The following is a 746,665-nucleotide window of genomic DNA, read 5'->3' as shown; positions in this document are numbered from 1 at the left end:
GAGTCCACTCGACTCTCTTCGTTCGTCTCGTTCCCTCGCTTGCCCCCACTCGCTTCGCTCGTGGGGACCCCGCGAGTCCATGTTTTTGCGCCGCGAGCAATTCCGCGAGCGGCGCATCACTGCAACGAGCTGGGATTTGAACCCTGCCAGTCGCGCGCAGCGAACGGAGTGAGCGAGCACGTCTGGCTCTGGTTCAAAATCCCCGCGAGTCCACTCGACTCACTTCGTTCGTCTCGTTCCCTCGCGTGCCCCCACTCGCTTCGCTCGTGGGGACCCCGCGAGTCCGTGTTTTTGTGTCGCGAGCAACGTCGCAAGCGGCGCGATACCTCAATCGCGGTTCGCATTCCGTTACGCGTCGCCGACCCAGCGCAGCACCTCGCGCCGCCGGTCGAGCAGGGTTCCGAGGTGGTCGGTCTCCGAGGTCGCGAGCCCCGCGTCACTCCCGTTCGCGAAGGCACGCACGGCCGACAGCGGCGCGTTCCCGTCGCGGGTCCCGTGCCAGGCACGGACGGGAACCGACGGTCGGTCGAGGCCGACCCACTCGTCACCGAACGACCGGTTCTCCCGGGCGACCGGCTTCGCCCCCTGCCGCAGGGCCTCGTGGAAGTCGTCCGCGACCGCCCGCGAAACGGGCTCCGACACCGATCGGTCGGTGTACTGACCGACGACCGCGCTCGGTCCGGCGACCGACGCGTACGCGCCCGACAGCCGGAAGAGGGCGCGCACGGCGAACGGGACCCGCGACAGCGTCACGAGGCCGACGTCGGCCGGCGGGATGACGCTGCTGACCAGTCCGACGCGACCTACCCGTTCGTCCGCCGCGGCCGCGAGCGCGAACGGCCCGCCGCCGGAGAACCCCACGGCCCCGCACCGATCGACCGACTCCGCGTCGAGGAGCGCCGCGAGGTCCTCCGGCCAGTCGCGCCACTCCCAGCCGGCCGGCGGCGGCGACGAACGACCGTACCCCGGTCGGTCCGGAACGATGAGCCGGACTCCGGTCTCGGCGGCGGCATCGGTGAGGAGCGACGCGAACAGCCGCGACCCCGGCGTTCCGTGGTGGGCGACGACCGGCGTCCCGTCTTCGGCCCCGCCGACGGCGTAGGCGAGCGTCCGACCGTCCGAGAGCGTGCACGTCTCCGTGGCGAGCCCGCGGGGCCGGCCCGCTTGCCGCGTGTTCCGTTGCACGCGTCGCCCTTCCGCTTCGGTCGGGATAACGGGTCGGGAGTCTCAAATCGCTCTTTTAGCCTCCGTCGGCTCGGTCCGCCGCGCGTTCCCCGACTGACATCGGTGTTACCGCGATCTCATGAGGGACGCTCCCGTGGATCACCGTATGTCGACGCGCGAGGTCACGGCGGAGCGCCCGGACAGCCTGCTGCACGCGACCGGCTGGGACCACGTCACGCTGATCGGGAGCAACGCGGACGACACCGTCGCCTTCTACCGCGACGTGCTCGGTCTCCCCCTGGTCGTCAGGCAGCCCAACCTCGACCGCGAGGCGGTCGAACACCTCTTTTTCGAGGCGGGCGACGGCCGGCTGGTCACTTTCTTCGTCGACGAGTCGCGCGACTCCGTCGAGACGCAAGAGCCCGGGATCGGCGCGGTCCATCACCTCGCGTTCAGCGTCGAACCGGAGGAGCTCCCGGCGATCCGCGACCGCCTGCTCGACGCCGGCCACGAGGTGAGCGAGTTCGACCGCGGCGCCTTCCACTCGCTGTACACCCACGACCACAACGGGCTCGTCATCGAGCTCGCCGCCGACAAGTTCGACGTTCCTGACGACCGGAAGGGTGAGGTCCTCGCCCACGCCCAGGCGGCCCGCGTCGCCGCCGGCGACGAGTACGTCGCGACCGAACATCTGGAGACCGCACTCGAGGAGCTCGGTCTCCCCGTCGAGCGGTACGACCTTCCCGACGCCGCGACCGGTCGGGACTTCTGAGGCGCCCCGCGCGACGCGACCGATCGGGCGTCCCGGAACGGGCCTACCGCAGCGTCGACGTCGGCACCACGGACGGCAACATCCCGCCCCCGGCCGCGTCCTCGACCACGGCCTCGGCGACGTGCTCGCCGCTGAGCAGACACATCGGCATCCCGATCCCGGGATTCGTGTACGCGCCGACGTAGTAGAGCCCCTCGACGCCCGGTGCCCGGTGCGCCGGCCGGAGCGGCCCGGTCTGGCCGAGCGTGTGCGAGAGCGCGAGCGCGGTGCCGCGCGGCGCGTTGAAGCGCTCGCGGAAGTCGGAGACGCAGGCGGTCTCCTCGAAGACGACCCGATCGCGGAAGTCGACGCCGGCGTGCTCGGCCAGATCGTCGAGCACCAGCTCGCGGAAGCGCTCGCGGGCCTCCGGGCCGTCGTCGAGCCCGGGCGCCAGCGGGACGAGGACGAACACCGCCTCGTGCCCTTCGGGGGCCGCTTCCGGGTCCGTCTTCGAGGGGACGTGGACGTAGTACGCCGGATCGTCGGGCCACCCGGGGTCGTCGAAGATCGCCTCGAAGTGGGGCCGCCAGTCGGTCGGCAACACGAGCGCGTGGTGGTCGAGGTCGACGTCGCCCTCGACGCCGAAGTACGTGAGGAACGCCGACGGGGCGTACGTCCGCGACTCCCAGTACGCCTCGCGACGCGCGTGCTCGTCGGGGAGGAGGTCGCGCTCGACGTGCGGCGGCGGGGCGTTCGCGACCACGCGGTCGAACCGCGCGCTCGACCCCCCGGCGCCCACCTCGAACCTCGGGCCGGCCGCCGCGACCGAGGGCTCGATCGCGGTCACCGGCGTCCCCGTGCGGATCTCGGCGCCGAGGTCGCCCGCGAGCGCCGCCATCCCGTCGACGACGCTCGCGATACCCCCGGTCGGGTGGGAGACGCCGAGGTTCATGTCGACGTGGCTCATCAGCGTGTAGATCGCCGGCGTGTTGTACGGCGACCCGCCGAGGAAGACGAGCTTGTACTCCGCGATCTGACGGAGCTTCTCGTGCTCGAAGTAGCCGCCGACGTAGTCGTCCATGGTGCGGAGCTTCGGGAGCGCACGGCCCGAGCACAGCACATCCGCGTCGACCATGTCACGGAGCCGGGAGCGGCTCGGGTAGACGAACCGGTCCATCCCGAGCTCGTACGCCTCCGCGGCGTCGTCGAGGTACGCGTCGAGCCGGTCGCCGGCGCCCGCCTCGTACGACTCGAACAGCGCCTTCTGGCCCACCCGGTCCGCGGGCATCGCCGCGCGGTCGCCGTCCTTCCAGACGACTTCGTAGAGGGGGTCCAGCTCCGTCAGCTCGTAGAACTCCTCGGTCGACCGCCCGAAGTGGCCGAAGAACCGGTCGAACACCTCCGGCATGAGATACCACGAGGGGCCGGTGTCGATCCGGAAGCCGTCCCGCTCGATCCGCCCGGCGTACCCTCCCGGATGGTCGTTGCGCTCGAACACCGTCACGTCCGCGCCGGCGTCGGCGAGGTAGGCGGCCGCGGAGAGGCCGCCGAACCCGGCGCCGACCACCGCGACCTCCTCGCCGGCGAGGCGCTCGTCGTCACGTGAACGAGGGCTCATCGCGAGGCGGTACGGCCTACAGCGGATTCACTCCCCAGCCATACAATGTCGGCCCGTCACCCCTCCCGCGACCGACCGTCCTCACGCGCCCTCCTCCCGCGGCGCCCTGTCTTGCAATCGCCGGGCGGCCAGCGCGAAGAGCCCGGTCCCGATCAGGTAGAGCCGCCAGCCGGCGTTCGCGACCGGGAAGATCCGCTCGACTGGTTCCTCGATCGCCTCGTCGGGGTCGCGCGGCTGGACCGGGTTGTTGACGTGGACGGTCTCCGTGGTCCCTGTGGCGCCGGCGTCGACCGTGCGCGTCCCGGTCTCCGGGTCGACCCGCAGGTCGACGAACGTCTGGACGAACCCGTCCGCCGTCGAGAGCAGGATCTCCCCGTCGAGCCGGAGGAACTGGTCGCGAATCGGCCAGAGGTAGTTCACCCCGTCGAGGTGGACCCAGTCGAGCGCCACGTGCGCGAAGACGTGCGCGAACAGCGCGGCCCACGCGACGGCGACCCACCGCGCCGAGAGGCGCGCGCGCACCGCTGACGTCTCCCGGATCCGCGTGTCGTAGTACAACAGGACCGCGGCGACCGCGGGGATCACGAGCGTGTGGCCGACCGTCCGGTGGGCGCCCGGCATGATCGGGCCGAGGAAGCTGTCGGCCTCGGGCGCGACGACGACGAGGAGCAGGACCGCGAGCACCCGGCGGTCGAACCGGTCGTCGAGCAGTCCGGCCGCGAGCAGGACCGCGAAGCCGGCGTGGACCACCGTCGAGACCATCTACCGGGTCACCTCCGGGTCGTCGTCGGTCTCGGCCGTGTCGACGCCGGCCGACTCGGCGTCGACCCTCCGCGTCCCGCTCCGCCTCTCCCACCGGAACCGAACCGCCAGCAACGCGACCGCGGCGGCGACGACGACCAGCTGCCAGCCGGTCCGGACGAGGTGGAGCTCGCGCTCGGCGCCCGGCGAGAGCCCCGGTCGGCCGTCGGGGTTGACGAACGTCGAAATCGCGTACGACTCGGACGTCCCGAGCGTCTCCAGCGGGAGGATCCCCGGGCCCCCCGCGCCGACCGAGACGACCGTCTGGACGACGCCGTCCCGCGTCGAGAAGAGGAGCCCCCCGTCGACGAGGTAGTAGGCGTCTGCGAGCGGGAACAGCAGGTTCACCCCCTCGCTACCGAACAGGTCCGGGCCGACGCCGGCGACGAGGAACGCCGCGAGCGCGACCCACGCGATTCGGACCCCTCGCCGGCCCGCCCGCTCGCGGAGCCGGGAGGCGTCGCGGACTCGCGTGTCCCAGTAGAGGGCGACCCCGGCCGCGAGCGGGAGCCAGACCGCGTGGAGGAGGGCGTTCGTCGCGCCCGGGACCGCGAGGCTCGCGACCGCGTCGAGGTCGGGGAGCATCGCGGCGGCGACGACGACCGCGACGGACCGCCGGTCGAACGCGGCGCCGAGCAGGGCGGCCGCGAGCAGCGCGCCGAACGCGGCGTTGACCAGCGTCGGTGCCATACCCGTCCTGACGACCGCACGCGAATAAGTCGCTCGGGGCCGTCCCGTTCGCCGAGCGGTCTCCGGGTCAGCGGGCGTCGTCGTCGCGGTCGACGGGGGCGGAGTCGTTGTCGGCAGGGGTGGAGCCGCGGTCGGCCGGAGCGGGCTCGTCGACGAAGTCGAAGTCGCCGGCATCGGCGTCGGGCGTGTCCTCGCCGCCATCTGCGTCGCCGTCGACGGGGACGTCTCCGTCGCTATCCCCCTCCCCGCCCCCCACCGATACCGCCGGAGGCGACTCGGCGGGCTCCCGGCGGCCGAGCAGCGCGAGGGCCATCCGCCGGGAGACGTACGCCGCGAGGTTCGCGAGGTGAAGCGCGAGAAGGACGCCGGCGACGCCGAGCGGGAGCGCGACCAGCGCCTCCGGGAGGGTGTCGATCGCCCACGTCACCGGCTCGCCGTTCACCTCGCCGAAGTCCGCCTCGTAGGGGTACCGCAGAGGGGCGGCGACCAGCGGCAGCGCGCTCGCCAGCAGGAAGAGGGGGACGAGCGCGAGGAGGCTCACCCAGAACTTCAGCGAGAGGAAGACGAGCCCCGCCCACGTCGACGGGGCGTCGACGTACTTCCTGACGCCCGCGAGCGCGCCCTCCGCGTCGGCGAGGTCGTCGGGACGCTGCAGGTGGGTCCCGAGCAGCGCGTTCGCGAGCCACCGCTCCAGCCCCGCGGCGAGCCGGGCGCCGATCAGCGTCGCGAACAGGACCACCAGTCCGACGAGCGCGACCGACAGGGCCAGCCCGAACGCGACGCCGAAGGTGAAGGCCGCCGAGTAGACGAACCCGAGCGGGACGGCGAGCAGGAGGTACAACAGGTGCCTGTACGTGCGGCCGTCGGCGACGACGCCGACGACGGGGAGCTCGGAGGGGTGACGGAGGGAGACCATACGCGGTCGAAACCGGTTCCGCTGTCGACATAAATCGGTCGCTCCCGGCGTCGTGCGGCGGTCTCAGGGGTCGCTACGGAGCGCCCCCGGACGTCGCCGCGTCGCTCTCAGCCGACGAAGAAGTCGATGGCGTTCCCCGTCGACTGTCCCTTGTACAGCTCCGAGTAGCCGCAGTTCGCGCAGGAGACGACGACGAAACTGCGGTTCTGCACGTCGAACATCTTGGTGAGGCCGGTGCCGCTCGTCGCGATCTCGTCCGTCTCGGTCTCCTCGCTCCCGCACTTCGGACAGCCGTCGTCGCGGCCGCCGAGGTCGACGGCTTCCGGATCGGTCCGTGTCTCATCGTCGGGCGTTCCCGACGCGTCGGCCGAGTCGTTGCCGAAGACGGAGTACTCCACGTCGTCGTCGTTTTCGGAGGGCATCGGCCCTACCTGCACGCGCGACCGACAAACCTCTTGTGGGGGTGTGCGACGCCGGCGACGTCTCTCTCGGCCGCGACGTCCCTGTCGACCCCGCCGCCTACTCGTCGATCTCGTCGACGAGGTCGTCGGCGACGCCGACGTACCCCGCGGGCGTCAGCGCCTGCAGCTCCCGGCGCACGTCCTCGTCGACGTCGAGGTCGGCGAACAGCTCGCGGAAGTCGTCGAGCGTGACCGACCGCCCCCGCGTCAGGTCCTTCACGCGCTCGTAGGCGTCGGTGTCGCCCTCGCGCCGGAGGATCGTCTGGACGGCCTCGCCGATCACCTCGGGCGTCGCCGCCAGCTCCTCGCGCATCACCGCCTCGTTGGGAACCACCTTCGCGAGCCCGTTCTCGGCCTTCGAGTAGCCGATGAGGCAGTGCGCGAGCGCGGCGCCGACGTTGCGCTTGACGGTGGAGTCCGAGAGGTCGCGCTGGAGCCGCGAGCTCGTCACGTAGTCGGCGAGGAACGTGAGATCGCTGTTCGCCTTCGAGAGGTTCCCCTCGCTGTTCTCGAAGTCGATCGGGTTCACCTTGTGGGGCATCGTCGACGAGCCGGTCTCCCCCTCGACCGTTCGCTGGCCGAGGTAGCGGTCGGAGACGTAGAGCCACGCGTCGAGGTCCAAGTCGAGCAGGACGTTGTTGACGCCCCGGAGCGCGTCGAACAGCGCCGCGAGGTCGTCGCAGGGGTTCACCTGCGTCGCGAGCGGCGTGTGCTCCAACTCGAGCCCGCGCACGAACGAACGGGAGAACGCTCGCCAGTCGACGTCCGGGTAGGCGGCGTCGTGGGCGGCGTAGGTGCCGGAGGCGCCCGCCAGCTTCCCGGAGAGGTCGCCGCTCGCGACGACGACGCGGCCGAGCGCGCGGCCGAGCCGCGAGGCGTACACCGCCATCTCCTTGCCGAACGTCGTCGGCGTCGCGGGCTGGCCGTGGGTGCGAGCCAGCATCGGCGTCCCGCGGTGCTCCTGCGCGAGGTCGACCAGGGCGTCCCTGACCTCGCGGACCGCGGGCACCAGCACCTCGCTCACCGCGGGCTTCAGCAGGAGTCGGTGCGCGAGGTTGTTGACGTCCTCGCTGGTGAGCCCGAAGTGGATCCACGGGTACAGCGCCTCGGCGTCGTCGACCGTCCCGGACGCCTCCAGCCCGTCCAGTCGGACCCGGAGGAAGTACTCGACCGCCTTCACGTCGTGGTTGGTCGCGGCGTACCCCTCGGCGCCCTCGACTTCGAGCGTCTTGATCAGGCGCGCGTCCTCGGCCGAGAACGACTCGTACACGTCGCGGAGCGCCGCCTCGACCTCGTCGTCGAGCGCGATCGGGGTCGCGTCGAGCGCGGCCAGCTCGATCAGGTACTCGACCTCGACGCGGGTCCGGGCGCGCATGAGCCCGGCCTCGCTCGCGTACGGCGACAGCGGCGCGGTCCGCGAGGCGTAGCGCCCGTCGAGCGGGGAGACGGCCGCGAGGGGGTCCGATCGCGACAGGCCGTCGATGGCGTGGTCCGTCATGTCCGCGACTGCCCCCGGAGCCAGCAAAAGCGTGTCGATGGCGTGACGCACGGACGTGGATAGCTCCCTCCCGTTTCCCACCCCGGATCGCCCATTGTATCCGCGAACGTGGATATTCTGGCGCCCCGGACCGCAATCGATATACGCGATCGGTCGGTCCACTCGCGTATGAAGATCGCCGGACTCGCGAGCAACCGGGGGCGGAACCTCAGACACATCGCCGACGTCGCGCCGGGCGGCGCGGAGCTGTCGGTCGTCCTGACGAACCGGGAGCAGGCGCCCGTGCTGGAGGCCGGAACCGAGCGCCGGATCCCGACCGAAGTCGTCGAGCGCGAGGAGGGGGAGTCGCGGGCGTCCCACGAGCGACGGATCTTAGACCGGCTCGCCGACTACGACTTCGACCTGGTCTGTCTCGACGGGTACATGCGCGTGCTCACCGACGAGTTCCTCGACGCGGCGCCGACGACGCTGAACGTTCACCCCTCGCTGCTCCCCGCGTTCCCCGGCGTGGACGCCCACGAGCAGGTGCTCGACGCCGGCGTCCGGACGACGGGCTGTACCGTCCACGTCGTCACCGAGGAGATCGACGGCGGCCCGATCGTCACCCAGGAGCCGGTCCCCGTCTACGGCGACGACGACGCCGACGCGCTGAAAGAGCGAGTGCTCCACGACGCGGAGTTCACGGCGTACCCGCGGGCGGTCCGGTGGTTCGCCGAGGGCCGCGTGACGGTCGAGCGCGAGGGAGGAGAGGCCGTCGACGTGACCGTCGAGGGCGACGCGGGCGGGGACTTCCCCGAGCGACGGTTCGTCTCCGAGGAGCGCGCCGAGACGCTCCGCTACGGCGAGAACCCGCATCAGGACGCCGCGCTCTACGCGGACGACGGCTGCGAGGAGGCGAGCGTCGTCGGCGCCGACCGGCTGAACCCCGGCGCGAAGGGGATGGGGTACAACAACTACAACGACGCCGACGCCGCGTTGAACCTCGTGAAGGAGTTCGACGACCCCGCGGCCGCCGTGATCAAGCACACGAACCCCGCCGGCTGCGCGACGAGCGACGCGCTCGCGGACGCGTACGACCGCGCGCTCAGCACCGACGCGAAGTCGGCGTTCGGCGGCATCGTCGCCCTGAACCGCGAGTGCGACGCCGACACCGCGACCGCGATCGTCGACTCGTTCAAGGAGGTCGTCGTCGCGCCCGGCTACACCGACAGCGCGCTCGACGTGCTCCGCGAGAAGGGGAACCTCCGCGTGCTCGACGTCGGCCCGCTCGGCGAGGGCGACGACCGCTTTGCGGAGCGGTTCACGGAGAAGCCGATCGTCGGCGGCCGCCTCGTGCAGGAGCGCGACCTCCAGTCGCCGACCGCCGCGGACCTGGAGGTCGTCACCGAGCGCGAGCCCACCGACGAGCAGCTGGAGACGATGATCTTCGCGTGGAAGACGCTCAAACACGTCAAGTCGAACGGCATCCTGTTCGCGACCGGCACCGAGACGGTCGGCGTCGGGATGGGGCAGGTGTCGCGCGTCGACGCCGTGACGCTGGCGGCGATGAAGGCCGAGAAGGACGCCGAGGGGAAGTCCGCCGAGGGCGCCGTGATGGCCTCGGACGCCTTCTTCCCGTTCCCGGACGCGATCGAGGAGGCCGCCGAGGCCGGGATCGAGGCCGTGATCCAGCCGGGCGGCTCCGTCAACGACGAGGACGTGATCGCCGCCGCAGACGAGCACGACATGGCCATGGCGTTCACCGGGTCGCGCTGCTTCCGGCACGACTGACGCGGCGCCTTTTCGAGCCGTCTCCCCGCCTACTCGGCGAACTCCATCCCGGTGATCTCGAACCGCGCCCCGCCCGTCGCGCTCGGCCTCCGGGACGCCCTCGCCGTCGTCCTCGACGCAGATCCCCGTCCCGTCCGCGAGGTCGTCGACCCGGATCGCCACGTCGTCGCCGCCGTGCTCGACGCTGTTCCGGAACAGGTTCTCGAACACCTGCTGGAGGCGGCTCCGGTCGCCGAGGGCGACGCGGTCGGTGTCGACCGCCAGCGTCGCCGACGCTCACGAACGACCACGACTCGCGAATCACCCTCCGAAGACGCTGATGATAGATCAATATAATCTACTTTCAGCGAGTATACGTTGACAATTCGAGTATTTTATTGCCGTACGGCCACAAATGATTGTTGTTATGGCAGCTCGTAAGTCGAATTCCGAACGCGGCACCGTACGACTGAAAGACACCCCGCGACCCGAGGACCTCGAGTCGACGCCCAGCCCCGCCGCCCGCCTCCTGGCGTGGCTGCGCTCCTGAGCGTTCGGTCCTCTCTTTTAATGGCGGACGCGAATGGCCGGTGAATCGAGGCGCCTCGGCGCGACGCGGACGCGCTGTCGCTTGACCGAACCCGCGGCGTTTTCCGACGCTCTCGACGGATAGCGAGCGGCTCCGGCGATCGGTCGGAACGCGAGCCGCCGCAGCGATCGATCGGACCCCGAAAGCGTCGCGGTAACCGATCCGAGTCGTCCGAACTGCAAAAAATATCAGCGAACCACCGAGGCAGGCGCGCCCGCGTCAGTCGTCGCTCGACGCCTGTCCGGTCGGCTCGCTCGCGGCGCCCGGGACGGCCTCGGCCGCGGCCGGCGGCTCGTCGCGCACGTCGGCGCCCTTGCCCTCGGCGATGACGTCGGCGTACGCGTCGGGGAAGACCCGGACGAAGTCGTCCAGCGTCGCCGCCCAGTCGTCGAGCAGCTCGGCCGCGCGGTCGCTGCCGGTGTACGCGCGGTGGTTCTCCACGAGCCGGCGGAGCATGCGCTCGTCCGACTCGTCGAGCGTCTTCGAGACCGACACCATTCCGGGGTTGACGCGGTCGCCGAGCCGGTCGTCCGGGTCGTACACGTAGGCGACGCCGCCGGACATCCCGGCCGCGAAGTTCCGACCCGCGTCGCCGAGCACGGCGACGACGCCGCCGGTCATGTACTCGCAGCCGTGGTCGCCGACGCCCTCGACGACCGCCCGCACGCCGGAGTTGCGGACGCCGAACCGCTCGCCGACGACGCCGTTGACGTACACCTCGCCGGCGGTGGCGCCGTACAGCCCGACGTTGCCGGCGACGACGTTCTCCGCGGGGTCGTAGCCGGCCTCCTCCGGCGTGTTGACCACGATCCGACCGCCGGAGAGCCCCTTCCCGAGGTAGTCGTTGGCGGCGCCGGTCAGCTCGAGGGTGACGCCGGGCGCGAGGAACGCGCCGAAGCTCTGGCCGGCGTAGCCGTCGAACCGGCAGGTGACCGTGTCGTCCGGGAGGCCCTCGCCGCCGTGCTCGGAGACGACGCGGTTCGAGAGCGTCGCGCCGACCGCGCGGTCGACGTTCTCCACGTCCCGGGTGAGCGCGACGGGCGCGCCGTCCTCGATGGCCGGAGCCGCCTCGTCGATGAGGTCCCAGTCGAGCAGTTCCCGGATGTCGGCGTCGTCCTGCTCGCGGGTCTTGGTCCGGGCGTCGCCCGCGGGCTCGGCGATCACCGCCGACAGGTCGAGGTGCTTCGCCTTCTCGTGGTCCGTCTCGCGCTGCGAGAGGAGTTCGGGCCGCCCGATGAACTCCTCGACCTCGCGGAACCCGAGCTCGGCCATGATCTCGCGGAGCTCCTGGGCGATGAACGTCATGTAGTTGATGACGTGGTCCGGCTGGCCGGGGAAGCGCTGTCGGAGGTCCTCCCGCTGGGTCGCGACGCCGACCGGACAGGTGTTCTCGTGGCACTGGCGGGCCATCACGCAGCCGGCGGTGACGAGCGACGCGGTGCCGAACACGTACTCCTCGGCGCCGAGCGCGGCGGCGACCGCGACGTCGCGGCCGGTCTTGAGCCCGCCGTCCGCGGTGACGCGGATGCGGTCGCGCAGGCCGGTCGCGCGGAGCATCTGGTTCGCCTCGGCGAGCCCGAGCTCCCACGGGAGCCCCGCGTTCTTGATCGACGTCTTCGGGGACGCCCCCGTCCCGCCGTCGTGGCCGGAGACGTGGACGACGTCCGCGTTCGCCTTCGCGACGCCGGCCGCGATGGTACCGATGCCGGCCTCCGACACCAGCTTCACGTTGACGTCGGCGTCGGGGTTCGCGGCCTTCAGGTCGAAGATGAGCTGCTTGAGGTCCTCGATCGAGTAGATGTCGTGCTGCGGCGGCGGTGAGATGAGCCCGACGCCCGGCGTGGAACACCGGACGTGCGCGATCATCTCGTTGACCTTCTCGCCGGGGAGGTGACCGCCCTCGCCGGGCTTCGAGCCCTGCGCCATCTTGATCTGCAGCTCGTCAGCGCTCGCGAGGTAGGCGGCGGTGACGCCGAACCGACCGGAGGCGACCTGCTTGACGTTACACTCTTTCTCGGTGCCGAACCGCTCCGGGGGCTCGCCGCCCTCGCCGGTGTTCGACTTCGCGCCGATCCGGTTCATCGCGATCGCGTTGTTCTCGTGGGCCTCCGGCGAGATGCTCCCGAGACTCATCGCCGCCGTCGAGAAGCGCTCCACGATCGACTCGACCGGCTCGACCTCCTCGACCGGCACGGGGTCGCGGTCGGACTCGAACTCTAAGAGTCCGCGGAGCGTCTGGAGCTCCTCGGACTGGTCGTTCACCAGCTCGGCGAACTCCCCGTACTGCTCGTAGTCGCCGCCGCGGACCGCCTGCTGGAGCGTCCCGACCGTCTGCGGGTTCCAGCCGTGTTTGATCCCCGACGAGCGGTGCTCGTACTCGCCGGTCGTCTCCAGCTCGGGATCGGCGCCGAACGCCATCGCGTGGCGCGTCCGGAGGTCGTCTTCGATCTCCTCGGTCCCGATCCCCTCGGTACGGATCTCGGTCCCCTCGAAGTACTCGCCGACGAACTCGGAGCCGAGTCCGACCGCCTCGAAGATCTGGGCGCCCTGGTACGACTCCATCGTCGAGATACCCATCTTCGCCATCGTCTTGAGGAGGCCGTCCTCCAGGGCGCCGCGGTACGCCGCGAGCGCCTCGTCCTCGTCGGCGCCGTCCGGCCCAGCCACGACGTCCGCGATGGACTCGTACGCGAGGTACGGGTCGATCGCGTCCGCGCCGTAGCCGACGAGCGTCGCGATGTGATGCACCTCGTGCGGCTCGCCCGACTCGACGACGATCCCGGCGCGGTTCCGCAGCCCGTTCCGGACGAGGTGGTGGTGGACCGCCCCGGTCGCGAGCAGGCTCGGGACCGCGAGCCGGTCCGGGCCGACCGCGCGGTCCGAGAGGACGACCACGTCGGCGCCGTCTCGGATCGCGGCCGCGGACTCGTTGCGGATCCGGGTGACGGCGTCGACGAGCGACCCCTCGCAGCCGTACGTCACGTCGACCGTCACCGAGGAGAACGCCGGGCCGTCGCCGTCGACCGGCTCGCCGTCGAGCCCCTTCAGCGCGGCCGTCTCGGCGTCGGTGAGGATCGGCGAGTCCGCGACGATCTGCTCGGCGTGTTCGGGGGTCTCGTCGAGCAGGTTCCGCTGGTTCCCCATCCGGGTCTCCAGCGAGGTGACGAGCTCCTCGCGGATGTAGTCGATCGGCGGGTTCGACACCTGCGCGAACAGCTGCTTGAAGTAGGTGAACAGCGGGCGGTCGACGTCGGCGAGCACCGACAGCGGCGTGTCGTCGCCCATCGAGCCCACGGGGTCTTTCCCGTCTTTCGCCATGGGCTCGACGAGGTGGTTCAGCGAGTCCGTCGTGTAGCCGAACGCGGCCTGGTGGATCCGGACGGTCGACTCGTCGCTCTCGGCGTCTTCGCCGCCCTCGTCCACGCCGGGGGCGTCGACCGCCTCCGTCTCGGGGTCGACTTCGCTCGCGACCTCGTCGAGGTCGACCTGGCGCTCGTCGACCCACTCGCCGTACTTCTCGTCGGTGAGCTCGGCGAACACCTCGTCGTCGGGGACGATCCGCCCCTCCTCGGGGTCGGCGACGAAGATCTCGCCCGGCTGGAGTCGCCCGCGGCGCTGCACCTCGGCGGGGTCGGTCGGCAGCGCGCCGACCTCGCTGCCGACGACCAGGCGGTTCTCCTCGGTCACCTCGTACCGGCAGGGGCGGAGCCCGTTGCGGTCGAGGACGCCGGCGACACGGTCGCCGTCGAAGCCGATGACCAGGGCGGGACCGTCCCACGGCTCGACGAGCGAGGCGTGGTAGTCGTAGAAATCGGTGCGCGCTGCGTCCATCAGGTCGTCGTCGCGGAACGCCTCCGGGATCAGCATCCGGAGGGTATGCGGGAGGTCGCGGCCGGCCTGGAGGAGGAGCTCGACCGCGTTGTCGACGCTCGCGGTGTCCGACTGGTTCGGGTCGTCGATCACCGGCTTGATCGTGTCGAGCTCGGCGCCGAACGCGGGGTGTTCGAGGTCGTTCTCGCGGGCGCGCATCCAGTTGACGTTCCCCCGGATCGTGTTGAACTCGCCGTTGTGGACGATGTTGCGGTACGGGTGCGCGAGGTGCCACGCGCCGAGCGTGTTCGTCGAGAACCGCGCGTGGACCAAGGCGACGTGGCTGGCGAAGCGCTCGTCGGTCAGGTCGGGGTAGTAGTCGGCGAGCTGAGAGCCCTTCAGCAGGCCCTTGTACACGACGCGCTGGCGGTCGAGCGAGCAGACGTAGAACCGGCCGGCGCCGTCGACGTCGGCGACCGCGTTCTCGATCTCGCGGCGGGCGGCGTACAGCGCGCGGTCGAAGCCGAGGAGCTCCGGGTCGACGTCGTCCGGGCGGGCCTCCTCGCTGGTGAACCGCTCGGCGAGGCCGGCGCCCTCGACGGGCGCGGCGAACAGTTGGGCGATCTCCGGCTCGGAGTCGAGCGCGGTCTCGCCGAGATCGGCGTTGTCCGTCGGGACGGAGCGCCACGCGAGCACCTCCAGCCCGTAGACGGAGAACACCTCGGCGATGACGTCGTGGATCTCCGCCTGGACGCTCCCCTCGGTCGGCATGAAGACGGAGCCGACCGCGTACTCGTCGGGCAGGTCGGCGTCGACGACGTCCCGGAAGAAGTCGTCCGGGCGCGCGACCATGATCCCGGCCCCGTCGCCGGTGTTCTCCTCGGCGCCCGTGGTCCCGCGGTGTTCGAGGTTCTCCAGCAATCGGACCGCGTCGGTCACCGTCTCGTGGCTCGGGTCCCCGTCGAGGTCGACGATCCCGCCGATCCCGCAGTTCGACCGCTCGTCTGATACGTCCGCAAGCCCCCCACCGTGGCCCGAGGATTCCGAACCCCCCCGGGTGTCACTACGTGGCTCGGTCATGCTCCCCACTCACAGATGATCACTTAAAGGTATAACCCTGATACGGGTAGGATCCCTCGTACACACATTAGGGAATATAAGGTAATTATTCATCAGGGGTGAATAACACACAATGGGTTTCCTGTTCGATCAGCTATAGCCCGAAGATAGTCTAGTTATCATTTGTAATTGGCAATAAGACCACCGAGACAGGGTACGATATGGAAAATAGGTGCGTTATCGTCAACAGAAGAAAAACGCACACGATAGTCGGCCAAAATCGAATTCACCGTTGAGCGAAACCGAACTCGTCGTCGATCGGTATCCGCCCGGTCACTCGCGAAGCGGGGTGAACGTTCCGTTGATGTCCCACTCGTGGATGCAGTAGACCTCGCCCGGTTCGTCGGCGATCTGCCAGCCGGTGTTCTCCTCGTCCCACCGCTCGCGGCGACCGCACAGCTCGCACTCTCGCTTCTGCGGCGGGGTGATGGTCACGCTCATACCCGACGGAACGGAGCGGTCCAGCAAAAGGATACCGCCACCGGGGCGTCGGAGCGTCGCCTCACGCCTCCCGACCCCGCCGGCGCGCGGCGAGCTTCCCGGCGAGCAGGAGCGCGACCAGGGTGCCGAGCGGACCGAACCCGGGCACGTCCTCGGCGGTCGTCCGGATCGGCGCGTCGTCGTAGCTCGGCGTCGCCGGCTCCGCGTCGGTCGTGTCGGGGTTCGGTCCCGCCTTATCCGATTTCGATCCCGGACCGTCGCTCACGGGCGACCCGGCGTCCGCTCCGTTCGCTCTCGCCGCCTCGTCGCTCCCGGCACCCGTGTCGGCCGACCCGGCGTCGCCGCGGCCCGCACCCGCCTCGGACCGGACGCCGCCGTCTCCCGGCGAGGCGATGCCTACCCCGGAGGACGCCGCCGTCCGAGAGACGGACGCAGGTGATCCGGTGGAATCGTCGCGCGCGACCGTCCGGACGTCGGCGACCGGTCGGATCCCGAAGCGACCCCCGCTCCGCCCGAGACCGGACCGCGGCCCGTCACCGTTCTCGCCTCCCGCTTCTTCCGGCTTCGCTCCGCCCGGCGGAGAGCCCGTCTCCGGTGGGGACCCGGTCGCTCCGCCGGCGGTTCCGCCGCTCCCCGTCGCAGCGCTTCCGCCGGACGTCCCGCCGCCGGTCGCGTCACCTCCCGACGCTCCGCCGTCGGACCCACCCTCGCCTCCACCGCCTTCGAGGCTGCCGTCGCTCTTCGAATCGCCGTCCTCCCCGTCTGGAGGCGGTGCCTCGAAGGTCACCGTCGTCGACGCGGTGTGATCGGCGGTCGGATCCGCCGCCGCCTCGCGGAGCCGTTCGTCCGCCACGCGGAACTCGGCGGTGAACGCCTCCCCGTCGGCGGGCGTCTCGTCGGTCGCGAGGGCGTCGTCGGCATCGGCGACGATGTACAGGCCTCGGTCGTCGACGTGAACGGACGAGTTCCTCGGGACCGACCCGTTCGCGTCGGTTCGGTCGTCCTCCGCCGTCGAAAGCGTCGACGCGTTCGAGCGCACGCCGAAGGCGAGCCCGTCGAGCCGAGCCAGGTCGGCGCCCGTCTCCGGGACCGCGTTCCGCGCGGCCGGCAGCCCGGTCAGTCCCGTGGCGTTCGCGGCGTACACCACGGTTTCGCCGGCGGTGACGGTCGATGTCGGCGAGAGCGTCCCGTTCGCGATCGCCCGCTGTACCGCATCGGCCGTCCCGAGGTCGCTCCGATCGAGGTCGGTCGTCGCGTAGGCGGCCAGCCCGTTCGTCGACCGGTTCGCGACCGTGACAGTCGTCTCGTCCGCCGTCGCGGCGAGTCCCTGCTCGGAGCGGATCGCGATCCGGTACTCTCCCGGCGGTAGCGTCTCGTTCGACATCGACGTGTTGATCGATTCGACGGTCGCGCCCGGCCCCGCGGTGACGAGACCGTCTGTCAGCGATTCGTTACCGAGTGCGTAGGTGTTGAGCCCAACCGAGGTGCGACCGGAAGATGGTGTAGAGAGGTTGGCAGTTGCGAGTGTGCTGTTTGTATTTAAGTTAAAAATTCTCACACTAACTTCCGGGGTGTGATGATATATCTCATAGTCAGTCTGGACTCCGATTTCCATTTCTTCCCTGATGTCGTCGATTTCTACTTCTTGGGTATCCCTCCCGATTAATTTGAATCGATTTCCCTTCTCAAATCCACCACCAGTGAGTGAATAAGACCCTGTGGGTAAGCCAGTCGTATTAAAAACCACTCCCTCTGTGCCATTCAGATGAGTTCCTAATCCGGCTATTATTGAACGATTATCTGATATTCTTCTATGCAATTTAATAGAGTTTGTTGTGGATGTGTTATTTTCGAACAAGACTACTTCTCCAGAATATATCTGTCTACCAGTGTAGTTCGTATGATTGAAATTACGATCCAGTCTACTACTGTTGTTTATCTCCAAGGGAACATTGGTAATGCGTATGTCTGCACTATCGGACACATCTCCCTCTACAAATTGATGGTGTATATCTGAATTCGGCAACCGCTTCGTTGATTCCAAATTCACAGGGTCTCCCGGTTTTTGTCCCTGTGCAAGGCGAATAGTTGCCACATATCGGTTACTGTGCCAAATTCTGCTTTTGCTTCCGTTAGCATCTCTAACAGGTATTTTTATCTCATCATTCACGCCAACAAGAACATCTGAATATCCAATATACTCATCATACACAACCTTATTGTTGGTGGTAATTGGATGAATAGAAATAATATATGGCGTGTTCATCCCGATCGTGTCTCGTACTTCAGAAGTTACCACAGAGATGTTGGCTGCTCCTGCTTTTTTGAATTCTTGATTTTCAAACTCTACAGTACCCAGGTACACGTGCGCTGTGTCTTTATCAATTGCTGAACTTTTCTCTTGATCAGATAGTTTTGTATCGATACGATCTTGATTTATACTAATGTTCTCACTCGGTATGAGATATGCCCCAACTTTTCCACCCAAATTTGATGTATTGAGCGAAGTATTGTCTTTGTTATTCGTCTGTTCTACTGAAAGCGATTTATAGCCAACTATGTCGCTAGTATCCTTGTCAGTAAGGACGATCGTCGAATTTACATTTGATTCAATTTCACTAATAGTCACTCCCGATGTAGTCCTGCTGTTTCTGACAAAATTCGTAGAAACTGTTGCCTGATCTTGAACTGTAATAGAACCGTTTACAGAATTAAATTCTCCTGAAGTTGTTATATTGTGAGATCGGCTCCCATCCGCTTCCCCAGAAGCCAGAGTTACACCTACTGCGACAACTGAAATCACAACAACACAGATAACGAGAATAACCACCGGCCCACGCTGAGTTGAGTTTCTTCGATCCATCGTGACGAACCACAATCGACAGAGCCGGGGCTAGGCAGCGCCCGCGCCGCGGGAGTCGACGAGCTCGCTACGCTGCCGCCGTCTGGCGTTCGTGGAACACGCTCATTCGGTTGATTGTTTATTATAGGATTTACGGAGACAGAAGCTTCCTTTCGCGGAAACGTCGCTGGCGGATCGATTCACGTCCGGCGATCTGAGCCGTCGCTCTCTGGCCGTTGGCGACGTCGGAAGGAGTGGACTGCCGGGTCCGCCGACGATTAGTGTTCGACCTGCTCCATCAGCGAGAGGACGGAGTCGCCGGCGTCGATAGCGGTGGGATGGACGCCGACGAGAGCGATCACGTCCTCGTCGTGCCGGACGGTCGCGACGTAGAGGAACACCGGAACGTCTTCGACGCTACCGCTCTGGTTGTTTCCGGCGTCGACCTGCGCGTCGATCCTCGTCTCGAGGATCGAGACCTCGACCTCCTGCCCGAGGATAGTTCGCGTCTCCGACCCGCGGTTCTCGATGTCCTCGGCCTCCACGTCGGTGCCTTCGCCGCCGATCCCGCGCTGGTCGGTCTGTTCCAACAGCCGGCGGATCAGCTCCGCGTCGTCCGCGCGGACGAGGGGATTGACCGACTGGCCGCCGACCGACGCGTCCGGGGTGCTCGCCACGAACAGCGCCGACCCGTTGTCCGGGTTCTCGTACCCGGCGACCCAGGTCGTCGCCGACACCTGGGCGTTCACGCCCGCCACGTCGAACTCCTGCTCGATGGTGAACGACTCCGGCTCCTCGCCCTCGTACCCGGCGTCCGAGGCCGCTTCCGACGGGATCCGGGCGGGATCCGCGTCGTACTCGTAGCTCCCGTCCCCGCCGCCGGCGCACCCGGCGACGGCGACGGACGTCGATGCGGCGATCGCCGCGAGCAGTCCACGTCTGTGCATGAGCACTGTTAGGCCCGTTGTAACGGTTAAGCGTATCGACGCGGGGATCCCGGTCTGATAATCGGCGGCGCGCGCTCGGTCGGCGTGGGATCGGTGTCAGCCGCGCGAACGAAGGCACAAAGTTCACGGTGTGGCGCGCGCGAGGTGAGCCAAATGGAACGCCGAGGACAGACGGGACTGGTGGAAGCGCTCCTCCTTGACGTGGTCCGTCTCCACGAGACGTGGATGGAAGTCGTCTTCCCGAGACAGCTCGATCCGAGCGCGGTGCTGGGGAAGTGGAAACCGGAGACCGCCGTCCAGACGGTCGGGTACTACCTCTGGGCGATCCTCGGCGGCCCGCTCGTCGCGGTCGCGTACCCGCTCCTGCTCGTCGGGTTCGCCACGCGGTACTACGCCGCGAAGCTCGACTCGGCGGTGGCCCGCTTCGGCGTGCTCGGCGCGGTCCTCGTCGCGACGCTCGTCTGGGGGTCGCTCACCTTGCTCGCGCACTTCCAGCTCCCGACCGAGGTGATGCTCGGAATCGGCGGCGCCAGCGTCGTGGCGGTCGTCTCCGCGGGCGCGGCCGCCGGGTTCTCGAAGACCGGCGGGCGGTTCGTCAGCGTCCTCCTCGCGTACCCGTTCGCGATGACGGCCATCTTCCTCCCGCCGGTGGTCGCCGCGCTGCTCACGCCCTCCATCTCGAATCTGGTGCTCGACCCGAGCTACGATCTCGCGGTTTGGATCCTCGACACGTTCCTCTCCGTCGGCGGGATCAACGAGACGCTCCGCGGGGCCTTCGACCTGGAGACGTTCGGCGAGCAGTGGGGCGTCGCCGGTCTCGGCTACGTCCTGATGTGGCTCGGCATCTCCGTCCCGCTCGGCTGGTTCCTCGGCGTCCTCGTCGCGCTCGCGAACCTGATCCGGCCGAAGCCCGACGCCTGAGATCCCGCTCAGGCTTCGGCGCCGAGGGCGCCTCGGACAGGGTTACTCTCCCGCGTCGAACCGCTCGTTCGCCGTCTCGAAGGCGGATTCGGACTGCTCTCTGCTCCGCCGACTCTCGCGTGCCGCGATCGCCTCGGGGTCCGGGCTCGCGTCGTCGTCGATCCGCGCGAACGACTTGTGGACCTTCGTGTGACACCAGCGGCACAGCGCGACCGTGATCTCGTGGGGCCCGGCGTCGTCGCTGCCTTCGGTGGTCCCGTCGGCGTCGCCACCGCCGTGGCCGACGGTCTCCTCGCCGTTCGCGCTCCCGTACGAGAGGTGGTGTTCCTCCACCAGCGGTCGGGCGTCGTCGTGGGCGATCCGGACCTCCTCGAGCCCGCAGCGGTGACACTCGCGGCCGTCGGTCGTCGAGCGGTAGTGGGGACACTTCCGCCACGCGCCGCCGGGACCGACGTGGCAGGCGTAGCCGTCGGCGCGGCGGGCCGCGACGAACCCCGGATCGTCGCCGGCGCGCGTCAGCGCGAACCGACAACGGCCGTCGTCGGTCAGGTGGTCGCAGACGCCGGCGACCGCGTACGGGTCGTCGACACCGACCGGGGTCCCGTCCGGCGTCCGTTCCATCTCAGATCAGGCTCGCGCCGTCGAGGTCGGTCCGCCCGTAGTCGACGTCGAGCAGTCGCAGGAGGGTCGGCGCGACGTCGAGGAGGTCGGCGTCCTCGATGTTCGCGTCCGGGTGGTCGACGAACAGGGCGGCGTCCTCGAAGGTGTGCATCCCCGTCCGCGGGCCGTCCGGGTCGAACACCTCGTCGTGGGAGCGGAAGCCGGACTTGAGGTCGAACCCCTCGTTCGGGATGACGACGAGGTCCGGCGCGATCTCGTCGTGGTCGCCGCGGAAGACGGTCTCGCGCTCGACGACGCGCTTCGCGACCGGCTTCCCGTCGGGGCCCGCCCACGATTCGAGGGCCGACTGCAGCTCGGCGCGCACGGACTCGTACTCCGACTCGGGGACGACCCCGTCGGGTTCGCGGCCCTCCAAGTTGAGGTAGAACCGACCGGGGACGAGCGAGTACGCGCGGGTGTCGCCGTCGATGTCCGTCAGCGCGCCGTGGTCGTCGTCGTCGTCGTACGAGAGCCAGCCCTCGCGCTCCAGCCACTCGTTGCAGTAGACGTCGTAGCGGAGCCGCGCGAACCCGTGGGTCGATCCCACGACGAGGCGGACGTCGTCGGGGAGCGCCTTCCGGACCGCGCCGATGTGCTCGTCGAGCGCGGCGTAGAAGTCGAGGAACGCCTCGCGGTACTCCCCGCTCTCCGCGTAATCGCCCCACAGGAAGTGGTTGATCCGGTCGGGCGCCGTGAACACGCCGACGAACAGGTCCCAGTCGTCGCGCTCGACGTACCGGGAGAACGCGGCGGCGCGGGCGTCGAGCGTCTCCCGGGCGTGATCGATGAACTCCGATTTGTCCGCCTTGTGCCCGAGCTTCGCGTTCACCGACAGCCGATAGTCGCTGCCCGTGAGGTACTCGCGGAGCTCGTCGGGGTGGGCGGCCTTGTCCAAGTCGGGCGAGAGGTACCCCGACACCATCCGCTGGACCGTCCGCTGAGGCGGGAACGTGACCGGGACGTTCATCACCGTCGCGTCGAGCCCGGCGTCGGTGGCGCGGTCCCACACGCGGGTCGTCTGGACGTCTCGCCCCATCGGAACGTAGGTGTCGTAGGATCCGATCTCCCGGTCTTGAAAGCCGTAGACGCCGGTCTCTCCGGGATTCCGGCCGCTGGTGAGGACGGGCCAGCACGCGCTCGACTCCGGCGGCACGGTGCTGTCGATCGGCCCGCCGTCGCCGTCGGCGGCGATCGCCGAGAGCGTCGGGAACGTGTCCGGGTTGTCGGCGACGAGACCGTGCGGGAGACCGTCGATCCCGATGAACGCCACGCGCGGGGTGTCGTTCCCGCGCAACCGGTCGAAGAGGCCCATAGGGGTACATCCGGCGTGGAGGGCAAAAGGGTTGACATCGTCCCGGACCGGCTCGGGACCCTTTTGGGGCCGCCCCACGAGGGTGACGCATGGAGACGCGACGCGCGCTGCTCGTCGACGCGTTCACGGACGAACCGCTGGCCGGGAACGTCGCCGGCGTCGTGCCGGACGCCGCGGGACTGAGCGACGACCGGATGGGGCGGATCGCCGCCGAGCTCGGCGCCTCCGAGACCGCGTTCCTCTTCGACGCGGGCGACGGCGCCGACGAGCGGGTCCGCTACTTCACCCCGTCCACGGAGATCGACCTCTGCGGCCACGCCACGATCGCGAGCTACGCCGCACTGTACGACGCCGGGGAGATCGACGCCGGCGAGCGGACCCTCCGGACGAACGTCGGCGACCTCTCGATCCGGGTCGACGACGACGGCACCGTCTGGATGCGCCAGAACTCTCCGACCGTCGAGCCCGTGGACGAGGCCGAGATCGACGCCGACCGCCTCGGCGACGCGCTCGGGATCGACCCAGCGGCCCTCCGGGACGTGGGCGCCGACCTCCCCGTCGCGGTCGCCTCGACCGGGCTCCCGTGGCTCGTCGTCCCCGTCAACTTCCTGGAGCGCCTCGGCGAGGCGGAGCCCGACGCGGACGCCGTCGAGGCGATCTCGAACGAGCACGACGTCGCCGGGATCTACGCGTACACCTTCGACGCGCTCGACGCGGCGTCGACGCTCCACGGACGGGCGTTCGCGCCCGCGGTCGGCGTCCCCGAGGACCCCGTGACGGGCACGGCGAGCGGCGCGGTCGGGGCGTACCTCCGGGCGGTCGACGCGTTCGACGGCGAACTCCCCGACGAGCTCCGCTTCGAACAGGGCCACTTCGTCGACCGCCCCGGACACGTCAGGGTGCGAGTCGACGGCGACGAGGTCCGGGTCGGCGGCCGCGCGGTCGTCTCGACGGAGGGCGACCTGACGCTGCCGGCGGAGCGGGACGACGACATCATCGAGGCGTGAGCCGGAGGCGTCGACGCGTGCCGGCCGGGAGCCGAACCCTTAGGTTCGCGCGAACCGTATCGCGGACATGCAGTTCGACCTGCCCCGCGCGGCCGGTATCGTCGCGTTGATCGTCGCTCTCGGCACCGCCGGCGTCGCCGTCGGGACGCCGATGGCGCTCCAGACGACGCTGATGATGGTGCTCCCGTCGATGCTCGTCTTCGGCGCCGTCGCGTTCGTCGTCGGAATGAAACACGGGGAGTTCCGCGCGGCGCGGGCCTGATCCGGCGGACTCGATCAATCCGGCGGACTCGATCATCCGGCGGACTCGATCAATCCGGCGGACTCGATCAATCCGGCGGACTCGATCCGGCCGGCCGGAGGCGGCCGCGACCCGACCGCTCTGAACCGCGGCGCTTTTTAAATATGACCGACAACCGGGAGCCGTGTTGCTCGGGTCGCCGCTCACGGAACTCCTGCTCCTCTTCGGGGGCGCCGCCCTCCTGTACGCGGGCGCCGAACTGCTCGTCAAGGGCGCCAGCGACCTGGCGCTCGCGATCGGGCTGAAGGCGTCGACGGTCGGCGTCACCGTCATCGCGTTCGCGACGACGGCCCCCGAGCTGTTCGTCTCCCTGCTCGGCGCCGTGACGGTCTCGACCGACGTGGGGCTCGGGACGATCCTCGGGTCGAACATCGCCAACATCGGGCTCGTGCTGGGCGTCTCCGCGCTGATCCGCCCGCTCAACGTCTCCCAGACGGTGTTCGAGCGCCACGTCCCGTTCATGGTGCTCGCCGCGCTGCTGCTCGTCGGCCTCGGCTGGAACGGTCGGATCGGTCGGCTGGGGGGGCTCCTCATGCTCGGGACGCTCGTCGCGTTCACGGTCGTGGTCATGCGCCGGATCCGGCAGACGCAGTCCGGGATCTCCACCGCGGAGCGCGCGGAGATGCCGAACGCGAGCCTCCGCGACGTCGCCGCCGTGGTCGGCGGCATCGCCGCGCTGGTTCTCGGCTCGCGGTGGCTGATCGACGGCGGGGAGTCGCTGCTCTCGGCGGCCGGCTTCTCCGACATCTTCATCGGACTCACGGTGCTCGCGCTGGGCACCTCGCTCCCCGAGCTGGCGGCGAGCGTCGTCGCCGCCGTGCGCGGCGAGGCGGAGTTCAGCGTCGGCAACATCGTCGGGTCGAACATCTACAACGTCCTCGCGGTGATCGGGATCATCGCGGTCATTCGGCCGATCGGCGTGAGCCCCGCCGTACGCGGCTTCGAGTTCCCGGCGCTGCTCGCGTTCACCGGCGGGCTCGTCGGAATCATGTATCGCGGCGATCGGATCTCCCGGGTCGACGGCGCGGTCCTCGTCGCCGGCTACGTCGCCTTCGCGTACCTGCTGCTCCCGTGAGCGCGCTCCGGGTCCCGCCGGTTCGGCGCCCGGAATCGACGCCTATTCGGCCGCCCGACTTCGACCGTAATCCGTGATAGCGATCGTCGTCAGCCGGGCCGACAGCGCCTCCGAACACATCGGCGAGCGCCTGCTCGCGGTCGGCGACTGGGAAGAGCGCGCGGACGAGACCCGCCCCGACGCCGCGGGCGGCGGGGCCTACTACCGGACCGACGGATTCGAGCTCCGGGAGTTCGACGGCCTCCACATCGAACTGGGCGACCCGGCCGCCGCGTTCGGCGGTGCCGGCGACGCGGGCGACGCAGATCCATCGGGCGACGACGGCCCCGACTTCCTCGTCTTCGTCTCCCGGCACTCCGGGGAGACGGGGGCGCTCCTGACCGCCCACGTCACCGGTAACTTCGGCCCGGCGCCGTACGGCGGCGAGCCGGAGACGCTCGCGGACGCCGCCCCCGGCGCCGAGAAGCGCGTCGTCGAGGCGCTGGCGGCACACGCTCCGGAGGGATACGACGTCGGCATCGAGTGCACTCACCACGGGCCGACGAGCGTCTCCGTCCCCTCGCTGTTCGTCGAGCTCGGGTCCGACGAGCCCCAGTGGGAGGACCCGGAAGCGGCGGAGGCGGTCGCGCGGGCGGTCCTCGACCTGCGTGGGAGCGGCCCGGATCTGATCGGGAACCGAGCCGGGGACGCGACCGACGGGTCCCCCCGCCACGTCGTCGGCTTCGGCGGGGGCCACTACGCGCCGCGGTTCACCCGCATCGTCCGCGAGACGGCGTGGGCCGTGGGGCACGTCGGCGCCGACTGGGCGCTCGGCGAGATGGGCGCGCCCGAGGCGAACCGCGAGACGATCGAGCAGGCGTTCGCGCGCAGCCGCGCCGATCGCGCCGTGATCGAGGGGGACAGGCCCGAGCTCGCGGCCGTCGTCGAGGAGCTCGGGCACCGGGTCGTGAGCGAGACGTGGGTCCGCGAGGTCGGCGACCGGCCGCTCCCGCTCGTCGAGCGGCTGGAGCGCGACCTCGCGACCGTCGACGAGGGGCTCCGGTTCGGCGACGTCGCCCCCGGGGAGTCCCGCCCCGACGCGGTCTCGGTCCGCGGGCTTCCCGGGGAGCTCCTGTCGCGGGCGCAGGGGATCGACCCGGAGGCGACCCGAGAGGCCGTGGCGGCGAACGCCGTCGCCTTCGACACGGAACAGGCCGGCACCCGCGCGGCGGGGGCGGCCGCCTTCGCCGACGACGCCGCGGCCCCAGAGTACGCGGATCTCGTCGCCGACCTCGCGGCGGTGCTCGGAGAGGGGTACGACGCCGTCGAGGTGGCCCGCGACGCCGTCGTCGCCCGCGAGACAGCCTTCGACCCCGAGCTGGCGCGGAACCGCGGCGTTCCCGAGGGGCCGGCGTTCGGTCGGCTCGCCGACGGCGAGTCCGTGCGGGTCGACGGCGAGACGGTGACCCCGGAGGAGGTGTCCCGATCGCGGACGGAGCGGTTCCCGATCGACGTCGCGGGCGCAGCGGAGTGAAGCCGACGGCTCCCGCGCGCTGGCGGCGGTCTCTCGGCGTCTGACTCGCGTCAGACATTGGGCAAAAATAAATACGTCCGGGTCGCAACCACACCACATAATGGATTCTATCGTGGAGGACGCCATCGACGAAGCCGAGGAGCCCCCGGCAGACGACGCCGGGGAGGCCGGCGCCGGTGCGACCGACGCGGCGGCCGGCGCCCCGCCGCAGTCCGGGACGATGACCGACGACGAGCTACAGGACGTCTTACAGGACCTCCAGACGAACATCACGGTCGTCGGCTGCGGCGGCGCCGGCGGCAACACGGTCAACCGGATGACCGAGGAGGGGATCCACGGCGCGAAGCTGGTCGCGGCCAACACCGACGTCCAGCACCTCGTCAACATCGAGGCCGACACGAAGATCCTCATGGGCCAGCAGAAGACCCAGGGGCGCGGCGCCGGCTCCCTCCCGCAGGTCGGCGAGGAGGCCGCCATCGAGTCCCAAGAGGAGATCCAGGACGCCATCGACGGCTCCGACATGGTGTTCGTCACCGCCGGGCTCGGCGGGGGCACCGGCACGGGTTCCGCCCCCGTCGTCGCGAAGGCCGCCCGCGAGTCGGGCGCGCTCACCATCGCCATCGTCACGACGCCGTTCACCGCCGAGGGCGAAGTCCGCCGGACGAACGCCGAGGCCGGCCTCGAACGCCTCCGCGACGTGAGCGACACGGTCATCGTCGTCCCCAACGACCGCCTGCTCGACGCGGTCGGGAAGCTCCCGGTCCGGCAGGCGTTCAAGGTCTCCGACGAGGTGCTGATGCGCTCGGTGAAGGGGATCACGGAGCTCATCACGATGCCCGGGCTGGTCAACCTCGACTTCGCCGACGTCCGGACCGTCATGGAGAAGGGCGGCGTCGCGATGATCGGCCTCGGCGAGTCCGACTCCGACTCGAAGGCGCAGGACTCGGTGAAGTCGGCGCTCCGCTCGCCGCTGCTCGACGTCGACATCTCCGGCGCGAACTCCGCGCTCGTGAACGTCACCGGCGGCACGGACATGTCCATCGAGGAGGCCGAGGGCGTCGTCGAAGAGATCTACGACCGGATCGACCCCGACGCCCGGATCATCTGGGGCACCTCGGTCGACGACGAGCTCGAGGGCGAGATGCGCACCATGATCGTCGTGACCGGCGTCGAGTCGCCGCAGATCTACGGCCGAAACGGCGAGCCCCCGGAGGGGGCGGCGGCGGAGATGGAAGACATCGACTACGTGGAGTGACGCGCCGGCGACGCGGCCAGTCTCATTAGCGTTCCTTCTCGCGGTCCCCGTTCTCGGAGCCGGGATCGCCCCGCATCAAAAGGTAAAAACCGCCTCGCCTCGAAGCGCGTCGTAACATGGACGTTCCGTACGACCTCAACAGCTACGTTCGGGTGCTGAAACTGGCGAGCACGCCGAGCACCGACGAGTTCCTCCAGGTGTCGAAGATCGCCGGCGCCGGCATCCTCCTCGTCGGCTTCATCGGCTTCCTGATGTTCGCGATCATGAGCCTCCTGCCGGGGGTCGGCGCCTGATGCCGATCTTCTCGGTCAAGACCACCGCGAGCCAGGAGCGCACCGTCGCCGACATGCTCGCGGAGAAGGAGATGCCGGAGATCCAGGCGGTCATCGCCCCCGACCAGCTCACGAGCTACGTGATGGTCGAGGCGACGGACGGCAGCGTCTTCGCCCGGATCCTCGACGAGATCCCCCACGCCCGCGGCGTCATCCAGGGCTCCGAGGGACCGGCCGAGAGCCCCTTCTCCGAGGTGGAACACTTCCTCTCGCCGACCCCCGACGTCGAGGGGATCGCCGAGGGCGACATCGTGGAGCTGATCGCCGGGCCGTTCAAGGGCGAGAAGGCCCGCGTCCAGCGCATCGACGAGGGGAAAGACCAGGTGACCGTCGAGCTGTACGAGGCGACCGTCCCCATCCCGGTCACCGTCCGCGGCGACCAGATCCGGGTGCTCGACTCCGACGAGCGCTGACCGCGCCGAACCGCGTTTCCCCTCTTCTCCGTCTCTCTCCGGCGCCCCGTACCGCCGTCTGTCTCCGTTCGCCGCGCTCCGGAACTACCCCACGGATCGTCGGCAACGACAAGGGCTTTATCCGACGACGACCGACGGTTCGGACATGTTCGGTCCCGGCGTGTCGGCGATCCTGAGCCTGGTCCCCGACACGTTCACCTTCGCCTGGCTCGTCGCGATCCTCTTCGCCGTCTCGTGGCTGCTCGACAGCCGCGGACTGGCCGCTGGCCGGTCGCTCGCGGCGGGGACGTGGGCGCTGTTCGGACTGTTCTGGCTGACGACGGTCCCGTACTTCGCGTTCGAACACCAGAGCTACGTCGAGTCGATCCTGGCGCTCGTCGGCGTCCCGGCCTGTATCTACGCCGGCTACCTGCTGTACAACGGCCGCGCCTCGCTGTTCACGCTCACGCGGGCCATCTCGCTCATGCTGTTCATCTACCTCCCGTTCGAGACGATCCCGGCGTTCACGCTCGCGGGCGTCGCGTTCCCCGAGCCCCGCCGGATCCTCATCGAGGCGGTCGCCACCCAGACCGGGTTCCTCATCGATCTCCTCGGCTACGCGCCGGAGCGCGTGAGGAGCTACGAGGGGTACGACGCGGCGTACGCGTGGACGCTCCCCGACGGCCACACGGTCACGATCCACGTCGTGTTGGCGTGTACGGGGCTCGGCAGCATGGCGATCTTCGGCGGGCTCGTCGCCGCCGTGCGGGCGCCGCTCTCGCGCAAGCTCCGCGCGCTCGCGGTGTCGATCCCGCTCATCTACGTGCTCAACATCCTCCGGACGACGTTCATCTCCGTCGTGGCGGGCAACCAGTACATGCAGTGGCACACGGACCTCGTGCTCGCGATGTTCGGCGCGAGCGACCCGTATCGGGTCTCGTTCCTCATCTCCGACCGGATCATGAGCCAGCTGCTCGCGGTCGTCGCGCTGATCGGGATCACGTTCCTCGCGGTGCGGGAGCTCCCGGAGCTCGCCGTCATCCTCGAGGACGTCCTCTACTTACTCACGGGCGAGGAACACGACCTGACGGAGTCGCTGGACCTCCCGCGGGAGCCGACGAACCGCTGAGGGGCGGACGGCGCGACGGCATGCCAAACTTAAGGGGCGGTTGCGAGAGACACCGGACTATGCGCGAGACGACTCGGTCGACGCGGCGGTGCTTCCGCCGGGGTGATCGGCCGTGACGAGCGCGGTCGACCCCCTCGTCTACCTCCAGACCAACGTCGCGAAGCTGGTCTTGGCGACCGCGCTCGGGATGTTCCTCGGACTCGAGCGGGAGTGGTCCCAGAAGTCGGCGGGGATCCGGACGTTCGCGCTGATCGGCCTCGCGTCGGCGGTGTTCTCGCTGCTCGACCACGACGGGCTCCTGATCGTCGGCGGCGTCCTGATCGTCGCCATCGCGGTGCTGTTGGCCGTCCGGAGCTTCGTCGAGCCGGACGTCGACGGCCTCTCGCTCACCACTTCGGTGTCGATGCTCGTCACGTACGGGGTCGGGGCGCTGGTCGCCGAGGAATTCTTCATCGAGGCGGTGACGGTGGCGATGCTCTCCTCGCTGCTGCTCGTGTTGAAGCGGGAGCTCCACCAGTTCGCGTGGGGGCTCTCCCGCGAGGAGGTCCGCAGCGCGGTGGAGTTCACCATCCTCGCGTTCGTCGTCTTCCCGCTGCTCCCGACCGAGACGATCGACCCGTGGGGGGCGGTCCAGCCGCGGCTCATCTGGTCGCTCGTCGTCGCCGTCAGCGCCATCGGGTTCGTCAACTACGTGCTCGTGAAGCGGTACCAGGGGCGCGGCTACGCGGTGACCGGCTTCTTCGGCGGGCTCGTGAACTCGACGGCGGTCGTCGCGGAGATGGCGAAACGGGCGAAGGGACAGGCGGACCTGCTCGACATCGCGGTTGGATCGATCCTGTTGGCGAACGCCGCGATGGCCCTCCGGAACGCCGCCGTCGTCGCCGTCTTCGTTCCGGAGGCCGCCCTCGTGGTCGGCGCGCCGCTCGGCGCGGTCACGCTCGCCGGCGTCTCCATCGCGATCTGGCGGAGCGACTGGCGGACGACGATGGAGGCGGAGCTCACCTCCCCGTTCAGCCTCCGGAACGCCCTGACGTTCGGCGCGCTGTTCCTCGCGGTGCTGCTCGTCTCCGCCGGCGCCGAGCGGATGTTCGGCGCCGGCGGGTTCATCGCCACGTCGTTCCTCGCGGGGCTCGTCTCCTCCGGGACCGCGACGACGACCGCCGTCTCGCTGCTCGGGACCGGGCAGATATCGGTCGAAACGGCGGTCACGGGGGTCATCGCCGGGACCGCCGCGAGCATCCTGGTCAAGACCGCGTTCGCGGCGAGCATCGCCCGCGAGCTCGTCCGCCCGGTGCTGGTCTGGAACCTCGTGCTGATCGCGGTCGGGGTCGCGGTCGGCGTTCCGCTACTCCTGTTGTAGTCGGGCGGTCGACGCCGCCCGAGCGCGGCCCCGACTCACGAGAGGTGCGCCGCGACATCGGTCGACGAGACCATGCCGACGTAGTCGTCGTCGACGACGGGGAGGTGTTTGACGCCGTACATGGTCATCATCGCCGCGACCTCCTCCATCATGAGGTCCGGCGTCACCGTCTCCACGTTCTCGGTCATCACGTCGCGAACGACGGCCTCGTCGAGGTCGCGGCCGTCCGCGACGGCGCCGACGACGTCGCTCTGCGTGATGATACAGCCGCCGCCCGTCGTCACGACGAGCGCGCTGATGTCGCCGTCGTTCATCCGACGCGCGGCCTCTCGAAGCGGCTCGTCCGCTCCGATCGTCTCCAGCGGCGTCGACATGACCTCGCTGACGCGTGTCCGGTCGTTCAGGTCCATGCCTTGTCATGTGCTACCAGATCTGATTACTCTTCCGGAACACGCAACGGAGCGGCGGTCGAGGTCGCGGGACGCTCGCTTCCGGCCCGTTCCGTCGCAGGCTGGGCGTCGACGGCCGGTAGAGGCGGGGTCAGCGGCGGTGCTTCGAGAGGTACGCCGTCAGGTCGGTCGTCGACAGCATCCCGACCAGTTTCCCGTCCGCGCCGACCACCGGCAGGTGGGTGTATCCCCGGTCGGTCGGCTCCGCGAGTTCCTCGACGGAGTCGTCGGGGGAGACGGTGACGACCTCCGTCGTCATGAACGCCTCGACGGAGGTCTCGTCTTCCGGGTCGTTCCGGCGGACGAGAGAGACGAAATCCGTCGCGGTGATCAGCCCCGCGAGGCGCCCGTCGTCGACGACGAGTATGGAACTCACTCCCGTTTCCAACATGCGCTTCGCCGCCTCCGCGGCGGCCGCTCCCCGGGGAATCGTGACGAGCTCGGTCGACATCAGCCGTTCGACGGGAACGTCTGTCATGGTCTGTGATAACGCGGGACGGGAATATCAAACGACCGGTCGATCGGAGGCGACTCTCGGCGCGCTCGCTCGGCCGGGCTCACTCCTCCACGAGCTCCGCCGGGGCCCCGGCGAGCCCGGCCAGCGCGTCGGCCTCGACGTGATGGAGGTCGCCGGGGATCACGAGGAGGTGGAGCGGGCCGCCGAACTCCCGATCGGCCAGCGCGCTCAGCCGGTCGGCGGCGACCACCGCGTCGGGCGAGCCCGCGCGGGCGACGACGACGGCCAGCTCGTCGCGCCAGCCGTCGGCGAGCAGGCCGGCCGCGACGTTGGCGGTCATGTACTCCTCGTGGTCCGGGTCGGGGCCGGTCGGCCCGGTGCCCACCTTGATGTCGAGGTAGACGACGGTGTGGAGGCCGCGCTCGCGGTTCGCTTCTATCGTCTCGACCACGCTCTCCGGCACCTCGTCGCCGCCGTGGGCGTACGGGAAGGGGAGGGTCGTCGCCTTGCCGAACCGGTAGTTCTGGAGTCCCGTGAGGCTCGACGCGGCCGACTGGGCGGTCACGCCGTGGATCACGCGGGTGTCGATCCCGCGCTCCGCGGCGCGCAGCCGGAGGTCCGTATGCGTCGTCGAGATCATCGTGTCGCCGGCGGTACAGAAGGCGACGTCGCCCTCGGCGGCGGCCGAGAGGATCGCCTCCGGGTCCCGTTCGACGCCCTCCCGAGGCCGGACCTCGATCTCGACGCCGTGGTGAGCCTCCAGCTCGTCGACGTCGGCGCCGACCAGCCGGCTGGTGTAGAACTCGGCGAAGACGCGGTCGGCGGCGCGGAGCGCCTCGCGCCCCTCGACGGTGACCGACCGCTCGTCGTAGAGCCCGAGCCCGATGAACGTGAGCATACCCGCCGTCAGGCGGGCGGCGAGTAAAAGGGCGCGGAACCGCGGTGCGGTGGGCCTTCTGACCTCCGGCCTAAAGGTCTTTCATGATTGTTCCTTGTGATTCCATAGCAAGCCCTAAGAGGTAACCACTACAACCACAGAGCACGAGGCCCTCACGGGCTACCATACCACTATGACTGACGACGAACTCATCTGGCGGATATCGGGGGGATCCGGCGACGGGATCGCTTCGACGAGCCAGAACTTCGCAAAGGCCTTGATGCGATCGGGGCTCGACGTGTTCACGCATCGCCACTACCCGTCCCGCATCCGCGGCGGTCACACCTACACCGAAGTCCGCGCCTCGGCGGACCCGGTGAACTCCCGCGGCGACGGCTACAACTTCCTGCTGGCGCTCGGCGACTCGTTCGCCCGGAACCCGCAGGAGGAGGCCGTCTACGGGAACGAGGAGATCAAACCGCTCTCGGAGAACTTAGACGAGCTCCGCGAGGGCGGCGTCATCGTCTACGACGAGGGGCTCCTCGACGCCTCCGAGATCCCGAACTTCGAGGAGCGCGCCGAGGAGAACGACTGGCACGTATACCCCCTCGACCTCCGCGGGCTCGCCCGCGACATGGGTCGCGAGGTCATGCGCAACACCGCCGGCGTCGGCGCCACCTGCGCGATCACCGGCATGGACCTCGACCACGTCCAGGACCTCATGCGGGACGCGATGCCGGAGAAGATCCTCGATCCGAACCTGGAGATCCTTCAGACCGCCTACGATCAGGTACGGGAGGAGTACGACGTCGACGCGCCCGACGTGGGCGTCCCGACCGGCGACCACGACGAGACGCAGCTGCTCATGTCCGGCTCGGACGCCATCTCCTACGGCGCCATCGACGAGGGCTGTCGGTTCATCGCCGGCTACCCGATGACGCCGTGGACCGAGGTGTTCACCATCATGACGAAGAACCTGCCGAAGCTCGGCGGGATCTCCGAGCAGGTCGAAGACGAGATCGCGGCGGCCGCGCTCGCGGTCGGCGCCTCGCACGCCGGCGTGAAGGCCATGTCCGGCTCCTCCGGCGGCGGCTTCGCGCTGATGTCGGAGCCGCTCGGTCTCGCGGAGATGACGGAGACGCCCGTCGTCCTCGTCGAGGCCATGCGCGCCGGCCCCTCGACCGGGATGCCGACGAAGCCGGAGCAGTCCGACCTCGAACACGTCCTCTACACCTCGCAGGGCGACTCCCAGCGCGTCGTCCTCGCGCCCGGGACCGTCGAGGAGGCGTACGAGCAGTCGCGGATCGCCTTCCGGCTGGCCTACGAGTACCAGATCCCGTCGATCCTCCTGTACGACCAGAAGCTCGGCGGCGAGATGACGAACGTCCCCAAGAGCCACTTCGACCGCGAGCCGAACCCGACGCTCGGGAAGACCCTGAGCGAGGACGCGCTCGCCGACGAGCCGCACTCGGCCGACGGGAAGTTCCACCGGTTCCAGCACGACGTCGAGGACGGGGTCTCCCCGCGTTCGATCCCCGGCCAGAAGGGCGGTCGCTTCCTCGCGACCGGCAACGAGCACGACCCGACCGGCCACATCGCCGAGTCGCCGGACAACCGCGTCGCGCAGATCGACCGGCGGACCCAGAAGCTGGAGGCGATCCGCGCCGACCTCGACACGGTCGACACGGGCTCGTACGCCGGCCCCGACGACGCCCAGTACGGCATCCTCACCTTCGGGAGCCAGCAGGGCACCGTCGAGGAGGCCGTCGGGCGCCTCAACGACGCCGGGATCTCGGTGAAGTCGTACGGCGTCTCCGACATGCTCCCGTTCCCGACCGAGCAGGTCGAGGCGTTCGTCGAGAGCGTCGACGAGGTGCTCGTCGTCGAGATGACCGCCTCGGGGCAGTTCCGCGGGCTCGTCCAGAAGAACCTCGGCCGCTACGGCGAGAAGCTGTCGAGCCTGCTGAAGTACAACGGGAACCCGTTCGAGCCGGCGGAGATCGTCGACGGGTTCGAGGCCGCTATCGTCGAGGGCGACGGCGACGCGTCCGGCCATCAGACCACCTTCGTCCCAGCCGCAGGTGACTAACAATGAGCACGTTTTCAGCAATCGGAGAGGAGCGAGAGATCGACCGCGACGAGTACACCCCCGGCGTCGAGCCGCAGCCGACCTGGTGTCCGGGATGCGGTGACTTCAGCGTCCTGAAGGCGCTCAAGCAGGCGCTCCCGGAGGTCGGGCGCACGCCCGAGGAGACCCTGCTGTGCACCGGGATCGGCTGTTCGGGCAAGCTGAACAGCTACCTCGACACGTACGGGTTCCACACGATCCACGGACGCTCGCTGCCCGTGGCCCGCGCCGCGAAGCTCGCGAACCCCGACCTCGAAGTGATCGCCGCCGGCGGCGACGGCGACGGCTACGGGATCGGCGGGAACCACTTCATCCACACGGCCCGGGAGAACCACGACATGACGTACATCGTCTTCAACAACGAGATCTTCGGGCTCACGAAGGGCCAGACCTCGCCCACCAGCCCGAAGGGCCACAAGTCGAAGACGCAGCCGTCCGGCAGCGCCAAGGAACCGATCAAGCCGCTCTCGATGTCGCTGAACGCCGGCGCCTCCTACGTCGCCCGCACGGCCGCGGTCAACCCCAACCAGGCGAAGGAGATCATCATCGAGGCGATCGAGCACGACGGCTTCGCGCACGTCGACTTCCTCACCCAGTGCCCGACCTGGAACAAGGACGCGCGCCAGTACGTCCCGTACATCGACGTCAACGAGTCCGACGACTACGACTTCGACCCGACGGACCGCGTCGAGGCCGCGGAGATGATGCGCGAGACCGAGGAGTCGCTGTACGAGGGGAAGGTCCTCACCGGCCGCTACTACGTCGACGAGGACCGCCCGTCCTACGGCGAGGAGAAGCAGGCGATCGGCGAGATGCCCGAGGAGCCGCTGGCAGAGCGCTACTGGGACGACGACTACGAGTGGGAGCGCTCGCACGACCAGTTCCTCGACAAGCACGCCTGACGCGGCCGTAGGCCGGGATCGCCGGCCCGCCCCGCCGCGGTTCGCCGTCCGTTCGTCTCGTTTTTCGGTTCGCAAGGTATTTTTTCCGTGGCGACAAAGAGTCGGACATGAGCACGGTATCGACGGAGGAACGGATCCTGTCGGTGTTAGAGGAGGACGCGCAGGCCTCCTGTGCGGAGATCGCCGAGCGCGCCGACGTCTCGAAGCCGACGGTGCGGAAGTACATCGACCGGCTGGAAGAGCGGGGCGTGATCGTCGGCTACTCGGCGGAGATCGATCCGAAGAAGCTCTCGTCGCAGTCGATCGCCATGGTGGGGATGGACGTCGACTCCGGGAAGTACGTGGGCGCGACCCGCCAGCTGAAGGAGCTCGACGAGGTGCAGGCGCTGTACACCTCCTCCGGCGACCACATGCTGATGGCCGAGGTCCGCGCCGGCGACGGCGACGAGCTCGGCGACGTCATCTCCGAGAAGCTGCTGGCGATCGACGGCGTCACCGCGGCGCATCCCTCCTTCCTGCAGGAACGGCTGAAGTAAGCGCGGGGCGGTCGACCGGTCCGATGTCGCCGAATCCCAGTTACCGATAGGCGAGCGCGACGAGGTGGCCGGACGCGTTACTGCAGGTCGCTCGCTTCGGCGACGACGACGGACTCGTCACCGGCGGGCCCGCGGCGGGTGCCGCGGGGGCTGAACCCGTGCGCGGCGAAGAACTCCTGTGCGCCGGGGCTGTCGGCGGGGACGCTCGCCCGGAGCGTGTCGACGCCGCGGCCGGTCACCGAAGACGCGACGCGCGCGAGCAGTTCGTCGGCGACGCCCTCGCCCGCGTGGCTGGGGTGGACCCACAGCGCGAGCAGCTCCGCCTCCGACCCCTCCGCGTCGGGGTGCGCGATGGCGACGCCGACGGGACCGTCGTCGTCCTCCATCAGGAACGACCACTCCGCCTCGGCGGCGGCCTCGCGGACGCCGGCGGCGGACACGTCCAGGAGGGGGGATCCGATGTCGTCGAAGACGGTCGCCTCGCGCGCCCGCGAGACCGCCGTTCGCAGAGCCTCCGCGTCGTCGGGCCGAGCCGCCCGGACATGCATGGATAAGCATGAGTAAAGAACTCACCTATAGGTTTCGGGACGGGAACCGCTGGCACGCGAACGGCGGGACGAACCGAAAGCGCGATCAGTTTCTCGTCGCTCCGTCAGCCGCGCGATCGACGAACGTGAGACCGACGGACGCGAGACCGACGGACGCCCTACGCGACCGGCTCGATCCCGATCGTCACGACGACGTCCTCGACGTCCCACTCCTCGACGAGGCCGTCCTCGTCGGCGGCGTCGCTCGGGTCGTCGAGCCACTCGTCGGCGCGCACCTCGCCGGCGATCAGGTCGGCGTGGTCGTCGACGAAGCCGGCGATCCGGTCGTCGTCGACGGCGACGCCCACGCGGATCCGGGCCTCGACGTCCAAGTCGAGCTCCTTGCGCATCTCCTGGACCCGGCGGATCACGTCGCGGGCGTACCCCTCCGACTCGATCTCGGGGGTGAGAGACGTGTCGACGTAGACGGTGCCGCCGTCGAAGTCGACGCCGGAGACGTTCTCCGGGGGTTCGGCGACGTACTCGACCATCGCGTCGTCGAGCGCGACGGGCTCGCCGTCGACGGTCACCGCGCCGCCCTCGACCGCCGCGCGCGTCGCGCCCTGCACCGCGTCCATCACCTTCTGGGCGTCGGCGCCGAAGGCGGGACCGATCTCGGCCATCTGCGGCTCGGCGGTCTCGACGAGCTCGTCGAAGGCGTCGGTGACGGTCACCTCGCGGGCGTTAACGCGCTCGCCGATCAGGTCGGCGAGGCGCTCGACGGCGGCGGTCACCTCGTCGTCGTCGCTCTCGACGACGACGCGCGGCACGGGCCACCGGAGCTTGCGCCCGGCCTGCTGGCGGGCGTTCGCCGCGGCCTCCTCGACGTCGCGGAGGACCGCCACGTCGCGCTCGAGGTCGGGATCGCGGAGCCCGTCGTCGGGCTCGGGGTAGCCGAGCTGGTGGACGGTCGCGGCCTCGCCGTCGAGCGTCTGGTACATCCGCTCGGTCATGTACGGCGCGATCGGCGCGAGCATCCTGACCACCTCGTCGAGGACGGTCGCGAGCGTCGCGTAGGCGCCGCGCTTCGAGGCGGAGTCGGCCTCCTCCCACATCCGGTCGCGGACGGCCTTCACGTAGAACCGCGAGACGTCCTGCGTGACGAACTCGATCACCGCGTTGACCGCGTCGCTGACGCGGTAGTCGGCCCACGCCTCCGTCACCTCGGTCTCGACGGACTGGAGCCGGGAGAGCACCCACTCGTCGACGAGCTCCAGTTCGCCGTCCGAGAGGTCGGCCTCGGCGGGGTCGTAGCCGTCGAGCTCCATGTACTCCAGCGGGAAGCGGAACACGTTCCAGAGGATGTTGAGCTTCCCCTGCAGCTCGCCGAGCCCATCCCACTCGAACGCGAGGTCGACGCCCTGCTGGTCGTGGGAGAGGAGGTAGGTGCGGAGCGGGTCGCGGCCGGCGCGCTCGATCGCCTCCTCGGGCGTGACGATGTTACCGACGGACTTCGACATCTTGCGGCCGTCCTCGTCGTTAGCGAAGCCGTGCATCAGCACCTCCTCGTAGGGGATCTCGCCGACGGCGGCGGTCCCCATGCCGAGCTGCGACCAGAACCAGCCGCGGGTCTGGTCGTGCGCCTCGACGATGAGGTCGGCGGGCCACAGCTCGTCGTGGGCGTCCGTCTCCGACGGGTAGCCGAGCGTGCCCCAGCTGGCGACCGAGGAGTCGAGCCACACGTCGAACACGTCCTCGACGCGGCGGTAGGTCGTGCCGTCCTCGACGATCGTCAGGTCGTCGACGGCGGGGCGGTGGAGGTCGATGGACTCGGGGTCGACGTCCTCCTCGACGCGCTCGGCCAGCTCCTCGCGGGTGCCGATCACGATCATGTCGTCGTCGAGGTTCCCCGCCTCGGCGTCCTCCGGCACCCAGATCGGGATCGGAACGCCCCAGTAGCGCTGTCGGGAGACGTTCCAGTCGGGCGCGTCCTCGATGAAGTCGCGGAAGCGGTTGTCGCGGGCCCACTGCGGGTGCCACTCGGACTCCTCCATGTTGTCGAGGAGGTCCTCCTTGACGTCCGTGATCGAGATGAACCACTGGTCGGTGACCAGCTGGATGATGCCGGTGTCACAGCGCCAGCAGTGGCCGTAGCTGTGGTCGACGGTGCCGTGCGCGAGCATGTGGCCGTCCGCGACGAGGTCCTCGACGATGTCGTCGTTGGCGTCGCGCACGAACTGTCCGGCGTACTCGCCGGCCGCCTCGGTGAACTCGCCGTTGGGGCCGACGGGGCAGAAGATCTCGAGGCCCAGCTCGCTGCCGCGGTGGAAGTCCTCCTCCCCGTGGCCCGGCGCGGAGTGGACGAGCCCCGTGCGGTCGGCCTCCACGTAGTCGGCGGCGTACACCCGACCGGCGCCCTCGAAGTCGGGATAATCGGCGACGCGGTCGGCGAGCGGGTGGTCGTACGCCCAGCCGACGAGCTCCTCACCGGTCAGCTCGGCCTCGATCTCGTAGCTCTCGTATCGGCCCTCCTGCAGGACGTCCTCGACGCAGTCGGCGGCGACGTAGATGAGTTCGCTCTCGCCGTCTCTCTCGGCGCGGACGGCGTTGTACGCGAGCTCCTCGTCGACGGCGACGAAGGTGTTTGCGGGGATCGTCCACGGCGTCGTCGTCCAGATGACGAGGCTCCCCTCGCGGTCGGCGAGCGGGAACTTCACGTAGATCGAGGGGTCCTCGACGTCCTCGTACTCGACCTCGTTGTTGGCGAGCCCGGTCTCGCAGCGCGGGCACTGCGAGATGGAGCGTTTCCCCTGCTCGACGAGCCCGTTGTCGGCGACCTCGGAGAACGCCCACCACGCGGCCTCCATGTACTCCGGCGAGATGGTCTCGTACGGGTCGTCCCAGTCCATCCAGACGCCGATGGACTCGAAGTCCTCGTCCATCGCCGCGCGGTTCTGTAAGGCGAACCGCTTGCACTTCTCGATGAACGCCTCCATCCCGTACTCCTCGATGTCCCGCTTGTTCTCGAAGCCGAGCTCCTCCTCGACTTTCACCTCGATCGGGAGCCCGTGCATGTCGTAGCCCGGGCGGTCGGTGACGCGGTGGCCGGTCATCCGCTTGTGGCGGATGATCGCGTCCTTCAGCGTCTTGTTCCACGCCGTGCCGAGGTGCATCTGCCCGGAGGTGTACGGCGGCCCGTCCACGAAGAAGAAGGGCGGGTCGTCGGCGTGCGCCTCCTTTGCCGACTCGTAGGCGTCCACGTCGTCCCAGTACTCGTCGACCGCCGACTCGACGTCGGCTGGCGCGTACTGGTCGTCGATCTGCTCCATATCCGTTGGTCTTCGCGCGCGTATTTGAATACGGCGGAGTCGGGGTCGCCGTCGCGGGAGAGCCGGAGTCGTCGTCGCGGGAGAGCCGGAGTCGCCGTCGCGGGAGAGCCGGGATCCGCTCTGCGAGAGAGCCGTGACGGGCGCCGAGTGAAACCGGAGAAATGTCACTGAAGACCACGGTAATCGCCCCATACCAATACTACCGGGAGCCCTGAGTCCGCGTATGAACGCCTCACGTTCGGCCCTCGTCGCCGCGGCAGTACTGTTCATCGCGGTCGTCGCGACGGGCGGCGCGGTCGGTCAGGGCGCCGATCCGGTGACGCTCACCGTCTCGGTCGTCGATCAGGACGGCGACGCCGTCGGCGGCGCGACCGTCGAGGCGTCGTGGGAGACCGACTCGGGCGAGACGGGGACCGCGTCCGGCTCGACGGCGAGCAACGGACAAGTGCTCCTCGACGTTCCGGAGGGATCGAGCGTCGAGTTGGACGTCGACGACGACACGTACGTCCGGAACCGGCCGCTCGAGATCGAGAACGCGACCGCGAGAGGCGTCGAGCTCGGCGTCACTCGGAGCGGGACCGCGACGGTGTCGGTCGTCGACGACCGGAACCGGTCGCAGGCCGACGCGAGAGTGGTCGTCCGCGAGGACGGGCGGTCCGTCGACCGCGGGGAGACCGGCTCCGACGGGGTCTACGAGACGGCCCGTCTCGAGCGGGGCACGTACAACGTCACGGTCGTGAAGCCCGGCTACTACGAGACGGAGCGCGAGGTGACGGTGTCGCTGAACACGGAGACGACGGTCGCGATCGAGCGGGGGACCGTGACGCTCGACGTCCGCGCCCTCGACGACCACTTCGACCCGCCGGAACCGATCGAGACGGGATCCGTCCGGGTCTCGTCGTCGGTGTTCGACGGCGAGGTGAGCGTGACCGAGGGGACGGCCTCGCTCAACGTCCCCGTGAACGCCCTGTACACGGTCGAAGTCGTCAAGGACGAGTACGACGCCTCGCCCGAACGGATCCGGGTGCGGGAGTCCGCGGTGAGCGCGAACGTCACGGCCCAGCGGACCCCCGAGCTGTCGGTCACGCCGGCGAACGACCGAGTTCTCGTCGGCGAGACCACGCGCGTGACCGTGCGGAACGCGTACGACGAGCCGGTCGCCGGCGTCACGGTCGAGGTCGACGGCGACGAGGTCGGCGAGACCGACGAGCGCGGTGAAATCGACGTGCCGATCTCGTCCGCCGGAGACCGGACGATCGTCGCGCGCGACGGGGACGTCGAGTCCGAACCGGCGACGGTCGAGGGCGTCGAGACCGCGGACGAGGCGGACGGGAACGACACCGACGGAAACGGTACGGACGGCGCCGACGGCGACGACGCGGGGGGCACCGACGGCGGCGCGCCCGGCTTCGGCGTCGTCGCCGCGGTCCTCGCCCTGCTCGCCGCGGCCGGCGCCGCGGGTCGGCTTCGGGACCGGTGAGGAGCGCGCCCGAGCCGTCGCTGCGGTAGCCCGTCGGGGCGTCGCTACCAGGCCGCGCGCAACACGCCCTCGATCGCCTCCGGCGTCGCGTCGAGGCCGTCGGGCGCGCGGTCCATACACCAGTCGTCGGCGACGTACTCGGCGATCGCGGGGAGGTCGCTCTCGTCGGTCGCCGGCAGGTCGCGCAGGCGCTCGGGCACCGGGAGGGCGTCGCGGACCGCGGCGACGGCCGAGACGATGTCCTCGGCGACCGCGTCGTCACCGCGGCCGTCTGTGTCGACGCCGAGGCCGGCGGCGAGCGCTCGTCGGCTCGCGTCGACCTCGTCGAAGAGGTACGCGAGGACGTGCGGGGCGACGGCCGCGTGGACGTCGCCCTGCTGGACGTCGTAGCGGCGCGCGAACCCGTGGCCGAACGCGTGGATCACCGATATCCGCCGGTCGAGTTGGACCAGCAGCGCGCCGACCACGGCGCGGTCCGCGGCGGCCTCGCTCTCCGGGCGATCTCCGGCGACCCGCGGGAGCGCGTCGGAGAGGAGCCGAAGCCCGTGGACCGCGGCCGCGTCGCTCACGGGGGTCGCGTCGCTCGCGTACGGCGTCTCGATCCCCTTGTCGAAGCCGTTCATCGCCGACCCCGCGAGCGCCGACGTCGGGGTCGTCTCGAACAGCGCCGGGTCGGCGAGGTCGACGGCCGGCATCGGCCCGTCGCCGCTGACGGTCAGCGGCTGGCCCGTGGGTGACTCGTCCGCCGGAAGCACCTCCAGCGAGCCGCCCGTCGAGAGGTCCGCGCCGGCGAACGTCGTCGGGATCACGACGACCGGGAGCGAGGGGTCGCTTCCGGGCGCGAGCGATCCGAGCGCGTCGGGTCCCGCCGCGGCGTCGGCGCGGAGCTCCGCGAGGTCGCGGCCGTCGACGTCGAGCATCGCCGCCTGTCGGGCGGTATCGAGGCTGCTCCCGCCGCCGACCGCGACGAGGGCGTCCGCGCCGACCTCGGCGCGCTTATCGAGGAGGTCGTACGCCGTCTCGACCCGCTTGTCCGGGGTCGTGCCGTCGAAGACGCCGGCGAGCCGGTCGTCGAGCCCCTCGCGGATCGGGTCCATCAGGTCGTCGTTGGCGCCGACGTTGGAGCCGCAGACGACGAGCGCGTCGCCGAGTCCCCGGTCGCCGAGGACCGCGCTCAGTTCGCTCGCGCGACCGCGTCCGTACAGGATCTCACAGCCCCGGTAGTCGTGTTCGAATGCGTCCGCGATCGGTAACATCGCGAGTCGGTACGGCGGGCGGCCGCTTGTAACTGTGGGAACGGGAGCCACACAACCGGCGACGCGGCGGGACGAGCGACGACGCTCGGGGTCTCCCAAAGAGCCAACCCGCTGCGGGTCGGAGGCTCAGGCCGGTCGCCCGACCGCCCCATCATGCGCCGATTCCCGCCGCTCCCCGACCTCGACGACCCGGAAGCGCCAGACGACCTCCTCGAGGGACACCTCTGGCTCCTCGAACTGATCGACGGAACGGGCCTCCGGCTCCGCATGGACGACTCCGGGCTCCTCCGGTTCGGCGGTCCGGACGCGACGTACCCCGACCTCGACGCCGTCCCGCTCGCGCTCCGCCCCGCGGTCCGACACGTTCGCGACCGGTTCGACCGGGACGCGCTCCGAGAGGCCGTCGCCGACCCCGCCGGCGTGACGTTCCTCGGCGTCGCCACCCACCGTCGCGGCATCGACTACGACTGGGATCGGATCCCGCCGTTCCTCGGCACCGACGTCTGGGTGGGTGCGGACGGAGGCGGGGCGACGGGCGCGGACGGGAGGTTGGAGACCGGGGCACCGGACGGAGCGTTCCGGCCGCCCGACGCCGCCGCGGCGATCTTCGAGGGGGTCGGGCTCGACCCGGTGAACGCGCTGGCGCGCGAGGTGAACGCCCGCGACTTCGACCCCGACGGATACGCGGTCCCGGCGTCGGCGTGGCGCGACGGCCCGGTTGCGGGCGTCGTCGTCCGGAACAAGCGCGGCGGACGCGGGACGATCGCGAGGGGGACGGGCGTCGGTGGCGACGATGCGGGAGACGGCCACGCGAGAGGCGCCCGGGAGCCGGACCCGCCCGACCCCGACGAACTCGCCGCGGTCCACGCCGGGCGAGGGCGGTTCGAAGGCGTCCTCGCGACCCTCGAACGGCGCGGCGAGCCGGCGACGGTCGACGCCCTCGCGGACCGGACCGTCGAGGCGATCGCCAGGGAGACGCCACTCCGGTTCGGGGAGGGGCAGACTGACCCGGCCGGAGTCGACACTGCCCGGTTCCGCGCGTCCGTCGTTGAGCGCGCGCGAGCGTTCCTCGACGACCGCCGAGACGGGGGCCACGGCGGGCCGGACGGCGCGAAGTAACTCGGGCCCGCGGACGGGGTGGGCCGGGACTACGCCGGCGCCGTCTGGGGGTGGTGGGTCTTCACGCCCGCGTGCGCGTGCGCCGGCTTTATAACCCGGCACTGACTAAATCAGTCAAGTTCTATGTCAGAGCAGAGTGAATACGGAGCCGGCCAGATACAGGTCTTAGAGGGCCTACAGGCCGTCCGTAAACGTCCGGCGATGTATATCGGGTCCACGGACGGTCGAGGGTTACACCACCTCGTCTACGAGGTCGTCGACAACTCCATCGACGAGGCCCTCGCGGGCCACTGCGACGAGATCACCGTCACGATCCACGACGACGGCTCGGTCAGCGTCACCGACGACGGGCGCGGCATCCCGGTCGACACGCACGAGAAGTACGACCGGCCGGCGCTCGAAGTGATCATGACCGTCCTCCACGCCGGCGGGAAGTTCGACTCGAAGTCCTACCAGGTCTCCGGCGGTCTCCACGGCGTCGGCGTCAGCGTCGTCAACGCGCTCTCCGAGCGGCTGGAAGTCGAGGTGAAACGCGACGGCGGCGTCTACCGCCACGAGTTCGCCCGCGGCGAGCCCGTCGAGGGCGGGTTCGAGCGCGTCCGCGACATGGAGCGGGGCGAGGACACCGGGACGTACATCCGCTTCTGGCCCGACGGCGACATCTTCGAGACCGACGAGTTCGAGTTCTCGACGCTCGCCAGCCGTCTGCGCGAGCTCGCCTTCCTCAACTCCGGCGTCGCCATCACGCTCGCCGACGAGCGCGACGCGGACGGCGACGCCCCGGACGCGGGCGACGAGCGGACGTTCCGCTACGACGGCGGCATCCGCGAGTTCGTCGCCTACCTCAACGAGACGCGGACCCCGATCCACGACGACGTCATCTACTTCGCCGACGAGGACGAGGACATCCACGTCGAGGTCGCGATGCAGGCGACCGAGGAGCTGCAGGGCTCCGTCCACGCGTTCGCGAACAACATCAACACCCGCGAGGGCGGCACCCACCTCACCGGCTTCAAGACCGCCCTCACCCGGACCGTCAACGACTACGCCAACGAGCACGGGCTCGTCGACGACCTCGACGCGAACCTGAAGGGCGAGGACGTCCGCGAGGGGCTCACGGCCGTCATCTCGGTGAAACACCCCGACCCGCAGTTCGAGGGGCAGACGAAGACGAAGCTCGGCAACAGCGAGGTCCGCGGCATCGTCGAGTCCGCGACCCACGAGAAGCTCGGCACCTTCTTCGAGGAGAACCCCGACACCGCCCGGAAGGTCGTCCACAAGGCCGCCGAGGCCGCGCGGGCGCGCAAGGCGGCGAAGAAGGCCGAGGAGCTCACCCGCCGGAAGTCCGCGCTGGAGTCGACGGCGCTGCCCGGCAAGCTCGCCGACTGCCAGACCCGCGACCCCACCGAGGCGGAGCTGTTCGTCGTCGAGGGCGACTCCGCGGGCGGCTCGGCCAAGCAGGGCCGGAACCGCGAGAACCAGGCGATCCTCCCGCTCAAGGGGAAGATCCTCAACGTCGAGAAACACCGGCTCGACCGAATCCTCGAGAACGACGAGATCCGCGCGCTGATCACCGCCATCGGCGCGGGGATCGGCGAGGAGTTCGACATCGACGACGCGCGGTACAACAAGATCATCCTGATGACGGACGCCGACGTCGACGGCGCGCACATCCGGACCCTGCTGTTGACCCTCCTCTACCGCCACATGAAGCCCCTGCTCGAGGCGGGCTACGTGTACGCGGCCCAGCCGCCCCTCTACCGCGTCCGCTACCGCGGCGAGACGTACGACGCGATGACGGAGGCGGAGCGCGACCGGATCGTCGAGGAGGAGTGCGACGGGAACCCGGACCAGGTCCAGCGGTTCAAGGGCCTCGGCGAGATGAACCCCGACCAGCTGTGGGACACGACGATGGACCCCGAAAACCGGATCCTCAAGCAGATAAACATCGACGACGCGGCCGCGGCCGACCGCATGTTCAACGTGCTGATGGGCGACGCGGTCGAGCCGCGCAAGCAGTTCATCAAGGAGCACGCCACCGAGGCGGAGTGGGTGGACATATGAGCTCTGACGTCCCCGACGTCGACCCGAACGACGTCCGCGCCGCGCAGGTGACGAACGCCCGCATCGAAGACGAGATGGAGCAGTCGTACATCGACTACGCGATGTCGGTCATCGCGGGCCGCGCGCTCCCCGACGTCCGCGACGGGCTCAAGCCCGTCCACCGGCGCATCCTCTTCGCGATGCACGAGGCGGGCGTCACGAGCAACTCCTCGCACCGGAAGTCTTCCTCCATCGTCGGCGAGACGATGGGCGACTACCACCCGCACGGCGACAGCGCCATCTACGACACGCTCGCGCGGATGGCCCAGGACTTCTCGATGCGGTACCCCCTCGTCGACGGGCAGGGGAACTTCGGCTCCGTCGACGGCGACCCGCCGGCGGCGATGCGGTACACGGAGGCCCGGATGGCCCCCATCGCCGAGGAGCTGCTGGCGGACATCGAGCGCGACACGGTCGACTTCACCTCCAACTACGACGACCGCCTCGAAGAGCCGGAGGTGTTGCCCTCGGCGGTGCCGCACCTGCTCATCAACGGCTCCTCCGGGATCGCGGTCGGGATGTCGACGAACGTCCCGCCGCACAACCTCGGCGAGGTCGTCGACGCGACGGTCGAGCTGATCGAGAACCCGGAGTCGACCGTCGAGGACCTGATGGAACACGTCAAGGGACCGGACTTCCCGACCGGCGCGAACATCGTCGGCCGGAACGCGGTCCACAAGGCGTACAAGACGGGTCGCGGGCGCGTCCGCGTTCGGGCCGAGTTCGAGGTCATGGAGGAGGAGGGCCGGATCGTCATCTCGGAGCTCCCCTTCCAGCAGAACAAGTCGCGGCTCGTCGAGCGCATCGCCGAGGACGTCAACGAGGGCGCGATCGAGGGGATCCGCGACCTCCGCGACGAGTCCGACCGCGACGGGATGCGCATCGTCGTCGAGCTCAAGCGCGACGCGATGGCGGAGGTCGTCAAGAACCAGCTGTTAGAGAGCCACCTCGAACGCACCTTCGGCGTCATCAACCTCGCCTTAGTCGACGGCTCGCCGCAGGTGTTGGACCTGAAGGAGACGCTCGAACACTACGTCGAGCACCGCCGCGAGGTGGTCCGCCGGCGCTCCGAGCACGAGCTCGCCGAGTGCGAGGACCGCGCGCACATCCTCGAGGGGCGGCTGAAGGCGCTCGAACAGGTCGACGACGTGGTCGAAACGATCCAGGATTCCGAAGACCGCGACGCCGCGAAGGCGGCGCTGGAGGCCCAGTACGAGTTCAGCGAGGCGCAGGCGGCCCACATCGTCCGCATGCAGCTCGGCTCGCTCACCTCGATGGAGACCCAGGAGATCGAGTCCGAGTACGAGGACGTCGTCGCGCGGATCGAGCGGTTGGAGACGATCCTCGCTGACCCCGACGAGCTCGACGCCGTGATCGTCGACGAGCTGAACGAGATGAAAGACGAGTACGGCGACGAGCGCCGCACGAGCTTCATCGAGGACGTCGGCGACGTCACCCACGAGGACCTCATTCCGGAGGAGGAGTGCGTCGTCGCCATGACCGAGGACGACTACATCAAGCGGATGCCGCTCGACACCTTCCGGGCGCAGAACCGCGGCGGCAAGGGGATCATCGGCACCGGCCTGAAGGAGGGCGACCGCGTCTCCTCCGTCTTCGCCGCCAACTCCCACGACTACCTCCTCGTGTTCACCAACCGCGGGCAGATCTACGAGCTGAAGACGTACGAGATCCCGGAGATGTCCCGGACCGCCCGGGGGAAGTCGGCGGTGAACCTCCTCGACCTCGACGACGGCGAGGAGATCGAGGCGGTCGTGAACACGGAGGACTTAGACGACGACGAGTTCCTCACGATGGTCACCCGCGACGGGTACATCAAGCGGACCGCCGTCGACGAGTTCGGCAACATCAGGTCGACCGGGATCCGCGCGATCCGGCTGGAGGACGGCGACGAGCTCGTCGACGTCGAGGTGACCGACGGCGAGACGGACATCGTCATCGGGAGCCGGAACGGGATGGCGATCCGCTTCGACGAGTCGGAGGCCCGCGCGATGGGCCGGACCGCCCGCGGCGTGATCGGGATCGACCTGCGCGAGGGCGACGCGGTCGCCGGCGTCGCCGCCATCGACGACGACTACCACAACTGGGTGCTCACCGTCACGGAGAACGGCTACGGGAAGCGCTCCGACCTCGACGAGTACCGGCCGCAGTCTCGCAACGGAATGGGGCTCGTCGACATCAAGACCGGCGACCGCAACGGCGAGGTCGTCGCCATCGAGGCGGTCACCTACGGCGACCACCTGCTCGCGATGAGCGGCGCCGGGCAGATCATGCGGACCCGCGTCGAGGAGATCTCCACGGTGAGCCGCAACACGAAGGGCGTCATCGTGATGAACCTCGAGGCGGACGACGAGGTCGCCTCCGTGGACATCGTCCCCGAGGCCGCGTACGCCGGCGACGAGGGGGCCGACAAGGCGGCCGACGAGGCGGACATCGTCCCGGACGAGGCCGACCCGGCGGACGACGGGACGACCGAGACCGAGTAGGCGCGCCGTCCGACCCGACCGGAACCGACATCCCGACGCGGTCGGACGTTTTTATAAGATCCCGCGCGATCCCCCGACGCTCGCGTGTTCGGGGTTCAAGTTCCGCACCGACGAGGCGTTCCCATGCACAGACGCGAACTCCTCGCGGCGACGACGGCGACCGTGACGACGGCGGCGGGCGCCGGCTGTCTCGGCCTCGGCGAGACCGACGCCGGCCGGCTCGACCTGACCGTCCGGAACGACGGAGACGCCCCCGTCGACGTGAGTGTGGTCGTCGAGGGCGACGACGGGACGACGTACGAGGAGACGTCCGACCGCGTCGACGCCGGCGTCGCCCGCGCGTTCGAGGTGACCGTCGGCGAGACCGGCCGGCACGAGGTCGTCGTGACGGGCGCCGACTGGGAGGGACGGCTCGCGTGGGACGCCGGCGTCTGCGCCCGCTACGACGGGACGGTCGCCGTCGACGCGGGCAACGTCGCGGTCGCCGGCGAGTGCGCCGACCCGCGGTAGCCCGAATTTCAGGAAAATTACTTACGATCACCGCGAAAACGGCCGGACGAGATGGACGAGTACGAGGGGATAGACGAGGTCGTACACGAGCCCACCGAGGCGTTCGCCGAGTCGACGAACGTCGCCGCGTTCATGCGCGAGTACGGGATCGACGACTACGAGGCGCTGATCGAGCGCACCACCTCGGAAGTCCCGGGCGAGCCGGCGTCCGGCGTCGACTGGTTCTGGGACGAGATCGTCGACTACCTCGACATCGAGTTTTACAGCGAGTACGACGAAGTCCGCGATGACACCGACGGTCCGCAGTTCACCGACTGGTACCCCGGCGGCGAGATCAACGTCGCGCACAACGTCGTCGACCGCCACGCCGCCGTCGACTCGCCGAACCGGAACCGGGTCGCGCTGATCTGGGAGGGCGAGCCCGGCGACGTCCGCGAGGTCACCTTCCACGAGCTGGCCCGGCAGACGAACCGCGTCGCCAACTACTTGGAGTCCGTCGGCGTCGAGACCGGGGATACCGTGGGGCTGTACATGCCGATGGTGCCCGAGGTCGTCTCGATCCTCTACGGCTGCCTGAAAGTCGGCGCGATCGCGGTCCCGATCTTCTCCGGCTTCGGCACCGACGCGGTGGCGACCCGGATCGCCGACGCCGAGCCGTCCGTCCTCTTCACCGGCGACGGCTTCTACCGCCGAGGGAGCGAGGTCCGGCTGAAGGCGACCGCCGACGAGGCGATCGCGGACGCGGGCCACGTCGAGCACGCGGTGGTGTACGACCGGCTTGGGGCGACTCCCGACGGCGACTCGGACGACCCCGTTCCGTGGAACCCCGGCCGAGACGCCACGTGGGACGAGGCGATCGCGTCGCGGTCGACCGACTACGAGACGAAGCGGCTCCCGAGCGACCGGGAGTCCATGCTGCTGTACTCCTCGGGGACGACGGGCGAGCCGAAGGGGATCGTCCACACCCACGCGGGCGTCCTCACGCAGTGCGCGAAGGAGATCCACTTCGGCTTCGACCAGAAGCCCGCCGACCGGTTCTTCTGGGTGAGCGACATCGGCTGGATGATGGGGCCGTGGACGCTGATCGGGAACCACGCCTTCGGCGGGACCGTGGTGATGTACGAGGGCGCGCCCGACCACCCCGAGCCCGACCGGTTCTGGGAGCTGATCGACCGACACGGGATCACCCAGTTCGGCATCTCGCCGACCGCGATCCGCGCGCTCCGCAAGCACGGCAGCCGTCAGACTGCGTCTGACGAGCCGTCCGACTCCGATGGAGTCGGAGACGACGAGTGGGTCGAGGGACACGACCTCTCATCGCTCCGAATCTTAGGCTCCACCGGCGAGCCGTGGGACCCGGAGTCGTGGCGCTGGTTCTACGACGCGGTCGGCGGCGGCGACTGCCCGATAATCAACATCTCCGGCGGCACGGAGATCTGCGGCTGCTTCCTGATGCCGATGCCGAACCAACCCCTCAAACCCTGCACGCTCGGCGGCCCGGGGCTCGGAATGGACGTCGACATCGTCGACGAGAGCGGCGAGTCGGTGAGAGACGAGGGGGAGCGCGGCTACCTCGTCGCCCGCGACTCCTGCCCGTCGATGACGAAGTCGCTGTGGTCCGGCGACGAGCGCTACCTCGAGGAGTACTGGTCGACGTGGGAGGACCTCTGGGACCACGGCGACTTCGCGCAGAAGGACGCGGACGGCTTCTGGTTCCTCCACGGGCGCGCCGACGACGCGCTCAACGTCGCCGGCCGCAAGGTCGGCCCGGCCGAGATCGAGGGCGTGCTCATCGATCACAACGCCGTCAACCAGGCGGCCGCGGTGGGCGTCCCGGACGACACCACCGGCACCGCGGTGGTCGCGTACGTCGTCCTCGAACCGGGTGTCAAGCCCAGCGACGGGCTCCGCGAGGAGCTGCGCGAGCTGGTCGGCGAGGAACACGGCAAACCGTTCCGGCCGCGCGAGCTGCTGTTCGTCGACGCCTTCCCGAAGACGCAGTCCGGGAAGATCATCCGGCGCGCGATCGAGTCGGTGTACAGGGACGAAGACCCCGGCGACCTCTCCTCGATGGAGAATCCGGAGTCGCTGGAGGACCTCCGCGACGCGACCTGAGGCGACCTACGCCGCCGCCTCGGCGACCGCCTCGTCGAGCGCGTCGTAGTCCGGCTCCTGTCCCGAGTGCTCCGCGAGCCAGCGGTACGTCACGACGCCGTCGCCGTCGATCACGAAGACGGCCCGCTGCGCGACCGTCTCGACGCCGTAGTGTTCGAAGTCCTCGATGACGTCGTACGCCTCGATCGCGCGGTGGTCGGGGTCGCCCACGAGCCCGAACGGGAGCTCGTACTGCGTCCGGTAGGCCGCGAGCGCGTGCGGGAGGTCGGTGCTCACGCCGAACAGGGTGCAGTCGTCGCGGTCGAACCCGTCGCGGAGCGCCTCCATCTCGTCGGTGCAGGTGTTCGAGAAGGCGGCCGGGAAGAAGGCGAGCACCACGGGCTCGTCGCCGAGGCGGTCGTCCAGCCGGAACGGTTCGATGTCACCGTCAACGAGCGAGGCGGTGAAGTCGGGGGCGTCGTCGCCGACTGTCGTCATATCCCCCGATTACGCCCCGGCCGTATCACGGTTTCGACGTTCATCGACCGACTCTCCGGAAAGGCGGAATTCTCGGCGCGTTGCCCGCCCAACGACGACTCGACGTCGGCTCACTAAGGCAAAAAGACTATAGTCGCAAGAGGGTTACTGCGGGACAGAGATGGCAATTGCGACTCCACTGATCGGCGGCATCCCGGCGGGCCCGGAGCTCCTCATCATCCTGCTCGTGCTGGTCCTCCTGTTCGGGGCGAACAAGATTCCGAAGCTCGCTCGGTCGACCGGCCAGGCGATGGGCGAGTTCAAGAAGGGACGCGAGGAGGTAGAGGACGAACTGAAACAGATGCAAGAGGGCGACGAGGAGTCGTCGGTCGACACGGACTCGACGGTCGACGCCGACGAGGACGAGGAGCTCGAGGACCTCGAGACCGAGAAAGAGACGAGCGCGTAGACCGGCTCGGCGACGCCGACCGATCCCCGCTGCGACGTTTTCTCCACCGCGTTGGGCGCGTGGCCTAGCGGACAGGGCGAGAGGTTCCTAACCTCTCGATCGCGGGTTCGAATCCCGTCGCGCCCGCTACCTGCGAACGAAGTGAGCAGTAGCGGCACAAGCGGGATTCGAAGCAGGGAACGAAGCGAGCGTAGCGAGCGGAGTGACTGAGGTTCGAATCCCGCCGTGCCCGTATCTCACTGCGTTCGATACGGGCACGGCTGACCCTCGCTCGCTCACTCCGTTCGCTCGCGAGGATCCCGTCGCGCCCGTGACTACTGTTGAATCACGAATGTGAGATCTCTTCTGGATACCGAGACGCTCGGAATTGGCTGGCATCGCACCAGCTTTTTATATCACTATTTTAATCATTTTGCCGATGAGTTCGTGTGATTACTGTGGGGACGACATAAGCACGCTCACGTACGAATGTGACTACTGCTCTCAGACCCTCTGTCGGTATCATCGACTGCCAGAAAAACACGACTGTCCGCGTATTTCGGACGCGCGGCCGCCTACTTCGAGTTCCAGTAAATCCGGCACAAAGATTGGCCGATCACGTGGTTCTGACTCGAAGACAGGAGAAAAATTTCGAGATCCTAATACCGATCTTCAAGAACTTCGTGAGCGCGCCAAATCCGAGGCGGAAGGGGAGCCGTACTCTGTTGCCGAAGTTCAGCACACCGTCGGCAACACGCCGGATTCAAATTTCGATTCGAGTCCCGACGTCGCCGTCGATGGGTCGGTAAAACAGGCGAAAACTCCTCGCGAGGAATCCCCAAGCGAACCTCCCGCTCGGTCGATAATCAGCGCCCAGCGAGTTGGTCTTGTACTACTGGGCTTGTCGGCGCTCGTGAGTTCATACGTCATATTCGTGTTGTGAGCACTCGGTACGTCACGACAACACCGGGTGTCAGAGAACAGCGAGTAACCAATCACCGTCCACACGAGGTCTCACGAACAACGAGAATGGACGGGGATCATCCGGCAATCGTTGAGATTGATTCTAATTCGCACTGTCCAGCCGCGGGAACGATCGCCACGCGAGCCACACCGCGAACCCGGCGATCGCGAGCGTCGCGCCCGCGAGCAGCGGTCCGGGCTCGTACAGGAGGGGCGGGTGATACCCCATCCCGTAGTCGAGGGCGACGTTTCCGACGGCCAGCGCGAGCGCGAGCGCGAGCGCGCCGCGGGTCGTCCGGCCGAACGCCGGGAACAGCAGCGCGAGCCCGACGAAACAGAGGTGCGTGCCGAGCACGCCCCAGTAGTAGATCCACGCGTCGGGGGCCGCGACGTACTGCGAGAAGGCGAGGTTCAGCGAGACCAGCGGCCAGAGGCCGAACGTGACCAGCCAGACGAACGCGAGCGTCTGGAGGTACGCCAGCGGTCGCGACGCGGGGGCGTCGGCGACGACGCTCCCGCCCGCCCGAACCGTCGGCACGAGCGTCAGCAGGACCGCCCCGCCGAGCGCGACCGCGACCGCCGAGTCCGCGTACAGCGGCCACAGCGGGACCGGCACGTCGCCGGCGGTCGGGGCGTAGTAGCCGGCGCCGACCGCGAGCATGAACGCGACGAACGCGAGCACGACGCCGAGGCTCCGGGGAGTGCCGAGCAGCTCCTCGGCGATCGCCGCGCGGACGCGGCGGCGGACCGCCGGCCGCCGGAGGCGACCGAGCGCGCGGCGGAGCGGAGCGTCGTCTGAGGGTGCCACGCCGTCGCTTCGGCGGCCACCGACCTAAAAACCGTCCTCTCGCCGGGCGATTATCAGTCGCGGGGTTTTGCGAGACACCTTTTTTAACGGTCGAGCTGTTTACGCAGTTATGGCAACCGAGGACGCCGAGCGCTCGCCGCAGTCGCCCGACGAGGCGACCGACGGGACGGCGTCCGACCCGCCCGTCGCGAGGGGACGGTACTCGTGGCGGGCGTTCCTGAACGATCGCGGCCGCGCCGACGCCGCGGCGGAGCTGTACGCCGACGTCGGCGAGGAGCCGGTCGTCCCGGCGAGCGCCGTCGCCGCGCACGCCGAGGACGGCGCCGACGTCGTGCTCCGCGCGCCCGGCGTCGACGAGGCGTTCGTGGCCGACGGCGACACCCCGGTCTCCGGTCACGGGACGCCGGACGCGGGGACGCTCGTCGTGGGCGCCGACCACGTCGTTCTCAGCGGCGACGCCGTGGTCCCCGACGGGACGTCGACGGCGGCGGTGGACTCCGGCGCGTTCGCGTCGGAGCCGGAGGCGGATCCGGACGCGACGACCGAGGGGGACGAGCCGGGGGAACCGACCGAAAGCGGCGACGCGGACGACTCCGCTGAAGCGCCCGATGAGGAAGTGGGCGGGGCGTCTGCGGACGACACCGAAGCCGACGACAAAGAACCTCACCCCGACGACGAGGCGTCTGCGACCGACCCGGACGGGACGGACGATGACTCGGACGGGACGGACGACGAAACGGACGACGAGGGCCTGCTCGCGGTCGGGGGCGGCGGCGTGTCCGGGACGGTCGCCGTCGCGGCCGACGACGTCGAGACGGTCCCACGGCGCGCGCCGACCGCCGAGGAGTGGGCCCGCGTCGACGTCGACCCGAGCGAGTTCCTCGGCTTCGACCCCTCGGAGACGGAGTACCGGGTCCGGGCGGCCGCGGCCGTCGGCGACGTCCTCTGGGACCTCTGTTCGGCGCGGTACGACCTCTACTCGGTGCCGGTCCTGAAGGGGTACTACACGTGGGACGACTACCGCGACGAGTACTTCCTCGACGAGGAGGGGAACCCGCCGACGGACGAGGACGACGAGCCGCTGGAGTTCACCCACGAGGACAAGACCGAGGCGCTCGGGTTCGACCCCGACCGGACCGAGGAACTGCTGGGCGCGGGCGGGGGCGCCGCCGCCGAGCTCGCCGACCTGGTCGATGAGCGCACGGTGAACGTGAACCCCGAGGTCGACGAGGACGCGTTCTTCTCGACGGCCGCGGGCGACACCACGCTCGCGAACCGGTACGACCTGGAGAAGGCGGTGCCGATGCCGAAGAAGACCCACTTCCGCGAGATCGAGCGGTACTGGGTGAACGAGCCGTACGCGTTCGTGATCGTGTTCCGCTCGACGAAGGAGAACGAGGTGAAGTACTACGCCGTCCAGCCGTACCGGACCGAGATCGAGACGGACCTCGTCGAGTTCCTGACGGGGAAGCTCCGCACCTCGATCAAGTACGCCGACGAGGCGATCGCGGGGGGCGACGAGGAGTTCCGCAAGGAGGTGATCGTCGACGAGGCGCTCACCCTGCTCGACCGGTACGACCTCTACGAGCGCGAGGCCGGCGACCGGGGGGTGATCGACGACCTCGTCGACGACGCGGTCGACCGGTTCGGCTTCGACGTCACGGAGGGGATCGCCGCTCGGATCACGGAGTCGCTCGGCTACGAACCCCCCGCGGAGTCGGACTCGGCGCCGGCGAAGATCCTCGCGCGGCCCGAGCCGGCGGTGTTGGCCGAGGACCCGGAGACGCTGTCGGACCACCAGGTCGAGAAGCTGCTGTACTACCTCAAGCGGGACTTCATCGGCTACGAGCGGATCGACCCGATCAAGTACGACATCAACGTGGAGGACATCTCCTGTGACGGGTACAACTCGCCCGTCTTCGTCTACCACTCCGACTACGAGCAGATCATCACCAACGTCTACCACGAGACCGACGAGCTCGACGACTTCGTCGTGAAGCTCGCGCAGCGCTCCGGCAAGGGGATCTCGAAGCGGCGCCCGCAGGTGGACGCCACCCTCCCCGACGGCTCTCGCGCCCAGCTCACGCTCGGCCGCGAGGTGTCGGACCACGGGACGAACTACACCATCCGGCAGTTCAACGAGATCCCGTTCACGCCGATCGACCTGATCAACTGGAAGACGTTCTCGCTCGACGAGATGGCGTTCCTCTGGCTGTCGATCGAGAACCACAAGAGCCTGATCTTCGCGGGCGGCACCGCCTCCGGGAAGACGACGAGCCTGAACGCGGTCTCCCTCTTTATCCCCTCGAACGCGAAGATCGTCTCCATCGAGGACACCCGCGAGGTCGAGCTCCCCCAGCGCAACTGGATCGCCTCGGTCACCCGCCCCTCCTTCTCCGACGACGACAAGGGCGACATCGACGAGTTCGACCTGCTGGAGGCCGCGCTCCGCCAGCGCCCCGACTACATCGTGATGGGCGAGATCCGCGGCGAGGAGGGGCGGACCGCGTTCCAGGTGATGTCGACCGGCCACACCACCTACACCACCTTCCACGCCGACACGGTCGGCGAGGTGCTCAAGCGGTTCACCACGGAGCCGATCAACGTCTCGAAGACGATGTTCACGGCCCTCGATCTGGTCTCCGTCCAGACGTCGACTCGGGTGCAGGGGAAGAAGGTGCGCCGGAACAAGTCGCTGACCGAGATCAACCACTACGACGCCGAGAACGACGAGATCAACGTCCAAGACGTGTTCCAGTGGCAGGCGGAGACCGACGAGTTCCTGCAGATGGGCGACTCGAACACCCTCGAGGACATCATGTTCGACCGCGGGTGGGGCCGCGAGACGCTGAACGAGGAGCTCCGGAAGCGTCGGGTCGTGTTGGCGTACCTCATCGACCGCGGGCTCAACAGCTACGCGCAGGTGGCCGCGACGTTCCAGGCGTTCATCAACGACCCCGAGACGGTGCTCGCGCTGATGGCGAACGAGGGGCTCGAGCGCTCGCTGGAGGACCTCCGAGAGATGGAGTCCGTCCTCATCAACGTCGACCGCGACAAAGAGGAGATGGTGCCCCGGCCGGAGCCGGACGAGGCGGGCCGCGCGGAGGTCGAGCGCATCCTCGCCGAGGCCGAGGACCTGTTCGCCGAGTACCGCGGCCGGATGCCCGACTCCGTCGCCGACGCGCTGCTCGACGTGACGCCCGCGGCCGACGTCGAGGCGACTCCCGACGCCGACCGCGAGACGCTCGCGGAGACGGCCCGCGAGGCGGCGGCGCTCCACCCGGACGCGGCCGGTCCCGAACGCCCCGAGACCGTCGCGGATGGCGAGAGCGCGCCGCTCGACGGAACGGCGGCAGAGGCGGTGACGACCGAGCCGGTGACGACCGAGACGACGACGGCCGACGGAGCGGCGACCGACGGACCGTCGACCGACGACTTCGACGGGGTCGCCGACGCGAGCCCGGTCGACGGGAGCCCCGGCGTCGGGCCGAGCGATCGGTCCCGGGCGTCGAGCGAACCGGCGAGCGCGAACGGGACGGAGGCGGCGAACGGCTCGTCGCCGGGGGACGGCATCGGTGACGCGACCGACGCCGATTCGGCCGCCGGGGGCGGCGCGATCGACTTCGACGAGCCGTTCGAGGAGGGGATCGACGTGCTGGATCCGGCCGCCGCCGACGGTGACGAAGGCGATCCGGACGGCGACACCGAGGGCGACGACGCGTCTGCGGCAGGCGAGGACGAAGCGGAGAGCGACGAGGGGGCGGAGAGCGGCGACGGGCCGACCGTCGAGCGCGACGAGGACGCGGAGGGCGACGACGACGACATCGGCGACTGGGGGTTCGGCACGGTCGAGTCCCCGGAGGAGCGGTAGCGTCGTGTCCCCGACGAGGTGGCTCGCGTGAGTCTCGACACGGGGGTCGGCGACGGCTCCGCCGACGCCGACGTCCTCGCGGAGCTGTTCTACCCCGTCTTCGAGCTGCTGTTCGACCCCGACGGCGACTTCGTCGGCGACGTCGAGCGCAAGCTCGCGGAGGCCCGGATGCCGGACCAGGTGGAGATGTACGTCTCGCGGGCGCTCGGCGCGGGACTGCTCGTCGGCGGGCTCCTCTGGGCGCTCGGCACGCTGATCGGCTACGGCGTCTTCTCGCTCGGGCTGATCGACCCGAGCACGCTGTCGCTCGGCGTGCCGGCGCCGACGCCGGAGGTCCAGGCGCTGTTGCGGTCGCTCGTCGTGCCGACCGCGGTGCTGATAAGCGGCCTCGTCTTCGGCTCGATCGGGTTCGCGCTCGGGTTCGGCACCGTCGTCGCGATCCCCTACTCGCGGGCGTCCGCGCGGAAGCGCGAGATCAACCTCCTGCTCGCGGACTCCGTCTCGTTCATGTACGCGCTCTCCGTCGGCGGGCTCAACCAGCTCGAGATCCTCCGCGCGATGGCGACGGCGGAAGACACGTACGGCGAGGTCTCCCGCGAGTTCCAGAGCATCGTCAACGAGACGGAGTACTTCGGCACCGACTACCGGAACGCGATCCGCCAGCAGTCGATGGAGACCCCCTCCGACGAGCTCTCGCAGTTCCTCGCCGACATGCTCTCGATCGTCAACTCCGGCGGCGACATGGAGAGCTTCCTGAAGGACAAAAAGGAGAAACACCTCCGCACGTCGAAACAGGAGCGCGAGATGACCCTCGAGACCCTGGAGCTGTTCGGCGAGATGTACATGACGCTCTCCTTATTCCCCCTCCTCCTCATCATCATCCTCGTCATCATGGGGATGATGGGCGAGGCCGACGACCGGCTCCTGTACGCGACGGTGTACGTGCTGATCCCGCTGACCGGGATCGGCTTCCTCGTGCTCGTCTCCACCGTCAAGCAGGACGAGCCGGGCGACGGCTACCTCCGCCCCGACGGCGGCAGCGAGCGCCTCCGACAGACGAGCCGGGAGGGACTCCTCCACTTCGGGCTGATCGAGGGGTTCGTCGGTCGCTTCGACGTCTTCGACCGCATCCGCGACCGGGAGGGGACGTACAAGACGAAACAGATCGTCTCGGCGCCGCACCACTTCCTGCGCGACAACCCGCTGTACACGCTGGCGCTGACCGTGCCGGCCGCGGTCGCGATCGTCGCCATCGCGGCGCTCACCGGCAACGCGCCGACGACCTTCGACGGGTGGGTCGCTCGCCCCGTCTGGTCGGCGTTCGTCTGGATCTACGTCCCGGCGTACCTCGTGATGGGGCCCCTCGCGGTCTTCCACGAGTGGAGCCAGCGCTCGAAGCGGGCGATCACGGGGAAGCTCTCCGAGAGCCTCCGGAAGCTCTCCTCGGCGAACGACACCGGGCAGACCCTGCTCGAATCGGTCCAGACGGTCTCGGAGACCTCCACCGGCCAGCTCGCCGAGGAGTTCGAGGTGATCCACGCGAAGGTGAACTACGGGATGAGCCTCCGCGACGCCATGGTCGAGTTCAACAACAAGTACGCGGTCCCGCGGCTCGCCCGGACGGTGAAGCTCATCTCGGAGGCGCAGGAGGCCTCCTCGCAGATCACGGACGTGTTGACGACGGCGGCGCAGGCGTCGGAGAACCAGGACGACATCGAGCGCGAACGCATCTCCCGGACCCGGATGCAGGTGGCGATCATCGTGATGACGTACGTCACGCTGCTCGGCGTGATGGCGATCCTCCAGACCCAGTTCATCGACGTGATGGGCGACCTCTCGTCGCAAGGGGAGTCCGCGGGCGGCGCGGGCGGCGGCGCCGGGTTCGGGGGCGGTGGCGGCGTGGATCCCGCCGTCCTCTCGATGCTGTTCTTCCACGCGGTGACCCTGCAGGCGGTGCTCTCGGGGTTCATCAGCGGCTACATCCGCAGCGCCGACATCATCTCCGGCGTCAAGTTCGCGGTGGTCCTGATGACGCTCGCGCTGGGGGTGTGGATCTATGTCGGGTGACCGGCGCGCGGCCACCTCTCGCCGACCGCTCGCGAGAGACCGCGCGCAGACCCCGATCGACTTCGCCATCGGCGCGAGCGTGTTCCTGCTGACGCTCGGGTTCGTGATCGCGTTCGTCCCGACCGTGTTCGATCCCTTCGCCGGCGCGGCGACCGCCTCGCCGGTCGTGAGCGACCGCGTCGCCGCGGGGGTCGCCGGCGACCTGCTCGCCGCGTCGCCGACGGAGCCCGCGGTGCTATCGCCGGCGTGTACGGCCGCCTACTTCGAGGGCGACGCGGGAAACGCCACCCTCGCCGCCGCGGCCGGCTGTCCGGCCGGGGTCGCGAACGACACGGCCGCGGAGTTCGGGATCGACGACGACGTGCTCGTCGTCGTCCACTCGATGAGCGATCCGGACCCGATCGGCAACGCGTCGACCGTCACCGTCGACACGGAGCACGGCACGCACGCGATCGAACTGCGCCGGAGCACGAGAGACCCGGTCCGCGTCGACCGCGGCGGCGTCAGCGTCTCGCAGCGGCTCGTCTCGATCGACGGCGACCAGTACCGGCTCACGGTGTGGGTGTGGTGACCGTGGCGACCGACGACCGCGCGCAGGCGCACACGCTGGAGGCGTTCGCGGCGGCGATCCTGATCGTCGCCGGGCTCACCTTCGCGCTGCAGGCGACCGCGGTGACGCCGCTGTCGGCCAGCACGTCGAACCAGCACTTGGAGAACCAGCAGCGGGCGGTCGCGAACGACCTGCTGGAGACGAGCGCGGCCAACGGCGACCTCGAAGCGGCGCTGCTCCGCTGGGACCCGGACAGGGAATCGTTCACGGGCGAACGGAGCCCGAGCTACTTCACGGGCGGCGGCCCGCCGAACGCGTTCGGCGAGGCGCTGAACGCGAGCTTCGGCGAGCGACGGATCGCGTTCAACGTCCGGATCCGACACGGACCGGGCGACGGGAACGAGACGACGCTGGTGAGCATGGGCGCGCCGAGCGACAACGCCGTGACGGCGACGCGCACGGTCGTCCTGACCGACGACGCGAATCTGACCGCCCCGGGATACCAGAACACGACGCTGCGGATGCTCTCCGACGGGAGCGCGAGCGGCGAGTTCTACGCGGCCGACGCCGGCGGCGGCGCGGTGTACGACAGACTGGAGGTGCGCATCGTCGTATGGCAGCTGTGATTCCCGGGTCGCCCGACGACGAGGGCGACGGTCCCCGCGACAGGGGCGGCCCCCGCGTCGACGGCCCCGCCGGTGGCCGACGCTTCCGCGACGCGGACCGCGGACAGCTCCTGTTGGTCTCCGGGCTCGTCGTCGCCGTCTCGCTGGTGGCGCTCGTGGTGCTGCTGAACGCGAGCATCTACAGCGAGAACGTCGCGACCCGCGGGGTCGAGGCCGCCGACGGGGAGGCGCTGGAGGTCCGCGCCGCCGCGGTCGAGGAGACCGGAAAGCTGATCGACGGGACGAACCGGAACCGACTCTCGGACCACGATGCGGCGGCAACCGCCGTCGAGAACGGGATCGCCGACCTCGACGCGCACCTCGCCCGGGCGTACGCCGATCGCGGCGGGGTGACCCACGTCGCGGCCGACCCCTCGTCGATCCGCGGCGGGAGCTACGTGACGGGGAACCTCACCGCGAACGGGACCGGCGACGCGAACGCGACGCTCGCGCTCGACGTCGCTCAGATCCGAGGGTTCGTCGTGGAGGTCGACTCCACCAACCTCTCGTCGACCGACGCGTCCGGGGCACCGGGCGACGCGTTCCACGTCCGGTTCGACGACGGCGTCAACGAGACGCGGGAGGTGTACGTGTACAACGAGACCGGCGACGTCACCGTCGCCGTCGGCGAGAACGGGAGCGCCCCGACGGTCGTCTGCTCGACGCCGGCCGCCGACCGCGTCGCGGTCGATCTGACCGGGGGGCGGCTCGGCGACGAGTCCTGTCCGGGGCTCTGGACGACGAGCGCCGGGGCGCTGGGAACCCCCTACGACGTGACGATCGAGCGGACCGACGCGGCGAACGGCACGGTGACCGCCACCGCGCGCCCCGATACGGGAGACGCCGTCGACTCGGACCTGACGGCGACGCCCGCGGTGTACGACGCGGAGATCGACCTCAGCTACCGCACCGCGGAGCTCCGGTTCGAGACCACGGTCCGGGTCGCGCCGGGTGAGCCCGATGCGTGAGTGCGGGACGGTGGACGGCGGCGGCGATCGTCGCTTCCGCGGCGACGAGCGCGCCGTGAGCGTCACCGTCGGGTACGTGCTGACGCTCGCGATCGGCGCGGTGCTGCTCTCCGGGATCGTCATCGGGATCGGCGGCGTCGTCGACTCGCAGACGGACCGCGTCGTCAGGGGCGACCTCGCCGTGGTCGGCCAGACCGCGGTCGCGAACCTCGAGAGCGCCGACCGGCTCGCCCGCGCGGCGGAGGTCGACCGCCCGGCCGACGCCCCCGACGCGAACGTCTCGGTCGACGTCGACCTGCCCGCCCGGATCGCCGGCCGTCCCTATCGGATCGCGGTCGACTCCGAGGCCGTGACGCTGCGGACCGACGACCCGGAGGCGGTCGCCGAGATCCCGCACGTCGCGAACCTGTCCGTCGAATCGTCTCGCGTCCGTGGCGGGCCGATCCGGATCCGGTATAACGGCTCGAGCGGTCGGCTGGAGGTGACGGAGCGATGAGCGGGCGAGGGCGGAACCAGACGGTCTCGATCGCGGGCGTTCCCTCGCTCGTCGACGACGAGCGCGGCGTGAGCGACGTCGTCGGCTACATCCTCGTGTTCTCGCTGATCACGATCACGATCGGCACGGTGTTCGCGGTCGGCATCACGGGCGTGGAGGACCGGCGCGAGGCCGAGCGCGTCGCCAACGTCGAGCGCGCGTTCGACGTACTCGACGACAACCTCCGGGACGTCCAGCGGTACAGCGACCCCAACCGGGCGACCGAGATCCGGCTGGCCGGCGGCACGCTGTCGACCTCCGCTGAGACGCGGTTCGTTCTCGCGAACACCAGCGACCCCGACGACGTCACGAACCACACGCTCGACGAGTGGACGTCGAGGACGATCGCGTACGAGGAGGGCGACACGACGATCGCCTACGAGGCCGGCGCCTTGGTCCGCGGCGATGGCGACGGCTCGGTGATGCTGTCCGAGCCCCGCTTCGTCGCCGCCGACGGTCGGACGACGATTCCGATGGTGGCGTTGCTCCGCGGCGACGGTGAGGAGAGCGTCACCGGCGAGGGGACCGTCCAGATCACTGCGGTCGAGGACCCGAACGCCGACTCGACGACGACGCGGTTCGACGCCGCGAGCGGCGAGACGTTGTACCTCTGGGTGGAGACGGACCACCCGGACGCGTGGGCGCGCTACTTCGAGCGGGTCGACGGGTTCTCGGACGCGACACCCGCCGACGCCGACGGCGTCGCGGTGGCGGAGCTGACTCACGACGACCTGGTGTACGTGCGCGAGGTCGTGCGGCTCATCGGGCTTCGGCGCTGACGGTCCTCCCGCGAGCGGTCCAGCGCGATCGGATCAGTCGTCCTCGACCGTCACCCGGTGTCGGGAGACGTGGAGATGGCTCACCACGGGGACGGACTCGCCAGCGAACGGTTGGACGTCCCTGAGCGCCTCGTCGTAGTGCAGGCTGAGGTCGGCGTCGTCGAACGCGAAGCTCCCGGACGTGAACGACCCCTTGAACGTCATCTGATTCCTGAGCTCCACGTCGCTCGTCGGCGCGAACATCACGCCGGCGAAGTCGATCCCGTCGGTCTGGTCGCCCCCGAAGTAGACGTCGTCCCCGCTCGAGTAGAGCCACAGGTTCTTGGTCACGTCGCTGTCGGCGGCGATCGTCGCGGTGTCTCGCACGTCGACGTTGCCTGTGTTGTACAGCTCGAGGCGGGTGTCAGCGGCCGTCGTGATCGACGCGTCGTTCCGCACGTCGATCATCCCGCCGACGAACAGCTCGTTGCGGTTCACGCCCCGTGCGCGGAGTGTCGACCCGTCCCGCATCGCGACGTCGCCCTCGACGAGGACCGCGATGTCGTCGCTGTCGTCGCTGTCGTCGCTGTAGTCTTCGCCGACGAATTCGATCCGGCTGCCGTCCCCGCTCACGCTGAGCCCCCCGTCGACGTGCACGGCCGATCCGTTCTCGATCCGGAGGGTGCTGCCGTTCGAGACGGAGACGCTGCCGTTCACGAAGGTGTCCGACCCGATCGTCCGAGTCGACCCGTCGTCGTGTCCGAACCCGGAGACGGTGTTCGATTCGAGGTTCCGGTCGCGGATCCGGTTCATCCGCTCGGTTATGGCTCCGGAGATGGGGTCCGCCTCGCTCAGGGAGTCGTCGACCCGTCGCTCGCCGGTGACGTTCAGCTTGTCCTCCTGGCCGGACGGGATGTTGTACGACTCCGCGACGAGGTCGCCGCGGATCGTGATGCTGTCGGTGCCGCCGCCGCCGCCCGCCGTGAGTCGGAACTCGCCGGTGGTCTGGACCACCGCATCGCTGTTCGCGTCCGAAGCGTTGTACGAGTCGACGCTGGAGTCGTAGCTGTCGGCGTACAGGCTGTCGATCCCGCCCGTGTCGAGCCGAGAGCGACCCACCGACGAGACGCTCGCGCTCAGCGTGGGGTGGACCGTCTCCGTGCGGAGCGCGACGCGGACCTCCGTCGGCGACACCTGGGTGACGTTCGCCCGCGTCCGGGTATCAAAGAACCGCCCCCACGCCTCCGCGTACTCGCTCTCGACCGTGATCGTCACGTTGCCGCCGAGCAGCGGGTTCGAGACGTTCTCGGAGGGGAACAGCCCCTCCGGGTGCTCCGACCGGCCCGTCACGACCGCGGCGTCGCCGAGCCGCCCGTCGACGCCGTCGATCGTCACGAGCGGGAGCGTGAGCGTGTCGCCGCGGTAGTGGAACTCGGGCGGGGACACCATCCACGAGCCGTCGCCGTTCGACCGCCAGACGCCGCCGCCCTGATACGCGACCCGCTCGTCGCCCCGCTCGTAGATCATGGCGCCGAGCGTGACGTTCTCCGTCACCGTCTCCAGGTCGCCGGCCTCGTTCTCCGCCTCGACCTCGATCCGCATCACCCCCGCGTCGCCGTCGACGCGCACGTCGGCGCTCCGCCCCGGGTCGAGCCGGACGCGCTGGCTCGTCGACCCGCCGTGCGCCACGAGGCTGGCCTTCGAGTCGACCTGCGTCATCGCCCCCTCGATCCGCTGGACGTCGGCCGACGACTGCACGTCGGCGAGCGCCGTCGACCCGAGCGCGACCGTGATCCCGACCGCGGTGATCGTGAGTCCGAGAAGGAGCACGACGCCGATCACCTCGCTCTGCGCCCGGTCGGGACGGTTCATGTACCCGCGTACGCCGGGAGCACGGATAAACGTCGACGTCCGAGTATCGGATCTGAGAGCGGCGGTCGGCCGCTCCTCGACGGCCGCGTTCCCCACGCGCGTCTCGCCCCGAACGCACCACCTAAGCCGGCGGAAGCGCTCCCTTCGGATATGACCGAGGAGCTGTACCTCGCCGACGACACCGTGACGACGTTCGAGGCGACCGTCGAGCGCGCGCTCGACGACCGCGTCGTCCTCGACCGGACGCACTTCTATCCGACCGGCGGCGGCCAGCCGCACGACACGGGGACGCTCCGCGTCGCGGACGGGGAGAACGGTGCTCGGTGGCGGGTGGTCGACGTGCAGAAGAAGGACACGATCTACCACACTCTCGCGGCGACGGACGGAGGGAGCTCACGGTCCCCGCCCGAGCCCGGCACCGCGGTCGTCGGCGAGATCGACGCGGCGCGTCGGTCGGCTCACTCGCGGTACCACACCGCCCAACACCTGCTGTCGGCGCTTCTGTTAAACGAGTTCGACGCGCGGACCACCGGAAACCAGCTGTACGACGACCACGCGCACCTCGACGCGGCGTACGACCGCTTCGACGACGCGGACCTCGACCGGATCGAGGCGCGCCTCAACGAGCTCGTCGCCGACGAGCGCCCCGTCACGAGCTACGCGATGGACCGCGCGGAGGCGGAGGCGACGCTGGACCCGGAGCGCACCCGCATCGACCTCCTTCCCGACTCGATCCGGGAGCTCCGGATTGTCGAGATCGGCGCGGCGGGCGCCGACGACGCGGGGCCGGAGACCGGCGCGGACCCGTACGACCGCACCGCCTGCGCCGGGACCCACGTCGGCGACACCGCCGAGATCGGCGAGGTCGTCGTCACCGGTCGGGAGACGAAGGGGAGCGATGAGGAGCGCGTGCGGTTCGCGCTCGCCGAGCACCTCGACGGCGAATAGCGCGCGAACCGCCGTCGACGCGATCGACGCCGCTCGTCCGCGATCCCGTCGTTTATATACGATCCGCGGCTGGTTCCGCCATGAAGTTCTGCGACGAGTGCGGCTCGATGATGAAGTCCGGCGAGGGCGAGGACCACTGGGTGTGTAGCTCCGAGGACTGCGGCCACGAGATCGGCCGCGAGGACGGCGACGACGAGTGGACCACCGAGTCGCAGGTCGAGTCGGAGATCATCGACGTGAGCGACGCGGAGGACAAGGGGCTCCCGCAGACGACCGCCCACTGCCCGGAGTGCGGCAACGACCGCGCGTACTGGTACATGCAGCAGATCCGCTCGGCCGACGAGTCGGAGACCCGCTTCTTCGTCTGCACCGAGTGCGAGCACAAGTGGCGCGAAGACGACCACTGACCCGATCCGCGGCGGCCCCCTCTCCGCTCGCCGCCCGAGCCGCCTCCGCCCCCGCCCGCTTTTAATTACCTGCCCGGCGAACGCCGACCATGGACCCGCCGGTCGTCCCTCCGGACCGCCTCGACGGCTGGCGACGCGTCGCCGAGACGACGGACCGACCGTTCGCGGCCGGCCCCGTCTCGGTGACCGCGAGCACGGTGCGGTACGAGCGGACGAACGACCCCCCGCCGCGCCCCTTCTGCTTCGCGAGTCGTCTGCGGATCCGCCCGGAGACGACACCGAACGCCGCGCTCACGCGGCTCGTCGAGCGACGGGCTCGGGAGGGGTTCCGCGACCGGCTCGCCGACCGCGGCGTCGAGGCCGTCGAGCGCCGCGGCGAGCGCGGGATCGCGATCGACGATCCGACCACCTCCCGCGCGACGCTCTGGACCTTCCGCGGGGACTGTCGGATCGGCGGGGACGCCGGCGGCGACGGCGACGATACGGGCGGCCCGGGCGACAGCTCCCCGGTCGAGGCGCTGCTCGCGGTGTGGGCGACCGACGAGTACCTCCTCGCCGGCGGCGCCTACCCGCTCGGATCGGACGCGTACCCGGACGGCCGGAGTCCCGAGGACGCTCGGCGGGAGCTACTGGGGATCGTTCGCGGGGTCCGGTCGCCGGCGGGCGGAGGGGACGGCGGAGACGGCGAAGACGACGAGTAGCGGACCGCGAGGCGCGCGCCGGCTCAGCAGGCCGCGGCGCCGGCGCCCGACTCGATCGGGGAGCCCTCGCCGCGGTAGTCGGAGTCGCCGATCGCGCCGCCGAACATCGGGAGGTCGAGCTCGTACGCGTACAACACGTCGAACGCCGCGAACGGGTCGATCCCGTTCGAAATCGCCTCGCGCGCGGTGAGCCGGACCCCCGCGGCGAGCGTCACGATCGGGTCGCCGTCGAGCGTCCCGGCCGCTTCCAGTCCGAACTCGTTGCCGGCGGCGGGATCGGTCAGCACGGAGAGGTGGACGACCGCGTCGATCGTCGCGCCCGTCTCGCCGATCGAGATCGGGTAGCCGTCGCCCGCGAAACACCGCGTCGGCGGCGTCGCGGCGTCGTCGGGAGTGTCGCCCTCGCGCGTGTCGTTCCCGGGCGCCTCGCCGCCGGACTGCGCAGCGCCGAGACCGACGGCCGCCCCGCTCGCGACGAGCGCCGAGACGAGGAGAAACGCGGTCGCCAGCGCCGCGAGCCGGGCCATCGGGTAACGGGTCGTCGGGCGACGGGTCATCGGTGCGGGGTACGACTGCGGGACCTAAAACGCCGCGGCCCCCGGTATCCGATCTGATACTCGGGAGCGGGGCGGCTCACGTTGAGTCGAGGAGCCCCTCGACGAGCAGTTCCCCGGAGGCGACGTTGGTCGCCAGCGGGACGTCCTTCACGTCGCAGACGCGGAGCAGCGCGGAGATGTCCGGCTCGTGCGCCTGCGCGGTGAGCGGGTCGCGGAGGAAGACGACGCCGTCGATGGCCTCGTCAGCGATCATCGCGCCGATCTGGAGGTCGCCGCCGTACGGGCCCGACGCCTGTCGGTTCACGGCGAGGCCGGTCTCCTCGCTGATGCGTTTCCCGGTGGTCCCCGTCGTCACGAGCTCGCAGTCGTCGAGCGCGGCGGCGTGTTTCGTGACGAACTCCACCATCTCGTCTTTCAGTTCGTCGTGGGCGATGAGCGCGATGCGCATGGCTCGACGTTGCCGCGTCGCCGGTTAAAGACTCCCGTCGGCGCAACGAGGGAAACCCGAGCGGAAAGACCGGGTTCGGCCTACTTGAACCGGAACGTCTCCAGGTTCTTCGGCGCGAACGTCCGCATGTTGTAGTCGTGGTACAGCGCCGAGGAGAGGTCCTGCACGGAGCGCTCGTCGCCGTGGACGCACAGCACCTTCTCCGGCCGCGGGTTCATCGTCTTCACGAAGTTCTCTAACCCCTGCCGGTCGGCGTGCCCGGAGAAGCCGTCGACGACCTCGGTCCCCATCTCCAGGGTGAGCGTGTCGCCGCGGCTCCCGCCGCCCCAGCCGTCGACCGGGATCTCGTCCCAGCCGTTCTGGATCCGGCGGCCGAGCGTCCCCTGCGCCTGGTAGCCGACGAAGACGAGGTTCGAGTCCGGGTCGGGGCCGATGTGGCGGAGCCACGACATGATCGGCCCGCCCTCGATCATCCCGGAGGTGGAGATGACGATGCACTCGTCGCCGTCGGCGACCTCCTGTCGCTCGTCCTCGCCGGCGTCGATGTGGTTGAACTGCTCGGCGAGGAACGGGTTCTCGTCCTCGTGGAAGATCCGGTCGCGGAGGTCGTCGCGGAGGTACTCGGGATAGGTGGTGTGGATCGCGGTCGCCTCCCAGATCATCCCGTCGAGGTGGACGGGCATCTCCGGGATCTCGCCCTTCCGCATCGCCTCCTCCAAGACGAGCATGATCTCCTGGGAGCGCCCCACGGCGAACGCGGGGATGACGACCTTCCCGCCCTGCTCGTACGTCTCGTTGATGACCTCCTTGAGCGCCTCCTCGGAGTCGGCCTGGTCGGTCTGGTAGTCGTCGCGACCGCCGTAGGTGGACTCTAACACGAGCGTCTCGACCCGCGGGAAGTCGTTGACGGCGCCGTTGAACAGGCGGGTGTCCTCGTAGTGGATGTCGCCGGAGAAGGCGACGTTGTAGAGCCCGTCGCCGATGTGGAAGTGCGTGACCGCGCTCCCGAGGATGTGGCCCGCGTTGTGGAAGGTGAGCTTCACGTCGGGCGCCACGTCGGTGACGTCGCCGTACTCCAGCGGGATGGTGTGTTTGATCGCCTCGCGGACCTGCGCCGACTCGTACGGCGGCGTCCGCCCCTCCTTGGCGGCGACGTCGAGGTAGTCCAGCGTGAGCAGCCCCATCAGGTCGCGGCTCGGCTCGGTCGTGTAGATCGGGCCGTCGTAGCCGTACTTGTACAGGAGCGGGACCAGCGCCGAGTGGTCGAGGTGAGCGTGCGTGAGCACGACGGCGTCGAGCGTCGCCGCGCCGGCCCCGAGCGCCTCCGGGACCTGGAGGTACGGCACCTCGCCCTCCGCGCCGGGCTTGTCGCCGCAGTCGATGAGGATCCGGGTCTCCGGCGTCGAGAGGATGAACGCGGCGCGGCCGACCTCGCGGCAGCAGCCGAGCGTCGTGATCCGGACCCACTCGTCGTCGGACATCTCCTCGCGGTGGATCTGGCGCCCGACGCGCTCGAGGATGTCGCGGCGCTCCTCGCGCTCGTTCTTCAGGAAGCCGCGCACGTTCGAGACGGTGGAGGACTCGATCGGCGGCGTCCGAACGACCTCGGGGGTCCAGCCGACCTCCTGGGTGATCTCCCGCAGCGTGGAGCCGCGGCGGCCGATCACCATCCCCGGCTTCTCGGCCTCGATGACGACCTCGCCGGTGTCCTCGTGGAAGTCGAGGTCGGTCACGCCGGCGTCGTCCGGGATCACCTCCCGCACCTCCTCCTCGGCGCGCGCCGGCGGAGAGAGGGCGCTGGGGTCGGGGCGGACCGTGATTCGTTTCCGGAGCTTTGAGGCGAGCCGGCGGATCAGGTCGCCGTCGCCGGCGAACCGCTTCGGGTCGCGGGTGTACACGACCAGTTCCGGGCCCTCGTACTTGACGTCGGTGACCGTGATGTCGTTCGGAATCTCCTGTTCGATCTCTGATTTCAGGGTATCGAGCTGCTTGTCGACTTGACTCATATCTTACCGCGGGTAGTTGGGGTCGCCGCCGCCGTCGAACGCGTCCGCGCGCCGGTCCGTGGCTCGTCGCCGAACGGTCGACCGTGACGGGGGAGGCATAGTGGTAGTACTGTCCGTAGGTGGTTCCGTGCGGGAACAGCCAGCGAAAACCCGCTTAGGTGGACGTATACCCCCGTTATTATAAAACCCTTCGCAAAGGGCAAACCCCTTGTCCGGCGTCGGCGTTCGAATCCCCATGCGCGTCACCCCCGAGACGGTCCGCGACGAGCACGCGTGGGTGCGCGACCGCGCGCCCGTCGTCGTCCCCCTCATCAACGAGACCCGCGAGCGACTCGGGACGCTGTTCGAGACGGAGGTCGACCCCGTGAGCCGCGAGACGTACCGCCGCGAGGCCGACGCCGTCTTCGCCGACGGCGAGGTCGCGGTCAACGTCGCCGGCTGCGTCGCGCTCCTCCGCGACCTCGACGTCGCCGGCGACTACCCGGGCTTCGTCGTCGACGAGGTCCTCGGTCGCGAGCTCGCGGCGACGATCGCCGGCGGCCGCCCGCTGTCGCTGCTCGCGGAGGCGACGTTCCACTTCGTGGACGTCCACGTGAGCGAGGACGAGACCGCGCCGGGCGACGACGCCGGGACCGCCGGCGCCGACGACCTCGACGCCGCGCTCGCCGCGGGGTTCCAGACGCGGCTCCCGGGGTGGGAGTGGCGGGAGAGCGAGAGCCCGTTCGCGGTCGAGTCGGGGCCCGGGGAAGCGGAAAACGGCGACTGACGCTACGACGTGAACTTCCGGACGAGCTCGTACCCCCGATCGAACACCGCGTCGGGGAGGAACCGCGCGAGCACGCCGACGCGGGCCGCCGTGCCGGACTGGATCCGCGCCGGTGGCCGCGTCGCGCTCGCGGCGTCGTAGATGGCGCCGGCGACGAGTTCGGGCTCCACCGCCCCGGGACCGTCGCCGCCGATCAGCTGTGCGTCCTCGAACATCGCGTAGAACTCCTCGTATGCGCCGGAGCGGTCGCTGGTGTCTTCGTCCGACGCGTCGTCCTCGCCCCCGTCCGGCTCGACGCCAGCCTCGGACTGCGCGCGCCTCGAGAAGTTCGTCTTCACCGGCCCCGGCTCGACGACGACGACGTCGATACCGAACTCGGAGACCTCGTTGCGGAGCGCGTCCGACATCGCCTCCAGGGCGAACTTCGACCCGGAGTAGACGCCGCCGCCGGGGAACGAGACCCGCCCGGCGACCGAGGACACGTTGACGATGGTGCCGTCGCGCTCGCGGCGCATCGCCGGCAACACCGCCTTGACGAGCCGGTGCGGCCCGTACACGTTCACGTCGAACTGCTCGTGTACCTCCGCGGTCGACACGTCTTCGATCGGCCCGAACTGGCCGTACCCCGCGTTGTTGACCAGGGCGTCGATCGCGCCCTCCTCGTCTAAGACCCGGTCGACGACGCGGTCGACGTCGGACTGGTCGGTGACGTCGAGCGTGGCGAGCTCACAGCCCGCCTCGCCGAGCGTCTCGATGTCCGCGGGGTTCCGCGCGGTCGCGTACACGGTCCACCCCTCGTCGTTGAACGCGTGCGCCGCGGCGCGGCCGATACCCGAGGAACAGCCGGTGATGAGTACCGTCTTCTGCACGCGTCGTCGGTCGGCCCCCGGCGGCATAACTCTCCCGACCCGACCGCCGGTTCCCTCGCGGCGTCCGGCGCCGGCCTCCAGTCACAGCTCTTCGGTCCGGACGCCCATCGCCCGCGACGCGGGGGCGGTCCGCTTGAACCCCCATCGCTCGTAGAAACCGTCGACGTCGGCGAGGAGGTCGACGTACGCGCCGTCCGGGGCGTTCGCGCGGAGCCACGCGACGAGCGCGTCCATCATCGCCGTCCCGATCCCCCGCCCCTGATGCGGCTCCGCGACGGCCATGTCCGAGAGGTGGAAGATCGATCCGCCGTCCCCGACGATCCGCGCCATGCCGACCGCCGACCCGGTCTCGGTCTCGACCGCGTGAACGCCGTACGTCGTGTTCGGGAGCCCCCGCTCGACCGCCTCGCGCGACCGGTCGCTCATGCCGGCCTCCCGCCGGAGCCGACGGAACGCGTCGACCGACGGGGTCGTTTCCCGCAGCTCGTAGCCGACCGGGAGCGTCGGGGCGTCCCGCTCGGGCCCGTCAGATTCGACCGCGTCGTCGCTCATACGTCCCTGTTCGCGCCTCGAAAAATGGTCGTTTCGACCGGGGGCGACCGGACTACTCCTCGTCGCCGTCGCCCGCGTCCTCGGTGTCGCCCGCGCCCTCGCTGCCGTCCGCGTCCTCGTCGGTCGCGAGCAGGTCGCGCTCCTCGAGGATCGACTCGATCTCGTCGTTCGACCGCTCGGTGTACTCCTCGTCGTCGACGGTGATCGTGGCGACGCCGACGCCGTCGGGCGCCAGTTCGCCGTCGTTCGACTGCGCGAGGGTGTCGAGCGCGAGCCCGACCGCCTCGTCGGTGGAGAGCCCCTCCTCGTACTCCTCTTCGAGGTAGTCGCGGAGGTCGCTCCGGTCGGAGCCGATCGAGAGCGCCCGCCACTCGTAGGGGGTGCCGGAGGGGTCGGTCTCGAAGAGGCGCGGCTCGCCGTTCTCGATCCCGCCGACGATGAGCGCGACGCCGAAGGGGCGCGCGCCGCCGACCTGCGTGTACTGCTGGATGTGGTCGGTGATCGTCTTCGTCAGCGTCTCGATGCCGATCGCCTCGCCGTAGCGCAGGCGGTTCACCTGCGCCTGCCGGCGCGCGAAGTCGATGAGCTGGCGGGCGTCGGCGACGTGGCCCGCGCTCGCGACGCCGACGTGGTCGTCGGCCTTGTGGAGCTTCTCGATGCTCGCCGGCTCCATCAGCGGGGAGCGGGCGCGCTTGTCCGCCGCGAGGACGACGCCGTCCTCGGCGCGGACGCCGACGCTCGCCGTCCCGCGTTTCACCGCCTCCCGGGCGTACTCGACCTGGTAGAGCCTGCCGTCGGGAGAGAAGATGGTGATGCCTCGGTCGTACGCCTGCTGTTGGGATTGGCCCTGCATGATATCACTCGATGTCGAACGCCGCCGCGCCGACGTAACCCGACTCGACACGCACGTCGCACGCGTCCTCGCGCACGACCGCGGGCCGCTCGGCGTCCCCGAACGCGACGTCTCGCTGTGTCGAATTAGCGCCCGCGCGACCCATATATCTTTCCTCACAGGCACGCACCGTCCCCGAGATTCCACGGACGTGGATCCCGACGGGGTCGCCGTCGACCTCGCTCACGCAGGCGACCGCCGCGCGCGCCTCGGCGACGTGGCCGTGCCGGACCCTGACCACCGCTTCCCCCGTCCCGTCGCCGTGCGCGAACGAGAGCAGCGTGAGGTCGGCGTCGGCGCTGCCCGCGTCGCCGATCAGGTTGCCGGCGGCGTACCAGAGCGCGCGCTGGAAGGAGCGGCGCCCGAGGTCGGCGTCGGGCCACGTCTCGATCCCGACCGCGAGGTACCGCCAGCGCGGTCGGAGGTGTTTGGGGAGGTGTTTCATCGGGCTCGGCTCACTCCCCGCCCGCGTCGCCGCCGAGCCGCTCCGCGACGATCACGGCGACCTGGTCGTGGACGCGCTCGACCGCGGTCACCGCGTACCCCTCGGCGGTGAACGCCTCGACGAGGGTCCCCACGGTGGCCGGGTCGTCGACATCGGGGCCGTAAAAGGGCGCCTCCGGGTCCGGCTCCTCGAAGAAGGCCACGTCGCCGAGGACGATCCGGCGGGCCCCGGTCGCGGCCATCACGCGGATCGCCTCGCGCTTCTCGTCGTCGCCGAGGTGGTGGAGCGCGAAGTTCGAGGTGACGACGTCGATCCGCTGGCCGGGGTCGACCTCGGGGTCCCGGAACTCGCCGTACGCGAACTCGACGTTCGAGAGCCCCCGTTCCTCGGCCTTCCGACGGCCCTCGTCCATCATCCCCTCGCTGATGTCCCGGGCGAGCACGCGCTCGGCGTCGGGCGCGATCGCCAGCGCGATGGCGCCGGTGCCGGCGCCCAGGTCGAGGACCACGTCGTCGGGGTTCGGGTCGGCGTACTCGATAACGAGGCTCGCGCAGGCGTGGTACTCGTCGCTCTTCGAGTCGTCGTACTCCGCCGCCTTCTCGGAGAAGCGCGCCGCGTGCTCCTCAACCGTCTTCTTCATACCTTCCACGTCGGACCCCCGGCTCTATGAAGGCCTCGGAGCGACGCTCCCGGTTGCGCGCCGCGATCTCGCTCCACGCCCGGAGCCCCTCCTCGACCCACTCGGGGTCGAACCCGACCGCCTCGGCGGCGGCGACCAGCTCGCGGGGCGCCCGGAGCGCGAGGTGCGAGCGCGGGTTCGCGCTGACGACGTGGGGCGCGTCGTAGTAGGTCACGATCTCGCGGAGCTTCCGCAGGTCGGAGAGGGCGCGAACGCGCTTCCCTCCGCTCGCGCGGAGCAGCGGGCCGAGGTCGAACTCCACGTGGACCCCGTTGTCGCGGGCCGCCTTCGCGAGGACGTGGTTGAACTCCCCCGGCCCGTCCATCGGGCGCGCGAGGACGTCGACCCGCGGCTCCTCGACTGCGAACCGGTTGAGCCCGTCGTCGCCGCCGACGAGACAGACGACGGTGCGCTCGGACCGGTAGTTGCCCACCGCGCCCGATGCGCTCGTGGCGTCGTCGACGTCGATCTCGACCGCGTCGACGACGTCGACGCCGTACTCCTCGCGGAGCGCCGCCGCCTCATCCGGGGGTTCGCCGTCCTCGCCGGCCGCAGCGAGCGCGTCCCGCGTGCGGACGACGACCCCGTCGTAGCCGTACCGCGCCGCGGTGGCCGCGTGGCGGGCGACGGTCGCGTCGCCGTCGGGGTGGGCGTGGACGGCCTCGTACATGGGCGCCCGTTTCGGCTCCGCCGGTATCGTCGTTGCGCTTTCCGGCGACGAGGGCGACCGCTCGCCCCGTCGCCCCCGGGAGCTTTTTGCGCCGCTCGCGGGAACCGGAGCCCATGAGCGCCGACTTAGAGGAGAAGACGGACCGCTACGAGCGCATGCTCGCGGACGCGCTGGCGGTCGCGGAGCCGCGGCCGCCGGCCGACACCCCCCTCGGCGAGGCCGCGGCCGACGTGACCGAGATGGCCGAGTCGTACCTCGAAGACGGGCGGCACTTCCGCGAGGGCGGCGACCCGGTGAACGCGCTCGCGTCGTACTCGTACGGCTACGGGTGGCTCGACGCCGGCGTCCGGCTCGGGCTGTTCGCCGTCCCCGACGACACCGAGCTGTTCACGACGTGAGCGGGGGCGCGGCGCCGAACGGGGCCGCGTCGTCGCGGTGCGCTCCGACTACGCGTCTTCGAGCCGCGGGCGCGCCGCGTCCGCCGCGTCGCCGAGGATCCGGATCGACGCGCCGGTCTCGATCGCGCCGTCCTCGACGATCCTGGCGCGGAGCCCGCCCCGGTGAACGAGCGCCTCGCGGACCCCCTCGCGTTCGAGCAGCGATTCGAGGTACGAGCACGGCTCGCAGAGCTCGACCCCCTCGCAGGTCGCGTCGCCGACGCTGAAGCGCACGCCGACGAGGCGGTTGAGCCCGATACCGTCGGTGGTGAGGTTGCGCCGGTGCTCGTTCGGGCCGACGGCGACCCCGTAGTCGCGCTCGACGGCGTCGAGCGTCTCGCCCTCGATCAGCGACAGCTCTCGGCTCACGTCGCGCGCCGACCGCGAGTAGGTCCCGCGCTCGAGGAAGTAACGGTCGCCGCGCAGTCCCCGCCCGGAGACCGCCTCGACGCGGTCTCGCTCCTCCATGGGCGCGCCCGCCTCGGGCGCGACGTGAATCGCCTCGATCCGTCCGGTCATACCGCGTCACACGCCCACGACCGACAAAGCGGTTGCGGCGGGGCGTCGCGGCGGCCCCGAGGGCGCCGCCGGCGCCCTCACTCGCCCCGCTCGCGCAGCTCGGCCAGCACCGCCTCCGTCCCGTCCATGAACCCCTCGTCGAGGACGACGTCGGCGGCGTCGCGGGCGGTCGCGTCCGCGTTGGCGACCGCGTACGACTCGCCGGCGATGCGGAACGTCGAGGCGTCGTTCTCGCTGTCGCCGACGGCGGCGAACTCGTCGGACGCGAGCCCGAGCGCGTCGGCGACGCGTTCGAGCGCCTTTCCCTTGCTCACGGCGGGCGACTTGACGTGGTACGCGTAGCCGGTGTCGACGACCTCGACGCTCCCCTCGGCCGCCGCGGCGACCTCGCGGAGCAGCGCCTCGTCGGCGTCGAGCGACAGCGCGACCTCCGTCTCGCGCCAGCGGTTCACCGTGTCGCCGTCTCCCCACCCGATCTCCCCGCCGCGCGCCTCGTAGCCCTCGACGACGGCCCGCGGGGCCGCCGGGTCGCCGAGGACCGCCGTCTCGCCGTCGACGTGCGCGATCCCCCCGTTCTCGGCGATCACGGTCTCGGACCGGCCGAGGAAGTGCGCCAGCGCGACCGGGTAGGGGAACGCCTTCCCCGTCGCGAGGACGACCGGCGCGTCCCAGCCGGGCAGCAGCTCGAAGGCGCGGGGGTCGATCCGACCGCTCGGCGTCGTCAGCGTCCCGTCGATGTCCAACGCGAGGGGCGGCACCATACCGGCGGTCGGGCGGCCGGGCGCAACTGTCTTGCGTTCGCTCGGCGGGAGTCGGCCGCGAGCGTCGATAAAAGGGAGCCGCGGGCGTCGACGGCGGCGGCCCGGTCGCTCGGTCGATCGAGCGGGTCAGGCCGACCACGACGGCCGGTCGAACAGCTCTCGGAACACGAGCGTCGGGAACCGCGGGACGAGCCGGCTCGGCGGTCGCCCCTTCCCGCCGCTCTGGCGGACCGTCACCCGGTCGAGCAGCCCCGCGTCCGCGAGCTCGTACAGCACCCGACGCACGGTGGACGCCGAGAGGTCGACCGCGGGCCGCGAGGCGATCGTCTCCGTCGCCGCGCTCACCGATTCCCGGTCGTCCTCCGGCAGGCTGACCAGCTCGTACAGCAGCCGCCGCCGGCTCTCGGAGAGCGCGAGCACCCGCCCCAGCGCGGCGCCGGGCTTTGGCACGCCCTCGATCCCGGCGTCAAGATCGACCGGTCGGACCGTGGAGGCGCCCGCGCGCTCGGCGCTGATCGCGGCGCCGGCGATCGCGGCGAGCGCGTCGTGGGCGTCGCCGTCGGCCCACTCGCTGACCTCGCGGATCTGGTCGTGGCTGATCGCGTCGCGCCCGAGCCCGGTCGAGCACCGGCTCGTCAGCAGCTCGACGAGCACGTGGCGCCGGTACGGTTCGAACGCCACGGCGGCCTCGGGCTCCCACTCGATCGCGTCGGGCGGGTCCCGACCGAGACAGACGGGCGCGATGTGCTCGCTGACCTCGGTGAGCCAGTCGACGACGGTCGTCGCGTCCGGCGTCTCCGGCTCGTTCGTGTGGTCGACGGCGACGACCACCTCCGGACCGGTGCGGACGCCCTCCCGCAGCTCGTCGGCGAGCTCGTCGGTGCCGATCCCGTGTTCGGGGACCGGGTCGTCGCCGATCGTCGAGAGGACGTCGTGGTAGAGCCGGAACCGCGTCGAGCCGCGCCGCGCGTCGACGTAGACGAACCCCGGCAGCGTCGGCTCGACCGCCCGCGTCGCGGTCTGGATGGCGCGGCGCGGGCCGCTGTGTGCCGCCAGCCGGTCGAACAGCGCGGAGACGGCGGCCGACTTCCCGCTCCCCTTCGGGCCGTGCACGTAGGTGCTCGGGGGGAGCGACCCGGAGAACGCCGGGCTGAAGACGTCGAGCAGCCGCTCGAACACCGGTCCCCGGCCGGTCGGGGACTCCGCGTGCGAGACGGGTGAGACGGCGTCGAGGTCGACGAGGACGCCGGCCCCGGCGTCGTACCCCAGCCGGCGCTCGATCCGATCGTCGATGTTCACGGTCGACCCTCCAGCGCGTCCGAATAAAACAGGCACGAACCGCGACGGCACGATCGCGGCGGGCTCCGACCGGATGACCGACCCCGCCTCACCAGTGGTCGGGCTTGTATCGGTTTATCAGCACCGTCGAGACGACGAACACGGCGGCCGCGACGGCGCCGACGATCGCGCCCGCGACGACCCGCGCGCCGATCGGTCCCTCCGCGGTCACCGCCACGACGAGCGTGACGATCCCCGCGACCGCGAGCATGTTGCGACCGTCGCGTCTCTCGAGCCCCAGCGTCTCCGCGTTCATACCGGCCCCTCGCGCCCGGCGACGTTAAATCCACCTCGAACGCCGTCGCCGCCCGGCGATCGCGACCGGATGCCGAACCGGGGGCGCCGCCGCCGTCCACAATCTTAACACCCCCGCCCGCCTCCCGCGGAGTATGTCCGAACCAGAGTTCGACGAGTCGGTCGTCAAAGCCGACAAGCGGAGCAAGGCGGTCGCGCTGATCGTCGCGATCGCCGCCTTCCTCCTCGTCCGCGAGCTCGTCGTCGACGTCCAGTTCGCCTCGATCACCGCGGCGACCGCCGGCATCGGCGCTCGGCTGTACATCCCGTATCACGCGAGCGTTCGCGTCTCGGACCCGGAGCGGGTCTCTCTCAGCGAACACCCGACGGTGGGCGCGTACCACCACGGCGCCGCCGGCATCGGGCTGGTGGTCCTGTCGGTCGTCGCCGTCGCCGCGTTCGCGTTCACTCACGGGTTCGTTACCTCGGTTGGTGTCGGGATCATCGCTGGTGTCGTTTCGTATGTGGCTCTTGCCTCGGTGCTTCCGACGGGATAAAAACCGGAAGGCGGCGTTTAGGTGCCCGGCACCCAGATGGAGCCGAGGACGCCCAGGATCGACAGCACCGCGAGGATCGACGCCGTGATGAAGATCGCCGCCGCCGGCGGGTCAGCGTGCGTGTCTCCGTGCGCGTAGAAGACGCGCTGGAAGGCCTCCCCGATCACCGCGCCGAGGAGCCCGAACCCGGCCCCGGCGATCAGGCCGACGGTGCCGCTGAAGCCCGCGCCGGTGAACGCGGCCCACGCCGTCGCGCCCGGGAGCGTCATGTGGTGCGTGACCGGGATCCGGTCGACGCCGAGGTTCAGGAACAGCAGCGTCGCCGCGCTGATACCGAACCCGAGGAAGACGTTTCCGGTCTGGATCGCGGCGTACGCCGCCGCCAGCCCGGACGCCGCGCCGATCGCGGCGACGTGCGACCACTTGTACATGTTCGGCAGCCACGGCTCGACCGCGAGCCGGTCCTCGCTGGACTTGTCGCCGTCGCCGGGCACCTCGTCCGGATCGCGCATCTCCTCGCGCTCGAACGGCCCCATGTCGAAGTAGCCGCTCGCCTTGCTGCTGACGTTCCCGATCACGGAGTAGCCGAACACCGCCCGGTGGAGCAGCGCGCTGGCGACGACGGTGAACGCGATCGGGTCCGTCGGGATCGCCAGGTTCCGGAGCGTCTGTTCGAGCACGATGCCGAAGACGCCGAACGCCGCACCGACCGCGAGGATGTCAGGCCGACTCCCGAGCGCGAAGCCGATGTCCTTCGCGTTGTGGTAGTCGAAGCCGGACTCCATCGCGCCGTTCTTCGCCGCGTACGCCGACGCCGCCGCACCGCCGGCGAAGGAGATGTGCGGCCCGAAGACGGGACCGAACCCGACGCCGACGCCGGCCCCCGAGGCCGCGTCGCCGCCGAACACGCCGGCGATGACGAGGAATCCGGTGAAGATGAACGCCGGGAGCGCACCGAGCGCGGCGCCGAACGCCCCGCCGGCGGCCGCGCCGAGCCAGATCGTCGGATCGAGCAGGATGTCGAGCACCGCTTCGATCGACCCCGCATTCCACTGCGCGAGCACCCCGCCCGACTGCGCGAGCAGGTCGCCGGACGCGAGCAGCGCCGTAGCCTCGGCGCTCATCTATTCCTCCTCCTCGTCGTCCTGCGCCCAGTTGAGGGAGCGTTCCACCGCGTCGTCCCACCGGCCGTACAGCTTGTCGACCTCGGCCTGGTCCTTCTCGGGGGTGAACTCGCGGTCCACCTGCCAGTTGTCGCGGAGCTCGTCGACGTTGTCCCAGTAGCCGACGGCGAGACCGGCGGCGTACGCCGAGCCGAGCGCCGTGGTCTCGTCGACCTCCGGCCGGGCGATGTCGGTCTGGATGATGTCCGACTGGAGCTGACAGAGGAAGTTGTTCTTGACCGCCCCGCCGTCGACGCGGAGGCTGGTCGTCTCGACGCCGGAGTCGGCCTCCATGGCCTCGGCGACGTCGCGGGTCTGGTAGGCGATCGATTCGAGGGTCGCCCGGACGATGTGCTCCTTGCTCGTCCCGCGGGTCATCCCGACGATGGTCCCGCGAGCGCGGCCGTCCCAGTGCGGGGCGCCGAGCCCGGTGAACGCCGGCACCATGTAGACGCCGTCGGTCGAGTCGACCGAGCGGGCCAGCTCCGCGGTCTGGGCGGCGTTGTTGATGAGGTCGACGTCCTCCAGCCACTCGATGGCGGCGCCGGTGATGAAGATCGACCCCTCCAGCGCGTACTGGACGGGCTCGCCGGACATCTGGAAGCCGATGGTCGTTAAGAGTCCGTGGTCGGACTTGACGGCCTCGTTGCCCGTGTTCATCAGGTAGAACGAGCCCGTGCCGTAGGTGTTCTTCGCGTCGCCCTCGTCGAAGCAGGTCTGGCCGAACAGCGCGGCCTGCTGGTCGCCTAAGGCGCCGGCGACCGGGACCTCCTTGCCGAGGAAGCCGTCGGCGTCCGTGTGGCCGTAGTACTCCTCGTCCGAGGACGGGCGGACCTCGGGGACCATCTCCTCGGGGACGCCGAACTCCTCGAGAAGCTCGTCGTCCCACTCCATCTCCCGGATGTTGTACAGCATCGTCCGGGAGGCGTTGGTGACGTCCGTGATGTGGTTGCCCGTCAGGTTGTAGATGAGCCACGAGTCGATCGTGCCCATGACGAGCTCGCCCTCGCGGGCCCGATCGCGGAGGTCGCCGCCACGGGAGGCCTGCATCTTGAGCGGCTCCGCGTTGTCGAGGATCCACTCGGTCTTGGTCGCGGAGAAGTACGCGTCGCACTCCAGTCCGGTCTTCTCGCGGATCTCCTCGACCTTCCCCGCCTCCTGGATCTCCTCCACGCGGTCAGTCGTCCGGCGGTCCTGCCAGACGAGGGCGTTGTGGACCGGCTTCCCGGAGTCCTTGTCCCAGACGATCGTCGTCTCGCGCTGGTTGGTGATCCCGATCGCGTCGAGCTGGTCCGCGTCCAGCCCCGCGTCCGCGAGCCCGTCGAGGACGACCTGTTGGGTGTTCTCCCAGATCTCGATCGGGTCGTGCTCGACCCACCCGGGGTTCGGGTATATCTGTTCGTGCTGTTCGTAAGCGTTCGCGACGACCTGCCCCTCGTGGTCGAACACCATGAATCGGGTACCGGTCGTGCCTTGGTCTATCGCACCGACGTACTGTGTCATGTTCTGGATCCCTCCTGTGGCGCTGGTCCGCACGTGGCGACGTCGCCGACCCCGTCTCGGGCCGTGCCCGAGCGGGTGCGTCTCGGCCCGACCGGGAGTCGGCTCCGCGAGGTGACCTGCCCCGAGCGACCGCGTCCGGCCCGCACGCCGGCCGCACGGCCGCAGTCCGGAGCTCGCCACCGTCGTCGCCGCCTTATATCTTCACGGAAGCTACCACGCCGTTCGTGAACATAATGTACTACCATAATAATCTAACTGTTAAAATCCGCTTTTGAGCGCGGTTGAAAAAGATAGTATATAAAGAAATCGCTGGCGCCAACGCTTGCACTACTTGAATGTCCCTGATAGTTATGCGAACTACCGAGGAGGAGGTAAAGTAAAGTGGACGGGGTCCGAGCGGTCGGATATGGACCAACAGGTGGACGTCGTGGTCGTCGGGGGCGGCTCGACCGGCTGCGGCGTCGTCAGGGACCTCGCGCGGCGCGGGCTCGACGCGGTGCTCGTCGAGAAGGGGAACCTGACGCACGGCACGACGGGGCGGATGCACGGGCTCCTTCACAGCGGAGGCCGGTACGCGGTCTCCGATCAGAAGAGCGCGAGGGAGTGTATCGAGGAGAACCGGGTGCTCCGCGACATCGCCGCCCACTGCGTCGAGGAGACGGGGGGGATGTTCGTCAAGCGGCCCGAGGACTCCGAGGAGTACTTCCAGGAGAAGCTGGAGGGGTGCCGCGCGTGCGACATCCCCGTCGAGGTGCTGGACGGCGAGGAGGCGCGCCGCCGCGAGCCGTACCTCGCGCGCGACGTGGAGAAGGCGATCGCGCTCCCGGACGGCGCGGTCGACCCCTTCCGGCTCTGCGTCGCCAACGCGGCCGACGCCCGCGAGCACGGCGCGCGGGTCGAGACGCACGCTCCGGTCACCGACGTCCTCGTCGAGGGCGGCGAGGTCGTCGGCGTCGAGGTCGAACACGAGTCCGGCCCCGGCAAGCGGGTCCACCGCGAGCCCGGCACGACCGAGGAGATCCGGGCGCGACACGTCGTCAACGCCACCGGCGCGTGGGCCGGTAACGTCGGCGAGATGGCCGGCGTCGACGTCGAGGTGCGCCCCTCGAAGGGCGTGATGACGGTGATGAACACCCGGCAGGTCGACACCGTCATCAACCGGTGCCGGCCGAAGGGCGACGCCGACATCGTCGTCCCCCACGAGACGGCCTGCATCCTCGGCACGACCGACGAGGAGGTCGACGACCCCGAGGACTATCCCGAGGAGGAGTGGGAGGTCGACCTGATGATCGAGACGCTCTCGGAGCTCGTGCCCGCGCTGAAAGACGCCCGGACGCTGCGGTCGTTCTGGGGCGTCCGCCCCCTCTACGAGCCGCCGGGAACCGGCACCGAGGACCCGACGGACATCACGCGCGACTACTTCCTCTTAGACCACGGCGACCGCGACGACCTCCCCGGGATGACGACCATCGTCGGCGGGAAGCTCACCACCTACCGGATGATGGCCGAGTCCATCTCCGACCACGTCTGCGACCTCCTCGACCACGAGGCGACCTGCGACACCGCCGACGCGCCGCTCCCCGGCTCGGAGAGCGACGCGCGGATGGAGGAGCTCATGGACGAGTTCGGCCTCCGGTCCCCGGTCGCCCGGCGCTCCGGTCAGCGGCTGGGGTCGCGCGCGGACGACGTGCTCTCCTCGTCCGACCCGAACCCGGTCGTCTGCGAGTGCGAGGGCGTCACCCGCGCCGAGGTGCAGGACGCGATCGGCGAGGCGGGCAGCGACCTCAACGCGGTCCGGCTCCGCACCCGCGCCTCGATGGGTAACTGTCAGGGCGGCTTCTGCACCCACCGGATCGCCGCGGAGCTGGCGCAGGAGTACCCGGAGCCCGTCGTCCGCGACGCCGAGGACGAGCTGTACCAGGAGCGCTGGAAGGGTCAGCGCCACGCGCTGTGGGGCCGCCAGCTCTCGCAGGCGATGTTGAACCACCTGCTGCACGCGACGACGATGAACCGCGACGGCGACCCGGCGAACCTCGATAGCGAGGTCGACTTCGGGGCCTTCGACGCGGGCGCCGAGGCGGGCTCGGCGGGCGCCGACGCCGACGAGGGCGGCGAGGCCGGGACCGCGGCGACCGACGGGGGCCGCGCAGGTGACGACCCGGTCGAGGACACCGACCGCGCTGACGACGCGGCCGCCGACGGGGGCCGCTGATGGCGATCGACAGCGACGTCCTCGTCGTCGGCGGCGGGCTGGCGGCGATCACGGCCGCGATCTCGGCCTCGCGCGAGGGCGCCGACGTGCGACTCGTCTCCCACAAGGCGAGCACGCTCCGGCAGGCCTCCGGACTGATCGACGCGCTCGGCTACGTCCCGGCGACGGAGCCCGCGAAGCCGCTCCGCGAGGGGCCGCCGACCGCGGGCCGCGAGCTCGACCGCGACGAGTGGCCCGACCCGGAGGGCCCGCTCGCCGATCCCTTCGAGGGGATCGAGCGACTCCCCGAGAGCCACCCCTACCGGATCGTCGGCTCCGACGCGCTCCGAGAGGGGCTCGACCTGTTCGACGAGCTCGCGGGCGACGCGTATCGAGGCGGCCACGCCGACCGCAACGCGCTCCTGCCGACGTTCGGCGGGAGCGTGAAGCCGACCGCGCGCTACCCGGCGGCCGCGGAGGCGGGGCTCGCGAGCGACGAGCGACCCGCGCTCATCGTCGGCTTCCGGTTGCTCACCGAGTACGACGCGCGGGCGTTCGCCGGCCGGCTGGAGGCCGCCGGCGTCCCGTTCGACGTCGCCGGCGCGGAGGTGGAGTTCGCGGAGGCGTTCCGCGCCGACACGAAGGTCACCCGCCTCGCGAAGGCGCTCGACCACGACGAGGCGATCGACGGCACGCCGGCCCGCGAGGCGCTGGCGAAGGCGGTCGGCCCTCACCTCCACGACGTCGTCGACGAGTCGGGGGGCGTCGACCGCGTCGAGCGCGTCGGCTTCCCGGCGTTCCTCGGCGACGACCGCGGCGACGAGGTGCGCGCCGAGCTGGCCGACCGGCTCGGCGCCGACGTGTTCGAGATCCCGATGGGGCCGCCGAGTCTCCCCGGACTCAGGCTGGAGGACCGGCTCTACGACGCGCTCGACGCCGAGGGCGTCCGGTTCGAGACCGGCAACCCCGTCGTCGGGATCGAGACCGAAGCGGACGGCCGGGTCGAGACGGTCGCGGTCGACCGGAAGGGCCGGGAGACGCCGTACGGCGCCGACGCCTTCGTGCTCGCGACCGGCGGGCTCGTCGGCAAGGGGCTCGACTCGGACCGCGAGGACGTCCGCGAGCCCGTCTTCGACCTCCACGTCGAGCAGCCGGACGACCGCTACGAGTGGTTCGTCGACGACGCGTTCGGCGACCAGCCGTACGCGCGCTTCGGCGTGCGTCCGGACGAGCGCGGGCGCCCGCTCGACGCCGACGGCGAGGCACAGTACGCGAACGTCTTCGCGGCCGGCGGGGTCGTCGGCGGCGCGGACGCGGCGCGAGAGAAGTCCGCGAGCGGGGTGTCGCTCGCGACCGGCCTCGTGGCCGGGCGGCAGGCGGCGACGGAGGCGACCCAATGACACGACACACGGACGACCACGACGACTCGGAGGGGGCGAACGGGGCGAACGAACCGGATGGCGCGACTGACGGCGACGACGGGAGCGAGCCGCGGGCCAGTCCCGGCGTCCCGAAGGCGGGCCGGGACGAGCAGCCGTCGATCTTCGTCCCCGACGACGGGGAGGTGTCGGAGGCGGGTACCGACTCCGACGGCGCCGCCGCGGGCGACGCTCCGACGGCCGAGCGACCGGCCACCGACGGCGGCGTCGAGAGCGCGACCGGCGGCTCCGACTCGGCGGAGCTCGACCCGGACGCCTACGACCCGGTCGACGTGTTCCCCGGCGGCGACCTCGACCTCCGCGAAGGGGCCGACTCCTGTTACAAGTGCACGAGCTGCGACACCTCCTGCCCGGTCGCCGAGGTCGACGAGGAGTTCCCGGGGCCGAAGTTCCAGGGGCCGGAGCAGTGGCGGCTCAAGCGGAAGGACGACCACGACATCGACGAGTCGATCACCTCCTGTTCGAACTGCATGCGCTGTGACGACGCCTGCCCCTCCTCCGTGCCGCTCTCGCAGATGCACAACGAGGCGCGCGGCCAGTTCGTCGAAGAGCAGATGGAGAAGCTCTCCCGGGAGTACGTCCGGAACCGCATCCTCTCGAACTACCGCTTCTTCGCGTCGATCGCGAGCAAGGTGCCCCGGCTGGCCAACGCCGCGACGAAGGTCCCGGGCGCGATGTGGGCCGGCGAGAAGCTCCTCGGCGTCACGAGCGAGCGCGACTTCCCCGAGTTCGCCACGGAGACGTTCCGCGAGTGGTGGAAGGCCCGCGGCGGCGCGCAGGTGGAGGACCCCGACAAGCGCGTGGCGTACTTCCACGGCTGCTACTCAAACTACAACACCCCCGAGGTCGGCAAGGCGATGGTCAGGGTGTACGAGCACTTCGGCTACGAGGTGATGGTGCCCCCGCAGAAGTGCTCCGGCACCCCGATGTTCGCGAACGGGATGCTGAAGGACGCCCGCCGGCACGCGGAGACGAACGTCGAGAGCCTGATCGAGGCCATCGGCGAGGGCGCCGACGTGATCGCCTCCTGCACCTCCTGCTCGATGTCGCTCCGGCAGGAGTACCCGGAGCTGTTCGACATCCACGGGATCGATGACGTCTCCGAGCACACCTACGAGGCGTTGGAGTACCTCCGGATCAACGAGGACCTGGAGGGCGAACTGGCGGGCACGGAGCTCGCCGGCGAGCGGTCGTTCGCCTACCACGCGCCGTGTCACGCCCGCAATCAGGGGCTCTCGCGGCAGGCCGTCGAGACGTTCCGCGACGTCGACGGCGTGACGATGAAGGACGTCGGCGACTCCTGTTCGGGCATCTCGGGCACCTACGGCTGGAAGGAGGAGAAGTACGAGAAGTCGATGAAGATCGGCGAGGAGATGTTCGAGCACATGGAGGACGCCGAAGGCGACGTGGGGATGACCGAGTGCCCCACCTGCGCGATGCAGATGGAACACGGCACCGGCTACGAGATCGAACACCCGCTCCAGCTGCTGGAGGAGACGGTCGGCGCCTGAACGGGAAGTCGTCCGGCCGCTCCGCCGCTCGGATCCGCCTCGGAAGCCCGCCGTCGGGACGCCGACAGACCCGTTTCTCAGACCGGATAACCGCGGACGAACGTTTATGGGCCGAAATTTCGGAGTCGGGGTACGTGACTCTCGAACGGCTCCTCGACCGGTTCGACGGCGTCGAGCGGTCCATCGTGGTCGTCAACCGCACCGACCCGGACCCGGTCGTGAACATGCTCGCCGACACGTTCGGGGAGGACGCGGTGGACGTGACCGACGGGAGCCTCGCGGGCGACGGCGGCGCCCGGTCCGAGGGCGTCGGCGTCGCCGGCGGATCGGGACTCTCCGCCGAACGGCTGACGATGCGTGCCGGCGACGCGTGCGAGGGACCGGTGATCGACGTGGACGCGCTCCGACGGAACGACGCGGTCCCGTTCGACGGCGACGACCCCGAGGCGGTGGAGAACCTCGCGCTGCTCGTCGAGGGCGACGAGGTCGTCGCCGGCTCGACGCTCGGCGAGCTCGGCGACGCCGTGCTGTTCGTGAACTCCGACCTGTACATCACCGGGACTCGGACGCTGACGGACGTCGACCTGCCGGCGGTGATACGCGGCCTCGACGACACGACGTTCACGCTCCGGGGATACCCGGAGTCGAACCGCCAGAAGCTCCTGCTCATCACCGTCTCGCGTTTCATCGAGCGCGCGGCGTGGGTCGCCGGCGACGGGACGCTGCGCTCCTCGTTCCAGCGGCTCTCCCGGATCGACGACGAGGTCGGGACGCGCGAGGTGTACGAGAGTGTGGCCGGCGCCGGCGTCGACACCCACCTGTACGGGGTGCCGGACGACCTCCCGCGCGGCCTCGACGCGGTGGTCCACGGCGGCGACAGCCGCGATTTCACACGCAGCTGGTTCGTCGTCTACCGACCGCCGGAGGGACCGCACTCGGTCGACGACGTCGCGGGCCCGGACCTCGAGCGCGGCATCGAAGGCGGCGTCGGTCTCCTCGCCGTCGAGACGGAGCCGAGGGTCTGGCGCGGGATGTGGACGTTCGACGAGACGCGCGTCGGCGCGATGAACCGGTACATCGAGCGGAATCTGTAGGGATATCGACCGGATTCCGCAACCGGAACTCGGACCCGTATTTACCGGTCTCGGGCTGAATCCAACCCGTGAGTTCATATTCTCCGAGCGGTGACGGGACACCATGTTCACGGAGCGGTCCGATCTCGTCGGCGACGACGACCCGATCCGCGGGTACGGCGTCGCGGTGACGCCGGGACTGGACGGACCGCTCGTCTTCGTCGCGGGCTACGGCGAACCGAACCGACTGTACGCCCGCGAGGGCGACCGCTTCGTCGACACGGCCTGCGGCATCGTCGCCGACGGGACCCGCCACGGGATGGGCGTCTGCGCGGCCGACCTCGACGCCGACGGCTGCGAGGAGGTGTACGTCCACAACTGCACCAAGGGCGTCGACGGCGGCGGCGACCCCGACCTCCTCTTGAGCCGGCTCGAGTCCGACGGCTACCGCTGGACGGACGTGTTCGCGCTCGACGTGAACACCGACCGCCTCGACGTGCGCGCCGGCCGGTCCGTCGCCGCGCTCGACCGCCTCGGGACCGGTCGGTACGGGGTCGCGGTCTCCGGCTACGCCGCCCCCCTCGCGTTCTACGAGCTCGGCGACGACGGCGAGATCACCGACATGGCCGACGCCGTCGGGCTGGAGGTCGACGGCGGCTGCCGGTCCCTGCTCGCGGTCCCGCACTGCTCCGGGGAGGGCGACCTGTTCGCGGGGGTCGAGCGGGGTCCGAACCGCCTGTTCCGGAACGAGGGCGGCCACTACGACCCGACCGGCGGCGGCGCGCTGGCCGACCCCGCGGGCGACACCCGCGGCGCCGCCCTCGTCGACGAGGGCGGGACGTTCGCCTTCGCGGTCGGCAACGAGGACGGCCCGAACCGCCTCCTCCGCCACGGCTCGGCCGGCGGGTTCGAGGACGTCGCGCCGGCGGCCCTCAGGGAGCCGGACCGCGTCCGGACGGTCGTCGCGGCCGACTTCGACAACGACGGCCGCGAGGAGCTGTTCTACAACGTCTCGGGCGAGCCGAACCGGCTCTACGAGCGGGTCGGCGGCGACGGGTCGGACGCGGGGGACGACGCCTCTCGCTGGGAGCCCGTCGACCCGGGTCCCGCCGCCGAACCGGACGGGTTCGGCACGGGCGCGGTGGCGGCCGACCTCGACGGCGACGGCGTCTTGGAGCTCCTCGTCGTCCACGGCGAGGTCGCCGCGCAGCCGATCGCGGCATACGAGGTCCCGGGCGCCGCCGACGCCGGGTGGCTCCGCGTCCGGCCGACGACGCGGCACGGGGCGCCCGCCCGCGGCGCCGTCGTCAGGCTGGAGACGACCGCCGGGATCCAGCGCCGGACCGTCGACGCGGGCGGCGGCTGCCTCTGCCAGACCGAGCCGGTCGCGCACTTCGGGCTCGGCGGGGCGACGCCGCGCCGCGTCGTCGTCCGGTGGCCGGACGGCCGCGAGCGGATCCTCCCCGATCCCGCGCCCGACGCGGAGATCGACGTCGAACACCCCTCGAAACGTCGGTCGCCGCCGAGCGGGGGTCGCCGGGTCCGCGGCGACCGGCCCCTCGGACGGTAGCGGGCGCGAGGGGACGACCGCCTCGGTGACCGCGGCGGAGCGGTCGACGTTGGCGGCCGGTCCCCGGGTCGCCCGGCCAGAACTGCCGCTCTTCGCGGGTTCAAGTGTCCGGGGACGCACGGACGGGTATGGTAGATCCGACTTCCGACCTCGAGGAGGACGTCGACGAGGAGTCCGCGCCGCGCTGCGCGACCTGTGGGGGGCCGGCGCTCGGCGTCGGTCGCCGAACCGTCACCTGGGTCGACGGCGCCGACGTCGAACACCGTCGCTTCTGTTCGCAGGCCTGTCGCGACGACTGGGCGGACGAGCGTCCCTCGGCCGGCCGCTGACCGAACGGTCGGGGCGGGGATCGGCGGACCGCGCCTCGCGGGAGGCTTTTTCAGTACGGGGGTGGTATCTCCCCGTATGATATCGCTCGACGAGGCCGTGACGGCCCGACTTGAGTCGCACGGAGAACGCTTCGAGGTGCTGATCGACCCCGACGCGGCGCTCGCGATGAAGCGAGGCGAGTTCGAGGGCGACCTGGAGGACGTGATCGCCGCGGAGGACGTGTTCGAGAACGCCTCGCGCGGCGATCGCCCGGCCGAGGAGGACCTAGAGACCGTGTTCGGCACGACGGATCCGCTGGAGATCATCCCCGAGGTCGTCGAGCGCGGGGAGATACAGATCACCGCCGAGCAGCGCGAGGAGATGATGGAGCGGAAGCACAACCAGCTCGTCACCACCATCACCCGCAACGCGGTGAACCCGCAGATGGACGACTCGCCGCACCCGCCCGAGCGCATCGAGCGCGCCTTAGAGGAGGCGGGGTTCCAGATCGATCCGATGGAGCCGGTCGAGAACCAGGTCGACGACGCGCTGGAGGCGCTCCGCCCCGTCATCCCGATCCGGTTCGAGGAGGTGACGATGGCGGTTCAGCTCCCCGCGGACTACGCCGGATCCGGGCAGGCGCAGATCCGCGAGTTCGGCGACTTGGAGCGCGAGGAGTGGCAGAACGACGGCTCGTGGGTCGGCGTGCTCACGTTCCCCGCCGGGCTGCAGAACGACCTGTACGACCTCGTCAACGAGGTCACCTCGGGCGAGGGCGACGCCCGCGTGATCAAGGACAAAGACGAGCTGCGGACGCGGTAGGGGGTCGGCGACGGGACCCGTGCTCGAAACCCGGCCGGTCGGTTGCGGCCGCCCGCCATACGTGCCGCGGCCGAGAGCTTCATACTCCGCCGCGGGCCTCCTTCTTCGCATGCACGAGCGCGCGGCGGAGTTCGCGGCACGGGCGCGGGACCGGTACGGCGTCGACCTCGACGTGTTGGAGTTCGACGCCGGCACGGAGACGGCGGCCGCGGCGGCCGACGCCGTCGGCTGCGACACCGCGGCGATCGCCTCCACGATCGTGGTGTCGCTCTCGGGCGGGGACGTCGCGGTCGACGGCGCCGCCGACGCCGACGGGGGCTCCCTCGTCGCCGCGATCACCAGCGGCGCGAACCGGCTGGACCTGGACGCGGTCGCGGCCCACTTCGGGGCCGACGACGCCGCGATGGCGGATCCGGCGCGCATCCGCGAGACCGTCGGCTGGAGCATCGGCGGCGTGCCGCCGCTGTGTCACGACGCCGCGCTCCCGACCGTCTTCGACCCGACGCTCGCCGGGTACGACACGGTTTACGGCGCAGCCGGGACGCCGAGCGCGGTGTTCGCGGTCGATCCCGATCGGCTCGCGTCGTTCGCGGAGGCGACGACCGTCGATCTCACGGAGTGAGCGGGACGGCGGCGTTCCCGCCGATAGCGGTCGGTGACCGCCCCGCCGTTGTTAATCGAGCCCCGCTCTCTGGCCCTCAGTTATTAACTTAGAGTTGTGAAGTAACAATCCTTTTCTATTAACGGGCGTTACGGATCGGTATGACTCACTCACGTCGGTCGGTGCTGAGGGGCGGGGCGGGCCTGCTGGCCGCCGGCGCCGCGGCCTCGTTCGCCGGCTGTTCGGGCGCCGCGGACCAGGGGTCCGCCGGATTCGACGGCGGGTACGCCGCCTTCTTCACGCTCAACGACTGGGCCAACGAGGTCGCGGGCGACCGCGCGAGCTTCGAGAGCCCGGTCGAGGTCGGCCGGCTCGGACACGGTTGGACGCCCGACGGGAACCTCGCCGCCGACGTCGCCTCGACCGACGCGTTCGTCTACCTCGACAGCCCCGAGTTCGCGTGGGCGCAGGACCTCGCCGCGACGCTCGAGGCCGACTACGACTCGGTCGCCGTTGTCGACGCGCTCGCCGACGTCGAGGGCGACCTCCTCGACTGGGACCACTCGCACGAGGGCGAGGACGGACACGAGGAGGAGAACCACGACGGCGACGAGAACCACGACGGCGACGAGGAAGGCCAGGAGGGCCGCCAGCACGACCCCCACGTCTGGGTCGACCCGGTGCTCGCGGCGCGGATGGTCGAGACCATCGCGGCGGGGCTCGGCGAGGCCGACCCCGAGAACGCCGACGCCTACGCCGACGACGCGGCCGCGTACGCCGAGGAGCTCGACGCGGTCGACGCCGCCTTCGAGTCGGTCGCCGCGGACGCCGATCGCGACGTGGCCGTCATCGCGGGCCACAACTCCTTCCAGTACCTGGAGGCGCGCTACGGGTTCCGGCTCCACTCCCCGGTCGGCGTCTCGCCGCAGAACGAGCCGAGCCAGAGCGAGATCGCCGACACCATCGAGCTGGTGAACGCCGAGGGGATCGACACGGTCCTCTACGACCGCTTCGAGTCGCCGCGGCTCGCCGAGACGGTCGTTGAGAACAGCGACGCCACGGAGACGACGCCCGTCAGCCCGGCCGGCGGGACCACCGAGGAGTGGAACGAGGCCGGCTACGGCTACCTCGAACAGATGACCGAGGTCAACGTCCCCGCGTTCGAGCGGGCGTTCGGGGCGCAGTGACCCGCCATCCCGACGGGGCGCCGCCGGCCGACTGCCCCGCCGTCGGCGACGGACTAAAAGAGCTAAACGTTCGGCCGACCCAGAGAGGAGACACGCAGTGACCGCGATCGTCGACCTCGACGGCGTGACGTTCGCCTACGGCGACACCGCCGCCGTGAGAGACGTCTCTCTGACGGTCGAGGCGGGCGATTTCCTCGGACTCGTTGGCCCCAACGGCTCGGGCAAGACGACCCTGCTCCACCTCATGCTCGGGCTCCACGAGCCCGACGAGGGGAGCGTCGAGCTGTTCGGCCGCCCGGTCGACGAGTTCGACGACGGCGGCCGGATCGGCTACGTCTCCCAGCAGGCGACGAGCCGCGGCGGGGCGATGCCAGTCACGGTCCGCGAGTGCGTCACCATGGGCCGGTTCGCGCACGCCGGCCGCGGGCGGCTCTCGGAGGCCGACCGCGCCGCCGTCGCCGACGCCATCGAGACGGTCGGGATCGGCGACCTCGCCGACCGGCTCGTCACCGAGCTGTCCGGCGGGCAGAAGCAGCGCGCGTACATCGCCCGCGCGCTCGCGAGCGACGCGGACCTGCTCGCGCTCGACGAGCCGACCGTGGGGGTCGACGCCGAGTCGCGCGACGCCTTCTACGCGCTGCTCGACGAGCTGAACGACGACGGGATCACCACCATCCTCATCGAGCACGACATCGGCGTCGTCACCGACCGCGCGAACCGCATCGCCTGTATCAACACCGAGCTGTACCACCACGGCGACACCGAGTCGTTCGTCGAGAGCGACGCCCTCTCGGAGGCGTACGGCGCGACCGGACAGGTCGTCCACCACCACCACTGATGAGCGGGACCGAGACCGCGGACGGCGAGGGGGAGGCGAGCCCGGACGCGAGGCCCGAACGCGGGCTCCGACGGACGGCCGAGATCGCCGCGCTCGGCCTCACGGCGGTCGTCGCCGTCGGCATGCTCGCGTTCCTCCTCCTCTACTGGGCGCAGGACCTCCCGGTCGCGAGCGACCTGTACGCCGCGTTCCGCGCGCTCGGACGGGGGATGGACACCGCGTTCGGCACGAACGTGTTCCGGCACCCGATCATGTGGCAGTCGATGGCGGTCGGCGTTCTCGTCGGCGTCGTCGCCCCGCTCGTTGGCTCGTTCCTCGTCCACCGGGAGATGGCGCTGATCGGTGAGACGCTGGCGCACACGGCGTTCGCGGGGGTCGCGATCGGGATCCTCGTCGACGCCTCGACGGGGTGGGGCAGCTCGCTCCTCCTCGTCGCGCTCGCCGTCGCGATCGCGGGGGCGCTCGCGGTCCAGTGGCTCACCGAGCGCACCGACGCCTACGGCGACGTGCCAATCGCGATCATGCTCAGCGGGAGCTTCGCGGTCGGCACCCTCATCGTCAGCTACGGGCGCGGGCTGACCGCGATCAACATCGAGGGGTACCTGTTCGGGAACCTCGCGGTCGTCACGGCCGAGGGCGCGCGCCTGATGGGCGCGCTCTCGCTGCTCGTCGTCGCCGGCGTGGCGCTCACCTACAAGCAGCTCCTCTTCATCACCTTCGACGAGCAGGCGGCGCGCGTCGCTCAGCTCAACGTCACCGGTTACAACACGCTGCTCGTGGTGTTGACCGCGGTGGTCGTCGTCGGCGCGATGCAGGTGCTCGGCGTCATCCTCGTCGCGGCGATGCTCGTCGTCCCCGTCGCGGCCGCCTCGCAGGTCGCGCGGAGTTTCCGCGAGACGACGTACCTCGGCGTCATCTTCGGCCAGCTGTCGGTGCTCGGCGGCTTCGCCGTCTCGATCGGGCTCGGGCTCCCGTCCGGCGGCTCGATCGTCGTCACCGCGATCGCGGTCTACCTCGCGAGCATCGCCCTCTCCGGCTTCTCGGTGAAGGCCATCTCGGCGCACGGGTAGCCCCGGGGCGGGAAGGCCCGGCGCTCCGGTGTTCGAGACGCGCGTGCGTCAGCCGCGCGCGCTTTCCACAGACCCTTATGTCCCGACCGCGACCGAGACGTATGGGAGAGACGGAAACCTACACGATCACCGGTCCCGACGGTGACGAGGAGTCGTTCGAACTGCCCGCCGGTCTCGTCGACGTGCTCAGCGAGCAGGGCGAACAGCCCACCCGCGTCGTCAGCGACGTCGTGGTGCAGGCGATGGCCCAGCAGGCGCACGTCATCGTCCACCACAGCGAGGGCGACGTGCCGGAGGACATCGCGGAGATGAACGAGACGGCCGCGGAGCTGTTCGAGGAGCGGTTCGGGCAGTCGCTGGAAGACGCGCTCGGCCACTCGCACTGAGACGCGGCGGCGTCTTTCGCCCTCGTTTTCCCCGCCGGCCGGCCGCTTAAGCCGCCGCGGGACGTATCGATCACCATGAGTCACGACTCGGACGCGCCGGTGCTGATCTTCGACGGCGACTGTCCGTACTGCTCGGTCGCGGCGCTCGCGCTCCGCCGGCTGGACGGCGTCGTCGCGGTGCCGTGGGAGGCCGACCCGGTCGGCCCGTTCCTCGACGCGCAGTTCGGCTCGCGCCCGTTCGCGATGGTGCTCGTCGACCCCCGTGAGCGCCGGGTGTACGCCGGCCGATCGGCGGCCGAGGAGCTCGCCGACCGCGCCGGCACCCCGGGGATCGTCGGCGGGCTCGTCCGCGACAACTACGACCGGATCGCCGACGTCGTCGGGACGCTGTCGGGCCGCGGCCGCGACCCCGCCGACGTCCACGAGACGTACCGGCTGACCGACGACGCGCGCGACCTGGTCGACGACCTCCGCCCGGCCGCGAGCGACCCGCCGGAGGCGCTGTCGTGAGCGGGGCCGGGGCTCCCGATCCCGACGACGGCGGCACCTACACCCTCCTCGTGGAGCTCGCGGCCCCCGCCGCGATCGAGGTCGGCGCGCTCGGCGAGGCCCGCTTCGACGCCGGCGTCTACGCGTACACCGGCAGCGCGCTCGGCGCGGGCGGGTTCTCGCGCGTCGACCGCCACCGCCGGACCGCGCGCGGCGAGCACGACGTGCGCCACTGGCACGTCGATCACCTGCTCGGTCACCCGGACGCCCGGATCGACCGCGTCGTCCGGAGCCTCGGCGCCGACGTCGAGTGCGCGATCGCCGAGCGCCTCCCGGCGGGGCCGGTCGACGGGTTCGGCGCGTCCGACTGCGGCTGCCCGAGCCACCTCGCCGCCACCGAGGAGGGAGAGTCGCTCGGCGCGTTCGCCTCGCGAGTCAGGGGTGCGCACGAGGCGGCGGTCGCAGCCCACGAGAGGCTCGGTTCGTCGCTCACGGCGCGGGTCGACGTCGTCGCCGGCGAGTAGGGGGGCGTCGGTCAGAGGTCGTACCGCTCGACGATGTCGGTGAGCTGTTCGCGCCGCCCCTCGATCGCCTCGTCGCGCAGCGCCTCCTCCTCCGGCGTCGGACAGGTCAGCTCCGGGACGCTCGCCGGGGTGCCCTCGTCGTCGAGCGCGACGAACGTGAAGTAGGAGGTCGTGGTGCGGCGCTCCTCGTCCGTCCTCGGGTTCTCCGCGCGCACGTCGACCTTCACGTCGAGGCTCGTGCGCCCGACGTTGAACACGTACCCCTCGATGACGGCGACCTCGCCCATCTCGATGGGGGAGATGAAGTCGACGTGGTCCATCGAGGCGGTGACCACCTGTCGGTTCGAGAAGCGCATCCCGGCGATGGCGCCGCAGATGTCCATCCAGTGGAGGACGGCGCCCCCGAGCGCCCGCCCGAGGTTGTTCGTGTCGTTCGGCAGCAGCATCTCGGTCATCTCGGTGTGCGATTCCGCGACGGTCGCCGTCTCGTCCATACCGGCGGTGGGGAGGCGGGCGACTTGAACCTCCGGCTCCCGGGCTGACGGAGCGGGGGCCCCGCCCGGTGCGCGTCCCGCCGTCAGGAGCCCTCCGGCGGGTCGTCGTCGAAGCGGACGGAGTCCGGGGAGCGGCCGGCCTCGTCGATCACCGCGTCGGAGACGACGACGGGGCAGTCGACCCGGACGGCGAGCGCGAGCGCGTCGGAGGGGCGCGCGTCGAAGACGAACCGCTCCGGCTCGCCGTCCTCGTACCGCTCCGCGTCGACCTTCGCGTAGAAGGTGCCGTCGCGGAGGTCGTCGACCCGGACGCGGTCGATCGCCCCGCCGAACTCGGTGAGGATGTCGACGAGCAGGTCGTGCGTCAGCGGCCGGTCGAACGGCTCCCCCTCCAGCGCCAATCCGATCGACTGCGCCTGGTCGGCGCTGACGAAGATCGGGACGTACTCGTCTCGGACCGAGAGGATGACCGCCGGCACGTCGCCGCCCGGCGCGGAGCCCGCTCCGACCCCGACGACCTCGGCTTCGTGTTCCATACCGGACCGTGGTGGCGGCGGCATGAATAGCTGTCCCACGGGCGCGGCGCTTCCGCCCGCGCGGGCGGCCCTCAGGCCCGGGCGGTCCGGTACCAGTACGCCCACGCGACCGTGAACACGAGCGCCGCGCCGATGAAGAAGACGACGCCGGGCTCGAGCAGCGAGACGGCGTAGTCGGCGAGCGGGTCGACGACGTACTCGACCGTGCCGTCGACCGCCGCGTCGCCGCCGTCGGTTCCCCCGCCGTCTCCCCCGGACTGCTCCGCGGTGACGCCGGCGTCTCCGCCCCCGTCTCCCGTCGTCGTCGTCACGCGGGCCGTCGGCCCCGCCACCGAGAGGAGGCGCTGGGCGACGGCGGCCGTCGCCGCGATGAGCGCGTACCCGCCGAGCAGCCGCATCAGCGCGCTCTTGATCCCGGCCGACTCCTCCTCGCCGCCGGCGAACAGCACGAGCGGCTCGTCGGCGGCGGCGTACACGTCCATCTCGCGGCCCTTCTCGGAGTAGGTCGTGTCGACGACGTCGACGAGGTCGGCCCCGTCGAGCTTCGCGAGGTGGTACTGCACGTTCTGGAGCGACGTGTCGACCTCGGCCGCGAGCTCCGACTTAGTCGCCGGCTCGTCGTGGAGGCGAGTGAGGATCTCGCGCGCGGTCTCGGAGCCGAGCGCCGCGATGAGGTCGTCCGCGTCGTCGTCGTCGACGCCCACGACCCGCGGCTCCCGGTCCTCGGGCGTCGCGTCGGGGAGGGAGGGCAACAGCCGCGACATGGCAGCCCCTCCGCGCCGTGAGGATACAAATTTGTTGGATCGATTACGACCTCGTCGGCCCGATATCGACTCACAAACCCTAAACGCGGCGAGGGGGTACGTCCCGGCAATGACAGAGACGCCAGGGGGCTCCGACGGCGCGTCCGCGCCCCCGACGGCGAGCGACCCCGCGGCGACGTCCGGGCCCGACGAGGGCGTCGGATCCGCCGGGAGCGACGGCGACGGGGACGCGGCCGGCTCCGTGACGGTCGTCGGCACCGCACACGTCTCCGAGCGCTCGGTCGACGAGGTCGAGGAGGCGATCGAGCGCGAGCGCCCCGATGTCGTCGCCGTCGAGCTCGACGAGGGACGGTACCGGCAGCTGCAGGGCGAGACCCCCGACGACCTCGACGCGAGTGACCTCCTGCGCGGGAACACCGTCTTCCAGTTCCTCGCGTACTGGATGCTCTCGTACGTCCAGACCCAGCTCGGCGAGCGCTTCGACATCGAGCCGGGCGCGGACATGCGCGCGGCCATCGACGTCGCCGAGGGGCTCGGGATCGACGTCGCCCTCGTCGACCGGGACATCCAGACGACGATCCAGCGCTTCTGGGCCCGGATGACGGTCACGGAGAAGCTCCGGATGGTCGGCGGGCTCGCGTTCGGCGTCACCGACTCGCGGGTCGTCGGCGTGCTCGCGGGGCTGTTCGTCGGGGTCCTCGCGGGGCCGGCGATCGGCCTGTTCGGCGGCGCCTTCGGCGTGACCACCGCCCTGCTGACCAGCGTGACCGGCGGCGTGCTGGTCGCCGTCGCGGTCGGGATCGCCGTCGATCAGGTCGGGAAGCTCGCGCTCTCGCCGGACGGCCGGCTCTACGCGGCGAGCGGGCTCGGCGTCGGCGCCGGGGTCGCCGCGGCGGCCTCCGGCGTCGCGAACGGGCTCGTCTCGACGTACCTCGGCGGGTTCGCCGTGACGGCGATCGGCAGTCTCGGCCTCGGGATCTCGCTCGGGCTGACGCTCGGCGTCGTCGTGGCGGCGCTGCTCGGACTGGTCGACGGCGGGGGAGAACCGGAGCACGGCGGCATCGAGGAGCTCGGCGTCGAGGAGCTCACCGACACCGACGTGGTGACGATGATGATGGAGGAGTTCCGCCAGTTCTCTCCGGGCGGCGCCGAGGCGCTCATCGACGAGCGGGACGCGTTCATCGCCCACCGCCTCGTCGCACTCCGAGAGGCCGGCAGGGACGTCGTCGCCGTCGTCGGCGCGGGCCACCGGGAAGGGATCGAGGGGTACCTCGCGAACCCCGAGACGCTCCCGCCGATGGAGGGCCTCGTCGGCCGCGAGCGCGGCGGCGGCGGGCTGCCGTGGAAGAAGGCGATCGGCTACGCGATCACCGTCGGCTTCGTCGGCTTCTTCGTCCTGCTCGCGCTGGCGGGCGTCGAGAACGCGTTCCTGCTCCGGGTGTTCGGCGCGTGGTTCCTCATCAACGGGGTCTTCGCGTTCGCGTTCGCGAAGGTCGCCGGCGCGCGGTGGACCTCCGCGGGCGTCGGCGGCGCCGTCGCGTGGATGACCTCGATCAATCCGGTGCTCGCGCCCGGCTGGTTCACCGGCTACGTCGAGCTCCGACACATCACCGTGAACGTCGGCGACATCGGAACGCTCAACGAGCTGCTCTCGGACGAGACGCTGTCGCCCTCCGCGCTGGTCTCCCGGATGCTCGACGTCCCCCTGTTCAAGCTCATCGTCGTCGTCGCGATGACGAACGTCGGCAGCATCGTCGCGAGCTTCCTGTTCGCCGTCTACGTGATCCCGGCGATGTTCGGCGCCGAGGTCGGCGGCGTCGACGAGGTTGGGCGGCTCCTGATCGACGGCGCGTACGCCGGCGCGGAGCTGATCCGGAACGCCCTCACGGGCGGGGGTGGCGCGTGACCCGACACACGCGCGGGGGACGAGCGTGAGCTCGACGTTCAAAGGGCGCCGGATCGCCGGCCTCTACTTCAGCGGCACGGAGCTGCGCGACCTGCTCGTCGCGTGGCTCGCGCTCGGCGTCGCGTTCACGTTCTTTTTCGTCAACGGCACCGCCGGCTTCGACCGGCTGCTCGCGGCCGGCGTGGTCCCGCCGCTGCTCGTCGGCCTGCTCACCGCCGGGGTCGCGTTCCTCCTCCACGAGATCGCGCACAAGGTCGTCGCGGTCCGGTACGACCAGGTGGCCGAGTTCCGGGCCGACAACAGCATGCTGTTCCTGGCCGTGATGAGCTCGCTCCTCGGCTTCATCTTCGCCGCGCCCGGCGCGGTCCATCACCGCGGTCGGCTGACCCCGCGGGAACACGGCCACATCGCGCTCGCCGGGCCGGTCGTCAACCTGCTGCTCACCGTCGTCTTCCTCCCGGCGCTCCTGCTCGGTCCGGTCGTCGGCAGCCCCGTGATCACCCTGATCGGCTCCCGCGGGATCGCGATCAACGTCTTCCTCGCCGCCTTCAACCTGATCCCGTACGGCCCGCTCGACGGGAAGACCGTGTTCGACTGGAACAAGGGAGCGTGGGCCGGCTTCTTCGTCGTCTCCGTGGTTCTCACGGTCGGGCTCGTCTTCGTGGGCGGACTCGGCTTCGGCGGGCCGTTCTGAGTCGCCGTCGGTTCCCCCTCGACCGCCCGGCGGGAACGGTGCGCTTTTGCTCCGCGGGCGTCCCTCGACACACATGACCGAGGGCGACGGCGGCGAGACGGGGGAGAGCGACGATGGAGCGGCGAGCGAGGGCGGCGACGAACTCACCTACGCCGACGCGGGCGTCGACATCGACGCGAGCGAGGCGGCGACCGCGGCGCTGATCGGCGCGGTCGGCGAGGCCGAGGGCGACTACGCCGGCCTCCTCGACATCGGCGACCGGTACCTCGCGCTCGCGACCGACGGCGTGGGGACGAAGCTCCTCGTCGCCGAGGCGCTCGGCGACTACTCGACGGTCGGCATCGACTGCATCGCGATGAACGTCAACGACCTCGTCGCCGCCGGGGTCCGCCCCGTCGCCTTCGTCGACTACCTCGCCGTCGACGAGCCGGACGAGCGGTTCGCCGAACAGGTCGGCGACGGGCTCGCCCGCGGCGCCGAGCTCGCCGATATGGAGCTCGTCGGCGGCGAGACGGCGGTGATGCCGGACGTCATCAACGGGCTCGACCTGGCGGGCACCTGCGCCGGCCTCGCCGCCAAAGACGCCGTCTTCGACGGGACGGCCGAGCCGGGCGACGCGCTCGTCGGCTGGCGCTCCTCGGGGATCCACTCGAACGGGCTCACGCTCGCCCGCGAGGCGGCCACCCGCGACCACGCGTACGCCGACCCGTGCCCGTTCGACGGCTACGAGACGGTCGGCGAGGCCCTCTTGGAGCCGACCCGGATCTACACGGACCTGCTCGACCCCATGCGCGAGCGCGGCGTGCACGGCGCGGCCCACGTCACCGGCGGCGGCTGGACGAACCTGACGCGGCTCGGGGCGCACCGGTACGTCGTCGAGGACGCGTTCGACCCCCAGCCCGTCTTCGAGTTCGTGCAGTCGGAGGGGAACGTCCCGGACGAGGAGATGTACCGCACGTTCAACATGGGCACCGGCTTCGTGGCCGCGCTCGATCCCGAGTCGGCCGAGTCGCTGGCGGCCGAGACCGGCGGGCGCGTGATCGGGCGGGTGGAGGAGGCCGACCCGACGGCGGCAGGCGACGGCGACGACGCCGAGGCGGGAACCGTCTCGATCCGCGGACTGGAGCTGTAGGCGCGCGGAACAAACAGTAATTATTGCCGGGAAACCGGAACACCGGCCCGATTTACTCGCGAACGCCACCTTTTGATCGAGAGGCGCGTAGCCCCGATCGATGACGGACCGATCCGAGTCGGCCGAGACGGACGTCGCCGAGGCCGGCGGCGCGAGCGGGGAGTCCGGCGGCGAGGGGGCCGAGGAGCGCGACGCCGACGACTCGGGTCACCTCGCCGACGTCGAGGACGGCGCGGGCTGTACGGAGATCTGGGAGCGCCTCTCGGAGCGGCGCGAGTCGGACCGCGAGGAGGCGGAACGGGACGAGACGCGGCGGCGGGAGTAGCCCGCTACGAGAGGTGCGCGGCGATGTCCGCCTCGGTGATGATCCCGACCGTCTCCCCGCCGTCGGTGACCATCACGGCCTTGTAGTGGTCGAGCAGGTTCCGGACCTCGTCGACGGTCGCGCTCGGCGCGACCGTGGGGAACGACTCGCTCATCACCTCGCTGACCGGATGGTCGCCGACGTTCTCGCCCGCGTGGACCACGTCGCCCTGGCTGATCGAGCCGACCGGTACCCCATTCTGGAGGACCGGAAGCTGCGAGTACGCCTCCTCCTCCATCAGGTCGACCGCTCCGCGCACCGCGTCGTCGGGCGCGACGCTGATCACCGTCTCGTTCATCAGGTCGCTCGCGCGCACGACCTCGCCCTCCGCCTCCTGGAGCGCGTTGACGATCCGCCGGAGCGTCGAGAGCCGGGGATCGACGTCCCCGCCCTCGATCCGAGCGATCAGGGGCTGGGAGACGTCCGCCGCGTCGGCCAACTCGCTCTGGGTCAGCTCCAGCGTCGTCCGCCGCTCGCGGAGGTCCTGTGGCGTCGGGAGTTCCATACGACCGAATTACTCCGGGTTATTAGAAAAGCTTTCGGCGGTGACCGATATCGCGGCGGCGGTCGCGTACGCGTCCGATCGGCCCCGAGGCGCTCGCCGCTCGTCGCGGGGCGTTACTCGTCGTCGTCCTCGTCGCCCTCCGTCTCGATGATCTCGATGACCTCGAGGGGGACGTCCCGCAGCGCGCCGCCGACCTCGCTCTTCGCGATCCGCTCCGCGTGCTCCTCGCTGTCGGCGTTGAAGATATCGATCTCGAGGAGGAGTCCGACCAGGGCCGTGTTCGCGGCGAGGAAAGCGGCGTCGAACGGCTCGCCGCAGGCCGGACAGCCGGTGACGCCGGGTTCGACCTCGACGTACTGCTTGTCCGTCTCGTTGAGTCGCTTGCCGGCTTCGCTGACCGCGACGCCGATGGCGTCGTCGGTCTCCTCGACGTCACGGACCAACCAGGCGGCTTCCATCGCGACTTCGTAGTTGCTCATAGCCGAACGGACGGGCCGCAGGGTTTCCTTTCTTGTGGTTCGGCCGCGGTCGCCGTGCGAGAGCGTGTCTCGCGGGGGCTGCGCCCCCGACGGCTACAGGCGGTCGACGATCGCCGCCGTGATCTCCTCGGTCGTCGCGTCGCCGCCGAGGTCGCCGGTGCGGGGGCCGTCGGAGAGCACGCCCTCCACGGCGTCGCGCACCCGCCCGCCCTCCTCGACGTAGCCGAGGTACTCCAGCAGCATGGCGGCCGACAGGATCGCCGCCGTCGGGTTCGCGACCCCCTGGCCGGCGATGTCCGGCGCGGTGCCGTGGACCGGCTCGAACAGCGCGTTGTCGTGGCCGACGTTCGCCGACGGGAGCAGGCCGAGCCCGCCGACGAGCCCGGCCGCGAGGTCCGAGAGCACGTCGCCGGCGAGGTTCGGACAGACGATCACGCCGTACTGCGTCGGGTCGAGCGGGAGCTTCGTCGCGAACGCGTCCATCAGCTCCTCGTCGGCGTCGACGCCGCGCTCGTCGGCCACCGCGAGCATCTCCTCGCGGAACCGACCGTCCGTCTCGCGCATCACGTTCGCCTTGTGCGCGACCGTGAACCCGTCCTCCGGGCCGCCGGCGGGGCCGCGCCCGTCGGCGACGAACTCGCAGGCGTACTCCGCCAGCTCCCGGGAGGCGGAGGAGGTGACCACCCGCGTCAGCGTCGAGAGGTCCTCGGAGAGCCGGTCCTCGTGGCCCGAGTAGACGCCCTCGGTGTTCTCGCGCAGGAAGACGACGTCCGTCTCAGGCCGGAGCGCGTCGACGCCGGGGTACGCCTTCGCCGGTCGGACGTTGACGAACGAGTCGACGGCGTCCCGGAGCGGGAGGATGACGTCGGCGGCGGTCTCGCCGGCCGCGCCGAACAGCGTCGCGTCCGCGCCCGCCGCGAGGTCGTACGTCTCCGCCGGGAGCGCCTCGCCGGTCGCCTCCTTCGTCGCGTCGCCGGCCTCGCCCCGGACGAACTCGAAGCCGAGGTCGAACGCCTCCAACACCTCGAGGGCAGCGGGGACGACCTCTCGGCCGATCCCGTCGCCCTCAATGACGGCGACCTCGTGGCTCACGCCTCGTCCCCCGGAATGTCCGCTTCCGGAACGTAGGGGAGGGACCGAGCGGTCTCGCGGACCGCGCCCGCGTTCGCGCCCATCAGCGCCGTGGTGTCCCAGACGCCCTCGACGAGCGCCTTCCGCTGGGCGTCGTGGACCGTCGCGTCGATCACGGTGTCGCCGTAGGTGATCGTCTCCGCGGCCACGTCGATGTCGACCTCCGCGTCGGGGTTCGCCTCGACGTAGTCCTGGAGCGCCTCGATCGACTCCTGGTCGGCGGTGACCGTCGGGATGCCGAGCGCGAGGCAGTTGCCCGCGAAGATCTCCGCGAACGACTCGCCGACGACGGCGTCGATCCCCCAGCGCATCAGCGCCTGCGGCGCGTGCTCGCGCGAGGAGCCGCAGCCGAAGTTGGCGTTGACCACTAGGACGTTCGCGCCCTGGTATTTCTCCTCGTTAAAGGGGTGGTCCTTCTCGTTGTCGTCGTCGTCGAACCGCTGGTCGAAGAAGGCGAACTGGCCCAGCCCGTCGAAGGTGACGACCTTCAGGAACCGCGCCGGGATGATCTGATCGGTGTCGACGTCGTTCCCGCGGACGGGGATCCCCGTCCCCTTGACCTCGGTGACCTTCTCGGCCGGCGCCTCGCCGTCGCTGAACTCGGGGGAGCTCATACGGTCGCCACCTCCTCCATCTCGCGGACGTCGGTGACCGCGCCGGTCACCGCCGCGGCCGCGACCATGATCGGACTCATCAGCACGGTCCGGCCCTCCTTCGACCCCTGTCGGCCGACGAAGTTCCGGTTCGAGGAGGACGCGCTCGCCTCGTCGCCCACCAGCTGGTCGTCGTTCATGCCGAGACACATCGAGCAGCCGGGCTCGCGCCAGTCGAAGCCCGCCTCGGTGAATATCTCGTCTAACCCCTCCGCCTCGGCGGCGTCGCGGACGCGCTGACTGCCGGGCACGACCATCGCGCGCACGTCGTCGTCGACCTCGCGGCCCTCGACGAACGCCGCGGCCTCGCGGAGGTCCTTCAGGCGCGCGTTGGTACACGAGCCGAGGAACGCCACGTCGATCTCGTACCCCTCCATCGTGTCGCCCGGCTCGACGCGCATGTGCTTCTGCGCGCGGCGCGCGGTGTCGCGGTCCTCCTCGGGCAGGTCGTCCGGGTCCGGGATCGGCTCCGTGATGCCCGCGGTCTGTCCGGGCGTGGTCCCCCACGTCACGGTCGGCTCGATCGCCGACCCGTCGATGGTGACGACGTCGTCGTACTCGGCGTCGTCGTCGGTCCGGATCGACTCCCAGTAGGGCTTCAGCCGCTCGAACTTCTCGGGGTCGTCGGCGAAGGCGTCCGTCTCTTTCAGCCACTCGTAGGTGGTCTCGTCGGGGTTGACGTACCCCGCGCGGGCGCCGCCCTCGATGGACATGTTACAGATGGACATCCGTCCCTCCATGCCGAGCGCCTCGATGGCCTCGCCGCCGTACTCGTAGACGTGGCCCACGCCGCCGTCGGTCCCGAGCTTCCCGATGATCGTGAGGATGACGTCCTTCGCGGTGACGCCCTCGCCGAGCTCGCCGGTGACCTCGATCCGGCGGACCTTCTGTTTCTCCATGGCGACGCAGCCCGTCGCCAGCACGTCGCGGATCTGCGAGGTGCCGATGCCGAACGCCAGCGCGCCGAACGCGCCGTGCGTCGACGTGTGGGAGTCGCCGCAGACGATCGTCATGCCGGGCTGGGTGAGCCCCTGCTCCGGCCCGATGACGTGGACGATCCCCTGGTTCCCCGAGTCGGGGTCCGAGAAGTCGATCCCCGACCCGCGGAGGTTCTCCTCCAGCTCCGACATCATGGTCTCGGCCGCCTCGTCTTTGAACGGTCGGTCGCGGTTGCCGGTCGGCACGATGTGGTCGACCGTCGCGTGCGTGCGCTCCGGGAACGCGACCTCCCGCCCGCGCTCTTTCAGCATCCCGAACGCCTGCGGGCTGGTGACCTCGTGGACGAGGTGGAGCCCGACGAACAGCTGGTCCTGTCCGGTCGGCAGCTCCGTCACCTTGTGACGGTCCCACACCTTGTCGTACAGGGTCCCCTCGCTCATCGGGGATCACCCGTACGGGGTGCGGTCGCCGTCGCCCCGTTCGCGTCGCCGCGGGCGCCCATCAGGCCGTCACCTCGGTCGACTCCTCTTCCTCCTCGCCCTCCTCCTGCCACGCGAACAGGCCGCGCAGCTCCTCGCCGACGGCCTCGATCTCGTGGTTCTTCTCCGCGTTGCGGAGCTGGGTGTACGCCGGCCGGCCGGCCTGGTTCTCCGAGATCCACTCGCGGGCGAAGGTGCCGTTCTGGACGCCCTCGAGGACCTCCTCCATGTTCGCGCGGACCTGGTCGTCGATGATCTCGTCGCCCCGAGTGAGCCCGCCGTACTCCGCGGTGTGCGAGACGGAGTCCCACATGGCGCCGAGCCCGCCCTCGTACATCAGGTCGACGATGAGCTTCATCTCGTTCATGCACTCGAAGTACGCCATCTCGGGGGAGTAGCCCGCCTCGACGAGCGTCTCGTACCCCTGCTTGATCAGCGAGGCGATGCCGCCGCAGAGGACGGCCTGCTCGCCGAACAGGTCGGTCTCGGTCTCTTCCCGGAACGACGTCTCGACGACGCCGGCGCGGGTGCAGCCGATCGCGGCCGCGTACGCGAGCGCCTCGTCGTGGGCCTCGCCCGTGGCGTCCTGGTACACCGCCAGCAGCCCCGGCGTCCCCTGGTCGTTCTCGTAGTTCCGGCGGACGATGTGGCCCGGCGACTTCGGCGCGATCATCGTCACGTCGACGTCCTCGGGCGGCTGGATCTGGTTGTAGTGGATGTTGAACCCGTGCGCGAACTGGAGCGTGTCGCCGGGCTCTAAGTTCGGCTCGATCGACTCCTCGTACACGTCCGCCTGGACCGTGTCGGGGAGGAGGACGCTCACGATGTCGGCGGCCTCGGCGGCCGCGGCGGGCGTCGCCACCTCGAGCCCGTCGCTCTCGGCGGCCGCCCGCGAGGAGCTGTCCTCGCGGAGGCCGACGATCACGTCGATCCCGCTCTCGTGGAGGTTCTGGGCGTGCGCGTGCCCCTGCGAGCCGTAGCCGAGCACGGCCACGACCTTCTGGGCGATCGCCTCGCCGTCCGCGTCTTCGTCGTAGTATACGTTGGATTCGACCGTCTGCATGTCGTTGTCGCTCATTGTGTATCGTGTGTGTAACTGCGTCAGCTGTCGTGCGTCGTCGGTTCGCCGGCCGTTCCGGGTTTCTCTCCGGGCGCGGTCGGGACGTCGCCGCGCGCGAGCGCGGTCTGGCCCGTCCGCGCGATCTCGATGATGCCGAACTGGCGGAACGCGTCGAGCGCGTCGTCGATCCGCGCCTCGTCGCCGGTGAGCTGGACGGTGATCGTCCGCGGCCCCGCGTCGAGCGTCCGGCCGTCGTACATCTCGGTGACGGCGTGGACCGCCGCCGGGTCGTCGGCCTCGACCTTCAGCAGGACGAGCTCGGCGGTGACCGCGTTGCCGGACACCTCGCCGACGGAGATAACGGGTTTCAGCTTCGCCATCTGCTTTTCGATCTGGTCGATGCCGGGGTCAGTCTCCTCGACGACCATCGTGATCCGCGAGTGGCCCTCGACGGTCGTCGGACCGACGGTGAGGCTCTCGATGTTGAACTGGCGGCGGGAGACGAGCCCGGAGACGCGCGCGAGCACGCCCGGCTCGTCCTCCACGAGCGCCGAGATGACGGCGCGCCGCGACTCGTGTTCGGCCTCCAGGACGGGGTCGATCCGGATCCCCTCGAGGTTCCGGCGCCCCTCCGGGTGGTCCCGCTCCTCGGGCCCGGGCTGCTCGCTCGGCGCGGGCCGCGAGTCGGCCTCGGGCACGCCGGCGTCGGACGCGGAGCCGCCGTCGGTCGCGGGGCGGGAGTCGGGCGAATCGCCGCTCATAGCTGGTCCTCCGCGGTGGCGAACTTCCCGTTCGCGCCGCCGCTCGGCACCATCGGCAGGACGTTCTCCTCGGGATCGACGTGGAAGTCGACCACGGCGGGACCGTCGTAGTCGAGCGCCTCCTCGATCGCGGGCGCGACCTCGTCGTAGTCGTCGACGCGGAGCCCGAGCGCGCCGAACGCCTCGGCGAGCTTGTCGAACTCGGGCATCCACGTGTAGTCGGAGGCCATGTGACGCCCCTCGTAGAAGGCGTCCTGCCACTGGCGCACCATGCCGATGTACTCGTTGTTGAGCACGGCGATGGTGACGTCGAGGTCCTCGCGGACGGCCACGGAGAGCTCCTGCATCGTCATCAGGAAGGAGCCGTCGCCGTCGAAACAGACCACGTCGCGGTCGGGCTCGCCCATGTTGTCGGCGGCGACGCGCGCGCCGACCGCGGCGGGCACGCCGTACCCCATCGTCCCCAGCCCGTGCGAGGAGATCCACGTCCGCGGCTCCGTGTACGTCCAGAACTGGGAGGCCCACATCTGGTGTTGGCCGACGCCGGTCGTCACGATGGTGTCGTCGTCGGTCGCCTCGTCGAACGCCTCGACGACGAACTGCGGCTTCAGCGGCTCGTCCTCGGGCGTCGCGTACGTGAGCGGATACGTCTCCTTCCACTCGGCGCAGCGCTCGCGCCACGCCTCGGCGTCGGGCGCCTCGCGGACCGCCGCGGTCAGCTGGTCGAGGACGCGCCCCGCGTCGCCGATGAGCGGGTGGTCAGCGTGGACGTTCTTCGAGATCTCGGCCGGGTCGATGTCGACGTGGACGACCTCGGCCTCCGGCGCGAACGTGTCGATCCCGCCGGTGAGCCGGTCGTCGAACCGGGTGCCGACCGCGATCAGGCAGTCGGTGTGGGTGATCGCCATGTTCGCGTAGCCGGTGCCGTGCATCCCGGCCCACGAGAGGCAGAGCTCGTCGTCCTCGGGGAACGAGCCGATCCCGGGCATCGTCGTCGTCACCGGGATCCCGTACGTCCGCGCGAACGTCCGCGCGGCGTCGCTCGCCTCGGCCTTGATCACGCCGCCGCCGAACAGACAGACCGGTCGCTCGGCCTCCTCGATGGTCCGGGCGGCCGCCTCGACCGCGTCGGCGTCGGCGTTCGGGTCGGGGTCGGTGCCGGCCGGCGGCGACGCCGGTCCCGGGGTCTCGTCGGTCTCGTCCTGGGTGACGTCCTTCGGGAGGTCGACGAGCGTCGGTCCCGGGCGACCGGCCCGCGACAGCTCGAACGCCTCCCCGACGGTGTCGCCGACGGTGTCGGCGCCGCTCGCGAAGTAGTTGTGCTTCGTGATCGGGCGCGTGACGCCGATGGTGTCGGTCTCCTGGAACGCGTCGTTGCCGACGAACTCGGTCGGCACCTGTCCGGTCAGCGCGAGCATCGAGTCGGAGTCCATGTCGGCGTCGGCGATCCCGGTGACGAGGTTCGTCGCGCCCGGGCCCGAGGTCGCCAGGCAGAGCCCCGGCTCGCCCGACACGACGCCGTACGCGTCGGCGGCGTGGGCGGCGCCCTGCTCGTGGGCCATCGTGACGTGGTCGATCGACGAGCTGTACAACGCGTCGTAGACGGGCATGATCGCGCCGCCCTGAACGCCGAAGGCGGTCTCCGCGCCGGCCGCCTCGAGGGCGGCGACGACCGACTCCGCGCCGGTCGAGACCGCACCCGCGGCGGGCGTCTCGTCGGACTCGGCGTCGGGCGCCCCGTCGTCGGCCCCCGTCGCCGGCTCCTCGGAGCCCTCCGGGTCGTCCTCTCGTGGGTGTGCTGCTGTGTCGCTCATTGTCGTGGTGGTGTGTGTGGCATCTCTCGCGCGTCGGAGTTCGGTCCGCCCGCCGGGCGATGGATCGCGTTCCGATCGCGGCGGCGGTCGGCGGTACGTCGAGTCGGTGAGGAAGGGGTAGTGTAGGGGATTATACCCCTACGATGATCGGCGCGACGGCTCCGGCGACGTCGGCTGTCGTCGGGACCGCGGTGTGCCGTCGCATCTCGCCCTGACCAACGGAGTCGGGGTATAAATCCCTGTCGGGGCGTCGCCCCGTCCGGTCGGATCGCGGCTCCGCGCCGCGTCGCGCCCCCGCACCGGCTCGCGGTCCCGCATCGGCCCGCTGCGAACGGGCTCGCGGGAGCCCCCGCCGGTCCGCGCGGCGGTCGCTCGGCGGGCTCCCCGGTCAGGGGGGCGGCCATCAGACTCGGACCTCCTCCTCGCGGTCGATGCCCGCCTCCTCGGCGAAGCGCTCGACGTCGCCGGCGGTCACCTGCCGCTTGCCGGAGCCGTACTCCTTGACGCGCTTGGTGATGCGCCGGACCTCGCCGTCGCTCGGGTCGAAGCCGGCCTCCTCCAGGTGCTTGCGCACGCTGTGGGTACCGGTGTGTTTCCCGAGGACGAACTCGCGTTCGGCCCCCACCATCTCCGGGGTCATCACGCCGGTCTCGAACGTGTCGGTGTTCTCGATGACGCCGGCCGCGTGGATCCCCGACTCGTGCGCGAACGCGTTCCGCCCGGTGACGGGCTTGTTCGCGGGCACGGGGATGTCCGAGGCCTCCTCGACGATCCGCGCCAGCTTGGTGATCTGGGTCGTGTCGATCCCGGTGTCGACGCCGTACACCGACTCGACGGCCATCACGACCTCCTCGTAGGCGGCGTTGCCGGCGCGTTCGCCGATCCCGTTGACCGACACCTGCGCCTGCTCGGCGCCGTTCTCGAAGCCCATGATCGCGTTCGCCGCGGCCATTCCGAAGTCGTCGTGCGTGTGCACGTCGACGCGGGCGTCGGTCGCCTCGACGACGGCCTTCACCGTCTTCCCGAAGCTGCTCGGCATCCCGACGCCGCAGGTGTCGGGGATGTTGATCCAGTCGGTGCCGGCGTCCGAGACCGCCTCGACGATGTCGATCAGGTAGTCGGGGTCGGTCCGGGTGGCGTCCATCGGCGAGAACATGCACTCGACGCCGGCGTCTTTCACCTGCTCGACGGCGGCGACGGCGCGCTCCTTCGCCTCGGCGCGGGTCGCGTGCATCGAGTCCTCCAGCTGCACGTCGCTGGTGGAGACGAACACGTGGACCATCTCGACGCCGGAGTCGATCGCGGCGTCGATGTCGCCCTCGACGACCCGCGCCAGCCCGCAGACGGTGGTGTCCGTCGCGGCGGCGATGTCGCTCACGGCCTCGAACTCCGCGTCCGAGTTCACCGGGAACCCCGCCTCGATGACGTGGGTGTTCATGTCGTCCAGCGTCGCCGCTATGCGGCGTTTCTCGTCGTAGCTGAACGACGTCCGTGGTGACTGTTCTCCGTCTCGTAACGTCGTGTCGAAGATCCGTACAGGACCGATTTCGATGTTAGAAGCTATCGTGCCCTGGAAGAACTCGATCCGCCGGGGTGTCCGACGAAGCCTCCGTGATGTCTGTCATCGACTGTCGACAGTACGGTCGAGAACTTAACGCTTGTGCCGCTCGCAAAAACCACTCCGCGGCGACGGGTTCGTGTCGAGCCTCGTCGTCGGAAAACCGCATGACACCAACGTCATAGCAACTCCTTATATTGTTTATATCCGTCTCCTCGCGATCCGAGGATGTGGTTTCGGAACCCGAGTGATAAGGGCGATCGACGTTCGTTTCGTTTCGGCCGCGCCCCGTGTGGGGGGTAGTGCCCCGCCCCGGCTCAGAGCCCGAGCGCGTCGGTGACCTCGCGGCGCGCCGCTAGCAACTCCTCGTCGGTCCGGTCGCGGGGGCGGTCGGCGTCGACGTCGACCACCGCCTCGACAGTTCCGGGCTGCCCGCCGAGAACGACGACGCGGTCCGCGAGGTAGGCGGCCTCCTCGACGTCGTGCGTCACCAGCGCGACCGTGGTCCCCCGCTCCGCCCACACGTCGAGCAGGTGGTCCTGCTGCTCGTGTTTCGTCAGCCGGTCGAGCGCGGAGAACGGCTCGTCGAGCAGCAGCACCTCCGGCTCGTAGGCGAGCCCGCGCGCCAGCGCGACCCGCTGGGCCATCCCGCCGGAGAGCTCGCCCGGCCGGCTCTCCGCGAACCCGTCGAGCCCGACCGTCTCGATCAGCCCGTCGACGCGGTCGCGCGCGGCGGGGTCGTCGCGGTCGACGCCGGCCGGGAGCCCGAGAGCGACGTTCTCCCGCACGTCCGCCCACCCGAGGAGCCGCGGCTCCTGGAACACCATCCCGACGGCGTCGCTGCCGCCCTCGCGCACGTCGACCCCGTCGACCGCGGCGTCGCCCTCGAACCGGTCCTCCAGCCCGGACAGCACGCGCAGCAGCGTCGACTTCCCGCAGCCGGAGGGGCCGACCACCGCGACGAACTCCCCGTCGCCGACCGCGAGGTCGACGCCGTCGAGCGCGACCGTCTCGCCGTAGCGCTTGGTGAGCCCGCGGACGGCGAGCGTCGGGTCCGCCCGCGACGCGTCCTCACTCGGAGACGCGTTCTCACCGGTCGACGACACGGTTCTCCACCCCCTTGACGGCGAGATCCGAGAGGTTCCCGAAGAACGCGAACAGCAGGATCGAGCCGACGATGATGTCGGGGCGCGCGAGCACCCGGCCGTCGCTCAGCAGGAACCCGATCCCCTCGCTGGCCGCGATCAGCTCCGCGGCCACGACGAACATCCACGCCAGGCCGACGCCGCCCCGGATCCCGACGAGCAGGCTCGGCACCGCCGCCGGGAACACGACCCGTCGGAGCGACTCGACCCGGCCGAGGTCGTACACCTCGGCGACCTCGAGCAGGTCCTCGCTCACCTCGCCGATCCCCGTCGAGAGGTTGAGGTAGACGGGGAAGAAGGCGCCGACGGCGATCAGGAGCACCTTCGCGCCCTCCCCGATCCCGAACCACAGTAGGAACAGCGGCACCCACGCCAGCGAGGGGATGTTCTTGAGGCTCTGGAGCAGGGGGTCGAGGAGGTCGGCGGCGAGGTCGTACAGCCCCGTGAGCGTCCCGAGGAGGATACCGACGCTCGCGCCGAGGAGGACGCCGAGGAACACGCGCTGGACCGTGATCGCGACGTGACCCCACAGCTCGCCGGAGACGCCCAGCCCGTAGAGCGTCTCGACCACCCGCAGCGGCGTCGGAAGCTGGTGGGCGGCGAAGACGCCGGTCGCGACCAGCAGGTGCCAGGCGACGACGATCGCCGCGGGCACGACGAACCCGATCAGCCACCGGAACCGGTCGGCGTCGGGGAGGGTCTCGGCGGCGACGCCGATCCCCGTCCGCTCCGTCTCGCGCGTCGCGGCCATCTCACTCGCCCCCGCTTCCGGCGTCGCCGACGATGCCGGCCGCGAACTCCGCGTCGAGCAGCTCGTCGACGCTCCCCGCGGGGTCGGCGTCGTCGTTGACGAGCCCCTCGCGTTCCAAGATCGGCGCGAGGTCGGAGAGCAGGCCGCGGTGCGCGTCGCCCGGAAGCGGCTCCGAGAGGTCGGTGCGGCGCGTGAACACGCGCTCGGCCACCGCCTGGGACATCTCCGACTCGCTCGCGAGGATCCCCGCGGTCTCCGTCGGGTTGTCGATCGCCCACTCGCGGCCGCGCTCGTACGCCTCGACGACCCGCCGGGCGTCCTCGGGGCGGTCCGCGAGGAAGCCGTCGAGGAAGTTGAGGAAGCCGTAGGTGTTGTAGGCCGGCTCGCGGAAGAACAGCTCCGCGCCGTCGTGTTCCAGCTCCAGCTCGGCCATGTGGGGGTCGAGCCCGGCCCACGCGTCGACGTCGCCGCCCACCAGCGCCGACTGCCCCTCGGGGTGTTGGAGGTGGACGACCTCGACGTCGTCCTCGCTCAGCCCGGCGTCGTCGAGCGCCTGCAGCAGGAAGAAGTAGGGGTCGGTGCCGCGGGTGGCCGCGACGCGTTTCCCCTCCAGGTCGGCGACCGACTCGATCCCCGTCTCCGCGAAGGTGACGAGCGCGGTCCACTCCGGCTCCGAGTAGACGTACGGCGTCGTGATCGGGACGCCGTTGGACCGCGCCATCAGCGCCGCGATCCCGGCGGTGGAGGCGACCTCCGCCTCGCCGCCCTGCGAGTACTCGTTCGCCTGGTTGCTGCCGAGGCTCAGCACCCACTCGACCTCGACGTCCGTCTCCGCGAACGCCTCCGCCAGCCACCCCTTCTCTCGCAACACGAGGCTGACCGGGTTGTAGTAGGCGTAGTCGACCGTCACAGTCCGTCCGTCGCTCCCGGCGCAGCCGGCGAGCAGCGAGCCGCCGATCGCCGCGCCGGTGCCGCGCAGGAACCGTCTTCGTTCCATCGTACCTCCTCGTACCGGCCCCACTGATAAGGGAATATGCATATAGAGAATATTTATCTGCATCTATGATGCTTTACAGTAATTTACTCGGCGGTATGAGAGACGAACGCAGGGATCGATCCGCCGGCTCGGAGTTTCTGACGGCGGTCCGTGCGGCTCGATCTCTCCGCGAGCCGCGAGCCGTCCGATACCCGACGTGTGTGATACCGGAATCGATTGCCGTCACGCGTCACGCGGGCGAGCCGCGTCGCCGAGACCGCGGGTTACGCCCCGTCGAGACGGCGAACCGCGTCGAGGAGCGCGTCGTCGTCGGCCGCGGCGTCGATCTCGACGACCCGGTCGGCGGCCGCGACGACCGCCGCGTTCGGCTCGGCGCGGTCGCTCTCACTTCGATCGGTGTCGCCGCCGTCGCCGTCAACGATGACGGTCGCGTCGGCCTCGCTCGCCAGTTCTGCCGCGGCCTCGCGGGTCCCCGCGCCGACCGGCTCGAACGCGGGGGCCGCGACCACCCGGGCGCCGGCGTCGCGGGCGGTCTCGGCGGCCGCGTCGCCCTCGGGGACCGCCCCGACCGAGAGCTCGTGGCCCGCGGCCGCGAGGCGGGCGACGACCCGCGAGGCCGCCCGCCCCCGCCCGACGACGTGGAGGCGTCGCGGGTCGGCCTCGCCGCGGTCCGCGTCGCTCCCGCCGGCCGCCCCGACCGCGTCGAAGGCGGTGACCGCGGGCGTCCCGGTCGCGGGGTTCCGTCCGACGAACGCCTCGGCGTCGAACGCGGCCCGGAGCGCGTCGGCGGTCAGGACCTCGTCGGGCGGCCCGGCCGCGTGGACGCCGCCGTTCGCGAGGACGACGATCCGGTCGCAGTAACGGGCCGCGGCGTCGAGGTCGTGAATCGCCGCGAGCGCGCTCCGGCCGTCGTCGACGAGGTCGCGGACGAGCTCGAGGGTGCGCACGGCGTGGTTCGCGTCGAGGCTCGCCGTCGGCTCGTCCAACAGGAGGGCCGGCGTCCCCTGGGCCAGCGCCCGCGCGAGCAGGACGCGCTGGCGCTCCCCGCCCGAGACCTCGGTGATCGAGCGGTCGGCGAAGCGCGCGACGCCGGCCGCGTCCATCGCCTCCCGCACCGCCCGGTCGTCGTCGGCGCCGTGGCCGTCGAACCGGCCGAGGTGGGGGGTCCGCCCCATCTCCACCACGTGCCGCACCCGGAAGTCGAACGCGAGGCTCGTGTCCTGCGGGACGCTGGCGACGCGGCGGCCGGTCTCGCGCGCGGAGAGGTCGGCGGCGCGGTCGCCGTCGAGCAGGACCTCCCCGGAATCGGGCGTGAGCGACCCCTTGATCGCCCGGAGCACCGTCGTCTTCCCCGCGCCGTTCGGACCGACGAGCCCGACGAGTTCGCCGCGGTCGACCCGGAGGTCCACGCCGGAGACGACCGGCACGTCGCCGAACGACACCGCCAGGTCGCTGACCCCGATGAGGGGGTCGTCGCCGTCGGGATCGGTGGCCGCGAGACCGTCGCCCGTCCCGACTCCGCCCCCCTCCGCGGCCGGTTCGGAGCTCACAGCTCGTGCACCTCCCGCTTCGAGAGCAGGTAGACGAAGAAGGGCGCGCCGACCGCGGCGGTGACGATGCCGACCGGCAGCTCCGTGCTCCCGGCGCGGGCGACCGTGTCGGCGGCGACGAGGAACGACCCGCCCGCGAGCGCCGCGGTCGGTAACAGGACCCGGTGATCGGGGCCGACGACCAGCCGGAGGATGTGCGGGACGATCAGCCCGACGAAGCCGATGATCCCCGCGAAGGCGACGCCGGCGGCCGTGATCAGCGCGGAGGCGCCAAGCAGGATCCGCTTGGTGCGCTCGACCGCGATCCCGAGCCCGCGCGCCTCCTCCTCGCCGAGCAGGAGGACGTTGAGGTCGCGCGCGTACACGAGGAGGAGGACGAATAGCGGGGGCACCACGACCGCCGTCGCGGCGACCTCGCTCCACGAGGCGCCCGAGAGGTGACCCATCAGCCACGCGACGACGCGGCGGAGCGACTCGCCGGCCTGCAGCTGGAGGTACGAGATGACCGCGCCGAGGAACGTCTGGACCGCGACCCCCGCGAGCAGGAGCGTCGCCACCGGGGTCCGCCCGTGCCGCGTCGCGATCGCGTACACGCCGAAGGCGGCCGCGAGCGCGCCGACGAACGCGAAGAGGCTGACGCCGGCACCGTGCGAGAGCCCCAGGTCGACCGCGCCGACCAGCGGGAGCGTGACGGTCGCCGACAGCGCCGCGGGGAAGACGATGAACGCGACGGCGCCGACCGCCGCGCCCGAGGAGACGCCGATGATCGACGGGTCGGCCATCGGGTTCCGGAAGAACCCCTGCATCACCGTGCCGGCCGCCGCGAGCGCGAAGCCGACCAGCGCGGCCATCAGGATGCGGGGGAGCCGGACGCCGACGACGATCTGCGCGTGGACGTCGTCGACCGGGAACGCGAACGGCGAGGCGTAGGCGAGGTCGACGCCGGGCAGCGTCAGCGGGCCCACGCCGGGGATCCGCAGGGTGCCGATCCCGGCGGTCGTCGTCTCGATCCCGGCCGGCACGCTGACCGCGTTCAACACGGCCTTCACGACCTCCGCGGGCGGGATCCGGACGGGACCGATCGCGGCGCTCACCACGGCCACGGCGACGAGCACGACCGCTAACCCCGCCGACCAGACCGACGCTCGCGTCCATGTACTCATTCGTTCTCCAACACAACTTGTAGTAGGTAAATACTTATTGGACGAGCCGCGTCGTCGATCCGATGCGAACGAGATACGTTATCGCGGTGGCCCTGCTCGTGACGACCGCCCTCGTCGGCGGCGTCGCGGGCCCGGCCGCGGGTGCACAGCCGGCGACGGTCGAGTCGCCGACGGACGGACCGACGCTCCAGGCCCCGACCGACGGGCCGAGCGTCCACCAGACGGGCGACGCGTGCGGGTTCCCGCTGGAGATCACGGACGCGACGGGGACGACGATCACGCTCGACGAGGCGCCCGAGCGGATCACGACGACGAACCCCTCGGCCGCCCAGACGCTCTGGGAGCTCGGCGAGCAGGACCGCGTCGTCGGCGTCACCCAGTACGCCGCGTATCTCAACGGGGCGAGCGAGCGGGAGAACGTCTCCGCGGAGGGGCTCGGCGTGAGCGTCGAGCGCGTCGTGGCCACCGAGCCGGACCTCGTTCTCGCGCCGAACGCGTCGGCGGGCCAGGTCGAGGCGCTCCGCGAGCAGGACCTCACCGTCTACCACTTCTCCGAGGCGACCTCAATCGAGGACATCGCGGAGAAGACCGAGACCGTCGGTCGCCTCGTCGGGAACTGCGAGGCCGCCGCCGAGACGAACGCCGAGATGAATGAGGCCGTCGCCGAGGCCGAGAACCGGACCGCCGACCTCGACCGGCCGGACGCGCTGTACCCGCTCGGGAGCGGCTTCGTCGCCGCGAACAACACGTTCATCAACTCGATCATGGAGGCCGGCGGCGTGAACAACGTCGCGGCCGCGGAGGGCGACGGCTACCCGCAGCTCTCCAACGAGGTGATCCTCCAGACCGACCCCGAGCTGATCTTGGTGACCACCCCCGACGCGGCGATCTTAGAGGAGGAGCCGTACGCCAGCACGACCGCCGGCACCGAGGGCAACTACGTCGTGATGAACGTGAACTACCTCAACCAGCCGGCGCCGCGCAGCGTGATCGAGTCGACGACCACGCTCTCGACCGCGGTCGCCGAGCTCCAGACGCAAGACGGAGGGACGGACGCGACCGACGGTGAAGACGGGAGCGACGACGGCGGAACCGACGGCGACGATAGCGAGAACGGATCTGACGGCGAGGACGGATCGACCGAGGACGGCAGCGACGGCGGAGACGCGAGCACCGGCGACGAGGCGCCCGGGTTCGGCGTCGTCGCCGCGCTGGTCGCCGCGGTCGCGGCGGCGCTGATCGCTCGGCGGCCGTAGGCGATTCCCGAGCGTCGACCCCTACTGATTCGCCGACCGGGCGTCGAGCGCGACCGGGATCGACCGGGCGGCCACGTCGCCCGCGAACGCCTCGCCGTCCGCCTCCAGCTGCTCGAAGGTGTCGTAGTGGATCGGGACCACCAGGTCCGGGTCCATCCGCTCGGCCAAGTCCGCGCTCGTGTGTCTATCGGAGACGATGCCGCCCCCGCCGATGTTCGCGAGGAATATCGAGACGTCGAGCTCCGCGAACGCGTCGAGCGCGTCGGAGTCGCCCGGCCAGAAGGCGGTGCGGTCGCCGAGGCCGAGCAGGAACCCGCAGCCGAGCCCGGGCGGGTGCGTCACCGAGCCGTCCGGGCCGGCGTTCGGTCCCTCGGGGTCGTTGTGGGCGGCGACGGACCACACGGTCGCCTCCCCGGCGGGCGTGTCGACGTCGACGCGCGCATCGTCGTCGACGCGGATCACGTCGTACTCGTCGGCGAGCGAGTCGACGGACTCCACGTCGCGGTCGATCCCCGCGGGGTCGACCGCGTCGTAGATGACGAGCGTCGCCTCCTCGCTCGCGACCGACCGGATCCCCTCGGGGTCGTAGTGGTGGTCGTGGGTGACGACGACGAGGTCGCCGTCGCGCGCCCAGTAGTCGTCGAGGACGCCGTACCGCCCCGGGTCGGTGTAGGCGACCGGGCCGTCCTCGGGCGCGAGCCGCGCCGTCGCGTAGCCGAGCCACTCCACCGCGAAGTCGTCGTAGCGGACAGTCATGGCAGGCGATCCGGACGCGGGCGCCTTGAGGGTGGCTATGGGCGGCCGACGCCGCCCGGCGCCTCTCCCCCGCCGCCGACGCGGATCAGGTCCCACGCGTCGTCGAGGTCGGCCGCGCGGCTCTCGTCCCCGCTCTCACTGCTCCCACCCCGATCGGGCGCGAACGCCGCCCCGAGCACGTGCTCCGGGACGATGGGCATGGGGATCGGGACGTAGCCCGCGGCCCGCATCGGCGCGAAGCCGCTCGCGCTCTCGACGACCGCGCCGTCGGCGCCGCGCCGCACCCGGAACCGCTTGTCGTCGGGGTGCCGGCTGTACGCGTACGGGAACGCCTCCGCCGGCGGCTCCCGGAGGCTCTCGACCCCCGCGAGCACCGCGACGACCCGCCCGTCGACCTCGCAGACCAACCGGGGAACGACCGGGCGACCCGCCTCGTCGACGGCGGCGGCGTCGACGCCCGGTCCCGCGGGCACCGGGCCGACCGGCGTGTCGGTCTCGCGCCACGCGAACGTCGGCTCCCCGAGCCCCTCGAACCGGACGCAGGCGTACCCGCCGCCGGCGACGGGGATCCGGTCGGGGCCGGCGTGGAACTCCCGGCGGCCGTCGCGCTCGGCGACGAGCAGCGGGGGGTCGGCGAGCAGCGATCGCACCCGCTCGGCGGTCGGATCGTCCTCCACGACGAAGCACGCGCGGCGGTCGCGGTCGAGCGCGTGCGCGAGCCGCGAGGCGATCACCGTCGGCGTCGCGTCGTCCGGCGTGAGCGGCTCGACCGCGAGGGGCGATCCGCCGTCCCGGGGCGTCGCCACCGCCGGGGGCTCCGCCCGCGTCTCGGGGTTCGCGACCTCGTAGCCGTCGTCGGCGAGCCGGGCCGCGGCCGCGTCCGTCAGCCGTCGTCGCGTCGCGTCCCCGAGCGGGCCTGGCATACGAGGGGATACGGGCCCGAGCGTCAAGGAGTTTCGCGTGGGCGAGTCGCGCTCGGCCCGGCGGAATTCAACACGTCACGCCGAGTCGCCCGCGAGCCGCGCGACACGCTCCAGCGAGTCGGCGTCCGCGACCGACTTGTCCTCGCGGACGCCGACGAACCGCGGGAACCGCAGCGCGTACCCCGACGAGTACGTCGGCGACGTCTGGATCTCCTCGTAGCCGACCTCCAGGACGACCGCGGGCCGGATCGAGAGCTCGGTCCCCTCCTCGCTCACGACGCGGGGCTCCAGCCGCTCGGTGAGGTCGGCGAGCTCCTCGTCGGTGAGGCCGGTCGCGACCTTGCCGACGGTCGCGAACCCCTCGCCCTCCTCGCCCCCCTCGCCGTCTCCTCCCGCCCGCACCCCGAGCAGGAACGTCCCGAACAGCTCCGCGCGGCGCCCCTCGCCCCACTCCGCGCCGACGACGACCGCGTCGAGCGTCTCCACGTCGGGCTTGCGCTTCAGCCACTCCCGCCCGCGGTCGCCCGGGGTGTAGGGCGCGTCCGGGTCCTTCAGCATGACTCCCTCGTGGCCCGCATCGAGCGCGGCCGCCTCCGCCGCCTCGATCGCCTCGACGTCGCTCGCTAGGTCGAGGTTCGCGGCCGCGTCCGGCAGGACCTCGGTGAGGCGGTCGTGGCGGACCCGGAGCGGCTCGTCGAGGAGGTCGTCGCCGTCGACGTGGAGGCAGTCGAAGGCGTGGAGCCGGAGCGACACCTCCTCGCGCATCTGGTCGACGTCGTGTTTGCGGCGGAACCGCCGCAGCACCTGCTGGAACGGGAGCGGGTCGCCCGCGTCGTCGACCGCGACGACCTCGCCGTCGAGGATGACCGGGACGTCGACCCGGGCCGCGACTCGCTCGGCGATCTCCGGGAGCGCGTCGGTCACGTCGTCCATGTTCCGGGAGTAGAGTTTCGGGCCGAACCCGTCGCTTTCGGGGGCTTTCCCGTCCTCACTTCCCGGCACGTAGTGGACCTGCACGCGCGCCCCGTCGAACTTCGTCTCGACGGCGACCTCGCCGAACGACTCGACCGCGTCGGTCGCGGTGCCCGCCTGCGCGAGCATCGCCTGCACGGGGCGCCCGACGACGAGCCCCTCGGCCCGGAGCCCCGCGAGGCCCTCGTCGCGCGCGAGCGCCGCGACCCGGCCGTAGTCGTTCGTCACCTGCAGCGCGCGCTCGACGGCCGCGACCGCCTCGTCGCCGGCGCGGAGGGTCGGCTCCTCGTCGTCGCTCTCGGCGGACTCGGACTCCGGATCGGTCAGGAACGCCTCGGCGATCGCGTCCCGGACGGTTCCCTCGCCGACGCCGATCCGCATCTCGCCGAGCACCAGCCGCGCGAGGAACTTCGCCTCGGCGGGATCGCATCGATTGAACAGCCCGAACAGCGCGTCGAGCTTGCGCGACTCGCTGCCGTCCCCCGACGCGGCCGCCAGCTCGCGAAGCGCCGCATCCAGCTCGGCGACCGTGAGCGCGTCGCGGCCGTCGCCGAAGGCGGCGAGGCCGCGCTGGCCGCCGAAGTCGAAGCCGGCGGCGACCGCGCCGATCTCGCCCGCCGACGCGAGCCGGTCCTCGACGTCGGCGGCGGTCACGTTCGGGCCCGCGGCGCGGGCGATCGCCTCCCGGCACAGCGCCGGCCCGATATCGAGCGTCCGCGTGTCGTGCGCCGGAAAGATGCGTCCGAGAAGGAGCCGAGTGACCGTCGCGAGGTCGTCGCCGTCGCTCGGGTCGTCCGCGCTCCCCTCTCCGCCGGCCTCGCGGAGCAGATCCGCGACCGCGAGCGTCGTCTCGATGTCGCCCGGCTCGGCCGCCAGCCGCTCGGCCCGCGCGGCGAACGTGGCGAACTCCATGTGCGGAGTCGGCGATCGGCGGGCAAAAACGCGCCGGTCCGTCCGCCGACTCGACCGCACGCCGTCTGTCGGTCGCCCCGGCCGCTCGTCGTGCCGATCGTCCCCACGCGACCGATCGGCCGTAGCCCTTTTTACCGGGCCGACACGTCGACCGTCCCATGAGCACGGAGTCCGCCCTCGCAGACGGCGTCCGCGAGGCGCTCGCCGTCGACCCGGACGAGTTCGCCGCGCGCGCCGAGGAGGAGGCGGAGATCGTCAAACAGGAGCTCCGCGACGGCTCCTTCGACAACCACCAGTCGATCGTCGGCTTCGAGTACGAGTTCTACGCGGTCGCCGACGGGCGCTGGAGCGAGGAGTCGCGGGCGGGCGAGTACGCCCTGATGCGCGTCCCGCGGCGGCTCTTAGAGCTGATGGGGTTCGAGAAGGAGCTCGGGCTCCACAACGCGGAGATGTCGACGAGCCCGCAGCCGCTCTCCGACCACGGGCTCCGGGCGCAGCTCGCGGAGGTGCGAGCGCGGCTGGAGGCCGCGGAGAACACCGCCGGCGTCGAGGGGATGCGGCTCGTCTCCGACGGGCTCTGGACCATCCCTCCGACCGGCGAGACGGCCCGCGAGTACCTCACGGACTGCGTCGACGTCGACGGCGTCACCGTCGCGGTCAACATGAGCGACGCGGTCCGGTACCACGCGATGGCGAACACGGGCGACGACGAGCGCGGGACGGTCGTCGAGGCGCCGGGGGTGTCGCTCGCGGCCGACACCGTGATGCCGGAGAGCCTCATCACCTCGATCCAGCCGCACTACCAGGTCGCGCACGCGGAGACGCTCCCGCGGTACTTCCGCTACGCGCTCCGGATCGCGGCGCCGCTCCTCGCGCTCGGCGTCAACTCGCCGTTCTTCCCGCCGGACCTGTACGACGACGGCTGGGACGGCGAGCGCGTCCTCGCCGAGGGCGCCGCCGAGAACCGGATCCACGTGTTCGAGTCGGTGCTCAACGAGCGGACCGACGACGACAAGGTGCGGTTCCCGCGCGACGTGCACGACGTCGAGACCGCGGTCGACCGGATCGCCGGCGACGAGACGCTCATCCCGATGCCGGAGCCCGAGGGGACCGACCGCTTCGACGACCAGTTCGCGACGTTCCGGACGAAACACGGCAGCTACTGGAGGTGGGTCCGCCCGGTCTTCGAGGGGGCGAGCCGGTCGAGCGCGAACGCCCGGATCGAGTTCCGCCCGATCGCGGCCCAGCCCACCGTCCGCGACTCGATCGCCTTCCAGGCGGCGTTCGCCGGGCTGATGGAGGCGCTCCCGCAGCGCGAACACCCGGTCATCCGCCTCGGCTGGGAGACCGCCCGCGACAACTTCTACGCCGCGGTCGCCGACGGGCTCGACGCCGACATCGAGTGGATCGGCCGCGACGGCGAGACCACGACCGACACCGACGCGATCTACGAGGACCTCCTCGACCACGCCGAGGCCGGCCTGCGCACCGCCGGCTGCCCCGAGGAGGAGGCGGCCTCGTGGCTCGCGCCGCTCCGGTGGCGCGTCGCGAACCGGACCACGCCGGCGAGCTGGAAGCGCGACCGAGTCCGCGCGCGCCTCGAGGCCGGCGACGACTTCGAGACCGCGGTCCACGACACACAGCGCGAGTACATCGACTGCCAGTCCGACACGCTCATCGACGGCGGCTTCTCCGCGTGGAAGGACAGCGGCGAGGCGGAGTAGCTATTTATAAAACGGCCGATCGAGACCTACGACCGATCCGGCGCGTCCCGGTGAGCGGCCCGTAGGGCCGCGAACCGACGGCGCGAGGGAGTCGGTGGTCCGGAGCGAAGCGGAGGACCACCGACGAGGCTGGGGAGGCGTGAGGCTGTGGTGCGGTCGCGGTCGGGAGGGACTCAAAGGGGCAGCCGCGAGGACGAAGACGGGCGTTCACGAGAGCAGAGCTCTCGTGAGCCAATCAGAACGCGCAGCGTTCTGATGACGACGCAAGGACCACAGGAGCGAACGACGTGAGCGACGAGGACCGCAGCGAGCCCATCGAGTTCTCGCGGCTGGGGCTTTGGCGGTGTTCACCGTCGATCCCGAGTCAATCCCTTTTAAATGAATGGTCGTGTCACCAATCGAGTATCGCTCACGCTCACCGGATTAAAACGCGTATGAATGGCGGACAGGCGGGGTGGCCCGGCGTTCCGGCGCGGGGTATCCCGGTTGCCTTCTCCACCCCGCGACCCGACGAGCGACGGGCGTTCGGCGATGGGCTGCTCGCTTCCGCGCCTGACCCGGTGTCGCCGACGAACCGCGACGGACCGCTCCTGCGAGCGGGCGCCACGGACCGCTGTCCCCGGCGGACGAGGCTTCCACGTTGGCTCTCGGGGCCCGCGCCGGTCTGACCGGACGCGCCCGCTGTTCGGTCCCCGCTGAAGACTACCTCACGGGTGACGAGCGGGGCCTAACCGCCCGACCTAGTCCGTCTGACGATACTCGGGTCCGGCATAAGGGCCTTTCGTTCGGCGGCTCCCCGTTACGACAGCAGCGCGCGGGCGTACGCCGCGGCGGAGACCGGGAGCGGGACCGACAGGGCGACGACGGCGGGCGCGTGCCAGCGCAGCCAGCGGTAGTCGGCGTACATCGTCGTCGGCTCGACGGCGAGCGCCCACGCCGCCGCGCTGAGCGTGGTCGCGAGGCCGAGGATCACCGCGACGCCGGCGAGCGTTCCGGGGTCGAGGTTCCCCTGCTCGACCGAGGCGACGACGACGGCGCTCAGCAGCGCGAACAGCGCGATGCCGCCGGCGCCGAGGGTGCCGGCGGCGTAGTAGCCGGCGAGCTGCGTCGCGTACCCCGACACGAGCGCGTACGGGGCCGCGAGCACGACCACGGTGACGACGCCGGCGGCGATCCCCGTCCGGCGCGAGACGTCGCGGAGATTCATGCTCACGGCTCGGTCCGGGACCGCGGTAAAAGAATCGGATCGGCGGCGGCCGCGTCCCCACGCCGACCGCCTCGCCATCGCTCCCGCCGGCGACCCCCGTACCGTTTTGAGTCGCCGGCGCGGAGGGGGAGGCATGAGCCTCGACGTCGACCCGCCGGAGCCGCCAGAGCTCGCCGCCGTGGACCCCAACGAGTACGAGGACGCGGAGGTCGCCGGCGGCGAGTACCGCCGCGACGACCTGGAGGAACTCCTGCACGAAGGCGCGTGGGAGGACGCCTTCGCGGAGTGGGCCGCCGGGAGCGACATGGACGAGGAAGACTGGGCGATCGCCGTCGATCTCGGGCTCGTCTCCCGGTTCGACTTCTTCTGGGACGACTTCGCCGACCGCGTCGGCTACCACGCGCCCGGGCTTCCGGAGGACTGGAAGGAGCGCGACCTCCACCCCGACCTCGACTCGTGGGGGACCGTCTCCGCGATCAACGCGGGGCTCACGGAGCTCGGCCAGATCGTCTGCGAGACGCTCAAGGAGGAGTACATCGACTGGGAGGCCGACTTCGAGGCGCCCGACGACCTCCCCGACTTCGACGAGTAGCGGGGGCGATTGCGACGTGGGCGACCGGCTCAGTGCCCCCAGAGCGTCCCGTCCGGCGCGTACCGCGCGTCCATGATCCGGTCCCACTGGTCGTCGGACAGGTCCAGATCGGTCGCGGCGACGTTCTCCGCGAGCTGGTCGGTCGTGCGCGCGCCGACGATGGGGACGCAGGTGAACTCGTCCCACTCCGTCAGCCACGCGAGCGCGACCTGGGCCGGGGCGGCGTCGAGCTCGGCGGCGACCTCGCGCACCGCGTCCAGCACCTTCCAGCCGCGCTCGGAGAGGTAGAACCGCTCGAAGCGGTCGTCGAAGCTCGCCCGCGAGCCGTCCGGCGCGATCACCTGCTCGGGGTCGTCCGGGTCGGCGCGCTCGTACTTCCCGGTGAGGAACCCGCCCGCGAGCGGGGAGTACGGGCAGACGGCGATGTCCTGGTCGACACAGACGTCGAGGTACTCCTTGACGTCCTCGTAGTAGCCGGCGTGGTGGAGCGGTTGGACCACGTCGAACCGGGCGTAGTCGTTGACGTCGGCGGTCCACAGCGCCTTCGTCAGCTTCCAGGCGGCCATCGTCGACGCGCCGAGGTAGTGCACCTTCCCCTCCGAGACGAGCTCGTCGAGGACGCGCATCGTCTCCTCGATGGGCGTCTCCTCGTCCCAGCGGTGGATGTAGTAAACGTCGAGGTAGTCGGTGTCGAGACGGTCGAGCGTCCCCTCGACCTGTGCTCTGACGTGCTTGCGGCCGAGCCCGGAGTCGTTGGGCCCGGGCTCGCCGCGCCCGTCGAACGGGAAGTACACCTTCGAGGCGATCACGTAGTCCTCGCGGTCGCGCTCCGCGAGCCACTCGCCGACGTACTCCTCGCTCGTCCCGTTCGGCGTCCCGTACACGTTGGCCGTGTCGATGAAGTTGATCCCGTGGTCCGCGGCCGCGTCGAGCAGCTCGTGGGCCTCCTCGCGGCCCGTCTCGACGACGCCGTTCGTCTCGCGCCCGAAGCGCCACGTCCCGAAGCAGAGCTCCGAGACGCTCAGTCCCGTGTTGCCGAGCCGTCGGTAATCCATACGTCCCTCTCTCGTCGGCGATTGATAAAGCGTGGCGGCAGCGGCGGTCCGGCGGGTGGCGGTCGACCTCGCCGGAGGACGAGTCCCCGCCGCGCTCACTCGAACGGATACCGCGCCGTCGACCCGCACTCGCGGCAGCGCACGACGACGCGGCCGGGCCGGAGCCGGACGCGGCCCGTCTTCCCGGGGCGGAGGTACACGTCGCAGTCGTCGCAGGTCCGCCGGGAGAAGTCGGCCGGGAGGCCGCAGCGGTTCCGCTCCGCGATCCGGCGCGCGAGCGCGACGTACTCCCGGGAGCGGTCGTACTCGCCGTCGACGACCGCCTCGCGGGCGAGCGTCAACAGGCGCTCGATCCGTTCCGACGGGATCCCCATGTCTCGCCGGGGGTGACGGACCGGCAAAGTCGTTGCCATCGAGTGCGGGCCGCGTCGGGTTCGCCGTCGCTCGACCGTGGGCTCCCCAACGCATCGGACCCGCACGCTTTTTTATCGGTCCGCGCGAACCGCGTGGTATGAAGGAATCCCTGATGGACGTCGTCTGCTGCCCGCTCGACAAGGCCGACCTCGAACTCGACGTCGACGACCGCGACGAGGAGGAGATCCTCGCCGGCACGCTCACCTGCACCGAGTGCGGCGAGACGTACCCCATCGAGGACGGGATCCCGAACCTCCTCCCGCCGGACATGCGCGAGGAGGCGACCGCCTAGCCCGGATCGGGCCCCGAATCGTACTACATCTTTTTTTAGTGTGAGTTCGTCGACCCGTGCGTGCCGACACTCGCCGTCGAACTGAACGGGGACGCCGTCCACTCGATCCGGGCACCGGACCGGTTCGCGACGACCGGTCACTTCTCGATCGCCTTCGAGAACCTCGGCCGGTCGACGCACGTCCACCTGCACTTCGACGACGACCTCGCCCGCGTCTGCTCGATCGGCGAGACGAACCACTTCGTCGACGACGAGTCGACCAGACGGGTCCACGTCACCGCCGACGAGGTCGACGAGCCCGTCGTCGGGAAGCTGAAGATCGTCACCGGCTACGGCTCGAACACCCGGTACGTCGACGTCAGGCTCGACCCGCCGCCGGACTCCGGGCCCGACGAGGTCGCCGTCGACGAGACGTTCACCAAGCCCCCGGAACGGTCGCCCGACCCCCCGCCGCGGCAGCGCGCCGCGAACGCGGTCGCCGGCCTCGTGGAGCGGGGGGGACTGCCGGGAGTCGTCCTCGGCCTCCTCGCAGTCGTCGCCGGCGTCGCGGTCGCGGTCGCGGTCGACAGCCTGATCGTCTCGGTCGCGGTCGGCGTCGTCCTGGCGGTGTCGATCGCGGCCGTGCTGCTCGCGCTCGCGTGACCGGGTTCGTCTCTCGGCTCGGTTCTCGCGCCCCTGACCCGACGGCGGTCCGGCGCTCCGGATCCGCGCGCTTTTAACCGTCCCACCGGAACGAGCGGGCATGAGCTTCGAGAAGGAAGACGAGGTCGTGCTCCACGACAAGCACAGCGAGTACGACGGCGAGACGGGCACGATCACGCAGGTGATGGAGACGATGTTCGGCGACGCGACCTACACGGTCAGCTTCGAGGACGGCCAGGAGACGGGCGTCCCCGAGGACGCGCTCGACGCCGTCGAGAGCGAGGAGTAACCGACCCCCTTCCCCGACCCGCATGGCAAAAGTCCCCTTCCACTACGTCGACCTCCGGGCGTTCTCGTACGCGACCGAGGACGAGAAGCGGGTCGCGGACGCCCTCCGCAGGTTCCTCCCCGAGGACGCCGAACTCGACCGCGTCGAGAACGTCGGCCACCACGGCGACCGGATCGTCGTGCTCTCCGCCCGGATCGAGAACGCCGACGGGATGCGTCACGTCCTCGACGCGCTGGCCGACCTCGACGACGTCGACCGCGTGATCGACGAGCTCGACCAACGCGTCGACGACAACTGCGCGCTGTTCCTGCGCGTCGACAAGCAGGCCGCGTTCCGCGGCGAGGTCCGGCTCGGCCCGGGGATCACCGTCCGCGCGAAGGTGGAGGCGTACCCGGCGAAGAAGGAGGCCGCCGTCGAGAACGCCCGCGAGACGCTGTCGCGGCTGGCCGAGGACGGCGACGGCGACGCCTGACCGGGCGGGTCGGGGCCGGGCGCTCGCCCCGCATCCGCGACGTGGCTTTTTGTGCGGTCCCGCCGTCGTCGAATTCATGAACGACCCCTTCGTCGTGGTCGGCGCCGACGCGGCCGGGCTGAGCGCGGCCAGCAAGTTCCGCCGCGAGGCGCCCGACCGCGAGGTGATCGTTTTCGAGAAGGGACGGTGGATCTCGTACGCCTACTGCGGCATGCCGTACTTCATCGAGGGGCGCGTCGAGCGGCTGTCGGACCTCCTCTCGCTGTCCCCGAGCGACGTCGACGAGCGCGGGATCGACCTCCGACGCGGCCACGAGGTGGTCGCGGTGGATCCGGACAAAAAGACCGTCGCGGTCGAGACCGCCGACGGCGACTCGTTCGAGCAGCCGTACGGCGACCTCCTCGTCGCGACCGGCGGGCGCGCCTCTACCGGCCCGTTCGACGTGCGCGGGGTCGACGGCGCGTTCACGCTCCACGACATGGACGCCGCGGCCGCGATCGACGCGTACGTCGCCGAGCCGGACGCGTACGACCCCGCTCGCGCCGACGCCAGCGCGGTCGACCGCGAGCGCGTCGAGCGCAACGCCGCGATGCCCGCCCCCGAGACGGCGGCGATCGTCGGCGGCGGCTACGTCGGCGTCGAGACGGCCGAGGCGCTCTCCGGCCGCGGCCTCGACGTCCACCTCTTCCAGCGCTCCGGGCACCTGCTCCCGCCGTTCGGCGAGGCGGTCGGCGAGCGCGTCGAGGCGGAGCTGATCGCGGAGGGCGTGACGGTCCACACGGGCAGTCCCGTCGAGGCGCTCGTCGGCGACGACCGGATCGAGGGCGTGGCGTTCGACGGGGAGACGCTCCCCGCCGACATGGCGGTCGTCGGCGTCGGGATCGAACCGAACACGGCGCTGCTCAACGGGACCGGCGTCGAGCTCGGCGAGGGCGGCGCGGTACTGACCGACGGGCACGGCCGGACGAGCCTGCCGGACGTGTACGCCGCCGGCGACTGCGCGACCGCGTTCCACGCCGTCACCGGCGAGCCGGCGTGGATGCCGCTCGGCCTCACCGCGAACCGCGCCGGGCGCGCGATCGGCGCCACCGTTGCGGGCGACCCCTCGCCCGTGGGCGACATCGCGGGCACCGCGGTCGTGAAGGCGTTCGACATGGAGGCCGGTCGCGTCGGCCTCGTCGAGGACGCCGCCGCCCGCGAGGCAGGCTTCGACCCCGTCCGCGAGACCGTCACCGCCGGCTCCCGCTCGGGGTACTACCCGGGTGCGGCGCCGACCGACGTGACGCTCGTCGCCGACCGCGACTCGGGGCGCCTGATCGGCGGGAGCATCGTCGGCCCCGACCGCGCCGCGATCCGGATCGACACGCTCGCGACCGCGCTGGAGGCCGACATGACCGTCGCCGAGGTCGAGCGGCTCGACCTGGCGTACGCGCCCCCGTTCAGCCCGGTGTGGGACCCGGTCCTCGTCGCGGCGAAGGTGCTCAACGGGACGCTCGACGACGCGTAGGGTTCAGAATCGGTCGCTCGCCTCGGTCGCGTCAGTCGCTCGGCTCCGTGTCAGCGTCCCCGTCCGCGGCGGTCGACTCGGTTTCCCCCTCGTCGCCGCCGCCGATACCGGCGATGACCCGCCCGATAGCGTAGCCCGCGAGCCCGACCGCGACCGCGGCCGCGAGGGCGACGCCGAGCGGTTCGGCGACAGCGACCGCGAAGGGGAGCGGATCGGCGAGGGGGATCGCGTACGGCGTCGGGCCGATCGCCCGCAGGAGCGCGGCCGCGAGGGGACCGTACGCCAGCAGGACCGCGGGGAGCGCGCCGGCTCCGACGGCGGCGAACGCGACCGTGCCGACGGCGGTCAGCGCCGCGAGGGCCGCGGCGACCGGTGCGGTGACGCCGGCGGCGGGCGTCAGGCCCGCGACCGACCCGGCGAGTGAGGCCGCGTCGAAGGCGACGTACGAGACGGCGAAGCCGACCGCGCTCCAGACGGCCGCGCGCTCGAATCCGGTCTCTCCGACCGCGACGCGGGCGAGCCGTCCGGAGTCGTCGTCGGCCGTCATTCCGGCCGGGTCGCGCCGCGACCCTCGCGGTCCGGCGTGAGGTTGCCGTGCTCGTCGATCTCGCCCGCGACGATCCGCGTCGAGGAGATGCGCTCGCCGTCCTCGGCCGGCACGTGGTCGACGACGACGAGTTCGAGCGGGTCGTGGCCGCGCTCGCGACGGATCTCGTTGATCCGCTCGCCGCCCGCCTTCGTCTCGGGGGAGACGATGAGGGCGTCGAACTCGGGCTCGACGGCGATGCCGGTCGGCTCGGTGAGCTCGCGGACCGCGAACTCGCGGTCGTACTCCTCGGCCCGCGGCGCCAGCTCGGCCTCCAGATCGCGCTTGCGGCGGTCGTACGGGCGGACGTAGCGCTCGACGTGGCGGGTCTTCGGCGCGAGCTCGTCGGAGGTGAGGCCGACGGTGACGTCCCCCAGCTCGAACGCCCGTTCGAACAGCTTCCGGTGGCCGTCGTGAACGGGATCGAAGGTGCCACCAAGCGCGACGTTCATGCCCGTCGGTTGCGCGGGCGGAACTTAAAGTGTCCCGAACTCGGGAGCGCCGCGGAAGCGGAGTCGGTCGCGTTCGCCGTGCGTCACGGCCTCGTCGCTATCGACCCGCTCGGTCGTCTTCGCCGTCGCCATCGTCGTCGGCCTTGCCGATCACGCGGTCTCGTCGTCGGCCTCGTCGCCGTCGCCATCGTCGCCGTCGTCCTCCCCGCCGCCGACGGAGATCTGCACCGGCTCCGCGTCGCCGTCGGGCGACTCGCCCCCGAGCCGGCGGTCGAGGTTGAAGACGGCGTTCAGCTCGCGCTGGACGTCGCCGACCACGCCCCGGACCAGCTCGCTCGGCGCGATCGCCTCGTACTCGTAGGGGTTGTTGCCGGCGCCGCTGGCCTCGCGCTTGTCGCGCTCGACCGTCCCCTCGTCGTGGAGCTCCGCGAGCGCCTCGCGGACCGTGCTCGGGTAGAGGCCGGTGCCGTCGGCGACCTCGTCGCTCGTGCTCCGCGGGTTGTCCCGCAGGTAGACGTAGATCCGGGCGCGCGTCTCGGTGTCGAGCAGCCACGCCAGCAGGTCGACGACGTTGTCGTCGAACCCCTTGACCGCCTTGTCGGCGCCCTCGCCGAGCCGCTCTTTCGTCCTGCGGAGCTCCTCTCGGGTCCGCTCGGTCGGCGACTCGTCTCCTCCCCCGAGGGCGGCGCCGTCACCGGGATCCGCGGCGGGGTCGTCGTCGAAATCGTCGCTCGTCATACCACAGAGTGGGATCCGCGCGCCCAAAAGGGTTTCTCGTCGCTTTCGTTCCGACGGAAAACCGGCGGCGCTCCGAGCGATCGGGTCGCCCGCCGCCGTCGTCGCCCCCTCTTCACGGCGACAGGACCAGATCCTCACACAGCGCGTCGATCCCTGACTCCTCGCGGAGCCGGCGCTGGCGCTCGGTGCCGCTCTCGGCGTCGTACACCTCGCGGATCCCGGAGATCCCGAGCCGGTCGCACTCGCGTTCGACGACCTCGCCGAGCGAGACCGTCTCCTCGCCGCTTCGGTCGACGAACGAGGCGTCGTGTCCGTGGCGGATCGCGCGCCACTTGTTCTCGTCGAGGAGCTCGCGGCGGAGCGCCGGCGCGGACTCGCCGTCGGCGTAGCGCTCGGCGTAGTCGACGACGAGCGCGTGGACGTACTCGACCAAGGCGAGAGTGACCGCGGGATCGCGCTGGGCGTCGGGCGCGCGCACCTCCACCGTCCCGTGACCCGTGTGCGGGCGCACGTCGAACCAGAGCTCGCCGCGGTCGGCGATCGACTCCGTCTCGACCATCCGGCGCTCGTAGCGCTGGAAGGCGTCGAAGTCGTCGAACGCCGACGGGATTCCCGTGTTCGGGAGGTTCTCGAAGATCTTCGCGCGGGCCGAGGCGAGCCCGGTGTCGAAGCCGTTCCAGAACGGGGAGTTCGCGGACAGCGCGAGCAGGACAGGAGAGTGCCAGCGGAGCCGGTTGGCAATCTGCACCGCCTTGTCCGCGTCGTCGACGCCGACGTGGACGTGGAGCCCGGCCGTGGTGTTGCGGTGTTGCGGGTACTGGATCCGGTCGAGCTGCGCCTTGTATCGGGGCTTCCCGACGTGGTCCAGCTCCCGCCACTTCGCCGCCGGATGGAGCCCCGCGGCGGCGATCCGGTAGCCGTCGGCGGCGGCGTGGTCGACGAGTGCCTCCCGCACCGTCGACAGGGCGTCCGCGGCGTCCGCCGGGTCCTCGATCAGCTCCGTCTGCGCCTCGATGGTGCATTTGAACAGCTCGTGGTCGAACCCCTCGGGCACCGCGCTCGGCGGGTCGCGGCCGTAGACGAGGTCGTCGGTCCCCGAGGTCGGACGGCCGTCGGCATCGACGATGTAGAACTCCTCTTCGATGCCGAGCGTTCCCATCCGGGCGAACGCGTCCCGCGAACCGAGTTCCATTACCGCCCCGTACCGGCCGCGCGGTCTTATATGAATTGGAACCCGAAACGACGCGCCGGTGTCGTCACCGGATATTTAAAACGAGACTGACGGTGGCGCCGACGCTCGGCGACGAAGCGACTCCGAGAACAGAGGCGGTCGAAAACGAGTCGGCGGCACGCGACTGTGCCGGCGTTTCACCGCGTCGGACCGTCACCGCGCCGGACCGTCCCCCTTCAGCCGAGGACGTACCGGAGCTTCGGGAAGCGCTCGACGAGCGCCTCGCCGCCGACTTGGATCTGCTCGATGTACGCGTCCAGCCCGAGGACGCGGCCCGCGCCGAACGCCGCGACCGTGAGGAACACGACCGCGTAGATGAGCGTCGACTCGAACAGCGCCAGGAACTCCCCCGACCAGCCGCCGAGGTAGAACAGCATCATCTGCATGGCGCCGCCGAGTGCGGCCAGCCGGACGAACGCGCCCAGGATGAGCGCCGCGCCGATGAGCAGCTGGGTCGCGGGCACGACGACGTTGACGATCTCCATCAGCGCCGCGTTCGACGCCATCGCGGCGAACAGGCCGCTGACCGGGCTCGCGGGGTCGACGTTCGCGAGGTACCCCGCGGCGTCGAACGGCCACTCCGAGACCTTCCCGAGGCCGGCGAACAGGATCATCCCGCCGATCGTCGCCCGGAGCATGACGATGAACAGCGCCGACAGCGAGTGCGCCTTCCCCAGCAGCGTGATCCCGCCGAACTCCCCGCCAAACTCGTTTGTGGTCTTCGTGGACATTGTGTCTCTCCTCACTTGCGGATACGCCGGATAGAATCATAAACCCGGAAGCGAGTTCCCTTTCAAGAGGAACGGATCGGGGACCTCCCCCGGTCGTTTGGGTCTTTAAGTACGCACGCCGAACGCGCCGTCGAGTCCGGCGGTTCGCGGGACCGAATCGTCGCGAGTTTTCCCGCCGCTCACCACGCCTCGCCGCTCGCGAGGTCGACCTCGGCGTCGCCCTTCTCGGAGGGGCAGACGTCCGCGAGCACGCACTCCGCGCAGTCCGGGTTGATCGCGGTGCACGTGGCTCGCCCGTGGTCGATCATGAGGTGCGTGAACTGCTGCCAGTCGCTCTCGGGAACGACGTCCAGCAGGTCCTGTTCGATCGCTTCGGGACGCTCCTCCTCGGTGATCCCCAATCGCCGCGTGAGCCGCTGGACGTGGGTGTCGACGACGATCCCCTCGACGACGTCGTGGCCGTGCTGGAGGACGACGTTGGCGGTCTTGCGCCCCACTCCGGCCAGGTCCGTCAGCTCGGACATCGTGTCCGGGACCTCGCCGTCGTGCTTCTCGGCGATGTCCGCGCACGCCGACCGGATGTACTTCGCCTTGTTGTTGTAGTAGGTGATCGAGTTGATCGCCTCCGCGAGCTCCTCCTGGGGCGCGTTCGCGTACTCCTCTGGCGTCTCGTACGTCTCGAAGAGGTCGGCGCACACCTTGTTCACGCGCTCGTCGGTGCACTGCGCGGAGAGGATCACGGCGATGAGCAGCTCCAGCCGGTTCGAGTAGTTCAGCGAGATCGTCGAGTCCGGGTACTCCTCGTACAGCCGGTCGAGGACCTCCCCGACCTGCTCTTCCCGCGGCTCCAGTGGCGTGCCCATGGGGATCCCTCCGGCCGGTCGACATTGAACGATCCGGAAGCGGCGCGGGCGGTCTCGGTGGCGGGTCGGTCCCTCCAGGGGGAGCGAAACGGACCGCCGAACCGGCAGATTCACGTCGCCGCCCCGACAGGTCGAGGCGTGTCCCGGTCCCGCGATCGACGGCGCCGCCGCCCGGCGTACAGCCGCCGGCCCCAGGAGTTCTACTGGCTATGGATCGCCGCCACCGCCACGTACGGCGTCGGCGACGTCGTCTCGACGATCGCCTTCCTGGAGTACGTCCCGACGATCGACGAGGCGAACCCGGTCGTCGCGCTCGCGCTCGACTCCTTCGGGCTCTCCGGGCTGGTTCTGTTAAAAATCGCCGTCTACCTCGTGATGCTGTGGATCAGCGTCTCGGGCGCCCGCGACGGCGACGCGCTCCTCTACTACTTCCCGCCCGTCCTCCTGACGCTCGTCGGCACCTACCTCACCGCGAGCAACGTCCGGCTGCTGTGGCTGTCCTGACCGTCGCGGGGGATACCGCCCGCCGGGCCAACCCGACCGACACCGGTTTGCGACGCGCGCTCCACGGTGCCCACATGCTGTCTGACACCCCCGGACTCCACCACGTCACCGGGATCGTCGGCGACGCGGGGGCCGCCGCCGAGTTCTACGGGGAGACGCTCGGGCTCCGGCTGCTGCGCCGCACGGTGAACTACGAGGACGTCCTCCAGTACCACCTCTACTTCGGCGACGCGACCGGCGCGCCCGGCTCCGTCTTCACCGTCTTCCCGGACCCGCACGCCGACCCCGGCCGGACCGGGAAACCCGGCTACGAGGCGGTCGCCTTCGCGGTGCCGCCCGGCTCGCTCGGCTACTGGCGCGAGCGACTCGCCGAGCGGGACGTGACAGTCGACGTCGACACCGCCGCCCCGGCCGGCGACGACGAGGGAGCCCAGACCGACACCGACCGCTTCGGCGACGACCTGATCGCGGTCACCGACCCCGCGGGTACCCGGGTCGAACTCGTCGAGAGCGACGCGGACGGGGAGCCGCGGGTCGGCTCGGGGGAGGAGGAGCGCGGTCGCTCCGGCGCCGATCCGGTACCCCAGTCGGCCGCGATCCGGGGGCTGTACGGCGTCACCGCGCTGCCGGCGGACCCGTACGGGACCGCGAGTGTCCTCGACACGCTCGGCTTCGAGTACGAGGCGGAGGCCGGCGACCGGATCCGGTACCGCGCGCCGGGCGACCGCGCGACCGTCGTCGACCTGCTCGACCGGGACGCGCCGTACCTCCGGGAGGGACCCGGGACGCTCCACCACGCCGCGGTGCGCGTCCCCGACCGCGAGGCGCTCCTGGAGTGGCACGAGCTGTTCCGCGACCGCGGCTACGACGTCTCCCGCGTGAAGGACCGCCACTTCTTCCACTCGCTGTACGTGCGCGGTCCCGGCGGCCTCCTCGTCGAGCTCGCGACCGAGGCGCCGACCCCGGACGGCCCCGCGGGACCGGGACTCGTCGACCCCGACGCGACCGGCCACGCGCGAGAGCTGTACCTTCCGCCGCGGTTCGAGAGCGACCGGGAGCTGATCGAGAATCAGCTGCCCGCGTTCGAGGTCGGGGGCGCTGAATCTCTCGACAGATGAGCCGCCCGCTTCCGGGAGTCGAAGGCCCGCACGCCGACGCGACGCTGGTCACCGGCGGCGCCCCGGCCGCCGCGGCCGAAGTCGCGGTCGTGCTCGTCCACGGCCGCGGGGGGACGCCCGAGGGGCTCGTCCGGCTCGCCGACGAGTTCTACCGCCCGGGCGCGACCTTCCTCGCGCCGGGCCCGGTCCGGTCGAACTGGTACCCCGCCGGCCACGACGCGCCCGTCGCGGCCAACGAGCCGGCGCTCACCTCGGCCGTCGCCTGCGTCGCCGCCGCCTGTCGGGTCGCCGGCGATGTCGGGATCGGCCCGGAGCGGGTCGTCCTCGTCGGCATCTCGCAGGGCGGGAGCGTGGTGAGCGAGTTCCTTCGGCGGCGCCCGCGGCGGTACGGGAGCGCGTTCGTCGTCTCCGCGGCGCTGCCGGGCGCGGACCTCGCGCACCGGGCGGTCGCCGGGGCCGCAGACGGGGACGACCGGGGGGAGCCGGCGCCGCTCGCCGGCACGCCGGTCGCGCTCGACAGCAGCGCCGGCGATCCGTACGTCGCGGCCGATCGCGTGCGCGCGACCGCCGACGTCTTCCGACGCGGCGGCGCCGCGGTCGACCTCCGGATCGACGAGGGCGACGGCCACGGGCTCTCGGACGCGACGACGGCGCGGATCGGCGACCGGATCGCGGCGCTGCTTCCGGGCGACGCGGACGCGGCGTCGGAGTGAGCCGAACGTGTTCGCGACACCGCACATGGCGGTCGCGGGGGATCCGGAACGTATGACCGACCTCGACGACGCCCCCGCGGCGGACCGGGCTCGCATCGCCGACCTCGACGGCGAGCCGCACGCGGACGCGTTCCCCGGGCGGGAGCCGAAGGCGATCCGGCTGTCGCTGGAGGCGGGCGAGCGCGTACCCGAGCACGAGCACCCGGACAGAACCGTGCTGTTCCACGTGCTGGAGGGCGCCGTCGACGTCGCGCTCGACGGCGACCCCCACCGCGTCGAGGCCGGGGAGGTCCTCCGGTTCGAGGGGGAGTCGGCGGTCGAGCCGACCGCGCGCGAGGACAGCGTCGCGCTGGTGGTGTTGTCGCCGCGGCCCGCGGAGTGACGCGGGTCACCGATCGGTCCCGACGATCCGACCGGTTCGGTCCGCGCCGTCGCCCTCGCGCCGTCGCCGTTTTATTCGCCGCCCGCGAACGCCCCGCCATGGAGACGACGCGCCAGCGGATCGCCGGCACGCTCCGCGAGGGGCCGGCGACCGCGAGCGACCTCGGCGAGTCGCTGTCGCTGCCGACGCCGGTCGTGTACGAGCACTTAGAGCACGTCTCGCGGTCGGTCGCCGACGACGGCGCCGACGAGGAGTTCCTCGTCGCGCCGCCCGAGTGCCGCGACTGCGGCTTCGACGGCTTCGACGACCCGATCAACGAGCCGTCGAGATGTCCGGAGTGCAGAAGCGAGCGGATCGGAGAGCCGGCGTTCGTGATCCGGTGAGCGGCGCCCCTTTTCGAAAGCGGCCTACAGCTCGTCCAGCAGCGTCGCCGCCGCGGCCGCCGAGGAGCCCGGGCCGCGGGCGGTGATCAGGTCGCCGTCGACCGTGACGCTGGTGTCGGCGTCGAGTTCGGCGTCCCAGTCGGCGCCGGCGAGGACGACCTCGTCTTCGACCCAGTACGGGAGCTTCCGGCCGTCCGGCATCACGTCCTCGTCGTCGACGATCCCGTCCTCCCACTCGTTCGGGAAGCCGGTGACGGAGCGGCCCTCCACGAGGGGCGTCCCGTCGGCCTCGCGGGTGAACGCCAGGATGCCGACCGCGTGGCAGACGACGAGCGCGACGCCATCGTCGCCCGCGACCGCGTCGAGCAGCAGCTGGCGGGCGTGCCGGTCCTGGTTCACGTCCCAGACGGTGCCGTGGCCCCCGGGGAAGACTACCGCGTCGTAACCGTCGGCCTCGACCGTCGCGATCGGTTCCGGATCGTTCAGCCCCGGGTGCTCCTCGTCGATCTCGCGGAACTCGGCGACCCGCTCCTCGCCGCCCGCGGCCTCCGGGTCGAGCGACCGCTCGTCGACGACCGGCGGCGACCCCGACGGCGTCGCGATCGTCACGTCGACGCCCTCCGCTTCGAGGGTCGTCAGCGGCTCGATGCACTCCTCGGCCCAGTACCCCTCCTCGCTCACGACGAACAGCGCGCTGCTCATGTGTACCTCACCGTTCGCGACCCCGACATAAAAGGCGCCCGCGCCCGGCAGCGACCCGGGGCTGGCGCGGGGTTTATAAATCGTCTCGGGAGCGGTGGCGCATGCCGGTGAGCGGCCGGCAGGCCGCGAACCGCACGCGCGAGGGAGTCAGTCGCCCGGAGCAACGCGGAGGGCGACTGACGAGGCTGGGGAGGCGTGAGGCTGCGGTTGCTGTGCGGGCGGGACTCAAAGGGGCAGCCGCGAGGCGGGCGGAGGCGACGCAAGCACTGCAAGGAGCGAGCATCGCGAGCGACTGAAGCGCGCAGCGAGCGTGCGCCCGCCTCGCGGCTGGGGCTTTGGAGGTGTTCACCGGAGATCCAGTGTCAACCGCGTACAGCCGAGCGGCTGGGGCTTTGGCGGTGTTCTTCGAGTCACCGCCGGCAACGGAACACGAGCGTCTGGCTACGCTCACTCAAAAAGCGGTCCGTGATTATTACTCGTCGCCCTGCGCGTCGACGATCACGACCTCGCCGTCCTCGACCGTGACGTTGATCAGCGTCTTCACGTTGTAGTCGGTGCCGTCGAGCTCGTTGTCGCCGGCCTTCTTGATCACGGCGACGACGTCGACGACCTCGGCGCCGACCTCGTTCGTCAGCGCGTCTAAGATCGCCTTCATCGTGCCGCCCGTCGAGAGCACGTCGTCGAGCACGAGGACGCGGTCGCCCTCCTCCACGTCGTTGATGTACATCTCCGACTCCGAGTAGCCCGTCTCCTGGAACAGCGGGACCTCGCCGTCGAGCCCGTACTGGCGCTTCCGGATGACGACGAGGGGGATGTCGGTCATCAGCGAGAGCGCGGTGGAGATGTGGATCCCCATCGCCGCGGGGGTGACGATCTTGTCGACGTTCTCCAGCTCCGCCTTCCGGATGATCCGGATGACGATCTCCCGGAGCAGCTCGGGTTCGAGCATGGGGACGCCGTCGCTGATCGGGTGGACGAAGTACTGGTACCCGCCTTTCTCGATGATCGGCGCGTCGAGGAGCGACTGCCGCAACTGGTCCATGTCGCCGGTACTCGGGCGGATTAATAAAGCGTGGCGATCCCCCGATCGCGTGGACGTCGGTGGCACGGGCCGCGGAGGGGTCGTCTCCGGGTCGACGCGACCACCCGCGCGAGGCGTCGACGGGTCATCGCCGGAACGCCACCGAAGCCGCTCCGCGAAAGAATATTTATGTCCCTCTCCCGAGGGACACGTGTAATGAGCGACTCGCCGGAGCCGGGTCGCGACGACGGCCTCCCGAACCGGACCCGGGCCCACCGCGGCGGCGGGCGCAGCCCGCGAGACGGTCCGCCCGGCCGGGAGACGAGCGCGGCCACGTCCACCTACCGCAGCGAGTTCCTCGGCATCGGGAGCCGGGGCGTGAGCGAGAAAGACCGGCTCGGCTCTCTCCTCGCCGACTTCGGTCGGATCGTCGGCGAGGTCGGGGCCCTCACGCTGCCGGTGATGCTGTATCTCCCGTTCGCAATACGAGAGCCGCCCGCGCTCTTCGAGACGTGGCTCGTGGCCCTGACGACGATGATCGTCGTCGCCACGCTGATCCGAAACGGCCGGATCGCGTCCCTCCCGCTCACGGACGCGCCGGGGTGGGCGCGCCTGTTTCCGACCCTGATCCTGCTCAGGCTCTGCTACTTCAACGGGACCCTCCTCGCGGCGATCTACGGCGGCGGTGCCGTGGTCGGTGTCACGGGCGCGGTGGCCGCCGGGCTGGCGTGGGCGTTCCTCGTCGGCGGCGCGGCGACGCTGCTGTTCCCGCGCGCGGTCGACGGGTGGATGGCCGGCCGGGCGTGACCTCGCCCCACCCCGATACCGGTCCGGCTACTCGAACTCCGGCTCGCGCTTCTCCAAGAACGCGCGCATCCCCTCGCGCTGGTCGTGGGTACCGAACAGCCCGGACCACGCCCGGCGCTCCAGGGCGAGCCCGCCCGTCTGAGTGCCGTCGTGGACCGCGTTGAGCGCCTCCTTGGCGGCGCGCATCGCAAAGGCGGGCTTCGCGGCCAGCGCCCCCGCCAGCTCGTCGATCCGGTCGTCGAACGCGTCGTCCGCGACGACCTCGCCGACGAAGCCGACCTCGGCCGCCTCCGCGGCGTCGATACGCTCGCCGAGGAAGACGAGCCGCTTGGCCGTCTCGTCGCCCACGAGCCGGGAGAGCCGCTGGGTGCCGCCCCACCCCGGGACGATACCGAGGTCGATCTCGGTCTGGCCGAGAACGGCGCTCTCGGCGGCGACGCGGAGGTCGCACGCCAGCGCCAGCTCGCAGCCGCCGCCGAACGCGTAGCCGTCGATCGCCGCGACCGTCGGCGCCGGGAACGACTCGATCGCGTCGGCGACGCGGTGGCCGAGCTCGGCGTACGCCTGCGCCTTCGGGGTCGACAGCTCGACCATGTAGGAGATGTCCGCGCCCGCGACGAACGCCTCGTCGCCCGCGCCGGCCAAGACGAGCGCGCGAGCGCCGGCCGCCTCGGCCTCCTCGAGCGCCGCCTCGATCGCTTCGAGCGTGTCGACGGTGAGGGCGTTGAGCTGCTCCGGGCGGTCGACGGTGAGCGTCGCGACGTCGCTGTCGGCGTCGACGTCGAGCGTGATCGTGTCCCACGTCATACCGGCCCCTCGCGCGGCGACGTGAAAACCGTTCGGCAGGCACCGGTCGGATGAAACCCGCTAGATCTCTTCGCGGCTGTCGATCTCGCTGTAGATGAACCACGCGGAGGTGTACGCGCCGATGAACAGCAGGTAGCCGACCACGAGCCCGACGAGCTGGCGGGAGCCGAGCCCGTCCGGAAGCGTCCGCGAGAGGATCCCCAGCGCCACGGCGAACACGACCAGCGAGAACAGGCCCGAGAGGGCGTAGACGCCCAGGTCGGAGGTGAGACGATCGCGCACGCTCCCACCAACGGCGTCGACTTATAAACGCCATTCGGTCGCGGCGAGGCGGCGGCCGCGCGGCGCCAGTTCCGAGTGGGACCGCCGCTCGCCCGGCGCGCCGTAGCGCGGATTGCAACCACTATATGCCCTCGGCCGTACGGTCGGGTATGAACGGGAACCGGTTCGGGCGGCTCTTCCAGGTGACGACGTACGGAGAGAGCCACGGCGACGCGATGGGCGTGACGGTCTCGGGCGTCCCCGCGGGGGTCGAGCTCGACGAGGAAGCCATTCAGGCGCAGCTCGACCGGCGCAAGCCGGGCCAGTCAATGATCACGACCTCGCGGGGCGAGCCCGACGAAGTGGTCGTCAACTCCGGCGTGCAGGACGGCTACACCACCGGGACGCCGATCGGCATGGTGATCCAGAACAAGGACGCCCGCTCGGGGAAGTACGAGCCGTACGTCACGGCGCCGCGCCCCTCGCACGGCGACTACACCTACTCCGCGAAGTTCGGCACGCGCAACTGGGGCGGCGGCGGACGCTCCTCCGCGCGCGAGACGGTGAACTGGGTCGCCGCGGGGGCGGTCGCCGAGCAGGTGCTCGACGCCTCCGACTACGACGTCGAGATCAAGGCCCACGTCAACCGCATCGGCGACGTCGCGGCCGACGACGTGAGCTTCGAGCAGATCCTCGCGGAGAGCGAGTCGAACGACGTCCGCTGCGCCGACCCCGAGGCGGCCGCCGAGATGCAGGAGCTGATCGAACGCTACCAGGAGGAGGGCGACTCCATCGGCGGCTCCATCTACTTCGAGTGTCGCGGCGTCCCCCGTGGCCTCGGGGCACCCCGCTTCGACGGCTTCCCCGCTCGGCTCGGCCGGGCGATGTTCTCCATCCCGGCGACCACGGGCGTCGAGTTCGGGCTCGGAAAAGACGCCGTCGACGTCGCCGGCAGCGAGCGCAACGAGGACTGGACGTTCGACGACGGCGAGTCGTTCGACCACGTCGAGAGCGAGGCGGGCGACCCGGTCCCCGTCGGCAACGACCACGGCGGGCTCCAGGGCGGGATCACGACCGGCGAGCCGATCTACGGCGAGGCGACGTGGCACGCGCCCACCTCGATCCCGAAGAAACAGCGCTCGGCCGACTGGGAGACGGGCGAGGAGAAGGAGGTGCAGGTCGTCGGCCGCCACGACCCGGTGCTCCCGCCCCGGGCCGTCCCCGTCGTCGAGGCGATGCTGTACTGCACCGTCCTCGACTTCATGCTGCTCGCCGGTCGGATCAACCCCGACCGCGTCGACGGCAACCCGGGTCAGTACGACACCGACTACCACCCGAGCAGCCCGGACAACAGCTGAGCGCCGGGCCGGACGAGAGAGCGGCTCTCGTCCGAATAGATACTTGTATACCATCCCGTACAGTACCTGCACGCGTACGATGGGGCCCCCGCACTCAGCTAACGATCCGACCGCCGAAGGCGGCTCCTCCGACGGGGACGGCGCGGCCTGGGGCCAGAGCGTTCGCGGCGAAAAGAGCGAAGCGGCCGGCCTCGGAGAGGAGTCGACCGACATGGAACTCCGAACGTTCCGAGAGGTCGTGCGTAGCGCGGGGCACTCGATATACTGGACCGACACCGGCGGCACGATCCAGTACGTAAACGCCGCGTTCGAAGCGCAGACCGGGTACAGCGCCGAGGAGGCTGTCGGGAGCAACGCCAGCCTCCTCCAGTCGGGGATCCACGACCAGCAGTTCTACGAGCGGCTCTGGGACACGATCCTCTCCGGAGAGGTCTGGCACGGGGAGATCGTCAACGAGCGGCGAAACGGGGATCGTTACGTCGCGAAGCAGACGATCTCACCGATCACGAATTCGGACGGCAAAATCGTTCGCTTCGTCGCCGTTAACGAGGACATCACCGAACTGCGTGCGTACCGGGAGCGGGCGGAAAGGGAGCGCGACCGCTTCGAGCAGCTCCTCGACGCGGTGCCGGTGCCGGTCGTGCTCTCCGAGTTCAGCGACGGCGACCCGCTGGTCAAGCAGACGAACAGCGCGTTCAGAGAGCAGTTCGGCTTCGGGAAGGATCGGCTGGTCGGCTCGTCGCTCGACGCGTTCATCGTCGACGACGGCGACGCAGACGCCGCGAGCGAGATCAACGACCGGATCCGGAACGGCCGGCGAGTCCATCGGGAGGTCGTCCGCCGGACCGCGAGCGGCCAGCGCCGGACGTTCCTGCTCGTCGCGACTCACCTCTCGGGCGACGGCCGCGACGAGGCGCTCGGCGCGTACCTCGACATCACCGACCGCAAGCGGGCGGAAGAGCAGCTCCGACGGAAGAACCGTCAGCTCGAGGAGTTCGCGGAGGTCGTGAGCCACGACCTCCGGAACCCCCTGAACGCCGCCAGCGGTCACTTGGAGATGATCGAACCGGTGCGCGAGGGCGACCCCCACATGGAGGCCGTGGCGAACGCCCACGCCCGGATGGAGGACCTGATCGCGAACATCCTGTCGCTCGCGAAGCAGGGACAGCTCATCGACGGAAAGGAACTCGTCGAGCTCGGCGCGTTCGTGTCCGACTGCTGGCAAACGGTCGCCACGAGGGATGTGATGCTTCGAAACGAGGCGTCGGGAACGGTACGCGCCGATCCGAGCCGACTCCGGCAGCTGTTCGGCAACCTGTTCCGGAACAGCGTGGAACACGGCGGCAGGGACGCGAGCGTTACCGTCGGCGACCTTCCGGACGGGTTCTACGTCGAGGACGACGGCCCGGGAATCCCGGAAGACGAGCGCGACGACGTCTTCGAGTCCGGTCACACGACCGCAGCGACCGGGACCGGCTTCGGGCTCGCGATCGTCCGCGAAATCGTTGAGGCGCACGGGTGGACGGTCGCCGTGACGGACGGGGAGACGGGCGGCGCCCGCTTCGAGTTCACCGGCGTCGACCGCGACTGAGCGGGCCCTCGCGCACACCGCGACGACCGCGTCGGCGGCGTCTCGGGGAGACCGATGGGACGACGGAGGCAGTCGCGAGGTCCACGACGGGGGAGCTCGGAGTGTTGCGGTCGCCGAAGGCCGGTCGCGAATACTCTGCTCTCACCCGCCGGGCGACCACTCGCAGGCGTCGCCCGCGGTGAGGTCCTCCTCGTCGACGTGCGCCGAGAGGCAGGCGTAGTTACAGAAGTAGGCGGGCGAACCGCAGTCCTCCCGGCAGTCGCGCACGCAGATCGGGTCGTGCTCGAAGATCCGCGAGCCGCAGTAGGCGCACGTCTCGTCGGCCGCCGGCGTCGACACGGACGTGGACATGATCGAATATTGCGGGTCGCGGCTCGAAAAGCTGTCGCGGGTCGGCGCGGGTCACACCACGACGACCGCGTCGACGACGACGAGGAGCACGAACCCGACGAGGAACGCCCCGGTGGCGGCGTCGGCGTGGCCGTGACCGTGCGAGGAGGGGATCAGCTCCCGGAAGACGACCGCGAGCATCGCGCCCGCGGCGAAGCCGGCGGAGACGGGGAAGAGGCCGGCCGCGAGCCCGACGAGCGAGAAGCCGAACACCGAGGCGGCGACCTGCGGGACCAGCCCCGAGAGGGTGGTGTACCAGAGCACCCGGGGGTTCGACATCCCGGTGTCCGCCATCGGCACCGCGAACGCGAACCCGTCGGGGACGTTCTGGAGGCCGATCACGACCGCGAGCAGCAGCGCGACCCCCTCTAATCCCGAGGCGAAGGCGACGCCGATCGCCAACCCCTCCGGGGCGTTGTGGAGGGTGATCGCCCCGCCGATCAGCAGCGCCTTCCGGAGGGTCACCTCGCGGGCGGCGGCGACCGCGGACAGGGAGCCGTCCCCGTCGTCGTCGCGGTGCTCGGTGGGGTCGTCGACCGTGACGCCGTCGCCCGTCGGAATCGCGGCGTCCTCGCCGGTCGCGCCGCCCTCGGGGAGCCACTCGCGGTACTGCGCGTGGAGGTGGGGGATCGCGTAGTTCCCGCCGAGCAGCACGGCGCCGCCGAGCAACACCCCCGTCATCACCGCCCGGAGCGTCCCCTCCTCCATGCCGGGGACGATCAGCCCGAAGACGCTGGCGGCGACCATCAGGCCGGCGGCGAGGCCGAGCGCGGCGTCGTACACCTGGTGAGTCACTCTCGTCCGGAAAAAGACCGGCAGCGCGCCGAGCCCCGTCGCGAGCCCCGCGATCCCGGTGACGGCCACGACGTTCGGCAGCGTCGTCATGGCGCGTGCTTCCGGGGCCGCGTACATAAACGCGGGCGATTCGGTAACGGGCGACGGATGCGCTCCCGGCCTCGGTTCGCGGGGGACTTCGGCCCGGCGACCGCCTCACTGCGTGACGACCGCGCGGAGGTCGCCCCCGTACGCGACGACGGCGACCGCGAGGGTCGCGACCGCGCCGACCGGGAGCACGGTGAGAAACCCGGACGTGGTCCCGACGCCGAACCGCGTCGCGAGCCCGACCGAGACCCACAGACTCGCGGCCGCCGCCAGGACGAGGAGCCCGCCGGTGACGCGGCGGTCCTCCCGACCGAGCGTCGCTCCCGCGACGGCGCTGGCCGCCGCCAGGACGTGGAAGCCGACCGCGAGCGGCCACGCGCGGATCGACGCCGGGAGCGCCGCGAACGGCCGCGACTGGTCGAGGAAGTACGACCACACGGGGTATCCGCCGAGGCCGACGCCGGAGCCGGACGCCGCCGCGTTGAGGAACCCCCAGAGGCTCACGACCGTGAACTCCCCGCCGGCGGGGATGACGGCCATCGGGACCGCGAGCAGCGCGAGGACGAGGATCCATCCGACTCGCGCGACCGAGCCGCGCGTGTCGGCGGCCGTACCGCCGTCGGACCGGTCGGCGTCGGACCGGTCGGCGGCGAACTCCCGCGAGGACCCCTCGGACATACCCGCGTCTCGGGGGCGCGCCGGTAAGAATCGTCCGGGACCGGCGCGGCCGCTTTTTCGGCGCACCGACCGCGGAGCGACGCGCAACGCTCTTTGCGTCGGGGGTCACTCGTTTCGCCATGCGAGTCACCGTCGTCGGCAGCGGCTACGTCGGAACCACCCTCGCGGCCTGCCTCGCGGACGCGGGTCACGACGTCACCGCGGTCGACATCGATCCGGACGTCGTCGACGCCCTGAACGACGGCCGCGCGGCGATCCACGAACCGGGCCTCGACGACCTCCTGGCCGAGCACGCGGGCGACCGGCTCCGCGCGACGACCGAGTACGACGGCGTCCCCGACGCCGACGTGACGTTCCTCGCGATCGGCACCCCCTCGCGCGAGGACGGCAGCATCGACCTCGGCCCGCTCACAGGTGCCGCCGAGATGACCGGCGAGGCGCTGGCGGGCGCGAGCGACGGCGACGGCGGATCCTCGTCGGCCACCGCCGACGACCGCCACCTCGTCGTCGTGAAGAGCACGATCACGCCCCCGGGCGTCCGCGAGGTCCGCGAGGCGCTCCGCGCCGGCGCGGGCGACGCGGCCGACCGCGTCGAGCTCGCGACCAACCCCGAGTTCCTCCGCGAGGGCTCCGCCGTCGACGACTTCCAGCACCCGGACAAGCTCGTCTTCGGCACCGAGTCCGACGGGGCGACCGACCGGCTGGAGAGCCTCTACGAGCCCCTGCTCGCCGCGACCGACGGGGACGTGCCGGTGATCCGGACCGACCCCGAGACCGCCGTGATGATCAAGTACGCGAACAACGCGTTCCTCGCGTCGAAGATCTCGCTGGCGAACGACCTCGGAAACGTCTGCAAGCGGTTCGGGATCGACGCCTACGAGGTGATGGACGCGGTCGGCCTCGACGACCGGATCGGGGCGCAGTTCCTGCGCTCGGGGGTGGGATGGGGCGGGAGTTGTCTCACCGGTGATCAGCGGGTGCTGGCGAAGGACGACGAGGGGACGCGATTCTTGACGTTCGAGGATTTCTTTGACCGCTACGTGGACGAAGATGCGACGCTCGTCGACGACGTCTCCGTGCTCAGCTACGACGAGCACGGGAACAGCACGTTCAAGCCGGTCCTCGGTGCGACTCGGCGTAAGTACGACGGCGAACTGCGTCGCATCCAGACGAAAATGAGCAAGGAGGTGACGGTCACGGACGACCACCCGATGCTCGTCGTCGAGGACGGTGACCTCGTCGTTCGAGAAGCGGGAGCGCTCACCGAAACGGATCGGCTTCCCGTCCAATCCGACGTTACCGTCGATCCGGTCGGTCGCTTCGATCTGATCGATCTCGTAGCTGACGATCCGGACTTCCCGACCGACGAGGTGTATCTCAAACCCGACGTCGACCTCGCTGACTGGAAAGACCACCTCCGGAACGCACTCGACGGGTACAACCGTCGGCATAGCTACGACCGCGTACGAGAATTCTGCCGGAACAACTATCTCTCGCTCGATGTCTTCCTCGAATTCGAGGACGAACTCGAGTTCAACCGAACAGAGGTGTCGTTGTACACAACGAGAGGCGGCGGCCAGACCTACGTTCCGGCGATCGTTCCCGCCGGTGAAGCCTTCTGGCGGTTCATCGGCTACTACCTCAGCGAAGGGCACGTCAACGACGACGAGTCCGGACACGGGTCGACGACGCGGCGTCGCGTCGCGCTGAGCTTCCATCCGACGGACGAACCGGAGTACGTCTCGGATGTCGAATCGTACTTCGAGTCACTGGGGATCCGGTACACGACACGACAGCAGGAGACGGCGACCCAAATTGAGGTGTCGAGCCGGATCTTCGCACGATTCCTTGAACGATTAGGTTGCGGGACGGGATCGTACTCCGCGGCGCTCCCCGATACGGTCTATCAAGAACCGGAGTCACACCGTAAAGCAGTCCTGTCGGGACTGTTCCGCGGTGACGGTCATATCGCGTACCCGAACCACTCGAACGCCGTCGTGTACGAGTACGGCTCAGTGAGCGAAGAGCTCATCGCCGGCATGCAGCTGCTGTTACACAGCATCGGCGTCATCCCCAGCTACAAGACGTCGACGTCCGCGAAAGCCACCAAGCCGGCACATTTCCTCAAGGTGAGTTCCAGCGAGCAGATCGACCAGCTCAAAGAGCTGTTCTTGGACGCTGATATCGCAAAGATCGATCAACGCCTCGACAGCTACGCAAAACAGATCTCCCCCACCGGTCACACCGACGGTGGGACGCATACGACGGTTCGGGTCCGGAACGTCGACACGGTCGATCTGGACGACTCGGTTCCCGTCTACTCTCTCGAAGTCGCCGACGACCACACGTTCGTCACAACCGACGGCCTCGCGGTCCACAACTGTTTCCCCAAAGACGTCGATGCAATTAGGGCGGCGGCCCGCGAGGCGGGCTACGAGCCCCTGCTCCTCGACGCCGCGGTCGCGGTGAACGACGGCCAGCCGGAGCGCATGCTCGAACTCCTCGACGCCCACGTCGACGTCGCGGGCGAGCGTGTCGCCGTGCTCGGACTCGCGTTCAAACCCGGCACCGACGACGTGCGTAACTCCCGGGCGATTCCGCTCGTCGAGGGACTGCGGGAGCGCGGCGCCGACGTGGTGGGATACGATCCGGTCGCGGCCGACAACATGCGCGAGCGGTTCCCCGGTATCGAGTACGCGGACTCCGCGGCCGCCGCGCTCGACGAGGCAAGCGCCGCGCTCGTCGTCACCGACTGGGACGAGTTCGCGGCGCTCGACGACGCCTTCGACGCGATGGCCGAGCCCGTCGTGATCGACGGTCGGCGGATAATCGAGCGGCGCGACGGCCTGACGTACGAGGGGCTCACCTGGTAGCGGCGACGAGCACTCACGCGCAGCGAGTCGAGGAGGTGTGACCGTCCAGCCGTCGCTGCGCCAGACGTTGTCAGTCGTTGCTGCCCCCGACGTTGTCAGTCGTCACCGACGTGTGAACTGATAAATAACTGTATTTCGAGAATATAAACGATACTACATTATTAATAGTGTTGAACCGGTAGTGGCGCCTCGGGATGAGCACTGACGAACCCGGTCGTACTGCGGAACAGAGCGGTCACGAACACCACGAAGTCGAGGGGCCGGGGTATCCGACGCCGGCCGCGATGCGGACCGAGAGCGGTCGCGAGGAGACGGCGTTCGTGATGGCGCCGCGCGTGGGCATGGAAGCGGAGGGGCCGGACATGATCGGCGTCGTCGATCTCGACCCCACGTCCGACACCTACAGCGAACTGATCGACGCGGTAGAGATGCCAAACAACGGGGACGAGCTCCACCACTTCGGCTGGAACGCCTGCTCGTCGTCGTGCCACGCCGAGGGCCTCGCCCGACAGTATCTGGTCGTTCCGGGCCAACGCTCCTCGCGCATTCACGTCGTCGACGCCGAGGACCCGCGGGAGCCCGAGCTGGTGAAGGTCATCGAACCGGAGGAGGTGTTCGAACACGACCTGTCCGCGCCGCACACGGTCCACTGCGTCCCCGGCGGGAAGATCGTCGTCAGCATGCTCGGCGACGCGAACGGCGAGCTCCCCGGCGGGTTCCTCCAGCTGGACCAGGAGGACTTCAGCATCGACGGCCACTGGGAGGCCGACCGCGGCGAGATGGAGCTGAACTACGACTACTGGTATCAGCCCCGCCACGACGTCATGATCTCGAGCGAGTGGGCCGCGCCGAACACCTACTACCCGGGGTTCGACCTCGACGACGTCGAGGCGGGCGAGTACGGCGACAGCATCCACATCTGGTCGTGGGACGACCGCGAGCACGTCCAGACGCTCGAATTCGGCGAGCAGGGGCAGATTCCGCTCGAGGTTCGGATGAGCCACAACCCCGAGGAGACGCAGGGGTACGTCGGCGCGGCGCTCTCCTCGAACATCATCCGATTCTACGAGGAAAGCGACGGCACGTGGGACTGGGACGTCGTCATCGACGAGGAGCCGCGCGAACACGAGGACTGGGAGATGCCGGTGCCGCCGCTCATCACGGACATCCTGCTGTCGCTGGACGACCAGTACCTGTTCTTCTCGAACTGGCTCCACGGCGACGTTCGGATGTACGACGTGAGCGACGCGGGCAATCCGCGGCTGGTCGATCGGGTGTGGGCCGGCGGCCTCTTCGGCGACCGGCAGACGGTGCAGGGCGAGGAGATCCGGGGCGCGCCGCAGATGCTCCAGCTCTCCCGGGACGGCAAGCGGCTCTACTGGACGACGTCGCTGTTCTCGTCGTGGGACAACCAGTTCTTCCCGGAGATCGCCGCGGACGGCTCGCTGATGCTCAAAGCCGACGTCTACCCCGACGAGGGGCGGCTGGAACTCGACGAGGAGTTCCTCGTCGACTTCGGCGACGCCCCCGGCGGACCCGCACGCGCACACGAGATCCGCTGGCCGGGCGGCGACTGCACGAGCGACGTCTGGCAGTGATCGGTCGTGACGGACGCGACGACCCACGCCGTCGAACTCGTCCGCCCGAACGGGCGGACCGTGACGATCCGAGTCGAGGAGGGCGAGACGATCGTCGACGCGGCGGAACGGGTCGACGTCGCCGTTCCGTACGGCTGTCTGTACGGGGCCTGTGGCACCTGCACCGCGGAACTGCTCGAGGGGGAGGTGCGTCACCGACGGTCGCCGCGAGCGCTGAAACCGTCCTCGCTCGACGCCGGGTACGTCCTCCTCTGCGTCGCCGCGCCCGAGTCCGACTGTCGACTCCGGGTCGGCCACGAGATCCAAGCCGAGGTCGTCGGGACGCCCTGGAAGTGAGGCCCGCTCCGGCGACGAGCGCGGGCATTCAATTTATGTACGTCGGCCGAAACGTGAGGCCATGGCGGCCCTCCACGCCCTCCGTCCGGCAGTCGGTGGCATCGTTCGCAACCCGGTCCTCCTGCTCGTCACGGCGCTGTACGGGCTCGCGCAGGTCCCGAACTTCCTCGTCCCGCCGACCCAGCCGATCCTGTCGGCGATCGTCTCGCTCGCGACCTTCGGCGTGTTCGTCCTCGTGCTCCCGTTCGTCCAGGGCGGGCTGCTCGGGATGGCGAGCGAGGCTATCGCGGGCCGGACCGGACTCGGGACGCTGGTCGCCGAGGGGAAGGCCAACTACGTGTCGCTGCTGCTCGCCTACTTCGTGCTGCTCGCGATCAATTTCGTGTTCGGCTTCGTCGCGTTCGTCGGGGGTCTGATCGCCGTCGTCGGCGGCGCGGCGTCGATGCCCACGGACGCACCGGGTACCGGCGTCGACCCCACGCTGCTGGCGGTGGTCGCCATCGTGGCCGGGGGGCTCCTCCTCGCGTACCTCCTCGTCACCTTCGTCGTCCAGTTTTACGCCCACGCGATCGTCCTTGACGACGCGGAGCTCGTCGAGGGGTTCCGGCGCAGCGCGGGGCTCGTCCGGTCGAACGTCGTGAGCGTCGCCGGCTACACGCTGATCCTCCTCGCCGGGAGCCTCGTCCTCGGGACGCTGGCCGCGGCCGCCTCGATGCTCCTCGGCCCTCAGTCCGCGGGGATGCCCGGCACGCCGTTCGCCGACATCGGGGCGATCGAGCCGACCCTACCCGTGCTCGCCGTGGCTGCCGTCGGCTATCTCCTGCTCACGAGCGCGTTCGCCGCGTTCTACGCGACCTACTCGGTCGCCTTCTACCAGGCGATCAGCGGCGCCGAGGCGAGCTGACGGGAGCTTCACGGGCTCGCGACCGATCGGCGGCGACCGTGCAGATTTAACTCGCCGCCGGTCCAACTCCTCCGGCGAACACGATGTCGCCCTCCATCCCCGACGCCCTCCGTCCCCTCCGCGCGCTCGCGCCGTCGAACCGGCTCGACCGGGACCGGCAGCTTCGCCTGCGGATGCTGATCGCGACCGGGCTGGTGGTCGCGCTCCCGTTCGCGTTCGTGTACGCGTTCGTCTATCTGATCAACGCGGTCGGGCTCCCCCTCCTCGAGTGGGCGAACGAGCGCCCGTACACGGGGGAGTTCTACGTCGACCCCGTCATCCTGACGGTCGTCGTCCTCGTCGGGCTCGCGGTCCAGTACCGGTACGGTCCCCGGACAGTTCTCCGCTCCGTCGGCGGGCGGCGGGTGTCGGCCGACGAGTACCCGGCGCTCCACGCCGCCGTCACGCGGCTGGCCGCGCAAGCCGACGTTCCGAAGCCGGACGTGGCGGTCGCGCACACGGAGCTGCCGAACGCCTTCGCCGTGGGGACGCCCGGCAACGGCACGGTGGTCGTCACGACCGCGCTGGTGGAGACGCTGGACGACGAGGAGCTGGACGCCGTGCTCGCCCACGAGATCGCGCACCTCGCGAACCGCGACGCCAGCCTGATGACGGTCGCGTGGGTGCTCCCGACCGTCACCTACTACCTCGCCGTGCTCGCCTTCTACGTCCTCTACGGCCTGTTCCGATTCCTCAGCTTCGGCGGCGGCGGATCCGGGGGCAACCGCGACGGCCGGGCGCTCGCGGTCGGGATCGTCGTGATCGCGGTGAGCGCGGTGCTCACGCTCACCGTCTCGGCGATGTTCTGGGCCGGGAGCGTCCTGATCCACCGCGTGCTCTCGCGGTACCGCGAGTACGCCGCCGACCGCGCGGCCGCCGAGATCACGGGGTCGCCGGCGGCGCTCGCGACGGCGCTGGAGACGCTCGACGAGACGATGCCGGAGGTGCCCGAGCGCGACCTTCGCGCGTTCGACGGCGGCGCCGAGGCGCTGTACGTCGCGCCCCTCGAGAGCCGCGCGTTCGGTGACGAGGAGCTGGTGAGCACCGACGTGTTCCCGGAGACCCACCCTCCGACCCGCGAGCGAGTGAAGCGGCTCCGCGAGCTCGCGGGTGGGACCGCGTGACGGAGCGCGACGCGGCCGGGGACTCCACCAACTGGGTTTCTCGACGCCGGCTCCTCGCGACCGCCGGCGTCGGCCTCGCTGGCGCGCTCGCCGGCTGCGGCTACCGCCCCGGCGGCGGCGACCTCGCGTGGGAGTCGTCGCTCGGGGGCGGCGAGCTGTTCGGCGTCGGCGACCGCTGGTTCCTCCCCGCCGGCGACCGGCTGTTCGTCGTCCGCAACCAGTCCGGTCGGACGTTCGACATCGAGGACGACGCGTGGCGCGACTACGAGAACGCGGCGGTGACGGGGTACAATCCGGCCGGCGACCCCCGGCTCGAGGCGGAGACCGACCGGCAGGCCGCGGGCGTGCCGGCCGTCACCGACGCGTCGGTGTTCGTCCCCGTCGAAGGCGGTCGCGTCACTGCGATCGACCGCGAGCGCGCAGCGTTCGATCTCGACGACCCGACGGTCGATAGGGGCGACAGCGACGGCGACGAGCCCGACCCGATCCGCTGGCAGACCGACGCGCCTGCGAGAAGCGTCGACGCCGTCCGCGCCGGCGAGCGTCTCGCGGTCGCCGTCACTCGGAACGACGCGGTGGTCCTCGACGCCGAATCCGGCGACCGCGCGTACGCCGTCAGCGAGGCGTGGGCCGACGCGAGCGACGGGTCGCTGCGCTCGCTTTCCCCCGACCGCGTCGCGGTCGACGGGGACACCGTGTGGGTCGCGCTCGCCGAGGGCGGCTCGGGGGGCGCTCGCGTCGCCCGGTTCGGCCCGACCGGCGAGCGGCTGGTGTCCCGCTCGCTCGACGTCGGCGTCGACTGGCTCCTCGTCGTCGACGACGTCCTCGTGGCCGGGGTCGACGGCGAGCGGTCGGTGCGCGGGTTCGACCGGGAGCTCGGTCGCCGGTTCGCGCTGGAGGTGCCGGCGCCGACAGACCGACCGCCCGTCGGCGCGGTCGGCGAGGGCGACGACGCCGGTCACCGGGTGTATCTCCACCGCGGCGACCGGGTTCGCGCGCTCGACGTCGCGGCCGGCGAGGTCGCGTGGGAGCACGGCGACCTCCCGGCCTCCCGCCCGGTCGCCGTCGACGAACGGGGGATCTACGCGGTCGGTCAGGAGCCGGTGCGGGACGGGAGTCGCGAGACCCGACCGGTGATCGTCGCGGTCGGCGCCGACGGCGCCGACCGCTGGTCGGCTCCCCTCCCGGAGGGCGTCCGCGTCGAGGCGCTGTTCGCGATCGGTGACCGGCTGGTCGTCGTCGACGACGCGGAGCTGTACGGACTGCGGGCGAGCCCGGGCGAGCGGTGGTCGCTGGTGGGGTAGATCGACGCCGTCGCTCCCTCGAAATACCTTTTCGGACGCGTTCCCGTCGGAAACGACCGATCGCCGAAGGACGAGACGGTACGTCTATTCGGAGAATCCGGCGTCGTACGCTTTCAACAACCGAACGAGCGGTTCCGCCTCGGAGAAGTTCGGTCCCCTGGTGACGACCTCCGTGTCGGCGTCCCACTCGACGTATCCGGCGTCGGCTAATTTGGGGACGTGAACGTGGTACAGCCCGATTCGGTCCTCTTCGCGGGTTACCCGCCGATCGAGGTCGGCGATGCTGGTCTCGGCGGTGTCTAACAGCGTTATGAGAATAACGCGCCTCGTTCGACTTTTGAGTGCGTCCATCATCGAGTCGATGGCTTCCGGAGAAACGGCGCGTCCCTCGACGGCATCGAGACGCGTCCGCTGAAACGGCGGCTCGTCAGCGTTGGTTAAGATGTACTCCGCCCATTGGCCGTACATTTCGATGAGGGCCTTTTCTTCGTCGGTGAGCGGTTCCTCGCGGGCGGTGGTGTCCGCGAAACAGAGCGTTCCGTAGAGCTCGTCGTCGACCGAGACCGTCGTCCCGAGATAACTCTCCAACTCGAACCGCTCGTACGCCGGATCGCCTCTCCACCCTTCGGCGGATGCCTCGCTGACGGCCATCGTTCCTTCCGGGTCCGTGATAGTTTTCCGACAGTACGTTTCGGAGAGCGGGACGGTGGCGTCCGATTCGAGGATCTCATGGGGTCCGCACGCGAGTTCGAAGCGTTCCGTCTCGGTTTCGCGATCGATGTTCGACAGAAACGCGCAACTCAGGCCGAACTCCTCGGTTTCCGTTTCGAACAGGAGTTCGAGTCTGGTTCTCGGTTCGACGTTGGGGGCCAACAACGTTCGCCAGAGCCGCTGAAAATACGGCAACTCGCGTGCGGATCCGGACGTGCAGATGCGATGTGTCATTGGACGGGTCAGGGGTCGCGCCGGGCGGCGTGCTCTCTCCGACTGTGACGTTAACTATATAATTAACTGACATTTAAATATACGGTGCGTAACCGGCGCGTAGCGACTCGCTCTGCGAGTGCTCCGTCCGGGGAAAAGCCTCAGCGCCGCCGCGCGGACCGAGCGGCTAGGCGTCCAGGAGGCTCTCGCCGTCGAAGTCGGCGTCGGCGTCGACGTCCATCAGGTCGAGGATCGTCGGGGCCACGTCGAAGAGGTTCGAGCCCGTGACGTCGACGTCGGGGTCGGTGGTGTACAGAAGCGAGTTCTCGAACTTGTGCATCCCGTTGCGCGGCCCCTCGGTGAAGACCGCCTCTTTCCCGCCGAAGCCGGACTTCAGGTCGAAACCGTCGGCGGGGATGACGACGAGGTCCGGCGCGATCTCGTCGTGGGCGCCGTCGAAGGCGTCCTCGCCGTTCACGATCCGCTTGCACACCTGCCGGCCGTCGGGGCCGGTCAGCCCCTCGAGGTCGCTTCTGAGCTCCTCGCGGACCGCCTCGTACTCCGACTCGGGGACGACGCCCTCGGGCTCGCGGCCCTCGAGGTTGAGGTAGAAGCGCCCGGGGATGAGCGAGTACGCCCTCGTCTCGTCGTCGATGTCCGCGAGAGAGTCGTGGTCGTCGCCGTCGTAGGAGAGCCACCCCTCGTCGGCGAGGAACCGGTTGCAGTTCACCTCCCACTCCAGCTCGGTGAAGCCGTGGTCGGAGGCGACGATCAGGGTCGTGTCGTCGTCGAGAGAGTCGCGGATCTCGCCGATGTACCCGTCGAGCTTGCGGTAGAAGTCGAGGAACTCCTCGCTGTACTCCCCGTCGGTCGCGTAGTCGCGGAACAGGAAGTGGTTGACCCGGTCGGTGGTCATGAACACGCCGAAGAAGAGGTCCCAGTCGTCCTCCGCGAGGTAGTGGGTGAACACGTCGTGCCGGGCGTCGAGGGTGGCGTGAGCGTTCTCGATAAAATCGCGTTTGTCCTCGTCGTGGCCGAGCTTCGCGTTCACGTCGATGCGGTAGTTCCGGTCCTCGAGCACCCGCTCGACCGCGTCGTCGCTCGCGGCCGCGTCGAGTCCGGGCGAGAGGAAGCCGGAGACCTGTCGCTGGATCCGCGTCGACGGCGGGAACGTGACGGGGACGTTGAGCACGGTCGCGTCCCGGCCCGCGTCGGTGACCCGGTCCCACAGCCGCGTCGCCTTCACGTGGCGCCCCATCGGAACGTACGTCTCGTAGGAGTCTATCTCGCGGTCCTGAAAGCCGTACACGCCCGTTTCGCCGGGGTTGACGCCGGTCGTGAGGCTCGGCCAGCACGCGCTCGACTCGGGCGGCACGATGCTCTCCAAGCGGCCGGCCGACCCCGTCTCGGCGACGTCGGTGAGGTTCTCGAAGACGTCGGGGTGATCCTGCACGAGGTCGTACGGTACGCCGTCGATGCCGAGGAAGACGACGCGCTCGTCGTCGTCGCCGCGCAGCCGGTCGAACAGTCCCATGACCCGGTAGTCCGGTTCCGCCGACATATCCCTTGTGCTCCCCTCGGCGGGGCGCGCTCCCGCGGCGTGACGGAGCGACGCGGATTCAGAAAGCCTATTTCCGTTCGCGGTGACCGTCCGGGCGTATGAGCGATGACTTCCCGGCGAGCGTCGACGTCGATTACACCGACGGCGAGGGCGAGGATCCGGCGGACTACCCGTCGCTGCAGCACAAGCTCGAGAAGGCGATCGAGGTCACCCGCCAGGGGCTCGAGCAGTACGAGAACCCCGCCGTGATGTGGACGGGGGGGAAGGACTCGACGCTGACGCTGTACTTCATCAATCAGGTGGCCGAGAAGTACGGCTACGAGAAGCCGACGGCGGTGTTCATCGACCACTTCCAGCATTTCGATGACATCACTGACTTCGTCGAGCACTGGGCCGACGAGTGGGAGATTGATCTCGTGTACGCCCGCAACGAGGACGTGGGCGCGTACGTCGAGGAACATGGCCTCGAACCCGGCGACGACATCCCCGTCGACGCGCTGAACGAGCAGAACCAGCATCACATCCGGGACATCCTCGAGTACGAGGAGGACACGTTCCCGTTCCTGCTGGACACGTACGTGGGAAACCACCTGCTGAAGACGGTCGCGCTCAACAACGCCCTCGAGGAGTACGACATCGACGGCGTCATCTCGGGCGTGCGCTGGGACGAACAGGAAGCGCGCGCGGACGAGACGTTCTTCTCGCCGCGGCACGACCCGGACCTGTTCCCGCCGCACGACCGCATCCAGCCCATCCTGCAGTTCGCCGAGGCCGACGTGTGGGACGCCTTCTGGAACTACGTCGTCCCCGACACCGTCGACGCCTTCCCCGACGACGGCTACGTCCCGCAGGCCGACGACGACCTCCCTGAGGGCGTCACCCAAGAGGACATCCCTATCTCGCCGAAGTACTTCGCCGGATTCCGCTCGCTCGGCAGCGAAGTCAGCACCGACAAGACGACCGAGGAACCCGCGTGGCTCCAGGACCTCGAAGAGACGACCGAGCGCGCCGGCCGCGCCCAGGACAAAGAAGACCTCATGGAGCGGCTCCGCGACCTCGGCTACATGTAACGCTCGGCGGATCCGTTCCGTTTCGATATCGGCGTTCGGCCTGAACGTCGCTCAGGGGTTCGGCGCGTAGAGTGCGTACAAGATGGACAGCATCCCCGCCGCGGTGACGAGCGCCGCCACGAACCCGGCCTCGAAGATCGACACCTGAAGGACCTCGAAGAGCACGCCCTCGAGGAGGCCGCCGAGCCCGACCAGCGCGAAGCCGGCGGCGACGTAGAGGAGCAACTGCGTGTGATGCCGCCGGTACCCGCGATACGCTTGGTACGCGATGACCAGCGCCAACGCGGTCGTGAACAGTTTGGCGATGACGAATAACGTGTGTTCCATGAGTCAGTCCCCCCGCATCTCCTCGAAGATGGACGTGATCCGGTCGGCGGGGTCGGGCCGGACGTCGATCCGGACGTCGAACCCCTCGGCCTGCAGGAGGACTTCGACGCGTTCGAGTCGCGCCTCGTACTCGCTGTAATGCCGGCCGCCGGGGTCGACGTGCGTATACTCCTCGAGGAGGCCCTGCTCGACGAGGCGCGTCACGCGGCGCGAGACGGTCGGGCGCGACATGTCGCACTCCTCGCTGAGCTCCTTCGCCGACAGCCGGCCGGTCTTCGTCGCCACCAGGATGTCGCGGGCGTACTCGTCGTCGAGCGTGGCGAAGATCGCCGGCGGGTCGGGCTCCTCGGTCACAGTCGTCTACTCGCGACAGGAGGGTAATATAGCCCGCCGATTTTCTGGTTCGGAACGCCGGCTCGCCGTTATATGCTCTCTCCCTACCTACGGATAGTTGAAGGTGAAATAAGTATGTCCACACTCGACTCCGGCATGAACCAGCTCGAGAGCAGAGTCGGCGGCCTGACCGTCGGCGGAAAAGTCCACAGCCTCAGCGCGTGGTTCGTGCTCGCGCTCCGCCTCATGATGGGCATCGCGTTCCTGAACGCGGGACTGAGCAAGCTTCTCAGCGCGGAGCCGTTCAGCGCGTACGGCTATCTGGCGAACGCGGTACCGGCGAACGGCGGCCCGTTCGTCGACCAGTTCCTCTGGATGGCCGGGAGCCCGACGGTTCTCGCGATCGTGGACGTCGCCGTGCCGTACGGCCAGGTCGCGATCGGTCTCGGCCTCATCGTGGGCGCGTTCGTCCGCCTCGCGGCGTTCTTCGGCGCGCTCATGATGGCGACGTTCTACGTCGCCAACTGGGACATCGCCCACGGCTTCATCAACGGGGACTTCGCGTACATGCTCGTGTTCCTCGCGGTCGCCGCGTTCGCCGCGGGCCGCATCCTGGGCCTCGACAAGTACATCGAACAGTACGAGGTCGGCGGCGAGGCGCTCGTCGAGCGCTACCCCGTCCTCGAGTACGTCCTCGGCTAACCACGCCGAGCGCTTTTCGGGAGTACACCAATGCAAAATCCAATTCGAGCACGCGGGATTCGTTCTCTGGGACTCGTCGTCGTCGGAGCGCTCGCTCTGGCCGTCGTCGCCGGAATGGCGCTGACGCACGCGACCGTTCCGGATGCAGTGATGTGGGGCTGGCACGACGGGATGTGGACCGACGGCCACATGGTCGGCTGGGGCGGATGGGGCTGGGGGATGCCGCTGTTCGGTTTCCTGTGGATGGCACTCCTCGTCGCCCTCCCGGTCTCTCTCGTCTACTGGCTGGCAACGCGGTCGCGATCGAACGGCTCCACCGAGGATAGTGCACTCACCGTCCTCGAAACGCGGTACGCTCGCGGCGAGATCGACGAGGAGGAGTTCGACCGCCGACGCGCTCGGCTCATATCCGACGACGGCCGTTTCTGACTGCGTTGTCGATAATACGCGAGAAGCGATTCGCGAACGTAGTTGAGGACGGCACCGCGTTTGATACGCGTCAGCTGTTCGGCAGCGCCACGTTGTTTAGCGTACGGTCACTCCGATCGTTCGAGCTTCTCTCGGCGGGATTCGAACTCTTCGTCCGTGAGATCCCCGCGGGCGTACGCCTGACGCAATTCCTCCATCGCGGGATCGCGAGCGGATTGCGTTTCGCTCGCCCGCCTGAAGACGAGGTAGCCGCCGCCGAGAAGCACGACGAGGAAGCTGAGCGGGAGGAGCATGCCGATGACGGGCCACCAGCCGCCGGTGCTCCCGTACTGGCCCATCATGCCTCCGTACCCCATCATTCCGCCGAAACCTATTCCCATCGTGAGCAGCGGAAGGAGGATGAACGCTCCGAGGATCAGGAGCAGCAGCGTCGTCGTGTCCAGTCGCTCCGAAGAGCTCATCGGAGATCAGGCCTCCGACCCGGAGTCGAACTCGTCGCTAACGGCTGCCAGAACACGATCGAATCGGTCGGCGACCTCGGTTGCGATGGAATCGAGCGCGTCGTTATCGGCGATCCCGACCAACCGCTCCGGGTCGACCGCGCTGACCACGACGTCGCCGTCATCGGTCTCATACACGATGACGTTACACGGTAAGAGCGCGCCGAGCTCGATATCCTCGGTCAACCCTTCGTGTGCCAGCGGGGGATTACACGCGCCGAGGATGCGATACTGACGAAACTCTTCGCCGAGCTTCTCCTCGAATGTCGCCTGGATATCGATGTCACAGAGGACGCCGAATCCCTCGTCCGCGAGCGCAGCGTTCGTCGCGTCGACGACGTCGTCGAACTCGCCGTCAATATTGATTTGTATTGTGTATTCCATGTAATACTGTATTCTGCTAACGGAGTTAAGCGTTTGGTCCTATCCCCCAACGAGCGGACGGGAGTGTTTCTAGACGGTGTTCCGCGTGTGTCGGTCACGCGAGTTACTCGAGTCGATCTCGTCGACGGTCGAACGCCTTCACCGGGGAAGCGATGAACTCCCGTACAGCGGTTGCCAGCAGCGCTTTCGTCAGTGGTCATGGTCGTGGTCGTGGCTCGTCACTTGCGGGCTCTGATCGGCGAACTCCGTCGGTTCTTCCTCGAACGTGCGCTTACATGCCTTCGAGCAAAAATGGTACGTCGTCCCCTCGTGGGACGCGCTCGGCCCGTCGTCGTCGGTCCGCATCCCACACACCGTGTCGCGGTACTGACCGGGAGCGCCGAGTCCCCGCCGATAGACGTAGAGGAGGAAGCCGGAGAGCGCGAAGGCGACGAGGTTGAGGTAGAACGTGTAGTTAAGCTTGAAGTACGTCTGTTCGGTCGCCGTCTGCCCGCCCGCGAGGTCCGGGACGATGCCCAGCGCGTCGAACAGCAGTTCCATCAGGAAGCCCGTGAACGCCATCGTGACGAAGAAGACGCCGAGGATGTACAGCATGACCTTCCAGCCGTAGTACTTCCGGTAGACGTTCAGAACGGGGATCGTGATGAGGTCGGCGTAGACGAACGCGATGATGCCGGCGAAGCTCACGCCGCCGCCCCACAGGGCGACCGCGAACGGGACGTTGCCCATGCTGCCGACGAAACTGAGGACGGCGATGGTGACGCCCATAACCGCGTTCTCGGCCGTCACGAGCAGGCCGTCGCCCCGAATGAACAGGGCGTTCCACACCCACTGCGGGACGAAGACGATGACGAACCCGGAGACGAGAAATCCCGCGACGATGTCCTTCCAGATCATCGACCACTCCTTGCGGAACTGGTTCCCGACCTTGTACCAGCCGCCCCACGACAGCAGTTCGTCGCGCCACCCGCCGCGGCTCGACGTCTCTTGGCGGTAGGTCTCCAGACACCCCTCCGAGCAGAATTTCAGTGTTTCGCCGCCGTCGGTCGTGAGCGTGTGCTCGTCGTTGCCCTCCATTCCACAGGTGGGGTCCTCGGTGACGTCGGACTCGCGGTCGCGATCGTTGATCGTCTCCCGGACCTCGTCGAACAGCGTCTCGGGGAGCGTGAGGTGGACGATGACGGCCATGACGGCGATGAGGACGAGGCCGCCGAGCAGTTCCGCGAGGAGGAACTCCCAGCCCAGCAGAATCAGGATCATCAGTCCGAGTTCGACGATCAGGTTCGTCGAGGCGAACATGAACGCCAGGAAGTTCACCGCGTGGGCGCCCTTCTTGAACAGCCCCTTGCCGATGGCGACGGCCCCGAAACTGCAGCCGCTGCTCGCGGCCCCGAAGGCGGTCGCCTTGACGAGGCCGCTCAGGTCGCCGTCCCCAAGCACCTGCGCCATTCGCTCCTTCGAGACGTACACCTGGACGAGGCTCGTGACCGTGAGCCCCATGATGATCGCCCACGCCGCGGTCCAGAGGAAGCCCACCCCGATACGGAGTGCTTCGGAGACGCCGTCGATCATCGTTAGTTCCATAGTAGTAGTTGCGGAGGGATCGTCTATTGCAGTTTTCCTTATCAGATCATGTGTTGCAGGGCTCACTACTATGGATTCAAAATTATATCTCCCTCAAAAAATGCGATTCTAAACCAAAATCGCATTGAACCGGGACCCCGTATTGGGCAGTGGACACGGAGATACGGAGGGAACACGTATGTCAGAAGAGACGGACGACACGCGGCTAATCACGATCCTCCTCGTTATCCTCGGCGCGTTCGTCATCGTCCCGACGTTCTTCATGGGCTTCGGGATGATGGGGTTCGGCCCGATGATGGGCGGGACGGGGAGCGGTGGAATGTGGGGCGACGGAACGATACCGGGATGGCTGTTCACCGTTGGAGTCGTGGCGCAGCTCCTGTTCCTAGCAGCCGTTGTCGGCGGTGGCTACCTCATCTACAGGGCCGTAGCGGGCAGTGAGCGCGACTCGGACCGAGCACTCGAAGAGCTCCGGCTCGCGTACGCTCGCGGCGAGCTAACCGACGACGAGTACGAACAGCGACGAGAGGTACTCGAACGCGACGCGGAGTGACGAGAGGGCGACGCTGAGGAATGCTAATGGCAGCTGACTGGCCTCGCACGACGCCGCAAGCGTCCCTCCCGGCTTGGCTCGACCGATACACGACGCTGGGGTTGTACGGACTCCTCCTCGGGACGGGACTCTGTCTGGCGGCGTTCCTCACGAACCCGGTTCCCGACCCCTCGTTTCCGTGGGCGACGCTGCCGGCGTCGTTTCGACTACCAGTCGAGCAGCCGCGGATCGAGCACTGGCCGGTGAGCTACACGATCGGCATCTGGCTGTGGATCGTCGGCTTTCCCACGCTGTTCCTCGCCGGCTACAGGCGGTACGGGGACCGGTTGCCGTTTGGCACGGCGACCTGGCTCGCCGGGCTTCCGACGCTCGCGATGCTCGGCTGGACGACGTACTGTCGGTTCTTCTGGCCGAAGCTCCAGCCGCCGACCTGGAACGCCCCCTCCTACACGGTCGTCTGCTGGCTGTACTGCTCCTCGTACGACGCGCTCTGGAGTAACGCCGCCTACGTGATCGCGCTGGTCGGCGCCGCCGCGACGCTCCTCGCGACCCGACGCGGGAACGGAGACGGATACGCCCTCCTCGGGTTCGGGATCCTCGCGTTCCCGCTCGGCTTGCCGGCCGCGTACGAGGGGTATCGCAGGACGATGCGGTCGACCGCCTGAACTCCCGCGGCGCCTACTCGCGGAACCCGAGCAGTCGGAGGCCGTTCAGGGAGACGATCACCGTCGAGCCCTCGTGGCCGACCACGGCCAGCGGCAGGGGGATGCCCCGCAGCAGGATCGCGCCGACCATGAGCGCGATCGCGCCGAAGGCGATCGCGAGGTTGACCGTCAGCGTCCGGCGCGTCCGCCGACCGAGTCCGAGCACGTACGGGATCTTCCCGATGTCGTCGCCCATCAACACGACGTCGGCCGTCTCGAGCGCGACGTCGGTCCCGGCGCCACCCATCGCGATCCCGAGCGTCGCCGTCGCCAGCGCGGGCGCGTCGTTCACCCCGTCGCCGACCATGGCCACGTTCTCGTAGCGGGAGACCAGATCGTCGATGCGGTCGACCTTCTCTTCGGGGAGCAGTTCCGCGTGCACCTCGTCGATACCCACCTCATCGGCGATCCGGTGGGCGACGCGTTCGTTGTCCCCCGTCAGCATCACGATGTGGTCGACGCCGAGCGCGCGGAGCCGCTCGATCATGTCCGCCGCACCGGGACGGACGGTGTCGGTGAAGGTGAGCCAGCCGAGCACCGAGACGCCCCGGTCGCTCTCGCGGACGACGAGCACGCTCGTTTTCCCCTCCGCTTCCAGCCCTCGTAACCTGTCCAGGCCGGCGTCCAATCCGTCGATCGACCGGTCAGCCAGAACGGTCTCGACGTAACTGCGGTTCCCGATGTGGATGACGTCGTCCCCGACGGTCGCGTGGACTCCTTTCCCGGCGGTGGCCTGGAACCCGCTCGCGTCGGGGATTTCGAGACCGCGTTCGGTCGCGGCGTCGACGGTCGCCTCGGCCAGGTGGTGTTCCGAACGCGCCTGAACGGCGGCCGACAGGCCGAGTAACCGACCGTCGTCGAGGGAGTCGGTCCCGGTCCGAGACGCCTCTCGCACGATCACGTCGGTCAGTCGCGTGTCGCCTTCGGTGAGCGTCCCCGTCTTGTCGAAGGCGACGGCGTCGATGGACGCCGCCGTCTCGACGTGTTCGCCGCCCTTGAAGAGGACGCCCTGTCGCCCGCCCGACGCGATCGCCGACAACACGGCCGCCGGCGTCGAGATGATGACCGCACACGGCGAGGCCGCGACCATGAGCGTCATCGCGCGGTAGAACGCGCCGGTGAACTCGCTCCCGAGCGCGAGCGGAATTCCGATCGCCGCGATCGTGAGCCCGAAGACGCCGAGGACGTACGGCTGTTCGAGGCGGTCGATGAGCCGCTGTGTCGGCGCCTTCTCGCTTTGCGCCTCTTCGACCATGTGAATGAGCCGGGTGATGGCCGACTCGTGGGCCTGCCGCGTGACCTCGATCTCGAGGCTCCCGCTCTCGTTGAGCGTCCCGCCGAACACCTCGTCGCCGGGTCCCTTCGAGACGGGCATCGACTCGCCGGTGAGCGACGCCTCGTCGACCGTGCTCTCGCCGGACGCGACGGTTCCGTCGAGCGGGATCTTGTCGCCGGGACGGACCACGAACACGTCGCCGACGTCGACGTCGTCGATGGGCACGGTGACCTCCCCGCCGTCGCGGAGCACCTGCGCCTCGTCCGGCCGCATCTCGACGAGCGACTTGATCGCCCGGCGCGAGCGTCCGATCGCGTAGTGCTGGAGCGTGTTCGACAGCGAGAACAGGAACAGCAGCATCGCGCCCTCGAACGGGGCGCCGATCGAGAGGGCGCCGAGCGCGGCGACGATCATCAAGAGGTCGATGTCGACCGCGCGGTGGCGAAGCGTCTCGATCGCCCCTTTGAGCCCGTACCAGCCGCCGAAGACGTACGCGACGGCGTAGCCGGCCCACTCGAGAAGGAGCGGTCCGGCGAGCCATCCCGTCGCCAGGCCGGTCGCCATCCCGAGCAGCGTCAGGCCGACGAACAGCGCTTCCCGCTCGAGTTCCGAGCCGGTGCTCGCGTCGTCCGTCTCCGGTTCGGAGCCGCCCCGGATCGACACGTTCCGGTCGCGGACGGCGTCTCGAATCGCCGCTTCCGAGGTGACGCTCCCGTCGTAGGCGACCCGGACGTCCCCCGTTCGAAACGAGGCGTCGACGTCGCGGACGCCGGAGAGCCCCGCGAGATGACGTTCGAGCGCCCGCGCTCCCGCGTCGCCGCGGCCGCCTCGTCGTTCGACGTGGATGGTACACGTCGAGGGCGACGACGGTTCAGTGACGGCCGCGTTCTCGGCACCGCTGATTTGGTCTGATGTCACGTGTTAAGCACTCCAGTGCGTATCTGTCCGACGGCGGTGGGGGGGTCGCCCGGGCCCTCGGAGCGCTCCTCGGTGTCGGTACGCTGGTCGAAGCGATCATCCGACGATCGTCACCGGAATCCGCGCTCGGCGGGTGACCGTTTCGGCGACGCTTCCCAGAAGCGCCCGGTCGATGCCCGACCGGCCGTGGCTCCCCATCACGATCTGGTCGGTGCCGTGGCCGTCGGCGTAGTCGAGAATCGCCCGCGCCGGTTTCCCGACTTCCGTGACGGTGTCGAGGGCGACATCGCGCTCCGCCGCGAGATCCGTCGCCGTGGTGAGGGTCCCGGCCGCGCGCTCGCGGGCGTCGTCGTACCACTCCTCCGCGACCGGCAGGCCGCCGGCCTCCACGTCGATCACCGAGTCGATCGGGTCGATGACGTACATCGCGGTGACGGCGGCCTCCGGGAAGGTCTCCAGTGCGTACGCGAGCGCACGCTCGGCGAGCGGGGAGCCGTCGAAGGCGACGAGGACGTCGTCGGGCATATCAGCGGCTTCGAGATGAACTGAGAAGAAGGTAGTGCCGGAACCTCGGCAAGTGGGGTCACTGTTAACTGCGACGTGGTCGCAGTCGGAGGTATGTCCAGTGTCCGCGCGTGGATCGACCATCATCGCCTCCTGAGCTTCGTCGCGATCGCGTACGCGTTCACGTGGACGATCCAGGGCGCGCTCGCGTATTCGGGGATGGAAGCCTCCTGGACGCACTCGATCCTGATCGGGTTCGGCGGGTTCGGCCCGCCGATCGGGGCCGCGGTCGTCGTCTGGGCCGCCGGCGGGAGCCTCCGCACGTGGGTCGGCCAGATGTTCAAATGGCGGATCGGTGCGAAATGGTGGGCGCTGGCGATCGGGCTCCCGCTCGTCGTTCTCTCGCTCGGCGTCCTGCTGTTCGTCCTGGCCGGCGGCCCGATCGACCTCACCGAGTTCGAGTCACCCCTCATCTACCTGTTCGCGATGGCGTGGGGGACGGTGTGGGGCGGCGGCCAGGAGGACCTCGGCTGGCGCGGCTTCATGCTGCCCGTCCTGCAGGACTCGTACAGCGCGCTGGCGTCGAGTGTCATCGTGGGCGTCACGTGGGCGGTCTGGCACCTCCCGCTGTTCCTGAACGCGACGACCACCCACGGCGGCTGGCCGCTCTCCCAGCAGCTCCTCTGGATGGTCTCCATCCTCGCGGGCTCGGTCCTCTGGACGTGGATGTACAACGGCACCGGCGGGAGCGTCCTCGCCGTCGCGGTGTTCCACGCCGGCGTCAACGCCATGGGGATCTTCCACCCCGCCGACCCGGCGGCGCTCGTCCCGAACGGCGTGCCGGACCCCTGGCTGAACCTGCTCGCCGAGGTGACTGGCGCCCTCCCGCTCGCGCTGATCGCGGTCCTCCTCGTCGCCGTCTACGGCGGCGACCGCCTCGCGAACCGCGACCCGCCGACGCCGCGCGACGCCGGCCTCCCACCGGAACCAAACGCCGCTGAGTGACTGCCGCCGTCCTCTCGAGCGCTCACGGACGTCGGAGCGCTGTCACGTGCTATCCGGCGCCACAATAGTATTATGGTTGATATGAACGTACGTTCCGTATGGTCTCCTCGAAGCAACTGCTCGTTATCGGGCTCGCCCTCCTCGTCGTTCTCGTGCCGATCGCGGCCGTCGGCTTCCTCGTCTTCCCGCCGGACTTCGCGTACTCCCACACGTCGACGTACTCCTACGCGACGTCGATCAGCACGAACTCGACGATCGAAAACGCCACCTTCCATCTCCCGTTCCCCGCAGGTGCGGACGTGGAAGCCGACGTCGCGTCGAACCTCTGGATCTACGACGACGACGGCACGCAGATCACGGACTGGGACGCGGCCGTCGTCCAGACCGCTTCCGGACCGATGCTCCGCGTCCACGTCGACCGACTCGTCGGCGAGGACCGCTACGTCCTCTGGACGTACGCGCCGAACGGGTCGGTGATCGATCGGGCCGAGATCGGCCCCGACGAGATCCCCGCGGACATGACCGACAAAGAGCTCTCGCCTGACCCGACCCGGTACTCGATCGCGTGGCAGCGGTCGGTCGACCGCGACATCGAAACGCGGTATCCGATCGGGAACGCGTCGTTCCTCGCACCGATCACCGACGTCTCTTCGGCCGACTGCGAGTACGCGTGGGACGAGTCGGACGCGTGCTGGGAGTTCACGACCGTCGCCGCGGCCACCTACGAGACGCCGACGGAAGCGATCGTGACCATCGATGAAATCCGGTTCGAAGCCTGGAACGAGTGGGGGTTCTGGCTCTCGAACAGCTTCAACACGTTCGAAGCGACGACATCCCCCGCGGTCTACGCGGACGACCGACAGGGCTGGACGCGGCTCGACGGTCAGCTGCACGCCGGAATGGGACGCTACGACGGCCCGTCGCGGTGAGCGGTCGCGACGCCGGCCGCGAGCGCGACGACGGTGACACGACTTATTTCGCTGCGCCGTGAGTCGGCACCGTATGTCTCCGACCGAGCGCACCCCCTCCTTCGCGAAGCGGTTCGGCGCGACGCTGCTCGCCGGCGTCCCCGGCGTCCTCGCCCTCGGCGGCTACGTCTACCTCGCGACGCCGCCGACGGCCGTCCCGCCCGGACTGTCGCTCCCGCTCCTCGCGGTGTCGGCCGTGGTCAACTCGCTTCTCCTGCTCGCCGTCGCGTGTCTGGTCGGGACGTACGCCGCCCCGCGAGCGGGGCTGCGATCGTTCCTCGCCGAGTCGGCGGGGAGCGGCGCCGAGGTCTGGCGACGCCTGCGGCCCGAGCTCCGAGTCGCCGTCGGCCTCGGCGTCGCCGGCGGCCTCCTGATCCTGCTGCTCGACGTCGCGCTGGCGCCGTTCGTCGCGCAAGAGCTGCCCCAGTCCGCGATCGGGGCGACCGACCCGACCGCGGCGACCGTCCTCGCGTACGCCCCGGTCCGCTTCCTCTACGGCGGCGTCACGGAGGAACTGCTGCTCCGATACGGGCTCATGTCCGCGCTCGCGTTCGTCGGCTGGGTCGTGGCGGGCCGCCCGTCCGACGGCCCCGGATCGGGAGTCATGTGGGCCGCGATCGCGGTCTCCGCCGTGGCGTTCGGAGTCGGTCACCTCCCGGCGCTCGCGCAGTCCGTCGGGTTGACGCCGGCGCTCGTCGCCCGGACGATCCTCCTGAACGCGGTCGCGGGCCTCGTCTTCGGCTGGCTGTACTGGCGGCGGAGCCTCGAGGCGGCGATGGTCGCCCACGCCGCGTTCCACGTCCCGCTGGTGGCGCTCTCGCTCGTCCAAGTCGCGCTGGGGTAGCCACCCGGGAGCGCCGTTCGGCGGCAGGCGCTCGCCCCGCGAACCTATTTGTCGGGCACACGCGACTGGCTGTCTGCATGGGAGCGTCGAAGGCGACCGGTCCGATCGGTCGAGCGTCCGCCCGAGTCGGGCGGTACGTCAACCACGACGACGTCCTCGTCCGGTTCGTCTCGCTGTGGCTCGTCGTCGCGGGCGTGTTCACGACGGCGTGGCTCCTCAGCTACGCCCTCCTCCCACAGGGGCTGCTGCGCGGCGGGAATCCCGCCGCGACCGCGGAGTACGCGGGCAGCGTTCCGCGGGAGTTCCTGACGCTGTTCGGGTGGAACGCGGCCGTCTCGCTGGTCGCCGTCGCGGCGAACGCGTTCCGTTCGGTGAACACCCCCCTCGGCTACGTCGTCCACGTCGTCCAGGCGCCGCGCTACGGGGCCGTCTGGGGGACCGGATCGCTCGCCGTCGGGACGGGCGAGCGCATCGCGCCGTCGCTGGCCGTGCTCGTCGAGCGGAGCGGCCCCACGGAGATCACGGCGTTCGTCGCGATCGTGGTCGCGACGCGCGGCGTGATGCTGTGGCACCAGGAGTCCGGACCTCGGTGGAAAGAGGAGTTCGAACGGGTGCGGTCGCCGAGAGACTGGTCGCTGACACGCCGCGAGTGGGCGGTTCTCGTCGGCGGATACCTGTTGCTGGCGGTCGCCTGCTACCGGGAGGCCGTCGCGATCGCGCGGGTCGCCGGGTGACCGGTGGTGACTACGTGGCCCGGGGAGGGAGATGCGGTCGGCCGAGAGCGCCGATCCGTCGCGACCGCCGACGTCAGCGGTCCGCGCTCAACGGTCCGCGAGCTGAATCCCCCGCGCGACGACGTACATCAGCGTGATCCCGGTACCCACGGCGAGAACGAACTGCGAGACGACGGTGAGAAAGCCGGTGAGCAGGGCGCTCCCGCCGACCAACAGCGTGATCAGAAACAACAGCAGGGCCGTACCGCCGAACAGGACGATGAAGCCCGCGAGGGGACCCGCTTCTGCTCGGATCTGCCGGACGTCTAGCTCTCCTGACTCCGGATCGATAAACGGGGGCGACGACATGACTGTAGACTGATCACAAACACGTATAAGATAGACGGGCGATTCGCAGGTTCCTCGAATGAGGCCCTCAGGACCCGGTTCGCCCGGCGGGCGGCGAATCGGTCGCCCAGCCAGGCGGAGCAGTCCGGGACACGCCCGGATCGGGACCACCGAGCGCGCGGGCCGCGCCCAGGACGAAGATGGCCTGATGGATCGGCTCCGCGGCTCGGCTACACGTAACGCTCGGCGGGAACTCATTCCGACGCCGGCGGTCGAATCGTTCGATCCGTTCGACGCGTCGACGGTTTCCGGCACGATTCCGGCCGACGACGCGCGCGGCTGATCGACGACACGTACTGCATCGCTTTTGTTTTAGGCAGACCTAATTGCGCCGTTGGTCACTGACGCTTCGTCCCGTTCCGAGCCCGCGTCGGTTCCGGAGGCAGGCGAGGTCCCCGAGATCTGATCCAGAGGCACACGACTCCCGACCCATCGCCCCGTGAGACTCCACGACACGTCGATACCCGGAAAGGCGGACGGGGAGAACGCGAGCGACGTGACCGTCGCCGTCTCCCGAGAGGACCACCGCAATGACACACACCGAACCCGACACCGAAACGAGCGAGCGCACAGTCATCCGAACGGGCCGCGACTTCGAACAGGAGTACCGGCTCGACGCGAGCGAGGCCGGCGAGTTCCTGATCAAACTGGGCGAACAGCTCCGCGACGACGACGAGCTGACGATCACCGCCGACGAGTGGGAGCTCCCGTTCGCGTTCGGCGAGCCGGTCGAACTCGAGCTCGACTTCGAGGGCGTCGGCGAGCCGGAGCTCGAGGTGGAGCTGACGCTCCCCGGACGAACCGACGAAGAGGCGCCCGACGTCGAGTAGCGCGCCTGTCCCTCGTGGGGTCGGGCATCCGTGGGGTGCGCCTCCTCGTCACGACGCGGGCGGTCGCGAGCCCGGGACTGCAGCGAGGCGTCGCCCGCCCCGCGACTCCGGTACGCGCTACCTCTTTACACTCGGGGGCCCAACCCGATCACATGGCCGTTGGCACCCGTCTGTCGTTACAACTCGCCGACTTCGGCACCCGCTCGCTCGTCACGCACGCCCTCATGGCGCTGGGGTTCGTCGGTGCGGTGATCTCGGGCCTGTTCGTCGAAGGGCAGATCGGCATCGTCTCGATGGCGGCGTTCATCAACTTCACGGCCGGACTGTGGATCTGCCAGTCGATCCACTCGCTCGGCAACGCCGCGAGCGAAGACGAGTATCAGGGCGTCCTCAAGGAGCTCCTCAACCGTGTCTAGCGAACCTGGCTTCGACACGGGCCGATTCGGGCGCACGCTCGTGCTCATCGGCTTCGTGACGACCGTCTTCCTGTTCCTCATCGCGAACCGCCTCACCGGGGACACGTTCCGGATCGGCGTCATCGCGATCGGGACGGTCGCGCTGATCACCGCGATCACCGGCTTCCTCATCGCGGCCGGGAGCGCGGTCGAGGGGCATTAACCGGGTCGGGCTCGCGTCGTCGATCGTCTCTCACCGGACGCGGCGACGCCGTCCGGGCGCGCTCGCGCTCGCGGCCCGAAACGTCTCTGCGACCCGAAACGTCTTTTCGCCAGGCGGCGAAGCCGCGGTATGTTCGGGACGAGCGGCGTCCGGGGGCGCGTCGGCGACGAGATCACCGCGAGCCTCGCGCTCGACATCGGCCGCGCGCTCGCGACGGAGGGCGCCGACACCGTCGTCGTCGGCCGGGACGCGCGCGAGAGCGGGCGGACGCTGAGCCGCGCCCTCTCGGCCGGGGTCACCGAGTGCGGCGGCGACGTGATCGACGCGGGCGTTCAGTCGACGCCGACCGTCGCCCGCGCGGTCGTCACCGAGGACGCGGACGCCGGCGTCGTGGTCACCGCCTCGCACAACCCGGCGCCCGACAACGGGATCAAGCTCTGGAGCGCGGACGGCAGCGCGTTCGACGAGGACGCGAACGCCCGGATCGCGTCGATCGTCGAGGCGGCGGACTTCGACCTCGCGGCGTGGGACGAGCTCGGTGCGCACCGTCACCGGGAGGGCGCCCGCGCTCGCCACGAACGCGCGCTCCGGGAGTCGGTCGCGATCCCGGCCGATCTGTCGGTCGTGGTCGACCTCGGCAACGGCGTCGGACGCGTCACCGCGGACGCGCTCCACGCGGCCGGCTGCGACGTGGAGACGCTCAACGCCCAGCGGGACGGGCGGTTCCCGGGGCGGCCGAGCGAGCCGACCGCCGAGAACTGCGCGACGGCCTGCGCGGTCGTCGAGGCGACCGACGCCGACCTCGGGGTCGTCCACGACGGCGACGCCGACCGCATGATGGCGATCGACGAACGCGGGCGGTTCGTTCCGGGCGACGCGCTGCTCGCGCTGTTCGCCCGGCGCGAGGCCGAGGCGGGCGACCGCGTCGCCGTGCCGGTCGACACGAGCCTCCTCGTCGCCGACGCGCTCGCCGACGTCGGCGCCGACGTGACGTACACGCCCGTCGGCGACGCGTACGTCGCCGCCGAGACGCGGAAGCCGGACGTCGCCTTCGGCGGCGAACCCAGCGGCGCGTGGATCTGGCCCGAGCAGACGCGCTGTCCCGACGGCCCGCTCGCCGCCTGCACGCTGGCCGCCATCGCGGGCGCTGAGGGGTCGCTGGCCGTGCTGGTCGACGACCTCCCCTCGTATCCGATCCGACGAGACTCGATCCGACTCGACGAGAAGCGGGCCGTCGTGGACCGCGTCGCGGAGCTCGCCCGCGAGTCGTTCGACGACGTGTCGACGCTCGACGGGATCCGGGTGGAGACGGAAACGGGCTGGTTCCTCGTGCGCGCGAGCGGGACCGAGCCGCTGGTGCGGGTCACCGCCGAGGCGCGGGACGCGGCCGACGCCGACGAGCTGTTCGAGACCGCGCGCGGGCTCGTCGACCGGGGCGCCGACGCGCGCTGACTGCGTCTCACCGAGGGGTCGTGGTACGCGTGGCCGTCGCGCCTCGCGATTCGATCGGTCTCGTCACCATCGCTGGAATCGGTGGCAATGGCGTCGGATCATCGAGCCGGTCGAATTCCGACCGCGTATCGGCGAGGCGAGGTCGGTGGATGAGAGAGACGCCGACCGAACGAGCCTCGTCACGCTACGTGAGGACCGAGAAAACCGCTCGTCTCCAACCGGCTACTCGTCGAGATACGGCTCGCAGACGAGTTCGACGCCCTCCTCGAAGCTGATTTCAGGCTCCCAGCCGGTGGCCTCGCGGAACTGCGAGTAGTCGGCCATCGTGTCGTGGACGTAGCCGTCGAAGGGGCACTCGATGTATTCGGGGTCGACGTCGGTGTCGAGCGCGTCGTTGATCATGGCGACCATCTCGTTGAACGAGTGCGCCTCTTGGGTGCCGACGTTGTAGACGCCGGTCAGTCCGTGGTCGGCGGCGAGCTCGCAGGCGCGGGCGACGTCCGAGACGTGGGTGAAGTCGCGCGTTTGGGTGCCGTCGCCGAACAGCTCGGGCGCCTCACCGTTGGCGATGGCGTCCGCAAATTGGGCGACCGTGTTCGCGTACTCGCCCTTGTGCTCCTCGTTGCCGGCGAAGCCCTGATACACCGAGAAGAAGCGGAGGCCGGCCATCGCCATCTCGTGGTGGTTGGCGTAGTACTCGGCGTAGCGCTCGCGGGCGAGCTTCGAGGCCTCGTAGGCGGTGTGGGCTTCCACGTCCATGTCGACGGGCGAGGGCTCGGTGCGGCTGCCGTATATCGAGGAGGTGGAGGCGTAGACGACGGTCTCGCATCTCTCACGGCGGGCACGCTCGACCGTGTTGACGAACCCCTCGACGTTGACGCGGCAGCCGCGCTGTGGGTTCTCCTCGTGCATATTTCGCGAGGAGAGCGCGGCGAGGTGGAAGAGCACGTCGACGTCGGCGGGGAAGTCGTCGTCCAGCACCGACGCTTCGACGAACTCGACCTCGGGATCGAGGTTCTCGGGCGTCCCGAGGTAGGTGTCGTCGACGGCGATTACGTCGTTGTCGCTCGCGAGGCGGTTCGCGAGGTTCGAGCCGATGAAGCCCGCGCCGCCCGTGACGAGGACGCGCTTATTTTGCATGGACGTGTGTCGCTGGAGAATCGGCATTATCGCTTCGGTTCGGCGGAGATGTGATTGGGACGCTTCGCAACAGCCGGAATGACGCAACTCTGGCGTCCACGACGTCAGCCGCGTGGATCGTCGTCGACCGCAGCCGATAAACCCCGGTCCGCCGTCGACCCCGCATATGTACGGAGTCGTGCTCGCGGCCGGTCGCGGGACCCGCATGCGGCCGTTGACTGATCGTCGTCCGAAACCGCTCCTACCGGTCGGTGACCGCTCGCTGCTCGAACGCGTCTTCGACACCGCGATCGATGTCGTCGACGAGTTCGTCGTCGTGACCGGCTACCGCGGCGAGCTGATCCGCGAGGCGATCGGCGACACGTACCGGGACCACCCGGTTAGCTACGTCCGGCAGGCCGACGCGAAGGGGACGGCCCACGCCGTCGCACAGACCGCGCCCGTCGTGGACGATGAGTTCCTCGTACTCAACGGAGACGTGGTCGTGGACGCGTCGCTCCCGGAGGCCCTTGCTGACGCCGACGGAACGGCCGTCGCGGCCACCGAAGTCGAGGATCCGCGGGCGTACGGTGTCATCTCGACGGCCGCCGACGGCTCGCTCGCGGGCATTGTTGAGAAGCCGGCTAACCCGCCGACCACCCTCGCGAACGTCGGCTGTTACGCGTTCGAGCCCGCGGTCTTCGAGTATATCGACCGGACGCCCGAAAGCGAGCGCGGCGAGTACGAGATCACGACGACGATTGAGCTGCTCCTCGACGATGGCCACCGGATCGATGTGGCCCCCTACACGGGCACGTGGCTCGACGTCGGCCGCCCGTGGGAACTGCTGGAAGCGAACGAGCTGGCGCTCGACAAACTCGGAGAGTCGGGCGACTCAATTAACGGCACCGTCGAGGAGGACGTCCACCTGCACGGCCCGGTCGTCGTCGAACCGGGCGCCACACTGCAGTCCGGGGCGTACGTCGAAGGACCGGCACTGATCCGATCGGGTGCCGAGGTCGGGCCGAACGCGTACATCCGCGGCGCCACGGTCGTCGGGCCGAACGCGCACGTCGGCCACAGCGTCGAGGTCAAAAACAGCGTGCTCATGGCTGATACCTCCGTGGGCCACCTCTCGTACGTCGGCGACTCCGTGCTCGGGCGCGGGGTGAATTTCGGTGCAGGGACGAACGTCGCCAACCTCCGGCACGACGACGCGAACGTCCGGGTGACCGTCAAGGGCGACCGCGTGGACACCGGCCGCCGGAAGCTCGGCGCGATCGTCGGTGACGGCGCGAAAACGGGAATCAACACTGCACTGAATGCCGGCGTCAAGCTGGGCGCGGGCGAGACAACTGGACCCGGAGAGGCGATGACCCGGGATCGGATGTCAGATTGACATCCTCCCCGCGCTGAAGCGCGAGGGTTTCGCCTCGAAAATTCCGTAAATAAGGATTCCTCCGACTACATTTGGAAACACAGACTGTTTGGAGATACAACCACGAGCCATTTAAATAACGGGCGAGCGACGGACGGTGTATGAGCGACGACCCCGTGACTGCGGTCATCCTCGCAGCCGGTGAGGGGCGCCGGCTGCAGCCGCTGACGAACCGGCGGCCGAAGCCGATGCTCCCCGTGGCGAACCGGCCGCTGCTCGAGCACGTCGTCGAGGCGGTCGCCGGGGCCGGCATCGACCGGATTGTCCTCGTCGTCGGCTACCGGCAAGAACGGATCCGGAACCACTTCGGCGATGGCGACGACTGGGGCGTGACCATCGAGTACGTCGAACAGGCGACGCAGCTCGGTACCGGCCACGCCGTGTTGCAGGCCGAATCGGCCATCGATGACGAGTTCCTCGTGCTCAACGGTGATCGGCTCGTCGCCCCGGCGCTCGTCTCGCGGGTCTGTGACTGCGTCCGCGCCGGCGACGCGCCGGCGATGGCGGTCACAACTGTCGAACGCCCCCGCGAGTACGGCGTCGTGAGCAGCGACGGCGACGGCTTGGTGACGCAGATTGAAGAAAAGCCCGAGGGTCCGGTCGACACCAACCGGATCAACGCCGGCGTCTACGGCTTCTCGCCGGCTATCTTCGATGCGATTCGTGAGACCCACGTGACCGGCGAACTCGCGCTGACGGCGACGCTCAACGATATCGCTCGGGAGCGCGGCGTGACTGGCGTGTCGTACGACGGCCGGTGGCTCGACGTTTCGAATCTCTGGGACCTCCTGACGGTCAACGCAGGTCTGATCGAGGAGGGTGATGGAGGGGACCGCGGAGATCCGACACTGGGTGACTCGGTGCACGCTCCCGCTGACGTGGCGCTCGCGGGCAACGTCCGCGTCGGGGCGAACGTCACGATCGGCGGTAGCACCGCGATCGGAAGCAACGCGACGATCGAGGCGAACGCGGTCGTCGAGAACGCCGTGATCTTCCCGGACGCCGTCATCGGCGCAGGGGCCGTTGTGCGTGACGCCATCGTCGCCGGCAACGCCCGCATCGGGCCGAACGCGACGATCGCCGGTGGAGCGTCGACGATGGTCGTCGGCAACGCCGTCCACCGCGACGTCGATCTCAGCGGCGTAGTGGGTGATAACGCCTCGATCGGTGGTGGGGCGACGCTCACCGAGGGTGCGGTCGTCGGCGACGGCGTCCGGACCGACGCGGGGGTCGTGATCGACGGCCGAGTTGAATCTGATGCGGTCGTCAGGAGGGGATAACCATGTGTGGCATTATCGGCTACGTCGGTGCCGGCGTCGCCACAGACGACGCAGCGACGGCCAGCGACAGCGGAGTCGCGAAGCGTGTCGGTGACATCGTCCACCACGGGCTCCAGAACCTCGAATACCGCGGCTACGACTCTGCAGGCGTCGCGCTCGTTGGGGCGACGAGCGGGCTCACCGTCGCAAAGCGCTCCGGCGAGGTCAACGAGCTGACGGTGCCGGACGTACCCGATGCGACCCACGGCGTCGGCCACACCCGCTGGAGTACGCACGGCCCGCCGACAGACGCGAACGCGCATCCGCATACGGACTGTGTCGGTGACGTCGCCGTCGTCCACAACGGCATCGTCGAAAACCACGAGGCGCTTAAACAGGAGCTTGCCGACCACGAGTTCACCAGCGACACCGACACCGAGGTCATCCCGCACCTGATCGAAGAGGGACTCGCTGCTGAGGCCGACGCCGATCTCGTGGCTGCGGTCCGGCGCGTCGAGGACCGGCTGGAGGGAAGCTACGCCATCTGTGTGGTGCGTGAGGATGACGACCGCATTATTGTCGCGCGGCGCGGGAGCCCGCTGGTGTTGGGACGTGGTGAGGACGGGACGTTCGTCGCCAGCGACGTGACGGCGTTCCTCGAGCACACCCGCCACGTCACGTATCTCGAAGATGGTGACGTGGCGGCGCTCTCCGCAGACGGCGTCAAGGTGTTTGCGGACGGGGAGCCGGTCGACCGAGCGATCGAGACGGTCACGTGGGAGGCAGACGCCGCGGAGAAGGGTGGCTATGATCACTACATGCGCAAAGAGATCCACGAACAGCCCTCCGCGCTCCGACAGACGCTCACCGGGCGGTTGGACGTCGACGCCGGTGACGTGGATCTGGACGTCTCGTTCCCGCCCGGCTTTCTCGCCGACCTCGAGGAGATCCAGATCGTCGCCTGCGGGACATCGTATTACGCGGGGCGATATGCCGCCCAGCTGTTCGAGGAGCTTGCGGGGGTGCGCGCGAGCGTCGAGATCGCCAGCGAGTACGAGTTCGGCGCGGGCCGCACACCCGATCGAACCCTTGTCGTTGCAGTCACGCAAAGCGGCGAAACGGCCGACACGCTCGGGGCGGTGCGGCGCGCGAACGCCGCGGGCGCGCGGACGTTCGCCGTGACGAACACCCTCGGGAGCACGGTGACCCGAGAGGTCGACGGCACTGCGTTCATCCGGGCCGGCCCGGAGATCGGGGTGGCCGCGACCAAAACGTTCGCTTCGCAGGTGGCGACGCTCGCGATGCTCGCCGTTGGCGTAGGGCGGGATCGTGGCGCGCTCGGTGCCGCCGACGCCCGCTCTGTCTTAGAGGATTTGCAGGGGCTGCCCGGCGCAGTCCAACAGGTGCTCGACGAAGAACAACAGGTTCGGGAAGCCGCCCAACAGTTCCAAGACAGTGAGGCGTTCTTCTTCGTCGGGCGGGAGTTGGGGGTGCCCGTCGCGTTGGAGGGCGCCCTGAAGCTCAAGGAGATCTCGTATGACCACGCGGAGGGATTCGCCGCAGGCGAGCTCAAGCATGGCCCGCTCGCGTTGGTGACGCCTGAGACGCCCGTGGTGGCGGTGTTGACCGAGGGAGCGCGGGCCGACGAGACCATGAACAACGTGACCGAAGCGCAGACGCGTGGAGCGCCGGCGCTGGGCTGTGTCTCGGCTGGTGAGGAGTACGATACGCTCGACGTGTCGTTCGCCGTGCCCGACGTAGGCGTCGCCGAGCCGCTGGTGGCCAACGTGTACTTACAGTTATTCGCGTATCATGTGGCGAATGAGAAGGGAAGGCCGATCGACAAACCGCGAAATCTGGCGAAGAGCGTAACTGTAGAGTAGGAGGTGCGGTTGTCTGGAGACTGGTACCAATCGTAGTGGCCGAGTTATAGGGGGACACAGAGGAACCCCACGGCTTCAGCTGTGGGAGGACTCCGACTCATCGAACGCCGCATCTTTGGCGCCCGACCAGGATCCGAACCGTCGTTGATACGTCGCCAGGCTGTACGCGCCCTCTTCACGTACATCATCAGCGACCGGTTTGGTGCCGAGTTCATCACGCAAACGACGGAGCTCAGCGAGCAGATCCGCGTCGCTCACTCTGCCGGACCCACGGGGTTCGAGGTTGGCCGCCTCGAGTGCCGCAGTCCACGATCCGAAGCGGTTGATGTACGTGCGCGGGCTGTACGGGCCGTCACGCTCCATCTCTTCGAACGTCGGTGTCACACCGCGTGCGGTGGCCAGCTCATCGAGTGCCGCGAGAAGCTCCTCGTCGGAGATCTCCTCGACTGTGCGCGCGTCTGCCGGCTCAACCCCGGCTTCGGCGAGCGCGTTCGTCCACGACCCAAACCGCCGTCGGTACGTCGACACCCAGTACTCTCCCTCGTCGTTCATCAGGTCGGCTGTTGGGCGGGTGTCGTGCTCCTCAGCAAGGCGCCGGAGTTCAGCGAGCAGCTCGTCTGTTGGAATTTCGCTCTCTGCGGCGTGTGGCTCGAAGCCGGCACGTGCCACCGCATCCTGCCACGAGTCGAAACGCCGCGTGATCGTCGTCACCGCGTACTCGCCGTGATCACGATAATCTTGGAGAGACGGTGCCCGCTCGACGACCGCCGCCACCGCCTGAATATCGTCGAGCAACTCCGCATCGCTGTAGGCCATCGTCTCGTGATTGAAACTCTCACAGGGCTTCAGACTTCGGATTGTGTTGGAACGCGGCTCCGTGGATCTGTTGAAACGCGAGCGAGTTATCGTTTCAAATCGTCCGGCCCCTCCGATGTATCTGTTTCAGCCGACACCGAGGCCTGATGCACAGCTGGCTCAATGATTGTAATCAACGACGCTTGTTCGGAGAGAGCCGCCTCAAACTGTTCGCGGTCCTCTTCATACAGCGATTGATTGTGGACTGCCGCAATCCCACGTGGTGTGATCTGATATAAGCCAGACGTCTCAGCCGGTCCGATTCGGCGAACGAGTCCTTCATCAGCGAGAACTGGGAGTCGTGTATTGAGATAATTGCGATCCTTGTTGCATTTCACGGCGAGGTTGGCGGCTGTATCCCGCCGACCATCCGACAGCGCATCAAGAAGTTGGAAGTCGGTCGGTTGGACAAGCCGAGTTTGCATTGTAACTGATGATATATGCTGACAGTAAGTAGGTGCTGTGGCTAATCGTCTCTCATCCTGAAACCTACTTCAAGACACCCGGGCTGGGAATCCACAGCAGTCTGACATAAGGATCGTACCGTGTACTGTTGCTTCCCCACAGGCTGATGCCGGTTGTGGCTGCGCGCGCAGCGACCACAGGGAGCGAGCACGGAGCGGTGGGTGGGGCGGTGGGGCGTGGCTGGACGGTTCGGCCACACCGATCACCAGGAAGCTACCGTACTTACTGACTGTCAGTGGCGGCGCCCTCACGGCAAAAAATGGCAACCCTGGCCTACGCGTCCCACCACCGGTTGCGCTGGGGGAACGCAACCCGCGAGCGGCGCGTCAGTGCCACCGACACGCGTCCGTCGTACCAGCTTGTCTTGACGTTGGACAGTCGGACGCGTTCGCCCTCGTTGATGCGTGGCTGATCCGATTTTGTCCAGATGGTCACCTTGAGTTGTCCGGTGTCATCCGCGAGCAGCCCGACCTGGCTAATGGCCGGGGTGGCTGGATCCCAGTCGTCGACCCACTTGCCGGCGATGCTCACCGTCCCACGGCCAGCATCGCTCACTGCGTCAATTGGGATGACCGTGCCGGGCCCCGTCCGTACTTGTTCGGCCACCCGGACCACCGCTGTCGTCATCTCACTGCCCTCCGCGACCCGCTGGGCAAGCTGTCTGCTCACCGCTGCCGCCGTCCATCCACGTCGAGTCGTGGCGATCCGTTGGGCTGCCTCGTTTATCGACGCAAGCTCATCGCAGGTGAGCGACTCGCGGGGATCTGGTTGGCTCGGGCCCGCCCACGGGTCCACCGCGGCGCGCCGCTCAGCGAACACATCGCGCCGCTGGCGACTCCCATCTGCTGCAATCTGTCGCGTCCGGGCTTCCCGGTCGGAGTGCTGCCGGCGATCCCACCGTACTCGGGTGCGCGCCTTCTCAGCCTCGCGCGCCATCGCTTTCTCCTCGGCTGCGAGTGATAATCCGTGTACCCCCGTCTCAGGGTGGTTGGCGTCCACTTTTGCCTGCGTTTCCTGTTCGACCGTCGCCTCGAATAACGGCGTCTCGTCGACGACCGGGAAGCCGTCTTCATCGACCGCCTGCTCGTCTGTCTTCTCGAATACCTGTTCATCCACCGTAACGACCTTTCCGCTCGCGTTGGTACTGAACATTGGAATCACATCAGATTCCGAAGGCGCTCACGCGCTGCCACCGGGATACTCCGACATCGCGGGTTTCCGACGACATCGACCGACAGAGCTGTCTGCGCGCTCTCGCTCGCGCCTTCGCGAGCGCCCTCCCGGGCGCGAGCGAGAGCGCATCTCAGGAAGGTTACCAACCAGCCCCGCGCGGCGAGACCGCCCGGAGCGAGCGGCCAGCGGAGAAAGCGTGGGGGGTGAGCAGACATACCGCGCAACCTCCTGCGCTTTCCCGCTGGCGTCGAGGGCACATGCAGTTTAGCCCGGAACGGCGACCGCGCGGCGCGTGGCCGACCGCAGAGAGGCCACGGGCGAGCGAGCGGGGAGCGCAGCGACCCGCGAGCAGGGAGGGCGCCGCACGCCCGGAATGGTCGGTCGCGAGCGAAGCGAGGCGCGACCGCAGGGAGCGCCTCGATGCGAACGGTGAACGAAGTGAACCGTGAGCAAGCGGAGGGCGGCAGCGACGCGCGGGGCGGGCCGTCATGGACACACCTGTCCAGCTGGTCACGACGCTCGGCCAACCATCCACCGTCCTGGTGGACGTAGAAAGGGTGAGGCCGCATCGGCGTCGATCGCGAGCGTGTCCGTGTCGCCGCTCATGGCCGCCTGCGGGAAGACGTGAACCGTCGCCGGCGATTCATCGAGAGTGCTCGTGCTTCGATCGTCAGCTCGTCGCCACTGGTCTCGACAGTCGCTCCGGTGAGCCCGGACGTGATCGCGTACGTCCCGCTCGGGCCGTCGGCCATACGGACGGTCGACGGCGTCGCTCCGCTCCTGGCGCCGGCTTCGACACGCAGCGTCTCCGTCCCTTCAACGCCAGCCTGTTCGTAGGTGAGCGCTATCGTGGGCATCCCCTGTCCGTCCGTGTGAACGATCGTCTGCTCGCTGGTATCGTCGACTATCGCCGCGACGCGTTTGCCGCGGGGTTGCGCGCAACCACGTCCCCAATCGTGGTCTGTGTGTCTCCGGCGTTGACGCCACGTTCACGGCATCGTTCGGTGCCAATTCGATCGAGGTGACGCACACCGGCGGCGACGCAATCCCGGCCGACGAGCTCCTCATTGACGATGACGTCGAGACGTCCCACCGTTGGGGTGAGTATGGCTGTGTCGAACCCGGTGATAGTGTGACCGTCGACACCGCAGGTTCGAATCGGACGATCGTGTTGGTGCGGTCGGGACCGTACAGCGAAGAGGAGGTGTTACTCCGGGCTGAGGAATAGCAGGGGCCTACAACCAGTCCTGCGGCTATTCAGTTATAAAAATAGAAAATTGAGTGCAGCGTATACCAGGTTAGACGGACCAGCTGCCGAAGTCGTCCGTTTCTACGCGGCTATCGAGGATGATCGATTCAGACGGCGTGTGAATCAGGCGTACATTATCGATTGTGTTGGAGCCCGTGGTGTAATCTAACTGGACAGTCTCACCAACGCCAAGCTCACCCGCACTGACGCTGGTGAGGTTGGTTATGGTTTCTGTATTTCCGACAGAGGCTCCGTCATTCCGGACGACAACGTTGAGGTCACCTTTATCGACTGGATCGCCACCGTTGTGCTCGATTGTAATCGTTCCGGAACCTGCGTCAGCGACGCTCAACTGCGAACTCGGCTGACTGTCACCGAGCGAGTCACCGAGGCCGAGCACGAACGTCCCGATAACGGCCGCCAGAATCACGGTAATAGCGACCATAAGTATGACGCCGATTACGGAAATTCGAGGCGAAAGCCTCGCCCTTCAGGGCGGGGATGAAGCCGATCAACAGTATTCAACCACTGACGGTGGCATAGACGGGGTTATAACACAATCTTTAAGCTCCTCAACTATGATAGTATACATAGATGGTAAAGAGTACCCGTCATGCGAAATACGAACTCTATTACCACATAGTGTTCGTGCCAAAATATCGACGTTCGCACCTGACGGGGAAGACGAAGGAACGTCTCGAAGCCATCTTCGCGGAAATCTGTGAGGACAAGGGCCTCGAACTGGCCGAGTCCGAGGTCATGCCCGACCACGTACACCTGTTCATCGGGAGTCCACCGAAGAACGCCCCATCACTCATCGTCAACTGGATCAAGGGTATCTCCGCGCGGAAGTACAACCAGCGGTACGACGACCGCGTGAAGTGGACTCGTTCGTACTACGTCGGAACGGCGGGAAGTTCCTCGAAGGGCGCGATCGAACGCTACATCGCTGAACAGGAAGGTGACGACGAATGAAGCGCGTCAACACCTTCGACATCGTGCCACAGACAGACAACGACAAAGAGTGCCTCCTACGACTACTCGACGCCTCCGCCTCTCTGTGGAACGAACTGACCTACGAACGTCGTCAAAACTACTTCGGTGACGGCGACGTGTGGGACACTTCCGAGTACCGAGGGCGCTACAACGGTGTCGTCGGTAGCGCGACCGTCCAACAGGTCACGCGCAAGAACAGCGAAGCGTGGCGGTCGTTCTTCGCCCTCAAGGAGAGAGGCGAGTACGCCAACCCACCGTCGTACTGGGGCAACGAAGAGGACGGACGCGAACTCCGCACCTACATCCGAAACGACCAGTACACGATTCAGTGGGGAGAGCGTAGCCGTCTCGAAATCCCTGTCGGGCAAGAACTGAAAGACGAATACGGACTCGGCTACCACGAACGACTCCGCCTCGAAGTCCGAGGCAACCCGAAGTGGGACGGCAAACAGGGTCGTCTGGAACTTGAGTACGACGAAGTGAGCGACACGTTCAGGGCTTTCCAACCAGTCTCTGTACCTGATTCTCGGCTGGATTCACCACTGGCTTCTCACGAAGCCGCCCTCGACGTTGGCGCAAACAATCTCGTCGCCTGTTCGACGACCACTGGGAACCAGTACCTCTACGACGGTCGGGAGTTGTTCGGACGATTCCACGAGACGACAGACGAAATCGCCCGCCTCCAATCGAAACTCCGAGAGGGACGCTACTCCTCGAAACGGATTCGACGGCTGTACCGACAGCGGACGAAACGCCGTAACCACGCACAGAACGCGCTGGTACGGGACCTCGTTGAACGACTGTACGACGAGGGCGTGGAAACGGTGTACGTAGGCGATTTGACCGACGTGCTGGACACGCATTGGTCGGTCAGGGTGAACGAGAAGACGCACAACTTCTGGGCGTTCAAGCAGTTCATCCACCGTCTCGCGTGCGTCTGTGAAGAATACGGTATCAGCCTCGAAGCCGAGTCGGAAGCGTGGACTTCTCAGACGTGTCCTGAGTGTGGCGATCGCGAGGAGACGGTTCGCCACGGGGATGCACTGACGTGTCCGTGTGGGTTCGAGGGCCACGCCGACCTCACGGCGTCAGAGACGTTCCTTCGAGAACACAGCGATTGCGAAGTCAGGCCGATGGCACGGCCCGTGCGATTCGAGTGGGACGACCACGATTGGTCGGGGCAACCACACCTTCACGAAAGTCCCAAAGAAGCGCGCACAAACCCGCAAGTTGCCTCCGTGGGTCGGTAGCCGAACCCCCAACGGAGGAATCCTCGCGCTTTAGCGCGGGGAGGATGTCAACCCTATCCTTGCTCGTGTACGGCGTCCTGGTGTTGTTTTTGCCACAGGGACGCCGACAGGCTTCAGCGGAGTTGGGGTATCGTGTTGCGTGCTTTGAGCAGTCGGCACACCCTTCGGGGGATGTGGCGTTCACCGACCGTTCTTTCGGAGACTGCCTCGTTGTGTGGGCGAACAGGCCGTGGTTCGAAAATCGGAGATTTTCGTCATCACGAGAGAGCTTTGCTCTCTCGAACGACCTCCGAAGGACGGTTCGGAATCCGCTCCGTTCCGACCGATTCCTACCTGCCAATAGGGTTGCCTGTCAGTTAAGCGCCAGTGGTCCAAAATTCAGGGAAAGTCGTCGAACGTGGACGTTCACCCAAATGGCGGCGCGTATCCACGACTTGAAGATCGTGGTATTGCGCCTGTTCAGCCTATAAACCGGCTCGATCTCTACTGTAACCCGTCCCTCGTCATCCTCTGTATACTCAAGCCTATAGGTCCCGGGGCTGGACCGTCTTCCGGTCGTTGGCCTCGGCACGCTCCGCCGCATCCTCGAGCAGTTCGGCGACCTCATCGTTGAGGGCGTCGTAGAAATCTGCCGCGACGTTCTGGTCCGAGAGTGAGTCCTTCACGGCCGCGTTGACGATGAGGTCAGACATTCCAATGCAGAAATCACTGGTCCATCATTTAAAGATCGACGTTTCATGCGAAAGTCACCCCCCTCGTACAGACACGAGGCCGCTCGCGCTACCGAGGTGGGATGTTGGCCGGCTTGTCGACGACATCGACGCCGTCTTGCGTGATGGAGAGATGGATTCCCTCCACTGTAATGCGGACGTCGATAGCGCTGGCAGATGACTCGACTAGTTGGTCAAGTGCCTCAACATCGACAGAATCGTAGAGCTGATACGAATCGCGCGCCAGCCCGTTGGCTTCGAGTGTCTCGACGAGTTCGACAAGGAGATCTGAGGACACACCAGAGTCACCTGAGCTGGAGTGGTTCATGCTACGTTCAATCAGTTGGTCGGCCGACAAGCAGTTAAAATGTGCGAGTGCGGCAAGCCGACTGTAGCGGTCGCTGGAGGGCAAAAGAACGGGCAGTGCTCGCATGGAACGGACGTTTGTCCTCCTACCGCTGGACACGCACACTCGGTCTATTAACCAACAGAGTTCGCTGTTGCTGTTGGTTAACAAGTGAGCTGGTCGATCGCCGCTGCAAGCGGCCCTTCGAACTCCCACGTTGCCTCACAAAATGCCCCGTTGGTCTGGGTGTCCCACCGCGGGAAGCCACACTGCTCGCTCACGGCGACCTGCCACGCCGGTGGCTCGACCTGTTCGAGCCTGTACTCGGGGATGGCAACGATGTACAGATACTCCTCATCGCCGTGGATTCCCTGTCGTGGATCCTCCATCCCATGCCCGAGCAGAAACAGCGGCTGGGACAGATGCTGCAGCCGACTCGGGTCACAGACGTCGGCGGGTGAGGTTGCGTCGACGCGTCGATCGGCGTCCCGTGACGGATCCAGGTACAGCGCCAGTGATCGCAGCTTCTCGAGGAAGACGTACTGGGCGGCCGCGTATGCTGGCCCCCGCACGCTCGTGGTCGCCTCCAGTAGCTGCTTGAGCTGGTGGAGCCGGCCGAGGACGCCCTCAGGGTATCCGTCGGCGTGAGTGTACACCTGTGCGACTGGGTCGGTCGGATTGGTCGTCCGGCCTGCGTCGAGGGTACGGACGAACCGGAGTTGACACCGTGTCGACATCGTATCACGCCAGCGATTGGCTCGCCGGCGCCCATCGCGGCGAGCCAGAAACCACCGAGTCGGTTTGATCGAGGCTACCAAAAAGTCCGAGAGCAAGAAGGAGGACCTCCTTACAGTCAGGTGATTAAGATAGCTCCTCTAGCTTAAATCTATCTTAGAACACAAAGTATCTAATTTGGATAGGCAAACAGCAAAATCGTTATCTATATTGGCGTGGGGACGTGGTATGGAAAACAATCCGACCTGAAGATTTTGCTGGATCTCCTCCCGGTGAGGTTGAGATGGTTGATGGCATCTTTACGTTCAGTCCGGATCCACTCCCTCCGGATCTCGACGCGACTCATGACCTCCTTACCAAGAATGGGAACGCGATGTACGCCGTGGGCCAGCTTTCTGACCTTGACACATGGCTTGATTCGCCCGAAGTTATTTTGAGTCCACTCATCCACCGCGAGGCTGTCGATTCCTCGAACATCGAGACGACGACCCGGCTCACTCTGTCAGACATCTACCGGCGAGAAGCTGGTGAAAAGCCTGGCCAGACCGAGACAGAACGCGCTGACATCGCGGAGGCACAAAACTACGTTGAGGCGATCACAACTGGTATTCAAGCCCTCCGAGGGGGTGCTGAGCTGGATCGGGACTTACTCTGTCGGCTCCACGAACTACTACTGCAGGGGGCCCGTGGTGAACAAAAAAAAAAAATCCTGGTGAGCTTCGCGAGGATCTCGTTGGTATTGACGAACCGGGAACGCCGCTTAGCTGAGCGAGACACCACGCTCGCGGAACACCGGCTGGAACCCCTGATCGTGGACTGCCGTCACCAGCTTTGAGTACGCCGCCCGCACTTCGGGCTCCTCGACGAGCTCACGAAATCGGCTCTCGAACCGTCGTCCATGCGCGGTTCGGCGCTTATCTGACCGATCGTGAGCCACCTCGTGACACAGCGTGAGAAAGAGATCGTGGGTCCACACGGCGCGTTTCGAGCTCGTCACAGTCGAATCAGTGAGGACGATCCGCGTCCGCCCGTCTGTCCACGCGTCTGCGTTTGCCTCACCCCAGTGGATCGTCCGATCGATCCCAATCGCATCGGCGAGCGCTCGCGCGAACAAGAGATACCGCGCCTGCCGCGTTGAGAGGTCGGTGTCTGCCAGCCGGTGATATCCCTGCCAAACACCCGCCTCTTCGGCCCGTGTCGCGACGTCAAACCGCGATGGCAGCGCAACGTCGGTGTCACTCTCTGCGGCCGCCGACGCCAGCCGCTTGGTGGCCGGATCTGTCGTATCGAGGATGATGGCGCCCCGCTCGACGAGTGCATCCGCGCCGTGACTGGCGCCCTCTTGGCATGCGATCTGTGGGGCGGCGTGAATCTGGGCGAGACTCACCGGCGTCTCCGTCACCAGCTGGAAGAGATCGCGATCGCGCCAGCGCTCGCGTAGCGTCTCGTCGCTGACCAGGAGTTCGGCCATCGTCGCGCGCGTTTGGCCACCGAGCGCGCCGTCGCGCAACTGGTCGTACAGATCGATCCGGGCGTCAGCGATCGCCTCCTGGATCCGCCCCCACTGCTCACACCCCGACTGGATCGCCGTCCGACCGAAGTTGAGCGTCAGGTTTCCCTTCGTGACGACGACACCACCCACGCCGGCGTCATGATCGGTGGTGACGAAGAGGCCGTTGCTGTACACATCCAACCCGTCCTCAGGCGCATGCTCGATCGCGAGATACGCGTCGTCGGTCTCGCGCGTCACGGTCACCCGACTGTCAGCGACCGCCTCGAATGGGTGCCCGCGATCGACGGGTGCGCCGTTGACGACAATGGCGACATCCGTCCGGAAGGTGAGATACGCGAACCGCTCACGCAGCCGCTCGACGATTCGACGCCACCGGTAGCTGTCGGGGTCGGGCACCTCACCCGCATAATGGTCAATGGTCACGCAGACGCCGTCGAACGCGTGGGGCGTCTCGACGACGACTCCCTCACGCCCAGCCACGTCTGCGAACGGGCCCGTCTCGCGCTGATCCTGATAGTCGAAACAGAGCGCGTGCCGGTCGCTCCAGATGCGCACGGCCCCTTTCGCGATGATCGCACCCGTCCCGATCCCCCACTCACCGAGGGTAGTGTCATCTGCACGCTCTTTCGTCCCGGCTCCAAGCACGGAGAGATCCCGCGTTCCTGTCTCACTGTTCAGATCGACGCCAGTGCCGTCATCACACACAACGGTGCGCTTGGGCGTAACGCTCACCAGAACACGTGACGAGTCAGGACTGTCGACCCCGTTCTGGACGGCTTCACGGATCGCATCCGTGAGATCCGCCATCTGGTCTTCGATCAGATACTGCGCAACCTGATCGGCGGTGGTCATCTCAACCGTTTCGGTACACCTCGTCTCGATCCCGGATTGATCCGGGGACGGTGACTGCTTGGACATGGTGTCCACCCCTCAAGGCACCCCACAAACCCACACTTGCGACAAAGCAAGCCAGCAGACTTGGTGGCACCAATCCGGTGTTAAAGCGGTGGTGTTGTTGAGAGATTCGAATATATTCCAAACTGTACTGGGTGTAATTTGTTTCAAAAACTTCTTAAACACATATATCTCAATATATCACATGGTCAAAACCATTCGAGTATCGGAGGAATACCACGAGTGGCTGACTGCACACAAGGAGGATGACGAAACGATGGAAGAAACGCTGCGTCGCATGACGCGTGGTCCGCACCCGGATGATGTCGCCGGACTCCTGACTGAGGAAGAGGCCGACGCAGCCAAAGAGGCGGTGGCAGATCTGCGCGGACGTGACCGCGACCGTTTGAACGCTGCCCAAGCTGCTTTTGACGCCGACACCAACACTGAATGATCATCGATTCATCGTACCTCTTCGACCTTATGGCGGAAGATCCGGATGCGTTCTCGAAGGGTGCAGAACTCACCGAAAACGGCGAGATGCAGTGGTTGCCGACGCCGGTGGTCGCGGAGGCGTACTATGGGGTCGCTACAGCTCGCAGCACCACCACTGAACAGACGCTGCACAATCGCCTGCTGGGGTATCCCCGTATCGAAGTTGATGACGAGATCGCGCGGCGAGCTGGTGAACTCCTCGCGGCGGCAGATGACCGTGCTGGCACAAACGCGGGTGTCGGGGCGAATGACGGCTACATCGCTGCGATGGCTGACGTCCTCGATGACGCAGTCCTCACAGACAACGTCGAGGATTTCAACCGCCTAGGGGTCCCGGTCGAAACCTATTATTGACCTCCTCCCGCGCCTAAAGACGCGGGAATCCCACCACGGGATTTCAGGCCGAGTGTAGCCCTCTGGTTTCAAGACGCATACGTCCCAAGCGTCTCCTGCTGGGTGTCAGCATCGGCTTGGGTGTCTTGTGGGGCGGTCAAACGCCCCCCATCCTCAGCCGAGTCATCGCCATCCGTGTGTTCTCTTGAATGGCTCTCTCCACTGAGGTAGCGATCTGCGATATTTATCGCGCCGTTCACGTCCGCTTGGTACTCGCCCATCCAGCAAGCGTCGTTCGTACACTTGAACGTCGCCTGTCTGGGGCGGTATCCTACCTCACCGCACGCGTGGCACTCCTTCGACGTGTTACGTGGGTTCACCGTCTCGACGGGGATCCCCTTCTCGACGGCTTTGTAGCGTATCTGCGCGTGGAGTTTGGCGAACCCCCATCCGTGGAGACGCCGGTTCATGAAGTCGCCGTAGTCCATCGACTCCCGTATGTACGTCAGGTCTTCCAGAACGAGAACAGGATTCTTGACGGACTCGGCATACTCCATGACTTCGCGGGTGACGCGGTGGAACACGTCGTCTATCTGGTTCCACAGGTCGTCACCGAACGACTCCACGATACGCTCGCTTCCGCGCGTCTGGAGTCGGCGCTTGGCGGTGAAGTAGGTCTTACGGCGCTGACGAACGGTCTTCCCTTCGTCGGCCCACAGTTCAGGTGCGGTCGGGGAACCGTGATCGTCGCGGTGACACACCGTGACGAGTGATGCTTCCCCGATGTCCACTCCGATGGGCGTCCGTTCTTCGGCGGATACCTCGGAAAGTTCCTCGACGTTGCGGGTAGCGGTGACGTGGAGATACCACGTCCCGTCCCGCTCAAACAGCTGGCTCTCGCCCATCTCCGCGTCTCCTGCGTTCAACGCTTCCAGCCAGTCCCGCTGGTCGGGATTCGGTTGGGCTGGCATCCAGAGGTGGTAGTCCTCGTGGTGCGGGATTTTGACGTACCACTCGATAGCGTTCTCGGGCTTGTGGTCGAGTCGTAGGCCCTCGTTGGTGAACCGGACAGGGTGGTCGTCGTGGAGTTCGTCCGCGTTGTACGTCGTCGTGAGTTGCGGGACGTACTTTTTGAGCGCGTTCTTCGCGTACCCACTCAGATCGTAGGTGACCACCACATCGTTCGCTTCGGTCTGCGTGGTACATTCAGCATCGAACGCATCTTGAAGGGCGTGCTGGTAGGCTTCTCGCGTTTCACGGAGTTTCCGCCGCTTGTGCGCGTTCGGCTCAACCAGCTTGAGTTCGAGCGTCTTCGTGAGTTCGGTCACGAGTCGCCCTCCGTGTGTTGTTGGATGTAGTTCTCGACAGTCTCACTCGAAACCTGCCCGGCGGTCCCTGCGTAGTATCCTCGTGCCCATCCAATTTTCTCGCCGTCGTGGTCGGCGTGGCGGTGGTTGTACTTGCGCGAGGAGATGCCCTTGAACCAGTTGGCCAGCAGTGCCGGTTCGTTCTTGGGTGGGCTACTGACAAACAGGTGAACGTGGTCGGGCTGGACGGTAAGATCGAGTATTTCGAGGCCCTTGTCGTCGGCAATTTCGTGGAGAATGGTTCGCACACGGTCAGCGACCTCGTTGACGAGTACCGATTTGCGGTACTTCGGCACCCATACTATGTGGTAATTGAGGTTGTAAGTCGCGTGCCGTGTGGTCTTCATCTGCGTTGTATACTATGTATCAAGATGTCTTAATACTGGTGGTGAATCGATGGGAAATCCAGCCGTAGTGTCGTCGGTGGAGGTGTACACTATTGTCCGCTCGACCCCCGCCTAAAGACGGGGGTATGCGCTTGTAACTCTATCAGACTCGGTTCCTGAGCACCGATCTCCAGCAGCCGGCGACAGTTCCCAGATCGACTAGCGATTGTCTCGCGAACCCGCTTCGTCGCTGGCATCGTCTTGGAGCGCAAGAATATCTTGGGCAACATCGGCCACATGCTGCTGATGGGCGGCTGAGGTTGCCACGTGTTGGGCGGCAGTCAGTTGACCGTTGACGACCGCATTCTGCTGTGGCCCCCACACATCGGGCGGCTCTGACTGAATGTACGCCACCCAGCGTTTGATCGCCGCGATGCGCTGCTCACGATTGCGCTCGTGTTTCGCATCGAGCTGATCAGGCGTTTCTGAGTCGGTCATATTCGGCGTCGACATCGAGTCGATGTACCCACGCTTCGAGCCGGGACACACTAAGGGTTTCCTCAAAGAGGGTGTACAGGTGGACTGCGTCTTCGAGGTCTTTCTGGGCACCAAGATGCAGTTTGTACGCGATCTGAAGCTCAAGCGGGCCGATTGGGATCGATTCACCGTCAATCTGGGCTGAGATTGCGTTGGAGACCGACGCATGATCGAACTCATCATCGACGATCTTCACTTCGAGATGTGGAGTGATCTGATCTGTTGGCGCAACCCAGATCGGATCGCCGTTCTCGAGCATCTCGTATATCGACGTGAGCGGCATCGCCGGCCCCCAATACCCCTCCGTTTCGAGTGTTGTCGCAAGTTCCTCTGCCGTTGGCTCATCGATCGGTTCGATGAGCACGTCGACGTCCTCGGTTGACCGGGCCCGCCCTGCGAGTATCGACACGTACCCAGCGATGTACACGTGTTTGATTCCGATCTGATCAAGAATTCGTGAGAACGCTATCGCCAGCTCGTCCAACTGGTTCGGCTCGCGTTCCACATAGAGCGTCTCATCTCGAAGCTCGATACCACTCATACACACCTGTTCACGAGGTCATGAATAAGTTGTCTGGCTGCCAGCGGCTGAGACCGTCGCCTAGCCATGGACAGTGGAACCGCTCTGGGCAGCAATCGCCTTGATTAAAGTCGTGCTCGTCTCCCGAATCCGCTCACATCGCTCGAAGAGTTGGTCGGTGTCGGCGTCGCTCCACGCCGCAAGATACAGCGCTGACCCATCCATCTCCAAGCCATAGTGCCGCCCGACAACGTACGCGACCGCCTCGGCCTCGAGCTCGCGAGCCTCTCGATCGGCAGTGTCCGCTGGATCATGTAACAGCGCGTGGGCGTACTCGTGGATGAGCGTCCCCGCCACCGCAGCGGGTGCAGCTTCTCGCACCTGAATCTGGGGCGTCTCGTCGACATGGCGACACACACCATCCGCATCACCGTGCGTCCACGCATCAGCACGCACCACGTCGACGGTCACGCCGAGCTCGTCGGCCGCCGCGAGCAGTCTAGCTAACAGGTCATCAGCGTTCCCCGTTGCGTCCGTCTCCAGCTCGGGCAGCGGCTCGCCCTCCGTCTGTGAGACGTCGAAGACGGGAACGGGTTTGAATCCGACCACCCCCTCGTCCCACTCGTCGGGTGGCGTCTCGTCGTACGCACAGTCAGTCTCCCCGTGATACGAGGGGCTGTTGTGACACTCGGGACACTGCGGTGAGATGAGCGGTGCCCAGATCCAGATCGCTGATTCGCCTTCCGTCACGTGTCGGTCAAACTCGTCTTGCCACGTCCGGTACCCTGCAACCTTCGTCGCGTCGGGACACTGCAACGTGATGAGCAGTGTGTTCCGGTGCGAGTAGTCATGAAATCGACGCTGGACCTCAAGCCACCGCTGGAACTGCTCGCTGGCACGCGCTTCATCAACTGCGTCGACGAGCTCGCTGAGCCACTGATCGATCGCCTGATGCATCTGGTCGGCGCGGGCGTCAGCGTCACCGAACGTGACGCGCCCGCTCGGAGAGTGGGATTCGGCCATGAGCGCTCCCACCCCTTGGGAGCGCCACAATCCGGCAGGCGAGCAGTTCCGATCCACCGGACGCGCCATACTGCGAGCGCTCAGATGGAACCGCCATCACCGGGGAGCCGGCAATTCCGCAATTTGATTCAGATGTCAGACACCGTAACTTTCTTACTAATGTGTGTGAATGCCACGCATACTATGGGGCGCTCTGCTGAGTCCCACCCTGCTGAGACCCCGGATCACACGCACCTCCGGATTCGCCCGACAGCCACCCCACTGACAGCAGCGACCGTCGAACAGGGGTTTCGGCGCCTCCACGGACTCACCACCCACACCACGTCCAGTTGGCGGAATCGCCTCATTGGAACCCCAACACAGCCAACAATCGAGTGGCGACTCCACAGTCCGGCTGACACCACCGGCACCCTCGAGCTGTACGTCGGCGTCACGGGGGCGCCAACCGAGACGCTGCGGGAGGCAGTACGGACGGCCTGTCCGAACGAGTACGAACTCACCCCAGCCACACCGCCTGCGGTCCCCGACCTCGATGGCGACGGTGCGCCCACGGGTGACGACGTCGCCGCCGTCGAGTGGGTGGGTGATGCGGAGCGCCGTGACGACTGGCAGACCCGCCTGACGCCGCTCGACGCGTTTACGGACAGCGATGACGCCCGTCTCCCACTCGCCGCGGTCGCGGAAACGCTGGCTGACACACCGGGTGGGGCGACCTACCAAGCGGTGTGTCAGCCGTTTCGCGACTACCGGGTGACGGTCCGCGATCGGGTCCACCAGCTGGAGGCGGGCCGGGATACCCCAGCGAGCCGCATGATGGCTGATCTCGTTGGCGAGATTGAGGTGGACACCGACTCCGCGAGCGCGGCCGCGGATCCGGCCGTTGGACGCATCGACGCACTCACTGACACCGACCCGCAACACGCCTTCGTTGTCAACGCCCGGTGTCTGGTGTGGGGTGCCGATGCGCCCGCGATCGCTGAGCGGCTCGCCGGCACGCTCACCGAGCTGTCCGGCCGCTACTACACCATTGATGCCCGAGTAAAGACGGAGAATCCAGCCGCGGTGGCGACGGCGATTCGCGACTGGACTGTCCACAAGCCCGCCTATGACACGCTCACCAACAAGCTTCCGTGGACGCGGAATCGCAGCCGCGGGATTGTCGCTGACGCGGCGAGTGCCCCCGCGTGTGGCCTCGTCGATGGCACCGCGCTCACCGCAAGTGGGAGCCGCGCCGTCGCGCCGCCCACCGCCGATCGCACCGCTCTCCCACCACCGCCCGACGACCAGCTCGCCCGGTATCAGACGCCCGGGCTCACGCTTGGACAGCCGCTCGATCAGGACGGCGAGCCCGTCGCCGACGCGATCGCGGTCCCGCCGAGCTTGCAGTCGCTGCACGTGGCGTGGTTCGGCAAGACGGGTTCGGGCAAATCAACGAGTCTGATCACGGGACTGCTCGCAAATCACGCCGCCACGGACGGCGCCGAGGTTCTCATCACGCCGAAAGGCGACGCGATGGCCGAGGCGTATCTCCGCGTGCACTACGCCGAGTACGGCTCACTCGAGGACGTCTACTACTTTGATTGTGCGACGACGCTGCCCGCCATCTCGTTTTTCGACATCCGGCCACAGCTCGCTGCGGGGATCGACCGGGCAACGGCCGTCGAGGATTGCACGGATCATTACATCGAGATTCTGGCCGGGATCATGGGCGAGGAGCGGTTCTACCAGGCGGTGCGCTCGCCCGATATCATCCGCCAGCTGGTGAAAGCGCTCTTCGATCCCGTCCATGGGAGCGACGCGTTCGCGCACCGCGAGCTCCAACAAGCGGCCGCCCGCTTTCATGAAACCGGTGAACCCCCGCCGGTGGTCGATGACGAGCTCCAATCGATGCTGTACAACGTCGCCGCAAACACCCAACAATCGTTTGACGAGTTGCTCCAGGGCGTCCACAACCGCATCGAGAAGATCCCGCTCGACGAACGGCTGGGCCACCTCTTTGATCACGTCCCCGTGGAGGGCGATCCACAGTTCGATCTGCGGGCGGTGATCGACGAGGATGCGGTCGTCATCATCGATACGGGCGGGCTTCGCACGGAGAGCCAGCAGGCGCTCACCCGGACGGTGCTCTCGAAGCTGTGGACTGCGCTGCGCCGGCGCGCCCAAACGACGGACCCCAGCGATCGCCCACTCGTCAATCTGTATCTGGAGGAGGCGGCCCAACTCGTCGCCTCGGGAATCGTCGATGACCTGCTGGCCCAATCCCGCTCGTTCGGCTGTAGCGTCACGCTGGCGACGCAGTTCCCGGGCCAGCTGCGGGTGCGTGATGAGGCGGCGTATCTGGAGCTGCTCAACAACGTCTCCACCATCGTCACCGGGAGCGTGCCCGTCGATGACGCGCTCACAACGCGGCTCGCGACCGCAGCGCAGGATCCAGCGGCGATCGGCAACCGGCTGCGCGCCCTCTCGCGTGGCGAGTGGCTGGTGCGGCTGCCGGCGCCGTTCAACGAGACGCCACCCGCGCCGTTTCTGCTCGCGAGTGCGCCGCTCCCACCGGGGCATCCGGACAGCGACGGATTCCGGCCGGCGCGTGAAACCACGGCTGCCGCTCGGATCGACACGTGTCGCGACCGGACCCGCACCGCGTACGGGCTTGACCTGCAGACCACTCAGGCGACGACCGGCTCAGACGACACCGACACGGGTACTGACCCAACAGACACGAGCACGACCGAGCCGTCACGGATTGACTCGGCGCTCCCGTACACCAAGCGGTTGCCTGATCCGGTGATGTACGATGAGCAGCGCCACGCACTCGCTTGTGTCGCCTGTGAGACTCGCTATGATCCCGCGCCCGACGGATTGCGGGCGGCGATCAGCTGTTGTCACGACCCCGAGTCGGTGGATCGCGATAACTGTCCGATCTGTGCTCTGCCACTCAAGCTCACGTACGCGGAACGCCAGGAGAGCCCGATTAGCGACGCCGGCCTCCGCTTTCTGCAGGCCGTCTATTCGGCCCATCAGGGACAGTACGACCCAGCGCTCGAATACGACATCACCCGCGACAGCATGCGTCGGCTCGGCGAGTACGTGGGGATTGATGCGGACGAACTTGATGAGCTGCGCGAGGCTGGCCTCATCAGCCGTGACTGTCGGTATCCACACACGCTGTACACAGTCACCCCGGACGGTCGCGATGCGATTGGCGTCCGCCACCGTGAGGGGGTTGCCCACGGCGCTGGCGCCGGCGACCTCAGCGAGTCGAGTCTGCATGTGGCGATGGTCGAGGTTGGGACGCAACTCTTGGCGGCCGAGTACGTTGAAGCGCCGGACTCTCCAGCGGTCACAGTTGAGCAGTACTACGAGGTGCCCGAGGGCCGGCTTGATGCGGCCGCCGTCGACGAGGCGGGCGACGTTGTTGCCGCCCTAGAGGCCGAACGCATCAACCACGACGTCACCCGGGCCGTCCCCGAGGATTACGACAAGCTGGCCGCCCAAAAGCCGGACGCCGCAATCTGGATCGTGAAAAACCGTGAAGCCGCCCATGACCTCATTACGGCGCTCAACACGCCACCGGACGGCGAGCCACGAGTACAGAAAACCTACGGCGAACAGACCCGCCCTGCCGTGTTCACGATTGACCAACCCGGGCTCACCGACGTGTACACGTTCCAGTCGGTGCGGGATACACATCTGGACGATGCGTCAGCACCCCACGACTGATACCAGAGGGCCACGCTCGGCCTGAAATCCCGTGATGGGATTCCCGCGTCTTCAGGCGCGGGAGGTGGTCAAGTTGTGAGCGTATTCGTCGCTGGTCGTGGTGGACGCATAACGACCCCGTTTCTTGTCACGTGCTGAGGCCGGTGTGCCTCTGGCCCGGGCGGGGACAGCCCGGGCGCTTCGCGATACCCGCCCGACGACAGGCAGAACCGGCAGCCGGTATCAGTTCGAAGGGAGTGCGGGTTCGGTGAGGGGGAGGGAAACCCGCTCCCAGCAGGGACCAATGGTCCCTATTGACATTGTCTGAGGCATCTCATGAATAGATTATGGTGTTCTGACTCGATGCGATCCAGTCGGCCTGTCCTCACGGTCCCGGGAAGCCACCACACACCGCTATCGATCTGTTTGCGACCACCGACCGATCGGACCACATCGTCGGCCTTCGCGCCACGTCTGAGATCCGTCCCAGTCCGGCCGACACACGGGAGTACATCCCCTACCATGCGGGCACCGACTCTCGCTAGCACTGCTGTTGGTAATGGATGGCAGCGCGCCACCACTGTGCTGGGCGGAGGCCAGTTCAACCAACCCCCAGCCAAGACGGAGTTTTGATCACACCCTGTGGACATGCGGTCTGGCCGATCCGTTCGGTCACCTCAGAGCGGCGAACTCCAGTACATTGCAGGCCGAGATGAGACGGGACAGTCCATAGTGTCGTCGTGACGGTATTTATTTGCGCCTGGCGTGTGAACGCCCCCCACGATTGCGATGGGACTCCCGCCTACCGCTGATGCCCTTCCAGCAGCGCTCGTCGACCGTGACCAATGGGTCTGTTGGCGGCCCCACCAACGCGACAAGAAACCCACCAAAGTGCCGATTATCCCCGGCACGACGCAGTTTGCGTCAACGACCAATCCCGAGACCTGGCGCTCGTTTCAGACTGCCCGAGAGGCCGTCACAACAACCAGTGTCGAGGGGCTCGGCTTCGTGTTCACCGCCGACGATCCGCTCATCGGGATCGATCTTGACGATTGCCGAGATCCTGAGACAGGTGCGCCCACCGAGTGGGCTGATCAGATCATCGATCAGCTTGAGTCGTACACTGAAGTGAGCCCCTCGGGAACCGGATATCACATCCTTGTCACCGGGACCCTCCCTGAGGGCCGGAACCGAGCCGGCGACCTCGAGCTGTACGACCGCTCGCGCTTCTTTACCGTAACCGGGGATCACGTCGAGGCAACGCCCACCACAATTACAGCACGCTCCGATGTCGTCGACACGCTCCATGCGACAGAGCTGGCGGACGCAACTGCAGAATCAGCCGCCACTACAGACGGATCGGCGGCCGCACCCCGCACAGCCACGACCGACACCACATCCGGCGACACAGCGACCAGCACATCCGGAGCGGCTGCGCTTTCAGACGAGGAGCTGCTTGAGCGTGCACGACACGCCGCCAACGGCGAGAAGTTCACGCGGCTGTGGAACGGCACCACGAGCGGCTATGAGAGTCACTCGGAGGCAGATATGGCGCTGTGTCGGCTGCTTGCGTTTTGGACCGGCTGCGATGCCCACCGCATTGATCGGCTGTTTCGTCGCTCCGGACTCGCCCGTGACAAGTGGGATGCGGTTCATTACGCCGACGGGAGTACCTACGGCGAAAAAACGATTGAACGCGCAATCGCCCGTACTGATGAGGAATATACGCCACCCGAGCCGACCACCTCTTCGGGCGGCGACGGCGAGACATCGGCGTCGGCCGCCACAGACAGCGCCGCTCCTGCGACGGAGCCCACCGCCGCGACTGACGCGCCCACACAGGACAGCACACCATCAACTGCCCCATCCGAGCCGGAGTCTGCTTCGCCAGAACATCCGCAGGTGGGTGAGGGGTCTGGACGTCCAGCGACCCACCCTGAGCGTGTCTACGCGCGGCGTGAGCGAATCGTCGAGCTCACCGACCGGGTGGAAGCGCTGCTCGCCGAAAACGAACGGCTCCGTCGAGAGTTACAGGCGGAACGTGAGCGCCGGCACGAGCTTGAAGAAGCCCACGAGGAGCCAACAACAGGGTGGTGGCCATTGTGAACGGATGGATTGCTCGTGACCACCGAGGGGAGCAGCTGCACAGCCGCAGCTCTTCAGGCAGTAGTGGTGTCAGCAGTGACGAAACTGAGGCGCTCACGAACGTGCGCTGTCACGGCGACACTGCAGTGAGCGCTTCAGCATATCACTGACTCTGAAGGGTCTACATATAAGTATGGCTCGAGTCGCGACCGACAGCGGCACGTATGTATCTGTACGGCTACCTGAACTCACACACGTGTGTACACTGTTCGAAGGGTGGTCACTCACGTATCAGTCACCATCGAATCGTAGCACATGGTGCGTCATCTGGGCGCCGCCAGATCGCACCCTGAACAGAGCGCTCAAACCATCCTCCTCACAGACAATTGTTCACCATTCGCCCGTACGATGGGCTTTCGCACACAAAATTGAGTGGTGTCAGTAGCCTTCTCCCGCCCGCAATATCTCGTGTACAAACGGCTGACACCGCTGTCCACGCTGGAGTGGTCGGCGACAGGAGCCCAGAGACACCACCGTACACTGGGTGCTCCCACATGCAGTCGCGGCCAATCCCCAGCCGGCAGCGGGCTGTTCCGAGCGCCGTCGCGACACGCTGCTGGCAGTTGGACCACGCTGACGGACAGCGTACCAGCGTACTGACCAACCAAATCAGCAGTACCACCCCACGATATGGGGAGTGATCGGCCAGTACAGGATTCACGTATCATCGTCTCGAGGTCTGTGACTGGGCGGGCACCAGCATTGCGATACAGTCCACGTCCTCGGGCCGGTCGCCTGATTTCTCCGTCTTCGGTCACTGTTGACTCCGTGTGCCACGAGCTCCGAACTCTTGGGGTGCCAGCTCGGTTGACTCCGGCGGCGGGATCGCGTTGTGCCGTTTCACGCGGCTGGCCACGCTTGTTGTGCGGCGGGGAACGTCCCTGACACACAGGGTCTCGGGAGAGTGGTCCCGGCCACGAAAGGTCGATTCCATCGACTTGCGCCGCCCGTCTGTGAGGAGGTTATCGGTGCGCTCCGGTTTGTCACCGTGTCACTACACGAGCGTGACACTGGGTGGGTGGCTCTTGGCGCCGCCAGCGCTGCCCCGACCCACATACCGACCAGCTCTGGAAGCGCCATCAGCCCAGATCGGCTCCCTCCTGCGACCGGGTCTTAACCAACACTGCCATTGACTGTTGGCCGCTGTTGGTTAATATTCTAGAATCGTGAACGACAATTCATGTATTCATATATTACTAAACACAAAATTTATTATTTGATGCTTGCAGTATGTCATTGTTGTGTGGTAGCACGACCCAGCCACCTCATGCCAAGTTATGTCCGCCACCGACCCTCCAGCAGATCCCTCCCGTGTGCCGGCTCGCGCGGTGTGGCGCCGCGTCGCAGTAGGTTGTCTGATCGTCGCGGTCGTCGCTGTTGAGCCAGCGGCTGCCCAGGAGAGCGCCGTCTGTGAGGTTGATCGGCTGCCCGGCATGATCTCCGGGTTTTTCCAGTTGACCACCGCCGTCGGGTTGCTCGGGTTGGTCATTGTGTGGCAGGCCGACTCGCTGATCGAACTGTTCACGTTCCGGCCCGAACAGCGCGAGGGGCTCAAACGCCACAAGCGGACGGCGCTGCGATCGACGGTGATTCTGGTCGTCCTCGGGCCCCTGTACACAGTCGCGGGCAGCGTGATGAACCTCCCACTCGCGGAGTGTGTGGAGCTGACCCCGTGGTAGTCACCCATGCGCTCGCTCCAGTGGGGCCACCGGCTCGCCGTTGGGGTGGTGGCGCTGGTGTCAGTGGTGGCGGTCAGCGCCGCAGCCACCCCTGTCGACCCACCGCCGGCCAACGAGACCCGGACCGTTGATGCCCGGGATCCAGATCCCTGTCTCACGCCCGCCCAGTACAACGCTACCTACGATCATCCACCAACACCAACCCAACAGCTGGCAACGTGTACGGATCTGACGTACGACGCGCCACCCGCCCATGCTGCGGCTATGACAGCCCGGACGTTCCCAGCCGTCGAGCCGGGTGGCGCCAATGCGAGCGTTCATCCGCCGCATGCGGAGCTCGTCTCCCAGGGCGCGATTGCTGACGCACACGCCACTGTCTTCGCGATTCATCCCGCGACGCGGGTCCAGCTCGATGCGACCACCACGCGGCAGTATATCGCCCCGAACGGGACCGTTCGGGCGCTCGTCGATTACCGGGTGCGGGGCGCCCGTGATGCAAATCAGTCGGTAGTCAGTCATGAGGTGCGGCGTGTCACTGTGACGATCGGCGGCGACCAGGTGGCGAACACCACCAACACCCAGACACCGACGCTGTCGTATACGACCACGCGGGTGGGTGAACAGCCGCTCACCGTCACCGCCGAGATCGCGGTGACGACAGCGCCCAATGGCACGTCGGCGAATGCGACCACACAGACGGTCACCGTCACCGACACGCGCTCGGTGTGGGTCCACCGGCTCCGCCCGGACGCGTACACGGCCCAGTATCCGGACGGGAGCCAGGGGCTCGCCGTGTACCAGGGGCAGCCGTGGCACGGGCTCACGCTCACCAGCAACGAAACGCATCGCGTCCGAGGTGTCTGGCGCTACTATACAGCGCGGGACACCCGCTGGGATCACCTGCGTGTGGCGCGGGCGACTGAGACTGTGCGGTCGGCGCAGTCTGTACCGCCGCTCGAGGTGGTCGCGTTCCCGTCACGTATCGGCCCGCGCACCGCACCCGTCCGTGACGGCCCCACCCTGACGGCGGTGTGGGGTGTGACGACGCCGACGCCGGCCGCCCGATTCCACGAGAACGTCTCTGTCGGCGTGGTTGAGGGTGAGTACACCCGATCGTACGGACTGGCGGTCCGGAGTGCGGCGACCCAACCCGAGGCGGTCCGATTGCAGGGGATCGTGCGTGGCGTGTCGGCGCCACTGGCGTCAGTCACGCCCACCGAACGGCCGATTCGCCACCCCGAGTTGTCGGTGCAGCTCACGAACCGCACTGCGTCGACGGCAACGCTCGTAGTCACGTTGACTGATCCCGTGACGGACGCGCCGATTCGGCCGAGCGACTCGAATGCCACCCGCCCGATTGTGGCCGACGCGCCCCCTGGCGAGCTCTGGGTGAACGGCGAGCGGCTCACGATCGGGCCCAACGGCACCGCGACACAGACCATCGCTGAGCCCGGCCTCTACACCGTCCGGTTTGAGCCCGCCTCGTGGCGCGCCACCACGCCCGCGTACGTGGCCGCCAGCGACACTGTGCGCTGGCATCCACTTAGTACGGTTGCCGGCTGGGTGCAGCTGCTCGAGACGGCGATCTGGGGGGTAATTCCCATCGCCGTTGCGTGGGTTACCGGCCGGCAGATCGCACACCTCCTTTCCCGTGAATCACCGCCATGAGTCACACACTACCCTCCCCGCGACGTCGCACCGTGCTCACAACGATCGCGACCGGCGGATTCGTTTCTGTCGCCGGCTGTACAACCGGTGAATCGAGTGACCCTGGATCGGGTGCGCTCACAGCCGTCACCGTCGAGGGCACCGAGTTGGCCGTCGAGTATGACGCCGAAACAACTGCCAGCGGGCTGGCCGTGATCGCGCCGTCCGGCGAGGCGTTTGCTGAGCGTGATCTCACGCCCGGCGCCAGTCGGGAGACGATTCCGCTTGGCACGGCGTACCCACCGGGGACCTACATCGTCCAGTTGGTTGATGGTGACAGCGTTGTGGCTGCCGTCGAGCAGTCGCTACGTCCAGATGTCGTCATTCGAGAGTTGAAACTCGCTCGGAACCATCCCGATGAGATGTATGAGGGGGCTGCTAGTCTCACGATCACTGGTGAAGTAATTGTGGATGTCGAGAATGTGGGAACGGGGCCCGAGAAACTCACCAAACTCCAGTTTAATGGTGATGTTCCACAACCGACCTCAGATGAGCTTTCTGAAAGTGGGATCGCAGCGGTCGAGAAACCTGTCACATATACAGAGCCAGTTCTTGGTTCGGGAGAGCGACGAACCGTTTATTCCAGAACACTACCGTTCGGGCCGAGAAGTGAACAGATTAATTGTACTCCTGATGGAACAAGCGGCCGATTTGAGGTCAGTTTAACAGGGAATGTTGGTGGAAAACTGGCTGAGAAAGAGTACAATGTGACTTACCAAGGTGAGAATCTTTCTGAGTGTCAGATCACAATAGAGAGGGTTGACACATGAGTGGGATTTCTCTTACTGATGTTGGATTTCAGTGGTTTTTGGATATTCTGAATCAAATCGTCGAGTGGTTTACTGAAGGAATTCGAGAAGGATACCGTGAGCTTACTGAGGCACTCTTTGGTACACCAGTCCCTGAGACCACGAACGGACTCCCAGTAGGAGAGCCCCAGAGTCAACCGTGGACACAATTGTTTGATGCGCTTGTTGCCGGGGAAATAACGCTGATCGCATTTTTGATTCTCCTCATATGTGTCCAAGGGAGGCATACGCTCCGAATTTTCAACCTCAGCGATCCAATTCGTGATCGTCGTGTACGTCGTTCGGCTTGGACGGGAGGGCTACTGATCGCGATCTGGTATTGGGTCGCTGTCACTCTGTTGTACCTTGTCGATGGGTTCACCATTGCCCTCGTGCCGTCAATCGATGCAGTAGCAACACCACTAACCAATTTTTTCAATCTAACACTATCGAACCCCCTCCTTGCACTTCTACTAAGCTTCGTCGGAGCCGTCGCGATGTGGACGCTTCAGGCGCTGTTATACCTGCGTGAACTCCTTCTCTACGTGTTTGTGTACGTCATGCCGATCGCGATTGCGGTTGCGTACGGCGGGCTGCCCGTTATCTCAGGGATTGCTACCCGTGTGGCGGTCAAATTCATCCCACTCGCAGTGATGCCGCTCCCGGTGGCGTTGCTGTTCCGGGGGTACGATCTTCTTATTGGCAGCAGTGCGGGGATGATGACACCCGAAAAGGCGTTCTTCGGGTATCTCATCGCGGTGTCGCTGCCAGTTGTGAGCGTGTGGGTCATCTGGAAGCTGTTCGCGTACACAACACCGCGACTCGTGCGCACAGTAGGCCGGATGACGGGACTGACCGTCACCGCAGGCGCCGTTGCTGGCGCTGCGGCGGTCGCCGGCCCGTGGGCTGGCGCCACGGCGGCCCGCTGGGGGACAAAAGCGGCTGTGGGCCACACCGTCGCCCAGCGGGTTGCCCGGAACGATTCACAGACGGACTCGAGTCCCGACTCAAGCGGTGAATCCACCTCGACGGCGACGACGGCTGCGCCCAGAGTGCGCAGTCACGAGGGTGGGTGGGCGTCGTACCGCCGCACCGAAAACGAACCCAGACCATGAGCAGTGACACAGACACTCCCGCGACGCGGCGCGTGATGCGCTCACTGGATGCCGACCGTCGGCTCCCAATCGTCGGCGTGTACGAACGCGACCTGTACGTGCTGTTGAGTTTTCCCATTGCGGGGCTCGTGGCTGGGGCGGCGCTTGGCGTCGAACCGCTCGTGTTCCCGCTGGTGTGTGTTGGCTTCGCGATTGGAGTGGCCGTCGTGTACGCAGCCCCCAGACAGCTCCCGGCGAGTACGTGGCTCCACGATATGGGGCGCTTCTATCTGCGCCGGCCGCGGATTACGCTCCATGAAGCGGTGGCTGCCGCGTCGACACCGGATCCAGACGATTCGACGACTGTCCCACAGCCGTTCGTCGTCGATGAGCACACCCAGGAGCTGACCGCGCTCAAGCGGGCGTGGCCCGGCCACGGCGCCGTCGAACGCACGGACGGGCGGATGGAGGCGTTCATCGAGCTGACGCCGGGTAACATGGATTTCGCGATGGTTGACGACTGGGCTACACGCCAGGCAGCTGGGGAGGCGTTCGCGAATCAGGAGCTCACCTTCGAACTGACGCTGTACACCACAACGGATCCGTATCCGGCGGCGACACTCGTCGAGCAACTCGACGCACGCCTCGCCGATCCGGCGGTCCATACTAACGAATCACTGCGGGCGCTGATCGCCGCCTATCGTGACCAGCGGCCGGCCGAGCTGGCGGAGACCCAGCAGGTACGGTACGTTCTGGGTGTGTCAGTGGCGCCGTTCGAGGTGTACGAACGGCATCCCGAGGAGCGGACGCCGGCCGAGCGGCTCACACTGCTCCCGGTCGTGGGGATACTGGCGACGCCGTTTGTGACGCGTCGTGACCGGCTGACGGAGGCGGAGCTGCGCGGCGCGCAGCTCGCGAAGCTGCGCGAGCGGCTGCGCACGGTCGAAACGGAGTTCGTCGCCAAAACCAGTGACTGTACAGCCCGGCGGCTGTCGACGGCTGAAATCGTGGGGCTGGCCACGCAGTTTTGGAACGGGACCGACCTTGATGCGGCGCCCGTGGCCGACCGGGCCGGTGTGGATCATCAACCGCGGGGTGAGTCCAATGATTGAGTCGCTGCTTGTGGTGGTCAGTGGCGTCGAGTCGCTCTCGCCATCGACGCTCGTCGGCGGACTCATGGCCGGTGGAAGCATCCTGGTGATCGGCCTCCTGCTTGGCGTGTGGCTGCAGGCGCGTCAGCCCACACATGATCCAGACGTGGATCTGTCGGCATACGTCGAGCCACCCGACTCAGCCCCGCAGCTGGACGCGGAGGTGGCCCCACCCCGCGAACGCCAGCAGGACGCGGTGGCGCCGGCGGCCGTCGAGTGGGAGAGCCGACGCGCGCGGGTTGGCGATGAGTGGACGACCACGCTGTATATCGCCGATTGGCCGGATTATCCGAGTGACGGATATCTCAGCGAGCTGTTCACGCTGACCGACGTCCGGTTTCACGTCACCGCCCACATCCGGCCCCGCGATCAGGAACGAGCGCTCGACCAGCTGCAGGCGACCGCGGACGATCTGAAGGTGGATGCAGATCTCGAATCGAGCGTTCGGAGCACGTATCTCCAAGATCGGGCGAGTGAGGCGGCCGCAATGTATCGCGCTGTCGAGGCGGGCGCCCGGGTGTTCTCACAGGGGCTGTTTGTGACGGTGCGAGCAGCCGATCGGGAGACGCTCGATCAGGATGTGCGCCGCGTGAAACGGACGCTCCGCGAGCAGCCGGCGGAGCTCGCGCCGAAGACCGCGATCTGTGCCCAAGGTCGGGCGCTGCGGAGTGCATCGCCGCTCGGCGGGGTGGAGCTTGACCGGACCACGACGTGTGTGAGCGGCGCGGTGGGCGCGCTGTTGGCGTCCCCACACCGGCCCACCCTCTTGGAGCCCGATGGGGTTGAACTGGGTGTGCACCGCCATACGGACACGCCGGTGGTGGTCGATCCGTTCGCGCGTGAGAACGGGTACGCGACGTTTACGGTGGGGGATCCGGGCTCCGGCAAGAGTTTCAGCGCCAAACAGCGGTTCATCCGGTCGGTGGCTCACCATGAGGACCGGATCGGCGTCATCCTCGAACCGCTCAACGACTGGGCTGGTGTCGCAGAGGCGGTGGACGCTCGGCGGATTACCGTTGGTGGCACCCTCGGGATCAATCCCTTAGAGATCACGCCGATGCCAGATCACGTGCGCGATAAGTTGGGCGCTGATGCGAGTCCCTTTACCGAAAAGAAAGAGCGGGTGTTGAGCTTTCTCGCGAACTTCTTTGCGCACCGCGGGATTACACTCGGGGATCGGCGGACGACTCTCGAGGTGGCCGTCGAGATGGCGTATCACGAGGCCGGGATTACAGAGGACGTGACAACCCACGACAAGGCGAGTCCAACCCTCCGCGACGTGATCGACGTTCTCGAGGGGATTGTGGATGATCCCAGTGAGTACACCTTGCGTACCGACGCTGAGGCCGAAAAGCTACAGGCGGACGCGACGTGGCTCATCGACCAGCTGCGGCCGTTTGCGCCGGATGGGCAGTTCGCACATCTGGGGCGGGCGAGTGAGGTCGACTTTCAGGCAACGGATCTCATCTATTTGGATCTCGCTCAGCAGGAGGGGCGGGTTGGCGGACGGACGAGTCTGGTGATGCAGTTGCTTATCTCCTTAGTGTACGAGCGGGCGAAACAGACTGAGAAGGAGGTCGTGTTCGTGATTGATGAGGCGCGGTACGTGTTGCGGGACGCCGAGAATCTCGCCTTTCTCGAGACGATTTTTCGGCACCACCGCCACCATGATCTGTCGATCCAGTTGGTCACCCAGACGGTCGATGAGTTCTTCGAGCGGCCCGAAGCCGAGATGATTCTCGATCAGTGTGCGATCAAGCAGTTCCACCGGTTGGATGGGATGGATGAGGAGTGGGCCGCGGAGTTCGGGCTGAATCACGCCCAGAAACGATTTGTGCAAGAGGCCGTACCAGGGAACGAGGAGTTGGGGTATGCGGAGGCCCTCGTCGGCGTGGACGGGGAGTGGCGCGGGATTGAGGTGCGGGCGTTAGACGCTGAAACAGCGGTGATCGAGGGTGAGCGGTCTTGATCATCGTGGGTTCACCTCCAGTGGAGAATCCCGCAGCTGGTACCGTGGGAGGATGACAGAACAGCGGCCACATACTCTACCTATCACCGCCGCTTCTGTAGCGACGAGGGGACTCGAGGGACTGTCGTGCCAGAGCCGATCACCTCCGATGACCGAATGGCCCTCGCTGTCGTCCACGGCCTCAGCTACGCGGGGGTGCTGGCGTCTCTCGCTACCTGCTGGACTGGGTCTCGGCGAACGGTCGAATCCTCCACGTCTCAAAGCCGTGTGACCGTGGCTACTGATTGTACCACTCGCTGAGCAACACCTGCTCAGTTTGGCGGAGCTGCTCGACCGACGGCGAGTTCTCGTTGACCGTACATGCAACTGGCTCGCCGTCAGAGCGCTCACAGGCGATCACATCGTGCCGCTCGAGTTGCGCGAGCGTGCGCTCTAGGGCGGCGTCATCTTCGACCCCGCTGAGCTGCCTGAGATCATCGACCTCAAGCGCCGTCTGTGGCTCGCTGAGGAACGTCGCAACCAGTTTGGCCTCCGGGTGATCGCCAAACACCCAGGTGAGCGGCGTGTCCTCAGCATACGCCTCCCGCTGTGGCCGCTCACCACCCTCTCGGGTGCCACCGATATCGTTCGGCGCGAACCGCTCGGTGAGTGTGGCGCGGATCTGTCGCGCCCTGTCCACAGGCAGACGATCGCTCAACTGCGTCCGCTTGTCGATCCGCGACGTGATCGTTGCTGGCGTCGGCAGCACGGCCGTCGGATTGTCGATGAAGTTGGGGAACATGTGTGAGTGCCCGTCGCGAAGCCGTCTCCTGTCGTGTGGCTTGTGTCAGGGGTGATGACCCTGTATGGGGGTGTGGTGTTCGTCCGGCGAGCCAGCACGTGAGACGACTCACACGCGGCATATTGGTGGGTGGGGGCAAAAGTCTTGTCCTGATTAGATGCGTGTGTGTATACTCTCAAAACACTTTTGTCGCTAGGCATGTTATCGACTGTCAACCACGGTGAGTGATTATCCCCGACATTTCCCACCATCCGTTCGACACCGAGGAGGATGCTCGCCTTGCAGGGCAGATCGTGTACAAGCTCCTTCGCAAGCGCGTGTTGGGGAGTCACAAAAAACAGATCACCACTGTTGCAGGCTGGTTTCCGACTCACAAACAGGGCCGGGTGAAAACACTCCTTGAGACGATGGCTCGACAGCCAGGCGTTCCCGTGACGACGTATGGTGGCGGCCACCGGAACAACGTCCAGTTAGTCGCCTTTGAGCCAGCGATGCAGTTTGCTGACCGCTGTGGGGCAGACACACAGTGGATTCCGGATCGGTGATCAGTTCGGGGATCGCCGTGGCTGGTCGGCTCGCGACCGGTCTCAAAATTCGACGATAGGGTTGTTGAAGTATGCCGCTGTCACCCAGATCTCATCGTGTCTGACCGTGCCGTCGACTGGCGGGCTCTGCTGGATCAATTGTTTCAGAATCCGTTTGAGCCGCCGTGGTGTGGGGGGTGCGGCAAGATACGACCGAATCTGGCCGCGCGTCGCTGGGTCGTGTCTGTCGTGGCCTTTCATTCCGAGTTTTCGGATGATTTTCTTTGCCAACTGCGTATCATCGTCATCGGAAAAGAGCGTCTCTGGAACGTGAGCCATCGCTGGACTGTCAGTACGTGTTGTCGACGCATACATTAGTTTTTTTCTAAGAGGTAAGCGTCTCACAACATACATTGAGCGTGTTCGCGTCTGCTGTACTGGAAACTATTAAGTGAGTGGCAGCAGTTGCTCGGTGTAACTCGCGCGGACACACATCTCTCATGGCCCATGACGATCCCCATTCGACGGTTGCACCGATTGCTGAGCTAGACGGGACGTATGCTGAGGACACGCCACTCACGTGGGTGTTTGGTGCCCACCCAGAAGTGAAGGTGCTCGCTGGGTTTCTCAGTGAACCAGATACGCTCCTTGATAAAACGGGCATTGCTGATCTTGCGGGTGTCTCACGACCCGCTGTACCGTCCTACTTGGAGTCGATGGTTGACTGTGGTGTGATCGAGGTCGCTGCACGGTCGGGCAAACGTGATTTGTACCGGCTTGGTGAGACGGAGGCTGTCGGGCTCCTGCGGGAACTTGAGGGGCGACTCCTCTCGCGTGCCTACGAGACACCCGGTGCGTTGCCAACGGGAGATGTCCAGCCCCAGCCGCCTGCTGACAGAGAGATCATTGAGCCATACGCCGACGACACCCCGCTCACGTGGATCTTTGGCGATCATCCGGAAGCCAAGCTGGTTGCGGCGCTACTCAGCGAGCCCGACCACGCGCTTAGCATCCAAGACTGGGCGACGGTTGCTGGGCTGAGTCGTGGCGCGGTGAATAACCATCGCGACCAGCTCATTGCACATGGTATTGCCGAGGATGCCGGATCCAGTGGCCGGAAGCATCTGTACCAGCTTGCCGATACGGAGGTGACTGAGCAGTTGGCGACGCTTGAAGCCCAGCTCCTCCGTGACTGGTACGAGCTACAGGAGGCGTGACACGCCGGCAAGCGATCATATGAGTCCGGCATTCAGCAGGGCAGCGACTGCTGTCACAACCAACGAGAGCAGTGCCAGAATAGCCGCCGCGTACCGGGCGATTGTGATCCCCCGGTTGTGCTGTTCGCGGTAGTTGCGGACGTGGACTGGAACCTTGTGTGCGTCCTGTTTGATCTCGCCCGTGCCGGTCTCATATGAGAGCACCATCTGGAGGCTGTACTCGCCTGGCGCCACGGACTCGTTTGTCGGGACGGTGTACGTGATCGGTGGCTTGCTGTTGTGTGTCTGTTCGAGATAGCCGGCACCAAAAGGGAGCGTCAGTTCGCGATTCGTGGCTGGTGCGTCGAACAGCGCGGGTGCCAGTGGGAAATGACAGCCGTTCTGGACGAGTGCATTTGCGGTCGTGTACTCGCTTTCTTCAGCGGCCCTGCCGGTGACGACGCCCTCATCGGGGTCATACTCTGCGTGGGTGAGTGGCGCAAGACTTGCTTCGATCGTTCCGAAATCGGAGACGAGATCTGGGTGTGAATGGACGACAAAGAGTTGTGCTGCCCTGATATCGCCGCTCCCGACAATGTATACATCGATCTCGATGTCCTCAGTCGGATCGATGCGGGGCTGTTTGAGGAGTGGGACGAGCGAGTACGTACCATCCCGTGTTGCCATGCCACTCTGTTACTGGGTCGAGGTATATATGCTTCCTAACTGAGGGCATCTCAGTCCTACCCGAGGGAACACCACTGGTGGTCTACGGAATTAGGCCTGGTTGGAGACTGAGCCACGCCACTGAGGAGCGCTCACCCGATTCACCCGCCTGAATGCATACAAGGCCAAGAACACGGGTTTCTCGTTGCCCCCGTGGATGAGGCGACCATCAGAAAACGTGTACGTGTTGTGGGACGATTTTAGCCGCTTGCTACGTGGTGCGTCGCCTATCCGTCTGCGAAATCGTCTGCACTGATGACGCTGCGATCGGCAACAGCACCAGCGAGGACAAACACAGAAATGAGGCCAAGCACAGTGCCGGAAACACAGGACGTCAACTCCAATCAGCTCCAGGCATTGTGGATCGGTTTGTGGGTACCGGTTGCTGCGTCACCGATTGGATTCGCTGTCGTCGGCGTACGGACCTGTCGACTACTGCCATGGTCCGTGTTTCTGATGCCCCACGCTGCTGTCCGCGACATCACAGTCCATTTATATATTGTCGGTCTAACCTACGGCTAATGCTCTCCGGGTGGCAGTACCGGCTGCGCAGCGTCGGCGGTGTTGCAGTCATCACTGCCCTCGCTGTTGCGGTCGCAAACAGCGTTGCTGTCCATGCGGTTCTCACCCGGCTTCCAGTCGTTGGGCGGCTCGCGGCGGATGCCCCGATGGGGGCCGAGCTTGTCTTTGAGATGGCAACGGCCGTAGTCATCGTCACTGCGGCGTTTCTTCCGCTGTATAAGCCTCGGCCGCGACGCATTCTCGATACAGTTGCGCTCACCCAAAAGCGGGTGATGGTTGCAATGGTGACGCTCGCTGCGATCGGGTATTTTGATTATACGTATCGGCTGCCGCGGACGACGCTCATCGCGATCACGCCGGTGTTGCTCGTCATGTTGCCCGCGTGGTTCGTGTGGATTCGCCGGCGGCCAAATGGTGACTCCAAGCGGGCGATCATCGTCGGGGATGATCCGGCTGCGATTGAGGAGCTCGCGGCTGATATCGATATCCCGCTTATGGGGTATCTCTGCCCCACAAGTGCGTTCATGGCCGATGTATCGTCGAGGCCGGTAGCCGCTGTTGCAGACGGTGGGGTCCAGCTTGGTGGGGTTGACCGACTGGGTGGGCTCTCTCGGATCGAGGATGTGCTGGTCGAGTATGATATCGATACAGCTGTCTTAGCGTTCGAGCACACAGATCGAGCCGAGTTCTTCGGTGCGCTCGATGCCTGTTACGAGCACGGCGTTGATGTCCTTGTCCACCGCGATCACGCAGATCGGGTGTTGACTGCTGACGATGACGTCGGAGCGCTCGTCAATGTTGACCTCGAGCCATGGGACATCCAAGATCACATTCTCAAGCGCGGGTTTGACGTGGTGTTTGCGGTAGTTGGGCTGGTTGTGTTGAGTCCCGCCATCTGTGGAATTGCGGTGGCGATCAAACTCGACGATGGTGGGCCAATTTTGTATAGCCAAGAGCGGACTGCGGTGTTCGGCGAGACGTTCGACGTGTTCAAATTCCGGTCGATGGTTCCCGCGGGAGAATCTATCGAGCCGGTTGATGATGAAGTGAACGACCGGATTACCCGCGTCGGGCGTGTGCTACGCCCGACGCATCTCGACGAGATTCCACAGCTGTGGTCGATCCTCATTGGCGACATGAGCGTCGTCGGACCGCGGGCCGTATGGACAGAAGAGGAGTCGCTGTTGGAGGCTCAAGAGCGGTCCTGGCGCAAGCGGTGGTTCGTCAAACCAGGACTGACTGGTCTCGCGCAGGTGAACGATGCAAAAAGCACGGATCCAGAAGAGAAGCTCAGGTTCGATCTTCAGTATGTCAAACAGCAGTCGTTCATCTACGATCTGAAGCTTGTCGTTCGACAGATTTGGAAGGTCGGCCTTGATGTGATGGTGACAATTCGCAGGTAACCGTCGTTGGGCGATCCCGCAGAAAATTCAGGGTAGCTTGAAATCTGAGATTGGTTTTATGTGTTTCCTTGACTTCATGCGAGAGTGCCGATATCCTGCTACAAAACACTTGACGCGGAGTAATGAGACCACCTTCTCACCGGGATAATCCTGAAATCAATCGTCAGATTTGACGGACTCGTTTGCACTCTGCTCTGCCTCGCTCTCAGCACCCTCAGTGAGACGTCGTTCAGCCTCATCACGGTCTTCAGGATAGCCGACGTCGATTCGCCAGCCGTCAAGCCCGATGGCGTCAATTGTCCGCCCCGACTGGATGAGCAGATCTATCGCGTCGGAGATCTCGTACTCGTCGCGGTTCGACGGCTGGACGAGGTGGCACGCGTGGAAGATGACGGGTGAGAACGTATAGAAGCCGGTCATCACCAGATTACTTGGCGGGTCCTCCGGCTTCTCGACGACGTCCATGATCTCGCCGTACTGGTTCGTGTCACAGACTCCATAACGGGATGCCTCTTCCCACGGAACCTCCTCGACGAGGAAGGCGGCGTCAGCGCGGTCCTCGCGCTGGCGGCGGACAACGTCCTGTAGGTTCGCCTGGAAGATATTGTCGCCGAGGATGAGCATGAAGTCGTCGTCGATGTGCTCTTCGACGGAGAGGAGGGCGTGGGCGAGCCCTTTCCGCTCGCGCTGGTGGGTGTAGGTGATCAGGACGCCCTCGTACGCGTCGCCGTAGTGATCGATTATCTGCTCTTTCATATCTCAAACTGAGGGGCTGGAACTAACTACCCACTACTCGGTAGTGGAGTCAGAATCTAACTGTCGTTGCGCGTGAAGTAGCATCCCTCGCCATGTCAGTCCGTGGCGTTTCTTTGTCTCTTTTAGACTCTTGTACTGGTCCTCATCCACCTCAATATTGATATTCTTCACATCCCACAGTTTGTGACCAACAGTGTTAACTTTGACTAACACTATTGTAGTATTGTGTCCGAGACGGTAACAAAGACGCTACAGGCCACGCTCGCAACGCCCACCACGGGTAAAGAGCAACGTCTCCAGCGACTCTTGGACACCTACCGCGAAGCACTCCACGACGCATTCGATAGTGGGGCGAACACAATGTCTGCAGTCAACGACATTGTGACACCCTACGACCTGCCGTACCAAGCCAAAGACGCGCTCAAGTCCTACGTCCCGAAACTCCGTGATACGTACAACACCAAGGAGTTGGACGACGAACATCCGCTTCGACTTGTCAACCGGGCCGCGGAGTTCGACTACTCCGATGAGCGCGAACACGGCTTCGTCTGGCAGGTTTCGCAACCCGGACGCGGGACGAACTTCTGGATTCCACTCCGTATCAATCCCGAACAGGAATCTCTGTGGTTCGACCTGCTCACCGAGGACGTAGACCCCGGAGAGTTGCGGCTACAGCGACACCGAACCTCGTGGGAATTACACGTTACTGTCAAATATTCTGTCGAAGAATCGACCAGCTCGGACGATCCGACGTACATCGGATTTGACGTGGGTGAGAGCGCGTTGATCACGGGCTGTGCCCTCAAACGCGACGTGCCACGGAAGCCGATGCTCGTCAGTGGCAGTCGAGCAAGACAGCTCCGCAAAGAGATGTTCACCACGCTCCGGAGGTTACAGTCGAGAGACGCCGCCGAGTGGCGTGTGGACAAACGATTCGACCACTATCAGAACGCCCTGACCGACATTATCGAGAAAGCGTCTCGACAGGCCGTCGCGTATGCTAACTCCTTCGAAGATCCGGTTATTGTTCTCGAAGATCTATCATACGTCCGTGAGGGGTTGGACTACGGTACGTTCATGAACCGGCGGCTTCACGCATGGGCGTTCGCTCGGCTACAGGATCGAATCGAAGACAAAGCGACCGAGGCAGGAGTTCACGTCGAGTACGTCAACGCGGCGTACACCTCTCAGACGTGCCACGCGTGCGGGCGTCTTGGTCGTCGCGATGAACAAGCTGAGTTTGTGTGTCCACACGACAACTGCCACGTCTCGGAGTTCCAAGCAGACATCAACGCGGCGGCGAATATCGCCGGCCGCGTCGACCCGTGGGGAGAGAGCGTCCGTTGGGAACCCGGACGCGATGACTCGCCACAGGATGGGAGCGCCTGTGACAGCGCCACAGTCCACCGAGAGACGAGTCCGAAACCCGGACAGATGACGCTCTCGGCAGACTCGGACTGAAACCTACAACCCTTCCCCTCGTAGGGGAGATCCCGCCATGTACCGCGGGAAGGATGTCACTCCCTTGGGCTTGTCTCGTGAGAGCAGGCGGGGTCAAGTGCCCTTACCGACCGCGAGCATACCTGTTTCATAGTCTACGTATTCTGTTCCCGCAGTGTAGAGATTCTGTATAATCACGTTTTGCTGGTTATCCTTTTTGTATTCTGAGTCATATTTTCGATTTAGGTATTGGAGAGATAGACGTTTTCTGTGGGTCCGAACCGGTACGTTTGTACCCGGTCGTCGACTACGAGCCGGTAATGCGGATTCTCCGTGCCGCGCCGTGGATCTATCCCGACACGAAGGGCGGCGGGGACTACCACATCCACGCGATGTCGCGAGACCAGGCTGCGATGGGCCACGACGTGACGGTGCTCACGACGCGGGAGGATGAATCGCTGCCACGGATCGAGGAGACGCACGGGTACACGATCGTTCGCGTTTCACCGGGCGCCACGCTACTCGGGAACGACGTCTCGCCCGCGGTGGCGCGGTACCTCTGGCACGCAGATAGCAAGGACTTCGACGTGATACACGCTCACTCGCACTGCTACTTCGTGACAAACCTCGCGGCGCTGAAGCGGCGGCTCGGCGACATTCCGCTGGCGATCACGAACCACGGACTGTACAGTCAGAACGCGCCGGAGCGGCTGTTCTCGCTGTACCTGAAGACGCTCGGGCGGTGGACGTTCAATCAGGCGGACGTGGTGTTCTGTTACACCGACATGGACAAAGAACGCGTGCAGGAGTTGGGCGTGAGCTCGCGGATCGAGGTCGTTCCCAACGGAATCGACACGGAGCGGTTCACGCCGAAAGGCCCCGAGAGCGACCTGATCGATGCCGAGGGGCCGGTCGTGTTGTTCGTCGGACGGTTCGCGGAGGGGAAGCGGCCGTGGCTCGCGGTCGAGGCGTTCGCGGAAGTGCTCGCGGAGTATCCGGACGTGGAGCTGTACCTGTGTGGTGACGGCGCGTTACGAGAGGACCTGGAGGCGCAGGTGGCCGAGTTGGAGATTGGGGAGTCGGTGACGTTCCTCGGGCACGTGCCCTACGACGAGATGCCGACGGTGTATCGGAGCGGGGACGTGTTGGTGTTACCGAGTCGGGCGGAGGGCGTGCCGCGGACAGTGTTGGAGGCGATGGCGAGCGGGTTAGAGATCGTGATGAGCGATCTGGACCAAGTTACGTCGATGCTCGGGGAGCGAGGCCACGTGGTCGCCGATGCTGGGAACGAATCGTTCGCAGACGGACTCTTCGAAGCGATCGAAGATCCCGGTGAGGCGTCCGAACAGATCGCAGCAGACGAGCATCGGTGGGCTGATACCGTTGAGCGCACGACTCGAAGTCTCCAGTCGATCGCTGAGAACAACTCATAAGTAACCGCTCCTCCTGCGAACGCGTAATGGAGTTGAATCCGGTAGAGATCATCAAGAACTCTCTGCTGTATCGCGCCTCGGCACAGGCCGTCGAGTGGGCTGAACAGAGCCTGCTGGTTCGGGCGTTGAACGACGAGCGCTTGTTGGTTGGGCTTCTCGGTCTAGGGTTACTCGCTAGCCTCGTTCGGATACTCTCCTCGGGCCTGCACGTGACTATCCAATTTTTGAGCTTCGCGCTGTTGTTCGTCGTGCTCGCCGCGGTGACGTGGAGCTACACCAAGCCACTCACGAACGAGTAGTTCCCAGCGCGCGATCACGGGTGCGGCGGCGATGACAAGGATAAAATCGAAGATAATCCGATGACGCACCCCAGTTCCGAAGTTTGAGTTGATGGCGCCGTAACCGGTGGTTCCTGCGAAATATACTACGCCAAGCAGAATGGCGGTAGTAGTAACAAAATCTCGATGATAGAGAGAACGGACCGCACCTATGAATATTACGATGGTAATTACTGTTCCAATAAGTGTGAGTCCGTGAAATACCGATTCGACGTGAAGGGGGAACGGAGTGAACTGGAAGTATATCGCTCGTGCCGGTGCCGCCAATAGGAAGTCGAACCATGAACTGTACTCCATTCCTTCGAGGTAGACTGCGCCTCCAGTCGCTCGATATGAGAGTTCCGCATTAACACGTTCAAACGAGTAGAGCAGTTCAGCGAAAAGGCCAAATCCGGCTGCTCCGATAGGAACGAGGATAACAAAGATTAATCGTAGGGATAGATCGATATCGGATATCTGAATCACAGTGACACTGACCGCGGCGAGTATGGCGAGTAATGAAATGAGGGCGAGTTCAGGGCGAACGAGGTAGAGCATACCCCACACCGGAAATGCAAAGAAACCAACTAAAGCATGTGTCTCTGACATAGATTTGACTGTGATTGCTAATAGCAAAAAGAATAGAAACACCGATGTTGAATCTCGCATTGGCAAACTTAACATCAAGAACGAGAGCGGGAGGAACAGGGTCATCGTCGTAACCCCGTCAAGCCGGATTCTCCCGTAGAGTGATGTCGTCATGTACCGAATTGGGACTGGGAGAAGGACAGCTAAGAGCCCGGAAATAATGGCGATGTTCGTCGGGTCATGTCCTAATATTGCGTATACTATTCCTTGGACAGCTGCGAAGGAAGCGACTGTGGAGCCAGCAGGGAGACCACCTGTAGCAACCTGTTGAGCCGCCTGATCGAATTGGCCAAAGTCCCAGGTGTACGGTATAACTGGAATAACTCCAACTGCGACGATTATGTGTCCTAATAGCGCAATTAATCCAAGTTTGAGATACATGCTGTCGTCTGCCAACTGTGCGATATAAACGAAGACAAGAAACGAGAAAATCGTCGCCGCAATAACCATTCTAGCTTAATCTCTGTCGCGATGATTAAAAGGATATCTCTCTGCGGTTTTGGATCCGTTCAACACTACAATTCGGATATCTAGAGAACGAGACACAACGATAATAAGTAGTACTGGCAAACACGAGGTAGATGTCGGTTCAGAACAACTGGTTCTTACAAAAACTCTACAATACGTCTCCGCCGCTGTTACAATCGCTCGCCGTCTCAGTGTTAGGCCTCAATATCCGCCACACGCGGTACAATCAGCGATTCAAGACTTGTAGCAGAGCATATCGTCAACACCAGTGGAAGAGCGCAACAGACTGGCAAGAGGACCAGCTTAACAAGCTTCAAGATATAGCTGTCCACGCAAAACAGACCACGAAACACTACAGCCACATTGACCTTGAACCAGTACGCTCGGCGACGACCCCACGAGAAGCGCTGAAGCACCTCCCGTTCTTGGAGAGTGAAACACTCCGTAAAGAGCCTGAGACGCTTGTCTCTTCAGAAGTCGATACTGATGACCGTATCGCGTTGAGTACGAGTGGGACGACCGGAACGCCGAAAACCACGTACCACGACGAACCATCTCATATCAAGTATTGGGCGGTTATGAATCGGTTCTGGGGATGGGGTGGTTGTCGGTACGGGGACCGACGCGTGTCGTTTACTGGGAACAAGATCGTTCCTGCTGATCAATCGGAAGGCCCGTACGGACGATACGACCGGGCAAACAATCGTCTACTGTTGTCTAGTTACCACTTAGGTGAGAATACTGTTGATGCCTACCTAGACGAGCTCGAGGACTTTGACCCGGACTTCATTGACGGATACCCCTCGTCGATTCGATACTGCGCACAGCGGGCTATCGAGACGGATCGAGACATCGAGATCTCCGCTTGCTTCCCGACAGCCGAGATGCTCCGCGAGGACGACAGATCGCTTATCGAGGAGGGACTCTCAACGAAGGTGTACAATCAGTATGGATCAACCGAAAGCGCTGCGATCGTGACTGAGTGTTCCAGCAGCTCTATGCACGTCAATCCCGAGATCGGGATTATTGAGGTACTGGATGCTGACGGGAAGACCGTCTCTGAAGGTGAGGTCGGTGAGATAGTTCTAACCGCACTAAACAATCGTGCGATGCCTCTAATCCGATATCGGATCGGCGATATGGCCCGTGGGCCGCCGAATTACCAGGAGTGTGATTGTGGGAGAGAGATGCCGATTGTCGACGAGATTATCGGCCGGCAGGACGAGGTCGTCGTCACGAAAGGCGGGCGACGGGTTCCGATGTTGAGTTATAACGTGTTCAAGTACACTGAGAACGTTAGTGAGTCGCGGATTGTTCAGGAGTCTGTCGACGAGTTCGTGTTACAGATCGTTCCGGATGACGGATATACAGACGAGCAAGCGGAAATTGCTATCAAGAAGCTCAAAGATCGTGTCGGCGAGGATATTCACGTTGAGGTCGAAACGCTGGAATCTATTCCACGGACCGATGCTGGAAAGTTCAGAGCAGTGGTCAGTAATGTTTCCGACTGAGAAAGATTAAATAAACAACCCAGATCCCATCGTACATATAAGAAACAAATGACCGAGCTCAATACTAATTCGACGACAGATCAAACGGAACTCGTCTACATCATTAACTCCCTACACGTCGGTGGAGCTGAGATCGGTCTGTGTCGTCTGCTTAATGGATTGGATCCAGCACAATACGATGTTACTGTGGTATCTTTAGGTGGATTCAGTCAGAGTCTAGTCGATGAGTTTCCTGCGTGGGTCCGTATCGTCAATCTCCGAATGCGGTCGGGGATCGGTGTACCGACCATTCGAGAACTGTATTCGATCGTTCGAACAGCCGATGTAATTGTCGGTTCACTTATCCACTCGTCGATGGTCGCTCGAGCAGCGAAGATTGTTAATCCGACTGCGACGATAGCGACCTGGCATCACGCAGATCAGTTCAAGACGGACCTGCGACGGCAGGCGTTCCGCTGGACTGCTCGTCTTAGCGATGTAATTGTCGCTGATTCGGACCCCGTTGCTGAAATGCTGATCTCTGATCTCGGGCTTGACAGAGATCTCGTTTACAGGGTCCCAATTGCAGGGATAAACCTAGAGGAGTACGCTCCCGTCACTCATCAGGGTTCGACGGAAATAACTGTCGGGAGCGTTGGACGATTATCTGAACCAAAAAATTATAAGACTGTACTAGACGTTGCGGAACAAATTCAGGGCTCCAACATACAATTTAAGATCGCAGGTAACGGTGAGTTGTACGGGGAATTACAGGCACAGATCAAAGAACGGGGCCTCATGAATGTATCTCTACTTGGACTCGTAGAGGATATACCGACGTTTCTCACAGATATCGACATTTATTTTCAACCGTCTCTATGGGAGGGTCTCTGTATCACCGTCTTGGAGGCGATGGCTGCCGGACTTCCAGTTGTCGGTAGCAACGTGGGCGGTATTGGCCGAAACGTGGAGGAAGGTGTCTCCGGATTCCTGTACGAGTCTGACGATGTGGACGGATTTGTTTCAGGTATCGAAACGCTCGCACAGGGCCCGGCGCTTAGACAGAAGTTTGGTGAACGCGGACGAGAAATTGTTAAAAAGGACTTTACACAAGAAGTTCTCGTGAAACAGTTCGAAAGAGCGATAGGCGTAGTTCCACTGAAATGAATGGAGTGAACGGTACAACATATGAACAGTGAAGGCGGACCTACCGTTTCTGTTGTCGTCGGGGCATATAACGAAGAGGATGTGATTGCAGATACAATACAGAGTATACTGGGACAGACGTTTGATAACTTTGAGATTGTGGTCGTGGATGACGGATCATCTGATCGGACAGCACAGATTGTAGAGAGCTTTCAGGATTCCCGAGTACGACTTGTCTCCTTCGATCAAAACCAAGGATTACCTAGTGCTCTTAACCGTGGAATTCAGGAGGCCCGTGGTGAGTACATCGCAAGAGCCGATGCAGACGAGCGATCTCTCCCATTTAGGATCCAACGTCAATCAGAGATACTAGACTCTGAGTCAAGCATACAGGCCGTTGCTTGTTGGTATTGTATTATTGGTCAAGATAAGACGCAAATTGTAGATATTGAAATATCAACTGACAGGGATTTCGGAGTAAACGACTTACTTGAAAACGGGCCTGGTGTGGCACACGGATCCATGATGATCCGAAAAGAGGCATTATTAGATGTTAACGGATACAGAGAAGAGTTCCAATTAGCACAAGATTATGACCTCTGGCTGCGAATGGCTGATACATTTGGGAAAGGTTGGCTCCATATCATTCCAGATGTACTGTACGAACGGAATATCAACGCCTACCAGCTACAGAAACGACATCGACAGCGTATTTTTGGCGACGCCGCTCGGGAGAGTGCCAAAATAAGACGAGCTGGGCATAGTGACGAAAAATTACTCAGTAATTTGGACGAACGAGCGGAACGATCTGAGGGGCCAAACTATTCACAGAAAGAGCTAGCAGGAATGTACCACTACCATGTGGGGACACAGTTATTGACTCAGAATAAACGGAGTAGAGCCCGTCAACACTTATTGAAAGCACTTTGGTTTGCGCCGACACGACCGAGGCCCTGGTACAGATTGGGGCTTTCTATATTGCCACCGGAGCACAGAAAGACTATTCAAAATTGGGTGAAGAAACAATTACTATCAACTAGAAATTAAATGTATTACGGTTACTGAAACGTACCTAGTGCGGATATACGGCAATTATCTTGAAATAATTAGTTGCCGGTCAACTTAAGCCAGTTTGAGAAGTGAGCAGTTCGGTGGTTTAGGTGTTCGTTCTCAACCAAGAACTGCTCACTGTGACGCTTGAGACGGCGAATGTTGTATGTTGGGAGCGGACGGCGAACCCCCTGACGGGCGTCGCCGTCCGGCTCCACGCGACTCGTGTTCTCTAGGGGAATCACAAGAGATCCTTCGGCACTTTGGCGTTGAACGGTCTCATCAAGTGATCTTTCAGTGGGTACATCGAGTTGCTGATAGCAGTGGTGACCCGCCGACGGCGAAGCTCTCAAGGGTCGCTGTTGACGAAACTGGTATCAAAGTAAACGGTGGGCTGTCTTGGCTATATGCTGCAATAGATGTCGAGACATTGATTCTTAATGTCCGGCTGTTCGGACGACATGGCACCGATCCAGCGGCTGCGTTCCTCTCTGTTTTCCGTGAGAAACACAATTTCTCCAACGCCACGTTTCTCGTCGATCAGTTCGGCTACCGGACTGCCTCTCTCGATTAAAATTGAACAGTCAGGTTTACTGCATCGACCGAAACCTAATCGAAAAATGGTTTCACATCCTCAAGATGCAAATTGACCGTTTCCATAACTCGTGGGTGGGCAGTCGGACAAGCGTCCGCGAATGGCTTGAGCAGTTCGCACACTATTACAACCATCAACGGCCGCATCAGTCACTTGACGATCGAACGCCAGCTGAGGAGGTGCTAAACTAGACAGTGCCAACCACAGAATGGTGTCAAGATACTATCAAAACTACTTGAGTCGACACATATATACGAAAACCGACAGCGGTATTCAATACAGTTTTTGGATACCGACTGCTCAGTATACTGGTGTTTAAATTGGGGGTAATATGCGCTCCACAACACTGAGAATAGACAATATCGCTGGAAACAGTATTATGACGATCAAGCACTAAGAATATACCTCATTTAGATATCACTTGCCAACAACTAAATTACTTACTAGTTGGTTATAACGCTCTCATCATAAACTGTTAGAAAGCGAGTTGGACAGTCAGTATTGATTATTGAAAAGATATATTTTAAATAATATGCGAATTAAATATACCATCACGCATGGATCCGTGAGTTCCGCAAACTGGTTAGACTGACGCAATTATAATATTGGACAAACACCAAAATGACGATTCAAACACTGTCATCGAATTCTAACAAAACGAAGTGTTTTATAATACGACTGAATATAGATGATTTGTGAAATCGCTGCTCCGTGATGCGGTGAATATCTATCAGTCAGAAGGATCAATTACGCTGTTTTTGAGAAGTATAGATTTTATTTATCGTCGTACTTTTGTGTCTTTTCTTCCGATACGACCAGTACAATATAATGGAATCGACGTTCCAACAGCGCGACTCTTCGATGGAATACTACCTTGGCGTAGCCGTGAGTCTCGACCAAACTACGAATCAGGGCTTATATCGGGAATGGAAGCACATCTCCAACCGGGATCCGATGTGGTTATTGTCGGTGGAGGATGGGGCGTGACTGCAGTTAAGGCAGCCGAGAAGGTTAGCAAGGATGGGTCAGTAACTGTATACGAGGGGTCAGCCAAGGAAGTCGATCAGGTTCGCCGAACGGTCGAAATAAACGGATACTCCGATATCGTTGATGTGAACCATGCGATCGTCGGGACTGCACTGAATCTCCGTGGAGAAAGTGGGGAGGCGGTAGTCGTGAATCCGGAAGATCTCCCACAATGTGACGTTCTTGAGTTGGACTGCGAAGGAAGCGAGATTGAGATACTCGAAGAACTCACAATCCGTCCGGACGTGATCTTGGTAGAAACACATGGACTCTATGATGCGTCAACTGATAAGGTAAAATCTATCTTGTCGAACAGATCGTATTCAGTTGTATCAAATGTGGTCGCTGATGAAGATAGCCGAGATAAATGTATAAAAGACGATATTCGAGTGCTTACTGCGTTGTGTGACGACTGAGCCGAGCAAGTAGTCTCTGATTCCCAGATAGCAGATTACCGGATTATGGACCTGAGTTTGTTGCCGCCCGGAGATATATTCTAATACTAGGATATAGAGGAAAAGTCCCAAATCAATACACCCGGAAAGGGATCATGTTGGAACGCATCCTCGGACTGTACATAGCAGATCTCCGCCCACTAGGATTCCATGATGTTTGCTCTTGACCACATATATCTCATTTAATTATGCGCGGTTTACCGCCTCTCGAAGTATCTTTACCAGCCCGGTTGCGGTGTTCTCCGACCAGAACTCGTATTTTGCTACTGTTTCGACGGATCCTTCTCTCATTAGCGTGATCCGCTCCGGCTCCGTTGCGATCGTGGACAGCACTTTGACCCATTTGTCCGGTTCGTCTGCCAGATATCCGTTCTTCCCGTCTTCGATCAGGTATGTAACGAGTCCAACCGGGGATGCCACCACCGGAATACCAAGCGCGAGGCATTCGACGACGGAAGTAAACCCGCCTTTTGCTCGAGTCCACTCGTTGTCTCTGAGCGGTCTGAGGCCGATGTCTGCTTCGGCCAGATCCGCTAGAGCTGTATCTAGGTTCCATTCGACGTATTCCACGTCCTTCCCTTCTCTATGTTTGAGGGGTCGAACCGGTGTGCTTTTTCCAGTAATAATTCTGAGCTGGACATTGGCGTGTTCCTCCAGTATCCGATCGATCTGTTCCTCGATATCATCGAGATAGTACAGATTTTCCGGGTTTCCGATCCAGCCGAGGAGTATTGATTCCGGGTCGAGAGCCTCCGAGTTGCGATGCTTCTCGTACTTCTCTTGAGGAATACCCGTGTGTAGGCACTCTACGTCGTCGGTATACTGCTGTGCGTATTCTAACAAATCACGACTTCCGGCGATGGTCAGGTCACACTCTCTGATAGCTGCGTTTCTTTGTCGTACTGCCTGTTTGTTTATACTCTTTCCCGGTGGAGCACGGTGAATTGCGTCGTCGAAATCATAGACGAGAGTGGATGAAACAGCCGAGAGAAGCTTCGTAAACCAAACGGGTAACCGAAGCTTCTGTAGATACACGACGTCGTTCCTCATCGCCTTGTAGAGCACACGTGAAGCAAATACTGATTTTTTGTAGATCTCATCGAAGCCACCTTCGAGGTCCGGTACTGCGATCGTCTCGGCCGAGATTCCCTCCCGTTCGAGATGCGGTATGAGTTCGTATACCCGTAAACGAGAGCTGGCCTGTGTCCAATCTCCAGCAGTAACAAATAGAACGTCCATTGTTCAAGCAGTATCGGTGATAGTATATATATCAGCTATGGTCTCGGTCCGTTTTCGAGCGGAGATAATCGAATGGTACGCGACGAACCAGTGGTTTCTGGCACTTGAAAACCGAATCCAAGTATGACGACAAACGAGAGCTGTCTACGAAACTCGTCGACAACTGGCCAGCACCGCCGAATTCGTTTGGACACAAGATGTCTCGGCCGAACGAAGCGAGCCGATCTGACGGGGTTATACGAGACGTTCGCCGTTTTGAACGGTTGAACACACCTCGTGTGATTTTTAACTACCGGTGAACACCTACGGGTATGTCCCTGGACTCCGCTGACTCTAATCTCGTCGTGTATACCGCTATTTTCGGTGATTACGACGTACTCATCGACCCGGAAGTCGTTGAGGTCGGCGTCGATTACGTCTGTTTTACCGACGATGAAACGCTCACGTCCGACGTCTGGGAGATCAGAAATGTAACGCCGATGACCGAGCCGTCTCTCTCTAACCGCCGCATCAAGATCCTCGCTCACGAGTACCTAGAGGAATACGACATCAGCGTCTACATTGACGGAAACATCCAGATATTGGAGCGTGTCGAACCCCTTGTCGAGGATTATCTATCGGCTACAGACTTTGCCCTCTACAAGCATCCGAAGAGAACCAGTGTCTTCGAGGAGGCGGAAGCGTGTATCGAAAAGAACAAAGCCAAGGAAAGTCCCGTCCGCGAACAATTGGAACACTATCGCGACGCGGAATTCCCCGACGATCAAGGTCTCTCCACGAATCGTATCCTCCTCCGTCGCCATCAAAAACCTGAGATTAAGGAGCTGATGTGGTCTTGGTGGCGTGAGGTTTCAGAGCGTGTGAGTCGGGACCAACTGAGTCTGATGTTTGTGTTGTGGAAGCATGACCTCGAATATAATCTGATCCCTCATTCGGTGGAGGATGCTCCTCAATTCGCCATCCATCCGCATCGTCCCGACGGGTATCTCGGATCTGTCTGGCCGTACTGGATGTCGATACGGGCGGATCCCCACCCGGGACTCTTGAAAAATGTCGGGTTTCATTTTGGGAAGGCTCTCTCCGTTTTAAAAAACGAGGGATTCCTTGTGTTGCTGTCGAAACTCACCACGTTGCTCACGAAAAAACTCGCTAAACCGGTTATAGAGGCCCTCCAAGAGATCGGCGATCGACTGGGAGTGATCGGACCTGATCAGATCTACTCCGATGAGTACTACGCGAAACGAAGACAGGACCCGTTTCGCAGTGAATCCCACGAGATCGTAGATGCACTCTTGGAACGGTTCCAGCCCGACAGTGTCATCGACTTCGGATGCGCAATTGGCACGTACTTGGAACGGTTCGAGGAACACGGTGTGACGATCCACGGCGTCGAAGGGAACTCCGCGGCCTTTCGTCACGCCGTAGTACCTGACGACTGTCTAGAACAACACGACCTTCGACAACCGTACGAACCCGACGACTACTACGATCTCGTGTTGAGCGTCGAGGTCGCAGAACACATCCCCGAGAGATATGCCCGAACCTTCGTGAACACGCTCGCTAAATCCGGCGAGGTCGTCGTATTGACTGCTGCTCCTCCCGGACAGGGAGGCACACATCACGTCAACGAGAAACCTCCGGAATACTGGACCCGACTCTTCGATGACCACGGGATGGAGTACGACCGTGAAATCACGGACGAATTGAAAGAAGATATCGCTGTCGACTCCCTATATCACGTTCCCAAGAACATGATGGTGTTTAAAAAGGCGGATATGTGATTCACTTACTGTATGGATCTTCCACGATCGCTGATTCCAGCGCCCGAGGACGGGGACGGGCTCACCAGTAAAGTCCTCAGTGGAGGAGCCTGGGTCAGCTCTCTGAACGTCCTCAATCGACTTCTGGAGACGTTCAAACTGATCGTACTCGCACGACTGCTTTCTCCCTCTGATTTCGGTCTGATGGGTATTGCACTCCTCGCGTTGGCGGCACTGGAACGACTCTCTCAGCTTGGCGTTGACCAAGCGCTGATCCAAGAGGAAAAGGACGATATCGACCGATACCTTTCGACGGCTTGGAGTCTAAAAATCGCCCGCGCCGTTCTGATCATCACCATCCTGTATGTGGGATCGTCCGCTATCTCGAACTTCTTAGGGGAACCGCAGGCAGGACCCATCCTCCAAGTGATCGGAATCACCTATCTGTTTCGGGCGTTCATGAATCCGGCTACGGTTTATTTCGAAAAGGATTTACAGTTCCACAAATACTTCTCGCTCAGATTCTCCTCGGTTTTCGTCGATGTGATCGTCGCCATCGCGTTCGGTCTCGTCTTTCAAAACGTCTGGGCGTTAGTGGCCGGAATATTTGCGAGACATCTCACACAACTTCTCGTCTCGTACCGCATCGATCCGTTTCGGCCGTCTCTCGAACTGGATACGGAGAAAGCAAAGGAATTGCTGGGATTCGGAAAGTGGGTCTGGGCATCGGGAATAACGACGTTCGTTTCGACACAGGGTGACGACGGATTCGTCGTCTGGTTGCTCGGTTCGGAAGCCCTCGGTTTTTACCAGATGGCGTTTCGACTCTCCAACGCGCCCGCTACAGAGATCTCCAAAGTCATTTCGAAAGTCGCGTTTCCGACTTACTCTGTCCTACAAAACCAGAAACAACGACTCAGGAAAACGTATCTCAACACGCTTGAGATCACATATTACGTTACCGTACCGATGGCTGTCGGTATACTGGTCGTCGCTCCAGAGTTCACCGCCGTTGTACTTGGTGAGGAGTGGGTGCCGATCGTCCCGGCACTACAAGTGATGGCGATAGCTGGTTTTGTCCGCGGGATCGCGGCCACCGGTGGAGCGATCTTCAGAGGAACGGGGGCCCCAGAGTGGGACTTCAGAATGAACCTGCTTCGAGCGATAACGATCCTCTTGACCATCTGGCCGCTCACGAACTACATGGGAATAACGGGTGCGGCGATCAGCATCACCCTTGGTATCGGAGTCACCATCCCTGTCTGGCTCGTTGTGAGCCGACGTATCATTTCGGCTCGTTACAGTCAGTACGCGAACCGAGCCCTGATACCCTGTGTCAGTTCGATTTTAATGGCTATCACCGTTCAAGCCGTACTCTCCGAGGACATCGTTGGGTTACTAGCGGGAATTACGACCGGAGTTCTCTTCTATTTCCTTCTCAGTACGCTGTTGTATCGGTATGTCCGCCCGCACCCGATATCCGTACTTAAGAACTTTACTGGGTCTTCTAAATGAGAAACGGATGGCTCTGAGTTATCTTACATTTCTCAATTAGTACTCCAACACCTTGTTGATGAATCAACCCCGTCTGCAAAATCAATACTTATACCTCGTTCCTTCGAGTCAATACACATGATCGAAGGAGTCGAGATAAGAGATCTCCAAGTGAATACAGACGACCGAGGTCATCTCGTCGAGATGTTTCGAGAGGATTGGGACGAGTACGATCCCGACCCAGCTATGTCCTACTACTCGATGAGCTATCCCGGCGTCATCCGGGCGTGGCACCGCCACACACGCGGACAGATCGATCACTTCGTGTGTCCGAAGGGCCGGATCAAAGTCGGCGTCTACGACGATCGGGGAGACTCTCCGACAGAAGGCGAGGTGAACTCGTTCGTTATCGGCGAGCACAATCAGCAAGTCATTCGGATCCCCGGTGACTGCTGGCACGGGTTTAAAGTGATCGGAGATGAACGAGCTTTCCTCGTGAACTTCCCGACGAACCTCTACGATTACGAAGATCCCGACGAAGAACGACTTCCACACGGCACCGATGAGATCCCCTTCGACTGGGAAACGGAGCCCCACGCATGAAGGGTGTGTTACTTGCCGGCGGGACCGGGTCCCGCCTGCGCCCGATCACACACACCGGCCCGAAACAACTCGTCCCGGTCGCAAACAAGCCGGTGATCCAGTACGCAATCGAGGACCTCCGCGAAGCAGGAATCACGGAAATTGGCGTCGTTCTCGGCAACAAGGGTCGCGAGGCGATCCAATCTTTCCTCGGCGACGGAAGTGAGTTTGGCGTTGAGATCACCTACATTGTCCAAGGCCGACCCCTAGGACTCGCCCACGCCGTCGGCTGTGCGGAATCATTCGTCGACGGCAACGACTTCGTCGTCTATCTCGGCGACAATATGCTCAAGCGTGGTATCGTCGACGTCGTCGATGGGTTCCGTGCTGGTGAGTTCGATGCCGGAATAGCCCTCCAAGAAGTCGACAACCCGACACAGTTCGGGATCGCCGACGTCGACAAGGACGGTAGGGTTACTCGCCTCATCGAAAAGCCGGACGATCCACCCTCGAATCTCGCGCTCATCGGAATCTACGTGTTCACTCCACGGATCTTCGATGCGATCGAGAAGATCGAACCTTCCTGGCGCGGCGAACTAGAGATCACCGACGCGATTCAATACCTACTCGACGACGGCGGGACGATCGACTCGCAAGTCGTCGAAGGCTGGTGGAAGGACACCGGGAAGCCGGAGGACGTACTCGAAGCGAATCGACTGGTGCTTGAGGATCTCGAAGCGACGCGGGCCGGCTCCATCGACACGGACGCCAAAGTCGAGGGTCGGGTTGACCTCGCTGAGTCGTCCCAAATCGAATCGGGTGCAGTGGTCCGTGGACCCGTGTCGATAGCCGAGAGCACGACGGTCGAAACGGGCACGTACGTCGGACCGTACACCGCTATCGGTGCGAATTCCACGATCCGCAACGCCCACATCGAGAACAGCGTCGTAGTCGGGGATACCGAGATTACGACGAGCGGTCGGATCATCGATAGCCTGATCGGTCGCGGAGCCGTGATTGGAAGTGCGGACGGTCGTCTTCCGGAAGGTCGCCGACTCGTGATCGGCGAGAATTCACAACTCGAACTGTAACCATGCGTGTCATCACTCTCGAATGTCCGGACTGTGGAACCGTCGTTGCCGCAAACGAACTCGAAGACAATCGGATTATGAAGTGCCCCGGAAACGACTGTGAGTCCGTTCTCCGGTTCGATGATCTCCCAGAAGACGACCGGTCGTTCTATCTTGAAAACAGAGAGCAGTATCGGCTCTAGCGGCTCTATTGAATTATTGCCAGATTATTATCTCGATCAAATATATAACACTGATAATATAGTTATCGAATATATGGATATCATGGTCTGATGCTGAAAACCAACATCCATATTAAATTCGAAAAATGATCTATTATTGAATGGTTCACAAACTCACTCGTCGGGGAGGGTTGTTGCTTGGAGCAAGTTGTGCTGCGGCCCTCGCTGGATGTTCAAGTTTGGAGGAGCCGAGAGCAGAGAAGACACTCCTCATTCAATCAAACGAGCAACACACGATTGAGCAAGACAGCCAAGGGTCGTACCAAGCAGTCGAAATTCACAACAGTGGTGTACTACAGGTCAACACCAACGCAGAAATTCAATTGGATTCAACCTCTGAATAATGGTGGACAAACCGATCAAACTGGTTAACGAAAATGGACATATCGTTGGTAAAGATCCTATATCGGGTGACACTATCCCGGTGGAGTTCGAATCAGTCAGTCAAGAGCAATTACAGTACGCTCTAAACAATACTGGATTTTCTGGACGTCTCTCAGGCCGTCCGATAGTCACGGAGAGCGAAACTATCCTCAAAGTCGGAACAGACACGAGCACAATTCAAGAGGCGCTTAACCAAATCCCGCTCATCATTCGGCACAACTTTGAGATTCAAGTACCAGATGGCACTTACAACGAGAATCTGCTCGTCCCACCGTTCCTCGTAGCTGACTCGGTCGGCAAAAACCGCGAGACAGCAGACGCTGAAGGCGCTTCACACGTCCCGCGAATCAACGGAAACATTAACACGCCGACAAAGGTCGAAGTCAATTCATTTACCATTACCGGTACACAGGGGGCGATTGCGCCGCTGATTGAGGGATTCTCGATCATCGGGACCGCGCCGTATGCTGACGAAGACGCGGGGATCGAAGTATACGGATCGCAAGACGTGTCGTTCCGCTGGATAACATTCGAGAATGGAACAGCACGTGTCGGATTTTTGCCCTATGGAAGCGGAGTCACAATTCGCCAAGAGTGCAATCTTGGAAACAATATTGTAAAATACGGCGTTGAGACAAAGCATAACGCCCACGTCAATATCGATTCGTTTGGTCAAAGTGGGGCGTCGTTCGGTCTTGAAGGGTCGGCCACCGATTATGCTGTTTTCAATAATGATTCGGGGATTGTAACACTCGGTCCGAATGATCTGCTGGCGACTGGCGGTATTCAAGATGTATACAATCGTGAAGGTTTGATGTTTGATGCGACCGATCAAAGGTATCTACCTCGGACAGGTGGTGACGGAGACGTGGAGTCTGCGGTTGGGTTATCATCTACCGTTGTGGATCAGTCAATTCCCGGAGGCGGTACGAAAACTAAAATCCAGTTTGATACGGCTGAGTTTGATATCGGCGGTGATTACGACACCACGAATTATGAGTTCACCGCACCTTTGGCAGGACAATACGAACTCAAACTACAAGTTCAATGGTTAAATCCCAATGACACGACTGAGATGAACGTCGAGATCTCAACTGCGGATCGCACCACAATTTATTCTAGCTCACGCTTGAACGGATCTTGTCAAACTAATCCCACCCAACACGTATCACGCACTGTCTCTCTATCAAGCGGTGATACGGTTTCATTTTACTGTACGCATAATGAAGAATCTGACCTGAGCATAAACACAGATGATGCGCCACTAACGTTCGCTGAAATCACCAAAATCACATAATAAACGGACTACACAACTAAACAAGGAAGAGCGATATAAATCATGATAAATATATTAAAATACTAATGACTATCGTATTGTGTTATCTGTGATGTTTTGATTTCAATAGAGTAACGCTAAAGCAGATCTGCGATGTCTTCTGCAAGTGTCGACTGTGGGCGATTAAGTGTCTTCTCAACACCTGTCGTATCGAGACATGTATACTGCGGTCGTTCAGCATTGCGGTCAATATCATCCATTGAACTCTCTATGAGGCTCGCGTCTGTGAATCCGGCCTCTTCGACGATCAGTTCGCCGAACTCATAGGGGGTGAGACAGGATCGGCTCGTGACGTTGAATGTTCCTCCGTGGGCGCTATCAAGGAGATCCAGAAGAGTCCTAGCGGTCGCCTTCGCGTAGGATGGTGATACTCGCTGGTCGGTGAACAATGGGATTTCGTCTCCCTTGCGGGCTCTCTCGAGAATCCATGAAGGGAACCCAGTTATCGTTCCGTCCGGTAGAGAACGACCGTACACGAATGATAGACGGGCGATCAGTGGATCGGGATATATCTCACAAACCTGACGCTCTCCAACAAGTTTCGATTCACCGTACACTTGTTTCGGGGCGGGGTCAGCGGTCTCCGAATAGGGCGCTGTCTCCTCACCGTCAAAGATGTAATCCGTCGAGGTGTGGACGAGTGCGGCGTCGACCCTCTCGGCGGCCCGAGCTACGTGTTCGGCACCGTCCGCGTTGACCGCATAGGCCTGCTCCGGATCGGTTTCACACCCATCAACATCCGTCATCGCTGCGCAGTTGACAATCGCGTCAGGATCGATTTCGTCGACGAGGTCGTCTACCGCAATCGAGGAGGTAATATCGATCTGATGGCTTTGACAGTCGAATCCCGGATCTTCCGAGTGGTATGCAGTCACGACGGTTTCGTTCCGGTCGAGTGCGACCGACGTGACGTTTCCACCCAGTAATCCGTTGGAGCCCACCACGAGTATCCGCATGCGGACCGGTCTGATGGATAATGATTTATAGGTGACGACGTACCTTCGAATCAATGCGTGTGCTCGTGACCGGCGGCGCCGGGTTCATCGGTTCGAACTTCGTCCACCATCTCCTCGAAACGACGGATCATCATGTTGTGACGCTCGATTCGCTCACCTACGCCGGGACAACAGAGAACCTCTCTGGAGTTCTCGACCACGAACATCATCGATTCGTCGAAGGAGATATTCGAGACGAGGAGCTCGTTGACGAGCTTGTCGAAGAGTCTGACATCGTGGTCAATTTTGCGGCGGAATCCCACGTCGACAGATCCATCCAAGACGCCGAACCGTTCGTCTCGACGAACGTCGACGGGACGCGAACGCTGCTCGATGCTGCGCTGGAACACAACATCGATTTCTTTATCCAAATTTCGACGGACGAGGTGTACGGCACAATCGAATCCGGAAGCGTAGCCGAGGACGCTCCTCTCGATCCCAGAAATCCCTATTCAGCGACGAAAGCGAGTGCGGACCTCCTCGCATTGAGTTATTACACGACACACGACCTTCCGGTCATAGTGACACGGTCGTCGAACAACTACGGCCCTCGCCAGCACCGTGAGAAACTCATCCCGAAGTTTATCACACGCGCGGCCGCAGGCGAGACGCTCCCGGTGTACGGTGATGGGTCAAACGTCCGTGAGTGGTTGTACGTCGAGGATAACTGTCGAGCGATCATGACTGTTCTCAAAAAGGGCGCTCCAGGGGAAGTGTACAACATCGGAAGCGGAACGGAGCTGACGAACATCGACGTCACCGAACGAATCATCGAGATGGTGGGTGGCTCAGAGGATCAAATCGAATTCGTCGAGGATCGCCCCGGTCACGACCAACGATACTCTCTTGATGCGACCAAACTTCGATCGCTGGGGTGGAACCCGGAACGAAGCTTCCAGGACGGGCTGAAGGAGACCGTCGAACACTATCTCTGACCCTCTTTTCACGATAGCACTTCAGCCTTCTCAACGGACGTATCGAGTGTTCAATATCGGCCTCCCCTAGCGATCTACCCACGGTCCAGATACACCAATTCTCTCTCGACAGATCTCACTCCTCACGGACCAGTGCGGCTGCCCGCTCCACGTCTTCGGGCTTGTTCACGTTCACACGCTCGCCGAGCCGTACGGTCGCCACGTCGTATCCCGCCCGCACCAACAACCCCACGGCCTCGCTCAGCTGGTACTCGCCCTCGGCCGACGGCTGGAGCAACGCACAGGCGTGAAACACATCTTCAGGTAACACGTAACAGCCGGTCGTCACGAGCGTCGACGGGGGATCCGCCGGCTTCTCGACGAGCCCCGTCACGCTTCCCGTTTCGTCCATCCGGACCACGCCGGTCGACTTCGCGACCGCGAGCGACACCTCCTCAACCGCCAAGACGGCGTCGGCGTCCGTCACGGCCCCGACTGCAGGCTTGACGCTCCCGGAGAAGACGTTGTCGCCGTTCAAAAGGAAGAAGGTCCCGTTGACGTGCGGTTCTGCCTGTAACACGGCATTCCCGAGCCCCAGCCGGTTGCGCTGGTGGACCAATCAAGGAGTCATGACGAACGCACCAACGGCTCGTACCACTCCTGGTTCGCTTGGTACCACTCGATGAACTCGCCGACTCCCTCCGTGATCGTTCGCGAGGGTTCATATCCGATCAGGTCACCCGCCTTCTCGACGGCGGCGTGCGTGTGTTCCGCATCTGCTTCCCGCGCCGATTCGTAGACGATCTCGAGCTCAGGTGCGAGCTGATCGCGGACCGTCTCAGCCAGCTCCTGAATCGAGATATTGTCTGAACTCCCGATGTTCAACACGTCGCCGTCGGCTGCGTTCGACTCCAACAGCGTCCGATTTGCATCAACGACGTCTGCCACATAGGTGAAGTCTCGCGTCTGCTGGCCGTCGCCGTAGATCACTGGAGGCTCCCCGTTCAGACACCGCGAGACGAAATTCGAGATCGCCATGTTCGGCCGCATCCGTGGGCCGTACACCGTGAAGTACCGGAGACACACTGTTGGCAACCCATGAAGCTCGGTATATACGCGAGCCATGTGCTCCTGTGTCAACTTCGTTACACCGTATGGACTCACAGGCTCAGTCGGGTGATCTTCGTTGTAGGGCAACGACTCGGGTTTGCCATAGACGGACGAAGAACTCGCGAGGATCACTCGCTGCACGTCAGCCTCTTTTGACGCCTCAAGCAGATTTACCGTTCCGTCGACGTTGATGTTGGTCACCTTCCGCGGGTTGTCCACACTCTCGCGCACGCCTGCCTGTGCGGCCTGATGGACCACCACGTCTGTATCAGCAACAAGTTCTTGAACCGTTTCGGTGTCCCGCACGTCGCCCTCGACGAACTGATACTCGACGTCAGCCTCGTCAGCCACATCGCGGTGGACGTCAAGCGTGTGGCGTTTGATTCCCTCCGCATAGAAGGGTTCGAGATTGTCGAGGACGGTCACGTTGTGGCCATCTGTGAGGAACGACTCGGCGAGGTGGCCGCCGATGAATCCGGCCCCGCCCGTGACGAGAATTTGCATACCGGTCTTTCTGAAGGCCGACACTAAACTCGCGCGGTTCGGTGACGGTGTCTCCGTCTCAGATTTCGTTGTCAGCAACAACCAGTACGCGGAGAAAATCGGCTATGATCGACCTCGTTTCTTTTCTGTGATTTGTTTTTGTTGGTGTCCATCACTGGGTGTGTCTACAGTAGTGGCCGCAGACAGACGAAATGAGCTCACTCAGTCTGACGTGATGGTGTGGAGGTAGGCGTTTGAGGTAGATGTAATGGATTCACACTCACTGTCGCTTTCCGCATAACATTCCCTCCGCAGTAGTCTGTTTGTAACACATCTATCTCTGTGCAGCCTTTCAAAAAATACAATAAACGCTCAGAGCGGTGGCTGCCCACAGGTAACTGTCGAACGAATACGCTTTTGACGCAGGCGTGATTTCGCTGTGATAATGCGATTTTCGGGTGGTCCCCTATGGACGTAATCGATGATGACGGCAATCTCTTTGGCGCCGTCAACGTTGTGGATGCACTTGTTGTTCTAGTAGTGCTAGCTGTCGTCGTCGCTGGCGTGGCATTCGTGTTCGCAGACGATCCGGCGCCTGAACCCGAACCCGACACCGAAACGACGTACGCGACCCTCGACATGGGAACTCAGCCTGCCTACATTGTTGACGTAATCAATGAAGGTGACACGTACCCCCCTGATGGTTCCTCTTTAATCACGATTACGGATGTGCACCTTACGCCACGCGAGAGCGATATCGGCGTTACGCTTCGAGTTGAACTCCAAGGACAGGCCAACGACGACGCGATGACGTACGCGAATGCCCCTCCAAGACTTGGACGGACACTCACCATTGCGACGTCTCAGTATGAGGTGAGCGGCCAGATTCGCGCCGTTGGCGATGGCAACGCACTTGCCGGCGGCACCCAACCCGTGATTCTCCGAGATACCCTTGACGCCGAAACCGCGACTGCGGTCACTCCTGGCGACGAGATTCGACTTGCCGGTCGGACGGTCGCGACCATCGAGGACGTCGCTACCTACGCCACTAATAACTCCGAACGGACACGCATCCTCGTTGAGACGAATCTGACTACACACCACGAGAATGGGCAGGCACGCTTTGGTGGCGTACCACTCCAGCGTGGGCAGTCACTCACGCTGCCGGCCGACGATTACACGATTAACGGTCAGATCGAACGGATGAATGGAGACCTCCAGCTGGGTGAGACGTCAACACGACGGGTTACACTCCGCATGACCGACGTACGTGAGGACACCGCCGATACAATTCGGCCGGGGATGGTCGAAGGGTCGACGAGCGATCCTGTCGCGGAGATCACCGACGTCGAGACCGAACCGTCGCTTATCATCGCGACCGGTGAGGACGGCAGCGTCAACGTTGCCGACCACCCGATCAACCGGGACGTGACGATCACCGCCGACATTCAGGTTCGAGATACGCCGACCGGCGTTCAGTTCAAGGGTGAGCCACTCCGTGGCGGCACGAATATCACCATCGATCTCGGAACACGCATCATCGAGGCCGAGGTGGTGAGCGTTACCTGATGGTCAATCGCGGTCCCTCTCCACACATCTGCTACCTGCCCACGGTACGTACGCCGGCAGAGGTGATGACGTGAAAACTCCCTCCCCCGACGAGTCTGAGAAATCGAGTACGCCAATGTCGTCAGGAGAGAGTGAGACACCAGCCATACTGGCTGGCTCCCGCGTCGTCTCGACGCTTCGATCCACCACTAGTCGCGTTGAGTCGTGGGTGCGGCATTCGGCACTCTATCAGTGGCTCACCGCCGAACCCGACCCGGAGGTGATCGTGATCGATCTACGAGAGACCTGGACCGTCGGGCCCTTCCTTCGTATTCTCGACTGGATGGTTGATCGACTCGTCGATGCGGCTGACAACTCTCGAGCCGTCGGTGTCGCTCAACGTGGCGTCACCGTAACGCGTGCGACGCCGCTCCGTGCGGTCGGATTCGCGCCGCCGTGTTCGGCCTCGCCGTCGCCGGCAGTGGACTTCTCGGTGGCGTCTCGACGACACGGCTCGCTGTCGGGGTTGGCCTCGCGGTGGGAGGGCTGATCGCGATGCAAGATGAGCGTGACTGGGCAACACTGCGGGAGACGCGACCAGTCGCACTCGCGATTGCCGCGTTGGAGCCACCGGAGCCCCCGGATACTGCAGCTGGTGACGACACGGCTGAACGGCCGCAGGCCCACCACCATGCAAACAGAGACCCAGCTCAACCGGAGGATACAGACGAATTCGAGCCGCTACCGGGGAGTTCCTTGGATGACGCCGAACAGTCAGATTCTGGCAAGCACTAGGAGCGACGATCAAAGCGCTGCGGGAGGATCAGATCCGAACCACCGTCACCACCAAATACACACTCCCTTCATAGGTGCGTTGGCCGAGAGTCCATCGCCAGCTCACCGGCTAACACCGAGGGTCGCCAGCGGCTACAGATTTATCTAAGTAGGGCAACAAAACAGCAGACAACGGAGCCCTCTACATGAAACTGGCACTGATCGGCGTCGGCCAAGCTGGCGGGAAGATCGTTGATAGATTCATTCAGTACGACAAAGAACACGGAGCAGAGATCGTCCGTGGTGCTGTCGCCGTCAACACCGCGACAGCTGACCTCCGTGGACTCACTCACATCCCCGAAGACAGGCGGATCCTTGTCGGACAGGCGGAAGTGAAAGGCCACGGCGTCGGGGCAGACAACGAGCTCGGCGCCGAAGTCATGGAACGCGATTTGGGCGAGATACAAGGAGCGCTCGATTCGGTCCCGTCTCACGAGGTCGATGCGTTCCTCGTCGTCGCCGGCCTCGGCGGCGGCACGGGCTCGGGTGGCGCGCCGGTGCTCGCAAAGTATCTCCAGCGGATCTACACCGAGCCCGCCTACGGGCTTGGCATCTTGCCCGGCAGCGACGAGGGTGGCATCTACACCCTGAATGCGGCCCGCTCGTTGCAGACGTTCGTGCGGGAGGTAGACAATCTGCTGGTGTTCGACAACGACGCCTGGCGGCAAACTTCAGAGTCTGTCACGGAGGGGTTTGCAGCGATCAACGAACAGATCGTGAAGCGATTCGGATTGTTGTTCAGCGCCGGCGAGATACAGCCTGGCAACGACGTCGCTGAGAGCGTCGTCGACTCCTCAGAGATCATCAACACACTCGCCGGCGGTGGGATCTCGACGCTCGGCTACGCGGAATCCGCTGTCGATGAGCCCAACCGAGCGGGACTTCTCTCGCGGCTCTCGGGCAGCGGGGGCGACGCCGAGATGTTTGACAGTACCGATAACACGAATCGGATCACGAGCCTTGTCCGGAAAGCGACGCTCGGCTGACTGACACTTCCCTGTGAAGTGGAGGGTACCGAGCGGGCACTGCTTGTGGTCGCCGGTGCTGGACCACTCCTGAATCGCAAAGGAATTGAGCGCAGCCGCAAATGGCTCGAAGAACAGACCGGCTCGATGGAGGTCCGCGGTGGTGATTACCCGCGGACGGGCAGTGGTGTCGTTGCCACTGTCGTCTTACTTGCCGGGGTTACGAACGTGCCCCGTGTCAAAGAGCTCCAGCAGATCGCAATCGAAACCCAACGAAACATGGACGAGATTGACGACGAAAGTGAGGGAAAGCGGCAGGATCTGCTTGGCGAACACAACGATCTGGAATCGCTCTTTTAACTGGCCCCAAGCGATCGCTTGTGACGAACGGCCGCAAAGGAGTATCGCGTCAGTGATCGACGACTGAAGTTGTTGGACTCCGCCTTGGTCCTGTGAACTACGTCACCCACCCCGGCTGACGTCGTTCGCAGCGGAGCCGGAACGACTCACCCGCAACTGCTTTACCGATAAGTGCGAACTGTGGGGTATATGACCAACGCTACCAGCGAGCCATTTATTCGAGATTGGGTTGGACTGGAGGGTGAGAGTCTCTTCATCGGAACCGTCACGCTGAGTATTTTCACAGCCGTTTTTCTGATGAATGGGAACACCAACCAGTTCAGCCTTCTTGCAGGGGCTGGGTTCGGCGTATTCGCCGGTGTGTTACGGTATATTGTTCTGCTCAGAAGCAGCTGACAACTGCGTTTGCTCGACTACGTGTCTCGGTGCTGTTGAGACCCAACCCACTCAGTTGTACGGGCCGTCCTTGTGTTCGTCTGTCTTGCTCGCTGTCGCTTTCAACAGAGCCAAGTAAGCAACCCACCGAATCCTCTCTAGATAGTGACGCTCTCGGATCTGCTCATTGCAATTCTCGCGGGCATTGTACAGGGTATCGTCGAGTGGCTGCCCGTCTCAAGTCAGGGGAACCTCTCGTTAGTGTTGACGCTGGTCGGAACTGAGCCCGAAGTCGCACTCCAACTCGCGCTCTTTTTGCAGGTCGGTACCACCCTGTCTGCGGCGACGTATTATCGAGACGAACTCCAGACAGTACTCGCGGCGGTGCCGGGCTGGCGTCCCCGTGCAGCCTACGAGGGTGACAACGCCATCGCCTCGTACATTGTTGTCGCCTCGTTCATGACGGGTGTTGTCGGGATTCCGCTGTATATCTTCGTCGTCGATCTCGCTGGGCAACTCACTGGCGGGGTCTTCATTGCCGGGATTGGTCTCCTCCTCATTGCGACCGGTATTCTCCAACTCGCGTCTGAATCCGTCTCGATGGGTGGGCACACGACGCCAACACTCACCGACTCGCTTCTCGTCGGAGCCGTGCAAGGAATTGCTATTCTGCCCGGCATTTCCCGGTCAGGGATGACCACCAGTGCCTTTCTGTTCCGCAGCTACGAGCCGCCGGCCGCCTTCAGACTCTCGTTTCTGTTGTCCATTCCGGCCAGTCTCGGTGCTGCGGCGCTCACACTGCTGAGCGCCGGCGGCCTCCCCGGGATTAGCCCTACAGCCGCGGCCGTCGCGCTTGCAGTCAGTGCTGTCGTCGGGTACCTTACGATCGATGCGCTCATGCGGGTTGTTGAGCGGGTGCCGTTTTGGGCCGTCTGTTTCGGCCTTGGGGGGCTCGCAATCGTCGGTGGCGGCATCGTATCGGTCATTGTGTGAAACACGCCGTCTCTTCTGGCGATTAGACTGACGCTGAGATGGTTATCATTTTCACTGCCAGTTTGGATAAAATCCACAGTCGGTGTTGGGTTTGAACGGTCGCACTGCACACAACGTGAGTGTGCCGCGAACAAGGATTATCCCCCGTGTCGACCAACGAACGGCTATGTCGTTGGCTATCGCTCATTTCGCAGTCGGAGCAGCGATGACGACTCTTCTGGTGACGTACCTACTGCCGGCCGTGCGGTATCCTCGAACGCTCCCGTTAGCGGGCGGTGCGTGGGCGGTTCTTCCGGATCTCCACTGGGTGAGTCCTGTCTTCCAACAGCAACTCCGAACGTTCCATCATACCTCAGTCTTGACGGATCTTTTTTGGTTCCATCGGATACTAGATCGGCTCGATCCGAGCGATTCGAAAATGATAGCCACAGTGCTTCTGGCCGTATTGATACTCATCTCTGCAGTTGTGGAACACCGAGACCACCGCATCGCATCACCCGATGAGTCCTTCTCGAACGACGAGTCAACCAAGTGACCTACCCCACCCTCCTTCACTCACCCTGACGGGGTCGCTCCGTGAGGGTGGGGTCGGTGACCAGCGCTCTACTCTTAGTCACGACTGCCGCCTCCGAACAGCGAGTGCTGTCACGAGGAGCGCGAGCACCGCGGCGATCACACCGAACCCCGGAATATCCTCATCGGTTTCGGCGTTCGTTGCTGTCGCGTCCTCACTGTCACCGAACAGCGATATTTCGCCGACGTCGGTTCCCTCGAGTGACACCGTTCCACTCTCGGGTGGTTCAAACCGGATCTCAATAGTTGCGTTCTCTCCGGGACCGAGTGATACCTCCCGTTCGGCGACGGGGTTGCCATTTACACTCACGGTAAGGTTGCGGCTTGCCGGGCGATCACCGGGATTTTCGACAGTCGCCTGCATCGTCGTGTTGTAGCCCACCCGGACCAGATCGGCCGGCACCACACTCTCGACGATGTCGACGCGTCCGGGATCTAACGCGACGACAGCCACGGGCATCGCGTGTGGCAGGGTCACGCTATGCGTCTCTCCGTCCACATTGTGGGTGACGTTTGTCATCGTCCACTCGCCGTCGACATACCGTAGCACGGCGACGTTCTCTATGCGTTGGCCAGCCGGGAGTTCTCCCTCATCAATGGTGAATTGGAGCGTCGCCGCATTCGTGCTGGCTGCGCCCAGCGACGACGTGAACGCCATGTATCCGAGGGCCACTCCGTGAGGAACGGAATCGGAGCCATCTGGCTCGGCCGTTGGTCGTCCAATCGTCGTTTCGTACGCCTCCGTGTCACCAGCCGGATCGATCCCGACCGAGGACACCGACACCGCGGGCTGTGACTCCGACGGTCCGGCGAGATCCACCGCGATATCGTAGCGCTCACCAGTTGTGTCGTCGACGCTGACAGTGACGGACTCCTCTGACTCCGACCGGACCACCGTTGGCTCGTCATCACCCGATGTTGTCGACCCGGATGCCCCCGAGAATCCGCCTCCACCCCCACCTCCACCACCCGATCCGGCGTCATCTTGCTGTTCGACAACCGTGACGTTGCTGACTACTGTGTCGTCGACCGTGACCATGTACTCACCGGTGGCGTTGTACGGGTGACTGACTGTGAGTGTGGTTCCGTTATCGGGCACGTCGGTCGTTCGTCGGACGGAGGTCCCGTCACCAAGTGAAATATTGACGTCTCGTTTCCCAGTCGCCTCGCCGTCGTTCTGCAGCTCAATACTGAGTTCGACGGACTCGTTGACCTCTACTGACTGGGGGGCAAGCGTCGTCTCCCCGAGCGAGACATCGGCCGGTTCGAGCACGGCTAGGGTGTCGACAGCGTCGTTGTTGACGGTGAGATCATACTCACCAGCCGTTTCGAACGTTCGATTAAAGCGGACGGTCTCGCTTGCATCCGGACCGACCATCCGGGTGTCGGTTTCAAGCGTGCTGTTGCCGTCTCGAAGCTGCGTCGTGAACTCGCCGGCGACATCGCCGTCATTTGCGAGTTCGACGCTCACCGTGGCCGACTCACCAGCGGTGATCGTCTCGGCCGACAGAGTGGTGTCACGGATCGACACGTTTGCGGGTTCGAGCACACGGAGCGTGCCGGCCGGTTCGTCGTTCACGGCGATCGCGTAGTCGTCTGCCTCGTCGAACGCCGGTGTGAAGACGACTGTCTCGTCACCGCCAGCACCGATAGTGAGTGTTTGCGTCGCAACTGACTCATCGCCGACGACTAACGTTGCGGTGTGGGTGCCTGGCTCAGTCCCGACGTTCACGACGGTTGCGGTCACCTCGGTTGACTCCCCCTCCAATACTGTGTCCGGCTCGACATCCGGATTTGTCGTTCGGAACGTCGCCGGGCGAACCACAGTGAGCGTTCCGGCCGACACGCCGTTGACCGTGAGTTCGTACTCGCCGGCGGCAGGTGCTGTGTAGGTGAGTTGTTGCGTGCTGGTTGCTCCGGGACCGACGGTCACCTCTTCGGTCGTCTTGACGTCCTCATCGGCCGCTACCGAAACAGACAGACTCCCCTCACGGTCGCCCGTGTTCTCAATGGTGGCGGTGGTAGTGACCTCCTCATCCACAGAGACCACATCGTCTACAAGTGTCGCGTCTGTGACCGCCAGAGCTGCCGGCGCGTCGACGGTCAGTGTCCCGGCCGCCGTCTGATTGACCTGCGTTTCGTACTCGCCGGGTTCATCGATGGCTCCGCGTAGCTCAACCGTTTGTGAGTTACCGCCAGCAAGAGTCACTGATTGCGTATCGATTGTTTGGGTGGTTCCATCCCGCTCCGTCACGCGGAACTCGGCAGTAAACGTCCCCTCATCCTCACCGACGTTTGTCACCACTGCGGACGCAACTGCGTCGTCACCCGCCACAATCGTGTCATCGCCGAGCTGTGCGTTCGACACCTCGAACGCCGCTGGCTCCGACACTGTGAGACTTCCTACCAATTGTCCACTGACAGCAATGTCGTACGTTCCTGTCTCAGTAAAGCTCGGAGTGAATTCGATCGTTGTTTGCTCGCCGGCGTCAACTGTCTGCGTCTGCGAGTCTTGCGTCGTCCCGTCAACCTGGAGGTCTGCAGTGAATTCCCCCGCACTCCCGCCATCGTTTACCACGGTCGCCGTAACCGTTACCACTCCTCCCGGATCAATCGTCGTCGTTGACAGCTCTGCGGTCGTTACCGAGATGTTTGCCGGCTCCGGTTCGACGACTGTGAGTGTCTTCGTTGGTCCATCACCGACGCTGATCGCGTAATCACCTGCCGTGTCAAACGACGGTGTGAAATTGACCGTTTCTGTCTCACCCGCATTGACGTCGATGGATGTGGATTCCTTGACAGAGCCATTAACCGCAAGGTCGGCAGAATACGTGCCGCCCGCATCACCGGTGTTTGCAACCGTAGCCGTCACAGTGACCGTGTCTCCGACGGTGATTTCTGGGTCAGACAATGTCACTGCTGTCACGTTGAACGCAGCCGACGCTGGCTCCGTCACAGTGAGCGTACCAGCAGGCTCACCGTTGACGCTGAGGTCGTACGTTCCCGCCGTCTCGAACGGTTCAATAAAGTCGACGGTTCTCGTCTCGCCGGGCCCGATCTCAACGCTCGTGGTATTGATGCGATCTCCTCCCTCCTCAAGCTCAGCTGTGAACGTGCCCGTCTCAGTGCCGACGTTCTCGACGGTCGCTGTGATCGTGGCGGTCTCGCCCTCGACGATCTCCGTTTGCTCGAGAGTGGTGTCCGTCAGTTGAAACTCAGCGTTGGTCGCGGCAGCTGCGATACCAATGCCGACATTTCCTGAGAGGGTCACCGCTGCGATAATAATCATCGCAGAAACCCAGATGGCGGTACCCTTGCGGCTGGACATAGGCCTGCTACCCAATCAAGAGGGATTGTAATATCCGCCGAATCTGCATTAAGCCAGCCTTACAAAATGACGTTTATGGCTGTGATAACTGCACGTATACTTCCCAGGACAGACACCCATGTTGCTATAGCGGTGTGACTGTTGTGTCGACCGACCACTGATCCCCACTGCGGGATTTCTAGCTGAGTGGTGGTTCAAGCTCAGCCGGCCGCGAAGCCTTGTAGAATCGCACGTACCGCACAAGCACTCGCCAGCAGACAACGGCTACGGCCGCCCCAGTCGCATTGACGCCCATATCCCCAAATGCAAACGTCCGCGACGGCAAGCGCGACTGCATCAGTTCGATTGTCACGCCGTATCCAACGGCACAGCCGAACACGAGAACGAACACCCGCCACTCTGACAGGTGAGAGTCATGCAGCGCGTACGCGAGCATTACTGCCAGGCAGGCGTACGCGAGGAAATGTAGCCAGTCCGAGTAGGGAACCAGTCCAAGCGGTCCCGTCTCAAATTTCTGGGTGCCCGGTCCGGCTTGGATCGAGTAGTACAGAATGGTCCCTGCAACCGCGATCACGGCGCCCCATCGGATGCCATTGGGAATCAATGGGAGCCGGAGTCGATGCATCTGTACTGCGATTCTGACTGTACGCGTATGTATTTGCGGATTCAATCCCGGACTGTAAGCCGAAAGTCTGTGACCCCAGTCGCAAGCAACCGACGAGTTCGATGCGAGGTCAACGCCGATACAACGGGCTACACCATGACGCGCGTTGGCCGGAGTGTGGTGGCGCGCGGTGAGGGCTGGATTGTGAGAGTGCGGCCAGCAGGGGTGATTCGTGATGTTGATTTAGAATCACACGAGGTGCATTCAAAATTCCAGATGACTGTCTCAAAATTTCATATGAAGTATCTAATGGGTTTTGAAGCTGTTTTGAACAGTCTCACGTGCCGGTGAACAGTCTCGAAATGACCAGAGCAATCGTTAATCCAGCTGAAGTTGTGCCAACGCTCTGGCGCTTATATGGGGGTGGCTGTCCATGCCATGAGTAAGACGTGTTCCCCATGTCAAGCAAGATATCCTCCTCACCACTGCAGGCGCCGAAGCAGATCGGGACGAGCCTCTCGAGCGCGTGTTGGAACCGAGCGGTTGTGAGTGTTCGCGCGGCCGCTTTCTGGGCAGCGATCCTGTTGCCGCTCGCGTACGTTCCCGCTGCGTACGGGGTGATGGGCTTCGATCAGGCGTGGAGCCCGCTCGCACTCATCGCGTTCCACGTGGCGTGTATCGTCATCGGCCACAACCACAACAGCACCACGACTCAGTCATGAGCACGACGAACATCGTCACCCAGTCGGCCGCACAGGTCGAATCGTCGGCGTCGAAAGCCGACCGGCTCGCCGCGTTCCTCCGAGCCGAAGCCGCCGACGGCGAGACGTACTTCAAAGCGAAGTTTATCGCCGATGATGTCGGCCTCTCGCCGAAGGAGATCGGCGCGTTGATCGTCCAGCTGCAAGATTCGATGCAGGACCTTGAGATCGGGAAGTGGTCATACACGGGGGCGACCACGTGGCGCGTCACCCCGACATAACGAATCGTAGCGTGGCACACGCTGTGTCGCTATCACGTGATTGAACGCCGGTTTCCGAAGGGCTCCTCTTTGAGTGTGCAGTCTCCACTCCTCAAAAATACTAGTAGCCGACTCCGTTAAACTCCTCAGCGGGTGCTACGGTCTTCTCTGATTTCGATCAATCATGACTCACATCGCCAGACCGTTGGTAACTACACCGACCTCTTGCTTGAGGTTGAACTGATTGAGGAGGTTCCGAACACGTCACTACGTCGGTACAGGGTTGCGGACAGCAGTGTTGTCCGCGAACTCTTCGAGCTGAACAGTGTCGGCGAGTAGCAGTTGCCCGCGAGGGAATACGGTTTTAGAGCCGGAGGGAGGGGGTAATTATTGACAATTGTGGCGCTGCCCACAGCATTGCTGTTGTGGGAGTGATACCATGGTGTGTGGTCGAACGCCGACTTGTCCGTACCTCCCTGAGATGTGTCTCGACATGAATGGATTAGCCACTGATTTGAAATATCGATGCCATCCAGCAGATGAGACGTTGACGTGTAATGGCTCTCGCGTTGAACGTGGGCACATCGAACGAAAACGCTAATCGGGGGCGGCCACAGTTGCAACGCAATGCCCTCGCCCGAGGAGACGACCGCCGCTACACGCGAGTTCCTCGCCGACCATCCAGAGGCTGAAGATGCGCTCGTGTCCCTCCTCGAGCACGACGCCGACGGTGAAGCGTGGACGTTTGCAGAGATTAACCTAGATTCCGGTCAGTTTGGGGAACTCGTTTCCCACGATCTCGCAACTGCCGCTGGGGATGGCTATCGCCTCCAGAATCCAGAGGCGATCCGCGCTGCGATCGATGCGGCTGACTCCAGCGGTTCTGATGACGCCACTCACAGTGATGCTCCCTCCGACGACAGTGAGTCTCACATACTCTCTCCTCCCGGATATCTTACTGATATCTTCAGTGGCGACCTCCAAACACGCCTCGCATTAGTCGGCTCCCTCCTTGCTGTCGTCGCCGCACGGCTTGTGGGTGCACCGGCGGTCCTTCGTGATGGCTATGTGGTGTCGCCCGCCAACGACACCTACTTTTTCCGCTACTGGCAGGAGCACCTCGCTGTCCGCGCCGATGGAATCTTTGATGTCGCGCTGTTCGCCGATATGGGTGGGGCCGCGAGCACGCGCCCGCTCTCGCACGCCATCAACTGGTGGGTAACAGTCTTGGTTGGCGGTGTTGAGGCTGCCCCAGCTGTTGCAGCATGGCTTCCAATTGCAACTGCCGTCTGCCTCGGCTACGTCGTGTATCGGCTCACGTATCTCCTCACTCGTGACGTGCGCGTCGCACTTGCTGCCATACTCTTCTACGGACTCGCTCCCGCCAACGTCGTGTACACGTCGGTCGGCTTTCTCGACCATCAATCTCATCAGTATCTGTGGCTCGGGCTGCTCGTCTTTGCGTTAACCGCCCTCGCAGCAGATGTTGCTCGCCGCGCACGTGCGACAGACACGGGTTCTGCTGCCCGCGCTCATGCGCGCGCACCGCGATCATGGCTGGTTGCAGCTGGCCTTGCGGTAGCTGTCGCGGCTTCTGCACATCTGTGGGGTGGCTCTCCGCTCACATTCATTCCGGTCGCTGCTGTGGTCGGGTTTCGTGTCGCACTCGACATTCGGCATGATGGATCACCCGTCTTTGGGAATGCGCCCCTCCTCGTAGGACTAACAGTCGGGGCCGGGCTTGCACTCACTGCGCATCTCGTACTCGGCTGGCATGAATCGATTGCGGCAGTCTCGCCTTTGCTTGTCGCTGGTGGGGCGCTCACTGTCGTCGCCGCTGGCGAGCTGTGGCGTCGGACCGATCTTCCAGCAACGGGATTCGTCGTCGTTGAGGCGTTCGTCGCTGGTGGTGGTCTTCTCGCGTTTTGGCGACTCCGCCCGGCTGAGATCGAACGCTTCCGGACCCGAGCCGAGGATCTGTTTTTCCGTGAGGGTGCCACTGAGACGGTCTCGCTGTTCAGCCCCGATTTTGCGGTGGTGTTCGGCCCGCTTCTCCAGCTCGGACTCGGATTTTATTTCGGAATTGCTGTCCTCGCGGTTGCGACGTGGGCCGTCACCCGTCGGTACGAACCCGGGTGGCTCGTGCTCGTCTGTTTTGCATGGTACTACACGCTGCTTGCGACGATTCAGGTGCGTTTCGCCGGGCAGCTCGCGATCTTCATTGCTCCCGTTGCAGGCATTGGCCTCGTCTACCTGCTCGCGGCGATTGATATTGCTCGTCCTGTCGATGTGCTCGGTCCTGCAAGCCCTGCTGACGATACAGAGAGTCCTTTCCGTTCGGATCGCGTCGGACACGACGGCTCTGATGACGAAGGTGGCTCTATCTTCGATCGCCGAGCAAATGCTGACTCGGCACACGGTGTTTCAATCCTTCAGATTCCAGATGGAACGCGCGTGCGAGGATATCTTGTCATCGTGGTGGCGCTTGTGCTCGTATTCAACTTTCTTCTCGTGCCACCGCTTGTCGGGCAGACGACCCACGACCGAGCGCAATTTGACGCCGCACAAACCATCCATGCCCACGCAGATGCCGTTGACCGCGGCTATCCACAGAACTTCGTATTGAGCCAGTGGGGCGACAATCGAATGTACAACTACTTCGTGAGCGGTGAGTCCCAGAGCTACGGCTACGCACAGAGTACCCACGATCAGTATTTAGCCGCGGAGGACCCCGATGCGTGGTATGATCGCTTCCAAGATCGGGTCGGATACGTCGTGATCACGGACCGAGAGAACGCACCCGCAACCAACACAACCTACAGTGCGCTCCACAAGGGGCTTGGCATTGGCGCCAACGATACAGTCGCTACCGGGCATTACCAGCTGCTTGCGACCGATGAAGACGTTCGCACCTTCGCGGTCGTCCCCGGCGCGACAGTACGGGTGAGTGGGACAAACGGTGAGCGTGTCTCTGCCACGACATCAGTGGCGGTCGCTGACGAGACATTTGAGTACACTCGGAGCGCTGCGGTCACTGACGGGACCGCTGTGATCCGAGTTGCCCACCCCGGTGAGTACGTTGTCGGCAACCAAACCGTCACTGTGACCGACGGCGAGATCATTGCGGGTAATCAGATTAACGTCTCATCCACGTAGACCCCAACCGAACGGGGACTCCTACATGTCGGTGATGTTCTTTTACACGTCGTTCGTAGCGTAATTTCGCTTATCAGATAGCTCTCTTCCGCTCGCATGAGTTGTGATTCGAAAATGCCCGCCTCAACCCCTGAAACGCGCGTGTGGCTCATTAGCATACAATCCACACCGACACAAAGTACTTATACTAACCGACAAAAGGTTTGGCTGCAGCCCCTACCCCACGATGCGACACGACCGCGAGTAATCCAAGTCAAGTCCGGCTGTATCACACCGAGTACGTAGGCTGCTGATGGACGGGCACCTAGGCGCGGATAAAGCAGACTGTCGCGACACAGAACACAACAACAATGACAAACGACAATACAACACGCAAGAAGACTAGCGCGGTCTTCTTCGCTGCGGTCATGGTTCTTTCCATGGTCGCCGTCGGCTTTGCTGCCGCCCCCGCGGCTGCGGCGAATCTCGACGACGATTACGACCGCAATGCTGGCTCTAGCTCTGGTGCGACGCTATACCAGGGTCAGGAAGTGATTTACGACGTATCGAACGTTGACAACTATGATGGCGGGAATCTCGAGCTCCGGACAGTCGACACGAGCGGGGACGACCCGCAAGTCGGCAATCTTGAACAGGCGCTCGACCCCGAAGGTGATGACTACGTCATCGTCGACACCGGTAACCTTGACGCTGGTCAGTACGTAATCACCACGCAAGGAACCGGTGACAATGTCGACACTGCCACCAGCGGCGCTGGCGACATTCGGTTCGAGGTTGCCGTGCAGGACCTCACGACCGAATTCGATGAGGATACGGTCGGGGATGGTGGCGAGGATGCCCTCGTCGACTACGAGATCTCCTCGAACGTGCGTAACAACTACGCCGTCAACGTTGAGGCAGATGGCCTCGATGAGGATGATCTTGCAGACATCTTCGGCGACGAGTACGACGATGAGATCGATCTCGGCGACGACTACGACCGGTACGACGTCGCCGCTCACATCGACGAAACGGGCACCTCCGATCTCGAAGGCGATTACGCGCTCCACGAGGAAGACGGATACATCACGCTCTTCAACGCTGAGAATACGGAGCACGAGCTGAACTTCACCGGCATTGACGCTGGTGAGTACGAGTTCGAAGCCTCTGTCGTCGACTCGACGGCTTCGGATACGGACAACATCACCGTGGAGGATATCGGTGATGGTGATATCAACATTCAGGAGTCTAGTCTGAACACCGCGCAGGGTGACAACGTTGAGCTCACTGTCACGGCTGACGGTGCCGCGAGCACTGGGACGGTCGTCATCGGTAACGAGGAGGACTTCGGCTACCAGGCGAACGTGACCATCGAGGACTTCGGTGACGACGACGAAATCACGCTGGAATTCAACACCTACACTGCAGGGCTCTCCGGAGCTGATGACCCTGTCAGTGTCGTTGATACGGATGACGATGACGACGAGATCTCCTTCGAGGGTGAGACAGATCTCGACGATATCCTCGCCTCTGGTGACTACGACGTCTCGTCAGGCGCCTCGGACGACTTCGACGAGACGATTGACTCGTCTGACGACGTTGCGACGCTGTTCATCGAGGAGCGCTCGACGGATGGTATCCAGACGTGGACCACCTCCGACTCGACCGCAAGCGACATCGTCGACGCTGATGACGACGAGCAGCTCGACGAGATCTCGACTGCCGTCGAAAACGACGAACTGACCCAGACGAGCGACTTCGCGCACGGTGACACGAGCGTCCACCAGATCAGCGCGAGCGGCCTCGAAGGCGCGCTCGACTACGCTGGTCAGCAGTCCGGTGTCGCTGACGATGACGCGAGCGAGCAGCTCGCCTTCTTGGCAAACAATAGCTTCAATTCGATCAACAGTGATAACGCGATCGAATTCCAGCTCCAGGAAACGCGCGATAGCGCGGGTCCGAACGCGGACCGCGATGAGATTACTCCGGATCCAAACGACTTCGATGTCGTTGTTGACGAAGAGAACGATGACTACTACGTGATCCTCGACACCTCCAACCTCCCTGTTGAGGACGACGAGGATTACGAGTTCGACGTTGAGTTCACGGTGCAGGACGAGCGGCTCCTGAACCCGGACGACGACGTTGACCCTGACGAGTTCGAAGACTCGTACAACACGGTGTCGGCTAACTTCAACCTCGCCGAGCGGACGGCCGAGTTCGACAACGATCCGTACAACGTGACGAACGCTGAGGGGCAGACCGTAACAGGGACGACGAACGTGGCTCCCGGTACGGAGTTCACCGTTCGCGCCCGCTCCGACAGCGGCACGCAGCCCTCGTTCGTCAAGACTGACGACGAGGTCAACGTCTCGGCTGACGGCACGTGGGAAGCTGAATTCGACTTCAATGACACGTCCGTCGGCGACGAGTACACCCTGTCGGTCCAGCAGCTCCAGCTGAACGACGCTGTTGAGGCTGATGGAACGGTCGTCGAAGCCACTGAGGAAGCCGCGACCTTCGAGGTTTCGGACCTGAACCCGTCTGAGGCGACCGCCACGGCTGGTGACTCGGTGACCGTCTCCGCGACGATCGAGAACACCGGCAACGCAGAAGGCACCCAGTCTGTCGCGCTCACGCTTGACGGCGAGGAGCTCGACAGCCAGGAAGTCACGCTCGAAGCCGGCGGCAGCCAGACCGTTGAGTTCACGGCCGACACGTCCGGCCTCGACGCTGGTGACTACGAGCACGGTATCTCCACCGAGGACGACGAAGCGACCGGCACGCTCACCATCGAATCCACCGGCGACGACGGTGGCGACGGTGACGACGGTGGCGACGGCGACGACGGTGGCGACGGCGACGACGGCGCTGACGGCGGCGACGACGGCGGCGACGGAGACGACGGTGGCGACGGCGGCACCGACGACTCCACGCCCGGCTTCGGCGCTCTCGTGGCCCTCGTGGCCCTCATCGCGGCTGCGCTCCTCGCTACGCGGCGTACCGAGTAACGCAGCAGCGATACTCCACGCTCGCTAACCATCGGCCCCCGCGGGCCGACCTCTTGCGGCACTTCTTTATCAAACTCAACCACCCAGTGACAGCTGCAGCGTCGCTCATAACTGTGCGTCCAGTAGCCCTCGAAAATCCGTGACAGCTACGCGTCACCGATCGACGCGTCTCATGCGGCTTCAGTTCTGCAACATCGTATCTCTCGCTACTACTCTCGTTGACGACGAGCGCATTGGGTCCAGAACCATTGGAGTAGCACGTTCTGTAGCTGCATCAGCTCCCCGTTCCGCTCTAGTTCTCGTCGTTCATCTCTGACCACTCTAAGACTTCGATCGGCTCTTCGTCGAAATTCAGTTTAGCTCACTCCAGACACCGCTCACCGGTGAACTCCGATGCTGTTGCGAGCGGCTCCGGCAACTCCCCGCACCCGTCACAGATATTCTCGTCTGAGACGCCAGCTGCGCGCCGGCGCCGCTCGCACTTCTCGTCCTCAGCCACGCCAGAATCTGCTCCTGCGTGATCGTGGCGTGTTTGGCGTACTTGACCGGCTTGATGTCCTCTCTTCCATTGTCGAACTTGATCCCGTTGCGGTGGTGCACGTCTTTTCTGCGAGATCTTCGTACACCGACTCGGTCGGCTCGTCGAGCGGGTAGCACTCGGCACCTGTGAGTAGCCGATGATCCGCCACGTAAACATCTGCGCTCCCGGGTGTCGCCGTGTGCGACCGGTGTTCGTCGACCGCCAGCGTTCGTAGCCTGCTCCACTCCCATCCCGGGCCTCGCGTACTTGAGCCGCGTGTAACTTTGTCACGTAGTTCTTACTGTGGTAGTAATTTCCACACTGTCATCACCTGATTTGGATCCGCGTAGCCACCTTCAGTATCACACTACCGAGGCTATCCGCGAAGTCGTAGTACATCTTCATCAGTTCCTCCTCAGAGAACCTCACCAGAGATCTGTGCCGCTGCTGACCGAGATCCCTGCCGGCGCCTTTATGATGAACGGGATTTCTCCGGGCTCCATGCTCGCCAGTACTCTGTTGTCGACTACGTCGATGCCGAGTTCGGTTGGCTGCTCCTGCGCGGACATTTTCGGCGTCTCTCGCGGGACCGTTCCGCCATCCGTTACGACCTTGATCGTCGCTTTCGGCGCTCTCTGTTCCTTCCTGCCGTTTGGACGCTGCTGGTGTCTGCGACCAAACTGAGACGGGTGGCGTCCACGATCACACTGTTTCGCTCTGAGAGCAGTGTCACGCCGGCTGCGCTCTCAAGACCCGTTTCGATCTCTGCGAGCTATGTTCCTGATCTTCATGCTTCCCTTCAGTACTCAACTTGGTGGATCGCTTTTCGTCATGCTCCCACAACGAGTCGTGACCAACTTGGAGCTGCAGCGTCGCCGACTGACGAATGCGGGCACATTCTTACAGTCGCCGACCTGGCTGAGCACGGCGCGCACTGACCACCAACGTACAAAAATCGATTTGTTGATGGTCCAAAGTACTCGACACCACGTTCGGCGACATCAATTAAAAAAAACGGAGGTAGAAGACGTGAAAGAGATGAGGTCCAACCTGTGAGTGGCGTAACTCGCGAGTGTAAAGCAGAAGGGCACGCGAGTCCCCTACCCAGAGAACAAAATGCGTGCCCCCTTAGTGGGCCCATATAGTGCGAGCCAAGCCAGCGATGTAAGCGTTACGTCTGTCTGCTGTATAAGTGTTAGGTAATTATCTATTAATCGTGGAAGGATCATCCTATAAACCAAAATCTACGGCTTCAAGGCCTGAAACCTCTGCTAATCTGTTTTTACTCACTAGTCGGGATACACAAAGTATTTATCATAATCGTGTTTGTTACGAATGCAGTACCCCTACCGATGCAACGCGTGGTACGTAACTATCCACAGCCGAGTCCGGTGGTGCCCTCGACGTAATGTTGGTCTATGACGATCGGGCGACTGAGGTACGGAGAAAGCTGCCAGCGCGACGCAGAACACAACAACAATGACAAACGACAATAGTACACGCAAGAAGGCTAACGCGGTCTTCTTTGCTGCGGTCATGGTTATTTCCATGGTCGCCGTTGGTTTCGCTGCTGCCCCCGCGGCTGCGGCGAACCTCGACGACGACTTCGACCGCAACGAAGAGCAGACCTCTGGTGCGACGCTGTACCAGGGTCAGGAAGTAGCGTATAATGTTACGGGATTCGACAGTCCCGATGATGGTCTGGAACTCCGCACGGTCGACACAAGCGGAGACAACCCAGAGGTCGGCAATCTTGAGGCAGCACTCGACCCCGATAATGGCAACTACGTCATCATCGAGACCGAGGACCTCGACGCCGGTCAGTACGTAATCACCGAGAACTCGACTGGTGACGATATCGCCAGCGACGACATTCGGTTCGAAGTCGCTGTGCAGGGCCTCACGACCGAATTCGATGAGGATACGGTCGGCAACGACGGCGACGACGCGACCGTCGACTACGAGATCTCCTCGAGCGTGCGTAACAACTACGCCGTCAACATCCAGGCAGAGGGCCTCGACGAGGAAGATCTTGCAGCGATCTTCGGCGACGAGTACACCGATACGATTGACCTCGGCGATGACTACGACCGCTACGATGTCGCCAACCACTCCGAGGCCGTCGGTGATGGAACCAACACCGAGGGAGACAACGACATATCGAACGACATCGCGCTCCACAGTGAAGACGAATACATCACTCTCTTCAGCGGTGAAGACACGGAACACCAACTGAACTTCACTGACATCGATGCCGATGAGTACGAATTCGACGTGTCTGTTGTCGACTCGACAGCTGAGGACACGGACAACATCACTGTGCAGGATGTCGGTGATGGCGATGTCAACATCGAAGAGTCCAGCCTGACCACCGCACAGGGTGACAATGTCCAGTTCACCGTCACGGCTGACGGTGCGGCGAGCTCTGGGACGGTCGTCATCGGCAACGAAGATGACTTCGGTTACCAGGCAAACGTGCGCATCGACGACTTCGGTGACGACGACCAGGTCACGCTGGAATTCAACACCTATACCGCAGGTATCAACAACACTGCTGGCTCCCCAGCCGGCAACACCAGCGCTGCTGAGGCGCCGGTGACACTCGTTGATACGGACGACGACGACGATGATATCACCCTCGAGAATGAGACGGGGCTCGACGATATCCTCGCCTCTGGTGACTACGACGTCCAGTCGTCTGCATCCAGTAACTACGACACTACTATCGACTCGTCTGACGACGTTGCGACGCTGTTCATCGAGGAGCGCTCGACGGACGGTATCCAGACGTGGACCACCTCTGACGAGACCGCAAGCGACCTCCTCGACGCAGATGAGGACGAGCAGCTTGACGTGCTCACGACCGCCGTCGAAGACGGCGACGTGACGCAGACGAGCAGCTTCGCGCACGGTGACACGAGTGTTCACCAGATCAGTGCGAGCGGCCTCGAAGGCGCGCTTGACTTCGCTGGTCAGCAGTCCGATGTCGACTCGGAAGACGAGAGTGCGCAGCTTGCCTACCTGGCAAATAACAGCATCTCGAACGCGGACGGCGACCTCAACGACGATAACGCACTTGAGTTCCGTGTCTACGAGACCCGCGACAGCGCGGGTCCGAACGCGGACCGCTTAGAGATCACTCCAACTGCGAGCCAGATCGACGTCGTTGTTGACGAAGAGAACAACGATTACTACGTGGTTCTCGACACCTCCGAACTCGGTCTGGAGGACGACGAGGATTACGAGTTCGACGTTGAGTTCACGGTTCAGGACCAGCGGCTCCTGAACCCGGACGACAACGTTGATACTGATGAGTTCGAAGACTCGTACAACACGGTTTCGGCCGACTTCAACGTTGCCGAGCGGACGGCTGAATTCGACAACGATCCGTTCAACGTGACGCCTGCTGAAGGCCAGACCGTGACGGGCACCTCGAACGTGGCTCCTGGTACGGAGTTCACCGTTCGTGCCCGCTCCGACAGTGGTACGCAGCCCTCGTTCGTCAAGACTGACGACGAGGTCAACGTCTCGAGTGACGGTACGTGGGAAGCAGAATTCGACTTCAGCGACACGTCCGTTGGCGACGAGTACACGCTCAGTGTGCAGCAGCTCCAGCTGAACGATGCTGTAGAGGCTGACGGAACGGTCGTCGAAGCCGTTGAGGAAACCTCGACCTTCGAGGTTTCGGACCTGAACCCGTCTGAGGCGACCGCCACGGCTGGTGACTCGGTGACCGTCTCCGCGACGATCGAGAACACCGGCAACGCAGAAGGCACCCAGTCTGTCGCGCTCACGCTTGACGGCGAGGAGCTCGACAGCCAGGAAGTCACGCTCGAAGCCGGCGGCAGCCAGACCGTTGAGTTCACGGCCGACACGTCCGGCCTCGACGCTGGTGACTACGAGCACGGTATCTCCACCGAGGACGACGAAGCGACCGGCACGCTCACCATCGAATCCACCGGCGACGACGGTGGCGACGGTGACGACGGTGGCGACGGCGACGACGGTGGCGACGGCGACGACGGCGCTGACGGCGGCGACGACGGCGGCGACGGAGACGACGGTGGCGACGGCGGCACCGACGACTCCACGCCCGGCTTCGGCGCTCTCGTGGCCCTCGTGGCCCTCATCGCGGCTGCGCTCCTCGCTACGCGGCGTACCGAGTAACGCAGCAGCGATACTCCACGCTCGCTAACCATCGGCCCCCGCGGGCCGACCCACACGCGCTTTTCTTTATCGAATTTAACCGCTGAGCGGCAGCACACGCGAGACATTATTCTGTGGTCTGCTGATTAAACAGAGTGATGAGTGTCGTGACTAATTGTCCTCAGTTTGTCTGTCCGATTCGATAATTGATCGTGGCCAGCACTGGACTAGTCTCTCAACTGGTGGTGGCCTGTGCTCTGCAAGCGACAAAAAGTCTTGATTACGAGCTAGATGGATCTGAGACTGTAATACCACTCTGAGGCACAATCCACCGAAACGATTAGCACGGTTGCGAAATCTCCGCAGCTGGGTACATTGCTCCCGTACTCGATTACGAATAGTGGTAGGGGACTAACGCTTAGTCGTTTGCGGAACTGTTCCTATTGGACAATACGAGGAGAAATCTGCTACATCATCGATGAGAGAATCTCAACTGTCGACGATAGCTTCGTCTGGTTCGGCATCTTCTGACTTCTCCCCGTCTGCTCTATCGTCCAACCGCTCCTCGGCACGGTCACGGTCTTCAGGGTAACCGACGTCAATCCGCCAACCATCTAACCGAATTGCGTCGATGGTGCGACCGGACTGGATGAGCAGATCAATCGCATCCGGGAGTTCGTATTCGCCGCGGTCGGAGGGTTGGACGAGATGACACGCGTGGAAAATCGCTGGTGTGAACGTGTAGAAGCCGGTCATCACGAGGTTGCTTGGCGGGTCGTCGGGCTTCTCGACGACTTCGACGACCTCGCCGTATTCGTTTGTGTCGAGGACGCCGTATCGGGATGCTTCTTCGTAGGGAACCTCCTCAACGAGGAACGCAGCGTCAGCACGCTCCTCTTGTTGACGGCTGGCCACGTCTTCAAGATTGCCGCGGAAGACATTATCGCCGAGCATGAGCATAAAATCGCCATCGACATGCGGCTCTGCCTGGAGGATGGCATGTGATAGGCCCAGCTGCTCGCGCTGGTGTGTGTAGGTAATCGGAACGTCGCGGTATTCATCACCGTAGCGGTCGATGATCTGTTCAGCTTTGAAGCCGACGACGACGATGAGTTCGGTGGCACCAGCGTCGATCAGGTTATCGAAGACGTCCTCGATGAGCGGCGTGTCATTAACCTCGACGAGCACCTTCGGCTTGTCGTCAGTGAGCGGACGGAGGCGCGTACCTTTGCCCGCGGCGAGTACGACTGCTTGCATACATATGCGGTATCGGTGGGATGGGAAATACTTTGTGAGCGGCATATCTATTCAGAGAACTGATTTGTTTTCGTAGGTGAACGAGAGATATGGTCTCTTTCCACCAGCATAAATAACTGCGCACGAAGAGGCCTGACAGTACAGATATTAGTTCCTCAAAACCGCACCGAAGGGTATAACCGCGAGACAAAAATATAACTACTCGATACGCCCAATGTCGACCGGTGACGATCTTCATGTGCTCCATCTCACCACCTCTGAGGAGATATTTTTCACACAGCAAATCGAGACACTCGAAGAGAAAGGTGTCACCTGCACGGTGGTTGAGGTTCCTGGAGCCGAGCAGATCGACGGTGACATAGGTGGAACACGTGGGATTAAACAGTATCTCCAGTTTGTCCCAAAAGTTCGTCGGCAGTTGCATTCCGGTGAATACGACCTGATACACGCGAATTATGGACTCACTGCACCATATGCGATAACACAATTTCGGCTGCCAGTAGTGTTGACACTCTGGGGATCAGATGTCATCGGATTCGACGGATTGGTAACGAAAGCTTGCGCGTGGCGGGCCGACGCGGTCACGGTTCGTAGTGAGGAGATGCGGGAGCTTCTGGGTCGAGAAGATGCGTATATTGTACCAAGCGGTGTCGACCTGGACCGATTTCGGCCGATCGATCGAATTGAAGCGCGCCAGCGTGTTGGATGGGCTGGTGAGGGGACCCATGTCTTGTTTCCGTATTCTCCGGAATACGAGCGGAAGAACTACCCATTGGCGAAGCGGATCGTTGAACGCGTGGAATCACGTATGGGCGAACAGATCACTCTACAGACGATCTCGGGAGTGCCACACGAGGAGGTTGTCTACTACATCAACGCAGCAGATGCTTTATTATTGACCTCAAAACACGAAGGGTCTCCGAACACGGTCAAAGAGGCGATGGCGTGTAATGTGCCCGTAATCTCAACTGATGTCGGCGACGTTCAAGAGCGATTGATGAACGTGTCCCCCTCAGGAGTTGGGACTACTGAGAAGGAACTCACCAATAATCTACACCGTGTACTTCAGTCCGGCAACCGATCGAACGGTCGTACTATTGTTCGCGACGTGAGCTGGGATCAGATCGGTGACCAACTTCTTGAGATCTATATGAAAGTAATGCGCTGAGATTCAGCAGAGTCAAAGAAAGAGGAGCAGTATACCGTACAAATATATTAACAGCAACGTGTTAACGGCAAAACTACTGTTATCTCTGCAACGAGATGCACGATCAGTTGTCGGTTGATGTATCGGCGGTTGTCTCTGCTGTGTCAACCTCTTCTCGCAACACGTCACGTTTTGTGAGCCCGTAAGCGTAACCGAGCCCGACCGCAGCTGTGAACACAACAATTGCGACGATCCGCTGTGCCTCCGCAAGCGACGGTCTAAGCATAGCTCGCTTCAGACGGGTTGGGATACGGTTCCCCGCTAGATCCTTCAGATAGGCGCTTTCGTTTCCCTGTGCACCCGGATACAGTAACTCCATCACACGCTTGGAAAACCCTTGCCAGAACGATCGAAACACAAGCCACCGAAACTCACCACGGTAGTCGAACAGTTTGTGATGTACCACCGCATCCTCGACGTACACGACACCCTGTCCGTATGCCTCCCGGATCCGGATCCCCACAGGTGCCTCATGTGCCTGGATATGCCGATCCCCTTTCCGACCCGTATTCATGTCGTAGCCGCCGACGTCGAGAAAGACGTTCCGTTTGTACGATACGTTTGAGCCGTATCCGTTCCGGACCTCCTCACCGTCCTCCGCAAAGCCCAGCTCTGTACAGCCGACGAGCCAATAGAACTCCTCGGGGAAGAAGTCGGGCTTCTCTCTTTGCCAGCACGGTGCAACGTACCCTGCCACTGCAACCGCGTCCGTCTCTTCATAGGTTTGGATGTGCTTTGCGATCCAGTCTTTTTTAGCCACGCCGTCGTCGTCGATGAACGCGACGATCTCGCCCGATGCTAGCTCCGCGCCGCGCGTTCGACTGTATGAGATGCCTTGGTTCTCCTCGTTGTCGGAGATGACAACGTTTTTGTGCTCGCTGAAGTCCTCGACCGCCCGCTCGTACACCTCGGGGTTGCCGTCGATCACGAGCACGACCTCGATCGGATTGTACGTCTGTGCGAGCGCACTCTCGACAGCCTCCGTGAAGACGTCGTAGCGGTCCATCGTGTACGTGCAGATGACGACGGAGACCTTCATTCAGTGGAAGATTCACCACTTCGAAAAATAAGACTTACTCTCCGCAGTGCACTTTGAGAAGTTCAATCTCAAGCTCCTTACTCGACGTGCTCCTCGGCAACGATCCACCACACAACAGCATTTGCACCAACCTGTTTTCGGGCTACGATTCCACGGCCTTCGAGTTCTTCGAGCCGTCGAACAACCGTCTGTGAAGAGACATCTAGTTCTCTGGCAAGTTCGGCAGCCGTTCCGACCGGCTCGTCGACGCTACGAAGTTCTCTGAGCACGTCGTCCGTTGTGACTTTCTGCGGTCGCCCGCTACCGTTGTCACCGGGCATACTCTTACTCCGTTGGTAGATGATATAAAACGACTCTCTTATCAGGGGAACTCTTTTACTTTTGGAGCACGTGATCCAATATATGCAGCGAACGAACGTCTTCGAGATTCGGCCACTCGACGAAGACGGTGAGGAGATGCTGCGCACTGTCCTCGATGCGAGTGCTGCACTCTGGAACGAGGTGACCTACGCCAGACGGCAGTTGTTCTTTGATGACGAGAGTGTCTGGGATGCCTCAGGACATCTTGACCGGTACAAACATGTCCTCGGCTACGCAAATGCGCAGCAGGTACTGCGGAAAAACAAATTCGCGTGGGAATCGTTCTTTAAATTCTTAGAAGACCCTTCACATGAGGCATCGCCGCCGGGCTATTGGGGGAACGAAGCAGACGGTCGTGACCTCCATACGGTCGTTCGCTACGACCAGTATACCCTCGAATGGGGTGACCGCAGTCGGCTCGAGATCCCGGTCGGACAACAACTAAAAAATGAGTATGGACTCGGATATCACGAGCGACTCCGCCTCGAAGTCGTCGGTGAGCCGAGATGGGAGGGCGATCCTGGACAGCTGAAGATACAGTACGACGAGGTAACCGATACGTACCGGGCACACCAACCAGTGACTGTCGACGAGACGGAGCTGGATTCACCACTTGCCTCTGAGAAGGCAGCCCTCGACATCGGTGCGAACAACCTCGTCGCATGCACAACTACAACAGGAAAGCAATATCTCTATCGTGGACGCCAGCTGTTCGAACGCTTTCTGGGGACTACAAGGAAGATCGCTGCGTATGAGGCGAAAAACGACAGGCGTACGCTGACAACCCGAATACGGCGGCTCTACCGACGCCGGTCTGCACGCCGAAATCATGCCCAAGACGCTCTCGTTCGTGACCTCCTCAAACGACTTTACGAGGAGGGCGTCTCAGACCTGTACATTGGTGACCTCACCGGCGTAATCGAATCACACTGGTCAGCGACGGTGAACCTGAAGACACACGAGTTCTGGGCGTTCAGACGATTTATTAACCGACTTGAGATGGTCTGTTCGGAGTACGGCATCCAACTCACCGAAACATCCGAGGCGTGGACGACACAGGACTGTCCAGAATGCGGTGAACGAGACGACACAACCCGAGAGAAAGACACATTTCAGTGTGGATCCTGTGGATTCGAGGGCCATGCCGACCTCAAGGCAAGTCGGGTGTTCCTCGAACGCGAGACTGGTTCTGTTGGGTCGATGGCTCGGCCCGTGCGCCTTGACTGGGACAATCATCAGTGGCGGCCAATTTCATCGGTTACTGAAGTCGGTTGTCTGAGCTCGGTTGAGGATTGCACAAACCGGAGTACCCACGATGTGGGGAACATTGCTTTCGGTGAGACTGGACCCATCTGATTGTCTCACGCGAAAGAATCCGGACCTGACTCCGGACGGAGGTCAAAAGGCTTATGCGCATTTTGCCAGTCGTTGCACGTAATGAGCGGAACCCGTTCCTCCTCTGATACAGAGGAGATGTCACTACTCGATTACTTCGAGTCCTACTATCACGTCCCGATCCTCCTCGGGGCGCTCGCGTTCATGCTGTGGACCCGCCTCCGATCGTACGGTAACTTCATCCAAAACGGCGAGGTGTACTTCCGCGGCAACGACGCGTGGTACCACTTCCGCGAGACGAGTTACCTCCTCGAGAACTGGCCGAGTACCCTTCCTTTCGACGTCTGGACTGGTTTCCCGGTCGGACGATCGGCTGGTCAGTTCGGCACCCTCTGGGACCACATCATGGCGGTCAGCGTCTGGATCGCCCGGCCGCTCATGGGCAGCACCGAAGAAGTCATGCTCATCATGGCCCCGATCGCCGGCTCGCTCGTCGCGATCCCGACCTACTTCATCGCGCGTCGGCTCGTCGACCGGTTCGCCGCGGTCGCGGCGGTCGTCGTCCTCGCGCTTCTCCCGGGCACGTTCTTCAGCTACAGTCTCGTTGGCTTCCCGGATCACAGCGCGGCCGAGGTCCTCTTCCAGAGCCTCGCCGTCCTCGCGTTCCTCGTCGCCTTCGCGGTCGCCGAGCGTGAGGCACCGGTCTGGGAGATCGTCATCGATCGCGACTGGGACGCGCTCAAGCGGCCGGCCGCGTACGCCGCGGCTGCGGGTGTTGCGCTCGGCCTCTACATGTGGACGTGGCAGCCCGGCGTCCTTATGGTTGGGTTCACTGGCGTCTTCCTCGCGGTGAAGATCACGAGCGACGTGTACCACGGCACCACGCCCGAACCGATCGCCTTCGCGGGCGCGGTATCGATGGGTGTCGCCGGCCTGATGCAGGTAATTCCGCTTGACAATTTCTCGTTCGGCGTTACTGACTATTCGCTCACTCAGGTCGTCCTCCCGCTCGGCGTCGCCGTCGGCGCGGTCTTCCTCGCGTGGATGGCCCGGCAGTGGGAGTCGCGCGAACTCGAAACTAACACCTACCCGCCGGCCGTCGGCGGACTCATCCTCGCGTCCGCGGGCGTCGTCTGGTTCGCACTCCCGTCGCTGTGGTCGACGCTGACCCGTAACCTCCTGAACTTCGTCGGCTTCAGCGCTCGCGCCACATTCCAGACGATCGGCGAAGGCCAACCCCCGCTCCAGAACGCCGCCTTCTCTGACTTCGTCCTCTCGCAGTACGGCTTCGCATTCTTCCTCGCGCTCGCCGCGGTCCTGTATATCATCGCCCGTCCTCTCTACCGTTCCGATGACCTCAACCACACCCTCTATATACCGGCCGCGCTCGCCGTCATCGGCTCCGTCTACGCGGTCCCCCAGCTCTACGGCGCCATCGGCGGCGTCGTCGGCGTGAGCTGGCAGGTGGTCGGCCTCGTTATTGCCGCCGCGTTGCTCGTCGGCGCGACGTTCCTCGTCGAGTACGACGCCGAGGAACTCTACTTCGCCGTGTGGGCGGCGTTCATCGGGAGCGCGGCGTTCACGCAGACCCGCTTCAACTACTACCTCGCGGTGATCGTCGCGGTCGGCGCGGCGTACTTCCTCCAAGTAACTCTCGACGCGATCAGCCTGCGCTCGCTCGACGACGTCCGCGACGTCGAAGGGTGGCAGGCGATGACGGCGATCGCCTTAGTCGTCGTCCTCATCGTCCCGCTCGTCGCGATGGCGACGCCCGTCTGGGCCGCCGGCGCGAACACCGGCCCCGGGGGCGTCACCCAGTGGGACGGCAGCCTCCAGTGGATGAACGAGGAGACGCCCACGCCCGGCGAGCTCGAGGGCGCGGACAACCCCATGGAGCTGTACGGCACCTACGAGCGCCCGGCAGACGGCGACTTCGACTACCCGGAGGGCGCCTACGGCGTGCAGTCGTGGTGGGACTACGGCCACTGGATCACCACCCGCGCCGAGCGCATCCCGAACGCGAACCCGTTCCAGCAGAACGCGGGCGACGCGGCCGACTACCTCCTCGCGCCGAGCGAGGAGGCGTCCCGCGAGGTCCTCGCGAGCCAGAGCACGGAGGGCGAGCACACCCGCTACGTGATGGTCGACTGGCAGATGGCGTCGCCGAACTCCAAGTTCGGCGCGCCCGTCACGTTCTACTCCGGCAACGAGACGCGCTCCGATTTCAACCGCGTGCTCTACCAGCAGACCGAGCAGGGCGGCTTCAGTACGGTGATGCAGGTGAACACCCAGCGCTACCACGAGAGCCAGATGATCCGCCTGTACGAGCACCACGGCAGCGCGGTCGACCCCGAACCCGTGGTGGTCGACTGGGAGACGCGGACCGCCCAGACGCGGGGCGGCGAGCAGGTCGAGGTGAACACGCTCCCCGCCGACCCGACGACCACGGTCCGGCAGTTCGACAACATGAGCGCGGCGCGCGCCTACGTCGAGGAGGACGGCAGCGCCCAGGTCGGCGGCGTCGGCACGCTCCCCTCCGAGCGCGTCGCCGCGCTCGAACACCACCGGCTCGTCCACGCCTCGCAGGCGCGGAGCCAGTCGCCCTCGGCGCTGCAGGTGCGGGTGCTCCAGCAGCTCGTCCCCGAGGGGACCAGCGTCGAGGACATCCTCGGCAAGTCGTTCCTCGCGGCGTTCCAGGACGACTACGTGAAGACGTTCGAACGCGTCCCCGGCGCGACGATCGAGGGGTCGGGCGCCGAGCCCGGCCAGGAGGTCGAGGCGACCGTCGAGATGCGGAAGCCCTCGGGCGAGACGTTCGAGTACACGCAGTACGCCGAGGCCGATTCGAACGGGAACTTCGAGTTCACGGTGCCGTACTCGACGACCGGCTACGACGAGTTCGGCCCCGAGAACGGCTACACGAACACGAGCGTCCGCGCGACGGGCGCGTACACCGTCAGCACCGCGCAGACGACCGGTGACGACCTGTACACCACCCAGCGCGTTGGAGAGGTCGAGGTGACCGAGGCGCAGGTCGTTGGCGCCGACGACGCGGCGGCGACGGTCGAACTGGAAGAAGAGATCGTCGACTGCCCGAGCGGCGACCCCGACTGTCCGGTCGACGGGGGCTCCGACGGCGGCGACGGATCGGGTAACGAGAGCGCGACGCTCGCGCCCGCGACTCCGGTCTTGGCGGACGCGACCGTCGACGCGACCGTCACCACTGGCGTGAGCCCGTAACCACCATGGCCGGCTTCCGGGAGTGGGCGACGTTGTACCTGAAGGGCGTCGCGATGGGGAGCGCGGACGCGGTCCCCGGCGTCTCCGGCGGCACCATCGCGCTCATCGTCGGCATCTACGAGCGGCTGATCGCGGCGGTCACCGCGATCGACCTCGCCCGCGTTCGGCGCGTGCTCGCCGGCGTCCGGCCCGCCAATATTCCGGACGCCCGCGCCGCGTTCCACGAGATCGACGGCGCCTTCCTACTCGTGCTCGGCGCGGGGATCGGCACGGCGGTCGTCACCGTGCTGAGCGGCGTCGACTACCTCCTCGCGACTCGCCCGGTGGCGACGTACGGCTTCTTCTTCGGGCTGATCGCGGCGTCGGCGGGGGTCCTCCTCGGCGGCGTCGCGCTCGACACGCCCCGACGAAAGGCGGCGGCGGGCGCGGGCTTCCTGCTCGCCTTTCTCGCCTCGGGCGTCGCCTCGACCGGGATCGGCATCTCGCTGCCGATCGTCTTCGTCGCCGGCGCGGTCGCGGTCAGCGCGATGGTGCTCCCGGGCGTCTCGGGGTCGCTGCTGCTGATCGTGCTCGGCCAGTACGAGTACATGTCGGGAACTGTGAGCCGCGCGGTCGACGGGGTCGCCGCGCTTCTAACGGGGAACGGGAGCGACGCGCTCGTCGAGACGCTCCCCCCCGTTGTGACGTTTCTCCTCGGCGGGGTCGTCGGGCTGTTCACGATCGCGCACACCGTTCGCTACGCGCTCGCCCGCGCCCGGGCCGCCACGCTCGCGTTCCTCGTGAGCCTCGTCGTCGGCGCGCTCCGGGCGCCGCTCCTCGAGGTGTCGACCCGACTGGCGGAGAGCGGGGAGTCGTGGCGGGCCGCCGCGCCGCGGTTCGCGCTGGCGGCCGTCGCGGGCGCGGCGTTCGTGCTCGTGCTTGACCGCTACTCCGCGGCGATCGAATATTAAGGGGCGGCCGCTGTCGTGTCGTCCATTTCCGGATCGAACGGGAGGTTGATGACGAGTTCGTCGAACCAGACGACTGGCCGCTTCCGCTGGCCGTCTTCCTCGAAGACAATGATCCCCAACTGAGCGAGCCGGCTGAGCTCCTCGTGGACGTTTTTCACGTCCCGATCGACGACGCGCGCGGTCTCGTTGATGCTGGCTGGTTCGTTCCGACGAATCGCTTCGATAAGATCGAGCACGCGCGGCGTCACCGTCTCCATGAGCTCATCGTAACTGGCGAACGAGAGCGTTGGCGTGGCTTCAACCGTCTCGCCCCGTGCAAGCGCTGTCATGCTGACGGTGACATCGTCGTGGAACTCCTCGGACGACGTGACGGTGAGGACGAGCGTCGAACTGGTCAGAAGCTGTTCGCGCTCCATCGGATGTAGTGGCGGCGTGGTGTCTGTCATGGTATCACCGTGGTGTGCTGGCCTTAATCCACCGCAAACTCGGCTTTTGGAATCTCGTCCCAGAATCGTTCCCAGAGCGCGACCATGCCGGGAAACGTGATGATGTCTGGATCGGGATCCGGTGCGACGTGTAGCTTATGTCCCTTCGTGTCCTCGTGCGAGTTGTCGTACCGACGGATTGTCCCATCGTCGAGCGTGCGAGGCGGCTCTATCGCGCCGTAATGCAGCTTGTAGGCCCACCCGGATGGATACGCGGCACGCGTTGTCCGCATGCAAAACACGCGGACGACAGTCCCGTCGGGTATTTCCTCACCTCGCGTATCCCATCGAGATCTTCGTCGGTCGGCGAGGCCATCCTCGTCTATTGGTACATAGACCAATAGCATAAAACCATTGGTGAATAGACCAATAGTACTGGTAGCTAACAGTAGCCCGTCGCCCTCACTGCTCGGTCGGTGAATTCAAACTCCCTCTCACCGAAACCACGAGCGATGCGAACCCGCCGAACCCTGCTTGCGTCGGGCGTCGTCGGACTGGCCGGGACCGCCGGCTGCGCCGTCCGTCCGTCCGATCGTCGCACGGGGACCGAGAGCGAGCGCGGCGACCTCGACGCCCCCGACGTCGACGCGCGGCTCGGATTCGTCGGCGACCTCATGCTCGGGCGCAGCGTCAACGACCGCTGGGCCGACGACGATCCCGCCGGCGTCTGGGGGTCGACGCTATCACGCCTCGTGGAGCTCGACGGGCTCGTGGGCAACTTGGAGTGTTGCGTCTCCGAGGGCGGCACGCAGTGGCCGGACAAGGTGTACTACTTCCGGTCGGACCCCGACTTCGCGATCCCGGCGCTGGACGCCGCCGGGACCTCGTTCGTCTCGCTCGCGAACAACCACGTCCTCGATTTCCGGGAGCCCGCGCTCCGCGACACGCGAACCCATCTCGACGACGCCGGCATCGCCCACGCCGGCGCCGGAACCGATCTCGAGACCGCGCTCGAGCCCGCGGTGTTCGCGGCGGGCGACCTCACGGTCGCGGCGTTCGGCCTCACCGACCAGGCAGAGGCGTTCGCCGCGACCCACGCGGAACCGGGCACCGCCTACGCGACGCTCGACCCCTCGGTCCCCGCGACCCGGTCGCTCGTCGAGGGGGTGCTCGAGAGCGCTCGGAGCCACGATCCGGACCTCGTCGTCGCCTCGCTGCACTGGGGCGCGAACTGGGAGACCGAACCGCGGCGCGTCCACGAGCGGTTCGGACGGTGGCTCGTCGATCAGGGGGTCGACGTCGTCCACGGCCACAGCGCGCACGTGCTCCAGGGCGTCGAGGTGTACGAGGGGCGGCCGATCGTCTACGACGCAGGCGACTTCGTCGACGACTACGTCGACTACGTCGACCGGCAGGGCGTCCACAACAAGCGCAGCGCGCTCTTCGAGCTGGTCGTCCGCGATGGCGACCTCGACGAGCTGTTCGTCGAGCCGACCGCGATCGTCGATGAGGCGGCGACGCTCGCGAGCCCCGAGATCGCCGAGTGGGTGCGCGACACCGTCGCCGAGCGCTCCGCGGCGTTCGGAACCAGCGTCGAGCACACGGACGGTGGACTGTCGATCCCGCTCGGTGAGAATTGAGTCGATCGAGAGTAGCGCTCAATCGGCGAGAACTCCCGAGCGATTCACTCTGGTGAGACAAAAGACGGAATATTCAGCAGTACAAAGATTTATTCCGCACCTGGCCGTGATATCTGCTATGGACGACCCGCGCCCCGAGCTCACTGCCGGTCCTGACGAGCGTGGCGAGGTACCGGAGTTCGACGCGCTGTCGCCACCGTCCGAACTCGTCCGCGGTGAGCGAACGCGAGACGATTTCCTCGACGCGGTGCTGGGACTCGACGCCCCCGCGACCGCGAGCGATGTGGCAGACCTCGCGGGACACGGCGTGGACGCCGCGCGCGAGTACTTGGAGTGGTTCGAACGGTTGGGCGTGGTGACGCAGGTGACGGCGTCGCCAGCGACCTACGAACGCAACCAGGAGTACCTGAACTGGCGGCGCGTTCAGACGCTCCGAACTGCGCACGCTCCCGACGAGCTCGTCGATCTCCTGCAGACGGAAGTGGATCGCATGGCGGAGTTCGAAGCGGAGTTCGACGCGACGTCCCCCGACGACGTGTCGATCACAGAGTACGCTGCGAAGACCGACCGAACTGTCGAGGCAGTCTGGAAGCGCCTCTCAATGTGGCGAACGACCCGTCGTCGGGTGACGCTTCTCGAACGAGCGCTTTCGACGGCACCCGACGATGCTACTGACTCGCGACCGGCCGTATGACGGACGGACGCGACGAGGATACGTCCAATCCCGATCCCGGCGCGCCGATTGATTTCGACCGACTGGACACTGTCCGCGATCGACTCACCACCGGCGACCGGTTCACTCACATTGACGCGTACCCGGCGTACGCTCCCGAACGACTGCTGTGCGAGTACGACCCGCAACTGTACCCCGAAACCGTGGTGGCCGCCCGATTGGAGATCGTCTGGTACGAAAACGGCGACTTTTCGCTTCACTATCACGAAGAGCACGAGAAATCGGAATACGACCACCGATGGGACAGACATCCCTCCGACCACAACGCTCGCGATCACGTTCATCCGGGACCGGACGCACCCACCCCGGGCGAGAACGCCTCGCATCCGGCGGACTGGCGGGACGTTCTTTCAATGACCCTCTCCGAGATCGACGATCGACAGCGTGGATTCTGGGACGGATGACGGTTCGATATCAGTTCTCCTCGGTCGGCTCGCAGACCTGAATCCAGCCGTCGCTCCTGACGTTGACGAGATATCCGCCGTAGCGAAAATCGACGCTTCCCGTCCCGTTCCGACTGCCCACGTCCGCGTTCGAACCGAAGAACGCTTGCTCGATCCCGGCCACGTCGACGACCTCGTACAGCGGCGGGGATCTCACCTCGCTCGGAGCGACCCCGTCGGCGTCCGCGATGGCGAAGACGATCGCCGTCGCGAGCCCGCCGTCTCGGTCGGGTTCGTACAGTCGTTGCGCGGCTTCCCGCCAGTGTGTGTCTCGGTCGAGGGCGGAATCGTCGCCGCCGTCGGCGTCATCCCTATCGATCATCGCCGGCCATCTCTCCGCGCGCGTGCGTCTCCTGTCGGCTGTCGAGACTCGCCCCCGCCCCTTCGAGCGCCGTCAAGACTTGGTCGGCGTTCTCGGCGGGTGCGATCGTCTCGTTCGCCTCGTCGAAGGCGATGACTCCTTCCTCGACCAACTTGGGGACGTGGGCGTGATAGAGAGAGACGTACACCCGCTCCCGCTGGTGATCGGTGACCGCGTGCTCGGGGACGTCGTTCTCCCAGACGGCGATCTTCGTCGCCAGATCGGTCAGCGACCACTCCGAGTCCGCGAGAAGCGAGTAACAGAGATACCGACGGCGAGAGTGGCTCAACACCTCGTAGACGTGATCTAACTCCAGTATCTCTGGTGGAAATGGGACCTCGGTCGGTGGGCTCTCGTCGTCAGTATCCACTTTTTCTGTCATTATGCTCCGATGGAGGATGAGATATTAAAGTATTTTGTCAGTTTGTCGTATGATGACACGAGAATGTGTTGACGTCCTCCTCGCGCCGAGCGAGGGGGAATCCCACGCGCTGGGATATTCCTTGCCGGCTCTGTAACTCATCCACGTCGACCCCGCTCCCTGCTGGCGTCCAAACGCTATTGGGCCGCAGTCGACAACGGCGACCGTGACGGACACCAACCGCGAGTGGCTGCTCGCCGAGCGCCCGACCGGCGAGCCCGACCTGGACTGTTTCGAACTACGCGAGACCGACGTCCCCTCCCCGGCGCCGGGCGAGCTCCTCGTCCGCACCCGCTTCCTCTCGGTGGACCCGTACATGCGCGGCCGGATGCGCGACGCCGAGTCGTACGCCGAGCCGTGGGCCGTCGGCGACCCCCTCAGGGGCGGGGTCGTCGGCGAGGTGATCGAGAGCGCGAGCGACACGTACGACGCGGGCGATCTCGTCACGGGCGAGGGGCGGTGGGCCGACTACGCGACGCTCGACGCCGACGACGTCGCGCCCGTGGACCCGTCTGTCGCCGACCCCGAGGCCTACCTCGGCGTGCTCGGGATGCCCGGCCGGACCGCCTACTTCGGCCTCTTGGAGGTCGGCGAGCCGAAGCCCGGCGACACGGTCGTCGTTTCGGGCGCCGCGGGCGCGGTCGGCTCGGTCGTCGGACAGATCGCGAAGCGCGCGGGCTGTCGCGTGGTCGGGTTCGCCGGCTCCGACGAGAAGACGGCGTGGCTCACCGACGAGCTCGGCTTCGACGCCGCGATCAACTACCGAACGACCGACGACTTCCGCGCCGCGCTCGACGAGGCCGCGCCGGAGGGCGTGGACGTCTACTACGACAACGTCGGCGGCCCGATCACGGACGCCGTGTTCACGCGATTGAACCTCGACGCGCGCGTCGCCGTCTGCGGGCAGATCGCCCACTACAACGACGAGGAGACGCCGACCGGCCCGCGGAAGCTCCCGGGACTGATCCCGACGCGGGCGCGGGTGGAGGGGCTGCTCGTGAGCGACTTCGCGAGCCGGTTCGGCGAGGCCAGCGAGCGGCTCGGACAGTGGGTGGCGAGCGACGAACTCGAACACCGCGAGACGATCGTCGACGGGCTGGAGAACGCGCCCGACGCCTTCCTCGGACTGTTCGCCGGCGACAACGTCGGGAAGCAGGTGGTGCGGGTGTCGACGGCGGAGTAGCGAGACGGCGATCAGAGACGCTGGCGCCCCCTCTCGGCGTCGCCTGACTCATATATCTGAGTAACACAAAGATATATTGACAATCAGCGCGTACGTGGTGGTATGAGCGACTTCGATCCGGCTCCGGAATCGGGGACTGATCGGTCTCGATGGCGCGAGGGCTCAGACACGTTCGGGCGTGTCTACGACGTCGTTCTCGGACTCACGTCGCCGACAGCGTACACTGATATCGCAGAGCTCGCGGACTGCTCTCCCAACGCGGCGAAAAAGCATCTCAATCGGCTGGCAGAGATGGGTATCGCTCGCGCCAATCGAGAGCATCGGCCGGCGACGTACGAACGAAACGATGGCTACCTCGAATGGCAGGACGCGAGCCGGATCGCTGCTGATCTCTCTGTCGACGAGATCGTCGACCGCGTCGCAACACTCGAAGAACGGCGATCCGACTACGAGGACCGGTTCGGAACCGCCGATCCAGATACTATCTCCGTGTTCGAAGCCGCTGACCACGAGACGATCCACGACCGAATGACAGCGGTGAGCGAGTGGAAGGGGGTCATTCGAGATATCCGGCTGTACGAACTTGCGCGCCAGCTCTCGGAGAATGACGGCCACCTGATCCCCGCCTAAGTATGGACCCTCCTGCAGACGATTCAACACCTGAGTCGACTGGCCCTCCCGATCGACAGACACTACGCTTGCTTGAGCGACAGCTGTCGGCCGATCCACTGGTTGCCGAGATCCAGTTCGAACCGGACCCATATGAACCGCGGCTCCTTCGTGCGTCGCTTGACGCGGATCGATACCCCGAGTCGGTAACGACGTCACAGATTGACGCCCGGTGGTTCACGACTGACGACTTCTCGCTGCACTACCTCGAAGTTCGGGATACTGGCCAGTGGGAGTGTCGCTGGGACCGACACCCGAACACGCACAACACTCGGGTCCACTTTCACGAACCGCCGACGGGCGCTTCGGTCTCGGATCTCGAACTCCCGTCGCTCCATCCGCTGGAGGTCTACTCGACCGTGTTCGATGCCATCGACCGGCGGATCGAAAAACTCTGGTCGGCATCCTCCCCCGACTGAGGCCGTCCTTTCGCCCGAATCCTCTGCTCGTGCCTATATTTATGACGAAGTATGGTAACACATAACATGAACTATGAGCGAGAAGCGAAAACAAGTCGAACCGGTCGAGTGCGGGGCGGGGCACAGCGCTGTCGAGATGTATGCCAGAGAGGAGTTCGGCACCGAAGTCGAATACGCGTGTCCGACGTGTGGACGGGTGATCGAACTGGACTTCTTCGGAAGCGAGGTCACGCGGACCTTGGTAGAAGAGGGGGAGTTCGGCTGACGAATTCCTCCACGATCGATATCGAGCGCGCGCGAAAACGTCGTCGACGGCCCGGAAAGACCCGGTTTAGTCAGGCTATCCGAGGCCCTGTGGTGGGTTCTGGGCCGGCTTGTCCATGTAGATCATTCCGATCACGTTGTGCTCCTTACTGGTGCCGCGCCACTGGCCGGCGTTGATTTTGGAGCCGGGTAGCGGCCAGGATCGGTCCTCGACGTCGACGCGAACGACGACGTCGTTGTCGTTGGGACAGTTCGGGTCGTAGATGTTGATGTACGTCTTGCCGCCCGACTCGGTGTAGTCGTACGCGAGCACCTGGTGGTTGTCCCAGAGCTGGCCGTTACCGAGGCGGACGTACACCAGTCCGACCACGACGGGTCGGCCGGTGTCGAGCGCGTCCTTCACTCGGCGGAACTCCGAGACGGACCGGCCGCGCGTGAACGTGGACGGGAGGTAGAAGTTGACGAACTTCCGGAGGTCGTCCCACCCGCTGGCGTGGTCGAACGTGTCGAGCTGGCGCTCCCAGAGGTAGTCGAACAGTCGCCCGGACTGGGGCGTGTTCTCGCCCGGCGGGATCTGGCGGTCGTGCATGAAGAAGTCCTTGGCAGCCAGCGACATCCCGCCGCACAGCCCGTAGCTCTGGTCGATATCCGCAAGGTCGATGTCCTCGATCTGGTTGTCAATGTTCCCAGGAAGGTTCGGGATGTCCGGCATCTCATGGAACGAGTTGTCGAATCCGAAGCCGTGGCAACTCGGGCGGAACTCGTCGATCGGCCGGCGATTGCCGAGCACGAGCTGTGGCGCGACCAGGTATCCGATCGTTTCTTCGGTGTGGACTCCGTCGCGGTTCTTCTCCTCTTGGACCCGGACATCGGCGCCGTGCCTGTTCACGTTGCGATTTCGCGTGACGATTTGGTGCCATCCGTTGTAGGTCTGGCAGTGACTGACGAGTACCGGGTTGCACTCGAACGGCTCGGTATACGAGTAGTCGTTATCGTCGTCGGTGTCGAACTCGTGGTTGGCATCCGTGGTGCCGGCCTCGATAGGGATATCGCCCTCGAGTTCGTGGACGCCATCCTCCAGGACGACGTACCCGATTCGCTCGGTGACGTGGGGGCCGTTGAGGTAGTTCCACTCCTCGATCTTGAGGTCGAAGGAGTCGGACTCGACGTTCCGGATGCGGGTGTGCGACGGGTGCTCCCCGTTGTACGTCATGAGTTGGGCGAACGCGACCGGGTCGGTGTACCGGCCTTCGAGCGACACGGTGTGCCAGGTGCCGGCGTCGGGCTGGTCGGTCTCGAGCACGCCGGCCTCACCGATCGCGTGTCCGGAGCGGTCGTGAATTCTCCCCGCAGTGGTCGCGAAGATCGCGACGTCCTCGATCGTGTGGGCCGTCCCGTCGCCGGTGGAGTCCTCCTCTTCGAGGAACAGCTCGAACCCGCTGGAGCCGACGTCGCGCATCCGAACCCCGACCGGGTCGCCGCCGTTGAACGTCTCGACCGACGCGAGTACGACCGGGTCGGTCGACGGCACGCCGGCCAACCGGCTCTCGGTCCACTCCTCGGTCGCCTCCACGAGCCCCGTCGTCACGTTCGGCGTGCTCCGCGGTGCGGCGACGTACCCTATCGTCTCCGTGTTGTGCTCGTCGTCGCGGTCCTGTTCTTCCTGCACGCGGATCTCTGCGCCGCTCGCCGACACATTCCGGTGTCGCGTGACGATCTCGTTCGTCCCGTTATACGTCTGCGATCGCGACACCAGGATCGGGCTGTCCCCGACCGGGCCGCTGAACCCGACGTTCGTCCAGCCGTCGTCGCCCCGCGTCGTCCCGACTTCGACGGTTTCGCCGCCCGCGAGGTCGTGGACCCCCTCCTCGACGACGACGTACCCGATATCCTCCTCGTCGTGTCTGCCGTCGAGGTAGTCCCACTCCTCGATCTGGAACTCGAACCGACCCCCCGAGACGTTCCGGACGCGGGCGTGACACGGGTTCGAGCCGTTGTAGCTCATCACCTGCGCGAACGCGACCGGGTTCGCGTAGCTCCCGTCGAGATCGATCGCGTGCCACTGCCCGGTCCCCGGCTGGTCGGTGGTGTACACGCCTGCCTCACCGATCCGGGTTCCCTCGTCGTCGTACAACGGCCCGGTTCCGGTTCTGAGGTAGCCGATCAGCTCCTCGTTGTGGTTCATCTCGTCGTCCCTCGAGGCCTCCTCCTCGACGAACAGCTCCATTCCACCGCGGTGGAGGTTCCGCAGTCGGACGTCGGCGGTGTCGGTCCCGTTGTACGTGTCGATCGACGCGACCACGACCGGGTCGGACGGTTTGCTCCCGGAGAACCGGACGTTCGCCACCTCGTGGGTCGTGGCGACGTGCTCGGCGGGCATCGCCGAGTGAACCTGTGGCATCGCGAGGTATCCCACCGTCTCGCTTACGTGGGTGCCGCCGCGTGCCTCCTCCTCCTGCAGCCGGACCGCCGCACCGGACCCGGAGACGCGGCGGTTCCGCGTGACGACCTCGTGGCTGCCGTTGCGGGTCTGACACCGCGTGATGAGGACCGGGTCGGTTCCGAGGTCCGAGCCGAAGAGGGCGTCCGACCAGGCATGTGTCTCAGACCTCGTCCCGACCACGAGCGGGACGCCGCCGTCGAGTTGGTGGGTCCCCCACTCCAGCACGACGTACCCGATCCGCTCGGTGGTGTGCTGGCCGTCGAGGTAATTCCACTCCTCGATCTGGAACTCGAACCCGGAACTGTAGCCGCCGCTGACCGATCGAAGCCGGACGTGGCACGGGTCCGAGCCGTTGTAGCTCATCACCTGCGCGAACGCGACCGGGCTCGTGAAGTCCCGTTCTAGGCTGACGGTGTGCCACTCGCCCTCGTCGGTCTGGTCGGTCGTGACGACTCCAGCCTCGCCGATGGTTGTCCCCGAGCGGTCCGTCACCGGTCCGGTGTCGGTCGCGAAGAATCCGATCTCCTCGACGTCGTGTCTGGTCTCGTCGTCCGCGGATCGCTCCTCCTCGACGAACAGCTCTACCGTCTTTGCGTCGGCGTTCCGCATGCGGACGTCGGCGGTGTTGTGACCGGCGTACGTGTCGATGGACGCGAGGACGACCCGATCAGACGCCGCCGACGGCAGTTCGAGCTCCGTCCATTCGTGTGAGGCGGGCGTCCGCCCCGCTAATTGATCCGCCATGTTGTCAACTAGTTTATTAGAGCATAATAAAGTTCATTATAATTCATGTGATAAATTGAATGACATTTCCAACTGTGTATTAGTTTATTTCAAGATTTAACGGTCATATTAACTGCCGGCTCGCTCTCGTCGTCGAGGCGGTCGACGACAGCGACCGAGAAAACGGGGCCGGGGGTCGGTACGCTTCGTGCAAGCGTCGGTGGACTAATCCCCAGAATCCACCGCTTCGACCGTAGCAGCCTGTCAAGGTTAAGTAGCCTGACCGCTTTCCCTCCGGACAGATGTCCCACGACGCGCGAGCCAGACTGAGCGACCTCCGGCGGGCGTTCCACCGCATTCCGGAGCCGGGGTGGCGCGAGTTCCGGACGACCGCCCGCGTCGTCGAGGAGCTCGAACGGATCGGCGTCGACGAGATCGCGGTCGGCCGCGAGGCGCTCGCGACGGACGAGCGGATGGCCGTCCCGGACGACGACGAGATCCGGCCGTGGCTCGACCGCGCCCGTGAGGCGGGGGTCAGCGAGGACCTCCTCGAACGGACGGCGGGCGGCCACACGGGCGTCGTCGCGACGCTCTCGCAGGGCGAGGGGCCCTGTATCGGCCTGCGCGTCGATCTGGACGCGATCTCGATCCACGAGTCGGACGAGCCCGACCACCGGCCGGCGGCGGCGGGGTTCCGGTCCGAACACGACGGCTACATGCACGCCTGCGGTCACGACGCGCACCTCGCGATCGCGCTCGGCACGATCGAGGCGATCAAAGAGAGCGACTTCGAGGGGACGCTCAGGGTGTTCTTCCAGCCGGCGGAGGAGATCTCCGGCGGCGGCAAGGCGATGGCCGAGAGCGGCCACCTCGACGGGGTCGACTACCTGTTCGCGCTCCACGTCGGGCTCGGCCACCCGACCGGCGAGATCGTCGCCGGCGTGGAGGGTCCGCTGGCGATGGCGCACCTGACGGCGACCTTCGAGGGGGCGAGCGCGCACGCGGGGAAGGCGCCCAACGAGGGGGCCAACGCGATGCAGGCCGCCGCGGCCGCGATCCAGAACGCGTACGGGATCGCGCGCCACCGCGACGGGGCGACGCGGGTGAACGTCGGCAGGATCGAGGGCGGCTCCGCGAGCAACGTCATCGCCGAGGAGGTGACGATCGAGGCGGAGGTCCGCGGCGAGACGACCGCGCTGATGACGTACGCGCGCACCGAGCTCGAACGGGTCCTCTACGCCGCCGCCGAGCTGCACGACTGCGACGTCGCACCGCGCGTGATCAGCGAGTCGCCGTGCGTCGACAGCCACCCGGCGCTCCGGGAGGTCGTCGGCAACGTCGCGTGGGACGTCGACGGCGTCGAGCGCGTGATTCCGTCCGAGGAGTTCGGCGTGAGCGAAGACGCCACCTACCTGATGCAACGGGTCCAGGAGTCGGGCGGGCTCGCCTCGTACCTCATCGTCGGGACGGACCACCCGACGAGCCACCACACCCCGACGTTCGACATCGACGAGGAGAGCCTCGGGATCGGCGTCGCGCTGCTGTCGGACGCGTTCGTCGAGCTGTCGCGACGGCGGCCGTAGCGGGAGGCTGGCTGGAGGGGCGGGACCGGTCGACGGGCGGGACTCGTTGGCACAACCAGTACCGTTAATCCGCTGGCCCCCGGTATTCGGGCCATGAGCCAGAACGACGTGCCGGAGTCGCTGGAGGCGGCGGCCGAGTCGGACCGGCCTCGCGGGATCCTCACGCCCTCCGACCGTGACTTTCTGCTCGGACGCAAGACGGACTACACGGACCACTCGCGGAAACAGAAGCGGAACCGGATCCGCCGCCGCGTTCGGAACGCCATCCTCGATTTCAGCATCCTCTTCGAATGTCTGGAGGAGCGCGACCGGAAGACGGTGTTCGACCCGGACGACGAGGACCGCGAGGCGTACACGCAGGGGATCACCGACATGCTCGCGTTCCTCCACCTCGGCACGATGGGGTACCACACCCCGTTCAAGGACATGCTCTCTGAGGGCGTCGGCAAGGCGGAACAGCGGCTCGCCGGGTCGAACTACCGCATGGTCAACGTGGAGTTCAACGTCGAACCGGTCGGCCAGATCGACGTCGACGAGGTGGTCGCGAAGCTCGAAGACGACGAGTTCGCGGAGCTCACGGACGAGGAGCTCCGCGCGTTCGTCCGCCTGCTGACCATGTCGGAGTCGTTCTCGCCGGAGGAGGCCGGCGAGGAGATCAAAGACCGCGTCGACGAGTTCGCCGAGAAGCTGACGGAGAGCGCCACCTCTCACGAGCGCACGCTCGAAGAGCTGACGAACTGAAGCTGATTAACTGATGCTGCCGGACTGATCGGCCGACGGCGTCCGCCTCTTCTCTCCTCACTCGGCGCGGGACGATCCCCTCTTTCGCGGTAACGAATATCGATGACACACGACTGATCGGCGGTCGATCGCTCGCCGAAGAGCCGGCTCGGAGTCGAATCGGAACCGTCCAAGTCCCGATGCGGTTTGGGACGATGTTTTGGGTATGTCAGCTATATGTCTTCGATCGTCCAGTATATTTCGGCAAACACCGTTGATATCGCCAACGTACGGGTTCGATACAGATTGTGTTGAACATATATACAGTATACATAATACGGTTATATTCTCGCATCTTGAGAAACACTTATTGTGTATACATTCGATCCACCGTGCATGCCAGCACGTGGCATGGTACTCGACCGGCGGAGGCACCGTGGACCGAGTAGTGGTCGCCGTCGCGGAGGTGGCCTCTCATGAGCGGCTCCGATTCGGGCGTGTTCGACGAGTTCCGCGATGAGATCGACCCGATCGTCTTCGCGTTCGGCGCCCTGTTGACGGTGGGCGTGATCGCCGCGTTCTTCATCAGCCCGTCCGCCGTCGAGAGCGGGATCTCGTCGCTGAACGACCAGCTGCTGGGTGCGTTCAACTGGGCGCTGCTGCTGATCGTCTTCCTGATCGTCCTCTTCCTGCTCTTCCTGATCGTGGGACCGTGGGGGGGAATCAAGCTCGGCGACGAGGACCCGGAGTACAGCTTCCTCTCCTTCTTCGCGATGCTGTACTCGGCCGGGTTCGCGGCCGGCGTCGTCTTCTGGGGCCCGACCGAGGCGCTGTTCTACTACAACAACCCCTCACCGCTGTTCAGCGGCGTCGAGGGGGGCTCGGCGCAGGCGATGACGGTCGCCGTCCAGCAGACGCTGTTCCACTGGGCGCTGCCGCAGCTCGCGGTGTTCACCATCATGGGCATCGCGATCGGCTACTTCGCGTACAACTACGAGAACGTCCCGCTGCGCGTCTCCTCGGCGCTGACGCCGATCCTCGGCGCCGACAACCTTGACGGCCCGGCCGCGAAGGTCATCGACATCCTCGCCGTCTTCGCGACGATCGGCGGCGTCGCCACCTCGCTCGGGTTCATCGGGAGCCAGTTCGTCACCGGGCTCGACTACCAGTGGGGGATCAACATGGGCGATCTGGGTATCCTGCTCGTCGTCACCATGATGACGCTCCTCTTTACGACCTCGATGGTGCTCGGGGTCGACAAGGGGATCCGGCGGCTCTCGAACTTCAACATGATCCTGTTCGTCGCGCTCATGTTCGTGACGTTCGTCGTGGGCCCGACGCTGTTCCTCGTGCTGCTCGGGACGCAGGCGTTCGGCGGCATGGTCGCCGACTTCGTCTCGATGAGCCTCTTCACCGGCGCCGGGCCGATGGGCGCGGGCGACGCGAGCGCGACCGGCTGGATGAACGCGTGGACGGTGTTCTACTGGGCGTGGGCGCTCTCGTGGTCGCCGTTCGCGGGGCTGTTCATCGCGCGCATCTCCAAGGGGCGCACCGTCCGCGAGGTCGCGTTCACGGGGATCGTCGCGACCTCCGGCGCGACCATCCCGTGGTTCACCTTCGTCGGCGGCACCGCGGTGTGGGCGCAGCACAACGGCATCGCCGACTTCGGCGCGGTGATCTCCGGCGAGGCCGGGGCGGAGGTGTCCGGGTTCATCCTGTTCGAGGCGCTGAACTTCACGTTGAACCTCGGGGGCGCGTCGATGACGATCCCGGTCGGCTCCGTGCTGATCTACGCGTTCATGATCCTCGTGACGACGTTCTTCGTCACGTCGGCGGACTCCTCGACGCTGGCCGTCTCGATGATGACCACCGGCGGGAAGGCCAAGCCGTCCAACATCAACCGGATCTTCTGGGGCGTCGTCCTCGGGATGACCGCGGCGATCCTGATGATCCTCGGCGGCACCGGCAGCGCGAACACGCTCCAGCAGGCGGCGATCATCACCGGCACGCCGTTCGCCTTCGTCTGCTTCCTCGCGATGCTGGCGCTGATCAAGGACTTCGGCAAGCACTACGACCAGGTGCTCTTACAGGAGGAGACCGTGCTGTGGGGGTCGTCCCGTGACACCGACTCCCGGTCCGGGCCCGTCGAGTCCGCCGGATCAGACGACGACTGACGGCCCGCGCGTCCCGTTTCGGTGCCATTTTACCAAGTTTTAATGTACGGTGTATACATAATCTGTGTATGGATAGGGATACGGCGGAACCCGCCGCGGACGCGCTCCCCGGCCCGAACGCGCAGCGCTGGGTCGAGTTCCACCAGTCGCACTCCGCGCCCAGCGAGTACTCCCACGAGTTCGTCTGGGACGTGACCCGCGAGGCCGACGGGCCCTTCGTCACCGACGTCGACGGCAACGTCCTCCTCGATTTCACCTGTCACATCGGCGCCGCGCCGCTCGGCTACAACAACGAGAAGGTGCTCTCGAAGCTCCGCGAGTTCGACCTCGTGGAGCCGATGAAGATCGCCGGGCAGGACATGTACTTCGGCTCCGGCCCGAGCCCGGAGGAGGCCGACTTCCCGGGGTCGAGCCACCTCATGGACCGGTTGACCGACGTCTCCAGCCAGTACGGGATGGACACCGTCTTCCTCTCGAACTCTGGCGCCGAGGCGATGGAGAACGCGATGAAGATCACGCACGACCACCGCGCGCCCGCGAAGTACGGGGTTGCCTTCGACGGGAGCTTCCACGGCCGCACGCTGGGGACGCTCTCGCTGACGAAGTCGAAGGACGTGTACACGCGCCGTTACCCCGAGATCAGCGGCATCGAGACGGTGCCGTTCTGCGCGGACCGCGGCTGCGACGCCGCGAGCTGCGACTGCGGCTTCTTCGCGGGCGGCGGCTCGCGGCTCCGGAGCATGCTCGCGCCCGAGGGCGGCCACGTCGACCCCGCGGAGATCGCCTTCCTGACGCTCGAACCGATCCAGGGCGTCGGCGGCTACCGCTTCCCCAGCGAGGCGTTCATGGACGAGGTCGCGGCCGTCACCGACGAGTACGACATCCCGCTCGTCGTCGACGAGATCCAGTCGGGCGTCGGTCGGACGGGCGAGATGTGGGCGTCCGACCACTACGCCATCGAGCCGGACGTCATCGCGAGCGCGAAGGCGCTGCGCGTCGGCGCGACGATCTCCCGGTCGGAGGTGTTCCCGTCGGAGAAGAACCGCCTCGGCTCGACGTTCGGCGGCGGCGACCTCCTCGGCTCGATGATGGGGGCGTTCACGCTGGAGGCGATTCAGGAACACGACCTGCTGGCCAACGCGACCCGTCGAGGCCGCCAGGCGCGAGAGCTCCTCCGCGACGACGCGCCCGACACCGTCGTCGACGTCCGCGGCAAGGGGCTGATGCTCGCGGTGGAGTTCGACACGGCGGAGCGACGCTCGGCCGTCGTCGAGGCGTCCCTCGACCGCGGCCTCCTCACGCTCGGTTGCGGGAAGAAGACGATCCGGCTGTTGCCGCCCCTGGACGCGACCGAACGCGAGATCGCGCTCGGCACGGGGATCTTCCTCGACGCGGTCGACGCCGTCAGCGCGAGCGCGGCGGCGAACTGAGAATCTGAACCCAGCAGTGCGGGTTTGGTACCGTCTTCATCCGGTGATACTCTCTGACTCGTTTCGGTCAGTAGGGAGTACCCGCAGACCGGATTCGGTCTGCATCTCTCGCACGTCTGTTAGGAACACCTTGCGAGATACAGAGGATGAGTGCAGCAAAGCCATCTCCGTTCCTCCCCCTGCGACCGATGAAGCGCCCAGCGAAACGATCTCAGTGGATCGAATCGATTCGTTCGTCAGCGAGCGGTTCGGAGTCAGCGCTGACCGACGCGTAGACGCGCTCGGCCCACTCCCGAGCGATGGGTGACGCCGCGTCGACAAACACCTGCATCTGCCCCGTCGATTCATCGTACCCACCGATCCCCACACGCTCGTCGAAAATGGCGAGTCCGTAGGGAAGCTTGTCACGCGTCCGAAGTGTCAGGTGTCCTCTTTCGATCGCTTCGGCCGCCTGTGTCGGATACGTCTCAAACAGTTTCTCGACGGTGTGGGGCAGGTAAATGATCTCGGTGTCGGTTCCGTCGAACACCCGCTGATGAAATTCACCCAAGGCAAGCGGTGCCATGTGCGTCGTATTGAAGCCGCGGAATGTACCCGATTCCTCCACCAGCGAGATGAACCGCTCGACCGGCCGGTACGGATCGTCCGGCTTGGCAACGGTGACCGTCGCGTCGACGAACGGTTCGACGACGAACTCCTGGTGGTCTCCACAGATCCGATCCAGCAGCGGCGCCAGCCGGTGGACGGTTCGCACGTTCGCCTCGAACCGGAGCACCTCGTCGGCGACGGCCTCACCCCGCCCGGTCAACTGAAACCGACCATCGACTCTCTCGACGAAACTCTGCTTGTCGAGCCACTGCGTGAAGCGGTGACTCGTTGCCCGCGAGACGTCGAGACGCTCTTCAATCTCTCCGCGGTCGAGTGGCTCCTGACGAAGCGCTTCTAGTACTGGCCCATGCCGGACGATGTCACCGAGCAGATCCGTGTCGACGCGGTCGCCCGCCGCGTTCAGTCGCTCTCCGAGATGCTGCCTGTTTCGCTCGTTCTCCAGGAGCGCCTCTATGACCGGTGATCCCGGTAGTGGAGTCGAGTCTCCGGAGTCCGGTTCGTCTTTTTCGGGCTCCATGATTACCCTTCTGTGAAGATACGAGCGCACAGATCGTAACTCTTCCTGTCACGAATTGAAACACGTCTCACGTGCTGAAACGCTGTTCACGCCGTCGAACGCTGCTTGATAGGTGAGGCCAAATCCCAGGCAGTCCTTCGACACGGTATGGCAAAGCGAGAGATCGACGAAGAACAGCTCGCACAGTTCGAAGCCGGATTCCACGGAGACCTAATCCGCCCCGACGATCCCGACTACGACGACGCCCGCGCCGTCTGGAATGGAATGATCGACAAACGTCCGGGGGCCATAGCGCGGTGCGCGGGCACCGCCGACGTGATCAGTGCCGTGAACTTCGTCCGCGAGGCCGACCTTCTCGTGGCGGTGCGTGGCGGCGGGCACAACGTCGCCGGTACGGCCGTCTGCGATGATGGGCTCGTCATCGACCTCTCGGCGATGACCGGCGTCTGGATCGATCCAGAGACACGGACGGCGTGGGTTCAGGCCGGTGCCACGTGGGCGGACCTTGACCACGAAACACAGGCATTTGACCTCGCGACGCCCGGCGGTGTGGTCTCGGACACAGGCGTTGCCGGGTTGACTCTCGGCGGCGGAATCGGTCATCTCCGTTGCAAATACGGGCTGAGTTGTGACAATCTCCGCTCGCTCGATCTGGTCACGGCGGCGGGCGAGTACCTGACGACTAGCGCCGACGAGAACGAAGACCTATTCTGGGGGTTGCGCGGGGGCGGTGGCAACTTCGGTGTCGTCACTGGATTCGAGTTCGAGCTTCACCCCGTCGGTCCGGAGGTAGCGACCTGCCTCGTATTTTATCCAGGCGATCGGCTGACCGAAGTGTTGCGGGCCTACCAGGAGTTTGTTGGGAACGCTCCCGACGAAATCAGCACGCTCGTGTTCGCCGGCGAACTTCCGGAAGCGGAGATGTTCCCTGATAAGTGGGTTCACGAACAGAAGTTCGCCATCATGGGCTGTTACGCCGGCCCTGCAGACGAGGGTGAGTCCGAACTGAAGCCCCTCCGGGAGTTCGCGGATCCGATCGCCGATTTCAGCGGGACGATGCCTTACACCGATTTCCAACGACTCCTCGATGAGGACTACCCCGACGGGATGCGGTACTACTGGAAATCACTATACCTCGACGGACTTTCGGACACTGCCATCGACCGTATCGCATACTGGGCCGAGGCGGCACCCTCGCCGCTGTCGACGGTCGACGTCTGGCAGCTCGGGGGTGCGATTACGGATGTCGGTATCGGGGAGAGCGCTTTTGCCGGCCGGCACGCACCGTTCCTTCTCGGCGTCGAAGCGAACTGGGAGAATTCCGAGGCGGACGAGGCCAACGTCGAGTGGGTCCGGGACTGCCTCGACGACATGCGCCAGTTCTCCGATGGAGCGGTCTACCTGAACTTCCCTGGTTTCCATGAGGAGGGCGACGAGATGATGCGAACGACGTTTGGCCCGGCGTATGAGCGACTGGTCGCGCTCAAAGACGAGTACGACCCGGGGAATCTGTTCCAGCTGAACCAGAATATCGAGCCGACCAGCTGAAGAAGCGGGTCTCACCGGAACCGCAGTGCGGACTTCGTCGCCGACCCGCTCACTTCTCGTCAGCAGCCGACCGCTCGACGACCGACACGCCGTCGATCTCAGCGACCGCCGTCAGCACCGTATCGAGGTGGTCGGCGTCGCGCCCCTCGATCCCGATCGTCACGGGCGTGCGGTTCGGGTGGTCGGTCGCCGTGCGGCGCGCCCGCTCCAGCGCGTCGAGTTCGGCGCCCTCGGCCGTCACCGTCTCGATCACGTCGCCGACCCGCGCCGGCCACTCCGTCAGCGCGAGCCGCGCCTCGGCGTAGCGTCCGAGCTCGAACAGTCCGGTCCGCGTCAGCTCGGCGTGGTCGGTGAGGTTCGCGTTCCCGCCCGAGACGACGACGGCCGGGTTGGCGCCGGACAGATCCAGCCGGTCCGAGAGCGCGGCGGCGAGCGGCGCGGCGCCGGCCCCCTCGGCGACGACCTTCTCGCGCTCGGCCAGCAGCGCCACGGCCGCGGCGATCTCGCGGTCGGAGACGGTCACCACCTCGTCGACGACCTCGCTCGCGACCGCGAGGGTGGTCTCCGACAGCCGCGTGTCGGCGATCCCCTCGGCGACGGTGTCGACGCCGTCGAGCTGCCGGACCTCGCCGGCCTCCAGCGAGGGGCCCGCGTGCGCCGCTCCCTCCGGCTGGACGCCGACCACCCGGACGTCGCGGTCCGCGGCCGCCACCGCCGTTCCGATCCCCGAGACCAGCCCGCCGCCGCCGATCGAGACGACGACGGTGTCCATCGCGGGGTACTGCTCCAGCAGTTCGAGACCGACCGTGCCCTGCCCCGCGATGACGGCCGGATCGTCGAACGGGTGGACGAACGTCTCACCCGTTTCCTCGGCGCGCTCGACGGCGTGCTCGTAGGAGCGCTCGTAGATGTCGCCTTCCACGAGGACGGTCGCGCCGTACCCCCGCGTCGCCGCGATCTTCGCCGCCGGCGTCATCTCGGGGACGACGATCGTCGCCTCGATCCCGAGGAGGTCGCCCGCGAGCGCCACGCCCTGCGCGTGGTTGCCGGCGCTGGCGGCGATCACGCCGGCCTCGCGCTCGGCCGGGGAGAGCCGCGCCATCGCGTTGTACGCCCCACGGATCTTGAACGAGCCGGTCCGCTGAAACGACTCGAGCTTGAGCCCCAGCGACGCGGCCCCGCTCATCTCGGCGAAGGTGCGCGAGGTGTCGAGCGGCGTCCGATGCACGACGTCGGCGAGTCGAGCGCGGGCGTCCTCGACGTCGCTCCGGGTGACGATCGGTGACGCGTCCGGCGTTCCGTCTCCAGAGTCGGGATCGGCGGGGTCGCCGTCGGTCATTCAGGGGTTGGATGCGCGTCTCCGGGGGTCTCGGCCCGCGCTACGGGGTGTCGCCGTTCGAGGTCGCGGATCGCGCCGACCAGGACGTCCACGCCGTGCCGGAGGCTCCGCTCGTCGACGTCGAACGTCGGGGTGTGGTGGCTCGTCGGGTGGTCCGTCCCAACGATGAGGTACGAAGCGAGGCCGCCCTCCTCCTGAACGCGCTCCATCAGGAACGTCGCGTCCTCGCTCGCGCCGAAGTCGGCCGCCGGGAGCACGCTGTCGATCCCGTCGACCCCCTCGGCGACGGTGCTCACCAGCGCCTGCAGCTCCGGGTCGCTGTCGGCGCGCGGCGACTCGCTCACCACGTCGACGGTCCCGCGGCAGCCGTGCATCGTCGCGGCCGACCGCACGACGGTCTCGAACCGGCGTTTCATGTACTCCTTCAGTTCGGTCGTCTCGCCGCGCGCCTCGGCCTCCATGTGCGCGCGCTCCGCGATGACGTTGCTGGCGGTGCCGGCCTCGGCCTTCCCGACGTTCACTCGGGTCATTCCGTCGGCGTGCCGGGCGATTCCGTACGCGTTCACGATCGCCGTCCCCATCGCCTGCATCGCGTTGTCGCCCTCGTTTGGCGCCTTGCCGGCGTGCGCCGACGTGCCCTCGATCGTCGCGTCCAGGTGCGCCATCGCCAGCGGCTTCTCGATCCCCGCCACGACTTCGCCGGTCGGGTGGTCGAGGCCGACGTGGACCGCGAGCAGGTAGTCGAGGTCGTCCGCGAACCGGCTCTCGGCCATCGGGTGGCCGCCGCCGCCGGTCTCCTCGGCCGGCTGGAAGAAGACGACCAGCCGCCCGGCGAAGTCGCTCTCGGCGATCGCCTCGAGGACCGCGAGCCCCCACGTCATGTGGGCGTCGTGACCGCAGGCGTGCATCGTCCCGTCGATCTCGGAGCGGAACCCCTCGTCTGCGGGGTCGTGGTCGGCGTCGGTCGACTCCTCGATGAACAGCCCGTCGATGTCGACGCGGAGCCCGATCGCGGGCCCCTCGCCCCGATCGAGGACGGCGACGGCGCCGGTGTTCCCGCCGGTCATGCGGTCGAGCAGCTCCTCGTCGGCGCCGCGCTCGCGGGCGCGCTCGACCCACGGCCCCAGGTCGGCGTCGGGAACGGCCATGCGGTCGGCCGGGTCGTACGCGTCCGGACCGATCGCGAGCTCGTCGACGCCGATCGACCGGATCTCCTCGACGAGCGTCGCCGTCGTGAGGAACTCGCGCCACGCGGGCTCCGGATGCCGGTGGAATCGTCGGCGGACGCTGGCGAGCCGATCGCGGATCGGTTCGTTCATGCGAGTGGCTCTCTCACTCGACCCTCTTAAGGGTAGTTGATCGTACACGATTGTCGTGTACGTGAGATACACAAAAGGCTAAGAAACCCCCTCACAATAATCGGTCAACGCGTCGTTCCGACGCGCCCACCGCTCATGAGCTCAGACCAGACCGCAGATCCCGACATCGTCGTGCTGCGCGAGGGGACGGAAGGCCTGTCGATGGCGTCGTACGCGGACGCGCTCCGCGAGCGGCTCCCGGACCGAACCGTCGCGCTCGCCCGAACGCCCGCCGAGGAGCGCGACCTCGTGCCCCGGGCCCGCGCCGTGACCGGCATCACGCTCGACGCCGACCTCCTCGAGCGCGCCGACCGGTTGGAGCTGTTCGCGTGCACCTTCGCCGGCACCGACCACGTGCCGACCGAGGCGCTGCGCGATCACGGCGTCACCGTGACGAACGCGGGCGGCATCCACGCGCCGGGCATCGCCGAGCAGTCGATCGCCAACATGCTCGTGTTCGCGCGCGACCTCCACGAGGGGTTCCGCCGGAAACAGAACGGCGAGTGGCGCCACTTCCAGTCGCGCGAGTTCACCGACAGCACGGTCACCGTCGTGGGGCTCGGCTCGATCGGGCAGGCGGTCGTCCGGCGGCTCGCCGGGTTCGAGGTGGAGACGATCGGGATCCGCTACACGCCGGAGAAGGGCGGCCCCACCGACGAGGTTCTCGGCTTCGACGACGACGACGTCCACGCGGCGTTCGCCCGGAGCGACTACGTCGTGCTCGCGTGCCCGCTCAACGACCTGACCCGCGGCATGGTCGGCGAGGCGGAGCTGGCGACGCTCCCGCCGGAGGCGGTCGTCGTCAACGCGGCCCGCGGCGGCCTCGTCGACACCGACGCGCTGGTGTCCGCGCTCCAGACCGAGAGCATTCGCGGCGCCGCCCTCGACGTGACCGACCCCGAGCCGCTCCCGCCGGACCACGTGCTCTGGGACTTAGAGAGCTGCCTGATCACGCCGCACACCGGCGGTCACACGCCCAAGCACTGGGACCGGCTGGCCGACATCGTCGCGACCAACGTCGCGGCGCTCGACGAGGGCGGCGAGTTGGAGAACGCGGTCGTCACGCCGGACGCGGACGACTGACCGGAGGGGCCCGGAGCGCGCCGCGACGGGCACCCTGCGCGACGTCTCAGCGCTCGACTAGGGCCAGAGCCCGCGCGCGTCCTTCGCCTCGGCGATCCGAGACAGCGCGACCACGTATGCGGCGTCGCGCCACGTCAGGTCGCGCGCGTCCACCTCGTCGCGCACGTCTTTCCACGCCGACAGCATCTGTTCTTCCAGCTCCTCGTTGACGCGCTCCAGCGACCATTTTCGCCGGTTGATGTCCTGGAGCCACTCGAAGTACGACACGGTGACGCCGCCCGCGTTCGCGAGGATGTCCGGGATCACGGCCACACCGCGCTCCTCTAGGATCGCGTCGGCGGCGAACGTCGTCGGCCCGTTCGCGCCCTCGACGACGATGTCGGCGGCGACGGCGTCGGCGTTGTCCGCGGTGATCACGTTGCCGACGGCGGCGGGGACGAGGACGTCCACGTCGAGTTCGAGCACCGCCTCGTTCGACAGCGTCTCCGGCGCCTCGTGGGTGAGCACCGCCTCGGGCTCCTCCTCGTGCGTCGGGACGTCCCGCGTGTCGAGTCCGTCGGGGTCGTAGATCGCCCCGTTCACGTCGCTGACGGCGACGACGGTCGCGCCCCAGTCGTCGAGCAGCCGGGCCGCGTTGGCGCCCACGGAGCCGAACCCCTGTACCGCCACGGTCGTCTCGGCGAGGTCGCGGTCGTAGTAGTCGACGGCCTCGCGGGTGGCGATGGCCGTCGACCGACCCGGCGCCGCCTCGCGGCCGTACGATCCCCCGATGACGGGGGGTTTCCCGGTGACGACGCCCGGGATGGTCTCGCCCTGCTGCATCGAGTAGGCGTCCATGAACCACGCCATCGTCTGGGCGTCGGTCCCCATGTCCGGGGCGGGCACGTCCTTCGTCGGCCCGACGACGTCGCGCAGCTCCTCCGCGAAGCGCCGGGTGAGCCGCTCGCGCTCGTCGCGGGTCAGCGACTTGGGATCGACCGCGATTCCGCCTTTCCCGCCGCCGAAGGGGAGGTCCATCACGGCGCACTTCCAGGTCATCCACATCGAGAGGCCGGTACACTCCGCGGCGGTGACCTCCGGGTGGTACCGGAGCCCGCCCTTGTACGGGCCGCGGACGTCGTCGTGCTGGGCGCGGTAGCCGGTGAAGACGTCGACGGTGCCGTCCTCGCGTTCGAGCGGGACGGAGACCTGCTGTACGCGCGTCGGGTGTTTGAGGCGCTCGACGATGGCCGGGTCGACGTCGACGTTGGTCGCCGCGCGTTCGAGCTGTTTGCGCGCGGTGGCGAGCGTCGATTCGGCGTTCTCCTCGGCTGCGTCGTCGTCGACGGTGGGTGTCGTGCTCATGAGTTGGGTTGAACGTGGTGGTGTCGGTGTGGCGTGGTCAGCGCGGGGCGATCGGGTGCCGTGGGATGGGGGCGGCGTGGTCAGCGCGAGGCGATCGGGCGGCGTGGTCAGCGCAGGGCGATCGGCGGTCGGTCAGGCGGTGAACAGCTCGCGGGGGAAGTCGGCGAGCGTCTCAGCGCCCGTGGACGTGACGCGGAACGTCTCGCTGATCTCCATACCGACCTCGGAAGTCCAGATGCCGGGGATCATGTGGAACGTCATGTTCTCCTCGAGGACCGTCTCGTCGCCCGGGCGGATGCTCGCGGTGTGCTCGCCCCAGTCCGGCGGGTAGCCGAGCCCCATCGAGTAGCCGATGCGGTCCTCCTTCTCGATCCCGTACCGCTCGATCGTGGTGCGCCACGCCTTCTCGACGGTCTCGCAGGTGACGCCGGGCTCCGCGGCGTCCAGCGCAGCCTCCAGTCCCTCGACCACGATGTCCGCGGTCTCCCGCAGTTCGGTCGGCGGGTCGCCGACGAACGTCGTCCGGGCCAGCGGCGAGTGGTAGCGGTGCCGACAGCCGGAGAGCTCGATGATGACCGGGTCGCCGTCCTCGTAGCGCCGGTCCGTCCACGTGAGGTGCGGCGTCCCCGTGTGGTCGCCCGACGGCATCAGCGGGACGATGGCCGGGTAGTCGCCGCCGAACTCGTCCGTCCCGTCGATCAGCTGCTGGTAGATGGCGGAGGCGACCTCGTACTCCGGGACCCCTTCGCCGACGGCGTCGAGGCCGGCCCGCATCGCGTTCTCGGAGATGCGGGCGGCCTGCCGCATGTACTCCAGCTCCTGGTCGGATTTCTTGATCCGGAGCCAGCCGACGAGCAGCGTCGCGTCCGCGAACTCGGCGTCCGGGAGGTTCCCCTGCAGGCGGGTGTACGACTTCGCGGTGAAGTAGGCGGCGTCCATCTCGAGCCCGACGCGCCCGTCCGCGACGCCCAGCTCCTCGAGGACGCCGGCGACGTAGTCCATCGGGTGGAGGTCGCGGGGCGACTGCACGTGGTCGTCGCTGTACGCGCGGACGCTCTCCTCGGAGAGGTGCGTCGTCGCCCGCGCGCCGTCGCCGTCCATGTCGCGACCTATCCAGATCGGCTCGTCGCGGTCGGGCGTGACCACGACCGCCTGGTGGACGTAGAACGACCAGCCGTCGTAGCCGGTCAGGTAGTTCATGTTCGCCGGATCGCTGACGACGATCGCGTCGAGGTCGCGCTCGCGCAGCCGCTCTCTCGTCCGAGCCACCCGCCGCTCGTACTCGGCCTCGTCGAAGATGTGTTCCCGTGGCATGATAACAGGGCGTCTACGAAGGGGATCAGCCAGCAGCAGTATAAATTTATCGTGTACATTAAAAACAGATACTGTGTACGTCTTCCCCCGCGTATCCCGTGAATTCGCCCCGAAGCGCCGCTCAGACGCCCCACGAGATGTCTCGTGAGTGCGGCCGAGAGGGCGTGAAACCCTCAATTCGGACGGGTTGGCTCGGTTTTTTGTACCGCGTCCACGGATCATCGAATATGCTTCACAGTACCGGGCCGCTGCTGTCGATCGACGTCGGCGACCGGACGACGGCCGAGACGGACATCACGGAGGTCCAGGAGCGATACATCGGCGGACGGGGCGTGGCGACGCGCCTCGCTCACGAGCGGATCCCCTTCGACGCGGACCCGCTCGGCCCCGAGAACCGCGCCGTGTTCACCACCGGGCCGATGCAGGCGTCCCAGATGAGCTTCACGGGGCGGACGAACTGCACCGCGCTCTCGCCGCTGACGGACGGGCTGCTGTCGTCGAACGCCGGCGGCTTCGTGTCGCGCCACCTCGCGGCGACGGGGTACGGGGCGATCGAGCTGGCGGGCGCGAGCGACGAGCTGGTCGTCGTCCACGTGCGCGACGACGGCGTCGAGTTCGAGGCCGTACCGGAGCTCGCCGGGGCGACGATCTCCGAGACCGCCGGCTACCTCGACGAGGAGCACGACATCTCCAGCGACCGGACGGCGGCTATCGGGCCCGCGGGCGAGAACGAGGTCCGGTTCGCGTCGATCATGACGACCGAGGAGCGCGCGTTCGGCCGCGGCGGGCTGGGGGCGGTCCTCGGCGCGAAGAACGTCAAGGCCGTCACGTTCGGCGGCGACTCGGCGCCCGAGCTCTCCATCGACGCGACGGCCAACGACATCCACCGCGAAGCCGCCACCGAGGATCACATCATGAAAGAGCAGGGGACGGTCGCGGTGATGGACCTGGCCAACGAGATGGACGGGCTGCCGTCGTACTACTTCTCCGAGCGCTCCTTCGAGGGCGTCGAGGGGATCAACGGCGCCGCCGTCGCGGAGAAGAAGTACAAGAAGGGGACGTGCTCGGCCTGCGCGTTCGCCTGCAAGCTCCCGACCCGGGACGAGGCCCGCGGCGTCGAGACCGAGGGGCCCGAGTTCGAGGTGGCGATGGCGTTCGGCTCGAACTCGGGGGTCGACGACATCGTCGACGTGATGGAGTCGAACCGGCTCTGCGACGAGTACGGGCTCGACGCCATCTCCGCGGGCAACACGATCGCCGCCTACCTCGCCGCCGAGGACGAGTTCGGCAACCGCGAGCTCATCTGGGACCTCGTCGAGAAGACCGCCCACCGCGACGGGGTGGGCGACCGGCTCGCCGAGGGGATCGGCCGGATCCACGAGGAGCTCGGCGTGGGGAACTGGTCGGTGAAGAACATGGACTTCGCGGCCCACGAGGGGCGACTCCTCCACGGACAGGCCCTCTCGTACGCGGTCGCGAACCGCGGCGCCGACCACATGTACGCGACGTTCTACTCCGTGGAGTACCCCCTCGTCGAGGAGGACGAGGCGATGGAGCCCGCGGGGTTCGAGGGGAAGGCGGAGCGGCTCGTCGAGCGCGAGAACCTGATGGCGCTCAACGACAGCGGCGTCGTCTGCAAGTTCTCGCGGGACTTCATGACGCCCGAGCGCTACGAGCTCCTCTTCGACGCCGACTTCGAGGAGCTGCTCGCGGCGGGCGCGCGGACGGTGACCTTAGAGCGTCACTTCAACAACCAACGCGGGATCGACGGCGACGACGACCGGCTGCCGTACGAAGAGGAACTCCCCGGGCTCGACGACGCCATCGAGTCGTACTACGAGCACCGCGGGTGGAACGACGACGGGACGGTGCCCGAGTCGGCGCTGCCGGCGTAGGCGTCCGCGCCGTCCGAGTCCGACACGCCGGGCTTCGACGAGTTCCTTTCCTTCAGACGGCCGACCGATGGGAACGATCAGTGCAGCGGTGGGGAAAGCACGGACGGCAGCCATGCTTATAAATGAATGCGCGAGAGCGAACTCCACCGCGCTCCGTCTACCGGCAGCCGATCCTCAAAGAAGGTGATGATTAAATCTAAACATAATGTACATTTCGAGAGATTATATTAACATTTCGAGCCATTTTTCTATATACGGCCACAATTCCGTATTGTAATGGCGACTAATACGACGAATCTCGAACGTGGTCCCGAGCGACTGAAAGACACCCCGCGACCCGAGGATCTCGAGGCAGCGACCAGCCCGGCCGCCCGCCTCCTGGCGTGGCTGCGCTCCTGATTTTCGCTCCCGTATTTTAAATCGCGGTCGTCGAACAGGGGAGAACTGAGCGACTTCGACGCGAAGCGACCGCATCGGTCGCACCGACTGTAGGCGCTGTCTCTCGGACGTCGCTCCCGATCGGAACCGAGGAGATTCCGCAGCCGCCACCGAACGCTCGCAGCGGAGCCGCCCGGCGCTACTCCGCGGTCGCCGCGATCGCGTCGGCGATGATCTCGGTGCCGACTTCGGCCTGCCGCTGCGTCAGGACGAGCGGCGGGAGCAGCCGCAGCACGTTGCTGTACTGGCCCGCCGTCCAGACGAGGACGCCGTGCTCGTAGCAGTACTCCTGGATCGCCTCGACGCGGTCGTCGTCGGGGTCGCCGTTGGCGTCGACGAACTCGGCACCGACGAACAGCCCCTTGCCGCGGACCTGACCGAGCCCCGGGTCGCCGTCGCCGGCGTCGCGGAGGCGGTCGCGGATCCACGCGCCGACCTCCGTCGCGTGGTCGAGCAGGTCGTGCGACTGGATGTACTCGATCGCGCGCAGCCCGCCGACCATCGCGGGGACGTGGCCGCGGTAGGTGCCCGCGTGGTCGCCCGGCCCCCACGTGTCGAGGTCCTCGCGGTACATCGTTCCCGACAGCGGCTGGCCGTTCCCGCCGAGCGCCTTCGCGGTCGTCATCACGTCCGGCGTCACGTCGTAGTGCTCGGACGCCCACCACTCGCCGGTGCGCCCCATCCCGACCTGGATCTCGTCGAACACCAGCGGGAGGTCGTTATCGTCGGCGATCTCGCGGAGCCCCGAGAGGAACCCCTCCGGCGGGACGACGACGCCGCCCTCGCCCTGTATGGGCTCGGCGAAGATGCCGGCCGGGTCGGTGAGGCCGCCGTACGGCTCCTCGATTATCGCTCTGACCTCCTCCAGCGCGCGGTCGACCGACTCCTCGGGACTCCGCCCCTCGCGGAACGGGTACGGGAACGGCGCGTGGACCACGTCGGGGAGGAGCGGCGCGTACGGCTTCTTGAACTTCTTGTTGGACGTGATGCTCATCGCGCCGGTCGTCGCCCCGTGGTAGGAGTTCCGGAAGGCGAGCAGCCCGCGGCCGCCCGTGTTGTACTTCGCGAGCTTGATCGACGCCTCGACGGCGTCGCTGCCGGTGGGGCCGCCGAAGACGAACCGGCTGTTGCCGGCGAGGTCCCCGGGCGCGATCTCGTCGAGCTTGTCGATGAGGTCGAGGCGGGGCTCGGTCGGGAAGTCGACGGTGTGCGTGAGCTTGTCGATCTGTTCGTGGACGCCCTCGTTGACGTAGGGGTTCGCGTGGCCGACGTTGTAGACGCCGATGCCGGCGAAGAAGTCGAGGAAGACGTTCCCGTCGGCGTCCTTCAGCGTCGCCCCGCGCCCCTCCTCGAACGCGAGCGGGATGTCGTTCGGATACGCGACCGCGCCGCTGTCGATCGCCTCCTGTCTGTCGAGGAGGCGGCGCGAGTTCGGCCCGGGGACTCGGTCGACGCTCGGTTCCTCCGCGAAGTGTAGCTCGTGGATCGGCGGTCCCGCCATGGGTCAACCGATACAATACGCCCACATAGGATTGGTGCAACCAGCAATCCATGACGATGTACACGGAATCTGTTTTCGTCACGGCGAGATCGCGGCACCCGGTGTCCGGGACCTCGCGAAAATTCGGATAACGGGGAGGGTCGACCCGCTCGGTTTCGCACCCGACGGCTTATCTCCAAGCGGCGCCTCTGGTATGTGATGACAAGGAACACTACTCCGTCCACCGGTGAGGCGGTGACTCACTACGAATGCCGGGAGTGTCTCGCCCGCCACGGCGTCGCTGACAGGCTCTCGACGTGTCCCGACTGCGGCGGCGAGGTCGAGAACCTCTCGAAGCCCCGCGAATGACATCCTCCCCGCCGTAAAGGGCGGGACTCTCTCCTTGAGTCAGGTAGCGACGGCCGCCCGCGCGCACCGTCGCGCCGGCTAGACCGCTAGACCGCCGGACCCAGCGACCCGAGCGCCCTCGACCCGTCGATCGCCGCCGCCAGTTCGACGGTGGCCTCGCCGAGCGTCGCGAGCCGCTCTCGGATCGCCTCGTCGACGAGCTCGCCGTCCTCGAAGTCGGCGCCGCTCGCGTACGTCGCGCCCCCGACCGCGTGGGCGCCGAAGAACGCGAACGCCGGCCGGAGCTCCTGATCGACCGCGAGGAAGTGGTGGTCGGTCGCGCCCGTCGCGACGAGCCCGACCGCGGCGTTCTCGAACGGCGCCACGTCGCCCTGCCACTCCCCGCGGGGCACCATGTCGAGGAGGTTCTTGAGCGCGCCCGAGTACGACCCGCGGTAGACGGGCGTGCCGACGACGTACGCGTCGGCCTCGACGATCAGCCCGAGCGCCTCGGCGGTGTCGCCCTCGTGGTTGTCGATCCCGCGTCCGTCCGCGGTCGCGAGGTCGTAGTCGGCGAGGTGGAGGACTTCGGTCTCCACGCCACGCTCGTCGGCCGCCGCGTCCAGCGCGATCTCGACCGCGGTCCGCGTCCGGGAGTCGGCGGAGACGCTGCCGACGATCCCGAGGAGCGTTCGGTCGGTCATCTACCGGGCCACCTTCGCGCCGCCGACCGTCTCGATCTCGTCGACCGCGTCGACCTCGTCCGGATCGAGCGGGTCGGCCTCGTCGATCGCCGGGATGACCGTCTCGCCGAAGCGTTCGAGCTCCTCGCCGTAGTCGAGGAACCCCGCGAGGACGACGTCGACGCCGACGGCGTCGAGCTTCCGGACGCGCTCGATTATCTGCTCGTCGGTCCCGATGAGCCCGGTCTTGAACCCGTCGTTGTACTGGACGAGGTCCTCGAACTCGGAGTCCGACCACATCCCGTCGCCCTCGGCCGACGACTGCCCGGCCTGTTTCACCTGCTCTCTGAACGCGTCGACCGCCTCGTCGGTGGCGTTCTCGATGATCCCCTCGAGGACCTCCTTGGCCTCGGCCTCCGTCTCCCGCTGGATGACGAAGGCGTTCGCGGCGAACCGGGGCGGCTCCGTCCCGAACTCCGCGGCGTACTCCTCGACGTCCTCGATGACGGCGCGGATCTCCTGGAGGCTCCCGCCGTTGATGAACAGCACGTCGGCGTGCTTCGCGGCCATCTCCCGGGCCGCCTGCGAGTTCCCGCCCTGGAACACCTGCGGATGCGGATCTTGGACCGGCTTCGGCTCCAGCGGCGCGCCCTCGAACCCGTCGATGTCCTTCCCGACCGTGTAGAAGCGGCCGTCGTAGGTCGCCCGGTCCTCGGTCCAGAGCGCTTTCAGGACCTCGATGAACTCCGTCGAGCGGGCGTACCGCTCGTCGTGCGCGAGCCACGGCTGGCCGAACCCGGTGAACTCCCCTTTGAACCAGCCGGAGACGACGTTGATCGAGAAGCGACCGTCGCTGATGCGGTCGGCGGTGGCGATGAAGTTCGCGAGCGGGCCGGGCTCCCACAGTCCGGGATGCACCGCGCCGATGACGTGCAGCTCGTCGGTCTGCGCCGCGAGCGCGTTGGCGATCGACAGGGCCTCCAGCTGTTTTTCGGCGCCGTAGCTGCCGAAGAAGCGCGCCTGCGCGAGCGCGTAGTCGAAGCCGACCGCCTCCGCCGTCCGGGCGAGGTCGAGGTTGTAGTCGTACGTCCAGTCCGTCTCCGTCTCCCAGTCCGACACGACCAGCCCGCCGCTGACGTTCGGGACCCAGTACGCGAATTCGGTGTCCATACCTCTGCATCCGTCCGTATCGGTTTAACGCGGGTCACAACGGCGAACGCTGACGGGGCTCTCCGGTAGCGGCCGGGTTTGTGCACGTACTCAGGATCCGGTAACAATTGACCAGAACCCGGTTCGATCGCCGTCGTTCTTCGTTCGTGAGGGGATCTCGTCCGTCTCCGCGTCCCCGACGGTACAGCTATCTCCCCGGAAGACGTGTCACCCTGTATGAACAAATTGCGATGGGTCGCGGTCGCCCTCGTGGGGATCGTCATCGTCGTCGCCGCCGCGTACGCGATCTTCGCCGGGGTGCTGATCGGGTCCGACGTGGCGTCGTATTCGTCCGACGGCGTCACCGTGTCGGATCTCGCGTACGAGGACGCGCTCGCACGGGCCGGAGCCGCCGGATACGCGGTCGAGCGTGTCGGGTCGAGCGGGTTCCATCCGGAGGGTATCGACGAGCTCGACGCCGAGCTCGGACCGGAGTACGAGGCGTTCAGAGTCACGTTCGACCACTCGGAGACGAAGCGGATGTGGGCCACCTTCTACGCGGGCGAGGGAACCACCGTCGTGACGGTCTTTGCAGACGACAATCGGGGCGAGTTCACCGTCGACGACCTCCCGCCCGACGAGTGGCTCGTCGACCGGCTCACGCTCCTGTTCGAGATGGACGAGGCGACCGCGGAGGCCTACGTCGAAGGGCTGAAAGAGGACGTTCGCACCGGCAACCCCAGTGAACCCGGTGCGGGAACCCCGGAGCTGCGGGTCGACGAGCCGGTCGCGTTCCGGGCCGCGTACGACGAGTTCACGAGCCGTGCGACGACGGTCAACGCGAGTTCCGCGCCCGGGTCCGGCGTGCACGTTCGCGAGTACTACGCGGACGAGGGGCGGCTCGGCAGCGTCGAATTCGTCCTTCCGCGGGCGACCGTGACGCACGAAGCGGACGGGTACACCTACCGCGTACACCTCGACTACCACGGCGGCGTCGAGGTCGACGCACAGACGCGCGCGTCCCGGTCGTTCGAGGAGGCGGCCGTTCGCGCCGTCTTCCGACAGATGTTCGAGGAGATGGGGATCCCACCGGACACGATCGATCACATGTCTCTCGAGTACCGCGGCAGCGTGTGGTGAATGCGGGCTCCCGTCTCCTCTGGAACAGTCGCCTCAAGCGGCAAAATCGGCCGGATCAACGGATCGTTCACTTCGTTCGCGCCGCGTCTGGCGGGATTCACGTCCTCGACGCCCATGCGCGGGACCGGATTCGAACCGGAACCAGACGTGCTCGCTTCGCTGCGCGCGTCTGGTAGGATTCGAATCCTCGTCGGGATGCCTCTCCTCGCGAACTGCTCGGAGAGGCATGCGCGGGACCGGATTCGAACCTCAGTCACTCCGCTTCGCTCCGTTCCCTGCTTCGAATCCTCAGCACCCATTCGCGGCTCACGGACTGTTCGCCGCGAAATGCGCGGGACCGGATTTGAACCGAGGCGAGAAATGCTCGCTCACTCCGTTCGCTGCGCCTTTCTCGCTGGGCTCAAATCCGCTCCTGCTCTTCGCTCACTTCGTTCGCTCATGCGCGGGACCGGATTTGAACCGGCGGACCCCTACGGGATAGCGTCCTAAGCGCTACGCCTTTGGCCTGGCTCGGCAACCCGCGCGCGGTCTATCGTACCCGAGTCGCTCAAAAATACCTGTCGCTACGGGGTCGTTCCCCGGCACGACCGACGCACCGCCAGCCGTTCCGGCCGCGTAATCGATTTGTGAGCCCGGTGCGAAGCCGACGCATGTTCGAGCGGGCGAGGCGGATCCGGAAGGGTAGGCGGTACGCGAGGCTCCTGGAACGGGGCGTGAGCCGGATCTCGCGAGGGCTGGAGCGCGGTCTCGCCGCTCCCCCGCTCCTCCGCGACCTCGCCCTCGCTCGCTCCGCGCGAGAGCTCGACGAGCGCATGGCGGCGGAACGGACGATCGGAGACGTGCTCGACACCACCGGAACGTTCTACGAGCCGGTCGGCGAGTACCGCGGATACGGACCGTACCGATCGCTCAGGGCGCTCCAGCACCGAGCGGAGATCGCGGCGCTGGCGCGCGAAGTCCGCGCGCACGACCCCGCGACAGTCCTCGAGATTGGCAGCGCGAACGGGGGGACGCTGTACGTCTGGGCGCGCGTCCTGGACGGCGTCGACACGCTGATAAGCGCGGATCTGGACTACCGGGGACGCCGAGACCTCCTCGACCACTTCGCGGAGCGGTCCGAGACCGCCCTCCGGTGCATCGAAGGCGACTCCCGAGCCGAAGCGACGGAGCGAGCGGTTCGGGAGACGCTCGCGGGCAGGCCGATCGACTTCCTCTATCTGGACGGCGACCACTCCTACGCGGGCGTCAGCGCCGACTTCGAGACGTACGAGCCGCTCGTCGCCGACGACGGGCTCATCGCGTTCCACGACGTCGAGACGAGCGGTACTGGCGTACCGCGGCTCTGGAGCGAGCTCGAACGGGAGTACGACTGTCGGACGATCGCCGGTGCGGACCGAGACGGACCCGGTTCGACCGGACTTCTTTACAAGGGTGGCCGGCCCTGACGCCCGCGATCTGAGCCGTCGGCCGTCCGTCTCGAACGGCCGCGTCGGCCTCCGACTCGAACCGCGGGCGTCAGCCGTCCATCTCGAACGGCAGCCGATCGAGCACCGCCTCCTCGCCCACTCGGTCGAGGAGCCGCTCCGCGAACAGCACCGCGGCGATCCCCAGTCCGATCCCGAAGAGCGTGTCCGAGAGGTAGTGGGTGCCGAGGTAGATCCGGGAGAACGAGATCAGCCCGGCGAAGCCGGCGGCGACCGCGAACGGGAGTTCGTCGGAGCTCCACGCGATCCCCGCGTACGCCGTCACGGCGGCCGAGTGGCCGGAGGGGAACGAGCTCGTGGTCCCGCCGCCGCCCTCGGTCACGCAGACCGGGTTCGACGGGAACGGGCGCTCCACGAGCGACATCAGCGCCCAGACGACGACGCCGAGCAGCGAGAGCGCCACGACGCTCTTCACGAACTCCTCGCGCCAGCCCGCGAGGTAGAAGAGGCCGACGAACACGACGCCGGCCGTGACGGAGCCGAGCCCGGTCATCGACGTCATCGCCTCGGTCAGGAACGGCGTGCGGATCGCGGCGACGAACTCGGCGGCGAGCCGGTCGACCCACCGGATCGCGCTCAGGACCGCACCGATCTGCGCGTGCATGGATGGTCGTCCCTATCGGCCGGACGACCATAGGCGCTCGTGCTCACGCGCGGGAAATCGCCTTCACGCGCAGAACTCGCAGTCGCAGTAGCGCTCGCAGACGGGGTTGTCGCAGTCGGCGGCGCGCGCCGAGCAGTGGGTCCGACCGTGGCGGATCAACAGCACGTGCAGCGGGTAGATCAGCTCGTCCGGCACCAGCTCGTCGAGGGCGTCGTGAGCGGCCTCGTTCGAGGCCGACGCCGGGACGAGCCCGAAGCGCTTCGAGACGCGCTCGACGTGGGTGTCGACCGCCATCGTCGGCTTCCCGAAGTGGAAGTTCAGGACGACGCTCGCGGTCTTCGGGCCGACGCCTTTGATGTCGGTGAGCCACGCCTTCGCGTCGTCGGTCGCCATCGCGTCGAGGAACGCCAGCGAGTATGCACCGCCGGTCTCCTCGCGGACCGCGGCGAGCGCGCGCTGGATCCGGGCGGCCTTCTGGTCGGCGAGCCCCGCCACGCGGATCGTCTCGGCGAGCTCGTCGCGGTCGGCCGCCTCGATCGCCGCGAAGTCGTCGTAGCGGTCGAACAGCGCCTCCGAGGCCCGACTCGTGTTGGCGTCGGCGACGTTCTGCGAGAGGATCGTCGTCACCAGCTGGCGCACGCCTTCACCGGGCTCGGCGGTCGGGTCGGCGCCGTGCTCGGCGACCCTGTCCACCGGCTCGTACAGCGACGCCAGGTCGTCGTGCAGCTCGCGCACCCGGGCCTCGTTCCACGCTTGCGTGGCCATACTCGCGGTTGGAACGGCGTCGACTTCAGGGCGACGGACGGCGCGGTCGCGACGGTCGAGCGGGCGTCGCTGCCCCGCGCGGCCTTTTTATATCGTACCGCCCAAGGTCCGGATATGTACCGAGCGAGCGATCGCGTCGACAACGCGGCGTGGATCGACCGGCTCGACGACGCGTGCGCGACGCTCGACCTCGACGAGGAGGCGCTCTCGACGGCGACGGACCTCTTCCTGTCGCGGGCGCCCGACGACGACCGCGGCAAGCGCGTCGCCGCCGCCGCCAGCCTCTACGCCGCCGCGCTGATCCGCGGGCAGGAGCGCTCGCAGTCCGCCGTCGCCGACGCGATGGGCGTCTCTCGGCTCTCCGTCCAGAAGCGCTGGAAGCCGATCCTGGAGGACGCCGGCTTCTCGCCGCCGACGTGGTAGGCGAACCCGCGTCGAGGCCGCCCGTTACCGCGGCGTCGCGACGGCTACGTCACCGCGGCGTCGCGACGACGCCGAGGTGGTCCTCGTGGTACCGGTCGAGCCGCCGCGTCTCCAGGATCTCGTACGTCTCGCGGAGCTCGTCGAGCGCGGCCTCGAACACGTCGCTCGGCTCTGCGGTGGCGTCCTCGCTGCGCGCCTTCACCGCGAGCAGCAGCCGCCCGTCGTCCGCGAGGAACCGCGCGTTCCGCGCCGCCACGGTCGCCTGTCCCCGCGTCGCCACGTCCTGGACGACGACGTCGACGTCGGCCTCGACGACGTGCGCGTACGTCTCCGGCTTCCGCGCGTCCTTCAACAGCGGGAACAGCCGGCCGCGCGGCTCCGCGGCGTCGAGGAGATCGCGGGCCGGACGCGGGGCGAACTCGACCGCGTAGGTCGGTCCCGCGAAGTCGGCGACGTGGCTGACGGTCGTCCCGCTCGCGGCGCCGAGGTACAGCACCGTCTCGCCGCCGGCCAGCCCGGTGTCGAACCCGAGATCGAGCATCCCGCCGAGCTTCGAGCGCTCCGGGTCCCACGCCCGCCAGCCGTCGGCGGTCGGCTCGCCGTAGACGGACGGGCCGCGCGTCGCCAGCCGCGTCTCGCCGGCGATCTCGCGGCGCTCGACGCCGTCCGGCAGGTCGGGCTCGCTCACGCGTCGCCCTCCGTCTCCGCGGCGTCGTCGTCGGGACCGCCGCTCTCGTCGTCCGCCGCCGCCCGTGCCCGGATCGTCGCCATCCGCTCGCGGAGCTCCGCGTGGAGCGTCTCCCGGCGCTCCCCGGCGTAGTGGTCGACGCGGGCCGCGAGCGTCAGCTTCCCGGCGAGCGCCCGCGCGGCCGACCCCCGGTCCTCGGGGCGGGTGTTCCGGACGTAGTCGTGGGTGAAGATGATCCCGTGTTTCGGCGAGGGCGCGCGCCCGGAGAGGTGCGCGAACAGCGCGTCCTCCGCGCCGAGCACCTGCACCGTGCCGGAGGGCTTCTTCGCCAGCGACTCCAACCCGCCGGCGAGCGCGATCAGCCGCGCCGCGAGCTCCGGGCCGGCCATCTCGGCGAGGTTCGGCGCCACCGCGGGCGCGACCCGGTCGATCGTCTCGGCGAGCGCGTCGCGCTCGGCGGCCAGCTCGACGACGCGCTCCGCGAGCGAGACGGCTCGGCGCTCGAGTTCGGTGTCGGGCTCCCGCGCCGCCACCGCGCGGGCGCCCTCTATCCCCGGCTCCGCGTCGTCGAAGAGGCTCCCCGCCCACTCGGCGGCGCGCTCGGCCAGCTCGTTGGCGGTGCGCTCGCAGTCGTCCATCGCCCGCACGGCGTGGATCAGCTGCTGATCGTCGGCGCGCTCGCGCTCGCGGACGGTCGCGCGGGTCGCCGCCACGGCCGCCTCGTGGAGCCGGTCGTAGTAGTCGTCGGTCGACTCCGCGAACCCGGAGTCGACGGCGAGCGCCGGCCAGTCGCGCGGCTCGTCGGCTTCCCCGCTCGCGATCCGGTCGCGGGCGGCGGCCGCCTCGCCACCGGCCGTCTCGTCCCCGGCGCGGCCCGCGAACCAGGCCGCGTCGTCGTCGGTGTCGGTCATTACCGGCGGCTACTCGTCCCCGGCGTATAGGCGTTCCCGAACGGCCACGGGCGCTCGGTGGCCCGGCTCGTCGCCTCGCTACGCGGTCGTCGCGTCGTCGGTCTTGTCGGCCTCGTCGAGCGCCTCGTCATCGTCGTCCGACCGGAGGGCGGCGAGGAAGCCGCCCGGATCGGAGCGGACGTCCGCGACGGTCGCGCCGGCGAACGCGCCGAGCGCGGCGCCGCTGCTCGCGGCCTGTCGACTGATCAGTCCGCCGACCGCGGCGCCGGCGGCCCCGCCGACCGCGGCGAGCGTTGCCCGTGAGAGTGCGCGTCGAATGCGTGATCCCATACCTGACACGTTTCTGTGCGATTACATAAAACCCACCCGTCGGCGGCCACGGCCCCGGCAATCTGCGGCCCTCAGTCACTGCAGCCGCTTCGTCGTCTCCACGAGGGGGTGACGCGCGTAGTCGACGATCTCGATGTCGGTGATGGCGTCCAACCCCTCCTTCTCGGCGGTCTTGGCCATCCCGAGGTCGACCGCGCGCTCCGGCACGATCACGTACGCGTCCATCGTCTCGATGCCCGCCTCGTGGGCGGCCATCACCCGGTGGTGACCGTCGGCGAGGTGGAGCGTGCCGCCGTTGTCGATGACGACCAGCGGCTCCGCGAGCCCGCGCTCCAGCTCGTACTGCCGCCCCTCAAGCTCGTCGGCGTACACCCGCGCCTGCGTCGGGATGAGGTCGGTGAGGCGCACCTCCCGGCGCTCCTCGGTGAGCGCGACGCCGTGGATCTGCTCGAGGGTCCGCATCAGCTTCCCGACCTTGCTCGGCGTGGCGCGCTCGATCTGCGAGCGGACCACGTCCGTGTTCGAGATGATCCCCACGAGGTTGTCGGCGTCGTCGACGACGGGCAGTCGCTGGATCCCGGAGCGGAGGATGACCCGGGCGGCGTCGGTCACCTTCATGTCCGGGTGCGCGACGATGAGGTCGTCGGACATCACGGTGAAGACGGGCGCCTCGTCGTCGGCGAGCAGCAGGTCGGCGGCCGAGACGAACCCCTCGACGGTCCGGCCCTGCGTGACCGGGAACCCGTTGTGGCCGTCGCTCTCGGCCATCCGCCGAGCCACCTCGCCGACCGTCTCGTCGGGGCTCACGGTCTCGACGTCGCGGGTCATGTACTCGCCGACGGTCGGTTTCCCGCTCATCGTCCGCCGTAAGTCCCGGTGGAACAAAAAGGGGGCGGAGCCGCTCCCGACCGCGACAGATTCGCTACGGCCCCTCGTGGACGGCGAACTCGGCGGCGTTGACGACGTAGTGAGCGACGACGGGGACGAGGAGGCTCCCCGTGGCGACGAACAGCCCCGCGAGCGCGAGCCCGAGCGCGCCGGCGACGGCGATCCCGAGTCGCCCCTGCGCCCCGTGGCCGAGGCCGAAGGCGACCGACGAGCCGACCGCGAGGAGCCAGGGATCGATCGCGAACCCCGCCGCGAGCGCGCCCACCAGTGCGCCGCGGAACAGCGCCTCCTCGAACAGCGCGACGACCGGGAGCGCGACGCCGAGCAGTAGGACCCACTCGCCGAGCGTCCCGGGAGTCATCGCGGCGCGGAGCCGGTTCGAGGGCACGAGGCCGACCCGCGTCCCGAGCCGGGCGGCCGCCTCGTTGCCGGCGGCGAGCGCGACTCCCGCGGCGACGCCGAACCCCGCGAGCGCGGGGCTTCCGAGCGACGCGAACGCCGGGAAGCCGAGCGTCGGGTGCGCTCCGCCGATCCCGAACGCCGCCGCCGGCACCGCGGTCCACCACGCGACCGCGACGAGGACGACGAGCCCGACCGTCTGCGACGTCGCGGCGTTAGCCAGGAGGAGCCGCGTCGTGAGCACCGGGCGGTCGTCGGGCGAAGCGGGGGCGTCGTCGCTCTCGACGGACCCGTCGCCGTCGCTCTCGAAGGATGGAGTGTCAGCGTCGCCCTCGGAGGGTGCGGTGTCGGCGTCGCCGGTCCAGACTGCCGAGCCACGGTCGACGTCGACCTCGCTCCGGGAGTCGGCGATCCGAGCCCGTTCCAGCAGGCGCTGGGAGCGACGGGTGGCGTAGAGAAGCAGCAGCGTCAGGGCGGCGGTCGCGAGCGCGAAGGCCGCCCAATTCGGCATCGGGGGCGAGGCGGCCCTACTGCGGGCTCGGGCTGGAGGGACCGGAGACGCTCCCCTCCTTCAGCGCCGAGCCGGTGATCGACTTGAGCCGGGAGACGAGCGAGTCCTTCTCGGCCTCGCCTTCGAGGGCGATGTCGAGGACCTCGCTGATGTGCGAGACCGGGATGATCTCGACCATCTCCTTGTACTCGTCTTCGATCATCACGTCCTGCTCGTTCGCCTGCGGGATGATGACCCGGGTGCAGCCGGCCTTCGCGGCCGCCTCGATCTTGTGGGTCACGCCGCCGACGGGGAGCACGTCGCCCCGCACCGACAGCGAGCCGGTCATCGCGAGGCTCTGGTCGACGCCGACGTCCTCCAGCGCGGAGATGACGGCGGTCGCGACCGTGATGGACGCGGAGTCGCCGTCGACGCCCTGCTGGCCCGCCTGCACGAACTGGATGTGGATGTCCATCTCCGAGATGTTCTCGTCGGAGAACTTCTTGATGATCGCGGAGACGTTCGACACCGACTCCTGGGCCATCTCCTTCAGCTGGCCCGTGGCGATCACTTCGCCCGGGCCCTGGGAGGGCGCGACCTCGGCCATCACCGGGAGCATGATCCCGGAGTCCTCGCCCATCACGGCGAGCCCGTTGACGCGGCCGACGACGTACCCTTCGGAGACCTGCAGCTCGTAGTCCTTCCGGCGCTCGATGAAGTCGTCCGCGAGCTGCTGTTCGATGGAGCGCGAGCGCCCCTTCGCCTGCAGCACGTGGTCGCGGGTGGTCAGGTCGGCGTCCTCGCCGCGGGCGATGTCGCCGGCGACGCGGACGAGCCCGCCGAGGTTCCGGAACAGGAGGGTGAGGTGGCCCTTCCGGCCGGAGCGGCGCTTGGCCTCGAGGATAACCTCCTCGACGGCCTCGGCCGTGAACTCCGGCAGGCGGCCGTCCTTCGCGACCTCCTGAGCGATGAACCGGACGTACTTCCGGCGCATCTCCGGGGTGTCCTCGATCGTGTCCTCCATGTACACCTCGTAGCCGTACCCCTTGATACGGCTCCGGAGGGCCGGGTGCATGTTCTCCATCGCGTCGAGGTTCCCGGCCGCGATCATGACGAAGTCGGTGGGGACGGGCTCGGTCTGGACCATCGCGCCCGAGGAGCGCTCGGACTGGCCCGTGATCGAGAACTCGCCCTCCTGGATCGCCGTCATGAGGTGCTGCTGGCTGCGGATGTCGAGCGTGTTGATCTCGTCGATGAACAGCACCCCCTTGTTCGCCTTGTGGATGGCCCCGGCCTCGACGCGGTCGTGGCTGGGCGTCTCCATCCCGCCGGACTGGAACGGGTCGTGCCGGACGTCGCCGAGCAGCGCGCCGGCGTGCGCGCCGGTCGCGTCGCGGAACGGCGCGGTCTTCGTGTCGCCGTTGTTCACCAGCAGGTTCGGGATCATCGCGTCGGAGCCGCGGTTGAGGTAGCGGAAGACGAGGTAGACGACCCCGGCGGCGATGATGCCGACGAGGATCTGGCCGACGATGATGAGCGCGTAGCCCAGCACGACGGCGATGATGATCCACATCAGAAGCGACCGCATCTGGTTGCGCTTGCGCGCCTCCTCGCGGTGCGCGTCGACGATCTGGTCGCCCTTCCCCGCCGGCACCGTCCGGACCTTCGGCTTGTTGCCGTCGTCCGGGTTGTGGTACACCAAGACGTCCTGCAGCTCCTCTTTCGGGAGCAGCTCGGACATCGCCTTCGCGAGCATCGACTTCCCGGTCCCGGGCGAGCCGATCATCATCACGTGGCGGCGCTGTTTGGCCGCCTTGATGATCACGTCGCGGGCGTGCTCCTGCCCGATCACCTGATCGACGAGGCGGTCGGGGATCTCGAGTTCGGCGGTGGTGTCGATCTTGAGTCCCCCGAGGAGGTCGTCCTCGTCGGGGTCGTCTTCGATCTCGGCGCCCTCGACCTCGACGGAGCTCCCGAGCTCGTCGATGCCGCCGCCCTCGTGCTGTTCGGTGACACCCTCGGGGGTGACGCCGGTCTCGTCCCCGTGACCCGTCTCGGCGTCGTCCGGGCGCGGGTCGTCGTCGACGACGATCCCGTCGTCCCAGACCCCGTCCGGCTCCTCGCCGTCCGTCGGCTCCTCACCGTCGGCCGACTCCTCGGCCTCGCCGGGCTCGTCGGGCGCGCGGGCGCCGTCGTCGGGAGCGACGTCGTCGGGGGCGTCCTCGCCGTTCCCCGCCGAATCCGAGGCCTCTGACCCGGTCTCGTCCGGGTTCTCGAGGTCCTCGGTCGGCGGGTCGTTCGCGTCCTTTTCGTTGCTCATAGAATCGGATATCGCTACGAAAAACGAAGGGTCGGCTACTGATATACTTTCTCCCCGCGGACGATTCGACGAGACACGGAGAAAAGCCGTTAAGAGCGGCTATAGGACTCGATATTGCCGTTTCTGCGGTCCCACGGGGTTTATAAATACTGGCCCCCCAACGTGGATCCATGCGCGGGTTCTACATCGGGCGGTACCAGCCGTTTCACGACGGCCACCGACACATGGTCGAGGAGATCGCCGGCGAGGTCGACGAGCTCGTCTTGGGGATCGGTTCCGCCGGCGACTCCCACACCACCCGGAACCCGTTCACGGCCGGCGAGCGCGTGATGATGGTGACGAAGGCCGTCGAGCACCTCGACGTCACCACCTACGTCGTCCCCATCGAGGACCTCGACCGCAACTCCGTGTGGGTGGGCCACGTCCAGAGCATGACCCCGCGGTTCGACGTGGCCTACTCGAACAATCCGCTCGTCGTCCGGCTGTTCGAGGAGGCCGGCGTCGAGGTGCGCGGCTCCCCAATGTTCCGCCGCGACGTGTTAGAGGGGACGGAGCTGCGCGAGCGGATGATCCACGGCACCGACTGGGAGGCGCTCGTCCCGGAGGCCGTCATCGACGTGATTCAGGAGGTCGACGGCGTCGAGCGCATCCGCCGGATCGCCGAGACCGACACGAACGGCGAGCCCCCGATGGACGCGTAGGCGGGTCGGTCCGCCGTCGGACGCGCAGGCGGATCGACCCGCCTACGCGTCCGCGCCGACCGCAACGGCGTCTTTTAAGGCTCGGCCGCACCGCGGATCGCTCATGATCACGCTCGCCTCCGACTTCGGCTCGCCGTACCCGGCCGCGATGAAGGGAGTGATCCGCCGTCACACGGACGCCGAGATGATAGACGTCGCTCACGACCTCCCGCGCGGGGACCCGCGAGCGGCCGCCTTCTGGCTGCGCTTCGTCCTCCCGGAGTTCCCGCCCGCCGTCCACTGCGCCGTCGTCGACCCCGGCGTCGGCACCGATCGGGACGCCCTCGTCGTCCGCGCCGGCGCCCACGTCCTCGTCGCGCCCGACAACGGGCTCGCGATGCCGCCCGCGAGGACGCTCGCGGGGGAGGAAGCGGAGGCCGAGCTCGAGGCGTTCGTCGTCGACGTCGACGAGCCCGCGAGCCAGACGTTCCACGGCCGCGACGTGTTCGCGCCGATCGCCGCGCGGATCCGAGCGGCGCTCGACGAGGGGCCGGCGACCGCGGGTCCAGAGGGGGTCGCGGCCGCGCTCGAATCGATGGACGACCTCTCGCCCGCGACCGACCCCGTCGACATCGCGTTCCCCGAACCGACCGTCGAGCGCGACGACGACGGCGACCCCGTCGCCGTCGACGGCGAGGTGCTCGTGATCGACCGGTTCGGCAACGTCGTCACCAACGTCCCGGGCGAGCTCGTCCGCGGCAGCGACTGGATCCGAGTGAACGGGGAGCTCACGCCCGTCGCGGAGACGTTCGGCGCGGTCGACCCCGGCGACCGGCTCGTCACCGTCGGGAGCCACGGCTACGTGGAGTGCGACGTCAACGACGGCCGCGGCGACGGGGCGTTCGACCTCCGGCCGGGCGGCGAGGTGCGGCTGGTCGGCGACAACGTGAGCCTCTGAGCGGTCGCGGGAGAGGGGGAGGCCGCGCCGGGCTACAGCTCCACGCCGGAGGGGATCAGGCTCTCGCTGCGGAGGAGGTTCCCCTCGTGGTCGTACACGAGGAACGTGTCCTTGTCGTAGGCGACGAGCCGCTCGCCCTCGACGTCGATCTCGACGCGGTAGCGGGCGTCCTCGTCGCCGGCCGAGTCGCGCGCGGCGTGGATGAACGGGAGGACGTCCGTGGCGGTCTCGTTGAGCTCCAACACGAAGTCCCCGGTGTACCGGTTCGTCACGCCGACCACGCCCTCCGGGTCGGCGGCCTCCGCGAGCGGTTCTCGGAGCCGGAACGCCACGTCGACCTCGGAGGCCTCGAGCAGCTCGCCGTCGGTGTCCGAGAGCCGGTCGCGCAGGAGTCCCTCCGGCCCGTGGAAGTCTATCCGGACCAGGGGCGTCGCCCGGTCGTCGGCGTCGTCGCCGACGCCCTCGACGGTCAGTTCGAAGTAGTCACGCCGCATTGCCTACGCGGTTGTTTGCGGTCTGCACCTATCAACGTAACGGGCCGGACCGCGCACGGACGGCCGAGGCCGAAGCTGACGCCGCGGGTTCGGCTTCACCGATCGTCCCCGACCTCGCGGCTGATAATCGCCCGGTGGAATTTAAACCGCCACGCCGCGTACGCCTTCGTAACCAGATGGCGAGTGACGCGCGCGAGGACGCCGGAGACCGCTTCGAAGCGCTCCGGAAACGGCTCTCGCGAACGTGGGAGATGCTGCGGGGGTCGGAGCTCGACGTCCGCCCCTTCCGGCCGGGCGAGGACGGCCCGCTCGCCTCCTTCGCCGTGCCGGACGGCGAGCGCGAGGTCGACCGCTACTGGGTGAACGCCCCGTACGCGTACGTCGTGATCACCTACGACGACGCGGAGAGCGAACACCGGTACTACGCGGTCGAGCCGGACCTCGACGAGTTCGAACGCGACCTCCTCGACCGCGTCGTCGACGACATCCGCGACCCCCTGCTGTACCGCGAGGGGACCGGGAAGACCGACGAGGAGACGCTCCGCGAGGAGCTGCGGGGGCTGCTGGAGGGGTACGGCGTCGACGCCGGGATGGCGACGTTCCACGCGCTCGCGTACTACCTCTACCGCGACTTCCGCGGCTACGGGAAGGTCGACCCCCTCCTGAACGACCGCCACATCGAGGACGTCTCCTGTGACGGCTACGACCTCCCGATCTTCGTCTACCACGACGACTACACCGACATCGAGACGAACGTCTCCTTCCCGAAGGGGGAGCTCGACAACTACGTCATCCGGCTCGCCCAGCAGTCCGGGCGCCACGTCTCCGTCGGCGACCCGATCGTGGAGACGACGCTGCCGGACGGCTCCCGGGCCGAGCTCGCCCTCGGCGAGGAGGTGACCCCCCGCGGCTCCGCGTTCACGATCCGCCAGTACGCCGAGGACCCGTTCACGCCGATCGACCTCGTGGAGTACGGCACCTTCTCGGTCGAGCAGATGGCGTACTTCTGGCTCTGTATCGAGCACAACAAGAGCCTCATCTTCGCGGGCGGCACCGCCTCCGGGAAGACCACCTCGATGAACGCGGTGTCTATGTTCGTCCCGCCGCGCGCGAAGGTCCTCACGATCGAGGACACCCGCGAGCTCTCCTTGTACCACGACAACTGGCTCTCCTCGGTCACCCGCGAGCGCCGCTACGAGGGGACCGACATCGACATGTACGACCTGCTCCGCTCGGCGCTGCGTCACCGTCCGGAGTACATCGTCGTCGGCGAGGTGCGCGGCGACGAGGCGATCACGCTGTTCCAGGCGATGAACACGGGTCACACCACCTTCTCGACGATGCACGCCGACTCGATCGAGACGGTGATCAACCGGCTGGAGAACGAGCCGATCAACGTGCCGCGCGCGATGGTGCAGTCGCTCGACATGCTCTCGATCCAGACGCTGACTCGGTCGGGCGACCAGCGCGTCCGCCGCGCGAAGACGATCGGCGAGATCGGCGGCATCGACCAGCGCACCGGGGAGCTCGACTACTCCTCCGCGTTCGAGTGGGACGCGGGGCGCGACGCGTTCCGCCGCAACGACTCGTCGCTCATGGAGGAGATCGCCGACGAGCGCGGCTGGTCTCGCTCGGAGCTGCTCCGCGAGACCCGACGACGCGAGCGCTTCCTCGAGCTGCTCCGCGCGCTCGGCATCACCGACTACCGGACGTTCACCGCCCTCGTCAACGAGTACTACGCCGACCCCGAGCGCGTGATGGACCGGCTCGAGGAGCGGGCGGCGGACGACGACGGCGTCGACGAGGGCGCGGTCGGTGCGGCGCCCTCGTCGGGGTCCGGGGACGCCTTCGAATGATCGCCTCGCTCCCCCTCTTCGCCGCGCTCGGGCTGTGCCTGGCGCTGGTTCTCCCGTCCGTCTCCGACCGCGCCGACCTGTTCGTCACGCGGGTCGCGCTGTCGCTGTTCGGCGACTACGTCGCGGCCGACGGCCCGCGGCGACGGCGCCAGCGCGACCTGTTGCACGCCGCCCACGTCCCCGGCACTCACCGAGCGTACGCCTCGAAGACGCTGCTGTACGCCGGCGTTCTCGGCGTCGCGGGGAGCGTGCTCGGGGTGTACGCGGCGGCCGCGCTGCTCTCCGCGCTCGACGTCGGGGCGGCGGCGATCCGCGCGGCGCTGCCGCCCTCGCTGTCCTTCCTCGCCGGCGTCGCGGGGCTCTCGACGCTCACCCTGCCGCGGCTGTTCCTCCTCCTCGCGTTCGCCTCGGCGACCCTCGGCTCGGCGCTCGCGGCCGGGACGTACTACGGGCGGTGGGAGCTGCTCGGGCAGCGAGCGCACGCCAGGGCGGCCGAGATCGACGCCACCCTGCCGCGCACGGTCGCGTTCATGTACGCGCTCTCGCGGTCTGGGATGGCGTTCCCGCGGGTGATGGACACGCTCGCGGAGAACGAGGCGGTGTACGGCGAGGCGGCCGCGGAGCTGTCGGTCGCCGTCCGGGACATGAACGCGTTCGGCACGGACGCGCTGACCGCGCTCCAGCGCACGGCGCGCCGGACGCCGAGCGACGACCTGGCCGACTTCTCGGAGAACCTCGCGTCCGTCCTCGGCACCGGCCAGTCGATCTCGGCGTTCCTCGCGGACCAGTACGAGCTGTACCAGGAGGAGGCCGAGTCGAAACAGGAGCGCTACCTCGAACTGCTCTCGACGTTCGCGGAGGCGTACGTCACGGCCCTGGTCGCCGGGCCGCTCTTCTTCATCACCATCCTCGTCGTTATCGGGCTCGTGCTGGAGGACACGCTGCCGCTGCTCCGCGTCGTCGTCTACCTCGCCGTCCCGCTCGCGACGTTCGGGTTCGTCGTCTACGTCGACAGCGTGACGCAGGGCGTCGGCGGAACGGAGAGCGTCGACCTCTCCGAGTCGGTCGGCGACGACCCGACCGGCGACGCCAGCGGCGGGGACGACGACCCGACCGACGATCGCGACGCCCCGAGCGTCGCGGCCGACGGGGGCGTCGCGGACGGGACCGGTCGGGACCGCTGGGCCGCCAGCCGCGAGCGACTCCGGGCGTACGACCGGGTCCAGGGGCTGCGTCGGTGGCTCGCCTCGCCGGTCGAGAACGTGGTCGAGACCCCGTGGACGTCGTTCCTCGCGACGGTCCCGCTCGCGGTCCTCGGGCTGCTCGTCTTCGCCTTCCCGGTCACGCTGGGGCCGCCGACCGAGATGGTCGCGCAGATCGAGACGCCGATCGTCGTCGCGACGGCGTTCGTCCTCGCGATGTACGCGGTCGTCTACGAGGTCCGGAAGCGCCGCGTCCGCCGGGTCGAGTCGTCGGTGCCGGACTTCCTCGACCGCCTCGCGAGCGTCAACGAGGCCGGCACCTCCGTCGTCGGGAGCGTCCGGCGGGTCGCCGACTCGAACTTAGAGGCGTTGACGGCCGACCTGAAGCGCACCCGCCGCGACATCGACTGGGGCGCCGACGTCGGCACCGCGCTCCGCCGGCTGGAGCGTCGCGTCCGGTCGCCGATGACCTCCCGGGCCGTGGCGCTGGTGACGAACGCGATGCACGCGAGCGGCGACATCGGGCCCGTGCTCCGGATCGCGGCCGACGAGTCGCGCGCGACGTGGTCGCTCCGCCGGGAGCGCCGCCAGGTCATGCTCACGTACCTCATCGTGATCTACATCTCCTTCCTCGTCTTCCTCGGGATCATCGCCTCGCTGTCCGTCTCCTTCATCCCGGCCATCGAGGAGGCCGCGGTCCCGGGCGCCGGCGGCACGGGCGGTGTCCCCGGCGCACCGAGCGGCCCGACCGGGATCACCGGCGGCCTCGGCGACATCGACGCCTTCGCGTACGAGCAGCTGTTCTTCCACGCGGCGGCCGTGCAGGCCGTCTGCTCCGGGCTCGTCGCCGGTCAGCTCGGCGAGGGATCGGTCAGAGACGGCGTGAAACACGTGGTCGTCCTCCTCGCGCTGACGCTGCTCACCTTCGCCGTCATCGGCATGGTGTGACGGGGCGAGCGAGTCGGGACGTCGCCCGTCCTCGCGGCCGCCGGTCACCGGAGCTATGTCGCTCGGCGTCGACCGACCGGTATGGAGACCGACCCGCAGTCGACGTACGACCGCATCGCCGCGCACTTCGCGACGACCCGCGAGTACGCGTGGCCGGAGGTCGAGTCGTTCCTCGAGGGCCGCTCGGCGACGCGCGCTCTCGACGTCGGCTGCGGCAACGGCCGCCACGCGGAGCTGCTCGCCGCGCGCGCGGAGTCGGTCGTCGGCGTCGACTTGAGCCGAGAGCTCCTGCGCGAGGCGGCGACGCGAGCCCGCGAGCGCGGCTTCGCCGACGCGCTGGACCTCGTTCACGGCGACGCCGCCGCCCTCCCGATCGCCGACGACGCGGTCGGGCTCGCGACGTACGTCGCCGCGCTCCACCACCTCTCGCCGCGCGCCGCCCGCGTCCGGAGCCTCGACGAACTCGCTCGGGTCCTCGTGCCCGGCGGCGTCGCGCTCGTGAGCGCGTGGAGCACCGCCCACGACCGCTTCGATCGGGAGGAGGGGTTCGACACGACCGTCGACTGGACGCTTCCCGGCGGCGAAGTCGTCCCCCGGTACTACCACATCTACTCGCCGGCGGAGTTCGAGGCGGACCTCGCCGAGAGCGCCCTCGACCCCGTCGACGTCGACGTCTCCAGCGGGAACTGCTACGCTCTCGTCGCCGCGGCCGAGGACGGGGGCGACCGGGGAGCGGACGCGAGGCTCGGCGACGGGTCGTCGAACGCGGACGCAGAAGAGTAGTCGCACCGCCTCCCGCGGCGGTCGAATCGCGATCTCAGTCGGCCACGGTCTCGTGGCCGGCCCTCGCGTCGTCCGCGAGCGGCGTCGCGATCTTGTACGCCGCGTACAGGCCGAGCACCGCGACCCCGGCCAGCACGACGCCGGTGCGGAGCTGCGGCGAGATGAGCGGCGTCGCCACCACCTCGCCCGCCTCGTTGGTGATTGGGACCGGGCCGTACGGCTGTCCGGCGAGGATCTCCAAGATCCCCATGCCGACGAGTCCGAGTAACATTAGTCCCGCGCTCAGCGCCATCGCCGCCTTGTCGATGATGTTCGTCATTGGATGTCACCTCTTAACCGAGCAGGTAGCGGAGTTTCGGGTGCCGTTCGACGACGTCGAGCTTCTCGATGACCGCGTCGAGGCCGTAGTAGCGGCCGGCCGACAGCATGATCACGGTGATGAACAGCAGCAGCCCCATGAAGTCGCTGTTGACCAGCCCGTGACCGAAGCCGGCGTTGCCGACCCAGAACAGGGTCATGAAGATGACCCCGCCGAACGCGGCCAGTCGGGTGACGGCGCCGACGATCAGCGCCAGCCCGATCAGGGTCTCGAACAGGGGGACGCCCGGCTCGATGAGCCACGCGAGGTTGTTCCCCATCCAGACCGGGATGCCGCCCAGCGCGGTCCCGCTCATTCCCTGCATGTAGGTGCTTCCGTAGGTGTACGAGAACCCGCTCTCGATCACCTTCGTGATTCCCGAGTGGAAGAACCACCAGCCGGTCACCACGCGCAGGAACGCGATCCAGTACGCCGCCCACGGACCGTCAAGCGCGAACTCGACATCGTCGACCAGTGGATTCCCCGATTGGTATGACATAGTGCTCACCTCACGGGTGAACGTTGGAGGTCTACGCGTATATGTACCCAACCGGCTTCTAAACGCCTGAAAAACGTTCTAAGCGTGCGGGAACGGGTCCTGATATTGTGGTATTTTAAATACGACCCCGTCGCTCCGGGGCGCTATCGGCCCCCGCCGGTCGGTTCGCCGTCGGGAACACGGAACGTTTATTGGATTCGTTCGGCCTACGTCTACACGCGTCAGCGACGGACGCACCCACGCGCGCCGGTGGTCTAGTGGTAGGACCTGAGCCTTCCAAGCTCATGGCCCGGGTTCAAATCCCGGCCGGCGCATTTCTCGAACGAAGTGAGAGAAATCGCCGAGAGGGATTTGAACCCTGGAAGTCGCAGCCCGCGCAGCGAACGAAGTGAGCGAGCAGGACCCTCTTCCTCTGGTTCATAATCTCGGCCGGCGCATTTCTGACTGACTCCGTCAGTCGAGTTCGCTTCGCTCGGTAACGGGCTCACCGCCGTCAGGACTCGGACCCGCTCCGTGACGTTCGCGGATCGTATACTCGCCCACCGGGACGGAAACACGGTAGGCCGGCCGGCACTCGCTGGTCGCCGAATCGTCCGTCTTGTCCACCCAGTACACGTCCCATCGACAGGACTCGCGCGAGAACGTGATGACGGAAAACCCCCAGTGCGAGCCGTCGGAGAGCGCGAACTCCGGGAGAAATCCGGCAGCGGACAGGTAGTCGGCCGCCCGCGACGTCGACACGCTCGTGACGAGCCACGAGACGAACCGTCCGAACTCGCGTCCCAGTCCGACCCGCTGCCCGATTTCGGTGGCTCTTTCGCGGGGATTGACGCTCGTCACGCTCGGCGTCATGAACTCGACGCCGACCGGTGTGTCCCCCTGCCACTCGTTCCTGAGGCGAGTAGCGAGCGTCATATGCATGTCCCCGGTCAGCGTCACGACGTTCGTGTCGCCCCGTTCTCGGACCGCCGTGAGGGTGTCGACGATCTCCCGTCGTTCGGACTCGAACCCGCTCCAGGCGTCCTCCCAGAAAATGAACCCCTTGCCCAGGAAGTAGAGTCGTTTGAACAGCACCGCGTTGGCCCACGCCGTCCACACCGTCTCGCTCTCGCGGAAGGTCTCGCGCAGCCACCCGCGCTGGGCCTCCCCGAGCATCGTCCGCGAGGGATCCGGTTCGGACCACGGGTCGAGCAGCTCCGCCGGCCACGACCGCGGTTCGCTTCTGAACAGCCGTTCGTCCGTCAGCGCGAGCGTGACGAGGTCGCCGAACCGCAGGCTCCGATGCAGATCGAACGACTCGTGAATGTGGTCTGCGCTCGGGTCGTACCTGATGCGTCCGGGGACGAACTCCCACCACGCTTGGATCCCGACAGCAGTGAGATACCGCGTGAACTCCGGGACGTCGCCGCACGGATGATCGGGGAACACCGGTGCGTCGGCGTCGTAGTCCCAGTACCGGTCGTTGGCGATGGCGTGATCGTCCCACGTCTGAACCACGGTGTGGCGCTCGTGAAGTCGCTGGAGGTGGCGATCGGTCTTGTACGTCTCGTAGATGCGCCGGAAGTCGTCGAGACTCATCGGACGCGTGCCGCTGTCCGGAAGTTCGATCCGCCGGTCCGCGTACGGGCCACCAACACCCTCCGGGTCGCCCTCGGCGACGTGTTCGTAGATGTAGTCACCGAGATGCAACACGAAGTCGACGTCCGTCCCCGCGAGCCGCGCCATCGCGCCGAAGTACCCGTTCTGGTAGTCCTGACAGTTCAACACTCCGAACCGAACTGACTCGGGTTCGGCGTCCTCGGCCGGGAGCGTCCGACACCGACCGGTGTTGCTCCGCACTCCGCGGTAGACGAACCGGTAGTAATAGACCGAGTCCGCGTCGACGGCGTCGTGATCGAGGTCGACGCGAACGGTGTAGTTGTCGGGCGGTTTGACCCCGGGGCCGTCGAACTCGAATACCCTGGCGTCGACTTCGAAAGACGGGTCAGTTGCGACCTCGAGGCACAACGATTCCGACGGGTCGTAGCGCTCGGGATTGATTCGAGTCCAGAGGATGACCGATTCCGGGGTCGGACCACCGCTGGCTACCGACTGGGGGAACACGTCGGCGGGTTCGGCCCCCGGCAGACCGTCGTCGTCCTCGGGTGGGCTCTCCAGTTCGGTGAGCTCGGCCGCCCTGACGGGCTGCCGAATCGTGACGTTCGACATATCGTGTTGTGAGCCGGTCTGGTTGCTCGTCCGCTGACACCGTTACTTGTTACCAATAACCTCATATCATTAATTTGTAACCCTTCCGCGGAGTCGCCGCCCACGTGACGACGACGCCGAGTCGCACGTCGACGCGAGTCGAGGCAGCGGCGATCCCCCGGAACAACACCGGCTACCGTCGGTGGTCGCTGCGTCGATTCATTCATGTTTTCGAGAAGAAATTTGTTATGAGTTTACATACCATGGTAACATATGGCAACTCATACGGACGCAAACGGCGCGACCGAGAGCGAGGAGGGCGGAACAGCCGGTCGTGGCGTCGAGGAGGCGGGAGAACTGGGCGAGGCCGAGGAGTACGCGAACCCGTGGTACGAGATACCCGTCGGCCAAGCGATCGTCGTGGGCGGCGTCATCCTCACGCTCCTCGCCGTCACCGCCTCAATAGCGGGCCTAGACGTGATCGCGGAAGATGTCGGCGTTCCGTTCGACGTGTACCTGTACGGATTCTTCGGAGCGATGGCCAGGTCCCTCCTCGCGTTCGTCACCGACGTCGACCCGGACACGGACGACGTGGCGTACGTTCACCGGTCGTGGATCCAAGTCGTGCGCTTGGGACTCCGTCTGGTCGGGGCCCTCTGTCTGGCCGCGGGAATCTATCTCGCTCACGGCGCGGTGGACGATGCGCTCGTCTTCACCCTCGCTTCGCCGGACGAGATATTCGCCGGGGTCGCTTTCCTCGCGGGGTTCTACGTGGAGCGCGTTTACCGACTCCTCGGGACGGTCGCCAAACGACTCCTTCGCTTGACCGACGGAAGTGACGGCGAGTCGACGGCGACGACGGACGACGAGCCGTCGGTGTCGTTCGAGATCCTCCCCGCGGGAAGACGACCCGATGAACCCCGTTGGTACCGTGACCCTCGAAGCCTCGGGTTGTTCGGACTCGGGCTGGCGCTACTCGCTATCGGCGTCGTCGCATCGCTCGGCGAGAACGTGCTCCCGCTCGTGCCGCCGGTCGCGGAGCCGGTTCCGTCGTACGTCTATCTGTACGCGTTGCTGGGGTCGCTGGGCTACCTCTTCACGACCCTGTTCAGAGAGTTCGACAGGAGTCTCCTCTCGCTCCTCCAGAAAGGCATCCGCGTGCCCGCGGCGCTGTTGCTGGCAGCGGGTCTCTACATGTTTTCGTTCTTATTCGTCGACAGTGCCACTACTGCCACCGGACTCCTCTCCGGCCTGGCGTTCTTGGTCGGACTCTACGTGAACGTGGCGCTCGTCACCTTGGATACGATCGCTTCGCGGGTGTTGTCGAAATTCAGCGACGAATCGACGTGAGCGCCGGGTACGGCAAGCGTCATCGACATCTTCGATATCAGTGTCCGCGTTACGTCACGGACGGTCCGGGCGGACGTAGCGCCATCTGTTTGTCAGATAACAACATAAAATTTTAAATCTTATTGATTAATCATTATATATGGTGTAATACACCATGGCCAACCCCCAACACACCGTCGTATTGGAGGGATTATCATCGGACGGGCATTCCGATTACACCATCGACGCGACCGGCCAGATCGACATGGTCGACGGGTTGCTCGACGGCGTGAACGTCAGTCGGGACAGCGACGCGCCGGCGAGAGGCAGCACCCAAGAAGGAACCGTTTGGGCCGGCGCCGACGGCTACAGAGTCTACGGAGCGATCAAGTCAATCGACATCGAGAACCCGAGTCACGTGCAGCTCCGCGTGAACAGAATGGCGGGCGATCGGGACGGCGAGGTCGAGGAGTGCCAAGTGACCGTCCGCATGGAGAGCGTCGACTTCATCAGCGGTCAGGGACCGGGCGAGGGAGCGCTCGAGCTGACCATCGAAAGCGACATTCACGGAGAGCAGTCCGCGACGGAGAAAGTTCGGCTTCCCACGGGCAGCTCGCGGAACATCGCGCAGTCGATCGAGTCGTTCGAGGTGCCCAGGGGCCGATCGCTCACGAAGCAGCTCACGACGAAGGTGACAGAGCGCGAAGTCCCCTCGGACTGGTTCACCGGGAACGACGACTACGGGGAGTCAACGACGGACATCGTCCTGCAGTGCGGCGAGCCCAAGACGGTGAGCCAAGAAGTGAAGATCAGCTCGGACCGAGGTAATCCGGGGAAGGTCCGGATCAACTACACGATCGGCGACCTCTCGCGCTAACGATAGCCCGAGGCCGTCCGCGTACACGGGTCGGATGAACAGTTCATCCGACTCCTGTGGCGCTTCTTTCGTTCGAACTTCCGGGTCCCCGTAACGGATAACACGTCGCTGATGTCGGCCCGACGAGATGAGCGGCACTCGTCGCTCCCGTATCCGTAAGGACGCTAGTTGTGCGCGCTGTCTCTCGCACCGCTATCCCACATCCCCGCGTTCGGACACCGAACAGTCTGGGATCGGGGGTTACACGCTCGCGCCGCCGTCGACCCACACCGTCTCGCCGGTCACGTAGCTCGCGCCCTCGGAGGCGAGGTAGAGGTACGCGCCGGGGAGGTCCGCAGGGGTTCCGGCCCGAGACGGGAGGCCGTCGGAGCCCTCGATCTCGCTCGCCTCCTCGGACCAGCCCTCGCGGATCTCGGTGGCGATCGGTCCCGGCGCGACCGCGTTCACCCTGATCCCGTGAGCGTCGAGTTCGAGCGCCGCGCTCCGGGTGAGCATCTGCACGCCGCCCTTCGTCGCCGCGTAGTGCGAGTGGTTCCGCTCCGCGCGCTCCGCCGTCGTCGACGACGTGTTCACGATCGCGCCGTCGACGCCGCGGTGGATCATGTCCCGGGCGGCGAGCTGCGTGCCGAAGAACGCGCCGCGGAGGTTGACGCCGTGGACGGCGTCGAAGTCCTCGGGGGCGACGTCGAGGAACCCGAGGCTGCGGTGGACGCCCGCGTTGTTCACCATCACGTCGACCCCGCCGAACTCGCGGGCCGCCTCGATCGCCGTCTCGATCTGCGTCGGCTCGGAGACGTCCGTCTCGACGAACGCGGCGGTCCCGCCGCGCTCCTCGATCGCCTCGTGCGTGGGCGTCTCGGCGTCGACGTCCTTCGGCGTCGGCCGGACGTCGGCGTTGATCACGGTCGCCCCCGCGTCGCCGAACGCGGTCGCGACCGCGCGGCCGATCCCGCTCGATCCGCCCGTGACGACGACCGTCTCACCGGTGAAGTCCGCGTCGATGGTTCCCATACGTGCCGTCGGACGGTGCGGATCAAAAAGGGTCGGTATCGCGGCCTCCCGAACGACCGTCGACCCGTTCTCGGGGCTTCGGTACCGAGCGATCGGGGCGCCGGCCTCAGTCGTCGTCGGCCACGGGCGCCTCGGGTTCGATCTCGCGGTCCGCCTCCTCGCGCGGGCCGCCGGCGTGCCCCTCGTGGGCGACCGCGGTCGCCATGAGCTCGGGGGAGATCGCGGGCACCTCGTCGGCGTCGACGGGGCCGTCGCGGGCGATCGCCTCGGTCGAGCGCGGGAACTCGCGGAGCTCCTTGTGGATGGCCAGCCCCGCCTTCGCGCCCTGTCCCATCGCGACGGGGACCTGGTTGTGGCCGGGCGTCAGGTCGCCGACCGCGTAGACGCCCTCGACGCTGGTGCGTCCGTGGTCGTCGACGTCGACCTCGCCGCTCTCGGTGAGGTCGCAGCCGAGCCCCTCGGCCAAGGCGGTGTTGTAGTCGGAGCCGTACATCGGGAAGCCGCCGCGGTACTCGCGGCGCGTTCCGTCCTCGAACGCCAGGGCCTCGAGCCAGCCGGAGTCGGGGTCGTTCTCGACGCCGGTCACGTCCTCGCGAACGACGTCCACGGGGTGCGCCTCCAGCCGAGCCGCCGTCTCCTCGCTCCACGTCGGCTCCGCGCCGCGGGTCAGCAGGTCCACGTCGTCGGTGACGTTCAGCATGATCATCGCGACGTGGGCGGCGGCCTCGCCGTGGCCCATCACGTACACCGGCTCGTCGACGAACATGTAGGCGTCGCAGTGGAGGCAGTAGTGGAGGCCCTTCCCCGTCCGCGGGAGCGGCGGGTCCGGGCGCTCGTCGGAGAAGCCGGTCGCGAGCACGACGCGATCGGCGAGGATCTCGGCGTCGTTCGTCGTCAGCCGGAAGCGGCCGTCCTCGGTCTCGGCCACGTCAGTGACGAAGCCGCGCTCGAAGGCGCCGCCGTACGACTCCACCTGCTCGCGGCCGGTCGCGAGGAACTCGTTGCCCGAGACGTCCTCGGTGACGCCGATCACGTTGTGCGTGTCCGCCATCATCGCCGCGCGGCCCCCGCCGCGGTCGATCAGCACCGTCTCGTGGCCCAGTCGGGCCCCGTATAGCGCGGTCGTCAACCCGGCCGGCCCGCCGCCGACCACAGCGATCTCGTACTCGTCGTCGGACGAACTCATTACCGATCGTAGGCGACCCGCCGGTTTAAATGGATTCGTGCTGTGCGCGGTCCGCGGCCAGCCCGGTAAGCAGGGCGTACCCGACTCGCGTCTCCCGAATACGCGGTCTCCCCGGAAACTTATTATGATCCGTCGCCTGCGGTGTGGCAGTGCCCTCGCGACTCGCCGCCGCGCTCGCCCTCCTCGCCGTCGGTGTCGCCGCCGACGTGGCGTCCACGTACGTCGCGATCGGCGGCGGACAGTACGTCGAGGGCTCCCCGGTCGGCGCCGCCCTCATCGCCGCCTTCGGGCTCGTCCCCGGGATGCTCCTCACCAAGGCCGCCGGAATGGTCGTCATCGGGATCCCCGTCGCGGTCGCCGGGGGGACCCGGCGGCTCGTCGCGACGCTGATGTGCGCCGGCGTCGGCCTCCTCTCGCTCGCGACCGCCGCGCGGAACGTGCTGCTCCTCCTGGGACTCTGGCCGTGACGCGGATCGGACATTCCGCGGCGACGCGCCGGTCCCGCCTTAACTTCCTCTGATACAGCCGTCTTCACTTCCCCTGATACAGCCGTTCGGCGGTGCGCTCGGGGAGCCCGGCGTCGGCGACCGCCTCGCTCACGCGGTCGACGTCGTACGCGATCCGCTCGAGATCGACCTCGTCGGTCGCCGCGTCGAGCACGGCGTACCCCGCGTCCGGGTCGCCGTCGCGCGGCTGGCCGACGCTGCCGGGGTTGACGACGACGCCGCCGGCGACGGACCGCTTCCCCTGCACGTGCGTGTGCCCGAGGACGATCCCGTCGTAGTCGTCCATGTGGCGGTCGAGGGTCGGGAACTCCTCGGGGTAGACGTAGGCGTCCTCGCGCTCGGCCGCCGGGTGCGAGTGGACCAGCAGGTACCGCCCGCCCGCGAACGTCTCCGCGCGGGGGAGCCGGCGGAGCCAACCGAGCTGGTCGTCCGAGAGGGTCGCCTTCGCGTGTTCGAGCCCGGCCTCGGCCATGCGGTTGGCGCGGTAGCGCTCCGGCGATTCGACCGTGCGGTCGTGGTTCCCCCTGACCGTCTTCGCCGCCACCTCGCGCACGCGCTCGACGCACTCGGCCGGCCACGGGTTGTACCCGATCACGTCGCCGGCGCAGACGATCCGGTCGACCGCGGGCATGTCGTCGAGGACGGCCTCGAGCGCCGGGAGGTTCGCGTGGACGTCCGAGATGAGCCCCACCTTCATCGGGTCGACGTACGGGAGCGACGCCCGAATAGGTTCGGTCGATACGAGGCGGACGTGGGGTTTGAGCGCGGGAGCGTCGAGGACGTCGTTCGGTTATACGTTGTCGACGACGGATCGGCGGTGGACGCCTCCGGAGCTCCGACCGCTCGCTTATAAATCGTTAATAACGGATCGACGGAGAACACCTCCAAAGCCCCAGCCGAGAGGCGGGCGCACGCTCGCTGTGCTCCTCACTCGGTCGCTCACTTCGTTCGCTCCCTCGTTGCGGTGCTTACGTCGCCTGCGCCCGCCTCTCGGCTGCCCCTTTGAGTCCCGCCCCCGCACCGCGACCGCACCTCACACCTCCCCAACCTCGCGGTTCGCGCTCTTCGAGCGCTCACCGCGTCCCTCGCACGCGCTCCTCGTGGCCTTTCGGCCACTCGGAGGCGCGCGCCACCGTGGTTCGGTTTATAAACCATCTTCGCGGAGACGCGTCGAGAAGGTGTCGCCGCACCCCTTCCGCAACGACATCTTATAAGCCGCCGGGGGCGGAACGGTCTCGGTAATGCTACAGGGGGTCAACGTCGCGCTCGGCGTCTCGGGGAGCATCGCGGCGGTGAAGGTCGTCGAACTCGCCCACGAGCTGCGCCGCCAAGGCGCGAGCGTGCGCGCCGTCATGTCCCCGGCGGCGACGAACATCGTCCACCCGTGGGCGGTCGACTTCGCGACCGACGAGCCCGTCGTCACCGAGATCACCGGCGACGTGGAACACGTGGCGCTGTGCGGCCGCGAGGGGTGGGCCGACGTGCTGCTCCTGGCGCCCGCGACGGCCAACACGGCCGGGAAGGTCGCCGCCGCGATCGACGACACGCCCGTGACGACCTGCGCGACGACCGCGCTCGGCGCAGACGTGCCGGTGGTGATGGCGCCCGCCATGCACGAGCCGATGTACGACCACCCGGGCGTGTTGGAGGCGCTCGACCGGCTGGAGGCGTGGGGCGTGACGTTCGCGGACCCCCGGGTCGAGGAGGGGAAGGCGAAGATCGCCGCCGAGCCGGAGATCGTCACCGAGGTCGCCCGCGCGACGACCCCCCAGACGCTGGCGGGCGCGCACGTCGTCGTGACGGCGGGCGCGACGAAGGAGCGCATCGACCCGATCCGGATCTTAACGAACCGGGCGTCGGGGAAGACGGGGCGGGCGGTCGCCCGCGCGCTCTACGTCCGCGGCGCGAAGGTGACGCTCGTGCAGGACGGGCCCGACGTCCCCTACGCCGACGTCGTCGCCGTCGAGACGGCCGACGAGATGATGCGGGCGTGTCGGCAGACGGCGGCCACGGCGGACGCGCTGGTGTCGGCGGCGGCCATCTCCGACTTCACCGCCGACGCGGTCGACGAGAAGATCCGGTCGGGGTCGCCGCTCTCCGTCGACCTCCGCCCCACGCCGAAGCTCATCGACTCGGTGCGGGAGGCGTACCCGGACCTGCCGGTCGTCGGGTTCAAGGCCGAGACGTCGGGCGACGACGCGGCGATGGTCGCGGAGGCCGAACGGATCCGCGACCGCGTCGACCTCGCGTTCGTCGTCGCCAACGACGCGAGCGTGATGGGCGACGACGAGACGCGCGTCCTCCTCGTCGGCGGCGAGGGGACCGAGCCGGAGGAGGCGGTCGGCTCGAAGGACGTCGTGGCCGGCCGGATCGCGGACCGCCTCGCGGCCGCGCTCGGACGGGAGACGGGGGCGTAGCGGTTCCCGCTCGGCCGCGACGACGCGACGGCGCCGCCGTCGATTCGTTCGATATCGGCTGGGATACAAACTGTTTTGAGTCGGTAGGGAAAGGATCCGGATAGAGATACCCATGTGCACAGAGACGGTGGATCCCGAACCCGTCGGAGGTGTGGTGGGTGACTGACGCCGACGACGCCGACGGGCCCGTCACGGACGACGCCGGCTCGGAGCCGCGATCGACGGTCGTCGTCCCCGTCGAGCCGTCGCCGACCCTCCGCGCGACGGTCGCGCACGTCGTCGAGGCCGCGGTCGAGGGCGAGTTCTCCGCGATCCACTTCGTGGAGATCGCCTCGTGGCGCGACGGCGACCCGGGCTCCGACGACCGCACCGAAGAGGCTCAACGCGTCCTCGAGCGGGTGGTCGCGTGGGCGGAGGCGGACCTCGACGACGCCGACGGCGACGCCGGCGCCGACGTGGCGGTCGTCTCGGCGCTGATCGGCGCCGACGAGTACCTGTTCGGCCCGGACGACTACGTCGGAGTGCTCGCCGAGTACGCCGAGGGACACGGCGCCGACACGGTGGTGCTCGACCCCGAGTACACGCCGGTCGGCAACACGACGCTGCTCCAGCCGCTGGAGTTCGCGCTCTCGAACACCGCGCTGACCGTCCGAACGGCGCCGGTGATGCGGCCGACCCGGCCGGAGCGGCTCCGGAGCGAGGCGACCGGCGTGCGGTTCGCGGCGATGTTCGGGCTCTCGCTCGCCTTCTACTTCGTGCTCGGCGACCCCCTCTACTGGTTCGACTGGGTGACGGGCGTCGCGACCGCCGCGATCGTCTCGATCACCTTCTCGCGGATCAGCTTCGACGCCGACCCGGCGATCCCGCGGACTCCCCTTCGGCTGGTCCGCGCCGCGATATACGTCCCCGTCCTGCTGTACGAGATCGTCGTGGCGAACCTGGTTGTCGCCCGCGTGATACTGGACCCGCGGCTCCCGATCGACCCGACGCTGAACCGCGTCCGCGTGATCGTCGGCAGCGGACTTCCGCTGATGACGCTCGCGAACTCGATCACGCTGACGCCCGGGACGCTGACGGTCCGCGCCCGCGACAGCGACCTCTACGTCCACTCGCTGCTCCCGTGGGCCCGCGAGGGACTGTTCGACGGCTCGCTGGAGCGGTGGACGCGCTTCGTCTACTACGGGCGCTCTGCGGCCCGCCTGCCGACCCCGCGCGAGCGAGAGGACCACGCGATCCTGCAGGGCCCAGACGCGACCGAGGAGCTCCCCATCGCCGCCACGGACGGCGGCGCACCCGACGACAGTGCGGAGTCGGAAACGGCTAGAGACGGCGATTCCGCCGCCGAGGAGGAGGTGACCGACGCGTGACGCTCGTCGACGCCACGGTCGCCGCCGGCTACACGGTCGGCGACTTCCTCCTCCTCGCGGCCGCCGGGTTCGCCGTGCTCGCGATCGGGATGCTGTACCGGGCCGTCAAGGGCCCGACGATGCAGGACCGGGTGCTGGCGGTGAACGTCCTCGGGACGAACACCGTCGTCATCCTCGCGATCCTGGCCGCGGCGCTCTCGGAGCCGACGTTCCTCGACATCGCCTTAGTGTACGCGCTGTTGAACTTCCTGATGGCGATCGCCATCTCGAAGTTCACGGTCGAGCGGGGTGGTGTGCTGTGATCGGGACGCTCGGAGCGCTCGGGACTGTCCGCGTCGCACTGATCGTCGCGTTCACCCTGCTCGGGCTGTTCTTCACGTTCGTCTCCATGACGGGCGTTCTCCGGCTCCCGGACGTCTACTCGCGGGCGCACACCGCCTCGCAGGCGGACACGCTCGGCGCCGGGTTCGGGCTCGCCGCCGTCGCGCTCGCCGTCGGCTGGGAGGGCGCCGGTTTCAAGACGGTGCTACTGCTGTTCTTCATCTTCGTGACGAACCCGACGGCGGCTCACGCGATCACCCGGGCCGCCTTCGAGGAGGGGATCGTCCCGTGGACCGAGGGGGATGACCGGCGATGACGAGGGCCGCACTCGCCGCGCCCATCGTCGCCCAGATCACCGCCGTCGAGGGGAGCCTGCTCGCGTTCGTCGTGTTGACCGCGCTGGCGACGGCGCTGGCGCGCGACGTGCTCGCGGCGGTCATCGTCTTCGGCGCGTACAGCCTCGGGATGGCCGCGCTGTACACGTTCTACCGCGCGCCGGACGTCGCGCTGACGGAGGCGGCGATCTCCGCCGGCGTGACCACCGTCCTGCTCCTGTTGACCCTCGCGAAGACGACTCGAATCGACCACGACGTCGTCTTCGAGTCGATCAACGTCCCGGCCGTCGGCGCGGTCGGGCTGCTGTTCGGCGGGCTCCTGCTCACGATGGGCGACGTGCCGGCGGTCGGTTCGCCGGACGCGCCCGTCTGGTCGAACCCGGAGGTGAGCCAGTGGTACCTCCGCGAGTCGTACGCGCAGACCGGCGTCGAGAACACGGTGATGGCGGTGTTGGCGGCGTTCCGTGGATTCGACACCTTCGGCGAGGCGGTCGTCGTCTTCGCCGGCGGGATCGCGGCGCTCGTCGTGCTCCACCGGGAGGTGTTCGCATGAGCGACGTGCGACCGGGGGACGAGGCCGTCCGCGACGACAGCGGCGCGGCGGTCTCGCCCGACGAGTCGGACGCGGGAGGCCCGCCCGACGAGGGCGACGACGCCGACGTCCCGCCCCACCGAGCCGTCCCCCGGTCCGGCCGGCTCGACTCCGAGCAGCGCCAGGGCACGCCCTACACGGAGAGCCAGGTGATCATGCCGACGGTGAAGATCGTGGCGCCGTTCGCGTTCACCTACGGGCTGTTCATCACCTTCCACGGCGCCGGATCGCCCGGCGGCGGGTTCCAGGGCGGCGCGATCATGGCCGCAGTCGTGTTCATGATCGCGTTCGCGTTCGGCATCGAGGCGACCCGCGACTGGCTCGCCAACACCGTCGTCGTCGCGCTCGCGGTCGGCGGCGCGCTGGCGTTCGCGGGCATCGGGCTGATCCCGGTGGCGCGCGGCGGCGCGTTCCTCCAGTACGACCTGCTGCCGATCCCGGTGAAGTACGGGTTAGAGAGCGTCGAGATATTCGGCATCGCGGCCATCGTGAGCGGCGTGCTCATGGGGCTGTTCTTCCTGCTTGCGAGGGGATTCGACTCGGACGGGAGCGGGTTCGGCGACACCGGCTCCGTCGAGGACGACGCCGACGACGAAGACGCCGACCGGCCCGACGCGCCGGAGCCGGACCGCGCCGCGGCCGCCGACGGAGGTGAGCGATGACGGGACTCGTGCTCGCCGTCACGAGCGCGGGGTCCACCCTCGCGACCGCGGGACCCGCCGTCGCGTCCGCCGGCGCGTTCGAGATCTTCACGACGCGTCACGCCTACCTCACGTTCGCGCTGTTGCTCTGCGTCGGACTCTACATGATGATAGCCAACCCCAACCTCGTGAAGAAGATCATCGGTCTCAACCTGTTCCAGACGGCGATCTTCCTGCTGTTCATCGCCTCGGCGTACGTCGAGGGCGGCGCGATACCGATCGTCCCCTCCGGGGGCCCCGAAGGCGGGACGTTCGTCAGCCCGCTCCCGCACGTGATCGTGCTCACCGCCATCGTCGTCGGCGTGAGCCTCACGGCCGTGGGGCTCGCGCTCTGCATCCGGATCTACGACGAGTACGGGACGCTCCGCACCGACACCCTCCGCGAACTGATGCGCGACGAGGGGTCGCTCCCGGTCGGGCCGACGGCCGGAGACGACGCCGAGACGCCCGGCGTCGACGCGGCGGGGGCGTCCGACGACGCCGCGACCGACGGGGGTGTGAACGATGACTGACGTGCTCCTCCCGCTGGCGATCGCGGTCCCGATCGTGGCGGCCACGCTGCCGATCGCGCTCGGACTGTGGTACGACGACGTCGGCTGGCCGATCGCGGCGGTCGCGACGACGGCCGTGGTCGGCATCGCGGCCGCGATCGCCGCCGAGGTCGCGGTCGGCGGGTCGTTCGACCACGCGCTCGGCACCTACCAGCCCCCGATCGGGATCGAGCTGGTGGCCGACCCGCTGTCGGCCGCGGTGCTCGCGCTGATCGCGGTCGTCTCGCTCGCGACGCTCGCCTTCTCGCGGGTGGCCGGCCCGCGCGGGAACCCCTTCTACAGCGCCTATCTCCTCCTGGTCGGCGGGCTCTCGGGGATGGCGCTCACGGGCGACCTGTTCAACATGTTCGTCTTCCTCGAGATCGTCGGGATCACGACGTACGCGCTCATCGCGGCCGACCGCTCGGGCGCGAGCGCGTACGCCTCGCTGAAGTACCTCGTCGTCGGGACGGTCGGCGCCTCGTTGTACCTCGTCGGCGTCGGCTACGCGTTCCTCGCGACGGGGACGCTGAACATGGTCGACATGCGCGAGCAGATCGTCGCGCAGGCGGGGTACGGCGACCCGCTGATCCAGGCGAGCTACGCGCTGATCGTCGCCGGGCTCGCGCTGAAGATCGCCCTGTTCCCGGTCCACACCTGGCAGCCCGACGCCTACCAGCGCGCGCCGGACGCCGTCACGGCGGTCGTGGCGGCGCTCGTGTCGACGACGAGCGCGTACGCGCTGATCCGGGTGACGTACACCGTCTTCACCGTCGACTTCCTCGCCGCGAACGACGCGATCACCACGGCGATGCTCGTCGTCTCCGGGGCGTCGATCCTCGCCGGCTCGGTGCTCGCCGCGATGCAGTCGGACCTCAAGCGCATGTTCGCCTACTCCTCGGTCGCGCAGTTCGGGATGATCGGGGCCGCGATCGCGTTGGCGAACGAGACCGCGCTGCTCGGCGGGATCGTCCACCTGATCGGCCACGGCCTGCTGAAGTTCGGGCTGTTCCTCGGCGTCGGCACCCTCGCGCTCGGCTACGGCGTCCGGCGGATCGAGGACGCCGCGAGCGCCGCGCGCGAGGCGCCGTTCACGGCCGGAGCGATCGCCGTCCTCGGCCTCGGGCTGGTCGGGATCCCGCCGTCGGTCGGCTTCCTCGGGAAGTGGTACATCGGCGTCGGCGCGGTCGAGTCGAGCATGGCCGGCGCCGGACCGGCCGGGATCGGGATCGCCGCCGTGATCTTCGTCAGCACCCTGTTCACGCTGTCGTACGTCGCGCGGCTGATCGAGCGATTCTACTTCGCCGGCGTCGGTCTCCCGGGCGGCCACGGGGACGACGCGGCGGCCGGTCACGGCGACGACCTCACCGGCGGTCACGGCGACGACCCCGCCGGCGTCGCGGTCGACGGCGGGCGCGACGACGACGCGGCTGACGACGACACGACCGCTGGCCCCGCGCCCGTCGCGCCCGTGGAGGGCGCGCCGCGTCCGTCGCTGGTGCCCGACCGCGTCCCGCCGGCGTCGCTGGCGGTGCTCCTCGTCACGACGCTCGTCACGGTATCGCTCGGCTTCGCCGGCTTCGCGCTGGCCGAGTGGTTCGGTCCGTTCCTCACGGAGGTGTTCGCATGACTGACGCTTTCATTACAGACCCACGTCCGCTGCTGGCCGTCCTCGTCTCGTTCGTCGCGGCGTTCCTCATCGTCGCGTCGCACCGCTCGCCGAACGTCCGCGAGGGGTGGACGATCGCCGCGGCGGTGGCGAAGTTCGGGATCGTCGCCTCGATGCTCCCGGCCGTCCTCGACGGCGCCGTCTTCGAGTGGTCGTTCGGCGCGTTCCTGCCCGGGATCGAGTTCGCGCTGCGCGCCGACGCGCTCGGCATGCTGTTCGCGTTCCTCGCCAGCGGGCTGTGGATCGTCACCTCGTTTTACAGCATCGGATACATGCGCGGAAACGACGAGACGAACCAGACGCGGTACTTCGCCGCGTTCGCGGTGTCGCTGTCGGCGACGATGGGGATCGCGTTCGCGGGCAACCTCGTGACGATATTCGTCTTCTACGAGATCCTCTCGATCGCGACGTACCCGCTCGTCGCGCACGACGAGACGCCGGAGGCGCGCTCGGCCGGCCGGAAGTACCTCGCCTACACGATGTTCGGCGGCGGCGTGCTCGTGCTCGCCGGCACCGCCCTCGTCTACCTGATCGCCGGCAACGTCTCGTTCACCGCCGGCGGCATTCAGGAGCTGGCGAACGCCGACCCCGGGCTCGCGATGCTCGCCTTCTTCCTGCTCGCGATCGGATTCGGGGTGAAGGCCGGCATCATGCCGCTCCACCAGTGGCTCCCCGAGGCGATGGTCGCGCCGACGCCCGTCTCCGGGCTGCTCCACGCGGTCGCGGTCGTCAAGTCCGGCGCGTTCGGCGTCTCTCGCGTCGTCCTCGACGTGTTCGGCCCGGAGCTCGTCTTCGAGCTCTCGCTCCCGTTCGGCTTCTCGGCCGGCATGGTGTTATCGACCATCGGGGCGATCACGCTGACGGCGGCCTCGATCATCGCCCTGCGGAAGGACCACCTGAAACAGCGGCTCGCCTACTCGACGGTGAGCCAGCTGAGCTACATCATCCTCGGGCTCGGCCTCTTCGGCTGGTACGGGCTCGTCGGCGCGCTGCTGCACATCCCGGCGCACGCGTTCATGAAGCTCACCCTGTTCTTCTGCGCGGGGAACCTCCACGTGTCGACGCACACCGACTACATCTCGGAGATGGCGGGGATCGGTAAGCGGATGCCCCTGACGATGGGGGCGTTCACGGTCGCCTCGCTCGGGATGGCGGGGATCCCGCTTCTGGCCGGATTCGTCAGCAAGTACTACATGCTGATCGGCGGGATCCGGATGGGCGCCGAGCTCACCCCGATCGCCTACTACCTCGCCGGCGCGCTGCTGCTCTCCGGCGTCCTCAACATCGCGTACTTCTGGCCGGTGATCTACACCGCCTTCTTCGAGGCGGAGGACGATCACGACGCGAAGCCGCTCGTCGACTTCCGGATGGGCGGCGAGTCGCGGTCGACGCTGGCGGCGACAGATGGGGGTCGCCCCGAGGACGACGCCGACGCCGACGTCGACGACGTCGTCGAGCGCGCGGAGGGCAGCGAGGGACACTCGGAACCCGGCGACGCCGACGTCCCCGACGACTCCGACATCCCCGACGCGGAGCTCGACGACCTGCCGACCGACGAGGAGGGCGTCGTTCGCCCGGACTTCAACACGAGCGAACGCGACTTCTCAGAGCCGGCCGAGCGCGTCGACACCGGCGACTACGCTGTCGACTCGCGACCCTCCGACGCCGACGTGCCTTTCGGGGTCGGACGCGGCGACGACGCGGCGGACCACGCCGAACCGACCGACCACGGCGCTGACGTCGGAACCGGTCACGGCGACGAGGAGGGCCACGGCGACGGACACGAGGGCGCACACGACGGACACGAGGGCGCACACGACGACCACGCCGGCGGGCCGCCCGCGGGCGGCTGGCGACACATCGACGGGCTCGACGCCCTCCTCGGGCGCGAGTCGTCGTGGTTCACGCTCGGGCCGATCCTCACCGCGATGAGCCTCGCGGTGCTGCTCGGCGTGATCCCCTACGAGATGGGCTTCCTGGAGCTGATCGAGCTCATCGTCGACACGCGGCTCCCCGAGGAGGCGATGCGGCCATGAACGCGGTCCTCACCTCGCTCCCGCCGTACGTCGTGCTCGCGGCGGCGGCGTTCCTCGTGCTCGGACTCCCGCGGCGGGCGGGTCACGCGGCGGCCGCGCTGGCGACGGCGTTCGTCTTCGCGCAGGCGGTGCTGCTCGGCGACGGCGGCACGGGAACCCACCTCGCGACGCAGTTGTTCGGCTTCGACGTGGTGCTGTTCAACGTCGACCAGTTCTCCCTGCTGATGGGGGTCGTGGTCGGCTTCCTCGCGACGGCTGCGGTGCTGTACGCGTACGGCACCGAGGCGCCGAAGTGGGTGACGGCGTTCGCGCTGGTGTACGTCTCCTCGACGCTCGGGACGATCTACGCCGGCGACTGGCTCACGCTGATCTTCTTCTGGGAGCTGATGGCCGTCACCAGCACGCTGCTGGTGTGGCAGTACGGCGGCGCGGCGGTGCGGGCCGGCTACCGCTACGCGCTGTTCCACGGGATCGGGGGGACGTTCTTCCTCGGCGCGGTCGTCGTCCACGGCGCGTCGATGCTCGGCAGCGTGCCGGCCGCCGAGATATTCCTGTTCTCGTCGACGACGGGGATCCACGCGAGCGCGACGCTGCTCGCGGCGATCGGCGTCGGCGTCAACTGCGGGTTCATCTTCCTGCACACGTGGCTGCCGGACACCTACCCGCGCCCGCACGTCGCGGCGTCGGTGTTCCTCTCGGTGTTCACGACGAAGACGGCGGCGTACGTGATGTACCGGACGTTCCCCGAGGGCGGCATGTGGCTCGCCTACCTCGGCGGGTTCATGGCCGTCTACGGCGCGTTCTTCGCGCTGCTGCAGTACGACCCGCGCCGGCTCCTCTCGTACCACATCCAGGCGCAGCTCGGCTACATGCTGGCCGGCTTCGGCCTCGCGACGTACGTCGGCGAGTTCGCCGTCACCGGCGGCTTCGCCCACCTGTTCAACAACGTGCTGTACAAGAGCCTCCTGTTCATGGCCGTCGGCGTCGTGATCTACCGCACCGGCGTCGAGGACATCAGAGAGATGGGCGGGCTCTGGCGGGAGATGCCGGTCGCCTTCCTGTTGTACGTCGTCGGGGCGGCCTCGATTACCGCCGTTCCGGGGTTCAACGGGTTCATCTCGAAGGGGATGGTGATCGACTCCGCACACGAGGTCCACAACTACGTGCTCCTGTTGGACAGCGGGCTCCTCTGGTGGCTGCTGATCCTCGGCGGCGTCGGGACGTTCATGTCGTTCATCAAGCTCGGCTACTACGTGTTCTTCCACGGGTCGGCGACGCTGTCACCGAAGGACGCCACGCCGTTCCAGACCGCCGGCATGGTGCTCGCGGGGGGCGCCTGTATCTTCTTCGGGGTGTACTACACCCAGCTGATCGAGCTGATGCCGTTCACGGAGATCATCCTCAGCGAGGACGTCTACTTCAAGCCGTACAGCACGAGCCACCTGACGGAGAGCGCGGCGCTGCTCGTCACCGGCTTCGTCGGCTTCTTCGCGCTGAAGCGACCGCTCGGCTGGCTCGCCCACCGGATGCACGACGTCGACGCGGTGACGTACCCGGCCGCGTTCTACCTCGGTCGGGCGTCGATCTGGGGCGTCACGGAGCTGTGGGCCGCGGTCGACCGCGCCGTGATGCGGCTCGTCGCCGGTATCAAGCGAACCGCGATGCAGCCGCGGGCGGCCGTCGCGGAGCTCGGCGTCGACGTCGAGATCCGCACGGGGATCGGCCGGAGCGTCCTCTTCTTGACGCTCGCGGCCGGCGTCGCGCTGTTCGCGTTCCTGCTCGGCTGAGCGGGAGCGCAGAGGAGTTCGGGAGGGAAAGCGGACGGTTCCGGTTTCGATTCGGCGCCGACGCGGCGGCTCAGTACTCCTCGTACGCGAGGTTCATCATCCACTGCGAGAAGGCGTCCGCCTGCGCGTCCACCTCCTCCTCGCCGATGAACGGCGAAAGCATGTCGCCGGCCATCAGCAGCGAGAAGTCCAGGTCGCGGGGTGCGGGCTCCAGGTAGTACGTGTTGTGTCCGTCGTAGACGGTGTCGGCCCGCTGAATGAGGCCCGACTCCTCTAACGCCTCCGCGATGCGGCTCCCCTTGCGCGAGGAGACGTCGAGTTCCTTCCAGAAGTCGCTCTGGTGGATGCCACCGGTCTCGCGGATGAGTTCGAGGCCGGCGCGCTCGTCCTCCGACAGCTCGGCCTCGAGTTCGGACACGCTCATGCTCCAACACCCGCCCGCGACTCGCTTAAAACTGGCTTTCCGTCCCGTCGCGGCTCCTCCGGACGCGACGGGGTCACCGGGCGTCGCCGCCCTTCCCGTCCGTTCGCCCCCGTCCGAACCCCGCCGGCAGCGACGCCGGCTCCGCGGGCGTCTCGCAGGGGGGACCGTCGGCGTACGCGAACTCGGGCGACTCGGTCGGGTCGGCGCTCGTCCGAACCCGGGTGAACGACCGGGTCCCGAACCCGTCACCGTGGAGGCAGGCGCCGTACTCGTGGTCGGCGAGGACGCCGCTCGCGCGGTCGAGCCACGCCCCGCCCGTCTCCCCGGGTTCGGGGACCAGTTCGGCCGCGACCCGACGGGCGCTGTCTGCGCGCTCCTCGGCGAACTCCCGGCGGCGCTTCGGGATCGCGAAGCGCTCGGCGCCGTTCACCACGCCGCCGACGTTGCCGACGACGTGGACGCCGGGGTCGAGCCGCGTGACCGCGAGGCCGCCGTCGTACGAGAGCAGGAACGCGGCGGCGGCGTCCGCGATCACGAGGTTGAACCCGTCGTACGCCCGGGTTTCGAGTTCGCGCTCGACCGCGCGGACCGCGGACTCTGCGGAGTCGGTCTCCAGGCAGTCGCGCACGAGGAGCCCCCGGGAGCGGTCCCCCTCGCGGTCGGCGTCGAGCCAGCGGTTGGTGACCGCGACGGCGACGCCGGACTCCGAGAACCCGATCCACGTCCCGCCGGCCTCGGCGTCGCGCGGGGCGACGTACCTGACGCCGTCGTCGCCGCCGGAGTCTCGCACCGTCGGCGGTTCGGACGGCCTGTCGAGGGCCTCGTCGCGGTTGGCCGCGAGCGCGATCGGGGCGTCGGCGAACGCGCGCCACGCGAGGGCGAGAGTACACACGACCCACCCTCCGAGCGACGGCGAGGAAAAACCCGCGGTCAGATAGGTGACATTCTTTACTCACAATAAAAGAAATCTTTTGGTGGCTGACCACGTCGGTTCGCGTATGAACGCGATAGCCGTGTACGAGGGGGCCGACGAACCGGTCGTGACGGAGAAGCCGCGACCGGAGCCGGCGCCCGGGGAGGCGCTCGTCCGGACCCTCCGGGTCGGCGTGGACGGGACGGACCACGAGGTGATCGCCGGCGGGCACGGGGGCGCGCCGGAGGGAGAGGACCACCTCGTGTTGGGTCACGAGGCGGTCGGCGTGGTCGAGGATCCGAACGACACGCCGTTCGAGGTCGGCGACGTGGTCGTCCCGACGGTGCGGCGGCCGCCCAACGGCGCGAACGAGTACTTCGCGCGCGGCGAGCCCGACATGGCGCCGGAGGGTCGCTACCACGAGCGCGGCATCGTCGGCGCGCACGGGTTCATGGCCGAGTACTTCACCAGCCCCGCGGAGTTCCTCGTCGAGATCCCGCCCGCGCTCGCCGAGTGGGGGTTCCTCGTCGAGCCGATCTCGATCGCGGAGAAGGCGATCGAGCACGCGTACGCCAGCCGATCGGCGTTCCACTGGGAGCCGGAGTCCGCGCTGATCCTGGGCAACGGCTCGCTCGGGCTGCTCACGGTGGCGGCGCTCGACGCCGACTTCGACCGGCTCTACTGTCTGGGTCGCCGTGAGCGACCGGATCCGACGATCGACATCATCGAATCGCTCGGTGCGACGTACGTCAACTCCAACGAGACGCCCGTCCCGTCGGTCCCGGAGGCGCACGAGCCGATGGACTTCGTCTTCGAGGCGACCGGCTACGCGCCCCACGCCTTCGAGACCATCGAGGCGCTCGCCCCGAACGGGGTCGGGGCGTTACTCGGCGTGCCGGGCGACTGGGAGTTCGAGATCGACGGCGGACGGCTCCACCGCGAGTTCGTCCTCCACAACAAGGCGCTCGTCGGGAGCGTCAACTCCGGCTACGAGCACTTCGAGGCCGCCGTCGACTCGCTGTCGCGGTTCTCCGACGGGTTCCTCGGCGATCTGGTCACCGGCGTCTACGGGCTCGACGAGTTCGAGGCCGCGTTCGCGGATGACGACACGACTATTAAAACGGCGGTCGAATTCGGTTCATATGAAGAACGTTGACGACCTGATAGACAGCGCGGCCGAGCTCGCGGACCACGGTCTCTCGAAGGGAGAGATCGCCGACGAGCTGAACGTCTCCCGGGAGACCGCGAGCTGGCTGGTCGAGCGCGGCGGCGGGGGCAACGCCGCGGCCGAGCCCGCGGCCGCCGGGACGACGGCCGACATCCACGTCGACTGGTCGGCGCTGGGGCGCGACTCGACGCGGCTTCGGTACGCCGCGAGCGCGATGGCCGACCTCCTCGCGAAGGAGGGCGAGGAGGTCGACCTGACGGTGGGGATCGAGAAGGCCGGCGCGCCGCTCGCGACCGCGGTCGCGAGCCGACTCGACACCGACCTCGGCACGTACGCCCCCGCGAAACACCAGTGGGAGGAGGGCGATATCGACGAGCAGGGCGGCGGCTTCTCCCGGAACTTCGCCGGGATCCGCGACCGCGACTGCTACGTCGTGGACGACATCATCACCTCGGGGACGACGATGCGGGAGTCGATCAACGCGATCCGCGAGCAGGGCGGCGAGCCCGTCGCCTGCGTCGTGCTCGTCGACAAGCGAGGGTACGACGAGATCGACGACGTCCCGGTGTACTCGCTCGTCGACGTCGTCCGCGTCGACCGAGACGAGTAGGCGACCCGGCGGGGAGGCGGTCCGTTCCCGTGCGGAACCCATTTGCCGCGGCGGCGCGTACCGGCGCCCATGACGTTCCAGCCCGAGTCCGAGGCGGACCCCGACGAGATCGAAGCGCGCGTCCAGGAGACTATCGCCGAGAACGACGTGGTCCTGTTCATGAAGGGGAACCGGCTGATGCCACAGTGCGGCTACTCGAAGCGCGCCGTCGAGCTCATCGGCCAGCACGTCGAGGAGTTCGAGACCGTCGACGTGCTGCCCGCGCTGCCTCACTACCGCGAGGCGCTGGAGGCCGAGAGCGGCTGGGAGACGATCCCGCAGACGTTCGTCGACGGCGAGTTCGTCGGCGGCAGCGACGTGCTCGCGGAGCTAGAGGAGCGCGGCGAGCTGGCCGCCGAACTCGGCGCCGAGTGAGCCGCCCGTCGCCCGTCGGCCGCAGCGAGGCCCGATCCTAGACGATCGAAGGGTAGGCCATATAAACCTACGGTGCCTAAGTGAGCGTAGGTGTAGCCGTTGCCGCTGCCGCCGTGCCGACCGTCTCGACCCATCTCACCCAATCAACAATGACAGGCCGCGTGTTCAGACTTCATTCGACGCTCGAACTGCCACTCGAAGACGTGGAGACGTACTTCGAAGAAGACCCCGACCTCCCGCCGGAGATCGACGACATCGACATCACGCGTCGAAACAACACCCTCATCATCAAGGCCCTGTCCGACGACGAGTCGATCAGCAAGTACACGCCGACCGCCCAGCTGAAGGCGTCCGTCACGGAGACGCGCGTCTGGGAGGAGGAGCCGCCGCGCGCGGGCGGTCCCCAGTGGATGGACGACGAGGAGGAGGAGATCCCCTCCGAACTCGTCGAGTTCGCCTGCTTCAAGGGCGACCGCGAGACCGTCCTCCAGAACTCCGCGCTCCAGTACCCCATGTTCCTCGTGCTCCGCGAACTGGCGCAGCTCTCGGAGAAGGGGACGCTGACCGCGATCACGGAGGAGAACGACGAGCTCGAAGCGACGCGGATCGTCGAGGGTGAGCCGCGACCCGCGAGCATCGAGGTCGTCGAGAGCCCGCAGGGCGCCGGCGACGGCGACGGCGGCGTCAACTGGCGCGACAACGAGTTCATCTCGGACTGAATCCGGCTCTCGGTCGTCCGGCGGACGACCGTTCTCACGCACGCTACACGCGTCGAGCGACCGCGCTCCGGACCGCCGACGCTTTAGGCGCTCCGGGCGTTCCCCCGCCAATGACCGACGACTGGGTGAGCCTCTTTTCGGGCGGAAAGGACTCCTCGTGGGCGCTGTACCGCGCCCTGGAGACGGGCCTCGACGTCTCCCGACTCCTGACCGTCCATCCCGCCGGCGACTCGTACATGTACCACACGCCGGCGACGGAGCTCGCCGCGCTCGCGGCCGAGAGCGTCGGGATCGACCTCGTCGAGGTCTCGCCGGACGACTTCGGGGCCGACGACGTCGACGACGCGGGCGCGCAGGGGGACGCCGAACTGGAGCCGATGGAGGTCGCGCTCCGAGAGATCGCCGCGGCCGACGGCGTCGACCTCACGGGCGTCACCGCCGGCGCCGTCGAGAGCGAGTACCAGACCAGCCGCATTCGGGGGATGTGCGACCGCCTCGGGATCGATCTCTTCGCCCCGCTGTGGGGCGAGGATCCGGTCGCGCTCGCGGAGGCGATGTTCGACGCCGGCTTCGAGATCCGGATCGTGCAGGTCGCGGCCTACGGGCTCGACGAGTCGTGGCTCGGGCGGCGGTACGACGCCGACGCGCTCGCGGAGCTGCTCGATCTCCGGGAGGAGTACGGCGTTCACCCCCTCGGCGAGGGCGGCGAGTTCGAGACGTACGTCGTCGACGGCCCGCACATGGACCGCCGGATCGAGTTCGAGTACGACGCGGTGTGGGAGGGCGACCGCGGTCACGTCGAGGTTCGGGACGCGCGACTGGAGTGACTGAGCGGGCCGAAGGGTCGCAGACCGAACCCTTACGGCCAGCTGCCGGCCTGATCGTAGGCGTTCACGATCCGGCCGATGGCGACGACGTAGGCCGCGGTGCGGAGGTCACGGGCGCCGCGGTCCTCGTACGCCTCGACAATCCCGTCGAACGCCTCCGTGATCACGCGTTCGAGCTCCTCGTTGACTCGCGACTCCGTCCAGCTGAACCGCTGTCGGTTCTGGACCCACTCGAAGTACGAGACGGTGACGCCCCCCGCGTTGGCGAAGATGTCGGGGACGACGTGAACGTCCTTCTCGGCGAGGACGTCGTCGGCGGCGGGCGTGAGCGGCCCGTTCGCGGCCTCGACGATCACGTCGGCCGAGACGTCGGTCGCGAGGTCGCCGTCGATCGCGTTCTCCAGCGCCGCCGGCACGAGCAGGTCGACGTCGAGCGTCAACAGCTCCCCGTTCGTGATCGACTCGGCGCCGCCGTAGCCGGAGACGGCGCCCGTCTCGGCCTTGTGGTCTTTCACCGCCCGCGGGTCGAACCCGGCGGGGTCGTGGATTCCGCCAGACGAGTCGGAGACGGCCACCACGTCGGCGCCGAGGTCGTCGAGGAGCGCGGCCGCGATCGAGCCGGCGTTGCCGTACCCCTGTACCGCGACCGTCGCGTCCGCGACGTCGCGGTCGAGCCAGTCGAATGTCTCGCGCGCGGCGAGCGCGACGGAGCGACCGGTCGCCTCGACGCGCCCCTCGCTGCCGCCGGAGTCGAGCGCCTTCCCGGTGATGACGCCGGGCGCGGTCGTGTTCTCCAGCGTCTCGTAGGTGTCTTTGATCCAGTTCATCTCCCGCTGGCCGGTGTTGACGTCCGGCGCCGGGATGTCGCGGTCCTCGCCGATGAGCGGCCGGAGCTCCGTCGCGAACGCGCGCGTCAGTCGCTCCAGCTCGCTCTCGGAGTAGTCGGTGGGGTCGATCGCGATCCCGCCTTTCCCACCGCCGTAGGGCACGTCGACGACGGCGCACTTGTACGCCATCCAGCCCGACAGCGCCTTCACCTCGTCGCGGGTGACGCCCGGGTGATACCGGATTCCCCCCTTGTACGGCCCGCGGTCGCCGTTGAACTGCGACCGGTACGCGCGGACCGTCTCCAGCGAGCCGTCGTCGAGCTCGAACGTCAGGTTCGTCTCCAGCAGCCGCTCGGGGTTCTTCAGCCGGGTGAGAACGCCCGTCGGGGCGTCGAGGTGCGCCGCGGCGTCGTCGACCTGTTCCTGCAGACTTTCGAACGGATTCGCCTGATCGGCCATGGTGGAACGTCCTGCGGGACCCCGGTTAATTGTGACGGACGATCATCGCGGGGGCGGCCGTCGCTATCGCGGGTCGAGTCCGGCGGCCGCGGCCCGCTCGACGATCCGCTCCGCCCGCGCGATCAGCGGGGCGTCGATCATCTCGCCGTCGACGCCGAAGACGCCGCGCCCCTCGCGGTCGGCCTCGTCGCGGGCGTCGAGGACCCGCGACGCCCACTCGATCTCGTCCGGGTCGGGCGTGAACGCCTCGTTGATCGGGTCGACCTGAGACGGGTGGATCGCGAGCTTCCCGTCGTAGCCGAGCGTGCGCGCGAACGCCGTCTCCTCGCGGAGCCCCTCGGCGTCGGAGTAGTCGGTGTACACCGTGTCGAGCGCGTCGACGTCGGCGGCGCTCGCCGCGAGGACGGCGTGTTCGCGGGCGTACAGCACTTCGGTCCCCTCGTCGGTGCGCGTCGCGCCCAGGTCGGCCGCGAGGTCCTCGGCGCCGAAGACGAGGGCCTCCGTCGCGGCCGCGTCGGCGATCCCCTCGGCGGCGAGCACGCCGCCCGCCGTCTCGACGAGCGCGAACACGGCGAGGTCGAGCCCGCGGTCGGCGCAGAGCGCGGCCGCGTCCGCAACGCGGTCGGCGTCCTCGACCTTCGGGAGCATTACCGCGTCGAGCCGGAGCGAGCGCTCCGCGCCGTCGTCGGCCGCGGACGCGCCCCGCGCGTCTTCCCCGACCAGCGCGTCGAGGTCGGCGTCGGGGTCCGCGACCGTGAGCCGGACGCACACCTCGGCGTCGGGGTCGAAGTCGGGGTCGGCGAGCACGCCGCGGACGGCGGCGCGGGCCTCGTCCTTCCGGCCGGGCGCGACCGCGTCCTCGAGGTCGAAGCAGATCACGTCCGCGCCGGTCGCCGGCGCCTTCCGCATGAGCTCCGGGCGGTCGCCGGGGGAGAACAGGAGGCTTCGTCGGGCCATGTCGGGGACTCCCCGTCACCGGACATAAAAATCGGGGACGGCCGCGTCCGGGACGTCCCGACCGCGGGCCGGATCGGCATCCGGAGCGGTACCGATTTGACGCGGGGGGTCGACGGTCGGGCCATGACGGGACGCTACTACGAGGAGTTCGCGGTCGGCGAGACGATCGAACACGCGAAGCGGCGGACGGTGAGCGAGGCCGACAACCAGCGCTTCTGCGACATGACGATGAACCAGCAGCCGCTCCACCTCGACGCCGACTTCGCCGCGGAGACGCAGTTCGGCGAGCGGCTCGTGAACGGGTTGTACACCCTGTCGCTCGCGGTCGGCGTGTCGATCCCGGAGACGACGGACGGGACCATCGTCGCGAACCTCTCGTACGATAACGTCGAACATCCGAACCCGGTGTTCCACGGCGACACGATCCGCGCGCGGTCGACCGTCACCGACAAGCGGGAGACGAGCGACGGCGAGCGCGGCGTCGTCACGATGCACGTCGAGGCGTTCAAAGTGGTCGAAGAGGGCGACGACGTCCTCGTCTGCGAGTTCGACCGGACCGCGCTCTCGAAGAAGCGGCCGGACGGCGACGAGGGCTGAGCTCGGTTCGGAGTCGAGTCGGGCGACCGGCCGAGTCCGGCTACTCGTCGTCGCCTGCGCCCTCGTCCGCCAGCAACAGCCCGAGGTACGACGTGCGGACCTGCTCGGCGCCGTCGAGCCCGAGCCGGTCGAGCGCGTCCAGCGCGTCGTCCCTGACGCTCTCGATCGCGTCCTCGTCCGCGACCGCCCGCTCGATCTCGACGAACTCTCCGAGCCCGTCGACCGCGTCCAGCGTCACCGTGAACCCGTCGTACGCCCAGAACTCGCGGCGCTTCACGACGGTCGCCGCCGGCTCGAAGCCGATCCCGGAGAGGATGCCGGCCGCGGCCTCGGGGTCCGCCACCTCGGTCTCGTGTTCCGCGCGGGTCTTCGACCCCTCGTCGAGCAGCGGCCCCTTATACGTGAGCTTCGTCGTCTCGGGGGCGGCCGACGATTCACTCGACTCCCCCGTGCCGCCCGAGCCGCCGGAATCGCCCGGCGCGTCGGCCGAACCGATCCCGTCCGGGAGCGGCGTCTCGCGGCGCACCCGGAGCGCCTCGTCCGTCTCGGCGAAGTCGCGGTGCGGCGCGTCGTAGTAGACGTCGCGCTGGCGACGCGCGTCGACGCGCTCGGCGCCGACCTCGCGCAGGCGCTCGCGGACCGCGTCGACGTCGGCCGGGACCTTGACCTCGACCTCGAACATACCCGGATTCCGCCGGGCGCGTTCTTAAGCGCCGCGGGACGCTGATTCCGGTGCGTCGCCGCTCTCGCCGCGCCGAACCGTGCTCCTTAAGGGTGTAACAGGTGACGTTCAGGGTATGAGCGATCAGGAGCAAGCGGACGCGGCCGAGGACGCCGACGAGGCCGAGACCGAAGCCGAGACCGAGAGCGCCGGACTGGCGGACGGCGACTTCGTGCGGGTCGCGTACACGATCCGAACGGCCGACGACGGCCGGGTCATCGACACCACCGACGAGGAAACCGCCGAGGAGGCCGAGATCGACACCGAGGACCACGAGTTCGAGCCGCGTGTCATCGCGCTCGGCGCCGGCCACGTGTTCCCGGCCGTCGACGAGGCGTTCGTCGGCGCGGAGGTCGGCGACGAGGGCGTCGTCGACGTGCCCGCCGAGGACGCCTTCGGCGCGTACGACCCCGACGAAGTCGAGACGGTCAAGGCCGACAAGATCCCCGAGGACAGCCGCTACCCCGGCGCGCAGGTCCAGATCGACAACCAGCAGGGCTACCTCGAGACGATAATCGGCGGCCGCGCCCGCGTCGACTTCAACCACCCGCTGGCCGGCGAGGACCTCGAGTACGAGTACGAGATCCTCGAGCTCATCGACGACCGCGAGCAGCAGGCGGCCGGCATGCTCGGGATGTACCTCCAGGAGACGCCCGAAGTCCGCATCGAGACCGTCACCGAGGAGGAGGAGACGGTCACCGAGGACGACGACGGCGAGGAGGTCGTCGAGACGGAGGAGGTCGAGAAGGACGTCCTCTACGTGACGGCCACGCAGGCGATGCAGATGAACCAGCAGTGGATGTTCCAGAAACAGCAGATCGCGCAGGACCTCATGAGCCGGCTCGACCTCGACCGCGTCGTGGTCGAGGAGGTCATCGAGGGCGGCGGCATGGGCGGTCTCGGCGGCATGATGGGCGGCATGGGCGGCGCCGGCGCGGGAGACATCGAGGACGCGCTCGAAGACGTCGACGTCGACGCCGACGAGATCGTCGACGAGCTCGACGAGGAGTAGTCCTCCCCACGGCGCCTCGCTCGGACGACGAACCGATCCCTTTTGAACGACGCTCGACCCACGGAGAGACATGAACGTCGATCGGGCGACGGAGAGAGACGCGGAGGTCGACTGATATGGAGATCGAACGCGCGCGTGACGACCTGGTCGTCGCGGCGAGCGCCGGCGCGACGACGATCGCGATCGCGGTCCTCTCCGGCGTCGCGAACGTCGTCGAGGTGGGGACGGTCCCGACCCTCGCCCCGCTCGGGGTGTACGCCGTCTACCTCTTCTCCCGGAAGGGCGGCCCGTACGGCTCGCTCGACGAGCCGCGGAACTGGGCGGTCGCGGCGCTGCTCGCGGGCGTCGTCGTCGTGGTCGCGGCCGCGGCGCTGTAGCTTCGGTGCCGTCGAGAGCGACGGCCGGTCAGGCGATGTCCCGGCTCGTGTCGACCGAGACCGAGTCGGTGAGCTTCAGCTTGAGCGGCTCCTCTAACGCCGCGCCGCCGCGGAACTTGGGCACGACGAGCCGGTTCGCGATCTCGGTCCCAGTCACCGTCGTACGGAGGTCGAAGACGACGTCCGCGACCTGCTCGGTGACGACTCGGTTCCGCTCGGGGGCGTCCCCCTTGAGCGCGTGGAGCACCGCCAGCCCGTCGACGTCGTCGACGTGCCGCCGGAGGTCCTCGAGGAACGCGCCGTACTCCCCGCGATCCCGGGCCTCCAGCGGCTCGACGGAGTCGACCACGACGGTTCCGCCGTCGGGGAGCTCCGCGGCCGCGTCGAGCGCCGCCGAAAACGGGTCCTCGCCTCCCGCGTCCCGGACGACCGTCCCGTCGTCCTCGTCTTCCGCGTCGGCGAGCGTGAGGTTCGACTCCACGGCGTCGACCGAGCGGACCGTCGTCAGGTACCGGCACTCCCGGACCCGCGCGAAGCGGTCGAGGATGAGCTCGGACTGACTGGCGGGGTCGGCCTTCAGCGCGACGACGCTGCCGCTCGGGATTCCGCCGCCGAACTCCCTGTCCAGCACCGAAATTCCGGTCGGGAGCGGCTCCATACGATCGCTGCCGTCTCCGGAGGTTTGGCTCTGTCGGTGACCGCCGAACGGCGATCGGGAGGCGGGATCGACGGTCACGCGACGCGCCAATGCTCCGCACCGTACCCGTGCGCGAGCCGCCGCGCCAGGTCGTCGTACGCCGACCGAACGGTCGGGTCCGAGAGCGGCGCCGGCGGTCGCGAGGGGATCCGCCCCACCACCGGGCAGCCCAGTAGGTCGGCGACCGGATCCGGTACGGACGAGGCGCGGACGGCGACGACGCCCAGCGGCGCGCAGTCCAGCCGCCGCGCGACCGCGGCCGTCTTCGCGGCGTCGCGCAGGGCCGACCGCCGGAGCGGCGTCACGAGGAGCGACCGGTCGGCCGCGCGGAGCGGGGCGGCCGCGTCCGGCGACACGCCCGCCGGGCAGTCGAGGAGCGTGGCGGCGTCGTCGGGGACCGCCTCGCCGAGCGCCTCGAACGTCGGGGCGGGATCGACGGCACCGGAGTCGTCCGGCGCGGCGAGCACCGCGGGCGACGAGCGGTCCGGGGAGACCGAGCCGCGGTCGCGGACCGCCTCGACGACGGTCGTGGGTGACCCTCCGCGGCTCGCGGCGGACCCGCCGCCCGCGTCGCCCGTCTCCGACGCGAGTCCAGCGAGGTTCGGGAGGTCCCAGTCGGCGTCGGCCGCGACCGCGGGCGCGCCCCGCCGCGACAGCGCCCGCGCGAGCCCGAGGGTCGTGGTCGTCTTCCCGCTCCCGCCCTTGCCGCCGGCGACTGCGATCACGCGCAGGGTTGCGGCGCTATCGGTGATAAAGTGCGGGACGAGAGAGGCTCCGGGGGCGGCCGTCAGTCCTGACAGCAGCCACCGGCCTCGCCGCCGAAGTCGACCGCGAGGGGTTCCGAGATCGCCTCGTTGACCGATTCGAGGGTGTCGTTCAGTTCGTCTTGCGCGTCGAGGAACTCCCGCATGGCGGGCATCGAGTGGAGCTCGTCCTGGGCCGCCTGCACCTTCTGGAGCCCGGAGTTCGTCGCCTGTCCGGTCTCGCGGGCCTGCATGAACTCCGCGCGCAGCTGTTCGAACTCGTCGATCTTCGCCTGCACGTCCTCGTCGCGCTGTACCGCCTCGCGCGCCTCCTCGAAGCGCTCGTACTCGGGGGTTCGGGCGATCTGTTCGCCGAGCTCGCGACCGAGGTCCTCGATGGAGGCCTGTTCGACGCTCATAGATCGAAGTTGGCGCGGAGCGGTTTCAACCTGCCGGAGCCGGGGGTCCCGCGCGACGATCCTGCGGTGTGCCTGCGGCCAGGGGCGCGGACCCGGATCGCCCTCACGCCACCCGCGACTCGACGAAGGCGACGACGTCTGCCAGCTCCTCCTGCCCGATCCCGTGGCCGCCCGGGTAGCTGCCGCGGACGACGTCGGCGCCGATCTCCTCGAAGCGGTCGGCGGCGGCGGCCGAGCGCGACTCCGGGATCACGCGGTCGCCGGCCCCGGCGCCGACGAAGACGGGCTTCCCCTCGATACCCTCGGGCGCGAGGTCCGAGTGCGCGTCCGCGAGGTAGCCGTGGAGCGCGACGACCCACGCGTAGCGGTCCGGCTCCTCTAAGACGAGCGAGAGGCTCGTGATCGCACCCTGGCTGAAGCCCAGCAGCCCGATCCGGTCGGGATCGAGCGCGTACGCCTCCGTCGCGGCGTCGACGCTCTCGGCGACCAGGTCGAGGCTGCGCCGGAAGTCGGCCGCGTCCGGCTGGCTCGATTCGAGGCCGCCGTCGGACAGATCGAGCTCGTACCAGGTGTACCCGCCCTGCAGCGGGTCAGGCGCTCGGAGGCTGATCACGTGGAGTCCGTCGGGGAGGTGTCGCGCGACGGGAAGCAGGTCCTCCTCGTCGGCGCCGCGGCCGTGGAGCACGAAGACGGCGGGCGCGTTCTCGGGGTCGTCGTCGGGCGCGACGTGAACGTGCTCCAGCGGAATCTCGGTCATGTCTCCCCGGTTCGGCGGCTCGGGGGTTGTATCCGTCGGCCGCGGCAGGCGGTCGCGGGGGCGCCGTTCGCGTCGCCTCGGTCGGAGTCCGGGCGGCGCCCCCGCGAGCGTCGAACGCGCGGTTTAACCGTCCAGCCGCACAATTCGGTCGACATGAGCGGCTCCACGGAGGGCGACCTCACCAAGACGGGGATGGCCCTGAAACACGACCGCGAGTGGGACTACGAGCTCGACCGGATCGTCGAGGCCATCGAGGAGCGCGACGCCTCCAAGGTCGGCCTCCAGTTCCCCGAGGGACTGAAGCGCCGCGGCCCGAAGGTCGCCGACGACCTCCGCGAGGCGGCGCCCGACGACGTCACCTTCATGCTCTCCGGCCAGCCCTGCTACGGCGCCTGCGACCTCGACACGTACCTGATGCGCCGGACGGACGTGTTCGTCCACTTCGGTCACACGCCGATGAAGGAGTCCGACAGCATCGTCTACGTCCCGCTCTTCTCGAACGTCGACCCGTTCCCGATCATGGAGGACGCGCTGGAAGAGGAACTCGACGACCCCGAGGAGAACCCCGATGTCGGGCTCGTCACCACCGCCCAGCACATGAACCGGTTCGAGGAGATGACCGACTGGTTAGAAGAGCGCGGCTACGAGGTCCACACCCGCCGCGGCGACGACCGGCTCACGAAGGAGGGACAGGTGCTCGGCTGCAACTACGCCTCCGCGGACATCCCGGCCGACCAGGTGCTGTACGTCGGCGGCGGGAAGTTTCACCCCGTCGGGCTCGCGATGGAGCACCCGGAGAAGCGCGTGGTCATCGCCGACCCCGTCAACAACGCCGTCTCGGTCGCGGAACACGACCAGTTCCTCAAGCAGCGCTACGCCTCGGTCCACAAGGCGATGGGCGCCGAGAAGTGGGGCGTCATCTTCTGCACGAAGATCGGCCAGGGCCGGTGGGAGACGGCCCAGGAGATCGTCGAGAACAACGAGAACGCCTACCTGATCACGATGGACGAGGTGACGCCGGACCGCCTCCGCAACTTCGACATGGACGCGTTCGTCAACACCGGCTGTCCCCGGATCACGACCGACGACGGCCCGCGGTTCCACAAGCCGATGCTGACCCCCGGCGAGTACGAGGCCGCCATCGGCGAGAAGCCCCTCGACTCGATCGAGTTCGACACGTTCCACGACACCTGGTGAGCGGCTCGGCACGGAACCGCTGACATCTCGGCCGCAGCGGACCCGGTCGGTTCAGCGCTCTTGGAATGGAGAAACGGTTTCACTCGTGAGAGTGATCCCCCCGCATGGTCCCGACACAGGCTGCGTCCCTCCTCTCGCGCGTCGTCGCCGCGATCGGTCCCGCACTCGAACGTCCGTCGCAGTGGACCGGTGTCGAACTCCTCGGATCGGCGGCCGTCGAGTTCGTCGTGACCGCTGTCGGCGTCGCCCTCGTCGGCGTGGTCGTCTCGGCGGTCGCGCCCGATTTCACCGACGACGGCGTCGACTACCTCCGCGCAGAACCCGGAGAGGCGTTCCTGTACGGCGTCGCAGCGTACGTGGGGACCGCCGTCGCGATGTTTCTGCTCGCGATTACCGTCATCGGTCTCGTCGTCGTCGTACCCGCGGTGATCGTCATCGCGATCCTCAGCTTCGGCGGGACGGCCGTCTCCGCCATCGCCCTCGGGACGTGGATCCGATCGGCGCTCGGGAGCGGCGCCGCGAGCGGGCGGGAGACCGCGCTCGTCGTCGGCGCGGTGGCGTGGGCGGGGCTCGGACTCGTCCCCGTCCTCGGCGGACTCGTGCGGTTCGTCGTCGGCGCGATGGGGTTCGGCTACCTCGCGCTCTGGCTCGCCAACGGTCGGTTCGACCGCGATTACGGCTCCGTCGACGCCGGCGGACACGGGGCATCCGGCGGCTCGACGCGCGGTCCGGACGTCATCGGCGAGGACCCCGCTGATGAGGGTTCGGCGGACGACCCCGACCGCTTCCGCAACATCGCGGCGTTGGACGCCGAACGTGAGGCGGAAGAGGACGATCGCGACCCCGACGGAACGACCGGCGGGGGCGGGACGGCCGATCGCGATCGGTAGTGCGAACGGCGGGAGACTGCCGACGGTCGGCAGCGGGGAGCAGGCCGGGTTACGGTTCCGCGACCGGGTCGCGGTTCCGCGCCGCAGACGGGCGGGCTCACGGCGTCGTTTCGGTCTCGCGCTCCACGTAGTCGACGGCGTCCGCCGGCGATGCCACCGCTTTCACCCCCTCGACGTCGTGCGTGTCGAGCCCGGCGACCGCCCGGCCGTGGGCGAGCGCCATCCCGATCTCCGAGAGCGTGCCGTGCGAGCCGTCGACCGCGACCGCGGCGTCGCCGTTCATCACGACGAGCGCGTTGCGGGCGTGGCCGAGCCCCGTCGCGATCGGGACCGTGACGTGCCGGTTCGCGTCGGCCCGCCTGTCGGTGGGGAGGATACCGATCGTCTCACCGTCGGCCTCGCGGGCGCCCCGGCAGACGGCCTCCATCACGCCGCCGAGCCCGCCGCAGACGACCGTGTGCCCGCGGTTCGCGAGCCGCTCCCCCAGCTCCTCGGCGACCGCCGCCGTCTCCGTCGAGACCGAACTGCCCCCGATGACGCTGACGCGCATACCGCGTGACGGGCGGCGGACGCGTATAAATGAGGCGGCGGCCGCGACGCGGCGTTGGTGAAACCCTTTTAAGTGCTGAGCGACTCCGGACTGTATGACGTACGATACCGTCGTGTTCGACAACGACGGTGTCCTCGTGGGCCGCACGCGCTTCGACGTGCTTCGGGATGCAACCCGGGACGCGTTCGAGGAGTGCGGCGTCGAGGAGCCCGACCCGGACGACGTAGAGCGCATGACCATCGGTGCGACCCCCGGCAGCGTGGGGACCGTCTGTCAGACGTACGACCTCGACCCGGGGTCGTTCTGGCGGACCCGCGACGACGTGGTCTCGAAGGCCCAACAGCAGGAGGCCCGCGAGGGGCGCAAGACCCCGTACGACGACCTCGGCGAGCTCCAGAGCCTCGACGTGGAGATGGGGATCGTCTCCTCGAACCAGCAGGCGACCGTGGACTTCCTCGTGAACCACTTCGACGGCTTCGAGCGGTTCGGCGCCGCCTACGGCCGCGAGCCCACGATCCACTCGCTTCAGCTCCGCAAGCCGAACCCGCACTACATCGAGCAGGCGCTCGGCGATCTGGACGCCGGCAACGCGCTGTTCGTCGGCGACAACGAGTCCGACGTCCGCGCGGCCGAGAACGCCGGCATCGACTCCGCGTTCATCCGGCGACCCCACCGCCGCGACTGGGAGCTGAACGTCTGGCCCACCTGGGAGATCGAGCGGCTCTCCGACCTCCACGACATCGTCGGGTGAGGGGTCGGCGGCCGGCGGCACTCGCCCGACGAGCGTCGCGGCCGCGCGGCTCTCTCAAGGTTTAACTCCGATGGGGAGCTACGCCGCCACAGTGACGAACCCCCCGCCGTGGGCCGACGTCTTCGGCCACGAGGAGCCGTATCCGGAGCAGGCCGACGGGATCGACGCCGCCGTCGACGCCGCCGAGGACGGCGGCTTCCTCGCGCTGGAGGGCGCGTGCGGGACCGGCAAGACGATGCTCGCGCTCACCGCCGGGCTCGACCGCGTCCGCGACCCGGACTCCGACTTCGAGCGCGTTTTCGTCCTCACGAGCGTCAAACAGCAGCTGCGCCAGTTCGAGACGGATCTGGGAACGATCAACGCGAACCTCCCCGACGGGTACGACCCGGTCTCGGGGCTCACCCTGGTCGGCAAGGCGGACGTCTGTCCGTACGCGCGCGAGAACCGCGGCGGGATCGACCGCGAGAACGTGTACGAGCGCTGCGAGGGGCTCCGCGAGCGCACCCGGAACCTCGTCGGCGACGGCGGCGCGACGACGACGTCGAACCTCGTGAGCGAGGCGCGGAGCCAGCAGGTGGGGCTGATGGACTCGGGGAGCACCGGCGGTCGAGCCGCCGGCGACGGCGATTCCGGCGGTGACGCGGGCGCCGGCGACTACCTCAGCGTCGACGGCGAACCGACTCCCTACCGCCCCGACACCGAGGAGTACGAGGGGACGGAGTTCTGTCCCTTCTACGCCGGCTTCCTCGACGACCTCCCGGAGGACGGCGACCCCGCGGAGGCGGTCCCGTTCGACGTGACGGACCTCGGCCACGTCGACAGCGACGAGCTGGTCCGGCTCGCCGCCGGCCACGGCTCCTGTCCCCACTCGATCATGGGCGCGCTCGTCCCCGAGGTCGAGGTCGTGATCGGGAACTACTACCACGCGTTCGACCCGGTGACGACCGGGACGTTCACCGGCGCGCTCTTGGACGACGCGACGTTCGTCGTCTGCGACGAGGCGCACATGCTCGAACCGCGGGTCCGCGACCTCGTGAGCGACGCCGTCGCCGACGCAAGCCTCCGCGACGCCGAGAACGAGCTCACCCGCGTCGTCCAGCCGCTCTCCTTCGAGACGGCCGGCGCGGAGTCCGACGACGCCGAGCTCGTGCGCGGCGAGCTGGCGGACGCGGACGTGACCGTCGAGGAGATCGAGTCGGTTCGGGAGTTCTACGCCGACCTCCGCGGCGAGCTCGATCGTCGGGTGACCGAGCGGCTCGACCGCGAGCGCCCCGACTGGCGGGCGTCGATGCGCGAGCTCGACGACGACGAGATCGCGCTCCGCGACCCCGAGGAGCCGGCCGAAGACGAGATCACGGCGTGGGCGGAACGCGAGGGGTACGGCGACCGCGTCTGGGCCCGCGCGCGGCAGGTCGGCGCGGTCGTCAAGCGCGCCCTCGACTCGCTGGAGGGGGAGGACAAGCAGCGGGCGGCGCCCGGGGTCGGGCGCACCCTCAACGCCTGGTACCGCGAGGGCCACGAGGAGTTCTTCCGCGCGATCGACTTAGAGCGGACGTGGGACGAGACGGCGCCGCCGGACTCGTGGCGCCGCGCGTACAACGCAAGCCTCGCGCTGTACAACTGCCTGCCGAGCGAGCCGATCGGCGACCGGCTCGCCGAGTTCGGCGGCGGCGTCCTCATGAGCGCGACGCTGGAGCCGATGGACGTGTTCCGGGAGGTGACCGGGCTCGACCACCTCGAAGCGCAGGGGCGGCCGGTCGTCGAGCGGACGTACGGCCTCTCGTTCCCCGAACCGAACCGCGCGAGCCTCGCCGTCGACGCGCCGAAGTTCACGCACCAGAACCGCGGCGCCCCGGGCGAGGAGAACGACACTCGTCTCGCGCACCTCGACGCGACGGCGACGGTGGCGGCCCGCGAGGGCAACGTGCTCGTCGGCACGCCGAGCTACGCGGAGGCGACCTGGATGGCCGACTCGCTCTCGGAGCGGCTCGACAAACCCGTGCTCCTCGACGAGTCCTCGGGCGACCGCGCCACGGAGTCGCTGAAGGACGACTTCTTCGCGGGCGAGGGGAAGGTGCTCGTGACGAGCCTCCGCGGTACCCTCACCGAAGGCGTCGACTACCGGGGGGACCGCCTGTCTGCCGCCGTCGTCTGCGGCGTCCCCATCATCAACACGTCTCGGCCGCGGACACGGGCCGTGATCACCGCCTACGACCGCCGGTTCGAGTCCGGCTTCGAGACGGCGCTCACGGTGCCGGCGGTGCGGAAGGCCCGGCAGGCGGTCGGCCGGGTCATCCGCGGCCCGGACGAGCGCGGGGTGCGCGTCCTCCTCGACGCCCGCTACGCCCGCGAGTCGTGGAACAGCGTGCGGGAGTACCTCCCGGAACACGAGCGGGAGGAGTACCAGCCCGTGAGCCCGGACATGCTCGGCCTCGCGCTCGATCGGTTCGAGCGGCGGGCCGGCGGCGACTGACTCCGAACGCCCGCGGCGGACTGCAGTGATGCGCGGCGTTGCGGCCCTGAAACGGTCAACTAACAATTGCTTAAACCGCGGTACGATGCGTTTAACTAGGTCACGACGGCGCGTGCCCGGATGTATGAGTTCCGCAACGCAAAAGCCGAAGTACCACGTCGTCTGCCGGGAGTGTTCTGTCGAGCGCCTGTACGACGACGGCGACGAGGCGACCGACCTCGAGCGGAAACACACCAAAGAGACCGGTCACCGGATCGTCGTCGGGCGAGTCAAGTAGCTCACACCACGTTCGCGTCGATGTCCCGCGGGAAGTGCGTCAGCGTCTCCGTCCCCGACTCGGTGATCGCGACCGTGTCCGAGTGGCGATAGCCGCACTCGTCGGTGTAGAGCCCGGGCTCGATCGTGTACACCTGTCCGGGAGCCATCACGGCGTCGTCGCCGTCGTAGCGTTCGCCCCAGCCGCGGTCGATGTAGGGGGGCTCGTGGGCGCCGAGCCCGATGTTGTGACCGACGTGGTGTCGCGCGAGGTCGGTCACGCCCTGCTCCTCGAAGTAGTCCCAGACGACCTCGTCCACCTCGGCCACCGGGACGCCCGGCCCGAGCGCGTCGATCGCGAGGGTCTGCGCCTCCAGCATCAGCTCGAAGTAGTGCTCCTGCTCGTCGGAGTAGTCGCCGACGAACATCGTCCGCTCCAGCTCGGAGCGGTAGCCGTCGACGTCCGCGGTCGCGCCCGTGACGAGGACGTCGCCCTCGGCGAGCCGCTCGTTCGGGGTGTGGCCGTGGGGGAGCGCGGTCTCGCGGCCGGAGATGTAGCCCGCGTGGACGGGACCGCCGCCGCGGACCCGGACGCTGTACGCGTCGCCTAAGGCGTCGAGCATCGCCCGCGACGCCTCCGTCGAGGCGCGCTGCGAGACGGTCGCCGGGTGCGCGCCGGGCTCGGAGAAGTCGGCGAGGTAGCGGTGGCCGAGGTTCGCCCACTTGGCCGACTCGCGGATCAGATCGACCTCGGCGTCGGACTTCTCCCAGCGCATGCGGTCGACCCACGACTGCGTCTCGACGTCGACGAACTCGGAGAGCGCGGGACCCTCGTACCCCATCACGCCCGGCGCGCCGTCGGCGTCGGTCGCCGCGCGGTCGACGTCGAGCCCGTTCAGCATCTCGACGGCGACGCGGATCGGGTCGCCGCCGGGGTAGTCGAAGTAGTGATGAACCGCGTCGATCCGGGGATTCGGCTCGACGCGCTCGACCTCCAGTCGCGGGACCGTGATCTCGACGCGGTCGGCCGTCACCGCGAGGACGACCGGCCGCTCGGTCTGGATGTGGTGGAAGCCGGTGAGGTACTCGATCGCGGTCGCGCCGAACCACGTCGCGGCGTCGGCGTCGGTCGCCGCGAGCCGGTCGCGGACCGCCGCGAGCCGGTCGTCGAACGCGGCGTCGGGGAGGCGTGTCGCCATGGCACACGATCCGCGAACACGCGGATAAACGGTCGGGTTGCGGAACGAGTCAGGTAAAATCGCGAGCGCCTCGGTCCGGTAGGAACCGGACGAATCGACCCGGTCAGTTCTCGCGGCGGGCGAACGCGAGGTTGCCGGAGACGTTCTTGATGTACGCTTTCACGGTCTCGCCCTCCTGCGCGCCGGGGACGAAGACGGTGTACTCGCCGACCTCGGCGACGCCGTCGCCCTTGCGACCGGTGCCGACGATCTCGAGCTCGTACGTCTTGCCCGACTCGATCGCCTCCTCCTGGCGCTGCGTGTTCGAGGTGTTCTGCTTCGCGACCGGCCGGAAGGCCCCGCAGGCCTCACACCGGAGCATCGGGGTGCGGTTCTCCGTCTCCAGTCGGGTGTCGGGGAGGCCGCACTCCGAGCAGGTGACGAACGACTCGATGTACGAGTCGATCGCGGCCTGGAAGTCGCGCTCGCGGAAGTTCCCGCTGTAGCGGGCGCGGCCCGACTCGTACTGCCCAGCAGTGCCGAGCTCCTGCTGGATCTTCGAGTGAACGTGCTCGGGCTCGCGGCTCAGCGCGTCGGCGATCGCCGAGAGGTTCGTCAGTCGGGTGAACGCGCCGTCCTTCTGCGCCTCCGGGTCGGGCACCGACAGCCGCTCGTCGGAGCCGCCGAGGTCCGGTACCTCCTCCATCGCGCGGTCGAGGCTCGATTCGTAGTCCATGCTCGACGGAAGGCGGGGCCGACGGAAATCGCTTCCGGGTTCGGGAGGACGCGAGGCGGCCTCTGGTCCGTCCGCGCTTAAAGACCCGTCCAGAGTATTCCGGCGAGGAGGAGGAACGCGAAGGCGTAGACGAGAACGACGAGCGCGTTCCGCTTCGGGGCGTTCAGCGCCGTGCCCGGGAGGTATCGCGGAAGCGACCGGAGGATCTCGGCCGGCACGCGGGGGATTCGGAAGCGATCGTTCGAGTCGGTCATCGTGTCACCGTATCGAGCAGTACGTTAGCAGTTTGTACGGTTAGGTATACGGCGCGATACGGTCTTAACACCGAATTAACGACCGACGGTACGGATGTAATGGTCGCTTCCACCTCCGGGTCGGAGCCCCGATCAGCTACATGTCACCCTCCGTTCGAGACGCACGGCCACGCCGTCTCCGGACGCATCGATCCGGATCGGCTCACCACAGGAGACGGACGAAAACGTGTGCGTCGCGCGCTCGCCGGACGCGAGCGGAGCGAGATCGGCCGACGTACCGTTGACGGTGACTTCGACCGTCGTGAGTGCCGTTCTCGCCGGGAACTGGTTGGTCACCGTCACGTCCACGTACGCGGTCTCGTTTCCGCTACTATTCTCCGTCACGTTCACGTTCGCGGTCACGTTTTCGGTGCTATACTGCGTCTGTTCGAAACCTAGGTACGCGTTCGGGTCCTCGGCGACTTCGATGGAGACGTCCCGGTCGGCCGCCGTCGCGCTGAAACCAGTGCTGCTCGTCACGAGCACCGTGACGGCGAGGAGCGCGACGACCAGCAGTACGCGTCGCCGTCGACTCATTCCTCATCGACCTCGGGCGGCCTGTTTCTCGCGCCGAGTCGCATCCGACAGTAGTTGTCGTAGAGGTGCCCCACCGACGACACCGACAGCGCCGTCACGAGGAAGACGCTGAAGTGGAGCGGCGACAGCAGCGAGAACGGATAGAAACTCGCCCAGATTCCGAGCAGGCAGACGACGCCGAGCAGGGAGAGCCCGCAGTAGTAGGCGCTCCACGGGATGTCCCGGCCGGTGAGCGAGTCGACGTAGAAGTTGGCGTCCGAGGCCGCCTCCGTGAGTTCGATGACGCCGCGCCGGGAGTCATACTCGACGAACCCGTACTCGTCCATCTTCGGCAGGTGGAACTGTCGGAGCGCGTTCCGCACGCGCTTTCGCTCGCGGTGGGTGAGCGCGTCGATCTCCTTCCCGTACTCCCAGCTCGCGACCCAGTCCGTGAGCTCCGAGACTGTGACGGACTCCCCGTTCCGTCGCTTGAGGTAGTGAATCGCGTAGCGGCGGCGCTGGTTGCTGAGCACTTCGAAGACGTCGTCTCTGGTGAAGTCCGCTTCCTCTCTCGACGGCAGCTCAGCGTCGCCGTCGACCGCGTTACTCGTCTCTGTCTGTGCCTCAGCCATGCTCCCTCCCCCTACACACATCTCGCCAGTAGGATCAACTGAATGTCACTTTAGTATAGATAGCGGAAACGATGACAAAGCCCCTCTACCCCGGGTCGAAAGATAGGTATTCGATCTGATTAATAATTGAGTCGTTTCCGAGAATATCGTCGGTAAACGTCTCCTATTCCGGATTAACTGTATTGAAAATAATGTATCCGACCACTCACAACCTATCGTGATCGGCGCACGAGCGTTAAGCTCAAGTAAAGTGACTCAGGTGACTTGACAAAGTATCCTTGCTCGTCCTTCATAGAGCCTATTCCGGCTTAACAGACACTCTCTCCCGGTTTTGCTGGTGGTCTATTCCAAAGAGGGTCCCGCCTCTTGAGCGGAATACGCCCCGCGGACGGCGACGGAAACTCGTCGGCGTTCGTGAACGGGGCGTCACAACGAGGTAGCAAACCAATGCAACGACGTAAGTTCATAGTTGGAATGGGATCGCTCGCCGCCGGTGGAGCGGCTGCAATGAGTACAAGTGCGTTCTCAACGGCGACAGTCCGGAATCGGGATTTCTCAGGAACCGTCACCAACGACAACAATGCTCTGTTGCGGCTAGATCCGACAGTGAGTCCTTACGCTGGCGAAAGCGGTGGCGAACTTACTATCTCCATCGACGGTCTCAACCAGAACGCAGATTTCACCTTCAATCAAGTCTTCCGCATCCATAACGACGGTACGGAGTCAGTCGACATTAGCTTATCACTCACCGATAATCCGGGTTCCGCCGTTGAGGCCGCACCTTCGGAGAAAAACACCGGTGCCACCGCCGATCTGTTGGCCAGTAGTCTCCAAGTCGATCCCGGCCAGTACGTCGACGTTGGCGTCGAAATTACGGTCGGATCGGGGACTGGAACCTTCAGCGGTGAGTTCAACGTTGAGGCGACCTAACGCTCATAATTGATCATAGGAATAAAATCAGAAATCCAATTCGAGTAAGCGAAAAATCAAGCGACCTTCGACTTGACAAGGTAATTATACTTCCCACTTATACTGCAATCTCGTTGACCACCGTCGACAGCGCCTCTCGAACCTTCTTTTCCATAGGTTCCAAGATATTCTCTATCGACATTATCTCGGAGGGGAAGGGTGGTCACCGTGGATCCGTTTGTCCTACTGCTCAGTTGGACTGTTCATTGTTGAAAATAAGGCCGACATCGGCGATGATTGTCCCTCTTCGCAGCTGTCGAGTCCGGCGATCATACAAACGTCGCTGTTCATCGAGTCAATCCTCTCGTTGATCTCGATCCTTAACGACGGAGCTAATTTAGGAGAGCGGAGCGCACAAAAGGATTTCACATGGACGACAAACTGTAATGGGACGCTAGTCGATGTTAACGTGACTGACACTCAACGTCACGGTAAGATTGACAAGTACACCGCTCAAGAGTCATCGAAAACGCCCAGGAGACCGCGGCCGCAAACGAACAGTAGCGGGAGGTAGATTTGAACTACCGATCTCCGGGTTATGAGCCCGGCGGAATCTCCTGGCTATCCCATCCCGCTATCGTATCAAAACCCGTTGCGACTGTTAAGGGTTCTGATCCCGTCGCCCGTGTGCGATTCGGCCACGCACAGTTTATATACTCTGGCGGCGGTTGACACCACCGAGATCGGGTTCCGTCGCCGAGTCTGCTCACTCCGATCCGGCGTGTCGCTGTCGGAAACGGATCGCGAGGACCGCGCCGATGGCGAACGCGACCGGGAGGACCGCGTCGGCGGGGTCGCCGGAGAGCGCTCGGCCCGCGGTCAGCCCCGCCATGAGGGCGAACAGCAGCGCCAGCAGTCCGGAGATGGGGACCACGTATCCCTCGGTGAACGTCGATCGACCGGATCCGTCGCTCATACGCTCACCCTCGGCGGGAGGCGGGTAAAACCCCGCGGCGCCGGGGCGACCGGCGGCGTCGCCTTGCGCCGGCCGCAAACGCTTTTATCAATGAAAAATAGTGATAGATCGATGCGAAAACCGCTACTGACGACGGACTTCCTAGATCGGGCGCGCCGGCACTACGCCGACGAGGAGGCCGTGCTCGCGACCGACGGGACGCGGTACACCTACGCCGAGCTCGGCGAGCGCGCGGACCGGTTCTCGGCCGCCCTCCAAGCGCGCGGGATCGAGAAGGGCGACCGCGTCGCGGTGTTGGACCCGAACACGCACTACCACCTGGAAGCGGCCTACGGCGCGATGCAGGTCGGCGGGGTTCACACCCCGCTGAACTACCGGCTCACGCCCGACGACTTCGCGTACATGCTCTCGGACGCCGGCGTCGACGCCATCTACGCCGACGCCGAGTACGCCGACCGGATCGAGGCGGTCCGCGACGAGGTGCCGACGGAGACGTTCCTCACGAACGACGCCGACGCGGTCGCGGGCGACTGGGAGTCGTTCGACGAGGCGCTCGCTGACGCGGACCCCGACGCCTACGAGCGGCCGGAGATGGACGAGGACGAGGTGATCACGATCAACTACACGTCGGGGACGACCGGCGACCCGAAGGGCGTCTGTCGGACGCACCGCGCGGAGACGCTCCACGCCTACCTGATCGCGATCCACCAGGAGATCACCGACGACGACGTCTACCTCTGGACGCTCCCGATGTTCCACGTCAACGGCTGGGGGCACATCTACGCGGTCACGGGGATGGGCGCCCGGCATATCTGCACCCGCGGCGTCGACGTCGCCGAGGCGTTCGACCGGATCCGCGAGGAGGACGTCTCCTACTTCTGTGCGGTCCCCACGGTGCTCAACATGCTCGGCGACCACCACGCCGAGCACGGCGGGCCGACGACCGGCGACAGCGACGTGCGCGTCGCGACCGCGGGCGCGGCGCCGCCGGAGGCGACGATCCGCACCGTCGAGGAGGAGTTCGGCTGGGAGCTCAAACACGTGTACGGCGCGACCGAGACGGGTCCCCTCATCACCACCTCGGACGCGAAGCGCCACTTCGAGGCGGACTCGCCGGACCGCTTCGCGGTGAAGAAGACCCAGGGGATCGGCTACCTCGGCACCGACGTGCGCGTCGTCGACGAGGACGGCGAGGACGTCCCCGCCGACGGCGAGACGATCGGCGAGATCGTCGTCCGCGGCAACCAGGTGATGGACCGCTACTGGAACAAGCCCGAGGCCACCGAGCGGGCGTTCTCCGAGCGGCTGGAGGGGTACTACCACATGGGCGATCTGGCCGTCGTCGACGAGGACGGCTTCGTCTCGATCCAGGACCGCAAGAAGGACATCATCATCTCCGGCGGCGAGAACATCTCCTCGATCGAGCTGGAGGACACCCTCTTCGAACACGAGGTCGTCTCCGACGCCGCGGTCATCCCCGCGCCCGACGAGCGGTGGGGCGAGACCCCGAAAGCGTTCGTCGTCCCGGAGAGCGGCGACCCCGACGACGCGGGCGCGACGCCCGAGGAGCTGAAGGCGTTCGTCCGCGAGCGCGTCGCCGACTACAAGACGCCGGGCGAGGTGGAGTTCGTCGCCGACCTCCCGACGACGGCGACGGGGAAGATCCAGAAGTACGAGCTGCGCGAACGCGAGTGGGACGAGGAAGAGCGGATGGTCGGCGAGGGGTAGCTAAAAAAGCGGCTCACTCCTCGTCGAGCAGGCTCGCGACGAGCTCCTCGGGATCGAACAGCGTGAGGTCGTCGTACCCCTGCCCGGTCCCCAGGAAGAGGATCGGTTTGCCGGTGACGTACGCGACGGAGATGGCGGCGCCGCCGGAGGAGTCGGCGTCGGCCTTCGTCAGGATGGCCCCGTCGATCTCGGCGGCGTCGTTGAACTCCTTCGCGCGGTTCACGGCGTCCTGCCCCGCGACCGCCTCGTCGACGAACAGCGTCATGTCCGGGTCGACGACGCGGTCGATCTTCTCCAGCTGCGCCATCAGGTCGTCGCTGGTGTGGAGCCGCCCGGCCGTGTCGCCGAGCACGACGTCGACGTCGTTCGCCGCCGCGTACTCGACGCCGTCGTAGATGACGGCCGCCGGGTCGCCCCCCTGGTCGTGGGAGATGAGCTCCCGGTTGAGCCGCTTCGCGTGCTCCGCGATCTGCTCGTTCGCGCCCGCCCGGTAGGTGTCGCCGTTCGCCAATACCGACGAGTAGCCGCGGTCGGCGAGCCACTCGGAGAGCTTCGCGATGCTCGTCGTCTTCCCGACGCCGTTGACGCCGGTGAACACGATGGTGACGGGCTTGTCAGCCTCGGCGATCCGCTCTTCGAAGTCGAACTGGCCGACGGCGATCACGTCGAGCAGGGCGTCGTGGAGCGCCGACTCGACCAGCTCGCCGGTCGTCTCGACCTGCTTGCGCGACTCGCCGAGCATCTTCTCGCGGACCGTGTCGAGGATCTGCTCGGCGACGCTCATCTCCACGTCGCTCTCGAGGAGAGCCATCTCGAGGTTCCACAGCGGCTCCTCTAAGTCCTCCTCCTCGATGATGATCCGGCCCGTCGCGAACGCCTTGGCGCGCTGGAAGGTGCTCGGCTCGTCGTCGCCGGCGTCGCTCTCGGCGGGCTCCTCAGTTGCGTCGGCGCCCGCGTCGGCCGCGACCGCCTCCGCGTCACCGCCCGCGTCGACGCCGTCGCTCGCGGTCGTTGCGTCGGCGGCCGACTCGTCGCCCTCGGCGGGCTCCGCCTCGGCGTCGGCGCTCTCCTCGACGTCCTCTCGGAACCCCGAGAGCTTGTCCTTCAGTCCGTCGAACACGGTCTACCTTACTCCTCGTCGCCCTGGCCCTGCCCCATCTGCTGCATCTGCTGCTGCTGCATCTGCTGTTGCATCTGCTGGGCCTGCTGTTCGAGCTCCTGGCTCTCGTCTTCGAGCTCGTCGACCTCCTCCTGCGTCTCCTCGATGCGGTCGTCCAGCGCCTCCTGCTTGCGCCGGAGCACGTCGACGGCGTCGCCCTCGCTCTGCTCCGCGGAGTAGTTGCCGCCGAGCGAGACGATGATCTCGTCGATGTCCTGGACCTCGGCGCGGACGTAGGCGCCGCCGCCGAGCGGGACCTGCACCGTCGAGCCGGTGTCGAGCGTCCCGATCGCCTCGACCGCGTCGTCGATGTCGGACTGCTCCTCGCGGAAGTCGGCGATCTCCGCCTCGAGGGCTTCGATCTCCTCGTCGAGCGCCTGCAGCTCCTGGGAGAGCTGCTGGAGCTGCTGTTGTCCGCCGCCCATCATGCCGCGGACACCTCCTCGATCTCGATCTGGGTGCGCTTCCGGTTGTGCTGGCTCCCGACCGTCGTGTAGATGCGCTCGCGGGCGAGGTCCTCGTTCTCCGCCTCGACATCCTTCGTGAACGGCTGGTAGTCGCCTCGACTCTGGAACCGTCCACTCACCGTGTAGGTACTCATGTTCTCCGATCCGGCAGGGACAGGGAAGTATCTTCCTAAAAAGCGAGGAGCCGATGCCGAGAAGGGAATGCCTCCGATCGGGCCGCAGTCCGCGAATTCCGGAGGATTCGGCACGGCGGCGACGGGAGCGTGCCGACGGCGACGCGCACTCGTCGGTGGTCGCGCCGCCCCCGGCTCGTCGTCGGTTCGTCGTCGGTTCGCCCTCGGCTCGCCGGTGGTTCGCGAGTGGCGGGAGAAACGGGAGTCGGGGGAGTCGATCGAGCCGCGAAAAGCTCGGCGTCAGTCGATGAAGCCGAGCGTCTCCTCGATGCGCCCGAGCTCGGGACCGGTGGTGTCCTCGCCGACGACGTACCCCTCGTCGGTGGCGACGAGGCCGGAGCCGACGAGCGGCGCGCCGTAGTTGACCGTGCCGAGGTCTGCGCGGACGTCGAGCGCCTCCTCGACGGCCTGCAGCTCCGACTCGGTCGATTTTGGGTGACAGAGCACGCCGGCGTTGTTGGCGACCGCCGCTGTCCCGACGGTGCGGACGTCGCCGAGATCGCCGCGTTCCACGGGGACGCCGAGGGTCTCTCTGACCGTCACGATCGACTCGCGCGGGAGGTCCGGATGGACGTAGGCGCCGTAGTCGTTCGCGAGGACGACGTTACCGGCCGCGTTGATCTCGCCGGGGAGCTCGCCCACCTCGCGGTCGGCGGCCTCGGCGATCCGCGACTGCTCCCGGTCGGTCGCCCGCGCGGAGACGAGAACGCCGTTCTCGTTGCCCGTCGCGAGGGAGCCGACGGTGTTGGCGCCGCCGACCGTCGTGAGGAGGGGCTCGGCGCCCAGCTCCTCGCCGAGCGCGTCGGCGAGCTCCTCGTCGACGTCCGGCCGGACCAACAGGAGGTCGTCGATGGCGCGGGCGAACACGCCCACGTACGACGAGCCGGTGAATGTCGCCCGTAACACGTTACTCGGCGTACTCGGCTTCGACGACGGGCTCGCCGTCCTCGACGAACCGGGCCGCGCGGACGCGGACCTTGCTCGGCGGGTTCTCGCGCCCGTTCGCCCAGACCGCCTCGTTGACCGAGGTGTCGATGACGACGTCCGCCTCGTCGACGGAGAAGTGCTGCGCGAGGTGCTCGCGGACGATCCGCATCGCGAAGTCTGCGCGCTCCTGTACCGGCTTGTCGTTGGCGTCGCGGAGCGGGACGGTGACGACGCGCTCCTCGAAGTCGCTGGTGCTCATCTATTCGTCCAGGTCGTTCCGGCGCCAGTTGCGCCGCTTGGGGTTTCGCGTCACGTTCATGTCCGTCTTCATCATGACCCACGCGGGGACGCGGGTGTTCTGGCGTTCCGCCTTCGCCAGACGCTTCTTTTGAGCCTTCGATTTGTCTCCCATAGTAGCCCACAGTTCCCGCGGGTCGCATAAAACCCCTTCCATACCGCGTCGCTCGGCGGCGACGAGACGCCCCGCGGCCCGTCCCCTCGCCCCCGCTCAGAACGAGCGTTCGGCGACGCGCTTATAAATACGGTAACAGCGGTCGAGGACGTCGATCCCGACGCTCTCCGTGTCGGTGTGCGCCTCGCCCGGCTCGGAGGCGCCGCAGACGAGGCAGTCTGTCCCGGCCTCGGCGAGCCAGCCGGCGTCGGTCGCGTGCGGCTTGACGACGTGTTCGGGTACGGCGAGCCCGAGATCGTCGTGGACCTCGCGGGCGACCGCGAGCGTCCCCTCGGCGAACGCGTCGTCGCCGCAGGCCATCGGCGGGAGGTCCTGTTCGACCTCCCACTCCACGCCCGTGACCGCCTCGGCGGCGCGGGCGAGGTCGGCGCGGTCGCCTGGGACGGTGCGCTCGTCGATCGTCACCTCGCAGCGCTCCGGGATCACGTTCCACGTCTCGCCGCCCTCGACGATCGTGACCGCGAGCGACCCGGTCACGGACTCGCCGAAGACGGTCGCCGACGGCGCGTCGAGGTCGCGGACGACGTCGATCGCGTCGCTGGCGCGGTAGATCGCGTTCTCGCCGCGCTCGGGCTCGGACGCGTGCGCCGCGGTCCCGCGCGCGACGAGCGTCGAGGCCCGGCGCCCCTTGTGCGCGACGACGACGTCCGTCACCCCCGGCTTCGAGTAGTCGGTCGACCCCTCCGCGACGACCGCGCGGTCGGGGGTGAAGCCCGATTCGATCGCGTGACGCGCCCCGGTCCCGCCGACTTCCTCGCCGACGAACGAGGCGACCGCGAGCTCGCGGCCCGCCGGCGGCTCGGCCTCGCGGAACGCCAGCATGCAGGCCGCCACCGCGCCCTTCATGTCTGCTGCCCCGCGCCCGTGAATCCGCCCGTCGCGGCGCTCGACGACGTACGCGCCGGTGTTCCCCTCTCCCGCCGTCTGGCGCGCCGCCGGCGGGACGACGTCGTGGTGGCCGACCAGCGCGAGCGTCTCGGCGTCGGGGTCGTCGGTCGCCCCCTTCCGAGCGATGACGTTGCCGACCGCGTCGCGCTCGACCCGCGCGTCGGTCTCCGCGCGGAGCCACTCCTCGATGGCGTCGCCGGCGGCGGTCTCGTCCTCGTGGGAGGAGATGCCGACCAGCTCCTCGGTCAGGTCCGCGAGTTCGTCCATGCACGAGTCTGGGCGGTTCAGCGAATTAAATAGCGGTGGTGCGCGTCGTTCATAAATGATCCAGTGCGGCGGCGCGCGCCTGCGAGGCCGCACTCGCGGCCGAGCAGCGCGTGCGAGGGAGGCGGCGGTCCGGGGCGGCTCCGCCCGCGCCGGGCCGTCCGCCGAGGCTGGGGAGGTGTGAGGTGCTGTGCGGGGTGGGACGCTAAGGGGCAGCCGTGAGGAGCGCGGAGGCGACGGAAGCACCGCAGGAACGAGCAGCGCGAGTGACGAGGAGCGCAGCGAGCGTGCGCGCTCCTCACGGCTGGGGCTTTGGCGGTATTCACCGCCGATCCGGCGTCGGAGGGTTATAAATAAACGTCTGAGTTCGCCACCATCGCTCACACATAAGCGCGCGTCATTAATACGTCTCCGACCCCTTCCTCCGTCTATGTCCGATCAGCTCGAAACCGCGACGCTCGGCGGCGGGTGCTTCTGGTGTGTCGAGGCCGCGCTCGAACAGCTCGCCGGCGTCGAGTCGGTCACCTCCGGCTACGCGGGCGGCGGCGTCGACGACCCCACGTACAAACAGGTGTGCTCCGGCAACACCGGCCACGCCGAGGTCGTGCAGGTCGAGTTCGACCCCGAGGTCATCGCCTACGACGAGGTCCTCGAGGCCTTCTTCGAGATCCACGACCCGACCCAGCTCAACCGCCAGGGCCCCGACGTGGGAAGCCAGTACCGCTCGATCGTCCTCTACCACAGCGAGGCCCAGCGCGAGGCCGCCGCGGCCTACATCGAGGCGCTCGACGAGGAGTACGACGACGACGTCGTGACGGAACTCGACCGGCTGGAGACGTTCTACCGCGCCGAGGAGCACCACCAGGACTACTTCGCGAAGAACCCGAACGACGCCTACTGCAGCTTCCACGCCAAGCCGAAGATGGAGAAGGTGCGCGAGAAGTTCGAGGCGAAGGTAGCGAAGTAAGCGGTAGATTCCTCAGCGAACGTCTTCTGAGCACCGACCGCTCGCAGACGGCTGATTGACTACTCTGCGGCGAACACCGCCAAAGCCCCAGTCGCGAGGACTCGCGCGACTCGCTGCGGTCCTCGATCGCTCACTTCGTTCGCTCCCTGCGGTCCTTGCGTCGCCGTGCTTCGTCCTCGCGACTGCCCCTTTGCGTCCCACCCCGCACCGCCACCGCAGCCTCACGCCTCCCCAGCCTCGTCGGTCGGCCTCGCTTCGCTTCGGCCGACCGACTCCCTCGCACGCGCTCCTCGCGGCCTGTCGGCCGCTCGGAGGCGCGCGCCAACCGCCTCGGCTATTTATAAGCAATAATCGCCCACTCCGCCGCCGTTCCTGAACGCGTTCGCCCGGCAACCTTCCGCCGGAACGGCAGACCTTTGTCGCCCCCGATGCGAGCGAGCGTATGGTCTCGCTGGGACTGGTGGTGGCGCGGTTCAACGACGCCGTCACGGAGCCGATGGCCGAGGCCGCCCGCGAGGCGGCCGCCGACCGCGACGCCGTCGTCGTCGACGAAGTGAGCGTGCCGGGCGCGTACGACAGCCCGCTGGCCGCCGACCGGCTCGCGCGCCGCGACGACGTCGACGCCGTGGCGGTGATCGGCGCCATCGTCACCGGCGACACCGACCACGACCGCGTCATCGCGAGCGCGACCGCCGAACAGCTCACGCGAGTGAGCCTCGACCGCGACACCCCCGTCACGTTCGGCGTGAGCGGACCGGGGATGTCCGGCGCGGAGGCGCGCGAGCGGATCGACAAGGGCGCGGAGGCCGCGAACGCCGCCATCGACCTCGCGACGGAGCTCGAATGAGCGCCGGAGACGACACACGGAGCACACGACAATGAGTCACGCATACGACTTCTCGGACCGGATCGGACGCGTAGAGCCCAGCGCGACGCTGGCGATATCGAACCTCGCGGCGGAGAAGGAGGCCGAGGGCGCCGACATCGTCGACCTCTCGGTCGGCGAGCCCGACTTCGACACCCCCGAAAACGTCGTCGAGGCCGGCAAGGACGCCCTCGACGCGGGTCACACGGGGTACACCTCCTCGAACGGGATCCCGGAGCTGCGGGAGGCGATCGCGGCGAAGCTCCGCGGCACGGGGATCGACGCCGACGCCGACGAGGTGATCGTCACCCCCGGCGGCAAGCAGGCCTTATACGAGACGTTCCAGACGCTGATCGGCGACGGCGACGAGGTCGTCCTGCTGGACCCCGCGTGGGTCTCCTACGAGGCGATGGCGAAGCTCGCCGGCGCCGACCTCTCCCGCGTCGACCTCGCCCCCCACGGCTTCCAGCTCGAGCCCGCGCTCGACGACCTCGCCGAGACGGTGTCGGACGACACCGAGCTGCTCGTCGTCAACTCCCCGTCGAATCCGACGGGCGCGGTCTTCTCGGAGGCCGCGCTGGAGGGCGTCCGCGACCTCGCCGTGGAACACGACGTCACCGTGATCTCCGACGAGATCTACGAGCGCATCATCTACGACGCCGAGCACGTCTCGCTCGCGAGTCTCGACGGGATGGCCGACCGCACGGTCACGATCAACGGCTTCTCGAAGGCGTTCTCGATGACCGGCTGGCGGCTCGGCTACCTCCACGCGACCGAGGAGTTCGTCGGACAGGCCGGCAAGCTCCACTCGCACTCCGTCTCCTGCGCGGTCAACTTCGTCCAGCGCGCGGGCGTGGAGGCGCTGGAGAACACCGACGACTCCGTCGAGGAGATGCGGCGGGCGTTCGCCGACCGCCGCGACCTCCTCGTCGACCTGTTCGACGAGCACGGGGTCGACGTCGACGTCGGCGACGGCGCCTTCTACATGATGCTCCCGGTAGACGAGGACGACCAAGCGTGGTGCGAGGCGGCCATCGAGGAGGCGTCCGTCGCGTGCGTTCCGGGCAGCGCGTTCAACGCCCCCGGTCACGCGCGGATCTCTTACGCCGCCAGCGAGGAGCGCCTGCGCGAGGCGGTCGACCGGCTCGTCTCGAACGACCTGTTGTAAAGGCGGCCGACTCCCGGTCGATTTTCCCGTCGATTTATCGACCGTCTCCGGACGAGAGGCCTGGATCGGTCGGTAGCGCGAATCTGCGGTGCGTTTTTATCGCTGCTCCCCGAAGTTTCAACTCGATTTGACAATGTACGACGACATCCTGTACCCGACGGACGAGAGCGCTGGGTCGGCGGCGGCGGCGGCACACGTCAGAGAGCTCGCGTCGGCGTTCGACGCGACCGTGCACGTGCTGCACGTCGTCGTCGCCCGCGAGGGCGGGCTGGGCCTGAGCGGAGCGTTCCTCGACGAGGAGAGCCAAGCGATGAGCGGGCGGTCACCGGAAGAGGGGTACATCGGCGGACACGAGGAAGGGCCCGACACCGACGATGTCGAGGAGCGGCTCACCGAGCATGTGACGGAACTCCTGGAAGAGTCGTCCGAATCGTTCGACGGGATCGACGTGCGGACCGCCGTCAGACAGGGGGACCCGCATACGGCCATCCTCGAATACGCCGACGAGAACGACGTCGACCTCGTCGTGATGGGGACTCACGGTCGGACCGGCGTCGAACGCTACCTGCTCGGTAGCGTCACGGAGAAGGTGGTGCGCCTCTCGGACCGGCCCGTGGTGACGGTCCGGGCCGACGAGGAGTGACGGCGCGGATCCGTCGGATCGCTCTCCCGATGCTCGACCGCTCCCGCCGGTGGGATTTTATATAACTGTGCGGATGGTTGGCTTGGTGACACCATGTACGATCACATCCTGTATCCCACGGACGGGAGCGACGGTTCCGAGGCCGCGATAGCACACGTACGGGAGATGGCCGAGGCGTTCGACGCGACGGTGCACGTGTTACACGTCGTCGACACGCGTCAGTTCACGCTCGGGATGGGCGGGAACTACATCTCTGGGCCGAAGGGCTACGCGAAAGACCAGCCGTCCACAGAGGACCGGAAGCGCGAGCTCGAGGAGCGCGCCAGGCCGTTCGTCGAGGAGCTGGCGGCCGATTTCGAGGGGATCGACACGGTCTCCGCGGTCCGGGCGGGGAACCCCCACAGGGCCATTCTCGAGTACATCGACGAGAACGACATCGACCTCGTCGTGATGGGCACCGAGGGTCGCACCGGCGTCGAGCGCTACCTGCTCGGCAGCGTCTCCGAGAAGGTCGTGCGGCTGGCCGGCCCGCCCGTGGTGACGGTGCGGGCCGAGGAGGAGTGATGGCCGGCGACCGCCGCTCGGCACCGGTCGGCCGCCGGCTCGCTCCCGGACGGTCCGCCGTTCCGAAACCCTTACTCCCGGTCCGGGACACCTCGACGTATGAGCGATACGTCCGAGTCGACGGGTGACGCGGGGGCGGGCGAGTCGGGCGATCCCGACTCGCCCGCCGGTTCCGATGCGGCCGCCGTCGACGCCGAGGAGGTCCGTCACGTCGCGGAGCTGGCCAGAGTGCGCCTCGCCGACGACGAGGTCGAGACGTTCGCCGCGCAGTTCGGCGACATCCTCGACTACTTCGAGGCCCTCGACGAGGTCCCAGAGACCGAGCGCGAGGAGGAGCTCGTCAACGTGATGCGCCCCGACGAGGTCGAGTCGGGGCTCTCCCAGGAGGAGGCGCTGTCGAACGCCGAGAAGACCGAAGACGGCTACTTCGTCGGGCCGAAGGTGTCGTAGATGGCGGCCGACCTCAACGCCTTCATCACGGAGGCGACGATCGAGGGCGACGCGGACGCCGAGGGCCCCCTCGCGGGGGCGACGGTCGCGGTCAAGGACAACATCTCCACCGAGGGCGTCCGGACGACCTGCGGCTCCGAGATGCTCGCCGACTACGTCCCGCCGTACTCCGCGACGGTCGTCGACCGGCTGACGGACGCCGGCGCGACGGTCGTCGGCAAGGCGAACATGGACGAGTTCGGGATGGGGACGACCACCGAGACCTCGGCGTTCGGCCCGACCCGGAACCCCGCCGATCCGGAGCGCGTCCCGGGCGGCTCCTCCGGCGGGTCGGCGGCGGCGGTCGCCGCGGGCGAGGCCGACCTCGCGCTCGGCTCCGACACGGGCGGGTCGGTGCGCTGTCCGGCCGCGTTCTGCGGCGTCGTCGGCATCAAGCCGACGTACGGGCTCGTCTCGCGGTACGGCCTCGTCGCGTACGCGAACTCCCTCGAACAGATCGGGCCGATCGCGGGCACCGTCCAGGAGGCGGCCGCCGCGCTCGACGTCATCGCGGGGCCGGACCCGAACGACGGGACGACGCGGGACCTCGCCGAGGTCGAGGGCGCCGACCCGGACGCGAGCTACGCCGCGGCCGCCGACGGCGACGTCGACGGGCTGGTGGTCGGGATCCCGACGGAACTGTTCGAGGGCGCCGACGAACGCGTCGTCGAGACGGTCGAGGCCGCGATCGCGGACCTGGAGGCGCGGGGGGCGGAGACGACGGAGATCTCTCTCCCGTCCGTCGAGCACGCGGTGCAGGCGTACTACGTGATCGCGATGGCGGAGGCCTCCTCGAACCTCGCGCGCTTCGACGGCGTCCGGTACGGGAACCGCGCCGAGTCGGACGGCAACTGGAACGAGTCGTTCGCGGAGACGCGCGAGGAGGGGTTCGGCGCGGAGGTCAAACGCCGGATCCTGCTCGGGACCTACGCCCTCTCGGCGGGCTACCACGACAAGTACTACGAGAAGGCGCAGGACGCCCGCGCCTGGGTCCGGCGGGACTTCGAGGAGGCGTTCGCCGACGTCGACGTGATCGCGTCGCCGACGATGCCGGTGCTCCCGTTCGAGCTCGGCGAGAGCCTCGACGACCCGCTGCGGATGTACCTCGCGGACGCCAACACCACTCCGGTCAACCTCGCGAACCTCCCGGCGATATCGGTGCCGGCCGGCGAGGCCGACGGGCTCCCGGTCGGCCTCCAGATCGTCGGCCCGAAGTTCGACGAGGAGACGGTGATACGAACCGCGAGCGCGGTCGAAGACGCCGACTGAGGCTCGCTACCGGCGGTTCTTAATCCGTGTAAAACCGCGTTGAGCGTCTCGCCCGGTTATGTGTGTCGCGCCCCTCCTCCCGAGCGCATCATGACCGACACCGAATCGACGGCGACGGACGCGTTCGATCGCGACTCCGTTCGCTCCGCCAGCCGGATCGCCATCGCGGCGCTCGCGCTGGTGGGCGTGTTGTACCTGTTCACGCTGCTCCCGGGCGTCGATCGCCTGGTCCCGCTGACGCCGATCACGTTCGCCGCGGTCGCCAGCGCCGCGGTGACGGCCGCGGTCGTCGCCCTCCTCGCGTACGCCGCGCCGAAGGTCGCCTCGCTGACGCGCGCCGCTCTCCACCGGACCGACGCCGCGGAACACGTCGAGCGCATCGCGGAGAACGGCGGCGCGATGGCGTACTGGCTCGTCGTGCTCGTGGCGGTGCTGGTCGCGCACCGCGGGTTCGCCGGCGCGATCGTCCCCCTGATCGACGGGTTCGCGTGGGCGTACGACGCCGCGTTCCTGATCGCGTCGTTCGTCCCGCTCGTCTTCGTCGTGGCGCGGCTGACCGTGACCGTCGACCCGCTCTCGGAGCTCGTCGCCGACCGGGTCGCGGGGCCCGAGTCGTCCGGAGAGGCCGGCGACGCGGGCCCGGACGAGTCCGAGGCGAGCGCGGGCGGTGACGACGCCGGCGGATCCTCGGCCGCGACGGGCGAGCGCGACGCGACCGATTCGCACACGCACTGGGCCGAAGACCGGTGGGACGCCGACGGCGCGGACGACGCGTCCGACGACGAGTCGACGACCACCTGAACGAGTCGACGGACCCTGTCCCCCGCCTCGGATCGCGATCCGGAACGTCCATACCTGCCCCGGTGAACGGGGACGTATGGCGCTGACCGACGAGGAGCGGAGCCGGCTCGCCGACATCGTCCGCCTCCAGCCGACGAAGAACGGCGAGCTGCAGGACGCGTGGGGGCTCGACAGCGGCAGCGAGGTACACCAGTACCTGCAGAACCACCTCGAGGAGTACTACTACCGCGACGACGACAGCCTGATCCGGTCGACGGCGGAGGCAAACGACCTCGTCGACGTCGAGCCGGGCATCGAGGCGGACGCGGTCGCGAAGGGCGGCGCGCCGGAGACGATCCGCGTCCCGGAGCTGGTGGCGCAGGTGTTCGAGGTGGTGGCCGACCCCGACGAGCGCTCGCAGTCGGTCGTCAGCGTGCTCAACGCGGTTCGGGAGGCGTTCGACGTCGACCCCGGCGTCGACGAGGTGCGGCGCGCCCTCCGGACCCTCGAACGCAAGAACGTCGTCGAGGTCGTCTACCGGACCGTGCCGACGTTCAAGCTCGCCGTGGCGCGCGACGAGATCACGGTCGAAGTGAGCGAATAGTTGACTTAAAAGGTAGTTGTCGGAGCGGAGATAGTCGACGGAGAAAGAACCCGTGCCGACTCAGCCGCCGTTTTGTAACCGTCCAACCCGCAGTCGACGGCGACCACCCCCAAAGCCCCAGCCGGGAGGCGTGCGCACGCTTGCTGCGCTCCTCGATTGCTCACTTCGTTCGCTCCCTGCGGTGCTTGCGGCGCCTGCGCACGCCTCCCGGCTGCCCCTTTGAGTCCCACCCCCTCACCGCCCAGAACCACACCTCACACCTCCCCAGCCTCGCGGTTCGCGCTCTCCGAGCGCTCACCGCGTCCCTCGCGCGTGCACCTCGCGCCCTGCGGGCGCTCGGTGGCACGCGCCACTGTATCGAAACTCCCCCGCCTCACATCCCCATGTCGGCGGCGGCGTCGGGGACCGGCAGGTCGCCGACGGCGACGCCGAGCAGCTCCGCGGCGTGGTCGAGCGCCATGTCGAACCCGTAGTACCGCTCCAGCTCGTCGCCGGTCGGTCCCGGACGGACCTTCAGCATCGCGTACCCCTCGGCGTTCTGGGCGATCGTGGCTTCGGCGCCGTCGGCCGAGAAGGTGAGCAGGCGCTCACCGTCGGCCTCCTCGTAGCGCGCCGCGATCCCGTTCGCTTCGGCTTCGGTGGACTCGGTCGCGGTCGACTTCGCGCCGGCCTCCCCGTCCGCCGTCGTGTCGTTCATACCCCGAATACGGAGCGGTCCCTGTCGTATCTGTCGGTCGTCGCGACGGGAGGTGCGGGTCCGGCCCCTCCGGCTCACCGCGGGTCCCAGCCGTGGAACTCGGTGCCGGTCTCCAGTTCGAGGTCGAACGCCTCGATCATCCCGCCGAGGCCGGCGTACCCCTGCGCGAGCGCTGCGATCCCGACGACGGTCTCGTCGTCGTACAGGGCGGCGACCTCGTCGTGGGCGACCGCGTCGACCTCGCGTCGGACGACCGCGACCGCGTACTCGACCAGCGTCGTCTCGGCGGCGTCGAGCGGGGCGAGGTCCCCGGTGCCGATCCCGGCGATGACGTCGTCGTCGATGCCGACACCGCGGGCGATGTTGACGTGCTGGTGCCACTCGTAGCGGTTCCGCGTCTCGCCCGCGGCGGCGAGGATGACGAGCTCGCGGTGGCGGTCCGAGAGGCCGCTGTCGGTCCACAGCGAGCCGAGGAACGAGCGCAGTCCGGCGAGCACCTCCGGGTTGTTGCCGAGCGACCGGTAGACGTGGAGCGGCTTCCCCTGGAGCGACGACTCCAGCAGCTCCTCGTACTCCTCGGGCACGTCCGACGCGTCGACGTATGGAACGCGGGCCATACGAACCCCTCTGCGGCGACGGGGATAGCTATGTGCGACTCGGTCACGCTCGCCGGATTCGATCCGGGATGGCAAGCTTAAGGGACGCGACGCGCCTATCGCTGCCAATGAGTACCGAGGTGTCGCGGCGGCGGGCGTGGGTGATCGCCGCGCGGCCGCAGACGCTGCCCGCGGCGGCCGCGCCGGTGATCGTCGGCGTCGGGCTCGCGCTCCGGACGGGCGCGTTCGCCCCGCTCCCGGCGCTCGCGGCGTTCGTCGGCGCGGCGCTGATCCAGGTCGGCACCAACTTCGCGAACGACTACTACGACGCGATCCAGGGGGCCGACACGGACGACCGCGAGGGGTTCACCCGCGTCGTCGCCAGCGGCCTCATCGAACCCGCCGAGGTGAAGAGGGCGATGTGGCTGACGTTCGCGGCCGCGATCCTCGTCGGCACCTACCTCGTCGCCGTCGGCGGCGTCCCGATCCTCGTGATCGGCCTGGCGTCCGTCGCCGCGGGGATCGCCTACACCGGCGGGCCGTACCCCCTCGGCTACCACGGTCTCGGCGACGTCTTCGTGTTCGTCTTCTTCGGCGTGATCGCCGTCACCGGCACCTACTACGTGCAGGCGGCCGCCCTGGTCGGCGGGGCGTTTCCGCTGTGGATCCCCGAGGGCACGGTCACCCTCGCCGCCGTCGTCGCCAGCCTCCCGATCGCAGCGCTGTCGACGAACATCCTCGTCGTCAACAACGTCCGCGACCGCGAGGAGGACGCGGCGACCGGCAAGCGCACCCTCGCGGTCCGGTTCGGCTACGGGTTCTCCCGCGCCCAGTACGTCGCCCTGCTCGCGCTCGCCTACCTCACCCCCTTCTGGTTCCTCGCCCGCGGGGACGGCCCCGCTGTGCTGCTCCCGCTCGTCACGCTCCCGCTCGCGGCCGGCGTCGCGCGCACCGTCCTGACCGAGACGTCCGGCGACGCGCTCAACCCCGCGCTGGAGTCGACCGGGAAGCTCCTCGCGGCCTACGCGGTCGCGTTCGCGGTCGGCCTCGCGCTCTGACCATGCGGCTTCGCCCCTTCTCGCTCGGCCTGACGAGGCCGCTCGGCACGGCCCGCGGCGAGATCGCGGAGCGCGAGGGGTTCCTCGTCGGCGTCGGCCCCGGCGATAGCGAAGACGGCCGACACGACGGTCGCGACGGCGCCCGCCCGCCGGGACTCGGCGAGGCCGCCCCGCTCCCGGGGTGGACCGAGTCGCTCTCGGAGTGCGAGTCGGCGTTACGCGGCGTCAGCGACGCCGACGGCGCCCTCGTCGACGACGCGCTCGACCGCCTCGACCCGAGCAAGACGCCGGCGGCCCGTCACGGGCTCGCGCTCGCGCTCGCGGACGCCGCGGCGAGGGAAGACGGCCGATCGCTGGCCGCGCGGCTCGCGGCCGAACACGGGGTCCCGACGCCGGCGGAGGCGGTTCCGGTCAACGCGACGGTCGGAGACGGCGACCCCGCGACGACCGCCGCGGCGGCAGAGCGGGCCGTCGCCGACGGGTTCGACTGCGTGAAGGTGAAGGTCGGGGCGCGCTCGCTCGACGCCGACGTCGAGCGCCTCCGCGCGGTCCGGGAGGCGGTCGGCGACGGCGTGGCGCTCCGGGCCGACGCGAACGGCGCGTGGGACCGCCCGACCGCGCGGGAAGCGCTCGACCGCCTCTCGCCGCTGGACCTCGCCTACGTCGAGCAGCCGCTCCCCCCGCACGACCTCGACGGCGCGGCGGCGCTCCGAGGCGGCCGGACCTCCCGGGACCGCGACGGCGGCAGCGCCGACTCCGCGGTCCCGATCGCCCTCGACGAGACGCTGTCGAACCACGGGCTCGACGCCGTCCTCGACGCCGACGCGGCCGACGTCGTCGTCCTGAAGCCGATGGCGCTCGGGGGTCCGGACCGCGCCCTGACGGCGGCGGCGACCGCGCGAGCGGCGGGCGTCGAACCCGTGATCACCACCACGATCGACGCGGTCGTCGCGCGGACCGCCGCGGTCCACGTCGCGGCCGCGGTGCCCGAGGTCGCCCCCTGCGGGCTCGCCACGGCCTCGCTGCTCGACGAGGACCTCGCGCCGGACCCCTGTCCGGTCGCGAACGGAGAGGTACCGGTGCCGGACGGCCCCGGACTCGCGGGGGACGCGTTCGACGGGCTCCTCTGAGCGCCCGCAGCCCGCCCGTCAACGGTCGGGCTCGACGACCTCGATGACCCCCTCCATGTCCCGCGTCTGGTGGGGCGTGCAGACGTACTCGTAGGTGCCGGGCTCGGTGAACCGGTGTTCGAACGTGTGGCCCTCGGCCGCGGCGAGGCCGGAGTCGAAGGCGCCGCCCCTGTCGACGACGTTGTGGCTCCCGCCGACGTCGGTCCACTCCCAGACGACGGTCGCGCCGACGTCGACCCGGACGGCCGCGGGCGCGAACGAGAAGCCGCCGTCCGCCCCGACGGCGACCGAGACTGTCTCCTCGGCGGTCCGGTCGACCGTCTCCGCGTCGTCGCCTCCGGGGAGGAGCGCGCCGGTACACCCCGCGAGGCCGGCGACCGAGGCGGCGCCGACGGCCGCGAGCAGCTCGCGTCGCGTTCGCCCGTTCATGCCGGATCGAGAACCCGGACGGTATAAAGCGTCCCGAGAGGGTCGACCCGGGGGCGGCGAGGGAAAGGGGCTTGTACGGCCGCGTCCGAACTGGAGGGTATGAGCGAGTGGACCGACGCGATCGTCGGCGATCGGATGACCGTCGACAACCAGTTCACGGAGCGGGTGGCGGCCTCGCGGTTCTCCAGCCAGGAGTGGGGCCTGATCATGACCGCGACGGAGTTCGAGATCGAGGACGCCGCCGATCCGGACGACGCCCGCATCGTCGCCGATACCTCCAGCCTCCCGGCGATCATGCCGGAGCTCGAGAACGTCCGATCGCAGGTCGCGGCGATGGGCGGGGCGCCGGGAGGACAGGACGGCGGGGGCTCCGGCGGCGGCCTCGTCGACTCGATCAAGGACGCGCTCGGACTCGGCGGCTCGGGCGGCGGTGGCGCCAGCGACGAGGAGCTCGACGCCGCCGAGCGACTCGTCCAGGAGTACGCCGACGAGCTCCAGGCGCACCTCGAAGCCAACGGCAAGTGGGAGCAGGTCAGGCTCGCGTATCAGGAGTAAACGGGGGTCGCGACCGGCGAGGGGCCGGTCGCTACTCCATGTCGCCGCTGCGGAACAGCGTCAGCTCCTCGGCCTCGTAGATGCCGATCAGCTCGCTGACGATCGCGTCGTACTCCTCGTCGTCGACGCGGAGCGCGTCGAGGCGCTCGACCGTCTCCTCGTCCAGGTGGATCTGGGGCATACGCGGCGGTTCGTCGGCAAGATAATAAAAATTCTCGGTGGTTTCGGACGAGTCGGCGGATTCAGACTGTCAGTCCGGTCGATACTCTTTCGCCCGATCCTCCAAATCGGTCTTCTCGTATTCGCCTTCCACGAGGGCTCGGCGAGCCATCCGTTCGACATCTGCCTCGGAGAGGTCGTCGCTCGGAAGCAGTAGGCGACCGTTGAGTTGGATGATCGAATCGTCTTGTTCGAGGATCGTGAGGAGCTGCGCGGAGTCGATAACGGGGCCGTCCGTCCGCGTCGTTCCGACCAGTTCGCTCAGCGGATCGAACTCCTCGAACAGCTGTGTTTGTTCGTGACCGACCCGGACGGGAAGCGAGAGGACCGATCCGCGTTCGAACCGGTGCGAGGTCGGCGTCTCCGACCGCACCGTGTTCGTCTGCATCGTCAACACGGTATTGGACGCCACCGTGACTCCGGGGTCACCGATGCATCGGACCCGTGTCTCGTCGGTGAGACCGGACAGTGAAACGCTCGCGCTCATGGACGTCCCCACCGCCAACAGAGCCACGGCCGATCTGATCCCCGTAGAAGACGGCGGCTCTGAGACAACGATACACCCGAGCCCACCGTTCTCAACCGTGGCAAGTCCCTCACGTACGCTCTTGGTCCCCCCGAAGACCGTCAGCGCGGGCGCACCGTTGAGGCCGTCGACCGCGACCGTGCCGTCGACCGCGACGACCGCGCCGTCCGCGACCGGAAGTCCGCAGTACGCGACGTCGACCTCGGGGTCCGAGAGCACCTTCGCGACCGTCTCCGCGTCTGGGCCGCCGATCACTTCCCACTCGCCGACGCCACCGGGAACCGACGGCTCCGAGAGAGCGCGCCGGATCCTCGATGCCTCCTCGGTCGACTCGACTAGCGCGACGACGCGGATCTCCCCCCGTGCTGTCGTCTCCCGACGGAGTCGATTCTCGTAGCCCGCGGGCGTCAACACCGACGTGCCGGCCGGGAGCGGGTCGTCGTCCGGGTTCGGGACCCCGTTCTCGGGCGCGAGCCACGGCGACGTCGCGAGCGCCGCCGGCGCCTCGGGATCTGCGGGCTCCGCCGCGCCCCACACCCGAACCGGCGCCAGCACGTGCGCGAGGTGAGGCAGCAGCTCGGCCCCGGCTGGGTTCGCCCGGAGAACGGCCTCGGTCGGCCAGTCGGGAGCGTACGGCGCGACCGTCGCCGAGTCGACCTCGAGGTACTCCATCAGCCGCTCGCTCATCGAGAGATCCGCGAGGTTCGGCGGGTAGAAGGGGATCTCCGGGCCGGCTTGTTCGTACTCGTATCGGTCGGACGGGACGTATCCCTCGGTCCGCGCGAGCGTATCGAGGAAGAACCACGTCCGGAGCAGTTCCTCGGTGCGCTCTTCGAGCGCGTCCCCCTCGGTCGGCAGCGACTCGACGTAACCGGTGTCGAGCCGGATCGCCGGCGCGTCACCGACGACCATCCGCGCGCCGAGGTAATACGAGAGCGTCGAGAGTCGGTAAACATCCGCGTACTCGGGACGAACCACCACCTCGACACCGGTGTCGGGTGTCGTCAGCGGGCTCGGGATGTCGAGTTCATCTCCGCGTTCGATCCGCGGCGGATAACCCCGGAGCGTCGGCCACGACCGTTCGGGAGAGAACTCCTTGATCGACGATCCCAGCACGGAGACCGCCTCCGCCAGCGCGGCCGGATCGTCGGGGACCGTGATCGTCGCCTCCGGGCGGGTGTGGAGCGACCGCGCGCCGACCGTGACGGTGATCGGACGGTCGAAGTCGAGGTCGACCGCGCCGGAGTCGGACATGCCGGTCGTCGAGACCGAGACGTCGGGCGCTCGGATCAGGGCCTTGGTCGCGCCGCTGACGTCGAAGCAGTACGACCCCCGCGGAAGCTCCATCGGCTCACCGAGCTGCGCGACGAACTCGCCGTCGGCCCTGCGAACGCTCACCGCCGAGTACTCCGGGACCGAGATCGATCCCGTCTCGAAGCTGACGGCCTCGTCCACCGGAAACGGGAATAGCTCCGGGAGCGCGGGCCGCGGCTCGGGTTCGCGGTCGAGTACGAGCCGGAGCTCCGCCCCCTCCAGTTCGTCGCGGACGCGGAGCGTCCCCTCGTCGACCTCGAATCCCACTCGCCCCCCGAACGCGTCGTCTCTCACTGGCATCTGATGCATCTTCAACAGTTATGAGGGTGTCGGTGATTTCCGCGGTTCGGCATCTCTCGCCCGTCACGACCGGAGTTCAACGTCTCGTGTTAGCAGCCGTGACAGCAGTCTTAACAGCCACCGGACGCGACACGTCGACATGAACGAGGCCGTGACGACCGCTCTCGACGCGGCGTTCGCGGAGCGGTCGGTCGAGCGGCTGACCGATGTCGGCCCCTCGTGGAACGGCGCCAACGAGACGGTCGGCGTCGTTTTCGCGGACGGCGGTCGGGCGTTCTGTAAGGTCGCGATCGACGGCGACGGCACGCGGATCGCCCGCGAGCTGGCGGTGTTACGGTACGTCGCCGCCGAGCGACCGATCGCCGTCTCCGAGGTGCTCGCGGCCGATCCGGACGCGGACCCGCCCTATCTCGTCACGGGACCCGCTCCGGGACGCGAACTCCTCGACGCGTGGGAGGCGCTCGGAGAGGGGGACGTCGGGGATACCGAACGCGGGGCGCTGCTCCGGCGCGTCGGCGCGACGCTGGCGACCCTCCACGCCGAGCGGTTCGAGTCGCACGGCGAGATCGTCGGGAGCGACGCCGACGGCGGGCTCGACCTCGACCGCGCGCCGTGGCCCGACGTGCTCTTGAAAACGGTCGAGCGAACCCGGGAGATCGGCACGTCGGAGCGACTCGGTCACCACTACGACGCCGTGATCGACTGCGTCGAGGCGAACCGCGACCGCCTCGGCGACGCCCCCGCCGCGCTCCTCCACGGCGACGTCGCGATGCCGAACCTGTTCGTCCTCGGCGATGGACCGGCCGGGGATGCCGACGCCGGCGGAATCGCCCCGATCGACTGGGAACTGGCCCACGTCGGCGACCCCGCCCGCGACCTCGTCAGGGCGGAGGACCAGCTTCTCAACGGGTTCGACGAGCGGGGGTCCGAGCGGTACGCGGCGGCGCTCCGCGCGGGGTACGTCGAGCGCGCCGGCGGGCTCCCCGAGGGGTACGCGGCCCGCCGCCCGATATACGAGGTCGTCCGGATGCTCGGGCGCTCGGGGTTCGTCGACCAGTGGACGACCTACCTCGACGAGCCGATGGACGCCCTCGTCGACCGGGCGGAGGCGGAGCTGCGGGCGCGGTTGGCGGCGGCGTGAGGGGGCGGCGGCGCGTCGGCCGTCCCTCAGCGGTTCCACGCCGCGTCGTCGGGGTCGATCTTCCGGTCGCCCGGCTCTAACGCGTCGATCTCGTCGAGGACTGACGGGTCGACGTCGGCGTCGACGGCGGCGAGGTTCTCGGCGACGTGGTCACCCGTCGCCTTCGGGATGGGCGTGACGCCGCGGGCGAGCGCCCACGCGAGCGCGAGGACGGCCGACGAGCGGTCGGCCCGCTCCGCGATCGCGAGGAACTCCTCGTCGTCGAAGAGGTCACCGCGGGCCAGCGGGGAGTAGCCGACGAGCCGGTGGTTGAGCTCGTCGGCGAGCGCGCGGAGCTCCGCCTGCGGGAACCGCGGGTGACACTCGACCTGGTGGGCGGCGATCGGCGCGTCGAGTATGTCGCGGGCCTCGCGGAGCAGCTCGGGGGTGAAGTTCGAGACGCCGACGTGGTCGGTGAGCCCCGCGTCGCGCAGCTCGTCGAAGACGGGGAGGGTCGCCGCGGGCTCGTACGCGCTGATCGGCCAGTGGACGTACAGCAGGTCGACGCGGTCGAGCCCGAGCCGGTCGAGGCTCTCGCGGGCGGTCTCTCGCACGTCCTCGGGCGCGAGGTTCTCCGGGTGGACCTTCGTGGCGACGACGACGTCGTCGCGGCCGACGTCGGCGGCGGCGATCCCCTCGCCGACCGCGGCCTCGTTGTCGTACATCTGCGCGGTGTCGACGTGGCGGTAGCCGGCCTCGAGGGCGGCGGTCACGGTCGCGGCGCACTCCGCGGGGTCGTCGAGGCCCGACGTGCCGAGCCCGAGCGGGAGTTCCAGTGGCGGCATACCGCCCGTTCCGACCCCAGATTGAAAAGGGCGCGCTCACCGGAACGGATCGCGGGCTCCCACCGAACGGCGGCGGAAGTGGGGCGGTAGCGGGGCGGTAGCGGGGGCGCCGGAGGTCTTTTCACCGCGCTGGAAACCGCTCGGCGTTATATGAGTCCCGGAGCGCCTATCTCCGCACATGACCGACGGGATCCACGTCGAACTCGCGATGTCGGCCTGCGACGGCTGTCCCGTGGCCGCGCTCTCGTCGAGCACCGCGGTCGAGGACCTGCGGGTCGACTCGGCGGACGACCGGGTCGAGTTCGTCGCCGCCGACCCGCCAGAGGACCCGCCGACCGGGCTCGACCTCGTCGAGTTCGGCGGTCGGGCGCACGGCCGGTACGAGATCGCGTGCGAGCGCTCGGCGACTGACGGGCGCCGCGCAGCGGACGACGCGGCGACCGATGGTGGCCGCGCAGCGGACGACGCGGCGACCGATGGTGGCCGCGCAGCCGACGACGCGGCCACCGACGGTGGCGTCGTTGTCGACGCACCGGGCGCTGACGCACCGTCCGACCCGGGCGACGGAGCGGGCGCCCACGCTCCGGACCGCTCGCTCGCGGCCGAGAGCGACGCCCCCTGCGCGGGGTGTTCCTGCGGCGGGCTCCCGGCGGCGTTCGGGAGCTTCCCGGTGTCGCCGCGGCGGACCGAGATCGTCGACGGCGAGATCCAGGTGTCGTTCGTCCTGAGCGGCCACGAGGAGCTGCAGGCGATCGTCGACGAGTGCGAGGCAGCCGGGCTCGACGTCGAGCTCCGCCGGCTCTGCGTCGACCGCGGCGGCGGCGACGAGGCCGGCGGCTGCGACGACATCGTCCCGGTGGACCTCGCGGGCGTGACCGACAGGCAGGCCGAGATCGCGACGGTCGCCGCCGAGAAGGGGTACTTCGAGACCGGCGGCGTCTCCGCCGCCGACGTCGCGGCCGAGTTCGATCTCGCGAAGTCCACGGTGTCTGAACACCTCCGAACCGTGACGGCGGCGCTCTTCTCGCAGACGTTCGGGACCGGAGACCGTACTTAAACCCCCGAACAGTTCGCCGACAGCTACCCCCGGGGTTAGACCGTACTGATCACCAGCGGGGTCGAACCACGGCGTTCGGCTCCGACCACCCATGACCCAGTGGACACAGCTCGGACCGCGGGAACGCGAACTCCTCGCCGTCCTGCGCCGCGCCGACGACTCCCTCACGGCCCGCGACCTGCACGACGCGGTCACGGGCCGCGGCGACGACGTCGCGTACACGACGGTGAAGCGGACCGTCGACCGGCTCGTCGAGAAGGGGCTCGTCGACCGCGGCGCGGAGCGGCGCCGGGGGACGACGCGACACCGCTACCGCTTCGACGCCGAGGCCGCCCGCGACCGGCTCGTTCCGCAGATCGAAGCCGAGCTGCGGACGGTCCTCGGCGACTCGGCGGTCGAGCGGATCGCGGTCCGAACGGAATCCGACGGCGACGGCGGAGCGGACGGTAGCGCCGACGCCACCACCCGACAATGACTTCCCAACCCAACGCCAGCGACGAGCGGACGGCAGCGGCCGACGAACAGCGCGACGAGACGCCCGCGGACGCGGGCGAGACGGAACCGGCAGACGGAACGGACGCGGCCGACGGAGAGCCGGAGATCGTCGACGGGCGGACGATCGAGCACCTGCTCACCGACTACGAGCGCGACATCGCCTCCACCGCGAAGGGGACGGACGCGACCGCGGCGAAGCGGCCGAGCCTCGACCTCCCGCGCCTGGAGCTCGGGCGGCGCGACTTCATGAAGGCCGGCGCCGCCGTCGGCGCCATGAGCGGGCTCGCGGGCTGTACGAGCATCCTCGCGGACGAGGACGACGACTCCGGCGGCGCGGCCGGGAGCGGCGAGCACTCGGTCGCGCCCGGCGAGCACGACGAGTACTACGGCTTCCTCTCGGGCGGCCACACGGGGGAGATCCGCGTCGTCGGTCTCCCGTCGATGCGCGAACTGATGCGGATCCCGGTGTTCCAGGCCGAGAGCGCGCGCGGCTACGGCCACGACGCGAAGACGAGTCGGATGCTGGAGGAGGAGGGCGACGGCCACGTGTGGGGCGACACCCACCACCCGCGCGTCTCGCAGACCGACAACGACTACGACGGCCGCTGGCTGTTCGTCAACGACAAGGCGAACGGGCGGATGGCCCGGGTCGACCTGGAGTACTTCGAGACGGACGCGATCACGAACGTCCCGAACTGTCAGGGCGTCCACGGCGCCTGTATGCAGCTGCCGGACACGCAGCTCGTCTTCGGCGTCGGCGAGTTCCGCGTCCCGATGCCGAACGACGGCCGCGACGTGCAGAGCCCCGACGAGTACGGCTCCGTCCTCACCGCCATCGACCCCGAGACGATGGACGTCGAGTGGCAGGTCGAGGTCGACGGCAACATGGACAACGGGGACGGCGGCAAGGAGGGCCGCTGGTTCTTCGCGACCGGCTACAACAGCGAGGAAGGGGTCACCGAGGGCGAGATGGCCCGCTCCGACCGCGACTACGTGAAGGCGTTCGACATCCCCGCCATCTGGGACGCCGTCGAGGCCGGGAACTACGAGGAGATCAGCGGCGTCCCGGTCGTCGACGGGACGAAGGACAGCTCGCTCAACGAGGGCGACCGCCCGATCGTCCGCTACGTCGCGACGCCGAAGAGCCCGCACGGGGTCAGCGTGACGCCGAACGGGAAGTACGCCATCGCCTCCGGGAAGCTCGACCCGAGCTGTACGGTCATCGACGTCGAGGCGATCGCCGAGGTCGACGACCCGCAGGACGCCATCGTGGGCCAGCCCCGGATCGGGATGGGGCCGCTCCACACCGCCTACGACGGCCGGGGCCACGCGTACACGACGACGTTCATCGACAGCGAGGTGGTCAAGTGGGACTACGAGGCCGCCGTCGAGGCCGAGGCCGGCTCCGAGGAGCCGGTCGTCGACCGCCACGACGTCCACTACAACCCCGGCCACCTCATCGCCGCGGAGTCGTACACGGCGTCGCCGCAGGGCGACTACCTCGTCTCGCTGAACAAGCTCTCGAAGGACCGGTTCCTCCCGGTGGGGCCGATCCACCCCGAGAACGACCAGCTGTTCTACATCGGCGACGACGACGCCGGGATGCAGCTGGTGAAGGACAAGCCGTCGTACCCCGAGCCGCACGACGCCAGCATCGTCCACAAGGACAAGATCGACCCCGCGAAGACGTGGGACCCGGACGACTACGAGCTGGAGTACGTCGCCGAGGGCGAGGAGTCGTTCGAGCGGGTCGACGAGAGCACCGTCGAGATCGAGATGTGGGCGCGCCGCAACCAGTACGCCTTCCCGGAGGTCACCCTGCGGGAGGGCGACGAGGTCCGCCTCAAGATCTCGAACATCGAAACCACGAGCGACGTGATCCACTCGATCGCGATCCCGGAGTACGACATCAACCTCGCGTTAGCGCCCCAGGACACCCGCGAGGTGACGTTCACGGCCGACCAGCCGGGCGTGTTCTGGGCGTACTGCGCGTACTTCTGTAGCGCGCTCCACCTGGAGATGCGCTCGCGGATCCTCGTCGAGCCGAGCGAATAGAGACGAACTGCCACACGACCACCACCCCCCACCCACACCCCCACGCCATGAGACCAGCACTCGACCGACTGACGGAGCTCAGACGGGCCCTGCCCGTGACCGCGGCGATCCTGTTCGTCGCGGCGCTCGCGGTGCCCGTCTGGAAGATCGCCTTCGAGGCGCCCCAGTACCCGGACGGGCTCCTCGTCGAGCTGTACGCCTACCCGCGGCTCGGCGGCGACTACGCCGAGGTGCAGGCGCTGAACCACTACGTCGGGTTCTACTACCCGGACCCGGTGTTCGTGGACCCGAACTACGCGGTCCACCCGGACGCGATCGCCGCGCCGGAGTGGATCCTCGGGCCGGTCGTGTTCCTCGCGGTGGCGGCCGCGGGCGCCTTCGTGGCGGTCGCGCCGACCGAGCGGAAGCTCCGCTACGGCCTCCTCGGCCAGCTGATCGGGGCGACCGTCGCGTTCGTCGGCACGTTCGCGATCGTCCAGTACCGGCTGTACCAGGCGGGTCACGCGCTCGGCGAGGACGCGCCCGTCGTCGGCGTCGCGGAGTTCACGCCGCCGCTTCTGGGCGCCTACGAGATCGCCAACATCAGCGGGGTGGCGTGGTTCGGTCCCGGGGGGTACATGACCGGACTTGGGTTCCTCCTGCTGGTCGCGGCGTACCTGCTCCGCGACTCGCGGATCACCGTCGGCGAGGCCGCGGCGCGGCTCCGCGAGCGCCTCGCGGACCGGCACGAGGGCGACGGGTCCGAGGGCGAACGGGACCGATCGAGCGACGAGCCGGCTCCGACCACTGACGACTCCCGCGCGGGGGTGAACTGATGACCCGGCGCCCGTCGGTCGCCTGCCTCGTCTCGGCGCGCGCGGTCTTCGTCGCCGCCGCCGTCGTGCTCGCGGCCGTCCTCGGTGGCGCCGTCGCGGCGACCGGGAGTGGCGCCGTGGCCGGCGACGGAGCCGGGAGCGACGCCGGCGCCGCGAACGGGACCGACGAGCCCGTCGTCGACCCGCCGACGTACGACCCGGCGCGGCCGACGGCGTCGGGGACCGCGACGGTCGTGAGCGCGGGCGGAGAGAACGCGACGGGAGAGACGTACGACGACTTGAACGCCGCGGTCGACGCCGCGGAGCCCGGCGACGCGGTCGTGCTCTCCGGCGTCTTCGAGCCGGCGGAACCCGTCGTCGTCGACGAGCCGAACGTGACGGTCCGGGCGGCCGAGACCCACGAGGCCCTGATCGACGGCGGCGGCGACGACAGCGTCGTCGTCCTCGAGGCGCCGAACGCGACGGTCGAGGGCGTCTGGATCGACGACACCGGCGAAAATCTCGAATCGCAGGACTCCGCGGTGTACGTCGCCGGGAACGCCACCGGCTCGACGCTCTCGGAGCTGTACCTCACCGACGCCGCGTTCGGCGTCTGGGTGAACGGCGCCGACGAGGTGACGGTCGCCGACTCGCGGATCGAGGGCACCGAGGCGCCGCGGTTCGCGAACCGCGGCAACGGGATCAACCTCTGGGAGACGGAGGGGACCGAGATCCGCGACACGTCGATTACGGACGTGCGCGACGGGATCTACTACTCGTGGGCCTCCGACGTCGAGGCGACGGGGAACACGCTGTGGGACCTCCGGTACGGCGTCCACTACATGTACTCGGACGACAACCGTATCGCGGACAACGTCGCCTTCGAGAACGACGTGGGGTACGCGCTGATGGTCAGCGACTCCATCGAGGTCGTCAACAACACCGCGGTCGCGAACCGCGGCGAGAGCGGCCACGGGATCCTGCTCAAGGAGATCGACCGCAGCGTCGTCCGCGACAACGACCTCGTCGCCAACGACCAGGGGCTGTTCCTCTACAACGCCCAGCACAACGAGGTCCGCGGGAACCTCCTGTACGCGAACGGCGTGGGGGTCCACCACTCCGCCGGGACTTCGGGGACGACCGTCGTCGGCAACGGCTTCGTCGAGAACGAGGTGCCGGTGTTGACGACGACCCGCGAGCTCGTCGCCTGGAACGGTACCGACCGCGGGAACTACTGGTCGGACGCCCGCGTCGCCGACGCCGACGACGACGGGCTGAGCGAGACGCGTCACCGGCCGGCCGGCGCGGCCCAGCGGATCGTCCAGGAGCACCCGACCGCGGCCGTCTTCGCCGACGGCCCCGCGTTCGACGCGATCCGGCTGGTCGAGAGCCGATTCCCCGCGGTCGAGACCGCCGGGATCGTCGACCACCGCCCGCTCGCCGACCCCGTCCGCGACGTCGAGCCGTATCGCCCGTACGCGGCGGCCGTCGACGCGACCGTCGAGTACGACTCGGACCCGGGAGACGACCACCACCAGCGGCACCAGTAACCATGCGCATCGAAATCACGGACGTTCACAAGCGGTACGGCGACGTCGAGGCCCTCGCCGGGCTCGACCTCGCGGTCGAATCGGGCGACGCGTACGGCCTCGTGGGAACCAACGGCGCCGGCAAGTCCACGCTGTTCGGGCTGATCGCCGGCCACGAGCGCCCCGACGCGGGCGCCGTCGCGGTCGGCGGCCGCGAGGTGGCCGAGTTCGGCTGGCGGATCCGCGAGGCGATCGGGATCTTACCCGAGAACCCCGGCTTCCCGCCGGGCGAGACGGGGCGAGAGACCCTTCGGTTCCACGCCGACGTCCGCGGGGTTGGATCGAGCCCGGAGGACGCCGCCGAGCGCATCGCCGGCGCGGCCGCGACCGTCGGCCTCGCGGAGGCGATCGACCGCCCCATCGACGGCTACTCGAAGGGAATGTCCCGCCGCCTCGGGCTGGCGGCCGCGCTCCTCGCGAACCCGTCGGTGCTCCTGCTCGACGAGCCGACCGCGGGGCTCGACCCGAACGGCGTCGCCGCGCTCCGCGAGGTCCTGACCCGCGTGCGCGACGAGACCGACGTCACCCTACTGATGGCGACCCACGCGCTGCGCGAGGCCGAGCGCGTCTGCGACCGCGTCGGCGTCCTCGACGAGGGCCGGCTGGTCGCGGAGGGGACGCCCGACGGGCTCGCCGCCGGCCACGAGGGCGGGCTCGAGGGCGCGTTCGTCTCGCTCACCGGGGGTGGTCGCGATGCCTGAGAGCGGACGCGACGGAGACGAATCGACGCCTCCGGCCCCCGACGGCGGCGTCGTCGTCGACGGCGCGACCGCCGGCTCGCCGACGGACGCGACCGCGGAGGCGACGGAGACGGAGACTGCGAACGAGACCGCAGCCGACGCGGAGGGGATCTCTATCCCCCTCCCGCGCCCCGGGATCGTCCTCCGGATCGCCCGCCGCGAGACCCGGCTGACGGCCCGCCGGGGGTGGGCGGTCGGGCTGACGGTCGTCTTCGCCGCGTTCGGGCTGCTGCTGGCGACGTTCAGCGGGTCGAGCGTGGCGCCGACCGGCTACGAGCCGGTGGTCGCGAGCTACGTCGAGCTCGCGACGTACCTCGTCCCGCTGGCCGCGCTGGCGTTCGGCCACGGCGCGATCGTCGGCGCGGCCGAGCGCGGACGGCTCGGCGTCGTGCTGACGTTACCCGTCTCGCGGGTCGAGGCCGCGATCGGCGTGTTCGCCGGGCGGGCCGCGGTGCTCGCGGCGTCGGTCGTGGTCGGCTTCGGCGTCCCCGGACTGCTCCTCCTCCGGGAGTTCGGGCTCGCCGGCTGGCCGACGTTCGCGTGGTTCCTGCTCGCGACCGTCGCCGTCGCCGTCGCGCTCCTCGGACTGGGGGTGGCGATCTCCGCGGTCGCGCCCACCTCGACGGTCGCGCTCGCGGCCGCCCTGCTCGTCTGGGCGTGGTTCGCGCTGGTCCACGACCTGCTCGCGCTCGGCGTGCTGGCCGCGCTCGACGGCGCTGGCGGGTTCGTCGCCGCCGCGGTCGCCGCGAACCCCGTCTCGACGTACCGCCTGCTCGCGCTCGCCCCGACCGACGCGGGCGGCGCCGGGCTCGCGGCCGCGCTCGACGGCAGCGGGCTCTCCGTCGGCGCGCTCGCGGTCGTCCTGCTCGGCTGGGTCGCCGTCGGGGTGAGCGTCGCCGCGGTCGCGCTGCGCTCGAAACGGATCTGAGAATCGCTGCGTACGGGCTCCAATCAAAAGGTTCGGAACCTTTCGAGGGCGATCGGAGCGGCTCCGCGTAATCGGTTACTAGAGAAGACCTTCGGGGAGATATCCGGCAGCTCGGGCGGAGAACTAATTCACGGCCTTGGACAGCTCGGCGCCCGCCTTGAATTTGACCACGTTCTTCGCCGCGATCTGGATCTCCTTCCCCGTCTGCGGGTTGCGCCCGGTTCGGGCGGACCGCTTCGAGATGCTGAACGAGCCGAACCCCGTATTCTCGCCCTCTTCGTCGTCCTCTTTCTCGCCCAACGACAACCGATCACCCTTCTTCAGGGCCTTCGTCGTCGCGTTGATGAACGCGTCGAGCGCCCGCTTCGCGTCCGCCTCCGATAACCGGCTGTCCGAGTCGCGTTTCGCCTTCTCCGCGATGGATTTCGCGTCGATCACCACGTCGGCGTCCCGGCACTTGGCGCTGGCCTCGTCGCCCCTACCGGGGTTGAGATCGAGCGCCTCCGCGAACGCCGGACACGGGTCGAACGTCACCGGCGAGTCGTCGGCCGGCCCGCGCGTGGACCTCGGATTCCGCCCCGTGCGGGCGGACCGCTTCGAGATGCTGAACGAGCCGAATCCGACCAGTACGGCGCTATCCCCCCTCTTCAAGGCCTCCGTCGTCGCGGCGGTGAACGCGTCGAGCGCCGCCTCTATCTCCGACTGCTTCAGCCCGGCTTCGCTCGCCATCGACTCGATCAGCTCCGCTTTGTTCATCGCCGCGGCCGGACCCGTCGTCGTCAACAGGGCCAGTCCGAGGGACGTCGAGAGGATAGCGCCCCTCCGCAGTACGGCTCGCCGCGAGTGACCGGTGGTTGTCGTGAACTGTTCTCTCACAGCCCTCTATCGCTCGATGAAGATATAAAGATATTGTAAATTCACTATTGCGTATATTTCTCCGCATCACCGATTCGGCCGAAATCGAACGCCGACCGCGAGGTTCCATGTGCCACGGAAACGCTCCCCGGCGGGGCCGTCGCTCACCGCTCCGGGACGTCGGACGCCTCCGAGCCCGCGGTCGACTCCGGTCCGGCCCGGCCGAGCATCGCGGCCCCGCCGTGGCGGAGGACGGTCGCGACCATGTTGCCGGCGAACAGCAGCGCGCCGGCGACGACGAGCGCGCCCCCGAGGGGTCGAACGAAGCCCGCGGAGAGACCGGCGTTCGCCCAGAGCGACCCGGCAGCGGGCCGGGCCGCGGCCGCGAGCAGGAGGCCGGCCCCGAGGACGGTCGCGACGAGGTCGACCGCGGCGACGCGCGCGTGATACAGGTCGTCGATGGAGGGGACGCGCTCTAGCCCGACGCGGTCGGCGTACCGGTCGAGCCACACGATGAACGGGACGACGTGGTAGAGGCTCCCGACGACGACGAAGCCGATCAGCGCGCCGAGCAGGACGGGTCCGACCGCGGGGTGTCCGAACCGGACGGCGGGCCCGAGGGGGTCGACGGCCCACGCCGCGGCCGCGGTCGCGCTCCACGCGAGCGTGGCGACGGCGACGACCGCGTACCGCGAGAGCATCGGCGTCGCCGTCGCGGTCGCGTCGCGGAGTCGACGGAGGAGGATCCCCCCGGCGACCGCCGCCCCGCCCGCGACGAGCAGCCCGCCGGCGGTGGCGAGCGGGGCGACCGCGAACAGCCGCCCGGCGGCGAGCAGGGCGACGCCGATCGGGTACGCCGCGGTCTCGACGCGCGCGAGCCGGTCCTCGATCGGGAGCCCGTCGGTCTGCGTGAACATCGGGCCGAGCTGGTAGAGGGCGCCGAAGACGGTGGTGACGACGACGCCGAGGACGGCGAGCGTGACGTGCGCGTCGACGACCGCGGTCCGCGAGAGGCCGAGGGGAGCGAGCACGCTCCAGCGGTAATCGGCGGCGAGGCTCCCGCCGAGGACCGCCGCGAGCGCGAGGAAGCCGAGCGCGAGCGCGAAGTGCCCCTCAGTGACGTCGAGGGGACGGGCGCGCCACAGCGTCCGGCCGAGGTTGTACGCGAAGGCGGCGAACCCGAGGAGGATGAACCCCGCGAAGGGGGCCGCGTCCGCCGGGCGGCCGAGCCAGAGCCCGCCGGCGAACCCGCTTACGCCGACGGCGACGGCGGCGAGCTGGAGCGTCGCCAACCGATCGGAGTGGAGCTCGACGCCCGACCAGACGGGGACGAACTGTGTCATCGCGCCGAGGATCGTGAGACACACCCACCCGACGAGCAGGAGGTGCGCCGCGGCGATTCCGCCGAGAGCCGCACCCGTTCCCTCGATCCCTGCGACGCGCAGGAGCGCGAGCGTTCCGCCGGCGACGAGGAACCCCAGGGCGACGAGGAAGTGCCGGAGGGGAATCGTGGTCGGCGGTCGCGTCGAGGTCGTGAGATCGCCGGGGACGCCTCGCATGCGATCGCGTACGGCCCCCGAGTCCCTGTTCACGTCCCCGAACCTGTTCGGGACGCTCCGCCGAACCGACGGGTGAGACAACTCCCGAACACGTTCGGGGTAAACGACGGGCGCGTGGGGGACGAACGCCCGCCTATGCCACGGGAGACATCGGTCCTCGAGGAGACGGAGGCGCCGACGGACCGGCCGGTCGAGACGCTCGACGTCGCCGACCTCGGCCCGCCGGAGCCGCTTCGGCGGACGCTCGAACTGCTCGCAGACCTGCCGGACGAGACCGTCTTGGTCCAGCGCAACGACCGGGTCCCGCAGTTCCTGTTCCCGAAGCTCGACGACCGCGGCTACGCGTACGACACGGTCGAGGCGGACGACGGCGTCGTCACGGCGATCTGGATCGCGGGGGCGGACCGATGAGCTTCCTCGGCGGCTCCGAGCCCGAGTTCGACGACGCGGACGAGTTCGTGCCGGAGCACGTCCCGGAGCCGGGCGCGTTCCTCGCGGACCACGACGTCCTCGCGGGTGAGGACCACGTCGCCGTCCACCCGCACGCCAGGGACGCCTTCGAGGAGCACGGCGTGTACGACGCCACGTTCGGCTACAACCTCGCCCGGCTCAACCTCGATCCGCGGCACCCCGACGCCGGGTTCCGCTACGCCGAGGAAGCCGACGACCCGGCGACGCTCCGCGCCGAGTTCACGCCGACGACCGCGTTCTGCCCGCAGGCCGAGCCCCTGGCGGTGGGCGCGTTCCGCGCGTTCGACGCCGTCGACGACCACGGGTACGACCTGGTTCGGGTCCGCGTCGATCCCTCGCTCAACGGGAGCGAGGCGGTCAACGACCGGCTCGAACGGCTCGAGTCCGGCGACTCCGATCCGGTCGCCGTCGACGAGCGACCCGACGCCGCCCGCGAGGGACCCCCTGACGTCGCCCACGGAGGATCACCTGACGACGGAGAGAGCGGGCCGACGAGTCCCTTCTGAACGCTCGCCGGCGGGTCGGACACCGCGGGGGCGTCTCCCCGACGCGTCGGTCGAACATGTTCCCGCGAACGGCCATACCCGACCGTCCCGTGCGTCCGAGTATGAGCGACGCCGAATCAGTCCTCGACGTGCGCGAGCGCGACGATCCCCCGTTTCCGGTCATCAGCGACGCGCTCGACGAGCTCGGGTCCGACGAGCGGCTGCGACTCGTGAACGACTTCGAACCGGTCCCGCTGTACGACGTGCTGGCGGACCGCGGATTCGAACACGAGACCGAGCGGGTCGACGACGATGAGTGGCACGTCACCATCAAACACGCCTGAGCGGCGGTCGCAGGCGGCGTCCCCGGTCACCTCCTTTTATACTCCGACCCGAATAGTTCGCCTCACGGCCCCGCACGCCGAGAACCTCCGCCGAAGATATTCCCCCTACTACCCTACGTCGAGACGCAATGACCCGAGGCACACTCGACCGGCGAACGTTCGTACGAACGACCGCTGCGCTCGGCGTGACGACCGCGCTCGCCGGCTGCGGCGGCAGCAGCGGCGACGGCGGCGGAGACGGCGGTAGCGACGGAAGCGACGGCGGTAGCGACGGCAGCGACGGCGGTAGCGACGGTAGCGACGGCGCGAGCGGCGACCAGCAGTACCTCTCGGAGGAGCCGGACTACGGCGGGTTCCTCGACGAGGCCAACAACTACGAGCAGACGGTCGACATGACCGACGCCGACTCGGTGACCGTCAACGTCGGCGCCGGCGACGGGCTGGCGTTCGGCCCGGCGGCGGTCGCGGTGTCGTCCGGGACCACCGTCACCTGGGAGTGGACCGGCGAGGGCGGCCAGCACAACGTCGCCGGCTCCGACGGCAACTTCGAGAGCGAGACCGTCGGCGAGGAGGGTCACACCTTCGAGCACACCTTCGAGGAGTCCGGGACGTACACCTACGTCTGTACTCCCCACGAAGCGGTCGGCATGAAGGGCGCCGTCTACGTGGAGTGACCCTTCGGCGACCGGATTTCGACTGAGAACCGGCACCGACCGACCCCGACCACCGACCGACCACCGACCGACCACCGACCGACCACCGACCGACCACCGACCGACCACCGACCGACCACCGACCGACCACCGACCCCGACCGACCGACCCCGACCCACACAGATGCCACAAGCACGACTCCTCGTCGACCTGCCCGACGGTCCGTGGATAGCCGACGTCTCGCGCGAGTTCCCCGACGCGGGGTTCCGCGTGCTCACCGCGGTCCCCGGTGAGAGCGCCGGCTTCGCCCTGGTCAGGGTCACCGCTCGCGACGTCGACGCGGTGTTGGCGACGATGGAGTCGCACGACGCGCTGGCCTCGGTGTCGGTGATGGCGCGGGAGGACGGCGTCGCCACGATCCGGATCGAGACCGACGCGCCGCTGCTGCTGCTGGCCGCGAAGCGCTCCGGACTCCCGATCGAGATGCCGCTGGACATCGAGGACGGAGTGGCCGAGGTCGAGGTCACCGGCGAACACGAGCGCGTCGCGGAGATGGGCCGGCGGCTGAGCGAGCTCGGCCTGGAGTTCGAGGTCGAGCGCGTGCGCCAACGCGTCAACCCCGCTCGCCTGTTGACGGACCGACAGCGGGAGCTGCTGCTCGCGGCCGTCGACCTCGGCTACTACGACGTGCCGCGCCGAGCCACCCTGACGGAGGTCGCGGAGCACGTCGGGATAGCGAAGTCGACCTGTAGCGAGACGCTCCAGCGCGTCGAGCGGACGGTGGTCCGGGAGTTCGTCGACGACCTCCCGAGCCACCCCGTCGACGACGAGACGGAGATCGCGACCGTCGATCCGTAGACGCGAAGCCGACCCCGCCGATCCCGACGACTACCGACGACCCGACGACCCCGACGACCCCCATGACCACCACTACCGACGACCACGACGAGACCGCCGAACCGATCACCGACCGAGTCCACGACAACTCCTGGTCGGCGAACTTAGAGAAACCGAAGTACGCCGACGACCCGGAGCTGGCGGTCCGCGACGCGCTCGCGGCCGTCGACCACACGGCCTCGGGGAACCACGTGAACCTCGTCACCCACGGCGACCTCGGCCACCCCGAAGGGTTCCTCTACGACGCGCTCCGCGAGGAGCGAGACGACCTCGACCCGGAGTACGTCAAGCAGTGCGGCTGCGGCGGTCACGTCACCCGCGTGGACGTTCCCTGAGACGAGCGTCCCCACCGATTGACCGCGACCGTGTCCGCCGACTGACCGCGACCGTCCCGTCGCCATTCTTAATTCGTCAGCCGCGTAGTTGCGGGTGTGTCCCCCGAGCCGACCCTGCCGTTCGCGGACGGGCCGGGACCGATCGGGGAGTTCGACGACCCGGTGCTCGTGGACCCGTCGCCGTCGCTGTTGACGGCGGTGATCGAGGCGTACCGCGAGGCGGCGCCGGAGCTCGTCGAGCCGGACCTCCCGACGCTGCGTGCGCTGGCGTCGACCGACGGTTCCCCGACGTCGCCGTCGGACCCGTCCACCTCGGGGCTCCCGACGCTCACCGTCCTCGCGAGCGACCGCGCGGTCGACGTCGTCACCGACGGGTTCCGCCCCGCGAGCCGACTCGCGGCGCTCGCGGAGTCGGGCGTCCTGGAGCTCCGAACGCTGTCGGAACCGCAGCCGAACGCGGCCCTCGTCGGCCGAGAGACGGGGCACGTGCTCGTCGCCGGCGGGCGTCGAGGGGACGCAGACCGCGACGGCGACGCGACCGAGGCGTGGTGTCGCGTCGGCGACGACCCCTCGCTCCGGGAGCGCTACGCTCCGCTCGTCGACGCGGCGGCGGAGCGTCGCCTGCGGACGCCGAGTCGCCGTCGCGCGTACGAGGCGGTCCGGGAGCGCTGCGGCGACGCCGTCGCGGACGACGTGGTCCTGGCGCTCGACGCCGGGGACGTTGACGGGGACGGCTCCGCGGGCGTCGCGGGCGAGGCGGTCGAAGACGGCAGGCTAGACTTGGCCGGGGCGCGCCGCCGCGCGTACGTCGTCGGCGTCCACCGCGGCGCGCTCGACCGCGACCTGCGACGCGCCTGCGAGGAGGCCGGGCTCGGGAGTTCGGCGACGTTCACGCGGATCAAACGCGAACTCCGAGAGGCGGGACTGCTCGGCACGGAGTCGGTCTCGCAGCCGGTCGGCCGGCCGCGGGAGCGCCTCGTCGCTCGGGGCGCGCTCGCCGAGGCCGACGGGCCGGGCGACGCGGTGGCGGCCGCGGCGAACGCGATCGAATGACGGCCGGGCGCGAAAAGGGCCGGACGCTCAGTCGTCCTTCGTCTTGATGTCGGCCGAGAGCCCCTGCGCCATCTCGATCTCCTTCGAGTTGTTCAGGGTCCACGCGGTGCGGTCGGTGACGGCCTCGATGGCCTCGCGGGCCGAGGGGTAGCCGTTGCCCGACTTCTTGACGCCGCCGAAGGGGAGCTGGACCTCGGCGCCGATACAGGGGAGGTTCCCGTACGCCAGCCCGACCTCGGCGCGGTCGCGGTAGTAGTTGATCTGCCGGTAGTTTTCAGAGACGATCGCGCCGGCGAGCCCGTACTCGGTGTCGTTCTGGATCTCGACCGCGCGCTCGATGTCGCCGTCGTACTCGAGAAGCGCGACGTGCGGCCCGAACACCTCCTCGTGGGTACACCGGAGGTCCTCGTCGGGGTCGGCCTCGTAGACGAACGGGCCGATCCAGTGGCCGTCCTCGTGGCCGTCGGGGACCTCGTCGGCGTCGAGGTCGGTCCGGTCGACGAGGACGTTCACGCCCTCGTCGCGGGCGAGCCGGTTGTACTCGGCGACCTTCTCGTAGTGCTCGGCCTCGATGAGCGGCCCCATGAACGTGTCCTCGTCGAGCGGATCGCCGACGGCGACGTCCGCGGCGACCTCGACGAACCGCTCCTTGAACTCGTCGTACACGTCCGTGTGGACGATCAGGCGCTCGGAGGAGACGCAGCGCTGGCCGGTCGTCTTGAACGAGGACATCACCGCGGAGTGGACGGCGACGTCGAGGTCCGCCGCCTCCGTGACCACGATCGCGTTCTTGCCGCCCATCTCGCAGGCTGCGCGCTTGCCGGCGACGCCGCCGAGTTTGTCCTGGATCAGGTGGCCGACCTCGGCCGAGCCGGTGAAGATGACCGTCTCGACGTCGTCGTGCTCGACGATCGCGTTGCCGGCGTCGCCGAACCCCTGGACCATGTTGAAGACGCCGTCGGGGATCCCGGCGTCGTCGAACATCTCAGCGATGATCTGCGCGCACCACGGCGTCTGCTCGGCCGGCTTGAACACGACCGTGTTCCCCTCGACCAGCGCGATGGCCATGTGCCAGTACGGGATCGCGACGGGGAAGTTCCACGGCGTGATACAGCCGGTGACGCCGCGGGGCTTCCGACGCATGTACGCGTCCTTCGCGGGGATCTCCGAGGGGACGATGTCGCCCTTCGGGTGGCGGGCGTCGCCCGCGGCCCACTCGACCATGTGGGCGGCCTCGACGACGTCCGCCTTCCCCTCGCTGATCTCCTTCCCGCACTCCTTCGTGACTACTCGTCCGAGCTCGTCGGTGCGCTCGCGCAGCTCGTGGTACACGTCCCAGAGGTACTCGGCGCGCTGGATACGGGAGAGCTCGCGCCACTCGTCGAACGCCTCGTCGGCGGCGTCGACCGCGCGGTCGACGTCGTCGGGAGTTCCCTGACGGAACTCGCCGAGGGACTCCCCGGTCGCCGGGTTCTCGCTCTCGAAGGTCTCCGAGCCCGCGCCCGAGACCCACTCGCCGTCGATGTAGTGTTGGTACGGCTCCGACATGGACGGTGATTGCCGCCGCCGCGCCCAAACATCCCACCCGACCATGGTCGGCAGAGTCTTTGTAATGCGGTGCCACGGATACGACAGCAATGGCAACGACCGACGCGACCGGGGCTGACGAGTGGTCCGGGACTCGCCTCACGCTCGATCTGTGGCATCCGAACTGCTGGGCGATCGAGGCGACGAACAGGACCGACGGCGGCGTCCTCGCGCACGCCATCTACAACTCGCCGCGGACCGACGCCGACGCGCCGAACTCGGTGAACGGCCTGTTCACGGCGTTCGCCGACACGAACGAGGAGGTCGAGGCGCTGCTCGACGCGATCCGCGACTCCGACCGCGCGGGTAACCTCCTGGAACTGCAGGAGCGGTTCGGGCGCGCGCGGGACGCCCCGGGCAACGTCGTCCGCGAGTTCTTCTTAGAGTACGACCCGGCGGACATGGTGTGCCCGACGCTGCTCGAACACGGCTTCGTCCACAGCGCGCCGGTCCGCATCGAGGACGGCCGTGAGGAGTGGCAGGTGTGCTTCGTCGGCGAGCGCACCGAGATCCGGGAGTCCCTCGACGCGGTCCAGGCGGACTCCGGCGCCGAGGTGACGGTGGAGTCGATGTCGTCGTCGGGATACGCGGGACGGACCCCCCGCGAGCAGCGGCTCGACACGCTGACGACGACCCAGCGGGAGGTGTACGAGCACGCCCGCGAGGCCGGGTACTACGAGTGGCCCCGCGAGGCGTCGACCCGCGAGCTCGCCGACGACCTGGACGTCTCGAAGACGACCCTGCTCGAACACCTCCGAAAGGCCGAATCGAAGCTGCTGGACCCGTGAGTCGGAGCGCCGCTCAGCTCCCGACGACCGCCCGCAGCGCGAACAGCGCGTTCGACTTGCGCTCTCGGCCCCTACGTCGTCCGCTTCTCCAGCTCTCCCTTCAGCTCCGCGGCGTCGAAGTCGTGGTCGGGCCGGATCGCGACGAAGTCGAGGAACTGACGCGCGGCGAGGAGCTCGTCCGTCGAGTAGCTCTCCAGCGCGGCGTCGATCGCGTCTGGCGCGCCGATCAGGGGCTCTAACGCCGCGAGCGCGCTCGCGAGGTCGTACGACCGCGCCGACTCGCGTCCCTCCTCGCTCACGCTCGTCGCGTCGATGACGTACAGCTCGCCGTCCCGAACGAGGACGTTCTCCGCGCGGAGGTCGCCGTGGGCGAGCCCGGCGTCGTGGATCGTCCGGAGCGTCGCGAACAGCGCGGGCGCCAGATCGGCGACGACCGCCCGGTCGAGCTCGTCGAGCGCCCGGAACTCGGGCAGGTACTCTAAGACGACGACGCCGAGGTCACCGACCTCCAGCGCCTCGACCGGCTCCGGGGCGTTGACGCCGAGCTCCCTGACCTCGCGGGTCGCCTCCAGCTCGTGGCGAGCCATCTCGTAGGGGGTCTCGTAGCGCTCGAAGAAGCCCTCGGTGCCGGCGGAGACGGCGCCGAGGTTCCGCCCGGTGGTGAACAGCGTGTGGACGAGCGTGTTCTGTTTCGTGATCACCTTCACGAACAGGTCGTCGTCGAGGACCATCGGCGTCGACAGCCAGTTGTCGGCGTCGAGGAACCGGACCCGCATCTCCTCGCGGTCGTACCGGTCCGCCAGCTCCCGAACGACCCGCTCGATGTCGGGCCAGTCGACGCGACCGCGGACGAGCCGGCGGAGCTCCATACCGAGACCGAACGCGGCGACGACGGTTAAATGGCGTCCTCGGGCGGGCTCACCGCTCGACCGTCGCGGAGCCGCGGCGGTCCCGCGAGGAACGCCCGACGCTGACCTCGTGGGAGCCGGCGTCGACCGTCCATCCCCGAGACGCGTCGTACCGACCGAACGCGCGCTCGTCGAGCTCGATCTCGACCGTCGCCGACTCGCCGGGACCGAGCTCGACCGCGGCGAACCCGGCGAGCTCGCGGGGCGGGCGGGCGCGCTCGTCGGGCGCGTCCGGCGAGTCGACGTACGCCTGCACGACCTCGCGGCCGGCGCGGTCAGAGACGTTCGTCACCGTCGCCTCCACGGTCGACGGGCCGGTCGCCTCGACCCCCTCGTAGCGGAACTCGGCGTAGCTCTCCCCGTGACCGAAGGGGTACGTCGGCTCCTCGCCCGCGGCGTCGAAGCCCCGGTAGCCGACGAGCAGCCCCTCGTCGTAATGCGCTTCGCCGTCGACGCCCGGGAAGCGCCGCTCGTCGGCAGTCGGATACGCCTCCTCCGGCGCGAACGTCACCGGGAGCCGCCCCCCGGGGTCGGCGTCGCCGTAGAGGACCGCCGCGGTCGCCTCCCCGTGGGCCTGTCCGGGGTACCACCCCGCGAGGACCGCGGCGACGTCGTCGCGCCACGGCGCCTCGAACGGGCCGCTCGCGTTCGCGACGACGACAGTCTCGTCGTTCGCGTCGGCGACGGCCGCGATCAGCTCGTCCTGCCGCTCGGGGAGCCGGAGCGAGTCGCGGTCGGCGGCCTCGGTCGCGCGATCTCGGACGACGACGACGGCGACGTCCGCGGCCGCTGCGGCGGCGACGGCGCCCTCGACGTCGGGCGCTCGTTCGTCGTCGCTCGCGATTTCGTCCCCACGCCTTCCCGCGCCCGCGGCTTCGTCCCCCTCGTCGCCCATCGCGTCGAACAGCGAGACGCCCTCGACGCGCGGGAGTCCGTGAGCCACGGTGACGGACCCCTCGGCGCGCGCCTCGATCCCCTCGCTCGGGCTCGTCTGCGTGAACGGCGTGACCTCCGAGGACCCGCCGCCGCCGAGGACCGCCTCGTCGACGTTCGGACCGACGACCGCGACCTCCGCGTCGTCGTCGGGCGGGAGGACGCCGTCGTTCTGCAGGAGCACCGTGCCGCGCGTCGCGATCTCGACCGCGAGCCGACGGTGTTCCGGGGTGTCGATCGCGCCCGGGCCGCCTGCGCCGGGACCGTCCTCGGCCGTTCCCGCCTCGGTCCCGCCGTCGAGGTGGCCGACCGCGTCGAGCGACCCGAGGACCCGCGTCACCATGTCGTCGAGGCGGGACTCGGGCACGTCACCGCGCTCGACGGCGGGCAGGAGATCCTCCGCGTAGCGGCCGCCGCTCCGCGGGTCGGGCATCCCGTCCACGAAGTCGGCCCCCTCGTCGGGGTCGAGGATCGCGTCGCCCTCGCCGTCCGCGTCGGCGTCGGCGGCCCCGTCGCCCTCGTCGTCGTCCGGGGACATCCCCATCGACTCGAGGAGCTCGTCGGCCGCGATCCCCGGCATCTGGAGGTCGAGCCCGGCGTTGGCGCTCCCGACGACGCTCTCGGTGCCGAACCAGTCGGAGACGACGTACCCGTCGAACCCCCACTCGCCTTTGAGTACCTCCGTGAGGAGCCGCTCGTGCTCGCTGACGTACGTCCCGTTGACGCGGTTGTACGACGACATCACCGACCCGGCGCCGGCCTCGACGGCGTCGCGGAACGCCGGGAGGTAGAGCTCGCGGAGGACGGGCTCGTCCACCTCGGCGCTGACCTCGGCGCGGCGGGTCTCCTGGCTGTTCGCCACGTAGTGTTTCGGCGTCGCGACGACGTCCGCCGACCGGATCCCGGCGACGACGCTCGCGGCGAACGCCCCGGAGTGGACCGGGTCCTCGGAGAAGTACTCGAAGTTGCGGCCGCAGTGCGGGACCCGGATCAGGTTGGTCCCCGGCCCGAGGAGGACGTCCTGGTTCCGCGCGGTCGCCTCGCGACCGAGCGCGCGCCCGAACCGCTCCGCGAGGGCGGTGTCGAACGTCGCCGCGAGCGCCGGCGACGCGGGGAACGCGGTGGCCGGCTCGTCGGTCCGGACGCCGAGCGGTCCGTCGGTCAGCCGGACCGGCGGCACGCCGACTCGCTCCACGCCGGGAACGAATCCCGTCGCCGTTCCCTCCGTGTCCGTGGCCCCGTGAACCAGCCCGACCTTCTCAGCGAGCGTCAGCTCCGCCACGATCGCCGCGACGTCCTCGGTGGTCATTCGTCCGAGGTTCGGCCACGGTCCACTTAGGTCTTCCAACGGCGACGGCCGAACACGAGGGGTCTGCCGCGGTCGATCACGGTCGTTCGCATCGTTTATGCCGGCGGGTCGCAATTCTTGCCTATGGACTTCGAGCTACCCGCGGAACACCGGATGATACGCGACACCGTCCGGGAGTTTTGCGAGGAGGAGATCCGGCCGATCGCCCAGGAGATCGAGGACGAGCACCGGTTCCCCGACGAGGTCTTCGCCGACCTGAACGACCTCGATATGATGGGCGTCCCCGTGAGCGAGGAGTACGGCGGGCTCGGCGGCGACCAGCTCATGTACGCCCTCGTCACCGAGGAGCTGGGTCGCGTCTCCGGCGGGATCGGCCTCTCGTACGCCGCCCACACCTCCCTCGGCGCAAAGCCGATCGAGCTGTTCGGGACGCCCGAGCAGAAGGAGGCGTGGCTCCGCCCGCTCGCCGAGGGCGGCGGGATCGGCGCGTGGGCGCTCACGGAGCCCGGCAGCGGCTCCGACGCCTCCGACATGGACACGACCGCGGAGCACGACGCCGACGCGGGGGAGTACGTGCTCAACGGGACGAAGCAGTTCATCACGAACGCGAACGTGGCCAACAGCGTGCTGGTGAAGGCCGTCACCGACCCCGAAGCCGGCTACGACGGGATCTCGACGTTCATCGTCGATCCCGACGACGACGGATTCGAGATAACGACCGTCTGGGACAAGATGGGGCTCAACTGCTCGCCGACCTGCGAGATCAAGCTGGACGACGTCCGGATCCCGGAAGACCGGCTGCTCGGCGCGGAGGGCGATGGGTGGACGCAGACGATGAAGACGCTCGACGGCGGCCGGATCTCGATCGCGGCGCTGTCGGTCGGGCTCGCGCAGGGCGCCTACGAGGCCGCCAAGGAGTACGCCGGCGAGCGCGAGCAGTTCGGCAAACCGATCGCGAAGTTCGACGCGATCCGCGACAAGGTCGTCCACATGCACCGGCAGACGGAGCGCGCGCGACTGCTGACGCACAAGGCCGCGACGACCTACGACGCCGGCGAGTCGGTGACGCGGGAGTCGGCGCTGGCGAAGCTCGACGCCAGCGAGGCGGCCCGCGAGGTCGCCGAGGAAGCGGTCCAGACGCTGGGCGGGTACGGGTACACCACCGACTTCGCGCCACAGCGCTTCTACCGCGACGCGAAGCTCATGGAGATCGGCGAGGGGACCAGCGAGATCCAACACGTCGTGCTCGGGCGCGAACTCGGGCTGTAAGCCGGAAACTCACTTCCGAGCGACGATCCGGAGCACGTCCTCGTCCGCCAGCTCGTGGCCCTTCCCGACCTGCTGGTCGTCGTGTTTCGCGCTCTCTCCGGAGACCCGCGCGAACTTGAACCGCTCGTCGAACTCCCCGCCGATCTTCTCGCAGGCGTCCCCGACCGTGTCGCCCTCGAATAAGATCAGCGGCTCCTCGTAGTCGACGCCGCGACCGGGCTTGTCCATGTAGATCCGGATGAGCCCGAGCTCCTTCCAGAGCCGCTCTTTGAGCCCGTCGAGCCCGAGCTCCTTCTCGGCGGAAATAAAGAGCACGTCGTCGGGGTCGAGGTCGCGCTCGCGCAGCTCCTCTTTGACCGTCGGGAGGTAGCTCTTGTCGATGAGGTCGGCCTTGTTCACCGTCACCATCGACGGGAGGTACTCACGGTTGTCCATCACGGCGTCGACGAGCTCGTCGATCGTCAGGTCGTGGGGGATCGTCACCTTGGCGTTGACGTAGCCGTACTCGCGGAGCACCTGCTTGACCGTCCCCTCGCCGAGGCTCACGTCGTCGCTCATCGTCACCCCGATCCCGTCCTTGTGGGTCTTCCGGATGTTGATGTTCGGCGGCTCCGTGTCGAGGCGGATGTTGGTCGCGTACAGCTCCTCGCGGAGCCGGTCGTACTGCTCGATCTCGAACACGGAGAGCATGAAGACGACGAGGTCGGCGGTCCGAACGACCGAGAGGACCTCCTTCCCGCCCCCGCGGCCGCCCGCGGCGCCCTCGATCAGCCCCGGCACGTCGAGGATCTGGACGTTCGCGCCGCGGTATTTCAGCATGCCGGGGTTGACGTCGAGCGTCGTGAACTCGTACGAGCCGACCTCGCTGTCGGCGTTGGTGAGGGCGTTGATGAGGGTGGACTTCCCCACGCTCGGGAACCCGACGAGCGCGACCGTGGCGTCGCCGTGTTTCTCGACCGCGTAGCCGTGGCCGCCGCCGGCGGAGGACTGGTTCTCCAGCTTCTCTTTCTTCTCCGCGAGCTTCGCCTTCAGGCGCCCGATGTGGGCCTCCGTGGCCTTGTTGTAGGGCGTGTCGGCGATCTCCTCGCGGAGGTCCGCGATCTCCTCTTCCAGTCCCATTGGCGTACAGTCGGCCGTTCGTCTCGTTAAAGGTGTTCCTTCGGTCCGCCGGCCGACTCGACAGCGAACCGTCTACGGGCCGGTCACGGGGGCGATCCGTGCGAACGCTCCTCGAATTGTGTCGGTGATTCGACACTCTTATATCGGAGAGAAGAGTGTACCACGCAAGACGAATGCCCGACCCGTCGAGCCTCCGTGACAGCACGCAGATCGTCCTCCCGTGTCCCGCCCTCGACGCTCTCGGGGAGCGGTTCGAGGAGCGGTTCACCGTGACGATCGTGGAGAACGACGGCTACTGTCGTATCATCGGGAGCCCGGTCGAAATCAAGGCCGCGAGCGCTTACCTCGCCCGGAACGGCGTCGCCGTCGCGTAACGCGCTCGGCCGATCCGCGGCGCGGACTGTGTCGCTTCTTCGGTAATCTCTCGCTATCGCGACAGCGCACGCTGGTATGGGAGCGAACACGTCGCTGAGAGTCGGCCACGCGAAGCGCGAATGGGAAGGCCGGACCGAACCGTCCTCAGCCGACGACGCCGACGAGGAGCTGGACCGCAATGAGGATGAGGAAGACGAGTCCGGCGGCGAACGAGCCCGCCGCGACGCCGTGGGCGTTACCGAGCCCGCGCCCCCGAGTGGCGAAGTACGCGCCGAGGAAGACGAATCCGGTCACCAGCAGTCCGACGGCGGCGTAGGCGACGCCGAGGAGGCTGCCGGAGAGCCCCTCCGGGAGCCCGAAGTCGCCGACCGCGAGCAGGGCGACGCCGCCCACGCCGACCGCGATGGCGACGAACGCGACGGCCCAGACGACCGGTTTCCGCGCGACGTCCCGGAGCGCGCCGACGACCGCGGCGTATCTGTCGGGCGATTCGTCCGTCCCGGGCGCCGTTCGCTGCGCGCCGACCTTCGCGACGGCGAGGAAGGTGGCCGCGACGAGCAGCCCCATTAGTGCCGTGCTCAAGAGCGTGAGTGAGACCATGGTGGGTTTCGTTATTAGGCGGTCCGTTCGCGTGTACAAATAGCCTTCGTATACACGTCCGGAGTGACGTCCCAAAGGCGTTCGGTCCGGCACGGATCGGCCGGTGTCACCCCCCTGCGGTCGCCGTCCCCCGGACGGTTCGTCCGGGTGCACGGAGCGGGCCGTCTGGCCGCGCTACACAAGAGCTAAGTGTGCCATCGCCAAGGGGGAAACAAGAGCAGACAGACGAACATGATAGATCCAATTATCCTGCAACAGGGGAGCGACTGGCGCGCGCAGGCGGAGGTCTTCGACGAGATCTTCTTCGTCTTCCTCGCGCTCGGTACGCTCGTCGGCACGATTGTCGTCGCGTACACGCTGTGGAACGTGTACAAGTACCGGGACGACGGGGGCGAACGGAAAGGGGACTTCGACGCGCCGACGGTCGGCGAGCTCCCGACGGGACAGGGCGGTCCGAAAGCGAAGAAGCTCTTCCTCTCGTTCGGACTGAGCGCGATCGTCGTCATCAGTCTCGTCGTGTACGCCTACGGGATTCTCCTCTACGTCGAGGAGGGCCCCGACACGAACGAGGAGAGCGACATCGAGATCCTCGTCGAGGGGTACCAGTTCGGCTGGGAGTACGAGTACCCGAACGGCCACACCGCGACGGGTGAGATGGTCGTGCCGGCCGATCACCGGATCAACCTCGATGTGACCTCACGCGACGTGTGGCACAACTTCGGATCGTCGGAGTTACGGATAAAGTCCGACGCTATCCCCGGAGAGACCAGCGAAGTCTGGTTCTCCGTGAGTTCCGAGGAGGTCGAGGCGCAGGGCGGCGAAGCGACGTACCGGGTCGAGTGCTTCGAGCTGTGCGGGCAGGGGCATTCGGCGATGAAAGGACAGATCACGGTCCTCCCGCAGGACGAGTGGGAGGAGTGGTACGAGGGCACGGGCGGTAACTCCTCCAGCGGTAACTCCTCCAGCGGTAACTCCTCCAGCGCGAGCCTCGACGCCGCCGCGGTCGGAGGTGTTCCCGCATGAGCGAGCTCCCGCCGACGACCTCCGTCAAGCGCTGGCTCGTGACGACGAACCACAAGGACATCGGGATCCTCTACACGATCACCGCGCTGTTCTTCCTGCTGTTCGGCGGCGTGCTGGCGCTGCTGATCCGCGTCCAGCTCTGGGACCCGGCGAACCAGGTGCTCTCCGGGCTGGCGTACAACGAGGCCGTCACCGCCCACGGGCTGATAATGGTGTTCTGGTTCCTCTCGCCGTTCGGCTTCGGCTTCGCGAACTACTTCGTCCCGCTGCAGATCGGCGCCGACGACCTCGCGTTCCCGCGGTTGAACGCGCTCTCGTACTGGATGTACCTGTTCTCCGGCGTCCTGCTGGGGATCAGCTTCTTCCAGGGCGGCACGCTGAGCGCCGGGTGGACGATGTACGCCCCGCTCAACATCCCGATGTACACGCCGAGCATCGGGTCGACCGGGGCGGTGATGGCGCTCGCGATGTTCACCATCGGGATCACCGCCTCGACGGTGAATTTCCTCACCTCTATCCATCACTCGCGCGCCGAGGGGATGGGGATCATGGACATGCCGATGTTCACTTGGGGGATCCTCGCGACCGTGTGGATGATGCTGTTCGCGTTCGCCGCGCTGCTCGCCGTCGGGCTCATCCTCGCGGCCGACCGCGTGCTCGGCTCGGTGTACTTCTCGGCGACCGAGGGCGGCTCTCTGCTTTGGGGCCACCTGTTCTGGTTCTTCGGTCACCCGGAGGTGTACATCGTCTTCTTCCCGGCGCTCGGGGTCATGCTGGAGCTGTTCCAGACGTTCTCCGGCCGCCGACTCGTCGGGCGTAAGTGGGTGATCATCGCCATCTGTCTCATCTCCGTCCAGTCGTTCCTCGTGTGGATGCACCACATGTTCCTCACGACGATCAACCTGGAGATCAAGACGCTGATGATGGCGACCACCATCGGTATCTCACTCCCGTTCGACCTGGTCGTCTTCTCGCTGATCTACACGCTAATTAAGGGGCGGATACAGTTCACGACGCCGTTCCTCTTCGCGTTCGGCGCGCTGCTCCTCTTCATCCTCGGCGGCATCACCGGGGTGTTCCTCGGCGCCATCGTCCTCGACTACGAGTTCCGCGGCACCTACTGGGTGGTCGCTCACTTCCACTACGTGATGTTCGGGGGCGCGACGGCGCTGTTCGGCGGCGCCTACTACTGGTTCCCGAAGGTGACCGGGAAGATGTACGACGAGCTGCTGGGGAAGCTCCACTTCGTGATCTTCTTCGTCAGCTTCAACATGGTGTACTTCTCGATGTTCCTCGGCTGGGAGACCCCGCGCCGCGTCTTCGAGTACAACCCCGAGTTCCAGACCTTCCACCAGATCGGGACGATCGGGGCGTTCATCCTCGGGTTCTCCTTCTTCATCATGTTCTACAACTTCGCGAAGTCGTACGTCTCCGGGCCGGAGGCGGGCGATAACCCGTGGGACTACTCGCGGACCGCCGAGTGGGCCGTCTCCTCGCCGCCGCCGCTCGAGAACTGGCCGAACCGGCCCTCGTACGCGTCCGGGAAGCTCGAGTTCGTGAAGGACTACGTGCCCGACGGCGGCCCGGCGGTGAAGACCGACGGCGACGGGAACGCCGCGACCGACGGCGGGGACAGCCACTCCGAGCACATCAAGGAGTACCCGTACTGGGACAAACACCCGAGCCACGCGAGCATCTGGCCGCTCTGCCTCTCGCTGATGACCGGGTTCTTCCTGTTCGGGCTGTCCGGCTTCGCGGACTCGGTCACGTTCATCGTCGGCGAGTCGATCGCGTCGACGAGCGTCGAGATCTCGAACGTGGTGTACCCGGTGTTCATCGTCGTCGGCCTCGTCGGGATGATCGCCAGCGGCGTGAAATGGGGGTTAGAGGACTTCTACGCCCCGCCCAGCGAGTTCGCCGAGCGGTGGCCGTTCAACGGCGTCGAGAAGGTGAAGCTCGGGATGTGGTTCTTCCTGGCGTCCGACGTGATCGTCTTCGGCGCGTTCCTCTCGGCGGCCATCTTCGTCCGGTACAACGCCGGCTGGATGACGTGGGAGCCGCTGACGGAGTCGCTGCCGGGGCTCATCAACACGTTCGTGCTGATCACCTCCTCGTTCACGGTGATCTTGGCGCTCGTCGCCGCCCACCGGAACAGTCGGAAGGGGCTGCTGGCCTCGCTCGGCGCGACGATCGGGCTCAGCCTCACGTTCCTCGCGATCAAGATGTGGGAGTGGGAACACGAGATCTACGACCGCGGCGTGATGATCGCGTCGAACGCACACGGCGACCCGATCCAGGCGTCGATCTACTACGTCACGACGGGGCTCCACGGGCTCCACGTCGTCATCGGCCTCCTGATCGCCTGCTACCTGTTCGTCCGGGCCTACCAGGGGCACTACCTGGAGGACGAGCGGCCGGTGGAGTACTTCGGCCTCTACTGGCACTTCGTCGACATCGTCTGGGTGTTCATCTTCCCGCTGTTCTACCTCTTCTGAGGCGGGATCTCCCGTCGCGGTCCCGGTTTCGCCGGATTCCTTTTTAACACGGCTGCACTCACTAGCCCCCGCGTCGTTCGTTCCTACCGACCTCACTCGTCGACCGGTTCGGCACACCACTGACAGAAGTCGAACGACGGATCGGTGTCGCGGCCGCAGTGCGGACACGACACCGCGGCCGCCTCGCTATCGCGGTCGACTGCCGGTTCGTCGGAGCGGTCCGCCGGCGCCGCGGCGTCCGCCTTCTCGTTCCATGTCCCCGGCTCTGCCCCCTCCGCCGTCGCGCGTCGGTCGCGGTCGTACTCTCGGTTGTTCCGAAGCGCGAGGACGTACGCGTCGATCACGCTGGCGGCGACGACGAGCACGGCCGGCGCGACGTCGGCGATCGGCGGCGCGTCGCCGGCGATGAGCCGCTCCACCGCCGCGTCGGGAACGATCACGACGAGCGTCGCGGTGACCGCGACGTACCACCCGAGCGCGCGCGCCCAGCGGCGGAGGTACGCGTGTCCGAGCCCGGAGACGACGAGCGCCAACAGGGCGGCGAGCCACGGTCGACGGCGACTGCGGTCTGTCATGGGGAGACGTACGAGCGCCGGGACCGTGTAACTGGCCCTCGCTCGGAGCGTTTATGTGATCGAGACGCCGAATCCGTGTATGTTCGGAGTGCCGACCGGGGAGTTCCTGATCGGGGTCGGATACGCCGTGTTCGGGGTCGGAACGTGGTTCCTCGGGCTCGGGATCGCGTACCTGCTCTACCGCCGGTGGCGCGGCGACGGGCCGCGCGGGAAGTACGACGAGTGAGGTCGGCACGGTCCTCCGCCCGTCCCGTTCCGGTTCGGTCACGCTTTTGAACTCGCTGGACCGAGAGCCGGTATGACAGACACGGCGCTCGTCATCGGCGGCACGCGGTTCATCGGCCGACACACCGTCTCCGACCTGCTCGCGAACGGGTACGCGGTGACGATGTTGAACCGCGGGAACCACGAGAATCCCTTCGCCGACGACGAGCGCGTGACGCACGTCGAGGGCGACCGGACGAACGAGCGCGACCTCCGCACGGCGAAGCTCTCGGCGGAGCCCGACGTCGTGATCGACTGCGTCGCTTACCACCCGAGCGACGTGGCGACTGCGGTCGACGTGTTCGCCGACGTCGACGGCTACGTGTACGTCTCGTCGGGTTCCAGCTACGCCGCCGAGGAGATCCCCAAACGCGAGGGAGAGACGCCGCTGCGTGCCTGCACGCCGGAACAGGCGACCGACGAGAGCATGGAGACGTACGGCAACCGGAAGGCCGAGGGCGACCGGATCGTCTTCGAGGCCGCCGAGGAGGGAGTCAACGCGACGGCCGTGCGCCCCTGCATCGTCTACGGCCCGCACGACTACACCGAGCGGCTCGACTACTGGATCGACCGCGTGTGCTCGCACGACCGGGTGGTCGTCCCCGGCGACGGCCAGAACCTCTGGCACCGGGCGTACGTCGAGGACGTCGCGAGCGCGCTCCGGGTCGTCGCCGAGCGCGGCGAGCCCGGCGCCGCGTACAACGTCGGCGACCGCCGGGCGCTCACGCTCGAGGAGACGCTGGAGGCGATCGCCGAGGCCGCCGGCACCGACTGCGAGGTCGTGCCCGCGAGCCGAGACGCGCTCGCGGCCGGCGGGCTCGAACCCGACGATTTCCCCCTCTACCGGGAGTACCCGCACCTGCTCGACACGTGCGCGCTCGCCGACCTCGGCTGGGAGTCGACCCCCGTCGACGAGGCGATGGCGCGCACCGTCGCCGACCACCGAGAGGCCGAGCGCGACGGGAGCGAGTGGGACCCCGGTCGCGAGGCGGAAGAGCGCGTGTTGGGCGTGAAGGAGACGCTGTAGGACGGGGGATCGTCGCGGGTCGGGCCGAGGCGACCGGGGTGCGCGCGACTCAGTAGGCGGCGTCCCAGCGCGACGGCTTCCGTCGGTTCCCGCAGTCGCCGCACTCCATGCGGTCCATCGTGTCGATGGCGACGTCGGTCCCCTCGCAGTTCCCGCAGAAGTAGCCGTAGCGGCGGTCCCGGTCGGGGTCGGCGTAGGCGACGTAGAAGGGGCCGTCGGAGCCGCGCTCGCTCTCGTCGAAGGCGACGTAGACGGTGTCGCCGGCGTCCGTCTCGACGACTCCCTCCGAGATGCCGGTCAGGCGGCTGATCTGCTTGCGGTACTCGCGCTCGTCGAACGTCTCCTCGCCGATCTCCACGCGACGCTCACCGACGAGCTCGTACCCCTCGCCCTCGTAGAACGCGGTGCCGGCCTCGTTGGCGACGAGCACGCGCGCCTCGATGCGGTCGACGTCCGCTTCCCGGAGCTCCGCCTCGACGCGTTCGAGGAGCGCGGAGCCGATGCCGGACTCGCGGTGGTCCGGGTGGACGTGGAGCCAGTCGATCTCGCCGACCCGCTCGCGACGCCCGACCACGTAGCTCTCGGCGAACCCGACCACGTCGTCGTCGACGACGGCGACCGGACACACGGTCGCCTCGTCGTCGATGTCCGCGACGAGGTCGTCGGGGTCGTACCACTCGTCGACCGCCTCGGCGAGCAGCGCCTCGTCGACCGCGTGGCCGTACGAGGCGAGCAGCGATTCGCGGGCGACTTCCCGGATCGCGTCGACATCGGCTTCGGTGGCGTCGCGGAGTTGCATATCGGTACTGTGCGCGTACGAGTACAAAAAACACGGCCGAACGTGTCAGAACTGCCGCACTGGAATCGACCGGAGACGGCGAGGGAGGATGCGGTGACGGGTGAGAAGAAGGGAGACCGCGTTACGAGATGGAGTACGTCGCCGCGGCCATCAGCAGCATGGTGAGCGCGAGCGCGAGCGCCATCACGTAGGTGAGCGAGCGGTTCTCCCACCGGAGGTGCTGGAAGTAGGCGACGATGAGCAGCGTCTTGACCGTCGCGATCACCAGCGTCCCGCCGAGCGCCTGGGCGTACGTGAAGTTGAGGAACTCGGCCTCGAAGAGAACGAAATTCAGCGTCGCCGCGACCAGGAGCGCGACGTAGATCGCTGTGTACAGTTTGAGCGAGTCGTCCGACATTGCTTGTCTCAGCGTTCGGCCGCGTGCTTAAAGAATTAACCATCCGACCGGGCGCCGGCCGGCCGCCCGGGCGCGACGGCGGACGCCGAGCGGCCCTCAGCCGCCCCCGAAACGCCTTTTGCCTCGACGCGCCGAACTCACGACGATCACGCGCCGAGGCGTCACCGTGAATCCGCTCGAACCGACGGACGATCTGCTCGAATCGCTGTACGTCGTCAACAAGGTCGCCAAGCAGTTCGCCGACGAGGCGACCGCCGCCTACGACCGCGGCGACGTCACCGAGAGCAACGTCCGTTCCGCCCGGAAAGACGCCCTCTATCGGACGAAGACGGCGGTCCTGTCGCGGGTCGTCGCCCACGAGGAGTCGCGCGTCACCGGCGAGTACCACGCCATCAACGGCGACGTCTGGCTGTTCCTCACGGTCGGCGACTGGCGGTTCCACCAGCCGCCGCGCGCCATCGGCGGCGACCTCACGGACGCGGTCGACGTCGCGAACGCGCCCGACGAGCCGATCGACGCCCCCTACGAGCGCGACTCCTCCGTCGAACGCTCGGACCGATCGCTCGAAGACGCGCTCACCGGGCTGGCGGAGGCGGGGGTCAACGCGAACGACCACCTCGCGCGCCCGACCGTGACGAGCGAGCACGACCGCATCGTCGACGTGCGGTGGTCGTTCCTCCCGTGAGTCGGAGTCGGACCCGCAGCTGTCGGTGTCGACGGCGTTCAAAACGTCGGAACCCGCGGAGAAAGCGGACCGGCGTTACTCGACGACTTCGATGGCGCCGAGCATCCCGACTCCCTCGTGAGGCGTGCACTGGTACAGCTGGATCCCGGTGTTGTCGAACGACTGCTCGAAGGTCGTTCCCTCCTCGCTGACCGCGCTTCCGCTCTCGAAGTCGGACTCGGACCCCTCCACGGAGGCGACGTTGTGGGCGCCGCCCTCGCCGGTCCACTCCCAGACGACGGTCGTGCTGGAGCTGATCCGGATCGCCGCGGGATCGAACGCCAGCCCCTCGCCGGCGCCGACGGAGACGGTGACCTGGTCTTGCCCGGTGTAGTCCGCGATGGTGCCCTCGTACAGCCGAGCCTCCGCGAGGTAGTCGTCGATCTCGCTGGGAACGTCGTCGAGGGGCTCCCCGGCGCCGCCCGAGCCGCCGTCGGAACCGTCGGATCCGTCTGAACCGTCTGAACCGTCGGATCCGTCCCCGCCGCCGGAACAGCCGGCGATCGTTCCGAGCGCGAGCGCGGCTCCGGTTCCGGCGACGTACCGCCGTCTACTCAGTCTATCAGACATCACTGGTTGTAGGGGTTCGAGCCTTACAAACCCCTTGACGAAACCCGGATCGGGAGAAGGGTCCGGGGGTCCAAACGTCGGGTTCCGGCGCGGCGGTCCCGACCCCGCGGCGGCGCCTTTATTCGCCGTCGGCGCCGAGGTCGCGACGTATGCGGGAGGACGAACTGGCGACGCGCGTCGTCGACCACTACGCGGCCGCCCACGACGACCCGGAGGTCCGGCTGGAGGAGCCGTACGACGCCGAGGGCCGCCGCGGGGTCGTCGACGTCTACGTCCGCCTGCGGACGCCCGAGCGCGTCGATCACGTGATCGAGCTGAAAGGCGACGCGGCCGTGCGCCGCGCGACGGGAGCGAACGAGGTCCTCCGGCAGTATCGGCGGATGGAGCGGTACTTCCACGCCGACGACCGCCACGCGATCCGGCCGAAGCTGGGGCGAACCGAGCCGGGCGCGCGCTATCTCCTCTGTTTCGCGCCCACACCGACCTGCGTTCACCACGTCGCCACGCACCGGTCGCTGTACGGCTCCGTCGACGTCGCGGCCCGCGTCGACGACGTCCCCGCGGTCCGCACCGTCGCGTTCCTCACAGGCCTCGACGGCGACCCCGCCGACCTGGGGATGGTGTCGGTCAACGGGGACGCCTCGTTCGGCTCCGAGGCGTTCCTCGACGCCGTTCCGCCCGATTCGCGGCTCGCGGAGAGCCTCCGCGGCGTCGACGACGACCTCGTCGAGTTCCCGTGACCCTCGCGGCGGGGGCGACGGCGGCGGGAACGCCGACCGCGGCCCCGCCGACCGAAAGGCGCTTTTCGCCGCGCCGCGACCCACGACCATGATCACGGTCGCGTTGGCGGGGAAGCCGAACGCCGGGAAGTCCACCTTCTACACGGCCGCGACGATGGCCGACGTCGACGTCGCGAACTACCCGTTCACGACGATCGACGCGAACCGCGGGGTCACGCACGTCCGGACCGAGTGCCCCTGCCTCGACCGCGAGGAGCGCTGCGGAACGGAGAACTGCCGCGACGGGAAGCGATACGTTCCGATCGAGCTCCTCGACGTGGCCGGGCTCGTGCCCGGCGCACACGAGGGGAAGGGGCTCGGCAACCGGTTCCTCGACGAGCTGACGAACGCCGACGTCGTGTTGAACGTCGTCGACGCCTCGGGCGCGACGAACGCCGAGGGCGAGCCCGTCGAGGTCGGCTCGCACGACCCCCTCGACGACGTCGACTTCGTCGAGGAGGAGATGGACCTGTGGCTCGCGGGTATCGTCGACCGCAACTGGGAGAGCGTCGAGCGCAAGTCGCGCTCGCCCGACTTCGACTTAGAGGAGTCGGTGACGGACCTGCTGACCGGATTCGGCGCGACCGAGCACGACGTGACGGCGGTCCTCCGCGGGCTGGAGTACCCCGACGATCCGAAGGCGTGGAGCGCCGACGACCGCGAGGCGCTCGCGCGGGCGGTCCGCCGGCGAACCAAGCCGATCGTCGTCGTCGCGAACAAGGTCGACGCCGCGCCCGACGGCGCGCTCGACCGGATCCGCGAGGGGACGGACAAGCCCGTCGTCCCGGCGACCGCCGACGGCGAGCTGGGCCTGCGCCGGGCGGCGGAGGCGGGCGTCGTCGACTACGACCCCGGCGACGACGACTTCGAGATCGTCGGCGACGTCTCGCCGGAGCAGCGCCGCGGGCTCGACGCGATCCGCGACGCCGTGAGCGAACACGGCGGGACCGGGGTCCAGACCGCGCTGAACGCCGCGGTCTACGACCTGCTCGACCGGATCACGGTGTACCCGGTGCAGGACGCCTCGAAGTGGACGGACGGGACGGGGAACGTCCTCCCCGACGCCTTCCTCCTCCCGTCGGGGGCGACGCCGCCGGACCTGGCGTACGCGGTCCACACCGACATCGGCGAGGGGTACCTCCACGCGGTCGATGCGCGCTCCTCCCGGCGGATCGGCGAGGGACACGAGCTGAGCGAGGGCGACGTGGTGAAGATCGTCTCGACCGCGGGGCCGTGAGGGCGGGCGCGACCGGCCGCGGCCTCCCTCGGGGCGCGCGTGAGACCGACAGGCACATGCGGGTCCCCCGAGACGGACGGGTAGATGCTCGGGCTGGAACACGACTTCCGGATCGTCGACACCCGCGCGACGCTCGACCCCGACGAGTCCTCGGTCGCCACGCACGGCCGGGACATCTCCCCCGAGCGGCTGGAGCGCGAGATGCTGCAGGCGGGCGTCGTGCGCGCGGTCGCGAGCCCCGGCCGACGCGCCCCCGGGCGGAGCTACCTCCGGGCGAACAACGCGGTCGCGCGGCTCTCGATCGACCGACCGTTCGTCGCGTTCGCCCGGCTCAACGGTCCGCGAGACCCGGGCGACGGCCCGATCGCGGCGGTCCGGAACCTCCGCGCCGAGCGCGACGACCACCACGCCAGGCCGGACGACGTCGAGCAGTACTCCTACGACGACCGGTTCCACGGGTTCACGCTCGTCCCCCACGTCGACGGCCTCCCGAACGAGGACGTGTTGGGACGGCTGGAGGCGGCCGACCTCCCGCTCATCGTCCACGCGGGCAGGGAGTTCCCGCCCGAGGCGGTCGAGCGCGAGCTGCTCGGCTACGACCTCCCGCTCGTCCTCGCGAGCTTCGGCGGCTACCCCCTCGACGCCGACCTGATGAACGAGACGCTCGACCTGCTCGACGAGCACGACCGGCTCTACGTCGACACGAGCGCCGTGCGCTACCGGGAGGTCCTCGAGCGCGGCGTGTTGGAGCACCCGGACCGCGTCCTCTTCGGCTCCGGCGCGCCCGACGTCCACCCGAACGTCGGCGTGATGGAGGTGCTCACCCTCGACGTCTCGGAGGACCTGATGCGCCGCGTGCTGGCGAAGAACCCCGCCCGGCTGATCCCCGCGCTCGCGGAGGGCGCGGACGCCTGAGGCGGCGACCGCCTCAGGCGGCGGACGCCCGAAACGACGCTCACTTGTCCCGTCGCCACCGACTCGACGAGCATGAGCGACGCCGAGAGCGAGATCGACGACGTCGACCGCGACCCACTCGTCGAGGTCGTCCGCGCGACCGGCCACGAACACGTCACCGCCGAGCACGCGAGCACCTTCGAGCTCACGACCGACGACTGGCTCACGCCCGCCGGCGACTGCATCGTCGGCGTCGCGGCCGATCGCGCGCCCCGCGACTTCTCGACGGCGTTCCGGGAGGCGTGCCGGGACGCGGACGCGGCGATCGCCGCGACGATCGCCGTCGGGGAACCGGACGACGAGGCGGTCGACCTCGCGGACCCCGCGTACGTCGACCGGATCGTCGGGCGCGGGGACCCCGGTCTCGCGCTCCTCGACGAGCGCTCGATGGTCGGGCGGACGAGCGACTACACCGACGACGAGCGCACGATCCTCGTCGACGGCGACGGCGCGGCCGCCGACCTCGACCGCGACCTCGTCGCCGCGCTCGCAGGGGGCGCGCCGGTCGCGCTGCGGCTGGAGGTCGAACCGACGGAGTGAGACGGCGGGCGGGGGGCTTCCCGTCCGCTCCGGCTAGAGCCGACCGGCGGCGTCGATGAGATCGGTGATCGGGAACGGGTCCTCGCGGTCGAACGACGCGAAGACAGCCTCGTAGCGCGCCGAGGGCAACACGAGCACGACGACGTCCTCGAAGAAGAGGGTCTGTGCCTCGAACTCCTCGCCGATGAGCTCCCTGAACTCGTCGCCGGTGACCTGGTTCGCTATGATCAGCCGATACGCGGACTCGAGGTCCCGGTCGGAGTACCGCGATTCGAGCTCCGCTCGAATGTACTCGATCGTAAAATCGAGGGAGCCGAGGGAGGCTATCACGCGCGCCTCGGCGCCGTCGACGCCGCGGAGCGTCTCGACGAGATCGGACACGCCGGCGGATTTTGCTGGTACGTATTAAAAACGCTCGTTCGGGACCGGTCCGCTCTCAGATCGGGAGCTCCGCGTCCGCTCCGACCTCCCGATCGACCTCCTCGGGGGCGCGCCAGTCGGTCGTCCGTTCCAGCAGTTGGACGACCATCCGGCCGGTCACGCCCCAGACGGTGTAGCCGCCGACGTGGAAGAAGTGGACCCGGTGGTCGCCGTACTCCGGGTGGCCGAGGCGGCGCTCCGACTCGTAGTTCGCGGGGTCGGTCAGCCCGCTCACGGGGAGGACCGCGACCTCCGCCACCTCCGACTCGTCGGGGACGTACTCGCGGTCGGGCGCGACGCCGACGAACGGTCGGATCCGGTAGGCGGAGGAGCTCCGCGTGTCGTCGAGCCGTCCGACGACGTCGACCTCGTCGGGCCGCATGCCGACCTCCTCGCGGGCCTCGCGGAGGGCGGTGTCGGTCAGGGTCCGGTCGATCGGTTCGCGGCCGCCGCCCGGGAAGCTCATCTGGCCGGGGTGTTCCCCGAGGTGGGCCGCGCGCTTCGTGAACAGCAGGTGGGCCTCGCCGCCGCGCTCGACGACGGGCGCCAGCACCGCCGCCTCGCGGCGCGCCCGGGTCACTTCCTCGGGCGTGTACCGACGCAGCCCCGACAGGTCCATACCGGCGGTAGGCGCCCGGAAGGGGTTAACGTTTCTCTGCGTTCCTGCGATCTGAAACGAGCGCGGGCGAGGCCGGCGACCGGGGTCCCGTCCGGCGTCGGCCCCGCGCGGCCGCGTCCGAGCGACTCGCGCGGCTTCGGACGTTTTAAGCCCGCGACCGACCCTTCACACGACAATGAGCGACGACGACCAGGAGCTCGGCATCACCGAGTCCAAGTCTCACAACACGGGCGAGTGGTACGCCGAGGTCGTACAGAAGGCGGGGCTGGCCGACTACGGCCCGGAAGGGATGAGCGGGTTCATCGTCACCCGGCCGCGCGCGTACGCCGTCTGGGAGCGCCTGCAGGGGTTCCTCGACGCGAAGTTCAAGGACACCGGCGTTCAGAACGCCTACTTCCCCCTCTTCATCCCCGAGTCGTACCTCGAGCGCGAGAAGGACATCGTCGAGGGGTTCGACCCCGAGGTCGCGTGGGTGACCGAGGCGGGCACGAAGGAGCTCGAAGAGCGGCTCGCGGTCCGGCCCACCTCCGAGTCGATCATCACGCCGTACATCTCCCAGTGGGTGCGGAGCCACCGCGACCTCCCGCTGCGCGTGAACCAGTGGTGCTCGGTCGTGCGCTGGGAGGCGACGGAGACGAAGCCGTTCTTCCGCACGAAAGAGTTCCTCTGGCAGGAGGGCCACACCGCGCACGCGACGAGCGAGGACGCGTGGGCGGAGACGATGACGCGGCTCGACCAGTACGAGTCCGTCTACGAGGACCTGCTGGCGCTGCCCGTCCTGAAGGGGCAGAAGCCCGACCACGACAAGTTCCCCGGTGCGGACACGACGACCACCGTCGAGGCGCTGATGCCCGACGGGAAGTCGGTGCAGGCCGGCACCTCCCACCACCTCGGGCAGTCGTTCGCAGAGGCGTTCGACATCACCTTCTCCGACGAGGACGAGGAGGAGCGGCTCGCGCACACGACCTCGTGGGGGCTCTCGTGGCGCGCGCTCGGCGCGCTGATCATGACCCACTCCGACGAGCAGGGGCTCGTGCTCCCGCCGGGCGTCGCCCCCGAGCAGGTCGTCGTCGTCCCGATCTGGCAGGAGGACACCAAAGACGACGTGCTCGAGTACGCCGAGGGCGTCGCCGACGACCTCGACGAGGCCGGGGTCCGAGTCGAGCTCGACGACCGCGACGAGCGTAATCCCGGCTTCAAGTTCAACGAGCACGAGCTCAACGGGATCCCGCTCCGGATCGAGATCGGCCCCCACGAGGTCGAGGACGGCGAGCTGACGCTCGTCCACCGGCCCGACGGGGAGAGCCTCGTCGAGGAGCGCGAGGGCGTCGCCGAGACCGTCCGCGACCACCTCGACGAGATCTACGCGAAGCTGTACGCGGCCGCCGAGGGGACGCTCGACGGCGAGGTCCGCGAGGCCGACGACCGCGCCGGGATCCTCGGGACGCTCGGCCAGCACGGCGGCTACGTGAAGGCGCCGTGGTGCGGCGACGAGGAGTGCGAGGAGCCGATCAAAGAGCCGATGGCGGCCGAGATCGTGATGGTGCCGTTCGAGGACGACGATCCCCTCGCCGACGGCGACGGCGACGAGGCGTGCGCGATCTGCGGCGAGGACGCGGAACGGACCGCCTACTTCGCGAAGTCGTACTGAGTCGACGTCGACTGCGACGGGGGCGCGCCGGTCGCTGCCACCCCGCCGCAGTACCGCGTTTAATCCGCGTTGATCCGACTTAACGGAGATCGGTTTATATACGGATACGTCGCCTACCGTCTGGTGATGAAACGAGGTATCGCGCTCCTCGTCGTCGTGGTCGCGCTGGTCGGCGTCGCCGGGATCGCCGCGGCCGGCCCCGTCGGGACGGCCGTCGCGCAGGACGACCCGGCTGCGACGAACGAGACGAGCGAGGGCAACGAGACGGCGAACGGGACGGAGATCAGCCCCGGTGAGCGCCTCTCCGGCGTGATCGGAGTCCAGCGGGCCGAGATCGCCGGCGAGGTCGATTCGCGGGCGTTCGAGGTCGGGCTCAACCGGACGGAGACCCCCGAGGAGCGCGCCGACCTGGTCGCGGAGCGGTTGAATCGAACCGAGGAGCGGCTGGCCGAGATCGAGCGACGCCAGCGGGAGCTCCGCGAGCGCCGCGAGGCCGGCGAGCTGACGCGCGGCGAGTTCGCCGCCCGGATGGCCGAGACGGGCGCCCGGGCCGAGACGATCAAACGCGAGGCGAACCGGAGCGCCGACGTCGCTCGCGGGCTGCCCGAGTCGGTCAGGGCGGACCGCGGCCTGAACGAGGAACGCCTCGGCGAGCTCCGCGAGCGGGCGGGCGAGGCGAGCGGCCCGGAGATCGCGGCGATCGCCCGCGGCGTCGCCGGCAACGACGTGGGCGGTCCGCTGGCGTCCGATCGACGCGGACCGCCGGCGGACGCGGGTCCGGGGTCCGGAACCGGCCCGGGAGCCGGTGATGGGGGCGGCGGCGCTCCCGGAGTCGGCGGGAGGCCGGCCGGTGACGGACCGTCCGACCGCGGCGGCGAGGCGGGCGCCGACGGCAACGGAACGAACGCGACCGACGGCTCGACGAACGCGGTCGGGACCCCGACGGACGGTTCGGCGAACCCGAGCGACGGTGCCGGTCAGGGAGGCGACGGCGACCGAGGTGACGGCGCAGACGGGGAGAACGCGACGCCTCCGCGCGACGATCCGTCCCCGCCCGGCGCCGGTGACGACCGCGGCGCCGGTGGCGACTCCGTCCCCGGCGCCAACGCCGCGGGCGCGGTCGACGCCGTCGCGGAGCGCCTCGTCGGACCGCTAACGGGCGGCGTCGACTTCGTCCGGGAAATCGTCGGCGGCGTCGATGGATAGGTCGCCACGGCTCCGACTGCGATACGAGGCGACCGAGACGGACCGAAGCGGTCGCTTCGGACGCTCGCTGAGCCGCTCGATCCGTTCCCGATCTCGCTTCGGAGATGGGAAGCGATTTATCCGTGCCTCGTAACTATCCGTCCGTGCAGCGAACGGTACTCCTTCTCGTCGTCGCGCTCGTCGCCAGCGCCGGCCTCGCGTCGGTCGGGGCCGCCCAGAGCGGTGCGGGCCTCCCTCCCGGGGGGTTCGACCAGATGGACGTCAGCCCGGACGACGTCCTGATCGAGGTCAACGTCGAACCCGACGGCGACGCGGTCTGGGAGACGCAGTACCGGGTCCGCCTCGCGAGCGACGACGAGCGGCAGGCCTTCGAGGAGCTCCGCGCGGACGTGGAGTCGAACCCGGACGCGTACACGAGTCGGTTCGGCGAGCGGATGCGCACGACGGCGACCGCCGCCGAGAACGCGACGGGCCGCGAGATGAACGTCACGAACGTCACGGTGACCGCCGAGCGGCGCGAGCTCCCGCAGTCGTACGGCGTCCTGACGTACCGGTTCGAATGGAGCAACTTCGCGGCGGTCGAGGACGACCGCCTCCTCGTCGGAGACGCCGTCGACGCGCTGTTCCTCGACGAGAGCTCGTCGCTCATCGTCTCGTGGCCCGACGGCTACCGGCTCGGCGAGGCGTCTCCGTCGCCGACGGAGACCCGCGACGACGCCGTCGTCTGGGAGGGTCCGGTCGACTTCACGGAGGGAGAGCCTCGCGTGACCGTCGAGCCGGAGGGGCTCGCGGCCGGACCGCTCCCGCTCGTCGCGCTCGGGGTACTCGCGGTGGCGGTCGTCGCTGCGATCGGTTACCGACGGCGCCCGTGGAGAGCGTTAGACGCGGGCGGGACGACGGCGGCGACGGCGGAGGCGACCGAAGCCGACGCAGCCGCCGGGACCGAAGGGTCGGCGGACGGCGACGGAACGGTCGACGCGGGCGCGACCGAAGCGGGCGCCGTCGCCGCGACAGGTGACTCGGACGCCGAGGACGGTGACTCGGAGACCGACGCGGACGAGGGCGCCGAGGGGACGGCGCCCCCGGTCGACGAGGACCTGTTGAGCAACGAGGAGCAGGTGATCCGTCTCGTCGAGGCGAACGGCGGCCGGATGAAACAGAAGCGGGTCGCCGAGGAGCTGGACTGGACCGCCGCCAAGACGAGCCAGGTCGTGACGGGCCTCCGCGACGAGGGCGACCTCGACGGGTTCCGGCTCGGCCGCGAGAACGTGCTCTCCCTGCCCGGGTACGACGCGGCCGGCGAGGGCGACGCCGCCGGCGACACCGACGAAGACGAGTGACGCGTCGGACCGTCGCTCCCGCACCGGCGCTCCGGCGGGCGGACCGACCCGCTACCGGCGCTCGACCCGCGTCAGAGGTCCCGCGACCGACCGAGGTGTTTGAGGTCGCCGCCGCACTCGCACGTGCCGCCGGAGTCCGTGCGCGCTCCGCATTCGAAACACTCGTACAGTTCCTGTCTCTCGATCTCTGATTGTGGTCGCATATTACGGATTTTGGTGGCGAGTAACATAACCTCGAGCCTATTATTCTTTATAGAATACGGGATCCGATCCCCGAATGGGTAGACGAACGATCAGATTCGAGGCGGAAGCACATTCGGCGTTGACGCCCCGTCTGCGAGCCGATCGCGGATCGCCGCGACCAGTCGGAGCGGTGGGACGAGCGTTCCGGGACCCAGTCATTTTTCACCGGAATCGGCGTACGATCGGTATGGAGATCGGCTTCACCCTCGGGGCGAACGCGCCGACCGGCGTCTTCGCCCTCCACGCCGCGGTCGCCGCGTTCTTCGTGTACGTCGGGGTCGCGAACGCGGCCGCCGGCGAATCGATCGGACTCGCGTTGAACGCGCTCATCGGCGTCATGCTCGTCGCCGCAGGCGTCGCGGTGGCGCGGATCACCGAACGGCGGAGCTGATCAGGAACTGTCCGTGCCGTCCCGACGAGTCGACTCGCCGCTTCGACCGTGGTCTTGCGCGACGCGTCGGTACGCCCGAGCGACGAAGCGTTCGACGAACGGAAGGCCCGTGATCCAGACGAGGGGAGCGAAAAACCGATACTGATCGAGAAGCCTGCGAACCGCCTCGTATCCCTCGTACCGGTCGCCGTCTCTGAACACGAGGACGCCGCGAGACGAATCGACGCCGGTCCGCTGCGTGTGCCGATCAGGAACCTCCGTTCGAGGGCGGAAATCGATCGCGTCCGAGACGTCCAGAATCGCAAACGGGATGAGAGCACGCATACAGGCGCGGCATCGGTCGTCGAATACGACCGTCATCTCTCGGTCCCTGACGAGACGTTCGAATCCGACGTCCCACGCCGCGAACAAGAGCAGAATGAAATACACGTCGACGAAGTGAATCCCGAGCAACACCCGATTAGCGGCGGTGAACGACACCAGCCCCAGTATTATCGGGGTGACACTGAGCTTCGCGAGAACCGCGACGAGGAACCCGAGCTCCAACACGAGTGTTCCGATTCCCCCGGTCCGCATGAGAAGCGGGTACTCCGCGAGGAACTTTAGCGGACCGTCCGGCCGGTACGTGGTAACGATTCGAGCGAGGTTCTCGGCGGTCGCGAATCCGAGGCTCGGATTCAGGATCCCGTCGTGGAACACCTTGTCGAATCCGGCTCCGAAGTAAATGAGCGCGATGACGACGAGTCCCCACTTGAGCGCAGGCATTCTCTGGGAGGCCGTGTCGGATTCGAGATGGCGTCTGAGCGTCTCGAGCGATTCGCGTTTCGTTCTTCGGAGGAAATCGACGGTTAGGACGTTCGACTCGTGGAACAGCCCGAACAGGACCAGAAGGTAGACGCCAATGAAGAGCGATTCCGTCTCCCCGCTGCCGACCTGCGTTGCTCGAACCGTTCCAAGGTGAGCCAGCAGAAATGCACTCACGGCCGCCGTGAATCGAACTCGGTATCCGACAACGAACCCGACGAGGAGACCGATCAGGAGCCACTTTTCGACGGTCAGGATCAGCCCGGGCGCGACCGGCGGAACGGCCCAAGCGAACTCCGGGGTCTGGTAGTAGGGAACCGAAAGAAAGAGCGGCCAGTCGTACATGGCCGTCTTCCAGACGAGCCAGAGACCGAGGATCCCCCGGGCCGTTGCGAGATTTACGGGGGAATCGCGTTCGGAGTCCGCCGCGTAGTTGACGAACATTACTCAATCACCCTCGTCGTGTTATCCGAGCTTCGATTCGGGTAGAGTTCCTTGACCAACTCTTCGGACCGTGAGACGATGGCCGTCCCGTCGGCGGAGGTCTTCGTTCGGACCCGATAGACACGGATACCGACGAACTCGGAGTACTCACTCAGTTCCTCCGCGGTCCACCCGCCGGAACTGTGGGCCGGGAAGCGGTACAGGCGACGGGTGTGGTTCCAGGCGTCGGCCGGTATCGTTCCCCGAGTCGGGTGTCCACGCTCTACCTCCGTGCGATACTGATTTGTCCGACTGAGCAACCACTGAGCAATTTCCTGATTCGTTTCGTTTGAGTCGTTCGAAATCAACCGCTCCGCCGGCAGCGGATAAATACCGTCGTGCGCTAACGTGGCCTTTTCGTCGATTTTGATTTCCTGTCCGCTCGCGTCGACGACACGAATTTCGTAGTCGGTCGACTCCATCGGTTTCGGCTCCGAAAATTTGTGCCAGTTCATCAATGGCGGGATCGTGATCGGCATGACCGTTTGGAACAGCAGAAGGACGACGAGAAAGCCCGCCACGTACGATTCCCTAACGTATCGGCGGTCATTGAATAGAATTGCCAGCGCACTCACGAAAACGAACCCACAAAACACCGATGGGAGGATCAAATCCGCGTACGGACGAAGGAACTCGATTAGCGTTGTGATGGACATCACGACTGATCGACTCATAAATATGTGAGATATGGATGCAGTCATTGTTATCAGCGTTATAATTCGCGTGAAAAAGAGTGATACGAACATGAGTATTTCCAGACCCAGAGAAAGGATGTAACGGGTCTTTCGCGAGCCGATACCGGTGAGCGAAAGCCGCGATCGTCGGCCTTAGTCCCCGTTTAACGGCGTTCCGCCGGTATCATAGGGTGATTGATATCTGTGGGAATCAGATTATGAGTAATCTGATATAGTCGCCTTATCGAGACGTATCGGCTGAGTTCGAAAGGTCAGAATCACGCGGCTCGGTCTCAAACGGTCTCAGAGCGCGTCCCCGCGGTAATAAACCGGGTTCCAGACGGCGTGAGAGCGACCTCGCGGAAACGAATAAAAAACAGGGAGAACCTTCAACCGAATTTCGAAGCCGGAGGAGGGATTTGAACCCTCGACCTATTCCTTACGAAGGAATCGCTCTGCCAGCTGAGCTACTCCGGCGCGCGTCTAACAATTCCCGAACGGCAAAATAAGGGTTCCGAAACGACGACGGCGCGGGGCGCGACCGCGCGGCCGTCCCTCGAAATCGGCGGATCACGCACACGAGATCTACTGATATCCATACGTTTCATAATATCGGATTTACGTATCAGATACGTCTGTTTACTCGGTGTAAATCACAATTATATAAGGATAAAACATAAATACTTGTTTGAACTTCCACTGTAGTGTGGTCGCACCGCGACGGCGGGGTCGACCCCCTCGACGGTGCGTGCCCGGTCGAAGCCCGTGCCGGGCGTCGGTAGTCCCGTCGGTCGCATCCCCACGACGATTCGACGTGGCGGTCACCACTATCAGCGATCCACCGCGGCCGCCGTGTGATCCACGTCTCCGACGTGCCAAGCGCGAAATCGCCTCTGGCCCCGACGCTCCACCGGCCGTGGTCTCTTGTCATGTGACGGGCCGTGCCGTCCCGGCCCGCTCGTTCCCGGGCGGGACGGCTGTCGCGCTGTCGATCCGTACACTCGATCCCGTCGGCGGTCACCGGTGCGAGAGCCACTCGGCGAGCGCCGGCGCTCGTCCGACGGCTCGCCGCGCCCCTACGCGAAGAGCCGCCGCGGCTCGCTCGCGACCGCCGAGAGACCGCTCGCGCCGGCCCCGAGAGCGCCCGCGATCCGCACCTCCGCCGGCGCGACGCCGAGCTCGCGGGAGAGGCGCCCCGGGCGCGCGTCCGCGCCTATCACCGCGACCGTCCGACCGCGGACCCGGATCTCTGTCGTGAGGTCCGTCGCGGTCAACAGCGCGGCGGGGCCGCGGGCGTCGGCGTTCTCCGGCAGCCCCCGGACGACGCGGAACGCGTCGCGGACGGTCGGCACCTCGACGAACAGGCGCTCGCCCGTCGAGCGGACGTCGAGGTCGACGCCGTCGACGGTGAGCGTCAGGTCCTCCGTGACGACCGAGAGCGGCGCCCTCGCGTCAGTCCCGTTCACGGGTCGTGACCCGCACGGTGCCGTCGAGCCGCCAGTTGGCGTGCTCGACGTCGTCGCCGGTGCCGCTGGGAACGTCGACGCTCATGTCCTCGAACTCGTAGACGATCTCCGCGTTGCGCCCGGTCAGTCTGTCGTAGAGGCCGATGGCGAGGTCGGGCCACGTCGTCGTCTCGTCGATGCGCTCTTCCGGATCTGCGGCGTCACTCATGTGTGTTACCAAGCGCCGCAGTGGTATAAACCCGTTACCTAACTGAAACGAATGTCGAGCGATTCCCGGACGGTGAGTCGCGAACGACGCCGCACGGGACGGAGCGACCTGCCCTCAGGTCCGCGTCAGCCTGACGTCGAGACAGACGTTGTACTCGTGGGGCGCGTACGACCTGACGACGCGCTCGGTCTCGACGGCGACCGCGTACTCGTCGCCGGCCGCCTCGCGGATCGCCCGCGTTCCGGGGCCGAACGGGTCGTCCTCGTGTTGGATGTCGTAGTAGTGGACCACGCAGTCGTCGCCGGCCAGCGCGACGGCGGTGTCGAGGAATTCGTCGGCGGAGTGCGGGAGGTTCATCACGAGCCGGTCGGCCGTGTCGGCGTAGTCGATCGCGTCTCCGTCCCCGCCGCCGACGAGGTCGCGCACGTCCCCCGCGATCGCGGTCACGCGGTCGGCGACCCCGTTCCGGGCCGCGTTCTCGCGGAGGTACGCGACGGCCCGCTCGTTGAGGTCGCAGGCGACCACGTCGGCGCCGCGGGACGCTAATGGCACCGCGTAGGGGCCCACGCCGGCGAACATGTCGATCGCGGCCTCGCCCGGTTCGACCTGCTCGACCACGCGGTGGCGCTCGGTGGCGAGCCGCGGCGAGAAGTACACCTCGGCGACGTCGAGCAGGAACTCGTGGCCGTACTCGCGGTGGACCGTCTCCGTGCCGTTCCCGGCCAGCACGTCCCACCGGCGGACGCGGAGCTCGCCCTCGATCGGCGAGGCGCGGTTGAGCACCGTCTCGCAGGGCACGTCGGAGGCCATCACCGCGTCGGCGATCTCGCGGGCGCGCTCGTCGTCGTCCTCGTCGACGATGACGATGTCGCCGAGCCGCTCCAGCGAGGGCTCGTACCCGAGTATGTCTGCCGGCGTCCGCGGGCGGTCGCGCTCGGCGGCGTCGCGCTCGACGATCCTCGCGTCGAGGTCGGCGGGGACGGCGTCGGGGTCGATGACCGGGATGTAGATCGCGTCGCCGTCGACCGCGATCTCGTGGTCGCCGTCGAGGACGCCCGCCTCGGCGAGGCGCTCGCGGACGGCCTCGCCGCGCTCGCGCTCGACGGCGACGCAGGGAACGCTCATTGGTTCCGAAAGGCGGAGCGAGCCATAAACGCTGACGCTTTCGATCGTCGGGCCCCGGTCGGCCGACCGCGGCGGCGACGGTCCTCAGTCGTCCGCGGACGCCTCGGGCCGGTACGCCTCGCTTATCCCCTTCCACTTCCCAGAGCGGAACCGCCAGTAGTTGATCGCGGCGGGGATCGTCGTCTCCGCGAGGAACGCCAGGTAGAGGCCCCACAGCCCGATCGCGGGGAGCGCGACCTCCGGGACCGTGAGCCCGGTCAGGGGCACGTCTATCGCGGGCGTCGCGTCGTTGGCGCCGACGTACGCGAGCGGGATCGAGACGCAGAACATCCCGAGGAACTGGCTCGCGAAGGGGATCTTCGTGTCGCCGGCGGCGTCGAGCGGCCCCGCCGCCCCGCCCGAGACGCCCTGGAACACGACGGCGACGCAGGCGGCGTACACGAGGTTCACGGCGATGGGGACCTCCGGACTCTGCGGGCTCTCCGCGAACAGCGTCACGATGTCGGTCGCGAAGACGGCGATCAGCGCGGCGGAGACGACGTACGTCGCCACGGAGAAGCGGATGATGTCGCGGGCGTACGCCTCCGCCTCGCCGGGGTCCTCCACGCCCAGTTCCTGCCCGACGAGGCTGGAGGAGGCGAGGCCGAACCCCCAGCCGGGCGTGTTCATGATCCCCCAGATGCGCCGGGCGATGACGAACGCGGCGACGGTGTTCTCGCCGAACACGTCGAGGATGGCCAACATCGGGAACTCCGCGGCCGTCCACACGAGGTTGCGCGCGCCCACCGGGAGCCCGATCTCGACGAGGTCGCGGAGCATCTTCGGGTTCAGGTAGGAGCCGAACGGGTCGATGGCGACCGGGAACTCGCCGATCAGCGGGGCGCTGCCACGGACGATCCCGACGGTGAAGCCGGCGACGGCGAGGACGTTCGAGAGGACGGTGCCGACCGCGGCGCCCTCGACCCCCCAGCCGAAGCCGAAGATGAACAGCGCGCTGAGGACGACGTTCGCGACCGCGCCGCCGGCCCGGACCTGCATCGCGGTGTAGGCGTCGTCGCAGCCGACGAGCACGCGGCTCCCGACGAGGTTGAGCGCGGCGAACGGCACGCCGAGGCCGACGATCCGGAGGTAGTCGGCCCCCAGCGCGATCGCGGCCTCGTTGCTGCTCAGGACGTCGATGAACGCCGGCGCGTACAGCCAGAACGCCGCGCTGACGGGAACGGTGATCGCGACGGCCAAGAGCACGCTCGACCGCACCGCGTCGCCGAGTTCGACGTACGCCTCGGCGCCGTAGCGCTGGGATACCAAGGCGATGGTACCGCCGGCGACGCCGCCGCCCAGCGCGAACGAGAGCCCCCAGTACGGGCCGGCGAAGCCGACGCCGGCGACCGCGCTGGTGCCGACCGCGACGCCGACCATCGCGACGTCGACGGCGTTCTTCGACATCCGGGCGATCCCCGTGACGATCCGCGGCCACGCGAGGTCCGTCGTCCGGACCACCCGGTGGCGGTCGATCAGCCCCGCCCTCGCGAGGGCGAAGCCGATGTACAGGATGAGCGCGCGGAAGGGGTTCGGGAGGCGGACCACTGCGGGTACGCCCCTTTCCCGGTCGGCGCTAAAGGGATTTCGTCACGCGGCGGTCGTTTCCGGATCGGGAGACGGACGCGGGGCGTCGAAGGCGAGCCGGCCTCAGGCGCCCGATACGAGGTACACCGACGCCGCGGCGAGGACGATCCCGAGCGCCTTGCGGGCCGTGAACGATTCGCCGAGGAAGAGGAAGCCGATCACCGACGAGAAGACGAGGAACATCGCGAAAATGGGCGTCACGACGCTCACCGGCCCTAACGCGAGCGAGCGGTACAGCGCCAGGATGCCGATTCCGAGGAACACCCCGGCCGCGAGCACGTGGAGGATCTTCGGCGAGCCAAGGTGGACCGCGAACCCCTGACCGGTGTACGCGAGCACGCCGACGGCCATGCAGATGAGCAGGGTGTTGGAGATCACGACGGCGACGTCGCTCGGGACCGCGTCCGGTCCCGTGGTCGCGACCCGCATCAGCGGCGAGACGAGCGCGTACGCGCCCATCGCGAGGAGCGCGTAGGGGAGGTAGGTGGCGTCCATACCGACCGGTCGGTCGGCTCGAACTAGTGCCCACCGACTCGCGCCTCTCGGCCCGCGGCTGTCGCCCTCGTCTACCGACCCGCGACTGCCGGCCTCGTCTATCGGCCCGCACCCGCGGAGTCCGCGGACGCGAGCGTCTCGCCGCGCTCCGTCTCTCTCCCGTCGGCCGGAGCCGACTCGCCGACGGGGACGGAGACCGTGACGACCGTCCCGCGCGGCTCCCGCTCCGCGAAGGAGACGCTCCCGCCGACCTGGTCGATCCCCCACTTCACGATCCACAGGCCGATCCCGCTGCCGTGTTCCAGCGGCGTCTCCGCGCCGTGCGCCAGGACCCGGTACTCCGCCGGGTCGATCCCCGGGCCGTCGTCGGCGACGGAGAGCTCGACCCAGCCGTTCGAGACGGTCGCCTCGATCCACACGGACGGCGCGTCCGCGTCGTTGTGCTCGACCGCGTTCGAACAGAGGTTCGCCGCGACGACGCGGAGGGTCGCCGGCACGCGCACGTCCGGCACGTCGCCGTCGATCGACACCCGAACGTCGGGGAACTCCGCGCGGAGGTCGGCGACCGCCTCGTCGACGACCTCGGACAGCGGTATCGGCGACTCCGGCTCCGAGACCGGGTCGAACAGCTCGCTCGCGGTCCGGGTCCGTTCGCTGAGACCGAGGATCCGCGAGGCGCTCTCCTTGACGACCGACAGCGCCCGCTCGTCGCTCGGGTCCTCCGTCAGCCTGTCGGCGTAGCCGTGGATCAGGTTCGTCTCGGTCCGGACGTCGTGGCGGAACACTCTGTTGAGCACGTTCAGCCGCTGTTGCTGCCCGAGGTACTCGCCCACGTCGTGGAAGACGACGAGGCGGCCGACCGCCCGGCCGTGGTCGTCGGTCACGCGTCGCACCGTGACTTCGTACGGTCTGCGGCCGTTTCGCCCCACTATCGAGAGCGGCCCGACGTCGCCCCGCTCGCCCGCGAGCGCGTCGTAGCGGGGCACGACCGCGCCCGCCGCCTCGCCGACCGCCGTCCGTCGGTCGACCTCGAACACGTCGGCGGCGCTGCGGTTCAGGTCGAGCACGTGGCCCTCGGTGCCGACGACGAACACGGGGTCGTGGAGCTGCTCGAAGACGAGCTGGCGCGCCCGGCGGCGCGGCGCGGGCGTGAGCGTGAGCAGCCGGAACCGCGAGAGCGCGAGGAGGTACGCGACCCCGGAGACGGCGAACGCGAGCGGCGTCGGGTCGAGCCCGGGCACCGGGATCGCTCCGGTGATGTGGAGGAGGCTGCTGATCCACGGCGCGGCCGTCCCGACGAGCAGCGCCGCGCTCTGTCCGCGGAACGAGCGGGCGTCGTCGCGGACGAGCTGGAGGATGGGGACCGACCCGATCAGCCCGAGCAGGTAGGTGTAGCCGGCGATGACGTAGTACCACGGTCCGGGGTCGACGCGGAGGAACGAGCCGACGGCGGTGTCGGCGACCTCGCGGTCGGCGACGACGAGTCCGGCCGGGTCGCCCGTCGCGACCACGAGGACGGTTATCGCCGGCGCGACGCAGGCCGCCGCCGCGACGCTTGGCCGCACGTACCGGTCGCGGCCCGTGTACTCGAGCGCGAACAGCAGCCACCCCACCGGGACCACCACCACGCCGAGCCACTGCACGTCGTACCACAGCGCCTTCGCGGCGAGCGTCGACGCCTCCAGCTCGAAGACGAGGAACGTCGTCCACCACACCTGCCCGACGAGCAGCAGCGCGAGCCACGTCGCGCCCGCCTCCGGCCGCTCCCGCCACGCGAGGATCGCCGCCGACGTGCCGGTCACGACCGCGGCGAGCAGCGCGACGGAGAGCGGACTCAGCCCGATCACTGTTTATTGCAGAAGAAGGAGATATAAATCATTTTGCTCTGTCGATTTGGCATCCCCGATCGGCCGCTGATCGAAGTCGGACGCGGATCAACCGACCAGGGTCACCCCCGCGATCGCGACGCCGACGAGGAGGTAGGTGCAGTCCGGCGCGACGCCGAGGACCGACGCGTCGTCGATCCGGCCGGCGAGCGCGGTGACGCAAACCGACGCAGCGACGCCGACGCCGAGCGCCCCGACGAGCGGCCACGCGAGCAGGCCCGCGACGCCCGCGGCCGTCACGGCGCCCGCCGCGAGGAGGTCGACGCCGTACAGCAGCCGCCGGGTTCGGACGACGCCGACCGCGACGGGGAGCGTCTCGACGCCGACCGCCGCGTCGGCGGCGACGTCCCGGACGTTCGGGAGCTCGGCGTCGACGAACGACCGCAGGAAGAAGTACGCGAAGACGACGGGGACGGCCGGTCCGACCGCCGCTCCGGTGAACGCGACGGGAAGGAACGTGAGGGCGGTCGCCCACCCCGCGGCGACGACGACGGAGTTGACGACGAGCACGTCCTTCAGGCGCGGGACGTAGCGGCGCCCGCCGTCGGTCGCTCCCGCGGCCGCCCCGGGGCTGAGCCGACCGCGTGGAACGACGGCTGAGAGGGCGGCGCTCACGGCTTGGCCGAGGTCGGGCAGCCAGTCGGAGGCGTACGCGACCCAGAACGCACCCGGAAGCAGCGTGACCCCGAGCGCGAGCGGTCCCCCGGTGATCGCGATCGCGATCGCGGTGCCGTACGCGAGCGTGGCGGCGACCATCAGCTGGTCCCCGTAGCGCCGGGCGAGCAGCGCCCGGTTCGGGGTCGAGGCGGCGTCCGCGTCAGCGTCGGCGACGTGGTCGACGGTGTACACCGCGAAGGTAACCAGTGCGACGACCACCGGGGCGGCCGTCAGCTGAACGCCCAGCAGGACGGTCGCGATGAGCGTCTCGACGGCCGCGACGAGCGCGATGAACGGGGCCCCCGACGCGAACGCGCCGAGGAGGCGCATGGGGTCGGTGGTCGTCCCGACCGCGGCCGGAGACGGGCCCTTCGGCGCCGCGGACTCTCGACGCGGTGGCGTAGACGCCGTCAAGGTGCGCGACGGCGTCTCGGACGAGAACGGTTCGGTGCGATTCGGCGAGTCGGTGCCGTCGATGAACTCCGACGGCGGATCTGTCTTGTTTGACATTGTTCGCGGCCGGCACCCCGACTGTCGGTGGCACCCGCCACCTATACTCGAACCACCGAACCTATTTATACATAGTAAAATGAATAAATAAATTGATAATAAAGGCCGTTTTATTCCCGACCGAGCCAGTTCGATCCGGGTGAGTCGACCGTCGGCGGTTCGGCGGTGGTCCGAGTCGACCGCGACCCCTTCAGTACGCTTTTGAGGCGAGCGGCCGATCCGTGGCGTATGGACGGAACCTTCGACCACACGATGATCCGCGTCGAGGACTTAGAGGAGAGCCTCGACTGGTACCAGACGCACCTGAACTACGAGGAGAAGGGCCGCTGGGAGGCCGACACGTTCACCAACGTCTACCTCGGTCCCGAGGACGTCCACGAGGACGGCGCGCTGCTGGAGCTCACCTACAACCACGGCGACCACGCGTACGAGATCGGCGACGCGTGGGGCCACATCGCCGTGCGAGTGCCCGAGGACGCGCTCCAGGAGTCGTACGACCAGCTGATGGACGAGGGCGTCGAAGACTACCGCGACCCCGAGTCCTGCGGCGACCGCTACGCGTTCGTGAAGGACCCGGACGGCCACGAGATCGAGATCGTCAAGCGCGACTACGGCGAGAAGTGGAGCATCGACCACACGATGATCCGCGTCGAGGACGCCGACGAGGCGCTCGGCTACTGGACCCGCAAGTTCGAGTACACGGAGCAGCCGAGTGGCCGCTGGGAGGCCGACAGCTTCTCGAACTACTTCATGGCCCCCGAGGACGCCCCGAAGGAGGCGATGAAGCTGGAGCTCACCTACAACTACGACGGCCGCGAGTACACGATGGGGGACGGCTGGGGCCACCTCTGCGTCCGCGTCGACGACCTCGACGAGGCGTGGGAGACGCTGATGACCCGCGAGGCGCCGGACTACCGCGACCCCGCCTCTTGCGACCACAACTACGCGTTCACGAAGGACCAGGACGGCCACGAGATCGAACTGCTCGTCCGGGAGTAGGCCGCCCCGCGCCGCGACGTCTACTCTTCGACCGCTCGCTCCGCGACGTCGACGCCGCTCACCTCGAACCGGGCGCCGCCGAGGTCTGGGTCGTCCGTGATCCGCACGTCCCAGCCGTGCGCGGTCGCCACCTGTTCGACGATCCGGAGGCCGAACCCCGTCCCCTCCCGCGAGGTCGAGTAGCCGACGTCGAACACGTCGGACCGCTCGTCGGGCGGGATTCCGGGCCCGTTGTCGGCGACGAAGAACCCGTCGCCGTCGGTCAGGGCGCCGACCGCGACGACGACGCGGTCGCCGCCGTGCTCGACGGCGTCGCCGGGCTCCGCCCGGCTGCCCGTGGAACTGTGTTCCACGCTGTTGCGCATCAGGTTCTCCAGTAGCTGTTGCAGGCGGCTCTCGTCGGCGTACAGCGTCAGGTCGGTCTCGACCGCGAGCGTCGCCTCCCCGGTGTCGACGTTCAGCCAGCAGGACTCGACGACCGCGGCGAGGTCCACCTGCTCCGTGTCGCTCACGCGCTCGCCCTCGCGAGCGAGCGTGAGCAGGTCGCTGATCAGGCCGTCCATCCGCTCGTGGGCGCCGACAGCGGCGTCGAGGTGCGGCGAGTCGCAGTCGTCTTGGGCCAGCTCCACTCGGCCCTGCGCCACGTTGAGCGGGTTGCGGAGGTCGTGGGAGACGACGCTGGCGAACTCCGCGAGCCGGTCGTTCTGGCGCTCCAGCTCGGCGCTCCGCCGGTGGAGCCGCTCGGTCCGGGCCTCCGACTGGAACGCCGTCTCCGCCGCGGTCGCGAGTATCTTCGCGAGGAACTCGTCGGTGCCGTCGAACACGCCCGGCTCGTCCTCGCCGATGGCTATCGTCCCGTACTCGCCGACCGGGAGGAGCATCAGGCTCCTGAGTCCCGTCCCGTTGTCGACGGCGTCGACGGTCTCGATGTCGTCGTACAGCCGCGGCTCCCCCGCCTCGAACGCCGCCCAGTTGAGGCTGCCGTCGTCGGGCGTGAACACGCCCCGAGGCGGGAGGAGGTCGCCCGCGATGTCGGAGACGGCGACCGGGACCAGCCCGCCCGCGTCCTCGTCGTAGAGCCGGACGGTCGTCACGGAGAACCCGAGCACGTCCTCCGCGGCCTCGACGACGCGCTCCGCGATCTCCTCTCGGGAGCCCGCCTGGATCAGGCTCCGCGTGGCGTCGTGAAGCCGCTCCAGGCGCGTCTCGCGGTCGACGCGGTCGAGGGCGGCCTCCAGGTGATTCGCCAGTATCTCGGCGATGAGGACGTCGGTCTCGGTGAACGCGTTCGCCGTCGACGCGGAGATGACGAACAGCCCGCGGTCGCCGATCGGGTGGAGCACCAGGCTCTCCGCCGGCGTCTCCTCGTCGAGCCGGTCCGAGGCCGAGAGCTCGTCGATCGCGATCGGCTCGTCGCCGCGGTACGCCTCCCAAACGAGCGCCGACCGCGACTTCGGCGGCGCGTCCCGGTCGTACGACGGCTGCTCCTCGAAGAACATCGGGACGGACTCGGCGAGCGCGACCGGTTCGAGCGCGTCCCCCGCGTCGTTCAGCAGGTGTATCCCGCTCAGCTCGGCGCCGACGATGGCGTCGACGGCGTCGACCGCCAGCCCCGTCGTCTCCTCGACGGTCCGGGTGTAGTTGAGGTCCCGCGTCCACTCGCGGAGGCGCGACAGCTTCTCCTCGCGCCGCTTCCGGTCGGAGACGTCGCGCGTGTTGACCACGTACCCGCCGACCCCGCTGTCGTCGAGCCGGTTGCTGCCGACCGACTCCACCCACAGGTAGTCGCCGTCCGCTCGCTCCAGCCGGTACTCGACGGTCGGGTTCGTCGTCTCGCCGGCGATCGACTCCCGGAACACCTCGACGACTCGGTCGCGGTCGTCCGGGTGCACGTGTTCGAACGCGTCCTCGCCCAGGAGGTCCGCGGGCTCGAAGCCGAGCAGCGACTCGACCGACGGGCTCACGTACTGGAACGTCCCGTCCGCGTCGAGCGCCGAGACGATGTCGCTGGAGCGCTCGACGAACGCGCGGTGTCGCTCGCGCTCCGTCACGTCCCGGATGATCCCCACGAACCGGCGCTCGCCGTCCTCCTCGAACTCGCCGAAGGAGATCGACAGCGGCACCTCGCGGCCGTCTCGGTGCTGACCCGGGAACTCGACGGCGGACCAGTCCATCGTCGGGTCACCGCCCGAGAGATACCGGTCGACCGCTTCGTGGTGCCGATCGACCTCTCGCTCCGGCATCAGCGTCGACAGCGGTTCTCCCTCCAGCTCGCTCGGCGCGTAGCCGAACAGCCGTTCGACGGCGGGGTTCGCGAACCGAATCCTGCTGTCGGCGTCGATGGTGACGATCGCGTCCATCGAGTTGTCGGTGATCGCGCGGAGGTGCGTCCGGGTCCGTTCGGCGTCGCGCTCGGCCCGGCGCTTCATCACGGCGTCGGCGATCCGGTTCGCGAGGATCTCGTACTGCTCGGTGCCGCCGCCCTTCTGGAGGTAGTCCGTCACTCCGGCGGAGATCGCCTCGCTGGCGACCGTCTCCGACCCCTTCCCGGTGTACAGGATGAAGGGGAGGTGGGGGTCGCGCTCCCGGACCCGCTCCAAGAACTCGATCCCGTTCGGTCCGGGCATGTCGTGGTCGGAGACGATACAGTCGATCCCGCCCTCGTCGAGCCGCTCCAGCCCGACCGTCGCGTTCGGGGCGGCCTCGACCGCGATCCGCTCGTCCTCGCGTTCGAGGAACGACCCCGTCACCTCGGCGAGGTCGGCGTCGTCGTCGACGTGGAGGACGCGGATCCGGTCGGTCATTGGACACGACTACAGGTGACCATCGTATAACCATTTGGTCGAGCAGCGGAAACGTCGGCCGCCTCCCGGTCGGCGGTTACGCGCCCCTCACGCGTCGTCGGTCGGGCGGAAGACGACCAGCGGCTCCCCGTCCGTCGCCCGCTCCTCGACGCCGACGTCGACCGACAGCCCGACCTCGACCGCGTCGCCCTCGGGGTCGACGCCGCGCAGGACACCCGTCGCTCGGACCGGCCCGAGGTCGACGATCGCGGTGACGTACGGGGCGTCGTCGGCGAACCGGGGCGAGGGGACGTGGACGACGCTGAACGTCTCGACCCGCCCCGTCCCGTCGAGCGGCTCCCGCGAGAGCGGGCTCGACCCGCACTCCGGGCAGCGCCGCCGCGGCGGGAGCGACCCGTGGCCGTCGGGACAGACGAGCGCGTACCCCTCGCCCGCCGCGAGCGCGTCGAGCCACTCCTCGTAGTCGGCGTCGGTGACCGGCGTCGGCGTCCCCCCGTCGGCGTTCGGGCCCTTCTCGCCGTCGTCGCTCATTCCGCCACCTCCAGCACGTGGACGACCGCGCTGGCGACGGTGCCTCCCGCGTTGTGCGCGACGCCGACCTCGGCGTCGGGGACGTGCTCGCTGTTCGGGTGGTCGCCCCGGAGCAGCCGCGTCAGCTCGGCGATCTGCGAGCCGCCGGTCGCGCCGACCGGGTGCCCCTTCGCCTTCAGGCCGCCCGAGAGGTTCACCGGGAGGTCGCCGTCGGCGGTCGTGACCCCCTCGCGGGCGGCGGCGATCCCCTCGCCGACCTCGAAGAGGCCGAGCGACTCCGTGGCGAGCACCTCGGCGATGGTGAAGCAGTCGTGGACCTCCGCGACGTCGACGTCGGCGGCCTCCACGCCGGCGGCCGCGTACGCCGCCTCGGCGGCGTCGTCGGCGGCCGGGGTGCGCGCGAGGTGCTCGCGGTCGCCGAGCGCCATCCGGTCGGTCCCCTGCCCGGTCCCCGTCACCGTGACCGGAGCGTCCACGTCGTGCTCGGCGGCGTACTCGGCGGAGACGATCACCAGCGCGCTCGCACCGTCGGTGATCGGGCAGGCGTCGTAGAGGTGGAGTGGCTCGGCGACCGGCGGGGCGTCCATCGCGTCGTCGACGGACACCTCCCGGCGGTACTGGGCGTACTCGTTCGGGACAGCGTTCGCGTGGTTCTTCGAGGCGACGTGGGCCAGGTCGCGCCGTTCACCGCCGTACGCCTCGAAGTAGGCGGTCGCCATCAGGGCGTAGGCGCCGGGGAAGGTGACGCCCGACCGCACCTCGAACAGGTCGTCGGCGGCCATCGCGAGCCCCTCCGTCACCTCGGCGGTCGGCAGGTTCGTCATGCGCTCCATCCCGCCGGCGAGGATGACGTCGGCGTCGCCCGCGGCGACGGTCCGGACGGCCTCGCGGACCGCGACGCCCGCGGAGGCGCACGCCGACTCGTAGCGGGTCGCGGGGCAGCGCACGCCCGCGGCCTCGGCCATCAGCGGCGCCTGGTGGCCCTGGTGCTCGGCGAGCGCGCCCATGAAGTTCCCGTAGTTCAGTTCCTCGACGTCCTCTCGGGGGACGCCGGCGTCCGCGAACGCGCGCTCCGCGGCCGTCGCGAAGAGGTCGCGTCCCGCGCGGTCCGCGTGGCTCCCGAAGCGCGTGAGCCCGACTCCGGCGACGCGTGCGTCGGTCATACACGAACGATAATCGGGGGTCGGTTTATCGTTGCCGGAAGGGGTGGCGCTCGCGGGGGACCGTCGGGAGCGTTTCCCGGGGCGTCAGCCGATGTACCGCAGGTCGTCGTCCGGCACCGCCGGACCGTCCTGCATCTCGCGGATCTTGCCGACGACCTCCTCCATCTCCTCGGCGCGGTCCTCCAGGCTCTCGTAGTCGACGGCGAAGTCGAGCACGTCCTCCAGCACCTCCAGCACCGCCCGGGCGCTCTTGGGGTCGACGAGGTAGCCGCTCGTCTCGCCCATCAGGCAGGCGGCGTCGAAGCCGCGGCGGCCGCCGAGCCCGAGCACCAGGCCGGAGACGCCGACGATCCCGCCGGCCGGCTCGTCGGGACGGAACTCGACGCCGGCGTCCTCCAGCCCATCGACGAGGTTCGCGTCGGAGACCGCGCCGAGCACGGTGTACTCCTCGACGAGCTCGCCGGTCGGGACGCCGCCGAGCGCGTACGCCCGCGTCGCACCGAACTCCTCGGCGACGTCGAGGAACGTCGTCGTGAGCGTGTAGTGGCCCTTGTTCGAGCCGGCCTGGTGGTCCCCGGTCAACACGAGCAGGTCGGCGCCGTCGGTCTCGACGGCGTGGAACTCGGCGCAGGTCAGCTCCGCGACGCCGTCGCCGTCGACGTTCACCTGCGGCGGGAACTCCGTGGTGTACACCCGGCGGACCAGCTCGCCGTCGAACTCCTCTAACAGGTGCTCCGCCGCCAGCTTCCCCACGTGGCCGACGCCCGGCAGTCCCTCGATGAGCACCGGGTCGTCGAGCTCCGGCGTCGCGACCTCGTCGATCTCGATGTCGTCCATGTCGGATCCGTCCGGGCGGCGGTCACAAGAGGGTGGCTATTCCGGCGTCGCGGGCGAGAGGAGCGGAGTCGGCGTCGGAGGCGGACCCTACTCGGAGTCGCGGTCTCGCCGCGCCCGCCGCCGGTACTCGCCGTACGGGTCCTCGGGGCTGAACGGCGCGGGCGCGCTGTTCGCGGCGGGGCCGTCGCACTCGGGGCAGCGGTCGCCGAGCGTGTACACCGGGCGGTCGTGGGTCGTCTCCCAGTTCGCGCAGACGCGGATGTCGGATTTCACGGGTGGAAAAGGAAAGCGGCCGAACGGGTTACTCGTCGTCCTCGCGGCGCTCGCGGTGGAAGTCGCCGGCGCCGCCGCGCCCCTCGATCGCCTCGCGGGCGCGGGCCGCGGCCGCCTCCAGCTGGTCCTCGGCCGTCTTGTAGTCGGGCGCGCGGACCTTGATCCGGTACTCGGGCGAGCCGACGTAGCCGACCTCCAGGTCGACGCCGTCCGGGACCTCGCCGTCGCCCTCGGCCGCTTCGAGCGCCGCCTTCACGTCGTCGACGCCGTCGGGGGCCGCGGACTCGAGGTCGACGTAGCCGGTCACGTCGACGTACGGCACCGAGACGTTGTCGCGGGCGGCCTCGACGATCGACTCGCGGGCGTCGTCGTCGACGTCGACGTCGTCGAGGGCCTCGTCCCCGCTTATCGCCGCCGCCTCGAAGGCGTCGTACAGCGAGTCGTACTCTGCGAGCAGCGCGTTGGCGACCTCGGTGTAGCGGTCGTCGTCGACGTCCTCGCCCAGCGCGATGAGCATCCAGTTGTCGGCCTTCTGGGCGTTCTTCCAGGCCTGTATCTTGTCCTTCCGCTGGTGCTCGTTGACGTCTTTGATCGACAGGTCGATCTGGTTCGCGGATTCGTCGACCTCCAGCACCTTCGCGACGACCGTCTGTCCCTCGCGGACGTGGTCGCGGACGTTCTTGATCCAGCCGGAGGCGACCTCGCTGATGTGACAGAGGCCGCGCTTCTCCTCGTACTCGTCGAGGTCGACGAACACGCCGAAATCGGCGATCTCGTCGACGTCGCCGACAACCAACTCGCCGGGTTCGGGCCAGCCGCTGTACTTCATACGGGGGTAGCGAGGCGGTTACCGCGCCTCAACGGTTTCGACGATCTCGCCGTGGAGCTCGGCCTCCCCGCCGGTCGGGGTCGCGAGCGTCGTGCCACAGACCGCGCACGACACCACGGAGGAGGCCTTGCCGAAGACGACCTGTTCGTTCTCGCAGTCGCCGCAGGCGACGCGGTGGAAGTCTCCCGCCATGCTTACTCCTGGAACGTGAGCCGGCCGGCGCGCCATCCCTCGCGCATGTGGGCCTTGCCGCAGTCGCCGCAGCGGTACTTCAGGTGGGTCTTCTTGGTCGGCTTGTCGCCACCGGGCACCTTCGAGTACCCGCCGGCGTTGCCGATCGTCGCGAGCGCGCGGCGTCGCTGGCGCGCGTCCCGCTTCATTCCGGTCGCCCGACCCGATCGAACCTTCTCCACCTCGTGCTCCTGGTGGGAGTCACAGTGCGGACAGTACGTGTTGAAACGACGTGGCATCTCCATGGATATCGACCTTGAGTCGCGGTTCGTCGCCGACGCTTAAAACGGGTTTGGTCTGTCCCCCGGCAGGCGATCGCCGGTCCCTCACGCCTCCCACTCCGCGACGGCCCGAACCGGCGATCCGTCTCCGTCCCGCAGGCGGAGCGGAAACGCGTACAGCCGGAACCGCGCCGGCACCCCGTCGAGCCCGCACAGGTTCTCGACGATCGAGAGGTCGCCGGTCAGGAGAGCGTCGTGGGCGGGGGTGCCGTCGGGTTCGTCGCTCGCGGCCGCGACGTCGGTCCCCGCCGCGGACGGCGTCGGGTCCGGCCCGAACGCGTCGAGTCCGACGCCGACGCCCCGGTCGCGGCACCGCGCCGCGGCCGCCTCGGTCAGGTAGGGGTGGTCGCGGTACCGTTCGGTCCCCCAGTGCGCGGCCCAGCCGGTGCGGCAGACGAGGAGGTCGACCTCGGCGTCGGCCGCGTCCGTCCCCTCTCCGACCGCGTCGGTTTCGCCTCCGAGCGCCTCCGACAGCGCCGCCGCCGTGATCGCCTCCCGCGGCTCCAGCGGCCGGAGATCGACGAGGCGGGCGTCGAACGCGAACCGGCTCGGATCGACCTCGTCGACCGTCGCCCCCTCGGAGAGCGTGTGGCGCGGCGCGTCGACGTGCGTCCCGGCGTGGGTGCCGGTCCGGAGCTCGCTCGTCGCGTAGCCGTCGGCCTCGTGGGTCGCGTCGGGCGCGAGCGTCACCGCGAGGTCGCCTGGGTAGACCGGCATCCCCGTCTCGATGGGGCGGGAGAGGTCGCGGAACACGGACCGGGATGGGACACGGCGACGTTTAAAAGTCCGGGCGAGGCGGCGGTCGGCCGCCGGCGCCGTTCCCCGACCGCGACGGGGACGGCCCCCACCGCTGGCGGCCGACTTCCGCGGCCCGAACGTATTTGCTCCGGCCGCCGCTCCGTGCGTGCATGTCGGCACTCCCGCTCGACGCCTACTACGACCTGACGCAGATCGGCCAGGTCGCCGTCTCCCCCTCCGGCGACCGCGTCGCCTTCACCGCCACCGAGTACGACCAGCGCGAGGACGAGGCGGTCGCCTCGCTGTTCGTCGTCCCGACCGACGGCTCCCGCGAGCCGCACCGCCTGACGAGCGCGTCCGGTGCCTCCGCGCCGGCGTGGGGGCCCGACGGCGACCGCCTCGCCTTCGTGGCCGCTCGCGAGCGCGACGCCGAGCGGCGGGTCGGGTGGCGGGACCGGGCGGAAGAAGCCGGCGATGATGAGGCGGACGGAAAAGAAGACGACGAGACCGACGAAGCCGACGGGGACGGCGAGGACGCGGGCGCGCCCGCCGGCAACGACGAGCCCGAGCCGCAGGTGTGGCTGTTCGACCTCGCGCTCGGCGGCGACGCCCGACAGGTCACCGAGCGCGACGAGGGCGTCGCCGACTTCGACTGGTCGCCCGCGGGAGACCGGCTGGTGATCGAGTCGCGCGACCCGACCGACGAGGAGGCCGACTACCTCGATCAGGTGCGCGAGGAGGGCGGGCCGATCGAGACGACGCGGCTCCAGCACAAGGTGAACGGCGTCGGCTGGACCGACGACGTGACGCCGCACCTGTTCGTCGTCGACCTCGACGACTCCGAGAGCGATCCCCGCCGCCTCGACGACGCGTACGGCGGAGGCGCGTTCCAGGACGTGACGGGGATGGACCCGCACTGGGGCGAGGCGGGTCGGATCGCGTTCACCTCCTGTCGGCTGGATCGCCCGGACGACACAACCGTCCGCGACGCGTACGCGGTGTCGCCCGAGGGCGGCGACGCCGAGCGGCTCACCGGCGGCGACCTGAGCCACGGGACCCCGACGTGGCGCCCGGAAAGCGACGAACTGGCGACCGTCGCGGGCGACCCGGACGACCCGCCCGCGCCGGCCGAGATGTATCTCGTCGACGGCGAGGGAGAGTCTGAGACCGTCACCTCGCTCACCGCCGACCTCGACCGGACGGTCGCGCGCGGCGGCGAGCCGCACTGGGTCGACGGTGCGATCTACGTCCCGATCGCCGACGAGAGCCACACGCGGCTGGCCCGCGTGGAGACCGACGGCTCCGTCGAGCGGGTCTTCGCGGCGCAGGGCCGCGACCGCGCGCTGGCCGGCTTCGACGTCTCGGCCGACGGGTCGACGGCGGTGGCGGTCCTCTCGGAGCCGACCGCGGGGATCGACCTCTACGCGGTCGACGTCGACGACCTCGATTCGGAGACGGAACCGGGCTCGTTCCGACGGCTCACCGCGGTCAACGACTCCCTCATCGACGAATTCGCGATGCCCGAGGCGACGCGCGTCGAGTGGGAGTCCGACGGCTGGACGCTCGACGGCGTCGTCTACCACGATCCGGCGGTGGACCCGACCGACGGCGACCACCCGCTCGTGGTCGCGATCCACGGCGGACCGATGTCGTACGACGAGCCCGTGTTCAGCTTCGCGCACGCCGCGCTGACGAGTCGAGGATACCTCGTTTTCCGGCCGAACTACCGCGGCGGCACCTCCCGCGGCCGGGCGTTCACCGCCGAACTGACGGGTGCGTGGGGGACCGCCGAGGTCGACGACATCGCGGCGGGCGTCGCGTCGCTCGCCGAGCGCGGCTGGGTCGACCCCGACCGCGTGTTCGGCCACGGCTTCTCGTACGGGGGGATCGCGCAGGGGTTCCTCGTCACGCGGAAGCCGGAGCTGTTCGCGGCGGCGGCGCCGGAACACGGAATCTACGACCTCCGGTCGGCGTTCGGCACCGACGACACGCACACGTGGTTCGAGGCGGAGTACGGCCTCCCGTGGGAGGACCCGGAGGCGTATGACGCGGCGACCGCGATCCTCGACGCCGGGAACATCGAGACGCCCCTGCTCGTGATGGCCGGGGGCGAGGACTGGCGGTGTCCGCCCTCCCAGTCCGAGCAGCTGTACGTCGCGGCCCGGAAGCAGGGGATCGACGCGGAGCTCGTCGTCTACCCGGACGAGCACCACAATATCGGCGACCCGGACCGGGCGATCCACCGGCTGGAGAAGGTCCTCGACTGGTACGAGACGCACGACCCGGCGGTCGAGGACGGCGACTGAATCGGGACCGATTTCGCCCCCGCGGGCCCTTCGGGCTCAGTGCTCGACGAACTCCACGAGCACCCCGCCCGTCGACCGCGGGTGGAGGAACGCGACCTCGTGCCCCCACGCGCCGGGGCGCGGCTCCTCGTCGACGAGGTCGACGCCGAGCTCGCGGGCGCGACCGAGCGCTTCCTCGGCGTCGTCGGTCGCGAGCGCGACGTGGTGGATCCCCGGTCCCTCCCGGTCGAGGTAGTCGGCGATCGCGCCGCCGTCGGCGGGCTCTAACAGCTCGAAGTAGCCGCCGTCGTCGAGCGCGAGGAAGACGACGCGCATGCCGTCGAACGTCTCCTCGTGCGCGATCGGCGCGTCGAGGAGGCCGTCGAACAGGTCGGCGAGGTCGGCGGCGTCGCGGGCGGCGACGCCGACGTGGTCGAAACGCATGCGGGAGTGTCGCGGCGCGGGGATTATAAACCGATCCGCACGCCGCGGAGGTGCGGAGAGGAGCGGCGGTGCAGAGAGGCATGGCGGCGCGGGAAGGCACCACCGTCGCGAGTTCGACGCGTCGGACCGGGGCCGTGTTCGCCGATAGAAAAGGTTGGGTACCCCGAGCCACAAGACGGGGCCAAGAACTCCCGTGAGCGATCAGAACGACGCGGCGACGGCGCAGCGCCTGGACGCCGACTCGGCACAGGAGACGGAGTCGCCGCAGGATCAGAAGACGTCGCGGTCGATCCTCGACTCCATCCTCGACAGCGCGCTCCACGAGATGAACCGCGAGCGGTCCGGACTGTTCCTCTCCGGGCTCTCCGCGGGGCTCGACATCGGCTTCGGCCCCTTGCTGATGGCCGTGGTGTTGACGCTCTCGCCGGGCGGCTACGGGGACTTCCGGACCGAGCTGCTGCTCGCGAGCGTCTACTCGGTCGGCTTCATCTTCGTCATCCTCGGCCGCTCGGAGCTGTTCACCGAGCACACGATGCTCGCCGTGATCCCCGTGCTGGACCGACAGGCCTCGCTCGGCCAGCTGGGCCGCCTCTGGGGGCTGGTGTACGTCGGGAACCTCCTCGGCGGGCTGTGTTTCACCTTGCTCGCCGTCCTCTTGACCCCCGGACTCGGCGTCGTCGAGGAGGCCGCGTTCGAGGCCATCGCGCTCAAGCTCGTCAACCACGACCTCCAGTGGCTGTTCGTCGGCGGGGTGTTCGCCGGGTGGCTGATGGGGCTGTTGGCGTGGCTCATCACGGCGGCCCAGGAGACGACCGGGCGCCTGCTCATGGTGCTGATCGTGACCGGGACCATCGGGATGCTCCACCTGCCGCACTCGATCGCGGGCAACGTCGAGGTCCTGTTCGGGCTGTTCGTCTCGCCCGCGATCTCGATCACCGACTACCTCTCCTTCCTCGCGCTCGCGACCGTCGGCAACGCCGTCGGCGGCGCGATCTTCGTCGCGGCGCTGAAGTACGAGCACGTCGTCCGCGGGGCGGACTGAGGCGGCGGCGAGGTCGAAAGCGCGACCGCCGCGACCGGCGTCGATATTATGTCGATTGTCGACGAACCGGCCCGGCATGGAGCTCTCCAACACCGAGTCGGTCGCCGGCGGGGAAGTGGTCGAGACGCTCGTCCGCGGGAACACGGTCCGCGCCCGCAACGTCGGCCGCGACATCACGCAGGGCCTCCGCAACCTCGCGGGCGGCGAGCTGAAGGGGTACACCGAGCTGATGACCGACGTCCGAGACCAGGCGCAAGAGCGCATGATCGAGGAGGCGGAGGCGCTCGGCGCCGACGGCGTGATCAACGTCCGGTTCACGACCTCCTCGATCGCCGACAGCGGCGCGGAGATCCTCGCGTACGGGACCGCGCTGCGGCTGCGATAGGTCGCGCCCTACCGCCCCGGCTTGTACTCCCCGAACTCGTCGCGGAACACGTCCGAGACCTCCTGGACCGTCGCGTACGCCTTCACGGCGTCGACGACGTGCGGCATCACGTTCTCGCTCCCCCGGGCGGCCTCGCGAAGCGACGCGAGCGCGTCCTCGACCGCGTCCCCGTCGCGGTCGGCCTTCACCGCCTGCAGGCGCTCGCGCTGGTTCTGCTCCTGCTCGGGGTCGACCTCTTCGAGGTCCATCTCCGGCTCCTCGTCGACCTCGAACTCGTTGACGCCGACGATGATCCGCTCGCCCTCCTCGACCTCCCGCTGGCGCTCGAAGGCGACGTCCTGGATCTGCCGCTGGACCCACTGGCTCTCGACCGCCTCCAACATGCCGCCGCGGCGGTCGACCTCCTCCAGTATCTCGAACGCCTCCTCCTCGATCCCGTCGGTGAGGTTCTCCACGTAGTACGACCCGGCGAGCGGGTCGATCGTGTCGGCCGCGCCCGACTCGTGCGCGAGGATCTGCTGGGTTCGAAGCGCGGTCCGGACCGACTTCTCGGTGGGGAGCGCGAGCGCCTCGTCTTTCCCGTTGGTGTGGAGGCTCTGAGTCCCCCCCAAGACGGCCGCGAGCGCCTGGTACGCGACGCGGACGACGTTGTTCTCGATCTGCTGGGCGGTGAGCGTGGAGCCGCCGGTCTGGGTGTGGAACTTGAGCTGTTTCGACTTGGGGTTCTCGGCGCCGAACCGCTCCTCCATGATCTGCGCCCACATCCGCCGGGCGGCGCGGAACTTCGCGGCCTCCTCGAAGACGTTGTTGTGGGCGTTGAAGAAGAAGGAGAGCTGCGGGGCGAACTCGTCGACGTCGAGGCCGGCGTCGATCGCGGCCTGCACGTACTCGATCCCGTCGCCGAGGGTGAACGCGACCTCCTGGGCCGCGGTCGAGCCCGCTTCCCGGATGTGGTATCCCGAGATGGAGATCGTGTTGAAGCTGGGGACCTCGGCGGCGCAGAACTCGAAGACGTCCGTGATCAGCCGCATCGACTGCTTCGGCGGGTAGATGTAGAGGTTCCGCGCGATGTACTCCTTCATGATGTCGTTCTGGATCGTGCCGCGGAGCTCCTCGCGCGGGACGCCCTGCTCGTCGCCCATCGCGACGTACATCGCGAGGAGGACGGCCGCGGGGGCGTTGATCGTCATCGACGTCGACACCTCGTCTAAGGGGATCCCGTCGAAGACGGTCTCGAAGTCGTCGAGGGTGTCGATGGCGACGCCCGAGCGCCCCACCTCGCCCTCGGCCATCGCGGCGTCGGAGTCGTACCCCATCTGCGTCGGGAGGTCGAACGCCATCGAGAGCCCGGAGGAGCCCTCGTCGATGAGGTAGTTGAACCGCTCGTTCGTCTCGGCCGCCGTGCCCATCCCCGCGTACTGGCGCATCGTCCAGAGGCGCCCGCGGTGCATCGTCGAGTAGACGCCGCGCGTGTACGGCTCCTCGCCCGGGTTCCCGACGTCCTCGCGGTAGTCGTGGTCCGGAACGTCGGCGGGAGTGTACAGCGGATCGACCTCTTGGCCGCCCGTGTCCGTGGTGAACGTCTCCTTGCGCTCGCCGAACCGGTCGACCGTCTCGCCGTAAGTCCCCTCCTCCCACGACTCCTTGGCCTCCCTGATCTCGGCCAGTTCCTCGGGATCGTACATTACTGATCCCGTCGTCCGAACGCGACTTAACCCTTTTCGGGAGTGGCGTACCTCCGACAGGTCGGCGTCGGCGACGCGGGATCGGATGGACCCGGCGGGTCCGCCGCCGCCAGTTAAATACCGAAGGTCGCGCGCAGCATGTCCCGCGTCCCGGGTCCGAGCCCGACGGCCAGCACGGTGATGAGCAGCATCAGCGTGTACCGCGGCGACTCCTCGAACATCTCGCCGTTGAACACCCAGACGACGAACGTCGCGGCCGCGAGCTTGACGAGGAGGAACGGCCACGCGTCGCCGGTGACGGCGAGGATCGAGTCGGGGAGGAGCCGCGCGGTCCAGTCGACGATCAGCGCGTTGACGACGTGCTTGGGCACGAGGTTCGCCGTCCCCGTCAGCGCCGGCATCCAGTTGAGTCCGATCACGTTGGCGACGCCGTCGATCGCGTGGCCCCAGATGATGAGGATCCCCGCGACCCCCGTCCCCTGTCGGATCGTCGGCTCGTACGCGGTCGCGAGCTTCCAGGTGACCGCGGTCGCGACGGTCGCGATGACCAGCGTGAGCGCGAGCACCTGCGGGTAGAACTCGACGTAGTCGGTCGCGGCGGCGAGGTAGGAGAGGTACGCGAGCGAGGCCGCGAGCGCGAGCGTCCCCATCGCGAACAGCGGCCGGGCGTAGTCGTCCGCGACCCCGCGGTCCGCCAGCGAGTACGCCGCGATCACGCAGGCGAGGGTGACGCCGAACGCGGTGAAGTAGATGAACGGGCTGATGAGCAGCGCGCTCGCCGGGAAGGGGATCAGCGGCTCCGTGCCGGCGCGGACGGCGGCGACGCCCGAGTCCTCGACGGTGCGGAGCGCGCCGCCGAGCAGCATGAACGGGAACAGCGCGTAGAAGAACCGCAGCTCGTCGCCGATCTCCAGCCGGCGGAGCAGGAAGACGACGCCGATCAGCATCCCCAGCAGGACGACGACGTAGCTCACGGTCGAGACGGTGGTGTACCCCGGGAACGCGACGACCTCGCCCGCGCCGACGGCGGCCTGACACGCCGACGAGCTCCCGAGCAGCTCCGTGCCGCCGGCGTCCCGGACGGCGCACTGCGCGCCCTGTCCGTCGGCGACGACCGGCCCCCAGAAGTACTGCCAGACGAATCGGTCGTACACGGCCCGCGGGAAGACGACCGACCCGATCGCGAGCAGGAGCGCGACCCCGCCGACGACCGCCGCCCACGCTCGCTCCGGCGATCCCTCGATCCGTCCGGCGACCGGTGTGCTCATGCCTCCCGTTCGGGGTGTTCCCGAGTTGAGCGTTCCGGTCCCGGCTCGCCCCGTCGCGGAGCCCCGTTCAGATCGGCGGCCCGGCGGACTCGAAGTCGGTGCCGAGGATTATCATCGTCTGCGAGCGCGAGAAGCCGTCCATCTCCGCGATCTCCTCGAACATCAGCTCGCGGAGGCTGTCGGTGTCCGCGGCGACGACGCGCAGTATCACGTCCCACTCGCCGGTCGTCAGGTGGATCTCGCTGACGCCGTCGATGTCGTGGAGCCGGTCGAGCGCGTCCTCCTCGCGCCCCTGCTCGACGCGGAGTCCGACGAACGCGCTGACGCCGTAGCCGACCGCCTTGGGGTCGACCTCCGCGTGATACCCCTCGATAACGCCGGCCTCCTCCATCCGCCCCACCCGATCGTGGACGGTCGCGCTCGACATGTCGATCTGCCGCGCGACCTCCGAGAACGGCGTCCGGGCGTCCTCCTGGAGGATCCTGAGGATGGCTCGGTCCGTCTCGTCGAGTTCCATGGGGGAGGGTACGTCGGGAGCGGACTTTGCAGTTCCGGCGGTTCGGCGCCGCTACCCGTTGTAATTCTAATGCTTCTCGCGGTTGACCGTTCGGACGTAGTCCCGCCGAGACGACTCGTCCGACGGCGACTCGTCCGCTTCCGCCGCGCGCAGCGGCGACTCGTCCGCTTATCCCTCGTTCGGCGTCTCGAACGACCCCTCTCGGATCGCGGCCTCCGCCGCCGCGAGCGCCTCGTCGGCGTCGAACGCGTCAGCGATCTCCCGGAGCTCGGCCGGAGAGGCGTCCGCGAGGTCGCGGGCGTGGGCCGTGACGTTCGGCACGGCGCGGATCAGGTTGTCGATGATCGGGACGTCCGCGGTCCGCGGCGATCGGCTCCCGGGGTTGAGGTCGATCACGATCTCCGTCTTCCCCATCGCGTCGAGCGCCGCGGCGCGGTCGCCGTCCTCCAGCGGGACGACGACGACGTCCGCCGCCCCGATCCCGTCGGCGTCGACGACGCCGCGGGCGTGCGACAGCCCGGGTATCTCGCCGTCGCCGGTCAGCCCCTTCACCTCGTCGGCGCCGTGCTCGCGGAGGTGGTCGGCGATGCGCCGGACGCGCTCGTCCGTGTGGTTGAAGAGGTTCACCTCCAGGTCGGCGTCGACCGCCTCGGCGAGTTCGACCGTCTCCGCGGGGGCGAGGGCCGCGACGTTGCCGTTCACCGATATCACCGGGCGGGCGGCCGCCAGCAGGGTCGCCGCGGCGGCGCGCGCGGCGCGGTCCGCGCTCGGGAGCGTCCGCTCGCCGAGGAGGTAGTCGAAGGCCTCGCCGCGCCCCTGTGCGATGAGCCCCTGCTTCGAGGTGATCCCCTTCTCGACGCCCGCCTCGATCCGGTGGCGCGTCACGAGCGAGGCGTACCGCGGGTGGTCCTCCGGGACCTCCGTCTCCGTCATACCCGAGCGAGGCGGCGCGTCGATTAAAGTGGAGCGTTCGCGGCCGACGTGTGACCTCGACACCCGCACGCACAAACGTTAACATGGGGCACTGCGTAGCTCGACACGGGATGGATCGCACTGGCAAGTACACGATCGTGGACCCGTGCAACGACCACGGAGCGATCACGCTCCGTGAATACCCCCGAAACGGGACGCTGTACGTCGTCGAGTACGACGATCCCGACGTGGAGGCCGAGCTGTCGTCGCTCGACGCCGGGACGGTCGTCGAGCTCGACCTCCGGCGCGCGGGACGCCGGGGCAACGCGTGGTGCGCGGAGTCCGCACGCCCGGTCGACCCGGCGTAACCCGGCGGGTCGCCCCGACTCCGCGCCCGGCCGGTCAGTCCGCTTCGCCGTCCCCGCTTTTTCCCCGCTCAGGCCACCCCGATGCGCTCGCGGTACGTCCCGTACTCCGCCTCGAACACCGCCATGATCTCGCCCATCGTCGCGTACGCCTTCACCGCCGCGACGATCGCCGGCATCACGTTCTCGCCGGCGTCGATCGCCTCGCGGAGGTCGTCTAAGGCGGCGTCGACCGCGTCGTCGTCGCGCTCCGCCTTCACCGACTCCAGCCGGTCGAGCTGGCGCTCCCGGGTCGTCTCGTCGACGCGGAGCAGGTCGGGCTCCGTGTCCTGCTCCACCCGGTAGGCGTTGACGGCGACGACGGTCTCCTCGCCCTCGTCGACCCGCTCCTGGTACTCGTAGGACGCCTGCTGGATCTCGCGGTGGAAGTACCCCTGCTCGATCCCGCTGAGGACGCCGTCGCGGACCGACCCGTCGCCCATCTCCCGGATCTCCTCGACGTACGCGGTCGCCTCCGCCTCCACCTCGTCCGTGAGCGCCTCCACCGCGAAGGAGCCGCCCAGGGGGTCGACGATGTCGGCCGCCCCCGACTCCTCCGCGATGATCTGCTGGGTGCGGAGCGCGACCCGCACGGCCCGCTCGGAGGGGAGCGCCAGCGCCTCGTCGAAGGAGTTGGTGTGGAGGCTCTGGGTGCCGCCGAGCACGCCCGCCAGCGCCTGGAGCGTGACGCGGACGACGTTGTTCAGGGGCTGTTGGGCCGTCAGCGACTGGCCCGCCGTCTGGGTGTGGAACTTCAACTGCTTCGAGGCGTCGGCCTCCGCGCCGTACCACTCGTCCATGACCCGCGCGTAGATCCGGCGCGCGGCGCGGAACTTCGCGACCTCCTCGAAGATCGAGTTGTGCGAGTTGAAGAAGAAGGAGAGCTGCGGGGCGAACGCGTCGACGTCGAGCCCGCGGTCGAGACACGCCTCGACGTACGCGAACCCGTCGGCGAGGGTGAAGGCGAGCTCCTGGACCGCGGTCGAGCCCGCCTCGCGGATGTGGTAGCCCGACACCGAGATCGGCTTGAACTTCGGCGTTTCGTCGACGGCGAACTCGATCGTGTCCGTCACCAGATCGAGGGAGGGCTCCGGCGGGATCACCCACTCCTTCTGCGCGATGAACTCCTTCAGCATGTCGTTCTGGAGGGTCCCCCGGAGCTCCTCGCGCGGGACTCCCTGCCGGTCCGCGATGGCGACGTACATCGCGTAGATCACCGGTGCGCTCGGGTTGATCGTGAATGAGGTGGACACCTCGCTCACGTCGATGCCGTCGAACAGCACCTCCATGTCGCGGAGCGTGTCGACGGCGACGCCCTCCTTGCCGACCTCGCCGAGCGACATCGGGTCGTCGGAGTCGAGCCCCATCAGCGACGGCATGTCGAAGGCGGTCGAGAGGCCGGTCTGGCCCTCGTCGATCAGGTAGCGGAACCGCTCGTTCGTCTCCTCGGCGGTGCCGAACCCCGCGAACTGCCGCATCGTCCACGTCCGGCCGCGGTGCATCGTCGGGTAGACCCCGCGGGTGTACGGCTCCTCGCCGGGGAACCCGAGGTCCTCGGCGTAGTCCAGGTCGGCCACGTCCGCGGGGGTATACAAGCGATCGACCTCGTGGTTCGACACCGTCGCGAACCGGTCGCGCCGCTCGCCGTGCCGTTCGAGGGCCGGATCCAGCGTCTCCGCCTCCCACGACTCCTTGGCCTCGCGGATCTCGGAGAGCTCCTCGTCGTCGTACATGCCGCCCGCTACCCGCCGAACTCGTATAAATATTCATTATGGTTTGCCGCGCGGCCGGCCGGATTCGCCGGCGGGCCGAATCGCCACCGACCGTTATGTGGGCTCGGAGTCAATCCCCACCCATGACCGACCCATCGGAGTCCCCGACGCCGCCCGAAGGATTACCGCCGAAGCTCGTCAAGCAGCTGAAAAACTCCACGCCGGAGGAGCTCCGCAAGGCGATCGTCCACGCGCAGGAGCTGCTGCACTACCACGAGGAGACGGAGCTCCCGGTCGACGCGGAGGCCGGCGAGGACATCCTGCGCGTCACCGAACACGAGGGATACACCGAAGTCGTGAAACAGTACTCCTGTCAGGAGGGCTGTGACGACTGTCCGCACGGGCCGTACCTCTACCACGTTACCGAAGAGACCCTTCCGAACGGAACTCACGAGACCCACTGGTCGTTCATCGGTCGCGTGAACGCCGACGGGGAGTGACCCCGACCGCGCCGTGGGTTCGATCGCCGTCCGGCGGTGACCGTCGGCGTCGAGCCGGTCACGGGTTCAGCCCCCAGATACCGGCCCTGATGAACACTAACACCGGAATGATCTCTAGGCGGCCGATCCACATGTGGAAGAGGAACATCGCCTCCGCCGCCGGCGACATCGACGGCCCGGTGATCCCGGACGAGAGGCCGACGTTCCCCTGTGCGCTCGCGACCTCGAACAGCGCGTCGGCGTAGCCGAACTCCGGGCCGGCGACGTTGACCAGCACGAGGCTCCCGACGACGAGTGCGACGATCCACAGCAGCGTGACGATGGCGGCCTCGCTGAACTCCCGCTCCATCGTCTCGCGGTCCAGCGTGCGGTCGCCGATGCGCGCGGTGACGACGGCGTTGCCCGGGAGGAACACGCGGGAGAACTGCCAGATGATCCCGCGAGCGGCCGTGTACGCACGAATGATCTTGATGCCGCCGACCGTGGACCCGGCGGCGCCGCCGAGCACCATCGCGACGACGACCAACACCTTCGCGCCCGCGACCCAGCTCCCGATCGGCGCCGACTGGAAGCCGGTGGCGGTCAGCGCGCTGATCCACTGGAACGCCGAGTCCCGGACCGCGTCGAGCCCCGCGCCGTCGAGGAGCGGAACCGGGAACGAGAGGAACGACTCCGTCGCGAACGCGCCGGCGGCGACCGGAACGGACGCGACGTTCTGTATCGCGAGCACGGCGACGCCGGCCCCGAGCAGCGCGAACAGCCACCTGGTCTGGAGGTCTGCGACCAGTTCGTGTACGCTCCGGTCCCTGAGCACGACGTAGTGGACCGGGAACGCGATCGCGCCGAGGACCATGATCGGCAACAGCACGACCTCGACCAGGGGGGAGCCGTACGTCGCGATCGAGTTGTCGGTGACGGAGAACCCGCCCGTCGTCAGGCCGGTCATGGCGTGGTTGAGCGCCTGCCAGGCGGTCTCGCCGAGCGAGAGCGACTCGGCGTACTCGCTCCCGCTCGCCCGGATCGCGGCGAACAGCGCGGCGAACGACAGGAGGGTGTAGCCGACCACGAGCTTCCACACCGTCCGGACCGTCGAGACGACGCTCGGGTGGATCTTCCGCTCCCGGGCCTCGCTCCGATAGAGCGCGTAGCTCCCGCTGCCGGGACGCGAGAGGATGGAGACGGTGAGGACGATGACGCCGACGCCGCCGACCCACTGGATGAACGACCGCCACCACTGCACCGTCCGCGGCAGCGACGGCTCGTGGACCGCCATCGTCAGGCCGCTCCCGGTCCAGCCGCTCATGCTCTCGAAGAAGGCGTGGAGCGGGTCGCGGAAGTAGGCGAGGCTGGAGAGCGTCGCGGTCCCGCCGACGCGGATCGGCTCCCACGAATTCGTCTCCGCGGCGGCGGGGACGAACGCGTCCATAACGGCGGGCGGCGTCAGCCACGCCGTGAGGAACAGCGGGAGCGCGCCGAAGACGGCGACCATGAGCCAGCCGCCGGCGGCGATCACCATGCCGTGTTTCATCTTCGGCTCCGAGGCGTCGGCGAACCGCCGATTGGCGAGGCCGCCGACGAGCGCCGTCACGCCGCCCGCGACGAGGAAGCCGAGCGCGGCGTGGAACTCCCGGAACCCGAGGGCGACGAGAACGGTGAGAGCCATCAGCCCGGCCTCCATCAGGAGGAGCGATCCGACGTCGCGGGCGATGACCCCCAGATCGGTCGGGAGCCGGCCGCCGTTCCGTTCGGCCATCTCAGCTGTGGTCCTCCGGGTGGCCGAACACGTCGGTCACTTCCGGGGTCACGCCGGACCCCGAATACACCGTGAGCAGGTCGCCCGCCTCGATGCGCGTGTTCCCCCGGGGCGTTATCGGCGTTCCCTCTCCGTCCCGCTCGACGGCGACGATCAGGGTCTGCCCGCCGATCAGGCCCGCCTCGTCCGCCTCCCGCAGCGTCTTCCCGGCGACCGGCGCGTCGGGCCCGACCGTGATCTCGAACACCTCCGCCTCCTCGCCGATGTGCATGAAGTCGACGACCGAGGGGCGGCTCACCGCCCGATACAGATACTCGGCGATCAGGCTCTGCGGGTTCTGCATCGTGTTGACGCCGATCTGTTCGAACACGTTCATGTGCTCGGGGTTGTGCACGACCGAGACGATGTTCGGGATCGACAGCTCCTGGGCGAGCAGACAGACCATGATGTTCGTCGCGTCCTGATCCGTCGTCGAGATGAGCGCGTCGGCGAGGTCGGCGCCGGCGTCCTGTAGCGTCTCCTTCGAGGTCGCGTCGTCGTTGAGCACGAGGCAGTCGTACTGCTTCGACGCCCGTTCGGCTCGCTCCTCGTCGCGTTCGATGACGACGACCTCGTTGCCGCTCTCGGTCGCGAGATCGACGAGCGGCGTCCCGATGTCGCCCGCGCCCACGACGATCAGATACATGTGCCGCCCTTCAGAAGCGACCACCGAAAGCCTACCGTTCCGCGGCGAATCGCGGCGACCGTGCCGTCTCCGGCGCCCGGTCTCAGCGCCCGCCGAACAGCCGCTCGCGGAGCGACCGCGACGACGGCCGCTCCGCGAGCAACACCGGCGTGTCGAGGCGCTCGATGGCCTCGTACGCCAGCGAGCCGCGAACGATCCGCGAGAGGAGCCCGCGCTCGGTCGCGCCGACGATCACGAGGTCGTACGCCTCGCCGACGCGGGCGATCGTCTCGTCGACGTCACCCGTCTCGACCCGCAGCGTCGCGTCGCCGAGACCGTGCCCCTCGGCCCAGTCGGTGAGGAACTCACGGCCGGCCTCCTCGTCGCCCGGCTCGACGACGTGCAACAGCGAGACGTCCGCCCCGGCGACGTCCCGGAGTGCGCGGGCGACCTCCGCGGAGAGGTCCGAGGAGGGACCGCCGGCGGTCGGCACGAGCACGTCCGAGGGGTCCAGCCGCTGGCCGTCCAGGACGAGGAAGTCGCACGGGAGGTCGCGGGCGAGCTCGTCGAGGGACCCCTCGACGCGCCCGCCCGCGAACCGCGTCCCGCCGTACCCCATCACGACGGCGTCCGCGTCGTTCGTCCGCGCGGCGTCGAACACCTCCTCGATCCCGCGGTGCGAGAGGACCGTCTTCGTCGCGATCGGGGCGTCGAAGGCGGCCGCGTCGGCGACGGCGGCGTCGAGCAGGGCCTCGGAGGACTCGTCGAGCCGCTCCCTGTTCTCGGCCGCCTTCTCCAACGACGTCTGGTCCGGGACGGTGACGACGTGGATCGCCAGCACGCGACCCCCCGCGTGTCGAGCGAGCGCGCCGGCGAGCGCGACGAGCGCGCTCTCCGTGCGCGGGTTCGACACCGCGACCATGACCGTCGGGCCGTCGTCTGCGGACCCGTTCGTCGTCTCGAACACGGTCTCTATCTCCTCGGTGGCCGCCCGTTCGCTCGTTCGTCCGGTTCGCTCATCTCTCCGCTCGCCTATTCCCCCGCCTGTTCGTCCGCTTCCGTCCGCCCGACACCGCCGTCGCCACGCGCCTGAGCGGTCGCGTCGTCCGTCTCAGCGGCGTCGACCGCGCCGTCGTCCGGGACGTTCGCCCGGGCGCCGCTCCCGAACAGCCGCGCTCGGATCCCCCGCTCGTCGCGCTTCTCGGCGAGCAGCACGGAGCACTCCACGTCGTCGAGCACCTGCAGCACGAGCGAGCCGCGGACCAGCCGCGAGAGCAGCCCCTTCTGGGTCGCACCGATGATCAGCAGCGTGGCGTCCCGCGCGGCGCGGTCGATCGACGCCTCCACGTCGCCGCTCTCGACCCGCAGCGTCGCGTCGGCGAGGTCGTGCTCGGCGGCCCACCCCATGAGGAACCGCCGGCCCGCCTCCTCGTCGTCGGCGACGTGCAGCAGGGTGACCTCGCTGTCGAACTCCGTCTGGAGCATCTTGGCGACCGCGCCGGAGAGGTCCGACGCCGGCCCGCCGGCGGTCGGCACGAGGATCCGCGAGGGGTCGAACCCGCGGTCGCGGAACACGAGGAAGTCGGAGGGGAGCGAGTGCGCGAGCTCGTCGACCGCCGTCTCGGCGCGCCCCGGCGCCCCGTGGGAGTCCTCGCCCCAGCCCATCACGGTGAGGTCGGCGCCGTAGGTCCGGGCCGCGTCGAACACCTCCTCGAACACGCGGTGCGAGAGCACGACGTGGGTCTCCACGTCGACGCCGAACGTCTCGGCGTCCTCGCGGGCCTTGTCCAGCAGGCCGTGCGCCGCCTCGTGGGCCCCGCGGTCGCGCGCGGCCTCGAGCGACGTCTGGTCGGGGACGTTCGCGATGTTGACCGCGACGACCGTCCCGTCACGCTGCTTGGCGATGGCCGACGCGAGCGTGATCAGGTGCTCCTCGGTCGCGGGGTTCGCGAGCGGCACCATCACGCGGTAGTCGTCGCCGCTCGGCTGGACCGACGTGGCCGCCGACACGGCGGCCTTCGGGAGCTCGTCGGAGCGGTCGAGGATCCACGCGCCCAGCACGCCCCGCGACTCCACCTTCCCGCGGGCGTACAGCAGGTACCAGAGGACGGCGAAGGCGACGAGGCCGAACGAGATCAGGATGATCGTCGGCTCGATGTAGATTATCAGCGCGAACGACGACACCGTCCCGATGATCGGAACGAACGGGTAGAAGGGGACCTCGAAGTCGGGGTCGTACCCCTCGACCCCAGACTCCCGCATCACGATGAGCGCGATGTTGAGCAGGCCGTAGACGATGAGGTGGAGGACGGACCCCATCGTCGACAGCGACTCGACGCCGCCGGCGACGAGGAAGACGAGGATGAGCGCGCCGGTGAGCGCGATCGACTTGTACGGCGTGCCGAAGCGATCGTGGATCTCGTTGAGCTTCGGGGTGACGATCTTCTCGCGGCCCATCGCGAAGTTGATCCGCGAAGAGGAGAGGATCGACGCGTTCGCGGAGGAGGCGGTCGCGAGCAGGCCGCCGATCAGGAGCATTCCGGCGCCGACGGCGCCCAGCGAGTAGCCGAACACCTGGTAGTTGCCGAAGAGGAGTCTGGCGGCGTCGACGACGGCGGTCTCGTTGTTCGCGACGAGCTCGTTCGGGACCGCCGCGAGCAGCACGACGAGGAACAGCGCGTACACGACCGTCACGATCACGACCGACCCGAGGACCGCGAGCGGGAGGTTCCGCCCGGGGTTCTTGATCTCCTCGGCGACCGAGGTGATCTGGACGAAGCCGAGGTACGAGACGAAGATGATCCCGGTGACGGGGAGCACCTGGCTCGTCGTCCCCGGCGGCGCGATCGGTCGCAGCGACTCCATGTCGGCGTTCAGCAGGCCGACGACGGTGAAGACGGCGAGGATCCCCAGAAGCGACATGACGATGACGATCTGGAGCCCGCCCGTCTCCTTCGCGCCGAAGTAGTTGACCGCGATGAAAAGCAGCGCGCCGGCGAGGCCGATCACCTGTGCCGCCTCCAGCGTCACGGGTCCGACTCCGACCGAGCCGAGCCCGACGAGCGCGTTGACGTACTCGCCGAAGCCGTACATGTAGAACGCGGAGGCGAACGCGAGCCCGAGCCAGTTCGCCCACCCGGCGACGGAGCCGAACATGGGTCCGAGCGCCCGGTTGACGTAGAAGTACGCGCCGCCCGACTTCGGCATGGCCGTCCCGAGCTCGGAGGCCGACAGCGCCGTGAACAGGGCGATGACACCCCCGAGAACGAACGTGGCCGCCGCGAGCGGCCCCGCGCGGGCGACCGCGGTGCCGGGGAGGACGAAGATCCCGGCGCCGATCATCGTGCCGATCCCGATCGTGAGCGCGGCGAGGGGACCGAGGTCTTTCGCTAGCTCCTCGTCGCTCATTCGGCCGATCCCTCGCGCGGGAGCGCGATCACCGGTACGTGCGACTTCGTCACGAGCTTGAGCGAGAGGTCCCCGGAGAGGAACTGCATCAACCGGTTACCGTCCCGGGAGCGGTAGGCGATGGCGCTCGCGCCGACCTCGTCGACGGCGTCGAAGATCGCGTCGGCGACGTCGCGGGCGTACGCGGTGTGGTCGCCGGCCTCGGGGAACACCGAACGGACCGCGGCGTACGACTCGGCGGCGAGCTCCTCGGACTGTTCGACCGGCGTCTTGTCGGGCGCGCCTCCGCCCTTCTCGACGACGTGGAGGGCGGTCACGCGCTCCGGTCGATAGGGTTCGAGCGCGCGCGCCGTCGCCAGCGCGTCCTCCTCGTGGGCGACCGGCAGGAGAACGTGGTCGAGCAGGTCCCGTTCCACCGGTTGGTCAGTGCTCGTCATACCAACACTCATTGCCTCGCCAGTTAAGAAGATACGCTCTGCGACGCCGCGGCGTAAGGTCAGCGTAAGAATTGTTTCCAGCGATTAGATCGCGTCCTTACCGCTCTCGACGACGGGCGATCACCGGTCGTCGACGCCGGCGACGAACAGCGCGAGCACGGGGACGATCTCCAGCCGACCGATCCACATCAGCCCGATCATCAGCAGCTTCGTCGTGTTCGGCAGGAACTCGTAGCTCCCGAAGGGACCGAGCGGACCGAGGCCCGGTCCGATGTTCCCGATCGTCGCCAGCGAGGCCGCGAACGCCTCCGTCCCGGTGAGCGCCTCTCCGACCCGCGCCGTGTCGATCTCGATGAACACGGCCGCGAGCGCGAACAGCAGGAAGTACAACAGCGTGAACACCAGAATCCCGCGGATCACGTCTTCGTCGACGACCTCGCCGCCGAGTCGCACGGGCCGGACGACGTCGGGGTTCGCCGTCGTGTACAGCTCCCGGCGGAGCGTCTTCAGCAGGATGAGCCACCGGATGATCTTGATCCCGCCGCCGGTCGAACCCGCCGAGCCGCCGAGGAACATCGCGAACAGCAGGAGGAACTGCGTCTGGGTGTCCCACTGCGCGAAGTCCGCGGTCGCGAACCCGGTCGAGTTCAGCAGCGAGGCGATCTGAAAGGCGCCCTGTCTGAGCGCGTTCTCCGTGGCGCCCTCGGTGATCCCGCCGATTTCGGTCGCCGGGGCCCCGCCGTAAAACAGCCCGACCGCGAGCACCGCCGCGAACCCGGTCACCAGCCCGAGGTACATGCGGAACTCGGTGTTCTCGAACATCCGCGTCGGGTCGTCGCGGAGCACGAACCAGAACAGCGCGAAGTTCACCCCGGCGATCACCATGAAGGGGACGAACACCCACTGGACCACGGGCGAGAACGCCGCGATGCTCTCCGCCTGCGGCGAGAAGCCGCCGGTCGGGAGCGTCGAGAAGCCGTGGGCGATCGCGTTGTACAGGTCCATGTTCGGCGCGAGCGGCGTGAGCCCGAGTCCGAACAGGATGGCGATCAGCGCGGCCGTGAAGCCGGCGTAGATCAGCCAGAGCGCCCGCGCCGTCTCGACGATCCGCGGCGTGAGCTTCTGGAGTCCCGGGCCCGGCGCCTCCGATTTCATCAGCTCCGCGCCGTTGACCGCCAGCTGCGGGAGGATCGCGACCATCAGCACGATGATCCCCATCCCGCCGAGCCACTGCGTGAGCTGTCGCCACATCAACACGGCGTGCGAGTGCCGCTCGAAGCTGATCTCCGCGGTCGCCGTCGCGCCGGTCGTGGTGAACCCGCTCATCGACTCGAACAGCGCGTTCACCGGGTGGCCGAGCGCCGAGGCGGTCCCGTACCCGGCGATGACGTACGGGACCGCGCCGACGATCGCGGCCATCAGCCACGCGAGGGAGACGACCGCCAGCGCGTCCCGCGGTCCGAGGTCCGGCTCGTCGTCGAGCCGCTCCATTCCCGCGCCGAGCGCGACGCCGAGGGTCAGCGAGACCGCGAACGCGACCGCGTCCTCCCCGTAGATCAGCGCCACGACGAGCGGGACGCTCATCGCCGCCGAGAGGTATTTGACGATGCTCCCGGTGTAGCTCAGCGTTGCCCGCGTGTTGACCGTCGTTCGCGTCACGGGTGCCCCCTGATGATATCGATACCAGTCGTAGCCTTCCCGCGCGCAAAGAAGCCGTCGATGGCCTGACCGCCCGGCGGCGAGCGGTCCCTCGCCCCAGGATTCGCGCCCCTCATGAGGTCCAGAACGCCTTCGTGAACAGCACGAGCACGGGGATGATCTCGATCCGACCGATCCACATCAGGACGATCATCACGGCCCGCGTCGTCATCGGGAACGACGCGAACGTCCCGTAAGGGCCCGCGTCGCCGAACGCGGGACCGATGTTGAGGAACGTCGTCGCCGCGGCGCCGAGCGCCTCGAACTCCGTCACCCGGACGTTCGCCCGCTCCGCGTCGACGACGATGACCACGGCGAGCAGGAAGAAGATGATGATCGACAGGAGGAGGTACGCGTAGATGTCGCGGATCGCCCTCTCGTCGACCGGCTTCCCCGAGATCCGGACCGGTCGAACCGACTCCGGGTGAACGGCGGTAAAGAGGTTCCGGCGGAACGTCTTCAGCGCGACCAGCCACCGGAGCGACTTGATCGAGCAGGTGGTCGACCCGACCATCCCGCCGATGAACATCCCCATGAACAGCATGTGCTTCGCCGCGGGCGCCCACAGCACGTAGTCGGTGCTGGCGTATCCCGTCGTCGTCACGATCGACGCGACGTTGAACACGGCGTGCCGGATCGTCCCCTCGGCGCCGAAGGTGGTAGCGGGATCGAGGAACAGGCCGACGGCGACGATCGAGGCCAGCGTCCCCATCGCCCCGAGGTAGAAGTGGAACTCCTCGTTGCGCAGGAGCCGCATCGGTTCCCCGTTGATGGCGAAGTAGATGAGGACGAAGCTCGTCGAGCCGATCACCATGAACGGCACGACCGCCCACTGGATGAGCGGGTGGAACGCGCCGACGGAAAGCGGTTCCGGCGAGAACCCGGCCGTCGCGACCGAGGTGAACGCGTGCGCGATCGCGTTGTACAGGTCCATCCGCGGGTCGACGGCGAGTCCGAGAGAATAGTAGACCGCGATCGCGAGCCCCGTGAGCCCGAAGTAGATCCCCCAGATGAGCCGCGCCGTCTGCGAGATCTTCGGCGTGAGCTTGTTGACGTCCTTGGTCTGCGACTCCGTCTCCATCAGCTGCGCCCCGCCGACGCCGATCTCCGAGAGCACCGCGGTCGCCAAGATGAGGATGCCGAGCCCGCCGAGCCACTGGATCACCTGCCGCCACATCATGACGGAACGGGAGTGGACGGAGAAGTCCCGGAGCACCGTCGCCCCCGTCGTCGTCAGGCCGCTCATCGACTCGAACATCGCGTTCACCGGGTGCGCGACCGTGCCGACGCCGGCGACGACGAAGGGGATCGCGCCGACCGCGGCGACGAGGAACCAGATCAGCGCCACCGCGAGGAACGCCTCGCGGGGCCCGAGGTCCTCCTCCGGGTCCTGTACCGACCGGAACGCCGCGCCCAGGGCGAGCGAGACCGCGATCGCCGCCGCGAACGGGAGCACGGACTCGCCGTAGTAGAGGGCGATCAGCAGCGGGAACGCGAGCGGGACCGGGAGGGCGGTGAGGACGTCGCCGGTGAGCCCCACGCTCGCCCGCCAACCGACCCGGATCCTGGTGGTCACGGTTGTCTCACGCCATCGAAGTGATCGCGCTCACGGAGTCGGACTCCACGAACAGGATGACGTGGTCGCCGGCGCGGAGCACGGTGTCGCCCCGCGGCGTGACGAGCTCGTGGGCCCGGGTGATCGCGCCGATGACGAACCGGGCGTCCGTGTCGGCGACGATCTCCGAGATCGGTCGCCCGACGAGTCCGCATCCCTCGGTGAGCTCGAGCTCCAACACCTCCGCCTGGTCGTTCTCCAACACGGCGATGTTCTCCGCGACGCTCTCGTAGGTGAACCGCGTGATCTCCTCGGCGGTCACGGTGCGGGGGTTGATCGCGATGTCGATCCCGATCTCCTCGAAGACGGTGACGTAGTCCGGGCTGTCGACGACGGCGATCACCCGGTCGACGCCGAGCCGCTTGGCGAGCACCGCGACGAGGAGGTTCTGCTCGTCGGACCCGAGCGCGGAGACGACGATGTCGGCCTCGTCGACGTGTTCGCGGGAGAGGAACTCGGTGTCGGTCGCGTCGTGCTCCATCACGACGGTGTCCGGGAGGTTCTCCGCGAGCCAGCGCGCGCGGTCGGGGTCCCGCTCGATCAGCCGCGGTCCGAAGTCGCGCTCCTCCAACAGCCGCGCGGTCTGGTATCCGATCTCGCTGCCGCCGACGACGACGATCTCGTCGGCCCGGCCGGGGGTCGCATCCGGGGCGACGTCGGTCGCGAACGACTGGACGCTCTCGGGGCTCCCGATGACCACGGCGCGGTCGCCGATCGCGATGCCGGTGTCGCCCCGCGGGATCGTCAGCTCCCCGTCGCGGAACAGGCCGACGAACGTCAGCGACTCGAAGCGGTCGGCCTCGGAGACGGTCTGGCCGGCCACGGGGCTTCCCTCGGCGATCTCGAACTCGGCCATCTGGACCAGCCCGCTCGCGAACGGGTCGACGTCGATGGCGGCGGGGAGGCCGATGACCCGGACGATGTTCTCCGCGGTCAAAAGGTCCGTACACACCATGAAGTCGACGCCGAACGCGCCGTTGCTCCCCTCCCACGTCCGGAGGAAGTCCGTGCTCTTCACGCGGGCGATCGTGAACCCGTCGCCGAGCGTCTTCGCGGTGCCGCAGGCGACGAGGTTCGTCTGGTCGTCGTCGGTGCAGGCGATAACCATGTCCGCGCGGCCGACGTCCGCCGCCGACTGGATCTCCGAGGTCGTGCCGTCCCCGGCGATCGTGAGCACGTCGATCTCGTATTTGAGCTGTTCCGCGCGGTCGGGGTCGACGTCCACGACGACGACCTCGTGGTCCGACGAGAGGCTCGCGGCGATGCTCGTGCCGACCTCGCCGGCCCCGATAACGACCACATGCATGGGCACAACGAGTTACCGGACCCTCAAGTTCGTTACTATCGGTCCCGCCGGGATCGCGGAGCGCCCTACGAGTCCCCGCCGATCCCGGCCTCCGCCGCCCCGCCGAACGACGAGGGGTCCGTCCACTCGTTCCGCCCCGAGACGGTCCGCTGCGGGAACGGGATCGAGATCCCCTCCTCGTCGAACCGCTTCTTGACGGCCTTCACGTAGTCGGCGCGCGCCTTCACGAAGTCGGCCCGCGACGGGTCGTCGATCCAGATCCGCGACTGCAGGCCGACGTACGAGTCCGCCAGCTCGGTCAGCCGGACCGACGGCGCGGGGTCGTCGAGGATCGCGTCGCTCTTCTCGGCCTCCTCGACGATAACCTCGGTCGCCTTCTCGACGTCGTCCTCGTAGTCGATCCCGAAGACGAACTTCAGGCGCAGCGTCTTCTTCGCGACGGGGTTCTTCACCACGTCGCTCGTCAGCGCGTGGTTCGGCACCGTGAGCAGCTCGTTGTCGAACGTTCGCACGCGGGTGACCCGGAAGGAGATGTCCTCCACGACCCCGGAGTTCCCCTGCCACTCGATCCAGTCGCCGATGCGGAACGGCTTGTCGGTGTAGATGAACACGCCCGCGACGAAGTTCTTGATCACGTCCTGGAGCGCGAAGCCGATCGCGAGCGTCGCCGCGGCGGCGATCGTCGCCAGCGACCGCAGGAACCCCTGATACCCCGCCGCCCCGAACGCGACCGTGACGCCCGCGAACAGCACGAGGAACGCGACGATCTTCTGGAGGGGTCGCCGCGCGTGCTCGTCGAGCCCCTGTCTGTCGAACACCCGCAGAACGAGCGCCGAGATGACGATCTTATACAACAGGTACGTCGCGACGACGACGGCGAGGAAGATCGCGGCGTCGATGACGAGCCCGGTCAGCGGGCCGAGGAACGGCTCTAACGTCCCCGCGAGGGCGACGACCGAACGTGTACCGCCCGCGGCGCTCATCAGTGGAGCACCGCCGTGTTCCCGCGCGTCTCCACGAGGTCCGCGTTGACGGCGTCAGCCAGTTCCGCCGCGAGCTCGTCGGTCGTGGTCCCGCCCCGCGCCGCGCGCAGGAACTTCACCTTCACGAGCTTGGCGTCGTCGAGCTGGTCGGCCGCCTCGTCGACGACGGCGTCGACGCCCTTCTTCCCGACCCAGACGGTGACGTCGAGGTCGTGCGCTTCCTTGCGAAGCTGTTGGTCGCTCATACGTCGTTCACTCGGTCGCGGCAGTTGAAGCTTGAGGTTCGCGGACGTCGGGGCCGCTCGGAGCCCGCGGGCGACGCTCGCGCCCGGATCGGCCGCGCTCCCCCTACTCGCGTTCGACGTCGCGCTCTCGCTCCGCGGCTCGCTCTCGCCGCACGTACTCGGCGGCGTCCTCCGGCGTCTCCGTCGCCAGCAACCGGTCGAGCTTCCGCTCGAACTGCTCGTCGGTGAGTTCGCCCTCCGCGTACCGGGTCCGCAGTCGGTCGAGCGCGTCCTGCACGCGCTCGGGTTCCGCCTCGGCGTCCGCGGGCTGGGCGTCCGACGCGTCTCCGGTCGGCGTCTCCGCCTCGTCCTCGTCCGCGTCGAACAGCAACGCGACCACGGGCACGACGACGATGTAGCCGAACAGCATGAGCGGGAGCCACCAGTCGACGTTGAGCAGGAGCGCCGCGAGCCACGTTCCCGTCACGGTCGTCGCTGCGATCCCGCTCGCGTTCCGCTCGAACCGCTCGCGCAGGGAGGACTCCGCCATGGTGCCATTCCTCTCGGTGCGACGACTAAATCGTATCGGCGGCCTCGGGACGCTCCACCGGCGCCTCCCCCGCCCGCGGCCAGAGTTAGACCAATCTAATCTTTTTCTTAGACCCAAAGCGTATTATATTCCCCTCGCCAAACGACTGGTAATGCGCATCGACACGAACGAGCCAACGGGACTCTCTCGCCGGCGGTTCGCCGGCATCGGCGCCGGCGTCCTCGCTGGCGGTCTCGCCGGCTGCACGGGGAACGCCGCCGATCCCGGACCCGGCGTCGGGAGCGACGGCGCGAGCGGGGACGGCACCGACGGCACGAGCGGAGACGGCACCGGCGACGGCGAGTACACGGTCGTGGCTTCCTTCTTCACCTTCTACGACTTCGCGGACACGCTCGCAGAGGGCACGGCCCTGACCGTCGAGAACCTGGTGCCGACCGGGCTCCACGGCCACGGCTGGGAGCCCGACCCCTCGATCCAGCGCCGGATCACCGACGCCGACGCCTTAGTCCACGTCGGCCCCGACTTCCAGCCGTGGGTCGACCGCGCGATCGAGACGCTGGAGGCGGAGTCGACGGAGACGGCGCTGATCAACGCCCGGGCCGGCGTCGAACTGCTCGACCTCGCCGACTCGCTGACCGAGGACGAGGCGGTCGAGGACGCGAAGGACCCGCACTTCTGGCTCGACCCGCAGCGCGCGAAGGTCGCCGTCGCGAACATCGCCGACGGGCTGGCGGACCTCGCTCCCGGCGACGAGGCGACGATCCGAGAGAACGCCGACGCGATCGACGCGGAGCTCGACGCGCTCGACCAGGAGTGGCAGGCCGCCTTCGACGCGGCCGAGCGCGACGTGGCGTTCCTCGCCGCGCACAACGCGTTCCAGTACGTCTCGGAGCGCTACGGCGCGACGATCGAGCCGCTGGTCGTGAACCTCGCGGCCAGCAACGACGTGCGGCCGGCCGACATGCAGCGGGCGCAGGACACCATCGCCGCGAACGACATCCGCCACATCGGCGCGGCCGTCTTCGAGCCGATCCGCCCGGCGAGACAGCTCTTAGAGCAGACCGACGTGGAGGCGTACTTCCCGGTGACGCCGTACGCCGGGACGGCGGAGTCGTGGGTCGAGCGGGGGTGGGGGTACTTCGAGATCGCCCGCCAGGTGAACCTCCCGACGTTCCGGATCCTCCTCGGGATCGACGACCCCGACGACGTGACGTTCGCCGACTACGGCCGGAACTTCGAGCCATGAGCGGGGAAGCGATGCGCGAGGAGACCACGAGCGAGGGAGCCACCGCCGAGCGCGCCTCCGCGAGCGACGCCGACCCCCTCGTCGACGCCCGCGGGCTGACGTTCGGCTACGCCGCGGCGCCCGTCGTCGAGGACGTGGACCTGCGGGTCGACCGCGGCGAGTACGTCGGGATCGTCGGACCGAACGGGTCCGGGAAGAGCACGCTGCTCCGACTCCTCCTCGGGCTCCACGAGCCCGACGCCGGAACGGCCGAGCTGCTCGGCCACCCCGCCCGGGCGTTCGCGGAGCGCGAGCGCGTCGGCTACGTCGCGCAGGACGTGACCGAAGACGAGAAGCGCATGCCGATCACCGTGAGCGAGGTCGTCCTCATGGGTCGGTTCCCGCACGCCGGGTTCGGTCGGGTGACCGCCGCCGACCGCGACCGCGTCCGCGACGCGCTGGCGACGGTCGGGATCGAGCACCTCGCCGACCGGAAGATCACCGCGCTCTCTGGCGGCCAGCGCCAGCGGACGTACATCGCGCGGGCGCTCGCCGGCGAGGCGGAGCTGCTGGTCTTAGACGAGCCGACCGTCGGCGTCGACGCCGAGTCGGTCGACGCCTTCTTCGACCTCCTCGACGGGCTCGTCGCGGACGGGCTCACCGTCCTCCTCGTCGAGCACGACATCGGCGCCGTCATCGAGCACGCCTCGCGGGTGGTCTGTCTCAACCGCGAGGTGTACTTCGACGGCGACCCGGTAGCGTTCGCCGAGAGCGACGCGCTCGACCGCGCCTACGGGACGAACGTGCGCCGCGAGGCGGGGGGGCTCCGGACGTGATCCCGGCGGTACCCGCCGCGGTCGCGTCCGTCCTCCTGTTGAGCGCCCCCTTCGACCTCCTCTCGCGGCTCGTCGGGCTGTGGAGCGACGGGCTCGGCTGGGTCGGCGAGCGGCTCGGGATCGCGATGCTGGAGTACGTGTTCATGCACCACGCGTTCCTCGTGGGCGCGCTCATCGCGGTGATGGCGCCGCTGATCGGCACCTTCCTCGTCCACCGCCAGCTCGCGCTCATCGGCGACGCGCTCGCGCACACCGCGTTCGCGGGCGTCGCCGTCGGGCTGTTCGTCAACTCGCTGCTCGGAACCGGGATCTCGCCGTACGTCACCGCCGTGGTCGTCGCCGTGATCGCCGCCCTGGCGATCGAGCTGATCTCGGAGACCACCGACGCGTACAACGACGTGTCGATGGCGATCGTGCTCTCGACCGGGTTCGCGCTCGGCGCGGTCCTCATCAGCCTGAACACCGGCGGGCTCGCGGTCGGGATCAACCAGTACCTGTTCGGGAACCTCTCGACGGTCTCCCGGGAGAACGCCGTCCTCCTGGTCGTCCTCTTCGCGATCGTCGCGCTGGTCGTCACGGTCACGTACAAGCAGCTGCTGTACGTCACCTTCGACGAGACGGCCGCCCGGGTCGCCGGGATCAACGTCCCGTGGTACAACCGCCTGATGACGACGCTGACCGCGCTCGTCGTCGTCGGCGCGATGCAGATCATGGGCGTCATCCTCGTCGCGGCGATGCTCGTCGTCCCCGTCGCGGCCGCCGCCCAGCTCGCCCGCGGCTTCCGCGAGGCGCTGCTCGCCTCCGTCGTGCTGGCGCAGATCGCGGTGGTCGCCGGGATCACGCTGTCGTTCAACTACAACACGACCGCCGGCGGCACGATCGTCTTAGTCGCCGTCGGCGTCTACATCGCCGCGGTGCTCGCCGGGAAGGTGCAGTCGCGGCGGGCGGGCGACGAGATCCCCGAGCGCGTCGGCGGCGCCGAGCGGACCGCCGGGAAAGCCGGTGCCGGCGCCGGCGACGACGCGGCCGGGACGGAGTCGGCGGACTAGTCCGCCCGCTCCGCGCTCTCGTCGCGGAGGTTCCCGTCGAGCCCGAGGCCGACGCGGTCGCCGTACCGGTCCCAGACGACCACCAGCGACGGGACCAGCAGGATCGAACAGAGGTACGCGTACAGCACGCCGAGCGCGAGCAGCACGCCGAAGTCCCGCAGGAGCGGGATCACCGCGAGCCAGAGGACGCCGAGCCCGCAGACGGTCGTGAGCATGCTCCCGGTGAGCGCGCCGCCGGTGCCCGCGATGGTGACGTCGAGCGCCTCGTCGACCGCGTTGCCGGCCTTGAACTCGTCGACGAACCGGTGGACGAAGTGGACGGTGTAGTCCACCCCGAGCCCGATCGACACCGAGAGGATCGGGGCGTTGATCGGCGTTAAGGGGATGTCGAACAGCCGCATCGATCCGACGAGCAGGCCGACCGTCACGAGCACGGGGACGAGGTTGAGCAGGCCGTAGACGGCCTTCCCCTCCAGGTAGGCGTACGACAGCGCGAGGAACACGGCGGTGAGCGCGAACGCGGCGATCAGGCTCCGGATCGCGGACGCCGTGAGCCGGTCGATCACGGCCTCGTTGACGACGAGGCTCCCGGTCGGCACCGCCTCCAGCGGAGTGCGCTCGGCGAGTTCGCGGACGTCCGCGACCGCCTCCGAGTTGTCGACGCCGGGGCGGATCGCGTAGTCGATCCGCGCGCTCCCGCGGTCGGCGGCGAGGTACCCGCGCGCCTGATCCCGGGCGGGGGAGTCGAGCAGCGCGTCGTACACCTCGTCGACGTCGCGGTCGGGGACGCCCGTGCCGAGCCGGTCGTTGCGGTCCACGAACCTCTCGAACTCGGGGTCGCGCGCCGCCCGGTCCTCGATGACGGTCACGACGCTCGTCGAGGCGGCGCGGCGCCTCTCGGTCGTCTCGAAGGTGGCCGGCGGGTTGCGCGTGGTCCGGTCGATCAGCTCTAAGGCGTCGTCGTCGCGCACGGACTGGTCGACGTACAGCGTCACGCTGCCGACGAAGCTCCGCTCGAACTCCTCCTCGAACAGCGTGAGCACCCGGAGGAAGGTGTAGTCGGTCGGCGCGAGCGGCTCCGGCAGGTTCGAGTACGTCTCCAGCCGGTCCTCGTCGGGGAAGAACGCCTCCTCCGAGAACTCGGTGTTCACGCCGGTCCCGTACGCGCCCCCGACCGCGCCGCCGACGAGCAGGACGGCGACGACGGCGACGGGGGCGACCTTCGAGAGGTCGACCCCGACGCGGAGGACGCGGGCGAGCCGCGAGCCGCCCGACCCGAGCGGGGTCGTGCCGAACTCGGGGATCGGGAGACGCTCGCGCCAGCGGTCGACGACCACCTTCGTCGCCGGGAGGAAGACTCCGAACACCGCGAGCGTGAACGCGATCCCCGCCGCGGCGACGAGCCCGAAGTCGCGGTTCGGCTCGAAGGGGCTCACCAGGTTCGAGGCGAGCCCGAACACCGTGGTGATCGTGACCAGCAGGAAGGCGATCAGGAGCTGGTCGGTCGTGGTTCGCATCGCGGCCCCGATGCCCAGCCCCTCGCCGCGCTCCTCCCGGTAGCGGTTGACGATGTGGATCCCGAAGTCAATCCCGACCGCGAGCAGCAGCGGGAAGACGGTGATCAGCGAGTCGGAGAACGGAATCCGTGCGTATCCCATGAACCCGAACGTCCACAGCAGCGACATGAGGAGCGCGACGAGCCCGATCCCCATGTCGATCGGGTCGCGGTAGGCGAACACGAGGAAGCCCAAGATCAGGAGCAGCGCCGCGGGGAACACGATGACCGCGGTGTCGGTCAGCAGCGCCGTGATCTCCGACTGGAGGACGCCGTCGCCGAAGAGGACCGCGTTCTCGCCGGCTTCGTTGCCCGGGACCGAGTCGACGACGTCGACGCTATGCGTCTGCAGCTCGGTCACCCGGGCGGTCGTCGCCGCCTCGGGCAGGTCGTAAGTGACTCCGACGATCGCGGCCCCCGCCCGCTGCGCGGTCGGGTTGTAGTCGACCGACACCTGCGCCGCCACGGCGCCGGCCGCGTCGGCGTCGGCGATCGCCGCCCGTAGCTCGCCCGGCGTCGCCTCGGCGACCGCGTCGCGTCGCTCGCCCGGCGTCTCGGCGCCCGGGTCGAGCCGCCGAGCGATCGCGTCGGCGTGGCTCGTCGTCGAGCGCACCCGCAGGGTCGACCGCGACTCCAGTCGCTCCTGGGTCTCCAGGACGCGGATCAGCGCTGACCGCGAGAGCACGTTGTCGTCGGTGACGATCACCTGCGCCGACGTCGCCGACCCGCCGATCGACGTCTCGAACTCCTCGTCGATGTCGTCGAGCGCGCGCTGGGCGGGGACGTCCTGCGTGAACTGGTCGGCGCCGGCCGAGGTGGTGATCCCGCCCACCCCGCCGACGGCGACGACGCTGATCAGGAGGAAGACGGCGATCACCGCCGCCGGCCGCTCCGTGACGAGCGCGTCGACCCGCTCGACGAGCCGGTCGGCGGCGTTCACGGGCGCCTCCTTCGAGGCGGCCTCTCTCCGCGTCGTCGGGCTGGCTGGTCGGACATCGGGCTACCGCCGCCGGTAGAAGACGACCGCTCCCGCGCCGGCGACGACGACGAGGAGGCCGACGGCGAGCGGGACGACCGGGAGCCCGCCGTCGTCGGTCGGTTCGGTCACTTCGACCGGGTACTGGGTGACGTCCGAGATGCGGTCGTTCCCGCGCTCGTCGTCGTAGCGGAAGTCTAACTCGATCGGGTGGGTCTCGACGCTCGCGCCGGGCGCGGCCGCCACCTCGAACCGGATCTCCGTCGACTCGCCGGGCGCCAGCTCGTCGACGAACGCCTCGTCGTCGGGGGCCGAGAGCGGGCTGTCGGCGTACAGCCCGGCGTTGATCGACGAGAGCGTCTCCGGGCGCCGATTGGTGATCTCGAAGGAGATCCGGCGGGTCTCGCCCGCCGGAACGGTCGCGTTGTCGGCGACGAGGTCGAACTCGGGTTGCCGCGGCGCGACCTCGATCCGACGGGTCTCGTCGACCGCGAGCGTCGCGTCCCCGTTCGTGTACTCGGTGGTGAACCGGAACTGCCGGGGGCCGGGGTCGGCGCTCCCGCTCACGTCGGCGTCGAACGAGAACTCGACCGACTCGCCCGCCGGGACCGCCGGGAGCGCGTAGCGCCCCTCGCCGATCGTCACCCGGTCGCTCTGCGGGTCGGCGACGAGCACCGCGTCGTCGACGTCGAGCGGCCCCTCGTTGGTGAGCGTCCCGCTGACGGTCCCGGCGTAGCCGACCTCCAGGGTCCCCTCGACGCCGTCGAGCGAGAACGTCTGCTCGGGGATCGGCACCACGCCCGCCCGCGAGGAGGGCGAGGTCGCCTCGATCCCGTCGGCGTCCCGGTAGTCGACCGACGTGACGAGCGCGTACGCCCCCTCGCCGAAGTCCGGCGAGACCGTCGAGTCGAACGTCACGGTCCGGTTCTCCCCGGGCGCCCAGTCGCCGACGAACGACTCGGCGCTCCCGTCGCTTCCGATCACGGCCGCGCTGCCGGTCGAACTGCCCGCGACGATCGCGTCGCGGGCGACCTCGTCGCCGACGTTCCGGAGCGTCGCGGTCACGTCGCCGCCGCCCCCGACCTGCGCCTCCGTGTCGGTCTCCACGATCGCGAAGCGCGCGCCGTCGTCGACGACGATCGTGACGTCGAAGTCGTCGACGCCGCGCCGGTCCTTGTGGTCGTTGAACTCCGGGATGATCTCGAAGGTGTACCGGTAGCGGGCCGTCACCTCGACCTCGTACCGACCGTCCGGCACGTCGTCGGGGACCGTGACGTCGAGCGGGACCTGCACGGGGCTCGCGTCGGTCCGGACGTCGCCGACGACCGTCCGACCGTCGCCGACCTCGATCGGCACGTCGCCGTCGTCGACCTCGAGCGTGAGGCCGCGCGCCGTCGTCACACGGGGGTCGAGCTGGTTCCCGAACTCCATCTCGCCGGTGTTGAGTATGTCCACGGTCACGGTCGACTCGGCCCCGCTCGCCACCGTCCGCTGGGAGGCGAACAGCTCGAGCGCCGGCGACCCGCGGATCTGGCGCTCCGTCGTCTGCGCGGTGACGCCGCCGCCCGCGGCCGGACCGACCGCGGCGGTCCGCGCGTCGTCGACGCCCTGCCCGACCGCGGGCCCCGTCTGTCCGACGGGCGCCGCGGCCCCGGGGAACGCGGCGGCGCCAACGAGGGCCGCGACGGCGACGACCGCGAGGGCCAGCGCGCCGGCCCTCGCGGACCGGCTCATCTCCCGCCTCCGTCGCTTCTCCGATCGACCGCGGAAGGGCGCCGAACCGAGGACCGACCGCCGAACGCGTCGCGTCGAGTCATACGGTCGTGTGGGTCGCTCCCGTGTTAAGCGTGTTGAATGAACGTTCAATCAGGAGCGTTTTGTGCGTGGCCGCGGTGGATTCACCATGCACGACCCGTTCGCGGAGCCGACCGACACCCGGCAGGCCATCCTCGGGGCGGCGTACCGCGCGCTCTGCGAGCACGGGTACGCCGACCTCACGATCAGCCGGATCGGCGAGGCGTTCGACAAGAGCCCGTCGCTCGTCTACCACCACTACGACGGGAAAGACGAGCTGCTCGTCGACCTCCTCGGCTTCCTCCTCGACGGGTTCGAGGCGTCGGTGTCGGCCGGCGAGTTCGACCTGACGCCCCGCGAGCGGCTCGACGCCTATCTCTCGGCGACGACCGAACCGGGGTCCGTCGCCGGCGAGTACGCGCCGGACGCGCAGTTCCTGACCGTCATCGTCGAGCTCCGCGCGCAGGCCGCAAGCGACGACGCCTACCGCGACCACTTCGACCGCAGCGACCGGGTGTTCGAGTCGTTCCTCGAACGGACCGTCCGCGAGGCGGCGGCGGAGCTCGACGGGGACGGCGATTTCGGTGAGGGCGGTCCGAACGGCGCGCGCGGCGAGGCGTCTCCGGTTCCCCCCGTCGAGGTCGCGTCGACGCTCCAGACGCTCGCGACCGGCGGGATGCTCCGCTGGGCGACGACCGCCGACCGCGGCTGGGCCGACGACACCCGACGCGGCGCGCGTCGGTACCTGGAGACGATGCTCCCGCGGGTCGACGTCGAGGAGTGACACCGCGTCTCCCCGGAACCGGGACGCCCGGCGGTCAGCGCTCGGTGACGCCCTCGACGTCCATCCGCGTGACCTCCTCTTCGAGCCACTCGCGGAGCCACTTCACGCGCTTGATGCGCTGGTGGGCGATGCTCTCGGCGGTGTCGGAGACGACGCGCTCGGTGTGGTCGTGGGCGCGCTGGAGCACCCGGTCGACCATCTTCGCGGCGTCCATGTGCGTGCGGGACTCGTATCCCATCCGCAGCAGCATCAGCACGGCGCCGTTCGCGCCCACCTTGTCGAGCAGGTCGGCCTCCATCAGACACCGGCTCTCCAAGGGCACGTCGGTCAGGTCGCCCGTGTACGAGTGGTCGACGACGGCGCCGCACACCTCCTCGATGAACGACTCGGGGTAGTTGCCGCGGCTCTTGAGGTACTCGCGAGCGACGCGCGCGCCCGCCTCGGCGTGTACGTCCTGCTCCGCCTCCAGCTTCGCGACGTCGTGGAACACCGCGGCCACCCGGACCACGTCGACGTCGGCGCCCTCCGCCTCGGCGATCTCGGTCGCGATGTCGACGACGTTGACGATGTGGTTGAAGCGGTACTCCGCGGAGTGCCAGGGGTACCAGCGCATCCGCCCGCCGTCCTCCTCGCTCTCGACGCTGGCCGCGAGGTAGTCCCTCACGAACCCCATCATCTCCTCGAAGTCCTCGTCGCTCACCTCCGTTTCCTTAATCTCGACGCCCACGGGGACCACCTCGGGCGAAAAACTCGTGATTCATTACCGTAACCGAGGAGCGTTTCGTTCTTAGTCGTTACGACGGCGGGCGATCCGCGCCGCTCGGGCCGCACGCGCCGGCCGTCGGCGGTCTCGGCGCTCGGACGCGCGCTCGGACTTCGGCGGCTCGCTCCGCCCCGGACCGTCCGGCGTCCCCGCGTCCCCGCGTCCCGCGTCGCCCGAACGGCGAGATTCTTAAGCACCGCCGGCGACGACCCGGACACATGCTGCGCCCCTGGGGAGACGGCGAGAAGGCCCGCTTCCGGCTTGCCGCGGGGGCGAACATCCTCGGCAACGCGCTGAAGATCGCCGTCGTCGGCGCCACCGGGCTGACGTTCGGGAGCGTCGCGCTGCTCGCCGACGCCGCGCACTCGGTCGCCGACCTCGTCGCCAGCGCGGTCGTGTTCGTCTGGGGGGGCGCCCGCTACGACGCCGCCGACGAGAGGCATCCCCACGGCCACCAGCGGATCGAGCCGCTGACGGCGCTGTTCGTCGGCGCGATCATCGTCCTGCTCGGCGTGTTGCTGCTGCGGGAGTCCGTCTCGGAGTTCCTCGGGTCACCGGAGATCACGGCGAGCCCCGTCCTCGTCGCGGCGCTGGCGTTCGCGCTCGTCGACATGTACCTCCTCTACCGGTACACGGAGCGCGTGAACGCGAGCCTCGGGTCGACGGCGCTGACCGCGCTCGCGGCCGACTGCCTCAACGACATCTACACCACCGTCGCGGCGCTGGTCGGGGTGTTCGGCGTGCTGCTCGGGTTCCCCGTCCTCGACCCGATCGCCGGCGGGCTGGTCAGCGTCCTCGTCGTCTACCAGGGCGTCGAGATCGCCCGCGAGAACGTCACCTACCTCGTCGGCGCCGCGCCGCCGGCCGGGGACCGCGAGCGCGTCACCGAGGCGCTCCGCGAGCACCCGGCCGTCGAGGGGGTCCACGACCTCACCGTGTTCTACGACGGGACCGACTTGGAGGTCGAGGTCCACGTCGAGGTCGACGGCGGGATGACGCTCCGCGAGGCCCACGCCGTCGAGACCCAACTCGTCACCGGGCTCCGCGACTTAGAGGACGTCGGGGACGTCCACGTCCACCTCGACCCCTCCGGCCTCGGCGAGTGGAAGGACGCCGAGGACGCGAGCGACGGGGTCGGGTTCGCTGACGGCGACGAGGCGGTCGACGAGGCGACTGACGGACCCGAAGCGGTCGACGGATCCGGCGCGAGAGACGCCTGACCGGGGGCGATACGCCGCTCTCTTTTCGATTCCAGTTCGGACTCCATCGGCCCGAAAGTTCGCCCGCCGTGCGGGTTTTGCCCCTCGCGTCCCTATCGCGCGTATGGTCGGACGCCGCTGGCTGGAGATGACGTGGCGCGACGGGCTCTTCTGTCACTGGCCGGTCGAGCCCGCCGTCGTCGACGACACGCTCCCCGATCGGCTCTCGGTCGCCACCCACGACGGTGAGGCGTACCTCGGCGTCGTCGCCTTCGTGATGGAGGACATCCGCCCGCGGGGCGTCCCGTTCGGGCTCTCGTTCCCGGAGCTCAATCTCCGGACCTACGTCGAGGGCCCGGACGGCCCCGGCGTCTACTTCTACAACCTCGACGCCGACGACCGGCTCGGCGTCGCGGTCGCCCGGCGGCTGTTCGCCCTGCCGTACTACCGCGCCGAGATGAGCGCGATCCGCCGCGACGACGGGACCGTCCGGTTCCGGAGCCGCCGGACGCACCGGGGCGTCCCGAGCGTCCGGTTCGACGCCACCTACGGGCCGATGGGCGAGGCGTTCGCGGCCGATTCGGGGTCGCTCGCGGCGTTCCTCCTCGAGAACTACCGATTCTACGCCCGCGGGAACCGCCTCTACCGCGGCGAGATCGCCCACGAGCCGTGGACGCTGCGCGAGGGGACCGCCGACGTCCGGGAGAATACCCTGTTCGAGGCGAACGGCTTCGAGCGCCCCGCGGGCGGTCCGATCGTCCACTACGCGGAGCCGGTCGAGGTGAGCGCGGACCGGATCCGGCGGGCCTGAGTCCCCGACGGCGACACCGACCGCGGCCGCGACGGCTGGGGCCGATCTCGGGCTCGACCGCTCCCGTTTCGCCCGGACTTATACGTCGGCGCCGACAACGGCGGCGTATGAGACACGGACACGCGGCGGGGGACCGCCGATGACGTCGCAGTCGCTGCATCCTCGCGTTCGGGTCGTGTGGGTCCTCCGCGCGGTGATCGTCGCGGCGGTGTTCGCCCTCCCCTTCGCCGGCGGGGTCTACATCGACCGCCTCCCGAGGTGGTCGCCCCTCGCCGCCGGCGGCGTCGTCCTCGCGCTCGGCGTGACCCACGCTCTGCTCAAATACCGGCGGTGGAGCTACGAGATCCGCGAGGACGCGCTCTACCTCGACCGCGGCGTGGTCACGCAGGTCAGGACGACGGTGCCGCTGGTGCGGATCCAGCACGTCGACTCCCGACGCGGCCCGGTCGAGCGCGGCGTCGGGCTGGCCTCCTGCGTCGTCTACACGGCCGGCTCCCGCGGCGCGGACGTCCGGATCCCGGGACTGACGCCCGACGGCGCGAGCGACCTCCGCGAGGAGCTGAAGCGACTGGCGATCCGCGCGGACGGGGAGGACGCGGTGTGAAGCTCGCGCCCCTGTCGGTCCCGTACCGCGCGCTCCAGAAGGTGTCGGGATTCGTCGTGATCGCCTTCTTCGTCGCGAACAGCAACGACTGGGGGCTCCCGGCGGCCGCCGCCGCCGGCGGCGCGATCCTCCTCGCGGCGCTCGCGTACGAGACCGCCTACTACCGGCGGTTCGAGTACGAGCTCACGGCCGACACGCTCGACATCTCCTCCGGGGTGATCTCGCGGCGCGAGCGGGAGATCCCCTACCGCCGGATCCAGAACGTCGACGTGAGCCAGAGCGTGATCCAGCGCGCTATCGGGATCGCCGCGGTCGACTTGGAGACGGCGGGGGGCTCCTCCACCGAGGGGTCGATCCGGTTCGTCAAGCCGGACGAGGCGACCCGGCTCCGCCGCGAGGTCCAGCGCCGCAAGTCCGGCTCGTCGGCCGGCGAGTCGAGCGGGGCGGAGGGGGCCGGCGAGACCGCCGCCGGCGACGCGGTCGGTCCGGCGGAGGAGGAGCTGTTCGCCATCTCGCCGGGCGAGCTCGCCCTCGTCGGCGCGCTGTCGTTCGACGGGCGGCTCATCGGCCTGCTGGCCTTCCTGAGCTCGGGGTCGGTGCCGGTGCTCTCGGGGTTCATCCCCGAGACGTCAGCCGCCGCGCTCACCGCGACGGCCATCGTCGCCGTCGGCGCCTTGTTCCTCGTGTCGTGGGTCCTCGGCGCGGGGGTCGCGTTCTCGAATTACTACGGGTTCCGCCTCTCTCGCGCCGGCGACGAGCTCCGCTACGAGCGCGGGCTGTTCCGGCGGTACAGCGGCTCGATCCCGACCGAGAAGGTCCAGACGCTGACGGTCTCCGACAACCCGGCGAAGCGGGCGCTCGGCTACGCGAGCCTCTCGATCGAGACCGCCGGCTACGCGCCCGGCCAGTCCGGCGATCAGGGGAGTCAGGCGGCCGTCCCCATCGCGACGACAGACCGCGTCTACCGGCTCGCCCACGAGGTCGAGTCGTTCGGGACGCCGGCGTTCTCCCGGCCGCCGAAGCGGATCCGGTGGCGCTACGTCGTCCGGTACGCGCTCGTCGTCGCCGTCCTCGTCGGGATCGCGTTCGCGATCGACTGGTACGTGACGCCCGACCTCCCGTGGTACGGCCCGGCGGTCCTGCTGCTCGCCGTGCCGCCCGCCGCGCACCTGAAGTGGAAGCACCGCGGGTACTGGCTCGGCGACGACCACCTCCTCACGCGAAACGGCTTCTGGAGCCGAACGGTGACGGTCGTCCCGTACTACCGGATCCAGACCGTCATCGACAGCCGGACGATATTCCAGCGCCGCTGGAACGTGGCGACGATCGTCGCCGACACCGCCGGGAGCAGCTCGCTCTCAGGAACGTCGGCCGCCGCCGTCGACTTCGAACTCGAGGAGGCGATCGAGCTCCGCGAGACGTTACAGGAGCGGCTCCAGTCGGCGCTCGCGAGCCACCGCGACCGGCGCGACCGCTTCGAGTGGTTCGAGGGTGACGTCGACGAGATCGTCGAGTCGGATCCCGACGACGGCGCGAATGACGCTCCCGCCGAGGCAAGGATCGCGGACGCCGAAGACACCGCCGACGCCGCCGAAGACCCCACCGACGCCGCAGGGGTCGCGGACGCGACCGGGATCCCCGACGCCGAAGCCACCGATGTCGACGACGCCGACAAGGCCGAGACGAGTCCGGAGATCCCCGACGACGGCGTGATCCGTCCGGACTTCTCCACCAGCGAGCGCGACTACTCCGAGCCCGCCGAGCGGATCGACACCGGCGAGTACGCGGTGGACCGCTTCCCCTCGGACGCGGACGTGGCGCATCGCGGAGGCGAACGGGAGGAAGGGGAGAAGGAGGAGGACGACGAGCCCGCGGACGGGTCGGCTGGGAGCGACGACGAGCCCGCTGACGACGAGAAATAGCGCGGCGTCCGCGCCCGCCTACTCGTCGAGTATCTGCTGTGCGATGGTGTTCCGCAGGACCTCGCTGGTCCCCTCGTAGATCTCGTTCAGCTTCGCGTCGCGGTAGAAGCGCTCGGCCGGGAAATCCTTCGTGTAGCCGTAGCCGCCGTGGATCTGGATCCCCTCGTTGGCGACCTCCCGGGAGATCTCGGAGGCGTACAGCTTCGCCTGCGCGGCCTCCTTGATGTACCCCTCGTCGCGCATCTTCAGGTCCGCCGCCTCGTGCATCAACAGCTCCGCGGCGCGGGCCTTCGTGTCCATGTCGGCGAGCTTGTGCTGGATCGCCTGGAAGTCGGCGATCGCGCGGTCGAACTGCTCGCGCTCTTGGGCGTACGACTTGGCCTCGTCGAGGGCGGCCCGCGCGATACCGACGGAGCGCGCCGCAATGGTGATCCGCCCGCCGTTCAGCGTCTTCAGCGCCTGCACGAACCCCTCGCCCTCCTCGCCGAGCCGGCGGTCCTCGGGGATCCACATGTCGTCGAAGCGGAGCTCGGCGGTCGGACACCCCTTGTCGCCGAGCTTCTCTTCCGTCCCCTCTACGACGAACCCGTCGTCCTCCTCCGGACGGACGACGAACGCGGAGATGCCCTTCCGGCCCGCGTCGGGGTCGGTCTTCGCGAACAGCGTGACCGTGTCCGCGACGGAGCCGTTGGAGATCCAGAGCTTCCCGCCGTTGACGATGTACCCGTCGCCGTCGCGCTCCGCGGTCGTGGTCATCGCCGGCACGTCCGAGCCGGCCTCGGCCTCCGAGAGCGCGAACGCCCCGATCTCCTCGCCGGTGTTGAGCGCGCTGAGGTAGGTCTCCTTCTGCCGCTCGTCGCCGAACTCGTACAGCATGTTACCGGCGAGCGAGGTGTGGGCGGCGACGACGGTGCCGAGCCCGCCGGAGCCGCGCGAGATCTCCGCGAGGCCGATCGCGTAGCTGTGGTAGTCGAGCCCGGCGCCCTCGTACTCGACCGGGAACGGCATTCCCATGAGCCCCAAGTCGGCCATCTCGTCGATCAGGTCGGCCGGGAACTCGTCGGTCTCGTCGATCTCGGCGGCCCGAGGGACGACCTCCTCGTCGACGAACGCCGCGACGGTGTCGCGGATCTGACGCTGTTCCTCGGAGAGCGCGAAGTCCATGCCACGAACTCCCGCGCACGGCGACTTATCGGTTTCTACACGATCCTACACGGGGGCGAGGTTTCTCGCGGCCGATCGGCGCCCAGTCGGTCGATTCCGTCCCGCGAACGCCGTCGAATTCGACGCCGATCGGACGTGCGACGCCCTGCGGCGTTCCACGAGGCTTTTTATGCGTTGTGCCGTAAGTGTCGGTAACTGAATGAGCGGACGAGCACACGATCCCGTCGAGCCCGACCTCTCGTGGTGTCACGAGGCGGTTCAGGGCGTTTCTCGGACCTTCGCGCTGACGGTCGACGTGTTGGAGGAGCCGATGGCCTCGCAGATCTGCGTCGGCTACCTCCTCTGTCGAGTCGCCGACACCGTCGAGGACGCCGGCCACATCCCTCCGGGAGCGCAGAGCGACGTGCTTCGCACGTACCGCGACGCCGTCGACCCCGAGACGGAGGTCGACATCGCCGAGTTCCGCGACGCGGTCGACGAGTGGCTCCCGGCGCCCGCCGAGCGCGACGAGGACTGGGAGGTCGTCGCCGAGGCCCCGACGATCGTGGCGACGTTCGAGGACTTAGACCCGGAGGCCCGCGAGGCCATCGTCCCGCCCGTACTGGAGATGGTCGACGGGATGGCGATGTTCGTCGACCGCCACGCCACCGAGGGCGGGCTCCGCATCGACGACCGCGACGAGTTAGAGCAGTACTGCTACTACGCCGCCGGCACCGTCGGCAACCTCATCACGAACCTCCTCACGCGCGGCGACGTGGGCGAGGAGCGGGCCCGGCGCCTCCGCGAGACCGCCGAGGAGTTCGGCCTCCTCCTCCAGCTCGTGAACGTCTCGAAGGACGTGTACGACGACTACACCGAGGAGAACAACGTCTACCTCCCGGCCGAGTGGCTGGCCGACGAGGGGGTCGAGCAGGAGCGCGTCGTCCACCCCGAGAACCGGGAGTCGTCCGCCCGCGTCGTCGATCGCACCGCGGAGTACGCCCGGTCGTTCCTCGACGACGCGCAGGCGTACCTCGAGACGATGCCGCTCTCGAACGGGAACACGATGGAGGCGTGGACCGTGCCGTACCTGCTCGCGGTCGGCACCCTCCGCGAGCTCAACTCCCGGCCCGAGGACGCGCTCACCGAGACCGGCGTGAAGGTCTCCAGGCAGGAGGTGTTCGCGGTGATGTCCGTCGCCGGCGAGGTCGGCCGCGACTCGTTGGCCGACCTCCGGCGGACGATCGCCCGGACGCCGTTCCACCGGGCCGTCGAGCCGGCCGACTGACGGCTTCGGCCGCTTTTTATTTCCAGTTATAAGCGCGCCCTCGCTCGCGAGACCGCCGGCACGCTCACGCCGACCGTCTCCGCGAGCGCCTCGGCCGCGCTCAGCAGCCACTCGGCGCGCTCGATCCGCGAGTCGAGGTCCCCCGGGCCGATCCGGTACGCCTCGACGAGCTCCTCGACGGTGGCGCCGCCGATCCACTCGTCGAGGATCCGGGCGGTCTTCACCGACTCCAGCCACTCCTCGAAGTCGTCGGTCTCGCCCATCGCCGTGGTCAGCTGTCCCGCGTTCGCCCGGGCGAACCGGTAGATATCGGCACGCTCCTCGTTGCCGAGGTAGGTGTCCTGCATGTCGGGGGTGTCGCAGATCACCTCGAAGACGGTGAGCGTCGTCGCGGCCTCCATGTCGGCGGCGGTCCGCAGCCCGGCGACGATCCGCTCGCCGGTCTCCGGCCTGACGTACTGCTTCGAGGTGGTCTCGCCGACCGGGGTGGCGACCAGCCGGTAGGCGTCGACGCCGCCGGTCTCCCGGCGGACCATCCCGGCCGCGACGAGGTCGTCGACCGCGACGGCGACGGCGTCGGCGAGGCCGCCGGCGCCAGCCTCCCGGGCGTAGAAGGTCCCCTCGAAGACCCCGAGGATCTCCTCTTCCGTCTCGGCGAAGCCGGTCGCGACCGCCGAGAGGACGTGCGTCCGGAGCGACGCCGGGTCGGCGAGTTTCGACTCGACGGCCTCGGGCTTGCCCTCCACGTACCGCTCGACGAGCTCGGCCTCGGTGTCGGCGTCGCCGACGAGCACCGCCTCGCCGTGCGGGTCGAGCCCGGGGCGGCCCGCGCGGCCGCACATCTGGTGGACCTCCAGCGTCGGGAGCCACTCCATCGCCGAGCCGGCGTACCGCTTCTGGTCGCGGACCACGACGCGCCGCGCGGGGACGTTGACGCCGGCGGCGAGCGTCGGCGTCGCGCAGATGCAGGCGACGTCGCGGTCGCGGAACGCCGCCTCGACGACGGAGCGGTGCCCGGAGCGGAGCCCGGCGTGGTGGAACGCCACCCCCGACCGGAGGCAGTCGGCGAGCTGTCGCCCGGTGACCGTGCCGTCGACGTCTTCGACCTCGTCGGCGGCCGCCGCCGCGGCCGACTCGATCCCCATCTCGCCCGCGAGCCCGTCCTCGGCGAGCCGCTCCGCCAGCGCGACCGCCTCGGTGCGCGACCGGACGAACGCGAGACACTGGCCGCCGTCGGCGACCGTGTCGGCGACGAGCGCGGCCGCGACGTCGCTGTCGTCGGGGTCGTCGTCCTCGTCTTCCACCGCCTCGGCGTTCCCCTCACCGTCGACCGCGACGTCGATCGCTGTCCTGTCGTCGAACTCAACGTGACCGCCGACGGCGACGCCGGTCCGGAGGTCGACGGGGCGCCAGTCGGACTCGACGAGCGTCGCGTCCAGCCACCCGGCGATCGCCTCCGGGTTGTCGACGGTGGCCGAGAGCGCGACGACCTGCACGTCGGGGTTCCGGCGGCGCAGCGTCGCGAGCGTCACTTCGAGCGTCGGGCCGCGGCGCTCCGCGCCGAGGAGGTGGACCTCGTCGACGACGACGCAGGCGAGCTCGTCGACCCAGTCGGCCCCGTTTCGGATCGCCGAGTCGACCTTCTCGCTGGTGGCGACGACGACGTCGTTGCCGGCGAGCGCCTCGCCCGTGGCGTCGAAGTCGCCGGTGGAGATCCCCACGTCGACGCCGGGCAGCGCGGCGAACGCCTCGTACTTCTCGCGGGCGAGCGCCCGGAGCGGGCAGACGTACAGTCCCGGGCCGTCCGCGGTCAACAGCCCCAGCTCGGCGACGAACGTCTTGCCCGAGGCGGTGGGGATCGCGGCGACGACGTTCGCGCCCTCGCAGACGCCGGCGTCGACGGCGGCCGCCTGCGGCGGGTACAGCTCTCGGATCCCCCGCTCGGCGAAGTGATCGACGTACGGCTCGGCGAGCGGGAGGTCGCTGACGCGCATTCGGTCGTCGGTTCGGCCGGACCGTATTTAAATAGTCGGCGGGTCACGGATTCGGGGTCGCGTCGAACGTCCGGTCGAGGGCCGCGCCCGGGCCGTCAGCTCCCGTCGTCGAACTCCTGGAACAGCTTCTCGAAGTCCTCGTCGTCCTCGGTGACCGCCTCCAGCGACTCGTCGGCCTGCGACCGAAGCTCCGCTATCCGGTCGGTGAGGCGCCGATACTCGTCGTTGTCGGAGAGTTCGGTGGCGCTCTTCTCGGTCTCCAGCATCGCCTTCTTCGAGGTCAGCGAGAACAGCTCCTGTACCTCCGTGTCGTACTCCCCCCGTCGCAACAGCCCCGTGACCGTGTCCTTGAGGGTGTCGCTGGTGACGGGTTTCACGAGGTAGTCGTCGAACCCCATCTTCAGGATATCGAAGTCGGGCTCGACGGCGGTGACCATCGCGACCCGGCAGTCGATGCCGCGCTCGCGGACGGCCGACAGAACCTCGTCGCCCGAGAGGCCGGGCATCCGCCTGTCCAAGAGGATCGCGTCAACGTCGTCGTCGACCTCGTCGAGCTGCTCCAGCGCCTCCTGGCCGCCGTACGCGGTCCGAACGCGGTACTCGTCGCCGAGCCACGCGGCGTACAGGTCGGCCAGATCTGGTTCGTCCTCGACCACGAGGACCAGCGGCGGTTGCTCACTCATGGATTCTCGGAGCGACGACGTGTTCGCTCACACGTTTCGTCTTTTCGCGGACTATATTAAAATACCTCTTCGGGACCACGCCGCCGCTATCGGACGCCGTCGGATCGAGAGCCGACCGTCGGCCGATCCGGCGAGCGATCACTCGTTCGGGCTGTAGTTCGGCGCCTCGTCGGTGATCATCACGTCGTGCGGGTGGCCCTCGGTCTGCCCGGCGCTGGAGACGCGGACGAACTCGGCGCGCTCGTGGAGTTCGGGGACGGTCGCGGCGCCGACGTACCCCATCCCGGAGCAGATGCCGCCGGTGAGCTGGTGGAGCTCCGAGGCGAGGCTCCCCTTGTACGGGGTCGCGGCCTCGACGCCCTCGGGGACGAACTCCTCGTCCTCCTCTTCCTCCTTCAGGTAGCGGTCGCCGCCGCCGGACTTCATCGCGCCGACGGAGCCCATCCCGCGGTACTGCTTGTACTTCTTCCCCTGCATCGTGATGACACGGCCGGGCGCCTCGTCGGTGCCGGCGAAGTACGAGCCCAGCATCACCGCGTTCGCGCCCGCGGCGAGCGCCTTGATCGCGTCGCCGGAGTACCGGATCCCGCCGTCGGCGATCACCGGGACGCCGTGCTCGGACGCGACGTCCGCGACCTCCGAGACCGCGGTCATCTGGGGCATCCCGGCGCCGCTCACGACGCGCGTGGTGCAGATCGAGCCCGGCCCGATGCCCACCTTCAGCCCGTCGGCGAAGTCGACGGCGGCCTCGGCGGCCTCGCGCGTGCCGACGTTGCCGACGACGACGTCGGCGTCGACGGTCCCTTTGATCGCCCGGGCGGAGTCGAGCACGTTGAGGTTGTGAGCGTGCGCGCAGTCGATGAAGATCACGTCGACGTCGGCCTCGTCGGCCGCGATCGCGCGCTCCTCCTCGAAGGGCCCGACGGCGACCCCCGCCAGCAGGCGCCCCCGCTCGTCGCGGGCGGCCTCCTCGTGCTCGCGGCGCTGGAGGATTCCCTGCATGGTGACGAGCCCGACGAGCCGGTCGTCGCCGTCGACGATCGGGACGCGCTCGATCTTGTGGTCGTACATCAGTTCGAGCGCCTCCCGCGCGTCCACGTCCTCCGACGCGGTGATGACCTCGTCGGTCATCGCCTCGCTGACGGCGTCGTCCTCGCCGACCTCGAGGTAGGGACGGATGTCGGTCCCGGAGATGATCCCGAGGACGGCGTCGTCCTCGTCGACGACCGGGGCGCCGGAGACGCCCTCGCGCTCCATCAGGGAGTCGGCCTCCCGAACCGTGTCGTCGGGCGCGACGGTCACGACGTTCTCGCGGCGGATGACGAGCTCGTGGGCGCGCTTGACGCGCTCGACCTCGGCGGCCGTCTCCTCGACGGTCATGTTGCGGTGGAGGACGCCGAGCCCGCCCTCGCGGGCCATCGCGATCGCGAGGTCGCTCTCGGTGACGGTGTCCATCGCCGCCGAGAGGACCGGCACGGTGAGTTCGACGTTCTTCGAGACGCGCGCGGAGAGGTCGGCGTCATCGGGCTCCACCCGGCTCTCCTTGGGGCGGAGGAGCACGTCGTCGAACGTCAGCGCTTCCGGCACGTCGAGCTTCGCAGAGAATCGACCGGAGTTGGTCTCCATATAAACCGTCGTGAGTGCCGGATAAAAAACGTTGCGAGTCAGCACGGACGTGCACGTCGTTCTCATTCCAGATCATAATATATACAATATCGTGGATCAGGGCCGTTTCCGTCGGGCCGAGATCGCTTCTAGGGATACGTCCGACTCGCGCGCGAACCCGAAACCCACGGATCGGCACCCGGACGACGAACGCAGCGACGATCCGTCGACGAAACGCGGTATCGATCGTCGGTTCGTACCTTGGTTTATAAGTTCTCGGCGGTGATCGTCCGTGTCGTGCGGACGGGTCTCACACAACCTTTAACGCGACCGAAACGCGTATATGGGGTATGGACTCCGACAGTCCCGTGAACGCGCGCACCGCCGGCCAGCCGATCCGCACCCTCGGCGCCCCCTTTACAGCCGGCAATCCGCGCAAACTCTTCACACGGGCTCGTCGGGCCGCCTTCGGCTTCGACTCCGCACGCCGGGCCCTCGGCTATCGCGGGTCGTCCGCTTCCCACCGTGTACCCGTCGGTCAGGGACATCGACCCTGAATGAGCGTCTCACGCCACCCGATAGCGCTCCGCTTAGAGCGGCAGGTGGGCAGCGCGACGAAGCTGCTCGCGACCGTCATGGTGCTGCCGCTGATCGACGGCATCTTCCCCGCCTTAGTCGTCGCCGGCGTCTTGAGCACCGCGACCGGCGTCGTCGAGACCGGGATCCTCATCTTCGGCGGCTCGGCCACCGCGGCCGTGATCCTCGCGGAGATGGACGGCGACCGCCGGCAGATGGTGACCTCCGTGCTGCTGATCGGCGCGGTGATCGTCCCGCTGGCGGCGCTCGAAGCCGCCTTCGCGCCCACGTTCAGGGGGTTCCTCAACCTCCCCGTCTTCGAGCGGTTCGCCGGCTTGGTGATCCTCACGATCGCCGCCAAGACCGCGAGCTCGGAGATCGGCGAGTTCCTGCCGAGTCCCGGCGTCATCATCTCGCTCGGGCTCGTCGCGAGCTTCGAGCCCAGCGGCTTCGCGATCGAGACCTCGCCGGAGTACGTGGTCAACGGCGCCGCCGCGGCGGGCGTCGGCGTCGCGTTCGCGCTGGCGGTCGCGCTGCTGTCGCCGCACCTCCGCGGCCGCGTCGACATCGACCGCTTCCGGTTCGGCTCGGCGGTCGCGCTCGGCGTGCTCGCGCTCCCGATCCTGCTCGGCCCGTTCGACCTGATGCAGACCGAGGCGCCCATCGCGCTGGCCGTCCTCGCCGTCACCACGCTGTTCGCCTACGACCCGAACGCCGACCCCGTCGCGGGCGCCGCCGACGACTCGCCGGACGACGGTCCCGCCGGCGGCGACGCCGAGGGAACCGATGCGGCGGGGAGCGCCGACGACGCGGGCGACGCGTCGGACGGCGACGCGTCCGCCGGCGAGGGACGCGCTCCGACCGACCCGCCGCTCGACACGCCGCCGAACGCTCCCGGTCCCATCGTCGACGACGACGTGGCAGCGTTGGCCAACGGCGGCGACCGCGACGCGAGCGACGACGAGACGGACCCGTTCACCGACGACGACTCCCGCGCGCCCTGGCTGTAGGCGCCGCGTCCGGATCGGAGGGGCTCCGCTCGCCGTGTCGCCGGGGTTTAGGTGCTCCGCCGTCTACGCGGCGTATGTCCAACCGCGTCGTGCAGGGCCGAATGGTGACGCCGGAGACGCTCGCGGAGCTCGTCGAGGGCGAACCGGTGCTCGAGGCCGAGTCGATAGCGGACGCCGACCGCGACTGCCCGGAGTGCGGCGGCGACGTCATCACCGTCGGCTACATGCCGAGCGTCACCGAGTTCGTTACCGGGTTCAAATGCCAGGAGTGCGACTGGAGCGACGACGACCGCTGAGCCGATCGCCGGCACCGACGGCCGGACGTCGCTCGGTGACGGCGCCGCTCGCGTCTCCCCTCCGTCCCTCGATCGCTCGCGATCGAAACCCCTTTATCCGCGTTTCGGCAACCACCAAATGCGATACCGCGTGGGGCTGTGGCCAAGCCAGGCATGGCGACTGACTCCAGAGGTTCGCGCCCGGGACGACGCTCCAGACTGATATACCGAGCGGGCGACTGATCATCGCTCGCGTTGACGACCCTCTGGAGTTCCGAGGCGCACCGGAGATATCAGTCGATCGGGGGTTCAAATCCCTCCGGCCCCATACCCTTACTTTCGTACCCTCATCTGGACCGAGTGGAGTCTCTCCCGCTCGATGTATTGAATATAAAAGAGATACTCATGGATCTGATTTGGCGGCTGTATTAAATTTGGATGTGACCAGAATTACAAAAAACAAAGCGACATCGGTGACTTCATGATTATGCCGATCTTAATTTTCTCGGAGAGAATGTCGCTCTTCGTCGAGTACACCGCCGTCCCGATCTTCGCCGCTTCTGAGGGCCTGAAATCTGTGTTCGGCCTACTATCCGGACCTGTTGTCTTCATCGCGTCGATCATCCTGTTCGGCGTGTATCTCGTGTTCCGCGCTGAGGCAAACGCCAACAGGAGTTCGATTGCCGATGTCTCTCCCGACCGCGACGACGACATCGAAGTCGTCGAGACGGAGGGCCACGACCTCAGCCACGAGTCCACCGCTGTGAAGGCCGCCAACGGGGACGTGGTGACGTTCAACGCCGAGGAGTTGTCACCACGACGAGTCCGCGTCGGCGACGGCTACCGGTGGCTCGCGGACCGCGATGGCGAGCCTGTAGAGATCGAGGCGGACACACTCGGGTTCGACCCGGCGGACCGCGCACGCCGAGCGTACGTCGACGGAGAGATCGACGAGGACGAACTCGAGCGTCGGCTCGGGCACGATATGGAACTGGAGGTCGACGACGGCGACGAGTGAGCGGGAGACGGAGGGGATCCGCGACCGCACTACCGCCTCCCGCGTCATCGATAACGGCCGCGAGCCACGTTCACGAAGTAGAGACAGTCTCGATGGTGCACACGAAGGAAAGGGGTTGATGCGGTCGCTCGGCTCTCATCGCGAGTTCCGCATCCGCGTCTCAGATCTCGATGACGGTCGCGAGCGAACAGCGAGACCGGAGAGCGGCCGGCTGTTCGCCGTGATCCTCGCCCCGTCGGGGGAACGTTTAACCACGGGCTCTGTCGAAGTGGGTGGTATGGTCCGAATTCCCGTCAGCGGAGGCCGTTGACCGTGGCGGGAACCGTCTTCTGGGCGCTCGTTGTGCTGGCGACGCTCACCAGCCTCGCCACGGCGTGGGCGCTCGGTGCCAACAGCAACTCGCCGCCGTTCGCCCCGGCGATCGGCGCCAACGCCATCTCGACGATGCGAGCGGCCTTCCTCATCGGCATCCTCGCCGCGCTCGGCGCGCTCACGCAGGGCGGAGCGATCTCCGAGACGGTGGGCGCGGGACTCATCGACGGCGTCCAGATAACGTCGCTGGCGGCGACGGCGGGGCTCCTTACCGCGACCGGGTTCATGGCGTTCGGCGTCTACACCGGCTACCCTGTCCCGGCGGCGTTCGCGACGACGGGGGCGATGGTCGGCGTCGGGCTCTCGCTCGGCGGCGATCCCGCCGTCGACACCTACCGCCGCATCGGGCTCTTCTGGGCGCTCGTCCCTCCCGTTTCGGGCGGGCTCGCCTACCTCACCGCCACCATCCTCCGACGCGACGACATCCCGGAAACGATCGGCGTCCCGTTGCTCGCGGCGGTCGTCGGCGGCATCGTCGCCAACGTTCAGTTGGGCGTCATCCCCTCGCCGCCCGACGCGAGCCAGAGCTCCGTCGCGGGATTCATCGCGCGGCGAGTCGAGACGCCGACGGTCGTCGACGTCGACCCGGTGGTGGTGCTCGTCACGTTTGCCGCCGCCGCGGCGTGGTTCCTGCTCATTCGGCGGCGGACCCAGGCGTCGGTCGAGGGCGGCATTCGGACGTTCCTCATCGTCCTCGGGAGCGTCGTCGCCTTCTCCAGCGGCGGCAGCCAGGTCGGGCTGGCGACCGGCCCGCTCGAGAACCTCTACGGGGTCGAGCTCGGGCTCCCCGGCGTCTTCCTGCTCGCGCTCGGCGCGACCGGCATCCTCGCGGGCGCCTGGATGGGGGCGCCCAAGCTGCTCCAAGCGACCTCCCGCGAGTACGCGCAGCTGGGGGTCAGGCGCTCGATCGCCGCGCTGGTTCCCGGGTTCATCATCGCGCAGTTGGCCATCGCGCTGGGGATCCCGATCTCGTTCAACAACATCATCATCTCCGGAGTCATCGGCGGGGGACTCGCCGGGGGCTCGGCGGGCGTCTCCCGTCGGAAGATCGGCGTGACTCTCGCGTTTTGGCTCATCACGCTCGTCGCCTCCATCGCGATCGGATTCGGGCTCTACAAGGCCTTCGCCGCGGTGCTCGGTGGGTGACGGCCCGGATCAGCGAACGACGGTCACGGTGACAGGGGCCTCGGCGACGACGCTGGTGGCAACGGTTCCGAGCACCCGGCGGGCGATGCTTCCCTGCTCGTCGGCGTGCCCGCCCATCACGACGTGGTCGACGTCGTGAGCGTCGACGTACTCGAGAATGACCTCGGCCGGATCGCCGCTCTCTACCGCGGTCTCGATCTCTCGATCGACCGCTGCGGCCCGCGCTCTCGCCCGCTCGACGATGCGGTCGGCCCGCTCGCGCGCGGCCTCACGACGCTCCTCGCCGGGGTCGAGGACGCCGCCCTCGCTCATCGCCGCGTCGATCGGGGTCACCACGTTCAGAACGGTCACTCGACAGTCGAAGAGGTCGAGCGCGCGCGTGAGCGCCTCGTCGGCCAGCGGCGACCCGTCGAGCGGGACGAGGACGTGAGACGGCGCCATACGACGTGTCGGATCCGCCTGCACATAGTAACGGTGGTCGTCCCACACGCGTCCCCGGCCGACCGCCGGCGCCCCGGTGACGGGAGCGACCCGCGGCCGTCACCCTCCGTCGGGGTCGTAGACGTTGGGGTCCTGTTCGCCCTGCACCTCGAGCACGCCGAGCAGTCCCTTGCGGGCCACGCGGGTCAGCGAGTGGTCGACGATTTTGATCGGACCGGGGACGGGGGTCCTGATCTCCGCGGCGGTGACGGTGCCCGGCGCGACCGGCGTCGTCTCGACGTAGCGCGCGGGGTCCGAGACGAGGTCGCCGTCGCGGTAGAGCTTGTCCCAGACGTTGCCGATGGCGTGCCACGAGCTGCTGAGGTTCGGGCCGCCGTTGGACAGGAAGAGCCGGACGCGCTCGTCCTGCTCGACCGGGACCCGGCCGTAGCCGTCCTTCGTGAACGCGTACGCCTCGCCGTTGAACGCCATGTAGGTCGGCTCCTCCTCCTTGGCGGCGCCCACGCTCCACTCGTGGTGGCCCTCTTGGCCGGTCTCGCCGTTCGTGTACAGCTCGTGCTGGCCGAAGTAGAGCTCGCGGTCGACCTCGGGGAGCCCGTCCTTCGGCTCGACGAGGATGGCGCCGAACATGCCGGCGCTGATGTGGTGGTCCATGTTCGGGACCGCACAGTGGTAGATGTGGACGCCGGGGTAGGTGGCCGTGTACTGGATGCTGGCCTCCTCGCCGGGCGCGATAGTGGTATGGTTCGCGCCGCCGCCGGGCCCGTACACCGCGTGGAAGTCCATGTTGTGCGGCAGCCCGCTGTCCTCGGGGTTCCGCAGGGTGAAGTTCACCGTGTCGCCGCGGCGGACGCGGACCATCGGGCCGGGCACCTGCCCGTCGAAGGTCATGTAGTCGAAGGTGACGCCGGGCTCGATCTCGGCGGTCACCTCCTCCGTCTCCATCGTCACGTCGTGCGTGCGCGGCTCGTCCCAGTCGACGGGGTCGGGCACGTCCGTCGGGTCCGCCGCGATGCGGTCCACGTCGACCTCCGCGACCGGATCGAGCGAGGTCGTCTCGGCCGACGACCCCTCGGACCCCGTCTCCTCGCCGTCGGTCTCTCCCGTGGTGGCCGCGGTCGCGTCGCTTTCGCCGCCGCCGATGCAGCCCGCGAGCACGGCCGCGGCGCCGATACCCGCCGTCTTCAGGAACGCACGCCGTTCGGTGTGGGAATGTCGCGACATTGTCTCTCTCTCTCCGGTTGGTGTTTGTCGAAGAAACACCGTATAAGTGCACAAATATTCCCATTTCTCGGGTGAGTCTCTGAACATCTTCGCTGAGTATACTTAAACGGCGGTCGGCTCCGACGACGATGAAAACCGGTCCCTACCGAGTCGCCGCGTCGTCGTCGACCCGCGGGGGGAGGTCCTCGACGAGCCGCCTGACGGCGACCTCCTCGGCGCGGTGGAGCGCCTCGCTACAGGTGGACTTCGCGAGCCCGACGCGGTCGGCCAGCTCGGTGAGCGAGCAGGTCCGCGGCGAGTCGTAGTACCCCTCCTCGAACGCGCGGAGGAGCAGGTCCTGTTGGGTCTCGGTCAGCAGCCGGCTCGCCGGGAGCCGCTCCCGGACGTGCTCGACGCGGAACTCCAGGCCGAGCTCGTCGAACTGCCGGCCCAGCTCCGAGATCCGATCGGTGGCCCCGCTGACGTCGATGACGGCGTCGCCGTCGCTGATCTCGACCGGCATCTCGATGGGGACGCCCGAGCGCTTCGCCGCGAGGAGGAGCAGCGGCGCCGACGTCTCGAACTGCACCGTCGCCTCGCGGTCGCCCCGGTCCATCACCGTCGCGTCGGTGACGGATGGGTGCGACTCCATCGCGTCGAGGACGGCCTCGACGTCCGGGGCGGTTATCCACACGAGCGCGAACCCCGGCCCGTCGCCCGGGAGCGCGGCGATCACCCGAAACGTCGCTTCCGGGAACTCGCGGGAGACGTCGGCCGCCCACGGACCGTCCGGAAGCTCAACGACGAGGCGTGCCTGTGCCATTGGTCTGATTCGTGAGTCACGCGGGGGTGTCGGCGAGGCGGTCCGACCGCCGCGACGGGAGTGCGATGCTCCGTCGGTCGAGTTCGCCTTCGGATGTCGTCGGACGAGTCCACCTACGACCCCGACGAAGAGAGGATACCGGTCGTTCCTGCGGCGTGGTACCGTCCACCGAATTGTTCGGTCCCGCCGTTATACCCGCGCCAGATCGGACCGGTTTCGCCGCCGTCGACCCCGACCTCGGTGCGGAGGTCGGGCGGCAGGTATCCGACGACCGGGTGGGGGTCGCGACCCGAACACGTTCGCGGATACTGACTCCCGCGTCGGCGAGCGAGTTCCGGTGATGGGACGCTGTCGGCTCTGTGACCTCCCGACCCCTGATCCGCCCGTCGGCGCGGCCGGCGTCGACGGCGAGTTCTGCTGCCGCGGCTGCCTCGAGGTGGCCCGTCGGCTCGACGACGTGGACGACGCCGAGGCGGGGGCGGACGGGGTCGAGGAAGCGCCGACCGGGGACGACCGAGCGAGGGCCGATCCGGCGCCCTCGCCGGACGCGGCCGAGGCGTATCTGGCGGTCGACGGGATGCACTGCACGACCTGCGAGGCGTTCCTCGGGCTGCGCGCGGACGACTGTCCGGGCGTCCACGCGGTGGAGGCGAACTACGGCACGGAGACCGCTCGGGTCGCCTACGATCCGACGGCGATCGAACGGGGGGAGCTTCCGGCGGCGCTCTCCGGCTACGGGTACGCGCTGCGGTTCCGAGAGGGGAATCCGACGGGAAACGGGGGCGAGGCGCCCGCCGGCGACGGCCCCGCGGGGGGTCGCTCGGACGACCGCGCGGTCGAACGGCTCGCGGTCGGCGCGTTTCTCTCGATGCTGATCATGCCGTGGTACGTCCTGTCGCTGTACCCGAGCTACCTCGGGGTCGAGGCGAACGTCCTCGCGATCGACGCGACCACGGCCGTCGGCCGGTATCTCCCGCTCGCGTTCATCGCGGTCCTCACGACCGTCCTGCTGGCGTACACGGGCGCGCCGCTCCTGCGGGGGGCGTACGTGAGCGTCCGGGCGCGGCGGCCGAACATGGACCTCCTCGTCGCGGTCGCCGCGCTGTCCGCGTACGCGTACAGCACCCTCGCGCTCGCGACCGGCGGCACGCACCTCTACTACGACGTGACGGTCGCCGTCGTGATGGTCGTCTCGCTCGGCCGGTACTACGAGCGGCGCGTCCGGTCGCGGGCGAACGACCTCCTCGAGACCGTCACGGCCGCCCGCGTCGAGTCGGCGACTCGGCTCGATCCGACCGGCCCCGAGTCCGTCCCGATCGCGGACCTCGAACCGGGCGACCGGGTCCGGGTCGCGCCCGGGGAGCCCGTCCCGATCGACGGCACCGTGATCGAGGGGACCGCCGACGTCGACGAGTCCGTGGTCACCGGCGAGTCGCTCCCGGTGCGAAAGGAGCCCGGCGACCCCGTGATCGGCGGCGCGACCCTGCTCGGCGACGTCGGCGACGGGCGCGGACCGGACGGCGCGGTCGTGATGCGGGTCGGCGAGGACGCGGAGAGCACCGCGGACCGCCTCGCCGCCGCGCTCTGGGAGGTTCAGACCGCCGCGCCGGGCGTCCAGCGGTTCGTCGACGCGCTCGCGACCATATTCGTGCCGGTCGTGCTGACGCTCGGGCTGCTCGTCGCCGGCTGGGGGCTCGCGACCGGCGAGACGGTCGCGGCCGCGATGCTCGCCGGCCTGACCGTCCTCGTCGTCTCCTGTCCGTGCGCCATGGGACTCGCGACCCCGCTCGCGGTCTCCGGCGGGCTCCGCGACGCGCTCGCCCGCGGCGTGGTCGTCACCGACTCCTCGGTGTTCGAAGTCGCGCGGGAGACCGAGACGGTCGTCTTCGACAAGACCGGGACGCTCACCGCGGGGGAGATGCGCGTCGGCGCGACGTACGGCGACGACCGGACGCTCCGGCGCGCCGCCGCGCTCGAACGCCGCGCCGAACACCCCGTCGCGAACGCGATCCGCGAGGCGGCGGGCGGCGATCGGCCGGCGAACGAGGACCGGCCGGCGAACGAGGACCGGCCGGCGAACGAGGACCGGCCGGCGAACGAGGACCGGCCGGTAACCGACGGCGGTTTCGAGGGGACGACCGTCGAGTCGTTCACCCGCCACCCCGGAGCGGGGATCTCGGGCGAACTCGTCGCCGACGGCGGCGCGTCCGTCGCCGGAACGAGCGCGTCAGAGGGTCGAACGACCGTCACGCGCGTCGTCGTCGGCACCCTCGCCCTGGTCGAACGCGAGTGCGGTCCGGCCCCCGGCGACCTGCGAGACCGCGTCGACGGCGTCGCGGATCGGGGCGCGCTGCCGGTCGTCGTGGGATGGGACGGCGCGGCCCGCGGGGTGATCGCCGTCGAGGACCGCGACCGAGAGGGGTGGGACGAGGCGCTCGCGGCGTTCGCCGACCGGGAGGTGGTGGTCCTGACCGGCGACGACGGCCCGCGCGCCGACCGGTTCCGGAACCACCACGCGGTGGACGAGGTCTTCGCCGGCGTCCCGCCGGACGGCAAGCTCGAGGCGGTCCGGGGGTTCGCGGCCGCCGGCACGACCGCGATGGTCGGCGACGGGACGAACGACGCGCCGGCGCTCGCGGCGGCCGACCTCGGGATCGCGATGGGCGACGGGACGGCCCGCGCCGTCGAGGCCGCGGACGCCGTGATCACCGGCGAGGACCTGCGCGCGGTCGAGACCGTGTTCGACCTCGCGGCCGGGACGCGGCGGCGCATCCGAGAGAACGTGGCGTGGGCGCTGTGTTACAACGCCGTGGCCGTTCCGCTCGCGGTCGCGGGCGCGCTCAATCCCTTCTTCGCCGCGCTGGCGATGGCCGCCAGCAGCGCGGTGGTCGTGACGAACTCGACGCGCTCGGTGCTGCGAGAGTGATTCGCGGCCGCCAGTCCGGAGCGACGGGCCGATCCGACGGGCTCGTCAGACTGTGCGGACGAACCGTCGGAGCGTCTCGCCGTCCGCGTCCCGTAACTCGATCTCGAACTGTTTTCCGGACGGTCCGTCGGAGAGCGACTCGCGCGGCGCCGACACCGCGTACGGCGGCTCGTCGCTCCGATCGATCTCGTCGCCGCCGGAGAGGAGCACGACGTGGTCGACGCCCTCGGACGTCTCGAGTTCGCAGGTGACCGGGTCGCCGTCGGTGTCGCAGACGAGTTCCGCGGTCACGTCGCCGCCGTCCGCGCCGAACCCTGACGAGAAGTCGAGCAGCATGGCGCCCGGCGCGAGCGTCCCCGCGACCGCGACGAGCAGGAGGAACGTCGCGAAGTTGATCTTCGACCCGTGGCGGACGATCCGCCGCACGGTCGGGTTCTCGGCGGTGCGCCGCAGGCGGATCACGGTCGGAACGACGAGCACGTGCGTGAGCGGCCCCCAGGCGATCAGGACGAAGCCGTAGGCGATCGCGTACCGCAGCGCGGTCGCGTCTATCCAGTAGGCGGACAGGACGTTCCCGCCCATCCACAGGAAGAGCCCGAGGAAGACGAGCGCGCCGCTCTTCAGCCAGCGCCAGACGGGCGTGTTCGCGTAGTAGACGCTCAGGAAGTCGCGCCAGGCCTGGCGAACGGTACCGCCGAGTCGCGTCCGAGGAGTAGTTCGTGAAGCGTCGGTCATTCGTGGAGTGTCGCGCGGTCGGTCGGTCGTCGATTCGAGAGGTGGGTCCGGCGGTGAGCCGGTCGGTGGTTCGGGCGGTCGGCGGCTACGCGCCGATCGCCCACAGCTGGGTCAGCAGGTACCAGTTCAGGACGTAGACGGCGGCGAAGACGCCGAGGAAGATCAGGCAGAGCGCGAACGTCCCCCGGAGCTCGACCGCGTGGACCGGCTCGCCGCCGTCGGCGTGGAGCCCGCCCTCGGGGAGCATTCCCCCGTCGTCGCCGTCGGGGAGCCGGTCGCCGAACAGCAGCGAGCCGACCGAGACGCCGACGAACAGGACGCCGGAGAGGATCGCCAACAGCGCGAAGACCCCGAAGATCATGAATATCGGGACCGCGGCCGCGAAGCTGAACTCCGAGCCGGGGATGTTCCTGACGGCCTCGGCGGTCCGGCGCGGCACGCCGTAGAGGATCCCCGCGTACATGAGCATCAGCGTGGCGACGCTCATCGCGGCCCCGTAGGCGTACGGGATCGCGCTAGCGAGCGCGTCCGAGACGAAGTCTCGACGGAACATCGTCTTGATGACGAAGAGGACGAGCCCGAAGAACGCGAGCGTCGTCCCGAGCGCGACGGTGGCGTGGAAGTGCCCCACCGTCGCGAGGGTGTTGTGCCAGGTCATGTTCACCTGGATCTGTCCCATCACGACGCCGGTGATCCCGCCGAGGAAGCCGAAGAGGATGATGCTGAAGATCGTCGCGGCGAAGACGGGGTTCCGCCACGGCGCGGAGGTGAGCCAGCCGAACAGCCCGCCCCCCTGCCCTCGCCGACGGCGCCCGGCCTCGATCCCGGCCGGGATCGCGAACGCGTGGATCATGCTCGCGAACGCCGCGCCGTAGAAGGCGTAGGAGGTGTTCCAGATGCGCCAGCCGGCGGACATGCCGGGGTCGACGAGCAGGTGGTGGGCCGCCCCGAGGTTGATGAAGAAGAGGTAGAGGATAAAGGCGGTCCGGGATATCTTCTCGGAGACCACGACCGCGCCCCCCACGACGTGCGTGAGGAAGTACCACACTGTGATCATCGCGAGCAGGTTGATCTGTTGGCTCCCGTGGCCGATGATCCAGTAGAGCTGTCGGTAGATTCCCGGGTCCACCGAGGCGATGAGGTCGATCCGCCACGCGAGCGCGTACGCGAACGCGGCGATGCCCCCGAGGATCGCCTCCACGGCGATGATCCCGGTGACGAACGCGCCGAAGGCGACGAGCGGGAGCGTCCGGTCGCTGTCGCGCGTCTCCGACCAGATCGTCGCGAAGAACGGGAGCGCCGCGATCGTCGCCCCGAGCAGGAAGACGATCGCCGTGCCGTAGAACCACGGCGTGACGGGCAGCGGGACGTACGCCGTCAGCAGCGGCGCCTCGTTTGGCGCCTCGGCCAGCCAGATGGACGCGTTCACACCGATCGCGCCGACCACCATCGTGACCCACCCGAGGGCGGCGAGCCGGCGGAGCGGGAGCTCCCGGCCGAGCACCATGGGGCCGCCGACGTAGAGGACGGCGATCTCCATGAACACCATCCAGAAGATGAGCAGGTTCCACGCGTGCATGCTCAGGTGGGTGTAGTAGCTGCTCGCGTCGAGCAGGCCGACGAACTCCCACCGGGTCATCGCGACCGAGAAGGCGAAGCTCCCGCCGACGGCGAGCGCGATCACCGCGGTCAGCCCGAACAGCTTCACGTAGTTCTCCACGGACCGGTGGACGTCGAGCCCGGTCACCGAACACGCGCGGAACCCGTCCGCGCCGTAGTCGTTCCGGAACAGGGAGGCGATCGCCGACATGCTACCCCTCCACCACCGTGAAGCGGCCGTGCATCGTCCGGTGCCCCTGTCCGCAGAACTCGTTGCAGACGACGTGGTAGGTGCCCGGCTCGTCGAACCTCATCGGGATCACCCATTCGGAGCCCGGGAACACCTGGAGGTTGATCTGCTTGTTCAGGTTCTCCTCCGGCCTGACCGAGAAGCCGTGCTGGACGTCGTAGGCACCGAGATGAATGTCGTACTCGCGGTCCGCCTCGAGGACGACCGGGAGCCCGTCCCAGTTGAACCGCATCGCGCCGACGTACACGTCGTCTCCCGGCGGGATCAGCCCGTCGTCGGTCTCCTCGGCGGTCTCCTTGTACTCGCCGACGCGCGCCTGGTACTCCTCGGGGTCGACGTCGTACGTCGTCCCGATGGGGTTCTGGTCCCCGAACTGCGTGAACCCGGCCATCCACGTGAAGATGCCGAGCGACCACGCGCCAGCGAGTCCGAGCCAGATGCTCTCGCGGCGGTTCACCGGGGAGTTCCACCAGTCGTCGTCGGGGTCTTCGAGTGGGTTGCTCACGGGGATCTCACCTCACGGGTAGCGACAGGATGTCGAGCAAGCCCCATCCGACGTAGGCCACGAGAAAGAACAGTATCGCCGCCGCGGCCAACAGCCAGATCCGGTTGTAGAGGCGTTGCATCGCTGGAACTTCTCCGTCGTCGCGTGTTGTCCGGTTGCTCATCGATCGCTCACACGTTAGATACACGGATACCCGTGGTGAGCGTTACCGCGCACATGTTCGCCCGGGCGGGCTCACACCGCGAGCGTCTCCACGAGGATGGCCGCGAGAAGGGCCCCGAGGTAGGCGTTCGAGGCGTGAAAGCTCCGGTAGGCGGCGGCCCGTACGTCGTCGGCCCCCCGCCGGCCGACGTCGTACTGCCGGACGACGCTCCGCGCGAACAGCGCTCCGAGCGCCGTGGTGGTGACCGCGTAGAGGACGCCGAGGTCGGTGACGGCCCCCAGCAGGACCGCGGCGATCAGGGTGACGCCGAGCCACGCGAGTATCCGCCGCCGCGCGGTCGCGACCCCCGCGACGACCGGCAGCATCGGGTAGTCGGCCCGCGCGTAGTCCTCGCGGTGGGCGATCGCGAGGTTGTAGAAGTGCGCGGGGGTCCAACAGCAGACGACGACCGCGAGCAGCACCGCCGGGAGACCCACGGTCCCCGTGACCGCGGCGTACCCGATCAGGGCCGGCAGGGCGCCGGATCCCCCGCCGATCACCGTGTTCCACCGCGTGGTCGGCTTCAACAGGACCGTGTAGACGTACGCGTAGTAGACGACCGCCGCCGCCGTGAGCGCGGCCGCGAGCGCGTTGACGAACGCGAGGAGGACCGCCATCGAGGCGACGACGAGCGCGACGGCGAAGCCGATCGCCCGGCCGACGCCGACCCGATCGGTCGCGATCGGCCGGTCCGCGGTCCGCCGCATCTTGCGGTCGCGGTCGCGCTCGTACACGTGGTTGAACGCGCCCGCGGCGCCGATCGCGAGGACCCCGCCCGCGAGGGTCGCGACGACGGTCACGCCGTCGAGCGCGGCGCCAGCGGCGGCGGCCAGCCCCATCCCCGCCAGCGCGAGCAGGCACAACAGCCACATCAACCGGGGCTTGGTCAGCTCGAGGTACGCCCGAAGCCGACCCCTAACTGTGAGCGCGTCGCTTTCGGTCGTTGCAGTCGGGACGTCGCCGTCGGCCGTTTCGGAGCGCGCGTCGCCGTCGGCCGCGCTCGGCGCTCCGCGGTCACCGGTGCCGGCCGAGTCGCTCGTCGTCATCTCCGCCCCCGGACCGCTCGTCGTCGCCTCCACCCGTGTCACGAGCGTCGCGAGGAGGACCGCGAAGACGCCGATCCCGCCCAACAGGTGCACTCCGCCGTCGAACGGGACGGCGCCGGTGCGGCCCGCGAGCCCGACGCCGGCCTGTGCCAGATACGCGATCAGGACCGCGATCGTTCCGACGCGGACGCCGCGAGAAGCCGGTGTCAGGCGGGCGAAAAGCGCCGTGGCGGCGAGCAGGACGCCGACGGCCACCGCCGCGACGTGGTGGACCGCGGCGATCGCGGAGCCGACCTCCGTGGCGGCCGTCGCCCCGAGCGCGACAAGCAGATACGTCCCCGCGACCGACCAAGTCAACAGCGTCGTGAGCCGCGGCGAATCCATACGTCCAGTCCGCCTCCGGCCCACGCGTTTCTTCCCCCGAACATATTCGGAGGCGTCCTCCCCGAAACGGGAAGCCGAACTTACGAAAGCGGACGCCACTACCGCGGAGACGGGACCGACGCGGAATCCCTGGAGAGAGATGTAACGCCCCGGCCGCCGACCGAGCTCGGCTTCGCCTCTGTCCCGTTAATTACAATTTTCGGATACAGTCTTGTTTCGTTATATTTCGTTGCTTCAATCGAGTCCGCTCTACCGTTCACGACCGAGTTCACAGCGCTGACCTCCAGCCGGGAACGATCGGATCCCGGGCCACGCCGCGGGTGACGACACCGCGGCTCGACTTACCGACGCACAGTACGGCCGGTACGCCGCCGTCGCTCCGAACCCGACCGATTCACTACACACACGGTTCGTATCGGCAGGAAATACGCCATTAAAACAAACCTATTCGCGGTGCTCCGCGACGATCACGACGCGGATGGCGCGGCCTCTCTCGTCGACGGCGAGCAATCTCTCGTCGACGGCGCGATTTCACGTCACCGATCTCGCGGTACGTGCGACCGCCGTTTCAGCGACGTCTGACACGGTGATAGGAGCGTCGTTAAATATATGATATATGGTAATAACTCGAAAGTATAATATTTCAAATCGTTTCGGAAACGCCGGGGGAGAGGCCGCTAACGAGTGGTCCGGATCGGTCGCGCTCGCACGGGATCACGGTCTCCGAACGCGCCGCCCCACCGCGGACGTGTTTGAGAGTTTCTCGTCGACCGTCGCGATCCCGCCTCCGTGAGGTGCACCGCGTTTCGTCCGGATCGGGCCTGCGAACTCGGGACGTGCGGACTCCGGAACCGAGAGTCGGCCGCCGCGACGGCCCGTCCCACCGAACGGGGGCGACTCCCGCGCACTGGCGGACGAGTAAAACGTTATATGTGTTACACGGTGACAATACTAACGGCAGAAGGGGTGATTGGGTATACTCCGTATCGAGTTCCAGACGTCGCTCTCGGGGGTCTTGGGCGAGATGAGCGACCGCGTCCCAGACGTGCGGTCGATCAAGTTCGAGAACGCCTTCTACGCGGACGACGGCGACTGGATCGAGTCGCTGCTCGTTACGTCCGAGTCGCCGTTCGACCCTGAAGAGGTGTTGTCTGACCTCTCTCGCGTCGATCTGTTTCACCACGAGCGGGCGGTGGACGGCTCGACCGAGTCGACGTATCGGCTGACCGTCGTCGCTCACGAACCGTATCCGTTCCTCCTCGGCGTCATACTGCGTGAGAACGCGATTCCGAACCGGCTGGAGGTCCGGAACGGCCGCTTCCGCGGAGTCGTCACCGTCAACGAGTGGGAGTCGTTCCGGACGCTCGCGGACCGGATCCAGGACCGGTTCGGTCGGTTCGAACTCCTGAGCGTGAACCAGGTCGGGACGACCGGTGAACCGCTCGGCAGCGGACAGCTCGGCCGAGTGCTGCGTAACGAGCTCTCGCCGGAACAGGTGACCGTGCTGCGGACCGCCCACCGGATGGGGTACTTCGACGTTCCCCGACGGGTGTCGGCCGACGACATCGCCTCCGAACTCGACATCGCCCAGTCGACGCTCAGCGAACGACTGCGACTCGCGGAGAAGCGGCTGTTCGACCTCGTCTTTTCGGTTCCCGGCGAACCGTCGTCCAACGAGCCCGCCGACGAATGACCGAGACGGTCTCGCTCGTCTTGACCGATCTCTCTGCGGGTGCGATGGCAAGCCGTACGACCGCCCCCGATCACCGTCGGACGGCGAGACAGCCGCGATTGGGTTCGTGTTCGATAACCCTCATAAAGAATGATGACTATTGGAGCGTATCGGGAGTAGGTACAACCAATCCACGGAGAGACGTACGGCCGGGATGTCACGGGATACCACATTCGAGATCGAGACAGGGACGAAATCGCGGCGGCGGTTCATCCAGATCGCGGGCGCGACGGGGATGGCTGGGGTGGCCGGCTGCGGCGGCCTCGGCGGAAACGGCGACGGTGGGGACGGTGGTGACGGCACCGACGGAGGCGGCGGCGACGGCACCGACGGCGACGGCGGCGACGGCACCGACGGCGGCGACGCCCAATCCATCCAGACGCGGTTCTGGGAGGAGTGGCCGGTCGAGTCGAAGGGGGTCGACGTCAACGACGAGGCGATCCAGTTCGAGTACAGCGCCGTCGAGGGAGAGACGGTCCCGGCGGTGGACACCCACTTCGCGCAGGCCGAGACGCCGTGGATGCGGGAGTTCGCGCTCCTCGTCCAGCAGTCGATGAACGACATCGGGGTCGGCGTCAACCTGATCAACGTCCAGCCGAGCACCCGGTACGGCGAGTTCTGGCGGGCCGACATCGGCCACCCGGTGCCGATAACGATGAACCTCCACGGGCCGGACCCGCAGCGCGGGCTCGACCCGAACCCGTTCCTGATGCGGGCGCACCCGGAGACGGGCGGGAACTACTACAACTACAAGAACGACGAGGTCACGGAACTGCTCGACGAGCAGGCGTCGACGATCGGCGACACGGAGGCGCGCGCCGAGATCTGCCACGAGGTCCAGCGCGCGCTCAGCGAGGACGCCTACCTCATCGCGGCGAACTTCCCGGAGGTCATCACGGTGGCCGACACCGCCGACTGGGAGGGGTACGTCCCCACCCCCGGCAACGGGACGACGCGCGACTCGTTCATCTGGACGCAGGTCAACCTCCAGCCGCAGGGCGACTCGACGACCTGGGTGAAGGGCGTCACCTCCGGCATGCAGGGGACGAACCTCCCGTTCTCCAGCGGCGGTCAGGAGGAGAAGCGCCTCCTGAACGTCTACGACGGGCTCTTCGACGCCTCGCCGCAGCTCGAGATCGTCCCCGCGCTGGCGACGAACGCCGACGTCGTCGACGACACGACCGTCGAGATGGACCTCAGGGAGGGCGTCGAGTGGCACGACGGCGAGTCGTTCGGCCCGAGCGACGTCAAGTTCAGCGTCGAGTTCTACCAGGAGCACAACGCGCCTCAGCAGGCCGCGTTCATCCGGACCATAGACTCCGTGGAGGTGCTCTCGGAGACCGGCGGCGGCCGCGTCCGGTTCAACCTCGTGGAGCCCGACGCCGCGTTCCTCACGCAGCGGGTCGTCCGCAGCGCCATCATCCCGGAGCACCGCTGGTCGGACGTCGACAGCCCCAGCGAGTACAACCCCGAGAACCCGGTCGGGACGGGTCCGTTCTCGTTCGTCAACTGGGAGCAGGGCGCGGAGCTCCGCCTGGAGAAACACGAGAACAACTGGATGTGGGACGACGACGTCCGCGAGGAGCTGCTCGGGGAGTACTTCGTCCCCGGCGACGGGATCGACGAGATGGTCCACGCCAACGTCGGGAACGTCTCCACGCTCATCGGCGCGATGCAGTCCGGCGACATCGACGCCATCGGAACGACCGTCTCGAACCAGCAGGCCGACCGCGCGGCGAGCGCGAGCGGCGTCGAGAAACAGACGGCGCGGAACTACGTCCCCACGGACGTCCACCTCAGCCACCTCGTCCCGCTCTTCCGGGACAAGACGTTCCGCGTGGCGCTGAGCCACGCCTTCGACAAGGAGGGGTTCGTCGAGAACACGCTCGGCGGTCGCGGCGAGGCGATCGACGGGCAGAACCTGCTCACGCCGCTTCTGACTCCCTACCACGGGGAGACCGAGCCGTACGAGTACGACGTGGAAGCCGCTCGAACGATGCTTCGGCAGGCCGGCTACACGTTCGACGGCGACGGAAACCTCGTCTGGCCCGAGGGCGACGCCTGGGACGCCTTCGCCGAGCGCGTCGAGAACGGCCACGCCTCCCGCGCCGATCTCGACCAGCCCGACTTCTCATAGCGGGCGTTTTCAACAATGAGTTTTCGACGATTCCTCATCAAGCGGACGGTCATCGCGGCGTTACTGACGCTGATCGCCGTCAGTATCATCTTCGCCACGCTCCGTCTGCTGCCCGCCGACCCGTTCAGCGCGCTCGTGGCGTCGGGGTCGCTGACGCCGGAGGAGGTCGAGCAGGTGCGCGCGATGTACGGGCTCGACGACCCGATATACGTCCAGTACGTCAGGTACGTCCAGAACCTGTTCACGTTCGAGTTCGGGATCTCGCTCACCCAGCAGCGGCCGGTCGGCGAGATCATCATCCCCGCGCTCGTCAACACGCTCGTGCTCCTGCTGCCGGCGCTCGTCGCGACGGCGATAATCAGCTCGCTCGCCGGCATGTACGCCGGCTGGAACCGCGGGTCGTGGTTCGAGCAGTCGAGCATCGTCGTCACCACCGTCTTCCGCGCCACGCCCATCTTCGTGACCGGCATCTTCCTGCTGATCATCTTCTCGTACGGGTTGAACTGGCTCCCGGCGTTCGGGATGCGCAGCCCGCTGGCCAACCCGCAGGGGTACGTCGCGACGTACGCCTCCGTGGACTTCCTGCGACACTACATCCTCCCGTTCACCGCGACGGTGCTGTTCTACAGCGGCGACTTCCTGATGCTCGCGCGCAACTCGGTCGTCGAGCGGAAGGGGTCGGAGTTCCTCATGCTCCACCGCGCGAAGGGGCTCTCCGAGATGGAGCAGCTCGGCCGGGCGGGACGGAACTCGCTGCTCCCGCTCGTCACCTACTTCGCGCTCCGAACGGGGATGCTGTTCCAGGGGGTGATCACTCTGGAGGTCGTGTTCGCGTGGCCGGGGATCGGTCGCGCGCTCGTGCAGGCGATCCTCAACCAGGACTATCCGACCGTTCAGGCGGCCGTGTTCATCATGGCGCTCGCGGTCATCGTGATGAACCTCGCTGCCGACCTGGCGTACGCGAAACTGGACCCGACGGTCGAAACGGGTGACGTCTGATGTCAGGACACAGCTTCGACACCGACACGGCGAGAGAACGGATCCGCTCCGAGCTGGAGCGAGCGGGACGCACCCTACGATACGTCCTACAGGACAACGCGGCGAAGGCCGGCTTCGCGGTCATCGTCGCCTTCGGGTTCCTGGGCGTCTTCGGCCCGTACCTGGCCCCGTACCACCCGATCGAGGACACGCTCCGACAGGGCGGGTCGATGATGCGGCTCCAGGCGCCCGGCGGGAAGGCCCTGCTCGGAACCACGTCGTTCGGGAAGGACGTGTTGAGCCAGTTCCTCGCCGGCGCGCGGCCGACGCTGATCGTCGGCCTGTTCGGCGGCGTCGGGACGGGGGTCCTGGGCTTCCTCGTCGGCCTCACGAGCGGCTACTTCGGCGGCCGCGTCGACGAGGTCCTGATGCGGCTGACCGACCTCACGTTCGCGCTGCCGTTCCTGCCGATGGCGCTGGTGATCCTCTCTTTCGTGACGCCGAGCGTCTGGCTCATCACCGCCGTGCTCGTCGTCTTCCTCTGGAAGATGCCGGCGCGAGTCATCCGCTCGGAGGTGATGACGGTCAAGGAGCGGACGTTCGTCAAGTCGGCCCGCGCCAGGGGCGCCGGCCACGCCCGGACGATGTTCCTCCACGTGGCGCCGAACGTCCTCGGGATCGGCTTCCTCTACACCGCGTACGCCGTCGGCTGGTCGATCGTCGCCGGGGCCTCGCTCGCGTTCCTCGGCTTCGGCGACCCGACGACGACCTCCTGGGGCCGGATGCTCCAGCAGGTGTTCCGCTCGGGCGCGATCCGCACCGCGTGGTGGTGGGTGCTGCCGCCCGCCATCGGCATCGGCGCCGTCACGACGGGCGTCTTCCTGGTCGGGAGGGCGTTCGAGGAGATAGTCAACCCGGACCTACAGACGGAGCAAGAATGAGTCTGCTCGAAGTCGACGACGTGAAAATCGCGTATCGGATGCCGGGCGACGACGTCCACGCGGTCAACGACGTCTCCTTCTCGATCGACGAGGGGGACAACTACGGGCTCGTAGGCGAGTCCGGCTGCGGGAAGTCGACGCTCGCGAAGTCCGTCCTCGGCCTGCTCGACGACAACGGCGAGGTCCGCGGGGGGAGCATCCGGTTCGACGGCCGGGAGCTGCTCGACCTCTCCGAGCGGGAGTGGCAGTCGGTCCGCTGGGAGGACATCGCCTACATCCCACAGAGCGCGATGGACTCGCTGGACCCGGTGATGACCGTCGGCGCGCAGATCCGACAGGCGATCCGCAAACACCGGGACGTCTCGAAGGCAACGGCGAACGAGCGGGTCGCCGAGGTGTTCGAGATGGTCGGTCTCGACCCAGACCGCACCGGCGACTACCCGCACCAGTTCTCAGGCGGGATGCGCCAGCGCGTCACCATCGCGATGGCGCTCGCGCTGGACCCGGACCTCCTCATCGCCGACGAGCCGACGACCGGACTGGACGTCATCGTCCAGGACAAGATCATCGACAAGCTGATGGAGATTCAGGAGGAGATCGGTAGCTCCCTGCTCCTGATCACCCACGACGTCGGCGTCGTCGCCGAGACCTGCGACGAGATGTCGGTGCTGTACGGCGGGAAGGTGATGGAACAGGGCGACACGGACCGGATCTTCGGGGCGCCGACCAACCCGTACACGATCGGCCTGAAGAACGCCTTCCCGGAGGTCGACGAGTTCGACGAGCAGGCCATCTCGATCCCCGGATCGCTGCCGGACCTCACCGAGGAGCCGAGCGGCTGCGTGTTCCGCAACCGGTGTCCGTTCGCCACCGAGGAGTGCGACCGGAGCCACCCGCCGCTGACCGAGGCCAACGAGCAGCTGTCCGCCTGTCACTACGCCGAGCGGGCGGGCGAGATGCGAGAGGAGGCCGCCGACCCCGAGACGTGGGGGATCGACGTCCGCGACGAGGGCGATCGGACGGGCGGCGTCGGAGAGACCATCCTCGAGACCCGGGACCTCGAGAAGTGGTTCCGGCAGCCCCAGGGCATCCTCGACGACCTGCGCGGCGCCGACCCCGACTACGTCAAGGCGGTCAACGGCGTCGACCTCTCCGTCCGCGAGGGCGAGATCGTCGGGGTCGCCGGCGAGTCCGGCTGCGGGAAGTCGACGCTGGCGGAGGTGATCGCCGCGCTCCAGGACCGCACCGGCGGCGAGATCCTGATCGAGGGGACGCCCGTCGACGAGCTCCTCGGCGAGAACACGAAGGAGTTCCGCTCGCGGGTGCAGTTCATCTTCCAGGACCCGTTCGACTCGCTGAACCCGCGCCAGCGGGTCCGCGCGGCGGTGTCGGAACCCCTGAAGATACAGGGACACGACCCCGAGACGATCGACCGCCGCGTCAGGGAGACCGTCGAGGACGTCGGGCTCAAGCCGGCCGAGAAGTACCTCGACCAGCTCCCGACCCAGCTGTCGGGCGGGGAGCGGCAGCGCGTCGCGATCGCGCAGGCGCTCGTGCTCGAGCCGACCCTGCTGATCTGCGACGAGCCGGCGTCGATGCTCGACGTCTCGCTGAAGGCCAACATCCTCAACATCCTCAGGGAGAAGGCCGACGAGCGCGACATCGGGATCGTCTACATCTCGCACGACCTCGCGAGCCTCACCCAGATCGCCGACCGGCTGGCCGTGATGTACCTCGGGCGGATCGCCGAGATCGGGGCCACCGAGGACGTCGTCACGGCGCCGAAACACCCGTACACGGCGTCGCTGTTGGCGGCCTCGCCGAAGACCGACCCGGACGTCGACAGGCAGCGGGTGCTGTTACCGGGTGAACCGCCGGACCCGGTCGACCTCCCCGGCGGGTGTAACTTCGCGCCCCGGTGTCCGAAGGCCGACGAGACGTGTCGCGGCGAGGAGCCGACGCGGTCGACGTTCGCGGACGACGGCCACGAGGCCGCCTGCTACTTCCCGGTGGAGGACGTCGAGACCGAGCTGTTGGAGCGCTACGCCGCGGCGCGCGAGGAGGCGATCGGCGAGGTCGTCGAGGGGGAGCTGACGCGCTAGTCCGCCGGCCTCGTCCGGACCAGCGCGTCGACGGCCACCGGACCGTCGGCCGTGACGACGACCGGATTGAGGTCGAGTTCGGCGACCGCGTCGGCCGAGGCCGCGAGGTTCCCGACGTTCACGATCAGGTCGACGAGCGAGTCGACGTCGAGCGGCTCGCTCTCGCGGCGGTCGGTCAACAGGTCCGCGAGCGCCGTCTTCTCAACGGCGCGGCGCGCGTCGGCCCGCGAGAACGGCGGGACGAGCGTCGCGGTCTCGTCGAGCGCCTCCACGAGCACCCCGCCGGGACCCACCGTGACCACCGAGCCGAACACGTCGCCGGGCGCGACGCCGACGATGGCCTCGACGCCGTCGTCGACCATCGGCTGGACGAGCGCGCCCGCGACGTCGTCCGCGCCGACTCGCGCCAGCGCGGCGTCCGTCACCTCCGCGTACGCCTCCCGGACCGCCGCGGGCGAATTAAGGCCGAGTGCGACGGCTTCGGCGTCGGTCCGGTGGGGGAGCGCCGGCGAGTCGACCTTACAGACGACCGGGAAGCCGACGTCGCGGGCGGCCGCGACCGCCTCGTCGGCGTCGGTCGCCACCCGCGTCTCGACGAGGGGGACGTCGTACGCGTCGAGCAGCGGCTCGGTCTCTCGCCACGTCAACACCCGGCCCTGCGGGAGGGCGGCGTCGGGGGCGTCGGCGCCGCCGGGCGCGTCGAGCGCGCTCGCGAGGGTCGAACTGGGCGGTCGCTCGCTCACCCGAGCGCGGTCGACGGCGTACTCGACCGTCGAGGCGACCGCGTCCAGACAGCGCCCCGGGTCCTCGTACACCGGCACGGACTCCCGCAGGCGGGCGTACGGCGGCGTGTCGGTCGGGTCGTCCGGCACCTTCCGTCCGGTCCAGAGGACGTAGACCGGGTCGTCGGCGCCGGCGACGATCCCCTCGAGGTCCGCGGCGATCGTCTCCGCGCGCTCGTCGACGCCGGGCAGCCCGATCGCGAACACGTAGGCGTCGAAGGCGTCGTCGCTCAGGACCGCGTCGGCGATCTCCGGGAGCACCTCCGCGCCGTACCCCCGGATGTCGGCGGGGTTGCGCAACGCCCCGTACGTCAGCAGCTCCTCGATCCCGAGGAGCGTCTCCTCGGTCTCGCCGTCGATGTCGGGCAGCCGCAGGTCGCGCTCGGCGGCCATGTCCGCGAGCAGGCTCGCGAGGCCGCCGCTGGTCGAGGCGACGCAGACGCGGTCGCCGTCGGGCGTCCCGTACGCGGCGTGCGCGGTCGCACGCGAGAGCAGGTCCGGAACGTCCGGAACCCGCTGGACCCCCGTCTGGTCGAAGGCGGCGTCCCAGGCGTCGTCGCTCCCGGTGAGCGACCCCGTGTGCGACAGCGCGGCCGCCTCCGCGGGGCCCGACCGACCGATCTTCACCGTCAGCACCGGCGTCCCGCCCCGGATCGCGCGCTCGGCGACGCGCATGAACCGCTCCGGCTCGTCGACCCCCTCGACGTAGGTGCACACGACGTCGACGGTCTCCCGCTCCGCGAGGTACGCGACGTAGTCCGTCAGCGTCAGGTCGGCCTCGTTACCCGTCGAGACGACGTGGCTGAAGTGGAGGTCCCGGTCGGCCGCCCGCTCGAAGAACGTCGTGAACGCCAGCGCGCCGGACTGGCTGACGAGGCCGATCCGGCCCGGCTCGGGGGCGCGCGAACACGTCGAGGTGAGCGTCGCGCCGCGCGAGGCCATCACGCCGATGCAGTTCGGCCCGACGACGCGGATCCCGGCGTCGGCGGCGGTCTCGGCCAGCCGCGTCTCGAGTTCCGCCCCCTCCTCGTCGGCCTCCGAGAACCCGGCGGAGAGCACGAGCGCGACCGGAACCCCTCGCTCGCCGGCCGCGGCGACGACGTCGACGACGTGCTCCCGGGGGACGCTCACCACCGCCAGATCGACGGTCTCGGGCACGTCGACAATCTGGTCGTAACACCGGCGGCCCCACACCTCCTCCCGGTTCGGGTTGACCGGGTAGAGCTCGCCGTCGAACCCGTAGTCGAGGAGGTTGTCCACGAGGTTCCCCGAGTAGAACGAGTCGGGGCTGGCCCCCACGACCGCGACCGACTCCGGGTCGAAGAGCGGGTCCAGTTCCGGTATGGCGGGCGTCGCGTCGGCTCCCGACGGCGCGGGCGAGGCGTCGTCTCCTGACATACGCGCCGATACCGTCGGGACCCGCCTGAAGCTGTGCCCGAACGGGCTCAATACTCATCATCCTTTATTACGATCGGCGCACACCGCGTACAGACCACCATGGAAATACGCAGCGTCGAAGCGGTGCCGCTCAGGCGGGATCTCGACGAGCGGTTCGCGAACGCGCAGAAGTGGATCTCCTCGCGCGAGTACTGTCTGGTCCGGATCGAGACCGCCGACGGCGCCGTCGGCTGGGGGGAGTGTTGGGGACCGATCGCCGGCACCCGCGAGACCGTCGACGACCGGGTCGCGCCGCTGCTCCGCGGGCGCGACGCCCGGGAAGTCGAGTCGATCCACGGGGACCTCGTCTTCGACCTCCGCTCGGCGTACCACTCGACGGTGCCGGCCGGCGTCGTCAGCGGCGTCGACCTCGCGCTGTGGGACCTCCGCGGTAAGGCGGCGGGAGCGTCCGTCGCGACGCTGCTCGGCGGCGCGCGCCGCGACGCGGTCCCCGCATACGCCACCGGGCACTTCTGGCCCCCGGTCGACGGGTTCGCCGAGCTCGAGGCGGCGGTCGTCGCCGAGGCCGAGTCGCACGTCGAGGCGGGGTTCGACGCGCTCAAGATGAAGATCGGCACGGAGCGCCACTTCGGCTGGGGGCCGGAGGCCGACGTGGAGCTGGTCCGCGCCGTGCGGGAGGCCGTCGGGGACGACGTCGCGCTGATGGCGGACGCGAACCACGCGTACGACCTCCCCGCGGCCCGCCGGGTGGCCGAGGGGCTCGCGGAACTCGACGTGCGGTTCTTCGAGGAGCCGCTCCCGCCGGACCGGATCGAGGCGTACGCGCGGCTGAACCGAGACGCCGAGATTCCGATCGCGGGCGGGGAGTGCTGGGCCCTCGCGCCCGAGTTCCGACGGGTGACGGACGCCGGCGCGGTCGACGTCCTCCAGCCGGACGTGACCAGCGCGGGCGGGCTCACGTCGGCCCGTCGGGCCGCGGAGACCGCCGACGCCGCCGGGGTGGCGACGTACCCGCACGTGTTCGGGAGCGCGGTCGCGCTCGCCGCGAGCCTCCAGCTGCTCGCGACGCTGCCGGGATCGCCCCGGCTGGAGTTCGACCGCACGCCGAACCCGATCCGCGAGGGGCTCGCCGTCGACCCGATCCGGAACGAGGGGACCGAGGTCCCCGTCCCCGACGGGCCGGGGCTCGGGATCGAGATCGACCCCGAGACGCTGGCGGCGTTCCGGATCGACTGAGGCGGCGAGGTTACTCGACCAGCCAGAGGACGACCGATATCCCCGCCGCGACGGCCAGCGCCGCGGTGAGGAGCCAGAACGCCGGCTTGAACCCGGCCGTCTCCGAGAGGAACCCGACGAGGGCCGGGGAGGAGGCCCCCGCGATCATCAGCAGCGTCCGCACCGCCCCGAGGCTGCCGCCTGCGACCGACGCGGGGATGACCGACATCAGGTACGCGCTCCGGACCGGTCGGTAGCCGTGAGAGCCGAGCCCGAGACAGACGATCGCCGCGCCCAGCGCGACCGGCCCTCCGACGTCGGTCAGGAGGACGACCGCGCCGAGTCCGGTCGCCGCGAGTCCGAGCGTGAACGCGATCATGGGGAGCTCTCCGGTCCGGTCGCTGAGTTCGCCGGTGAGCAGCTGGACCAGACTCACCGCGAACAGCGCGCTGAACAGCAGGTTCGCCGTGGTCGGGTCGAGCGCGGCCTCCCGCGTGAGGTACAGGGGGAGGAAGGCGAACGTGGCGTTGAACGCGAACGAGAACAGGACCGTCACCGCGACGAACGCCGAGAACCGCGGGTTCCGAAAGAGCACCGCGTACTCGCGGACCGGCACGCCCGCTCCGTCGCTCGTGTCCCCGCTGCCGTCGTTCCCGGTGATCCGCGCGGGCACCCGAACGACGAACGCGACGGTCACGAGTATCCACGCGACGCCGGCCGCGAGGAACGTTGTCCGCCAGCCGGCGCCGAGCACGCCGGGGAGCCCCGCGAACGCGACCACAGCCGCGGGGGCCGCGACGCCGCCGAGGCTGCCGAACGTGTCGAACACGCCGAGCGTCCGCCCGGTCCGGTGGGGGTGCGCCCGCGAGAGCAGCCGCACGCCGACCGTCTTGAGTGTGCCCGTCCCGGCACCGATCGTCAGCATGCCGCCGACGAGCACGGCGAAGGGAGCGTCGACGGCCAGCGCGAGCGCCCCGGCGGCCGCGAGCGCCGACCCCGAACCGAGGACGATCACGGAGCCGAACCGGTCCGCGACCAGCCCGGACGGGAACTGGAGCACGGCGTAGACGAGGAGCAGCCCGCTGAAGATGCTCCCGAGCACGGCCGTGGAAACCTCGTACACGCCCGCGATGCGCTCGAACAGCGGCGGGAACGCGAAGCGGACGAACTTCCCCAGGAACCACAGCGTCGACGTGAGGACAACCGCGTCGAACCGCCCCAGCCGGCCGACCGCCGACCGTCCCGTCACTCGTCACCGCCCCCGTTCGCGCGCGCCGGACTCGGTTCCCCTCTCGACGCCCCGACGGCCGGTAGGACGACGGCGAGCCCGCATTCCCTCGGTCGCGCGGACGGCGGTGGCCCGGGAGCCATCGTGGCGGCGATACGACCCAAGCGTTCATATTGGTGATGTATCTTACTATCGATCGTGATGGTCCGGGACGAGCACGGGGGATCGGACCGCGAACGGGGAGACGTCGGCCGTCGACCGAGCGTGCGCGTCGCCGAACCGATCGGGGTGGCGCCCGAATGACGCTCCTCGACGTCGACGACCTGACGGTGCGATACGACACGCGAGACGGGGCGCTCCACAGCGTGAACGGCGTGTCGTTCGCGATCGAGGACGGGGTCAACTACGCGCTGTCCGGCGAGTCGGCGTCGGGGAAGTCGACCACCGCGAAGGCGATCCTCGGTCTGCTCCCCGACCACGCGGAGATCGAGTCGGGGGAGATCGAGTTCGAGGGACGGGACCTGCGGTCGCTGGCGCCGTCGGAGCGACAGGACCTCCTCTGGGAGGAGATCGCGTTCATCCCCCAGACGGCGATCGACGCGCTCGACCCGGTGATGTCCGTCGGCGCGCAGATCCGGCAGGCGATCCAGACGCATCGGGAGATCTCCGAGCGGAAGGCTCGCCGACGCGCGGACGACCTGTTCGAGACGGTCGGTCTCGACCCCGACCGGACCGGGGACTACCCGCACCAGTTCTCGGACGGGATGCGCCAGCGGGTCGTCATCGCCATGGCGCTCGCGCTGGAGCCGAAGCTCGTCGTCGCGGACGAGCCGACGACCGGCCTCGACGTGATCGTTCAGGACCGGATCATCGACAACATCCTCCAGATCCAGGAGGAGACCGACAGCTCGCTGCTGTTGATCACCCACGACCTGAGCGTCATCGCGGAGACCTGCGACGAGATGTCGGTGCTGTACGGCGGGACGGTGATGGAGCAGGGTCGCGTCGAGAACCTCCTCCTCAACCCGTCGAACCCCTACACGATGGGACTGAAGAACGCCTTCCCCGCGCTGGACGACGACGCCGACGGGCTGGTGTCGGTCCCGGGGCGACCGCCCCAACTGGACGCGAAGCCGACGGGCTGCGTCTTCGAGCCCCGGTGTCCGTTCGCGAGCGAGGAGTGCGCGACGACGGCGCCGGACCTCCGGAAGCTGCCCTATCGAAACCAGCGCGTCGCGTGTCACAACGCGGAGCGGGCGGCTCAGATGCGCCGAGAGGCCGACGCCGCCGCCACGTGGGGCGGCGGCGCGGAGGGGTCTCGTCCCGACGCCGACGACGCGATCCTCGAAGTCGAGGGGCTGCGCAAGTGGTACGAGAGCTCGGAGTCGCTCCTCGGCCGGCTCCCCGTCGACGGCGTCTCGCCGACCGTGACCGGGTTCACGAACAGCCTCACGCGGTGGTACGCGCGCCGCGGCGAGATCGTCCGAGAGGCGCTCGGCGGCGGCTCGCACATCCGCGCCGTCGACGGGGTCTCGCTGTCGGTCTCGCGCGGCGAGATCCTGGGCGTCGTCGGCGAGTCCGGCTGCGGGAAGTCCACGCTCGGACAGACGCTCGCGCTGCTCGAGGAGCCGACTGACGGCGGGTTCACGTTCGACGGCCGGTCCCACGAACACTACCTTGACGGGAACCTCCGGTCGTTCAGACAGAAGCTCCAGATCGTCTTCCAGAACCCCTACGAGTCTCTGAACCCGCGTCTGACGGTCGAGACCTTGGTGAAGGAGCCGCTCACGATCCACGGCTATCGGCTCGACGAGCGTGACGCGGCGGTCCGAGAGACCCTCGAACGGGTCGGGATGGCCCCCGCCGAGCGCTACCTGGACAAGTACCCGAACGAGCTCTCGGGCGGCCAGCGCCAGCGGGTCGCCGTCGCCCGGGCGCTCGTCATCGACCCCGAGTTCCTCGTCTGCGACGAGCCGGCGTCGATGCTCGACGTCTCGCTCCAGGCGGAGGTGCTCAACCTCTTCCGCTCGCTGGCCAACACCGAGGGGATCGGCGTGCTGTACATCTCGCACGACCTCGCGAGCCTCACGCGGATCGCCGACCGGCTCTCGATCATGTACCTCGGGCGGTTCGTGGAGACGGGACCGACGGAGCGGGTCGTGACCGACCCCAAACACCCGTACACGGAGGCGCTGCTCGCGGCCGTCCCGGAGACGGACCCGCGCGGGAGCCGCGACCGGGTCACCCTGAAAGGGGAACCGGGTGACCCGGAGGGGTCATTCCGGGGGTGTCGCTTCGCGCCCCGCTGTCCGAGAGCGACCGAGCGCTGCCGGGAGGCGGAGCCCGAACTCGACGCCTGGGCCGGCGCGGACCACTTCGCGGCGTGTTTCCACCCGGCCGAGGGGTCGGGAGCAGGCGAGCCCGCCCGGATCGACGAGTCGGCGGAGGTCGACTGACGGCCGGCCGCTGTCGACTGACGCCTCGGTCGACGCCGGCGTCGAGGAGCGCGCCCGCGGCGTGGCCGGCTCCCGTGGCGACGTCGAGCCCGCGCTCGGCCGACTCACACCACCGGGCGAGCCGGCCCAGGTCGTCGCCGGCGCGGTGGACGTCGCTGTCGAGGTAGTCGGCGGCGCGGTCGCCGAATCGCGTCGCCGCGGACCGCTTCCGGACGCTCGCCTCTCGCACGTGCCCTCCGTCCGGGCGCCCGGCGAAAGGCGTTCCGGTCGGTTCGACCCAGATATTTTCGTGGAGCGCGACCGTCCGGCCGGTATGGTCCGTCGATCACTGCTCTACTGCCCGGGAGACGACCGGGAGATGATGGAGAAGGCGGTCGAGACGGCTGCCGACGCGGTCGTCTTCGACCTCGAGGACGCCGTCGCCCCCGACGCCAAGGCCGAGGCCCGGCGAACCGTCACCTCGTTGCTCGATTCGCTCGACGACCCGGAACCGGTCGTCAGCGTCCGGATAAACCCGTACGACCGGTCCGGGCGGGAGGACGCGGACGCCGTCGTCGGCGAGGTCGACTCGCCGCCAGACGGGGTCCTGCTCCCGATGGCGGAGGCGGCCGAGACCGTCGCGGCGCTCTCCGAGCGTCTCGACCGACTCGCGAGCCGGTCGGTCGACATCGTTCCCCTCGTGGAGACGGCCGCGGGCGTCGTGGCCGCGGAAGAGATCGCGGCGGCGCCCGGCGTCGAGGCGATCGCCTTCGGCGACCAGGACTTCACCGCCGATGTCGGCGCGACGGTGACCGCCGACAAGACCGAGTCGCTGTACGCGCGCGAGCGGATCGTCGTCGCGGCGGCCGCGGCCGGCGTCGACGCGTTCGACACCGTCTACACCGACATCCGCGACCTCGACGGGCTACGCGAACAGGCCGAGTTCGCCGCCGACCTCGGGTTCGACGGAAAGCTCGCGATCCACCCCGATCAGGTGCCGGTGATCAACGACGCGTTCACGCCGACGGCCGAGCAGCTCGAGTGGGCCGAGACGGTGCTCGCCGAACTAGAGCGCGTCGACGGCGAGGGCGCCGGCGCGTTCACCGTCGACGGACAGATGATCGACCCGCCGCTGATCGAGCGCGCGCGGACCGTCGTCGAGCGCGCCGAGGCCGCCGGGATCCGCTGATCGCCCGACCGCGTGCTCGCCGGTGGGCCGCCGCGTTCGGGCGAGTCGCGTCGCGCGCTCAGGTCGGCGTCGACGCGGTCCGGTCGGACGGCTCGTCGCCGTCCACGCGTTCGATCCACGTGTCCGCGGCCGACGCGGGCACCACGTGGTCCCCGAGCAGCGCCTCGCACTCCCGACACGCCGTCTGGACGGCGACGTGCGGGCGACGACAGCAGTGGTCGAGCCGTTCGACCGTCGTCTCCGTGGGGGAGCCGCACGCGGGACAGCGTTCGACGCGCAGTCGGAGGCCGGTCAACACGTTGCGTCGGTCGTCGCGGTCGAGGTCGTCCCAGCCGTCGAGCCGGTCGTCGAGCTCGGCGGCGAGCGCGACGTCCACACCGACCGCCTCGGCCGAGACCCAGCGTTCGATCCCCTCGCCGTCGACCTCGAACGACGTCGCTCCGAGCGCCCTGACGTCGTCCGCGCGCAGCGCCGCGCGAACCCCGTCCACGTCCGGGTCTCCCTGCGCGTCCGGATCCCCCTGCGCGTCCGGATCGCCCGATTCGATCCGGTCGCGGACGACCCTCCGAAACCCGTCTGCGAGGACGACGGCGTCGCCGTCCTCGGCCAGCACGCCCGCCCGCGACAGCGTCGCCGCGACCGACTCGTCGTCGACCGATTCGAGGACCGGACGGTCGGCGTCCCCCTTGCCGAACGCCTCGAGAACTCGGTCGGGGAAGTATCGACGCGTGATCGTCGGCGTCCCCGGGACCAGGTAGCCGCGCAGCGCGATTGCGGCCAGCGCGACGGCGAACACGGCGCCGCCGGCGCCGGCCGCGGCGGCGCGTGACCCGCCCGCCGCGAGGCCGCCGGCCGCGACCGCGACGGCGGCGGCGACGGCGAGCGCGACGTTCAACGCCGTGCACGGCAGACACCGGTTCTCGCCCGTGTACTCCGGTCGGCGGAGCCGGTCGACGACGCTCTGTTCGCCCATACCCGGAGATGCCGGGCGACCGTGATAAACGTAGGGCGTATGACCAATCGCGAGTCCGCGCGTCGAGTCCGATCGGGTACGCCGGCCGGTCCTTCGGCGACCCGAACCCTCCGATATGGGGGGTAGTAATGGCAATAATTAACACACAGAAGCGCGAACACTGAATCTGCATACTGCCATGACTGAAATGGGCGGCTACAGGGACCGAGTGGCACAGGTCGATCTCGGCGACGGCGACGTCAGCTACCAGGGTATCGACGACGAGGACGCGGAGAAATACATCGGCGCGCGCGGGCTCGGGGTGAGGTACCTCTTCGAGGCCGGACCGGACGTGGACCCGCTGGGACCGGACAACCGACTGGCGTTCATGACGGGCCCCCTCACGGGGACCCAGACCGTGATGAGCGGGCGAATCGCCCTCGTGACGAAGTCGCCGCTGACGGGGACGGTCACGGACTCGCACCACGGCGGCTGGTCCGGCGCGCGGCTCAAGTGGGCCGGGCTCGACGGCATCCTCTTGGACGGCGCCAGCGACGACCCCGTCTACCTGCTCGTCGAGGACGGCGAGGTCGAGGTGCGCGACGCCTCCCACCTCTGGGGGAAGGAGACGCACGACGCGATCGACGCGCTCGGCGAGGAGGTCGACGGCTCCGTCGGCAAGAACCTCTCCGTGATGACGATCGGCCCGGGCGGCGAGAACGGCGTCCGTTACGCCTGCGTGATGAACGAAGACGACCGCGCGTCCGGCCGCGGCGGCACGGGCGCCGTCATGGGCGCGAAGAACGTCAAAGCGGTCGTCGTGAAATCGGGCACCGATATGCCGAAACCCACCGACCCCGAGACGTTCCAGGAGGGCTACCAGCAGGCGATGGGCGTCATTCAGGAGTCGGAGGTCACCGCGCCCAACGAGGGCGGGCTCTCCGTCTACGGGACGAACGTCCTGATGAACGCGACCGAGGAGATGGACGGGCTCCCAACGAAGAACGCCAAGTACACCTCCACGAGAGCGTACAACGACGCGGAGGGGATCGACGTCGACGCCGAGCGCGTCTCCGGCGAGAACGTGGAGGAGAACATTCTCGTCAACGACCCGACGTGTCACTCCTGTCCGGTCGCGTGTAAGAAGGAGGTCGAGACCAACGTCACCCACAAGGGCGAGGACATGAACGTCCACATGGAGTCGTACGAGTACGAGTCCGCGTTCGCCCTCGGCCCGAACTCCGGACACACCCACCGCGACGAGATCGCGCTGATGATCCAGCGCTGCAACGAGGTGGGCGTCGACACGATCGAGGTCGGCAACATGATGGCGATGGCGATGGAGATGAGCGAGGAGGGGAAGCTCGACGACGTCGAGACGATCGACTGGGGCGACACCGAGCGCATGATCGACCTCATCGGCGAGATCGGCAACCGCTCCTCCGACCTCGGCGACCTCCTCGCCGAGGGGGCGGACCGCGTCGCCGACGCGAAGGACGCCCACGGCAACTCGCTGGCCGTCAAGGGGCAGTCGATCCCGGCGTACGACCCGCGGTGCATGAAGGGGATGGGGATCGCGTACGCGACCTCCAACCGCGGCGCCTGTCACCTCCGAGCCTACACGCCGGCCGCCGAGATCCTCGGCATCCCGGAGAAGGTCGACCCGTACGAGTGGGAGGGGAAAGGCGAGCTCACCGCCACCTTCCAGGACCTGCACGCGATCTCGGACTCGTTCGACATCTGCAAGTTCAACGCGTTCGCCGAGGGGATCGAGGAGTACGTGCTCCAGTACAGCGGCATGACCGGCCGCGAGGTCAGCGAGGACGAGCTGTTCGAGGCGGGCGAGCGCGTCTACAACCTCGAGCGCTACTTCAACAACCTCGCCGGCTTCGACGCCGAGGACGACGACCTCCCCGGCCGCTTCGTCGAGGGACACCCGGACGCCGTCCCCGGTCAGGGAGGCAGCGAGGGCGAGCTCTGCGAGCTCGACGAGATGAAGGCCGAGTACTACGAGACCCGCGGCTGGGTCGACGGCGTCGTCCCCGACGAGAAGCTCGAGGAACTCGGTATCGAGGTCGGCCCCGGCACCGGCGTCTCCGCCGGCGACTCCGCCGCCCCGGCCGACGACTGAACGCGACCGCGACGCGGTCGTCCGGCGGCCGGCTTTTCTTTCGACGCGGCCGCTCGTCCGCAACCCCCTCAGCCGAGGTCGACGGCGTCGAGGATCGGGTCCGCGTCGAACCGGACGGGGTCGGTCGCCGGCGCGCCGAGCCGGTCGGCGAAGTCGGCGATCGCCTCGCGCGCCGCCGGGGGCGTCGCGACGTTCATCGTGTTGAGCGCCCCCGCGACCACCGCCGTCTCCCCGACCGGCGCGGCGACGCGCTCGTACAGGTCGACGTACGCCGCGATCGACGGCAGGTCGACGTCGTACCCGTGGGTGAGCTCGCGGCCGGCCGAGTGACAGAGGACGATCCCGTCCGGTCTCGCGCCGTGGAGGAGCCCGCAGGTCTGTCCGGAGGAGCCGGGATGCCAGATCGCTCCCCGCCCCTCGACGACGAGCAGGTCGCGGCGCTCGCCCCGCTCGCGGACCAGGCCGTCGATCGCCTCGTTGACCCGCCCGCTCGGGACGCGGCCGAGCGAGACACCGGGCCCGTCGAGCAGGACGCCGACGCCGCTCGTCGGCACGAGCGCCGCGTCGATCCCGCGCTCCCGGGCCGCGTCCGCGAGTTCGAACGCCGTCGTTGAGGTCCCCACGTACCGGTCGGTCCCGACCGTGAGCAGGACCGCCGCGTCGACGTCGCGGCCCGCCGCTCTCGGCCGGCCCGCCGCTCTCGAACGGTCCGGCGGCGGGGCGCCGACGTCGACGATCCGTCCCTCGCCGTCGTCCGTCAGCCGCTCGAACTCGGGGTCGTCGACGGGGAACCCGGCCTGCGAGACGACCACGTCGTACCCGGCTTCGAGCGCGGCGTGCACGTCTCGGCGCACCGGATCCGACAGGTCGGCGTCGGCTCCGTCGCGGCCGACGTCGATCCCGACGTACAGCGCGTCGACCGGCTCGTCGACGTCGTCGAACCGCCGCACGATCGGGATCTGCGGGAGCGTCCGGACGAGCTGCGAGGTGACGGGCGACCGCCTGGCGGTGTCGACGACGGCGACGACCTCCGAGCGCCCGTACCGGATGAGTCCGATCGCCGCCCGCGCGTCGTCCGGGAACCGATCGTGGGCGAGCACGGCGATACGCTCGTGACGGGTCATCCGCTCGGCGGGAGCGCGGGTCCCGTTCCGCGCGGTCGGCGTCGGAGCGCTGTCCGGGAGGCCTTCAGTCGGTCACTCACCGGAGAGCGGTTCGCCGCGTCGGGTCACCTTCGTCGCCGGGAGCCCGGCGCGCTCCGCGTGCTCCCGCACGGCGTCCTCGCTTTCGGCCTGGTAGTGACAGAACGTCCCGACGATGCCGCCGTCGTCGTCGGTCAACACCTCCGAGTCGACCCACTCGATGTCGACGCCCTCCCCGCGGAGCTCGGAGAGCGTCTCGCCGGACGCCTCGGCGGCCGCGTCCAGCTCGTCCTCGGTGATCGGCTCGGGCAGTTCGCGCAGGATCAGGAAGTCGTCGGTGTCGCTCATATTGCGATCACAGCGTGCGTCCCCCGGGATTGTAATTGTTTCTGCGGCGCCCCTCGGCGCGCCGGGAGCGGTCCCGGTCGTCGGCGCGGGGTCTCACCGCCGGCGACGTCCGCGGCGTCGCTCCGAACCGACGACGCCCGCGGTGTCGGGGGGTTCTCCCCGTGACGTTTAGGTACGTGGGGTCGTATCACGGACGTATGCCCGAGGACTCCAGCCTCCCGAACATCAAGCTCGGAAGCGACGCGGCCAAGGACCCCGACTTCGAGGGGGGTGAGTCGGAGGTTTCGACCGTCGAGTACCTCGACTACGAGGCCGTCGACGCGAACGACTGGGAGATCGACGACGACAACCTCTTCGAGAAGGCGGCCGCCGCCGGCTTAGGCGAGGAGGAGTACGGCACGATGGAGGTGAGCAGGAATCGGAAGATCCTCGACGCCGCCGAGGACAACGGGCTCGAGTGGCCCTTCTCCTGTCGCGCCGCCTCGTGTGCGAACTGCGCCGGGATCCTCGTCGACGGCGAGCTGGAGATGGAGATGAACCTCATCATCACCGACGAGGAGGTGGAAAAGCGAGGGATCCGACTGACCTGTCAGAGCAAGCCCGCGACGGACCACGTCCGGGTGATCCACAGCGCGAAACACCTCGACTACCTGCAGGACCGCGTCATCGGGGAGCGCGAGGTCTGACGGGGCGTCGGAGCGGCTCCGGCGACGCCGGAGCGGTGCCGCCGAAGATCACTCGTCGCGGCTCGCGGCCGCCAGTCGCTCGGCCGGGGACTGATCGACGACTCCCTCCCGCATGCGTCGGACCTCGGAGAAGTCGACGTCGACGTCCTCCTCGTCGAGCGCCTCGACGACCGCCGCCAACACCAGCGACATCTCGTCGACTCGCCCCTCGACGCTGTTCAGCTTCTGGAAATTCCGCTCCGCGAACCCCGTGAGGGAGTCGGAGAGCTCCGAGACGTTCTGTTCGATCCGCTGCGAGTAGCGTTCGCCGAGGCTGATCCGAGCGAAGTTGTCCAACTCCTCCAGTTCGGCCTCGAGGCTCTCGACCTCCCGCTCGATCTCGGCGACGCGCTCGTCGATCAGCGCCTCGATCTGGCGCTCGATCGGTCCGTCCGAGCCCGCTTCGGCCTCCGTGCCGTCCGCCGCCTCCCCGTCTCGCTCCGGTTCGACGTCGGCCGGTGGTTCGTCGTCCGCCTCGACTCCGGCGACGGCGGACAGTTCTTCGGTCTCCTCCGGTTCCGGGTCAGGCGTGTTAGGCAACGTAGCCATACGATGACAATTAACACAGTACCGCTTAAATTTTGGTGGCGACTCGGCGAGTCGCTCGCCGCCGACCGACCCTACTCGTCGCCGACCGGTCCCGTCGCTCGCTCCGCGCCGCGCTGTAGGATGAACCGGCGTTCCGGCGGCGGGGAGATGTCGAGTTCGACCGCCCGAATCAGCCGGTAGTACTTCCGATTCCCGTCCCAGTAGTGATCGACGAGGTCCGCCTCCTCGAGCACGGCGAGGTGGTGGACCGCCGACTTCCCGTTCATGCCGACGGCGTCGGCCAGCTCCGTGACGTACATCGGTCCCTCGGACAGCTGCTGGATGATCCGGAGCCGTTGGGAGTTTCCCAGCGCGTCGATCAGCGACATCGTCTACCCCTCACTGTAAAGACACAAAAGCGTTTCTCGGGGAGGCCGCCCGAGGAGCGATTCACAGGGCGAGGGGAACCGACGGCGTCAGTCGCGGGTCGCCGACGACTCGGGTACGACGGCGTGACACTCGGTGCACTGCCAGCTGTCCTCGTCGACCTTCCGGTGGCCCTTCCGGGACGAGGCGGTTCCGCCGCGGTACCACTCGACGCCGCACTCGGGACAGGCGGTCGGGAGTCGCGCCATACCGGTTCGATCCACGCGAGCAGTTATCAACGTTGTCCAGGGGCCGACCCTCGGACCGGGGGTGACACACGGTCACAAGAGATAAGATAGCGGACGTGTATGGTGCACGTATGCCAGACAGTGTCGACTTCCCAGAGTCCGACGAGCGTGACAAACGAACGGTCTCCGACGGGTTCTTCGAGCGGGAAGTGTACCTCTCGGCGGACGAGACGGCGGCGTTCCTCCGGTCGGTGGCGGACTCGCTCGAGGACGGCGACGAGCTGACGATCAGCAGTGACGACTGGGAGATCCCCTTCGCGTTTCGGGAGCCGATCGAGGTGGAAGTCGAGTTCTCCTCTCGGCGGGAGCGCGAGCTCGAGCTCGAGGTGGAGTTCACCGAGCGCTCGGACGGCGGGGGTATCGACGTCGCCTGAACCGTCTGGCCGCGACGTATCGATGTCGCCCGAACCACGCAGACCCGGGCTGACAGCGACGTATCGGGCGGCGACCGCATCGGAGAGACGCGGGACGCAATGGTCGGATGTACTGGTTCGGTCTCTACCACTGGCGGCGTCGGTTCCGCGCGGTCGGCGAGGGGCTCGTCACCGCGCTCGCCGGAGTCGTCCTGGCGCGGCGACGCTCCGATCGAGCGAGTCGGACCCTCGCCGCCGTCGCCGTCGCGCTCGGCTGCGTCCGCGCGGGCCGCGCGCTCTCGACGCTGCTGTCGCCGCCGCCGTGGCGTCTCGAGCGGTACAAGTACGACGCGCTCGCCCGGGAGCTCCCGCTCGCCGACGCGGACCGTGTCCTCGACGTCGGCTGCGGCACCGGGCGATCCCTCGTCGGGCTGGCGCCTCGGCTCTCCGGGTCGGCGACGGTCCTCGGGGTCGACGTCTTCGACGACAGAGTGATCCTCGGCAACGCTCCCCGGCTCGCTCGGCGGAACGCTCGGCGGGCGGGGATCGCGGTCGAGCCGATCCGGGGCGACGCTAGCTCCCTCCCGGTCGCCGCGGACGCCGTCGACGTCGTCACAGCGTGTCGCGCGCTCCACGACCTCCCGGCCGAGCGCCACGACGCCGCGCTGGGGGAACTCCGCCGAGTCTGCCGGAGCGACGGCGCGGTCGGGATCCTCGAACTCCCGATCGCTCCGGACGGGGTCGACGCGTCCCCGGAGCGGTACTGGCGGACCCGCGTCGCCGACGCCGGCCTCGCGGTCCGGACCGTCGAGCGCGTCCCGCGGCGCGGCGGCGGCGGTGATCCGTACCTCGTCATCGTCGCGACGCCGGCGTGAGTCGGGAGTCGCGCCGATCTGAGGCGCCGACGAGCGAGTCGCTGCGACGGGGTTCCGACGAGTCGTCGACGCGCGTCAAAAAAAAATCGACGACGGACGGATTACGCCTCGAGCGAGAACACGCAGAGCCGGTCGTCGCGGCCCGCGGTGCCGCGGCGAAGCCAACCGCTGCCCCCGACCTGAATGGCCACGTACTGCTTGTCGGTCTCGGGGTCGTACCAGCTCATCGGGCTGCCGGAGATCGCCGTCTCGCCGGTCGAGTACTCCCAGAGGCGGTCGCCGCTCTCGCCGTCCCAGGCGATGACGTCGCCGTTCTGGGTCCCGCCGAAGACGACGCCGCTCTCGGTGGTCAACAGCCCGCCCCAGATGTAGGCGTCGCTGTCGATCCAGTCGCGCCAGACGAGCTGTCCGGTCTCCGGGTCGACGGCGCCGACGGCGCTGATGTGGTCGTTGTACCCCTCCGGGGGCTGGTCGATCTCGTCCTCGAGGATGCCGCCCCAGTACTTCTTCCCCTCCTCGTACTCCTCGAAGCGCCACCAGGCCTCCTGGGGCGAGTTGTTCATCTTGAAGTACGCGAGGCCGAGCTCGGGGTTGTACGCGGGCGGCTGCCAGTCGTTCCCGCCCATCGCACCGGGCATGAACGGCATCCGCCGGCCCTCGTCGATGTGCGGGATCATCCGGAACATGTTCAGCTGCTGGACGCCCGGCTCGCTCCGGTTGAGGAGCTCGCCGGTATCGGCGTCGATCGTGTAGCCCCACGCGGTCTTCCCGAAGGAGACGACGGCGTTGCCCTCGAAGTCGCGGTGCTCCATCTCGAGGTCCGGGATGAGCAGCCGCGGCGCCGCGGAGTCGTAGTCCCACACGTCGTGGGGGGACTCCTGGTGGAACCACTCGCGCTCGCCGGTCTGCATGTCGAGGCAGAGCGTCCCCGCGCTGTTCCGGTTCGGTCCGGGCCGGACGGAGCCGTCGAAGTCCGGACCCGGGTTCCCGACGGGCATGTACAGCTTCTCGTTTTCCGTGTCGATCGTCGCCGTCATCCAGTTCGTCGCGCACGACTGCTCGATGCTGTCGCCGACCCATTCCTCGTCGGGCGACGTCATCGTTCGCCACACCTCGTCTCCGGTCTCGGCGTCGAGCGCCACGTGGAAGCCGCGGACGCCGTACTCGCCGCCGGCGCTGCCGGTGAACACCTTGCCGTCGTACACCACCGGCGCCCACGTCGCGGAGTAGCCGGACTCGTGGTCGGCCGTGCTCGTGTACCACTCCTCCTCGCCGGTGTATCGGTTGAGCGCGACGACGCCCGAGTCGAGCGTCGTCATGTACACCTTGTCGCCGAGGACCGCCACGCCGCGGTTGTTGTCGTCACAGCAGAGGACGACGTCCGACGGCACCGCGTACGTGTAGCTCCACAGCACGTCGCCGGCCCGCGTGTCGATCGCCTTGACGTGGTTCGGTCCGTTCGACTGGTACATCACCGGCGGGTCGCCGGGGATCACCAGCGGCGTGCCCTCCATGCTGGACTCCGCGCCGACGTGGAGCTCGTACTCGAGCTCGAGGTCCCCGACGGTCTCGGGAGTGATCACGTCCGCGGTGGTGCAGCGGTGCTGTTCGTAGTTCCCGCCGTACGTGAGCCACGACTCCGGATCGTCCGCCGAATCGACGATATCCTCCTCGGTGATATCCTTGCGCGGAATGCGATCGGTGTCGTGCTGGTGCGTGACGGACTCCTCGGGCGATCCGAGCACCCGATACCCCTGATCCGTTTCACGTACGACTGTGTCCTGTGCGGCCTTGACTGCCCTGTCTTCTTCTATTGCCATTGTTGAACCCTTTTAGCGTGCCGGACTCGGTTTGCGCGTCTCTTCCGTGATCCAGTACACGTCCTTGCAGATCTCTTCCTGATTGACGATCGCGATCGCGGCACCGCCGGTCAGCGCGGCCACCAGCTGGGAGTCGCTCATCGCTCCGTCCTCGGCGATGTCGAGCGCCGCCCGCGCGATCAGATCCACGCCGGCGAGCATCGCTTTCACGTCCCAGTAGCCGTCGTCGAGGATCTCCTCGGTGATGAGCACCTCCTTCTGCCAGAGGTGGATGTCCATCGAGTTGATCCACAGCAGCGCCCCGCCCATCGCGCGCTTGTGGAGCGGCGGGACGTGTTCGACGTCGAACTCCACGTCGCTGGGGATCTCTTTCGTCGGAACCCACCGAGCGAGGCGAGTGTTGTTGTTCACCACGTTCATCACGAGCACGGTCTTCTCCCGCTCGTCGAACCCGAGCTCGTCGAGCTCCTCGCTCAACGCGTCGAGCCGGACCAGCTCGTGGGCCGTTCGCTCGATGTGATCCGGCGTGAACCGGGGGAGCCGCTCCTCGAGGCTCTCGAAGAACCCGACCTCGACGAGGTGATCGTAGAGGCGCCACGCGGGCTGAACGACCTCCCGGTACAGCGTCTCCGGCTCCTCCGCTCCCTCCGGGATCCCCGCGTCGCGGACCTCCGGGAGCCGAGCGATCTGCTCTTCGAACGCCGAGAGCTCGGACGCGAGCAGTTCGGCGTCGAGCTCTCCCGCCATGTCGTCGCGGATCGCCTCGCCCATCGAGGCGAACTCCGGATCCGTCTCCGTCTCGACAGTTCGTCTGAGCTCCGACAGCGTGGGTCTCTCGCCGACGTCCGACCGACTGATGCCGAGCGCGTCCGTGAGCTCGTCTCGGCCGTCGATCGTGATCTGTTGTCTCGTCATAGTGGTATCGTGGTGCGGAAACTCCCCATGCACCCGCAGTATCGTGTGGCACTTTGACCCATATAATAATTATTATAATTTTTTGACATATATGTGCGCTCGGCGCCACGGCGAGTCCTCGATCCGACCGGCGTCGGTGACGCGGCGGTCCCGACTTCGACGTAACCGGACCCGTTCCCGATCTGCCGTATCGTTCGTGATATCGGTTCGAAATATCATCGTTCATATGTGTATCTGCGTTGTGAACCGCATACATAATTAATATTATATTATTGTGCTGATTATAAGGGATGTTAATTACGAATTCGGTTGTCCGGGTGCCATACGCGGTAGGGCCATTACAATCGTAGTAATGTAATTGACCGTCGGCTGTCGTAAATTCATTATTAATCTGAAAGTCGTTCGGCGAGATCCCGTTATTCTCGTCGAACGCCCGCTGATCTAACACCGATCTGATAACAATTCGGCTGGGCCGAACGGGCCCCACAGTGGCTGTGACGGTGCAAACCGGGGGATAGCTGAGAATCGCCGTACCCCGAGCCCGTCGCCGACGTCCCTCCCTCGGTCTCCGCTTTCCGCGTCACTCCTCGATCAGGACGACGTCGCCGGTCGACCCGCAGGCCGGGCACTCGAGGACGCCCTTCGTCTCCGTGATACTCTCCCGGCGAGGGAACTCCGCGCCGCACGCCTCGCACCGCGCGTTGTTCCGGTCGATCCGCACGTCGTCCGTCGGGTTCCCCTGAACGAGACCGGAGCCGCAGATCGGACACTCCAGCGCGGTCGTGCCGCCCGTCTCTGCGCGCGACCGCGGGAACCACGAGCAGCAGTCCGCACAGCGCGCGTTCTGACGCGTCATATCGGGTTTCTCGTCCGCGACCACCTTCAACGTACGGTCGGCACCGTCGGCTCGATCGTTCGATCGAAACGATCGAGTCGCCCGAGTCCGGACCGCCGGGATCGGCTGTCCGCGGTCGTCGCGACGCCCCACGGTTTCATTACGCTCCCCGTCGTCGTCCCGACGAGAGCCACCATGTCAACGGACCGCGATCGACGGCCCGAAGCGACCCTCCGCGTCGCGTCGGTGCGGGGCGACGCGAACGACGACGACGGCGTGGTGCGGATCGGGCCGGACGCGATGGAATCGCTCGGGGCGAGCCGGGGGGACACCGTCGTCCTCGAGGGGCCGCGGGGGTCGGTCGCCGCGCGGGCCTGGCCCGCCGACCCCGACGACGACGGCACCGTGCGGGCGTCCCACTGGATGCGGCAGTCCCTCGGCGCCGGCGTCGACGACACCGTCGCGGTCCGCCCCGCCGTCGCGCGCGACGCGGACGAGGCGGTCGTCGCGCTGCCGGACGCGGTCGACGTCGACGACGCGCTCGGCCTCTCCTTCCGCGACGCGCTCGTCGACCGGGTCCTGACGGCCGGACAGGTCGTCCCGGTCGCGCTCGGCCTCGACTCCGTCCCCGGCGCGCCGGAGCGAACGGTGCCCGTGAAGGTCGCGGAGACGAGCCCGTCCGGACCGGTCGTCGTGCGAGAGGGGACGCGACTGGCGGTGTCCGAGGAGCCCGCGACGGACGTCGAGCTCCCGGCGCCGGGGCCGGAGGGACGCGCTACGTACGACGACGTCGGCGGCCTCGACGCGGCCGTGCGACGGCTGCGGGAGACGGTCGAGCTCCCCATGCGGAACCCGTCGCTGTTCCGGGAGCTCGGCGCGAACCCGCCGACCGGCGTGCTGTTACACGGCCCGTCCGGCGCGGGGAAGACGCTCCTCTCGAACGCCGTGGCGAACGAGCTCGACGCCCACGTCGTGCGGGTCCGCGCCCCCGAGGTGACATCGAAGTACCGGGGGGAAAGCGAGGAGCGCCTCCGCGAGGCCTTCGAGGAGGCGACGGCGGAGGCCCCGTCGCTCCTGATCCTCGACGAGCTCGACGCCGTCGCCGGCGACCGGAGTCGCGGCGGCGAGGCGGACGGGCGGCTCGTCGGCCAGCTGCTCTCGCTGCTCGACGACCTGGGCGAGGGCGACCCCGTGATGGCGATCGGCACGACGAACCGGGTCGACGCGATCGACCCGGCGCTCAGGCGGCCGGGCCGGTTCGATCGGGAGATCGGGATCGGCGTTCCCGACCGCGACGGCCGCGAGGAGATCCTCGACGTCCACGCGCGGGACCTCCGCGTGGGCGACGGGGTCGACCTCGCCGCCTACGCGGAGAACACCCACGGGTTCGTCGGGGCGGACTTGGAGCGTCTGGTGACGGAGGCCTCGATGAACGCGATCCGCCGCGTGTGGCCCGACCTCGCCGACGACCCGGAGACGGCGCCCCCGGAGGCCACCGCGTCGGTCGCGGTCACCGACGACGACTTCAAGGCCGCCCTGCGGGAGGTCGAGCCGTCGGCGCTCCGGGCGATAAGCGTCGAGGTCCCGGACGTCACTTGGGACGACGTCGGCGGGCTCGGGGCGGTGAAAGAGCGGCTCCGCGAGACGGTGCAGTGGCCGCTCGAACACCCCGAGGCGTTCGAGCGCGTCTCGCTCGACCCCGACCGCGGGATCCTCCTGTACGGTCCGCCCGGGACGGGGAAGACGCTGCTCGCGAAGGCCGTCGCCAACGAGAGCCGGTCGAACTTCGTCTCGGTGAAGGGGCCCGAGCTGCTGGACAGGTACGTCGGCGAGTCCGAGAAGGGCGTCCGCGAGGTGTTCTCGAAGGCGAGACAGAACGCGCCGACGGTCGTCTTCTTCGACGAGATCGACGCGATCGCGGCCGAGCGCGGCGGCTCGACCGACGCGAACGTCGGCGAGCGCGTCGTCTCGCAGCTCCTCACCGAGCTCGACGGGTTAGAGGAGATGGAGGACGTCGTCGTCGTCGCCACGACCAACCGGAAGGACCTGATCGACGACGCGCTGCTGCGCGCCGGGCGGATCGAGCGTCACCTCCGCGTCCCTCGACCGGACGCGGCGGCGCGGCGGGAGATCCTCGCGGTCCACTGCCGCGATCGACCCCTCGCCGCCGACGTCGACCTCGACGCCCTCGTCGACCGGACCGACGGCTACGTCGGCGCCGACATCGAGGCGGTCTGTCGCGAGGCCGCGGCCGCGGCCGTCCGGGAGTACGTCCGCGGCGACGGGCGCGACGCCGACGGGATCCGGATCACCGGCGACCACTTCGATCGGGCGCTCGACGCGGTCGCCCCGAGCGGTCCCGAGGGCGCGGCGAGCGCGACCGACGCCGACGCGGTGACCGCCGACGGCGAGCCGGGATCGGTCGACCGGACGGCGACGGATCGCCCCGATGAGTCGGCGTCGGACCGATCCGACGAGGGACGCTGATCTCGGCCCCGCGGGATCGGGTCACCGATCCGTCCGAGCCGCGAACCGTCGCTCTCGGGAGCGCCGACCCCGGTTACTTATAAATGTTTACGGAAAACCATTATATATATTCAATCACATGCTGTCAACGGGATGATCCGAAACAGGCGAGCGGTTCTCGCTACGCTCGGAACTGCCGCGGTATCGGGGTGTACCGGCCGCTTCGGTGGTGACGGCAACGCCGACGGAGGGAACGGCGGTGGGAACGAGGACGGCGGCGGCGACACGGCTAACGAGAGCGACGGCGAGAGCGACGGCGACGGCGACGACGGCGAGGAGGACAGCGCCCCCGCGGTCCAGAACCCGTCGCTGCTGCTCAACTGGCGGATAAGCGGACTCCACGCGCCGTACTTCGCCGCGCAGTCGCAGGGGTTCTACGAGGAGGAGGGGTTCGAGTCGGTCACGATCGAGAGCGGCGAGGGGTCCGACTTCTCCGCGCAGCAGGTCGCGCTCGGCAACACGGAGTTCGGCGTCTCCAGCAGCGACCAGATCCTCGGCGTCAACGACGGGGACCTCTCGCCGCTGGCCGTGGGAGTCGTGATGCAGCGGAGCCCCGTCGTCGTCTTCTCGTCGCGCGAGCAGTTCGGCGAGGAGCTGACGGACGCGTCGCAGCTGTCGGGCGCGACGGTGGGGAGCGGTCCCGGAATGGTTCGACAGATGATGCGCGGCTACTTCGAGGCCACCGACGTCACCGACGTGGAGTACGTCGACACCGGATTCGACACGGTCCAGCAGCTCCTCACCGGGGAGATCGACGCCGCGGGCGGCGTCTTCGGCGACGTCGTCGACGCGCGCCACCAGGGCGCCGAGATCGACGTGCTGTCGGTCCACGACGTCGTCCCGTCGTACGGTCACGTGGTCTCCGTCGGGGAGTCGTTCGCCGCGGAGAACCCGGAGACGGTGGCCGCGTTCCTCCGCGCGACCGCTCGCGGGGCGGTGTGGGCCAACCGGAACCCGGAGGGGGCGATCGACGCGCTCGTCGACGCCCAGGGCGAACTCGCGGAGGTCCGGGAGAGCCAGCGCGACAAGTGGGACCTGATGCGGTCGGAGTACATGCTCTCCGACGCGGTCCGCGAGGAGGGATGGGGGTGGAACCAGCCCGAGCCGTGGCAGCGGACCTACGAGACATTGGACGCCGGGGACTTCTTCGAGGGGTCCGTCGATCCCGAGGCGGTCTGGACGAACGAGCACCTCGATACGGACGCCGAACCTATCGTTAACTACGCCGACCTCGTCGACCAGTGACTCCCGTCTCGCCTCCCCCCGTCTCGGAGGTGCCGTGAGCGATGGCCGAACCCGAGCGCCAACGCGAGTCGCGGACGCCCTCCGTCCTCCCGACTTGGGAGCGTCGAGAGCGTCGGGTGCGAACCCGGCTCCTCGCGGCGGCGAAGCGCGTCGTCCCGCCGGTGCTGCTGTTCATCGCGCTCGTGCTCGCGTGGCACGGCGTCGTCGTCGCGCTCGGGATCCCGGCGATCATCCTGCCGACGCCCGCCGCGGTCGCCGACGCGTTCGTCGCCAACGGCGCGACGCTGCTCGCCGACGCCGCCGTGACGGGCGCGACCGCGGCGACGGGCCTGCTGGCCGGCTGCGCCGTCGGCGCCGCGCTGGCGTTCGCGATGACCAACTCTCGGACGGCCGCTCGGATCGCCTTACCGTACGTCGTCGCGCTCCGTATCGCGCCGCTGATCGCGGTCGCTCCGCTCGTCTTCCTCTGGTTCGGCCGGGGGATCCCCGCCCGCGCGGCGCTGGTCGCGACGCTGGCGCTGTTCCCGATGACCGTCGCGACGCTGGACGGGCTCCGGTCGACGCCCGAGCGGTACCTCGCGCTCGCGCGGTCCGTCGACGCGTCGAAGCCGTCCGTGTTCCTCCGGGTGCGCGTCCCCGCGGCCGCGCCGAGCGTGTTCGCCGGGCTCAAGCTCGCGGCGACGCTGTCGGTCGTCGGGGCCGTCGTCGCCGAGTTCGTCACGCTCAGGGCCGGCATCGGCTACCGCGTGTTCGTGACCGCGGAGCGCCTCCGGACCGCGGAGACGTACGCCGCGCTGGTCGCGCTGTCGGCGCTCGGCGTCGCGTTCTACCTCGTCCCCGTCCTCCTCGAACGCGCGGTCTGGACGGAGTGAGTCCGCGTCGCCTTTTTCAGTCCAGTCGGCCGCCGACCGCTCAGCCGGCAGCCGAGGTCCACCCGATCCGGCGCTGCGCGAGGACGATCAGCCCGTACAGCGCGAGCCCGAGCGCGACGAGCACCGCGAGGGCGGCGAGCATGAGGTCCACCTGGACGTTCTCCGAGGCGAGGAGGACGATGAACCCGAGCCCGCTGTCGGCGACGATCCACTCGGCGACGACGGCCCCGATGACGGCGAGCGTCACCGACTGCTTGAGCCCGGCGAACAGGTCCGGAACGGCGTACGGCAGCTCGAGTCGCAGGAACGCATTCAGCGGGTCGGCGTCCACGGAGCGAAGCAGGTCCCGCTGTTCGGCCGGGACGCGATCGAACCCCGCCGCCGTGCTCAACACCATCGGGAAGAACGCGATGAGCCCGATGAAGACGACCGCGGTCGCCGTGCCGGTGCCGACGTATATCAGCAGCAGCGGCGCGATCGCGATCTTCGGGAGCACCCGCACGGTGACCAGGTACGGGTACACCGCGCGCCGGAGCCACGGGAGCCGGGAGATCGACACCGCGAGGAGGAACCCGGCCGCGACCCCGACGCTACCGCCGATAGCGACCTTCTCCGCGGTCGCGGCGGCGTTCCGGACGAACAGCCCCGGGTTCCCGAGGATCACCGCGGCGACGGCGTCCGGGGGAGGGAGGAGGTACGGAGGGATATCCAGCGCGGCGACGAGGGCCCACCACGCGCCGGTCGCCGCCGCGAGGCCGCCGAGCGGGAGGGCCACGTCGGCCGCCGTCACCGGCGACCCGGCCTCGCGGACGCGGCCGTTCATGGCCCCGTGAGCGTCGTCCCGGCCGTCGACGACGCCGAGCGCCCCTCGTGTAACACGCTGCGGACCGCCGCGACCTGTTCCTGGAACGCGTCGCTGCTGTACGCCTCGTCCGTCCGCGGCCGCGGCAGGTCGACGTCGAACGTCTCGACGATCCGGCCGGGGTCGCTCTCCATGACGACGCAGCGGTCGGCCAGGAAGACGGCCTCCGGGACGCTGTGGGTGACGAACACGACCGTCTTCCGCTCGGCCCGCCAGAGCCCGCGGATCTCGACGCCCAGCCGCTCCCGCGTTATCTCGTCGAGCTCGCCGAACGGCTCGTCCATGAGCAGGATGTTCGCCCCGAGGTGGACCGCCCGCGCGATGGCGACCCGCTGTTTCATCCCCCCCGAGAGCGCCGCCGGGCGAGCGTCCTCGAACCCCTCCAGCCCCACCTCGCGGAGGAGCCGTCTCGCTCCCTCCCTATCTGCCGGTTTCCCCGCCATCTCCCGGAGGAACGCGACGTTGTCGACGGCCGACTTCCACGGGAGCAGCGTGTGCTGTTGGAACACGTACCCGAGCTCCGCGTTCGATCGCGCCGCGTCCGTCGTCCGCCCGTTCACGCGGACGCGACCCGCGGTCGGCTCCTGAAGCCCCCCGACGGTCCGCAACAGCGTGGTCTTCCCGCAGCCGGAGGGGCCGACCACCGTGAGGAACTCCCCCTCTTCGACCGTCAGATCGACGCCCTCGACCGCCCGGACGTCGTCGAACGCGACGGTCACGCCGTCGAGCTCGATCACGGGGCCTCACCGAGCAGATCGCCCTGCTCCAGCGCGGCCTCCAGCCGGTTCCACGTCCCCGGCCCGTGCCACCCCCACCCCTCGTCGCGGACCGCGTCGCCCGTCCCGAACGACTCGACCGCCCGCGCGAAGCGGTCGCTCACGGCGCTCGCGGGCTCGTCCGTCTCCGCGGCCACCGCCGCGGCCGCCGGGTCGGGGTCGGTCCGCGCCGTCGCCCAGCCCGCCGCCGTTCCCGCGAGGAACCGCCGCCAGAGGTCGTCCGTTCGATCGAGCGAGGTCGCCGTGCCGACGAGCGTGAGCCCGTAGATCGGGAAGTGGTCGCCGATCGAGAGGACGTCGACCGTCCGGTCGGCCGCCTCCAGTTCGAGCGGGTCGGCGAACGACCCCGTCGCCACGTCGGCGTCGCCGGCGAGCAGCGCGTCGCGCTCCTCGCCGTCGGCGTCGACGAGTTCGACGTCGCGGAGCAGGTCGGCCTGCGAGAGGAACAGCCTCGCGAGCAGACACGTCTCGGAACCCGTCGTGGTGAGGATCCGCCGTCCGCGCAGCTGGTCCACGCTCTCGAACGGATCGCCGAAGCGGTCGCGGATCGCGTACAGCACCGTCGCGGTCCGCTGGTGGAGCACGGCGAGCGGCACGACCGGGCGGTCCGCGGCCAGCGCCCGGACGACCGACCCGGCGCCGACGACTCCGACGTCCGCCTCGCCGTCGAGCACCGCTTCGAGCGCTCGGTGCGAGCCGTGGTGCGTGGTGACGCTCGCGTCGAGCCCCCGTCGCTCGTACGCCCCCTCGTCGAGGGCCGCATACAACGGGAGGTGGAGTGCGTTGGGGCGCCAGTTGAGCGCGACGGCGATCGCGCGGTCGGGCTCGGGCGCCGAGCCCGCGTTCGATCCGTCTCGCGAGTCCGATCCCCCTCCCGGTTCCCGATCGACGTCCGCGACCGCGGCCGCCCGCTCGAGGAGGGCGGTCGAGTGAGTGCGGTACGCGCGGTCGACGGTCTCGCGGCGCCCCCGGACGGGCCGCCACGCGTTCGGCGGTCGCCCGCCGCCGGACGACTCGACGGTCGCTCGCTCGACCAGGTCCCGCGCTTCGAGCTTCGAGACGGCGTCGCCGACGGCCTTCCCGCTCAGTCCCGTCCCGATGCGGATCTCGATCGACGTCGCTCGGGGCCGTTCGATCCCGTCGCGGTCGCGGCGCAAGAGGAGGTACGCCAGCACCCTCGCCGCGTCGCGGCCGAGCCCCGCCGCGAGCCGCTCGACGAGCGGGCGGTCGTCGTCGTCGAGCACCCAGTGTTCGACCGTGTCCATCGTTCACGTATGCGTCGAACCGAGATAAAAATGCTCGCCTCGGCGACCGGCGTGCGAGCCTACCGGTCCGATCGGTTCGCCGACGCGCCGACGGCCGGTCATCCCCCGATCGGAACGCCCCCGAAGACGAGGATCGCGACCAGCCAGTAGACGGCGTAGAGCCCTCCGAGGAGGAACCCGTGCCAGCGCTTGAGCTCCCCGGAGTAGAGGAAGTACGCCGTCAGCGTCGTAACGATGATCACCGACGGGAGGTGGAACGTCAACACCGACCGGGAGATGTCGAGGTCGCTGAGCAGCATGATGACCCCGACGTTGCCGGTCACCGAGAAGAGGACGCTCCCGATGACGTTCCCCACGCCGATCTCGGGGACGCCCCGCCGCACCGGCTCGATCGTGAGCATGACGTCCTCGAACGTCAGAATCGCCGTCAGCACGGTGGCGCCGAAGACGGTCTGCTCGAGGTCGAACCCCTCCACGACGACCTCCGAGCCGGCCTCGAGCAGCATCGACGCGAACACGATCCCGGCCAGCGCGAGGACGGCGAGCGCTATCCACGGCCACCCCGACGCGGACCGGCCCCCGACGAGCCGGTCCTCCGGGATCTCCGCGAGGGCCCGCGGCGCGGCGACCCCCCCGTCGGCCCGGAGCGACTCGCCGAGCTCGGTGTTGCGAAACACCGGCGTGTCGCGCTGGTGCTCGCGGGCGATGATGTACCCGAACGCCAAGAGGAAGAAGCCGAGGAGCACCACCCCGTGAACGGTCGTCAGCGTCCCCGCGAACACGAACGGGACCAGCAGTATCGGCCCCAGCGCCAGGAGCACGACGTAGTCGGCCGGGATGTCGACCGGGAACGGCTTGATGATCGCGGCGAGCGCCAGCGTGAAGCCGAGGATCGCCAGCCCCGTGCCGAGCGCCGTCCCGAGCGCGACCCCCTCGAGGTCGCCCGCGGACAACACGAGCGCGAGGACCGTGTCGTCGAACTCGATCCCGGTGAAGACGATCGCGAGGGTGAACAGCGACACTCGCAACCCCAAGGCCGCCCTCGTGAGATAGCTTATCAGCTTCTCGACGCAGACGGTCAACACGACGCCGCCGACGACGAGCACGGCCACGGCGCCCGCCAGTCCGAGGTCCTCGACGAAGCCCTCGATCTGTCCCTCGATACCTCCTTCACCCGACTCCGCCTCTTCGCCGCCGTCCTGCGCGGCCACGGGAGCGGCCGTGAAACCCACGAGCAACACGACGACGAGCGACGCGACGACCAGCCGAGACACGTTCATGGACGCCGACACGTCGGAATGCCTTATGAAAATACGGAGTCATGTATCGAATTCCGTTGAACTGCTGTACACGCGGTTCCGTTCGGCGGCCACGGAGACGGGGGTGTCGACCGCCGATCCGAACGCAATTTCGAGGACGATACCCAGCGGAGACCCCCGGAAAACCGCCGTTCCGGGAGTCGCTCGAACGAATACGGACACTTCCGAAGTCGGGGTTGTTCCGAACCGTCGAGCGGGCGTAGCACTCCGGTCAGCGGGTCAGCGATCGCCGATCGACGACGCGTCCGAACCGAAGCGAGACGGCCGGATAGGTTCGCGAGCCGGTTCCGGGGTACCGTTCGGACGGACCGCCCATGCGAAAGCGACCGACCAGAATCGCTCGTCGGCGGTTTCTGTTTCCGCGACGCAATAACTACTGATAACTGATAGTTTCTTATTATTATATTGGAAAAGAGATGTCGTGTCGCCTGCCGAGTTCCGCGTCGTTCGTATGCCAAACCGATAACTCGATCTCCAGAGGGTCGCTGATGTGGCACCGCGGTATCGACGATCGGTATCGCGCTATCGACGGGTACGGTCGCGCCAGGCGTGTCGTGTTCGTGACGCAGCGTCAGGGATAACCGACCGCTAAATTGCTTTTCGCAGCCGATTTAAACCGTGTGTGGCGGCTCGTTCGGTTCGGGGTCGACGGCGGCGTGGGACCGAGACGTCCGCTCGTCGAGACGAGTCACGGTCTCGTCGACAGCAACGAGATTACCTTCCCGTCAGTTTCCGACCGTGGAGCGGTCTCGAGATTCCAGACGTGAACGGCGGACTGAAACCAAAAAGGACCAGAATTATAATAAATCAAGATAGTATGTCAAATCGGTAGTTTTGACTCCCGTCACCGCACATCGGCCGTCGTTGATAGCGACGGCGCTGTCTCCCGAGACACAAAACCGATGTCGAACGACGGGTGCGGTACGTCGGAGGCGCCCCGTTCCTCGGGGCGGATCGATCGTCGGCGTGGGTCGCTCGTCGGGAGGTGCCCCGTCGGCGCCGACCACGCTCTCGTGGCGCCGGTCGCCCGCAGGTCGCTGAGCGCTCGATTCAGGAGTTCACGAGGTCCTCGTACGGTTCGGTTTCATCGGATTCGTCGAGGGGTATTCCGGGATCGCCCGCACCGTCTCGGGACCTGCAGGCCCGTACTGAACGCCGGGCGTAGAGTCGGCACACTCAGTCTGATGCCGTTATGAGCCCTGATTCACCAAGTCATCAAGTTATCGGCTTTGCATGAGTGTTGATCACATGGTGCGTGTTCTGAACGAAGTAACGAACACGGTGCACAAACAGGCGACCGGCACGTCGAAAATTGAAACCCCTTGTGGTGTCACGTACAACGTCGCAGACGATCACCTTCGTCAGGTATCCACCGGCGATCTCGTCACGACCGTCACAAAGTGCGGCCGGTGTTTCGACGACGGAGGCGGATACTGAGCCGCACCCGTCCGTCAGAACGGGTTCCTCGCACTGTGTCCGTCTCGGGTTCCAACGGGTACCGGCGACTCGGAGACGACGCTCGCGGAACGTGAACTGACACGCGGACTCACCTGCGACGAGCAACTCCGAGAGTCACAGCCCCTCGCAGAGAGCCGACGCGGAAAGGGAAGCGAGCGGAGCGATCGGAATTCGATTCACTCGCGGGCTCTCACGCGCCGAGCAGGCGGGCGACGATTCCCGCGAGCACGAGGATCCCGCCGACGATGAACGTCCCCGGAAGCGGGAGAGCGAACACGACCACGCCCACTGCGATGACTATCGTCGAGGTTCGCATGCGGGATTCGGTTCGTCTTCTCGACGGATAACGATTGTGCCAGTTCCAGACGAGGAATCGAACGACTTGTGAGAAGATTATAAAAATTGCGTCACGATTCTCGCTGTCGAACTCGGTACTGCCTGTTCTGCGCTCCCTTAGCTGGCGTTCGAGCATCGATCGGAGCGGCAAATCCGTCGGTTGACCGTAACCGTCGCACTGTCCGACGATTATCCGTCCAGCAATTAATGGGCGCTGCAGGATTTGAACCCGCGACAACTTGGTCCGAAGCCAAGCACTCTATCCAGACTGAGCTAAGCGCCCGTACCCTTTGCTATCTCGCTAGACGTTTTAACTCCCGCGGTTCGGAAGCGTCCGGGAGTCGTCGCCGACGGCGGTCGAGTTCACTCCCGCGAGCGATCAAAAAGAATATTATCGGGACTGGGTATATTTCCCCTAGTAGATGTGTCTTGGTCGTACGGCCTCCCAGCCGAACGAGTGGCCCGGGTCGCTCCCGTCGTCGAGGTACCCCCATGTATGACCTGAGGCCGCACTTCGAGGAGGCGGTCGACCCCGGAACGAACCTCCTCTTTACCGGACCTCCGCTGACCGGCAAGCGGTCCATGATGATGGACGTGTTGGCCGGCGGCACCGAGCGCGGCGACGGCGCGATCGTCGTCACCACGAAGGACGGCGCCGACCGCGTGTTGAAAGACTACGAGAAGCGAACGCCGTACGAGGGGAAGCCGGTCGCCGTCGTCGACTGCGTCACGCGCCAGCAGGGTGTCAGCGACGCCCGCGAATCGTCCCGGATCAAGTACGCCTCCTCGCCGGTGGACATGACCGGCATCGGGATCAAGCTCTCGGAGTTCCTGCAGGCGTTCGGCGACCGCGGCATCGACCAGAACCGCGTGATGGTCCACTCGCTGTCGACGCTGCTGATGTACTCGGACCTCCAGACGGTGTTCCGGTTCCTCCACGTGTTCACCGGGCGGATCCAGAGCGTGAACGGGCTGGGACTGTTCAGCATCGACTCGACCTCCCACGACGACCAGGCGATGAACACCCTCAAACAGCTCTTCGACGGCGTTGTCACGCTCTCCGAGGACGGCGAGCCCGAGATCCGGCTGGCCTGAGTCGGTCGATCCGGCCCCTGCCGGTCCGGCGGACCTCCAGTTCGAGTGATGGACTTAATCCCCGCCGCCGCGAACGTTCAGCTATGCCCGTCACCGACGACGAGGAACTCGACCGGCTGCTCGACGCCGACACGATCGCCGTGATCGGCTGCTCGCGAACCCCCGGAAAGGCGGCCCACGACGTGCCCGCGTACCTCCAGCGGCAGGGCTATCGGATCGTTCCGGTGAACCCCTTCGCCGACGAGGTCCTCGGAGAACCCGCCTTCGACGCGCTCGCGGACGTCGACGCCGAAATCGATCTCGTGAACGTGTTCCGCCCGAGCGAGGCGATACCGACGGTCCTCGAGGAGGTGCGCGAGCGCCACGCGGCGCGCGGCGACGCGGGCGCGGCGTGGCTCCAGCTCGGGATCAGCCACGACGAGGCGGCCGCCGCCGCGGAGGCCGACGGGATCGAGGTGGTACAGGACCGCTGTATGAAGGTCGAACACGGCCGCCTCCGCGGGTGAGGCGCGGGTCGGATCCGATCGGGGCCCTATCCCTCCCACTCCTCGAACGACCGATACACGCCCTTCGAGAGGTAGCGTTCGGAGGAGTCGGGGAACACGGTGACGACCGCGTCGTGTGGCGCGTCGACGTCGCCGTCGCGGATCCCGCGGGCGACCCGCTTGGCCGCGATCGCGTTCGCGGCCGCGGAGGAGGCGACGAGGTGGCCCTCCTCGCTCGCGAGCCGAGCCATCTCCTCGTGGACCTCGCGATCGGGGATCGGTCGGATGTCGTCGACGAGCGCGGGGTCGAACAGCTCGTTGGTCTCGATGTCGTGGGTGCCGATCCCCTCCGTCTTGTACGCCTCGTGCTCGACCGCCTCGCCGAGGAACTCGCGGTACGCTGAGCCGGCGGGCTCGACCGCGACGACGTGCGTGTCGGGGTCGCGCTCGCGGAAGTAGCGGGCCATTCCCATCAGCGTCCCGCCCGTGCCGCAGCCGACGACGACGGCGCCGACCTCGCCTTCGAGCGCCTCGTCGATCTCGGGGGCGGTGGTCTCGTAGTGGGCCTCGGCGTTGAGCGGGTTCGAGAACTGCTGCGGGACGACGGCGTCGTCGAGCTCGTCGGCGATCTCGTGGGCGCGGTCGATGGCGAACCCCATCCCGTCCTCGCTCGGGGTGTTGACCACCTCCGCGCCGAGCGCGCGCATGAGCTGCTGTTTCTCCACCGAGAACCGCTCGGGGACGACGAACACGGCGTTCAGCCCGAGCTGTCTCGCCGCGACCGCCAGCCCGATCCCGGTGTTGCCTGCGGTCGGCTCGACGACGGTGCCGCCCTCGCCGACGTCGCCGCGCTCCAGCATGCGTTCGAGCATGTACTTCCCGATCCGGTCTTTGACGCTCGCGCCGGGGTTGAACGACTCCAGCTTCGCGTACACCGGCGCCTCGTCCGGCGAGTCGTGCACCCGGACGAGCGGCGTCTCCCCGATCGTCTCCAGCACCGACGACAGGGGCTCCCGATGGGTCGTCATGTCTCCGCAGTCGGTGCCGCCCCTTTTGCGTGTTTCCATGGCCGCACGGGCCGCCCTCTGTCGTCGGCGGCGGCGGGCGTTGCCGACGACCGCGGTGCCCACCGCGTCGACGGCGGGCGTTGCCGGGGGCTCGGAGCGAACGCTACCGCGAACGACCGACGCCTCGAAGCGCGCGAGCCCGTGCCGGGGATCGAACAAACTTATGCCCCTCGTCCGGTTCCGAAGAGGTATGAGCGAGACCGATGCGCAGGCCGACGTGACGGTCGTCCTTCCGGACGGATCAGAGCTGGACGTTCCGGCGGGGGCGACAGTCGAGGACGTCGCCTTCGAGATCGGCCCCGGGCTCGGTCGCGACACCGTCGCGGGGAAGATCGACGGCGAGCTCGTCGAGAAGCACGCGGAGGTCCACGACGGCGCGCGGATCGAGATCGTCACCGACCAGTCCGACGAGTACCTCACGGTGCTGCGCCACTCCGCCGCCCACGTCTTCGCGCAGGCCCTCCAGCGGCTCCACCCCGAGGCGACGCTCACCATCGGTCCCCCGACCGACGACGGGTTCTACTACGACGTGACCGACGTCGACCTCGACGAGGACGACCTCGACGCCATCGAAGACGAGATGGAGGCGATCATCGAGGCCGACTACGACATCGAGCGCGAGGTCCGGTCCCGCGAGGAGGCGAAGGAGATCTACGCCGACAACGAGTACAAGCTCCAGATCCTCGACGAGGAGGCCGACGACGAGGAGGTTACCTTCTACGCGCAAGACGACTGGCGGGACCTCTGTCAGGGTCCGCACGTCGAGTCGACGGGCGAGATCGGCGCGGCGGCCCTGTTGGAGGTCTCCGCCGCCTACTGGCGCGGCGACGAGGAGAACGACACGCTCACGCGCGTCTACGGCACCGCCTTCGCCTCCGAGTCCGACCTCGAGGAGCACCTCGAACTGCGCGAGGAGGCGCTGGAGCGCGATCACCGGAAGATCGGCCAGGAGATGAACCTCTTCTCGATCCCGACGGTGTCCGGGCCGGGGCTCCCGCTGTACCACCCGCCGGGCAAGACCGTGCTCCGGGAGCTCTCGAATTTCGCGAACGAGCTCAACCGCGAAAACGGCTACGAGGAGGTCGAGACGCCGCACGTGTTCCGGACGGAGCTGTGGAAGAAGTCCGGCCACTACGAGAACTACAAGGACGACATGTTCCTCCTCGACGTCAACGACGAGGAGTACGGGCTCAAGCCGATGAACTGCCCGGGCCACGCGACCATCTTCGACCAGCAGTCGTGGTCGTACCGCGACCTCCCGCAGCGCTACTTCGAGAACGGGAAGGTGTACCGGAAGGAGCAGCGCGGCGAGCTCTCGGGGCTCTCGCGCGTCTGGTCGTTCACCATCGACGACGGACACCTGTTCGTCCGCCCCGACCAGATCCGCCAGGAGATCGAGTCCGTCATCGAGATGATCTTCGAGGTCGTCGAGACGCTCGACCTGGACGTCGAGGTCGCGCTGGCGACCCGCCCGGAGAAGTCCGTCGGCGGCGACGAGATCTGGGAGTCGGCCGAGGAGCAGCTCCGCGACGTGCTCGAGTCCGGCGGCTACGACTACGACGTCGAGCCCGGCGACGGCGCCTTCTACGGCCCGAAGATCGACTTCGGCTTCGAGGACGCGCTCGGCCGCGTCTGGGACGGCCCCACCGTCCAGCTCGACTTCAACATGCCCGACCGGTTCGACCTCACCTACACGGGCGAGGACAACGAGGACCACCAGCCGGTGATGATCCACCGCGCGCTGTACGGGAGCTACGAGCGCTTCTTCATGGTGCTCATCGAGCACTTCGACGGCGACTTCCCGCTGTGGCTCGCCCCCGAACAGGTCCGCATCCTCCCCGTCTCCGACGGGACGCTCGGCTACGCGCACCGCGTCAAAAACGATCTCGAGGACGCCGGCTTCCGCGTCGAGGTCGAGGACCGCGACTGGACGGTCGGCCGCAAGATCCGCGCCGGGCACGACGACCGGCTCCCGTACATGGTCATCGTCGGCGACGACGAGCAGGAGGCCGGCACCGTCTCGGTGCGCGACCGCTTCGAGAACCAGCGCGGCGACGTCGAACTCGACGCCTTCGTCGACCACCTCGTCGAGGAGCGGGACGAGAAGCGGACGGAGCCGGACTTCGTCGACGCGGCATAGGGGGCGCGTAGGCGGCGGGCAGGCGGCACGAAGGCGACCGCCCGTCGCCGCCGCAACGCTCGGACGCGTTCCGCCGCGTTTTTGACCGTCGTCGTCGGGACCTCTTGTATGAGCGACACGCCGCTGGCACGCAGCGACATCGACGCCGCCCCCGACGTCGGGGCGCTGACGCCGCCCGACCGCACGCTGATGGGCCCCGGGCCGAGCGACGTCGACCCGCGGGTGTTGAGGGCGATGAGCACGCCGCTCGTCGGTCACCTCGACCCCTCGTTCGTCGAGATCATGGACGAGGTCCAGGAGCTGCTCCGCTACACCTTCAGGACCGACAACCAGTGGACCATTCCGGTGTCCGGAACCGGCTCCGCGTCGATGGAGGCCGCGATCGGGAACCTCGTCGAACCGGGCGACACGATGCTGGTCCCGACGAACGGCTACTTCGGGGGGCGGATGAGGTCGATGGCCGAGCGCGCGGGCGGCGAGGTCGTCGAGGTGTCGGCGCCGTGGGGCGAACCCCTCGACCCGGTCGACGTCGAGCGCGCGTTCGACGAGCACCAGCCGGACGTGTTCGGCTTCGTCCACGCCGAGACGAGCACCGGCGTCCGCCAGCCGGACGTGCCCGCGCTGACCGATATCGCACACGCCCACGACGCGTACGTGATCGCCGACTGCGTCACGTCTCTCGGGGGCGTCGAGCTGCGCGTCGACGAGTGGGACGTCGACGTCGCCTACTCCGGGCCGCAGAAGTGCCTCTCCTGTCCGCCCGGCGCGAGCCCCCTGACGCTCAACGACCGCGCGATGGACAAGGTGCTCGACCGGGAGGAGGAACCGCGGTCGTGGTACCTCGACCTCTCCCTCTTGGAGGGGTACTGGGGCGACGACCGCGCGTACCACCACACCGCGCCGATCACGAACGTGTACGCGCTCCGCGAGGCGCTCCGGCTGGTCGCCGAGGAGGGGATCGAGGAGCGGTGGGCCCGCCACCGCGCGGTCGCCGGCGAGCTGAAGGCCGGCCTGCGCGAGCTCGGGCTGGAGATGAACGCCGCCGAGGAGTACTGGCTGCCGAGCCTGAACGCCGTGCGCGTCCCCGACGGCGTCGACGACGGCGCCGTCATCGAGCACCTCCTCGACGAGTACGACCTCGAGATCGCCTCCGGCCTCGGCGACCTCGACGGCGAGGTCTGGCGGATCGGCTGCATGGGCCGCTCCGCCCGCAAGAAGAACGTCGAGTACCTGCTCGCCGCGCTGGAGGACGCGCTCGCCGAGCAGGGGTACGAGGCCTGAGCCGGGTCCGAGCCGTCGGTCGCCTCCCCGATCGACCGACGGCGGGCGATACCCCCGACTTCGGACCGCGGTACCGCCCCTCACGCGACTTTTTCACCGTCGACGCCGGCGGTTTCGGTATGTCCGACGCCTTCGGCCGAGCGATCCGCGATCACTTCCGCGGCGAGCGGGACGAGCCGCTCCTGCACCGGGACGGCGGCGAGACCGTCGAACACCCGATCGAGGCGTTCTACTTCGCCGACTTCGACCCCGACGAGGACCCGTCTCACGAGTGGCTGGCGTCCCGGCTGCAGGGGCCGCTCGTCGACCTCGGCGCCGGGACCGGGCGGCACGCGCTGTACTTCCAGGAGCGGTTCGAGACGGTCGCGGTCGAGCCGAGTCCCGCGCTCGTCGAGACGATGCGCGAGCGCGGCGTCGACGACGCCCGCGAGGGAGACATGTTCGCGCTGCGCGAGGCGTTCCCCCGAGACCGGTTCGGCTCCGCGCTCGCGAACGGGACCCAGATCGGACTCGCCGGGTCGATGCGCGGACTCACCGAGTTCCTCGGCGACCTCGCCCACGTGACGACGCCGGACGCGACCGCGGTCGTCGACTGCTACGACCCGACCCACCCGGCGACCGCCGACCTCGTCGGCTACCGGGACGACCCGACGCCGGGGCTCGCGCACCGCGTCATGTTCTTCGAGTACGAGGGCGAGACGAATCCGATCCTCCAGCTCCGGCTGTTCAGCCCGGCCAGGCTCCGGGAGGCCGCCGTGGGAACGGACTGGGAGATCGCGGAGGTGGTCCGCGGCGAGGAGGGCAACGAGTACCACTACCGCGCCGCGCTGCGGAAGCGCGGCGGCGAGTAGAGCGCTCGTCTCCCCTCCTGTCCACCGGTTTCAGTCGCGGGACTCGCCCTACCACGTCGTCAGCGCTGCCCGCCCGTGGTCGTGCACGAGAACGGCGAGGAAGGCGAGCACGCCGGTGACCGCGAACGCGCCGCCGACGTAGAAGACGGAAGCCATGCTCACCTCGACCATCAGCCACCCCGCGATCAGCGGGCCGGCCACCGAGCCGGGGCGCCAGACGAGCTCGCGGATCCCGAAGCTGGCGGCCACGCCGCCGTCGTCCGTCCCCTCGTCCGCGAACAGCGCCATGCTCGCCGGCTCGCGGAAGGAGTCGGCGACGCCGAGCAGCCCGGAGAAGGCGACGAGGGGGAGGTACGCGGGCGGCAACTCGCCGAGGAACGGGAGCGTCACCCCGGCGCCGAACGCGGTGCCGATCGCCGCGGAGAAGGGGATCCCCATCGCGATCAGTCCGTACGCGCCGCCGCCGGCGAAGACGAACAGCGACCGGCCGTACCCGTCCGAGAGCCGACCGGTGAACAGCTGGCCGACCATGTTGGTCGCCTTCTCGGCGGTGACCGTCACCGCGATGGCGACGCCGGCGACGCCGAGGCCGCCGCCGGCCATCGACGTGCCCGCGTAGATCGGGACCCAGGTCCGGACCATGGTCACGGCGAAGGCGTACTGGGCGCGGAATCCCGTGATCGTGAGGATCTTCCGGTTGACGGCCAGATCGGAGAAGGGGAACCCCTCGACGCGGGTGTCGTCCTCGTCTAAGACGAGCCACGTGACGGCCCAGGCGGCGACCATCAGTCCGGAGATGATCGCGAAGATCGGGCCGAAGCCGACCGCGTCGTAGATCGCGCCCGCCGACAGCGACCCGACGATCGAGGCGGCGAAGGCGGCGGCGTTCGCCTTCCCGATCCTGTCGGCCCGCGTTCCCACGTCGGCGATCTGGCCGACCAGCGACAGCGTCATCAGCCCCGCGCCGGTGACGACGAATCCCTGCAGAGCCCGCACGGCGACGAACGAGGCGGAGGAGTCCACCAGCGGGAACAGCGCGTAGACGCCGGCTCCGACCGCGAGGGTGCCGAGTAGGACGGTCCGCTTGTCGAACCGGTCGCCGGCCCACGCCAGCGGGACCACGGCGACGGTCTGGGCGAGGGTGAACCCCGTGGTGTACATCCCGATGACGAACCCCGCGGAGATCGAGACGCCCAGCACCGTCGTCGCCTGCGGGTCGAGCGCGTTGATGTACGGTCCGAGCAGCGTGATCAGGGTGATGAACCCGAACCCCTCGGCGAACCGCGTGAGGTAGAGCGCCCAGAACTGCGATCGGATCGACCCGTTTCCCGCGTCCGCGTTGCTCACATCGAAACGGCGCGCACCGGTTCAAAGTGCGTTTCGATTCGAAGGGCGCGCCGCGATCCGGTCGGCGGGCATATACGCGAGCGACCCGTAGCTCCGCCGATGCGACGCCGGGAACTGTTGACCGCGCTCGGCGTCGGCTCGATCGGTCCCCTCGCCGGCTGTGCGGGCGCCGGACCGAGCGCGACCGACGGGGCCGACGACGCCGACGGCGACGGAGGAAGCGATAGCGGCGGACCCGACGACGCGGACCCCGCGGGCGACTGGCCGTCGGGTCCGTACGCCGACTACGACGCGGTCCCCGTCGAGGCCCGCACTCCCGACGGCGACCGCCTCGGGACGGTGACCGCCGCGATCGCGGAGACCGGCGACCAGCGATTCCTCGGCCTCAGCGACGCCGAGACGCTCCCCGAGGACGCCGGGATGTTGTTCGTTTTCCCGGCGGAGCGGGAGGACCTGACATTCGTCATGCGCGGGATGGACTTCGGCATCGACATCGTCTACGCCGACGCCGAGGGGACGATCGTCGAGATCCACAACGCGCCGGAACCGGGGCCGAACGAAGACGGGAGCGACCAGCGGTACCCCGGGTCCGGGCGGTACGTGCTGGAAGTACCGTACGAATGGACCGACCGACACGGCGTCGAAGTCGGAGATTCGCTGGCGTTCGAGCTGTAGGTGACTCCGGCGAGCGCGTCGGGTACTCGCCCCGTTTATGTCTCTCGCGCCCGTGGCGAACGTATGCGAAACGTGGACGCCGCGGGGCTCGGGATCGGCGACGACCACCCGCCCCGGATCATGGGCGTGCTCAACGTCTCCCGGGAGTCGCCGTACGACCCGAGCGTGTACGACGACTCGGGCGAGGCCGCCGAGTACGTCGACGAGGATCTGATCGGCGAGGGGGCCGACATCGTCGACGTCGGCCTCGAGTCGGCCAACAAGGACCTCGACGTGCTCTCCGCCGAGCAGGAGCTGGACCGCCTCGACACCGCGGTCGAGACGCTGGCGTCGACCTCGGGGGACGCCGTCTGGTCGATCGAGACCCGCTACCACGAGGTCGCCGACGAGGCGCTCTCGCGCGGCTTCGACATGGTCAACGACATCTGCGGGTTCGCGGACCCCGAGATGCCCCGGGTCTGCCGCGAACACGACGCCGCCGTCTCGAAGATGGCCTCGCCGCCCGATCTGGAGCGCCCGGGCGCCATCGAGGACGTCGACGAGATCTACGAGGCGCTCTCGAGGAACGGGTTCACCGACAAGACGATCCTCGACCCCGCCTTCGGCGGCTGGTCCGAGGCGAAGACCCACGCCGACGACCGCGAGACGTTCCGCCGGCTCCGGGAGTTCCGGGGGTACGGCCGGCCGCTGCTCGTCTCGATCAACCGGAAGAGCTTCCTCAAGACGATCGCGGGTCGAACCACCGAGGGGGCGCTGCCCGTCTCGCTGGCCGCCACGTCGATGGCGGTCGAGCGCGGCGCCCACGTGATCCGCACCCACGACGTCGCGGAGACCCGCGACGCGGCGCTCGTCGGCGCCGAGTTCGCCCGCGACCGAGTCCGGTCGGGTCGCGACGCGGGCGACGTCGCCGTCGAGGAGCTCGACGTGACGACCGCGCGGGAGGCGGAGCGCCACCTCGACCGGCTCGGCGCCGATCCAGACGTCGCCGGCGACGCGGTCGTTCGCACCTACGAGCTCACCGGGCTTCCGGAGCCGGCGGTCGGCGCCCTTCGGGCCGCGACCGCGGGGACCGAGGGCGTCGAGGGGGCGGCGTTCGCGCTCGCGGGGGCGGCCGACGCGGCGACCGCGCCGGTCACCGACCCGCCCTCCGCGACCGACGGCGGCGTGCCCGGCGCCGACGGGACCGGGTCCGCGGGGCTCCTGGTCTGTTCTCCGGCCGGGCTCTCAGCGCTCACGGCCGCGGTTTCCGGCGCGTCCGCCGCGCTCGACGCCGCGCTCGAAACGACGGACGCGGGCTGGAAGTAAGAGAAAGTTTATGCCGTCGTGTAGACAACCCATCGACCGGACGCCGGAGGGGCACGCGGGTAGGGGTACTCTGTGCTACTCCGGCCCATACCATATTCCACACCGCGAGCGGCGGCGCCGTGCGGCGCCGCGGTGGGCAGACCGATCCGGCCGCCCGAATTCGGGTGAGACGGTGTGAACTTCGAGGCGTTCGAACCGGTGTACGAGGCGATCCTCGCGGACTTCGGCTTCGACCGGGCCGCCGACGAGCGCGCCCGGGACGTCGCCGCCGAGCTGGCGACTCCCTTCCCGCTCGACCGCCTCGGCGACTGGCGCGGCGCGACCGTCGCGGTCGCGGGCGCGGCGCCGCGACTCGCCGCCGACGTCGACATCGCCCGCGACGCCGACGTCGTCGTCGCCGCGTCGACCGCCGCCGACGTCCTGCGCGACCGGGGGGTCGACGTGGACTGCATGGTGACCGACCTCGACAAGAACCCGGAGACCGCGGCCGTGCTGACGCGAGAGGGCGTCCCGGTCGCGGCCCACGCGCACGGCGACAACGTCCCCGCGGTCCGCGAGTGGCTCCCGCGGTTCGCCGACGAGCGGACGCTGGCGACGACGCAGGCGGCCCCGGCGGGCCCCGTCGTCAACACCGGGGGGTTCACCGACGGCGACCGCGCCGCCTTCCTCGCCGACCACGTCGGCGCCGGGCGACTGGTGTTTCCGGGCTGGGCGTTCGACGACCCGGACGTGGGCCCGATGAAGGCGAAGAAGCTCGACTGGGCCGCCCGCCTGCTGCGGTGGCTCGAACGCCGCCGCGACGAGCGGTTCGGGGTTCTCGACGGGCGACGAGAGGAACTGGACGCGGCGCTCGACCCGATCCTGTCCGGGAGCGACTAGTAGGGCGACGACTCGACGCGCCCCTTCGGCAGCAGCTCCTCGCTGTCGCGCGCCTCCAGCCACTCCACCAACTGCACGAGCTGGTCGGTCGCGGCCCCGAACAGCCGCTCCGCCTTCTCCGGCGTCACGTCGGTCGGGTCGCCGAACGCGCCGTTCGCGGAGTTGTCGACCGAGTCGTAGAACGTCCGGGCGCCGTGGACCATCGCGTCCGACTCGTCGAGGTGGACCAGGCCGTCGTCGCGGGCGTTCTCGAACTGGTCCTCGCGGACGAGATCCGGGGCGATGTGGGTGATCATCGCCGTCTCCTTCGGGCCCGCGTGCGGGCCGTTGTGCTCGAACAGCTCGTCGACGAGCCCCGGGATCGACTCGTCCCACATCCACTCTAACGCGTAGGCCGTGCCGTCCTGATGCAGCCGCCGGCCGACCTCGCGGAGGTGTTGGACGTTGCCGCCGTGGGCGTTCACGTAGACGACGCGGTCGATCCCGTGGTACGCGAGGTTGCGGGTGAACCCCTCGACGTAGTCCCGGAACTCGGGCGGATCGACCCACATCGTCCCCGGGAACTGGCGGTGGTGCGGGCTGACGCCGACGTCGATCGTCGGCGTGCGGACGACGCCGGTCTCGTCGGCGGCCGCGCTCGCGAGCGCCTCGGCGATGAGGTGGTCGGTCGCCAGCGGGAGGTGCGGGCCGTGCTGTTCGGTGGAGCCGAGGGGGACGAGGGCTATCGACTCCTCCGACAGCCGCTCCCCGAGCTCCGGCCACGTGTGGTCGGCGATGTACATACCCGCAGGTGGGGTTCGGGACGTATGAACCCAGCCGTCCCGGCGCCGTTCGCCGTCTAGTGCTCGCCCGTCGCGTCGGCCGGTGCGGCGCCCGTCGCGGCGCCTCCGTCCGCCGCTCGAGGAGGGCGTCGTCCCGTGTCGCCACCCTTTTTGTGTCGTCCGGCCGAACTCGCTGGTATGTTCGGAGGAGGCGGCATGAACCCGCGGAAGATGAAACAGATGATGAAACAGATGGGGATCGACGTCGAGGAGCTCGACGCCGAGCGGGTCGTCATCGAGACGGCCGACGGCGACCTCGTCTTCGACGGCGCCCAGGTCACCAAGATGGACGCGCAGGGCCAGGAGACCTACCAGATCGTCGGCTCCCCGGAAGAGGTCGCCGACGCGGGCGCCGGCGGTCCCTCGGCGATCGAGGACGACGAGGGCTCGGTCGACGCGACGGAGCGCGACGCGGGCGTGACCGACGCGATCCCGGACGAGGACGTGGCGCTGGTCGCCGAGCGCGCCGGCGTCCCGCAGTCGACGGCCCGCGAGGCCCTGGAGAACGCCGACGGCGACCTCGCGGCCGCCATCGCGGACCTGGAGTGACCGGTCCGGCGTGACCGACGCCGCGTACCTGCTCGTCCACGACGACCGGGAGTACCTGTTGGAGCCCGGCGAGGAGTTCGGCACCGACCTCGGCGTGCTCGAGGTCCCCGAGGACGTCGCGGGCGGCGACACGGTCGAGACGCACCTCGGAACGGTCTTCGAGGTCCGCGAGCTCCGCGGCCCGGACCTGTTCAACCACCTCGAGCGCACCGGCGCCCCGATGATGCCCCGCGACGTGGGGCTCGTGATGGGCCACACCGGCGCGTCGGGCGGCGACCGCGTCCTCGACGCCGGCACCGGCACGGGGATCCTCGCCGCCTACCTCGGCCGGGCCGGCGCCGCCGTGACGACCTACGAGGTCGACGCCGAGTTCGCCGACGTCGCCCGCGCCAACATGGAAACCGCCGGGGTTTCCGACCGCGTCGAGGTCCGCACCGGCGACCTCACCGAGGAGCTGGACGCGCTCGCCGAGGGCGATCCGTTCGACGCCCTCACGCTCGACACCGGCGACGCGCCGGCCGTCGTCGAGCGCGCCGACGAGCTGCTCGTCTCGGGCGGCTGTCTCGCCGTCTACTCCCCGTTCGTCGAGGGCACCCGCGAGGCGGTCCTCGCCGCCCGCGAGGCCGGCCTCGACGGGATCGAGACGCTGGAGACGATCCAGCGCGAGATGGAGTTCTCGGAGCGGGGCTCCCGCCCCTCCACCGCGGGCGTCGGCCACACCGGGTACCTCGTCTTCGCGCGGGCGCCCTGAGGCGGCGCAACGTTCTTTCCGGTCCCGCCGCCACGAAGCGTATGGTTCCCCCGACGGGCGACGACGCCCCCGCCGGCGACGACGCCGGTGGCGGTGTCGCTTCCGCCGACAGCGACGCTTCCGCCGACAGCGACGGCTCACCGATCGAGCCCTCGGAGGTCGCCGTCGCGATCGACGAGTACGGCGAGGGGCTCGCCGACGCGGTCGAGTCGGCGCTCGCGGGGCGGTCAGGCGTCGTCGCCGTCGGGGTCCCGCTCGGTCTCCTCCCGCCGGTCCTCGCGGCCCGGGAGCGGACCGACGACGACGTGCCGTGGCGGGTCGCCTGCCCGCCCGGCGCGGTCGACGCGCTCGGCCGGGCGTTCGCCCTCGGCACCGCCGTCGCCGAGGCGGTCGCGGAGGGGTCGATCGAGCTCCGGACGCTCGCGGGCGGGAGAGACTCCGACGACGTCCCGCCGGCCGAGGAGGCGGCCCGCTCGCTCGCGTTCGCGACGCCGGACCGCGTCGACGCGGTCGCCGGCCCGCGCGCGGACCGGACGCTCGTCTCGGAGACGGGGCGCGCGCGGACCGCCGCGATGCTCCGGGCTGCGACGACGCGGTTCGAAGCCGCGACGGCCGCGACCGTCGGGATGCCCTCGCGGACCCGCCTGCTGGCCGCGGCGCGCGCGGTCCTCGACGACCGGTTCGCGGACGACGTGGCCGCGGTGCTCGACGCCCTCGACTACGGGGCGGTCGGGCGGACCGGGGCGGTCACCGACCGGGCCCTGCTGGTCGCGCTGGCCGCCCGGCACGACCACCTGTTCCGGGACCTCCGGCGATGGGTCGACGGCGAGGGGAGCGAGGGCGACGGCGGGAATCGCGCCGCCGACCGGGTCGCGATCGCGCCCGGGCAGGAGCTCACGGCCGACCGACGCGCCCTCGTGGACCGGGAGCTGATCGAGTCGATCAAGGTACCGATGGGACCGGGGCGACCCCAGTTCCGGCTCCGGGCGGTCGACGAGGCGCTGCTCCGGGCGGAGCCGACCGAGGTGTTCAGCGTGCTCCGCGGGCGGTTCGCGCTCCCGGTCGACGAGGACGGAACGCTCCGCCGAGGCCCCGGCGGCGAGGGGCGTCGTCCGGTGTGGGACCGGCGGCGGTGATCGGGCGCGGCGGGCAGCGGCGGGGCGTCGGCATCGGCGGCCATCGCCGATCGCTCTTCCCCTGCCGAGGGCGCCGACGTGACAAGAACTAACTCCCGGCGGCGCCCCCGAACGGGTATGCCGAACTTCTCCGACAGGGTCGAGCGGATCTCCATCAGCGGGATCCGCGAGGTGTTTGAGGCGGCCGGCGACGACGCGATCAACCTCGGGCTCGGACAGCCCGACTTCCCGACGCCGGCGCACGCGCGCCGGGCGGCCATCGACGCGATCGAGAACGGGAAGGCGGACGCCTACACCGAGAACAAGGGGATTCTGTCGCTCCGGGAGGCGATCGCCGAGAAGCACCGGGCGGACCAGGAGATCGACCTCGACCCCGCGAACGTGATCGCCACCGCGGGCGGGAGCGAGGCGCTCCACGTCGCGCTGGAGGCGCACGTGAGCGCGGGCGACGAGGTCGTGATCCCGGACCCGGGGTTCGTCTCCTACGACGCCCTGACGAAGCTCGCGGGCGGCGAGCCCGTTCCCGCGCCGCTCCGCGACGACCTCACGATCGACCCGGAGGCGATCGAGGACGCCATCACGGACGACACCGCGGCGTTCGTGGTGAACTCCCCCGGCAACCCCACCGGGGCGGTCTCCTCCGAAGCGGACGTTCGGGAGTTTGCGCGGATCGCGGACGAGCACGACGTGCTCTGCGTCTCCGACGAGGTGTACGAGTACACCGTCTTCGACGGCGAGCACTACTCGCCGATGGAGTTCGCGGAGACGGACAGCGTCGTCGTCGTCAACTCCGCCTCGAAGCTGTTCTCGATGACCGGGTGGCGGCTCGGCTGGGTGTACGGCTCCGACGAGCGCGTCGAGCGCATGCTGCGCGTCCACCAGTACGCGCAGGCCTGCGCGTCGGCCCCGGCCCAGTACGCGGCCGAGGGTGCCCTCCGGGGCGAACGCGGCATCGTCGACGAGATGACCGCATCCTTCGAGCGCCGCCGCGACCTGCTTCTGGAGGGGTTCGACGAGATCGGCCTCGACTGCCCCACGCCGCAGGGCGCCTTCTACGCGATGCCCCGCGTGCCGGATGGGTTCGTCGACGAGTGTATCGACCGCGGGGTGATCGTCGTCCCGGGCGAGGCGTTCGGCGAGCACGGGCGGGGACACGCCCGGATCTCGTACGCGACCGACGAGAGCGAGCTCCGCGAGGCGCTGGACGTGATGGGCGAGGCGTACGAGGCGGTCCGCTGAGCGCGGACGGTCGCCCGTCCGGCCGCAACGTAGCGTCAATTTCTGCCACCCGATAACCTCGGGACATTACCTGGCCGCGAGAGGTTTCCGCAAGTTATACTGCGACCCACGGAGTACCGAGAGGTAATGGACCGGAACATTCAGGTCAGCCGCCTCGACCGGCGAGCGGTCGAGGACCAGGAAGTCGAGATCGTCGAGCGGAAGGGTATCGGACACCCTGACTCGATCTGCGACGGAATCGCGGAATCGGTGTCGCGGGCGCTCTCGCAGCTCTACTTGGACCGCGTCGGGAAGGTGCTCCACTACAACACGGACGAGACGCAGCTCGTCGCCGGCCGCGCCGCGCCCGCCTACGGGGGCGGCGAGGTCGTCGAACCCATCTACGTGCTCATCGTCGGTCGCGCCACGAAGGAGTACGACGGCGAGCAGCTCCCGGTCGACTCGACCGCGCTGGCGGCCGCCCGCGATTACCTCGCCGAGGCGATCCCGGAGCTGGAGTACGGCACCGACGTCGTCGTCGACGCCAAGCTCGGCGAGGGCTCCGGCGACCTCCAGGACGTCTTCGGCGAGGAGACCCAGCAGGTGCCGATGGCGAACGACACCTCCTTCGGCGTCGGCCACGCCCCGCTCACGGAGACGGAGACGATCGTCCGCGAGGCCGAGCGCGCTCTCAACGGGCGGTACCACGACGACCACCCCGAGCTCGGCCCCGACGTGAAGATCATGGGGAAGCGCGAGGGCGACCGGATCGACATCACGGTCGCGGCCGCGATGGTCGATCGCTACGTCGACGGGCTCGACGAGTACGACGACGCGGTCGCCGACGTGCGCGAGTTCGTCACCGGGCTCGCTCAGGACCACACCGACCGGGAGGTCCACGTCGACGTCAACACCGCCGACGACTACGACGAGGGGTCGGTGTACCTCACCGTCACCGGCACCTCCGCCGAGCAGGGCGACGACGGCTCGGTCGGCCGCGGGAACCGCGCGAACGGCCTCATCACGCCGAACCGACCGATGTCGATGGAGGCGACCTCCGGGAAGAACCCGGTCAACCACATCGGGAAGATCTACAACCTCCTGTCGACGCGGATCGCCGAGTCGGTCACCGACGAGGTCGACGGGATCCGCGACCTGCAGGTCCGCCTGCTGTCGCAGATCGGCCGCCCGATCGACGAGCCGCACGTCGCCGACGCGCAGCTCGTCACCGAGGCGGGCGTCGCGATCGGCGACATCGAGCCGGAGGTCCTCGAGATCGTCGACCGCGAGCTGGCCGACGTCACCGACGTGACCCGCAGCGTCATCGACGGCGACGTCTCGACGTTCTGAGTCGCCGGCGGACGGGTCGCCGGGCGGATCGCCGGTCTCGTCGACGACCGAACGACCGCAACCGATTTGGGGAGCGGGCGAGTCCGATAGCGTGTGACGCGGGTGTGTCTCCTCGGCGATCCGGACGTCAATCTCACCTACGAGCTGCTGTCCCGCGAGACCGCGCGGGACGCCCTCGCGACGTACGACATCGAGGAGCCGTACGCGAACAGCCTCGCTATCGACACCGTGAGCCTCGGCGCCGCTGTGTCCCTGTTAAACGACCTCAACTGGTACCTCGTGCGCTTCGTCGACGAGGCGCTCGTCCGCGAGCCGTCGGTCTCGGCCGACGAGTGGCTCTCGCGGGACCTCGCCCGCGAGGTGCGGGACGGCGCGGTCCCGCCCGAGGAGACCGACCAGCGCCTGAAGGTGTTCGGGCTCGTCGACGGGCGCCCGGTCGAACCCCTCTACGTTCGGCGGAAGCAGGGCGAGACCCCCGAGTACGACCTCCGCGACGTCGACGAGACGGTTATCGTCCGAGTGAGCGAGTCGGAGTTCTCGGGGTGAGACAGCGCCGCTCGGAGCGACTGGTGTAGTTAGTAATTTGAAAACAATTAACGCGGCTCCGGCGGGATACACGCCATGACCAACCGCCGTACCCTCTACGTGGCTTCGTTCGTCGGCGCGTCGTTATCGTACGTGTTCAACGTGCTCGCCTTTACGGGGACGTTCGACGTCTTCCGTTGGTTCGTGTTCGCCGTCGGCTTTCTCGGCGTCACGTACGGATTCGAGCAGTTCATCGAGTGGCAGACCGAGTAGGCGTCGGACGGGTCCACGTCGCATCTCGGTCGGGCCCGTCGCTCCGTCGCTCCGCCGCTCCGGATACGATCCTACAAGTCGATTCGGAGAGCAGGGACGGTATGGCACGCGTCACGGTCTGGAACGAGTACCGCCACGAGCGCGACAGCGACGTCGTCGCCGATGTCTACCCCGACGGGATCCACGCGGTCCTCGCGGAGATCTTCGAGGAGGCGGGCCACGAGGTCCGCACCGCCACGCTCGACGAGGGGCCGGAGCACGGGCTCACCGAGGAGGTGTTAGCCGACACCGACGTGCTCACCTGGTGGGGCCACGCCGCCCACGACGAGGTGCGCGACGAGGTCGTCGACCGCGTCCACGAGCGCGTGCTCGACGGGATGGGCCTCCTCGTGCTCCACTCCGCGCACTACTCGAAGATCTTCAAGCGGCTGATGGGCACGAGCTGCTCGCTGAAGTGGCGGGAGGCCGCCGAGACCGAGCGGCTCTGGGCGATCGAGCCGAGCCACCCCATCGCCGACGGGATCGGCGAGTACATCGAGGTCGAGGAGGCGGAGATGTACGGCGAGCGGTTCGACGTTCCCGCGCCCGACACGCTCGTGTTCAACTCCTGGTTCGCCGGCGGCGAGACGTTCCGCTCCGGCTGCTGTTACCGTCGCGGCAACGGCAAGGTGTTCTACTTCCGGCCGGGCCACGAGACGTACCCGGTCTACTACAACGACGACGTCCGACGGGTGCTCCGGAACGCGGTCGACTGGGCGGAACCGGGCGACGGTCCGAACCCGGAGTTCGGCAACGCCGACCCGATCGAGGAGATCGACACGAGCGACGACCGGACGGTCCACTGATCGGGCGGCCTCGACGGCGGGCGGCCTGGCGGCGAGCGGCCTCGACGGCGACCGCCCTACGGAACCGACGAGCCGGCGGCTCGCGGCTGTAGGGCGACCGCCGCTACGGCGCGGACGTTGAAAGGCGACCGCCTCGCGCGAACGCGAGACGACCGGTGTGTCGCGCGCCGGCGGCCGGTCGAGTAGGCGTCGGCCGCGACGGTATATAAACCCTCGTTCGCAAGGCCGTCGGCTCGGCGCGGACTCCGCGCTCGCGATCGGTCAGTCCGGGCGGTGGACCTCGCCGTCGCGCCCGTCGGCGTCCTTCCGGCGGAGCGCGGCGGCCGCGTTGTTGGCGTCGTAGCCGAAGAACACGTCCTTCGCGTACGTCTCGGCGACCTCGGTCGCGTGGATCAGGTCGTCGACGGCGACGTCGACCGCGTACAGCTCCAGCGAGAACGGCGTCTCCGGCGGCGCGCCGTGGACGTCGTAGTCGCCGCCGAGCCGCGTCCGGAAGCCGCGAGCGATCGTTTCCAGCCAGTAGGTCGTCGCGTACTCGGTGTCGTACAGCGGGACGACGAACTCGTCGACGTGCTCGGCGAGCCGGTCGAGGTCGAGGCCGGCGCGCGCCCGGAGGTGGCCGGGATACGGGTCGGGGTACAGCGTGAGCAGCACGCGGCCGGGGACCAGTTCGGCGGCGTCGGCGACGAACTCGGTGATGACGTCGGCGCGCCACTCCGCCCACCGGTCGCGGTCGCTCTCGGCGAACAGCCGCTCGCAGCGGTCGCATCGGCAGAATCCCTCGCGCGGGAACCCCACGTCGTCGAGGCGCACGTCGTCGCTCTCGGCGGCGCAGTCCTCGATGATCTCCAGCAGGCCCTCGCGGTACTCCGGGTGGGTCGGGCAGATGTACGCCCAGTCGAAGTAGTCGCGGTCGCGGGTCGCCGGCTCGCCGCGCTCGTCGACGGGGACGAGGTCCGGGTTCTCGGCGGCCGCGGCGTTGTCGCCGAAACACGACACCATGTTCACCGCGTTCGGGAGCGGCGCGGCCGCGCGCCCCGTGACGTCTTTCACCTCGTAGAAGCCGAGGTCGAACGGCTCCATCTCGACCTCGTCGGCGTTGCGCGTGACGACCCCGTACATACCAGTCGCTAGGCGCGTGTGGGATAAAAACGGCGGGCATCCGCCGCGGGATGACCGCGAGAGGCGAACGAACGGAGGTGGTCGTCGGTCGGTGCGAGGTCGGTCGACGGGGACTCGGTCGCTACTCGACGGTCACCGGCTCCTTGTCGCCGGCGAACAGGAAGTACGCGAGCGCGACGAGGGACAGGACGACGACGAGCTTCGCTTTCTTGCTCATGCTCGACCTATCGAGCGGCGGGCGCTAAAACCTACCGGAGCGTCGGACGCATCCGTGCGCCGCGTGCGAGAAAACCACCGGACTCCGCGCGGCTCAGACGTCGATGTGTTCGGCGATGTCGGCGCGCAGGATCGTCGAGCAGTAGTCGCAGCGGACGCCGTCGGCGACGACGTCGAACCGGGTCTCGACCGGCTCGTCCGCGTTCGTGATGCAGTTGCGGTTCGGACACGAGAGCACGCCGGTCACCGAGTCGGGACGCGTCACCCGGTTCTTCTCGACGACCTCGAAGTCCCGGACGATGTTGATCGTCGCCTCGGGCGCGATGAGCGAGAGCACGTCGACCTCGGACTGCGAGAGCTCCCGCTCCTCGACCTTCACGATGTCCTTGCGCCCGAGCCGGTCCGAGGGGACGTTCATCCCGACCGAGACGCCGAACCCCTCGGAGCCGTCGATACCGAGGATCGCCAGCACGTTGAGCGCCTGCCCGCCCTCGACGTGGTCGATCACGGTGCCGTCGCGGATCTTCGAGACGCGGAGCTCGTGGTCGCTCATCGGTCCGCCTCCACCCCCTCGTCGGCCTCGGCGTTCTCCATGAGCGTGTCCAGCAGCGCCATCCGCACCGGGATCCCGTTGTGCGCCTGCTCGAAGTAACGGGCGTGGTCCGTCTCGTCGACGTCGGGCGCGATCTCGTCGACGCGCGGGAGCGGGTGCATGACGGTGAGGTCGTCGGCGGCGTCCTCGAGCGTCTCGGCGTCGATCCGGTACTCGCCGGCGACGCGGTGGTACTCGTTCTCGTCGGGGAACCGCTCCTTCTGGATCCGGGTGACGTACAGCACGTCGAGCTCGCCGAGCACCTCCTCCAAGTCGGTGTGCTCGCGCACCTGCGCGCCGGTCTCGTGGAGGTCGAACCGGACCGAGCGCGGGAGCCGCAGCGACTCCGGGCTGATGAAGTGCTGGTTGGCGTCGAACTCGGTGAGCGCCGCCGCCAGCGAGTGGACCGTGCGGCCGTACTTCAGGTCGCCCATGATCCCGACCGTGAGGTCGTCGAGCCCGTGGTTCTCCCGGATCGTGTGGAGGTCGAGGAGGGTCTGCGAGGGGTGTTGCCCGGCGCCGTCGCCCGCGTTGACGACGGGCACGGAGACGTGCTCGGCGGCCAGCGTCGCCGCGCCCTCGCTCGGGTGCCGGAGGACCAGCGCGTCGGCGTAGCCCTCGATGACTCGGACGGTGTCCGAGAGCGACTCACCCTTGGAGACCGACGAGGAGTCGACGTCGCCCATGTCGACGGTGTCCATGCCGAGGCGTTTGGCCGCGCTGTCGAAGCTCATCCGGGTGCGGGTGCTCGGCTCGAAGAAGCAGAGCGCGAGCACGCGCCCTGCGTGCCGGTTCGCGTAGGCGGCGGGGTCGTCGGCGACCTCCCGGGCCCGGTCGAGCACCGCCTCGATGTCATCCCGCGAGAGCTGCGTCGCGGTGATGAGGTGGTCCTGACGCATTGTCGGAGAAGGGGATTGGAACGGTCTTGAATCCCTCGGCTTGGGCACCAACGCGGGTGTCCACGTCCGTGGTGATCGCCGCGGACGAAGGCTTCGAGATTCGCAGAACGCGAGCCGCGTCAACACGTCTCTCTCCCTCGACGAACGGCGGCATCGCTTATAAACGGATCCGCGCCTAACCCACGGATATGTCCGAGAACGATCCGGCCGACCTGCTCCCGAACGACCGCGTCGAACAGGCCGCGCTCGACGGCGACGTGACGCAGCTCCACCGCGGGAATCGGTACGGCGAGGCGGGCGACACGTTCGAGATCGACGGCGTGACCTTCGAACTGACCGCGGTCACCGAGCGCACCCTCGGGGACATGACCGACGCCGACGCGAAGCGGGAGGGGTCGCCGTCGCTGGAGGCGTACAAGGAGCGGATGGTCCGCGCGCACGGCGGGAGCTTCGACTGGGACGACGACGCCGACGTGGTTCGTCACCGGTTCGAGCGCGTCGACGAGTAGGGAGGCAGAGAGAGCGAGACGACTCAGTCGTCGTCCGCGGCCGCTCCGTCGCCCGCGCGGCCCCCGTCGGTCGCCTCTTCGTCCTCGATGCTCGGCGGGTACTTCCCGCGGTTCAGCTTCAGGTCGGACTGCGGCCGCGCCATGCAGGTGAGCGCGTACTCCTCGGCCTCCTCGTCGGTGAGTCCGCGGGCCGCGGGCTGGGTCACCTCGCCCTCGACGATCTCGGCGGAGCAGGCCAGGCACATCCCGACGCGGCAGGAGTACTCCTGGGCGATCCCCTCCTCGATGCAGGAGCTGAGGACCGTCTCCGTGTCGGCCACCTCGATCGTCTCGCCGGTGCCGACGAACTCGACGGTGTACTCTGTCATGGCGCGGAGTACCCGCCCACCAATCAAAAAGGGTTCCCCTCGATCGCGTCGCCGTCGCGGGGACCGAATTGGAGGCGAGCGGCGGTCGACGACAGACTCGGCTCCCGCCCATCGCAACGACTAATCCCCCGCCGGACGCTTCCCGAGGTATGACCGAGAAGGCCACCGCGCGAGCCCACCCGATCCAGGGGCTCGTCAAGTACCACGGGATGCGCGACCCGGAGCTCCGGCTCCCGTACCACGACAGCATCAGCCTCTGTACCGCCCCGACCGCGACGACGACGACCGTCGAGTGGCAGCCCGACGCGAGCGAGGACGCCTACGTCATCGGCGGCGAGGCGGTCGACGGGCGCGCCGCGGAGCGAATCGACATGGTCGTCGACCACGTCCGCGAGCTGGCCGGCGTCGACGCCGCCGTCCGGCTGGAGAGCGAGAACTCCTTCCCGTCGAACATCGGCTTCGGCTCCTCCTCGTCCGGCTTCGCGGCCGCCGCGCTCGCGCTGGTCGAGGCCGCGGGGCTCGATCTCACGCTCCCGGAGGTCTCCACGATAGCCCGCCGCGGCTCCTCCTCCGCCGCCCGCGCCGTCACCGGCGCCTACTCCCGGCTCGACGCCGGGCTCAACGACGAGGACTGTCGCTCCTACCGGCTCGACGTGGGCGTGAGCGAGGACGGGTTCGACCCCGAGGAGGACCTCCGGATCGTCGCCGCGCACGTCCCCGCGTACAAGGAGACGGAGGAGGCGCACCGCGAGGCCGCCGCGAGCCACATGATGCAGGCGCGGACCGCCCACGTGCAGGACCAGTTGGTCGAGATGACTGACGCGCTCCGCGACGGCGACTTCGACCGGATCTTCGAGACCGCCGAGCACGACTCGCTCTCCCTGACGGCCACCACGATGACCGGCCCCGCGGGCTGGGTGTACTGGCAGCCCGAGACGATCGCCGTGTTCAACGCGGTCCGCGAGCTCCGCGAGGAGGGCGTCCCCGTCTACTTCTCGACGGACACCGGCGCGTCGGTGTACGTGAACACGCTCGCCGACCACGCCGACGAGGTCGAGAGCCGGATCGCCGAGATCGGCATCGACACCGACGTCTGGGAGGTCGGCGGCCCGGCGCGCGTCCTCGACGAGAGCGAGGCGCTGTTTTAAATAGAAATCGCGGTGCGGTGGCGCGTGCCGCCGAGCGCCCGAAGGGCGCGAGTCGCACGCGCGAGGGAGTCGCTGGCGGCGGCAGCCGCCAGCGACGAGGCTGGGGAGGCGTGAGGTGCCGTTGCGGTGCGAGGCGGGCTTCGGAGACGTTCTCCCCTGATCCGCAATCACCTATTTATGAGCGAGCGGCCAGTAATTTGGAAGTAGTCACCGCCGGCCGGCTGACAACTATTTATAAACGAACTGCCGGGGGTATAGAATTGACCGCCGTGACGTGAGCACCGACTCGATTGCTGTCCGCTTATTCCTCCGGGTCTTCACCGCGCGCTCGCTTGTACATCGCCAGGGCCTCCTCGCGTCGCTCGGAATGATCCACGATCGGCGCGGGGTACTCCGGCGCGGCGTTCCCGCGTTGCGTCGGCGACAGCTCGTGCCACTCGTGGATCAGATCGGCGTCGAGGCCCCGGAGCTCGGGGACGTACTCCCTGATGTACTCAGCGTCCGGGTCGTACCTCTCTCCCTGCGTCATCGGGTTGAAGATGCGGAAGTACGGCTGCGCGTCGGTCCCCGTCGAGGCCGCCCACTGCCAGCCGCCGTTGTCGTTGGCGGTGTCGTGGTCGGCGAGCTTCTCTCGGAAGTGGTCGTAGCCGTGCCGCCAGTCGGCGAGCAGGTCCTTCGTGAGGAAGGAGGCGACGATCATCCGCACGCGGTTGTGCATGAACGCCTCCTCGCGGAGCTGGCGCATCCCGGCGTCGACGATCGGGTGCCCCGTCTCGCCGCGCTTCCACGCCGCGATCTCCTCGGGGTCGTCGCGCCACTCGATCCCCTCCTCGTACTCCTTGTAGTTCGCCGTCACCACCTCCGGATTGTGGTACAACACCTGCGTGTAGAACTCCCGCCACGCGAGCTGCTGCTGGTACTCCTCGACCGCGGCGACGGGTCCCTCGTCGTCTCCGCTATCGCCGCCGCCGTCTTCCCCGGATCCCGCGTCGCCCGCGGCCCGCTCCGCCGCCGCGGCCGTCGCGCGCTCGGTCGCCTCGTACACCTCTCGCACCCCGATCTCGCCGTACTTCAGGAACGCCGACAGGCGTGAGGTCGCCTCGCGAGCGGGGTAGTCGCGCTCCGCGTCGTACGAGAACACCGCCTCCGAGAGGAAGGCGTCGAGCCGCTCGCGCGCGGCCTCCGTGCCGGCCGGGCCGACGTCGGCGTCTGGCTCCGCGAACCCCAAGTCCGCCGGCGACGGGAGGTCGCCGACGGCGACGCGGTCGGTCGCGACGCCCCCGTCGGCGAGCGCGCCGGCGTCGCTCCCCAGCGCCGCCGCCAGCGCGTCCGCGGCGACGAGGTCGCTCGCCTCGGGCGTCGGCGCCGGCGGGTCGGTCTCGCGGTCGGTCCACTTCCGCCAGTAGTAGGTGTACACCGAGTACGGGTCGCCGGCGTTCGTACGGATCGAGTCCGGGGTGTGCAGCACCGCGTCGTGGTGCGCCTCGCGCTCGATATCGACCTCGTTGAGCGCCGTCCGGACCGCGGCGTCGCGCTCGCGAGCGAGCCCGGAGTAGTCCCGGTTCCAGACGACGCGGTCGGCGCCGAGGGCTTCGGCCAGCTCGGGGAGGACGGCCTCGGGATCGCCGCGGGCGACGAGGAGGTCGCTGCCGCGGTCGCGATAGCCCTCCCGCAGCGCCGCGAGCCCGTCGAGCAGGCGGCGGACCCGCACGTCGCTCGCGTGCGCGAGGACGTCGTCGTCGAAGACGAAGACGCCGGCGGCCTCGCCCCGGTCGGCGGCGGCCGCGAGCCCGACGTTGTCGGCGAGCCTGAGGTCCCGTCGGTGCCAGAACAGCTCCATGGGATCGGCACGGGTGCGAGGACCGTGAAAGCACCGGCGGCGGTCGCGGAGCCGACCGTTACGGCGCCGCCCGAGGCCGGCTCACAGCTCCGGACGCCCGGGGATGTCCACCCGATCGAGGAGGAAGTAGCCGACGGTGAGCGAGAGGACCAGCACCGCTATCGCGAGCGCCGCGAGCACCGTCTCCTGCCCCGTGCCGTAATCCTCCAGCCGGAAGCTGATCGCGCTACGGGCGACCGCGATGATCGACGCGCTGACGACGATCCTGAGGACGGGTTCGCCCTTGGCGTACGCGACGAGCGTGCGGTGGACCTCGACGATTATCAGGAGGAGGAGGACGCTGTCGAGCAGGCCGACGACCGCGATCGGATCGGCGATCGCGCCGCTGACGACGAGCCCGTACAGCGACAGGAAGAGGTCGAACAGGCCGATGAGGAACAACAGGAGGAGGAAGTAGGCGGCGCCGAGCACCAGCCACTCCATCGCCACCGCGGCCGGCTCCGTCGCGTCTTCGAGATCGACCGCCATGGATTCTCCTCGCGCGGGGACGGCAAGTCGTTTTTGCCTACCCGTCGCCCGTTCGCACCTACCCGCCGGTCGTCAGCGCCTCCAGCAGGCGGACCGCCGGCGCCTTCGCGAGCGGGTCGTTGGCGTTGCCGCAGTGGGGCGACTGGACGCAGGCCGGACAGCCGCCCTCGCAGTCGCAGCCGTCGATGAGCCGCGCGGTGCGGGCCATCAGCTCCTCGATCCGCTCGTGGCCGCGGCGCGTGAGCCCGACCCCGCCGGGGTAGCCGTCGTAGACGAACACCGCGGGCGCGTCGGTGTGCGGGTGGTACGGCGTCGAGATGCCGCCCACGTCGGCGCGGTCGCAGAGCAGGTGGAACGGGAACAGCGAGATGATCCCGTGCTCGGCCGCGTGGATCCCGCCGTTGAAGGCGTACTCGCCGTCCGGTGCGGACTCGTTCTCGTCTTCCTGGCCGGTCTCCTCCCCGCCGTCGGTCGCCGCTTCCGTGCCTCCGCCATCGGTCTCGCGACTCCCGATCGCGCGCATCTCCGACTCAAGGTCGGCCGGCACCGGGAAGTAGAGGGCCTTCGTCCGCAGCGTCGTCTCCGGGAGGTCCAGTGTCGACTCCCCGAGCGACTCGCCGGTCTTGGCGTCCTTCCGGACGAACCCCGTAATCTGCTCCGTGACGGTCACGTCCGCGAACCGGACCGGGACGTCGGGGCGCGCCGCGAGCTCCCGCTCCGCGAGGTCCCCGTTCACGACGATGTCCTTGTCCGTGAGCGGTCGCGTGTAGTAGTCGGCCCAGGAGGACTGCAGCTCGGCGACGTCGCGGTCGAGGTCCAGCTCCGTCACCTCGTAGGTGCGCCCCTGCTGGTGGTAGATGGCGCCGGGGTGGGCGTCGCGCAGGGCGTCGCCGAAGCCGAGCGAGGCGACCGTCTCGTTCCGCGAGGAGTCGATCAGGTCGATCTCCCGGTCGCCGACGGTCCGGAGGCTCACGGACTGCTGCGGGCTCGACGGCCCGGCGTGGGTCCATCGCACCCCGTCGGCGGTCTCCCGCCTGTCGAGGACGCCCCCGTCGGTCAGGTCGGCGACGACGCCCGGGAAGGTCTCGCCGAAGAAGCGCTCGTCGTCCGGGGAGAGCCAGCTCTCGTCGGCCGCGCAGGCGACGTGGCCGGGGAGCAGCTGGCCGTTTTCGGGGTCGCAGATCGCGTCCTCCGGCGGCGCCTCGAAGAAGTCGGCCGGGTTGTTCATCAGGTACTGGTCGAGCTGGTCTTCGCCGCCCACCATCACGACGAGGGCGGGGTCGTCGCCGCGCCCGGCCCGCCCCGCGCGCTGGTACGCCGACATCCGCGTGCCGGGGTAGCCGTCGAGGATCACGGCGTCGAGCCCGCCGACGTCGACGCCGAGCTCCAGCGCGCTCGTCGACCAGACGCCGCGGAGCTCCCCCGAGTGGAGGTCGGCCTCGATCTCCCGACGGCGCTCGTCCGTCAGCGCGGCCTGGTACGCGCCCACCTTCCCCGCAAACTCGCGCTCGCCGCGGTCCCGGAGGTCGCTCGCGCTGTCGGTCGCGTACTGCTCGGCGGTCTGCCGCGCCCGCGTGAACGCCAGCGTCTGGGCGCCGGCGGCCACGAGGTCACAGAAGAGCCGCTTGCTCTCCGTGTGGCTCGACTTCCGGCGGCCGCTCCCGCGTTCCTGCCAGTCGTCGTCGTACTCCGGGGGGTTCCACAGCACCCAGTCGCGCGGCCCCCGCCCCGAGGCGTCCTCGTCGATCAAGGCGATCTCGTCGGGGTCGCGCCCGGTCACCGCCGCGGCGTGCTCGACGGGGTTGTTTATCGTCGCCGAGCAGCAGACGAACCGGGGGCTCGACCCGAACCGCTCGCAGGTCCGCGCGAGCCGACGGAGGGTCATGGCGACCTGCGAGCCGAACACGCCGCGGTAGCTGTGGACCTCGTCGATCACGACGTACTCCAGCGACGAGAAGAACCACTCCCACAGCCGCCCCGCGTACGGCAGCAGCGCGTAGTGGAGCATGTCTGGGTTCGAGAGGAGGACGGTCGGTTCGCGGTCGCGCACGTCCCGCTTCTCCGACCGCGAGAGCCGGCCCGTGTACGACGCGACGGAGACGCCGCTCCCGAAGCCGAGCCCGTGGGCGAGCTCCGAGAGCGATTCCTCTTGGTCGGCGATAAGCGCGTTCTGCGGGCCGACGTAGAGTGTCCGGCCCCCGCGGTCCATCGCGGCCTCGAAGGCGGGGACGGTGTACGCGAGCGACTTCCCGCTCGCGGTCTCGGTGGCGAGCACGACGTCGTCGCCGCCGCGGACCGCCTCGATCGCGTCCGCCTGGTGGCGGTAGAGTCGATCGATTCCGTCCTTCGCGAGCGCGTCGGCCATCCGGGGCGCGAGGTCGACGTCGCCGAAGGCGGGCTCGCGGGCTGGGAGGCGGCGGTGCTCCGCGATCTGTCCCTCGTAGAACGGTCGGTTCCGCAGCCACTCGATGGCGTCCTCCACGGCTATCGGTTCGTGGGGACGGGCGGGCCTAACGGTTGTGGTCGCCGAAATCGATCCGGGAGTGCGGACCGGTCAGTCGTCGGCCGGCGCGGGAGAGCGGCCGGCGGCGGGCGGCTCCTCCGCGGCCGGCGCCGCCGGACCCTCTCGCACGAGCGGCGGCCAGCGCACCTCGATCGCGACCGGGTCGTCGAGGTCGAGCTCCATCCGGAGGTCGCCGCGCCGCTCGGCGAGTTCGAAGCCGACCCTCCGGTAGACGCGACGCGCGACGCGGTTCCCGCTCTCGACGTGGAGTTCGATCCCCTCGCGGTCCGCGGCAGCGGCGTCCGCGATCACGTGCCGGCAGAGCTCGGTCCCGACCCCCCGTCCCTGGGTCGTCGGGTGGACGAAGACGGCGAGTTCGGGACGCGCCGCGTCCGTCGGCGTGTACATCGCGTGGCCGAACAGTTCGCCGTCACGCTCGGCGACGACGTTGCTCCCCTCGCGCAGCATCGACTCGATCCACTCCGCCCGGCGGTCCCGCGTCACCGGGGGGAGCCCCTGCGCGCGGTCCGCGGTGTCGAACCCCTCGTACATCTCGGCGAGCGCGGCGGCGTCCTCCCGGACGGCGGGCCGGACCGTCCACCGGGCGCCCTCCTTATCGACGAACCGCGGACACCGCGGCGGGCAGTGGACCGTGCCCTCGCACTCGCTCCCGTCCCACCCCTCGCAGGCGACGGCGTCGTCGTGGCTCATGGTCGTGTCTCGGTCCCCCGGCCGGTTATATCGTGATAGCTACTCCCACGGCGTGGGAACGGTCGGTGACTCGACGCCTGGATCGGGGGCCGACCCCGACTCGGCGACCATCACTCCCGGATCAGGACGATCCCGTCGCGGAACACCGAGTGGTTCGGGATCACGTGGTCCTCCCCGTCGGCCTCGATGTGCGTGACGAACAGGTCGACCTCCTGGACGATGCCGCGCTCGCCGGCGACTTTCACCTCGTCGCCGACGCTGTAGGGCTGCCGGAGCAGGAGGAACACGCCGGCGGCCGCGCTGGCGACGAGGTCCTTCGTCGCCAGCGCGGCGAAGAGGACGACCGCGAACGCGTACGCCGCGAGCAGCACGATCAGCGCGAGCGTCTGCACGCCCACCTGTCCGAGCGCGACCAGCGCGGCGACGTACACGACGCTGTACTTGACGAGCGGCGGCAACACGCCGAGTTCGGGGAGCTTGATCCCGCGGAGCCGCTCCGCGACGATCAGCTCCGCCTTGTCGCCGACGACGACCCCGACGATCATGACGAGCACGGCGACGAACAGGCGCGGGAGGAAGGAGGCGACCGAGGACCAGAACCGGTCGAGGTAGTTGACTTCGGCGACGGTGAGGGCGACGATGACCGCGACGGCGACGATGAAGTAGCTGGACAGCTGCGCTAAGATCCGCACCGTCGACGTGTTGAACTCGCGGACGGTCCGCTCGAACGCGGTCCCCTCGATCGCCTCCGGCACGCCGGCGCGGGTCAGCAGCCGGCGGTTGATCACCCCGACGACGTACGCCAAGACCAGCCCGACGACGATCACGAACAGGGCGAGCCACAGCCTGTCGGGGACCCTCGCCGCGAACTCCCTGAACGCGTTCTGTGCCGCGATCATGGGTGGTCAGTACTCCTCCGGATCGATCTCCAAGACGAGTTCGCCCGCCTTGAACGCCCGGACGAGCCCGTCGGACTCCGAGAGCACGATCGCGGTCGCGTTCGTGTCCCGGGTGATCGCCCCGCCGGCCATGTGGCGCGCGCCGAGCCCCTTCGGGATGTCGACGCCCTCCGCGCCCGGCTCGAGGTAGCGGTACGCGGAGACGATCTTCCCGGAGTCGGAGACGACGAACGCGCCGTCGAGCCGCGAGAACTCCTTGAGCATCACGTTGACGATGGGGTCGCCGACGTGGACGTGCGACTTCTCGAAGGGGTTGTACGACAGCGGGCGCGACTTGTTCATCACCTTCCCCGCGTCGCCGACGACGAACAGCGCGCCCACCGGCTTCCCCTTCTGCCCCTTCTGGCCGAGCTCGATCGCGACCTCGAACACGTCGCGGATGACGCTCGGCTCGGCCCGGGAGTTGACGAACAGGTCGTAGATCCCGGTGTGGACCGTCTCGTCGACGGTGACCCGGATCACCGCGTCCGACCCCCCGTCGAAGACGCTCGCGATGCAGACGACCTCGTCGCCCTCGGAGACGAGGTCGGCGTCCATCGAGCCCTCGATCCCGAACCGGATCCGGTCTTTCACGTTGTCGAACGGGAGGGGGAGCTCGACGAACGTGTCGGCGTCGACGTCGTTGTCGGGGGCGACGACGACGATCTCCGTGTCGCCGTCCTCGAACCGGTCGTGAAACGAGCTCGTCGGCGAGAACAGGAGCACCGCGTCGGCGTCCTCGACCAGGTCGGACAGGTGGTCGGTGAGCGAGGCCATTGTCCGAGACGACTCCCGGACGACGTATAGTCGTTGTGTCGTCGTCGTTCGAGCGTCCGACACGTTACAGCCGCGAGAAACGACCACCGGCCGTTCACCGCCCGCCGCACGCCGCGCGACTTTTCCCCGCGCGCCGCCACCCGTCGGACGAACATGGCGACCAGCGACGCGCTCTGGGCGTACCGCGACCGGTTCGGCGACGCCTTCGGGCGGACGTACTTCCGGCGCTTCGGGCCGGGCGTGGTCTCCAGCGTCGGGATCGGCACCTACCTCGGCGAGCCGACCGCCGCGGTCGACGACGCCTCCCGCGAGGCGATCGGGCTCGCGCTCCGCTCCGGGGTGAACCACGTCGACACCGCGGTCAACTACCGCTGCGGGCGGGCCGAGCGCGTCGTCGGCGAAGCGGTCCGCGACTCCCCGATCGACCGCGACGCCGTCGTCGTCGCGACGAAGGGGGGCTTCCTCCCGTTCGACGGCGAGCGCCCCGACGACCCCGCGGCGTTCGTCCGCGACCGCTACCTCGCGACGGGGATCGTCGACGCCGACGAGCTCGCGAACGGCGCCCACGCCATCGTGCCCGGCTACCTGGAGTGGTCGCTCGACCGCTCGCTCGACCGGCTCGGGCTCGACGCGATCGACTGCTACTACGTCCACAACCCGGAGACGCAGCTCGCGACCCGCTCACGCGAGGCGGTGTACGACCGGTTGGAGGCCGCCTTCGAGGCCCTCGAACGCCGTCGCGTCGCCGGCGACGTCGGGGCGTACGGCGTCGCGACGTGGGACGCGTTCAGGGTCCCCGAGGGCGACGAGCGATACCTCTCGCTCGCCGAGGTCCTCGCGCGGGCCGAGGCCGCCGGCGAGGCGGTCGGCCCCGAGGACGACCACGGGTTCGAGGCGATACAGCTCCCCTTCAACGTCGCGATGGCGGACGCGTTCACGCGGCGGAACCAGCGACCGCCCGGGGGCGACGCCGGTGTCGACTCGGATCGCGATCCGGTCTCGACGCTGGAGTTCGCCCACGAGGCCGGGCTCTCCGTGGTGACGAGCGCGAGCATCGGGCAGGGAGAACTCGCGAACGAGGGCGCGATCCCGACCGACGTCGACGCGACGCTCGCCGGCGAGACGCCCGCCCAGCGCGCGCTCAACTTCGCGCGGAGCGCGCCGGGCGTCACCTCGTCGCTCGTCGGCGCGAGCGACCCGGCCCACGTGCGCGAGAACGTCGCCGCCGGGACGTTCGACCCGCTCGGCGCGTCGGCGTTCGACGCCGTCTTCGAGTGAGCGCGACGCTCCTCGGTGGCGGGGGTAGGGGGAGTACCGAACGCGGGGGAGAATCGGACGGAGGGGGACGAACGGAGACCGGGGCGGTCGGGTCGGCGAGCGCTCGGCGACGTTGCCTCGTCTCAGCGCAGTTCTTTAAACGTGGCCTCGCACTCGGGGCAGACCCGGACGGAGAACACCTCGTCGGGGTCGTTCTGCTTCTTCAGCACCTTCTCGCAGTCGGCGCAGTTCAGGCGCTCGTACGTGTCCTTGAACAGGTCGCCGTCGCGGAGTCCCTTTCGCGTCGATTTCATATCTTCCGGTTAGTTACGTGTGGGTATAAAAACCCCGTACGACGCGAGTCGGACGGGGACGCCCCGTCACCGGGGTCCGACATGCGATGGCCTCCCGCGGCGCCTCGCTTTCGCAACGCTTGTCTCCGGGCGTCGTGAAGACCGTCCGTGACACGGACCCGGCTGTTCGGATCGCTTTGCGCCCTCGTCTTCCTCGTCAACTTCGCGCGCGTCGTGTTCGCGCCCCTCGTCGGGGCGTTCATCGGCGAGTTCGCGATCGGCGAGGGGACCGCCGGACTCATCGTCACGCTCGCGTGGCTCGGGTCGGCGGCCCCGCGGCTCCCGGCCGGGTGGGCGCTCACGCGGTTCTCCCGTCGCCTCGTAATCTTGGTCTCGGGAGCGATGCTGACGCTCGGCGCGCTCGGCGTCGCGCTGGCGCCGGGCGTGCCGACGCTGATGGCGGCCGCCTTCGCGATCGGCCTTGCCTCCGGCGTCTACTTCGTCGCCGCCAACCCGTTCGTCTCCGAGCTGTTCCCGGACAGCGTCGGCCGCGCGATGGGCGTCCACGGCACCGCGAGCCAGCTCGCCGCAGTCGCCGCCGCGCCGGTGATCACGGTCGCGCTGTGGTACGACTGGCGGCTCGCCTTCTACGGGCTCGCGCTCGCCGCGGCCGCGACGACCGTCGCCTTCGTCCTCCTCGCCGCCCGGACGGACCTCCCCGACGCCGGCGCGGGCGACACCGACTTCGTCCGCGGCGCGCTCTCCGAGTGGAAGCTCATCCTGACGGCCGTCGTGCTGATGGGGCTCACGGGCTTCGTCTGGCAGGGCCTGTTCAACTTCTACGAGCTGTACATGATCGACAAGGGGCTCCCGCCGGCGACCGCCCGGAACCTCCTGACGGTGATCTTCGCGGCCGGCGTCCCCGCCTTCCTCGTCTCCGGCGACCTCGCCGACCGGCTCCCCCACGTGCCCTACATCCTCGGGATCGTGACGGCGTTCCTCGTCAGCGTCGTCGCCGTCGTCGCGGCCTCCGGCCTCGCCGCCGTCGTCGCCGCCAGCGTCGCCGTCGGCTTCGCCATCCACATGCTGTTCCCCGCGATGGACACCTTCCTGCTGGCGTCGCTGCCGGACGGGTCCCGGGCGTCGGCGTACGCGGTCTACTCCGCCGGTATGATGTCGACGCAGGCGGCGGGGTCGTGGGCCGTCGGCGAGACGATCGAGGCCGGCGTCGCCTACGACGCCGTCTTCCTCGCGCTCGCCGGGGGGCTCGGCGCGGTCGTCGTCTCCTACGCCGCCTTGGAGCGCATGGGTCGCGTCCCGGGCGGCGCGGCGGGCGCGGACTCGGCGGCGTGAGCGTCGCGCGGGGCGCGGTCGCTCCGCCCGCCCCGCGTGTGTCGGCACGCGCCACGGGTATCGCACCTATTTAGGGCGTCCCGCCCCTGTACGGTGATAATGGAGTACGTCCAAGAGCGCGTGACGACGCTGCACGCGTTGACCGACCACCGGCCGGACGCCCCCACCGGCCGGGCGGCGGTCGTGGTGCCGATGACGGAGCGCGAGTACGGCACGCTCGCGGCCGAGCGCGTCCTCTCGGCGCTGGAGACGGTCGCCCCCGCACGGGTGATCGTTCCCCTCCGAGCCCCGCCGGAGCGCGTCGGTCCCTTCGCCCGCTGGCTCGCCGGCTTCGACATCGACGTGGAGACGCTGTGGTGCGGCGGTCCCCGCCTCTCAGAACTGCTCGCCGACCGGGGGCTCGACGGCGAACGCGGGAAGGGCCGGGACGTGTGGCTCGGCCTCGGCCGGGCATTGGAGGAGGAGTACGTCGTCGTCCACGACGCCGACACGAAGACGTACTCGCCGGCGTTCGTCAACCGACTGCTGTTCCCGGTCGCGAACGGGCACTCCTTCTCGAAGGGGTACTACGCCCGCGTCGAGGACGGGGCGCTGTACGGCCGGCTGTTCCGGCTGTTCTTCCGGCCGCTCGTCCGCGCGCTCGCCGACGCCACCGAGCGCCGCGAGGCGGGCGTGCTCGAGTACCTCGAGTCGTTCCGGTACGCGCTCGCCGGGGAGTTCGCGGCGACGACCGACCTCGTCTCGAGGCTCCGCGTCCAGCGCGGCTGGGGACTGGAGGCCGGAACGCTCGGCGAGGCGTACGCGCACGCCGGCTTCGCGGGGAGCGCGCAGGTCGACCTGGGCCGCTACGAGCACGACCACCGCTCCGTCGACGGCCCGACCGGCCTCGCCGACATGAGCCGCGCGGTCGGGGAGGCGACCCTCCGCGCGGTCGAGGAGGGCGGTGTCGCCGTCGACTACGACGGGCTCGCCGACCGCTACCGCGAGGCGGCCGAGCGTGTCATGGCCGGCTACGAGACCGACGCCGCGTTCAACGGCCTCGACTACGACCGCGACGGCGAGCGCTCGCAGGTGGCGACGTACGCCGACGCGCTGGGCGAGCCGGGACCGGACACCCGGCTCCCGGCGTGGCGCGACGCGCCGGTCACGCCGGCCGAGGTCGCCGACGCGGCCCGGGCCGACCTCGCCGCGGCGGCCGGCGGACTGGGAGACGACGCGACTCGAACCGCCCGGGCGCTCGCCGACGCCGACGTCCGCGCGAACGGCCATCGACCGCCGACGGACCCACTCCCCGACCCGGCGCCGGGGGAGGACTGACGGATGACCGATGGGACCGGCTCCGACGGCGCCGCGGCGAGCGAGCCCAGCGTGGCCGCCCGCGACGACCTCGCCGGCGTCGTCGACCTGTTCGACTGGCTCACCCGCGCGGAGCTCTCGCGAGCGCTCTCGGAGCTCGCTTTCAAACAGCGAACGGAGGTCGACGACGACGCCATCGCCGCCGCGATCGACGTCGCCGTCGCGGAGTACGCCCTGGTGCCGGCGCCGCCGGGGGCGCTCGACGAGGCCGGCGACGGGAACGCGGCGGTCGCCGACCCCGACGAGGGGCTCGACGCCGACGACGTCGCCCTCGCGGTCGGGCCCGCCGCGTTCCCGTCGCTGCCCGAGGACGCGGCGGACCTCCCGCACATCCTCGACGTGCCCGAGCGCGGCGTGGACCGCGAGGCGCTCTCGGAGGCGGTGTTGGAACGCCTCTCCGAGGACGCGGTCGCGGCGATCGGCGAGGGCGACGCCGACCGGCTGGAGGTCCTCGCCGACGTGACCTACGACATCGAGGCGTGGGCGCCCGTGGACGCCGAGCCGATCCGCGAGCGGATCGTCGCCGAACTCGACGCCTGAGCCTTTTAAAAAGCGATCCGCTTCGGGCTCAGGCGCTCGCCTCGGCCTCGGCGAGCTCTCGCGCGAGGAACTCGGCGATCGACACGTCCGCCTCCTCGACGAAGCGGGCGAGCTCCTCGCCGTCGGCGCTCTCGACCACGACGGTCGGGATCAGCTCGATTCCGTACGCCTCGACCCCTTCGCCCTCCTTCCCGTTCGGTCCCTTCGTGACCGGGAAGTCCTCGATCCGGTCTCTAGGGACCCCGGCCGCGTCGAGCGCGGCCGCGAACGCGGGGAGCTGCCGCTGGCAGTCGCCGCACCAGTCGCCGCCCCACACCTTGAATCGGTAGTCGCCGGCCCCGAGCGCCGCCAGGACCTCGTCGTCGAGCGCGTCGCCGCCGGCCGCGCCGGCCTCGTCGGGCGCGAGCGTTTCGAGCGTCATACCCACCGATACGCCGGCAGCCCTTGTAAACGGCGCGTCGGTGGCAACCGCGCGTCTTGCCGCGTTCCGTCGGGCATTTGAGTGACGACCCCGTTCGTTCGGTCAATGGACGACGACGTGTTGAAGGGGCTCGGCTCGCCGCTGGTGCGGGTCGACTCGCCGCCGGGGACGACGGTGGCCGCGAAGGTCGAGTCGCGCAACCCGGGCGGCTCCGCGAAGGACCGCCCGGCGCGGTACATGGTCGAGGCGGCCGAGGAGTCCGGGAAGCTGGAGCCCGGCGACGGGATCGTCGAGCCCACGTCGGGCAACACCGGCATCGGGCTGGCGATGGTCGGCGCCGTGAAGGGGTACGACGTGACGCTCGTGATGCCGGACGGCAAGTCGATGGAGCGCCGCCGGCTCATGCGCGCGTACGGCGCCGACGTCGACCTCGTCGACGGCGACATCTCCGCGGCCAAGGAGCGCGCCGACGAGCTTGAGGCCGAGGCCGGGATGGTCCAGCTCCGCCAGTTCGAGAACCCCGCGAACCCCCGCGCCCACTACGAGACGACCGGCCCGGAGGTCGTCGAGCAGGTCGGCGACCGGACCGTCGACGCGCTCGTCGCCGGCGTCGGAACGGGCGGCACCCTCTCCGGAATCGGTCGGCGACTCCGCGAGGCCTTCCCCGACGTCCGGATCGACGCGGTCGAGCCCAGCGACAACGCCGTCCTCTCCGGCGGCGAGCCGGGCGTCGACCGCTTCCAGGGGATGGGGCCGGGGTTCGTCGCCCCGAACCTCGACGTCGACCTCATCGACGAGGTCCACGCGGTCGACATCGACGACGCGGAGACGGAGTGCCGCCGGCTCGCCCGCGAGGAGGGGCTCCTCGTGGGGCAGTCCTCGGGCGCATCGAACCTCGCCGCGAAGGACGTCGCGGCCGAACTCCGCGAGTCGGGCGCGTACGAGGGCGACGAGCCCCTCGTCGTCACCGTGTTCTGGGACAGCGGCGAGCGGTACCTCTCGGCCGGCACGTTCGACGAGTGACTCTCGCCGACCGCGGCGCCGTCCGGGATCGAAAGCGTTGACCCCCGACCGAACCGACTCCGTCTCAGTGACAGGCGGATGAGCTGGCAGTACCGTCACACGGTGCTGTCGCTGTGCATGCTCGCGTTCCTGGTGACGTACTTCGCCAGGCTGGCGATCAGCCCGGTCGTCCCGCTGATCGTCGACGACTTCGGGGTGTCGAACACCGCCATCGGGATCGCGCTCTCCGGAATGTGGCTGGCGTACGGCGCCGCCCAGTTCCCGAGCGGCGTGCTCGCGGACCGCCACGGCGAGCGGAAAGTGATCCTCGTCGCCGTCGGCGGGACCGCGGCGATGAGCGCGGTGCTCGCCTTCGCTCCCGTCTTTCCCCTGTTCGTGCTGGCGGCGGTGCTCCTCGGTCTCGTCGCCGGGCTCCACTACGCGGTGGCGACGACGCTGCTCTCGCGGACCTTCGACGACATCGGCACGGCGTTCGGGCTCCACTCCGCGGGGGGTCCGCTCGCCGGGCTCGTGGCGCCGGTCGCCGCGGCCTGGGTCGGCGTCCGATACGGCTGGCGCCCCGCGGTCGCGCTGGCCGCGCTGGTCGGCGCGCCGGTGTTCCTGCTGTTCGCGTGGCGCGTCCGCCCGACCGAGCCGCGCCGCCCCGACCAGCCGATGCGGGACCGGTTCGCGGTCGCGCCGCTCGTCGAGCTCCTCTCGCGGCCGAGCATCCTCCTCCCCCTCTTCATCGCGATGACCGGCACGTACGTCGTCCAGGGCGTGATGTCGTTCCTCCCCACGTTCCTCGTCGAGTTCCGGGGGTACTCGCCGTCGTTCGCCGCCGGCGTCTTCTCCGCGTTCTTCGTCGTCAGGGCGGTCGCGCAGGTCGCGCTGGGGCGGCTCTCGGACCGCGTCGGTCGCGACGCCGCCATCGGCGGGGCGATGCTGGCGGGCGCGGTCGGCACCGCCGCCTTCGTCTTCGGCCCCGGACTCGCCGGCGTCGCCGTCGCGGTGCTGCTGGCCGGCTCCGGCGCGAGCTTCTTCTCGGCGATCGACCCGCGGTTCATGGACGCGCTGAGCGACGCGGAGCGCGGCGCCGGGTTCGGGCTCGTTCGGACCGTCTACACCGTCGTCGGCTCCGCGGGCTCCTTCGGCGTCGGGCTCGCGGCCGACCTGTTCGGCTGGGGCGTCTCCTTCGCGATCCTGGCGGCCCTGTTCGGCGTCACGTTCGCCGTGCTCGTCGCGAACGCGGCGCTGGGAACGGGGTACTGAGTCTCCCACGGCGCTCGCCGACCAGAAGCTACGAGTCGGCGCGCGACCTACGACCCCGCGTGCACGATTACCACGCCCACACGAACTACTCGGACGGGGCGTTCCTGCGGTGGATGGTGGACGCCGCCGCGGACGCGAGCCTCGACGGGATCGGGTTCGCGGACCACTGCAACGTCTCGCCCGAGGCCGGCGCGAAGCGGTACAGGCGCGCGCTCGGATTCAACCTCGACCTGACGTACGAGCGACGCCGGACGGCGATCGAGGCGGTCCGCGAGGACGCCGCGATCGACGTGTTCGACGCCGCGGAGATGGATTACGACCCCGCACACGAGGCGGCGATAGGCGACTTCCTCGCCGAGGCCGACTTCGACTACGCGGTCGGGAGCGTCCACCAACTCGACGGCGCGAACGTGCACGCGCGCTCCCACTTCGCCGACAAGCCCGAGTCGGAGCGACGGGCGCTCGTGGAGCGGTACTTCGAGAAGCTGGTGGCGCTGGTCGACTCGGAGCTGTTCGCGATCGCCGCGCACCCGGACCTGATCGAGCGGAACCCGCACCTCCGCGGGTTCGCGACCGAAGAGCAGTACGCGGCGGTCGCCGACGCGCTCCGGGAGTCGCGGACCGTTCCCGAGATCAACGCCGGTCGGCTGCTCGACGACTACGGGGAGTTTCACCCCGCCCCGGCGTTCCTCGACCGGCTCGTCGACGCCGGCGTCCGGGTGACCGTCGGGACCGACAGCCACGAGCCGGACGAGATCGCGCCCCGGCTCCGCGAGATCGAGGCGGAACTGGACCGGCGGGGACTCGACCCGGTCCGACTCGACGAGGTCGTCGCGGAGGCTTGATTTCGCTTCGCTCAGTCGAACACCGGCCGACTGCGTCGGCCGAGCCTGACCCGGCTACGCCGGGTCAAACAACGTCTCGCCCTCGACCATGTGCGCCTCGACGGCGTCCATGTCGAGCGTGACACCGAGGCCCGGCTCCTCCGGCACCTCGATGTAGCCGTCCTCGATGACGTCCTCCTCGACGAGGTCCTCCCACCAGCCGAGCTCGTAGGAGTGGTACTCGATCGCCAGCGAGTTCGGGATCGCGGCGCCGACGTGCGTCGCCGCCATCGTCGCGACCGGCGAGGCGACGTTGTGCATCGCCACCGGGACGTAGTACTGGTTCGCCACGTCCGCGATCTTGCGGGTCTCGCGCATCCCGCCGACCTTCGGCAGGTCGGGGGCGACGATGTCGACCGCCTGGTTCTCGATGAGCCGGCGCAGCTCGGTGACGCGGTAGCGGTTCTCGCCGACCGCGATCGGCGTGGTCGTGTTCTTGGTGACCTCCTCTTGCACCTCGAGGTTCTCCGGCGGCACGGGGTCCTCGAGCCACCACACGTCGTGATCGTTGATGGCCTCCGCGAGGCGCTTCGCGGAGCCGCCCGAGAACGTCCAGTGGCAGTCGAAGGCGACGTCGGCCTTGTCCTTCACGCGCTCGGTGACCTTCTCGACGATCTCCGCCTTGTGACGGATCTCGCCGGGGCGGAGGTGGCGGTTCGCGCGGTCCTTCTCTAACCCCGAGGGGACGTCGAGGTCGAACTTCAGCGCGTCGTAGCCGAGCTCGTCGACGACGCGCTCGGCCTCGTCGGCGCACGCGTCGGGGTCGGCCTCCTCCTCGGTGTGGCAGTCGCAGTAGACGCGCATCCGGTCGCGGTACTTCCCGCCGAGCAGCTGGTAGGCGGGGATGTCGAGGATCTTCCCGGCGAGGTCGTGGAGCGCGACCTCGATCCCGGAGATCGCGGTGACGGTGACGCCCTCGACCGAGCCCTCGCCCGACATCTTCTGGATGAGGTGTTCGTACAGCCGGTCGATGTCGAGCGGGTTCTCGCCGACGACGAACGGCTTCATGCGCTCGATCAGCTCCGGGACGCCGGCGCCCCAGTACGCCTCGCCGGTGCCGACGACGCCCGCGTCGGTGTAGACGCGGACGAGCGTCCACGGGAAGTTCCCGTCGACCATCGTCGTCTGGACGTCCGTGATCTCGACGTCGCGGCCGCCGCCGCGCGAGCCCGTGACCTCCATCGTCTCGGCGGAGAGCTCCCGCATCGTGTACTCCGCGTTCGGGTCGTGGAGCGACTCGTAGTTTCGGCTCATGGTCGGCGATTCATTCGGAACAGGGTAAACGTTTATGTTCGATCGGCCATCTGAGGCGCGAGCCTCTCGACTCAAGACAGCTCTCCGAGCGCGCTCTCACCGCGGGTAATAATAGGGAGCTTTTCATTACCGTGTTCGCAACGTAGCTCATGGTCGAGATCACCGATTCGCTCGCGTGTCTGTTCACCGGAGAGGTCGAGGAGCGCGACGGCGACCACGTCGTCGCGGTCCCCTCGTCGGAGATCGAACACGGGACGGTCACTCCCGACGAGACGTACCGGGTAGCGCTGATAAAACGAGACGAAGGAGACGAGCCCGGAGCCTCGGGCGAGGCCGCGGCGAACGCGTCGCCGGACCGGGACGTCGCGGGCAACGGGGCCGGCGCCCCCGCGGCGCGCTCCCCCGCGGACGCCGCCGCCGGCCCGCCGGTCTCCGAGGGCGACGTCCGCGAGGTCACGATCGAGACGCTCGGCGACAAGGGCGACGGGATCGCGAAGATCGAACGCGGCTACGTCGTCATCGTCCCGGACTCCGAGCCGGGCGACGAGCCGACGGTCGAGATCACGAGCGTGCGCGAGAACGTCTCGTTCGCCGAGGTCGTCGGCGAGTAGCGTCGCCGTCTGACCCGCCTCTCGGACCCCGGTCACTCCGGCGGGTCGCTCCGCGAGAACAGCCGCCGGAGGTGCGTCGCCGAGAAAAAGGAGCTCGGGCGGTCCATGTGGACGCCGATCTCGCCCGACAGCGCCCGCAGGCCGAGCCGCTGGACCGGCTCCGGCAGCGAGTAGCACCGGCGGATCCCTTTCCCGAGCAGGATCTCCCGGCCGATCGCGTCGCGCCAGCCGGCCTCGTAGTCGTCGAGCGTCGCTGGATCGTCCGGGTCGACGACGTCCGCGGCCACGTCGGCCGCGGTCATTCCGTAGAGGATCCCCCCGCCGGTGAACGGCTTCGTCTGCGCGGCCGCGTCCCCGATCAGGAACGCGCGGTCCGACGTGACTCGGTCCGGCGGGCCGACCGGGATCGCCCCGGAGCAGAACCGGTCGGTCGTCGCGCCGTACGCGTCGGTGAGCCGGTCGAACATCGCCGTGACGTCGTCGCTCGGGGGCGCCGCGAGCCCGTACTCGACGCCGGCGTCCCCCCGCGGGATCCGCCACGCGAAGAACGTCGGCGCGGTGAGGTGGACGTCGACGAGGTCGCCGGCGTCGGCCGCGTCGTCGAACGCGAGCACCCCGTGGAGCAGTTCGTCCGGCTCCGGGAGGTCGAGCGACCGGCGCACGCGGGAGGTGGGGCCGTCGCAGCCGGCGACCATCCGCGCCTCGACGGTCTCGACGTCGCCGTCGGGAGCCCGGACCTCGACGGCGACGCGGTCCGACCGCTCGTCCACGTCGAGGACGGTGTGGCCCTCGCGCACGTCGGCGCCAGCCTCGCGCGCGCAGTCGGCGAGCGTCCGGTCGAGCCCGACGCGGTCGATCACGTTCGAGACGGGGCGGTCCTTGTAAAACGGGTACGCCGTCGAACCGGGGCCGCCGACGTGGAACCGCGCGCCGTAGACGCGGTTCTGGAGGAGTCGGTCGCGGGCCTCGTCGGGGACGTACTCCCAGACGTCGTCGGAGACGTGCCCCGAGCAGGCCAGCGGCTCGCCGACGGTCCCCTTCTCGAAGACGACCACGTCGCGGCCGGCCTCGGCCGCGCGCCTGGCGAACCGCGAGCCCGGCGGGCCGGCGCCGACGACGATGAAATCGTGCATGGACGAGGCGTGGTGACGGACGTATATAATTACGCCGCGGCTTACTCGAGCCGCGCGAGCAGGTTGAGGACGTGGGCGGTCCGGAGCGTCCGCGCCGAGGCCCCGCGGTCGAACACCAGCTCGTCGCGCTCCAGCACGTGCGAGAGCACGTCGGCCGAGGCGTGCTCGGGCGCGGCGGCGATGCCCGAGTCGCGTTCGGCGACCCACTCCATCACCCGCAGATCCGACTTGCTGTCGCCCATCACGAGCAGGAACGGGTCCCGCACGTCGAGCACGTCGAGCGCCGCCTCGACGCCCGCGACCTTGTCCAGCTCCAGCGAGGTGATCTCCGCCGCGTCGCCGCGGTAGTAGCCGACGTCGATCCGGTCGAACAGCGCGGCGACCGGCTCCGGAACGTCGGCGAGCGCGGTCGGATCGACGGCCGTCCCCCCTTCGGCTGCGCTTGCTTCGAGCACCTCGCGGATCTCCGGGTCGGCCGACGCGTAGTGGGCCCGTGCCCACGCGGCGCCGCGCTCGGCCGGAGAGGAGGTGTCGTCCTCGCCGGCGCCGTCGCCGCCCTCGACGTCGGCCCGCTCGACGACGACCGCGCCCAACAGGTCGATCAGGTGCACGAGCCCGTCGTCGATCACGGCCTCCGCGTCAGCGCTCCCGGTCTCGAAGTTGGGTTTCAGCGTGACGTTGAACTCGTTGCCCTGGAGGTGACAGCCGCGGCGAACGTCCTCGGGGGACTCGGGGAGGACGCGGGACCGGACGTCGTCGAAGACGCCCCGAACCGACTCGTCGAGCTCCTCGTAGAGCAGCCGCTTCGTCCGGGAGCCGTGGCCGGGCGTGAACACGCCGTTCCCCGACTCGTAGACGATCGAGAAGGCGCCGGAGTGGACCAGCTCGTTCCCGAGCCCCTGGATCATGAACCCCTTGACGTTCTCTAACGTCTGGCCGGTGCAGATGACGATCGGCACCCCGGCGTCGTGGAGCGTCGTCAACACGTGCAGCGTCTCCCGGGGGATCTCGTTGTCGGTGCCGCCGGCCGACCGAAGCGTCTCGTCGACGTCCAACACCAGCGCGTTGACGGCGCGGCCGTACTTGGCGTGGAGGTCGAGGGCGGTGAACGCCGTCTCGCGGTCGGCGTGAGCGGCGATCTCCGCGAAGGTGGCACCGCCCGGAAGCGCGTCGCGGATCTCGGATTTCAACAGGTCGAGCTCGTCGCTCGCGTCCTCCCAGTGTTCCAGCGCCACGCGCGAGTCCACCGGCGGAAAGAGGTCGACGAACGACTGGTGCTCGCGGAGGGTCTCGACGTCGAACTCGTCGTACAGGCGATAGAGGAGGTCGTACCGCTCCATGCGCGCCCCTCCGCCCCGGGGTCCGTAAAGCGTGCCGACTCGGCGTCGCCGAGCCCGGGCGGCGAACCGACCGGAGTTACGAGTCGCCGCGCCGCTCCGCCAGCCACGTCAGCGCCGCGTCGAGGTCGGTCTCCGGCGGCGAGCAGGTCCGCCCCTCGCAGACGTAGGCGGTCGGCTCGCCGTCGACGGCGTCGCGGCCGGCCCAGATCGGCGGCGCCTCGTCCATGTCGAGCCGGTCGAGCCACTCGTCCAACCCCGCCGCCGTCGGCGGCCGCGGCGCGACGAGCGCACCCGGGAGGTACCGCTCGCCGAGGGTCTCGCGCCACGCGTCCGGCACCGCGTCGGCGGCGATCGTCGCCTCGATCCCGCCGGTCTCGACGCGCTCGGCCGCCCGCACGAGCGAGACGTGTTCCAGCGGGCTCGCGCGGATCCGGTCCGCGTGGGTCGTCACGACGGCCTCCGCGACCGCGGCGAAGTCGCGGTCGGTCCGGAACCCGTCGAGGAGCATCAGCGTCTCGGCCGCCACGCCGAGGCTCGACGGCGTCGAGCGGTCGGTGAACTCCTGTGGGCGGGCGAACAGGGCGTCGTCGCCGGACTGCGTCCGGCTGCTAGAGGCGCGTTGCGCCTCTCCGTCGCCCGCGGTCGTCCCGTCGCCGCCGTCCGCCTCCGGGTCCCGAGTGAAGTAGATCGTCCCGTCGTCGGGGTCGTGGAACTCGTCGACGATCGTCTCGGCCAGCTCCAGCGCGAACCCGAGCGGCTCCGGGTCGCCGGTGGCGGCGTAGACGTCGAGCGCGCCGCGCGCGAGGAACGCGTGGTCGTCGAGGTACCCCGGACCGCGGACGTCGCCGTCGAGCCATCGCCGGGCGAGTTCGCCGGAGTCGGCGTCGTACAGGCGGTCGCGACAGAAGTCGAGCGCCTCCCGAGCGATCTCGGCGTACTCCTCGCCGAGGGCGCCCGCCGCGCTCGCGAACGCGGAGATAGCCCGGCCGTTCCACGCCGCGAGCACCTTCTCGTCGCGGGCGGGCCGCGGGCGGGACTCCCGCGCCTCGAACAGCGCGACGCGGGCCTCGGTCAGGTGCTCACGGACCTCGTCGACCGCGAGGTCGTGCTCCTCGGCGAGCTCCGCGACCGACGCCGAGACCGTCGGCACGGTCGTGCCGCGCTCGAAGTTGCCGCCCGACTCGATCCCGTACCGCGCCTTCGCCAGCGACGCGGCCGGCTCGTCGAGGACCGCGTCGACCTCCGCGGGCGTCCACACGTAGAAGGCGCCCTCGACGTCCTCGGCCACGTGGCCGTCGTCGCTCGCGTCCCCTCGCCGGCTCTCCGGTGGCGCGCTCCGCGCGTCGAGCGTGCTGAAGAAGCCGCTCGCCTCGTGGCGGAGCTCGCGGTCGAGGAAGCCGAGCGTCTCGCTCGCGACGCGGGCGTACGCCGGGTCGCCCGTCACGCGGTAGCCGTCGAGGTACACGAGCGGGAGCTCCGCGTTGTCGTACAGCATCTTCTCGAAGTGGGGGACGGTCCACCGCCGGTCGGTCGCGTACCGGTGGAACCCGCCGCCGATCTGGTCGGACATCCCGCCGCGGGCCATCCCGTCGAGGGTGCCGGTCGCGGCCGCGAGCGCGGCGTCCCGGCCGCTTCGGCCGTAGGCGCGCAGGAGCAGGTCGATCCGCCCCGGCATCGGGAACTTCGCGCCGCCGCTGCCGAACCCGCCGTACTCGTCGTCGTACCCCCGTATCGCAGCGGCGGCCGCCTCGTCGAGGAGGTCGGCGCCGGGCGCCTCGGCGTCGCTCGCGTCGTGGTCGTCGTCCCGCTCGGGGACCGACTCCAGCTCGTCGCGGGCGCTCGTCGTCCACTGCTCGGCGCGCCGCTTCATCTCCTCGCGCTGCTCGGGGTCCGCCCACGAGTCGGCGATTCGTTCACAGAGGTCGCGGAACCCCGGCTGGTTCCGGCGCGGCTCCGGCGGGAAGTAGGTCCCGACGTAGAACGGCTTCCCCTCGGGCGTGCACCACGCGGAGAGCGGCCAGCCGCCGCCGCCCGTGACGAGCTGGGAGACGGTCATGAACGTGCTGTCCACGTCCGGGCGCTCCTCGCGGTCGACCTTGACCGGCACGAACTCCTCGTTGAGCACCTCCGCGACCCCCTCGTCCTCGAAGCTCTCCTCGGCCATCACGTGACACCAGTGGCAGGAGGAGTAGCCGATGGAGACGAACACCGGGACGTCGTGCTCGCGGGCGCGCTCGAACGCCTCGTCGCCCCACGGCTGCCAGTGGACCGGGTTGTCGGCGTGCTGCTGGAGGTACGGGCTCGCCTCCCCGTCGAGGCGGTTCCGCTCCGTCGGCTGTGTCATACGCCCGGTTCGCCCCGGCGAGGCAAAAACCCGTCACACGAGCGTCGGATCCAGTCGCGATCCCCCGTTCGATCCACGTACGTGGCTATCTCGGCGTGAGCGGAGAGTAACGTTTACACTACCGTGCAGTTATCCGTCGGGCATGACCGAGACCGTACTCCTCGTCGGCGGCGGCGGACGCGAGCACGCGATCGCCCGCGCGGTCGCCGGCGACTGCGCGCTGTACGCCTGCGCGAGCAACCGGAACCCGGGCATCCGCCGGCTGGCCGACGGCTTCGAGTCGATCGACGAGACCGACGCCGAGGCCGTCGCCGACTACGCGACCGACGTCGGCGCCGACCTCGCGGTGATCGGCCCCGAGTCGTCGCTCGCGGCGGGCGTCGCCGACGCGCTCGACGACGCCGGCGTGTACGCGTTCGGCCCGCGGGCCGAGGAGGCGCGGCTGGAGACGGACAAGGCGTACCAGCGCGAGTTCATGGAGGCGGCCGACGTCCCCGGCTGTCCCGACTACGCGGTGTTCGACGACATCGAGGCCGCCTGCGACTACATCGACGCGTACGACGGCGACCTCGCGGTGAAGCCGGCCGGCCTCACCGGCGGGAAGGGCGTGAAGGTGATGGGTGACCAGGTGGACGCCGACGGCGCGAAGGCGTACCTCCGCGACTCCGACTACGACCGCGTGGTGTTAGAGGAGCGGCTCGTCGGCGAGGAGTTCACCGTGCAGGCGTTCGTCGCGAACGGCGACCTCCGGACGACGCCCGCGGTCCAGGATCACAAGCGCGCCTACGAGGGCGACGAGGGGCCGAACACCGGCGGGATGGGCTCGTACTCCGACACGGGGCTTTCGCTCCCGTTCATGGCCGAGGGCGACTACGAGGCCGCCGTCGACGTGCTGGAGGCGGTCGTCGACGCGCTCCCCGACTACAAGGGCGTCCTCTACGGGCAGTTCATGCTCACCGACGAGGGGCCGAAGGTCGTCGAGTTCAACGCGCGCTTCGGCGACCCGGAGGCGATGAACACGCTCCCCGTCCTGGAGACCCCCTTCGTCGACGTGCTGACGGCCGCGCGCGACGACCGTACGCTCCCCGACCTGGCCTTCTCGGGCGAGGCGACCGTCTGCAAGTACGCGGTGCCGGACGGCTACCCGGTCGACCCCGACGCTGGCGCGAAGATCGCGGTCGACGAGGAGAGCGTCGGCGACGCGCTGCTCTACTACGCGAGCGTCGACGAGCGCGACGACGGGCTGTACACGACGACCTCGCGGTCGTTCGCGGTCGTGGGCCGCGGCGACTCGATCGCCGCCGCGGAGCGACAGGCCGAGGCGGGGCTCTCGGCCGCCGGCGACGGCCTCCGAATCCGCCACGACGTGGGGAAGGCCGACCTGGTCGAGCGGCGGATCGATCACATGGACGAGCTGCGACAGTAGCGCGGACCCCCGGCGGACGCCGCACGGACGCGGCGCTGGACGGCGTGGCGAACAGGCGGTCGGTCGTCGCGTCCGCACGGCGGTCGACCGCGCACCCGTCTCGGCCGGCCGTGGGCCCTCGTCAGGTCGTGAGGGCGCTGGCCGCGGTATCCGACTTGAACCCTCGCGTCGATTTCGGCACCGACACGACCCCGCTCTCGGACCGCCGAGCGTGTCGGCGACCCTTTTACCCGTGCCGTCCGAAGGTCCCCTCGTGACTCACGAGGACGGCGGCGAGGCGGCGGGTTCGGCGGAGCGCGCAGCGGCGGGCGCAGACGGCGACGGGGATACCGACGACTCCCGGACCGGCCGACTGGAGCGCCACCCGACGGGCGGCCCGCGGAACTCGCTGTGGTCGTGGCCGGACGCGAAGTCGCCGCTCGTCGTCGTCCGCAACTACGTCGCGATCGTGCTCGCCCGGGTCTGTCCGAGCCTGCGGCTGAAGAACTGGCTGCTGCGGCGGATCGGCGTCACGGTCGGGACCGGCGTCGCGTGGGGGTTGGAGTCGACGCCGGACGTGTTCTGGCCGGAGCGGATCGCCGTCGGCGACGACGCGATAATCGGCTACGACGCGACGCTGCTGTGCCACGAGTTCCTCCGCGACGAGTACCGCCTCGGCGACGTCGTCGTCGAGGAGGGCGCGATGATCGGGGCCGGCGCGGTCGTCCTGCCGGGCGTCACGGTCGGCGAGGGCGCGCGCGTCGCCGCCAACTCCCTCGTCGCCGCGGACGTCCCGCCGGAGACGACGGTCGCGGGCGTGCCGGCCGAGGTGGTCTCGCGAGCGGACGACGGAGGGGAGTCCGTCGACGAGACGGCCGAAGCCGCGGAATAGGCGCTACGCCGCGTCGGGGTTCGTGTCGTCGCCGTCCGCGTCGGCCGGGTCGCCGCCGTCGCTCTCCGCGGCCCCGGTATCGTCGGTCGCGTTCCCGGCCGCGTCCTCCGCGGCGGCGCGCTCCGCCTCGGTGATGTGCGCCTCGGTGCTGACGCTCTCCAAGTCGACGCCGACCTCTCGCGCGACCGCGTCGAGGACGGCCCGCTGCTCGGCCATCTCGTTTTCCAGCTGCTGGACGCGCTCGGAGGTGTCGAGCACGGTCGTCTGGGTCTCCTCGACCTCGGTGCGGAGCTCGTTGATCTTCTGGTACGTGCGCTCGGCCTTGTCGGCGAGCGTCTGGATCTTCTTGGCCGTGTCCCCGAATCCCATGTCGGACGGTGAGGGCCCGGGATACGTGGGCTTTTCCGTTCGCTCCGGGCGACGCCGACCGCTCTCCACCGACGGTGGGCTTTTGTCCGAACCGCCCGACGTAGCGGTATGAGCGTCGAGCGGATCCTGCTGACGAACGACGACGGCGTCGACGCCGTCGGACTCCGCGCCCTGTACGACGCGCTCTCGGTCGACTACGACGTGGTGACGGTCGCGCCCGCGGGGGACCGCTCCTCCGTCGGCCGCGCCATCTCCGCAGACGTCGAGGTCCGCGAGCACGAGCTGGGGTACGCCGTGGACGGGACGCCGGTCGACTGCGTCGTCGCCGGCCTCGACGAACTCGTCCCGGACGCCGACCTCGTGGTCGCCGGCTGCAACGAGGGCGCCAACCTCGGCGCGTACACGCTCGGGCGGTCCGGGACCGTCTCCGCGGTCGTCGAGGGGGCGTTCTTCGGCGTCCCCGGGATCGCGGCGTCGATGTACGTGCCGGGCGGCGACGACTGGTGGAAGCGGGACCTGCCGCCGGCGTCGTTCGCGCACGCCGCGCGCGCCACGCGGTTCCTCGTCGACGAGGCCGTCGGGACGGGCGTCTTCGAGCGGGCCGACTACCTCAACGTCAACGCGCCGATGGCGGAGCCCGCAGAGGGCGACGGGGGACGGGAGGCGGCCGTGAGCGACGGCGCGTCGTCCGACCCCGCGGCCGAACCCGCGGTCGACCCCGCGCCGATGCGCGTCACTAAGCCCTCGGAGTGGTACGGGATGGAGGCGACGTCCGACGGGAACGGCGGCGTCTCCATCTCCGACCCGATCTGGGGGCGGATGACGCCCGCGGACGTGCCGGACCCGGTCGGCACCGACCGGCGCGCGGTCGTCGACGGCGAGGTGTCGGTCTCGCCGCTGTCGGTGCCCCACGCCGCCGAACCGGACGCGGGGCTCGACGAGCTCGCGAGCCGGTACGGGACCGATCGGTGAGAACGGGAGGGACGGCCGGAACGCGGCCTACGACTCGTCGGCGCTGACGGTGACCTTCGCCTCGCTGACGACGCGGTCGCCCATCTCGTAGCCGGGCTCGTACACCTCGTGGACGGTGCCCTCGGGCTGGTCGCTCTCGACGCGGAGCATCACCTGGTGGCGGGACGGGTCGACCTCGTCGCCGGGCTCCGGGGCGATCGGCTCGACGCCCTCCTCGGCGAGCACCTCGTCGAACTTCTCCAGCGTCGACTCGACGCCGGGGCGGAGGTCGCTCCCCTCCTCCTGGTCGAGCGCGCGCAGGAGGTCGTTGCGGACGGGCGTGATCCGCTCGACGAGCCGCTCGGAGGCGCGCTCGCGGATCTCCTCCTGCTTGCGCTTGGCGCGCTCCTTGTAGTTGCTGAAGTCCGCCTTCACGCGGGCGAGCTTGCTCGTCAGCTCCTCGGCTTCCTCCTCGGCCTCCAGCAGCTCCTCGCGCGTCTCCTCGAGCTCCGCTTCCAACTCGGCAACCTCCCGCGCGAGCGCCTCGTCGTGCTCGGCGACGGCGGCGGCCAGGGCCTCGCTCTCGCCGGCCGCGTCGTGCTCGCCGGCCGCATCGGTCGCCGACTCGCCGCTCGCTCCCTCGGCGGTCGCCTCCGCCGTGCCGTTCGCGCTCGCCGCGTCGGCCGCGGCGTCGTCGGGGGACTCGACCTCGACGTCGACGGCGTCGTCGTCGCTCATACGCGATCGAAGTCGGTCGGCGTGCATAAGCGTTGCAGAACGCGACCGCGACGGCGGCGCGGGGCGCGTCGGCGGCGGTGCCGGCGCCGACGAGGGGCGGACGGCACGACGACCCGACCGAATTTATGAGGGCGGCCGCCGATCCCTCGATCCGCATGCCACCTCGTCCCTCGACGTTCTCGATCGCCGCCCGCGACCCGGAGACCGACGCCGTCGGCGTCGCCGTTCAGTCGAAGTTCGTCAGCGTCGGCGCTGTCGTCCCGTTCGTCAGCGCGGACGCCGGCGCGATCGCGACGCAGAGCTTCGCGAACGTCGCCTACGGCCCCGACGGGCTCGATCTGCTCCGCGAGGGGCACGACGCCGAGGAGGTCGTCGACCGGCTCACCGCCCCCGACGACGAGGCGCCCTCCAGACAGGTCGGCGTGGTGGGCCTCGAGGGCGAGCCGGCCGCGTTCACCGGCGCCGACTGTCACGACTACGCGGGCGACCTGCAGGGCGACGACTACACCGTCCAAGGCAACATCCTGGAGAACGCCGAGACGCTGACCGCGATGGCGGAGGCGTTCGAGGAGACGGCGGGCGGCCTCCCCGAGCGGCTGATCGCCGCGCTCCACGCCGGCAACGAGGCGGGCGGCGACAGGCGCGGCGAGCAGTCGGCCGCGCTGTACGTCGCCAAGCCGGAGGGCGGCTACGACGGCCGCAACGACCGGTGGATCGACGTGCGCGTCGACGACCACGACAGCCCGATCGACGAGCTCGAACGGGTGTTCAAGCTGTACGACGTCACCCTGCTGGAGCGCGAAGCGCCCGACGAGACCCGGGAGCTGACCGGCGAGGCGGCCGCGGCGGTCGCGGAAGTCCTCGCCGACCTCGGCTTCCTCGACGAGACCGACGCGTCCGGGGGGGACGCGACCGGGAGCAGGGCGGCCGAGGCCGACGCCTTCGGCGATCCCCACCGCGAGGCGCTGGAGACGTTCCGCGGGATGAACAACTTCGAGAACCATCCCGTGCCGGTGTTAGAGGACGCGATCGCTCGGGGCTGGGACGACGCCGACGGCGAGGGAGAGGACCGCCTCGTCGACGCGGTGTGGCACGGGCTCTCGCGGCTCGACCGGGTATAAGAACGCCGCGGAGCCAGACGGCGCCGCCGACCCGCGGGAGTATTTAAATGTCGACTCCCAAGCGGTGGCAATGACCGCGCCGAACCGGAACGCGCTGTGGGCGGGGGCGCTCGTTGACGAGCTCGTCGCCGCGGGCGTCGACAGCGTCGTCGTCTCGCCGGGCAGCCGATCGACGCCGCTGACGATGGCCGCCGCCCGGCACGACGACCTCCGCGTCTTCTCCCAGCTCGACGAGCGCTCCGCCGCCTACTTCGCGCTGGGCCGAGCCCGGCGGACGGGGAGCGTCGCGCCGCTGATCTGCACCTCCGGCACCGCCGCCGCCAACTACCACCCGGCCGTGATGGAGGCGAGCGAGGCCCGCGTCCCCCTGCTCGCGCTCACGGCCGACCGCCCGCCGGAGCTGCGCGACTCGGGCGCCAACCAGACCGCCGACCAGGAGAAGCTGTACGGCGACGCCGTCCGATTTTATAAGGACCTCCCCGAGCCGGCGCCGAACGACCGCGCGCTCCGGTCGCTGCGGACCACCGTGGGCCGGGCCGTCGCGGCCGCCGAGGGCGCCGACCCCGGTCCGGTTCACCTCAACGTCCCGTTCGAGAAGCCGCTGGAGCCGACGCGGGTGCCGGGCGACGTCCCGGCCGACCTCGACCCGATCGCCGCGGCCGGCCGCGACGGCCCCTACGTCGACGTGACGCCGGGCTCGCCCGAGCCGGGCGATGACGGGCTCCGCGCGCTGGCGAACGAGCTGTCGGGGGTCGACCGCGGGCTGATCGTCGCCGGCCCCGCGGACCCGCCCGGCCTCGACGCCGAGTCGGTGACCGCGCTGTCGCACGCGACCGGGTTTCCGGTGCTCGCCGACCCGCTCTCGAACGTCCGGTACGGCGGCCACACCCGCGTCGCGCCCGTGATCGGCGCGTACGACGCGTACCTCTCGGCGGCGGTCGCCGGGGACGGAAGCGACGCTCAGGGCGGCGACGCCGAGGGCGACGGAGACGCCGCGGCCGAGGCCGCCGCCGGATGGACCGACCCCGAGGTCGTCCTCCGGCTCGGCGCGTCGCCCACCTCGAAGAACCTCCGTAAGTACCTCGCCGAGACCGGCGCCGACCAGTACCAGGTCGACCCCGCGGGGCGCTGGCGCGAGGCGGAGTTCGCCGCGACCGACCTCGTCGTCGCAGAGCCGAGCCGCCTCTGCGCCCGCCTCTCGCGGCTCGTCGCCGGCGGCGGTGGCGACCCGGACTGGCGCGCGCAGTGGGAGGAGGCCGACCGCGTCGCCCGGCAGATACACGACAGAGAGCGCGAAGCGGTTCTCTCGGCGGACGGCGATCCGGCCGGATTCCACGAGGGCGACGCGCTCCGCGCCGTGGCCGCCGCGCTCCCGGACCCGGCGACGCTGTTCGTCTCCAACTCGATGCCCGTCCGCGACCTCGACCGATTCGTCGGGCCGACGACGGCGAGCGTCACCGCGCTCGGCAACCGCGGAGTCAGCGGGATCGACGGGATCGTTTCCAGCGCGCTCGGGGCGGGCTCGGCGACGACGGACGACCTCACCCTCGTCGTCGGCGACCTCGCGCTGTACCACGACGCGAACGGCCTGCTCGCGCTCGACCGGTGCGACGTCGACGCGACGGTGGTCCTGATCAACAACGACGGCGGCGGGATCTTCCACGCGCTCCCGATCGAGTCGTTCGAGCCCGAGTTCACGGAGTCGTTCAAGACGCCCCACGGCGTCGAGTTCGAGCCGCTGGCCGACCTCCACGGGCTGTCGTACGCGCGGATCGACGCGCGGCCCGAGGCGGTCGGGGACCCGGTCGACGTCGCCGAGGAACTCGAATCGGCGTGCGCGAAAGCGCGCGACGCCGACGGCTCCCACCTGATCGAGGTGCGGACCGACGCCGAGTCGAGCCACCGGACGCGAGAGCGGCTCGCGGCGGCGGTCGACGAGGCGGTCCACGGCGGCGGCTCGGACCGAGGCCGCGGCGGCCCGGACTGAGACCGCGGCGGCGGCTCGGACCGAGACCGCGGCGGCTCACTCGACCGCGACCGTCGCGGTCGCCTCCGCGTCGTGCTCCTCGGCGGTCAGCGTCCCGACGATCAGGTAGACGCCGGGCGGCGGGGTCGGCCACGTCCCCTCGTACGTCGCCGACTCGCCGGGCGCCAGCGTCTCGGTGCCGAGCGCCTGCGTGAACACGCGCCCTTCGCCGTGTCGCCAGACCGGCCCGGCGGTGCTGTGACGGGGGTCGCCCGCCGCGTCGGCGGCGGCGGACTCGAAGGCCGCGAAGTCGGCGCGCTGGCCGGTCCGGAACCGGAGCGTGACCGGGTCTTCGCCCCCGTTCGTCACGGTGAGCGCGAGGTCGACCCCCTCGTCGCCCTCGTCGGTCGCGAGCGCGGCGTCGAGCATGGGAATGAATCGCACGCGATATTATTTAAAAAATCCGCCCGATCTCTGCGGTCCGTGTGGTTCTATCGAAATCCTCTCTCTCTCTCGGCAAGCCCCGCCGTCGGGAATCTGAGTCGTGTAAACGCGTGCTCTCCGGGTTCGGGGTCACGGACGCGTCGCGGTACGCCCGACGGCGCTTCGTTCGAACGGACGGAACGCCGCGGGGACTCAGCGGTTCTCGCGGACCCGTCGTGAGAGTTCGTCGGCGGTTAAAAGCGCGTCGCGGACCATCGGTGGAGAGACCGCGAACGGCTGGTTGTGGATCGTCTCCTCGTCGACGCAGGCCGCCTCGGCGACGACGGTGAGGTCGCCGTCCGACGGGTCGTCGAGACCGATATCCGAGAGCGTGACCGGAAGTCCGAGGTCCAGCGAGAACTCGACGTACTCCTCGATGAAGGCGTCGTCACGGCCTTCCAACACGAGCTGTGATATCGTCCCGATGTTGACTTTCTCTCCGTGGGTCGCGCCGTGCGTCGCCTCCAGCTGCGTCAGCCCGTTGTGTATCGAGTGGGCCGCCGCGAGGCCACCGCTCTCGAAACCCAGTCCGCTGAGAAGGGTGTTCGCCTCGGTGACGGCTTCGACGCTCTCGGTGACAGCGCCCCGCTCGACCGCATCGACCGCGGCGAGCCCGTGGTCGCGCAGCGTGTCGTAACAGAGGCGCGCCAGCTGGTGCCCGGCCCGCGTGGGTTTCCCGCCGACGACGTTGTCGCCGTCCGACTGGGAGGCCGCGTCGGCTTCGAACCACGTCGCGAGGCCGTCGGCGATCCCCGACCGGAAGAAGCGGGTCGGCGCGCCGGCGATAACGGCCGTATCCACTAGCACGAGATCTGGGTGGTCCTCGTAGAACCAGTACTCTTGGAACTCGCCGTGTTCGCTGTAGATGACCGAGAGCGCGCTCGTTGGAGCGTCCGTCGAGGCGACCGTCGGCATCGAAACCATCGATTCGTTCAGGTTCGTTCGGACGGCTTTTGCGGTGTCGAGCGCCTTGCCCCCGCCCGCACCGACGACGAGGTCGATCCCCCGATCTTCCGCCAGGTCGGTGATACGGTCGATCTCCGTCTCGGACGCCTCGCCGTTGAACTCCACCGACGTCGCGCCCAGTCCCGCGTCTTCGAGACTCGCCAGTACGCGGTCTTCGAGAATGTCGAGGACGATCTCGTCGGCGATTAGCATCGCTTTCTCGCCCAACTCTGCAGCGTGTGTTCCGATCTCCCCGGCGACACCCCGGCCCTGTACGTACGCCGCCGGAGATTTGAATATCTGCGTCATTGTGTGACACTGTCATGATCTTTCAACACGGTAATAACAGTTGCGCCGGGTGATTCCGTTGAGATACCGTTTATTAATAGGGCCGTTCGCGGGCGATTCCGACGCCCGGTCGTTCGGTGCCGGTTCGGTCGGACGACGAGCCGGTACCCGATCGCTTTCCCGACGACGACGCGCATAAGTCGCGGCCCCCCGTACGGGAGCGCGTGCAGGTCGTGGGCTACGAGTCGGGCGAGGGGCTCTACGTCGCCAGCGGCGGCGCGGTCGAGTTCGTCGAGGCGGACGCCGGCACGGAGCTGGCCTACGGACTCGGCGAGCGCCGCTGCGCGGGGACCGTCCACGACGGCGAGCACGTCGCCTGCGACGCCCCCGAGGCCCCCTACTGCGACGCCCACGGCAGCGTCTGGGTGTGCGCGCGGTGCACGGGGACGTGTCTCAAAGACGAGATGGACTGCCACGAGGAGCACGCGCTGTACCTCGCCGCGTTCGCCCCCGACGTGCTGAAGGTCGGGGTGACGCGGCTGTGGCGGCTGGAGACGCGGCTCCGCGAGCAGGGCGCGGACCGGGCCGCCCACGTCCGGACCTTCCCCGACGGACGGGTCGCCCGACGGGTGGAGGCCGAGCTGGCCGACGGCGACGACCTCGTCGACCGGGTCCGGGTGCCGACGAAGCTCGACGGGTTCGGCCGCGAGGTCGACGAATCGGCGTGGGCGGCGCTCCTCGATCGGTTCGACCCGATCGAGCGCTTCGCGTTCGACTACGGGCTCGACCTCGACGAGCGCCCCGTCGCGGAGACGATGGCGGCCGGCACGGTGCGCGGTTGGAAGGGCCGGGTGCTGGTGCTGGACCGCGGCGGCTCGACGTACGCGGTCGACGCCCGCGAGCTGGTCGGCCGCGAGCTGACCGACGAGGTGCCGGACCGCGAACTGCAGTCGAGCCTGGGGGCGTTCGGGGAGTGACGGGCGGGCTCGCGGCGACCCTGTTCGGCGACCCGTTCGCCGTCATGAACACGGTCGGACTGGTCGCGTTCGCCCTCGTGGGCTCGACGAAGGCGATCCGCGAGGAGTTCGACCTGTTCGGCGTCGCGGTCGTCGGCCTGGCGATGGCGTTCGCCGGCGGCGTGACCCGCGACCTCCTCGTGAACCGCGTCCCGCTCGCCCTCCAGTCGCCGGTGGAGATCGCGCTCGGCCTCGTCGGCGTCGGGCTGGCCGTCGGTCTGAGCGTCGTGCTCGCCGACCCCGACACGCACCCGATCACGCTCGTCGCGGACGCGATCGGGCTCGCCGCCTTCGCGACGACCGGCGCGATCGTCGCGACCGACGCGGGCGTCTCCGCGTTCGGCGTCGTCGCAGTCGCGACGATCAACGCGGTCGGCGGCGGCGCGGTCGCGGACGTCCTCCTCGACCGCGCGCCGTTCATCCTCTTCGACGACTTCTACGCGAGCTGCGCGGTGCTGGGCGGCGTGACGTACTGGGCGCTCGTCTCGCTCGGCGGGCTCGGCGGGCTCGCCGCCGGCGCGTGCGCGGCGGTGACCGCCGGCTCTCGCTTGGTCGCGATCGCGTACGGCTGGCAGCTCCCGACTGCCGGGTGGGTTGAACGGTTCTTCGAGCGGGTCGGCGGCGAGCGGTGAGCCCGATCGGCGAGCGGTGAGTCAGGGTTTTAAACGAACTCAGCCTTCGAACCCGCTCTCGGCGACGAGCCGCCGCACGCCGACGTACGCGACCGCCGCGATGCCGGCGTAGGCGACGACGAGGGCGGTCGTCCTCGCGTCAGCGCTGTCGATCGCGAGCCGCGCGACCGCGTTCGCCGGGCCGCCGGCCATCGCCGTGGCGCCGCCGAACAGGACGAGCACGCCGACCGAGTAGAGGAACTGGGCGGCCCGGCGATCGGGCGCGAGCGCCGAGACGGCGACCGCGAGCGCGACGACGACCGTCGTCAGCGCGGTCATCAGCGCGAGGATCGACGGGACGTTGGCGACGGGCGTGCCGTTCGCGCGGAGCAGGAGCAGCCACAGCAGCGCCTGCCCCGGTGCGATCGCGACCGCCGCGAGCGCCTTCCCGTCGACGATCTCCCCCAGCGTGACGGGAGCCACCCGCAGGAGTTCGAGCGTCCCCTCGTCGATCTCCTCGGTGATCGAGTCGACGGCGAGCGACCCCGAGATGAAGACGGGGAGGAAGACGAGCACCGGGATCAACACCGTGTAGGTGAACGTGAAGTACGGGCTAGAGCCGGTTCGCTCGGGCAGCGGGAGAGGAGGCTCGCTCAGGTGGGCGGCCCGGTCCGCGCGCTCGTTCAGCTCGTACGTCCGGAGCAGCTCCCGGAGTTGGACGACGATCACGGTCGTCTCGACGGTCGCGTCCGGCGCCGTGACGCGCGCGACGATCCGCCCGTCGTCGTTCCGGTCCGCGACCACCACCGCGTCGGCGGCGTTGCGCTCGAAGGCGAGCCGCGCGGCGCCCGCGTCCTCGTATCGAGTGACGGAGGCCCCGTCGACCTCGCTCGCGGCGCGCTCGAGGTCGCTCACGGCGTCGCCCGCGCCGGCCACCTCGACCTCCGCGCCGCCGAGCGATCCGGGGTCGTACATCGAGACGAGCCCGACCACGAGGAACGACGAGAACGCGGCGATGAACAGCTGGATCGCGACCGCCAGCAGGATCGTCTTCTCGGCGCGCAGGCCCGCCAGCTCCCGGCCCGCGATCGTCAGCCGCCCGCTCTTTCCGGCGGTCGCTCCCCCGCTCTCCGCGTCACCCATGGACGCTCACCACCCCGAAGTTGTACGCGGCGTGGAGCAGCGTCGCCAGCGCCAGCGTGAGCGCGTAGTACGTCCGGTCCCGGCTCGCGCCGACCGCGGCGACGGTCGTGGCGAAGCCGTGGAGCAGGAGCGGGGCGAACAGCAGCGCCGCGAGGGCGAGTGGGGAGACCCCCTCGACCCCGGCGACGCTCCCGAACGCGGCCCGGCCGACGTACAGCTCGGTGAGGCCGACCGCCTGCACGACCGCCGTGGCCTTCTCGGCGAGGAAGAAGCCGACCGCGGAGGCGAGCCCGACCGCGACGGCGACCCGGTCGGTCCGGGCGAAGACGCCGCGCTCGAAGCCGGCGTAGAGATGGACGCTCTTGGCGACCTCCTCGATGAACGCGATGGTCACGAGCAGCACGGGGATCGACACCGTCACCGGGAGCGCGAACAGCGTCGCGACCGCTAAAAGCTCCGCGACGAAGACGAAGGGGATCGCGCAGGCGGTGAGGAACGCGACCGAGCCGAGCGCGCGGAGCCGACGGCGGTCGACGAGATCCCAGGACCGGGCGTCCTCGACCGCCGAGAGCCGCACCGCGAGCGCGTCGAGGAGCTTCCGCGTCACCGGCTTCTGCGTGAACATGTCCTCCTCGCGGTACACCCCGAGCCCGAGCCCGAACAGGAGCGCGGCGCCGAGCGCCATCGGCGCGGTCGAGAACAGCGCCTCGCCGGCCGAGACGGCCTCGCCCTGCAGGTCGAAGACGACGAGCGTCAGCGGCGACACCAGCGCGACGGGGGTCACGTTGGTGAAGACGGCCGGGACGAACGCGTACGTCGTGAGGAGCACGCTGACGCCGACCGTGACGAAGGTGAGCTCCTTGAACGACCGCGCGAACATGGCGCCGACGAACGTGGCCGCGAGGAACGTCAGGGCGACGGGGAGCACGGCGACCACCGAGAGGGCGCCGCCGCCCACGGCGACCGCGATGAGCGTCGTGACGAGGAGCGCGGCCGCGACGTACGGGAGCGTCTTCCCGGCGACGATGTCGACCGGCGAGAGCGGCGTGACGAGCAGCGGCTCCCCCCGTCGGTTCGTGCGCTCGTCGAGGATCGACGAGCCGTACGCCTGGATGAGGAAGTTCATCGGGACGAGGAAGGCGAACGCCAAGAGCAGGGAGACGAAGGGGAACGGCGGGGATATCGACCCCGGCGAGCCGACGGTGTCGGCGCCGAACGTCCCGCCGCCGACCGAGGGGACCGCGAAGCCGTCGCCCGCGGTTCCGCCGTCGAGCGCGGCGTCACCGGTCCCGTCGCCGGCGTCGGTCTGACTGTCGTCGTCACCGTCGCCCCCGCCCGCGCCGCCGCTCCCGTCGCTCGACCCGTCTCCGCCGCCCGAGTCGCCCCCGCCGTCGGATCCCTTCTCCCCGAGCGTCGAGCCGTCGTCGAGCGCGCTCGTCCGCCCGACGTACCGGAGCGTGACCGTGACCGGGAAGGCGGCGGTCGCGTTCTCCTCGGCGGCCATCAGCCGCTCGTTGTGCGCCTCGACGGCCTCGCGGAACTCGGCGGCCGCGGCCTCGCCCTTCCGCGTGTCGCTGGCGCGGACGGCGACGGTCTCGACCGCGCCGGACTCGCTCTTCACGTCGAACACGACGAGGTCGGCCGTGTCGCCGAGTTCGGCCCCCTCGACGGGCACGGGCGTCAGCGCCGGTGCATCCTCGACCGCGTCCGCGTACGGGGAGTCGCCGTCGACGGCGACCCGGTAGACGTCGCGGTCGACGTCGAGCCCGACCGCGCCGACCGCGAGCCCCCCGCCGAGGACGCCGCCGGCGACGAGCAGGAGCGCGAGCGCCGCGGCGAGGGTGCGGCGGTCGACGCCGCCCCCGGCGCGGGCGACCTCCCAGCGCGCGACCCGGAGGACCCTCCGGAGCCGGTCGATCACTCGGCCCCCTCCCCGACTTCCTCGATCGCCCCGCTGCCGCCGGTGTACCGCCCGGGCATCGGTCGCCCGACGATGTCGAGGAACACGTCCTCCAGGCTCGGCTCGCGGGTGCGGATGTCGACGACCTCGCCGCCGGCGTCGGCGGCGGCCACCCGCACCGCCTCGACCGCGTCCATGTCCGGGACGGCGGTGCGGAACCGGTCGCCGACCTCCTCGGTCGCGCCCTCGAGGTCGGCGCCGTCGAGGGCCGGCGACAGGCGCTCCGGCGCGGGCGCGACGTCGGTAAACACGTGGTACGTCGTCTCGCCGTGTCGCTCGCGGATCCCGTCGACGCTCCCGCGGGCGACGATGCGTCCCTCGTTCATCACCACGACGCGGTCGCAGACCGACTCGACGTGGTAGAGGTTGTGCGCGGAGAAGACGACGGTCTTCCCGGCCGCGCGAAGCTCGCGGGTGAACTCCAGCACGGAGTTCGTCGTCACCGGGTCGAGCCCGGACGCCGGCTCGTCGTACACGAGCACGTCCGGGTCGTTGACGAGCGACCGCGCGATGGCGACCTTGCGTTTCATCCCCTTCGACATGTCGCCGAGCCGGCGCTCGCGGTGGTCCAGCTCGAGCCGGTCGAGCGCGGCCGCGATGCGCTCGTCGGCGACGTCGCGCGGCACGTCGTACAGGTCGGCGAAGAAGCGGAGGTACGACAGCGGCGTCATCTCCTCGTAGAGGGGCGACTCCTCGGGGAGGAAGCCGAGCCGGCGCCGCATTTCCGGGTCGTTCGAGGGGAAGCCGGCGACCTCGACCTCGCCCTCCGTGGGGTCGACGAGCCCGGCGAGCACCTTCAGCGTCGTCGTCTTGCCGGCGCCGTTCGGGCCGACGATCCCGAACACCTCGCCCTCCGCGACGGAGAAGTCGCTGTCGACGACGGCCGCGAAGTCGCCGTACGTCTTCCGCAACCCCGCCACCTCGATCATGGGTTCCGGTCGACCGCGGGCCGGGTTAAACCCACCTCCGCGGCTATCAGCCGCGAGAACGGAGCGCCCGAACCGGCGGCTCGGTCCCGCTCAGTCGTCGGCCCACGCGTCGCCGTGGGCCCGGTAGCCGTCGAAGTCGCCGGCCCGGATCTCGCGCTCGATCTCCGCGCGCGTCTCGCCGTCGAGCCGGACGACGTGACAGAGCGGGTGCCCCGGCGCGGCGACCGGGTTCTCCAGCGAGCCGAGGATCAGCCCGTCGAAGGGGGCCTCGACCGCGTGCTCCTCCGTCTTGAAGTGGTTCGTGATCGTGCAGATCGTCTCGCCCTCGTAGACGAGCGGGTACGGCCCCCACTCCATCTCTACGAGGCCGCCGGTGTCGGCGCGCAGCCAGCGCTTCGTGCTGTCGACCGAGGTGGACTGGAACCACCCCGGCCAGTGGACCGGCTCGTTCGGGAGGAGCTCGTACTCGGCCATGACGCTCTCGACGCCCTCCAGCGCCTTGTCGACGAGCACGGGCTGGAAGCGGTGGGCGCGCCCCATCTCGACGGTCACCGTCGGGATCCCGTCGGCGGTCGCCGTCGAGCGCAGCGACCCCTGATCGCCGCTGCCGTACAGCACCACGTTCGTCGCGAACGCCCGCGCGAGCCGCCGGACGTCGGGGTTTTCGAGATCGGCTCGGGAGTGGTAGATCGTCGTCCGGTTGCGGGTTGAGGTGTGGAAGTCGAGCCCGAGGTCGCACTGGGAGACGAACCGCCGGTAGATCCGGTTCGCCATGCGTTCGGTGGTGTTCGAGCGCTCGTTCCCCGGGAACGACCGGTTCATGTCCTGGTCGTAGATCGGGGTGTCGCGCCGCTGCGCCTCGTACGCGGGGACGTTGCACACGTGGAGGCAGACGACCGTGCCGTGGAGGTCGGCGGGCTCGTAGCGGTCGGCGACCTCCTGGACCACCTTGACGCCGTTGAGCTCGTCGCCGTGGATCCCCGCGCTCAGGAAGAGGGCCGGCCCGCCGCCCTCGCCGTTGATTATCGTCAGCGGCATCTCGATCGGGTCGCCGAGGTACGTCTCGCCGACCTCGTACCGGACGCGTCGCTTCTCGCCCGGGTCGACGACGGCGTCGTACCGGAACGGCTCCGGCTCCGAGTTCGCTTCCGACTGCGGCTCGCTCATATCTCGGAGTCGCGGCACCGGAACATAATCACCCGGGCCGTCGGTAGCCTTACGGCGCCGCTTCGAGAATCACGTCGCATGACCGACCGAGGGGACGCGACCGATCCCCAGAGCAGTCCCGCCGACGTCGACGCCCCCGACGCGGCGGCTCGGGAGCCCGCCGTCGACCCGGCGGTCGCGGCGGCGACCCGAGAGGAGCTGCGGACGACGTTCGACTACCAGGTCGAGCGGCTGCGAGAGATCGACAACAAGGCGATCGAGATCCTGAAGGCGAACCTGCTGCTCATCGGGATCGTCGTCACCGGCGGCTCCATCGTCGTCCAGACGACGGTCGACCTGGCCGTCTTCCTGAACCCGTTCACCGTGGTGGGCGGTCTCCTCCTGCTCGCGTCGACGGGGCTGGCCGCGGTCACCTACACCGCTTCGGACCTCCGCGGCGGGCTGGACCTCAAGGCGGTCGACGCGGTGATCGCGAGCGAGAGGGGAGAGTCGACGTCTCCGGACGACGCCGAGTTCGACGAGCGGCTGCTCCGTAGCTACGCCGAGTGGATCGACTACAACGCCCGCGTCACCGCCGTCAACGACCTGCTGGCGACGGTGACGGTGCTCCTGATCTTCGTCGCCTTCGTCTACGTGATCGCCGGCGTCGTCGTCGGCGCGGCCGCCCTCTCGCCCGCCGAGTCGTGGACCTCCTTCGCAGTGCTCACTCTCCTCTCGGCCGCGTTCACGTGGGTCTCCGCCCACATGGACCACCTCGGTCCCGAGACGACCCACCCGGCGGCGTCGTTCGCCGGGATCCCGCTCTCGAAGGGCGGAGACAGGCGACAGGCGTGGTCGTCGCTCCGCGCCATGCTCGGTCGAGCGCCGACGGAAGAAGAGGAACTCGGCATCGGTCCGAACGTCGAGGTCGGAGCGGAGGACGAGACCGAACGCTCGGAGCGGTAGCGGAGTCGGCGAAAGCGAACCGGCCGGTACGCGAGGCGAGAGAGCGGAGAGAAAGCCGCGGGCTCGAGAGCGTTACTCCTCTTCTTCCTCTTCCTCGACGGGCCCTCGGCCCCGTTTCCAGACTCCCTTCGCCGAGGTGTCGTGCGGTGCCGTGTGCGAGACGTCCTTCATGGTGTCGCGGTCGTCGGCCATGTTAGAACCGAGTTGCCCGGATCTCCGTATTAACCCTTCGTGGAAAGAGATAATGAGTCCTGATATCATATAAGGTATTAATATACGTCGGCTTAACTGCGACGAGAACGTTGGACGGATCGTGAATTACCGGTCTCGTTCGGGCGGTAAATCGGACGGACGTTTTGATTTCGACGGCCGATGCGACGCCGACTCGGCGTCGACTGTCGTCCGAGAGGGAACGACCCTCGCCGTCGGTCGCGACGTCGCGGTCGCCCCGTCGGTCGCCGCCGAGGCCCTCCGCGACACCCGCGCCTGGCCGGACTGGGGGCCGGCGATCGACGCCGTGGAGAGCGACGACCGCTACGTGACTCGCGGGACGACGGGACGGGTCCTGGTGGGCGGTGCGTGGCTCCCGTTCCGCGTGACCGCGTGCAACGGGCGACGCTGGGAGTGGCGTGTCGCCGGGATCCCGGCGACCGGCCACCGCGTCGACAGCTACGCCGGGGAGTCCGACCGAAGTCGCGTCGTCGTCGAGGTACCGATCGTCGCGGCCTGGTACGTCCCCGTCTGCCGGCGGGCGCTCGACCGGTTCGCGGCGCTGGTGGAGAGCGACGGCGAGCGGTAGCGGGAAGCGACGACGCGAGGTAGCGGGAAGCGACGACGCCGAGCTACGGCGGGCGCTCCAGCTCGAAGCGGTCGTCGGTGCTCGCGTACCAGCCGCCGGCGAGCCGGCCGACCGTGTCGAGTCGGTCCATGTCTATCTCCCCGTCCACCAGCGCGTCCTCGGCGACGTGGGCGTACACGACCTCGCCGAGCACCAGCGTCGAGGTGCCGATCTCGACCGCGTCGTACAGCTCGCACTCGAGGCTCACGGCCGCCGCGGCCACCCGCGGTGCGTCGACGCGCGCCGACGGCGCGCGGTCGATCCCGACGTGGTCGAACTCGCTCTCCCCCGCGTCGAGCGTCGCGCTCGACGCGTTCATCGCCTCGACGACGTCCTCGGTGACGACGTTGACGACGAACGCCTCCGTCTCGAGCGCGTTCGCGAGCGTGTCCTTCGGGTCCGCCGCGGTCGCCACCGGCGAGAACGCGACGACCGGTGGGTCGATCGCGACGGTGTTGAAGAAGCTGTACGGCGCGAGGTTCTCGCCGGCCGGGCCCCGCGAGGAGACCCACGCGATGGGGCGCGGCGTCACCGCGGTCGAGAGCAGGCGGTACGGCGACCCGAAGGCGTCCGGCTCGCCGCTGCGGTGGGACGCCGCGGGATCCGTCGCCTCGGTCACCGAGCCGTCGTCGGGGCGTTCGCCGGCGGGGCGCTCGTCCGCCATTCAGTTCTCGTACCCCTCCGCGAACGGGTCGATCTCCTCGCTGCCGGGCTCGTCCTCGTCGCGGGTGAACCCCGGCCCCTCCGTCGCCAGCTCGAAGACGAGCCCGTCGGGGTCGCTGAAGTAGATGCTCTTGAAGTAGGTGCGGTCCTTCACCTCGGAGACCCGGATCCCTTGCTCGCGGAGGTGCGCCTGCCACTCGCGGAGCGTCTCCTCGTCTTCGACGCCGAACGCGAAGTGGTGGCTCGCGCCCGGCCCGGGCGCCCCCTGCGAGTTCGGGTACTCGAAGTAGGTGACGTTCGTCCCCGGCTCCCCCTCCGGCGTGGACGAGAAGTAGTAGTGCGGCGTCCCCGGGTCGTCGTAGTTCTGGGTCCGCTTGACCGTGTACCAGCCGAGCGCGTCCTCGTAGAACGCGACCGTCTCGTCCATGTCGGTGCAGATGTTCGTCACGTGGTGCAGTCCGGTGGTGGGTGGGGCGTCGGTCATGATCGTGTGTCGGGTGGTCGCGGAGTCAGTTAGTGCTACTGGGGGCTCGGAAAAAGCGGTCTGAAAGCGATGCGATCGGTTCGGAGCGTCGCGTTCAGTTCGGAACGCTCGCGTCCGGCTCAGAACAGGCCGAGGCCCAGCGCGTAGGGCCACGCGGTGCCGCCGACGGCGAGCAGCGCGACCGCGGCGCCGGCGCCGTAGACGTTCTTGAGGAAGCTCGTCATCTCGCTCTGCTTCTCCTCGGGGTCGTCGACCGACCAGAAGTCGTGCATCGTCACGGCGGAGACGAGCAGGAAGACGGCGAGGCCGCCGGCCGCGATCACGGGGAACGCGCCGACGACGACGCCGAGCCCGCCGAGAACGAGCAGGAGCCCGGAGGCGACCACGGAGAAGCGCGGCGCCGGGAGGCCCTTGAACTCGGCGTAGCCGGCCATGGTGTCGACGTCCATGAAGTGGTTCAGACCCATGAACGCGAGCGTGGCGCCGAACAGGATCCGGCCGAGCAGGAACAGTTCGCCCGCGAAGGGGGAGTCGAGCTGCAGCGGTAGCGTCGTGAATTCAGCTAACATCGTGTAACTACGTATACGGACGTAACCTATTTATCGCTTCCCGGACAATAGGGTAAGCAGGTAACACCGATGTCATCGCAGGAACTCGCCGGCTCCGACCCGGCGGAAACGACCGATACGGAGCCCGAAACGGACGCGTCCGCGGCGCCGGCCTCCGCGTGCCCCGTCGTCGACTCGCTCGAACAGATCGGCTCGCGCTGGCGGCTCGTCGTCCTCCACGAGCTGTTGAACGGCGAGTCGCGGTTCAACGAGCTCAAGCGCGAGACGGACGCGAACGCCCGCACCCTCTCGCGCGTGCTCGACGACCTGCAGGAGACCGGCTTCGTCGACCGGCGGTTAGAGGAGGAGTCGCCGGTGGCGACGTACTACAGCCTCACTCCCAAGGGGGAGTCGCTCGCGCCCGTCTTCGAGGAGATCGACGAGTGGGCCCACGAGTGGCTCGCCGAATGTAGCGGGTAGGAATCCGTCGACGCGGTCGGCGATCGGTACTGAGTGAATCCCGGTTCCGTGGCTGTCTGTTTTTAAGTTGTAGTTGCTGGACCGGCGGTGAATCCCTCCAAAGCCCCAGCCAGGAGGACGGCGCACGCTCGCTGCGTGCTTCAGTCGCTCGCGACGCTCGCTCCTTCCAATGCTTGCGTCGCCTGCGCCGTCCTCCTGGCTGCCCCTTTGGATCCCACCCGACCGCACCGCGACCGCACTGCACCTCACGCCTCCCCAGCCTCGTCGGTGGTCCTCCGCTTCGCTCCGGACCACCGACTCCCTCGCGCGTGCGGTTCGCGGCCTGTCGGCCGCTCACCGGCACGCGCCGCCGCGCCGCCTTCTGTTTATAAAACCGGCGCTACCGGTCGCCTTTTTATAAACCGTGTCGCCGGCGTTCGGCTCCCGCCGGCGAAACGCACAGTATTCTCGGGTCCGTACGGATCCGCGTGTACGCCGGACTGAAGAACACCCCCTGTTGCCTCTGCGGTCGCGACGAGACCCACACCCGGATCGCGGTGCCGCCGCGGGCGCTCGGGCTGATGGAGAACGGCGACCCCATCTCGTGGCGCGACGTCGTCGGGACGGTGACGCTGCGCTTCTGCGCCGACGACTGGGAGCTCGTGAGCGACCTCGCCATCGAGATGGACGCGCACCCGCTCTCGCGGTGTAACGCGGCGCACGTCTCGCTCGACCTCCGCGAGGACCACGAGGCGCTGCTGTCGGCGGTGAAAGGCGAGACCGACCAGACGGAGCTGGAGTCCCGGCTCGCCGCCGAGGCCGAAGCGACGCTCGACGCGGTCGACGACCCCTACACCGAGGAGCGCGACGTCGTCGAGGCGATCGTGGTGCTGCGAGCGCTGGAGGAGCTCGGCGTCCGCGACCCGCCGGGCGACCCGGTAGCGCCGTAGCCCGGCGCTCGTCTATCCGTCGGCGGTCACCACCGCACCTCGAACCCGTCTATCCCCTCCGGCTCCTCGTACGTCGCGTCGACGTCGTCGACGTCGGCGGCGCGGCTCCCCGTCTCGCACCACGCGACCATCTCGCGGACCGCCTCCTCCGGCCCCTCGAAGACGGCCTCGACGCGCCCGTCGTCGAGGTTGCGCACCCAGCCGTCGACCCCCCTCTCGCTGGCGGTGTCGCGAGTCGACGCCCGGTAGTAGACGCCCTGCACCCGCCCCGAGACGTACACGTGCGCTCGCGTGCGATCGGTCATGGAGGCAGCGTGCGCCCGCCGCGGGCTTAAACGCGACGCCCGACCCGCGGAACCCGCGGTCGACGGCCGGCAACCGACGACTTCTAACGAACGGCCGCCGACACGCCGGACATGGACTTGTTCGGAACCGCGGGGATCCGCGGGAGCGCGACGGAGCGGGTCACCCCGGAGCTCGCGCTCGCGGTGGGACGCGCCGTCGCGGCGGAGATACGAGACGAGGCTGAGGCCGACGGAGACGGGTCGAGCGCGGGCGACGCGCGCCCCGCCGAGATCGTGCTCGCCCGCGACGGCCGCGTGACCGGCCCCGCGCTCGCGGCGGCGATGGAGTCCGGGCTCGCGTCCGGCGGCGTCCGCGTGCTGCGCGCGGGTCGGCTCCCGACGCCGGCGCTCGCGCACGCATCGCGGGGTCGGTACGGCGTCATGCTCACCGCCTCGCACAACCCGCCGACCGACAACGGGATCAAGCTGTTCCGCGACGGCAGCGAGTTCGACCGCGAGGCCGAGCGCGCCGTCGAGGAGCGCGTGGCGGGCGAGGAGCCGCCGGCGGCGTGGGACGCGTGGACCGAGACCGAGCGCGTCGACGTCCTCGCCGGCTACCTCGCAGACGTCCGCGAGTACGCCGAGCGGTTCGGCGCCCCGCTCGACGGGCTCCGGGTCGCGGTCGACTGCGGGAACGGGATGGCCGGGCCCGCGACGCCGACCGTGCTCCGCGAGCTCGGCGCCGACGTCGTCACGCTCAACGGGAACGTCGACGGCCACTTCCCGGGGCGCGGGAGCAAGCCGACCCCGGAGACGCTCCGCGACCTCCGCGCGTTCGTCGCCGACGCCAACGAGGGCGTCGCGGATCCGGGCCGTCCCGGCGCGGGCGGCGAGGGCGACGGGACCGACGGCGACGCCGAGGGGTTCGCCTTCGGGATCGGCCACGACGGCGACGCCGACCGGATCGTGATCGTCGACGCCGACGGCGAGGTGGTCCACGAGGACACCGTCCTCGCGATGCTCGCGGAGCGGTACACGCGCGAGAGCGACGCCGCCGACCCCGTGGTCGTCACGACGCCGAACGCCTCCGGCCGGATCGACGAACGCGTCCGCGAGGCCGGCGGGCGCGTCGAGCGCGTGCGACTCGGTGCGCTCCACGAGGGCATCGCCGCGGTCCGGGAGGACGCCACCGAGGCCGGGGCCCTCGGCGAGGCGGGCGCGGTCGGCGAGGCGGGCGCCGCCGGCGAGGTGGGCACCGACACCCGCGTCGTCTTCGCCGCGGAGCCGTGGAAGCACATCCACGTCGCCCACGGCGAGTGGATCGACGGCGTCGCCTCGGCGGCCGTGATCGCCCGGCTCGTCGCCGACGAGGGGCTCGACGGCCTCCGCGAGCCGATCACGGAGCGCCCGTACCGAAAGATCAGCGTCGACTGCCCGGACGACGCCAAGGCCGACGCGATGGAGCGGCTGGAGACCGCGCTGCCGGCGGCGTTCCCCGACGCGACGGTGAACACCGACCACGGCGTGCGCCTGGAGTTCCCGGACGCGTCGTGGACCCTCGTCCGCCCCTCCGGCACGGAGCCGTACGTCAGGGTGTACGCCGAGAGCGACGACGTCGACGACCTGATCGCCGACGCGGAGGACGTCGTCGCCGAGGCGGTGAACGCGGCCGACGACGCGTAACCCCGACGATCGTTCCATACATATCGAGGATCCGCACAAAAACGGGTCAGACCGGCCCGAGTGGGCGACGTTTTCTCCGTAGCGTTCCGAAAACGTACACTCTCTGGCGCCGAGAGCGACGAATTTATGCCGCGCTCCCACTCCCTTGTACCTGACATGGTATCCGACCTCGATCGGCGGCGGTTCGTCAAGGCGGCAAGCGCAGCGGGCCTCATCGGCCTGGCGGGCTGCAGCGGCGGCCCGAGCGGCGACGGTTCGGACGGGTCCGACGACGGCTCGGACGGCTCGGACGGCGACGACGGAATGGACGGCAACGACTCGGAGGACGGATCCGACGGCGAGGACGGCGGGAGCGGTCCGGCGGCGAACGTCGGGATGGTGTACGCGACCGGCGGCCTCGGTGACGGGTCGTTCAACGACCAGGCCCAGCAGGGGGCGATACAGGCGGAAGACGAGCTGAACGTCTCGTTCCAGGAGGCGCAGCCGGACGAGGTGTCGCAGTTCAGCACGTTCCAGCAGCAGTTCGCGGAGTCGACCGATCCGGACTACGACCTGGTGTGCTGTATCGGCTTCCTCCAGGCCGACTCGCTGTCGGACACGTCCGAGTCGTACCCGGACCAGGACTTCATGATCGTCGACTCGGTCGTCGACGCGGACAACGTCGCGAGCTACACGTTCAAGGAACACGAGGGGTCGTACCTCGGGGGCCTGATGGCGAGCCTGCTCACCACGCGCGACTTCTCGGCGGGCGCCGGCTCGACCGCGGGCGACTCCACGAACGTCGGGTTCGTCGGCGGCGTCGAGTCCGACCTGATCCGGAAGTTCCAGGCCGGCTTCGAGGCGGGCGTCGCCGCCGGCAGCGACGACGTCGACGTCAGCGTCAACTACACCGGGAGCTTCAACGACCCCGCGGCGGGTCGCGAGGCGGCGACCGCGATGTACAACAGCGGCGCCGACATCGTCTACCACGCCGCGGGCAACACCGGCACCGGCGTCTTCCAGGCCGCGCAGGAGCAGGAGAAGTTCGCGATCGGCGTCGACCGAGACCAGTCGATCACGCGCCCCGACTACGCCGACGTCATCCTCGGGAGCATGGTCAAGCGGGTCGACACGGCCGTCTACAACGCGATCGAAGCGACCGTCGACGGGGAGTTCCCCGGCGGCTCGAACGTCGCGCTCGGCCTCGACAACGACGGCGTCGCGCTCGTCTACGGCGACCAGCTCGGCTCCGAGATCCCCGACGACGTCAGAGACGAGGTCGCGACCGCGCGCGAGGACATCATCGCCGGCGACGTCGACGTCCCGTCGGAAGTCTGAGGAAGTGGTCTCACGGACCGACTGAAGCGAAACGGAACGGACCGACGCCGACGACCGGTTCGCTCGCCGACGCTTCGCGTTCCGCCGTTTCGCGCGCCGACGGTCCGCGCTCCGGTCGGAGTATCGGCAGTTCGGCGTCCCGCTCGGGCCGAATCATATCCAAACATATTCAGTCGCCCTCAAACCAGTGAGTACCAGACCAATGGCCACAGCCGTCCACCTCGACGGGATCACGAAGCGGTTTCCCGGGGTCGTGGCGAACGACGACGTCGACCTCGAAGTCGAGCGCGGCACCGTCCACGCCCTCCTCGGCGAGAACGGGGCCGGCAAGACGACGCTGATGAACGTTCTCTACGGCCTCTACGAACCGACGTCGGGGGAGGTTCGGCTCGACGGGGAGCCGCACGCGTTCGACTCGCCGCGAGACGCGATCGACGCCGGGATCGGGATGATCCACCAGCACTTCATGCTCGTGGACCCGATGACCGTCACCGAGAACATCACGCTCGGCAACGAGCCGCGGAAGTGGGGCGGGCTCGCCGTCGACCGGGCGGGCTCGCGGGAGGCCGTCGTCGAACTCGCCGAACGGTACGGGTTCGACGTCGACCCGGACGCGCGTATCGAGGACGTTTCCGTCGGCGAGCAACAGCGCGTCGAGATCCTGAAGGCGCTGTACCGCGGCGCCGACACGCTGATCTTAGACGAGCCGACCGCCGTGCTGACGCCCCAGGAGGTCGACGAGCTGTTCGACGTGCTCGACGAGCTCACCGCCCAGGGGAAGACGATCATCTTCATCACCCACAAGCTCGGCGAGGCGATGCGCGCGGCCGACGAGATCTCCGTCCTCCGGGACGGGAAGAAGGTGGGGACCGTCGACGCGGAGACGACCAGCCAGGAGGAGCTCGCGGAGCTGATGGTGGGCCGCGAGGTCCTGTTGGACGTCGACCACGGGACCGCGGAGACGGGCGAGGTCGTCGCCTCGGTCTCGGACGTCGTCGTCGAGGACGACCGCGGGGTGCGGGCGGTCGACGGCGTCTCCTTCGAGGTCCGGGCCGGCGAGGTGTTCGGGATCGCGGGCGTGGACGGCAACGGCCAGTCCGAGCTCGTCGAGGCGGTGACCGGTCTCCGAGACCCCGACGCGGGCGAGATCCGGTTCCGCGGCGAGGACGTCACGACCGCCTCGCGGCGCCAGCGGATCGAGGCCGGGATGGCGTACATTCCCGAGGACCGCCAGGATCGCGGCCTGGTGATGGAGTTCGACCTCGTCGAGAACGGCCTCCTCGGCAGCCAGCACGGCGACGAGCTCGCCGCCAACGGCCGGATCGACTGGTCGAAGACGCGTGGACACGCCGAGGCGATCATCGACGAGTACGACGTCCGACCGCCGGACGCCGACGCCGGCGCGGAGTCGCTCTCCGGCGGCAACCAGCAGAAGTTCATCGTCGGCCGGGAGTTCGAGCGCGACCCCGAACTGGTCGTTGCCTCGCACCCGACCCGGGGCGTCGACGTCGGCTCGATCGAGTTCATCCACGAACGGCTCCTGGAGCTCCGTCGCCAGGGCGTGGCGATCCTCCTCGTCTCCTCGAAGCTGGAGGAGGTACAGGGGCTCTCGGACCGTCTCGCCGTCGCCTACGAGGGCGAGTTCGTCGACGTGGTCGACCCGGACGAGACGACCGAGGAGGAGCTCGGCCTGCTGATGGCCGGGGAGCGCCCGAGAGACGACGACGACGGGGGCGGAGGGGGACAGGGCGCGACGGAGAGCGGAGACGCCGACGAGACGGAACGGGACGCACCGGCGGATCCCACGGGCCCCACGGACGCCGCGGACGGTGAGCGCGCGTGAGCGCCGCCGACCGCGCGCGGGACGCGCTCTCCCGGCTCGTCGACGCCTCCGCGACCGAGCGGATCCTGATCAGCACGGCGGCGCTCGTCCTCTCCGTGCTCATCGGTGCGGTGCTGGTGCTCGTGGCCGGGCGGATGACGACGTGTACCGCCGGCGAGGCGGTGTACTACTTCGGCACCGGCTTCTGTTACGACCCCGTCGTCGTCTTCGACCGCCTCTTCCTCGGGGCGCTCGGCGACCCGTTCAGCGGCAGTTGGTCGCCGAACGGGCAGTTCGCGGTCACGCTCCGGGAGTCGACGCTGCTGCTGTTCACCGGGCTCTCGGTCGCGCTGGCGTTCCGCGCCGGAATCTTCAACATCGGGACGCAGGGGCAGATGGTCGTCGGCGCGCTGGCGACCGCGCTCGGCGTCCTCTGGGCGTCGTCGCTCGTGTCCGGCGTCGTCGGCACCGTCGTGCTGATCCCGTTCGGGCTCCTCGTCGGCGCGGTGGGGGGCGGGCTGTACGGCGCCGTTCCGGGGGTGCTGAAGGCGTACGCCGACGCCAACGAGGTGATCACGACGATCATGCTCAACTTCATCGCCACCGGCGTCGCGCTGTACCTCGTCAGCGGGGTCTTCAAGGACCCCAACAGCGCCGCCAACCAGACCGTGCCGCTCCCCGACTTCGCGCAGTTCCCGGCCCTTCTGTTCGGCGGTCGGCAGGACTTCTCGATCGTCGCGCTCCTGTTCGGGCTCCTCGCAGTCGGCGTGCTGTACTACGTCCTCGAGCACACCGCCTTCGGGTACGACGTCCGCACGAGCGGGGTCCAGCCCGAGGCGGCCGAGTACGGCGGCGTCGACGCCAAGCGCACCGTCGTCGCGAGCCTGACGCTCTCGGGCGCGCTCGGCGGTATCGCCGGCGCGATGTACGTGATGATGGTGCTCGGGACGTTCCAGACGGGGATCCCCGCGTACGGTTTCGACGGGATCACCGTCTCGATCCTCGCCGGCAACAACCCGCTCGGCGTCGGTATCGCCGCCCTCCTGTTCGGCGTCCTGAAGAGCGGGACCACGGTCGTCCAGTTCGCGACCGACGTCCCGCCGCAGCTCGTCGGCGTCCTCCGCGGGCTCATCATCCTGTTCGTGGCGATGCCGGAGTTCTTCCGCCTGATGGCCCGCGGGCTGCCGGGCGCGGGATCGGAACCGAAGGCGGTCGCGACGGACGGCGGGACCGCGGGCGACCGGGGGGGTGAGACCGATGAGTGACGCGGCCGCGGACGGCACCGGCGGCGCCGACGCCGACGTCTCGGCCGAGCGCGCCGAGGGAGAGGGATTCCTCGAGCGCTACACGACCCGCGCGCTCGTCGCCGGCGCGACGGTCGCCGCCGTCGTCGCGCTGCTCCTCGCCGGGCTGCTGTTCCCGGACTCGCTCGCCGGGACGCTCGCGGACGCGCTCACGAGCCGGAACACGCTCGCGGCGACGCTGCGCCTCTCCGTGCCGATCGCGTTCGCCGCCCTCGGCGGGATCTTCGCCGAGAAGTCGGGCGTGATAAACATCGGGCTGGAGGGGCTCCTGATCATCTCCGCGTTCAGCGCCATCTACGTCGCCGACCTCACCGGCGGGGTGTGGGTCGGCTTCGCCGGCGGCGTCGTCGCGAGCACGCTGCTCGCGGCGCTGTTCGCCGTCGTGACGATCGGGTTCCGCGCGGACCAGATCATCGCCGGGCTCGCGGTGTGGCTCATCGCGCTCGGGCTCGCGCCGTTCGCCTCGCAGGTGATCTACGGCAGCCCGAACACGCCGACCGTCGCGACGTCGCCGTCGATCAACGTACCGGTGCTCGCCGACCTCCCGTTCTTCGGCGCGCTCTTCTCCGCGTCGCCGTCGGTGTACCTGCTGTTCGCCGCCGTCTTCGGCTCGTGGTACGTCTTCGAGCGGACGGCGTTCGGCCGGTGGATCCGCGCCAGCGGCGAGAACCCGAAGGCGCTCGACACCGCCGGCGTGAGCGTCACTCGGGTCCGGTACGCGGCGGTGCTGATCTCGGGCGTGCTCGCGGGGATGGGCGGCGCGGCGCTGTCGCTCGATCTCGGCCAGTTCACCGGCAACGGCCCGACGATGGTCAACGGGAAGGGGTTCATCGCCATCGTGGCGTACCTGTTCGGCAACTACAACCCGGTCGGGGCGTTCCTCTCGACGATGCTGTTCGCGGGGCTGGACGCGGTCCAGACCGTGCTCCAGCTCCAGGGAATCGGGATCCCCCGTCAGCTCATCCGGATCACGCCGTTCGTGGTGGTCATCCTCGTCCTCGCGCTGGTCGGTCGGACGCGGCTCCCGGAGGCGGCCGGGGAGCACTACGAGACCGAGGAGTGAGACGGCGCCCGGAGGAGGGGGAGGCGATCCGCGGCTCAGTCTTTTCTAGTGTGGTCGCGGAGCACGCCCGCCGCCTCGCGGACGGGTCGCTCCGCGAGCTCGGCGACCGGGACGTCGACCGCGTCGAGGTCGACCCCTTCGAGGCGGGCGATCTCGGCGACGTAATCGGGCGAGTCGAGCGCCGCGATCGTCTCCTCGACGGACTCGGTCGACCGACCGTACCACGAGGCGAGTTCGCCCGCGCCGATCACCTTGTCGTACGCGACGGCGAGCATCAGCGCGGCGGTCGTCTCCGCCCCGCGGACCTCCGAGAGCCACTCCCGGAGCCGGTCCGCGTCGACGTGGTCGAGTCCGGCCATGGCCGCACGCACGGCCGCGACCCCGTTAAAAACGGCGCCCGGACGGTGGGGGTGACCGCCGCCAGCGGTCGTCGATCCGTCGCCGCCGGCGATCGTAGACACATCGGCGGCGGGCGACGGTGAGCCGTCGCAGTCGGGCGGTCCCCTCTCCTCGTGTCGGTCGACAGGGGACCGAATCGGGAACAAAGAGTTTTGCCACCGGGGGAACGACCCACGTGTCATGAGCATCGACGAGTACGACGTCGTCGTGGCCGGCGCCGGGACCGCCGGCTGTTACGCCGCCGCGACGATCGCGAACGAGGGGCTCGACGTCGTCATCGTCGAGCGGAAAGACGAGACGGAGGCCGGTCACATCGCCTGCGGCGACGCGCTGAAGGGCGCCGACGCCTTCCCGGAGGCCATCCCGAAGGAGCGGCTCGAGCCGGCGTTCACGAACACCGGCGTCGACCACGGCCGGTTCGAGATCCCGCAGGAGGACACGGTCCTCGAGATCCCCGTCCCGGGGGAGCTCGCGGTCATCGACCGCTGGGAGTACGGCCGCCGGATCATCGCGGGCGCGGGGGACGCCGGCGTCGACTTCCACTACGACACCGTCATCAACGACGTGATCCAGACCGGCAACGGGCGGGTCACGGGCCTGCGCGCGAAGCGGAAGGGCGACCCGGTCACCTACGAGGCCGACCTCGTCATCGACGGGGCCGGGGCGCTCTCGCTGCTGCAGGACAAGGCGGACTTCGAGGGGACGACGTTCGACACCAACGTGCGCTACTCGCAGTTCTGCTCGGCGTACCGGGAGATCGTCGAGGTCCCGGAGCCGGTCGAGTGGGACGACGCCCTCGTCTTCAAGGCGACCGACCGCGCCGCCGGCTACCTCTGGTACTTCCCGCGGACGAGCACCGAGATCAACGCCGGGCTCGGCTTCCAGATGAACGAGGAGCCGATGCAGCTCGTCGAGGCGCTGAAACGCGACCTGCGGAACCGCCCCGAGTTCGAGGGCGCGACGGTCACGGACAAGCTCGGCGCCGCGCTCCCCACCCGCCGCCCGTACGACTCGGCGGTCGCGCCGGGGTACATGGCGGTCGGCGACGCCGCGGGCCACGTCAACCCGACGACCGGCGGGGGCATCGCCGGGGCGGCGTACGCGGGGAAGTACGCCGGCGAGCAGGCGGTGAAGGCGGTCTCCGACGGCGACGTCAGCGAGGAGAACCTCTGGCGGTACAACACCCGCGTGATGGACCACTTCGGCGGGCGCTACGCCGGGCTCGACGTGTACAACGTGCTCTCGACCGCGGTCGACGTGGACGACCTGATGGGGCTGCTCGCCGCGCTCCCCGGCGAGAAGCTCGCGGAGGCGCTGTACGAGGGGTCGACGTCGATGTCGTTCGGGCTGAAGCTGAAGGCGGCGGTCAAGAGCTTCGGCTACTGGGGGACGATCCGGAACTTCTACCAGACGAAGTCGCTCGCCGACGAGCTGCTCGCGCACTACGAGTCGTACCCGACCAGCCCGGCCGCGATGGCGAACTGGACCGGCGAGCGCGACGCGATCATGGACCGCATCTACGAGACGACGGGCGCCGACGCGAAGTACTGAGGACGGTTTCGACGTTTTCGGACGGCGTCAGTCCCACGTCACCCACAGCAGGAACCCGAGCGCGACCGTCTGGAACACGTGGACGACGACGTTCGCCTGCCACGCCAACGGGGTCATGTCGGTCGCGAACCAGCCGGCCAGCACGGGGTGGTACAGGTAGAAGTACAGCGAGAGCGCGTTCTGCGCCAAGAGCACGGCGCCGAACGCCGCGAGACCGATCGAGTGCTTCGTCCGGAAGGCGAGGTAGTTCCGGGCCCACACCCACGTGAGCGCGGACAGCATCGCGACGTTCGCGGCGACGCTGACCCGCGCGACGACTATCCACTCCATCGCTCACACCCCGCGGGCGCCGTCGCGGTCATAGCGCCAGCCCCTCGGCGATCTCCTCGACGAGGTCCCAGTGGCGCCGCGTCCCGTCCGTCGGGTAGTACACCGTGCCGTAGCCTTCTCCGGTGCGCTCGACGACGCCGTGGTCGCGGAGCACGTCCAAGTGGTGGCGCACCGTCGTGTAGTCCAGGTCGAGGTGCTCGGCCAGCTGGTTCGCGTTCCGCGGGCGATCGTCGATCGCCCGGAGGATCCGGACCCTGTTCGGGCCGCCGCGGGTGCCGGTGAGCACGTACCAGAGGGCGGCCTCCATGCCCGAAAAGAGGGGTTCGCGGCGCCTAAACCTACCGCCGGGGGAAGCGCTCGCACCTCCCGCGGGCGCCTCACGGCGGGGATCTCGGACGACCGGATCTCGACCGGTGGACCCCCCTCACGGACGCGTCTCGGCCACCCGCAGGATCGCCCCGCTCAGCACGTCGACGCCGACAGCGATGTCGCCCTCGACGACGTCGAAGGTGCTCGTGTGGTGGCCGCCCGGGTGGTCGGTGCCGACGCCGACGTAGCACGCGAGCCCGCCGTTCTCCTGGACCCGCCGCATCAGGTACGTGGCGTCCTCGGAGCCGCCGAGGTCGTCGCTGTCGACGACGTTCGTGACGCCCGCGGTCTCGTCCGCGACCGCGCCGACGATCCCGGCGAGGGCGTCGTCGCTGGTCGCGCTCGGCGCCTCCCCCTTCGTCGCCACGTCGACCTCGCAGTCGTGCATCGCGGCGGCCGACTCCAGGATGCGGTCGGCGTGGTCGGACATGTACGCGGCCAGCTCCGTCGTCGCGCCCCGGAGTTCGCCCTCGATGAACGACTCCTCGGGGACAATGTTCGTCGCCGTCCCGCCGCCGACGAGCCCGGCGTTCACCCGGGTCGGGCCGTCGGCGTGGCGCGGGATCGCGTAGAGGTTCTGGACCGCCGCCGCCATCGCCTGCACCGCGTTGCGCCCCTGCTCGGGCCGCGCGCCGGCGTGGGACGGCTCGCCCGTGAACTCCGCCAGGATGTGCCGGACCGCGAGGAACCCGTCGACCCCGCAGACGACCTCGCCGGAGGGGTGATCGAGGCCGACGTGGACCGCGTACAGGTAGTCCACGTCGTCGAGGTGGCCGGACTCGGCCATCGGCTTCCCGCCCGCCACCTGCTCCTCACCCGGCTGGAAGAACACCTTCAGCGTGCCCGCGAAGTCGGAGTCGAGCACGGCGTCGAGGGTCCCGAGCCCCATCGTCGCGTGGGCGTCGTGGCCGCACGCGTGCATGAACCCCTCGCGCTCCGAGCGGAACCCCTCGGCGACGGGGACGTGGTCGGCGTCCTCGGACTCGCGGATCGGCAGCGCGTCGATGTCGACGCGGAGCCCGATCACGGGACCGTCGCCGCGCTCGACGACGGCGACGCAGCCGGTGTACCCCCCGGAGAGCTCGTCGACGACGTCGGGGTCGGCGCCGGCGTCGCGGGCGCGCCGCTCCCACTCGGCGAGCTCCGCGTCGTCGGGGACGTTCAGCCGGTCGTCGGTCGCGAGGGCGTCGCGGCCGACGTGGAGGGCGGTGAGGTCGCGCTTCCGGAGCTCCTCGACGATCCGGGCGGTGGTGTAGAACTCGCGCCACGCGGGCTCGGGGTGGCGGTGGAGGTCGCGGCGGAACTCTCGGTAGGCGTCGGATTCGAGCGCGCTCATAGGCGTCGGTGGCCTCGGGCGGGCTTAAATGATAGCGTGGCGGAAGCGGAGGGTTCCTCCGTACCCTCTGGCCCTCAGCCGTCGTCCCCGGGCCCCAAGCCGTCTCTCTCGGACTCTCTGCCGTCTCCTTCAGACCCTCAGTCGTCGCCCTCCCCCTCGATCCGGTCGGCCTCGCGGACCAGTTCGCCCGCGACCCCGCGGGCCTGTTCCGGCGTGAGGTCGACACGGTCGGCGTGGAGCGGGAGTCGGTCGAGGTCGACGCCGTCCAGTTCGAACTGCAGTGCGACGCGGTCGGCGTCGTCCGCGTCGCTCTCCCGTCCGCGTCCGGTCCCCGGTGCGTCCTCGTCGCTCGATTCCGGTCCCCGTCCGTCGAGCAGTTCGACGGGAGCGATCGGGGCGTAGCGTCGGATCCGCTCGACGGCGTCGCGGACTCCACGCCGCGTCGCGTACCCCTGGCCGGAATCGAGCAGGATGTTGCCGTTGCGGTGTCGAAGCCGGAACCGGTGTTTCCCGGCTCGGTCCGCGTACAGCTCGAACGCCGCGCGGCCGATGTCGAGGAGGTCGGCGTCCGGGGCGTACTCCCGAGCGCGGTCGAGCGAGTCGCGGGCCGCTCGCTCCCCGCCGAACGACCGAGCGCTCCGCGCGACGGGGCGACCGTTTCCCGCGCGGAGCCGCCACCGGTACGACTCCTCCCCGTCCCACGTCACCTCCGGTTCCGTTTCGTCGTCTGCGAGGCCGTCCCGCGCGCGCTCGGCACCTTTCGCCGCCCCCGAACGGGCAGAGTACCCCGTCGGCGACTCGGCGAGCGCACGACCGTTCGGCCCCACCAGCCGCCACCGCCAGGCGCCTCCCTCGTCGCGGTACACCTCGAAACCGGCCGGGTCACACCGGAGGTACGCCGCGGGGCCGACCAGCTCTCGGAGCGCGGTTATCGCCCGGCGAACGCCCCGCCGGGAGGCGTATCCCTCCCCGCCGTCCGCGAGGATGTTACCGTTCTCGTGTCGGAGCCGGAAGCGCGCCTCGCCCGCCCGGTCGGTGTACACCTCGAAGCGGGCGCGGTCCCACGGCTCCTCGTCCGGCACGCCCTCTCGCAAGGTGGTCGCGCCCGCCGCCGGCCGGACTCCGCGCACCGCCGGTCGCCGTATCGCCGTGCTATCCCCCCGCTTCGGTGTCACGTGCCAGATTCCCGGAGCGCCGGCGAGTTGGAGGTACAGCGCGTGTATCTGGATCACCCAGCCGACCGGGATCCAGAGATACGCGTGACCGAGCATCCGCACCCGCCGGCCGATCCCTCCGGGGAGTTCGACGTCGGGGTCCCGCGTCGTCGCGTAGCCGATGGAGATCCCGCGTGCGGGTAACAGCAGCAACGCCAGCCCGATCGCCACCGCGCCCGGTATCGGCCCCGCGACGCCGACGAGCGACAGGAGCAACAGTGCCGGAAACACCGTGTAGAAGGGCGCGCTGACCGAGGCGAACAGCAGCCAGCAGATGCCGACCGTGCGCTTGATCCCGAGCGAACGCCACGACCGCACCACGCTGCCGCCGTGTTTCGCTGTCACCTGCGCCCACCCCCGCGCCCAGCGAACGCGCTGGCGGATCAGCGCGGAGACCGTGGTCGGGTTGAACTCGTGTGCGATCATCTCCGGATCGTAGGCCACCCGCCAGTCGGTCTCGACGAGCAGTCGGAGCGTCAGGTCGATGTCCTCCGTGAGTCGGTACGGCGACCAGCCGCCGACCGCCGGCGGCACCTCGCGCCTGAAGATCGCGGCCGATCCGGCGAAGTGGGCGGCGCCGAACACCTCGTCCATGAAGGCGTGTTCGATCCACGTGCTGTGTTGCCGGTCCGCGCTGACGAATCGCGACAGCGCGCTCTGTTCCGGGTATCTCGCCGCCTTCCGACCCTGAACCACGCCGACCTCCGGGTTCGCCTCCAGCCGCGCCAGCCCCCGGGAGACGAAGTCGGCGTCGACGGTCTCGTCCGCGTCGAGCAGCAGGGCGAACGGCGTCTCGACGAGCTCCCACGCGGCGTTGAGGTCGCCCGCCTTCGAGCCCGTGACGCCCTCCATCACTCGGACACGATCGGGGTACATCTCCCGGAACTCGCGGGCGACCGCCGCGGTGTCGTCTGACGACTTCGCCGCCGGCAACAGCAGAAACCGGAGCCCTGGGAGGGCCTCCAGATTATGCGAGAGGCTCTCGGGCAACACCGACCCCTCGTTGGCCGCGGACACCACGACGGTCACGGGGGCGTCCGGGCCGAGCGGATCCGGGTCGGTCCGGTCGCGACGGAGCCGCTGTCGGGCCTTGAGGACCATCACGTACTCGAAGGCGACGCCGACGGTCAGCAGCGCGAGGTACCCGCCGAGAAGCGGCAGAAACGTTCGGAGGTCGGCCAGAAGCAGCGCGAGGACCAACGTGTTAAACGCCACGACCGTTGCGAACGCGTGTTGGATCGCGGTCGCGCTCACGCCGATCAGCGCCGCCGGCAGTTCGGGGAGGCGGGGCGCGGGCGCCTGCGCCGTGAGCCCAACCACGAGCCCGATGCCGGCGACGACCGCCGCCGGACGCGTCGCCCACGGCGCGGACACTATCGGGTCGGGTTCCGCGGTAAACGCGACGACCACCGCCGCGAGCGCGCCGCCGCCGATCGCCGTGAGTAGCGCGGTCTCCCAGTAGCGCGGATGGCTGTGTGGCCGCGGCGGGGCCACGCCGAGCGCCCGTTGGCGCATCCAGAACACGTGTATCGCCAGCGCACCGAAACCGCTGGCGTACGCCAGCAGCGCCGCCCGCGGAGCGAAAAGTCCGGACTCCAACACCAGCGCCGACCCGAGCAACACCGCGAGGTGGCCGCTGAACGGGACGGCGACCCGTTCGCTACGGGAGGCTCCCGAGATACGAACGTCGATCGCGACGAAGAACGCCTGTACGCCGGCCGTCAGCGAGACGACGCGAACCGACGTCGGGAGGTCGACGACGACCTCGCCAGCCAACAGAAGCGCGACGACGAGCGCGGCGGTTCCGAACAGGATCGCCGCTGCGCCGCCGACGGGGCGGGCGGCGCGGGAGCGCGTCAACCGCCACGCGTCCGCGAGCGCGGCGACGGTCAGCACGGTCACGCCGCCCGAGAGGAGCGCCCAGCCGATCGGATGTCGCCAGAGCCCCACAGCGACGACCCCGACGAGCGCGGCTACCACCGAAACGAACCAGAGATATTCATAATTCCGAGAAAGTATCATTGACAGTAATATGCCAGATGCGTATATATAGATATCTACAGTTATGTCGAGAGACGTCGCGTCGCGAACGGCCCTCCCGTTTCAGATCGGTCGACGCCGCGAAAAGTCAGTCCCGGCGGTGGCCGAGCGGCTTCTTCTGGTCGACCTCGACCTCGACGTGGATCGAGTCGGGGAAGTCGCGGCCGACGACCTCGCGGGCGATGTCGTCGGCGCCGTGGATCTCCATCGAGCGCTTGTACACCGAGTAGCTCCACGGCGAGAACTCGTCGCCAGCGCGGAGCCGCTTGTACAGGGGGACGCGGACGGTCTCGGCGGGCGTGGCGTGCGGGCCCTTACACTCCGCTCCCTTTCGTTCGAGCGTCGACTTGAGCTCCTGGACCGTCTCGGCGAGCACGTCGCGGTCGCCGGAGGCGAAGGAGAGTTTCGTGACGAAGGTCATGGCTGGGGGTCGTCCGCCCATCGTCGGCCGAGGGGTAAAAACGCATCTACCCGCGAGGCCCGCGCGATCGGCGGCGGTTCCGCCCGATCGGCGGTCCTACCGCCCGCCGCGCCGTTCCGAAGTCCGACACGCTCTTTAAGGGTGCTCGCTTACCTGACGACAATGACGGTCGAAGCGACCAGTGCCGGAGCCATCCTCTTCCGCGACACCCGCGGCGAACGGGAGTACCTGCTCCTGAAGAGCCGACCGGGGGACTGGGAGTTCCCCAAAGGCGGGGTCGAGGGGGACGAGGAGCTCCAGCAGACGGCGATCAGGGAAGTGTCGGAGGAGGCCGGAATCGAGGATTTCCGGCTCATCGACGGCTTCCGAAAGGAGTACGACTACGTGTTCGAGGCGAACGGCGACACCATCCACAAGACGGTGCACCTGTTCATCGCGCGCTCGTTCGAGGCGAGCGCCGAGATCTCGAACGAGCACCGCGACCTGCAGTGGCGCGACTACGACCAGGCGCTCAACACGATCACCCAGAACGGGCCCCGCGATATCCTCGAGGACGCCCACGACTACCTCGACAAGCGGAAGGACGAGGAGAGCGGCGACTACGTCTGAGCGGTCGCCCCGCTCCGGGGAGTCGATCCCGCCTCTGAGCGACCGCGCGGGCGATCGACGCCCGTCGCCGCCGGCGGTTCGTTTTTAAGCGCCCCCGCGCTATCGCAGCCGTGACTCCGGACGCCGAGTTCGGCTACGAGCTCCTCGTCTGCCGGTACGCCGAGCTGGCGTGGCACCCGAGCGACGGCCCGCGCACCGCGCTCGTCGCCCGCCAGCTCGGCACGCAGGAGCGTCGCTGGGACACGGTCGTGATCGAGATCGATCCCGCGGCGTTCGCGGCTCGGCGAGCCTTCGGCGAGCGGACTATCGACTCCGACCTCCTCCACGTCGTCCGGCACGCGCCCGCGGACTGGTCGTGGTACCGCGACGCGCTCCCGCACCCCGGCTACCCGTGGCGCTACGTCCGGCAGGCGGTCCACCGCGCCGCGGGCCGGGACCTGATCGAGAAGCGCCGGCGGAACAACCGGATCCAGCTCCGCCGAGTGCGACCGTACCCGGACTGGGTCGAGCGGGTCGTCGCGATCGAGAACAAGCCGGACCTCGACCGCTCCGCGGCCGACCGGCTCGCCGAGCAGCTCTCCCACGACGTCGACACCGGCCTCGCAGACGAGGCGTGGCTCGCGACCGAGACGACGGGCGAGCGCGTCGAGCCCGCGCTCCTCCGCGAGATGCCGGTCGAGGCCGGTATCCTCGCGACCGACTTCTCCGAGGGCGTCCGCGCCGACGCGGCGAGCGTGGCGTGGCACCCGAGCGACCTCTCGCCCGGCGGGTCTCCCGGCGGCGACGACCCGGCCGGGCGCGCCGAGTCGCGCGACCCCGAAACGGAGACCCTCCGGCTGGAGATCGCCGAGCGCGCCTACGGCAAGGGGTGGCGCTCGTTCCACGACACGATGCGGCCGGACTGTCGTCACTTCGAACTGCGTCGCGAGGGGCGCGCGCTCGTCCCGTACTGCGCGGCCAAGGGGAAGGTCCCCACCGCGCGGGAGTGTTCCGGCTCCTGCCCGTCTTTCGCGCCCGAACCGCCGCAGTGGCGGACGAAGGGGTGGCCGATCGAGGGCGGTCCCGGAAAGGGGTTCAAACGGGTGTTGGAGCGGCGGCGGGACCGGGAGCGCGACGGGATCGAGTCGGGTCGCGACGGCTGACGGTTCCCCGCGCGACCGACCGCTTACGCCAGCGCGGCAGCGAGCTTCTCCACCGGGTGCGGCGGCTCGGACGCGTCGCCGTCGCGGTCCTTCAGCTGCGTCCGGCAGGAGGCGCCCGGGGCGACGACCGCGTCGCCGTCGCTCTCCTCGACCTGGTCGAAGAGGATCCGCCCGATCGCCTTGCTCATCGAGTAGTGCTCGGCCTCGTAGCCGAACGAGCCCGCCATCCCGCAGCAGGAGGAGTCGAGCGGGTCGACGCCGTAGCCGGCGCGGCGGAGCACGCCGACCGCGTGGTGGTCCTTCTTCGTCGCCTTCTGGTGGCAGTGACCGTGGTAGGTGAGCGACTCGGTGGGGGCGTCGAGGGCGAGCGCCTCGTCGAGCCGGTGGGCGTCGACGTACTCCATGATCCCGTAGGTGTTCCCGGAGACCGCCGCGACGTCGTCGTCGGGCACGTCGCTGGCGTCGCCGTCGAGCAGGTCGTGGTAGTCGCTCTGGAGCATCACGGCGTCGGTCGGCTCGACGACGACCACGTCGCGGCCCTCGCGGACCTGCGGCGCGAGCGTCTCGACGGCGTCGGCCGCGGCCTTCCGGGACTCGTCGAGCATCCCCTTCGAGTGCGGCGGGCGGCCGCTCCCGTCGACGTCGGGGATCTCGACGTGGCAGTTCGCGGCCTCCAACACCCGGACCGCGGCCTTCCCCGCGCCGGGGTTCGTGTAGGTGGTGTACACGTCGGGGAACAGGAGGACCTCGCGGTCGGCCTCGGCGCGGGGGACGCCGGCGCCGCCGCGGGCCTCGAACCAGTCGGTCAGGCTCTCCGAGCGGAAGGTCGGGAGGTCGCGCTCGCTCGCGATCCCGAGCGCCTTCTCCATGACGAGGCCGGCGCCGGGGAGCTTCCCCGGGAGGTTCGAGAGCGGCGCGAGCTTCGAACCGAGCGGCGCCAGCCGCTCGAAGTTCCCGAGCAGCCGGGTCCGGAGGTCGACCCCGTGCTCCTCGTGATGGGCGTGCTCGACCTCGGCCTTCAGCTTCGCCATGTCGACGCCGCTCGGGCAGTCCACCTTACACCCCTTACAGCCGACGCAGAGGTCCATCACCTCCGTGACGAACTCGTCGTCGGTGGGGTCGTCGGGCAGCTCCCCCGAGATGGCGCCGCGGAGCATGTTCGCCCGGCCGCGGGTCGCCTGGATCTCCTCCTCCGAGGCGCGGTAGGTCGGACACATCACGCCGCCGGTCGTCTCCTGTGGCCCCCGGCAGCCGCCGCAGCCGTGACAGAGCTCGACCATCCCCCGCATCCCGTTGTCGATCGCCCACTCCATCGCGGGGTCGAAGCCGGCGTCGTACTCGTACTCCGAGTCGAACCGGAGGTGCTCGCTCATGTCGTGGTCGCCGCAGACGTTCCCGGGGTTGAGCAGCCAGTCCGGGTCGAAGGCGGTCTTGAGCTCGCGGAACGACTCCCAGAGTTCGTCGCCGTACAGCTTCCGATTCCACTGGGTCCGGGCGTGTCCGTCCCCGTGCTCGCCGGAGACGGACCCGCCGAGCCGGACCACGGCGTCGGTGACGCGGTCGGCGATGTCGACCATCGCCTCGACGTCGTCGACCTCCTTCGTGTTGATCAGCGGCCGGATGTGGAGCACGCCGGGGCCGGCGTGCGCGTAGAACGTCGCGAACGTGCCGTTGTCCTCGAGGATCTCCTGGAACTCGCGGGTGTACTCCGGGAGGTGCTCCGGCGGGATCGCGCAGTCCTCGATGAAGGAGATGTGCTTCTCGTCGGTGGTCCGCGACAGGAGGATCGGGAGGCCCGACTTGCGCATCTTCCAGAACCGGTCGCGCTGCTCGGCGTCGTGCGCCTCCATCGCGTGGACCGCGCGTCGCGGCTGGCTCGTCACGTCGGCGGCGCCCTCGCTCGGGTCAGCCTCCGTCTCGGGGCGGGGCCGGTCGTCGGTCGCGCCCACTCGGTCGGCGACGAGGTCCGCGACCTTCTGTCGCCCGTCCGCGTCGCCCTCGGCGTAGAACTCGACGAGGAGCACGGAGTTCGTCCCCTCGGGTAACATGCCGACGACGTCGGCGAACTCCGGCGTGTCGGCGGCGAGCCCGAGGAGGACGTCGTCCATCACCTCGACGGCGGCGGGGTCGTGCTCTAAGATTGGCGCCACGTCCTCCATCGCGTCGAGGAGGTCGTCGTACGTTAAGAGCGCGACCGCCTTCGTGTGCGGGATCTCGACGAGCGAGACGGTCGCCTCGGTGACCGTCGCGAGCGTCCCCTCGCTGCCGGCCATGAGGCGGGCGAGGTTCACCACCCCTTCCTCGCCGTACTCGCCGCGGTGCTCGGCGAGCAGCCGGTCGAGGTTGTAGCCGGAGACGTTCCGCTTCATCTCCGGGTAGCGCTCGTCGATCTCGTCGGCCTCCTCGTCGAGGATCCGGACGATCTCGGCGTGGATCCGCGGGAGCAACTCGTCGGCGTCGGGGTCGGCCGACTCCCGGAGCTCGTCGACGGCGACCTCGCCGAACGCGGTCACCGTCCCGTCCGCGAGCACGACCTCGGCCTCCTCGACGTAGTGGTCCGTCTTCCCGTACTTCAGCGAGTGCGAGCCGGTGGAGTTGTTGCCGATGGCGCCGCCGACCGCGGACTTGTCGCGCCACGCCGGGTCGGGGGCGAACTTCAGCCCGTGCGGCTCGACCGCGGCGTTGAGGTCGCCGACGTACGCCCCGGCCTGTACCCGGGACGTCGCCGCGTCCGGGTCGGTCGAGAGAATCTCGTCCATCGAGTCGGTGAGGTCGAGGACGACCGCCTCGTTCACCGTCTGCCCGGCGAGCGACGTGCCGCCGCCGCGCGGCAGCACGGGGATTCCCTCCTCGAAGCAGTACTCCTGGACCGCGGCCACGTCCGCTGTCGACTCCGGCATCACGACGCCGATGGGCGTCACCTCGTACGCCGAGGCGTCGGTCGCGTACAGCCGCTTCGAGTAGTCGTCGAACCGCACGTCGCCGTCGACTCGGCGCTCGAGCGCGGCCACGAGCTCCGGCCGCTCGGTGTCGCCCCCGGTGTAGTCGAAGTCCCCCCCGTCCCGCGGGTCCGGGCCCGGCGTGTTAGTTGCCATGAGATACCGTCACGGTCGAACTATGAAAAATCCCCTGACCCCGCGGAGCGCGCGGGAGTCCGAGCGCGGTCGAGAGCGCGACCGCCGACCGCGGAGGGAGACGGAGCGAGGGCCGGCGTCGCCGACGCGCGGGAGCCGGCACAACACCCATATATGTCCCCTTGAATGGTGACGTATGTCAGTCGCCGACCGCTCGACGTTCAAGCGTCGCCTCGACTCCCTCGGCGTCACCGTCTCCGAGGGCCCCGAGAGCGCGTGTGCGGAACTGATCGACGAGGCCGCCGGCGACCCGGCGGTCGGCGTCGCGCTCGACGCCGGTGCCCTTCCGGACCGCGTCGAGACGGACCCGACCACGGCCGAGCTTCGCGCGGCCCACACCGGCGTCACGGACGCGGAACTCGGCGTCGCCGCGTACGGGAGCGTCGCGATCGAGGCCGACGGCGCCGGCACGGAGCCGGTGAGCCTCTTCGTCGACCGCCACGTCGTCGTCCTCCGCGAGGCCGACCTCGTCCCGGACATGCCCGACGCGTTCGAGTGGCTCGGCCCGAGGGCGCGCGACGAGTCGACCGACGTGGTGTTCGCGACCGGGCCGAGCGCGACCGCCGACATGGGCGGGCTCGTCCACGGGGCGCACGGCCCGAAAGAGGTACACGTGGTGCTGTTGCGGGAGGGCGACGGGGACGGCGGCGGGGAGGACGGAGAGTCCCCCGATCCCGAGGTGACCGCCGATGAGTAGCGACGCGACGAAGGGAGACCGCCTCCGCGAGCTGATGGCGACCGAGGGCGACGCGGTCGCCGAGAACACGCGCGGGTTCAATCAGGGGCGGTACGAGTCGACGGGCCGGCTCGACGACTACGAGGAGCTGAAGGCGGAGGCCCGCGGGATCAAGGAGGACGCGATCGCGCGGCTTCCGGAGCTGATCGACGAGGTGAAAGCGTCGGTCGAGGCCAACGGCGGCACCGTTTACGTCGCGGACGACGCGGCCGACGCGAACCGGTACATCACCGAGCTGACCGCCGAGGAGCGCGACGCCGACCGCCTCGTGAAGTCGAAGTCGATGACCAGCGAGGAGATCGAGGTGAACGAGGCGCTGGAGGCCGAGGGCGTGGAGGTGGTCGAGACGGACCTCGGCGAATGGGTGCTCCAGCTCGCGGACGAGGCGCCCTCGCACATCGTCGCGCCGGCGATCCACAAGTCCCGCGAGGGGATCGCGGAGCTGTTCGCGGAGCGGTTCGACCCCGACGACCCGCCGGAGACCGCCGAGGAGCTCACGATGTTCGCGCGAGAGCGGCTCGGGGAGCTGATCGAGGGCGCCGACGTGGGGATGACGGGGGCGAACTTCGTCGCGGCCGACTCCGGCACCATGCTGCTCGTCACCAGCGAGGGCAACGCCCGGAAGACGGTGACCGCGACGGACACCCACGTCGCGGTTGCGGGCGTCGAGAAGCTCGTCCCGACCGTCGAGGACTTCTCCCCCTTCGTCGAGCTCATCGGGCGCTCCGGGACGGGACAGGACGTGACCTCCTACATCTCCACGCTGACCCCGCCCGTCGGCTCGCCGGTACCCGACTTCGAGGACGACGACGAGCCCCTCGCCGACGGCTCGGGCGACGACCGCGACTTCCACCTCGTGCTCATCGACAACGGCCGGATGGAGATGCGCGAGGACGAGCAGCTGAAGGAGACGCTGTACTGCATCCGGTGTTCCGCCTGCTCGAACGCCTGCGGCAACTTCCAGAGCGTCGGCGGCCACGCGTTCGGCGGCGAGACGTACTCCGGCGGCATCGCGACCGGCTGGGAGGCCGGCATCGAGGGGCTCGACACCGCGGCCGAGTTCAACGACCTCTGTACCGGCTGCTCGCGGTGCGTCCCGGCGTGTCCGGTCGGCATCGACATCCCGTGGATCAACACCGTCGTCCGCGACCGGATCAACCGCGGCGAGGCCGACCCCGGCCAGACGGACTGGATGTTCGAGGAGCTGGTCCCCGACGAGGAGCCCGCCGGGCTCGACCTCGGCACCCGCATCGTCGGCAACTACGAGACGCTGGCGAAGTGGGGGAGCCGGACCGCGCCGATAGCGAACCGACTCTCGGACGCGGGCCCGGTCCGCGCCCTCGCCGAGCGGGTCGCCGGGATCGACCGCCGTCGCGACCTCCCCGAGTTCGCTGGCGAGCCGCTCGTGGACTGGTTCGAGGCCCGCGGCGGCTCCCGGGTGTCCGCCGACGAGGCCGAGCGCGAGGCCGTGCTCTACCCCGACACGGCGACGAACTACGTCGACGTCGATCGCGGGAAGGCCGCCGTCCGCGCGCTGGAGGCGCTCGGCGTCCACGTGCGAGTCCCGGACCTCCCGGGGAGCGGCCGCCCGCCGCTCTCGCAGGGGATGATCGCGACGGCGGAGTCGGCGGCCGAGGACGTTTACGCCGGCCTCGCGACCCACGTCGACGCCGGCCGCGACGTGGTCGTGATCGAACCCAGCGACCTCGCGATGTTCCGGAGCGAGTACGAGAAGCTCCTCCCGGAGGCCTCCCACGAGCGGCTCGCCGCGGCCAGCTACGACGTGATGGAGTACGTCTTCGGGCTGCTGGAGAACGGCGGGGACCCGAGCGAGCTGCGAGCGCCGGCCGAGGGGACCGGCCCGGTGGCCGCCGGGAAGCGCGTCGCCTACCACCCGCACTGCCAGGCTCGGACGATCGGCGTGGGCGAGCACGCGACCGCCGTGATGGAGGCGCTCGGCTACGACGTGCGCGTCTCCGACACCGAGTGCTGCGGGATGGCCGGCTCGTTCGGCTACAAGCACGACTACTACGAGCTGAGCATGGACGTCGGCGAGCCGATACGGGAGCAGTTCGGCGACACCGACCGCACCGTCGTCGCCGCCGGCACCTCCTGCACCGAGCAGATCGACGCGCTTCTCGGCGACGCGCCGATGCACCCCGTCGAGCTGGTCGCGCCGCGGGAGTGAGGCGTGAGGGGGAGGGCGACCTCGCGAACACCCGATCCGCGTCTGACGGGCGTCGTTCGACAACGAACGCTTAATAGGCGCGCTCGTGACCGTATCTCATATGAACGCGGCTCCACAGGAGATCACGTCGCTCGTCGGTCGTGAGGTGTACTCGAACAACGGCGTCTTCGTCGGGGAGATCGAGGACGTGCGCCTCGATCTGGACGCGCAGTCGGTGACCGGGCTCGCGCTCGCGGAGCTCAATCACGAGCTGTTCGCCGGGCGCGTCGACGGGAACACGGGCGTCATCGTCCCGTACCGGTGGGTCCGCGCCGTCGGCGACGTCGTGCTGATCAACGACGTCATCGAACGCCTCGACACCGGCAGCGAGGAGGACGAGGAAGTCGAGATCGGTCAGTCCGCGTGACCGATTAAAAGGGGAGCGCGTCGCGGAGGCTGGTGAGGAAGCCGCCGCCCTCCCGACGCTTGCGGTCGAACACCGGGTAGAGGGCGTCGAGGAACTCGGTCTCGTTCTCGAACTGCGTCTGTGGCACCTCGTTGAGCGCCTCGGAGAGGCGGATCGTCCGTCCCTTGGCGTCGTACGGGATCGCGCCGTCGTCGAGCGCGTCGACGATCTCCTCGCCGGTCGCGGGAAACGAGACGCCGGCCTCCTCGACCCGTTCGTCGAGCACGGCGATGCCGAACTCGATCGCGTCGGGCTCGGAGGAACCGCCGCCGCCGGGTGGGCGTGCTGCCATCGACGGTGGGTACTCGCTCGGTCCTTTTTAAACCCATGCTCGCGCCGGACCCGTTCGTCGACGCGCTCCGGAAGCCGCTCCCGGACGACTCACTCCGGGATCGACTCCTCGGGCGGGGCCGCGTCCACCACGGCGAGCTCCAGCCCGTCGCCCGAGCGGTCGAACGCGGCGACGCTCTCGTCGTCGTACGGGGGGACGGCGACGAGCACGACCGCGGCGAGGTCGTCGGTCTTCGACACGCCGAGGAACCCGTCCGGGTGCGAGAGGAAGCGCGCTCCGCCGTGACCCGCCGGGGTGCCGAGGTCGACGCCGAACACCGCGTTCACCGACCCGCCGACGTCCGGCGTGAAATGCGTCAACACGGGCGTCTCCGGGTCGAGACCGGTGTCGGTCTCGAAGTCGCCGGCGCGCGTGGCCGACAGTCGGAGGTTCGTCTCGACCGGATCGCGCTCGTCGGCGCGTTCGAGGAGCACCGTCAACAGGTCGCGGGTGACGTGGATCACGCTCAGATCCCGATCGCCGACCGGAGCGTCTTCGCGTAGAGCCCCGGTGCCTTTCCCCGCGAGTTCGAGAGCGCGTCCTCGACGGCGATCGCCGCGCCGTCGAGCACGCCGACGCCGTGCCCGACCAGCACGCGATCCGGGTCGCGGCCCGACAGCGCCGCCGTCGGCGGCGTCAGCCGGAGCATCGGGTGGACGCCGATCCGCTCGCGGTCCCCGCGGAAGTACGACGAGGTGCCGAGCGACTCGGGGACGATCAGCGTCTCGCCGTCGAAGAATCCGGCCTCCTGCCACGGCGGCAGCGAGGAGTCGCGGATCCGGAACGCCTCGAAACCGGTGTCCGCGAGCCGATCGCCGAACCGCTCGACCGGCGCGTCGAGCTCGCTCGCGACGCCCGTCATCCACTCGGGGACCCAGACCGAGACGCCGTGGCGGGTCGCGATCGCGGCGCTGTCGCGCTTGTGACGGTCCAGGCCGACGACGACGCCGGCCACCTCGCCGAGCTCCGCGAGCAGGTCGTCGAGCTCGGGGGCGTCGACCGGGTCGAACACCCAGACGTCGTCCGCCTCGCTCTCCTCGTTCGGCACCGCGACCGCGTGGCTCGCGCGCTCCATCGCCTCCTCGGGGTACGCGATCCAGCCGACGCCGCCGTCGAACCGGTCGATCTCGTGGAGCTCCGCCTCGCCGTCGCCTTTCATTCCCATGCGAATCTATTCGGCCCGGATCCCTTTCAACCCCTCTCCGGCGGCGATGCACTCGGACGCGCTCCCGGCGCGGTCGACGCCGCGGTCGCTCTCGTGGCGCCGCGGGCTCCGAGGGCCCCTACGACTCCGGCCACTTGATCGAACAGCCGCGGGAGGGCCGGTCGGGCACCTCGACCCGCTCGCCCGCGAGCACCGACTCCACGGCCTCCCGGACGTAGAACTCGGTCGGCTCGTCGTCGGGATTGAGCGCGTCATCGAGCCGACCGTGATACCGGAGACGCCACGCGCCGTCCTCGCGGCCGAACAGGAACGGGTCGGGCGTGCAGACCGCGCCGTACGCCTCGGCGACCGCGCCCGCCTCGTCGCGGAGGTACGCGTCGTAGGCGATCGTCCCCTCGGCGACGCGCTCGCGCATCGCCGCGAACGAGTCCTCCGGGTACTCGTCGGCGTCGTTTGGGTTGATCCCGACGACCGTCAGGTCGTCGTACTCGGCCGCCAGCCCGTTGAGTAGGTCGAACTTCGCCCGCGCGTACGGGCAGTGGTTGCAGGTGAAGACGACGAGCAGCGCGTCGGCGTCGAAGTCGTCGAGCGCGTGCGTCTCGCCGTCGACGCCGGGCAGTTCGAAGTCGGGGGCCGCATCGCCCCGGTCGAGCGCGGAGTCGGACTCCTTCGTCACCATGCGCGGCGTTACCGGTAGCGGAGGTAAAACCGTTCCGCGGTCACCGTCGCCCGAACGCCGTCGCGAGCGCGTGCGCCGCGCCGATCGCGGCCAGCCAACAGGCCGCGAACGCGACCGCGGCGGCGGCGACCGGCGTCCAGTTCGGGAGCGCGACCGCGCCGGGCCGGAGCGGATCCGTCCCGGCGGCCGGAGCGATCGCCCCGACCAGCCGGGCGACCGCGGCGAGGACCGTCACCGCCGCGCCGAGCGCGGAGACGACGCCGACGGTCCCGCCCGCGACGGGCCGCGGGCCGGTCGCGCTCGGTCCGGCGCGTCGTTCCGAACGCGCCGGCGCTCCGCCTCCGCCGCGTTTCGGACGGGCTTCCGATACCTCCGGGTCGGGGTCGCGGCGGCGCGCCCTCGGCGGTTCCCGCGGTCGTCGCTCGGTCGGTCGCACGGGTGCGCTGGCCGCGTAACCTCGCTTAAACCTCCGGGCCGACCGCGGACTGCCGCCGACTCAGGGCTTTTGCCCCGACCCCGCGTAGGAGGGGTATGTCCACCCGCGAGCCGAACTACCGAACGCTCCGCCTGTTGTGCGCGAACGGCGCCGGCATGGTCGGGTTCCTGCTGGCGTACGCGGTGGGTCGGGAGTTCGCGCTCGCGCTCGTCGCGGGGCTCGTCGTCGCCGCCATCGGCTACGTCGCGTCGAGCGCGGTCGCCGAGTACGCGGGAGCGTGACGGACCGAAGACGGAACGGTTAACATGTCGGATAAAGTGTATACTTACGAATGACAGGTGGGGACGCGGACGGATCGACGTCGGTCGCGGCCGCGGGGGCCTCGCCGCTCCCGATCCGCGTCCTCCTCGTCGACGACGAGCCGGGGTTCGCGGACACCGCGGCGTCGCTCGTCGAGGCGCGCGACGAACGCTTCGACGTGACGCCCGAGACCGATCCGACCGAGGCGCTGGGCGCGATCGAGTCGGGGACGTTCGACTGCGTCGTCAGCGACTACGAGATGCCCGGTGCCGACGGGATCGAGCTCCTCAGAACCGTTCGAGAGCGCTGCGGCGACCTCCCGTTCGTGCTGTTCACCGGTCGGGGATCCGAGCGGGTGGCGAGCGAGGCGGTCGACGCGGGCGTCGACGCGTACCTCCCGAAGGACGGCGCCGACGACCCCTACGCGACGCTCGCGTCGCGGGTCGCGGCCGCCGTGTCTGAGGCGCGGACCGACCGGCGGCTCGCGGAACACCTCGACCGGATGACGGACGCGTTCTGCGGGATCGACGGGGAGTGGCGGCTCACGTACCTCAACGAGCGGGCCAGCGAGATGCTCGAGCGCGACGCCGCCGGCCTCCTCGGCGACCCGATCTGGGAGCGGTTCCCCGACGTCCGCGGGACCGTGCTCGAGGAGGAGCTCCGGACGGCGATGGCGGAGGGCGAGCCCCGCGAGTTCGAGTACCGCTTCGACGCGCTCGGCGCCGACCTCGCTATCAGCGTCTATCCCTCGGCGACGGGGCTCTCCGTCTACTTCCGCGACGTGACCGAGGAGAAGGAGCGCGAGCGCGAGCTCCGTGAGCTCTCCGAGCGGCTTCAGCTCGCGGTCGAGGGGGCCGACGTCGGCGTCTGGGACTGGGACCTCCGCACCGACGAGGTCCGGTTCGACGAGCGGTGGGCCGCGATGCTGGGCTACGACCGCTCCGAGATCGCCTTCGAGCTGTCGGAGTGGGAGGACCGCGTCCACCCGGACGACATCGACGGGGCGTGGTCGGCGCTGGAGGCGCACTTCGCCGGCGAGACCGAGCACTACCAGTGCGACCACCGGATGCGGTCGAAGTCCGGCGAGTGGCGGTGGATCCGGGACCGGGGCCGCGTCGTCGAGCGCGACGAAGACGGCGAGCCGGTGCGTGCCGTAGGGATCCACATCGACGTGACGGCGGAGAAGGAGCGCGAGCGCGACCTCGACCGGTACCGGCGGCTGGTCGACGAGCTCCCCGACTCCGTCGCCGTCTACGACGCGGACGCCCGCTTCGAGCTCGTCAACGACCGCCTCGCCGACGTGTACGAGACGTCCCGCGAGGAGCTGGTCGGTCGGCGGAGCGGACTGATCGACCGGATCCGCGAGACCCGAGACGACGACCCGTTCGCGGCGCTCGTCGCGGGGGACCGCGCGACGCTCGCGGGGACGGTCGAGATCGACTTCCCGGGGCGGTCGGAGACCATCGTCGACTTCGGCCTTCGCCGCCTCGTCATCGACGGCGAGTTCGACGGCGTCTTGGGGATCTCGCGGGACGTGACCGAGCAGCGGCGCCGCCAGCGCCGCCTCGAACGCACCTCGGCGCGGCTGGAGGCGCTCTACGACGGCTCCCCCGACATGATCGACATCCACGACGAAACGGGGGAGATCCTCGACGTGAACCGAGCGATGACGACGGAGCTCGGTTACGACCGCGACGAGCTGGCCGGGATGAAGGTGTGGGACGTCGACCGGGAGATGGACCCGGACGACGCCGTGGAGATGTGGGAGGATATCGAGATGGACGAGACCATTCGCTTGGAGACGACGTTCGCGCGGACCGACGGGACGACGTTCCCCGCCGAGGTCCACGTGCGCCGGATCGACGTCCACGGCGAGGATCGGTTCCTGGCCAGCAGCCGCGACGTCTCGGAGCGGAAGGCGTACGAGGAACGGATCGAGCGCGAGAACGAGCGGCTCGACGAGTTCGCCTCGATCGTCTCGCACGACCTCCGGAACCCCCTCAACGTGCTCTCCGGCTACCTCCGGCTCGCCCGGGAGACGGGCGAGGAGTCCTACTTCGATGGCTGTGACCGGGCGCTCGACGAGATGGAGCGACTGATCGACGACGTCCTCGCGCTCGCCAGACAGGGCGACGCCGTGGGGCCGGTCGAGCCGGTCGCCGTCGACGAGCTGGCGGACCGGTACGACGCGGACGAGTCCGAGCCGCTCGGGGACGCCGCGTCCGGCGGTGACGGGGACCACGCGAACGCTCTCGACGTCTCCTTCGAGGTCACGGGAGCGGTGCTCGCGGACCGCGACCGCCTGAAGCGACTCCTCGAGAACCTCCTTCGGAACGCGGCCGAACACGGCGGGGGACGGGTCGTCGTCGGGGACCTCGACGGCGGCTTCTACGTCGCCGACGACGGGCCGGGGATCCCCGAGGAGCGCCGCGAGGAGGTGTTCGAGAGCGGGCGCACGACCTCCGAGACCGGTACCGGGTTCGGGCTCGCGATCGTCGAGCGCATCGCCGAGGCCCACGGCTGGACGGTCGCGCTGACCGAGAGCGAGTCGGGCGGGGCGCGCTTCGAGTTCCGCGGGGTCGATCTCGTCGACGGCGCCGACGAGGTCGGCTCGCCGTAGGCGCTCCTACGGATGCGGCGAGAACGGAAAACGGGTCGCGGTCGGCGGTTCCTCAGAACGCGCCGGGGTAGACGCTGATGTCGGCGTGGAGCTCCTCGCGCAGCGCGCTGTGCACGTGACAGATCCCCTCGGCGCGCTCGGCGATCTCGGAGGCGGTCTCGTCGTCGAGGTCGGCCTCGACGTGGACGTCGAAGGCGATGGCCGCCAAGTCGTCGTCGTCGTCGAGATCGGCGCTCGCGTCGATCTGGATCTTCCCGAGGTCCTCCTCGCCGCGCTGGCTCCCGCCCACGCGGAATGCGGGGAGGTAACAGGAGGCGTACGTCGCGACGAGCGCGGCGTTCGGGTTCGGTCCCGTCTCGTCGGTCGCGTCGATCTGCAGGTCGAAGTCGCCGACCTGGCTCGTGCAGGCGTACCCTTCCTCGGAGACGGTGGACGTCTGGATGTCCGACATACGCGTCGACAGACGGTTCGCCGCGGCCTAAAGGTTGCCATCAGTCGTGCCCGTGCCGGAGGGACGCACGAAAAAGCGGAACGCGGCAGACGGACCGGCTACGACTCCAGCGTGTACGTCTCGTCGCCCTCGAGGACGACCGGTTCGGCGGCGGCGCCCGCGGCCTTCACCTCGTTGACGAACTCCCGCGTGTCGATCTCGATCGGCGGGAACGAGTCGTAATGCATCGGGAACACCACGTCGGCGCCGACCCAGTCGGCGGCGATGCCGGCGCCCGCTGGCCCCATCGTGAAGTGGTCCCCGGCGGGGAGCGCGGCGGCGTCCGGCTCGAGGTACGGGGCGATCACGTCGACCATCTCGGACATCAGCGCGGTGTCGCCCGCGTGGTAGAACGTCGTGCAGTCGGGGTCGGACTCCTGGGTCGGCTTCTTGTCCCCGATGACGAAGCCGGTCGGCATCCCGCCGGAGGTGCCGTACCCGGTGTCGATCCCGTTCGAGTGGTCCGCGCGGACCATCGTCACCCACGCGTCGCCGCACTCGACGGTGCCCCCGATGTTCATCCCGCCGGCCGGGAGCGTGTGCTCGTGGCCGAACGTGTCCTGGACGTAGCCGGTGAGCTCCGGGGTGGCGACCACGGTCGCGCCCTCGAAGCGGTCGGCGTCGGCGATGTGGTCCGTGTGCCCGTGAGTCAAGAGGAGGTAGTCGGGGTCGAGCTCCTCCGGGTCGACGTCGGTCTTCGGGTTGTCGAAGTACGGATCGATCAGGAGCTCCGTGTCGTCGACGACGACGTGCCACGTCGAGTGACCGTGCCAGGTGAGTTCCATGGTTCGTCCGGATCCTCTCGGCGAACAGTAATAAAAGCCGACGCCGCGGAAGACGGGCCTGCGGTCGCGGCGACGCGACGGCGGGTCACCGGCGCCGAGACGCGACGCGGCCCGGGCGAGCGAGACGGCGGCGAAAGCGATTAACCGTCCCGGGCGTCTACGGGAGAGAGATGCCCTCCACGACCAGCGGTCCCGCCGACCCGCCGTCGGTCTGTCCGTCGTGCGACGCGTCGCTCCCGTCCGACGCGAGCTTCTGTCCGGACTGCGGCACCGACGTCGGCGGCCGATCCGCGCACTGCCCGGACTGCGGCGACCGGTTCGAACCGGACGACCGGTTCTGCTCGAACTGCGGCGCGTCACGCCCCGACGCCGACGGCGAGAGCGAGCGGGCGTTCCGTCGCCGCGTCCGGGACCACCTCGACGCCGGGTGGGAGATCGAGCGCGACGACGGCGACCGCGTCACCGTCGTCGACAGGGAGATCGGCTCGGTGGGCGTCCACGTCCTCCTTCTGCTGTTCACGGGCGGCGTCGGGAACCTGCTGTACGGCTGGTGGCACTACTCGAAGCTGGCCGAGCGGTGCCGGCTGGTTCGGGGCGATTCGACGCGGGTCCGCGCCCCGTCGCGCTCCGAGCGCGGGCGGCGGCTCGAAACGGTCTCCGCGTACCTCCTGAGCGGGCTGCTGCTGGCCGTCGGCGGCTGGATCGGCTTCCTCGCCTTCGAGACCGCCTCCCCGCCCGCCGCGATCGTCGGTCTGGCGTTCGCCCTCCTCGGAGCGGGCGCGGCGCCGCCGGCCCAAGAGCGCCTGCAGCGTCGCCACCGGATCACCGCGTTCGGCCGACTGAAGACGGTCGACCACCGGGTGGTCCGCCCGCCGGAGTCCGTCGACGACCCGTGCGTCGTCTGCGGCGAGCCCTTCGAGCGCGGAGTCGTCAGCCGACGGCGCGACGAGACGATCGTGGCGGGCGTGCCGGTCCGTACACACGCGGTCCGTCACAACCACTACTGCGCGGACTGCGCCCGCGAGGAGCTGTTCGGCGGATCCGCCGGGGAGGGGCCCGACCTCGATGCGGTCGGACCCGGCCTCGGTGCACCCGACACCGGCTCCGGCGACCGGGAGCCGCCCACCGAGCTCTCGGAGTCGGCGGGCCGCGAAGGGGAGTGACGCGGCCGGCGCCGTCCGGCAACCCTTTTTAAGACCCCGCCCGATCGCTCGCACATGCACCACGCACGGTTCCGCGACCCGGCCGGCTCGATCCGCGAAGGCACCTACGACCCCGAGAGCGACACCGTCGCCTTCGGCGGCGACGAGTACGCGCTCGACGACCCCGCGATCGACGTGCTCCCGCCGACGGACCCCTCGAAGATCGTCTGTATCGGACGCAACTACGCCGACCACGCGGCCGAGCTCGGCAACGACGTGCCGGACCGGCCGCTTCTCTTCTTGAAGCCGCCGAACGCGCTGGCGAGCCACGGCGACACGGTCACCGTCCCCGCGGGGAAAGACCGGATCGACTGGGAGGCGGAGCTGGCGGTCGTGATCGGCGAGCAGTGCAAGGCGGTCGACGCCGACGACGCGATGGACGTCGTCGCCGGCTTCACCTGCATGGACGACGTGTCGAACCGCGACGACCAGAACCGCGAGCAGAACTGGGTGCGGGGGAAGGCGTTCGACAACGCCGCGCCGCTCGGCCCGGTGATGGCGACCCCGGACGAGGTCCCCGCGGACGCCAGCGTCGAGCTCCGGGTGAACGGCGAGACGAAGCAGTCGAGCGACCGCGAACACCTCATCTTCGACGTGCCGACCCTGATCGAGGAGATCACGACGTACCTCACGCTGGAGGCCGGCGACGTGATCGCGACCGGGACGCCGGAGGGCGTCGGCGCGCTCGCCGACGGCGACACCGTCGAGGTGGAGATCGAGGGCGTGGGAACGCTCGAACACGACGTGCGCGTCCCCTGACCGGCGGCCGACGATCGTGCCGTCCGGCGCTCCCTGCGCCCCGGTCGCACACCGGGTTTCCGGTGAACGCGCGGGCGACGCATCCGGTGAACGCGGGGGCTACGTGCTCGCGGAATCGGTGGCGCGGGGCCGCCGTCGACGCCGTCCCGTTCAACCACCCTTAAGAGCGCCCGTCCCGGACGAACGGGCATGCAACCACGCGATCTCTCGGACCACTCGCCGTACGTCCCGGGTCGGGGCGTCGAGGAGGTCGCCCGCGAGCGCGGGATCGACCCCGACGACCTGATCAAGCTCTCCTCGAACGAGAACCCGCACGGCCCGAGCCCGGCCGCGGTCGAGGCGATCCGCGAGCACGCCGACCGCGTCCATCAGTACCCGAAATCCTCGCACACGGACCTCACCGCGAAGATCGCGGAGAAGTGGGGCGTGGCGACCGAGCAGGTGTGGGTCTCGCCCGGCGCCGACGGCTCGATCGACTACCTCGCGCGGGCCGCGCTGGAACCGGGCGACGAGGTGCTCGTCCCGACGCCCGGCTTCGCCTACTACGGGATGTCGGCCCGGTACCACCACGGCGAGGTGACGGAGTACGACCTCTCCCCGGCCGACGGCTTCGCGCAGGACGCGGAAACGGTCCTTTCCGCCTACGGCGGCGAGCGGATCGTCTACGTCACCTCCCCGCACAACCCCTCGGGGTCGACGATGCCGCTGGACGAGGTCGAGGCGATCGCGGACGCGACCGCGGAGGGGACGCTCGTCGTCGTCGACGAGGCGTACGGCGAGTTCGCCGCGGTCGACAGCGCGATCCCCCTCGTCGACGAGCGCGACGACGTGGCGGTGCTCCGGACGTTCTCGAAGGCGTACGGTCTCGCGGGGCTCCGGGTCGGGTACAGCGTCGTCCCCGAGGCGTGGGGCGAGGCGTACGCCCGAGTGAACACCCCGTTCGCCGCGAACGAGCTCGCCTGCCGGGCCGCGCTCGCCGCCCTCGACGACGAGGCGCACGTCGAGGAGTCGGTCGAGACGGCGCGGTGGGCCCGCGAGTACATCGCGGACGAGCTCGACGCGCCGACCGTCGAGTCGGCGGGGAACTTCGTGCTCGCCGAGGTCGGCGACGCGGAGCGGGTCGCCGACGCGGCCCAGGAGCGCGGCGTCATCATCCGCGACTGCACCTCGTTCGGGCTGCCGAACCACGTCCGGATCTCGACCGGCACCCGCGAGGAGACCCGGGAGGCGGTCGAGCGGCTCAACGAGACCCTCGCCGACCTCGGGCTCGGTGTTCGAGCGTGAGCGGGGAGTCGTCCGCGGCGGATAGCGATCCGGACGCCCGCCCGGCCCGCGTCGCCGTCACCGGCACTCCCGGAACAGGCAAGTCGACCGCGACCGCATTGCTCGAGGACGAATACGAGGTTATCCATCTCAACGACCTCATAAAGGACGACGACGCCCTCTGGACCGAGCGCGACGCCGACCGCGACACCCTCGTCGCCGACCTCGACGCGGTGCGGGAACACCTCGGCGACTGGTCGGGCGTGCTCGACTCCCACCTCGCCCACCGATTCGACGTCGACCGCGTCGTCGTCCTGCGCTGCCGTCCGGAGACGGTCGAGACGCGGCTCCGGGAGCGCGGGGAGTCGGAGTCGACGTCGGCGGAAAACGCGGAGAGCGAGGCGCTCGACGTGATCCTCTCGGAGGCCGTCGCGGAACACGGGACGGAGAACGTGTACGAGATCGATACGACGGACCGCGACCCCGAGGCCGTGGCCGACGAGATCCGCGCCGCGATCGAGGGCGAGCGCGGCCCGAGCGCCGGCACCGTCGACTTCATCGATTATATATGACCCGCGACGGTCGGGACGGTAGATGACCCTCGACCAGTACCGCTCGGTGGCGGACCGCCTGCTCGGGCCGTGGGTGCGCGCCGCGGCCCGACTCGGGCTCTCGCCGGACCAGGTGAGCGTCCTCGCGTTCGGCGTCGCGGTCGCGGCCGCGGGCGCGTTCGCGGTCGGCGATCCCCTGTTTTACGCCGTCGGCGCGGTCTGCGTCCTGCTCAACGGCTGGCTCGACCTCGTCGACGGCGCGCTCGCGCGCCACTTGGAGGTCTCCTCGGACGGCGGCGACCTCCTCGATCACGTGCTCGACCGGTACGCCGACATCGCGATCATCGCGGGGTTCACCGTCGGGATCGAGGCGTACGCCCTCGGCTTCCTCGCGGTCACCGGCGTCCTGATGACCTCGTACATGGGCACCCAGATCCAGGCGGTCGGGATCGGGCGCGAGTACGGCGGACTCCTCGGTCGGGCCGACCGACTCGCGCTGATGGGTATCGTCGGCCTCGTCGCCGCCGTCTACTCGGCGCCGATCGTCGTCGGGCTGAACGTCGTCGGGCTCCTGCTCGCGCTGTTCGCCGCGGTCGGGCACCTGACCGCGGTCCAGCGGTTCCTGGGCGCGTGGAGCGATTTATAAACCGGGGCGACGAGCTGAGTGCGAATCTCGGAGTGATGATGCAGCTGTTTATCCCTGGTCGACGACTCTGGGGAGAACACGTCCAAAGCCCCAGGCGACGCGAGCGACGCACGCTCGCTGCGCACCTCATTCGATCGCTGATGCTCTCTCGTTGCCTGCCCTTTGAGCCCCACCAACATAGCACCGCAGCCTCACGCCCCCCCAGCCTCGGCGGACGGCCCGGCGCGGGCGGAGCCGCGCCGGCCCGCCGCCTCCCTCGCACGCGCTCCTTGCGGCCGCCATCGGCGGCCGCTCGGAGGCGCGCGCCACCGCATCTACTCCTTATAAGCGATCGCCGCCGTGGCCGTGCCGATCGGGACCGGTGGAGAACGCCTCACTCACGAATACGTCCGACAGAAACGAGACGGGCGATTACGGCCGCGTCGCCCGCGCGAACCACGTCTCCGGGTTCTGTCGCTTGACGCGGAAGCTTGGGAGCGCCTCGGCGTCGATCAGGTCGATCAGGAACCCCCGGACGGGCGCCGGGTCGCGGTCGCTCACGATGAAACACTCCTCGCCGGAGTCGAGCTCGCGGAACCGCCTCTCGACGCGCTCCTTACGCGTCTCCGGATCGAGCCCGCGCAGGTCGACGGCGTCCGCCGGCGGGTCGACCGTCCAGACGTCTTCGTACCGCTCGTCGACGGCGGCCGCTAAGTCCGCCGCGTGCTCGGGAAGTGCGTCGGCCCGGGGCGCCGGTGTCGACTGCAGCTCCGGGTCGAACGGGAGCTCCGCGAGCACCGGGACGTCGAGGGCCTCGATCGGGTCGTCGCCGCCGAACAGGTCGTGGGGCGTGCCGCACTCCTCGCAGACGAACTCCCCCATGTTCGAGACGACGCCGAGCACGGGCACGTCGTTCTCCTCGAACAGCTCCAGCGCCCGCGCCGTGTCGGAGACGGCCGCGTGGAACGGCGTCGTGACGAGGACGACGCCGTCGACGGGCACCTCTTGGAGGGTCGTCAGCGCCACGTCCCCCGTCCCCGGCGGCATGTCGACGACGACCGTGTCCGGGTCGCTCCAGGCGGCGGTCTCGAACAGGTCCGAGAGCGCGTCGTGGGCCATCGCGCCCCGCCACGCGAGCGGGCCGTCGTCCGAGAGGAGCCCCACGCTCATCACCTCCAGCCCGCCGGCGTCGACCGGGACGGGGTTCCCGTCGTCGTCGCTGTAGACGGGGCCGCTCGCGTCGACCGCCTCGGGGACGTTCGGTCCGTAGATGTCGGCGTCGAACAGCCCCACTGACGGGGCCTCGTCGCCGTCGGCGTCCTCCGCGTCGCCACCATCCGCGTCGACGTCCTCACCGTCGCCGCCACTCCCGGCCGCGAGCGCGCACGCCAGCGTCGTCGCGACCGTCGTCTTCCCGACGCCGCCCTTCGTGCTCGCGACCGCGATCACCCGGTCCGCGGTTCCCATCCCCGCGGACCGGCCGTCGAGGTCGGGACTGGGATCGACCTGCTCGACGCGCGCGTTCGACACGCCGGTCGCGTCCGAGGCGGCCCGGACCATGGCGCCCGACACCCGCTCGGCCGCGTCTCGCGGGAACTCCCGCAGGTCCGCGGTGATCGTCGCGGTCCCGTCGGCGATCTCGATGTCCTCGACGACCCCCGCCTCGAACACGCTCACGCCGGCGTCCGGGTCGCGGACCTTCCGGAGCGCCGCCTCCACGGCGTCGGCGGGCGATTCGCTGTCGGTCGGTTCGTCGTCGGCGTCCGCGTCGTCGGGCGTGTCAACGGTTGGGTCTGTCATGATGGGATGGTGGTCGGCGTCCGCACGGCGGTCCGCGTCCGCGAAGTCGGTGTCGGCGCGACGGTCCGCGTCCGCGAAGTCGGCGTCGGCGGACGAAAGCGGTTCACAGGTCCGGCCGGCGGTTGAGGGTGCTCTCGCCGGGCAGGTCGGCGCTGTCGTTCTCGGTGCCGCCGCTGAACTGCCGCCGGAACTTCCCCGGGTCGGCGTCGAGCGCGCGGGCGGCGGTGCTCCGAACGACCTTGGGCTCGCTCTCGTCGCCCGCGACGGCTTCGAGGCGGGCGGTCGCGCGCTCGTCGTCGACGCCCGCGAGCAGGTGGACGGCCCACTCCCTGAGCCGCTCGCTCTCCGCGTGCGACAGCTCCAGTAGGACGGGGCGCAGCGCCTCGCCGCGGCGCTTGAACAGCGACACCATCGCGTTCCTGACGACCGCGTGGTGCTCGTCGTCGAGCGCCGCCTCGACGGTCGCCGCGTGTTCGCCGCGGTCGATCCGGTCGAGCGCGACGACCGCCTCGGCCCGGACCCAGGGGTCGGGGTCGTCGCACGCCGCGACCGCGGCCTCGCCCGCCCGCTCGCCGCCGAGCTCTCCGAGCGCCTCGACCGCGAACTGGCGCACGTCGGCGTCGGCGTCGGCGAGGCCGTGTTCGATCAGCGCGTCGACGGCGGCCTCGGTGGGTCGTCCCTCGCCGAGCGCCAGCGCGGCCCGCCGGCGCTCGACCGGGTCGCCGTCGACGAGGTCCTCGACCTTCGCGGCCGTGTCCGTTCCGCGGAGCGGCGCCGTGTCCGTCGCCTGGAGCTCTCGGGGGCTCGCGTCGCCGATCGTCACGTCGCGGCTCACCTCGATGTCCTCGAGCCCGTCCGGCTCCTCGCCGAATCCCGGGCTCTCCTCGGGGTGGACGCGGGGGTCAGTCGGTCCGTCCGTCGCCTCGTCGGGATCCCTCATCGGGCGCTCACCCCCGCTTCGGTCGTCGGACCCGCCGAATCCGGCGCGCCCGGTCCGCCGAGGGCCTCCTCGGCGTCGAGGGCCGCGAGCGCGGCGCCGAGACAGACAGCGGTCGCGGTCCCCGGCGTCGCCGGGACGCCCGCGAGCAGCAGGAGGACCGCGCCGACGGCGAGCCACGCGTCGCCCTCGCGGAGTCCGGCGACTGCGGCCGCGACCCCCCCGAACGCCGCGGTCGCGACGAGCAGGTGCGGGCTTCCGACGACGGCGAACCCGACGAGCAGCGCGCTCCCGGTGACGTACGGCGCGGCGGCGCTCGCCGCGGCGACGCCGGCGAACGCGACCGCGCCGGCGACGAGCGCGACCGGGTCGCCTTCGACCCGCACGGCGAGCAGCGTCATCCCTCCGAGGAAGGCGAGTGATCCGGCCGCTCGGAAGGCGGACCCGACGATCCCGGTCGTCGCGGCGAGCGAGAGCCCGACGGCGAGCCCGAACGCCAGCGCGAGGACTCCGCGGCGGAGCTCGAAGTACGTCGCGGGCGGGCCCAGCGCGCGGCCGAACGCGAGCGCCGCGCCGGCCGGAATCGCGACTGCCGACGCGGCGACCGCCGCGTCGGAGACCGTCGCGAGCACGCCGAACACCCCGGCGAACAGAAGCCCGACGCGGACCGCGAGGCGGTCGGCCGAGAGCGCGACGACCGCGAGCGCGACACCGCTCACGAGCGCCGCGACCGTTCCCGCGGCCGGAACCAGCCCGGACGGGAACGCGACCGGCTCGAACGGCGCGTTGTACAGCACGCGGACGGCGGTCGCGACGCCGACGCCGACTGCGACGAGCAGGCCGATCGAGCCCACGCGACCGCCGAGGCGGTCGGGGAGCCCCGGCGCGGTCGCTCGCGCGGTCGCACGCTCGGTCGGTGAGCTCACTGGCGCTCACCCCCGTCCGGACCGTCAGCGCCCGCGTGCTCGCGTTCGCCCCCGGCGCCGGCGTCGAGCCGGTCCGCGAGATCGTCGACGTCGGCGGCGACGAAGGCGTCGAGGAACCGCGCGAGGTGACCGTAGACGCTCGTCCCGGGCTCCGCGTCGAGGCCGCTGCGGAGCCCCGACGCGAGGACCGAGAGGTGGCGGTCGTGGAAGTCGAGTCGCGCGCGCTCAAGGCCGGCCGGCTCGGCGTCTTCCGGCGAGTCGCCGTCGCCGTTGGCGGTCACGGCGCCGCCGTCGCTCGCGGCGGCCAGCCGACAGAGGTACCCCGCGAACTCGGCCTCCAGCCGGACGTGGTCGTGGTGGCGGCGCTCGTCGCCGCCGATCTCGCACCCGAAGTGCTCGTACGCTCGTGCGAGGTCGAGGTTCACGTCGTTCCACGACACGTCCGAGCGGTACGTCGACTCGTACAGCGACACCGGCGGTCCCTGGTTCTCGACCGTTCCGTCGGTCCCGTCGATCACCTCGGAGTAGCCGATGACGAACAGGTCGTTGTACCGGGCCGCGAGCGTCTCGCGGTCCTCCTCGACGGTCAGGTCGGGCGGGTCGACGTCGAGACCGGTCCGGTCGACGAGCGTCGCCATCGCCTCGTCGAGCGAGCCGTCCGCGAACCGCTCGTAGACGCCCTGGCTCGGCTCGGCGAACGCCGTCGCCGCGAGCGCGTAGACGCTCCCTCGTGCCGCGGCCTCCTCGTCGATCGCGTCGGTGGGGAACTCCCCGTCGAGTTGGGAGCTATCCCGTCCGGAGATCGGCTCCGACACGGTCACTCACCCCTCGTCCGGCGGATGCCCTCGACGGTCACGAGCGTGGTCATCACGATGGCTACTCCGGCGATCGCCCACAGCACCGTCTCGTAGGGGCTCGCCCCGTCGCTCTGTCCGAGCGAGAGGTAGTACCACTCGCTGGCGGCCTTCTGACCGGACCGCTCGCCGTTCGAGCCCTCCCAGACCGCGAACGCGGCGTTCATGTCCCGGTTCGGATCGACATCGGTCACGTTCGCGCGGTCGGCGGAGAGCGGCCGGGAGAACACGACGGTCCACCGGTCGCCGGTGTGCGTCGCGGTCGTCTCCACCGCCGACTCCGGGATTCGCGTCGTGCTCCCGGCGCCGCCGGCGAGCAGCGACTCCGTCCCGTCCGCGGCGTTCCAGTACCAGACGTTCACCCGGTTGTCGGTCGACCCCATCGCGATCGGCGGCTGCGACTCCGCGGAGACGGGCAGCTGAATCGCGGCGGCGTCGGCGAACGCCCGAAGCGAGTCCGTCGACGCGTTCGCCGTGGGGTCGCTCCACGACAGCTTGAGGTAGAGCCGCTCGTCGGTCCGCGCGGCCGCGACCCGGACGGACTCGACGGTGGTGTCGGAGCCGCCCGGCACCGCCGCGCCGGTGCTGCTCATCGGGACGTCCACGGCCTCGATGGTCTGCCACGCGTCCCCGGTCGGCTCCGCGAGGTCGCCGGCGCTCGCCTCTTGTTCGACCGGGATCTCGTAGGCCGCGCGGGCGTCGACGATCGCCGGGAACGCCGCGGCCGCGGCCACGACGGCGAGCGCGAGCGCGGCCGCCACGGCGAGCTCCCGGGAGCCCAGTCCGCCGCCGGCCCCCGCGTCGTCAGCCGTCATCGTCGAACACCTCAAGCCGGTACTGGTCGTCGTTGTTCACGGTCGAGAGGATCTCCATGAGCTCGCTCTCCTCGCCGCGCTCGGCCTTCTCCCGCTCGCGGGTGATCGTGTTGAGCGCCGCCTCGACTCCCGGCCCGAACAGCTCCTCTAAGTAGTTGCGCGGGATCCGGTTGGCGTTCACCGTCTCGCCGTTCTCCGACGTCTGCGGCGGTGCGTACGGGGGGATGTAGTAGACGTTCGGCTCCGTCCGGTACTCGGGGTGGAGCCGCAGGGCGACCTCGTACTCGTTGACGAGCTTGTGGATCGGGCCGTCCTCGTCGTCGAGGAAGCCGACGTGTCGGAGCTGCGGCGGACAGTCCTCGGCGCAGGAGGGCGGTCGCACCTCGCCCTCTGGGCCCTCGCCCTCGATCCGGGGGTAACAGAAGATGCACTTCTCGCTGGTCTTCGTCTGCGCGTTGTAGAACACCTTCTTGTAGGGGCACCCCTCGACGCAGTACCGGTAGCCCCGGCAGCGGTCCTGGTCGACGAGGACGATCCCGTCCTCCTCGCGCTTGTAGATCGCCGAGCGGGGACACGCCTCGACGCAGGAGGGGTGCGTGCAGTGGTTACAGATACGCGGGAGGTAGAAGTAGTAGGAGTTCGGGTACTCGCCGGCGCCCTCGTCCTCGTCCCAGTTCGGCCCCCAGTCGGCGTTCTCCATGGGGCGGAGCGGCTCGTCGCTCCCCTCGTACATGATCGCCTCGTGGTTGAAGTCCCAGGCGCGACCGTAGTCCTCCTGCTCCGGGAGCTCGCCGGGCGTCCGCGACTGGCCGTCCTCGTCCCAGCCGCCGCCCAGCTCCTCCCAGTCGCGGGGGTAGCCGGCGCCGGGCTTCGTCTCCACGTTGTTCCAGTACATGTACTCGCGCCCCCCGGACTCGGTCCAGTTGGTCTTACACGCGATCGTACACGTCTGGCAGCCGATGCACTTGTTCAGGTCCATCACCATCGCGACCTGGTGGTCCACGCCCTCCGCGAGCGGAACGTCGCCGTCGTCGGTCTGCCGGACCGCGTCGTCATCGGTCTTGCTCATTGGCCGTCACCTCCGAGCAGGTCCGAGACGCGACCCAACGCGCCGCGTGCGTTCGACCCCGAGTCGGACGGCTCGGGTTCGTTCGCTCGTTCGAGACTGAGGCCACCTTCGACCGATCCGGCGTCGTCGCCCGCCCCGTCCTCGACCGGCTCTACCTCGATCCGGACGTCGCTGTTCACCCCGGTCGGTCCCCAGTAGTTCGGGAAGAAGTGGAGGTGCTCGCCGGTGTCCTCGGGGTACTGGACGAGCTGTGTCGGCTTCATGTACATCGGCACGAGCGAGTTGAAGTTGTTGCGGTCGGGGTACTGGAACCGCTCCCAGCTGAAGAAGTGCCGGACCGTACCGGGCTCTCCGCTCGGGTAGATCTTCGCCTGCACCTCGACCGAGTCGAGGTCGTTGTACACCCGCACGGTGTCGCCGTCCTCGATCCCGCGTTCCTCGGCGTCCTCGGGGTTGAGGAAGACGATCGGCTCGCCGCGTTGCAGCCGGAGCATCTTGCTGTTGTCGCGCCACGTCGAGTGGATCGACCAGCGGCTGTGCGGCGTGTTGTAGCCGAGCGGGTACTCCGACTTCTCCTGTAACACCGGCGCCTCCTTGTGCGTCGGGAGCTGCTCGTCGAGCTCCAAGAACCAGTCGTGGTCGATGTAGTACTGCTGGCGACCGGTGAACGTCGGCCACGGGTTCTTGTCCTGGACGTAGTTCTTCCACGGGGAGTACGCCTCGCCCTCCTCGATGTCGGACGACCAGTGGTCGCCGGTTTCGAGGAGCCGGCGCGGCTGTTCGTCGATGTCGTCGAACGTGATCTGCTCGTCGGTTCCCTCGGGGTTCGTCTCCTCGGAGTTCTCTAGGATGAACTCCGAGGCCGCCCTGTCCTCCTCGAGCGCGCCGGGCTCGCCGTCGAGCCAGTCCCGAACGTAGTCGTCGTGGACCGACTGGAGGTCGATCTGTCGGTCGAACTTGCGGTCGTCGACCGGATCCGTGCCGCGCTCCGCGGCCAGCTCCTGGATCTTCGCGGCGAGATCGCGGAAGATCTGCCAGTCCGTCTTCGACTCGCCCAGCGGTTCGACCGCGGGCGTGAACGGGTGCACGTAGGTGTGCATGTCCGTCGCAGAGAGGTCGTGTTTCTCGTAGTGGCTCGCCGTCGGCAGGACGATGTCGCTGTTGAGCGCCGTCGAGTCCATCCGGAAGTTGACGTCGACGATCAGGTCCAGCTTCGGCCACAGCTCCTCCTCGACGGCGATGTTCCCCTTTGCCTGATTGAAGTAGTTCCCGCGCCAGACGAACATCACCCGCGGGTCCGGGCGGCTGCCGTCGTCGCGCTCGCTCGGGTACAGCGGCATCCATCCCTTATCGATCGACTCCCGGATCTTCGCCGCGGTGTCCGGGTCGGTGTTCTCCATGATCCCGGCGTGGTAGTACGTCCACAGCGTCGTCGGGACGCCGCGAACGCTGCCGGTCGGGAACGAGAGCTTCTGCCACCCGTTGTACGTCCAGATCTTCTCCTGGCCGACGTAGTGGTCGAGGCCGGTCCCCTGTCGACCGAGGTTCCCCGTGAGCGTGACGAGCAGCTGGATCGCCCGGTTGCCGAGGTCGTTGTGATACCAGTCGTTGACCCCTTTGCCGTGGATGATCTTCGCGCGGTCGACCCCGGCGAACTCGCGGGCGATCTTCTGGTGCGTCTGCCTGCCGACGCCGGTGATCTCGTTCACGCGCTCGGGGGTGTACTCCGACAGCTCGTCGCGGAGGTTCAGCCAGACGGACCGGGTCTCGACCGCGCCGTCGGTCGTCCGAACCGTGCGCTCGGCGGCGAGCTCCGGGTCGAAGTCGAGCTCGATGCTCACCGAGTCGTCGTACTGTCCGTCGCGCTCGCCGAGCGATCCGGGGGCGGGACGGAGGGTCCCGTCGGCGTCCTGCATGACGAACACCTTCTCCGGGCGGTCGGCGTCGACGCTCAGCCCGGACACCTCGCTCGCCCGGAGGAACTTCCCGGTGTCCTCGCGGACGAGCAGCGGCATGTCCGTCTGCTCTTGTAAATGCTCCTCGTCGTACAGTCCCTCGTCGACGATGGTGCGGGCCATCCCGAGCGCGAGCGCGGTGTCGCTGCCGGGCTCCGGGCCGAGCCACTCGTCGCAGTGGATCGCCGTCTGGCTGTAGTCGGTGAATATCCCGACGCGCTTGGCGCCGTTGTAGCCGGCTTCGAGGAAGTACTTCGCGTCGGGGATCCGCGTGACGTTGATGTTCGACCCCCACGCGATGATGTAGTCGGCGTTGTACCAGTCCGCGCTCTCGGCGTTCTCGGTCTGGGTTCCCCACGTGATCGGCTGTCCCGGCGGGAGGTCGGAGTACCAGTCGTAGAAGGAGTGACTGACGCCGCCGAGGAGGTTAATGAGGCGGCTCCCGGAGGCGAACGACACCGGGCTCATCGCCGGGATCGGCGTGAAGCCGCTGATCGCGTCGTACTCCTCGTCCTCGACGGCGTCGATGACCTCCTCGGCGATCTCCGTGAGCGCCTCGTCCCAGGAGATCCGCTCCCACTTCCCCTCGCCGCGCTCGCCGGTCCGGCGGAGCGGGTGCGTGACGCGCTGGTCGGCGTTCACGTAGTCGGTGAAACACGCGCCTTTCTGACAGCCGCGCGGGTTCGGATCGGGGAGCGACTCGTCGAAGCGCGGGTAATCGCCGGCCTGCTCCTCGCGCCACACCTGTCCGTTCCGCGTGTACACCTGCCACGAGCAGCTCCCGGTGCAGTTGACGCTGTGCGTCGAACGGGCTTTGCCGTCCCAGTCCCACTCCTCGCGGTAGAGGTCCTCCCAGTCGCGGTACGGGTAGTTCCCGATCGGGTCGTCGACGACCTCCAGAGCGGTCATTTCCGTGAGCTCCTGCGCGGAGCCCAAGCCGGTGGCGCCGACGGCGGCCGCCGCTCCGACCCCTTTCAGGAAGTCGCGGCGCGCGGTGCCGCCCCCGTCGCGTGTCGATTCGTTCGTCGTGTCTGTCGTGTCAGTCATGTTTGGAAAGGAAAACGGTCGCGAGGCCGAGCGCGACGCCGAGGAGCGCGAACGCGACGCCCGCAGGCGTGCCGCCGCCCGCGTCGAGCCCGGCGGCGATCAGCCCCACGCCGGCCAGTTTCGTCGCACGATCCGCCCATCGGTACCGACGCGGCGACAGCTCCGTCGGTCGGCCGCCGCTCGACTCAGTCATCGTTAGATCCCCCCGCTCGCGACGGCTCTCCGTCGTCCCTCGACTCCGTCGGCCCCTCCTCGTCCGTCGGGGGCGGTCCCCCCTCCGAACCGCCGCCGAAGCCGCCGAGGACCGCGTAGGTGAGGGTGCCGGCCGCGGCGGGGACGAGCACGATCGCCGCGATCAGGTACGGCCTGAGCACGGCCGTCGACGTGCCGAGGATCTCGGCGAGGATCACGTCCATGCCGGCGATCGACGCGACCATGACGAGCGTGACGCCGACGATCCCGACCGCGGTCGGGAACGGTCGGTCGAGGTAGTTCCGCGTGAAGTGTTCCGGCTCCTCCGCGCGGTCGACGAACGGCCAGACCGCGACGGCGACGAACACCAGGCTCGGGAGGAGCAGGCCGCCGACGAACTCCGAGCTGACGTGGATCCCGAGGACGTCGAAGCTCATCCACGAGGGTGTGAGCTTTAAGAATCCGTACCCCCACATCAGGAACCAGTCCGGCATGACGAGCGCCGGCGTCGACGCCGGGTCGTTCGGGCCGTACTCGGCGATGTTGTGGACCGGGAGCAGCCCGGCGAGCAGCGAGAGCACGGCCATCGTGAGGAAGAACACGACCGCGCTCACCGCGGCCTGGTTCGGGAACGCCGGGAGCCCGATCACGACGCGGTCGTCGTCGCGGTCGATCAGGCGCGCGCCGCCGTCGGTCGCCTCGGCGTCTCCGCTCCCGCTCGGCGCCTTCCCGCTCGCGTTCGGGGCGCCGCCCTCCGGCCCCGCGGCGACCACGTCCCCGTCGCGCCGCGCCTCGGTGTGTTTCTGCCGGATGAGGATGGCCATGTGGACGGCGATGAGCCCGGCGATCGCGGCCGGAATGAGGAAGACGTGCAGGAAGAACAGCCGCGGGATCGTCGCGCTCGTCGGGAACTCGCCGCCGAAGACGATGCTCGCGAGCGGGTCCCCGACGATCGGGACCGAGGCGGCGACGTTGTACCCGATCCCGACCGCCGTGCTCGCGAACTCGTCGTACGGGAGCGAGTAGCCGGTGTAGGCCGCGAACATCGCCAGCCCGGCGAGGCCGGTCCCGACGAGCCAGTTCGGCTCCCGCGGGTTGCGGTACGCCCCGGTGAAGAACACGCGGAGCATGTGCAGGGCGATCGACGCGACGAACAGGTGTGCCGCCCAGTGGTGCATGCGCCGCAGGAACATTCCGAACGGCACGTCGTAGGTGATGTAGAGGACGCTCGTGAACGCCGCCGGCAGCTCCTCGCCCTGGTACTGCACGACGCTCCCGCCGTACTCGACGGCGGTCGTGCTCGGCTCGTAGAAGAACGCGAGGAACGTCCCGGTCGCGACGAGGATCCCGAAACAGAACAGCGCGACCTCGCCGAGGAGGAAGGAGTCCTCCGCGGGGAACGCCTTCCCGAGGAAGTCGCTCGCGTCCTCCAGGTCCAGCCGCGAGTCGACCCAGTCGTAGGCGGACTCCGCCCGCTCGGTCGCGGCGTCGATACGGGACATCACTCTCCCCCGGGGCCGACCGGCCCCTGGAAGTCCCCGGTCGCGACGAGGTAGCCGTCGCCCGAGAGCGTGATCGGAAGCTGCGGCAGCGACCGCGGCGGCGGTCCCCCGACGACCCGTGCGCCCGTGAACGGGTCGAACCGCCCGGAGTGACACGGGCAGACGAGCACGTCGCCGTCGCGGTCGTCGACCATACAGCCGGCGTGGGTACACACCTTCGAGAACGCGGCGTACCCGCCCACGGTGTACTCGTCGCGCACCTGGTCGCCGTACGCCGACTCCTCGAAGCGCACGAGCAGCGTCGGGGCGTCCTCGATCCCCGGGCGGGGCTCCGGGAACACCGTGAGCTGCTCGCCGGGCGCGATGCGGTCCTCCGCGATCCGCTCGCCCGCATCGTCGACGAGGGGAATTCCGTCCTCGTACACCGGCCCCTGATACTTACGGTCGAACACCCGCGTGAGCCCCGCGACGGGCGCGGCGAGGCTCCCGACCGCCGTGACCCCGCCCACCGTCGCGAGGATCTTCGCGTAGTCGCGGCGCTCGAGCTCGGCGCGCGCGTCCGCCCAGAACGGGCGGTAGATGCTCGGGTCGACCGCGGCGCCGCCGTCGTTCTCGGGACAGGCGTCGCACAGTTCGGTCTCCCCCCTCGGCCGGGTATCGGTTCCGTCTCCCGTCGGTCGTCGGTCGTTCGCGTCGTCTCCCATCAGTGGTCCCTCCGTTCGGCGACTTCGACGTGGGGCATGAACCAGGCGTAGTACGACACCGTCGAGCCCAGCAGCGACATGAACAGCCCGAAGGCGTACACGCCGAAGTACTGGGTGCGCGCCAAGGTGAGATACTCGGCGGTGAGCAGCGCCGAGAAGGCGATGGCGAGGACGGTGAGCCCGCCCATCGCGACGAGCCCCTCGATGGCGTCGCTCGCGTCGTGGTACTCGACGACCCACCGGTCCTCCGTCTCGAACCAGGGGAACGTCGCCCGCTTCACCCCATCTGCCGGCGGTCCGTCGACCCCGCCGCCGTCGGTGGCGGTCGCGTCCTCTGCGCCGCCGGCATCGCTCGGGCCCCCACCGCTCGCGTCGGGCCGTGCGGCCCGATTCATGAAGCGGTGGAAGAACGCCATGGCTCCCAGGAGCCCCAGCAGGGCGACCCAGACGATCACGCCGACCTGACTCGGCGAGAGCTTGTTCGGCGCGTCGACGAACCCTTCCAGCGGTTGCATCTCGCTCACGCTCTGGTCGATCCGGACCTCCTCCGACGGCGGCTCGCCGTGCAGTCCGACGTACCACGTCGGCAGCAGCACGGCGAGCACGATGAGGAGAACGGCGATCGTTCGTCTGTCCATAGGTGTGTGAGGTGTCTCGTGTCGGTGAGCCGGCTCGGCGGCACGACCGCGGTCCCGCGGCGCCGGCCCGTCGTCGACCGCGGCGAACGCTCGTGAGCTCTCGATACCTCGGCGGACGCCACCCGCCCGGTCGGCGTCGCTTCCGATGTTCAGGGCCGTGACACACCGTAACGTACGACCGGAAGCGGACAACTAGCTACTCCCGAACTATTCGGTGGTTTAAGAGTCGTCTCCGAACACCTGCGACAGCACGCTCGCGGTCACGATCCGGAGGTGCTCCGACACGGTCGACTTGGCCAGGTCGAGGTCGGCCGCGATCTCGTCGGCCGAGGCGCCGTCCGGATCGAAGTACCTCTCCTCGACCGCGACGGCGGCGACGGTCGCCTGCCGCTCAGTCACCCCGGAGAGGTCGACCGGGGCCACGTCCGGGCGTCCGTCGGTCGCGTCCCGGTCGACGAGGATCTGCCGGACCTCCGCCGCGCCGAACGCGTTGACGATCGCCTGCAGCTCACCGTACCCGGTCAGCACGAACGTGGCGAGCAGCTCGCCGTCGTCGATCCGCGCCTCGCGGGGCGACACCGGGAAGCTGGCGAACGCGGGCGGAAACCCGTGGCACGCGCAGGCGCCGCACTCGTCGCCGTCGCGCTCGCCGGCGTCGGCCTCGCCTGGGACGGACCCGGCAGACTCATCGGGCTCGCGGTCGCGAGCCGTGGAGAGGTCGTAGCGCCCGTGGGTCTCGCCGGCGAACTCCAGCAGCTCCAGTTCGCTCGGCGGGTCGGCCGGGGGCTCGTCCGCGACGAAGTCCACGCGCTCGTCGACGGGATCGACCCGGACGTCTCGCAGGGCGGTCCGTTCCGACAGCGCGGCCACGGGACAGCGATCGCAGGTGGCGGCCGCCAACTGGACCTGGATCGTGTCGGTCACGGTGGTTGCGCGTACGGCGGGGACGTCAAAAAAATTGGAGTCCGTTCGCTCGGCGCGCCGGTCACCGGCGAGGGAACGCTTAAAAGCGTCCGGCCGGAACGGAGGGGTATGCCGACCTTCGAACTGAACCTCTCGGACGACGTCTACGCGGAGTTCCAGCAGCTCGCCGACCAGGAGTTCGTCTCCGAGGAACAGGCCGCTGAGGACCTGATCGCCTCAGGCATCGAGGCGTACAACGTGAGCGTCGTCGACGACGAACCGCGCGACGAGATGCTCGACGGCGCGGAGAACAACATGTTCGACACCGCCGAGGACCCCGGTAGCCTCGAAGACGACCGGCTGTAGGCGCCCCCGTTTTTCCGCCGCTCCCGTTCCCGTCAGTAGCCCAGTCTCAGCGCCCGGTTCGCGAGCAGCGTGACCAGCCCGAGCGCCATCACGCCCGCGAGCAGGCCGAACGCGGCCCCCCACCCCGCGACCTCGGAGAGGGACCCGACGACGACGCTGCCGGACGCACCGAGCACCATGTAGGCCGTCCGGACGAGACCGAAGCCGGCGCCGCGCTCCGCGTCCGACAGCAGGTCCATGAACCGCGACTGGACGGGCGCGCCCCACGACATCGCGACGCCGACGAGGCAGACGGCCGCGACGGTCGGCCCGAGCCCGAGGTCGAACCGCGCCGTCGCGACGAGGAGCCCGTAGCCGACGATCCCCGCGCTCATCGTGCCCATGGCCGTCACGTCCCGCCCGAATCGGTCGGAGAGCGAGCCCGTGACCGGCTGGGTCCCGCCGTGAACGAGGAAGTACAGCGAGAACAGCAGCGCCGACAGCGCGGTCGAGAGGCCGCTCCCGACGTCGAGGAACGTCGGGAGGAAGGAGGCGGTCGCCTGCCACGTGAACGCGCCCATCGTCGCCAGCGCGGTCGTGTAGAGGATCGGCGGCCGCGAGAGCAGTTCGACGAGGGACCCGAGCTCGAACCGCTCGCGCATCGCCTGGCCGGGGCGGACCGGTTCGGTGGGGCGCACCCGCCACGCGAACAGGGCGAACACGGGCACCGCGACGGCGACGCCGAGGAGGATCCCGGCGCGCCAGCCGTACCGGGAGCCGACGAGCGCGGCGAGCGGCGGCGCGGCGAGCCCGGCGATCGGTCCGCCGGCGACGTGGACGCCGATGGCCCGACCGATGTCGTCGAACTGCTTGGCGAGGAACGTCGTCGCCACCGAGTAGTGGAGCCCGGCGCCCGCGCCGAGGGCCACGGTGAACAGCATGAAGACGGCGATCGACGGCGAGACGGCGATGAGGAGGGAGGCGACCGCGGTGGCGCCGACCGCGGTCAGAATGACGGCGCGCTCTCCGTACCGATCGCCGAGCACCCCGGAGGGGAACTGCGCCAGCGCGTACGCCAGCCACATCCCGGAGAGCGCGAGGCCGACCGTCGCGTTCGTCACGCCGAACCGCGCCGTGATCTGCGGGACCAGCGGGCTGATCGCCAGCCGCGCGACCATCGTCGCGGTGAACGCGAGCGTGCAGAGGGCGAGCGCCGTGTGCCGGTACCGCCAGTTCACGGGCACCGTTCTCGACCGGGGTCAAAGCGGGTTGCGATCGCGGCCAGTCGGGCCGAGTGCGGTGTGGGACCGGTCGTCGGGCGGCCCCGCCGTCCGCGTCGATCGCGGCCCCGCCGACCCGACCACCGGGCCCCCTCAGACCTCGAACGCGATCGGGTACTCGGTGAGGTTCTCGTACCCGTCCTCGGTGACGACGACGAGGTCCTCGATCCGGACGCCGCCGACGTCGGGGTCGTACAGCCCCGGCTCGACGGTGATCACGTGGCCGGGCTCCAGCTCGCCGCCGCCGCTCGCGAGGCGGGGCGACTCGTGGACGTCGAGGCCGATCCCGTGGCCCGTCGAGTGGATGAACCCCGTTTCGGTCTCGGGGTCGGTGCGGAACGTCGGCTCGCCGGCCTCCTCGTACACCTCGCAGGCCGCGGCGTGGACGTCCTCGCCGGTCGCGCCCGGCTCGACCGCGTCGAGCGCGGCGCCGAGCGCGCGCTCGGTGAGGTCGTACCGCTCGCGGAGCGCGGCCGGCGGCTCGCCGACGCAGAACGTCCGGGTCATGTCGGCGTTGTACTTCGTCGCCTTCGACCGCGGGAAAATATCGATGATAATCGCCTCGTTCGCCCGTAGCGGACCCGACCCCCGGTCGTGGGGATCGGCCGCCTGCGCGCCGCCGGCGACTATCGTCTCGTCGAGCGCGCAGCCGTGACGGAGCAGGGTCACCTCGATCTCCTCGGCGACGCGCTCGCTGGTGAGCGGCTCGCCGTCCGCGAGCAGGAGCGCCCCGGGCTCGGCGTCGCCGTCGGCGGGCGCGTCCTCGCCGGCGACCTCCGCGCTCGCCAGCAGCTCCTCGGCGGCGCGCATCGCCGCCTCGTTCGCCCGCTGCGCGTCGCGGATCGCGTCGACCTCCTCGTCGGTCTTCACGGCTCGGACCTCGACGAGGAGATCGTCGCCGTCGACCGCGACGTCGACGCCGCGCTCGCGCATCGCGTCGGCGGTGCCCACCGGGCCGCGGGGCGGCATCGACACCGACTCGACGCCTTTGTCGCGAACGAACTCGGCGTACATGTCGTACCGCTCCTCGCGGCCGCCGTACTCGTAGTCGTAGTCGGCGTGGCGCTCGACGGTGTCGGCGGCGGCCTCCGCCTTCGCTCGCCCGTACTCCAGCCCGGAGACGAGCACGTGGACCTCGCCGTCGGCGTACAGCGTCAGGAACGGGTCCGGGCCGGTGAACCCGGAGAGGTACAGCTGGTTCGCGTCCTCCTGTGACGCGTCGAGCAGGTACCCGTCCGTGTCGACGGCGGAGAGCGTCTCTTCGAGGCGTGTCCGGTTCATACGCGAGGTGCTCGGGCGAGGCCCAAATCGGTTGCCCTCGCGGAACGTCGGCTGGGCGGCGATCCGCAGTCTGTCACGAAATATCTATATAGTAGCGATCGCCGACTCGGCGAGTCGAGACCGACGCCGACGAACAGAGCCGGTATACCCGCTAATAGCGGCGTAACGCCGTTCGAGATCCCCTCTTCCGTTGATTTTCAGAACCGAAATCAACGCGAACATTTAAATTCGTTCGGTCCTTATCCGTTAGTGAGGAAAACAACCGAGACGCGTCTCTCGGTCCCCTCGTTCCCTCCATTTGAACCAACCAATGAGCGAAAACGTTCGAACGTACACGGCGGAGCACGTCGACGACGAGGAGGAGACCGAGTCGTCCGAGGAGGAACTGCGATGTCCCGAGTGCGGCGGCCAGCTCGCGACCGACACGGAGCACGGCGAGACTGTCTGTGTCGACTGCGGGCTCGTCGTCGAGGAGGACGAGATCGACCGCGGGCCGGAGTGGCGCGCGTTCGACTCCAAGGAGAAGGACAGCAAGTCGCGCGTCGGCGCCCCGACGACGAACATGATGCACGACAAGGGGCTCTCGACGAACATCGGCTGGCAGGACAAAGACGCCTACGGGAAGTCCCTCTCCAGCCGGCAGCGCGAGAAGATGCAGCGGCTCCGCACCTGGAACGAGCGGTTCCGCACCCGCGACTCCAAGGAACGGAACCTGAAGCAGGCGCTCGGCGAGATCGACCGGATGGCCTCGGCGCTCGGCCTCCCGGACAACGTCCGCGAGACCGCCTCCGTCATCTACCGCCGCGCGCTCGACGAGGACCTCCTGCCGGGCCGCTCCATCGAGGGCGTCTCGACCGCGTCGCTGTACGCGGCCGCCCGGCAGGCGGGCACGCCGCGCTCGCTCGACGAGATCGCGGCCGTCTCCCGCGTCGAGAAGGACGAGATCGCCCGGACGTACCGCTACGTCGTCCGCGAGCTCAAGCTGGAGATCCAGCCCGCGGACCCCGAGAGCTACGTCCCGCGGTTCGCGAGCGACCTCGGCCTCTCCGACGAGGCCGAGCGCCGCGCTCGGTCGCTGCTCGACACCGCGAAGTCGCAGGGGATCCACTCCGGTAAGTCGCCGGTCGGTCTCGCGGCCGCCGCCGTCTACGCCGCCTCCCTGCTGGTCAACGAGAAGGTGACGCAGAGCGAGGTCAGCGACGTGGCGAACATCAGCGAGGTCACCATCCGGAACCGCTACCACGAGCTGTTGGAGGCCGAGGACGGCGTCGCGCTGAACTGAACCGACCCGTCGACGCCCGCCGTTTTTCCGAACGCACAAACCCTCGCGGGCCGAGCGGCGCGTATGGAGACCACCCGTCACTTCACCGCGACGACGTACGTCGTCAACGACGGCGCGACCGCGCTCCACGCCCACGACCGGCTCGGTATCCGGCTCCCGCCGGGCGGCCACGTCGACCGCGACGAGCTGCCCCACGAAGCGGCGCTCCGCGAGGTCCGCGAGGAGACCGGCCTACGCGCCGAACTGGTCGCGACCGAGTCGGCGGTCGAGGGGCCGAACACGCGCGGCCTCCCGGAGCCGGCCCACCTCATGCTCCACGACATCAACGTCCACGAGGACGGGTCGGTGGGCCACCAGCACGTCGATCACCTCTACTTCGCCCGCGTCGACTCCCGCGAGATCGCGCCGGGCGGCGACGACGAGGTCGACCCGGACGCGTGGCGCTGGTACGACCCGGCAGAGTTGGCCGCGAGCGACCTGCAGCCGGACGTGATCGAGCTCGGTCGCGAGGCGATCGCGGCCGTCGACGACGCGTAGTCGGGCGACGGCTCGACGAGCCGCGGGCCCGAGAGACCGCCGGTCCGCGCGGGGGTCGACCGCCGCGGATCCCCGTTCGATCGGCGTCAGACGGTCGTCTCACGGTCCGGAAGGTATTTGGGTCGTTGCAGGCGACATGAACCAAGATGGACGCAGAGCGACGATCGGAGATCACCGGGTGGGACGCCCGCGAGTTCTCGGGCGGGTTCGCCGAGCTCGGGGGCCTCGTCGACCGCGGGTTCTCCGGCGCGGTGACGGACGGCACGGCGTGGCTGTTCGTGTTCGAGGGGCGCGTCGTCGGGGCGGCCGACGGCGACCTGGACGACTTCGCGGAGGCCTCGGGCACCCTGTACGAGGCCCCCGAGGGGGTCCTTCCGGTCCTATTCGCCATGCAGGAGCGGGGCGGCGAGCCGCGGGCGCAGTACTACACGAACGACACCCCGCTCTCGGAGGCGGACCGCAAGCTCTCGCAGGGCGGGTTCACCGGCTACGTCGAGCTGTCGGAGAACGTGCTCTCGGGCGACTACTACGTCACGTACACGGCGGGCGAGTCGATGGCCGCCGCCTACGTCGGCAACTCACGGCGGCTGGAGACGGGCGAGCAGGCGTTCTCGCTGGCCGACGACGAGGTCGGCATCTACACGGTCTACGAGGTCGACCTGGACGTCCGCGAGATCCCCGCCGGGGACGACGCGGAACCCGCCGTTTCCGGGGCCGCCCCCGCGGACGACGAGGAGCCGGACGTCGCGGCGGGCGAGGGCCAGTCGGCGGGATCGTCGAACGCGGCGGGCCTCGAAGTCGACCCGAACCGGGACGACGCCGCATCCGACGACGCGTCCGACGACCCCGCCGACGCCGAAGCGGACGGTGTCGACCGGGACCCCGGGCGACCCGGGGTCGCCGGGAGCGGGGCGACGGACGAGAGCCGCGATATCCCCGGCGCTCGGGCCGAGACCGAATCCAGCGACGGCGACCGTCCGTCGCCCGAAGACGTGGACGGGGCGGCGATCGACGTCGACGCCGGCACGGACGAGGCGGCGGCGGACCCCGAAGACGCGGGCGAGACTGACGGACCCGACGACAGCGAGCCCCCCGCCGCGACCGCTGTCTCGATCGACTCGGACCGGTCCGAGGGCGAACCCCACCCGAACGACGACGTGTTCTCCGAGGAGGAGCAGTGGCGCGAGCAGAAGTCGATCCCCGCGTTGGACCCGTCCGAGGCGAGCGACCCGCCGGACGGCCGAAACGGTAGCGAGGAGGATTCCGCCCGCGGCTCCCGACAGTCCCGGGGGTCGAACGGCGCCGCGCGCCGCGAGGGGGCAGAGCGGGCCGGGCAGTCCACGGACGACGACTCGCCGGAGCCGCGGTCGACCGACGAGGCTGGCTCGAACCGGACCGCCGTGTCGCAGCGCTCGCGGGGCTCAGGCGGGTCGCGCGACGACGGGCGGCGGCAGGAGCGGCTCCGGCAGCTCGAGAGCGCACTGGAGGAGTCCGAGCGGGAGCGCGAGTCGCTAGCGGCGGAGTTAGAGGAGGTCGCCGCGGATCGGAACGAGTTGGAGGGGGCGCGCGACGAGCTGGCCGCCGAGGTCGACCGCTTGGAGTCGGAGCTCTCGGCGCTCCGCGATGAGCGCGACCGGCTGGCCGACGAGCTCGCCGCGGCCCGCGACCGGCTCCCCGAGAGCGACCGCTCGCTCTCGCCCGCGGAGGCGCGGAGCGGGACGAACCTCTTCGTCAGGTACGATTCCAAGGGCGGCGCAACGCTGGAGGACGCGCACGACGGGGCGGTCGACCGCGAGGCGCTCCGCGAGAACCTGCGGATCGAGCACCACACGAGCTTCGAGACGGACGGGCTCGCGGTCGACGGGCGGCCGTACGAGGAGTTCCTGCGGGACACGATCGAGTACGGGTTCACCCGGTGGCTCGTCGAGGACCTCCCGTTCGAGGTGAGCGGGACGGGCAACCAGAGCGTCCTCCGCGACCTGTACGACGCGATCCCCGAGATCGACCGCGCGGAGATCGGCGGGTCGGTGTCGATAGCGATCCGGGAGAACGGCGAGGAGACGCGCGAGCAGCGCACCTTCGACCTCGTGTTGCGCGACCGGATGGGGAACCCGCTGTTCGTCGCCGACCTCAACGACAGCCGGGACCCGACCGCCGAGGGGACGCTGGAGTCGCTCGTGGGCAACGGCCGCGACATCGCCGAGTCGAACGACTCGTTCGCGGCGGCGTTCGCGGTGACGGAGAGCTTCTTCGAGCCGGGCGCGTTAGAGACCGCGAGCGACGCGGTCGGCGGCGGGCTGTTCAGTCGGTCGAAGCGCGCCAGCTTCGTGAAGCTCTCGCGCAAGCAGGGGTATCACCTCTGTCTGGTCGAGGCCCGCGACGGCGGCTTCCACATGACGGTCCCCGACCTGTAGCGCGGTCGCGTTCGCGGCGGAAATCGGCGACCGGTGAGACCGAACGGAGAGCGGGAGGGAACGGAGAGCGGGAGGGACGAACGCTGGCGGGCGATCGCGAGGGACCGACGACGGGCGATCGTGTTCGTGGCGCGCGACAGTAGTCGCTGCGGTGACCCGAGATCAAAACGCAGACTCGCGGCCGGCGGTGCGTACGAACGGAGGCGGTCAGTTCTCGAGTTCGGCGGCGTCGTCGATCCGCATGGAGCCGAGCTTCTCGACCGTCTCGTCGAGCTTCTCGTCGAGTTCGTCGACGAACTCGTGGGTCCGTTCGGTGGTGATGGCGCCCTGGCTGGACGGCTCGATGAGGTTCTCCTCCTCGAGCACGCGCAGCGAGTAGCGGACCTTGTGGTGGGGGTAGCCGGTCTCGTTCGACATCTTCACGATGCCGATCGGCTCGTTCTCGATGACCATCCGCAGGACCTGGAGGTGTCGTTCCAGCATGTCTACCTCCTTCTCTAGTCGATCTATCATGGCACATGTTAACTCGTCATGCCCCGGTTTAAAAGTTGCTGTCGGCGGCCGCCCCCGGGTCGCTCGATCCCACGATTTGACGTGGCAGTAGTTAACGTGTTCGATCGCTTCGACCCCGACGACGTCCGCGAATCGGCCGCACACCTCGACCGCGACTGGCGCCCCGATCGAGTGAGTTCGGGGATCGATCACACGAACGGGCATATCTCTCTCGACCACGGTGTCGAGTGATCCACAATCGTGGGGTGATCGCGTCCACGGACCGTAATCTGTTTTACCCCCCGGCCGGAACCCTCGGGCCGTATGACACTCACCATCGTCGGCTCCCAGCTGGGTGACGAGGGCAAGGGCGCGCTCGTCGACCGGTGGGGAGGGGACGCGGACGTCGTAGTCCGTTATCAGGGCGGCGACAACGCCGGCCACACCGTCGTCGAGGGGGGCGCGGAGTACAAGCTGTCGCTGGTACCGAGCGGCGCCGTCCGGGGCACGGTCGGCGTCCTCGGCAACGGCTGCGTCGTCAACCCGCGCACGCTGTTCACCGAGATCGACGACCTGCGCGAGCGCGGGCTCGACCCCGACGTGCGGGTCGCCCGCCGGGCGCACGTCATCATGCCGTACCACCGCGTCCTGGACGGGATCGAAGAGGAGGTCAAGGCCGACGACGACGCCGGCGACGAGGTCGGCACGACCGGTCGCGGCATCGGCCCGACGTACGAGGACAAGGCCGGACGCCGCGGGATCCGGGTCGCCGACCTGCTCGACCCAGACGTGCTCCGCGAGAAGCTCGAGTACGCCGTCCCGCAGAAGCGGGCGCTCGTCGAGGACGTGTACGGGCTCGAGATCGACAACGACGACGACCGCGCCGAGGCGTTCGACGTCGACGCCCTCCACGAGGAGTTCACGCGGATCGGCGAGCGCCTCGCCGACGAGGGGATGACCGTCAACTGCTCCGATTACCTCCACCGCCGCCACGAGGCCGGCGACGAGATCCTCTTCGAGGGCGCGCAGGGCACGCACATCGACGTCGACCACGGCAACTACCCGTTCGTCACCTCCTCGAACCCGACCGCCGGCGCCGCCGCGGTCGGATCCGGGCTCGGGGTCACGAAAGTCGGCGCCGGCGAGGTCGTCGGCATCGTGAAGGCGTACCTCTCGCGGGTCGGCGAGGGGCCGATGCCGACCGAGCTCGACGGCGACGCCGACGAGGAGGCGCTCGCCGACGACATCCGCGAGAAGGGCGGGGAGTTCGGCACGGTGACTGGTCGCCCGCGCCGGATCGGCTGGCTCGACCTCCCGATGCTCCGCCACGCCGCGCGCGTCTCCGGGTTCACGGGGCTCGCGGTCAACCACGTCGACGTGCTCGCCGGGCTCGACGAGCTGAAGGTGTGTACCGGCTACGAGCTGGACAGCGAGGCGCAAGGCGCCTCTGGCAGCCGGACGCAGTCCGGCGACGGCGAGGAGATCGACACCGTTCCCACGACGACCGACCGCTGGGAGCGCTGCGAGCCGGTGTTCGCGGAGCTCGACACCTGGGACGAGTTCGATTCGTCCGCCGTCGCCGAGGCGGGCTACGACGCGCTGCCCGAGGCCGCGCGCGAGTACCTAGAGCTCGTCGCCGACGAGACCGACACGCCCGTCTACGCCGTCGGCGTCGGTCCCGACCGCGAGGAGACGGTCGAGCTGACGAACCCGTTCGAGGAGTAAGCGACTCGGCGGTTGTCTTTTAAACTGATCCGTCGCTACGCCTGCGGGTCGATATCCGTCGCTACGCCTGCGGGTCGATATCCGTCGCTACGCCTGCGGGTCGATATCCGTCGCTACGCCTGCGGGTCGATATCCGTCGCTACGTCTGCGGATCGATATCGTTCAGCGCGCGCACGTCCTCCTCCGTCAGCGACAGCTCCGCGGCCGCGACGTTCGATTCGAGGTGCTCGACGCTCGACGTGCCCGGGATCGGGAGCGTCACGTCCGAGTGCTCCAGCAGCCACGCGAGCGCGACCTGTCGACGAGTGGCGTCGCGACGGTCGCCCACCTCGTCGAGCGCGCCCGCGACGCCCGCCTCGTCGACCGTGTACATCGGTCCCCACGGGATGAACCCGACGCCGTGGTCCTCGCAGGCGCGGAGCACGTCCTCGTCGTCGCGGTGGCCGACGTTGTAGCGGTTCTGTACCGTCGCGACGTCGACGATCTCCATCGCGGTCTCCAACTGCTCGACGGTGACGTTCGAGAGGCCGACGTGGGCGATCTGCCCGGCGTCCTTCATCTCCGCGAACGCGTGGACCGACGCCTCGAAGTCGGTGTCCGGGTCGGGGCGGTGATACTGGTAGAGGTCGATGGTGTCGGTTCCGAGCCGGTCGAGGCTACACAGCACCTGATTCTTCAGGAAGTCCGGATCGCCGTGGGGGAGCCAGTCGCCTTCGCGGTTGCGGAGCAGTCCGGCCTTCGAGGCGACGACGGCGTCTACGGGGTCGCCGAGGGCCTCGCCGATCAGGCGTTCGCTGACGCCCGGGCCGTAGGAGTCGGCGGTGTCGACGAAGTCGACGCCGAGGTCGATCGCTCGCCTGAGGACCCGCTTGGCCTCCCCCTCGTCGGCCGGGCGTCCGATGATGTCCTCGCCCGTGACCCGCATCGCGCCGAAGCCGAGGCGGTTGACGGTCAGTTCGCCGCCGATGTCGAACGTCTCGCTCCGGGTCGTGGTCGCCGGTGACATGGGCGGTCGTACGCGAGCCACGTGCAAAGTCGTGGGGATGGCGGAAGAGGGACGATCTCAGGGAGGGAGATGTCGGTCGTACACGTTTCGGCGGTGACCGACGGCCTCGACGCGAATGAGATCGGCGCTTCGGTCCCACGTAACGATCGCCCGGTAGTCCCCCGCCCGCAGTTTGTAGTACGGGTACCCGGAGAGCGGCTCCAACCGGTGTTCGGTCCACTCGGTCGCCTCGTCGACTTTGTTCAGAAGGCGATCGGCGGCCTGCGGATCGAGGTCGTCGAGGAGAGACAGTGCCGTCTCGGTGTACTCGACGTCAGTCATCCAGCCCAAGTCGCTCGCGGGCCTTCTCGGCCGACACGGTCTCGTCGCGCTCCGCCTGCTCGCGGCTCTCCGCCAGGTCAGATAGCGTTTCCTCGGACAGCGTCACCGACGGGTCAACCCAGTCGCGCAGCGCGTCGCGGATCGCCTCGGACTTGCTCGCGTACCCCCGTCGCTCCCACTCCTCGTCGATCCGGTCTAGGAGGGACTTCGGAACGCGCACGTTGATCTTCTCCATCCGATCGTCACCGGCGTCCGTGTCGGTGCTCATAGCGTGTGATACAGCGGTATCACTGATAAGGGTTCGGGGCACACGGCCCTTGGCCGTCGCGCCGCTCCCGCTCGTCCCTCTTGCGCGCGTCGCTACTAATAAACCGCCCCCGCGTAATCTTACCCTATGGACGCCGAGCGCGAGGTACTCGACGTGTTGGCGCGGAACGCCCGCGAGGACATCGACGACATCGCGGCCCAGACGGGCCTCGACGCCGAGGCGGTAGCGGAGGCCATCGCGTCGCTGGAGGCGGACAACGTGGTCCACGGCTACCAGGCGGTGATCGACTGGGACCGCGTCGACGAGGGGAAGATCCGCGCGGTCGTCGAGATCAACGTCGAACTCGACCGCGAGACCGGCTACGAGGAGGTCGCCGACCGGATCGCGAAGTTCCCGGCCGTCGACGCCCTCCACCTCGTCTCCGGCGACTACGACTTCGCCGTCGAGGTGCTCGGTGAGACGATGCAGGACGTCTCCCGGTTCATCTCCGAGCAGGTCGCGCCCATGCCGGAGGTCACCCAGACGGTGACCCACTACATCATGGAGACGTACAAGGACGGCGGGGTGCGGTTCGAGGACGGCGACGACGACGACCGCCTCTCCGTCTCGCCATGAGGCTGTCGGACCGCGCGCGCGACCTCCCCGAGTCGGGGATCCGGAAGTTCTTCGAGCTCGCGGAGGCGCGCGACGACGTGATATCGCTGGGGGTCGGCGAGCCCGACTTCTCCGCGCCGTGGGCGGCCCGCACCGCCGCGATCGACTCGCTCGAACGGGGGAAGACCTCCTACACGTCGAACAGAGGGATGGCCGCCCTCCGCGAGCGGATCGCGGCCCATCACGAGCGCTACGACCAGCCGTACGACCGGGCCGAAGAGGTGCTCGTCACCACCGGCGCGAGCGAGGCGGTCGACCTGGCCTTCCGCGCCTTGGTCGACCCGGGCGACACGGTCGCGGTCCACGAGCCGACGTACATCTCGTACGGCCCGGGGATCGAGCTGGCGGGCGGCGAGCAGCTGACGGTCCCCACGCGGGCCGAGGACGACTTCGCGCTCACGCGGGCGGCGCTGGAGGCCTCCGGGGCCGCCGCCGCCGACCTCCTCGTGCTGTGTTACCCGAACAACCCGACGGGCGCGACGATGACCGACGAGGAGTACGCCGAGGTCGCCGCCTTCTGCCGCGAGAACGATCTCCGAGTGATCGCCGACGAGATCTACGCCGCGCTCACGTACGGAACCGACCACGCCTCGATCGCCACGCGGCCGGGGATGCGCGAGCGCACCGTCGTCGTCAACGGCTTCTCGAAGGCGTACGCGATGACCGGCCTCCGGCTGGGGTACGCCCTCGGACCGACCGAGGCGATCGACGCGATGAACCGGATCCACCAGTACACGATGCTGTCGGCGCCGACGACGCCCCAGTACGCGGCGATCGAAGCGCTCGACCGCTGCGACGACGAGGTCACGGAGATGGTGAACGAGTACAACCGCCGGCGGCGGCTCGTCGTCTCCCGATTCAACGAGATGGGGCTCGACACGTTCGAGCCCGGCGGCGCCTTCTACGCGTTCCCCGACTGCGGCGGCGACGACGAGGCCTTCGCCGAGGAGCTGCTGGAGGCGCAGGGCGTCGCGGTCGTCCCCGGCTCCGTCTTCGGCGCGGGCGGCGAGGGTCACCTCCGGGTCTCGTACGCGACCTCGATGCGCGAGCTGAAAGAGGCGACCGACCGGATCGCGACGTTCGTCGAGAACCGCTGAGGCGAGTCTCGGCGTTCCGGGGCCGGGACCTCCGTCCGCCGGCCGGTCGTGAACGAACAACTCTTCGCGAATTTCTCAACGTTCGCTAACGATTATCACGGTTTATCCGAATCTACCGATATGGATTTCCAGCTAACGGACGAGCAGAAACAGCTGCGCGAGGAGGTACGGAAGTTCGCGGACGAGGAGATCCGGCCGGTCGCGACCGAGTACGACGTCGACGAGGCGTACCCTCACGAGGTGATGGACAAGGCCGCGGAGATGGGGTTGCTCGCGCCGCACGTCCCGGTCGAGTACGGCGGCGTCGGCTACTCCTCGCTGGAGAACGCGATCCTCACCGAGGAGCTGTTCGCGGCCGACCCCGGGATCGGCCTCTGCGTCTCCAGCGCCGGGTTCGGCGCCGAGGCGCTGATGGAGTTCGGCACGGAGGAACAGAAGGAGCGCGTCCTTCCGGAGGTGACCGCCGGCGACGCGGTGATGGGATCGGCCATCTCGGAGCCGCAGGCGGGCTCGGACGTGACCTCGGTGGCGACGCGCGCCGAGAAGGACGGCGACGAGTGGGTGATCGACGGCTCGAAGATGTGGATCACGAACGGCACCGTCGCCGACTACTTCGTCGTCGTCTGCGAGACGGACCCCGAGATCGACGACCGCTACTCGGGCTACTCGCAGATCCTCGTCGAGGGCGACCGCGACGGGCTCACCCGCGACAAGATCACCGGGAAACTCGGCATCCGCGCGAGCGACACCGCCGAGCTCCGCTTCGACGGCGTCAGGGTGCCGGAGGAGAACCTGATCGGCCAGCGCGGGATGGGATTCCTCCAGCTCATGCAGTTCTTCGACGAGACCCGCACCGCGGTCGCCGCGCAGGGCGTCGGGATCGCCCGCGGCGCGGCCGAGCGCGCGCTGGAGTACGCGCAGGAGCGCGAGCAGTTCGACCGCCCGATCAGCGACTTCCAGGCGATCAAACACAAGCTCGCGGAGATGCACACCAACACCGAGGCCGCCCGCTGGCTCACCTACCGCTCCGCGTGGGCCGTCGACAACGAGGCCGGCGATCTGACCGCGCTCGCGTCGATGGCCAAGGAGTTCGCGTCGCGGGTCGCCGTCGACGTCGCCGACGAGGCGGTCCAGGTCCACGGCGGCGCCGGCTTCGTCAACGACCACGACGTCGAGCGGCTCTACCGCGACGCGAAGATCACCCAGATCTACGAGGGGACCACCGAGATCCAGAAGAACATCGTCGCCCGCGAGCTGCTCGACGAGGGGTTCTGAGCGCCGGCTCGCCGTCGGCCTACTCCTCGCCGTACTCCATCGCGACCGAGTTGATACAGAACCGCTTGCCGGTGGGTTCGGGGCCGTCGTCGAACACGTGGCCCAGGTGGGAGTCGCAGTTCGCGCACCGGACCTCGGTGCGGCGCATCCCGTGGCTCGTGTCGACCGTCGTCGTCACCGACTCCTCCTCGGCGGCGTAGAAGGCGGGCCAGCCGCAGCCGGACTCGTACTTCGTCTCGGCGTCGAAGAGGACGGTCCCGCAGGCCCGACAGCGGTACTCCCCGTCGTCGGGGTGGTGGTCGACGTACTCGCCCGAGAACTTCGCCTCCGTGCCGCTCTCGCGGAGCACGCGGTACTCCTCCTCGGAGAGCCGCTCGCGCCACTCCTCGTCGGTCAGCTCCCGCGGGTCGGGGTCGTCGGTCTCGCTCATACTCCCGATAGGCGCCCCACGGGCAAGGGGGTTGCGGCGGGTCGAGGGGTTCGCGGCGGCCGCGCCCTCGAGCGACCGCGAGCCGCGTCTCGACGGCCGCAAGCCGTATCCCGTCGCCGGTCGATCCACGCACATGGCGCGCGAAGTGACGCACGAAGAGCGGGGACCGGCGATACTCGACGAGTCCGACACGGGCGACGACGACCTGATCTACGTCTGTCGGTGCGGCCTCTCCGACTCGAAGCCGTTCTGCGACGGCTCGCACAACGCGACCGCGGACGAGGCGGAGGGAGTCGTTTATAAGTACGCGAACGACGACGCCGACGGCGAGCGCCGCGAGATCGACGAGGTCGTCTACGCGGAGCGCGCGGAGGAGTGACCGGCGGGGCTCAGATAACGCCCATCGCTCCGAGCCGCTCGGGGAGGTAGGTGTCGGTGACGAAGTCGAGCCCGCGGCTCGCGAGCGACTGCTGTTCGGACTTCTTCCCGATGTCGAGCTGGAGCTCGATCTGTTCCTCCCAGTAGTCCGTCTGGAAGCGCGGGTCCTCCAGCTCCGACTCGAGCGCGTTCACGTCCGAGTCGGAGAGCGGATCGGCCGGGAGGTCGTACTCGACGATGTCCTCGGGCTGGATCCCGACGAACTGCGCCTCCGGCGTCGCGAGGTACTTCGAGAGGTGCGCGGACTTGATCGAGCCGTACGCCACCGAGCCGTAGATCCGGTATGACCACGGGTCGCCGTCGGCGAAGACGGCGATGGGCACGTCCAGTTCGTCGTGGACGCGCTTCGTGATCCGGCGGGTCGCCCGCGCGGGCTGGCCCTTCAGGTGGATGACGAGGCAGTCGTACTCCTCGTCGAACCCGTTCTCGACGAGCCGGTCGCGCATCCCGCCGGTCTCGACCGCGAGCGCGAAGTCGATGTCGTCGTCGAGGAACTCGATCATGTCGGGGTTGTTCGGGATCTGGTACCCGCCCTCTCCGACGTCCTCCTGGCAGTGGATCTCGCGCTCCCCGCGCCGGGTCTGCTCGCGGATCTCCAGCGGCCCCATCAGCGTCGCGCCCGACTCCTCCGGGCGCATGTGGAAGTCCTCGCGGGTGACCCCCGTGACGATCTCCAAGTCCTCCACGAGGTCGTTCGACTCGTCCTGCGACTTGAACTGCGCCTCGTCGTTGTCCCACGACTCCGAGAGGTAGTACAGCTCCCGCAGCGTCGAGGAGCGCCCCTCGTCGAGCTGGTTCGCGAGGAACTCGATCGTGTACGCCGCCTTCAGCAGCTTGCGGGCGCCCCGCACCGAGTTGGCGCTGCGCGTCGACGTGCGGTCGCCGTACGTCCACACGCCGCTCTCCGTGTCGTACTCGATGTTGCTCTTCGTCCGCGTCGGCAGCTGAAGTTCCGGGATCTTGCCGCCCGCGAACTGGTCGTAGAAGTCCGCGGCCAGGTCGATCAGCTCGTCTCGTGCGTCTGTGTCTGTCGTCATTTACGCGTTCACCGTGAGTTTCTCCGTCTCGACGCCGCCGACGCTGACCTCGAACTCGGCGTCCTCGTCGACCGCGTACGTCAGTTCCCGCTCGTCGCCCGAGGGCACCTCGGGCTTCCACTGGACGAACCACTCGCCGTCCATGTCGACCACCGTCCCGTCCGAGGGGTCGGTCGGCTCCGCGGAGACGATGTCGGTGATCTCCAGCCGCTCGTTCACGTCGGAGTGGTTCTCGACGACCAGCGTCACGGTGCCGTCCGACACCTCGCGCTCGACGCTGACGTTGTTCATGATCCGCGCCAGCGCGCCGTCGATGTCGGGGCGCGGCCGGCCCGTGACCTCGGAGACCTTGTCGGCCATCTCCGGGAGGATCTTGCCGAGCACGTCCTGCTTCTCGCGGCGCTGCTGCATCGAGCGCCGCTTGTTGAGGAACGACTTCAGCTCGCGGGCGGCCTCCCGCACGGCGAGCTCGATCTCGTCTTCGATCGCCGGGACGTTCGCGAGCGCGTCCTTCGACTCGCTCGTGAACGGGACGTTCGTGGAGGCGACGTGGATCGATATCACCGCCGGCCCGTTCGGCATCCCCGACCCGCCGGGCTGGTCGAGCCCGTAGTTGCGCCAGCCGATCGACTTGATCACGTCCGTCGTCGCGCAGGCGCCGCGCTGGTAGACGAGCGGGACGCGGTTCGCGAACCGGAGGAGCTCCACCGACCCCTCCGCGGGGATCGACCCGCCGTAGGCGATGCCGGCCTCGACGATGAACGGGTCGCCGCCGTGGACCTCGGCGTCGCGGGTCGCCGCCGCGTAGAAGTCGGCGTCGTACTCCTTGCGCAGCCCCGCCTCGACCAGCTCGGCCGTGATCGGCGCGAGGCAGTCTGTCGGCGGCGCGAGGATGTCCGTCGTCCGCATCGCCTCGAGCAGGTCGGCCGCGGCGTCGCGGTCGGCGGCGATCGACTTCACCTTCGGCGGGTCGTCCGGCACGGTGCGCGCCCGCGACCAGAACGCCTCGACGACGTTCTCGCGGGCGGTCTCGCCGAACGTGGCGTCGTGCTGCTCGGCGACGAAGTTCGCCGCGTCGGCGACGAGCCGCTCCAAGTCGTCGCGGGCGATCCGGAAGGCGTCGCCGTCGAGGTTCAGGAACCGGCGCGTCAGCGCGTCCGCCATCGCCTGCACGGCGGCGTCGTCCTTCCGCGTCGAGGTCGCCTCGTCGACGAGCGCGTACGCGTCGGCGACGAGGGGGGATTCCGTCTCCACTCCGTCGTCCTCGCCGTCACCGGCCGCGTCTCCCGCGGCGGCCCCGACCGCGTCGCCGTCGGCGTCGACGCCGGTGATCGCCCGCCACGCCGCGTCGACGGCGTTCTCGCGGACGGTCCCGCCGAACGTCTTGGCGGTGTCCTCCTCGACGCCGTCGGCGACGTTGCCGACGATCGTCGCGAGCTCGGAGCGCGAGAGGCGGTCGTTGCCCGCGACCGTCTCGGCGACGCCCTCGGCGAAGGCGGTCGTCGCCGCCTTCCCCTTGTTGGCGACCGCGTCGCTCACCGCGGCCGCGACGTCGCCGTCGTCGTGCGCGCGCGGCGGCGTCCACGAGAGCTCGCGCCCGAAGTAGACGTCACGGAAGTTGTCGATGACGCTGTCCGCGGTCTTCTTGCCGACCCGCGTGAACTCCTCTTGGAGGAACCCGGAGACGGAGTACGACTCGGTCGCCTCCAGCATCTTGATCAGCGCGCCGAGCTCGACCCCGTGCGGGTGCGGGCGGATCTCCTTCGTCTCCGCCGGCAGCTCGTCGGTCGCGCGCTCGAACTTCATCGGCTCGTCGAGCCCCGGCTCTCGCAGCTCGATCCGGGCGTGGGGGTTGACGACCGCGGTGTGTTTCACGTAGTCGTGGAGCTGCCCGCGGGCGCGCATGTTCGCCTCCATCTCCAGCTCGATGCGGGTGCCGTGGGGGCGGTCCCACGTCGCCTCCTCGTCCGCCTTGATCTCCGGCTCGTTCGTGTCCGTGTCGATGATGAGCTCGAAGTACTGCGCCCGCGACTGCCCCTTCGGACGCGAGGTGATCTTCGCGGGCTGGCCCGATGTCAGCTGCGAGTACAGCACCGCCGCGGAGATCCCGATCCCCTGCTGTCCCCGGTTCTGCTCGCGCTTGTGAAACCGCGACCCGTACAGCAGCTTCCCGAACACCTTCGGGAGCTGCTCTTTCGTGATGCCCGGCCCGTTGTCCTCGATGACGAGCCGGTAGTAGTCGCCCACCTCCTCGATCTCGATGTAGATGTCGGGGAGGACGCCGGCCTCCTCGGTCGCGTCGAGGGCGTTGTCGACCGCCTCCTTGACGGCGGTGACGAGCCCGCGGGCGCCCGAGTCGAACCCGAGCATGTGCTTGTTCTTCTCGAAGAACTCGGCGATGGAGATCTCGCGCTGGCCCTCGGCCAGCTCCTCCGCGATCCCCTCCTCGTCGCCGATCGTCGACTGGAAGGACGTCATTCGGTACCCCTCCCTTCCACCGAGGCACCTAAAAACGCACCGCCGGCGCGGTGAAAGTGGATCCCGGCGTCAGACGCCGTCTCGATGCGGGTTCGGGAGCGTGCGGACCGGCGTGGTGACGGGTCTCCCCGCCGACAGCTTTCTGCCCGTGAGACCCCTTCCACCGAGCATGTCAGGCTGGACGACCGACGAGATGCCGCGACTGGACGGAAAGAGGGTCGTCGTCACCGGGGCGAACAGCGGGCTCGGCTACGAGGGGACCCGCGCGTTCGCGGAGCGGGGCGCGACCGTCGTGATGGCGTGCCGGAGCGTGGATCGGGGCGAGCGCGCGGCCGCCGAGATCCGCCGCGAGAGCGCCCTCGACCGCGAGGAACTCGACCTCGACGTCCGCGAGTGCGACCTCGCGTCGCTCGACTCGGTGGCGGCCTTCGCCGAGGGGCTCGCCGCCGACTACGACGCGGTCGACGCCCTCTGTAACAACGCCGGGGTGATGGCGATCCCGCGGAGCGAGACGGAGGACGGCTTCGAGACGCAGTTCGGCGTCAACCACCTCGGCCACTTCGCGCTCACGGGACGCCTGTTCCCGCTCCTGGAGGCCGCCGAGGGGATCGGCGGGGCGGCCCGCGTCGTCACGCAGTCGTCGGGCGCCCACGAGCAGGGCGAGATGGACTTCTCGGACCTCAACTGGGAGCGCTCGTACGGGAAGTGGAAGGCGTACGGTCGGAGCAAGCTCGCGAACCTGCTGTTCGCCTACGAGCTCCAGCGGCGCCTCGCCGCGGCCGACGTCTCCGGCGTCCGGAGCGTCGCCTGCCATCCGGGCTACGCGGTGACGAACCTCCAGCACCGCACCGCGGAGGAGAGCGGGAACCCCCTGATGACGGTCGGGATGAAGGCCGCGAACGCGGTCCTCGGGCAGGACGCCGCGACGGGCGCGCTGCCAATGCTGTACGCCGCCACCGCCGACGTCGACGGCGGCGCCTACGTCGAGCCGGGCGGCCTCATGAACATGCGGGGGACGCCGACCGTGGGACGGTCGAACGACGCCTCCTACGACCGCGCGGACGCGCGCCGCCTCTGGGAGCACTCCGAGGAGGCGACGGGCGTGGAGTTCCCGGTGTAGCTTCGGCCGAAAACGCCCGACCGCGTGCGGGCGGATCGAAGCCCGGAGACGCCGCTTGCGGTGTGATATACGCGGAACGCGTTTCGAGAGCTGTCCGCCGTCGCCGGTCGCGGGTACGGCCGAGCGAGCTACAGCCGAGTGAGGTTCGTCGCGCGCGGACCCTTGTCCGCCTCCTCGATCTCGAACTCTACCTCCTGGCCTTCCTCGAGGTCCGGGCCGCCGACGTCTTCCATGTGGAAGAACACGTCTTCGTCAGCGTCGTCAGTCTCGATGAATCCGTAGCCGCCGGTGTCGTTGAAGAAGTCGACCTTGCCTGTCGCCATCGCACCCGAGACCACTCCCGACTCCGTGATAAGTGTTGTGTGCGCGCCGATCCACTCCCATTCGCCGGTCTCCGGGCCGGAAAGCCGCTGATTCCGTTTTTCCGGGTCGGATCTCCGTCGTCTCGCTCGCTCGATGACGGACCGCTCGAATCGACCTCGGTCACGCGCGGTAATCGACTGTCGCACCGGACCGCGAGCAGCACCGCGGACCGGTTCCCGAAACGTTAGGGCGCGAGCGACCGTTCGATCGGACAGCTCGTGGGAAACGACGACGCTCGGGTCGACATGACGGCGGGGGCGATCTCGCCGAAGCTGTTCGACCTCGCGTGGCCGCTGGTGCTCGGGAACCTCCTCCAGACCCTGTACAACCTCGCGGACATGTTCTGGGTCGGGCGGGTGAGCACCGAGGCCGTCGCCGCCGTCTCGCTCATGTTCCCGCTCTCGTGGCTGTTCGTCTCGACCGCGATGGGGCTCACGGCCGCGACGATCGCCTTGGTCTCCCAGCACGTCGGCGCCGGCAACGACCGGCGCGCCGACGAGGTCGTGGGACAGACGGTCCTGCTCGCGGTCGCGGTCTCCGTCGCCCTCGCGGCCGTCGGCTTCGCGGCGCGCCACCGGCTGCTCTACTGGATCGGGGCGCGCGACGCGGTGTTCGTCGAGTCGCTCGCCTACATCGAGGTGATCCTCCTCACCCTCCCGCTCACGTTCCTCTTCTTCGCGTTCCGCGCCTCGCTGCAGGGCGCGGGCGACACGACGACCGCGATGTGGCTGGTCGGGATCTCCGCCGGGATCAACATCGCCATCGACCCCGTCTTCATCCTCGGGTGGGGGCCGGTCCCGGCGCTCGGGACGCGCGGGGCCGCGATCGCGACGTTGATCGCGCGCCTGTTCGCGACCACGGTGGGGGTCTGGATCCTGCTGCGCGGCGACTGGGGGGTGAAGCTGTACGTCCGCGACCTCGCGCCGAACCCGGAGATCCTCCGGACGCTGATCGACGTGGGGTACCCGGCGACGCTCGACGGGTGGGCGCGGTCGTTCGCCTCCGTCTTCATGGCGGCGCTCGTCGCGCGGTTCGGCCCGGTCGCGACCGCGGCGTACGGGATCGGCGTCAGGCTGATGTCCGTCTCGTGGTCGGTCGCGGGCGCGGTCGGGCAGGCGACCGCGACCGGCGTCGGACAGAACCTCGGCGCCGGGACGCCCGACCGCGCCGTCGCCGTCACCCGCGTCGCCACCCTCGGGACCATGGCGCTGCTCGGCGTCGCCGGCGGCGCGGTCTGGCTGTTCCCGGCGGTCGCGATGCGCGTCTTCATCGACGACCCGGCGACGGTCGCGGAGGGGGTCGTCTTCCTCCGCGTCATCGCGCTGTCGTGGGCGTTCTTCGGCGGGCTCATGGTGATACAGGGGGCGTTCCGCGGGGCGGGACACACCAAGGCCGCGCTGGCGCTCTCTCTCCTCTCCCGGTGGGCCGTCCGGATCCCGCTGGCCGCCCTGCTCGCGTTCGGGGCGGTCGGCGTCACGCTCGGCGGGGTCGCGGTCGGTCCCGTCGACGTCCCCGCGGTCGAGGTCGGCTACGTCGGACTCGACTGGGGCGTCGTCGGGCTGTGGTGGGCGTACGCGACGGCCGCCGTGGCCTCCTTCGCGGTCGGCGCGGCGTGGTTCCTGCGCGGGACGTGGACGGAGGGCGTCGTCGACGAGTCGGGCGAGACGGCGGTCGCGTCGGACCCCGCCGACGACGAGGACGGCGGCGAGGGCCTGGAGGCGTCCGTCGACTCGGTCGACGACTGAGGGCGACGCCGAGACTACCGCCGCTGCCGTTTCGCTATCTCCAGCGAGAAGAAGAACCCGTAGTACGCCGGGACCCCGGCGAGCATGAACATGTACAGCACCCACTGCGGGGCGCCCGCGAACGCGACGTCGTAGAGGAGGGAGACGAGCGTCACCCACGCGATCGCGAACACGAGGTCCTGAACCATTCCGGCTCGGTTCTCGCTGACCTGCGACCGGACGCGGTCGGCGAGGCTCTTCTCGTTCGTGTCGTCGGTCGCGTCCGTCTCGGGCATGGGTGAGCGTGTCGGTCGGGGTACGTCGGTGTTCCGGAAACGAGTCGATGCGGCGGGAACCGAGCGATTTCCGGGCGGCGGGACGAAGCCCGACGCCGGGGTCGCGCGTCAGTCCTCCTCGAGGTAGTCGACGACGAGGACCGGCACGTGCGTCGAGCGCAGCGTGCGCTCGGTGACGCTTCCGAGGAGCGCGCGCCGGACGCCGGCGCGACCGTGGCTCCCCATCACGATGAGGTCCATCTCGTGGTCCTCGGCGTAGTCGGCGATCACCTTGTGCGGGCGGCCGCCGGAGACGTGTTCGACGACGTCGATGTCGCGCTCCGCGCCGCGGGCGGCGACCGTGCCGGTCGCCTCGTCGGCCTTCGATTTCAGCTCCTCCATCTCGCCGAACCGGCCCTGCTTGAGCCGGTCGACCTGTTCGGTGCCGAGGCCGAGGTTGACCGAGTCGATGTCGACCACGTACAGCGCGTGGACGTCGGCGTCGTACTTCTCGGCGAGGTCGAGCGCGTGCTCGACCGCGGACTCCGCGACGTCGCTTCCGTCGGTCGGGATCAGGATTCGTTCGTACATGGATCACTCCTCCGTGGCCGCGTCGGTCTCGTCTCCGGTCACCGCACCGCCGTCAGTGGCCACGTCGTCGACTGCGCGGCCCCCGTCGGTCGCCGCGTCGTCGACTGCGCGGCCCCCGTCGGTCGCCACGTCCTCGCCGCCGTCGGCGACGACGTCTTCGGCCGTCTGCTGCTGGCGCATCGGCTCCGGGCTGTGACACTGCCGGACGATCCGCTTCGTTTCGGCCGGCGGGTCGTCGGTCGCCATCGAGACGACGATGGTGACGGCGAAGACGACCGGCACGGAGACGAGGGCCGAGCCGATCGCGGGCAGCCACGTCGCGAGCCCCGCGTTGAGCGGCGCCTCGAGCCCGCCGACGTACGTCGGGACCACTTCGTTTATCATCGGGATGAACCAGATGACGAGGCCGGTCGTCATGCCGGCGAGCGCGCCCTCGCGGTTGGTGTTCTCCCACCACATGCCGAGGAAGAACATCGGGAACAGAACCGCGCCGGCCAGCGAGAACGCGTACGAGACGAGCGCGGCGATCGGCGCCGCGGGGTCGAGCGCCGCCAGCGTCGTCAACACGCCGAGCAGGACGATGCTCAGGCGACCGACGAGCACCTGCTGGCGCTGGGTCGCGTCGGGGTTGACGATGTTGGTGTAGATGTCGTGCGATATCGCCGAGGAGCCGGCGATGAACAGGCCGGCGGTCGTCGCGATCGCGGCGGCGATACCGCCCGCCGCGACGAGGCCGACGAACCACTCGGGGAGGTTCGAGAGCTGCGCGGCCAACACGACGATCACGTCGGCCGCCGACGACGTCATGCCGGGGTCGCCGTACACCGCGCCGATGTTCTCCGCGTACAGGTCGGTCCCGAACGCCGCGAACGCCGGCGCGCTGAAGTAGAGGATACAGATGAAGAACAGCCCCCAGACGGTGGACCAGCGGGCGGTCCGCTCGTTCTCCACCGTGTAGAAGCGCACCAGCACGTGCGGGAGCCCGCACGTGCCGACGATGAGCGAGAACGCCGTCGCGATCCACAGGTAGAAGCTCGCGTTGACGAACGGCTCGGAGAACTCGGCGCTGAGCGTCCCGATCAGCGCGCCGTACTCGATCTGCGGCAGCACCGTCGAGTAGCCGTTCGCGAGACCGACCGCGTACAGCCCCGCGACGAACGCGACGATGAGGATGACGTACTGGACGGCCATGTTCTTCGTCGCGCCCAGCATGCCGGACAGCGTCAGATAGCCGACGGTGATGGTCATCATGATGATCACCATCGCCTGGTAGCCGCTCAGTCCGAGGAAGCCGAGGTCGCCGAAGATGTACAGCCCGACGAGCGCCATCCCGCGCGCCTGTCCGATGGCGTACACGAAGCCGATGAGGAACGTCGTGACCGCGCCGATGGCGCGCGCGGTGTCGGAGTTGAAGCGGTCGCCGACGAAGTCCGGCGCCGTGTACTTCCCGAACCGGCGCAGCTGCGCGGCGAGGAAGATGAGCAGGATGAAGTAGCCCGTCGTCCAGCCGACGACGAACGCGAGGCCGTACACGCCGGCCGTCGCGATCAGCGCGGCCATTCCGAGGTACGACGCCGCGGACATCCAGTTCGCGCCGATCGCCATGCCGTTCTCCAGGTTCCCGATCGACCGGCCGGCGACCCACATGTTCTCGGTGTCGGCCACGCGGAAGACGAAGCCGATGGCGAGGAACACGAGGAGCATGCCGACGACGAGCACGGCCGGAAGCGCCTTGAACGAGACGTTGAGCCCCTCGGGGAGGAGCTCGCTCTGCAGGAGCGTCGCGGCGAGCGTCATGCGTCACCTCCGGCGGTGCCGTGGTCGATGCCGTACTTGTCGTCCAGTTCGTCGCGTCGCTTCGCGTACCACGCGGACAGGATCAGCGCGCTGCCCGGGGCGCCGATGGCGATGAGGAAGTAGTGCAGCGGGAAGCCGATGATCGGCATCGGCGTCGTCATCGCGCCGGGCGCCAGGTAGGTGGCCGTTACCGGCCCGAAGACGGCGACCGCCCAGATCACGAACCCCGTCCAGACGATCCGGAGGTGTTCGCGCATGTACGGCGTGCTCGGACTCAGGATGTTCACTTCCGAGCTGAGGTAGTCGGTCTGTCGGTGCTTCTGTGCCGCGCCCGACGCGACGCCGCCGTCGGTGGCCGCGTCGTTCGCTGCGCGTCCACCATCGGTGGCCGCGTCACCGGTGTCGTGTGAGCTATTATCTGTCATGTGTCGTGGTCTGTCGATGTCGTGTGTCGTCGTGCGTCGTGTGTCCGATTCGATCGTGATGTTCGTTCGCGCGTCCGGATCGTCCGATTCTGTATCGCGTCGAAAACGGAGCCGTGGAGCGCCTACTCGCCTCTGGCCTTCCGCTGGATCTCCTCGACGATCTCCGGGTTCCGGAGCGTGCTCGTGTTACCGAGCTCCTCGCCGTCGGCGATGTTCTCCAGCAGGCGGCGCATGATCTTCCCCGAGCGCGTCTTCGGCAGGTCGGGGGTGAACACAACCTGCTCCGGCCGGGCGATCGGACCGATGGCGTCCTCGACGCCCGCGACGATCGCGTCGCGGAGCTCGTCGGTGCCCTCGTACCCGTCCTCGGTCGTCACGTACGCGTAGACGGCCTCGCCTTTGATCTCGTGGTCGCCGCCGACGACGGCGGCCTCCGCGACCCCCTCGACGCCGACGATCGCGGACTCGATCTCCATCGTCCCCAGCCGGTGGCCGGAGACGTTGAGCACGTCGTCCACGCGACCGAGGACGGTGATGTAGCCGTCCTCGTCGATCTTGGCGCCGTCCTCCGGGAAGTACACCCAGTCGTCGGGGTCGTCGCTGTCCGTGTCGGAGTACTCCGCCCAGTACTCCTCGATGTACCGCTCGTCGTTGTTGTACAGCGTCCGGAGCATGCCGGGCCACGGCTTCTGTACCGTGAGGTAGCCCGCCTTCCCGGGCTCGACCTCGTCGCCGAGCGTGTCGAGGATCTGGACGTCGAGCCCCGGGAGCGGCGGCCCCGCGGCGCCCGGCTTCATGTCCTTGATCCCCGGCAGCGTCGTGATCATCATCCCGCCCGTCTCGGTCTGCCACCACGTGTCGACGATGGGGCACTCCTCGTCGCCGATGTGCTGGTAGTACCACTTCCACGCCCGCGGGTTGATCGGCTCGCCGACCGTGCCGAGCAGCCGCAGGCTGGAGAGGTCGTGGCGGTCGGGGAACTCCGAGCCCCACTTCATGAACGCGCGGATCGCCGTGGGAGCCGTGTACAGCTGGGTCGCCTCGTGTTCCTCGACGATCTCCCACAGGCGGTCCTGTTCGGGGTGATCGGGCGTCCCCTCGTACATCATCGTCGTCGTCCCGAGCGCGAGCGGCCCGTAGACGATGTAGGAGTGGCCCGTGATCCAGCCGATGTCGGCCGAGCAGAAGTACGTGTCATCCGGCTTGACGTCGAGCACCGACTGCGAGGTCCACGACACCCACGAGAGGTAGCCGCCGGTCGTGTGTTTCACCCCCTTCGGCTTCCCCGTCGTCCCCGAGGTGTACATTAAGAACAGCATGTCCTCGGCGTCGCGGGTGACCGGCTCGACCTCGGCGCCCTCGTGCTCCGCGACGAGGTCGCCGTAGTCGAGTTGGTCGTCGCCGAGCTCGTGGCCGAAGCCGTCGCCGTTCGGCCCGAGGCGGTCGACGACGACGGTCGTCGTGTCGTGGTCGACCCCGGAGAGCCCCTCGTTCGCCTTGTCGAGGTGGTCGAGGGGGTCGCCGCGCCGGTAGTAGCCGTCGCAGGTGACGAGGAACTCCGAGTCCGCGGAGTTCATCCGGGTCGCGAGCGCGTCCGCCGAGAACCCGGCGAAGACGACGCTGTGGGGCGCGCCGATGCGGGCGCACGCCAGCATCGCGATCGGCAGCTCCGGGATCATCGGCATGTACATCGTCACGACGTCGTCCTCCTCGACGCCCTGCGCCCGGAGCGCGGCCGCGAACTCGTTCACTTCGCGGTGGAGCTCCGCGTACGTGTACGTGCGGTCGTCCTCGTCGACCGGCTCGCCGACCCACTCGATCGCGGCCTCGTCGCCGCGCTCGTCGAGGTGTCGGTCGAGGCAGTTCGCCGACGCGTTCAGCTCGCCGCCGGTGAACCACTCGTAGAAGGGCGGGTCGCTGTCGTCCAGCACCTGGTCGTAGTCGGACTCCCAGTCGAGGAGGTCGGCCGCGGCCTGCCAGCACTGCGGCCAGTTCTCCTCGAACGTCTCGTAGATCTCGGGGTCGGAGACGTTCGCCTGCGCCGCGAACGACTCGGGCGGCTCGAACACCTCCTGCTCTTCCAGCCTCGCTTCCAGTTGACCGTCACCCTCTGTCATGGTACGATCGTATCCAACCGATCTCGGCATATAAACGCTGACGCTAAATACGAAAAATCATGATGAATTCGAGGGCCTCTGCCCGGCACTCTCCCGTCCGGGTCGCGCTCCCGGAGCCCGTCTCGAGCGTTCCGCGATCTCCGTCTCAACGGCGCTCTCGGTGCTCTTCCTCGAAGAGGCCGTCGAGAAGCGCGCGCTGGGCCTTCCGCAGGTGGTTGTGGAACGTCGGCGAGGAGACGTCCATCGCGTCGGCGACCTCCTCTGCGGTGCTCTCCCGCGGCCAGTCGAAGTAGCCGCCGTGGTACGCGGCCGACAGCGCGGCCCACTGCCGGTCGGTGAATCGGTCGGCGACGTCCTCGCGGAACGCCGACTCCGAGCGCGACGCGCGGACCGCTGACTCCTTGCTCGCGAGGCGGGCGTCGTCGAAGGCCGCGCGGAGCCCGTCGGCCACCGGCCTGACGTCTGCGCCCCCGGGGAGGTCGGCGACGACGCGCACGCGGCCGTCCGCCGCGGTCGCCTCGCGGACCGTCGCGCCGTGCTCGGTGAGCGTCCGAACGGCCGAACCGCCCTCGACGCGCACCGAGGCCGAGCAGCCGTCCTCCCGCGTCTCGGTCACCCGGAGGTCCGAGACGCCGTCCGCGCCGTCGACGACGTCGGCGACGCCCTGTGGGCGCGCGCCCGCGACGGAGAGGTACAGCCGCGAGGCGTCGTCGGTGACGCCGACGGTGGAGTCGAGCTCGATCTCACAGCCGAGGGCGGCGCTCGCGCGGGCGAGGAACGCCCCGCCGTCGGCGACGTGGAACTCCACCTCGGTGACGGCGTCGGAGTGGAGGAGGTCGCGCCACCGACCGGCCGTCACCGCCCAGCCGAGACAGCGCCCGAGCGCGACCAGCTCCCGCCGTTCCGTCTTCGAGACCGGGGCTCCGTCCCCGGCGACGACGCAGAGCGCTCCGTGCGTCACGTCCCGGTAGCTCGCGGGGACGGCGATTCCGGGGCGCCCGTCGGCGGTCGGTTCGCCGCCCGTCGGCACGGGCTCGCCGTCCTCGACCGCGTCGAGCCACGGCCCCTCGCGCGTGACGCCGCGGTCGACGAGGACCTCCCGGTCGACGCCCGCGGCGCCCACGACCTCCGTCCGGCCGCCGTCGACCGACCCGCGGACCACCCACGCCTCGGTCCACCGTCCGGATTCGACCAGCCGCTCCGGAACGGTCGCGAGGGGCGACTTCTTCCCCCCACCGTCGGCGAGGGCCTCGAAGCCGCCGAGCGCGGTCGGTTCTCGTCCGCCGGCGTCGCCCTCGGCGTCCGCGGCGGCTCCGGCGACCGCAAACGCCTCGGCGACCTCGCGCCCGTCGAGCGGGCCGAGGAACTCGTCGAGCGTCCCCAGCGTCTCCCAGCCGCCGGCCTCGCGCACGGCGTGGGGATCGACGCCGCGGTCGACGAGGTGCCGGCGCGCGAACGCGTCCCGGAGGTCGCGGGGCGTGACGTCGGCCGGCACCGCGCCGTCGGTCCGCGCCGCCGCCCGCTCGGCGGTCTCGCTCACGATCATCTGGACGCGACGGGGGGAGACGCCGACGAACGGCTCCGCGTCGTCGAGCCCCTCGCTCTCGGCGTACCGCCGGAGCTCGGACGCCAGCGAGGCGGGAACGACGGTCTCGCGGTCGATCGGTTCCGTCGCCTCCTCGCCGCTCGGCGGCTTCCCCTCGTCCCGCGCTCCCGCGTCGTCGGGGACGGCGAGGAGGGACGCGCCGGAACCGACGCCCGGATCCCGGAGGTGCCGCGGCGCGACGCGCGTGATCTCGCCGGTGCGGAGCCCGGCCTCGCCGGCGAGCCGAACCACGACCGCGGCGCGGTACGTCTCCGCGGCGGTCAGGAGCGCGTCGTACGCCTCGCCGTCGAGCCCGTCGACCATCTGTTTCGTGAATACACGGAAAACCGAATCAAAAATCTTCCCCCGATGACCGTCTCTCGCGGTTCGCGAGCCGAGTCGAGTCCGACGCGTTCGGCAGACGGGTCCAGTTGCGAAATATCGATGGTCAAAATTTCGGATGTCAGGTCAAACCCGAAACGCCGGTCGGTCGCCGGATCGAAGACGGGCCGCTCCGACCGAGCGGTCGGTTCAGACGGCGTCGGCTCAGGCTCCGTCGGCTCGGGCGCCGTCGGCGACGCCCCACGCGACGTGGTCCCACAGGCGCTCGTAGGCGTAGTAGGTCGCGGTCTTGACGACGTTGGTCACCAGTCCGATGTTCACGGCGTCGCTGACGTCGCCGACGATCGCCCACGCCACGATCACGGTGATCGTGACCATGACCGCGCGGTAACAGAGCGTCTTGGCGACCGCGCGCTTCCGGGCGTGGAGCGCGGACCGCGAGACGAGCGTGCCCATACGGACGCGTCGGCGGCCAGCTATAAGAAACTTTTAGTGGTTTCTATATTTCTTCAAAGAAACTGAATACAGTTACTTCTCACGGACAGAGGACTCGATCTCGCCGACGACCTCCGGGTTCCGGAGCGCGCTGACGTCGCCGAACTCCTCGCCGCGGGCGATGTCTTCCAGCAGGCGGCGCATGATCTTCCCCGAGCGCGTCTTCGGGAGCTCCGGGGTGAACACGATCCGGTCCGCGCGGGCGAGATCGCCGACCTCGCGGGCCAGCTCCTCGCCGATCGCCGTTCTGAGCGACTCGTCGGGCTCGACGTCGCTCCGAGTGGTCACGTAGGCGACGACGTCGCCGTCGCCGTCGCCGACGACCGCGGCCTCGGTGACCCCCTCAACGCCGACGATCGCCGACTCCAGTTCGGCGGTGTTGAACCGCTGCGCCCGCACGTTGATCACGTCGTCGACGCGACCGAGAATGGTTACGTAGCCGTCCTCGTCGACCGTCGCGCCGTCGCCGGTGCGGTACCGCCAGCCGTCCTCGGTCTCGACCCAGTACTCCCGGCGGTAGCGCTCGTCGCCCTCGCGGAGCCCGCGGAGCATGCCGGGCCACGGCGAGGCGACCGTGAGGTACCCCGGCTCGCCCGGGTCCACCGGCTCGCCGTCCTCGTCGACGACGCGCGCGTCGATCCCGGGAAGGGGCGGCCCGACTTTCCCGGGCTTCATGGGCGTGATCCCGGGCAGCGTCGCGAGCGCGATGGCGCCCGTCTCCGTCTGCCACCACGTGTCGACGACCGGTGCCTCGCCGCCGCCGACGTGCTCGCGGTACCAATGCCACGCCTTGGAGGTGATCGACTCGCCGACGGTGCCCAGCAGGCGGATCGACGAGAGGTCGTGGCGCTCGGGGTACTCCGCGCCCCACTTCATGAACGACCGGATCGCGGTGGGCGAGGTGTAGAAGACGCTGACCGCGTTGCGCTCGATCAGGTCCCACACGCGGTCGCGGTCCGGGTAGTCGGGCGACCCCTCGTACAGCACGGTCGTCGTCCCGACGGAGAGGGGGCCGTACACGCCGTACGAGTGGCCCGTGATCCAGCCGATGTCGGCCGCGCACCAGTAGGTGTCCGACGGCCGGACGTCGAGGACGTTCCGGGTGGTCCAGGCGACGTGCGCGAGGTACCCCCCGGTCGCGTGTTCGACGCCCTTCGGCCGACCGGTCGTCCCGGAGGTGTACATCACGAACAGCAGGTCGGTGGCGTCGCGCGCGACCGGCTCGACCGTCTCGCCGTCGTGCGCGTCGACGAGCGACTCGTACGCGTGCTCGTCGGCGCCCAGCGACACGTCGAGCGCGTCGCCGAGCCGGTCGACGACGACCGTCGCCGCGAGGTCGCCGTCGGCCCGGAGCCGGGCGTTGTCCGCCTTCGACTTCTGGTTGAACGCGTCCTCGCGGCGGTAGTAGCCGTCGCAGGTGATCAGGTACGACGAGTCGGCCGCGTCGAGGCGGGTCGCGAGCGCCTCCGCCGAGAGCCCCGCGAAGACGACGTTGTGGGGCGCGCCGATCCGGGCGCACGCCAGCATCGCGACCGGTAGCTCCGGGACCATCGGGAGGTACAGGGTGACGACGTCGTCCTCCTCGACGCCGAGCTCCCGCAGGCCGGCCGCGAGCGCGTTCACCTCGCGGTGGAGGTCGAGGTAGGTGTACGACCGGCGCTCGCCGCGCTTGCCGAACCACCGGATCGCGAGCTGATTGCGCCGCTCGTCGAGGTGGCGGTCGACGCAGTTGGCGGCGGCGTTGAGCCGCCCGTCCGGGAACCACTCGTAAAACGGCGGATCGCCGTCGTCGAGCACCGTCTCGTACGGCCGATCCCAGTCGAGGAGGTCCGCGGCCCGCCGCCAGGCGTCCGGCCCCTCGGCAGCGAACGCGTCGTACACCCCCGCGTCGCTCGCGACGGCCCGATCGCGGAACCCGGTCGGCGGCTCGATGTCGTCGTCGGCGGCAACGGACCGGTTCCGTTGTCGGCCGTCGACTCCGGCGTCGTCCATGATACCCGTTCGCAAGTGGAGGAATGTATACTTTGTCCGCGATCCCGGCCAGTGGCGGAGTCCCCCGACGGGGTCGTCGGCGTCGCCTACGGCGACTCCGCCGGCGCGAGCGCGGCCGCCTTCGACCGCGCGCGGGCGACGACGGAGGGCTTGGCCTCGAAGTCGACGGTCACCTGGTCGCTCGCGTACGACTCCTCGTCGACGTGGCCGTGGTCGTGGATCCACGAGACGAGGCTCATCGCCTCGTCGGAGACGGGGAGGACGAGCCGCTCGCGCTCCCAGTCGGGGAGCTCGTCCTCGACGCGGTCGCGGAGCTCCGCGACGCCGGCGCCCGTCTTCGCCGAGACGGCGACCGGGTCGGGCGCGACGCCGGAGAGCGCGCCGCGCTTGTCGGCCAGCTCGCCGGGCGCGAGCCGGTCGACCTTGTTGAACACGGTGACGACGGGGGCCTCGTTGCGCTCGTAGAGGGTGTCGTGGCTCGTGACGAGCTTCTCGCGCATGTCCTCGACCGGTTCGCTCGCGTCGACGACGAGCAGCACGAGGTCAGCGCGGTAGACGGAGTCGAGCGTCGACTCGAACGACTCCACGAGCCAGTGGGGAAGGTCCGCGATGAATCCGACCGTGTCCGTGAGGAGCACGTCGCGCTTCTCCATCTCGGCCCGCCGGGTCGTCGTGCCGAGCGTGGTGAACAGCATGTCCTGCGACTCGGCGGTGGTGTCGAGGTCGGGGTGGCGGTCGGCGTTCTCGTCGACGTCGATCTCGGCCGCGAGCCGGCGCATCAGCGTCGACTTGCCGGCGTTCGTGTACCCCGCGAGCGCGACCAGGTCGAAGCCGGAGTCGCGGCGCTGCTCCCTCCTCGCCTCCTCCTTCGCCGCGATCGACTCCAGCTCGTCACGGATCTCCGAGATCTGCCGCTTGATGTCGCGCTCGACGCTCTCGTCGTACTCGCCGAGCCCCATGAAGCCGGGGCGCTCGTCGCGCTTCGCGAGGCTCGCCTTCGCCTCGGCGCGCGGGAGCTCGTACCGGAGCTCCGCGAGCTCGACCTGCAGCTGCGCCTTCCGGGTGTTCGCCCGCTGGCCGAAGATCTCGAGGATGAGCGTGAACCGGTCGATCACCTCGACGCCCTCGGGGAGCTCCCCGCCGATGTTGAACGTCTGGTACGGCCCGACGTCGTTGTCGACGATGACCGCCCCGGCGTCGGTCCGGCGGACCAGGTCGCGCAGCTCCGCGACCTTTCCCTCGCCGAACATGAAGGCGGCGTCCTCGGTGCGTGTCTGCGTGAGCTCCCCGACGACCTCGTACCCCGCGGCCGCGGCGAGCTGACGGATCTCGGCCAGGTCGGCGTCGCCCTCGTCGACGCGCTTGGCGACGACCGCCCGTCGCTCTCGGGGGACCGACTCGGCGTCTGCGTCCGCGCCCTCGACGCTCCCGGTCATAAGAGGAGGTCTCGGGCCGCGTACGCGGCGTGGTGTGCTGCCTGCACTGTTTCGCGTTCCCCTATGCTCTCGACGTATTTAAACTCGGGTCGGAAGCTCAGGCCGACCCGCTCCGCGGGCTCCTCGTAGAACTCGCCGTGCTCCGCGACGATCGGCCCGTTCGGCGGCTCCGGCAGGTTCCCGACCGCGGTCGCCACGAGCCCGAGCGTCGCGTCGAGCGTGGGCCCCTCGCGCGCGGCGGCGAAGCCCACTCCCTCCACCGACCGAATTCGGGTCGAGTCGATCCGGGCGTGGACCGCGGCCGCGACCATCAGGTACTCGCCCGCCTCCTCGTGGCGGCCGCTGATGTCGACGCCGACCACCTCAGGGACGGGCGCCGGCCACCTCGGTTCGTCCGGGCCGCGAACTCTCCCCGACCGGTGTCAGTTCCATAACCACTCGTTGGTCGCCGGCCGAATTGAAGGTTTCCGTGGCGCGGGCGAGCGCGGACGTTCCGAAGGAGGGGACCGCTCCGGTGAGCCGTCCCGATGAGCCGCCTCAGGCCGACAGCGCCGCGACCGCGTCGCCGATCCGGTCGACAGCCTCGTCGACGTCGTCCGCGTCGACGTCGAGGTGCGTGGTGAACCGCGTCGTGTACTCGTCGAACTCGACGCAGCCGACGCCCGCCGCCTTGCAGGCCTCCACGAGGTCGGCCGCCGGAATCCCGCCCTCCTCGGTGTGCGCGACGACGATGTTGGTGTCCGGCGCGGGCGCGTTCACCCCCTCGAGCGCGTCGAGCCCGGCGGCGAGCCGCTCGGCGTTGGCGTGGTCGTCGGCGAGCCGGTCCACGTTCTCCAGGGCGAGCAGCCCCGGCGCGGCGATCATCCCGACCTGCCGCATCCCGCCGCCGAACAGCTTCCGGACGCGGCGAGCCTCGTCGATAAAGGCCTCGTCGCCGGCGAGTATCGAGCCGACCGGCGCCCCGAGCCCCTTCGAGAGGCAGAACGTGACGCTGTCGACCGGGGCGACGAGCTCGCTCGCGTCGACGCCCAGCGCGACGGCGGCGTTGAACACGCGGGCGCCGTCGAGGTGGACCGGCACGCCGGCGTCGCGGGCGACGTCGGCGGCCGCGGCGATCCCCTCGACCGGGACCGCGACCCCGCCGCGGTAGTTGTGGGTGTTCTCCAGCGACAGGAGCCCGGTCCCGGGTCGGTGGAGGTCCTCGCTCACGAGCCCCTCGCGCACCGCGTCGGGGGTCGGGACGCAGCGCTCGCCGGCGTCGATCGTCCGGGTCTGGACGCCCGAGAGCTTCGACGCGCCCGCGAGCTCCCACCGGTAGACGTGGGACTCGCGCTCCAGGAGGAGCTCCTGTCCGGGCTCCGTGTGGACGTGGACGGCGATCTGGTTGGCCATCGTCCCGGAGGGGACGTAGATCGCCGCCTCGGTGCCGACCGCGTCCGCGGCGCGGCGCTCTAACTCGTTGACGGTCGGGTCGTCGCGGTACACGTCGTCGCCGACCTCGGCGGTCGCGGCCGCCTCGCGCATCTCGGTCGAAGGCCTAGTGACGGTGTCGGACCGCAGGTCGATGGTGTCCTCGTCGGTCTCCATTCGTTGCCGGCGGTTCGGCGGCCGACCTGAAATAGGTCGCGCTCCGGGCCGGCTCGGCCGGATCTCCCGGAGATTCCGCGTTCGGTCCCTTCTTAAGCGACGCGGCCGATCCGTGGCGTATGGCAACGGAAGCCGCGGCCGACGACGCGAGCGACGCCCCCGAGGCGTACGAGGCCCTCCTGGACCGCGTTCGACGCTGGAACACGGTCGGGAGCGCGGCCGGCGTGCTCGGCTGGGACCAGCAGGTGATGATGCCCGAGGGCGGCACCCCCGCCCGGTCGAAGCAGCTCTCGACGCTCTCGTCGATCAAACACGACATGATCACGGACGAGGAGACCGGCGAGCTGCTCGCCGAGCTCGACGACACCGACCTCACCGACGAGCAGCGGGCGGTCGTCCGCGAGGTCCGCCGCGAGTACGAGCGCGCCGACGCCGTCCCCGTCGAGCTCGTCGAGGAGATCTCCGAGACCGGCTCCGAGGCGCTGGGGGCGTGGGAGGAGGCGAAAGCGGAGGACGACTTCGAGACGTTCGCCCCGTACCTGGAGAAGCACGTCGAGCTCAAGCGGGAGTACGCCGAACACATCGACCCCGACCGCGACCCCTACGAGGTCCTCTTCGAGGACTACGAGCCGTGCCTCTCGATCGACCGCGCCGAGTCGATCCTCGACGAGCTCCGCGAGACGCTCGTCCCCATGATCGACGCGATCCGCGACTCCGACGCGGACCTCGCGGTCGACACCTTCGAGGGCACATTCTCCGAGGACGAGCAGGAGGAGCTCGCCCGCGAGGCGCTCGAGCTCGTCGGTTACGACTTCGACCGCGGCCGCCTCGACGTCTCCTCGCACCCGTTTACCTCGGGCAACCAGTTCGACTGCCGCGTGACCACCCGGTTCGACGAGTCCGACCCGCTCGGCGCGATCGGTTCGACGATCCACGAGTACGGCCACGCGCAGTACAACCTCGGGCTGCCGCGGGAGGAGTGGGCCACCCCGCTCGGCGAGTCTCGCGACCTCTCCGTCCACGAGTCGCAGTCGCGGCTCTGGGAGAACCACGTCGGCCGGAGCCGGCCGTTCTGGGAGCTGTTCCTCCCCCGGTTCAAAGCGCAGTTCCCCCAGACCGAGGAGGCCACAGTCGAGGACGCCTACGAGGCGGTCAACCAAGTGCACGAGGACAACCTCATCCGCGTCGAGGCGGACGAGCTCACCTACCACCTCCACATCGTCGTCCGGTTCGAGATCGAGCGCGACCTGATCCGCGGCGACCTCGCGGTCGAGGACGTGCCGGAGGTCTGGAACGACAAGTACGAGGAGTACCTCGGGATCCGCCCGGAGACCGACAGCGAGGGCTGTCTCCAGGACATCCACTGGAGCCACGGCAACTTCGGCTACTTCCCCACCTACTCGCTCGGCTCGGTCATGGCCGCGCAGCTGTTCGAGGCCGCCGAGGAGGAGATCGACGACCTCGACGCGAAGGTCGCCGACGGCGACTTCGAGGAGCTGCAGTCGTGGCTCGGCGAGAACGTCCACCGGCACGGCTCGCGCTACGAGACGAACGAGCTGGTGAAGCGCGCGACCGGCGACGACTTCTCGGCGGACGCGTTCACCGACTACGTCGAGGAGAAGTACGGCGAGCTGTACGGGATCTAGCTCGCGTACCCGGCTATCGGGATTTTTACCGGTACGCCCCTATTTCCGGTGCATGAACGGCCAGGTTTCTCTCCCGGAATGGGCGGGAGACGTCTTCTCGGCGTACGATCAGGTGTTGTCCGAACTGTTCTGGTTTCTCGCGGGGTTCGTGGTTATCTACCTCATCGGCCAGGCGTTCCTCGTTCCCCTCATCACCCGCGTCGTCAGATCGCGCAACCGGAACAACCCCACGATCGAGACCGCAGTGAAGACGTATCTACGGGTGGTCCTGATCGGATTCGCGACCCTCACTGGCATCATCGCCGCCGGCTACGGGCGAGTGCTCTCCGAGTCGGCGGTCATTATCGCGGCGCTCACGTTCGCGTTCGGGATCGCCGGTCAGCAGGTGTTCGGGTCGCTTATCAGCGGGATGTTCCTCGTCTCCGACCCGGATTTCAACGTCGGCGACTGGATCGAGTGGCCGGGCGGCAGCGGCACCGTCGAAGCGGTCGACTTCCGCGTCACTCGGGTCCGGACGCCGGACAACGAGACCGTCTCGGTCCCCAACACCGAACTCACATCCAACGCCATCACCCGACCCTACGGCCGGAACACGTATCGAATTACGGAACAAGTGTACGTCGCCTACTACGAGGACGCCGAGCGAGCCCTACTGGAGTTACAACGGACCGCCGCGACTCTCGAGTCGGCCCTCGGCGATCCGGCGCCGAACGCGCGCCTCGTCGAACTCGGCGAGAACGCGATCACGATACAGGCGGAGTTCTGGATCGACGATCCGAGAGACAGGGACATGATGACGATTCGCTCCGACTTCCGCCGAGCAGTGAAACGGCGCTTCGACGAGGAGGGGATCACGCTCGCTCCCCCGTCTGCGCAGTTACTCTCGGGGGAACTGACCGTGACCGAGCGTCGGACCGAGTCGTCCGCCCCGAGCGGGTGAAACTGATCGCAGGAGAGTGCGTGGGACGTTCCCGTGGACTTCCGTGATACGGGACGTCGACGGAGCCGTTACGCGCCCAGCCGGAACCCGGTCATCAGGACGACGATCCCGAGCATCACCGCGGCCTCGAACAGGCCGACCACGAGGTTCTTCTTCTCGATCGATTCGAGCCGCGAGGCGTCCGGGTCGGGCGAGAGCGTCTCGTAGTAAGCGCTGAGCTGGAGCCGGTGCGGGACCGCGAGCCCGAACGCGAACAGCCCCCAGCCGAGCCCGAGCGCGGCCGACGACCACGTTCCGGCGAACCCGTACCCCAGCCCGAGGTCGGGGGTCAACAGGACGGTCCCCGAGAGCACGGTCGCGAGCGAGAAGCCGACGAGGAAGAAGACGGCCTTCGGGACGAGCGTCGTCGTCACCGCGGCCGACGCCTCTTCCCCGAGACCGCCGAGCGTCGGCCCGATGATCGACGGGAAGATGAGCGCGAACCCGAACCAGACCGCGCCCGCGGCGACGTGCGTGTAGAAGAGCAGTTCCGTGCTCGAAAGGAGGAGACTCGCGCCGAAGAAGGCCAGCGGGACGAGGAGGCTCCCGGCCGCGAACGCCGGGTTCGCCGCCGCCGCGAGGTGCCGAACGCGCTCCACTACGGTACCGTCCGTCACGTGTCCGTGCTCGTGACTCACAGCCATGAACCGATGAACGTTAATATATCTGATAATAGTAACGATCTGGGCAGTCCTCTGACAGGAACACCCCGCCGAGCCCGAGCGGACGTGGCGGACCGCAGCTCGGGCAGGTCCCGCGCGGCCGCGCCGCTCGTTTTAGTGGCCTCGCACTCGCTCGGCCGCTCACTTCTCGATGATGCTCTCCTCGACCGCCTCGCCGAAGTGCCGCGCCACGTCCTCGTAGTAGACCAGCGCCTCGTCGCCCTCCTCCAAGTCCGTGACCGCCTTCTTGCCGTCCGCGGTCGCGACCTTCACGGTCTCGGCGTTCTGGATCAGCGTCTCGACGCGGTCGACGCCCTCCTCCGTCTCGACCTCCGCCTGAATCCGGAACATCGGGCGCTTCTCGATCTTCACGCGCCCGACGATCGCCTCCCGGGTGTGGCCCGCGGTGTCGACGATCTGCACCTCGTCGCCGCTGGACAGCTCCGCGAGGTAGTTCGTGCCGCCCTCGGCGTTGCGGACGTAGGCGTGGACGGCCCCGGCGTTCACGCGGAACGGGCGCGACTCGACGTACGGCGACTCCGCGGTTTCGGCGTGGACGAAGAACAGCCCGCGCGACATCGACCCCACGAGCATCCCCTCGTCCTCGTCCATCAGCGACCCGGTGTCGATGCAGACGCGGTCGGCCATCCCCGTGCGCTCGACCGCGGTCACCTCGGCGTGCCGGAGGTCCAGCGTCTCGCGGTCGGCGGCGTCGCGGGCGTCGACCGCGCCCCGGATCTCGTCCGGCGAGTCGCTGTCGAGGAGCACGCCGTCGGCGCCGATCTCCAGCGTCTCGAAGGCGGTCTGCGCCTCCGCTGCGGTCGTCGCGCCGGCGACGAGGTGCGTCTCCTCGCCGACCCGCGCGATCAGGTTCTCCAGCGGGATGATCGACCAGTCCTCGCCGACGACGATCGTGTACTCGGCGTCCGCGGCCGCCTCCTCGGCGAAGCGCTCGTACTCGGTGCCGAGCACGCGGACGTAGACGCCCTGCGCGCGGTCGTCGCCCCGGCGGACCGTCGTGAGGTCCGCGGAGCCGGAGAAGTCGTTCGGGAGGTCGATCGTCCCGTCGCCCTCGCCGCCCTTACCGACGAAGTAGGCGTCGGCCTCGGCGTCGCTCTCGGCGTCGTCGATGACGTCCGCCTCCGAGCGGAACGCCGCGACCTTGACGTCGCCGAGCTCGCGGACGCGACCCACGTCGGCCTCGTCGACGAGCACCCAGTCCGCGCCGGCCTCGATGGCGGCCGTGATCCGTCGCTTGCGCGCCTCCCAGTCGCCGACGCTCCCGTCGGCTTTCACCCAGACCGTGCGTGTCATTGTCGGAACCTCACGGCGGGCGGGCTTGAAAACTGCGGAAGGGTCGCGCGTTGCGGGCGACGGGTCGATCGCCAATTGGTATTAGTCGCCGCGGGCTGTCGGTGGCGGTATGTCCGACCCGCCACAGATCGTCGGTATCCCCGGAAGCCTGCGCGAAACGAGCTACACGCGTCTGGGAATCGAGCGCGCGCTCGACGGCGCTCGCAGGGCTGGCGGGCGCGCCGAACTGATCGACCTCCGCGAGTACGACCTCCCGACGTACGACGCCGATCGCGACGAGGCGGGGGACGCCGACGCGTTCAAAGCGCGGATCCGCGAGGCCGACGCCGTCCTCCTCGGAACGCCGATGTACCACGGCTCGTACTCGTCCACGCTGAAGACGGCGCTCGACTACTGCGGCTTCGAGGAGTTCGAGGACGAGACCGTCGGGCTCCTCGCGGTCGCCGGCGGCGGCTTTCCGGTGACGGCGTTAGAGCACCTCCGCTCCGTCTGCCGGGCGCTGAACGCGTGGGTGATCCCGCATCAGGTGGCGATCCCCCGCGCTCACGCCCAGTTCGGGGACGGCGACGTCGTCGACGAGGGACTCGACGAGCGAACGCTCACGCTGGGCCGCCGCGCCGTGCAGTACGCCAATATCGAGCCCGACCCGGACTCGTTCGAGGGAGAGCAGAACGTCGGCGCGAGGTGACTGTCGAGCCTCGCCCGCGGCCGTGATTCCTCGGCGGTCGTGAGCCGACGACTACCGCGAGCCGACACCCACCGTGAGCCGACGCCGGCGCGCCGCGAAGACGACAAAGCACTTACCACTGAGATCGTATCGTTCGACGTATCCTTCGAATGACGACACTACGCCGGCGGCTCTCGACGGCGGGGTCCCGATACGCCGCGGCGCGGGAGTCCCTCCGCGGGCGCGCCGCGCCGCACCTCGGGATCGATCCGCGAGCGCTCGGCGCGTTCCGGATCGCGCTGGCCCTCCTGCTCCTCGGCGACCTCCTCGTCTATCGGCTTCCGGAAGTAGGCGCGTTCTACGCCGACGACGGCGTCCTGCCGCGCTCGACGCTCGCCGAGGTCTACCCGGCGTTGGAATCCGTTTCGGTCCACGCGATCTCCGGCTCGGCGCGGGTACAGGCGCTGCTGCTCGCGGCCGCCGCGGTCGCCGCAATCGCCCTGCTCGTCGGCTACCGGACGCGCGCGTCGACGGGGGTCTCCCTCCTCCTGCTCGCGTCGCTGTACGCCCGGAACCCGTACGTGATCAACGGCGGGAACACGATCTTGGTGGTGTTCCTGTTCATGGCCCTCTTCCTCCCGCTGGACGCCCGCTGGTCGACGGGCACGGACGGGCGGGTCGGCCGCGACGGCCGCGACGACCGCGTCGACCGGAGAGATGTCGTCGAACGAGCGGACGACGAAGGGACGGAGTCGGCCGACCGCCGGATCTGTTCGCTCGGAACTGCCGTCACCCTCCTGACGCTCGTGTCGATCTACGCGGCGAACGTGGTCTCCAAGTACCGGAGCGACGCGTGGATGTCCGGGACCGCGGTCCCCCGGATCTTCCAGATCGAGGAGTTCGTCGTGGGACTGGGTCCGCTCGTCTCCGAACACGCCGCGCTCCTCGCGGCGATGAACTGGCTCTGGGTCGCGCTCCTCTCCGCGTCGGTGCTGCTGATCGTCGCGACCGGGCGGCTCCGGGCCGCGGTCGCCCTCGCGTTCGTCTCCGCGCACCTCGGCATGGCCGCGACGATGCGGCTCGGCGCGTTCCCGTTCGTGATGGTCGGCGTGCTGCTCCTGTTCCTCCCTCCGAGGGCGTGGGACGCCGTCGAGTCGATCGCGTCGAGACTCCCCGTCCCCTCTCGGTTCGCGGAGCGCGCGTACCGGAGCGACGGCGGAAGCACGGAGGAACCCGCGTCTCCGGTCCCGTACAGGGTTCGTCGCGGGATCCGAGTCGGAGCCGCCGTACTGCTCGTGGGCTTCTTCGTCGCGCTCGTGTGGTGGCAGGCCGCGGGAGTGGGGCTCGTCGACCTCCCGGCGTCGGAGTCGGCCGGTGAGCTGTCCGAGGTCAGCTGGTCGTTCTTCGCGCCGAACCCGCCGGACACCTCCAGCTGGTACGTCGTCCGCGCGACGCTCGAATCCGGCGAGTCGGTCGGCGTCCGGGACGGGGGCGCGGTCTCGTTCGATCGCCCGCCGGACGCGGCGGACACGTACCCGTCGACCCTCTGGCACCAGTTCGGGCACCGGATGCGGTACGCCGGAGAGACGCGGTACCGACCGGTGGCGGAGTACGTCTGTGAGCACGCGGACCGCGACGTGGAGTCGGTGACCGTCTTCCACGTCGAGCAGGGGATCGGTCCGAGCGGGCCGGTGGGCGAGCCGGAGCCGCAGAAACGGATCAGCGCGGCCTGTTGAGTTCTCTGTGGTCCCTTCGCGTCGACGACTGAGTCGGCGTCTGGGCGGGGCGAACGGTGCGCCTCGATCGGGTCGTTACGCCTCGACGAACCCGCCCGCGCGGAGCGCCTCGTCGACGTCGGCGTCGTCGTGGACGATCGCCGAGACCGCGCGGGCGATCCCCTCCGGGTCCTCGTGCTGGAAGATCGACCGCCCCATCGACACGCCGGCCGCGTCGCCGTCCATCGCGCCGCGCACCATCTCCACGGTCTCCCGGTCGGTCCCCTTCGAGCCGCCGGCGATCACGACCGGGAGCCGGGTCGACTCAGTGACGCGGGCGAACGAGTCGCCGTCGCCGGAGTACCCCGTCTTCACCACGTCGGCGCCGAGCTCCTCGGCGAGCCGGACGGCGTGCCCGAGCGACTCGGGGTCGGTCTCGTCGACGCCCTCGCCGCGCGCGTACGCCATCGCGAGCACCGGCAGGCCGAGGCGCTCGGCGTTCGCGGTCAATTCCGCGAGCTCCTCGATCTGGTCCGGCTCGTGCTCCGAGCCGACGTTGATGTGGAAGGAGACGGCGTCGGCGCCCGCGCGCACCGCGTCCTCGGCGGTGGCGGTGACGCGCTTGTCGCTCTCGTCGGGGCCGATCGTCGTCGACCCGTTGACGTGGACGATGTAGCCCGCGTCGTTCTTGTTCGGGTGGACGCGCGGCGCGACGCCGCGCTGGGTGAGGACCGCGTCCGCCCCGCCCGAGGTGACGCCGTCGATCGTCGATTCGATGTCGACGAGGCCGTCGACGGCGCCCATCGTGATCCCGTGGTCCATCGGGACGATGAGGTATCGGTCGTTCGTGGAGATGCGTTCGAGTCGTGCCGAGAGTCCTGCTGTCATGGTGGGTTCGGTCGTTGTGTGAGAGTGTGGCAATCGCAGGTAAGTGGGTTTCGTTCGGGGTCGTATTGGCTCGAATCCGCGGTCACCGCGACTCCGCGGTCTCGACGCGGGCGGCGTAGCCGCGCTCGGCGCCCGCCTTCAGCTCCCGCGAGAGCGCCTCCAGCCGGTCCGCGACCTCGTCGGTCGGCAGGTCGTCGTCGACGCCCTCGGCGACGATGTCGACGAGCGCCGAGCCGACGATGATCCCGTCGGCGCCGCCGGCGACGATGCGCTCGGCGTGCTCGCCCGCGGAGATACCGAATCCGACGGCCTTCGGCACGTCGTACTCGGCGAGCCGGTCGAGGCTCTCCGTGGTCTGGTCGGAGACGTCGTCGCGCGCGCCGGTCGTCCCGAGCCGCGCCTGCACGTAGACGTACCCCGACACGCGGCTCATGATCCGGTCGAGCCGGTCGCCGACCGTGGTCGGCGCGACGATGAAGACCAGATCGAGGCCGAACTCGTCGCACGCCTCGCGAAGCGGGTCGGCCTCCTCGGCCGGGAGGTCGGGGACGACGAGCCCCTCGATGCCGGCCGCGGCGGCGCGCTCGACGAAGGGACGGGGGCCGGTTTCACCTCCGTATTGGTAGATCAGGTTGTAGTACGTCATGCACACCAACGGCGCCTCGACGTCCAGCTCCTCGGCGAACGCGAAGAACCGGTCGGGCGTCATCCCGCCGTCGAGCGAGCGCACGAGGGCGCCCTGGATCGTCGGCCCCTCGGCGATGGGCTCCGAGAACGGGAGCCCGAGCTCGATGACGTCGGCGCCGCCGCGGTCGAGCGCGCGGACGTACTCCAGCGACGCCTCGTAGGAGGGATCGCCGACGGCGAGATAGGGGACGTAGGCGGGGCCGTCGGCGAAGGCTTCGGCGATGGCCGCCGAGTTGCCCGTCTCGGGCATTTAAATACCCCCCGTGAACATCGACATGTCCGGCGCCTCGTCGATGTCGCGCTTGTCCGTCTCCTCGATGGCGGCGTCGAGGTCCTTGTCGCCGCGCCCGGAGACGTTCACGACGACCCGCTCGCCGAGGTCCTCGTGATGCTCCTCTAAGAATCCGAACGCGTGGGCGGTCTCCAGCGCGGGGATGATCCCCTCCGTGCGCGAGAGCCGGTGGAACCCCTCCAGCGCGGCGTCGTCGTCGACGGCGACGGGGCTCACGCGCCCCTCGTCGACGAGGAACGCGAGCTCCGGGCCGACGCCGGCGTAGTCGAGTCCGGAGGAGATCGAGTGGCTCTCCATGATCTGGCCGTCGGAGTCCTGCAGGAGCTTGGTGCGCGCCCCGTGGAGCACGCCCTCCTCGCCGGCGAAAAGCGAGGCGGAGTTCGGGGCGACGCCCGCCTCCTCGTCGACCTCCAGCGTCGAGCCGCCGGCCTCGACCGCGTGGAGCGCGACGTCCTCGTCGTCGACGAACGCGGCGAACGCGCCCATCGTGTTCGAGCCGCCGCCCGCGCAGGCGACCACGTCGGTGGGGAGCTCGCCCGTCTTCTCGACCGACTGCGCGCGCGCCTCCTCGGAGATGACCGCCTGGAAGTCCCGGACCATCACCGGGAACGGGTGCGGGCCGACGATCGACCCGATGACGTAGTGGGTGTTCTCGACGGTGGTCGCCCAGTCGCGCATCGTCTCCGAGATGGCCTCCTTCAGGGTGCCTCGCCCCGCGGTCACCGGGTTCACCTCGGCGCCGTTGAGCTTCATCCGGAAGACGTTCGGGCGCTGGCGGTTGATGTCGCGCTCGCCCATGTATATCTCGCAGGGCATGTCGAGGTGCGCGGCCGCCATCGCGGTCGCGGTGCCGTGCTGGCCGGCGCCCGTCTCCGCGATGATCCGCTCTTTGCCCATGTACTTCGCCAAGAGGACCTGCCCGAGCGCGTTGTTCAGCTTGTGCGCGCCGCCGTGGAGCAGGTCCTCGCGCTTGAGGTAGACGTCGGTGTCGTAGCGCTCGGAGAGCCGGTCGGCGCGCTGGAGGGGGATCGGGCGCCCGCCGAAGTCGGCGAGCCGCTCCCGGAACTCGTCCATGAACCCGTCCTCGTTCTCCAAGACGTACCGCTCGTAGGCGTCGGTCAGCTCCTCGATCGCCGGCATCAACGCCTCCGGGACGTACTGGCCGCCGTAGCGGCCGAACTTCCCGTCCTCGCGGCCGCGCTCGCGGCCCGGGCGTCGCGACAGCTCCGCCCGCGTTGCTCCCGCGCCGGTCGTCTCGCTCGTGGTGGATCCGGTTTCGCTCATGTGGGTGTCTCCGTGGTGTCTCGCTGGTCCTCGTCGTCCGCGACCGCGTCGTCTTCCGCGGGGTTCCCGCCGCCGTCCGCCTCCGCCCGCGTCAGCGCCCGCGTGTTCGCCTCGACGTCGCCGTCCATGATCGCGCTCCCGACGAGCAGCGCGTCGGCGCCCGCCGCCCGCATCCGGCGGACGTCGGCCGGCGAGCCGATCCCGCTCTCGGCGATCAGCGTCGCGTCGTCGGGGACGTGGGGCGCCACGGACTCGAAGGTTCCGAGATCGACGACCAGCTCCGCGAGGTCGCGGTTGTTCACGCCGATCGTCGTCGCGCCCGCGTCGAGCGCGGCGTCCAGCTCCTCGCGGTCGTGGACCTCGACGAGGACCTGGAAGCCGCGCTCGCGGGCGGCGGCGAGCATGTCCGGGAGGTCGTCGCCGACGAACCGCGCGATCAGCAGGACGACGTCGCTCTCGACGGCGTCGAGCTGCGACTCGTCGACGACGAAGTCCTTGCGGAGGACCGGCACGTCGACGGCCTCGCGCACGCGTTCGAGCACCTCGACGCTCCCGCCGAAGTGCTCCGGCTCGGTGAGCACCGAGAGCGCCGCGGCGCCGCCCGCGACCATCCCCTCGGCGAGCGCGACGGGGTCGTCCTCGCGGGTCCCGTCGGTGGTCGGGCTCGTCGGCTTGACCTCGGCGACGACGGGCACGCGCCCGTCGGCCTCGGCGCGGTCGAACGCGGCGCGCAGGTCGCGCGGGTCGACGTCGACGCGGTCGGTTCGGCCCTCGGCCGCCCGGTCGCGTGCGGCCGTCAGTATCGACCTGACCGCGGGGGCCAACTCGGTTGGATCCTCCATTAGTGTACACTAATGCACGTATCTGTTCATAAGGCTTGCGGGCGGGATCGCTCGGTGCGGAGTCCTCCGGGGCCCGGCCGTCGGCGTCGCCCCCCTCGTTTTAACCGTCGGGGCCGTCGTGTGACGGGTATGAATACGACGGGAACGTCGGGCGTCTTCGCCCGCGAGTTCGAGTCCCTCGACCGCGCCGTGGAGGTCGGGTTCGCCGGCGGGCGGGTCATCTCGGTGTCGTTCCCGGCGGAGGTACCGACCGACGCGGAGGCGGACCACGAGCTGCTCGACCGGATCGGCGCGTACGTCCGCGGGGAGCGCGACGAGTTCGCCGAAGTCCCCGTCGGGCTCACGGTGCCGACGGACCGCCGCGACGTCCTCGAGGCGCTCCGGACGGTCCCCTACGGCGAGGAGGTGTCCGTGAGCCGGCTCACGCGGCTGGCCGCGCTCGACGCGGACGACCCCGACGACCTCGAGCTCGCGAAGAGCGCGCTCGACGAGAATCCGATCCCGGTCCTCTTTCCGGACCACCGGGTACAGGGCGGCCCGTACGCCACGCCGGGAGACGTGCGGAACGCGCTGCGACGCGTCGAGGGACTGTAGCCGGGACGTCCGGGTCGGGAGTTCGGCGACCTACTCGGACGGCCGCTCGCGACCGTGCTCCTCGATGTTCTCCCAGACGACCGTCATCAGCTCCCCGGTCTTCTCGACGAGGTCCTCGACCGCGCCGCCGGCGTCGGCGGGCGCGCAGCCGAGGTCGCGGACCGCCTTCGTCGCCGAGGTGTGGTGGACGTGAACGAGGTCGTCGCCCTCGCGCTCGTACACGATGGTCGTGCACGGGAGCATCCCGGCGAGCGTGGGGTCGATCTCGATCGCGTCGAACGCGATCTCGGGGTGACAGACGACGATGAGCGCGGTCCGCTCGACGTCGTCGTGGCCTAACATCCCCTCGATCATCCGATCGAGCCGCGTGACCTGCACCGTCTCGAAGTCGGCGAGCTCGTGTTCGATCTGCACGAAGGGGACCGCGTCGTCGAACGGCATGTCGAGGGTCGTGTGGAGCGCCTCGTCGGCGGTCGGCGCCGGCGACCCGCTCTCGGCGTCGCTCATGGGTGCGACTCCGACCGCGGCGGCAAAACCGTCACCCGGCCCGTCAACGACTGCCGCTACCTGTGACGGAGCGCGCCCTTTGCCGGTCGGGACGGACTTATCGGTCGGAGTCGCCTTGCACCGCCCATGATCGAGCTCTCACGGGCGGTCTACGACGACATCGTCTACCACGCGTACGGCGGCGGCGAGGCGGAGATCTGCGGCGTCCTCGCCGGTACCCACGGCGACGACGGGGAGCCGAGCGTCGTCACCGAGACGTATCAGGCCGAGAACGTCGCCGAGACGCCCCAGATCCGCTACCTCATCGACCCCGAGGAGCAGTTCGAGCTCATCGAGACGATCGAGGACGAGGGGCTCGACGTGGTCGGCTTCTACCACTCGCACCCCACTGGCCCGACCCACCCGAGCGAGACCGACGCCGCGCGGGCGACCTGGCCCGACCACTCGTACGTGATCTGCGCGCTGGACGGCTACCCGTTCGTCGGCTCGTGGCGCTGGCGGGGAGACGAGGACGGCTTCGAACAGGAGACGGTCTCGGTGCGGAGCGAGCGCTAGGCCTCTTCTTCGGCATCCCGCCGGTCCCGAACCACGAGGACCGGGCCGACCGAGGCGGCCGCGATCCGCCCGCTCTCGTCGCCGAACACGAGCGACCGAAACGAGGGCGCGCGCTCGCCCATCACGACCGCGTCGTGACCGGGCACCGCGTCGATCAGCGCGTCGAACGGAGACCCCTCCGTCGCCAGCGTCGTGTCCGCGTCGATGCCCGCCTCGCGAAGCCGATCGGCCGCGGCCGCCAGCCGGGCCGCGTCGTCGTCGCCGGCGTCCGCCGTGGTGCCGTCGTCGGGGGCGGTGGGAGGCGCCTCCCCGCCCGCGAGGAACAGCGTGACGCCGATGTCCCGACCTGCGACGAGCGTCTCCACGAACGAGAGGAGGCTGTCGACGTCGACGTCGCCGGAGAGCGACACGAGGAGCCGGTCGACGTCGCCGGTCGTCCCGGAGACGGCGAACGCGTCCGCCCCGGCCTCGTCGGCGACGCGGTCGAACGTCTGCTCGCGGTCGTGCGTGAACACGAGCCGGTGGTCGGCCGCGCCGCCCGCCGCCCGGAACTCCTGGCTCAGGTCCTCCAGCGCCGACGTCGCGCGCTCCTCGAACTGGAGCCGAGCCTGGTCCGGCGGCGTCTGCTCCGGGAGGACGTGGTAGCCGAGCACCGTCACGTCGACGGCCCCGAGCAGCGACATCAGGCCGGGCGAGACGCTCTCTCCCTCGAGCACCGCGACGGGAACGAGCACGCGTGTCATTACAGGGCCCCCTTGAGTTCCACGTCGCGGGCGTAGTAGAAATACCACCCGGCCGTGACGGCGATGACGGCGATCCCGACGGCGATCGAGAGCTGGTTCATGAACGCGATCAGTCCGAAGCTGGCGAGCGCGCCGAGGACGGGAACGACGGGGCCGCCCGGCACCACGAACTCCGGATCGTACCACTCGGGACGGTCGCGGCGGATGGCGACGAGCGCGACGCACATCAGCCCGTACATGACCAGGTGGAGGAAGGACGCGACCTCGGCGAGGAGCTGGACCTGCCTGGTCGCCGCGAGGACGATCACCGGGCCGCCGGCCATGCCGAGCGCGACGTGCGGCGTGCCGTACCGCAGGTTGATCCGACTCGCCCGCCGGGGAAGTAGCGCGTCCTTCGAGACCCCGTAGATCGCCCGCGAGGTGCTGAGTATCGACGCGTTCGCCGACGACATCGTCGCGAGCAGCCCGCCGGCGATTATCACGAGCGCCCCGGCCGGACCGAGGAGCGCCCGACCCACCTCGACCATCGCGGTCTCGCCGGCCGCCAGCAGCGTGTCTCGCTGGAATACGCTCGTCGCGACGAAGATGGTCAACACGTAGAGCACCGTGACGATCAGGACGGAGCCCACCATCGCCAGCGGGAGGTTCCGGCCCGGGTTCTTCATCTCGCCGGCCACCGTCGCGACCTGCGCGAATCCGAGGTAGGAGGTGAACACGAGCGCGGCGACCGAGAGTATCGGGACGGCCTCCCAGACGTCGGCCGCTTCCCCGGGCGGCGTGTCGACGGCGACGACCCCGAACGCCTCCAAGAGGCCGAACCCGAGGAAAGCGACCAGCATCGAGAGCAGCAGCGCGACGATGCCGTTCTGGAGCTTCGCGGCGTTCTCGGTGCCGGTGACGTTTAAGACGGTGAACGCGACTCCGGCGAGGACGGCGATGGCCGAGACGATCCCGCCCGGTTCGGCGCCGACCGTGAGCCCGACTTGCGCGAGCGCGTCGAGCGCGTAGAACCCGAGTCCGACGAGGTAGAACGCGGTCGCGAACACGAGCCCGAGCCACAGCGAGAGCCCGATGACCGTGCCCGCGAGCGTGCCGAGCCCGCGCGAGACGAAGTAGTAGCCGCCGCCGCTCCGCGGCATCGCCGTCGCCAGTTCGGAGGTCGGGAGCGCGACGAGGAGGGCGACCGCGCCGCCGACCGCGAAGGAGGCGGCCGCCGCCGTGCCGATCTCCCCGCCGGCGAGTCCCGGGAACACGAAGATCCCGGCGCCGATCATCGTTCCGATTCCGATCGCGAGGCCGCCGCTCAGCCCGATGGTGCGCTCCAGTTCCGCGCCCTCCGTGATCGTCGCCTCCTCGGTCTCGACGACGCGTTCGGCGACCGGCGCGTCGCCGTCGAGGTTGCGGCCGCGCGGCTCGTCGGTCATACGCTCTCGAATACGGACAGTCGCCGGATAAGTGTGGAGGCGGGACCGCGGATCGGTCCGCGCCGGGTCGACCGATCAGTCGTCCGCTTCGATCTCGGGCTCGTCGCCGCCGACGTCGATGGCGCAGGAGGCGTTGTACTCGACGTCCTGCACCGACTCGATGGCGGGGTCGTCGCCGCACACCGGGCAGCCGTCCTGCTTGGGGATCTCGACCTTGTCGAACTCCATCTCGAGCGCGTCGAAGAACAGCATCGAGCCGTCGAGCGACTCGCCCTCGCCGATGATGTGTTTCACCGTCTCGGTCGCCTGCAGGCAGCCGACCGTACCGGGGAGGACGCCGAGGACGCCGGCGGTCGCGCAGTTCGGGACCATCCCGGCCGGCGGCGCCTCGGGGAACAGACAGCGGTAACACGGCGAGTCGTCGTCGCCCGCGAACGTCGTCACCTGCCCCTCGAACTTGAAGATGGAGCCGTGCGAGAAGGGGATCCCGGCGAGCGTGCAGGCGTCGTTGACGAGGTACCGCGTCGCGAAGTTGTCGGTGCCGTCGACGACGAAGTCGTAGCCGGAGATTAGCTCCTCGATGTTGTCGGGGGTCACCCGCAGCTCGTGTTTCCGGACGTCGATGTCGGGGTTGAGCTGTTCGACGAAGTCGGCGGCGGAGTCGACCTTCTTGCGCCCGACGTCGTCGTTCCCGTGGATCACCTGTCGCTGGAGGTTCGACAGCTCGACCTCGTCGTCGTCGGCGACGCCGAGCGTGCCCACGCCGGCGGCCGCGAGGTACTGGATGATCGGCGCGCCGAGCCCCCCGGCGCCGAGCACGAGCACCTCGGCGTCGAGCAGGGCCTTCTGGCCCTCGGGGCCCACGTCGTCCATGATGATGTGTCTGGAGTAGCGGTCGAGCTGCGTCGGATCGAGGTCGAGGTCACTCATTCGTCAGTCCTTGTCGCTACAAACGCATAAGCCGGCCGCCCACCGGCGCGTGCTGCCGCCATCTCGGAGGTGCGTTCCTCCCGCACGATCGTGTCGAGCGGGCCGCGGCGGCGCTCGTCCCGCCGCGCGCCGGTTTCGGCCGCACCGCTGACCCGGCACGGCCGCCGTCCCCGTGGCGACCGGATCGCCGGTCGTGTTAGACCGTGGCCGACGTTGCCGTCGGCGGGCCCCTTTTTGGACTGGGACGCGAACCGGTGATATGGCCACGATTAAACTGCCGGCCGTCCTCGTCGGCGGGTCCGCGACCTCGGAGGTCGAGGTCGAGGGCGACACCGTCCGCGAACTGTTCGACAACCACGCCGACGAGCACGGACCGGAGCTCCGGGACAGCGTGCTCGAGGACGGCGAGATCAAGGAGTTCATCAACGTCTACGTCGAGGGGACGCCCGTCGACGGCGTCGACGCCGAGGTCCCGGCCGACGCGCAGGTCCGCGTCATCCCGGCCGCGAGCGGCGGTCGGTAACCGGTCCGCTTCTCGGTTCGAGACGGTGTTCTCGTTATAAGTAGTCCTCCCAGAGCGGGATGTCCGCGTACTTGTCGCCGCGGTCGCACAACATGAAGACGACCACGTCGTCGTCGTCGAGTTCGCCCGCCGCGTCGAGATTCGCCACCACGGCCGCGCCGCCGCCCGCGGAGGTGCCCACGACGAACTGGTCGTCGACGCGCAGGTGCTCGCGGACCGTCGCCTCGTCGTGCTGTCCGGGGTCGACGATCGGTACCGGATCGTCGATGTAGCGCTCGCGGAGCGCCCGCGCCCGGTCGTACGCGTCCGAGGTGGTGACGTACTCCGTCCGGTCGAGCACCGACTCGTCGTACGTCTCGGGGTGGTAGTGGTCGCCCGACTTGAGGTATTTCAGGCCGTCGATGGCGTGGAGTCGCTCGTCGGGCTCGAAGCCGACGACCTCGACCGCGCCGTCGCTCAGGTCGGTCAGGCCGCGGCCGGTCCCCGTAATCGTCCCGCCCGTGCCCACGCCCGCGACGAAGCGGGTCACCTCGCCGTCGGTCGCCTCGTAGATCTCCCGGGCGGTCGTCCGCTCGTGAGTGCCCGGGTTGTCGGGGTTCTCGTACTGGTTCGGGCGGAAGTACGCGTCGGGGTCCGCGGCGATGATCTCCTCGCAGCGCTCGATGACGGCGTCGTAGCCGAGGTTGGCGTCGACGAAGTGGATCTCCGCGCCCGCGTCGCGGACGGCCGCCACCTTCCCGCCGGCGGCGTTGTCGGGCATGACGATCTCCACGTCGTAGCCGCGGGCGGCCGCGAGCCGCGCCACCTCGCTGCCGGTGTTGCCCGAGGTCGGCTCGATCACGGTGACGCCCGGCTCGAGCTCGCCGCGCTCCTCGGCGCCGTCTAACATCCCCTTCGCGATCCGGGACTTGATCGACCCGCCGCCGTGCGGGGCCTCGTAGAGGTTGAACCACTCCGCCTTCGCGTACACGTCCGCGTCGGTCTCGAGGTCGAGGTCGAGCTCCACGAGGGGCGTCTCGAAGATCGTCGACTCGTCCACGACGTACTCGCTCATGGGTCCCGTAGATCGCTCCCCGATAAGAGTCCGACGGAAACGGCTGTCTCGACGCCTATCGCGGTCGTGCGCCGCGATCGCCCGTCCGAGATACGGGAGAAGCCTGCCGCACACGAAAGGGGTTACCGGGGCAGACGCATACGAACCCGCATGAGCCAACCATCGTGGGACGACGTCGTCGAGATGCCCGACGAGCTCGACGACGAGACCGCCGAAGCGCTCTTGGAAGACGCGACCGAGGTACAGGACATGACCGGAGAGGTCTGTCCGTACCCGCAGGTCGAGGCGAAGAAGGCCATCGCGGGGCTCGCCCCCGGCGACGTGCTCGTGCAAGAGACCGACCACGTCCCGAGCACCGAGAACGTGCCGAAGGCGGTCGGCGACGACGCGACCGCCAAGGTCTGGAAGTCCGGCGACGGCCGCTACCGCATCTTCATGCGGAAGGAGTGACCATGGTCGAGGAACTCACCCCCGAGGAAGTCAACGAGCGCGTCCGGAAGGGCGACATCCGCGTCATCGACACGCGACCGCGCGAGCAGTACGAGCGGGGTCACATCCCCGGCGCGATCAACGTGCCGCTGGGCGACCTCCCCTCCCGAGTCCCCGACATCGAGTGGGACGACACCGACGTCGTCTGCGCGTGTCCGGTCGGCCAGTCGTCGAAGCAGGCCGCGATGCTGATCAGCAGCTACGAGGGCGTCGAGGAGGACGTCGTCGTCGCCAGCATGTCCGGCGGCTACGAGGAGTGGGACTTCGAGCTGGAGACCGGCTCGCCCGCGGACGCCTAGGCGGCTCCGACCGGTTCCGCCGATTTTAGGGACGCCGACTCGGAGAGCGCCGGCGACGCTCCGTTCGGTTGTCACTGAAGCCGGATGTCTCACCGAGTGTCACGTAGGCGTACCTCTTTGTATCGCAAGCTGATTGGCACCGAGCATGGACGCCGCGACGGCACGCCGGGAGCTCTACGAGGTGATGAACGAGCCTCGCGAGTTCGACGCGAAGGCCGAGCGGGCGCTCGCCCTCGGCAAACGGTACCTCGACGTCGAGAACGCGCACCTGACGGAGATCCACCCCGACACCGATTACTGGGAGACCGTCGCCAGCACGGACCCGCCGGACGGGGCGTTCCCGTCCGGACTCGTTCTCGACCTCGGGACCACGTACTGTCGGCGCGCCGTCGCCGACGGCGGAACGGTCGCGCTCCACGACGCCCCCGAACAGGGGTGGGCCGACGACCCCGCCTTCGAGGCGCACGGGCTCCGGTGTTATCACGGGAGCCTCATCGTCGTCGGTGACGAGCTCTACGGAACGGTCTGTTTCGTCTCCGAGGACGCTCGGTCCCGACCCTTCAGCGACGAGGAGACCCTGTTCGCGGAGCTGATCGCCCGGATGCTCGAACACGAGCTGCAGCGCCGGCGCACCGCGGCCGAGATCGAGCGGCTGGACCAGTTCGCGAGCGTGCTCGCTCACGACCTGCGAAACCCGCTGGGAGTGGCGCAGGGGTACGTCGATCTCGCTCGGAAGTCGAGCGGGAATCGGCACCTCGACACCGCGGCGAACGCGCTCGACCGGATGGAGGAGCTCATCGAGGACGTCCTGACGATGGTCCGACAGGGCCGGGCCGTCGAGTCGGCGGAAGAGGTCCGACTGGCGTCGGTGGCCGACGGGTGCTGGGAGTCCGTCGTGACCGGGGAGTCGGAGCTCCGCGTCGAGACGGACCTCGCGATCCGGGCGGCGACCGACCGTCTCCGGCGGCTGTTCGAGAACCTCTTTCGGAACAGCGTGGAGCACGGTTCCGCGAGTAGCCGGGCGGAGCCCGGCGACGCGATCGAGCACGGGGGCGACGGGGTGACCGTCCGCGTCGGCGCGCTCCCCGACGGAGCGGGCTTCTACGTCGAGGACGACGGGCCGGGCATCCCGGCGAGCGAGCGGGACTCCGTCTTCGAGCGGGGGTACTCGTCGGAGTCGGAGGGCAGCGGTCTGGGGCTGGCGATCGTCGCGAGCGTCGTGCAGGCCCACGACTGGCGAATCGAGGTCACCGACTCCACGACTGGCGGGACCCGATTCGAGATCGGCGGCGTCGTCGTCCTCGATCCCGGTTCGGGCTGACGGGCGGAGACGGGCCCCCGCCGGCTCCCGCTCAGATCGCGCAGCCGACCTCGCGGTACATGTAGTGCGTCATCACGTAGACGCCGAGGACGATCCCCGCGCCGGCCAGGAAGGAGTGGACCGACAGCAGCGCGACCCCCGAGAAGAGGTTCGCGATGTTGCAGCCGGCCGCGAGCCGCGAGCCGACGCCCATCAGGAGGCCGCCCGCGGCGTAGTTGGGGACGCGGTTCAGCTTCGGCTTCCGGATCCGGAAGTCGCCGGAGGCGTACGCGGCGATAAAGGAGCCGACGACGAGCGACGCGATCATCACCATGTCGATGGTCAGCGAGATGTTCCCGTCGCGGAAGAGGATCGAGCCCCAGTACTCGACGCTCGCGACGTCGTACCCCGCCTGCCCGAGCAGGTAGCCGGCCCAGCGCGCCTCGCTGCCGGTGATCGCCCAGTGGCCGTGCACGTAGAACCAGAGGCTCGCGACGAGCGCCATCGCCACGCCGGCGGTCCGGGCGTCCCACGAGTCGCGGAGCCGGACTTTCAGCGGTCGGTCGTCGTCGCGGAGCCCGCGGGCGTATTCCACGGTCCCATCGGCGATGCCGCGCAGGCCGACCGAGACGGCCGAGAGCGTCCGGGAGGCGCCGAGCGCTGCCTGCGCGCGGGTGTCGGCCCCCACGCCGGTCCCGCCGGAGGGGTCGTCGGGAAGCCGGCTCTTCCCCTTCACGAACGCGTACGCGAGGGTGCCGAGCGCGACGGCGCCGGCCCCGGTGATCGCCGGCGAGAACGGGAGGGAGAGGTACAGCGTCCGCCCCTCGAACGGGTTCAGCGTCTGGAAGTAGTACGTCTCCGCGACGGGGAATGCGAACGCGAAGAGGACGTAGCCGACGAACATGAAGAGGAGGACGAGCCAGAACTGGAGGTACCCCTGTCCGGCCCGATAGAGTGTGCCGGACGCGCAGCCGCCGGCGAGGGTCATTCCGAGCCCGAAGACGAAGCCGCCGAACAGCGACCCCAGCCCCCACGCGGGCGTCCAGAAGCCCCGGAAGTAGCCGAACGTGGCCTGCACGCTCCAGAACACGGTCATCACCGCGATCCCGGCGAGCAGCCCCTTCAGCACGCGGGTGTCTTTGAACGCGACGAAGTCCCGGAAGGCGCTGACGAAGCAGAACCGCGCCTTCTGTAACAGCACGCCGAACGAGAGCCCGACCGCGATCGATATCCCGACGTAAGCGACGGGCGATAGCATCATTAGCGGAGCCGAGTGCTCCCCGCCCTAAAACGTCGCTGAAGACGGTAACGGTGCGCGCTGGTCAGAGGAACAAACAACATTTGCCGCTATTCGGCACACGGGGCAACGAAGCGCGCCTCCGGGAGCCCTTTAGGCGCGAGACGCGTCGGGAAGGTATGAGCGACGACTGCGGATGCGGAACGAACGACACGGTGTCGTGCGCCTCGGGCGACGAGACGCCCGGCGCGTCCGACGGCGCGGCGGCCCGTCCCGCGAAGGGGAGCGAGCTGGCGAACGACGACCGCCGCAACCCGTTCGCCGACGGGATCGACCGGCGACGCCTCCTGCAGGCGTCGGGCGCCGTCGGCGCGACGACGGCGCTGGCCGGCTGTTCGGGCGGCGGCGGTGGGGGCGGCGACGAGCCCGCGCCGACGATGTTCGTCTTCAACAACGGCGACCGGACGCTGAGCGTCGTCGACACGGAGAGCGACGAGCTGCTCACCACCGCGTTCCTCGGGACGACCGCCTCCTTCCCGGCCAACCAGTACGCCACCGGCATCGACGACGAGCACGACGTGCTCTGGCTGAACGTCTCCGGCGGCGTCCGCGCGTTCGACCAGCGCACGCTCGAGGAGCTCGCCTTCGTCGAGACCGGATACGGTCCGAACTACCCGAACGTGACGCCCGACGGCGAGCACCTCCTGATCGCCTCCGGCGGGACGACCGGGATGGAGCCCGAGGGCGACGCGAACCACGCCATCTTCCGCGTCGACGCGAACCGCGACAGCGACACCTTCGGCGAGGTGACCGCCGAGATCGAGACCGGCTACGTCGGCCCCTGCGACATGACGCTCGGCCCGGACGGCGACTACGCCTTCGTCGTCGACGTCGCCGACGAGGCGGTCCGCGTGCTGAGCGTCGACCCGTTCGAGACGGTGAACCGGGTCGACGCCGGCGAGCCGGTCACCGAGGGCAACGTCCTCCCGTTCATGTGTACTGCCTCCTTCGACGGCGAGCTCCTCCTCGTCGAGAACGGAGAGGGGACGCTCGGCGGCGACCCCGAGGTCCCCCGCGAGGGCTCCGAGAGCGTCTGGGACATCTCCGACCCGGAGAGCCCGGAGGAGATCGCGAAGATCACCCGCGACGACGGGCTGCCGGGCGCGCCGATCACGAGCGAGGTCGCTCCGGACAACACCGCCGCGTACCTCTTCATCCCCGGAGAGGGCGTCGGCGTGATCGACCTGGAGGCGAACGAGTACGCGACGACCCTCGACGTCGGCGGCAGCAGCATCGCCGGCGCGTGGGGGCCGAACCGCGAGAAGCTGTACGTCCCGGTGCAGGACGCGAACCAGGTCGCCGTGATCGAACACGCGAGTCGCGAGGTCGTCGCGACGGTCGAGACCGGCGAGGCGCCCACCGGCGCGGTCGCCGGCACGGTCCGCCCGGAGGGGGACGCGGTGTCGAGCATCCAGGCGTCGCTCGCCTCGCTCGGCGTCACGTTCGGCGAGATGGAGGCGTCGTGGTGCATGGACGACCACTGCTACTGCGGGTAGATGACTCCGGACACCACGCACGACGACGGACCCGCCGACCCCGCCGAGGGAGACGCGGCCGGAGTCGACGGAGCGGACGAGTCCGACCCGGCGTCGACCCGGCGCGGACTCCTCCGGGCCGCGGCCGGCGCGACGGTCGCCGGCGCGGCGAGCACGGCCGGCTGTCTCGGGGTCACCACCCCGGCCGACACCGCGGCACAGTACGAGCTGACCGGGAACGTCGACCACTTCGTCGGGCCGCGCTGGCTCGCCGACAACCGCGAGGACGTCGTCGTCCTCGACGCTCGGGACTCGGAGAACTTCCGCAAAGAGCGGATCTACGGCGCCAGGCGCGTCCCGTTCGACGCGATCACGAGCCGGGCGTCGTCCGACGCCGGCCTGGTCCCGGACGTCGACGCGATCGCGACCGCCTTCGGCGAGGTCGGCGTGTCGCCCGACGACGACGTGCTCGTCTACGGCGCGAGCGTCGGGTCGCGCGTCACGCGGACCGCGTTCGCGCTCGCGGCGCTGGGCCACGCCGGCTCGATCCGCGTCCTCAACGGCGGCCTCTCCGGCTGGAACGGCCGGCTCGGGACGGGCTCCCGGGGCCGAGTGACGCCGACCGAGTACGAGCCCGACCCCGCCGAGTCGGCGTGGGTCACCCGCGAGTGGCTCGCCGACCGCGTGGGGACGTTCAACGGCGACGGCCCCGGCCTCGTCGACGTGCGCGTGCCGGAGGCGTACCTCGGCGCGCCCGCCGCCGACGCGCTGAACGACGACAACGACCGCCACGGCCACCTCCCGGGCGCGATCGGCGTCCACTGGGTCGGGAACGTCTCCGGCCGACGGATGACCGACCCCGGGCGACTCGTGCAGCTGTACGAGGGCGAGGCGGAGCTGGACCGCGCGGGCACCGTCGTCGTGTACGGCGACGACAACGTCGACCCCACGTCGACGTGGCTGACGCTGCGGGCGATCGGCTTCGAGGACGTGCGCGTCTACGACGGCGGCTTCGGCGAGTGGGCGAACGTCGAGGGCGACCGCGGCCGGTACCCCGTCGAGACCGCGACGAGCGTCGTGATCGAGACGGAGGGAAGCGTCGGCGGCGGCGACGGCGGCGGCGACTTCTCCTGTACGGGATGACGGGCAGCGGAGCGGCCCGGCGAAGCGACGCGGGCGACTCCGATCGCCCGCCCGATCGCGTCGTCGCGGTCCCCTGCGAGGGCGACGACGCCCTCGCGCTGCTCGCGCTTTCCGACGGCGAGCCGCTCGGCGAGGTCCCGGTCGGTAGCCATCCGGTTCACGCGACGACCCACCGGGGGCGCACGTTCGTCGCGACCATGGGCGAGCGGGCGATAACCGCGGTCGACCCGAACGGGGCCGTCTCGCGGATCGAGACCGGCGTGCTCGGCCCCTCTCACTTCGCGGCCGCGAACGGCGAGCTGTTCGTCTCCTGTAGCGCCGGCGACGCGCTCGCCGTCGTCGATCCCGAGTCGCTGACGCTCGTCGCCCGGATCGCGGTCGGCGCCGAACCGCACGAGGTCGCCGTCTCCCCGGACGAGCGCCGGCTCTACGCCGGGAGCCGCCGAGAGGGCGTCGTCGACGTCGTCGACCCGGCGGCTCGCGAGCGGCTCGGCGCCGTCGACGTCGGCACCGACGCCCGGGTGCAGGGGGTCGCGGTCGGCCCCGAGGGGGACCGCGGCTACGCCGTCGACCAGGCGGGCGCCCGCGTCGTCGCGTTCGATCCTGGGGCGGTCGGCGGGGCGGAGGGGGCCGACGAGCCGGGCGACCCCTCCGACGCTCCCGTCCTCGGCGCGGCCGCCGTCGGCGCGGACCCGTACGACCTCGTCGTCACGGTCGACCGCGTGTTCGTCCCCGGCCGCGGGGACGGCGTCGTCCACGAGTTCGACCGCGACCTCGGGCTTATCGCGGTTCACGAGGGATTCGCCCGTCCCGTCGACCTGTTCCGGATCGGCGGCGAGCGGTGGGTGCTCGACGCGGCCGCGGACCGGCTCCGGTCGCTCTCGGGAGCGGTCGTCGAGACGCCGGCGCCGGGCCTCGTCGCGACCCGCGTCGGCGACCGGCTGGTCGTCTCGCACTACGAGGACGACCGGGTCTCGCTCGTCGACGTCGCGGAGGGCACGATATGGACGGCGGAGACGGGGGCGTACCCCTTCGGTTCCGTCGTGGTCTGAGTCCGGATCCGTTGCTGTCGCAGAGAGCGCCTCCGTCAGAGACAGCGGGGAACGCTGCCGCTGCCCGCGGGCCCATCTCCCGTCCGGTCTACTCCGCGGTATGAAGGTCGCCTACGTCTTCGCGACGGCCGGACAGACCATCGACTACGTGCTCGGGGACATGATCCTCCCGCAGCTCGAGGCCGGAGCGCACGGCGCAGACGTGGTCGGGATGTTCTTCTTCCACGACAACACCTACGCCCTCCGCGAGGACGACCCGTTAGGCCAGCGGCTCGCCGACGTGGCGGCCGAGCGGGAGATCCTCCTCATGCTGTGCGACCAGTGCGCCACCCGCCGCGGGCTCGCCGAGTTCGACCGCACCGACGAGCACGGCCGCGACCGCTACGAGCCGACGAACACGATCGAGGGCGCCACAGTCGGCTGCTTCCCCGACCTCTACGAGGCGCTCGGCGAGGTCGGCGTCGACCACGTGATCACGCTGTAGCCGGCGAGACCGCGGTTCGCGAAGGCCTCTAAATCTCGAAGTCCGGCGTGTCGAACGCGCCCTCGTCCGCCTCGACGTCGTACCCCTCGATCGCGGTGAGCGCGACGTCGAGGGTCGTCTCCGGGTTCCACCGGCCCGTGTTGATCGCGAGGTCGTAGATGGAGCGGTCGGAGAGGTCGATCCCGTAGTACGACTTGTACCGCTTCTCCTCGATCACCTCGCGGACCTGCATCTCGGAGGTCATCTCCTCGCGGTCGAGCGTCCGGTCGGCGCGCACCTCGTCGGGCGCGTCGAGCCAGATCCGAACGTCGGCGCGGTTCCCGGCGATCCACCCGGCGAGGCGCGACTCCAGCACGAACGCCTTGTTCGCGGTCCCCCACTTCTCGGCGATCCGGCGGAGCCGCCGGTCGAGCGCGCGGTCGATCTCCTCGGACTCGCCGGTCTTCGCGATCAACTGCGAGAGGCTCATGTCGCGTTCGGCGGCGATCTCGCGGAACAGCTCGCCGCCGGAGACGTAGCCGCAGTCGAGCGCCTCGGCCAGCCCCTCGACCAGCGTCGTCGCCCCGCATCCCGGCGGGCCGGAGACGGTGACGAACAGGTTGCGGTCGATCTCCCGTTCCGCCGCCGGCGAGGATCCACTCATACGTGCGGCGCCACGGTCGGACTCCGGATAAACGGGCCGGTTCGCGCACCGCGGAGGAGGGGCCGCGGCCCGCGGGCGATCCGTCGGTCCGCCGACACAACGGATATCCCTCCGCGCGCCCACCTATGTGACAGTGAGCGAACTCACGGAATGCGGCGCGGAGCGCCCCCCTGCGCGGGCGCTCCTCCGCGAGGCCCTCGCCGGTGATGATGCCCCCTCCGTCGAGTTCGACCCGGAGACGGTGCCGCTCCCGGACGCCGACGTGCTCGACCGGCTCTCGCCGCCGGTCCGCCGCTGGTGGGTCTCGGAGTTCGGCGAGTACGTCGGCGAGAACGGCGGCTTCTTCACTCCGCCGCAGCGCGAGGCGATCCCGCACGTCGCCGACGGCCGGAACTGCCTCGTCGCCGCGCCGACCGGCAGCGGGAAGACGCTCGCCTCCTTCACCGCCGTGCTCGACGACCTCTTCGCCCGCGAGCGGGCGGGAGAGCTGGACAACTCCGTCTACTGCCTCTACGTCTCCCCGCTGAAGTCGCTCGCGAACGACATCAAGCGGAACCTGGAGGTCCCGATCGAGGGGATCGCGGCGGAGCGGGGCGCGGAATCGACGGAGGCCGACGACGAGAGCACCGGCGACGCGGCCCCCGGCGTCCGCCAGGCGATCCGACACGGCGACACGAGCGAGGCGGACAGGCGGGCGATGCTGGAGGAGACGCCGCACGTGCTCAACACCACGCCGGAGACGCTGGCGATCCTGCTCAACTCCCCGAAGTTCAAGGAGAAGCTCCGGACCGTCGAGTACGTCATCGTCGACGAGATCCACTCGCTGGCGGCGAGCAAGCGCGGCACGCACCTCGCCGTCTCGCTGGAGCGGCTCACGGACCTCGCCGACGGCTCGCCGACCCGGATCGGCTGCTCGGCGACGGTCGAGCCGCTCGACGAGGTCGCGGAGTTCCTCGTCGGCCGCGAGCGGGTCGCCGGCGACAGCGAGGCGCAAGGCGCCTCTGGCAGCGAGGGACACAGTCCCTCGGGCAACCGGGCTTCGCCCGGTGACAGTCGGACGCAGTCCGACGATGTCGGCGACGAGTCGGGGCTCGAACCGCGCCCGTACGAGCTGGTGGACGCGCGGTTCGTCCGGGAGTTCGACCTGGAGCTCCGCACCCCGGCGGCCGACCTGATCCACACGCCCCGCTCCGTCGTCACCGACCGGTTCTACGACGCGCTCCGCGAGCTGATCGAGTCCCACGAGAACACGCTGGTGTTCACCAACTCCCGGTCGGGGGCGGAGCGCACCTTACAGGAGCTCCGCGAGCGATTCGGCTACGACGAGTCGGACTCGGGGTGTCACCACGGGAGCCTCGGCGAGGGGCAGCGCACGCGGATCGAGGAGGGGCTGAAGGCGGGCGAGCTGGACGTGGTGACCACGTCGACGAGCCTGGAGCTCGGCATCGACATGCCCCACCTCGATCTGGTGGTGCAGGTCGGGTCGCCGAAGTCGGTGGCGGCGCTGCTCCAGCGCGTCGGCCGCGCGGGCCACAGCCCCGGCGAGACGGTCGAGGGGCGGGTGTTCGCGCTCGACCGCGACGAGCTGGTCGAGTGCGCGGCGATGCTCGCCCGCGCCGAGGACGGGTTCGTCGACCGCGTCTTCCTCCCGGAGGGCGCCTACGACGTGGCCGCCCAGCACGTGTACGGGATGGCGATAAACCGCGTTCGCCCGGATCGCGAGGTCCGCGAGACGCTCCGGCGGGCCTACCCGTATCGCGACTTCGACGATGCCGACTACGAGCGGCTCATGCGGTACCTCACCGCGGACTACGAGGGGCTCGAAGACCGGAACGTCTACCCGAAGGTGTGGCGCGACGAGAACGACCCGCCGGGCGGGGAGCACCACCACGAGGAGCACCCCGTCGGGGAGCTGCTCGTCGGGAAGCGCGGCCGGCTGGCGCGCGTCATCTACATGACGAACGTCGGGACCATCCCCGACTCGTTCAGCTGTCAGGTGCTCACGCGCGACGGCGACCCGGTCGGGACGCTCGACGAGAGCTATCTCGACACGCTCGATCCCGGCGACGTGTTCGCGCTGGGCGGCGAGCGGTTCGCCTTCCGGTACCGGCGCGGCTCGAAGGTGTACGTCGACCGGACGAGCGAGCGCCCGACCGTCCCCTCCTGGTACTCCGAGCGGCTCCCCCTCTCGTACGACCTCGCGCGCGAGGTGCTGGCGTTCCAGGGCGAGCTGCTCGACCGGCTCCGAGACGGGGGACCGCCCGCGGTCCGCGCGTGGCTCCGGGAGTTCCCCCTCGACGGGGACGCGGTCCGAGCGATCACCCGGATGTACGACGAGCAGGTCGCGTACGCCGGCGCCGAGAGCGTCCCGACCCCCTCGCGGCTCGTCGTGGAGGAGGAGCTCGACCGCGCCGCGTACAAGCGACGGTTCTACGTCCACTCGAACTACGGCCGCCGGTTCAACGACGGCCTCTCTCGGCTCGTCGCCGCCGCGGTCGCGAACCGCACGGACGCGAACGTCGCCGTCGCGGTCGCGGACCGCGGCTTCTCGCTCGCGCTCCCGCTGAACCGCAAGGTCGACGTCGCCGCGATCCTCCGGGAGCTGGACCCGGGGACGGTCCGCGGGGACCTCCGCGAGGCGGTGCAGGGGACCGATCTCCACCAGCGCTACTTCCGGATCGACGCGGCCCGCTCGCTACTCATCCTGAAGCGGTACAAGGGGTACGAGAAGACCGCGGCCGAACAGCAGGTGTCGGCCGAGATGCTGCTCTCGTTCGCGGACGAGCTCGACGAGTTCGCCGTCACCGAGGAGACGTACCGGGAGCTGTTGGAGGACCGGCTCGACGTGGCCGGGGTCCGCGAGGTGCTCGGCGAGGTCGCCGACGGCGACGTCGAGGTCGTTCACCACACCGTCGACTCGCCGACGCCGCTCTCGTTCGGGCTCGCGACGCTCGTCGACTCCGACACGGTGCTCGCCGACGACGAGTCGGCGGTGCTCCGGGAGTTCCACGCCCGCGTCACGGAGTCGATCGAGGACGGCGACGGCGAGTGACGGCGGTCCGGGGCTCCGCCCTCACGGCCGCGGCGGCTCGGCCGGGAGCACGTCCGGGAGCCCGTCGAGGATCAGCGTCGTGTAGTGGAGGAAGACGGCGAGCGCGGCGACGGAGAGGAGCAGGAGGAACAGGAGGACCAGGCGCTCGTCGCTGCTAACCACCGCGCCGGTGTCGGCGACGAACCGCGCGAGGGGGCCGCGCGTTGGCATCGGGCCCCCTACGAACTCGGCATTTTAAAAGGTCGCCCGAGGGGACGACTCAGTCGCTCTCGACCGCGGGCGCCTCCGAGCCCGACAGCGGCTCGCCGTCGACCGGCTCGTCGGGGTTGGCGTCGACCGCCGCCTGGCTGAGGCCGAGCCGCGCGTCGACGTCGGCGTCCTCGCGCACGTGGACGGTCCCGCGGTGGATCGCGATCGCGTCCGCGAGGTGGAGCCGGACGGCGTCGAGCAGCACGTCGGCCTCGAGGGGTTGGCCGCGGCGCTTGATCTCCTCGACGTCGGCGCCGGCGGGCACGTCGAAGGCGCGCTGTGCGATCACCGGGCCCTGATCGAGGTCGGTCGTCACGTAGTGCGCGGTGACGCCCGCGATGCGGACGCCGGCGTCCTTCGCCTGCCGGTACGCCTCCGCGCCGGGGAACGCCGGCAGCAGCGAGGGGTGGACGTTGACGATCCGGCCCTCGTACCGGAAGACGACCTCCGGCGAGAGGATCCGCATGTAACGGGCCAGCGCGATCAGGTCCACGTCGTACTCGGCCAGCAGGTCGAGCAGCCGGCCCTCGTCGGTGTTGCCGCTCCCGTCGCCCACGTCGTAGAAGGGCTTGTCGTAGCGCTCCGCCAGCGACCGGAGGTCGCCGCGGTTGCCGATCACGACCGGGATCTCGGCCTCCTCGCCGTCGTCGGCGAGGTCGCCGTTGGCCTCCGCCTCCAGCAGGGCCTCGGGCGCGTGGGTCTCCTTCGTGACCAGGAGCGCGATCCGGCGGGCGTCGCGGTCGCTCGGGAACCGCACTTGGATGTCGACGTCGAGCTCGCGGCCGAGCTCGGCGAGCGCGCGGCGGAGCTCGCCGCGCGAGGTCTCCAGCTCGGAGGCGTCCACTCGGGTCGTCATCCGGAAGACGCCCTCGCGGACCGCCTGGTCTAAGTCCTCGATGTTGATTCCCCGCTCGAACAGCAGGGAGGTGACCCGCGCGATGAGTCCGGTCTTGTCTCCTCCGACGACCGTGATCTCGGTCAGTTCGCGGGTCATGCGACGATCACCTCCGCGGGTTCGAGCGGCTGCATACACCCGACCCAAGTCGCGGAGGGGTTTGCCCCTTTCGCTCCGCGCGGAGCCTGCCGCCCGCACGATCGACCGAGATATACCCACGAACGTGGATATAAAAGGCGTTCCAAAACGGTTTTTACACACGACTCCGCAGTATCGGCCATGACGGCATACACCGCGACGGTGACGGTCCGGCTGAAGCGGGGCGTCCTCGACCCGGAGGCCGAGACCACCCAGCAGGCGCTCGAACGCCTCGGGTTCGAGCTGTCGGACCTGCGGTCGGCCGACCGCTTCGAGGTGGACTTAGAGGCGGCCGACGCCGACGAGGCCGCCGACCGCGCCGACGAGATGGCCGAGCGGCTCCTCGCGAATCCGACCATCCACGACTACGACGTCGCGGTCGCCGAGCGATGACGGTCGCCGTCTCGACGACGCCGATCGTCACCGGCGCGACCGGCACCGACGCGGGTCTCGCGGCCGCCCACGCGAGGTGGTCGGCGTGACGGTCGCCGTCGTCCAGTTCGGCGGCTCCAACTGCGACCGCGACGCGGTCCGCGCGCTGGAACACCTCGGAGTCGACGCCGAGCGCGTCTGGCACGAGGACGGCCTCCCGGCCGACCCGGACGGGATCGTCCTCCCCGGCGGGTTCTCGTACGGCGACTACCTCCGCGCCGGCGCGATGGCCGCCCGGGCGCCGGTCATGGCCGAGGTCCGCGAGGCCGCCGCCGACGGCGTCCCCGTCATCGGCGTCTGCAACGGCGCGCAGATCGGCGCGGAGTCCGGGCTCGCCCCCGGCGCGTTCACGACCAACGCCTCCGCGCGCTTCCAGTGCGAGCCGGTCCACCTGCGCGTCGAGCGCGCGGACACGCCGTGGACCGCCGCCTACGACGAGGGCGACGTCATCGAGGTCCCCATCGCGCACGGCGAGGGGCGCTTCGAGATCGACGATGACGCCCACGCCGACCTCGTCGCCGACGACCGCGTGCTGTTCCGCTACTGCGACGCCGACGGGAACGTCACCGACGCGGCCAACCCGAACGGCTCCACCGACAACGTCGCCGGCGTCCTCGGCGAGCGCGAGACCGTCGCCGTCCTCATGCCCCACCCCGAGCGCGCCACCCTCCCGGACCTCGGTCGAAGCACGGACGGGGCGGGAATACTCGAAGCGTTCGCCTGACGGCCCCCGTCGCCACCGGCTCACTTTTTTGCGGTCGACCGCCAACTAGGCTCCATGCAGGCACGTCACATCGACCACGTCAACCTCCGGATCCCCGAGGACGGCGTCGCCGACGCCCGGGAGTTCTACGGCGAGCGACTCGGGTTCGGAATCGAGGACGCGCAGTACGCGGCCGACGAGAAGCCCTTCTTCGACGTGCGGCTGTCGGCGACGGCCGTGGTTCACCTGTGGCCGACCGACGAGTTCGAGCCGCCGACGGCGACGAACTACGACCACGTCGCCGTCGTCGTCGAGGAGTCGATCGACGAGATCGAGGCCGAACTGGACGCGGCCGGCGTCGAGGTCGAGAAGACGCTCGACTCGCCGCTCGGCGCGACCGGGGTGGCCGGAGCGGTGTACGTCAGGGACCCGTTCGGCTACCGGGTCGAACTGAAGGCGCGGGTGTGAGGGACGCGACGAGAACCGAACCCGTTCGCCGACCCGAGCAACCCTCGCCCCGTTGCGGCCGTTTAAGACCCCCGAGCGACAGGGTCAGGTATGAGCGAACAGCAGCCACGATCCGACGAGGGGGAGGCCTCTCGCCGACGCGGAGGCGACGCGGACCGGTTCGCGGGAGAGAAGGACGAGGACCTGCGGAGCAGGGACGTGACCGAGGGCGCCGAGCGCGCGCCCCACCGCTCGATGTTCCGGGCGATGGGGTTCGACGACGAGGACCTCTCGTCGCCGCTCGTCGGCGTGCCGAACCCCGCCGCCGACATCACGCCGTGTAACGTCCACCTCGACGACGTCGCCGACGCGGCGATCGACGGGATCGACGCGGCGGGCGGGATGCCCGTCGAGTTCGGGACGATCACCATCTCGGACGCCATCTCGATGGGGACCGAGGGGATGAAGGCGAGCCTCATCTCCCGCGAGGTCATCGCCGACTCGGTCGAGCTCGTCTCGTTCGGCGAGCGCGTGGACGCGCTGGTGACCGTCGCGGGCTGCGACAAGAACCTCCCGGGGATGCTGATGGCGTCGATCCGCACGGACCTCCCCTCCGTCTTCCTCTACGGCGGCTCGATCATGCCCGGGGAACACGAGGGGCGCGACGTCACCATCGTCCAGGTGTTCGAGGGCGTCGGCGCCTACGCCGAGGGCGACATGAGCGGCGAGGAGCTCGACGAGTTAGAGCGCCACGCCTGCCCCGGCGCGGGCTCGTGCGGGGGGATGTTCACCGCCAACACGATGGCCTCCATCTCCGAGGCGCTCGGCATGGCGCCGCTCGGCTCGGCCTCCGCGCCCGCCGAGGACGAAGAGCGCTACGAGGTCGCGGAGCGGGCCGGCGAGCTGGTCTTGGACTGCATCGAGAACGACCGCCGCCCCTCCGACGTCCTCTCGCGGGAGTCGTTCGAGAACGCCATCGCCCTCCAGACCGCCATCGGCGGCTCGACGAACGGCGTCCTCCACCTGCTCGCGCTGGCCGCCGAGGCCGACGTCGACCTCTCGATCGAGGACTTCGACGAGATCTCGCGGCGCACGCCGAAGATCGCCGACCTCCAGCCCGGCGGGAGCCGCGTGATGAACGACCTCCACGAGGTCGGCGGCGTGCCGGTCGTGCTCCGTCGCCTGCTGGAGGCCGACCTGCTCCACGGCGACGCGATGACCGTCACGGGCCGCACCCTCGCCGAGGAGATCGCGGAACTGGAGGAGAGCGGCGCGCTCCCGGACGACGACGAGATCGAGGCGGACTTCCTCTACACCGTCGACGAGCCGAAGGAGGAGGAGGGGGCGATCAAGATCCTCAAGGGGAACCTCGCGCCGGACGGCTCGGTGCTGAAGGTGACCGGCGACGACGAGTTCTACCACGAGGGGCCCGCCCGCGTGTTCGAGCACGAGGAGGACGCGATGGAGTACGTCCAGTCGGGCGAGATCGACTCCGGCGACGTGATCGTGATCCGCAACGAGGGGCCGACCGGCGGCCCGGGGATGCGCGAGATGCTCGGCGTCACCGCCGCCGTCGTCGGCGCGGGCCACGAGGACGACGTCGCGCTCCTCACCGACGGGCGCTTCTCCGGCGCGACGCGCGGCCCGATGATCGGCCACGTCGCCCCCGAGGCGGCCGACGGCGGCCCGATCGGTCTCATCGAGGACGGCGACCACGTCACCGTCGACATCCCCGAGCGCGACCTCTCGGTCGAGCTTAGCGACGAGGAGTTCGCGGAGCGCCGCGAGGCGTGGGAGCCGCCGGCGCCGCAGTACGAGGGCGGTATCCTCGCGAAGTACGCCCGCGACTTCGCCTCCGCCGCCGACGGCGCCGTGACGAACCCGCGGCTGACGGGCGACCGGTAGACGAGAGCGCGGCCGCTCTCGGATTTAAATACCGAGCGAAAGAAGCACTGTCCCAGGCCCCCGAGAGCGACAGCGCGGTCGCCCGCTTTCTCCGACCGTCCCCGCTTACTCGCGCTCCCCGCCGTCCGTGTGCGCGGTCCGGACCGACTCGGCGCGCCAGACGTTGCTGCGGCGGCCGGCGCGGGACAGCTCCATCTTCACCACCGAGCCGACCGGCAGGTCGGCGACCTCCTCGCGCGCGTCGTCGTCGGCGTAGTCGACGACGTGGTACGTCTCGTTGCGAGGATGTGCACGGAGCGTGGTGCATTCGTGATCGTTCTGTTCGGAAATGACGGTGAAGGTGTCGTAGTTCGACATCTTAACTCGTTATTCTTGGACATACTACTTCAATACTCCGTATATTCACTACAGTCGTCGGTCAGGTCGTAAAACGAATATAAGGTGTATAACGTGGGGGTCCGGGGCGGGACGCCGCCCGGCGGTCGATGACCGGTCGGGACCAGTACGCATATTTCCGCCCGCCGCCGACCCCGACGCATGGATGCCAGTCGGGAGGACGAGGAGCCGGTCGGCGTGGCGCTGTTCGTCGACGGGCCGAACGTGTTGCGCGAGGAGTTCGACGTCGACCTCGACGACGTGCGGCGGGCGGCCGAGGCCGAGGGACCGCTCGTCACGACGCGGCTCTACCTCGACGAGCACGCGACGCCGGGGCTGATACAGGCCGCGGAGGCGCGGGGGTTCGAGGTCGTGATCACGAGCGGCGACGTCGACGTGAAGCTCGCGGTCGACGCCGCCCGGTTCGCGGCCGAGGGCCGGATGTCGGTCCTCGCGATCGCCTCGCGGGACACCGACTTCAAGCCCGTCGTCGAGACGGCGAACGGGTACGGGATCCGGACCCTCGCGATCGCGCCCGGCGAGTTCGGGCGCTCCGACGCGCTGCGCAACGCCGCGAACGGATCCGTGACGCTCGACGAGGACGACGCGGAGACGAGTGACCGCGATGGCGACGCGGGAGACGCGGACGCCGCGGCCGACCCGGAGGCGACCGCCGACTCACCGCCGGAGTAGCGACCGACGCCGAGCTACTTCCGGCGCCCGCCGCGACCGCGACCCGCCCACCCGATCAGCACCGCCCCGAACCCGCCCGCGACCGCCGCGGCCCCGCCGACGCCGAGGGCGGTCGGCAGGAGGCCGATCCGGGCGATCGCGGCGTCGACGCCGACCCGGAACCAGCCGAGGTTCGGGACCGACACCAGCGCCTTCGCCGTGATCCACTCCTCCCGGACGACCGGGGCGATCCCCGCGCTCTGGTCGTACTCGCCGTTGGCGTCGCCGAAGGTGACGTAGCCGTCGTGGGGCGCGGGGCAGCTCTCGATGTCGTCGCAGTCGCCGTCGAGCAGCGCGGGGTCGGCGCGGTCGGTCCAGTCCTCGCCCGCGCTGACGCGGAACGCGAGCCGGTGGAGGATCGGGTGCTGACCGTCGTCCGGGGGATCGAACACCACCACGTCGCCCGTGCCGCCGAGCCGCGTGGGCGCGTCCGGCTCGGCGTGGCCGGTCAGCCCGCCCCACGGGAACCGCTCCGCCGTGGTGACGACCACGAGGTCGCCGCGCTCGACGGTCGGCTCCATGCTCCCGCTCTCGACGGCGACGAACGGGGGCCACGCGCCCGCGGCCGCCGCGACGACGAGCGCCACGAGGAGGACCGCCGCGGCGGGCGCGAGCAGGTCGGAGACGTTCCGCTTCACGTGGGAGAGAGAGGGAGGAAACGGCTTGAGCCTGTCGGCCCCTCCGACGCGCTCATAGGGCGTCCTGGGCGCGAAGGGCGGCCCGCTCCGGCACCGATACCGACCCGATGGCAAGACCTTAGGCGCGTCCCGCAGACCGTTCGGCCATGACCGATCGGCTTCCACCTCTCCACGAGACCCACGCGGCGCGCGGCGCGAAGTTCACCGACTTCGGCGGCTGGCAGATGCCGGTCGAGTTCGACTCGATCCGCGAGGAACACACCGCGGTCCGGGAGTCTGTCGGCGTCTTCGACGTCTCGCACATGGGCGAGATCGAGGTGGCCGGCCCGGACGCGACGGCGCTGATGAACCGCCTGACGACCAACGACGTGACCGCGCTCGATCCGGGCGACTCCCAGTACGCAGCGATTACCGACGACGAGGGCGTCATGCTCGACGACACCGTCGTCTACCGGCTCCCGGACGGGATCGAGGCCGGAACGGGCGCCGACGCGCTCGCCGGCATGGATCGCGACCTCGACGCGGGCGCGGGCGACCCCGCGTACCTCTTCGTCCCGAACGCGGGCCACGACGGGCAGATGGCCGACCGGTGGAGCGACTACCGCGACGAGGCCGGACTCGACGCGACCGTCGCGAACGCCACCGACGACTGGGCCATGCTCGCCGTGCAGGGGCCCGACGCGGCCGACGCGGTCGACGACGCGACCCCCGCCGACCGCGTGGTCGGCCTCTCGAAGTTCGAGGCGACGGTCGCCGCCGTCGCGGGCGCCGATAGTTGGGTCGCCCGCACGGGTTACACCGGCGAGGACGGGTTCGAGGTCATGTGCCCGGCGAGCGACACCGAGGCGGTCTGGTCGGCGTTCGTCGGGGAGGACGCGACCGGGCCGACCGCACAGCCCTGCGGGCTCGGCGCCCGCGACACCCTCCGGACGGAAATGGGCTACCTCCTCTCCGGGCAGGACTTCGACCCCGACGACGAGCCCCGCACCCCCTACGAGGCGCGGATCGGGTTCGTCGTGAAGCTGGACACCGAGTTCGTCGGCCGCGACGCGCTCGAGCGACAGAAGGAGGAGGGGGTCGACGAGCGGTTCGTCGGCGTCCGCCTCCTGGAGCGCGGCGTCCCCCGCGGCGGCTACGCGGTGACCGACGGCGACCTCACCCGGATCGGTCACCTCACCTCGGGGACGATGAGCCCGACGCTCGACGAGCCGATCGGCCTCGGCTACCTCCACGAAAGCTACACCGCCCCCGACACGGAGGTGAGCGTCGTCGTGCGCGGCGACGAGAAGCGCGCCGAGGTCGTGATCCCGCCGTTCCTCGACCGGTAGGCGGCGACGGCCTCCGGCCCCTCCTAGCTACTCCCCCTCGAACTCCTCCGCGTACACCCGCTGGATCACCATGTAGAGGCGCCAGTGATCGACGCCGAGCCGGTCCGCCAGCGTCCGGGCCGCGTCGAGGTAGCGGTCGTACGCCCCCAACGTCATCGGGTCGGGGTAGCCCGATTCGAGGTCGGTGAGCGCCGCGACCACCCGCCACTCGCGGTCGCCGACGACGAGGAACCGATCGGGGTCGAGGAACCACAGCAGCGCGGAGGCGACCGCGACGTCGACGCCGGGGAGGTCGGTGAGCGCGTCGAGCGCGCGGTGGTGGGCGGGCCTAGGGGAGTCGCCGTCGCTCTCGGATCCCTCCTCCTCGAGCGCGTCGACCGCGTCCCACATCGCCCCGCGGAGCTCGCGGGAGTCCGCGTCCTCGACGGCCTCCTCGACCGCCCGGCGCTCGTCGTGGTCGATCGCGTCGACGCGCCGCCGGAAGTACCAGCGGACGACCCACTCGACGTCCCGCCTGCCGTAGTCCCCGGTGCGGAACGCCTCCGGGAGCGTCTCGATCGACTCCGCCTCGACCGGGTGGAAGGGAGCGGTCTCGCGGTACGTCTCGACGTGCTCGTCCGCGCGCGCCTCGACGTCGGCGATCGTCGGGTCCATACCGGTCGAACGCCCGGCGCCGACTAAACGGTTCGCCGGGCGAAACGACCGTCGCGGGCGAGCCGAGGCGGCTCGCGACCCTTCACGGCGCTGAAACGACCGATACACTCATGCGGCATGCGACACAGATCGTGACATATGTCCGCACGTCAGGGTGAGTACCATGTCCGCTGAGGAGGACGAGGCGGTGAAAACGATCTGCCCGTACTGCGGCGTCGGGTGCGGGATCAAGGTGAATCAGGGCGACGACCCCGGCGACGTGAAGTTCAACCCGTGGGGCGAGGCCCCGGTCAACGAGGGGCGCGTCTGCATCAAGGGCGGCGCGGCGACGCAGGTCGTCGACCACGAGGACCGGCTGACGGAGCCGCTGATCAAGGAGGACGGCGAGTTCCGCGAGGCGACGTGGGAGGAGGCCTACGACCGGATCGTCTCGGAGATGGAGCGCATCCGGGACGACTACGGTCCCGACGCGATGGGCTTCTTCGGCTCCTCGAAGACGATGAACGAGGAGAACTACCTCCTCCAGAAGCTCGCGCGCCGGTACGGCACCAACAACGTCGACAACTGCACGCGGATGTGCCACGCCTCGACGGTGTGGGCGCTCCGGACCAGCCTCGGCGCGGGCGCGATGACGAACAGCATGGAGGACTTAGAGGAGGCCGCCGACGTGTTCTGGATCCAGGGGGCGAACCCGGGCGAGCAGCACCCGATCGCCAACAGCCAGTACTTCCGGCAGGCCGTCCTGGAGGGCGCGACCGTCATTCAGGTCGACCCGCACGCCAACAAGACCACCCGGTCGTTCGAGATCGGGGAGACCGATCGGCACATGCACCTCCAGCTGAACCCCGGCGCCGACATCCCCCTCCTCAACGTCGTCCTGAAGACGATCCTCGACCGCCACGAGGCGGAGCCCGACGCGGGCTGGATCGACGAGGAGTTCATCGAGGAGCGCACCGAGGGGTTCGAGCACCTGAAAGAGACCCTCGCGGACTTCGACAAGCAGGCGGCCGCCGAGGAGGCGGGCGTCCCCTTGGAGGACATCGAGCTCGCCGCGGAGAAGTACGCGATGGCGAACAACGCCGCCATCTTCACCGGGATGGGGATGAGCCAGCACACCTGCGGCGTCGACAACGTGCAGAACGAGATCAACCTCGCGCTGATCACGGGGAACCTCGGTCGGCCCGGCACCGGCGTCAACCCCCTCCGCGGGCAGAACAACGTCCAGGGGACCAGCGACGTCGGCGCGATGCCGAACGTGCTCCCCGGCTACCAGCTCGTCGACGACGACGAGGTCCGCGAGTCGGTCGAGGACGTGTGGGGCTTCGAGGTGCCGGAGGAGCCGGGGCTCACCAACGTGGAGATCTCCCACGAGGCCGGCCACTCGGTGAAGGGGCTGTACGTGATGGGGGAGAACCCCGTGATGAGCGAGCCCGACGGCAACGAGGTCGAGGAGCGGCTGAAGTCGCTGGAGTTCATGGTCGCGCAGGACATCTTCATGACGGAGACCGCCGAGTTCGCCGACGTCGTGCTCCCGGCGACGACGTGGGCCGAGCGCGGCGGCACCGTCACCAACACCGACCGCCGCGTCCAGCGGATGCGAGGAGTCGACAAGGTCCACGAGAACACGAAGCACGACCTCGACATCCTGATGGAGGTCGGCAGTCGCCTGTTCAGCGAAGAGGAGTTCCGCTTCGAGGACGTGGAGGCCGTCTTCGAGGAGCTCCGGCAGGTGTGCCCGATCTACCACGGAATGACGTACGACGGGCTCGGCGAGGAGGGTCTCCACTGGCCCTGCTACGAGGAGGGCGACGAGGGCGACCAGTTCCTCTACGAGGACTCCTTCGACACGGAGAGCGGCCTCGGCCAGATCGAGGGCGTCCGCCACCAGCCGCCGAAGGAGGTGCCCGACGAGGAGTACCCGCTCATCCTCACCACCGCGCGCCTGGAGGAGCATTACAACACGGGGACGATGAGCCGGCGCTCGCCGACGCTGTCGCGGCAGCACCCGGAGAACTTCGTCGACGTCCATCCGAACGACGCCGCGGAGTACGGGATCGAGGACGGCGACATGGTGACGCTCCGGTCGCGACGCGGCGAGATAGAGGTGAAGGCGCAGGTGACCGAGGATATCAAGGAGGGGGTCGTCTGGACGACGCCGCACTTCGCGGCCGCCTCCGCGAACCGCCTCACGAACGACGTGCTCGACGACCGCGCGAAGATCCCCGAGTACAAGGCCGCGGCCGCAGACATCGCGGTGACGGTCTCGGACGGCGGCGAGGCCGACGACGCGGAGCCGGCCGACGACTGACGGCGACGACCGCGGACCGCTTTTTTAAGCGTCGAGAACTCCTCCAAGACTGATAAGCGCCCCGACGGAAGCTCCGGTATGGACCACTCGAACCCGGCGGACGGCGCGGGCGACGCACCGGTGTCCGACCTCGCGGTCGCGCGCGCCGCGGAGCCCCGGCCGATCGAGGCGGTCGCGGCCGATCTGGGGCTCCGTGCCGACGACATCGAACCCCGTGGCGACGGGATTGCGAAGCTCACCCTCGACGCGGTGCGCTCGGCGACCGCGGACGCCGGCGCCGCCGACGGGACGACCGTGCTCGTGACCGGGATGACGCCGACGCCGAAGGGCGAGGGGAAGACCGTGACGACGGTGGGGCTCGGCCAGGCGCTCGCGGGGCTGGGGGAGTCCGCGGCGGTCGCGGTTCGAGAACCCTCGCTCGGGCCCGTCTTCGGGGTCAAGGGCGGCGCCGCGGGCGGCGGGCGCTCGCAGGTGCTCCCGATGGAGGCGATCAACCTCCACTTCACCGGCGACATCCACGCGCTCACGGCCGCGCACAACCTGATCGCCGCGGCGCTCGACAACCACCTGCACCAGGGGAACGACGCGGCGGTCGACGTGCGCCGCGTCGACTGGCCCCGCGCGCTCGACGTCAACGACCGCGCGCTCCGCGAGACCGTCGTGGGGCTCGGCGGTCCCGCCCGCGGCGTCCCGCGGGAGGACGAGTTCGTCATCACCGCCGCCTCGGAGCTGACGGCCGCCCTCGGGCTCGCGGCGGACCTGCCCGATCTGAAGGCCCGGATCGGCCGGATCGTCCTCGCGGAGGACGCCGACGGCGACCCGGTCACCACCGACGACCTCGGCGTCACGGGGGCCGCGGCGGCCCTGTTACGCGACGCGTTCCGCCCGAACCTCGTCCAGACCGTCGAGGGCGTCCCCGCCCTGGTCCACGGCGGCCCCTTCGCCAACATCGCGCACGGGACCAACACCCTCGTGGCCGACAGGGTCGGCGCCTCGCTCGCCGACTACCTGGTCACCGAGGCCGGCTTCGGCGCGGACCTCGGCGCGGAGAAGTTCGCGCACATCGTCGCCCGCGAGGGGATCGTGCCGGACGTCGCGGTCGTCGTCGCGACGGTCCGCGGGGCCAAGCGCCACGGGCTGGAGATGTGGCCGACCGACTTCGACGCGCTGGCCGCGACCGACCCCGAGGCCGTCCGGGCGGGCGTCGACAACGTGCGGCGCCACGTCGAGATCGTCGAGTCGTTCGGGATCCCCGCGGTCGTCGCGGTCAACGTCTTCCCGGACGACGCGGAGTCGGAGCTCGCGGCCCTGGAGTCGACGCTGGCCGACGCGGGGGTCCCGGTCGCGCGCTCGACGGCCCACCGCGACGGGGGCGAGGGGGCGTTCGATCTCGCAGAGCTGGTCCGCGAACGCGCCGGGACGGGGGCGTTCGCGCCGCTGTACGACCTCGACGCGCCGGTCCGGGAGAAGATCGAGACGGTCGCCCGCGAGGTGTACGGCGCCGACGGCGTGGAGTACGTCGACGGCGCCGACGATGACCTCGACCGGGTCGAGGCGTGGGGGTACGGCGACCTCCCAGTCTGCGTCTCGAAGACCCCGTACTCCCTCTCCGACGACGCCTCGCTGACCGGCGTGCCCGAGGGGTGGACGCTCACCGTTCGCGAGGTGTCGCCGTCGGCCGGCGCCGGCTTCGTCGTCGTCAAGACGGCGGACGTGATGACGATGCCGGGACTCCCCGCCGAGCCGGCCGCGGAGGGGATCGACGTCGATGACGACGGGAACGTGACCGGGCTGTTCTGAGACGCCGCCGCGTCCCCCTGGCTCCGTACCGGGAGTTCAGTCGCCGCCGTCGAGCGCCCGCTTCTCCTTCTCGACGACCTCGACGTCGGAGATGCGGGTGTCGGGGTAGCCGCCGTTCGCGTCCTTCTCGGCCGCTTTCACCATGTCCCAGACGACGTTGAGCCCGGTGGTGACGCCCTCCAACGCCTCCATTTCGCAGCCGGTCTTCCCGGTCGTCTCGACGGCGACGGTCAGCTCGATCCGGTCGTCGCCGACGGCGAACTCGGTGTCGACGTTCGTGATCGGGATCTGGTGGCACATCGGGATCGTCTCCCAGGTGTGTTTGACGGCCTGCACGGCGCCGATCCGGGCGGTCGCGAGCACGTCCCCCTTCCCGACCTCGTCGGCCTCGACGGCCGCGATCGTCGAGGGCGTCAGCCGTATCTCGCCGCGCGCGACCGCGCGCCGGCTCGTGTCCGGCTTCGCGCCGACGTCGACCATCCGGACTTCGCCGGACGCGTCGGTGTGGGTCAGCTCGTCCGCGGCGTCACCCGCGGTCACGTCGTCCGCCGATTCCGCCGCCTCGCGCTCGTCACTCATCACGCATCGCCTCGGGAAGCCGGTCGGGTAAGTCCGTCGCCGCGAGGCCGTTTCCGAACTCGGCGGCCGCGGCGTCGCCGGCCCGCCCGTTGACGTACGCCCCGATCGCGGCCGCCCGGAACGGGTCGAGGACGGCCGCCAGGGCGCCGACGCCCCCGGCGAGCACGTCGCCGGTCCCGCCGACGGTCATCCCCGGGTTCCCCGTCCGGTTCAGCCGCACCGCGTCGCCGTCGCTGACGACGTCGACCGCGCCCTTCACGAGCAGCGTGTGGCCGAGGTCGGCGGCGAACGAGCGCACGAGCGCCGCGCGCTCGTCAGGGTCCGACGCGGTCTCGCCGCCCATCCCGACGAGCTCGCCCTGGTGCGGCGTGCAGATCAGCGTCGCGTCGGTGTCGACCTCGGGGACGACGCGGAGCGCGTCGGCGTCGACCACGGCCCGGCCGTCGTACGCGGCGAGGAACTCGCGGACGAACTCGCTCGCGCGGTCGCCGCGCCCCAGCCCCGGCCCGAGCACGACGACGTCGTTGCCGGCCGCCAGCTCCGCGACGCGGTCGACGTGGCCCGGGCCGAGCCGGTCGCCGGGGAGCCCGCGGACGATCAGGTCGGCCGAGTACCCCTGCACCTCTCGCGCGACCGTCTCCGGGCAGGCGACGCGCACGAGGTCGGCGCCGGCTCGGAGCGCGGCCCGCGCGGCCAGCGACGGCGCGCCGGTGTAGGGGCCGCCGCCGACGACGAGCACCTCGCCGTTCTCCCCCTTGTGCGACTCCGGGTCGCGGCCGAGCGCGAGCAGGTCGCCGGGGCCGGTGTACCGCTCCGCGGCCGCCGGGATCCCGATGTCCGCGACCGTCACCGCGGCGTCGAGCGACCCGAGCCCCGGCTTCTCGTCGTGGAAGGTGACGATCCGGTCGGCGTCGACGAACGGGTCCGACTCGGATCCGGTCGGCTCCCCGGTGTCGGCGTCGATCCCGGAGGGGACGTCGACGGCGACGACCGTCGCGTCGCTCTCGTTCGCCAGCCGAGCCGCCGTCCGCTCGGGCTCTCGGAGCGCACCGGTAACCCCCGTGCCGAGCATCGCGTCGACGACCACGTCGGGGTCGCCGAGCGCCAGGTCGGCCGAGTCGGCGACGACCTCGGTCGGAATCTCGGCCGCGCCGAGCGCCTCCCAGTTCTCCCGCGCGATGTCGGTCCGGATCGACTCCGGGCGGCCGAGCAGGTGGACCGTCACGTCGTACGCGGAGAGGAACCGCGCGGCGACGAACGCGTCGCCCCCGTTGTTCCCGCGCCCGCAGAGCAGCGCGACGGCGGCCCCCGGGTCGGCGACCGCGCGCACCTCGCGGGCGACGGCGTTGCCGGAGGACTCCATCAGCTGCTTGCGCGGCACGCCGAGGGCGTCGGCGTTGGCGTCGACCGCGGCCATGCGTTCGGTCGGTATCATGTCTCCGGATCCGCGCCCCGTCGGATTAAGCGTGGGGTCGCGGCGAGGGGGGGACGGCCGCCCGAGACCCGCCGACGCGTCCCCGGCGACCGGGGCTCGCGCCCGGAATGAAAATGTTGAAGCTTTTCGGAGGGGAATCCGGGAGACAGAACCCGTGCGACCCGCTGCACATCCCGACGCGCCGACGCGGCCCGACCGGCTCCCGTCCGCCGCGGACGCGGCGGTCGGCGGATCGGCTCGTCAGAACGTCGTCCGCACCCCTCTCCAGAGCGGTCTCCGGCGGACGACACGCGAACGACGGACCCTCGTATGAACATCGGATTCTTCACGGACAGCTACTTCCCCGGCATCGACGGCGTCACCTACACGATCCGCGCGTGGCGCGATCGCCTGGAGGACCGGGGCCACGACGTGTACGTCGTCTACCCGGCGAGCGATCACGCGCCGGACGAGCGAGAGATCCCCGTGCGGTCGCTGCCGAACCCCTTCTACCGCCAGTACCGCGTCCCGCTCTACCGTCGGCTCTCCACGCTCCCCGACCTCGACGTGGTCCACTGCCACGGCCCCGCGTCGACCGGACTGATGGGGCGTCGCTACGCGAAGAAGCGCGGCGTGAAGTCCGTCTACACCCATCACACGCCGGTCGAGGACTACTTCGTGCAGGGGCTCAAGCTGGAGTCGCTCTCCGACGTCGCCGGCCGCCTCTACGTCGCCTACGAGAACCGGTTCCTCCGCTCGTTCGACTGCGTCACCGCGTCGACGTCGCGGATCCGCCGCGACGTGGCCCCGCGAAAGCTCCCGGTCGGTATCGAGATGGACACGTTCCGTCCCGTCGAGGGGTCGCGGTTCGAGCGCGACGAGCCGACCGTCGGCTACAGCGGGCGGATGACCCAGAACAAGAACGTCGACGAGGTCCTCCGGCTGGCCGAGCGGATGCCGGACGCGCGCTTCGAGCTCGTCGGCGAGGGACCGGTGCGGGGCGACCTCGAGCGCGACGCCCCGGAGAACGTCCGGTTCCGCGACTTCCTCCCGCGCGAGGACCTGCCGGGGTTCTACTCCGCGCTCGACGCCTTCGTCACCGCCTCGACCTGTGACACCCTCGGCCTCTCGACGCTGGAGGCGAACGCCTGCGGGACGCCGGTCGCCGCGGCCGACGTCTCCCCGTTCGACGAGACCATCGGCGAGGCCAACGGTGCCCGGTTCGCGTACGGCGACCTCGACGACATGGAGCGCGCGGTCAGGGACTGCCTCGACGGCGACCGCCGGACCCGCGAGGCGGTCGAGGCCTTCTCCGTGACGCGCACGATCGACGAACTGGAGTCGATCTACGGGGTGTCGTCGTAGATGGGGGCGGACAACGTCGACGTCTTCCAGCGGCTGGTGTTCAGCGTCCCGCCGCTGAAGGCGCAGCTCCCGGCGCTCGTCGCGCTCAGCGGCGTCTACAGCCTCCTCGCGTTCGTCGCCTTCTCGGCGTTCACGCCGCTCTCCCCGGAGCCGTCCAGCGTCCTGCCGGTCGCGGTGCTCCTCTTTCTGCTCCCGTTCCTGTTCGCCGGCGAGCTGTTCCACCGGCTGCTTCCGAACTACCCCCGGTCGTGGAGCTACTTTCTCGCCTTGGTCAACCAGTTCGTCCTGTTCGTCTACTCGCTGGTGCTCTCCGGCGCCAACGACGTCGGGAACGTGTGGAGTATCGTCTGGCTCCTCTTCATCACGATCTACCTGATCAACATCCTCGCGCTCGTCGTCTCGACGGGGATCGACCGCTACAAGCGGATCCTCCTCGTGTCGCTGGCCGAGCCGGCGGCGCTGATCGCGGCCTTCTACGCGTTCGCGGGCGCGGACCTCGGCTTCTCGACGTACCGGCACGTGTTCGCGTTCGCGTCGCTTCTGATCGCGGCCGCGTTCCTCGTGTCGGTGCTCGCGCTGGTCGACTACCTCATCCGGAGCAACACGGACGTCTCCGCGTTCGCGCTCACGTCGGGGATCCTCCGGAACGACCGCGAGTCGCTGGACCTCGGCGTCGAGGCCGAGCCCGCCGTCCAGACCCTCGCGGTCGACAACGGACGCCGGCTGACGCTCGCCGCCCCGTGGGTCCACCCGGGACCGCTGGGCGGGTTCGGCGGCGGCCAGCTCAGCGGGAACCTCATCGACGCGCTGAACGAGGGCGACGACCGCGGCTTCTTTCTCCACGTCCCCTGCACGCACAAGGAGGACCTCTCGAACCCGACCGACGCCGAGAAGATCCTCGACGCGGTCGGCGACCCCGACGGCGCGGGCCGCGCCTCCCGACTCGTCCACGAGGACTACGGCGAGATCGAGTTTTACGGTCGCCGGATCGGCGACGAGCTGGTCGTCTACCTCCACAGCGAGGGGATCGACGACTACGACACCGGGGTGTTCATGCGCGACGTCGACGAGTCCGAGCTCCTCTTGGTCGACCTCCACAAACACGACATCCAGGACGGGCCGACGAAGGAGGTGCAGTACGGCTCCAGCGAGGCCGACCGCCTGAAACGCCACTTCGACGACTTCCGCGAGCGGCTCGCCGAGGAGCCGCTCGACGAGTACGCGGCCGGGTTCTCGGTCGTGCGCGACGACCGGGACATGGTCGCTATCGTCGAGTCCGTCGACGGGCAGGACGTGCTCACGATGGGGATCGACACGAACGGCGTCACGCCGGACATCCGGGAGCTGGCGGCGAGCTACCGCGGCGAGTTCGACGAGGTGCTCGTCTTTTCGACCGACACGCACGCGTCCATCCACGAGCTCGCGAACAAGACCCGGTCGAACGTCGAGGCGTTGGAGGCCGGGATCGAACGCGCGGTCGACGACGTTTCACCGGCGACGATCGGGCTCGAAAGCCGGAGGACGGAGCCGGTCGAGCTCCTCAAGAACGACTACAACGGGCTCGTGTTCAGCGTCAACATCCTCATCCGGCTGACGGTGATCGCCCTGTTGGCGCTGTACGTGCTGCTCGTGTTGTGGCTGTTCTTCTGAGCGGGGGCTCAGCGGGTCGACGTCGCGGCGATCGGCCGTTCGGAGAGCCGAAACAGTAAGGCGGGTCGCCGGCGAACGCGACCGTGTGACAACAGCCACCGCGGGGTCGTCGGGACTGTACGTCGTCCGAAACGAGGTCGACGCCGACTGCGAGTACCACTGCGACGCGCTGGCGGCGGCGTTCCCGACCGCCGAGGAGGCGGACTTCGTCGCGGGCGATCGAATCCCCCTCGACGAGGCGGCCGGCGTCGTCCTGACCGGGAGCACGGCCGCCGTCTACGAGGCCGAGAGCCGACCGTGGATCGCCGAGCAGGAGGCGCTCGTCCGCGAGCTCGTCGAGCGGGAGATCCCGACGCTCGGCGTCTGCTTCGGGCATCAGGTGGCCAATTCGGCGCTCGGCGGTACCGTCGAGCGCGTCGGGACGACGGCGGGGCTCGTGGACGCGACGCTCACCGACGACCCGCTGTTCGACGGCGTCGACCCGGTCGTCGTCTCGTTACACGGCGACGCCGTGACGGAGCTCGGCGAGGGGATGGAGGTGATCGCGTCGGCCGACCACGCCGCCGCGTTCGGCACTCGCCACCGGACGGCGCCGCTGTGGACGGTCCAGTTCCACCCGGAGATCACCGCGGCGCACCGCGACCGACTCCTCGAGGAGTTCGACTGGGACCCGGGTCGACACTCGTTCGACGACGTCGCCGCCGGGCGGATCTTCGAGAACTTCCGAGCGCTCGTCCGCGGCGCGACGGCGTGAGAGACGGCCCTTCATAAGCCCCGACTCCTCGCCGACCGCGCTCACCGCACCGCGTCGATCCCGAGCGCCGAGACGGAGAGCCCGCCGATCAGCGTCGGGAGCCAGTAGACGGCGCCGCGGAACACGAGTACGGCGGCGGTGACGGTCGCCGCGGCGACGCCCGTGGTCGGGACGAGCAGCGCGACGAAGGCCGCCTCGATCCCGCCGAGTCCGCCGGGGAGGGGCGTGGCGCCCGCGACGTACGCGAGCGGGACCGCGAACAGCGCGACCTCCGGCGCGATCGGGCTACCGACGGCGGCGAACGCGACCGCGAGCGCGACCGACTGCAGCGTCCACCCCGCCAGCGAGAGGCCGACCGCGGCCGCGAGCCGGCGCGGGCTCGTTCCCACGCGCTCGATGTCCTCGAAGAAGTTCCGCAGGCGGGTCGCGAGCGTCTCCTCGACCGCGGCGGCGTCGAACCGTTTCAGCCGCCCGAGGAGCCCGCCCACCGCGGCCGGGAACCGGTCGGCGATCGCCCGCCGGTACCGCCAGCCGAGCGCGATCGCGGTCGCGATCGACGCGATCAGCGCGACGGCGACCGCGACGGCGACCTCCAGCCGCTCGCCGACGGCCGCGGTGGCGGCGTACGCGCCGACCCCGAGGAAGACCAGCGAGATGGAGGGAACGACGTTGAGCACGTCGACGCTGGCGATGCCGACGAGCCCCGTCTCGTAGCGCGACCCGGACACCTTCGCGATGAGTGCCGCGGTGACCGGCTCGCCGCCGGCCTGTCCGAAGGGCGTGACGTTGTTCGCGAAGACGGCGCCCGAGTACACGAGGAACGACGTCGCGACCGGGAGGTCGACGTCGAGCGAACCGAGGACCGTCCTGAGCATGAGGCTCCACGCGAGGAGCCAGCAGAGCGCGAGCGCGAACGTCACCGCGACCAGCCCGCGGTCGGCCGCGAACAGCGTGTCGACCACCCGGCCGGCCCCGACGACAGCGAACAGCACCGCGAGGATCGCGACCGCCGCGATCCCGCCGATCACCAGCCCGCGTCGACGCTTGCCGTCCATACGCTGCCTGCGTCGCTGGCGAACTTGAAACGTCTGATCGCGGCCGTCGGTCGCGCGTCGCCTCGGTCCGGCGGTCCGCGGAGGACGTCCCGCGAGCGAGCATCAACAGGAATACAACGATCGGTCGGATACGGTAGCGCAACCTATGGACGACCAGCGGTTCCTCGAGTCCGAGTGGGATTACTGTCTGGTCCTCGACGCGTGCCGGTACGACGTGTTCGAGGACGTGTACGACGAGTACCTCGACGGCGACCTCGAGAAGCGCTGGAGCGTCGGCTCGTCGACGCCAGAGTGGGCCTACCGAACGTTCACCGGCGACCACGACATCGCCTACTTCTCGGGGAATCCCTTCATCAACGACCTCGGCGTCCCGCTGAACGAGCTGAAGTGGGGCGCGAGCTGCGACTACGAGTGGACCGCCTCCGAGCACATCAGCGACATCCACGACGTCTGGAAGACGGGGTGGGACGACGACCTCGGTACGGTCCCGCCGGAGGGGCTCGCGGAGGCGTTCAGGGACAACCCCGAGGCCGTCGAGCGCGCCGACCGGACGGTGCTCCACTACATGCAGCCGCACGCCCCGTACCTCTCGCGCGGGAAGGGCCAGAAGCTCAAACAGATCCAGAAGGGGATCAAACGGCAGGAGGAAGAGGAGGCCGGCGAGAGCGGCGACGCCGAGGCGGCGGACGACGGCGGGCTCCTCTCCTCGCTCACCGACTCGGTCCGGCCGAAGATCGAGAGCCGGTTGGACGACAGCGAGTTCGCGCAGAAGGCGGGGCTGTGGCTGGAGCTCGACCCGGCCGACCTCGTGAAGGATGGCACGCGCGTCACCGCGCTCCGCCTCTACGAGGAGAACCTCCGGATCGCCCTCGAATCGGTCGCTGAGCTGGTCGACGAGCTCGACGGGACCGTCGTCGTCACCGCCGACCACGGCGAGGCGTTCGGCGAGGAGGGCGTGTGGGAACACCACATCGAGACGCACATCCCGCCGCTGATGGAGGTCCCGTGGCTGGAAGTGAAGTGAGCGCCGGCCGGACACGCGTCGCCCCGGCGACTCACGCCGCGCCCCCGCGATGAAGGTCAGCCACTACTTCGAGTTCGAAGACCACGTGACGGGCGGCATCAAGGAGTCGGTCGTCCACCAGCGGAAGATGCTCGATCGAGTCGGGATCGAGTACACCACCGAGCCGACCCTCGACGCCGACGTGCTCCACTGCAACCTGATGGGGCCGCGCTCGGCGTGGTACGCGAAGCGGGCGCGCGACCGCGGCGTGCCGGTGGTGGCGCACACCCACGTCACCGCCGAGGACTTCGGCGACAGCTTCCGGTTCACCAACGCGCTCGCGAAACCGCTCCGACCCTACCTGCGTCGCGCGTACGGGCTCGCCGACGCGCTCGTCTGCCCCTCGGAGTACAACCGCGGCGTGATCGAGGGGTACGCCGACGCCCCGACGACCGTCATCTCGAACGGCGTCGACCGCGAGAAGCTGGCGGGGTTCGAGTCGCTGGAAGACGAGTACCGCGAGCGGTACGACCTAGAGCCCCCCACCGTCTTCCTCGTCGGCCACGTGATCAAGCGGAAGGGGTTGGAGACGTTCGTGGAGGTCGCCCGCGAACTCCCCGACGTCGACTTCGCGTGGTTCGGGCCGCTCGACCTGTCCCTGAAGGGCCGCGAGACGACGCGACTCATCGAGGAGTCGCCCGACAACTGCACGTTCACGGGCTTCGTCGACGACGTCCGCGGCGCGTTCGCGGCGGGCGACGTGTTCCTGTTTCCGACCCACGAGGAGAACGAGGGGATCGCGCTGCTGGAGGCGATGACCGCCGGAAAGGCCGTCGTCGTCCGCGACATCGAGACGTTCTCGTGGCTCGATGACGGCGAGGACTGCCTCAAAATCGACCCCGCAGACGACGACGCCGAGACCGAGGCGTTCGCGGACGCGATCCGGCGGCTGGAAGACCCCGCGCTCCGCGAGCGGCTCGGGTCGAACGCGGCCGCCCGCAGCGAGGCGTTCTCGCTCGACGCGATCGCGGAGCGGTACCGCTCGCTGTACGATCGGCTCGTCTGAGGCCGGACCGCCGTCGGTCGGGCGTTTTTCTCCCCCGGCGGTAGTCTTGTCCAAACCGCAGTTGGTATGACCCTGAACCTACTCCCTGCAGGTAACATGACACGCGTGAGCGTCATCGGCTGCGGGAACATGGGGGGTGCCCTGTTGCGCGGCCTCGCGAGAAACGGTTCGTATCACCTGACAGCGATCGACCTCGATCCCGATGCCCTCGCCGCCGTCGCGGACGCCGCCGACGAGACGACGGACGACGTCGACGCGGCGAAGGACGCCGACGTCGTGGTCCTCGCCGTGAAACCGGACGTGGCCGAGCACGTCCTCGCGGACCTCGACCTCTCCGCCGACCAGCAGCTCGTGACGCTCGCCGCGGGGCTCCCCCGCGGGTACGTCGACGAGCGAACGCCCGCCACGGTCGTCCGGATCATGCCCAACCTCGCGGCCGAGACCGGCGACATGGCCGCGGCGGCGACGAACGAGGGCCTCACCGACGAGGTCCGCGCGATGCTCGACGACGCCGGCGAGTTCGTCGAGGTCGACGAGTCGCTGATGGACGTCTCGACCGCGGTCAACGGGAGCGGCCCCGCCTTCGCCTTCTACCTCATCGACGCGGTGAAGCGGGCCGGGATCGACGGCGGGCTCGAGCCCGAACAGGCGGAGACGCTCGCCGCGCAGACGTTCAAGGGCGCGGCCGAGACGGTGCTCCGCGACGACCGGAGCGTCGACGAGCTCATCGACGCCGTCTGCTCGCCGAACGGGACGACGATCGAGGGGATGGAGGTCCTCTGGGACAGCGACGCCGACGAGGCGGTGATCGACGCCGTCGCGGCGGCCGAGGAGCGCTCGCGGGAGCTCGCCGAGGCGTTCGATGACGAGTGAGGGGACCGCGGTCGGAGCCGTGGACGCCGACGCCGTCGACCGCGCGCGGACCGCGGCCGCCGAGGCCGACCGCGTGGTGGTGAAGGCCGGCACCAACTCCCTGACCGACGAGGACTCGCGGCTCGACCGCGTGAAGCTCGACAAGCTCGTCGCCGACGTGATGGACCTCCGGCGGCGGGGCAAGGAGGTCGTCCTCGTCTCCTCGGGCGCCGTCGGCGCCGGGATCGGTCGGCTCGGAAACGGCGGCGGGAGCGCCGCGGTCGACGTCGACATCGACCGGGGAAGCGACGTGATCGACGAGCGCCAGGCGCTGTCGACGGTCGGCCAGAGCCTCCTGATGCGCCACTACACGCAGAGCTTCGATCGCTACGAACAGCCGGTCGCACAGATCCTGGTGACCGGCGCCGACCTCGACGCGCCGGAGCGGTTCGACAACTTCACGAACACCGTCGAGACCCTGCTGGAGTGGGGGGTCGTCCCCGTCATCAACGAGAACGACGCGGTCGCGACCGACGAGCTCCGGATCGGCGACAACGACATGCTGTCGGCGTCGGCCGCCATCGCGCTCGACGTCGACCTCCTCGTCACGCTCACCGACGTCGACGGGGTGTACACCGGGAACCCGAAGCGGGACCCGGACGCGACGGTCATCGAGGCCGTCGGAACGAACTACGACGCCGTCCGCGAACTCGTCGGCGACAGCACCGCCACCGACTTCGGCGGGATCCAGACGAAGGTCGAGGGCGCGCGCGACGTCGCCGAGAGCGGCACTCCGGCCGTCATCGCCGGCTCCGCCACCCGAGACGTGTTAGCGCGGATCGCAGCCGCTAAACCGACGGGCACGCTATTCGTGCCGACGACCGGTGAGACGAATGAGTGAGACGACCGAGATCGAGCGCGACACGGACGAACTGGTCGAGCAGAGCCAGCGGGCCGCCCTGCGGCTCGCCAACGCCGACGAGGCGACCCGGAACGACGCGCTCCGGTCGATCGCCGACGCCCTCCGGGCGAACGAGGCCGAGATCCTCGACGCGAACGCGCGGGACGTCGAGGCGGCCGAGGGGATGCTGGAGGACGGCGAGTACACGCAGGCGCTCGTCGACCGCCTGAAGCTCGACGCCGCGAAGCTCGAGGACATCGCCGGAATGGTCGAGTCCGTCGCCGGGCAGGACGACCCCCTCGGCCGGACGCTGGCGGCCCGCGAGCTCGACGAGGGGCTGGAGCTGTTCCGGGTGTCGGTGCCGATCGGCGTGGTCGCGACCGTCTTCGAGTCGCGGCCGGACGCGCTCGTCCAGATCGCGGCGCTCGCGCTAAAGTCCGGCAACGCCGTCATCCTCAAGGGCGGCAGCGAGGCGAGCGAGTCGAACCGCGTCCTCCACCGCGTGATCCGCGAGGCGACCGCCGACCTCCCCGACGGCTGGGCGGGGCTCGTCGAGGCCCACGAGGAGGTCGACCGCCTTCTCGAGCGCGACGACGCGGTCGACCTGGTGATGCCGCGCGGCTCCTCCGAGTTCGTCTCCTACATCCAGGACAACACGCAGATCCCTGTGCTCGGCCACACGGAGGGGATCTGTCACGTGTACGTCGACGACGACGCCGACCTGGAGATGGCCGCCGACGTCGCCTTCGACGCGAAGGTCCAGTACCCGGCGGTGTGTAACGCGGTCGAGACGCTGCTCGTGAACGAGGCCGTCGCGCCGGACCTCCTCCCCGACCTCGTCGAGCGCTACGAGGCGGCGGGCGTCGAGCTCCGCGGCGACGCCGCGACCCGCGAGGTCGTCGACGTCAGCGCGGCGACCGACGACGACTGGGACACGGAGTACGGCGACCTCGAGCTGTCGATCAAGCTCGTCGCCGACACCTACGAGGCGGTCGAGCACGTCAACGCGCACGGCTCCAAACACACGGAGTCCATCGTCACGGAGGACCGCTCCGCCGCCGACGCGTTCATGACCGGTATCGACGCCGCGAGCGTCTTCCACAACGCCTCGACCCGCTTCGCCGACGGCTACCGCTACGGGCTCGGCGCCGAGGTCGGCATCTCGACCGGGAAGGTCCACGCGCGCGGTCCGGTCGGCCTGGAGGGGCTTACGACGTACAAGTACTACCTGGAGGGCGACGGCCACCTCGTCGCGAGCTACAGCGGCGAGGACGCGCTCCCGTTCACCCACCGCGAGCTCGACGCCGAGTGGGAGTTCGGCGGACGCTAGGTCTCCGCTCGTCCGTTCTCTCGACTCGTTTTCCTCGGATTCCGGCAGTTCGGATTCTCCCTGTGCGTGGCTCGCTTCGCCGCTCGACTCAAATTTCGTATAGCGACATACGATACATCTGGCGGGTTTCGAACGAAATATCGTTGCTTTCGAAAGGTCGAAAATTTGGGTAAACTCCGGAATCATTACCACGCGCGCCCCCGCAGCGACGGACATGGCCGACTCCGACTGGGGCGACTGGCTGCCGCGCGCGGTCGCGGACGCCGACCCCGACACCGTGGCGCTGTGGTACCTGGGCTGTAACGGCTTCGCGATCAAGGGCAGCGAGGGCACCGTCCTCTGGATCGACCCGTACGTCGGCACGGGCGACCCGCCTCGCACGGTGCGGATGATCCCGGTCCCCTTCGACCCCGCCGACGTCGACGTCGCGGACGCGGTCCTCGCGACACACGAGCACACCGACCACGTCCACGGCCCCTCGCAGGCGCCGATCCTCGCGAACACCGACGCCGACTTCGTCGCCCCCGACGACTCGCTCTCGGTCGCGCGCGAGGACGAGGAGTGGACCGAGCACTGGGACGTCGACGGGGAGGCGTTCCTCGAGGTGACCGAGGGCGACGAGCTGAAGATCGGTGAGTTCACCGTTCACGTCGTCGAAACGCACGACTCGGACGCCACGCACCCGGTCGGATACGTGGTCGAACACGACGCCGGCACCGTGTTCCACGCCGGGGACAGCAAGCCCTCGGATTCGTTCCCGAGGCTCGCCGAGACGTTCGATATCGACCTCGGGATCCTCGCGTTCGGCTCGGTCGGCAACGTCCCCGACAAGGAGACGGGCGAGCCGGTTCGCACGAAGTGGTACAGCGACGAGAACGAGATCGCGAAGGCGGCGAGCGACCTCGAACTGGACCGGCTCGTCCCGACGCACTGGGACATGTGGAAGGGGCTGACCGCGGACCCGACCGCGCTCCACGACCACGTCCGGAGCTTCGAGCACCCGAACCGGCTGGAGATCGCCGAGATCGGCGACCGGATCGAGCTGTAGGCGGTCCGGCCGAAAGGTGCGAACCCCCACCGTCACCACGGGGTTATCAACGCCGAAACCCGGCCCGTGGAATTTAAGCCCCTGCTCCGGGAGGGTCTCGGTATGAGCGAACGGACGGCGGAAGCGACGACGACCGTCGACGAGGACGGTATTCGCGTCGAGAAATCCTTCACCGACGACGCGTTCCCCGTGCCCGCGGTGATGTACGAGCTCTCCTCGACCCGCGAGGACCCCGTGCGCGTGCGCATCGTCGACCGGATCCCGGAGTCGTTCCCGATGGACCGCATCGGGTTCCACCCGGAGTACGAGAGCGAGAACTGGACCGCGTACAAGGACCACCGCGTCGAGTTCGAGCGCGTGCTCGACCCGGGCGACGAGATCGAGACCGTGTTCGGCATCCGCGACGACGACCCGGACCTCGACGGGTTCCTCGGCACGCCGGTGATCGAGCACGTCCCCGTCGGCGAGGAGATCGAGGACGTCCTCGGCACCGGCGACACCGACGCCGTCCGAGAGGTGCTCTCCGGCGACCGCGCGACCCTTCCGGGCATGGGGGGTTCGGACGGCGACGGCGACGACGCCCAGACGTCCCCGGACGCCGCCGAGACGGACGTCGAGGCCGTCGCGGAAGCGGAGGCGGAGGCCGTCGCGGCATCGGACGACGAGGCGGACGCGCCGGAACCCCGAGCCGTCGCCGCGGGCGGCACCGCGGCGGTCACGATGCGCGACGACGATGGGGACGACGGAGTCGACGACGCGGAGTCGACGGTCGAGTCGGAACGGGACGATACGCCGGAATCGACCGACACCACCGACGAGCCGTCGGAACCGGCCGAGCCCGCCTCCGGTTCCGCTCCGGCTGCGGCCCCTGAGAGCGGTCTCGCGGCCGCGCTGGCCGCCGAGATCCGCGCCGGCGAGGTCGCAGAGGAGGACCTCGACACCCTCGAGGAGGAGCTCGGCGCCGGCGTCCCGCGGAGCGTCGACGTCCGGATCGCCCGGCTCCAGTCGAGCGTCGCCGACATCGAGGCGTACGCCGACGCGCTCGCGGAGTTCATCGACGGCGAGGGGACGGCCCGAGAGATCCTCGACGAGCTCGACCGCAAGGTGGAGGCCGTCGAGTCGGAGATGGACGCGCTCGACGACAGGGTCGACGCGGCCGACGCGGACCGGGAGGACCTTCGCGAGACGGTCGGGCGGGTGGACGACTCCGTCGAGGCGGTCTCGACTGAGGTCGACGGCGTGACCGAGCGCGTGGACGGCGTCAGCGACCGGGTCGACGGTATCGACGCGACCGTCGAGACCGTCACGGACGACGTCTCGCGGATCGACGAGGAGACGGCCGCGCTCGACGAGGCGCTCGACGACGTCGGCGACGACGTCGAAACGCTGTACGAGGAGGTCGACGACGCCGCCGCCGCGGCCGAGTCGACGGCGGACCGCGTCGACGACGTGGAGTCCCGGCTGGGCCGCTTCGACGAGGAGTTCGACGACCTGTGGGACGACCTCGCGGAGGTCGACACCCGGCTGACGGAGATCGAAGACCGGCTCGGCGAGGACCTCGACGACGTCGAAGCGGAGATCGAGGCCATCAACGACCACCTGGAAGAGCTGGAGGCGTTCCGGAAGCGGCTCAACGAGGCGTTCGGGCCGTAAGGGCGGCGTCTCGATCGAATCCCTTTCTTCCGCTGTCGCCGAGAACGACCGCCGTTCCCCGCCGACCGAAAGCGCAACCCGTTTTAGCCGCGGCGACCCACCTCGGGTAATGAGCGAACCGGTGCCGGTCGCCGTTCCGCGGAAGGGCCGACCCCTCGAAGCGGTCCTCGAACGGATCGCGAGCGTCGGCCGCGACGAACGGCTGGATCGGCTCGCGGACGGCGTGAGCAACACGCTCCGCTACGAGAAGGCGATCACGAAGGACCGCGTCGAGGCCGACGACGGCCCCTACGAGCGGCTGGCCGAGTACTCCGACCCGGACGCCCCGGCCGAGCCGGAGTTCACGCTGCTGCGCGACGACCGCGACGGGAAGCCCCGGCGGATCGTCTTCGACGCCGCGACCGTCGACCTCGGGGACGTGGAGCTGAAGCTCGTCGGCCGCGAGGAGCCGTTTCGCGCCCTCCGCACCCACGAGTTCGCGCTCGGATTCGACTCGGCGGACCTCGTCTTAGAGGAGGTCGTCGGGATCCGTCCGGAGGGGCTCGGCGAGATCGCCGACGTCAACGAGCGGATCGACCCGGTCGACACCGACGTCCGCGTCGTCAACGGGCTCGGGGACACCGTCTACCACACCCTGATGGCCAGACCGGAGCGGATCGATCCGGGGGCCGACCTCGATCGCGCGTTCCTCGCCGGCTACGAGGGCCCGCTCTGTATCTCGCCCCGGTACGAGCGGCTCGTCACGGCGGTGTTGGGAACGGACGCCCTCGACGGCGTCGAGTTCGTCTATCCGAACCCCGACGAAGAGGAGGAGGCGGGTATCGCCCGAACGGGCGTCGGCGTCTACCTCACCGTCACCGGATCGACCGCCCGCGACCACGGTCTCGTCGTCGGGGAACACCTCTTCCCGAGCGAGACCGTCTTGATGCGGAACGCGGCCGAAAGCGACCCGCGAGTCGAGCGCGCGATAGCCGCCCTCGACGTCGCGGACGCGACCTCCGAGATCCGAATCTGATCCCGGCAGTTTCTATAGCGACATACGATACACTCGTCGCGGACGAACCGTGAAAGCGCCGGCGAATCGCCGACCCTACCGGCGAAGTGCCGGGTTCACTGCCACACGAGGCGCCGATAGAGCACCTCGGAGATTCAGGCCCCAGAGGCGTACTAAAACCGAGAGAGACGACTCTGCGCGTCTCTCGGGACCTGGTGGCCGGGACCGGAACGGAAATTCGATAGGGCGAGCGACGGGAACCACCGGCCCGACGGCGACCCGGACAAACGAGACCAGTCTCGAGTGAGAGATCGAGCCAAATATTCTGACCGCTGGTGAACAACTGTTTTGAGAGTCACATATCCCGTATTCTAGTATCATAGGACAAGATCTTAGCACTAGATTCCTAGATAATCGTATTATAGCGACCGGTATAGAGTCCTACAACTCAGTATAAGTGACCTTATCCGGAATTGTGGGATAGATTGAAGGCGGCGGCCGGAGAAGCCGAATCCGAACGATGAGCGACGATCGCCGCTCGGTGAAGACGTACGTTCCCGCCGAGCAAAAGGATCGGTGGCGGGACCACGCGGACGAGCTCGGGATGTCGCAGAGCGAGTTCGTCAGGACGATGGTACAGGCCGGCCGGCGCGGGTTCTCGACGGGCGAATCCGGGAACCCCGCGGAACCCGATCCTTCGGGGTCTGACCCCAGGGGTGACGGCCTCGAAACGCGGGTGGAATCTGCACTCGCAGACGGCCCGCTCTCGTGGGAGGAACTCGTCGAGGCGGTGGTCGGCGACTTCGAGGATCAGTTGGAGGACGCGCTCGACGCGTTACAGGATCGCAACCGCGTCCGGTACAACGGGCGGAAGGGCGGGTACACCCTCACCGATGAGTAGCGCTCGCGCGCCGGAGGAGGTCTCGGACCCGGTGGGGTACTTCATCGAGGACCTCACGTATCACGGGAAGACGGAGCGCACTCGGGAGTCGTACGAGCGCGTCCTGCGGCGGTTCGAGGGGTTTCTCGGCCCGGAGACGGCGCCCGCGTCGGCGACGCACCGCGACTGCATGTCGTTCGTTCACTCTCTGCGCGGCGACGTGGCGGACAGCACGGTGGCGACGTACGCCGCCTACCTCCACCGGTTTTACGGATACATGACCGAGGTCGGCGTCTTCGAGGGGAACCCGATGACGCTCGTGATGGAAGAGATGGACGAGACGGTCGACAAGGACCCCGCCCGTCGCGACATCCCGATTCCGGCGATGCGCGAGTTCGTCGCCGGGATCCGCCATCCGCTCCATCGGGCCCTCGTCGTGACGCTGCTCAAGACCGGAATGCGGGTCGGCGAGTGCTGTAACCTCGATCTCCGAGATCTCGCCGTCGACGACGCCGAGATTCGGGAGGCGTACGACCTCGGAACGCGTCACGTCCTCGCGGATCGCCCGAATTCGCTGTACGTGACGCCCGACGCGACCGTCGGCGAGAAGCTGAACGGCGAGGTGCGGACGGCCTCGAACAAGCGGAAGCGCGGCACGGTGATCCCCGTCGACGACGAGCTGGCCCGGTCGCTGAAGCGGTGGCTGGCGATCCGGCCCGACAGCCCCTCGCCGGCGGAGCCGCTGTTCGTCGGCACGGCGGAGGGGTGGGGCGAGCGGCTCGATCCGCAGGCGGTGCGCCACGCGGTCGAGCGGTACGCCCGCGATGCGGGCTGGTACCGGACGGGCGGCGGCGCCGCCGAGAACGTCACGCCGCACTACTTCCGGCACTTCTTCACGACGCACCTGCGCGACAGGACCGGCGACCGCGGCGTGGTCAAGTACCTGCGCGGCGACGTCGCCGACGACGTGATCGACACCTACACGCACAACTGGGGCGATCAGGTTCGGGAGACGTACGAGGCGAACGTCTACCGGCTGTTGAAGTAGTTTCAGAGACGGAAATGTATTTTGTTGGTATGAAAACGACGTGGATAGCGTCGTGAGCCGGACGAATAAATCATATGCCGCTATACAAATTTCCTGTCCGCGTCCGGATTCACGCGGTCTCCCGAAATCCCCGGAGAGAACCGGAAGAGCTGCGCTGCCCGAGGAACTTCGATCGCACCTCGTCCGTACGCGCATCTCGGATGCGATCGGAGGTGGAGCGAAGTCTGAGCCGCAGTCGGGAAAGCGGGACAGTACCTGAACACGTTCGGGGTATTCCCCAAGGGGGCATAGTTCGTAGCGCGTGACGAGCACATGTTCGACGACCTCGACGTAGACCGGCGTCCCCTCGTCCTGATCTGGGAGGTGACGCAGGCGTGCGGGCTCGCCTGCCGTCACTGCCGGGCCGACGCGAAGCCGGAGCGTCACCCCGACGAGCTGACGACCGCCGAGGGGAAGCGCCTCCTCGACGACGCCGCCGAGTTCGGCGAGGGCCAGCTGGTCGTCCTCTCGGGAGGTGACCCGCTCGCACGGGAGGACCTCACCGAGCTGATCTCGCACGGCGACGACCTCGGCCACCGCATGACGATCACGCCGAGCGGGACGCAATCGCTGACGCCCGTCCGCGTCGAGGCGCTCGCGGACGCGGGAATTCAGCGGATGGCGCTCAGCCTCGACGGGGCGACCCGCGAGAGCCACGACCGGTTCCGCGGCGAGGAGAGCTTCGCGGACACGCTGACCGCGGCGCGAGCGGCCCGCGACGCCGGGCTCCCGCTGCAGGTCAACACCACCGTCTGCGCCCAGACGGTCGACGAGCTCCCGGCGATCCGCGACCGGGTGCGCGAGCTCGGCGCGGTGCTCTGGAGCGTCTTCTTCCTCGTGCCCGTCGGTCGCGGGCGAATCTTGGAGCCGATCCCCCCGGAGCGCGCCGAGAGGGTGATGGAGTGGCTCCGCGACGTCGCCGAGGCGGAGCGGTTCGGGGTCAAGACCACCGAGGCGCCGTTCTACCGTCGGGTCGGACTCCAGCGCGACGGCGACGACGCCGGGGTTCGCCGACGGGGCGGCATCACGGCCGGCCGCGGCTTCGCCTTCGTCAGTCACACCGGGGAAACGTACCCGTCGGGGTTCCTGCCGAAGTCCGCGGGCAACGTCCGGGACCGGTCCGTGGTCGACATCTATCGAAACGCGGAGCTGTTCGAGTCGCTCCGGAATCCGGACGGCTTCGTGGGGAAATGCGGCGTCTGCGAGTTCCGGCAGGTCTGCGGAGGGAGCCGCTCCCGGGCGTTCGCGGCGACCGGGAACCCGATGGGGAGCGATCCGCTCTGTCCGTACGTGCCGGAGGGGTACGACGGCGAACTGCCGGCGACGCTGACGGACGGGGGGACCGGCGTGCCCGACGCGGCGGATTGATACCGCGCCATTGTCGGACGGAGGCGGCGGGCCGAGTGGTCGGTTCGAGGCCGGCTAACGGTCGTCGGAATCGAGGACCCGATGCGGGACGTTCCTGTCGCGGAGCTTGGACGTGTGACGCGGGATCTCGTCGGTCACCGCGACCAGCAGGACGTCGAGGCCGAGCATCCCCGCCTCCGCGACGGCCTCGGCGGTCCCGAATCGGATGTCCGGGGTCGCGTCGCTCCGGGAAACGAGCGCGTACGCCTCTGTACCGGCGACCGCGAGCAGGCCGTCCGCCGGGACGTGCGCCGAGATCACGTCCGGGTCGGGCGGGGTCTCGTCGGTGACGGCGGGGACGGGAAGCACGGAGACGGTTCCGGTGTCGTAGTCGACGACGCCCTCGAAGTCGGCGACGCCGACAGCCTCACCCTTTTCGGCGCTCGTGACGGTGACCGCGGTCGCGGTGCCGCCCGCGGGGTTGGCGTGGAGGACGCCGTCGCGCATCACCAGCCCGACCTCGCTCCCCTCGGCCACGTCGTCGAGCGCGATGGCGGCGTCGACCTCGACGCTGCCGAGGACGTCGGAGTTGACTCGTTCGAGGTACGTCTCCAGGTCGTCGGTGCGGGAGATGAGCCAGTCGACCCCCTCCTTCGTCACCTCGTACCGGCCGCGTCCGCCCTTTTCGACGTATCCGGCCTCGACCAGGTCCCGGACGTAATCGCTGACCGCCTGCGAGGTCACCCCGATTGTGTCCGCGATCTCCCCTTGGCTCACGGCCGGCTGGCGGGCCGCGATCTCCACGAGCACCTGATACCGCGTCGCGCTCCGCTTGTTCTCGAGGACGTCCGGCGAGCCCCCGCCGTCGGCGTCGGCCATTATCGGGCGTTCGGCGGCCGCAACTAAAGTAGTGTTGTATACCGAGGCGCGTGTTCGCGCCGGCCGACGCCTCTCACCGACCGAGGGAAAGTGTCTTTTCTGTCGAACAACCCCAGTTGGGTCGGATTTTGGTCGACTTGTGTACCGGAGCGCCGACTCCGCGAGAGAGCGGCCGTCGCTCCGACCGGCCCCGACCGATCAGCGTCGGGCGTCGTCGACGTCGCTACAGCGGCAGAACGCCGTCGTCACCGTCGTCCGATCCGTCGTCGGTGGTGTTGTCGTCGGTACCGTCGTCGTCGCTGGTGTTACCGCCGGTGGAGTCTCCGTCATCAGTGGTGTCGTCGTCGGTACTGCTCCCGTCGTCGGTCTCGTTCCCGCCGTCTGTGGTGTCGTCGCCCGTCCCGGACCCGTCGCCGTCGGCACCGCTCCCGTCGGCGTCGCCCGAGTCGCGCACGTCGTCGCCCTCGTCGAAGATGTCGGTCTCGATCGTCTCCTCGTAGGTCAGCTCGTCGAGCGGCACGGTGACCTGCTCGCCGCTCGGGAACTCGATCACGGCGTAGAACTCGATCCGGAGCTGGCTCACCTGATGGCCGCGGACCTCCTCGTCGAGGTGCGTGACCCACCACTCGTCGAGGCGGGGATTTCGGAGCGCGGTCGTGAACTCGATCGTCTCGGAGCTCCGCGAGGGGATCACGTACCCCTCCTCGGTCCGCCCCGTGGCCATCTCGACGTCGTTCATCGTGACGTCGTAGCCGATCTCCGTGATCGCGTACGGTTCGAGGTTCGGGTTGTACACCGTGAACGCCATGTCGATCGGGGTCTCGGCCTCGCTGACGCTCCCCCACTCGCCCCGCGTCTCGTTGACGTAGAGGACCGGGTCGTCGGTCAGCGGGCTGTCGGCGTTGACCGGTCGGGTCTCGTTCGAGTTGAAGGCGCCGAGCAGGTCGGTCGTGATCTCGCGGCTCCGACTGAACTCCACGGTCCGGCCGAGCAGGTCCGAGGTGACGCTGGCGTCGATACCGACGTCGGTCCGCTCGCCGTTGCGGATGTGAGTGACCCACCACGGCGGGATCGCGTCGTTCCGCAGGTCCGTTTCGAGGGGTATCGTGGAGTTGCCGGACTCGACGGTCACCCCCTCGCGGCCGCCCTGCGCCATCTCGACGTCGTTCATCGAGACGGTGTAGTTCACGGAGACGCCGTCGAGCCCGACGCCGACCGGGTTCGGGTTCGAGACGACCAGGTCCGTCTTCACTTCGGTCGTCTCGTTCGTCACGTTGCCGAAGGTGTTGTCGACCGCCGCGACGCCCGGGACGCCGAGGATCCCGGCGGCGAACGCGCCGCCGACGGCGCCCCCGAGGACAACGAGCCCGACGAGAGCGATCCTGAGCTTCGACCCCGTGAGCGCCCCGAGCGCGTCTCCGAGCTTCATACCCCGGCGGAACCGACCGGGGCGTAAAATCGTACCGCTTCGCGGAGTCCCCCTACAGGACGTCGCCGATCCGCACGGGCTCGCCGTCCAACTCGGGCTCCTCGGCGACGATCTGTAACACCTCGTGGTCGGTGACGTCGCGGAACCCCTTGCCGGTCGCCTCCTCGATCAGGTCCTTCTCCAGCTCGAACTCGGTCCCCTCGTAGACGACGTCGACGCCGTCGTCGGTGAAGGTCAGGTCGGTGCTCATGGGCCGTCGTAGGCGTCGACCGGATAAAAGGAGCGTGACACGGCCGCGGTCCGGCGCTCGCGGTGCGGCGCCCGCGGACCCTCGTCCGTCGGTCTCGCGTCGGCGAGGCGGAGTCGTTACTCCTCGTCGCCGTCGTCGTCTTTCATCTCAGAGAGGCGGCCGA

At 68.7% G+C, this 746,665-nt stretch carries 721 protein-coding genes, 7 tRNA genes, 1 other RNA gene and 7 pseudogenes (1 of these 736 only partly in view); 376 read left to right on the top strand and 360 right to left on the bottom strand.

The features are described from left to right. Positions 1-348: 348 nt before the first annotated feature. Positions 349-1,185, bottom strand: a complete 837-nt coding sequence (locus B4V04_RS05735; protein WP_498229927.1) for an alpha/beta fold hydrolase — start codon at positions 1,183-1,185, stop codon at positions 349-351. 145 nt (positions 1,186-1,330) lie between these two features. On the opposite strand from B4V04_RS05735, the gene B4V04_RS05730 reads away from it, so the two are divergent. Next, the gene (locus B4V04_RS05730; protein ID WP_498229925.1) at positions 1,331-1,936 is read left to right on the top strand and encodes a VOC family protein; all 606 of its coding nucleotides are present in this window, start codon (positions 1,331-1,333) and stop codon (positions 1,934-1,936) included. 43 nt (positions 1,937-1,979) lie between these two features. Here the strand turns inward: B4V04_RS05730 and crtID are convergent, their stop codons facing one another. The 6 genes from crtID to purB form a co-directional block, all read right to left on the bottom strand. Continuing rightward, positions 1,980-3,533 carry a bifunctional phytoene desaturase/3,4-desaturase gene (gene crtID / locus B4V04_RS05725; protein ID WP_498229923.1) on the bottom strand — a complete coding sequence of 518 codons (1,554 nt, stop codon included), beginning with the start codon at positions 3,531-3,533 and terminating at the stop codon, positions 1,980-1,982. An 81-nt stretch (positions 3,534-3,614) separates the two neighbouring features. Continuing rightward, positions 3,615-4,295: a metal-dependent hydrolase gene (locus B4V04_RS05720; RefSeq protein ID WP_498229921.1), complete on the bottom strand. Its 681-nt coding sequence runs from the start codon at positions 4,293-4,295 to the stop codon at positions 3,615-3,617. Further along, on the bottom strand, positions 4,296-5,024 hold the full coding sequence (locus tag B4V04_RS05715) for a hypothetical protein (RefSeq protein WP_498229919.1): 729 nt from the start codon (positions 5,022-5,024) through the stop codon (positions 4,296-4,298). 67 nt (positions 5,025-5,091) lie between these two features. After that, on the bottom strand, positions 5,092-5,940 hold the full coding sequence (locus tag B4V04_RS05710) for a sensor domain-containing protein (RefSeq protein WP_498229917.1): 849 nt from the start codon (positions 5,938-5,940) through the stop codon (positions 5,092-5,094). 107 nt (positions 5,941-6,047) lie between these two features. After that, complete coding sequence (locus B4V04_RS05705) at positions 6,048-6,362, bottom strand: zinc ribbon domain-containing protein (RefSeq protein ID WP_498229915.1); 315 nt, start codon at positions 6,360-6,362, stop codon at positions 6,048-6,050. 97 nt (positions 6,363-6,459) lie between these two features. Beyond that, positions 6,460-7,899: an adenylosuccinate lyase gene (gene purB, locus B4V04_RS05700; RefSeq protein WP_498229913.1), complete on the bottom strand. Its 1,440-nt coding sequence runs from the start codon at positions 7,897-7,899 to the stop codon at positions 6,460-6,462. A gap of 168 nt (positions 7,900-8,067) precedes the next feature. On the opposite strand from purB, the gene purN reads away from it, so the two are divergent. Further along, positions 8,068-9,669 carry a phosphoribosylglycinamide formyltransferase gene (purN, locus tag B4V04_RS05695; protein WP_498229911.1) on the top strand — a complete coding sequence of 534 codons (1,602 nt, stop codon included), beginning with the start codon at positions 8,068-8,070 and terminating at the stop codon, positions 9,667-9,669. Between the two features lie 126 nt (positions 9,670-9,795). Here the strand turns inward: purN and B4V04_RS05690 are convergent. From B4V04_RS05690 to B4V04_RS05670, 5 genes and pseudogenes are all read right to left on the bottom strand, one after another. Then, positions 9,796-9,879: pseudogene (locus B4V04_RS05690) on the bottom strand (sensor histidine kinase); the annotation flags it as partial. A 577-nt stretch (positions 9,880-10,456) separates the two neighbouring features. Further along, the gene (gene gltB / locus B4V04_RS05685) at positions 10,457-15,127 is read right to left on the bottom strand and encodes a glutamate synthase large subunit (protein WP_498229909.1); all 4,671 of its coding nucleotides are present in this window, start codon (positions 15,125-15,127) and stop codon (positions 10,457-10,459) included. 312 nt (positions 15,128-15,439) lie between these two features. After that, a complete protein-coding gene (locus B4V04_RS05680) occupies positions 15,440-15,607 on the bottom strand; it encodes an HEWD family protein (RefSeq protein ID WP_498229907.1) in 168 nt (55 codons plus the stop codon). A gap of 61 nt (positions 15,608-15,668) precedes the next feature. Then, positions 15,669-16,991 (bottom strand): PGF-CTERM sorting domain-containing protein, encoded by a 1,323-nt coding sequence (locus B4V04_RS05675; RefSeq protein WP_498229906.1) that lies wholly within the window; start codon positions 16,989-16,991, stop codon positions 15,669-15,671. 1,736 nt (positions 16,992-18,727) lie between these two features. Further along, entirely contained in the window at positions 18,728-19,396 is a 669-nt protein-coding gene (locus tag B4V04_RS05670) for a DUF6517 family protein (RefSeq protein WP_498229905.1), read from the bottom strand. A gap of 180 nt (positions 19,397-19,576) precedes the next feature. Here B4V04_RS05670 and B4V04_RS05665 point away from each other — a divergent pair, with 180 nt between their 5' ends. Next, positions 19,577-20,317 carry a hypothetical protein gene (locus tag B4V04_RS05665; RefSeq protein WP_498229956.1) on the top strand — a complete coding sequence of 247 codons (741 nt, stop codon included), beginning with the start codon at positions 19,577-19,579 and terminating at the stop codon, positions 20,315-20,317. A gap of 42 nt (positions 20,318-20,359) precedes the next feature. Here the strand turns inward: B4V04_RS05665 and B4V04_RS05660 are convergent, their stop codons facing one another. Continuing rightward, a complete protein-coding gene (locus B4V04_RS05660) occupies positions 20,360-20,938 on the bottom strand; it encodes a DUF7097 family protein (protein WP_498229903.1) in 579 nt (192 codons plus the stop codon). Between the two features lies 1 nt (position 20,939). After that, positions 20,940-22,289: an alkaline phosphatase family protein gene (locus B4V04_RS05655; protein ID WP_498229901.1), complete on the bottom strand. Its 1,350-nt coding sequence runs from the start codon at positions 22,287-22,289 to the stop codon at positions 20,940-20,942. Positions 22,290-22,378: 89 nt separating this feature from the next. Between B4V04_RS05655 and B4V04_RS05650 the strand changes: the two genes are divergently transcribed. The 9 genes from B4V04_RS05650 (at position 22,379) to B4V04_RS05610 (ending at position 30,653) form a co-directional block, all read left to right on the top strand. Next, the gene (locus tag B4V04_RS05650; RefSeq protein ID WP_498229900.1) at positions 22,379-23,296 is read left to right on the top strand and encodes a PhzF family phenazine biosynthesis protein; all 918 of its coding nucleotides are present in this window, start codon (positions 22,379-22,381) and stop codon (positions 23,294-23,296) included. A gap of 67 nt (positions 23,297-23,363) precedes the next feature. Further along, positions 23,364-23,558, top strand: coding sequence for a DUF7333 family protein (locus B4V04_RS05645; RefSeq protein WP_498229898.1), 195 nt, complete (start codon positions 23,364-23,366; stop codon positions 23,556-23,558). A gap of 163 nt (positions 23,559-23,721) precedes the next feature. After that, positions 23,722-24,672: a calcium/sodium antiporter gene (locus tag B4V04_RS05640; protein ID WP_498229896.1), complete on the top strand. Its 951-nt coding sequence runs from the start codon at positions 23,722-23,724 to the stop codon at positions 24,670-24,672. A gap of 73 nt (positions 24,673-24,745) precedes the next feature. Beyond that, the gene (locus B4V04_RS05635) at positions 24,746-26,185 is read left to right on the top strand and encodes a D-aminoacyl-tRNA deacylase (RefSeq protein WP_498229894.1); all 1,440 of its coding nucleotides are present in this window, start codon (positions 24,746-24,748) and stop codon (positions 26,183-26,185) included. A gap of 100 nt (positions 26,186-26,285) precedes the next feature. Continuing rightward, a complete protein-coding gene (gene ftsZ / locus B4V04_RS05630; protein ID WP_498229892.1) occupies positions 26,286-27,440 on the top strand; it encodes a cell division protein FtsZ in 1,155 nt (384 codons plus the stop codon). A gap of 116 nt (positions 27,441-27,556) precedes the next feature. Next, complete coding sequence (locus B4V04_RS05625; protein ID WP_123114379.1) at positions 27,557-27,733, top strand: protein translocase SEC61 complex subunit gamma; 177 nt, start codon at positions 27,557-27,559, stop codon at positions 27,731-27,733. Continuing rightward, a complete protein-coding gene (locus B4V04_RS05620) occupies positions 27,733-28,185 on the top strand; it encodes a transcription elongation factor Spt5 (RefSeq protein WP_008004357.1) in 453 nt (150 codons plus the stop codon). The genes B4V04_RS05625 and B4V04_RS05620 overlap by 1 nt, the downstream gene beginning before the upstream one ends. A gap of 145 nt (positions 28,186-28,330) precedes the next feature. After that, positions 28,331-29,293: an archaeosortase A gene (gene artA, locus B4V04_RS05615; RefSeq protein WP_498229890.1), complete on the top strand. Its 963-nt coding sequence runs from the start codon at positions 28,331-28,333 to the stop codon at positions 29,291-29,293. Positions 29,294-29,405: 112 nt separating this feature from the next. Beyond that, positions 29,406-30,653 carry an MgtC/SapB family protein gene (locus B4V04_RS05610; protein WP_498229888.1) on the top strand — a complete coding sequence of 416 codons (1,248 nt, stop codon included), beginning with the start codon at positions 29,406-29,408 and terminating at the stop codon, positions 30,651-30,653. A 35-nt stretch (positions 30,654-30,688) separates the two neighbouring features. Here B4V04_RS05610 and B4V04_RS05605 read toward each other — a convergent pair whose 3' ends face one another. The 3 genes from B4V04_RS05605 to dph5 all read right to left on the bottom strand — a co-directional run bounded on the left by B4V04_RS05605 (position 30,689) and on the right by dph5 (position 32,457). Further along, positions 30,689-31,063: a CBS domain-containing protein gene (locus B4V04_RS05605; protein ID WP_498229886.1), complete on the bottom strand. Its 375-nt coding sequence runs from the start codon at positions 31,061-31,063 to the stop codon at positions 30,689-30,691. Between the two features lie 130 nt (positions 31,064-31,193). Further along, positions 31,194-31,580, bottom strand: a complete 387-nt coding sequence (locus B4V04_RS05600) for a CBS domain-containing protein (RefSeq protein ID WP_498229884.1) — start codon at positions 31,578-31,580, stop codon at positions 31,194-31,196. A 79-nt stretch (positions 31,581-31,659) separates the two neighbouring features. Further along, positions 31,660-32,457 (bottom strand): diphthine synthase, encoded by a 798-nt coding sequence (dph5, locus tag B4V04_RS05595; protein WP_498229883.1) that lies wholly within the window; start codon positions 32,455-32,457, stop codon positions 31,660-31,662. 172 nt (positions 32,458-32,629) lie between these two features. Here dph5 and B4V04_RS05590 point away from each other — a divergent pair, with 172 nt between their 5' ends. The 3 genes from B4V04_RS05590 (at position 32,630) to lrpA1 (ending at position 36,002) form a co-directional block, all read left to right on the top strand. Beyond that, positions 32,630-34,525: a 2-oxoacid:acceptor oxidoreductase subunit alpha gene (locus tag B4V04_RS05590; RefSeq protein ID WP_498229881.1), complete on the top strand. Its 1,896-nt coding sequence runs from the start codon at positions 32,630-32,632 to the stop codon at positions 34,523-34,525. 2 nt (positions 34,526-34,527) lie between these two features. Then, positions 34,528-35,466: a thiamine pyrophosphate-dependent enzyme gene (locus B4V04_RS05585; RefSeq protein WP_498229880.1), complete on the top strand. Its 939-nt coding sequence runs from the start codon at positions 34,528-34,530 to the stop codon at positions 35,464-35,466. Between the two features lie 107 nt (positions 35,467-35,573). Continuing rightward, on the top strand, positions 35,574-36,002 hold the full coding sequence (lrpA1, locus tag B4V04_RS05580) for an HTH-type transcriptional regulator LrpA1 (RefSeq protein WP_144799337.1): 429 nt from the start codon (positions 35,574-35,576) through the stop codon (positions 36,000-36,002). Between the two features lie 77 nt (positions 36,003-36,079). Here the strand turns inward: lrpA1 and B4V04_RS05575 are convergent, their stop codons facing one another. Both B4V04_RS05575 and ileS read right to left on the bottom strand, forming a co-directional pair. Then, positions 36,080-36,550 carry a GNAT family N-acetyltransferase gene (locus tag B4V04_RS05575; RefSeq protein ID WP_498229878.1) on the bottom strand — a complete coding sequence of 157 codons (471 nt, stop codon included), beginning with the start codon at positions 36,548-36,550 and terminating at the stop codon, positions 36,080-36,082. 158 nt (positions 36,551-36,708) lie between these two features. After that, a complete protein-coding gene (gene ileS / locus B4V04_RS05570; protein ID WP_498229876.1) occupies positions 36,709-39,858 on the bottom strand; it encodes an isoleucine--tRNA ligase in 3,150 nt (1,049 codons plus the stop codon). 223 nt (positions 39,859-40,081) lie between these two features. Between ileS and B4V04_RS05565 the strand changes: the two genes are divergently transcribed. After that, entirely contained in the window at positions 40,082-41,338 is a 1,257-nt protein-coding gene (locus tag B4V04_RS05565) for a carboxypeptidase regulatory-like domain-containing protein (RefSeq protein ID WP_498229874.1), read from the top strand. 44 nt (positions 41,339-41,382) lie between these two features. On the opposite strand, the gene B4V04_RS05560 is transcribed toward B4V04_RS05565, so the two are convergent. Further along, complete coding sequence (locus B4V04_RS05560; RefSeq protein ID WP_498229872.1) at positions 41,383-42,594, bottom strand: iron-containing alcohol dehydrogenase family protein; 1,212 nt, start codon at positions 42,592-42,594, stop codon at positions 41,383-41,385. Between the two features lie 153 nt (positions 42,595-42,747). On the opposite strand from B4V04_RS05560, the gene B4V04_RS05555 reads away from it, so the two are divergent. The 5 genes from B4V04_RS05555 (at position 42,748) to B4V04_RS05535 (ending at position 50,945) form a co-directional block, all read left to right on the top strand. Beyond that, positions 42,748-43,713: a hypothetical protein gene (locus tag B4V04_RS05555; protein WP_498229870.1), complete on the top strand. Its 966-nt coding sequence runs from the start codon at positions 42,748-42,750 to the stop codon at positions 43,711-43,713. 123 nt (positions 43,714-43,836) lie between these two features. Continuing rightward, a complete protein-coding gene (gene gyrB, locus B4V04_RS05550) occupies positions 43,837-45,777 on the top strand; it encodes a DNA topoisomerase (ATP-hydrolyzing) subunit B (protein ID WP_498229868.1) in 1,941 nt (646 codons plus the stop codon). Then, entirely contained in the window at positions 45,774-48,320 is a 2,547-nt protein-coding gene (gene gyrA / locus B4V04_RS05545) for a DNA gyrase subunit A (RefSeq protein ID WP_498229867.1), read from the top strand. Before gyrB ends, gyrA begins: the two co-directional genes overlap by 4 nt. A gap of 123 nt (positions 48,321-48,443) precedes the next feature. After that, positions 48,444-48,830, top strand: coding sequence for a hypothetical protein (locus B4V04_RS05540; protein WP_498229865.1), 387 nt, complete (start codon positions 48,444-48,446; stop codon positions 48,828-48,830). A gap of 51 nt (positions 48,831-48,881) precedes the next feature. Next, positions 48,882-50,945 (top strand): AMP-binding protein, encoded by a 2,064-nt coding sequence (locus tag B4V04_RS05535; protein WP_498229863.1) that lies wholly within the window; start codon positions 48,882-48,884, stop codon positions 50,943-50,945. 6 nt (positions 50,946-50,951) lie between these two features. Here B4V04_RS05535 and B4V04_RS05530 read toward each other — a convergent pair whose 3' ends face one another. Next, the gene (locus B4V04_RS05530) at positions 50,952-51,422 is read right to left on the bottom strand and encodes a redoxin domain-containing protein (RefSeq protein ID WP_498229861.1); all 471 of its coding nucleotides are present in this window, start codon (positions 51,420-51,422) and stop codon (positions 50,952-50,954) included. A 160-nt stretch (positions 51,423-51,582) separates the two neighbouring features. On the opposite strand from B4V04_RS05530, the gene B4V04_RS05525 reads away from it, so the two are divergent. From B4V04_RS05525 to B4V04_RS05515, 3 genes are all read left to right on the top strand, one after another. Beyond that, a complete protein-coding gene (locus B4V04_RS05525) occupies positions 51,583-51,870 on the top strand; it encodes a Sec-independent protein translocase subunit TatA/TatB (RefSeq protein WP_498229859.1) in 288 nt (95 codons plus the stop codon). Between the two features lie 53 nt (positions 51,871-51,923). After that, positions 51,924-51,996 (top strand) — tRNA-Arg (locus B4V04_RS05520). A 292-nt stretch (positions 51,997-52,288) separates the two neighbouring features. Beyond that, a complete protein-coding gene (locus B4V04_RS05515) occupies positions 52,289-52,792 on the top strand; it encodes an AN1-type zinc finger domain-containing protein (RefSeq protein ID WP_498229857.1) in 504 nt (167 codons plus the stop codon). A gap of 123 nt (positions 52,793-52,915) precedes the next feature. On the opposite strand, the gene B4V04_RS05510 is transcribed toward B4V04_RS05515, so the two are convergent. Next, positions 52,916-53,620, bottom strand: coding sequence for a DUF1405 domain-containing protein (locus tag B4V04_RS05510; RefSeq protein ID WP_498229856.1), 705 nt, complete (start codon positions 53,618-53,620; stop codon positions 52,916-52,918). 109 nt (positions 53,621-53,729) lie between these two features. Between B4V04_RS05510 and B4V04_RS05505 the strand changes: the two genes are divergently transcribed. Genes B4V04_RS05505 through B4V04_RS05475 form a run of 7 tightly spaced genes read left to right on the top strand, consistent with a single transcriptional unit; the run spans position 53,730 to position 63,055 of the window. Continuing rightward, the gene (locus B4V04_RS05505; RefSeq protein WP_498229854.1) at positions 53,730-57,491 is read left to right on the top strand and encodes a type II/IV secretion system ATPase subunit; all 3,762 of its coding nucleotides are present in this window, start codon (positions 53,730-53,732) and stop codon (positions 57,489-57,491) included. Between the two features lie 27 nt (positions 57,492-57,518). Next, complete coding sequence (locus B4V04_RS05500) at positions 57,519-59,558, top strand: type II secretion system F family protein (RefSeq protein ID WP_498229852.1); 2,040 nt, start codon at positions 57,519-57,521, stop codon at positions 59,556-59,558. After that, a complete protein-coding gene (locus B4V04_RS05495; protein WP_498229850.1) occupies positions 59,548-60,129 on the top strand; it encodes a DUF7287 family protein in 582 nt (193 codons plus the stop codon). Before B4V04_RS05500 ends, B4V04_RS05495 begins: the two co-directional genes overlap by 11 nt. Continuing rightward, positions 60,126-60,734: a DUF7288 family protein gene (locus tag B4V04_RS05490; RefSeq protein ID WP_498229849.1), complete on the top strand. Its 609-nt coding sequence runs from the start codon at positions 60,126-60,128 to the stop codon at positions 60,732-60,734. Before B4V04_RS05495 ends, B4V04_RS05490 begins: the two co-directional genes overlap by 4 nt. After that, positions 60,722-61,741, top strand: a complete 1,020-nt coding sequence (locus B4V04_RS05485; protein ID WP_498229848.1) for a DUF7261 family protein — start codon at positions 60,722-60,724, stop codon at positions 61,739-61,741. The genes B4V04_RS05490 and B4V04_RS05485 overlap by 13 nt, the downstream gene beginning before the upstream one ends. Continuing rightward, a complete protein-coding gene (locus B4V04_RS05480; RefSeq protein ID WP_498229847.1) occupies positions 61,734-62,237 on the top strand; it encodes a DUF7266 family protein in 504 nt (167 codons plus the stop codon). Before B4V04_RS05485 ends, B4V04_RS05480 begins: the two co-directional genes overlap by 8 nt. Beyond that, positions 62,234-63,055 carry a DUF7289 family protein gene (locus B4V04_RS05475; RefSeq protein ID WP_498229846.1) on the top strand — a complete coding sequence of 274 codons (822 nt, stop codon included), beginning with the start codon at positions 62,234-62,236 and terminating at the stop codon, positions 63,053-63,055. Before B4V04_RS05480 ends, B4V04_RS05475 begins: the two co-directional genes overlap by 4 nt. Before the next feature lie 33 nt (positions 63,056-63,088). Here B4V04_RS05475 and B4V04_RS05470 read toward each other — a convergent pair whose 3' ends face one another. Continuing rightward, entirely contained in the window at positions 63,089-64,906 is a 1,818-nt protein-coding gene (locus B4V04_RS05470) for a DUF7289 family protein (protein WP_498229844.1), read from the bottom strand. A gap of 150 nt (positions 64,907-65,056) precedes the next feature. On the opposite strand from B4V04_RS05470, the gene B4V04_RS05465 reads away from it, so the two are divergent. The 3 genes from B4V04_RS05465 (at position 65,057) to B4V04_RS05455 (ending at position 66,962) form a co-directional block, all read left to right on the top strand. Further along, the gene (locus tag B4V04_RS05465) at positions 65,057-65,854 is read left to right on the top strand and encodes an alanyl-tRNA editing protein (RefSeq protein WP_498229843.1); all 798 of its coding nucleotides are present in this window, start codon (positions 65,057-65,059) and stop codon (positions 65,852-65,854) included. 80 nt (positions 65,855-65,934) lie between these two features. After that, a complete protein-coding gene (locus tag B4V04_RS05460; protein ID WP_144799316.1) occupies positions 65,935-66,261 on the top strand; it encodes a transcription factor S in 327 nt (108 codons plus the stop codon). Between the two features lie 89 nt (positions 66,262-66,350). Further along, positions 66,351-66,962: a DUF6517 family protein gene (locus B4V04_RS05455; protein ID WP_498229841.1), complete on the top strand. Its 612-nt coding sequence runs from the start codon at positions 66,351-66,353 to the stop codon at positions 66,960-66,962. A gap of 23 nt (positions 66,963-66,985) precedes the next feature. Here B4V04_RS05455 and B4V04_RS05450 read toward each other — a convergent pair whose 3' ends face one another. The 3 genes from B4V04_RS05450 to B4V04_RS05440 all read right to left on the bottom strand — a co-directional run bounded on the left by B4V04_RS05450 (position 66,986) and on the right by B4V04_RS05440 (position 69,973). Further along, positions 66,986-67,519, bottom strand: coding sequence for a DUF7332 family protein (locus tag B4V04_RS05450; protein ID WP_498229839.1), 534 nt, complete (start codon positions 67,517-67,519; stop codon positions 66,986-66,988). 76 nt (positions 67,520-67,595) lie between these two features. Then, entirely contained in the window at positions 67,596-67,967 is a 372-nt protein-coding gene (locus B4V04_RS05445) for a methylglyoxal synthase (RefSeq protein ID WP_498229837.1), read from the bottom strand. Between the two features lie 80 nt (positions 67,968-68,047). Continuing rightward, positions 68,048-69,973: a beta-CASP ribonuclease aCPSF1 gene (locus B4V04_RS05440; protein WP_498229835.1), complete on the bottom strand. Its 1,926-nt coding sequence runs from the start codon at positions 69,971-69,973 to the stop codon at positions 68,048-68,050. 235 nt (positions 69,974-70,208) lie between these two features. On the opposite strand from B4V04_RS05440, the gene B4V04_RS05435 reads away from it, so the two are divergent. Beyond that, entirely contained in the window at positions 70,209-70,739 is a 531-nt protein-coding gene (locus B4V04_RS05435) for a DUF7984 family protein (protein ID WP_498229833.1), read from the top strand. 2 nt (positions 70,740-70,741) lie between these two features. Here B4V04_RS05435 and B4V04_RS05430 read toward each other — a convergent pair whose 3' ends face one another. The 6 genes from B4V04_RS05430 to B4V04_RS05405 are packed head-to-tail and all read right to left on the bottom strand — an operon-like array spanning position 70,742 to position 74,846. Beyond that, complete coding sequence (locus tag B4V04_RS05430; RefSeq protein ID WP_498229831.1) at positions 70,742-71,635, bottom strand: SDR family oxidoreductase; 894 nt, start codon at positions 71,633-71,635, stop codon at positions 70,742-70,744. A 54-nt stretch (positions 71,636-71,689) separates the two neighbouring features. Next, the gene (locus B4V04_RS05425) at positions 71,690-72,160 is read right to left on the bottom strand and encodes a GNAT family N-acetyltransferase (RefSeq protein ID WP_498229829.1); all 471 of its coding nucleotides are present in this window, start codon (positions 72,158-72,160) and stop codon (positions 71,690-71,692) included. Between the two features lie 52 nt (positions 72,161-72,212). Further along, complete coding sequence (psmA, locus tag B4V04_RS05420) at positions 72,213-73,013, bottom strand: archaeal proteasome endopeptidase complex subunit alpha (protein ID WP_498229827.1); 801 nt, start codon at positions 73,011-73,013, stop codon at positions 72,213-72,215. Between the two features lie 4 nt (positions 73,014-73,017). Continuing rightward, positions 73,018-73,497, bottom strand: a complete 480-nt coding sequence (locus B4V04_RS05415; RefSeq protein WP_498229825.1) for an Rpp14/Pop5 family protein — start codon at positions 73,495-73,497, stop codon at positions 73,018-73,020. A gap of 10 nt (positions 73,498-73,507) precedes the next feature. Continuing rightward, on the bottom strand, positions 73,508-74,137 hold the full coding sequence (locus B4V04_RS05410) for a class I SAM-dependent methyltransferase (RefSeq protein WP_498229823.1): 630 nt from the start codon (positions 74,135-74,137) through the stop codon (positions 73,508-73,510). Continuing rightward, the gene (locus B4V04_RS05405) at positions 74,121-74,846 is read right to left on the bottom strand and encodes an RNase P subunit p30 family protein (protein ID WP_498229821.1); all 726 of its coding nucleotides are present in this window, start codon (positions 74,844-74,846) and stop codon (positions 74,121-74,123) included. The genes B4V04_RS05410 and B4V04_RS05405 overlap by 17 nt, the downstream gene beginning before the upstream one ends. Before the next feature lie 113 nt (positions 74,847-74,959). Between B4V04_RS05405 and B4V04_RS05400 the strand changes: the two genes are divergently transcribed. After that, positions 74,960-75,244 (top strand): DUF357 domain-containing protein, encoded by a 285-nt coding sequence (locus B4V04_RS05400; RefSeq protein WP_498229819.1) that lies wholly within the window; start codon positions 74,960-74,962, stop codon positions 75,242-75,244. A gap of 48 nt (positions 75,245-75,292) precedes the next feature. Here B4V04_RS05400 and B4V04_RS05395 read toward each other — a convergent pair whose 3' ends face one another. The 4 genes from B4V04_RS05395 to B4V04_RS05380 all read right to left on the bottom strand — a co-directional run bounded on the left by B4V04_RS05395 (position 75,293) and on the right by B4V04_RS05380 (position 78,157). Further along, on the bottom strand, positions 75,293-75,802 hold the full coding sequence (locus tag B4V04_RS05395; RefSeq protein WP_498229817.1) for an MOSC domain-containing protein: 510 nt from the start codon (positions 75,800-75,802) through the stop codon (positions 75,293-75,295). A gap of 77 nt (positions 75,803-75,879) precedes the next feature. Further along, a complete protein-coding gene (locus tag B4V04_RS05390) occupies positions 75,880-76,563 on the bottom strand; it encodes an HAD-IIB family hydrolase (protein ID WP_498229816.1) in 684 nt (227 codons plus the stop codon). A 126-nt stretch (positions 76,564-76,689) separates the two neighbouring features. Beyond that, positions 76,690-77,862 carry a Cdc6/Cdc18 family protein gene (locus B4V04_RS05385; protein ID WP_498229814.1) on the bottom strand — a complete coding sequence of 391 codons (1,173 nt, stop codon included), beginning with the start codon at positions 77,860-77,862 and terminating at the stop codon, positions 76,690-76,692. Between the two features lie 88 nt (positions 77,863-77,950). Beyond that, positions 77,951-78,157, bottom strand: a complete 207-nt coding sequence (locus tag B4V04_RS05380; protein WP_498229813.1) for a hypothetical protein — start codon at positions 78,155-78,157, stop codon at positions 77,951-77,953. A 133-nt stretch (positions 78,158-78,290) separates the two neighbouring features. On the opposite strand from B4V04_RS05380, the gene B4V04_RS05375 reads away from it, so the two are divergent. Beyond that, the gene (locus B4V04_RS05375) at positions 78,291-78,692 is read left to right on the top strand and encodes a hypothetical protein (protein ID WP_498229811.1); all 402 of its coding nucleotides are present in this window, start codon (positions 78,291-78,293) and stop codon (positions 78,690-78,692) included. A 17-nt stretch (positions 78,693-78,709) separates the two neighbouring features. Here the strand turns inward: B4V04_RS05375 and B4V04_RS05370 are convergent, their stop codons facing one another. Both B4V04_RS05370 and glpK read right to left on the bottom strand, forming a co-directional pair. After that, a complete protein-coding gene (locus B4V04_RS05370) occupies positions 78,710-79,816 on the bottom strand; it encodes a DUF7973 family transport facilitator (protein ID WP_498229809.1) in 1,107 nt (368 codons plus the stop codon). Continuing rightward, positions 79,817-81,358, bottom strand: a complete 1,542-nt coding sequence (gene glpK / locus B4V04_RS05365; RefSeq protein WP_498229807.1) for a glycerol kinase GlpK — start codon at positions 81,356-81,358, stop codon at positions 79,817-79,819. It lies immediately after the preceding gene. A gap of 406 nt (positions 81,359-81,764) precedes the next feature. On the opposite strand from glpK, the gene glpA reads away from it, so the two are divergent. The 14 genes from glpA (at position 81,765) to B4V04_RS05295 (ending at position 95,368) form a co-directional block, all read left to right on the top strand. Then, complete coding sequence (glpA, locus tag B4V04_RS05360; RefSeq protein WP_498229805.1) at positions 81,765-83,570, top strand: anaerobic glycerol-3-phosphate dehydrogenase subunit GlpA; 1,806 nt, start codon at positions 81,765-81,767, stop codon at positions 83,568-83,570. Further along, a complete protein-coding gene (glpB, locus tag B4V04_RS05355; protein ID WP_498229804.1) occupies positions 83,570-84,949 on the top strand; it encodes a glycerol-3-phosphate dehydrogenase subunit GlpB in 1,380 nt (459 codons plus the stop codon). The genes glpA and glpB overlap by 1 nt, the downstream gene beginning before the upstream one ends. Next, entirely contained in the window at positions 84,946-86,499 is a 1,554-nt protein-coding gene (locus B4V04_RS05350) for an anaerobic glycerol-3-phosphate dehydrogenase subunit C (protein ID WP_498229802.1), read from the top strand. The genes glpB and B4V04_RS05350 overlap by 4 nt, the downstream gene beginning before the upstream one ends. Before the next feature lie 134 nt (positions 86,500-86,633). Continuing rightward, complete coding sequence (locus tag B4V04_RS05345; RefSeq protein WP_498229800.1) at positions 86,634-87,593, top strand: hypothetical protein; 960 nt, start codon at positions 86,634-86,636, stop codon at positions 87,591-87,593. 103 nt (positions 87,594-87,696) lie between these two features. Further along, positions 87,697-89,142, top strand: a complete 1,446-nt coding sequence (locus B4V04_RS05340; protein WP_498229798.1) for a CRTAC1 family protein — start codon at positions 87,697-87,699, stop codon at positions 89,140-89,142. A gap of 128 nt (positions 89,143-89,270) precedes the next feature. Next, positions 89,271-89,471, top strand: coding sequence for a DUF7576 family protein (locus B4V04_RS05335; RefSeq protein ID WP_498229796.1), 201 nt, complete (start codon positions 89,271-89,273; stop codon positions 89,469-89,471). Positions 89,472-89,547: 76 nt separating this feature from the next. After that, on the top strand, positions 89,548-90,273 hold the full coding sequence (locus B4V04_RS05330) for a ribosome assembly factor SBDS (protein WP_498229794.1): 726 nt from the start codon (positions 89,548-89,550) through the stop codon (positions 90,271-90,273). Positions 90,274-90,382: 109 nt separating this feature from the next. Further along, a complete protein-coding gene (locus B4V04_RS05325) occupies positions 90,383-90,895 on the top strand; it encodes a YbaK/EbsC family protein (RefSeq protein WP_498229793.1) in 513 nt (170 codons plus the stop codon). A gap of 140 nt (positions 90,896-91,035) precedes the next feature. Then, the gene (locus B4V04_RS05320; RefSeq protein WP_498229791.1) at positions 91,036-92,061 is read left to right on the top strand and encodes a metal ABC transporter substrate-binding protein; all 1,026 of its coding nucleotides are present in this window, start codon (positions 91,036-91,038) and stop codon (positions 92,059-92,061) included. 97 nt (positions 92,062-92,158) lie between these two features. Next, positions 92,159-92,899, top strand: a complete 741-nt coding sequence (locus B4V04_RS05315; RefSeq protein ID WP_498229789.1) for a metal ABC transporter ATP-binding protein — start codon at positions 92,159-92,161, stop codon at positions 92,897-92,899. Then, on the top strand, positions 92,899-93,969 hold the full coding sequence (locus B4V04_RS05310) for a metal ABC transporter permease (protein WP_498229787.1): 1,071 nt from the start codon (positions 92,899-92,901) through the stop codon (positions 93,967-93,969). The genes B4V04_RS05315 and B4V04_RS05310 overlap by 1 nt, the downstream gene beginning before the upstream one ends. 101 nt (positions 93,970-94,070) lie before the next feature. Then, a complete protein-coding gene (locus B4V04_RS05305) occupies positions 94,071-94,355 on the top strand; it encodes a DUF7545 family protein (RefSeq protein WP_144799287.1) in 285 nt (94 codons plus the stop codon). Positions 94,356-94,430: 75 nt separating this feature from the next. Then, positions 94,431-94,865, top strand: coding sequence for a thiol-disulfide oxidoreductase DCC family protein (locus B4V04_RS05300; RefSeq protein ID WP_144799286.1), 435 nt, complete (start codon positions 94,431-94,433; stop codon positions 94,863-94,865). Beyond that, positions 94,862-95,368, top strand: a complete 507-nt coding sequence (locus tag B4V04_RS05295; protein WP_498229784.1) for a GIY-YIG nuclease family protein — start codon at positions 94,862-94,864, stop codon at positions 95,366-95,368. The genes B4V04_RS05300 and B4V04_RS05295 overlap by 4 nt, the downstream gene beginning before the upstream one ends. Positions 95,369-95,379: 11 nt before the next feature. Here B4V04_RS05295 and B4V04_RS05290 read toward each other — a convergent pair whose 3' ends face one another. The 3 genes from B4V04_RS05290 to B4V04_RS05280 all read right to left on the bottom strand — a co-directional run bounded on the left by B4V04_RS05290 (position 95,380) and on the right by B4V04_RS05280 (position 97,162). After that, entirely contained in the window at positions 95,380-95,862 is a 483-nt protein-coding gene (locus B4V04_RS05290; RefSeq protein WP_498229782.1) for an acyl-CoA thioesterase, read from the bottom strand. Positions 95,863-95,945: 83 nt separating this feature from the next. After that, positions 95,946-96,398, bottom strand: coding sequence for a bifunctional nuclease family protein (locus tag B4V04_RS05285; protein ID WP_498229780.1), 453 nt, complete (start codon positions 96,396-96,398; stop codon positions 95,946-95,948). A gap of 71 nt (positions 96,399-96,469) precedes the next feature. Next, the gene (locus B4V04_RS05280; protein ID WP_498229778.1) at positions 96,470-97,162 is read right to left on the bottom strand and encodes an ArsR/SmtB family transcription factor; all 693 of its coding nucleotides are present in this window, start codon (positions 97,160-97,162) and stop codon (positions 96,470-96,472) included. Positions 97,163-97,271: 109 nt separating this feature from the next. On the opposite strand from B4V04_RS05280, the gene B4V04_RS05275 reads away from it, so the two are divergent. The 4 genes from B4V04_RS05275 (at position 97,272) to B4V04_RS05260 (ending at position 101,219) form a co-directional block, all read left to right on the top strand. Then, entirely contained in the window at positions 97,272-99,068 is a 1,797-nt protein-coding gene (locus B4V04_RS05275; RefSeq protein ID WP_498229777.1) for a TraB/GumN family protein, read from the top strand. Between the two features lie 25 nt (positions 99,069-99,093). Next, positions 99,094-99,762, top strand: a complete 669-nt coding sequence (locus tag B4V04_RS05270; RefSeq protein WP_498229775.1) for a metalloprotease — start codon at positions 99,094-99,096, stop codon at positions 99,760-99,762. 73 nt (positions 99,763-99,835) lie between these two features. Beyond that, positions 99,836-100,894, top strand: a complete 1,059-nt coding sequence (purM, locus tag B4V04_RS05265) for a phosphoribosylformylglycinamidine cyclo-ligase (RefSeq protein WP_498229773.1) — start codon at positions 99,836-99,838, stop codon at positions 100,892-100,894. 100 nt (positions 100,895-100,994) lie between these two features. Further along, complete coding sequence (locus B4V04_RS05260; RefSeq protein WP_498229771.1) at positions 100,995-101,219, top strand: DUF8595 family protein; 225 nt, start codon at positions 100,995-100,997, stop codon at positions 101,217-101,219. Positions 101,220-101,223: 4 nt separating this feature from the next. Here B4V04_RS05260 and B4V04_RS05255 read toward each other — a convergent pair whose 3' ends face one another. From B4V04_RS05255 to btuC, 14 genes are all read right to left on the bottom strand, one after another. Next, entirely contained in the window at positions 101,224-101,763 is a 540-nt protein-coding gene (locus tag B4V04_RS05255) for a CBS domain-containing protein (RefSeq protein WP_498229769.1), read from the bottom strand. Positions 101,764-101,876: 113 nt separating this feature from the next. Continuing rightward, positions 101,877-102,242, bottom strand: coding sequence for a DUF555 domain-containing protein (locus tag B4V04_RS05250; RefSeq protein WP_498229768.1), 366 nt, complete (start codon positions 102,240-102,242; stop codon positions 101,877-101,879). Positions 102,243-102,335: 93 nt separating this feature from the next. Further along, positions 102,336-103,334 carry an isocitrate/isopropylmalate family dehydrogenase gene (locus tag B4V04_RS05245; RefSeq protein ID WP_498229766.1) on the bottom strand — a complete coding sequence of 333 codons (999 nt, stop codon included), beginning with the start codon at positions 103,332-103,334 and terminating at the stop codon, positions 102,336-102,338. Further along, entirely contained in the window at positions 103,331-103,987 is a 657-nt protein-coding gene (gene leuD, locus B4V04_RS05240) for a 3-isopropylmalate dehydratase small subunit (protein WP_498229765.1), read from the bottom strand. The genes B4V04_RS05245 and leuD overlap by 4 nt, the downstream gene beginning before the upstream one ends. Further along, positions 103,984-105,405 carry a 3-isopropylmalate dehydratase large subunit gene (leuC, locus tag B4V04_RS05235; protein WP_498229763.1) on the bottom strand — a complete coding sequence of 474 codons (1,422 nt, stop codon included), beginning with the start codon at positions 105,403-105,405 and terminating at the stop codon, positions 103,984-103,986. Before leuC ends, leuD begins: the two co-directional genes overlap by 4 nt. 61 nt (positions 105,406-105,466) lie before the next feature. Next, positions 105,467-106,522 carry a ketol-acid reductoisomerase gene (ilvC, locus tag B4V04_RS05230; RefSeq protein ID WP_498229761.1) on the bottom strand — a complete coding sequence of 352 codons (1,056 nt, stop codon included), beginning with the start codon at positions 106,520-106,522 and terminating at the stop codon, positions 105,467-105,469. Between the two features lie 23 nt (positions 106,523-106,545). Continuing rightward, the gene (gene ilvN / locus B4V04_RS05225) at positions 106,546-107,265 is read right to left on the bottom strand and encodes an acetolactate synthase small subunit (RefSeq protein WP_498229759.1); all 720 of its coding nucleotides are present in this window, start codon (positions 107,263-107,265) and stop codon (positions 106,546-106,548) included. Continuing rightward, positions 107,262-109,079, bottom strand: coding sequence for a biosynthetic-type acetolactate synthase large subunit (gene ilvB / locus B4V04_RS05220; protein ID WP_498229757.1), 1,818 nt, complete (start codon positions 109,077-109,079; stop codon positions 107,262-107,264). The genes ilvN and ilvB overlap by 4 nt, the downstream gene beginning before the upstream one ends. 403 nt (positions 109,080-109,482) lie before the next feature. After that, positions 109,483-110,664 (bottom strand): LeuA family protein, encoded by a 1,182-nt coding sequence (locus B4V04_RS05215; RefSeq protein WP_498229954.1) that lies wholly within the window; start codon positions 110,662-110,664, stop codon positions 109,483-109,485. Between the two features lie 290 nt (positions 110,665-110,954). Beyond that, positions 110,955-111,743: an ABC transporter ATP-binding protein gene (locus B4V04_RS05210; RefSeq protein ID WP_498229755.1), complete on the bottom strand. Its 789-nt coding sequence runs from the start codon at positions 111,741-111,743 to the stop codon at positions 110,955-110,957. Next, positions 111,727-112,533 carry an ABC transporter permease gene (locus B4V04_RS05205; RefSeq protein ID WP_498229754.1) on the bottom strand — a complete coding sequence of 269 codons (807 nt, stop codon included), beginning with the start codon at positions 112,531-112,533 and terminating at the stop codon, positions 111,727-111,729. The genes B4V04_RS05210 and B4V04_RS05205 overlap by 17 nt, the downstream gene beginning before the upstream one ends. Before the next feature lies 1 nt (position 112,534). Continuing rightward, positions 112,535-113,530, bottom strand: coding sequence for an aliphatic sulfonate ABC transporter substrate-binding protein (locus B4V04_RS05200; RefSeq protein WP_498229752.1), 996 nt, complete (start codon positions 113,528-113,530; stop codon positions 112,535-112,537). A gap of 263 nt (positions 113,531-113,793) precedes the next feature. Further along, positions 113,794-115,080, bottom strand: coding sequence for an ATP-binding cassette domain-containing protein (locus B4V04_RS05195; protein ID WP_498229751.1), 1,287 nt, complete (start codon positions 115,078-115,080; stop codon positions 113,794-113,796). Then, entirely contained in the window at positions 115,077-116,243 is a 1,167-nt protein-coding gene (gene btuC, locus B4V04_RS05190; protein WP_498229749.1) for a vitamin B12 ABC transporter permease BtuC, read from the bottom strand. The genes B4V04_RS05195 and btuC overlap by 4 nt, the downstream gene beginning before the upstream one ends. Before the next feature lie 62 nt (positions 116,244-116,305). Here btuC and B4V04_RS05185 point away from each other — a divergent pair, with 62 nt between their 5' ends. Beyond that, the gene (locus B4V04_RS05185; RefSeq protein ID WP_498229748.1) at positions 116,306-117,499 is read left to right on the top strand and encodes a PGF-CTERM-anchored ABC transporter substrate-binding protein; all 1,194 of its coding nucleotides are present in this window, start codon (positions 116,306-116,308) and stop codon (positions 117,497-117,499) included. 21 nt (positions 117,500-117,520) lie between these two features. Here the strand turns inward: B4V04_RS05185 and B4V04_RS05180 are convergent, their stop codons facing one another. From B4V04_RS05180 to ligA, 3 genes are all read right to left on the bottom strand, one after another. After that, entirely contained in the window at positions 117,521-118,255 is a 735-nt protein-coding gene (locus tag B4V04_RS05180) for an MBL fold metallo-hydrolase (RefSeq protein WP_498229746.1), read from the bottom strand. A gap of 35 nt (positions 118,256-118,290) precedes the next feature. Next, complete coding sequence (locus B4V04_RS05175; RefSeq protein ID WP_498229744.1) at positions 118,291-119,178, bottom strand: hypothetical protein; 888 nt, start codon at positions 119,176-119,178, stop codon at positions 118,291-118,293. Positions 119,179-119,253: 75 nt separating this feature from the next. Then, entirely contained in the window at positions 119,254-121,062 is a 1,809-nt protein-coding gene (ligA, locus tag B4V04_RS05170) for an ATP-dependent DNA ligase LigA (RefSeq protein WP_498229742.1), read from the bottom strand. A 158-nt stretch (positions 121,063-121,220) separates the two neighbouring features. Here ligA and B4V04_RS05165 point away from each other — a divergent pair, with 158 nt between their 5' ends. Beyond that, complete coding sequence (locus tag B4V04_RS05165; RefSeq protein ID WP_498229740.1) at positions 121,221-122,786, top strand: glutamate-cysteine ligase family protein; 1,566 nt, start codon at positions 121,221-121,223, stop codon at positions 122,784-122,786. Between the two features lie 439 nt (positions 122,787-123,225). Here B4V04_RS05165 and ffs read toward each other — a convergent pair. Continuing rightward, positions 123,226-123,537, bottom strand: an RNA gene (gene ffs, locus B4V04_RS05160) — signal recognition particle sRNA. A 48-nt stretch (positions 123,538-123,585) separates the two neighbouring features. Then, positions 123,586-123,993 carry a DUF7548 family protein gene (locus B4V04_RS05155; RefSeq protein WP_498229738.1) on the bottom strand — a complete coding sequence of 136 codons (408 nt, stop codon included), beginning with the start codon at positions 123,991-123,993 and terminating at the stop codon, positions 123,586-123,588. A 133-nt stretch (positions 123,994-124,126) separates the two neighbouring features. Here B4V04_RS05155 and B4V04_RS05150 point away from each other — a divergent pair, with 133 nt between their 5' ends. Next, positions 124,127-124,585, top strand: coding sequence for a DUF7992 family protein (locus B4V04_RS05150; RefSeq protein ID WP_498229737.1), 459 nt, complete (start codon positions 124,127-124,129; stop codon positions 124,583-124,585). 29 nt (positions 124,586-124,614) lie between these two features. Here B4V04_RS05150 and B4V04_RS05145 read toward each other — a convergent pair whose 3' ends face one another. Both B4V04_RS05145 and B4V04_RS05140 read right to left on the bottom strand, forming a co-directional pair. Further along, a complete protein-coding gene (locus tag B4V04_RS05145) occupies positions 124,615-125,640 on the bottom strand; it encodes an aldo/keto reductase (RefSeq protein ID WP_498229735.1) in 1,026 nt (341 codons plus the stop codon). Positions 125,641-125,735: 95 nt separating this feature from the next. Next, entirely contained in the window at positions 125,736-126,014 is a 279-nt protein-coding gene (locus B4V04_RS05140; RefSeq protein ID WP_256408508.1) for a ribonuclease P protein component 4, read from the bottom strand. A 137-nt stretch (positions 126,015-126,151) separates the two neighbouring features. Here B4V04_RS05140 and B4V04_RS05135 point away from each other — a divergent pair, with 137 nt between their 5' ends. The 5 genes from B4V04_RS05135 to B4V04_RS05115 all read left to right on the top strand — a co-directional run bounded on the left by B4V04_RS05135 (position 126,152) and on the right by B4V04_RS05115 (position 129,256). Next, positions 126,152-126,346 carry a methytransferase partner Trm112 gene (locus tag B4V04_RS05135; protein WP_186311006.1) on the top strand — a complete coding sequence of 65 codons (195 nt, stop codon included), beginning with the start codon at positions 126,152-126,154 and terminating at the stop codon, positions 126,344-126,346. Positions 126,347-126,406: 60 nt separating this feature from the next. After that, positions 126,407-126,988 carry a DUF7524 family protein gene (locus B4V04_RS05130; protein WP_498229732.1) on the top strand — a complete coding sequence of 194 codons (582 nt, stop codon included), beginning with the start codon at positions 126,407-126,409 and terminating at the stop codon, positions 126,986-126,988. A gap of 100 nt (positions 126,989-127,088) precedes the next feature. Then, positions 127,089-127,277 carry a hypothetical protein gene (locus B4V04_RS05125; RefSeq protein WP_004050211.1) on the top strand — a complete coding sequence of 63 codons (189 nt, stop codon included), beginning with the start codon at positions 127,089-127,091 and terminating at the stop codon, positions 127,275-127,277. 22 nt (positions 127,278-127,299) lie between these two features. After that, positions 127,300-127,749, top strand: a complete 450-nt coding sequence (locus B4V04_RS05120) for an RNA-binding protein (RefSeq protein ID WP_498229730.1) — start codon at positions 127,300-127,302, stop codon at positions 127,747-127,749. Between the two features lie 76 nt (positions 127,750-127,825). Next, a complete protein-coding gene (locus B4V04_RS05115) occupies positions 127,826-129,256 on the top strand; it encodes an FAD-dependent oxidoreductase (RefSeq protein ID WP_498229729.1) in 1,431 nt (476 codons plus the stop codon). A 31-nt stretch (positions 129,257-129,287) separates the two neighbouring features. On the opposite strand, the gene B4V04_RS05110 is transcribed toward B4V04_RS05115, so the two are convergent. The 6 genes from B4V04_RS05110 to nth all read right to left on the bottom strand — a co-directional run bounded on the left by B4V04_RS05110 (position 129,288) and on the right by nth (position 133,857). Beyond that, positions 129,288-129,803, bottom strand: a complete 516-nt coding sequence (locus B4V04_RS05110) for a hypothetical protein (RefSeq protein ID WP_498229727.1) — start codon at positions 129,801-129,803, stop codon at positions 129,288-129,290. Beyond that, positions 129,800-130,294, bottom strand: a complete 495-nt coding sequence (locus B4V04_RS05105; RefSeq protein ID WP_498229726.1) for a phosphopantetheine adenylyltransferase — start codon at positions 130,292-130,294, stop codon at positions 129,800-129,802. The genes B4V04_RS05110 and B4V04_RS05105 overlap by 4 nt, the downstream gene beginning before the upstream one ends. Before the next feature lie 150 nt (positions 130,295-130,444). Next, a complete protein-coding gene (locus tag B4V04_RS05100) occupies positions 130,445-131,032 on the bottom strand; it encodes a winged helix-turn-helix transcriptional regulator (protein WP_498229724.1) in 588 nt (195 codons plus the stop codon). 112 nt (positions 131,033-131,144) lie between these two features. Beyond that, positions 131,145-132,224, bottom strand: coding sequence for a glutamate--cysteine ligase (locus tag B4V04_RS05095; RefSeq protein WP_498229722.1), 1,080 nt, complete (start codon positions 132,222-132,224; stop codon positions 131,145-131,147). A 215-nt stretch (positions 132,225-132,439) separates the two neighbouring features. After that, positions 132,440-132,994, bottom strand: a complete 555-nt coding sequence (locus B4V04_RS05090; protein ID WP_498229721.1) for a DoxX family protein — start codon at positions 132,992-132,994, stop codon at positions 132,440-132,442. Between the two features lie 179 nt (positions 132,995-133,173). Continuing rightward, a complete protein-coding gene (nth, locus tag B4V04_RS05085) occupies positions 133,174-133,857 on the bottom strand; it encodes an endonuclease III (RefSeq protein ID WP_498229720.1) in 684 nt (227 codons plus the stop codon). A gap of 138 nt (positions 133,858-133,995) precedes the next feature. Here nth and B4V04_RS05080 point away from each other — a divergent pair, with 138 nt between their 5' ends. From B4V04_RS05080 to B4V04_RS05060, 5 genes and pseudogenes are all read left to right on the top strand, one after another. Then, complete coding sequence (locus tag B4V04_RS05080; protein WP_498229719.1) at positions 133,996-134,361, top strand: DUF5658 family protein; 366 nt, start codon at positions 133,996-133,998, stop codon at positions 134,359-134,361. 74 nt (positions 134,362-134,435) lie between these two features. Further along, complete coding sequence (locus B4V04_RS05075) at positions 134,436-135,479, top strand: VOC family protein (protein ID WP_498229718.1); 1,044 nt, start codon at positions 134,436-134,438, stop codon at positions 135,477-135,479. Continuing rightward, positions 135,476-136,192 carry an alpha/beta hydrolase gene (locus B4V04_RS05070; protein WP_498229716.1) on the top strand — a complete coding sequence of 239 codons (717 nt, stop codon included), beginning with the start codon at positions 135,476-135,478 and terminating at the stop codon, positions 136,190-136,192. The genes B4V04_RS05075 and B4V04_RS05070 overlap by 4 nt, the downstream gene beginning before the upstream one ends. Before the next feature lie 91 nt (positions 136,193-136,283). Beyond that, positions 136,284-136,574, top strand: a pseudogene (locus B4V04_RS05065) (cupin domain-containing protein); the annotation flags it as partial. A gap of 98 nt (positions 136,575-136,672) precedes the next feature. Further along, positions 136,673-136,957 carry a transcriptional regulator gene (locus B4V04_RS05060; protein ID WP_498229714.1) on the top strand — a complete coding sequence of 95 codons (285 nt, stop codon included), beginning with the start codon at positions 136,673-136,675 and terminating at the stop codon, positions 136,955-136,957. A 24-nt stretch (positions 136,958-136,981) separates the two neighbouring features. Here B4V04_RS05060 and B4V04_RS05055 read toward each other — a convergent pair whose 3' ends face one another. Together B4V04_RS05055 and hpt are read right to left on the bottom strand one after the other, a co-directional pair. Further along, positions 136,982-137,659, bottom strand: coding sequence for a DJ-1/PfpI family protein (locus B4V04_RS05055; RefSeq protein ID WP_498229712.1), 678 nt, complete (start codon positions 137,657-137,659; stop codon positions 136,982-136,984). Positions 137,660-138,131: 472 nt separating this feature from the next. Next, positions 138,132-138,701 (bottom strand): hypoxanthine/guanine phosphoribosyltransferase, encoded by a 570-nt coding sequence (gene hpt, locus B4V04_RS05050; protein ID WP_498229710.1) that lies wholly within the window; start codon positions 138,699-138,701, stop codon positions 138,132-138,134. Positions 138,702-138,896: 195 nt separating this feature from the next. Here hpt and B4V04_RS05045 point away from each other — a divergent pair, with 195 nt between their 5' ends. Beyond that, positions 138,897-139,487 carry a DUF8215 family protein gene (locus B4V04_RS05045; protein ID WP_498229708.1) on the top strand — a complete coding sequence of 197 codons (591 nt, stop codon included), beginning with the start codon at positions 138,897-138,899 and terminating at the stop codon, positions 139,485-139,487. A 27-nt stretch (positions 139,488-139,514) separates the two neighbouring features. On the opposite strand, the gene B4V04_RS05040 is transcribed toward B4V04_RS05045, so the two are convergent. Beyond that, the gene (locus B4V04_RS05040) at positions 139,515-140,294 is read right to left on the bottom strand and encodes an enoyl-CoA hydratase/isomerase family protein (protein WP_498229707.1); all 780 of its coding nucleotides are present in this window, start codon (positions 140,292-140,294) and stop codon (positions 139,515-139,517) included. A gap of 60 nt (positions 140,295-140,354) precedes the next feature. Beyond that, positions 140,355-140,576: a hypothetical protein gene (locus B4V04_RS05035; protein ID WP_144799239.1), complete on the bottom strand. Its 222-nt coding sequence runs from the start codon at positions 140,574-140,576 to the stop codon at positions 140,355-140,357. A gap of 149 nt (positions 140,577-140,725) precedes the next feature. Here B4V04_RS05035 and aroC point away from each other — a divergent pair, with 149 nt between their 5' ends. Continuing rightward, complete coding sequence (gene aroC, locus B4V04_RS05030) at positions 140,726-141,913, top strand: chorismate synthase (RefSeq protein WP_498229705.1); 1,188 nt, start codon at positions 140,726-140,728, stop codon at positions 141,911-141,913. A 79-nt stretch (positions 141,914-141,992) separates the two neighbouring features. After that, positions 141,993-143,504: a PAS domain-containing sensor histidine kinase gene (locus tag B4V04_RS05025; protein WP_498229703.1), complete on the top strand. Its 1,512-nt coding sequence runs from the start codon at positions 141,993-141,995 to the stop codon at positions 143,502-143,504. A gap of 141 nt (positions 143,505-143,645) precedes the next feature. Here B4V04_RS05025 and B4V04_RS05020 read toward each other — a convergent pair whose 3' ends face one another. The 3 genes from B4V04_RS05020 to B4V04_RS05010 all read right to left on the bottom strand — a co-directional run bounded on the left by B4V04_RS05020 (position 143,646) and on the right by B4V04_RS05010 (position 145,454). Continuing rightward, a complete protein-coding gene (locus tag B4V04_RS05020; protein WP_498229701.1) occupies positions 143,646-143,855 on the bottom strand; it encodes a hypothetical protein in 210 nt (69 codons plus the stop codon). A 51-nt stretch (positions 143,856-143,906) separates the two neighbouring features. Then, entirely contained in the window at positions 143,907-144,779 is an 873-nt protein-coding gene (locus tag B4V04_RS05015; RefSeq protein WP_498229700.1) for a ZIP family metal transporter, read from the bottom strand. Between the two features lie 105 nt (positions 144,780-144,884). Continuing rightward, positions 144,885-145,454 (bottom strand): TIGR04206 family protein, encoded by a 570-nt coding sequence (locus B4V04_RS05010; protein ID WP_498229698.1) that lies wholly within the window; start codon positions 145,452-145,454, stop codon positions 144,885-144,887. 119 nt (positions 145,455-145,573) lie between these two features. Between B4V04_RS05010 and B4V04_RS05005 the strand changes: the two are divergent. The 7 genes and pseudogenes from B4V04_RS05005 to B4V04_RS04975 form a co-directional block, all read left to right on the top strand. After that, positions 145,574-147,829 (top strand): annotated as a pseudogene (locus B4V04_RS05005) (nucleotide sugar dehydrogenase); the annotation flags it as partial. A gap of 3 nt (positions 147,830-147,832) precedes the next feature. Continuing rightward, positions 147,833-148,327 (top strand): annotated as a pseudogene (locus B4V04_RS05000) (UDP binding domain-containing protein); the annotation flags it as partial. A gap of 194 nt (positions 148,328-148,521) precedes the next feature. Further along, on the top strand, positions 148,522-149,925 hold the full coding sequence (locus B4V04_RS04995; RefSeq protein ID WP_498229697.1) for a selenium-binding protein SBP56-related protein: 1,404 nt from the start codon (positions 148,522-148,524) through the stop codon (positions 149,923-149,925). 6 nt (positions 149,926-149,931) lie between these two features. After that, on the top strand, positions 149,932-150,261 hold the full coding sequence (locus tag B4V04_RS04990) for a 2Fe-2S iron-sulfur cluster-binding protein (RefSeq protein WP_498229695.1): 330 nt from the start codon (positions 149,932-149,934) through the stop codon (positions 150,259-150,261). A gap of 61 nt (positions 150,262-150,322) precedes the next feature. Further along, on the top strand, positions 150,323-151,165 hold the full coding sequence (locus tag B4V04_RS04985; RefSeq protein WP_498229693.1) for a DUF7847 domain-containing protein: 843 nt from the start codon (positions 150,323-150,325) through the stop codon (positions 151,163-151,165). An 83-nt stretch (positions 151,166-151,248) separates the two neighbouring features. After that, positions 151,249-152,328, top strand: a complete 1,080-nt coding sequence (locus B4V04_RS04980) for a M48 family metalloprotease (RefSeq protein ID WP_498229691.1) — start codon at positions 151,249-151,251, stop codon at positions 152,326-152,328. Continuing rightward, a complete protein-coding gene (locus B4V04_RS04975; protein WP_498229690.1) occupies positions 152,325-153,632 on the top strand; it encodes an outer membrane protein assembly factor BamB family protein in 1,308 nt (435 codons plus the stop codon). Before B4V04_RS04980 ends, B4V04_RS04975 begins: the two co-directional genes overlap by 4 nt. 84 nt (positions 153,633-153,716) lie before the next feature. On the opposite strand, the gene B4V04_RS04970 is transcribed toward B4V04_RS04975, so the two are convergent. Further along, positions 153,717-154,505 (bottom strand): DUF7344 domain-containing protein, encoded by a 789-nt coding sequence (locus B4V04_RS04970; protein WP_498229688.1) that lies wholly within the window; start codon positions 154,503-154,505, stop codon positions 153,717-153,719. A 238-nt stretch (positions 154,506-154,743) separates the two neighbouring features. Further along, positions 154,744-156,090, bottom strand: a complete 1,347-nt coding sequence (locus B4V04_RS04965; RefSeq protein WP_498229686.1) for an alkaline phosphatase family protein — start codon at positions 156,088-156,090, stop codon at positions 154,744-154,746. Positions 156,091-156,215: 125 nt separating this feature from the next. Between B4V04_RS04965 and B4V04_RS04960 the strand changes: the two genes are divergently transcribed. Beyond that, a complete protein-coding gene (locus B4V04_RS04960; RefSeq protein WP_498229684.1) occupies positions 156,216-157,187 on the top strand; it encodes a phosphoadenosine phosphosulfate reductase family protein in 972 nt (323 codons plus the stop codon). A 51-nt stretch (positions 157,188-157,238) separates the two neighbouring features. Here the strand turns inward: B4V04_RS04960 and B4V04_RS04955 are convergent, their stop codons facing one another. Continuing rightward, entirely contained in the window at positions 157,239-157,514 is a 276-nt protein-coding gene (locus tag B4V04_RS04955; protein ID WP_498229683.1) for a DUF7521 family protein, read from the bottom strand. A 3-nt stretch (positions 157,515-157,517) separates the two neighbouring features. Then, positions 157,518-157,868 carry an ArsR/SmtB family transcription factor gene (locus B4V04_RS04950; protein WP_498229681.1) on the bottom strand — a complete coding sequence of 117 codons (351 nt, stop codon included), beginning with the start codon at positions 157,866-157,868 and terminating at the stop codon, positions 157,518-157,520. Positions 157,869-157,982: 114 nt separating this feature from the next. Between B4V04_RS04950 and B4V04_RS04945 the strand changes: the two genes are divergently transcribed. Together B4V04_RS04945 and B4V04_RS04940 are read left to right on the top strand one after the other, a co-directional pair. Next, positions 157,983-158,549: a DoxX family protein gene (locus B4V04_RS04945; protein ID WP_498229679.1), complete on the top strand. Its 567-nt coding sequence runs from the start codon at positions 157,983-157,985 to the stop codon at positions 158,547-158,549. A 30-nt stretch (positions 158,550-158,579) separates the two neighbouring features. Continuing rightward, positions 158,580-158,978, top strand: coding sequence for an SHOCT domain-containing protein (locus B4V04_RS04940; RefSeq protein WP_498229677.1), 399 nt, complete (start codon positions 158,580-158,582; stop codon positions 158,976-158,978). A gap of 107 nt (positions 158,979-159,085) precedes the next feature. Here B4V04_RS04940 and B4V04_RS04935 read toward each other — a convergent pair whose 3' ends face one another. The 3 genes from B4V04_RS04935 to B4V04_RS04925 all read right to left on the bottom strand — a co-directional run bounded on the left by B4V04_RS04935 (position 159,086) and on the right by B4V04_RS04925 (position 161,446). After that, entirely contained in the window at positions 159,086-159,439 is a 354-nt protein-coding gene (locus tag B4V04_RS04935; protein ID WP_498229675.1) for an SHOCT domain-containing protein, read from the bottom strand. A 6-nt stretch (positions 159,440-159,445) separates the two neighbouring features. Beyond that, positions 159,446-159,862, bottom strand: a complete 417-nt coding sequence (locus tag B4V04_RS04930; RefSeq protein ID WP_498229674.1) for a DUF302 domain-containing protein — start codon at positions 159,860-159,862, stop codon at positions 159,446-159,448. Positions 159,863-160,051: 189 nt separating this feature from the next. Further along, the gene (locus B4V04_RS04925; protein ID WP_498229672.1) at positions 160,052-161,446 is read right to left on the bottom strand and encodes a permease; all 1,395 of its coding nucleotides are present in this window, start codon (positions 161,444-161,446) and stop codon (positions 160,052-160,054) included. 178 nt (positions 161,447-161,624) lie between these two features. Here B4V04_RS04925 and B4V04_RS04920 point away from each other — a divergent pair, with 178 nt between their 5' ends. Further along, a complete protein-coding gene (locus B4V04_RS04920; protein WP_498229670.1) occupies positions 161,625-161,999 on the top strand; it encodes an SHOCT domain-containing protein in 375 nt (124 codons plus the stop codon). 26 nt (positions 162,000-162,025) lie between these two features. Then, positions 162,026-162,664, top strand: coding sequence for a hypothetical protein (locus B4V04_RS04915; RefSeq protein ID WP_498229668.1), 639 nt, complete (start codon positions 162,026-162,028; stop codon positions 162,662-162,664). A 13-nt stretch (positions 162,665-162,677) separates the two neighbouring features. Here B4V04_RS04915 and B4V04_RS04910 read toward each other — a convergent pair whose 3' ends face one another. Together B4V04_RS04910 and B4V04_RS04905 are read right to left on the bottom strand one after the other, a co-directional pair. Beyond that, complete coding sequence (locus tag B4V04_RS04910) at positions 162,678-164,897, bottom strand: heavy metal translocating P-type ATPase (RefSeq protein ID WP_498229666.1); 2,220 nt, start codon at positions 164,895-164,897, stop codon at positions 162,678-162,680. A gap of 96 nt (positions 164,898-164,993) precedes the next feature. Then, on the bottom strand, positions 164,994-165,422 hold the full coding sequence (locus B4V04_RS04905) for a universal stress protein (protein WP_498229665.1): 429 nt from the start codon (positions 165,420-165,422) through the stop codon (positions 164,994-164,996). A 93-nt stretch (positions 165,423-165,515) separates the two neighbouring features. On the opposite strand from B4V04_RS04905, the gene B4V04_RS04900 reads away from it, so the two are divergent. The 4 genes from B4V04_RS04900 to B4V04_RS04885 all read left to right on the top strand — a co-directional run bounded on the left by B4V04_RS04900 (position 165,516) and on the right by B4V04_RS04885 (position 168,952). Beyond that, entirely contained in the window at positions 165,516-166,406 is an 891-nt protein-coding gene (locus B4V04_RS04900; protein ID WP_498229663.1) for a CPBP family intramembrane glutamic endopeptidase, read from the top strand. 98 nt (positions 166,407-166,504) lie between these two features. Further along, positions 166,505-167,335, top strand: a complete 831-nt coding sequence (locus B4V04_RS04895; protein WP_498229661.1) for a hypothetical protein — start codon at positions 166,505-166,507, stop codon at positions 167,333-167,335. Positions 167,336-167,408: 73 nt separating this feature from the next. Continuing rightward, positions 167,409-168,218: a CPBP family intramembrane glutamic endopeptidase gene (locus B4V04_RS04890; RefSeq protein WP_498229659.1), complete on the top strand. Its 810-nt coding sequence runs from the start codon at positions 167,409-167,411 to the stop codon at positions 168,216-168,218. A gap of 77 nt (positions 168,219-168,295) precedes the next feature. Next, positions 168,296-168,952 carry a hypothetical protein gene (locus tag B4V04_RS04885; protein WP_498229657.1) on the top strand — a complete coding sequence of 219 codons (657 nt, stop codon included), beginning with the start codon at positions 168,296-168,298 and terminating at the stop codon, positions 168,950-168,952. An 87-nt stretch (positions 168,953-169,039) separates the two neighbouring features. Here the strand turns inward: B4V04_RS04885 and B4V04_RS04880 are convergent, their stop codons facing one another. Further along, positions 169,040-169,300: a hypothetical protein gene (locus tag B4V04_RS04880; RefSeq protein WP_498229656.1), complete on the bottom strand. Its 261-nt coding sequence runs from the start codon at positions 169,298-169,300 to the stop codon at positions 169,040-169,042. Positions 169,301-169,358: 58 nt separating this feature from the next. Here B4V04_RS04880 and B4V04_RS04875 point away from each other — a divergent pair, with 58 nt between their 5' ends. The 5 genes from B4V04_RS04875 (at position 169,359) to glmM (ending at position 172,239) form a co-directional block, all read left to right on the top strand. Next, a complete protein-coding gene (locus B4V04_RS04875; RefSeq protein WP_498229654.1) occupies positions 169,359-169,622 on the top strand; it encodes a hypothetical protein in 264 nt (87 codons plus the stop codon). Between the two features lie 247 nt (positions 169,623-169,869). Next, a complete protein-coding gene (locus tag B4V04_RS04870; RefSeq protein WP_498229652.1) occupies positions 169,870-170,169 on the top strand; it encodes an amphi-Trp domain-containing protein in 300 nt (99 codons plus the stop codon). Between the two features lie 152 nt (positions 170,170-170,321). After that, positions 170,322-170,585: a hypothetical protein gene (locus B4V04_RS04865; RefSeq protein ID WP_498229650.1), complete on the top strand. Its 264-nt coding sequence runs from the start codon at positions 170,322-170,324 to the stop codon at positions 170,583-170,585. Further along, the gene (locus B4V04_RS04860; protein ID WP_498229648.1) at positions 170,578-170,787 is read left to right on the top strand and encodes a hypothetical protein; all 210 of its coding nucleotides are present in this window, start codon (positions 170,578-170,580) and stop codon (positions 170,785-170,787) included. The genes B4V04_RS04865 and B4V04_RS04860 overlap by 8 nt, the downstream gene beginning before the upstream one ends. Before the next feature lie 129 nt (positions 170,788-170,916). Further along, positions 170,917-172,239 carry a phosphoglucosamine mutase gene (gene glmM / locus B4V04_RS04855; RefSeq protein WP_498229646.1) on the top strand — a complete coding sequence of 441 codons (1,323 nt, stop codon included), beginning with the start codon at positions 170,917-170,919 and terminating at the stop codon, positions 172,237-172,239. A gap of 222 nt (positions 172,240-172,461) precedes the next feature. Here the strand turns inward: glmM and B4V04_RS04850 are convergent, their stop codons facing one another. Beyond that, on the bottom strand, positions 172,462-173,379 hold the full coding sequence (locus B4V04_RS04850) for an NAD-dependent epimerase/dehydratase family protein (protein WP_498229644.1): 918 nt from the start codon (positions 173,377-173,379) through the stop codon (positions 172,462-172,464). Positions 173,380-173,545: 166 nt separating this feature from the next. Here B4V04_RS04850 and glmU point away from each other — a divergent pair, with 166 nt between their 5' ends. From glmU to glmS, 3 genes are all read left to right on the top strand, one after another. Continuing rightward, positions 173,546-174,757, top strand: coding sequence for a bifunctional sugar-1-phosphate nucleotidylyltransferase/acetyltransferase (gene glmU / locus B4V04_RS04845; protein WP_498229642.1), 1,212 nt, complete (start codon positions 173,546-173,548; stop codon positions 174,755-174,757). A gap of 140 nt (positions 174,758-174,897) precedes the next feature. Then, positions 174,898-176,076, top strand: coding sequence for a sugar phosphate nucleotidyltransferase (locus B4V04_RS04840; RefSeq protein WP_498229640.1), 1,179 nt, complete (start codon positions 174,898-174,900; stop codon positions 176,074-176,076). 2 nt (positions 176,077-176,078) lie between these two features. Beyond that, on the top strand, positions 176,079-177,938 hold the full coding sequence (gene glmS, locus B4V04_RS04835; protein WP_498229638.1) for a glutamine--fructose-6-phosphate transaminase (isomerizing): 1,860 nt from the start codon (positions 176,079-176,081) through the stop codon (positions 177,936-177,938). Between the two features lie 75 nt (positions 177,939-178,013). On the opposite strand, the gene B4V04_RS04830 is transcribed toward glmS, so the two are convergent. The 4 genes from B4V04_RS04830 to B4V04_RS04815 form a co-directional block, all read right to left on the bottom strand. Next, the gene (locus B4V04_RS04830) at positions 178,014-178,754 is read right to left on the bottom strand and encodes a homing endonuclease associated repeat-containing protein (RefSeq protein ID WP_498229636.1); all 741 of its coding nucleotides are present in this window, start codon (positions 178,752-178,754) and stop codon (positions 178,014-178,016) included. A gap of 86 nt (positions 178,755-178,840) precedes the next feature. Further along, positions 178,841-179,218 (bottom strand): ArsR family transcriptional regulator, encoded by a 378-nt coding sequence (locus tag B4V04_RS04825; RefSeq protein WP_498229634.1) that lies wholly within the window; start codon positions 179,216-179,218, stop codon positions 178,841-178,843. A gap of 313 nt (positions 179,219-179,531) precedes the next feature. Continuing rightward, positions 179,532-180,410 (bottom strand): DNA-binding protein, encoded by an 879-nt coding sequence (locus B4V04_RS04820; RefSeq protein ID WP_498229632.1) that lies wholly within the window; start codon positions 180,408-180,410, stop codon positions 179,532-179,534. 623 nt (positions 180,411-181,033) lie between these two features. Then, positions 181,034-181,288 carry a hypothetical protein gene (locus B4V04_RS04815; protein ID WP_498229630.1) on the bottom strand — a complete coding sequence of 85 codons (255 nt, stop codon included), beginning with the start codon at positions 181,286-181,288 and terminating at the stop codon, positions 181,034-181,036. Between the two features lie 164 nt (positions 181,289-181,452). Between B4V04_RS04815 and B4V04_RS04810 the strand changes: the two genes are divergently transcribed. Continuing rightward, positions 181,453-181,659 carry a hypothetical protein gene (locus tag B4V04_RS04810; protein WP_498229628.1) on the top strand — a complete coding sequence of 69 codons (207 nt, stop codon included), beginning with the start codon at positions 181,453-181,455 and terminating at the stop codon, positions 181,657-181,659. Between the two features lie 70 nt (positions 181,660-181,729). On the opposite strand, the gene B4V04_RS04805 is transcribed toward B4V04_RS04810, so the two are convergent. Continuing rightward, a complete protein-coding gene (locus B4V04_RS04805; protein WP_498229952.1) occupies positions 181,730-182,140 on the bottom strand; it encodes a type IV pilin domain-containing protein in 411 nt (136 codons plus the stop codon). 134 nt (positions 182,141-182,274) lie between these two features. On the opposite strand from B4V04_RS04805, the gene tnpA (B4V04_RS04800) reads away from it, so the two are divergent. Together tnpA (B4V04_RS04800) and B4V04_RS04795 are read left to right on the top strand one after the other, a co-directional pair. Then, positions 182,275-182,655, top strand: a complete 381-nt coding sequence (tnpA, locus tag B4V04_RS04800; protein WP_498229626.1) for an IS200/IS605 family transposase — start codon at positions 182,275-182,277, stop codon at positions 182,653-182,655. Beyond that, positions 182,652-183,926: an RNA-guided endonuclease InsQ/TnpB family protein gene (locus B4V04_RS04795; protein ID WP_498229624.1), complete on the top strand. Its 1,275-nt coding sequence runs from the start codon at positions 182,652-182,654 to the stop codon at positions 183,924-183,926. The genes tnpA (B4V04_RS04800) and B4V04_RS04795 overlap by 4 nt, the downstream gene beginning before the upstream one ends. Positions 183,927-184,450: 524 nt before the next feature. Here the strand turns inward: B4V04_RS04795 and B4V04_RS04790 are convergent. From B4V04_RS04790 to B4V04_RS04780, 3 genes are all read right to left on the bottom strand, one after another. Next, the gene (locus B4V04_RS04790; RefSeq protein ID WP_498229622.1) at positions 184,451-184,618 is read right to left on the bottom strand and encodes a DUF1931 domain-containing protein; all 168 of its coding nucleotides are present in this window, start codon (positions 184,616-184,618) and stop codon (positions 184,451-184,453) included. Between the two features lie 88 nt (positions 184,619-184,706). Then, entirely contained in the window at positions 184,707-184,934 is a 228-nt protein-coding gene (locus tag B4V04_RS04785) for a HalOD1 output domain-containing protein (protein ID WP_498229620.1), read from the bottom strand. A gap of 212 nt (positions 184,935-185,146) precedes the next feature. Further along, the gene (locus B4V04_RS04780; RefSeq protein ID WP_498229618.1) at positions 185,147-185,719 is read right to left on the bottom strand and encodes a hypothetical protein; all 573 of its coding nucleotides are present in this window, start codon (positions 185,717-185,719) and stop codon (positions 185,147-185,149) included. Between the two features lie 281 nt (positions 185,720-186,000). Between B4V04_RS04780 and B4V04_RS04775 the strand changes: the two genes are divergently transcribed. Further along, positions 186,001-186,552: a Fic/DOC family N-terminal domain-containing protein gene (locus B4V04_RS04775; RefSeq protein WP_498229616.1), complete on the top strand. Its 552-nt coding sequence runs from the start codon at positions 186,001-186,003 to the stop codon at positions 186,550-186,552. On the opposite strand, the gene B4V04_RS04770 is transcribed toward B4V04_RS04775, so the two are convergent. After that, on the bottom strand, positions 186,478-188,082 hold the full coding sequence (locus B4V04_RS04770; RefSeq protein WP_498229614.1) for an ATP-binding protein: 1,605 nt from the start codon (positions 188,080-188,082) through the stop codon (positions 186,478-186,480). The two genes, B4V04_RS04775 and B4V04_RS04770, sit on opposite strands and share 75 nt — an antisense overlap. A gap of 247 nt (positions 188,083-188,329) precedes the next feature. On the opposite strand from B4V04_RS04770, the gene B4V04_RS04765 reads away from it, so the two are divergent. Together B4V04_RS04765 and B4V04_RS04760 are read left to right on the top strand one after the other, a co-directional pair. Continuing rightward, positions 188,330-188,578 (top strand): hypothetical protein, encoded by a 249-nt coding sequence (locus tag B4V04_RS04765; RefSeq protein WP_498229612.1) that lies wholly within the window; start codon positions 188,330-188,332, stop codon positions 188,576-188,578. Further along, on the top strand, positions 188,575-188,973 hold the full coding sequence (locus tag B4V04_RS04760; RefSeq protein WP_498229610.1) for a PIN domain-containing protein: 399 nt from the start codon (positions 188,575-188,577) through the stop codon (positions 188,971-188,973). Before B4V04_RS04765 ends, B4V04_RS04760 begins: the two co-directional genes overlap by 4 nt. Positions 188,974-189,041: 68 nt before the next feature. Here B4V04_RS04760 and B4V04_RS04755 read toward each other — a convergent pair whose 3' ends face one another. The 5 genes from B4V04_RS04755 to B4V04_RS04735 all read right to left on the bottom strand — a co-directional run bounded on the left by B4V04_RS04755 (position 189,042) and on the right by B4V04_RS04735 (position 192,725). Next, positions 189,042-190,280 (bottom strand): RNA-guided endonuclease InsQ/TnpB family protein, encoded by a 1,239-nt coding sequence (locus B4V04_RS04755; protein WP_498229608.1) that lies wholly within the window; start codon positions 190,278-190,280, stop codon positions 189,042-189,044. Next, the gene (gene tnpA, locus B4V04_RS04750) at positions 190,277-190,666 is read right to left on the bottom strand and encodes an IS200/IS605 family transposase (RefSeq protein WP_498229606.1); all 390 of its coding nucleotides are present in this window, start codon (positions 190,664-190,666) and stop codon (positions 190,277-190,279) included. The genes B4V04_RS04755 and tnpA (B4V04_RS04750) overlap by 4 nt, the downstream gene beginning before the upstream one ends. A gap of 198 nt (positions 190,667-190,864) precedes the next feature. After that, the gene (locus B4V04_RS04745; RefSeq protein ID WP_498229604.1) at positions 190,865-191,143 is read right to left on the bottom strand and encodes a DUF8150 family protein; all 279 of its coding nucleotides are present in this window, start codon (positions 191,141-191,143) and stop codon (positions 190,865-190,867) included. Next, a complete protein-coding gene (locus B4V04_RS04740) occupies positions 191,121-191,723 on the bottom strand; it encodes a hypothetical protein (protein WP_498229602.1) in 603 nt (200 codons plus the stop codon). The genes B4V04_RS04745 and B4V04_RS04740 overlap by 23 nt, the downstream gene beginning before the upstream one ends. Before the next feature lie 60 nt (positions 191,724-191,783). Further along, positions 191,784-192,725, bottom strand: a complete 942-nt coding sequence (locus tag B4V04_RS04735; RefSeq protein ID WP_498229600.1) for a DUF955 domain-containing protein — start codon at positions 192,723-192,725, stop codon at positions 191,784-191,786. A 183-nt stretch (positions 192,726-192,908) separates the two neighbouring features. Here B4V04_RS04735 and B4V04_RS04730 point away from each other — a divergent pair, with 183 nt between their 5' ends. The 8 genes from B4V04_RS04730 (at position 192,909) to B4V04_RS04695 (ending at position 206,957) form a co-directional block, all read left to right on the top strand. Further along, a complete protein-coding gene (locus tag B4V04_RS04730; RefSeq protein WP_498229951.1) occupies positions 192,909-196,445 on the top strand; it encodes a type IV secretory system conjugative DNA transfer family protein in 3,537 nt (1,178 codons plus the stop codon). Positions 196,446-197,213: 768 nt separating this feature from the next. After that, positions 197,214-198,530 (top strand): phage NrS-1 polymerase family protein, encoded by a 1,317-nt coding sequence (locus B4V04_RS04725; RefSeq protein ID WP_498229598.1) that lies wholly within the window; start codon positions 197,214-197,216, stop codon positions 198,528-198,530. A 1,316-nt stretch (positions 198,531-199,846) separates the two neighbouring features. Continuing rightward, positions 199,847-200,248 carry a DUF7985 family protein gene (locus B4V04_RS04720; protein WP_498229596.1) on the top strand — a complete coding sequence of 134 codons (402 nt, stop codon included), beginning with the start codon at positions 199,847-199,849 and terminating at the stop codon, positions 200,246-200,248. A gap of 6 nt (positions 200,249-200,254) precedes the next feature. Then, a complete protein-coding gene (locus B4V04_RS04715) occupies positions 200,255-201,916 on the top strand; it encodes a DUF8186 domain-containing protein (RefSeq protein ID WP_498229594.1) in 1,662 nt (553 codons plus the stop codon). A 32-nt stretch (positions 201,917-201,948) separates the two neighbouring features. Continuing rightward, on the top strand, positions 201,949-202,725 hold the full coding sequence (locus tag B4V04_RS04710) for a hypothetical protein (RefSeq protein WP_498229592.1): 777 nt from the start codon (positions 201,949-201,951) through the stop codon (positions 202,723-202,725). Next, positions 202,722-203,858, top strand: coding sequence for a TrbL/VirB6 family protein (locus B4V04_RS04705; protein WP_498229590.1), 1,137 nt, complete (start codon positions 202,722-202,724; stop codon positions 203,856-203,858). The genes B4V04_RS04710 and B4V04_RS04705 overlap by 4 nt, the downstream gene beginning before the upstream one ends. Further along, a complete protein-coding gene (locus B4V04_RS04700) occupies positions 203,855-204,949 on the top strand; it encodes a TraC-like domain-containing protein (RefSeq protein ID WP_498229588.1) in 1,095 nt (364 codons plus the stop codon). Before B4V04_RS04705 ends, B4V04_RS04700 begins: the two co-directional genes overlap by 4 nt. Beyond that, complete coding sequence (locus B4V04_RS04695) at positions 204,942-206,957, top strand: VirB4 family type IV secretion system protein (protein WP_498229586.1); 2,016 nt, start codon at positions 204,942-204,944, stop codon at positions 206,955-206,957. Before B4V04_RS04700 ends, B4V04_RS04695 begins: the two co-directional genes overlap by 8 nt. A 277-nt stretch (positions 206,958-207,234) precedes the next feature. Here the strand turns inward: B4V04_RS04695 and B4V04_RS04690 are convergent, their stop codons facing one another. Beyond that, the gene (locus B4V04_RS04690; protein WP_498229584.1) at positions 207,235-207,738 is read right to left on the bottom strand and encodes a hypothetical protein; all 504 of its coding nucleotides are present in this window, start codon (positions 207,736-207,738) and stop codon (positions 207,235-207,237) included. A 587-nt stretch (positions 207,739-208,325) separates the two neighbouring features. Beyond that, positions 208,326-208,601 carry a hypothetical protein gene (locus tag B4V04_RS04685; RefSeq protein ID WP_498229583.1) on the bottom strand — a complete coding sequence of 92 codons (276 nt, stop codon included), beginning with the start codon at positions 208,599-208,601 and terminating at the stop codon, positions 208,326-208,328. A 161-nt stretch (positions 208,602-208,762) separates the two neighbouring features. Between B4V04_RS04685 and B4V04_RS04680 the strand changes: the two genes are divergently transcribed. Continuing rightward, complete coding sequence (locus tag B4V04_RS04680) at positions 208,763-209,479, top strand: hypothetical protein (RefSeq protein WP_498229582.1); 717 nt, start codon at positions 208,763-208,765, stop codon at positions 209,477-209,479. Positions 209,480-209,494: 15 nt separating this feature from the next. Here the strand turns inward: B4V04_RS04680 and B4V04_RS04675 are convergent, their stop codons facing one another. Further along, positions 209,495-210,145, bottom strand: coding sequence for a DUF8164 family protein (locus B4V04_RS04675; RefSeq protein ID WP_498229580.1), 651 nt, complete (start codon positions 210,143-210,145; stop codon positions 209,495-209,497). A gap of 560 nt (positions 210,146-210,705) precedes the next feature. Between B4V04_RS04675 and B4V04_RS04670 the strand changes: the two genes are divergently transcribed. Continuing rightward, positions 210,706-212,109 (top strand): sugar transferase, encoded by a 1,404-nt coding sequence (locus B4V04_RS04670; RefSeq protein ID WP_498229578.1) that lies wholly within the window; start codon positions 210,706-210,708, stop codon positions 212,107-212,109. A gap of 156 nt (positions 212,110-212,265) precedes the next feature. Here B4V04_RS04670 and B4V04_RS04665 read toward each other — a convergent pair whose 3' ends face one another. Further along, complete coding sequence (locus tag B4V04_RS04665) at positions 212,266-212,865, bottom strand: sugar phosphate nucleotidyltransferase (protein WP_498229576.1); 600 nt, start codon at positions 212,863-212,865, stop codon at positions 212,266-212,268. 225 nt (positions 212,866-213,090) lie between these two features. Between B4V04_RS04665 and B4V04_RS04660 the strand changes: the two genes are divergently transcribed. Both B4V04_RS04660 and B4V04_RS04655 read left to right on the top strand, forming a co-directional pair. Then, entirely contained in the window at positions 213,091-214,326 is a 1,236-nt protein-coding gene (locus tag B4V04_RS04660; protein WP_498229574.1) for an RNA-guided endonuclease TnpB family protein, read from the top strand. A 299-nt stretch (positions 214,327-214,625) separates the two neighbouring features. Beyond that, positions 214,626-215,738: a glycosyltransferase family 4 protein gene (locus B4V04_RS04655; protein WP_498229572.1), complete on the top strand. Its 1,113-nt coding sequence runs from the start codon at positions 214,626-214,628 to the stop codon at positions 215,736-215,738. 167 nt (positions 215,739-215,905) lie between these two features. Here B4V04_RS04655 and B4V04_RS04650 read toward each other — a convergent pair whose 3' ends face one another. Beyond that, a complete protein-coding gene (locus B4V04_RS04650; RefSeq protein WP_498229570.1) occupies positions 215,906-217,153 on the bottom strand; it encodes a hypothetical protein in 1,248 nt (415 codons plus the stop codon). A 131-nt stretch (positions 217,154-217,284) separates the two neighbouring features. Between B4V04_RS04650 and B4V04_RS04645 the strand changes: the two genes are divergently transcribed. From B4V04_RS04645 to B4V04_RS04625, 5 genes and pseudogenes are all read left to right on the top strand, one after another. Next, the gene (locus B4V04_RS04645) at positions 217,285-218,682 is read left to right on the top strand and encodes a phenylacetate--CoA ligase family protein (protein ID WP_498229568.1); all 1,398 of its coding nucleotides are present in this window, start codon (positions 217,285-217,287) and stop codon (positions 218,680-218,682) included. Between the two features lie 48 nt (positions 218,683-218,730). Next, positions 218,731-219,828, top strand: a complete 1,098-nt coding sequence (locus B4V04_RS04640; RefSeq protein WP_498229566.1) for a glycosyltransferase family 4 protein — start codon at positions 218,731-218,733, stop codon at positions 219,826-219,828. 21 nt (positions 219,829-219,849) lie between these two features. Beyond that, a complete protein-coding gene (locus tag B4V04_RS04635) occupies positions 219,850-220,854 on the top strand; it encodes a glycosyltransferase family 2 protein (protein ID WP_498229564.1) in 1,005 nt (334 codons plus the stop codon). Between the two features lie 134 nt (positions 220,855-220,988). Continuing rightward, a pseudogene (locus B4V04_RS04630) lies at positions 220,989-221,643 on the top strand (IS6 family transposase). A gap of 504 nt (positions 221,644-222,147) precedes the next feature. Next, positions 222,148-222,894 carry a class I SAM-dependent methyltransferase gene (locus B4V04_RS04625; RefSeq protein ID WP_498229563.1) on the top strand — a complete coding sequence of 249 codons (747 nt, stop codon included), beginning with the start codon at positions 222,148-222,150 and terminating at the stop codon, positions 222,892-222,894. A gap of 225 nt (positions 222,895-223,119) precedes the next feature. On the opposite strand, the gene B4V04_RS04620 is transcribed toward B4V04_RS04625, so the two are convergent. Next, the gene (locus B4V04_RS04620) at positions 223,120-224,172 is read right to left on the bottom strand and encodes a glycosyltransferase family 4 protein (protein WP_498229561.1); all 1,053 of its coding nucleotides are present in this window, start codon (positions 224,170-224,172) and stop codon (positions 223,120-223,122) included. Between the two features lie 311 nt (positions 224,173-224,483). On the opposite strand from B4V04_RS04620, the gene B4V04_RS04615 reads away from it, so the two are divergent. The 6 genes from B4V04_RS04615 (at position 224,484) to B4V04_RS04590 (ending at position 231,001) form a co-directional block, all read left to right on the top strand. Beyond that, complete coding sequence (locus B4V04_RS04615) at positions 224,484-225,953, top strand: glycosyltransferase domain-containing protein (protein ID WP_498229560.1); 1,470 nt, start codon at positions 224,484-224,486, stop codon at positions 225,951-225,953. Between the two features lie 12 nt (positions 225,954-225,965). Beyond that, positions 225,966-227,447 (top strand): lipopolysaccharide biosynthesis protein, encoded by a 1,482-nt coding sequence (locus B4V04_RS04610; protein WP_498229558.1) that lies wholly within the window; start codon positions 225,966-225,968, stop codon positions 227,445-227,447. Between the two features lie 117 nt (positions 227,448-227,564). Continuing rightward, positions 227,565-228,029, top strand: a complete 465-nt coding sequence (locus tag B4V04_RS04605; protein ID WP_498229556.1) for a dTDP-4-dehydrorhamnose 3,5-epimerase family protein — start codon at positions 227,565-227,567, stop codon at positions 228,027-228,029. After that, positions 228,026-229,099, top strand: a complete 1,074-nt coding sequence (locus B4V04_RS04600; RefSeq protein WP_498229554.1) for a glucose-1-phosphate thymidylyltransferase — start codon at positions 228,026-228,028, stop codon at positions 229,097-229,099. Before B4V04_RS04605 ends, B4V04_RS04600 begins: the two co-directional genes overlap by 4 nt. Positions 229,100-229,101: 2 nt before the next feature. After that, positions 229,102-229,281: a hypothetical protein gene (locus B4V04_RS04595; protein WP_498229553.1), complete on the top strand. Its 180-nt coding sequence runs from the start codon at positions 229,102-229,104 to the stop codon at positions 229,279-229,281. Positions 229,282-229,663: 382 nt separating this feature from the next. Beyond that, positions 229,664-231,001: a C1q-like domain-containing protein gene (locus B4V04_RS04590; protein ID WP_498229551.1), complete on the top strand. Its 1,338-nt coding sequence runs from the start codon at positions 229,664-229,666 to the stop codon at positions 230,999-231,001. A gap of 116 nt (positions 231,002-231,117) precedes the next feature. Here the strand turns inward: B4V04_RS04590 and rfbD are convergent, their stop codons facing one another. Next, positions 231,118-231,996 (bottom strand): dTDP-4-dehydrorhamnose reductase, encoded by an 879-nt coding sequence (gene rfbD / locus B4V04_RS04585; RefSeq protein ID WP_498229549.1) that lies wholly within the window; start codon positions 231,994-231,996, stop codon positions 231,118-231,120. A 53-nt stretch (positions 231,997-232,049) separates the two neighbouring features. Here rfbD and rfbB point away from each other — a divergent pair, with 53 nt between their 5' ends. Beyond that, a complete protein-coding gene (rfbB, locus tag B4V04_RS04580) occupies positions 232,050-232,970 on the top strand; it encodes a dTDP-glucose 4,6-dehydratase (protein WP_498229547.1) in 921 nt (306 codons plus the stop codon). A gap of 115 nt (positions 232,971-233,085) precedes the next feature. Here the strand turns inward: rfbB and B4V04_RS04575 are convergent, their stop codons facing one another. Together B4V04_RS04575 and B4V04_RS04570 are read right to left on the bottom strand one after the other, a co-directional pair. Beyond that, the gene (locus B4V04_RS04575; protein WP_498229546.1) at positions 233,086-233,568 is read right to left on the bottom strand and encodes a sugar phosphate nucleotidyltransferase; all 483 of its coding nucleotides are present in this window, start codon (positions 233,566-233,568) and stop codon (positions 233,086-233,088) included. An 8-nt stretch (positions 233,569-233,576) separates the two neighbouring features. After that, positions 233,577-234,563: an NAD-dependent epimerase/dehydratase family protein gene (locus B4V04_RS04570; RefSeq protein WP_498229544.1), complete on the bottom strand. Its 987-nt coding sequence runs from the start codon at positions 234,561-234,563 to the stop codon at positions 233,577-233,579. A 447-nt stretch (positions 234,564-235,010) separates the two neighbouring features. Here B4V04_RS04570 and B4V04_RS04565 point away from each other — a divergent pair, with 447 nt between their 5' ends. The 5 genes and pseudogenes from B4V04_RS04565 (at position 235,011) to B4V04_RS04545 (ending at position 239,617) form a co-directional block, all read left to right on the top strand. After that, positions 235,011-236,111 carry a DUF4330 domain-containing protein gene (locus tag B4V04_RS04565; protein WP_498229542.1) on the top strand — a complete coding sequence of 367 codons (1,101 nt, stop codon included), beginning with the start codon at positions 235,011-235,013 and terminating at the stop codon, positions 236,109-236,111. Between the two features lie 115 nt (positions 236,112-236,226). Next, entirely contained in the window at positions 236,227-236,640 is a 414-nt protein-coding gene (locus B4V04_RS04560; RefSeq protein WP_498229540.1) for a hypothetical protein, read from the top strand. 430 nt (positions 236,641-237,070) lie between these two features. After that, a pseudogene (locus B4V04_RS04555) lies at positions 237,071-238,249 on the top strand (tubulin/FtsZ family protein). A gap of 189 nt (positions 238,250-238,438) precedes the next feature. Beyond that, positions 238,439-238,645 carry a hypothetical protein gene (locus B4V04_RS04550; protein ID WP_498229538.1) on the top strand — a complete coding sequence of 69 codons (207 nt, stop codon included), beginning with the start codon at positions 238,439-238,441 and terminating at the stop codon, positions 238,643-238,645. Positions 238,646-238,789: 144 nt separating this feature from the next. After that, positions 238,790-239,617 carry an undecaprenyl-diphosphate phosphatase gene (locus B4V04_RS04545; RefSeq protein ID WP_498229536.1) on the top strand — a complete coding sequence of 276 codons (828 nt, stop codon included), beginning with the start codon at positions 238,790-238,792 and terminating at the stop codon, positions 239,615-239,617. A gap of 613 nt (positions 239,618-240,230) precedes the next feature. Here B4V04_RS04545 and B4V04_RS04540 read toward each other — a convergent pair. Beyond that, entirely contained in the window at positions 240,231-243,518 is a 3,288-nt protein-coding gene (locus B4V04_RS04540) for a CARDB domain-containing protein (protein ID WP_498229534.1), read from the bottom strand. 178 nt (positions 243,519-243,696) lie between these two features. Further along, a complete protein-coding gene (locus B4V04_RS04535) occupies positions 243,697-244,143 on the bottom strand; it encodes a VanZ family protein (RefSeq protein ID WP_498229532.1) in 447 nt (148 codons plus the stop codon). Positions 244,144-244,580: 437 nt separating this feature from the next. Here B4V04_RS04535 and B4V04_RS04530 point away from each other — a divergent pair, with 437 nt between their 5' ends. From B4V04_RS04530 to B4V04_RS04515, 4 genes are all read left to right on the top strand, one after another. Next, positions 244,581-244,844 carry a DUF8028 family protein gene (locus B4V04_RS04530; RefSeq protein WP_498229530.1) on the top strand — a complete coding sequence of 88 codons (264 nt, stop codon included), beginning with the start codon at positions 244,581-244,583 and terminating at the stop codon, positions 244,842-244,844. Continuing rightward, positions 244,841-245,104: a DUF7123 family protein gene (locus B4V04_RS04525; RefSeq protein WP_498229528.1), complete on the top strand. Its 264-nt coding sequence runs from the start codon at positions 244,841-244,843 to the stop codon at positions 245,102-245,104. The genes B4V04_RS04530 and B4V04_RS04525 overlap by 4 nt, the downstream gene beginning before the upstream one ends. Positions 245,105-245,710: 606 nt before the next feature. Next, positions 245,711-248,239 (top strand): hypothetical protein, encoded by a 2,529-nt coding sequence (locus B4V04_RS04520; RefSeq protein WP_498229527.1) that lies wholly within the window; start codon positions 245,711-245,713, stop codon positions 248,237-248,239. 419 nt (positions 248,240-248,658) lie between these two features. Beyond that, complete coding sequence (locus B4V04_RS04515; protein WP_498229525.1) at positions 248,659-251,229, top strand: COG1470 family protein; 2,571 nt, start codon at positions 248,659-248,661, stop codon at positions 251,227-251,229. 361 nt (positions 251,230-251,590) lie between these two features. Here the strand turns inward: B4V04_RS04515 and B4V04_RS04510 are convergent, their stop codons facing one another. Next, on the bottom strand, positions 251,591-251,728 hold the full coding sequence (locus tag B4V04_RS04510) for a hypothetical protein (protein WP_498229524.1): 138 nt from the start codon (positions 251,726-251,728) through the stop codon (positions 251,591-251,593). Positions 251,729-252,174: 446 nt separating this feature from the next. Beyond that, positions 252,175-252,318 carry a hypothetical protein gene (locus tag B4V04_RS04505; protein WP_498229522.1) on the bottom strand — a complete coding sequence of 48 codons (144 nt, stop codon included), beginning with the start codon at positions 252,316-252,318 and terminating at the stop codon, positions 252,175-252,177. Between the two features lie 979 nt (positions 252,319-253,297). Between B4V04_RS04505 and B4V04_RS04500 the strand changes: the two genes are divergently transcribed. Further along, positions 253,298-255,916, top strand: coding sequence for a BGTF surface domain-containing protein (locus B4V04_RS04500; protein WP_498229521.1), 2,619 nt, complete (start codon positions 253,298-253,300; stop codon positions 255,914-255,916). 468 nt (positions 255,917-256,384) lie between these two features. On the opposite strand, the gene aglF is transcribed toward B4V04_RS04500, so the two are convergent. Continuing rightward, the gene (gene aglF, locus B4V04_RS04495; protein WP_498229519.1) at positions 256,385-257,152 is read right to left on the bottom strand and encodes a UTP--glucose-1-phosphate uridylyltransferase AglF; all 768 of its coding nucleotides are present in this window, start codon (positions 257,150-257,152) and stop codon (positions 256,385-256,387) included. A gap of 214 nt (positions 257,153-257,366) precedes the next feature. Here aglF and B4V04_RS04490 point away from each other — a divergent pair, with 214 nt between their 5' ends. Beyond that, positions 257,367-258,320 (top strand): glycosyltransferase, encoded by a 954-nt coding sequence (locus B4V04_RS04490; RefSeq protein ID WP_498229517.1) that lies wholly within the window; start codon positions 257,367-257,369, stop codon positions 258,318-258,320. Between the two features lie 103 nt (positions 258,321-258,423). On the opposite strand, the gene aglG is transcribed toward B4V04_RS04490, so the two are convergent. Further along, positions 258,424-259,398, bottom strand: coding sequence for a glucosyl-dolichyl phosphate glucuronosyltransferase (gene aglG / locus B4V04_RS04485; RefSeq protein WP_498229515.1), 975 nt, complete (start codon positions 259,396-259,398; stop codon positions 258,424-258,426). 77 nt (positions 259,399-259,475) lie between these two features. Beyond that, a complete protein-coding gene (locus B4V04_RS04480) occupies positions 259,476-259,718 on the bottom strand; it encodes a helix-turn-helix domain-containing protein (RefSeq protein WP_498229513.1) in 243 nt (80 codons plus the stop codon). Between the two features lie 82 nt (positions 259,719-259,800). On the opposite strand from B4V04_RS04480, the gene B4V04_RS04475 reads away from it, so the two are divergent. The 3 genes from B4V04_RS04475 to B4V04_RS04465 all read left to right on the top strand — a co-directional run bounded on the left by B4V04_RS04475 (position 259,801) and on the right by B4V04_RS04465 (position 265,283). Continuing rightward, a complete protein-coding gene (locus B4V04_RS04475) occupies positions 259,801-261,114 on the top strand; it encodes an RNA-guided endonuclease InsQ/TnpB family protein (RefSeq protein WP_498229511.1) in 1,314 nt (437 codons plus the stop codon). Between the two features lie 117 nt (positions 261,115-261,231). Further along, positions 261,232-264,333, top strand: coding sequence for an oligosaccharyl transferase, archaeosortase A system-associated (locus B4V04_RS04470; protein WP_498229949.1), 3,102 nt, complete (start codon positions 261,232-261,234; stop codon positions 264,331-264,333). A 5-nt stretch (positions 264,334-264,338) separates the two neighbouring features. Next, entirely contained in the window at positions 264,339-265,283 is a 945-nt protein-coding gene (locus B4V04_RS04465) for a DUF368 domain-containing protein (RefSeq protein WP_498229509.1), read from the top strand. Here the strand turns inward: B4V04_RS04465 and B4V04_RS04460 are convergent. Together B4V04_RS04460 and B4V04_RS04455 are read right to left on the bottom strand one after the other, a co-directional pair. Then, entirely contained in the window at positions 265,280-265,729 is a 450-nt protein-coding gene (locus tag B4V04_RS04460; protein WP_498229507.1) for an HVO_A0114 family putative DNA-binding protein, read from the bottom strand. The two genes, B4V04_RS04465 and B4V04_RS04460, sit on opposite strands and share 4 nt — an antisense overlap. A 23-nt stretch (positions 265,730-265,752) precedes the next feature. Next, positions 265,753-266,115, bottom strand: a complete 363-nt coding sequence (locus B4V04_RS04455; protein WP_498229505.1) for a toxin-antitoxin system TumE family protein — start codon at positions 266,113-266,115, stop codon at positions 265,753-265,755. Between the two features lie 105 nt (positions 266,116-266,220). On the opposite strand from B4V04_RS04455, the gene B4V04_RS04450 reads away from it, so the two are divergent. The 3 genes from B4V04_RS04450 to B4V04_RS04440 all read left to right on the top strand — a co-directional run bounded on the left by B4V04_RS04450 (position 266,221) and on the right by B4V04_RS04440 (position 268,485). Then, a complete protein-coding gene (locus tag B4V04_RS04450) occupies positions 266,221-267,348 on the top strand; it encodes a CapA family protein (protein WP_498229503.1) in 1,128 nt (375 codons plus the stop codon). Between the two features lie 118 nt (positions 267,349-267,466). Continuing rightward, the gene (locus B4V04_RS04445) at positions 267,467-268,042 is read left to right on the top strand and encodes a DUF7342 family protein (protein ID WP_498229502.1); all 576 of its coding nucleotides are present in this window, start codon (positions 267,467-267,469) and stop codon (positions 268,040-268,042) included. Beyond that, positions 268,039-268,485, top strand: a complete 447-nt coding sequence (locus B4V04_RS04440) for a toxin-antitoxin system TumE family protein (RefSeq protein WP_498229500.1) — start codon at positions 268,039-268,041, stop codon at positions 268,483-268,485. Before B4V04_RS04445 ends, B4V04_RS04440 begins: the two co-directional genes overlap by 4 nt. A 10-nt stretch (positions 268,486-268,495) precedes the next feature. On the opposite strand, the gene B4V04_RS04435 is transcribed toward B4V04_RS04440, so the two are convergent. Both B4V04_RS04435 and B4V04_RS04430 read right to left on the bottom strand, forming a co-directional pair. Then, positions 268,496-268,846, bottom strand: coding sequence for a HalOD1 output domain-containing protein (locus tag B4V04_RS04435; RefSeq protein WP_498229499.1), 351 nt, complete (start codon positions 268,844-268,846; stop codon positions 268,496-268,498). Next, positions 268,836-269,267, bottom strand: a complete 432-nt coding sequence (locus B4V04_RS04430) for a DUF7344 domain-containing protein (protein WP_498229498.1) — start codon at positions 269,265-269,267, stop codon at positions 268,836-268,838. The genes B4V04_RS04435 and B4V04_RS04430 overlap by 11 nt, the downstream gene beginning before the upstream one ends. Before the next feature lie 205 nt (positions 269,268-269,472). On the opposite strand from B4V04_RS04430, the gene B4V04_RS04425 reads away from it, so the two are divergent. The 4 genes from B4V04_RS04425 (at position 269,473) to B4V04_RS04410 (ending at position 271,842) form a co-directional block, all read left to right on the top strand. Next, complete coding sequence (locus B4V04_RS04425; RefSeq protein WP_498229496.1) at positions 269,473-270,489, top strand: NADP-dependent oxidoreductase; 1,017 nt, start codon at positions 269,473-269,475, stop codon at positions 270,487-270,489. Between the two features lie 102 nt (positions 270,490-270,591). Then, positions 270,592-271,119 (top strand): DUF7342 family protein, encoded by a 528-nt coding sequence (locus B4V04_RS04420; protein WP_498229494.1) that lies wholly within the window; start codon positions 270,592-270,594, stop codon positions 271,117-271,119. Between the two features lie 2 nt (positions 271,120-271,121). Next, positions 271,122-271,577, top strand: a complete 456-nt coding sequence (locus tag B4V04_RS04415; RefSeq protein ID WP_498229492.1) for a toxin-antitoxin system TumE family protein — start codon at positions 271,122-271,124, stop codon at positions 271,575-271,577. A gap of 73 nt (positions 271,578-271,650) precedes the next feature. Then, the gene (locus B4V04_RS04410; RefSeq protein ID WP_498229490.1) at positions 271,651-271,842 is read left to right on the top strand and encodes a hypothetical protein; all 192 of its coding nucleotides are present in this window, start codon (positions 271,651-271,653) and stop codon (positions 271,840-271,842) included. Positions 271,843-271,917: 75 nt separating this feature from the next. On the opposite strand, the gene B4V04_RS04405 is transcribed toward B4V04_RS04410, so the two are convergent. Continuing rightward, positions 271,918-275,028 carry a hypothetical protein gene (locus tag B4V04_RS04405; RefSeq protein ID WP_498229489.1) on the bottom strand — a complete coding sequence of 1,037 codons (3,111 nt, stop codon included), beginning with the start codon at positions 275,026-275,028 and terminating at the stop codon, positions 271,918-271,920. A gap of 281 nt (positions 275,029-275,309) precedes the next feature. On the opposite strand from B4V04_RS04405, the gene B4V04_RS04400 reads away from it, so the two are divergent. The 4 genes from B4V04_RS04400 (at position 275,310) to B4V04_RS04385 (ending at position 280,914) form a co-directional block, all read left to right on the top strand. Next, positions 275,310-276,590 carry an amidohydrolase gene (locus tag B4V04_RS04400; protein ID WP_498229487.1) on the top strand — a complete coding sequence of 427 codons (1,281 nt, stop codon included), beginning with the start codon at positions 275,310-275,312 and terminating at the stop codon, positions 276,588-276,590. Positions 276,591-276,683: 93 nt separating this feature from the next. Next, a complete protein-coding gene (locus tag B4V04_RS04395; RefSeq protein WP_498229486.1) occupies positions 276,684-277,331 on the top strand; it encodes a DUF8102 family protein in 648 nt (215 codons plus the stop codon). Between the two features lie 455 nt (positions 277,332-277,786). Continuing rightward, on the top strand, positions 277,787-279,484 hold the full coding sequence (locus tag B4V04_RS04390) for a BCCT family transporter (protein ID WP_498229484.1): 1,698 nt from the start codon (positions 277,787-277,789) through the stop codon (positions 279,482-279,484). Positions 279,485-279,552: 68 nt separating this feature from the next. Next, entirely contained in the window at positions 279,553-280,914 is a 1,362-nt protein-coding gene (locus B4V04_RS04385; protein ID WP_498229483.1) for an aminotransferase class III-fold pyridoxal phosphate-dependent enzyme, read from the top strand. A gap of 211 nt (positions 280,915-281,125) precedes the next feature. Here B4V04_RS04385 and B4V04_RS04380 read toward each other — a convergent pair whose 3' ends face one another. Next, the gene (locus B4V04_RS04380; protein WP_498229482.1) at positions 281,126-282,040 is read right to left on the bottom strand and encodes a helix-turn-helix transcriptional regulator; all 915 of its coding nucleotides are present in this window, start codon (positions 282,038-282,040) and stop codon (positions 281,126-281,128) included. A 147-nt stretch (positions 282,041-282,187) separates the two neighbouring features. Here B4V04_RS04380 and B4V04_RS04375 point away from each other — a divergent pair, with 147 nt between their 5' ends. Then, entirely contained in the window at positions 282,188-283,588 is a 1,401-nt protein-coding gene (locus B4V04_RS04375) for an FAD-binding oxidoreductase (protein ID WP_498229480.1), read from the top strand. A 49-nt stretch (positions 283,589-283,637) separates the two neighbouring features. On the opposite strand, the gene ilvA is transcribed toward B4V04_RS04375, so the two are convergent. Next, positions 283,638-284,927, bottom strand: a complete 1,290-nt coding sequence (gene ilvA, locus B4V04_RS04370) for a threonine ammonia-lyase (RefSeq protein WP_498229479.1) — start codon at positions 284,925-284,927, stop codon at positions 283,638-283,640. Continuing rightward, on the bottom strand, positions 284,924-286,246 hold the full coding sequence (locus B4V04_RS04365; protein ID WP_498229477.1) for an amidohydrolase: 1,323 nt from the start codon (positions 286,244-286,246) through the stop codon (positions 284,924-284,926). The genes ilvA and B4V04_RS04365 overlap by 4 nt, the downstream gene beginning before the upstream one ends. Positions 286,247-286,381: 135 nt before the next feature. Between B4V04_RS04365 and B4V04_RS04360 the strand changes: the two genes are divergently transcribed. Beyond that, positions 286,382-287,368 carry a D-2-hydroxyacid dehydrogenase gene (locus tag B4V04_RS04360; protein ID WP_498229476.1) on the top strand — a complete coding sequence of 329 codons (987 nt, stop codon included), beginning with the start codon at positions 286,382-286,384 and terminating at the stop codon, positions 287,366-287,368. A gap of 57 nt (positions 287,369-287,425) precedes the next feature. On the opposite strand, the gene gdhB is transcribed toward B4V04_RS04360, so the two are convergent. Both gdhB and B4V04_RS04350 read right to left on the bottom strand, forming a co-directional pair. Continuing rightward, on the bottom strand, positions 287,426-288,712 hold the full coding sequence (gdhB, locus tag B4V04_RS04355; protein WP_498229475.1) for a glutamate dehydrogenase GdhB: 1,287 nt from the start codon (positions 288,710-288,712) through the stop codon (positions 287,426-287,428). A 132-nt stretch (positions 288,713-288,844) separates the two neighbouring features. Then, entirely contained in the window at positions 288,845-290,026 is a 1,182-nt protein-coding gene (locus B4V04_RS04350) for a M24 family metallopeptidase (RefSeq protein WP_498229473.1), read from the bottom strand. Between the two features lie 227 nt (positions 290,027-290,253). Between B4V04_RS04350 and B4V04_RS04345 the strand changes: the two genes are divergently transcribed. Together B4V04_RS04345 and B4V04_RS04340 are read left to right on the top strand one after the other, a co-directional pair. Beyond that, the gene (locus tag B4V04_RS04345) at positions 290,254-291,921 is read left to right on the top strand and encodes an aldehyde ferredoxin oxidoreductase family protein (protein WP_498229471.1); all 1,668 of its coding nucleotides are present in this window, start codon (positions 290,254-290,256) and stop codon (positions 291,919-291,921) included. 276 nt (positions 291,922-292,197) lie between these two features. Then, positions 292,198-292,320, top strand: a complete 123-nt coding sequence (locus tag B4V04_RS04340) for a hypothetical protein (protein WP_498229469.1) — start codon at positions 292,198-292,200, stop codon at positions 292,318-292,320. A 178-nt stretch (positions 292,321-292,498) separates the two neighbouring features. On the opposite strand, the gene B4V04_RS04335 is transcribed toward B4V04_RS04340, so the two are convergent. Next, on the bottom strand, positions 292,499-293,860 hold the full coding sequence (locus B4V04_RS04335; RefSeq protein WP_498229467.1) for an aspartate aminotransferase family protein: 1,362 nt from the start codon (positions 293,858-293,860) through the stop codon (positions 292,499-292,501). 198 nt (positions 293,861-294,058) lie between these two features. Between B4V04_RS04335 and B4V04_RS04330 the strand changes: the two genes are divergently transcribed. Next, a complete protein-coding gene (locus B4V04_RS04330; RefSeq protein ID WP_144799185.1) occupies positions 294,059-294,208 on the top strand; it encodes a rubrerythrin-like domain-containing protein in 150 nt (49 codons plus the stop codon). 86 nt (positions 294,209-294,294) lie between these two features. On the opposite strand, the gene B4V04_RS04325 is transcribed toward B4V04_RS04330, so the two are convergent. Further along, positions 294,295-294,891 carry an NADPH-dependent FMN reductase gene (locus B4V04_RS04325; protein WP_498229465.1) on the bottom strand — a complete coding sequence of 199 codons (597 nt, stop codon included), beginning with the start codon at positions 294,889-294,891 and terminating at the stop codon, positions 294,295-294,297. Next, the gene (sfnG, locus tag B4V04_RS04320) at positions 294,892-296,040 is read right to left on the bottom strand and encodes a dimethylsulfone monooxygenase SfnG (RefSeq protein WP_498229464.1); all 1,149 of its coding nucleotides are present in this window, start codon (positions 296,038-296,040) and stop codon (positions 294,892-294,894) included. Positions 296,041-296,256: 216 nt separating this feature from the next. On the opposite strand from sfnG, the gene B4V04_RS04315 reads away from it, so the two are divergent. Further along, the gene (locus tag B4V04_RS04315; protein ID WP_498229462.1) at positions 296,257-297,159 is read left to right on the top strand and encodes a hypothetical protein; all 903 of its coding nucleotides are present in this window, start codon (positions 296,257-296,259) and stop codon (positions 297,157-297,159) included. Between the two features lie 439 nt (positions 297,160-297,598). Here B4V04_RS04315 and B4V04_RS04310 read toward each other — a convergent pair. Continuing rightward, positions 297,599-297,683: transfer RNA gene (locus B4V04_RS04310), tRNA-Leu, on the bottom strand. A 126-nt stretch (positions 297,684-297,809) separates the two neighbouring features. Between B4V04_RS04310 and B4V04_RS04305 the strand changes: the two genes are divergently transcribed. After that, positions 297,810-298,604 (top strand): class I SAM-dependent methyltransferase, encoded by a 795-nt coding sequence (locus B4V04_RS04305; RefSeq protein ID WP_498229461.1) that lies wholly within the window; start codon positions 297,810-297,812, stop codon positions 298,602-298,604. A 70-nt stretch (positions 298,605-298,674) separates the two neighbouring features. On the opposite strand, the gene B4V04_RS04300 is transcribed toward B4V04_RS04305, so the two are convergent. Together B4V04_RS04300 and B4V04_RS04295 are read right to left on the bottom strand one after the other, a co-directional pair. Continuing rightward, a complete protein-coding gene (locus B4V04_RS04300) occupies positions 298,675-299,247 on the bottom strand; it encodes a phosphatase PAP2 family protein (RefSeq protein ID WP_498229459.1) in 573 nt (190 codons plus the stop codon). 63 nt (positions 299,248-299,310) lie between these two features. Further along, the gene (locus B4V04_RS04295; protein ID WP_498229457.1) at positions 299,311-300,012 is read right to left on the bottom strand and encodes an endonuclease III domain-containing protein; all 702 of its coding nucleotides are present in this window, start codon (positions 300,010-300,012) and stop codon (positions 299,311-299,313) included. 114 nt (positions 300,013-300,126) lie between these two features. Here B4V04_RS04295 and B4V04_RS04290 point away from each other — a divergent pair, with 114 nt between their 5' ends. Further along, positions 300,127-300,435, top strand: coding sequence for a transcription initiation factor IIB family protein (locus B4V04_RS04290; protein ID WP_498229455.1), 309 nt, complete (start codon positions 300,127-300,129; stop codon positions 300,433-300,435). A gap of 49 nt (positions 300,436-300,484) precedes the next feature. On the opposite strand, the gene B4V04_RS04285 is transcribed toward B4V04_RS04290, so the two are convergent. The 6 genes from B4V04_RS04285 to lonB all read right to left on the bottom strand — a co-directional run bounded on the left by B4V04_RS04285 (position 300,485) and on the right by lonB (position 306,461). After that, positions 300,485-301,123, bottom strand: a complete 639-nt coding sequence (locus B4V04_RS04285; protein WP_498229453.1) for a fibrillarin-like rRNA/tRNA 2'-O-methyltransferase — start codon at positions 301,121-301,123, stop codon at positions 300,485-300,487. After that, positions 301,120-302,034 carry an NOP5/NOP56 family protein gene (locus B4V04_RS04280; protein WP_498229451.1) on the bottom strand — a complete coding sequence of 305 codons (915 nt, stop codon included), beginning with the start codon at positions 302,032-302,034 and terminating at the stop codon, positions 301,120-301,122. The genes B4V04_RS04285 and B4V04_RS04280 overlap by 4 nt, the downstream gene beginning before the upstream one ends. Before the next feature lie 78 nt (positions 302,035-302,112). Further along, positions 302,113-302,364 (bottom strand): hypothetical protein, encoded by a 252-nt coding sequence (locus B4V04_RS04275; RefSeq protein WP_498229449.1) that lies wholly within the window; start codon positions 302,362-302,364, stop codon positions 302,113-302,115. A 75-nt stretch (positions 302,365-302,439) separates the two neighbouring features. Beyond that, positions 302,440-303,222: a CBS domain-containing protein gene (locus B4V04_RS04270; RefSeq protein WP_498229447.1), complete on the bottom strand. Its 783-nt coding sequence runs from the start codon at positions 303,220-303,222 to the stop codon at positions 302,440-302,442. A 64-nt stretch (positions 303,223-303,286) separates the two neighbouring features. Further along, a complete protein-coding gene (locus B4V04_RS04265; RefSeq protein ID WP_498229446.1) occupies positions 303,287-304,162 on the bottom strand; it encodes a CPBP family intramembrane glutamic endopeptidase in 876 nt (291 codons plus the stop codon). Positions 304,163-304,178: 16 nt separating this feature from the next. Further along, on the bottom strand, positions 304,179-306,461 hold the full coding sequence (gene lonB, locus B4V04_RS04260) for an ATP-dependent protease LonB (protein ID WP_498229444.1): 2,283 nt from the start codon (positions 306,459-306,461) through the stop codon (positions 304,179-304,181). Between the two features lie 170 nt (positions 306,462-306,631). Between lonB and B4V04_RS04255 the strand changes: the two genes are divergently transcribed. Together B4V04_RS04255 and B4V04_RS04250 are read left to right on the top strand one after the other, a co-directional pair. After that, positions 306,632-307,162 carry a nicotinamide-nucleotide adenylyltransferase gene (locus B4V04_RS04255; protein WP_498229442.1) on the top strand — a complete coding sequence of 177 codons (531 nt, stop codon included), beginning with the start codon at positions 306,632-306,634 and terminating at the stop codon, positions 307,160-307,162. 103 nt (positions 307,163-307,265) lie between these two features. Next, on the top strand, positions 307,266-308,099 hold the full coding sequence (locus tag B4V04_RS04250) for an SAM hydrolase/SAM-dependent halogenase family protein (protein WP_498229440.1): 834 nt from the start codon (positions 307,266-307,268) through the stop codon (positions 308,097-308,099). Between the two features lie 32 nt (positions 308,100-308,131). Here the strand turns inward: B4V04_RS04250 and B4V04_RS04245 are convergent, their stop codons facing one another. Continuing rightward, a complete protein-coding gene (locus B4V04_RS04245) occupies positions 308,132-308,593 on the bottom strand; it encodes a DUF5793 family protein (RefSeq protein WP_498229438.1) in 462 nt (153 codons plus the stop codon). Positions 308,594-308,769: 176 nt separating this feature from the next. Between B4V04_RS04245 and B4V04_RS04240 the strand changes: the two genes are divergently transcribed. From B4V04_RS04240 to B4V04_RS04230, 3 genes are all read left to right on the top strand, one after another. Continuing rightward, positions 308,770-310,449, top strand: coding sequence for a type II/IV secretion system ATPase subunit (locus B4V04_RS04240; protein WP_498229436.1), 1,680 nt, complete (start codon positions 308,770-308,772; stop codon positions 310,447-310,449). Then, on the top strand, positions 310,446-312,599 hold the full coding sequence (locus tag B4V04_RS04235; protein WP_498229435.1) for a type II secretion system F family protein: 2,154 nt from the start codon (positions 310,446-310,448) through the stop codon (positions 312,597-312,599). Before B4V04_RS04240 ends, B4V04_RS04235 begins: the two co-directional genes overlap by 4 nt. An 81-nt stretch (positions 312,600-312,680) precedes the next feature. Next, positions 312,681-313,382: a class I SAM-dependent methyltransferase gene (locus tag B4V04_RS04230; RefSeq protein WP_498229433.1), complete on the top strand. Its 702-nt coding sequence runs from the start codon at positions 312,681-312,683 to the stop codon at positions 313,380-313,382. A gap of 34 nt (positions 313,383-313,416) precedes the next feature. On the opposite strand, the gene B4V04_RS04225 is transcribed toward B4V04_RS04230, so the two are convergent. Together B4V04_RS04225 and B4V04_RS04220 are read right to left on the bottom strand one after the other, a co-directional pair. Then, positions 313,417-313,701 carry a hypothetical protein gene (locus B4V04_RS04225; protein WP_498229431.1) on the bottom strand — a complete coding sequence of 95 codons (285 nt, stop codon included), beginning with the start codon at positions 313,699-313,701 and terminating at the stop codon, positions 313,417-313,419. Between the two features lie 13 nt (positions 313,702-313,714). Then, complete coding sequence (locus tag B4V04_RS04220) at positions 313,715-314,239, bottom strand: DoxX family protein (RefSeq protein WP_498229429.1); 525 nt, start codon at positions 314,237-314,239, stop codon at positions 313,715-313,717. Between the two features lie 243 nt (positions 314,240-314,482). On the opposite strand from B4V04_RS04220, the gene B4V04_RS04215 reads away from it, so the two are divergent. Next, positions 314,483-314,553 (top strand) — tRNA-Gly (locus tag B4V04_RS04215). A gap of 139 nt (positions 314,554-314,692) precedes the next feature. On the opposite strand, the gene B4V04_RS04210 is transcribed toward B4V04_RS04215, so the two are convergent. After that, the gene (locus tag B4V04_RS04210) at positions 314,693-316,447 is read right to left on the bottom strand and encodes an alkaline phosphatase D family protein (RefSeq protein ID WP_498229427.1); all 1,755 of its coding nucleotides are present in this window, start codon (positions 316,445-316,447) and stop codon (positions 314,693-314,695) included. Between the two features lie 252 nt (positions 316,448-316,699). Here B4V04_RS04210 and B4V04_RS04205 point away from each other — a divergent pair, with 252 nt between their 5' ends. Continuing rightward, complete coding sequence (locus B4V04_RS04205; protein WP_498229425.1) at positions 316,700-317,776, top strand: hypothetical protein; 1,077 nt, start codon at positions 316,700-316,702, stop codon at positions 317,774-317,776. 154 nt (positions 317,777-317,930) lie between these two features. Continuing rightward, positions 317,931-318,632, top strand: coding sequence for a hypothetical protein (locus B4V04_RS04200; RefSeq protein ID WP_498229423.1), 702 nt, complete (start codon positions 317,931-317,933; stop codon positions 318,630-318,632). Between the two features lie 240 nt (positions 318,633-318,872). Here the strand turns inward: B4V04_RS04200 and B4V04_RS04195 are convergent, their stop codons facing one another. Together B4V04_RS04195 and B4V04_RS04190 are read right to left on the bottom strand one after the other, a co-directional pair. After that, positions 318,873-319,643, bottom strand: coding sequence for an SDR family NAD(P)-dependent oxidoreductase (locus tag B4V04_RS04195; RefSeq protein WP_498229422.1), 771 nt, complete (start codon positions 319,641-319,643; stop codon positions 318,873-318,875). A gap of 106 nt (positions 319,644-319,749) precedes the next feature. Then, positions 319,750-320,829 carry an NAD(P)/FAD-dependent oxidoreductase gene (locus B4V04_RS04190; protein WP_498229420.1) on the bottom strand — a complete coding sequence of 360 codons (1,080 nt, stop codon included), beginning with the start codon at positions 320,827-320,829 and terminating at the stop codon, positions 319,750-319,752. 149 nt (positions 320,830-320,978) lie between these two features. Here B4V04_RS04190 and B4V04_RS04185 point away from each other — a divergent pair, with 149 nt between their 5' ends. Continuing rightward, positions 320,979-321,296: a hypothetical protein gene (locus B4V04_RS04185; protein ID WP_498229419.1), complete on the top strand. Its 318-nt coding sequence runs from the start codon at positions 320,979-320,981 to the stop codon at positions 321,294-321,296. Between the two features lie 64 nt (positions 321,297-321,360). On the opposite strand, the gene B4V04_RS04180 is transcribed toward B4V04_RS04185, so the two are convergent. Then, positions 321,361-322,032 (bottom strand): metallophosphoesterase family protein, encoded by a 672-nt coding sequence (locus B4V04_RS04180; RefSeq protein ID WP_498229417.1) that lies wholly within the window; start codon positions 322,030-322,032, stop codon positions 321,361-321,363. Positions 322,033-322,576: 544 nt separating this feature from the next. Here B4V04_RS04180 and coaBC point away from each other — a divergent pair. The 10 genes from coaBC (at position 322,577) to B4V04_RS04130 (ending at position 333,090) form a co-directional block, all read left to right on the top strand. Next, positions 322,577-323,752 (top strand): bifunctional phosphopantothenoylcysteine decarboxylase/phosphopantothenate--cysteine ligase CoaBC, encoded by a 1,176-nt coding sequence (gene coaBC, locus B4V04_RS04175; protein ID WP_498229415.1) that lies wholly within the window; start codon positions 322,577-322,579, stop codon positions 323,750-323,752. Between the two features lie 149 nt (positions 323,753-323,901). Continuing rightward, on the top strand, positions 323,902-325,119 hold the full coding sequence (locus B4V04_RS04170) for a monovalent cation/H+ antiporter subunit E (RefSeq protein WP_498229414.1): 1,218 nt from the start codon (positions 323,902-323,904) through the stop codon (positions 325,117-325,119). Beyond that, positions 325,116-325,421 carry a cation:proton antiporter gene (locus tag B4V04_RS04165; RefSeq protein ID WP_144799155.1) on the top strand — a complete coding sequence of 102 codons (306 nt, stop codon included), beginning with the start codon at positions 325,116-325,118 and terminating at the stop codon, positions 325,419-325,421. The genes B4V04_RS04170 and B4V04_RS04165 overlap by 4 nt, the downstream gene beginning before the upstream one ends. Then, on the top strand, positions 325,421-325,756 hold the full coding sequence (mnhG, locus tag B4V04_RS04160; protein ID WP_498229947.1) for a monovalent cation/H(+) antiporter subunit G: 336 nt from the start codon (positions 325,421-325,423) through the stop codon (positions 325,754-325,756). The genes B4V04_RS04165 and mnhG overlap by 1 nt, the downstream gene beginning before the upstream one ends. Next, entirely contained in the window at positions 325,753-326,328 is a 576-nt protein-coding gene (locus tag B4V04_RS04155; protein ID WP_498229412.1) for a DUF4040 domain-containing protein, read from the top strand. The genes mnhG and B4V04_RS04155 overlap by 4 nt, the downstream gene beginning before the upstream one ends. Beyond that, positions 326,325-327,029 carry an MnhB domain-containing protein gene (locus tag B4V04_RS04150; protein WP_498229410.1) on the top strand — a complete coding sequence of 235 codons (705 nt, stop codon included), beginning with the start codon at positions 326,325-326,327 and terminating at the stop codon, positions 327,027-327,029. The genes B4V04_RS04155 and B4V04_RS04150 overlap by 4 nt, the downstream gene beginning before the upstream one ends. Next, the gene (locus B4V04_RS04145) at positions 327,026-327,580 is read left to right on the top strand and encodes a cation:proton antiporter subunit C (RefSeq protein ID WP_498229409.1); all 555 of its coding nucleotides are present in this window, start codon (positions 327,026-327,028) and stop codon (positions 327,578-327,580) included. The genes B4V04_RS04150 and B4V04_RS04145 overlap by 4 nt, the downstream gene beginning before the upstream one ends. Beyond that, positions 327,573-329,228 carry a proton-conducting transporter transmembrane domain-containing protein gene (locus B4V04_RS04140; RefSeq protein ID WP_498229407.1) on the top strand — a complete coding sequence of 552 codons (1,656 nt, stop codon included), beginning with the start codon at positions 327,573-327,575 and terminating at the stop codon, positions 329,226-329,228. Before B4V04_RS04145 ends, B4V04_RS04140 begins: the two co-directional genes overlap by 8 nt. After that, a complete protein-coding gene (locus tag B4V04_RS04135) occupies positions 329,225-331,303 on the top strand; it encodes a cation:proton antiporter (RefSeq protein ID WP_498229405.1) in 2,079 nt (692 codons plus the stop codon). The genes B4V04_RS04140 and B4V04_RS04135 overlap by 4 nt, the downstream gene beginning before the upstream one ends. Further along, complete coding sequence (locus tag B4V04_RS04130) at positions 331,300-333,090, top strand: Na(+)/H(+) antiporter subunit D (RefSeq protein ID WP_498229404.1); 1,791 nt, start codon at positions 331,300-331,302, stop codon at positions 333,088-333,090. The genes B4V04_RS04135 and B4V04_RS04130 overlap by 4 nt, the downstream gene beginning before the upstream one ends. A gap of 70 nt (positions 333,091-333,160) precedes the next feature. Here the strand turns inward: B4V04_RS04130 and B4V04_RS04125 are convergent, their stop codons facing one another. Further along, positions 333,161-333,514 carry a helix-turn-helix transcriptional regulator gene (locus B4V04_RS04125; protein ID WP_498229402.1) on the bottom strand — a complete coding sequence of 118 codons (354 nt, stop codon included), beginning with the start codon at positions 333,512-333,514 and terminating at the stop codon, positions 333,161-333,163. Between the two features lie 73 nt (positions 333,515-333,587). Next, positions 333,588-334,406 (bottom strand): NRDE family protein, encoded by an 819-nt coding sequence (locus B4V04_RS04120; protein WP_498229400.1) that lies wholly within the window; start codon positions 334,404-334,406, stop codon positions 333,588-333,590. Between the two features lie 106 nt (positions 334,407-334,512). Here B4V04_RS04120 and B4V04_RS04115 point away from each other — a divergent pair, with 106 nt between their 5' ends. The 5 genes from B4V04_RS04115 (at position 334,513) to B4V04_RS04095 (ending at position 338,165) form a co-directional block, all read left to right on the top strand. Then, positions 334,513-335,583, top strand: a complete 1,071-nt coding sequence (locus tag B4V04_RS04115) for a glucose 1-dehydrogenase (RefSeq protein ID WP_498229399.1) — start codon at positions 334,513-334,515, stop codon at positions 335,581-335,583. Then, on the top strand, positions 335,570-336,205 hold the full coding sequence (gene gfcR, locus B4V04_RS04110; RefSeq protein WP_498229397.1) for a transcriptional regulator GfcR: 636 nt from the start codon (positions 335,570-335,572) through the stop codon (positions 336,203-336,205). The genes B4V04_RS04115 and gfcR overlap by 14 nt, the downstream gene beginning before the upstream one ends. Before the next feature lie 69 nt (positions 336,206-336,274). After that, the gene (locus tag B4V04_RS04105; protein WP_498229396.1) at positions 336,275-336,619 is read left to right on the top strand and encodes a glutaredoxin family protein; all 345 of its coding nucleotides are present in this window, start codon (positions 336,275-336,277) and stop codon (positions 336,617-336,619) included. 149 nt (positions 336,620-336,768) lie between these two features. After that, complete coding sequence (locus B4V04_RS04100; RefSeq protein ID WP_092564373.1) at positions 336,769-337,338, top strand: DUF7110 family protein; 570 nt, start codon at positions 336,769-336,771, stop codon at positions 337,336-337,338. 110 nt (positions 337,339-337,448) lie between these two features. Beyond that, positions 337,449-338,165 carry a diphthine--ammonia ligase gene (locus B4V04_RS04095; RefSeq protein ID WP_498229395.1) on the top strand — a complete coding sequence of 239 codons (717 nt, stop codon included), beginning with the start codon at positions 337,449-337,451 and terminating at the stop codon, positions 338,163-338,165. A gap of 32 nt (positions 338,166-338,197) precedes the next feature. Here B4V04_RS04095 and B4V04_RS04090 read toward each other — a convergent pair whose 3' ends face one another. Further along, positions 338,198-339,451, bottom strand: a complete 1,254-nt coding sequence (locus B4V04_RS04090; RefSeq protein ID WP_498229394.1) for a Glu/Leu/Phe/Val family dehydrogenase — start codon at positions 339,449-339,451, stop codon at positions 338,198-338,200. Positions 339,452-339,514: 63 nt separating this feature from the next. After that, positions 339,515-340,408 carry an HpcH/HpaI aldolase/citrate lyase family protein gene (locus B4V04_RS04085; RefSeq protein ID WP_498229392.1) on the bottom strand — a complete coding sequence of 298 codons (894 nt, stop codon included), beginning with the start codon at positions 340,406-340,408 and terminating at the stop codon, positions 339,515-339,517. A 123-nt stretch (positions 340,409-340,531) separates the two neighbouring features. Between B4V04_RS04085 and B4V04_RS04080 the strand changes: the two genes are divergently transcribed. Further along, positions 340,532-341,005: a MaoC family dehydratase gene (locus B4V04_RS04080; protein WP_498229390.1), complete on the top strand. Its 474-nt coding sequence runs from the start codon at positions 340,532-340,534 to the stop codon at positions 341,003-341,005. Positions 341,006-341,045: 40 nt separating this feature from the next. Here the strand turns inward: B4V04_RS04080 and cyaB are convergent, their stop codons facing one another. After that, positions 341,046-341,687 (bottom strand): class IV adenylate cyclase, encoded by a 642-nt coding sequence (cyaB, locus tag B4V04_RS04075; protein WP_498229388.1) that lies wholly within the window; start codon positions 341,685-341,687, stop codon positions 341,046-341,048. Between the two features lie 115 nt (positions 341,688-341,802). Between cyaB and B4V04_RS04070 the strand changes: the two genes are divergently transcribed. Both B4V04_RS04070 and B4V04_RS04065 read left to right on the top strand, forming a co-directional pair. Next, complete coding sequence (locus B4V04_RS04070; protein ID WP_498229386.1) at positions 341,803-342,738, top strand: FKBP-type peptidyl-prolyl cis-trans isomerase; 936 nt, start codon at positions 341,803-341,805, stop codon at positions 342,736-342,738. Positions 342,739-342,854: 116 nt separating this feature from the next. Next, positions 342,855-343,115, top strand: a complete 261-nt coding sequence (locus tag B4V04_RS04065; protein WP_498229384.1) for a DUF8049 family protein — start codon at positions 342,855-342,857, stop codon at positions 343,113-343,115. A gap of 28 nt (positions 343,116-343,143) precedes the next feature. On the opposite strand, the gene B4V04_RS04060 is transcribed toward B4V04_RS04065, so the two are convergent. The 4 genes from B4V04_RS04060 to B4V04_RS04045 all read right to left on the bottom strand — a co-directional run bounded on the left by B4V04_RS04060 (position 343,144) and on the right by B4V04_RS04045 (position 345,731). Further along, positions 343,144-343,773, bottom strand: coding sequence for an RAD55 family ATPase (locus tag B4V04_RS04060; protein WP_498229382.1), 630 nt, complete (start codon positions 343,771-343,773; stop codon positions 343,144-343,146). Between the two features lie 74 nt (positions 343,774-343,847). After that, positions 343,848-344,537: a MinD/ParA family ATP-binding protein gene (locus tag B4V04_RS04055; RefSeq protein WP_498229380.1), complete on the bottom strand. Its 690-nt coding sequence runs from the start codon at positions 344,535-344,537 to the stop codon at positions 343,848-343,850. A 62-nt stretch (positions 344,538-344,599) separates the two neighbouring features. Further along, positions 344,600-344,974, bottom strand: a complete 375-nt coding sequence (locus B4V04_RS04050; protein ID WP_498229378.1) for a YlbF/YmcA family competence regulator — start codon at positions 344,972-344,974, stop codon at positions 344,600-344,602. Between the two features lie 103 nt (positions 344,975-345,077). Next, positions 345,078-345,731, bottom strand: a complete 654-nt coding sequence (locus B4V04_RS04045; protein WP_498229377.1) for an alpha/beta hydrolase — start codon at positions 345,729-345,731, stop codon at positions 345,078-345,080. A 153-nt stretch (positions 345,732-345,884) separates the two neighbouring features. Between B4V04_RS04045 and dph2 the strand changes: the two genes are divergently transcribed. Beyond that, entirely contained in the window at positions 345,885-346,928 is a 1,044-nt protein-coding gene (gene dph2 / locus B4V04_RS04040; protein WP_498229375.1) for a diphthamide biosynthesis enzyme Dph2, read from the top strand. Between the two features lie 104 nt (positions 346,929-347,032). Next, positions 347,033-347,818, top strand: a complete 786-nt coding sequence (locus B4V04_RS04035) for a DUF8173 domain-containing protein (RefSeq protein ID WP_498229374.1) — start codon at positions 347,033-347,035, stop codon at positions 347,816-347,818. Between the two features lie 97 nt (positions 347,819-347,915). Here the strand turns inward: B4V04_RS04035 and B4V04_RS04030 are convergent, their stop codons facing one another. Continuing rightward, positions 347,916-348,368, bottom strand: coding sequence for a TIGR00725 family protein (locus tag B4V04_RS04030; protein WP_498229372.1), 453 nt, complete (start codon positions 348,366-348,368; stop codon positions 347,916-347,918). Between the two features lie 94 nt (positions 348,369-348,462). On the opposite strand from B4V04_RS04030, the gene B4V04_RS04025 reads away from it, so the two are divergent. The 3 genes from B4V04_RS04025 to B4V04_RS04015 all read left to right on the top strand — a co-directional run bounded on the left by B4V04_RS04025 (position 348,463) and on the right by B4V04_RS04015 (position 351,869). Beyond that, positions 348,463-349,119: an HAD family hydrolase gene (locus tag B4V04_RS04025; RefSeq protein WP_498229370.1), complete on the top strand. Its 657-nt coding sequence runs from the start codon at positions 348,463-348,465 to the stop codon at positions 349,117-349,119. A 91-nt stretch (positions 349,120-349,210) separates the two neighbouring features. Next, positions 349,211-351,592, top strand: coding sequence for an ATP-dependent DNA helicase (locus B4V04_RS04020; protein WP_498229369.1), 2,382 nt, complete (start codon positions 349,211-349,213; stop codon positions 351,590-351,592). Positions 351,593-351,716: 124 nt separating this feature from the next. After that, positions 351,717-351,869 (top strand): hypothetical protein, encoded by a 153-nt coding sequence (locus B4V04_RS04015; protein ID WP_498229368.1) that lies wholly within the window; start codon positions 351,717-351,719, stop codon positions 351,867-351,869. A 1-nt stretch (position 351,870) separates the two neighbouring features. Here B4V04_RS04015 and B4V04_RS04010 read toward each other — a convergent pair whose 3' ends face one another. The 5 genes from B4V04_RS04010 to B4V04_RS03990 form a co-directional block, all read right to left on the bottom strand. Further along, complete coding sequence (locus B4V04_RS04010; protein WP_498229367.1) at positions 351,871-353,046, bottom strand: M24 family metallopeptidase; 1,176 nt, start codon at positions 353,044-353,046, stop codon at positions 351,871-351,873. Positions 353,047-353,149: 103 nt separating this feature from the next. Further along, entirely contained in the window at positions 353,150-353,761 is a 612-nt protein-coding gene (locus B4V04_RS04005; protein ID WP_498229365.1) for a translation initiation factor IF-2 subunit beta, read from the bottom strand. A 77-nt stretch (positions 353,762-353,838) separates the two neighbouring features. Next, positions 353,839-354,015: a hypothetical protein gene (locus B4V04_RS04000; protein WP_498229363.1), complete on the bottom strand. Its 177-nt coding sequence runs from the start codon at positions 354,013-354,015 to the stop codon at positions 353,839-353,841. A gap of 132 nt (positions 354,016-354,147) precedes the next feature. Continuing rightward, complete coding sequence (locus B4V04_RS03995) at positions 354,148-354,591, bottom strand: hypothetical protein (protein WP_498229361.1); 444 nt, start codon at positions 354,589-354,591, stop codon at positions 354,148-354,150. Continuing rightward, a complete protein-coding gene (locus B4V04_RS03990) occupies positions 354,588-355,202 on the bottom strand; it encodes a DUF7344 domain-containing protein (protein WP_498229359.1) in 615 nt (204 codons plus the stop codon). Before B4V04_RS03990 ends, B4V04_RS03995 begins: the two co-directional genes overlap by 4 nt. Before the next feature lie 447 nt (positions 355,203-355,649). On the opposite strand from B4V04_RS03990, the gene B4V04_RS03985 reads away from it, so the two are divergent. After that, complete coding sequence (locus tag B4V04_RS03985; protein ID WP_498229358.1) at positions 355,650-356,132, top strand: DUF1102 domain-containing protein; 483 nt, start codon at positions 355,650-355,652, stop codon at positions 356,130-356,132. A gap of 540 nt (positions 356,133-356,672) precedes the next feature. On the opposite strand, the gene B4V04_RS03980 is transcribed toward B4V04_RS03985, so the two are convergent. Together B4V04_RS03980 and B4V04_RS03975 are read right to left on the bottom strand one after the other, a co-directional pair. Next, positions 356,673-356,747: transfer RNA gene (locus B4V04_RS03980), tRNA-Met, on the bottom strand. Positions 356,748-356,877: 130 nt separating this feature from the next. After that, the gene (locus B4V04_RS03975) at positions 356,878-357,087 is read right to left on the bottom strand and encodes a hypothetical protein (RefSeq protein WP_498229356.1); all 210 of its coding nucleotides are present in this window, start codon (positions 357,085-357,087) and stop codon (positions 356,878-356,880) included. A gap of 111 nt (positions 357,088-357,198) precedes the next feature. Here B4V04_RS03975 and B4V04_RS03970 point away from each other — a divergent pair, with 111 nt between their 5' ends. Further along, positions 357,199-358,815, top strand: a complete 1,617-nt coding sequence (locus B4V04_RS03970) for a long-chain-fatty-acid--CoA ligase (protein WP_498229355.1) — start codon at positions 357,199-357,201, stop codon at positions 358,813-358,815. A 13-nt stretch (positions 358,816-358,828) separates the two neighbouring features. Here the strand turns inward: B4V04_RS03970 and ftsY are convergent, their stop codons facing one another. The 7 genes from ftsY to B4V04_RS03935 form a co-directional block, all read right to left on the bottom strand. Further along, entirely contained in the window at positions 358,829-359,935 is a 1,107-nt protein-coding gene (gene ftsY, locus B4V04_RS03965; protein ID WP_498229353.1) for a signal recognition particle-docking protein FtsY, read from the bottom strand. An 8-nt stretch (positions 359,936-359,943) separates the two neighbouring features. Next, on the bottom strand, positions 359,944-360,399 hold the full coding sequence (gene pfdA, locus B4V04_RS03960) for a prefoldin subunit alpha (RefSeq protein WP_498229945.1): 456 nt from the start codon (positions 360,397-360,399) through the stop codon (positions 359,944-359,946). Next, positions 360,399-360,575 carry a 50S ribosomal protein L18Ae gene (gene rpl18a, locus B4V04_RS03955; protein WP_144799119.1) on the bottom strand — a complete coding sequence of 59 codons (177 nt, stop codon included), beginning with the start codon at positions 360,573-360,575 and terminating at the stop codon, positions 360,399-360,401. Before rpl18a ends, pfdA begins: the two co-directional genes overlap by 1 nt. A 279-nt stretch (positions 360,576-360,854) precedes the next feature. Then, complete coding sequence (locus B4V04_RS03950) at positions 360,855-361,520, bottom strand: translation initiation factor IF-6 (RefSeq protein WP_498229351.1); 666 nt, start codon at positions 361,518-361,520, stop codon at positions 360,855-360,857. A gap of 1 nt (position 361,521) precedes the next feature. Further along, positions 361,522-361,800: a 50S ribosomal protein L31e gene (locus B4V04_RS03945; protein WP_267664170.1), complete on the bottom strand. Its 279-nt coding sequence runs from the start codon at positions 361,798-361,800 to the stop codon at positions 361,522-361,524. Then, complete coding sequence (locus B4V04_RS03940) at positions 361,801-361,953, bottom strand: 50S ribosomal protein L39e (RefSeq protein WP_004050128.1); 153 nt, start codon at positions 361,951-361,953, stop codon at positions 361,801-361,803. Positions 361,954-362,049: 96 nt separating this feature from the next. After that, positions 362,050-363,168, bottom strand: coding sequence for a M20 family metallopeptidase (locus B4V04_RS03935; RefSeq protein WP_498229349.1), 1,119 nt, complete (start codon positions 363,166-363,168; stop codon positions 362,050-362,052). Positions 363,169-363,595: 427 nt separating this feature from the next. Here B4V04_RS03935 and msrA point away from each other — a divergent pair, with 427 nt between their 5' ends. The 9 genes from msrA (at position 363,596) to B4V04_RS03890 (ending at position 370,514) form a co-directional block, all read left to right on the top strand. Continuing rightward, positions 363,596-364,132: a peptide-methionine (S)-S-oxide reductase MsrA gene (gene msrA, locus B4V04_RS03930; RefSeq protein WP_498229347.1), complete on the top strand. Its 537-nt coding sequence runs from the start codon at positions 363,596-363,598 to the stop codon at positions 364,130-364,132. Between the two features lie 442 nt (positions 364,133-364,574). Further along, the gene (gene ribH, locus B4V04_RS03925) at positions 364,575-364,979 is read left to right on the top strand and encodes a 6,7-dimethyl-8-ribityllumazine synthase (protein ID WP_144799114.1); all 405 of its coding nucleotides are present in this window, start codon (positions 364,575-364,577) and stop codon (positions 364,977-364,979) included. 31 nt (positions 364,980-365,010) lie between these two features. Then, complete coding sequence (locus B4V04_RS03920) at positions 365,011-366,165, top strand: pyridoxal phosphate-dependent aminotransferase (protein WP_498229345.1); 1,155 nt, start codon at positions 365,011-365,013, stop codon at positions 366,163-366,165. 133 nt (positions 366,166-366,298) lie between these two features. Continuing rightward, complete coding sequence (locus B4V04_RS03915) at positions 366,299-366,808, top strand: universal stress protein (protein ID WP_498229343.1); 510 nt, start codon at positions 366,299-366,301, stop codon at positions 366,806-366,808. Between the two features lie 93 nt (positions 366,809-366,901). Further along, positions 366,902-367,372 carry a universal stress protein gene (locus B4V04_RS03910; RefSeq protein ID WP_498229342.1) on the top strand — a complete coding sequence of 157 codons (471 nt, stop codon included), beginning with the start codon at positions 366,902-366,904 and terminating at the stop codon, positions 367,370-367,372. Positions 367,373-367,471: 99 nt separating this feature from the next. Next, complete coding sequence (gene gatC / locus B4V04_RS03905; RefSeq protein ID WP_498229340.1) at positions 367,472-367,822, top strand: Asp-tRNA(Asn)/Glu-tRNA(Gln) amidotransferase subunit GatC; 351 nt, start codon at positions 367,472-367,474, stop codon at positions 367,820-367,822. Beyond that, positions 367,823-369,130, top strand: coding sequence for an Asp-tRNA(Asn)/Glu-tRNA(Gln) amidotransferase subunit GatA (gene gatA, locus B4V04_RS03900; protein WP_498229338.1), 1,308 nt, complete (start codon positions 367,823-367,825; stop codon positions 369,128-369,130). Between the two features lie 90 nt (positions 369,131-369,220). Next, a complete protein-coding gene (locus tag B4V04_RS03895) occupies positions 369,221-369,931 on the top strand; it encodes a hypothetical protein (protein ID WP_498229336.1) in 711 nt (236 codons plus the stop codon). Positions 369,932-370,007: 76 nt separating this feature from the next. Then, on the top strand, positions 370,008-370,514 hold the full coding sequence (locus tag B4V04_RS03890; protein ID WP_498229335.1) for a DUF5797 family protein: 507 nt from the start codon (positions 370,008-370,010) through the stop codon (positions 370,512-370,514). Positions 370,515-370,887: 373 nt separating this feature from the next. Here B4V04_RS03890 and B4V04_RS03885 read toward each other — a convergent pair whose 3' ends face one another. Continuing rightward, the gene (locus tag B4V04_RS03885; protein WP_498229333.1) at positions 370,888-371,211 is read right to left on the bottom strand and encodes a DUF7111 family protein; all 324 of its coding nucleotides are present in this window, start codon (positions 371,209-371,211) and stop codon (positions 370,888-370,890) included. A 74-nt stretch (positions 371,212-371,285) separates the two neighbouring features. Beyond that, positions 371,286-371,828, bottom strand: coding sequence for a carboxymuconolactone decarboxylase family protein (locus B4V04_RS03880; RefSeq protein WP_498229331.1), 543 nt, complete (start codon positions 371,826-371,828; stop codon positions 371,286-371,288). A gap of 107 nt (positions 371,829-371,935) precedes the next feature. Here B4V04_RS03880 and B4V04_RS03875 point away from each other — a divergent pair, with 107 nt between their 5' ends. Further along, on the top strand, positions 371,936-372,865 hold the full coding sequence (locus tag B4V04_RS03875) for a 1,4-dihydroxy-2-naphthoate polyprenyltransferase (protein WP_498229327.1): 930 nt from the start codon (positions 371,936-371,938) through the stop codon (positions 372,863-372,865). A gap of 2 nt (positions 372,866-372,867) precedes the next feature. After that, the gene (locus tag B4V04_RS03870; RefSeq protein WP_498229325.1) at positions 372,868-373,995 is read left to right on the top strand and encodes an enolase C-terminal domain-like protein; all 1,128 of its coding nucleotides are present in this window, start codon (positions 372,868-372,870) and stop codon (positions 373,993-373,995) included. An 18-nt stretch (positions 373,996-374,013) separates the two neighbouring features. Here B4V04_RS03870 and B4V04_RS03865 read toward each other — a convergent pair whose 3' ends face one another. Further along, complete coding sequence (locus tag B4V04_RS03865) at positions 374,014-374,424, bottom strand: halocyanin domain-containing protein (protein WP_498229323.1); 411 nt, start codon at positions 374,422-374,424, stop codon at positions 374,014-374,016. Between the two features lie 99 nt (positions 374,425-374,523). On the opposite strand from B4V04_RS03865, the gene B4V04_RS03860 reads away from it, so the two are divergent. Further along, complete coding sequence (locus B4V04_RS03860) at positions 374,524-374,979, top strand: DUF5799 family protein (protein ID WP_498229321.1); 456 nt, start codon at positions 374,524-374,526, stop codon at positions 374,977-374,979. A gap of 31 nt (positions 374,980-375,010) precedes the next feature. Here B4V04_RS03860 and B4V04_RS03855 read toward each other — a convergent pair whose 3' ends face one another. Then, on the bottom strand, positions 375,011-375,160 hold the full coding sequence (locus tag B4V04_RS03855) for a DUF7557 family protein (RefSeq protein ID WP_186311001.1): 150 nt from the start codon (positions 375,158-375,160) through the stop codon (positions 375,011-375,013). Between the two features lie 69 nt (positions 375,161-375,229). Beyond that, on the bottom strand, positions 375,230-377,332 hold the full coding sequence (locus B4V04_RS03850; protein WP_498229943.1) for a hypothetical protein: 2,103 nt from the start codon (positions 377,330-377,332) through the stop codon (positions 375,230-375,232). Between the two features lie 145 nt (positions 377,333-377,477). Here B4V04_RS03850 and B4V04_RS03845 point away from each other — a divergent pair, with 145 nt between their 5' ends. Further along, positions 377,478-378,479 (top strand): phosphotransferase family protein, encoded by a 1,002-nt coding sequence (locus B4V04_RS03845; RefSeq protein WP_498229319.1) that lies wholly within the window; start codon positions 377,478-377,480, stop codon positions 378,477-378,479. A 26-nt stretch (positions 378,480-378,505) separates the two neighbouring features. Here B4V04_RS03845 and B4V04_RS03840 read toward each other — a convergent pair whose 3' ends face one another. After that, positions 378,506-379,303, bottom strand: coding sequence for an aldo/keto reductase (locus B4V04_RS03840; protein WP_498229318.1), 798 nt, complete (start codon positions 379,301-379,303; stop codon positions 378,506-378,508). Positions 379,304-379,481: 178 nt separating this feature from the next. Here B4V04_RS03840 and B4V04_RS03835 point away from each other — a divergent pair, with 178 nt between their 5' ends. From B4V04_RS03835 to B4V04_RS03805, 7 genes are all read left to right on the top strand, one after another. Continuing rightward, positions 379,482-380,360 carry a helix-turn-helix domain-containing protein gene (locus B4V04_RS03835; protein ID WP_498229317.1) on the top strand — a complete coding sequence of 293 codons (879 nt, stop codon included), beginning with the start codon at positions 379,482-379,484 and terminating at the stop codon, positions 380,358-380,360. Between the two features lie 91 nt (positions 380,361-380,451). After that, positions 380,452-380,835 carry a BlaI/MecI/CopY family transcriptional regulator gene (locus B4V04_RS03830; RefSeq protein ID WP_498229315.1) on the top strand — a complete coding sequence of 128 codons (384 nt, stop codon included), beginning with the start codon at positions 380,452-380,454 and terminating at the stop codon, positions 380,833-380,835. Further along, entirely contained in the window at positions 380,832-382,910 is a 2,079-nt protein-coding gene (gene nosZ, locus B4V04_RS03825) for a TAT-dependent nitrous-oxide reductase (protein ID WP_498229314.1), read from the top strand. The genes B4V04_RS03830 and nosZ overlap by 4 nt, the downstream gene beginning before the upstream one ends. Positions 382,911-382,957: 47 nt before the next feature. Beyond that, positions 382,958-383,725 carry a hypothetical protein gene (locus B4V04_RS03820; RefSeq protein WP_498229312.1) on the top strand — a complete coding sequence of 256 codons (768 nt, stop codon included), beginning with the start codon at positions 382,958-382,960 and terminating at the stop codon, positions 383,723-383,725. Beyond that, positions 383,725-385,254 (top strand): nitrous oxide reductase family maturation protein NosD, encoded by a 1,530-nt coding sequence (gene nosD / locus B4V04_RS03815; protein ID WP_498229310.1) that lies wholly within the window; start codon positions 383,725-383,727, stop codon positions 385,252-385,254. Before B4V04_RS03820 ends, nosD begins: the two co-directional genes overlap by 1 nt. A gap of 2 nt (positions 385,255-385,256) precedes the next feature. Continuing rightward, positions 385,257-385,994, top strand: coding sequence for an ABC transporter ATP-binding protein (locus tag B4V04_RS03810; protein WP_498229309.1), 738 nt, complete (start codon positions 385,257-385,259; stop codon positions 385,992-385,994). After that, complete coding sequence (locus B4V04_RS03805) at positions 385,987-386,961, top strand: ABC transporter permease (RefSeq protein ID WP_498229308.1); 975 nt, start codon at positions 385,987-385,989, stop codon at positions 386,959-386,961. The genes B4V04_RS03810 and B4V04_RS03805 overlap by 8 nt, the downstream gene beginning before the upstream one ends. Positions 386,962-387,084: 123 nt before the next feature. Here B4V04_RS03805 and B4V04_RS03800 read toward each other — a convergent pair whose 3' ends face one another. Both B4V04_RS03800 and B4V04_RS03795 read right to left on the bottom strand, forming a co-directional pair. Further along, positions 387,085-387,837 carry an HU family DNA-binding protein gene (locus B4V04_RS03800; protein WP_498229307.1) on the bottom strand — a complete coding sequence of 251 codons (753 nt, stop codon included), beginning with the start codon at positions 387,835-387,837 and terminating at the stop codon, positions 387,085-387,087. 143 nt (positions 387,838-387,980) lie between these two features. Continuing rightward, entirely contained in the window at positions 387,981-389,375 is a 1,395-nt protein-coding gene (locus B4V04_RS03795; RefSeq protein ID WP_498229306.1) for a hypothetical protein, read from the bottom strand. Positions 389,376-389,510: 135 nt separating this feature from the next. On the opposite strand from B4V04_RS03795, the gene B4V04_RS03790 reads away from it, so the two are divergent. The 7 genes from B4V04_RS03790 (at position 389,511) to B4V04_RS03760 (ending at position 393,613) form a co-directional block, all read left to right on the top strand. Beyond that, the gene (locus B4V04_RS03790) at positions 389,511-389,786 is read left to right on the top strand and encodes a DUF2249 domain-containing protein (protein ID WP_498229304.1); all 276 of its coding nucleotides are present in this window, start codon (positions 389,511-389,513) and stop codon (positions 389,784-389,786) included. Further along, on the top strand, positions 389,783-390,352 hold the full coding sequence (locus tag B4V04_RS03785) for a DUF7998 family protein (RefSeq protein ID WP_498229302.1): 570 nt from the start codon (positions 389,783-389,785) through the stop codon (positions 390,350-390,352). The genes B4V04_RS03790 and B4V04_RS03785 overlap by 4 nt, the downstream gene beginning before the upstream one ends. A gap of 101 nt (positions 390,353-390,453) precedes the next feature. Continuing rightward, the gene (locus tag B4V04_RS03780; RefSeq protein ID WP_498229300.1) at positions 390,454-390,675 is read left to right on the top strand and encodes a DUF2249 domain-containing protein; all 222 of its coding nucleotides are present in this window, start codon (positions 390,454-390,456) and stop codon (positions 390,673-390,675) included. 128 nt (positions 390,676-390,803) lie between these two features. Further along, positions 390,804-391,349, top strand: a complete 546-nt coding sequence (locus B4V04_RS03775) for a halocyanin domain-containing protein (RefSeq protein ID WP_498229298.1) — start codon at positions 390,804-390,806, stop codon at positions 391,347-391,349. A gap of 162 nt (positions 391,350-391,511) precedes the next feature. After that, on the top strand, positions 391,512-392,186 hold the full coding sequence (locus B4V04_RS03770) for a helix-turn-helix domain-containing protein (RefSeq protein WP_144799086.1): 675 nt from the start codon (positions 391,512-391,514) through the stop codon (positions 392,184-392,186). A gap of 62 nt (positions 392,187-392,248) precedes the next feature. Beyond that, positions 392,249-392,560 carry a CGCGG family putative rSAM-modified RiPP protein gene (locus B4V04_RS03765; protein WP_498229296.1) on the top strand — a complete coding sequence of 104 codons (312 nt, stop codon included), beginning with the start codon at positions 392,249-392,251 and terminating at the stop codon, positions 392,558-392,560. A gap of 96 nt (positions 392,561-392,656) precedes the next feature. Further along, positions 392,657-393,613 carry a transcriptional regulator TbsP domain-containing protein gene (locus B4V04_RS03760; protein ID WP_498229294.1) on the top strand — a complete coding sequence of 319 codons (957 nt, stop codon included), beginning with the start codon at positions 392,657-392,659 and terminating at the stop codon, positions 393,611-393,613. 27 nt (positions 393,614-393,640) lie between these two features. Here the strand turns inward: B4V04_RS03760 and B4V04_RS03755 are convergent, their stop codons facing one another. Then, on the bottom strand, positions 393,641-395,161 hold the full coding sequence (locus tag B4V04_RS03755) for an aldehyde dehydrogenase family protein (protein ID WP_498229293.1): 1,521 nt from the start codon (positions 395,159-395,161) through the stop codon (positions 393,641-393,643). Positions 395,162-395,250: 89 nt separating this feature from the next. Here B4V04_RS03755 and B4V04_RS03750 point away from each other — a divergent pair, with 89 nt between their 5' ends. Then, entirely contained in the window at positions 395,251-395,988 is a 738-nt protein-coding gene (locus B4V04_RS03750) for a helix-turn-helix domain-containing protein (protein ID WP_498229292.1), read from the top strand. A 71-nt stretch (positions 395,989-396,059) separates the two neighbouring features. Here B4V04_RS03750 and B4V04_RS03745 read toward each other — a convergent pair whose 3' ends face one another. Together B4V04_RS03745 and B4V04_RS03740 are read right to left on the bottom strand one after the other, a co-directional pair. Further along, positions 396,060-396,857: an RIO1 family regulatory kinase/ATPase domain-containing protein gene (locus B4V04_RS03745; RefSeq protein WP_498229290.1), complete on the bottom strand. Its 798-nt coding sequence runs from the start codon at positions 396,855-396,857 to the stop codon at positions 396,060-396,062. Positions 396,858-396,906: 49 nt separating this feature from the next. After that, positions 396,907-399,138, bottom strand: coding sequence for a beta-glucosidase family protein (locus tag B4V04_RS03740; RefSeq protein ID WP_498229288.1), 2,232 nt, complete (start codon positions 399,136-399,138; stop codon positions 396,907-396,909). A 123-nt stretch (positions 399,139-399,261) separates the two neighbouring features. Between B4V04_RS03740 and B4V04_RS03735 the strand changes: the two genes are divergently transcribed. Further along, positions 399,262-400,407, top strand: a complete 1,146-nt coding sequence (locus B4V04_RS03735; RefSeq protein WP_498229286.1) for an acyl-CoA dehydrogenase family protein — start codon at positions 399,262-399,264, stop codon at positions 400,405-400,407. A gap of 9 nt (positions 400,408-400,416) precedes the next feature. Here B4V04_RS03735 and B4V04_RS03730 read toward each other — a convergent pair whose 3' ends face one another. Further along, positions 400,417-401,526, bottom strand: coding sequence for an OBG GTPase family GTP-binding protein (locus tag B4V04_RS03730; RefSeq protein ID WP_498229284.1), 1,110 nt, complete (start codon positions 401,524-401,526; stop codon positions 400,417-400,419). A gap of 173 nt (positions 401,527-401,699) precedes the next feature. On the opposite strand from B4V04_RS03730, the gene B4V04_RS03725 reads away from it, so the two are divergent. Then, a complete protein-coding gene (locus B4V04_RS03725) occupies positions 401,700-401,900 on the top strand; it encodes a VNG_1110C family protein (RefSeq protein WP_498229283.1) in 201 nt (66 codons plus the stop codon). A gap of 145 nt (positions 401,901-402,045) precedes the next feature. Here B4V04_RS03725 and B4V04_RS03720 read toward each other — a convergent pair whose 3' ends face one another. Next, positions 402,046-402,501 (bottom strand): hypothetical protein, encoded by a 456-nt coding sequence (locus B4V04_RS03720; RefSeq protein WP_498229281.1) that lies wholly within the window; start codon positions 402,499-402,501, stop codon positions 402,046-402,048. A 231-nt stretch (positions 402,502-402,732) separates the two neighbouring features. On the opposite strand from B4V04_RS03720, the gene coxB reads away from it, so the two are divergent. Together coxB and B4V04_RS03710 are read left to right on the top strand one after the other, a co-directional pair. Then, positions 402,733-403,524 carry a cytochrome c oxidase subunit II gene (gene coxB, locus B4V04_RS03715; RefSeq protein ID WP_498229280.1) on the top strand — a complete coding sequence of 264 codons (792 nt, stop codon included), beginning with the start codon at positions 402,733-402,735 and terminating at the stop codon, positions 403,522-403,524. Continuing rightward, positions 403,521-406,019 (top strand): cbb3-type cytochrome c oxidase subunit I, encoded by a 2,499-nt coding sequence (locus tag B4V04_RS03710; RefSeq protein WP_498229278.1) that lies wholly within the window; start codon positions 403,521-403,523, stop codon positions 406,017-406,019. The genes coxB and B4V04_RS03710 overlap by 4 nt, the downstream gene beginning before the upstream one ends. Before the next feature lie 92 nt (positions 406,020-406,111). Here B4V04_RS03710 and B4V04_RS03705 read toward each other — a convergent pair whose 3' ends face one another. Continuing rightward, positions 406,112-406,594, bottom strand: coding sequence for a DUF7575 domain-containing protein (locus tag B4V04_RS03705; protein ID WP_498229276.1), 483 nt, complete (start codon positions 406,592-406,594; stop codon positions 406,112-406,114). A gap of 79 nt (positions 406,595-406,673) precedes the next feature. Between B4V04_RS03705 and B4V04_RS03700 the strand changes: the two genes are divergently transcribed. Together B4V04_RS03700 and B4V04_RS03695 are read left to right on the top strand one after the other, a co-directional pair. Continuing rightward, positions 406,674-406,820, top strand: coding sequence for a hypothetical protein (locus B4V04_RS03700; RefSeq protein ID WP_498229274.1), 147 nt, complete (start codon positions 406,674-406,676; stop codon positions 406,818-406,820). Between the two features lie 72 nt (positions 406,821-406,892). Beyond that, positions 406,893-407,885, top strand: coding sequence for an NAD-dependent epimerase/dehydratase family protein (locus B4V04_RS03695; RefSeq protein WP_498229272.1), 993 nt, complete (start codon positions 406,893-406,895; stop codon positions 407,883-407,885). A 49-nt stretch (positions 407,886-407,934) separates the two neighbouring features. Here B4V04_RS03695 and B4V04_RS03690 read toward each other — a convergent pair whose 3' ends face one another. Further along, on the bottom strand, positions 407,935-408,684 hold the full coding sequence (locus B4V04_RS03690) for a GNAT family N-acetyltransferase (RefSeq protein WP_498229270.1): 750 nt from the start codon (positions 408,682-408,684) through the stop codon (positions 407,935-407,937). A gap of 121 nt (positions 408,685-408,805) precedes the next feature. Beyond that, a complete protein-coding gene (locus B4V04_RS03685) occupies positions 408,806-409,081 on the bottom strand; it encodes a cytochrome C oxidase subunit IV family protein (protein ID WP_498229269.1) in 276 nt (91 codons plus the stop codon). Between the two features lie 166 nt (positions 409,082-409,247). On the opposite strand from B4V04_RS03685, the gene B4V04_RS03680 reads away from it, so the two are divergent. Beyond that, positions 409,248-409,766: a hypothetical protein gene (locus B4V04_RS03680; protein ID WP_498229267.1), complete on the top strand. Its 519-nt coding sequence runs from the start codon at positions 409,248-409,250 to the stop codon at positions 409,764-409,766. A 75-nt stretch (positions 409,767-409,841) separates the two neighbouring features. Here B4V04_RS03680 and B4V04_RS03675 read toward each other — a convergent pair whose 3' ends face one another. Continuing rightward, on the bottom strand, positions 409,842-410,375 hold the full coding sequence (locus tag B4V04_RS03675; protein ID WP_498229265.1) for a halocyanin domain-containing protein: 534 nt from the start codon (positions 410,373-410,375) through the stop codon (positions 409,842-409,844). A gap of 149 nt (positions 410,376-410,524) precedes the next feature. On the opposite strand from B4V04_RS03675, the gene B4V04_RS03670 reads away from it, so the two are divergent. The 4 genes from B4V04_RS03670 (at position 410,525) to B4V04_RS03655 (ending at position 413,885) form a co-directional block, all read left to right on the top strand. Next, on the top strand, positions 410,525-411,115 hold the full coding sequence (locus B4V04_RS03670) for a hypothetical protein (RefSeq protein WP_498229263.1): 591 nt from the start codon (positions 410,525-410,527) through the stop codon (positions 411,113-411,115). 88 nt (positions 411,116-411,203) lie between these two features. Beyond that, complete coding sequence (locus B4V04_RS03665; RefSeq protein WP_498229261.1) at positions 411,204-412,391, top strand: redox-regulated ATPase YchF; 1,188 nt, start codon at positions 411,204-411,206, stop codon at positions 412,389-412,391. A gap of 84 nt (positions 412,392-412,475) precedes the next feature. Beyond that, positions 412,476-413,306: an amidohydrolase family protein gene (locus B4V04_RS03660; RefSeq protein ID WP_498229260.1), complete on the top strand. Its 831-nt coding sequence runs from the start codon at positions 412,476-412,478 to the stop codon at positions 413,304-413,306. A gap of 72 nt (positions 413,307-413,378) precedes the next feature. Further along, positions 413,379-413,885: a DUF371 domain-containing protein gene (locus B4V04_RS03655; protein WP_498229258.1), complete on the top strand. Its 507-nt coding sequence runs from the start codon at positions 413,379-413,381 to the stop codon at positions 413,883-413,885. Between the two features lie 33 nt (positions 413,886-413,918). Here B4V04_RS03655 and B4V04_RS03650 read toward each other — a convergent pair whose 3' ends face one another. Next, a complete protein-coding gene (locus B4V04_RS03650) occupies positions 413,919-414,266 on the bottom strand; it encodes a DUF7522 family protein (RefSeq protein WP_498229256.1) in 348 nt (115 codons plus the stop codon). Between the two features lie 55 nt (positions 414,267-414,321). Continuing rightward, positions 414,322-414,924 (bottom strand): NUDIX hydrolase, encoded by a 603-nt coding sequence (locus B4V04_RS03645; protein ID WP_144799057.1) that lies wholly within the window; start codon positions 414,922-414,924, stop codon positions 414,322-414,324. Positions 414,925-415,099: 175 nt separating this feature from the next. Between B4V04_RS03645 and proS the strand changes: the two genes are divergently transcribed. The 3 genes from proS to B4V04_RS03630 all read left to right on the top strand — a co-directional run bounded on the left by proS (position 415,100) and on the right by B4V04_RS03630 (position 419,121). Next, on the top strand, positions 415,100-416,575 hold the full coding sequence (gene proS, locus B4V04_RS03640; RefSeq protein WP_498229254.1) for a proline--tRNA ligase: 1,476 nt from the start codon (positions 415,100-415,102) through the stop codon (positions 416,573-416,575). Between the two features lie 126 nt (positions 416,576-416,701). Then, on the top strand, positions 416,702-417,781 hold the full coding sequence (locus B4V04_RS03635; protein WP_498229252.1) for a DUF7096 domain-containing protein: 1,080 nt from the start codon (positions 416,702-416,704) through the stop codon (positions 417,779-417,781). Positions 417,782-417,924: 143 nt separating this feature from the next. Then, complete coding sequence (locus B4V04_RS03630) at positions 417,925-419,121, top strand: DUF7345 domain-containing protein (RefSeq protein WP_498229250.1); 1,197 nt, start codon at positions 417,925-417,927, stop codon at positions 419,119-419,121. Between the two features lie 71 nt (positions 419,122-419,192). On the opposite strand, the gene B4V04_RS03625 is transcribed toward B4V04_RS03630, so the two are convergent. Beyond that, complete coding sequence (locus B4V04_RS03625; RefSeq protein WP_498229248.1) at positions 419,193-419,324, bottom strand: rubrerythrin-like domain-containing protein; 132 nt, start codon at positions 419,322-419,324, stop codon at positions 419,193-419,195. Positions 419,325-419,551: 227 nt separating this feature from the next. Here B4V04_RS03625 and B4V04_RS03620 point away from each other — a divergent pair, with 227 nt between their 5' ends. Beyond that, on the top strand, positions 419,552-419,755 hold the full coding sequence (locus B4V04_RS03620; RefSeq protein ID WP_498229246.1) for a hypothetical protein: 204 nt from the start codon (positions 419,552-419,554) through the stop codon (positions 419,753-419,755). Here the strand turns inward: B4V04_RS03620 and B4V04_RS03615 are convergent, their stop codons facing one another. The 10 genes from B4V04_RS03615 to B4V04_RS03570 form a co-directional block, all read right to left on the bottom strand. After that, entirely contained in the window at positions 419,756-421,003 is a 1,248-nt protein-coding gene (locus tag B4V04_RS03615) for a DCC1-like thiol-disulfide oxidoreductase family protein (protein WP_498229244.1), read from the bottom strand. Further along, positions 421,003-421,698 carry a hypothetical protein gene (locus tag B4V04_RS03610; protein ID WP_498229242.1) on the bottom strand — a complete coding sequence of 232 codons (696 nt, stop codon included), beginning with the start codon at positions 421,696-421,698 and terminating at the stop codon, positions 421,003-421,005. Before B4V04_RS03610 ends, B4V04_RS03615 begins: the two co-directional genes overlap by 1 nt. A gap of 422 nt (positions 421,699-422,120) precedes the next feature. Then, positions 422,121-422,193: transfer RNA gene (locus B4V04_RS03605), tRNA-Thr, on the bottom strand. A 599-nt stretch (positions 422,194-422,792) separates the two neighbouring features. Beyond that, positions 422,793-423,182 (bottom strand): peptide ABC transporter ATP-binding protein, encoded by a 390-nt coding sequence (locus B4V04_RS03600; protein WP_498229240.1) that lies wholly within the window; start codon positions 423,180-423,182, stop codon positions 422,793-422,795. Next, the gene (locus B4V04_RS03595; RefSeq protein WP_498229238.1) at positions 423,169-423,390 is read right to left on the bottom strand and encodes a hypothetical protein; all 222 of its coding nucleotides are present in this window, start codon (positions 423,388-423,390) and stop codon (positions 423,169-423,171) included. Before B4V04_RS03595 ends, B4V04_RS03600 begins: the two co-directional genes overlap by 14 nt. A gap of 114 nt (positions 423,391-423,504) precedes the next feature. Next, a complete protein-coding gene (locus B4V04_RS03590) occupies positions 423,505-424,515 on the bottom strand; it encodes a class I SAM-dependent methyltransferase (protein ID WP_498229236.1) in 1,011 nt (336 codons plus the stop codon). Positions 424,516-424,599: 84 nt separating this feature from the next. After that, positions 424,600-426,102 (bottom strand): MATE family efflux transporter, encoded by a 1,503-nt coding sequence (locus B4V04_RS03585; protein ID WP_498229234.1) that lies wholly within the window; start codon positions 426,100-426,102, stop codon positions 424,600-424,602. 102 nt (positions 426,103-426,204) lie between these two features. After that, positions 426,205-426,636, bottom strand: a complete 432-nt coding sequence (locus B4V04_RS03580; protein WP_144799049.1) for an EamA family transporter — start codon at positions 426,634-426,636, stop codon at positions 426,205-426,207. 98 nt (positions 426,637-426,734) lie between these two features. Continuing rightward, complete coding sequence (locus B4V04_RS03575) at positions 426,735-428,483, bottom strand: sensor histidine kinase (protein WP_498229232.1); 1,749 nt, start codon at positions 428,481-428,483, stop codon at positions 426,735-426,737. 87 nt (positions 428,484-428,570) lie between these two features. Continuing rightward, positions 428,571-429,689: a UbiA family prenyltransferase gene (locus tag B4V04_RS03570; RefSeq protein WP_498229230.1), complete on the bottom strand. Its 1,119-nt coding sequence runs from the start codon at positions 429,687-429,689 to the stop codon at positions 428,571-428,573. Positions 429,690-429,917: 228 nt separating this feature from the next. On the opposite strand from B4V04_RS03570, the gene B4V04_RS03565 reads away from it, so the two are divergent. Further along, positions 429,918-430,688 carry a VOC family protein gene (locus tag B4V04_RS03565; RefSeq protein ID WP_498229228.1) on the top strand — a complete coding sequence of 257 codons (771 nt, stop codon included), beginning with the start codon at positions 429,918-429,920 and terminating at the stop codon, positions 430,686-430,688. Positions 430,689-430,708: 20 nt separating this feature from the next. On the opposite strand, the gene B4V04_RS03560 is transcribed toward B4V04_RS03565, so the two are convergent. From B4V04_RS03560 to B4V04_RS03520, 9 genes are all read right to left on the bottom strand, one after another. Then, positions 430,709-433,492 (bottom strand): sensor histidine kinase, encoded by a 2,784-nt coding sequence (locus B4V04_RS03560; protein WP_498229226.1) that lies wholly within the window; start codon positions 433,490-433,492, stop codon positions 430,709-430,711. 87 nt (positions 433,493-433,579) lie between these two features. Further along, positions 433,580-434,023 carry a Zn-ribbon domain-containing OB-fold protein gene (locus tag B4V04_RS03555; RefSeq protein ID WP_498229224.1) on the bottom strand — a complete coding sequence of 148 codons (444 nt, stop codon included), beginning with the start codon at positions 434,021-434,023 and terminating at the stop codon, positions 433,580-433,582. Then, positions 434,020-435,186, bottom strand: coding sequence for a thiolase C-terminal domain-containing protein (locus B4V04_RS03550; RefSeq protein ID WP_498229222.1), 1,167 nt, complete (start codon positions 435,184-435,186; stop codon positions 434,020-434,022). Before B4V04_RS03550 ends, B4V04_RS03555 begins: the two co-directional genes overlap by 4 nt. A gap of 84 nt (positions 435,187-435,270) precedes the next feature. Further along, the gene (locus tag B4V04_RS03545) at positions 435,271-436,023 is read right to left on the bottom strand and encodes a proteasome assembly chaperone family protein (RefSeq protein ID WP_498229221.1); all 753 of its coding nucleotides are present in this window, start codon (positions 436,021-436,023) and stop codon (positions 435,271-435,273) included. A gap of 87 nt (positions 436,024-436,110) precedes the next feature. Further along, complete coding sequence (locus B4V04_RS03540; RefSeq protein WP_498229219.1) at positions 436,111-436,296, bottom strand: RNA-protein complex protein Nop10; 186 nt, start codon at positions 436,294-436,296, stop codon at positions 436,111-436,113. A 28-nt stretch (positions 436,297-436,324) separates the two neighbouring features. Next, positions 436,325-437,125 carry a translation initiation factor IF-2 subunit alpha gene (locus B4V04_RS03535; protein ID WP_498229218.1) on the bottom strand — a complete coding sequence of 267 codons (801 nt, stop codon included), beginning with the start codon at positions 437,123-437,125 and terminating at the stop codon, positions 436,325-436,327. An 18-nt stretch (positions 437,126-437,143) separates the two neighbouring features. Next, on the bottom strand, positions 437,144-437,317 hold the full coding sequence (locus tag B4V04_RS03530; protein WP_267663352.1) for a 30S ribosomal protein S27e: 174 nt from the start codon (positions 437,315-437,317) through the stop codon (positions 437,144-437,146). Positions 437,318-437,319: 2 nt separating this feature from the next. Beyond that, positions 437,320-437,601 carry a 50S ribosomal protein L44e gene (locus B4V04_RS03525; RefSeq protein ID WP_053771189.1) on the bottom strand — a complete coding sequence of 94 codons (282 nt, stop codon included), beginning with the start codon at positions 437,599-437,601 and terminating at the stop codon, positions 437,320-437,322. A gap of 81 nt (positions 437,602-437,682) precedes the next feature. After that, positions 437,683-438,390: a cyclase family protein gene (locus tag B4V04_RS03520; protein WP_498229215.1), complete on the bottom strand. Its 708-nt coding sequence runs from the start codon at positions 438,388-438,390 to the stop codon at positions 437,683-437,685. A 155-nt stretch (positions 438,391-438,545) separates the two neighbouring features. Here B4V04_RS03520 and B4V04_RS03515 point away from each other — a divergent pair, with 155 nt between their 5' ends. Next, a complete protein-coding gene (locus B4V04_RS03515) occupies positions 438,546-440,681 on the top strand; it encodes a S9 family peptidase (protein ID WP_498229213.1) in 2,136 nt (711 codons plus the stop codon). A 36-nt stretch (positions 440,682-440,717) separates the two neighbouring features. On the opposite strand, the gene mce is transcribed toward B4V04_RS03515, so the two are convergent. Then, on the bottom strand, positions 440,718-441,104 hold the full coding sequence (mce, locus tag B4V04_RS03510; protein WP_498229211.1) for a methylmalonyl-CoA epimerase: 387 nt from the start codon (positions 441,102-441,104) through the stop codon (positions 440,718-440,720). Between the two features lie 289 nt (positions 441,105-441,393). Between mce and B4V04_RS03505 the strand changes: the two genes are divergently transcribed. Together B4V04_RS03505 and B4V04_RS03500 are read left to right on the top strand one after the other, a co-directional pair. Next, entirely contained in the window at positions 441,394-442,146 is a 753-nt protein-coding gene (locus B4V04_RS03505) for a formate/nitrite transporter family protein (protein ID WP_498229941.1), read from the top strand. Between the two features lie 76 nt (positions 442,147-442,222). Next, positions 442,223-442,531, top strand: a complete 309-nt coding sequence (locus B4V04_RS03500) for a YbjQ family protein (protein WP_498229209.1) — start codon at positions 442,223-442,225, stop codon at positions 442,529-442,531. Between the two features lie 8 nt (positions 442,532-442,539). Here B4V04_RS03500 and B4V04_RS03495 read toward each other — a convergent pair whose 3' ends face one another. The 4 genes from B4V04_RS03495 to B4V04_RS03480 form a co-directional block, all read right to left on the bottom strand. Further along, entirely contained in the window at positions 442,540-444,216 is a 1,677-nt protein-coding gene (locus B4V04_RS03495; RefSeq protein ID WP_498229207.1) for an acyl-CoA mutase large subunit family protein, read from the bottom strand. Positions 444,217-444,329: 113 nt separating this feature from the next. Further along, the gene (locus B4V04_RS03490) at positions 444,330-445,484 is read right to left on the bottom strand and encodes a DUF63 family protein (RefSeq protein ID WP_498229205.1); all 1,155 of its coding nucleotides are present in this window, start codon (positions 445,482-445,484) and stop codon (positions 444,330-444,332) included. Between the two features lie 67 nt (positions 445,485-445,551). Beyond that, on the bottom strand, positions 445,552-446,001 hold the full coding sequence (locus tag B4V04_RS03485; RefSeq protein WP_498229203.1) for an Lrp/AsnC family transcriptional regulator: 450 nt from the start codon (positions 445,999-446,001) through the stop codon (positions 445,552-445,554). A 168-nt stretch (positions 446,002-446,169) separates the two neighbouring features. Next, positions 446,170-446,934, bottom strand: a complete 765-nt coding sequence (locus B4V04_RS03480; protein ID WP_498229201.1) for a 4-phosphopantoate--beta-alanine ligase — start codon at positions 446,932-446,934, stop codon at positions 446,170-446,172. A 110-nt stretch (positions 446,935-447,044) separates the two neighbouring features. On the opposite strand from B4V04_RS03480, the gene B4V04_RS03475 reads away from it, so the two are divergent. Then, the gene (locus tag B4V04_RS03475) at positions 447,045-447,281 is read left to right on the top strand and encodes a DUF7999 family protein (protein WP_498229199.1); all 237 of its coding nucleotides are present in this window, start codon (positions 447,045-447,047) and stop codon (positions 447,279-447,281) included. Between the two features lie 68 nt (positions 447,282-447,349). On the opposite strand, the gene B4V04_RS03470 is transcribed toward B4V04_RS03475, so the two are convergent. Next, positions 447,350-449,050, bottom strand: coding sequence for an acyl-CoA mutase large subunit family protein (locus B4V04_RS03470; protein ID WP_498229197.1), 1,701 nt, complete (start codon positions 449,048-449,050; stop codon positions 447,350-447,352). Between the two features lie 122 nt (positions 449,051-449,172). On the opposite strand from B4V04_RS03470, the gene B4V04_RS03465 reads away from it, so the two are divergent. Continuing rightward, the gene (locus B4V04_RS03465; RefSeq protein WP_498229195.1) at positions 449,173-449,529 is read left to right on the top strand and encodes a hypothetical protein; all 357 of its coding nucleotides are present in this window, start codon (positions 449,173-449,175) and stop codon (positions 449,527-449,529) included. Between the two features lie 58 nt (positions 449,530-449,587). Here the strand turns inward: B4V04_RS03465 and B4V04_RS03460 are convergent, their stop codons facing one another. The 11 genes and pseudogenes from B4V04_RS03460 to B4V04_RS03410 form a co-directional block, all read right to left on the bottom strand. Then, positions 449,588-451,282: a potassium transporter TrkG gene (locus B4V04_RS03460; protein ID WP_498229193.1), complete on the bottom strand. Its 1,695-nt coding sequence runs from the start codon at positions 451,280-451,282 to the stop codon at positions 449,588-449,590. 1 nt (position 451,283) lies between these two features. Further along, positions 451,284-451,967, bottom strand: coding sequence for a potassium channel family protein (locus B4V04_RS03455; protein ID WP_498229191.1), 684 nt, complete (start codon positions 451,965-451,967; stop codon positions 451,284-451,286). An 82-nt stretch (positions 451,968-452,049) separates the two neighbouring features. After that, positions 452,050-452,883: pseudogene (locus B4V04_RS03450) on the bottom strand (universal stress protein); the annotation flags it as partial. 95 nt (positions 452,884-452,978) lie between these two features. Further along, positions 452,979-455,354: an amino acid permease gene (locus B4V04_RS03445; RefSeq protein WP_498229189.1), complete on the bottom strand. Its 2,376-nt coding sequence runs from the start codon at positions 455,352-455,354 to the stop codon at positions 452,979-452,981. Continuing rightward, the gene (locus B4V04_RS03440; protein WP_498229187.1) at positions 455,351-455,791 is read right to left on the bottom strand and encodes a universal stress protein; all 441 of its coding nucleotides are present in this window, start codon (positions 455,789-455,791) and stop codon (positions 455,351-455,353) included. The genes B4V04_RS03445 and B4V04_RS03440 overlap by 4 nt, the downstream gene beginning before the upstream one ends. Positions 455,792-455,911: 120 nt before the next feature. Next, positions 455,912-457,450, bottom strand: coding sequence for a TrkH family potassium uptake protein (locus B4V04_RS03435; protein ID WP_498229185.1), 1,539 nt, complete (start codon positions 457,448-457,450; stop codon positions 455,912-455,914). 112 nt (positions 457,451-457,562) lie between these two features. Beyond that, complete coding sequence (locus tag B4V04_RS03430; protein ID WP_498229184.1) at positions 457,563-459,065, bottom strand: TrkH family potassium uptake protein; 1,503 nt, start codon at positions 459,063-459,065, stop codon at positions 457,563-457,565. Between the two features lie 7 nt (positions 459,066-459,072). Next, positions 459,073-460,410: a Trk system potassium transporter TrkA gene (gene trkA / locus B4V04_RS03425; protein WP_144799026.1), complete on the bottom strand. Its 1,338-nt coding sequence runs from the start codon at positions 460,408-460,410 to the stop codon at positions 459,073-459,075. Positions 460,411-460,475: 65 nt separating this feature from the next. Beyond that, a complete protein-coding gene (locus B4V04_RS03420; protein ID WP_498229182.1) occupies positions 460,476-461,393 on the bottom strand; it encodes a mechanosensitive ion channel family protein in 918 nt (305 codons plus the stop codon). Continuing rightward, the gene (locus B4V04_RS03415) at positions 461,393-461,638 is read right to left on the bottom strand and encodes a YhbY family RNA-binding protein (RefSeq protein ID WP_144799024.1); all 246 of its coding nucleotides are present in this window, start codon (positions 461,636-461,638) and stop codon (positions 461,393-461,395) included. The genes B4V04_RS03420 and B4V04_RS03415 overlap by 1 nt, the downstream gene beginning before the upstream one ends. 103 nt (positions 461,639-461,741) lie before the next feature. After that, positions 461,742-462,167 (bottom strand): SHOCT domain-containing protein, encoded by a 426-nt coding sequence (locus tag B4V04_RS03410; protein ID WP_144799023.1) that lies wholly within the window; start codon positions 462,165-462,167, stop codon positions 461,742-461,744. Between the two features lie 151 nt (positions 462,168-462,318). Between B4V04_RS03410 and B4V04_RS03405 the strand changes: the two genes are divergently transcribed. The 3 genes from B4V04_RS03405 to B4V04_RS03395 are packed head-to-tail and all read left to right on the top strand — an operon-like array spanning position 462,319 to position 465,277. Further along, positions 462,319-463,413, top strand: a complete 1,095-nt coding sequence (locus B4V04_RS03405; RefSeq protein ID WP_498229180.1) for a metal ABC transporter substrate-binding protein — start codon at positions 462,319-462,321, stop codon at positions 463,411-463,413. Next, on the top strand, positions 463,410-464,228 hold the full coding sequence (locus tag B4V04_RS03400) for a metal ABC transporter ATP-binding protein (RefSeq protein ID WP_498229179.1): 819 nt from the start codon (positions 463,410-463,412) through the stop codon (positions 464,226-464,228). The genes B4V04_RS03405 and B4V04_RS03400 overlap by 4 nt, the downstream gene beginning before the upstream one ends. Next, positions 464,225-465,277 (top strand): metal ABC transporter permease, encoded by a 1,053-nt coding sequence (locus B4V04_RS03395; protein WP_498229177.1) that lies wholly within the window; start codon positions 464,225-464,227, stop codon positions 465,275-465,277. Before B4V04_RS03400 ends, B4V04_RS03395 begins: the two co-directional genes overlap by 4 nt. On the opposite strand, the gene B4V04_RS03390 is transcribed toward B4V04_RS03395, so the two are convergent. Together B4V04_RS03390 and B4V04_RS03385 are read right to left on the bottom strand one after the other, a co-directional pair. Continuing rightward, positions 465,274-467,772 carry an efflux RND transporter permease subunit gene (locus B4V04_RS03390; protein ID WP_498229175.1) on the bottom strand — a complete coding sequence of 833 codons (2,499 nt, stop codon included), beginning with the start codon at positions 467,770-467,772 and terminating at the stop codon, positions 465,274-465,276. The two genes, B4V04_RS03395 and B4V04_RS03390, sit on opposite strands and share 4 nt — an antisense overlap. Positions 467,773-467,832: 60 nt before the next feature. Further along, entirely contained in the window at positions 467,833-469,542 is a 1,710-nt protein-coding gene (locus B4V04_RS03385) for a COG1361 S-layer family protein (RefSeq protein WP_498229173.1), read from the bottom strand. A gap of 169 nt (positions 469,543-469,711) precedes the next feature. Between B4V04_RS03385 and B4V04_RS03380 the strand changes: the two genes are divergently transcribed. Continuing rightward, the gene (locus B4V04_RS03380) at positions 469,712-470,386 is read left to right on the top strand and encodes a TetR/AcrR family transcriptional regulator (protein WP_498229171.1); all 675 of its coding nucleotides are present in this window, start codon (positions 469,712-469,714) and stop codon (positions 470,384-470,386) included. 34 nt (positions 470,387-470,420) lie between these two features. Here B4V04_RS03380 and B4V04_RS03375 read toward each other — a convergent pair whose 3' ends face one another. Continuing rightward, entirely contained in the window at positions 470,421-471,122 is a 702-nt protein-coding gene (locus tag B4V04_RS03375; RefSeq protein ID WP_498229169.1) for an HD domain-containing protein, read from the bottom strand. A gap of 245 nt (positions 471,123-471,367) precedes the next feature. On the opposite strand from B4V04_RS03375, the gene B4V04_RS03370 reads away from it, so the two are divergent. From B4V04_RS03370 to B4V04_RS03355, 4 genes are all read left to right on the top strand, one after another. Continuing rightward, a complete protein-coding gene (locus tag B4V04_RS03370; protein WP_498229167.1) occupies positions 471,368-472,369 on the top strand; it encodes a cation diffusion facilitator family transporter in 1,002 nt (333 codons plus the stop codon). Between the two features lie 103 nt (positions 472,370-472,472). Further along, positions 472,473-473,159, top strand: a complete 687-nt coding sequence (locus B4V04_RS03365; protein WP_498229165.1) for a YqjF family protein — start codon at positions 472,473-472,475, stop codon at positions 473,157-473,159. Positions 473,160-473,298: 139 nt separating this feature from the next. After that, on the top strand, positions 473,299-473,763 hold the full coding sequence (locus B4V04_RS03360) for a PH domain-containing protein (protein ID WP_498229164.1): 465 nt from the start codon (positions 473,299-473,301) through the stop codon (positions 473,761-473,763). Then, a complete protein-coding gene (locus B4V04_RS03355; protein WP_498229162.1) occupies positions 473,760-475,685 on the top strand; it encodes a PH domain-containing protein in 1,926 nt (641 codons plus the stop codon). Before B4V04_RS03360 ends, B4V04_RS03355 begins: the two co-directional genes overlap by 4 nt. Before the next feature lie 18 nt (positions 475,686-475,703). Here the strand turns inward: B4V04_RS03355 and B4V04_RS03350 are convergent, their stop codons facing one another. Beyond that, a complete protein-coding gene (locus B4V04_RS03350) occupies positions 475,704-476,849 on the bottom strand; it encodes an acyl-CoA dehydrogenase family protein (protein ID WP_498229160.1) in 1,146 nt (381 codons plus the stop codon). Between the two features lie 199 nt (positions 476,850-477,048). Here B4V04_RS03350 and B4V04_RS03345 point away from each other — a divergent pair, with 199 nt between their 5' ends. Further along, positions 477,049-478,116, top strand: coding sequence for a phytoene/squalene synthase family protein (locus tag B4V04_RS03345; RefSeq protein WP_498229158.1), 1,068 nt, complete (start codon positions 477,049-477,051; stop codon positions 478,114-478,116). A gap of 26 nt (positions 478,117-478,142) precedes the next feature. Here B4V04_RS03345 and B4V04_RS03340 read toward each other — a convergent pair whose 3' ends face one another. From B4V04_RS03340 to guaB, 3 genes are all read right to left on the bottom strand, one after another. Next, positions 478,143-480,110, bottom strand: a complete 1,968-nt coding sequence (locus tag B4V04_RS03340; protein ID WP_498229156.1) for a DEAD/DEAH box helicase — start codon at positions 480,108-480,110, stop codon at positions 478,143-478,145. 95 nt (positions 480,111-480,205) lie between these two features. Beyond that, positions 480,206-480,793 (bottom strand): HalX domain-containing protein, encoded by a 588-nt coding sequence (locus B4V04_RS03335; RefSeq protein ID WP_498229154.1) that lies wholly within the window; start codon positions 480,791-480,793, stop codon positions 480,206-480,208. 138 nt (positions 480,794-480,931) lie between these two features. Continuing rightward, positions 480,932-482,419 (bottom strand): IMP dehydrogenase, encoded by a 1,488-nt coding sequence (guaB, locus tag B4V04_RS03330; protein WP_498229152.1) that lies wholly within the window; start codon positions 482,417-482,419, stop codon positions 480,932-480,934. A 329-nt stretch (positions 482,420-482,748) separates the two neighbouring features. On the opposite strand from guaB, the gene B4V04_RS03325 reads away from it, so the two are divergent. The 6 genes from B4V04_RS03325 to B4V04_RS03300 all read left to right on the top strand — a co-directional run bounded on the left by B4V04_RS03325 (position 482,749) and on the right by B4V04_RS03300 (position 486,795). Beyond that, complete coding sequence (locus tag B4V04_RS03325) at positions 482,749-482,955, top strand: DUF8099 family protein (protein ID WP_498229150.1); 207 nt, start codon at positions 482,749-482,751, stop codon at positions 482,953-482,955. Then, on the top strand, positions 482,956-483,984 hold the full coding sequence (locus tag B4V04_RS03320; RefSeq protein WP_498229148.1) for a DUF5794 domain-containing protein: 1,029 nt from the start codon (positions 482,956-482,958) through the stop codon (positions 483,982-483,984). It begins immediately after the preceding gene. Positions 483,985-484,058: 74 nt separating this feature from the next. Next, on the top strand, positions 484,059-484,280 hold the full coding sequence (locus B4V04_RS03315; RefSeq protein WP_498229147.1) for a DUF5795 family protein: 222 nt from the start codon (positions 484,059-484,061) through the stop codon (positions 484,278-484,280). A gap of 132 nt (positions 484,281-484,412) precedes the next feature. After that, positions 484,413-484,587: transfer RNA gene (locus tag B4V04_RS03310), tRNA-Trp, on the top strand. Between the two features lie 153 nt (positions 484,588-484,740). Beyond that, on the top strand, positions 484,741-485,277 hold the full coding sequence (locus B4V04_RS03305; protein ID WP_498229145.1) for a hypothetical protein: 537 nt from the start codon (positions 484,741-484,743) through the stop codon (positions 485,275-485,277). A 312-nt stretch (positions 485,278-485,589) separates the two neighbouring features. Continuing rightward, positions 485,590-486,795 (top strand): inorganic phosphate transporter, encoded by a 1,206-nt coding sequence (locus tag B4V04_RS03300; protein WP_498229143.1) that lies wholly within the window; start codon positions 485,590-485,592, stop codon positions 486,793-486,795. A 9-nt stretch (positions 486,796-486,804) separates the two neighbouring features. Here the strand turns inward: B4V04_RS03300 and B4V04_RS03295 are convergent, their stop codons facing one another. The 3 genes from B4V04_RS03295 to B4V04_RS03285 form a co-directional block, all read right to left on the bottom strand. Next, entirely contained in the window at positions 486,805-487,236 is a 432-nt protein-coding gene (locus B4V04_RS03295; protein ID WP_498229141.1) for a universal stress protein, read from the bottom strand. Positions 487,237-487,335: 99 nt separating this feature from the next. Continuing rightward, positions 487,336-488,460 carry a copper-containing nitrite reductase gene (gene nirK, locus B4V04_RS03290; protein WP_498229139.1) on the bottom strand — a complete coding sequence of 375 codons (1,125 nt, stop codon included), beginning with the start codon at positions 488,458-488,460 and terminating at the stop codon, positions 487,336-487,338. Positions 488,461-488,602: 142 nt separating this feature from the next. Further along, positions 488,603-489,262, bottom strand: coding sequence for a helix-turn-helix domain-containing protein (locus B4V04_RS03285; protein WP_498229137.1), 660 nt, complete (start codon positions 489,260-489,262; stop codon positions 488,603-488,605). A 340-nt stretch (positions 489,263-489,602) separates the two neighbouring features. Here B4V04_RS03285 and B4V04_RS03280 point away from each other — a divergent pair, with 340 nt between their 5' ends. Beyond that, complete coding sequence (locus tag B4V04_RS03280) at positions 489,603-492,188, top strand: heavy metal translocating P-type ATPase (protein ID WP_498229135.1); 2,586 nt, start codon at positions 489,603-489,605, stop codon at positions 492,186-492,188. A gap of 45 nt (positions 492,189-492,233) precedes the next feature. Here B4V04_RS03280 and B4V04_RS03275 read toward each other — a convergent pair whose 3' ends face one another. From B4V04_RS03275 to B4V04_RS03260, 4 genes are all read right to left on the bottom strand, one after another. After that, positions 492,234-492,923: a hypothetical protein gene (locus B4V04_RS03275; protein ID WP_498229133.1), complete on the bottom strand. Its 690-nt coding sequence runs from the start codon at positions 492,921-492,923 to the stop codon at positions 492,234-492,236. Positions 492,924-493,008: 85 nt separating this feature from the next. Next, positions 493,009-494,733, bottom strand: a complete 1,725-nt coding sequence (locus B4V04_RS03270; RefSeq protein WP_144799001.1) for a cytochrome c oxidase subunit I — start codon at positions 494,731-494,733, stop codon at positions 493,009-493,011. A gap of 1 nt (position 494,734) precedes the next feature. Continuing rightward, positions 494,735-495,277 carry a cupredoxin domain-containing protein gene (locus tag B4V04_RS03265; protein WP_498229131.1) on the bottom strand — a complete coding sequence of 181 codons (543 nt, stop codon included), beginning with the start codon at positions 495,275-495,277 and terminating at the stop codon, positions 494,735-494,737. A gap of 234 nt (positions 495,278-495,511) precedes the next feature. Beyond that, complete coding sequence (locus B4V04_RS03260; RefSeq protein ID WP_498229129.1) at positions 495,512-496,909, bottom strand: heme o synthase; 1,398 nt, start codon at positions 496,907-496,909, stop codon at positions 495,512-495,514. A 1,024-nt stretch (positions 496,910-497,933) separates the two neighbouring features. Between B4V04_RS03260 and B4V04_RS03255 the strand changes: the two genes are divergently transcribed. From B4V04_RS03255 to B4V04_RS03235, 5 genes are all read left to right on the top strand, one after another. Then, complete coding sequence (locus B4V04_RS03255) at positions 497,934-498,602, top strand: helix-turn-helix domain-containing protein (protein ID WP_498229128.1); 669 nt, start codon at positions 497,934-497,936, stop codon at positions 498,600-498,602. A gap of 193 nt (positions 498,603-498,795) precedes the next feature. Continuing rightward, positions 498,796-500,778 (top strand): ABC transporter substrate-binding protein, encoded by a 1,983-nt coding sequence (locus tag B4V04_RS03250; RefSeq protein WP_498229126.1) that lies wholly within the window; start codon positions 498,796-498,798, stop codon positions 500,776-500,778. 15 nt (positions 500,779-500,793) lie between these two features. Continuing rightward, complete coding sequence (locus B4V04_RS03245) at positions 500,794-501,777, top strand: ABC transporter permease (protein WP_498229124.1); 984 nt, start codon at positions 500,794-500,796, stop codon at positions 501,775-501,777. Next, on the top strand, positions 501,777-502,697 hold the full coding sequence (locus B4V04_RS03240; protein ID WP_498229122.1) for an ABC transporter permease: 921 nt from the start codon (positions 501,777-501,779) through the stop codon (positions 502,695-502,697). The genes B4V04_RS03245 and B4V04_RS03240 overlap by 1 nt, the downstream gene beginning before the upstream one ends. Next, positions 502,694-504,799 (top strand): dipeptide ABC transporter ATP-binding protein, encoded by a 2,106-nt coding sequence (locus B4V04_RS03235; RefSeq protein WP_498229121.1) that lies wholly within the window; start codon positions 502,694-502,696, stop codon positions 504,797-504,799. Before B4V04_RS03240 ends, B4V04_RS03235 begins: the two co-directional genes overlap by 4 nt. Here B4V04_RS03235 and B4V04_RS03230 read toward each other — a convergent pair. After that, positions 504,796-506,979 carry an acetate--CoA ligase family protein gene (locus B4V04_RS03230; protein ID WP_498229119.1) on the bottom strand — a complete coding sequence of 728 codons (2,184 nt, stop codon included), beginning with the start codon at positions 506,977-506,979 and terminating at the stop codon, positions 504,796-504,798. The two genes, B4V04_RS03235 and B4V04_RS03230, sit on opposite strands and share 4 nt — an antisense overlap. A gap of 99 nt (positions 506,980-507,078) precedes the next feature. Here B4V04_RS03230 and B4V04_RS03225 point away from each other — a divergent pair, with 99 nt between their 5' ends. Then, positions 507,079-508,215, top strand: a complete 1,137-nt coding sequence (locus tag B4V04_RS03225; RefSeq protein WP_498229117.1) for a mandelate racemase/muconate lactonizing enzyme family protein — start codon at positions 507,079-507,081, stop codon at positions 508,213-508,215. Positions 508,216-508,225: 10 nt separating this feature from the next. On the opposite strand, the gene B4V04_RS03220 is transcribed toward B4V04_RS03225, so the two are convergent. Further along, positions 508,226-509,443, bottom strand: a complete 1,218-nt coding sequence (locus tag B4V04_RS03220; RefSeq protein WP_498229116.1) for an MFS transporter — start codon at positions 509,441-509,443, stop codon at positions 508,226-508,228. 278 nt (positions 509,444-509,721) lie between these two features. On the opposite strand from B4V04_RS03220, the gene B4V04_RS03215 reads away from it, so the two are divergent. Both B4V04_RS03215 and B4V04_RS03210 read left to right on the top strand, forming a co-directional pair. Beyond that, entirely contained in the window at positions 509,722-511,878 is a 2,157-nt protein-coding gene (locus B4V04_RS03215; RefSeq protein ID WP_498229114.1) for a dipeptide ABC transporter ATP-binding protein, read from the top strand. 313 nt (positions 511,879-512,191) lie between these two features. Beyond that, positions 512,192-513,046, top strand: coding sequence for an HpcH/HpaI aldolase/citrate lyase family protein (locus tag B4V04_RS03210; protein ID WP_498229112.1), 855 nt, complete (start codon positions 512,192-512,194; stop codon positions 513,044-513,046). Positions 513,047-513,104: 58 nt separating this feature from the next. On the opposite strand, the gene B4V04_RS03205 is transcribed toward B4V04_RS03210, so the two are convergent. Next, positions 513,105-514,019, bottom strand: coding sequence for a DUF8054 domain-containing protein (locus tag B4V04_RS03205; RefSeq protein ID WP_498229110.1), 915 nt, complete (start codon positions 514,017-514,019; stop codon positions 513,105-513,107). Positions 514,020-514,197: 178 nt separating this feature from the next. Between B4V04_RS03205 and B4V04_RS03200 the strand changes: the two genes are divergently transcribed. Beyond that, on the top strand, positions 514,198-516,129 hold the full coding sequence (locus tag B4V04_RS03200) for an aldehyde ferredoxin oxidoreductase family protein (protein WP_498229109.1): 1,932 nt from the start codon (positions 514,198-514,200) through the stop codon (positions 516,127-516,129). Between the two features lie 68 nt (positions 516,130-516,197). Here the strand turns inward: B4V04_RS03200 and B4V04_RS03195 are convergent, their stop codons facing one another. After that, positions 516,198-517,253, bottom strand: coding sequence for a DUF1611 domain-containing protein (locus tag B4V04_RS03195; protein WP_498229107.1), 1,056 nt, complete (start codon positions 517,251-517,253; stop codon positions 516,198-516,200). 72 nt (positions 517,254-517,325) lie between these two features. Next, positions 517,326-517,619 carry a DUF4242 domain-containing protein gene (locus B4V04_RS03190; RefSeq protein ID WP_498229105.1) on the bottom strand — a complete coding sequence of 98 codons (294 nt, stop codon included), beginning with the start codon at positions 517,617-517,619 and terminating at the stop codon, positions 517,326-517,328. Between the two features lie 197 nt (positions 517,620-517,816). Between B4V04_RS03190 and fer the strand changes: the two genes are divergently transcribed. Further along, the gene (fer, locus tag B4V04_RS03185) at positions 517,817-518,305 is read left to right on the top strand and encodes a ferredoxin Fer (protein ID WP_498229103.1); all 489 of its coding nucleotides are present in this window, start codon (positions 517,817-517,819) and stop codon (positions 518,303-518,305) included. A 48-nt stretch (positions 518,306-518,353) separates the two neighbouring features. On the opposite strand, the gene B4V04_RS03180 is transcribed toward fer, so the two are convergent. The 3 genes from B4V04_RS03180 to B4V04_RS03170 all read right to left on the bottom strand — a co-directional run bounded on the left by B4V04_RS03180 (position 518,354) and on the right by B4V04_RS03170 (position 519,507). Beyond that, positions 518,354-518,893: a hypothetical protein gene (locus B4V04_RS03180; protein ID WP_498229101.1), complete on the bottom strand. Its 540-nt coding sequence runs from the start codon at positions 518,891-518,893 to the stop codon at positions 518,354-518,356. Between the two features lie 71 nt (positions 518,894-518,964). Beyond that, positions 518,965-519,261, bottom strand: a complete 297-nt coding sequence (locus B4V04_RS03175; RefSeq protein ID WP_144798993.1) for an ArsR/SmtB family transcription factor — start codon at positions 519,259-519,261, stop codon at positions 518,965-518,967. An 87-nt stretch (positions 519,262-519,348) separates the two neighbouring features. Beyond that, a complete protein-coding gene (locus B4V04_RS03170; protein ID WP_498229099.1) occupies positions 519,349-519,507 on the bottom strand; it encodes a hypothetical protein in 159 nt (52 codons plus the stop codon). A 110-nt stretch (positions 519,508-519,617) separates the two neighbouring features. Between B4V04_RS03170 and B4V04_RS03165 the strand changes: the two genes are divergently transcribed. Together B4V04_RS03165 and B4V04_RS03160 are read left to right on the top strand one after the other, a co-directional pair. Next, the gene (locus tag B4V04_RS03165) at positions 519,618-519,920 is read left to right on the top strand and encodes an amphi-Trp domain-containing protein (RefSeq protein ID WP_498229097.1); all 303 of its coding nucleotides are present in this window, start codon (positions 519,618-519,620) and stop codon (positions 519,918-519,920) included. Positions 519,921-520,027: 107 nt separating this feature from the next. Next, positions 520,028-520,774, top strand: a complete 747-nt coding sequence (locus B4V04_RS03160; protein ID WP_498229095.1) for a class I SAM-dependent methyltransferase — start codon at positions 520,028-520,030, stop codon at positions 520,772-520,774. A 101-nt stretch (positions 520,775-520,875) separates the two neighbouring features. On the opposite strand, the gene B4V04_RS03155 is transcribed toward B4V04_RS03160, so the two are convergent. The 3 genes from B4V04_RS03155 to B4V04_RS03145 form a co-directional block, all read right to left on the bottom strand. Next, positions 520,876-522,594 carry a pyrroloquinoline quinone-dependent dehydrogenase gene (locus tag B4V04_RS03155; protein ID WP_498229093.1) on the bottom strand — a complete coding sequence of 573 codons (1,719 nt, stop codon included), beginning with the start codon at positions 522,592-522,594 and terminating at the stop codon, positions 520,876-520,878. A 12-nt stretch (positions 522,595-522,606) separates the two neighbouring features. Continuing rightward, entirely contained in the window at positions 522,607-523,509 is a 903-nt protein-coding gene (locus tag B4V04_RS03150) for a hypothetical protein (protein WP_498229091.1), read from the bottom strand. Between the two features lie 580 nt (positions 523,510-524,089). Next, positions 524,090-524,365 carry a hypothetical protein gene (locus B4V04_RS03145; RefSeq protein ID WP_498229089.1) on the bottom strand — a complete coding sequence of 92 codons (276 nt, stop codon included), beginning with the start codon at positions 524,363-524,365 and terminating at the stop codon, positions 524,090-524,092. 174 nt (positions 524,366-524,539) lie between these two features. On the opposite strand from B4V04_RS03145, the gene B4V04_RS03140 reads away from it, so the two are divergent. The 3 genes from B4V04_RS03140 (at position 524,540) to B4V04_RS03130 (ending at position 528,987) form a co-directional block, all read left to right on the top strand. Continuing rightward, positions 524,540-526,831, top strand: a complete 2,292-nt coding sequence (locus B4V04_RS03140; protein WP_498229087.1) for an AAA family ATPase — start codon at positions 524,540-524,542, stop codon at positions 526,829-526,831. 132 nt (positions 526,832-526,963) lie between these two features. Next, on the top strand, positions 526,964-528,115 hold the full coding sequence (locus B4V04_RS03135) for an ABC transporter substrate-binding protein (RefSeq protein ID WP_498229086.1): 1,152 nt from the start codon (positions 526,964-526,966) through the stop codon (positions 528,113-528,115). 41 nt (positions 528,116-528,156) lie between these two features. Continuing rightward, the gene (locus B4V04_RS03130; protein ID WP_498229084.1) at positions 528,157-528,987 is read left to right on the top strand and encodes an ABC transporter permease; all 831 of its coding nucleotides are present in this window, start codon (positions 528,157-528,159) and stop codon (positions 528,985-528,987) included. Positions 528,988-529,027: 40 nt separating this feature from the next. Here B4V04_RS03130 and B4V04_RS03125 read toward each other — a convergent pair whose 3' ends face one another. From B4V04_RS03125 to B4V04_RS03100, 6 genes are all read right to left on the bottom strand, one after another. Beyond that, the gene (locus tag B4V04_RS03125; RefSeq protein WP_498229082.1) at positions 529,028-529,810 is read right to left on the bottom strand and encodes an ABC transporter permease; all 783 of its coding nucleotides are present in this window, start codon (positions 529,808-529,810) and stop codon (positions 529,028-529,030) included. Further along, positions 529,807-530,586 (bottom strand): ABC transporter ATP-binding protein, encoded by a 780-nt coding sequence (locus tag B4V04_RS03120; protein ID WP_498229080.1) that lies wholly within the window; start codon positions 530,584-530,586, stop codon positions 529,807-529,809. Before B4V04_RS03120 ends, B4V04_RS03125 begins: the two co-directional genes overlap by 4 nt. Continuing rightward, the gene (locus B4V04_RS03115) at positions 530,583-531,890 is read right to left on the bottom strand and encodes an ABC transporter substrate-binding protein (protein ID WP_498229078.1); all 1,308 of its coding nucleotides are present in this window, start codon (positions 531,888-531,890) and stop codon (positions 530,583-530,585) included. The genes B4V04_RS03120 and B4V04_RS03115 overlap by 4 nt, the downstream gene beginning before the upstream one ends. Before the next feature lie 98 nt (positions 531,891-531,988). After that, positions 531,989-533,170 (bottom strand): sodium:calcium antiporter, encoded by a 1,182-nt coding sequence (locus B4V04_RS03110; protein ID WP_498229077.1) that lies wholly within the window; start codon positions 533,168-533,170, stop codon positions 531,989-531,991. Between the two features lie 1,687 nt (positions 533,171-534,857). Continuing rightward, positions 534,858-534,983 carry a hypothetical protein gene (locus B4V04_RS03105; protein ID WP_498229076.1) on the bottom strand — a complete coding sequence of 42 codons (126 nt, stop codon included), beginning with the start codon at positions 534,981-534,983 and terminating at the stop codon, positions 534,858-534,860. A 228-nt stretch (positions 534,984-535,211) separates the two neighbouring features. Next, positions 535,212-535,286, bottom strand: a tRNA-Arg gene (locus B4V04_RS03100). 209 nt (positions 535,287-535,495) lie between these two features. On the opposite strand from B4V04_RS03100, the gene B4V04_RS03095 reads away from it, so the two are divergent. Together B4V04_RS03095 and B4V04_RS03090 are read left to right on the top strand one after the other, a co-directional pair. After that, positions 535,496-536,098: an RAD55 family ATPase gene (locus tag B4V04_RS03095; protein WP_498229075.1), complete on the top strand. Its 603-nt coding sequence runs from the start codon at positions 535,496-535,498 to the stop codon at positions 536,096-536,098. 83 nt (positions 536,099-536,181) lie between these two features. After that, positions 536,182-536,604: a CoA-binding protein gene (locus B4V04_RS03090; RefSeq protein ID WP_498229073.1), complete on the top strand. Its 423-nt coding sequence runs from the start codon at positions 536,182-536,184 to the stop codon at positions 536,602-536,604. A 26-nt stretch (positions 536,605-536,630) separates the two neighbouring features. On the opposite strand, the gene B4V04_RS03085 is transcribed toward B4V04_RS03090, so the two are convergent. Beyond that, positions 536,631-537,611, bottom strand: coding sequence for a PLP-dependent cysteine synthase family protein (locus B4V04_RS03085; RefSeq protein WP_498229071.1), 981 nt, complete (start codon positions 537,609-537,611; stop codon positions 536,631-536,633). A 202-nt stretch (positions 537,612-537,813) separates the two neighbouring features. On the opposite strand from B4V04_RS03085, the gene thrS reads away from it, so the two are divergent. The 3 genes from thrS (at position 537,814) to B4V04_RS03070 (ending at position 541,922) form a co-directional block, all read left to right on the top strand. Next, complete coding sequence (thrS, locus tag B4V04_RS03080; RefSeq protein WP_498229069.1) at positions 537,814-539,790, top strand: threonine--tRNA ligase; 1,977 nt, start codon at positions 537,814-537,816, stop codon at positions 539,788-539,790. Positions 539,791-539,898: 108 nt separating this feature from the next. Next, entirely contained in the window at positions 539,899-541,071 is a 1,173-nt protein-coding gene (locus B4V04_RS03075; RefSeq protein WP_498229068.1) for a pyridoxal-phosphate-dependent aminotransferase family protein, read from the top strand. A 119-nt stretch (positions 541,072-541,190) separates the two neighbouring features. Further along, positions 541,191-541,922 (top strand): methyltransferase domain-containing protein, encoded by a 732-nt coding sequence (locus tag B4V04_RS03070; protein WP_498229066.1) that lies wholly within the window; start codon positions 541,191-541,193, stop codon positions 541,920-541,922. 48 nt (positions 541,923-541,970) lie between these two features. On the opposite strand, the gene B4V04_RS03065 is transcribed toward B4V04_RS03070, so the two are convergent. Continuing rightward, positions 541,971-543,269, bottom strand: a complete 1,299-nt coding sequence (locus tag B4V04_RS03065; RefSeq protein WP_498229064.1) for an MFS transporter — start codon at positions 543,267-543,269, stop codon at positions 541,971-541,973. A gap of 99 nt (positions 543,270-543,368) precedes the next feature. Here B4V04_RS03065 and B4V04_RS03060 point away from each other — a divergent pair, with 99 nt between their 5' ends. The 3 genes from B4V04_RS03060 to B4V04_RS03050 all read left to right on the top strand — a co-directional run bounded on the left by B4V04_RS03060 (position 543,369) and on the right by B4V04_RS03050 (position 546,128). Next, positions 543,369-543,944 carry a DUF192 domain-containing protein gene (locus tag B4V04_RS03060; RefSeq protein WP_498229062.1) on the top strand — a complete coding sequence of 192 codons (576 nt, stop codon included), beginning with the start codon at positions 543,369-543,371 and terminating at the stop codon, positions 543,942-543,944. Between the two features lie 63 nt (positions 543,945-544,007). Further along, the gene (locus B4V04_RS03055) at positions 544,008-545,249 is read left to right on the top strand and encodes a dihydropteroate synthase (protein WP_498229060.1); all 1,242 of its coding nucleotides are present in this window, start codon (positions 544,008-544,010) and stop codon (positions 545,247-545,249) included. 174 nt (positions 545,250-545,423) lie between these two features. Continuing rightward, positions 545,424-546,128: a 6-hydroxymethylpterin diphosphokinase MptE-like protein gene (locus B4V04_RS03050; protein ID WP_498229059.1), complete on the top strand. Its 705-nt coding sequence runs from the start codon at positions 545,424-545,426 to the stop codon at positions 546,126-546,128. On the opposite strand, the gene B4V04_RS03045 is transcribed toward B4V04_RS03050, so the two are convergent. Continuing rightward, on the bottom strand, positions 546,125-546,910 hold the full coding sequence (locus tag B4V04_RS03045) for a creatininase family protein (protein WP_498229057.1): 786 nt from the start codon (positions 546,908-546,910) through the stop codon (positions 546,125-546,127). The genes B4V04_RS03050 and B4V04_RS03045 overlap by 4 nt on opposite strands. Before the next feature lie 177 nt (positions 546,911-547,087). Here B4V04_RS03045 and B4V04_RS03040 point away from each other — a divergent pair, with 177 nt between their 5' ends. From B4V04_RS03040 to B4V04_RS03005, 8 genes are all read left to right on the top strand, one after another. Beyond that, the gene (locus B4V04_RS03040; protein ID WP_498229056.1) at positions 547,088-547,498 is read left to right on the top strand and encodes a nascent polypeptide-associated complex protein; all 411 of its coding nucleotides are present in this window, start codon (positions 547,088-547,090) and stop codon (positions 547,496-547,498) included. A 10-nt stretch (positions 547,499-547,508) separates the two neighbouring features. Then, entirely contained in the window at positions 547,509-548,249 is a 741-nt protein-coding gene (locus B4V04_RS03035) for a methyltransferase domain-containing protein (protein WP_498229054.1), read from the top strand. A 41-nt stretch (positions 548,250-548,290) separates the two neighbouring features. After that, complete coding sequence (locus B4V04_RS03030; RefSeq protein ID WP_498229052.1) at positions 548,291-549,385, top strand: transcriptional regulator TbsP domain-containing protein; 1,095 nt, start codon at positions 548,291-548,293, stop codon at positions 549,383-549,385. A 117-nt stretch (positions 549,386-549,502) separates the two neighbouring features. After that, positions 549,503-550,624, top strand: coding sequence for a pyridoxal phosphate-dependent aminotransferase (locus B4V04_RS03025; protein ID WP_498229051.1), 1,122 nt, complete (start codon positions 549,503-549,505; stop codon positions 550,622-550,624). Between the two features lie 126 nt (positions 550,625-550,750). After that, complete coding sequence (locus B4V04_RS03020) at positions 550,751-551,953, top strand: methionine adenosyltransferase (RefSeq protein ID WP_498229049.1); 1,203 nt, start codon at positions 550,751-550,753, stop codon at positions 551,951-551,953. A gap of 93 nt (positions 551,954-552,046) precedes the next feature. Beyond that, positions 552,047-552,499, top strand: a complete 453-nt coding sequence (locus B4V04_RS03015) for a DUF5804 family protein (protein ID WP_498229047.1) — start codon at positions 552,047-552,049, stop codon at positions 552,497-552,499. Positions 552,500-552,574: 75 nt separating this feature from the next. Next, positions 552,575-552,751: a hypothetical protein gene (locus B4V04_RS03010; protein WP_498229045.1), complete on the top strand. Its 177-nt coding sequence runs from the start codon at positions 552,575-552,577 to the stop codon at positions 552,749-552,751. Positions 552,752-552,852: 101 nt separating this feature from the next. Further along, positions 552,853-553,596, top strand: coding sequence for a ThuA domain-containing protein (locus B4V04_RS03005; RefSeq protein ID WP_498229043.1), 744 nt, complete (start codon positions 552,853-552,855; stop codon positions 553,594-553,596). A 261-nt stretch (positions 553,597-553,857) separates the two neighbouring features. Here B4V04_RS03005 and B4V04_RS03000 read toward each other — a convergent pair whose 3' ends face one another. The 3 genes from B4V04_RS03000 to pyrB form a co-directional block, all read right to left on the bottom strand. Then, positions 553,858-554,718: a hypothetical protein gene (locus B4V04_RS03000; protein ID WP_498229042.1), complete on the bottom strand. Its 861-nt coding sequence runs from the start codon at positions 554,716-554,718 to the stop codon at positions 553,858-553,860. A gap of 310 nt (positions 554,719-555,028) precedes the next feature. Next, positions 555,029-555,487: an aspartate carbamoyltransferase regulatory subunit gene (pyrI, locus tag B4V04_RS02995; protein WP_144798937.1), complete on the bottom strand. Its 459-nt coding sequence runs from the start codon at positions 555,485-555,487 to the stop codon at positions 555,029-555,031. Then, positions 555,484-556,425, bottom strand: a complete 942-nt coding sequence (pyrB, locus tag B4V04_RS02990; protein WP_498229040.1) for an aspartate carbamoyltransferase — start codon at positions 556,423-556,425, stop codon at positions 555,484-555,486. The genes pyrI and pyrB overlap by 4 nt, the downstream gene beginning before the upstream one ends. Positions 556,426-556,613: 188 nt before the next feature. On the opposite strand from pyrB, the gene B4V04_RS02985 reads away from it, so the two are divergent. Then, positions 556,614-556,934: an ASCH domain-containing protein gene (locus tag B4V04_RS02985; RefSeq protein WP_498229038.1), complete on the top strand. Its 321-nt coding sequence runs from the start codon at positions 556,614-556,616 to the stop codon at positions 556,932-556,934. 23 nt (positions 556,935-556,957) lie between these two features. Here the strand turns inward: B4V04_RS02985 and B4V04_RS02980 are convergent, their stop codons facing one another. Further along, entirely contained in the window at positions 556,958-557,302 is a 345-nt protein-coding gene (locus B4V04_RS02980) for a 2Fe-2S iron-sulfur cluster-binding protein (protein ID WP_498229036.1), read from the bottom strand. Positions 557,303-557,451: 149 nt separating this feature from the next. Here B4V04_RS02980 and mvaD point away from each other — a divergent pair, with 149 nt between their 5' ends. Next, entirely contained in the window at positions 557,452-558,450 is a 999-nt protein-coding gene (gene mvaD, locus B4V04_RS02975) for a phosphomevalonate decarboxylase MvaD (RefSeq protein WP_498229035.1), read from the top strand. 301 nt (positions 558,451-558,751) lie between these two features. Here the strand turns inward: mvaD and B4V04_RS02970 are convergent, their stop codons facing one another. The 6 genes from B4V04_RS02970 to dacZ all read right to left on the bottom strand — a co-directional run bounded on the left by B4V04_RS02970 (position 558,752) and on the right by dacZ (position 565,747). Then, complete coding sequence (locus B4V04_RS02970; protein ID WP_498229033.1) at positions 558,752-560,290, bottom strand: cryptochrome/photolyase family protein; 1,539 nt, start codon at positions 560,288-560,290, stop codon at positions 558,752-558,754. 81 nt (positions 560,291-560,371) lie between these two features. Then, positions 560,372-560,818, bottom strand: coding sequence for a phosphate-starvation-inducible PsiE family protein (locus B4V04_RS02965; protein WP_498229031.1), 447 nt, complete (start codon positions 560,816-560,818; stop codon positions 560,372-560,374). Positions 560,819-560,876: 58 nt separating this feature from the next. Next, positions 560,877-563,300 (bottom strand): DEAD/DEAH box helicase, encoded by a 2,424-nt coding sequence (locus tag B4V04_RS02960; protein WP_498229029.1) that lies wholly within the window; start codon positions 563,298-563,300, stop codon positions 560,877-560,879. Positions 563,301-563,372: 72 nt separating this feature from the next. Beyond that, the gene (locus B4V04_RS02955; protein ID WP_498229028.1) at positions 563,373-564,032 is read right to left on the bottom strand and encodes a GNAT family N-acetyltransferase; all 660 of its coding nucleotides are present in this window, start codon (positions 564,030-564,032) and stop codon (positions 563,373-563,375) included. 110 nt (positions 564,033-564,142) lie between these two features. Then, complete coding sequence (locus tag B4V04_RS02950; RefSeq protein WP_498229026.1) at positions 564,143-564,931, bottom strand: mechanosensitive ion channel domain-containing protein; 789 nt, start codon at positions 564,929-564,931, stop codon at positions 564,143-564,145. Positions 564,932-564,937: 6 nt separating this feature from the next. Next, positions 564,938-565,747, bottom strand: coding sequence for a diadenylate cyclase DacZ (gene dacZ / locus B4V04_RS02945; protein WP_144798926.1), 810 nt, complete (start codon positions 565,745-565,747; stop codon positions 564,938-564,940). Between the two features lie 153 nt (positions 565,748-565,900). On the opposite strand from dacZ, the gene B4V04_RS02940 reads away from it, so the two are divergent. Then, positions 565,901-567,025 carry an aldo/keto reductase gene (locus B4V04_RS02940; protein ID WP_498229023.1) on the top strand — a complete coding sequence of 375 codons (1,125 nt, stop codon included), beginning with the start codon at positions 565,901-565,903 and terminating at the stop codon, positions 567,023-567,025. 122 nt (positions 567,026-567,147) lie between these two features. On the opposite strand, the gene B4V04_RS02935 is transcribed toward B4V04_RS02940, so the two are convergent. After that, positions 567,148-567,318, bottom strand: a complete 171-nt coding sequence (locus B4V04_RS02935; RefSeq protein ID WP_008849790.1) for an HVO_0758 family zinc finger protein — start codon at positions 567,316-567,318, stop codon at positions 567,148-567,150. Between the two features lie 147 nt (positions 567,319-567,465). Between B4V04_RS02935 and B4V04_RS02930 the strand changes: the two genes are divergently transcribed. From B4V04_RS02930 to B4V04_RS02920, 3 genes are all read left to right on the top strand, one after another. Continuing rightward, complete coding sequence (locus B4V04_RS02930; RefSeq protein ID WP_498229021.1) at positions 567,466-568,650, top strand: MFS transporter; 1,185 nt, start codon at positions 567,466-567,468, stop codon at positions 568,648-568,650. Positions 568,651-568,749: 99 nt separating this feature from the next. Continuing rightward, complete coding sequence (locus B4V04_RS02925) at positions 568,750-569,967, top strand: glycosyltransferase family protein (protein ID WP_498229019.1); 1,218 nt, start codon at positions 568,750-568,752, stop codon at positions 569,965-569,967. Positions 569,968-569,970: 3 nt separating this feature from the next. After that, positions 569,971-570,546: a DUF7109 family protein gene (locus tag B4V04_RS02920; RefSeq protein WP_498229017.1), complete on the top strand. Its 576-nt coding sequence runs from the start codon at positions 569,971-569,973 to the stop codon at positions 570,544-570,546. A gap of 28 nt (positions 570,547-570,574) precedes the next feature. Here the strand turns inward: B4V04_RS02920 and B4V04_RS02915 are convergent, their stop codons facing one another. Continuing rightward, positions 570,575-570,967, bottom strand: a complete 393-nt coding sequence (locus B4V04_RS02915) for a TlpA family protein disulfide reductase (protein WP_498229015.1) — start codon at positions 570,965-570,967, stop codon at positions 570,575-570,577. Positions 570,968-571,072: 105 nt separating this feature from the next. Between B4V04_RS02915 and B4V04_RS02910 the strand changes: the two genes are divergently transcribed. From B4V04_RS02910 to B4V04_RS02900, 3 genes are all read left to right on the top strand, one after another. Continuing rightward, entirely contained in the window at positions 571,073-571,990 is a 918-nt protein-coding gene (locus B4V04_RS02910) for a PLP-dependent cysteine synthase family protein (protein WP_498229013.1), read from the top strand. A gap of 78 nt (positions 571,991-572,068) precedes the next feature. After that, a complete protein-coding gene (locus tag B4V04_RS02905; RefSeq protein WP_498229011.1) occupies positions 572,069-573,241 on the top strand; it encodes an MFS transporter in 1,173 nt (390 codons plus the stop codon). 59 nt (positions 573,242-573,300) lie between these two features. After that, positions 573,301-574,086, top strand: coding sequence for a PHP domain-containing protein (locus B4V04_RS02900; RefSeq protein WP_498229009.1), 786 nt, complete (start codon positions 573,301-573,303; stop codon positions 574,084-574,086). A gap of 54 nt (positions 574,087-574,140) precedes the next feature. Here B4V04_RS02900 and B4V04_RS02895 read toward each other — a convergent pair whose 3' ends face one another. Next, entirely contained in the window at positions 574,141-575,379 is a 1,239-nt protein-coding gene (locus B4V04_RS02895; protein ID WP_498229007.1) for a mandelate racemase/muconate lactonizing enzyme family protein, read from the bottom strand. A gap of 149 nt (positions 575,380-575,528) precedes the next feature. On the opposite strand from B4V04_RS02895, the gene B4V04_RS02890 reads away from it, so the two are divergent. Beyond that, positions 575,529-575,990: a TRAM domain-containing protein gene (locus B4V04_RS02890; protein WP_498229005.1), complete on the top strand. Its 462-nt coding sequence runs from the start codon at positions 575,529-575,531 to the stop codon at positions 575,988-575,990. Positions 575,991-576,022: 32 nt separating this feature from the next. Here B4V04_RS02890 and B4V04_RS02885 read toward each other — a convergent pair whose 3' ends face one another. From B4V04_RS02885 to B4V04_RS02875, 3 genes are all read right to left on the bottom strand, one after another. Then, entirely contained in the window at positions 576,023-577,123 is a 1,101-nt protein-coding gene (locus tag B4V04_RS02885; protein ID WP_498229004.1) for a geranylgeranyl reductase family protein, read from the bottom strand. Between the two features lie 41 nt (positions 577,124-577,164). Continuing rightward, positions 577,165-578,463, bottom strand: a complete 1,299-nt coding sequence (locus B4V04_RS02880) for an HAD hydrolase family protein (protein ID WP_498229002.1) — start codon at positions 578,461-578,463, stop codon at positions 577,165-577,167. Positions 578,464-578,539: 76 nt separating this feature from the next. Further along, complete coding sequence (locus tag B4V04_RS02875; RefSeq protein WP_498229000.1) at positions 578,540-580,807, bottom strand: thioredoxin domain-containing protein; 2,268 nt, start codon at positions 580,805-580,807, stop codon at positions 578,540-578,542. 142 nt (positions 580,808-580,949) lie between these two features. On the opposite strand from B4V04_RS02875, the gene purD reads away from it, so the two are divergent. Both purD and B4V04_RS02865 read left to right on the top strand, forming a co-directional pair. Then, on the top strand, positions 580,950-582,233 hold the full coding sequence (gene purD / locus B4V04_RS02870; protein WP_498228998.1) for a phosphoribosylamine--glycine ligase: 1,284 nt from the start codon (positions 580,950-580,952) through the stop codon (positions 582,231-582,233). Positions 582,234-582,585: 352 nt separating this feature from the next. Next, positions 582,586-583,104: an acyltransferase gene (locus B4V04_RS02865; protein WP_498229939.1), complete on the top strand. Its 519-nt coding sequence runs from the start codon at positions 582,586-582,588 to the stop codon at positions 583,102-583,104. A 3-nt stretch (positions 583,105-583,107) separates the two neighbouring features. Here B4V04_RS02865 and B4V04_RS02860 read toward each other — a convergent pair whose 3' ends face one another. Next, entirely contained in the window at positions 583,108-583,473 is a 366-nt protein-coding gene (locus tag B4V04_RS02860) for a DUF5798 family protein (RefSeq protein ID WP_498228996.1), read from the bottom strand. A gap of 108 nt (positions 583,474-583,581) precedes the next feature. Here B4V04_RS02860 and surE point away from each other — a divergent pair, with 108 nt between their 5' ends. Then, positions 583,582-584,445 (top strand): 5'/3'-nucleotidase SurE, encoded by an 864-nt coding sequence (gene surE / locus B4V04_RS02855; RefSeq protein ID WP_498228995.1) that lies wholly within the window; start codon positions 583,582-583,584, stop codon positions 584,443-584,445. A 27-nt stretch (positions 584,446-584,472) separates the two neighbouring features. Here surE and B4V04_RS02850 read toward each other — a convergent pair whose 3' ends face one another. Next, complete coding sequence (locus B4V04_RS02850; RefSeq protein ID WP_498228993.1) at positions 584,473-585,162, bottom strand: nucleotide exchange factor GrpE; 690 nt, start codon at positions 585,160-585,162, stop codon at positions 584,473-584,475. A 155-nt stretch (positions 585,163-585,317) separates the two neighbouring features. On the opposite strand from B4V04_RS02850, the gene B4V04_RS02845 reads away from it, so the two are divergent. Both B4V04_RS02845 and menD read left to right on the top strand, forming a co-directional pair. Beyond that, positions 585,318-586,283, top strand: a complete 966-nt coding sequence (locus tag B4V04_RS02845) for a DUF1028 domain-containing protein (protein ID WP_498228991.1) — start codon at positions 585,318-585,320, stop codon at positions 586,281-586,283. Positions 586,284-586,353: 70 nt separating this feature from the next. Then, positions 586,354-588,270, top strand: coding sequence for a 2-succinyl-5-enolpyruvyl-6-hydroxy-3-cyclohexene-1-carboxylic-acid synthase (gene menD / locus B4V04_RS02840; RefSeq protein ID WP_498228989.1), 1,917 nt, complete (start codon positions 586,354-586,356; stop codon positions 588,268-588,270). Between the two features lie 36 nt (positions 588,271-588,306). Here menD and B4V04_RS02835 read toward each other — a convergent pair whose 3' ends face one another. Beyond that, the gene (locus B4V04_RS02835) at positions 588,307-588,678 is read right to left on the bottom strand and encodes a BsuPI-related putative proteinase inhibitor (RefSeq protein ID WP_498228987.1); all 372 of its coding nucleotides are present in this window, start codon (positions 588,676-588,678) and stop codon (positions 588,307-588,309) included. A gap of 207 nt (positions 588,679-588,885) precedes the next feature. Then, on the bottom strand, positions 588,886-589,986 hold the full coding sequence (locus B4V04_RS02830; protein WP_498228986.1) for a glycolaldehyde reductase: 1,101 nt from the start codon (positions 589,984-589,986) through the stop codon (positions 588,886-588,888). A gap of 203 nt (positions 589,987-590,189) precedes the next feature. Between B4V04_RS02830 and B4V04_RS02825 the strand changes: the two genes are divergently transcribed. Then, the gene (locus B4V04_RS02825) at positions 590,190-590,942 is read left to right on the top strand and encodes a DUF2797 domain-containing protein (protein WP_498228984.1); all 753 of its coding nucleotides are present in this window, start codon (positions 590,190-590,192) and stop codon (positions 590,940-590,942) included. Further along, positions 590,939-591,613 carry a trimeric intracellular cation channel family protein gene (locus B4V04_RS02820; protein ID WP_498228982.1) on the top strand — a complete coding sequence of 225 codons (675 nt, stop codon included), beginning with the start codon at positions 590,939-590,941 and terminating at the stop codon, positions 591,611-591,613. The genes B4V04_RS02825 and B4V04_RS02820 overlap by 4 nt, the downstream gene beginning before the upstream one ends. A 39-nt stretch (positions 591,614-591,652) precedes the next feature. On the opposite strand, the gene B4V04_RS02815 is transcribed toward B4V04_RS02820, so the two are convergent. The 4 genes from B4V04_RS02815 to B4V04_RS02800 all read right to left on the bottom strand — a co-directional run bounded on the left by B4V04_RS02815 (position 591,653) and on the right by B4V04_RS02800 (position 596,791). Continuing rightward, positions 591,653-592,735, bottom strand: a complete 1,083-nt coding sequence (locus B4V04_RS02815; protein ID WP_498228980.1) for an ABC transporter permease subunit — start codon at positions 592,733-592,735, stop codon at positions 591,653-591,655. Next, positions 592,728-594,656, bottom strand: coding sequence for an ABC transporter permease family protein (locus tag B4V04_RS02810; RefSeq protein WP_498228978.1), 1,929 nt, complete (start codon positions 594,654-594,656; stop codon positions 592,728-592,730). The genes B4V04_RS02815 and B4V04_RS02810 overlap by 8 nt, the downstream gene beginning before the upstream one ends. Continuing rightward, complete coding sequence (locus tag B4V04_RS02805) at positions 594,653-595,624, bottom strand: ABC transporter ATP-binding protein (RefSeq protein WP_498228977.1); 972 nt, start codon at positions 595,622-595,624, stop codon at positions 594,653-594,655. Before B4V04_RS02805 ends, B4V04_RS02810 begins: the two co-directional genes overlap by 4 nt. Before the next feature lie 90 nt (positions 595,625-595,714). Further along, a complete protein-coding gene (locus tag B4V04_RS02800; protein WP_498228975.1) occupies positions 595,715-596,791 on the bottom strand; it encodes a succinylglutamate desuccinylase/aspartoacylase family protein in 1,077 nt (358 codons plus the stop codon). Between the two features lie 78 nt (positions 596,792-596,869). Between B4V04_RS02800 and B4V04_RS02795 the strand changes: the two genes are divergently transcribed. Further along, a complete protein-coding gene (locus tag B4V04_RS02795; RefSeq protein WP_498228973.1) occupies positions 596,870-597,736 on the top strand; it encodes a hypothetical protein in 867 nt (288 codons plus the stop codon). A gap of 72 nt (positions 597,737-597,808) precedes the next feature. Here the strand turns inward: B4V04_RS02795 and B4V04_RS02790 are convergent, their stop codons facing one another. After that, positions 597,809-597,928, bottom strand: a complete 120-nt coding sequence (locus B4V04_RS02790; protein WP_498228971.1) for a DUF7989 family protein — start codon at positions 597,926-597,928, stop codon at positions 597,809-597,811. A gap of 121 nt (positions 597,929-598,049) precedes the next feature. Between B4V04_RS02790 and B4V04_RS02785 the strand changes: the two genes are divergently transcribed. Next, positions 598,050-598,535, top strand: a complete 486-nt coding sequence (locus tag B4V04_RS02785; protein WP_498228969.1) for an SRPBCC family protein — start codon at positions 598,050-598,052, stop codon at positions 598,533-598,535. A gap of 43 nt (positions 598,536-598,578) precedes the next feature. On the opposite strand, the gene B4V04_RS02780 is transcribed toward B4V04_RS02785, so the two are convergent. The 3 genes from B4V04_RS02780 to B4V04_RS02770 all read right to left on the bottom strand — a co-directional run bounded on the left by B4V04_RS02780 (position 598,579) and on the right by B4V04_RS02770 (position 600,290). Further along, positions 598,579-599,238 (bottom strand): flavin reductase family protein, encoded by a 660-nt coding sequence (locus B4V04_RS02780; RefSeq protein WP_498228968.1) that lies wholly within the window; start codon positions 599,236-599,238, stop codon positions 598,579-598,581. Continuing rightward, positions 599,239-599,721 carry a VOC family protein gene (locus B4V04_RS02775; RefSeq protein WP_498228966.1) on the bottom strand — a complete coding sequence of 161 codons (483 nt, stop codon included), beginning with the start codon at positions 599,719-599,721 and terminating at the stop codon, positions 599,239-599,241. Positions 599,722-599,840: 119 nt separating this feature from the next. Next, the gene (locus B4V04_RS02770; protein ID WP_498228964.1) at positions 599,841-600,290 is read right to left on the bottom strand and encodes a DoxX family protein; all 450 of its coding nucleotides are present in this window, start codon (positions 600,288-600,290) and stop codon (positions 599,841-599,843) included. A gap of 69 nt (positions 600,291-600,359) precedes the next feature. Here B4V04_RS02770 and B4V04_RS02765 point away from each other — a divergent pair, with 69 nt between their 5' ends. Both B4V04_RS02765 and B4V04_RS02760 read left to right on the top strand, forming a co-directional pair. Next, positions 600,360-600,749, top strand: a complete 390-nt coding sequence (locus B4V04_RS02765; RefSeq protein ID WP_498228962.1) for a winged helix-turn-helix transcriptional regulator — start codon at positions 600,360-600,362, stop codon at positions 600,747-600,749. Between the two features lie 467 nt (positions 600,750-601,216). Beyond that, on the top strand, positions 601,217-601,678 hold the full coding sequence (locus B4V04_RS02760; protein WP_498228960.1) for a DUF7960 family protein: 462 nt from the start codon (positions 601,217-601,219) through the stop codon (positions 601,676-601,678). A gap of 26 nt (positions 601,679-601,704) precedes the next feature. On the opposite strand, the gene B4V04_RS02755 is transcribed toward B4V04_RS02760, so the two are convergent. Next, entirely contained in the window at positions 601,705-601,983 is a 279-nt protein-coding gene (locus tag B4V04_RS02755) for an acylphosphatase (RefSeq protein ID WP_498228958.1), read from the bottom strand. A gap of 111 nt (positions 601,984-602,094) precedes the next feature. On the opposite strand from B4V04_RS02755, the gene B4V04_RS02750 reads away from it, so the two are divergent. From B4V04_RS02750 to B4V04_RS02730, 5 genes are all read left to right on the top strand, one after another. Next, on the top strand, positions 602,095-603,645 hold the full coding sequence (locus B4V04_RS02750; RefSeq protein WP_498228956.1) for a phosphohexomutase domain-containing protein: 1,551 nt from the start codon (positions 602,095-602,097) through the stop codon (positions 603,643-603,645). Between the two features lie 156 nt (positions 603,646-603,801). Beyond that, entirely contained in the window at positions 603,802-604,962 is a 1,161-nt protein-coding gene (locus tag B4V04_RS02745; protein WP_498228954.1) for a BMP family lipoprotein, read from the top strand. A 202-nt stretch (positions 604,963-605,164) separates the two neighbouring features. Beyond that, positions 605,165-606,805, top strand: coding sequence for an ABC transporter ATP-binding protein (locus B4V04_RS02740; RefSeq protein ID WP_498228953.1), 1,641 nt, complete (start codon positions 605,165-605,167; stop codon positions 606,803-606,805). Next, positions 606,802-608,049 carry an ABC transporter permease gene (locus B4V04_RS02735; protein WP_498228952.1) on the top strand — a complete coding sequence of 416 codons (1,248 nt, stop codon included), beginning with the start codon at positions 606,802-606,804 and terminating at the stop codon, positions 608,047-608,049. The genes B4V04_RS02740 and B4V04_RS02735 overlap by 4 nt, the downstream gene beginning before the upstream one ends. Further along, the gene (locus B4V04_RS02730; protein WP_498228950.1) at positions 608,042-609,151 is read left to right on the top strand and encodes an ABC transporter permease; all 1,110 of its coding nucleotides are present in this window, start codon (positions 608,042-608,044) and stop codon (positions 609,149-609,151) included. The genes B4V04_RS02735 and B4V04_RS02730 overlap by 8 nt, the downstream gene beginning before the upstream one ends. 35 nt (positions 609,152-609,186) lie before the next feature. Here B4V04_RS02730 and B4V04_RS02725 read toward each other — a convergent pair whose 3' ends face one another. Continuing rightward, the gene (locus B4V04_RS02725) at positions 609,187-609,510 is read right to left on the bottom strand and encodes a hypothetical protein (RefSeq protein WP_498228948.1); all 324 of its coding nucleotides are present in this window, start codon (positions 609,508-609,510) and stop codon (positions 609,187-609,189) included. 220 nt (positions 609,511-609,730) lie between these two features. On the opposite strand from B4V04_RS02725, the gene B4V04_RS02720 reads away from it, so the two are divergent. Beyond that, positions 609,731-611,101: a geranylgeranyl reductase family protein gene (locus B4V04_RS02720; protein ID WP_498228946.1), complete on the top strand. Its 1,371-nt coding sequence runs from the start codon at positions 609,731-609,733 to the stop codon at positions 611,099-611,101. Positions 611,102-611,128: 27 nt separating this feature from the next. Here the strand turns inward: B4V04_RS02720 and B4V04_RS02715 are convergent, their stop codons facing one another. From B4V04_RS02715 to B4V04_RS02695, 5 genes are all read right to left on the bottom strand, one after another. Then, a complete protein-coding gene (locus B4V04_RS02715; protein WP_498228944.1) occupies positions 611,129-611,431 on the bottom strand; it encodes a DUF8036 family membrane protein in 303 nt (100 codons plus the stop codon). Between the two features lie 28 nt (positions 611,432-611,459). Continuing rightward, on the bottom strand, positions 611,460-611,738 hold the full coding sequence (locus B4V04_RS02710) for a winged helix-turn-helix domain-containing protein (RefSeq protein ID WP_498228943.1): 279 nt from the start codon (positions 611,736-611,738) through the stop codon (positions 611,460-611,462). Positions 611,739-611,855: 117 nt separating this feature from the next. Further along, positions 611,856-613,136: an amidohydrolase gene (locus B4V04_RS02705; RefSeq protein ID WP_498228941.1), complete on the bottom strand. Its 1,281-nt coding sequence runs from the start codon at positions 613,134-613,136 to the stop codon at positions 611,856-611,858. Between the two features lie 137 nt (positions 613,137-613,273). Next, positions 613,274-616,372 carry a DUF6360 family protein gene (locus tag B4V04_RS02700; protein WP_498228940.1) on the bottom strand — a complete coding sequence of 1,033 codons (3,099 nt, stop codon included), beginning with the start codon at positions 616,370-616,372 and terminating at the stop codon, positions 613,274-613,276. A 106-nt stretch (positions 616,373-616,478) separates the two neighbouring features. Next, positions 616,479-616,811 carry a 30S ribosomal protein S10 gene (locus tag B4V04_RS02695; protein ID WP_498228938.1) on the bottom strand — a complete coding sequence of 111 codons (333 nt, stop codon included), beginning with the start codon at positions 616,809-616,811 and terminating at the stop codon, positions 616,479-616,481. Between the two features lie 162 nt (positions 616,812-616,973). Here B4V04_RS02695 and B4V04_RS02690 point away from each other — a divergent pair, with 162 nt between their 5' ends. Both B4V04_RS02690 and B4V04_RS02685 read left to right on the top strand, forming a co-directional pair. Further along, on the top strand, positions 616,974-617,420 hold the full coding sequence (locus tag B4V04_RS02690) for a bis(5'-nucleosyl)-tetraphosphatase (RefSeq protein ID WP_498228936.1): 447 nt from the start codon (positions 616,974-616,976) through the stop codon (positions 617,418-617,420). Positions 617,421-617,530: 110 nt separating this feature from the next. Further along, positions 617,531-618,562: a DUF5787 family protein gene (locus tag B4V04_RS02685; protein ID WP_498228935.1), complete on the top strand. Its 1,032-nt coding sequence runs from the start codon at positions 617,531-617,533 to the stop codon at positions 618,560-618,562. A gap of 23 nt (positions 618,563-618,585) precedes the next feature. Here B4V04_RS02685 and B4V04_RS02680 read toward each other — a convergent pair whose 3' ends face one another. After that, positions 618,586-621,657, bottom strand: coding sequence for an FAD-binding and (Fe-S)-binding domain-containing protein (locus B4V04_RS02680; protein ID WP_498228933.1), 3,072 nt, complete (start codon positions 621,655-621,657; stop codon positions 618,586-618,588). 175 nt (positions 621,658-621,832) lie between these two features. Between B4V04_RS02680 and B4V04_RS02675 the strand changes: the two genes are divergently transcribed. The 3 genes from B4V04_RS02675 to B4V04_RS02665 all read left to right on the top strand — a co-directional run bounded on the left by B4V04_RS02675 (position 621,833) and on the right by B4V04_RS02665 (position 625,026). Further along, complete coding sequence (locus B4V04_RS02675; protein ID WP_498228931.1) at positions 621,833-622,393, top strand: LUD domain-containing protein; 561 nt, start codon at positions 621,833-621,835, stop codon at positions 622,391-622,393. Next, complete coding sequence (locus B4V04_RS02670) at positions 622,386-624,620, top strand: LUD domain-containing protein (RefSeq protein WP_498228930.1); 2,235 nt, start codon at positions 622,386-622,388, stop codon at positions 624,618-624,620. The genes B4V04_RS02675 and B4V04_RS02670 overlap by 8 nt, the downstream gene beginning before the upstream one ends. Before the next feature lie 100 nt (positions 624,621-624,720). Then, on the top strand, positions 624,721-625,026 hold the full coding sequence (locus B4V04_RS02665; RefSeq protein ID WP_498228928.1) for a PRC-barrel domain-containing protein: 306 nt from the start codon (positions 624,721-624,723) through the stop codon (positions 625,024-625,026). A 4-nt stretch (positions 625,027-625,030) separates the two neighbouring features. On the opposite strand, the gene B4V04_RS02660 is transcribed toward B4V04_RS02665, so the two are convergent. The 5 genes from B4V04_RS02660 to B4V04_RS02640 all read right to left on the bottom strand — a co-directional run bounded on the left by B4V04_RS02660 (position 625,031) and on the right by B4V04_RS02640 (position 627,676). Then, positions 625,031-625,357 carry a DUF5789 family protein gene (locus B4V04_RS02660; RefSeq protein WP_498228926.1) on the bottom strand — a complete coding sequence of 109 codons (327 nt, stop codon included), beginning with the start codon at positions 625,355-625,357 and terminating at the stop codon, positions 625,031-625,033. A gap of 89 nt (positions 625,358-625,446) precedes the next feature. Next, entirely contained in the window at positions 625,447-625,860 is a 414-nt protein-coding gene (locus B4V04_RS02655; RefSeq protein ID WP_498228924.1) for a JAB/MPN domain protein-containing protein, read from the bottom strand. A gap of 2 nt (positions 625,861-625,862) precedes the next feature. Then, the gene (locus tag B4V04_RS02650) at positions 625,863-626,555 is read right to left on the bottom strand and encodes a hypothetical protein (RefSeq protein ID WP_498229937.1); all 693 of its coding nucleotides are present in this window, start codon (positions 626,553-626,555) and stop codon (positions 625,863-625,865) included. A gap of 124 nt (positions 626,556-626,679) precedes the next feature. Beyond that, on the bottom strand, positions 626,680-627,240 hold the full coding sequence (locus tag B4V04_RS02645) for a thioredoxin family protein (protein ID WP_498228922.1): 561 nt from the start codon (positions 627,238-627,240) through the stop codon (positions 626,680-626,682). A 40-nt stretch (positions 627,241-627,280) separates the two neighbouring features. Beyond that, positions 627,281-627,676, bottom strand: coding sequence for a hypothetical protein (locus B4V04_RS02640; protein WP_498228920.1), 396 nt, complete (start codon positions 627,674-627,676; stop codon positions 627,281-627,283). Positions 627,677-627,771: 95 nt separating this feature from the next. On the opposite strand from B4V04_RS02640, the gene B4V04_RS02635 reads away from it, so the two are divergent. Next, positions 627,772-627,957 (top strand): hypothetical protein, encoded by a 186-nt coding sequence (locus B4V04_RS02635; RefSeq protein ID WP_498228919.1) that lies wholly within the window; start codon positions 627,772-627,774, stop codon positions 627,955-627,957. 50 nt (positions 627,958-628,007) lie between these two features. Further along, complete coding sequence (locus B4V04_RS02630; protein ID WP_498228917.1) at positions 628,008-630,596, top strand: PAS domain S-box protein; 2,589 nt, start codon at positions 628,008-628,010, stop codon at positions 630,594-630,596. A gap of 52 nt (positions 630,597-630,648) precedes the next feature. Here the strand turns inward: B4V04_RS02630 and B4V04_RS02625 are convergent, their stop codons facing one another. Together B4V04_RS02625 and B4V04_RS02620 are read right to left on the bottom strand one after the other, a co-directional pair. Further along, complete coding sequence (locus B4V04_RS02625) at positions 630,649-631,047, bottom strand: OsmC family protein (RefSeq protein ID WP_498228915.1); 399 nt, start codon at positions 631,045-631,047, stop codon at positions 630,649-630,651. A gap of 98 nt (positions 631,048-631,145) precedes the next feature. Next, positions 631,146-631,871: a metal-dependent hydrolase gene (locus B4V04_RS02620; protein ID WP_498228913.1), complete on the bottom strand. Its 726-nt coding sequence runs from the start codon at positions 631,869-631,871 to the stop codon at positions 631,146-631,148. Between the two features lie 170 nt (positions 631,872-632,041). Here B4V04_RS02620 and B4V04_RS02615 point away from each other — a divergent pair, with 170 nt between their 5' ends. From B4V04_RS02615 to B4V04_RS02595, 5 genes are all read left to right on the top strand, one after another. Next, entirely contained in the window at positions 632,042-633,034 is a 993-nt protein-coding gene (locus B4V04_RS02615; RefSeq protein ID WP_498228912.1) for a zinc ribbon domain-containing protein, read from the top strand. A 54-nt stretch (positions 633,035-633,088) separates the two neighbouring features. After that, positions 633,089-633,832 carry a fumarylacetoacetate hydrolase family protein gene (locus B4V04_RS02610; RefSeq protein ID WP_498228911.1) on the top strand — a complete coding sequence of 248 codons (744 nt, stop codon included), beginning with the start codon at positions 633,089-633,091 and terminating at the stop codon, positions 633,830-633,832. 189 nt (positions 633,833-634,021) lie between these two features. Continuing rightward, on the top strand, positions 634,022-635,116 hold the full coding sequence (hisC, locus tag B4V04_RS02605) for a histidinol-phosphate transaminase (RefSeq protein ID WP_498228909.1): 1,095 nt from the start codon (positions 634,022-634,024) through the stop codon (positions 635,114-635,116). Then, complete coding sequence (locus B4V04_RS02600) at positions 635,113-635,667, top strand: adenylate kinase family protein (RefSeq protein WP_498228907.1); 555 nt, start codon at positions 635,113-635,115, stop codon at positions 635,665-635,667. The genes hisC and B4V04_RS02600 overlap by 4 nt, the downstream gene beginning before the upstream one ends. 22 nt (positions 635,668-635,689) lie before the next feature. Next, positions 635,690-636,292 (top strand): CDP-alcohol phosphatidyltransferase family protein, encoded by a 603-nt coding sequence (locus B4V04_RS02595; protein WP_498228905.1) that lies wholly within the window; start codon positions 635,690-635,692, stop codon positions 636,290-636,292. 411 nt (positions 636,293-636,703) lie between these two features. Here the strand turns inward: B4V04_RS02595 and B4V04_RS02590 are convergent, their stop codons facing one another. From B4V04_RS02590 to B4V04_RS02535, 12 genes are all read right to left on the bottom strand, one after another. After that, positions 636,704-638,071 (bottom strand): P-loop NTPase, encoded by a 1,368-nt coding sequence (locus B4V04_RS02590; RefSeq protein ID WP_498228903.1) that lies wholly within the window; start codon positions 638,069-638,071, stop codon positions 636,704-636,706. A gap of 103 nt (positions 638,072-638,174) precedes the next feature. Further along, complete coding sequence (locus B4V04_RS02585) at positions 638,175-639,011, bottom strand: HEAT repeat domain-containing protein (RefSeq protein WP_498228901.1); 837 nt, start codon at positions 639,009-639,011, stop codon at positions 638,175-638,177. Then, positions 639,008-639,934: a DUF8068 family protein gene (locus tag B4V04_RS02580; RefSeq protein ID WP_498228899.1), complete on the bottom strand. Its 927-nt coding sequence runs from the start codon at positions 639,932-639,934 to the stop codon at positions 639,008-639,010. The genes B4V04_RS02585 and B4V04_RS02580 overlap by 4 nt, the downstream gene beginning before the upstream one ends. After that, positions 639,931-640,755 carry a molecular chaperone TorD family protein gene (locus tag B4V04_RS02575; protein ID WP_498228898.1) on the bottom strand — a complete coding sequence of 275 codons (825 nt, stop codon included), beginning with the start codon at positions 640,753-640,755 and terminating at the stop codon, positions 639,931-639,933. Before B4V04_RS02575 ends, B4V04_RS02580 begins: the two co-directional genes overlap by 4 nt. Further along, positions 640,752-641,603 (bottom strand): ethylbenzene dehydrogenase-related protein, encoded by an 852-nt coding sequence (locus B4V04_RS02570; protein WP_498228896.1) that lies wholly within the window; start codon positions 641,601-641,603, stop codon positions 640,752-640,754. Before B4V04_RS02570 ends, B4V04_RS02575 begins: the two co-directional genes overlap by 4 nt. Then, positions 641,593-642,672, bottom strand: a complete 1,080-nt coding sequence (gene narH / locus B4V04_RS02565) for a nitrate reductase subunit beta (protein WP_498228894.1) — start codon at positions 642,670-642,672, stop codon at positions 641,593-641,595. Before narH ends, B4V04_RS02570 begins: the two co-directional genes overlap by 11 nt. Further along, complete coding sequence (gene narG, locus B4V04_RS02560) at positions 642,669-645,674, bottom strand: nitrate reductase subunit alpha (protein WP_498228892.1); 3,006 nt, start codon at positions 645,672-645,674, stop codon at positions 642,669-642,671. Before narG ends, narH begins: the two co-directional genes overlap by 4 nt. Beyond that, positions 645,667-645,867, bottom strand: a complete 201-nt coding sequence (locus B4V04_RS02555; RefSeq protein WP_498228890.1) for a DUF8120 family protein — start codon at positions 645,865-645,867, stop codon at positions 645,667-645,669. The genes narG and B4V04_RS02555 overlap by 8 nt, the downstream gene beginning before the upstream one ends. Next, positions 645,860-647,368, bottom strand: a complete 1,509-nt coding sequence (locus tag B4V04_RS02550) for a cytochrome b (RefSeq protein WP_498228888.1) — start codon at positions 647,366-647,368, stop codon at positions 645,860-645,862. Before B4V04_RS02550 ends, B4V04_RS02555 begins: the two co-directional genes overlap by 8 nt. Then, positions 647,368-648,072 (bottom strand): QcrA and Rieske domain-containing protein, encoded by a 705-nt coding sequence (locus tag B4V04_RS02545; protein WP_498228886.1) that lies wholly within the window; start codon positions 648,070-648,072, stop codon positions 647,368-647,370. The genes B4V04_RS02550 and B4V04_RS02545 overlap by 1 nt, the downstream gene beginning before the upstream one ends. Continuing rightward, on the bottom strand, positions 648,072-648,710 hold the full coding sequence (locus B4V04_RS02540; protein ID WP_498228885.1) for a hypothetical protein: 639 nt from the start codon (positions 648,708-648,710) through the stop codon (positions 648,072-648,074). The genes B4V04_RS02545 and B4V04_RS02540 overlap by 1 nt, the downstream gene beginning before the upstream one ends. 219 nt (positions 648,711-648,929) lie before the next feature. Continuing rightward, positions 648,930-649,634 (bottom strand): helix-turn-helix domain-containing protein, encoded by a 705-nt coding sequence (locus B4V04_RS02535; RefSeq protein ID WP_498228883.1) that lies wholly within the window; start codon positions 649,632-649,634, stop codon positions 648,930-648,932. 108 nt (positions 649,635-649,742) lie between these two features. On the opposite strand from B4V04_RS02535, the gene B4V04_RS02530 reads away from it, so the two are divergent. Beyond that, positions 649,743-649,979: a DUF7120 family protein gene (locus tag B4V04_RS02530; protein ID WP_092566076.1), complete on the top strand. Its 237-nt coding sequence runs from the start codon at positions 649,743-649,745 to the stop codon at positions 649,977-649,979. A 32-nt stretch (positions 649,980-650,011) separates the two neighbouring features. On the opposite strand, the gene B4V04_RS02525 is transcribed toward B4V04_RS02530, so the two are convergent. Both B4V04_RS02525 and B4V04_RS02520 read right to left on the bottom strand, forming a co-directional pair. Further along, positions 650,012-651,196, bottom strand: a complete 1,185-nt coding sequence (locus tag B4V04_RS02525) for an MFS transporter (RefSeq protein WP_498229935.1) — start codon at positions 651,194-651,196, stop codon at positions 650,012-650,014. Between the two features lie 135 nt (positions 651,197-651,331). Beyond that, positions 651,332-652,519 (bottom strand): M24 family metallopeptidase, encoded by a 1,188-nt coding sequence (locus tag B4V04_RS02520; RefSeq protein WP_498228881.1) that lies wholly within the window; start codon positions 652,517-652,519, stop codon positions 651,332-651,334. A 310-nt stretch (positions 652,520-652,829) separates the two neighbouring features. Between B4V04_RS02520 and B4V04_RS02515 the strand changes: the two genes are divergently transcribed. The 3 genes from B4V04_RS02515 (at position 652,830) to B4V04_RS02505 (ending at position 656,752) form a co-directional block, all read left to right on the top strand. Further along, positions 652,830-653,801 (top strand): transcription initiation factor IIB, encoded by a 972-nt coding sequence (locus B4V04_RS02515; protein ID WP_498228880.1) that lies wholly within the window; start codon positions 652,830-652,832, stop codon positions 653,799-653,801. Positions 653,802-653,864: 63 nt separating this feature from the next. Continuing rightward, on the top strand, positions 653,865-654,338 hold the full coding sequence (locus B4V04_RS02510) for an NUDIX hydrolase (RefSeq protein WP_498228878.1): 474 nt from the start codon (positions 653,865-653,867) through the stop codon (positions 654,336-654,338). Between the two features lie 146 nt (positions 654,339-654,484). Then, positions 654,485-656,752, top strand: a complete 2,268-nt coding sequence (locus B4V04_RS02505; protein ID WP_498228876.1) for a DUF7527 domain-containing protein — start codon at positions 654,485-654,487, stop codon at positions 656,750-656,752. Positions 656,753-656,959: 207 nt separating this feature from the next. Here the strand turns inward: B4V04_RS02505 and B4V04_RS02500 are convergent, their stop codons facing one another. After that, entirely contained in the window at positions 656,960-657,265 is a 306-nt protein-coding gene (locus B4V04_RS02500) for a hypothetical protein (RefSeq protein ID WP_004595838.1), read from the bottom strand. 81 nt (positions 657,266-657,346) lie between these two features. Here B4V04_RS02500 and B4V04_RS02495 point away from each other — a divergent pair, with 81 nt between their 5' ends. After that, positions 657,347-657,496, top strand: a complete 150-nt coding sequence (locus B4V04_RS02495; RefSeq protein WP_498228874.1) for a hypothetical protein — start codon at positions 657,347-657,349, stop codon at positions 657,494-657,496. A gap of 72 nt (positions 657,497-657,568) precedes the next feature. Then, positions 657,569-658,969: an adenylosuccinate synthase gene (locus B4V04_RS02490; RefSeq protein WP_498228872.1), complete on the top strand. Its 1,401-nt coding sequence runs from the start codon at positions 657,569-657,571 to the stop codon at positions 658,967-658,969. A 139-nt stretch (positions 658,970-659,108) separates the two neighbouring features. On the opposite strand, the gene B4V04_RS02485 is transcribed toward B4V04_RS02490, so the two are convergent. The 3 genes from B4V04_RS02485 to B4V04_RS02475 are packed head-to-tail and all read right to left on the bottom strand — an operon-like array spanning position 659,109 to position 660,564. Then, complete coding sequence (locus tag B4V04_RS02485; RefSeq protein WP_498228870.1) at positions 659,109-659,975, bottom strand: aldo/keto reductase; 867 nt, start codon at positions 659,973-659,975, stop codon at positions 659,109-659,111. Positions 659,976-660,032: 57 nt separating this feature from the next. Then, positions 660,033-660,296 carry a type II toxin-antitoxin system RelE family toxin gene (locus tag B4V04_RS02480; RefSeq protein ID WP_498228868.1) on the bottom strand — a complete coding sequence of 88 codons (264 nt, stop codon included), beginning with the start codon at positions 660,294-660,296 and terminating at the stop codon, positions 660,033-660,035. Beyond that, positions 660,289-660,564, bottom strand: coding sequence for a ribbon-helix-helix domain-containing protein (locus B4V04_RS02475; RefSeq protein WP_498228866.1), 276 nt, complete (start codon positions 660,562-660,564; stop codon positions 660,289-660,291). The genes B4V04_RS02480 and B4V04_RS02475 overlap by 8 nt, the downstream gene beginning before the upstream one ends. A gap of 126 nt (positions 660,565-660,690) precedes the next feature. On the opposite strand from B4V04_RS02475, the gene B4V04_RS02470 reads away from it, so the two are divergent. From B4V04_RS02470 to B4V04_RS02460, 3 genes are all read left to right on the top strand, one after another. Next, positions 660,691-661,179, top strand: coding sequence for an Lrp/AsnC family transcriptional regulator (locus B4V04_RS02470; protein ID WP_498228864.1), 489 nt, complete (start codon positions 660,691-660,693; stop codon positions 661,177-661,179). After that, positions 661,176-662,315, top strand: coding sequence for a pyridoxal phosphate-dependent aminotransferase (locus tag B4V04_RS02465; protein WP_498228862.1), 1,140 nt, complete (start codon positions 661,176-661,178; stop codon positions 662,313-662,315). The genes B4V04_RS02470 and B4V04_RS02465 overlap by 4 nt, the downstream gene beginning before the upstream one ends. Before the next feature lie 120 nt (positions 662,316-662,435). Further along, the gene (locus tag B4V04_RS02460; RefSeq protein WP_498228861.1) at positions 662,436-663,590 is read left to right on the top strand and encodes an acyl-CoA dehydrogenase family protein; all 1,155 of its coding nucleotides are present in this window, start codon (positions 662,436-662,438) and stop codon (positions 663,588-663,590) included. 19 nt (positions 663,591-663,609) lie between these two features. Here the strand turns inward: B4V04_RS02460 and msrB are convergent, their stop codons facing one another. Continuing rightward, the gene (gene msrB / locus B4V04_RS02455) at positions 663,610-664,020 is read right to left on the bottom strand and encodes a peptide-methionine (R)-S-oxide reductase MsrB (RefSeq protein WP_498228860.1); all 411 of its coding nucleotides are present in this window, start codon (positions 664,018-664,020) and stop codon (positions 663,610-663,612) included. Between the two features lie 133 nt (positions 664,021-664,153). Between msrB and B4V04_RS02450 the strand changes: the two genes are divergently transcribed. Next, entirely contained in the window at positions 664,154-664,399 is a 246-nt protein-coding gene (locus tag B4V04_RS02450; RefSeq protein ID WP_498228859.1) for a CDGSH iron-sulfur domain-containing protein, read from the top strand. 10 nt (positions 664,400-664,409) lie between these two features. Here B4V04_RS02450 and B4V04_RS02445 read toward each other — a convergent pair whose 3' ends face one another. Beyond that, positions 664,410-665,495: a DNA topoisomerase IV subunit A gene (locus tag B4V04_RS02445; protein ID WP_144798816.1), complete on the bottom strand. Its 1,086-nt coding sequence runs from the start codon at positions 665,493-665,495 to the stop codon at positions 664,410-664,412. Continuing rightward, on the bottom strand, positions 665,496-667,973 hold the full coding sequence (locus B4V04_RS02440) for a DNA topoisomerase VI subunit B (RefSeq protein WP_498228858.1): 2,478 nt from the start codon (positions 667,971-667,973) through the stop codon (positions 665,496-665,498). A gap of 169 nt (positions 667,974-668,142) precedes the next feature. Between B4V04_RS02440 and B4V04_RS02435 the strand changes: the two genes are divergently transcribed. Continuing rightward, positions 668,143-669,093 carry an oxidoreductase gene (locus B4V04_RS02435; RefSeq protein ID WP_498228857.1) on the top strand — a complete coding sequence of 317 codons (951 nt, stop codon included), beginning with the start codon at positions 668,143-668,145 and terminating at the stop codon, positions 669,091-669,093. A gap of 128 nt (positions 669,094-669,221) precedes the next feature. On the opposite strand, the gene B4V04_RS02430 is transcribed toward B4V04_RS02435, so the two are convergent. Continuing rightward, positions 669,222-669,416, bottom strand: coding sequence for a cold-shock protein (locus B4V04_RS02430; protein WP_004045866.1), 195 nt, complete (start codon positions 669,414-669,416; stop codon positions 669,222-669,224). Between the two features lie 285 nt (positions 669,417-669,701). Between B4V04_RS02430 and B4V04_RS02425 the strand changes: the two genes are divergently transcribed. Beyond that, on the top strand, positions 669,702-671,201 hold the full coding sequence (locus B4V04_RS02425; RefSeq protein WP_498229933.1) for an MATE family efflux transporter: 1,500 nt from the start codon (positions 669,702-669,704) through the stop codon (positions 671,199-671,201). Between the two features lie 14 nt (positions 671,202-671,215). Here B4V04_RS02425 and B4V04_RS02420 read toward each other — a convergent pair whose 3' ends face one another. The 11 genes from B4V04_RS02420 to B4V04_RS02370 all read right to left on the bottom strand — a co-directional run bounded on the left by B4V04_RS02420 (position 671,216) and on the right by B4V04_RS02370 (position 683,822). Beyond that, a complete protein-coding gene (locus tag B4V04_RS02420) occupies positions 671,216-671,476 on the bottom strand; it encodes a DUF8119 family protein (RefSeq protein ID WP_498228855.1) in 261 nt (86 codons plus the stop codon). Between the two features lie 108 nt (positions 671,477-671,584). After that, positions 671,585-672,046 carry a universal stress protein gene (locus B4V04_RS02415; protein ID WP_498228853.1) on the bottom strand — a complete coding sequence of 154 codons (462 nt, stop codon included), beginning with the start codon at positions 672,044-672,046 and terminating at the stop codon, positions 671,585-671,587. Between the two features lie 3 nt (positions 672,047-672,049). Continuing rightward, positions 672,050-673,843, bottom strand: coding sequence for a sodium:solute symporter family transporter (locus B4V04_RS02410; RefSeq protein ID WP_498228851.1), 1,794 nt, complete (start codon positions 673,841-673,843; stop codon positions 672,050-672,052). Continuing rightward, positions 673,840-674,268 carry a DUF4212 domain-containing protein gene (locus tag B4V04_RS02405; protein WP_498228849.1) on the bottom strand — a complete coding sequence of 143 codons (429 nt, stop codon included), beginning with the start codon at positions 674,266-674,268 and terminating at the stop codon, positions 673,840-673,842. The genes B4V04_RS02410 and B4V04_RS02405 overlap by 4 nt, the downstream gene beginning before the upstream one ends. A 122-nt stretch (positions 674,269-674,390) precedes the next feature. Then, positions 674,391-676,385 (bottom strand): acetate--CoA ligase, encoded by a 1,995-nt coding sequence (gene acs / locus B4V04_RS02400; RefSeq protein ID WP_498228848.1) that lies wholly within the window; start codon positions 676,383-676,385, stop codon positions 674,391-674,393. Positions 676,386-676,530: 145 nt separating this feature from the next. Continuing rightward, complete coding sequence (locus tag B4V04_RS02395) at positions 676,531-678,294, bottom strand: bacterio-opsin activator domain-containing protein (protein WP_498228846.1); 1,764 nt, start codon at positions 678,292-678,294, stop codon at positions 676,531-676,533. Between the two features lie 222 nt (positions 678,295-678,516). Next, complete coding sequence (locus B4V04_RS02390) at positions 678,517-678,768, bottom strand: DUF2061 domain-containing protein (RefSeq protein WP_498228844.1); 252 nt, start codon at positions 678,766-678,768, stop codon at positions 678,517-678,519. Positions 678,769-678,840: 72 nt separating this feature from the next. Beyond that, the gene (acs, locus tag B4V04_RS02385; RefSeq protein WP_498228842.1) at positions 678,841-680,799 is read right to left on the bottom strand and encodes an acetate--CoA ligase; all 1,959 of its coding nucleotides are present in this window, start codon (positions 680,797-680,799) and stop codon (positions 678,841-678,843) included. Between the two features lie 86 nt (positions 680,800-680,885). Then, the gene (gene hflX / locus B4V04_RS02380) at positions 680,886-682,235 is read right to left on the bottom strand and encodes a GTPase HflX (protein ID WP_498228840.1); all 1,350 of its coding nucleotides are present in this window, start codon (positions 682,233-682,235) and stop codon (positions 680,886-680,888) included. Further along, positions 682,232-682,597, bottom strand: a complete 366-nt coding sequence (locus B4V04_RS02375; protein WP_498228838.1) for a DUF2209 family protein — start codon at positions 682,595-682,597, stop codon at positions 682,232-682,234. Before B4V04_RS02375 ends, hflX begins: the two co-directional genes overlap by 4 nt. Before the next feature lie 175 nt (positions 682,598-682,772). Continuing rightward, a complete protein-coding gene (locus B4V04_RS02370) occupies positions 682,773-683,822 on the bottom strand; it encodes a threonine aldolase family protein (RefSeq protein ID WP_498228836.1) in 1,050 nt (349 codons plus the stop codon). A gap of 119 nt (positions 683,823-683,941) precedes the next feature. Here B4V04_RS02370 and B4V04_RS02365 point away from each other — a divergent pair, with 119 nt between their 5' ends. Both B4V04_RS02365 and B4V04_RS02360 read left to right on the top strand, forming a co-directional pair. Continuing rightward, positions 683,942-685,468 (top strand): carboxypeptidase M32, encoded by a 1,527-nt coding sequence (locus B4V04_RS02365; RefSeq protein ID WP_498228834.1) that lies wholly within the window; start codon positions 683,942-683,944, stop codon positions 685,466-685,468. A gap of 52 nt (positions 685,469-685,520) precedes the next feature. Beyond that, positions 685,521-686,408 (top strand): mechanosensitive ion channel family protein, encoded by an 888-nt coding sequence (locus tag B4V04_RS02360; RefSeq protein ID WP_498228832.1) that lies wholly within the window; start codon positions 685,521-685,523, stop codon positions 686,406-686,408. 68 nt (positions 686,409-686,476) lie between these two features. On the opposite strand, the gene B4V04_RS02355 is transcribed toward B4V04_RS02360, so the two are convergent. Together B4V04_RS02355 and B4V04_RS02350 are read right to left on the bottom strand one after the other, a co-directional pair. Further along, positions 686,477-687,091, bottom strand: coding sequence for a hypothetical protein (locus tag B4V04_RS02355; RefSeq protein ID WP_498228830.1), 615 nt, complete (start codon positions 687,089-687,091; stop codon positions 686,477-686,479). 159 nt (positions 687,092-687,250) lie between these two features. Beyond that, positions 687,251-688,423: a 3-dehydroquinate synthase II gene (locus B4V04_RS02350; RefSeq protein ID WP_498228829.1), complete on the bottom strand. Its 1,173-nt coding sequence runs from the start codon at positions 688,421-688,423 to the stop codon at positions 687,251-687,253. Positions 688,424-688,532: 109 nt separating this feature from the next. Between B4V04_RS02350 and B4V04_RS02345 the strand changes: the two genes are divergently transcribed. Beyond that, a complete protein-coding gene (locus B4V04_RS02345; protein ID WP_498228827.1) occupies positions 688,533-689,111 on the top strand; it encodes an NADPH-dependent FMN reductase in 579 nt (192 codons plus the stop codon). A gap of 149 nt (positions 689,112-689,260) precedes the next feature. Beyond that, positions 689,261-690,826, top strand: a complete 1,566-nt coding sequence (locus B4V04_RS02340; RefSeq protein WP_498228825.1) for an HTTM domain-containing protein — start codon at positions 689,261-689,263, stop codon at positions 690,824-690,826. Positions 690,827-690,901: 75 nt separating this feature from the next. Here B4V04_RS02340 and B4V04_RS02335 read toward each other — a convergent pair whose 3' ends face one another. The 4 genes from B4V04_RS02335 to trpC form a co-directional block, all read right to left on the bottom strand. Next, complete coding sequence (locus tag B4V04_RS02335; protein WP_498228823.1) at positions 690,902-691,693, bottom strand: 2-amino-3,7-dideoxy-D-threo-hept-6-ulosonate synthase; 792 nt, start codon at positions 691,691-691,693, stop codon at positions 690,902-690,904. 82 nt (positions 691,694-691,775) lie between these two features. Then, on the bottom strand, positions 691,776-692,630 hold the full coding sequence (gene trpA / locus B4V04_RS02330; RefSeq protein WP_498228822.1) for a tryptophan synthase subunit alpha: 855 nt from the start codon (positions 692,628-692,630) through the stop codon (positions 691,776-691,778). Continuing rightward, the gene (gene trpB, locus B4V04_RS02325) at positions 692,631-693,956 is read right to left on the bottom strand and encodes a tryptophan synthase subunit beta (RefSeq protein WP_498228820.1); all 1,326 of its coding nucleotides are present in this window, start codon (positions 693,954-693,956) and stop codon (positions 692,631-692,633) included. Beyond that, the gene (trpC, locus tag B4V04_RS02320; RefSeq protein WP_498228818.1) at positions 693,953-694,798 is read right to left on the bottom strand and encodes an indole-3-glycerol phosphate synthase; all 846 of its coding nucleotides are present in this window, start codon (positions 694,796-694,798) and stop codon (positions 693,953-693,955) included. The genes trpB and trpC overlap by 4 nt, the downstream gene beginning before the upstream one ends. A 129-nt stretch (positions 694,799-694,927) precedes the next feature. On the opposite strand from trpC, the gene B4V04_RS02315 reads away from it, so the two are divergent. After that, on the top strand, positions 694,928-695,392 hold the full coding sequence (locus B4V04_RS02315; protein WP_498228816.1) for a methylated-DNA--[protein]-cysteine S-methyltransferase: 465 nt from the start codon (positions 694,928-694,930) through the stop codon (positions 695,390-695,392). Between the two features lie 30 nt (positions 695,393-695,422). Here the strand turns inward: B4V04_RS02315 and B4V04_RS02310 are convergent, their stop codons facing one another. Then, positions 695,423-695,899 carry a DUF302 domain-containing protein gene (locus B4V04_RS02310; protein ID WP_498228815.1) on the bottom strand — a complete coding sequence of 159 codons (477 nt, stop codon included), beginning with the start codon at positions 695,897-695,899 and terminating at the stop codon, positions 695,423-695,425. Positions 695,900-696,025: 126 nt separating this feature from the next. On the opposite strand from B4V04_RS02310, the gene B4V04_RS02305 reads away from it, so the two are divergent. Then, on the top strand, positions 696,026-696,454 hold the full coding sequence (locus B4V04_RS02305; protein ID WP_498228814.1) for a desampylase: 429 nt from the start codon (positions 696,026-696,028) through the stop codon (positions 696,452-696,454). Here B4V04_RS02305 and B4V04_RS02300 read toward each other — a convergent pair. From B4V04_RS02300 to ubaA, 3 genes are all read right to left on the bottom strand, one after another. Then, positions 696,451-697,197, bottom strand: a complete 747-nt coding sequence (locus B4V04_RS02300; protein WP_498228813.1) for a universal stress protein — start codon at positions 697,195-697,197, stop codon at positions 696,451-696,453. The genes B4V04_RS02305 and B4V04_RS02300 overlap by 4 nt on opposite strands. Beyond that, on the bottom strand, positions 697,197-698,621 hold the full coding sequence (locus B4V04_RS02295; protein WP_498228811.1) for an APC family permease: 1,425 nt from the start codon (positions 698,619-698,621) through the stop codon (positions 697,197-697,199). Before B4V04_RS02295 ends, B4V04_RS02300 begins: the two co-directional genes overlap by 1 nt. Positions 698,622-698,696: 75 nt before the next feature. Beyond that, a complete protein-coding gene (gene ubaA / locus B4V04_RS02290; protein ID WP_498228809.1) occupies positions 698,697-699,551 on the bottom strand; it encodes an SAMP-activating enzyme E1 in 855 nt (284 codons plus the stop codon). A gap of 259 nt (positions 699,552-699,810) precedes the next feature. Here ubaA and B4V04_RS02285 point away from each other — a divergent pair, with 259 nt between their 5' ends. Next, the gene (locus B4V04_RS02285) at positions 699,811-700,074 is read left to right on the top strand and encodes a MoaD/ThiS family protein (protein ID WP_144798759.1); all 264 of its coding nucleotides are present in this window, start codon (positions 699,811-699,813) and stop codon (positions 700,072-700,074) included. Between the two features lie 34 nt (positions 700,075-700,108). On the opposite strand, the gene B4V04_RS02280 is transcribed toward B4V04_RS02285, so the two are convergent. After that, positions 700,109-701,128 carry a PLP-dependent cysteine synthase family protein gene (locus tag B4V04_RS02280; RefSeq protein ID WP_498228807.1) on the bottom strand — a complete coding sequence of 340 codons (1,020 nt, stop codon included), beginning with the start codon at positions 701,126-701,128 and terminating at the stop codon, positions 700,109-700,111. A gap of 150 nt (positions 701,129-701,278) precedes the next feature. Here B4V04_RS02280 and B4V04_RS02275 point away from each other — a divergent pair, with 150 nt between their 5' ends. From B4V04_RS02275 to B4V04_RS02265, 3 genes are all read left to right on the top strand, one after another. Next, positions 701,279-701,578, top strand: coding sequence for a sulfurtransferase TusA family protein (locus B4V04_RS02275; RefSeq protein ID WP_144798755.1), 300 nt, complete (start codon positions 701,279-701,281; stop codon positions 701,576-701,578). Positions 701,579-701,580: 2 nt separating this feature from the next. Next, positions 701,581-701,916, top strand: coding sequence for a rhodanese-like domain-containing protein (locus tag B4V04_RS02270; protein WP_498228805.1), 336 nt, complete (start codon positions 701,581-701,583; stop codon positions 701,914-701,916). Positions 701,917-702,061: 145 nt separating this feature from the next. Next, positions 702,062-703,237, top strand: a complete 1,176-nt coding sequence (locus B4V04_RS02265; RefSeq protein WP_498228803.1) for a sensor histidine kinase — start codon at positions 702,062-702,064, stop codon at positions 703,235-703,237. A gap of 31 nt (positions 703,238-703,268) precedes the next feature. Here B4V04_RS02265 and B4V04_RS02260 read toward each other — a convergent pair whose 3' ends face one another. Then, positions 703,269-704,477: a YeeE/YedE family protein gene (locus B4V04_RS02260; RefSeq protein ID WP_498228802.1), complete on the bottom strand. Its 1,209-nt coding sequence runs from the start codon at positions 704,475-704,477 to the stop codon at positions 703,269-703,271. 155 nt (positions 704,478-704,632) lie between these two features. Between B4V04_RS02260 and B4V04_RS02255 the strand changes: the two genes are divergently transcribed. The 4 genes from B4V04_RS02255 to B4V04_RS02240 all read left to right on the top strand — a co-directional run bounded on the left by B4V04_RS02255 (position 704,633) and on the right by B4V04_RS02240 (position 708,667). Next, positions 704,633-706,009: a hypothetical protein gene (locus B4V04_RS02255; protein WP_498228800.1), complete on the top strand. Its 1,377-nt coding sequence runs from the start codon at positions 704,633-704,635 to the stop codon at positions 706,007-706,009. Beyond that, on the top strand, positions 706,010-707,131 hold the full coding sequence (locus B4V04_RS02250; RefSeq protein WP_498228798.1) for a sulfurtransferase: 1,122 nt from the start codon (positions 706,010-706,012) through the stop codon (positions 707,129-707,131). It begins immediately after the preceding gene. Beyond that, on the top strand, positions 707,128-708,183 hold the full coding sequence (locus tag B4V04_RS02245) for a YncE family protein (RefSeq protein WP_498228796.1): 1,056 nt from the start codon (positions 707,128-707,130) through the stop codon (positions 708,181-708,183). The genes B4V04_RS02250 and B4V04_RS02245 overlap by 4 nt, the downstream gene beginning before the upstream one ends. 100 nt (positions 708,184-708,283) lie before the next feature. Next, complete coding sequence (locus B4V04_RS02240) at positions 708,284-708,667, top strand: SaoD/DsrE family protein (RefSeq protein WP_498228795.1); 384 nt, start codon at positions 708,284-708,286, stop codon at positions 708,665-708,667. A gap of 28 nt (positions 708,668-708,695) precedes the next feature. Here the strand turns inward: B4V04_RS02240 and cmk are convergent, their stop codons facing one another. Continuing rightward, entirely contained in the window at positions 708,696-709,310 is a 615-nt protein-coding gene (cmk, locus tag B4V04_RS02235) for a (d)CMP kinase (protein WP_498228793.1), read from the bottom strand. Between the two features lie 133 nt (positions 709,311-709,443). On the opposite strand from cmk, the gene B4V04_RS02230 reads away from it, so the two are divergent. Continuing rightward, the gene (locus tag B4V04_RS02230) at positions 709,444-712,362 is read left to right on the top strand and encodes an ATP-dependent helicase (RefSeq protein WP_498228791.1); all 2,919 of its coding nucleotides are present in this window, start codon (positions 709,444-709,446) and stop codon (positions 712,360-712,362) included. Between the two features lie 21 nt (positions 712,363-712,383). On the opposite strand, the gene B4V04_RS02225 is transcribed toward B4V04_RS02230, so the two are convergent. Both B4V04_RS02225 and B4V04_RS02220 read right to left on the bottom strand, forming a co-directional pair. Then, complete coding sequence (locus B4V04_RS02225; RefSeq protein ID WP_498228790.1) at positions 712,384-712,572, bottom strand: hypothetical protein; 189 nt, start codon at positions 712,570-712,572, stop codon at positions 712,384-712,386. Between the two features lie 49 nt (positions 712,573-712,621). Next, positions 712,622-713,605 carry a formyltetrahydrofolate deformylase gene (locus tag B4V04_RS02220; protein ID WP_498228788.1) on the bottom strand — a complete coding sequence of 328 codons (984 nt, stop codon included), beginning with the start codon at positions 713,603-713,605 and terminating at the stop codon, positions 712,622-712,624. Between the two features lie 180 nt (positions 713,606-713,785). On the opposite strand from B4V04_RS02220, the gene purS reads away from it, so the two are divergent. From purS to ilvD, 4 genes are all read left to right on the top strand, one after another. Next, positions 713,786-714,037 (top strand): phosphoribosylformylglycinamidine synthase subunit PurS, encoded by a 252-nt coding sequence (purS, locus tag B4V04_RS02215; RefSeq protein ID WP_123112050.1) that lies wholly within the window; start codon positions 713,786-713,788, stop codon positions 714,035-714,037. 85 nt (positions 714,038-714,122) lie between these two features. Next, positions 714,123-714,800, top strand: a complete 678-nt coding sequence (gene purQ / locus B4V04_RS02210; RefSeq protein WP_498228786.1) for a phosphoribosylformylglycinamidine synthase I — start codon at positions 714,123-714,125, stop codon at positions 714,798-714,800. Positions 714,801-714,854: 54 nt separating this feature from the next. Next, entirely contained in the window at positions 714,855-715,247 is a 393-nt protein-coding gene (locus B4V04_RS02205) for a VOC family protein (protein WP_498228784.1), read from the top strand. Positions 715,248-715,337: 90 nt separating this feature from the next. Further along, a complete protein-coding gene (gene ilvD, locus B4V04_RS02200) occupies positions 715,338-717,131 on the top strand; it encodes a dihydroxy-acid dehydratase (protein WP_498228783.1) in 1,794 nt (597 codons plus the stop codon). 105 nt (positions 717,132-717,236) lie between these two features. Here ilvD and B4V04_RS02195 read toward each other — a convergent pair whose 3' ends face one another. Further along, positions 717,237-717,488, bottom strand: coding sequence for a DUF7999 family protein (locus B4V04_RS02195; protein WP_144798726.1), 252 nt, complete (start codon positions 717,486-717,488; stop codon positions 717,237-717,239). A gap of 180 nt (positions 717,489-717,668) precedes the next feature. Here B4V04_RS02195 and B4V04_RS02190 point away from each other — a divergent pair, with 180 nt between their 5' ends. Further along, positions 717,669-718,199, top strand: a complete 531-nt coding sequence (locus tag B4V04_RS02190) for an NYN domain-containing protein (RefSeq protein ID WP_498228781.1) — start codon at positions 717,669-717,671, stop codon at positions 718,197-718,199. 14 nt (positions 718,200-718,213) lie between these two features. Here the strand turns inward: B4V04_RS02190 and B4V04_RS02185 are convergent, their stop codons facing one another. Beyond that, positions 718,214-718,876: a S26 family signal peptidase gene (locus B4V04_RS02185; RefSeq protein ID WP_498228779.1), complete on the bottom strand. Its 663-nt coding sequence runs from the start codon at positions 718,874-718,876 to the stop codon at positions 718,214-718,216. A 146-nt stretch (positions 718,877-719,022) separates the two neighbouring features. Between B4V04_RS02185 and gcvT the strand changes: the two genes are divergently transcribed. Then, on the top strand, positions 719,023-720,204 hold the full coding sequence (gene gcvT / locus B4V04_RS02180; RefSeq protein WP_498228777.1) for a glycine cleavage system aminomethyltransferase GcvT: 1,182 nt from the start codon (positions 719,023-719,025) through the stop codon (positions 720,202-720,204). A 27-nt stretch (positions 720,205-720,231) separates the two neighbouring features. Here the strand turns inward: gcvT and B4V04_RS02175 are convergent, their stop codons facing one another. Beyond that, positions 720,232-720,858: a hypothetical protein gene (locus B4V04_RS02175; RefSeq protein WP_498228775.1), complete on the bottom strand. Its 627-nt coding sequence runs from the start codon at positions 720,856-720,858 to the stop codon at positions 720,232-720,234. 163 nt (positions 720,859-721,021) lie between these two features. Between B4V04_RS02175 and fdhF the strand changes: the two genes are divergently transcribed. Together fdhF and B4V04_RS02165 are read left to right on the top strand one after the other, a co-directional pair. After that, a complete protein-coding gene (gene fdhF / locus B4V04_RS02170) occupies positions 721,022-723,166 on the top strand; it encodes a formate dehydrogenase subunit alpha (protein ID WP_498228773.1) in 2,145 nt (714 codons plus the stop codon). Positions 723,167-723,244: 78 nt separating this feature from the next. After that, complete coding sequence (locus B4V04_RS02165) at positions 723,245-724,966, top strand: formate--tetrahydrofolate ligase (protein WP_498228772.1); 1,722 nt, start codon at positions 723,245-723,247, stop codon at positions 724,964-724,966. 36 nt (positions 724,967-725,002) lie between these two features. Here B4V04_RS02165 and moaC read toward each other — a convergent pair whose 3' ends face one another. Together moaC and B4V04_RS02155 are read right to left on the bottom strand one after the other, a co-directional pair. Next, positions 725,003-725,545, bottom strand: coding sequence for a cyclic pyranopterin monophosphate synthase MoaC (gene moaC / locus B4V04_RS02160; protein ID WP_498228770.1), 543 nt, complete (start codon positions 725,543-725,545; stop codon positions 725,003-725,005). Beyond that, a complete protein-coding gene (locus B4V04_RS02155; protein ID WP_498228768.1) occupies positions 725,538-726,980 on the bottom strand; it encodes an NAD(P)H-hydrate dehydratase in 1,443 nt (480 codons plus the stop codon). Before B4V04_RS02155 ends, moaC begins: the two co-directional genes overlap by 8 nt. A 309-nt stretch (positions 726,981-727,289) precedes the next feature. Here B4V04_RS02155 and B4V04_RS02150 point away from each other — a divergent pair, with 309 nt between their 5' ends. The 3 genes from B4V04_RS02150 to B4V04_RS02140 all read left to right on the top strand — a co-directional run bounded on the left by B4V04_RS02150 (position 727,290) and on the right by B4V04_RS02140 (position 730,728). Beyond that, a complete protein-coding gene (locus B4V04_RS02150) occupies positions 727,290-728,324 on the top strand; it encodes a glycosyltransferase (RefSeq protein ID WP_498228766.1) in 1,035 nt (344 codons plus the stop codon). Continuing rightward, positions 728,325-729,974, top strand: coding sequence for a DUF2070 family protein (locus B4V04_RS02145; RefSeq protein WP_498228764.1), 1,650 nt, complete (start codon positions 728,325-728,327; stop codon positions 729,972-729,974). 85 nt (positions 729,975-730,059) lie between these two features. After that, the gene (locus B4V04_RS02140) at positions 730,060-730,728 is read left to right on the top strand and encodes a type 1 glutamine amidotransferase (protein ID WP_498228762.1); all 669 of its coding nucleotides are present in this window, start codon (positions 730,060-730,062) and stop codon (positions 730,726-730,728) included. Between the two features lie 41 nt (positions 730,729-730,769). Here B4V04_RS02140 and B4V04_RS02135 read toward each other — a convergent pair whose 3' ends face one another. Beyond that, positions 730,770-731,783 (bottom strand): lysylphosphatidylglycerol synthase transmembrane domain-containing protein, encoded by a 1,014-nt coding sequence (locus tag B4V04_RS02135; RefSeq protein WP_498228760.1) that lies wholly within the window; start codon positions 731,781-731,783, stop codon positions 730,770-730,772. A 145-nt stretch (positions 731,784-731,928) separates the two neighbouring features. On the opposite strand from B4V04_RS02135, the gene B4V04_RS02130 reads away from it, so the two are divergent. The 11 genes from B4V04_RS02130 to B4V04_RS02080 all read left to right on the top strand — a co-directional run bounded on the left by B4V04_RS02130 (position 731,929) and on the right by B4V04_RS02080 (position 743,965). Next, entirely contained in the window at positions 731,929-732,807 is an 879-nt protein-coding gene (locus tag B4V04_RS02130; protein WP_498228759.1) for a hypothetical protein, read from the top strand. 49 nt (positions 732,808-732,856) lie between these two features. Continuing rightward, a complete protein-coding gene (locus B4V04_RS02125; RefSeq protein WP_498228757.1) occupies positions 732,857-733,852 on the top strand; it encodes a glycosyltransferase family 4 protein in 996 nt (331 codons plus the stop codon). Between the two features lie 96 nt (positions 733,853-733,948). After that, positions 733,949-734,725, top strand: a complete 777-nt coding sequence (proC, locus tag B4V04_RS02120; RefSeq protein WP_498228756.1) for a pyrroline-5-carboxylate reductase — start codon at positions 733,949-733,951, stop codon at positions 734,723-734,725. Continuing rightward, positions 734,715-735,605, top strand: a complete 891-nt coding sequence (gene proB / locus B4V04_RS02115) for a glutamate 5-kinase (protein WP_498228754.1) — start codon at positions 734,715-734,717, stop codon at positions 735,603-735,605. The genes proC and proB overlap by 11 nt, the downstream gene beginning before the upstream one ends. After that, positions 735,598-736,935 carry a glutamate-5-semialdehyde dehydrogenase gene (locus tag B4V04_RS02110; protein ID WP_498228752.1) on the top strand — a complete coding sequence of 446 codons (1,338 nt, stop codon included), beginning with the start codon at positions 735,598-735,600 and terminating at the stop codon, positions 736,933-736,935. The genes proB and B4V04_RS02110 overlap by 8 nt, the downstream gene beginning before the upstream one ends. Before the next feature lie 214 nt (positions 736,936-737,149). Continuing rightward, positions 737,150-737,983: an MBL fold metallo-hydrolase gene (locus B4V04_RS02105; RefSeq protein ID WP_498228751.1), complete on the top strand. Its 834-nt coding sequence runs from the start codon at positions 737,150-737,152 to the stop codon at positions 737,981-737,983. Positions 737,984-738,085: 102 nt separating this feature from the next. Further along, entirely contained in the window at positions 738,086-739,636 is a 1,551-nt protein-coding gene (locus B4V04_RS02100; RefSeq protein WP_498228749.1) for a hypothetical protein, read from the top strand. A 109-nt stretch (positions 739,637-739,745) separates the two neighbouring features. Further along, complete coding sequence (locus B4V04_RS02095; RefSeq protein WP_498228747.1) at positions 739,746-740,651, top strand: phosphoribosyltransferase HisG-related protein; 906 nt, start codon at positions 739,746-739,748, stop codon at positions 740,649-740,651. A gap of 499 nt (positions 740,652-741,150) precedes the next feature. Continuing rightward, on the top strand, positions 741,151-741,531 hold the full coding sequence (locus tag B4V04_RS02090; protein ID WP_498228745.1) for a DUF5805 domain-containing protein: 381 nt from the start codon (positions 741,151-741,153) through the stop codon (positions 741,529-741,531). After that, complete coding sequence (locus B4V04_RS02085) at positions 741,524-742,558, top strand: tyrosine-type recombinase/integrase (protein WP_498228743.1); 1,035 nt, start codon at positions 741,524-741,526, stop codon at positions 742,556-742,558. Before B4V04_RS02090 ends, B4V04_RS02085 begins: the two co-directional genes overlap by 8 nt. A 312-nt stretch (positions 742,559-742,870) precedes the next feature. Continuing rightward, positions 742,871-743,965, top strand: coding sequence for a radical SAM protein (locus B4V04_RS02080; RefSeq protein WP_498228742.1), 1,095 nt, complete (start codon positions 742,871-742,873; stop codon positions 743,963-743,965). A gap of 54 nt (positions 743,966-744,019) precedes the next feature. Here the strand turns inward: B4V04_RS02080 and B4V04_RS02075 are convergent, their stop codons facing one another. The 4 genes from B4V04_RS02075 to B4V04_RS02060 form a co-directional block, all read right to left on the bottom strand. After that, a complete protein-coding gene (locus tag B4V04_RS02075; protein ID WP_498228740.1) occupies positions 744,020-744,823 on the bottom strand; it encodes a DUF7839 domain-containing protein in 804 nt (267 codons plus the stop codon). A 223-nt stretch (positions 744,824-745,046) separates the two neighbouring features. Then, positions 745,047-746,252 carry an LEA/WHy family protein gene (locus B4V04_RS02070; RefSeq protein ID WP_498228738.1) on the bottom strand — a complete coding sequence of 402 codons (1,206 nt, stop codon included), beginning with the start codon at positions 746,250-746,252 and terminating at the stop codon, positions 745,047-745,049. 52 nt (positions 746,253-746,304) lie between these two features. After that, positions 746,305-746,502 (bottom strand): DUF5800 family protein, encoded by a 198-nt coding sequence (locus B4V04_RS02065; protein WP_144798661.1) that lies wholly within the window; start codon positions 746,500-746,502, stop codon positions 746,305-746,307. Positions 746,503-746,618: 116 nt separating this feature from the next. Then, a protein-coding gene (locus tag B4V04_RS02060; protein ID WP_144798660.1) for a DUF5786 family protein crosses the window boundary here: on the bottom strand, positions 746,619-746,665 show its final stretch. The gene runs 139 nt beyond the window's last position; the window shows 47 of its 186 coding nt (coding positions 140-186); the start codon falls outside the window, past its right edge; the stop codon is at positions 746,619-746,621.

The organism is Halorubrum sp. B52, from assembly GCF_059752555.1.
The sequence above is the reverse complement of the archived record's forward strand: the minus strand, read 5'-3'. Positions and strand labels throughout refer to the sequence as shown.

Coding starts and splice junctions, on each gene's coding strand:
- acs (WP_498228848.1), bottom strand. CDS start 676,385: ATGACAGAGGGTGACGGTCAACTGGAAGCGAGGCTGGAAGAGCAGGAG.
- B4V04_RS04960 (WP_498229684.1), top strand. CDS start 156,216: ATGAGCGATGACTTCCCGGCGAGCGTCGACGTCGATTACACCGACGGC.
- B4V04_RS03055 (WP_498229060.1), top strand. CDS start 544,008: ATGCGAAACGTGGACGCCGCGGGGCTCGGGATCGGCGACGACCACCCG.
- B4V04_RS05555 (WP_498229870.1), top strand. CDS start 42,748: ATGCGCCGATTCCCGCCGCTCCCCGACCTCGACGACCCGGAAGCGCCA.
- B4V04_RS04760 (WP_498229610.1), top strand. CDS start 188,575: ATGATCATCGATTCATCGTACCTCTTCGACCTTATGGCGGAAGATCCG.
- B4V04_RS02280 (WP_498228807.1), bottom strand. CDS start 701,128: ATGAGCGAGTACGTCGTGGACGAGTCGACGATCTTCGAGACGCCCCTC.
- B4V04_RS02515 (WP_498228880.1), top strand. CDS start 652,830: ATGAGCGAAAACGTTCGAACGTACACGGCGGAGCACGTCGACGACGAG.
- B4V04_RS02595 (WP_498228905.1), top strand. CDS start 635,690: ATGACCCTCGACCAGTACCGCTCGGTGGCGGACCGCCTGCTCGGGCCG.
- dph5 (WP_498229883.1), bottom strand. CDS start 32,457: ATGCTCACGTTCATCGGGCTCGGGCTCTACGACGAGCGGTCGGTCACC.
- B4V04_RS04470 (WP_498229949.1), top strand. CDS start 261,232: ATGTCACTACTCGATTACTTCGAGTCCTACTATCACGTCCCGATCCTC.
- B4V04_RS04145 (WP_498229409.1), top strand. CDS start 327,026: ATGACGGGACTCGTGCTCGCCGTCACGAGCGCGGGGTCCACCCTCGCG.
- B4V04_RS03990 (WP_498229359.1), bottom strand. CDS start 355,202: ATGGCTGAGGCACAGACAGAGACGAGTAACGCGGTCGACGGCGACGCT.
- B4V04_RS03935 (WP_498229349.1), bottom strand. CDS start 363,168: ATGGACGAACTCGCGGACCTGACCGAGGAGCTGGTCGGCATCTCCTCC.
- B4V04_RS02335 (WP_498228823.1), bottom strand. CDS start 691,693: ATGACAGCAGGACTCTCGGCACGACTCGAACGCATCTCCACGAACGAC.
- B4V04_RS05445 (WP_498229837.1), bottom strand. CDS start 67,967: ATGCGCATCGCGCTCATCGCCCACGACGAACTGAAAGACGAGATGGTG.
- B4V04_RS03530 (WP_267663352.1), bottom strand. CDS start 437,317: ATGGCGGGAGACTTCCACCGCGTCGCCTGCGGCGACTGCGAGAACGAA.
- B4V04_RS04720 (WP_498229596.1), top strand. CDS start 199,847: ATGTCCGCCACCGACCCTCCAGCAGATCCCTCCCGTGTGCCGGCTCGC.
- B4V04_RS02790 (WP_498228971.1), bottom strand. CDS start 597,928: ATGGCCGACGACCGCGACACCATGAAGGACGTCTCGCACACGGCACCG.
- msrA (WP_498229347.1), top strand. CDS start 363,596: ATGTCCGATCAGCTCGAAACCGCGACGCTCGGCGGCGGGTGCTTCTGG.
- B4V04_RS03380 (WP_498229171.1), top strand. CDS start 469,712: ATGCACGACCCGTTCGCGGAGCCGACCGACACCCGGCAGGCCATCCTC.
- B4V04_RS04305 (WP_498229461.1), top strand. CDS start 297,810: ATGTTCGAGCGGGCGAGGCGGATCCGGAAGGGTAGGCGGTACGCGAGG.
- B4V04_RS03780 (WP_498229300.1), top strand. CDS start 390,454: ATGAGCGACGCCGAATCAGTCCTCGACGTGCGCGAGCGCGACGATCCC.
- B4V04_RS04035 (WP_498229374.1), top strand. CDS start 347,033: ATGGTCCCGACACAGGCTGCGTCCCTCCTCTCGCGCGTCGTCGCCGCG.
- B4V04_RS03865 (WP_498229323.1), bottom strand. CDS start 374,424: ATGAACGGGCGAACGCGACGCGAGCTGCTCGCGGCCGTCGGCGCCGCC.
- B4V04_RS02965 (WP_498229031.1), bottom strand. CDS start 560,818: ATGGCGGTCGATCTCGAAGACGCGACGGAGCCGGCCGCGGTGGCGATG.
- B4V04_RS03230 (WP_498229119.1), bottom strand. CDS start 506,979: ATGTCAGGAGACGACGCCTCGCCCGCGCCGTCGGGAGCCGACGCGACG.
- B4V04_RS04895 (WP_498229661.1), top strand. CDS start 166,505: ATGGTCTCCTCGAAGCAACTGCTCGTTATCGGGCTCGCCCTCCTCGTC.
- B4V04_RS02845 (WP_498228991.1), top strand. CDS start 585,318: ATGCCACCTCGTCCCTCGACGTTCTCGATCGCCGCCCGCGACCCGGAG.
- B4V04_RS04410 (WP_498229490.1), top strand. CDS start 271,651: ATGAGCGAGAAGCGAAAACAAGTCGAACCGGTCGAGTGCGGGGCGGGG.
- B4V04_RS02715 (WP_498228944.1), bottom strand. CDS start 611,431: ATGGAGTGGATAGTCGTCGCGCGGGTCAGCGTCGCCGCGAACGTCGCG.
- trpC (WP_498228818.1), bottom strand. CDS start 694,798: ATGGAGGATCCAACCGAGTTGGCCCCCGCGGTCAGGTCGATACTGACG.
- B4V04_RS04670 (WP_498229578.1), top strand. CDS start 210,706: ATGCTCTCCGGGTGGCAGTACCGGCTGCGCAGCGTCGGCGGTGTTGCA.
- B4V04_RS04405 (WP_498229489.1), bottom strand. CDS start 275,028: ATGGCGGATCAATTAGCGGGGCGGACGCCCGCCTCACACGAATGGACG.
- B4V04_RS04460 (WP_498229507.1), bottom strand. CDS start 265,729: ATGACAGACACCACGCCGCCACTACATCCGATGGAGCGCGAACAGCTT.
- B4V04_RS03190 (WP_498229105.1), bottom strand. CDS start 517,619: ATGAGCGACACCGACGACTTCCTGATCCTGCGCGAACTGCCCGAGCCG.
- B4V04_RS04140 (WP_498229407.1), top strand. CDS start 327,573: ATGACTGACGTGCTCCTCCCGCTGGCGATCGCGGTCCCGATCGTGGCG.
- B4V04_RS02695 (WP_498228938.1), bottom strand. CDS start 616,811: ATGACCTTCGTCACGAAACTCTCCTTCGCCTCCGGCGACCGCGACGTG.
- B4V04_RS04655 (WP_498229572.1), top strand. CDS start 214,626: ATGCGGATTCTCCGTGCCGCGCCGTGGATCTATCCCGACACGAAGGGC.
- B4V04_RS02660 (WP_498228926.1), bottom strand. CDS start 625,357: ATGGCAGCACGCCCACCCGGCGGCGGCGGTTCCTCCGAGCCCGACGCG.
- B4V04_RS04615 (WP_498229560.1), top strand. CDS start 224,484: ATGTCCCTGGACTCCGCTGACTCTAATCTCGTCGTGTATACCGCTATT.
- B4V04_RS04245 (WP_498229438.1), bottom strand. CDS start 308,593: ATGCGGCGTGACTACTTCGAACTGACCGTCGAGGGCGTCGGCGACGAC.
- B4V04_RS03125 (WP_498229082.1), bottom strand. CDS start 529,810: ATGAACGGCCGCGTCCGCGAGGCCGGGTCGCCGGTGACGGCGGCCGAC.
- B4V04_RS04390 (WP_498229484.1), top strand. CDS start 277,787: ATGAGCGGCTCCGATTCGGGCGTGTTCGACGAGTTCCGCGATGAGATC.
- B4V04_RS04680 (WP_498229582.1), top strand. CDS start 208,763: ATGGCCCATGACGATCCCCATTCGACGGTTGCACCGATTGCTGAGCTA.
- trpA (WP_498228822.1), bottom strand. CDS start 692,630: ATGCCCGAGACGGGCAACTCGGCGGCCATCGCCGAAGCCTTCGCCGAC.
- B4V04_RS04565 (WP_498229542.1), top strand. CDS start 235,011: ATGGACGTAATCGATGATGACGGCAATCTCTTTGGCGCCGTCAACGTT.
- B4V04_RS04365 (WP_498229477.1), bottom strand. CDS start 286,246: ATGAACGAACCGATCCGCGATCGGCTCGCCAGCGTCCGCCGACGATTC.
- B4V04_RS05300 (WP_144799286.1), top strand. CDS start 94,431: ATGAGTCACGACTCGGACGCGCCGGTGCTGATCTTCGACGGCGACTGT.
- B4V04_RS02225 (WP_498228790.1), bottom strand. CDS start 712,572: ATGCCAACGCGCGGCCCCCTCGCGCGGTTCGTCGCCGACACCGGCGCG.
- B4V04_RS05340 (WP_498229798.1), top strand. CDS start 87,697: ATGTTCACGGAGCGGTCCGATCTCGTCGGCGACGACGACCCGATCCGC.
- B4V04_RS03770 (WP_144799086.1), top strand. CDS start 391,512: ATGCCACAAGCACGACTCCTCGTCGACCTGCCCGACGGTCCGTGGATA.
- B4V04_RS02445 (WP_144798816.1), bottom strand. CDS start 665,495: ATGACGACAGACACAGACGCACGAGACGAGCTGATCGACCTGGCCGCG.
- B4V04_RS04850 (WP_498229644.1), bottom strand. CDS start 173,379: ATGCAAAATAAGCGCGTCCTCGTCACGGGCGGCGCGGGCTTCATCGGC.
- B4V04_RS05655 (WP_498229901.1), bottom strand. CDS start 22,289: ATGGGCCTCTTCGACCGGTTGCGCGGGAACGACACCCCGCGCGTGGCG.
- B4V04_RS05330 (WP_498229794.1), top strand. CDS start 89,548: ATGATATCGCTCGACGAGGCCGTGACGGCCCGACTTGAGTCGCACGGA.
- B4V04_RS04765 (WP_498229612.1), top strand. CDS start 188,330: ATGGTCAAAACCATTCGAGTATCGGAGGAATACCACGAGTGGCTGACT.
- B4V04_RS03725 (WP_498229283.1), top strand. CDS start 401,700: ATGCCCGACCCGTCGAGCCTCCGTGACAGCACGCAGATCGTCCTCCCG.
- B4V04_RS03180 (WP_498229101.1), bottom strand. CDS start 518,893: ATGGCTACGTTGCCTAACACGCCTGACCCGGAACCGGAGGAGACCGAA.
- B4V04_RS03555 (WP_498229224.1), bottom strand. CDS start 434,023: ATGAGCGACGACGGCGAGAAGGGCCCGAACGCCGACGGGGGGACGCCG.
- B4V04_RS03775 (WP_498229298.1), top strand. CDS start 390,804: ATGACCCGAGGCACACTCGACCGGCGAACGTTCGTACGAACGACCGCT.
- B4V04_RS02625 (WP_498228915.1), bottom strand. CDS start 631,047: ATGTCGGACATCCAGACGTCCACCGTCTCCGAGGAAGGGTACGCCTGC.
- B4V04_RS03320 (WP_498229148.1), top strand. CDS start 482,956: ATGAGCGTCTCACGCCACCCGATAGCGCTCCGCTTAGAGCGGCAGGTG.
- B4V04_RS03655 (WP_498229258.1), top strand. CDS start 413,379: ATGAGCGACGCCGAGAGCGAGATCGACGACGTCGACCGCGACCCACTC.
- B4V04_RS03740 (WP_498229288.1), bottom strand. CDS start 399,138: ATGACCACCGAGGACGTCGCGGCGATCGTGGCGGAGCTGACGCTCGCT.
- B4V04_RS02310 (WP_498228815.1), bottom strand. CDS start 695,899: ATGAGCGACGCCGAGAGCGGGTCGCCGGCGCCGACCGCCGACGAGGCG.
- B4V04_RS04920 (WP_498229670.1), top strand. CDS start 161,625: ATGTCAGAAGAGACGGACGACACGCGGCTAATCACGATCCTCCTCGTT.
- B4V04_RS03985 (WP_498229358.1), top strand. CDS start 355,650: ATGCAACGACGTAAGTTCATAGTTGGAATGGGATCGCTCGCCGCCGGT.
- B4V04_RS05350 (WP_498229802.1), top strand. CDS start 84,946: ATGACACGACACACGGACGACCACGACGACTCGGAGGGGGCGAACGGG.
- B4V04_RS02520 (WP_498228881.1), bottom strand. CDS start 652,519: ATGAACCGGACACGCCTCGAAGAGACGCTCTCCGCCGTCGACACGGAC.
- B4V04_RS03350 (WP_498229160.1), bottom strand. CDS start 476,849: ATGGACTTCGCGCTCTCCGAGGAACAGCGTCAGATCCGCGACACCGTC.
- B4V04_RS04825 (WP_498229634.1), bottom strand. CDS start 179,218: ATGCAAACTCGGCTTGTCCAACCGACCGACTTCCAACTTCTTGATGCG.
- B4V04_RS03595 (WP_498229238.1), bottom strand. CDS start 423,390: ATGAGTGACGCCGCAGATCCGGAAGAGCGCATCGACGAGACGACGACG.
- B4V04_RS03410 (WP_144799023.1), bottom strand. CDS start 462,167: ATGGCGGAGTCCTCCCTGCGCGAGCGGTTCGAGCGGAACGCGAGCGGG.
- B4V04_RS05565 (WP_498229874.1), top strand. CDS start 40,082: ATGAACGCCTCACGTTCGGCCCTCGTCGCCGCGGCAGTACTGTTCATC.
- B4V04_RS05025 (WP_498229703.1), top strand. CDS start 141,993: ATGGGGCCCCCGCACTCAGCTAACGATCCGACCGCCGAAGGCGGCTCC.
- B4V04_RS03480 (WP_498229201.1), bottom strand. CDS start 446,934: ATGACGGAGACGGAGGTCCCGGAGGACCACCCGCGGTACGCCTCGCTC.
- B4V04_RS03665 (WP_498229261.1), top strand. CDS start 411,204: ATGATCACGGTCGCGTTGGCGGGGAAGCCGAACGCCGGGAAGTCCACC.
- B4V04_RS02765 (WP_498228962.1), top strand. CDS start 600,360: ATGTCATCGCAGGAACTCGCCGGCTCCGACCCGGCGGAAACGACCGAT.
- B4V04_RS02405 (WP_498228849.1), bottom strand. CDS start 674,268: ATGACAGATAATAGCTCACACGACACCGGTGACGCGGCCACCGATGGT.
- B4V04_RS03705 (WP_498229276.1), bottom strand. CDS start 406,594: ATGACAGACCGCAGTCGCCGTCGACCGTGGCTCGCCGCCCTGTTGGCG.
- B4V04_RS04690 (WP_498229584.1), bottom strand. CDS start 207,738: ATGTTCCCCAACTTCATCGACAATCCGACGGCCGTGCTGCCGACGCCA.
- B4V04_RS03020 (WP_498229049.1), top strand. CDS start 550,751: ATGGACCGGAACATTCAGGTCAGCCGCCTCGACCGGCGAGCGGTCGAG.
- B4V04_RS03945 (WP_267664170.1), bottom strand. CDS start 361,800: ATGAGCACCAGCGACTTCGAGGAGCGCGTCGTCACCGTCCCGCTCCGC.
- B4V04_RS03685 (WP_498229269.1), bottom strand. CDS start 409,081: ATGTCGGACGACTCGCTCAAACTGTACACAGCGATCTACGTCGCGCTC.
- B4V04_RS05015 (WP_498229700.1), bottom strand. CDS start 144,779: ATGACGACGCTGCCGAACGTCGTGGCCGTCACCGGGATCGCGGGGCTC.
- leuC (WP_498229763.1), bottom strand. CDS start 105,405: ATGAGCGAGGGGACCCTGTACGACAAGGTGTGGGACCGTCACAAGGTG.
- B4V04_RS04280 (WP_498229451.1), bottom strand. CDS start 302,034: ATGACCGACACCGACGACGACGCGGCCTGGTTCGCGGGCCGCGCCGGG.
- B4V04_RS03745 (WP_498229290.1), bottom strand. CDS start 396,857: ATGGAGCTCCGCCGGCTCGTCCGCGGTCGCGTCGACTGGCCCGACATC.
- B4V04_RS02940 (WP_498229023.1), top strand. CDS start 565,901: ATGGCGACCAGCGACGCGCTCTGGGCGTACCGCGACCGGTTCGGCGAC.
- B4V04_RS03670 (WP_498229263.1), top strand. CDS start 410,525: ATGCGGGAGGACGAACTGGCGACGCGCGTCGTCGACCACTACGCGGCC.
- B4V04_RS02740 (WP_498228953.1), top strand. CDS start 605,165: ATGGCCACAGCCGTCCACCTCGACGGGATCACGAAGCGGTTTCCCGGG.
- B4V04_RS04315 (WP_498229462.1), top strand. CDS start 296,257: ATGAACAAATTGCGATGGGTCGCGGTCGCCCTCGTGGGGATCGTCATC.
- B4V04_RS05530 (WP_498229861.1), bottom strand. CDS start 51,422: ATGACGACAGTCGGCGACGACGCCCCCGACTTCACCGCCTCGCTCGTT.
- hisC (WP_498228909.1), top strand. CDS start 634,022: ATGCAACCACGCGATCTCTCGGACCACTCGCCGTACGTCCCGGGTCGG.
- B4V04_RS03000 (WP_498229042.1), bottom strand. CDS start 554,718: ATGTACGGGGTCGTCACGCGCAACGCCGACGAGGTCGAGATGGAGCCG.
- B4V04_RS03860 (WP_498229321.1), top strand. CDS start 374,524: ATGAGCGAGTGGACCGACGCGATCGTCGGCGATCGGATGACCGTCGAC.
- B4V04_RS05620 (WP_008004357.1), top strand. CDS start 27,733: ATGCCGATCTTCTCGGTCAAGACCACCGCGAGCCAGGAGCGCACCGTC.
- B4V04_RS02905 (WP_498229011.1), top strand. CDS start 572,069: ATGAGCTGGCAGTACCGTCACACGGTGCTGTCGCTGTGCATGCTCGCG.
- ilvD (WP_498228783.1), top strand. CDS start 715,338: ATGAGCGAACAGCAGCCACGATCCGACGAGGGGGAGGCCTCTCGCCGA.
- B4V04_RS04455 (WP_498229505.1), bottom strand. CDS start 266,115: ATGCTATTGGTCTATGTACCAATAGACGAGGATGGCCTCGCCGACCGA.
- B4V04_RS02415 (WP_498228853.1), bottom strand. CDS start 672,046: ATGTACGAACGAATCCTGATCCCGACCGACGGAAGCGACGTCGCGGAG.
- B4V04_RS02245 (WP_498228796.1), top strand. CDS start 707,128: ATGACGGGCAGCGGAGCGGCCCGGCGAAGCGACGCGGGCGACTCCGAT.
- btuC (WP_498229749.1), bottom strand. CDS start 116,243: ATGAGTACATGGACGCGAGCGTCGGTCTGGTCGGCGGGGTTAGCGGTC.
- B4V04_RS04815 (WP_498229630.1), bottom strand. CDS start 181,288: ATGCCCACGATAGCGCTCACCTACGAACAGGCTGGCGTTGAAGGGACG.
- B4V04_RS03215 (WP_498229114.1), top strand. CDS start 509,722: ATGACGCTCCTCGACGTCGACGACCTGACGGTGCGATACGACACGCGA.
- B4V04_RS04790 (WP_498229622.1), bottom strand. CDS start 184,618: ATGTCTGACCTCATCGTCAACGCGGCCGTGAAGGACTCACTCTCGGAC.
- B4V04_RS05495 (WP_498229850.1), top strand. CDS start 59,548: ATGTCGGGTGACCGGCGCGCGGCCACCTCTCGCCGACCGCTCGCGAGA.
- B4V04_RS05480 (WP_498229847.1), top strand. CDS start 61,734: ATGCGTGAGTGCGGGACGGTGGACGGCGGCGGCGATCGTCGCTTCCGC.
- B4V04_RS04180 (WP_498229417.1), bottom strand. CDS start 322,032: ATGAAGGTGGGGCTCATCTCGGACGTCCACGCGAACCTCCCGGCGCTC.
- B4V04_RS05200 (WP_498229752.1), bottom strand. CDS start 113,530: ATGGAACGAAGACGGTTCCTGCGCGGCACCGGCGCGGCGATCGGCGGC.
- B4V04_RS04775 (WP_498229616.1), top strand. CDS start 186,001: ATGGTTGATGGCATCTTTACGTTCAGTCCGGATCCACTCCCTCCGGAT.
- B4V04_RS02195 (WP_144798726.1), bottom strand. CDS start 717,488: ATGTCGAACTACGACACCTTCACCGTCATTTCCGAACAGAACGATCAC.
- B4V04_RS05485 (WP_498229848.1), top strand. CDS start 60,722: ATGGCAGCTGTGATTCCCGGGTCGCCCGACGACGAGGGCGACGGTCCC.
- B4V04_RS02275 (WP_144798755.1), top strand. CDS start 701,279: ATGAGCCAACCATCGTGGGACGACGTCGTCGAGATGCCCGACGAGCTC.
- B4V04_RS02745 (WP_498228954.1), top strand. CDS start 603,802: ATGGTATCCGACCTCGATCGGCGGCGGTTCGTCAAGGCGGCAAGCGCA.
- B4V04_RS04340 (WP_498229469.1), top strand. CDS start 292,198: ATGGCGACTAATACGACGAATCTCGAACGTGGTCCCGAGCGACTGAAA.
- B4V04_RS02675 (WP_498228931.1), top strand. CDS start 621,833: ATGTCAGTCGCCGACCGCTCGACGTTCAAGCGTCGCCTCGACTCCCTC.
- B4V04_RS03225 (WP_498229117.1), top strand. CDS start 507,079: ATGGAAATACGCAGCGTCGAAGCGGTGCCGCTCAGGCGGGATCTCGAC.
- B4V04_RS02650 (WP_498229937.1), bottom strand. CDS start 626,555: ATGAAAGGCGACGGCGAGGCGGAGCTCCACGAGATCGACCGGTTCGAC.
- B4V04_RS02950 (WP_498229026.1), bottom strand. CDS start 564,931: ATGATCGCGGCACAGAACGCGTTCAGGGAGTTCGCGGCGAGGGTCCCC.
- B4V04_RS03385 (WP_498229173.1), bottom strand. CDS start 469,542: ATGAGCCGGTCCGCGAGGGCCGGCGCGCTGGCCCTCGCGGTCGTCGCC.
- B4V04_RS02635 (WP_498228919.1), top strand. CDS start 627,772: ATGTCCACCCGCGAGCCGAACTACCGAACGCTCCGCCTGTTGTGCGCG.
- B4V04_RS04540 (WP_498229534.1), bottom strand. CDS start 243,518: ATGTCCAGCCGCAAGGGTACCGCCATCTGGGTTTCTGCGATGATTATT.
- B4V04_RS04360 (WP_498229476.1), top strand. CDS start 286,382: ATGAGCTCAGACCAGACCGCAGATCCCGACATCGTCGTGCTGCGCGAG.
- ftsZ (WP_498229892.1), top strand. CDS start 26,286: ATGGATTCTATCGTGGAGGACGCCATCGACGAAGCCGAGGAGCCCCCG.
- B4V04_RS05730 (WP_498229925.1), top strand. CDS start 1,331: ATGTCGACGCGCGAGGTCACGGCGGAGCGCCCGGACAGCCTGCTGCAC.
- B4V04_RS02145 (WP_498228764.1), top strand. CDS start 728,325: ATGGGGGCGGACAACGTCGACGTCTTCCAGCGGCTGGTGTTCAGCGTC.
- B4V04_RS05650 (WP_498229900.1), top strand. CDS start 22,379: ATGGAGACGCGACGCGCGCTGCTCGTCGACGCGTTCACGGACGAACCG.
- B4V04_RS04590 (WP_498229551.1), top strand. CDS start 229,664: ATGGTGGACAAACCGATCAAACTGGTTAACGAAAATGGACATATCGTT.
- B4V04_RS02135 (WP_498228760.1), bottom strand. CDS start 731,783: ATGGACGGCAAGCGTCGACGCGGGCTGGTGATCGGCGGGATCGCGGCG.
- B4V04_RS05310 (WP_498229787.1), top strand. CDS start 92,899: ATGAGCGGGACCGAGACCGCGGACGGCGAGGGGGAGGCGAGCCCGGAC.
- B4V04_RS04595 (WP_498229553.1), top strand. CDS start 229,102: ATGCGTGTCATCACTCTCGAATGTCCGGACTGTGGAACCGTCGTTGCC.
- B4V04_RS03255 (WP_498229128.1), top strand. CDS start 497,934: ATGAGCGACCGCGTCCCAGACGTGCGGTCGATCAAGTTCGAGAACGCC.
- B4V04_RS02450 (WP_498228859.1), top strand. CDS start 664,154: ATGGCGCGCGAAGTGACGCACGAAGAGCGGGGACCGGCGATACTCGAC.
- B4V04_RS04940 (WP_498229677.1), top strand. CDS start 158,580: ATGCAAAATCCAATTCGAGCACGCGGGATTCGTTCTCTGGGACTCGTC.
- B4V04_RS05475 (WP_498229846.1), top strand. CDS start 62,234: ATGAGCGGGCGAGGGCGGAACCAGACGGTCTCGATCGCGGGCGTTCCC.
- B4V04_RS04955 (WP_498229683.1), bottom strand. CDS start 157,514: ATGGAACACACGTTATTCGTCATCGCCAAACTGTTCACGACCGCGTTG.
- B4V04_RS04880 (WP_498229656.1), bottom strand. CDS start 169,300: ATGTCGTCGCCCCCGTTTATCGATCCGGAGTCAGGAGAGCTAGACGTC.
- B4V04_RS04870 (WP_498229652.1), top strand. CDS start 169,870: ATGACACACACCGAACCCGACACCGAAACGAGCGAGCGCACAGTCATC.
- B4V04_RS03250 (WP_498229126.1), top strand. CDS start 498,796: ATGTCACGGGATACCACATTCGAGATCGAGACAGGGACGAAATCGCGG.
- B4V04_RS03940 (WP_004050128.1), bottom strand. CDS start 361,953: ATGGGAGACAAATCGAAGGCTCAAAAGAAGCGTCTGGCGAAGGCGGAA.
- gatC (WP_498229340.1), top strand. CDS start 367,472: ATGAGCGATACGTCCGAGTCGACGGGTGACGCGGGGGCGGGCGAGTCG.
- B4V04_RS02705 (WP_498228941.1), bottom strand. CDS start 613,136: ATGAGCGCGCTCGAATCCGACGCCTACCGAGAGTTCCGCCGCGACCTC.
- ubaA (WP_498228809.1), bottom strand. CDS start 699,551: ATGAGTGACCTCGACCTCGATCCGACGCAGCTCGACCGCTACTCCAGA.
- B4V04_RS02935 (WP_008849790.1), bottom strand. CDS start 567,318: ATGAAATCGACGCGAAAGGGACTCCGCGACGGCGACCTGTTCAAGGAC.
- B4V04_RS05305 (WP_144799287.1), top strand. CDS start 94,071: ATGGGAGAGACGGAAACCTACACGATCACCGGTCCCGACGGTGACGAG.
- B4V04_RS03880 (WP_498229331.1), bottom strand. CDS start 371,828: ATGGCCCGCGTTCCATACGTCGACGCGTCGGACGTGCCCGAGGAGTAC.
- fdhF (WP_498228773.1), top strand. CDS start 721,022: ATGTCCGCTGAGGAGGACGAGGCGGTGAAAACGATCTGCCCGTACTGC.
- B4V04_RS02700 (WP_498228940.1), bottom strand. CDS start 616,372: ATGATACTTTCTCGGAATTATGAATATCTCTGGTTCGTTTCGGTGGTA.
- B4V04_RS03040 (WP_498229056.1), top strand. CDS start 547,088: ATGTTCGGAGGAGGCGGCATGAACCCGCGGAAGATGAAACAGATGATG.
- B4V04_RS03110 (WP_498229077.1), bottom strand. CDS start 533,170: ATGAACGTGTCTCGGCTGGTCGTCGCGTCGCTCGTCGTCGTGTTGCTC.
- B4V04_RS03835 (WP_498229317.1), top strand. CDS start 379,482: ATGACCGACGGGATCCACGTCGAACTCGCGATGTCGGCCTGCGACGGC.
- B4V04_RS05405 (WP_498229821.1), bottom strand. CDS start 74,846: ATGTACGAGGCCGTCCACGCCCACCCCGACGGCGACGCGACCGTCGCC.
- B4V04_RS02155 (WP_498228768.1), bottom strand. CDS start 726,980: ATGATACCGACCGAACGCATGGCCGCGGTCGACGCCAACGCCGACGCC.
- B4V04_RS04465 (WP_498229509.1), top strand. CDS start 264,339: ATGGCCGGCTTCCGGGAGTGGGCGACGTTGTACCTGAAGGGCGTCGCG.
- B4V04_RS04225 (WP_498229431.1), bottom strand. CDS start 313,701: ATGACGAACATCATCGACAAGGCGGCGATGGCGCTGAGCGCGGGACTA.
- proC (WP_498228756.1), top strand. CDS start 733,949: ATGACACGCGTGAGCGTCATCGGCTGCGGGAACATGGGGGGTGCCCTG.
- B4V04_RS05400 (WP_498229819.1), top strand. CDS start 74,960: ATGAGCGCCGACTTAGAGGAGAAGACGGACCGCTACGAGCGCATGCTC.
- B4V04_RS05275 (WP_498229777.1), top strand. CDS start 97,272: ATGACAGAGACGCCAGGGGGCTCCGACGGCGCGTCCGCGCCCCCGACG.
- lonB (WP_498229444.1), bottom strand. CDS start 306,461: ATGAGCAACGAAAAGGACGCGAACGACCCGCCGACCGAGGACCTCGAG.
- B4V04_RS02615 (WP_498228912.1), top strand. CDS start 632,042: ATGCCCTCCACGACCAGCGGTCCCGCCGACCCGCCGTCGGTCTGTCCG.
- B4V04_RS05675 (WP_498229906.1), bottom strand. CDS start 16,991: ATGTCGAACGAGACGCTACCGCCGGGAGAGTACCGGATCGCGATCCGC.
- B4V04_RS04500 (WP_498229521.1), top strand. CDS start 253,298: ATGGTCGCCGTTGGTTTCGCTGCTGCCCCCGCGGCTGCGGCGAACCTC.
- B4V04_RS03995 (WP_498229361.1), bottom strand. CDS start 354,591: ATGAGTCGACGGCGACGCGTACTGCTGGTCGTCGCGCTCCTCGCCGTC.
- B4V04_RS02980 (WP_498229036.1), bottom strand. CDS start 557,302: ATGACAGAGTACACCGTCGAGTTCGTCGGCACCGGCGAGACGATCGAG.
- B4V04_RS04105 (WP_498229396.1), top strand. CDS start 336,275: ATGACGTTCCAGCCCGAGTCCGAGGCGGACCCCGACGAGATCGAAGCG.
- B4V04_RS05320 (WP_498229791.1), top strand. CDS start 91,036: ATGACTCACTCACGTCGGTCGGTGCTGAGGGGCGGGGCGGGCCTGCTG.
- B4V04_RS04570 (WP_498229544.1), bottom strand. CDS start 234,563: ATGCAAATTCTCGTCACGGGCGGGGCCGGATTCATCGGCGGCCACCTC.
- B4V04_RS03535 (WP_498229218.1), bottom strand. CDS start 437,125: ATGAAGTACAGCGGCTGGCCCGAACCCGGCGAGTTGGTTGTCGGCGAC.
- B4V04_RS04100 (WP_092564373.1), top strand. CDS start 336,769: ATGACAGGCCGCGTGTTCAGACTTCATTCGACGCTCGAACTGCCACTC.
- tnpA (WP_498229606.1), bottom strand. CDS start 190,666: ATGAAGACCACACGGCACGCGACTTACAACCTCAATTACCACATAGTA.
- trpB (WP_498228820.1), bottom strand. CDS start 693,956: ATGAGCGAAACCGGATCCACCACGAGCGAGACGACCGGCGCGGGAGCA.
- B4V04_RS04645 (WP_498229568.1), top strand. CDS start 217,285: ATGTCGGTTCAGAACAACTGGTTCTTACAAAAACTCTACAATACGTCT.
- B4V04_RS03620 (WP_498229246.1), top strand. CDS start 419,552: ATGGAGATCGGCTTCACCCTCGGGGCGAACGCGCCGACCGGCGTCTTC.
- B4V04_RS04780 (WP_498229618.1), bottom strand. CDS start 185,719: ATGTCGACACGGTGTCAACTCCGGTTCGTCCGTACCCTCGACGCAGGC.
- B4V04_RS02725 (WP_498228948.1), bottom strand. CDS start 609,510: ATGGCCGGACTCGACCACGTCGACGCGGACCGGCTCCGGGAGTGGCTC.
- B4V04_RS02630 (WP_498228917.1), top strand. CDS start 628,008: ATGACAGGTGGGGACGCGGACGGATCGACGTCGGTCGCGGCCGCGGGG.
- ribH (WP_144799114.1), top strand. CDS start 364,575: ATGGTCTCGCTGGGACTGGTGGTGGCGCGGTTCAACGACGCCGTCACG.
- rpl18a (WP_144799119.1), bottom strand. CDS start 360,575: ATGAGTACCTACACGGTGAGTGGACGGTTCCAGAGTCGAGGCGACTAC.
- B4V04_RS02075 (WP_498228740.1), bottom strand. CDS start 744,823: ATGGCCGACGCCGACGGCGGGGGCTCGCCGGACGTCCTCGAGAACAAG.
- trkA (WP_144799026.1), bottom strand. CDS start 460,410: ATGCATGTGGTCGTTATCGGGGCCGGCGAGGTCGGCACGAGCATCGCC.
- B4V04_RS03675 (WP_498229265.1), bottom strand. CDS start 410,375: ATGTCTGATAGACTGAGTAGACGGCGGTACGTCGCCGGAACCGGAGCC.
- B4V04_RS05205 (WP_498229754.1), bottom strand. CDS start 112,533: ATGGCCGCGACGCGCGAGACGGAGCGGACGGGGATCGGCGTCGCCGCC.
- B4V04_RS04770 (WP_498229614.1), bottom strand. CDS start 188,082: ATGACCACCGCCGATCAGGTTGCGCAGTATCTGATCGAAGACCAGATG.
- gatA (WP_498229338.1), top strand. CDS start 367,823: ATGGCGGCCGACCTCAACGCCTTCATCACGGAGGCGACGATCGAGGGC.
- B4V04_RS02085 (WP_498228743.1), top strand. CDS start 741,524: ATGAGTAGCGCTCGCGCGCCGGAGGAGGTCTCGGACCCGGTGGGGTAC.
- dph2 (WP_498229375.1), top strand. CDS start 345,885: ATGAGCGGCTCCACGGAGGGCGACCTCACCAAGACGGGGATGGCCCTG.
- B4V04_RS05465 (WP_498229843.1), top strand. CDS start 65,057: ATGACCGAGGAGCTGTACCTCGCCGACGACACCGTGACGACGTTCGAG.
- B4V04_RS03750 (WP_498229292.1), top strand. CDS start 395,251: ATGGCAACGACCGACGCGACCGGGGCTGACGAGTGGTCCGGGACTCGC.
- B4V04_RS04085 (WP_498229392.1), bottom strand. CDS start 340,408: ATGGCCCGACGAAGCCTCCTGTTCTCCCCCGGCGACCGCCCGGAGCTC.
- B4V04_RS02795 (WP_498228973.1), top strand. CDS start 596,870: ATGACCGACCGAGGGGACGCGACCGATCCCCAGAGCAGTCCCGCCGAC.
- B4V04_RS05125 (WP_004050211.1), top strand. CDS start 127,089: ATGAGCTTCGAGAAGGAAGACGAGGTCGTGCTCCACGACAAGCACAGC.
- B4V04_RS05155 (WP_498229738.1), bottom strand. CDS start 123,993: ATGAATCTCCGCGACGTCTCGCGCCGGACGGGGATCGCCGCCGGCGTC.
- B4V04_RS04095 (WP_498229395.1), top strand. CDS start 337,449: ATGACCGACGACTGGGTGAGCCTCTTTTCGGGCGGAAAGGACTCCTCG.
- crtID (WP_498229923.1), bottom strand. CDS start 3,533: ATGAGCCCTCGTTCACGTGACGACGAGCGCCTCGCCGGCGAGGAGGTC.
- B4V04_RS04115 (WP_498229399.1), top strand. CDS start 334,513: ATGAACGCGATAGCCGTGTACGAGGGGGCCGACGAACCGGTCGTGACG.
- B4V04_RS02220 (WP_498228788.1), bottom strand. CDS start 713,605: ATGACCCGCGAACTGACCGAGATCACGGTCGTCGGAGGAGACAAGACC.
- glmM (WP_498229646.1), top strand. CDS start 170,917: ATGTTCGGGACGAGCGGCGTCCGGGGGCGCGTCGGCGACGAGATCACC.
- B4V04_RS03785 (WP_498229302.1), top strand. CDS start 389,783: ATGAGCTTCCTCGGCGGCTCCGAGCCCGAGTTCGACGACGCGGACGAG.
- B4V04_RS05535 (WP_498229863.1), top strand. CDS start 48,882: ATGGACGAGTACGAGGGGATAGACGAGGTCGTACACGAGCCCACCGAG.
- B4V04_RS04735 (WP_498229600.1), bottom strand. CDS start 192,725: ATGGCCGAATCCCACTCTCCGAGCGGGCGCGTCACGTTCGGTGACGCT.
- B4V04_RS02805 (WP_498228977.1), bottom strand. CDS start 595,624: ATGATCGAGGTGGCGGGGTTGCGGAAGACGTACGGCGACTTCGCGGCC.
- B4V04_RS02130 (WP_498228759.1), top strand. CDS start 731,929: ATGGACGACCAGCGGTTCCTCGAGTCCGAGTGGGATTACTGTCTGGTC.
- B4V04_RS04200 (WP_498229423.1), top strand. CDS start 317,931: ATGGCCAACCCCCAACACACCGTCGTATTGGAGGGATTATCATCGGAC.
- B4V04_RS04445 (WP_498229502.1), top strand. CDS start 267,467: ATGGACGACCCGCGCCCCGAGCTCACTGCCGGTCCTGACGAGCGTGGC.
- B4V04_RS05110 (WP_498229727.1), bottom strand. CDS start 129,803: ATGACGGCCGACGACGACTCCGGACGGCTCGCCCGCGTCGCGGTCGGA.
- B4V04_RS03045 (WP_498229057.1), bottom strand. CDS start 546,910: ATGTACATCGCCGACCACACGTGGCCGGAGCTCGGGGAGCGGCTGTCG.
- B4V04_RS03400 (WP_498229179.1), top strand. CDS start 463,410: ATGAGCGGGGAAGCGATGCGCGAGGAGACCACGAGCGAGGGAGCCACC.
- purM (WP_498229773.1), top strand. CDS start 99,836: ATGACCGAGGGCGACGGCGGCGAGACGGGGGAGAGCGACGATGGAGCG.
- aglG (WP_498229515.1), bottom strand. CDS start 259,398: ATGAAGGTCTCCGTCGTCATCTGCACGTACACGATGGACCGCTACGAC.
- B4V04_RS02665 (WP_498228928.1), top strand. CDS start 624,721: ATGAACGCGGCTCCACAGGAGATCACGTCGCTCGTCGGTCGTGAGGTG.
- B4V04_RS03010 (WP_498229045.1), top strand. CDS start 552,575: ATGACCAACCGCCGTACCCTCTACGTGGCTTCGTTCGTCGGCGCGTCG.
- B4V04_RS05325 (WP_498229793.1), top strand. CDS start 90,383: ATGCACGAGCGCGCGGCGGAGTTCGCGGCACGGGCGCGGGACCGGTAC.
- B4V04_RS02970 (WP_498229033.1), bottom strand. CDS start 560,290: ATGGAGCTGTTCTGGCACCGACGGGACCTCAGGCTCGCCGACAACGTC.
- dacZ (WP_144798926.1), bottom strand. CDS start 565,747: ATGGCCTCGCTCACCGACCACCTGTCCGACCTGGTCGAGGACGCCGAC.
- B4V04_RS04875 (WP_498229654.1), top strand. CDS start 169,359: ATGAGGCCCTCAGGACCCGGTTCGCCCGGCGGGCGGCGAATCGGTCGC.
- B4V04_RS02680 (WP_498228933.1), bottom strand. CDS start 621,657: ATGGCAACTAACACGCCGGGCCCGGACCCGCGGGACGGGGGGGACTTC.
- B4V04_RS05045 (WP_498229708.1), top strand. CDS start 138,897: ATGAGCGACTCGCCGGAGCCGGGTCGCGACGACGGCCTCCCGAACCGG.
- B4V04_RS03280 (WP_498229135.1), top strand. CDS start 489,603: ATGGGACGCTGTCGGCTCTGTGACCTCCCGACCCCTGATCCGCCCGTC.
- B4V04_RS04210 (WP_498229427.1), bottom strand. CDS start 316,447: ATGTCGAACGTCACGATTCGGCAGCCCGTCAGGGCGGCCGAGCTCACC.
- psmA (WP_498229827.1), bottom strand. CDS start 73,013: ATGCAGGGCCAATCCCAACAGCAGGCGTACGACCGAGGCATCACCATC.
- B4V04_RS02105 (WP_498228751.1), top strand. CDS start 737,150: ATGGCCGACTCCGACTGGGGCGACTGGCTGCCGCGCGCGGTCGCGGAC.
- B4V04_RS03455 (WP_498229191.1), bottom strand. CDS start 451,967: ATGTATCTGATCGTCGTGGGCGCGGGCGACATCGGGACGCCGCTCGTC.
- B4V04_RS03155 (WP_498229093.1), bottom strand. CDS start 522,594: ATGGCAATAGAAGAAGACAGGGCAGTCAAGGCCGCACAGGACACAGTC.
- B4V04_RS03845 (WP_498229319.1), top strand. CDS start 377,478: ATGAACGAGGCCGTGACGACCGCTCTCGACGCGGCGTTCGCGGAGCGG.
- B4V04_RS04620 (WP_498229561.1), bottom strand. CDS start 224,172: ATGGACGTTCTATTTGTTACTGCTGGAGATTGGACACAGGCCAGCTCT.
- B4V04_RS03490 (WP_498229205.1), bottom strand. CDS start 445,484: ATGAGCACACCGGTCGCCGGACGGATCGAGGGATCGCCGGAGCGAGCG.
- B4V04_RS03140 (WP_498229087.1), top strand. CDS start 524,540: ATGTCAACGGACCGCGATCGACGGCCCGAAGCGACCCTCCGCGTCGCG.
- cyaB (WP_498229388.1), bottom strand. CDS start 341,687: ATGTTCGAGGTCGAGGTCAAGGTCCCGGCCGACGTCGACGCGGTCCGC.
- B4V04_RS03240 (WP_498229122.1), top strand. CDS start 501,777: ATGTCAGGACACAGCTTCGACACCGACACGGCGAGAGAACGGATCCGC.
- B4V04_RS03590 (WP_498229236.1), bottom strand. CDS start 424,515: ATGAGCGTTCCCTGCGTCGCCGTCGAGCGCGAGCGCGGCGAGGCCGTC.
- hpt (WP_498229710.1), bottom strand. CDS start 138,701: ATGGACCAGTTGCGGCAGTCGCTCCTCGACGCGCCGATCATCGAGAAA.
- moaC (WP_498228770.1), bottom strand. CDS start 725,545: ATGAGTGACGAGCGCGAGGCGGCGGAATCGGCGGACGACGTGACCGCG.
- B4V04_RS03805 (WP_498229308.1), top strand. CDS start 385,987: ATGCCTGAGAGCGGACGCGACGGAGACGAATCGACGCCTCCGGCCCCC.
- B4V04_RS02420 (WP_498228855.1), bottom strand. CDS start 671,476: ATGCCCGAGACGGACGCGACCGACGACACGAACGAGAAGAGCCTCGCC.
- B4V04_RS02775 (WP_498228966.1), bottom strand. CDS start 599,721: ATGACCGACGCCCCACCCACCACCGGACTGCACCACGTGACGAACATC.
- B4V04_RS05165 (WP_498229740.1), top strand. CDS start 121,221: ATGAGCACGGAGTCCGCCCTCGCAGACGGCGTCCGCGAGGCGCTCGCC.
- nosZ (WP_498229314.1), top strand. CDS start 380,832: ATGACTTCCCAACCCAACGCCAGCGACGAGCGGACGGCAGCGGCCGAC.
- B4V04_RS02830 (WP_498228986.1), bottom strand. CDS start 589,986: ATGACGCAGATATTCAAATCTCCGGCGGCGTACGTACAGGGCCGGGGT.
- B4V04_RS03615 (WP_498229244.1), bottom strand. CDS start 421,003: ATGTTCGTCAACTACGCGGCGGACTCCGAACGCGATTCCCCCGTAAAT.
- B4V04_RS04905 (WP_498229665.1), bottom strand. CDS start 165,422: ATGCCCGACGACGTCCTCGTCGCCTTCGACGGCTCCCCGCTCGCCGAG.
- B4V04_RS03200 (WP_498229109.1), top strand. CDS start 514,198: ATGACTGAAATGGGCGGCTACAGGGACCGAGTGGCACAGGTCGATCTC.
- B4V04_RS03660 (WP_498229260.1), top strand. CDS start 412,476: ATGCTCGGGCTGGAACACGACTTCCGGATCGTCGACACCCGCGCGACG.
- B4V04_RS03690 (WP_498229270.1), bottom strand. CDS start 408,684: ATGCAACTCCGCGACGCCACCGAAGCCGATGTCGACGCGATCCGGGAA.
- B4V04_RS04330 (WP_144799185.1), top strand. CDS start 294,059: ATGACAAGGAACACTACTCCGTCCACCGGTGAGGCGGTGACTCACTAC.
- glpA (WP_498229805.1), top strand. CDS start 81,765: ATGGACCAACAGGTGGACGTCGTGGTCGTCGGGGGCGGCTCGACCGGC.
- B4V04_RS03625 (WP_498229248.1), bottom strand. CDS start 419,324: ATGCGACCACAATCAGAGATCGAGAGACAGGAACTGTACGAGTGTTTC.
- rfbB (WP_498229547.1), top strand. CDS start 232,050: ATGCGTGTGCTCGTGACCGGCGGCGCCGGGTTCATCGGTTCGAACTTC.
- B4V04_RS05150 (WP_498229737.1), top strand. CDS start 124,127: ATGAGCCTCGACGTCGACCCGCCGGAGCCGCCAGAGCTCGCCGCCGTG.
- B4V04_RS02265 (WP_498228803.1), top strand. CDS start 702,062: ATGGACGCCGCGACGGCACGCCGGGAGCTCTACGAGGTGATGAACGAG.
- B4V04_RS03830 (WP_498229315.1), top strand. CDS start 380,452: ATGACCCAGTGGACACAGCTCGGACCGCGGGAACGCGAACTCCTCGCC.
- lrpA1 (WP_144799337.1), top strand. CDS start 35,574: ATGAGCACGGTATCGACGGAGGAACGGATCCTGTCGGTGTTAGAGGAG.
- B4V04_RS02435 (WP_498228857.1), top strand. CDS start 668,143: ATGTCAGGCTGGACGACCGACGAGATGCCGCGACTGGACGGAAAGAGG.
- B4V04_RS05135 (WP_186311006.1), top strand. CDS start 126,152: ATGAAGGAATCCCTGATGGACGTCGTCTGCTGCCCGCTCGACAAGGCC.
- B4V04_RS03855 (WP_186311001.1), bottom strand. CDS start 375,160: ATGCCCCAGATCCACCTGGACGAGGAGACGGTCGAGCGCCTCGACGCG.
- B4V04_RS05380 (WP_498229813.1), bottom strand. CDS start 78,157: ATGAACGCGGAGACGCTGGGGCTCGAGAGACGCGACGGTCGCAACATG.
- B4V04_RS02345 (WP_498228827.1), top strand. CDS start 688,533: ATGTCCGACCCGCCACAGATCGTCGGTATCCCCGGAAGCCTGCGCGAA.
- B4V04_RS03820 (WP_498229312.1), top strand. CDS start 382,958: ATGAGACCAGCACTCGACCGACTGACGGAGCTCAGACGGGCCCTGCCC.
- B4V04_RS02460 (WP_498228861.1), top strand. CDS start 662,436: ATGGATTTCCAGCTAACGGACGAGCAGAAACAGCTGCGCGAGGAGGTA.
- sfnG (WP_498229464.1), bottom strand. CDS start 296,040: ATGGACACCGAATTCGCGTACTGGGTCCCGAACGTCAGCGGCGGGCTG.
- B4V04_RS04060 (WP_498229382.1), bottom strand. CDS start 343,773: ATGGAGCCGCTCCCGACCGGAATTTCGGTGCTGGACAGGGAGTTCGGC.
- B4V04_RS04795 (WP_498229624.1), top strand. CDS start 182,652: ATGAAGCGCGTCAACACCTTCGACATCGTGCCACAGACAGACAACGAC.
- mce (WP_498229211.1), bottom strand. CDS start 441,104: ATGCGTTTCGACCACGTCGGCGTCGCCGCCCGCGACGCCGCCGACCTC.
- B4V04_RS04985 (WP_498229693.1), top strand. CDS start 150,323: ATGGCGGCCCTCCACGCCCTCCGTCCGGCAGTCGGTGGCATCGTTCGC.
- gltB (WP_498229909.1), bottom strand. CDS start 15,127: ATGACCGAGCCACGTAGTGACACCCGGGGGGGTTCGGAATCCTCGGGC.
- B4V04_RS03270 (WP_144799001.1), bottom strand. CDS start 494,733: ATGTCGGCGATCGCCTCCCTGTTCCGGAACGACTACGGCGCGGACGGG.
- B4V04_RS02590 (WP_498228903.1), bottom strand. CDS start 638,071: ATGACAGACCCAACCGTTGACACGCCCGACGACGCGGACGCCGACGAC.
- B4V04_RS05095 (WP_498229722.1), bottom strand. CDS start 132,224: ATGGAACTCGGTTCGCGGGACGCGTTCGCCCGGATGGGAACGCTCGGC.
- B4V04_RS03105 (WP_498229076.1), bottom strand. CDS start 534,983: ATGCGAACCTCGACGATAGTCATCGCAGTGGGCGTGGTCGTGTTCGCT.
- B4V04_RS03885 (WP_498229333.1), bottom strand. CDS start 371,211: ATGAACGACACGACGGCGGACGGGGAGGCCGGCGCGAAGTCGACCGCG.
- B4V04_RS04125 (WP_498229402.1), bottom strand. CDS start 333,514: ATGAGCGTGTCCGAACTCGAGGCCGAGCTGTCGGAGGACGAGCGCGCC.
- purB (WP_498229913.1), bottom strand. CDS start 7,899: ATGACGGACCACGCCATCGACGGCCTGTCGCGATCGGACCCCCTCGCG.
- B4V04_RS04665 (WP_498229576.1), bottom strand. CDS start 212,865: ATGAAAGAGCAGATAATCGATCACTACGGCGACGCGTACGAGGGCGTC.
- B4V04_RS02465 (WP_498228862.1), top strand. CDS start 661,176: ATGAGGCTGTCGGACCGCGCGCGCGACCTCCCCGAGTCGGGGATCCGG.
- B4V04_RS02125 (WP_498228757.1), top strand. CDS start 732,857: ATGAAGGTCAGCCACTACTTCGAGTTCGAAGACCACGTGACGGGCGGC.
- B4V04_RS02645 (WP_498228922.1), bottom strand. CDS start 627,240: ATGGTGACGAAGGAGTCCGACTCCGCGCTCGACCGGGGCGATGCGGCC.
- B4V04_RS05375 (WP_498229811.1), top strand. CDS start 78,291: ATGTCCGAACCAGAGTTCGACGAGTCGGTCGTCAAAGCCGACAAGCGG.
- nirK (WP_498229139.1), bottom strand. CDS start 488,460: ATGTCGCGACATTCCCACACCGAACGGCGTGCGTTCCTGAAGACGGCG.
- B4V04_RS05335 (WP_498229796.1), top strand. CDS start 89,271: ATGGTAGATCCGACTTCCGACCTCGAGGAGGACGTCGACGAGGAGTCC.
- B4V04_RS04045 (WP_498229377.1), bottom strand. CDS start 345,731: ATGACCGAGATTCCGCTGGAGCACGTTCACGTCGCGCCCGACGACGAC.
- aroC (WP_498229705.1), top strand. CDS start 140,726: ATGAACGGGAACCGGTTCGGGCGGCTCTTCCAGGTGACGACGTACGGA.
- B4V04_RS02350 (WP_498228829.1), bottom strand. CDS start 688,423: ATGACACGCACGGTCTGGGTGAAAGCCGACGGGAGCGTCGGCGACTGG.
- B4V04_RS03150 (WP_498229091.1), bottom strand. CDS start 523,509: ATGACGAGACAACAGATCACGATCGACGGCCGAGACGAGCTCACGGAC.
- B4V04_RS03910 (WP_498229342.1), top strand. CDS start 366,902: ATGTACGATCACATCCTGTATCCCACGGACGGGAGCGACGGTTCCGAG.
- B4V04_RS04395 (WP_498229486.1), top strand. CDS start 276,684: ATGAGCCAGAACGACGTGCCGGAGTCGCTGGAGGCGGCGGCCGAGTCG.
- aglF (WP_498229519.1), bottom strand. CDS start 257,152: ATGCAAGCAGTCGTACTCGCCGCGGGCAAAGGTACGCGCCTCCGTCCG.
- B4V04_RS02800 (WP_498228975.1), bottom strand. CDS start 596,791: ATGAGCGAGCCGCAGTCGGAAGCGAACTCGGAGCCGGAGCCGTTCCGG.
- B4V04_RS05010 (WP_498229698.1), bottom strand. CDS start 145,454: ATGTCCGAGGGGTCCTCGCGGGAGTTCGCCGCCGACCGGTCCGACGCC.
- B4V04_RS02285 (WP_144798759.1), top strand. CDS start 699,811: ATGGCCACGATTAAACTGCCGGCCGTCCTCGTCGGCGGGTCCGCGACC.
- B4V04_RS02490 (WP_498228872.1), top strand. CDS start 657,569: ATGACACTCACCATCGTCGGCTCCCAGCTGGGTGACGAGGGCAAGGGC.
- B4V04_RS03765 (WP_498229296.1), top strand. CDS start 392,249: ATGACCACCACTACCGACGACCACGACGAGACCGCCGAACCGATCACC.
- B4V04_RS04255 (WP_498229442.1), top strand. CDS start 306,632: ATGCGCGGGTTCTACATCGGGCGGTACCAGCCGTTTCACGACGGCCAC.
- B4V04_RS04890 (WP_498229659.1), top strand. CDS start 167,409: ATGTCTCCGACCGAGCGCACCCCCTCCTTCGCGAAGCGGTTCGGCGCG.
- B4V04_RS03075 (WP_498229068.1), top strand. CDS start 539,899: ATGAGCGACACGCCGCTGGCACGCAGCGACATCGACGCCGCCCCCGAC.
- B4V04_RS03975 (WP_498229356.1), bottom strand. CDS start 357,087: ATGAGCGACGGATCCGGTCGATCGACGTTCACCGAGGGATACGTGGTC.
- ilvN (WP_498229759.1), bottom strand. CDS start 107,265: ATGAGCGGCGATTCGCCCGACTCCCGCCCCGCGACCGACGGCGGCTCC.
- B4V04_RS05600 (WP_498229884.1), bottom strand. CDS start 31,580: ATGACAGACGTTCCCGTCGAACGGCTGATGTCGACCGAGCTCGTCACG.
- guaB (WP_498229152.1), bottom strand. CDS start 482,419: ATGGAGACCAACTCCGGTCGATTCTCTGCGAAGCTCGACGTGCCGGAA.
- ligA (WP_498229742.1), bottom strand. CDS start 121,062: ATGGAGTTCGCCACGTTCGCCGCGCGGGCCGAGCGGCTGGCGGCCGAG.
- B4V04_RS02730 (WP_498228950.1), top strand. CDS start 608,042: ATGAGTGACGCGGCCGCGGACGGCACCGGCGGCGCCGACGCCGACGTC.
- pyrB (WP_498229040.1), bottom strand. CDS start 556,425: ATGCGTCAGGACCACCTCATCACCGCGACGCAGCTCTCGCGGGATGAC.
- B4V04_RS04300 (WP_498229459.1), bottom strand. CDS start 299,247: ATGCACGCGCAGATCGGTGCGGTCCTGAGCGCGATCCGGTGGGTCGAC.
- B4V04_RS03275 (WP_498229133.1), bottom strand. CDS start 492,923: ATGACCGACGCTTCACGAACTACTCCTCGGACGCGACTCGGCGGTACC.
- leuD (WP_498229765.1), bottom strand. CDS start 103,987: ATGAGCTCCCCCGAGTTCAGCGACGGCGAGGCGCCGGCCGAGAAGGTC.
- B4V04_RS05415 (WP_498229825.1), bottom strand. CDS start 73,497: ATGAAACACCTCCCCAAACACCTCCGACCGCGCTGGCGGTACCTCGCG.
- B4V04_RS03260 (WP_498229129.1), bottom strand. CDS start 496,909: ATGGATTCGCCGCGGCTCACGACGCTGTTGACTTGGTCGGTCGCGGGG.
- B4V04_RS03495 (WP_498229207.1), bottom strand. CDS start 444,216: ATGTACGATCCCGAGGAACTGGCCGAGATCAGGGAGGCCAAGGAGTCG.
- B4V04_RS02270 (WP_498228805.1), top strand. CDS start 701,581: ATGGTCGAGGAACTCACCCCCGAGGAAGTCAACGAGCGCGTCCGGAAG.
- B4V04_RS04415 (WP_498229492.1), top strand. CDS start 271,122: ATGGACCCTCCTGCAGACGATTCAACACCTGAGTCGACTGGCCCTCCC.
- B4V04_RS04480 (WP_498229513.1), bottom strand. CDS start 259,718: ATGCCCGGTGACAACGGTAGCGGGCGACCGCAGAAAGTCACAACGGAC.
- B4V04_RS03145 (WP_498229089.1), bottom strand. CDS start 524,365: ATGACGCGTCAGAACGCGCGCTGTGCGGACTGCTGCTCGTGGTTCCCG.
- B4V04_RS04050 (WP_498229378.1), bottom strand. CDS start 344,974: ATGAGCGTCGAACAGGCCTCCATCGAGGACCTCGGTCGCGAGCTCGGC.
- coxB (WP_498229280.1), top strand. CDS start 402,733: ATGATAGATCCAATTATCCTGCAACAGGGGAGCGACTGGCGCGCGCAG.
- purN (WP_498229911.1), top strand. CDS start 8,068: ATGAAGATCGCCGGACTCGCGAGCAACCGGGGGCGGAACCTCAGACAC.
- B4V04_RS04650 (WP_498229570.1), bottom strand. CDS start 217,153: ATGGTTATTGCGGCGACGATTTTCTCGTTTCTTGTCTTCGTTTATATC.
- B4V04_RS02815 (WP_498228980.1), bottom strand. CDS start 592,735: ATGGGTGACGCGGAGAGCGGGGGAGCGACCGCCGGAAAGAGCGGGCGG.
- gdhB (WP_498229475.1), bottom strand. CDS start 288,712: ATGAGCACGACACCCACCGTCGACGACGACGCAGCCGAGGAGAACGCC.
- B4V04_RS03325 (WP_498229150.1), top strand. CDS start 482,749: ATGGACTCCGACAGTCCCGTGAACGCGCGCACCGCCGGCCAGCCGATC.
- B4V04_RS03550 (WP_498229222.1), bottom strand. CDS start 435,186: ATGACCGACGCACGCGTCGCCGGAGTCGGGCTCACGCGCTTCGGGAGC.
- B4V04_RS03205 (WP_498229110.1), bottom strand. CDS start 514,019: ATGGGCGAACAGAGCGTCGTCGACCGGCTCCGCCGACCGGAGTACACG.
- B4V04_RS04900 (WP_498229663.1), top strand. CDS start 165,516: ATGTCCAGTGTCCGCGCGTGGATCGACCATCATCGCCTCCTGAGCTTC.
- B4V04_RS02530 (WP_092566076.1), top strand. CDS start 649,743: ATGCCGACCTTCGAACTGAACCTCTCGGACGACGTCTACGCGGAGTTC.
- B4V04_RS05590 (WP_498229881.1), top strand. CDS start 32,630: ATGACTGACGACGAACTCATCTGGCGGATATCGGGGGGATCCGGCGAC.
- B4V04_RS04695 (WP_498229586.1), top strand. CDS start 204,942: ATGATTGAGTCGCTGCTTGTGGTGGTCAGTGGCGTCGAGTCGCTCTCG.
- B4V04_RS03405 (WP_498229180.1), top strand. CDS start 462,319: ATGCGCATCGACACGAACGAGCCAACGGGACTCTCTCGCCGGCGGTTC.
- B4V04_RS04820 (WP_498229632.1), bottom strand. CDS start 180,410: ATGTTCAGTACCAACGCGAGCGGAAAGGTCGTTACGGTGGATGAACAG.
- B4V04_RS03790 (WP_498229304.1), top strand. CDS start 389,511: ATGCCACGGGAGACATCGGTCCTCGAGGAGACGGAGGCGCCGACGGAC.
- B4V04_RS02150 (WP_498228766.1), top strand. CDS start 727,290: ATGAACATCGGATTCTTCACGGACAGCTACTTCCCCGGCATCGACGGC.
- B4V04_RS03795 (WP_498229306.1), bottom strand. CDS start 389,375: ATGCGAGGCGTCCCCGGCGATCTCACGACCTCGACGCGACCGCCGACC.
- B4V04_RS05180 (WP_498229746.1), bottom strand. CDS start 118,255: ATGACTGTCCGCTACGACGACTTCGCGGTGGAGTGGCTCGGCTACGCG.
- pyrI (WP_144798937.1), bottom strand. CDS start 555,487: ATGAGCGACCACGAGCTCCGCGTCTCGAAGATCCGCGACGGCACCGTG.
- B4V04_RS04980 (WP_498229691.1), top strand. CDS start 151,249: ATGTCGCCCTCCATCCCCGACGCCCTCCGTCCCCTCCGCGCGCTCGCG.
- B4V04_RS02475 (WP_498228866.1), bottom strand. CDS start 660,564: ATGAGCACCGACACGGACGCCGGTGACGATCGGATGGAGAAGATCAAC.
- B4V04_RS04205 (WP_498229425.1), top strand. CDS start 316,700: ATGGCAACTCATACGGACGCAAACGGCGCGACCGAGAGCGAGGAGGGC.
- B4V04_RS02480 (WP_498228868.1), bottom strand. CDS start 660,296: ATGACTGACGTCGAGTACACCGAGACGGCACTGTCTCTCCTCGACGAC.
- B4V04_RS04265 (WP_498229446.1), bottom strand. CDS start 304,162: ATGCCGAATTGGGCGGCCTTCGCGCTCGCGACCGCCGCCCTGACGCTG.
- B4V04_RS03460 (WP_498229193.1), bottom strand. CDS start 451,282: ATGGCCGAACGGAACGGCGGCCGGCTCCCGACCGATCTGGGGGTCATC.
- B4V04_RS04995 (WP_498229697.1), top strand. CDS start 148,522: ATGAGCACTGACGAACCCGGTCGTACTGCGGAACAGAGCGGTCACGAA.
- proB (WP_498228754.1), top strand. CDS start 734,715: ATGACGAGTGAGGGGACCGCGGTCGGAGCCGTGGACGCCGACGCCGTC.
- B4V04_RS02875 (WP_498229000.1), bottom strand. CDS start 580,807: ATGACACAGCCGACGGAGCGGAACCGCCTCGACGGGGAGGCGAGCCCG.
- B4V04_RS02260 (WP_498228802.1), bottom strand. CDS start 704,477: ATGATGCTATCGCCCGTCGCTTACGTCGGGATATCGATCGCGGTCGGG.
- B4V04_RS05435 (WP_498229833.1), top strand. CDS start 70,209: ATGCGCGTCACCCCCGAGACGGTCCGCGACGAGCACGCGTGGGTGCGC.
- B4V04_RS04440 (WP_498229500.1), top strand. CDS start 268,039: ATGACGGACGGACGCGACGAGGATACGTCCAATCCCGATCCCGGCGCG.
- B4V04_RS03500 (WP_498229209.1), top strand. CDS start 442,223: ATGGAGCTCTCCAACACCGAGTCGGTCGCCGGCGGGGAAGTGGTCGAG.
- B4V04_RS04250 (WP_498229440.1), top strand. CDS start 307,266: ATGATCACGCTCGCCTCCGACTTCGGCTCGCCGTACCCGGCCGCGATG.
- B4V04_RS02770 (WP_498228964.1), bottom strand. CDS start 600,290: ATGTTAGCTGAATTCACGACGCTACCGCTGCAGCTCGACTCCCCCTTC.
- B4V04_RS04635 (WP_498229564.1), top strand. CDS start 219,850: ATGAACAGTGAAGGCGGACCTACCGTTTCTGTTGTCGTCGGGGCATAT.
- B4V04_RS03485 (WP_498229203.1), bottom strand. CDS start 446,001: ATGGAACTCGACGAGACGGACCGAGCCATCCTCAGGATCCTCCAGGAG.
- B4V04_RS04220 (WP_498229429.1), bottom strand. CDS start 314,239: ATGTCATACCAATCGGGGAATCCACTGGTCGACGATGTCGAGTTCGCG.
- B4V04_RS04325 (WP_498229465.1), bottom strand. CDS start 294,891: ATGACCGACCGAACGCTCCTCGGGATCGTCGGCAGCGTCTCCGCCGAC.
- B4V04_RS04375 (WP_498229480.1), top strand. CDS start 282,188: ATGGCAAAGCGAGAGATCGACGAAGAACAGCTCGCACAGTTCGAAGCC.
- tnpA (WP_498229626.1), top strand. CDS start 182,275: ATGGTAAAGAGTACCCGTCATGCGAAATACGAACTCTATTACCACATA.
- B4V04_RS02890 (WP_498229005.1), top strand. CDS start 575,529: ATGGTCGAGATCACCGATTCGCTCGCGTGTCTGTTCACCGGAGAGGTC.
- B4V04_RS05020 (WP_498229701.1), bottom strand. CDS start 143,855: ATGTCCACGTCCGTGTCGACGCCGGCGGCCGACGAGACGTGCGCCTAC.
- B4V04_RS02955 (WP_498229028.1), bottom strand. CDS start 564,032: ATGAGCCACGACGACGCCGTCGCCTGCGAGGGGTGGGACGGGAGCGAG.
- B4V04_RS04520 (WP_498229527.1), top strand. CDS start 245,711: ATGCCCTCGCCCGAGGAGACGACCGCCGCTACACGCGAGTTCCTCGCC.
- B4V04_RS04475 (WP_498229511.1), top strand. CDS start 259,801: ATGCAGCGAACGAACGTCTTCGAGATTCGGCCACTCGACGAAGACGGT.
- B4V04_RS03875 (WP_498229327.1), top strand. CDS start 371,936: ATGAGTACCGAGGTGTCGCGGCGGCGGGCGTGGGTGATCGCCGCGCGG.
- B4V04_RS03730 (WP_498229284.1), bottom strand. CDS start 401,526: ATGGGACTGGAAGAGGAGATCGCGGACCTCCGCGAGGAGATCGCCGAC.
- B4V04_RS02755 (WP_498228958.1), bottom strand. CDS start 601,983: ATGACCGATCGCACGCGAGCGCACGTGTACGTCTCGGGGCGGGTGCAG.
- B4V04_RS04930 (WP_498229674.1), bottom strand. CDS start 159,862: ATGGAATACACAATACAAATCAATATTGACGGCGAGTTCGACGACGTC.
- B4V04_RS05120 (WP_498229730.1), top strand. CDS start 127,300: ATGGCAAAAGTCCCCTTCCACTACGTCGACCTCCGGGCGTTCTCGTAC.
- B4V04_RS03285 (WP_498229137.1), bottom strand. CDS start 489,262: ATGGCACAGGCACGCCTCGTCGTTGAGCTTCCGGACGGTCCGTGGGCG.
- B4V04_RS04230 (WP_498229433.1), top strand. CDS start 312,681: ATGGAGACCGACCCGCAGTCGACGTACGACCGCATCGCCGCGCACTTC.
- B4V04_RS03060 (WP_498229062.1), top strand. CDS start 543,369: ATGCGACGCCGGGAACTGTTGACCGCGCTCGGCGTCGGCTCGATCGGT.
- B4V04_RS02370 (WP_498228836.1), bottom strand. CDS start 683,822: ATGGAGACCGACGAGGACACCATCGACCTGCGGTCCGACACCGTCACT.
- B4V04_RS03295 (WP_498229141.1), bottom strand. CDS start 487,236: ATGGCGCCGTCTCACGTCCTCGTCCCGCTCGACGGGTCGCCGCTGGCC.
- B4V04_RS02910 (WP_498229013.1), top strand. CDS start 571,073: ATGGACGACGACGTGTTGAAGGGGCTCGGCTCGCCGCTGGTGCGGGTC.
- B4V04_RS05055 (WP_498229712.1), bottom strand. CDS start 137,659: ATGAGCAGCGCGCTGTTCGTCGTGAGCGAGGAGGGGTACTGGGCCGAG.
- B4V04_RS05105 (WP_498229726.1), bottom strand. CDS start 130,294: ATGAACGTCGCGCTTGGTGGCACCTTCGATCCCGTTCACGACGGCCAC.
- B4V04_RS02585 (WP_498228901.1), bottom strand. CDS start 639,011: ATGAGGGATCCCGACGAGGCGACGGACGGACCGACTGACCCCCGCGTC.
- B4V04_RS03165 (WP_498229097.1), top strand. CDS start 519,618: ATGCCAGACAGTGTCGACTTCCCAGAGTCCGACGAGCGTGACAAACGA.
- B4V04_RS05710 (WP_498229917.1), bottom strand. CDS start 5,940: ATGGTCTCCCTCCGTCACCCCTCCGAGCTCCCCGTCGTCGGCGTCGTC.
- B4V04_RS05280 (WP_498229778.1), bottom strand. CDS start 97,162: ATGTCGCGGCTGTTGCCCTCCCTCCCCGACGCGACGCCCGAGGACCGG.
- B4V04_RS02305 (WP_498228814.1), top strand. CDS start 696,026: ATGATCGAGCTCTCACGGGCGGTCTACGACGACATCGTCTACCACGCG.
- B4V04_RS03895 (WP_498229336.1), top strand. CDS start 369,221: ATGACCGACACCGAATCGACGGCGACGGACGCGTTCGATCGCGACTCC.
- B4V04_RS05370 (WP_498229809.1), bottom strand. CDS start 79,816: ATGAGCGCCGAGGCTACGGCGCTGCTCGCGTCCGGCGACCTGCTCGCG.
- ilvB (WP_498229757.1), bottom strand. CDS start 109,079: ATGAGCGACACAGCAGCACACCCACGAGAGGACGACCCGGAGGGCTCC.
- B4V04_RS03130 (WP_498229084.1), top strand. CDS start 528,157: ATGGCCGAACCCGAGCGCCAACGCGAGTCGCGGACGCCCTCCGTCCTC.
- B4V04_RS04025 (WP_498229370.1), top strand. CDS start 348,463: ATGACGTACGATACCGTCGTGTTCGACAACGACGGTGTCCTCGTGGGC.
- B4V04_RS05290 (WP_498229782.1), bottom strand. CDS start 95,862: ATGGACGAGACGGCGACCGTCGCGGAATCGCACACCGAGATGACCGAG.
- B4V04_RS02395 (WP_498228846.1), bottom strand. CDS start 678,294: ATGGTCGACGGGCTCGACGGCGAGGCGTACGACGCGCTCCTGACCGCC.
- B4V04_RS04600 (WP_498229554.1), top strand. CDS start 228,026: ATGAAGGGTGTGTTACTTGCCGGCGGGACCGGGTCCCGCCTGCGCCCG.
- B4V04_RS02250 (WP_498228798.1), top strand. CDS start 706,010: ATGACTCCGGACACCACGCACGACGACGGACCCGCCGACCCCGCCGAG.
- B4V04_RS02545 (WP_498228886.1), bottom strand. CDS start 648,072: ATGGGAGACGACGCGAACGACCGACGACCGACGGGAGACGGAACCGAT.
- B4V04_RS04130 (WP_498229404.1), top strand. CDS start 331,300: ATGAACGCGGTCCTCACCTCGCTCCCGCCGTACGTCGTGCTCGCGGCG.
- B4V04_RS04240 (WP_498229436.1), top strand. CDS start 308,770: ATGGCGAGTGACGCGCGCGAGGACGCCGGAGACCGCTTCGAAGCGCTC.
- B4V04_RS03195 (WP_498229107.1), bottom strand. CDS start 517,253: ATGACCCGTCACGAGCGTATCGCCGTGCTCGCCCACGATCGGTTCCCG.
- B4V04_RS05390 (WP_498229816.1), bottom strand. CDS start 76,563: ATGGTGCCGCCCCTCGCGTTGGACATCGACGGGACGCTGACGACGCCG.
- B4V04_RS02850 (WP_498228993.1), bottom strand. CDS start 585,162: ATGAGCGACGACGACGCCGTCGACGTCGAGGTCGAGTCCCCCGACGAC.
- B4V04_RS03720 (WP_498229281.1), bottom strand. CDS start 402,501: ATGGTCTCACTCACGCTCTTGAGCACGGCACTAATGGGGCTGCTCGTC.
- B4V04_RS03890 (WP_498229335.1), top strand. CDS start 370,008: ATGGCGCTGACCGACGAGGAGCGGAGCCGGCTCGCCGACATCGTCCGC.
- B4V04_RS03915 (WP_498229343.1), top strand. CDS start 366,299: ATGTACGACGACATCCTGTACCCGACGGACGAGAGCGCTGGGTCGGCG.
- B4V04_RS02620 (WP_498228913.1), bottom strand. CDS start 631,871: ATGGAACTCACCTGGCACGGTCACTCGACGTGGCACGTCGTCGTCGAC.
- B4V04_RS04745 (WP_498229604.1), bottom strand. CDS start 191,143: ATGACCGACTCAGAAACGCCTGATCAGCTCGATGCGAAACACGAGCGC.
- pfdA (WP_498229945.1), bottom strand. CDS start 360,399: ATGGGCGGCGGACAACAGCAGCTCCAGCAGCTCTCCCAGGAGCTGCAG.
- B4V04_RS03840 (WP_498229318.1), bottom strand. CDS start 379,303: ATGCCGCCACTGGAACTCCCGCTCGGGCTCGGCACGTCGGGCCTCGAC.
- B4V04_RS04865 (WP_498229650.1), top strand. CDS start 170,322: ATGGCCGTTGGCACCCGTCTGTCGTTACAACTCGCCGACTTCGGCACC.
- B4V04_RS04885 (WP_498229657.1), top strand. CDS start 168,296: ATGGGAGCGTCGAAGGCGACCGGTCCGATCGGTCGAGCGTCCGCCCGA.
- B4V04_RS05285 (WP_498229780.1), bottom strand. CDS start 96,398: ATGGAACACGAAGCCGAGGTCGTCGGGGTCGGAGCGGGCTCCGCGCCG.
- B4V04_RS03005 (WP_498229043.1), top strand. CDS start 552,853: ATGGCACGCGTCACGGTCTGGAACGAGTACCGCCACGAGCGCGACAGC.
- B4V04_RS04450 (WP_498229503.1), top strand. CDS start 266,221: ATGCGAACCCGCCGAACCCTGCTTGCGTCGGGCGTCGTCGGACTGGCC.
- B4V04_RS02610 (WP_498228911.1), top strand. CDS start 633,089: ATGCACCACGCACGGTTCCGCGACCCGGCCGGCTCGATCCGCGAAGGC.
- msrB (WP_498228860.1), bottom strand. CDS start 664,020: ATGAGCGAGACCGACGACCCCGACCCGCGGGAGCTGACCGACGAGGAG.
- purD (WP_498228998.1), top strand. CDS start 580,950: ATGACCGAGACCGTACTCCTCGTCGGCGGCGGCGGACGCGAGCACGCG.
- B4V04_RS05470 (WP_498229844.1), bottom strand. CDS start 64,906: ATGAACCGTCCCGACCGGGCGCAGAGCGAGGTGATCGGCGTCGTGCTC.
- B4V04_RS04525 (WP_498229528.1), top strand. CDS start 244,841: ATGAGCACGACGAACATCGTCACCCAGTCGGCCGCACAGGTCGAATCG.
- B4V04_RS02780 (WP_498228968.1), bottom strand. CDS start 599,238: ATGGCGGACGAGCGCCCCGCCGGCGAACGCCCCGACGACGGCTCGGTG.
- B4V04_RS03335 (WP_498229154.1), bottom strand. CDS start 480,793: ATGAGTGAGCAACCGCCGCTGGTCCTCGTGGTCGAGGACGAACCAGAT.
- B4V04_RS05645 (WP_498229898.1), top strand. CDS start 23,364: ATGCAGTTCGACCTGCCCCGCGCGGCCGGTATCGTCGCGTTGATCGTC.
- B4V04_RS04915 (WP_498229668.1), top strand. CDS start 162,026: ATGGCAGCTGACTGGCCTCGCACGACGCCGCAAGCGTCCCTCCCGGCT.
- B4V04_RS03210 (WP_498229112.1), top strand. CDS start 512,192: ATGGTCCGTCGATCACTGCTCTACTGCCCGGGAGACGACCGGGAGATG.
- mvaD (WP_498229035.1), top strand. CDS start 557,452: ATGACCGAGAAGGCCACCGCGCGAGCCCACCCGATCCAGGGGCTCGTC.
- B4V04_RS02720 (WP_498228946.1), top strand. CDS start 609,731: ATGAGCATCGACGAGTACGACGTCGTCGTGGCCGGCGCCGGGACCGCC.
- B4V04_RS03920 (WP_498229345.1), top strand. CDS start 365,011: ATGAGTCACGCATACGACTTCTCGGACCGGATCGGACGCGTAGAGCCC.
- B4V04_RS03635 (WP_498229252.1), top strand. CDS start 416,702: ATGAAACGAGGTATCGCGCTCCTCGTCGTCGTGGTCGCGCTGGTCGGC.
- B4V04_RS04275 (WP_498229449.1), bottom strand. CDS start 302,364: ATGGGATCACGCATTCGACGCGCACTCTCACGGGCAACGCTCGCCGCG.
- B4V04_RS04490 (WP_498229517.1), top strand. CDS start 257,367: ATGTCGACCGGTGACGATCTTCATGTGCTCCATCTCACCACCTCTGAG.
- B4V04_RS05040 (WP_498229707.1), bottom strand. CDS start 140,294: ATGACGTGGGACACGATCACGCTCGACGTCGACGCCGACAGCGACGTC.
- B4V04_RS02985 (WP_498229038.1), top strand. CDS start 556,614: ATGTCCGAGAACGATCCGGCCGACCTGCTCCCGAACGACCGCGTCGAA.
- cmk (WP_498228793.1), bottom strand. CDS start 709,310: ATGAGTGGATCCTCGCCGGCGGCGGAACGGGAGATCGACCGCAACCTG.
- B4V04_RS05585 (WP_498229880.1), top strand. CDS start 34,528: ATGAGCACGTTTTCAGCAATCGGAGAGGAGCGAGAGATCGACCGCGAC.
- B4V04_RS02690 (WP_498228936.1), top strand. CDS start 616,974: ATGACGGTCGAAGCGACCAGTGCCGGAGCCATCCTCTTCCGCGACACC.
- thrS (WP_498229069.1), top strand. CDS start 537,814: ATGCCCCTCGTCCGGTTCCGAAGAGGTATGAGCGAGACCGATGCGCAG.
- B4V04_RS03345 (WP_498229158.1), top strand. CDS start 477,049: ATGAGCGGACGAGCACACGATCCCGTCGAGCCCGACCTCTCGTGGTGT.
- B4V04_RS03610 (WP_498229242.1), bottom strand. CDS start 421,698: ATGTCCATCACAACGCTAATCGAGTTCCTTCGTCCGTACGCGGATTTG.
- glpB (WP_498229804.1), top strand. CDS start 83,570: ATGGCGATCGACAGCGACGTCCTCGTCGTCGGCGGCGGGCTGGCGGCG.
- B4V04_RS03580 (WP_144799049.1), bottom strand. CDS start 426,636: ATGGACGCCACCTACCTCCCCTACGCGCTCCTCGCGATGGGCGCGTAC.
- B4V04_RS02410 (WP_498228851.1), bottom strand. CDS start 673,843: ATGACGCTCGCCGCGACGCTCCTGCAGAGCGAGCTCCTCCCCGAGGGG.
- B4V04_RS02315 (WP_498228816.1), top strand. CDS start 694,928: ATGAATACGACGGGAACGTCGGGCGTCTTCGCCCGCGAGTTCGAGTCC.
- B4V04_RS05175 (WP_498229744.1), bottom strand. CDS start 119,178: ATGCCAGGCCCGCTCGGGGACGCGACGCGACGACGGCTGACGGACGCG.
- B4V04_RS03695 (WP_498229272.1), top strand. CDS start 406,893: ATGACAGACACGGCGCTCGTCATCGGCGGCACGCGGTTCATCGGCCGA.
- B4V04_RS04530 (WP_498229530.1), top strand. CDS start 244,581: ATGTCAAGCAAGATATCCTCCTCACCACTGCAGGCGCCGAAGCAGATC.
- B4V04_RS03755 (WP_498229293.1), bottom strand. CDS start 395,161: ATGTCGGAGCCGTACCAACACTACATCGACGGCGAGTGGGTCTCGGGC.
- B4V04_RS03525 (WP_053771189.1), bottom strand. CDS start 437,601: ATGGAGATGCCACGTCGTTTCAACACGTACTGTCCGCACTGTGACTCC.
- gyrA (WP_498229867.1), top strand. CDS start 45,774: ATGAGCTCTGACGTCCCCGACGTCGACCCGAACGACGTCCGCGCCGCG.
- B4V04_RS04550 (WP_498229538.1), top strand. CDS start 238,439: ATGACCAACGCTACCAGCGAGCCATTTATTCGAGATTGGGTTGGACTG.
- B4V04_RS04675 (WP_498229580.1), bottom strand. CDS start 210,145: ATGGCAACACGGGATGGTACGTACTCGCTCGTCCCACTCCTCAAACAG.
- B4V04_RS02425 (WP_498229933.1), top strand. CDS start 669,702: ATGACGGCGGGGGCGATCTCGCCGAAGCTGTTCGACCTCGCGTGGCCG.
- B4V04_RS02100 (WP_498228749.1), top strand. CDS start 738,086: ATGAGCGAACGGACGGCGGAAGCGACGACGACCGTCGACGAGGACGGT.
- B4V04_RS04070 (WP_498229386.1), top strand. CDS start 341,803: ATGAGCGATCAGGAGCAAGCGGACGCGGCCGAGGACGCCGACGAGGCC.
- B4V04_RS03515 (WP_498229213.1), top strand. CDS start 438,546: ATGTCGGCACTCCCGCTCGACGCCTACTACGACCTGACGCAGATCGGC.
- B4V04_RS05575 (WP_498229878.1), bottom strand. CDS start 36,550: ATGCATGTCCGGGCGGCTCGGCCCGACGACGCGGAGGCTCTGCGAACG.
- B4V04_RS02255 (WP_498228800.1), top strand. CDS start 704,633: ATGAGCGACGACTGCGGATGCGGAACGAACGACACGGTGTCGTGCGCC.
- B4V04_RS02355 (WP_498228830.1), bottom strand. CDS start 687,091: ATGGCTGTGAGTCACGAGCACGGACACGTGACGGACGGTACCGTAGTG.
- B4V04_RS02240 (WP_498228795.1), top strand. CDS start 708,284: ATGAAGGTCGCCTACGTCTTCGCGACGGCCGGACAGACCATCGACTAC.
- B4V04_RS02570 (WP_498228896.1), bottom strand. CDS start 641,603: ATGACGGCTGACGACGCGGGGGCCGGCGGCGGACTGGGCTCCCGGGAG.
- B4V04_RS04430 (WP_498229498.1), bottom strand. CDS start 269,267: ATGACAGAAAAAGTGGATACTGACGACGAGAGCCCACCGACCGAGGTC.
- B4V04_RS02925 (WP_498229019.1), top strand. CDS start 568,750: ATGGAGTACGTCCAAGAGCGCGTGACGACGCTGCACGCGTTGACCGAC.
- B4V04_RS04015 (WP_498229368.1), top strand. CDS start 351,717: ATGAGTTCCGCAACGCAAAAGCCGAAGTACCACGTCGTCTGCCGGGAG.
- B4V04_RS04080 (WP_498229390.1), top strand. CDS start 340,532: ATGACGGGACGCTACTACGAGGAGTTCGCGGTCGGCGAGACGATCGAA.
- B4V04_RS02485 (WP_498228870.1), bottom strand. CDS start 659,975: ATGTCACCGGCGACCACGACCCGGAGCGAGACGTTCGACATCGGCGGC.
- B4V04_RS05250 (WP_498229768.1), bottom strand. CDS start 102,242: ATGAGCAACTACGAAGTCGCGATGGAAGCCGCCTGGTTGGTCCGTGAC.
- glmS (WP_498229638.1), top strand. CDS start 176,079: ATGTGTGGCATTATCGGCTACGTCGGTGCCGGCGTCGCCACAGACGAC.
- B4V04_RS04235 (WP_498229435.1), top strand. CDS start 310,446: ATGATCGCCTCGCTCCCCCTCTTCGCCGCGCTCGGGCTGTGCCTGGCG.
- B4V04_RS05515 (WP_498229857.1), top strand. CDS start 52,289: ATGAGTTCGTGTGATTACTGTGGGGACGACATAAGCACGCTCACGTAC.
- glpK (WP_498229807.1), bottom strand. CDS start 81,358: ATGACACAGTACGTCGGTGCGATAGACCAAGGCACGACCGGTACCCGA.
- B4V04_RS02860 (WP_498228996.1), bottom strand. CDS start 583,473: ATGGGATTCGGGGACACGGCCAAGAAGATCCAGACGCTCGCCGACAAG.
- B4V04_RS04610 (WP_498229558.1), top strand. CDS start 225,966: ATGGATCTTCCACGATCGCTGATTCCAGCGCCCGAGGACGGGGACGGG.
- B4V04_RS05455 (WP_498229841.1), top strand. CDS start 66,351: ATGGACCCGCCGGTCGTCCCTCCGGACCGCCTCGACGGCTGGCGACGC.
- B4V04_RS03710 (WP_498229278.1), top strand. CDS start 403,521: ATGAGCGAGCTCCCGCCGACGACCTCCGTCAAGCGCTGGCTCGTGACG.
- B4V04_RS05605 (WP_498229886.1), bottom strand. CDS start 31,063: ATGGACCTGAACGACCGGACACGCGTCAGCGAGGTCATGTCGACGCCG.
- B4V04_RS04155 (WP_498229412.1), top strand. CDS start 325,753: ATGACGAGGGCCGCACTCGCCGCGCCCATCGTCGCCCAGATCACCGCC.
- B4V04_RS04560 (WP_498229540.1), top strand. CDS start 236,227: ATGTCGTCAGGAGAGAGTGAGACACCAGCCATACTGGCTGGCTCCCGC.
- B4V04_RS05440 (WP_498229835.1), bottom strand. CDS start 69,973: ATGAGTCAAGTCGACAAGCAGCTCGATACCCTGAAATCAGAGATCGAA.
- B4V04_RS05060 (WP_498229714.1), top strand. CDS start 136,673: ATGGAGACGACGCGCCAGCGGATCGCCGGCACGCTCCGCGAGGGGCCG.
- B4V04_RS05625 (WP_123114379.1), top strand. CDS start 27,557: ATGGACGTTCCGTACGACCTCAACAGCTACGTTCGGGTGCTGAAACTG.
- B4V04_RS02710 (WP_498228943.1), bottom strand. CDS start 611,738: ATGGAGGCCGCCCTCTGGTACGTGCTCACCGGCACCCGCGGCGGCCCG.
- B4V04_RS02070 (WP_498228738.1), bottom strand. CDS start 746,252: ATGAAGCTCGGAGACGCGCTCGGGGCGCTCACGGGGTCGAAGCTCAGG.
- B4V04_RS05560 (WP_498229872.1), bottom strand. CDS start 42,594: ATGTTACCGATCGCGGACGCATTCGAACACGACTACCGGGGCTGTGAG.
- B4V04_RS02110 (WP_498228752.1), top strand. CDS start 735,598: ATGAGTGAGACGACCGAGATCGAGCGCGACACGGACGAACTGGTCGAG.
- B4V04_RS03545 (WP_498229221.1), bottom strand. CDS start 436,023: ATGGACGACATCGAGATCGACGAGGTCGCGACGCCGGAGCTCGACGAC.
- B4V04_RS05255 (WP_498229769.1), bottom strand. CDS start 101,763: ATGGAACTCCCGACGCCACAGGACCTCCGCGAGCGGCGGACGACGCTG.
- B4V04_RS03135 (WP_498229086.1), top strand. CDS start 526,964: ATGATCCGAAACAGGCGAGCGGTTCTCGCTACGCTCGGAACTGCCGCG.
- B4V04_RS05410 (WP_498229823.1), bottom strand. CDS start 74,137: ATGAAGAAGACGGTTGAGGAGCACGCGGCGCGCTTCTCCGAGAAGGCG.
- B4V04_RS03470 (WP_498229197.1), bottom strand. CDS start 449,050: ATGTACGACGACGAGGAGCTCTCCGAGATCCGCGAGGCCAAGGAGTCG.
- narH (WP_498228894.1), bottom strand. CDS start 642,672: ATGAGCAAGACCGATGACGACGCGGTCCGGCAGACCGACGACGGCGAC.
- B4V04_RS04000 (WP_498229363.1), bottom strand. CDS start 354,015: ATGACCGACTCGAACGATCGCTTCCGAATCCCCCGCGTGCCGGCCGAG.
- B4V04_RS04005 (WP_498229365.1), bottom strand. CDS start 353,761: ATGGACTACGAATCGAGCCTCGACCGCGCGATGGAGGAGGTACCGGAC.
- B4V04_RS05525 (WP_498229859.1), top strand. CDS start 51,583: ATGGCAATTGCGACTCCACTGATCGGCGGCATCCCGGCGGGCCCGGAG.
- B4V04_RS04605 (WP_498229556.1), top strand. CDS start 227,565: ATGATCGAAGGAGTCGAGATAAGAGATCTCCAAGTGAATACAGACGAC.
- B4V04_RS02550 (WP_498228888.1), bottom strand. CDS start 647,368: ATGTCCCGTATCGACGCCGCGACCGAGCGGGCGGAGTCCGCCTACGAC.
- B4V04_RS02065 (WP_144798661.1), bottom strand. CDS start 746,502: ATGAGCACCGACCTGACCTTCACCGACGACGGCGTCGACGTCGTCTAC.
- ileS (WP_498229876.1), bottom strand. CDS start 39,858: ATGGAGCAGATCGACGACCAGTACGCGCCAGCCGACGTCGAGTCGGCG.
- B4V04_RS04385 (WP_498229483.1), top strand. CDS start 279,553: ATGGATAGGGATACGGCGGAACCCGCCGCGGACGCGCTCCCCGGCCCG.
- B4V04_RS04935 (WP_498229675.1), bottom strand. CDS start 159,439: ATGAGCTCTTCGGAGCGACTGGACACGACGACGCTGCTGCTCCTGATC.
- B4V04_RS02750 (WP_498228956.1), top strand. CDS start 602,095: ATGGACTTGTTCGGAACCGCGGGGATCCGCGGGAGCGCGACGGAGCGG.
- gfcR (WP_498229397.1), top strand. CDS start 335,570: ATGAAGAACGTTGACGACCTGATAGACAGCGCGGCCGAGCTCGCGGAC.
- B4V04_RS02190 (WP_498228781.1), top strand. CDS start 717,669: ATGGATGCCAGTCGGGAGGACGAGGAGCCGGTCGGCGTGGCGCTGTTC.
- B4V04_RS03735 (WP_498229286.1), top strand. CDS start 399,262: ATGGACTTCGAGCTACCCGCGGAACACCGGATGATACGCGACACCGTC.
- B4V04_RS03170 (WP_498229099.1), bottom strand. CDS start 519,507: ATGGCGCGACTCCCGACCGCCTGTCCCGAGTGCGGCGTCGAGTGGTAC.
- ilvA (WP_498229479.1), bottom strand. CDS start 284,927: ATGACCGACGGCGACCCCGCCGATCCCGACTCTGGAGACGGAACGCCG.
- B4V04_RS04295 (WP_498229457.1), bottom strand. CDS start 300,012: ATGGCCACGCAAGCGTGGAACGAGGCCCGGGTGCGCGAGCTGCACGAC.
- B4V04_RS02080 (WP_498228742.1), top strand. CDS start 742,871: ATGTTCGACGACCTCGACGTAGACCGGCGTCCCCTCGTCCTGATCTGG.
- B4V04_RS03870 (WP_498229325.1), top strand. CDS start 372,868: ATGCGGCTTCGCCCCTTCTCGCTCGGCCTGACGAGGCCGCTCGGCACG.
- B4V04_RS03570 (WP_498229230.1), bottom strand. CDS start 429,689: ATGTCAAACAAGACAGATCCGCCGTCGGAGTTCATCGACGGCACCGAC.
- menD (WP_498228989.1), top strand. CDS start 586,354: ATGACCGCGCCGAACCGGAACGCGCTGTGGGCGGGGGCGCTCGTTGAC.
- narG (WP_498228892.1), bottom strand. CDS start 645,674: ATGACTGACACGACAGACACGACGAACGAATCGACACGCGACGGGGGC.
- B4V04_RS04030 (WP_498229372.1), bottom strand. CDS start 348,368: ATGCGCGTCAGCGTCATCGGGGGCAGTTCGGTCTCGACGGAGACGGCG.
- B4V04_RS02835 (WP_498228987.1), bottom strand. CDS start 588,678: ATGCTCGACGCCGCGCTCGCGACCGACGAGGGCGACGAGGGGGTCGAC.
- B4V04_RS02390 (WP_498228844.1), bottom strand. CDS start 678,768: ATGGGCACGCTCGTCTCGCGGTCCGCGCTCCACGCCCGGAAGCGCGCG.
- B4V04_RS05540 (WP_498229865.1), top strand. CDS start 48,444: ATGCACAGACGCGAACTCCTCGCGGCGACGACGGCGACCGTGACGACG.
- B4V04_RS02470 (WP_498228864.1), top strand. CDS start 660,691: ATGGACGCCGAGCGCGAGGTACTCGACGTGTTGGCGCGGAACGCCCGC.
- B4V04_RS04830 (WP_498229636.1), bottom strand. CDS start 178,754: ATGGCCTACAGCGATGCGGAGTTGCTCGACGATATTCAGGCGGTGGCG.
- B4V04_RS03565 (WP_498229228.1), top strand. CDS start 429,918: ATGGACGGAACCTTCGACCACACGATGATCCGCGTCGAGGACTTAGAG.
- B4V04_RS03245 (WP_498229124.1), top strand. CDS start 500,794: ATGAGTTTTCGACGATTCCTCATCAAGCGGACGGTCATCGCGGCGTTA.
- B4V04_RS03365 (WP_498229165.1), top strand. CDS start 472,473: ATGGTCGGACGCCGCTGGCTGGAGATGACGTGGCGCGACGGGCTCTTC.
- B4V04_RS03465 (WP_498229195.1), top strand. CDS start 449,173: ATGACCGACCCATCGGAGTCCCCGACGCCGCCCGAAGGATTACCGCCG.
- B4V04_RS05100 (WP_498229724.1), bottom strand. CDS start 131,032: ATGACGAGCGACGATTTCGACGACGACCCCGCCGCGGATCCCGGTGAC.
- B4V04_RS02165 (WP_498228772.1), top strand. CDS start 723,245: ATGGACCACTCGAACCCGGCGGACGGCGCGGGCGACGCACCGGTGTCC.
- B4V04_RS05260 (WP_498229771.1), top strand. CDS start 100,995: ATGACGGACCGATCCGAGTCGGCCGAGACGGACGTCGCCGAGGCCGGC.
- B4V04_RS02880 (WP_498229002.1), bottom strand. CDS start 578,463: ATGGAGCGGTACGACCTCCTCTATCGCCTGTACGACGAGTTCGACGTC.
- B4V04_RS04925 (WP_498229672.1), bottom strand. CDS start 161,446: ATGGAACTAACGATGATCGACGGCGTCTCCGAAGCACTCCGTATCGGG.
- B4V04_RS05505 (WP_498229854.1), top strand. CDS start 53,730: ATGGCAACCGAGGACGCCGAGCGCTCGCCGCAGTCGCCCGACGAGGCG.
- B4V04_RS04380 (WP_498229482.1), bottom strand. CDS start 282,040: ATGGAGCCCGAAAAAGACGAACCGGACTCCGGAGACTCGACTCCACTA.
- B4V04_RS04640 (WP_498229566.1), top strand. CDS start 218,731: ATGACCGAGCTCAATACTAATTCGACGACAGATCAAACGGAACTCGTC.
- nth (WP_498229720.1), bottom strand. CDS start 133,857: ATGGGCACGCCACTGGAGCCGCGGGAAGAGCAGGTCGGGGAGGTCCTC.
- B4V04_RS03440 (WP_498229187.1), bottom strand. CDS start 455,791: ATGACGAGCACTGACCAACCGGTGGAACGGGACCTGCTCGACCACGTT.
- nosD (WP_498229310.1), top strand. CDS start 383,725: ATGACCCGGCGCCCGTCGGTCGCCTGCCTCGTCTCGGCGCGCGCGGTC.
- B4V04_RS02895 (WP_498229007.1), bottom strand. CDS start 575,379: ATGAGCCGAAACTACGAGTCGCTCCACGACCCGAACGCGGAGTACACG.
- surE (WP_498228995.1), top strand. CDS start 583,582: ATGAGCGTCGAGCGGATCCTGCTGACGAACGACGACGGCGTCGACGCC.
- B4V04_RS03235 (WP_498229121.1), top strand. CDS start 502,694: ATGAGTCTGCTCGAAGTCGACGACGTGAAAATCGCGTATCGGATGCCG.
- B4V04_RS03560 (WP_498229226.1), bottom strand. CDS start 433,492: ATGACCGACCGGATCCGCGTCCTCCACGTCGACGACGACGCCGACCTC.
- B4V04_RS03415 (WP_144799024.1), bottom strand. CDS start 461,638: ATGAGCGACCAACAGCTTCGCAAGGAAGCGCACGACCTCGACGTCACC.
- B4V04_RS04965 (WP_498229686.1), bottom strand. CDS start 156,090: ATGGGACTGTTCGACCGGCTGCGCGGCGACGACGACGAGCGCGTCGTC.
- B4V04_RS03360 (WP_498229164.1), top strand. CDS start 473,299: ATGACGTCGCAGTCGCTGCATCCTCGCGTTCGGGTCGTGTGGGTCCTC.
- B4V04_RS02090 (WP_498228745.1), top strand. CDS start 741,151: ATGAGCGACGATCGCCGCTCGGTGAAGACGTACGTTCCCGCCGAGCAA.
- B4V04_RS04400 (WP_498229487.1), top strand. CDS start 275,310: ATGTCCCACGACGCGCGAGCCAGACTGAGCGACCTCCGGCGGGCGTTC.
- B4V04_RS02915 (WP_498229015.1), bottom strand. CDS start 570,967: ATGACGCTCGAAACGCTCGCGCCCGACGAGGCCGGCGCGGCCGGCGGC.
- B4V04_RS05660 (WP_498229903.1), bottom strand. CDS start 20,938: ATGGAACGGACGCCGGACGGGACCCCGGTCGGTGTCGACGACCCGTAC.
- B4V04_RS02340 (WP_498228825.1), top strand. CDS start 689,261: ATGACGACACTACGCCGGCGGCTCTCGACGGCGGGGTCCCGATACGCC.
- B4V04_RS04150 (WP_498229410.1), top strand. CDS start 326,325: ATGAGCGACGTGCGACCGGGGGACGAGGCCGTCCGCGACGACAGCGGC.
- B4V04_RS03645 (WP_144799057.1), bottom strand. CDS start 414,924: ATGGACCTGTCGGGGCTGCGTCGGTACACGCCCGAGGAAGTGACCCGG.
- B4V04_RS02175 (WP_498228775.1), bottom strand. CDS start 720,858: ATGGACCCGACGATCGCCGACGTCGAGGCGCGCGCGGACGAGCACGTC.
- B4V04_RS04945 (WP_498229679.1), top strand. CDS start 157,983: ATGTCCACACTCGACTCCGGCATGAACCAGCTCGAGAGCAGAGTCGGC.
- B4V04_RS03700 (WP_498229274.1), top strand. CDS start 406,674: ATGTTCGGAGTGCCGACCGGGGAGTTCCTGATCGGGGTCGGATACGCC.
- B4V04_RS04515 (WP_498229525.1), top strand. CDS start 248,659: ATGGTCGCCGTCGGCTTTGCTGCCGCCCCCGCGGCTGCGGCGAATCTC.
- B4V04_RS03175 (WP_144798993.1), bottom strand. CDS start 519,261: ATGTCGCTGATCGACGCGCTGGGAAACTCCCAACGGCTCCGGATCATC.
- B4V04_RS02920 (WP_498229017.1), top strand. CDS start 569,971: ATGACCGATGGGACCGGCTCCGACGGCGCCGCGGCGAGCGAGCCCAGC.
- purS (WP_123112050.1), top strand. CDS start 713,786: ATGACGGCATACACCGCGACGGTGACGGTCCGGCTGAAGCGGGGCGTC.
- B4V04_RS02670 (WP_498228930.1), top strand. CDS start 622,386: ATGAGTAGCGACGCGACGAAGGGAGACCGCCTCCGCGAGCTGATGGCG.
- B4V04_RS04345 (WP_498229471.1), top strand. CDS start 290,254: ATGCTTCACAGTACCGGGCCGCTGCTGTCGATCGACGTCGGCGACCGG.
- B4V04_RS04335 (WP_498229467.1), bottom strand. CDS start 293,860: ATGGCGGGACCGCCGATCCACGAGCTACACTTCGCGGAGGAACCGAGC.
- B4V04_RS04290 (WP_498229455.1), top strand. CDS start 300,127: ATGTACCGAGCGAGCGATCGCGTCGACAACGCGGCGTGGATCGACCGG.
- B4V04_RS04725 (WP_498229598.1), top strand. CDS start 197,214: ATGGGACTCCCGCCTACCGCTGATGCCCTTCCAGCAGCGCTCGTCGAC.
- B4V04_RS04685 (WP_498229583.1), bottom strand. CDS start 208,601: ATGGCTCACGTTCCAGAGACGCTCTTTTCCGATGACGATGATACGCAG.
- proS (WP_498229254.1), top strand. CDS start 415,100: ATGAGCGACGACGACCAGGAGCTCGGCATCACCGAGTCCAAGTCTCAC.
- B4V04_RS05090 (WP_498229721.1), bottom strand. CDS start 132,994: ATGTCCACGAAGACCACAAACGAGTTTGGCGGGGAGTTCGGCGGGATC.
- B4V04_RS05075 (WP_498229718.1), top strand. CDS start 134,436: ATGCTGTCTGACACCCCCGGACTCCACCACGTCACCGGGATCGTCGGC.
- B4V04_RS03340 (WP_498229156.1), bottom strand. CDS start 480,110: ATGCGCGTCAGCGACCTCCCGCTCGCCGAGCCGTACGTCGATCACTTC.
- B4V04_RS04505 (WP_498229522.1), bottom strand. CDS start 252,318: ATGTCCGCGCAGGAGCAGCCAACCGAACTCGGCATCGACGTAGTCGAC.
- B4V04_RS03090 (WP_498229073.1), top strand. CDS start 536,182: ATGCCCGTCACCGACGACGAGGAACTCGACCGGCTGCTCGACGCCGAC.
- B4V04_RS04715 (WP_498229594.1), top strand. CDS start 200,255: ATGCGCTCGCTCCAGTGGGGCCACCGGCTCGCCGTTGGGGTGGTGGCG.
- B4V04_RS02885 (WP_498229004.1), bottom strand. CDS start 577,123: ATGCACGATTTCATCGTCGTCGGCGCCGGCCCGCCGGGCTCGCGGTTC.
- B4V04_RS05460 (WP_144799316.1), top strand. CDS start 65,935: ATGAAGTTCTGCGACGAGTGCGGCTCGATGATGAAGTCCGGCGAGGGC.
- B4V04_RS05705 (WP_498229915.1), bottom strand. CDS start 6,362: ATGCCCTCCGAAAACGACGACGACGTGGAGTACTCCGTCTTCGGCAAC.
- B4V04_RS05140 (WP_256408508.1), bottom strand. CDS start 126,014: ATGGGGATCCCGTCGGAACGGATCGAGCGCCTGTTGACGCTCGCCCGC.
- B4V04_RS04740 (WP_498229602.1), bottom strand. CDS start 191,723: ATGAGTGGTATCGAGCTTCGAGATGAGACGCTCTATGTGGAACGCGAG.
- B4V04_RS03160 (WP_498229095.1), top strand. CDS start 520,028: ATGTACTGGTTCGGTCTCTACCACTGGCGGCGTCGGTTCCGCGCGGTC.
- artA (WP_498229890.1), top strand. CDS start 28,331: ATGTTCGGTCCCGGCGTGTCGGCGATCCTGAGCCTGGTCCCCGACACG.
- B4V04_RS02510 (WP_498228878.1), top strand. CDS start 653,865: ATGGAGACCACCCGTCACTTCACCGCGACGACGTACGTCGTCAACGAC.
- B4V04_RS05070 (WP_498229716.1), top strand. CDS start 135,476: ATGAGCCGCCCGCTTCCGGGAGTCGAAGGCCCGCACGCCGACGCGACG.
- gyrB (WP_498229868.1), top strand. CDS start 43,837: ATGTCAGAGCAGAGTGAATACGGAGCCGGCCAGATACAGGTCTTAGAG.
- B4V04_RS05145 (WP_498229735.1), bottom strand. CDS start 125,640: ATGGATTACCGACGGCTCGGCAACACGGGACTGAGCGTCTCGGAGCTC.
- B4V04_RS05185 (WP_498229748.1), top strand. CDS start 116,306: ATGCGAACGAGATACGTTATCGCGGTGGCCCTGCTCGTGACGACCGCC.
- B4V04_RS05680 (WP_498229907.1), bottom strand. CDS start 15,607: ATGAGCGTGACCATCACCCCGCCGCAGAAGCGAGAGTGCGAGCTGTGC.
- B4V04_RS04190 (WP_498229420.1), bottom strand. CDS start 320,829: ATGAGTTCGTCCGACGACGAGTACGAGATCGCTGTGGTCGGCGGCGGG.
- B4V04_RS02500 (WP_004595838.1), bottom strand. CDS start 657,265: ATGATAGATCGACTAGAGAAGGAGGTAGACATGCTGGAACGACACCTC.
- B4V04_RS04195 (WP_498229422.1), bottom strand. CDS start 319,643: ATGGGAACCATCGACGCGGACTTCACCGGTGAGACGGTCGTCGTCACG.
- B4V04_RS05670 (WP_498229905.1), bottom strand. CDS start 19,396: ATGCACAGACGTGGACTGCTCGCGGCGATCGCCGCATCGACGTCCGTC.
- B4V04_RS04730 (WP_498229951.1), top strand. CDS start 192,909: ATGGGGCGCTCTGCTGAGTCCCACCCTGCTGAGACCCCGGATCACACG.
- B4V04_RS02360 (WP_498228832.1), top strand. CDS start 685,521: ATGAACGGCCAGGTTTCTCTCCCGGAATGGGCGGGAGACGTCTTCTCG.
- B4V04_RS03030 (WP_498229052.1), top strand. CDS start 548,291: ATGGTTCCCCCGACGGGCGACGACGCCCCCGCCGGCGACGACGCCGGT.
- B4V04_RS03115 (WP_498229078.1), bottom strand. CDS start 531,890: ATGGACACGGTCGAACACTGGGTGCTCGACGACGACGACCGCCCGCTC.
- coaBC (WP_498229415.1), top strand. CDS start 322,577: ATGCTACAGGGGGTCAACGTCGCGCTCGGCGTCTCGGGGAGCATCGCG.
- B4V04_RS05720 (WP_498229921.1), bottom strand. CDS start 4,295: ATGGTCTCGACGGTGGTCCACGCCGGCTTCGCGGTCCTGCTCGCGGCC.
- B4V04_RS05395 (WP_498229817.1), bottom strand. CDS start 75,802: ATGACCGGACGGATCGAGGCGATTCACGTCGCGCCCGAGGCGGGCGCG.
- B4V04_RS04420 (WP_498229494.1), top strand. CDS start 270,592: ATGAGCGACTTCGATCCGGCTCCGGAATCGGGGACTGATCGGTCTCGA.
- gcvT (WP_498228777.1), top strand. CDS start 719,023: ATGACCGATCGGCTTCCACCTCTCCACGAGACCCACGCGGCGCGCGGC.
- B4V04_RS03970 (WP_498229355.1), top strand. CDS start 357,199: ATGCGAAAACCGCTACTGACGACGGACTTCCTAGATCGGGCGCGCCGG.
- B4V04_RS02095 (WP_498228747.1), top strand. CDS start 739,746: ATGAGCGAACCGGTGCCGGTCGCCGTTCCGCGGAAGGGCCGACCCCTC.
- B4V04_RS03445 (WP_498229189.1), bottom strand. CDS start 455,354: ATGAGCGACGAGGAGCTAGCGAAAGACCTCGGTCCCCTCGCCGCGCTC.
- acs (WP_498228842.1), bottom strand. CDS start 680,799: ATGGACGACGCCGGAGTCGACGGCCGACAACGGAACCGGTCCGTTGCC.
- B4V04_RS03095 (WP_498229075.1), top strand. CDS start 535,496: ATGTATGACCTGAGGCCGCACTTCGAGGAGGCGGTCGACCCCGGAACG.
- B4V04_RS02295 (WP_498228811.1), bottom strand. CDS start 698,621: ATGACCGACGAGCCGCGCGGCCGCAACCTCGACGGCGACGCGCCGGTC.
- hflX (WP_498228840.1), bottom strand. CDS start 682,235: ATGACCGGGAGCGTCGAGGGCGCGGACGCAGACGCCGAGTCGGTCCCC.
- B4V04_RS04705 (WP_498229590.1), top strand. CDS start 202,722: ATGAGTGGGATTTCTCTTACTGATGTTGGATTTCAGTGGTTTTTGGAT.
- B4V04_RS04010 (WP_498229367.1), bottom strand. CDS start 353,046: ATGGCGACACGCCTCCCCGACGCCGCGTTCGACGACCGGCTCGCGGCG.
- ilvC (WP_498229761.1), bottom strand. CDS start 106,522: ATGAGCGACAACGACATGCAGACGGTCGAATCCAACGTATACTACGAC.
- rfbD (WP_498229549.1), bottom strand. CDS start 231,996: ATGCGGATACTCGTGGTGGGCTCCAACGGATTACTGGGTGGAAACGTC.
- B4V04_RS03025 (WP_498229051.1), top strand. CDS start 549,503: ATGCCGAACTTCTCCGACAGGGTCGAGCGGATCTCCATCAGCGGGATC.
- B4V04_RS03810 (WP_498229309.1), top strand. CDS start 385,257: ATGCGCATCGAAATCACGGACGTTCACAAGCGGTACGGCGACGTCGAG.
- B4V04_RS05425 (WP_498229829.1), bottom strand. CDS start 72,160: ATGAGCGACGACGCGGTCGAATCTGACGGGCCCGAGCGGGACGCCCCG.
- B4V04_RS03475 (WP_498229199.1), top strand. CDS start 447,045: ATGGATCGCACTGGCAAGTACACGATCGTGGACCCGTGCAACGACCAC.
- glmU (WP_498229642.1), top strand. CDS start 173,546: ATGTACGGAGTCGTGCTCGCGGCCGGTCGCGGGACCCGCATGCGGCCG.
- B4V04_RS03085 (WP_498229071.1), bottom strand. CDS start 537,611: ATGACGACCCATCGGGAGCCCCTGTCGTCGGTGCTGGAGACGATCGGG.
- B4V04_RS02540 (WP_498228885.1), bottom strand. CDS start 648,710: ATGGACAGACGAACGATCGCCGTTCTCCTCATCGTGCTCGCCGTGCTG.
- B4V04_RS02430 (WP_004045866.1), bottom strand. CDS start 669,416: ATGGCGACAGGCAAGGTCGACTTCTTCAACGACACCGGCGGCTACGGA.
- B4V04_RS03315 (WP_498229147.1), top strand. CDS start 484,059: ATGTCCAACCGCGTCGTGCAGGGCCGAATGGTGACGCCGGAGACGCTC.
- B4V04_RS04135 (WP_498229405.1), top strand. CDS start 329,225: ATGACTGACGCTTTCATTACAGACCCACGTCCGCTGCTGGCCGTCCTC.
- B4V04_RS02300 (WP_498228813.1), bottom strand. CDS start 697,197: ATGACACGCGTGCTCGTTCCCGTCGCGGTGCTCGAGGGAGAGAGCGTC.
- B4V04_RS04270 (WP_498229447.1), bottom strand. CDS start 303,222: ATGAGCGGGAAACCGACCGTCGGCGAGTACATGACCCGCGACGTCGAG.
- B4V04_RS02505 (WP_498228876.1), top strand. CDS start 654,485: ATGGACGCAGAGCGACGATCGGAGATCACCGGGTGGGACGCCCGCGAG.
- B4V04_RS05450 (WP_498229839.1), bottom strand. CDS start 67,519: ATGACCCGTCGCCCGACGACCCGTTACCCGATGGCCCGGCTCGCGGCG.
- B4V04_RS02205 (WP_498228784.1), top strand. CDS start 714,855: ATGCAGGCACGTCACATCGACCACGTCAACCTCCGGATCCCCGAGGAC.
- B4V04_RS04350 (WP_498229473.1), bottom strand. CDS start 290,026: ATGCCACGGGAACACATCTTCGACGAGGCCGAGTACGAGCGGCGGGTG.
- fer (WP_498229103.1), top strand. CDS start 517,817: ATGCCCGAGGACTCCAGCCTCCCGAACATCAAGCTCGGAAGCGACGCG.
- B4V04_RS02440 (WP_498228858.1), bottom strand. CDS start 667,973: ATGACGTCCTTCCAGTCGACGATCGGCGACGAGGAGGGGATCGCGGAG.
- B4V04_RS04700 (WP_498229588.1), top strand. CDS start 203,855: ATGAGCAGTGACACAGACACTCCCGCGACGCGGCGCGTGATGCGCTCA.
- B4V04_RS04065 (WP_498229384.1), top strand. CDS start 342,855: ATGGAGATCGAACGCGCGCGTGACGACCTGGTCGTCGCGGCGAGCGCC.
- B4V04_RS04840 (WP_498229640.1), top strand. CDS start 174,898: ATGAGCGACGACCCCGTGACTGCGGTCATCCTCGCAGCCGGTGAGGGG.
- B4V04_RS05430 (WP_498229831.1), bottom strand. CDS start 71,635: ATGCCGCCGGGGGCCGACCGACGACGCGTGCAGAAGACGGTACTCATC.
- B4V04_RS02555 (WP_498228890.1), bottom strand. CDS start 645,867: ATGACTGAGTCGAGCGGCGGCCGACCGACGGAGCTGTCGCCGCGTCGG.
- B4V04_RS05715 (WP_498229919.1), bottom strand. CDS start 5,024: ATGGCACCGACGCTGGTCAACGCCGCGTTCGGCGCGCTGCTCGCGGCC.
- B4V04_RS03305 (WP_498229145.1), top strand. CDS start 484,741: ATGATTATGCCGATCTTAATTTTCTCGGAGAGAATGTCGCTCTTCGTC.
- B4V04_RS03070 (WP_498229066.1), top strand. CDS start 541,191: ATGTCCGACGCCTTCGGCCGAGCGATCCGCGATCACTTCCGCGGCGAG.
- B4V04_RS04535 (WP_498229532.1), bottom strand. CDS start 244,143: ATGCATCGACTCCGGCTCCCATTGATTCCCAATGGCATCCGATGGGGC.
- B4V04_RS03370 (WP_498229167.1), top strand. CDS start 471,368: ATGCTGCGCCCCTGGGGAGACGGCGAGAAGGCCCGCTTCCGGCTTGCC.
- B4V04_RS05115 (WP_498229729.1), top strand. CDS start 127,826: ATGAACGACCCCTTCGTCGTGGTCGGCGCCGACGCGGCCGGGCTGAGC.
- B4V04_RS04435 (WP_498229499.1), bottom strand. CDS start 268,846: ATGATCGATAGGGATGACGCCGACGGCGGCGACGATTCCGCCCTCGAC.
- B4V04_RS02365 (WP_498228834.1), top strand. CDS start 683,942: ATGGCAACGGAAGCCGCGGCCGACGACGCGAGCGACGCCCCCGAGGCG.
- B4V04_RS03420 (WP_498229182.1), bottom strand. CDS start 461,393: ATGAGCGCCGCGGGCGGTACACGTTCGGTCGTCGCCCTCGCGGGGACG.
- B4V04_RS04090 (WP_498229394.1), bottom strand. CDS start 339,451: ATGGCCGATCAGGCGAATCCGTTCGAAAGTCTGCAGGAACAGGTCGAC.